This is a genomic window from Klebsiella terrigena (genome assembly GCF_012029655.1).
GTDB classification, from domain to species: domain Bacteria; phylum Pseudomonadota; class Gammaproteobacteria; order Enterobacterales; family Enterobacteriaceae; genus Klebsiella; species Klebsiella terrigena.
Window position 1 is genome coordinate 2053658 of sequence record NZ_CP050508.1, and the last position, 913853, is coordinate 2967510.

850 protein-coding genes, 5 tRNA genes, 4 other RNA genes, 24 pseudogenes, 2 riboswitches and 1 other annotated feature (1 of these 886 cut by a window edge) are annotated in these 913853 nt (G+C 57.1%); of the genes and pseudogenes, 459 read left to right on the plus strand and 424 right to left on the minus strand.

Annotation, left to right across the window (positions count from 1 at the left end):
• Window positions 1-651: the 3' portion of a copper homeostasis protein CutC gene (gene cutC, locus HCK03_RS09650; protein WP_167691487.1), read on the plus strand. The gene continues 84 nt to the left of window position 1, outside the view; only the last 651 of its 735 coding nucleotides appear in the window; its start codon lies off the left edge, out of view; it ends in the stop codon at window positions 649-651.
• A 210-nt stretch (window positions 652-861) separates the two neighbouring features.
• On the opposite strand, the gene cmoB is transcribed toward cutC, so the two are convergent.
• The 5 genes from cmoB to HCK03_RS09675 are packed head-to-tail and all read right to left on the minus strand — an operon-like array spanning window position 862 to window position 4476.
• Window positions 862-1866: a tRNA 5-methoxyuridine(34)/uridine 5-oxyacetic acid(34) synthase CmoB gene (cmoB, locus tag HCK03_RS09655; RefSeq protein ID WP_041146248.1), complete on the minus strand. Its 1005-nt coding sequence runs from the start codon at window positions 1864-1866 to the stop codon at window positions 862-864.
• Complete coding sequence (gene cmoA, locus HCK03_RS09660) at window positions 1863-2606, minus strand: carboxy-S-adenosyl-L-methionine synthase CmoA (RefSeq protein ID WP_115192378.1); 744 nt, start codon at window positions 2604-2606, stop codon at window positions 1863-1865. Before cmoA ends, cmoB begins: the two co-directional genes overlap by 4 nt.
• A gap of 39 nt (window positions 2607-2645) precedes the next feature.
• Complete coding sequence (locus HCK03_RS09665; RefSeq protein ID WP_041146246.1) at window positions 2646-3041, minus strand: MAPEG family protein; 396 nt, start codon at window positions 3039-3041, stop codon at window positions 2646-2648.
• A 53-nt stretch (window positions 3042-3094) separates the two neighbouring features.
• Entirely contained in the window at window positions 3095-3913 is an 819-nt protein-coding gene (locus tag HCK03_RS09670; RefSeq protein WP_167691488.1) for a DUF72 domain-containing protein, read from the minus strand.
• Window positions 3910-4476: a hydrolase gene (locus HCK03_RS09675; protein WP_123709125.1), complete on the minus strand. Its 567-nt coding sequence runs from the start codon at window positions 4474-4476 to the stop codon at window positions 3910-3912. The genes HCK03_RS09670 and HCK03_RS09675 overlap by 4 nt, the downstream gene beginning before the upstream one ends.
• A 265-nt stretch (window positions 4477-4741) precedes the next feature.
• On the opposite strand from HCK03_RS09675, the gene aspS reads away from it, so the two are divergent.
• The 6 genes from aspS (at window position 4742) to ruvB (ending at window position 10163) form a co-directional block, all read left to right on the plus strand.
• Window positions 4742-6529, plus strand: coding sequence for an aspartate--tRNA ligase (gene aspS, locus HCK03_RS09680; RefSeq protein ID WP_076947323.1), 1788 nt, complete (start codon window positions 4742-4744; stop codon window positions 6527-6529).
• Window position 6530: 1 nt separating this feature from the next.
• Entirely contained in the window at window positions 6531-6974 is a 444-nt protein-coding gene (gene nudB / locus HCK03_RS09685; protein WP_041146242.1) for a dihydroneopterin triphosphate diphosphatase, read from the plus strand.
• Window positions 6975-7035: 61 nt separating this feature from the next.
• Window positions 7036-7776, plus strand: coding sequence for a YebC/PmpR family DNA-binding transcriptional regulator (locus HCK03_RS09690; protein ID WP_041146241.1), 741 nt, complete (start codon window positions 7036-7038; stop codon window positions 7774-7776).
• Between the two features lie 154 nt (window positions 7777-7930).
• A complete protein-coding gene (ruvC, locus tag HCK03_RS09695; protein WP_167691489.1) occupies window positions 7931-8452 on the plus strand; it encodes a crossover junction endodeoxyribonuclease RuvC in 522 nt (173 codons plus the stop codon).
• 80 nt (window positions 8453-8532) lie between these two features.
• Entirely contained in the window at window positions 8533-9144 is a 612-nt protein-coding gene (ruvA, locus tag HCK03_RS09700; RefSeq protein WP_041146239.1) for a Holliday junction branch migration protein RuvA, read from the plus strand.
• 8 nt (window positions 9145-9152) lie between these two features.
• Window positions 9153-10163 carry a Holliday junction branch migration DNA helicase RuvB gene (gene ruvB, locus HCK03_RS09705; RefSeq protein ID WP_041146238.1) on the plus strand — a complete coding sequence of 337 codons (1011 nt, stop codon included), beginning with the start codon at window positions 9153-9155 and terminating at the stop codon, window positions 10161-10163.
• A gap of 60 nt (window positions 10164-10223) precedes the next feature.
• On the opposite strand, the gene znuB is transcribed toward ruvB, so the two are convergent.
• A complete protein-coding gene (znuB, locus tag HCK03_RS09710; RefSeq protein WP_041146237.1) occupies window positions 10224-11009 on the minus strand; it encodes a zinc ABC transporter permease subunit ZnuB in 786 nt (261 codons plus the stop codon).
• Window positions 11009-11761: a zinc ABC transporter ATP-binding protein ZnuC gene (gene znuC, locus HCK03_RS09715; RefSeq protein ID WP_041146236.1), complete on the minus strand. Its 753-nt coding sequence runs from the start codon at window positions 11759-11761 to the stop codon at window positions 11009-11011. Before znuC ends, znuB begins: the two co-directional genes overlap by 1 nt.
• A gap of 78 nt (window positions 11762-11839) precedes the next feature.
• Between znuC and znuA the strand changes: the two genes are divergently transcribed.
• From znuA to lpxM, 3 genes are all read left to right on the plus strand, one after another.
• Complete coding sequence (gene znuA / locus HCK03_RS09720) at window positions 11840-12784, plus strand: zinc ABC transporter substrate-binding protein ZnuA (RefSeq protein ID WP_167691490.1); 945 nt, start codon at window positions 11840-11842, stop codon at window positions 12782-12784.
• Window positions 12785-12799: 15 nt separating this feature from the next.
• The gene (gene mepM, locus HCK03_RS09725) at window positions 12800-14119 is read left to right on the plus strand and encodes a murein DD-endopeptidase MepM (protein WP_041146234.1); all 1320 of its coding nucleotides are present in this window, start codon (window positions 12800-12802) and stop codon (window positions 14117-14119) included.
• A gap of 128 nt (window positions 14120-14247) precedes the next feature.
• Window positions 14248-15222: a lauroyl-Kdo(2)-lipid IV(A) myristoyltransferase gene (gene lpxM, locus HCK03_RS09730; RefSeq protein ID WP_041146233.1), complete on the plus strand. Its 975-nt coding sequence runs from the start codon at window positions 14248-14250 to the stop codon at window positions 15220-15222.
• A 51-nt stretch (window positions 15223-15273) separates the two neighbouring features.
• On the opposite strand, the gene dcuR (HCK03_RS09735) is transcribed toward lpxM, so the two are convergent.
• From dcuR (HCK03_RS09735) to HCK03_RS09745, 3 genes are all read right to left on the minus strand, one after another.
• Window positions 15274-15993 (minus strand): two-component system response regulator DcuR, encoded by a 720-nt coding sequence (dcuR, locus tag HCK03_RS09735; protein ID WP_167691491.1) that lies wholly within the window; start codon window positions 15991-15993, stop codon window positions 15274-15276.
• A gap of 69 nt (window positions 15994-16062) precedes the next feature.
• Complete coding sequence (locus HCK03_RS09740) at window positions 16063-17748, minus strand: NAD-dependent malic enzyme (protein WP_167691492.1); 1686 nt, start codon at window positions 17746-17748, stop codon at window positions 16063-16065.
• Between the two features lie 84 nt (window positions 17749-17832).
• Window positions 17833-18780, minus strand: a complete 948-nt coding sequence (locus tag HCK03_RS09745) for an AEC family transporter (protein WP_167691493.1) — start codon at window positions 18778-18780, stop codon at window positions 17833-17835.
• 417 nt (window positions 18781-19197) lie between these two features.
• Between HCK03_RS09745 and HCK03_RS09750 the strand changes: the two genes are divergently transcribed.
• Entirely contained in the window at window positions 19198-20532 is a 1335-nt protein-coding gene (locus tag HCK03_RS09750) for a 2-hydroxycarboxylate transporter family protein (protein WP_041146229.1), read from the plus strand.
• Between the two features lie 101 nt (window positions 20533-20633).
• On the opposite strand, the gene pyk is transcribed toward HCK03_RS09750, so the two are convergent.
• Window positions 20634-22076, minus strand: a complete 1443-nt coding sequence (gene pyk / locus HCK03_RS09755) for a pyruvate kinase (RefSeq protein WP_041146228.1) — start codon at window positions 22074-22076, stop codon at window positions 20634-20636.
• Between the two features lie 125 nt (window positions 22077-22201).
• Window positions 22202-23106, minus strand: a pseudogene (locus HCK03_RS09760) (MurR/RpiR family transcriptional regulator).
• A 320-nt stretch (window positions 23107-23426) separates the two neighbouring features.
• On the opposite strand from HCK03_RS09760, the gene zwf reads away from it, so the two are divergent.
• The 3 genes from zwf to HCK03_RS09775 all read left to right on the plus strand — a co-directional run bounded on the left by zwf (window position 23427) and on the right by HCK03_RS09775 (window position 27615).
• The gene (gene zwf / locus HCK03_RS09765) at window positions 23427-24902 is read left to right on the plus strand and encodes a glucose-6-phosphate dehydrogenase (RefSeq protein ID WP_041146227.1); all 1476 of its coding nucleotides are present in this window, start codon (window positions 23427-23429) and stop codon (window positions 24900-24902) included.
• A 220-nt stretch (window positions 24903-25122) separates the two neighbouring features.
• Window positions 25123-26934 (plus strand): phosphogluconate dehydratase, encoded by a 1812-nt coding sequence (edd, locus tag HCK03_RS09770; protein WP_041146226.1) that lies wholly within the window; start codon window positions 25123-25125, stop codon window positions 26932-26934.
• Between the two features lie 39 nt (window positions 26935-26973).
• Window positions 26974-27615: a bifunctional 4-hydroxy-2-oxoglutarate aldolase/2-dehydro-3-deoxy-phosphogluconate aldolase gene (locus HCK03_RS09775; RefSeq protein WP_041146225.1), complete on the plus strand. Its 642-nt coding sequence runs from the start codon at window positions 26974-26976 to the stop codon at window positions 27613-27615.
• Window positions 27616-27665: 50 nt separating this feature from the next.
• Here HCK03_RS09775 and purT read toward each other — a convergent pair whose 3' ends face one another.
• Window positions 27666-28844 (minus strand): formate-dependent phosphoribosylglycinamide formyltransferase, encoded by a 1179-nt coding sequence (gene purT / locus HCK03_RS09780; protein ID WP_123551612.1) that lies wholly within the window; start codon window positions 28842-28844, stop codon window positions 27666-27668.
• A gap of 138 nt (window positions 28845-28982) precedes the next feature.
• Between purT and HCK03_RS09785 the strand changes: the two genes are divergently transcribed.
• The 3 genes from HCK03_RS09785 to ptrB all read left to right on the plus strand — a co-directional run bounded on the left by HCK03_RS09785 (window position 28983) and on the right by ptrB (window position 32462).
• Window positions 28983-29372: a YebG family protein gene (locus tag HCK03_RS09785; RefSeq protein ID WP_141334945.1), complete on the plus strand. Its 390-nt coding sequence runs from the start codon at window positions 28983-28985 to the stop codon at window positions 29370-29372.
• Window positions 29373-29468: 96 nt separating this feature from the next.
• Window positions 29469-30134 (plus strand): tellurite resistance TerB family protein, encoded by a 666-nt coding sequence (locus HCK03_RS09790; protein WP_167691494.1) that lies wholly within the window; start codon window positions 29469-29471, stop codon window positions 30132-30134.
• 267 nt (window positions 30135-30401) lie between these two features.
• Entirely contained in the window at window positions 30402-32462 is a 2061-nt protein-coding gene (gene ptrB, locus HCK03_RS09795; protein WP_167691495.1) for an oligopeptidase B, read from the plus strand.
• A gap of 9 nt (window positions 32463-32471) precedes the next feature.
• Here the strand turns inward: ptrB and exoX are convergent, their stop codons facing one another.
• Together exoX and HCK03_RS09805 are read right to left on the minus strand one after the other, a co-directional pair.
• A complete protein-coding gene (gene exoX / locus HCK03_RS09800; RefSeq protein ID WP_041146220.1) occupies window positions 32472-33131 on the minus strand; it encodes an exodeoxyribonuclease X in 660 nt (219 codons plus the stop codon).
• Between the two features lie 78 nt (window positions 33132-33209).
• Window positions 33210-33440, minus strand: coding sequence for a DNA polymerase III subunit theta (locus tag HCK03_RS09805; RefSeq protein ID WP_041146219.1), 231 nt, complete (start codon window positions 33438-33440; stop codon window positions 33210-33212).
• A gap of 125 nt (window positions 33441-33565) precedes the next feature.
• Between HCK03_RS09805 and yobA the strand changes: the two genes are divergently transcribed.
• The 3 genes from yobA to HCK03_RS09820 are packed head-to-tail and all read left to right on the plus strand — an operon-like array spanning window position 33566 to window position 35168.
• A complete protein-coding gene (yobA, locus tag HCK03_RS09810) occupies window positions 33566-33940 on the plus strand; it encodes a CopC domain-containing protein YobA (RefSeq protein ID WP_167692424.1) in 375 nt (124 codons plus the stop codon).
• A gap of 3 nt (window positions 33941-33943) precedes the next feature.
• Window positions 33944-34813: a copper homeostasis membrane protein CopD gene (gene copD / locus HCK03_RS09815; RefSeq protein ID WP_167691496.1), complete on the plus strand. Its 870-nt coding sequence runs from the start codon at window positions 33944-33946 to the stop codon at window positions 34811-34813.
• A gap of 16 nt (window positions 34814-34829) precedes the next feature.
• Window positions 34830-35168 carry a YebY family protein gene (locus HCK03_RS09820; protein WP_041146216.1) on the plus strand — a complete coding sequence of 113 codons (339 nt, stop codon included), beginning with the start codon at window positions 34830-34832 and terminating at the stop codon, window positions 35166-35168.
• A gap of 608 nt (window positions 35169-35776) precedes the next feature.
• Here HCK03_RS09820 and HCK03_RS09825 read toward each other — a convergent pair.
• The gene (locus tag HCK03_RS09825) at window positions 35777-35920 is read right to left on the minus strand and encodes an Ecr family regulatory small membrane protein (protein WP_141334947.1); all 144 of its coding nucleotides are present in this window, start codon (window positions 35918-35920) and stop codon (window positions 35777-35779) included.
• A 105-nt stretch (window positions 35921-36025) separates the two neighbouring features.
• Entirely contained in the window at window positions 36026-36985 is a 960-nt protein-coding gene (locus HCK03_RS09830; RefSeq protein ID WP_115192392.1) for a VirK/YbjX family protein, read from the minus strand.
• Window positions 36986-37148: 163 nt separating this feature from the next.
• On the opposite strand from HCK03_RS09830, the gene pphA reads away from it, so the two are divergent.
• Window positions 37149-37802 (plus strand): protein-serine/threonine phosphatase, encoded by a 654-nt coding sequence (gene pphA / locus HCK03_RS09835; protein ID WP_115192393.1) that lies wholly within the window; start codon window positions 37149-37151, stop codon window positions 37800-37802.
• On the opposite strand, the gene HCK03_RS09840 is transcribed toward pphA, so the two are convergent.
• From HCK03_RS09840 to yebS, 5 genes are all read right to left on the minus strand, one after another.
• Window positions 37799-37990 (minus strand): YdfD/YebW family protein, encoded by a 192-nt coding sequence (locus tag HCK03_RS09840; RefSeq protein ID WP_041146213.1) that lies wholly within the window; start codon window positions 37988-37990, stop codon window positions 37799-37801. The two genes, pphA and HCK03_RS09840, sit on opposite strands and share 4 nt — an antisense overlap.
• Window positions 37991-38087: 97 nt before the next feature.
• Window positions 38088-38327 carry a YebV family protein gene (locus HCK03_RS09845; RefSeq protein WP_041146212.1) on the minus strand — a complete coding sequence of 80 codons (240 nt, stop codon included), beginning with the start codon at window positions 38325-38327 and terminating at the stop codon, window positions 38088-38090.
• 115 nt (window positions 38328-38442) lie between these two features.
• The gene (gene rsmF / locus HCK03_RS09850) at window positions 38443-39876 is read right to left on the minus strand and encodes a 16S rRNA (cytosine(1407)-C(5))-methyltransferase RsmF (RefSeq protein WP_115192394.1); all 1434 of its coding nucleotides are present in this window, start codon (window positions 39874-39876) and stop codon (window positions 38443-38445) included.
• Between the two features lie 125 nt (window positions 39877-40001).
• Window positions 40002-42635, minus strand: a complete 2634-nt coding sequence (locus HCK03_RS09855; protein WP_041146210.1) for a PqiB family protein — start codon at window positions 42633-42635, stop codon at window positions 40002-40004.
• Window positions 42604-43887 carry a membrane integrity lipid transport subunit YebS gene (gene yebS / locus HCK03_RS09860; protein ID WP_041146209.1) on the minus strand — a complete coding sequence of 428 codons (1284 nt, stop codon included), beginning with the start codon at window positions 43885-43887 and terminating at the stop codon, window positions 42604-42606. The genes HCK03_RS09855 and yebS overlap by 32 nt, the downstream gene beginning before the upstream one ends.
• 132 nt (window positions 43888-44019) lie before the next feature.
• Between yebS and HCK03_RS09865 the strand changes: the two are divergent.
• From HCK03_RS09865 to htpX, 4 genes and pseudogenes are all read left to right on the plus strand, one after another.
• Window positions 44020-44533 (plus strand): annotated as a pseudogene (locus HCK03_RS09865) (GAF domain-containing protein).
• Window positions 44534-44614: 81 nt separating this feature from the next.
• Window positions 44615-45292 carry an RNA chaperone ProQ gene (proQ, locus tag HCK03_RS09870; RefSeq protein WP_167691497.1) on the plus strand — a complete coding sequence of 226 codons (678 nt, stop codon included), beginning with the start codon at window positions 44615-44617 and terminating at the stop codon, window positions 45290-45292.
• A 19-nt stretch (window positions 45293-45311) separates the two neighbouring features.
• On the plus strand, window positions 45312-47360 hold the full coding sequence (prc, locus tag HCK03_RS09875) for a carboxy terminal-processing peptidase (protein WP_123551606.1): 2049 nt from the start codon (window positions 45312-45314) through the stop codon (window positions 47358-47360).
• A 238-nt stretch (window positions 47361-47598) separates the two neighbouring features.
• Window positions 47599-48480, plus strand: a complete 882-nt coding sequence (gene htpX, locus HCK03_RS09880) for a protease HtpX (RefSeq protein WP_041146205.1) — start codon at window positions 47599-47601, stop codon at window positions 48478-48480.
• A 78-nt stretch (window positions 48481-48558) separates the two neighbouring features.
• Here htpX and HCK03_RS09885 read toward each other — a convergent pair whose 3' ends face one another.
• Entirely contained in the window at window positions 48559-49932 is a 1374-nt protein-coding gene (locus HCK03_RS09885; RefSeq protein ID WP_167691498.1) for an MFS transporter, read from the minus strand.
• A 177-nt stretch (window positions 49933-50109) separates the two neighbouring features.
• Between HCK03_RS09885 and kdgR the strand changes: the two genes are divergently transcribed.
• Window positions 50110-50901 (plus strand): DNA-binding transcriptional regulator KdgR, encoded by a 792-nt coding sequence (gene kdgR, locus HCK03_RS09890; protein ID WP_041146203.1) that lies wholly within the window; start codon window positions 50110-50112, stop codon window positions 50899-50901.
• Window positions 50902-50967: 66 nt separating this feature from the next.
• Here kdgR and HCK03_RS09895 read toward each other — a convergent pair whose 3' ends face one another.
• Window positions 50968-51207 carry a YobH family protein gene (locus HCK03_RS09895; RefSeq protein ID WP_041146202.1) on the minus strand — a complete coding sequence of 80 codons (240 nt, stop codon included), beginning with the start codon at window positions 51205-51207 and terminating at the stop codon, window positions 50968-50970.
• A 160-nt stretch (window positions 51208-51367) separates the two neighbouring features.
• Between HCK03_RS09895 and mgrB the strand changes: the two genes are divergently transcribed.
• The 6 genes and pseudogenes from mgrB (at window position 51368) to rlmA (ending at window position 55670) form a co-directional block, all read left to right on the plus strand.
• A complete protein-coding gene (gene mgrB / locus HCK03_RS09900) occupies window positions 51368-51511 on the plus strand; it encodes a PhoP/PhoQ regulatory lipoprotein MgrB (RefSeq protein WP_041146201.1) in 144 nt (47 codons plus the stop codon).
• A 74-nt stretch (window positions 51512-51585) separates the two neighbouring features.
• On the plus strand, window positions 51586-51876 hold the full coding sequence (locus HCK03_RS09905; RefSeq protein ID WP_076947350.1) for a YebO family protein: 291 nt from the start codon (window positions 51586-51588) through the stop codon (window positions 51874-51876).
• Between the two features lie 634 nt (window positions 51877-52510).
• A pseudogene (locus HCK03_RS09910) lies at window positions 52511-52655 on the plus strand (DUF2627 domain-containing protein).
• A 12-nt stretch (window positions 52656-52667) separates the two neighbouring features.
• Window positions 52668-52877 (plus strand): transcription antiterminator/RNA stability regulator CspE, encoded by a 210-nt coding sequence (gene cspE / locus HCK03_RS09915; RefSeq protein WP_001062678.1) that lies wholly within the window; start codon window positions 52668-52670, stop codon window positions 52875-52877.
• A gap of 191 nt (window positions 52878-53068) precedes the next feature.
• On the plus strand, window positions 53069-54814 hold the full coding sequence (gene ftsI, locus HCK03_RS09920; RefSeq protein ID WP_115192398.1) for a peptidoglycan glycosyltransferase FtsI: 1746 nt from the start codon (window positions 53069-53071) through the stop codon (window positions 54812-54814).
• Between the two features lie 61 nt (window positions 54815-54875).
• A complete protein-coding gene (gene rlmA / locus HCK03_RS09925; protein ID WP_143716232.1) occupies window positions 54876-55670 on the plus strand; it encodes a 23S rRNA (guanine(745)-N(1))-methyltransferase in 795 nt (264 codons plus the stop codon).
• Between the two features lie 3 nt (window positions 55671-55673).
• Here rlmA and mntP read toward each other — a convergent pair whose 3' ends face one another.
• The 5 genes from mntP to manX form a co-directional block, all read right to left on the minus strand.
• Window positions 55674-56240: a manganese efflux pump MntP gene (gene mntP / locus HCK03_RS09930; protein ID WP_167691499.1), complete on the minus strand. Its 567-nt coding sequence runs from the start codon at window positions 56238-56240 to the stop codon at window positions 55674-55676.
• Window positions 56241-56356: 116 nt separating this feature from the next.
• Window positions 56357-56467: riboswitch (yybP-ykoY riboswitch) on the minus strand.
• 199 nt (window positions 56468-56666) lie between these two features.
• Window positions 56667-57125, minus strand: coding sequence for a DUF986 family protein (locus tag HCK03_RS09935; protein ID WP_167691500.1), 459 nt, complete (start codon window positions 57123-57125; stop codon window positions 56667-56669).
• 62 nt (window positions 57126-57187) lie between these two features.
• A complete protein-coding gene (locus HCK03_RS09940; protein WP_041146195.1) occupies window positions 57188-58039 on the minus strand; it encodes a PTS mannose transporter subunit IID in 852 nt (283 codons plus the stop codon).
• 12 nt (window positions 58040-58051) lie between these two features.
• Window positions 58052-58852 carry a PTS mannose/fructose/sorbose transporter subunit IIC gene (locus HCK03_RS09945; protein ID WP_041146194.1) on the minus strand — a complete coding sequence of 267 codons (801 nt, stop codon included), beginning with the start codon at window positions 58850-58852 and terminating at the stop codon, window positions 58052-58054.
• A gap of 55 nt (window positions 58853-58907) precedes the next feature.
• A complete protein-coding gene (gene manX, locus HCK03_RS09950; RefSeq protein ID WP_041146193.1) occupies window positions 58908-59879 on the minus strand; it encodes a PTS mannose transporter subunit IIAB in 972 nt (323 codons plus the stop codon).
• A 447-nt stretch (window positions 59880-60326) separates the two neighbouring features.
• Here manX and yoaE point away from each other — a divergent pair, with 447 nt between their 5' ends.
• Window positions 60327-61886, plus strand: coding sequence for a CNNM family cation transport protein YoaE (yoaE, locus tag HCK03_RS09955; protein ID WP_041146192.1), 1560 nt, complete (start codon window positions 60327-60329; stop codon window positions 61884-61886).
• A gap of 38 nt (window positions 61887-61924) precedes the next feature.
• Here yoaE and HCK03_RS09960 read toward each other — a convergent pair whose 3' ends face one another.
• The 4 genes from HCK03_RS09960 to pabB form a co-directional block, all read right to left on the minus strand.
• Window positions 61925-63502: an EAL domain-containing protein gene (locus HCK03_RS09960; protein ID WP_148250122.1), complete on the minus strand. Its 1578-nt coding sequence runs from the start codon at window positions 63500-63502 to the stop codon at window positions 61925-61927.
• 124 nt (window positions 63503-63626) lie between these two features.
• Complete coding sequence (gene sdaA, locus HCK03_RS09965; RefSeq protein WP_041147681.1) at window positions 63627-64991, minus strand: L-serine ammonia-lyase; 1365 nt, start codon at window positions 64989-64991, stop codon at window positions 63627-63629.
• Window positions 64992-65268: 277 nt separating this feature from the next.
• Entirely contained in the window at window positions 65269-65847 is a 579-nt protein-coding gene (locus HCK03_RS09970) for a CoA pyrophosphatase (RefSeq protein WP_041146190.1), read from the minus strand.
• 3 nt (window positions 65848-65850) lie between these two features.
• Window positions 65851-67206, minus strand: a complete 1356-nt coding sequence (pabB, locus tag HCK03_RS09975; protein WP_167691501.1) for an aminodeoxychorismate synthase component 1 — start codon at window positions 67204-67206, stop codon at window positions 65851-65853.
• An 87-nt stretch (window positions 67207-67293) separates the two neighbouring features.
• Between pabB and HCK03_RS09980 the strand changes: the two genes are divergently transcribed.
• Complete coding sequence (locus tag HCK03_RS09980) at window positions 67294-67488, plus strand: YoaH family protein (RefSeq protein ID WP_123551602.1); 195 nt, start codon at window positions 67294-67296, stop codon at window positions 67486-67488.
• On the opposite strand, the gene HCK03_RS09985 is transcribed toward HCK03_RS09980, so the two are convergent.
• Entirely contained in the window at window positions 67489-67833 is a 345-nt protein-coding gene (locus HCK03_RS09985; RefSeq protein ID WP_041146187.1) for a RidA family protein, read from the minus strand.
• A gap of 194 nt (window positions 67834-68027) precedes the next feature.
• Here HCK03_RS09985 and HCK03_RS09990 point away from each other — a divergent pair, with 194 nt between their 5' ends.
• The 5 genes from HCK03_RS09990 to rnd all read left to right on the plus strand — a co-directional run bounded on the left by HCK03_RS09990 (window position 68028) and on the right by rnd (window position 74444).
• The gene (locus tag HCK03_RS09990; protein WP_041146186.1) at window positions 68028-69938 is read left to right on the plus strand and encodes an ATP-dependent DNA helicase; all 1911 of its coding nucleotides are present in this window, start codon (window positions 68028-68030) and stop codon (window positions 69936-69938) included.
• Between the two features lie 67 nt (window positions 69939-70005).
• Window positions 70006-70701, plus strand: coding sequence for a tRNA (adenosine(37)-N6)-threonylcarbamoyltransferase complex dimerization subunit type 1 TsaB (gene tsaB, locus HCK03_RS09995; protein ID WP_041146185.1), 696 nt, complete (start codon window positions 70006-70008; stop codon window positions 70699-70701).
• A 38-nt stretch (window positions 70702-70739) separates the two neighbouring features.
• On the plus strand, window positions 70740-71342 hold the full coding sequence (locus HCK03_RS10000) for a Slp family lipoprotein (RefSeq protein ID WP_041146184.1): 603 nt from the start codon (window positions 70740-70742) through the stop codon (window positions 71340-71342).
• A gap of 219 nt (window positions 71343-71561) precedes the next feature.
• Window positions 71562-73247, plus strand: a complete 1686-nt coding sequence (gene fadD, locus HCK03_RS10005) for a long-chain-fatty-acid--CoA ligase FadD (protein ID WP_115192405.1) — start codon at window positions 71562-71564, stop codon at window positions 73245-73247.
• Between the two features lie 81 nt (window positions 73248-73328).
• Entirely contained in the window at window positions 73329-74444 is a 1116-nt protein-coding gene (gene rnd / locus HCK03_RS10010; RefSeq protein WP_161795719.1) for a ribonuclease D, read from the plus strand.
• A gap of 97 nt (window positions 74445-74541) precedes the next feature.
• Here rnd and minE read toward each other — a convergent pair whose 3' ends face one another.
• Genes minE through minC form a run of 3 tightly spaced genes read right to left on the minus strand, consistent with a single transcriptional unit; the run spans window position 74542 to window position 76349 of the window.
• Window positions 74542-74811, minus strand: coding sequence for a cell division topological specificity factor MinE (gene minE / locus HCK03_RS10015; protein WP_041146181.1), 270 nt, complete (start codon window positions 74809-74811; stop codon window positions 74542-74544).
• A gap of 3 nt (window positions 74812-74814) precedes the next feature.
• Entirely contained in the window at window positions 74815-75627 is an 813-nt protein-coding gene (gene minD, locus HCK03_RS10020) for a septum site-determining protein MinD (RefSeq protein WP_041146180.1), read from the minus strand.
• Between the two features lie 23 nt (window positions 75628-75650).
• Complete coding sequence (gene minC, locus HCK03_RS10025; RefSeq protein ID WP_041146179.1) at window positions 75651-76349, minus strand: septum site-determining protein MinC; 699 nt, start codon at window positions 76347-76349, stop codon at window positions 75651-75653.
• A gap of 126 nt (window positions 76350-76475) precedes the next feature.
• On the opposite strand from minC, the gene HCK03_RS10030 reads away from it, so the two are divergent.
• The 3 genes from HCK03_RS10030 (at window position 76476) to HCK03_RS10040 (ending at window position 78046) form a co-directional block, all read left to right on the plus strand.
• Window positions 76476-76754, plus strand: coding sequence for a YcgL domain-containing protein (locus tag HCK03_RS10030; RefSeq protein WP_041146178.1), 279 nt, complete (start codon window positions 76476-76478; stop codon window positions 76752-76754).
• Between the two features lie 92 nt (window positions 76755-76846).
• Window positions 76847-77506: a fumarylacetoacetate hydrolase family protein gene (locus tag HCK03_RS10035; protein ID WP_041146177.1), complete on the plus strand. Its 660-nt coding sequence runs from the start codon at window positions 76847-76849 to the stop codon at window positions 77504-77506.
• Between the two features lie 93 nt (window positions 77507-77599).
• On the plus strand, window positions 77600-78046 hold the full coding sequence (locus HCK03_RS10040; RefSeq protein WP_041146176.1) for a YcgN family cysteine cluster protein: 447 nt from the start codon (window positions 77600-77602) through the stop codon (window positions 78044-78046).
• A gap of 90 nt (window positions 78047-78136) precedes the next feature.
• Here HCK03_RS10040 and HCK03_RS10045 read toward each other — a convergent pair whose 3' ends face one another.
• The 3 genes from HCK03_RS10045 to nhaB form a co-directional block, all read right to left on the minus strand.
• The gene (locus tag HCK03_RS10045) at window positions 78137-78481 is read right to left on the minus strand and encodes a TehB family protein (RefSeq protein ID WP_041146175.1); all 345 of its coding nucleotides are present in this window, start codon (window positions 78479-78481) and stop codon (window positions 78137-78139) included.
• A 269-nt stretch (window positions 78482-78750) separates the two neighbouring features.
• Window positions 78751-79281, minus strand: coding sequence for a disulfide bond formation protein DsbB (gene dsbB, locus HCK03_RS10050; RefSeq protein WP_041146174.1), 531 nt, complete (start codon window positions 79279-79281; stop codon window positions 78751-78753).
• Between the two features lie 136 nt (window positions 79282-79417).
• Window positions 79418-80968: a sodium/proton antiporter NhaB gene (nhaB, locus tag HCK03_RS10055; RefSeq protein ID WP_167691502.1), complete on the minus strand. Its 1551-nt coding sequence runs from the start codon at window positions 80966-80968 to the stop codon at window positions 79418-79420.
• Between the two features lie 242 nt (window positions 80969-81210).
• Here nhaB and fadR point away from each other — a divergent pair, with 242 nt between their 5' ends.
• Window positions 81211-81930, plus strand: a complete 720-nt coding sequence (gene fadR, locus HCK03_RS10060) for a fatty acid metabolism transcriptional regulator FadR (protein ID WP_041146172.1) — start codon at window positions 81211-81213, stop codon at window positions 81928-81930.
• A 75-nt stretch (window positions 81931-82005) separates the two neighbouring features.
• On the opposite strand, the gene HCK03_RS10065 is transcribed toward fadR, so the two are convergent.
• Window positions 82006-83538 (minus strand): SpoVR family protein, encoded by a 1533-nt coding sequence (locus HCK03_RS10065; RefSeq protein WP_041146171.1) that lies wholly within the window; start codon window positions 83536-83538, stop codon window positions 82006-82008.
• A gap of 321 nt (window positions 83539-83859) precedes the next feature.
• Here HCK03_RS10065 and HCK03_RS10070 point away from each other — a divergent pair, with 321 nt between their 5' ends.
• Together HCK03_RS10070 and dadX are read left to right on the plus strand one after the other, a co-directional pair.
• The gene (locus HCK03_RS10070) at window positions 83860-85158 is read left to right on the plus strand and encodes a D-amino acid dehydrogenase (protein ID WP_115192407.1); all 1299 of its coding nucleotides are present in this window, start codon (window positions 83860-83862) and stop codon (window positions 85156-85158) included.
• A gap of 9 nt (window positions 85159-85167) precedes the next feature.
• The gene (gene dadX, locus HCK03_RS10075; RefSeq protein WP_041146169.1) at window positions 85168-86238 is read left to right on the plus strand and encodes a catabolic alanine racemase DadX; all 1071 of its coding nucleotides are present in this window, start codon (window positions 85168-85170) and stop codon (window positions 86236-86238) included.
• A 16-nt stretch (window positions 86239-86254) separates the two neighbouring features.
• Here the strand turns inward: dadX and HCK03_RS10080 are convergent, their stop codons facing one another.
• The gene (locus HCK03_RS10080) at window positions 86255-87988 is read right to left on the minus strand and encodes a potassium/proton antiporter (protein WP_041146168.1); all 1734 of its coding nucleotides are present in this window, start codon (window positions 87986-87988) and stop codon (window positions 86255-86257) included.
• Window positions 87989-88080: 92 nt separating this feature from the next.
• Window positions 88081-88995, minus strand: coding sequence for a muramoyltetrapeptide carboxypeptidase (gene ldcA / locus HCK03_RS10085; protein ID WP_041146167.1), 915 nt, complete (start codon window positions 88993-88995; stop codon window positions 88081-88083).
• 95 nt (window positions 88996-89090) lie between these two features.
• Here ldcA and emtA point away from each other — a divergent pair, with 95 nt between their 5' ends.
• Window positions 89091-89702, plus strand: coding sequence for a membrane-bound lytic murein transglycosylase EmtA (gene emtA / locus HCK03_RS10090; RefSeq protein ID WP_041146166.1), 612 nt, complete (start codon window positions 89091-89093; stop codon window positions 89700-89702).
• 91 nt (window positions 89703-89793) lie between these two features.
• Here emtA and HCK03_RS10095 read toward each other — a convergent pair whose 3' ends face one another.
• Together HCK03_RS10095 and HCK03_RS10100 are read right to left on the minus strand one after the other, a co-directional pair.
• Window positions 89794-91914 (minus strand): TonB-dependent siderophore receptor, encoded by a 2121-nt coding sequence (locus HCK03_RS10095; protein ID WP_041146165.1) that lies wholly within the window; start codon window positions 91912-91914, stop codon window positions 89794-89796.
• 266 nt (window positions 91915-92180) lie between these two features.
• The gene (locus HCK03_RS10100) at window positions 92181-94001 is read right to left on the minus strand and encodes an alpha,alpha-trehalase (protein ID WP_167691503.1); all 1821 of its coding nucleotides are present in this window, start codon (window positions 93999-94001) and stop codon (window positions 92181-92183) included.
• Between the two features lie 231 nt (window positions 94002-94232).
• On the opposite strand from HCK03_RS10100, the gene HCK03_RS10105 reads away from it, so the two are divergent.
• From HCK03_RS10105 to HCK03_RS10125, 5 genes are all read left to right on the plus strand, one after another.
• Entirely contained in the window at window positions 94233-95132 is a 900-nt protein-coding gene (locus HCK03_RS10105; protein ID WP_167691504.1) for an alpha/beta hydrolase, read from the plus strand.
• A 199-nt stretch (window positions 95133-95331) separates the two neighbouring features.
• Window positions 95332-96771: a circularly permuted type 2 ATP-grasp protein gene (locus HCK03_RS10110; RefSeq protein WP_041146162.1), complete on the plus strand. Its 1440-nt coding sequence runs from the start codon at window positions 95332-95334 to the stop codon at window positions 96769-96771.
• Entirely contained in the window at window positions 96765-97694 is a 930-nt protein-coding gene (locus HCK03_RS10115) for an alpha-E domain-containing protein (protein ID WP_041146161.1), read from the plus strand. Before HCK03_RS10110 ends, HCK03_RS10115 begins: the two co-directional genes overlap by 7 nt.
• Window positions 97691-98506, plus strand: coding sequence for a transglutaminase family protein (locus HCK03_RS10120; protein WP_041146160.1), 816 nt, complete (start codon window positions 97691-97693; stop codon window positions 98504-98506). Before HCK03_RS10115 ends, HCK03_RS10120 begins: the two co-directional genes overlap by 4 nt.
• An 18-nt stretch (window positions 98507-98524) precedes the next feature.
• Window positions 98525-99265 (plus strand): proteasome-type protease, encoded by a 741-nt coding sequence (locus HCK03_RS10125; RefSeq protein ID WP_041146159.1) that lies wholly within the window; start codon window positions 98525-98527, stop codon window positions 99263-99265.
• On the opposite strand, the gene HCK03_RS10130 is transcribed toward HCK03_RS10125, so the two are convergent.
• Complete coding sequence (locus HCK03_RS10130; protein ID WP_167691505.1) at window positions 99262-100041, minus strand: AraC family transcriptional regulator; 780 nt, start codon at window positions 100039-100041, stop codon at window positions 99262-99264. The genes HCK03_RS10125 and HCK03_RS10130 overlap by 4 nt on opposite strands.
• A gap of 93 nt (window positions 100042-100134) precedes the next feature.
• Between HCK03_RS10130 and HCK03_RS10135 the strand changes: the two genes are divergently transcribed.
• Entirely contained in the window at window positions 100135-101289 is a 1155-nt protein-coding gene (locus HCK03_RS10135) for an MFS transporter (RefSeq protein ID WP_167691506.1), read from the plus strand.
• A gap of 14 nt (window positions 101290-101303) precedes the next feature.
• On the opposite strand, the gene HCK03_RS10140 is transcribed toward HCK03_RS10135, so the two are convergent.
• The 5 genes from HCK03_RS10140 to HCK03_RS10160 are packed head-to-tail and all read right to left on the minus strand — an operon-like array spanning window position 101304 to window position 106335.
• A complete protein-coding gene (locus HCK03_RS10140; protein ID WP_167691507.1) occupies window positions 101304-102389 on the minus strand; it encodes an ABC transporter ATP-binding protein in 1086 nt (361 codons plus the stop codon).
• Window positions 102376-103338, minus strand: a complete 963-nt coding sequence (locus HCK03_RS10145; RefSeq protein WP_167691508.1) for a carbohydrate kinase family protein — start codon at window positions 103336-103338, stop codon at window positions 102376-102378. The genes HCK03_RS10140 and HCK03_RS10145 overlap by 14 nt, the downstream gene beginning before the upstream one ends.
• 2 nt (window positions 103339-103340) lie before the next feature.
• A complete protein-coding gene (locus HCK03_RS10150) occupies window positions 103341-104180 on the minus strand; it encodes a carbohydrate ABC transporter permease (protein WP_167691509.1) in 840 nt (279 codons plus the stop codon).
• Complete coding sequence (locus tag HCK03_RS10155) at window positions 104170-105078, minus strand: carbohydrate ABC transporter permease (protein ID WP_041146153.1); 909 nt, start codon at window positions 105076-105078, stop codon at window positions 104170-104172. Before HCK03_RS10155 ends, HCK03_RS10150 begins: the two co-directional genes overlap by 11 nt.
• A 9-nt stretch (window positions 105079-105087) precedes the next feature.
• On the minus strand, window positions 105088-106335 hold the full coding sequence (locus tag HCK03_RS10160; RefSeq protein ID WP_076947387.1) for an extracellular solute-binding protein: 1248 nt from the start codon (window positions 106333-106335) through the stop codon (window positions 105088-105090).
• Between the two features lie 223 nt (window positions 106336-106558).
• On the opposite strand from HCK03_RS10160, the gene HCK03_RS10165 reads away from it, so the two are divergent.
• Window positions 106559-107731: an ROK family transcriptional regulator gene (locus tag HCK03_RS10165; protein ID WP_041146151.1), complete on the plus strand. Its 1173-nt coding sequence runs from the start codon at window positions 106559-106561 to the stop codon at window positions 107729-107731.
• Window positions 107732-107864: 133 nt separating this feature from the next.
• Here HCK03_RS10165 and HCK03_RS10170 read toward each other — a convergent pair whose 3' ends face one another.
• Entirely contained in the window at window positions 107865-108308 is a 444-nt protein-coding gene (locus tag HCK03_RS10170) for a 6,7-dimethyl-8-ribityllumazine synthase (protein ID WP_041146150.1), read from the minus strand.
• 489 nt (window positions 108309-108797) lie between these two features.
• On the opposite strand from HCK03_RS10170, the gene HCK03_RS10180 reads away from it, so the two are divergent.
• The gene (locus tag HCK03_RS10180; RefSeq protein WP_167691510.1) at window positions 108798-109781 is read left to right on the plus strand and encodes a fatty acid desaturase; all 984 of its coding nucleotides are present in this window, start codon (window positions 108798-108800) and stop codon (window positions 109779-109781) included.
• A complete protein-coding gene (locus HCK03_RS10185) occupies window positions 109774-110574 on the plus strand; it encodes a phosphate/phosphite/phosphonate ABC transporter substrate-binding protein (protein WP_167691511.1) in 801 nt (266 codons plus the stop codon). The genes HCK03_RS10180 and HCK03_RS10185 overlap by 8 nt, the downstream gene beginning before the upstream one ends.
• A 35-nt stretch (window positions 110575-110609) precedes the next feature.
• Here HCK03_RS10185 and HCK03_RS10190 read toward each other — a convergent pair whose 3' ends face one another.
• From HCK03_RS10190 to HCK03_RS10220, 7 genes are all read right to left on the minus strand, one after another.
• Window positions 110610-111950, minus strand: coding sequence for an NtaA/DmoA family FMN-dependent monooxygenase (locus HCK03_RS10190; RefSeq protein WP_167691512.1), 1341 nt, complete (start codon window positions 111948-111950; stop codon window positions 110610-110612).
• A gap of 44 nt (window positions 111951-111994) precedes the next feature.
• Window positions 111995-112894, minus strand: a complete 900-nt coding sequence (locus tag HCK03_RS10195; RefSeq protein WP_167691513.1) for an ABC transporter substrate-binding protein — start codon at window positions 112892-112894, stop codon at window positions 111995-111997.
• Window positions 112895-112996: 102 nt separating this feature from the next.
• Window positions 112997-113665, minus strand: a complete 669-nt coding sequence (locus HCK03_RS10200) for an ABC transporter permease (RefSeq protein WP_041146144.1) — start codon at window positions 113663-113665, stop codon at window positions 112997-112999.
• On the minus strand, window positions 113665-114294 hold the full coding sequence (locus HCK03_RS10205) for an ABC transporter permease (protein ID WP_167692425.1): 630 nt from the start codon (window positions 114292-114294) through the stop codon (window positions 113665-113667). The genes HCK03_RS10200 and HCK03_RS10205 overlap by 1 nt, the downstream gene beginning before the upstream one ends.
• Window positions 114287-115375 carry an ABC transporter ATP-binding protein gene (locus HCK03_RS10210; RefSeq protein WP_076947394.1) on the minus strand — a complete coding sequence of 363 codons (1089 nt, stop codon included), beginning with the start codon at window positions 115373-115375 and terminating at the stop codon, window positions 114287-114289. Before HCK03_RS10210 ends, HCK03_RS10205 begins: the two co-directional genes overlap by 8 nt.
• 177 nt (window positions 115376-115552) lie before the next feature.
• On the minus strand, window positions 115553-115873 hold the full coding sequence (locus HCK03_RS10215) for an AzlD domain-containing protein (protein WP_134526604.1): 321 nt from the start codon (window positions 115871-115873) through the stop codon (window positions 115553-115555).
• Entirely contained in the window at window positions 115874-116614 is a 741-nt protein-coding gene (locus tag HCK03_RS10220) for an AzlC family ABC transporter permease (protein ID WP_076947395.1), read from the minus strand.
• A 131-nt stretch (window positions 116615-116745) separates the two neighbouring features.
• Between HCK03_RS10220 and HCK03_RS10225 the strand changes: the two genes are divergently transcribed.
• Together HCK03_RS10225 and HCK03_RS10230 are read left to right on the plus strand one after the other, a co-directional pair.
• Window positions 116746-117570 (plus strand): helix-turn-helix transcriptional regulator, encoded by an 825-nt coding sequence (locus HCK03_RS10225; RefSeq protein ID WP_041147680.1) that lies wholly within the window; start codon window positions 116746-116748, stop codon window positions 117568-117570.
• Window positions 117571-117694: 124 nt separating this feature from the next.
• Window positions 117695-118012, plus strand: coding sequence for a cupin domain-containing protein (locus HCK03_RS10230; protein ID WP_041146139.1), 318 nt, complete (start codon window positions 117695-117697; stop codon window positions 118010-118012).
• Between the two features lie 20 nt (window positions 118013-118032).
• On the opposite strand, the gene HCK03_RS10235 is transcribed toward HCK03_RS10230, so the two are convergent.
• Entirely contained in the window at window positions 118033-118731 is a 699-nt protein-coding gene (locus HCK03_RS10235) for an RluA family pseudouridine synthase (RefSeq protein ID WP_167691514.1), read from the minus strand.
• A 105-nt stretch (window positions 118732-118836) separates the two neighbouring features.
• Window positions 118837-119730, minus strand: coding sequence for a LysR substrate-binding domain-containing protein (locus HCK03_RS10240; protein WP_041146137.1), 894 nt, complete (start codon window positions 119728-119730; stop codon window positions 118837-118839).
• A 311-nt stretch (window positions 119731-120041) separates the two neighbouring features.
• On the opposite strand from HCK03_RS10240, the gene pckA reads away from it, so the two are divergent.
• From pckA to HCK03_RS10360, 24 genes and pseudogenes are all read left to right on the plus strand, one after another.
• Window positions 120042-121685: a phosphoenolpyruvate carboxykinase (ATP) gene (gene pckA / locus HCK03_RS10245; protein ID WP_167691515.1), complete on the plus strand. Its 1644-nt coding sequence runs from the start codon at window positions 120042-120044 to the stop codon at window positions 121683-121685.
• Window positions 121686-122218: 533 nt separating this feature from the next.
• Window positions 122219-122716 (plus strand): type VI secretion system contractile sheath small subunit, encoded by a 498-nt coding sequence (tssB, locus tag HCK03_RS10250; protein ID WP_167691516.1) that lies wholly within the window; start codon window positions 122219-122221, stop codon window positions 122714-122716.
• Window positions 122717-122753: 37 nt separating this feature from the next.
• Window positions 122754-124304: a type VI secretion system contractile sheath large subunit gene (gene tssC / locus HCK03_RS10255; RefSeq protein WP_041146134.1), complete on the plus strand. Its 1551-nt coding sequence runs from the start codon at window positions 122754-122756 to the stop codon at window positions 124302-124304.
• A gap of 17 nt (window positions 124305-124321) precedes the next feature.
• On the plus strand, window positions 124322-125662 hold the full coding sequence (tssK, locus tag HCK03_RS10260) for a type VI secretion system baseplate subunit TssK (protein ID WP_167691517.1): 1341 nt from the start codon (window positions 124322-124324) through the stop codon (window positions 125660-125662).
• Window positions 125659-126348 (plus strand): type VI secretion system protein TssL, short form, encoded by a 690-nt coding sequence (gene tssL / locus HCK03_RS10265; protein ID WP_167691518.1) that lies wholly within the window; start codon window positions 125659-125661, stop codon window positions 126346-126348. The genes tssK and tssL overlap by 4 nt, the downstream gene beginning before the upstream one ends.
• Window positions 126345-128051 carry an OmpA family protein gene (locus tag HCK03_RS10270; RefSeq protein WP_167691519.1) on the plus strand — a complete coding sequence of 569 codons (1707 nt, stop codon included), beginning with the start codon at window positions 126345-126347 and terminating at the stop codon, window positions 128049-128051. The genes tssL and HCK03_RS10270 overlap by 4 nt, the downstream gene beginning before the upstream one ends.
• Window positions 128052-128054: 3 nt before the next feature.
• The gene (gene hcp / locus HCK03_RS10275) at window positions 128055-128546 is read left to right on the plus strand and encodes a type VI secretion system effector Hcp (RefSeq protein ID WP_041146130.1); all 492 of its coding nucleotides are present in this window, start codon (window positions 128055-128057) and stop codon (window positions 128544-128546) included.
• 175 nt (window positions 128547-128721) lie between these two features.
• Window positions 128722-131373, plus strand: coding sequence for a type VI secretion system ATPase TssH (gene tssH, locus HCK03_RS10280; protein WP_167691520.1), 2652 nt, complete (start codon window positions 128722-128724; stop codon window positions 131371-131373).
• Window positions 131370-133871 (plus strand): type VI secretion system Vgr family protein, encoded by a 2502-nt coding sequence (locus HCK03_RS10285; RefSeq protein ID WP_167691521.1) that lies wholly within the window; start codon window positions 131370-131372, stop codon window positions 133869-133871. The genes tssH and HCK03_RS10285 overlap by 4 nt, the downstream gene beginning before the upstream one ends.
• A gap of 12 nt (window positions 133872-133883) precedes the next feature.
• Window positions 133884-134648 carry a hypothetical protein gene (locus HCK03_RS10290; protein ID WP_167691522.1) on the plus strand — a complete coding sequence of 255 codons (765 nt, stop codon included), beginning with the start codon at window positions 133884-133886 and terminating at the stop codon, window positions 134646-134648.
• Window positions 134626-135255: a hypothetical protein gene (locus HCK03_RS10295; RefSeq protein WP_167691523.1), complete on the plus strand. Its 630-nt coding sequence runs from the start codon at window positions 134626-134628 to the stop codon at window positions 135253-135255. Before HCK03_RS10290 ends, HCK03_RS10295 begins: the two co-directional genes overlap by 23 nt.
• A 611-nt stretch (window positions 135256-135866) precedes the next feature.
• Window positions 135867-138386 carry a type VI secretion system Vgr family protein gene (locus HCK03_RS10300; RefSeq protein ID WP_167691524.1) on the plus strand — a complete coding sequence of 840 codons (2520 nt, stop codon included), beginning with the start codon at window positions 135867-135869 and terminating at the stop codon, window positions 138384-138386.
• Window positions 138379-139611, plus strand: a complete 1233-nt coding sequence (locus HCK03_RS10305; RefSeq protein ID WP_167691525.1) for a hypothetical protein — start codon at window positions 138379-138381, stop codon at window positions 139609-139611. Before HCK03_RS10300 ends, HCK03_RS10305 begins: the two co-directional genes overlap by 8 nt.
• Window positions 139612-139616: 5 nt before the next feature.
• A complete protein-coding gene (locus tag HCK03_RS26290) occupies window positions 139617-139976 on the plus strand; it encodes a hypothetical protein (RefSeq protein WP_227699888.1) in 360 nt (119 codons plus the stop codon).
• 375 nt (window positions 139977-140351) lie between these two features.
• The gene (locus HCK03_RS10315; RefSeq protein ID WP_167691526.1) at window positions 140352-140867 is read left to right on the plus strand and encodes a hypothetical protein; all 516 of its coding nucleotides are present in this window, start codon (window positions 140352-140354) and stop codon (window positions 140865-140867) included.
• A 2-nt stretch (window positions 140868-140869) separates the two neighbouring features.
• Window positions 140870-142138 (plus strand): hypothetical protein, encoded by a 1269-nt coding sequence (locus HCK03_RS10320; protein WP_167691527.1) that lies wholly within the window; start codon window positions 140870-140872, stop codon window positions 142136-142138.
• A 168-nt stretch (window positions 142139-142306) separates the two neighbouring features.
• A pseudogene (locus HCK03_RS10325) lies at window positions 142307-142579 on the plus strand (PAAR domain-containing protein); the annotation flags it as partial.
• A gap of 224 nt (window positions 142580-142803) precedes the next feature.
• Complete coding sequence (locus tag HCK03_RS10330; RefSeq protein ID WP_167691528.1) at window positions 142804-146274, plus strand: ImcF-related family protein; 3471 nt, start codon at window positions 142804-142806, stop codon at window positions 146272-146274.
• Entirely contained in the window at window positions 146274-147860 is a 1587-nt protein-coding gene (gene tssA / locus HCK03_RS10335; protein WP_167691529.1) for a type VI secretion system protein TssA, read from the plus strand. The genes HCK03_RS10330 and tssA overlap by 1 nt, the downstream gene beginning before the upstream one ends.
• Window positions 147861-148225: 365 nt before the next feature.
• Entirely contained in the window at window positions 148226-149980 is a 1755-nt protein-coding gene (gene tssF, locus HCK03_RS10340) for a type VI secretion system baseplate subunit TssF (RefSeq protein ID WP_167691530.1), read from the plus strand.
• Complete coding sequence (gene tssG / locus HCK03_RS10345; RefSeq protein WP_167691531.1) at window positions 149944-151029, plus strand: type VI secretion system baseplate subunit TssG; 1086 nt, start codon at window positions 149944-149946, stop codon at window positions 151027-151029. The genes tssF and tssG overlap by 37 nt, the downstream gene beginning before the upstream one ends.
• On the plus strand, window positions 151007-151552 hold the full coding sequence (tssJ, locus tag HCK03_RS10350; RefSeq protein ID WP_134526574.1) for a type VI secretion system lipoprotein TssJ: 546 nt from the start codon (window positions 151007-151009) through the stop codon (window positions 151550-151552). Before tssG ends, tssJ begins: the two co-directional genes overlap by 23 nt.
• On the plus strand, window positions 151552-152007 hold the full coding sequence (gene tssE / locus HCK03_RS10355) for a type VI secretion system baseplate subunit TssE (RefSeq protein ID WP_167691532.1): 456 nt from the start codon (window positions 151552-151554) through the stop codon (window positions 152005-152007). Before tssJ ends, tssE begins: the two co-directional genes overlap by 1 nt.
• Window positions 152008-152110: 103 nt before the next feature.
• Window positions 152111-153448, plus strand: coding sequence for a VasL domain-containing protein (locus HCK03_RS10360; RefSeq protein ID WP_167691533.1), 1338 nt, complete (start codon window positions 152111-152113; stop codon window positions 153446-153448).
• 243 nt (window positions 153449-153691) lie between these two features.
• On the opposite strand, the gene ychF is transcribed toward HCK03_RS10360, so the two are convergent.
• A complete protein-coding gene (gene ychF / locus HCK03_RS10365; protein WP_041146109.1) occupies window positions 153692-154783 on the minus strand; it encodes a redox-regulated ATPase YchF in 1092 nt (363 codons plus the stop codon).
• Window positions 154784-154900: 117 nt separating this feature from the next.
• On the minus strand, window positions 154901-155485 hold the full coding sequence (gene pth / locus HCK03_RS10370; protein WP_041147674.1) for an aminoacyl-tRNA hydrolase: 585 nt from the start codon (window positions 155483-155485) through the stop codon (window positions 154901-154903).
• Window positions 155486-155756: 271 nt separating this feature from the next.
• On the opposite strand from pth, the gene ychH reads away from it, so the two are divergent.
• Window positions 155757-156032, plus strand: coding sequence for a stress-induced protein YchH (gene ychH, locus HCK03_RS10375; RefSeq protein ID WP_041146108.1), 276 nt, complete (start codon window positions 155757-155759; stop codon window positions 156030-156032).
• Between the two features lie 228 nt (window positions 156033-156260).
• Complete coding sequence (locus HCK03_RS10380) at window positions 156261-157304, plus strand: MerR family transcriptional regulator (RefSeq protein ID WP_041146107.1); 1044 nt, start codon at window positions 156261-156263, stop codon at window positions 157302-157304.
• Here the strand turns inward: HCK03_RS10380 and dauA are convergent, their stop codons facing one another.
• The 4 genes from dauA to lolB all read right to left on the minus strand — a co-directional run bounded on the left by dauA (window position 157305) and on the right by lolB (window position 161826).
• Entirely contained in the window at window positions 157305-158984 is a 1680-nt protein-coding gene (dauA, locus tag HCK03_RS10385) for a C4-dicarboxylic acid transporter DauA (RefSeq protein WP_167691534.1), read from the minus strand. It abuts the gene before it with no gap.
• Between the two features lie 251 nt (window positions 158985-159235).
• A complete protein-coding gene (prs, locus tag HCK03_RS10390; RefSeq protein ID WP_004863536.1) occupies window positions 159236-160183 on the minus strand; it encodes a ribose-phosphate diphosphokinase in 948 nt (315 codons plus the stop codon).
• A gap of 183 nt (window positions 160184-160366) precedes the next feature.
• Window positions 160367-161215, minus strand: a complete 849-nt coding sequence (gene ispE, locus HCK03_RS10395) for a 4-(cytidine 5'-diphospho)-2-C-methyl-D-erythritol kinase (protein ID WP_167692426.1) — start codon at window positions 161213-161215, stop codon at window positions 160367-160369.
• The gene (gene lolB, locus HCK03_RS10400; RefSeq protein ID WP_041146104.1) at window positions 161215-161826 is read right to left on the minus strand and encodes a lipoprotein insertase outer membrane protein LolB; all 612 of its coding nucleotides are present in this window, start codon (window positions 161824-161826) and stop codon (window positions 161215-161217) included. Before lolB ends, ispE begins: the two co-directional genes overlap by 1 nt.
• A gap of 271 nt (window positions 161827-162097) precedes the next feature.
• On the opposite strand from lolB, the gene hemA reads away from it, so the two are divergent.
• The 6 genes from hemA (at window position 162098) to kdsA (ending at window position 167488) form a co-directional block, all read left to right on the plus strand.
• Entirely contained in the window at window positions 162098-163354 is a 1257-nt protein-coding gene (gene hemA / locus HCK03_RS10405) for a glutamyl-tRNA reductase (RefSeq protein ID WP_041146103.1), read from the plus strand.
• Window positions 163355-163396: 42 nt separating this feature from the next.
• The gene (gene prfA / locus HCK03_RS10410) at window positions 163397-164479 is read left to right on the plus strand and encodes a peptide chain release factor 1 (RefSeq protein WP_041146102.1); all 1083 of its coding nucleotides are present in this window, start codon (window positions 163397-163399) and stop codon (window positions 164477-164479) included.
• The gene (gene prmC, locus HCK03_RS10415; RefSeq protein ID WP_167691535.1) at window positions 164479-165333 is read left to right on the plus strand and encodes a peptide chain release factor N(5)-glutamine methyltransferase; all 855 of its coding nucleotides are present in this window, start codon (window positions 164479-164481) and stop codon (window positions 165331-165333) included. The genes prfA and prmC overlap by 1 nt, the downstream gene beginning before the upstream one ends.
• A complete protein-coding gene (gene sirB2 / locus HCK03_RS10420; RefSeq protein WP_041146100.1) occupies window positions 165330-165722 on the plus strand; it encodes an invasion regulator SirB2 in 393 nt (130 codons plus the stop codon). The genes prmC and sirB2 overlap by 4 nt, the downstream gene beginning before the upstream one ends.
• Before the next feature lie 3 nt (window positions 165723-165725).
• Window positions 165726-166538 (plus strand): invasion regulator SirB1, encoded by an 813-nt coding sequence (gene sirB1, locus HCK03_RS10425; RefSeq protein WP_045858970.1) that lies wholly within the window; start codon window positions 165726-165728, stop codon window positions 166536-166538.
• Window positions 166539-166633: 95 nt separating this feature from the next.
• Window positions 166634-167488: a 3-deoxy-8-phosphooctulonate synthase gene (kdsA, locus tag HCK03_RS10430; RefSeq protein ID WP_041146098.1), complete on the plus strand. Its 855-nt coding sequence runs from the start codon at window positions 166634-166636 to the stop codon at window positions 167486-167488.
• A 96-nt stretch (window positions 167489-167584) separates the two neighbouring features.
• On the opposite strand, the gene chaA is transcribed toward kdsA, so the two are convergent.
• Window positions 167585-168685, minus strand: coding sequence for a sodium-potassium/proton antiporter ChaA (gene chaA, locus HCK03_RS10435; RefSeq protein WP_041146097.1), 1101 nt, complete (start codon window positions 168683-168685; stop codon window positions 167585-167587).
• 265 nt (window positions 168686-168950) lie between these two features.
• Here chaA and chaB point away from each other — a divergent pair, with 265 nt between their 5' ends.
• The gene (chaB, locus tag HCK03_RS10440) at window positions 168951-169181 is read left to right on the plus strand and encodes a putative cation transport regulator ChaB (RefSeq protein ID WP_041146096.1); all 231 of its coding nucleotides are present in this window, start codon (window positions 168951-168953) and stop codon (window positions 169179-169181) included.
• Between the two features lie 152 nt (window positions 169182-169333).
• A complete protein-coding gene (locus HCK03_RS10445; protein WP_041146095.1) occupies window positions 169334-170014 on the plus strand; it encodes a gamma-glutamylcyclotransferase in 681 nt (226 codons plus the stop codon).
• A 69-nt stretch (window positions 170015-170083) separates the two neighbouring features.
• Here the strand turns inward: HCK03_RS10445 and HCK03_RS10450 are convergent, their stop codons facing one another.
• Together HCK03_RS10450 and HCK03_RS10455 are read right to left on the minus strand one after the other, a co-directional pair.
• Window positions 170084-170326 (minus strand): DUF1883 domain-containing protein, encoded by a 243-nt coding sequence (locus tag HCK03_RS10450; protein WP_041146094.1) that lies wholly within the window; start codon window positions 170324-170326, stop codon window positions 170084-170086.
• Window positions 170327-170566: 240 nt separating this feature from the next.
• Entirely contained in the window at window positions 170567-170920 is a 354-nt protein-coding gene (locus tag HCK03_RS10455) for a DsrE/DsrF/TusD sulfur relay family protein (RefSeq protein WP_076947668.1), read from the minus strand.
• A 68-nt stretch (window positions 170921-170988) separates the two neighbouring features.
• Here HCK03_RS10455 and nasR point away from each other — a divergent pair, with 68 nt between their 5' ends.
• The 7 genes from nasR to HCK03_RS10490 all read left to right on the plus strand — a co-directional run bounded on the left by nasR (window position 170989) and on the right by HCK03_RS10490 (window position 183535).
• A complete protein-coding gene (gene nasR, locus HCK03_RS10460) occupies window positions 170989-172185 on the plus strand; it encodes a nitrate regulatory protein NasR (protein WP_167691536.1) in 1197 nt (398 codons plus the stop codon).
• Between the two features lie 249 nt (window positions 172186-172434).
• Window positions 172435-173691: a CmpA/NrtA family ABC transporter substrate-binding protein gene (locus tag HCK03_RS10465; RefSeq protein WP_123551852.1), complete on the plus strand. Its 1257-nt coding sequence runs from the start codon at window positions 172435-172437 to the stop codon at window positions 173689-173691.
• 1 nt (window position 173692) lies between these two features.
• Window positions 173693-174586 (plus strand): nitrate ABC transporter permease, encoded by an 894-nt coding sequence (ntrB, locus tag HCK03_RS10470; RefSeq protein WP_041146091.1) that lies wholly within the window; start codon window positions 173693-173695, stop codon window positions 174584-174586.
• Window positions 174587-174594: 8 nt separating this feature from the next.
• Window positions 174595-175383: an ABC transporter ATP-binding protein gene (locus HCK03_RS10475; protein ID WP_041146090.1), complete on the plus strand. Its 789-nt coding sequence runs from the start codon at window positions 174595-174597 to the stop codon at window positions 175381-175383.
• Window positions 175384-175392: 9 nt separating this feature from the next.
• On the plus strand, window positions 175393-179454 hold the full coding sequence (nirB, locus tag HCK03_RS10480; protein WP_167691537.1) for a nitrite reductase large subunit NirB: 4062 nt from the start codon (window positions 175393-175395) through the stop codon (window positions 179452-179454).
• Window positions 179454-182054: a nitrate reductase gene (locus tag HCK03_RS10485; protein ID WP_167691538.1), complete on the plus strand. Its 2601-nt coding sequence runs from the start codon at window positions 179454-179456 to the stop codon at window positions 182052-182054. Before nirB ends, HCK03_RS10485 begins: the two co-directional genes overlap by 1 nt.
• Before the next feature lie 104 nt (window positions 182055-182158).
• On the plus strand, window positions 182159-183535 hold the full coding sequence (locus HCK03_RS10490; RefSeq protein WP_115192435.1) for a YchO/YchP family invasin: 1377 nt from the start codon (window positions 182159-182161) through the stop codon (window positions 183533-183535).
• Here HCK03_RS10490 and narL read toward each other — a convergent pair.
• Both narL and narX read right to left on the minus strand, forming a co-directional pair.
• The gene (gene narL / locus HCK03_RS10495; protein WP_041146087.1) at window positions 183532-184182 is read right to left on the minus strand and encodes a two-component system response regulator NarL; all 651 of its coding nucleotides are present in this window, start codon (window positions 184180-184182) and stop codon (window positions 183532-183534) included. The genes HCK03_RS10490 and narL overlap by 4 nt on opposite strands.
• 9 nt (window positions 184183-184191) lie before the next feature.
• Window positions 184192-185970 carry a nitrate/nitrite two-component system sensor histidine kinase NarX gene (gene narX / locus HCK03_RS10500; RefSeq protein ID WP_167691539.1) on the minus strand — a complete coding sequence of 593 codons (1779 nt, stop codon included), beginning with the start codon at window positions 185968-185970 and terminating at the stop codon, window positions 184192-184194.
• A gap of 311 nt (window positions 185971-186281) precedes the next feature.
• Between narX and HCK03_RS10505 the strand changes: the two genes are divergently transcribed.
• The 5 genes from HCK03_RS10505 (at window position 186282) to narI (ending at window position 194728) form a co-directional block, all read left to right on the plus strand.
• A complete protein-coding gene (locus tag HCK03_RS10505) occupies window positions 186282-187673 on the plus strand; it encodes a NarK family nitrate/nitrite MFS transporter (protein WP_041146085.1) in 1392 nt (463 codons plus the stop codon).
• A 392-nt stretch (window positions 187674-188065) separates the two neighbouring features.
• Entirely contained in the window at window positions 188066-191809 is a 3744-nt protein-coding gene (locus tag HCK03_RS10510) for a nitrate reductase subunit alpha (RefSeq protein WP_167691540.1), read from the plus strand.
• Window positions 191806-193344: a nitrate reductase subunit beta gene (gene narH / locus HCK03_RS10515; protein ID WP_041146083.1), complete on the plus strand. Its 1539-nt coding sequence runs from the start codon at window positions 191806-191808 to the stop codon at window positions 193342-193344. The genes HCK03_RS10510 and narH overlap by 4 nt, the downstream gene beginning before the upstream one ends.
• Window positions 193341-194051, plus strand: a complete 711-nt coding sequence (gene narJ / locus HCK03_RS10520) for a nitrate reductase molybdenum cofactor assembly chaperone (RefSeq protein ID WP_041146082.1) — start codon at window positions 193341-193343, stop codon at window positions 194049-194051. The genes narH and narJ overlap by 4 nt, the downstream gene beginning before the upstream one ends.
• Window positions 194051-194728: a respiratory nitrate reductase subunit gamma gene (gene narI / locus HCK03_RS10525; RefSeq protein WP_041146081.1), complete on the plus strand. Its 678-nt coding sequence runs from the start codon at window positions 194051-194053 to the stop codon at window positions 194726-194728. The genes narJ and narI overlap by 1 nt, the downstream gene beginning before the upstream one ends.
• Before the next feature lie 17 nt (window positions 194729-194745).
• On the opposite strand, the gene HCK03_RS10530 is transcribed toward narI, so the two are convergent.
• Window positions 194746-195642, minus strand: coding sequence for a DMT family transporter (locus HCK03_RS10530; RefSeq protein WP_041146080.1), 897 nt, complete (start codon window positions 195640-195642; stop codon window positions 194746-194748).
• Between the two features lie 108 nt (window positions 195643-195750).
• Here HCK03_RS10530 and HCK03_RS10535 point away from each other — a divergent pair, with 108 nt between their 5' ends.
• Window positions 195751-196194: an Lrp/AsnC family transcriptional regulator gene (locus HCK03_RS10535; protein WP_041146079.1), complete on the plus strand. Its 444-nt coding sequence runs from the start codon at window positions 195751-195753 to the stop codon at window positions 196192-196194.
• 70 nt (window positions 196195-196264) lie between these two features.
• Here the strand turns inward: HCK03_RS10535 and HCK03_RS10540 are convergent.
• The 7 genes from HCK03_RS10540 to HCK03_RS10570 form a co-directional block, all read right to left on the minus strand.
• A non-coding RNA gene (locus HCK03_RS10540) (RtT sRNA) lies at window positions 196265-196396 on the minus strand.
• Between the two features lie 46 nt (window positions 196397-196442).
• Window positions 196443-196527 (minus strand) — tRNA-Tyr (locus tag HCK03_RS10545).
• 41 nt (window positions 196528-196568) lie between these two features.
• Window positions 196569-196698, minus strand: a non-coding RNA gene (locus HCK03_RS10550) — RtT sRNA.
• A 43-nt stretch (window positions 196699-196741) separates the two neighbouring features.
• Window positions 196742-196826 (minus strand) — tRNA-Tyr (locus HCK03_RS10555).
• A gap of 21 nt (window positions 196827-196847) precedes the next feature.
• Window positions 196848-196990, minus strand: a non-coding RNA gene (locus HCK03_RS10560) — RtT sRNA.
• Between the two features lie 170 nt (window positions 196991-197160).
• Window positions 197161-198003: a formyltetrahydrofolate deformylase gene (gene purU / locus HCK03_RS10565; protein ID WP_041146078.1), complete on the minus strand. Its 843-nt coding sequence runs from the start codon at window positions 198001-198003 to the stop codon at window positions 197161-197163.
• 42 nt (window positions 198004-198045) lie between these two features.
• Complete coding sequence (locus HCK03_RS10570; RefSeq protein ID WP_167691541.1) at window positions 198046-198504, minus strand: YchJ family protein; 459 nt, start codon at window positions 198502-198504, stop codon at window positions 198046-198048.
• A 111-nt stretch (window positions 198505-198615) separates the two neighbouring features.
• Here HCK03_RS10570 and rssA point away from each other — a divergent pair, with 111 nt between their 5' ends.
• From rssA to galU, 3 genes are all read left to right on the plus strand, one after another.
• Complete coding sequence (gene rssA, locus HCK03_RS10575; RefSeq protein ID WP_076947658.1) at window positions 198616-199518, plus strand: patatin-like phospholipase RssA; 903 nt, start codon at window positions 198616-198618, stop codon at window positions 199516-199518.
• An 89-nt stretch (window positions 199519-199607) separates the two neighbouring features.
• Window positions 199608-200621 carry a two-component system response regulator RssB gene (rssB, locus tag HCK03_RS10580; protein WP_041146075.1) on the plus strand — a complete coding sequence of 338 codons (1014 nt, stop codon included), beginning with the start codon at window positions 199608-199610 and terminating at the stop codon, window positions 200619-200621.
• Between the two features lie 195 nt (window positions 200622-200816).
• Window positions 200817-201719: a UTP--glucose-1-phosphate uridylyltransferase GalU gene (gene galU / locus HCK03_RS10585; RefSeq protein WP_041146074.1), complete on the plus strand. Its 903-nt coding sequence runs from the start codon at window positions 200817-200819 to the stop codon at window positions 201717-201719.
• A gap of 121 nt (window positions 201720-201840) precedes the next feature.
• Here the strand turns inward: galU and hns are convergent, their stop codons facing one another.
• Window positions 201841-202248, minus strand: a complete 408-nt coding sequence (gene hns / locus HCK03_RS10590; RefSeq protein WP_041146073.1) for a histone-like nucleoid-structuring protein H-NS — start codon at window positions 202246-202248, stop codon at window positions 201841-201843.
• Between the two features lie 560 nt (window positions 202249-202808).
• Here hns and tdk point away from each other — a divergent pair.
• Window positions 202809-203426, plus strand: a complete 618-nt coding sequence (tdk, locus tag HCK03_RS10595) for a thymidine kinase (protein ID WP_041147671.1) — start codon at window positions 202809-202811, stop codon at window positions 203424-203426.
• Window positions 203427-203612: 186 nt separating this feature from the next.
• On the opposite strand, the gene adhE is transcribed toward tdk, so the two are convergent.
• Window positions 203613-206291, minus strand: a complete 2679-nt coding sequence (adhE, locus tag HCK03_RS10600) for a bifunctional acetaldehyde-CoA/alcohol dehydrogenase (protein ID WP_041146072.1) — start codon at window positions 206289-206291, stop codon at window positions 203613-203615.
• A gap of 476 nt (window positions 206292-206767) precedes the next feature.
• Here adhE and HCK03_RS10605 point away from each other — a divergent pair, with 476 nt between their 5' ends.
• The 7 genes from HCK03_RS10605 to HCK03_RS10635 all read left to right on the plus strand — a co-directional run bounded on the left by HCK03_RS10605 (window position 206768) and on the right by HCK03_RS10635 (window position 214648).
• Window positions 206768-207415 (plus strand): YchE family NAAT transporter, encoded by a 648-nt coding sequence (locus HCK03_RS10605; protein WP_041146071.1) that lies wholly within the window; start codon window positions 206768-206770, stop codon window positions 207413-207415.
• A gap of 751 nt (window positions 207416-208166) precedes the next feature.
• Entirely contained in the window at window positions 208167-209798 is a 1632-nt protein-coding gene (gene oppA / locus HCK03_RS10610; protein ID WP_041146070.1) for an oligopeptide ABC transporter substrate-binding protein OppA, read from the plus strand.
• An 84-nt stretch (window positions 209799-209882) separates the two neighbouring features.
• Complete coding sequence (gene oppB, locus HCK03_RS10615) at window positions 209883-210803, plus strand: oligopeptide ABC transporter permease OppB (protein WP_041146069.1); 921 nt, start codon at window positions 209883-209885, stop codon at window positions 210801-210803.
• A gap of 14 nt (window positions 210804-210817) precedes the next feature.
• Window positions 210818-211726: an oligopeptide ABC transporter permease OppC gene (gene oppC / locus HCK03_RS10620; RefSeq protein ID WP_115192440.1), complete on the plus strand. Its 909-nt coding sequence runs from the start codon at window positions 210818-210820 to the stop codon at window positions 211724-211726.
• Between the two features lie 11 nt (window positions 211727-211737).
• The gene (gene oppD / locus HCK03_RS10625; RefSeq protein ID WP_041146067.1) at window positions 211738-212751 is read left to right on the plus strand and encodes an ABC transporter ATP-binding protein; all 1014 of its coding nucleotides are present in this window, start codon (window positions 211738-211740) and stop codon (window positions 212749-212751) included.
• Window positions 212748-213752: a murein tripeptide/oligopeptide ABC transporter ATP-binding protein OppF gene (gene oppF / locus HCK03_RS10630; RefSeq protein WP_041146066.1), complete on the plus strand. Its 1005-nt coding sequence runs from the start codon at window positions 212748-212750 to the stop codon at window positions 213750-213752. The genes oppD and oppF overlap by 4 nt, the downstream gene beginning before the upstream one ends.
• A 47-nt stretch (window positions 213753-213799) precedes the next feature.
• Window positions 213800-214648, plus strand: a complete 849-nt coding sequence (locus tag HCK03_RS10635) for an ion transporter (protein ID WP_041146065.1) — start codon at window positions 213800-213802, stop codon at window positions 214646-214648.
• Between the two features lie 67 nt (window positions 214649-214715).
• On the opposite strand, the gene HCK03_RS10640 is transcribed toward HCK03_RS10635, so the two are convergent.
• Window positions 214716-215045 (minus strand): HI1450 family dsDNA-mimic protein, encoded by a 330-nt coding sequence (locus HCK03_RS10640; RefSeq protein WP_041146064.1) that lies wholly within the window; start codon window positions 215043-215045, stop codon window positions 214716-214718.
• A gap of 34 nt (window positions 215046-215079) precedes the next feature.
• Window positions 215080-216540 carry a cardiolipin synthase gene (gene cls, locus HCK03_RS10645; protein ID WP_076947651.1) on the minus strand — a complete coding sequence of 487 codons (1461 nt, stop codon included), beginning with the start codon at window positions 216538-216540 and terminating at the stop codon, window positions 215080-215082.
• A gap of 144 nt (window positions 216541-216684) precedes the next feature.
• Between cls and HCK03_RS10650 the strand changes: the two genes are divergently transcribed.
• The gene (locus HCK03_RS10650; protein WP_095102028.1) at window positions 216685-216858 is read left to right on the plus strand and encodes a YciY family protein; all 174 of its coding nucleotides are present in this window, start codon (window positions 216685-216687) and stop codon (window positions 216856-216858) included.
• Window positions 216859-216924: 66 nt separating this feature from the next.
• Here the strand turns inward: HCK03_RS10650 and HCK03_RS10655 are convergent, their stop codons facing one another.
• Complete coding sequence (locus HCK03_RS10655; RefSeq protein WP_041146062.1) at window positions 216925-217221, minus strand: YciI family protein; 297 nt, start codon at window positions 217219-217221, stop codon at window positions 216925-216927.
• 210 nt (window positions 217222-217431) lie between these two features.
• On the opposite strand from HCK03_RS10655, the gene tonB reads away from it, so the two are divergent.
• Window positions 217432-218175 (plus strand): TonB system transport protein TonB, encoded by a 744-nt coding sequence (tonB, locus tag HCK03_RS10660; RefSeq protein WP_041146061.1) that lies wholly within the window; start codon window positions 217432-217434, stop codon window positions 218173-218175.
• Window positions 218176-218194: 19 nt separating this feature from the next.
• Here the strand turns inward: tonB and HCK03_RS10665 are convergent, their stop codons facing one another.
• The 3 genes from HCK03_RS10665 to pfkB all read right to left on the minus strand — a co-directional run bounded on the left by HCK03_RS10665 (window position 218195) and on the right by pfkB (window position 220477).
• Entirely contained in the window at window positions 218195-219067 is an 873-nt protein-coding gene (locus HCK03_RS10665) for a fructosamine kinase family protein (RefSeq protein ID WP_041146060.1), read from the minus strand.
• Between the two features lie 105 nt (window positions 219068-219172).
• Window positions 219173-219457 carry a type V toxin-antitoxin system endoribonuclease antitoxin GhoS gene (gene ghoS / locus HCK03_RS10670; protein WP_041146059.1) on the minus strand — a complete coding sequence of 95 codons (285 nt, stop codon included), beginning with the start codon at window positions 219455-219457 and terminating at the stop codon, window positions 219173-219175.
• Between the two features lie 87 nt (window positions 219458-219544).
• Complete coding sequence (pfkB, locus tag HCK03_RS10675; protein WP_041146058.1) at window positions 219545-220477, minus strand: 6-phosphofructokinase II; 933 nt, start codon at window positions 220475-220477, stop codon at window positions 219545-219547.
• 289 nt (window positions 220478-220766) lie between these two features.
• Between pfkB and HCK03_RS10680 the strand changes: the two genes are divergently transcribed.
• The 10 genes from HCK03_RS10680 to ihfA all read left to right on the plus strand — a co-directional run bounded on the left by HCK03_RS10680 (window position 220767) and on the right by ihfA (window position 229755).
• Window positions 220767-221525, plus strand: coding sequence for a DUF481 domain-containing protein (locus HCK03_RS10680; protein ID WP_041146057.1), 759 nt, complete (start codon window positions 220767-220769; stop codon window positions 221523-221525).
• Between the two features lie 269 nt (window positions 221526-221794).
• Window positions 221795-222028 carry a YdgH/BhsA/McbA family protein gene (locus tag HCK03_RS10685; protein ID WP_041146056.1) on the plus strand — a complete coding sequence of 78 codons (234 nt, stop codon included), beginning with the start codon at window positions 221795-221797 and terminating at the stop codon, window positions 222026-222028.
• A 447-nt stretch (window positions 222029-222475) separates the two neighbouring features.
• Window positions 222476-224404: a threonine--tRNA ligase gene (gene thrS / locus HCK03_RS10690; RefSeq protein WP_041146055.1), complete on the plus strand. Its 1929-nt coding sequence runs from the start codon at window positions 222476-222478 to the stop codon at window positions 224402-224404.
• A gap of 3 nt (window positions 224405-224407) precedes the next feature.
• Window positions 224408-224950: a translation initiation factor IF-3 gene (infC, locus tag HCK03_RS10695; protein WP_049267827.1), complete on the plus strand. Its 543-nt coding sequence runs from the start codon at window positions 224408-224410 to the stop codon at window positions 224948-224950.
• Window positions 224951-225046: 96 nt separating this feature from the next.
• On the plus strand, window positions 225047-225244 hold the full coding sequence (gene rpmI / locus HCK03_RS10700; protein WP_001124225.1) for a 50S ribosomal protein L35: 198 nt from the start codon (window positions 225047-225049) through the stop codon (window positions 225242-225244).
• A gap of 50 nt (window positions 225245-225294) precedes the next feature.
• Window positions 225295-225651, plus strand: coding sequence for a 50S ribosomal protein L20 (gene rplT, locus HCK03_RS10705; protein WP_004102963.1), 357 nt, complete (start codon window positions 225295-225297; stop codon window positions 225649-225651).
• Between the two features lie 118 nt (window positions 225652-225769).
• Window positions 225770-225895 (plus strand) — a sequence feature (Phe leader region).
• Window positions 225775-225819 carry a pheST operon leader peptide PheM gene (pheM, locus tag HCK03_RS26235; RefSeq protein ID WP_001386830.1) on the plus strand — a complete coding sequence of 15 codons (45 nt, stop codon included), beginning with the start codon at window positions 225775-225777 and terminating at the stop codon, window positions 225817-225819. Its footprint overlaps the feature before it by 45 nt.
• A 169-nt stretch (window positions 225896-226064) precedes the next feature.
• Entirely contained in the window at window positions 226065-227048 is a 984-nt protein-coding gene (pheS, locus tag HCK03_RS10715; RefSeq protein WP_041146054.1) for a phenylalanine--tRNA ligase subunit alpha, read from the plus strand.
• A gap of 15 nt (window positions 227049-227063) precedes the next feature.
• On the plus strand, window positions 227064-229451 hold the full coding sequence (gene pheT, locus HCK03_RS10720; RefSeq protein ID WP_115192442.1) for a phenylalanine--tRNA ligase subunit beta: 2388 nt from the start codon (window positions 227064-227066) through the stop codon (window positions 229449-229451).
• 4 nt (window positions 229452-229455) lie between these two features.
• Window positions 229456-229755 carry an integration host factor subunit alpha gene (gene ihfA, locus HCK03_RS10725; protein ID WP_004102960.1) on the plus strand — a complete coding sequence of 100 codons (300 nt, stop codon included), beginning with the start codon at window positions 229456-229458 and terminating at the stop codon, window positions 229753-229755.
• A gap of 55 nt (window positions 229756-229810) precedes the next feature.
• On the opposite strand, the gene HCK03_RS10730 is transcribed toward ihfA, so the two are convergent.
• The 3 genes from HCK03_RS10730 to HCK03_RS10740 are packed head-to-tail and all read right to left on the minus strand — an operon-like array spanning window position 229811 to window position 232379.
• On the minus strand, window positions 229811-230164 hold the full coding sequence (locus tag HCK03_RS10730) for a RidA family protein (RefSeq protein ID WP_123551559.1): 354 nt from the start codon (window positions 230162-230164) through the stop codon (window positions 229811-229813).
• Window positions 230161-231414: a D-amino acid dehydrogenase gene (locus HCK03_RS10735; RefSeq protein WP_167691543.1), complete on the minus strand. Its 1254-nt coding sequence runs from the start codon at window positions 231412-231414 to the stop codon at window positions 230161-230163. The genes HCK03_RS10730 and HCK03_RS10735 overlap by 4 nt, the downstream gene beginning before the upstream one ends.
• 50 nt (window positions 231415-231464) lie before the next feature.
• Window positions 231465-232379 carry an HTH-type transcriptional regulator AdmX gene (locus HCK03_RS10740; protein ID WP_167691544.1) on the minus strand — a complete coding sequence of 305 codons (915 nt, stop codon included), beginning with the start codon at window positions 232377-232379 and terminating at the stop codon, window positions 231465-231467.
• A gap of 277 nt (window positions 232380-232656) precedes the next feature.
• On the opposite strand from HCK03_RS10740, the gene HCK03_RS10745 reads away from it, so the two are divergent.
• On the plus strand, window positions 232657-234090 hold the full coding sequence (locus tag HCK03_RS10745) for a gluconate:proton symporter (RefSeq protein WP_123551557.1): 1434 nt from the start codon (window positions 232657-232659) through the stop codon (window positions 234088-234090).
• A 133-nt stretch (window positions 234091-234223) separates the two neighbouring features.
• Entirely contained in the window at window positions 234224-235210 is a 987-nt protein-coding gene (gene btuC / locus HCK03_RS10750) for a vitamin B12 ABC transporter permease BtuC (protein WP_041146048.1), read from the plus strand.
• A 62-nt stretch (window positions 235211-235272) separates the two neighbouring features.
• Here btuC and HCK03_RS10755 read toward each other — a convergent pair whose 3' ends face one another.
• Window positions 235273-236073: a MetQ/NlpA family ABC transporter substrate-binding protein gene (locus HCK03_RS10755; RefSeq protein ID WP_041146047.1), complete on the minus strand. Its 801-nt coding sequence runs from the start codon at window positions 236071-236073 to the stop codon at window positions 235273-235275.
• 225 nt (window positions 236074-236298) lie between these two features.
• Here HCK03_RS10755 and HCK03_RS10760 point away from each other — a divergent pair, with 225 nt between their 5' ends.
• From HCK03_RS10760 to selO, 4 genes are all read left to right on the plus strand, one after another.
• On the plus strand, window positions 236299-236850 hold the full coding sequence (locus tag HCK03_RS10760; protein WP_135184377.1) for a glutathione peroxidase: 552 nt from the start codon (window positions 236299-236301) through the stop codon (window positions 236848-236850).
• Window positions 236850-237599, plus strand: a complete 750-nt coding sequence (btuD, locus tag HCK03_RS10765) for a vitamin B12 ABC transporter ATP-binding protein BtuD (protein ID WP_041146045.1) — start codon at window positions 236850-236852, stop codon at window positions 237597-237599. Before HCK03_RS10760 ends, btuD begins: the two co-directional genes overlap by 1 nt.
• 81 nt (window positions 237600-237680) lie before the next feature.
• Window positions 237681-238145, plus strand: a complete 465-nt coding sequence (locus tag HCK03_RS10770) for an NlpC/P60 family protein (RefSeq protein WP_041146044.1) — start codon at window positions 237681-237683, stop codon at window positions 238143-238145.
• Window positions 238146-238674: 529 nt separating this feature from the next.
• Complete coding sequence (gene selO / locus HCK03_RS10775; RefSeq protein WP_167691545.1) at window positions 238675-240117, plus strand: protein adenylyltransferase SelO; 1443 nt, start codon at window positions 238675-238677, stop codon at window positions 240115-240117.
• 53 nt (window positions 240118-240170) lie between these two features.
• Here selO and hemP read toward each other — a convergent pair whose 3' ends face one another.
• The 3 genes from hemP to ppsR form a co-directional block, all read right to left on the minus strand.
• Complete coding sequence (hemP, locus tag HCK03_RS10780; RefSeq protein ID WP_161795705.1) at window positions 240171-240350, minus strand: hemin uptake protein HemP; 180 nt, start codon at window positions 240348-240350, stop codon at window positions 240171-240173.
• A 174-nt stretch (window positions 240351-240524) separates the two neighbouring features.
• Window positions 240525-241571, minus strand: coding sequence for a 3-deoxy-7-phosphoheptulonate synthase AroH (aroH, locus tag HCK03_RS10785; RefSeq protein ID WP_041146041.1), 1047 nt, complete (start codon window positions 241569-241571; stop codon window positions 240525-240527).
• A 154-nt stretch (window positions 241572-241725) separates the two neighbouring features.
• Window positions 241726-242559, minus strand: a complete 834-nt coding sequence (gene ppsR / locus HCK03_RS10790; RefSeq protein ID WP_041147670.1) for a posphoenolpyruvate synthetase regulatory kinase/phosphorylase PpsR — start codon at window positions 242557-242559, stop codon at window positions 241726-241728.
• Between the two features lie 340 nt (window positions 242560-242899).
• Here ppsR and ppsA point away from each other — a divergent pair, with 340 nt between their 5' ends.
• Window positions 242900-245278 (plus strand): phosphoenolpyruvate synthase, encoded by a 2379-nt coding sequence (gene ppsA / locus HCK03_RS10795; protein WP_076947636.1) that lies wholly within the window; start codon window positions 242900-242902, stop codon window positions 245276-245278.
• A 124-nt stretch (window positions 245279-245402) separates the two neighbouring features.
• Here ppsA and HCK03_RS10800 read toward each other — a convergent pair whose 3' ends face one another.
• From HCK03_RS10800 to ydiK, 6 genes and pseudogenes are all read right to left on the minus strand, one after another.
• On the minus strand, window positions 245403-245726 hold the full coding sequence (locus tag HCK03_RS10800; RefSeq protein ID WP_167691546.1) for a DUF1493 family protein: 324 nt from the start codon (window positions 245724-245726) through the stop codon (window positions 245403-245405).
• On the minus strand, window positions 245726-246193 hold the full coding sequence (locus HCK03_RS10805) for an STM2901 family protein (protein ID WP_167691547.1): 468 nt from the start codon (window positions 246191-246193) through the stop codon (window positions 245726-245728). Before HCK03_RS10805 ends, HCK03_RS10800 begins: the two co-directional genes overlap by 1 nt.
• Before the next feature lie 17 nt (window positions 246194-246210).
• Entirely contained in the window at window positions 246211-246693 is a 483-nt protein-coding gene (locus HCK03_RS10810) for an Hcp family type VI secretion system effector (RefSeq protein WP_128877951.1), read from the minus strand.
• 371 nt (window positions 246694-247064) lie between these two features.
• Window positions 247065-247223 (minus strand): annotated as a pseudogene (locus HCK03_RS26295) (IS3 family transposase); the annotation flags it as partial.
• A 54-nt stretch (window positions 247224-247277) separates the two neighbouring features.
• Window positions 247278-247385, minus strand: an RNA gene (gene rprA / locus HCK03_RS10815) — antisense sRNA RprA.
• 184 nt (window positions 247386-247569) lie between these two features.
• Window positions 247570-248694 carry an AI-2E family transporter YdiK gene (ydiK, locus tag HCK03_RS10820; RefSeq protein ID WP_041146037.1) on the minus strand — a complete coding sequence of 375 codons (1125 nt, stop codon included), beginning with the start codon at window positions 248692-248694 and terminating at the stop codon, window positions 247570-247572.
• 322 nt (window positions 248695-249016) lie between these two features.
• Between ydiK and ydiJ the strand changes: the two genes are divergently transcribed.
• Both ydiJ and menI read left to right on the plus strand, forming a co-directional pair.
• Window positions 249017-252073 (plus strand): D-2-hydroxyglutarate dehydrogenase YdiJ, encoded by a 3057-nt coding sequence (gene ydiJ, locus HCK03_RS10825; protein ID WP_167691548.1) that lies wholly within the window; start codon window positions 249017-249019, stop codon window positions 252071-252073.
• Entirely contained in the window at window positions 252070-252480 is a 411-nt protein-coding gene (menI, locus tag HCK03_RS10830; protein WP_041146035.1) for a 1,4-dihydroxy-2-naphthoyl-CoA hydrolase, read from the plus strand. Before ydiJ ends, menI begins: the two co-directional genes overlap by 4 nt.
• A 54-nt stretch (window positions 252481-252534) precedes the next feature.
• Here the strand turns inward: menI and HCK03_RS10835 are convergent, their stop codons facing one another.
• The gene (locus tag HCK03_RS10835; protein WP_041146034.1) at window positions 252535-252723 is read right to left on the minus strand and encodes a YegP family protein; all 189 of its coding nucleotides are present in this window, start codon (window positions 252721-252723) and stop codon (window positions 252535-252537) included.
• A 166-nt stretch (window positions 252724-252889) separates the two neighbouring features.
• On the opposite strand from HCK03_RS10835, the gene HCK03_RS10840 reads away from it, so the two are divergent.
• Complete coding sequence (locus tag HCK03_RS10840; protein WP_041146033.1) at window positions 252890-253138, plus strand: GlsB/YeaQ/YmgE family stress response membrane protein; 249 nt, start codon at window positions 252890-252892, stop codon at window positions 253136-253138.
• 218 nt (window positions 253139-253356) lie between these two features.
• On the opposite strand, the gene HCK03_RS10845 is transcribed toward HCK03_RS10840, so the two are convergent.
• Complete coding sequence (locus HCK03_RS10845; RefSeq protein ID WP_167691549.1) at window positions 253357-253680, minus strand: hypothetical protein; 324 nt, start codon at window positions 253678-253680, stop codon at window positions 253357-253359.
• Window positions 253681-254625: 945 nt separating this feature from the next.
• Between HCK03_RS10845 and sufA the strand changes: the two genes are divergently transcribed.
• The 7 genes from sufA to ldtE all read left to right on the plus strand — a co-directional run bounded on the left by sufA (window position 254626) and on the right by ldtE (window position 261298).
• Window positions 254626-255003 carry a Fe-S cluster assembly scaffold SufA gene (gene sufA, locus HCK03_RS10850; RefSeq protein ID WP_167691550.1) on the plus strand — a complete coding sequence of 126 codons (378 nt, stop codon included), beginning with the start codon at window positions 254626-254628 and terminating at the stop codon, window positions 255001-255003.
• Between the two features lie 2 nt (window positions 255004-255005).
• Window positions 255006-256493 carry a Fe-S cluster assembly protein SufB gene (gene sufB, locus HCK03_RS10855; RefSeq protein ID WP_115192452.1) on the plus strand — a complete coding sequence of 496 codons (1488 nt, stop codon included), beginning with the start codon at window positions 255006-255008 and terminating at the stop codon, window positions 256491-256493.
• A 66-nt stretch (window positions 256494-256559) separates the two neighbouring features.
• Window positions 256560-257306 carry a Fe-S cluster assembly ATPase SufC gene (sufC, locus tag HCK03_RS10860; RefSeq protein WP_148250967.1) on the plus strand — a complete coding sequence of 249 codons (747 nt, stop codon included), beginning with the start codon at window positions 256560-256562 and terminating at the stop codon, window positions 257304-257306.
• On the plus strand, window positions 257281-258555 hold the full coding sequence (sufD, locus tag HCK03_RS10865; protein ID WP_167691551.1) for a Fe-S cluster assembly protein SufD: 1275 nt from the start codon (window positions 257281-257283) through the stop codon (window positions 258553-258555). Before sufC ends, sufD begins: the two co-directional genes overlap by 26 nt.
• Entirely contained in the window at window positions 258552-259772 is a 1221-nt protein-coding gene (gene sufS, locus HCK03_RS10870; RefSeq protein WP_167691552.1) for a cysteine desulfurase SufS, read from the plus strand. Before sufD ends, sufS begins: the two co-directional genes overlap by 4 nt.
• An 11-nt stretch (window positions 259773-259783) precedes the next feature.
• Window positions 259784-260200, plus strand: coding sequence for a cysteine desulfuration protein SufE (sufE, locus tag HCK03_RS10875; RefSeq protein ID WP_041146026.1), 417 nt, complete (start codon window positions 259784-259786; stop codon window positions 260198-260200).
• A 99-nt stretch (window positions 260201-260299) separates the two neighbouring features.
• Window positions 260300-261298, plus strand: coding sequence for a L,D-transpeptidase LdtE (gene ldtE / locus HCK03_RS10880; RefSeq protein WP_076947624.1), 999 nt, complete (start codon window positions 260300-260302; stop codon window positions 261296-261298).
• 65 nt (window positions 261299-261363) lie between these two features.
• Here the strand turns inward: ldtE and lpp are convergent, their stop codons facing one another.
• The 3 genes from lpp to ynhH form a co-directional block, all read right to left on the minus strand.
• Window positions 261364-261600: a murein lipoprotein Lpp gene (gene lpp, locus HCK03_RS10885; protein ID WP_001082307.1), complete on the minus strand. Its 237-nt coding sequence runs from the start codon at window positions 261598-261600 to the stop codon at window positions 261364-261366.
• Window positions 261601-261912: 312 nt separating this feature from the next.
• Window positions 261913-263325, minus strand: a complete 1413-nt coding sequence (gene pykF, locus HCK03_RS10890; protein WP_041146024.1) for a pyruvate kinase PykF — start codon at window positions 263323-263325, stop codon at window positions 261913-261915.
• 7 nt (window positions 263326-263332) lie between these two features.
• Window positions 263333-263608: a protein YnhH gene (gene ynhH / locus HCK03_RS26685; protein ID WP_421673175.1), complete on the minus strand. Its 276-nt coding sequence runs from the start codon at window positions 263606-263608 to the stop codon at window positions 263333-263335.
• A 221-nt stretch (window positions 263609-263829) separates the two neighbouring features.
• Between ynhH and fumD the strand changes: the two genes are divergently transcribed.
• Window positions 263830-264045 (plus strand): fumarate hydratase FumD, encoded by a 216-nt coding sequence (fumD, locus tag HCK03_RS10895; protein ID WP_041146023.1) that lies wholly within the window; start codon window positions 263830-263832, stop codon window positions 264043-264045.
• A 23-nt stretch (window positions 264046-264068) separates the two neighbouring features.
• Here fumD and HCK03_RS10900 read toward each other — a convergent pair whose 3' ends face one another.
• A complete protein-coding gene (locus HCK03_RS10900; RefSeq protein WP_167691553.1) occupies window positions 264069-264707 on the minus strand; it encodes a TetR/AcrR family transcriptional regulator in 639 nt (212 codons plus the stop codon).
• Window positions 264708-264832: 125 nt separating this feature from the next.
• Between HCK03_RS10900 and HCK03_RS10905 the strand changes: the two genes are divergently transcribed.
• The 4 genes and pseudogenes from HCK03_RS10905 to HCK03_RS10920 all read left to right on the plus strand — a co-directional run.
• The gene (locus HCK03_RS10905; RefSeq protein WP_167691554.1) at window positions 264833-266686 is read left to right on the plus strand and encodes a bifunctional sugar phosphate isomerase/epimerase/4-hydroxyphenylpyruvate dioxygenase family protein; all 1854 of its coding nucleotides are present in this window, start codon (window positions 264833-264835) and stop codon (window positions 266684-266686) included.
• A gap of 158 nt (window positions 266687-266844) precedes the next feature.
• Window positions 266845-268167, plus strand: coding sequence for an MFS transporter (locus HCK03_RS10910; protein WP_167691555.1), 1323 nt, complete (start codon window positions 266845-266847; stop codon window positions 268165-268167).
• Between the two features lie 15 nt (window positions 268168-268182).
• Complete coding sequence (locus HCK03_RS10915) at window positions 268183-269019, plus strand: shikimate dehydrogenase family protein (RefSeq protein ID WP_143716357.1); 837 nt, start codon at window positions 268183-268185, stop codon at window positions 269017-269019.
• Between the two features lie 55 nt (window positions 269020-269074).
• Window positions 269075-269311: pseudogene (locus tag HCK03_RS10920) on the plus strand (substrate-binding domain-containing protein); the annotation flags it as partial.
• A gap of 20 nt (window positions 269312-269331) precedes the next feature.
• Here HCK03_RS10920 and HCK03_RS10925 read toward each other — a convergent pair.
• Window positions 269332-269538, minus strand: a pseudogene (locus HCK03_RS10925) (ATP-binding cassette domain-containing protein); the annotation flags it as partial.
• A gap of 43 nt (window positions 269539-269581) precedes the next feature.
• Here HCK03_RS10925 and HCK03_RS10930 point away from each other — a divergent pair.
• Window positions 269582-270313, plus strand: coding sequence for a purine nucleoside phosphorylase YfiH/LACC1 family protein (locus tag HCK03_RS10930; RefSeq protein ID WP_041146017.1), 732 nt, complete (start codon window positions 269582-269584; stop codon window positions 270311-270313).
• A gap of 15 nt (window positions 270314-270328) precedes the next feature.
• On the opposite strand, the gene HCK03_RS10935 is transcribed toward HCK03_RS10930, so the two are convergent.
• Both HCK03_RS10935 and HCK03_RS10940 read right to left on the minus strand, forming a co-directional pair.
• Complete coding sequence (locus HCK03_RS10935) at window positions 270329-271909, minus strand: rhodanese homology domain-containing protein (protein ID WP_167691556.1); 1581 nt, start codon at window positions 271907-271909, stop codon at window positions 270329-270331.
• Between the two features lies 1 nt (window position 271910).
• The gene (locus HCK03_RS10940; RefSeq protein ID WP_167691557.1) at window positions 271911-272507 is read right to left on the minus strand and encodes a cysteine dioxygenase family protein; all 597 of its coding nucleotides are present in this window, start codon (window positions 272505-272507) and stop codon (window positions 271911-271913) included.
• Between the two features lie 130 nt (window positions 272508-272637).
• Between HCK03_RS10940 and HCK03_RS10945 the strand changes: the two genes are divergently transcribed.
• The 7 genes from HCK03_RS10945 to HCK03_RS10975 all read left to right on the plus strand — a co-directional run bounded on the left by HCK03_RS10945 (window position 272638) and on the right by HCK03_RS10975 (window position 279693).
• A complete protein-coding gene (locus HCK03_RS10945; RefSeq protein WP_123551541.1) occupies window positions 272638-273531 on the plus strand; it encodes a LysR family transcriptional regulator in 894 nt (297 codons plus the stop codon).
• A 144-nt stretch (window positions 273532-273675) separates the two neighbouring features.
• Window positions 273676-274761 carry an LLM class flavin-dependent oxidoreductase gene (locus HCK03_RS10950; RefSeq protein ID WP_041146013.1) on the plus strand — a complete coding sequence of 362 codons (1086 nt, stop codon included), beginning with the start codon at window positions 273676-273678 and terminating at the stop codon, window positions 274759-274761.
• Window positions 274762-274832: 71 nt separating this feature from the next.
• Window positions 274833-275921 carry an acyl-CoA dehydrogenase family protein gene (locus tag HCK03_RS10955; protein ID WP_167692427.1) on the plus strand — a complete coding sequence of 363 codons (1089 nt, stop codon included), beginning with the start codon at window positions 274833-274835 and terminating at the stop codon, window positions 275919-275921.
• An 11-nt stretch (window positions 275922-275932) separates the two neighbouring features.
• Entirely contained in the window at window positions 275933-276907 is a 975-nt protein-coding gene (locus tag HCK03_RS10960; protein WP_041146011.1) for an ABC transporter substrate-binding protein, read from the plus strand.
• Window positions 276904-277941: an ABC transporter substrate-binding protein gene (locus HCK03_RS10965; RefSeq protein ID WP_041146010.1), complete on the plus strand. Its 1038-nt coding sequence runs from the start codon at window positions 276904-276906 to the stop codon at window positions 277939-277941. The genes HCK03_RS10960 and HCK03_RS10965 overlap by 4 nt, the downstream gene beginning before the upstream one ends.
• Window positions 277922-278917 carry an ABC transporter permease gene (locus HCK03_RS10970; protein ID WP_041146009.1) on the plus strand — a complete coding sequence of 332 codons (996 nt, stop codon included), beginning with the start codon at window positions 277922-277924 and terminating at the stop codon, window positions 278915-278917. Before HCK03_RS10965 ends, HCK03_RS10970 begins: the two co-directional genes overlap by 20 nt.
• Window positions 278911-279693, plus strand: a complete 783-nt coding sequence (locus HCK03_RS10975; protein WP_167691558.1) for an ABC transporter ATP-binding protein — start codon at window positions 278911-278913, stop codon at window positions 279691-279693. The genes HCK03_RS10970 and HCK03_RS10975 overlap by 7 nt, the downstream gene beginning before the upstream one ends.
• 63 nt (window positions 279694-279756) lie before the next feature.
• Here HCK03_RS10975 and HCK03_RS10980 read toward each other — a convergent pair whose 3' ends face one another.
• A complete protein-coding gene (locus tag HCK03_RS10980; RefSeq protein ID WP_135184394.1) occupies window positions 279757-281919 on the minus strand; it encodes a TonB-dependent siderophore receptor in 2163 nt (720 codons plus the stop codon).
• Between the two features lie 427 nt (window positions 281920-282346).
• Here HCK03_RS10980 and HCK03_RS10985 point away from each other — a divergent pair, with 427 nt between their 5' ends.
• From HCK03_RS10985 to HCK03_RS11020, 8 genes and pseudogenes are all read left to right on the plus strand, one after another.
• Window positions 282347-283168, plus strand: coding sequence for an ABC transporter ATP-binding protein (locus HCK03_RS10985; protein WP_041146006.1), 822 nt, complete (start codon window positions 282347-282349; stop codon window positions 283166-283168).
• Window positions 283165-284184, plus strand: coding sequence for a FecCD family ABC transporter permease (locus HCK03_RS10990; protein WP_123551536.1), 1020 nt, complete (start codon window positions 283165-283167; stop codon window positions 284182-284184). The genes HCK03_RS10985 and HCK03_RS10990 overlap by 4 nt, the downstream gene beginning before the upstream one ends.
• Complete coding sequence (locus HCK03_RS10995) at window positions 284181-285233, plus strand: FecCD family ABC transporter permease (protein ID WP_115192464.1); 1053 nt, start codon at window positions 284181-284183, stop codon at window positions 285231-285233. Before HCK03_RS10990 ends, HCK03_RS10995 begins: the two co-directional genes overlap by 4 nt.
• Window positions 285223-286202: pseudogene (locus HCK03_RS11000) on the plus strand (ABC transporter substrate-binding protein). The gene HCK03_RS10995 and the pseudogene HCK03_RS11000 overlap by 11 nt, the downstream one beginning before the upstream one ends.
• Window positions 286199-287098, plus strand: coding sequence for a MurR/RpiR family transcriptional regulator (locus tag HCK03_RS11005; protein WP_123551533.1), 900 nt, complete (start codon window positions 286199-286201; stop codon window positions 287096-287098). Before HCK03_RS11000 ends, HCK03_RS11005 begins: the two are co-directional and overlap by 4 nt.
• A gap of 95 nt (window positions 287099-287193) precedes the next feature.
• A complete protein-coding gene (locus HCK03_RS11010; protein ID WP_041146001.1) occupies window positions 287194-287961 on the plus strand; it encodes a basic amino acid ABC transporter substrate-binding protein in 768 nt (255 codons plus the stop codon).
• A gap of 66 nt (window positions 287962-288027) precedes the next feature.
• A complete protein-coding gene (locus HCK03_RS11015) occupies window positions 288028-288792 on the plus strand; it encodes an amino acid ABC transporter permease (protein WP_041146000.1) in 765 nt (254 codons plus the stop codon).
• Window positions 288779-289501, plus strand: a complete 723-nt coding sequence (locus tag HCK03_RS11020) for an amino acid ABC transporter ATP-binding protein (protein WP_041147669.1) — start codon at window positions 288779-288781, stop codon at window positions 289499-289501. The genes HCK03_RS11015 and HCK03_RS11020 overlap by 14 nt, the downstream gene beginning before the upstream one ends.
• 53 nt (window positions 289502-289554) lie before the next feature.
• Here HCK03_RS11020 and HCK03_RS11025 read toward each other — a convergent pair whose 3' ends face one another.
• Window positions 289555-290769: an MFS transporter gene (locus HCK03_RS11025; protein WP_041147668.1), complete on the minus strand. Its 1215-nt coding sequence runs from the start codon at window positions 290767-290769 to the stop codon at window positions 289555-289557.
• Window positions 290770-291062: 293 nt separating this feature from the next.
• Between HCK03_RS11025 and HCK03_RS11030 the strand changes: the two genes are divergently transcribed.
• On the plus strand, window positions 291063-292229 hold the full coding sequence (locus tag HCK03_RS11030; protein WP_134526490.1) for a M20 aminoacylase family protein: 1167 nt from the start codon (window positions 291063-291065) through the stop codon (window positions 292227-292229).
• Window positions 292230-292282: 53 nt separating this feature from the next.
• Here HCK03_RS11030 and fdhF (HCK03_RS11035) read toward each other — a convergent pair whose 3' ends face one another.
• Together fdhF (HCK03_RS11035) and HCK03_RS11040 are read right to left on the minus strand one after the other, a co-directional pair.
• A complete protein-coding gene (fdhF, locus tag HCK03_RS11035; protein ID WP_041145998.1) occupies window positions 292283-294433 on the minus strand; it encodes a formate dehydrogenase subunit alpha in 2151 nt (716 codons plus the stop codon).
• A gap of 284 nt (window positions 294434-294717) precedes the next feature.
• Complete coding sequence (locus HCK03_RS11040) at window positions 294718-295800, minus strand: malate/lactate/ureidoglycolate dehydrogenase (protein ID WP_041145997.1); 1083 nt, start codon at window positions 295798-295800, stop codon at window positions 294718-294720.
• 212 nt (window positions 295801-296012) lie between these two features.
• Between HCK03_RS11040 and HCK03_RS11045 the strand changes: the two genes are divergently transcribed.
• On the plus strand, window positions 296013-296132 hold the full coding sequence (locus HCK03_RS11045) for a small membrane protein (protein ID WP_139339464.1): 120 nt from the start codon (window positions 296013-296015) through the stop codon (window positions 296130-296132).
• Between the two features lie 20 nt (window positions 296133-296152).
• Here the strand turns inward: HCK03_RS11045 and HCK03_RS11050 are convergent, their stop codons facing one another.
• On the minus strand, window positions 296153-297118 hold the full coding sequence (locus HCK03_RS11050) for a helix-turn-helix domain-containing protein (RefSeq protein ID WP_167691560.1): 966 nt from the start codon (window positions 297116-297118) through the stop codon (window positions 296153-296155).
• Here HCK03_RS11050 and HCK03_RS11055 point away from each other — a divergent pair.
• Window positions 297117-297305, plus strand: coding sequence for a hypothetical protein (locus tag HCK03_RS11055; protein ID WP_041145995.1), 189 nt, complete (start codon window positions 297117-297119; stop codon window positions 297303-297305). The two genes, HCK03_RS11050 and HCK03_RS11055, sit on opposite strands and share 2 nt — an antisense overlap.
• A 193-nt stretch (window positions 297306-297498) precedes the next feature.
• A pseudogene (locus tag HCK03_RS11060) lies at window positions 297499-297570 on the plus strand (ABC transporter ATP-binding protein); the annotation flags it as partial.
• Between the two features lie 45 nt (window positions 297571-297615).
• On the opposite strand, the gene HCK03_RS11065 reads toward HCK03_RS11060, so the two are convergent.
• Genes HCK03_RS11065 through HCK03_RS11080 form a run of 4 tightly spaced genes read right to left on the minus strand, consistent with a single transcriptional unit; the run spans window position 297616 to window position 301614 of the window.
• Window positions 297616-298347, minus strand: coding sequence for a class II aldolase and adducin N-terminal domain-containing protein (locus HCK03_RS11065; protein ID WP_041145994.1), 732 nt, complete (start codon window positions 298345-298347; stop codon window positions 297616-297618).
• 4 nt (window positions 298348-298351) lie between these two features.
• Window positions 298352-299170 (minus strand): ABC transporter substrate-binding protein, encoded by an 819-nt coding sequence (locus HCK03_RS11070; protein WP_041145993.1) that lies wholly within the window; start codon window positions 299168-299170, stop codon window positions 298352-298354.
• 24 nt (window positions 299171-299194) lie between these two features.
• Window positions 299195-300067 carry a phytanoyl-CoA dioxygenase family protein gene (locus tag HCK03_RS11075; protein WP_041145992.1) on the minus strand — a complete coding sequence of 291 codons (873 nt, stop codon included), beginning with the start codon at window positions 300065-300067 and terminating at the stop codon, window positions 299195-299197.
• Window positions 300068-300093: 26 nt separating this feature from the next.
• On the minus strand, window positions 300094-301614 hold the full coding sequence (locus HCK03_RS11080; RefSeq protein ID WP_041145991.1) for an amino acid ABC transporter permease/ATP-binding protein: 1521 nt from the start codon (window positions 301612-301614) through the stop codon (window positions 300094-300096).
• A 91-nt stretch (window positions 301615-301705) separates the two neighbouring features.
• On the opposite strand from HCK03_RS11080, the gene HCK03_RS11085 reads away from it, so the two are divergent.
• From HCK03_RS11085 to ccmI, 18 genes are all read left to right on the plus strand, one after another.
• The gene (locus tag HCK03_RS11085) at window positions 301706-302089 is read left to right on the plus strand and encodes a hypothetical protein (RefSeq protein WP_167690985.1); all 384 of its coding nucleotides are present in this window, start codon (window positions 301706-301708) and stop codon (window positions 302087-302089) included.
• A gap of 24 nt (window positions 302090-302113) precedes the next feature.
• Complete coding sequence (locus HCK03_RS11090; protein WP_167691561.1) at window positions 302114-303028, plus strand: LysR family transcriptional regulator; 915 nt, start codon at window positions 302114-302116, stop codon at window positions 303026-303028.
• 261 nt (window positions 303029-303289) lie between these two features.
• Complete coding sequence (locus HCK03_RS11095) at window positions 303290-304117, plus strand: phytanoyl-CoA dioxygenase family protein (RefSeq protein ID WP_041145989.1); 828 nt, start codon at window positions 303290-303292, stop codon at window positions 304115-304117.
• 365 nt (window positions 304118-304482) lie between these two features.
• Window positions 304483-305571: an ABC transporter substrate-binding protein gene (locus tag HCK03_RS11100; RefSeq protein ID WP_041145988.1), complete on the plus strand. Its 1089-nt coding sequence runs from the start codon at window positions 304483-304485 to the stop codon at window positions 305569-305571.
• A gap of 83 nt (window positions 305572-305654) precedes the next feature.
• Entirely contained in the window at window positions 305655-307424 is a 1770-nt protein-coding gene (locus tag HCK03_RS11105; protein WP_041145987.1) for an ABC transporter permease, read from the plus strand.
• Complete coding sequence (locus HCK03_RS11110) at window positions 307417-308487, plus strand: ABC transporter ATP-binding protein (protein ID WP_115192477.1); 1071 nt, start codon at window positions 307417-307419, stop codon at window positions 308485-308487. The genes HCK03_RS11105 and HCK03_RS11110 overlap by 8 nt, the downstream gene beginning before the upstream one ends.
• A gap of 573 nt (window positions 308488-309060) precedes the next feature.
• Window positions 309061-309804 carry a gluconate 2-dehydrogenase subunit 3 family protein gene (locus HCK03_RS11115; RefSeq protein ID WP_167692428.1) on the plus strand — a complete coding sequence of 248 codons (744 nt, stop codon included), beginning with the start codon at window positions 309061-309063 and terminating at the stop codon, window positions 309802-309804.
• A gap of 2 nt (window positions 309805-309806) precedes the next feature.
• Window positions 309807-311591, plus strand: a complete 1785-nt coding sequence (locus tag HCK03_RS11120; protein ID WP_041145984.1) for a GMC family oxidoreductase — start codon at window positions 309807-309809, stop codon at window positions 311589-311591.
• Window positions 311592-311601: 10 nt separating this feature from the next.
• Entirely contained in the window at window positions 311602-312945 is a 1344-nt protein-coding gene (locus HCK03_RS11125) for a c-type cytochrome (protein ID WP_167691562.1), read from the plus strand.
• Window positions 312946-313026: 81 nt separating this feature from the next.
• On the plus strand, window positions 313027-313650 hold the full coding sequence (gene ccmA / locus HCK03_RS11130; protein ID WP_167691563.1) for a cytochrome c biogenesis heme-transporting ATPase CcmA: 624 nt from the start codon (window positions 313027-313029) through the stop codon (window positions 313648-313650).
• Window positions 313647-314306, plus strand: a complete 660-nt coding sequence (gene ccmB / locus HCK03_RS11135; protein ID WP_041145982.1) for a heme exporter protein CcmB — start codon at window positions 313647-313649, stop codon at window positions 314304-314306. Before ccmA ends, ccmB begins: the two co-directional genes overlap by 4 nt.
• A 55-nt stretch (window positions 314307-314361) precedes the next feature.
• Window positions 314362-315099 (plus strand): heme ABC transporter permease, encoded by a 738-nt coding sequence (locus HCK03_RS11140; protein WP_167691564.1) that lies wholly within the window; start codon window positions 314362-314364, stop codon window positions 315097-315099.
• Window positions 315096-315326: a heme exporter protein CcmD gene (gene ccmD / locus HCK03_RS11145; RefSeq protein WP_041145980.1), complete on the plus strand. Its 231-nt coding sequence runs from the start codon at window positions 315096-315098 to the stop codon at window positions 315324-315326. Before HCK03_RS11140 ends, ccmD begins: the two co-directional genes overlap by 4 nt.
• Window positions 315310-315768, plus strand: coding sequence for a cytochrome c maturation protein CcmE (gene ccmE / locus HCK03_RS11150; RefSeq protein WP_167691565.1), 459 nt, complete (start codon window positions 315310-315312; stop codon window positions 315766-315768). The genes ccmD and ccmE overlap by 17 nt, the downstream gene beginning before the upstream one ends.
• Window positions 315765-317720: a heme lyase CcmF/NrfE family subunit gene (locus tag HCK03_RS11155; RefSeq protein ID WP_123551513.1), complete on the plus strand. Its 1956-nt coding sequence runs from the start codon at window positions 315765-315767 to the stop codon at window positions 317718-317720. Before ccmE ends, HCK03_RS11155 begins: the two co-directional genes overlap by 4 nt.
• A complete protein-coding gene (locus HCK03_RS11160) occupies window positions 317717-318274 on the plus strand; it encodes a DsbE family thiol:disulfide interchange protein (RefSeq protein WP_041145977.1) in 558 nt (185 codons plus the stop codon). The genes HCK03_RS11155 and HCK03_RS11160 overlap by 4 nt, the downstream gene beginning before the upstream one ends.
• On the plus strand, window positions 318271-318729 hold the full coding sequence (locus HCK03_RS11165) for a cytochrome c-type biogenesis protein (protein WP_407692382.1): 459 nt from the start codon (window positions 318271-318273) through the stop codon (window positions 318727-318729). Before HCK03_RS11160 ends, HCK03_RS11165 begins: the two co-directional genes overlap by 4 nt.
• Window positions 318726-319574: a c-type cytochrome biogenesis protein CcmI gene (gene ccmI / locus HCK03_RS11170; RefSeq protein ID WP_167691566.1), complete on the plus strand. Its 849-nt coding sequence runs from the start codon at window positions 318726-318728 to the stop codon at window positions 319572-319574. The genes HCK03_RS11165 and ccmI overlap by 4 nt, the downstream gene beginning before the upstream one ends.
• Window positions 319575-320426: 852 nt before the next feature.
• On the opposite strand, the gene HCK03_RS11175 is transcribed toward ccmI, so the two are convergent.
• From HCK03_RS11175 to budA, 3 genes are read right to left on the minus strand one after another with little or no spacing between them, the layout of a single operon-like run.
• Window positions 320427-321197 carry a (S)-acetoin forming diacetyl reductase gene (locus HCK03_RS11175; protein WP_041145974.1) on the minus strand — a complete coding sequence of 257 codons (771 nt, stop codon included), beginning with the start codon at window positions 321195-321197 and terminating at the stop codon, window positions 320427-320429.
• 22 nt (window positions 321198-321219) lie between these two features.
• On the minus strand, window positions 321220-322899 hold the full coding sequence (gene alsS, locus HCK03_RS11180) for an acetolactate synthase AlsS (protein ID WP_123551510.1): 1680 nt from the start codon (window positions 322897-322899) through the stop codon (window positions 321220-321222).
• 10 nt (window positions 322900-322909) lie between these two features.
• Complete coding sequence (budA, locus tag HCK03_RS11185; RefSeq protein ID WP_041145972.1) at window positions 322910-323689, minus strand: acetolactate decarboxylase; 780 nt, start codon at window positions 323687-323689, stop codon at window positions 322910-322912.
• Between the two features lie 106 nt (window positions 323690-323795).
• On the opposite strand from budA, the gene HCK03_RS11190 reads away from it, so the two are divergent.
• Window positions 323796-324668, plus strand: a complete 873-nt coding sequence (locus tag HCK03_RS11190) for a LysR family transcriptional regulator (RefSeq protein WP_167691567.1) — start codon at window positions 323796-323798, stop codon at window positions 324666-324668.
• Window positions 324669-324681: 13 nt separating this feature from the next.
• Here the strand turns inward: HCK03_RS11190 and cspF are convergent, their stop codons facing one another.
• The 8 genes from cspF to HCK03_RS11225 all read right to left on the minus strand — a co-directional run bounded on the left by cspF (window position 324682) and on the right by HCK03_RS11225 (window position 331169).
• Complete coding sequence (gene cspF / locus HCK03_RS11195) at window positions 324682-324894, minus strand: cold shock-like protein CspF (RefSeq protein WP_143966973.1); 213 nt, start codon at window positions 324892-324894, stop codon at window positions 324682-324684.
• Between the two features lie 196 nt (window positions 324895-325090).
• Entirely contained in the window at window positions 325091-325261 is a 171-nt protein-coding gene (locus HCK03_RS26300; RefSeq protein ID WP_217698331.1) for a YnfU family zinc-binding protein, read from the minus strand.
• Window positions 325262-325429: 168 nt separating this feature from the next.
• Window positions 325430-326200, minus strand: a complete 771-nt coding sequence (locus tag HCK03_RS11200; protein ID WP_041145969.1) for a 3-hydroxybutyrate dehydrogenase — start codon at window positions 326198-326200, stop codon at window positions 325430-325432.
• A gap of 37 nt (window positions 326201-326237) precedes the next feature.
• Window positions 326238-327632, minus strand: coding sequence for a GntP family permease (locus tag HCK03_RS11205; RefSeq protein WP_197734837.1), 1395 nt, complete (start codon window positions 327630-327632; stop codon window positions 326238-326240).
• Window positions 327633-327675: 43 nt separating this feature from the next.
• Window positions 327676-328599 carry a 3-hydroxyacyl-CoA dehydrogenase family protein gene (locus HCK03_RS11210; RefSeq protein WP_167691568.1) on the minus strand — a complete coding sequence of 308 codons (924 nt, stop codon included), beginning with the start codon at window positions 328597-328599 and terminating at the stop codon, window positions 327676-327678.
• A complete protein-coding gene (locus HCK03_RS11215) occupies window positions 328596-329792 on the minus strand; it encodes an acetyl-CoA C-acetyltransferase (protein ID WP_167691569.1) in 1197 nt (398 codons plus the stop codon). Before HCK03_RS11215 ends, HCK03_RS11210 begins: the two co-directional genes overlap by 4 nt.
• Window positions 329793-329802: 10 nt before the next feature.
• Window positions 329803-330459 (minus strand): CoA transferase subunit B, encoded by a 657-nt coding sequence (locus tag HCK03_RS11220; protein WP_167691570.1) that lies wholly within the window; start codon window positions 330457-330459, stop codon window positions 329803-329805.
• Window positions 330460-330461: 2 nt separating this feature from the next.
• Window positions 330462-331169, minus strand: a complete 708-nt coding sequence (locus tag HCK03_RS11225) for a CoA transferase subunit A (RefSeq protein WP_041145964.1) — start codon at window positions 331167-331169, stop codon at window positions 330462-330464.
• A 142-nt stretch (window positions 331170-331311) separates the two neighbouring features.
• Here HCK03_RS11225 and HCK03_RS11230 point away from each other — a divergent pair, with 142 nt between their 5' ends.
• Window positions 331312-332226: a LysR family transcriptional regulator gene (locus HCK03_RS11230; protein ID WP_041145963.1), complete on the plus strand. Its 915-nt coding sequence runs from the start codon at window positions 331312-331314 to the stop codon at window positions 332224-332226.
• Between the two features lie 110 nt (window positions 332227-332336).
• On the opposite strand, the gene HCK03_RS11235 is transcribed toward HCK03_RS11230, so the two are convergent.
• A complete protein-coding gene (locus tag HCK03_RS11235) occupies window positions 332337-332477 on the minus strand; it encodes a hypothetical protein (RefSeq protein WP_004102786.1) in 141 nt (46 codons plus the stop codon).
• Between the two features lie 310 nt (window positions 332478-332787).
• Here HCK03_RS11235 and HCK03_RS11240 point away from each other — a divergent pair, with 310 nt between their 5' ends.
• Both HCK03_RS11240 and HCK03_RS11245 read left to right on the plus strand, forming a co-directional pair.
• A complete protein-coding gene (locus HCK03_RS11240) occupies window positions 332788-333696 on the plus strand; it encodes a DUF535 family protein (protein ID WP_041145962.1) in 909 nt (302 codons plus the stop codon).
• A gap of 460 nt (window positions 333697-334156) precedes the next feature.
• The gene (locus HCK03_RS11245) at window positions 334157-336562 is read left to right on the plus strand and encodes a membrane-bound PQQ-dependent dehydrogenase, glucose/quinate/shikimate family (protein WP_167691571.1); all 2406 of its coding nucleotides are present in this window, start codon (window positions 334157-334159) and stop codon (window positions 336560-336562) included.
• A gap of 109 nt (window positions 336563-336671) precedes the next feature.
• On the opposite strand, the gene HCK03_RS11250 is transcribed toward HCK03_RS11245, so the two are convergent.
• The 11 genes from HCK03_RS11250 to HCK03_RS11300 form a co-directional block, all read right to left on the minus strand.
• Entirely contained in the window at window positions 336672-337637 is a 966-nt protein-coding gene (locus HCK03_RS11250; RefSeq protein WP_123551505.1) for an ABC transporter ATP-binding protein, read from the minus strand.
• The gene (locus HCK03_RS11255) at window positions 337634-338614 is read right to left on the minus strand and encodes an ABC transporter ATP-binding protein (protein ID WP_123551504.1); all 981 of its coding nucleotides are present in this window, start codon (window positions 338612-338614) and stop codon (window positions 337634-337636) included. The genes HCK03_RS11250 and HCK03_RS11255 overlap by 4 nt, the downstream gene beginning before the upstream one ends.
• Window positions 338611-339558, minus strand: a complete 948-nt coding sequence (opp4C, locus tag HCK03_RS11260) for an oligopeptide ABC transporter permease (RefSeq protein WP_167691572.1) — start codon at window positions 339556-339558, stop codon at window positions 338611-338613. The genes HCK03_RS11255 and opp4C overlap by 4 nt, the downstream gene beginning before the upstream one ends.
• Entirely contained in the window at window positions 339558-340517 is a 960-nt protein-coding gene (locus tag HCK03_RS11265; RefSeq protein ID WP_041145957.1) for an ABC transporter permease, read from the minus strand. Before HCK03_RS11265 ends, opp4C begins: the two co-directional genes overlap by 1 nt.
• A gap of 45 nt (window positions 340518-340562) precedes the next feature.
• Window positions 340563-342266, minus strand: coding sequence for an ABC transporter substrate-binding protein (locus tag HCK03_RS11270; protein WP_167691573.1), 1704 nt, complete (start codon window positions 342264-342266; stop codon window positions 340563-340565).
• A gap of 163 nt (window positions 342267-342429) precedes the next feature.
• Window positions 342430-343458, minus strand: a complete 1029-nt coding sequence (locus HCK03_RS11275) for a methionine ABC transporter ATP-binding protein (protein WP_143966978.1) — start codon at window positions 343456-343458, stop codon at window positions 342430-342432.
• Between the two features lie 64 nt (window positions 343459-343522).
• Complete coding sequence (locus HCK03_RS11280) at window positions 343523-344299, minus strand: MetQ/NlpA family ABC transporter substrate-binding protein (RefSeq protein WP_041145954.1); 777 nt, start codon at window positions 344297-344299, stop codon at window positions 343523-343525.
• A gap of 74 nt (window positions 344300-344373) precedes the next feature.
• Window positions 344374-345039, minus strand: a complete 666-nt coding sequence (locus tag HCK03_RS11285) for a methionine ABC transporter permease (RefSeq protein ID WP_375708088.1) — start codon at window positions 345037-345039, stop codon at window positions 344374-344376.
• Window positions 345040-345049: 10 nt separating this feature from the next.
• Complete coding sequence (locus HCK03_RS11290) at window positions 345050-346273, minus strand: SfnB family sulfur acquisition oxidoreductase (RefSeq protein WP_076948181.1); 1224 nt, start codon at window positions 346271-346273, stop codon at window positions 345050-345052.
• Window positions 346274-346499: 226 nt separating this feature from the next.
• The gene (locus tag HCK03_RS11295; RefSeq protein WP_076948182.1) at window positions 346500-347141 is read right to left on the minus strand and encodes a CatA-like O-acetyltransferase, family 1; all 642 of its coding nucleotides are present in this window, start codon (window positions 347139-347141) and stop codon (window positions 346500-346502) included.
• A gap of 35 nt (window positions 347142-347176) precedes the next feature.
• A complete protein-coding gene (locus tag HCK03_RS11300) occupies window positions 347177-347560 on the minus strand; it encodes a VOC family protein (protein WP_041145950.1) in 384 nt (127 codons plus the stop codon).
• Between the two features lie 91 nt (window positions 347561-347651).
• Here HCK03_RS11300 and HCK03_RS11305 point away from each other — a divergent pair, with 91 nt between their 5' ends.
• A complete protein-coding gene (locus tag HCK03_RS11305; RefSeq protein WP_167691574.1) occupies window positions 347652-348422 on the plus strand; it encodes a DeoR/GlpR family DNA-binding transcription regulator in 771 nt (256 codons plus the stop codon).
• A 125-nt stretch (window positions 348423-348547) separates the two neighbouring features.
• Here the strand turns inward: HCK03_RS11305 and fdhF (HCK03_RS11310) are convergent, their stop codons facing one another.
• Both fdhF (HCK03_RS11310) and HCK03_RS11315 read right to left on the minus strand, forming a co-directional pair.
• Window positions 348548-350695 (minus strand): formate dehydrogenase subunit alpha, encoded by a 2148-nt coding sequence (fdhF, locus tag HCK03_RS11310; RefSeq protein WP_080773219.1) that lies wholly within the window; start codon window positions 350693-350695, stop codon window positions 348548-348550.
• Window positions 350696-350935: 240 nt separating this feature from the next.
• Window positions 350936-352381: a nucleobase:cation symporter-2 family protein gene (locus tag HCK03_RS11315; protein WP_041145946.1), complete on the minus strand. Its 1446-nt coding sequence runs from the start codon at window positions 352379-352381 to the stop codon at window positions 350936-350938.
• 413 nt (window positions 352382-352794) lie between these two features.
• On the opposite strand from HCK03_RS11315, the gene ygfT reads away from it, so the two are divergent.
• Complete coding sequence (gene ygfT, locus HCK03_RS11320) at window positions 352795-354735, plus strand: formate-dependent uric acid utilization protein YgfT (RefSeq protein WP_167691575.1); 1941 nt, start codon at window positions 352795-352797, stop codon at window positions 354733-354735.
• A complete protein-coding gene (locus HCK03_RS11325; RefSeq protein ID WP_167691576.1) occupies window positions 354732-355208 on the plus strand; it encodes a 4Fe-4S dicluster domain-containing protein in 477 nt (158 codons plus the stop codon). Before ygfT ends, HCK03_RS11325 begins: the two co-directional genes overlap by 4 nt.
• 427 nt (window positions 355209-355635) lie before the next feature.
• Here the strand turns inward: HCK03_RS11325 and ssnA are convergent, their stop codons facing one another.
• Together ssnA and ygfK are read right to left on the minus strand one after the other, a co-directional pair.
• The gene (gene ssnA, locus HCK03_RS11330; protein ID WP_167691577.1) at window positions 355636-356970 is read right to left on the minus strand and encodes a putative aminohydrolase SsnA; all 1335 of its coding nucleotides are present in this window, start codon (window positions 356968-356970) and stop codon (window positions 355636-355638) included.
• Window positions 356967-360071 (minus strand): putative selenate reductase subunit YgfK, encoded by a 3105-nt coding sequence (ygfK, locus tag HCK03_RS11335; protein ID WP_167691578.1) that lies wholly within the window; start codon window positions 360069-360071, stop codon window positions 356967-356969. Before ygfK ends, ssnA begins: the two co-directional genes overlap by 4 nt.
• A 659-nt stretch (window positions 360072-360730) precedes the next feature.
• Between ygfK and HCK03_RS11340 the strand changes: the two are divergent.
• Window positions 360731-361537: pseudogene (locus tag HCK03_RS11340) on the plus strand (XdhC family protein); the annotation flags it as partial.
• 56 nt (window positions 361538-361593) lie between these two features.
• Here HCK03_RS11340 and arcC read toward each other — a convergent pair.
• From arcC to ygeW, 5 genes are all read right to left on the minus strand, one after another.
• Window positions 361594-362526 (minus strand): carbamate kinase, encoded by a 933-nt coding sequence (arcC, locus tag HCK03_RS11345; RefSeq protein WP_167691580.1) that lies wholly within the window; start codon window positions 362524-362526, stop codon window positions 361594-361596.
• Between the two features lie 12 nt (window positions 362527-362538).
• Window positions 362539-363945: a dihydropyrimidinase gene (hydA, locus tag HCK03_RS11350; protein WP_167691581.1), complete on the minus strand. Its 1407-nt coding sequence runs from the start codon at window positions 363943-363945 to the stop codon at window positions 362539-362541.
• Between the two features lie 51 nt (window positions 363946-363996).
• Window positions 363997-365208: a YgeY family selenium metabolism-linked hydrolase gene (locus HCK03_RS11355; protein WP_041145938.1), complete on the minus strand. Its 1212-nt coding sequence runs from the start codon at window positions 365206-365208 to the stop codon at window positions 363997-363999.
• Window positions 365209-365269: 61 nt separating this feature from the next.
• Window positions 365270-366469 (minus strand): diaminopropionate ammonia-lyase, encoded by a 1200-nt coding sequence (dpaL, locus tag HCK03_RS11360; protein ID WP_115192507.1) that lies wholly within the window; start codon window positions 366467-366469, stop codon window positions 365270-365272.
• A 60-nt stretch (window positions 366470-366529) separates the two neighbouring features.
• On the minus strand, window positions 366530-367717 hold the full coding sequence (ygeW, locus tag HCK03_RS11365) for a knotted carbamoyltransferase YgeW (protein WP_167691582.1): 1188 nt from the start codon (window positions 367715-367717) through the stop codon (window positions 366530-366532).
• Window positions 367718-368203: 486 nt separating this feature from the next.
• Between ygeW and HCK03_RS11370 the strand changes: the two genes are divergently transcribed.
• From HCK03_RS11370 to HCK03_RS11380, 3 genes are all read left to right on the plus strand, one after another.
• The gene (locus tag HCK03_RS11370; RefSeq protein ID WP_123552417.1) at window positions 368204-369982 is read left to right on the plus strand and encodes a sigma-54 interaction domain-containing protein; all 1779 of its coding nucleotides are present in this window, start codon (window positions 368204-368206) and stop codon (window positions 369980-369982) included.
• A 273-nt stretch (window positions 369983-370255) separates the two neighbouring features.
• Entirely contained in the window at window positions 370256-371905 is a 1650-nt protein-coding gene (locus HCK03_RS11375; protein ID WP_167691583.1) for an OFA family MFS transporter, read from the plus strand.
• Window positions 371906-372056: 151 nt separating this feature from the next.
• Window positions 372057-372692, plus strand: a complete 636-nt coding sequence (locus HCK03_RS11380) for a carbonic anhydrase (RefSeq protein ID WP_071844942.1) — start codon at window positions 372057-372059, stop codon at window positions 372690-372692.
• Between the two features lie 66 nt (window positions 372693-372758).
• On the opposite strand, the gene HCK03_RS11385 is transcribed toward HCK03_RS11380, so the two are convergent.
• Together HCK03_RS11385 and HCK03_RS11390 are read right to left on the minus strand one after the other, a co-directional pair.
• Window positions 372759-373976 (minus strand): MFS transporter, encoded by a 1218-nt coding sequence (locus HCK03_RS11385; protein ID WP_167691584.1) that lies wholly within the window; start codon window positions 373974-373976, stop codon window positions 372759-372761.
• A gap of 223 nt (window positions 373977-374199) precedes the next feature.
• Complete coding sequence (locus HCK03_RS11390; protein ID WP_041145933.1) at window positions 374200-375084, minus strand: SDR family oxidoreductase; 885 nt, start codon at window positions 375082-375084, stop codon at window positions 374200-374202.
• Window positions 375085-375608: 524 nt separating this feature from the next.
• Between HCK03_RS11390 and HCK03_RS11395 the strand changes: the two genes are divergently transcribed.
• Complete coding sequence (locus HCK03_RS11395; protein WP_041145931.1) at window positions 375609-375794, plus strand: con-10 family general stress protein; 186 nt, start codon at window positions 375609-375611, stop codon at window positions 375792-375794.
• Window positions 375795-376177: 383 nt separating this feature from the next.
• Here the strand turns inward: HCK03_RS11395 and HCK03_RS11400 are convergent, their stop codons facing one another.
• On the minus strand, window positions 376178-377788 hold the full coding sequence (locus HCK03_RS11400; RefSeq protein ID WP_167691585.1) for an FAD-NAD(P)-binding protein: 1611 nt from the start codon (window positions 377786-377788) through the stop codon (window positions 376178-376180).
• Window positions 377789-378199: 411 nt separating this feature from the next.
• Window positions 378200-378556, minus strand: coding sequence for a hypothetical protein (locus HCK03_RS11405; RefSeq protein WP_167691586.1), 357 nt, complete (start codon window positions 378554-378556; stop codon window positions 378200-378202).
• On the opposite strand from HCK03_RS11405, the gene HCK03_RS11410 reads away from it, so the two are divergent.
• A complete protein-coding gene (locus HCK03_RS11410) occupies window positions 378555-380822 on the plus strand; it encodes a TonB-dependent siderophore receptor (RefSeq protein WP_167691587.1) in 2268 nt (755 codons plus the stop codon). The two genes, HCK03_RS11405 and HCK03_RS11410, sit on opposite strands and share 2 nt — an antisense overlap.
• Before the next feature lie 293 nt (window positions 380823-381115).
• Here the strand turns inward: HCK03_RS11410 and HCK03_RS11415 are convergent.
• From HCK03_RS11415 to HCK03_RS11425, 3 genes are all read right to left on the minus strand, one after another.
• A tRNA-Val gene (locus tag HCK03_RS11415) sits at window positions 381116-381192 on the minus strand.
• 3 nt (window positions 381193-381195) lie between these two features.
• Window positions 381196-381272: transfer RNA gene (locus HCK03_RS11420), tRNA-Val, on the minus strand.
• 4 nt (window positions 381273-381276) lie between these two features.
• A tRNA-Val gene (locus tag HCK03_RS11425) sits at window positions 381277-381353 on the minus strand.
• Window positions 381354-381907: 554 nt separating this feature from the next.
• Here HCK03_RS11425 and HCK03_RS11430 point away from each other — a divergent pair.
• Window positions 381908-382231: a hypothetical protein gene (locus tag HCK03_RS11430; protein ID WP_167691588.1), complete on the plus strand. Its 324-nt coding sequence runs from the start codon at window positions 381908-381910 to the stop codon at window positions 382229-382231.
• 86 nt (window positions 382232-382317) lie between these two features.
• Here the strand turns inward: HCK03_RS11430 and ydgU (HCK03_RS26690) are convergent, their stop codons facing one another.
• The 3 genes from ydgU (HCK03_RS26690) to HCK03_RS11440 all read right to left on the minus strand — a co-directional run bounded on the left by ydgU (HCK03_RS26690) (window position 382318) and on the right by HCK03_RS11440 (window position 383771).
• Window positions 382318-382401 (minus strand): small membrane protein YdgU, encoded by an 84-nt coding sequence (gene ydgU, locus HCK03_RS26690; RefSeq protein WP_455430947.1) that lies wholly within the window; start codon window positions 382399-382401, stop codon window positions 382318-382320.
• A 69-nt stretch (window positions 382402-382470) separates the two neighbouring features.
• A complete protein-coding gene (asr, locus tag HCK03_RS11435) occupies window positions 382471-382953 on the minus strand; it encodes an acid resistance repetitive basic protein Asr (RefSeq protein WP_167691589.1) in 483 nt (160 codons plus the stop codon).
• 188 nt (window positions 382954-383141) lie between these two features.
• On the minus strand, window positions 383142-383771 hold the full coding sequence (locus HCK03_RS11440; RefSeq protein ID WP_167691590.1) for an NADPH-dependent F420 reductase: 630 nt from the start codon (window positions 383769-383771) through the stop codon (window positions 383142-383144).
• A 107-nt stretch (window positions 383772-383878) separates the two neighbouring features.
• Between HCK03_RS11440 and HCK03_RS11445 the strand changes: the two genes are divergently transcribed.
• Window positions 383879-384787: a LysR family transcriptional regulator gene (locus HCK03_RS11445; RefSeq protein WP_115192517.1), complete on the plus strand. Its 909-nt coding sequence runs from the start codon at window positions 383879-383881 to the stop codon at window positions 384785-384787.
• Between the two features lie 35 nt (window positions 384788-384822).
• Here HCK03_RS11445 and mdtK read toward each other — a convergent pair whose 3' ends face one another.
• Window positions 384823-386196 carry an MdtK family multidrug efflux MATE transporter gene (mdtK, locus tag HCK03_RS11450; protein ID WP_041145923.1) on the minus strand — a complete coding sequence of 458 codons (1374 nt, stop codon included), beginning with the start codon at window positions 386194-386196 and terminating at the stop codon, window positions 384823-384825.
• Window positions 386197-386413: 217 nt separating this feature from the next.
• Here mdtK and HCK03_RS11455 point away from each other — a divergent pair, with 217 nt between their 5' ends.
• Complete coding sequence (locus HCK03_RS11455) at window positions 386414-387052, plus strand: riboflavin synthase subunit alpha (protein WP_167691591.1); 639 nt, start codon at window positions 386414-386416, stop codon at window positions 387050-387052.
• Between the two features lie 183 nt (window positions 387053-387235).
• Here the strand turns inward: HCK03_RS11455 and cfa are convergent, their stop codons facing one another.
• Together cfa and punC are read right to left on the minus strand one after the other, a co-directional pair.
• Entirely contained in the window at window positions 387236-388384 is a 1149-nt protein-coding gene (gene cfa, locus HCK03_RS11460; protein WP_041145921.1) for a cyclopropane fatty acyl phospholipid synthase, read from the minus strand.
• Window positions 388385-388681: 297 nt separating this feature from the next.
• Window positions 388682-389866 carry a purine nucleoside transporter PunC gene (gene punC, locus HCK03_RS11465; RefSeq protein WP_167691592.1) on the minus strand — a complete coding sequence of 395 codons (1185 nt, stop codon included), beginning with the start codon at window positions 389864-389866 and terminating at the stop codon, window positions 388682-388684.
• A gap of 112 nt (window positions 389867-389978) precedes the next feature.
• On the opposite strand from punC, the gene punR reads away from it, so the two are divergent.
• Complete coding sequence (punR, locus tag HCK03_RS11470; protein WP_041145919.1) at window positions 389979-390890, plus strand: DNA-binding transcriptional activator PunR; 912 nt, start codon at window positions 389979-389981, stop codon at window positions 390888-390890.
• 16 nt (window positions 390891-390906) lie between these two features.
• On the opposite strand, the gene purR is transcribed toward punR, so the two are convergent.
• Window positions 390907-391932 (minus strand): HTH-type transcriptional repressor PurR, encoded by a 1026-nt coding sequence (purR, locus tag HCK03_RS11475; protein WP_041145918.1) that lies wholly within the window; start codon window positions 391930-391932, stop codon window positions 390907-390909.
• 294 nt (window positions 391933-392226) lie between these two features.
• On the opposite strand from purR, the gene cydH reads away from it, so the two are divergent.
• Both cydH and HCK03_RS11485 read left to right on the plus strand, forming a co-directional pair.
• Window positions 392227-392316, plus strand: coding sequence for a cytochrome bd-I oxidase subunit CydH (gene cydH, locus HCK03_RS11480; RefSeq protein WP_041145917.1), 90 nt, complete (start codon window positions 392227-392229; stop codon window positions 392314-392316).
• A gap of 163 nt (window positions 392317-392479) precedes the next feature.
• Window positions 392480-393646 carry an MFS transporter gene (locus HCK03_RS11485; protein WP_167691593.1) on the plus strand — a complete coding sequence of 389 codons (1167 nt, stop codon included), beginning with the start codon at window positions 392480-392482 and terminating at the stop codon, window positions 393644-393646.
• 39 nt (window positions 393647-393685) lie between these two features.
• Here HCK03_RS11485 and sodB read toward each other — a convergent pair whose 3' ends face one another.
• The 15 genes and pseudogenes from sodB to HCK03_RS26320 form a co-directional block, all read right to left on the minus strand.
• Window positions 393686-394267 carry a superoxide dismutase [Fe] gene (sodB, locus tag HCK03_RS11490; protein WP_041145915.1) on the minus strand — a complete coding sequence of 194 codons (582 nt, stop codon included), beginning with the start codon at window positions 394265-394267 and terminating at the stop codon, window positions 393686-393688.
• A 120-nt stretch (window positions 394268-394387) separates the two neighbouring features.
• Window positions 394388-395272: a C40 family peptidase gene (locus tag HCK03_RS11495; RefSeq protein ID WP_167691594.1), complete on the minus strand. Its 885-nt coding sequence runs from the start codon at window positions 395270-395272 to the stop codon at window positions 394388-394390.
• A gap of 189 nt (window positions 395273-395461) precedes the next feature.
• Window positions 395462-396529, minus strand: a complete 1068-nt coding sequence (locus HCK03_RS11500; RefSeq protein WP_167691595.1) for a tyrosine-type recombinase/integrase — start codon at window positions 396527-396529, stop codon at window positions 395462-395464.
• Window positions 396507-396860 carry an excisionase gene (locus HCK03_RS26305; protein ID WP_228283774.1) on the minus strand — a complete coding sequence of 118 codons (354 nt, stop codon included), beginning with the start codon at window positions 396858-396860 and terminating at the stop codon, window positions 396507-396509. Before HCK03_RS26305 ends, HCK03_RS11500 begins: the two co-directional genes overlap by 23 nt.
• Complete coding sequence (locus HCK03_RS11510; RefSeq protein ID WP_167691597.1) at window positions 396791-397030, minus strand: DUF4060 family protein; 240 nt, start codon at window positions 397028-397030, stop codon at window positions 396791-396793. Before HCK03_RS11510 ends, HCK03_RS26305 begins: the two co-directional genes overlap by 70 nt.
• A 7-nt stretch (window positions 397031-397037) precedes the next feature.
• On the minus strand, window positions 397038-397346 hold the full coding sequence (locus tag HCK03_RS11515) for a DUF7740 domain-containing protein (protein WP_167691598.1): 309 nt from the start codon (window positions 397344-397346) through the stop codon (window positions 397038-397040).
• A gap of 140 nt (window positions 397347-397486) precedes the next feature.
• Window positions 397487-397780: pseudogene (locus tag HCK03_RS26310) on the minus strand (DUF550 domain-containing protein); the annotation flags it as partial.
• A 793-nt stretch (window positions 397781-398573) separates the two neighbouring features.
• Entirely contained in the window at window positions 398574-398798 is a 225-nt protein-coding gene (locus HCK03_RS11525; protein WP_167691599.1) for a hypothetical protein, read from the minus strand.
• Window positions 398795-399088 (minus strand): hypothetical protein, encoded by a 294-nt coding sequence (locus HCK03_RS11530; protein ID WP_167691600.1) that lies wholly within the window; start codon window positions 399086-399088, stop codon window positions 398795-398797. The genes HCK03_RS11525 and HCK03_RS11530 overlap by 4 nt, the downstream gene beginning before the upstream one ends.
• 34 nt (window positions 399089-399122) lie before the next feature.
• Entirely contained in the window at window positions 399123-400211 is a 1089-nt protein-coding gene (locus HCK03_RS11535; RefSeq protein ID WP_167691601.1) for a RecT family recombinase, read from the minus strand.
• 13 nt (window positions 400212-400224) lie between these two features.
• Entirely contained in the window at window positions 400225-403101 is a 2877-nt protein-coding gene (locus HCK03_RS11540) for a RecE family exodeoxyribonuclease (protein ID WP_167691602.1), read from the minus strand.
• A gap of 137 nt (window positions 403102-403238) precedes the next feature.
• Entirely contained in the window at window positions 403239-403397 is a 159-nt protein-coding gene (locus tag HCK03_RS26315) for a YdaE family protein (protein ID WP_139339430.1), read from the minus strand.
• Between the two features lie 8 nt (window positions 403398-403405).
• The gene (locus tag HCK03_RS11545; protein WP_110183679.1) at window positions 403406-403597 is read right to left on the minus strand and encodes a DUF1482 family protein; all 192 of its coding nucleotides are present in this window, start codon (window positions 403595-403597) and stop codon (window positions 403406-403408) included.
• A 115-nt stretch (window positions 403598-403712) separates the two neighbouring features.
• The gene (locus HCK03_RS11550; RefSeq protein WP_167690986.1) at window positions 403713-403856 is read right to left on the minus strand and encodes a hypothetical protein; all 144 of its coding nucleotides are present in this window, start codon (window positions 403854-403856) and stop codon (window positions 403713-403715) included.
• A 448-nt stretch (window positions 403857-404304) separates the two neighbouring features.
• Complete coding sequence (locus tag HCK03_RS26320) at window positions 404305-404661, minus strand: hypothetical protein (RefSeq protein WP_227697864.1); 357 nt, start codon at window positions 404659-404661, stop codon at window positions 404305-404307.
• Between the two features lie 95 nt (window positions 404662-404756).
• On the opposite strand from HCK03_RS26320, the gene HCK03_RS11560 reads away from it, so the two are divergent.
• The 7 genes from HCK03_RS11560 (at window position 404757) to HCK03_RS26325 (ending at window position 409096) form a co-directional block, all read left to right on the plus strand.
• On the plus strand, window positions 404757-405020 hold the full coding sequence (locus HCK03_RS11560) for a transcriptional regulator (protein WP_132509875.1): 264 nt from the start codon (window positions 404757-404759) through the stop codon (window positions 405018-405020).
• Window positions 405021-405023: 3 nt separating this feature from the next.
• On the plus strand, window positions 405024-405560 hold the full coding sequence (locus tag HCK03_RS11565; protein WP_167691603.1) for a toxin YdaT domain-containing protein: 537 nt from the start codon (window positions 405024-405026) through the stop codon (window positions 405558-405560).
• Window positions 405561-405688: 128 nt separating this feature from the next.
• A complete protein-coding gene (locus HCK03_RS11570) occupies window positions 405689-406483 on the plus strand; it encodes a ParB/RepB/Spo0J family partition protein (protein WP_167691604.1) in 795 nt (264 codons plus the stop codon).
• A 17-nt stretch (window positions 406484-406500) separates the two neighbouring features.
• A complete protein-coding gene (locus tag HCK03_RS11575) occupies window positions 406501-407394 on the plus strand; it encodes a hypothetical protein (RefSeq protein ID WP_206110943.1) in 894 nt (297 codons plus the stop codon).
• A 2-nt stretch (window positions 407395-407396) separates the two neighbouring features.
• Entirely contained in the window at window positions 407397-408146 is a 750-nt protein-coding gene (locus tag HCK03_RS11580) for an ATP-binding protein (RefSeq protein WP_132509884.1), read from the plus strand.
• A 7-nt stretch (window positions 408147-408153) separates the two neighbouring features.
• Window positions 408154-408420, plus strand: a complete 267-nt coding sequence (locus HCK03_RS11585) for a DUF977 family protein (protein WP_132509886.1) — start codon at window positions 408154-408156, stop codon at window positions 408418-408420.
• 85 nt (window positions 408421-408505) lie between these two features.
• Complete coding sequence (locus tag HCK03_RS26325; RefSeq protein WP_227697866.1) at window positions 408506-409096, plus strand: hypothetical protein; 591 nt, start codon at window positions 408506-408508, stop codon at window positions 409094-409096.
• 181 nt (window positions 409097-409277) lie between these two features.
• On the opposite strand, the gene arsH is transcribed toward HCK03_RS26325, so the two are convergent.
• Window positions 409278-409976, minus strand: coding sequence for an arsenical resistance protein ArsH (gene arsH / locus HCK03_RS11595; RefSeq protein ID WP_123552177.1), 699 nt, complete (start codon window positions 409974-409976; stop codon window positions 409278-409280).
• An 86-nt stretch (window positions 409977-410062) separates the two neighbouring features.
• On the opposite strand from arsH, the gene HCK03_RS11600 reads away from it, so the two are divergent.
• The 9 genes from HCK03_RS11600 (at window position 410063) to HCK03_RS11635 (ending at window position 414653) form a co-directional block, all read left to right on the plus strand.
• On the plus strand, window positions 410063-410383 hold the full coding sequence (locus HCK03_RS11600) for a transcriptional regulator (RefSeq protein ID WP_064407404.1): 321 nt from the start codon (window positions 410063-410065) through the stop codon (window positions 410381-410383).
• Between the two features lie 45 nt (window positions 410384-410428).
• Window positions 410429-411718, plus strand: a complete 1290-nt coding sequence (locus HCK03_RS11605; RefSeq protein WP_115192521.1) for an arsenic transporter — start codon at window positions 410429-410431, stop codon at window positions 411716-411718.
• A gap of 12 nt (window positions 411719-411730) precedes the next feature.
• Window positions 411731-412156, plus strand: coding sequence for a glutaredoxin-dependent arsenate reductase (arsC, locus tag HCK03_RS11610; RefSeq protein WP_076946774.1), 426 nt, complete (start codon window positions 411731-411733; stop codon window positions 412154-412156).
• 370 nt (window positions 412157-412526) lie between these two features.
• The gene (locus HCK03_RS11615) at window positions 412527-412760 is read left to right on the plus strand and encodes a DinI-like family protein (RefSeq protein ID WP_115192522.1); all 234 of its coding nucleotides are present in this window, start codon (window positions 412527-412529) and stop codon (window positions 412758-412760) included.
• A gap of 110 nt (window positions 412761-412870) precedes the next feature.
• Window positions 412871-413056 (plus strand): hypothetical protein, encoded by a 186-nt coding sequence (locus HCK03_RS11620; protein ID WP_115192523.1) that lies wholly within the window; start codon window positions 412871-412873, stop codon window positions 413054-413056.
• 57 nt (window positions 413057-413113) lie between these two features.
• Window positions 413114-413710, plus strand: coding sequence for a DUF1367 family protein (locus HCK03_RS11625; RefSeq protein WP_132509890.1), 597 nt, complete (start codon window positions 413114-413116; stop codon window positions 413708-413710).
• Window positions 413711-413715: 5 nt separating this feature from the next.
• Window positions 413716-413916 (plus strand): hypothetical protein, encoded by a 201-nt coding sequence (locus HCK03_RS26330; RefSeq protein WP_115192525.1) that lies wholly within the window; start codon window positions 413716-413718, stop codon window positions 413914-413916.
• A 2-nt stretch (window positions 413917-413918) separates the two neighbouring features.
• Complete coding sequence (locus HCK03_RS11630; protein ID WP_115192526.1) at window positions 413919-414215, plus strand: DUF1364 domain-containing protein; 297 nt, start codon at window positions 413919-413921, stop codon at window positions 414213-414215.
• Between the two features lie 81 nt (window positions 414216-414296).
• Complete coding sequence (locus HCK03_RS11635) at window positions 414297-414653, plus strand: antiterminator Q family protein (RefSeq protein WP_115192527.1); 357 nt, start codon at window positions 414297-414299, stop codon at window positions 414651-414653.
• Here HCK03_RS11635 and HCK03_RS11640 read toward each other — a convergent pair.
• Entirely contained in the window at window positions 414624-415847 is a 1224-nt protein-coding gene (locus HCK03_RS11640; RefSeq protein ID WP_167691605.1) for a hypothetical protein, read from the minus strand. The two genes, HCK03_RS11635 and HCK03_RS11640, sit on opposite strands and share 30 nt — an antisense overlap.
• A gap of 2 nt (window positions 415848-415849) precedes the next feature.
• Entirely contained in the window at window positions 415850-417025 is a 1176-nt protein-coding gene (locus HCK03_RS11645) for a nucleoid-associated protein (protein WP_115192529.1), read from the minus strand.
• 562 nt (window positions 417026-417587) lie between these two features.
• Here HCK03_RS11645 and HCK03_RS11650 point away from each other — a divergent pair.
• From HCK03_RS11650 to HCK03_RS11665, 4 genes are all read left to right on the plus strand, one after another.
• Entirely contained in the window at window positions 417588-417836 is a 249-nt protein-coding gene (locus HCK03_RS11650; protein WP_076946740.1) for a phage holin, read from the plus strand.
• 1 nt (window position 417837) lies between these two features.
• Complete coding sequence (locus HCK03_RS11655) at window positions 417838-418377, plus strand: lysozyme (RefSeq protein WP_115192530.1); 540 nt, start codon at window positions 417838-417840, stop codon at window positions 418375-418377.
• Window positions 418374-418724 carry a hypothetical protein gene (locus HCK03_RS11660; RefSeq protein ID WP_076946742.1) on the plus strand — a complete coding sequence of 117 codons (351 nt, stop codon included), beginning with the start codon at window positions 418374-418376 and terminating at the stop codon, window positions 418722-418724. The genes HCK03_RS11655 and HCK03_RS11660 overlap by 4 nt, the downstream gene beginning before the upstream one ends.
• Before the next feature lie 654 nt (window positions 418725-419378).
• Window positions 419379-419603 carry a hypothetical protein gene (locus tag HCK03_RS11665; protein ID WP_167691606.1) on the plus strand — a complete coding sequence of 75 codons (225 nt, stop codon included), beginning with the start codon at window positions 419379-419381 and terminating at the stop codon, window positions 419601-419603.
• A 150-nt stretch (window positions 419604-419753) separates the two neighbouring features.
• Here HCK03_RS11665 and HCK03_RS26610 read toward each other — a convergent pair whose 3' ends face one another.
• Window positions 419754-419957 (minus strand): YnfU family zinc-binding protein, encoded by a 204-nt coding sequence (locus HCK03_RS26610; protein ID WP_404680224.1) that lies wholly within the window; start codon window positions 419955-419957, stop codon window positions 419754-419756.
• A 633-nt stretch (window positions 419958-420590) separates the two neighbouring features.
• Here HCK03_RS26610 and HCK03_RS11670 point away from each other — a divergent pair.
• Together HCK03_RS11670 and HCK03_RS11675 are read left to right on the plus strand one after the other, a co-directional pair.
• Window positions 420591-421112, plus strand: a complete 522-nt coding sequence (locus HCK03_RS11670) for an anti-virulence regulator CigR family protein (RefSeq protein ID WP_115192532.1) — start codon at window positions 420591-420593, stop codon at window positions 421110-421112.
• A 140-nt stretch (window positions 421113-421252) separates the two neighbouring features.
• The gene (locus tag HCK03_RS11675) at window positions 421253-421498 is read left to right on the plus strand and encodes a DUF2560 family protein (RefSeq protein WP_167691607.1); all 246 of its coding nucleotides are present in this window, start codon (window positions 421253-421255) and stop codon (window positions 421496-421498) included.
• Window positions 421499-421928: 430 nt separating this feature from the next.
• Here HCK03_RS11675 and HCK03_RS11680 read toward each other — a convergent pair whose 3' ends face one another.
• A complete protein-coding gene (locus HCK03_RS11680; RefSeq protein WP_167691608.1) occupies window positions 421929-422102 on the minus strand; it encodes a YodC family protein in 174 nt (57 codons plus the stop codon).
• Window positions 422103-422226: 124 nt separating this feature from the next.
• Between HCK03_RS11680 and HCK03_RS11685 the strand changes: the two genes are divergently transcribed.
• The 24 genes from HCK03_RS11685 to HCK03_RS11800 all read left to right on the plus strand — a co-directional run bounded on the left by HCK03_RS11685 (window position 422227) and on the right by HCK03_RS11800 (window position 445868).
• On the plus strand, window positions 422227-423231 hold the full coding sequence (locus HCK03_RS11685; protein ID WP_167691609.1) for a terminase small subunit: 1005 nt from the start codon (window positions 422227-422229) through the stop codon (window positions 423229-423231).
• Entirely contained in the window at window positions 423209-424513 is a 1305-nt protein-coding gene (locus HCK03_RS11690; protein ID WP_167691610.1) for a terminase large subunit domain-containing protein, read from the plus strand. Before HCK03_RS11685 ends, HCK03_RS11690 begins: the two co-directional genes overlap by 23 nt.
• Window positions 424514-424517: 4 nt before the next feature.
• Complete coding sequence (locus HCK03_RS11695) at window positions 424518-425924, plus strand: DUF4055 domain-containing protein (RefSeq protein ID WP_167691611.1); 1407 nt, start codon at window positions 424518-424520, stop codon at window positions 425922-425924.
• Window position 425925: 1 nt separating this feature from the next.
• Complete coding sequence (locus tag HCK03_RS11700; RefSeq protein ID WP_167691612.1) at window positions 425926-427038, plus strand: phage minor head protein; 1113 nt, start codon at window positions 425926-425928, stop codon at window positions 427036-427038.
• A gap of 175 nt (window positions 427039-427213) precedes the next feature.
• Entirely contained in the window at window positions 427214-427453 is a 240-nt protein-coding gene (locus HCK03_RS11705; protein WP_154145323.1) for a hypothetical protein, read from the plus strand.
• Between the two features lie 118 nt (window positions 427454-427571).
• Window positions 427572-428336: a DUF6651 domain-containing protein gene (locus tag HCK03_RS11710; protein WP_167691613.1), complete on the plus strand. Its 765-nt coding sequence runs from the start codon at window positions 427572-427574 to the stop codon at window positions 428334-428336.
• Window positions 428337-428423: 87 nt separating this feature from the next.
• Window positions 428424-429560 carry a P22 phage major capsid protein family protein gene (locus HCK03_RS11715; RefSeq protein ID WP_167691614.1) on the plus strand — a complete coding sequence of 379 codons (1137 nt, stop codon included), beginning with the start codon at window positions 428424-428426 and terminating at the stop codon, window positions 429558-429560.
• Between the two features lie 42 nt (window positions 429561-429602).
• Window positions 429603-429923 (plus strand): hypothetical protein, encoded by a 321-nt coding sequence (locus HCK03_RS26345; RefSeq protein ID WP_228283776.1) that lies wholly within the window; start codon window positions 429603-429605, stop codon window positions 429921-429923.
• Window positions 429924-429926: 3 nt separating this feature from the next.
• Complete coding sequence (locus HCK03_RS11725; RefSeq protein WP_135184462.1) at window positions 429927-430337, plus strand: protein singed; 411 nt, start codon at window positions 429927-429929, stop codon at window positions 430335-430337.
• A gap of 1 nt (window position 430338) precedes the next feature.
• The gene (locus HCK03_RS11730) at window positions 430339-430572 is read left to right on the plus strand and encodes a hypothetical protein (protein WP_076946755.1); all 234 of its coding nucleotides are present in this window, start codon (window positions 430339-430341) and stop codon (window positions 430570-430572) included.
• Entirely contained in the window at window positions 430559-430942 is a 384-nt protein-coding gene (locus HCK03_RS11735; RefSeq protein ID WP_076946756.1) for a glutamate 5-kinase, read from the plus strand. Before HCK03_RS11730 ends, HCK03_RS11735 begins: the two co-directional genes overlap by 14 nt.
• Window position 430943: 1 nt before the next feature.
• Window positions 430944-431495, plus strand: coding sequence for a hypothetical protein (locus HCK03_RS11740; RefSeq protein ID WP_132509908.1), 552 nt, complete (start codon window positions 430944-430946; stop codon window positions 431493-431495).
• Window positions 431492-431884 (plus strand): phage tail terminator-like protein, encoded by a 393-nt coding sequence (locus tag HCK03_RS11745; RefSeq protein ID WP_132509910.1) that lies wholly within the window; start codon window positions 431492-431494, stop codon window positions 431882-431884. Before HCK03_RS11740 ends, HCK03_RS11745 begins: the two co-directional genes overlap by 4 nt.
• 24 nt (window positions 431885-431908) lie before the next feature.
• Window positions 431909-433081 carry a phage tail tube protein gene (locus tag HCK03_RS11750; RefSeq protein WP_167691615.1) on the plus strand — a complete coding sequence of 391 codons (1173 nt, stop codon included), beginning with the start codon at window positions 431909-431911 and terminating at the stop codon, window positions 433079-433081.
• Window positions 433082-433136: 55 nt separating this feature from the next.
• Window positions 433137-433619: a hypothetical protein gene (locus HCK03_RS11755; protein ID WP_167691616.1), complete on the plus strand. Its 483-nt coding sequence runs from the start codon at window positions 433137-433139 to the stop codon at window positions 433617-433619.
• A gap of 167 nt (window positions 433620-433786) precedes the next feature.
• Entirely contained in the window at window positions 433787-433954 is a 168-nt protein-coding gene (locus tag HCK03_RS11760) for a hypothetical protein (RefSeq protein WP_228283777.1), read from the plus strand.
• Between the two features lie 67 nt (window positions 433955-434021).
• The gene (locus HCK03_RS11765; RefSeq protein ID WP_167691617.1) at window positions 434022-434351 is read left to right on the plus strand and encodes a hypothetical protein; all 330 of its coding nucleotides are present in this window, start codon (window positions 434022-434024) and stop codon (window positions 434349-434351) included.
• A gap of 47 nt (window positions 434352-434398) precedes the next feature.
• Window positions 434399-434797 carry a zinc ribbon domain-containing protein gene (locus HCK03_RS11770; protein WP_167691618.1) on the plus strand — a complete coding sequence of 133 codons (399 nt, stop codon included), beginning with the start codon at window positions 434399-434401 and terminating at the stop codon, window positions 434795-434797.
• A gap of 72 nt (window positions 434798-434869) precedes the next feature.
• Window positions 434870-438226, plus strand: coding sequence for a phage tail length tape measure family protein (locus HCK03_RS11775; protein ID WP_206110944.1), 3357 nt, complete (start codon window positions 434870-434872; stop codon window positions 438224-438226).
• Window positions 438226-438699, plus strand: coding sequence for a hypothetical protein (locus HCK03_RS11780; RefSeq protein ID WP_143716488.1), 474 nt, complete (start codon window positions 438226-438228; stop codon window positions 438697-438699). The genes HCK03_RS11775 and HCK03_RS11780 overlap by 1 nt, the downstream gene beginning before the upstream one ends.
• Window positions 438686-439168, plus strand: coding sequence for a DUF1833 family protein (locus HCK03_RS11785; protein WP_123552190.1), 483 nt, complete (start codon window positions 438686-438688; stop codon window positions 439166-439168). The genes HCK03_RS11780 and HCK03_RS11785 overlap by 14 nt, the downstream gene beginning before the upstream one ends.
• 9 nt (window positions 439169-439177) lie before the next feature.
• Complete coding sequence (locus HCK03_RS11790) at window positions 439178-439558, plus strand: nitrite transporter (protein ID WP_167691619.1); 381 nt, start codon at window positions 439178-439180, stop codon at window positions 439556-439558.
• Complete coding sequence (locus HCK03_RS11795; protein WP_167691620.1) at window positions 439555-442635, plus strand: host specificity factor TipJ family phage tail protein; 3081 nt, start codon at window positions 439555-439557, stop codon at window positions 442633-442635. The genes HCK03_RS11790 and HCK03_RS11795 overlap by 4 nt, the downstream gene beginning before the upstream one ends.
• A gap of 77 nt (window positions 442636-442712) precedes the next feature.
• A complete protein-coding gene (locus HCK03_RS11800) occupies window positions 442713-445868 on the plus strand; it encodes an SGNH/GDSL hydrolase family protein (protein ID WP_228283778.1) in 3156 nt (1051 codons plus the stop codon).
• Window positions 445869-445926: 58 nt separating this feature from the next.
• Here the strand turns inward: HCK03_RS11800 and HCK03_RS11805 are convergent, their stop codons facing one another.
• On the minus strand, window positions 445927-449664 hold the full coding sequence (locus tag HCK03_RS11805) for a right-handed parallel beta-helix repeat-containing protein (protein WP_206110958.1): 3738 nt from the start codon (window positions 449662-449664) through the stop codon (window positions 445927-445929).
• A gap of 11 nt (window positions 449665-449675) precedes the next feature.
• On the opposite strand from HCK03_RS11805, the gene HCK03_RS11810 reads away from it, so the two are divergent.
• Entirely contained in the window at window positions 449676-450224 is a 549-nt protein-coding gene (locus tag HCK03_RS11810; RefSeq protein WP_134526377.1) for a recombinase family protein, read from the plus strand.
• Window positions 450225-450506: 282 nt separating this feature from the next.
• Here the strand turns inward: HCK03_RS11810 and HCK03_RS11815 are convergent, their stop codons facing one another.
• Window positions 450507-450779 (minus strand): hypothetical protein, encoded by a 273-nt coding sequence (locus HCK03_RS11815; protein WP_123552194.1) that lies wholly within the window; start codon window positions 450777-450779, stop codon window positions 450507-450509.
• Window positions 450780-450846: 67 nt separating this feature from the next.
• A complete protein-coding gene (locus HCK03_RS26615; RefSeq protein WP_218029264.1) occupies window positions 450847-451023 on the minus strand; it encodes a YnfU family zinc-binding protein in 177 nt (58 codons plus the stop codon).
• Between the two features lie 153 nt (window positions 451024-451176).
• On the opposite strand from HCK03_RS26615, the gene HCK03_RS11820 reads away from it, so the two are divergent.
• Window positions 451177-451410: a hypothetical protein gene (locus HCK03_RS11820; protein ID WP_095096819.1), complete on the plus strand. Its 234-nt coding sequence runs from the start codon at window positions 451177-451179 to the stop codon at window positions 451408-451410.
• 19 nt (window positions 451411-451429) lie between these two features.
• Here the strand turns inward: HCK03_RS11820 and HCK03_RS11825 are convergent, their stop codons facing one another.
• The 3 genes and pseudogenes from HCK03_RS11825 to HCK03_RS11830 all read right to left on the minus strand — a co-directional run.
• The gene (locus HCK03_RS11825) at window positions 451430-460012 is read right to left on the minus strand and encodes a glycoside hydrolase family 94 protein (RefSeq protein ID WP_167691621.1); all 8583 of its coding nucleotides are present in this window, start codon (window positions 460010-460012) and stop codon (window positions 451430-451432) included.
• Window positions 460013-460167: 155 nt separating this feature from the next.
• On the minus strand, window positions 460168-460326 hold the full coding sequence (locus HCK03_RS26350) for a YnfU family zinc-binding protein (protein ID WP_218029263.1): 159 nt from the start codon (window positions 460324-460326) through the stop codon (window positions 460168-460170).
• Window positions 460327-460488: 162 nt separating this feature from the next.
• Window positions 460489-460698 (minus strand): annotated as a pseudogene (locus HCK03_RS11830) (SOS response-associated peptidase family protein); the annotation flags it as partial.
• Window positions 460699-461138: 440 nt separating this feature from the next.
• Between HCK03_RS11830 and HCK03_RS11835 the strand changes: the two are divergent.
• Window positions 461139-461486: a Grx4 family monothiol glutaredoxin gene (locus HCK03_RS11835; protein WP_041145851.1), complete on the plus strand. Its 348-nt coding sequence runs from the start codon at window positions 461139-461141 to the stop codon at window positions 461484-461486.
• Between the two features lie 52 nt (window positions 461487-461538).
• On the opposite strand, the gene rnt is transcribed toward HCK03_RS11835, so the two are convergent.
• The 7 genes from rnt to HCK03_RS11870 all read right to left on the minus strand — a co-directional run bounded on the left by rnt (window position 461539) and on the right by HCK03_RS11870 (window position 469305).
• Window positions 461539-462186 carry a ribonuclease T gene (gene rnt, locus HCK03_RS11840; RefSeq protein ID WP_041145850.1) on the minus strand — a complete coding sequence of 216 codons (648 nt, stop codon included), beginning with the start codon at window positions 462184-462186 and terminating at the stop codon, window positions 461539-461541.
• Window positions 462187-462292: 106 nt separating this feature from the next.
• A complete protein-coding gene (gene gloA / locus HCK03_RS11845; RefSeq protein ID WP_041147656.1) occupies window positions 462293-462700 on the minus strand; it encodes a lactoylglutathione lyase in 408 nt (135 codons plus the stop codon).
• A gap of 199 nt (window positions 462701-462899) precedes the next feature.
• Window positions 462900-464075, minus strand: coding sequence for a YncE family protein (locus HCK03_RS11850; protein ID WP_167691622.1), 1176 nt, complete (start codon window positions 464073-464075; stop codon window positions 462900-462902).
• Between the two features lie 70 nt (window positions 464076-464145).
• Entirely contained in the window at window positions 464146-466362 is a 2217-nt protein-coding gene (locus HCK03_RS11855) for a TonB-dependent receptor domain-containing protein (protein ID WP_167691623.1), read from the minus strand.
• A gap of 221 nt (window positions 466363-466583) precedes the next feature.
• Window positions 466584-467363 carry a TonB family protein gene (locus tag HCK03_RS11860; RefSeq protein ID WP_228283779.1) on the minus strand — a complete coding sequence of 260 codons (780 nt, stop codon included), beginning with the start codon at window positions 467361-467363 and terminating at the stop codon, window positions 466584-466586.
• 8 nt (window positions 467364-467371) lie between these two features.
• Window positions 467372-468220, minus strand: a complete 849-nt coding sequence (locus HCK03_RS11865) for a ChaN family lipoprotein (protein ID WP_407575177.1) — start codon at window positions 468218-468220, stop codon at window positions 467372-467374.
• A 251-nt stretch (window positions 468221-468471) separates the two neighbouring features.
• Window positions 468472-469305, minus strand: coding sequence for an oxidoreductase (locus HCK03_RS11870; RefSeq protein WP_167691624.1), 834 nt, complete (start codon window positions 469303-469305; stop codon window positions 468472-468474).
• 164 nt (window positions 469306-469469) lie between these two features.
• Between HCK03_RS11870 and HCK03_RS11875 the strand changes: the two genes are divergently transcribed.
• The 4 genes from HCK03_RS11875 (at window position 469470) to HCK03_RS11890 (ending at window position 481886) form a co-directional block, all read left to right on the plus strand.
• Window positions 469470-470402 (plus strand): AraC family transcriptional regulator, encoded by a 933-nt coding sequence (locus HCK03_RS11875; protein WP_167691625.1) that lies wholly within the window; start codon window positions 469470-469472, stop codon window positions 470400-470402.
• 609 nt (window positions 470403-471011) lie between these two features.
• A complete protein-coding gene (locus HCK03_RS11880; protein ID WP_167691626.1) occupies window positions 471012-479150 on the plus strand; it encodes an RHS repeat-associated core domain-containing protein in 8139 nt (2712 codons plus the stop codon).
• 132 nt (window positions 479151-479282) lie between these two features.
• Window positions 479283-480491, plus strand: a complete 1209-nt coding sequence (locus HCK03_RS11885; RefSeq protein WP_166793732.1) for a hypothetical protein — start codon at window positions 479283-479285, stop codon at window positions 480489-480491.
• Between the two features lie 135 nt (window positions 480492-480626).
• Window positions 480627-481886 (plus strand): hypothetical protein, encoded by a 1260-nt coding sequence (locus HCK03_RS11890; RefSeq protein WP_167691627.1) that lies wholly within the window; start codon window positions 480627-480629, stop codon window positions 481884-481886.
• 133 nt (window positions 481887-482019) lie between these two features.
• On the opposite strand, the gene nemA is transcribed toward HCK03_RS11890, so the two are convergent.
• Complete coding sequence (gene nemA, locus HCK03_RS11895) at window positions 482020-483117, minus strand: alkene reductase (RefSeq protein ID WP_041145843.1); 1098 nt, start codon at window positions 483115-483117, stop codon at window positions 482020-482022.
• 53 nt (window positions 483118-483170) lie between these two features.
• On the minus strand, window positions 483171-483770 hold the full coding sequence (locus tag HCK03_RS11900) for a TetR/AcrR family transcriptional regulator (protein WP_123552201.1): 600 nt from the start codon (window positions 483768-483770) through the stop codon (window positions 483171-483173).
• A gap of 143 nt (window positions 483771-483913) precedes the next feature.
• On the opposite strand from HCK03_RS11900, the gene HCK03_RS11905 reads away from it, so the two are divergent.
• Entirely contained in the window at window positions 483914-484153 is a 240-nt protein-coding gene (locus tag HCK03_RS11905) for a DUF1289 domain-containing protein (RefSeq protein WP_041145841.1), read from the plus strand.
• A gap of 48 nt (window positions 484154-484201) precedes the next feature.
• Window positions 484202-485098, plus strand: coding sequence for an aldo/keto reductase (locus HCK03_RS11910; protein ID WP_041145840.1), 897 nt, complete (start codon window positions 484202-484204; stop codon window positions 485096-485098).
• Between the two features lie 95 nt (window positions 485099-485193).
• Here HCK03_RS11910 and HCK03_RS11915 read toward each other — a convergent pair whose 3' ends face one another.
• From HCK03_RS11915 to HCK03_RS11925, 3 genes are read right to left on the minus strand one after another with little or no spacing between them, the layout of a single operon-like run.
• Complete coding sequence (locus HCK03_RS11915; RefSeq protein WP_041145839.1) at window positions 485194-487218, minus strand: FUSC family protein; 2025 nt, start codon at window positions 487216-487218, stop codon at window positions 485194-485196.
• The gene (locus HCK03_RS11920) at window positions 487218-488114 is read right to left on the minus strand and encodes an efflux RND transporter periplasmic adaptor subunit (RefSeq protein ID WP_041145838.1); all 897 of its coding nucleotides are present in this window, start codon (window positions 488112-488114) and stop codon (window positions 487218-487220) included. The genes HCK03_RS11915 and HCK03_RS11920 overlap by 1 nt, the downstream gene beginning before the upstream one ends.
• A gap of 10 nt (window positions 488115-488124) precedes the next feature.
• Window positions 488125-488361 (minus strand): DUF1656 domain-containing protein, encoded by a 237-nt coding sequence (locus tag HCK03_RS11925; RefSeq protein ID WP_115192550.1) that lies wholly within the window; start codon window positions 488359-488361, stop codon window positions 488125-488127.
• A 170-nt stretch (window positions 488362-488531) separates the two neighbouring features.
• Between HCK03_RS11925 and slyA the strand changes: the two genes are divergently transcribed.
• Complete coding sequence (gene slyA / locus HCK03_RS11930; protein WP_071844932.1) at window positions 488532-488972, plus strand: transcriptional regulator SlyA; 441 nt, start codon at window positions 488532-488534, stop codon at window positions 488970-488972.
• Window positions 488973-489013: 41 nt separating this feature from the next.
• Here slyA and HCK03_RS11935 read toward each other — a convergent pair whose 3' ends face one another.
• Entirely contained in the window at window positions 489014-490369 is a 1356-nt protein-coding gene (locus HCK03_RS11935) for a sensor domain-containing diguanylate cyclase (protein ID WP_167691628.1), read from the minus strand.
• A 224-nt stretch (window positions 490370-490593) separates the two neighbouring features.
• Window positions 490594-491061 carry an outer membrane lipoprotein SlyB gene (gene slyB / locus HCK03_RS11940; protein WP_041145834.1) on the minus strand — a complete coding sequence of 156 codons (468 nt, stop codon included), beginning with the start codon at window positions 491059-491061 and terminating at the stop codon, window positions 490594-490596.
• A 363-nt stretch (window positions 491062-491424) separates the two neighbouring features.
• Here slyB and anmK point away from each other — a divergent pair, with 363 nt between their 5' ends.
• From anmK to pdxY, 5 genes are all read left to right on the plus strand, one after another.
• Window positions 491425-492549: an anhydro-N-acetylmuramic acid kinase gene (gene anmK, locus HCK03_RS11945; protein ID WP_167691629.1), complete on the plus strand. Its 1125-nt coding sequence runs from the start codon at window positions 491425-491427 to the stop codon at window positions 492547-492549.
• Between the two features lie 91 nt (window positions 492550-492640).
• The gene (gene mliC / locus HCK03_RS11950; RefSeq protein ID WP_041145832.1) at window positions 492641-492964 is read left to right on the plus strand and encodes a C-type lysozyme inhibitor; all 324 of its coding nucleotides are present in this window, start codon (window positions 492641-492643) and stop codon (window positions 492962-492964) included.
• 57 nt (window positions 492965-493021) lie between these two features.
• Window positions 493022-493678 carry a pyridoxamine 5'-phosphate oxidase gene (gene pdxH / locus HCK03_RS11955; RefSeq protein ID WP_041147654.1) on the plus strand — a complete coding sequence of 219 codons (657 nt, stop codon included), beginning with the start codon at window positions 493022-493024 and terminating at the stop codon, window positions 493676-493678.
• A 248-nt stretch (window positions 493679-493926) separates the two neighbouring features.
• Window positions 493927-495201: a tyrosine--tRNA ligase gene (gene tyrS / locus HCK03_RS11960; RefSeq protein ID WP_041145831.1), complete on the plus strand. Its 1275-nt coding sequence runs from the start codon at window positions 493927-493929 to the stop codon at window positions 495199-495201.
• Between the two features lie 61 nt (window positions 495202-495262).
• A complete protein-coding gene (pdxY, locus tag HCK03_RS11965) occupies window positions 495263-496123 on the plus strand; it encodes a pyridoxal kinase PdxY (protein WP_041145830.1) in 861 nt (286 codons plus the stop codon).
• 46 nt (window positions 496124-496169) lie between these two features.
• Here pdxY and gstA (HCK03_RS11970) read toward each other — a convergent pair whose 3' ends face one another.
• From gstA (HCK03_RS11970) to blr, 13 genes are all read right to left on the minus strand, one after another.
• Window positions 496170-496775 carry a glutathione transferase GstA gene (gene gstA, locus HCK03_RS11970; protein WP_041145829.1) on the minus strand — a complete coding sequence of 202 codons (606 nt, stop codon included), beginning with the start codon at window positions 496773-496775 and terminating at the stop codon, window positions 496170-496172.
• Between the two features lie 108 nt (window positions 496776-496883).
• Complete coding sequence (gene dtpA / locus HCK03_RS11975; RefSeq protein WP_115192556.1) at window positions 496884-498389, minus strand: dipeptide/tripeptide permease DtpA; 1506 nt, start codon at window positions 498387-498389, stop codon at window positions 496884-496886.
• Window positions 498390-498988: 599 nt separating this feature from the next.
• A complete protein-coding gene (gene nth / locus HCK03_RS11980; RefSeq protein ID WP_041145827.1) occupies window positions 498989-499627 on the minus strand; it encodes an endonuclease III in 639 nt (212 codons plus the stop codon).
• Window positions 499627-500331 carry an electron transport complex subunit E gene (locus tag HCK03_RS11985; RefSeq protein ID WP_041145826.1) on the minus strand — a complete coding sequence of 235 codons (705 nt, stop codon included), beginning with the start codon at window positions 500329-500331 and terminating at the stop codon, window positions 499627-499629. Before HCK03_RS11985 ends, nth begins: the two co-directional genes overlap by 1 nt.
• A 3-nt stretch (window positions 500332-500334) precedes the next feature.
• A complete protein-coding gene (gene rsxG, locus HCK03_RS11990; RefSeq protein WP_041145825.1) occupies window positions 500335-500955 on the minus strand; it encodes an electron transport complex subunit RsxG in 621 nt (206 codons plus the stop codon).
• Between the two features lie 9 nt (window positions 500956-500964).
• Window positions 500965-502017, minus strand: coding sequence for an electron transport complex subunit RsxD (gene rsxD, locus HCK03_RS11995; protein ID WP_167691630.1), 1053 nt, complete (start codon window positions 502015-502017; stop codon window positions 500965-500967).
• Window positions 502018-504393, minus strand: a complete 2376-nt coding sequence (rsxC, locus tag HCK03_RS12000) for an electron transport complex subunit RsxC (protein ID WP_167691631.1) — start codon at window positions 504391-504393, stop codon at window positions 502018-502020. It lies immediately after the preceding gene.
• Window positions 504386-504964: an electron transport complex subunit RsxB gene (gene rsxB / locus HCK03_RS12005; protein ID WP_041145822.1), complete on the minus strand. Its 579-nt coding sequence runs from the start codon at window positions 504962-504964 to the stop codon at window positions 504386-504388. The genes rsxC and rsxB overlap by 8 nt, the downstream gene beginning before the upstream one ends.
• A gap of 1 nt (window position 504965) precedes the next feature.
• On the minus strand, window positions 504966-505547 hold the full coding sequence (rsxA, locus tag HCK03_RS12010; protein WP_025710820.1) for an electron transport complex subunit RsxA: 582 nt from the start codon (window positions 505545-505547) through the stop codon (window positions 504966-504968).
• A gap of 78 nt (window positions 505548-505625) precedes the next feature.
• The gene (locus HCK03_RS12015) at window positions 505626-506066 is read right to left on the minus strand and encodes a DUF2569 domain-containing protein (protein ID WP_045858531.1); all 441 of its coding nucleotides are present in this window, start codon (window positions 506064-506066) and stop codon (window positions 505626-505628) included.
• A 179-nt stretch (window positions 506067-506245) separates the two neighbouring features.
• A complete protein-coding gene (gene ydgT / locus HCK03_RS12020; protein WP_041147653.1) occupies window positions 506246-506461 on the minus strand; it encodes a transcription modulator YdgT in 216 nt (71 codons plus the stop codon).
• A 362-nt stretch (window positions 506462-506823) separates the two neighbouring features.
• A complete protein-coding gene (locus HCK03_RS12025; RefSeq protein ID WP_115192559.1) occupies window positions 506824-508194 on the minus strand; it encodes a GH1 family beta-glucosidase in 1371 nt (456 codons plus the stop codon).
• Window positions 508195-508310: 116 nt separating this feature from the next.
• Window positions 508311-508448 carry a division septum protein Blr gene (gene blr, locus HCK03_RS12030; protein ID WP_123552208.1) on the minus strand — a complete coding sequence of 46 codons (138 nt, stop codon included), beginning with the start codon at window positions 508446-508448 and terminating at the stop codon, window positions 508311-508313.
• A gap of 190 nt (window positions 508449-508638) precedes the next feature.
• On the opposite strand from blr, the gene HCK03_RS12035 reads away from it, so the two are divergent.
• From HCK03_RS12035 to HCK03_RS26625, 3 genes and pseudogenes are all read left to right on the plus strand, one after another.
• Window positions 508639-509385: an oxidoreductase gene (locus HCK03_RS12035; RefSeq protein WP_407692383.1), complete on the plus strand. Its 747-nt coding sequence runs from the start codon at window positions 508639-508641 to the stop codon at window positions 509383-509385.
• Window positions 509357-509443, plus strand: a pseudogene (locus HCK03_RS26620) (hypothetical protein); the annotation flags it as partial. The gene HCK03_RS12035 and the pseudogene HCK03_RS26620, both read left to right, overlap by 29 nt.
• Before the next feature lie 112 nt (window positions 509444-509555).
• Window positions 509556-509681 carry a hypothetical protein gene (locus HCK03_RS26625; protein WP_407692387.1) on the plus strand — a complete coding sequence of 42 codons (126 nt, stop codon included), beginning with the start codon at window positions 509556-509558 and terminating at the stop codon, window positions 509679-509681.
• A gap of 93 nt (window positions 509682-509774) precedes the next feature.
• Here HCK03_RS26625 and add read toward each other — a convergent pair whose 3' ends face one another.
• Complete coding sequence (gene add / locus HCK03_RS12040) at window positions 509775-510776, minus strand: adenosine deaminase (protein ID WP_041145818.1); 1002 nt, start codon at window positions 510774-510776, stop codon at window positions 509775-509777.
• Window positions 510777-511052: 276 nt separating this feature from the next.
• Here add and HCK03_RS12045 point away from each other — a divergent pair, with 276 nt between their 5' ends.
• The 4 genes from HCK03_RS12045 (at window position 511053) to HCK03_RS12060 (ending at window position 514346) form a co-directional block, all read left to right on the plus strand.
• Window positions 511053-512003 (plus strand): bifunctional helix-turn-helix transcriptional regulator/GNAT family N-acetyltransferase, encoded by a 951-nt coding sequence (locus HCK03_RS12045; RefSeq protein ID WP_167691632.1) that lies wholly within the window; start codon window positions 511053-511055, stop codon window positions 512001-512003.
• 234 nt (window positions 512004-512237) lie between these two features.
• Complete coding sequence (gene cspA / locus HCK03_RS12050) at window positions 512238-512453, plus strand: RNA chaperone/antiterminator CspA (RefSeq protein ID WP_041145816.1); 216 nt, start codon at window positions 512238-512240, stop codon at window positions 512451-512453.
• 536 nt (window positions 512454-512989) lie between these two features.
• Complete coding sequence (ymcF, locus tag HCK03_RS12055) at window positions 512990-513178, plus strand: cold shock small protein YmcF (protein ID WP_071844929.1); 189 nt, start codon at window positions 512990-512992, stop codon at window positions 513176-513178.
• A gap of 352 nt (window positions 513179-513530) precedes the next feature.
• Complete coding sequence (locus HCK03_RS12060; RefSeq protein WP_041145815.1) at window positions 513531-514346, plus strand: MetQ/NlpA family lipoprotein; 816 nt, start codon at window positions 513531-513533, stop codon at window positions 514344-514346.
• 43 nt (window positions 514347-514389) lie between these two features.
• Here HCK03_RS12060 and HCK03_RS12065 read toward each other — a convergent pair whose 3' ends face one another.
• The 3 genes from HCK03_RS12065 to yedE form a co-directional block, all read right to left on the minus strand.
• Complete coding sequence (locus HCK03_RS12065; protein ID WP_041145814.1) at window positions 514390-514836, minus strand: GNAT family N-acetyltransferase; 447 nt, start codon at window positions 514834-514836, stop codon at window positions 514390-514392.
• Window positions 514837-515088: 252 nt separating this feature from the next.
• On the minus strand, window positions 515089-515322 hold the full coding sequence (yedF, locus tag HCK03_RS12070) for a sulfurtransferase-like selenium metabolism protein YedF (RefSeq protein ID WP_041145813.1): 234 nt from the start codon (window positions 515320-515322) through the stop codon (window positions 515089-515091).
• Window positions 515319-516530 carry a selenium metabolism membrane protein YedE/FdhT gene (yedE, locus tag HCK03_RS12075; protein ID WP_041145812.1) on the minus strand — a complete coding sequence of 404 codons (1212 nt, stop codon included), beginning with the start codon at window positions 516528-516530 and terminating at the stop codon, window positions 515319-515321. Before yedE ends, yedF begins: the two co-directional genes overlap by 4 nt.
• A gap of 264 nt (window positions 516531-516794) precedes the next feature.
• Here yedE and HCK03_RS12080 point away from each other — a divergent pair, with 264 nt between their 5' ends.
• The gene (locus HCK03_RS12080; RefSeq protein WP_041145811.1) at window positions 516795-517823 is read left to right on the plus strand and encodes a CorA family divalent cation transporter; all 1029 of its coding nucleotides are present in this window, start codon (window positions 516795-516797) and stop codon (window positions 517821-517823) included.
• An 84-nt stretch (window positions 517824-517907) separates the two neighbouring features.
• Window positions 517908-518267: a TonB family protein gene (locus tag HCK03_RS12085; RefSeq protein WP_071844928.1), complete on the plus strand. Its 360-nt coding sequence runs from the start codon at window positions 517908-517910 to the stop codon at window positions 518265-518267.
• 47 nt (window positions 518268-518314) lie between these two features.
• Here HCK03_RS12085 and HCK03_RS12090 read toward each other — a convergent pair whose 3' ends face one another.
• Window positions 518315-519487 (minus strand): MalY/PatB family protein, encoded by a 1173-nt coding sequence (locus HCK03_RS12090; protein WP_167691633.1) that lies wholly within the window; start codon window positions 519485-519487, stop codon window positions 518315-518317.
• 50 nt (window positions 519488-519537) lie between these two features.
• Window positions 519538-521130: a maltose/glucose-specific PTS transporter subunit IIBC gene (gene malX / locus HCK03_RS12095; protein ID WP_041145809.1), complete on the minus strand. Its 1593-nt coding sequence runs from the start codon at window positions 521128-521130 to the stop codon at window positions 519538-519540.
• Window positions 521131-521302: 172 nt separating this feature from the next.
• Here malX and HCK03_RS12100 point away from each other — a divergent pair, with 172 nt between their 5' ends.
• Window positions 521303-522331 carry a Mal regulon transcriptional regulator MalI gene (locus tag HCK03_RS12100; RefSeq protein ID WP_041145808.1) on the plus strand — a complete coding sequence of 343 codons (1029 nt, stop codon included), beginning with the start codon at window positions 521303-521305 and terminating at the stop codon, window positions 522329-522331.
• Between the two features lie 26 nt (window positions 522332-522357).
• Here HCK03_RS12100 and HCK03_RS12105 read toward each other — a convergent pair whose 3' ends face one another.
• Window positions 522358-523902 carry a YdgA family protein gene (locus HCK03_RS12105; protein WP_167691634.1) on the minus strand — a complete coding sequence of 515 codons (1545 nt, stop codon included), beginning with the start codon at window positions 523900-523902 and terminating at the stop codon, window positions 522358-522360.
• A gap of 98 nt (window positions 523903-524000) precedes the next feature.
• On the minus strand, window positions 524001-525179 hold the full coding sequence (manA, locus tag HCK03_RS12110; protein ID WP_167691635.1) for a mannose-6-phosphate isomerase: 1179 nt from the start codon (window positions 525177-525179) through the stop codon (window positions 524001-524003).
• 196 nt (window positions 525180-525375) lie between these two features.
• On the opposite strand from manA, the gene fumA (HCK03_RS12115) reads away from it, so the two are divergent.
• Entirely contained in the window at window positions 525376-527022 is a 1647-nt protein-coding gene (gene fumA / locus HCK03_RS12115) for a class I fumarate hydratase FumA (RefSeq protein WP_167691636.1), read from the plus strand.
• Window positions 527023-527226: 204 nt separating this feature from the next.
• Window positions 527227-528627, plus strand: coding sequence for a class II fumarate hydratase (gene fumC / locus HCK03_RS12120; RefSeq protein WP_167691637.1), 1401 nt, complete (start codon window positions 527227-527229; stop codon window positions 528625-528627).
• Here the strand turns inward: fumC and tus are convergent.
• The 3 genes from tus to rstA form a co-directional block, all read right to left on the minus strand.
• Window positions 528617-529549 (minus strand): DNA replication terminus site-binding protein, encoded by a 933-nt coding sequence (gene tus, locus HCK03_RS12125; RefSeq protein WP_115192570.1) that lies wholly within the window; start codon window positions 529547-529549, stop codon window positions 528617-528619. The two genes, fumC and tus, sit on opposite strands and share 11 nt — an antisense overlap.
• Window positions 529550-529622: 73 nt before the next feature.
• A complete protein-coding gene (rstB, locus tag HCK03_RS12130; RefSeq protein WP_041145802.1) occupies window positions 529623-530924 on the minus strand; it encodes a two-component system sensor histidine kinase RstB in 1302 nt (433 codons plus the stop codon).
• A 15-nt stretch (window positions 530925-530939) separates the two neighbouring features.
• On the minus strand, window positions 530940-531656 hold the full coding sequence (rstA, locus tag HCK03_RS12135) for a two-component system response regulator RstA (RefSeq protein ID WP_041145801.1): 717 nt from the start codon (window positions 531654-531656) through the stop codon (window positions 530940-530942).
• Between the two features lie 127 nt (window positions 531657-531783).
• Between rstA and HCK03_RS12140 the strand changes: the two genes are divergently transcribed.
• Window positions 531784-532119 (plus strand): GlpM family protein, encoded by a 336-nt coding sequence (locus tag HCK03_RS12140; protein WP_167691638.1) that lies wholly within the window; start codon window positions 531784-531786, stop codon window positions 532117-532119.
• On the opposite strand, the gene folM is transcribed toward HCK03_RS12140, so the two are convergent.
• The 3 genes from folM to ydgH all read right to left on the minus strand — a co-directional run bounded on the left by folM (window position 532116) and on the right by ydgH (window position 535389).
• Window positions 532116-532841 carry a dihydromonapterin reductase gene (gene folM, locus HCK03_RS12145; RefSeq protein WP_123552217.1) on the minus strand — a complete coding sequence of 242 codons (726 nt, stop codon included), beginning with the start codon at window positions 532839-532841 and terminating at the stop codon, window positions 532116-532118. The two genes, HCK03_RS12140 and folM, sit on opposite strands and share 4 nt — an antisense overlap.
• 36 nt (window positions 532842-532877) lie before the next feature.
• Window positions 532878-534260 (minus strand): amino acid permease, encoded by a 1383-nt coding sequence (locus HCK03_RS12150; protein ID WP_167691639.1) that lies wholly within the window; start codon window positions 534258-534260, stop codon window positions 532878-532880.
• Between the two features lie 178 nt (window positions 534261-534438).
• Complete coding sequence (gene ydgH, locus HCK03_RS12155) at window positions 534439-535389, minus strand: DUF1471 family protein YdgH (RefSeq protein ID WP_041145797.1); 951 nt, start codon at window positions 535387-535389, stop codon at window positions 534439-534441.
• Window positions 535390-535910: 521 nt separating this feature from the next.
• Here ydgH and pntA point away from each other — a divergent pair.
• The 3 genes from pntA (at window position 535911) to HCK03_RS12175 (ending at window position 539190) form a co-directional block, all read left to right on the plus strand.
• Window positions 535911-537440 carry a Re/Si-specific NAD(P)(+) transhydrogenase subunit alpha gene (gene pntA / locus HCK03_RS12165; protein WP_041145796.1) on the plus strand — a complete coding sequence of 510 codons (1530 nt, stop codon included), beginning with the start codon at window positions 535911-535913 and terminating at the stop codon, window positions 537438-537440.
• A 10-nt stretch (window positions 537441-537450) separates the two neighbouring features.
• A complete protein-coding gene (gene pntB, locus HCK03_RS12170) occupies window positions 537451-538839 on the plus strand; it encodes a Re/Si-specific NAD(P)(+) transhydrogenase subunit beta (RefSeq protein WP_041145795.1) in 1389 nt (462 codons plus the stop codon).
• A 162-nt stretch (window positions 538840-539001) separates the two neighbouring features.
• Complete coding sequence (locus HCK03_RS12175; RefSeq protein WP_041145794.1) at window positions 539002-539190, plus strand: YdiH family protein; 189 nt, start codon at window positions 539002-539004, stop codon at window positions 539188-539190.
• A gap of 135 nt (window positions 539191-539325) precedes the next feature.
• Here the strand turns inward: HCK03_RS12175 and uspE are convergent, their stop codons facing one another.
• From uspE to ogt, 3 genes are all read right to left on the minus strand, one after another.
• Complete coding sequence (uspE, locus tag HCK03_RS12180; RefSeq protein ID WP_041145793.1) at window positions 539326-540276, minus strand: universal stress protein UspE; 951 nt, start codon at window positions 540274-540276, stop codon at window positions 539326-539328.
• A gap of 136 nt (window positions 540277-540412) precedes the next feature.
• Window positions 540413-541165 (minus strand): fumarate/nitrate reduction transcriptional regulator Fnr, encoded by a 753-nt coding sequence (gene fnr, locus HCK03_RS12185; RefSeq protein WP_002903394.1) that lies wholly within the window; start codon window positions 541163-541165, stop codon window positions 540413-540415.
• Window positions 541166-541360: 195 nt separating this feature from the next.
• A complete protein-coding gene (gene ogt, locus HCK03_RS12190) occupies window positions 541361-541876 on the minus strand; it encodes a methylated-DNA--[protein]-cysteine S-methyltransferase (protein ID WP_167691640.1) in 516 nt (171 codons plus the stop codon).
• 128 nt (window positions 541877-542004) lie between these two features.
• Between ogt and HCK03_RS12195 the strand changes: the two genes are divergently transcribed.
• Both HCK03_RS12195 and smrA read left to right on the plus strand, forming a co-directional pair.
• Window positions 542005-542271, plus strand: a complete 267-nt coding sequence (locus HCK03_RS12195) for a hypothetical protein (protein ID WP_227503248.1) — start codon at window positions 542005-542007, stop codon at window positions 542269-542271.
• Window positions 542272-542721: 450 nt separating this feature from the next.
• Entirely contained in the window at window positions 542722-543285 is a 564-nt protein-coding gene (gene smrA / locus HCK03_RS12200; RefSeq protein ID WP_041145791.1) for a DNA endonuclease SmrA, read from the plus strand.
• Here smrA and HCK03_RS12205 read toward each other — a convergent pair.
• Window positions 543282-544088, minus strand: coding sequence for an IclR family transcriptional regulator domain-containing protein (locus HCK03_RS12205; RefSeq protein ID WP_041145790.1), 807 nt, complete (start codon window positions 544086-544088; stop codon window positions 543282-543284). The genes smrA and HCK03_RS12205 overlap by 4 nt on opposite strands.
• 167 nt (window positions 544089-544255) lie before the next feature.
• Between HCK03_RS12205 and HCK03_RS12210 the strand changes: the two genes are divergently transcribed.
• From HCK03_RS12210 to pcaC, 6 genes are read left to right on the plus strand one after another with little or no spacing between them, the layout of a single operon-like run.
• Window positions 544256-544942, plus strand: a complete 687-nt coding sequence (locus HCK03_RS12210) for a 3-oxoacid CoA-transferase subunit A (RefSeq protein ID WP_041145789.1) — start codon at window positions 544256-544258, stop codon at window positions 544940-544942.
• A 10-nt stretch (window positions 544943-544952) separates the two neighbouring features.
• Window positions 544953-545609, plus strand: coding sequence for a 3-oxoacid CoA-transferase subunit B (locus tag HCK03_RS12215; RefSeq protein ID WP_041145788.1), 657 nt, complete (start codon window positions 544953-544955; stop codon window positions 545607-545609).
• 10 nt (window positions 545610-545619) lie between these two features.
• Window positions 545620-546822: a 3-oxoadipyl-CoA thiolase gene (gene pcaF, locus HCK03_RS12220; RefSeq protein WP_041145787.1), complete on the plus strand. Its 1203-nt coding sequence runs from the start codon at window positions 545620-545622 to the stop codon at window positions 546820-546822.
• A 9-nt stretch (window positions 546823-546831) separates the two neighbouring features.
• Window positions 546832-548184 carry a 3-carboxy-cis,cis-muconate cycloisomerase gene (locus tag HCK03_RS12225; RefSeq protein WP_167691641.1) on the plus strand — a complete coding sequence of 451 codons (1353 nt, stop codon included), beginning with the start codon at window positions 546832-546834 and terminating at the stop codon, window positions 548182-548184.
• Entirely contained in the window at window positions 548174-548938 is a 765-nt protein-coding gene (pcaD, locus tag HCK03_RS12230) for a 3-oxoadipate enol-lactonase (protein ID WP_167692433.1), read from the plus strand. Before HCK03_RS12225 ends, pcaD begins: the two co-directional genes overlap by 11 nt.
• Entirely contained in the window at window positions 548931-549320 is a 390-nt protein-coding gene (pcaC, locus tag HCK03_RS12235) for a 4-carboxymuconolactone decarboxylase (protein ID WP_076946833.1), read from the plus strand. Before pcaD ends, pcaC begins: the two co-directional genes overlap by 8 nt.
• 50 nt (window positions 549321-549370) lie before the next feature.
• Here the strand turns inward: pcaC and HCK03_RS12240 are convergent, their stop codons facing one another.
• Window positions 549371-550996: a mechanosensitive ion channel family protein gene (locus HCK03_RS12240; protein ID WP_167691642.1), complete on the minus strand. Its 1626-nt coding sequence runs from the start codon at window positions 550994-550996 to the stop codon at window positions 549371-549373.
• Window positions 550997-551244: 248 nt separating this feature from the next.
• Between HCK03_RS12240 and HCK03_RS12245 the strand changes: the two genes are divergently transcribed.
• The 3 genes from HCK03_RS12245 to HCK03_RS12255 are packed head-to-tail and all read left to right on the plus strand — an operon-like array spanning window position 551245 to window position 554449.
• Window positions 551245-551700: a MarR family transcriptional regulator gene (locus HCK03_RS12245; RefSeq protein WP_041145782.1), complete on the plus strand. Its 456-nt coding sequence runs from the start codon at window positions 551245-551247 to the stop codon at window positions 551698-551700.
• 24 nt (window positions 551701-551724) lie between these two features.
• Complete coding sequence (locus tag HCK03_RS12250) at window positions 551725-552903, plus strand: efflux RND transporter periplasmic adaptor subunit (protein WP_041145781.1); 1179 nt, start codon at window positions 551725-551727, stop codon at window positions 552901-552903.
• 10 nt (window positions 552904-552913) lie between these two features.
• Entirely contained in the window at window positions 552914-554449 is a 1536-nt protein-coding gene (locus HCK03_RS12255; protein WP_167691643.1) for a DHA2 family efflux MFS transporter permease subunit, read from the plus strand.
• 466 nt (window positions 554450-554915) lie between these two features.
• Here HCK03_RS12255 and fumA (HCK03_RS12260) read toward each other — a convergent pair whose 3' ends face one another.
• Entirely contained in the window at window positions 554916-556565 is a 1650-nt protein-coding gene (gene fumA / locus HCK03_RS12260; RefSeq protein ID WP_167691644.1) for a class I fumarate hydratase FumA, read from the minus strand.
• Between the two features lie 53 nt (window positions 556566-556618).
• The gene (locus tag HCK03_RS12265) at window positions 556619-558130 is read right to left on the minus strand and encodes an anion permease (protein ID WP_041145778.1); all 1512 of its coding nucleotides are present in this window, start codon (window positions 558128-558130) and stop codon (window positions 556619-556621) included.
• Window positions 558131-558766: 636 nt separating this feature from the next.
• On the opposite strand from HCK03_RS12265, the gene HCK03_RS12270 reads away from it, so the two are divergent.
• On the plus strand, window positions 558767-561544 hold the full coding sequence (locus tag HCK03_RS12270) for a flavocytochrome c (RefSeq protein ID WP_167691645.1): 2778 nt from the start codon (window positions 558767-558769) through the stop codon (window positions 561542-561544).
• A gap of 54 nt (window positions 561545-561598) precedes the next feature.
• Complete coding sequence (locus HCK03_RS12275) at window positions 561599-562552, plus strand: FAD:protein FMN transferase (protein ID WP_167691646.1); 954 nt, start codon at window positions 561599-561601, stop codon at window positions 562550-562552.
• Here the strand turns inward: HCK03_RS12275 and dcuR (HCK03_RS12280) are convergent.
• Window positions 562533-563252, minus strand: a complete 720-nt coding sequence (dcuR, locus tag HCK03_RS12280) for a two-component system response regulator DcuR (RefSeq protein WP_041145775.1) — start codon at window positions 563250-563252, stop codon at window positions 562533-562535. The genes HCK03_RS12275 and dcuR (HCK03_RS12280) overlap by 20 nt on opposite strands.
• Window positions 563249-564868 carry a sensor histidine kinase gene (locus tag HCK03_RS12285; RefSeq protein WP_123552230.1) on the minus strand — a complete coding sequence of 540 codons (1620 nt, stop codon included), beginning with the start codon at window positions 564866-564868 and terminating at the stop codon, window positions 563249-563251. Before HCK03_RS12285 ends, dcuR (HCK03_RS12280) begins: the two co-directional genes overlap by 4 nt.
• A 174-nt stretch (window positions 564869-565042) precedes the next feature.
• Between HCK03_RS12285 and HCK03_RS12290 the strand changes: the two genes are divergently transcribed.
• From HCK03_RS12290 to HCK03_RS12300, 3 genes are all read left to right on the plus strand, one after another.
• Window positions 565043-565963: an N-acetylmuramic acid 6-phosphate etherase gene (locus HCK03_RS12290; RefSeq protein ID WP_148250025.1), complete on the plus strand. Its 921-nt coding sequence runs from the start codon at window positions 565043-565045 to the stop codon at window positions 565961-565963.
• 311 nt (window positions 565964-566274) lie between these two features.
• Window positions 566275-567882, plus strand: a complete 1608-nt coding sequence (gene mqo, locus HCK03_RS12295; RefSeq protein WP_234578961.1) for a malate dehydrogenase (quinone) — start codon at window positions 566275-566277, stop codon at window positions 567880-567882.
• Window positions 567883-568090: 208 nt separating this feature from the next.
• A complete protein-coding gene (locus HCK03_RS12300; protein ID WP_076946840.1) occupies window positions 568091-569017 on the plus strand; it encodes a LysR family transcriptional regulator in 927 nt (308 codons plus the stop codon).
• On the opposite strand, the gene mdcH is transcribed toward HCK03_RS12300, so the two are convergent.
• The 9 genes from mdcH to HCK03_RS12345 form a co-directional block, all read right to left on the minus strand.
• The gene (mdcH, locus tag HCK03_RS12305; protein ID WP_167691647.1) at window positions 569007-569909 is read right to left on the minus strand and encodes a malonate decarboxylase subunit epsilon; all 903 of its coding nucleotides are present in this window, start codon (window positions 569907-569909) and stop codon (window positions 569007-569009) included. The two genes, HCK03_RS12300 and mdcH, sit on opposite strands and share 11 nt — an antisense overlap.
• Window positions 569909-570526 carry a malonate decarboxylase holo-ACP synthase gene (locus tag HCK03_RS12310; protein WP_041145771.1) on the minus strand — a complete coding sequence of 206 codons (618 nt, stop codon included), beginning with the start codon at window positions 570524-570526 and terminating at the stop codon, window positions 569909-569911. Before HCK03_RS12310 ends, mdcH begins: the two co-directional genes overlap by 1 nt.
• 1 nt (window position 570527) lies before the next feature.
• On the minus strand, window positions 570528-571487 hold the full coding sequence (locus tag HCK03_RS12315; protein WP_167691648.1) for an AEC family transporter: 960 nt from the start codon (window positions 571485-571487) through the stop codon (window positions 570528-570530).
• Window positions 571488-571826: 339 nt separating this feature from the next.
• A complete protein-coding gene (gene mdcE / locus HCK03_RS12320) occupies window positions 571827-572627 on the minus strand; it encodes a biotin-independent malonate decarboxylase subunit gamma (RefSeq protein WP_167692434.1) in 801 nt (266 codons plus the stop codon).
• Window positions 572627-573460 carry a biotin-independent malonate decarboxylase subunit beta gene (locus tag HCK03_RS12325; protein WP_167691649.1) on the minus strand — a complete coding sequence of 278 codons (834 nt, stop codon included), beginning with the start codon at window positions 573458-573460 and terminating at the stop codon, window positions 572627-572629. The genes mdcE and HCK03_RS12325 overlap by 1 nt, the downstream gene beginning before the upstream one ends.
• Window positions 573453-573752, minus strand: a complete 300-nt coding sequence (mdcC, locus tag HCK03_RS12330) for a malonate decarboxylase acyl carrier protein (protein WP_041145768.1) — start codon at window positions 573750-573752, stop codon at window positions 573453-573455. Before mdcC ends, HCK03_RS12325 begins: the two co-directional genes overlap by 8 nt.
• A 10-nt stretch (window positions 573753-573762) precedes the next feature.
• On the minus strand, window positions 573763-574623 hold the full coding sequence (locus tag HCK03_RS12335; protein WP_115192583.1) for a triphosphoribosyl-dephospho-CoA synthase: 861 nt from the start codon (window positions 574621-574623) through the stop codon (window positions 573763-573765).
• On the minus strand, window positions 574623-576278 hold the full coding sequence (mdcA, locus tag HCK03_RS12340) for a malonate decarboxylase subunit alpha (protein WP_041145766.1): 1656 nt from the start codon (window positions 576276-576278) through the stop codon (window positions 574623-574625). The genes HCK03_RS12335 and mdcA overlap by 1 nt, the downstream gene beginning before the upstream one ends.
• A gap of 205 nt (window positions 576279-576483) precedes the next feature.
• Window positions 576484-577518 carry an AI-2E family transporter gene (locus HCK03_RS12345; protein WP_041145765.1) on the minus strand — a complete coding sequence of 345 codons (1035 nt, stop codon included), beginning with the start codon at window positions 577516-577518 and terminating at the stop codon, window positions 576484-576486.
• Between the two features lie 554 nt (window positions 577519-578072).
• Here HCK03_RS12345 and mdtJ point away from each other — a divergent pair.
• The 3 genes from mdtJ to HCK03_RS12360 all read left to right on the plus strand — a co-directional run bounded on the left by mdtJ (window position 578073) and on the right by HCK03_RS12360 (window position 581013).
• Window positions 578073-578435 carry a multidrug/spermidine efflux SMR transporter subunit MdtJ gene (mdtJ, locus tag HCK03_RS12350; protein WP_041145764.1) on the plus strand — a complete coding sequence of 121 codons (363 nt, stop codon included), beginning with the start codon at window positions 578073-578075 and terminating at the stop codon, window positions 578433-578435.
• Complete coding sequence (gene mdtI, locus HCK03_RS12355; RefSeq protein ID WP_041145763.1) at window positions 578422-578751, plus strand: multidrug/spermidine efflux SMR transporter subunit MdtI; 330 nt, start codon at window positions 578422-578424, stop codon at window positions 578749-578751. The genes mdtJ and mdtI overlap by 14 nt, the downstream gene beginning before the upstream one ends.
• 105 nt (window positions 578752-578856) lie before the next feature.
• Window positions 578857-581013, plus strand: a complete 2157-nt coding sequence (locus HCK03_RS12360; protein WP_134526265.1) for a putative bifunctional diguanylate cyclase/phosphodiesterase — start codon at window positions 578857-578859, stop codon at window positions 581011-581013.
• Between the two features lie 3 nt (window positions 581014-581016).
• Here the strand turns inward: HCK03_RS12360 and HCK03_RS12365 are convergent, their stop codons facing one another.
• Window positions 581017-581829 (minus strand): trypsin-like serine peptidase, encoded by an 813-nt coding sequence (locus HCK03_RS12365; protein ID WP_123552233.1) that lies wholly within the window; start codon window positions 581827-581829, stop codon window positions 581017-581019.
• 654 nt (window positions 581830-582483) lie between these two features.
• A complete protein-coding gene (locus HCK03_RS12370; protein ID WP_123552234.1) occupies window positions 582484-583401 on the minus strand; it encodes a LysR substrate-binding domain-containing protein in 918 nt (305 codons plus the stop codon).
• Between the two features lie 116 nt (window positions 583402-583517).
• Here HCK03_RS12370 and HCK03_RS12375 point away from each other — a divergent pair, with 116 nt between their 5' ends.
• Both HCK03_RS12375 and HCK03_RS12380 read left to right on the plus strand, forming a co-directional pair.
• Window positions 583518-584129, plus strand: coding sequence for a LysE family translocator (locus HCK03_RS12375; protein WP_115192587.1), 612 nt, complete (start codon window positions 583518-583520; stop codon window positions 584127-584129).
• Between the two features lie 53 nt (window positions 584130-584182).
• Window positions 584183-584437, plus strand: a complete 255-nt coding sequence (locus HCK03_RS12380) for a hypothetical protein (RefSeq protein WP_041145758.1) — start codon at window positions 584183-584185, stop codon at window positions 584435-584437.
• Window positions 584438-584448: 11 nt separating this feature from the next.
• Here the strand turns inward: HCK03_RS12380 and ydgU (HCK03_RS26695) are convergent, their stop codons facing one another.
• The 3 genes from ydgU (HCK03_RS26695) to HCK03_RS12390 all read right to left on the minus strand — a co-directional run bounded on the left by ydgU (HCK03_RS26695) (window position 584449) and on the right by HCK03_RS12390 (window position 586689).
• The gene (gene ydgU, locus HCK03_RS26695) at window positions 584449-584532 is read right to left on the minus strand and encodes a small membrane protein YdgU (RefSeq protein ID WP_095103248.1); all 84 of its coding nucleotides are present in this window, start codon (window positions 584530-584532) and stop codon (window positions 584449-584451) included.
• A gap of 69 nt (window positions 584533-584601) precedes the next feature.
• Window positions 584602-585027 (minus strand): acid resistance repetitive basic protein Asr, encoded by a 426-nt coding sequence (gene asr / locus HCK03_RS12385; protein ID WP_071844927.1) that lies wholly within the window; start codon window positions 585025-585027, stop codon window positions 584602-584604.
• A 174-nt stretch (window positions 585028-585201) separates the two neighbouring features.
• Window positions 585202-586689 (minus strand): carboxypeptidase M32, encoded by a 1488-nt coding sequence (locus HCK03_RS12390; protein ID WP_115192589.1) that lies wholly within the window; start codon window positions 586687-586689, stop codon window positions 585202-585204.
• 187 nt (window positions 586690-586876) lie between these two features.
• Here HCK03_RS12390 and HCK03_RS12395 point away from each other — a divergent pair, with 187 nt between their 5' ends.
• The 3 genes from HCK03_RS12395 to HCK03_RS26355 all read left to right on the plus strand — a co-directional run bounded on the left by HCK03_RS12395 (window position 586877) and on the right by HCK03_RS26355 (window position 588557).
• On the plus strand, window positions 586877-587722 hold the full coding sequence (locus HCK03_RS12395) for an AraC family transcriptional regulator (RefSeq protein WP_167691650.1): 846 nt from the start codon (window positions 586877-586879) through the stop codon (window positions 587720-587722).
• A gap of 37 nt (window positions 587723-587759) precedes the next feature.
• Entirely contained in the window at window positions 587760-588347 is a 588-nt protein-coding gene (locus HCK03_RS12400) for a LysE family translocator (RefSeq protein ID WP_167691651.1), read from the plus strand.
• Between the two features lie 117 nt (window positions 588348-588464).
• Entirely contained in the window at window positions 588465-588557 is a 93-nt protein-coding gene (locus HCK03_RS26355) for a KPN_01571 family protein (RefSeq protein WP_217698319.1), read from the plus strand.
• A gap of 33 nt (window positions 588558-588590) precedes the next feature.
• Here HCK03_RS26355 and HCK03_RS12405 read toward each other — a convergent pair whose 3' ends face one another.
• Entirely contained in the window at window positions 588591-589844 is a 1254-nt protein-coding gene (locus HCK03_RS12405; RefSeq protein ID WP_167691652.1) for an MFS transporter, read from the minus strand.
• Window positions 589845-589961: 117 nt separating this feature from the next.
• Between HCK03_RS12405 and HCK03_RS12410 the strand changes: the two genes are divergently transcribed.
• The 3 genes from HCK03_RS12410 (at window position 589962) to bioD (ending at window position 593157) form a co-directional block, all read left to right on the plus strand.
• Window positions 589962-590864, plus strand: coding sequence for a LysR family transcriptional regulator (locus tag HCK03_RS12410; RefSeq protein ID WP_041145753.1), 903 nt, complete (start codon window positions 589962-589964; stop codon window positions 590862-590864).
• A 124-nt stretch (window positions 590865-590988) separates the two neighbouring features.
• Window positions 590989-592209: a sugar metabolism global transcriptional regulator Mlc gene (gene mlc, locus HCK03_RS12415; RefSeq protein WP_041145752.1), complete on the plus strand. Its 1221-nt coding sequence runs from the start codon at window positions 590989-590991 to the stop codon at window positions 592207-592209.
• A 252-nt stretch (window positions 592210-592461) separates the two neighbouring features.
• Entirely contained in the window at window positions 592462-593157 is a 696-nt protein-coding gene (bioD, locus tag HCK03_RS12420) for a dethiobiotin synthase (protein ID WP_041145751.1), read from the plus strand.
• Here the strand turns inward: bioD and clcB are convergent.
• The 5 genes from clcB to HCK03_RS12445 all read right to left on the minus strand — a co-directional run bounded on the left by clcB (window position 593119) and on the right by HCK03_RS12445 (window position 598949).
• Window positions 593119-594402 carry a voltage-gated ClC-type chloride channel ClcB gene (gene clcB / locus HCK03_RS12425; protein ID WP_041145750.1) on the minus strand — a complete coding sequence of 428 codons (1284 nt, stop codon included), beginning with the start codon at window positions 594400-594402 and terminating at the stop codon, window positions 593119-593121. The genes bioD and clcB overlap by 39 nt on opposite strands.
• A gap of 178 nt (window positions 594403-594580) precedes the next feature.
• A complete protein-coding gene (gene dmsD, locus HCK03_RS12430) occupies window positions 594581-595189 on the minus strand; it encodes a Tat proofreading chaperone DmsD (RefSeq protein WP_041145749.1) in 609 nt (202 codons plus the stop codon).
• 43 nt (window positions 595190-595232) lie between these two features.
• Window positions 595233-596090: a DmsC/YnfH family molybdoenzyme membrane anchor subunit gene (locus tag HCK03_RS12435; protein WP_041145748.1), complete on the minus strand. Its 858-nt coding sequence runs from the start codon at window positions 596088-596090 to the stop codon at window positions 595233-595235.
• Window positions 596091-596101: 11 nt separating this feature from the next.
• Window positions 596102-598537 (minus strand): selenate/tellurate reductase subunit YnfE, encoded by a 2436-nt coding sequence (gene ynfE / locus HCK03_RS12440; RefSeq protein ID WP_167691653.1) that lies wholly within the window; start codon window positions 598535-598537, stop codon window positions 596102-596104.
• A gap of 148 nt (window positions 598538-598685) precedes the next feature.
• Window positions 598686-598949, minus strand: a complete 264-nt coding sequence (locus tag HCK03_RS12445) for a DUF1161 domain-containing protein (protein ID WP_041145746.1) — start codon at window positions 598947-598949, stop codon at window positions 598686-598688.
• Between the two features lie 136 nt (window positions 598950-599085).
• Between HCK03_RS12445 and HCK03_RS12450 the strand changes: the two genes are divergently transcribed.
• Window positions 599086-599763, plus strand: coding sequence for a YnfC family lipoprotein (locus tag HCK03_RS12450; protein WP_218645848.1), 678 nt, complete (start codon window positions 599086-599088; stop codon window positions 599761-599763).
• Here the strand turns inward: HCK03_RS12450 and speG are convergent.
• Window positions 599757-600317: a spermidine N1-acetyltransferase gene (speG, locus tag HCK03_RS12455; protein ID WP_041145744.1), complete on the minus strand. Its 561-nt coding sequence runs from the start codon at window positions 600315-600317 to the stop codon at window positions 599757-599759. The two genes, HCK03_RS12450 and speG, sit on opposite strands and share 7 nt — an antisense overlap.
• A gap of 70 nt (window positions 600318-600387) precedes the next feature.
• Window positions 600388-600729 carry a DUF1283 family protein gene (locus HCK03_RS12460; protein WP_041145743.1) on the minus strand — a complete coding sequence of 114 codons (342 nt, stop codon included), beginning with the start codon at window positions 600727-600729 and terminating at the stop codon, window positions 600388-600390.
• A gap of 148 nt (window positions 600730-600877) precedes the next feature.
• On the opposite strand from HCK03_RS12460, the gene HCK03_RS12465 reads away from it, so the two are divergent.
• The 8 genes from HCK03_RS12465 (at window position 600878) to HCK03_RS12500 (ending at window position 610646) form a co-directional block, all read left to right on the plus strand.
• Window positions 600878-601204: a YnfA family protein gene (locus tag HCK03_RS12465; RefSeq protein ID WP_041145742.1), complete on the plus strand. Its 327-nt coding sequence runs from the start codon at window positions 600878-600880 to the stop codon at window positions 601202-601204.
• Between the two features lie 223 nt (window positions 601205-601427).
• Window positions 601428-602642, plus strand: coding sequence for a starvation-sensing protein RspA (rspA, locus tag HCK03_RS12470; protein ID WP_123708080.1), 1215 nt, complete (start codon window positions 601428-601430; stop codon window positions 602640-602642).
• 10 nt (window positions 602643-602652) lie between these two features.
• A complete protein-coding gene (locus HCK03_RS12475; protein WP_167691654.1) occupies window positions 602653-603657 on the plus strand; it encodes a Zn-dependent oxidoreductase in 1005 nt (334 codons plus the stop codon).
• A gap of 51 nt (window positions 603658-603708) precedes the next feature.
• Entirely contained in the window at window positions 603709-605085 is a 1377-nt protein-coding gene (locus HCK03_RS12480) for an MFS transporter (RefSeq protein ID WP_071844926.1), read from the plus strand.
• A gap of 216 nt (window positions 605086-605301) precedes the next feature.
• Window positions 605302-606708 (plus strand): glucuronate isomerase, encoded by a 1407-nt coding sequence (gene uxaC / locus HCK03_RS12485; protein WP_041145738.1) that lies wholly within the window; start codon window positions 605302-605304, stop codon window positions 606706-606708.
• A 26-nt stretch (window positions 606709-606734) separates the two neighbouring features.
• On the plus strand, window positions 606735-608279 hold the full coding sequence (locus HCK03_RS12490; RefSeq protein ID WP_167691655.1) for an MFS transporter: 1545 nt from the start codon (window positions 606735-606737) through the stop codon (window positions 608277-608279).
• Window positions 608280-608458: 179 nt separating this feature from the next.
• Entirely contained in the window at window positions 608459-609922 is a 1464-nt protein-coding gene (locus tag HCK03_RS12495) for a mannitol dehydrogenase family protein (RefSeq protein ID WP_115192601.1), read from the plus strand.
• 292 nt (window positions 609923-610214) lie between these two features.
• Window positions 610215-610646, plus strand: coding sequence for a universal stress protein (locus HCK03_RS12500; protein WP_041145735.1), 432 nt, complete (start codon window positions 610215-610217; stop codon window positions 610644-610646).
• 53 nt (window positions 610647-610699) lie between these two features.
• Here the strand turns inward: HCK03_RS12500 and HCK03_RS12505 are convergent, their stop codons facing one another.
• A complete protein-coding gene (locus HCK03_RS12505; protein WP_167691656.1) occupies window positions 610700-611386 on the minus strand; it encodes a GntR family transcriptional regulator in 687 nt (228 codons plus the stop codon).
• An 89-nt stretch (window positions 611387-611475) separates the two neighbouring features.
• Window positions 611476-612225 (minus strand): bifunctional NADP-dependent 3-hydroxy acid dehydrogenase/3-hydroxypropionate dehydrogenase YdfG, encoded by a 750-nt coding sequence (ydfG, locus tag HCK03_RS12510; RefSeq protein WP_041145733.1) that lies wholly within the window; start codon window positions 612223-612225, stop codon window positions 611476-611478.
• A gap of 194 nt (window positions 612226-612419) precedes the next feature.
• On the opposite strand from ydfG, the gene dcp reads away from it, so the two are divergent.
• The 4 genes from dcp to HCK03_RS12530 all read left to right on the plus strand — a co-directional run bounded on the left by dcp (window position 612420) and on the right by HCK03_RS12530 (window position 617242).
• Entirely contained in the window at window positions 612420-614465 is a 2046-nt protein-coding gene (gene dcp, locus HCK03_RS12515; RefSeq protein ID WP_041145732.1) for a peptidyl-dipeptidase Dcp, read from the plus strand.
• A gap of 626 nt (window positions 614466-615091) precedes the next feature.
• Window positions 615092-615829 carry a metallophosphoesterase gene (locus HCK03_RS12520; protein WP_041145731.1) on the plus strand — a complete coding sequence of 246 codons (738 nt, stop codon included), beginning with the start codon at window positions 615092-615094 and terminating at the stop codon, window positions 615827-615829.
• A gap of 234 nt (window positions 615830-616063) precedes the next feature.
• Entirely contained in the window at window positions 616064-617002 is a 939-nt protein-coding gene (locus HCK03_RS12525) for an omptin family outer membrane protease (protein WP_167691657.1), read from the plus strand.
• Window positions 617003-617080: 78 nt separating this feature from the next.
• Entirely contained in the window at window positions 617081-617242 is a 162-nt protein-coding gene (locus HCK03_RS12530; RefSeq protein WP_155397506.1) for a hypothetical protein, read from the plus strand.
• Here HCK03_RS12530 and blaTER read toward each other — a convergent pair.
• On the minus strand, window positions 617229-618083 hold the full coding sequence (gene blaTER / locus HCK03_RS12535; RefSeq protein ID WP_041145729.1) for a TER family class A beta-lactamase: 855 nt from the start codon (window positions 618081-618083) through the stop codon (window positions 617229-617231). The genes HCK03_RS12530 and blaTER overlap by 14 nt on opposite strands.
• 291 nt (window positions 618084-618374) lie before the next feature.
• Between blaTER and HCK03_RS12540 the strand changes: the two genes are divergently transcribed.
• Window positions 618375-618635 carry a hypothetical protein gene (locus HCK03_RS12540; protein ID WP_115193941.1) on the plus strand — a complete coding sequence of 87 codons (261 nt, stop codon included), beginning with the start codon at window positions 618375-618377 and terminating at the stop codon, window positions 618633-618635.
• A gap of 84 nt (window positions 618636-618719) precedes the next feature.
• On the plus strand, window positions 618720-619808 hold the full coding sequence (locus tag HCK03_RS12545; RefSeq protein WP_041145727.1) for an AAA family ATPase: 1089 nt from the start codon (window positions 618720-618722) through the stop codon (window positions 619806-619808).
• A 28-nt stretch (window positions 619809-619836) separates the two neighbouring features.
• Here the strand turns inward: HCK03_RS12545 and HCK03_RS12550 are convergent, their stop codons facing one another.
• Window positions 619837-621102 (minus strand): MFS transporter, encoded by a 1266-nt coding sequence (locus HCK03_RS12550; protein ID WP_167691658.1) that lies wholly within the window; start codon window positions 621100-621102, stop codon window positions 619837-619839.
• Window positions 621103-621344: 242 nt separating this feature from the next.
• Entirely contained in the window at window positions 621345-624452 is a 3108-nt protein-coding gene (locus HCK03_RS12555) for a beta-galactosidase (RefSeq protein ID WP_167691659.1), read from the minus strand.
• A 221-nt stretch (window positions 624453-624673) separates the two neighbouring features.
• Between HCK03_RS12555 and HCK03_RS12560 the strand changes: the two genes are divergently transcribed.
• From HCK03_RS12560 to map, 5 genes are all read left to right on the plus strand, one after another.
• Window positions 624674-625738 carry a LacI family DNA-binding transcriptional regulator gene (locus HCK03_RS12560; protein WP_041145724.1) on the plus strand — a complete coding sequence of 355 codons (1065 nt, stop codon included), beginning with the start codon at window positions 624674-624676 and terminating at the stop codon, window positions 625736-625738.
• Window positions 625739-626432: 694 nt separating this feature from the next.
• Complete coding sequence (locus HCK03_RS12565; protein ID WP_052474531.1) at window positions 626433-626843, plus strand: Spy/CpxP family protein refolding chaperone; 411 nt, start codon at window positions 626433-626435, stop codon at window positions 626841-626843.
• 121 nt (window positions 626844-626964) lie between these two features.
• Complete coding sequence (locus HCK03_RS12570) at window positions 626965-627393, plus strand: outer membrane lipoprotein (protein WP_115192607.1); 429 nt, start codon at window positions 626965-626967, stop codon at window positions 627391-627393.
• Window positions 627394-627944: 551 nt separating this feature from the next.
• Window positions 627945-628163 (plus strand): ParD-like family protein, encoded by a 219-nt coding sequence (locus tag HCK03_RS12575; protein ID WP_041145722.1) that lies wholly within the window; start codon window positions 627945-627947, stop codon window positions 628161-628163.
• Window positions 628144-628923 carry a type I methionyl aminopeptidase gene (gene map / locus HCK03_RS12580; protein WP_167691660.1) on the plus strand — a complete coding sequence of 260 codons (780 nt, stop codon included), beginning with the start codon at window positions 628144-628146 and terminating at the stop codon, window positions 628921-628923. The genes HCK03_RS12575 and map overlap by 20 nt, the downstream gene beginning before the upstream one ends.
• A gap of 60 nt (window positions 628924-628983) precedes the next feature.
• On the opposite strand, the gene HCK03_RS12585 is transcribed toward map, so the two are convergent.
• The gene (locus HCK03_RS12585; RefSeq protein WP_167691661.1) at window positions 628984-629316 is read right to left on the minus strand and encodes a winged helix-turn-helix transcriptional regulator; all 333 of its coding nucleotides are present in this window, start codon (window positions 629314-629316) and stop codon (window positions 628984-628986) included.
• Between the two features lie 111 nt (window positions 629317-629427).
• Here HCK03_RS12585 and gstA (HCK03_RS12590) point away from each other — a divergent pair, with 111 nt between their 5' ends.
• The 3 genes from gstA (HCK03_RS12590) (at window position 629428) to HCK03_RS12600 (ending at window position 630718) form a co-directional block, all read left to right on the plus strand.
• Window positions 629428-630072, plus strand: a complete 645-nt coding sequence (gene gstA, locus HCK03_RS12590; RefSeq protein WP_134526208.1) for a glutathione transferase GstA — start codon at window positions 629428-629430, stop codon at window positions 630070-630072.
• A gap of 57 nt (window positions 630073-630129) precedes the next feature.
• A complete protein-coding gene (locus HCK03_RS12595; RefSeq protein ID WP_041145718.1) occupies window positions 630130-630339 on the plus strand; it encodes a hypothetical protein in 210 nt (69 codons plus the stop codon).
• A gap of 217 nt (window positions 630340-630556) precedes the next feature.
• Window positions 630557-630718, plus strand: a complete 162-nt coding sequence (locus tag HCK03_RS12600) for a hypothetical protein (RefSeq protein WP_167691662.1) — start codon at window positions 630557-630559, stop codon at window positions 630716-630718.
• Between the two features lie 150 nt (window positions 630719-630868).
• Here HCK03_RS12600 and HCK03_RS12605 read toward each other — a convergent pair whose 3' ends face one another.
• Window positions 630869-632281, minus strand: a complete 1413-nt coding sequence (locus tag HCK03_RS12605; RefSeq protein WP_167691663.1) for an aminotransferase-like domain-containing protein — start codon at window positions 632279-632281, stop codon at window positions 630869-630871.
• A gap of 98 nt (window positions 632282-632379) precedes the next feature.
• On the opposite strand from HCK03_RS12605, the gene HCK03_RS12610 reads away from it, so the two are divergent.
• Window positions 632380-633186 (plus strand): arylamine N-acetyltransferase family protein, encoded by an 807-nt coding sequence (locus tag HCK03_RS12610; RefSeq protein ID WP_167691664.1) that lies wholly within the window; start codon window positions 632380-632382, stop codon window positions 633184-633186.
• 89 nt (window positions 633187-633275) lie between these two features.
• On the opposite strand, the gene HCK03_RS12615 is transcribed toward HCK03_RS12610, so the two are convergent.
• Window positions 633276-634523, minus strand: a complete 1248-nt coding sequence (locus HCK03_RS12615) for a diguanylate phosphodiesterase (RefSeq protein WP_052474527.1) — start codon at window positions 634521-634523, stop codon at window positions 633276-633278.
• A 314-nt stretch (window positions 634524-634837) separates the two neighbouring features.
• Between HCK03_RS12615 and HCK03_RS12620 the strand changes: the two genes are divergently transcribed.
• Window positions 634838-635449 carry a glutathione S-transferase gene (locus HCK03_RS12620; protein ID WP_167691665.1) on the plus strand — a complete coding sequence of 204 codons (612 nt, stop codon included), beginning with the start codon at window positions 634838-634840 and terminating at the stop codon, window positions 635447-635449.
• A gap of 149 nt (window positions 635450-635598) precedes the next feature.
• Here HCK03_RS12620 and HCK03_RS12625 read toward each other — a convergent pair whose 3' ends face one another.
• Complete coding sequence (locus HCK03_RS12625; protein WP_115192614.1) at window positions 635599-636060, minus strand: GNAT family N-acetyltransferase; 462 nt, start codon at window positions 636058-636060, stop codon at window positions 635599-635601.
• 146 nt (window positions 636061-636206) lie between these two features.
• Here HCK03_RS12625 and pdxR point away from each other — a divergent pair, with 146 nt between their 5' ends.
• The gene (gene pdxR / locus HCK03_RS12630) at window positions 636207-637676 is read left to right on the plus strand and encodes a MocR-like pyridoxine biosynthesis transcription factor PdxR (protein WP_041145714.1); all 1470 of its coding nucleotides are present in this window, start codon (window positions 636207-636209) and stop codon (window positions 637674-637676) included.
• A gap of 174 nt (window positions 637677-637850) precedes the next feature.
• On the opposite strand, the gene HCK03_RS12635 is transcribed toward pdxR, so the two are convergent.
• The 7 genes from HCK03_RS12635 to HCK03_RS12665 all read right to left on the minus strand — a co-directional run bounded on the left by HCK03_RS12635 (window position 637851) and on the right by HCK03_RS12665 (window position 645439).
• Complete coding sequence (locus tag HCK03_RS12635; protein ID WP_115192616.1) at window positions 637851-638519, minus strand: ATP-dependent Clp protease proteolytic subunit; 669 nt, start codon at window positions 638517-638519, stop codon at window positions 637851-637853.
• Between the two features lie 192 nt (window positions 638520-638711).
• Window positions 638712-639935, minus strand: a complete 1224-nt coding sequence (locus HCK03_RS12640; RefSeq protein WP_167691666.1) for an MFS transporter — start codon at window positions 639933-639935, stop codon at window positions 638712-638714.
• The gene (locus HCK03_RS12645) at window positions 639935-641185 is read right to left on the minus strand and encodes an arsenic transporter (protein WP_167691667.1); all 1251 of its coding nucleotides are present in this window, start codon (window positions 641183-641185) and stop codon (window positions 639935-639937) included. The genes HCK03_RS12640 and HCK03_RS12645 overlap by 1 nt, the downstream gene beginning before the upstream one ends.
• Entirely contained in the window at window positions 641185-641853 is a 669-nt protein-coding gene (locus HCK03_RS12650; RefSeq protein ID WP_167691668.1) for a hypothetical protein, read from the minus strand. Before HCK03_RS12650 ends, HCK03_RS12645 begins: the two co-directional genes overlap by 1 nt.
• A gap of 149 nt (window positions 641854-642002) precedes the next feature.
• Window positions 642003-643349, minus strand: coding sequence for a sigma-54-dependent transcriptional regulator (locus HCK03_RS12655; protein ID WP_134526184.1), 1347 nt, complete (start codon window positions 643347-643349; stop codon window positions 642003-642005).
• Entirely contained in the window at window positions 643334-644854 is a 1521-nt protein-coding gene (locus tag HCK03_RS12660) for a sensor histidine kinase (protein WP_228283780.1), read from the minus strand. Before HCK03_RS12660 ends, HCK03_RS12655 begins: the two co-directional genes overlap by 16 nt.
• Window positions 644855-644899: 45 nt before the next feature.
• Window positions 644900-645439, minus strand: a complete 540-nt coding sequence (locus HCK03_RS12665; protein WP_167691669.1) for a GNAT family N-acetyltransferase — start codon at window positions 645437-645439, stop codon at window positions 644900-644902.
• 535 nt (window positions 645440-645974) lie between these two features.
• Here HCK03_RS12665 and HCK03_RS12670 point away from each other — a divergent pair.
• The 4 genes from HCK03_RS12670 to HCK03_RS12685 all read left to right on the plus strand — a co-directional run bounded on the left by HCK03_RS12670 (window position 645975) and on the right by HCK03_RS12685 (window position 647848).
• A complete protein-coding gene (locus HCK03_RS12670) occupies window positions 645975-646160 on the plus strand; it encodes a con-10 family general stress protein (protein WP_167691670.1) in 186 nt (61 codons plus the stop codon).
• A gap of 89 nt (window positions 646161-646249) precedes the next feature.
• Window positions 646250-646750 (plus strand): YciE/YciF ferroxidase family protein, encoded by a 501-nt coding sequence (locus tag HCK03_RS12675; protein ID WP_115192620.1) that lies wholly within the window; start codon window positions 646250-646252, stop codon window positions 646748-646750.
• 41 nt (window positions 646751-646791) lie between these two features.
• Entirely contained in the window at window positions 646792-647298 is a 507-nt protein-coding gene (locus HCK03_RS12680) for a ferritin-like domain-containing protein (protein ID WP_167691671.1), read from the plus strand.
• Between the two features lie 145 nt (window positions 647299-647443).
• Window positions 647444-647848: a YdeI family stress tolerance OB fold protein gene (locus HCK03_RS12685; RefSeq protein WP_041145704.1), complete on the plus strand. Its 405-nt coding sequence runs from the start codon at window positions 647444-647446 to the stop codon at window positions 647846-647848.
• A 150-nt stretch (window positions 647849-647998) separates the two neighbouring features.
• Here HCK03_RS12685 and HCK03_RS12690 read toward each other — a convergent pair whose 3' ends face one another.
• On the minus strand, window positions 647999-648232 hold the full coding sequence (locus tag HCK03_RS12690) for a DUF6434 domain-containing protein (RefSeq protein ID WP_041145703.1): 234 nt from the start codon (window positions 648230-648232) through the stop codon (window positions 647999-648001).
• Between the two features lie 264 nt (window positions 648233-648496).
• Here HCK03_RS12690 and HCK03_RS12695 point away from each other — a divergent pair, with 264 nt between their 5' ends.
• Window positions 648497-649045 (plus strand): GNAT family N-acetyltransferase, encoded by a 549-nt coding sequence (locus HCK03_RS12695; protein WP_148249986.1) that lies wholly within the window; start codon window positions 648497-648499, stop codon window positions 649043-649045.
• 50 nt (window positions 649046-649095) lie between these two features.
• On the opposite strand, the gene HCK03_RS12700 is transcribed toward HCK03_RS12695, so the two are convergent.
• The gene (locus HCK03_RS12700) at window positions 649096-649311 is read right to left on the minus strand and encodes a DUF6500 family protein (RefSeq protein ID WP_041145701.1); all 216 of its coding nucleotides are present in this window, start codon (window positions 649309-649311) and stop codon (window positions 649096-649098) included.
• A 403-nt stretch (window positions 649312-649714) separates the two neighbouring features.
• Between HCK03_RS12700 and tcuC the strand changes: the two genes are divergently transcribed.
• Both tcuC and HCK03_RS12710 read left to right on the plus strand, forming a co-directional pair.
• On the plus strand, window positions 649715-651010 hold the full coding sequence (tcuC, locus tag HCK03_RS12705) for an MFS transporter (RefSeq protein WP_167691672.1): 1296 nt from the start codon (window positions 649715-649717) through the stop codon (window positions 651008-651010).
• Window positions 651011-651024: 14 nt separating this feature from the next.
• A complete protein-coding gene (locus HCK03_RS12710; RefSeq protein WP_115192628.1) occupies window positions 651025-651831 on the plus strand; it encodes a substrate-binding domain-containing protein in 807 nt (268 codons plus the stop codon).
• Here the strand turns inward: HCK03_RS12710 and HCK03_RS12715 are convergent.
• Window positions 651806-652705 (minus strand): L-proline-binding transcription factor PsrA, encoded by a 900-nt coding sequence (locus HCK03_RS12715; RefSeq protein ID WP_167691673.1) that lies wholly within the window; start codon window positions 652703-652705, stop codon window positions 651806-651808. The two genes, HCK03_RS12710 and HCK03_RS12715, sit on opposite strands and share 26 nt — an antisense overlap.
• 244 nt (window positions 652706-652949) lie before the next feature.
• On the opposite strand from HCK03_RS12715, the gene HCK03_RS12720 reads away from it, so the two are divergent.
• Complete coding sequence (locus HCK03_RS12720) at window positions 652950-653711, plus strand: DeoR/GlpR family DNA-binding transcription regulator (protein ID WP_115192630.1); 762 nt, start codon at window positions 652950-652952, stop codon at window positions 653709-653711.
• A 14-nt stretch (window positions 653712-653725) separates the two neighbouring features.
• Window positions 653726-655117 carry a M24 family metallopeptidase gene (locus HCK03_RS12725; protein ID WP_167691674.1) on the plus strand — a complete coding sequence of 464 codons (1392 nt, stop codon included), beginning with the start codon at window positions 653726-653728 and terminating at the stop codon, window positions 655115-655117.
• 271 nt (window positions 655118-655388) lie between these two features.
• Here HCK03_RS12725 and HCK03_RS12730 read toward each other — a convergent pair whose 3' ends face one another.
• On the minus strand, window positions 655389-656843 hold the full coding sequence (locus HCK03_RS12730) for an MFS transporter (protein WP_167691675.1): 1455 nt from the start codon (window positions 656841-656843) through the stop codon (window positions 655389-655391).
• Between the two features lie 103 nt (window positions 656844-656946).
• Here HCK03_RS12730 and HCK03_RS12735 point away from each other — a divergent pair, with 103 nt between their 5' ends.
• The gene (locus HCK03_RS12735; RefSeq protein ID WP_041145694.1) at window positions 656947-657753 is read left to right on the plus strand and encodes a helix-turn-helix transcriptional regulator; all 807 of its coding nucleotides are present in this window, start codon (window positions 656947-656949) and stop codon (window positions 657751-657753) included.
• 376 nt (window positions 657754-658129) lie between these two features.
• On the opposite strand, the gene HCK03_RS12745 is transcribed toward HCK03_RS12735, so the two are convergent.
• On the minus strand, window positions 658130-658825 hold the full coding sequence (locus HCK03_RS12745; protein ID WP_123552267.1) for a B3/B4 domain-containing protein: 696 nt from the start codon (window positions 658823-658825) through the stop codon (window positions 658130-658132).
• Window positions 658826-658868: 43 nt separating this feature from the next.
• On the opposite strand from HCK03_RS12745, the gene HCK03_RS12750 reads away from it, so the two are divergent.
• Window positions 658869-659471: a helix-turn-helix domain-containing protein gene (locus tag HCK03_RS12750; protein WP_167691676.1), complete on the plus strand. Its 603-nt coding sequence runs from the start codon at window positions 658869-658871 to the stop codon at window positions 659469-659471.
• Window positions 659472-659547: 76 nt separating this feature from the next.
• Entirely contained in the window at window positions 659548-660009 is a 462-nt protein-coding gene (locus HCK03_RS12755) for a GNAT family N-acetyltransferase (RefSeq protein WP_115192635.1), read from the plus strand.
• 137 nt (window positions 660010-660146) lie between these two features.
• Here the strand turns inward: HCK03_RS12755 and HCK03_RS12760 are convergent, their stop codons facing one another.
• Window positions 660147-661340 carry an MFS transporter gene (locus HCK03_RS12760; RefSeq protein WP_167691677.1) on the minus strand — a complete coding sequence of 398 codons (1194 nt, stop codon included), beginning with the start codon at window positions 661338-661340 and terminating at the stop codon, window positions 660147-660149.
• A 169-nt stretch (window positions 661341-661509) separates the two neighbouring features.
• Here HCK03_RS12760 and HCK03_RS12765 point away from each other — a divergent pair, with 169 nt between their 5' ends.
• On the plus strand, window positions 661510-662403 hold the full coding sequence (locus tag HCK03_RS12765) for a LysR family transcriptional regulator (protein ID WP_167691678.1): 894 nt from the start codon (window positions 661510-661512) through the stop codon (window positions 662401-662403).
• A 348-nt stretch (window positions 662404-662751) separates the two neighbouring features.
• Window positions 662752-663339, plus strand: coding sequence for a LysE family translocator (locus HCK03_RS12770; protein WP_167691679.1), 588 nt, complete (start codon window positions 662752-662754; stop codon window positions 663337-663339).
• A 61-nt stretch (window positions 663340-663400) separates the two neighbouring features.
• Here HCK03_RS12770 and HCK03_RS12775 read toward each other — a convergent pair whose 3' ends face one another.
• Window positions 663401-664294 (minus strand): LysR family transcriptional regulator, encoded by an 894-nt coding sequence (locus HCK03_RS12775; RefSeq protein WP_167691680.1) that lies wholly within the window; start codon window positions 664292-664294, stop codon window positions 663401-663403.
• Window positions 664295-664425: 131 nt separating this feature from the next.
• A pseudogene (locus HCK03_RS12780) lies at window positions 664426-664581 on the minus strand (diaminopimelate epimerase); the annotation flags it as partial.
• A 301-nt stretch (window positions 664582-664882) separates the two neighbouring features.
• On the opposite strand from HCK03_RS12780, the gene HCK03_RS12785 reads away from it, so the two are divergent.
• Window positions 664883-666577 (plus strand): thiamine pyrophosphate-binding protein, encoded by a 1695-nt coding sequence (locus tag HCK03_RS12785; RefSeq protein ID WP_123552271.1) that lies wholly within the window; start codon window positions 664883-664885, stop codon window positions 666575-666577.
• Here the strand turns inward: HCK03_RS12785 and HCK03_RS12790 are convergent.
• Window positions 666574-667494 (minus strand): LysR family transcriptional regulator, encoded by a 921-nt coding sequence (locus HCK03_RS12790; RefSeq protein ID WP_041145686.1) that lies wholly within the window; start codon window positions 667492-667494, stop codon window positions 666574-666576. The genes HCK03_RS12785 and HCK03_RS12790 overlap by 4 nt on opposite strands.
• Window positions 667495-667563: 69 nt before the next feature.
• Window positions 667564-667882, minus strand: a pseudogene (locus HCK03_RS12795) (histidine phosphatase family protein); the annotation flags it as partial.
• A gap of 196 nt (window positions 667883-668078) precedes the next feature.
• Here HCK03_RS12795 and relB point away from each other — a divergent pair.
• The 5 genes from relB to HCK03_RS12820 all read left to right on the plus strand — a co-directional run bounded on the left by relB (window position 668079) and on the right by HCK03_RS12820 (window position 670712).
• Entirely contained in the window at window positions 668079-668318 is a 240-nt protein-coding gene (gene relB, locus HCK03_RS12800) for a type II toxin-antitoxin system antitoxin RelB (RefSeq protein ID WP_041145685.1), read from the plus strand.
• Window positions 668318-668605, plus strand: coding sequence for a type II toxin-antitoxin system mRNA interferase RelE (gene relE, locus HCK03_RS12805; protein ID WP_041145684.1), 288 nt, complete (start codon window positions 668318-668320; stop codon window positions 668603-668605). Before relB ends, relE begins: the two co-directional genes overlap by 1 nt.
• Before the next feature lie 70 nt (window positions 668606-668675).
• Window positions 668676-668834 (plus strand): type I toxin-antitoxin system Hok/Gef family toxin, encoded by a 159-nt coding sequence (locus tag HCK03_RS12810; RefSeq protein ID WP_064349756.1) that lies wholly within the window; start codon window positions 668676-668678, stop codon window positions 668832-668834.
• A 386-nt stretch (window positions 668835-669220) separates the two neighbouring features.
• The gene (locus HCK03_RS12815) at window positions 669221-669661 is read left to right on the plus strand and encodes a GNAT family N-acetyltransferase (protein ID WP_167692436.1); all 441 of its coding nucleotides are present in this window, start codon (window positions 669221-669223) and stop codon (window positions 669659-669661) included.
• A gap of 607 nt (window positions 669662-670268) precedes the next feature.
• Window positions 670269-670712 carry an acetyltransferase gene (locus HCK03_RS12820; RefSeq protein ID WP_041145682.1) on the plus strand — a complete coding sequence of 148 codons (444 nt, stop codon included), beginning with the start codon at window positions 670269-670271 and terminating at the stop codon, window positions 670710-670712.
• Between the two features lie 19 nt (window positions 670713-670731).
• Here the strand turns inward: HCK03_RS12820 and HCK03_RS12825 are convergent, their stop codons facing one another.
• Together HCK03_RS12825 and gcvA are read right to left on the minus strand one after the other, a co-directional pair.
• Window positions 670732-671316: a helix-turn-helix domain-containing protein gene (locus HCK03_RS12825; RefSeq protein ID WP_167691681.1), complete on the minus strand. Its 585-nt coding sequence runs from the start codon at window positions 671314-671316 to the stop codon at window positions 670732-670734.
• Window positions 671317-671936: 620 nt separating this feature from the next.
• Complete coding sequence (gcvA, locus tag HCK03_RS12830; RefSeq protein WP_167691682.1) at window positions 671937-672836, minus strand: transcriptional regulator GcvA; 900 nt, start codon at window positions 672834-672836, stop codon at window positions 671937-671939.
• Between the two features lie 155 nt (window positions 672837-672991).
• Between gcvA and HCK03_RS12835 the strand changes: the two genes are divergently transcribed.
• Both HCK03_RS12835 and HCK03_RS26630 read left to right on the plus strand, forming a co-directional pair.
• A complete protein-coding gene (locus HCK03_RS12835; protein ID WP_167691683.1) occupies window positions 672992-673906 on the plus strand; it encodes a DMT family transporter in 915 nt (304 codons plus the stop codon).
• 129 nt (window positions 673907-674035) lie between these two features.
• Window positions 674036-674122, plus strand: coding sequence for a LysR family transcriptional regulator (locus HCK03_RS26630; RefSeq protein ID WP_071844925.1), 87 nt, complete (start codon window positions 674036-674038; stop codon window positions 674120-674122).
• A gap of 513 nt (window positions 674123-674635) precedes the next feature.
• On the opposite strand, the gene gap is transcribed toward HCK03_RS26630, so the two are convergent.
• The 3 genes from gap to HCK03_RS12855 form a co-directional block, all read right to left on the minus strand.
• Window positions 674636-675646 (minus strand): type I glyceraldehyde-3-phosphate dehydrogenase, encoded by a 1011-nt coding sequence (gene gap / locus HCK03_RS12845; RefSeq protein ID WP_167691684.1) that lies wholly within the window; start codon window positions 675644-675646, stop codon window positions 674636-674638.
• A gap of 78 nt (window positions 675647-675724) precedes the next feature.
• Window positions 675725-676705, minus strand: a complete 981-nt coding sequence (locus HCK03_RS12850) for a GlxA family transcriptional regulator (protein WP_135184586.1) — start codon at window positions 676703-676705, stop codon at window positions 675725-675727.
• Window positions 676706-677060: 355 nt separating this feature from the next.
• Window positions 677061-677969, minus strand: a complete 909-nt coding sequence (locus HCK03_RS12855; RefSeq protein WP_041145676.1) for a LysR family transcriptional regulator — start codon at window positions 677967-677969, stop codon at window positions 677061-677063.
• A gap of 147 nt (window positions 677970-678116) precedes the next feature.
• Here HCK03_RS12855 and HCK03_RS12860 point away from each other — a divergent pair, with 147 nt between their 5' ends.
• From HCK03_RS12860 to HCK03_RS12870, 3 genes are read left to right on the plus strand one after another with little or no spacing between them, the layout of a single operon-like run.
• On the plus strand, window positions 678117-679427 hold the full coding sequence (locus HCK03_RS12860; protein WP_167691685.1) for an MFS transporter: 1311 nt from the start codon (window positions 678117-678119) through the stop codon (window positions 679425-679427).
• Window positions 679428-679445: 18 nt separating this feature from the next.
• Window positions 679446-680534 carry a tartrate dehydrogenase gene (locus HCK03_RS12865; RefSeq protein WP_041145674.1) on the plus strand — a complete coding sequence of 363 codons (1089 nt, stop codon included), beginning with the start codon at window positions 679446-679448 and terminating at the stop codon, window positions 680532-680534.
• Between the two features lie 2 nt (window positions 680535-680536).
• Complete coding sequence (locus HCK03_RS12870) at window positions 680537-681796, plus strand: glycerate kinase type-2 family protein (RefSeq protein WP_167691686.1); 1260 nt, start codon at window positions 680537-680539, stop codon at window positions 681794-681796.
• Window positions 681797-682055: 259 nt separating this feature from the next.
• Here the strand turns inward: HCK03_RS12870 and HCK03_RS12875 are convergent, their stop codons facing one another.
• Both HCK03_RS12875 and HCK03_RS12880 read right to left on the minus strand, forming a co-directional pair.
• Window positions 682056-682796: an SDR family oxidoreductase gene (locus HCK03_RS12875; RefSeq protein ID WP_167692437.1), complete on the minus strand. Its 741-nt coding sequence runs from the start codon at window positions 682794-682796 to the stop codon at window positions 682056-682058.
• Window positions 682797-683232: 436 nt separating this feature from the next.
• Window positions 683233-684762 (minus strand): MFS transporter, encoded by a 1530-nt coding sequence (locus HCK03_RS12880; protein ID WP_167691687.1) that lies wholly within the window; start codon window positions 684760-684762, stop codon window positions 683233-683235.
• Between the two features lie 123 nt (window positions 684763-684885).
• Between HCK03_RS12880 and HCK03_RS12885 the strand changes: the two genes are divergently transcribed.
• The gene (locus HCK03_RS12885; protein ID WP_167691688.1) at window positions 684886-685773 is read left to right on the plus strand and encodes a LysR family transcriptional regulator; all 888 of its coding nucleotides are present in this window, start codon (window positions 684886-684888) and stop codon (window positions 685771-685773) included.
• Between the two features lie 42 nt (window positions 685774-685815).
• Here the strand turns inward: HCK03_RS12885 and HCK03_RS12890 are convergent, their stop codons facing one another.
• From HCK03_RS12890 to eitA, 4 genes are read right to left on the minus strand one after another with little or no spacing between them, the layout of a single operon-like run.
• Complete coding sequence (locus HCK03_RS12890) at window positions 685816-687063, minus strand: MDR family MFS transporter (RefSeq protein ID WP_167691689.1); 1248 nt, start codon at window positions 687061-687063, stop codon at window positions 685816-685818.
• 11 nt (window positions 687064-687074) lie between these two features.
• Window positions 687075-687836 (minus strand): siderophore ABC transporter ATP-binding protein EitC, encoded by a 762-nt coding sequence (eitC, locus tag HCK03_RS12895; protein WP_143716670.1) that lies wholly within the window; start codon window positions 687834-687836, stop codon window positions 687075-687077.
• Window positions 687836-688873: a FecCD family ABC transporter permease gene (locus tag HCK03_RS12900; protein ID WP_167691690.1), complete on the minus strand. Its 1038-nt coding sequence runs from the start codon at window positions 688871-688873 to the stop codon at window positions 687836-687838. Before HCK03_RS12900 ends, eitC begins: the two co-directional genes overlap by 1 nt.
• On the minus strand, window positions 688873-689871 hold the full coding sequence (gene eitA, locus HCK03_RS12905; RefSeq protein ID WP_115192655.1) for a siderophore ABC transporter substrate-binding protein EitA: 999 nt from the start codon (window positions 689869-689871) through the stop codon (window positions 688873-688875). The genes HCK03_RS12900 and eitA overlap by 1 nt, the downstream gene beginning before the upstream one ends.
• 445 nt (window positions 689872-690316) lie before the next feature.
• Between eitA and HCK03_RS12910 the strand changes: the two genes are divergently transcribed.
• Window positions 690317-690724, plus strand: coding sequence for an MAPEG family protein (locus HCK03_RS12910; protein ID WP_115192656.1), 408 nt, complete (start codon window positions 690317-690319; stop codon window positions 690722-690724).
• Between the two features lie 163 nt (window positions 690725-690887).
• Here HCK03_RS12910 and HCK03_RS12915 read toward each other — a convergent pair whose 3' ends face one another.
• A complete protein-coding gene (locus HCK03_RS12915) occupies window positions 690888-691820 on the minus strand; it encodes a LysR family transcriptional regulator (RefSeq protein ID WP_041145665.1) in 933 nt (310 codons plus the stop codon).
• Window positions 691821-691923: 103 nt separating this feature from the next.
• Here HCK03_RS12915 and HCK03_RS12920 point away from each other — a divergent pair, with 103 nt between their 5' ends.
• The gene (locus tag HCK03_RS12920; protein WP_167691691.1) at window positions 691924-693132 is read left to right on the plus strand and encodes an MFS transporter; all 1209 of its coding nucleotides are present in this window, start codon (window positions 691924-691926) and stop codon (window positions 693130-693132) included.
• A 260-nt stretch (window positions 693133-693392) separates the two neighbouring features.
• On the opposite strand, the gene HCK03_RS12925 is transcribed toward HCK03_RS12920, so the two are convergent.
• Window positions 693393-693755 (minus strand): DUF4406 domain-containing protein, encoded by a 363-nt coding sequence (locus HCK03_RS12925; protein WP_167691692.1) that lies wholly within the window; start codon window positions 693753-693755, stop codon window positions 693393-693395.
• A 217-nt stretch (window positions 693756-693972) separates the two neighbouring features.
• Between HCK03_RS12925 and HCK03_RS12930 the strand changes: the two are divergent.
• Window positions 693973-694176 (plus strand): annotated as a pseudogene (locus HCK03_RS12930) (DeoR family transcriptional regulator); the annotation flags it as partial.
• Window positions 694177-694195: 19 nt separating this feature from the next.
• Here HCK03_RS12930 and HCK03_RS12935 read toward each other — a convergent pair.
• Window positions 694196-694678: a glutathione peroxidase gene (locus HCK03_RS12935; protein ID WP_167691694.1), complete on the minus strand. Its 483-nt coding sequence runs from the start codon at window positions 694676-694678 to the stop codon at window positions 694196-694198.
• Window positions 694679-694857: 179 nt separating this feature from the next.
• The gene (locus HCK03_RS12940) at window positions 694858-695343 is read right to left on the minus strand and encodes a GNAT family N-acetyltransferase (RefSeq protein ID WP_134526125.1); all 486 of its coding nucleotides are present in this window, start codon (window positions 695341-695343) and stop codon (window positions 694858-694860) included.
• A 235-nt stretch (window positions 695344-695578) separates the two neighbouring features.
• Between HCK03_RS12940 and HCK03_RS12945 the strand changes: the two genes are divergently transcribed.
• Together HCK03_RS12945 and HCK03_RS12950 are read left to right on the plus strand one after the other, a co-directional pair.
• On the plus strand, window positions 695579-696631 hold the full coding sequence (locus HCK03_RS12945) for an NAD(P)/FAD-dependent oxidoreductase (protein WP_123552290.1): 1053 nt from the start codon (window positions 695579-695581) through the stop codon (window positions 696629-696631).
• Window positions 696632-696872: 241 nt separating this feature from the next.
• A complete protein-coding gene (locus tag HCK03_RS12950; protein ID WP_167691695.1) occupies window positions 696873-697181 on the plus strand; it encodes a chorismate mutase in 309 nt (102 codons plus the stop codon).
• A gap of 429 nt (window positions 697182-697610) precedes the next feature.
• On the opposite strand, the gene HCK03_RS12955 is transcribed toward HCK03_RS12950, so the two are convergent.
• Window positions 697611-697919 (minus strand): YciI family protein, encoded by a 309-nt coding sequence (locus HCK03_RS12955; protein WP_148249967.1) that lies wholly within the window; start codon window positions 697917-697919, stop codon window positions 697611-697613.
• Between the two features lie 233 nt (window positions 697920-698152).
• Complete coding sequence (locus HCK03_RS12960) at window positions 698153-698932, minus strand: alpha/beta hydrolase (RefSeq protein WP_167691696.1); 780 nt, start codon at window positions 698930-698932, stop codon at window positions 698153-698155.
• A 127-nt stretch (window positions 698933-699059) separates the two neighbouring features.
• On the opposite strand from HCK03_RS12960, the gene HCK03_RS12965 reads away from it, so the two are divergent.
• From HCK03_RS12965 to HCK03_RS12995, 7 genes are all read left to right on the plus strand, one after another.
• Window positions 699060-700055 (plus strand): GlxA family transcriptional regulator, encoded by a 996-nt coding sequence (locus HCK03_RS12965; protein WP_041145656.1) that lies wholly within the window; start codon window positions 699060-699062, stop codon window positions 700053-700055.
• Window positions 700056-700101: 46 nt separating this feature from the next.
• Entirely contained in the window at window positions 700102-700323 is a 222-nt protein-coding gene (locus tag HCK03_RS26635; RefSeq protein WP_167691697.1) for a hypothetical protein, read from the plus strand.
• Window positions 700324-700951: 628 nt separating this feature from the next.
• Window positions 700952-702517, plus strand: a complete 1566-nt coding sequence (locus HCK03_RS12975; RefSeq protein ID WP_167691698.1) for a sensor domain-containing diguanylate cyclase — start codon at window positions 700952-700954, stop codon at window positions 702515-702517.
• A gap of 38 nt (window positions 702518-702555) precedes the next feature.
• Entirely contained in the window at window positions 702556-703056 is a 501-nt protein-coding gene (locus HCK03_RS12980) for a hypothetical protein (protein WP_167691699.1), read from the plus strand.
• A gap of 602 nt (window positions 703057-703658) precedes the next feature.
• Entirely contained in the window at window positions 703659-704231 is a 573-nt protein-coding gene (locus tag HCK03_RS12985; RefSeq protein WP_115192667.1) for a cytochrome b, read from the plus strand.
• Window positions 704228-704800 (plus strand): YceI family protein, encoded by a 573-nt coding sequence (locus tag HCK03_RS12990; protein WP_041145653.1) that lies wholly within the window; start codon window positions 704228-704230, stop codon window positions 704798-704800. The genes HCK03_RS12985 and HCK03_RS12990 overlap by 4 nt, the downstream gene beginning before the upstream one ends.
• A 319-nt stretch (window positions 704801-705119) precedes the next feature.
• Complete coding sequence (locus tag HCK03_RS12995) at window positions 705120-705317, plus strand: hypothetical protein (RefSeq protein ID WP_041145652.1); 198 nt, start codon at window positions 705120-705122, stop codon at window positions 705315-705317.
• 175 nt (window positions 705318-705492) lie between these two features.
• Here the strand turns inward: HCK03_RS12995 and mgtS are convergent, their stop codons facing one another.
• The 3 genes from mgtS to ftrA form a co-directional block, all read right to left on the minus strand.
• Complete coding sequence (mgtS, locus tag HCK03_RS13000; protein ID WP_115192668.1) at window positions 705493-705588, minus strand: protein MgtS; 96 nt, start codon at window positions 705586-705588, stop codon at window positions 705493-705495.
• Window positions 705589-705759: 171 nt separating this feature from the next.
• Complete coding sequence (locus HCK03_RS13005; protein ID WP_041145651.1) at window positions 705760-705975, minus strand: DUF4177 domain-containing protein; 216 nt, start codon at window positions 705973-705975, stop codon at window positions 705760-705762.
• A 53-nt stretch (window positions 705976-706028) separates the two neighbouring features.
• On the minus strand, window positions 706029-707042 hold the full coding sequence (ftrA, locus tag HCK03_RS13010; RefSeq protein WP_167691700.1) for a transcriptional regulator FtrA: 1014 nt from the start codon (window positions 707040-707042) through the stop codon (window positions 706029-706031).
• Window positions 707043-707110: 68 nt separating this feature from the next.
• On the opposite strand from ftrA, the gene HCK03_RS13015 reads away from it, so the two are divergent.
• The 7 genes from HCK03_RS13015 (at window position 707111) to urtE (ending at window position 714490) form a co-directional block, all read left to right on the plus strand.
• Window positions 707111-707503 (plus strand): rhodanese-like domain-containing protein, encoded by a 393-nt coding sequence (locus tag HCK03_RS13015; protein ID WP_115192670.1) that lies wholly within the window; start codon window positions 707111-707113, stop codon window positions 707501-707503.
• Between the two features lie 195 nt (window positions 707504-707698).
• The gene (locus HCK03_RS13020; protein ID WP_167691701.1) at window positions 707699-708802 is read left to right on the plus strand and encodes a cobalamin-independent methionine synthase II family protein; all 1104 of its coding nucleotides are present in this window, start codon (window positions 707699-707701) and stop codon (window positions 708800-708802) included.
• A 174-nt stretch (window positions 708803-708976) separates the two neighbouring features.
• The gene (gene urtA, locus HCK03_RS13025; RefSeq protein ID WP_167691702.1) at window positions 708977-710248 is read left to right on the plus strand and encodes an urea ABC transporter substrate-binding protein; all 1272 of its coding nucleotides are present in this window, start codon (window positions 708977-708979) and stop codon (window positions 710246-710248) included.
• A gap of 98 nt (window positions 710249-710346) precedes the next feature.
• Window positions 710347-711912 carry an urea ABC transporter permease subunit UrtB gene (urtB, locus tag HCK03_RS13030; protein ID WP_115192672.1) on the plus strand — a complete coding sequence of 522 codons (1566 nt, stop codon included), beginning with the start codon at window positions 710347-710349 and terminating at the stop codon, window positions 711910-711912.
• The gene (gene urtC, locus HCK03_RS13035) at window positions 711912-712985 is read left to right on the plus strand and encodes an urea ABC transporter permease subunit UrtC (protein WP_115192673.1); all 1074 of its coding nucleotides are present in this window, start codon (window positions 711912-711914) and stop codon (window positions 712983-712985) included. The genes urtB and urtC overlap by 1 nt, the downstream gene beginning before the upstream one ends.
• Window positions 712985-713782, plus strand: a complete 798-nt coding sequence (gene urtD / locus HCK03_RS13040; protein WP_041145644.1) for an urea ABC transporter ATP-binding protein UrtD — start codon at window positions 712985-712987, stop codon at window positions 713780-713782. The genes urtC and urtD overlap by 1 nt, the downstream gene beginning before the upstream one ends.
• A gap of 9 nt (window positions 713783-713791) precedes the next feature.
• Window positions 713792-714490, plus strand: coding sequence for an urea ABC transporter ATP-binding subunit UrtE (urtE, locus tag HCK03_RS13045; protein ID WP_167691703.1), 699 nt, complete (start codon window positions 713792-713794; stop codon window positions 714488-714490).
• 48 nt (window positions 714491-714538) lie between these two features.
• Here the strand turns inward: urtE and HCK03_RS13050 are convergent, their stop codons facing one another.
• Both HCK03_RS13050 and ydeE read right to left on the minus strand, forming a co-directional pair.
• Window positions 714539-715009 carry a helix-turn-helix domain-containing protein gene (locus HCK03_RS13050; protein WP_041145642.1) on the minus strand — a complete coding sequence of 157 codons (471 nt, stop codon included), beginning with the start codon at window positions 715007-715009 and terminating at the stop codon, window positions 714539-714541.
• Window positions 715010-715124: 115 nt separating this feature from the next.
• Window positions 715125-716321 (minus strand): efflux MFS transporter YdeE, encoded by a 1197-nt coding sequence (gene ydeE, locus HCK03_RS13055; protein ID WP_115192675.1) that lies wholly within the window; start codon window positions 716319-716321, stop codon window positions 715125-715127.
• 194 nt (window positions 716322-716515) lie between these two features.
• On the opposite strand from ydeE, the gene eamA reads away from it, so the two are divergent.
• Window positions 716516-717415: an O-acetylserine/cysteine exporter gene (eamA, locus tag HCK03_RS13060; RefSeq protein WP_041145640.1), complete on the plus strand. Its 900-nt coding sequence runs from the start codon at window positions 716516-716518 to the stop codon at window positions 717413-717415.
• A gap of 43 nt (window positions 717416-717458) precedes the next feature.
• On the opposite strand, the gene marB is transcribed toward eamA, so the two are convergent.
• Genes marB through marR form a run of 3 tightly spaced genes read right to left on the minus strand, consistent with a single transcriptional unit; the run spans window position 717459 to window position 718528 of the window.
• Complete coding sequence (gene marB, locus HCK03_RS13065) at window positions 717459-717665, minus strand: multiple antibiotic resistance protein MarB (RefSeq protein WP_041145639.1); 207 nt, start codon at window positions 717663-717665, stop codon at window positions 717459-717461.
• Between the two features lie 30 nt (window positions 717666-717695).
• Window positions 717696-718076 carry an MDR efflux pump AcrAB transcriptional activator MarA gene (marA, locus tag HCK03_RS13070; RefSeq protein ID WP_004862191.1) on the minus strand — a complete coding sequence of 127 codons (381 nt, stop codon included), beginning with the start codon at window positions 718074-718076 and terminating at the stop codon, window positions 717696-717698.
• 17 nt (window positions 718077-718093) lie between these two features.
• Window positions 718094-718528: a multiple antibiotic resistance transcriptional regulator MarR gene (gene marR / locus HCK03_RS13075; RefSeq protein WP_041145638.1), complete on the minus strand. Its 435-nt coding sequence runs from the start codon at window positions 718526-718528 to the stop codon at window positions 718094-718096.
• 248 nt (window positions 718529-718776) lie between these two features.
• Between marR and HCK03_RS13080 the strand changes: the two genes are divergently transcribed.
• Window positions 718777-719445 (plus strand): MarC family NAAT transporter, encoded by a 669-nt coding sequence (locus tag HCK03_RS13080; protein ID WP_041145637.1) that lies wholly within the window; start codon window positions 718777-718779, stop codon window positions 719443-719445.
• 64 nt (window positions 719446-719509) lie between these two features.
• On the opposite strand, the gene HCK03_RS13085 is transcribed toward HCK03_RS13080, so the two are convergent.
• Window positions 719510-720706, minus strand: a complete 1197-nt coding sequence (locus HCK03_RS13085) for a sugar transporter (protein ID WP_045858241.1) — start codon at window positions 720704-720706, stop codon at window positions 719510-719512.
• Between the two features lie 200 nt (window positions 720707-720906).
• Between HCK03_RS13085 and HCK03_RS13090 the strand changes: the two genes are divergently transcribed.
• A complete protein-coding gene (locus HCK03_RS13090; protein WP_123552307.1) occupies window positions 720907-721710 on the plus strand; it encodes a PhzF family phenazine biosynthesis protein in 804 nt (267 codons plus the stop codon).
• 97 nt (window positions 721711-721807) lie between these two features.
• Window positions 721808-722290, plus strand: a complete 483-nt coding sequence (locus HCK03_RS13095) for a GNAT family N-acetyltransferase (protein ID WP_115192678.1) — start codon at window positions 721808-721810, stop codon at window positions 722288-722290.
• On the opposite strand, the gene ptrR is transcribed toward HCK03_RS13095, so the two are convergent.
• Window positions 722244-723122, minus strand: coding sequence for a putrescine utilization regulator PtrR (gene ptrR / locus HCK03_RS13100; protein WP_041145633.1), 879 nt, complete (start codon window positions 723120-723122; stop codon window positions 722244-722246). The two genes, HCK03_RS13095 and ptrR, sit on opposite strands and share 47 nt — an antisense overlap.
• A gap of 118 nt (window positions 723123-723240) precedes the next feature.
• On the opposite strand from ptrR, the gene sad reads away from it, so the two are divergent.
• The 7 genes from sad to HCK03_RS13135 all read left to right on the plus strand — a co-directional run bounded on the left by sad (window position 723241) and on the right by HCK03_RS13135 (window position 731054).
• The gene (sad, locus tag HCK03_RS13105) at window positions 723241-724626 is read left to right on the plus strand and encodes a succinate-semialdehyde dehydrogenase (RefSeq protein WP_143716686.1); all 1386 of its coding nucleotides are present in this window, start codon (window positions 723241-723243) and stop codon (window positions 724624-724626) included.
• Between the two features lie 79 nt (window positions 724627-724705).
• Complete coding sequence (gene glsB / locus HCK03_RS13110; RefSeq protein ID WP_167691704.1) at window positions 724706-725632, plus strand: glutaminase B; 927 nt, start codon at window positions 724706-724708, stop codon at window positions 725630-725632.
• Window positions 725632-725997, plus strand: coding sequence for a DUF4186 domain-containing protein (locus tag HCK03_RS13115; RefSeq protein WP_041145630.1), 366 nt, complete (start codon window positions 725632-725634; stop codon window positions 725995-725997). Before glsB ends, HCK03_RS13115 begins: the two co-directional genes overlap by 1 nt.
• Before the next feature lie 115 nt (window positions 725998-726112).
• Window positions 726113-727525 (plus strand): GGDEF domain-containing protein, encoded by a 1413-nt coding sequence (locus HCK03_RS13120; protein WP_041145629.1) that lies wholly within the window; start codon window positions 726113-726115, stop codon window positions 727523-727525.
• A gap of 90 nt (window positions 727526-727615) precedes the next feature.
• Complete coding sequence (locus HCK03_RS13125; protein WP_115192681.1) at window positions 727616-728146, plus strand: GNAT family N-acetyltransferase; 531 nt, start codon at window positions 727616-727618, stop codon at window positions 728144-728146.
• 103 nt (window positions 728147-728249) lie between these two features.
• The gene (locus HCK03_RS13130) at window positions 728250-729701 is read left to right on the plus strand and encodes a tagaturonate reductase (RefSeq protein WP_167691705.1); all 1452 of its coding nucleotides are present in this window, start codon (window positions 728250-728252) and stop codon (window positions 729699-729701) included.
• Window positions 729702-730001: 300 nt separating this feature from the next.
• Complete coding sequence (locus tag HCK03_RS13135; protein WP_167692438.1) at window positions 730002-731054, plus strand: alpha/beta hydrolase family protein; 1053 nt, start codon at window positions 730002-730004, stop codon at window positions 731052-731054.
• Here the strand turns inward: HCK03_RS13135 and HCK03_RS13140 are convergent.
• Entirely contained in the window at window positions 731008-732033 is a 1026-nt protein-coding gene (locus HCK03_RS13140) for a helix-turn-helix domain-containing protein (protein WP_167691706.1), read from the minus strand. The two genes, HCK03_RS13135 and HCK03_RS13140, sit on opposite strands and share 47 nt — an antisense overlap.
• Window positions 732034-732148: 115 nt before the next feature.
• Entirely contained in the window at window positions 732149-733159 is a 1011-nt protein-coding gene (locus tag HCK03_RS13145; protein WP_041147638.1) for a LacI family DNA-binding transcriptional regulator, read from the minus strand.
• 223 nt (window positions 733160-733382) lie between these two features.
• Here HCK03_RS13145 and HCK03_RS13150 point away from each other — a divergent pair, with 223 nt between their 5' ends.
• On the plus strand, window positions 733383-733823 hold the full coding sequence (locus HCK03_RS13150) for a GNAT family N-acetyltransferase (RefSeq protein ID WP_167691707.1): 441 nt from the start codon (window positions 733383-733385) through the stop codon (window positions 733821-733823).
• A 208-nt stretch (window positions 733824-734031) separates the two neighbouring features.
• Here HCK03_RS13150 and HCK03_RS13155 read toward each other — a convergent pair whose 3' ends face one another.
• The 5 genes from HCK03_RS13155 to HCK03_RS13175 form a co-directional block, all read right to left on the minus strand.
• Window positions 734032-734424, minus strand: a complete 393-nt coding sequence (locus HCK03_RS13155) for a tautomerase family protein (protein ID WP_041145624.1) — start codon at window positions 734422-734424, stop codon at window positions 734032-734034.
• Window positions 734415-734729, minus strand: coding sequence for a carboxymuconolactone decarboxylase family protein (locus HCK03_RS13160; protein WP_041145623.1), 315 nt, complete (start codon window positions 734727-734729; stop codon window positions 734415-734417). The genes HCK03_RS13155 and HCK03_RS13160 overlap by 10 nt, the downstream gene beginning before the upstream one ends.
• Window positions 734730-734880: 151 nt before the next feature.
• Complete coding sequence (tam, locus tag HCK03_RS13165; protein WP_167691708.1) at window positions 734881-735645, minus strand: trans-aconitate 2-methyltransferase; 765 nt, start codon at window positions 735643-735645, stop codon at window positions 734881-734883.
• A gap of 142 nt (window positions 735646-735787) precedes the next feature.
• Window positions 735788-736078, minus strand: coding sequence for a hypothetical protein (locus tag HCK03_RS13170; protein WP_041145621.1), 291 nt, complete (start codon window positions 736076-736078; stop codon window positions 735788-735790).
• Between the two features lie 228 nt (window positions 736079-736306).
• Window positions 736307-737497, minus strand: coding sequence for an MFS transporter (locus HCK03_RS13175; protein WP_076947514.1), 1191 nt, complete (start codon window positions 737495-737497; stop codon window positions 736307-736309).
• 170 nt (window positions 737498-737667) lie between these two features.
• Between HCK03_RS13175 and HCK03_RS13180 the strand changes: the two genes are divergently transcribed.
• The 3 genes from HCK03_RS13180 (at window position 737668) to HCK03_RS13190 (ending at window position 740241) form a co-directional block, all read left to right on the plus strand.
• Window positions 737668-738294: a LysE family translocator gene (locus HCK03_RS13180; RefSeq protein WP_115192688.1), complete on the plus strand. Its 627-nt coding sequence runs from the start codon at window positions 737668-737670 to the stop codon at window positions 738292-738294.
• A 67-nt stretch (window positions 738295-738361) separates the two neighbouring features.
• The gene (locus tag HCK03_RS13185) at window positions 738362-738802 is read left to right on the plus strand and encodes a VOC family protein (protein ID WP_041145618.1); all 441 of its coding nucleotides are present in this window, start codon (window positions 738362-738364) and stop codon (window positions 738800-738802) included.
• A 257-nt stretch (window positions 738803-739059) separates the two neighbouring features.
• Window positions 739060-740241, plus strand: a complete 1182-nt coding sequence (locus tag HCK03_RS13190) for a YbfB/YjiJ family MFS transporter (protein ID WP_407692384.1) — start codon at window positions 739060-739062, stop codon at window positions 740239-740241.
• On the opposite strand, the gene HCK03_RS13195 is transcribed toward HCK03_RS13190, so the two are convergent.
• Window positions 740238-741080: a LysR family transcriptional regulator gene (locus tag HCK03_RS13195; protein ID WP_167691709.1), complete on the minus strand. Its 843-nt coding sequence runs from the start codon at window positions 741078-741080 to the stop codon at window positions 740238-740240. The genes HCK03_RS13190 and HCK03_RS13195 overlap by 4 nt on opposite strands.
• A 92-nt stretch (window positions 741081-741172) precedes the next feature.
• On the opposite strand from HCK03_RS13195, the gene HCK03_RS13200 reads away from it, so the two are divergent.
• Window positions 741173-742258: an NAD(P)H-dependent flavin oxidoreductase gene (locus HCK03_RS13200; RefSeq protein ID WP_167691710.1), complete on the plus strand. Its 1086-nt coding sequence runs from the start codon at window positions 741173-741175 to the stop codon at window positions 742256-742258.
• Between the two features lie 35 nt (window positions 742259-742293).
• Here the strand turns inward: HCK03_RS13200 and HCK03_RS13205 are convergent, their stop codons facing one another.
• The 4 genes from HCK03_RS13205 to HCK03_RS13220 are packed head-to-tail and all read right to left on the minus strand — an operon-like array spanning window position 742294 to window position 745596.
• Window positions 742294-742953 carry a methionine ABC transporter permease gene (locus tag HCK03_RS13205; protein ID WP_166793729.1) on the minus strand — a complete coding sequence of 220 codons (660 nt, stop codon included), beginning with the start codon at window positions 742951-742953 and terminating at the stop codon, window positions 742294-742296.
• A complete protein-coding gene (locus HCK03_RS13210; RefSeq protein ID WP_076947518.1) occupies window positions 742950-743741 on the minus strand; it encodes a methionine ABC transporter ATP-binding protein in 792 nt (263 codons plus the stop codon). Before HCK03_RS13210 ends, HCK03_RS13205 begins: the two co-directional genes overlap by 4 nt.
• Window positions 743738-744544 carry a MetQ/NlpA family ABC transporter substrate-binding protein gene (locus tag HCK03_RS13215; protein ID WP_041145614.1) on the minus strand — a complete coding sequence of 269 codons (807 nt, stop codon included), beginning with the start codon at window positions 744542-744544 and terminating at the stop codon, window positions 743738-743740. Before HCK03_RS13215 ends, HCK03_RS13210 begins: the two co-directional genes overlap by 4 nt.
• A gap of 23 nt (window positions 744545-744567) precedes the next feature.
• Complete coding sequence (locus HCK03_RS13220) at window positions 744568-745596, minus strand: isopenicillin N synthase family dioxygenase (protein WP_167691711.1); 1029 nt, start codon at window positions 745594-745596, stop codon at window positions 744568-744570.
• Between the two features lie 289 nt (window positions 745597-745885).
• Between HCK03_RS13220 and HCK03_RS13225 the strand changes: the two genes are divergently transcribed.
• The gene (locus HCK03_RS13225; RefSeq protein ID WP_134526067.1) at window positions 745886-746173 is read left to right on the plus strand and encodes a VF530 family protein; all 288 of its coding nucleotides are present in this window, start codon (window positions 745886-745888) and stop codon (window positions 746171-746173) included.
• 38 nt (window positions 746174-746211) lie between these two features.
• On the opposite strand, the gene HCK03_RS13230 is transcribed toward HCK03_RS13225, so the two are convergent.
• Window positions 746212-746598, minus strand: coding sequence for a hypothetical protein (locus tag HCK03_RS13230; RefSeq protein ID WP_167691712.1), 387 nt, complete (start codon window positions 746596-746598; stop codon window positions 746212-746214).
• 121 nt (window positions 746599-746719) lie between these two features.
• A complete protein-coding gene (locus tag HCK03_RS13235; protein ID WP_123552320.1) occupies window positions 746720-747676 on the minus strand; it encodes an AraC family transcriptional regulator in 957 nt (318 codons plus the stop codon).
• A gap of 109 nt (window positions 747677-747785) precedes the next feature.
• On the opposite strand from HCK03_RS13235, the gene HCK03_RS13240 reads away from it, so the two are divergent.
• A complete protein-coding gene (locus tag HCK03_RS13240; RefSeq protein ID WP_167691713.1) occupies window positions 747786-748985 on the plus strand; it encodes an MFS transporter in 1200 nt (399 codons plus the stop codon).
• Window positions 748986-749023: 38 nt separating this feature from the next.
• Here the strand turns inward: HCK03_RS13240 and HCK03_RS13245 are convergent, their stop codons facing one another.
• Window positions 749024-749473 (minus strand): helix-turn-helix domain-containing protein, encoded by a 450-nt coding sequence (locus HCK03_RS13245; protein ID WP_143991867.1) that lies wholly within the window; start codon window positions 749471-749473, stop codon window positions 749024-749026.
• A 69-nt stretch (window positions 749474-749542) separates the two neighbouring features.
• Here HCK03_RS13245 and HCK03_RS13250 point away from each other — a divergent pair, with 69 nt between their 5' ends.
• Entirely contained in the window at window positions 749543-750769 is a 1227-nt protein-coding gene (locus tag HCK03_RS13250) for an MFS transporter (RefSeq protein WP_167691714.1), read from the plus strand.
• A 15-nt stretch (window positions 750770-750784) separates the two neighbouring features.
• On the opposite strand, the gene HCK03_RS13255 is transcribed toward HCK03_RS13250, so the two are convergent.
• Window positions 750785-751678: a dihydrodipicolinate synthase family protein gene (locus tag HCK03_RS13255; RefSeq protein ID WP_167691715.1), complete on the minus strand. Its 894-nt coding sequence runs from the start codon at window positions 751676-751678 to the stop codon at window positions 750785-750787.
• A 49-nt stretch (window positions 751679-751727) separates the two neighbouring features.
• Window positions 751728-752618, minus strand: coding sequence for a DMT family transporter (locus HCK03_RS13260; protein ID WP_167691716.1), 891 nt, complete (start codon window positions 752616-752618; stop codon window positions 751728-751730).
• Window positions 752619-752722: 104 nt separating this feature from the next.
• Between HCK03_RS13260 and HCK03_RS13265 the strand changes: the two genes are divergently transcribed.
• Entirely contained in the window at window positions 752723-754057 is a 1335-nt protein-coding gene (locus tag HCK03_RS13265; RefSeq protein ID WP_143716697.1) for an aminotransferase-like domain-containing protein, read from the plus strand.
• Between the two features lie 44 nt (window positions 754058-754101).
• Here HCK03_RS13265 and HCK03_RS13270 read toward each other — a convergent pair whose 3' ends face one another.
• The 5 genes from HCK03_RS13270 to nifL all read right to left on the minus strand — a co-directional run bounded on the left by HCK03_RS13270 (window position 754102) and on the right by nifL (window position 759940).
• Entirely contained in the window at window positions 754102-754647 is a 546-nt protein-coding gene (locus HCK03_RS13270; protein ID WP_041145604.1) for a dihydrofolate reductase family protein, read from the minus strand.
• A 170-nt stretch (window positions 754648-754817) separates the two neighbouring features.
• Window positions 754818-755321, minus strand: coding sequence for a nitrogen fixation protein NifQ (locus tag HCK03_RS13275; RefSeq protein ID WP_041145603.1), 504 nt, complete (start codon window positions 755319-755321; stop codon window positions 754818-754820).
• The gene (nifB, locus tag HCK03_RS13280) at window positions 755321-756727 is read right to left on the minus strand and encodes a nitrogenase cofactor biosynthesis protein NifB (RefSeq protein ID WP_115192702.1); all 1407 of its coding nucleotides are present in this window, start codon (window positions 756725-756727) and stop codon (window positions 755321-755323) included. The genes HCK03_RS13275 and nifB overlap by 1 nt, the downstream gene beginning before the upstream one ends.
• A 154-nt stretch (window positions 756728-756881) precedes the next feature.
• Window positions 756882-758456 (minus strand): nif-specific transcriptional activator NifA, encoded by a 1575-nt coding sequence (gene nifA / locus HCK03_RS13285; RefSeq protein WP_041145601.1) that lies wholly within the window; start codon window positions 758454-758456, stop codon window positions 756882-756884.
• Window positions 758453-759940 carry a nitrogen fixation negative regulator NifL gene (gene nifL / locus HCK03_RS13290; protein WP_076947528.1) on the minus strand — a complete coding sequence of 496 codons (1488 nt, stop codon included), beginning with the start codon at window positions 759938-759940 and terminating at the stop codon, window positions 758453-758455. Before nifL ends, nifA begins: the two co-directional genes overlap by 4 nt.
• A gap of 320 nt (window positions 759941-760260) precedes the next feature.
• On the opposite strand from nifL, the gene HCK03_RS13295 reads away from it, so the two are divergent.
• Window positions 760261-760791 (plus strand): flavodoxin, encoded by a 531-nt coding sequence (locus tag HCK03_RS13295; RefSeq protein ID WP_167691717.1) that lies wholly within the window; start codon window positions 760261-760263, stop codon window positions 760789-760791.
• A 22-nt stretch (window positions 760792-760813) separates the two neighbouring features.
• Here HCK03_RS13295 and nifM read toward each other — a convergent pair whose 3' ends face one another.
• The 14 genes from nifM to nifH form a co-directional block, all read right to left on the minus strand.
• The gene (nifM, locus tag HCK03_RS13300) at window positions 760814-761614 is read right to left on the minus strand and encodes a nitrogen fixation protein NifM (RefSeq protein WP_167691718.1); all 801 of its coding nucleotides are present in this window, start codon (window positions 761612-761614) and stop codon (window positions 760814-760816) included.
• Between the two features lie 2 nt (window positions 761615-761616).
• Window positions 761617-762057, minus strand: coding sequence for a nitrogen fixation protein NifZ (locus tag HCK03_RS13305; protein ID WP_167691719.1), 441 nt, complete (start codon window positions 762055-762057; stop codon window positions 761617-761619).
• Entirely contained in the window at window positions 762054-762314 is a 261-nt protein-coding gene (locus HCK03_RS13310; protein WP_080773214.1) for a nitrogenase-stabilizing/protective protein NifW, read from the minus strand. The genes HCK03_RS13305 and HCK03_RS13310 overlap by 4 nt, the downstream gene beginning before the upstream one ends.
• Entirely contained in the window at window positions 762314-763456 is a 1143-nt protein-coding gene (nifV, locus tag HCK03_RS13315) for a homocitrate synthase (protein ID WP_041145595.1), read from the minus strand. Before nifV ends, HCK03_RS13310 begins: the two co-directional genes overlap by 1 nt.
• Window positions 763457-763469: 13 nt before the next feature.
• On the minus strand, window positions 763470-764672 hold the full coding sequence (gene nifS / locus HCK03_RS13320) for a cysteine desulfurase NifS (RefSeq protein WP_167691720.1): 1203 nt from the start codon (window positions 764670-764672) through the stop codon (window positions 763470-763472).
• 30 nt (window positions 764673-764702) lie between these two features.
• Window positions 764703-765527, minus strand: coding sequence for a Fe-S cluster assembly protein NifU (gene nifU / locus HCK03_RS13325; protein WP_041145593.1), 825 nt, complete (start codon window positions 765525-765527; stop codon window positions 764703-764705).
• 195 nt (window positions 765528-765722) lie between these two features.
• Window positions 765723-766193, minus strand: a complete 471-nt coding sequence (locus tag HCK03_RS13330; protein ID WP_041145592.1) for a NifB/NifX family molybdenum-iron cluster-binding protein — start codon at window positions 766191-766193, stop codon at window positions 765723-765725.
• A complete protein-coding gene (gene nifN / locus HCK03_RS13335) occupies window positions 766180-767565 on the minus strand; it encodes a nitrogenase iron-molybdenum cofactor biosynthesis protein NifN (RefSeq protein ID WP_167691721.1) in 1386 nt (461 codons plus the stop codon). Before nifN ends, HCK03_RS13330 begins: the two co-directional genes overlap by 14 nt.
• Window positions 767566-767575: 10 nt before the next feature.
• Complete coding sequence (gene nifE / locus HCK03_RS13340; RefSeq protein WP_041145590.1) at window positions 767576-768949, minus strand: nitrogenase iron-molybdenum cofactor biosynthesis protein NifE; 1374 nt, start codon at window positions 768947-768949, stop codon at window positions 767576-767578.
• Between the two features lie 194 nt (window positions 768950-769143).
• Entirely contained in the window at window positions 769144-769806 is a 663-nt protein-coding gene (locus HCK03_RS13345; RefSeq protein ID WP_076947535.1) for a NifB/NifX family molybdenum-iron cluster-binding protein, read from the minus strand.
• Between the two features lie 10 nt (window positions 769807-769816).
• Entirely contained in the window at window positions 769817-770035 is a 219-nt protein-coding gene (gene nifT / locus HCK03_RS13350) for a putative nitrogen fixation protein NifT (protein WP_041145588.1), read from the minus strand.
• 39 nt (window positions 770036-770074) lie between these two features.
• Window positions 770075-771637 carry a nitrogenase molybdenum-iron protein subunit beta gene (gene nifK, locus HCK03_RS13355; RefSeq protein ID WP_076947536.1) on the minus strand — a complete coding sequence of 521 codons (1563 nt, stop codon included), beginning with the start codon at window positions 771635-771637 and terminating at the stop codon, window positions 770075-770077.
• Window positions 771638-771692: 55 nt separating this feature from the next.
• Complete coding sequence (gene nifD / locus HCK03_RS13360) at window positions 771693-773141, minus strand: nitrogenase molybdenum-iron protein alpha chain (protein WP_115192713.1); 1449 nt, start codon at window positions 773139-773141, stop codon at window positions 771693-771695.
• A 16-nt stretch (window positions 773142-773157) separates the two neighbouring features.
• Window positions 773158-774039 (minus strand): nitrogenase iron protein, encoded by an 882-nt coding sequence (gene nifH, locus HCK03_RS13365; protein WP_041145585.1) that lies wholly within the window; start codon window positions 774037-774039, stop codon window positions 773158-773160.
• Between the two features lie 405 nt (window positions 774040-774444).
• On the opposite strand from nifH, the gene nifJ reads away from it, so the two are divergent.
• A complete protein-coding gene (nifJ, locus tag HCK03_RS13370) occupies window positions 774445-777960 on the plus strand; it encodes a pyruvate:ferredoxin (flavodoxin) oxidoreductase (RefSeq protein ID WP_167691722.1) in 3516 nt (1171 codons plus the stop codon).
• A gap of 91 nt (window positions 777961-778051) precedes the next feature.
• A complete protein-coding gene (locus tag HCK03_RS13375; RefSeq protein WP_167691723.1) occupies window positions 778052-778711 on the plus strand; it encodes a riboflavin synthase subunit alpha in 660 nt (219 codons plus the stop codon).
• Here HCK03_RS13375 and HCK03_RS13380 read toward each other — a convergent pair.
• From HCK03_RS13380 to HCK03_RS13405, 6 genes and pseudogenes are all read right to left on the minus strand, one after another.
• Window positions 778708-779679: an NAD(P)H-quinone oxidoreductase gene (locus tag HCK03_RS13380; protein ID WP_206110953.1), complete on the minus strand. Its 972-nt coding sequence runs from the start codon at window positions 779677-779679 to the stop codon at window positions 778708-778710. The two genes, HCK03_RS13375 and HCK03_RS13380, sit on opposite strands and share 4 nt — an antisense overlap.
• Before the next feature lie 108 nt (window positions 779680-779787).
• Window positions 779788-779895, minus strand: a pseudogene (locus tag HCK03_RS13385) (glyoxalase III HchA); the annotation flags it as partial.
• A 342-nt stretch (window positions 779896-780237) separates the two neighbouring features.
• Window positions 780238-780999, minus strand: coding sequence for an amino acid ABC transporter ATP-binding protein (locus HCK03_RS13390; protein ID WP_041145581.1), 762 nt, complete (start codon window positions 780997-780999; stop codon window positions 780238-780240).
• 8 nt (window positions 781000-781007) lie between these two features.
• On the minus strand, window positions 781008-782108 hold the full coding sequence (locus HCK03_RS13395) for an amino acid ABC transporter permease (RefSeq protein WP_141334603.1): 1101 nt from the start codon (window positions 782106-782108) through the stop codon (window positions 781008-781010).
• A 15-nt stretch (window positions 782109-782123) separates the two neighbouring features.
• The gene (locus HCK03_RS13400; protein WP_115192718.1) at window positions 782124-783302 is read right to left on the minus strand and encodes an amino acid ABC transporter permease; all 1179 of its coding nucleotides are present in this window, start codon (window positions 783300-783302) and stop codon (window positions 782124-782126) included.
• Window positions 783303-783367: 65 nt separating this feature from the next.
• A complete protein-coding gene (locus HCK03_RS13405; RefSeq protein ID WP_041145578.1) occupies window positions 783368-784393 on the minus strand; it encodes an amino acid ABC transporter substrate-binding protein in 1026 nt (341 codons plus the stop codon).
• Between the two features lie 690 nt (window positions 784394-785083).
• Here HCK03_RS13405 and HCK03_RS13410 point away from each other — a divergent pair.
• From HCK03_RS13410 to HCK03_RS13420, 3 genes are all read left to right on the plus strand, one after another.
• The gene (locus tag HCK03_RS13410; RefSeq protein WP_167691725.1) at window positions 785084-785686 is read left to right on the plus strand and encodes a DJ-1/PfpI family protein; all 603 of its coding nucleotides are present in this window, start codon (window positions 785084-785086) and stop codon (window positions 785684-785686) included.
• A gap of 138 nt (window positions 785687-785824) precedes the next feature.
• Complete coding sequence (locus HCK03_RS13415; protein ID WP_115192720.1) at window positions 785825-786091, plus strand: type II toxin-antitoxin system TacA family antitoxin; 267 nt, start codon at window positions 785825-785827, stop codon at window positions 786089-786091.
• A complete protein-coding gene (locus HCK03_RS13420) occupies window positions 786079-786564 on the plus strand; it encodes a GNAT family N-acetyltransferase (RefSeq protein ID WP_076947544.1) in 486 nt (161 codons plus the stop codon). Before HCK03_RS13415 ends, HCK03_RS13420 begins: the two co-directional genes overlap by 13 nt.
• Before the next feature lie 220 nt (window positions 786565-786784).
• On the opposite strand, the gene HCK03_RS26370 is transcribed toward HCK03_RS13420, so the two are convergent.
• Window positions 786785-787078 (minus strand): hypothetical protein, encoded by a 294-nt coding sequence (locus tag HCK03_RS26370; protein ID WP_227699924.1) that lies wholly within the window; start codon window positions 787076-787078, stop codon window positions 786785-786787.
• Here HCK03_RS26370 and HCK03_RS13425 point away from each other — a divergent pair.
• The 11 genes from HCK03_RS13425 (at window position 786999) to HCK03_RS13475 (ending at window position 796692) form a co-directional block, all read left to right on the plus strand.
• On the plus strand, window positions 786999-787682 hold the full coding sequence (locus HCK03_RS13425) for an amino acid ABC transporter ATP-binding protein (protein ID WP_228283737.1): 684 nt from the start codon (window positions 786999-787001) through the stop codon (window positions 787680-787682). The genes HCK03_RS26370 and HCK03_RS13425 overlap by 80 nt on opposite strands.
• A 10-nt stretch (window positions 787683-787692) precedes the next feature.
• Window positions 787693-788391 carry an ABC transporter permease subunit gene (locus HCK03_RS13430; RefSeq protein ID WP_041145574.1) on the plus strand — a complete coding sequence of 233 codons (699 nt, stop codon included), beginning with the start codon at window positions 787693-787695 and terminating at the stop codon, window positions 788389-788391.
• Between the two features lie 9 nt (window positions 788392-788400).
• The gene (locus HCK03_RS13435) at window positions 788401-789156 is read left to right on the plus strand and encodes an amino acid ABC transporter permease (RefSeq protein ID WP_115192722.1); all 756 of its coding nucleotides are present in this window, start codon (window positions 788401-788403) and stop codon (window positions 789154-789156) included.
• Complete coding sequence (locus tag HCK03_RS13440) at window positions 789143-789988, plus strand: transporter substrate-binding domain-containing protein (RefSeq protein WP_123552337.1); 846 nt, start codon at window positions 789143-789145, stop codon at window positions 789986-789988. The genes HCK03_RS13435 and HCK03_RS13440 overlap by 14 nt, the downstream gene beginning before the upstream one ends.
• Before the next feature lie 22 nt (window positions 789989-790010).
• On the plus strand, window positions 790011-790532 hold the full coding sequence (locus HCK03_RS13445) for an L-2-amino-thiazoline-4-carboxylic acid hydrolase (protein ID WP_041145571.1): 522 nt from the start codon (window positions 790011-790013) through the stop codon (window positions 790530-790532).
• The gene (locus tag HCK03_RS13450) at window positions 790532-791284 is read left to right on the plus strand and encodes a VOC family protein (RefSeq protein ID WP_167691726.1); all 753 of its coding nucleotides are present in this window, start codon (window positions 790532-790534) and stop codon (window positions 791282-791284) included. The genes HCK03_RS13445 and HCK03_RS13450 overlap by 1 nt, the downstream gene beginning before the upstream one ends.
• 13 nt (window positions 791285-791297) lie before the next feature.
• The gene (locus tag HCK03_RS13455; protein ID WP_167691727.1) at window positions 791298-792101 is read left to right on the plus strand and encodes a pyrroline-5-carboxylate reductase family protein; all 804 of its coding nucleotides are present in this window, start codon (window positions 791298-791300) and stop codon (window positions 792099-792101) included.
• 21 nt (window positions 792102-792122) lie between these two features.
• On the plus strand, window positions 792123-793010 hold the full coding sequence (locus HCK03_RS13460) for an alpha/beta fold hydrolase (protein ID WP_228283738.1): 888 nt from the start codon (window positions 792123-792125) through the stop codon (window positions 793008-793010).
• 234 nt (window positions 793011-793244) lie between these two features.
• Window positions 793245-793793, plus strand: a complete 549-nt coding sequence (locus tag HCK03_RS13465; RefSeq protein WP_227503242.1) for a hypothetical protein — start codon at window positions 793245-793247, stop codon at window positions 793791-793793.
• A 363-nt stretch (window positions 793794-794156) separates the two neighbouring features.
• Window positions 794157-795518, plus strand: coding sequence for an NHL repeat-containing protein (locus HCK03_RS13470; RefSeq protein WP_167691728.1), 1362 nt, complete (start codon window positions 794157-794159; stop codon window positions 795516-795518).
• 397 nt (window positions 795519-795915) lie between these two features.
• Window positions 795916-796692 (plus strand): BPL-N domain-containing protein, encoded by a 777-nt coding sequence (locus tag HCK03_RS13475; protein WP_115192733.1) that lies wholly within the window; start codon window positions 795916-795918, stop codon window positions 796690-796692.
• Between the two features lie 26 nt (window positions 796693-796718).
• Here the strand turns inward: HCK03_RS13475 and HCK03_RS13480 are convergent, their stop codons facing one another.
• From HCK03_RS13480 to HCK03_RS13490, 3 genes are all read right to left on the minus strand, one after another.
• A complete protein-coding gene (locus tag HCK03_RS13480; RefSeq protein ID WP_143716717.1) occupies window positions 796719-797306 on the minus strand; it encodes a TetR/AcrR family transcriptional regulator in 588 nt (195 codons plus the stop codon).
• 194 nt (window positions 797307-797500) lie between these two features.
• Window positions 797501-798637: an FAD-dependent oxidoreductase gene (locus HCK03_RS13485; RefSeq protein ID WP_167691729.1), complete on the minus strand. Its 1137-nt coding sequence runs from the start codon at window positions 798635-798637 to the stop codon at window positions 797501-797503.
• Window positions 798638-798688: 51 nt separating this feature from the next.
• A complete protein-coding gene (locus tag HCK03_RS13490) occupies window positions 798689-799945 on the minus strand; it encodes a DHA2 family efflux MFS transporter permease subunit (protein WP_323127231.1) in 1257 nt (418 codons plus the stop codon).
• A 373-nt stretch (window positions 799946-800318) separates the two neighbouring features.
• Here HCK03_RS13490 and mgtA point away from each other — a divergent pair, with 373 nt between their 5' ends.
• From mgtA to HCK03_RS13510, 4 genes are all read left to right on the plus strand, one after another.
• On the plus strand, window positions 800319-803012 hold the full coding sequence (mgtA, locus tag HCK03_RS13495; protein WP_167691730.1) for a magnesium-translocating P-type ATPase: 2694 nt from the start codon (window positions 800319-800321) through the stop codon (window positions 803010-803012).
• A 75-nt stretch (window positions 803013-803087) separates the two neighbouring features.
• On the plus strand, window positions 803088-803324 hold the full coding sequence (locus HCK03_RS13500) for a hypothetical protein (RefSeq protein ID WP_115192739.1): 237 nt from the start codon (window positions 803088-803090) through the stop codon (window positions 803322-803324).
• Between the two features lie 2 nt (window positions 803325-803326).
• Window positions 803327-804979 (plus strand): Na/Pi cotransporter family protein, encoded by a 1653-nt coding sequence (locus HCK03_RS13505; protein ID WP_167691731.1) that lies wholly within the window; start codon window positions 803327-803329, stop codon window positions 804977-804979.
• 64 nt (window positions 804980-805043) lie between these two features.
• On the plus strand, window positions 805044-805385 hold the full coding sequence (locus tag HCK03_RS13510; RefSeq protein ID WP_041145553.1) for an SLOG family protein: 342 nt from the start codon (window positions 805044-805046) through the stop codon (window positions 805383-805385).
• Window positions 805386-805491: 106 nt separating this feature from the next.
• On the opposite strand, the pseudogene HCK03_RS13515 reads toward HCK03_RS13510, so the two are convergent.
• The 8 genes and pseudogenes from HCK03_RS13515 to HCK03_RS13545 form a co-directional block, all read right to left on the minus strand.
• Window positions 805492-806519, minus strand: a pseudogene (locus tag HCK03_RS13515) (ISNCY family transposase).
• A gap of 220 nt (window positions 806520-806739) precedes the next feature.
• Complete coding sequence (locus HCK03_RS13520; RefSeq protein WP_167691732.1) at window positions 806740-807540, minus strand: hypothetical protein; 801 nt, start codon at window positions 807538-807540, stop codon at window positions 806740-806742.
• Between the two features lie 16 nt (window positions 807541-807556).
• Window positions 807557-808723, minus strand: a complete 1167-nt coding sequence (locus HCK03_RS13525) for a hypothetical protein (RefSeq protein ID WP_167691733.1) — start codon at window positions 808721-808723, stop codon at window positions 807557-807559.
• Window positions 808724-808846: 123 nt separating this feature from the next.
• Window positions 808847-808951: pseudogene (locus HCK03_RS26640) on the minus strand (NAD(P)-dependent alcohol dehydrogenase); the annotation flags it as partial.
• A gap of 207 nt (window positions 808952-809158) precedes the next feature.
• Window positions 809159-809407, minus strand: a pseudogene (locus HCK03_RS13530) (type II toxin-antitoxin system TacA family antitoxin); the annotation flags it as partial.
• Between the two features lie 112 nt (window positions 809408-809519).
• On the minus strand, window positions 809520-810302 hold the full coding sequence (locus HCK03_RS13535) for a CBS domain-containing protein (RefSeq protein WP_134525989.1): 783 nt from the start codon (window positions 810300-810302) through the stop codon (window positions 809520-809522).
• A 125-nt stretch (window positions 810303-810427) separates the two neighbouring features.
• Complete coding sequence (locus HCK03_RS13540) at window positions 810428-811210, minus strand: peptidoglycan-binding domain-containing protein (protein WP_166793728.1); 783 nt, start codon at window positions 811208-811210, stop codon at window positions 810428-810430.
• Between the two features lie 300 nt (window positions 811211-811510).
• Window positions 811511-812584 (minus strand): helix-turn-helix transcriptional regulator, encoded by a 1074-nt coding sequence (locus HCK03_RS13545; RefSeq protein ID WP_167691735.1) that lies wholly within the window; start codon window positions 812582-812584, stop codon window positions 811511-811513.
• A 121-nt stretch (window positions 812585-812705) separates the two neighbouring features.
• Here HCK03_RS13545 and HCK03_RS26375 point away from each other — a divergent pair.
• Window positions 812706-812939, plus strand: a pseudogene (locus HCK03_RS26375) (tyrosine-type recombinase/integrase); the annotation flags it as partial.
• Between the two features lie 395 nt (window positions 812940-813334).
• On the opposite strand, the gene HCK03_RS13555 reads toward HCK03_RS26375, so the two are convergent.
• A complete protein-coding gene (locus HCK03_RS13555; protein ID WP_167691736.1) occupies window positions 813335-814300 on the minus strand; it encodes a helix-turn-helix domain-containing protein in 966 nt (321 codons plus the stop codon).
• Between the two features lie 402 nt (window positions 814301-814702).
• Between HCK03_RS13555 and HCK03_RS13560 the strand changes: the two genes are divergently transcribed.
• From HCK03_RS13560 to HCK03_RS13600, 9 genes are all read left to right on the plus strand, one after another.
• The gene (locus HCK03_RS13560; protein WP_167691737.1) at window positions 814703-815596 is read left to right on the plus strand and encodes a transporter; all 894 of its coding nucleotides are present in this window, start codon (window positions 814703-814705) and stop codon (window positions 815594-815596) included.
• Between the two features lie 54 nt (window positions 815597-815650).
• On the plus strand, window positions 815651-816133 hold the full coding sequence (locus tag HCK03_RS13565) for a group I truncated hemoglobin (RefSeq protein ID WP_041145538.1): 483 nt from the start codon (window positions 815651-815653) through the stop codon (window positions 816131-816133).
• A gap of 135 nt (window positions 816134-816268) precedes the next feature.
• Complete coding sequence (locus tag HCK03_RS13570; RefSeq protein ID WP_167691738.1) at window positions 816269-817783, plus strand: amidase; 1515 nt, start codon at window positions 816269-816271, stop codon at window positions 817781-817783.
• 23 nt (window positions 817784-817806) lie between these two features.
• Complete coding sequence (gene nthA / locus HCK03_RS13575) at window positions 817807-818415, plus strand: nitrile hydratase subunit alpha (RefSeq protein WP_041145536.1); 609 nt, start codon at window positions 817807-817809, stop codon at window positions 818413-818415.
• A 15-nt stretch (window positions 818416-818430) separates the two neighbouring features.
• Complete coding sequence (nthB, locus tag HCK03_RS13580) at window positions 818431-819084, plus strand: nitrile hydratase subunit beta (protein ID WP_135184648.1); 654 nt, start codon at window positions 818431-818433, stop codon at window positions 819082-819084.
• A complete protein-coding gene (locus HCK03_RS13585; protein ID WP_167691739.1) occupies window positions 819081-819548 on the plus strand; it encodes a nitrile hydratase accessory protein in 468 nt (155 codons plus the stop codon). The genes nthB and HCK03_RS13585 overlap by 4 nt, the downstream gene beginning before the upstream one ends.
• On the plus strand, window positions 819545-819754 hold the full coding sequence (locus HCK03_RS13590; protein ID WP_041145533.1) for a CbtB domain-containing protein: 210 nt from the start codon (window positions 819545-819547) through the stop codon (window positions 819752-819754). Before HCK03_RS13585 ends, HCK03_RS13590 begins: the two co-directional genes overlap by 4 nt.
• Before the next feature lie 10 nt (window positions 819755-819764).
• A complete protein-coding gene (locus HCK03_RS13595; RefSeq protein WP_167691740.1) occupies window positions 819765-820523 on the plus strand; it encodes a CbtA family protein in 759 nt (252 codons plus the stop codon).
• Window positions 820524-820527: 4 nt separating this feature from the next.
• A complete protein-coding gene (locus HCK03_RS13600) occupies window positions 820528-821097 on the plus strand; it encodes a histidine phosphatase family protein (protein ID WP_167691741.1) in 570 nt (189 codons plus the stop codon).
• A 38-nt stretch (window positions 821098-821135) separates the two neighbouring features.
• On the opposite strand, the gene HCK03_RS13605 is transcribed toward HCK03_RS13600, so the two are convergent.
• The 6 genes from HCK03_RS13605 to HCK03_RS13630 form a co-directional block, all read right to left on the minus strand.
• Window positions 821136-822029: a transglutaminase family protein gene (locus HCK03_RS13605; protein WP_041145530.1), complete on the minus strand. Its 894-nt coding sequence runs from the start codon at window positions 822027-822029 to the stop codon at window positions 821136-821138.
• Window positions 822026-824572: a circularly permuted type 2 ATP-grasp protein gene (locus HCK03_RS13610; protein ID WP_041145529.1), complete on the minus strand. Its 2547-nt coding sequence runs from the start codon at window positions 824570-824572 to the stop codon at window positions 822026-822028. Before HCK03_RS13610 ends, HCK03_RS13605 begins: the two co-directional genes overlap by 4 nt.
• 24 nt (window positions 824573-824596) lie before the next feature.
• The gene (locus HCK03_RS13615; RefSeq protein ID WP_143716725.1) at window positions 824597-827941 is read right to left on the minus strand and encodes a transglutaminase family protein; all 3345 of its coding nucleotides are present in this window, start codon (window positions 827939-827941) and stop codon (window positions 824597-824599) included.
• A complete protein-coding gene (locus HCK03_RS13620; RefSeq protein ID WP_197734839.1) occupies window positions 827938-828888 on the minus strand; it encodes an alpha-E domain-containing protein in 951 nt (316 codons plus the stop codon). Before HCK03_RS13620 ends, HCK03_RS13615 begins: the two co-directional genes overlap by 4 nt.
• On the minus strand, window positions 828888-830339 hold the full coding sequence (locus tag HCK03_RS13625) for a circularly permuted type 2 ATP-grasp protein (protein WP_041147625.1): 1452 nt from the start codon (window positions 830337-830339) through the stop codon (window positions 828888-828890). The genes HCK03_RS13620 and HCK03_RS13625 overlap by 1 nt, the downstream gene beginning before the upstream one ends.
• A gap of 603 nt (window positions 830340-830942) precedes the next feature.
• Window positions 830943-833705: a LuxR C-terminal-related transcriptional regulator gene (locus tag HCK03_RS13630; protein WP_167691742.1), complete on the minus strand. Its 2763-nt coding sequence runs from the start codon at window positions 833703-833705 to the stop codon at window positions 830943-830945.
• Between the two features lie 254 nt (window positions 833706-833959).
• On the opposite strand from HCK03_RS13630, the gene HCK03_RS13635 reads away from it, so the two are divergent.
• From HCK03_RS13635 to lpdA, 4 genes are read left to right on the plus strand one after another with little or no spacing between them, the layout of a single operon-like run.
• A complete protein-coding gene (locus HCK03_RS13635) occupies window positions 833960-834919 on the plus strand; it encodes a thiamine pyrophosphate-dependent dehydrogenase E1 component subunit alpha (RefSeq protein WP_167692443.1) in 960 nt (319 codons plus the stop codon).
• An 11-nt stretch (window positions 834920-834930) separates the two neighbouring features.
• A complete protein-coding gene (locus HCK03_RS13640; protein ID WP_041145526.1) occupies window positions 834931-835950 on the plus strand; it encodes an alpha-ketoacid dehydrogenase subunit beta in 1020 nt (339 codons plus the stop codon).
• Between the two features lie 3 nt (window positions 835951-835953).
• Window positions 835954-837489, plus strand: a complete 1536-nt coding sequence (locus HCK03_RS13645) for a 2-oxo acid dehydrogenase subunit E2 (protein ID WP_167691743.1) — start codon at window positions 835954-835956, stop codon at window positions 837487-837489.
• Complete coding sequence (lpdA, locus tag HCK03_RS13650) at window positions 837479-838876, plus strand: dihydrolipoyl dehydrogenase (RefSeq protein ID WP_167691744.1); 1398 nt, start codon at window positions 837479-837481, stop codon at window positions 838874-838876. Before HCK03_RS13645 ends, lpdA begins: the two co-directional genes overlap by 11 nt.
• Window positions 838877-839075: 199 nt before the next feature.
• On the opposite strand, the gene HCK03_RS13655 is transcribed toward lpdA, so the two are convergent.
• The 18 genes and pseudogenes from HCK03_RS13655 to HCK03_RS13740 form a co-directional block, all read right to left on the minus strand.
• Complete coding sequence (locus HCK03_RS13655; protein WP_311316592.1) at window positions 839076-840134, minus strand: alpha/beta hydrolase family protein; 1059 nt, start codon at window positions 840132-840134, stop codon at window positions 839076-839078.
• Window positions 840135-840336: 202 nt separating this feature from the next.
• Window positions 840337-840429, minus strand: a pseudogene (locus tag HCK03_RS26380) (cation diffusion facilitator family transporter); the annotation flags it as partial.
• A gap of 226 nt (window positions 840430-840655) precedes the next feature.
• Window positions 840656-841354: a GntR family transcriptional regulator gene (locus HCK03_RS13665; protein WP_041145523.1), complete on the minus strand. Its 699-nt coding sequence runs from the start codon at window positions 841352-841354 to the stop codon at window positions 840656-840658.
• A gap of 18 nt (window positions 841355-841372) precedes the next feature.
• Window positions 841373-842599: an amidohydrolase gene (locus tag HCK03_RS13670; protein WP_167691745.1), complete on the minus strand. Its 1227-nt coding sequence runs from the start codon at window positions 842597-842599 to the stop codon at window positions 841373-841375.
• Window positions 842592-844082: a chlorohydrolase family protein gene (locus tag HCK03_RS13675; RefSeq protein ID WP_041145521.1), complete on the minus strand. Its 1491-nt coding sequence runs from the start codon at window positions 844080-844082 to the stop codon at window positions 842592-842594. The genes HCK03_RS13670 and HCK03_RS13675 overlap by 8 nt, the downstream gene beginning before the upstream one ends.
• On the minus strand, window positions 844082-845272 hold the full coding sequence (locus tag HCK03_RS13680) for an amidohydrolase (RefSeq protein ID WP_167691746.1): 1191 nt from the start codon (window positions 845270-845272) through the stop codon (window positions 844082-844084). Before HCK03_RS13680 ends, HCK03_RS13675 begins: the two co-directional genes overlap by 1 nt.
• Window positions 845273-846307, minus strand: a complete 1035-nt coding sequence (locus HCK03_RS13685; protein ID WP_041145519.1) for an ABC transporter ATP-binding protein — start codon at window positions 846305-846307, stop codon at window positions 845273-845275.
• The gene (locus HCK03_RS13690) at window positions 846304-847287 is read right to left on the minus strand and encodes an ABC transporter ATP-binding protein (protein ID WP_076947110.1); all 984 of its coding nucleotides are present in this window, start codon (window positions 847285-847287) and stop codon (window positions 846304-846306) included. The genes HCK03_RS13685 and HCK03_RS13690 overlap by 4 nt, the downstream gene beginning before the upstream one ends.
• An 11-nt stretch (window positions 847288-847298) precedes the next feature.
• Entirely contained in the window at window positions 847299-848267 is a 969-nt protein-coding gene (locus tag HCK03_RS13695) for an ABC transporter permease (protein WP_041145517.1), read from the minus strand.
• A 9-nt stretch (window positions 848268-848276) separates the two neighbouring features.
• Window positions 848277-849239 carry an ABC transporter permease gene (locus HCK03_RS13700; protein ID WP_135184660.1) on the minus strand — a complete coding sequence of 321 codons (963 nt, stop codon included), beginning with the start codon at window positions 849237-849239 and terminating at the stop codon, window positions 848277-848279.
• A gap of 119 nt (window positions 849240-849358) precedes the next feature.
• The gene (locus tag HCK03_RS13705; RefSeq protein ID WP_041145515.1) at window positions 849359-850942 is read right to left on the minus strand and encodes an ABC transporter substrate-binding protein; all 1584 of its coding nucleotides are present in this window, start codon (window positions 850940-850942) and stop codon (window positions 849359-849361) included.
• Between the two features lie 64 nt (window positions 850943-851006).
• Entirely contained in the window at window positions 851007-851411 is a 405-nt protein-coding gene (locus HCK03_RS13710) for a nuclear transport factor 2-like protein (protein WP_167691747.1), read from the minus strand.
• 69 nt (window positions 851412-851480) lie between these two features.
• Window positions 851481-852380 (minus strand): polysaccharide deacetylase family protein, encoded by a 900-nt coding sequence (locus HCK03_RS13715; RefSeq protein WP_115192769.1) that lies wholly within the window; start codon window positions 852378-852380, stop codon window positions 851481-851483.
• 620 nt (window positions 852381-853000) lie between these two features.
• Window positions 853001-853801 carry a GNAT family protein gene (locus HCK03_RS13720; protein ID WP_228283789.1) on the minus strand — a complete coding sequence of 267 codons (801 nt, stop codon included), beginning with the start codon at window positions 853799-853801 and terminating at the stop codon, window positions 853001-853003.
• A 471-nt stretch (window positions 853802-854272) separates the two neighbouring features.
• Entirely contained in the window at window positions 854273-854584 is a 312-nt protein-coding gene (locus HCK03_RS13725) for a PTS lactose/cellobiose transporter subunit IIA (protein ID WP_167691748.1), read from the minus strand.
• A 10-nt stretch (window positions 854585-854594) separates the two neighbouring features.
• Window positions 854595-855974, minus strand: coding sequence for a glycoside hydrolase family 1 protein (locus HCK03_RS13730; RefSeq protein ID WP_167691749.1), 1380 nt, complete (start codon window positions 855972-855974; stop codon window positions 854595-854597).
• Between the two features lie 38 nt (window positions 855975-856012).
• Window positions 856013-857347: a PTS sugar transporter subunit IIC gene (locus HCK03_RS13735; RefSeq protein ID WP_167692444.1), complete on the minus strand. Its 1335-nt coding sequence runs from the start codon at window positions 857345-857347 to the stop codon at window positions 856013-856015.
• A 19-nt stretch (window positions 857348-857366) separates the two neighbouring features.
• Window positions 857367-857672 (minus strand): PTS sugar transporter subunit IIB, encoded by a 306-nt coding sequence (locus HCK03_RS13740; RefSeq protein ID WP_041145508.1) that lies wholly within the window; start codon window positions 857670-857672, stop codon window positions 857367-857369.
• Window positions 857673-858866: 1194 nt separating this feature from the next.
• On the opposite strand from HCK03_RS13740, the gene HCK03_RS13745 reads away from it, so the two are divergent.
• The 3 genes from HCK03_RS13745 (at window position 858867) to HCK03_RS13755 (ending at window position 862299) form a co-directional block, all read left to right on the plus strand.
• Window positions 858867-860156, plus strand: a complete 1290-nt coding sequence (locus HCK03_RS13745; protein WP_123552378.1) for a carbohydrate porin — start codon at window positions 858867-858869, stop codon at window positions 860154-860156.
• A 125-nt stretch (window positions 860157-860281) separates the two neighbouring features.
• The gene (locus tag HCK03_RS13750; protein WP_228283740.1) at window positions 860282-861181 is read left to right on the plus strand and encodes a MalM family protein; all 900 of its coding nucleotides are present in this window, start codon (window positions 860282-860284) and stop codon (window positions 861179-861181) included.
• A 101-nt stretch (window positions 861182-861282) separates the two neighbouring features.
• Window positions 861283-862299 carry a LacI family DNA-binding transcriptional regulator gene (locus HCK03_RS13755; RefSeq protein ID WP_227503239.1) on the plus strand — a complete coding sequence of 339 codons (1017 nt, stop codon included), beginning with the start codon at window positions 861283-861285 and terminating at the stop codon, window positions 862297-862299.
• Between the two features lie 739 nt (window positions 862300-863038).
• Here HCK03_RS13755 and HCK03_RS13760 read toward each other — a convergent pair.
• Window positions 863039-865378, minus strand: coding sequence for a glycoside hydrolase family 9 protein (locus tag HCK03_RS13760; protein WP_123552380.1), 2340 nt, complete (start codon window positions 865376-865378; stop codon window positions 863039-863041).
• A gap of 542 nt (window positions 865379-865920) precedes the next feature.
• On the opposite strand from HCK03_RS13760, the gene HCK03_RS13765 reads away from it, so the two are divergent.
• Window positions 865921-868659 carry a glycoside hydrolase family 3 protein gene (locus HCK03_RS13765; RefSeq protein ID WP_167691750.1) on the plus strand — a complete coding sequence of 913 codons (2739 nt, stop codon included), beginning with the start codon at window positions 865921-865923 and terminating at the stop codon, window positions 868657-868659.
• A gap of 215 nt (window positions 868660-868874) precedes the next feature.
• On the opposite strand, the gene HCK03_RS13770 is transcribed toward HCK03_RS13765, so the two are convergent.
• Window positions 868875-869774, minus strand: a complete 900-nt coding sequence (locus HCK03_RS13770; protein WP_167691751.1) for a LysR family transcriptional regulator — start codon at window positions 869772-869774, stop codon at window positions 868875-868877.
• A gap of 267 nt (window positions 869775-870041) precedes the next feature.
• Here HCK03_RS13770 and HCK03_RS13775 point away from each other — a divergent pair, with 267 nt between their 5' ends.
• Window positions 870042-871253 carry an L-dopachrome tautomerase-related protein gene (locus HCK03_RS13775; protein ID WP_167691752.1) on the plus strand — a complete coding sequence of 404 codons (1212 nt, stop codon included), beginning with the start codon at window positions 870042-870044 and terminating at the stop codon, window positions 871251-871253.
• A 77-nt stretch (window positions 871254-871330) separates the two neighbouring features.
• On the opposite strand, the gene HCK03_RS13780 is transcribed toward HCK03_RS13775, so the two are convergent.
• The gene (locus HCK03_RS13780) at window positions 871331-871924 is read right to left on the minus strand and encodes a TetR/AcrR family transcriptional regulator (protein ID WP_228283741.1); all 594 of its coding nucleotides are present in this window, start codon (window positions 871922-871924) and stop codon (window positions 871331-871333) included.
• Between the two features lie 73 nt (window positions 871925-871997).
• Between HCK03_RS13780 and bdcA the strand changes: the two genes are divergently transcribed.
• From bdcA to HCK03_RS13795, 3 genes are all read left to right on the plus strand, one after another.
• Window positions 871998-872711 (plus strand): SDR family oxidoreductase, encoded by a 714-nt coding sequence (bdcA, locus tag HCK03_RS13785; RefSeq protein WP_041145501.1) that lies wholly within the window; start codon window positions 871998-872000, stop codon window positions 872709-872711.
• A 139-nt stretch (window positions 872712-872850) separates the two neighbouring features.
• Window positions 872851-873294 (plus strand): type II RES/Xre toxin-antitoxin system antitoxin, encoded by a 444-nt coding sequence (gene parS / locus HCK03_RS13790; protein WP_167691754.1) that lies wholly within the window; start codon window positions 872851-872853, stop codon window positions 873292-873294.
• Window positions 873291-873752: an RES family NAD+ phosphorylase gene (locus HCK03_RS13795; protein ID WP_115192781.1), complete on the plus strand. Its 462-nt coding sequence runs from the start codon at window positions 873291-873293 to the stop codon at window positions 873750-873752. The genes parS and HCK03_RS13795 overlap by 4 nt, the downstream gene beginning before the upstream one ends.
• 50 nt (window positions 873753-873802) lie before the next feature.
• Here HCK03_RS13795 and HCK03_RS13800 read toward each other — a convergent pair whose 3' ends face one another.
• From HCK03_RS13800 to HCK03_RS13810, 3 genes are all read right to left on the minus strand, one after another.
• Window positions 873803-874048 (minus strand): DUF2543 family protein, encoded by a 246-nt coding sequence (locus HCK03_RS13800; protein ID WP_041145498.1) that lies wholly within the window; start codon window positions 874046-874048, stop codon window positions 873803-873805.
• Window positions 874049-874222: 174 nt separating this feature from the next.
• Entirely contained in the window at window positions 874223-874714 is a 492-nt protein-coding gene (locus HCK03_RS13805) for a GNAT family N-acetyltransferase (protein ID WP_045855351.1), read from the minus strand.
• A 95-nt stretch (window positions 874715-874809) separates the two neighbouring features.
• Entirely contained in the window at window positions 874810-875487 is a 678-nt protein-coding gene (locus HCK03_RS13810) for a transporter substrate-binding domain-containing protein (RefSeq protein WP_115192782.1), read from the minus strand.
• Between the two features lie 245 nt (window positions 875488-875732).
• Here HCK03_RS13810 and HCK03_RS13815 point away from each other — a divergent pair, with 245 nt between their 5' ends.
• Entirely contained in the window at window positions 875733-876248 is a 516-nt protein-coding gene (locus HCK03_RS13815) for a DHHA2 domain-containing protein (RefSeq protein WP_167691755.1), read from the plus strand.
• 44 nt (window positions 876249-876292) lie between these two features.
• Here the strand turns inward: HCK03_RS13815 and HCK03_RS13820 are convergent, their stop codons facing one another.
• The 6 genes from HCK03_RS13820 to HCK03_RS13845 all read right to left on the minus strand — a co-directional run bounded on the left by HCK03_RS13820 (window position 876293) and on the right by HCK03_RS13845 (window position 882711).
• Window positions 876293-877576: a citrate synthase gene (locus HCK03_RS13820; RefSeq protein ID WP_041145496.1), complete on the minus strand. Its 1284-nt coding sequence runs from the start codon at window positions 877574-877576 to the stop codon at window positions 876293-876295.
• Window positions 877577-877749: 173 nt separating this feature from the next.
• Window positions 877750-878466: an ABC transporter ATP-binding protein gene (locus tag HCK03_RS13825; protein ID WP_041145495.1), complete on the minus strand. Its 717-nt coding sequence runs from the start codon at window positions 878464-878466 to the stop codon at window positions 877750-877752.
• Complete coding sequence (locus HCK03_RS13830; protein WP_167691756.1) at window positions 878463-879338, minus strand: ABC transporter ATP-binding protein; 876 nt, start codon at window positions 879336-879338, stop codon at window positions 878463-878465. The genes HCK03_RS13825 and HCK03_RS13830 overlap by 4 nt, the downstream gene beginning before the upstream one ends.
• Window positions 879335-880621 (minus strand): high-affinity branched-chain amino acid ABC transporter permease LivM, encoded by a 1287-nt coding sequence (livM, locus tag HCK03_RS13835; RefSeq protein ID WP_167691757.1) that lies wholly within the window; start codon window positions 880619-880621, stop codon window positions 879335-879337. The genes HCK03_RS13830 and livM overlap by 4 nt, the downstream gene beginning before the upstream one ends.
• Before the next feature lie 10 nt (window positions 880622-880631).
• Window positions 880632-881546 carry an ABC transporter permease subunit gene (locus HCK03_RS13840; protein WP_041145492.1) on the minus strand — a complete coding sequence of 305 codons (915 nt, stop codon included), beginning with the start codon at window positions 881544-881546 and terminating at the stop codon, window positions 880632-880634.
• A 106-nt stretch (window positions 881547-881652) separates the two neighbouring features.
• Window positions 881653-882711 (minus strand): branched-chain amino acid ABC transporter substrate-binding protein, encoded by a 1059-nt coding sequence (locus HCK03_RS13845; RefSeq protein ID WP_172620476.1) that lies wholly within the window; start codon window positions 882709-882711, stop codon window positions 881653-881655.
• Window positions 882712-883371: 660 nt separating this feature from the next.
• On the opposite strand from HCK03_RS13845, the gene HCK03_RS13850 reads away from it, so the two are divergent.
• The 5 genes from HCK03_RS13850 to HCK03_RS13870 all read left to right on the plus strand — a co-directional run bounded on the left by HCK03_RS13850 (window position 883372) and on the right by HCK03_RS13870 (window position 887890).
• A complete protein-coding gene (locus HCK03_RS13850; protein WP_115192787.1) occupies window positions 883372-884694 on the plus strand; it encodes a glycoside hydrolase family 10-like protein in 1323 nt (440 codons plus the stop codon).
• A 190-nt stretch (window positions 884695-884884) separates the two neighbouring features.
• Complete coding sequence (locus tag HCK03_RS13855) at window positions 884885-885457, plus strand: peroxiredoxin (protein WP_115192788.1); 573 nt, start codon at window positions 884885-884887, stop codon at window positions 885455-885457.
• 15 nt (window positions 885458-885472) lie between these two features.
• The gene (locus HCK03_RS13860; protein ID WP_041145489.1) at window positions 885473-886705 is read left to right on the plus strand and encodes a protein-disulfide reductase DsbD family protein; all 1233 of its coding nucleotides are present in this window, start codon (window positions 885473-885475) and stop codon (window positions 886703-886705) included.
• Between the two features lie 14 nt (window positions 886706-886719).
• Window positions 886720-887274 carry a sigma-70 family RNA polymerase sigma factor gene (locus HCK03_RS13865; RefSeq protein WP_041145488.1) on the plus strand — a complete coding sequence of 185 codons (555 nt, stop codon included), beginning with the start codon at window positions 886720-886722 and terminating at the stop codon, window positions 887272-887274.
• Window positions 887261-887890 carry an NrsF family protein gene (locus HCK03_RS13870; protein ID WP_123552388.1) on the plus strand — a complete coding sequence of 210 codons (630 nt, stop codon included), beginning with the start codon at window positions 887261-887263 and terminating at the stop codon, window positions 887888-887890. The genes HCK03_RS13865 and HCK03_RS13870 overlap by 14 nt, the downstream gene beginning before the upstream one ends.
• 4 nt (window positions 887891-887894) lie before the next feature.
• Here HCK03_RS13870 and HCK03_RS13875 read toward each other — a convergent pair.
• From HCK03_RS13875 to HCK03_RS13900, 6 genes and pseudogenes are all read right to left on the minus strand, one after another.
• Window positions 887895-889212 (minus strand): annotated as a pseudogene (locus HCK03_RS13875) (type II toxin-antitoxin system HipA family toxin).
• Window positions 889212-889484 carry a type II toxin-antitoxin system antitoxin HipB gene (hipB, locus tag HCK03_RS13880; RefSeq protein ID WP_407692375.1) on the minus strand — a complete coding sequence of 91 codons (273 nt, stop codon included), beginning with the start codon at window positions 889482-889484 and terminating at the stop codon, window positions 889212-889214. Before hipB ends, HCK03_RS13875 begins: the two are co-directional and overlap by 1 nt.
• A 192-nt stretch (window positions 889485-889676) precedes the next feature.
• On the minus strand, window positions 889677-890237 hold the full coding sequence (locus tag HCK03_RS13885; RefSeq protein ID WP_041147618.1) for an RNA polymerase sigma factor: 561 nt from the start codon (window positions 890235-890237) through the stop codon (window positions 889677-889679).
• A gap of 5 nt (window positions 890238-890242) precedes the next feature.
• A complete protein-coding gene (locus HCK03_RS13890; protein ID WP_115192791.1) occupies window positions 890243-890668 on the minus strand; it encodes a hypothetical protein in 426 nt (141 codons plus the stop codon).
• Window positions 890669-890807: 139 nt separating this feature from the next.
• Window positions 890808-891764 carry a hypothetical protein gene (locus tag HCK03_RS13895; RefSeq protein WP_167691758.1) on the minus strand — a complete coding sequence of 319 codons (957 nt, stop codon included), beginning with the start codon at window positions 891762-891764 and terminating at the stop codon, window positions 890808-890810.
• Between the two features lie 110 nt (window positions 891765-891874).
• Entirely contained in the window at window positions 891875-893113 is a 1239-nt protein-coding gene (locus HCK03_RS13900) for a GGDEF domain-containing protein (RefSeq protein WP_115193958.1), read from the minus strand.
• 45 nt (window positions 893114-893158) lie between these two features.
• On the opposite strand from HCK03_RS13900, the gene HCK03_RS13905 reads away from it, so the two are divergent.
• The gene (locus HCK03_RS13905) at window positions 893159-893347 is read left to right on the plus strand and encodes a hypothetical protein (RefSeq protein WP_143967152.1); all 189 of its coding nucleotides are present in this window, start codon (window positions 893159-893161) and stop codon (window positions 893345-893347) included.
• 84 nt (window positions 893348-893431) lie between these two features.
• Here the strand turns inward: HCK03_RS13905 and HCK03_RS13910 are convergent, their stop codons facing one another.
• The 3 genes from HCK03_RS13910 to HCK03_RS13920 are packed head-to-tail and all read right to left on the minus strand — an operon-like array spanning window position 893432 to window position 896695.
• Window positions 893432-894538, minus strand: a complete 1107-nt coding sequence (locus tag HCK03_RS13910; RefSeq protein ID WP_167692448.1) for a DUF4056 domain-containing protein — start codon at window positions 894536-894538, stop codon at window positions 893432-893434.
• Window positions 894539-894592: 54 nt separating this feature from the next.
• Window positions 894593-895552 (minus strand): hypothetical protein, encoded by a 960-nt coding sequence (locus HCK03_RS13915; protein ID WP_166646178.1) that lies wholly within the window; start codon window positions 895550-895552, stop codon window positions 894593-894595.
• 15 nt (window positions 895553-895567) lie between these two features.
• The gene (locus HCK03_RS13920; protein WP_167691759.1) at window positions 895568-896695 is read right to left on the minus strand and encodes a BamA/TamA family outer membrane protein; all 1128 of its coding nucleotides are present in this window, start codon (window positions 896693-896695) and stop codon (window positions 895568-895570) included.
• A gap of 302 nt (window positions 896696-896997) precedes the next feature.
• Window positions 896998-897099: riboswitch (TPP riboswitch) on the plus strand.
• Window positions 897100-897164: 65 nt separating this feature from the next.
• Between HCK03_RS13920 and HCK03_RS13925 the strand changes: the two genes are divergently transcribed.
• The 6 genes from HCK03_RS13925 (at window position 897165) to HCK03_RS13950 (ending at window position 903468) form a co-directional block, all read left to right on the plus strand.
• On the plus strand, window positions 897165-897860 hold the full coding sequence (locus HCK03_RS13925; RefSeq protein ID WP_148249895.1) for a TenA family protein: 696 nt from the start codon (window positions 897165-897167) through the stop codon (window positions 897858-897860).
• A complete protein-coding gene (locus tag HCK03_RS13930; protein ID WP_143991825.1) occupies window positions 897857-898585 on the plus strand; it encodes an ABC transporter ATP-binding protein in 729 nt (242 codons plus the stop codon). Before HCK03_RS13925 ends, HCK03_RS13930 begins: the two co-directional genes overlap by 4 nt.
• Entirely contained in the window at window positions 898582-899322 is a 741-nt protein-coding gene (locus tag HCK03_RS13935; protein ID WP_041145478.1) for an ABC transporter permease, read from the plus strand. Before HCK03_RS13930 ends, HCK03_RS13935 begins: the two co-directional genes overlap by 4 nt.
• 27 nt (window positions 899323-899349) lie before the next feature.
• Window positions 899350-900285, plus strand: coding sequence for an ABC transporter substrate-binding protein (locus HCK03_RS13940; RefSeq protein ID WP_167691760.1), 936 nt, complete (start codon window positions 899350-899352; stop codon window positions 900283-900285).
• 306 nt (window positions 900286-900591) lie between these two features.
• Window positions 900592-901977 carry a diaminobutyrate--2-oxoglutarate transaminase gene (locus tag HCK03_RS13945; RefSeq protein ID WP_041145476.1) on the plus strand — a complete coding sequence of 462 codons (1386 nt, stop codon included), beginning with the start codon at window positions 900592-900594 and terminating at the stop codon, window positions 901975-901977.
• A gap of 9 nt (window positions 901978-901986) precedes the next feature.
• Window positions 901987-903468, plus strand: coding sequence for a pyridoxal phosphate-dependent decarboxylase family protein (locus HCK03_RS13950; RefSeq protein ID WP_167691761.1), 1482 nt, complete (start codon window positions 901987-901989; stop codon window positions 903466-903468).
• Window positions 903469-903578: 110 nt separating this feature from the next.
• Here the strand turns inward: HCK03_RS13950 and HCK03_RS13955 are convergent, their stop codons facing one another.
• Window positions 903579-904088: a DUF4865 family protein gene (locus HCK03_RS13955; protein ID WP_167691762.1), complete on the minus strand. Its 510-nt coding sequence runs from the start codon at window positions 904086-904088 to the stop codon at window positions 903579-903581.
• A 98-nt stretch (window positions 904089-904186) separates the two neighbouring features.
• Here HCK03_RS13955 and HCK03_RS13960 point away from each other — a divergent pair, with 98 nt between their 5' ends.
• The gene (locus HCK03_RS13960) at window positions 904187-905074 is read left to right on the plus strand and encodes a LysR substrate-binding domain-containing protein (RefSeq protein WP_228283742.1); all 888 of its coding nucleotides are present in this window, start codon (window positions 904187-904189) and stop codon (window positions 905072-905074) included.
• A gap of 46 nt (window positions 905075-905120) precedes the next feature.
• On the opposite strand, the gene HCK03_RS13965 is transcribed toward HCK03_RS13960, so the two are convergent.
• From HCK03_RS13965 to HCK03_RS13985, 5 genes and pseudogenes are all read right to left on the minus strand, one after another.
• Window positions 905121-906311, minus strand: coding sequence for a cytochrome c biogenesis protein/redoxin (locus tag HCK03_RS13965; protein WP_167691764.1), 1191 nt, complete (start codon window positions 906309-906311; stop codon window positions 905121-905123).
• 85 nt (window positions 906312-906396) lie between these two features.
• Window positions 906397-907758, minus strand: a complete 1362-nt coding sequence (locus HCK03_RS13970; protein ID WP_167691765.1) for an ATP-binding protein — start codon at window positions 907756-907758, stop codon at window positions 906397-906399.
• Window positions 907755-908492: a response regulator gene (locus HCK03_RS13975; RefSeq protein ID WP_041145471.1), complete on the minus strand. Its 738-nt coding sequence runs from the start codon at window positions 908490-908492 to the stop codon at window positions 907755-907757. The genes HCK03_RS13970 and HCK03_RS13975 overlap by 4 nt, the downstream gene beginning before the upstream one ends.
• Before the next feature lie 84 nt (window positions 908493-908576).
• Window positions 908577-909335 (minus strand): annotated as a pseudogene (locus HCK03_RS13980) (alpha/beta fold hydrolase); the annotation flags it as partial.
• A 202-nt stretch (window positions 909336-909537) separates the two neighbouring features.
• Complete coding sequence (locus tag HCK03_RS13985) at window positions 909538-910326, minus strand: SDR family NAD(P)-dependent oxidoreductase (RefSeq protein WP_041145469.1); 789 nt, start codon at window positions 910324-910326, stop codon at window positions 909538-909540.
• Window positions 910327-910444: 118 nt separating this feature from the next.
• Between HCK03_RS13985 and HCK03_RS13990 the strand changes: the two genes are divergently transcribed.
• The gene (locus HCK03_RS13990) at window positions 910445-910999 is read left to right on the plus strand and encodes a TetR/AcrR family transcriptional regulator (RefSeq protein WP_041145468.1); all 555 of its coding nucleotides are present in this window, start codon (window positions 910445-910447) and stop codon (window positions 910997-910999) included.
• Here the strand turns inward: HCK03_RS13990 and HCK03_RS13995 are convergent.
• Complete coding sequence (locus HCK03_RS13995) at window positions 910996-911733, minus strand: glutamine amidotransferase (protein WP_227503300.1); 738 nt, start codon at window positions 911731-911733, stop codon at window positions 910996-910998. The two genes, HCK03_RS13990 and HCK03_RS13995, sit on opposite strands and share 4 nt — an antisense overlap.
• A gap of 136 nt (window positions 911734-911869) precedes the next feature.
• Window positions 911870-913795: a penicillin-binding protein 2 gene (gene mrdA / locus HCK03_RS14000; protein ID WP_041145466.1), complete on the minus strand. Its 1926-nt coding sequence runs from the start codon at window positions 913793-913795 to the stop codon at window positions 911870-911872.
• Window positions 913796-913853 lie beyond the last annotated feature (58 nt).

Here is a 913853-nt window from a genome sequence, read left to right on the forward strand (position 1 = left end):
GCCGCGCCGCAGGAGGGAGGGCTAACGCCATCGCTGGGCGTGCTCAAAACGGCCCGCAGGACCCTGACTATCCCGGTGCATCCGATTATTCGCCCGCGTGGCGGTGATTTTTGCTACACCGAGGGCGAGTTTGCGGCGATGCTCGACGACGTGGCGACGGTTCGAGAACTGGGTTTTCCGGGCCTCGTGATTGGCGTTCTGGACGCCGACGGCCGGGTTGATACCGCGCGGATGCGTAAAATTATGGCCGCGGCGGGACCGCTGTCGGTTACCTTCCACCGGGCTTTCGATATGTGCGCAAATCCGCATCAGGCCTACGCTACCCTGGCTGAATTAGGCGTTGCGCGGATCCTGACATCCGGTCAGCAGGCGAGTGCAGAAAAAGGTATTTCATTAATTTTGGAACTTATTGCCCTGGGCGATACTCCAATCATTATGGCCGGAGCAGGGGTGCGAGCAGCAAACCTGTCGCAGTTCCTCGAAGCCGGCGTAGAAGAAGTGCACAGCTCCGCCGGCCAGTGGCTGCCTTCGCCGATGCGCTTTCGTAATTCCAGGCTGTCGATGTCTACGGATGTCGAAGCAGATGAATATTCACGCTATGCCGTTAACGGCGCAGCGGTGGCGGAAATGAAGAGCATTATTTCCGCCTGAGTGCCCGCGTTGTTTGCGCGCAGCCTGCGGGCTGGTCAGCACAACGGCTGCGGGCAGAGAGAGAAAACCGTTTTTTGCTGCACATCATGTCGCCCAATATGATGATTGCCCGTACCAGGCCCCTGCAATTTCAACAGGGGCCTTTTTTTATGCAAAATTTCGCGACCGATCGCCGGGGCGCGATGCCCGGGCGATCCTGACCGGGCGGCTTTAGCGCGCTTTTTTTGCCAGCGACTGCTGGGTTTCAGGCCTGGTGGCGATAATCACCGCGCGCAGCGGTGCGGGATAGCCTTCGAGGGTTTTGCTGCTGTCGTTCGGATCGAGGAAATCCGCCAGCGATTCGGTGGTCATCCATTCGGTGCGGCGCTGCTCTTCGGTACTGGTCACGCAGACGTCAACGATCCGCACGTCGACAAAACCGCATTTTTCCAGCCACATTTTCAGCGCAGCCGCCGAAGGAATAAAGTAGACGTTGCGCATCTGCGCGTAGCGATCGCCCGGTACCAGCACGGTATTTTCGTCACCTTCAACAACCAGCGTCTCCAGCACCAGCTCGCCGCCTTCAACCAGCTGATCTTTGAGCTGCCACAGATGGTCGAGCGGGGAGCGGCGATGGTACAGCACGCCCATTGAAAATACGGTATCAAAGGCGTTCAGCGCCGGCAGCTGCTCAATGCCCAGCGGCAGCAGATGGGCGCGCTGGTCGTTGCCCAGCAGCTTGCGCACCGCTTCAAACTGGCATAAAAACAGCTGCGTAGGGTCGATACCCACCGCCAGATGAGCGCCTGCGCCGATCATCCGCCACATGTGATAGCCGCTGCCGCAGCCGACGTCGAGGATCGTCCGGCCGGTCAAATCGGAAAGATGCGGCAGAACGCGATCCCACTTCCAGTCCGAACGCCATTCGGTGTCGATATCCACGCCATACAGCGACCACGGGCCTTTGCGCCACGGCATCAGGTTGCGCAGCAGGTTTTCAATCCGCAGCCGATGGCCTTCGCTCAGCGGGACTTCGCTTTCTGCGGTCACGCTGTGCAGCAGGTCGAGACGATAGGGCGAAAGCTCGGGGAGAAACTCAACGGCCCGCTCCCATTCACGGTACTTACCGTGCAGGGCCTCGCGCTGCCAGGCGGCAACCTGAGCGGGCAGCGTCTCCAGCCAGTGGGATAGCGGACCTTTGGCGATACGCTGATAAAAATTGCTGAAATCGATCATGCTGTTTCCCCGGACTTCACCGCCACCAGCGAGCCAAAGTTAAAGCACTGGAACCACAGTTCGGCGTGTTCGAATCCGGCCTTGCGCAACCGTGCTTTATGGGTTTCTACCGAATCGGTGAGCATAACGTTTTCCAGCATGCTGCGCTTCTGGCTGATTTCCAGCTCGCTGTAGCCGTTGGCGCGCTTAAAGTCGTGATGCATGTTAAACAGCAGCTCGCCGACGCTGGCGTCTTCAAAGCTGAATTTTTCCGACAGCACCAGCGCGCCGCCCGGGTTCAGCCCCTGATAGACCTTATCCAGAATCGCCTGGCGTTCGTCGGGCTCAAGGAACTGAATGGTGAAATTGAGCACCACCATTGAGGCGTTTTCGATGGAGACGTGGCGAATATCGCCTTCCACCACCTCAACCGGCGTCGGCGCCTTGTAGGCGTCGATATGACGACGGCAGCGCTCAACCATCGCCGGGGAGTTATCCACGGCCACAATCCGGCAGCCGGCGTGGGAAATATTACGCCGTATCGAGAGCGTGGCAGCGCCAAGGGAGCAGCCGAGATCGTAGACCTGGGTATCAGGCTGCACAAAACGCTCGGCCAGCATGCCAATCATCGAAATAATGTTGGAGTAGCCAGGAACGGAGCGCTGGATCATATCCGGGAAGACTTCAGCAACCCGTTCATCAAAGGTCCAGTCGCCGAGGCTGGCGATCGGCGCGGAAAAAAGGGTATCGCGGTGAGACATAAGGTTAAACCCGAAAAAACGAAAACGGCGTATTGTGCGCTAATGTAAGGAGAAAACCAACTCCCAGGGCATATACCACAGGTTAGCGAGCACCATCAGCACCAGCGCGCACCAGGTGGCGCTCATGCCGGAACGACGCCAGCTGTAGAGCCGGTGATGGAAACCGTAAGAATGCATCAGCCGGCCGGCGATAAGCAGGATACCGCCAAGATGCACCATCCAGTTTTGCGCGCCATTCATCTCGACAAACAGCAGCAGGATAAGCCCGATCGGCAGATACTCAACCGCATTGCCGTGCACGCGGATAGCGACCTGTAGCTCGCTAAAGCCGCCGTCGCCGTATCCGACGTGGTACTGCGTGCGCAGGCGTACGACGTCAAAAGAAAACTTGATTAACAATAACGCACCCAGGACGGCATACAGCGCGCTGACCATACAAAAAACTCCCTTTCACTGTGTCAGATGGCTCCGACTATCATAGCAGGATATCAGAAAAGAGAGGTCTGCTGAGGAATTGACGGTGCCGGGCCGACGTCGGGCAGCACCGCGCGTAAATCGGCCCACAGGGTGTCGACCAGCACAGGCGCGTGGGCGATATCCGGCGTATGCAGGAACAGGTAGGGCGTGGTCGATTGGCTCCACTTCGGCAGCGTCTGCAGCCAGATGCGAAACAGCTCGTGGTTCTGCGCCATATCGTCGCTGCCGATGAAGCGAACCAGCGGATGATGCGCGGTGACTACCGCGTGGACCGGGAGCCGGGGCTTTTTACGCTGCGCGTCGAGCGCGGCCGGGCTGCGGGCGGTAACGCTGTGCACCGGACGGCTATCGAGGATCACCCGGTTAACGGCGCGCTGGTGCAGCCCACGGTTGAGCTGCTGCTCGTCGTCACCCTTGGCAAAAAAGGCCGGATGCCGTACCTCTACGCCGTAGGTGAAGCCGGCGGGCAGCGCGTCGAGAAACTGCCACAGGGCGGGGAGGTCGCGCGGACCGAAGGTCGCAGGCAGCTGCAGCCAGTACTGGCCGATACGCGTTTCCAGCGGCGCGAGCCGGGTAAAAAACTCACGGCTTAAATCGCCGCAGTTGCGCAGCGCCGCCTGATGAGAAATGGTGGCCGGAAACTTAAAGCAGAAGCGAAAGTCGTCGTGGGTTTGCTCGAACCAGCGGGCCACTATCTCGGCTTTAGGCAACGCGTAGAGGGTCGTATTCCCCTCTACGCAGTTAAAGTGCTGAGCGTACTGTTCCAGACTGGTTATGCCAAGGCGCGCCCATTTCGGATGCGACCATTGCGGGAGCCCGATATAGATCATAGCGCGGCGAGAATGTCCTCAGTGCTGCGCACGCGGGCAATGCGCGGGAAGATATTCGTCATGCTGCCCTGGTGCTGCTCGGCGGAGGCCGCACTGCAGGCGTCCTCGGCGATCAGCAGATTGAAGCCCAGCTCCCAGGCGTTGCGCGCGGTAGATTCAACGCCAATATTGGTTGAGATACCGCACAGAATAATGGTGTCGATACCGCGGCGGCGCAGCTGCAGTTCGAGGTCGGTGCCGTAAAAGGCGCCCCACTGGCGCTTGGTGACTTCGATATCGCTATCCTGTTTGCCCAGCGCAAGCGGCCAGGCCCACCAGTTATCCGGCAGCGCATGCGCCCCTGTCTGCGCATCAACCGGCTGTTTTAGCGCTTCGCCAAAGTCGGCAGACCAGCCGACGCGGACCATGATGACCGGCGAGCCCTGCTGACGGCATTTCTCCGCCAGACGAGCGGCGCGAGCGACCACTTCATCGGCGCGGTGTGGGCCGCCGGCGAACGGCAAAATGCCTTCCTGCAGGTCGATGACCACAAGCGCCGTTTTTTTCGCATTGAGTTCTGGCATAGTATCCCCGTATCTTCTGTAGTTTGGCCGTTACAATACCGTTGCCATTCACGCTCCAGGGTAACAAATTTTGTTAATTTTTGTGAGCGTAGCCAATAAGCGCGCAGCAAAGCAACGTACAAACTGCGTCGGGCTTATCGTGCGGCAGAATTTCCAGTATAATAGCCGCCTTTTTTCATTCAGTTGTGACATTCAGCTAAAGCCGCAACTTCGTGGCCTGCAGAGCAGGCAACAATCCGCCAGTGGCTAAGTTAAGGGATATCTCATGCGTACAGAATATTGCGGGCAGCTGCGTCTGTCCCACGTGGGGCAGCAGGTGACTCTGTGTGGTTGGGTCAACCGTCGTCGTGATCTTGGTAGCCTTATCTTCATTGATATGCGTGACCGCGAAGGCATCGTACAGGTGTTTTTCGATCCGGAACGTGCGGATGCATTAAAGCTGGCCTCCGAACTGCGTAATGAGTTCTGTATCCAGGTGACGGGCACCGTGCGTGCGCGTGACGAAAAAAACGTCAACAGCGATATGGCTACCGGCGCCATCGAAGTGCTGGCTTCCGATCTGACCATCATCAACCGCTCAGAAGCGCTGCCGCTGGATTCTAACCACGTCAACACCGAAGAAGCGCGACTGAAATACCGCTATCTGGATCTGCGTCGTCCGGAAATGGCCCAGCGTCTGAAAACGCGGGCAAAAATCACCAGCCTGGTCCGTCGTTTTATGGACGAGCACGGTTTCCTCGATATCGAAACCCCGATGCTGACCAAGGCCACGCCGGAAGGCGCGCGCGACTATCTGGTTCCGAGCCGCGTTCATAAAGGCAAGTTCTACGCGCTGCCGCAGTCTCCTCAGCTCTTCAAACAGCTGCTGATGATGTCCGGCTTCGACCGCTACTATCAGATCGTGAAATGCTTCCGTGATGAAGACCTGCGCGCCGACCGCCAGCCGGAATTCACCCAGATCGACGTGGAAACCTCCTTCATGACCGCACCGCAGGTGCGCGAAGTGATGGAAGCGCTGGTTCACGAGCTGTGGCTGAACGTGAAGGGCGTGGATCTGGGCGAGTTCCCGATCATGACCTTTGCCGAGGCCGAGCGTCGCTACGGTTCCGATAAGCCGGACCTGCGCAACCCGCTGGAGCTGGTGGATATTGCTGACCTGGTGAAAGCGGTTGAATTTGCCGTCTTCTCCGGCCCGGCAAATGATGCCAAAGGTCGCGTTGCCGCACTGCGCGTGCCGGGCGGCGCGGCGCTGACCCGTAAGCAAATCGATGAGTACGGCAAGTTCGTGCAGATTTACGGCGCCAAAGGCCTGGCGTATATGAAGGTCAACGAGCGCGCAAAAGGCCTCGAAGGCATCAACAGCCCGGTTGCAAAATTCCTCAACGCGGAAATCGTCGAAGCTATTCTTGAGCGCACCGCAGCCCAGGACGGCGATATGATTTTCTTCGGCGCTGATAATAAGAAAGTGGTTGCCGATGCTCTGGGCGCGCTGCGCCTGAAGCTGGGTAAAGACTTAAGCATCACCGACGAAACCAAGTGGGCACCGCTGTGGGTTATCGACTTCCCGATGTTTGAAGACGATGGCGAAGGCGGCCTGACCGCGATGCACCACCCGTTCACCTCTCCGCGCGATATGACCGCGGACGAGCTGAAAGCCGCGCCGGAAACGGCGATTGCCAACGCCTACGATATGGTCATTAACGGTTACGAAGTCGGCGGCGGCTCGGTGCGTATTCACAGCGGTGAAATGCAGCAGACCGTGTTCGGCATCCTCGGGATCAACGAGCAGGAGCAGCGTGAGAAGTTTGGCTTCCTGCTGGATGCGTTGAAATACGGTACGCCGCCGCACGCGGGCCTCGCATTCGGCCTTGACCGTCTGACGATGCTGCTAACCGGCACCGATAACATCCGCGACGTTATCGCTTTCCCGAAAACAACCGCCGCCGCCTGTCTGATGACCGAAGCACCGAGCTTCGCCAATCCGACCTCGCTGGGTGAATTAGGTATTCAGGTTGTGGCGAAAGAGACAAAAGAGTCTGCGGAGAATAAGTAAGATGTCATTCAAGCTCCCCGTTTCTGTACTGGTGGTGATTTATGCCGAAGATACAAAGCGGGTGCTGATGCTGCAGCGGCGCGATGATTCCGCTTTCTGGCAGTCGGTAACCGGCAGCCTGGAGGAGGGGGAAACCGCGCTGCAAGCCGCCGCGCGCGAAGTAAAGGAAGAGGTCGCAATAGATGTTGCCGATGAGCATCTGGCCTTAATTGACTGTCAGCGTACGGTGGAGTTCGAGATCTTTTCTCATTTACGTCATCGCTATGCGCCGGGGGTTGAGCGCAATACGGAATTTTGGTTCCGCCTTGCGCTCCCTCATGAACGCCAGATTGTGTTTACCGAACATCTGGATTACCGCTGGGTCGCCGCGACGGAAGCCGCCGCGTTGACCAAGTCGTGGAGTAACCGGCAGGCGATTGAAGAATTTGTAATTAACGCCAACTAATATTCCCCGCCTCCTGCTGGTCAGAAGGCTTCGGGAAAACGGCATTTTTGGAGAGTTTTTTATGGCAGGTCATAGTAAGTGGGCCAACACCAAGCACCGCAAAGCGGCACAGGATGCCAAACGCGGTAAGATCTTCACTAAAATTATTCGCGAGCTGGTCACCGCCGCGCGTTTAGGCGGCGGCGATGCGGCTTCTAACCCGCGTCTGCGCGCAGCGATTGATAAAGCGCTGTCCAACAACATGACCCGCGATACCCTGAACCGCGCTATCGCCCGTGGCGTAGGCGGCGATGATGACGCGAACATGGAAACCATCATTTATGAAGGTTACGGCCCAGGCGGCACGGCGGTGATGGTTGAGTGCCTGAGCGACAACCGTAACCGTACCGTTGCCGAAGTGCGTCATGCCTTCACCAAAACCGGCGGTAACCTCGGCACCGACGGCTCGGTGGCCTATCTGTTCAGCAAAAAAGGGGTGATCTCCTTCGAAGCTGGCGACGAAGACGTGATTATGGAAGCGGCTCTGGAAGCGGGTGCGGAAGACGTTGTGACCTATGACGACGGCGCGATTGACGTCTACACCGCGTGGGAAGAGATGGGCGCCGTACGCGACGCGCTGGAAGCGGCTGGCCTGAAAGCTGACGCGGCCGAAGTCTCCATGATCCCGTCGACGAAAGCCGATATGGATGCGGAGACCGCGCCGAAGCTGCTGCGTCTGATCGATATGCTGGAAGATTGCGACGACGTGCAGGAAGTTTATCATAACGGCGAGATCTCTGATGAGGTCGCCGCAACGCTGTGATTCCCGTAATCTTTCAGCCCACAGCGGCGTTGGCTCTTCTCGCTTACCCCGGTTACGTAGTGAATCTACGCTCCCGGGGATGCGCTGAGTGGCCGCCTGGCTGTGAACTGAAATATTTAGGGTCTCAGGGCTTAGTGATTACCGGAGATGCGTGATGTCTATTATTCTCGGTATTGACCCGGGTTCGCGCATTACCGGCTATGGCGTTATCCGCCAGGTCGGGCGGCAGTTAAGCTATCTTGGCAGCGGATGCATTCGCACTAAGGTGGACGATCTGCCGTCGCGGCTGAAGCTGATCTACGCGGGCGTGACGGAAATTATCACCCAGTTTCAGCCGGACTATTTCGCGATTGAACAGGTGTTTATGGCGAAAAACGCCGACTCGGCGCTGAAGCTGGGGCAGGCGCGCGGGGTGGCTATCGTCGCGGCGACCAATCAGGATCTTCCGGTCTTTGAGTACGCCGCGAGGCAGGTCAAGCAAACCGTGGTCGGCATCGGCAGCGCGGAAAAAAGCCAGGTGCAGCATATGGTGCGCACCCTGCTGAAGCTGGCGGCTAACCCGCAGGCGGATGCGGCGGATGCGTTGGCCATTGCGATTACCCACTGCCACGTGAGTCAGAACGCGACGCAGATAGGCGATAGTCGGCTAAACCTGGCGCGCGGACGCTTGCGATAACGTCAAATCAGGCTGGATATTTATCCAGCCTTTTTTTATGATACCGGCAGATACTTTAGCCCTTAACGCAGGAGCAGCATGTGATAGGCAGACTCAGAGGCATCGTTCTCGAAAAACAACCCCCGCTGGTATTACTGGAAACGGGAGGCGTTGGCTATGAAGTGCATATGCCTATGACCTGCTTTTACGAACTGCCGGAAGTGGGCAAAGAGGCGGTCGTATTTACCCATTTTGTGGTTCGCGAAGACGCGCAGCTGCTGTTTGGTTTTAATAACAAACAGGAGCGTACGCTGTTCCGCGAGCTGGTTAAGACCAACGGCGTAGGGCCGAAGCTGGCGCTGGCGATCCTTTCCGGCATGTCGGCGCAGCAGTTCGTTAACGCCGTCGAGCGCGAAGAGGCTGCGGCGCTGGTTAAGCTTCCAGGGATTGGCAAGAAAACCGCCGATCGCCTGATCGTCGAAATGAAGGACCGCTTCAAGGGATTACACGGCGATCTGTTTACCCCGGCCGACGACCTGGTGCTGACATCGCCCTCCGGCCCGTCCAGCGATGATGCCGAGCAGGAAGCGGTTGCCGCCCTGGTGGCGCTGGGCTATAAACCTCAGGAGGCCAGCCGAATGGTGAGTAAAATCGCCCGTCCGGATGCCAACAGTGAAACGCTAATCCGCGAAGCGCTGCGCGCCGCGTTGTGAGGTAAGGGATGATTGAAGCAGACAGGCTGGTATCGGCAGACAGCACCGGGTTTGAAGAGACGGTCGATCGCGCAATCCGCCCTAAACTACTGGCAGAGTACGTGGGCCAGCCGCAGGTGCGCTCGCAAATGGAGATCTTTATCCAGGCGGCGAAGCTGCGCGGAGACGCGCTCGACCATCTGCTGATCTTTGGCCCGCCGGGGCTGGGGAAAACGACGCTGGCCAACATCGTCGCCAATGAGATGGGCGTTAACCTGCGCACCACCTCCGGGCCGGTGCTGGAAAAAGCCGGTGACCTGGCGGCGATGCTGACCAACCTCGAACCCCACGACGTGCTGTTTATCGATGAAATTCACCGCCTTTCGCCGGTGGTGGAAGAGGTGCTCTATCCGGCGATGGAGGACTATCAGCTGGATATCATGATTGGGGAAGGGCCCGCGGCGCGTTCGATAAAAATCGATCTGCCGCCGTTCACCCTGATTGGCGCGACCACGCGGGCTGGTTCGTTAACCTCGCCGCTGCGCGACCGCTTCGGCATCGTCCAGCGGCTGGAGTTTTATCAGATTGCCGATCTGCAGCACATTGTGAGCCGCAGCGCCCGCTTTATGGGGCTGGAGATGAGCGAAGAGGGTGCGCTGGAAGTGGCGCGTCGCGCGCGCGGCACCCCGCGTATTGCCAACCGCCTGCTGCGGCGGGTGCGCGACTTCGCGGAAGTGCGCCATGACGGCAGCATCTCTCTCGACATCGCCGCCCAGGCGCTGGATATGCTTAACGTTGACGCCGAAGGATTTGATTATATGGACCGCAAGCTGCTGCTGGCGGTGATCGATAAATTCTTTGGTGGCCCGGTCGGCCTGGATAACCTGGCGGCGGCCATTGGCGAAGAGCGCGAAACCATTGAAGACGTGCTGGAGCCGTATCTTATCCAGCAGGGCTTCCTGCAGCGAACGCCGCGGGGGCGCATGGCGACGGTCCGCGCCTGGAACCACTTCGGCATCAAGCCGCCGGAAATGCCCTAACCAGGCGCTGAGCCGGTAGCCCTGCTCAGCGCAGCGCTACCGGAAGAAGAGTCAGAGTGCTCAGGCGGCCGCTTTCTTCATCATGCTGAAGATAAACAGCACCGCAGCGCACAGCACCACCGACGGGCCGGCCGGCGTGTCGTAGAACGCCGAGAAGGTCAGTCCACCGGTTACCGCGATCGCCCCGATGCCAACGGCGATAGCCGCCATCTGCTCCGGCGTACGCGCAAAGCGGCGCGCCGTGGCGGCGGGGATGATCAGCAGCGAGGTGATGATCAGCGCTCCGACAAACTTCATCGCCACGCCGATAGTCAGGGCGGTGACCAGCATCAGCAGCAGCTTCACCCGCTGTAGCTTCACGCCGTCAACAAACGCCAGGTCGGGACTGATCGTCATCGACAGCAGGTTGCGCCACTGCCAGAGCAAAATGGCCAGCACAATTGCCACGCCAATGGCGATTGAGATCAGATCCTCCGGCGTCACCGCCAGCAGATCGCCAAACAGGTAGGCCATCAGGTCGACGCGGACGTTCGACATCAGGCTGACCACCACCAGGCCCAGCGACAGCGCGCTGTGGGCCATAATCCCCAGCAGCGTATCAATGGCGAGGTGAGGGCGCTTCTCCAGCCATACCAGCCCGGCCGCCAGCAGCAGCGTGATGGCGATAACGGCGTAGAAGGGGTTGACGTTGAGCAGCAGGCCAAAAGCGACGCCGAGCAGCGAGGCGTGGGCGAGGGTATCGCCAAAATAGGACATCCGGCGCCAGACAACAAACGAGCCCAGCGGGCCGGCGGCGCAGGCGAGCATCACCCCGGCCAGCCAGCCGGGTAACAGTAGTTCAATCATCAGCGGTCATTTCCCCGACGCAGTACAATCCGCCCCTGCAGGTCGTGGCGGTGATTATGATGGTGACGATAAATACCCAGCTGTTCCGCGCCGCGCTGGCCGAACATCGAGATAAACTGCGGGTGCATCGAGACCACTTCCGGCGTGCCGGAGCAGCAGATATGCTGATTCAGGCACAACACTTCATCGGTTTTCGCCATCACCAGGTGCAGGTCGTGGGAGACCATCAGCACCGAGCAGTTAAGCTCCTGGCGCAGCTGGTTGATCAGGTCATACAGCGCCACCTGGCCGTTGACGTCGACGCCCTGCGTCGGCTCATCAAGCACCAGCAGCTGCGGCTGATTTAACAGCGCCCGCGCGAGCAGCACGCGCTGCGTTTCGCCTCCGGAGAGTTTCTGCATCGGGGCATCAATAAGATGTCCGGCCTGGACACGCTTCAGCGCCGGCAGAATATCCTGCTTACGCGTCTGCGGACGCAGGCGTAAAAAGCGGCTGACGGTGAGCGGCATCGTGGCATCGAGGTGTAATTTTTGTGGGACATAGCCAATGCGCAGCTTTCCCTCTCGTTTGATAACACCGTCAGTTGGTGCTACCAGTCCGAGAACGACCCGTACAAGCGTGGATTTACCGGCGCCGTTCGGGCCAAGTAAGGTCAAAATTTTGCCTGGCTTAAGCGTGAGCGAAATGTCAGACAGCACGCGTCGCTGGCCGAAGGCCACCGAGACGTTTTGCAAAGTTACAAGATTTGTCATGTCAAATTAAGGGTTGCACAAGCTAGTGAATGTTATAATATCACATCTTTCTCATTCATTACGACGATTAGACGCATTATGTTACATAAAAATACGCTTCTTTGCGCTGGACTTAGCGCCGTTTTTTTGTTCACCCAGACCTCCGCGGCGAATGCCGCCGTGGTTGCCTCAATGAAACCTCTTGGCTTTATCGCTTCCGCTATCGCTGACGGGGTCACCGACACCCAGGTGCTGCTGCCAGATGGCGCCTCCGAGCACGACTATTCTCTGCGCCCTTCAGATGCAAAACGCTTACAGAACGCAGACTTAGTGGTGTGGATTGGCCCTGAGATGGAAGCCTTTATGGATAAGTCAACGCAAAGCATTGCGCCAAACAAAAAGGTGACGATCGCCCAGCTTGACGGCGTGAAACCGCTGCTCATGAAAGGCGCGGATGACGACGATGACCACGACGGCCACGATCACGCTGCAGGTGGAAAAAGTGACGACGATCACCATCACGGCGTATACAACATGCATCTGTGGTTATCCCCAGAGATAGCGCGGCTTTCGGCGGTTGCAATCCACGATAAATTATTGGAACTTATGCCGCAGAGTCGAGCCAAACTTGACGCTAACCTGAAGGAGTTTGAGGCAAAATTAGCCTCGACCGATAAACAGGTGAGTCACGAGCTGGCACCGCTGCAAGGAAAAGGGTATTTCGTTTTTCATGACGCCTACGGCTACTTTGAAAAACACTACGGTCTGACATCGCTTGGTCATTTCACCGTCAACCCTGAAATTCAGCCTGGTGCGCAGCGTTTACACGAAATCAGAACACAGCTGGTTGAGCAAAAAGCGACCTGCGTTTTTGCTGAGCCACAGTTCAGGCCAGCCGTTATAGAAGCTGTTGCCAGAGGTACCTCCGTGCGCATGGGAACCCTCGATCCGCTGGGTACAGGAATTAAGCTGGGTAAAGAAAGTTATCCGCAGTTCCTGCACCAGCTGGCGAACCAGTATTCGAGCTGCCTGAAAGGAGATTAACGAGGAAGTGAATACGTGCAACAGATAGCCCGCGCTGTCACTCAGGCATTTAACAATTTGCCACGACCTCACCGCGTAATGCTGGGGTCGTTGAGCGTTCTAACCTTAGCGGTCGCCGTCTGGCGGCCGTACATCTACCACCACGAATCAGCCCCTATCGTCAGAACGATTGAGCTGGAAAAAAGCGAAATCCGTTCCCTGCTGCCGGAGGCCTCTGAACCTATCGATCAGGCCGCGCAGGAGGAAGAAGCAATCCCTCAGGATGAGCTGGACGATAAGGCCGACGGCGATTCAGGCGGCCATGAGTACGTCGTATCAACCGGCGATACGCTCAGCAGCATCCTCAATCAGTACGGTATCGAAATGGGCGATATCTCCCTTTTATCGACCGCTGATAAAGAGCTGCGCAACCTCAAGATTGGCCAACAGCTCTCATGGAGCCTGACGGCGGATGGCGATCTGCAAAGCCTGACCTGGGAAATGTCCCGTCGCGAAACCCGCACCTATAATCGCGTGGGTAACGGCTTCAAGATGAGCAGCGAGCTGCAGGAAGGGGACTGGGTCAACAACGTGCTGAAAGGCACCGTTGGCGGCAGCTTCGTCTCCAGCGCGCGTAACGCGGGCCTTACCAGTACCGAAGTCAGCGCGGTTATTAAAGCCATGCAGTGGCAGATGGACTTCCGCAAGCTGAAAAAGGGCGACGAGTTCTCGGTGCTGATGTCGCGCGAAATGCTTAACGGCAAGCGGGAGCAGAGCCAGCTGCTGGGCGTGCGTTTACGTTCAGACGGCAAGGATTACTACGCCATCCGTGCCGAAGACGGCAAGTTCTACGATCGTAATGGTACCGGCCTGGCGAAGGGCTTTATGCGCTTCCCCACCGCGCGCCAGTTCCGCGTATCGTCAAACTTTAACCCGCGTCGCCTCAATCCGGTGACCGGGCGCGTCGCGCCACACCGCGGCGTAGACTTCGCGATGCCGCAGGGCACGCCGGTACTTTCCGTCGGTGACGGCGAGGTGGTGGTGGCCAAACGCAGCGGCGCGGCGGGGTACTACGTTGCCGTGCGCCACGGCCGTACCTACACCACCCGCTATATGCACCTGCGTAAGCTGCTGGTGAAACCCGGGCAGAAGGTGAAGCGCGGTGACCGCATTGCGCTGTCGGGCAATACCGGCCGCTCTACCGGGCCACATCTGCATTATGAAGTATGGATTAACCAGCAGGCGGTCAACCCGCTGACGGCGAAACTGCCGCGTACGGAAGGGCTGAGCGGTTCCGACCGCACGGATTATCTGGCGCAGGTGAAAGAAGTCATGCCGCAGCTGCGATTCGACTAACGCGCTGTTATTAAAAGCCGGTGCCAGCGCGCGCCGGCTTTTTCTTTTGTACCTTCCCCAACGTGTCGCTAAACTATAGCCTTAAGTATCTCCTTATCTTTATTCAGCACCATTTTTGCGGATCGGGCATGGAAACGAAAAAAAATAATATTGAGTTTATTCCAAAATTTGAGAAATCCTTTTTACTCCCGCGCTACTGGGGCGCGTGGCTGGGCGTTATTGCCTTTGCGGGGATTGCGCTGACGCCCCCGTCGTTCCGCGATCCGGTTCTCGGTAAGCTGGGGCGCTTTGTCGGCAGGCTGGCCAAAAGCTCGCGCCGCCGCGCGCAGATAAACCTGCTGTACTGTTTTCCGGAAAAGAGCGAGCAGGAGCGCGAAGCGATTATTGATGAGATGTACGCCTCTGCGCCTCAGGCGATGGTCATGATGGCAGAGCTGGGCCTGCGCGATCCGCAGCGCATTCTTTCCCGCGTCGACTGGCAGGGAAAAGAGATCATCGACGAGATGCAGCGTAATAACGAGAAGGTGATCTTCCTGGTGCCGCACGCCTGGGGCGTGGATATCCCGGCCATGCTGATGGCGTCCGGCGGACAAAAAATGGCGGCGATGTTCCATAATCAGGGCAATCCGGTATTCGATTACGTGTGGAATACCGTCCGCCGCCGCTTTGGCGGGCGCATGCACGCGCGCAATGACGGCATCAAGCCGTTTATCCAGTCGGTGCGTCAGGGCTACTGGGGTTACTATCTACCCGATCAGGATCACGGCGCCGAGCACAGCGAGTTCGTGGATTTCTTTGCCACCTACAAAGCCACGCTGCCGGCTATCGGCCGCCTGATGAAGGTCTGTCGGGCGCGGGTGGTTCCGCTGTTCCCGGTCTATGATGGCAAAACCCATCGTCTGACGGTGCTGGTACGCCCGCCGATGGACGACCTGCTGGAGGCCGATGACAATACGATTGCCCGGCGGATGAACGAAGAGGTGGAAATTTTCGTCAAGCCGCATACCGAGCAGTACACCTGGATCCTCAAGCTGCTGAAGACCCGCAAACCCGGCGAAATCGAACCCTATAAGCGCAAAGAGCTCTTTCCGAAGAAAAAATAGCGCCGCCTGTCGCTCAAGGTAACGATTATTTAGCCACTGCACGCCAGCGCGTCAGTGGCTAAATTGTTTGAGCAGTGAGTCATGTTCCACAACCAGCCGATAGCGATACTCCGGCCTCCCCGTGGCGCCGTAGTGGTTGCTGGTGTGCAGAATATCGATCTGCGCCAGCCAGAGCAGATACTTGCGACAGGATACCCGGGAAATATCCAGCTGCGCCGCCAGCTCATTGGTTGAAAACTCGGCTTCAGGATGCGCGCCTATCCAGCGACACACCGTGCGCAGCGTTTCGGCGGTCAGGCCTTTTGGCAGGCGACGGCTCTCCGTGCGCTGCCGCGAAGCGTGATTGAGCAGGTCGTCAATGTCCGACTGCTGGTAACAAGAAGTGGTGTAGCGCTGGCTACGCTTGTGGCTCCAGGCGATCAGCGCCTCTTCAAAGCGGGAGAACTGGAAGGGCTTGATGAGGTAATCCACCACCCCGTAGCGCATTGCGCTCTGCACGGTGAGCGCGTCGGCGGCGGAGGTGATCATGATGACGTCAATATCATGCGCCGACCGGCGCAGCGCCGGCAGCAGGTCCAGCCCGTTCTCCTTATGCATGTAAACATCGAGCAGGATCAGGTCAATGCCCTGCGGCCGTTCGCTGATAATGCGCTGCGCTTCACTGAGGGTCGGGGCGATGCCGCAGCAGCAAAAGCCGCTAAGCCGGCTGAGAAACAGGCGGTTTAGCTCAGCGACCATCGGATCGTCATCGATAATAAGGACATTTATCACGCAGGCCTCTCTTAAGGCCGGGAGGCTATCTGCCTCCCGGATATCACATTACCAGCCGGACCCGTTTTTTCAGAACGATGAGCGTTTATAGGTGGTGTAGCGCGCCTGCCAGTAGGTTTGTTCGATGCGGGCAAGCAGCTGTTCTTCGCTGAGCTGCGGCGCCACGCCCTCCTGCTGGGCGACCTTCGCGATAGCCAGGGCAATGGCGCGCGATATCGTCTCGATCTCCGCCACCGGCGGCAGCAGCCCGCCGCTTTCCGCCGCTGCCAGCGGGGAGTGAGCGGCCAGGGTGCGGCTTGCGGCGGTGAGCATCTTTTCCGTTATCCGCTCGACCTTGCCGGCCAGCACGCCGAGCCCGAGGCCGGGGAAGATATAGGCGTTATTGCATTGGGCAATATCGTAGGTTTTACCCGCGTAAACCACCGGGGCAAAGGGGCTGCCGGTGGCGACCAGCGCGGCGCCCTCTGTCCAGGCGATCAGATCCGCTGGCTGGGCCTCGGCGCGAGAGGTTGGGTTCGAGAGCGGCATGATAATCGGGCGGGCGCAGTGCCGGTGCATCTCTTTGACAATCTCTTCGCTGAACAGACCGGGCTGCCCTGAAACGCCGATCAGTACCGTCGGATGCGCATGGCGCACAACGTCGAGCAGCGAGACGGGGCCGGTGTCGACCTCCCAGTGGGCAATGCTGTGTCGGGGGGTGACCAGCTTTTGCTGGAAATCGAGCAACGCGGGGATCGCGTCCGTCAGCAGGCCGCAGCGATCGACCATAAACACCCGGCCGCGGGCCTCGTGCTCGGACAGCCCGTCATCGACCATCATCGCCACGATCTTTTCCGCGATACCGCAGCCCGCGGAGCCGCTGCCTAAGAAGACCACGCGCTGATCGCATAAGCGACTGCCGGCCGCCTGGGCGGCCGCGATGAGGGTACCCGTTGTCACGGCGGCAGTACCCTGAATATCATCGTTGAAGCAGCACAGCCGATCGCGATAGCGCTGCAGGAGGCGGGTGGCGTTCTTTTGGGCAAAATCTTCGAACTGCAGCAGCACGTCAGGCCAGCGGCGCTTCACCGCTTCAATAAACATATCCATAAACTCGAGGTAGCTGTCGTCGTCGATGCGCGGGTGGCGCCAGCCCATATAGAGCGGATTGTCGATCAGCTGCGCGTTATTGGTGCCAACGTCGAGCATGATCGGCAGGGTAGAGGCCGGATGAATACCGCCGCAGGCGGTGTAGAGCGAAAGTTTGCCAATCGGGATCCCCATCCCGCCAACGCCCTGGTCACCGAGGCCGAGAATGCGCTCGCCGTCGGTGACCACGATGACGCGGATATCGTTGCGCGAGAAGCTTTGCAGCATCTCATCAATTTGGTGGCGGTCCGGCCAGGAAATAAACAGGCCCCTGGCGCGGCGATAAATTTCCGAAAAGTGTTCACAGGCCTCGCCGACCGTCGGGGTATAGACGATAGGCAGGGTATCGGTCATATGCGTGCGCAGAACGTTATAAAACAAGGTCTCGTTAGTATCCTGAATATTGCGCAGATAGACGTGGCGTGAAATATCGCGTTTAAACTGACAAAACTGTTCCCAGGCTCTTGCCGTTTGCTCCTCAATTGTTTCCACCTTTTGCGGCAGAAAACCGTGCAGGCCAAAGGCATCGCGTTCGCCGTCGGTAAATGCCAGCCCTTTATTAAGTAACGGGTTTTCCAGTAATACGGAGCCGTTATAGGGAGTGTAAATAGTGTCCTGGTTTAACATGGGTTACTCCTGAATATGTATTATGCAAAAATACCGATCAAAAATTTATAGCTAAGTAATAGCGCAGAGACCGCCGGGCATAATTTAGGAAATTAAATAGATCATTATGCCCTCCGTCACCACGCCGAGAGCGGTGCCGATTAAAATCGATGAGGATGCTGATTCAATATAGGTATCGCTGCGCAGGGCAAACATTCCTGCGGCAATTGCGGATGGGGTGGCGCCGATAATAATAACCTGCTGCATTAGGCTATGGCTCAGGCCCAGAGCCAGCCCGGCCGCCGCCATCATTCCCGGTTGGATCAGATTTTTAATTCCAATATTGGTACATATTTGACGATTAAACGCCGGGCGTTCGCCGTAAAATAGCAGGCCGAGGGCAAACAGGGAGAGGCCGCCGGCAATTTTACCGACCATTTCAATCGGGGCGCTCAGGAGGTGCGGCAGTTTTATTCCGGCAAGGCTTAACAGGACGCCTAATATTGGGATCCAGACAATCGGGTTTCTGACCGCCTTCATCAGGTTTTGCCATACCAGCATCGCGGGGTTCAGCTCCGACCCCTGCGGCGCGGCGTTTTTATCGCCGAGGCGAATAAGGATAATCGTCAGCGGGATCATAAACACGCTGGTGATGAGATTACCGATCAGCACGCCAAGGAAGCCTTCCGGCCCGATAAGCACCGCCAGCACCGGCGCGCCAAAATAGGCCATGTCGGGGAACGAGCAGACCAGGGACTGGATCGCGCTGGTCTTGATATCGTGGCGGAACACGTAGCGTGAAAGCAGCAGGGTCAGAAAATAAGAGCCCATCAGGCCAATAACCAGCACCGCCATAAAAGTAAAGTTTTTAATTTTATCGGGGTTGGTGTTTAAGGCGCCAATAAAGAGATGAAAGGGCAGGGCGAAGCGAATAACCACGGTCGCTAAAACCGTAGCATCTTCTCGACGGGTATAGCCGAGCTTGCCGCTGATCCATCCGAGCAGCATGATAAACACCAGCGGGAACAGTGATTGTAATAATAGTGAAGGCATAGGGTGTCCTGATAAAGTATGGTCTACGGCTACTGTTTTTTTAATCTAACAATCCCTCGTATGCTGCAGGGTGATAGAAATCACAGTCTGTTTTCTTTAAATACTTTTACGCCGAGGACTTTACTTACAAATATACAATGGACGGTAACTTGATGTTTTCATTAAGGGCGGTTAAAAATATCCGCGGCAATAATTTTAATTACAAAAGGCCGACTTAAATTACTTAAAGTTGAGATTCAAGGTCAATCACAAAACCACCACGCAAAATGGCGCATGGCTTTTTTATGTTCAATGGCTGTGCTACTTTTTTTAGGCTCAATACGCTCGTGCACTATTTTATTCTCATTTTATTCTGGTTGAATAACATTGCTGTTATTTGTGCCTCTACATAGCTATTTATAAAAAGTCAGGTGAAAGATGGAAAATAATTCACTAAATCATCCTATTGAAAATTCACTGCCTGCCCGACCCGCGCTCAGAATTCTGGGGAATGCGGAAGTGGGGTCCGTTCCGCTGGTGCTGTTCGTCGGTATAGCGATCGTTGTGGCCGTTGCCGCCTACGCCAACGTATTGCCCAAAAATATGATCGGTGGCCTGGCGGTGATTATGACCCTGGGCTTTGCGTTTGCCAAAATCGGCCGCATGGTCCCGATACTGAAAGATATCGGTGGCCCGGCGATACTGTGTCTGATGGTGCCTTCGGCGCTGGTCTATTTTGAAATGTTTGCCCCGCACACCCTGGCGACGGTGCATCTGTTGATGAAAGAAGCCAATCTGCTTTATTTCGTTATTGCCTGCCTGGTGGTGGGCAGCATCCTGGGGATGAATCGGGTGATCCTGATTCAGGGGATGGTCAGAATGTTTGTCCCGCTGGTTGTCGGGACGGTTGTCGCCATCCTCACCGGCCTGCTGGTGGGGACGCTGTTTGGCTACAGCCTGTACCACACCTTTTTCTTTATTATCGTGCCGATCATCGGCGGAGGGATCGGCGAGGGCATTCTCCCGCTTTCGCTGGCCTATTCGGCGATCCTTGGGCAAACCCCCGACGTCTACGTTGCGCAGCTGGCTCCGGCCGCGGTCGTCGGCAACATCTTTGCGATTATTTGCGCCGGAGTACTGGCGAGGCTGGGCGTTCGTCGCCCCGAGCTGTCCGGGAGCGGGATGCTGATCCGCAGCCATGAGGATAACAGCGTCTTCACTCAGGCCCAGGGCCCGCAGCAAACCGACTTTCAGCTGATGGGCGGCGGGCTGCTGATGATTTGCGCCTTTTTCATCGTCGGCGGGCTATTGGAGAAGCTGGTGCATATTCCCGGCCCGGTGCTGATGATCCTTGCCGCCGTCATTTGTAAATATACCAAAGCGATCCCGGCGGCGATGGAGGTCGGTGCCTACAGCTGCTACAAATTTGTCTCCGCGGCGCTGGTGTGGCCGCTGATGATCGGGCTTGGGATGCTGTACGTGCCGCTGGAAAGCGTGGTCGCGGTATTCTCCGTCGGCTACGTGGTGGTGTGCGGGTCGATTGTTATCGCCATGGCGCTGAGCGGGTTCTTTATTGCCTCGCGCCTCAATATGTACCCCGTGGAAGCGGCGATCGTCACCAGCTGCCATAGCGGCCTCGGCGGGACCGGAGACGTTGCGATCCTGTCGGCCTCTAACCGAATGTCGCTGATGCCGTTTGCACAGATTGCGACCCGTATCGGCGGGGCGTCGACGGTGATTGCCGCCACGCTGCTGATGAACTGGGTGGTGTGATGCTTTTGCCCGGCGAGCGCCCGCGCACAGCCGGGATAAAAAAATACCTGCCGACGTTACGCCGGCAGGTATGTAGTACGCGGGGTCGGTAGCGCGATGGCTTATTCGACGGTCAGGATACGCGTGGTGTTAGTGCTACCGATGGTGCTCATCACGTCGCCCTGGGTGACGATAACGAGGTCGCCAGAGACCAGATAGCCTTTATCACGCAGCAAGTTTACCGCATCGTGAGCGGCGGCAACGCCATCGTTGGTGCTGTCAAAATGAACCGGCGTCACGCCGCGGTACAGCGCGGTCAGGTTGAGAGTACGTTCATGACGGGAGAGGGCAAAAATCGGCAGGCCGGAGCTGATGCGCGAGGTCATCAGCGCGGTGCGGCCGGATTCGGTCATGGTGATGATAGCGGTTACACCTTTCAGGTGGTTCGCGGCATACATCGCCGACATGGCAATCGCTTCTTCCACGTTGTCGAACTGAATGTCCAGACGGTGTTTGGAGACGTTGAGGCTAGGGATTTTTTCCGCGCCGAGGCAGACGCGGGCCATAGCGGCAACGGTTTCAGACGGATACTGGCCGGCTGCGGTTTCAGCAGAAAGCATCACCGCATCGGTGCCGTCCAGCACGGCGTTGGCTACGTCCATGACTTCTGCACGAGTCGGCATCGGGTTGGTGATCATCGACTCCATCATCTGGGTGGCGGTGATGACCGAGCGATTCAGCTGACGGGCGCGGCGGATCAGGGCCTTCTGAATACCCACCAGCTCCGGATCGCCGATCTCGACGCCCAGATCGCCACGGGCGACCATTACGACGTCGGAGGCGAGAATAACGTCGTCCATCGCGTCCTGATCGCAAACGGCTTCCGCACGTTCCACTTTCGCCACGATCTTCGCGTCGCAGCCCGCTTCACGCGCCAGGCGGCGAGCGTAGTTCAGATCCTCCCCACAGCGCGGGAAGGAGACGGCCAGATAGTCGACGCCAATTTTTGCTGCGGTGAGGATGTCGGCTTTGTCTTTTTCGGTCAGCGCTTCGGCGGAGAGGCCGCCGCCCAGCTTGTTGATGCCCTTATTGTTGGACAGCGGTCCGCCGACGGTGACTTCGGTGAAGACCTTCAGACCCTGAACTTCCAGCACTTTCAGCTGAACGCGGCCATCGTCAAGCAGCAGGATATCGCCAGGCACGACGTCCGCCGGCAGCCCTTTATAGTCAATACCGACTTTTTCCTTGTCGCCTTCGCCTTTGCCAAGCTCGGCGTCCAGCAGGAATTTATCGCCGATATTGAGGAAAATTTTGCCTTCTTTGAAGGTCGATACGCGAATTTTCGGCCCCTGCAGGTCGCCGAGGATGGCCACGTGGCGGCCCAGTCTGGCCGCGATGACGCGGACTTTATCCGCGCGAATCTGATGATCTTCCGGGGTACCGTGAGAGAAGTTCATACGTACGACGTTAGCGCCTGCAGCGATAACCTTTTCCAGGTTGTTGTCGCGGTCGGTTGCCGGGCCTAAGGTGGTAACGATTTTGGTTCTGCGAAGCCTTCTGGACATGTAATACTCCGTTGACTAAAACAACTTTGGTGTTGCGTGAACATGGAATCGGTCGTGCCAGCCGGTAAAATTGCTATGCTGAAACGTAACCGAAGGTGTAATGGGTCACTACTTATTATCTGGTTTTATGGGTTGTCGCTGTGTACGGGCAGTTCTTTATCAAAACGCGATTCTTTCAACGCTTCCTTGACCCTCTTCAAGTTATCTCTGAATTTTGCGCCGCGGCGCAGGGTAAAGCCGGTAGCCAGCACGTCGATGAGGGTCAGCTGGGCGAGGCGCGAGACCATCGGCATATAAATATCGGTATCTTCGGGAACATCAAGCGTAATGGAGAGCGTTGCTTCGCGCGCCAGCGGCGTTCCCGCCGAGGTGATTGCGATAACCATGGCATCGTTTTCACGGGCCAGCTGCGCCAGCTCAACCTGACTTTTCGTTCTGCCGGTGTGGGAAATTATCACCACCACGTCATCATCATTGCAGTTCATACAGCTCATGCGTTGCAGGACAATGTCATCGGAGTAGATAACCGGCACGTTGAAGCGAAAAAATTTATTCATCGCGTCATGGGCCACGGCGGCCGAGGAGCCGAGGCCGAAGAAGGCGATTTTTTTCGCCTGGGTTAAAAGATCGACGGCACGATTAACCGCGGACATATCGAGAGAATGGTGGACCTGATCTAAACTGGCCATCGCGGACTCGAAAATTTTTCCGGTGTAAGACTCTACGCTGTCGTCTTCATCGACATTGCGGTTAACATAGAGGGTGCCGTGCGCCAGACTTTGCGCCAGATGCAGTTTAAAATCAGGGAAGCCGCGGGTTTCAAGGCTGCGGCAAAAGCGGTTGACGGTGGGTTCGCTGACGCCGGCTTCCAGGGCGAGCGCGGCAATGCTTGAGTGGATGGCCTGCGCGGGCTCCGCAAGAATGACCTCGGCCACTTTGCGTTCGGATTTGCTAAGGTGTTCCAGCCGGGACTGAATTTTTTCCAGCATATTCATGGTAACAAGGCGCTCATCAATGGAAGCGATTTCATTAATGGGTGAAATCATCAGGCGTTTTAGCAAGAATATACCCCTCCGCAATCGTCAGCGGGGAGGAATGACCTAAAAAAATGTTGTTTTTTTTCATTACATGATCAGAGTCGTATTTTATTAACTGATAACCGGTCGAAACAACGAACAATATTAGCCGTCTGCCCAAATTGTCGCCTGAAGTTTTCTCCTCGTGCGGTTTAGCGCCTGGAAAGGGGGGCCGAGGCTTTCGGGAAAATCGTAAACACAGTACAGTGCAGTGTAAGAAAATTACAAATTATAGCCTGGCATAAGCACCAGACTATCAACTGAGGAGAATGACATGGCGGTAACGCAAACGGCCCAGGCATGCGATCTGGTCATTTTCGGCGCGAAGGGTGACCTGGCGCGTCGTAAATTGTTGCCTTCCCTGTATCAGCTTGAGAAGGCTGGCCAGATCAACCCGGATACCCGCATCATCGGGGTCGGACGCGCTGACTGGGATAAAGATGCTTACACCAAGGTAGTTCGTGAAGCGCTGGAAACCTTCATGAAGGAAAAGATTGATGAAGCGCTGTGGGATACCCTGAGCGGGCGCCTGGAGTTCTGCAATCTTGATGTTAACGACACCAAAGCTTTTACCCGTCTGGGCAAAATGCTCGACCAGAAAAATCGTGTCACCATCAACTACTTTGCCATGCCGCCAAGCACCTTTGGCGCCATCTGCAAAGGCCTTGGCGAAGCGAAGCTGAACGCTAAGCCGGCGCGCGTGGTGATGGAAAAACCGCTGGGAACCTCTCTTGACACCTCCCGCGAGATCAACGATCAGGTCGGTGAATTCTTTGAAGAGTGCCAGGTTTATCGTATCGACCACTATCTCGGTAAAGAAACGGTCCTCAACCTGCTGGCGCTGCGCTTCGCCAACTCCCTGTTCGTCAATAACTGGGACTGCCGCACCATCGATCACGTTGAGATAACCGTAGCGGAAGAGGTGGGTATTGAAGGACGCTGGGGCTACTTCGATCAGGCCGGGCAGATGCGCGACATGATCCAGAACCACCTGCTGCAGATCCTGTGCATGATAGCCATGTCCCCGCCGTCGGACCTCAGCGCAGATAGCATCCGCGATGAGAAAGTTAAGGTCCTGAAGTCGCTGCGTCGTATCGATCGCGCCAACGTGCGTGAGAAAACGGTACGCGGCCAGTACACCGCGGGCTTTGCACAGGGTAAAAAAGTGCCGGGCTACCTTGAAGAAGAGGGCGCGAACAAATCCAGCAATACCGAAACCTTCGTGGCGATCCGCGTTGATATCGACAACTGGCGCTGGGCCGGCGTGCCGTTCTACCTGCGTACCGGTAAACGTCTGCCGACCAAATGCTCTGAAGTCGTGGTTTACTTCAAGACGCCGGAGCTGAACCTGTTCAAAGAGAACTGGCAGGAGCTGCCGCAGAACAAGCTGACCATTCGCCTGCAGCCGGATGAAGGCGTCGATATCCAGGTGCTCAACAAAGTGCCGGGCCTTGACCACAAGCATAATCTGCAGATCACCAAGCTGGATCTGAGCTACTCGGAAACCTTCAATCAAACGCACCTCGCCGACGCCTACGAGCGTCTGCTGCTGGAAACCATGCGTGGGATCCAGGCACTGTTCGTGCGCCGGGATGAGGTGGAAGAGGCGTGGAAGTGGGTTGACTCCATTACCGAAGCCTGGGCCGCCGACCGCGATGCGCCGAAGCCTTATCAGGCGGGGACCTGGGGACCGGTTGCCTCGGTGGCGATGATCACCCGCGACGGGCGTTCGTGGAACGAATTCGAGTAAGCGCTCGTTATCCGGAGGTGTTATTTTACCGGTAACATGATCTGACGCAGAAAGTCGCATAATTTTTAATCTTTTAAGCTCCGGGAGGATTCACCCCCGGAGCTTTTTTTATTACACTGCGGGCAGACATTTTGCCTCTGAGCTGCAGCATTGGTGCCTTTTGCATCTTCTGACATCGTAAAAATGCCGCGGCCGGACAGATAAATTTTTAGGAGCCTTTATGAATTCGACAATGTTACGGGTAACAAATCGCATTATCGAACGGTCGCGCGATACCCGTGCTGCCTACCTCGCACGGATTAACCAGGCCAAAACGGATACCGTCCATCGCGCCCAGCTGGCGTGCGGTAATCTGGCCCACGGTTTTGCTGCCTGTCAGTCGGATGATAAAGCCTCGCTGAAGAGCATGCTGCGTAACAATATTGCCATCATCACCTCCTATAACGACATGCTGTCCGCGCATCAGCCCTATGAGTCCTATCCAAATATCATCCGCAAGGCGCTGCATTCGGTGAACGCGGTTGGCCAGGTTGCCGGCGGCGTGCCGGCGATGTGCGACGGAGTCACGCAGGGGCAGGACGGCATGGAGCTCTCGCTGCTGAGCCGGGAAGTGATCGCCATGTCTGCGGCCATCGGCCTGTCGCACAATATGTTCGACGGCGCGCTGTATCTTGGCGTCTGCGACAAAATCGTCCCCGGCCTGACGATGGCCGCGCTCTCCTTTGGTCATCTGCCGTCCGTCTTCATTCCGTCTGGCCCGATGGCCAGCGGTCTGGCGAATAAAGAGAAGGTGCGTATTCGCCAGCTGTACGCTGAAGGTAAGGTCGATCGCATGGCGCTGCTGGAGTCCGAAGCCGCCTCTTACCACGCGCCGGGCACCTGTACGTTCTACGGCACGGCTAACACCAACCAGATGGTGGTGGAGTTTATGGGCATGCAGCTCCCGGGCTCCTCGTTCGTGCATCCGGATGCCGAACTGCGCGAAGCGCTGACCGTAGCCGCCGCGCGCCAGGTCACCCGTCTGACCGGCAACGGCAACGAGTGGATGCCGCTGGGCAAAATGTTCGACGAAAAAGTGGTGGTTAACGGCATCGTGGCGCTGCTGGCGACCGGCGGCTCAACAAACCATACAATGCACCTGGTGGCCATGGCGCGCGCCGCGGGCATCATCATCAACTGGGATGACTTCTCCGATCTGTCGGACGTGGTGCCGCTGCTGGCGCGCCTCTATCCGAACGGTCCGGCGGATATCAACCACTTCCAGGCAGCAGGCGGCGTGCCGGTGCTGATCCGCGAACTGCTGAAAGGCGGGCTGCTGCACGAAGATGTCAACACCGTGGCCGGCTTTGGGCTGTCGCATTACACCATGGAGCCATGGCTGAACAACGGCGAGCTGGACTGGCGTGAAGGGGCAAGCGCGCCGCTCGACGACCAGGTTATCGCGACCTTCGACAAGCCGTTCTCTCGCCACGGCGGCACCAAAGTCCTGAGCGGTAACCTTGGCCGCGCGGTGATGAAAACCTCGGCGGTGCCGGTGGAAAACCAGGTTATCGAAGCGCCGGCGGTTATTTTTGAGAGCCAGCACGACGTGCTGCCCGCTTTTGAGGCCGGGATGCTGGACAAAGATTGCGTGGTGGTGGTTCGTCATCAGGGGCCAAAAGCGAACGGCATGCCAGAATTACATAAACTTATGCCGCCACTTGGTGTATTATTGGACCGCCGTTTCAAAATAGCGCTAGTCACCGATGGGCGACTCTCTGGCGCATCAGGCAAAGTTCCGTCAGCCATCCACGTCACGCCTGAAGCCTACGACGGCGGGCTGCTGGCGAAGGTCCGCGATGGCGATATCATCCGCGTCAACGGCCAGACCGGCGAGCTGACGCTGCTGGTGGACGATGCCGAACTGGCCGCGCGGCAGCCGCATATTCCTGACCTGAGCGGTTCGCGCGTCGGGACCGGTCGTGAAATGTTCTCTGCGCTGCGGGAGAAACTCTCCGGAGCCGAACAGGGCGCAACCTGCATCACTTTTTAAGACCATACATTTTGTAGATCTGGCGAGAGAGAAACTCTGATGAAAAACTGGAAAACAACTGCAGAAGCAATCCTCACCTCCGGCCCGGTTGTCCCGGTGATCGTGGTGAAAAAGCTGGAACACGCCGTGCCGATGGCAAAAGCGCTGGTTGCAGGCGGCGTACGCGTACTGGAAGTGACCCTGCGCACCGAATGCGCGCTGGATGCCATCCGCGCTATCGCTAAAGAAGTCCCGGACGCGATTGTCGGCGCCGGTACCGTAACTAACGCGGCACAGCTGAAAGAAGTGACCGAGGCGGGAGCGCAGTTTGCGATCAGCCCTGGCCTGACTGATTCTCTGCTCAAGGCGGCAACGGAAGAGGGGACGATTCCACTGATCCCGGGTATCAGCACCGTATCCGAGCTGATGCTGGGCATGCAGTACGGCCTGAAAGAGTTTAAATTCTTCCCGGCTGAAGCCAACGGCGGCGTGAAGGCGCTGCAGGCGATTGGTGGTCCGTTCGCCCATATTCGTTTCTGCCCGACCGGCGGGATCTCTCCGGCTAACTACCGCGACTACCTGGCGCTGAACAGCGTCCTGTGTATCGGCGGTTCATGGCTGGTACCGGCGGATGCGCTGGAAGCAGGCGATTACGACCGCATCACCACTCTGGCTCGTGAAGCGGTAGAAGGCGCGAAGTAATTTTCGCGCCTCAGTTCTGACCCGGTAAGCGGCAACGCTACCGGGTTTTTTTATCCCTCAACCACCACCGCTGACGCCGCGGCTTTGGCGCGCGCCACCGCCTCATCCACGCTCTCCGCCACCGCCAGCGTGACGCCCAGGCGACGGGAACCGTCAATTTCTGGCTTACCGAACAGGCGCACCTGCAGGCCCGCGCCGACCGCGGCTTGCAGGTTGCCGAAGGTGACGTCGCGGCTGGTGAGCTGCGGCAGGATCACCGCCGAAGCCGCCGGGCCATACTGGCGAATCGCCCCTACCGGCAGGCCGAGGAAGGCGCGGACGTGGAGGGCGAACTCCGACAGATCCTGCGAAATGAGCGTGACCATTCCGGTATCGTGCGGACGCGGCGAGACTTCGCTAAAAATCACCTCATCGCCGCACACGAACAGCTCGACGCCGAACAGGCCGTAGCCGCCGAGCGCCAGCACCACGTTGCGGGCAATCTCCTGCGCGCGCGCCAGCGCCAGCTCGCTCATCTGCTGGGGTTGCCAGGATTCGCGGTAGTCGCCGTCTTCCTGACGGTGGCCGACCGGGGCGCAGAAGTGCACGCCGTCGACCGCGCTGACGGTGAGCAGGGTGATTTCAAAATCGAAGTTCACTACGCCCTCGACAATAACGCGACCTGCGCCGGCGCGGCCGCCCTGCTGGGCGTACTGCCACGCTTCGGCCAGCTGTTCGTGACGGCGGATAAAGCTTTGTCCTTTGCCGGAAGAGCTCATCACCGGCTTGACGATACACGGCAGGCCAATTTCGCTCACCGCGTCGTTAAAGGCGGCTTCACTGTCGGCAAAACGATAGGATGAGGTTGGGAGCTGCAGCTCTTCAGCGGCCAGGCGGCGAATGCCTTCGCGGTTCATGGTTAGCTTTGCGGCCCGCGCGGTGGGAACGACTTTTTGCCCACACTGCTCCAGTTCGACCAGCGTATCGGTGGCGATGGCTTCAATTTCCGGCACGATAAAGTCGGGTTTTTCTTGTTCAATTAGGGCGCGCAGGGCATCGCCGTGCAGCATGTTAACGACATGCGAACGGTGCGCAACCTGCATGGCCGGCGCGTCAGGGTAGCGATCGACGGCGATGGTCTCAATGCCCAGACGTTGACACTCTATGGCGACTTCCTTACCCAGCTCGCCGGAACCTAACAGCATAACTCGCGTCGCCGCAGGGCGCAGCGCTGTGCCTAATACAGTCATGACTCTCTTCCGCAGTAAAAAAACATGCGCCGCAGTATAAACGAAAACGTTTGCGTCTGTCTTTATGCGCGTGAGTTGAGTCCTGGCCCTAAATTTGATATACTGTATATAAACACAGTATAAAGAAGGGGCTGCACAATGGCGGTTGAAATCAAATATGTGGTGATTCGCGAAGGTGAGGAAAAAATGTCTTTTACCAGCAAAAAAGAGGCCGATGCTTACGACAAAATGCTCGATCTTGCCGAGGTCCTTAACGACTGGCTGGTAGACTGCCCGCTAACGCTTGATGAAGCCCAGCGTGACGAAATGGCGATGTGGCTGGCAGAGCGTAAAGACACCTTACATCACATTATGAAGTCCGGAAAACTCCCCGAAGCGGAAGAGCACGCCGCCGGGCAGGGGGATGACGAAGAGCAGGCGTCGTCTGACGCCAGCGATGACGCCATCAGCGCCCGCGCGGACGACGGCATAGACGACGGCGCGGCAGAAAAAGCGGTGGCCAAACCGCGTAAGGCGAAAGCGGCCTGAGCCACCCGGAATTTGCGCATCTTTAGCCATGGATAACATTTCCTGACATCTCGTCGTTTAGGCTGATGACAACGCCTATTGTGCAACGAGGAAATCATGGCTAACTGGCTTAATCAACTTCAGTCTCTGCTGGGTCAGCAGGGTCAATCTTCTTCATCTGACGATCGCTCTGGCGGTAAAAATCTGCTGCTGCCTGGCGCGCTGGGCGGCCTGGCGGGGCTGCTGGTCGCCAGTAAATCGTCGCGTAAGCTGCTGGCGAAATACGGCACCAGCGCGCTGCTGGTTGGCGGCGGCGCGGTGGCAGGAAGCGTGCTGTGGAACAAGTATCAGCAGAAGATGCGCGCCGCTTCGCCGCAGCCGGAGCCGGCCGGGCAGGTTCCGGCTGCACCTGAGCCTGATGCCCGCAGCGAGCGGCTGATTCAGGCGCTGGTTTTTGCGGCCAAAAGCGACGGGCATATTGATGAAAACGAGCGGGCGAATATTGAAGAGCAGCTGCGCGCGGCCAATATCGACGTGCAGGGACGGGTGCTTATCGATCGCGCGCTCACCCAGCCCCTCGATCCGCAGTGGCTGGCGCAGGGCATCAGCAGCGAGCAGGACGCGCTGGAGGTCTACTATCTGAGCTGCGCGGTGATTGATATCGACCACTTTATGGAGCGCAGCTACCTCAACGCGCTGGGCGAAGCGCTGAAGATCCCTGCGGAGGTGCGCGCTGAGATCGAACAGGATATTCAGGCACAAAAGCAGGCTCTTTCCTCTTAAATCATCACGTTCCGCTTGCATCGCCGGCGACTTTTGCCACCCTTTATATACCAGTCATCTCTTAGCCTGACCTCGCGCAGGCCGGAGATGACCCTCTCCCCGGCGTTATCTCACCCGCGGTTGCCCCGCGGCCGGGCGTCACAGCGCCGTGGCCGTTTTCAGCCCCTCGGACAGAGCGATTGATGCCGGGAAGATTTCTTGTCTTGCCGTCCGGACGCGCGTCGATTAACGTTGTGCGCATAAATTAAGCCGAAGAAGAACAAAGAGATGCTACCAAAAGCGAAACGGATCCCCCACGCTATGGCCTTACATGGCGATACGCGTATTGATAACTACTTCTGGCTACGTGATGACGAGCGCGCGCAGCCGGCGGTTCTGGAGTATCTGCGCGAGGAGAATGCCTACGGCAAAGCGGTGATGGAGACCCAGCGCAGCCTGCAGGACCGGGTGCTGAAGGAGATCATCGATCGCATCCCCCAGCGCGAAGTCTCCGCGCCTTACAGTAAAAATGGCTATCGCTATCGTCAGGTCTATGAGCCGGGCTGCGAATACGCCATTTACCAGCGCCAGTCGGTGCTGAAAGAGGAGTGGGACCCGTGGGATCTGCTGCTCGATAGCAATCAGCGCGCGGCGAAAAGCGAGTTCTACACTCTCGGCGGGCTGGGGATCTCCCCGGACAACGCGCTGATGGCGCTGGCGGAAGATTACCTCTCCCGGCGGCAGTACAGCCTGCGTTTGTGCAACCTCTCCGACGGCAGCTGGTATCCCGAAGTGCTGGAGAACGTCTCCCCGGAATTCGCCTGGAGCAACGATTCATGCACGCTGTGGTACGTCCGTAAACACCCCACCACGCTGCTGCCGTATCAGGTCTGGCGACATACCGTCGGCACCCCGACGGACGCGGACGTGCTGGTGTACGAAGAGCAGGATGAAACCTTTTATGTCAGCGTGCACAAGACCACCTCGCAGCAGTTCGTGGTTATCTACCTTGCCAGCGCGACCACCAGCGAAGTGCGGCTGCTGAATGCTGAAATGCCCGACGCCGAGCCGGTGTGCTTTCTGCCGCGGCGCAAAGATCATGAATACAGCCTCGATCACTATCAGCACGCGTTCTACCTGCGCTCAAATCGGGAAGGCAAAAACTTCGGCCTCTACCGCACGCATCAGCGCGACGAGCAGCAGTGGCAGGCTCTGATCCCGCCGCGTGATGACGTGATGCTGGAAGGCTTTACCCTGTTTACCGACTGGCTGGTGGTGGAGGAGCGCCAGCACGGGCTTACCAGCCTGCGGCAGATCAACCGCAAGACCCGGGAAGTGGTGGGGATTGCCTTTGATGACCCGGCCTACGTCACCTGGCTTGCCTATAATCCGGAGCCGGAAACCGCGCGCTTACGCTACGGCTACTCCTCGATGACCACGCCGGATACGCTGTTTGAGCTGGATATGGATACCGGTGAACGCCGCGTTCTCAAGCAGCAGGAGGTCAAAGGTTTCGATGCCAGCCATTACCGCAGCGAGCATCTGTGGATTCAGGCCCGTGACGGCGTGGAGGTTCCGGTCTCGCTGGTCTACCGACACGAATATTTCCGCCACGGCGCCAGCCCGCTGCTGGTCTACGCCTACGGGTCCTACGGCGCCAGCGAGGATGCGGATTTCAGCGCCAGTCGCCTGAGCCTGCTCGACCGCGGCTTCGTTTTCGCCATCGCCCACGTGCGCGGCGGCGGCGAGCTGGGGCAGCAGTGGTACGAAGACGGCAAGTTTCTTTGTAAGAACAATACCTTCAACGATTACCTCGACGTCTGCGATGCGCTGATCAAGCAGGGCTACGGCGACCCGCAGCTGTGCTACGGTATGGGCGGCAGCGCCGGTGGAATGCTAATGGGCGTGGCCATCAACCAGCGCCCGGAGCTGTTTCACGGCGTGGTGGCGCAGGTCCCCTTTGTTGACGTGCTCACCACCATGCTCGACGAGTCCATTCCGCTAACGACCGGGGAGTTTGAAGAGTGGGGCAACCCGCAGGATGAGACCTATTATCGCTATATGAAGGGCTACAGCCCCTACGATAACGTAACGGCTCAGGCCTATCCGCATATGCTGGTGACCACCGGGCTACACGACTCCCAGGTGCAGTACTGGGAACCGGCAAAATGGGTCGCGAAGCTGCGTGAGCTGAAGACGAACGATAATCTGCTGCTGCTGTGTACCGATATGGACTCAGGGCACGGCGGGAAATCGGGGCGTTTTAAAAGCTATGAGGGCGTGGCTCTCGAGTACGCGTTTCTGATAGGCCTGGCGCAGGGCACGCTGCCAGGCCAGGCCGACGTCTAGGACCGGCGCTTAGTCCCCGAGATAGTGCTTGAGGGTTAAGCGCAGCTCGGGGCTCATCCGATCCAGATTGTTGAACAGCCAGCGAAGATAGCCCGGATCGTTTTCCGCCACTTCCGCCACCGGCTTGCCGCGATACTTACCAAAGGTAAAGGTGGTCAACAGCGCCGGACGGCCGGTGATGGTCGCCATATCGTCAGGCGACCAGCCGGAGACGTTGATAATATCAAGCAGCAGCGCGGCGGTGATATAGCAGTCATACAGCGCGCGGTGGTGGTGCAGGCCGGCGGGCGTGGCGACGTTCAGCTTGCGCGACTTATAAAGCCCCATGTTGCTGTATTTAATCCCCGGCCACAGGCGGCGCGCCAGCTTCATGGTGCAAATCCAGTCGCCGTGCATCTCCGGCAACACCCGCCGGTCAAAGCTGGCGTTGTGGGCGACGTACCACGGGCTGCCCAAATAGTGCGGGACAATCTCTTCAATCCACGGCTGGTCGGCGACCATCTCTTCGGTGATGTGATGAATGGCCATCGCCTGCGGGCTGATAGGGCGATCGGGGCGGACCAGATGGCTCATCGGATTGGTTATCTGGCCATCGACAATATCGACAGAGGCGATCTCTACGATGCCGCCCTGCAGTCCGCAGGTTTCTGTATCGATTACGCGTAGCATAGCGCGCTCCTGGTCAAAGGGGTCAGCGTAATAGAATGTACTGGTCTTGCCAACCCGGGTCTCCACAGGGGGGCTGAATTATTTTGTTTTGGGTTCATAGGGCAGGCGTGAGAGTGATACGGATGCCAGTCGATGGGCGATCAGGCGTTCGCGGAACCAGTCCCGGAGATGAGCAGGCTGCTCTCTTTCGACCAAATCGGCGACCACCGGCATATTATAACGTTCTTTAAAGGCGACGCCGGCCGCCGCAAGATCGACGTTGACCTTGTCCATCTCGTCCTGCGAGATTTTTGCCAGATTATTTTCCATTGGTTTCTCCTGGATGATACCTAAAGCTTGCCGAGCGTGACCTAAGACTGATACGCATGGCTCGACTACGCCATTATACAGGGTTATTCTCTGTGCTACATACATAACGAAAAGGAATGACGATTATGCGTATCCTCGCCGCAAGCGCGCTGCGCGCAGCCGCTCTTCTCGCCGGTTTCCTGGCCAGCGCCGGCGCTTTCGCCCACGCGCACCTGCAGCAGCAAACTCCCGCCGCGGATTCGACGGTGAACGCCTCGCCGCAGGCGCTAACGCTGAACTTTTCCGAGGGTATCGAAACCCGCTTCAGCGGCGTGACGCTTAGCGGCCCTCAGCAAAACGCGGTGGCGACCGGCAAGCTGACGCTTAGCGATGATAATAAAGCGCAGCTGGTGGTCCCGCTGGCGCAGCCCTTAACGCCGGGAGACTATACCGTTGACTGGCACGTGGTCTCCGTAGACGGTCATAAGACCAAAGGGCAGTACCACTTTACCGTTAAATAAACGATGCTCGCGTCACTCTATATCATCCTACGGTTTGTCCACTTCGGCTCGCTGATGGTGGCTTTCGGCTGCGTGCTGTACGGTGCGTGGTGGGCGCCATCGACGCTGCGTCGCCTGCTGATGCAGCGATTTTATCCGCTGCTGCGCCATCTGCTGTTGATCAGCGCGCTTTCAGCGCTGCTGATGCTAATGGCGCAGGGCGGCCTGATGGGCGAAGGCTGGCCCGATGTCTGGCAGCCCGCTATCTGGCAGGCCGTCGCCGGCACGCGGTTTGGCAGCGTCTGGGTGTGGCAAATTCTGCTGGCCTGGGTCACGCTTATCGTCGTCTGGCTTAAGCCGCACCATTCGCCGCGACTGCTGCTGGTGCTGCTTTGCGCGCAGCTGCTTTTACTGGCGGGCGTGGGCCATGCGGCGATGAGCGAAGGCGGGCTGGGGGCGCTGCAGCGCGCCAATCATGCCGTGCATCTGTTCTGCGTCGCCGGCTGGTTTGGCGGGCTGCTGCCGTTTATCTACTGCCTGCGTTTGCTGCAGGGGCGCTGGCGGCAGGCGGCGATTAGCACCATGATGCGCTTTTCGCGCTACGGGCATCTGGCGGTGGCCGGCACTATTGCCAGCGGCATGGTGAATACGCTGCTGATTCAGGGCGGATTTTTCAGCGATTCGCCGTGGGGCCGAATGCTGTTGATCAAATGTGCTCTGGTCGCGGGGATGGTGGCAATCGCGCTGGTGAACCGGTATGTTCTGGTACCTCGAATGTCGCTGAACGATGCGCGGGCAGAGCGGCTCATTTTGCGTACCACGCAGGTGGAGATGGCGCTGGGGGCGCTGGCGCTGTTGGCCGTCAGCCTGTTTGCGACCTGGGAACCTTATTGAATTAACTGGTTAAATCATGAAAAAAATTGTTCTGACACTGATGTTACTGGCAAGCTCCGGTGCCGCGCTTGCGGCCCCGCAGGTTATCACCGTTAGCCGCTTTGAAGTCGGTAAGGATAGCTGGGCATTTAACCGTGAAGAGGTGATGCTGACCTGTCGTCCGGGAAATGCGCTGTTCGCCATCAATCCCAGCACGCTGGTGCAGTATCCGTTAAATGATATTGCTATTGAGCAGGTTAAGGCCGGTAAAACCAGCGGTCAGCCGATTTCTGTGATCCAGGTCGATGACCCCCAGCATCCGGGGCAAAAAATGAGCCTGGCACCCTTTATCGAGCGAGCGCAAAAACTTTGCTGATCTTTAGAACTATCTGACTGTATTAAAATGAAAAAACCGCCGTTTCCCTGCGACAGGAACGGCGGTTTTTTTATGCCTTTCCGCGATTTTACCAGGAATTATTGGCCCACTTTTGTTGCGGACTGGAAAACCTGACGCGGTAAACTATTCTTATAAGGCAAGGCGACTTAGCCTGCATTAATGCCAACTTTTAGCGCACGGCTCTCTCCCAAGAGCCATTTCCCTGGACCGAATACAGGAATCGTGTTCGGTCTCTTTTTATCTATATCTTTCAAAGTATTATCTAGCAAGGCCCGAGACGATCCCTCATTTCCCGATGCGACCTTTTCCCCTTATACCACAACAAAAAACGCATTCACATTTCCTTTACAGAAAAACAGCGCGCGGGATGTGCTTTCCACCTCTTGCATTAGAGGAGATGGCGATCGCGGGTTTTGCGAAAAAGGCTCCCATTCCTCATTCTCTAGCGACATTCATCGGCTGGGCGGGCATAAATTTTTGTCAAATAATTGAGTTAGATGCTGTCAACGCGACCCGAGGCTTATTTTTAGTTACTTTTATGCCGCAAAAAAAACGCGCAGCTGGCATGTGTAAATAAACCAAAGGGATTATTCCGGCGCCACTAAAGAGGGATATAGCTGCGTCTCCAGATAGCTGACCAGGGACCAGATTTCGCCGCTGAAAATAAACCACAGGGAAGCCGTCAAAATAATCAAGACGATAGCCAACAGCACTGCTTCTGCTTTACTCATAACTTCAATGGCTACCTGAACGGAAACGAAGAAGTGATGATAGTAACGAAACCGCAGGATAAGATGCAAACGCCGTTGTGAAAACGGCGTTTATTTATTGGCAAGCTACGCCTGGCGGGAGCCGGCGGTGAGGGCGATAACCTCGGCGTTCAGCTCGTCGAGCAGCTGGAAGCGGCGGCGATACTCGGCGCGCTTTTTGCTGGCAATCTCCTCCAGCGACTTGCGCTCAAGGCGCAGCGGTAAGCGCCAGCGCCACGCGCCGTCGGCCTCGCCCTCAATAGACTTCCAGAACTCGTCATAGCTGGCGTGGAAGTGGCGTCCTTTACTTAAACGATAGCGTAATGCTCTGAAAACGTGGCCGTTATCGCTCACGCCATAAATTGCCTGGATATTGCTTTGCGCCGCCAGCGCCCAGATAAACTCCAGCAGCAGACGCTTAGGAAACAGGCCGTAGCAGGCACGGGTAGCCTGTTTTATCACCTCGTGCGGGACGTTGCGCCGCGGCCCCTGCAGCCCGCCGATGGTCAGCTGCCACTGCTCCTGGTCGCGCACCACGCTAAACGTCGCGCTGGCCAGCAGCGTCTGGCTCCCGTCGCGCAGCCAAAGCGTGGTCTCGCCTTCGCGCTCGGCTTTCCCGGCCGAGGAGGCGGACAGCGTAAACCGGGCGTCATCTTTGCCCTGCAGCGCCAGCAGCGGCATCTCCTGCACCGCGGTCATGGCGGCACCCAGCCGGCCGGCGGGTAAGGTATCGATATACTGATAGTGGCTGACGATCGCCGCGGCGCGCTGGCCGGCGTTGAGCCCGCGCCTCAGGTACTGACGATGAACTTTTCCCGGCAGCGTCACCTGAGCGGCGAGCAGCTGGCTGAAGTTGGGCCGCGCCGCGAGATTATCCAGCATGGTCCGGGTTGGCGTATAAAATAATGCGGTTCGCAGCAGGAACTTAAGCCGGTAATTACGCTTTTGCCAGATTGGTGCGGGAATAAGTCTGCCCATCACCAGATCGGTAATTAGATTTGTCTGTGGCTGTAGTACGTAGGCTGAATGCAGGCTATTGTCCGTCACGATGAATACCTCGGCGTTATTTAGCCTCTATTTTAATGAGAGTCAGGCGCGAGATTAATGCCCTGGCGGACTATATTTCCGTTTCGTTTAAATTTTATTGAAGTGTGTTTCAGGGAGGAGAACAGGAGAAATATCTCGCTATAATTGTGGCAGGAGGATCAATATGTATCAGCATCTTGATGGTTCACTCTGGCGTAATATTTGGCTCGTCGGAGACCTGCACGGCTGCCTTGCGCTGCTGGCGGCGAAGCTGCGGCTGCTCAGGTTTGACCCGTACCAGGATCTGCTTATCTCCGTGGGCGATCTTATCGATCGCGGGCCGCAAAGCGCGGCAACGCTGGGCCTCCTTGACCGGCGCTGGTTTCGCGCGGTGCGGGGCAACCACGAGCAGATGGCGCTGGAGGCGCAGGAGAGCGGGAAGATGGCGCTGTGGATGCTCAACGGCGGGCGCTGGTATCAGGAGAGTTCGTCGGAGGCGCGGCGGCAGATGGCACCGCTCTTTGCCCGCTGCCGTCGGCTGCCGTTGATTATTGAGCTCCGCGCCGGCTCGCAGACCCACGTTATTGCCCACGCGGATTATCCGGCGGCGTGCTATCGCTGGCAGCAGCCGGTGGATGCAACTCAGGTCCTGTGGAACCGTCAGCGCCTGACGGAGCATCTGGCTGGACGACACGGGGCGATTGGCGGCGCCGATCATTTCTGGTTTGGCCATACGCCGCTCAGGCAGCGCTACGACAGCGATAACCAGCACTATATTGATACCGGGGCCGTCTTTGGCGGTGAGCTGACCCTCGTGCAGCTGCAGCAGGCAGGCTAGAAATCGCTGTATTCGCTGGCGGGGCGCCAGAAACCGTCGATAAAATCTTCTACCGGAAAGCAGCCGCCATGGCGTATTCGCTGATCGTCCATGGCGACCACACAGCGTCGTTCGTCGTCGTAAACATCCACGACAATGTCCTCGCAGCCGCCGTCCAGGTAACAAATGAACAAAACTAAGGCAAACATCCTGGCCACATGTTCAGGTTAACATACTAATAAGTATAGGGGAGTTTAACGAGAATGGGGGTAAATAACCCGTCTCAGGCGACGGGTTCTTTTTGAGTCAGGCTACGCGCATGACCCAGGCGTCAGATTGTTGATCGTAGTGCTTACGGTAGAGAACGGAATGTCGGCCATCGAGAATAGCCGGAACGCTGGTGTCAGCATCCCAACCGTCGAGCTGCATACACAAATCCGGATCGGATTTGCAGGGAATGCTTAACGTTCGCTCCCCCTGCTGTTCGCCGTGCAGTTCGGCGTCGTCTATTTCAAACGCGCCGATGCGTATATTTGTTTTACTCATAAATTCACCCCGTTTGTCTGCTGAGTTGTGGTACGACCAGTTAAGGCCGCCATTTTTCAGCGTAGCCAATGGGGCGCAAATAGCCAGTGAAAAAGTGCTGTTTTTTTGCGCTCAATCACACCTTGCCGGCAAATAGCTTCCCGTCACGCACCAGCTCGCGGGGATAGCTGTTCTTCAGGCGTGAACCCACTTTTTTCGCCAGGCCGAGGGTTGCGCCCTGGTATGTGACGATCGCTTCGTCCTGCTGCGGCGGGGTTTGCGGGTAAATATCGCGGCCGCGATACCACTCTTCGGCTTCACTCTCCGTCAGCGCAAAAGGCGTCGCGGATGCGGCAAGGGCGATGACCGCCTCGTGCTGCCAGCGGAAGCCCTTGTTGTGCGTTTCCGCCAGCCGGATGCCAATTCGCGAAAAGCGGATCTTGCCAATAAACGCTTCCAGGGCCTGCGGGAATAGCCAAATTTCCTTATCGCGCTGCCAGAGGGTATGGCTCTCATCCCAGCGCAGACCAACGGCCGCCGCGGCGTCCGACACGGCGGCGCTTTCCCGGCGCTTCATCGGGATAAACGGAAACTTACCCACCTTGTAGCCCGGCGCCGGCAGCGGTTCAACGGCGGCGATTTTACGCAGACGGGCAACGAAGAAGCCCTCGCAGTCATAAATCTGCGGGAAGACGTGAAGAAAGCCCTCCGCCGTCAGGGCCTCGCTGGCCTGGGGGAAGAGCGAGCCGAGAGGCAGCGTCTCCACCGCCTGCGGATAGCGGGCCAGCAGCCACTGCACCACGTCCTCATTTTCTTCGCGGTTCAGGGTGCAGGTTGAGTACACCAGCGTACCGCCCGGCTGCAGGGCGTGAAAGGCGCTATCGATAAGCTCGCGCTGGGTTGCCGCAATCTGCTGATTGCTTTCCGGGGACCAGTTTTTCAAGGCCTCGGGATCCTTACGCACCACGCCTTCACCGGAGCAGGGGGCGTCGAGCAGGATCGCATCAAAGCTTTCCGGCAGCGCGGCGCCAAATACCCGGCCATCGAAATGCGTCAGCGCAACGTTGCTTATTCCGCAGCGGCTGATATTGGCATGCAGGACCTTGACCCGGCTGGCCGAGTATTCGTTGGCGAGGATCCCGCCTTTATTCCCCATCCTGGCGGCGATTTGCGTGGTTTTTGACCCCGGCGCGGCGGCGACATCCATCACCCGCTGCGGCATATCGCCATCGGCAAACAGGGCGGCCACCGGCAGCATTGAGCTGGCTTCCTGAATATAGAAGAGTCCGCTGAGGTGCTCTGCGGTGCTGCCTAACGGCAGAGACTCCTCGTCCTCGCGCTCGATCCAAAATCCCTCTGCGCACCACGGCACCGGCGTAAGCTGCCAGCCGTAGGGGGCGACCAGCTGCAGAAAGTCGGCCACGCTGGTTTTCAGCGTGTTAACGCGGATGCTGCGGCGTAGCGGACGTTGGCAGGCGGCAATAAAATCATCGAAAGAGAGATGTGTCGGCATTGCCGCACGCATTTGAGCGAGGAATTCGTCAGGAAAAAAGACAGCGTTTTGAGCCACTGGAGCGCACCACAAGAAAAAAGGGTGCGCAGTTTACCATAAACGCTCCGGCATCGGACACCGGAGCGTTTAGCCAGCGCGGAGCTCAGGCACCGGGGCGGCGGCTGAGCTCCAACAATCGCGGGCTAGCGCGGCAGGGCGGTGCCCCATTCGCGCCACTCTTTCGGCTCGCTCTCCAGCAGCAGGAAGTGCTTATCATCCTGCGCTTTTGGCGCCAGCGGCGTGCCCGGCGGGGTGGCAAAGGAGATGCCGCCGCGAATGAACTGATTGAAGGTCCCGGTTTTCACCACTCCGCCAATCAGGCCAAAGTCGAGGTTGTAGCCGGAAGAGAGCCAGAACACCGAGTTGTTACGCACCAGATACTGGTAACGCTTGCTGATACGCAGTTTGACCATCACGCGGTCCGACAGCGATCCCAGCGTCAGCCCGGTGACCGTCCCCACCTCGAGGCCACGGAACAGCACCGGCGTGCCGATATCCAGCGAACCGGCTTCCGGAACCTCAACCACGATGCTCAGGCCATCGATATAGCGAGAGTCGCTAATGGTCGTTTCCTGGATTTCGAAGTCACGGCGCGGCGTGCCCCGACCTGGCTCAACGTTGATATACGGCTGGAAGATGGTATCCAGATGCTCGACGCCCGCCGCGGAAATTTGCGGGGTGATCACCGAGAATCGGGTGCCTCCGCGGGCGAAGGTATCTACGTACTCCGGGTAGAGCACGGCTTTCGCCTGCACTTCGTTTTTGGCGGTGATCAGGTTTAGCGATTGGATCTGGCCGATGTTAATCCCCAGGTAGCGGATAGGCATGCCGGAGGAGAGTTTTCCCGCATCGAAGGCGTGCAGGGTTATCTGCCCGCCTACCGCGCGGGCGGCGGTCTCTGAAGCATACAGAATACGCTTATTACCGCTGCGGGCACTGGCGCTGGTGCCGCTCAGCTCGTCAAAGCTGATTGCCCCTTTCAGGGCGCGAGCCAGCGGCGAAGCCTGCACGGTCAGGCCGTTGCCGTCGAGCTGGACCTTCGCGCCGCCTTCTGCCCAGAAGACGCTGTTGCCGGTGAGCAGATGACGATATTCCGGCTTAATGTGCAGGTCGATATCAAACGCGTTGCTGCGCGGCCTGACGGAGGTCACCTCGCCCACGGCAAACTTGCGGTAGAGCACCACCGAGCCTTCCTGCACATCCGGCAGCGTTTCCGCCGTGAGGCTCAGGGTGGTGGTCGGGACGTCGCTCAGGCTATTCTCCTGCGCTTTTTCCATATTTGCATACAGCGGATAGCTGGACTGAATCGCCCCTTTGGCGCCGGGAATAATGCGGATCCCGCCGTCAACCCATTCGCTGGCGCTGGCGCCAAGCACCTTAATGCCGTCGAGGCCAACCTTAACGTCGAGGCGGCTGTTAACCACAAATTTGCTGTCTCCGTGCACCAGATCGCGGTATTCCGGCGTAATGGCCACCTGGAAGGTGACGCCTTTCGCCGTCAGCCTGCGCTCCAGCACCTGGCCGATTTTCACGCCGTGCAGCACCAGCGGCTGTCCGGCGTCAATGCCGAAGCTCTCCGACGCCGTCAGCGTGATGGCGGCGACGTTGGGCTCCTCCAGCAGCGATTTATCCGCCGGCAGCACCACGAAGTGGCTGCGCGCCTCACCCTCTCCCGGAACCAGCTCAAAGGTATTACCGGTCAGCAGGGCGCTGAGGCTTGGGTTATCCAGCGAAATTTTCGGCTTTTTCATCTGAATAAGCGTCTTATCACGCAGCAGGGTTACGACGCTGGGATCGACGGTCATCTCGCCGGTGACTTTACTCCCGGGCTGGAGGTTGAGCTTAGTCAGCTGTCCGACCTCAAGACCCTGGTACATCAGCGGCGTAGAGCCGGCTTTCAGCCCCGTGCCGTCGGGTAAATCGAGCGTCACCAGCACGCCGCGCTGGCTGTGGGCCAAATCTTCGTACAGCCCGAACTCATCGTTTTGCTGAGCGACTTTGGAATCGTCGGGGGAATCGAAGGCAATCGCCCCGTTAACCAGGGCCGAAAGGCTTTCCAGTTCCACTTTAGCGCCGCTAAACCCGACGTCGGCCTTGACGCCCGAAACGTTCCAGAAGCGGGTGCCTTTTTTAACCAGATTGGTAAAGCGGCGCTCGATCAGCACGTCAATGGTGACGCCCTGGTTGCCGTCGTTAAGCGCATAGTCGTAGACCCGGCCAACGGGAATTTTGCGAAAATAGACCAGCGACCCGCTGGTTAGCGAGCCGAGATCCGCGGCGTGGAGATGAATCATCAGCTCGCCGTTATTGATACGGTACTTCGGCTGGGTATCGAGGGCGACAAAGTGGTCCTCAGGTTCGCCCCGACCCGGCATCATGCCGATATAGTTGCCGCCGACCAGCGCATCAAGGCCGGAAACGCCCGCCAGTGAGGCTTTCGGCGTGACCAGCCAGAACTGCGTGTCCTTGCGCAGGGCATCTTTCATATCGCTTTTGACGCTGGCCGAAACCTCTATCTTACTCAGGTCTTTACTCAGCGAGATATTCTGCACCGTGCCCACTTCTACCCCCTGATAGCGGATAGGCGTGCGTCCGGGGACAATCCCGTTAGCCGACTGAAAGTCGATAGTGATCGTCGTCCCGCGATCGCTATAGCTGGTCCAGATCAGCCAGCTGGCGATCATCAGCGCGATGACCGGCAGCAGCCAGAATGGCGAGATGCGACGTTTGGTTTTAATTTTGGCTTCAGTCGGCGAAGCGGGCGTTTCCTGACTCATGTGCGTCCCAAAGTAAGCGGCTGTCCAGCCATTCAACAGCAAGGATAGTTAATATTACCGCGGCGCCGAAATATACCGCAGCAGGCCCCATCGTAAAAGCGAGGAGTTGATCGCGGTTTATCAGCGACATGGTTAATGAGATAACGAAAAGATCGAGCATCGACCAGCGGCCAATCCAGGTAATCAGCCGCAGCAGCAGGATACGGGTGCGCAGCCCCTGTTCGCACCTGAATTGTATGCTGACCAGCAGCGTAAACAACACAATAACTTTGGTAAACGGCACCAGAATACTGGCGATAAACACCACGCCGGCAATGGCGACGTTGCTGTTGGCCAGCGACAGAATCCCGGAGAGGATCGTATCGTCCTGGCGCGCGCCGTTAACGTAGATAATCGAGATCGGCAGCAGGTTGGCGGGGAGCAGGAACATCATCGAGGCAATCAGCGCCGCCCAGCTCTTCTGCAGGCTCTGCGGCCGACGGTGGCGTAGCGGCGTATGGCAGCGACGGCAGCGTCCGCGGGCGTCGCGGTGCCCTGTGTAGTGGCAGCCGGTGCACACCTGCAGATTCGGGTCCGGGCGCAGCGCCGGGCGCTCGGGATAGAATCGCTCCCACAGCTCTTCGACGTTCATGTGTATGAGCGTGAGGATGCTGAGCAGCGTCAATGAGACAAAGGCGATAAGCCCGACGCCGGGCTGCAGGAACGCGTAATCCTGGACCTTGATCGAGGCCACGCCGATGCCCACCAGGTAGATATCGAGCATCACCCACTCTTTTAGCCGCTCCAGCATCAGCAGCACCGGGCGCAGGTTCATCCCCAGCACGTTGCCTAGCCAAAGATAGGCGATGGAGATAACCAGCAGGGCCGGCGCGCCAATGGCACAAAATAGCACCATCGCCGCCGTCAGCGGATCGCCCTGGTCGGTCATTTGCCAGATGCCCTGTAATACGTTAGCGTCGATACGCACGCCGAGCAGGTGCAAACGCAGTAAAGGCTCCATCCAGGCGAAAGGCATCAGCAGCATCATGGCGATCGCCATACTGCCAAGGCGCGAAAGCGACCAGTCGCGGCCGTCGCGTATTTTGGCGCTGCAGCGTGGGCACCAGGCGCTCTGATTGCGCTTAAGCACCGGCAGGCGAAACAGAATGTCGCACTGCGGGCAGCGGTGATAGTGGGCCTGAGGCAACGGCGAACCGACCGCATGTACGGTCATCTTTTTCGCTGGCGTAATCTGGGGTGTTTTTAGTGGCATTTATTACGTACGGCAATGAATGTATTTCACTATATTAACCCAGGAATGAATTCATCTTGAGCCTGAACGCATTTAATGCTTATTTTATTAGGCAGTCAGTGTACGAGAGTAAGACAACTAAGTGATTACATAATGAACAAAACAGAATTTTACGCGGATCTGAACCGTGATTTTCAGGCATTAATGGCAGGAGAAACCAGTTTTCTGGCCACGATCTCTAATACCAGCGCGCTGCTGTTTGAGCGGCTGAGCGAGGTAAACTGGGCCGGGTTCTACCTACTCGAAGGCGATACGCTGGTGCTCGGGCCCTTCCAGGGCAAGCTGGCCTGCGTGCGAATTCCGGTTGGGCGGGGCGTTTGCGGTACTGCCGTTTCGCAGAATCGCGTGCAGCGCGTGGAGGATGTTCACGCCTTTGACGGGCATATCGCATGTGATGCCGCCAGCAATTCGGAGATTGTCTTCCCGCTGCGGGTGAACGGTCAGATTATTGGCGTCCTGGATATCGACAGCACCGCGTACGCCCGCTTCACCGCTGAGGATGAACAAGGGCTTACGGAACTGGTAGCGCAGCTGGAAAAACTCATTTCTGCGACCGACTATCAAAAAATATTCACCCACGTCGCAGGATAATCAACGGATAACGTAGCATTTAGCGATGGCGTCATTATAATGGCGCCTGTTCATGCCTGCGGCTTGTTGGCTACGTCCGTTGTAATCAGGAAATTTCATGGAAAATCAACCTAAGTTGAATAGCAGTAAAGAAGTTATCGCATTTCTGGCCGAACGTTTCCCACAGTGCTTCAGCGCTGAAGGTGAAGCTCGCCCCCTGAAAGTCGGTATTTTTCAGGATCTCGTTGAGCGCGTTGGGGGTGAGATGAATCTCAGCAAAACCCAGCTTCGTGCCGCTTTACGTCTTTATACTTCGAGCTGGCGCTATCTGTACGGCGTTAAGCCAGGGGCGATTCGCGTCGACCTCGACGGCAACCCGTGCGGCGAACTGGAAGAGCAGCACGTTGCTCATGCCCGTCAGCAGCTCGAAGAAGCAAAAGCTCGCGTCCAGGCACAGCGTGCTGGCCAGCAGGCCAAAAAACGCGAAGCCGCAGCTGCCGCTGCAGGTCAGCAGGAAGACGGCGCCCGTCGTGAGCGTAAGCCACGTCCTCAGGTTCGCCGCAAAGAAGGCACCGAACAGCGTAAGCCGCGTCCTGCCGCTGCGAAAGCACCGCGCGAAGAGCGTCATACTCCTGTATCAGATCTGACCGTGCTGTCCGTCGGCCAGGCTCTGAAGGTGAAAGCAGGCAATAACGCAATGGACGCCACCGTTCTGGAAATCACCAAAGATGGCGTTCGTGTACAGCTGACTTCTGGTATGTCAATGATTGTACGCGCAGAACACCTGGTGTTCTGAAACGGAGGCCGGGCCAGGCATGAACACATTCTTTAAGCTCACCGCGCTTGCGGGCCTGCTAGCAATAGCAGGCCATGCGTTTGCCGTGGATGATATTACCCGAGCCGATCAAATCCCCGTGCTGAAAGAAGAGCCGCAGCACGCGACGGTGAGTGAGCGCGTAACCTCGCGCTTTACTCGTTCGCACTATCGACAGTTCGATCTCGATAACGCCTTCTCGGCAAAAATTTTTGACCGCTATCTGAACCTGCTGGATTACAGCCACAACGTGCTGCTGGCCAGTGACGTTGCTCAGTTTGCCTCCAGGAAAAATCAAATTGGCGACGAGCTGCGCAGCGGAAAACTGGACGTTTTTTACGACCTGTATAACCTGGGACAGAAGCGCCGTTTCGAACGCTATCAGTACGCATTGAAGGTGCTGGAGCGTCCGATGGACTTTACCGGCAACGATAACTTCAACCTTGACCGCAGCAAGTCGCCCTGGCCGAAAGACGAGGCCGAGCTGAACGCGCTGTGGGATGCTAAGGTGAAGTTTGACCAGCTGAGCCTGAAGCTTGCCGGTAAAGACGACAAAGAGATCCGCGAAACGCTGACCCGTCGCTATAAGTTTGCTATTCGCCGTCTGGCGCAAACCAATAGTGAAGATGTGTTCTCGCTGGTTATGACCTCCTTTGCCCGCGAAATCGACCCGCATACCAACTACCTGTCGCCGCGCAATACCGAGCAGTTCAATACCGAAATGAGCCTTTCGTTAGAAGGGATCGGCGCGGTGCTGCAGATGGACGACGACTATACGGTGATCAACTCGCTGGTGGCCGGCGGGCCGGCGGCGAAGAGCAAGTCCATTAGCGTTGGCGACCGGATCGTAGGCGTCGGCCAGGCCGGCAAGGGCATGGTTGACGTGATCGGCTGGCGTCTTGACGACGTGGTGGCGCTGATCAAAGGGCCGAAGGGCAGTAAAGTTCGTCTTGAAGTGCTGCCTGCGGGCAAGGGCGCGAAAACGCGTATCGTCACGCTAACCCGCGAGCGAATTCGTCTCGAAGACCGCGCGGTTAAAATGTCGGTGAAAACCGTTGGTAAAGAAAAAATCGGCGTGCTGGATATCCCTGGTTTCTACGTTGGCCTGACGGATGACGTCAAGGTTCAGCTGCAGAAGCTGGAAAAACAGAACGTCAGCAGTATCGTTATCGACCTGCGCAGCAACGGCGGCGGGGCGCTGACCGAGGCGGTATCGCTTTCCGGTCTGTTTATCCCGTCTGGCCCGGTAGTACAGGTGCGTGATAACAACGGTAAAGTACGTGAAGACAGCGATACTGACGGCGTCGTGTACTACAAAGGCCCGCTGGTTGTACTGGTTGACCGCTTCAGCGCTTCGGCTTCTGAAATCTTCGCCGCGGCGATGCAGGACTACGGGCGCGGACTGATCGTCGGTGAGCCAACCTTCGGTAAAGGCACCGTGCAGCAGTACCGCTCCCTGAACCGCATTTACGATCAGATGCTGCGTCCGGACTGGCCGGCGCTGGGTTCCGTACAGTACACCATCCAGAAGTTCTACCGTATTAACGGCGGCAGTACTCAGCGTAAGGGCGTAACGCCGGACATCATGATGCCAACCGGCACTGAAGATCGCGAGACCGGCGAGCAGTATGAAGATAACGCTCTGCCGTGGGATAGCGTGAATGCAGCCACCTACGTCAAGTCCGGCGACTTAACGCCGTTCGGCGCCGGGTTGCTGAAACTGCATGATGAGCGGATTGCCAAAGATCCGGAATTCCAGTACATCATGAAGGACATCGCTCGTTATAACGCAATGAAAGACAAGCGTAATATCGTTTCTCTGAACTACGCCCAGCGTGAGAAAGAGAACGAAGAGGATGATGCGACTCGTCTGGCCCGAATTAACGATCGCCTGAAACGTGAAGGCAAACCACAGCTTAAGAAGCTGGACGATCTGCCGAAGGATTACCAGGAGCCGGATCCGTATCTTGATGAAACGGTCCATATTGCGCGCGACCTGGCCCATCTGGAGAAAGACCAGCCGGCGGTGGAACCACCGGTTAGCAAATAAGCACCCGACGGGCACACATGTTGTGCCCGTTTTTTTTATCCGATCCTGCCGTCAAAAACCTCGATTCCCCCGCGCGCGATGTCAATATATTATGCAGATGTCAGCGATATGCTACAAAATGTAAAGTTGTGTCTTTCTCGTGACTTAGCGGGGGAGGATGGTTGAAAATTAACGTTGTACCCATACGATATGGGTAATCGCATAGTGCGTTTTGTTAAATCGAGGTTAGAAGAAAATTATGATGCGAATCGCGCTCTTCCTGTTGACCAACCTGGCCGTTATGGCGGTGTTCGGGCTGGTGCTGAGCCTGACGGGAATACAGTCAAGCAGCATGACCGGGCTACTGATCATGGCGCTGCTTTTTGGTTTTGGTGGCTCGATCGTTTCGCTGCTGATGTCGAAATGGATGGCGCTAAAATCGGTGGGTGGGGAAGTCATTGAGCAGCCGCGTAACGAAACCGAACGCTGGCTGATGAATACCGTCGCGCAGCAGGCGCAGCAGGCGGGCATCGGCATGCCGCAGGTTGCTATCTACCATGCGCCGGATATTAACGCCTTTGCCACCGGCGCACGCCGTGATGCTTCGCTGGTTGCCGTCAGCACCGGGCTGCTGCAAAACATGAGCCGTGACGAGGCGGAAGCCGTTATTGCCCATGAAATCAGCCACATTGCCAACGGCGATATGGTGACCATGACCCTGATTCAGGGGGTGGTGAACACCTTCGTTATCTTTATCTCGCGCGTTATCGCGCAAATTGCCGCAGGATTCCTTAGCGGCAACCGCGATGAAGGCGAGAGCAGCAACGGCAACCCGCTGGTTTACTTTGCCGTCGCCACCGTTCTGGAGCTGGTGTTTGGGATTCTGGCCAGCATCATCACCATGTGGTTCTCGCGCTACCGCGAGTTCCATGCGGATGCGGGCTCTGCCCGTCTGGTCGGCCGTGAGAAAATGATCGCCGCCCTGCAGCGTTTGAAAACCAGCTACGAGCCGCAGGAAGCCAGCAGCATGATGGCGCTGTGCATCAACGGCAAAGCGAAGTCGATGAGCGAGCTGTTTATGACGCACCCGCCGCTGGATAAACGTATCGAAGCTCTGCGCAGCGGGGAATATCTGAAGTAATCCTCTTCTTCAGAGCGTAGAAACAAAAACCGCAGCCTTAATCGGGCTGCGGTTTTTTTTGTGCCGTAATCGGGCGGGCTATTGTCCGGGGCGCGGCTGGGTGACGCGCAGGCCGCTCACGGTGGCCGCAACTACCGCCAGTCCGCCAGCCAGCAGCAGCGCGGTATGGGTGCCGCCGTTACCCTGCAGATTGAACAGCAGCGCGACCAGCGCCGCGCCGGTGCTTTGTCCCAGCAGTCGGGCGGTGCCGAGCATTCCGCTGGCCCCTCCGCTGCGGTGGCTCGGGGCCGATGAGACGATAGTGTGGTTATTCGGCGACTGGAACAGGCCGAAGCCCGCGCCGCAGAGCGCCATGCGCCAGATAATATCGAGATCGGACGGCGATGAGGGCAGCAGCGCCAGGCCAAACAGACCGCAGGCCATGACCGTCAGACCGATCGCTCCCAGCAGCCCGGCATGAATTTTCTCAATCAGGTAGCCCGCCAGCGGCGCCATCACCATGGTCGCCAGCGGCCAGGGGGTCAGCAGCAGTCCCGTTTCGACCTCGCTGCGTCCGATCGTCGCCTGCAGGAAGAAGGGCAGCGAAACCAGCGCCAGCATCTGGGCGCAGAAGGAGCAGATTGAGGTGCAGATGGAGAGCGAGAAAAGCGGAATACGCAGCAGATCAACCGGCAGCAGCGGCACCGGCATCCGCAGCTGGCGGCGAATGAAGAAGAACCCGATAACCAGCATAGCCGCCAATTCAGCGAGCACCAGCTGGCCGGACTGCCCCTGCGCAAAGCCGCCGAGCGCGACAATCAGCAGGCCAAACGTCAGCGCATTCATGATAGCGCTGGGGAGATCGAAGCGGGTGATCCTGCTGCGGCTGCTGTTGGCCGGCAGGTAGCGCATGGCGAGCGTCAGCGAAATAATCCCCAGCGGAATGTTGATTAAAAACAGCCACTGCCAGGAGGCGACGGAGAGGATAGCGGCGGCAATCGTCGGGCCGGCCGCGGATGAGACGGCGACCACAAACGAGTTGATCCCCATTCCTCGTCCGAGGAAGCGTTTCGGGAAGATAAGACGAATGAGCGCGGTATTCACGCTCATCAGCGCGGCGCCGCCGAGGCCCTGGGCTACGCGGGCGAGAGTCAGCATCTCCAGCGAGTGGGAGAGGGCGCAGGCCAGTGAGGTAAAGGTAAACACCAGCAAACCGATTTTATAGATGCGTCGATAGCCGAACATATCACCCAGAAAGGAGAGCGGCAGGAGCGCAATGACGATGGCGATTTGGTAAGCGTTGACTATCCAGATTGAGGCGGCGGGCGAAGCGTTAAGGTCGGTAGCGATGGTCGGCAGGGCCACGTTGGCAATGGCGCCGTCGAGTACCGCCATCGCGATGCCTAAAACGATGGTCAGAATGGCGCCGTAACGCTGCGGCAGTGGCAGACCATCGGGAACGTTTTTATCCATGTTAAGCTTGTGTCTTTATCGTAACTATTCTCTGGGTAATGATTTTAGCATTGATTATTCGGCGGTATGTCGCAGATTTGTAACGAATGGGCAGAAGAACGATTGCGGGCATCGGGTTGCGAATTTATAATAAAAACCGGTTCTAATTTTTATAAAACAGTTGCGATGAGGTGATAAATGGCAGTTGCAGATTTGGATAAACAGCCAGATTCTGTCTCTTCAGTATTGAAGGTTTTTGGCATCCTGCAGGCGCTTGGCGAAGAGCGTGAAATTGGTATTACCGAACTATCTCAGCGCGTCATGATGTCAAAAAGCACCGTTTATCGCTTTTTGCAGACCATGAAGTCGCTGGGCTACGTTGCCCAGGAAGGGGAGTCTGAGAAGTACTCCCTGACGCTGAAGCTGTTCGAGCTGGGCGCGCGCGCGCTGCAGAATGTCGATCTGGTGCGCAGTGCGGATATTCAGATGCGCGAGCTGTCGCGCCTGACGAAAGAGACTATCCATCTGGGTGCGCTGGACGAAGACAGTATCGTCTACATCCATAAAATCGATTCGATGTACAACCTGCGTATGTATTCGCGCATCGGCCGCCGCAACCCGCTGTACAGCACCGCTATCGGCAAAGTGCTGCTGGCGTGGCGCGACCGCGCCGAGGTGGAGCAGATCCTCGAAGACGTCGAGTATAAGCGCAGCACCGACCGGACGATTACCAGCACCGAAGAGCTGCTGGGGGTTCTGGACAGCGTTCGTCAGCAGGGCTATGGCGAAGACAACGAAGAGCAGGAAGAGGGGCTACGCTGCATTGGTGTACCGGTCTTCGACCGCTTTGGCGTAGTGATTGCCGGGTTGAGTATCTCTTTCCCGACGCTGCGCTTCTCGGAGGAACGTCTGCATGAATACGTTGAAATGTTGCACACCGCGGCGCGTAAAATTTCTGAGCAGATGGGCTATAACGACTATCCGTTCTGACAGCGGCGGGCGCTAGCTGCGTCGGGCTACAGCGGGAAGACGCTTCCTGCTGTAGCCCGGAGCGGATTAACCTTTGTCGATAACGGTTTCGCTTTTACGCAGAACCGGACAGTCGGTCAGACCAATAATACCGCTGTCAGAATGAACGTACTGCACGGTTGTGGTACCGCGAGCGGTCAGATATTTACACTGGAGGCCCAGCCCCGCTGCGTTCTCATTGCTGCCAATCAACATGCCGTAGCCGCTTAATAATACGCCAATCCATAAGATAGCCAGTACTACAATCGTACGAATGATCAATCGCATTGTTGCCTCATAATTTGTATTATCCTCGGCGTTTATTTTGACAGGTACACGAGTTGAAACAAGTCTATGATTCTGAAACTTGCGTTTCGTATTACAGTTAGCCGCGGTTTAAGATGAGCGTGCTATCCTGGCAACATCTGGTATTGATGCGGAGTGTGGAGTGAAAAAATTACGCTGGGTTTTGCTGATTGTTGTCATAGCGGGCTGTTTGTTGCTGTGGACTCAGATGCTTAACGTAATGTGCGATCAGGATGTGCAGTTTTTCAGCGGCATCTGCACCATCAACAAATTCATCCCCTGGTAAGACATTTTTATTACGACTGATTTTCTTCTGCTGCGCGGGTGGTAGAATAAACGCCTTCTCTTTGAGGTGGTGAAATGAGTGAGTTACTAAGTCCTGGGATCGTAAATCTGGCATCGCTGGCGCTTTCCATTGTGCTGTTGCTTGTCGGCCTGTTGTTATGGTTTTTTGTTAATCGCGCAAGTTCGCGCGCCAACGAGCAGATTGCGCTGCTGCAGGCTCTGCTGGATCAGCAAAAGCGCCAAAACGCGCTGCTGCGTCGGCTCTGCGAAGCCAATGAACCTGAGAAGGAAGAGGCTGCCGAACCTTCAGCCGTTGAGAAGGGGAAGGACGACGACGACTTTATCCGTCTCGTCGCTGAGCGGTAGCTGCTAAACGGGTGTACACCGCACTGGTGTACGCCTGCCTCATCGCCTTACGCAATAACTTATTCTTATCCTTCCGTGCTTATTGCCACATTTCTTATGTCACTTAATGTGTTAGCGATCGCAATTTTATCCAATAAGCTATGGATTTTTGAGCTATTCAAATAAAATAATAACATCGTGATTTAATTGCATGATGAAAGTGTGTGTCATCGAAAATTCATTATTAAGATGCAATATAAACACTATTTATCGCGTGGCTAACAGGATTTAATTAACCCTGCATATTCTCGGCCTAAGCCAATTTTCAACTATCAATATGCGCGTTTATGCGCATCGTTATGCAGCGACCCGGACGTAACCCCTTAAAATTGGCAGGGTGCATGCCTGGCGGGCTGGACGGAGCGAAGTTGTTGAGCTACGGTGAAAAAGTTGCAGCGCTCATCCATGCATAATGGGATGTTTGCCGCGCGCCCTGGCATTAACGGCGGGCGAGAAAAGGCGCATAAACGTGCAGTTGGTCAAATGATTCCCTTATATTTTGTGCGAAGGATCGAGAGCCGTTTAAAAATGGCTTGCCATTATTAACGTTGTATGTGATAACACCTTTCGGGTTAAACGAGGTACAGTTCTGTTTATGTGTGGCATTTTCAGTAAAGAAGTCCTGAGTAAACACGTTGTCGTTGAATACCGCTTCTCTGCCGAACCTTATATTAGTGCCTCATGCAGTAGTGTGTCAGTTTTATCTATGTAAGCGCCTACGGGCGAAGAAAACAGTCTAAGGAATTTTGCAAATGGCAAAGATTAAAGGTCAAGTTAAGTGGTTCAACGAGTCTAAAGGTTTTGGCTTTATTACTCCGGCTGATGGCAGCAAAGACGTGTTCGTACACTTCTCCGCCATCCAGGGTAATGGCTTCAAAACTCTGGCTGAAGGCCAGAACGTTGAGTTCGAAATTCAGGACGGCCAGAAAGGTCCGGCAGCAGTTAACGTAACTGCTATCTGATTCAAGACCACTCAGCTTGTAAAGAAAGCCTCGCCTCTGCGGGGCTTTTTAGCATTTATTGCAAAACATTTCCGATTTTCCCCCTCCGTTGCGCTTTGTTGCAAAACAACACCTTTATTAGCACTGTTTCGCATCCTGTTTTGTCGATTTTCTGTTAAATCAGAGGGTTGCAAAATAATGCTGGAGCTACGGTGCAAAAGAACAAAACTAAGACAGGCGCGAATTTCACCCCGATTCGCTTTGGGCTACTGTGTGCAGCGATCCTCAGCTGCCTTGGGCTGCTTTTAGGACGGGTGGGATGGCTGCAGATTGTCTCCCCCGATAATCTGGTTAAACAAGAGGATATGCGTTCGCTGCGGGAAGAGCCTATCGACGTTCAGCGCGGGATGATAAGCGACCGCGAGAATCGCCCGCTGGCGGTCAGCGTACCGGTTAGCGCTATCTGGGCCGACCCGCAAACGATCGTCGAGAAAGGGGGCGTCGGCTATGGGCCGCGCTGGCAGGCAATGGCGGAAGCGCTGCACCTTAACCTGAGCGACCTGGCGAAACGGGTTCAGGCTCACCCCCATATGCGCTTTGTCTATCTGGCGCGCCAGGTTAACCCGGAGCAGGCCGAGTGGATCGATAAGCTGCATCTGCCGGGGATTAACCTGCGCGATGAATCCCGACGCTTTTACCCGGCGGGCCACGTTGCGGCCAACCTGCTTGGTTTTACCAATATCGATAATCAGGGAATTGAAGGGGTTGAGAAAAGCTTCAACGCCCAGCTCACCGGAAAGGCCGGACGTCGGCTGGTGCGTAAAGATCGCCACGGCCACGTGATTGAAAATATCACCGAGGTGGCGGCGGTTCCGGCGCACAATTTACAGCTGAGTATCGACGAGCGGCTGCAGACGGTCACCGAGGATGCGCTGGATAATGCGGTCAGCTGGAACAAGGCCGAGTCCGGAGCGGCGGTGCTCATTAAGATTGATACCGGTGAAATCCTGTCGATGGCCAGCTATCCGGACTTTAACCCCAATAATCGCGATAACGCCCGACTGGATGATTTCCGTAATCGCGCCATCAGCGATACCTTTGAGCCGGGCTCGACGGTGAAGCCTCTGGTGCTGATGACGGCGCTGCAGCAGGGGATTGTGCAGCCTGACAGCGTGGTAGATACCCATCCTTTCGTTCTTGACGGTCACCGCATTCGCGATGTCGGCTACTACCCGGAGCTGACCCTCACCGGCATTCTGCAAAAATCCAGCGATGTCGGCGTCTCGCACCTGTCTCTGGCTATGCCGGTCCAGCACCTGATCGACACCTATAAGGCCTTTGGCTTTGGCGACCCGACGGGCCTCGGGCTCACCGGGGAAAGCGCGGGGCTGATGCCCCAGCGCCGCTACTGGGGCCAGCTGGATCGCGCGACTTTCTCTTTTGGCTACGGCCTGATGGTCACCCCGCTGCAGCTGGCGCACGTCTATGCCACCATCGGTGGCTTCGGCATCGAGCGGCCGCTGTCGATTACCCGCATCGATCCGCCGGTTATCGGTACGCGAGTGATGCCGGAACAGATCGTCCATGAGGTAGAGCATATGATGGAGAGCGTGGCGTTGCCGGGCGGCGGCGGGACAAAAGCGGCCGTCCGCGACTATCGGATTGCGGTAAAAACCGGGACCGCGAAAAAAATTGGCCCGGACGGCAAGTACATCGATAAATATGTTGCCTATACCGCGGGCGTGGCGCCGGCCAGCAACCCGCAGTTTGCGCTGGTGGTGGTGATTAACGACCCCAGCAACGGCTCTTATTACGGCGGGGCCGTTTCGGCGCCGGTATTTAGCCAGATAATGGGCGACGTCCTGCGTCTCGAAAATGTCATGCCGGACGGAATGCCGGCGGGCTCGGACAATCTCATCGTTATGCATAACGATGAGAGCCTGCCTCCGGCGCTGTAACAGTGGTCTGAAAGAGCGAATAACGCTACACTTTCGCTCTTTCAGCGACACCGGAGTTGTCATGTCTTACAGTTGCCCCCTTTGCCACGCGCCGCTTGAGCGCCGCGAAAATAGCTATATCTGCCCGCAGCGGCACCAGTTTGATTTAGCAAAGGAGGGATACGTTAACCTGCTGCCGGTGCAGTTCAAACGCTCGCGCGATCCGGGTGACAGTGCGGAGATGATGCAGGCGCGACGCGCCTTTCTCGATGCCGGCCACTACCAGCCGCTGCGTGATGCGATCGGCGAGTTTCTGCAGACCTGTGCGCCAGCCGACCTGCTGGACATCGGCTGTGGCGAGGGTTACTACACCCACGCGTTTGCCGCTATTTCAGCCCGCTGCTGGGGCCTCGACGTCTCTAAATCAGCGGTTCGCGCGGCGGCCAAACGCTATCCGCAGGTGAATTTCTGCGTCGCTTCCAGCCAGCGTCTGCCGTTTGCTGATGGCAGCTTTGATGCGGTGGTGCGGATCTACGCACCCTGCAACACGCTCGAGCTGGCGCGGGTGGTCAGACCCGGAGGCTGGGTGGTTACCGCGACGCCGGGTCCGAAGCATCTGCTTGAGCTGAAAGGCCTGATTTACGACGAGGTGCATCTGCACGAGCAGAATACGGAAGAGATGACCGGTTTTACCCTGCGCCATGAGCAGCAGCTGGCGTATCCCATGACGCTAAGCGGAAGTGAGGCCGAGGCGCTGCTGCAGATGACGCCGTTTGCATGGCGGGCGAAACCGCCGGTGCGTGAGACGCTGCGTCAGCAGGCGCGATTCGGCTGCCAGACCGATTTTATGATCCACTGCTGGCAGCGTGATGCCTGATCGCTAACCGGCGAAGTGGCTCCAGAGAATTTCTGTCCCGATACCGATAAGCACAATCCCGCCGAGAATTTCAGCCCGTTTGCCAAGCAGCGGGCCGATAAACCGTCCCAGCATAATACCCAGCGTTGACATCACCAGCGTCGCGCAGCCAATCGCCAGCGCGGTGGCAATGATGTTCACCTGCAGGAATGCCAGACCGACGCCAACGGCCATGGCGTCAAGGCTGGTGGCAATGGCGGTGGTGACCAGCAGCCAAAAGCCGTGACGATGGGGCGCTTCGCACTCGTCGCCGACGCCGCCGCGAAATCCTTCAATGACCATTCGACCTCCGAGGAAAACCAGCAGTACAAAGGCAATCCAGTGATTCCACTCGAGGACGAACTGGCTGGCAAGCATCCCCATTCCCCAGCCGACAAGCGGGGTCAGCGTTTCAATCGCGCCGAAGATAAGCCCGGTGCGTAACGCTTCGGAAAATTTAGGTTTGTGGAGAGTTGCACCCTTACCGATAGAGGCGGCGAAGGCGTCCATGGACATGCCAAAGGCCAGAAGAATCGTTGCGGATAAGTTCATGAGTGCGTCCTGACCGGGGATATTCCATATGACACATCGCTGCCCCCAGTAAATATACGCAATAGCTCTAATGATTATACATTGCGTACCGCAGTGATGTGCCTATGGTCTCGCCTGATTGAATGCGTTCTTCAACCCGTACGTGCCACGTTTTGCAACGAGTATGTTGACACGTACATCTTCTGGCCTGGCGGACAGAAGATCGGCTACTCCCCAACGACGGGCGCAACCTTAACATATTTTGAGAATATAAAACAATAACACCATTTAGATATTTTAATAACCAAATGATAACGATTTTCATTTGAATTTAGGTGTCAATAATTGGTTAATAAATATGAGTGAAGTGGGCAGAGGGAATATAGCAATGGCTATGTATCCCTCTGCCGGAATCGGCTGAAATATAGCGCAGGCTATATTTGTAACTTACTGAATAGAAATGAGAAGTTTGTATATCTTTTCCAGATCGTCGATATTTCGTACGCGAATAAGCAGGCGTCTTTGCTCTAATTGCATCACCAGCACGCCGTCTTCCGATAAATTCATCTCTTTAATTCGCTTATATTCAATCCAGATATTGGCGAAGAAAAAGCCAGTCGGCTTGAAGATGATCTTCGGCGTGCGGATCCAGAACAGGTAGAGCCCCATTAATGCCAGAGCAGATAATAACCAGGTCGTGATGAGCGCGCCGTGGCTGATAATGTTGTTATAAATCAGGATGGCGGTGAGGCCGACGAAGATTATCCCATCAACGCGGCTGCGACGGAGCAGGGGAACGGCCAGCAGCTGCGGGCCGTTACGGCGCGGCATAATAAACTGGTCATAAATCGCAAATGCCAGCAGAAGCAAAATAAACAGAACCAGCACCAGATCCGTGAGAGTCATCCATCCTCCGAACAAAAGCTAAAAAAAAGCCGGGGGCAGGCCCCCGGCGTACAGCAGGATAATTACAGCCCCAGCAGGCCGATGGCGTAGCCAACGATACCGATGACGAAGAAGCCAACGATGATCCACAGGGCGTTAACTTTCTTACGCAGCAGCCACATACAGGCGAAGGTCAGCAGCAGAGGCACCAGACCCGGCATCAGCTGGTCAAGGATAGTCTGCACGGTGGTCACGCGAGTCTGGCCATCCTGACCGGTGATGGTGGATACCACCAGCGGGATGTTCACGTGCGTCCACTTGTTAACCAGTGCCCCCATGACAAACAGGCCGAGAATCGATGCCCCCTCGGTCAGTTTCTGCAGGAAGCCGCCGCCCATATCTTTAACGATGTCGATACCTTTACGGTAACCGTACGCGACGCCGTAGTAACGGGTCAGCAGACGTACCGCGTTAAACAGGATAAAGAACAGCAGAGGACCAAGCAGGCTGCCGCTCATCGCGATACCGGCACCCAGCGCCGCGAATACCGGACGCACGGTACCCCAGAAGATCGGGTCACCTACGCCTGCCAGCGGACCCATCAGGCCGACTTTGATACCGTTGATGGCACCATCGTCGATCTCCGCGCCGTTAGCACGCTGCTCTTCCATCGCCAGCGTTACGCCGAGAACCGGCGCCGCAACGTAAGGGTGAGTGTTAAAGAACTCAAGGTGACGCTTAATCGCCTGTTTACGCGCATCGTTATTCTCCGGGTACAGGCGACGAATTGCCGGCACCATAGAGAAGCAGAAGCCCAGCGCCTGCATACGTTCGAAGTTCCATGAACCCTGGAACAGGTTAGAACGAATGAACACGCCACGAATATCACTCTGAGTGAGTTTTTTCTCGGTGGTATTTTTAGTCATATCAACCATTTCGCTCACCTGTTAGTCCAGTTCGTTATCGAGATCGTTATTACCAGCAGCCTGCGCTGGCGCACCCGCTACGCGGTTGTATTTCGGGCTCAGCTGGATGTAGAGGATGGCCATTACGGTACCAATCACGCCCAGAGCAACCAGGTTGAAGTCGGTGAATGCAGCGGTAACGAAGCCGAGGTAGAAGAACGGCATCAGATAGCCTGCGCGCATCATGTTGATGACCATCGCGTAACCAACGACTACGATCATGCCACCTGCGATGTTCAGACCGCCGGTGACCACTTCCGGAATGGCGTTCAGCAGACCCTGGACTTCACTGGTACCGACGGAGATAGCGACGATAACAGCCGGGATAGCGATACGCATGGCCTGCAGGAACAGAGACGAAACGTGAAGCCAGGAAATGGCCGTCAGGTTTCCGCTATCCGCTGCTTTATCCGCAGCGTGCTGGAAGGCAACGGTGATCGTACGAACGATAATGGTCAGCACCTGGCCTGCTGCTGCCAGCGGGATAGCCAGCGCGATACCGGCACCAATGCTTTGGTGGCCCGCGATAACCAGAACGGTCGAGATGATGGACGCCAGGGCGGCATCCGGCGCTACGGCGGCACCGATGTTCATCCAGCCCAGGGCGATCATTTCCAGGGTACCACCGATGATAATACCGGTTTTCATATCCCCGAGAACGGCGCCAATCAGCGTACAGGCCACCAGAGGACGGTGGAACTGAAATTCATCAAGTACCGACTCCATACCCGCAATACACGCGACGATGAACACCAGCACAATCTGAAGAAGGGTAATCTCCATTGTACTTCTCCTGTTGATTAAGTCTTAAGTTGAAAAGTCAGGCGTGAGCGCAGGGTTATTTATTAACCTTGGCGATCAGGTCCATCATTTTCAGTTTCTGGTCGGTGGAAACTTTACGTGCTTCCAGTTCGATACCGCGGGCGTTCAGCTTCTTGAACGCTTCAATATCTTTCTCATCGACCGAAATCGCGTTGTTCACCTGCGTTTTGCCCTGGCGGAAAGCCATGCCGCCGATGTTAACGGTGGTGATATTCACGCCACCTTCAACAACGCGCTCAACGTCAGTGGGGTTAGTGAACAGCAGCATAATGCGCTCGCCGGCGTATTTGGGGTTGTTGTAGACGCGGATCATTTTAGCCACATCAACAACGTGGGCGGTGACGCCCGGAGGTGCAACCTGAGTCAGCAACGTTTTGCGTACGGTATCGGCGGCGACTTCATCGCTGACGACGATAATACGGGTGACGTTGGTTTCTTTGGTCCAGCGGGTCGCGACCTGTCCGTGGATAAGACGATCGTCAATACGCGCCAGGCCGATAACCATGTAATCGTTTGGACCCATCGGTTTAGCTGGGGTTGCTGCTCGCGGCGCTGCCGCCTGAACGGGAGCCGGAGCCGCTTTTTCTACCGCTTTCGCTTTCAGCGCCTTAACGCCTTCACGACCGGTTTCCACCGCTAACGCCACCAGCTCGTCGAACGACGGATCGTCGTCACGGGCCATCAGCGTTTCAACCAGCATTGGAATGTTAACGCCGGCGATGACTTCGTAGTGTTCTTTATCGACGACAATGCGGCTCGCCGCGTTGAACGGGCTGCCTCCCCACGTATCGACGAGAAACAACACGCCTTTAGTCGTGTCCAGCTTCGCCAGCTGTGCGTTGTACTTCTCGATCAGCGTTTCGGCGTTTTCACCGGGAACGAAATCAATCCAGCCAACGTTTTCCTGCTCGCCCAACAGCATTTCTGCCGTCTTCAGCAGCTGTTCTGCAGCCCAACCATGTGTGCCTATTACAATAGCAATCGTCACTTGCTACCTCCTTTATTATGGTGAATGCATCATCTGTTGTGATACATCCTGAATCACTCTTGCGAACAAAATCGATTCAGTAAGGGTGTAAGATCTAAAATAATCACTACAGCGAATTATTTTAGATAGTGAAAAAATAATTAATGTGATGAAGATCCGTTAATCACGCATCTACGAATAATAATTTCGCGGCGCAAAAAATAGCCTTAGCTATTGCAAAAACAGGTAAATTTTTTTCCAATCCGGTTCTGTTTTTTGCTATGTTTAGCTTCCGTTTAACTACTCAGGAGTATAGGGCATAGCCCGCTGTATGGACCCTCATCGACGTCTTTTCACCTTTTGGCACCAGTCTGCCACCGCTACCTGCTACGCTTTTTTACCAGCAACAACTGTCTCGCCTGTGCATGACATAGCGATGACTACGTCCGTCGTTAACTGGAGCAACTCATGGAATTCTTAATGGATCCCTCTATTTGGGTCGGCTTGTTGACGCTGGTCGTCCTCGAGATCGTGCTCGGTATCGACAACCTGGTATTTATCGCCATCCTTGCAGATAAACTGCCGCCAAAGCAGCGTGATAAAGCACGTCTGATTGGCCTGTCGCTGGCGCTGTTCATGCGTCTGGGGCTGCTGTCGGTTATTTCGTGGATGGTGACCTTAACCAAACCGCTGTTCAGCATCGCTGATTTTTCCTTCTCCGGTCGCGATCTTATTATGCTGCTGGGGGGGATATTCCTGCTGTTCAAGGCGACGACCGAGCTGCACGAGCGGCTGGAAAACCGCCAGCACGATGCCGGTCATGGTAAAGGTTACGCCAGCTTCTGGGTGGTGGTGCTGCAGATCGTCGTGCTTGATGCCGTGTTCTCGCTGGATGCCGTGATTACCGCCGTGGGTATGGTAAACCATCTCCCGGTGATGATGGCGGCGGTGGTGATTGCGATGATGGTGATGCTGCTGGCCTCGAAGCCGTTGACCCGCTTCGTTAACCAGCATCCGACGGTGGTGGTGCTGTGCCTTAGCTTCCTGCTGATGATTGGCCTGAGCCTGGTGGCTGAAGGCTTTGGTTTCCATATACCGAAAGGCTACCTGTACGCCGCGATTGGCTTCTCGATAACCATCGAGTTCTTCAACCAGGTGGCGCGCCGTAACTTTATCCGCCATCAGTCGACGCTGCCGCTGCGCGCGCGGACCGCCGATGCGATCCTGCGCCTGATGGGCAGCCGCAAGCAGAATCAGGTCACGCACGATGGCGACATGCCTTCTGCGGTACCGGTGCCGGAAGGCGAGTTTGCCGAAGAAGAGCGCTACATGATTAACGGCGTGCTGACGCTTGCCCAGCGCTCGCTGCGCGGCATCATGACGCCGCGCGGTGAAATCAGCTGGGTTGACGCTGAGCAGAGCGAAGATGAGATTCGCCGCCAGCTGCTCTCTTCCCCGCACAGCCTGTTCCCGGTGTGCCGGGGCGAGCTGGATGAGATCATCGGTATCGTTCGTGCCAAAGAGATGCTGGTGGCCCTGGAAGCCGGTGAGAACGTGGCGGCGCTCGCTTCGGCATCGCCGGCGATTGTGGTTCCGGAAACTCTGGACCCGATCAATCTGCTGGGCGTCCTGCGCAGGGCCCGCGGCAGCTTCGTCATTGTCACCAACGAGTTCGGCGTGGTGCAGGGGCTGGTGACGCCGCTGGACGTGCTGGAGGCGATTGCCGGCGAGTTCCCGGACGCCGATGAGACGCCGGAGATTGTTGCCGATGGCGACGGCTGGCTGATCAAGGGCTCGACCGATCTCCACGCGCTGCAGCAGGCGCTGGGGCTGGATGATATCGTCAACGAAGAAGAGGATATTGCGACGGTTGCCGGGCTGGTTATCGCCGTCAACGGCCATATCCCGCGCCCCGGCGACGTCGTTGAGCTGGCGCCGCTGCAGTTCACTATCGTTGAGGCTAACAACTATCGTGTCGATCTGGTCCGCGTCGTCAAAACGCGCCACGAGCACGACGAAGAAGAGTAATCCCGCCGACCTGCCGGCCTCCGCAAGGGGCCGGCGGGCTATTCGCTATTCTTTGCTCCCACCGTTGCCAGATTGTGCATCGCCAGCCATTGCGGGAATTCGTTTATCGGCATCGGCCGGGCGTAGCGAAACCCCTGCAGGATACCGACGCCGTGGTCACGCAGATACTCCGCCTGCTCCTGCGTTTCAACGCCTTCCGCGATAGTGACAATTTCCAGGCGATGCGCGAGGGCAATAATCATATCCGTTACCGTCGAATTTACGCTGTCGATGCCGATAGCGCTGGTGAAGGACTTATCAATTTTTAAGATATCGGGGCGCAGTTTTTTCAGCCATGACAGCGAGCTGTTGCCGGTACCGAAATCATCGATTGCCAGCTGCACGCCTTTGTAATGCAGGTGTTCGGCCATATGACGATCGCCATCCTGCAGCACGTCACGCTCCGTCAACTCCACCACCAGCTGCTGGATGGGATGGGCGCTAAACCAGTAGTGATGCAGATCGCGCAGCAGTTCGCCGTTAGCAAAGTGGCGGGCGGCGACGTTGATTGAAATATGGAAACCTTTGTCCTGGGGGAAGAGCTTCAGCTGGCGCGCGGTTTCTGCTATCACGTAGCGGGTGAGGGGAACGATAAGATTGTAGCCCTCGGCAATGGGAATAAAGACGTCGGGAGAAATATTCCCGCGACGCGGATTGTTCCAGCGCAGCAGGATCTCGACTCCACAGCACCTTTGACTGCGCGCATCTTCCAGCGGCTGGCACCAAAGCGCGAACTCGCGAGAAGCGATCCCGAGGCTGATTTCACGGGAGAAGCTGAGCCTGCCGGCGGTGATTAGCCAGGCAATACCGGTCATCAACAGCGTGAGGATCAGCGCCAGCGGCAGTTCGGCGGGCAGGTCGTTGAGCGCGATGGCCGAAGCGCCCGGGCCGCTGACGTTGATGGTAAAGGGAAACTGCGAAGAGCTCTGGTGATAAATAATTCGCTCGCCGGGAATGGCGTCGCGGTCCACCAGACCAAGGCCGTTAATAAAGCTTTTGCCCCCCACCTGCAGCCCAATACCGGTAATCAGCGGTGATTTCGCGTTGAGAATTAACTCCCCCAGCAGCTCAATGTTAATCATCAGCATGACGCCGTCGGCGCCGCTGGGGGATACCGGATACCACTGTATTAATACCGGCGAGCCGACCAGAAGCGATCCATCGGTGGAGAATACCAGAATGGGGTGATTGCTCGGCAGCATTGGCTGTCGCTGATGAACGTTAACATTGCGTTCGCCATAAATACTCGAGCAGTAAAGAATACTGGATTTCACCAGCGCGATGGTGCGCACCGTCTGCAGCGTGGCCGCCAGCTTGCGTAGAGGTAGGTGAATATCCCGGCACGGCTGGCCGACGAAATTGAGCAGCGAGGTGTGCTGGTTTTCAAGCGGGAGAAGAATTTTATTCATCGCCAGCACCATCTGGCCGGTGACGGTCTGGATCCGCTGCTGATTTAGGCTACGCTGTGAAATAAATCGGATAACCAGCGTGGTTGTTAACGTTAATAACGCAACAATCAAACAGACGACCATACGTTTTCGGCGGTATGTCGTGATGACCTTATGTGCAGTCTGCATGCGCGACACCCTGTCGACTCTGAGTATCGGTCAGAATAACAATCGTCAGACAGTAAGTGTAGTGGGTGTAAATGAATAGCAGAAGAAAAATGCGCCGGTTAGGGCGCATTTCGTTTGCGATGGTTTAGTCACACTGTACTTTGATGGCCAGACCGCCGCGGGAGGTCTCGCGATATTTGGCGTTCATATCCTTGCCGGTTTCGTACATCGTCTCGATAACTTTATCGAGGGAGACGCGCGGTTCGCTGGTACGGCGCATCGCCATTCGCGCGGCGTTAATCGCTTTAACCGATGCGATAGCGTTGCGTTCGATGCACGGCACCTGGACCTGGCCGGCGACGGGATCGCAGGTAAGGCCAAGATTGTGCTCCATGCCGATCTCTGCCGCCACGCACACCTGCTCCGGGCTGGCGCCGAGCAGCTCTGCAAGACCGGCGGCAGCCATCGAGCACGCTACGCCAACCTCGCCCTGACAGCCCACTTCCGCGCCTGAAATAGAAGCATTCATCTTGTACAGCGCGCCCACGGCGCCGGACGCCATAAAGTAGCGAATGTAGATATCAGGGCTGACCGATTCAATAAAGTGGTCGTAGTAGGCCAGCACCGCGGGCACAATCCCGCAGGCGCCGTTGGTCGGGGCCGTAACCACGCGGCCGCCGGCGGCGTTCTCTTCGTTGACGGCGAGGGCAAACATGTTCACCCAGTCAATGACGTTCATCGGGTCGCTGGAGAGCTTATCGCTGGCAACCAGCAGGCGGCGCAGCGCAGAGGCGCGACGCGGTACGCGCAGCGGTCCTGGCAGTACCCCTTCGGTATTCATGCCGCGATCGATACAGGCACGCATGGTCTGCCAGACGTTGGCAAAATAGTCTTCGATCTCTTTTTTGTCGTGCAGCGCCAGCTCGTTCTGCATCACCATTCCGGAGAGCGACAGTCCGGTCTCTTTGCAGTAGCCCAGCATCTCCTGCGCCGATTTAAACGGGTAAGGAACGCTGAGCTCGCCCGCATCTTCTTTGCCGAAATGCTCTTCGTCGACGATAAAACCGCCGCCGATGGAGTAGTAAGTTTTGCTGTAGATTTCTTTGTCACCGGCCCAGGCATGAATCGTCATCCCGTTCTCGTGCAGCGGCAGGTTGTCGCTGCGAAAACGCATGCCGTCATCCTGCGGGAAATCGACTTCCTGCTGCCCTTGCGCCAGCAGCAGGCGTCCGCGCGCTTCTACGTCGCGAATAAATGCCGGAATCGCGTCAATGTCGACCGTATCGGGCTGATTGCCCGCCAGCCCCATGATAATGGCGATGTCCGTGTGGTGGCCTTTGCCGGTTAATGACAGCGAGCCGTAGACGTCAACCGCCACGCGCGTCACGTCACTAAGTAGTCCCTTTTCGACCAGGTCATCGACGAACTGTTTACCGGCCTTCATCGGCCCTACAGTATGGGAAGATGAGGGACCAATCCCCACCTTGAACATGTCGAATATACTAATCACCATAACACTCCAGTACAGGGTTGCCGCGGGTGCGGCAACGATGTGATAACTGCGCATAGTGTAAGAGGGAACCGTAGCATCAGCTTAACTATTCACATGAATTAAACTAATGGATAACCATTAATTTACTAATGTTGAGAGCGCCGTCATATTTAAGTATATACCCTAAATAACGGGCCCGATGGGTAGCCGGAAGAGGGTGAAGCAAAGGGCGGTGCGGGGGAGTTCGGCGAGGAAACGCAGCCGGAAGAAGGGCTGCGCAAAGTCGATTAAGGCGTCAGGGCTTGACGCCGATTTGCAGGGCCAGCTCGCGGATAATCCCCGCGGTCATTCCCCAGACAAAATAATGCTGATACCACGAAAGCCAGACCCGATGCGAGTTGCCGCGGCGATGGACATCCAGCGGGTGATAGCGACCCAGGCGCAGCGCTTCGGCCAGCGGCATTTCAAAGACCGCCGCCACCTCATCCTGGCTGGCGTGATAGCGCAGGTTTGGCGGAATGATCCCCACCACCGGGGTGACCTGAAAGCCGGTCACGCTATCCACCGGCGGCAGAACGCCGATGATTTCCACCTGTTCAGGGGGAATGGCCACCTCTTCCTGCGCCTCGCGGAGCGCGGCGGCAATCAGCGACGCGTCGCTGTTATCGACCGCCCCGCCCGGGAAGGCCACCTGGCCGGCGTGCTTACGCATCCGCGGCGAGCGCTGGGTAAGCAGCAGCCCCGGCTGCGGGCGACGGACAATCGGTACCAGCACCGCGGCCTGGCGCTGATTGAGGGCGCCTTGCGAAGGCTGCGGGCGCAGTAATTGAAAGCGCGAAAGAAAGTCGTCCAGCTCAAGGGCGCTATCCGCCATATCTTAACTCTCCAGTTGGTGCAGAATGCGGTTAACTTTATCAAACGTTTCCTGGTATTCAGCGTCTTCTTCGCTATCCGCGACAATTCCGCCGCCCGCAGAGCAGTATAGCTGCCCTTGCCACGCCGTCAGCGTGCGGATCGTAATGCTGGTGTCCATATTCCCGCACAGGCTGAGATAGCCGATGCTGCCGCACCACGCGTTGCGCCGCTGCGGCTCAAGGCTATCGATAATTTGCATCGCGCGCACCTTGGGGGCGCCGGTAATGGAGCCGCCGGGAAACGCCGCGCGCAGCAGGTCGCTGGCGTGAAGATGGGCCGGTAGCCTGGCGGTAATGGTGCTGACCAGATGGTGGACCGCCGGGAACGGCTCAACGACGAAGAGCTCGGGTACGCGAACGCTGCCGGGCTCGGCCACCCGGCCAATATCGTTGCGCATCAAATCGACGATCATCAAATTTTCAGCGCGATCCTTCGGCGAGTTAGCCAGCCTTTCTGCCTGGCGGGCGTCCTGCTGCGGATCGGCCAGCCGCGGTAGGGTGCCTTTAATCGGCCGGGTCTGAATTTCACCCTGATGCAGCCGGATAAAACGCTCCGGAGAGAGGCTCAGCACCGCGCCGTCCTCGAGGCGAATAAAGGCGCTGAACGGGGCTCTGTTAGCGCGGTTAAGCTGGCAAAATGCCTGCCACTCGTCGCCCTGATAGCGGGCCTGGAAGCGCTGGGCCAGGTTGACCTGGTAGCAGTCACCGCTCTGCAGCCACGCCTGCACCTGGCGAAATTTCTCGCCGTACTGCTCGCGGCTCATATTAGAGCGCCAGGCCGAGGTCAGGCTAAAAGGGGCCGCCGCGGGGGCCGCTTGTGCCGTCAGCCAGCGCAGGCGCGCGTGGGGATCGTGGTAGCTCAGCAGAGCGACTTCACGCCGCTGGTGATCGACGATCAGCGCCCAGTCGTAAATACCGACCGCCATATCCGGCAGGGCAATATCCGCGTCGGCATGAGAGGGCAGCTTTTCGAAGCGGCGCCCCAGATCGTAGCCGAACAGCCCCAGCGCGCCGCCAAGGAACGGCAGGTGCGGATGGGCCTGCGGCGCGAGTCCGCACTGCGCCAGCTGCTGCGCCACGATTGTTAGCGGATCGTCAGCCGAAGTCGTCAACGTTTGGCCGTCATTCACCGTGGTGATACCGCCGCGGGTCGTCAGCGTTGCGCGCGGCTCGGCGACGATAATATCAAAACGGTTGTGCGGATGATCGGCAAAGCCTGAGTGCAGCAGCATCGCCCAGGGCGCTGCGCTTATCGGCGCAAAGTAGCGCTCGGCGGCATCCGGATGCCAGGGCAGGGTAATAATAGCGGGGGACAACATCTTCCTCGATCCTGATCGTTACCGCCCGCTGGCTAATAAGGGGACGGCGTGAAATAATTACGCCCCACAATGTAGCAGGAGTCAGATATGTTTGCAGGTTTACCTTCGCTGAGCCACGAGCAGCAGCAAAAAGCAGTAGAGCGTATCCATGAGCTGATGTCGCAGGGGATGAGCAGCGGTGAGGCGATTCGCCTGGTGGCCAACGAACTGCGCGCCACGCATACCGGGGACCGGATCGTAGCGCGCTTTGAAGATGATGAAGACGAAGACGACGACGCGTAATCAGACGGCGGCGATAATTTTAATTTCGACTTTGTATTCTGCTTTCATCAGCGCGGCCTGCACGGTGCAGCGAACCGGCGCGTGACCGGCAACAACCCAGGCGTCCCAGGCTCTGTTCATCGCGGCAAAATCACTTTTGTCGGCAAGGAAAATGGTGGCGTCGAGAATACGCGACTTGTTGCTGCCCTGTTTCTCAAGCACCGCGTCAATCTGCGCCAGGGTGTTGGCGGTTTGCTCTTCGGCGCCTGCGTCGAGGTTTGCCGGCACGCCGGTGTAGTACAGCGTCTGGTTGTGGATCACCACATCAGACCAGCGGGCTTCCGCATCGATACGCGTAATAGTCATTTCAGTTTCCTCTCAATCCAATGAATTTCAGGCGGCGTTGCCGGCAGAACCGGCGCGGAAACCGCCCGAAAGACGACGGGTATATCCGTTTGACGGGGGCAAGACTGCCATAATGTTCCGCTCGCGTCACTACCCGGGCTGGTGAAAAGAGCTCCTCCCTGACATAATCACTGTCCAAATAACCAGGGGGCATTGTGATCGACGATTTTGCAGCAGACGGCCAGTTGGCCAACGCGATTCCGGGATTCAAACCACGCGAGCCGCAGCGCCTGATGGCGGTGGCGGTGACGCAGGCTATTAAGGAAACGCGGCCTCTGGTGGTCGAAGCTGGGACCGGAACCGGTAAGACCTACGCCTACCTGGCGCCCGCGCTGCGGGCCAACAAAAAGGTGATTATCTCCACCGGCTCGAAGGCGCTGCAGGATCAGCTCTACAGCCGCGATCTGCCAACGGTAGCTACGGCGCTGAAATTTACCGGTAAGCTGGCGCTGCTGAAAGGGCGGTCGAACTACCTGTGCCTGGAGCGTCTCGAGCAGCAGGCGCTGGCCGGGGGCGATCTGCCGGTGCAGGTTCTGAGCGATGTCATCCTGCTGCGATCGTGGTCTAACCAAACGATTGACGGCGACGTCAGCACCTGCGTCAGCGTGGCGGAGGACTCGCAGGCCTGGCCGCTGGTCACCAGCACCAATGACAACTGCCTTGGCAGCGATTGCCCGCTGTATAAAGAGTGCTTCGTGGTTAAAGCGCGTAAAAAGGCGATGGATGCCGACGTGGTGGTGGTTAACCATCACCTGTTCCTCGCCGATATGGTGGTTAAAGAGAGCGGCTTCGCTGAGCTCATCCCCGAGGCTGAAGTGATGATCTTCGATGAAGCGCATCAGCTGCCGGATATCGCCAGCCAGTATTTTGGCCAGTCGCTCTCCAGCCGCCAGCTGCAGGACCTGGCGAAAGACATCACCATCGCCTACCGCACCGAACTCAAAGATACCCAGCAGCTGCAAAAATGCGCCGATCGCCTGGCCCAGAGCGCGCAGGATTTTCGCCTGCAGCTCGGTGACCCCGGCTATCGCGGCAACCTGCGCGACCTGCTGGCCGATAGCCATATCCAGCGTGCGCTGCTGCTGCTCGATGACGCGCTGGAACTCTGTTACGACGTGGCGAAGCTCTCCCTTGGGCGCTCCGCGCTGCTGGATGCCGCCTTTGAGCGGGCAACGGTCTATCGCGCGCGGCTCAAGCGGCTGAAAGAGATTAACCAGCCGGGCTTCAGCTACTGGTATGAGTGCACCTCGCGCCACTTTACGCTGGCCTTGACCCCGCTGACCGTCGCCGAAAAGTTTAAAGAAGTGATGGCGCAAAAGCCCGGCAGCTGGATTTTCACCTCGGCAACGCTGTCGGTAAATGACGATCTGCGCCACTTTACCTCTCGCCTCGGGATTGAAGAGGCCGAGTCGCTGCTGCTGCCCAGCCCGTTTGATTATGCTCACCAGACGCTGCTCTGCGTGCCGCGCAATCTGCCGCTGCCGAATCAGCCCGGCGCGGCGCGTCACCTGGCGGCGATGCTCAAGCCGTTGATTGAGGCTAACGACGGGCGCTGCTTTATGCTGTGCACCTCCCACGCCATGATGCGCGATCTGGCGGAGCAGTTCCGCGCCACCATGACGCTGCCGGTTCTCCTGCAGGGGGAAACCAGCAAAGGCCAGCTGCTGCAGCAGTTCGTCAGCGCCGGTAACGCGCTGCTGGTGGCGACCAGCAGCTTCTGGGAAGGGGTCGACGTGCGCGGCGATGCCCTCTCGCTGGTGATTATCGATAAGCTCCCCTTTACCTCTCCCGACGATCCGCTGCTGAAAGCGCGAATGGAAGACTGCCGGCTGCGCGGCGGCGACCCGTTCGACGAAGTTCAGCTGCCGGATGCGGTGATCACCCTCAAGCAGGGCGTGGGGCGCCTGATCCGCGATATTGACGACCGCGGCGTGCTGGTCATTTGCGATAACCGTCTGGTGATGCGCCCCTACGGCGCGGTATTCCTCGCCAGCCTTCCCCCGGCACCGCGAACCCGCGATATCCGCCGGGCGGTGCGCTTTCTCGCCGTGCCGCCGGTGCGGTGATCCGGCGTAAAATGTGATAAACTGCGCGCCATTTTGTCAATCTGCTATAGCGAGAGCGCGACAACCCATGCGAATTTTAGCTATCGATACCGCCACGGAGGCCTGCTCCGCGGCGCTGTGGAATGATGGCACCCTTTGTGCTCATTTTGAAATCTGCCCCCGTGAACATACGCAACGTATTTTGCCTCTGGTGCAGGATGTCCTTAACGAAAGCAACGTCCTGCTGACCGACCTGGATGCGCTGGCATTCGGCCGCGGCCCGGGTAGCTTTACCGGCGTGCGCATCGGTATCGGCATTGCGCAGGGCCTGGCGCTCGGCGCCGAACTGCCGATGATCGGCGTTTCTACGCTGGCCACCATGGCGCAGGGCGCATGGCGTAAAACCGGCGCCACCCGCGTGCTGGCCGCCATTGATGCCCGCATGGGCGAGGTTTACTGGGCGGAATATCAGCGCGACGAGCAGGGCGTCTGGCACGGCGAAGAGACCGAAGCGGTCCTCAAGCCGGAGGCCGTCAGCGAGCGTTTGCAGCAGCTGGAGGGAAGCTGGGCAACGGTTGGCACCGGCTGGCCGGCGTGGCCCGATCTGGCGAAGGACTCCTCGCTGACCTTAACCCACGGCGAAATTGAGCTGCCGGCAGCGGAAGATATGCTGCCTCTGGCCTGCCATCTGCTTTCCGTCGGAAAAACCGTTGCCGTAGAGCTCGCCGAGCCGGTTTATTTGCGTAACAACGTGGCCTGGAAGAAACTTCCTGGCCGTGGATGAATCTCAGTAAGCATAAGACTGAGAGAAGGAGTCGCATCATGGCGGGTCAAACTAAAGTAGTACGTTGGCTGTTGGCGGGCGCCGCTGCCGCTGCGTTAAGTGGCTGCGTTTCGGTACCGGATGCCATCAAAGGCTCTACCCCGACGCCGCAGCAGGATTTAGTGCGGGTTATGGCCGCACCGCAGCTGTACGTTGGCCAGGAAGCTCGCTTTGGCGGCAAAGTGGTCAACATCACCAATCAGCAGGGCAAAACCCGCTTAGAAATTGCCACGGTGCCGCTGGACAGCGCCGCTCGACCCGAGCTGGGCGAGCCTTCGCGCGGGCGTATCCTCGCCGACGTTAATGGCTTCCTCGACCCGGTCGACTTCCGCGGTCACCTGGTGACGGTAGTTGGCCCGATTACCGGCGTTGTCGACGGTAAGGTTGGCGGCACGCCGTACAAATTTATGCAGATGAATGCTATCGGCTATAAGCGCTGGAATGTTGTGCAGCAGGTGGTTATGCCGCCGCAGCCGATTGACCCGTGGATGGTCGGCCCGCGTCCGTGGCGCTACGGCTACGGTTATGGCGGCTGGGGCTACGGTGGAATGGGCTGGTATAACCCGGGTCCAGCGGAAGTAAGAAATGTGGTAACCGAATGATTTTGCGGTTTTTATAAGCTATTTGAAAGCTAAAAGAAACAGCGGCCTGTCCGCTGTTTCGTCATTTTTGGTCTGATAAGAAAAATAAATAGTGACGCGCTTCGCAACCTGCAAAACGCCTAATTAATAAACTGGTACGCTGAGTTAATATAATGTTAACAGAATGTTTGTTGATCAGGGGCTGTGATGACGACGAATAACTATTTCAGAGGTGATGCAGTGAAAAAGGTTTGGCTAAACCGTTATCCCGCCGATGTTCCTGCGGAGATAAATCCTGACCGCTATCAATCCCTGGTTGAATTGTTTGAACACGCCGCCACGCGCTATGCCGACCAGCCGGCGTTTATCAACATGGGCGAGGTGATGACCTATCGTAAGCTGGAGGAGCGCAGCCGCGCCTTCGCCGCTTACCTTCAGCAGGGCCTGGGTCTGCAAAAGGGCGACCGCGTGGCGCTGATGATGCCTAACCTGCTGCAGTACCCCATCGCGCTGTTCGGCATCCTGCGCGCCGGGATGATCGTGGTTAACGTCAACCCGCTATACACGCCGCGCGAGCTTGAGCATCAGCTCAACGACAGCGGCGCCGCGGCGATTGTGATCGTCTCAAACTTTGCGCATACCCTCGAGAAGGTGGTCGATAAAACCCAGGTCAGGCACGTTATCCTGACGCGAATGGGCGATCAGCTGTCGACGGCGAAAGGGACCCTGGTTAACTTCGTCGTCAAGTATATCAAGCGGCTGGTGCCGAAATATCATCTGCCCGACGCCATTTCGTTTCGCAGCGCGCTGCAGCACGGCTACCGGATGCAGTACGTCAAACCGGAAATCGTCTGTGAAGATCTGGCGTTCCTGCAGTATACCGGCGGGACGACCGGCGTAGCGAAAGGGGCCATGCTGACCCATCGCAATATGCTGGCCAACCTTGAGCAGGTCAACGCCACCTACGGGCCGCTGCTGCACCGGGGCAAAGAGCTGGTGGTGACGGCTTTACCGCTGTACCACATCTTTGCGCTGACCATGAACTGCCTGCTGTTTATCGAGCTTGGCGGGCAGAACCTGCTGATTACCAACCCGCGGGATATTCCGGGACTGGTGAAGGAGCTGGCTAAATATCCGTTTACCGCGATGACCGGGGTCAATACCCTGTTTAACGCGCTGCTGAATAACAAAGAGTTTCAGCAGCTCGACTTCTCCACGCTGCACCTCTCCGCCGGCGGCGGGATGCCGGTTCAGCAGGTGGTGGCCGAACGCTGGGTGAAGCTCACCGGACAGTATCTGCTGGAGGGTTACGGCCTCACCGAGTGCGCGCCGCTGGTTAGCGTTAACCCGCATGATATTGACTACCACAGCGGGAGCATCGGGCTTCCGGTGCCGTCGACCGAAGCGAAGCTGGTGGACGATGACGATAACGAGGTCGCCCCGGGCGAGCCGGGCGAGCTGTGCGTGAAAGGCCCGCAGGTAATGCTGGGTTACTGGCAGCGTCCGGACGCCACCGCTGAAATCATCAAAGACGGCTGGCTGCACACCGGCGATATCGCGGTGATGGACGACGATGGTTTCCTGCGGATTGTCGATCGTAAGAAAGATATGATTCTGGTTTCCGGATTTAACGTCTACCCCAACGAAATTGAAGACGTGGTGATGCAGCACTCCGGCGTTCAGGAAGTGGCGGCGGTCGGCGTACCGTCCGGCAGCAGCGGCGAAGCGGTGAAGATTTTTGTCGTGAAGAAAGATGCGGCGCTGACGGAAGAGGCGCTGATCACCTTCTGCCGCCGCCAGCTGACGGGCTATAAGGTTCCCAAGCTGGTTGAGTTTCGTGATGAACTGCCAAAATCGAACGTCGGGAAAATTTTACGGCGAGAACTTCGTGACGAAGCTCGCGCTAAAGTAGACAATAAAGCCTGAGCTAAGAGTGAATCGCCAGACGCCGGCTAAGCCGGCGTTTTTTATGGGCGCCAGTTAAGAGAGCATGATTTGAACTATCAGATGATTACCACCAACGACGGACTTCGCGCCGTCTGTGAAGCGGCAAGCGCGGCAGCTGCGGTTGCGCTGGATACGGAATTTGTCCGCACCCGTACCTATTATCCACAGCTGGGACTGCTGCAGCTGTTTGATGGCGAGCAGGTTTCGCTCATCGATCCGCTGGAAATCACCGATTGGGCACCGATGCGTGAACTGCTGCTGAATCAAAACGTCACCAAATACCTCCACGCCGGCAGTGAAGATCTGGAAGTGTTCCTTAACACCTTCAGCCTGATGCCGCAGCCGCTGATTGACACCCAAATTCTGGCGGCCTTCTGCGGGCGCCCGATGTCATGGGGCTTTGCGTCGATGGTCGAGGAGTACTCCGGCGTGGCGCTGGATAAGAGCGAGTCGCGTACCGACTGGCTGGCCCGCCCGCTGACCGAACGCCAGTGCGACTATGCCGCGGCGGACGTCTGGTACCTGCTGCCCATCGCCATCAGGCTGATGGCCGAAACCGAAGCCGCCGGCTGGCTGCCCGCTGCGCTGGACGAATGTCGTCTGATGCAGCAGCGCCGCCAGGAAATACAGGACCCGTCGCAGGCGTGGCGCGAGATCGGCAACGCCTGGCAGCTTCGTACCCGCCAGCTCGGCTGTCTGCAGCTGCTGGCGGAGTGGCGCCTGCGCAAAGCGCGCGATCGCGACATGGCGGTGAATTTCGTCGTGCGTGAAGAGCATCTGTGGAGCGTGGCGCGCTATATGCCCGGCAGCCTCGGCGAGCTCGATAGCCTCGGGCTGTCGGGCAGCGAAATTCGTTTTCACGGCAAAACGCTGATAAGCCTGGTGGCTAAGGCGCAGGAGCTGCCGGAAGAGGCGTTGCCTGAGCCGCTGCAAAACCTGATCGATATGCCCGGATACCGCAAGGTCTTCAAAGAGATTAAGGCGCTGGTACAGGAAGTGAGTAGCGAAACGGGGCTGAGCGCCGAGCTGCTGGCGTCAAGAAGGCAGATTAACCAGCTGCTGAACTGGCACTGGCAGTTGAAGAGCGGAAATGCGCTGCCGGAGCTGATTTCCGGCTGGCGTAGCGAACTGATGGCCGATCGCCTGCGGGCGCTGCTCAGCGAATATCCGCGCTAGGTCACGGCAGCGCTAAGCTACGGCAAATAGCCCGGGAGATCTCCGGGCTATGCAACAAACTGGCCCGACAGCGCAAGGCTATCGGGCGCATCCAGCGTCAGGATTTCGACTCTTCCGGTTCTGGTAAAGTCACGTTCAACTCCAGAATCGAAATATCACCGTCTCGCTGCTCCAGCTGCACGCTGACCATTTCCGGGTCGATCTGCACGTACTTACAGATGACTTCCAGAATATCTTTTCGTAGCTGCGGCAGGTAATGCGGTTCAGCATCGCCGCGACGACGCTCCGCAACGATGATTTGCAGGCGCTCTTTCGCAATGTTGGCCGTGTTCTTTTTCCGCGAGAGAAAAAAGTCGAGTAATGCCATAATTTATCCTCCGAACAGGCGTTTGAGGAAACCTTTCTTCTCTTCTTCAATGAAGCGGAAAGGACGTTCTTCTCCGAGCAGACGTTCGACGGTATCGGCATAGGCCTTACCTGCGTCCGATGCATCATCCAGAATAACCGGCTCACCCTGGTTCGACGCGCGCAGCACGGACTGATCTTCCGGGATCACGCCTACCAGATTGATACGCAGGATCTCCAGAACGTCTTCCATGCTCAGCATGTCGCCCTTATTGACGCGACCTGGGTTGTAGCGGGTCAGCAGCAGGTGCTCTTTAATCGGCTCTTCGCCATTTTCCGCACGGCGGGATTTGGATGCAAGAATACCGAGGATGCGGTCGGAGTCACGAACGGAGGAGACTTCCGGGTTAGTGGTGATGATGGCTTCGTCAGCGAAGTACAGCGCCATCAGCGCACCGGTTTCGATGCCTGCAGGGGAATCGCAGACAACAAAATCGAAATTCATTTTTTTCAGTTCTTCAAGAACCTTGTCTACGCCTTCGCGGGTCAGCGCGTCTTTATCACGCGTCTGGGAAGCGGGGAGGATGTAGAGGTTTTCGGTGCGCTTATCTTTGATTAACGCCTGATTCAGCGTGGCGTCACCCTGAATAACGTTAACGAAGTCATAAACCACCCGGCGCTCGCAGCCCATGATCAGGTCAAGGTTACGCAGGCCAATGTCGAAGTCGATAACGACGGTCTTCTTTCCCTTCTGGGCCAAACCAGTAGCGATGGCCGCGCTGGAGGTGGTCTTGCCAACGCCCCCTTTACCCGAAGTCACAACAATAATGCGTGCCATAGAAATTCCTTGTTAAAAAGGGACTAACTCAACGGTTGAATAGTCAAAGCGTTATCGCCCAGACGCAGACGCGCCGCTTTGCCATAAAATTCGGCCGGGATATTATCACTCAGCCAGTATTCCCCAGCGATGGACACCAGTTCCGCCGTGAGGTGTGAACAAAATATTTGGGCTTCCCTGTCGCCGCCTGCGCCTGCGAGTGCGCGACCTCGCATCATGCCATATACATGGATATTACCGTCTGCGATAAGTTCCGCACCGGCACTCACATGGTTTGTAACAATTAGATCACAGTTTGGCGCATAAATGCGCTGACCGGAACGTACCGGCAGGTCAATCAAACGCGTTTTTGTGATCTGATTAACAACTGGCGGGGCGACAACCGGTTCTGGCGGTGCCTGACGAGGCTTTTTTTCTTTCCCTTCCGTCAGTAAAGGGATCCCGGTGCGGTCGATTTCCGCTTTCAGCCGTGGGACCTTGCAGCCGCTCACGCCGATAATCCGTAAACCGGTGGTGGCGATGGCTTCCTGCATGGCGCGCCAGTCGACGACATTTTCGATGCTGCTAATATTCACAACGACCGGGGCGTGACGTAAAAAAGCGGGGGCCTGGGCGATTTTGTCTTCTAACGCCTGACGAATAACCTCGGGATTTGCGTCGTGCAAATGAACGACAGATAAGGTAAAGCTACTGCCCTTAAGTTCGATTGGCGTATTTGACATCCTGGCCTTACTCAATTTGCTGTTTATCACCTGCCGAAGTGCGGTGATATTCCGAAGACTAAAAGGCATGTTATAGTCACTCATATATTGAGGCAAGTGACCACGGGTCTAATTCCGAGTAAAACTATGTTTTGTGTGATCTATCGAAGTACTAAACGTGAGCAAACCTATTTATATGTCGAAAAAAAGGACGATTTCTCACGCGTGCCCCCGGAATTAATGAGCAGCTTCGGCACGCCGAAAATGACCATGCTGCTGCCGCTCGACGGGCGTAAAAAACTGGCTAGCGCTGACCTGGAAAAAGTAAAACAGGCGTTGAGCGAACAGGGCTATTATCTGCAGATTCCTCCACCGCCTGAGAATTTACTCAAGAAGCATCTGGCGGAACAGGGGAATAATCCTTAAATAATTCAGACTGCCGGAAGGGGAACGTCGTTCACGCCGGAGCAGCCTGAAGGAAAAGGGTATCACTCTGATTCACCCACTAAGGGGAAATAATGTACCAACATCATAACTGGCAGGGAGCATTACTGGATTTTCCGGTAAGCAAAGTCGTTTGCGTGGGCAGCAACTATGCAAACCACATCAAGGAAATGGGCAGTGCGACGCCGGAAGAACCGGTGCTGTTTATTAAACCTGAGACGGCGTTGTGCGATATCCGCCAGCCGTTGGTGCTTCCTGAAGGGCTGGGGTCGGTGCATCACGAAGTGGAGCTGGCGGTGCTGATTGGCAGCACGCTGCGTCAGGCGACCGAAGAGCACGTGCTCAAAGGGATCGCGGGCTACGGCGTGGCGCTGGATCTGACCCTGCGCGATCTGCAGGGCAAGCTGAAAAAAGCCGGCCAGCCGTGGGAGAAGGCCAAGGGGTTCGACAACGCCTGCCCGATCTCCGGTTTTATTCCCGCCGCTGAATTCCACGGCGACCCGCAGAGCACCGCGCTGAGCCTGAAGGTGAACGGCGCTGTCCGCCAGCAGGGCACGACTGCCGATATGATCCATAAAATTGTGCCACTGATTGCCTATATGTCGCGCTTCTTTACGCTGAAGGCCGGCGATGTGGTGCTGACCGGCACCCCGGAAGGCGTCGGCCCGCTGAATAGCGGCGACGAGCTCGAAGTCGGTTTTAACGGTTTCTCCCTGTCGACCCGCGTGCTGTAACCTCCTGTTGCCGCCTTCAGAGGCGGCAAAACTTGCATCGGCGTGCCAGACTGGTTATAAGGTGCACCCTGAATTGCAATGACGGACATCCCTATGAGCGAACAACTCTTCTGGCAACACAAAACGCTGGAGCAAATGACCGACGCGGAGTGGGAATCACTGTGCGACGGCTGCGGACAGTGCTGCCTGCATAAGCTGATGGATGAGGATACTGACGAAATCTATTTTACTAACGTCGCCTGCCGTCAGTTGAATATTAAAACCTGCCAGTGTCGTAACTATGAACGGCGCTTCGAGTATGAGCCTGACTGCATCAAGCTTACGCGGGACAATCTGCCGACCTTTGAGTGGTTGCCGCCGACCTGCGCCTATCGCCTGCTGGCGGAAGGCCAGCCGCTGCCGCACTGGCATCCGCTGCTGACCGGCTCGAAGGCGGCGATGCACGGCGAGCGCATTTCCGTGCGCCATATCGCGGTGAAAGAGTCCACCGTTAACGACTGGCAGGACCATATTTTAAACAAGCCTGACTGGGCGCAGTAGCGCCCGCTGCCCTTAGCGCTAAGCAGAACGGCTAAAACAGGAAACCCGCCAACCGGCGGGTTTTCTGTTTTCAGCCATCGGCAGGCAGGATTACGATTTTTTGCTATGGAACAGCCCGTTTTCGCCGTCGGCGTCATCCTCAACCCAGAAGTTGATATTGAACTGGGCGTCGTCGCTTAATTCGATGCGGTGCCAGTACTGGGGCGGGCTGGTCGCAAACTGCCCGGCGTTAATCACCACTTTGACCTCCGGCTCCGTCGCCTGTTCGTCGGCGAAGCCGTAATAGGTCACCGTCCCTTCCATCACGCAGAGCTGGCCGAAAACGGCGGCGGCGGTGTTGTGGTGGGTGAGCAGGGCGGCAGGTACGTTCTCTTTGGTAAAGAAGGGCGTGGAGCGTTTAACTTTCCAGTTAGCCGGAATACGCAGGTGAGACATCATGAGCTCCTTAGCGGATGCGAATAAGATGCATTTAATATGCAGCTTATGAAGCCTGACGTCAACTCGCGGCAGAGAAAAATACCCTAAAGGCGCGGTACCGGCGACCGGGTCCGCTGCGCTCAACGAACGTCGGGCAGAGGCTGCGGCCGCCCCGGGCCTTTTCATCGCCGAACCTTCGGCATCGTGGAGAGCTGTTGGGGTGCGAGGCAAAAAAAAACCTGCCAGCGATTGCTCTGACAGGTTTTACTCTTAGCGGTGCGGCTTGATTAGCGGCCGAACAGATCGCGTTTTTTCGGTTTGAACGGCTGAGCAATCAGAACCAGCACGGCCACAACCAGATAGGCGGCAAAGATCCCCACCAGCCACTGCGGCATCTCCAGCGTCAGGAACTCCCACTGGCGCACGGAACAGTCGCCGCTGGCCACGAACATCTGCGGCAGCCACTTATCCAGCGGCAGCCACGTTGGGAAACGGGCGGCAAAGTCGCAGGTCTGGAACGGAGAAGGGTGAAGCTGAATCATGGTATGTTCCCACGCCAGCTGCAGCCCCCGCAGGGCGCTGTAGAGCCAGATAACCAGCGCCACGTAGCGCAGCGGCGTTTTCGGGGCGATAGCGCCGACAATACCGGCTGCCATAATGCCTAATAGCGCACAGCGTTCGTAAATACACATTACGCAGGGCTGCAGCAGCATAACGTGCTGGAACCACAGCGCAACCATCTCAAGCGCGAAAGCGGTGAACGCCATCAGGAGCCAGGCTCCGCGTCCTCTTGAGCACTGGTTTAAATATCGCAACATAGTCTTTTCCCTGAAAAATGCTAAATCATGGCAGTGTAAACGAAAACCGAACCGACGCCAGCAGCTAGTCCGAAAATATTACGTAAAAATATTGCACACCCGGCGGTAGATCCCGGATGTGCAATATGCGTCAGGCTCAGGGAAGCTGCGGCGTCACGAGCCAGCCGTTTTCGAGCATCCACTGCGTCGCCGGCATTAGCGTAAATTCGACGCACAGCAGCCCGACCAGGGTCATCACGATGGTGTAAGGCAGCGCCATCCACACCATTCGCCCGTAGGAGAGGCGAATCAGCGGCGCCAGGGCGGAGGTCAGCAGGAACAGGAATGCCGCCTGGCCGTTAGGCGTGGCGACCGAAGGCAGGTTGGTGCCGGTATTGATAGCGACCGCCAGCAGCTCAAACTGCGGCAGGCTGATGGTGCCCTGCTGGAGCGCGGTTTTGGCCTCGTTGATATAGACCGTGCCGACGAAGACGTTATCGGAAATGGATGACAGCAGGCCGTTAAACAGATAGAACAGCGACAGCTGGGCGTGCGGCGACGCCTGCAGTACGAACTGGATCACCGGCGAGAACAGGTGCTGGTCGATGATTACCGCGACCACGGCGAAAAATACCGTCAGCAGCGCGGTGAACGGCAGCGCCTCGGTAAAGGCTTTACCGATAGCGTGCTCGTCGGTCACGCCGGAGAAGGTGGTCGCCAGAACGATCACCGACAGACCGATCAGCCCGACCTCCCCAAGATGCAGGGCCAGCGCGGTTATCAGCCAGATGCCGATAATCCCCTGAGCGATAAGCCGCAGGCGATCCTGACGGCTGCGCTGCTGGCGGCTGCGATCGTCGTAATCCTGCAGAACCTTACGCACCGCCAGCGGCAGCGGTTCCCCGTAGCCGAACAGGCCGAACTTCTCCACCAGCAGGCAGGTGAGCAGGCCGCAGACGATGACCGGCAGCGTCACCGGCGCCATGCGTAAGAAGAACTCGCCGAAGTGCCATCCGGCCGCTTTGGCGATGATCAGGTTTTGCGGTTCGCCCACCATGGTCATCACGCCGCCCAGCGCGGTACCGACGCCCGCGTGCATCATCAGGCTGCGCAGAAAGCCGCGGAACTGCTCCAGCACGTCGCGATAGTGCTGGTCGATGTGGCTATCGTCCAGCAGATCGAGATCGTCGGGCCGCGCGGAGGCCACGCGATGATAAATGCCGTAAAATCCCACCGCGACGCTAATCACCACCGCCACCACGGTTAACGCATCGAGGAAGGCGGAGAGGAACGCCGCTGCCAGGCAAAAGGCCAGCGACAGCAGCATCTTGCTGCGGATACCCAGCAGCAGGCGGGTAAAGATAAACAGCAGCAGCTGCTTCATAAAGTAGATCCCGGCCACCATAAATATCAGCAGCAGGAGCACCTCGAGGTTGCCGGCGATCTCATCGCGAATATGCTCTGCGGTGGTCATCCCGATAAATACCGCCTCGATAGCCAGCAGGCCACCGGGCAGCAGCGGATAGCATTTGAGCGCCATCGCCAGGGTAAAAATAAACTCAACCACCAGCAGCCAGCCGGCGATGAACGGATTGAGGTAGAACGCCAGCGGGTTAATGATTAAGAAAACAATTAAGGTGAGCTTATACCAGTCCGGAGACTGGCCAAGAAAATTACGCCACAGGGCGCGGGCATAAGACATTTCCACGACAGACATCCTTCCCCGTCAAATATTGACATGAATTTACGTATTGCGATTGGCAAGACTACCAGCTGAGCAAAAGGGGAAGCAACCTGGTTCGCATCGCGCCCGGCCTTTGTCAAACGCGAAGAGCAAAATCTCAAAATGAAACGGCGATCCCTTTTTAATTACTTCCAGGCGCTATCTGCCCTATAGCGGCTCTGGTATGATGAGTAGAATTTGCAACGCTGTGTAATGGAAATCTTACTATGGTCATTAAGGCGCAGAGCCCTGCGGGTTTCGCGGAAGAGTACATCATTGAAAGTATATGGAATAACCGCTTTCCCCCGGGCACCATTCTCCCCGCCGAACGTGAGCTTTCTGAACTTATTGGTGTGACCCGTACGACCTTACGCGAAGTTCTGCAACGTCTGGCCCGTGACGGTTGGTTAACGATACAGCACGGCAAACCGACGAAGGTGAACAATTTCTGGGAAACGTCGGGTCTGAATATTCTCGAAACGCTGGCGCGCCTCGATCACGACAGCGTCCCGCAGCTGATCGATAACCTGCTGTCGGTGCGGACCAATATCTCCACTATCTTTATCCGCACGGCCTTCCGTCAGCATCCTGAAAACGCCCTGCAGGTTCTCGCCGCGGCGCGTGAGGTGGAAGACCACGGCGATGCGTTTGCCGATCTCGATTACGGCATCTTCCGCGGCCTGGCCTTTGCCTCCGGCAACCCGATCTACGGCCTGATCCTCAACGGCATGAAGGGCCTGTATACCCGCATTGGCCGCCACTATTTTGCCAATCCGGAAGCGCGCAGCCTGGCGCTGGGCTTCTATCACCAGCTGGCTAAAGTCTGTGAAGAAGGGCAGCACGAGCAGGTTTACGAGATAGTCCGTCGCTACGGGCATGACAGCGGTGAAATCTGGCATCGTATGCAGAAAACGCTGCCGGGTGATTTAGTCATCGGTATGCGCTAAGTCCCGCAATAAGATAAAAAAACGCCCGGCGATTATGCCGGGCGTTTTGCTTTATGCGATTTAACGCCGCGCGATTTACAGCGCGTTTTGCCGCGGCGGGCTGCGCTCCAGCAGTTCGATGCTGCCATCGGCATTTTGCTGCTCCAGCAGGATGTCGAATCCCCACAGGCGATGGACGTGCTTGAGCACCTCACGGCGCCCCTTATCCAGCGGTACGCGGTTATGCGGCACGTAGCGCAGCGTCAGCGAACGGTCGCCGCGAAGGTCGACGTTCCACACCTGAATATTCGGCTCGAGGTTGCTCAGGTTGTACTGGGCGGAAAGCTTGGCGCGAATCTCCCGATACCCCTCTTCGTTATGGATAGCCGAAATCTCCAGGTAGTTGTGATGGTCGTCGTCGAGCACCGTAAAGAAGCGGAAATCACGCATAATTTTCGGTGACAGGAACTGGCTGATAAAGCTCTCATCCTTGAAGTCGCGCATGGCAAAATGCAGCGTCTCCAGCCAGTCGGAGCCGGCGATGTCGGGGAACCAGTATTTGTCCTCCTCGGTCGGCGACTGACAAATGCGCTTAATGTCCTGGAACATGGCAAAGCCCAGCGCGTAGGGGTTAATCCCGTTGTACCACTGGCTGTTATAGGGCGGCTGGTAGATAACGTTGGTGTGGCTGTGCAGAAACTCCAGCATAAAGCGTTCCGTCACCTTGCCTTCATCGTACAGGTGGTTAAGGATCGTGTAGTGCCAGAAGGTCGCCCAGCCTTCGTTCATCACCTGCGTCTGCTTCTGCGGATAGAAATACTGGCTCACCTTACGCACGATACGCAGGATTTCACGCTGCCATGACTCCAGCAGCGGCGCGTTCTTCTCCATAAAGTAGAGCAGGTTTTCCTGCGGCTCCGAAGGGTAGCGGCGCGCGGTTTCGATGGCTTTCTCCTCTTCCCGCTTAGGCAGGGTGCGCCACAGCATATTCACCTGGCTTTGCAGATACTCTTCCCGGCTTTTCTGCCGCGCCTTCTCCTCCTGCAGCGAGATTTTCTGCGGACGCTTGTAGCGGTCGACGCCGTAGTTCATCAGCGCGTGGCAGGAGTCGAGCAGTTTCTCCACCTCATCAACGCCGTAACGCTCCTCGCACTCGGTGATGTATTTGCGGGCGAAGATCAGGTAGTCGATTATCGAGCTGGCATCGGTCCAGCTGCGGAACAGGTAGTTATTCTTGAAAAAGGAGTTGTGCCCGTAGCAGGCGTGGGCCATTACCAGCGCCTGCATGGTAATGGTGTTCTCCTCCATCAGGTAGGCGATGCAGGGGTTAGAGTTGATGACAATTTCGTAGGCCAGCCCCTGCTGGCCGTGCTTATACGCCTGCTCGGTTTCGATAAATTTCTTACCAAACGACCAGTGCGGGTAGTTGATTGGCATTCCGACGCTGGAGTAGGCATCCATCATCTGCTCGGAAGTAATGACTTCGATCTGATGCGGATAGGTGTCGAGACGGTACAGCTTCGCGACCCGGTCAACCTCGGCGAGGTAGGTTTCCAGCAGTTCAAAAGTCCAGTCGGGTCCATCGCTTAAACGAGTCGTGTCCCTGTTTATGGAATCAATCGTAGCCATTAGCGCGCCCTCATTGTCGGTGACTCTCTCTATACGGAGAGCCTCACAACAAGCATAGAACACGGCTCGGCAAACTGCGCCTGCGGACAATTTCTTTTCTTCGCGATTTAGCAATCTTAAAGGCCTGGTTTAGCCTTTCACGCAGAATTTTATTCTGAGGAAAAATGAAGCGCAGCAGGAGATAGTAAATCTTCGGGGACAGGGCTGGTGCGGTTCGCTGTGAGATAAGTCACCATAAATAAAGCGTATGTTGAATAATATTTTCAACTGAGTTATCAATTTGTAATCAGATGATTGTTCTTTAACTATTACGGAGTCGCTATGCGAGTCGTCATACTGGGAAGTGGGGTGGTTGGGGTAGCTAGTGCATGGTATTTAAGTCAGGCAGGGCATCAGGTGACGGTTATCGACCGCCAGCCGGGGCCGGCGGAAGAGACCAGCGCCGCCAATGCCGGACAGATCTCCCCGGGCTACGCCGCACCCTGGGCCGCGCCCGGCGTGCCGCTGAAGGCTATTAAGTGGATGTTCCAGCGCCACGCGCCGCTGGCGATCGGCCTTGACGGCACGCAGTTCCAGCTAAAATGGATGTGGCAGATGCTGCGCAACTGCGACACCCGCCACTATATGGAAAACAAAGGCCGCATGGTACGTCTGGCGGAGTACAGCCGCGACTGCCTGAAGGCGCTGCGCGAAAGCACCGGCATCCAGTATGAAGGGCGCCAGGGCGGGACGCTGCAGCTTTTCCGTACCGAAAAACAGTATGAGAACGCCACCCGCGATATCGCCGTGCTGCAGGATGCCGGCGTGCCGTATCAGCTGCTGGAGGCGAAACGTCTGCGGGAAGTCGAACCCGCTTTAGCCGAGGTGAGCCACAGGCTGACCGGCGGCCTGCGTTTGCCGAACGATGAAACCGGCGACTGCCAGCTGTTTACCACGCGCCTGGCGGCGATGGCGGAGCAGGCGGGCGTCACCTTCCGCTTCAATACCTCGGTTGACGCGCTGCTGTACGAAGGAGAGCAGATCGCCGGCGTGAAGTGCGGGGATGAAATTGTCAAAGGCGATGCCTACGTGATGGCCTTTGGCTCCTACTCGACGGCGATGCTGAAAGGGCTGGTGGACATCCCGGTCTATCCGCTGAAGGGCTACTCGCTGACGATCCCGATCGCCGAGGAGGACGGGGCGCCGGTATCGACTATCCTTGATGAGACTTACAAAATTGCGATTACCCGCTTCGACCAGCGGATCCGCGTCGGCGGGATGGCGGAAATCGTCGGCTTTAATAAAGAGCTGCTGCAGCCGCGTCGCGAAACGCTGGAGATGGTGGTGCGCGATCTGTTCCCGCGCGGCGGCCATGTAGAGCAGGCGACCTTCTGGACCGGCCTACGTCCGATGACCCCGGACGGCACGCCGGTGGTCGGGCGCACGCCGTATAAAAACCTGTGGCTCAATACCGGGCACGGCACCCTGGGCTGGACCATGGCATGCGGCTCAGGACAGCTTTTGAGCGATTTAATTTCGGGTCGCACTCCGGCTATTCCGTACGACGATCTTGCCGTCGCCCGCTATAGCCCGGGCTTCACTCCGGCGCGTGCTCAGCACCTGCACGGCGTTCACAACTAAGGAGTTTTCATGTCCCGTCCGGTACTGGCCAGCATTGATTTGTCGGCCCTGCGGCAGAATTTGCAGATTGTCCGGCGCGCGGCTCCTGGCTCGCGGCTGTGGGCGGTGGTGAAAGCCAACGCCTACGGCCACGGCCTGGCGCGCGTGTGGAATGCGCTCAGCGGCGCAGATGGCTTTGCGATGCTGAATCTTGAAGAGGCGATCCTGCTGCGCGAGCAGGGCTGGAAAGGTCCGATTCTGCTGCTTGAGGGCTTCTTCCACGCCGACGAGCTGGCGCTGTTTGATAAGTATCGCCTGACCACCAGCGTGCACAGCAACTGGCAAATCAAGGCGCTGCAGCAGGCGAAGCTCCACGCTCCGCTGGATATCTACGTTAAGGTCAACAGCGGCATGAACCGGCTGGGCTTTATGCCGGAGCGCATCCATACCGTCTGGCAGCAGCTGCGGGCGCTGGGCAACGTCAGCGAAATGACGCTGATGTCGCACTTTGCCGACGCGGAAAATCCGCAGGGCATCGTCGAGCCGATGCGCCGCATCGAGCAGGCGGCGGAAGGGCTGGCGTGCTCGCGCTCGCTGGCGAACTCGGCGGCGACCCTCTGGCACCCGGAAGCGCATTTTGACTGGGTCAGGCCGGGGATCGTGCTGTACGGCGCCTCGCCGTCCGGCCAGTGGCAGGATATCGCCAACAGCGGCTTGAAGCCGGTGATGACCCTCAGCAGCGAGATTATTGCGGTGCAGAACCTGAAGGCGGGTGAGGCGGTGGGCTACGGCGGCCTCTACCGGACGACGGAGGAGCAGCGGATTGGCATCGTGGCCTGCGGCTATGCCGACGGCTATCCGCGTATCGCGCCGGCAGGAACGCCGGTGCTGGTTGACGGCGTGCGCACCACGCTGGTGGGGCGCGTGTCGATGGATATGCTGGCGGTAGACCTCACGCCATGCCCACAGGCCGGGATCGGTGCGCCGGTCGAACTGTGGGGCAAGGAAGTGAAAATCGACGACGTAGCCGCCGCCAGCGGCACCGTTGGCTATGAGCTGATGTGCGCTCTGGCGCCGCGCGTCCCTGTTGTGACGGCGTAACTTTCCGTGAGGCGGATCACTCCGCCTCGTCTTCCGCAACGCGAACGCCCACCTTCAGAACGTGGTCCTCTTCTTTTTCCGCGACCGTCCACACCATGCCGGCAAACTCAACCTGGTCACCCACTACCGGCGCCGCGCCGAGCTGGTGCTGCACCACGTCGCCCAGCGACAGCTGGCGATCGCGATACTCTTCTCCGCCGTCGAGGCCGTAAATTTGCGCGACGTCGGCAAACCTGGCGCTGGCGTCAAGGATAAAGTCGCCGAAGAAGCGCTGGTCGAGCGCTACCGGCGGCGACTGGCTGAACATCTTACCCAGCGCGGGCAGGTCGCGCTCGCGGCCGATCACGCACAGAATATCGCCCTCCAGCAGGCGGGTGCTGCCGGTGGGGTGCAGCAGCGCGTTATCGCGAAACAGGGCGGCAATGCGCGTTTCCGGCGGCATATGCAGATCGCGAAGCGCCGCGCCGACGCACCATTTATCGGCGCTGAGCTGATAGACGAACTGCTCCCACGGATTCTCCGGATGGATATCCAGCCCGACCCGGGAAATGGGCCAGCCGACCGGTGGGACCACCACCCGCGCTTTTTTCGCCGCCCACGACAGCGAGGTGCCCTGCAGCAGCAGCGAGACCAGCACCACGAAGAAGGCGACGTTGAAGAACAGGCGCGCATTCTCAAGCCCGGCCATCATCGGGAATACGGCGAGGATAATCGGTACCGCGCCGCGTAATCCCACCCAGCTGATGAAGATGCGCTCGCGCAGGTTAAACCCGCGAAACGGCAGCAGGCCGGCGAAGACCGACAGCGGACGGGCGATAAAAATCATCCACATCGACAGCAGCAGCGCCGGGATCGCAATCGGCCACAGGTCCGACGGCGTCACCAGCAGGCCGAGTACCAGGAACATGGCGATTTGCGCCAGCCACGCCAGGCCGTCGAAGTTTTGCAGAATGCCGTGGCGGTTGCGAATCGGCCGGTTGCCGAGCAGGAAGCCGCACAGATAGACCGCCAGGATGCCGCTGCCGTCCAGCGAGGTGGTGACGGCGAAAATCATAATTCCGCCGCTCAGCGCCAGCAGAGGATAGAGGCCGGTCGGCAGCACGATGCGGTTTATCATCTGCAGGAGCAGATAGCCGCCGCCGAGGCCGATGACGATCCCGAGGCCAAACTGCTGCACGATGTGGACCGCAAACATCCAGCTGAGGCCGGTTTCGTGCTGCTGAATCATCTCGATAAGCGTGATGGTCAGAAATACCGCCATCGGATCGTTGCTGCCGGATTCGATCTCCAGCGTTGAGCCGACGCGTTCGTTGAGGCCCTTGCCGCCGAGCAGGGAGAAGACCGCCGCGGCGTCGGTAGAGCCCACAATCGCGCCGATCAGCATCCCCTCAATCAGGTTGAGATGAAACAGCCACGCCGCCATCAGCCCGGTCAGGCAGGAGGTGATCAGTACCCCGACGGTGGCCAGCGAAAGCGCGGGCCACAGCGCCACGCGAAAGGAGCTGGCCTGGGTGCGCATCCCGCCGTCCAGTAGGATCACCGCCAGCGCCAGGTTACTCACCATATAGGCGAAAGGGTAGTTGTCAAAAGGGATGCCGCCGATACCGTCAATGCCCGCCAGCATGCCGATAGCCAGGAAGATGACCAGAATCGGAATGCCGAGACGTGAGGAAAAGGAACTCAATAAAATGCTACAGGTTACTAATACAGAACCCAGAATAAACAGACTAATAACCGCACCGGCATCCAATGTTCATGCACTCCTTACGCGTATGAAGACTTTGAGAAATTGACAACATATTAACCATCCGCGGGGGATCCGGAAATGTGTCACGGAAAATTTTATTCCGTCAGCACCGGATGGCCGCTCAGCGTGAGGGTGGTAGTGGCCGCATTGTTCACCAGCAGCGCCCGCGCGCCGAGCGGCAGGGTGACGGTGCGCTGCTCGTGGCCGAAATCTAAGCCGTCGATCAGCGGAATAGCGAGCTGCGCGCGCAGGTAAGCGTAGACCGCCGGTAAATCGTATCCGGCGTCGTAATCGTTGGGCGCGGCGCCGCTGAAGCTGCCGAGGATAATCGCCCGCTGGCGCGCAAGAATGCCGCTATGTAGCAGCTGCAGCAGCATGCGCTCGACGCGGAACGGATGTTCGTTGATATCTTCCAGTACCAGAATGCCGTCGGCAATCTGCGGCAGCCACGGCGTGCCGATAAGCGAGGTGAGCATCGCCAGGTTACCGCCCCACAGCGTGCCCTGCGCGCGGCACTCCGGACCGTCGCCGTCCCATTCGAGGGTAAACTGCGGGCTGCTCAGCGCCTGCCAGAAGTGAAATTCCGTGAACGGATCCAGCGTTTCTGCACCAAAGTTACCTGCCAACATCGGCCCGCTGAAGGTGATTATGCTACCCTTTGCCAGCAGACCCAGCTGGATCGCCGTGAAATCACTGTGGCCGCAGATCAGCAGCGGGTCCTGCCGCTGGCGCGCGGTCAGGCCCTGCCAGTCGATATGCGGGAGCAGACGGCTGGCGCCGTAGCCGCCGCGCACCGGCATGACGATGCGGTTGCTGCCGTCGAGGGTGGCGAGCTGGTTGATATCGTCCAGGCGTTGCTGCTCAGTCCCGGCAAAGCGCTGCTGTCGGCGGGTAATGACCTGCTGGTTCATCACCTGGTGTCCTGCTTCCAGCAGACGGCTGACGCCGCGGGCCGCCGCCTGCTGGTTGGTGCAGTAGCCTGAGGGGGCGACCAGATAAAACTGAGACATGACAATTCCTTGCTAAGAATGAAAGGGTTATCATGCCGCCTGGAGCGATTATTGTCATCTCCAGGCAGCAAACTTCAGCCAATAAGGATAGATGTGTGAAATTGAGATGGTGCGTTTTTTTATTTGTGTTCCTGGCCGGCTGTAGCTCGAAACATGATTACCGCAATCCGCCGTGGAACGCCGAGGTTCCGGTGAAGCGGGCGATGCAGTGGATGCCAATCAGCGAAAAAGCCGGCGCGGCGTGGGGCGTTGACCCACAGCTGGTGACGGCGATTATTGCCATTGAGTCCGGCGGTAATCCCACGGTAGTGAGTAAATCCGGCGCGGTTGGCCTGATGCAGCTGAAGCCTTCGACCTCCGGGCGCGATGTTTACCAGCGCATGGGCTGGCGCGGCGAGCCGTCGGTGAGCGAGCTGAAAAACCCGGAGCGCAATATTTCGATGGGCGCGGCCTATCTGAGCATTCTTGAGAACGGTCCGCTGGCCGGGATTAAAGATCCGCAGGTGATGCGCTACGCGGTGGTGGTCTCCTACGCCAACGGCGCCGGCGCGCTGCTGCGCACCTTCTCATCGAACCGGCAGGACGCGATTGACGAGATCAATGATATGGATGCCGACGACTTCTTCGAGCACGTAGCGAAAAAGCATCCGGCTCCGCAGGCGCCGCGCTATATCTGGAAGCTGCAGAAAGCGCTGGACGCGATGTAATCATCGCCGCCTTGCGCCACTCGCGCCGCGCTTAGCGGGCGACAGAACGCGTGATTCTGTCGCCCGCAGGCGCGGCGTTTTAGACCAGAGCTTAGAAATCGTAGCCGACGGTGGCCGTCACGCTGCGCTCCGCGCCCCAGTAGCAGTTGCCGGTTCCGTAGCAGCCGGAGAGGTACTCCCGGTCGCTGAGGTTATTCGCATTCACCTGCACGAACGCCCCTTTCAGCGACGGCGACCAGACGCCGAGATCCGCACGCACCATGGCATCCAGCAGGGTCACCGACGGCAGACGCTCGGTATTGGCATCATCCGCCCACTGTTTCCCAATATAGCGAACCCCCGCACCGGCGCTGATCCCTGCCGGGAACTGATAGCGCGCCCAGAAGGAAGCCATCTGATCCGGCGAGAGCTGCGGCGTATTATCGTTGGTGCCGTCCCTGGTTTCCTGGAAGCGCAGGCGGTTCCAGGTATAGGAGGCGATGGTGCTCAGCTGCGGCGTAATTTGGTTATGCATCTCCAGCTCGACGCCCTGAGAGTGCACCTTCCCGGCCGGAACAAAGGTCGCGGTGGCGATATTCGGATCGCGGGTGGCCACGTCTTTCTGGGTTAAATCATAGATAGCGATACTGTACATATCGGCGCTGCCCGGCGGCTGGAACTTCAGACCCGCTTCGACCTGCTCCGCGGTCGTCGGTTTAAGCAGGGTGCCGTCGGCTCCCGGCAGCATTGCCGGGGTAATGGCCTGGCTGTAGCTCAGGTACGGCGAGAGGCCGTTTTCCAGAGCGTACAGCAGGGAGGCGCGGCCGCTGATATGGTCATCCGAACGGCGGCTCGAGGTGCCGAACGTGTCGCTGACCTGCTGGGAAACGATGCGATCGTAGCGGCCGGAGAGATCCAGATGCCAGCGGTTCCACACCATCTCATCCTGCAGATAGAGCCCGGTTTGATAGTAGCGGCGGTTATTGTTGTCGCTGTAGGTGACGGTGTGTCCGGTTTGGGCGGTATAGCCGCTAAACGGATCGAGCGGCGAGGCGCTGCCGGCTCCGGTCCATAAATCGTTGCGGAAGCGGTGATATTCCGCGCCGAGGATGAGGGTATGCGCCAGCTCGCCGGTATTAAAATCGGCGCGCAGGCGGTTATCCGTAGACCACGCGTCCAGCGAGCCGCGCGAGCCGCTGTAGCCGCGAGAGAGCATATTGCTATCGTCAACCCAGCCCACCTGATACACCTGATCTAACGAGACGTTGGTGTGGGTATAGCTGCCGGCGGAGTAGGCCGACCAGACGTCGCTGAACTGGTGATTAAACTCATAGCTGTAGATCTGCTCGCGACGCTGATAGCCATCGGACGGATCGCCTTCGTTGGTGCTGGTGGAGAGCTTGCGCCCGTTGTGCGCGTAGCGGGTGCCGTCCAGCGGCAGCGAGCCGTGATAGCCGCCCGACGGATCTTTTTGCAGATAGGCGCGCAGCAGCAGCGAGGTGTCGCTATCCGGCTGCCAGAGCAGGGACGGCGAAATGGCGTAACGCTCTTCGCGGGAGTTGTCATACTGGGTATCGCTGGAGCGCGTCATGCCGATAATCCGATAGGCCCACTGGTCGTTAATGGCATCGGTATAGTCGAAGGCGGCGCCTTTGGTATTTTGCGTTCCGCCGCTGAGGCGGAAATGACCTTCGGAGGTGAACTGCGGGCGCTTCGAGGTCAGGTTGACCAGGCCGCCCGGCACGCTTTGCCCGTACAGCGCGGAGGAGGGGCCGCGGATAACGTCCACCCGTTCGATAAACCACGGATCGACCTGAATGACGTTATGGCTCCCGCCGTCGCTCATCAGGCGCATGCCGTCGAGGAACAGGTTATCCACGTCGCCGCCGTGGTAGCCGCGCAGGGAGACGGTATCAAAACGCGTCGCGCCGCCGCCAAAGCTAGAGTAGACGCCGGGCGTGTACTGCAGCGCCTGGCTAATCGTATTCGCGCCCTGATCGGCCATTTGCTGCCGGGTAATAACCGACACCGACTGGGCGGTCGTAATCAGCGGCTGATCGGTTTTGGTGGCTCCGGCGGAGGTCTTGGCGCTATAGCCCACGGTGGGCGTGCTGGCGGAGTCGACGGGCTGGGCGGTAACCACGACCGTCTCTTCCGCAAGGCCTGCGAGAGGGAAAGCGGTAGCGAGGGCGCACAGTAAGGCGGAGCGTTTGAAGGTGACGCGAGCGATCATTGCATAATCCTGATGTTACGCAGCCTGGTACTCCTGTACGCCGCCGCGAGAAAAAGCGAAAGTGTCAATTTTCGTCATAAAGTAATACGAATTATTATTGTTTATCTTATCGTTATCAAGATGTAATTCGCGCGCAGAAAAGTAAAACCTGATGATAAATATGGTTTTTATCGGTGCAGCCGCGGCGTGCGGGGGAGGAAGGTGTGAGGGCCAGCGCGCGTGGCTACCAGATTTGGTAGCCACGCGCAGGCCGGGTGCGGTGAGGGTTAATGCGCGGCGGCGGGCGCCGCTTTACCCGTTTCGCCAGGGTTGTCGTTCGCCGCTGGCTTAGCGGCAGGTGCCGTTTTATCCGTTCCGCCAGCGCTGTCGTTCGCCGCTGGCTTGGCGGCGGGTACCGCTTTTGCCGTGCCGCCGACGCTGTCATTTGCCGCCGGTCGCGCCGCCGGGAGCGAATCGCAGGGCTTCTCTTTCGGGCACACCAGGTCGAGCATTTTCAAGGTCACGCCGTTGGTCCAGCCGAAGCCGTCCTGCAGCGGATACTCGCCGCCACCGCCGCCGGTGCCGGTTGAGCTGACGTCATACTTTTCCACCAGCTTCTGCTTGCTGTCATAGGTGTGCTGGACGTTGCTGAGGAACCGCCAGCTCACCTCCATCGCGATTTTCTGCTGGCCGTAGTTCTGCAGCCCTTCGGCGGCCACCCACTGCAGCGGCGCCCAGCCGTTCGGCGCATCCCACTGCTGGCCGCTGTTGACGGTGGTGGTGGTTAAACCGCCCGGTTTCAGCAGGCGAGACTGCGTCGCGGCGGCAACTTTGGCCGCCCGTTCGCTGGAGGCGGCGTTGACGTACAGCGGGAACAGGGCCGCGGCGGTGAGCTGATTGCGCACCTTGTGGCTTTTAAGATCGTAATCGGCGTACCAGCCCTCTTTGTCATTCCACAGGTATTTCTCCAGCGCCTTCTGGCGGTCGTTGGCCAGCGCGTCGTACTGCGCCGCCTTCGCGCTATCGCCGGCGGCTTTGCTGGCGCGGGCGAGGGTTTTCTCCATGCGGAACATCAGCGAGTTAAGATCGACCGGAACGATGCTGGTGGTGCGAATGGTGCCCAGCTGCTGCGGGTTATCCATCCAGCGGGAGCTGAAGTCCCAGCCGGAGGCCGCGGCGGAGCGCAGATCGCGATAGATCTCGGTCGCCGGGCGGTTGGGGTTGTTTTTGGCGGTGGTCACGTCATCGAGCCAGGACTCCGGGCGCGGCGTGTCGTTGTCGTCCCAGTAGCGATTCAGCAGCGCGCCGTCTTCCATGCGCACCACCCGCTTATTGGCTTTGCCCGGCGACAGCGCATCGGCGCCCTCCATCCAGTATTGGTACTCCTTCTCCATCTGCGGCAGCCAGGCTTTCAGCGCCCGATCGCCATCGTGGGTGGCCAGCAGCTCCACCATAAACGGGAAGAAAGGCGGCTGCGAACGGCTCAGGTAGTAGCTGCGGTTGCCGTTGGGGATGTGTCCCCAGGTATCGATCTCGTGGCCGAAGTTGGCCACCATATCGGCCACTTTATCCCAGTGCCCGCTTTCGGCGAGGCCCAGCATGGTGAAGTAGCTATCCCAGTAGTAGACCTCGCGAAAACGGCCGCCCGGGACGACGTAAGGCTTGGGCAGCGGCAGCAGCGAATCCCACTTCTCGACCTCGACGGTGCTGCGGGTCAGCACCGGCCACAGGCCGTCAATATGCTGGCGCAGGGTTTGGCCCTTGGGCGGGACGTAGGTGTCGTTATCTTTTGGCAGCGCGAAGTTGAGCTCGACGAAGTGGCGCAGGTCGAAGCTGGCCTGATTTTTCTGCATCCGGTAGTCGGCGAGGATCATCAGCGGATCGCCGTTCGGTACCGCGTCGGCGAAGGTTTTCTGATCGGGGAAGAGTTTGGCGCTTTGCACATCGTTGAACAGCGGGCCTAACAGAATATCCGGCGACTGCGGCGGGGCGGGTTTTGTCTCATCGGCCTGGGCCGCCAGCGCTGACAGCGCAAAGAGGGCGCCTCCCAGCGCCAGACGCAGCGCGTAGGGCAGCGCTGCCGGGCGACGTGAAACGGATCTCGTCATGGGTAGTTCTCCTTATCATTACAGACGATTTTGCCACTGCGATTGATCATCAGAAAACCTTAGACGAATATCTGCCGCTACGCGTGTCGCAGCTAACATTTTGGATGAAAACAGATAATTTACCTGTATTCAGCGCCGCCGCCGGGCGAATAAGGGCGCCGTGCGCGGCGCCGCTTTCTGCTAAAATCGCGCTACCGTAACGACGGGCGACAAGCGCCCCGGGAGCGAACCGTGAACCGACGTCATTTTCTACTGTTTAGCGCCGCGGCGCTGCTGGCTGCCCGCCGCGCCGGCGCCGGCGAGGGTCAGCAGGAGATCCTGAATCTCTGGCCCGGCGTGGCGCCAGGGGGCGGCGGGCCTGGCGGCGCTGTGCGGCTGTCGGCCAGGGGCGCCCTTAGCCAGATAGCGCGGCCGCAGCTGACGGTATGGCGACCGGCGGTACCCAACGGCCACGGCGTGCTGGTGGCCGCGGGCGGTGGCTATCGGCGGATTGAAATGGCCATGGAGGCGTGGCCTGCCGCCCGCTGGCTCACGGCACGCGGTTACACCGCCTACGTCCTGAGCTACCGCCTTCCCGGCGAAGGCTGGACGGCGGGGGGCCTGGCGCCGCTGCAGGATGCTCAGCGCGCGCTGCGCCTGATTCGTCAGCGCGAACGGAAGGCCAGCCTGCTGGGCTTTTCCGCCGGCGGTCACCTGCTGGGGATGGCCGCCTGCCGGGCCGATTTTGCCTCTTATCCGCCGCTCGACGCGGCGGATGCGCTCCCCGCCCGCGCCGACGGGGCGGCGCTGATCTACCCGATTATTTCCCTGGAGCCGCCCTACAGCCACACCGCCACCCACCGGATCCTCGCCGGGCCTCACGCCTCGCTGGCGGTTGACCGCGCCTGGTCGGTACAGACCTACGTGACCGGGCAGACGCCGCCCTGTTTTTTGACCCAGGCGCTGGACGATCCTGTGTCCGATCCGCACAACACGCTGATTATGGCCGACGCCTGCCGCCAGCATCAGGTGGCGGTCAGCCTGTATCGCTACGCCAGCGGCGGTCACGGCTTTGCGATGGGGCGTCCGGGGACGCCAACCGTCGACTGGCCGGGGCACTATGCGACCTGGCTGGAGGCGCTCTCGCCGTAATGGCGCAAAGCGGTTTGCCGTGCCTCATCGTGGTGCAGACCGGGCGAAATATAAGGAAAATAACGGGTTGTTTTTTGCACAGCCAGGCGGCGCGAGGCTGCGGGCTTGCACAACGCCGTCACCGGCCGCGATCTGGCATAATTAATGCTTATCTCTTCCTGGGGTTACCCCAAAGTGAGTACAACCGGAGGAGACGGCCATGATAAAAATAACGCTTCCTGACGGGCATTATTATGACGAGATGCTTACCGTCGAGGGACAGCAGCGCCAGCACTATAACGCCTGGTGGCAATGGTTTCACAACACCGATCAATTCTCTATCCGGCAAAAAAAAGAGCAGGCGGAGCTGCTTTTTCACCGCATCGGCATCACCTTTAACGTGTATGGCGAAGGCGAGGGGACCGAACGGCTGATCCCGTTTGACAGCGTACCGCGCATTATTCCCGCAGCGGAGTGGCGGCGCATCGATCGCGGCATCCGCCAGCGGGTGAAGGCGCTGAACGCCTTCCTTTACGATATCTACCACGAGCAGAATATCCTGCGCGCCGGCATTATTCCGGCGGAACAGGTGCTGGCCAATGAGCAGTACCAGCCCTGCATGCAGGGCATTAATCTGCCCAACAATATCTACGCCCACATCACCGGGGTCGATATGGTGCGCAACAGCGACGGTCAGTACTACGTGCTGGAGGACAACCTGCGCACGCCGTCGGGCGTCTCCTATATGCTTGAAAACCGCAAGATGATGATGCGCCTCTACCCGGAGATGTTTGAGCAGCACCACATTGCGCCAGTGGAGCGCTATCCGGGCTATCTCCTGCAAACCCTGCGCGAAAGCTCCCCCGTGGACGATCCCTGCGTGGTGGTGATGACGCCGGGGCGCTTTAACAGCGCCTACTTTGAGCACAGCTTTCTTGCCCAGCAGATGGGGGTTGAGCTGGTGGAGAGCGCCGATCTGTTTATTAAAGCCGGCGCGGTCTACATGCGCACCACCGAGGGGCCGCGGCGGGTTGACGTTATCTACCGCCGCGTCGACGACGCCTATCTCGATCCGCTGGCCTTCCGCGCCGATTCGATGCTCGGCGTTCCCGGCCTGCTGTCGGTCTACCGGGCGGGCGGGGTGGTGCTGGCGAACGCGATCGGTACCGGCGTCGCCGACGATAAATCGATCTATCCCTTCGTGCCGGAGATGATCCGCTTCTACCTTGGCGAACAGCCGATCCTCAACAACATCCCGACCTGGCAGTGCCGCAAGCCGGAAGACCTGCAGTTCGTGCTGAACAACCTCGAGCAGATGGTGGTTAAGGAAGTGCACGGCGCCGGCGGCTACGGCATGCTGGTCGGCCCGCGCTCGACGAAAGAGGAGCGCGAAGCGTTCCGCCAGCGCCTGCTGGCAAACCCGGCCAACTACATCGGCCAGGATACCCTCGCGCTTTCGACCTGCCCGACCTTCGTCGAAGACGGCCTGTCGCCCCGACATATCGATCTGCGTCCGTTCGTGCTTTCCGGCCAGGAGATTCGCCTGGTGCCCGGCGGCCTGACGCGGGTGGCGCTGACGGAAGGCTCGCTGGTGGTGAACTCATCGCAGGGCGGCGGCACCAAAGACACCTGGGTGATGGAGGATGACGAATCATGCTAAGTCGTACAGCGAGTGAACTGTTCTGGATGGCGCGCTATCTGGAGCGTGCGGAAAGCTACGCCCGGGTGCTCGACGTAACCTGCAAACTCTCGATGATCCCCCGCCATAGCCAGCAGGCGCGGGATCTGGCCCTGCCGCTGAACCTGTCGCAGACCCACGAGCTGTTTCAGGAGCGCCACGCGCGCTTCTCGATGGGCAACCTGTTCAACTTTTTTGCCCTCGACGGCAACAACCCCGGCAGCATCTACAGCTGCGTCGAGATGGCGTGGAATAACGCCCACGCGGTGCGCGGCAGCCTCTCTGCTGAGGTATGGGAGTGTATTAACGCGACGCGCATTGAGCTGCGCAGGCTGCGCCAGCAGGGGATCAGCGAGCTCGGCAGCGACGGTTTCCTTGAGTGGGTAAAAGAGCGGGTACACCTGTTCCGCGGCGCGGTATTGGGCACCCTGCTGCGCAACGACGCCCTCAGTTTTATCGGCATCGGCACGCTGATTGAACGCGCCTACGCCACCACCCAGCTGCTGCTGGTCAAGGATCAGCAGCTGAGCAGCGACCCGGACCCGGTGCGCGAGTACTACCGGCTGGACACGCTGCTGAACGCGGTCAGCGCCCGCGAAGCCTACAACAGCATCTACCGCCAGCCGGTGAGCAGGGAGACGGTGATGGAGCTGCTAATTTTGCGCAACGACGTCCCGCGCTCGCTCAGGGCCTCCATTTCTGACCTGGTCGGCCAGCTGGAGCATATCGCCAACGATCGCTCCCATATGCCGCTGCGCCTGGCGCATCAGCTTAACGTCGATCTGCGTTTCAGCACCCGGGAAGAGCTGGCCAGCGCCGATCTGCAGAGTTACCTCAACGGGCTGCTGGCGCGAATTAACGCCCTGTCCGACAGCATCAGACAAACCTATCTGGAGGCGCTATGAAACTGGTTATCGACCACCTGACCCGCTACGGCTACGATGAAGAAGTCAAGTTTTCGACTCAGTACCTGCGCCTGACGCCGCGCAGCTCCGGTCGGCAAAAAATCACCTCCTGGACGCTGACGCTGCCGGACGGCGCCAGCATCGCGACCACCGACGCGTGGGGCAACGTGCTGCACGTGCTGACGCTGGATAACCCGCATAAGGAGATAGCGATCCGCGCCAGCGGGATCGTCGATATCGCGCAGGAGGACGAAGAGAGCGGGGTAGACGAAGAGGAGCTGCTTTCGCCGCTGGTCTTCCTGCGCTGCACGCCGCTGACCCGCGCCGACGAGCGGATCCGTGAGTTCGCCCACGGCCTCTATCGCGCCGACGAGCCGGAGGAGAGCCTCAATCAGCTGATGGCGGAGCTGCTGGTCAGAATGCCCTACTCGCCGGGTGCGACGCTGGTGCAGGACTCCGCCGCCGACGCTTTCGCGCGATCGAAGGGCGTGTGCCAGGATCATACTCACGTTTTCCTCGCCTGCTGTCGGGCGATGGCGATCCCGGCGCGCTACGTTAGCGGCTATGTTTATAGCGATAACGCCCAGCACGTGGCGATGCACGCCTGGGCGGAGGTGTGGCTCAACGGGCGCTGGAAATCATTTGATATTACCAATAATACCCGTAACCTGAATCAGCACCTGCGGCTGGCGACCGGGCTGGACTATCTTGACGCCTGTCCGGTGCGCGGCACCCGTCTGGGTGGCGGCGGGGAAGTTATGTTAACCAACGCTGAAGTGCGCGAACATCCTCAACAGGCGCAGCAGCAATAGAGGCAGGAACGGAGAACGATGACCTACTGTGTGGCCATGTGTTTAGCGGATGGACTGGTATTCGCGTCAGATTCGCGCACCAATGCGGGCGTGGATCATATTGCGACTTTTAAGAAGCTTCATGTTTTTCAGCAGGAGGGCGAACGGGTGCTGGTGCTGCAGTCCGCCGGCAACCTGGCCACCACCCAAAGCGTGATTAGCCTGCTGAGCGCGCGAATTCGCACCCAGCAGGAGCCTAACCTGATGCAGGTCAGCTCCATGTATGATGCGGCGATGCTGATTGGCAAAACGCTGCAGGAGGTTATTCAGCGCGACAGCAGCAACCAGCAGAACTGCGGCAATACCAACTTTAACTGTAACCTGCTGCTGGGCGGCCAGCTGGCGGGGGAGACGCACCGCCTGTTCCACATCTACCCGGAAGGTAATTTTATCGAGGCCACGCGCGATACGCCCTATTTCCAGATCGGCGAAAGCAAGTACGGTAAACCGATTATCGACCGGGTGCTGACCATCGACACGCCGCTTGAGCAGGCGATGTGCTGCGCGCTGATCTCCATCGATTCAACGCTGCGCAGCAACCTCTCCGTCGGCCTGCCGCTGGATACGCTGCTCTACCGCAGCGGCAGCCTGAGCAGCGACGAGCAGCATCGCATCACCGAAAGCGATCCTTACTTCACGACCATTCGCAGGGCGTGGTCCGAAGGGCTGCAGAACACCTTCCAGAAGCTACCGCCGTTCGCGCCGGCGCGCGAGCGCTAAACCGCCGTCGATGACGAAAGATAGCGTCCCGGCGTCATGCCGGTCATGGTGCGGAAAAAGTAGATAAAAGCGCTGTCGCTGGCGAAATCCAGCGCCTGCGCGGCATCGGTAATGCGCTTTCCCGTCGCCAGCAGCTCCACCGCCTTCATCAATCGCCACTGCTGCCGCCACTGCTGCCAGGACATCCCGGTATCGCGGTGCAAAATGCGGCTGATGGTCTTTTCGCTGGCGCCGCACTCTGCGGCCAGCGCCCGTAACGTCGGCGGCAGGTTCTGACCGCCCAGCGCGGCCAGGCGCTTATCCTGCGGCAGGGCGAGCATCATCGGCTCATGGGCCGCTGCGCTAATCTCCGCCGCGCAGAGGGCGGCAAGATGCCAGCCGCTTCCGCTCTCCCAATCGCTGTCCCACGGGCTTGCCGCCGTCCGCTCCAGCAGCTCGCGCAGCAGCGGGCCGACGTTGAGGATCGCCGGATGCGCGGGGAGATCGGGGAAACGGGAGGGCTGAAACCACACCGAGCGGTAGTCGACGATGCTTTTCATCTCCGCGCGATGGGGGACGCCCGCCGGGATCCACGCCGCCCGGGTGGGCGGAAGCAGGCACAGCAGCGCGCCATCGTTGAGGGTCAGGCGCACGCAGCCCTGGCGGGTGAAAAGTATCTGCGCCATATCGTGCCGGTGGCTGCCGGAGTCGTGGCTGCCGAGCGCCGAGCGGACGCCAACCACCGTTTTGTTCAGCGCATCCGGGTTGAATGCCGCATGCGCATCGAGCCACGCCATAATGTCTGATTTCCGATATATATAGTCACTATGTTTATAATGTCCGATCCCCGGCCTGCCTACAATAGCGCCTCTTATTATCAGGAGGTGGATATGTTCGGGCGTTCGGCCGTGGTGCTGGTCACCGCATTACTGATGTTTCCGCAGATGGTGGAAACCATTTACAGCCCGGCGCTGACCGATATCAGCGTCCGTTTTGCCGTCAGCGCGCAGCAGGCGGCGCAAACGCTGGCGGTTTATTTTATCGGCTTCGCGCTCGGGGTTCTTTTTTGGGGACGGGCCAGCGATCTCTACGGTCGCCGTCCGGCGATGCTGGCGGGGCTCTCGGTGTACGCCCTCGGCTGCGCGATGGCGCTGGCGGTGACGGACTTTAGGCTGCTGCTGCTGGCGCGGATCGTGGCGGCATTCGGCGCCGCAGTCGGGTCGGTTGTCAGCCAGACGATCCTGCGGGACCGTTTTAGCGGCCGCCGGCTCGCTGGCCTCTTTTCGCTTATCGGCCTGGCGCTGGCGGTCAGTCCGGCGGCGGGCGTCTGGGTCGGCGGCCTGCTCGCCGCTGGCTGGGGCATGCGCGGCGTCTTCCTCGCCCTGGCGCTGCTGGCCGGCGTCCTGCTGCTGCTGTGCGGCTGGCTGCTGCCGGAAACGCGGCCGGCGCGGCAGGCGAACGCGGCGTTTCTGCCGGTGCTGCGCCGGATGGCGACCGACCGGCAGATTGGCCTGGCAGTTATCCTGGTCGCGGCGTTCAACGTCAGCCTGTTCAGCTACTACAGCCTGGCGCCGTTTATCTTCGCCGAGCTGCGCCTGCCGGTCGCCGCGTTTGGCTACAGCGGCATGGCGCTGGCCGGCGGCTCCCTGGCCGGGGCGCTGCTCAATCGCCGGCTGCTACGTCAGGGCGTGACTCAGGGGCGGATGCTGCTGCTTGCCTGCTGGCTCCATCTGGCCAGCGGCGCGGCGGCGTACCTCTGGCGCGACTCGCTTTGGTTCCTGCTGCCGATGGCCGGGGTGGCGCTCGCTTTCGCTATGGCGATCCCGCTGGTGCTCGGTTCGGCGCTCGGCGCCTACAGCGATTGTCGCGGCACCGCCGGGGCCATTTTCGGTCTCGGTTACTATCTGCTGATTGGCCTCGGGCTGGCGCTGGTCGGCTGGGGGCAATCGCTGGGGGCGTCGCTGATGGTCTGTGCCGCGCTCGGCGTCATCGCCGGTATCCGCTATTTACCCTGTTTCGCCGAAAAGAGCGCGGGTGCCGCTTAGGGCACCCGCGTCAGCTAGTTCTCCTCCGCCAGCCGCCTGCCGCTGGCGGCATCGAAGAGATGGATTTTCTCGCGCCGGGCGGTGAGGTTCAGCGGCTGCTGGAGCCGGGCGTCAATGCGTCCGGCGACCTGCACGTGAACCGGGAATCCCTGCCAATCGAGATGCAGCAGGGTGGACTCCCCGGTGACCTCCATAATTTTGACCGTTCCGGGCAGGCCGTCGGGGTCCGGCTGGATATCCTGCGGACGCAGGCCGACGGTGACCGGTGCGCTTCCCTGCGCCGCCGCCGCCCGATACCAGCGTTCCGGCAGCGCCAGCCACAGCTCGCCGCAGCACACGCCGGGAACGCCGTCGCGGCTGGCTATCTCTCCCGCCAGCAGGTTCATCGGCGGAGAGCCGATGAAGCGGGCCACAAAGGTGTTGCAGGGGCGATCGTAAATCTCCAGCGGCGGCCCCTGCTGAACGATAAGCCCCTCGCGCATCACCACGATTTGATCGGCCAGGGTCATGGCCTCAACCTGATCGTGGGTAACGTAAATCATGGTGGTCTTAAAGCGCTGGTGCAGCGACTTGATCTCCGCCCGCAGCTCCATGCGCAGCTGGGCGTCAAGGTTAGAGAGCGGTTCATCAAACAGGAAAACCTGCGGGTTGCGCACCATCGCCCGGCCCATCGCCACGCGCTGGCGCTGGCCGCCGGAAAGCGCGCGCGGGTAGCGGGCCAGCAGCTTATCGATTCCCAGCAGGCTGGCGATATGCTGGACTTTGCTTTTCTGCGTCTCTTTATCGACCTTTTTAACCTGCATATGGAAGGCGAGGTTTTCGGCTACCGTCAGGTGCGGGTAGAGGGCGTAGCTCTGAAAAACCATCGCCACGTCGCGATCGGCGGGATCGAGATCGCCGATCGGCCGGCGGTTCATTAATATCTCCCCGGCGGAAAGGGCCTCGAGCCCGGCCAGCAGCCGCAGCAGGGTCGATTTCCCGCAGCCGGAGGGCCCGACCAGCACCGTGAAGCTGCCGTCAGGAATGGTTAAATCCAGCGGCAGAAGCACCGTCTGTTTGCCGTAATGCTTGGCGACTTTTATCAGCTCAACGCTGGCCATCGGCGGTCTCCTCAATATGGTGTTGCAGGGTTCGCCAGTCGGGATAGTGGCGGGGGGAGGTACTAATGGCGTGCGCGGCAACGGCGTTGCCCCAGCGCAGCGCCTGGGCTGCCGGCTGGCCGCTTAGCAGCCCGGCGAGAAAGCCGGCGTTAAAGCTGTCGCCTGCGCCGATGGTGTCAATCACCTCGACCGGCTTCACCGCCGCGCGGTCGCCGCGCTCGGCGGTCCACCACCAGGCCCCGTCGGCGCCGCATTTGACGATGCAGCCTCCCCGGCCGCTGAGGCGCGACGCCAGGCTGCGGGCCGCCTGCGGCAGGTCGCTCATCGCGGCGAGTCCGAGGGTTTCAACTTCATTGAGCAGCAGCCAGTCGCAATCGGCCAGCCACTGGTTCACCGCTTCGCGCAGCGCCGGATCCCAGCTTTGCGGCGGCCAGCCGGTATCCACGGCGACCTGGAAGCCGCGCTGGCGCAGCGTCCGCAGCAGCCCCGGATAGTCCGGCAGCAGAGCGGTACATAAAAAGGTCCCGCAGAGCAGGACGATATCGCCGGCCGTTGCCCGTTCCGGAAGCTGGGCGAGAACATCCTCCGCCGACAGGCGGGTGATATGCCCGTAGTTGCTGAGGAAGGAGCGCTCTTTATCGGGATGGGTAACCGCCACCGTCAGCGAGGTTTCGCAGGTGTACTGCGGCCAGCGTTCGGCGCTGCCGGGAAACTGGGCCGCCAGCCAGGCGGTAAAGGCGTCATCGCCCTGGCAGCCGATGGTGCGATGCGGGATCTGCATGGCGGCCAGCGCGAGGGCGCAGTTGCCCGCCGAGCCACCGGGGCGCAGGGCGCTGTGCTCCAGCATCACCTCCGTGCCCGGCAGGGGCCACTGCGCGAGGGTCCCCATAATCAAATCAATATTGTAATTGCCCGCGATATAGAGCACGGGCGCGGTGAGCTTGTGCATAGTTATCCTTTACTTCCACCGTTAGTGAGGCCGCTGACCAGCGTTTTTTGTAACCAGATAGCGATAAACAGAGGCGGGACCGAGGCGAGAATGCCGACGGCAGCCACCAGACCGTCGTCGGTGGCGCGTCCGGCGGTGAACCCGGCGATAGTGACCGGCAGGGTTTGAGCGGCGATATTGCTGGTAAACAGCAGCGAATAGAAAAACTCATCCCACGCCAGCAGCCAGCCAAACAGCGCCGAGGCGCCGAGCATCGGTTTCGCCAGCGGTATGGTGATGCGCAGCAGCACCTGCCAGACCCTCAGCCCGTCGAGGCGCGCGGCCTGTTCAATATCCTGCGGCAGCGTGTCAAACTGGTTTTTCACCATCCAGGTGAGGAACGGCATAATCAGCGAGCAGTAGACCAGCACCAGCCCGCTGCGGGTATTGAGCAGCCCGAAGTGTTCGAGAATAAAGTACAGCGGCAGGACGAAGGCCACCGGCGGCACCATGTAAATCCCCAGCCCGGCGTACAGCCAGCCGTCGCGGCCAGGATAGCGCGAGAAGCTGAAGGCGGCGGGCACCGCCAGCAGCAGCGAGACCAGCGTCGCCCCGGCGGCGACCAGCAGGCTGTTGCGCAGCGCGGGTAAAAATAGCGCCCCCGGCTCGCCGGGCTGCAGGGAGAGCAGGCGGCCGTAGCGGCTAAAGTCCCACTCCCGCGGCAGCCACTCCAGCGGCACGCGGGTCAGATCGGCGGGAGTGCTGACGCTCATTAAAAATAGCCACAGCATCGGCGCGAGAATGGACAGGGCGACCAGCAGCGCCGCCAGATAGCGCAGCAGAGTGCGGATTTTACGCTTCATATTCGGTGCTCCGGCGGCGCTGGCGCAGCAGCATAAACAGATACAGGGCGATCAGCAGGGCGCACATCAGGGTCATCAGAATGGCGTAGGCCGCGCCGCTGCCCGCCCGCAGATAGCTGAAGGACTCCTGATAGACGAAAAAGCTGAGGGTTTTGGTGCTGTCGAGCGGGCCGCCGCGGGTCATCACGTAGATGATATCGAACACCTTGAAGGCGTCGATGGTCCGCAGCACCAGCGCCACGCCCAGCGGGGCGGCGATGGCCGGGAAGGTGATGGCGCGAAAGCGCCGCCACGATCCGGCCCCGTCGAGGCGCGCCGCCTCGTACAGATCCTCAGGAATGGACTGCAGCGCCGCCAGCACCAGCAGCGTGACCAGCGGATAGTTTTTCCAGATATCCGCTAGCATCACCGCATTCAGCGCCGAGTCCGGCGACCCCAGCCAGCTGCGATAGCCGTCGATGATCCCCAGCTGGGTGAGCAGCGCGTTAATGCTGCCGTAGTCCGGGTTAAAGTTAAGCCGCCACATCATTGCGTTCACGATGGTCGGCAGCGCCCAGGGCAATATCACCAGCACCCGCAGGATATTGCGTCCGACAAAGCGCTGATTGAGCAACAGCGCGACCAGCACGCCGATAACGCCCTCAATGGCGACGGAGACCACGGTAAAGTAGAGCGAACGGGCGAAGGCGGCGCGAAAATCCGGGTCGGTCAGGGCATAGAGATAGTTTTCCAGCCAGACGTAGTTCGTCGCCTCACCGTTTCCCACCAGCGCGGTATCGGTAAAACTCAGCCACAGGGTGCGCGCCAGCGGCCAGGCCGTCAGCAGAAACATCGCTACCAGCATGGGCGCCAGCAGCACCCATGCCTGACGACGCTCGCGTTGTTGCAAACTCAGCATCAAAACTCCTTAACGCAGGCGGGCCGCGCTTTTATCAACGGTCTGCATGGCGGCTTCCGGGGCTTCTTTACCCTGAAGCACCGCCTGAAGCTGCTGCTGCAGGGTGTTGGAGAGCCGCGAATAGTCGGCGGTTTCCGGGCGCGAGAGCATCACGTTCAGCGATTTATCCGCGGCGACGATCAGGCTCTCCTGGCCCTGGGCGACCGCCGGGTCGTGGTAGGAGGATTTCCACACCGGCAGGCTGAGTTTGGCGTATTTATCCTGCACCGGCTGCGAGGTCAGGTAGTGGATATACTGCCACGCCTGCTCCGGGTGCTGGCTGGCTTTGGCAATGCCTAAGCCCATCGAGCCGTTGACGGCGCCGGCTCTATCCGGGGTATCGCCGGGGGCGGGAATAATGCCGACGTCGCCGGCGACTTTACTCTGTTTGGGGTCGTTGGCCATGTTGTACATATAGGTCCAGTTCAGTGCGAACGCCGCGTCGCCGTTGGAGAAGGCTTTACGCACGTCCTCTTCGAGATATTCGCGGGAGGCGGGGTTGGTCAGGCCGTCGTCCAACGATTTCTTCATCAGCGTGACCGCTTTGAGCGAAGCCGGCGTCGAGAAGTCGAGCTTGCCGTCCTGGTAGAACTTGCCGCCGAAGCCGGAGACGAGGGTGGTGTAGTCGCAGACCAGGGCTTCCGCCTGGGACCAGCTCCAGACCAGCGGGTATTTCACCACGCCTTTATCTTTAAGAATTTTGGCGTCGTCCAGCACCTGCTGCCAGGTGGTTGGCACCTGCTTGATGCCCGCCTTTTCGAGCATGGCTTTGTTGTAGTAGAGGTACTTGGTGTCGAGGATCCACGGCATCCCGAGGGTTTTGCCTTTGTAGACCACGGTATTCATTGCGCCAGGGAACACCTTCTCCCGCTCGTCGGCGGGGATCCGCGCCGAGACGTCCTGCAGCAGGTCGAAGCGGCTAAACTCCGCCGGCCAGATGGCATCAAAGAGCACCACGTCATAGCCGTTACCGCCGGCGCCGCGCGCCGCGACAATCTTGTCATGCAGCGCTTCATAGGGGACGAACTCGAGGTTGATCTTAATATCCGGGTTCTGCTTTTCGAAGTCGGCGGTCATCGCACGAATATCGTTTTCGCTGTACGCCGCCTGGGTCATAAACAGGGCGTTGACCTGGGTGGCGGCCGCGGCCGCGCTGCCGCTGATGACGAGCATAGCCAACAAACCGGCCTTCACCCGAAGTGTGCTGTGGTATTTCATGTGGCTCTCCGCTGTACTGAGAAAAAGGGGTTATGATTTATTAAATCAATTTGATTGATTTAATCGGGGCGACAATACAGCCGCAAGGTCATTCGTGGCCCTTGGCATAAGCGTAGCAAAGCTTGTGCCATGCGAAAGTCCGCCCGAGAATGTGATTGCGGGATTTGTGACGAAGGCTAGAATTGCAGCATCAGGCGCCTGGGAAAGGCAAGGAAGGGAAAGAATGAAAACATCGGGAACAAACCTTGAGCACGCGCGGGTGCACAACCGGCGGGTGGTGATTGAAGCCGTGCGCCTGCACGGCAAATTAACCCGCGCCGAGCTGGCGCGCTTGACCGCGCTGACCCCGCAAACGGTCTCTAATATTGTTGCCGAGCTGCAGCAGATGGAGATCCTCACCAGCCACGCGCCGCGACGGGCGGCGGGGCGCGGACAGCCCGCGGTGCCGGTGAGCCTCAACCCCTCCAGTGCGTGGTCTATTGGTATTCATCTCGATCACCAAACGCTGATCGTGGTGCTGGTCGATCTCACCGGCGAGATCCATTTTCGCCGACTCATTTTGGTGCAAAAGCCCCAGCCTGGTGCCACCTTTGCGCGCATCGGCGAGGTAATACAGGAGCTGCGGACGCTGCCGGGGCTCGACTGGAGCCGGGTGCTGGGGATCGGCGTGGTGATGCCCGGTCCCTTTGGCGTGGAAGGGATCTCATCCACCGGGCCGACGACCCTTAACGGCTGGGAGGGCGTGGACGTCGAATCCGAGCTGGCGCGGCTTAGCGGTCTGCCGGTCACCCTCGAAAACGACGCGACGGTGGCGGCCATCGGCGAGCGTTTTCACGGCGTTGCCCGCCACCTGAACTCCTTTGTCTATCTCTATATCGGCACCGGGCTGGGCGCCGGTATTTTTACCGATGGCCATATTTATACCGGGCATGCGCATAACGCCGGGGAGGTCGGGCATATCGTCGTCCAGCCCGGCGGCCGGACGTGCTACTGCGGCAATCAGGGCTGCCTTGAGCGCTATGTTTCGCTGCAGGCGGCCTATGAGTTCTGCGGCCTTGACCCCTATCGGGCGCTGCCGGAAGATCTGCTGGCGGTAGATGAGGCGCTGTTCGACCGCTGGATTGACAGCGCGCTGCCGCCGCTGCGCCAGGCTATCAACCTGCTGGAGTGCGTCTTTGATGCCGAAACGGTGGTGGTGGGCGGGACGATGCCGGCGCCGCTGCTGGAAAAAGTGCTGGCGCGCCTGCCGCCACTGTATCAATCGGTGCGCGGGCGCTATCTGACGGGGATGCGGGTGAAAATGGGGATGACCGGCACCGATACCGCCGCGCTCGGCGCCGCCGCGTTGCCTATATTCGATGAGTTTAACCCGCAGTTTCAGGCGCTGATGAAGTAGTCCGGCGGCCGCTAGCGTGGCCGTCGGGACTCAGGCTTGAGATTGCGCAGGGCCTGGGCCGTCAGCTCGTCGCTAATCAGCCCGCTGGCTCAGGGATCCGTCGCCCTCAAGAAGAGAGGCTCGTTTCGTCTTCTCAGGCTTTGGGCTGCGGCAGGCGATGGATCTGCAGTACCGCTTTTGCCGCTTCCCGGCCCTTTTTCACGAAGTGCCCGCGATAAAAATCGATAAATTCGGCGGCAGGCTGGAAGTTGTGCGGCGTCAGAGAGACCGAGAACATCGGCACTTCCGTCGCCAGCTGCGCCTGCATCAGGCCGCTAACCACCGCCTGGGCCACGAAGTCATGGCGATAGATCCCGCCGTCAACCACCAGCGCGGCGCAGACGATGGCATCATAGCTGCCGCTTTTCGCCAGACGCTGGGCCAGCAGCGGCATTTCAAACGCCCCGGGAACGTCCCAGCTATCAACGGCGTATTCCACCTGCTGACTATCCAGCTCCTGGCGGAATCCGCTCTCGGCCTGGCTGACGATATCCGCGTGCCAGTTGGCTTTGATAAAGGCGACTCTTAACGATGGCATGACACACTCCTGTTAAACGGTCGGCATCAGGCGATGCGGACCCAATTATTGAGACCAGCAGGTCCTCGACTCCGCTATCGATACAGGGGACCTAAAAGGCCACGCTTTCAGCGATATTGGCGACAACCTGGCTATCGGTCGGTTTGCGTTCTTTTAAAACTGAGCTCAAGGCAGATCTCGTTATCCTCGGCGCCACCGCGCCTGAAGGCGTCGAGCAGCGGTTCGGGTTGGATCCGTCTGTTAACATTATACTGTAATGTAAAGGGTCGATGCCCGCCTTTATCCAGCATGCTTTGCATAATGTGGATAATTGACGCGTCGCGGGGGAGGTGGGCAGTATCCGCCTTCATCCGCATCGGCAGCGCCCCGCAGGCGCTTCGTTTACCCCACGTTTCTGGCAAAGCTAAGTCATTTAAATACTTTGTTATTTTCCGTGTTATCTCACATCTTCGAAGGATAAAAGATAACGCGGAAACGGTATTTGCAGTAATGACCAAAAAAACGTCTGTCTATTTGCACCCGCAGCAGCGCGACCTGATCCACCAGCTTTCACGCAGCCGCTTATGGCGCAGCGAACTTCCGACCTGGCTCCTGATTATCACCATTTACGGCGGCTGGTTTGCCACCCTCGTATACTGGAAAACGCTGGGGCTGCTGCCGGCAACGCTGCTGCTAATCTGGTTTAGTGCCTGGTATATGTCGTTACAGCATGAGCTGATACACGGCCATCCGACGCGCTGGCCGCGCCTGAATCAGCTGCTGGGCATCCTGCCGCTGGCGGTGTGGTATCCCTACGGCCTGTACCGGGATTCGCATCTCGCGCACCACGATAATCATCATCTCACGCTGCCGGTCGATGACCCCGAATCCTACTATTTTACCGCCGAGAGCTGGCGGCGTTTCGCGCCCTGGCAGCGCCGGGTGATTCATCTGCGCAACACCTTTATCGGACGGCTGCTGCTGGCACCGCTGCTGGATATTGCGCAAACGCTCGTCAGCGCGTGGCGCGCCTTTCGCCTGCGCCAGAAGGCGGCGATGGCGATGTGGGCTACCCACGGCCTGCTGCTGAGCGGCCTGTTTGCGCTGATGGCGCACGTTGAGTTCTCGCCGCTCTATTTTGTCGCCGCCGTCAGCTATCCGGCGCTGGCGCTCACCAAGGTTCGCTCCTTCCTTGAGCATCGGGCTGCCGACGATCCGCTGGCGCGCTCGGTGATTAATGAAGCGGGGCTGGCGTGGCGGGTGCTGTTTCTTAACCTCAACTATCATTCAGTTCATCACGACCTGCCGGGGATTCCCTGGTACGGATTGCGTAAACTTTATCTGCTCGAACGGGAGAGCTACCGGCAGCGTAACCACGGCTTTGTGGTGCGCGGCTATGGCGAATGGCTGCGGCGCTTTTCGTTTCGCGCGGTGGCGGTGAACGCCCATCCCGGCGTAAAAAAGCGGCCTGTCGCGGGGGAGAACCATGAATAACGTTGTCGATTTTCCCATGTATGCGGTTAATCATGAAGAGACGCGGGCGCTGTGGCTGGCGCTGAGCGAGATCCTCGCGGCCCGCGGGGTGGCGGTGGCCGACCTGCCGGCGCGATGGCCCCGGGAGGCGCTGCTGGACCACTGGCGCGATCCGCAGCTGCTGCTGAGCCAGACCTGCGGCTATCCGCTGGTCACCCGGCTTGCGGATGTGCAGATCGTCGGCTGCTTTCACTACGCGGCGGAGGGCTGTGAAGGGGCGAATTATCGTAGCCTGCTGGTGAGCCAGGAGGCGAACCAGCATCGGACGCTGGCGGATTTTCGCCATCGGCGGGCGGTGTGCAATTCGCCAGACTCCCAGTCCGGCTACAACGCGCTGCTGGAAAGGGTGGCGCCGCTGGCCGAGGGCGGCCGCTTTTTTTCCGCCGTGCGCTGGAGCGGCAGCCACCGCCAGTCGCTGATTGAATTACAGCAAGGAACGGCTGATATCGCGGCGATTGACTGCGTCAGCTGGGCGCTGCTGCAGCGCCACGACCCCGCGCTGCTTGCCGGACTGTGCGTTATCGGACGCAGTCCGTTGGCGCCGGGGCTGCCGCTGATAAGCAGCAAAGATACGCCGCCGGCGACGATGGCGCTCCTGCGTGAGGCGCTGCATCAGCTGGTTACCGGCGCGCAGTACCGGGATATTTGCCGGGCGCAGCTGATCGACGATTTTAGCGTTGTGACGCGCCAGCCGTATGCGCAGCTGCTGGCGTGGCGCGCCGAGGCGGCGACAAGGGGCGTGACTCAACTGTAGGCGGGTGAAGGAGGCCGGGCCTCCTTCGGCGTAGGCTAGCGCGGACCCGGCGCGGTAAAGCGGTTTTCCGCCGCCGGCAGCCCGAGTTTCTCCCGCAGCGTGCCCGACGGGTAGCTGGTGCGCATCGCGCCGTTACGCTGCAGGATCGGCACCACCTGGTCGACAAAGCGATCGAAGTCCCCCGGCAGCAGCGGGAACATCAGGTTAAATCCGTCCGCCGCGCCGGCGCGCCAGGTGGCGGTCAGCGCGTCGGCGACCTCTTCCGCGCTGCCGATCAGTAGCCAGCTGTCGGAGCTTTGCAGCAGCAGGCGCCCCAGCTGCAGAACGGTCAGGCTGGGATCGTAGTGGCGGATAAGCTGCAGAGCGGTGCGGATGCCGTCAAACGTCGCCTCGTCCGGCAGCGGCGGCAGGGGCTGGTCCGGCGAGTGGGCGCTTAAATCCATCCGCAGGTAGGACGAGAGCAGGTCTATCGCCATCTGATCGCTCATCAAACGCTCGTTAAGCCGCTGGCGCTCCTCCTTCTCGGCGTCGGAATTGACCACCACGGGCAGAACGCCGGCGATGATTTTAAAGTGCGCCGGATCGCGCCCATAGTCCCGCAGCCGCTGATTCATCTCCTGACGATAGGCCAGCCCCTCTGCAATGGATTTAATAAACACGAAGTGCATATCTGACCACGCCGCGGCGAGGTTTTTCCCCGCCTCGGAAGACCCGGCCTGGACCAGCACCGGATGACCCTGCGGCGGGCGCGGGACGTTGAGCGGCCCGCGGACGTTAAAGAACTCGCCGCGATGGTTGAGGTGGTGCACCTTAGACGCATCGGCAAACAGGCCGCTCGTTTTGTCATACAGCACCGCATCGTCCTCCCAGGAGTCCCAAAGGCGGGTGACGACATCGATAAACTCCCCGGCGCGCTGGTAGCGGTTGCCGTGCTGCGGAAGCTGGTCGAGACCGAAGTTGGCCGCTTCCTCTTCCAGCCACGAGGTGACCACGTTCCAGCTCGCCCGACCGCCGCTGAGAAAGTCCAGCGAGGCAAAGTAGCGGGCGAGATTGTAGGGCTCGTTGTAGGAGGTGGAGGCGGTGCCCATCAGGCCGATATGCTCGGTCACGGCGGCAAGGGCGGCGAGCAGGGTGATGGGCTCCAGCCGCGCGTTGGCGTAGTGGGTTAAGCCGCTGGGCACCGTATCCCAGATGGCAATGTGGTCGGCGACAAAAACGGCGTCGAGGGTGGCGGCCTCGGCCTTCTTCGCCAGCTCCGCGTAGTAGCCGAGGGTAAAAATTTCTTTGCCCGGTGCCTGAGGATGGCGCCATGAGAAGCGGTAATCCCCCTGCGGATTAAAGAAAAACAGGTTCAGAATCATATGATTTTCAGACATGTGCGACTCGTTTGCGGTTATTGCCGATCCCTGGCATGGAGAGGTTAGCGGTTTGCCAGATGGTCGTTGACCCACGCTTCCGCCACGGCGGCCGGGTCTTTATGCTGCAGATCGACCTGCTGGTTGAGCTCAATCAGGGTGGCGTTGTTCAGCTTGCCGGAGACGTCGTTCAGCACCTTGCTCACCGTCGGCGTCAGGCTGGCTTTACGCACCAGCGGCACCACGTTCTGGCTCGGCTGCTCGTGCTTATCGTCATCCAGCACCACCCAGTCCTCTTTCGCCAGGTTGCCCTGGGTGGAGATAACCGTCGCAACGTCGATTTTGCCGGAGTTGAGCGCCAGGCGAGTCAGCGGCCCGCCCATATCGAGGGATTTTACCGCCTTAAATTCGAGGCCATAGACGCGCTTAAGCCCCGGCAGGCCGAGCGCACGCACCGCCAGCTCCGGTGGCCCGCCGATCGTCAGCTGATGAGCGATGGGCTGCAGATCGGAGAGCTTGCTCAAGCCGTACTTTTTCGCCATGTCGGCGCGAACCGCCCACGCGGTAATTGAGGTCGCCGGGGAAGGCGTCAGCAGCGTGAAGTCGGCAGGCAGAACCTTAGCCAACTCGGCGCTGACGTCGCTCTGGCTGGTGGCCAGGGTTTTTCCGTCGTAGTAGTTAAGCAGGGCGCCAAGATACTCCGGCACAATATCAATTTCGCCGCTCTTTAATGCCGGAATAATGATCTCGCGGTTGCCGAGATTAAGTCGGGTACTGACCTCAATATTATTTTTCTTCAGCGCGCTGGCGTAAATATTCGCGAGAATAGAGCTCTCGGTGAAATTAGCGCCGCCGATCGTGACGCTTTCCGCTAATGAGCTAAAGCTTAAGCCGAGTAACCCGACGGCTAATAGTGACAGGCGAAAACGGCGACGGTGAAAAGGGAAAGCTAATATATTGTGCATAGTGCCTCGCTAGGTGAATAAATATCCGTGATGCGTTAAGTCAGCCACGGGTACGCTGCCGCCCGTGTGAGATATTCGGGCCGCGGCGATGGGTGATAAAAACTAATACTCCGGAGTGCCGATGGTATGGGTGAAGCGCCGGTCAATCAGTGAAAAGAGCAGCTCGCTGCCGATGGCCAGCAGGGAGACCACCAGCGAGCCGGCGATCACCTGCGGAATATCGCGCTGGCCGAGCCCGTCAATCAGAAACCGACCGAGGCCGCCGAGGCCCGCATAGGCCGCGACGACGGCGGTGGCGATAAGCTGTACCAGCGCGGTGCGCATTCCGGCGAAAATAAGCGGCGCGGCCAGCGGGATCCGCAGCTGCCAAAGGCTTTGCAACGGCGTCATGCCCAGCGCCTTCGCCGCATCGCACAGCTGGCGGTCGGCGTGATAGATCCCGACCCAGGCGTTGGTCAGAATCGGCGGAACGGACATGGCGACCAGCGCGGCGAAGAGCGGAATATCGTTAAAGCCAAACAGCAGAATGCACAGCAGAATTAATCCCAGCGCCGGAACTGCCCTGCCGATATTAAATAAGTTAATGATCACGAAGGCGCCTTTGCGCCAGTAGCCGAGCGCAATTCCCGTGGGCAGGGCAATGGCGGAGGCGATCAGCATGCTCAGCGTAACGTAATAAATATGCTCCCGCAGGCGCACCAAAATACCGCCGTCGCTGAGCCAGTGTTCGGGCTGCAAAAACCAGCCCAGCGTTGCCTGTAGGATATCCATCAGCGCGTCCAGGGCGTAAGCCAATAGCCAACGCGGGCGATCAGCGAGTCAAATAACAGCGACAGCGCAAGGCTCAATGCCAGGCTGACAATGACAGGAGTAATAAAATCCTGGTTAAACCCCGCCAGCAGCAGCTGTCCCAGCCCGCCCTGGCCAATCAGCGCGGTCACCGTCACTAGCCCAACCAGGGTGACGGAGGCGATACGCAGGCCGGCGAAAAGCGACGGTGCCAGCAGGTGCAGCTCGATATCAAAAAAGCGGTAGCCGCGGGTGTAGCCCAGCGCGCGGGCCGACTCCAGCACCGCCGCCGGCAGCTTCTCGATGCCGGCAAGCGTGTTGCGCAGCAGGATCAGCAGGGAATAGAGCGTCAGGCCGATGACCGAGGTGGTCAGCGACAGGCCGGTAAACGGCAGCAGTAAAATGAACAGCGCCAGCGAGGGGATCGTAAACAGGACCCCGCAGAGATAGAGCAGAGGCTGCACGGCCCTCGGCCAACGCAGAGTCAGGCCAATCAGTAATCCCGTCAGCAGGGTGCCAAAAAAGAGCGAGATAGCCACCAACTGGGTATGCTGCCACAGCAGCGCGCCGATCATCATCCGGTTGTCGAGGATCCACTGCCAGTCAACCATAGCGGCGAATTTCCACCAGACCATCCAGCACGTGCTGGAGCAGCGAGTACGAAACGGTGCCCTGATATTTTCCGCTGTCGTCGACGTGTACCAGCACGCCACCCGGCGCATCCAGCAGCGCGCTGTAGGCAAAGCGCAGGCTGTGCAGCGCGGCCAGCGGCTGGGTGATGGGCAGCGAAATGCGCCGGTGCGGGTCGAACCACTGCAGCGGACGCTGGTGCTTATCGAGGATCAGCTGCAGCGGGCTGCTGAGGGTCGGGTGGCGGCTGGCGATCGGCGCATGCTGCTCGTCAACCAGCGCCACGTCATGGCGCGGCAGCTGGCCGACCTGAATCATGCCCAGCCGCTTGAGGTTGGGCTCGGGGCCGATAAAGCGGCGGACAAAGTCGCTGGCCGGGTGCGATAAAATATGGTCAGGGGAGGCAAACTGCGCCAGCACGCCGCCCTCCTCGAAAATGGCAATTCTGTCGCCCAGGCGGATGGCCTCGTTAATATCGTGCGTCACCAGCACTATCGTTTTATGCAGGCGTTGCTGGAGCAGCAGCAGCTCGTCCTGCAGGCGTTCGCGCACCAGCGGGTCGATGGCGGCAAAGGGCTCATCCATCAGCAGCACCGGCGGGTCGGCTGCCAGCGCCCTGGCGATAGCGACGCGTCCCTGCTGGCCGCCGGAAAGCTGATGCGGATAGCGCTCAAGCAGCAGGCGGTCCAGCGACATTAAATCGACCAGCTCGGCAATGCGCGCGCGGATCTGCGTTTTGCTCCAGCCGAGCAGGCGCGGTACCGTCGCGATATTTTGCGCCACCGTGCGGTGCGGAAATAACGCCGCGCTTTGCATAACAAAACCAATTTTGCGGCGCAGCTGGATAATATCGCTTTCGGCTATTTTTACACCCTGCACGTAGACGTAACCGGAGTCCGGCTTATCGAGCTGATTAATCATCCGTAATAGGGTGGTTTTACCGCAGCCGCTGGGGCCAACGAAGGTGCAGAGTTCGCCGCTATTAATCGTCAGGTTCAGATTGCTTATTGCCGCATGCGCGCTGCCCGGGTAGGTCTTATAGATATTTTCGAGTCTAATCATTTGCCGCCGTCGCGCCCTGAAGTTTATTTCATGGAAAGCATGAATAAACTACAAGCTACAGAGGCGGTGATTAACCGGCAAATATGATATTTGCATTTGCAATGCCGCTATTTGAATTTAACGCGTGGGGGAAAGCTGATAATGAAAAGGCCACGATAACCGTGGCCAGGAGCATAATTAAAGCAGCAGGTAGCTGAGTGCGGAAAAGGCAACCATCCCGGCAATTACCGTCGCAAACAGGCTGCGGGTGAGGACGCCGGCCACCGTCGCGGCGGCGGCGGCCAGCAGCGAAATGCTGATCCCCGAGCCGCTTAGCGCCGGTTTGCCGAGCAGCTCTGCGGCGATAATCGCCGCCATAATGGCGGACGGAATAAAGCTCAGCCACTGCTGGATGACCGGCGCCAGGCGAAAACGCGAAAGCAGTAACACAGGCACCGTGCGCATCAGGGCGGTGACCAGCGCGGAGGCGAGAATGGCAAGGATAATATTGCGTTCCATCTATTGTTCTCCTTTGGACGTCAGACGCAGCCCGACCGTTGCCAGCGTTGCCGCGACCGACGCCGCCACGATGACCACAACGCTCATATCGGTGTGGCCGGCGGTGAACAGGGTGATGACCACCGCCGTCGCAATGCTGAAGGCCTCCAGCGCTTTACGCCGGCTGGCAAACCAGATCATCAGCACCAGCCCGATAAACATCGACACCAGGCTGAAGCTCAGCCCCTCCATCAGCGACGGCGGAAGGGCGGAGGCTAACCCCGCGCCGACCACGCAGGCGAGGATCCAGTTCAGCCACGCGGCGACGTTGAGCCCGAGCATCCACGCGTAGGGCACTTTGTTGTGCCCGCTGCCGCGCTGGACCGCGACGCCGAAGGTTTCATCGGTCAGCAGCAGCCCGCTGATAATTTTTTGCCCGGTCGTGTATTCCCGAAAGAATACGCTCATGGCGGAGCTCATCAGCAGGTAGCGCAGGTTCACCAGCAGTACGCTCAGCACCACCGAGGCGACTTCGGCGCCGGTGGCCCACAGCGAATAAAACAGGAACTGGGCGGAGCCCGCGTACAGCGCGCTCGCCAGTAGCGCCGTCTGCGCGGTGGTGAACCCTGATAATGTGCCGATAGCCCCGGCGGCAAAGCCAATGCTCCAGTAGCCGGGGATGGTGGGCAGGCAGGCGATAATGCCCGCGCGAAACTCCGCGGCTGCCTCATCCCTGGGCGAGGTCTTCTTGTTCATCAACATCAAATAGTCCCGAATTGTCCGTCACTGAATGATAATCTTAAGAAATCGTCAGGATCGCTATAGTAAAATCCTGCTCATTGGCTGAAATATCAATTTTGCGTAATAAAAAGGGTGGCGGGGTGGCGAAAGAGATACGGGATGATATCAGGCTCTGGCGGGACAGCGAGCTGCACGGTGGGATGGAGATCCTCCGCGCCTCCTGCTACGAGCACAGCTATCCGCCGCACTTTCATCATGAATATGTGATTGCCGCCTTCGCCCGCGGGGCGCAGCGCACGCGCATCTGCCGGGAGCGCGGCATCGCAGCGGCGGGGACGGTGATGGTTATCATGCCCGGCGAAGTGCATACCGGCGAAGCGGTGCAGCGTGACGAAGGCTGGGATTACTGCGCATTTTATCCTTCAGCGCAGCTGATCGATGAGGTGGCCGCAACGGTGCTCACCGGCGCAGGCGAGGTCCATTTTGGCGGCGAAGGGATGCGCCACGACCCGCTGATGGCCCGCAGCATGCTGCAGGCCTCCGCCGTGCTTGGCGCCAGCCGCGATCCGCTGGAAAAAGAGTGCCTGATGTATCAGGTGCTGAATATGCTGGTGGGGCGCTATGCCGGGCGCAGCGCTCGCGGTGGCCGACGGGATGCGATCCGCGCCGACATCCGTCGCGCCATCGAGTTTTTACACTGCGCCTATCAGCAGCCGCTGGCGGTTAAGGAGATTGCCGGGGTCGCCGGGCTGAGCGAGTTTCATTTTATGCGCACCTTCCAGGCGCAGACCGGGCTGTCGGTCCATCAATACCTGACGCAGCTGCGCCTGGTCAGAGCCAAAGGGCTGCTGGCGAAAGGCTTCGGCGCCGCTCAGGTGGCGACGGACGTCGGGTTTTACGATCAAAGCCACCTGATTAAATACTTCCGCCTGCATTATGGCACCACGCCCGGCGTCTTCGCGGCCTCATCGATATAGGCCGTCCGACAGACGCTTCCCGGCACAGCGAATGATTTTGCGTATGCAACTAACATATCCGTATTTGCGCGATGGCGCCGATCGGTTATTTATAGCGGCTGGCATTCGCCTGCAGGAGGCATTGATGGAGATTAACTCAGTATACCGGATCGCCGCCGGGCTGGAGCAGGTCTGGCAGTCGCGGGTATTGGGCGCGGTAGGCAATAGCGCCATAAAGGTCATAAAAATGGGCGGTGAGGGGATCGCCGCCGAAGCGCACGATGACTTCGACGAACTGCTGCTGGTGCTGGAAGGGGCGCTGCCGCTGGTTATCGACGGCAGACGGTTCAACCTCGCCGCCGGCGATTACTGCTTTGTGCCGAAGGGCGCCGTGCACCACGTTCCGGCCGGCAGCTTCGGTACGCTGCTGCTGGTTGATATCAGGGACGCGCCGCTGGATTAATCGCCGCCGACCGGCAGGTTTCAGAACGGACTGGCGCTGCTGGCGTTGATTGGCTCCCCGCTGACCGGGTGGGTAAAGCGCAGCTCGCTGGCGTGCAGCATCAGGCGCGGCGTGCTCTCGGTGCCGGGTAGCAGCAGGCCACCGTAGAGATCGCAGCCTAAAATGGGGTGCCCCGCGAGCTGACAGTGAATGCGCAGCTGGTGGGTGCGACCGGTCTCCGGGGTGAGCCGCACGCGGGTCAGCGGCAGCAGCGTCCCGTCTTCACTCTGGCGCTGCAGGCGCTCAAGCACCCGATAGCGGGAGCGGGCCGACTTGCCGCGGGTGGCGCAAATGGTCATCCGCGGAAACAGCGCCGGGTCTTTGGCGATGGGGGCGTCTATTACGCCTTCATCATCGGTCAGGTGCCCGCACAGCAGCGCGCTGTAGACCTTGCTCACCGCGCGCTGGCTAAACTGCTGGCAGAGGGCGGCGTTAATGGCCTTGCTGCGGGCAATCACCATCACGCCGGAAGTGCCGAAATCGAGACGATGAACCAGCGTACAGCCGGGAAAGGTCTGGACTAACCGATGGTGCACCGAGTCGAGATTGCGCGGGTTTTTTCCCGAGAGGCTGAGCAGGCCGGCAGGTTTTGCGATCAGCAGCAGATGATCGTCCTGATAAAGGATCTCAATCTCTGCATGGCACGGCGGGGCAATAAAGGTATCAACGATCGTAGACATCGGGCGGCTCGCCTGGGAAAGAGGAGGCGGATGATAGCGAATTTTCTGCCAGCTGGCGAATTCGCTATGTAGCCGGCGACGGACGCAAGCCGCCGGTTTTATTGCTCAGGACTGGCGGGCATCCCGGGATTTAATATGCTGCCAGAAGCGCTCGGCGGACTGGTTAAGCCGCGAGCCGGAGCGATACATATAGGCCCCGATCGGCAGCGAGAGCGTGGCGTCCATAATGGCCAGGCGGCCCTCATCGAGCTCGCGCTGGATAGAGTATTGCGGCAGCCAGCCTACGCCGTCGCCGTTGAGGATCATCCGCTTAAGCAGCTCGCTCATAGACGAGACGAAGGTCAGCGAGAAGGTGATCCCCGGCGTGCGGTCGATAACCTGATTTACCTGGCGCCCCATATAGCTATCGTTGGCATATCTCATCAGCGGCAAAACGCCGCGGTGCAGATGAAAGAGCGGCCTGCCGCTCTCATCGCAGGGCGTAACAAGGTGCACCGAAGAGTCGAAAATTTTGTGGTTAATAAACGGATAGTTCATTAACTCCTCATTATAAAAAGACAGAATAAAGTCGCTCTTGCCTTCCTTGAGGTTAAATACGGCTTCGTTAACGTTAATGGATTCGACGTGGAAGGTTTTATTTTTTATATCGGTGTAGCCGGCAATTAATTCCGGAAGGACTAAAACAGAGAGCGACGGAGCGGCATCGATTCTTATTTTCTGAGTGGTGTTATTTAGCCCCTTAATGCGACTAATCTGAAAGTCCATATCGTCCAGCATATTTCGCGCATAGCCGACGAAAATTTTGCCACGAGTGGTGAGCTGCAGCGGGTTAACCCCGCGGTCGAAGATGCTGAAACCCAGCGACGCCTCGAGCGCCTGAATCCTGCGGCTGAACGAGGATTGCGATATATTTCTGGTTTTAGCCGCCAGAGTAAAGCTTCTGGACTCCTCCAGAGCAATGACATCGTACAGCCACTTCACTTCAAGATTAGCCAGCACGGATCCGTTCCTTAACGCTGTATTTAATGCTATGCAATTTTAGCATAACGCATAGAAACTATGCAATTAACATAACTAACCACAGGTGTTAACATTTTTCTCAGATTTAGCGTATTCCTAAGCAGTTAATACGAGTTTCGTAAAGCACAGGCGATACCCTACGAGCACCGCTATAAAATCGCTGCTCCAGGCTGCTCATCCTGTTATTTCATTTTGCTGTGGATTTTTTACACCGGAATTCACAGAAGAACGCAATGACGGGCTGAAATAATGAATACATCTTACCTAGCCAGCTGTTTGTCAGGAGTTCCATGCCACGTATCGAATTAGTAAAACAGGCTCTGCACGAGCTTGGTATTAAGGATAGCAGCGAGTTATTTTATAACCCCGATTACGACCTGCTGATTGCCCATGAAACCAGCCCGGAACTCACCGGCGCAGCGCGCGGCGTGATGACCGCATCCGGCGCAGTGGCCGTTGATACCGGGATATTTACCGGACGTTCACCGCGTGACAAATATATCGTCAGAGATGACCTGACCCGCGATACCGTCTGGTGGTCCGATGCCGGGCTTGGCCGCAACGACAATAAGCCGTTAACGCCGCAGATTTGGGCCAGCCTCAAAACGCGGGTTGCCGGACAGCTGAGCGGTAAAAAGCTGTACGTGGTTGATGCCTGGTGCGGGGCAAGCCCTGATACGCGCCTCGGCGTGCGCTTTGTCACCGAGGTGGCGTGGCAGGCTCACTTCGTCAAAAACATGTTTATCGTTCCCGAGGCTGAGGAGCTGGAACAGTTCACGCCGGACTTCGTGGTCCTCAACGGCGCGGGCTGCACCAACGACCAGTGGCAGGAGCAGGGCCTCAACTCCGAGAACTTCGTTGCCTTTAACCTGAGCGAGAAAATTCAGCTTATTGGCGGCACCTGGTACGGCGGAGAGATGAAAAAAGGGCTCTTCTCGGTCATGAACTATCTGCTGCCGCAGCAGGGCATTGCTTCGATGCACTGTTCGGCTAACCGCGGCGAAGAGGGCGACGTGGCCCTGTTCTTCGGCCTTTCCGGTACCGGCAAAACGACCCTCTCCACCGATCCTCTGCGCCAGCTTATCGGCGACGACGAACACGGCTGGGATGACGACGGCGTGTTCAATTTTGAAGGCGGCTGCTACGCCAAAACCATCAACCTCGATCCGCAGGCGGAACCGGAGATTTATCAGGCGATTCGCCGCGATGCGCTGCTGGAAAACGTGGTGGTCCGGGCTGACGGCACGGTGGATTATGCCGACGGCAGTAAGACCGAAAATACCCGCGTTTCATACCCGCTGTCGCATATCGAAAATATCGTCAAGCCGGTCTCTCGTGCCGGCCATCCGGCGCGGGTGATTTTCCTCGCCGCCGACGCATTCGGCGTGCTGCCGCCGGTTTCACGTCTGACGACCGAACAGATGCAGTACCATTTCCTGTCGGGCTTCACCTCGAAGCTGGCCGGCACCGAGCGCGGTATCACCCAACCTACGCCAACGTTCTCCGCCTGCTACGGCGCGGCGTTCCTGCTGCTGCACCCCACGCAGTACGCCAGCGTGCTGGCCGCCAAAATGGCGGAAGCGGGCGCCGAAGCCTGGCTGGTCAATACCGGCTGGAACGGGGAGGGTAAACGCCTGTCGCTGCGCGATACCCGCAGCATTATCAGCGCTATCTTAAACGACACCACCGGCCCTCTGCGTACCGAGACGATCCCGGTCTTTGGCCTGGCTATTCCGCAGAGCATCCCGGGCGTTGACAGCGCGCGGCTCGATCCGCGCAGCGGCTGGAGTTCTGCCGACGGCTGGCAGGAGAAAGCCGAGAGTCTGGCCCAGCTGTTTATCGATAACTTCAGGCAATATAACGATACCGAGGCCGGCGCGCGCCTGGCGCTGGCGGGCCCGAAGCTTGAACCGTCCGCCGCTACGGCAAACTAATCCGCAACGCTAAATAGCGTCGCCCGCGCTCAACCCGGATGGCAACACGTTTGCTGTCCGGGTTTTTCTGTTTTTGGCAACCGGCTGAACGCGCATTAGCGGTCAACGTCGGCCGCGCCGGCTTTCGCCTGCCCGCTTCTTTAGTCAATACCGCTCCTTACGTCAATACCGCTCCTTACGTCAATATCGCCGGCTCCTCTCCTTGTGGTGTTTTAAATGTCCGATACTGGACTTGAAAAATATTATTTTATTATTTCATTTATTAATTTGGCATTTTCATTGTCGTCGTGAATGTTATTTATTTTTGCGGCGTGGCTTTATTTAAAATAAATATTGGCGGGTGACAGGTGCGCCAGGCCTGTGATGTCGGGCTTATGGCGCGGGTCGCTTTTAATTAGCGATTGCCGTTACGGGTTATTTGAATTTTTCACACTTTACGCCGCGATGAATTTAGAGTAAAAACAAAAAGCCGCATTCTATATGGTGACAATATTTCAGGTTAAGTGATTAATTTATTCAGGAGATAAGTATATATGTCTGAATCATTTCAGAACGAAATACCTCGTGCGCGTGTAAATATAAAGCTGGATCTTTTGACGGGGGGCGTTCAGAAGAAAGTTGAGCTCCCGCTAAAGCTCCTGAGCGTGGGTGACTTCAGCAACGGCAAGGCAGAGGGCACGCTCTCTGAGCGCGATAAGATAGACATCAACAAGAACAATTTTAACAGCGTCCTGGCTAATCTTAATCCGGAAGTCAATCTCACCGTTAAAAACACCCTCGCCAGCGATGGTTCTGAAGAAAACGTGAAGCTCTTTTTTCACAATATGAAGGACTTTGAGCCGGAAGCGGTGGCGCGGCAAATTCCACAGCTTCGGGCAATGCTCGCGATGCGTAATCTGCTGCGCGATTTGAAATCAAATCTTCTGGATAATATGAATTTTCGGAAAGAACTGGAAATTATATTAAAAGACCCCGCGCTTTCCGCAGAGTTGCGTAATGAACTGAATGCGCTTGCCCCGGCCCAGGATTAATTACTGGACGTTTCTATCACGGAATAATGATGAGTAAATGCTAATGTCAGTCAATAACGAATCCCAGAATCTGGCGGGTGGCGCCGTTGTCGAAAAACACCTGCCGCAGGGTGGGGTATATGCCTCACTGTTTGACAAAATAAATTTAACGCCGGTGGCGGAGCTCGGTGATTTAAACGGTTTTGATGATACGACCGTCATGGCGGAAACCTCCGCCGACGCGCGCGTGACCGCCGCGGTGAAAGTGTTTATGCAGTGTCTGCAAAAATCCGGGCACAAAGTGGAGAAGCTGGATAAGACGATCCTCGACCATCATATTGCGGAGCTGGATTTTCAGATTGGCCGCCAGCTCGATGAAGTCATGCATCACCCGGATTTTCAGCGCACTGAGGGCGTCTGGCGTGGGCTCAAATCGCTGGTGGATAAAACCGATTTTCGCCAGAACGTCAAGCTGGAGCTCCTCGATTTGTCTAAAGAGGAGCTGCGCCAGGACTTCGAGGACTTTCCGGAAATTATCCAGAGCGGGCTGTATAAGCAGACCTATATCGCGGAGTACGACACCCCGGGCGGCGAGCCTATTGCCGCGGTTATCTCGGCCTATGAGTTCGATGCCTCCGCTCAGGACGTGGCGCTGATGCGTAACATCTCAAAAGTCTCCGCCGCCGCGCATATGCCGTTTATTGGCTCCGCGGGACCGGCGTTCTTTTTAAAGGAGAACATGGAGCAGGTTGCGGCCATCAAGGATATCGGCAACTACTTCGATCGCGCCGAATATATCAAATGGAAAAGCTTCCGCGACACCGACGACTCTCGCTACATCGGCCTGGTGATGCCGCGCGTGTTGGGCCGCCTGCCGTATGGCCCGGATACCGTGCCGGTGCGCAGCTTCAACTATGTCGAAGAGGTCAAGGGGCCGGAACACGATAAATACCTGTGGACCAATGCCTCCTTCGCCTTTGCGGCAAACATGGTGAAAAGCTTCATCAACAACGGCTGGTGCGTGCAGATCCGCGGGCCGCAGGCCGGCGGCGCGGTGCAGGACCTGCCCATTCATCTGTACGATCTCGGTACCGGCAATCAGGTGAAAATTCCCTCAGAGGTGATGCTGCCGGAAACCCGCGAATTTGAGTTCGCCAACCTCGGTTTTATTCCGCTTTCTTATTATAAGAACCGGGATTACGCCTGCTTCTTCTCGGCAAATTCGGCCCAGAAACCGGCGCTGTACGACACCGCGGACGCTACCGCAAACAGCCGGATTAACGCGCGGCTGCCCTACATCTTCCTGCTGTCGCGTATCGCGCACTACCTGAAGCTTATTCAGCGTGAAAACATCGGCACCACCAAGGACCGCCGTCTGCTTGAGCTGGAGCTCAACGCCTGGGTGCGAAGCCTGGTGACCGAAATGACCGACCCGGGCGACGAGCTGCAGGCGTCACACCCGCTGCGCGACGCCAAAGTGGTGGTGGAGGATATCGAGGACAACCCGGGCTTCTTCCGCGTGAAGCTGTTTGCCGTGCCGCACTTCCAGGTGGAAGGCATGGACGTCAATCTGTCGCTGGTTTCCCAGATGCCGAAAGCGAAAGCGTAACGTAAGGCAGGAAGCAGATGAAAACGGAACAACCGTTGTGGGGTAGGGGCATCATGGTCTCTCCCCAGCACTTCCAGCAACAGGCTGCGTATGCAGCCTGGTCTGCGGAATGCATTGCCCGGCTGGGGCTCAATCATCCCTGGGGGGTGATTGAGTCGACCTTTGAATCGGACATGCTGAAACTCGGTCGTCTACAGGCCCACAGGCTGCATGTCCGTTTTCAGGATGGTTCACTTATTGATACGGACAATGCCGATGCGCTGCCACCGGCGCTGTCGCTGGATGGCGAAGCACATGACACCGTGGTGGTGCTGGCTTTGCCCTTGTTACGCGCTAATGGCGGTAACTGCCTGACACCCGATGAGGTAGCAGATCGCCCGGTTCGTTACCGCCAGCGCTGGCGGGACGTGCGCAACCAGTATGGTGAAGACACCCGCCAGATTGCGGTGATGCAGGCGGAACTGACGCTACGCTTTACTCATCAGAACAACAGTGATTATCTGACCTGCCCGGTGGCCCGTCTGCAGCAGGATTCGCAGGGCATCTGGGCGCTTGATGGCAGCTTTCTCCCGCCGCTGCTACCCGTACAGGGCAGCCGCTGGCTGGTGACCCAGCTTGAACAGCTGATGACCCAGCTGCGAGCCCGTCTGACCCGCCTGATGGCCATGCGCCGGGAAAGCAATGCGCGGATGGCAGATTTTGCGGTGGCTGACGTGTCTCTTTTCTGGCTGCTGAATGCCCTGAACAGCGCGGAGCCGGTACTCGGTCAGTTTCTACGATATCCGCAGAGCCCGGCTGAACGACTGTATCCGGAACTGGCAAGACTTGCCGGCAGCCTGCTTACGTTCTCCCTTGAGCATCAGGTTAGCGCCATTCCTGGCTGGCAGCACGAACAGCTGAGCGTCGTCTTCCCGCCGTTGTTCGACTTATTGGGCGATCTGCTGGAGGCCAGCTTGCCCTCACGGGTGGTGTCCGTTGAACTTGAGTACGATAAGCGCCTGCATTTCTGGCAGGCACGCCTGCACGATCCCCGTCTGCGCGAAGGTGCCGACTACTACTTATCCGTACGCTCCCCCATCCCGGTAGCCCAGCTGCAGGAGCAGTTTCCGCGCCAGTGCAAAGTGGGCAGCCCGGATCACGTCCGCGGTATCGTCAATTCCTCTCGGGTGGGGGTGCCATTGACGCCGCTACGCCATGTACCTGCCGCCATTCCTCTGCGCCTGGAGAATCAATATTTCAGCCTCGATGTGTCTCATCCTCTGGCTGTCGACATGCTCGAAAGCGGCTGCTGTATGTTTTATGTCCCGGGAATGCTCGGTGAGCCTGAACTTGAACTCTTCGCGGTACTGAGAACATGAGCGAGCGCAAACGCGGCATCTCCGCGTCCATCGATATTGATGCGCTGTTACAGGACACATGGCTGCAGGTTATCAGCCTGCGCCACGGCCCAAAATTTCAGGAAGGGGAAGGTCGATTGCTGTGGGAACGCTGTGTTGCGGACGTGGAGCGCGTACAGCGCGCGCTGAAAGAGAGCGAGCTGGATGACGCCAGCTGTCAGCATATTCTCACCGCACAGTGTGCACTGCTCGATGAGGCGGTTAAAGGCCGCGGCGTAGAAGATGACGCCTGCGTACAGTGGTATGACATTCCTCTTCAGGGGCACTTTCTCGGCACCATGGATGCCGGAGATACCCTCTGCGATCGTATGCGAGATGTACTGCGTGAACCTGCACCAGACAGTGCGGTGCTCACCTGCTTTCAGCGCGTCATGATGCTGGGGTTCCTCGGTGATTTCCGGTCGCTGAATGACCCTAAGCGTCAGAAACTGATACAGGCATTCGCTGACCATGTCTTACCGTTCAGCTATCCGCAGACCGATCGGCTAATGGTAGAAAGCCGTGCACATCGGGTGATGGAGCGCTGGCTATCACTATGGCCTGTACGCATCGGCGTGAGTGCTCTGGCGACCGTTGGCCTGTGGTGGGCACTGAACTCCTGGCTCGAGCGGATGCTGACAACCCTGTTGCCTGGGGTGGCGAAATGAGTCTGGCGCAACGGCGCGGGCTTGCGCTGTGGGCGGCACTGCTGAGCGCCGTCGTGTGCCTGGGGTTTTTGCCGGCGTCCCGGTTGATTTCCGTTCTTGTGCTGATGGTTGCCCTGGGGCTGATTGCGATAATTGGCTACGTTACAAGGCGTCGTTGCGAGCAGGACGTGGCCCTGCGGTTGGATAATCTTCCTGAAGCGACCTATCGCCAGCCGGTGGTGCTGGTCTGTGGCGATCTGCCGCAAACCTGGCCAGAACGGTCTCAGGTGCTGACCGTCACGCAGGGATGTTGGATCAAGGTTGAAGAGCATCAGAACCTGGCGCAGCTGACGCGGCAGCTGCTATGCCAGCGTCCGAACTGGGGGCGTCAGCTCGCGGTGATGGTCAACGTCTGTCCGCAGCAGCATGCAGACAGCGAAGCCCTGACCAGTCGTTTGCTGACTCTGCGCTGGTACATCAGCCAGCTGCGCCGTGAAATCGGGCATTCGGTACCGCTGCTCCTGAACGTCCAGGCCGGCAGCGCGATGATGACCGACATGCTTTGGCAGGCTGCCGTTGCAGAGGAAGGGATCCGCGTATGGCGGGAGTCCTCAGTCCCCAGCCCCACTTCTGCGTGGGTCGCGACAGGTGGCACGGTGGCCATGCAGCAGCAGGTGCTGATGAACAGCCTGATGACCTGGTCGCAAAGCCACGTCAAAGCGGTGTTTATCGATAAGAATCCGGATATCCCGGCAGTTGCACCCGCTGCAATGTTATGGGGTATTGGGCCGATGGTTTCCGCTAGCCTCACTAACTCCATCTGGATCGCCTGGCTGACGCGGCACACCGCCATACAGCAGGCTGCTGGCTGGCTGCCGGTGGGGGCTGACAGCACGACAATACCGCTATTCCCGGACTTTATTCTCCCGCTCTTACCGGAAAGCCAGGGCCTCACGCCTCATGGCCGCGCCTGCCGCTGCGCACTCGGGCTTTTCACCCTGGCAGCCATCGTGGCTCTGCTCAGCAGTGGCTGGAACAATCGTGAGCTGTTGAACCGTTTGAGTTTCGATGTCGCCCACTACTATCGACTCTCCATGGATGACTACGGCCCCAAAGCCGAAGCAGTCAAGGTATTACGTCAGGATTCCGCTCAGCTGGATGGCTGGGCGCGCAACGGCGAACCGCTACGGATGAGCCTTGGCCTGTACCAGGGTGAACGGTTACGTATGCCGGTACTGGATGCGATCCGCTCGTATGTGCCGCCACCACCAAAACTGAAGGCAAAGCTAGCTACACCACCAAAAATTAGCCGTCTCGACAGCATGTCGCTGTTCGATTCCGGCAGGTTCGTACTGAAAGCCGGCTCCACCAAAATGCTGGTCAATTCGCTGGTTGGCGTCAGGGCTAAACCGGGCTGGCTGATCGTGATAGCAGGACATACCGATAACACCGGCAATCCACAACGCAATCAGACGCTGTCCCTGAAGCGTGCCGAAGCGGTGCGCGACTGGATGCGGGATACCGGCGACGTGTCGGAAAGCTGTTTTGCGGTGCAGGGCTACGGCGAAAGCCGCCCGATCGTGACCAACGACACGCCGGAAGGCCGCGCGCTGAACCGCCGTGTCGAAATCAGTCTGGTACCGCAGGCGAACGCCTGCCAGATACCGGGCACCCCCCAGGCGTCATCGCAGGATGATGGCGCATCACAACACAATGGAGAGTAATTCATGGCAATTCCTGTTTATCTTTGGCTGAAAGACGACGGCGGTGCGGATATTAAAGGTTCCGTCGACGTGAAAGATCGTGAAGGCAGCATCGAGGTGGTGGCGCAGGAGCATAACCTCTACATCCCAACCGACAACAATACCGGCAAGCTGACCGGCACCCGCATTCACACGCCTTTCCTGTTCACCAAGGAGATCGACTCCTCCAGCCCGTATCTGTACAAGGCGGTGACTACCGGCCAGACCCTAAAATCTGCCGAATTCAGATGGTACAAAATCAACGACGCGGGCCAGGAGGTGGAGTACTTCAACACCAAACTGGAAAACGTCAAGCTGGTGAAGGTCGCGCCGAAAATGCACGACATCAAAGACCCTTCCTACGAAAAGCATAACCACCTCGAGCAGATCGAGCTGCGTTACGAAAAAATCACCTGGACCTACAAAGACGGCAACATCATTCATTCCGACTCCTGGAACGAACGCGCCACCGCGTAAGCCCGATGCGGATGGGGCAACCTGTCCGCAGTTTTGCTGAGTATCTGCCCGGCGGGTACTGAGTAAAACATCCCGTAAACGAAAATCTGACCTGATGCGCTTTAGGTTCCTTACGACAAGGAAAAGCGATGGGCGGTAGCGTGCCTGAAGGTCCCCAGACAGCGAGTTCAAGAACATGGAAAATCCGGCAATCCTTCTGCGACGTCTCAACCCCTACTGCGCCCGTGCGATGGAAGGGGCTGCCTCCCTGTGCCTCACGCGAGCGCATGCTGAAATTCTGCCGGAGCACTGGCTGCTGAAACTGTTGGAGCAGGGCGAGGGTGATCTCACGGTACTGGCACGTCGCTATGAATGGGATATGGACGCCCTGTGGCAGGATTTGCTCGGCTGGCTCGATACGCTGCCGCGCTCGGTACGCAGCCGCCCGCAGCTGGCCGATAGCACCCAGACCCTGATGCGCGAAGCCTGGATGCGGGCCTCGCTGGCCGGCGAAGAACGCATTCGCGGCGTGCATCTGCTGATGGCGCTGGTGGATCAACCTAAGATGGTACGCTGCGACGGCCTGTGGCCGCTGCTGACGCTGGGGCAGAGCCAGCTGCAGCGCCTGCGCCCGCTGCTCGATACGCAGTCCGACGAACGCCCGGAAGCCCAGCAGGACGCGGAGTTGGCGCAGAACGGCGGGGAGGTGCAGTTTGTCGGTCGTCCGGTCGGGGCCGGGATAAAAGAAGGTGAGCTTAATCCGTTGCTACAGAGCGCGCTGGATAAATATACCCTCGACGTCACCGCCAGGGCGCGCGAAGGCAGCATCGATCCGGTATTTGGTCGTGATACGGAAATCCGCCAGATGGTGGATATTCTCTCCAGACGCCGCAAAAACAACCCGATCCTGGTCGGCGAGCCGGGCGTGGGCAAAACGGCCCTTGTGGAAGGCCTGGGGCTGCGCATCGCCGAAGGTAACGTACCTGAGCCGCTGAAAGCCGTCAGCCTGCGCACCCTCGACCTCGGCCTGCTGCAGGCGGGGGCCGGCGTGAAAGGTGAATTTGAGCAGCGTCTGAAAAACGTCATCGACGCCGTACAACAGTCGCCGACGCCGGTCCTGCTGTTTATCGACGAAGCGCACACCATTATCGGCGCCGGCAATCAGGCGGGCGGCGCCGATGCGGCCAACCTGCTGAAGCCCGCGCTGGCGAGGGGGGAGCTGCGCACCATCGCTGCCACGACATGGAGCGAATATAAACAGTACTTTGAACGCGATGCGGCGCTTGAGCGTCGCTTTCAGATGGTGAAAGTCGATGAGCCGGATGACGATACCGCCTGCCTGATGCTGCGCGGCCTGAAGTCCCGCTACGCCGAACACCACAACGTCCACATTACCGACGACGCGGTACGCGCTGCGGTCGCTCTGTCACGACGCTATCTTACCGGTCGTCAGCTGCCGGACAAAGCGATCGATCTGCTGGATACCGCGAGCGCCCGCGTGCGTATGAGCCTTGAAACCGTACCGGAACCGCTGACCCGTATCCGCGCGCAAATTACGTCTCTTGAAATGGAGAAGCAGGCGCTGCTGGAGGATATCGCCGTCGGCAATCATGCGGATGGCGAACGCCTGGCCATGATTGAACAGGAAGAGGTGCGCCTGATTGTCGAACTCGATGAGCGGGAAACTCAGTACGGACAGGAGCTCAGGCTGACGGAGCAACTGCTGGAGAGTCGTCAGGATATCTCCTTACAGGGTGAAACGCATAAACTGCAGCAGCGGCTGCAGGACATTCAGCAAAGCAGTCCGCTGTTTTCGGTTGATGTGGATGTTCGCACCGTCGCCAACGTCATTGCCGACTGGACCGGCGTCCCGCTCTCCTCGCTGATGAAGGACGAGCAGACCGAACTGCTGAACCTTGAAAGCGAAATTGGTAAACGCGTGGTGGGGCAGAATGCGGCCCTCAACGCCATCGCCCAACGATTGCGGGCCGCCAAAACCGGGCTGACGGCTGAAAACGGCCCGCAGGGGGTATTCCTGCTGGTAGGCCCGAGCGGCGTTGGCAAAACCGAGACCGCGCTGGCGCTGGCGGACGCGCTGTACGGCGGCGAAAAATCCCTTATCACCCTCAATTTGTCCGAATACCAGGAGCCGCACACCGTTTCCCAACTGAAGGGTTCACCTCCGGGATACGTGGGCTACGGTCAGGGCGGCATTCTGACCGAAGCGGTACGCAAGCGCCCGTACAGCGTGGTGCTGCTTGATGAAGTGGAAAAGGCCCACCGCGACGTCATGAACCTGTTCTATCAGGTGTTCGACCGCGGCTTTATGCGCGACGGTGAAGGACGCGAAATCGACTTCCGTAACACCGTGATTCTGATGACTTCCAACCTCGGCGGCGACCCTATCATGCAACTGCTAGACGACCGGCCGGAAGCTACCGAAGTTGATTTACATGAACTGCTGCGCCCCATTCTGCGCGATCGCTTCCAGCCGGCGCTGCTGGCCCGTTTCCAGACCGTTATTTATCGCCCGCTGGCGGAAACCGCGATGCGTACCATCGTGCAGATGAAGCTGGCGCAGGTCAGCAAACGCCTGCACCGCCACTACGGTGTGGCCACGCATATCGACGAGAGCCTGTATGACGCGCTCACCGCGGCCTGTCTGCTGCCGGATACCGGTGCGCGCAACGTCGACAGCCTGCTCAATCAGCAGATTCTGCCGGTGCTAAGCCAGCAGCTGCTGAGCCATATGGCGGAGAAACGGGAGTTGAACTCACTGCGGCTCGGCTGGAGTGATGATAACGGTGTCGCACTGGAGTTTAGCGAAGCTGGAGGAGTGGCATTATGAGTACCAATCCCAAAACCAGATTCAGCCATAACCACCACCTGCTGGCAGTGAAAGGCTGCGAAGCCGAGCTCGACGTGCTGGCCTTTGAAGGCCAGGAAGCCCTGAGCAGACCGTTCAGCTATCGCATTGAGTTCACCAGCGCCGAGCATGCCATCAGTAAAGAGATGATGCTGATGAAACCCGGCTCCCTGACGCTGCAGGCCCCGGTCGATCAGGGCTTCGGCATTAAGCTGCAGCAGCCGGTGCGGGTGATTCAGGGCGTAGTGACGGGCTTTGAACGCCTCAGTACCTCCGCGGATGAAACCCACTACGCGCTGACGCTCCAGCCGCGTCTGGCGCTGCTCGATCGTTCGCACCAGAACGCCATCTACCAGGATATGTCGGTCCCACAGATCGTCGAAAAAATTCTGCGCGAACGCCATGGCTTCAAAGGGCAGGATTTTTTGTTCTCGCTGAGCAAGGAGTACCCGCGACGGGAGCAGGTGATGCAGTACTCTGAGGACGACCTGCATTTCATTACCCGCCTGCTGGGCGAAGTGGGGATCTGGTTTCGTTTTACCGCCGACACGCGCCTGAACATCGACGTGGTGGCATTTTACGACAGCCAGCAGGGCTACGAGAAAGGCCTGACGTTACCTTCGGTACCGCTGTCGGGCCAGCATTCTAAAGGGGTGGACTCGGTCTGGGAGATGGAATGTCATCACAACGTGGTGCAGCAGCAGGTCAGCACCCGCGACTACAACTACCGTCAGGCTAACGAGGACATGAATGCGCAGGTGGATACCACCCGCGGCGATAGCACGACCTACGGTGATGCCTATCACTATGCGGACAATTATCTCACGCCGGGCAGCGCGTACGACCGCAACCCGGCCGCGGAATCCGGTGCCTTTTATGCCCGTATCCGCCATGAACGCTATCTGAACGGCCAGACGCGGACCCGGGCGATGACCAGTTGCCCGACGCTCTCTCCGGGTATGCTGCTGAAGGTCACGGGCGGCTATGAGGTGGCGGAGACCTTCTGCCAGGGCGTGGTCGTCACCACAATGCATACCCATGCCCGCCGTGATGAAGACTTTGGGGTTAACTTTGAGGGTATCCCGGACAGCGTCGTTTTTGGTTTCCGTTCCGAACCAGGCTCACGCCCGGTGCTGGCCGGTACGCTGCCTGCCCGCGTGACCAGTACCACGGAAAATGACACCTACGGACATATCGATAAAGACGGTCGCTACCGGGTCAACATGTTGTTCGACCGCGACGGCTGGGAGAGCGGATTCGAAAGCCTGTGGGTGCGGCAGTCCCGCCCGTACGCAGGCGACACCTACGGCCTGCACCTGCCGCTGCTGGCGGGCACCGAAGTGGCGATTAGCTTTGAGGACGGCAACCCGGACAGGCCGTACATCGCAGGCGTGCTGCACGACTCGGCCCACGGCGACCACGTCACCATCCGCAACTACAAACGTAACGTCCTGCGCACGCCGGCGAACAACAAAATCCGCCTCGACGACGAGCGCGGGAAAGAGCACATCAAGGTCTCGACGGAGTACGGCGGCAAGAGCCAGCTGAACCTGGGCCATCTTGTCGACAGCGAGAAGCAACAGCGCGGGGAAGGCTTTGAGCTGCGCACGGACAGCTGGGGAGCAATACGTGCGCAGAAAGGGATATTTATCAGCGCTGACGGGCAGGCAAAGGCGCAGGGGCAGGTGCTGGAGATGGGGGCGGCGGTCAGTAATCTGGGTGATGCCCGGGAGCAGATGACATCCATCTCCGGTGACGCACAGAAGGCGACCGCGAACCCGGCCGATCTGCAGGCTCAAATTAAACTGCTGGAACAGCAACTGACAGACCTCAAAAAATCAGTGCTGCTGCTCAGCGCGCCGGATGGTATGGCGCTGACCAGCGGACAACATCTGCAGGTATCTGCTGGCCAGAACCTCATAGCCACTGCCGGTAAAAATGCTGACGTCAGCGTGGTGAAAAACCTGTTTATTGGCGTCGGTAATGCCCTGAGCGTATTCGTGAGAAAACTCGGCATCAAGCTGATTGCGAATCAGGGGCCGGTACAACTGCAGGCTCAGAACGATATGATGGCGCTGCTTGCTCGCAAGGAAATCAGCATTGTCAGTACGGAGGATGAAATCAAAATCATCGCGAAGAAGAAGCTGACTCTGAACGGTGGTGGAAGTTACATCACAATGGATGGTAATGCGATTGAATTAGCCACATTGGGTGATTTCAGGACAAGAGCCGGGCATTATGCCAGACGGACTCGAGCGCAGCACAAGCCTGAAATAACTCAAATGCCGCCAAAAATATATTCATCTTATAATAGAATGTTAAATTTCAAGGATGAAAAAGGAATTCCTTATTCTATGGTTAAATACTTTGTTCTAATGAGTAATGGAACAGAGATTAACGGAGTTACTGATGAGTTTGGGAATACTCAGATATTAACTGCGAAAAATATAGATACTGTTCGGGTTCATTTGATTGTATAAGGGAGTGTATAAATGGATAAATTTAGCGAGGAAACCTCTACTTTCGCCGAGATATCTGGGGTGGATTCTCCTGGTGATATAAATATCACTAATGTTCAGATTGCACGTAAGACCTATATCTTAACTATTGGCTTTGAAGTTAATCATCCTGATGCGTTTGCAGACGGAGTGCAGGATCTATCAATCGACTATGGGCATGCTTTTTTTTATATAACCAAGAATGGTATCGCCACCGTATTTTTCAGCTTTGGACCAAAAGGTCTGGCGGCACCAGGGAAAATTACAGATGAATATTCAGGTGCTAGACCCGGAAATACCAGTTATGGGATAACTGAAGTTACACGACTTTTTAGGTTGAAAATAAGCGAGGAAATGGCAGGGGAAGTAAGAAAATTTACTAATATTTTTACCGAAAAAGTCAATGCAGGCTCAGAGCACTATTATGCTTTTATGAATGATACTTGCGCTGAAACAGCAAGAGATATGTTAATAGAGGGCGGGGTAACTACACCTCCTGGGAGTGGGCCTATCAAAGGCGTGGGGGCAGATGGGTTCACAACAACAGGCAGTTTTGTAAATCCTTATAAATGGTATGACGACTTTTCAAAGGAATATAATGATGGCGGGATAATCTGTTACGGCCCTGAAGGACGTGATAATGTAGATAATGATTTATTTACTCTCTACAACTCATGGGTTCTTCATTCTGGTGATAATGATGTGCTAATATCAACAAGCCAAGAGGGAATTGTTCATGGAGATGTTACAGAGAAGTAGTTTTATTTTTAAGGTATTAGCATTGATTTGGTTTTTAATTATATGGTCTGTTTTTTTTGTGTGTTCGTCAGCGGACGCTGCAAAATTTGATAACTCTAAGGAGAACCAAATGTCATGTAATATTCAAGAGTCAATCCTCCAGGCTATCAGTTCGACAACGAAAATCATTTCGAGAGAAAGCACTATTGAAGAACAGGCAGACAAGTACAAGGCATTTTTCGATGAAGCAACGCCTCATTATCCTAAGCGTGGTCCTGTAGTTAGATATTCACTTTCTCATCATAGAAAAATTGGAATAGACTTTTTAAAAGAGAATAACTCCAACGTCTGGAATTCAGCGTATATTTCTTTTAGGTCTATTCCTGAACATGATAAGTATTACAGTTTGGATTTTATCCAGAAGGCTCAACTAACTTATATGGGAACGTATGAGAAGGAGGGGGTCTATCCTACTGATGATGGTGAGAAGGTTGTTTACAAATTTAAAGTGTTACGTTATAGCTACAAAGATAGTGTTATTGTTGATTTTAACGTGGCTAATGGAAGGATGAATGGGGAAGTTTACCCAATTAATTTTACTCAGGTTCATGTGTATATTAATAAGTAAGCATTCGACGTGTTTCTTTTAAATGGAAATGTGAATTAGTTTATATGAGGGCATTTAATTGATATTTTTCTTGATTGGAAAGTAAAAGGTAATAGTATCCCCAGTAAATTAATTGAGCGTGTCATTGTATGCATGATATTCAATTTGTTGAGGTGCTTAGGTTATTTTGATTGTGTTTTAATACTTATTGTGTTCGGTTGCGTCGGCACTCACCTAACAGTTCTGCCTGAAAAAATGTTCTTGAAACTGCAACAATTAATCACAAGTGCCAGGCTGTCATTGAAATAAAAGGTGGGGCTGTTAATGAATTCATTGTATCGGTAAGTATAACACCGAACGATTCAGGGTTGGTATGGAATCCGGAAGAAGTAAAGTACACTTTTGGTGGAGAATATAGGGTAAACAAAAATTACCATCGCATTATCATATCTGGTATCCAGAAAAAAATCAGTTGATTATAGCGTAACTGTTTCTGGGTTTACTCTTGGCATAATGTATTCCGGTAAAGATTCTCATAATAAATATACGATAAAGATCAATTAGTAACTAACTTTCTTAATCCACGCCTGGTCTTTCAAAACATAATTTCTCAGCCGATGCGAAGGAATACAATGAGCAACAATCTTCCTATAAGATTCAGCCATAACCACCACCTGCTGGAAGTGAAAGGCTGCGAAGCCGAACTCGACGTGCTGGCCTTTGAAGGCCAGGAAGCCCTGAGCAGACCGTTCAGCTACCGCATTGAGTTCACCAGCGCCGAGCATGCCATCAGTAAAGAGATGATGCTGATGAAGGCCGGTTCTCTGACGCTGCAGGCTCCGGTCGATCAGGGCTTCGGCATTAAGTTGCAGCAGCCGGTGCGGGTAATTCAGGGCGTAGTGATGGGCTTTGAACGCCTCAGTACTTCCGCGGATGAAACCCACTACGCGCTGACGCTCCAGCCGCGTCTGGCGCTGCTCGATCGTTCGCACCAGAGCGCCATCTACCAGGACATGTCCGTCCCACAGATCGTCGAAAAAATTCTGCGCGAACGCCATGGCTTCAAAGGGCAGGATTTTTTGTTCTCGCTGAGCAAGGAGTACCCGCGACGGGAGCAGGTGATGCAGTACTCTGAGGACGACCTGCATTTCATTACCCGCCTGCTGGGCGAAGTGGGGATCTGGTTTCGTTTTACCGCCGATACGCGCCTGAACATCGACGTGGTGGCATTTTACGACAGCCAGCAGGGCTACGAGAAAGGCCTGACGTTACCTTCGGTACCACTGTCGGGCCAGCATTCTAAAGGGGTGGACTCGGTCTGGGAGATGGAATGTCATCACAACGTGGTGCAGCAGCAGGTCAGCACCCGCGACTACAACTACCGTCAGGCTAATGAGGACATGAATGCGCAGGTGGATGCCACCCGGGGCGATAGCACCACCTACGGTGATGCTTATCACTATGGGGACAATTATCTCACGCCGGGCAGCGCGTACGACCGCAGTCCGGCCCCGGAATCCGGTGCCTTTTATGCCCGTATCCGCCATGAACGCTATCTGAACGGCCAGACGCGGACCCGGGCGATGACCAGTTGCCCGACGCTCTCTCCGGGTATGCTGCTGAAGGTCACGGGCGGCTATGAGGTGGCGGAGACCTTCTGCCAGGGCGTGGTCGTCACCGCAATGCATACGCATGCCCGCCGTGATGAAGACTTTGGGGTTAACTTTGAGGGTATCCCGGACAGCGTCGTTTTTGGTTTCCGTTCCGAACCAGGCTCACGCCCGGTGCTGGCCGGTACGCTGCCTGCCCGCGTGACCAGTACCACCGAAAATGACACCTACGGACATATCGATAAAGACGGGCGCTACCGGGTCAACATGTTGTTCGACCGCGACGGCTGGGAGACCGGGTTCGAGAGCCTGTGGGTGCGTCAGTCCCGCCCGTATGCTGGCGATACTTACGGCCTGCACCTGCCGCTGCTGGCGGGCACCGAAGTGGCGATTGGCTTTGAGGACGGCAACCCGGACAGGCCGTACATCGCCGGCGTGCTGCACGACTCGGCCCACGGCGACCACGTCACCATCCGCAACTACAAACGTAACGTTCTGCGGACGCCTGCGAATAATAAAATCCGCCTCGACGACGAGCGCGGCAAAGAGCATATCAAGGTCTCGACGGAGTACGGCGGCAAGAGCCAGCTGAATCTCGGGCATCTGGTCGACAGTGAGAAGCAACAGCGCGGGGACGGTTTTGAACTCAGAACCGACAGCTGGGGCGCCATCCGGGCACAGAAAGGGATGTTCGTCAGCGCTGATGGTCAGACGAAAGCACAGGGCCAGGTGCTGGCGATGCAGCCAGCGATCAGCAATCTGGGTGATGCCCGGGAGCAGATGACATCCATCTCCGGTGACGCACAGAAGGCGACCGCGAACCCGGCCGATTTCCAGGCGCAGATCAAACTGCTGGAACAGCAGCTGACAGACCTAAAAAAATCAGTGCTGCTGCTCAGCGCGCCGAATGGTATGGCGCTGACCAGCGGACAACACCTGCAGGTATCGGCCGGTCAAAACCTGATCGCCACTGCCGGTAAGAATGCCGACGTCAGCGTGGTGAAAAATCTGTTCATCGGGGTGGGTAATTCCCTGAGCGTGTTTGTCCGTAAGCTGGGGATCAAGCTTATCGCGAACCAGGGACCGTTGCAGGTACTGGCGCAGAACGACCTGATGACTCTGCTTGCTCGTAAGGAAATAAGTATCGTCAGCACGGAAGATGAAATCAAAATCATCGCGAAGAAGAAGCTGACGGTAAATGGCGGCGGGAGTTATATCACTCTGGATGCAAGTGCCATTGAATCTGCGACGATGGGTGATTTCAGAACAAGGGCCGGGCATTATGCCAGACAAACGCGAGCGCAGCATAAGCCTGATATTTCGCCTTTAGCCACTCCTATAGATGATGGCAGCCATAATATTCGTTATCTGTGTGCAGATGATAATGGAACACCGATGCTGAATACTCCTTATAAGGCATTTCTGGCAGATGGTTCAGTGTTAGATGGTGTCAGCGATAGCGAGGGGTATACGAAATTGTTTACTTCTGCTCAGGCTCAGGATGTACTGCTGCATATGTTGCCGGGAGCTATCAATGCCTAAGTATAACGTTTACACAAAAATTGAATCGAATGTTCCAGCATCAAACCTGTTTTACGATCTCTATGTATATAGAACTGATGCCAATAATAAAAAGTATGTTCTGTTATCAGTGTCGGAACAACCAATAGATCCTAATTATTATACCCAGTCTCATGATACGAATGACACGGATGATGATTTATCGGTGTTCTACATTATAGAAATTAATTTGTACCGTAAACACGGTGGAAAGCTGATTTCGGTGCTTTCATCCCCGGCGAAAAAAATGTATACACTTGGTGAAATAGCCTTTGGGAAAGCATATTCTAAAGATAAACGTGAAAACGTTTGTTATTTTGAGACTAAAGCTCAGACAAAGCCCGTTAATGATAAGGGGGAGGGCAATATACATCATGTGCAAATTACGTGTATTCCAAGGTTTTTTGTCGCACTGGAGCATCCAATAGGAGATCCATTAGATCCCTTTACGAAGAATAATATAAAAAGTGAACTCGATACCAGAAGGGCTGCTTCCCTATTAGGCCCTGAAGGGGAGCATTATCCAAACCAGTATTACTCGATGCTATGTGGCCCTGCAGCATTTTATTATTGTTTAATGATGGATCGATATGATGTTTATGAGCAACTGGTCTGGGATCTATGGAATCATGGAAAAGCAATGCTGGGCTCTTTTTTACTTCAGCCAGGCACTAGCACGATGAAAGTGGACGATTTATTTTCAGGGGCGAGTCATCCTCGAGTTTCCGCAATTGATTGGATAACAATGGCCAGCTTGCGTGACTCATCTAATAATTTGTTAAAATATGAATCAGTTGGAGATAAGGTATCTGCAATTACATTATGGGGTGATATTGAAAAATGGATGCTGAATGTAGGTGCGCAGAAGATATTTAGCAATATAAGTTTGTATCATAGCAATGTAAGCGATATTTGTAAGTTAAACTCATTAATGAGTAATGATGTCCATGTTTTAAGTTTAATATCTGCGGGCATGCTCCAACAAGGCGCAGATGTTCCATTCAAAGATCATTGGATCGTTTGGGGTGAAAAGTTAAAATTAGTAAATGGTGGAAGAATTACTAACGAAACTAATTTAGAAGAACTTGTCTCTCTGAGACTTTTTTCATGGGGTGAAGTTAAAGATAATTCGCTGCGAACATCATTAACATTAGGTGATTTTCTAAACCATACTTTTGGAGGGATGGTATTTACAAAAATACCATAATTAAAGTGAATAAATATTGTGCAGCTTTTGTTTTTTTATTTTTAAATGGGTGTAGTAATCAGATTGTATTCGAACCCAATAAGTTGCCTGAAGCACACGTTGGTCAGGAATATTATGTTCCAATTAGCATCTCTGGAGGTACAGGGCCGGTTGTTGATTTGAACTATGAAATACACCCGTCAAATTCGGGGCTAAAGTTAGTGTTTGCTGCAAAGAAATATTATACGGAATATATATATAATAACTTTACCATACAAGGTGTGCCTGAAGCACAAGGGATTATAACAATCAATATGAAGGGAGGTGTTGTTGCTAGTGCTGGGCAAGGCTTTGAAAGAAAATATGAAATTAATGTATTAAAATAAATGGATGATAAGAATTTAGTTCATATGCTAAACAAGGGGGCAGAGTTGTAACTCTTATATATATGCAGGGATATTAAAAGGATGGGGGGATGGTGACTCATCGTCAAAGAGTTGCTGGATGGTTTGGGATGAATCAGTATATTTCGTTGTGGAATGGTGGCTTCTACTACAAATGAGAAGAACAGACTAGGGATTGGGTGCGTAAATATAAACATCTGTGCGACAGCACTACAGGAAATATCGGTTGGAATATGAACAGACCAGAAAATTCTGGTCTGTCGGAAGCGCAACTTTATATTCGTGATCAACCGACATACAGGCGGGGAACGGTTGGGCAAAGTGCTCATGATCGCTGGGTCTATTCTGGATTATGTTATGCCGATACAGTTTTTGAGAGATATTAAAATGAAATCATCATGGTTATTTTTAGTATGCCTGGCTTGTACGGCAGGAGCATCTGAAATAAAAGAGTTGGATCGTTGGAGTCCGCTTGTAATAGAAAGTGTTAACATTGCACCTGATAAATATCTCATATCAATCCATAGCGATCGAAAAATTCATACAATCGCAGGAAAGAAATATTTTTTACTGATAAAGGGTTATGAATCTCGCCCTGGCTATCCATTAGGACGATGCGGGGCTGGTCAAGAAATATATGCTGATATATATCAGGTTAATAATAAAAAAACAGTTAAAGTACAACGTGTGATGATTGTCAGTTGTCGGGGTTCTATTGAACAGCTTAGTCGAGGAGAAGAGGGTGACTTTTCATCAATAACCTGGACTGAAAAAGGGGTCACTTTTGACTGGATATTACCTCCGAATTTCACAAATCTAAAGGCTCAGCTGAATCTTGATTCTGACGCCCCTGAACTGGTCTTTTTACCCTGACTATGCCGGTAAATCTTAAAATCATTCCCCCCACAGCTTGGCGCCCGACACCCATTCATTTCGGCTACTGGTTTTCGGTTCTGGGGGCGCTGGTTGCTGTGGCTACAATAGCGGGTCTGGCATTTGATCGGCAGGGAGAGAGTATAAAACTTTGGATACTCTTTCCTGCGGGCATCGTGCTGGTTTGGTTACTAGTGTTTGTTCTGAGAGTGCTGTTCTGGCTTTTTCAGCATAATCATGCTGATGGATGGGACAGAAAGCGTGAGGAAACATTATTGCGGGAAACCCGACGGGGTCGCCGGGGGCTCCAGATCCTGCATATAGGCGTGGATATTCCGTTACCAGAGGAACCGGGGCATTCTCCGGTGACATTGTTAATGGAAGGGCCCTCAATACTCAAAAGCCAGGTCGGCCGTGGTCGGGAAGACTATTGTTTACATACATTTTTCCCAATCCCTCCGATGGTGCAAGAGAGTGATGATTCACTGGAGCCCGAACAACAGGATCTGGTGGTATTTCAGGCCCGGCTGCAGAAGCTGCTTGCTGATGTTGTAATCGCACTTGTACCGTTTTCCCCGAAACAAACGATCTCAGTGCTGTTTGAGGTCGACACCTCTATTTTGCCACGTCGTTTTATTCCGGCCTGGCACGAAAGCCTGGGGGAGGCCGGCATCGTACAGCCGATTGAATATGTTGATGGTCACGGTGCGCAGTTTATTGATGAGTGGCTTGATAACCGCATCAATGACAGATCACTACTGCTCGTCATTGCTGCTCAGGTCGCACCTGAAATTCGTCAGGGAAGTGCAGAGGCAATGGTGGCGTTGCTGCTTGGTAATAGACTTACGCAGAACACGATACCGCCACTGGCTTGGTTACACCGCCCGGAACGGGCCGTTCCACAATTGCTTGAAGAAGCCATAGAGCAGGCTGCTGACTGGGCACCCCTGGAGGCTGGGCAGGTTAAACACCTCTGGCTCAGTGGTCTGACGTTAGAGGAGGCTTCCGCCGTTATCCCGGTGATGACTATACCGCTTCTTTCCGGCGTACCATCACCGGCAGGCCGTCATAACACCGACCTTGTTATAGGACATGCTGGTTGCGTGTCCCCATGGCTGGCCGCAGCCATGGGGACACTTGCTGCGCAGCAGACCGGCTCCGCACAATTGGCGATCAGCGCCGATGATGTCACCGGGACACTCTGGATACAGGCTATTACACCGCGTGCGAGTCACCCTGACACCGTGGCTGCGAGAGCACAGCATGGTTGACGGCCATGGTTAAGTGCTGATTGTCGGGGATGATCTTAAAACGGAGTCGGACACAGGAAGAAATGGATCTGCATGCTCTGGCTGAATGGGGCCGAAGACGGCGGAAATGACGTTATGCACAGACAGAAGTGCGGAAATGGATGAAAGTAAAAAAGTAAGGACAGAGTGATGGCGGTTGGACATTTTTTGTTTCAGGACGATAAAACAAGCTGCGGCGGGGTGATCACAGAAGGAATGCCCGATCACATGCATTTCGGGAGATTGCAGGCCTGCGAGGAGCACTGCGTAACCTGTGGTAAGCATCCCGGCCTTTTTAAAATCATGGGGGGCTTACCTGACGATTTTATTCATGGCCGCCGTATTGCCGGTACGCTGCACAGCAGAAGCACCTGCCCGTGCCGGGCTGAGTTTATTCCATCGATATATACCGACACATATGAATTTACTCCCCAATAGAGCAAAGGCGGCAATAACCCAAGGATAACCCTGTCAATGTCGGACTATCGGTATTCGCTGCGAGGCCGTACTTCTGATCGTGCCGTGGCCGTTACCACACAATCAATACAACAACTGGCGCACCATTTACTGGGATGCCGTGAACACAAAAATGGAAAGGTCGGGAATATGGCTGTATCCCCCGTGACTTCCGCTAAGGAGGGTGAGGCATGAGGCGATTCCTCTTGCTGTTTAAGAAACCGGAAATTGTATTCTGGCTTTTGGCGTTAATCACGCTGGTCGGCAGTATTGTTGTGGCGGGCATCGTTTACTGGCAGCCTGAAAGGCTACAACTCATTAGGGATACTTCTGCCTGGTATGCTTGGTTGAGCGGTACTGTGGCAGTCAGCATTGCTCTGGTCTTAGTTGGAATCTTTCTGCTCTTTGGTGCTCGCGCTGAAGGCAAGCGTAGTTTCAGCAAAGAACTGCAATGTGCACAGGGTGATGATGTTAAGGTGTCACCAAAGGAAGATGCTGCCCCCGTATCTACTGCTATGACGATCAGTCAACAAATTCGCACTCACCTTCGCCGTCGATATACCTTCTTCTGGCACCACAAAGTCCACCTGCTGCTGGTGACGGGCGACGAAGCCACGATTGAAAAACTGGTTCCAGGCCTGCAGCAGCAGCAGTGGCTTGAAGGCAACCGTACCGTTCTGATTTACGGCGGTAGTCTGACTGCAGAACCGGACAAGGAAAAGTACACCGCGTTACGCAAGCTGCGCCGTGGGCGTCCACTGGACGGGATTGTCCGGGTCATGCCTCAGTCGCTTAACCTGACCCCGCAAATCAGTGACAGCGACCTTCGCGGGCTGGAAAAAATCAGTGAATTGCTGCATTACTCAGCACCTGTCTGGCTGTGGCGGCTGTGTGACAGCAAATGGGCGCAGACAACGCGCACTGAGCAGGCGGTCGGGGCAACGTTCCCGCTGCGTGCAAAAGCTGATGATATTGCCCGTCAGCTCAAGCTGATGCTGCCGTCCCTTCGAACGCAGGGAGTGAGCCAGATCGCGGAAAACAACAGTCACGACTTCCTGCTGCGCCTGGGCCAGGACCTTAAAGACGGTGGCATCGCTCGCTGGACTCAGCAACTGGTGCCATGGCTGGCGGCCTCCCAGCAGCGCGTTCCGCTGCGTGGCCTGATGTTCAGTCTACCAGGGTATAAACCTGTCGATACGTCAGAGGGAGCAGCCGGTGCTGAGACATTTATCCCTGAGTCACAGCGCCATGCGCTGAACCTGCCGTTAACCTGGCAGGGCATTGTGGATGACTGTACCCGCGTGCGTGGCCGCCGTGTCGGTATGGCGTGGGAGCAGACGCTCGCCTGGACGCTGATGGCCATCATCGGTGTTTGGGGAGCGGGGACGCTGCTGTCGTTTACAGTCAACCGCCAGCAGATAGTCTCTGTTGCGCAGCAGACTCATGCTCTGGTGGAGCATCCCTCGGTATCGGATCACCAGCTGACGGCCCTGCATATTCTCCGCAATGACGCCGGTCGCCTGCTGCATCATGTCCGGGAGGGTGGTGCGCCCTGGTATCAGCGCTTTGGTCTGGACCATAACCAGCAGCTACTCGACGCGATGCTGCCGTGGTATGGCGTGGTAAATAATCGCCTGATACGCGATCCGGCGAATGAGGCCCTGACGCAAAAGCTCACCGTGCTGGCTAACTCAGCGCCTAACAGTGACCAGCGTGTCCAGCTGGCGAAACCGGGCTATAACCAGCTTAAGGCCTGGCTGATGATGGCCCGCCCGGATAAAGCCGATGGCGCGTTCTACGCGCAGACCATGAAAGCCGTGCAGCCGACGCGAACAGGCATCTCCACCGGCCTGTGGCAGAGTCTGTCCCCGGATCTGTGGGCATTCTACATAACTGAACTGCCACAGCAGCCACAGTGGAAAATCACGCCGGATGCGCAGCTGATCGGGCAGAGCCGTCAGGTGCTGTTGCAGCAGATTGGACGGCGAAACGCCGAAAGCACGCTGTATGAAAACATGCTCAAATCGGTGCGTCGTAATTTTGCCGATGTTTCTCTGGAAGACATGACCAGCGGTACCGATGCCAGCCGCCTGTTTACCACTGATGAAGTGGTGCCGGGGATGTTCACCCGTCAGGCATGGGAAGGTGGCATTCAGCAGGCCATCGAGAAGGCGGCCAGTTTCCGTCGCGATGAAATCGACTGGGTGCTGAGCGATTCCCGCAAGTCAGTCTCGGCCGATCTGTCGCCGGAAGCGCTGAAAGCGCGTCTGACCCAGCGCTATTTCACCGACTTTGCCAGCAGCTGGCTGAACTTCTTCAACAGTCTCCACTGGAATCCTGCCAACAACATTGCCGACGTCACCGACCAGCTGACGCTGATGAGTGATGTGCGCCAGTCACCGCTGATTGCCTTAATGAATACAATCGCCTGGCAGGGGCAAACCGGCGAGCGGAGCGAAGGCCTTTCGGACTCTATCATCAAATCCGCTAAAGACCTGATGAGCGGGAAAGACAAGCCCATAATTGACCCGTCTGCGTCAGGCCCACTGGGACCACTGGATGAAACCTTTGGCCCGCTGCTGACGCTGATGGGCAAAAGCAAAGGCGGCAATGTGATGTCGGCCGACAGCACCCTGAGCCTGCAAACTTATCTCACGCGAATTACCCGAGTGCGTTTACGCCTGCAACAGGTGGCGAGCGCTACCGATCCGCAGGAGATGATGCAGACCCTGGCGCAGACCGTGTTCCAGGGCAAAAACGTTGACCTTACCGATACTCAGCAGTACGGCAGTCTCATGGCGGCAAGTCTGGGGGAAGAGTGGAGTGGTTTCGGCAATACGATGTTTGTTCAGCCCCTGACTCAGGCATGGGAAACGGTCTTACAGCCCTCAGCCGCCAGCCTTAACGACCGCTGGAGCCGCTCTGTGGTGGCGAACTGGCATACGGCCTTTGATGGTCGCTTCCCGTTTGCGGTCAGCAAAAGCGATGCCTCGCTGCCGATGCTGGCTGAATTTATCCGCAAGGACAGCGGACGCATTGACCGGTTCCTGACCACCGAACTTAACGGTGTGCTGCATAAAGAGGGCAGCCAGTGGGTGCCGGATACGGCGCACAGCCAGGGGCTGACGTTCAATCCGGCGTTTTTGCGGGCGGTCAACCAGCTTAGCCAGCTGTCAGACATTCTGTTTACCGACGGTAGCCAGGGAATCAGTTTTGAACTGCAGGCACGACCCGCATCTCAGGTGGTGGAAACCCGGCTGACCATTGACGGGCAGAAATTGCACTACTTCAACCAGATGGCCGAGTGGCACTCTTTCCGCTGGCCCGGGGACACCTTCAAACCCGGAACCATGCTGACGTGGACTTCTACCAGCGCGGGGGCGCGTCTGTTCGGCGATTATAGCGGCAGCTGGGGCTTTATTCGCTGGCTGGATCAGGGTAAACGTCAGCGGCTCGACCGCAGTCAGTGGATGATGAGTTTTACCGCTCCGGACGGCCGCACCCTGCAGTGGGTACTGCGCTCTCAACTGGGTAATGGTCCGCTGGCGCTTCTGGCGTTACGCAACTTCAGCCTGCCGGAGCAGATATTCAGTGTGGATGCCTCTGCGACCTCTCAGGCTCTGGCAAGTTCGGAGAATTTAGCCATAGATGGAATGGAATAATGACGACATTACAAAGTGTACTTCAGGCCTGCTGCGCCGATGAAAAGACGCTCTTGAGCAGTGCTCGGGCGCACAGCGCTGATTGGGAACGCTGGCTGAAGCCGATTGGCGACAATGAGCCAACCGGAGTGGATCCTGGATACGACGATGATTTTCAGCGTATCCGTGAAGAGATCAACAAACTTTCCGACACTGATACCGGCCTGATTTGCCGGCTGGCGGAAAGGCTGCTGACCGGCACCAGTAAGGATTTACGTATTATCACCTTTTACGTTTGGGCACGTCTGCATCAGGATGGTGAGCTTGGGTTTACGCAGGGACTTGAGCTGATGGCCTCGATGCTGGAGCGGTTTGGCAGCCGATTGCATCCTCTTCGCGATCGCAGCCGTAAGGCTGCCCTGGAATGGCTGGGCAGCAGCCGTGTGACAAACAGTCTGTGTCTGTACCCTGAGGTTGATATGTCTATCATGCAGCGCATTACCGCTGCGCTGTTGCTGGCTGAACAGACGTTCCAGACGTTTGATGAGAAAGCCCGGCCAGAATGGGCAGGACTGTATCTGGCTCTGGATAACAGGCTGGTACAAAGCGGGGGAGCCAACAGTCTGGTGCCACAAACTAGCCGGGAAGAGGGCACGATTGCCGCGTCAGCGCCGGTTATGAACACCGTCACCTCGGGACGAGATTTGCTCGATCAAGCCAAAGTGTTGGCACAATATCTTCGCGATCGGCCGGGAGGCTGGCTGGCCGGGCACCATCTGCTGAAGTGCGTACGCTGGGACACGCTAATGGAACTTCCGCCGCTGGATGCGTCCGGGCGCACCCGCCTGGTGCCACCGAAGCCAGACAACAAAGCGCACCTCAAGCGCCTGTACCTGCAGAAAAGCTGGTCTGAACTGCTGGAGCATACGGACACTTTACTGGCGCAGGGCGTCAACCACCTTTGGCTGGATGTGCAGTGGTATGCATGGCAGGCGCTGGCGAAACTGGATAATGACACTGTACGTGCAGACATCCTGTGCCGCGATCTTAAGGGCTTACTGGCCCGTCTCCCGGGGCTGGAAGTACTGGCTTTCAGTGACGGCACACCTTTCGCCGATGAAGCAACGCTGAGCTGGATAAGCGAAAGCGTGCTCGACGATATGCCCGGCTGGAAAGATGAGCCGGTATCAGCTGCGGTTGCTGGAGGCGATGATGTGCTAACGCTGGAGCCTGAAGTGCTGGCGAAAGCAGACGATGAAGGCATTGAAGCCGCGCTCAACTGGCTTCAGGTGCAGCCGGGTTATACCTCCTCCCGGGACCAGTGGCTGATGCGCCTGTTAATGGCCAGGGTGAGTGAACAGTACGGTAAACACGAAATGGCACTGCATCTGTTGGGCGAACTCGACGGAAGCGCCAGGGTACTCACGCTTGAACAGTGGACGCCAGAGCTAATGTTCGAAGTAAAAGCCCGCAGGTTAAAGCTGTTACGGGGTAGGGCCGGACGCAGTGAAGCAGACAAAACGCGGCTGCAACCTGAAATGGACGCTCTGCTATCCGGGCTTATCTCACTGGATCCTGCTCGGGCAGTTGTACTCTGCAGCGGATGATATTACGCGCATCAAAATAGGTTTGAACTGTTCTATAAATATGGGAAATATTCATAAATTCCGACTTCAAATAATATATTTGATGCTTTTGGCGATGCGCCTGATAAATCAGTGCCCCCCTCAAGAGAAAAACATTGGTATTGGAATTTAGATAATACTAAAAAGACTAGCGGTGATTTAAAAACTCTCCCGGAGGGTTATGTTTAAAAAGATAAAATTGTTTCGGTATCAATATTAGTTTGTATCAATGTCGTGTTGGCAAAGATTTCGACAAATCAGTAAATCCGAAGTTATTAGGTTTTAGATGCCTTTTTAGAACTTATTATTTCGCTATTTGGTAAACAAACATTAATAAAGACGAATCTATGGACGACTTAACCCTGCGTTATTACGACGCTGAAATGCGCTACCTGCTGGAAGCCGGGGAAGAATTTGCCCGTGCTCATCCTGAACAGGCGGCAATGCTCAATCTGGATAAATCGGGCGCGCGAGACCCGTTCGTGGAACGCCTGTTTGAAGGCTTTGCCTTCCTGATGGGCCGATTGCGCGAGAAGCTCGATGACGACCTGCCAGAATTGACCGAAGGGCTGGTCAGCCTGCTGTGGCCGCATTACCTGCGCACCATACCGTCAATGTCGGTAGTGGAGTTCACCCCGGACTGGGGCGAAATGAAGGAGCAGATGCGCATCGACAAAGGCTTTGAGGTACATTCCCGACCGATCGGTGAGAAGGGTACGCGCTGTCGTTACTCCACCACGAAAGCGATAGACCTTCAGCCCTTCTCGCTGGAACGCGTCAGCCTGGCGACCGACTTTGATGGCCGCTCGGTTGTCACGCTGCGCTTTAGCTGCAGCAAGCTGGCGGACTGGAGCCGTATCGATCTCAGCCATGTCCCGTTCTACTTCAATGCCGACGCGCCTCTGGCCTGCGCCATGCACGAAGCCTTCACCATGAATGTGGCCAGGATGTGGCTGCGGATGCCCGGTGATGTGGAAAGAAAACCGCTGGACGGGTATTTCACCGCGCTCGGGTTTGGTGATGATGATACCCTCTGGCCGAAGGGCAGCAGTAGTTTCAGCGGCTACCAGCTGCTGCTGGAGTACTTTACCTTCCGCGAGAAATTTATGTTCACCGGCCTGTGTGGGCTGGAGACCGTCGCGTTCCCGGCTGAGCTCCCCTGGTTTGAAATCGACGTGGTGCTGGCTGAGCGCTGGGAGCATGACTTCAGCTTTACCGGGAAGCACCTGCGGCTGAACTGCGTACCGGTAATTAACCTGTTTCCACTGGAATCCGATCCGCTGACGCTCAACTCGTTGCAGACGGAATACATGCTGCGCCCGATGCGGGTACAGGATGGTCATACCGAGATTTACGCCGTGGATTCGGTGATGTCATCAAGCCAGCATACCTACGTCCCGTTCTCGAGCTTTCGCCACAAGGGCGGGATGATGCGCCATGAAGCGCCGGAATACTACTATCACACCCGCCTACGCCGCGGACCGTCCGGTCTGCATAACACCTGGCTAATTCTTGGTGGCGAAGCGTTTGATACTCACACCGTGCCGATAGATGAAAGCCTGTCCCTGACGCTCACCGGCACCAACGGCCAGCTGCCTCGTCGGGCCCTGCAAAGCACCGTGCTCGATACGGTGGTGAAAACCACCTCAGTCAGCATTGCTGTTCGCAACCTGTGTGCGCCGACGCTGCCTTGCTATCCACCGGATAGGGATCGCTTTCACTGGCGTGTGCTAAGCCATCTTGGCAGCGGTTTTCTCTCGATGATGGATAACGCAGAGGTGCTCCGCGGTACCCTGGCGCTGTATGAGTGGACAGACAGCGAGATGAACCGGCGCCGTCTGGAGGCCATTATTGATGTGAAGCACAGCGAAACCGAGCGTTTTGAGCAGGGCTACCTGGTACGCGGCGTGCAGATTGAGGTCATGCTCGATAGCCACGGCTTTGCCGGAAGAGGGGATATCTGCCTGTTTGGCGAGATGCTGAGCCGCTTCTTCGCGCTTTATACCGATATCTATCTGTTTAATCGCCTGATTATCATCCTGCAACCGACCGGAGAACGCCTGGAATGGGAAGAGAAGCACAACCGACGCATTCCCGGCTGACCCTTCAGCTGGAGGCAGACCTTCACCGTATTAACTTTTACCGTTTCTGCCAACTGCTGGAAAAGTGCCATCCGGATAAACCGCTGATGGGCACAACCAGCCATCCCGCTGATGATCCGGTACGCTTTGCTCCTCATCCGGGAATGGGATTTCCGGTCAGCGAACTGAAAGCCGTCGAATATGACGAAGACGATGACGGCACACCAGCGGTCATTCGTACCACCTTTATGGGGATGTACGGCGTCGATTCACCGCTGCCGACCGCTTATCTCGATGACATCGCCCAGCGCCGGGAGGGGCATGAGGCCATCCAGAGCTTTTTGGATATCTTCAGCCACCGCATCCTGACCCAGTTTTACCGCATCTGGCGGAAGTACTCCTGGCCTGCCACGTTCGAGCCCGGAGGTGGCGACAATATTTCGCAGTCGCTGTTGGGACTGGTGGGGCTGGGGATCCCCGGAACCGCAGAGCATATAGCCACCCCGGTGTCGCGCTTTCTGGCTCTGCTCGGCGTGTTACGCCAGCCCGGAAAAACTCAGGAGGGGATGCAGGCGCTGGTGAGCCTGCTGGCACCCGACACCACCGTACAGGTGAGCCCGTATTGCCTGCGGCCGGTAGCGGTCAGTCAGCCACTGGGCTTTTACGGTGATGACGATTTTCTCCTGGACGGCAACACACCGCTTGGCGACGAGGCGATGGATGCCAGCAGCCAGCTGCTGATTGCGCTTGCAACGGATAACCGGCAGGAAGCGCAGGGCTGGAAGCCGGATGGTCTGCTGTATCCGGATTTTCTGGTGATGCTAAGGGTCTATCTGGGCTGGCGCTTTAAGGCAAAAATCACCCTAACGACGTTGACTCGCTTGTTGGCCGCCCCTCCGCTTGGCGAAGGTCATTTCTGGCTTGGCATGAATGGCGTGCTGGGAGCTGAAGATCGCGTGTTCCAGGACGATATCCCGCAGACCTTTACGACGGAACTGGGTTATTACAGCGGCATGAATCCCGCCATACCACAACAAGGAAACCGATGTGTTACGTACAAGTTCGACTAAAATCGCCTGCTGGCTGCTGCCGCTGGTGGCGTTCAGCCTGACGGGCTGTGGGGTGACGCAGAGCGTCACTGAGGGTACTAAATCGGCCTTCAGCGCCATTTTTTACAAGAAAATTAAAGTCCTGCATCTCGATTTTATAGCGCGCGAGGCGCTGAATACCGATGCACGCGAGAGCAATTCGCTGTCTGAGCCGCTGGTAGTGCGGGTGTATCAGCTGAAGGAACGCAAAACCTTCGACAAGACGGTATATCAGCAGCTGCTGAAAGAGGACGATACCCAGCTGAACGCCGATTTGCTGGCCACGCGTGATGTGGTCGTGAAGCCGGGTGGTGATGCGAATCTCGATATGCCAATGGAAGCCGACGCGCAGTTTGTGGCCGTTGTCGGGCTGTTCCGTCATCCGGATATGGTGAATAACACCTGGAAGCTGGTCATCGAACGTGAAGACCTCGATCCTGATAAACCGCGTATCCTGGAAGCCGGAAACAACCATCTGAGATTACAGCCCGTTAAGGATGATTAATGTCACAGGGACACAATACCCCCTCATTATATGAAATTCTCTACGGCAACTTCACCGGTGGCCTCGACCTCAACCTCGTCAACGAGCAGGACCAGACGATCCTGTCCGTGCTGGACAATATGCAGCGCATTCTCAACTGCCGCGCCGGCACGCTGGCGCATCTGCCGGACTACGGCCTGCCGGATATGACCAAAATCCTGCAGGGTATGCCCGGTAGCGCCCATGAACTGATGGGGACGCTGTCGGCCGTTTTGCTCAAATATGAACCGCGGCTGAAAAGCATTAGCGTTATTCTCCTTGAGCAGGCGATCCCCGGCGAGCTGCGCTATGCGATCGATGCGGAGCTGAAAGGGGTGGGCCTGGTGCGCTATGGTACCGAGTTTATGCCCGAGGGGCGGATATTTATTCGCCACCTAAAGCAACAGCATTATTTCGACAGAAATCCCCGCATGTAGGGATGCCGGGCAGGCCGGTACGATATCTTCCTCGGGACGAATGACCGCCAGCTTCCGGAGTGAATCGCCAATCTCTGCCTGCCAATCCACGGATGAATCCATTATGAAAAGCACAGAACCCCGAGATATTCGCACGGGCGGCGATCCGCGCCCGTTCCCTGACTTCATCGCCCTTCGCGATGAAATGAGTAAGCAGACGCATCCCGCCAGGCCTGATATTCACTGGGAGCGGGTGGAGAAATTGTCGCTGGCGCTGTTTGATAAAAACGGGATTGAGCTGCAGACAGGGGCCTGGTACACCCTGGCGCGCAGCCATCTGGCACGGGTGGAAGGCATGAACGAAGGGCTGAAGCTCGTTGCGACGATGCTCAGCCGCCAGTGGGCGCAGTACTGGCCGCGGGCCAGCCACCCGCGGGCAGAAATTCTCTCAGGGCTGTTTCAGCGGCTGCAGAAAGTGTTCCGCACCTTTACCCTGAGCCATGAGGATTATCATCCGCTCCTGCAGCTGGAGTCGACGCTTGATTCCCTGAGCAGCATCCTTGCCCGTCAGGAACTGCTGCAGATAAGCCAGATAGAGCCGCTGGTGCAGCAGGTATGCAGCGCGTTGACGCGCGTGGAAAATGCGCCAGAGCCACAATTATCGGCTGCAGCCATTACTCTCCCTGTCGCACAGGCTCCGCCGATCGGATTGAATGAAGCAATACCAGAGCCCCGGCGGCCGGATGCAATCCCGCCAGGTTCCGCCGTCGCCGTTAACAGGGTCCACAAAACGGCGCCTGCGCCAAAGCGGGTCGGCCTATTCGCCTGCGGGATGCTGACGGCCTTTGCGTTGAGTGCCGCAGTCTTTATCGGCGGCCACTACCTGGCTCGCTCGGATCAAGCGGGTCAACAGCCCGACAGTCGCCAACAGCCGCTACCCTGGCTGCCCGGCGCGGTGGCAGGCGAGACGTTCAGCTCTTCTGGCTCAGCCGCCGGCTGGCTGAAGGATGCCTCGCTGAGGTTAGAGGCGCTTTCTGCCCTCCCGCCTGACTGGCATCTTCGCTATGGTCAGGATTTGATAAACCAGGCTTATGCACTGTGGCCGGGGCTTCCCGAAACTGAAGAGTTGGGTACTCAGTGGCGGCAAAAGCTTGCCCTGAACGGGACGTCCGATGATTCGCTGGCGGGCTGGCATCAGGGCATGCACAGGCTCCAGAGCCTGAGCGAGCAGCTTAACGCGTTGGATGGACAGAAAGGGAGATACCTGACGGTCAGCGAGCTGAAATCGCAGGTGTTTGCAGCCATTCAGGCATTTAATCAGTCGGTGCCGGCGGAGGAGCAGCTCCGGCAGATAGCTGCACGACAGGAGCCGGGGATGATCCCGCAGGCGCAGAAACTTGAGGTGGAGCAGCACCTACAGCAGCTCATCATCCGATACTCGGCGCTAACTAACAGGGAATAGCGCTGCTCGCCGGGGAGCTTGTTCGTCACACAACCGGGTATTGTTCCGCAGTCAGCCCAATCGCTGACCCATCGCTGAATAGCCTCGTAAACAAGCGCCCGGGGCATTTTTACCAACTGCGCAGAGCGGCCTGCAGTATCATTCGCGTCAGAAACAAAAAACCACGCCATGGCGTGGTTTTTTTTATGCTGCTTTGCTGTTGCTATGAGATTTTTGGAAACCTCATGAAACAACAGAAGTGATTTAGACGTTGAACAGGAAGTTCATGACGTCGCCATCTTTAACGATGTAATCTTTGCCTTCGGCGCGCATCTTACCGGCTTCTTTCGCACCCTGTTCGCCTTTGTAAGTAATAAAGTCTTCATAGGCGATAGTCTGAGCGCGGATAAAGCCTTTTTCGAAGTCGGTGTGGATTTTACCCGCCGCCTGCGGTGCGGTCGCGCCGACAGGGATGGTCCACGCGCGGACTTCTTTAACCCCGGCGGTGAAGTAGGTCTGCAGGTTCAGCAGCTCGTAGCCGGCGCGAATAACGCGGTTCAGGCCCGGCTCTTCGATGCCCAGTTCAGCCATGAACTCATCGCGGTCAGCGTCGTCAAGTTCCGCAATATCGGATTCAACGGCGGCGCACACGGCAACCACTACTGAGCCTTCGGCGGCAGCGATTTCGCGGACTTTATCGAGGTACGGGTTGTTCTCGAAGCCGTCTTCGTTGACGTTGGCGATGTACATGGTTGGCTTCAGGGTCAGGAAGCTCAGGTATTTGATGGCCGCTTTATCTTCGTCCGTCAGCGCCAGCGCGCGCAGCATGCCGGCGTTTTCGAGCTGCGGCAGGCATTTTTCCAGTGCGACCAGTTCAGCTTTCGCGTCTTTATCGCCGCCTTTTGCCCTTTTCTGTACGCGGTGAATGGCGCGTTCGCAGGTGTCAAGATCGGACAGCGCCAGCTCGGTATTGATAACGTCGATATCGTCAGCCGGATCCACCTTGTTGTTAACGTGGATGATGTTGTCGTTTTCAAAGCAGCGAACAACGTGGCCGATAGCTTCGGTTTCACGAATGTTGGTCAGGAACTGGTTGCCCAGGCCTTCGCCTTTGGATGCGCCTTTTACCAGGCCGGCGATGTCGACGAATTCCATGGTAGTCGGCAGGATGCGCTGCGGTTTAACGATTTCGGCCAGCTTATCCAGACGCGGATCGGGCATCGGTACGACACCGGTGTTCGGCTCAATAGTACAGAAGGGGAAGTTGGCCGCTTCAATACCCGCTTTGGTGAGCGCATTGAACAGGGTGGACTTGCCGACGTTGGGCAAACCGACGATACCGCATTTGAATCCCATGATTTAAATCACCTTAATCTTTTGATAATCAACCTGTTACATTGAACAGATTGTAGAAAAGTAAATAGCTTTGCCTATTATACACGGTGTGCGGCAAAAATTCCGCACGTCGGCCGTTTATTGCGCTTTAAATGCGTGTAAACGGTTGGTGGCTTTGGTCAGACCTTCTTTCAGCCAGACTTCCGTGCAGCGCGCGGCTTCATCAACCGCTTCATCTATCAGTTTCTGCTCGCTAAGGGGCGGTTTACCTAACACAAAACCGACAACTTTGTTTTTATCGCCCGGATGGCCGATTCCGACGCGTAAGCGGTGAAAGTTCGGGTTATTACCCAGTTTGCTAATGATATCTTTCAGGCCGTTATGCCCGCCGTGGCCGCCGCCGAGCTTAAATTTCGCCACGCCTGGCGGTAAATCCAGCTCATCGTGCGCGACCAGAATCTCGTCGGGATTAATCCGGTAAAAGGTGGCCATCGCCGCCACGGCTTTACCGCTGAGGTTCATAAAGGTGGTCGGCACCAGCAGGCGCACATCCTCGCCGGCAAAGTTAATCCGCGAGGTGTAGCCGTAGAATTTGCTCTCTTCGCGCAGCGGGGCGCGGTGGCGGTCGGCCAGGAGGTCTACATACCAGGCGCCCGCGTTATGGCGTGTCGCCGCGTATTCCGCACCGGGGTTAGCCAGGCCGACAATCAGTTTTATCGTCACTTTTATATCCTGCATGGGTCGTTCTCTGGCGCGTAGTGTACTGTCTGCGAGCGCGCTTGACAAAATTCTGCCAGCGCAGCGCTATCGACACGATAATTTCGCCGGTGAACCATTAGAATTTGATGTTGTTCAGTAGGTTATTTGTAAACTTTTGTTGGTTTGATGTTCGCTAATGTGATCGCCAACGCAATCAATCTTCTGCCCATTGTCTATACTACACCTATAAGTTCTGAGGATATTCTCAGGCAACCCAAGGTTCCGGAGGTGACATATGAAACGCAGAAACGCTTCGTTACTCGGTAATGTACTGATGGGTTTAGGGTTGGTCGTCATGGTTGTTGGCGTCGGCTACTCCATTTTAAACCAGCTCCCGCAGCTTGACCTGCCGCAGTTTTTCGCGCACGGCGCGATTCTCAGCATCTTCGTCGGCGCCGTTCTCTGGCTTGCCGGCGCGCGTATTGGCGGCCATGAACAGGTTTGCGACAGATACTGGTGGGTGCGCCACTACGACAAACGCTGCCGTCGTGACCAGCACCGCCACAGCTAGGTTAGTCCGTTATCTGCACCTGTCGCCAGACGGGTGCAATTTTGTCAACGTATCCGCTCTGCAGCCAGCCATCATCCTAACGGCTGGCTGACTATATTACTCCTGCTTATTTTACTCCCGCAACGGCCACCCCGCTGATATTGTTGCCCCTGTTGATAAACTCTTTGCTTGACCCTGACGTAACGTCAGGCAGCAGAGTAGCGCCACTGGCAGACAAAAGGAGCAGTCATGTTAATTCAGGTGGGGGAGCTGGCGAAACGCGCCGGAATGACCGTCCGTACGCTACATCACTATGAACAAACCGGGCTGCTGACGCCTTCGGCCAGAAGCGCGGCGGGTTACCGGCTATACGATCTGGCGGCCGTTCAGCGGCTGCATATGATTAAGGCGCTGGCACAGGCCGGGCTGGAGCTCGCGGCTATTAAGGAGCATCTCGATTGCGGTTCGCTTTCGTTATCCGATCTGCTGGTGCAGCAAATTACCACCCTCGATACGCAGCTGCGCACTATCTCAACGCTGCGCGAAAGGCTGGTGCTGCTCCGCGACGAACTGGGTAGCGGCCGTGAACCCGATCTGGAGTCCTGGCTACAGACCCTGGAGCTTATGAAAATGTACGATCGTTGGTTTAGTCCGCAGGAGTTACAAACGCTGCCGTTCGCCGAGCAGGATGAACAGCGCAATCAAATCTGGCAGGCGCTGGTTATGGAAGCGCAGCGGCTGATGCAGGAGAGCTGCCCGCCTGACTCGCCGTCGGCGATGGCGCTGGCCACCCGCTGGATGGAGCGCCTGGAGCTAGATACCGCCGGGCGACCGGAATTTCTCACCCGACTCAATGAGATGCATGCTACGGAACCGCAAATGCGCGCGCAAACCGGCATTACGCCCGAAATTGTGGACTACATTACCCACGCCTTTGCGCAAAGCAAGCTCGCGATCTGGGCGCGCTATCTCAACGCCGACGAGCTGGCGTTTACCCGTGAGCACTATTTCGATCGGCTGATGGAGTGGCCGGGGCTGGTATCGGCGCTGCATCAGGCCTGCGCCGAGCAGACCGATCCGGCATCCGAGGCCGGGCAAAAGCTGGCGCAGCAGTGGCTGGCGCTGTTCCAGTCGTATGCCGGCACCAGCCCGCAGACTCAGCAAAAGTTTCGCCATGCGATGGAGTGCGAACCGCATCTGATGAAGGGGACGTGGATGACGCCGCCGGTGCTCGGCTGGCTCCAGCAGGCGATAGGGGTGATGATGCAGGCGCGAACGCCCGCATCCCGCTAGTTAAATATCCGCCAGCGCGGCGTTGCGATCGGGGTAGAAGCTCAGGCGTCCGGCAATGGGCTGGACTCCGGCGCGTGCCAGGGTACGCAGCGGCTGAAACTCAAGATTCGATACCCGCAGCTCGCAGCCTTCCGGCAGCTTTTTCACGAAGCGCTGGAAGGCATCCAGGCCACCTGCATCCAGCACCGGCACCGCATCCCATTTCAGTACCACGATCCGCTTACCCGCAATACGCGTTTCCAGATCGTTAAATAGCCCCTCGGCGGCGGCGAAGAACAGCGGGCCGATAACCCGCAGCACCAGCACGTCGTCGGGCACGTCGATGTTGACCGGGGCCAGGCGCGTCATGCGGGCGATACGGCGCATAAACAGCAGCGAAGCCAGTACGATGCCGACGCTGATCGCGATGACCATATCAAACAGCACCGTCAGCGACATGCACATCAGCATGACCACGATGTCGTCCTTCGGCGCATAGCGCAGCAAATTCACTACCTTGTGCGCTTCGCTCATATTCCACGCCACCATCAGCAGCAGCGCCGCCATCGCCGACAGCGGCAGCCAGGAGAGCAGCGGGGCGAGGATCAGCAGCGCCATAATCACCAGCAGCGCATGGATCACTGCAGAAACCGGCGAGGTCGCACCGGCGCGCACGTTGGCCGCCGAGCGGGCAATCGCCGCGGTCGCGGTAATGCCGCCGAAGAAAGGCGCAACGATATTGCCCAGACCCTGACCGATCAGCTCGCTGTTCGCCTTATGCTTGGTGCCGGTCATACCATCCAGCACCACCGCGCACAGCAGCGACTCAATGGCGCCAAGCATGGCCATGGAGAACGCCGCCGGCAGCAGCGCCTGCAGCGAGGCCCAGCTGAGGGTGAAATCAGAGCCCGGCATATCCCAGGGCAGCACCAGCTGCGGCAGCAGCTGCGGAATGCCGCTTCCCTGGCTGCCGTCGGCGAGCGTGTAGTGGAACTGAGAGCCGATGGTCGCGACGTGGCCGCCCAGCAGAGTGACGATCGCCATCACCCCGCAGCCCGCCAGCAGCGCGGGAAGATGGCCCGGTAGGCGGATCCCAAGGCGCGGCCAGAGGATCAGAATTGCGAGCGTCACGATGCCAATCGCGGCGTCGCCAACGTTGACCGTCGGCAGCGCCATAATCAGCGCGGAAACTTTCTGCAAATAGTGCTCCGGCACGTGCGCCATCTGCAGGCCAAGGAAGTCCTTAATCTGCATGGTACCGATAGTAATACCGATACCTGAGGTGAAACCGAGGGTCACCGAGAGCGGGATATATTCAATCAGCCGACCGAAGCGGGCGAGGCCGAAGAGAATTAAAAAAATGCCGGACATCAGCGTCGCGACCAGCAGCCCGGCGAGGCCAAACTGCTGCGATACCGGGTAGAGGATCACCACAAAGGCGGCGGTCGGCCCGGAAACGCTAAAGCGTGAGCCGCCGGTCAGGGCGATGATGATCCCGGCTACGGCGGAGGTATAGAGTCCATACTGCGGCGCTACGCCGCTGCCAATTGCCAGTGCCATTGCCAGCGGGATCGCAATAATCCCCACCGTTATCCCGGCAATCAGGTCGCGAGTGAAGCGCGAAACGGTATATTTTTCTTTCCAGCAGGCGTCGATGAGGGCGCGGAAAGGCATCACGTGTGAGGAAAATAATCTGTTCACGATAATGTTTCATCCATGGGCGCATCATCTGTCAACTAAATGGCAGGTGAAGGAGGCAATAGTCATTTCCACGTCATCCTTCGGGATGCCTCTTTGTTGGCTGCGTTCATTTACTCCGGTCACGTACTACCTGCACGCTCCCGGGGATTCATTCACTTGCCGCCTTGACGCATGCCGAATGATTTTGTGGAGGAATAAAAGGTTCAGAGACAAAAAAACCCGCCTTAGCGGGTTTCTTTGGCCTGGCTCGATTAATGCTCGAACATAGCAGAGATAGATTCTTCGTTGCTGATACGACGAATCGCTTCTGCCAGCATACCGGACAGCGTCAGGGTACGAACTTTTTCCAGGGCTTTGATTTCTGGCGCCAGCGGGATGGTATCGCAGACGACGAATTCATCAATCACAGAGTTTTTAATGTTCTGGATAGCGTTGCCGGAGAAAATTGGGTGAGTGGCGTAAGCAAAGACGCGTTTAGCACCACGTTCTTTCAGCGCTTCTGCTGCTTTGCACAGCGTGCCGCCGGTATCGATCATGTCGTCAACCATGACGCAGTCGCGGCCTGCCACGTCGCCGATGATATGCATCACCTGGGAGACGTTAGCGCGCGGACGACGTTTGTCGATGATTGCCATATCGGTATCGTTCAGCAGTTTGGCGATAGCGCGGGCGCGCACGACGCCGCCGATGTCCGGAGAAACCACGATTGGGTTATCCAGATTCAGCTGCAGCATATCTTCCAGCAGGATTGGGCTGCCGAATACGTTATCAACCGGAACGTCGAAGAAGCCTTGGATCTGTTCAGCGTGCAGGTCAACGGTCAGTACGCGGTCAACACCAACGCTGGACAGGAAGTCCGCAACCACTTTAGCAGTGATTGGCACACGGGCGGAACGAACGCGGCGGTCCTGACGAGCATAGCCGAAGTAAGGAATAACAGCGGTGATACGACCCGCCGAAGCGCGACGCAGGGCATCAACCATAACAACCAATTCCATCAGGTTGTCGTTGGTGGGAGCACAAGTGGACTGGATGATGAAAATATCACCACCGCGTACGTTTTCATTGATTTGTACGCTGACTTCGCCGTCGCTAAAACGACCTACAGCGGCGTCGCCAAGAGAAGTGTACAGGCGGTTGGCAATACGTTGTGCTAGTTCCGGGGTGGCGTTACCAGCAAAAAGCTTCATATCAGGCACGAGAAGAACCTCAGGCATGCGTCCAGTGGTGGATGAAAAGGGCCAAAAACTGTGCGGCGGCGCCGTTTCATCCAGGCGGTGTATTTAAAGAGAACGATGCAACGTCTGGAACAGGGTGACGTTGTCACCGTAACTCAATTTGCCCGGCGTACTTATCGTTACTCACGCTTAAAACGGAGCAACTTAGGGTAGGGCTAGCCTGAGCGGCGAGATGTTAACTCCTCGCGCAACAAAGCCTTGTAGCCATTCCGGGGCTTTCTCCAGCACCTGACGAGCGGCAGATTCGGTGTCAAATTCAGCAAAGACACACGCTCCTGTGCCAGTCAGGCGCGACGGCGCATATTCTAACAGCCAGGAAAGCGCCGCATCAACCTCGCGAAAACGTTTTCTTGCGATAACCTCGCAATCATTGCGAAATTCACATTTTAGCAACGTATTTATTGGCCTGATCGGGGTGTCTCGTGGTAGCTCGGGGTCGCGAAAGATGACCGGAGTCGGAATACTGACCCCTGGGTGGGCGACGAGGTACCACTTTTCCGGCGGTTCGACCGGGGTCAGAATTTCGCCAATGCCTTCGGCAAAGGCCGCATGACCGCGGACGAAAACCGGCACATCGGCGCCGAGCTGCAGCCCAAGCGTCGCCAGCTGGTCTTCCGATAGCCCGCAGCCCCAAATCTGATTCAGCGCCACCAGCACCGTGGCGGCGTTGGACGAGCCGCCGCCCAGCCCGCCGCCCATCGGCAGGCGCTTCTCAATGCTGATATCGGCACCGCTGCCGGATGGCAGCCGCCCGCATCCTGCCGCCGCCTGCATCAGCAGCCTGGCGGCGCGAATAATCAAATTTTCTTCATTCGGCACGCCGTCCACCGGGGTCAGCAGACGCAGCTCGCCGTCATCGCGCGCCTCAATGGTTAACGTATCGCCATAGTCGAGAAACTGGAACAGCGTCTGCAGCTGGTGATAACCGTCGGCGCGCTGCCCGGTAATATACAAAAACAGGTTCAGCTTCGCGGGAGAGGGCCAGCGGGTCATCATTTCACAATCCAGTTATCCATTTTCAGCTTGATGCGCTGACTGCCGTTGTTGAGCTCCATATTGGCCGGCAGCGATGGCGTGGTATCGCTGGTATATCCGCCGTAAGTGACGCGCCAGGTTTTGCCGTCTTGCGTATAGTTTAGGGTGCTCAGACGATACTGCTGATCGAGGGTGTAATCGGTGGCATCGCCCGGCAGGCCGACGATCCACTGGCGCAGGCTGTTCAGCGGGATAGGCATCCCGGTCAGGCGGCCTATCATCTCTTCCGCGTCGGTTGCGGTGTAGGTCTGACCCTTGTTATCGATCAGCGTTACGCCACCCGGCTGCGCGGTCAGCGACAGCTCGGTACTGCCCAGCGGGTTGGTCAGCAGCAGGCGATAGCTATCCTGACCGGTCTGCTGCCAGAAGAAACGGGCGTAAACCTTTTGCTCGTCGGAAAGCCAGGCAAAGGCGCCGCGGGTCTGGAACTGGCTAAGATTGCGGACATCCTGCTGGTGCTGACGCCACTGCGGTGAGTCCGGGCTTTTACCGGGGCCTTTCGGGGCGTTGAGGGTACAGGCGGTCAGGACCAGGCTTGCCAGGGGCAACAGGCGGAGCAGTCGATTCATAATGATGACAAATCCTTGATGTCTACAGTGAAATCCGGCGAAGGGTGAATACGCACACGATTTGTGTAGCGGGTTACAATAATAACTCTTAATGCTAGCGTTGCCCGGCGGTAGCGTCTACGTTCAAATTGTCTGAAATCAAAAAATTACCGTTAGTGGCTGTTACGCATTGGCTATTACTCCAAAAGGGGAGCGTCTCTTTTATTGATTCCGCGCATCCTGTATGATGCGCTCAGACTAACCTTAGCAACGCTGGTACTACTCCCTCACAATGACCCTTTTAGCTCTTGGCATTAATCACAAAACAGCTCCGGTAGCGCTGCGAGAACGCGTAACGTTTTCGCCGGACACGCTCGATGAGGCGCTGGAGAGCTTGCTGGCTCAGCCAATGGTGCAGGGAGGTGTGGTGCTGTCGACCTGTAACCGCACGGAGCTCTATCTCAGCGTTGAGGAGCAGGATAATCTGCAGGAAGTGCTCATCCGCTGGCTGTGTGATTACCACCATCTTAATGAAGACGATCTGCGCAACAGCCTCTACTGGCACCAGGATAACGATGCGGTCAGCCATCTGATGCGCGTCGCCAGCGGCCTGGATTCGCTGGTGCTCGGCGAACCGCAGATCCTCGGCCAGGTTAAAAAAGCCTTTGCGGACTCCAGCCGCGGACATCTCAACGTCAGCGAGCTGGAGCGTATGTTCCAGAAGTCGTTCTCCGTGGCTAAGCGCGTGCGCACCGAAACGGACATTGGCGCCAGCGCGGTCTCCGTCGCGTTCGCCGCCTGTACGCTGGCGCGACAAATCTTCGAATCGCTCTCCAGCGTGACCGTACTGCTGGTCGGCGCCGGGGAGACCATCGAGCTGGTGGCCCGCCATCTGCGCGAGCACCACGTGCGCAAAATGGTCATAGCCAACCGCACCCGCGAACGCGCCCAGGCGCTGGCGGATGAGGTCGGCGCTGAGGTTATCGCCCTGAGCGACATCGATGAGCGGCTGAAAGAGGCCGATATCATTATTACTTCCACCGCCAGCCCGCTGCCGATTATTGGCAAAGGGATGGTGGAGCGTGCGCTGAAGGCGCGCCGCAATCAGCCGATGCTGCTGGTCGATATCGCGGTGCCCCGCGACGTCGAGCCGGAAGTGGGCAAGCTGGCGAACGCCTATCTCTACAGCGTGGACGACCTGCAAAACATCATTCAGCACAACCTGGCGCAGCGTAAAGCCGCTGCGGTACAGGCGGAATCGATCGTCGAGCAGGAAACCAGCGAATTTATGGCCTGGCTGCGCGCCCAGAGCGCCAGCGAGACTATCCGCGAATATCGCTCCCAGTCCGAACAGGTCCGCGAGGAGCTGACGCTGAAAGCGCTGGCGGCGCTGGAGCAGGGCGGTGATGCCCAGGAAATCATGCAGGACCTGGCGCGTAAGCTGACCAACCGCCTGATCCACGCGCCAACCAAATCTCTTCAGCAGGCTGCCCGTGACGGGGACGATGAACGCCTGCATATTCTGCGCAACAGCCTCGGGCTGGAATAGCGCCATTTCTCTCTTTTTTCAGGACAGGGTTAATTCACACCTATGAAGCCTTCTATTGTTGCCAAACTGGAAGCTCTGTACGAACGCCATGAGGAAGTTCAGGCGCTGCTGGGGGATGCTGCGACCATCGCCGATCAGGATCGATTCCGCGCGCTGTCGCGCGAGTACGCGCAGCTGAGCGACGTTGCACGCTGTTATACCGAATGGCGTCAGGTGCAGGATGATATTGAAACCGCGCAGATGATGCTCGACGATCCGGAGATGCGCGAAATGGCGCAGGAAGAGCTGCGCGACGCGAAAGATAAGAGCGAAGAGATGGAGCAGCAGCTGCAGGTTCTGCTGCTGCCGAAAGATCCCGACGACGAGCGTAACGCCTTTGTCGAAGTCCGCGCCGGTACCGGCGGTGACGAAGCGGCGCTGTTTGCCGGAGATCTGTTCCGCATGTACAGCCGCTACGCGGAAGCCCGCCGCTGGCGCGTTGAGATCCTCAGCGCCAACGAAGGCGAGCACGGCGGCTATAAAGAAGTGATTGCCAAAATCAGCGGTGACGGCGTCTACGGCCGGCTGAAGTTCGAGTCCGGCGGCCACCGCGTGCAGCGCGTACCGGCGACCGAATCGCAGGGGCGTATCCACACCTCCGCCTGTACCGTCGCGGTGATGCCGGAGCTGCCGGAAGCCGAAATGCCGGACATCAACCCGTCCGACCTGCGTATCGACACCTTCCGCTCCTCTGGGGCGGGCGGGCAGCACGTTAACACCACCGATTCCGCTATTCGTATTACCCACTTGCCGACCGGTATCGTCGTGGAGTGCCAGGACGAACGCTCTCAGCACAAGAACAAGGCCAAGGCGCTGTCGGTGCTGGGCTCGCGCATTCGCGCCGCCGAAGTGGCCAAGCGTCAGCAGGCGGAAGCGTCTACCCGACGTAACCTGCTGGGCAGCGGCGATCGTAGCGATCGTAACCGTACCTATAACTTCCCGCAGGGCCGCGTGACCGACCACCGCATCAACCTGACGCTCTACCGTCTGGATGAAACGATGGAAGGTAAGCTGGATATGCTCATTGAGCCGATTGTCCAGGAGTACCAGGCCGATCAGCTGGCAGCGCTTTCCGAGCAGGAATGATGATTTTTCAACAGTGGCTGGCGCAGGCGATTGCCCGACTGAGCGACAGCGAAAGCCCGCGCCGCGACGCGGAGATCCTGCTGGGACACGTGACCGGCAGGGCGCGGACTTATCTCCTCGCCTTTGGCGAAACGGTGCTGACCGACGGCCAGCTGGCCGAGCTGGAGGCGCTGCTGAGCCGCCGCCAGCGCGGCGAGCCGATCGCGCATCTGGTCGGTCAGCGCGAATTCTGGTCGCTGCCGCTGCTGGTGTCACCGGCAACCCTGATCCCGCGCCCGGACACCGAGTGTCTCGTCGAGCAGGCGCTGGCGAGGCTGCCGGCGACGCCGTGTCGGATCCTCGATTTAGGCACCGGTACCGGCGCGATTGCGCTGGCGCTGGCCAGCGAGCGTCCTGACTGTCGGGTGACGGCGGTCGATTTTATGCCCGACGCCGTCGCGTTAGCCGCGCGCAACGCGGCTCAGCTCGCCATCACCAACGTGACGGTGCTGCAGAGCAACTGGTTTAGCGCGCTGGCGGGCCAGCAGTTTGAAATCATCGTCAGCAACCCGCCCTATATCGACGAAACCGACCCGCATCTTGCGCAGGGCGACGTTCGCTTCGAGCCGAAAACGGCGCTAGTTGCCGCCGATAGCGGTCTTGCCGATCTGGCGCACATCATTCGCGAAGGACGTCGCTTCCTGACCCCTGACGGCTTAATGCTGCTGGAGCACGGCTGGAAGCAGGGCGCCGCGGTGCGCGGCCTGTTCCACGATGCGGGATATCTCGACGTGGCGACCTGCCGCGATTACGGCGATAACGACCGCCTGACGTTAGGACGTTTTCCGGCTATGGATAAGAAGGTTGGCGTATGAATCTATTTAGCGCAGTGCTGTATCTGCATATTGCGGCGGTGGTCGTGTCGGTCAGCCTGTTCGCGTTACGCTACTGGTGGAGCTACAGCGACAGCCCGTGGCTTAACCGCCGCTGGGTACGCATCGCGCCGCACTGCAGCGACACGATACTCTTTCTCAGCGGCGCCGGATTAATGGCAATAACGCACTATCTGCCGTTTACTGAAGACGGCACATGGCTGACTGAGAAGCTATTTGGCGTTATTATTTACATCGCATTGGGTTTTATCGCGCTGGGCCGTCGACGTCCGCGCAGCCAGCAGAGCAGGTTTATCGCCTTCCTGCTGGCTTTGGTGGTGTTGTTCATCATCATACAACTCGCCATCACAAGAACACCGTTACTGGGGTAAGTCATGAGGTCACTAGCTGATTTCGAATTTAATAAAGCGCCACTGTGCGATGGAATGGTCCTCATTTCTGAATTGATCCGCGACGACTTTCCAACGGGTTACGTGCAGGACGAACTGGAGCGGCTGCTGAGCCTGGCGCAGGAAGAGATCGCGACCTCGTGGGATCAGGAACGTCAGCTGGAGCGGCTGCTGGAGCTTTTCTATCATGAATGGGGCTTCAGAGACTCCCACGGCGTCTACCGGCTTTCCGATGCCCTGTGGATCGATAAAGTATTGATTAACCGTCAGGGGAGCGCCGCGTCGCTGGGGGCGATTGTGCTGTGGATTGCCCAGCGCATGTCTCTGCCGGTGGTGCCGGTGATTTTCCCGACGCAGATGCTGCTGCGCGCTGACCCTGAAACCAGCGAAGAGATGTGGCTGATTAACCCGTTCAACGGGGAAACGCTCAATGAGCACACGCTGGAAGTGTGGCTGAAGGGCAATATTAGCCCGGTGGCCGAGCTGTTCAATGAGGATCTTGATGAAGCGGATAACGCGGAAGTGATCCACAAGCTGCTCGACACCTTAAAATCGGCGCTGATGGAAGAGCGGCAGATGGAGCTGGCCCTGCGCGCCAGCGAAGCGCTGCTGCAGTTCAATCCGGAAGATCCGTACGAAATTCGCGACCGCGGGCTGATCTACGCCCAGCTCGAGTGCGACCACGTTGCGCTGCTGGATCTGAACTATTTCGTCGAACAGTGTCCTGAAGACCCGATCAGCGAAATGATCCGCGCGCAAATCAACACGATTTCGCACAAACAAATTACATTGCATTAGTCGATATACGCGAAATACGCTGCGCTGAGGCGATTTTAAGGTATGACGCGTATTTATCTGGAATGATTCCGGTTACACCCTGATAAGGCGATCTTATGAAACAAAAAGTGGTTAGCATTGGTGATATCAACGTAGCAAACGACCTGCCTTTCGTCCTGTTTGGCGGGATGAACGTGCTGGAATCCCGCGATCTCGCGATGCGTATCTGCGAACACTACGTGACGGTGACGCAGAAGCTGGGTATTCCTTATGTGTTCAAAGCCTCTTTTGATAAAGCCAACCGTTCTTCCATCCACTCCTATCGCGGGCCGGGCCTGGAAGAAGGGATGAAGATTTTCCAGGAGCTGAAGCAGGCTTTCGGCGTGAAAATCATCACTGACGTTCATGAAGCCAGCCAGGCGCAGGCCGTGGCCGACGTGGTTGACGTGATTCAGCTGCCGGCGTTCCTCGCCCGCCAGACCGACCTGGTTGAAGCAATGGCGAAAACCGGCGCGGTGATCAACGTTAAGAAACCGCAGTTCGTCAGCCCGGGCCAGATGGGTAACATCGTCGACAAGTTTATTGAAGGCGGCAACGACAAGGTTATTCTGTGCGACCGCGGCGCTAACTTCGGCTACGACAACCTGGTTGTTGATATGCTGGGCTTTGGGGTGATGAAAAAAGCCTCCAACAACTCGCCGGTTATCTTTGACGTCACCCACGCTCTGCAGTGCCGCGACCCGTTTGGCGCCGCTTCCGGCGGTCGTCGTGCGCAGGTTGCTGAACTGGCGCGTGCCGGTATGGCGGTCGGTATCGCCGGTCTGTTCATTGAAGCGCACCCGGACCCGGAACATGCGAAATGCGACGGCCCGTCCGCGCTGCCGCTGGATAAGCTGGAGCCGTTCCTCAAGCAAATGAAGGCTATCGACGATCTGGTTAAAGGCTTTGACGAGCTGGATACCAGCAAGTAGCGGCCCCTGATATGACAAAAGCCTGCCGGTTGCAAAACCGGCAGGCTTTTTTATGCATCCTCCCCCGTGCCGCGTCGCGCGGCCGGGGGAGGTGAATCAGGCAAAAATGGTCATCAGATAGGCGGCGAATAGCGCCAGGTGCGCCGCGCCGTTGAGCACGTTGGTGCGTCCGGTCGAGAACGAGATCTGGCACAGCAGCAGGGATGAAACCATGACGATCATCTCCGGCGACCCGAGGCCAAAGTGCAGCTCATTGCCGGTTAAAAAGGCAATCAGGGTCACGACCGGTACGGTCAGAGAGATGGTTGCCAGCACCGAACCGAAGAACAGATTCATCGCGCGCTGTACCTGATTGTTTAATACCGCCTTCAGGGCACCCAGGCCTTCCGGGGAGAGGATCAGCAGCGCCACCAGGAAACCGGTAAAGGCCACCGGCGCGTTCATGCTGGTCAGCAGCGTCTCCAGCGGGTTGGCGTTCATCTTGGTCACCGCAATCACCGCAATCAGGTGAATGAGCAGCCACGCGGTGTGCCAGCCGCTGCTGTGCGCCGACGGCTTGCCGTGATGCGGGTCATCGTCGTCGCCGTCATCTTCATGCTCATAAATAAACAGGCTCTGGTGCGTTTTGGTCTGAATCAACAGGAAAACGCCGTACATGGCCGCCGAAATAAGCGCCACCAGCAGCGCCTGACTGGTGGAGAAATTGGCGCCAGGCAGGGCCATGGGAAACACCAGCACGATAATCGCCAGCGGGAAGAGGGCGATTAAATACTGCTTGATACCGAACAGATTCATGTACTGGGTGGCGAACTTACGCCCGCCCAGCAGCAGCGAGAAGCCGACCAGGCCGCCGGTAACGATCATGATTATCGAGTACAGGGTATCGCGCATCAGCGTCGGCGCCGCGTCGCCGGTGGCCATCAGCGCGGAAATCAGGCTAACTTCAAGAATAACGACCGACAGGCTTAGAATGAGCGAACCGTAGGGCTCGCCCAAGCGGTGGGCCAGCACGTCCGCGTGGCGTACTACGCTGAATGCGCTGCTGAGAATGCCGACTAACGCCAGAATATTAATCGCAATAACCACTGGCAGTGACTGGCTACTTCCGAAGAAGAAAAGCACTGCCAGTGCCAGCAGCGGAAATACGAGGGACGTCTCCTTGTGGCGGGTTTTTACCGCCTCATGTGCATGGGTCATGAACCATCTCCATATTGTGCAGGTGTTATAATTATAGATACTGTAAGTTGATAAAATACCAGACATTACGGAAATTGATTGGTTTTTTTACTTAAATTTACCGCTATCAACCACTAATGCTGTTAGATTGCTATAACCTGCTGTTATTGCGCTTTTATATTTACTATTCAGATAATTACTAAAGTCGACTTCTCACTCCCTCCCGCCTTGCGTAGAGCAATATTGCGTTCCAGAATTAAATTACACCCCCTTTCTGGAGAACACTATGCCTTATCACAGTAAAAAAGACCTACCCGACAGCGTCCGCCACGTCCTGCCTGAACATGCTCAGGAGATTTATAAAGAAGCCTTTAACAGCGCCTGGGACCAGTACAAACATAGCGAGGACCGTCGGGGCGACGCCAGCCGCGAAGAGACGGCGCATAAAGTGGCCTGGGCGGCGGTAAAGCATGACTATCAAAAGGGAGACGATGACCGCTGGCACAGGAAGTCATAGCCGATCCTGCTACCCACGCGGCGCCTGAGCGGCGTTAATTGCTAATTGCCAAATAAAGCTGGATAATAATTCAGCAATGTTTCATAAGAATGTTTCACAAGGATGGCATCAGATAAACGCCGGGAAGCGGGCAGTGGCGGAGGTAGTAGACAGTGTTAACACGTGATTTCTTAATCAATGCGGATTGTAAAACGGCGTTTGGCGCTATTGAGGAATCGCTACTCTGGTCGGCAGAGCAACGGGCAGCCTCGCTGGCGGCCACTTTAGCCTGTCGTCCAGACGCGGGATCGGTATGGATTTTTGGCTACGGTTCGCTGATGTGGAACCCGGCCCTCGAGTATCGTGAGTCCTGTACCGGTACGCTGCCGGGCTGGCACCGCGCCTTTTGCCTGCGGCTCACCGCCGGGCGCGGAAGCGCGCATCAGCCGGGGCGCATGCTGGCGCTGAAGGAGGGCGGGCGCACCACCGGCGTCGCCTATCGCCTGCCGGACTGCACGCTGGAAGAAGAGCTCACCCTGCTGTGGAAGCGGGAGATGATCACCGGCTGCTATCTGCCGACCTGGTGCAAGCTGGAGCTCGACGACGGGCGGACGGTCAACGCGCTGGTCTTCATTATGGATCCGCGTCATCCGCTGTTCGAAGCCGATACCAGCGCCCAGGTGATCGCGCCGCTGATCGCCAAAGCCAGCGGCCCGCTTGGCACTAACGCCCAGTACCTTTTCTCGCTCGAGCAGGAGCTGCGCAAGCTCGGCATGCACGACGATTGCCTCGACGATCTGGTCGGCAAGGTGCGAAATCTGCTGGGCGATAGCGGTCAGCCGGGGCTGGCCTGAGAAATGCCCGGGAGACCCGGGCATGAAGAGACGTTTGATGCTGCAGTCACAACGCGCCAGGCGCATGCCTCAGGCGGGAACGTAGCTGATTGAGTGCTCCAGCGACTGGCTGTGGCTGTCGATAAGCACGTTCCAGGTGCCGCTGTAGGGCACAGTCATATACGCGCTGTCCCGATCCTGCACGCTCAGCACATCCGCGTGGCTGTCGCCTGGAACCTTCGCGCTCATCAGGTGAATATGGCAGGGCTCTGAACAACGAACCACCAGCGTATCACCGCCAAACAACGTCAAACTTGCTTTTACCATTGCCATTTTCCTACCCCGTATTTGTCAGCCCACGGCATCCTGCCCGTTCAATCCTGCGCGTGATATTGTTCACACTTTGCTCATGGCATAACACCAAATGGGGAAGATACGGATGATGATTTTGATCAAAAAAAAGGATAAAGATTAAACAAAAATGATGTTGTTCCTGAAAGCATTCAGCTGGCATATCTTTTAACGCAATAAACGATGCCAGCCTGACATTTAATCCTGCTAAAGAGGGTTAACTCAGAAGGTCAGGACTTTATCCGCCGCCAGCGTCCACTGCGCCAGCTCAACCAGCGTGCCGATCTCAACGCCATCGATCAGCGGCAGGGAGGTTATCCCCCGGCCGTCGGTGCAGGTTTTGCACAGCTTCACCGGCACGTTCTGCGCGGTGAGGATCTCCAGCATCTGCTGAATGTTATAGCCTTCCGCCGGTTTTTGACCGCGCAGCCCGGCGGTAACCGCGTCGGACATTAAAAACACCTTCAGCGTCAGTTCGGACTGCTGTTCGCGCAGGGCAATCGCCAGGCGCAGGCTGTTGAACAGGGATTCGCTACCGTAGGCAGCGCCGTTGGCGATAAGCACAATACTTTGCATAAGGACTCCTTTGTATAAGGCACGGTTATTGCTTGGCTGAAGTATAAAGCGTTAACCCTGGAGAGAGCATGAATAATACGGCCGGCACCGTGCCTGAAGCAAACGACTGGTTCCAACATGCGCGCCAGCTCCAGAAGCAGCAGCTGCGGCAGCTGGCGCAGCAGGGCGCGCTGGCCAATCAGATAAGCGCCCTGGTGCATATGCTGCAGTGCGAGCGCGGAGCCTCCAATATCTGGCTATGTTCCGGCGGCCGGCTCTACGCCGCGGAGTGTCGCGCCGGCGGGGCGCTGGTAAATGAGCAGCTGGTCGTCTTTCGCCAGGCGCTGGAGCCGGCGAGCGCCAGCGCCAGCAGCGCCCTGTGCTGGCGCATCGCCAGCGCGGTATGGTACCTCGGGCAGCTTCCCGCCCTGCGCGAGGCCGTGCGCCAGCGCACTATTGCCGCCGAAGAGGCAACCGGCCAGTTCAGCCGCATTATCCGACATCTGCTGAATATCGTCCCGCAGCTCAATGACAGCATCGACGATCCGCAGATAGCCGGAGGGATGGTGGCGCTCTACAGCTTTATGCAGGGCAAGGAGCTGGTGGGTCAGGAGCGCGCGCTGGGGGCGCTGGGCTTTACCCGCGGTCAGTTCAGCGACGAGCTGCGCCAGCTGCTGGTGGACCGTATCGACGGACAGCAGCCGTGCTTTGACAGCTTTCTGGCCCTGGCCGACGCGGCGCAGACCGCGCTGTTTAATGCGCAGTGCCAGGCCAGCATCGAAATAGAGCAGCTTCGGCGTATCGCCTGTACCCGTCAGCCCTCGGAGGACAACGGCGAGACGGCGCTACGCTGGTTCTGCGCCCAGACGCAGCGTCTGGAGCTGATGCGCGGTCTGGAAGAGCGGCTGATTAGCGATCTGCTCGATGCAGTCGATCGGCTGCTGCAGGGGAGTGGACCGGAGATGCCGCCCGACCGCTGGCTGGAAGAGGATGGCGGCGATGACGTTGCGCGACGGCTGGACAGGCAGCTGCTGCCGCTGGTTCGCCAGCAGGCGTATGAGCTGCAGCAGCTCTCCGGCCAGCTGGCGTCGCTAAAAGATAGTCTCGAAGAGCGCAAGGTCATTGAGAAGGCCAAAAGCGTCCTGATGTCCCATCAGGGAATGAATGAAGAGCAGGCCTGGCAGGCGCTGCGCAAGATGGCGATGGATAAGAATCAGCGGATGGTTGAAATCGCCCGCGCGCTGCTGATGGTCAAGTCATTATGGCCGCTAACCCCAAAGGAGTAGGTGCACAATGGGCGGGCATTTTGTGCCTGTCGACGGTGCAACTTTTGCCCCGACAGCCGCTTTTGCAGGGAGGAAACGCGCCAAAAGCGGCCATAGGGAAAACTGGCATCCCGTTTGCATTAGCTAAATCGAGTTAGTTCACCATTTTTGGGCAGCAGGCCAACGGCGGCATGCGGGTCCATGGATAAAGGCGTCCTGCAGTGCGTAAGCACTGTCGGGCGCTTTTTTTTTGCGCGTTCTGGAGCGGGTATGGGCGATAAGATTTCGATGACACGGCGGCGTTTTCTACAGGCAGGGGCCGCGCTTGGCGGCGCGATGCTGCTGCCTGGGCTGATGCAGTCCGCGTGGGCGGCAGGCTCCGATAAGCCGGAGCAAACCACCGTGCGGGTGGGCTTTATTCCGCTAACCGACTGTGCGCCTTTGGCGATCGCGTCGCTGAAAGGCTTTGATAAAAAATATGGCATTACCCTTGTGCCGACCAAAGAGGCCAGCTGGGCGGCGGTGCGCGACAAGCTGATCTCCGGCGAGCTGGATGCGGCGCATATCCTCTACGGCCTGCTGTACGGCCTTGAGCTGGGTATTGCCAGCAAACCGCAGTCCATGGCCAACCTGATGACCCTCAACCGCAACGGGCAGGCCATCACCCTGTCACGGGACCTGCAGGACAAAGGCGCGACCGATCTTCCAGGCCTGAAGCGGCTGATTGGCCAGAGCGCGCCGGGTAGCTACACCTTTGCCCATACCTTTCCTACCGGCACCCACGCGATGTGGCTCTATTACTGGCTCGCCAGCGGTGGCATCAATCCGTTCGACGATGTGCGCACCGTCGTCGTGCCGCCGCCGCAGATGGTGATGAACATGCGGATCGGCAACATGGTGGGCTTCTGCGTCGGCGAGCCGTGGAACGCGCGGGCCATCAACGATCGCATCGGTTTTACCGCCGCCACCTCTCAGGAGATCTGGCCGGATCATCCGGAAAAAATTCTCGGCACCCGCAGCGAGTGGGTGGAGCGTAATCCGAATACCGCCCGGGCGCTGGTTGCGGCGGTGATGGAGGCCTCGCGCTGGATAGAGGCTTCGCCAGAGAACACCCGCGAGACGGCGCGCATTCTGGCGAAACGCGCGTGGCTGAATACCAAAGAGCAGTACCTCACCGGGCGGATGCTGGGTGAATACAACAACGGACTGGGGCGCAGCTGGCAGGACGCGCACCCGATTCGTTTCTACGATCGCGGAGAAGTTAGCTTCCCGTGGCTGTCGGATGGCATGTGGTTCATGACCCAGTTCCGACGCTGGGGGCTGCTGAAAGCGGCGCCGGATTATCAGGCGGTGGCGCAGCGTATTAACCGAATTGACGTATGGAAAGAGGCGGCGCAGGCCGTTGGCGGCATTAGCGCGCCGGCTCAGGTGATGCGCAGCAGCACATTGATGGACGGAACGGTCTGGACGGGGGCCGATCCTGAAGGCTACGCCCGCGGCTTTGCGATTCAACGTATGGGGGCATGAGATGAAACACGCGCAAAAAAATAGTACCCAACCCGCAGTCGCCAGCGCTGAAAAAGCGCCGGGCGAAGTCATTATCCTGCCGCCGGTGCAGGTCCGGCGGCCAACGCCCGCCGTCACGCGCTGGCTGCGCGAAGGCGTCCAGCGGGTGCTGCCGCCGCTGCTGGGGCTGGGGCTACTCCTGTTCTGCTGGCAGATGGCGGCGATTAACGGCAAAGGCTTCCCGACGCCGCTCAGCACGCTTGATTCGGCGCTGACGCTGTTTGCCGACCCGTTTTATCAGGACGGCCCTAACGACATGGGTATCGGCTGGAACGTGCTGGCCTCGCTGCAGCGCGTGGCGGTGGGCTTCGGCCTCGCGGCGCTGGTCGGCATTCCGCTGGGCTTCCTGATTGGTCGTTCGCTGTTCTTCGCCCGCATGTTTAATCCGCTGATCGCGCTGCTGCGTCCGGTCAGCCCGCTGGCCTGGCTGCCAATCGGCCTGCTGCTGTTCCAGAAAGCGGAGCCTGCGTCGAGCTGGACCATCTTTATCTGCTCCATCTGGCCGATGGTGATCAACACCGCCGAAGGCGTCCGGCGGATCCCGCAGGACTACCTGAACGTGGCGCGCGTTTTGCAGCTTTCCGAATGGACGGTGATGCGCCGCATTCTCTTCCCGGCGGTGCTGCCCGCCGTGCTGACCGGGGTGCGCCTGTCGATAGGCATCGCCTGGCTGGTGATTGTCGCCGCTGAAATGCTCACCGGCGGTCTGGGGATTGGGTTCTGGATCTGGAACGAATGGAACAACCTCAACGTGGAAAACATCATTATCGCCATCGTCATTATCGGCGTCGTCGGCCTGCTGCTTGAGCAGGGCCTCATGCTTATCGCCCGCCGCTTCAGCTGGCAGGAAAAATAGGAGTCGCTATGAAACCATTAATTCAGGTACAGGCCGTCAGCCAGCGTTTTAATACCGCCAGCGGCGAGTTTTTGGCTCTGCAAAACGTCTCCTTCGATATCTACGAAGGGGAAACCGTCAGCCTGATCGGCCACTCCGGCTGCGGCAAATCGACGCTGCTGAATCTGATTGCCGGGATTACGCTGCCGACGGAAGGAGGCCTGCTGTGCGATAACCGCGAAATCGCCGGGCCGGGGCCGGAGCGGGCGGTGGTGTTTCAAAACCACTCCCTGCTGCCGTGGCTGACCTGCTTTGACAACGTCGCGCTGGCGGTGGATCGGGTCTTTCGTCGCACCATGAGCAAGGCCGAGCGCCGGGAGTGGATTGAGCACAACCTCGACCGGGTGCAGATGGGCCATGCGCTGCACAAGCGCCCGGGAGAAATCTCAGGGGGAATGAAGCAGCGCGTGGGGATCGCCAGGGCACTGGCGATGAAGCCAAAGGTGCTGCTGCTGGATGAACCCTTCGGCGCGCTCGACGCCCTGACCCGTGCCCATCTGCAGGATGCGGTCATGCAAATTCAGCAGGCGCTGAACACCACCATCGTGATGATTACCCACGACGTTGATGAGGCGGTGCTGCTGTCGGACCGGGTGATGATGATGACCAACGGCCCGGCGGCGACGGTCGGTGAAATCCTCGATATCAATCTGCCCCGGCCGCGCAATCGCGTGCAGCTGGCGGACGATAGCCGCTATCACCACCTGCGCCAGCAGATCCTGCATTTCCTCTACGAAAAACAGCCGAAAGCGGCGTAGGGGGCGGCGATGAAGCGGCAACTGGTGATTATCGGCAACGGGATGGCGGCCACCCGATTAGCCCAAACGCTGGCGGCGCGGGCGGACGGCGCGTTTCACATCACGATTATCGGGGATGAGCCTTGCCAGGCCTATAACCGCATCCAGCTGTCGCCGGTGCTGGGGGGCGAAAAAACGCTGGCCCAGACGCTGCTGCTGCCCGCGCAGTGGTATCAGCAGCACGACGTGACGGTACGGACCGGGGAGAGGGTTGAGGCCGTCGACGTGCGGGCGCAAACCTTGCGCACCACCCGGGGCGAGCTGCGCTGGGATGAGCTGATTTTCGCCACCGGCTCGCAGGCGACGATCCCGCCGCTGGCGGGCGCCGGGCTGCCGCACGTTTACGCCTTTCGCACGTTTGCCGACGTCGAGGCCATTCTGGCGATCGGCGGTCCGGCGGTGGTGATTGGCGGCGGCGTGCTGGGCGTCGAGGCGGCCGCCGCGCTGCGCCGTTCCGGCGATGAGGTCACTTTACTGCACCGCGGCGAGTGGCTGATGGAGCAGCAAACCGATGCGTTCGCCGGCCAGCAGCTGCAGAGCCAGCTGGAGGCGCGGGGAATTGGCTGCGTGGTGGCCTGCCGTATCGCGGCCATTCGCGAGCGCGACGTGGTGCTGGAGGATGGCAGAACCTTCGCCGCCAGCCGCGTGGTGCTGGCAACCGGCGTACGTCCCAATATTGAGCTGGCGCAGCGCAGCGGCCTTGAGTGCCGACGGGGAATTGTCGTCGATCGCCAGATGGCGACCGCGCTGCCGGGCGTCAGCGCGATTGGCGAATGCTGTGAAATTGACGGCCGCACCTGGGGGCTGGTGGCGCCCTGTCTGCGCCAGGCCGAAGTGCTGGCCGCAAGGCTATGCGCGACGCCGGGGGCCGATTTTAGCTGGCAGGACAGCGGGACCCGCCTGAAGGTGACCGGTATTGAGCTGTTCAGCGCCGGAGAGCAGCTGGCCGGCGAACGGGATGAGCAGTGGACCAGCTGGGATCCGCTGGCCCAACACTACCGCCGACTGCTGCTGCGAGACGGCAAGCTGCGCGGCGTTTTATTGCTCGGCGACTGCGCGAACGCGGCGCCGCTGACGGCACAGCTGGGAACCAGCGCGCCGCCGGAATGGCTTTTTGACCCTTCTTCAACGCAGCCGCGCGCTGCAGGACAAATCACGATGACAAAACCTGTTTTGGTGCTGATCGGACACGGCATGGTCGGCCACCACTTTCTTGAGCAATGCGTCAGCCGTAACCTGCATCAACAGTATCGTATCGTGGTGTTTTGCGAAGAGCGCTACGCCGCCTATGACCGGGTGCATCTGTCGGAATATTTTGCCGGCCGCAGCGCGGAATCGCTGTCGCTGGTGGAGGGCGACTTCTTTACCGACAACGGGATTGAGCTGCGCCTCAGCGAGCCGGTTGCCGCCATTGACCGCGATGCGCGGGTGGTTCGCGATGCTCACGGCCATGAAACCCACTGGGACAAGCTGGTGCTGGCAACCGGCTCTTACCCCTTCGTTCCGCAGATGCCGGGCCACGATCTTGACGGCTGCTTCGTCTACCGTACGCTGGACGATCTTGACCGGATTGCCGCCTGCGCCAGCGGGGCGAAACGCGGGGTGGTGATTGGCGGCGGCCTGCTGGGGCTGGAGGCCGCCAATGCGCTCAAGCAGCTGGGGCTGGAAACTCACGTGGTGGAGTTTGCGCCGAACCTGATGGCGGTGCAGCTGGACGGCCCGGGAGCGGCCATGCTGCGGGAAAAAATTAGCAATATTGGCGTCGGAGTGCATACCAGCAAGGCGACCCAGCAGATCGTCCGCGAGGCCAACGGGCTGGCGCTTAACTTTGCCGACGGCGGCTCGCTCAGCACCGATATGGTGGTGTTCTCCGCCGGTATCCGCCCGCAGGACGCGCTGGCGCGTAGCAGCGGGCTGGCGGTGGGTGAGCGGGGCGGTATCTGCATCGACGATCGCTGCCGCACCTCCGACCCGGACGTGCTGGCCATCGGCGAGTGCGCCCTGTGGGAGAATAAAATTTACGGCCTGGTGGCGCCGGGCTACCAGATGGCGAGAACGGCGGCGGCGGATCTGGCCGGAGAAGAGGCGCGCTTCGGCGGGGCGGATATGAGCACCAAGCTCAAGCTGCTGGGTATCGACGTCGCCTCCTTCGGCGACGCTCAGGGCCGCACGCCCGGTAGCCAGAGCTATCAGTGGACCCACGGACCGGAGCAGATCTATAAAAAAATCGTCGTCAGCGAGGATGGCAAAAAGCTGCTTGGCGGCGTGCTGGTGGGCGACGCCAGCGATTACGCCACCCTGCTGCAGATGATGCTCAACGACATGGCGCTGCCGTCGCGCCCGGAAAGCCTGATTTTGCCAGCCCTTGAGGGCAGCGCGCCGAAGGCGCTCGGCGTGGCGGCGCTGCCGGACAGCGCACAAATCTGCTCCTGCCATAACGTCAGTAAAGGCGATATTTGCCAGGCGGTCAGCGGCGGCGCGGGTGATATGGCGGCGATCAAAAGCTGTACCAAAGCCGCGACCGGCTGCGGCGGCTGCAGCGCGCTGGTCAAGCAGGTCATGGAGTATCAGCTTTCGGCCCAGGGCGTCGAGGTCAAAAAGGACGTCTGCGAGCACTTCCCGTGGTCGCGGCAGGAGATTTATCACCTCGTGCGCGTCAACCACATCCATACCTTTGAACAGCTGATTGCCCGCTACGGCCAGGGGCACGGCTGCGAAATTTGTAAGCCGCTGGTGGCCTCGGTGCTGGCCTCCTGCTGGAACGAATATCTGCTGAAGCCGGCGCATTTGCCGCTGCAGGATACTAACGACCGCTACTTCGCCAACATTCAGAAGGACGGCACCTATTCGGTGGTTCCGCGCATGGCGGCCGGCGAGGTGACGCCGGACGGCCTGATTGCTATCGGGCAGATTGCTAAACGCTACCAGCTGTACAGCAAAATTACCGGCGGCCAGCGGATCGACCTCTTTGGCGCCCGTCTGGAAGAGCTGCCGGCTATCTGGCGCGAGCTGGCTGATGCCGGGTTTGAAACCGGCCACGCCTACGGTAAATCCTTGCGCACGGTGAAGTCCTGCGTCGGCTCCACCTGGTGCCGCTACGGTGTGCAGGATTCGACCGGCCTGGCGGTGACCCTCGAACATCGCTACAAGGGCCTGCGCGCGCCGCATAAGATCAAAATGGCGGTCTCCGGCTGCACGCGTGAATGCGCCGAGGCGCAGGGCAAAGATATCGGGGTGATCGCCACCGAAAAGGGCTGGAATCTTTACGTCTGCGGCAACGGCGGCATGAAGCCGCGCCACGCGGACCTGTTTGCCAGCGATATCGACGACGCGACGCTGATCCGCACCGTCGACCGCCTGCTGATGTTCTATATCCGCACCGCCGATCGCCTGCAGCGAACCAGCACCTGGCTGGACAACCTTGAGGGCGGCATCGACTATCTGCGCAAGGTGATCCTCGAGGACAGCCTCGGGATCGGCGAAGAGCTGGAGCAGGAGATGGCGCGGGTGGTGGACAGCTACCAGTGCGAGTGGCAAACCACCCTTAACGATCCGCAGCGCCTGTCGCTGTTCCGCTCCTATGTCAACAGCGAGCAGCCGGACGATGCGGTGCAGCGCCAGCCGCTCCGCGGCCAGCCGCAGCCGGTGGCGGCGCCGGTGCTGCATGAAGGCGCGCCTTCGGCTCGTCCGTGGCAGGCGATTTGCGATCTCGAGGCGATCCCCGCCGAGGCCGGGATCGGCGCGCGGCTCGGCGAGCGGCAGATAGCGCTGTTCCGCTTTGGCGAGCAGATTTACGCGCTCGATAATCTCGAGCCCGGCAGCGACGCCAACGTGCTGTCGCGCGGGATCCTCGGCGACGCCGGAGGAGAGCCGATCGTCATCTCCCCGCTCTATAAACAGCGCATTCGCCTGCGCGACGGCCGCGCCTGCGACGGCGGCGAGCAGGCGGTACGCGCCTGGCCGGTAAAAGTGGAGAACGGCAAAGTGTGGGTGGGCAACCAGGTTCTGCTGGCGCGCGCGGAGGCTTCCTGATGGCGGAGACCCGAACTACCTGCCCCTACTGCGGAGTGGGCTGCGGCGTGCTGGCTGAGGTCGATGCCGCGGGCCAGGTCAGCGTGCGGGGCGATGCCGAACATCCGGCCAACCTCGGACGCCTGTGCGTAAAGGGCGCGGCGCTCGGGGAGACCACCGCCCTCGCCGGGCGGCTGCTGACGCCGGAGCTGGATGATAATCCCGTCGGCTGGTCGCAGGCGCTGGCCGCCGCGGGTTCGCGGCTGCGGGAGATCGTCGACCGCTACGGGCCGCAGGCGGTGGCGTTCTATGCCTCCGGCCAGCTGCTGACCGAGGACTACTACGCCGCCAACAAGCTGATGAAGGGCTTTATCGGCGCGGCCAATATCGATACCAACTCGCGGCTGTGCATGTCCTCGGCGGTGACGGGCTACAAGCGGGCCTTTGGCGCAGACGTGGTGCCGTGCAGCTATGAAGATGTCGAGAACAGCGATCTGGTGGTGCTGGTGGGCTCAAATGCCGCCTGGGCGCATCCGGTGCTTTATCAACGTCTGGTGCAGGCGAAGCGCGACAATCCGCAGCTGCGGGTGGTGGTTATCGATCCCCGGCGCACCGCGACCTGCGATATTGCCGATGCGCACCTGGCGCTGGCGCCCGGCAGCGACGGCGGCCTGTTCGTCGGCCTGCTGAACGCCATTGCCGGTGACGGACCGCTGGCCGGCGATTTTAGCGACCAGCAGCAGGCGCTGGCGGCGGCGCAGATGTGGGACGTGTCTACCGTCGCCGAATTCTGCGGCCTTGAGCCGCAGCAGGTGGCCGATTTTTATCGCGACTTTATCACCGCGCCGCGCGCCGTCACCCTCTACACCATGGGGATTAACCAGTCGGCCAGCGGCAGCGATAAGTGCAATGCCATCATTAACGTTCACCTGGCGAGCGGTAAATATGGCCGCCCGGGATGCGGACCGTTTTCGCTGACCGGACAGCCAAATGCGATGGGCGGTCGTGAGGTGGGCGGGCTGGCAACCATGCTGGCGGCGCACATGAACTTCGAACCGCAGGATTTACATCGCCTCTCGCGCTTCTGGGGTACCGAACGGCTGGCGCAGACGCCGGGGCTGACGGCGGTGGATCTGTTTGCCGCCATTGGGCGCGGCGAGGTGAAGGCGGTATGGATAATGGGCACCAACCCGGTGGTTTCGCTGCCGGATAGCCACGCGGTGAGTCAGGCGCTGGCCGCCTGTCCGCTGGTTATCGTCTCCGACGTTGCCGCTGACACCGATACCGGCCGCTTTGCCCATATTCGTTTTCCGGCGCTGGCGTGGGGCGAAAAGAACGGTACCGTCACCAATTCGGAGCGCCGTATCTCCCGCCAGCGCAGCTTTCTGCCGCCGCCGGGCGAGGCGAGGGCCGACTGGTGGATAATCGCCCGTGTCGCGGCCGAGCTGGGCTTTAGCGAGGCCTTTGCCTGGCAGCACGCGCACGACGTCTTCAGCGAACACGCCGCGCTGTCAGGGTTCGAGAATGACGGCCAGCGGGCGTTTGATATCGGCGGGCTGGCCAGCCTGAGCCGCGAGGAGTGGGACAACCTGGCGCCGGTATGCTGGCCGGTCAGCCGCAGCACCGCCGCGCTGAACCTGCACCGGGGCTGGCACCGCGATGGCAAGCTGCGCATGGTGCCGGTGACGCCGCAGGGCACCCGCGCCGAAACCGACGCTTTCTATCCGCTGATCCTCAACAGCGGGCGCATCCGCGATCAGTGGCACACCATGACCCGCACCGGAACCGTGCCGCGTCTGATGCAGCATATTGCCGAACCGGTGGTGGAGGTGGCTCCGGCTGATGCCCGCCGCTGGCAGCTGCGGGAGGGGGAGCTGGCTCGGATCTGGTCGCGCAACGGCGTCATGGTCGCCAAAGTGCTTATCAGCGACGGGCAGCGCCGCGGCTCGCTGTTTGTACCGATGCACTGGAATAATCAGTTTGCCCGCCAGGGGCGGGTGAATAATCTGCTGGCGGCGGTGACCGACCCACACTCCGGCCAGCCGGAGAGCAAGCAGGTGGCGGTGGCAATTGCCGCCTGGCTTCCGGCCTGGTACGGCGAGCTGTTCTGCCGTCAGCCGGTTCCGCTGCCGGAATGGCTCCACTGGCGCCGGCGAGCGGCGGTGGGGCTTACACATCTCTCGCTGGCGGGGGATAAAAGCCCGCGCGCCTGGCTTACCGACTGGTGCCAGCGCCAGGGCTGGCAGGTCCAGATTGCCGAGGCCGGCGCGCTGTGGAATCTGCTGGCGTGGCACGAGGGCGCCCTGATGCTGGGCTGGTGGAGCGACGCCCGCGAACCCGCGGTGAAGAGCGAATGGATTATCGCCGCCTTTAGCTCGCCGCCAGCGACGGCCGAGCTTCGCCACGCGCTGCTAAGCGGCAGAAAAGGGGGCGACGTCGCGCCGCGCGGGCGGATCATCTGCAGCTGCTTTAGCGTCGGCGAACGGGCGATCGTCGAGGCCATCGCCGGGGGCTGCCGCACGCCAGCCGAGCTGGGGGAGAAGCTAAAATGCGGCACCAACTGCGGCTCCTGTATCCCGGAACTGAAAGCGCTGTTAACGGAAGATAAGGCCCGGGCGTAAGATTCAGCATATTCCTGAAATTGGCCAAAGGGCTGCGGGCGATGGCAAAAAACGGTAAACTTAGGTTCTGTTGCCATCCTTCGCGAGCTGACGTCATCCGTTTCATGCCCTGGTCATTCCGCCTTACGCCACTTCTCCCCGTACTCCTGCTGCTGGCCGGCGCACCGGTTCGTGCCCTGCAGGGAAGCAACGCCTTCAGCGAGAAACAGACGGCGCTGCCCGATCTCGGCATCGCTCCCCAGCTCGATCAGGATGCGCAGCATTTTGCCGAAATGGCGAAGAAATTCGGCGAAGCCAGCATGAGCGATAATGGCCTTACAACCGGCGAGCAGGCGCGGATGTTTGCGATCGGCAGGATTGGCTCCGAGGTCAGCCAGCAGCTGGAGAGCTGGCTATCGCCGTGGGGCAACGCCAACGTCGATTTGCTGGTGGATAAGGAGGGGCACTTTACCGGCAGCAAGGGCAGCTGGTTTGTGCCGCTGCAGGATAACGGCGACTTCCTCACCTGGAACCAGTACTCGGTGACCCAGCGCGATAGCGGCCTGGTGGGTAATATCGGCCTGGGGCAGCGCTGGCGGGTTGGAACGTGGCTGCTGGGCTATAACTCCTTCTACGACAAGGTGCTGGATGAGCGCCTGGCGCGCGGCAGCATCGGGGCCGAGGCGTGGGGAGAGTCGGTGCGCCTGTCGGCTAATTACTACCACCCGGTGGGGAGCTGGCAGCAGGGCGACAGCCTGACTCAGGAGCAGCGGATGGCAAGCGGCTACGACGTCACGGCCCAGGCGCGGCTGCCGTTTTATCAGCATATTAATACCAGCGTCAGCGTTGAGCAGTATTTCGGCGACAGCGTTGACCTGTTCCATTCCGGGACCGGCTACCATAACCCGGTGGCGGTATCGGTGGGGCTCAACTACACCCCGGTTCCGCTGGTCACGGTGACGGCGAAGCATAAGCAGGGTGAAAGCGGGCTTAGCCAGAATAACGTCGGGCTGAAGCTGAACTATCGCTTCGGGGTGCCGTTAAAGCAGCAGCTGGCGGCCGATGAGGTGGCAATCAGCCGCTCCCTACGCGGCAGCCGCTACGACAGCCCGGAGCGCGATAATTTGCCGGTGGTCGAGTATCGTCAGCGTAAATCGCTGTCGGCCTATCTGGCGACGCCGCCGTGGGATCTGCAGTCGGGGGAAACGGTGCAGCTTAAGCTGCAGATTCGTAGCCTGCATGGAATTAAGTCGCTGAAGTGGCAAGGGGATACGCAGCTGCTGAGTCTGACGTCGCCGGTAGATGCCAATAGCCCTGACGGCTGGAGCGTGATTTTGCCGGCCTGGAGCGGTGAACCCGGCGCGACCAACCTGTGGCATCTGTCGGTGGTGGTTGAAGATAAAACGGGTCAGCGCGTCTCTTCCAATGAGATCGCACTGGCGCTGACCGAGCCGCTGGTAAAATTCTCGGCCCAGGGCGTATCCTGGCGAGAACTGCCCTAGAAAACGCGCTCCTGGTGTACCCAAACCGCGGCTTCGACGCGCGATTTCAGCTTCATTTTCTTCAGCATATGCTTAACGTGTACTTTCACGGTGCTTTCGGTTATCTCCAGACGGCGCGCGATCATTTTGTTCGGCAGGCCCTGGGCGATAAGCTTGAGGATATCGCGCTCGCGCGGGGTCAGCTGGCTGATATCGCGGTCCGAGGTGGCGCGGTTGGCGCGCAGGCTAGCCGCCAGCACCGGCGTTAACGCCTCGCTCAGCACCATCTCACCGGCAGCCGCCTGCTGCAGAGCCTTAAGCAGATCTTCCGGCTCCATATCCTTGAGCAGGTAGCCGTCGGCGCCGCGTTTTAAGGCGGTGACCACGTCCTCTTCATGGTTGGAGACGCTGAATACCACCACCCGGCCAGAGAGTGATTTCTCGCGCAGCTTATCGAGGGTTTCCAGGCCGTTCATGCCCGGCATGTTGAGATCCAGCAGGATCAGGTCTGGATCCAGCGACTCCGCCAGCGCAATACCTTGTTCGCCGTTGCTGGCTTCGCCGATCACCTGAATGTCGGATGCCATACTAACCAGCTGTTTAACGCCGGTGCGCAGCATCGGGTGATCGTCAATGAGAAGGATGGTTGCCCGTTCCTGTTGACTCATGGGGTTCTCCTATTGGATTGAAAACGATTTTTCCGGGATAAAAGTGACGACCACTTCGGTACCGCCCGTCTCGCGACGGCGTACCTGGCAGTCTCCGCGCAAGCTCTGGGCGCGATCCCGCATAATAATTAAACCGTAATGGTTACTCCGTTCGGCATGGTCTGGTACGCCGCGGCCATTATCCGCCACCACCAGCCTGACCTGATTATCCCGCAGCGACACGGTTACGGTGACCTCCGTCGCTTTGGCGTGCTTCAGCGCATTACTGAGCGCCTCGCGGGCGATTTGCAGCACATGGATCGCCTGGTGCGAGGGAACGAAACGCGGCGGCAGCTGGTAGTCCAGCCTGACCGTAAAGCCGAAATGGGCGCTGTATTCCATGCAGCTGGCTTCCAGCGCCGGACGCAGTCCCGGTTCGGTTAACTGTAGCCGGAAGGTGGTCAGCAGCTCGCGAAGCTGGGCCCAGGAGGTGTTCAGCTCGTTACGGATCTGACCCAGCAGCTGGCGACTCTCTTCCGGTAAATGTTCTCCCTGCATCTGCAGACAGCTTACCTGCATCTTCATGCAGGAGAGCGACTGGGCAATCGAGTCGTGCAGTTCGCGCGCGATAGTGGCGCGCTCCTCCATCACGATCAGCTGCTGCTGATGCTCCTGATGCCTGTCCAGCGCCAGCGTCGAGGTCAGCTGTTCGACCAGGGTATCCACCAGCTGCTGCTGATCGTGGCTCAGATGGCGGCCTGCCGGCAGAGTGGCCAGCAAAATGCCGTACTGGTTATGGGCATCAGAGAGTCGCCACTTCAGCGTTGCCCCGCCGTCGGGCAGCGGAGGCAGATCGCGCGGGCATAAATAACAGCCTTTATCATCGCAGTGTAAATCTGAATGACAGGCGAATTCCTGATGGTTGTCTTCATCTTCGAGGTCATAGACCCTGACTTCAATATCGCGCAGCAGCGTCAGCCCCTGCAGGCCGTTAAGCACCGGCGAGATCCGCTCGCAGAGCGGGGCGCTGGAGTGCAGTCGGCGGTTGGCCTGCCACAAAAAAGCGAGGATTTCGTTTTTCTGCTCCAGACCGGCGGTTTTTTCCTGTACCCGCCGCTCGAGTATGGAATAGCTCTCCGCCAGCTCTTCCGACATGTTGTTCAGCGCCATCCCGAGGGTGGCCATTTCATCGCGTCCGCGGATGCGCACGCGCTGGGTAAAGTCGCGATGGCTTATCGCACGAGCCATCTCCAGCAGCTGCTTCCACGGACGCAGCAGCCGCGCCCGCAGCCAGACGATGGTGAACAGAAACAGCAGCGCCATGCCGCAGCCAAGGATCCGCTGGATCCAGACCACGTGCCTGATGCGCCGTTCGGTCGTATGGTCAAAGGCGGTGACCAGATGGTCTATACGGTCGACAAAGCTGGCGACGTCGGTGGCGACGGTCGCCTGATTCTGCGCGTGCCGCATCCCCGGCGCCAGCTCCTGCTGCCAGTAGTGCTGCAGCGCTTTCAGCTGGTTTTGCTGGCCGTCCCGCAGGGCGGCGTTCTGCAGCTCTTCGCTAAATACGGTGGCGGTCATCTCGTCGATAAGCCTGTCGTCGCTCTCGTTGAGCGGCACCGCGGCCAGCAGGCGGTAGCTCTGCATTCTCAGCGAGCCCGCTTTATTAATCGCGTGTGCGCTTCCCTGGACGCCGTGCACCAGCCGCGCGGAGATGCCGATCCCCGTGACGCCAATGGCCGTCGAAAGCAGGACAATCAGCGCCAGTTGATTCACCAGCGTGAGCGGGGTAAAAAGACGTTTTAACATAGCGTGCGTGGCTCCTGACCGGCAAACCATCCGGGAGTGGGACCTATTCTCGGATATCCGATGGAGTATACCCATACCCATAAAGGATTACCCCTTAATTGTCGGTGGTAGGTAGCCTGCCTGGAGGGGATAGGTGAATGCGGGCAGCCTCGTGAAAAACCACACTTTTTTTGGCGAAAATAACTACTCCCTTCGAGTGATGATTTTTTTTTAAGCAAATTGGTGACAACTTTTCCTTTGATTTATATCAACTTACTGCCGCCTGTAACCCCTAATGTGTCTGCGGGATATATGAATAATCAGAGGTATATATGAGTCAATCTTCCCTCCCGGAGAAGACTACCACTTCAGTCATCACCGACTGGCGTCCGGAAGATCCTGAGTTTTGGCAGCAGCGCGGTCACCGCGTCGCCAGCCGCAACCTGTGGATCTCCGTGCCGTGTCTTTTGCTGGCGTTTTGCGTTTGGATGTTGTTCAGTGCCGTGGCCGTTAACCTTAATAAGGTTGGCTTTCAGTTTACGACCGATCAGTTATTTATGCTGACCGCGCTGCCGGCGCTGTCTGGCGCGCTGCTCCGCGTGCCTTACGCGTTCATGGTACCGCTGTTCGGCGGCCGCCGTTGGACGGCATTCAGTACCGGGATCATGATAGTGCCTTGCGTCTGGCTGGGCTTCGCGGTGCAGGATACCTCTACGCCGTTCAGCGTCTTCGTTATCATCTCCCTGCTGTGCGGTTTTGCCGGGGCAAACTTTGCTTCCAGCATGGCGAACATCAGCTTCTTCTTCCCGAAACAGAAGCAGGGCGGCGCGCTGGGTATTAACGGCGGTCTTGGCAACATGGGCGTCAGCGTCATGCAGCTGGTTGCACCGCTGGTGGTTTCTCTGTCTATTTTCGCCGTCTTCGGCGGGACCGGCACCGAGCAGCCGGATGGCTCAATTCTGTATCTCGAAAACGCGGCCTGGATTTGGGTTCCGTTCCTTGTCGTCCTGACTCTGGCGGCATGGTTCTTTATGAACGACCTGTCAGCATCAAAAGCTTCACTCAGGGAGCAGCTGCCGGTGCTCAAGCGTGCGCATCTGTGGATTATGGCGCTGCTGTATCTGGCAACCTTCGGCTCGTTTATCGGCTTCTCCGCCGGTTTTGCGATGCTGTCCAAAACGCAGTTCCCGGACGTGCAGATCCTGCACTATGCCTTCTTCGGGCCGTTTATTGGCGCCCTGGCGCGCTCTACCGGCGGGGCTATCTCCGACCGTCTGGGCGGGACCCGCGTGACGCTGATTAACTTCGTGGTGATGGCCATCTTCTGCGGTCTGCTGTTCCTGACGCTGCCAACGCACGGTGAAGGCGGTAATTTTATCGCGTTCTTCGGCGTGTTCATGGTGCTGTTCCTGACCGCCGGGCTGGGTAGCGCGTCTACCTTCCAGATGATTTCGGTTATTTTCCGTAAAATGACCACCGATCGGGTGAAGGCGCAGGGCGGTAGCGAAGCGCAGGCGATGCGTGAAGCGGCGACTGATACGGCGGCGGCGCTGGGCTTTATCTCAGCGATCGGCGCGATTGGCGGCTTCTTCATTCCGAAGGCGTTCGGTATCTCTCTGGACCTGACCGGTTCTCCGGCGGGGGCGATGAAGGTCTTCCTCGTGTTCTATATCGCCTGCGTAGTCATTACCTGGCTGGTTTACGGACGTAAGCAGAAGTCCTAAGCGACGAGCTTTACCGCTATAAGGCGCAACCTGATTTGCGCCTTTTTTTTACCCCGCAAGTAGTTACAGCATACTATCGTGTGGCGCTGCTCCGGCAAGGCGCATCGGTCCGGCAAAATATTCCCCTGTTTTGCGCTCTACCCCTTAATACCTATGGGGATATTGCCCGCGCTGCAAATAGCGAGCTTTCTCATAAAAATCCTTTAAAAACAGAGTGATAAAAAACAAAAAAAGATACTACTAAGGTGGTATTCGTCCGTTTTGCCGATGTTCATAAGGCATTTCGTATTGATCGTTATCAATTCTCTCCCTCTTTCATAGCGTTACCTTCGCTGCAAATCCAGCAATGTCGATTTATCAGAGAGCCGTCAGGCTCCAAACAGGAGAAACCCATGAGTAAATTCCTGGACCGGTTTCGCTACTTCAAACAGAAGGGCGAGACCTTTGCCGATGGGCACGGCCAGCTTCTACACACCAACCGGGACTGGGAGGATGGATACCGCCAGCGTTGGCAGCATGACAAAATCGTGCGTTCCACTCACGGTGTGAACTGCACCGGCTCATGCAGCTGGAAAATTTATGTCAAAAATGGCCTCGTCACCTGGGAAACCCAGCAGACGGACTATCCGCGTACCCGCCCGGACCTGCCCAATCATGAACCGCGCGGCTGCCCGCGTGGCGCCAGCTACTCCTGGTACCTCTACAGCGCCAACCGCCTGAAATATCCGCTGATGCGTAAGCGCCTGATGAAAATGTGGCGTGAGGCTAAGGTTCAGCACAGCGATCCGGTTGCGGCATGGGCTTCGATTATTGAAGATGCTGATAAAGCGAAAAGCTTTAAGCAGGCCCGCGGTCGCGGCGGTTTCGTACGCTCCTCCTGGCAGGAAGTGAACGAGCTGATTGCCGCGTCCAACGTTTATACCGTCAAAACCTACGGCCCTGACCGCGTGGCGGGCTTCTCGCCGATCCCGGCGATGTCGATGGTTTCCTACGCTTCCGGCGCGCGCTACCTGTCGCTGATTGGCGGTACCTGCCTGAGCTTCTACGACTGGTACTGTGACCTTCCGCCGGCCTCTCCGCAGACCTGGGGCGAGCAGACCGACGTACCCGAATCCGCCGACTGGTATAACTCGAACTACATTATCGCCTGGGGTTCTAACGTTCCGCAGACCCGTACCCCGGATGCGCACTTCTTTACCGAAGTCCGCTACAAAGGCACCAAAACCGTTGCTATCACCCCTGACTACGCCGAAATCGCCAAGCTGTGCGATCTGTGGCTGGCACCGAAGCAGGGTACCGATGCGGCGCTGGCGCTGGCGATGGGCCACGTTATGCTGCGCGAGTTCCATCTCGACAAACCGAGCCAGTACTTTACCGACTACGTCCGCCGCTACACCGACATGCCGCTGCTGGTGATGCTCGAAGAGCGCGACGGCTACTACGCGGCGGGCCGTATGCTGCGCGCTGCCGACCTCGTCGATTCGCTGGGCCAGGAAAACAACCCGGAATGGAAAACCGTGGCGATCAACGCCGACGGCAACATGGTTGCGCCGAACGGCTCAATCGGCTTCCGCTGGGGTGAAAAAGGCAAATGGAACCTCGAGCAGCGCGACGGCACATCCGGTGACGAAACTGAACTGCAGCTGAGCCTGCTGGGCAGTCAGGATGAGATCGCGCAGGTGGGCTTCCCGTACTTTGGCGGCGAAGGCACCGAACACTTCACCAGCGTTGAGCTGGAGAACATCCTGCTGCATAAGCTGCCGGTAAAACGCCTGCAGCTGGCGGATGGCAGCTCCGCTCTGGTGACTACCGTTTATGACCTGACCATGGCCAACTACGGCCTGGAGCGCGGTCTGGACGATGAAAACTGCGCCAAAAGCTACGATGACGTTAAGGCGTACACCCCGGCGTGGGCTGAAAAAATCACCGGCGTTGCTCGGGCCAACATCATTCGTACCGCCCGTGAGTTCGCCGATAACGCCGATAAGACGCACGGCCGCTCGATGATTATCGTCGGGGCCGGTCTGAACCACTGGTATCACCTCGATATGAACTATCGCGGTCTGATCAACATGCTGGTGTTCTGCGGCTGTGTCGGACAGAGCGGCGGCGGCTGGGCGCACTATGTGGGCCAGGAAAAGCTGCGTCCGCAGACCGGCTGGCAGCCGCTGGCGTTTGCCCTCGACTGGCAGCGTCCGGCGCGCCATATGAACAGTACTTCCTATTTCTATAACCACTCCAGCCAGTGGCGCTACGAGTCGGTCACCGCGCAGGAGCTGCTCTCTCCGCTGGCGGATAAATCGCGCTACACCGGCCATCTGCTGGACTTCAACGTTCGCGCCGAACGTATGGGCTGGCTGCCGTCCGCGCCGCAGCTTGGGACTAACCCGCTGCGCATCGCGGAAGAGGCGAAGAAAGCCGGCATGACGCCGGTTGACTACACCGTGAAGGCGCTGAAAGAAGGCACTATCCGCTTTGCAGCGGAGCAGCCGGAAAACGGTAAAAACCACCCGCGCAACCTGTTCATCTGGCGTTCTAACCTGCTGGGCTCTTCCGGTAAAGGTCATGAATATATGCTGAAGTACCTGCTGGGTACCGAGCACGGTATTCAGGGGATGGATCTCGGCAAGCAGGGCGGCGTCAAGCCGGAGGAAGTGGAATGGCAGGATAACGGCCTCGACGGCAAGCTGGACCTGGTGGTGACGCTGGACTTCCGCCTGTCGAGCACCTGTCTGTACTCCGATATCGTGCTGCCGACCGCAACCTGGTACGAAAAAGACGACATGAATACTTCGGATATGCATCCGTTTATTCACCCGCTGTCTGCCGCCGTCGACCCGGCCTGGGAATCGAAAAGCGACTGGGAAATCTACAAGGGCATCGCGAAGAAATTCTCCGAAGTCTGCGTGGGCCACCTCGGAAAAGAAACCGACGTGGTGACGCTGCCCATCCAGCACGACTCGGCCGCCGAACTGGCGCAGCCGTTCGACGTGAAGGACTGGAAAAAAGGCGAATGCGAGCTGATCCCAGGGAAAACCGCGCCGCACATTATTCCGGTTGAACGTGATTATCCGGCGACCTATGAGCGCTTTACCTCCATCGGGCCATTGATGGAAAAAATCGGTAACGGCGGTAAAGGGATTGCCTGGAACACCCAGAGCGAAATGGATCTGCTGCGTAAGCTCAACTACACCAAGGCAGAAGGCCCGGCGAAAGGCCAGCCGATGCTGGATACGGCGATTGACGCGGCTGAGATGATCCTCACCCTGGCCCCGGAAACCAACGGTCAGGTGGCGGTGAAAGCCTGGGCGGCGCTGAGCGAGTTTACCGGCCGTGACCATACGCATCTGGCGCTGAATAAAGAAGACGAGAAAATTCGCTTCCGCGATATTCAGGCGCAGCCGCGCAAGATTATCTCCAGCCCGACCTGGTCAGGACTGGAAGATGAGCACGTCTCCTATAACGCCGGCTACACCAACGTTCATGAGCTGATCCCGTGGCGTACGCTCTCTGGTCGTCAGTCCCTCTATCAGGACCACCAGTGGATGCGTGACTTCGGTGAAAGCCTGCTGGTGTACCGTCCGCCGATCGATACCCGCTCGGTGAAAGCGGTGATGGGTAAGAAATCAAACGGTAACCCTGAGAAGGCGCTGAACTTCCTGACGCCGCACCAGAAGTGGGGTATTCACTCGACCTACAGCGACAACCTGCTGATGCTGACCCTCGGTCGCGGTGGGCCCATCGTGTGGATGAGCGAAGTGGATGCCAAAGAGATGGGCATTGAAGATAACGACTGGATTGAAGTCTTCAACAATAACGGCGCCCTGACCGCACGTGCGGTAGTAAGCCAGCGCGTGCCGGCCGGAATGACCATGATGTACCACGCGCAGGAACGTATTGTGAACCTGCCGGGTTCTGAAATTACCGGCCAGCGCGGTGGGATCCATAACTCGGTGACCCGCATTACGCCGAAACCGACGCATATGATCGGCGGCTATGGGCACCTGGCATACGGCTTCAACTACTACGGCACCGTCGGATCGAACCGCGATGAGTTTGTGGTGGTACGTAAGATGAAGAACATTAACTGGCTGGATGGCGAAGGCAATGACCAGGTACAGGAGAGCGTAAAATGAAAATTCGTTCACAAGTCGGCATGGTGCTGAATCTCGATAAATGCATCGGCTGTCATACCTGCTCAGTCACCTGTAAAAACGTCTGGACCAGCCGTGAAGGGACCGAGTACGCCTGGTTCAACAACGTTGAAACCAAGCCGGGCCTCGGTTTCCCGACCGACTGGGAAAACCAGGAAAAATGGAAGGGCGGTTGGGTTCGTAAGATCAACGGCAAGCTGCAGCCACGCATGGGTAACCGCGCGATGCTGCTGGGTAAAATCTTCGCTAACCCGCATCTGCCGGGTATCGACGACTACTACGAGCCGTTTGATTTTGACTACCAGACGCTGCATAACGCGCCGGCCGATAGCAAAGCGCAGCCGATCGCGCGTCCGCGCTCGCTGATCACCGGCCAGCGCATGAATAAGATCGTCAAGGGTCCGAACTGGGAAGACGATCTGGGCGGTGAGTTCGAGAAGCTATCGAAAGATAAGAACTTCGAGAACATGCAGAAGGCGATGTACGGCCAGTTCGAAAACACCTTCATGATGTATCTGCCGCGCCTGTGTGAGCACTGTCTCAACCCGGCGTGCGTGGCGACCTGTCCGAGCGGCGCTATCTACAAGCGTGAGGAAGACGGCATCGTACTGATCGACCAGGACAAGTGCCGCGGCTGGCGTATGTGTATCACCGGCTGCCCGTACAAGAAGATCTACTTCAACTGGAAGAGCGGTAAGTCTGAGAAATGCATCTTCTGCTACCCGCGCATCGAAGCGGGTCAGCCGACCGTGTGTTCAGAAACCTGCGTCGGCCGTATTCGCTACCTTGGCGTGCTGCTGTATGACGCGGATGCGATTGAAACCGCAGCGAGCACCGAAAACGAGAAAGATCTCTATCAGCGTCAGCTGGACGTGTTCCTCGATCCGCATGACCCGAAAGTTATCGAGCAGGCGCTGAAGGACGGCGTACCGCAGGGGGTTATAGACGCTGCCCAGAAGTCGCCGGTCTACAAGATGGCAATGGACTGGAAGCTGGCGCTGCCGCTGCATCCGGAATACCGCACGCTGCCGATGGTCTGGTACGTGCCGCCTCTGTCACCGATTCAGTCCGCGGCGGACGCCGGCGAGCTGGGAAGCAACGGTATTCTGCCGGACGTGGAAAGCCTGCGTATTCCGGTTCAGTACCTGGCAAACCTGCTGACCGCAGGCGATACCCAGCCGGTGCTGCTGGCGCTGAAGCGTATGCTGGCGATGCGTCACTTTAAACGCGCGGAAAGCGTTGATGGCGTAGTGGATACCCGCGCGCTGGAAGAAGTGGGTCTGAGCGAAGCCCAGGCGCAGGAGATGTATCGCTACCTGGCGATTGCCAACTACGAAGATCGTTTCGTGGTACCCAGCAGCCACCGCGAGCAGGCGCGCGACGCCTTCCCGGAAAAAAGCGGCTGCGGCTTCACCTTCGGCGACGGCTGCCACGGTTCGGACAGCCAGTTCAATCTGTTCAATAGCCGCCGCATCGACTCTATCGACGTGACCAGCAAAACGGAGCCGCACTCATGATTGAACTCGTGATCGTGTCGCGCCTGCTTGAGTATCCTGACGCTGCCCTGTGGCAGCATCAGCAGGAGATGCTGGAGGCGCTGGCGTCATCGGAAAAATTAGTCGCGGAGGATGCCCGCAAGCTGGGCGACTTCCTGCGCGACCTGACCGCCCGGGACGTGCTCGACGCTCAGGCGGATTACAGCGAGCTGTTTGACCGCGGACGGGCGACGTCGCTGCTGCTGTTCGAACATGTTCACGGCGAGTCCCGCGATCGCGGTCAGGCGATGGTCGATCTGATGGCGCAATACGAGCGCCATGGCCTGGAGCTCGACAGCAATGAGCTTCCTGACCACCTGCCGTTGTACCTGGAGTATCTGGCGCAGCTGCCGGAAGATGAAGCTATCGCCGGGCTGAAGGACGTGGCGCCGATTCTGGGTCTGCTAAGCGCTCGTCTGCAGCAGCGCGAAAGCCGCTATGCGGCGCTGTTCGAACTGCTGCTGAAGCTGGCGGATACCCGGGTTGATAGCCAGAAGGTTGCAGAAAAAATAGCCGACGAAGCCCGCGACGATACGCCGCAGGCGCTGGACGCGGTATGGGAAGAAGAACAGGTGAAATTCTTTGCCGATAAAGGCTGCGGCGAGTCAGAAATTGCCGCTCACCAGCGTCGTTTTGCCGGGGCCGTGGCCCCGCAATACTTGGATATCTCTAACGGAGGACCGCAATAATGCACTTCCTGAATATGTTCTTCTTTGACATCTACCCGTACATTGCCGGTTCGGTATTTCTGATCGGCAGCTGGCTGCGCTACGACTATGGTCAGTACACCTGGCGGGCCTCGTCCAGCCAGATGCTGGATCGCAAAGGGATGAACCTGGCGTCTAACCTGTTCCATATCGGGATCCTCGGTATCTTCGCCGGCCACTTCCTCGGAATGCTGACCCCGCACTGGATGTATGAGTCCTTCCTGCCGATGGACGTGAAGCAGAAGATGGCGATGATTGCCGGCGGTGCCAGCGGCGTGATGTGTCTGGTCGGCGGCGTGCTGCTGCTCAAGCGTCGCCTGTTCAGCCCGCGCGTGCGCGCAACCACCACGACCGCGGATATCCTGATCCTCTCGCTGCTGCTCGTTCAGTGCGCACTGGGTCTGCTGACGATCCCGTTCTCGGCGCAGCATATGGACGGTAGTGAAATGCTTAAGCTGGTAGGCTGGGCGCAGTCGGTGGTGACCTTCCACGGCGGAGCGTCACAGTATCTGGACGGCGTGGCGTTTGTGTTCCGCCTGCACCTGGTGCTGGGGATGACGATGTTCCTGCTGTTCCCGTTCTCCCGCCTGGTGCATATCTGGAGCGCGCCGGTAGAGTACCTGACGCGCAAATATCAGATTGTTCGCGCTCGTCGCTAGTTCAGCTATTGGTTGTATCAAACCCCGCTTCGGCGGGGTTTTTTATTGCTCAGCGCCAGCCCATCTCCCCAGCCCAGATTATTTCCCGCTGCCGCCAGCAGGATCAGCGCACCTCCGGCCAGCTGCACCGGCGCCAGCGCATGGTCGAAGACCAAATAGTCGACCACGATCGCCACAATCGGATAGATAAAGGAGAGTGAGCCGATCGCTGGCGTAGGCAGCTTCTGGATCGCGCTGTAGAGCAGCTGGTACATGATGCCGGTATGCACAACGCCGAGAATCAGCAGGTATCGCCAGGGGAACGCAGCGCTAAAATCGGGGCGGTGAACCAGCGGCAGCAGCATAATTGTCCCGACGATGACCTGAATAAAAGCAATATGCTGGGGCGGGAGCGGGCGCAGCTTGCGGGCGATCATCGCCGTTAGCGCGTAGAAAAAAGCGGCGCCAAGAGCCAGCGCAATGCCCGCCGCCAGCTGGCCGCCGTGCGCCTGCATCAGCTCGCTGGAGAGCAGGACCACCACGCCGAAAAAGGCCAGCGCCAGCCAGCCCCATTTAATTAGCGCAACCCGCTCACCTGCCAGTATGCCCATCAATACCAGCATAAACGGCTGGGTGTTATAAACAACGGTGGCCATGCCAATAGAAATTCGGGCGTAGGCGGCAAAAAGCAGCAGCCAGTTAATGACCAGGGCGACTCCTCCGATAATTGCCAGCAGCAGCGTGAGCCGCGTGAGCTGGCTGAACGGCTGTCGGCTGAGAGAGATGAAGCCCGCTAAGGTCAGCGCGCCAATAAGGCAGCGCCAGAAGACAACATCGATAACCGGCAAACCGGAGAGTAAAACGAACGCGCCAATTGAACCCGAAATTATCATCGCCAGGCTCATTTGCCAGACGCCCGTCACCGTATGTTTCATTTTTCTACCTCCGTTTGCGTATCGCTATTGTCGTTAATTAGATGACAGGTTGATATGCATGATCTAAGGTGAAAACCTGATATCACTTTTATTTAGCAGGTAAAAAGAGTGGAACACTTAATTGATAATATCGATCGCGCCATTCTGGCCTGTCTGGCGGAAGATGCGCGTATATCGTTAAAGGTGCTGAGCGGGCGGGTAGGGCTGACCTCGCCCAGTACCGCCGAGCGGGTGAAGCGCCTAGAAGAGCGCGGGGTGATTCAGGGATATGGTGCCCGGATTAATCTGGCCGCGTTGGGCTATAGCCTGCAGGCGCTGGTACGCGTCAGACCTTTGCCGGGGCTGCTGCAGAAAGTGGATAAATACATTCAGGCGATGCCGGAATGCATCGAATGTGACAAGGTCACGGGGGAAGATTGCTTTGTGATGCGCCTGGCGGTGCGCGATATTGCGCAGCTTGATACCCTGCTCGATGGCCTGGCAGAACACGCCCAGTGCAACACCTCGATAGTAAAAAGCTCGCCGGTGGCGCGCCGTCTGCCGCCGATGTAGCGCTCTCCTGGACAGGCCGAATGTGCAATGCTGATGCTTGTTTGGGAGTGACGAGATATCTGGGAAGTGATGGTGGTGGGGGTAGGATTATTCGCAGCTATGCTGCTCACCCTTCGGGCCGTTGCCTGCGGCAACGTTCTCTCGCTGACGCTCGAGTCGAATCTTAGTCGAAGCTTCTCATCCTTCCCGCATGGGCAGAATATGTAACGCTGGCGTTTGTTTGGGAATAATGGGATATCAGGAAGTGATGGTGGTGGGGGAAGGATTCGAACCTTCGAAGTCGATGACGGCAGATTTACAGTCTGCTCCCTTTGGCCGCTCGGGAACCCCACCAGGGGTAAAATCAAATTGTAGCTATTCAACTGCGTGAATAGTGGTGGTGGGGAAGGATTATTCGTCGCTTCGCTCCTCACCCTTCGGGCCGTTGCCTGCGGCAACGTTCTCTCGCTGGCGCTCGAGTCGAACCTGGTCGAAGCTTCTCATCCTTCCCGATAAGTGCAAACCTCGCTAAGGCTCATCGGGGTTACCACATTGCTGTGGTGAATAGTGGTGGTGGGGGAAGGATTCGAACCTTCGAAGTCGATGACGGCAGATTTACAGTCTGCTCCCTTTGGCCGCTCGGGAACCCCACCACGGGTATATTCATTGCTTGCATTCGACAGGAGTAAGGATTATTCGGAGCTGAAGCTCCTCACCCTTCGGGCCGTTGCCTGCGGCAACGTTCTCTCGCTTTCGCTCGAGTCGAACCTTAAAGTCGACGACCGCAGATTTGCAGTCAACTCCCTTATGAACGCTCGGGAACCCCACCACGGGGTAATGCTAATACTGGCCTGCTTCCTTCTGGGGAAGCGGGGCGCATCATACCAAATGACGCGCCCCTGTAAAGCATTCCGTTGATAAAAATAAACTGGTTGCCTGCTTTTTGCGCGCAAAGACGCAAAGCTAACCAGCTAATTTATCTATCGATTAAAGAATAATCGTTCGGTTGCCGTAAACGAACACGCGCTGCGCCAGCACCTGATACAGAGCACGGCTCAGCACGTTCTTCTCTACATCGCGGCCGGCACGCATCATATCTTCCGCGGTGTAGGTGTGATCGACATGAATCACGTCCTGCATAATGATCGGGCCTTCATCCAAATTATCGTTTACATAGTGCGCGGTGGCGCCGATGATTTTCACACCGCGCTCGTAGGCCTGATGATACGGACGTGCGCCAATAAAGGCTGGCAGGAATGAGTGGTGGATATTGATAATCTGGTTCGGGAAGCGGGAGACGAACTCTGGCGTCAGCACGCGCATATATTTCGCCAGCACCACATAGTCCGGCGCTAACGCTTCGATAGCATCGCCCATCTGCTTATCGTGCTCTTCACGCGTCAGGCCTTCATGGCTGACCAGCTGGAACGGAATATCAAAACGTTCAACCAGCGTACGCAGCGTCTCGTGGTTACCGATAACCGCGGCAATCTCCACATCCAGGCCGCCGTAGTTAGCTTTCATCAGCAGATCGCCGAGGCAGTGCGCTTCTTTGGTGACCAGAATGACCACGCGGCGACGACCCGCAGGCGTCAGCTCGCGAATCGAACCCTCCGGCAGAGCGCTATCCAAATCGGCCAGCAGAATGGCATCATTGAAAATACCTTCCAGCTCGGTGCGCATAAAGAAGCGGCCGGTTCGGTGATCGACAAACTCGTTGTTTTGCACGATGTTCAGCTCGTGCTTGTAGCAAATGTTGGTGATACGCGCGATGAGTCCTTTCTGATCAGGGCAAATAGTGCGTAGTACTTTACGTTGTAATGAATGCATCGCGGGGGAAATCCTGTAGTGTTTGCTATTGCTGACGCCGGTTTATTGGCCGCAGCATTTTTTAAATTTTTTACCTGAGCCACAAGGGCAGGGGTCGTTACGACCAACCAGCGGTCGCGTGCCGTCGATATAGTACCACTGTCCATTTTCTTTTAAGAATCTGGAACGTTCAATAATTACGCCGGAACGGTTATCGTCGTTAAATCGTGCAATAAAGCTGACGAATCCTTCATCGGGGTTTCGCCCCTCATCGGCGGCAAAGACGCTCAGGCCCAGCCAGAGCGTTTTGGCAAAACCGCTCTCCAGATCCGCGCGGAACTGCTGCGCATGGCAAGAGGGGTGCCAGGTTTTAATCAGATAATCGGCATCTTTCATAACAAACGCGCTGTAGCGGGATCGCATCAGCTGTGACGGGCCTGGCGCTGGCAGCGCGCCGTCCAGATAACGCTGGCAACATGCGCTATACTGCAGAGCGCTGCCACAGGGACATAATGGCGACAAAGCGGCCTCCATGGAAAAAGAATGACGGCGCATCGACGCCAAAGTGTTTTATGTTAACTGAGCTGTGGCGATGATGCCATGTTCGCGGTGGAAGGATGTGTATCGGTAATAATGAGAAAGCTTAAGATTGGTCTGGCCTTAGGGGCGGGAGCTGCCCGAGGGTGGTCGCATATTGGTGTGATTAAAGCGCTACAGCGGGCAGGTATTGAAATTGACGTTGTTGCAGGATGCTCTATCGGATCGCTGGTTGGCGCGGCCTACGCCTGCAACCGTCTTCCGGTACTGGAACGATGGGTATGTTCGTTTAGCAACTGGGACGTGCTGCGGTTAATGGATCTCTCCTGGCGTCGCGGCGGCCTGCTGCGCGGGGAGCGGGTATTCAATCAATTTCGACTAGTCCTGCCTACCGCCGAAATTGAACGCTGCGATCGCCGGTTTGCGGCGGTGGCAACCAATCTGAGCACCGGCCGCGAACTGTGGTTTACCGAAGGCGATTTGCATCTGGCGGTACGCGCCTCCTGCAGCATGCCCGGCCTGATGTCGCCCGTCATGCACAATGGCTACTGGCTGGTAGACGGCGCCGTCGTCAATCCCGTCCCGGTCTCTTTGACGCGCGCGCTGGGGGCCGACATCGTCATCGCCGTCGATCTTCAGCACGATGCGCATCTGATGCAGCAGGATTTATGGTCTATCGAGAAGCCGCGAGCTGAAGATGAAAAAGACTTTTCCTGGCATTCGCGCCTGCGCGCTCGGCTGACGGGAATGACCTCCCGGCAGACGACCACAGCTACGCCTACGGCAATGGAGATTATGTCCACCTCTATTCAGGTGCTGGAAAATCGCCTGAAGCGCAACCGTATGGCGGGTGACCCACCGGACATTCTGCTACAGCCCTTTTGCCCACAAATATCTACTCTTGATTTTCATCGCGCCGGTGAGGCGATTGCTGCCGGTCACCAGGCGGTGGAAAAAAAGATGGATGAACTATTACCTTTGGTGCGCGCCTCGGCGTGACGCCCTTGACTTAGACTTCAGTAAATTCTGACAGGCGATAGTGTGAATTGCATGCCAATATTTAATTATCGTCAGCCAGAGGAGAGATCATGACGCAGCCATTGGCGGGGAAACAAATTCTGATCGTTGAAGACGAGCCCGTTTTCCGCACTCTTTTGCACTCCTGGTTAACCTCGCTAGGCGCGACGACCGTGCAGGCTGAGGATGGCGTTGAGGCACTACAAAAAATGGCCGAGTCAAAGCCCGACCTGATGATCTGCGATATCTCGATGCCGCGCATGAATGGGCTCCAGCTGGTGGAGTATCTGCGTAACCAGGGCGAACAGATGCCGATTCTGATGATTTCAGCGACGGAAAATATGGCGGATATTGCTAAGGCGCTGCGTCTTGGCGTGCAGGATGTTCTGCTTAAGCCGGTAAAAGATTTTAACCGCCTGCGTGAAACGGTTTACGCCTGCCTCTATCCCCACATGTTCAGCTCGCGTGTGGAAGAGGAGGAGCGGCTGTTTGAGGACTGGGATGCGCTGGTCAGCGACCCGAGCGCCGCGTCCAGGCTGCTGCAGGAGCTACAGCCTCCGGTGCAGCAGGAAATATCGCACTGCCGCATCCACTATCGCCAGCTGGTCACCGCTGACAGGCCTGGCCTGGTTCTCGATATTGCGCCATTATCAGAAAATGATTTGGCATTTTACTGTCTGGATGTCACACGAGCAGGTGATAATGGCGTTCTCGCGGCGCTGCTGCTGCGCGCGCTGTTTAACGGTCTACTTCAGGAACAGCTTGCTCATCAAGGCCAGCGCCTGCCGGAAATGACCGGGCTGTTAAAGCAGGTCAACCAGCTGCTTCGTCAGGCGAATTTGCCGGGGCAATTTCCGCTGCTGGTGGGTTATTACCACAGCGGGTTGAAAAATTTGATTTTGGTATCGGCGGGGTTAAACGGCACGCTCAATACCGGAGAACATCAAATACAGATTAGTAATGGTGTACCGCTTGGCACATTAGGTAATGCTTATCTCAACCAAATTAGCCAGCGCTGCTCCTCGTGGCAGTGCCAAATTTGGGGGGCTGGCGGCCGTTTACGCCTGATGTTGTCTGCGGAATGAACAGTTAAGTTTATTTTCACGCTGGTAGGATTACCGCTCTCTCTTTGGCAGTGATACTATCGATGGGTTTTATACGTATAAGTCCTAATTCGAGAAAATCCGCACCTTTCAGACCAGGCTTACCTGGATGGGCTGATATACTGGGTGCGTTATTATTATGACTAGTTTAAAAAACATACAGTCCAGGAGATTTCAATGGCTGCCGTTAATTCTAAAGTAAGAAAAGCTGTTATCCCGGTTGCGGGATTAGGCACCAGGATGCTGCCCGCTACCAAGGCTATTCCGAAAGAAATGCTGCCACTGGTAGATAAGCCTTTAATTCAGTATGTTGTTAACGAATGTATTGCGGCCGGGATTACTGAAATTGTTCTGGTAACGCACTCTTCCAAAAATTCTATCGAAAACCATTTCGATACCAGTTTTGAACTGGAAGCAATGCTGGAAAAACGTGTAAAACGTCAGCTTCTGGAAGAAGTCCAATCTATTTGTCCGCCGCACGTCACCATTATGCAGGTTCGTCAGGGCCTCGCTAAAGGCCTTGGCCATGCCGTGCTGTGCGCGCATCCGGTCGTGGGCGACGAGCCGGTGGCGGTTATTCTGCCGGACGTTATCCTGGATGAGTTTGAATCCGATCTGAGCCGCGATAACCTGGCGGAAATGATCGCTCGTTTCGACGAAACCGGATCCAGCCAGATTATGGTTGAGCCCGTTGCCGACGTCACCGCCTATGGCGTTGTTGATTGCAAGGGACAGTCCCTGCAGCCGGGTGAAAGCGTGCCGATGGTTGGCGTGGTGGAAAAGCCGAAAGCCGACGTTGCACCTTCCAATCTGGCCGTCGTTGGTCGTTACGTGCTGAGCGCGGATATTTGGCCGCTGCTGGCTAAAACTCCTCCGGGCGCAGGCGATGAAATCCAGCTGACTGATGCCATCGATATGCTGATCGAGAAGGAAACGGTTGAAGCCTACCATATGAAGGGTAAGAGCCATGACTGTGGTAATAAACTCGGTTACATGCAGGCTTTCGTTGAATATGGCGTGCGCCATAAAACGCTCGGCGCAGATTTTAAAGACTGGCTGGAAAAAGCAATCGCTAAGTAAGTAATCGTTATCTTTAGATATCAGAGCCGGGGTGCAGGTATTGTTCCCCGGCTTTTTTATCGCCGTAAGTTAAGATAAAAAAAATCCCGCCGAAGCGGGATTTTTCAAATCTGACGATTTATTACAGCAGGAAATCGTCCAGAGATTTGCCCTGCTCATCCATCGCTTTTTTGATCACTGCCGGGGTGCGGCCCTGACCAGTCCATGTTTTGGTTTCGCCGTTTTCATCAACGTAGCTATATTTCGCCGGACGTGCTGCGCGTTTGGCTTTGGTGCCCGCTTTAACTGCAGCCATGGTGCTCAGCAGTTCATTCGGGTCAATACCATCAGCGATCAGCATTTCACGGTATTGTTGCAGTTTACGAGTACGCTCTTCAATTTCTGCAGCCGCAGCGCTTTCTTCTTCGCGACGTTCGTTAACGACAACTTCTAATTTTTCCAGCATTTCTTCTAGCGTTTCAAGGGTGCATTCTCTCGCCTGCGCACGAAGAGTACGGATGTTGTTCAAAATTTTAAGTGCTTCGCTCATTGTAGTAATCTCAAACTTATATTGTGGGGTGGTTTGTTGAACTAATAATAGAGCGATATAATCAGATGTGCAATAGGGTAGAATGTAAGGAATTCAAAATTACTTGTTATTTGTCCCGGTAATTAATTAATTTAAGTTAAATTTTTCGTGCCAGTTCACATCTTTCTCGCTTATAGCTTAACCGGCGCCGCAAGCTAAAACCCTGAGATAGTATGCTTTTCCCAGCGGCCAGGGAGTAAAATTATACTTTGCAGGGATAAATATCCCCCTTCAGTATTAGCGCATTAGTTACAGTGATGTTTAATATAAAACGCTGAACAAAATCCGTTATAACCGCCTGCAAAATGCACCGATTCGCACGAAAGGACAACTGCTCCAGCCGGTTGCACCCCGCGGTGAGGGCAAATAACCGATGGCCTGATTGTATTAAGAGGCTTAATCTTTCAGAAGCCGGCTGGCGCAACATACACCTCCCGCCCATCCCTGAAGGGGCCGACAGCGGCAGAAAATATGCTACAATCCTGCCGCGATTAAACACATTTATTGGGGTTATGCAGCCGATGGCACAACTTTATTTTTACTATTCTGCAATGAATGCAGGTAAGTCGACTGCGCTACTGCAGTCCTCATACAATTATCAGGAACGAGGCATGCGTGCCTTAGTTTATACGGCTGAGATTGATGACCGCTTTGGTTCCGGTAAGGTCAGTTCAAGAATTGGACTCTCATCGCCGGCCCGGCTGTTTAACCCGCAGACTTCATTATTCGCCGAGATTAGCGATGAGCACGCAAAGCAGCCGGTTCATTGTGTATTAGTCGATGAGAGCCAGTTTCTGACCCGTGAGCAGGTGCATGAGCTATCCGAGGTTGTTGATGGGCTGGATATCCCGGTGCTGTGCTACGGCCTGCGTACTGATTTTCGCGGGGAGCTGTTTATCGGCAGCCAGTATTTATTAGCCTGGTCAGATAAGCTGGTTGAATTAAAAACGATCTGTTTTTGTGGCCGTAAGGCGAGTATGGTGCTGCGCCTCGATCGGGAAGGGCGGCCGTACAACGAGGGCGAGCAGGTAGTTATTGGCGGCAATGAACGCTACGTATCGGTCTGCCGTAAACATTATAAAGAGGCCTTAAAAGAAGGTTCTCTAACGCTTGTGCAAAACAAGCAGCGCTCCTGCTAACCTCCCTCCGTCGACCCCACTCAGGCGCGCACCAGGCGCCTGATGACGTCCCAGTGTAATTCCCGCATATATTGCGGTTTGTTGCTTCAGCGTCGCTCTGCGTCAGTTGTGCGACCCCTGGCAAAATAGTGGCGAAAAAAAAGGCCTCATCAAAAGATGAGGCCTCGTATTGATTACCGGCGTAAATTAAGCGGATTTTTTCGCTTTCTTATCGGCTTTCGGTGCTGCAACAGTCTCTTTCTTCGCGGCAGCTTCGCCTTCGCTGAACTCGTTACCGTAGAAGGTATCGAGCAGAATCTGTTTCAGTTCGGCAATCAGCGGATAGCGCGGGTTAGCGCCGGTGCACTGGTCATCGAATGCATCTTCAGACAGCTTGTCAACGTGGGCCAGGAAGTCAGCTTCCTGCACGCCAGCTTCGCGGATTGACTTAGGAATACCCAGTTCAGCTTTAATGCTTTCCAGCCATGCCAGCAGTTTCTCGATTTTCGCTGCAGTGCGGTCACCTGGTGCGCTCAGGCCCAGATGGTCAGCAATTTCTGCGTAGCGGCGACGAGCCTGCGGACGGTCGTACTGGCTGAATGCGGTCTGCTTGGTTGGGTTATCGTTCGCGTTGTAGCGGATAACGTTACAAATCAGCAGGGCGTTCGCCAGGCCGTGCGGGATATGGAACTGAGAGCCCAGCTTGTGCGCCATCGAGTGACATACGCCGAGGAAGGCGTTCGCAAACGCGATACCGGCAATAGTCGCTGCACTGTGCACGCGTTCACGCGCTACCGGGTTCTTAGAACCTTCATGGTAGGACGCCGGCAGATACTCTTTCAGCAGCTTCAGCGCCTGCAGAGCCTGGCCGTCGGAGAACTCAGATGCCAGTACGGAAACGTAGGCTTCCAGGGCGTGAGTCACGGCATCCAGACCACCGAAGGCACACAGGGACTTCGGCATATCCATGACGAGGTTAGCATCGACAATCGCCACATCCGGAGTCAGCGCGTAGTCTGCCAGCGGATATTTCTGACCGGTCGCATCGTCGGTAACGACCGCAAACGGGGTCACTTCAGAACCGGTACCGGAAGTGGTAGTGACGGCGATCATTTTCGCTTTCACGCCCATTTTCGGGAACTTGTAGATACGTTTACGGATATCCATAAAGCGCAGCGCCAGGTCTTCGAAGTGGGTTTCCGGATGTTCGTACATCACCCACATGATTTTCGCCGCATCCATCGGGGAACCACCGCCGAGGGCGATGATGACGTCCGGCTTGAAGGAGTTGGCCAGGTCTGCACCTTTACGTACCACGGTCAGAGTCGGGTCAGCTTCAACTTCAAAGAACACTTCGGTTTCAACGCCGGATGCCTTCAGCACGGAGGTGATCTGGTCAGCATAGCCGTTGTTGAACAGGAAGCGGTCGGTCACGATCAGCGCGCGTTTGTGACCATCAGTAATCACTTCATCCAGTGCGATTGGCAGAGAGCCACGACGGAAGTAGATAGATTTCGGAAGTTTGTGCCACAACATGTTTTCAGCTCGCTTAGCAACGGTTTTCTTGTTGATCAGGTGTTTCGGACCAACGTTTTCAGAGATGGAGTTACCACCCCAGGAACCACAACCCAGAGTCAGGGAAGGCGCAAGCTTAAAGTTATACAGGTCACCGATACCACCCTGAGAAGCCGGGGTGTTAATCAGAATACGTGCGGTTTTCATCATTTGGCCGAAGAAGGCCACGCGAGCAGGCTGGTTATCCTGGTCGGTGTACAGGCAGGAGGTATGACCGATACCGCCCATCGCCACCAGTTTTTCAGCTTTATTCACGGCGTCTTCGAAGTTTTTGGCGCGATACATTGCCAGGGTCGGAGACAGTTTTTCGTGAGCAAACGGCTCGCTTTCATCAACGTCTGTCACTTCACCAATCAGAATTTTGGTGGTGGTCGGAACGGTGAAGCCTGCCAGTTCGGCAATTTTGTATGCCGGCTGACCAACGATAGCGGCGTTCAGCGCGCCGTTTTTCAGGATGATGTCCTGAACCGCTTTCAGCTCTTTGCCCTGCAGCAGGTAGCCGCCGTGGCTGGCGAAACGTTCACGAACGGCGTCGTAGACGGAATCAACAACGACAACGGACTGTTCAGATGCACAGATAACGCCGTTATCGAAGGTTTTGGACATCAGTACCGACGCAACGGCACGTTTAATGTCAGCGGTTTCGTCAATAACAACCGGCGTGTTGCCTGCACCTACGCCGATAGCCGGTTTACCGGAGCTATAGGCCGCTTTAACCATGCCCGGACCACCGGTCGCAAGGATCAGGTTAATGTCTGGGTGGTGCATCAGGGCGTTGGAGAGCTCAACGGAAGGCTGGTCGATCCAACCGATCAGGTCTTTCGGTGCGCCGGCAGCAATAGCAGCCTGCAGAACGATGTCAGCCGCTTTGTTGGTGGCATCTTTAGCACGCGGATGCGGAGAGAAGATGATCGCGTTACGCGTTTTCAGGCTGATCAGTGATTTAAAGATTGCTGTAGAAGTTGGGTTCGTCGTTGGGACGATACCGCAAATAATACCGATAGGTTCTGCGATGGTGATGGTACCAAAGGTATCGTCTTCGGAGAGAATACCGCAGGTCTTTTCATCTTTATAAGCGTTATAGATGTATTCAGAAGCGAAGTGGTTTTTGATCACTTTGTCTTCGATAATGCCCATTCCAGATTCGGCAACGGCCATTTTTGCGAGAGGGATTCGAGCGTCAGCGGCGGCCAGAGCGGCTGCACGGAAGATCTTATCAACTTGTTCTTGAGTGAAACTGGCATATTCACGCTGGGCTTTTTTTACGCGCTCTACAAGTGCGTTAAGTTCAGCGACATTAGTAACAGCCATAATGCTCTCCTGATAATGTTAAACTTTTTTAGTAAATCAGTAGCTCGATTCGACAGTATAGACAGGCGGTTAATAGCTTGCATCTAAATGTTAACGTATCGAATTTTGCTCTGCTGACTTCACCGATTTACTAAAGAAGCTTTATTTCTTTATCCTCAGGTACTGCCGGCTTGCACTCTTTGGTGTGAACAAGATTACTCACTTCTGAGTACGATTTATGTGATTTAGATCAATTTTATGTGAAGCTGACACCTTTCAGCAGGCTATTTTATGACCACTTAGATCAAGTGTAATGAAAAGGTATGCTGAATAAATGAATAAAACGTCTAAAAGAAACAAGTATATAACATACACACTTTATCACTAAGCTATGCATTTTTGAGATGAATTATGCTGTTAAAAAGCGTATCTTCTGCGCGAATATTTTATGACACCCACTGTCAACAGCCATATTTAATGATGCTGCGGAGCGCACTGTGACTCTACCGTTGTTTGATTTTTCAGCTTATTTCAAGTTTTTCATCGGGTTATTTGCACTGGTTAACCCGGTTGGCATCATTCCGGTCTTCATTAGTATGACCAGCTACCAGAGTGCGGCGATCCGTAACAAGACCAACCTGACGGCGAACCTTTCCGTCGCCATTATCCTGCTGACCTCGCTGTTCCTCGGGGACGGTATTTTACAAATCTTCGGTATCTCCATTGATTCATTCCGTATTGCCGGGGGGATCCTCGTCGTCACCATCGCGATGTCGATGATTAGCGGCAAGCTCGGGGAAGACAAACAGAATAAGCAGGAAAAGTCAGAGACGGCTATCCGCGAAAGCATTGGCGTAGTGCCGCTGGCATTACCGTTGATGGCCGGCCCAGGGGCGATTAGCTCCACCATTGTTTGGGGAACGCGTTACCACACCGTTGCCCACCTCTTTGGCTTCTCGGTGGCGATTGCGCTGTTTGCCCTGTGCTGCTGGGGGATTTTCCGCATGGCACCGTGGCTCGTTCGCCTGCTTGGGCAAACCGGGATTAACGTGATAACGCGTATTATGGGGCTGCTGCTGATGGCCCTCGGGATTGAGTTTATCGTTACCGGTCTGAAGACCCTTTTCCCGGGTCTTCTGGTCTGATGTACCGCGTTGCGCGGGGCCTGAGGCTCCGCGCTTGCTCTATTATTAGCAAAACATATCAATAAAGCTGATATAGACGAGAAGAATAACTTTCCGTGATGATGTTTTATTTCTTTTAATATCAATTTGTTAGCTGTTTCCTCCGCGTTCTTCCCTCTCTTTTCCGCACCGCCACCACTGTTATTTTCTTCACATCATTCTCTGGTGCTTGCCGTTAGATAATTGAAATGATATTAGTAATTTCATAACAGCGGCAGATGAATGTGCTAAATAATAACCGATTGTTAAATTTTCGTACAAAAAAGCGCCTTTTCACCCTTTGGCGGCATGCGGAACGACATATTTTTTGTATGTAAATGATAAATAACTACTTTAGTGCTCCTCGCGCGGAAGTGACCGGCCGAGTCCTGCCGCGGCAGGGGCAATAAAAGAGAATCCGGTAACATATTTGCAAATTGCATTGGCGGATGAGAAAGCCTTTTGGTACTTTCCGGCGTTATCGCTCACTGAATAACAGACGTAAATGAGAATTATTATTAAATAACTCGTTGCGTCAAAGCCGCCCCAGGACAGGGGGGCAAAGAATCGACGTCAAGGCTGCCGTTTGAGCGGTCGTAATAAATAAGTCGGTGATAGCAAGCAGTAAAGTCTGACAGCAGCAAAAACTCCTGCACTGTACAGAATCCCGAATAAGGGAAAAAAAGAGGCTGGTTAAATAGCCAGTAATTATAATGAGTGGAGTAACAACACAATGACCATCATCACCAAAAAAAATCTGGTAGCCGCGGGGATTTTCTCTGCGCTATTTACGGCGAACGTTGCTATGGCAGCAGATGTACCTGCAGGGGTGCAGCTGGCGGATTCACAATCGCTGGTACGTAATAACGGAGCAGAGGTTCAATCTCTGGATCCGCACAAAATTGAAGGTGTTCCTGAATCCAACATTAACCGCGACCTGTTTGAAGGTTTAGTGATTGGCGATATTCAGGGCCACCCGATTCCTGGGGTTGCCGAATCCTGGGATAATAAAGATTTTAAAGTCTGGACCTTCCATCTGCGTAAAGACGCTAAATGGTCCGACGGCACGCCGGTAACCGCACAAGATTTCGTTTATAGCTGGCAGCGCCTGTCCGATCCGAAAACCGCCTCACCGTACGCGAGCTATCTGCAGTATGGCCACGTTGCCAACGTTGATGAAATTATCGCCGGCAAAAAACCAATCACCGATCTGGGCGTTAAAGCGCTCGACGATAAAACCTTCCAGGTTACTCTGAGCGAGCCGGTTCCTTATTTCTATAAACTGCTGGTGCACCCGTCCGTTTCACCGGTGCCAAAAGCGGCTATTGAAAAATATGGTGAGAAATGGACTCAGCCGGCCAATATTGTCACCAACGGCGCCTATAAGCTGAAGGACTGGGTCGTTAACGAACGTATCGTTCTTGAGCGTAATACTCAGTACTGGGATAACGCGAAAACCGTTATTAACAAGGTAACCTATCTGCCTATTTCTTCAGAAGTCACCGACGTTAACCGCTACCGCAGCGGCGAAATCGACATGACCTATAACAATATGCCGATTGAGCTGTTCCAGAAGCTGAAAAAAGAGATCCCGAAAGAAGTTCACGTCGATCCGTATCTCTGTACCTACTACTACGAAATTAACAACCAGAAAGCGCCGTTTACCGACGTCCGCGTGCGTACCGCGCTGAAGATGGCGCTGGACCGCGACATTATCGTTAATAAAGTGAAGAACCAGGGCGATCTGCCGGCATACAGCTACACCCCGCCTTATACCGACGGCATGAAGGTCGTTAAACCAGAATGGTTTACCTGGACTCAGGATAAGCGTAACGAAGAAGCGAAAAAACTGCTGGCTGAAGCCGGATATACCGCGGATAAACCGCTGACCTTTAACCTGCTGTACAACACGTCCGATCTGCATAAAAAGCTGGCCATCGCCGTGGCATCCATCTGGAAGAAAAACCTGGGCGCCAACGTGAAGCTGGAAAATCAGGAATGGAAAACCTTCCTCGATAACCGCCATCAGGGTACCTTTGACGTGGCGCGTGCGGGCTGGTGTGCCGATTACAACGAACCCACCTCATTCCTCAATACCATGCTGAGCGACAGCTCAAACAACACCTCGCACTATAAGAGCCCGGCGTTCGATAAAATTATCGCTGAAACGCTGCAAACCAATGATGACGCCAAACGCGCAGATCTGTATGCACAGTCAGAGCAGCAGCTGGATAAAGACTCCGTCATTGTGCCGGTCTTCTATTACGTCAACGCCCGTCTGGTTAAACCGTGGGTAGGCGGCTATACCGGTAAAGACCCGTTAGATAATATCTACGTTAAAAACCTGTATATTATCAAACATTAATGGCAAGACGTGGGGCAGGCATCGCTTGCCCCACCGTGTCTGAATTCATCGCATACGATAGGCACACGCCAGAAGGTACGGGCAATGTTAAAATTTATTTTTCGTCGCTGTCTGGAAGCGATTCCGACGCTGTTTATTCTTATAACTATCTCTTTCTTCATGATGCGCCTTGCGCCGGGAAGTCCTTTTACCGGCGAACGTACGCTGCCGCCAGAAGTGCTGGCGAATATTGAAGCAAAATATCATTTAAATGACCCCATCATGACCCAGTACTTCAATTATCTGAAGCAGCTGGCGCACGGTGATTTCGGTCCTTCTTTTAAATATAAAGACTATTCGGTGAACGATCTGGTGGCATCAAGCTTCCCGGTCTCCGCCAAATTAGGCTTTGCCGCCTTCCTGCTGGCGGTGGTTCTCGGCGTGAGTGCCGGCGTTATTGCGGCCCTCAAGCAAAACACCAAATGGGACTATGCGGTGATGGGGGTGGCAATGACCGGCGTCGTCATACCCAGCTTCGTGGTCGCGCCGCTGCTGGTGATGATTTTTGCCATCACCCTGCACTGGCTACCCGGCGGTGGCTGGAACGGCGGGGCGCTGAAGTTTATGATCCTGCCGATGGTGGCGCTGTCGCTCGCCTATATTGCCAGTATCGCGCGTATCACCCGTGGTTCGATGATTGAAGTTCTGCACTCTAACTTTATCCGCACCGCGCGGGCGAAGGGGCTGCCGATGCATCGTATCATCCTGCGCCACGCGCTGAAGCCTGCGCTGCTGCCCGTCCTCTCCTATATGGGCCCGGCGTTCGTTGGCATTATCACCGGCTCGATGGTTATCGAGACTATCTACGGTCTCCCGGGGATCGGCCAGCTGTTCGTCAACGGCGCGCTTAACCGCGACTACTCCCTGGTACTCAGCCTGACGATTCTGGTCGGCGCGCTGACCATTCTGTTTAACGCGATTGTTGATGTGCTGTATGCCGTTATCGATCCGAAGATTCGCTATTGAGGCCGGGGTTCGCCATGATGTTAAGTAAGAAAAACAACGAGGCGCTGGAGAACTTCAGTGAAAAGCTGGAAGTCGAAGGGCGTAGCCTGTGGCAAGATGCCCGCCGCCGTTTTATGCATAACCGCGCGGCCGTGGCCAGCCTGGTGGTGCTGATCGTTATCGCTCTGTTCGTGACCATTGCGCCGATGGTGTCGCAGTTTTCCTACTACGACACCGACTGGGGCATGATGTCCAGCGCGCCTGATACGGCGTCCAGTCACTACTTCGGTACCGACTCATCCGGTCGCGACCTGCTGGTGCGCGTTGCTATCGGCGGGCGTATCTCGCTGATGGTTGGCGTTGCCGCCGCGCTGGTAGCGGTGATCCTCGGTACGCTCTACGGCTCGCTTTCCGGCTATCTCGGCGGTAAGGTCGACTCCGTCATGATGCGTCTGCTGGAGATCCTCAACTCCTTCCCGTTTATGTTCTTCGTCATCCTGCTGGTGACCTTCTTTGGCCAGAACATACTGCTGATCTTCGTCGCCATCGGGATGGTTTCCTGGCTGGATATGGCGCGTATCGTGCGCGGCCAGACGCTGAGCCTGAAGCGCAAAGAGTTTATCGAAGCGGCCCAGGTCGGCGGCGTCTCGACCTTCAGTATCGTGACGCGTCACATCGTGCCTAACGTCCTGGGCGTGGTGGTGGTGTATGCCTCGCTGCTGGTGCCGAGCATGATCCTGTTCGAATCCTTCCTGAGCTTCCTCGGTCTGGGTACTCAGGAGCCGCTCAGCAGCTGGGGAGCGCTGCTGAGCGATGGCGCAAACTCAATGGAAGTGTCGCCGTGGCTGCTGCTGTTTCCTGCGGGTTTCCTGGTGGTAACGCTGTTCTGTTTTAACTTTATCGGCGATGGCCTGCGTGATGCCCTCGACCCGAAAGACCGCTAAGGAGCGCCGTCATGAGCATAATTGAAACGGCAAAAGCGCCGCAGGCGCAGCAACAATCCGGGCTGCTGCTGGATGTTAAAGATCTCCGCGTGACCTTTAAAACGCCGGATGGCGACGTCACCGCGGTCAACGACCTCAACTTTAACCTGCGGGCCGGGGAAACGTTAGGCATCGTGGGTGAGTCAGGCTCCGGTAAGTCGCAGACCGCCTTTGCGCTGATGGGGCTGCTGGCAGCCAACGGCTATATCGGCGGCTCGGCGACCTTTAACGGCCGGCAGATCCTTAACCTGCCGGAGCGTGAGCTGAATAAGCTGCGCGCCGAGCAGATTTCGATGATTTTCCAGGACCCGATGACCTCTCTGAACCCGTATATGCGGGTCGGCGAGCAGCTGATGGAGGTTCTGATGCTGCACAAAGGGCTGGGGAAAGCCGAGGCCTTTGAAGAATCAGTGAAGATGCTGGATGCGGTCAAGATGCCGGAAGCGCGCAAGCGGATGAAAATGTATCCGCATGAGTTTTCTGGCGGGATGCGCCAGCGCGTGATGATCGCTATGGCGCTGCTGTGCCGGCCAAAGCTGCTGATCGCTGATGAGCCGACGACGGCGCTGGACGTGACGGTGCAGGCGCAGATTATGACCCTGCTGAATGAACTTAAACGCGAATTCAATACGGCGATCATTATGATTACTCACGATCTGGGTGTGGTCGCCGGGATCTGTGACAAAGTTCTGGTGATGTACGCCGGCCGCACCATGGAGTACGGTCACGCGCGCGATGTCTTTTATCATCCGTCGCATCCGTACTCTATCGGCCTGCTGAATGCGGTTCCGCGCCTGGACGCCGAAGGCGATGCGCTGTTAACCATCCCGGGCAATCCGCCGAACCTGCTGCGCCTGCCGAAGGGCTGTCCGTTCCAGCCGCGCTGTCCGCATGCGATGGAGATTTGTAATAGCGCTCCGCCTCTGGAGGAGTTTGCCCCTGGCCGCCTGCGTGCCTGCTTTCAACCGGTGGGAGATCTGCTATGAACGCCGTGACTGAACAAAGAAAAGTCCTGCTCGAAATCGCCGATCTAAAAGTCCACTTTGATATTAAAGATGGCAAGCAGTGGTTTTGGCAGCCGTCTAAAACGCTGAAGGCGGTTGATGGCGTAACGCTGCGTCTGTATGAAGGCGAAACGCTGGGCGTAGTGGGTGAGTCCGGCTGCGGTAAATCGACCTTTGCCCGCGCAATTATTGGCCTGGTGAAAGCGACCGAGGGCAGGGTAGCGTGGCTTGGCAAAGATTTGCTGGGCATGAAGCCGGATGAGTGGCGCGACGTGCGCAGCGATATTCAGATGATTTTCCAGGATCCGCTGGCGTCGCTGAACCCGCGCATGACCATCGGCGAGATTATTGCCGAACCGCTGCGCACCTATCATCCGAAAATGACGCGCCAGGAAGCTCGCGATCGGGTGAAGGCGATGATGATGAAGGTTGGCCTGCTGCCCAACCTGATTAACCGCTATCCGCACGAGTTTTCCGGCGGCCAGTGCCAGCGTATCGGTATTGCCCGCGCGCTGATCCTTGAGCCTAAGCTGATTATCTGCGATGAACCGGTGTCGGCGCTGGACGTGTCGATTCAGGCCCAGGTGGTCAACCTGCTGCAGCAGCTGCAGCGCGAAATGGGTCTGTCGCTGATCTTTATCGCCCATGACCTGGCGGTGGTGAAGCACATCTCCGATCGCGTGCTGGTGATGTACCTCGGGCACGCGGTGGAGCTGGGCACCTACGATGAGGTGTATCACAACCCGCTGCACCCTTATACCAAAGCGCTGATGTCTGCGGTGCCGGTTCCCGACCCGGATCTGGAAAAAAATAAAACCATCCAGCTGCTGGAAGGCGAGCTCCCTTCGCCGATTAATCCGCCGTCGGGATGCGTTTTCCGCACGCGCTGTCCTCTTGCCGGGCCGGAATGTGCTAAAACGCGGCCGGTGCTGGAAGGAAGTTTCCGTCATGCGGTTTCCTGCCTGAAGGTAGACCCGTTATAATCTCCGGGGCTGACGCTGGTCAGCCCCTTTTTTTTTGTGAGGTTAACGTGGCTGTCAATATTCACGCCGCCCGTCAGCGGCTATTTCATGTGCTCTTCGATCAGCATCAGCGATCCGGGCGCCGCTTTGAAGGGCTGTGCGGCATTTTTGCACTCCTCAGCGTGGTGGTTATTTTTGTCGAGTCGGGTCTGGGAACTCAGTACCACCTGACCGTCGATGAATGGCATATTTTCGTCTGGCTGGAGCTGTTTGTTACCGTCGTTTTTACTCTCGAATATATCCTGCGCATCGTTAGCTGGCCCAATCCGCTCAGGTATATTTTCAGCTTCTGGGGGCTAATTGATTTAGCGACGATTTTACCGCTGTACGTGATGTGGCTGTGGCCGGAAATAAGCATTAACTACGTCTTTGCCTGGCGCGCGATGCGTGCGATCCGAGCCTTGCGTATTCTCAAGCTGCTGCGCTTTATGCCGTCGTTGAATATCTTCTGGGCTGCTATCGTCAGCGCCCGCCATCAGCTGATACTGTTTTACTCATTTATTGCCATTGTAATGGTTATCTTTGGCTCGCTGATGTATCTGATTGAGGGGCCGCAGTACGGATTCACCACGCTTAATGCTTCGGTGTACTGGGCTATCGTGACGATCACCACGGTAGGTTATGGCGATATTACGCCGCACACGCCGCTGGGAAGAATTCTCGCATCGGTGCTGATATTAATCGGCTATTCCATTATCGCCATCCCAACCGGGCTGATTACGACCCATATGACCACCGCCTTTCAGAATCGCCGCAGCCAGCGGATCTGTCAGAACTGTCAGCACGGGCCTCACGATAAAAATGCGCGGTACTGCAACGCCTGCGGAAGTGCGCTTGCGCAGCAGGCGGACGGGTAAATAAAAATGCCTGCCGGTCGTTAAACGGGCAGGCATTTTTCAGGCCAGCAGAGGCCGGAATAAAATCTTATTCACGCCACAAAATATGGCACAGCTTGTGATCTTTCTCGCGGCACAGCAGGACGCGGGCGAAGATATCGTTGATTTCGCCACCGTCGGTGTCGGCAAGACCAATCACCACCTCGGCGAAGAAATCCGGGTTGAGATCGAAATCGACGTGCTCTTCCCAGTCCTCTGCCGGGTCAAAGAGCTCGGCGCCGCCGCGCTCTTCAAACTGCAGGTTAAACAGAATGACATCCGCCGGGTCGAGGTTGTCGACCGCCAGCTCGAGAAAGATATCGTAAGCCTGCTCAAGCGTTTCATCTTCGGTCAGGCGATTGTTTAAATCCATATCCATGATAGCTACCCGTTTAACATCTGATTGGCACGTTTTACAGCAACGGACTGAAGAAGTAAAACAGTCGCTCCGCTATCCGCTGCCAGAGCGGACGTTTTAACCATAGGCGGGCGTCGAGCAGGCGCGAGCGGGAGATATAATCATCCTGGACCGCCGCCAGATCGCTGCCAAAACCGGCGTCATCAATCACCAGCGTAATCTCGAAATTGAGCCACAGGCTGCGCATATCGAGATTGACGGTCCCTACCAGACTCAGCTCGCCGTCGACCAGCACGCTTTTAGTGTGCAGCAGCCCGCCTTCAAACTGATAAATTTTCACCCCGGCTGCCAGCAGCTCGGTAAAGAAGGCCCGGCTGGCCCAGCCGACGAGCAGCGAGTCATTCTTGCGCGGCAAAATGATGCTGACATCAACCCCGCGCTGGGCGGCAGTGCAGATAGCGTGCAGCAAATCGTCGCTGGGCACGAAGTAGGGGGTGGTCATGATCAGATGTTCTTTGGCGGAATAGGCGGCGGTCAGCAGCGCCTGGTGAATCAAATCTTCCGGGAAACCTGGGCCCGAGGCGATGGTATGGATGGTATGTCCGCTGGCCTCCTCAAACGGCATAATATTGAGGTCCGGCGGCGGCGGCAGGATCCGTTTACCGGTTTCGATTTCCCAGTCGCAGGAGTAAACGATGCCCATCGCCGTGGCAACCGGGCCCTCCATACGCGCCATCAGATCGATCCACTGGCCCACGCCGGAATCCTGTTTAAAGAAGCGCGGGTCCACCATATTCATACTGCCGGTATAGGCAATATAGTTATCAATCATGACCATTTTGCGGTGCTGACGCAGATCCATCCGGCGCAAAAACACGCGCATCAGATTAACCTTCAGCGCTTCGACCACCTCGATGCCGGCGTTGCGCATCATCGCCGCCCACGGGCTGCGGAAGAAGGCGACGCTGCCGGCGGAGTCAAGCATTAAGCGGCAGTGCACGCCGCGTCTGGCGGCGGCCATTAGCGACTCTGCAACCTTATCGGCCATCCCGCCGGGCTGCCAAATATAAAACACCATCTCGATATTGTGGCGAGCCAGCTGAATATCGCGGATCAGTGCCTGCATGACGTCGTCAGACTCGGTGAGCAGCTGCAGCTGATTGCCCTTGACGCCGGCGATCCCCTGGCGGCGCTCGCAGAGTTGAAACAGCGATTCGGCGACCGGGCTATTATCGTCGGCAAAGATATGCTTGCAGGCCTTGAGATCGTTGAGCCACTTGGCGGTGGAGGGCCACATTGCCCGCGCCCGTTCGGCCCGGCGCTTGCCGAGATGGAGTTCACCAAACGAGAGATAGGCAATAATTCCGACCAGAGGAAGAATATAAATAACCAGCAACCACGCCATTGCTGAAGGGACGGCGCGCCGTTTCATCAATATGCGTAATGTTACACCGGCGATAAGTAACCAGTAACCGAGGATGACTAGCCAGTTCACCACCGTGTAAAAGGTTGTCATAGATGAAAAATCCTTTTGAATGACTCTATTTTATGAGTTTACGCATCAACATCCATCTGGCAAATAAAAACGCAGCGAAAGCGTTGGTCAGCCGGATTCATAGGCCTATAATGCAGGCTGTTTTTCACTTGTAGAGTAGTAGCAATGAAGCGTAGTAGAACGGAAGTAGGGCGCTGGCGCATGCTAAGACAGGTGAGCCGCCGTAAGTCACGCTGGCTGGAGGCCCAATCGCGCCGCAATATGCGCATCCTCGCCATCCGCAAGGAGCTGGTGAAACGACAGCGTCATTCCCTGTTGTTCGTCTTCACTGAGTACTGAGATCGCTAAGTACTGAAATAAAAGGCACCGCATGCGGTGCCTCTGTGTTTTTGACGACGGCTGGCCCTAAAATACCTTTTTGTAAGGCTTCACCGCGACGTTCTGGTACACACCGGCAGCAATATAAGGGTCGTCGTTCGCCCATGACTGCGCGGCTTCCAGTGATTCAAACTCGGCAATAACCGTTGAACCGGTGAACCCCGCAGCGCCAGGTTCGTTGCTGTCTACGGCAGGCATTGGCCCGGCGGTCAGCAGGCGACCTTCATCATGTAGCAGTTGTAAACGCGCCAGGTGGGCGGGACGGACCGACGACCGCTTTTCCAGAGAATCGGCGATGTCTTCAGCGTAGATTACGTAAAGCACGGCAAGGCTCCTTATCAATAAATGGGCGAATCACGTTAAGTGAATCCGGCCTTGACTGCAATGCAAAGATGCTCAGCGGGTTAAAATGCCCGCTGCCGGGCTTTTTTTTAGCGGAAAGACGGCAAATTTTGATGCAAGCCAATAAGGCTTATTGAATATGATTGCTATTTGCATTTAAAATCGGGGCATCATTTTTCAACTGAAACGACTATGAGCGCAATGACCATTGATTTACCTCGCCGCTTCCCGTGGCCGACGCTGCTGTCCGTGACTATCCACGGTGCCGTTGTGGCGGGGTTGCTTTATACCTCGGTACATCAGGTTATTGAACAGCCATCTCCCTCCCAACCGATCGAGATAACCATGGTGGCACCTGCGGATCTCGAGCCTCCTCAGGCGGCACAGCCGGTCGTTGAACCGGTTGTTGAGCCGGAGCCAGAACCCGAACCTGAAGTCGTGCCAGAGCCGCCGAAGGAAGCGCCGGTAGTCATTCATAAGCCTGAGCCGAAACCCAAGCCGAAGCCAAAACCGAAGCCGAAGCCGGAGAAAAAGATCGAGCAGCCGAAGCGGGAGGTTAAGCCTGCGGAAACGCGTCCGGCATCGCCGTTTGAAAATACCAACACTGCGCCAGCGCGTACGCCGCCATCCACATCTACGGCCGCCGCGAAGCCAACGGTTACCGCACCGAGCGGCCCGCGGGCGCTCAGCCGTAACCAGCCAACTTATCCGACTCGCGCCCAGGCGCTGCGTATTGAAGGTGTGGTGCGCGTGAAGTTTGACGTCACGCCGGACGGCCGCCTGGACAACGTCGAGATCCTTTCCGCGCAGCCGGCGAATATGTTTGAGCGTGAAGTGAAAAGCGCCCTGCGTAAGTGGCGCTACGAGCCTGGCAAACCGGGCACCGGCGTGACGATGACCATTAAGTTCCGTCTTAAAGGCGTTGAGATCAACTAACAGCCGTCAATAAGGCCCCTTACGGGGCCTCCTCTGCGAACACATCGTCGAGCGCCTTTTGCGCCGTCACGAGGTGCTGACCGCCGAACAAGATCGCCCGGTTGAAGAGCGTATAGAGTTGGTAAATGGGCTGGCGATCGAGGAACCCGGACGGCAAAGGCGAGACCGACTGATAGCCGTCGTATATTTGCGGCGGCTGCTCAGGATGCAGCGGCAGCATGGCGAGGTCGCACTCGCGGTCTCCCCAGTAGCAGGCTGGATCGAAGATATAGGGTCCGTTCGGCCCCAGCGCGCAGTTGCCGGACCAGAGATCGCCGTGCAGTAAAGAGGCCTGAGGCTGATGGCCGCTGAGGCGCTGCTGCACGTACTCAACAATGGTATCGATATCGCCGAAATGCAGTCCTTTCTCTGCCGCCAGCTCAAGCTGCCAGCCGATGCGCTGCTCGGCAAAGAATGTCGACCAGCGGCGTTGCCAGGCGTTGGGCTGGGGAGTCGTGGAAAGGTCATTATCAAAATCGAGCCCAAACTGCGGCTGATCGCTCCACTGATGCAGATGCGCGATTTGCTGACCGAGCAGAAAAGCGTTATGCGCGTCGAGCGGGCGAGGGGGCAAATACTCCATCACCATAAAGCTGTAGTCGCGGTCGCTGCCGACGGCAAATACCTGCGGTACGTGAACGGTTTTACTCCGCGACAGCAGCTCAAGCTGATCCGCCTCGGCGGTAAAGATAGGCAGTAGCTCACGTTCGTCACATTTCACGAAGTAGTCCTTCCCACCGAAGCGCAGGTGCCATGCTGCGTGGATTTCTCCGCCGGGCAGTTCGTTTCGCAGTTCGATTTCAGCTGCTTCAGTATGCCACTCGCTTAACAAATTGCTGATAGCCTGCCACATGCCGTCTCTCCCCATGTTTTCCACCATTTCATAAGGTTAGCGCATAACCTCGGCGTAAAATTCGAACTGACGCACAACTGACGCTTTCCACCGCGCCAATCGCACTTATTGAGCTTTCAGCCACTGAGAAAATGTGGTTACCGTGACTTCAGCAGGCCGCCCCAGCGCCGTTTCCGCTAATCCCGCGCTCAGGTCCTGCACCTCTTGCGCGCTTTGCGGAGAAACCAGGCCAAAGGTATTGGTTCCCAGCTCGTGAGGTTTTCCCTCGTCGTCATTCAGTACAAGGGTGAAGCCCGCGCGGGTAAGGTGATTGCTTAGCTCGTTAATCTCGGTAAGCGTCTCTTCGTGAAAACGGATCGTCACGACATGGGTTTGAATTTCGGCGCTCATTTTTCACCCCGTTGTTACCCATGGAATTTTGAGCATAGACCATGCTGGTCATTTGGCGACTCCCTCTGCCTGAGCAGAGGGAAGGGATTAGCGATCGCACAAATAGGCGTAAATCTTATGCGTGTTCTCCTGCGAGCAGAGGCGGGTGCCCTGATTGACGGTAGCGGCGCTGCCCGCCGCGACGCCAAAGCGCACCATGTCCTCAAGCCCGGCATCTTCGGCGAGGCGCAGGGTCATCGCGCCCACCATGCTGTCGCCTGCGCCGACGGTGCTTTGGCTTTTCATCGGCGGAGGGACAACCTGCACGCTGCCGCTGCTATCGACACCCAGCGCCCCCTGCGGGCCGAGGGAGACGACGACTCTTCGGGCTTTGCCCGAGCGGATCAGCTCCTGTGCCGCCTGTCGAACGTCGTTCGGCTGGCTAAGATCGCGCTGGACGAGCGCGCTCAGCTCTTTTTGGTTAGGTTTGACGAGCTCAATGTTACCCACCTCAAGCGCGGCGGCGAGCGCTTCTCCGGAGCTGTCGATAATGCAGCGCAGCTGGTGCTGCTGTGCTTTTTTTACCAGCTGGGTCAGGTTTTCAATATCGATCCCCGGCGGCAGGCTGCCGCTGATCACCAGCAGCGAGCCGGGCTCAATCGCCAGCACCTTCTCCTCGAGAAGGCGGAACTCCTGCTGGGTTAGCGCCGCGCCGGGCATCACGAAGCGATACTGTTCGCCGCTGGAATCAACGTGGACGTGCAGATTTTGCCGCGTCCAGTCGCCGGTCTCGACGGTTTCTACGGGGACCTGCTCATCGGCAAGCAGGGCGGTGAGATGTTCCCCGGTTGCGCCGCCGGCGGGGAAAATTGCCGTGGCGTGGCCACCGAGAAAGGTAATTGCGCGGGCGACGTTAATGCCGCCGCCCCCGGGTTCGAAAACCGGTGCGCTGCAGCGTAGTTTACCTTCCGGATAGATCTGCGGGGTCTGGGTGGCGCTGTCGAGCGAAGGAGCCAGAGTAAGCGTATAAATTTTGGTCATCAAATTTCCTCCATGATACGAGTCGGCTGTTCTTTTTTTAAGCATGGCACTTCTTATTGCTAAGGGAAAGCATATGCGGCGGGGATTTGTCGGGAAGAGGCTATTTTCATTATAAAATAAAGATAGTTCCGAGGGCCGTCTTATTCAAAAAATGAAAGAGTAATTGATTGCTATGTTAATCGTGCTTTTTTATAATTTACCGCCTTTCATTGGACCAGCAGCAGCGATCCTCGCGAAAGTTTCCGGGACCATCTGGGTCTCTCTTTTTGTTGTACGGACTCTAAATTAAATGAAGCTTTTGAAGACAGTACCCGCAGCGGCTATGCTGGCGGGGGGGCTATTTGCGTCTGCGTGCGCAATGGCCGACGATTCCGTTTTTACTGTTATGGATGACCCTTCCACTGCCAAAAAACCTTTCGAAGGTGCTGTTAACGCCGGCTATCTGGCGCAGTCCGGAAATACGAAAAGTTCCTCAATGACCGCGGATTCTACGCTCACCTGGTATGGCAATACGACAGCATGGTCGCTGTGGGGCAACGCCAGCAACACCTCGTCTAACGACCAGCGCTCTTCCGAGAAGTACGCGGTCGGCGGCCGTAGCCGTTATAACATGACCGACAGCAACTACCTGTTCGGCCAGGCCAGCTGGCTGACCGACCGCTATAACGGTTACCAGCAGCGCGATGTGCTGACCGCCGGTTACGGTCGTCAGATTCTGAACGGGCCGGTGCATAGCCTGCGTTTTGAATTTGGTCCTGGCGTGCGCTACGACGAATATACCGATGGCGACAATGAGACTCAGCCGCTGGGCTACGCTTCAGGCACCTGGGCATGGCAGATGACCGATAACGCCAAATTCACCCAGGGCGTTTCCGTGTTCGGTTCCGAAGATACCACGCTCAACTCAGAAAGCGCGTTCAACGTCGCTATCAACGCCCACTTTGCGCTGCGTGTTGCCTATAACGTGACCTGGAACTCCCAGCCTCCGTCATCGGCGCCGGAGCACACCGACCGTCGTACGACGCTGTCGCTCGGCTATAAGATGTAATATTTTCAGGCCGGTTATTCCGGCCTGATTGTTTTAAATTTAGCATTAAGTGACATTATTATTTTTGGTCTTTTGTTTTGTTTTTTATAAAAAGAAAATAACCTCCATAATTTCCTCATAATTGATTATCTTGATAAATATTTAACTTTTTTGACACGAATAGCTAAATATTTAGTCGGACAAAAATGTGATCTGGATCTATACTATCCGTCACAGGCAGAGAGGATATCTTTGCTCGAAATCCTTACGTAAATAAGAGAATCATCACTATGAAAAATAGCAAAATCGCAACTGCGGCCGTGATGCTGTGCGCGCTCTCGTTCGGCGCCTTAGCCGCGAATCCAGTCCCACAGCCGGGCAGCAAGGACCATACCCAGGTCGGCATTGCTAAAGCGACCGACGTTGAAGCCGGCTCTAATATTGCCCCGGGATCGCAGTCCACGGGTCAGACAATGGGCGATGCTTTTAATGTTCATAAACTCGTTGCCGGCGAATGGTCCTGATATTTCATTCGTCCGTCGGGCTGTCTCTTATATTTTGAGAAATATAAAGCCGGGTAAAGATGTACCGGTTTGACAGGCATATGTTTGGCTCCGCGTTTTGATTTTGCCCGCTACCCACTACCGCACGTAAGCAATACGGCGCGGGCGCTTATTTTTGTCCTTTTTATCTCAACCCGTCGTTCCTGGCGATCTTTCGCCTCTCCCTCCTTGTTTTATCATTAATAGCAGCCATTTAGTGGGTTGTGACTTTTATCACGCACTAATGATGTGTAAACTAAAGCCCGGTGTTATCAGCAGGCGGCTGCAGGTGAGAACGGTGGGGTTACCCTCGTGCTCATATTTTCGCAGAGTGAAGCGGGAGCTCAGTCTGAACTTGTTGATAATTATGATTATATTGTTTTGTATGTGCTCTTTCGTGCGGGGCACCACTGCAAATAAGGACATGAAATGCCTGTAATTACGCTTCCTGATGGCAGCCAACGCCATTTTGACCACGCGGTTAGCCCGCTTGACGTTGCCCTCGACATCGGCCCTGGCCTGGCGAAAGCCACCATCGCTGGCCGTGTGAACGGCGAGCTGGTTGATGCCTGCGATCCCATCGAAAACGATGCAACGCTCTCTATCATCACCGCTAAAGATGAAGACGGCCTGGAGATTATTCGTCACTCCTGCGCGCATCTGTTAGGTCATGCGATTAAGCAGCTGTGGCCGAACACCAAAATGGCTATCGGCCCGGTTATCGATAACGGCTTCTATTATGACGTTGATATCGATCGTACGCTGACCCAGGAAGACCTCGACGCGCTCGAAAAACGTATGCACGAGCTTGCCGAGAAAAACTACGACGTCATCAAGAAAAAAGTCAGCTGGCATGAAGCGCGTGAAACCTTCGTGCAGCGCGGCGAGACCTATAAAGTGTCGATCCTTGATGAGAATATTGCTCATGATGACAAGCCCGGCTTGTATCATCATGAAGAGTACGTCGACATGTGCCGTGGGCCGCACGTGCCGAACATGCGTTTCTGTCATCATTTCAAACTGATGAAAACCGCTGGCGCCTACTGGCGTGGCGATAGCAACAATAAGATGCTGCAACGTATTTATGGCACCGCGTGGGCGGATAAAAAGGCGCTCAACGCCCATCTGCTGCGCCTGGAAGAAGCATCTAAGCGTGACCACCGTAAGATCGGTAAGCAGCTTGACCTGTATCATATGCAGGAAGAAGCGCCGGGTATGGTATTCTGGCACAACGATGGCTGGACTATCTTCCGTGAACTGGAAACTTTCGTCCGCTCTAAGCTGAAAGAGTACCAGTATCAGGAAGTCAAAGGCCCGTTTATGATGGACCGTGTGCTGTGGGAAAAAACCGGCCACTGGGACAACTACAAAGATGCGATGTTCACCACCTCTTCTGAGAACCGTGAATACTGCATCAAGCCGATGAACTGCCCGGGTCACGTGCAGATCTTTAATCAGGGCCTGAAATCCTACCGCGATCTGCCGCTGCGTATGGCGGAGTTCGGTAGCTGCCATCGTAACGAGCCGTCAGGCGCGCTGCATGGCCTGATGCGCGTTCGTGGTTTTACTCAGGATGACGCGCATATTTTCTGTACTGAAGAGCAGGTGCGTGATGAAGTTAACGCCTGTATTCGTATGGTCTACGATATGTACAGCACCTTTGGCTTCGAAAAAATCGTCGTCAAACTCTCAACTCGTCCGGAAAAACGTATCGGAAGCGACGAGGCCTGGGATCGTGCTGAGGCGGATCTGGCAGTCGCGCTGGAAGAAAACAATATCCCATTTGAGTATCAGCTGGGTGAAGGCGCGTTCTACGGTCCAAAAATTGAATTTACTTTGTATGACTGCCTCGATCGTGCATGGCAGTGCGGAACGGTACAGCTGGACTTCTCTCTGCCGCAGCGTTTAAGCGCCTCTTATGTAGGCGAAAGCAACGAGCGACAGGTACCGGTAATGATTCACCGTGCTATCCTTGGTTCTCTGGAGCGCTTTATTGGCATCCTGACCGAAGAGTTCGCCGGCTTCTTCCCAACCTGGCTTGCGCCAGTGCAGGTCGTGGTCATGAATATTACTGATTCTCAGGCCGATTACGTTAACGAATTGACGCGTAAACTACAAAATGCGGGAATTCGTGTAAAAGCGGACTTGAGAAATGAGAAGATTGGCTTTAAAATCCGCGAGCACACTTTACGTCGTGTCCCGTACATGTTGGTCTGTGGCGACAAAGAAGTCGAAGCCGGTAAAGTAGCCGTGCGTACCCGTCGCGGGAAAGACCTCGGCAGCATGGACGTAAATGAAGTGATCGAAAAGCTGCAACAAGAGATTCGCAGCCGCAGTCTTCAACAACTGGAGGAATAAGGTATTAAAGGCGGAAAACGAGTTCAAACGGCGCGTCCGAATCGTATTAATGGCGAAATTCGCGCGCAAGAAGTTCGCTTAACAGGTCTGGAAGGCGAGCAGCTTGGTATTGTGAGTCTGAGAGAAGCTCTGGAAAAAGCTGAAGAAGCCGGAGTAGACTTAGTCGAAATCAGCCCTAACGCCGAGCCGCCGGTTTGTCGTATCATGGATTACGGCAAATTCCTCTATGAAAAGAGTAAGTCTTCTAAGGAACAGAAGAAAAAACAAAAAGTTATCCAGGTTAAGGAAATTAAATTCCGACCTGGTACCGATGATGGCGACTACCAGGTAAAACTCCGCAGCCTGGTTCGCTTTCTGGAAGAGGGTGATAAAGCTAAGATCACGCTGCGTTTCCGCGGTCGTGAGATGGCTCACCAGCAGATCGGTATGGAAGTGCTTAACCGCGTCCGTGACGATCTGAGTGAACTGGCAGTGGTCGAATCCTTCCCATCGAAGATCGAAGGCCGCCAGATGATCATGGTGCTCGCTCCGAAGAAGAAACAGTAAGGCCTTCAAGTAGCAATTCCTGTGGAGCCTCTGGGCTTCGCAGGGACTGTTCGCCTACGTTTCGTTTATTAACAATGCGAAGTGGAAGTTATTAAAATGCCAAAAATTAAGACCGTACGCGGTGCTGCTAAGCGCTTCAAAAAAACCGGTAAAGGTGGTTTTAAGCACAAGCACGCTAACCTGCGTCACATTCTGACCAAAAAAGCTACCAAGCGTAAACGTCACCTGCGTCCGAAAGCCATGGTTTCCAAAGGCGATCTGGGCCTGGTAATCGCGTGCCTGCCGTACGCATAAGTCGTTAACCCTTTTAACTTTTTAATTAGAATAGATACAGGAGAGCACATATGGCTCGCGTAAAACGTGGTGTAGTTGCCCGTGCACGTCACAAGAAAATTTTGAAACAAGCTAAAGGCTACTACGGTGCGCGTTCTCGCGTATACCGCGTTGCCTTCCAGGCTGTTATCAAAGCAGGTCAGTACGCTTATCGTGACCGTCGTCAGAAAAAGCGTCAGTTCCGTCAACTGTGGATTGCGCGTATCAACGCAGCAGCACGTCAGAACGGTATTTCTTACAGCAAATTCATCAACGGCCTGAAAAAAGCCTCTGTTGAAATCGACCGTAAGATCCTGGCTGACATCGCAGTATTCGACAAATTAGCGTTCACCGCTCTGGTCGAAAAAGCGAAAGCAGCTCTGGCATAAGCCAGTTGAAAGAGGGAGCTTGTCTCCCTCTTTTTGTTTCAACTCTATCAATACATTGACTTTTATTGCTGTAAGCTTTTCAATACAGGTCTTACGTTTCGTGCCAGACAAGGTAATGCAAGCATGAATGCTGCTATTTTCCGCTTCTTTTTTTACTTTAGCACCTGAACTCAGGAGGCTAGCGCGTGAGAAAAGAAACGAAAAACAGCGCCAGAAAGCCTCCCACCGTGGAGGCTTTTTTCGTATATGAACTGGCTCGTTCTATTTCAAGCTGCAGGTGCATGGCTTAATGCGCGTCATCCCGCTGGTATCTCCGTGCTGGATAACGGCTTGACCCGCTGCCTGCGACTCGAAATAGTCAGAGCAAAATAATGACCATAACCGGTGTCTGCACCGACATAATGAGGAAAACCATGTCACATCTCGCAGAGCTGGTTGCCAGTGCGAAGGCAGCCATTAATGAGGCATCAGATGTTGCCGCGCTGGACAACGTCCGCGTGGAATACCTGGGAAAGAAAGGGCATCTGACCCTTCAGATGACGACCCTGCGTGAGCTGCCGCCAGAAGAGCGCCCGGCTGCAGGCGCGGTGATCAACGAAGCCAAAGAGCAGGTCCAGCAGGCGCTCAACGCGCGTAAAGCCGATCTGGAAGGCGCCGCGCTGAATGCGCGTCTGGCCGCTGAGACCATTGACGTCTCGCTGCCGGGGCGTCGGGTCGAAAACGGCGGCCTGCATCCGGTTACCCGCACTATTGACCGCATCGAAAACTTCTTCGGCGAGCTCGGCTTTACGGTGGCAACCGGTCCGGAGATCGAAGATGACTACCATAACTTCGATGCGCTGAATATCCCGGGCCACCACCCGGCGCGCGCTGACCACGATACCTTCTGGTTTGATGCCACTCGCCTGCTGCGTACCCAGACTTCCGGCGTACAGATCCGTACCATGGAACATCAGCAGCCGCCGATTCGTATTATCGCTCCTGGCCGCGTTTATCGTAACGATTACGATCAGACCCATACCCCGATGTTCCATCAGATGGAAGGCCTGATTGTTGATAAGAATATTAACTTCACCAACCTGAAAGGGACGCTGCACGACTTCCTGCGTAACTTCTTTGAAGAAGATCTGCAAATTCGTTTCCGTCCGTCCTACTTCCCGTTTACCGAACCCTCTGCTGAAGTTGACGTCATGGGTAAAAACGGCAAGTGGCTGGAAGTGCTCGGCTGCGGCATGGTGCACCCGAACGTTCTGCGCAATGTCGGCATCGACCCGGAAGTCTATTCCGGCTTCGCCTTTGGTATGGGCATGGAGCGTCTGACCATGCTGCGCTATGGCGTAACCGACCTACGCGCGTTCTTCGAAAACGATCTGCGTTTCCTCAAACAGTTTAAATAAGGGCAGGACAGAACAATGAAATTCAGTGAACTGTGGTTACGCGAATGGGTTAATCCGGCGATCGACAGCGAAGCCCTGGCGAATCAGATTACGATGGCCGGCCTCGAAGTTGACGGCGTTGAGCCGGTTGCCGGCAGCTTCAACGGCGTCGTCGTCGGTGAAGTCGTCGAGTGCGGCCAGCACCCGAACGCTGACAAGCTGCGGGTGACCAAAATTAACGTCGGCGGCGAACGCCTGCTGGATATCGTGTGCGGCGCGCCGAACTGCCGCCAGGGTCTGAAGGTTGCGGTTGCTACTATCGGCGCCGTACTGCCGGGCGACTTCAAAATTAAAGCGGCAAAACTGCGCGGCGAGCCTTCCGAAGGGATGCTGTGTTCGTTTTCCGAGCTGGGTGTTTCCGACGATCACAGCGGAATTATCGAACTGCCGGCAGATGCGCCGATTGGTACCGATATCCGTGAATATCTGAAGTTTGACGATAACACCATCGAAATCAGCGTGACGCCGAACCGTGCCGACTGTTTAGGTATCATCGGCGTCGCTCGCGACGTGGCGGTACTGAATAAAGAGCCGCTGAACGCGCCGGAAATCACGCCGGTTGCGGCGACGATTACCGATACGCTGCCGATCACCGTTGAGGCGCCGGACGCGTGCCCGCGCTACCTGGGCCGCGTTGTTAAAGGCATCAACGTTAAAGCGCCCACTCCGCTGTGGATGAAAGAGAAGCTGCGCCGCTGCGGCATCCGCTCTATCGACGCGGTGGTGGATGTCACCAACTACGTTCTCCTCGAACTCGGCCAGCCGATGCACGCCTTTGACCGCGATCGCATCGAAGGCGGCATCGTGGTGCGGATGGCGAAAGAGGGCGAAACGCTGGTGCTGCTGGATGGTTCCGAAGCCAGGCTCGACGCTGACACCCTGGTTATCGCAGACCACCAGAAGGCGCTGGCGATGGGCGGCATCTTTGGCGGCGAGCACTCCGGCGTGAACGACGAAACGCAGAACGTGCTGCTGGAGTGCGCATTCTTCAGCCCGCTGTCTATCACCGGTCGCGCGCGCCGTCACGGCCTGCACACCGATGCCTCCCACCGCTATGAGCGTGGGGTCGACCCGGCGCTGCAGCACAAGGCCCTGGAGCGTGCAACCCGCCTGCTGATCGATATCTGCGGCGGCGAAGCCGGCCCGGTGATCGACGTGACTAACGACGCAACCCTGCCGAAGGCGGCAACCATTATCCTGCGCCGTAGCAAGCTGGATCGCCTGATTGGTCATCACATTGATGATGCTCAGGTTAGCGATATTCTTAGCCGCCTGGGTTGTGAAGTGACCGCGGGCGAAGGCCAGTGGCAGGCCGTCGCGCCGAGCTGGCGTTTTGATATTGCGATCGAAGAAGATCTGGTTGAAGAAGTTGCCCGCGTATACGGCTATAACAACATTCCTGACGAACCGGTCCAGGCTGGCCTGATTATGGGCACCCACCGCGAGGCGAACCTGTCGCTTAAGCGCGTGAAAACCCTGCTCATCGACAAAGGCTATCAGGAAGTTATTACCTATAGCTTCGTTGACCCGAAAGTACAGCAGCTGATTCACCCGGGTGAAGAGGCGCTGATCCTGCCAAGCCCAATCTCCAGCGAAATGTCGGCGATGCGCCTGTCGCTGCTGACCGGCCTGCTGGGCACCGTGGTGTATAACCAGAATCGTCAGCAGAGCCGCGTGCGCATCTTTGAGAGCGGTTTACGCTTTGTTCCTGATACCGAGGCTCCGCTGGGGATCCGTCAGGACGTGATGCTGGCCGGCGTAATTTGCGGCAATCGCGTTGATGAGCACTGGAACCTGGCAAAAGAGTCCGTCGATTTCTATGATTTAAAAGGCGATCTGGAGTCCGTTCTCGACCTGACCGGTAAATTATCCGCCATCGAATTCCGCGCAGAAGCGAACGCCGCGCTGCATCCGGGACAGTCGGCAGCGATTTATCTGAAAGGTGAACGCATTGGTTTCATTGGGGTTGTTCATCCTGAGCTGGAACGTAAACTGGATCTGAACGGTCGCACTTTGGCGTTTGAGCTGGAGTGGAACAAGCTTGCAGACCGCGTGGTTCCTCAGGCGCGCGAGATTTCTCGTTTCCCGGCTAACCGTCGCGACATCGCGGTCGTCGTCGCTGAAAACGTACCCGCAGCTGATGTTTTGACCGAGTGTAAGAAAGTTGGCGTAAATCAGGTAGTTGGCGTAAACTTATTTGACGTGTACCGCGGTAAAGGCGTTGCAGAAGGCAGTAAGAGCCTTGCAATCAGCCTAATCCTTCAGGATACCAGCCGTACACTCGAAGAAGAGGAGATTGCCGCTACCGTCGCCAAATGTGTAGAGGCATTAAAAGAGCGATTCCAGGCCTCATTGAGGGATTGAACCTATGGCGCTTACAAAAGCTGAAATGTCAGAATATCTGTTTGATAAGCTTGGGCTTAGCAAGCGGGATGCCAAAGAACTGGTAGAGTTGTTTTTCGAAGAGGTTCGTCGTGCTTTGGAAAACGGAGAACAGGTAAAACTCTCCGGGTTCGGCAACTTCGATTTGCGTGATAAAAACCAGCGCCCGGGTCGTAACCCGAAAACGGGGGAAGATATTCCGATTACAGCCCGGCGCGTGGTGACCTTCAGACCCGGCCAGAAACTTAAAAGCCGCGTCGAAAACGCTTCGCCCAGAGACAAATAATCTGAACTAACTAAAAAGGCCGCTGATGCGGCCTTTTTTCTTTTCATTTTCAGGATCAGGCTTTTACGGCAGTGACCATCACTTCGACGAGAATATCCGGGCGCGCCATCTCTGCCTGGACGGCCGCGCGTGCCGGGCTGTGGCCTTCCGGCAGCCAGGCAACCCAGGCTTCGTTAAAACCGGCAAAATCGCGGGCCATATTTTTCAGCCACACCTGCGCGGAAAGAATGTGGCCGTTGTCGCTACCGGCTGCCGCCAGCAGAGCGTCGATTTTCTCTAAGACTTCCCGCGTCTGCTGCATAATATCCTCCTCGCTGCTTTTCGGCGTTTGCCCCGATAAAAAGATCAGGTTGCCATATTCGACGCTGGCGGAAAGACGCGGCTGCGGATTGTTACGGATAATGTTCATGCTGATTTTTTCCATGTCAGGCCATCTAAAGCGATGGCGGAGTTTTCGCTATCGAGCAGGGCGCCGAGCACCGCCGCGCTGCCGGCGGCGAGGGTGAAACCCAGGCTGCCCTGGCCGAGGTTCATCCACAGGTTTTGGTAGCCGGCACGTCCCAGCAGCGGAGGGCCGGCTGGCGTAGAAGGGCGCATACCGCTCCAGACCTGCGCATCCTCAATGCCCTGGAGCTCGGGGAAGCTGCCGGCAACAATTTTTTTCAACGCCGCAATACGCTCAGGACGCAGTCCGTCACCGTCGTAGCCGATATCAACCATCGCGGCGATACGCAGCTGCTCTCCGAGCCGGGCATAGACAATTTTGTGTCCATAGTCGGTGACGCTGATATCCGGCGCGATCCCGGCCTGGGCAGGATAGGGCAGCGTCAGGCTGTAGCCTTTCAGGCCGCAAAGCGGCACGTGAATTCCGGTGCCAGCCAGTAACGGGCTGCTGCCATTGCCGGCGGCAACCACAAAATCATCGCCGACAATCGTTCCCCGGCTGGTTTCCGCCGAGTGAATACGACCGCCTTTTTTATTCAGACGGCGAACATCACAGTCGCTAGTGAGGGTAAAGCCGGCGCTGGCGTTGAGTTTCTCCAGCAGCGCCAGGCAAAACTGATGGCAGTCAGCGGTTTCGTCGCCGGGCGAATAAATACCGCCGCAGAGCGAGGCGCGGATATGCTTGAGCGCGGGTTCAAGTTCGATACACTCGGCTCCGCTCAGGGAGCGCTGATATTGCGGATTGATCCCTGTTTCCGCTTTATTCAGATCGTACTCCCGGCGATGGACGACTAATTTCCCGCAGCGTCGCCAGTGAAAGTCGCTCAGATTATCCTCATTCAACCACGCCTGCATAACCTGACGGCTGAACAGCGACAGGCGAAGAATATGATCGCCGTTAACCTTATTGGTCCGGCTGTTGCAAGCGCGCAGGAACTGCAGCAGCCAGCGCCACTGGTCTGGCGACATCCGCAGGCGCATATTGAGCGGCGAGTCGCTCCTGCCCATCCACTTTATTCCCTGTAGCGGCACGCCGCGGTCGGCCAGCGGCGCGACGTAGCGGTAGCTAAGCTGGCCGCCGTTAGCAAAGCTCGTCGCCAGGCCAGGGGTCGCATTGCGCTCCAGCAGCTGGACCTCGTGGCCGCGCTTAATGAATACGTAGGCCGTCGCCAGCCCGATAACGCCGCCACCGATAATAACAATGCGCTTTTTCATAACCTGAGATATCCACCGCTGATAAATGCAATGGCGTTATGTCAAAGCATTTACCCCTGCGGCGCAATTGACTTTTTATTTTCAGGGTATAACCCCAGGTTAATTTCCTGCAGCTGTTTACGCAGCTGCCGGCAGATAAAATCGACAAATTTATGCGTAATCGGACTCAGGGAAACATCCGCCCGACGCAGCAGGCAGAGAGGGATCGTCATCGGCGGCGAAATAGGGTGGATCATCGTCGGGGTCAGGTTATGACGCGCGGAAAAAATATCGGTAATGCTGCAGCCCATGCCGCGTTTAACAAATTCAGTTGCCATGTAATAGGTCTGAACGTTGAGGCGGGTCGTCGAGAAGTCGCGACGGGTGGCAATGGCGGCCGACAGCGAGTGGGGGCCGGGAGAGATCCAGCGCTGCTGGTCTATCTCATCAATCGCTACCACGCCCTGGCGGTAGTCACGGTCGATGTAGACCAGCGGCACTTCGGCAATGGTGGTGGTGATGATTTCGCCCTGCTGAACCGGCTGGAGCGTCAGCGCCAGATCGATCTCGCGCAGATCCAGTTTCTTGACCAATGTCTCAGTATGTTCCGTGGTCAGGGTCATCACCAGATTCGCGTTTTGCTGATAGAAGTCGGTCACCATTTCCGGCACCAGGCTCAGCCCGAGGCTGGGTAAACAGCCGAGGCTAATTTTCGCCCGCGGGTCGCGCGCCAGGTTGTCGGCAAGCAGGCGCAGATTATCCAGATCCTGGTAGATATTCTGCGCCTTCTCGAACAGCGTCAGCGCTTCGCTGCTCGGCAGCAGCTTGCCGCGAACGCGCTGAAAGAGTTTAAAACCCAGCTTCATTTCGGCGTTTTTGAGCGCCTTACTGGCCGCCGGTTGAGAGATATTCAGCGACTCCGCTGCTCGTGAAAGGGTGCCGCAGGTCATCACGGCGTGGAAGATTTCCAGGTGACGCAGTTTCATCAGGGGTTAACTCAGGGTTATAGGGGCCAGATAAAAATTCATTTTCTAATAACAATAAATTAACATAAATTCAATTCACAATCAGCGTTCTGTTTACTTATTGCGCTTTTTGCCCCGCCGGCAGGCGGATAATCCGATTCTCAGAACAATACCTGTTGTCCCTACGCAAACCCTCAGGCCTTCGCGCCAACAATTATAACGAGGGGGATATTTTCTGAGCTGGCCCAAATGTGCTGACCTGAAATAGCGGTTGGTTTTATTGGCATCAAGGAGTTGTATGAGTGACTCAACGCTCTCCGGTAATCCTGTTACCCGAAGAACTATTACCAGAAAAAATATCGTTATTGGCCTGCTGTCAGGGCTATTTTTACTGATCGCCTTTTGGTGTCATGGCCGCCCCAGCGCAGAGCTGGGACTTCTCAGCTTTACCCCGCTGGTAGCATTAGCCGTGCTGTCGCTTATTGGCGTGGATATCGTGCTGGCGGTTATTTCATCAATTATTATTGCGATGATCATGACCTCTACCGGGCTGCCGGAAATGGGCACGATGCTGGCGAAATCGACCGGCTCTTTTATTGCCACCGTCGGGCTCATCATTATGCTCGGCGCCGGGGTGGGGGAAGTGGCTACCCGCACCGGCGCGGCGGTAGAGCTGGTGAAATTCGTGGTTCATCGCATCGGGCTGTCCAGCCAGACGCGGGTGAAATTTGGTATTGTCGCCTCCTCGATTCTGATTTGCGGCGCCCTGGGCACCATGGCCGGCGGTAACGCCATTATCGTCGCGGTGATTATTCCCATCGCCGCAGCGGTGCGCCTGACGCCGCCCACGGTGGCCGCGCTGATGATGACCGCCGGTTCCATCGGGCTGTTTACCGGCCCCTTTACCCCGAGTACGGTGACTATTCTTAAGCTCGGAGGCCTGAGCTATCCGGACTATTTACTCTATGTCGGTCTGCCGATGAGCGCCGTCACGCTGCTGGCGGGCTGGGTCATGGCGGGGCGTATTCAGAAGATGACCGAGGGTAAGCTGCGCTATGAGGTTAACCTTGCTGAGCAGCCGCAGGATGAGGATAACCCGACTCTTGTCCGCCGCAGAAAGCTGAGCGCGCTGGCCTTTGCGGCAACGATTATCGTGATGGCGGTGGTGGGCGTGGTCATTAAGGCCGGCTTTAGCTTCGCTATTATTGTGATGCTGCTGGTGGCGCTGATTACCGGCCTGGTCGGGGGGCTGCGGCCAACACAGATCCTGCAGGCGCTGTATCACGGCTGCGGTCGGCTGGTGTGGATGTTCCTGCTGTACTGGCTCTACAACCCGATTCTTGAACTGATGGACGGGCTGCACGCTTACCAGGGGCTGCTGGACTACACCCAGCCGCTGCTCGAAGGGATCTCTCCCGCCTGGCTGTGCTTTAGTATTTTTGCTTTTAATATTATTGGCCATGTCCCCGGCGCGGCGGTAGCGCAGATGACTTTTACCCATAAAATCTTCGGCCCGATGCTGATGGCGGCAGGCGTCCCGCCGCAGGGGACAACCGCCGTGCTGCTGGCATCATCGCAGGTTGACTGGTTCGGCCCCTTCCCGTCGTCGGATATGTTTGGACAGATGGGGCTGGCGCAGTCCACGCATTTGAAATATATGCTCTACAACGGCTGGGCCATCGTTCTGGCTAATATTGTTCTCTTCGCCGTTCTGTTCCAGGTCCTGGTGTAGCAGCTGCGCGAGCGGGCAGCGCGATTCTGCCCGCTCGCGTCCGCCGATATGCGCCATGCGCCGATGTTTTGCTTTTCTCCCCGCAATACCCACCGTAAAATCAAATACATCTCTTTCTTGCATCCCGGTATTTATGCAGACCTTTGCTCAAATTCAACAGCGCCGCAGCCGGCGCTGGCTCGTTGCTTTACTGCTGCTGCTGCTGGCGATGATGGCCGCCAGCCTCTGCGCGGGCGATCTCTGGATCCCGCCGCAGGAGTGGTTCAGCGCCAGGGGGCAGCTCTTCATCTGGCAAATTCGCCTGCCGCGCACCCTGGCGGTGCTGCTGGTGGGCGCCGCTTTAGCGCTCTCCGGAGCGATCATGCAGGCGTTGTTCGAAAACCCGCTGGCGGAGCCGGGGCTGCTGGGGGTCTCTAACGGCGCGGGGGTCGGGCTCATCGCCGCCGTGCTGCTGGGTAAAGGATTCCTTCCTGGCTGGGTGCTGGGGCTGTGCGCCATTGCCGGCGCGCTGGTTATCACCTTTATACTGCTGCGCTTTGCCCGTCGTCATCTGTCAACCAGCCGTCTGCTGTTGGCAGGCGTAGCGCTGGGCATTATCTGCAGCGCGCTGATGACCTGGGCCGTCTATTTTTCCACCTCGTTCGATTTACGTCAGCTGATGTACTGGATGATGGGCGGCTTTGGCGGCGTAGACTGGCAGCAGCTGTGGCTGATGCTGGCACTTCTGCCGGTGCTGGCCTGGGTGGGGCTACAGTCGCAGCCGCTGAATATGCTGGCTTTGGGAGAGGTATCGGCTCGCCAGCTGGGCTTACCGCTGTGGCTGTGGCGTAAGCTGCTGGTGGTCGCCACCGGTTGGCTGGTGGGGGTGAGCGTGGCGCTGGCCGGAGCCATCGGTTTTATTGGCCTGGTGATCCCGCATATCCTGCGGCTATGCGGCTTAAGCGATCATCGCGTTCTGCTGCCGGCCTGCATGCTTGCCGGAGCCAGTGCGCTGTTAGGCGCCGATATCGTCGCCCGCCTGGCGCTGTCGGCGGCGGAGCTACCGATCGGCGTGGTGACCGCGACGCTGGGCGCGCCGGTGTTTATCTGGCTGCTGCTGAAGTCCGTGCACGCGCAATAAGCGTCGAATCCAGACGCATCGGCAGGGCGTCTATCGTCTGCCGATGCGCAGATTAAGTGCTATTACCACCCTTTGATGGCATCACCTTTATAAACTTCCAGCGCTTTGTCGGCGACTTCTTTGGTCTGGAACGCCTCTTTCAGCTCCTGAACTTTTTTGCTGTCTTTATTATCTTCGCGAGACACGATAGCGTTTACGTACGGCGAGTCCTGGCCTTCCATAAACAGGCCATCCCGCGCGGCGGACAGGCCAACCTGCGCCGAGAAGTTGGTGTTAATAATCGACAGGCTAACGTCAGGATCGTCCAGGGTACGCGGCAGCTGCGGGCTGTCCACTTCGACAATTTTCAAATGCTTAGGATTGTCGATAATGTCCAGCGCCGTTGGCAGGTAGCCGACGCCATCTTTCAGCTTGATCAGGCCCTGCGCCTGCAGCAGCAGCAGGCTGCGCCCCAGCGTCGTGGTCTCGTTGGAAATAGACACCGTCGCTCCATCCGGCAGCTCGCTGATATTTTTTATCTTGCGAGAGTAGGCGGCGATAGGGAAAACAAAGGTTTTGCCGACGATGGCAAATTTGTAGCCACGCTCTTTCGACTGCGCTTCGAGGTAGGGCAGCGTCTGGAAGGCGTTAGCGTCGACGTCTTTATTATTTAACGCTTCGTTAGGCAGGACGTAATCATTAAAGGAGATCACCTCGACGTCGAGGTTATATTTGTCCTTGGCAACCTGCTCAACGACTTTCCAGATAGCCTCATCCGGACCGGTATTGATCGCCACCTTGACCTTATTATTATCGTCAGGGGAGCAGGCCGATAACAGCACCACCGATGAGGCAATCAGCACCGAACTCAACAGCTTCTTCATCTATAAAACTCTCTTAAATTAATCATTAACGAAATGCTATTACATCCATTTAACACTGTACACTGAATTGCGCGACGTCCCTATTGAGAGGAATTCATGTTGCCGTATGAGCACGGTACGGTATGCCGGTCAGACGATTCAAAGTACAATGACCGCGCCTCAATCCGCTACAGTAGATAGGGATCACCTGAACCAGAAATCGCTTTTATTCACAGAGGGAAGGCTATGCAACACACTATTCTTGATACCGAAGTTACCACTATCGATGGCGAGAAAACGACGCTTAACGCCTATGCGGGCAAAGCGCTGTTAATCGTTAACGTGGCCTCAAAATGCGGCCTGACGCCGCAGTATGAACAGCTGGAAGCGCTGCAGCAGGAGCTTGAGAACGACGGCTTCACGGTGCTGGGTTTCCCCTGTAACCAGTTCCTTGGACAGGAGCCGGGCAGCGAGGAGGAGATCAAAACCTTCTGTAGCACCACCTATGGCGTGACCTTCCCGCTGTTCAGTAAAGTTGACGTTAACGGCGAACATCGTCATCCGCTCTACCAGAAGCTGGTTGAGGCCGCCCCGCAGGCCGTAGCGCCGGAAGGCAGCGGCTTTTACGAGCGAATGGCAAGCAAAGGCCGCGCGCCGCAGAACGATGGCGATATTTTATGGAATTTCGAAAAGTTCCTGCTGAGCGCCGATGGCCAGACTATCCAGCGCTTCTCGCCCGATATGACGCCGAACGATCCGCTGCTGCTGGCGGCGATTAAAGGAGCTTTAGCGAAATAATGCCGTTTTTGATGCAGCTACAGGACGTAGAAGAGCCGGGGCGGCTGGCAGCGTTTAGCGCCGAGGTTCGACCGGGAGAAATGATCCATATCGTCGGGCCAAACGGGGCCGGGAAGAGCACGCTGCTCATGCGCATGGCCGGCCTGACGACGGGGCCCGGGCGCATCATCTTCAACGAACGGCCGCTAAAGATGTGGCCGGCCTCCGAGCTGGCGCGACATCGCGCTTACCTCAACCAGCATCAGGCGCCGCCCTTCGCGATGCCGGTCTGGCACTACCTGTCGCTGCATCTGCAAAATAACGCGCGGAGCGATCTGCTCGGCGCGGTAGCCGAGAGGCTGGGGCTGAGCGATAAGCTTGGGCGCCAGGTCAATCAGATTTCGGGCGGCGAGTGGCAGCGCGTGCGGCTGGCGGCGGTCATTCTGCAAATCGACCCGCTGGCCAACCCCGCGGGACAGCTGCTGCTGCTCGATGAGCCGATGAACAGCCTCGACGTGGCGCAGCAGGCGGCGCTCGACGGCGTTCTCAGCGAACTGTGCGCGACGGGGATCGCGGTGGTCATGAGCAGTCACGATCTCAACCACACGCTACGGCATGCGCAGCGGGCGTGGCTTATCTGCCGGGGAAAAACGATAGCCTGTGGTTATACCTCAGAGGTATTGACCGAAGAGAATTTAACCGCCGCCTATGCGATTTCTTTCCAGCGGGTGGCGTTTGGCGGTCATTTTATGCTCATCGCGTCACAGTAGCGCGAAGCAAGCTTGCCAGTTCATTGATAAACCAGCTAAATTATCCTGACAATAAGATAAGGAACAGAGGAATCGTCTGAGATGCGTTTGTGGTTCATTCTTTTGACGGCACTATTTCTGGCAGGCTGCAGCAGCCACCGGGCGCCGCCGCCCAATCCCCGGCTTGCGGATTCTATTACCGTCATCGCTAATCTTAACGATCAGCTGCGGAACTGGCGGGGTGCGCCGTATCGCTACGGTGGGATGACGCCGCGCGGGGTGGACTGTTCCGGCTTTGTGGTGAGAACCTTCCGCGATAAGTTTTCCATGCAGCTGCCGCGTGAAACCCGCGAGCAGGCAGAGATCGGCACCCGCATTGATAAAAGCGAACTGCTGCCCGGGGATCTGGTGTTCTTCAAGACCGGCTCCGGCGAGAGCGGTTTGCACGTAGGGATCTACGATACCGATAACCAGTTCATCCATGCTTCGACCAGCAACGGCGTTACGCGCTCGTCGCTGAATAACGTGTACTGGAATAAAAAATTCTGGCAGGCGCGAAGAATATAGCGTCGCGCGCGGTTTGCCGGGTTCACGTCGGTCGGCTGTGAGGTGTTCCGTTCACCGGACGCTTTGCAGGACATGCGGCCCCGGTGCCAGGTGACCGGGTTAAGGGGAAGATAACCCTCTTCCCCTTAACAATCCCCGCGGTCCCGCACGGAAATCGGTGCTGCGCACTGCGCTCACCTCCCGGCCTGCAGCCTGCGGTCGGCTCAACTCGACCTGCTCGCCCGTTCCGGGGCTCGCTCCTGTCTCGATTCGCCTCTTGCCGCCATCCATGGCGGCCAGCCCTTGTCTTGCGGCCTCCGGTTCGCCGATTTCAGCGGGGAGCCAGGGCCCCGCTGCACGATTTTCTATGACTAAACGTTCAGTGTTGCGAAGAGACGGACGGGTGAGGGCAGTAACCTCCGGGTCTCTTAGTTAACAAACAGAGGTACAAACGCGAGACCTCCGGCTTCCTCACTTTATCTTGATAACCCTGCCATTCGCCCGTGTTAATACTTTGTTGAAGGCACTACACTGAAGGCCGGAGGAACCCATGACCCTGTCTTTTACAACCCACTGGCGTGATGAACTGCCAGATTTCTACACCGCCCTGACCCCGACGCCGCTGAGCAACGCGCGGCCGATCTGGCACAACGCACCGTTGGCGCAGACGTTGGGCGTGCCTGAGGCGCTATTTCAGCCGTCAACGGGCGCCGGCGTTTGGGGCGGCGAAACGCTGCTACCCGGCATGTCGCCGCTGGCGCAGGTCTATAGCGGCCATCAGTTCGGCTCCTGGGCCGGGCAGCTGGGCGACGGCCGCGGGATCCTGCTGGGCGAGCAGCAGCTGCCCGATGGTCGGCGAATGGACTGGCACCTGAAGGGCGCCGGGCTCACGCCCTATTCGCGAATGGGCGACGGGCGCGCCGTGCTGCGTTCGACGATCCGCGAAGGCCTGGCATCGGAAGCGATGCACGCTCTGGGCATACCCACCACCCGCGCGCTGTCGATCGTGACCAGCGACACGCCGGTGTATCGTGAAACCGTCGAGCAGGGAGCGATGCTGATGCGTATCGCTGAGAGCCACGTGCGCTTTGGCCACTTCGAGCACTTTTACTATCGCCGGGAGGCGGAAAAGGTGCAGCAGCTGGCTGACTACGTGATTCGTCATCACTGGCCTGAGCTCGACGGAGAGGCGGATAAGTACATTCTGTGGTTCCGTGACGTTGTCGCCAGAACGGCGACGCTTATTGCCAGCTGGCAAACGGTAGGCTTTGCGCATGGGGTAATGAATACCGATAACATGTCGATTCTCGGCCTGACGATGGACTACGGCCCGTACGGGTTCCTTGATGACTTCAAGCCTGATTTCATCTGCAACCATTCGGATTACCAGGGGCGCTATAGCTTTGAGAATCAGCCGGCGGTAGGGCTGTGGAATCTGCAGCGTCTGGCGCAGTCGCTGTCGCCGTTCATCAGCGCCGATGCGCTAAATGCGGCCCTGGATGGCTACCAGCACGCGCTGCTGAGCGCCTACGGCCGCCGCATGCGCGACAAGCTTGGCCTGTTTACCCCGCAGCAGGGCGATAACGATCTGCTGGACGGTCTGTTTGCGCTGATGATACGCGAAGGCAGCGATTACACCCGCACCTTCAGGATGCTGAGCGCCAGCGAGCAGCTCAGCGCCGCCTCGCCGCTGCGCGATGAGTTTATCGATCGCGCCGCCTTTGATAGCTGGTTCGACGGCTACCGTGTGCGCCTGCGTGATGAGCAGATTGATGATGCGCAGCGTCAGCAGCGCATGCGTTCCGTCAACCCGGCGCTGGTGCTACGTAACTGGCTGGCGCAGCGGGCCATCGAGCAGGCGGAACAGGGGAATACCGGCGAGCTGGAGCGGCTGCACGAGGCGCTGTCTCAGCCGTTTATCGACCGGGAAGATGATTACGTCAGCCGCCCGCCGGACTGGGGAAAAGGGCTGGAAGTCAGCTGCTCCAGCTGATACGCCGGTGCAATAGGGTGCCGTGCTCTCCTCGCGTCAGGCGGCGGGGAGGGCTATTTTGTCAGGATCAGCTTGCCAGCATGGGTTTGGCGCAGCAGATAGCGCTGGCCGTCATGCTCGATAACCACCCGACCTTCGGGACCTAGCAGCACCCGGCTGCAAATTTTACGATCCGTGGCGACAGGGTAAGGGGCATTGTCTTTTGTTTTTTCAGCTGTGGCAGTGTTATCCATTCGCGTCATAGCACCAAAAATAAAAATAAAAGTAACAATGATAATCATTATCAGTAATGTTAATTTTCACGGCAAGCGTTTTTTATCAAAGTACTATATTTGGCAGGCTGGCGGTGGGGATATTCAGGCGCGAGGGGGGAGAATTCCCACCGCATGCGCGGTGGGAGAGAGCGGCTACAGCCGAGTGGCGGTTGCCGCAGCCAGTTCAGCCAGCAGGCGCTCGCTGTCTTCCCAGCTCAGGCACGGGTCGGTAATCGACTGACCCCAGGTCAGCGGCTGTCCGGCGACCACTTTCTGCGTGCCTTCCTGCAGGAAGCTTTCCGCCATGATGCCGGCGATAGCCGTCGAACCGTCGCGGATCTGCTGACACACGTTCTCGCACACTTCTAACTGGCGACGATGCTGCTTCTGGCAGTTGCCGTGGCTGAAGTCCACCACCAGCTGCTCCGGCAGATCAAACTCGCGCAGTGCATCGCAGGCGGCGCTAATATCCGCCGCATGATAATTTGGTCGTTTGCCGCCGCGCATAATGATATGCCCGTAAGGGTTGCCGCTGGTCTGATAGATGGTCATCTGACCCTGCTTGTCCGGAGAGAGGAACATGTGGCTGGCGCGGGATGCGCGAATCGCATCAACGGCGATGCGCGTGTTGCCATCGGTCCCGTTTTTGAATCCGACCGGGCAGGAGAGCGCGGAGGCCATCTCGCGGTGGATTTGGCTCTCGGTGGTGCGCGCGCCGATGGCGCCCCAGCTGATCAGATCGGCAATAAACTGTCCGGTCACCATATCGAGGAATTCGGTGGCGGTTGGCACGCCCAGCTCGTTGATCTGCAGCAGCAGGCGACGCGCTACTTCGATACCGTGATTGACCCGATAGCTGCCGTTCAGGTCAGGGTCGGAGATCAAACCCTTCCAGCCGACAACGGTGCGCGGTTTTTCAAAATAGGTGCGCATCACGATTTCCAGCTGCGGCTGGTAGCGCTCGCGCATCGCCTGCAGGCGCTGCGCATACTCCAGCGCGGCCTCGGTGTCGTGAATGGAACATGGGCCAATAACCACCAGCAGGCGGCGATCTTCACCGTTAAGGATCTTTTCAATTCGGCGGCGGGAAGCGGAGACGTGTGCCGCGACATCGGCAGATACGGGATGCCGCTGGGCCAGCTCCGCAGGCGTTACCAGGCTTTCAATGCGCGCGGTACGCAGTTCGTCTGTTTTATTCATTGGGGTCTCAAAAATCTGTTTCTTCCGCGACGAAACTGCCGGGAAGTGATGCGCATCACGATAAACCAATCCCCGCTTATTGCAAGAGCGGGGGATGATCCTGTATAGGCCACGGGTGATAGCATAAAAAAATTTTCAATAATGTACTAGTGTATTAGTACATTCTTCGATTCAGCCCCATGATATCCATGATTTTCGTCGCGATTTCCTCTACCGAATAGTTGGTACTATTCAGGCAGGGAATTTTATTTTTGCGGTACAGGGCCTCCACCTCGGTGACCTCCATTCGACACTGGCGCATCGAAGCATAGCGGCTGTTTTCTCGACGCTCTTCGCGGATCGCCGCCAGGCGCTCCGGATTAATGGTCAGACCGAACAGCTTGTGCTGGAGAGGTTTGAGCGAGGCGGGCAGGATTAAATTATCCATATCGTCGGCGATAAACGGATAGTTGGCGGCGCGGATACCGTACTGCATGGCCAGATACAGGCTGGTCGGTGTTTTGCCGCAGCGTGAGACCCCCAGCAGGATCACCTGCGCCTGATCGAGATTGCGCAGCGAGATGCCATCGTCGTGGGCGAGGGTGTAGTCAATGGCGGCAATACGCGCATCGTACTTGTTCAGGTTACCCGGCGTCAGGCCGTGGGTACGATGAGCGATCGGCGTGGGGTCGAGGCGCAGCTCCTGCTGCAGCGGCGCCACCAGCGCCTGCACGATATCCTGACAGAATCCTTCACTTTGCACGATAATGTCGCGAATTTCGGGGATCACAATGGAGTAAAAGACCAGCGGACGGATACCGCTTTGCTGATAGATCGCGTCGATTTGCTCCTTCACCGCCCGCGCCCGGCTGATGTTCTCCACGAACGGCAGGGTAACGCTGCTGATAGCGACCGGAAACTGCGACATCACTGCGTGCCCCAGCACCTCGGCGGTAATGGCCGTCCCGTCGGAAATATAAAATACGTGGCGATCTACAGCACTTTCCATTTTGACCATCCGGTATAATGAGTTTAATTACCTGAAAGCAGTTATTAAATTTAAGCATATCCGTTTATGTTTTGTCTCACTTTAAAAATGAAACGCTATTTTTATTTTTAATGAAAAGGTAGGTTCATTTTTGCCGGCTGGTTATTTTTTGTCTCTTATTGCAGCAGATTCAAGAAGAATCATTGAGTTAGCTATATCAGGTGAACTGTCCTAAAAAAGAAAAAATAATTTGCTTGAACGATTCACCGTTTTTTTCAGCCGCGTAAATATGTCAGGATAAATCCCGTAGTTGATCGTGAGTTTTTTATCACTGGTATTAAATCACAAAAGGATTGTCTCGATGTCCAACAATGGCTCGTCACCGCTGGTGCTTTGGTATAACCAACTCGGCATGAATGATGTAGACAGAGTTGGGGGCAAAAATGCCTCCCTTGGTGAAATGATCACTAATCTGTCCGGTATGGGTGTTAGCGTACCGAACGGATTTGCCACCACCGCTGATGCCTTCAATCAGTTCCTGGACCAAAGCGGCGTAAACCAGCGCATTTATGAACTGCTGGATAAAACCGACATTGACGACGTTTCCGCATTAGCGAAAGCGGGGGGACAGATCCGTCAGTGGATCATCGATACCCCGTTCCAGAGCGAACTGGAAGACGCGATTCGCGATGCCTATAAGCAGCTGTCCGCCGACAACGCTGAGGCCTCTTTTGCCGTGCGCTCCTCCGCCACGGCTGAAGATATGCCCGATGCCTCCTTCGCCGGGCAGCAAGAGACATTCCTGAACGTGCAGGGCTTCGATGCCGTGCTCGTCGCAGTGAAGCACGTGTTTGCTTCGCTGTTTAACGATCGTGCGATCTCCTATCGCGTGCATCAGGGTTACGATCACCGCGGCGTGGCGCTATCCGCCGGGGTGCAGCGCATGGTCCGCTCCGACCTCGCCTCGTCCGGCGTCATGTTCTCCATCGATACCGAATCCGGTTTCGACCAGGTGGTGTTTATCACCTCTGCCTGGGGCCTGGGGGAAATGGTGGTGCAGGGCGCGGTCAACCCGGATGAGTTCTACGTCCATAAGCCAACGCTGGAAGCTGGTCGTCCTGCTATCGTGCGCAGAACCATGGGATCGAAAAAAATCCGCATGATTTATGCGCCGACCCAGGAGCATGGCAAGCAGGTGCGTATTGAGGATGTGCCGCAGGCGCAGCGCGATATTTTCTCGTTGACCGACGAGGAAGTGCAGGAGCTGGCGAAACAGGCGGTGCAGATCGAGAAGCACTACGGGCGTCCGATGGATATCGAGTGGGCGAAAGATGGCCATACCGGCGAGCTGTTTATCGTCCAGGCCCGTCCGGAAACCGTGCGCTCGCGCGGCCAGGTCATGGAGCGCTATACGCTGCATGCCCAGGGGCAGATTGTCGCCGAAGGGCGTGCCATCGGTCACCGCATTGGCGCGGGTCCGGTGAAGGTTATCCATGATATCAGCGAGATGAACCGCATCGAGCCGGGCGACGTCCTGGTTACCGACATGACCGACCCGGACTGGGAACCGATCATGAAGAAAGCGGCGGCCATCGTGACCAACCGCGGCGGGCGTACCTGCCACGCGGCGATTATCGCCCGTGAGCTGGGGATCCCGGCAGTGGTGGGCTGCGGCGACGCCACCGATCGCATCCAGGAAAACCAGAACGTGACCGTTTCCTGTGCGGAAGGCGATACCGGCTACGTCTATGCTGAGCTGCTGGACTTCAGTATCAAGAGCTCCAGCGTGGGCGAAATGCCCGACCTGCCGCTGAAAATTATGATGAACGTCGGTAACCCCGACCGGGCATTTGACTTCGCCTGCCTGCCAAACGAAGGCGTAGGTCTGGCGCGCCTGGAGTTCATCATCAACCGGATGATTGGCGTTCACCCGCGCGCGCTGCTGGAGTTCGATGACCAGGAGCCTGGCCTGCAGAACGAAATCCGCGAGCTGATGAAAGGCTACGATTCACCGAGAGAGTTCTACGTCGGTCGCCTGACGGAAGGGATCGCCACCCTGGGGGCGGCATTCTATCCGAAACGCGTTATCGTGCGCCTGTCCGACTTCAAATCTAACGAATACGCCAACCTGGTGGGCGGCGAGCGCTATGAGCCGGAAGAAGAGAACCCAATGCTCGGCTTCCGCGGCGCCGGCCGCTACGTTTCCGACAGCTTCCGCGACTGTTTTGCGCTGGAGTGCGATGCGGTTAAGCGCGTGCGTAACGACATGGGGCTGAGCAACGTCGAGATCATGGTGCCGTTCGTCCGTACCGTCGCCCAGGCGAAAGCGGTAGTGGAAGAGCTGGAGCGTCAGGGCCTGAAGCGCGGCGAGAACGGCCTCAAAATCATCATGATGTGTGAAATTCCATCCAATGCCCTGCTGGCGGAACAGTTCCTTGAGTACTTTGACGGCTTCTCTATCGGTTCGAACGATATGACGCAGCTGGCACTGGGCCTGGATCGCGACTCTGGCGTTGTTTCTGAGCTGTTTGACGAACGTAACGACGCGGTGAAAGCGCTGCTGTCGATGGCGATTCGCGCGGCGAAGAAGCAGGGTAAATATGTCGGTATTTGCGGGCAGGGCCCGTCCGACCACGAGGACTTTGCTGCCTGGCTGATGGAAGAGGGGATTGACAGTCTGTCCCTGAACCCGGACACCGTGGTGCAAACCTGGCTTGGTCTGGCTGAGCTCAACAAATAACGCACCTTTGCCCATGCCAACCCCGCCGCTAATGGCGGGGTTTTTTATTTTAATAGCCTCCTGGTCAGGTATTTTGCGGTCAGGCATATAGAGCGAAAAATATCCTAAGCAGCAGAGGCTTTTGTTATTCATAAAGCCAGTGACCTGCTTTGGCAGACTTAACGATCATTTCCACCGTAAGTGGTTTAAGTTCTCTTTCAAGCGGGGCGTTTTGCCAGAATGGATACTCATATTCAAAATAGTTCGTCCCGTCAAAGCCGGAGTGTTCAATATTGAAGTGTTCAAATACGTCCAACAGAAAATCATGTGCATCTTCGGGTGAAAATTTGAAATCGTCCTGAAGCGTCCATTCTTTTGTCACCTGTTTCAAGCCCGGTTTTAACCAGTGTCGCCTTACAGGATAGTTATCCATTAAATATTGTATAACTTCTGATTCAAAATCTTTCATTAGAAGTCAGCCCATAATATACGGTCTGAAGGTCTGGCAATCTGGTTATATTTATCTCGAGTACGCCTGGCTGTCACTGTAACTGCCACAATCAACTGAGTATAACCAATGAACGGTACCCAGCGACCGATGAACGTTGCTAGTTTAGGCGTTGAAACCATCTTAAGTTTAGAGAGCTTACCCATAGGTGCTGAGAATTTTAATCCATTAGGGAAACGAGCATCTTTCAAGAGCCTCCTGCTTAGTATTGACGCAATACTGGTACCTGATGTGTTTGTTTCTGCTGATAGCTTACCTGTGACAGGAATTATTGGCTGACCAATCACAACCATTGTTGCCGCCTCCGTTGTTATCCCTAAAGTATCTGCTAACTGCTCGATAAAGATTAGGTTAAACAGTTCTATGGGCGTTACGTTAGTGTGACCGTGATAGAAGTAGGTTCCGCTAAGTTCTTCTGTAGTATCCATGCAGTCGCCCGTTTAAGTTAAGCTGTCTGACGCTCGTTCCATGCGTCTGTGTACCTGATATTGCCATCACAGTGCGTCCATGTGATTTTCTCGTAACGTAACTCTACTGACTCAACGTGATTACTATTGGGATCTTGTGGTGAGGCCATAGTTGGAGATATTGACACAATTCGAACGCATTCAAGGAACATATTGAAATACTCCACTTCCTGACCTGCGTCATTAATCCTGTACCATTTAATCTCTGCCGAGACTAAATTTTGTCCTGATGCTACGGCCTTGTAGAGGTATGGACTGGAGTAGTCAAACTCTTTAACTATCATCATGGATGAATGTTGCCGCGTTCCCGTGGGCTTACCAGTGGTATTATCCGTGGGGATAGAAAGATTATGATGAAATCCTTTTATCTCGATACTAAATTCACGACCGCGAATGTCTACTCCACCTTTAATAATTGCGTCACCATCATCTCTTAACCATAAATAAGCAGGGATCGTCATTTTCTCAAATCTCCTTAATGAATGAGTGGATAATAAATCACGGAATCGAGAAGGAACTCAAGACTTCTATGTTGATGAGTGTCTGAAATGTACGCATTGATAAAAGAGAGAGTGAATGATATTTATTATGAATATATTAATTTGATAATTGATTGCCACTAGTATATTTCAATGCAATCAGTGATATTAGTTATCTACGCGCTCAGTGTCTGGTCTGCCTGATATCTCTATGAACGCGGTTATTGAAACCAAACATCAATCTATCTGGGTTGACGTTAATCATCGGAAAGTCCAGTAACTATTGTGTTAATAATCGCTTTACGTTCCTTGTGGAACCCTCGGAGCTATGTCTGAGCATCGTTCTGATTTGCCAGAACATCCTGCAACATCGCCTTGTCGAGGCTGAGATCGGCAACCGGCCTCTTCAGCCTGAGATTTTTCTCTTCCAGCTGCCATATATGTTTGAGTTCAGAAGGGGAAATCCCATCGTATTTTTTATGTCACGTGTAAAACGTGGCACCAGAGAGGCCGCAGCTTGCGCCTGACATCCGGTAAGGACGACACTGCCAGGTAGTCGGTTTCAGGCAAAAAAATGCCCATCGTGGGAGATGGGCAAAGACTACACACAGCAATTCGTTGTTTCACTCAGGGGATTTCCATGCTTATAAATCAAGATGTTGATTTATAACCGTGCTCATATAGTAGACACGGGGACTTTTTGCGTCGATCGGATTCCTCTCAATAGTTAAATTGAAGTGAAGAATATGCGTGGGGTATGTAGCGAAAGGTACGGTGAGGGCGTCAGGCAGGCATGAATGTATAAGATTTATTTATGTTTAAGGCGGGTTTCCCCGCCTTGATATGCGCTGTCAGGGCTTACTTGTCGCTTCTGATATTGCCGGCATTAAGCTCGGTGAGCTCGGCCAGCACCTGCTCGGGGTCTTTCGGCGGCGGCGGAACTTCGTGCACCCAGGCGTCGTACAGTCGCCATGACACGGCGAGCAGGACCGGGCCGATAAACAGGCCAATCATGCCAAAGGCAATCAGGCCGCCGATAACGCCGGAGAGGATCAGGATCATCGGCAGATCGGCACCCATGCGAATAAGCATCGGACGAATGACGTTATCCATTGTTCCCACCACGCAGCTCCACACCAGCAGCACGGTGCCCCAGGTGGTATCGCCGCTGTAGTACAGCCAGATAATGGACGGGATGAGCACGATCAACGGCCCCAGCTGAACGAGGCAGGTGAAGATCATCACCACCGTCAGCAGCGCGGCGTAAGGCACGCCGGTGACCGCCAGGCCGATGCCGCCCAGTACCGCCTGAGTCAGGGCGGTAACCACCACCCCCAGCGCCACGGCGCGAATGGCCTGTCCTGCCAGCAGTACCGCGGCGTCACCGCGCTTGGCCGCCAGGCGGGTGGCGAAATAGCGGAAGCCATAGGCCACCTTTTCACCCTGCCAGTAGAGCAGGGCGCTGAACAGCAGCATCAGCCCGCAGTAGACCAGCAGTTTGCCAATGTGCGCCGCCTGTCCCACAAACCAGGTGGTGGTGGTGCCGATATAGGGCCGAATTTTGGCCATGATCGCCGCGCCCCCCATATCCAGCAGGCCATGCCATGCGGAGTAGAGCTTGCCGCCGATCAGCGGGATGCTGTTCAGCCAGGCAAAATCCGGCAGGCTCACGCTACCGGTGGTAAACATTTTAATCAGCGGCGCGCTGTTATCGACCAGGCTGTTGACCAGCAGCGCGATCGGGATAACGAACAGCAGGAATAACAGCACGGTCATGACCAGCACCGCGAGGGCGCGTTTGCCAAGCAGCAGCCGCTGCAGGCGGAGAAGTACCGGCCAGGTGGCAATGACCACGGTGCCTGCCCAGGCAAATGACAGAATAAAGGGCTGTACGACCCACAGGCAGGAAACAATAATCAGGGACAAAAACAGCACCGATAGCAGAACCTGCGGTATATCCCGGGGCTGACGATCGTTAATCATAGAGAAATTTTACCTTTCCAGTGGCGCCAAAAGGCTGACGCAGCGTAATTCCATATACGGATAATAATACCAATAATTTCGCGAGCCTGATTCTGCACATAAATCTGGTGGGCGCATATGAAAAAAATGTGATAAAAAGTTGACTGCACTACGCAATCGTTTAGTTACCCACACACAAAATCATCCAGGATACCTCGAACCGGCAGGTGAAAGCTCGCGACGTTTGCCTAAGTCAACGTTCGGCGCAGCAAAAGCGGCTGAGGAAAGCGCTCCGAAGGATGAAGTTTTTACAACACAACATAGTCAGGCAGGGTCAAGCGTTATGATCCCACAAATTTCTCAAGCACCAGGCGTCGTTCAGCTGGTATTGAATTTTTTGCAGGTACTGGAGCAACAAGGTTTTACCGGCGATACCGCCACCAGCTATGCCGACAGGCTGACGATGGCGACGGATAACAGCATCTATCAGCTGCTGCCGGACGCGATTTTATTCCCCCGCTCTACGGCGGACGTCGCGCTGCTGGCGAGAGTGGCGGCGGATGAGCGTTTTAAAACGCTGGTCTTTACGCCACGCGGCGGCGGCACCGGCACCAACGGCCAGTCGCTGAACGCGGGAATAGTCGTTGATATGTCTCGCTATATGAACCGCATTATCGAAATTAACCCGGAAGAAGGCTGGGTTAGGGTCGAAGCCGGGGTCATCAAAGATCAGCTCAACCAATATCTTAAGCCGTACGGCTACTTTTTCGCGCCGGAGCTGTCAACCAGCAACCGCGCCACCCTCGGCGGAATGATCAATACCGATGCCTCCGGCCAGGGGTCGCTGGTGTACGGTAAAACCTCCGATCACGTGCTGGGCGTGCGCTCGGTGCTGATGGGGGGCGATATTCTGGATACCCAGGCCATTCCCGCAGCCCTGGCAGAAACCCTGGCAAACGAGCAGTCGGCAATCGGGCGCATTTACCGCACCGTCTACCAGCGCTGCAAAGCGCAGCGCCAGCTGATTATCGATAAATTCCCCAAACTTAACCGCTTCCTGACCGGCTACGATCTGCGCCACGTCTTTAATGACGATCTCAGCGAATTCGACCTGACGCGGGTATTAACCGGTTCGGAAGGGACGCTGGCGTTTATTACCGAAGCGCGTCTCGACATCACCCGACTGCCGAAGGTACGTCGGCTGGTGAACGTTAAGTATGATTCGTTTGACTCGGCGCTGCGCAATGCGCCGTTTATGGTGGCGGCCAACGCGCTGTCGGTGGAAACCGTCGACTCGAAGGTGCTCAACCTCGCGCGCGAGGATATCGTCTGGCACTCCGTCAGCGAACTGATCGCCGACGTGCCGGATAAAGAGATGCTGGGGCTGAACATCGTCGAGTTTTCCGGCGATGACGTCGAGCTGATCGACGGCCAGGTGTCTTCGCTGTGTCAGCGCCTGGATCGGCTGATCGCGCAGGGCGAAGCCGGCGTCATCGGCTGGCAGGTATGCGGCGAGCTGGACGGCGTTGAGCGTATCTATGCGATGCGTAAAAAGGCGGTAGGGCTGCTGGGTAACGCGAAGGGCGCGGCTAAACCGATTCCCTTTGCCGAAGATACCTGCGTGCCGCCGGAGCATCTGGCGGATTACATCGTCGAGTTTCGCGCGCTGCTGGACGCCCACGGCCTGAGCTACGGCATGTTTGGTCACGTTGATGCCGGGGTGCTGCACGTGCGCCCGGCGCTGGACATGTGCGATCCTCAGCAGGAAGTGCTGATGAAGCGGATCTCCGATCAAGTGGTCGCCCTGACGGCCAAATACGGCGGCCTGCTGTGGGGTGAGCACGGGAAGGGGTTCCGCGCCGAGTACAGCCCGGCGTTCTTTGGCGACGAGCTCTACGGCGAGCTGCGGAAAGTGAAGGCGGCATTTGACCCGGATAACCGCCTTAACCCGGGTAAAATTTGCCCGCCGGAAGGCGTCGATGCGCCGATGATGAAGGTGGACGCGGTGAAACGCGGCACCTTCGATCGCCAGATCCCTATCGCCGTACGCAGCTCATGGCGCGGGGCGATGGAGTGTAACGGCAACGGCCTGTGCTTTAACTTTGATGTTAAAAGCCCGATGTGCCCGTCGATGAAGGTGAGCAATCATCGTATCCATTCGCCAAAAGGCCGGGCAACGCTGGTGCGCGAGTGGCTGCGTCTGCTGGCCGATCGGGGTATCGATCCCAACCAGCTGGAGAGCCAGCTGACGGAGAAACGCGCCAGCCTGCGCGAGCTTATCGAGCGTACCCGCAACAGCTGGCACGCGCGCAAGGGCGAGTATGACTTCTCCCATGAGGTCAAAGAGGCGATGTCCGGCTGCCTGGCCTGTAAAGCCTGCTCTACCCAGTGTCCGATTAAAATCGACGTTCCGGAGTTCCGCTCGCGCTTCCTGCAGCTTTACCACAGCCGCTATCTGCGCCCGGTGCGCGACCATCTGGTGGCGACGGTGGAATCCTACGCGCCGCTGATGGCGCAGGCGCCGAAAACCTTTAACTTCTTTATTAACCAGCCGTGGATGCGCAAGCTGTCGGAGAAGCACATCGGGATGGTGGATTTACCGCTGCTCTCTACACCGTCGCTGAAGCAGCAAATGGTCGGCCACCGTTCGGCGAATATGACGCTGGAGCAGCTTGAAACGCTGAGCGCCGAGCAAAAGGCCAAAATGGTGCTGGTGGTGCAGGATCCGTTCACCAGCTACTACGATGCGCAGGTGGTGGCTGATTTTATCCGGTTGGTGGAAAAGGTCGGCTATCAGCCAGTGCTGCTGCCGTTCTCACCAAACGGCAAGGCGCAGCATATTAAAGGCTTCCTGTCGCGTTTCGCCCGTACGGCGCAGAAAACGGCGGACTTCCTCAACCGGATGGCGCAGCTCGAGATCCCGATGGTTGGCGTCGATCCGGCCCTGGTGCTGTGCTATCGCGATGAATACAACCAGACGCTGGGCGATAAGCGCGGCGACTTCCGCGTGATGCTGGTGCATGAATGGCTGCCGCAGGCGCTGCCTGAAAACGCGGTGCAGGATAACGGTGGCGAGGCGTGGTATCTGTTTGGCCACTGCACGGAGGTCACGGCGCTCCCGGCGGCGCCGAAACAGTGGGCCGAAATTTTTGCGCGCTTTGGCGCGAAGCTGGAAAACGTCAGCGTGGGCTGCTGTGGCATGGCCGGAACCTACGGCCATGAGGTTAAAAACCATGCCAACTCGCTGGCGATTTACGCGCTTTCCTGGCAACAGGCGATTCAGCGTTTGCCGCGCAACCGCTGTCTGGTGACCGGTTACTCCTGTCGTAGTCAGGTTAAGCGTATTGAAGGCAGCGGCGTACGTCACCCGCTGCAGGCGCTGCTGGAGATTATTGGATGATTTGGAAACGTCAGACCACGCTGGAACAGCTCAACGGTATGGGCGAGGGCAATATGGTGGGTCTGCTGGATATCCGCTTTGATGTGTTTACCGATGACACCATTGAGGCCACGATGCCGGTAGACAGCCGAACCCATCAGCCGTTCGGCCTGCTGCACGGCGGCGCGTCGGTGGTGCTGGCAGAAACGCTGGGTTCGGTTGCCGGCTATTTATGCAGCGAGGGCGAGCAAAAGGTGGTGGGGCTTGAGGTTAACGCTAACCATATCCGTTCGGTCCGCGGTGGTCGGGTGCGTGGCGTCTGCAAAGCGCTGCACGTCGGGTCTCGCCATCAGGTGTGGCAGATTGAAATATCCGACGAGCAGGGGCGTCTGTGCTGCTCGTCGCGGCTGACGACGGCGGTGGTTTAAGAGCGCGCTCGCCGCCTGAGGTGATATATGGGGGAAAGTATTCCCCCATATTCTTTATAGCGATTCATCCTTAATTGTTTCGCTCGGTCCATTCTTCTGCACCGAGGCAATTCCTTTTTTGGCCGCATCCTTCGAGGAATACATTTCACTGGTGGCGATAGTTTCGTGGTTATCGGCCTTCAGTAAGAAATACCAGGGTTGGGACACGCTCTTCTCTGACTTCTTAATGACGTAATACCCCATCTTTTACCTCTTTTGACGTTAACAGCTCCCCATGATATGTAGACTATGGCGGCTTGCGCGGCAAGTAATCGTCTAATAAATATATAATTCATGCTTCACATGCTCCGTATATGCTACTATTTAATCACTATGCACTTGCAGAGCAACAAAGAGGACGGAGTTAACCATGGGTATCATTTCCTGGATCATTTTTGGTCTTATTGCCGGTATTTTAGCGAAGTGGATCATGCCGGGCAAAGACGGTGGCGGCTTTTTCGTCACTATCATTCTAGGGGTCATCGGTGCGGTAGTGGGCGGCTGGATCAGCACCTTCTTTGGCTTTGGCAAGGTTGACGGGTTCAATTTCGGTAGCTTTGTCGTTGCGGTAATTGGCGCGCTGGTGGTGCTGTTTATCTACAGAAAAATTAAGAGCTAATAGCCCTTCAGTATCAATCTGAATCATAAGATATAAAAGCTGCCGCTATTATTGGCAGCTTTTTTTTCGTTTGCATAATAGCCCTGCCGATGCCTCGGGTGACTAAAAAACCACATAAACCCGGTGGGGAAATCCATTTCGACCGCTAATTTATCGCGCCTGCCGGCGCCGCTCGCAGGGACTGACAGCGTATTTTATCGTTAATTAACCCGACAAAATCACAAGGGTCCGGTCGCTGCCATATCGGGTACGGCGACGACTTCGACATGGACCTCATAATGCCGGGCTTTGCTGGTAGGGATTAATGCGGTGAGTTTATTAATGGTGTCAGTCGGATTATCGCTGGCAACGGTCGCGGAGAAGAGCGTGGGCTTTCTCGGAGGCAGTGGCGGCATGGGCATGTGGCCAAACTCATGGTTCATCTCAAACGGCGGCTGTCCGGCGTTATCTCGCGCAGGCGGCGTTTCGCTTTTATCCGCGGCGAAGGCGCTGGCGGCGGCAATAGAAACGGTTGCTAACAGGGCAATGATTGTTCTTTTCATCTTCGTTACCTCTTAAGTGTGTGGCTAAAATCTTAGAGGCAAGGTTTCGGGCCGACAATCCCACCGGGGGCGAATCCTCCAAATCTCCTTATTTATTAACGACTGTGGAGGGTCTGCAGAAGGGCGCGCGGGGAGGTAAAACCGAGGGCCGGTTTCATCAGGACACGGCTATGGCCGGGCGATAAACGGCGAGAATCGGAACAGCGGCGGCAAAGAGCTGTGGCGCAACAGGCTTTCAGTCCAGCAGTACGCTCATCACCAGAAGAACGACCATGCACATCGACATAATACTGATATCTATCATCCGTTACGACAAAAGCTCCAGGTTATCAGCGGCTCCGACATCATGCCGAAAACTGTAGAAAATATAGACGGGGATTGTACACCAGCTTGATCATGGTGATTAAAACTTAATCCCCGCGGGACGGGCGACTTTATAACCAAAATGTCTACGTATAGCCACACAACACCCCTTGTTTTCAGATAATACTTATAGATTGGAGGTGATGCTCGTGGGGTCAGTCAACGTTAAGCGATTGTATAAGGTTTTAGCGGCATCGCTGAAAAGCCGCGCGCCTTCAGCGCCGGGCCGGAATAGGCCGGAAAGGAGTGATGGCGCAACGGTGTAACTATATAACCCGCTGAATATCCGATAAGTCGCTGAAAGGCGGATTTTTTCATCTCCTATCTCAAAAATCGGTATTTTCGATGCATCTTTTCCATTGCCGCATTTTCTGCCAACCCATATCAGATAACTTATTATTTTTCAGTCTATTAAATAGAAAAAATGAGACCTGATAAGCAGTAAAGCAGGGTCTATGCTTATAAAAAGGGCCATAAAAGAGTCTCAGGGGCGAATACCCCTTCTCCAGATGGGTTGAAGTGATAATCGTTATCACTAACATGGTGAGATGCCCTGATGGCGCCAACCAATGAGGTAGACCGATGGAATCACAAGCAGGAACCTTTAACCCCGACGATTTTAGCTGGCGTGGCCTGATCATGACGCCCGCTGCCGCCGCCCATATCCGTGAGCTGGTGAGCAAGCAGCCGCCGATGCAGGGGCTGCGTCTTGGCGTGAAAACCAGCGGCTGTGCCGGCTTTGCCTACGTCATGGAGCTTATCGCAGAGCCCGCGAAAGACGATCTGCTGTTTGAGTTCGAAGGCGCGAAGCTGTGGGCGCCGCTGCAGGCCATGCCGTTTATTGATGGTACGGAGCTGGATTACGTTCGGGAAGGATTAAATGAAATCTTTAAGTTTCATAACCCGAAAGCGCAGCACGAGTGCGGCTGCGGTGAAAGCTTTGGGGTTCAGGCGGAGTAATTATGTCTCGTAATACTGAAACAACTGACGATGTCAAAACCTGGACCGGCGGGCCGCTGAATTATAAAGAAGGCTTTTTTACCCGGTTACAGACCGATGAGCTGGCCAAGGGCATCAACGAAGAGGTGGTGCGGGCGATCTCCGCCCGTCGCAACGAGCCGGAGTGGATGCTGGAGTTCAGGCTGAGCGCCTTCAGAGCGTGGCTGGATATGGAAGAGCCGCACTGGCTCAAGGCGCACTACGATAAGCTGGACTATCAGGACTACAGCTACTATTCCGCGCCCTCCTGCGGCAACTGCGACGACACCTGCGCCTCCGAGCCGGGTGCGGTGCAGCAAACCGGCCCCGCCGACTATCTGACCAGCGAAGTCGAAGAGGCCTTCAATCTGCTGGGCGTGCCGGTACGCGAAGGACGCGAAGTGGCGGTAGACGCCATCTTTGACTCGGTCTCGGTCGCCACCACCTACCGGGAAAAGCTGGCGGAGCAGGGCATTATCTTCTGCTCCTTCGGCGAAGCGATTCACGATCATCCGGAGCTGGTGAAAAAATATCTCGGCACCGTGGTGCCCGGCAATGACAACTTCTTCGCCGCGCTGAACGCCGCGGTCGCCTCCGACGGCACCTTTATCTACGTGCCGAAAGGCGTGCGCTGCCCGATGGAGCTATCGACCTATTTTCGCATCAATGCGGAAAAAACCGGCCAGTTTGAACGCACGATCCTCGTCGCTGACGAGGGCAGCTACGTCAGCTATATCGAAGGCTGCTCGGCACCGGTTCGCGACAGCTACCAGCTGCACGCGGCGGTGGTTGAGGTCATCATCCACAAAGATGCCGAAGTAAAATACTCCACGGTGCAGAACTGGTTCCCCGGGGATAACAACACCGGCGGGATCCTCAACTTCGTCACCAAGCGAGCGCTCTGTGAAGGCGACAACAGCAAAATGTCGTGGACCCAGTCGGAGACCGGCTCGGCGATAACGTGGAAGTATCCGAGCTGTATTCTGCGCGGCGACAACTCCATCGGCGAGTTCTTCTCGGTGGCGCTGACCAGCGGCCACCAGCAGGCGGATACCGGCACCAAAATGATTCATATCGGTAAAAACACCCGCTCGACGATTATCTCCAAAGGGATCTCCGCCGGTAAAAGCCAGAACAGCTACCGCGGGCTGGTCAAAATTATGCCGACGGCGACCAACGCGCGAAACTTTACCCAGTGTGACTCGATGCTGATCGGGCCGGACTGCGGGGCGCACACCTTCCCGTACGTTGAGTGCCGTAACAACAGCGCCCAGCTGGAGCATGAAGCCACCACCTCGCGAATTGGTGAAGATCAGCTCTTCTACTGCCTGCAGCGCGGGATCAGTGAAGATGATGCGATCTCCATGATCGTTAACGGCTTCTGTAAGGATGTCTTCTCAGAGCTGCCGCTGGAATTTGCCGTGGAAGCGCAAAAACTGCTGGCGATTAGCCTTGAACACAGCGTCGGTTAACAGTCTGGCCCATGCCGGCTGCGCGATGGCGCCGCCCGAAGCAGACTGCCGAATTAAGGAATATACATGTTAAGCATTAAAGATTTGCAGGTATCCGTTGACGATAAAGAGATCCTGCGCGGGTTGAACCTCGATATCCGACCCGGCGAAGTTCACGCCATTATGGGGCCCAACGGCTCCGGGAAAAGCACGCTCTCCGCAACGCTCGCCGGGCGGGAAGACTACGAGGTGACCGGCGGCAGCGTTGAGTTTAAGGGCAAGGATCTGCTCGAGCTCGCGCCGGAGGATCGCGCGGGGGAGGGGATCTTCATGGCCTTCCAGTATCCGGTGGAAATTCCGGGCGTCAGCAACCAGTTTTTCCTGCAAACGGCGCTGAACGCGGTGCGCCGCTATCGCGAGCAGGAGCCGCTGGATCGCTTCGATTTTCAGGATCTGATGGAAGAGAAAATTAAGCTGCTGAAGATGCCGGAAGATCTGCTGACCCGCTCGGTCAACGTCGGCTTTTCCGGCGGCGAGAAAAAGCGCAACGACATTCTGCAGATGGCGGTGCTGGAGCCGGAGCTGTGCATTCTCGATGAGTCCGACTCGGGGCTGGATATCGACGCCCTGAAGATCGTATCTGACGGCGTGAACGCGCTGCGCGACGGCAAGCGTGCGTTTATTATCGTCACCCACTACCAGCGGATTCTCGACTACATCAAGCCTGATTACGTCCACGTGCTGTATCAGGGGCGGATCGTCAAATCCGGCGACTTCACCCTGGTCAAACAACTGGAGGAGCAGGGCTATGGCTGGCTTACCGAACAGCAGTAACGCGCTGCAGCAGTGGCACCACCTGTTTGAACAGCAGGCGGAGCAGCGAACGCCGGAAGCGCACCAGCACCTGCAGCAGGCGCTGCGCCTGGGGCTGCCGACGCGTAAGCATGAGCACTGGAAATATACCCCGCTGGATGCGCTGCTTGGCGGCACCTTTGTCGCCCCGCAGCCCGAGGTGCTAACCGAGGCGCAGCGGGACGCGCTGGCGCTCTCCGTCGACGCCTGGCGGCTGGTGTTTATCGATGGCCGCTACAGCGAAGCGTTGAGCGACGCGCTGGCCGACAGCGGTTACGAAGTAAATATCGATAACCAGCGTCAGGCGCTGCCCGACGCGCTGCAGCCGGAGCTGTTTCTGCACCTGACCGAAAGCCTGGCGCCGACGGTGACCCGCATTCGCGTGAAGCGCAACCAGCGCCCCGCGAGGCCGTTGCTGATTATGCACGTGACGCGCGGGCTGGCGGGCGAAGAGATGAACACCGCGCACTACCGGCATCATCTGGAGCTGGAGAGCGGCGCGGAGGCGACGATTATCGAGCACTACGTCAGCCTCAACGAACAGCGCCATTTCACCGGCGGACGGCTGACCGCCGCGGTGGCGGATAACGCCCATCTGCAGCATATCAAGCTGGCGTTTGAAAACGCCCAGAGCTTCCACTTTGCCCACAACGACCTCTCTCTGGGCCGCGATGCGTCGGCCTTTAGCAGCAGCTTCCTGCTCGGTGGCGCGGTGCTGCGCCAGAATACCAGCGTGCAGCTGCGGGGTGAGAACAGCAACCTGCGCATCAACTCGCTGGCGATGCCGGTCAAAAATGAGGTCTGCGACAGCCGCACCTGGCTGAACCATGACGTCGGCTACTGCAACAGCCGCCAGCTGCATAAAACTATTGTTAACGACAAAGGCCGGGCGGTGTTTAATGGCCTGATTAACGTTGCGCCGAACGCGATTAAAACCGACGGCCAGATGACCAACAACAATCTGCTGTTAGGCCGGCTGTCGGAGGTGGATACCAAGCCGCAGCTGGAGATTTACGCCGATGACGTCAAGTGTAGCCACGGCGCCACCATCGGGCGCATCGACGACGAACAGCTGTTTTACCTGCGCTCGCGTGGCATTACCCAGCAGGCGGCGCAGCATATGATTCTGTACGCATTCGCCGCCGAGCTGACGGAAGCCATCGGCGACGTGGCGCTCAGGCAGCAAATTCTCGCGCGCATCGGCCAGCGTTTACCGGGAGAGACAGCATGACATTTTCTGTTGAACGAGTCCGCGCAGATTTTCCGCTTCTCGGCCGGGAGGTCAACGGCCAGCCGCTGGTCTATCTGGACAGTGCCGCCAGCGCGCAAAAGCCGGAGGCGGTGATTCGCGCCGAGGCGGAGTTTTACCGTCACGGCTATGCCGCCGTGCATCGCGGTATTCACACTCTCAGCGCAGAGGCGACGACGCGCATGGAGCAGGTTCGCCAGCAGGCGGCAACCTTCCTCAACGCGCGCTCAGCGGAGGAGCTGGTCTTCGTTCGCGGCACTACCGAAGGCATCAACCTGGTCGCCAATAGCTGGGGCAACGCCAACGTGAGGGCCGGGGATAACATCATCGTCAGCGCCATGGAGCACCATGCCAATATCGTTCCGTGGCAGCTGCTCTGCGCCCGGGTAGGCGCCGAGCTACGGGTGATCCCGCTCAATCCGGACGGAACCCTGCAGCTGGATGCGATCCCGGGCCTGTTCGACGCGCGCACCCGCCTGCTGGCCATCACCCAGGTCTCTAACGTGCTGGGCATTGAAAACCCGGTGCCGGCGCTGATCGCTCTGGCGCATCAACACGATGCCAGGGTGCTGGTGGACGGCGCTCAGGCGGTGATGCATCACGCGGTGGACGTCCAGGCGCTGGACTGCGACTTCTACGTCTTCTCCGGACATAAGCTGTACGGCCCGACCGGGATCGGGATCCTCTACGGTAAAGCGGACCTGCTGGATGAGATGCCGCCGTGGGAAGGGGGCGGTTCGATGATCGCCACAGTCAGCCTGACTCAGGGCACCACCTGGGCAAAAGCGCCGTGGCGCTTTGAAGCGGGGACGCCAAATACCGGCGGGATTATCGGGCTTGGCGCGGCGCTGGAGTACGTCAGCGAGCTGGGGCTTGCGCAGATCGGCGAATATGAACAGACCCTGATGCGCTACGCGCTGCAGGAGCTGACAAAAGTGCCGGACCTTATCGTCTACGGCCCGCCGCAGCGGCTCGGAGTGATAGCCTTTAATCTCGGGGCGCACCACGCCTACGACGTCGGCAGCTTCCTCGATAACTACGGCATCGCCATCCGTACCGGCCATCACTGCGCCATGCCGCTGATGGACTTCTTTAGCGTACCGGCGATGTGTCGGGCGTCGCTGGCGATGTACAATACGACGGAAGACGTGGATCGGCTGGTCGCAGGACTACAGCGCATTCACCGGCTATTAGGCTAAAGGAAGCAATCATGGCGGCGTTACCGGATAAAGATAAACTGCTGCGCAACTTCAGCCGTTGCGCGAACTGGGAAGAGAAGTACCTCTATATTATTGAGCTTGGCCAGCGGCTGGCGCCGCTGAGCGCCGAGGAGCATACGGCGCAAAATATTATCCAGGGCTGCCAGAGCCAGGTATGGATTGTTATCGAGCAGAGCGAATCAGGCGTGCTCGCGCTGCGCGGCGATAGCGATGCGGCTATCGTCAAGGGGCTCATCGCCGTGGTGTTTATCCTCTATGACCAGATGACGGCCAAGGATATCACCGCCTTTGACGTTCGCCCGTGGTTTGAAAAGATGGCGCTGACTCAGCACCTTACGCCATCGCGGTCGCAGGGGCTGGAAGCCATGATTCGCGCAATTCGCGCGAAAGCCGCAAATCTTAGCTAGAATAAACAGGTAGATTTCATTCTGTTACGTTCGGTGGGAACGCGTTTCCCGCCGATATACAGATCCTGGCGTTTTATTAGCGAAAGAAGGAATCTCAGTATGAAACGCGCGACTCTCCTCACGATATCCCTTCTGACGGCCCTGAGCGCTCAGCACGGCGCCTGGGCGGTAGATTACCCACTTCCTCCTGCTAACAGCAGGATCATTGGTCAAAATCAATTCTGGACGGTACAGGAGGGGGATCGCAACCTGCAGGCGATTGCTCGTCACTTTGATACCGCGGCAATGCTGATCCTCGAAGCTAACGATACGCTGGCACCGGTGGAACCTAAACCGGGCACCCAGGTGCTGATCCCGTCGCAGATGCTGCTGCCCGACACGCCTCGGGAGGGGATTGTGGTGAACCTGGCGGAGCTGCGGCTGTACTACTTCCCGCCGGGGCAAAATTTGGTTCAGGTCTATCCGCTCGGCATTGGCCAGCTTGGTCTGGAAACGCCGGAGATGACCACCCGCGTTGGGCAGAAGATCCCCAATCCAACCTGGACCCCGACGGCGGGCATCCGCGCCCGCTCGCTGGAGAAAGGGATTAAGCTGCCGCCCGTTATCCCGGCGGGGCCAAACAACCCTCTGGGACGCTATGCGCTGCGTCTGGCGTACGGTAACGGCGAATACCTCATTCACGGCACCAACGCGCCGGACAGCGTTGGCCTGCGGGTCAGCTCCGGCTGTATGCGCATGAACGCCGCCGACATTCAGGCGCTCTTTAGCCAGGTGAAGACCGGAACGCCGGTACGCATCATCAATCAGCCGGTGAAGTTTGCGGTTGAGCCGGACGGCAGGCGCTACGTCGAGGTGCATCGGCCGCTGTCGCAGGATGAAAGCGGTAATACCCGCACCATTGCCTATACGCTGCCGGCAGAATTCCATCAGTTTTCCGGCGATAAGTCCGTTGATGAGGCGCAGCTGAAGCGCGCGCTGTCAAGACGAGCGGGTTATCCGGTGGTGGTTTCTGGCGGTGAGCAGAGCAGTACTGGAGGGGCGGTATCGAATTTGTCGGTGCAGAATGCGCCGGTGGATGAGAGCAAAAGAGTGCAGTAAATCGGGCAGAGCGGGGCAAAAAAAAATGGCGCACAATGTGCGCCATTTCTATTACACAGGCACTATTACTTACGGTATTTAGTAGCCTGGTTGTCCAGACGCTGGTTAGCGCGTGCTGCGTCATCTTTAGCAGCCTGAACGTCGGAACGCATTGCGTTCACGTCGTTGCTCAGCTGGTCAACTTTAGCGTTCAGAGTCTGAACGTCAGAAGACAGCTGATCGATTTTAGCATTGCTGGAGCAACCAGCCAGCAGAGTAGAACCCAGGATTACCGCGCCCAGTACCAGTTTAGTACGATTCATTATTAATACCCTCTAGATTGAGTTAATCTCCATGTAGCGTTACAAGTATTACACAAACTTTTTTGGGATGAGAATATTTTTTTACGGTAATACGCCTATTTTTGATCGTTCGCTCAAAGAAACAACGAATTTGGCAGATTAGTTTAAAAAGCTGTGTGAAAACAGGACGCTTCCATCGGATTCATCTTAGATAATCTCTTATTAAATAGTAAATTCCGATTTGCATTTTTATTAAGAGTAGCTAGTGATTGAATAAAAAAAAAGCGCCTCAGGGAGGCGCCTTTAAAAAAACAGCTATTAACCTGTAAATTATTACAGCACGTGCACGGATGCGGTATTGGTTGTTCCGCTAGGAACCAGCGCACCGGAGACCATCACAACAACGTCGCCTTTACGCGCCAGACCGCTCTGCAGGGCCAGCTCTTTGCCCAGACGGTAGAAGTCGTCGGTAGAGGCCAGCTGCTCAACCAGCTGCGGTACAACGCCTTTGGTCAGCACCAGCTGACGGGCGGTGGTCTGGTTGGTAGTCAGCGCCAGGATGGTGGCATCCGGGAAGTATTTACGCACGGCGCGAGCGGATTTACCGCCCTGGGTGGCGACGACGATCAGCGGCGCTTCCAGTTTTTCGGCGGTCTCAACGGCACCACGACACACGGCTTCGGTGATGCGCAGCTTGCGGTTGTCGTTGTTGAACTCCAGACGGCTGGTCATCACGCGGTCGGTACGCTCGCAGATGGTCGCCATAATAGTGACGGCTTCCAGCGGGTATTTACCTTTGGCCGATTCGCCGGAGAGCATCACGGCGTCGGTGCCGTCAAGGATGGCGTTAGCAACGTCGCCGGCTTCCGCACGGGTCGGACGCGGGTTCTTGATCATGGAGTCCAGCATCTGGGTCGCGGTGATAACCACTTTGCGCGCGCGGATACATTTTTCGATGATCATTTTCTGGGCGAAGATAACTTCTTCAACCGGGATTTCAACGCCCATGTCACCACGAGCAACCATGATGCCGTCAGAGGCTTCAAGGATTTCGTCGAAGTTGTTCAGGCCTTCCTGGTTTTCGATCTTGGAGATGATCTGGATGTTGTCGCCGCCGTTAGCCTTCAGGTGCTCGCGGATTTCTACCACGTCAGAACGCTTACGGATAAAGGATGCGGCAACAAAGTCAACGCCCTGTTCGCAGCCGAAGATCAGATCCTGTTTGTCTTTCTCAGCCAGCGCCGGCAGAGCGATAGAGACGCCCGGCAGGTTAACGCCTTTGTTCTCGCCGAGGTCGCCGTTATTCAGCACTTTACAGATAACGTTTTTACCTTCGATGGCGGTCACTTCCATGCCGATCAGACCATCGTCAACCAGGACGGTGTTGCCTACGGAGAGGTCAGAGGTAAAACCTTCATAGGTGACAGCGACGATTTCGTTGTTGCCGACCACGGATTTGTCAGTGGTGAAGGTGAAGGTCTGGCCCGCTTTCAGGGAGACATCGTTGCCGCCTTCCAGCTTGATGGTGCGAATTTCCGGACCTTTGGTATCCAGCAGGATAGCGGCGGTTTTACCGGTTTTGCTCACCACATTGCGCAGGTTCTTGATGCGCTGACCGTGTTCAGCATAGTCGCCGTGAGAGAAGTTCAGACGCATGACGTTCATGCCCGCGTCCAGCATCTTGGTTAACATCTCTTCGGATTCGGTTTTCGGACCGATGGTGCAAACGATTTTGGTCTTTTTCATGAAGGTATTAGTCTTTAAGTTGTGAAGGATTGGGGAATCTCGCTCCGTGGGCGCAGTGCCGTGGAGTCAAACCTGTATTGCGAAAGTTGCTATGGCACGCTCTAAGGATAGGTGACAACAAAAAAGCGTGCAGAAGAATGTGTGCTGGCGGTTCAGCCCATGAAAAGAGGCAATTTTGTATGCTTTTAGTCATGCAGTCCAATGTGCTGAAACCATTCAAGAAAGATTCGGTGTGCATTATACGACGATGAAACAAAAAAGGAAAATGAAAACAACGTTTCATTTTTCGTTATACAAACGCAACAAAACTCACACCAATTACAATCTTATATGCAACACAAATTTTCGCCAGCCGCCAGGCTAAATCGGCCCCACGCGCGGTTTTTGCCGTGGTTTTGTTGCGGAAATTCGCCATTAGCGAAGAAACGGCGGGCTGGTTTGATTTATACGGAAAACATATCAATAATGATTTGATTGATAATGATAATTTGTGAGCGAAATTCGATGGGAAACCGAGCAAAAGACGACGAGTTATACCAGGAAATGTGCCGCGTGGTGGGGAAAGTGGTGCTCGAAATGCGCGATCTTGGTCAGGAACCGAAACATATCGTGATTGCCGGCGTCGTGCGCACCGCGCTGGCCAATTCAAAAATCGCCCGCTCTGAGCTAACGCATGAAGCGATGACCCGGGTTATTCACGCCTTATCCGGGCATGAATAACGCCGACGGCCGCGCTTCAGGCTTCAGGAGATAACGAAGCGCACCACCGCTTTTACCGCGATATCGCAGTGGTGGGCGACCATCGCTTCATCGTCGATTTCCGGCAGCGGATCGTCGAGATAGAGGCTGTTGAAGGTGTAAAAGTTCGAGACCTGATAAAAGCTAAAGCTGCTGATCAGCCGATGGACGTCCCGCGCCTCAAGCCCGGCCTGAAAAATTCCCTGCTGCTGCCCGCGCTGGAGAATATCCTCGAGGATAGACAGGGCGGTTCGGTTCAGCGGTTTCAGCTGCCCGGACGCCTGCAGCCACTTCCCGCGCTGCATATTCTCCATACAGATAACGCGCATAAAGTCGGCGTGCGTCGTGTGATAGCGCACGCTCCACTTCACCAGCTGAACCAGCGCCTCAACCGGCGGAAGCTGCTCCAGCCCGAGCTGCTGCTCCGTCTCGCGGATGCGGGCGTAGACGTGCTGCAGTACCGCCTGATACAGCTGCTCTTTACTTTTGAAGTAGTAGACCACCATCCGCTTGGTGGTCTGTGCTTCGACGGCAATCTGCTCCATCCGCGCCCCCGAAAGCCCGTGTTCGGCAAATACGGCAATCGCGGCGGCGAAGATCCGCTCTTTCAGGGATTGTGCTTCATCATGAGCAACCACGGACATAACCACTCCTTTATTCTGAGAGACAAAAAATACACATAACGATCACAATTTAGCAACCTCATGTGGCGCGAGTGAACCAAATGATACATATTCAGGGCTCACGTCCGCTGATGACACGAGGATCTATGCTGCGCTCAATCGCCACCGTCTCGATTTCCGGTACCTTACCTGAAAAGCTTCACGCCATTGCCGCTGCGGGTTATCAGGGCGTCGAAATCTTCGAAAACGATCTGCTCTATTATACGGGCACGCCGGCGGATATTCGTAACCTGGCGGCTGATTTAGGGCTAAAAATCACGCTTTTTCAACCCTTTCGCGATTTTGAAGGCGCCAGCCGCACGCAGTTTGCGGCCAATCTGGCGCGCGCGAAACGAAAATTCGCGCTGATGCACGAGCTCGGCTGCGACACCATGCTGCTGTGCAGCAACGTACAGCCGGAGTGCTCCGCCGATATTGCCCTGCAGGTGGCCGACCTTCGCGCTCTGGCGGATCTGGCGGAGCAGGAGGGGATTATCGTCGGCTATGAGGCGCTGGCCTGGGGGACGCACGTTAACCTCTGGCATCAGGCCTGGGAGCGGGTAAAAGCGGTCAACAGCCCGGCAATGGGCATCGTGCTCGACAGCTTCCATATCCTCGCGCGCGGCGATAATCTGGCGCGCCTGCACGAAGTGCCGGTGGATAAAATCACCTTCCTGCAGCTTGCCGACGCGCCGCTGATGAAGATGGATGTCCTCGAATGGAGCCGCCATTTCCGCTGCTTCCCCGGCCAGGGGCAGCTGCCGCTGGTGGATTTTGCCTGTGAGCTGACCCGCTGCGGCTATCGCGGCCCGTGGTCGCTGGAGATCTTTAACGATGGTTTTCGCGCCTCGCCGAACGGCGCGACGGCGAAGGACGGCTACCGCTCGCTGCTGTGGCTGGAAGAGCAGACCCGGCGCCAGCTGGCGAGCAGCGATGCGCCGCTGTTTGACGCTCCGGAGCCCGCGCATTACGCCGGGCTGGAGTTTATTGAGTTTGCCGCCAGCCCGTCCGAGGCGAAAACCCTCGGCCAGCGCCTGGCGCAGCTGGGTTTTCAGCAGGAGGGACTGCATCGCTCCAAGCAGGTGGCGCTGTGGCGTAACGGTACGGCACGCGCCATCGTCAACTTTCAGCCGCACAGCTGGGCCGACCATTTCCACCAGCGCCACGGGGTTTCGCTGTGCGCGATGGCCCTCGGCGTCAGCCGCAGCGCGCCGATTATTGCCCGCGCTCGCGCCTACGGCTACGCCACCTGGCAGGGCGACGCCGGGCCGAATGAAAGCCCGATCCCGGCGGTTTGCGCCCCGGACGGCAGCCTGATTTATCTGATTGAGCACGGGGACGATATCTATGCCCGCGATTTCCACCTGCAGCCGCCTGCGGCCGTGCGCGATGATTACAGCGGCATCGATCACCTGGCGCTCGGGATGGAGGCGGACAGCCGTGACAACTGGATTATCTTCTTCCGCACGGTCTTCGGCTTTACGCTCGAACATGAACAGACGCTGCCGGACCCGTACGGTCTGGTGCGCAGCCTCGCGGTGCACAGCCCGCAGGGCAACATCCGCCTGGCGCTGAATATTTCTCAAAGCCGCGCGACGCAGATTGCCCGCTCCGTTGCCTGTTATCAGGGCGCGGGGCTGCAGCATGCGGCCTTCGCCTGCCGGGATCTGCCGGCCACCCTCGATAGCCTGCCTGAGGTCTCCCTCGACGCGCTGCCGATCCCGGCAAACTACTACGAGGATTTGGTGGCGCGCTTTGGCGCCGACGAGCGTGCGGCGCAGCTCAAACGTCTGCAGATCCTCTACGACCGCGATGGTCAGGGCGGCGAATTCCTGCATCTCTACACCCGACCGTTCTCATCGGGGCGTTTTTTCTTTGAATTGACCGAAAGACGCGGCGGCTACGCGCTCTACGGCGCGGCAAACGCGGCGGTACGCCTTTCGGCGATGCAGTACGGCTAGGTTGTATCAAATGGTTCATTAAGTGCGTATCACCCATACAATAACAACATTCATCTGCACCCCACGCACCGCATCATTCGCGCTGCGCTAAGGCGGCAACGTTCCTGCCGTCCGCGCAAAAAGCGCGGGTGATAACGTGTCTATGACAGGAAACGACTATGAGTTCTTATAGCCATAACCACGCGGCAACGGCAGAGACCGCGACCACCGCTCGCCGCTCCCGGCGGCGGATCGGGATCCTTTCGCTGCTGGCCGTCGGTACGATGATTAACTACCTTGACCGCACGGTCTTAGGCATTGCGGCCCCCAGCCTAACCGCCGAGCTCGGCATTGACGCTGCGGTGATGGGGATCGTCTTCTCCGCCTTCGCCTGGACCTACACGCTGGCGCAGATCCCCGGCGGCCTGTTCCTCGACCGCTTCGGTAACAAGGTGACCTATTTCCTGTCGTTGGCCCTGTGGTCGCTGTTTACCCTGTTTCACGGCATGGCGATTGGCCTCAAGACGCTGCTGCTTTGCCGTTTTGGCCTTGGGGTCAGCGAAGCGCCGTGCTTTCCGGTCAACAGCCGGGTCGTCAGCGCCTGGTTCCCCCAGCAGGAGCGGGCCAAAGCCACCGCGGTGTATACGGTGGGCGAATATCTGGGGCTGGCCTGCTTCTCGCCGCTGCTGTTCTGGATCATGGGCAGCTTCGGCTGGCGGACGCTGTTTATCAGCGTCGGCGCGGTCGGCGTGCTCTTTGCGCTGGTGTGGTGGCGCTGCTATCGCGATCCGCATGAGGATACGCAGCTGAGCCCGCAGGAGCGCGAGCATATTGCCAGCGGCGGCGGCATGACTAACGCGACGCAGCAGCGAATGGTCTTCAGCTGGCCGCTGGTCCGCCAGCTGCTCGGCAAGCGGCAGATCCTCGGCGCCAGCATCGGTCAGTTTGCCGGCAATACGGTACTGGTCTTTTTCCTGACCTGGTTCCCAACCTACCTGGCGACCGAGCGCCACATGCCGTGGCTGAAAGTGGGCTTCTTCGCCATCATGCCGTTCCTCGCCGCCGCCGGCGGGGTGATGTTCGGCGGCTGGGTATCCGACAAGCTGCTGAAGGCCACCGGCTCGGCGAACATCGGGCGCAAGCTGCCTATCGTTGCCGGCCTGCTGATGGCCAGCACGATTATCTCCGCCAACTGGCTGACCAGCGATCTGGCGGTGATCCTCGTGATGTCCTTCGCCTTCTTTGGCCAGGGCATGGTCGGCCTCGGCTGGACGCTGATTTCCGATATCGCCCCGCAGGGGCTGGGCGGGCTGACCGGCGGGCTGTTTAACTTCTGCACCAATCTGGCCGGGATCCTCACGCCGCTGATTATTGGCTTTATCGTCGCGGCCTTCGGTAGCTTCTTCTACGCGCTTGTCTATATCGGCGGCGCGGCGCTGCTCGGGGTGGTGGCGTATCTGTTTATTCTTGGCGACGTCAAACGTATCGAGCTGGCAAAATAAGGAAAGGGGCACAACATGGTGATTAGTGGCAACACGCGGCTGATAGCGCATCTTGGCTATCCGACAGCCAGTTTTAAGGCGCCGATGATTTATAACCCGTGGCTGGCAAACCAGCAGGTGGACGTCAAAGTGGTGCCGATGGGGGTCAAACCGGAGGATTATGCCGCCTTTATCGCGCCGCTGTTCTCGATGACCAACATCGTCGGCGCGCTGGTCACCATGCCGCACAAGATTGCCACCTGCGGCCTGGTGCAGCATCTTAGCCCGGCGGCGGCCATTGCCGGGGCGTGCAACGCCATTCGCCGCGAGGCCGACGGCAGCCTGAGCGGAGATATGTTTGACGGCGACGGCTTCGTTCTTGGCCTCCGCCGCAAGGGTTTTCAGCCTCAGGGCGCGCGGGCGCTGGTGGTCGGCTGCGGCGGCGTCGGTTCGGCGATCGCCGCGTCGCTGGCGGCGGCGGGGGTCAGCGCCCTGACGCTCTACGATAGCCATCCGCAGGCGGCGCCGGCGCTGGCCGGGCGCCTGCTGCAGCACTATCCGGCGCTGGATCTCAGCCTGATGCAGCGCGATCCGCAGGGGCATGACCTGGTGGTCAACGCCACGCCGCTGGGGATGAAGGCCGACGACCCGCTGCCGCTGGACCCGCAGCGGCTGTCGCCCGCCTGCTGGGTGGGCGAAGTGGTGATGACCCACGAAATGACGCCGCTGCTGCGGGCGGCACAGGCGCGGGGCTGCGCTATCCAGCGCGGGACCGACATGCTGTTTGAGATGATCCCTGCCTATCTGCGCTTTTTCAGTTTGCCGGTGGCGACGCCGGAGCGGCTGCGGGAGCTGGCGGAAATTCGCTACTGAAACGCGCTCGGGCCGGTTACCCTAGCCGCCATTTCCGGACTTGAGCGAGAGATCCATGACACCGCGTATCGTTCTGCTGGCGGCGGGGAGCCTGAAAGGCGCCTTTGTCCCGCTGCTGGCGCGTTTTCATCAGCTTACCGGCATTGCGGTCGAGGCGCATTTTGGCCCCGCGGGCCTGCTGCGCGAGCGAATTGAGGCCGGGGAGCGCTGCTTGGTTTTCGCCTCCGCCAACGGCCAGCATCCGCAGGCGCTGCGGCAGGCAGGGCTACCCGCGCGCGGCGGGCTTTTTGCCGCTCAGCGGCGGATCGTAAACTGCGGCACGATAGCGGTGCCGCCGATCGATTCAAACCGTCCGCCGAGCGGCGGCAGCACGCCGGTCAGCGTATCAAGCAGCGTGCTTTTTCCGCGTCCGTTAGCGCCCAGGATCGCCCAGACTTCACCGGCGCGGCAGCGCAGGCTAAGCGGGGCAAACAGCGGCTGACGGTGACCATAGAGCCGCCGCCTTGCGCATCCGCCCACTTTGGCATACGGTAAATCATCATTAATTCATTTTGCCGCCATCATGTCTTTTCAATCCCGGTTGTTAAACGCTATTCCCGGCATCCGCCACGCCTTCCTCGACGTGCACGAGACCGCTGCTTTTCCCTACGCCGAGATGGCGCCGGTTAAGCTGGTGCACGGCAATGTTGTCCATCACTATCAGCTCCCGTTGGCCGAACGGCCGCACGCCGACGCGGTGTTCACCGCCCTGAGCGGGCAGAAGGTGGGGGTGGTGACCGCGGACTGCCTGCCGATGCTGATGGCCTCCCGCGACGGGCGCTACGTCTGCAGCGTCCATGCCGGATGGCGTGGGGCGGCGAGCGGCATCGTCGAAAACAGCCTGGCGCTGTTCCGCCAGCATCGGGTGGCGCCGGAGGAGATAGTGGTGGCGATCGGGCCGCATATCCACGCCTGCTGCTATGAAGTCTCCGGCGAATTTTATCAGACCCTGCTGGCGATGCCGGCGGGGGAGCTGGCGCGGCAGCATAGCGACCGCCTGTTCCATCGGCGCCCCGCGCAGCCTGCCAGGGCAGAGCAGGCCCGGGGGACGGAGCCGGAGAGTTTGTGGTTCGACCTGCGGGCCTTTGCCGGGCTGCTGCTGCAGCGCGCCGGCGTGGCGGATGAAAACGTCGAGTGGCTGGGCAGCTGCACCTACTGCACGCCGCAGACGCTGGGCTCCTTCCGCCGGCGCACCCATTTCCCGGCAGCGAAAAGCTTCCAGTACTCGTGGATTATGCGTGCGCCCGCTGCGTAAACGCGGCAGCGCCGGCTAGCGCACCCTAAAGCCGTGGGTGGCGTCGCGCGCCAGCTGATCGACGAGCCCGAACTCCCAGTCCAGATAGGCCTGCATCGCCTCGGGAGAGTTATCCGTTCCCTCGTACGGGCGGCGATAGCGGTCGCTGGCTTCGCTCGCCAGTCGCGTATTGCCCCGTTCCAGCGGCAGGTCCGCCGCTATCCACGCCAGCGTGCCGCCGCGCAGCAGCTCTACCGGCTTACCGGTGAGCGCCGCGACTTCGGTGACAGCGTAACGCGCAAGCAGGCTGCTGCCGCAGGTGAGCACGTAGCGCTCGGCGGGCGGGATCGCCTCCAGCGCCTGCCTGAGTTCGGAGCGCACCAGCCACCAGGCGCCGGGAATATGCCGCGCCGCGTAGTTGGCGCTGGTGGTGAAATCCAGCACCACGGTGCCCGGTTCATTCAGCAGCTCCGCCAGCCGCTGGGGGGCTATCTCTTTCGCTACCGGGGCCGGCGGGACGCTGGCTGCCGGTACGCCGCGCTCGCTAAACGCTGCCGGATTCGTTTCGCGCAGTACCGCGACCTCCCAGCCCATCTGCGCCAGCCACGAGGCGGTGATGGCCGCGCGAACGCCGTCATCGTCCAGCGCGACGATCCGCGCGCCGCGCACGCTGGCGTGGTGGTCGGTCTCCTGCACCAGCTGTCCGCCGGGAGCGCTAAGGCTGCCGGGCAGGTGCCCGGCGGCGTACTCCTCCGGGCTGCGGACGTCGAACAGATAGGTGGTGCGATCCTCCTGGCGTCGCCAGCGCTGCAGCGTAGTCTCATCAATAAACGTCACCCCGGCGCTTTCGGCCAGCGCGCGCACCTGCTGGCGCCGCGCCGTCGATGGCTGCTGCGCCGGGTCATAGCGCCGCTGCTGGCCATGCTCCAGCGCCAGTCCGGCCAGCGTCCAGCCGATGGTGCCGTTACGCAGGGCGTAGACCGGATTACGCACTCCGGCGTTGCGCAGCGACTGGGCGCCGATAATGCTGCGGGTGCGTCCCGCGCAGTTAACCACGATCGGCGTCTGCTCCGAGCCTACGAGGCCGTCAACCCGTAGCGCCAGCTCGCCACCGGGAACGCTGATGCTGCCGGGAATACTCATGGTCTGATACTCATCGAAGCGTCGGGCGTCGAGCACCACCACCGGCTGCGGGCCGTCGATCAGCGCCTGCACCTCCTGCGCGCTCAGCGAAGGCGTGTGGCGCTGGCTCTCAACCAGCTCGCCAAACGCTTTGCTCGGGGAGTTGACGTCCTGAAACAGCTCTCCGCCGCTGCGCTGCCAGCCCGCCAGCCCCCCGTCGAGCAGGGCAACGTCCCGGTAGCCCCACTCGCGCAGGCGTTCGAGAGCGACGATGGCAAGACCTTCACCGTTGTCGTAAACGGTTATCGGCGTCGTCAGGCGCGGCACCCGGCGGCTGATTTCCAGCTCCAGCTTGCTGAGCGGCAGGTTTGCGGCGAACAGCGGATGCGCGGTGGCGAAGTGCGCTTCTTCACGCACGTCAATCAGCGCCAGCTCCGCGCCGTCGAGCAGCGCCTGGCGGATCTGTGCGGCCTGGCGTAGGGAGTGTTCGGGCATATTAATTATCCTTAGAGAGATCCCAGAGATTGGGTAAATGGCGGTTGGAGTAGCCGGAGATAAAGGGTTTGCTGAGTCCTTCCGGGGTATACACGGCGCGCCTGACGGCGCCGATATTGCCGCCGTAGACGTGGATGCTGATGGACACGCTATCCGCCAGCGCGTTGCTGACCCGGTGAATATCGCCGTCTCGGGTGGAGACTTTCTCGACCTCGCCGGGGGAGAGGCGCTGGGCGATACCGTCAGCCACCGGCGTGCCGGCGTCGTCGAGGCGGTAGCGCTGATTCTCCTCCGCCCCGCGCAGCATGCCGATCGCGCCCCACACCCGGTGGTCGTGGATCGGCGTCGATTGTCCCGGCCCCCAGACGAAGCTGACGATTGAAAAGCGCTGCCCGGAGTCGGCGTGCAGCAGATACTGCTGATAATGGTGGGGATGCGGCAGGGCGTACTCGTCCGGCAGCCAGTCATCCTGCTTCACCAGCGCCGCCAGCCGCAGGGCCACCGCATCCAGCAGCGGATCCGGCTGGCCGATCTCGCGATGCAGGACGTCAACGTCTTGAATAAAATGGCGTAATTTTTCCAGTCGGGATGTGCTCATCATCGGTTCCTGTCAGGGGGGCTGGTCAATACGCTAACAAAGGCGTTAATATTATTTAAATGCAATTTCCGCATATATTAATATGCAAAATAAACATTAAGAGCCTGGCGAGGCCGACTCTAAGGAATCTATGCGCATTGACGACATCGACGCTCTGTTAGCCACCGTGCAGTTCTCCTCCCTGAATCAGGCGGCGGAATATCTGGGCATTACCCAGTCGGCGATCACCCGTCGGCTGCAGCGGCTGGAGCAGACGCTGAACGTGACCCTGCTGGAGCGGCAGACCCGGCCGCTGACCCTGACCGCCGCCGGGCATCGCGTCTACGAGCAGTGCCTGACCATCAAGCGGGAAACCAAAAAGCTCTACGGGCTGCTGGACCCGGAGGCGGAGCCGCGCGGCGTTCTGCGCCTCGGCCTGCCGCAAAGCGTGGCGGAAATCGCCCTCCAGCCGGCGCTGACGGCGCTGCATCAGCAGTTCCCGCACCTCCAGCCGCAGGTGACCTGTGGCTGGAGCGGCCAGCTGCAGAAGCGTCTGGAGAGCGTCGAGCTTGACGGCGTGCTGGCGATGGGCCCGGCGCAGCAGGCCTTCGCGGAGGGCTACAGCGGGCGGCTGCTCTGCCCGCTGGATATCGTGGTGATTGCCGGCAGGAGCCTGCGCCTCTCCGCCGGGACGCTGCGGGAGTGCGCGGCGCACGGCTGGGTGCTCAATCCCGACGGCTGCGGGCTGCGGGCGGGATTGATCCGCGAGCTGCAGGCCCAGGGGCTGCGGCTGCAGCTGAATACCGAGACCGCGGGGGCCCAGCTGCAGATTGGCCTGGTGGCGCAGGGGTTGGGATTGGGTATCGTCCCCCGGGCGGCGCTGGCAGCCAGCCCGTGGCGCGATGAGATTAGTATCCTGGCGCTGGCCGATTTCCAGCCCGCGGTCTGCCTGTGGCAAATCAGCGCCCAGAATCTGGCTAATCTCCAGCAGCCGCTGACTTTTTTTGCCGCCAAAATCGTCCAGCAGCTGGCTTTATCTGACTGAAAAATAGCTGTAATTTATCTAAATGCTTATTTGGCATATTAAGATATGATAAAAATGCATTTTGTTCATTAACCTCCGATGTATAGGGTAACGATATTGCGCCGCCGCCGCGGCCGGCCCGTTACCCTGACCCAAGGAGTTTGTATGAGCATTCAGTTTCTCGGCATGATCGGCCACCGTCTCGCGTCCGAAACTATCGCCCCGGCAGGGCCGATTTTTGACCGCGACTATATCGTTCGTTTTGCTCAGGCTCACGAGGCCGCCGGCTTTGACCGGCTGCTGGTGGGGCATTGGTCCGATCAGCCCGATGGCTTCCTGGTTACCGCCTTGGCCGGGCTGTCGACGCAAAAAATCAGCTTTCTGCTCGCCCACCGCCCGGGTTTTGTCTCGCCCACGCTCGCCGCGCGTAAATTCGCCACCCTTGAGCACCTGCTCGGTGGGCGCCTCGCGGTGCATATTATCAGCGGCGGCAACGATGCCGAACAGCGCCGCGACGGCGACTATCTCAATCACGACCAGCGCTATGCGCGCACCGACGCCTTCCTTGAGACGGTACGCAAAATCTGGACCGCAGAGCAGCCGGTCGATATCGCCAACGAGTTCTACCAGGCCGAGCAGGCATGGTCGGCCATTCGTCCGCTGCAAAAACCGCATATTCCGCTCTATTTTGGCGGCTCTTCAGAGGCCGCCATTCGGGTGGCCGGTAAGCACGCCGACGTCTTTGCCCTGTGGGGCGAATCGCTGGGACAAACCCAGGAGACGGTGAAGCGGGTGCGGGCTGAAGCGGCAAAGCACCAGCGTGAAATTGACTTCAGCGTCTCCTTCCGGCCGATTATCGCCGATAGCGAAGCGCAGGCCTGGGAAAAAGCCGAGCATATTTTACACGTTGCCTCCGAGCGCGCGGCGCAGACCGACGGCGGATTTAAGGCCAAGCCGGAGAGCGTCGGCGCCCAGCGCCTGCGGGCGACGGCGGAGCAGGGGAACGTGGTGGACAAGCGCCTGTGGACCGGTATTGCGAAGCTGGTGGGCGGCGGACATAACTCCACCGCGCTGGTGGGCACGGCGGAACAGGTTGCCGACGCGCTGCTCGACTACTACGACCTCGGGGTGCACAACTTCCTGATCCGCGGCTTCGACCCGCTCAACGATGCGCAGGAGTACGGCAAGGCGCTGCTGCCGATCGCCCGCGAAAAGGCGGCGCTGCGGGCAGCCAAGGCACGGGTATCGTGAACACGCCTCCCCAGGCTTCGCCTCAGCCGACGGCCAGCTGGCCGCAGCGGCTGACGAATATCCGCCGGCAGATGGCGGAACGGGCGGCAGAACTTGACCAGAGCGGCGAATTTCCCCGCCATAACCTCGACCTGCTGCACCGGGAGGGCTTTCTGAGCCTGGCCACGCCGCGGCGCTACGGCGGCGCGCAGGCGGATCTCCCGCAGCTGCAGGAGGCGATTTCCGCCATCGCGTGGGGCGAGCCGGCAACGGCGCTGATCGTCTGCATGCAGTATCTGCACCATCTGCGGCTGGCGGAGAGCGAAGGCTGGGCGGAGCCGCTGCGCGAGCGGGTCTTTCGCGACGCCGTCGAACGCGGAGGGCTGATCAACAGCCTGCGGGTTGAGCCAGAGCTCGGCTCCCCGGCGCGCGGCGGCCTGCCGCAAACCGTCGCTACCCGCACCGCGCAGGGCTGGCGGCTCAACGGCCACAAGCTCTACACCACCGGCGTTGAGGGGCTGAGCTGGCTGGCGGTCTGGGCGCGAAGCGATGACCCCGACCCGCAGGTGGGGACCTGGCTGGTGCCGGCTAAAAGTGACGGTGTCACCATTATTAAAAGCTGGGATCACGCCGGCATGCGCGCCACCGGCAGCCATGAAGCACGCTTTCGCGACGTGCTGCTGGCGCCGGAGAGCGCGGTAGAGACCTGGCCTGCGGCGACGCCGCCGGGGCCGAATGCCGAACAGACGCGGCTGTTTGCTAACCGCCACGCGGCGCTGCTGGCGGCTATTTACGACAGCGTCGCTCGCGCCGCGCGCGACTGGCTGATGGGCTGGCTGCGTACACGTATCCCGGGAAGTCTTGGGCAGCCGCTCAGCCAGCTGCCGCGGGTGCAGGAGAAAGTCGGGCAGATCGAGGGCGCGCTGCTGACCAACCGCTGCCTGCTGCAGCGGGCGGCCGAGCTGGGATTCACCGCCGCTGAAGCCAATCTGGCGAAGGTGACCATTACCGACAACGCCATTTCGGCGGTTGGCCTGGCGCTGGAGCTCACCGGCAATCACGGGCTCAGCCGCCAGCACCCTCTGGAGCGTCACTATCGCAACGTGCTGTGCGGGCGGGTACATACGCCGCAGAGCGACAGCGCCTGGCAGGCGGCGGGCAAACAGGCTTTTCAATTATAAGGATAACCACCATGCGCGAACGAAAGAGAACCCCTTTAGCCGCGGCGCTCGTGCTGCTGGCGCTGAGCGCCCATGCGGCGGCGCAGGAGCGCGTCACCCTGCGCATTGCCGATCAAAAGGGCGGCATGCGCTCGCAGCTTGAAGCCGCGAATGCGCTGCAAAACCTGAACTACGACATCAAGTGGGCGGAGTTTCCCGCTGCCGCGCCGCTGGCGGAAGCGCTGAACGCCGGTGCGGTTGATGCCGGGATTATCGGCGATGCGCCGCTGCTCTTCGCCCTCGCCAACGGCGCGCCGGTAAAGGCGATCGCCGTCGATAAAAGCAACCCCGCCGGCACCGCGGTGCTGGTCCCGCCGGGCAGCCCGCTGAAAAGCGCGGCGGACCTAAAGGGCAAACGCATCGCAACCGGGAAGGGGTCCATCGGCCACTTTGTCGCCCTCAAAGCGCTGGAGCAGGCGGGAATATCGCCCAAAGACGTGCAGTGGGTCTTCCTCGGCCCGGTGGATGCCAAAGTGGCATTGCTCAACGGATCGGTGGATGCCTGGGCGACCTGGGAGCCCTACACCACCCAGCTGGTGAAAACCGCTGAGGGGCAAATTCTGGTCAGCGGCAAGGGGCTGCTGCCCGGAAATACCTTCCTTGCGGCCACCGACGCCAGCCTTAAGGATCCGGCTAAACGGGCGGCGCTGCAGGACTATCTGCATCGACTGGCGGGCGCCGAGCGCTGGGCCTATGCCAATCTGGACAGCTACGGCAAAACCCTCGGGGAGATCATTCGTTTCCCGCCGGAGATCGCCCGGGCGCAGTTCGCCAACCGGCAATCGCAGTGGCAGCGCCTGGACTCGCGGATCGTCGCCCAGCAGCAGGCCACCGCCGATTTTTATCAGGCCAACGGGCTGATCCGCGCCAGGCTGGACGTCACGCCGACTTTTGATGACGGTTTTACCGTCCCTGCACAAACGGCTCATCAGGAGACCACGCCATGATCCAGACCTCTTTTTCCCGCCGCCGTTTTCTTCAGCTGAGCGCCGGTACGGCATTGGCGGCGACGGCCTGGCCGCTGTGGGCGCACGATATGGCGGCGATGCCCGTCGAGGGGGAAAACCTGGCGCTGCGCCTGGCCGAACCCTACAAAATCAGGCTGGCGATCAACAAAAGCGCGGTGTGCCTTGCCCCGGTCGCGGTGGCCGAGCAGCAGAAGTTTTTCAGCAAGTACAACCTCGACGTGGAGTTCGTTAATTTTGGTAACTCGACCGACGTTCTGCTGGAGGCGATAGCCACCGGCAAGGCGGACGCCGGCGTCGGGATGGCGCTGCGCTGGCTGAAGGCGCTGGAGCAGGGCTTTGACGTCAAGCTCACCGCCGGGACGCACGGCGGCTGCCTGAATCTGCTGACGGCAAAAAATTCGCCGTTTGGCGGCCTGGAGAGCCTGAAGGGACAGACTATCGGGGTGACCGATATGGCCGGCCCGGATAAAAACTTCTTCGCCATTTTGCTCAAACGTCACGGGATCGATCCGCTTAGCGACGTGCAGTGGAAGGTCTATCCCGCCGACCTGCTGAGCGTGGCGCTCGACAAGCGCGAGATTGCCGCCATCAGCGGCAGCGAACCCTTCAGCTATCGCCTGCTGGAGACCGGCAAGTATCAGCTGATCGCCAGCAATATGAGCGGGGATTACGCCAACCTGAGCTGCTGCGTGCTGGGGGTGAGCGGATCGCTGGCGCGGGACCATAAGCCGGCCGCCGCCGCGCTGACCCAGGCCATTCTGGAGGCGCACAGCTACGCTTCGGCCCACCCGGAAAGCGTGGCGCAGGCGTTTATGGCCCACGCGCTGAATACCAATGAGACCGAGGTCTCGGGGATCCTTCACGGCCAGGGCCACGGCCACCACGCCGTCGGCGAGGCGTTTGTCAAAGAGCTGACCCAGTACGCCATTGATCTGCAGCGGGTGCAGGTGATCAAGCCTGGGACCGATCCTCATCAGTTTGCGGAGAGTATTTATGCCAACGTATTCGCCTGAGCAGGCGCTGTCGCGGCCGCGGGCGGGCGGTGCGCTGTGGGCTGAAGGCGCGCTGGCCGCCGCGCTGTGGCTGGCGGGCGGGCTCTTTACCCTGAGGTGGCCAGATGCCGGGCGGCGCTGGCCCTACAGCGAAGGCTGGGCGATGACGCAGCTGGCGATCGCCGGCGGGCTGCTGCTGCTGGCGCTGAGCTACCGCTACTGGCGCCAGCGGGGCGGGCGCCTGCAGCATGCCGGGAAATGGCTGGCGCTGCTGCCGGTGCTGTTCGGCCTGTGGGAGTGGCTGACGGCGAAATCCGCGCTGCTGCCGGTGCCGTTTTTTGCTCCACCGCAGGCGCTGATCGAAGTCCTGTATGACGACTGGCCGCGCCTGCTCGATAGCCTGCTGCACTCGCTGGGCCTGCTGAGCCTCGGGGTGCTGCTCGGGACCTCCTGCGGCTTTATCAGCGGGCTGGCCATTGGCTGGTCGCAGCGTATCGGTTACTGGCTGCATCCGGTGCTGCGCCTACTCGGGCCGGTACCGTCAACGGCGCTGCTGCCGCTGTGCCTGTTTATCTTCCCTTCCAGCTTCGGGGCCAGCGTCTTTTTGATTGCCCTCAGCACCTGGTTTCCGGTCACCGTACTGACGTGGTCCGGGGTGGTGAGCATCGATAAAGCCTGGTACGACGTGGCGCGCACGCTGGGGGCCAGCCAGCGTTTTCTGATCCTGCGGGTAGCCATTCCCGCCGCGCTACCGAACGTCTTTGTCGGGCTGTTTATGGGATTAGGCGCCTCGTTTTCGGTGCTGATCGTCGCCGAGATGGTCGGCGTTAAATCGGGGATCGGCTTCTATCTGCAGTGGGCGCAGGGCTGGGCGGCCTATCCCAACATGTACGCTGCGCTGCTGGTGATGGCTTTTCTCTGTTCCGGCCTGATTAGCGGACTGTTTATTTTACGCGACCGGCTGCTGAGCTGGCAGCGGGGAGGCATGACATGGTAACGACCGCGACCACGGTGACGTCGGCCGGTGCGGCCATCGACATCGCCCATCTGAGCCACGCCTTTGCGCTGGGCCGCCAGACGGTGCCGGTGCTGGAAAATATCAGCCTGCGGCTGCGCCCGGGAGAGAGCGTGGCGCTGCTGGGGCCGTCCGGCTGCGGGAAATCCACCCTGCTGCGGCTGCTGGCGGGGCTGGAGACGCTGCAGAGCGGGCAGGTGCAGATCGACGATCGCCGCATGGGGCCCCCGGGGCCGGAGCGGATCCTGGTGTTTCAGGACCCGACCCTCTATCCGTGGCTGACGGTGCGGCAAAACGTGCTGCTTGGGCCGCAGGCGCAGGGGAGAAAAGGGCTGGAGCCAAAGGCCGACGCGCTGATTGCGCGGATGGGGCTGGAGGCGTTTAGCGCCGCCTGGCCGCGTCAGCTCTCCGGCGGGATGGCCCAGCGGGCGGCGCTGGCGCGGGCGCTGCTCAACGAGCCGCGGCTGCTGCTGCTCGACGAACCCTTAGGCAAGCTGGACTCCCTGACGCGCATCAGCATGCAGCGCGAGCTGATCGCGCTTTGGCAGCAGCAGGGCTATACCAGCCTGCTGGTGACGCACGATATTGAGGAGGCGCTGCTGCTGTGCGAAAGGGTGCTGGTGATGTCGCCGCGTCCGGGGCGAATTATTGCCGAATTTACGCTGCCGTTGCCCTTCCCGCGCCACCGCGATAATCCGCAGCTGGTCGGCCATCGGCAGGATATTTTGCGCATCCTGGGCCAGGCGGAGGACTGGTAGGATTCGCGATGGGAAGTCTCTCCCGGCGGCAACGTTCCGCTGCGCCGGGAGAGCGTTGGGTGCTTAAAAGTCCATCTTCACCGTAAACTGCACTTCGCGCGGGTCGCCAATCTGGTTGCCCAGGTTGTTGGTACCGATTGAAGAGGTGTAGTAGGTCTTATCGAACAGGTTCTTAACGTTAACCTGCAGGGTGACCGGATACTGCAGCTTCATCTTGTAGGCGGCGAACGCGTCCGCGACGCCGTACCCCGGCAGGTAATAGTCCGCGCCGTTGGTGGCGGAACGCTTGCTGACCGCGTGTCCCCCGGCGCCGAGCGTCAGGGTGTTGCTGGCGTAGACGTTATGCACGTCATAGGTCATGTACAGCGAGCCGGTATGTTTTGGCACGTTCGGCATCGGCTTGCCGGCATAGTCCGGATCGTCGAGCACCTTAGCGTCGGTATAGCCGTAGCTGGCGATGATGCTCAGGTTGTCGGTGAGTGAACCGGCGACGTCCATCTCCACGCCCCGCGAGCGCACCTTGCCCGCCGTTTTGGCAATGGTTTCATCCCCGACCGTTTCGTTGTACAGCACGTTGCGCTTATCGATATCGAACAGGGCGATATTGGCGGTCACGCCGCTGAACAGCTCAAACTTGGCGCCCAGCTCATAAGAGGTGGACTCTTCCGGCGGCAGGTTGCCGATATAGCTGGCGATGGACGACTGCGGCATAAACGACTGCGCCACGTTACCGAACAGCGAAATGGTCGGCGTCAGCTTATAAACCAGGCCAAACTTCGGCGTCCACTTCTGGTCGCTGCTGTCGGTATTGACGTTAAACGGCCGCCCCTTGCCGGCGTACTGGGTGTAATACTGGTAGCGCACGCCGGCGACGGCGATCCAGCTGTCGTTGAGGTAGAGCGCGTCCTGCACGTAGGCGGCGTAGCTCTCCTGCTGGATGCGCTGATCGCTGTCGGACGCCGACACGCTGGTGCATTTATCGACGGCGCCGTAGACCGGATTGTAGATATTGAATCCCCTGGTATTCTTACAGCGGATCATGTCGGTGCGCAGCAGATCGTAGTTCTCGTAGGCGATACCGCTGAGGATCTCGTTGTAGAAACCGCCAATCACCACGTCGCCCTGCAGATCGGCACGGGTCGAGTGCATCTTCTGGGTTGAGCCGTGGGTGGCGTCCACGCGGCGGGTCAGGTCGCCGGTGGCCGAATCATAGGCCATGACCCGCGCCTGATCGTCGTTGTAGTGATCCTGGCTGTAGCTGTAGTCAAAGCGGGCGGTCCAGGCCTCGTTAAGCCGGTATTCGGCGTTAATCTGCGCCAGATCGGAGTAGCCGTCGGTAATATTAAACGGCTCGTCGAAGCGGGTCTTACGATCGACGTTGACCGCCTTTTTGGTATTGAGATCGAAAATCGTCCCGCGATCGAACGGCGTACTGTAGTCGCGATGCGAGTAGGCCACGTTGACCGTGGCGCGGTCGCCAAACCAGGTCAGGGAAGGGGCGATAAAGCTGCTCTTCTCTTTGCCAAAGCTGCGCCAGTAGTCTTCATTCTGATATTCGCCGATGACCCGGTACGCGAGGCGCGTCCCGTCGATGGGCCCGGTGACGTCAAACTGACCGGTGCCGCCGCCAAAGCTGGTGGAGGTCGCCGAAATCGAGCCGCCGAAGGTTTTTTCCGGGCGTTTGGTCACCACGTTAATCAGCCCGCCGGGATCGAGAATGCCGTACAGCGTCGAGGCCGGGCCTTTCAGCACCTCCACGCGCTCGGCGGCAGCGTTGAAGCTGCGCGGCAGGACGGTGCGCAGCCCGTTGGTCATAATAGAACCGTCGCGGTTGGCGCCGAAACCGCGGCGGGTAAAGGCGTCCTGGGTGCCGCCGAGGGTATTGGTCTGCACGACGTTGGCGACGTTATACAGCGCCTCGTCAAGCGAGGTGACGTGCTGATCTTCCAGCACCCGATCGCTGACGGTGTTAACCACCTGCGGGATATCCAGCAGCGGCATTGAGGTCAGCGTTGCGGTCGCGCTGCTGAGGGGCTGATAGCCGCTGGTGGCGTTCTGCTGGCTGCCGTCGGCCACCACCGTGATGGTTTCGTCGGCGGTATTTTTATCTTTTTCCGCCGCGGTTTGCGCGGCGATAATCCCCGGAGAGGTAAAGGAACCCAAAAAAATCAGTGAAAAAAGTGCACGCCCTTTCAATGTCGTGAAAGGGACAGTTGATTGCGTCATTTGTCTGTTTCTCGTGAACGAATCCGTCCTTTGCGGACAGAAAAAGCCAATTAAATCATTGCCCTTAAAAATATTATCTATCCGTTATCCGCTATAATTTGCGCTCAGATATGTAATTGAGAATCATTCAACCACGTAGCAATGTAGTAGTAAACGTTATGTAAGATAAAAAAGCGCTGCCAGCGAAAGCGGCGTTTCGGCGGCGGAATGGACAGCGAAAATAGTATTTATCTTTATGTTTTTAATCGGTTTAATTCAGATTGTGTCGCTACGCCAGGCTACAGGTGGCGCCTTTTCGCTGCGCGTAAAACAGAGTATTGACTACTACATTCATTCACATCATGATCAAAAGAGAATGAGATGTATTTTTGTTTGAGTGCAGTCCGAGCGGGCCTGATGCCACGCCGCTGCGGTGCGGGAGCGAGTTATGCCACAGCGGGTGATGCCTGCAGAGCAGGGGATTGTGCTGGATTCCCTGTCGGCCGGATACGGCCAGACCCTTATCGTCAACGATATTAATCTGACGATCCCCCACGGCAAAATGACGGTACTGGCCGGGGCCAACGGCTCCGGGAAATCGACCCTGCTATCGACCATCGCCCGAATGCTCAAGCCGCTCGGCGGCTGCGTGCGCCTCGATGGTGAGGTTATCCACGAGCTGCCCACCCGGACGGTATCGCGCCGGCTGGGGATACTGCCCCAGTCGCCGCTCACCCCGGAAGGGCTGACGGTTTTCGAGCTGGTGGCGCGCGGGCGCTATCCCTGGCAAGGGCTGATGCGCCAGTGGTCGGCCGACGACGAGCGGGCGGTGGAGGAGGCGCTGGCGCTGACCGGCACCGCGGAGTTCGCCCATCTGCCGGTGGACAGCCTCTCCGGCGGCCAGCGCCAGCGCTGCTGGATAGCGATGGCGCTGGCCCAGCAAACCGCCACCATTCTGCTCGACGAACCCACCACCTGGCTCGATCTGCGCTATCAGGTCGATATTCTCGAGCTGCTGCAGACCCTGACCCGCGAACACGGGCGCACGGTGGTGACCGTCCTGCACGACCTGAATTTTGCGGTGAACTATGCCGATACGCTGGTGTTTCTTAAGCAGGGGCGCATTGCCGGGGTGATTGGTGAAAATGAAACCTGTACGCCGGAGCTGATTAAAACGGTGTTTGACGTTGACGTGCAGATGTCGCTGAACCCGCAAACCGGTAAACCATTCTTTATGCCCTTTCGCGCCCGCCAGGCGGCCGGACAATGAGCGCCAGCGCGCTGATGCTCCGGCGCCGACGCGCCCGGCCGCAGCTGGCCGTGGTGGTGCTGACCCTGCTGCTGATCGGCGGCTCGCTGGTGCACCTGGGGCTGGGCGCGCGCTGGATTGCGCCGCCCACCATACTGCAGGCGCTGCTCCATTACGATCCGCACAGTTTTGACCAGCGGATTATTGTCGATTTACGCCTCGTGCGCCTGGCCGCCGCGCTGCTTACCGGCGCCGCGCTCGGCATCGCGGGCATGCTGCTGCAGACGGTGATCCGCAATCCGCTCGGCGAACCGCATATTCTCGGCCTCAATGCCGGCGCGTCGCTGGCGGTGGTGGCGACCTCGGCGCTGGGCCTCGGCGAAGCGGCGTTCGGCCGCCCGCTGACCGCCGCCTGCGGCGCAGGGCTGCTGTTTGGCGCCGTGATGCTGCTGGCTTCCTCCGGACGCGGCGGCATGACGCCGCTGCGCATCACCCTGTGCGGGGTGGCGCTCTCGGCCTTTGCGTCGGCGGTGACCGCGGCGGTCCTGATTCTGGACGAACAAACGCTGCTGGCGATGCGCACCTGGCTGGCGGGCGATCTGGCCGGGCTGAAGTGGCAAACGCTGCGCGCGGCGCTGATCCCGGCGCTGGGCGGGCTGCTGATCGCGCTCGCCATCGCCCCGCGGCTTAACGTCCTGGCTTTGGGGGATAAGGTCGCCCTCGGACTGGGGGTGAAAATTGCCCAAACCCGGCTGCTGGGGCTCGCTGCCATTGCGCTGCTGTGCGGTTCGGCGGTCGCCGTTGCCGGGCCGATCGGCTTTGTTGGCCTGGTGGTCCCGCACGTGGTGCGGCGGCTGATCGCCGAGGACATTCGCCTGGCGCTGCCGCTGGCGGCGCCGGTTGGCGCCCTGGTGCTGGTGCTGGCGGATATTGCGGCGCGCACCCTGGTGGCGCCCCAGGAGCTGGCAACCGGGGCGATGACCGCCCTGGTGGGCGCGCCGCTGTTTATCTTTATTGCCGCGAGATTCTTTAAATGAAAAGCGCCGCACGTCGTGCCGGATTCCGCCCGCTGGCTGCCGGGAGTCGTCATATTCTGCTGCGCCCGGCGGCGCTGAAGAGTGCCGCCGGGCTGCTCGCCCTGATAGCCATTCTCGGCGCGTTTGGCCTGACGCGCGGCAGCTTTCCGCTGCCTTCCGGGACCGTGCTGCGGGCGCTGCTGGATGCGGATAGCCTCAGCGGACAGCAGCGCTTTATTCTGTTCGATATCCGCCTGCCGCGGCTGTTTATGGCGCTGCTGTGCGGGGCAATGCTGGGGATGGCCGGCGCGGCGATGCAGAGCATCACCCGTAACGGGCTGGCGGACCCGGGGCTTATCGGCGTCAAGGAGGGGGCCAGCGTGGTGGTATTGGCGCTGATCCTGCTCTTCCCGGCGACGGCGCTGGCGTGGCGGCCGCTGGCGGGAATGGCCGGCGGCGTGCTGGTGGCGCTGCTGGTGCTGGCCCTGGCGCGCGACTGCTCGCGGCCGCGCTTTATCCTGATCGGTATCGGCGTCTCCTGGACCCTGGCCGCGGCGGTAGGCATTTTTATGACCACCGCCGACGTCCGCGACGTGCAGACGGCGATGATCTGGCTGGCGGGAAGCCTGCACGCCGCGACCTGGCCGCTGCTGGCGGTCGCCGCCTGCTGGGCGCTGCCCGGCGCGCTGATCCTGTTTCTTACCGCCCGCGCGGCGGACGTGGCGCTGCTCGGCGACCGCACGGCTATCGGCCTCGGCGTCCGGCTACAGCAGCTGACGCTGCTGCGCTTTTTTGCCCCGGTGCTGCTGACCTCCGCCAGCGTCTCCTGCGTGGGCAGCCTCGGCTTCGTTGGACTGATGGCGCCGCATATGGCGCGCTTTGTGCTGCGCGGCGGCCAGGTCTCTCTGCTGTGCGGTAGCGCGCTGATTGGCGCTCTGCTGGTTTTAGTGACCGACACCATCGGGCGGGTGGCCTTTGCGCCGCTGCAGATCCCAGCCGGGATTGTCATCGCCCTGGTGGGCTGTCCGTTTTTTATTCTGCTGCTCTGGCGTCGTCGTGATGCCCTGTAACTCTCAAGGATTGCTATGCGTTGGTTAGTTCCTCTGCTGCTTTGCGTGGCCGGTACCGCGGGTGCCGCCGCGGGTCAGACGCAAAAATTTACCGATGATTTAGGTCGGGTGGTGAACGTTCCGCTGCATCCGCAGCGGATTGTCTCGATGCACGATCTGGATATCACGATCCCGCTGATCGAGCTCGGCGTGCCGCCGGTTGCCAGCCACGGGCGTACGCGTCCCGACGGTAGCCACTATCTGCGCTCCAGCGCCCAGCTTACCGGCATCGATTTTGATAACAGCGATATTCAGTTTATCGGTACCGCGGATATCGATCTCGAAGCCGTGGCTGCGGCTAAACCGGACCTGATTATTACCGAGCCCAGCCGCCACGTCTCCGTGGAACAGCTGGAGAAGATAGCCCCGACGGTGAGCATCGACCATCTGCAGGGCAGCGCGCCGCGCATTTACGCTAAGCTGGCGCAGCTGACCGGCTCCGAGGCGCGGCTGGCGGTGCTCGAGCGGCGCTATCGGGAGCAGATTAAGCAGCTGAAGGCGGCGGTCGATACGCAGAAGATTACCGTCTCGGTGATTCAGGCCAACGGCGGTAAAGTGACCGTCCATCACGCCTATCACGCCCTGGGCCGCGTGCTGCGCGACGCCGGCTTCCGCTTTCCGCCGCTGATTGAGCGCATTCCCGACGGCCAGCGCATCGACGTTAGCGCCGAGCAGCTGCCGGAGCTGGATGCCGATTTCGTTTTCGCGACCTGGCGCTCCGATACCGGCGGCAAGCCGCAGGATGAGCTGCAGGCGATGGAGGCCGTAATGCCGGGCTGGTGCGACTTTATGCGCGCCTGCCGCAGCGGACGCTATATCCTGCTGCCGCGTGAGGACGTGATCTCCAACTCCTTCGCCGCCCTGAGCCTGATGGCGGCCGAAGTGCAGTCGCATATTGCCGGACGTCCGCTGCCGGCGGCGCTGAAATGAAAACGCCGGCCAAACGAGAGAAGGGGCGGGTTGACCTGTTTGGCGACCGTTTTCGCGCCCGGGCGCATCAGTTGTCGCCGCGCCTGCTGGCGGTGGTTAGCTATATCAACGACAATCGCGAGGTGGTGCTCGAGCGCACGGCGATGGAGATTGCCACCGCCACCCACACCTCCGACGCTACGGTGGTCAGGGCTATTCAGGCGCTGGGCTTTGCCGGGCTGCGTGAGCTGAAGCAGACCATGGAGCGCTGGTTCGGCCCGTCGATTACCTCCTCGGAGAAAATGCTCTCGACGGTCAACGCGCTCTCGACGGACGTCAATTCGAGCATCGATTTCGTGCTCGAGGGCCACCAGCGCGCCTGCGAGGTGCTCTCCCGCCCCGACAACCGCGAGGCGGTAGCCCAGGCGGTGGCACTGCTTACCGACGCGCGCCAGGTGGCGATTTTCGGCATCGGCGCGTCGGGGATTCTGGCGGAGTATACCGCCAGGCTGTTTAGCCGCATCGGTCTGCCTTCGTACGTCCTGAACCGCACCGGTTTTAGCCTCGCCGAACAGCTGATCGGCCTGCAGCGCGGCGACGTGCTGATCATGATGGGGCAAAAATCGCCGCACCGCGAAGGCATGACCACCCTGCGCGAGGCCCGACGGCTCGGTATTCCGACCATTCTGCTGACCCAGGCGGTGGACTCCCGCTTCAGCCAGGAGGCGCAGGTGGTTATCGAGGTGCCGCGCGGCGGCGATAACGGGCGGGTGCCGCTGCACGGAACGGTGCTGGTGTGCCTGGAAATGATGGTGCTCTCGGTCGCCTCTACCGCTCCGCAAAAAACCATGAAGTCGATGAAGCGCATCAACGAACTGCATAAAGCGATCGGTAAATCTGGCGGTAAGCGCAGCTAACTGCCAGATAAATCACCGCAGCGCAGGTTTGTGGTTGCATGCCATGCTGAGTATGTGTATTTTTATGCAAAATAAATGCATAAAAAGGATCTGTCATGGTTAAGAAGTGGATGAAAGCGTGCTGCCTGATGGCGGCAATGATTGGCACCGCGCAGGCGGCACAGGAAACCTACGTTGTCGGTTCCGGCGGCACCTATCGCCCGTTTGAATACGAAAACAGCCAGAAGCAGCTGGAAGGTTTTGATATCGACATCATCAAGGCGATCGCTAAAGCAGAAAACTTTGATATCAAGCTGGTCAACACGCCGTGGGAGGGGATCTTCGCGACCCTCAACACCGGCGATCGCGACATTATCATCTCCGGGATCACCATTACCGATAAGCGTAAGCAGATGGTGGATTTCTCCGCCCCTTATTTCCCGGCCGAGCAGTCGATCGTGGTGCCGTCGGATTCGAAGGTGACCTCGCTGGCGGCGCTGAAAAGCGAGAAGGTTGGGGTGGTGAACTCCAGCACCGGCGATATCGTGGTTTCTGACGTGCTGGGTAAAAACAGCACCGCCATTAAGCGCTTCGACAATACGCCGCTGATGCTGCAGGAGCTGTTTGAAGACGGCGTCAGCGCGGCGGTCGGCGACGTTGGGGTAGTGAAATACTACATCAAGCAGCACCCGGAGAAGCAGTTCAAGCTGGTGCCGGACGCGAAGTTTGAGCGCCAGTACTTCGGCATCGCCGTAGCCAAGGGCAACAGCGCGCTGCAGGCGAAAATCAACGCCGGCCTGCAGAAAATTGTCGCCGACGGCACCTACGCCAAAATCTACAAAACCTGGTTCGACGACAACGTCCCGACGCTGCCAGCGCAATAAGATCTATTTTTTGTCTTACTCACGGCTATCGGCTTTGACGATAGCCGTATTTTTTAGGGAAAGATTATGACGGGATTCCGTTGGGAGATCATCGAGGAGTACGGTCCGCTGTTTATGGACGGCGCCTTGATGACCATTAAATGCACCATTATTTGCGTGATCCTCGGCACCCTGTGGGGTCTGACCCTTGGGCTGGGAAGAATGGCGAAGGCCGAGCACGGGGTGTGGAAATACGTCCTGCGCTACCTGGTTCAGTTCCCGGTACGCTTCTACGTCAGCGCATTTCGCGGCACGCCGCTGTTTGTGCAGATCATGGTGGTGCACTTCGCGCTGGTACCGCTGTTTATCAACCCGCGCGACGGCCTGCTGGTCACCGGCGGGGTGATGAGCGCCGACTTTGCCCGCGAGCTGCGCTCTAACTACGGCGCGTTTCTCTCCTGCGTGGTGGCGATAACGCTCAACGCCGGGGCCTACGTCTCGGAAATTTTCCGCGCCGGTATTCAGTCGATCGACAAAGGACAGATGGAAGCCTCCCGCGCGCTGGGGATGCCGTGGTGGAAAACCATGCGCCAGGTGATCCTGCCGCAGGCGTTTCGCCGCATTCTGCCGCCGCTGGGCAACAACGCCATCGCTATCGTTAAGGACTCCTCGCTGGCGTCGGCGATCGGCCTTGCCGACCTGGCTTACGCCGCGCGTACCGTCTCCGGCGCCTACGCCACCTACTGGGAACCCTACCTGACGATCTCTCTGGTCTACTGGGTGATTACCTTCCTGCTGGCACAGCTGGTTAACCGTCTGGAAAAGAGGTTTGGCAAAAGTGATTCACATTAACAATCTGCACAAGCGCTTCGGTGACAGCCACGTCCTGCGCGGCATCAGCTGCGATATTCAGCCGCAGGAAGTGGTGTGCATCATCGGCCCCTCCGGGTCGGGGAAAAGCACCTTTCTGCGCTGCATGAACGCGCTGGAAACCGTCAGCGAAGGCGAAGTGGCGGTCAACGGCTTTGCCGTCCACGACCGCACTACCGACCTGAACAAGCTGCGTGAAAGCGTCGGCATGGTCTTTCAGCGCTTCAACCTGTTCCCGCATATGACGGTGCTGGAAAACCTGATCATGGCGCCGATGAACCTGCGCGGCATGGCCCGGCAGGCGGCGATTGCGCTGGCGGAAGAGCTGCTGGCAAAAGTGGGATTAAGCGATAAGCGCGACGCCTGGCCCTCCAGCCTCTCCGGCGGCCAGCAGCAGCGGGTAGCGATTGCCCGCGCGCTGGCGATGAAGCCGTCGATCATGCTGTTCGACGAGCCGACCTCGGCGCTCGACCCCGAGCTGGTCGGCGACGTGCTGGCGGTGATGAAAAATCTCGCCAGCGAAGGGATGACGATGGTCATTGTGACCCATGAAATGGGCTTTGCCCGCGAGGTCGCCGACCGGGTTATCTTTATCGACGGTGGGATTATTCAGGAGCAGGGCCGGCCGGAGCAGATCTTTAGCGCCCCGAGCAACCCGCGCACCGCCGCGTTCCTCAGCAAAGTGCTATAAGAAAAGCGGCCGCCAGGGCCGCTTTATCATATTGCTGCAGGCGAAACGGCGCGCTACTGTGCCGCTTCGCTAACCTCATCGTCCGAAACCTCATCGTCCGAAACTTCACGCTCGTTAGCCAGCAGCGTCTTCTCGTTTTTACCTAATCCCTGAATCAGCAGGAACAGCAGCCCGCTGGCGAAGAGGGTGACGATCAGACCGTCATATCCCGAAACGCCGATCGCCAGGCTACTGATCACCGGCCCGGCAACGCTCCCCGCCGACCAGAAGAAGCCCAATAGTGCGTTTATCATGATCAGCTTTTGCCCGGAGAAGGTTTTACCCGCGCGCACCAGCGACAGGGTATAGAGCGCGCCCGCCGCCGCCCCGAGCACCAGGCAGCCGACGATCAGCTGCATGCGCGAGCCGAGCAGGAAGGGCAGCGCCAGCAGGGCGAGGCAGAAGACCAGCGCGCAGCTGAGGTGCACCCGGCGGATGCCAAACTTATCGGCAATCCAGCCGAGCGGCGCCTGGAACAGCGCGTCGCCGGTCAGTACCACCGTCACCAGCAGCACCGCCATCGACTCGTTTAGCCCCTTATCCATGCCGTACAGCGGCAGCAGCGCGAGGATGCTGGCATCGAAGAAGGAAAAGCAGAATACGCCGGAGGCCAGAACCGGCAAAAATGCGCCGAGGCTACGCCAGCTGGCGCGTCCGGCGAGGCTCTCACGGCTGCCGCTCGGCAGGTGGCGCAGCATAAGCAGGCACAGGGCGGTCAGGCCGCAGATCGCCAGCAGCGCCCATGACTGATAGGCAGGGCCGGCGGAAATGAGCAGCGGCCCGGCCAGCTGGCAGCCGGTAAAGGCTGAGGCGTAAATCCCGGTCAACGTGGCGCGATTTTTACCCGCCGCCCCGCCGGTTATCCAGCTCTCTCCCAGCACGATGATTACTCCCGAGGCGAGGCCGGTCAGGAAGCGCGGCAGCAGGAGCTGCAGCAGATCGACGGTCAGGCAGGAGGCAACCGTCGCCAGGGCCAGCAGGATCAGGCTTGCGCTGAGCAGCACGCCCATCTCAAAGCGGCGGCACAGCGCGGGCGAGAGGAAGGAGGAGAGCATCATGCCCGCCGGCGGCAGCGCGGCCAGCAGGCCAACGTAGAGGGTATCAATTTGCTGCTGCGCAAGCTCAAGGCTGATAAGCGGCACCGTATAGCCGGTGATAAAGCCTACCAGCGAGGCGGCCATGATCATCGCCAGCGTGGGCGCTAAGCGATTGTGGTCTGGGTTAAACATTTTATTCCCGATAACGGAAGTCAACAGGTGGATAAACTGGCGAAGCGCCAACAGCCCTGCATATTAGTTAATCATATGGCTTCTGTCACCGTTGAAATGGCTACCATTAATTGAGAAGGGGGCCGCGGCCGCTCGCCAAAGCCCGCCGGGCGGACGTTTAGCGAGAGTTGTCAGCGCGCTGGCGAAAGGATATAACTCATAGAGCAGCCCGGCGCTCGCGGGGCGCATGGATAAAATGCATACCGATAACAACCCTCGCTCAGCGCTGATGCTGTGCAGGAAAGGAGTACGACATGGCAGTATCGCCTTCATCCATCGCCGAGGCTATTCGCTGGCGACGCGATTTTCATGCTTACCCTGAACTGGGCTACCAGGAACAGAAAACCTCCCGTCGCGTCGCCGAACTGCTGGCCTCGTTTGGCCTGCAGGTGCATACGGGGCTGGCGGGAACGGGGGTGGTGGCGACCCTGGAGAACGGCCCTGGCCCGGTAATCGGCCTGCGCGCCGATATGGACGCCCTGCCGATTACCGAACTCGGCGAGGTCAGCTACAAATCCCGCAATCCCGGCGTGATGCACGCCTGCGGCCACGATGGCCATACCGCGATGCTGTTGGCCGCGGCGGCACATCTGGCGCGCACCCGCCGCTTTCGCGGCACGGTGCATTTTGTTTTTCAACCGGCGGAAGAGAACCTCGGCGGCGCGCGCAAAATGGTCGAAGAGGGGCTGTTTACCTTGTTTCCAATGGACGCCATTTACGCGCTGCACAACTGGCCGGGGATCCCGCTGGGACAGGTGGCGATCAACAGCGGCGCGATGATGGCCTCCCTTGATGCCTTCGAAATCACCCTGACTGGCAAAAGCTGCCATGCGGCGATGCCGGAGAGCGGGGCCGACCCGATCGTCGCCGCCGCGCAGCTTATTATGGCGCTGCAGACGATTCCGTCGCGGCGCCTGTCGCCGCAGGAGTCGGCGGTGGTCAGCATTACGCAGATTAGCGGCGGGGAGGCGATCAACGTTCTGCCGGACAAAGTGGTGCTGCGCGGCACCTTCCGCTGCCTGAGCAACCCGGTTCGCGAGCGGGTAAAAGGGCTGATTGAGCGCTACGTGGCGACGCAGCCGCAGGTCTCTGACGTGCAGGGGGAGATTTTCTGGTATCCGGGCTATCCGGTCACCAGGAACCATCCGGCGCAGGCGCTGAGCGTCCGCGAGGCGGCGATTGCCGCGCTGGGCGAGTCGGCGGTGAACGCCGAGGTCAGCCCGTCAATGGCCTCAGAAGATTTTGCCTGCATGCTGGAAGCGTGCCCCGGCGCCTATTTCTGGATCGGTACCGATGGCGAAACGCCGTCCAAACCGCTGCATAACGCCGGCTATGATTTTAATGACGATCTGATCGAACCCGGGGTGCTGATGTGGACGGCGCTGGTGGAAAAACTGCTGCCGCAGGCCGGTGAAGCCTGACGCCTTGAGTGACAACGTCACGTCAGGGGAGGCGCGCGCCTCCCCTGATGCTTTTAGGCGTTAGCCGCGGCTTTCAGGCGCGCTTTCATCTCGTTGTAGGCGCTGAGCGCAAACTGTTCCGCCCAGCGCTGATCGGCAATGGCCTCGACCTTCACCGCGCAGTACTTGGTTTCCGGCGTTTTCGAGATCGGGTCGAGGTTATCCTGGGTTAACTCATTGCAGGCCCCCACCCACCACTGGTAGGTCATATAGACGGCGCCGCTGTTGATGCGATCGCTGATATCGGCGCGGGTGATAACCTTTCCGCGCCGCGAGCTGACCCACACCAGCTGCCGGTCGGTAATCCCCATCTGCTGCGCATCGGCGCGGCTAATTTGCACCCGGCCCGGCTCGTCGGCCAGCGACTGCAGCGCCGCGCAGTTGCCGGTCATCGAGCGGCACGAGTAGTGGCCGACTTCGCGCACCGTGCACAGCACCAGCGGATAATCGGCATCCGGCGTTTCGGCCGGGGCCCGCCACGGCGCGGCGAACAGCTGTCCTTTACCCGTCGGGGTATCAAAATGGTTATCCTTATAAAGCCACGGCGTGCCCGGATGATCCAGCGTCGGGCAGGGCCACTGCACGTGGTTCATGTCACCCATTTTTTCATAGGTTACGCCGTAGAACAGCGGGCATAGCTCGCGCATTTCGTCCCAGATTTGCTGGTTATCCGCGTAGTGCATCGGGTAGCCCATTTCGCTAGCCAGCAGGCTGATTATCTCCCAGTCGCGCTTGACGTTTCCCGACGCCGGGATCGCTTTTTCAAAGCGCTGGAAGCCGCGATCGGCGCAGGTGAACACGCCGCCGTGTTCGCCCCAGGAGGTCGCCGGCAGCAGCACGTCGGCTATCTCGGCGGTTTTGGTCATAAAGATATCCTGCACCACCACGAAATCCAGCGCCTCGATCCCCTTGCGCACCAGCCCGAGGTCGGCCTCCGTCTGCAGCGGATCTTCCCCCATGATGTAGTAGGCCTTGATCTCCCCGGTCAGCGCCTTGTGGGGCACTTCGGTGATGCGGGTGCCGACCTTATCGTCCATCAGCGCCGGGTCGATGCCCCAGGCCTCGGCAAACTTAGCCCGCACCTGCGGGTCGGTAACCTCCTGATAGCCGGGGAAGAGGTTCGGCAGAACCCCCATGTCGCAGGCGCCCTGGACGTTGTTTTGTCCGCGTACCGGGCCGACGCCGACGTGCTCGCGCCCGAGGTTGCCGGTGAGCAGCGCGAGGCTGGCCAGCCCTTTGACCACGTCCACCGCCTGGCCAAACTGGGTCACGCCCATTCCCCACATAATGGTGGCCGAAGGCGCGGCGGCAAACATGCGCATCGCCTGGCGCACCTCCTGCGCCGGCACCCCGGTCAGCGCTTCAACCGCCTCGGGTGAGTAGTCCCGCACCGCTTCCCGGTAGGCCTCAAGGCCTTCGGTAAAGCGATCGACGTAATCATGATTGTAGAGGTCTTCCTCGAGCAGCACGTGCGCAAAGGCGTTGACCAGCGCCATATTGCTGCCGTTATTGAGCTGCAGGTGACGATCGGCAATGCGTGCGGTTTCAATGCGCCGCGGGTCGCAGACGATGATCTTCGCCCCGTTCTCGCGGGCTTTGATCACCCTGCGGGCCACGATCGGGTGGGAATCCGCGCAGTTGTAGCCAAAGACCAGCAGGCATTTCGAGTTTTCAATATCGCTTATCGAGTTGCTCATCGCGCCGTTGCCCAGCGCCTGCTGGAGGCCGGCTACCGACGGCCCGTGACACACGCGGGCGCAGCAGTCGACGTTGTTGGTGTTGAGCACCGCGCGGGCAAATTTCTGCATCACATAGTTGGTTTCATTCCCCGTGCCGCGGGATGAGCCGGTGGTCATAATGGCGCGCGGGCCGTGCTGCTGCTTGATGGCCTGCAGCTTTTTGGCGGTATAGCGGATCGCTTCATCCCAGGTTACCGGGGTGAGCTTGCCGCCTTTCTGGTAGCGAATCATCGGCTGCTTCAGGCGCGGGGTGAGCAGCTGGGTATCGTTGAGGAAATCCCATCCGTAATAGCCTTTGAGGCACAGCTGGTTTTGGTTGGTCACCCCATCGGCGGCTTCGGCGCGGATAATTTTATCGTTCTCGACAACCAGCTTAAGTTTGCAACCCGCCCCACAGTAAGGGCAAACGCTCGTGATTTTTTTCATCAGTAACAGACCTGTTAACAGTGAATGAAGATCGTCGGTCAGGCCGGGCCCGGCCTGCCATCGTCATTGAGTCCTTGCGTCACGATGCTGACGTCAGGTGTGGCTGTTAAGCAGGAAGCGTGCCAAAAAATAAGATATTGATTTTTATGAGAAATTAAATTGGGGGATGCCGGGTCGTCGCGATGTCGTCACTAATGACGATGACGAGCGGCCCGGCCAGACGCCCCGGCGATGGCAGGCTCGCGCCGTCCGGCGGCGCGAAGGAAGGGGCGCAGGGCGGGGGATCAGGCCATTTTTTGCCGGAAGTGGGCGAGGGTTTGCGCGGCTAAACCGGCCTCCTGCGCCGCGCCGCAGATGGCCTGCCAGCTGCCCTCGTCCAGCGGAATGCCCTGTGCCAGACGCTCCTCGCGGTTGGCCTGCTCCCATTCGCCGGGCACCAGAATCGGAGCGTCCGCCTCGTGCGGGGACTGCTTACACCAGTCGATAAAGGCTTCAGTTTCGCTCTGCATCTGCGGAGCATCGAAGGTTTCCGGGTCCAGAATGATGGTGGTCATGCAGTTGAAAATGGCGTCAACGCAGGTTTGCAGGCTCTCCTGGTGGGTTGTCTGCCCGCCGGATACCGCGCCGCCGAGGATCTCGCACAGCGTCGCCAGGGCGTAGCCTTTATGCTGGGCAAAGGTCAGCAGCGCGCCCAGCGGCGAGGTCTGCATCACCGCCGGGTCGTTGGTCGGCTCACCGTGGGCATCGATTAACGAGCCGGCGGGCACCGCTTCGCCCTTGTGCCAGGCAACGCGGGTCTTGCCGAAGGCGATGGCGCTGGTGGCGTAGTCCAGCAGCAGCGGCGGCTGGCCCCTGCGCGGGAACACCACGCACAGCGGGTTGGTGCCGAAGCGGCTGTCCTTCCCGCGAAACGGCGCAACCATCGGGTCGCCAACGACGCTGACGAAGTGGATAGAGATCATGCCCGCCGCCGCGCACTGCTCGGCCCAGTAGCCGATGCGGCCGATATGGTGGGCGTTGCGCAGGGCGACGGCGGCCATGCCGTGCCGCTGTGCCTTTTCGATGCCGATCTGCATCGCCTCGTGGGCGACAACCTGCCCGAACCCGGCGTTACCGTCGAGGGTCACTACCGCCCCGGCGTCCTTCATAATGCTGGCATGCCGGTTAAGCTGTAGATGCCCCGCGGCGTGGGAGCGCACGTAGCTCGGGATCATCCCGACGCCGTGCGAATCGTGGCCGGCGAGGTTGGCGGCAATCAGATGGTCGGCGACGAGGGCCGCTTCGCTGGCGGTGCTGCCGAGGTGGCTGAAAAGGGCGACGACAAACTGATGCAGATCCGTAGCCTGAAAGCGATGTCCGGTAGGCACTGAGTCTCTCCTGTGGTGGGCGGTTAGCGTAGTTATTTTGTGATGTTTGCCGATCCATGCTGCTCTCCATGCCGATGAAGATCAAGCGCTTATGGAGAGTGCTGGCGTGAGGGGCAGAGAACAGAGTTGAGGCTGTCGGGACTGGTCGCCGGAGTGAGAATCATTATGATAAAAATCATATTCTCAATGATATGGAGAAAACCATAATGAACATCAGCTCAATCATTTTAGCCCTCGTCGCCGTTGCCCTGCTGGGTATTTCCGTCTATAGCCTGCTTAGCTATATTAAAGAGCGCCGGGCAATGCGTTTTAAATCGTTTCGCCAGCGCTGAATCACAAAGCCCGCGGCGTATTAACCGGCTTTATGATAATTTTCGCGCCAGGTCTTCGGCGATGCGTGATATTTCTCGCGGAAGCTTTTGCTAAATAACGGATGGCTGATAAACCCGCAGAGCCACGAAATCTGCTCGACCCGCAGCTGAGGTGCGCTCTCCAGCAGCGCGCGCGCGGCCTCTAAACGCCGCTCTTTAAGCACCGTCATAACCGAGGTTCCCTGTTCGTTGAAGGCGCGATCGAGGCTGGATCGCGAGCAGTGGAGCGCTTTTGACAGCAGGTCAGGGGAGAGATCGTGCTGCTGATAGTGCAGGGCGATAAACGATTTCGCGCTATTCACCAGATGCCCCAGCTTGCCGGAAGAGATTAATCCCTGCTGTTTCGCGATATCGCTCAGGACCAGCAGCGCCATATTATGCAGACCGTCGACAACGGTTGCCGTCTCCTTTAGCGACAGGCTCGCCGAATGGCTATCGAGCAGCATCATGTGCGATTTCAGAAACATCGTCAGAGGATGATTTTCCAGAGAAACAACCGGACTATTGAGCCTGCCGTTAAAAACCTCTTTGATTTTCTCGCTGCGCGGAATGATATAGAGCTGCTTCACGTCGTCGCACTGATACTGATAATAGTCATTGCGCTGATGAACAATCAGCATTCCGGGATTGACCTGCGCGGAGACGGATTTCTTTCTGCCGCTAATAAGCTGATGCCCCTGCACCAGCAGCGAAATATAGATCGACTGCTCCTCGACGCGATGCGGATCGAAGGTGGTCTGATTTTTCGAACCCATCGCACTACAATAGTCGCCGGAAATAGCGGATATAGTCTTATGCGTGGCAATAATCTCTGCGGGGCGGCGGTTGTTCGCCACTTCTATCCCATAGCAGCCGAGGTTTTGCGATATTTGCTGGTAACGCTCTTCCGGCGCGATATCCGCCGCGCTCAAAACGTGAGGAACGTACAGCGCAGTAGGTCTGGGCATGTTTTTCGCCTTTCTCAAGGTACTGCTGGCAGGTGAATTTTTATCCTTCGATTATAAGATTAATCCTAAGAAAAACCAGCGCCCGGCGGTTTTTTTACGCATTTTAATCGCCCGCGCGGGCGGGGGTTCTGCCGGCCGGATGACGGGCCTCCTCTTTTTATCAGAAAATATTTTTCCGGCGCGCTGAATATTATTTTGCCATTTATTAATGCATGCTTTTCGGGCGTATAAAATATATTTACGCCGCCTGCCATAGATTAATTATTTCGCGGCTAAACGCTTTATTTAGCCAAAAATGACCTGGCAACATCTGGCGGGACAAAAATAATTGCACGCTATCTCGCAGATAGCGGTCAATACGCATCGGCTCACGGGGATAAATTGGCCTCGTTTTCCAGCCGTTTCACCTGATCCCATTCCTCACGGCGCTGGAAAACATCATGCTGGCGCAGCGCTAAGCGGCTCCCCCGGCGTTGCCCGGGGAAGCCTGGGGCAGTTTAGTCAAGCAGCGAAGGATCGGCGTCGATCATCAGCTGTTTCATCTCCTCAAAATGCTGACGGGAAAAGTCGCTGATTTTTTCCCAGTCGGCGGCGGTTTTCTCCGCCACCTCATCGGACAGCACCTTCAGCGGCCGGCCGGTTGACCAGGCGGTGACCAGAATCTGGCAGGCGCGCTCGAGGGTCCAGATATCGTCAAACGCCTCGCCGATGGAGCCGGCGGTCACCAGTACCCCGTGATTGCCCATCAGCAGGCGGCGTTTATCCGCCAGCAGCCCCGCCAGCCGCGCCCCCTCGGCGACGGTATCCGCCATCCCGCCGTACAGCGTATCGACCGCCACGCGCTGAAAGTAGCGCGCGGTGTTTTGATCGATAGGCAGGATCTGCGGCTGCTCGAGGCAGGCGACGCTGGTGGCATACACCGGATGCAGATGCAGCACCGCCCGGGCCTGCGGCAGCCGCTGGTGAATCTGCCCGTGAATAGCCCACGCCGTGGCGTCCACGTCCGCGCGGTGGGCGTTCTCTTCATCATCGGCGTTCAGCAGCAGCAGATCGCTGGCGCGAATGCGCGAGAAGTGGCGCCACTTCGGGTTGAGCAGAAACGTTTTGCCATCCGCCGACAGGGCGGCGCTAAAGTGGTTGGCGACCGCCTCGTGCATGCCGAGGTGGGCAACAATGCGCAGCGTCGCCGCCAGATCGATGCGCGTTTGTTCTTCAAAAGAGTAGGCCACGGCGTTATTCCACTTTCGGCATCAGGTCGTTGAGGTCCGCCGCGGTCGGCGGCTGGAAGTTATATTTTTTCAGCAGGGCGGCGTACTCCGGCGTGGCGCTAAACTTCTTCAGCCCCTCCTCAAGCGCGGTCTTCACTTCGCTGTTGCCTTTTTTTACCCCGAAGCCGTTGAGCACCGGGTAGATCAGCGTCGTGGAGGAGATGGTGATGCGGTCGCCCAGCTTGTCGACCACGCCGCGCGCCACCGCCGCATCGGTGATCTGCGCCTCCACCGCCCGCGACAGCAGCGCCTGGGTGGTTTGCGGGTCGGTGGCGTATTCGCTAAGCGCTATCGGCGGCAGCCCTTTTTTCACGCAGTAGTCGGCGGAGAGCTTTTGCAGCTGCGCCAGCCACGAGGTGGCGCCCATCGAGCCAATCTTATGGCCGCAAAACTCCTCCGGCGTCTTCGGCTGATAGCTGGCACCCTTGAGGGCGAGGATCGACTCGCCGCTTTTCAGGTAAGGAACCATATCAATCACCTTCAGCCGTTCGGCGGTGATATACATCGACGAGTTGGTGATATCAAAGCGTCCGCCCTGCAGGCCGGGGATCAGATTCGGGAAGCGGGTATCGAGGTTGACCGCCTCGCGGCCCATGGTTTTGGCAATCCCGGCGAGAAACTCGATATCAAAGCCGGCGGGCTTATTGCTCTCAATATATTCGTAAGGGAAAAAGGTCATATCCGAACCGGCAATGATTTTTCCCGGCTGCAGAAAGGCCGCCTGGGCGCTGGCCGCGCTCAGGGCGCCGACGGTGCAGAGGAGCAGGGTATTTAAGCGTTTCATAGAGATCTCCAAAGTGGGGGGCAATCACATGCTGGCAGGGTCGTTTCCGGCCTGCTGTACGAAAAACGAGGCGCCGCGCGGCTTCTGCGGCAGACGAACATGATTGGCGGCGCTGCGCACCAGCCCGCTCTCCGTGCCGGCGACCAGCCGTCCGGCGTGGGCGCTGGGCAGCGGGTTGTCGCCGTACGGCAGGGCGTCTTCGGCGGCGTAAACGCTGATAAACAGGGTGCGCGGCAGGTCGGTTTCATTGGGGCTGGAGGCGTGGAGCAGCCGGGTATGCATAAAGCACACCGAGCCGGACGGGCCAAAGCAGGCCTCGGGCTGCTGGCAGTGGGTCGCCACCACCTCGTCATCTACCGCGCCGGTGAAGCGCGACGCCTGCCAGTGCGACCACAGCGGCCCCTTATGGCTTCCCGGCACCACGTTCAGCGGGCCGTTCTCCGGCGTCACGTCGCTAACCATCAGCAGGGCGGTGATGATGTCGTCGTTGCTGTGCGGCGTGAAGAGAAAATCCTGGTGCCATTTCACCTGGGTGGCGGTATGCGGCAGCTTGGAGTTAATTTTGCTGTGATGAAAGCGGGTGCCGCTGCCGCCGATAAGCTGGGCGGCAATCGCCGCCATCCGCGAATCCAGCGCCGCGCGCCGGTAGGCGGCGGAGATCTCCGTCGGCGAGCTGACGCGGCGCAGCGACGGGTGGTCGGGGCGATGGTCGCTTTCAAGGTCGAAGCGCGGGCGGCCGTCCTCGGTCGCTCCCCAGGCCTCGCCGTGGCGGCGGCTCTCCGCCACCCAGCCGTCGAAATCCTGCTGCAGCCCGGCGATCTCTGCGGGAGAGAGCACCGCCTCAACCACCAGAAAACCCTGCTGATGAAACTGTTCGATTTGCCACTGCGCGATCATATTTTTTCCTTTCACAAACGGAGCGGTTAAGCCAAAGAGACGTCTTTGAGGAAGGCGTCAACGCGCGGGTGATCGCCGTCGCGCATCGCCTGAGGCGTGTCGTCGCAAACCACGCGCCCTTTTTCCATAAAGACAATTCGGTCGGAAACTTTGAAGGCAAAATTCATCTCGTGGGTCACGATAACCATGGTGATCCCCTCATCGGCCAGCGATTCGATAACCTGAAGCACTTCGTTGACTTTTTCCGGGTCCAGCGCCGAGGTTGGCTCATCGAAGAGCATGATTTGCGGGCGCATCATCAGGGCGCGGGCGATAGCCACCCGCTGCTGCTGGCCGCCGGAAAGCTGGTGCGGGTACTTCCACGCGTGGTCGAGCATGCCGACCTTATACAGCAGCTCGCAGGCGCGCTGCCTGAGCTCCGCCTCCGCCGCCAGCCGGTGATAGCGCGGGGCCAGCAGCAGGTTGCCGAACACGGTCAGGTGCGGGAAGAGGTTGAAGCTCTGAAAGACCATGCCAATATTCAGCCGGTGCTCGGCGTTCTCCATAAAGCGCGGCTTCTGCACGCCCTGGCGTTCGAGGTGAATAAAGGGCTGGCCGTTGATGCGGATCTCGCCGTTATCGATCTGCTCCAGGCCGTTGAGCAGGCGAATCAGCGTGGTTTTGCCGGAGCCGGAAGGGCCGATGACCGACACCACTTCCCCGGGCTGGACCTGCAGGCTGACGGCGCCCAGCACCTCCACGTTGTTGTAGGCTTTATGCAGCTTCGAGGCCTGCAGCGCCGGCTGGTGGCTATCGATGACGCTGCGGGCAACGGCCGGACGGGCGGCGGTGGCCAGCGCCAGCATGTCGGCGTCGACCGGGCGGTTGGTTTTACGCTGGGTGACGTCGAGCCAGGTCTCCAGGCGCTTCAGCAGGAAGTCAAACACGGTGACGATCAGCACGTAGTAGAACGCCACCGCCGCCATGGTTTCCATCACCAAAAAGTTTTGCGAATAGAGGCGCTGGCCGACCATCAAAATCTCGGTCAGGGAGATGACGGAAACCAGCGAGCTGAGCTTAACGATCGCAATATACTCATTGGCCAGCGCCGGCAGCGCCACCCGCAGCGCCTGGGGAATAATCACCCGCCACTGCGTGCCGCCATAGCGCAGCCCTAAGGCCCGCGCGGCCTCGCCCTGGCCTTTGGCGATGGAGAGCAGGCCGCCGCGATGGATCTCGGCGACGTAGGCCGCTTCGCTGAGCACCATCGCCAGCAGGCCGGCCCAGAAGGGATCGTTGAGCACCACCGCAAATGACGGCACCGCCTGCGGCAGGTTATAAACGAAGATCAGCAGCACCAGCAGCGGCAGGCTGCGAAACAGCCAGATATAGAGCCGGGCGGGGACGTTAAAAAGCCTGCGCGGCGACTGCTTGGCGAGGGCGAGAATAAAGCCCAGCACAATACTGCAACCCCAGGTCAGCAGACTCAGTTTAATGACGGTCCAGGTGGCCTGCCAAAAATCTGCGTCGCTGAGCAGACTTAACATGTAGTTCCAGTTAAACATCATGGGCTATTTCACTCGCCATAATTAACGGACATGAAGACGATACCGATGTTCTAAAATGGGGCATCGTCACTATTTATCGGGCAATTACACTATGCTGGTACTCTTCGCCATCAGGCAATTAGTAAATTTTTGGTCTTTAAGTTTAAAAAAACTATATAGCCAGATTAATTTCAATAAATTTAAAGCAATGAGTGCGAAACAAGAACTAAACATTAAAAAAACAATTGCTGTTATTGGTCAACGGAATCGGCCGGTAAATTGGGCGTTGTGCCACAATGGGGCGCTTCGGGGATTTATTTGGTGCAGCCTGATTCATATTGGTGCAATTAAACCACCGGGGCTGGGGTTTTATTATTTCAGCGCATTTAGTGAGATAAATAATTCATTCATCCCTGCGGCAATGCGTCTTTTAGCCGGGGAGTGGCACGATGCTTGCAGTCGGCCTATCAGGAAACTATGCCGTTTCTGTGAGTAACAATATTTCATAAAGGGTAAGGCTATGACGCGATTCACGCTCAAACAACTTAAATACTTCGTTACCGTTGTGGAGACCGAAAGCATCGCCGAAGCCTCCCGACAGCTGCATATTGCCCAGCCGTCGATCTCGATTGCGATAAAAAACCTTGAGGGCACCTTCGAGCAGCAGCTGTTTATTCGCCACCACGCGCAGGGCGTTTCGCTCACCCCTTGCGGTCGGCGCTTCTACGAGAAAGCCAAGGAGCTGCTGCGCCTCTCCTGGGAGTTTGAACAAAACGCGCGCGCCGATAAGGAGCTGGTTTCCGGCACCATTTCGGTGGGCTGCTTTGAATCCGTCGCCCCGCTGTATATGCCAAAGCTGGTGGCCGGATTTAAAAGGATGTATCCCGAAATAACCCTTCAGCTCTACGATGGCGAGCAGCATGAATTAATGCACGGCCTGCATCGCGGGCGTTTTGATTTAGCCCTGGTCTACGATCTGGAATTAGGCCACTCGATCAGTAAAGAGACGCTCAATGCCCCGCATAATCCCTATGCGTTATTACCGGCCAGCCATCCGCTGGCGCAAAAAAAGAGCGTTACGCTGCAGGAATTAAGCCAGGAGCCGATGATTTTGCTCGATGCGGTGCCGAGTAAAAACTATTTTATTACCATTTTTAAAGAGAAGGGCTACCACCCGCAGGTGGCCTACAGCTCGCCGTCAATTGAGATGGTGCGCTGTATGGTCGGGCAGGGGCTGGGCTTCTCGGTATTAGTGACCCGGCCGCTTTGCGATATGACCTACGACGGCGAGCGGCTGGTCCAGCTGGAGATTGAAGATCAAATGCCGGCCTCAACCTTAATTATGGCGTACCTCGCTAATAATGAACCCACCCGGCCAACGCAGCTTTTTATGGACTATTGTCGCAGCATTGAGCTAACCCCGGCGCTGGTTTAGCTGGTAACTTCGATCGCGGCGGGGATATATATTGTCACGCGCCTGAGCGCCAGGCTCGAGGGCTATTTTATTTGTTATTTCGATCCCGGACAGTGCCCGACAAAATACTAACGTCCGGTGGGACAGGCTCAGAGGCTCATAAATTGCTATGACGAGTATCGTTTTATAATAATTTACCATTCGACGCTGGCTAAATAACCTGAGTCCGCTGACGCCCGGCGTCATCAACCCAATCATTTATCCAGTACAGGACGGTTAGCTATGCACAATCAGCGTTATCCGCAGATCGACCGGCAGACGATCGATACCTACCAGACGGATGGAGTGGTGTTACTGAAGGGCGCGTTCACTGCGTGGATCGACGGCCTGGCGAACGGCGTGGCGGAACTGATGGCCAACCCCAGCGAGTACGGGCACGCCAGAACGGTGGTGCCGAAGGACGGCTCCGCGCCCTTTTTCCAGGACTACTGCAACTGGTCACGGATCGCCGATTTTGAGCAGTTTGTCAGGCAGTCGCCGGCGGCGGAAATTGCCGCCGCCCTGATGCAATCGACCACGGCGAAATTTTTCCACGAGCACACGCTGGTCAAGCCCGCCGGCGGCAGCACGGTCACCCCCTGGCATCACGATCAGCCCTACTACTGCGTTGAGGGGCGGCAGAACGTCAGCTTTTGGATCCCGCTGGACCCGGTTGCGCAGGAGATTTCGCTGCGCTGCATCCGCGGCTCCCACCTGTGGGGAGAGGAGTTCAGTCCGACCCGCTTCAACGGCTCGAAGCTCTATCAGCACGGTCGCTTTAAGGAGCTGCCGGACATTGACGCCCATCAGGAGGAGTACGATATCGTCAGCTGGGCGCTGGAGCCGGGCGACGCGATCGCCTTCCACTACCGAACGCTGCACGGCGCCAGAGGTAACGCCACGGCGCGGGCGCGACGGGTCTTCTCCGCCCGCTGGGTGGGCGACGACGCCACCTTTGTTGACCGCGGGGGCGTGACCTCGCCGCCGTTCCCGGAGCTGACGCTAAAAGAGGGCGATGCCCTGGTTTCACCGCTGTTCCCGCAAGTGTGGCCGCGCGAAGCGCGGGGCTAATATCGTCGGGCGGCAATCATTAACGGCGGAAAATTATATTGCCGCTGCCGGCCTTCCGGCGGGTTAATTATTTTCCGCCGCCTCGGCGCTAAATCGGTGCCATTTTGCCGGCCAGCCGAATATTCCCGGTGCCGGCATCCCGCTACGAAAATGCCTGCTTAATGTTTTCTTAATATTTCATCTTCAATGATGCTGGCGACTATTCCGTCGACACACTTCTTATCCGTCTATATCGCGCTAAATAAGAGTTAAATTCCGTCAGCATCACAAAAGCCAGAAAAAAACCGCCCCCGGCGTTGCAAGCCGTGAACCCCTCGCTATATGTTAAATTTGTGTTTAATAAATGATACCTAAGGGTTGGTTTTATGTATAAGAAAATTGGTGGTTTAGTGGTTTCACTGACGGCAGTCTTCTCCGGCTCCGTTTTGGCGGCGCTCCCTCAGGGCTACCCGGCTGAATATCAAAAGGTGGTTGATGCCGGGAAGAAAGAGGGCAAGGTTGTCATCTATTCAACGACCGATACCAAAGCGGCGGGGCCGTTAATTAAAGGATTCGAGGCGCAGTACCCCGGAATTAACGTTGAATATAACGATATGAACAGCACCGAACTGTACAACCGCTACATCAGCGAGCAGGCGGCGGGCGGCGGCAGCGGAGACGTGGTCTGGAGCTCATCGATGGATACGGCGCTGAAGCTCGCCACCGACTACGCCGAAGAGTACGCCTCGCCCGAGCTGGGCAAGCTGCCAAAATGGGCGGTCTGGCAGCAGAAAGCCTACGGCACCACCTATGAGCCGGTGGTCTTTATCTACAACAAGCGGCTGATTCCGCAGGGCGACGTGCCGGACTCCCACACCGCGCTGGCGAAGCTGATTGCCGGCCAGGCCGACAAATTTAAAGGTAAGGTCACTACCTACGATATCGAAAAATCTGGCCTCGGCTTTATGCTGGCGGTGCAGGACAGCAAGGCCGACGCCAGCTATTTTAGCAACCTGGCGGGAATGGCCAAAGGCGGCCTGACCGTGCAATCCTCTACCGGCACCATGATGGAGCGCGTCTCATCGGGTGAAAACCTGATTGGCTTTAACATTCTCGGCTCTTACGCCGAAGCGCGCGCCAAAACCGATCCCTCCCTCGGCATCGCCTATCCCAAAGACTACGTGCTGGTCCTTTCCCGCGTCTCGTTTATTACCGCCGACGCCGGGCATCCTAACGCCGCGAAGCTGTGGTTCGACTACGTGCTGTCAGAGAAAGGGCAGAGCATCCTCGCCGGTCAGGCCGATATTCCCTCTATTCGTAACGATATCGAAGGCAAAAATGATATCGACGGGATGACCAAAATGCTGGGTAACGCCCTGAAGCCGATTCCGGTGGACGAAACCCTGCTGGAATATCTGGAACCGAAAAAGCGTCTGGAATTTATCAAACAGTGGCGTAGCGCGGCGGCTAAATAATCCTCCTGAGGCGCGACATCTTCCGCTGTCGCGCCCGTTAATACCCGGCAGGCTGCGTTAACGCCTGAGCAAAGGGATCGCATATGAACGTATTACGCCGAAAATGGCAGGGGCTGCCGCGCGGTATTGTGGTACTGATCGCGGCATTGGCTATCTACGTCCCGCTGTTATTTATTGTGGTGCAGAGCTTTCTCTCGGCGCCTTTTTTTGCGCGTTCGAAAGCGTTCAGCTTTGAAGCCTTCGAATTTATCTTTACCGACCCTGATTTTTATCTGGCGCTGAGGTCCGGCTTTATTCTGGCGTTCGGCCTGGTGGCGATCGCCATTCCGCTCGGGGGGATCCTCGCCTTTTTAATGGTCCGCACCGATTTGCCCGGCCGGCGCTTTATTGAACCCCTGATCCTGGTACCCATCTTCGTCTCGCCGATGGTGCTGGCCTTTGGCTACGTGGTGGCGGCGGGGCCGGTTGGCTTCTTCTCGCAGTGGGCCGAGCGGCTGCTGGGCTTTGTGCCGTGGAACATCTACTCGATGTTCAGCATCGTGGCGATCGCCGGATTAACCCACGTCCCGCACGCCTATCTCTATATCTCCTCCGCTCTGCGCAGCGTCGGCTCCGACGTCGAGGAGGCGGCCAGGACGGTCGGCGCTTCGCCGCTGCAGGTCATGACCTCCGTCAGCCTGCCGATGGTGCGGCCCTCGATCCTCTACGCCTGCGTGCTGCTGTTTTTCCTCGGCCTGGAGGTGTTCGGCCTGATGCTGGTACTCGGCGACCCCGAGGGCAACATGGTGCTGGCGACCTACCTCTATAAGCTGACCAATAAGCTTGGCACCCCCTCTTATCACCTGATGGCGGCGGTGGCGGTGGTGCTCATTTGCATCACCATCCCGCTGGTGATGCTGCAGCGTCGGCTGATGCGCACCGCCAACCGCTTTGTCACCATGAAGGGCAAGGCCTCCCAGGCGCGCGCGCTGCCGCTGGGCAAGTGGCGCTGGGTTGCCGGCGTGGTGGTGGTGCTGTGGCTGACGGTGACCATCGGCGTCCCGCTGCTTGGCGTGGCGATGCGGGCGTTTATTTCCAACTGGGGCGTCGGCGTGTCGCTGTGGGACGAGCTCTCGCTGGCGACCTTCCGCAACATCTGGCAGCAGCCGAACCTGCTGCGGGCCATCGTCAACTCGATGGCGATCGGTATTTTTGGCGGCGCGCTGGCGGTCGTGTGCTATCTGTTTGTCGGGATCGCCATGCACCGCAAGCCGGACAACGTGACGCGCTTTCTTGACTACAGCGTGCTGGTGCCGCGCGCGGTGCCGGGTCTGCTGGCGGGGCTGGCGTTTCTGTGGGTGTTTTTATTCCTGCCGATGTGGCTCGATCAGTCGCTGAAAAACGGCTGGCTCTCGGCGCTGCCGATGGCCGACTGGCTGCGCGAGCATCTTATCGTGCAGCTGCGGGCGCTGCGCAACACCATTTTTAGCGTCTGGCTGGCCTATACCGTGGTGTGGATGGCCTACGGGCTGCGCCTGATCTCCTCGACGCTGCTGCAGGTGGCGCCGGAGCTTGAGGAGGCGGCCCGCAGCACCGGCGCCTCTCGCGGCCAGGTGACCCGGCACGTCACGGTTCCGCTGTCGCGCTACGGCCTGATCGGCTCGTGGCTGCTGATGTTCCTGATCTTCGAGCGCGAATACTCCACCGGGGTGTACCTGCTTTCGCCGGGGACGGAAACGATCGGCTCCATGCTGGTCTCGCTGTGGGCGGCGGGGGCTATCGATATCGTCGCCGCGCTCTCGTTTATCAATATCCTGCTGGTGGTCATCGGCCTGGGTATCGCCCTGCGCTTTGGAGTGAAATTACATGATTGAGCTATCCGTAGAAAACCTGCACCTCACCTATGGCGACAACCCGGTTCTGAAAGGGGTGTCGATGACGCTTCAGCGGGGGGAAGTGGTGTCGCTGCTCGGGCCGTCCGGCAGCGGGAAAACGACCCTGCTGCGCGCCGTCGCCGGGCTGGAGAAACCCACCGCCGGGCGGATCACCATTGGCAAAACCGCGGTCTATGACGGCAATCCGCGCAGCGAAATCCCCGCCGAGGAGCGCAATCTGGGGCTGGTGTTCCAGTCCTATGCCCTGTGGCCGCATAAGACCGTATTTGAAAACGTCGCCTATCCGCTCAAGCTGCGCAAGGTCGCCAGCGGCGAAATCGCCCAGCGGGTACAGGCGGTGCTCGACCAGCTCGGCCTGGGGCATCTCGGCAGCCGCCATCCCCATCAGCTTTCCGGCGGCCAGCAGCAGCGCGTGGCGATTGGCCGGGCGCTGGTCTACAACCCGCCGGTTATCCTGCTCGACGAACCGCTGTCGAACCTCGACGCCAAGCTGCGCGAAGAGGCGAGGGTCTTTCTGCGCGAGCTGATTATCAAGCTCGGGCTCTCGGCGCTGATGGTGACTCACGACCAGAATGAGGCGATGGCGATATCCGACCGTATCCTGCTGTTGAACAACGGGGTGATCGAGCAGCAGGGCACGCCCCAGGAGATGTACGGCAATCCGACGACGCTGTTTGCCGCCGAGTTTATGGGCAGCAACAACCGCCTGCGCGGTAAGATAACGGCTCTCGAAAACGGCCGGGCGCGCATCGAGGGCGCCAGCTGGGCGCTGTGGGGCATGGCGGGAGAGGGGGTCAGCGTCGGCCAGCAGGCGACGGCGGTGATCCGCGTTGAGCGACTGCGTCTTGGCTCCTCCCCGGAAGACAACATGCTCGAGCTGCCGCTGCTGACCAGCATGTATCTTGGCGACCGCTGGGAATATCTGTTCCGCACCCGCGGGGATGACTTTGCTATTCGCGTCTACGGCACGGCGCTGCGCGACGCGGAGCATTGCCATATTACGCTTCCCGCCGGCGACCTGTGGATTTTCCCGACGCCTTAGGCGACAGCATAAAATCGGTCGCGGCGAGAAGGGCCGACGGCCGAAATAAACAGGGGCGGGCGGCGTGGTTAATGGCTGATAACCCTCGCCCGGCACGGCGCAAATAACCGCCAGATGCCGGGCGAAAGCAAAGTAATTAATATCCGTAATTAACTAACTTAACCGCTCAAATTGTTTAATATTTGCCGACGCCGGCGTTTGCACGCCGCCAGGCAGACATGTACCATAAACAAATAATAACATTTGTGATACATATCACTCTTTTTTTGGCACGGATAAGCACTACGCCTTCGGTGATTCCGCACGAGCTTCTGCATCCAGGTTATTTAATAAACGTTCTCATTATCAAGTTCCGGGAATATTTTTCCCGTTTTGGCGACTGGTTTTGAGGATCGACTAATATCCAAACGATAACGCGATAAATAATCACCTCGCCAACGGCGATTTTTTGTACGACTTAATGGATCGAACCAGCAGGTCCCGCGATGCGGAGGCTGAATGGTATCGGTTCCAAATTCGATATTGCTGGGCTTGTAACCTACAAAAGCAGCCATTTTAAATGACAGGAATGTGATAATGTCGAGTGAAAAAACCAACAGCTCGAGGCGTGATTTTTTAGTAAAATCAATGGCCTTGATTCCAACGGTCGTCATCGCTGGCGGCGGCGTCGGGGCCATTGGCGCCGCGGCTCAGGCCCAGGCATCCGACGCCGCAGCGGCGGCAAAAACGCCGGCCGGCGAGGGCTGGCAGCCGCAGTTCTTCAACGAGCAGGAGTGGGCGTTTATCAATGCCGCGGTGGCTCGCCTTATTCCGGCCGACGAGCTGGGGCCCGGCGCGCGCGAGGCGGGGGTTCCGGAGTTTATCGATCGCCAGATGAATACCCCCTATGCTACCGGTTCCATCTGGTATATGCAGGGTCCGTTTAACCCGGACGTGCCGAAAGAGATGGGCTACCAGCTCCCGCTGGTGCCAAAACAGATCTACAACCTCGGGATTGCGGACGCCGACGAATGGTGCCGCAGCCAGCATCAGAAGCCTTTTGCCGAACTGACCGCCGGGCAGCAGGACGCCGCGCTGAGCCAGTTTGAAGCGGGCAGCGCCGCGTTTAAGCAGCTGCCGTCCTCGCTGTTCTTCTCTTATCTGCTGCAGAACACCCGCGAAGGATTCTTCAGCGACCCGATTCATGGCGGCAATAAGGGCATGGTCGGCTGGACGTTGATTAATTTTCCCGGCGCGCGCGCCGACTTTATGGACTGGGTTGAACGGGGTGAACGCTATCCCCTCCCGCCGGTATCAATTAATGGGGAGAGGGCGTAACGATGGCCACCGTACTGAAAAAAACCGATGTCGCGATTGTGGGGTTTGGCTGGGTTGGCGCCATTATGGCCAAAGAGCTGACCGAAGCGGGCCTCAACGTGGTGGCGCTGGAGCGCGGCCCGATGCGCGATACCTGGCCCGATGGCGCCTATCCGCAGGTGGTCGATGAGCTGACCTACAACATTCGCCGCAAGCTGTTCCAGGACCTGTCGAAAAGCACGGTCACCATTCGCCATAATAGCGCTCAGGATGCGGTGCCGTATCGTCAGCTGGCGGCCTTCCTGCCGGGAACCGGCGTTGGCGGCGCGGGCCTGCACTGGTCCGGGGTGCACTTCCGCGTTGACCCGATTGAGCTGCGGATGCGCAGCCACTATGAGGAGCGCTACGGCAAAAGCTTTATCCCGCAGGACATGATTATCCAGGATTTCGGCGTCACCTACGACGAACTGGAGCCGTTCTTTGATAAGGCGGAAAAGGTTTTCGGCACCTCGGGCACCGCCTGGTCGGTGAAGGGAAAGGTGGTCGGGAAGGATCGCGGCGGCAACGTCTTTGCCCCGGATCGCTCGGACGACTTCCCGCTGCCGGCGCAGAAGAATACCTGGTCGGCGCAGCTGTTTGAGAAGGCGGCACGCGAGGTGGGCTATCACCCGTACAACCTGCCGTCAGCCAACACCTCTGACTCCTATACCAACACCTACGGCGCGCAGATGGGGCCGTGCAACTTCTGCGGCTACTGCAGCGGCTACGCCTGCTACATGTATTCCAAGGCCTCGCCAAACGTCAATATCCTGCCGGCGCTGCGCCAGGAGAAGCGCTTTGAGCTGCGCACCAACGCCAACGTGCTGAAGGTTAACCTCACCCCCGACCGGCAGCGGGCCACCGGCGTCAGCTACGTCGACGCCCAGGGGCGGGAGATGGAGCAGCCGGCCGATCTGGTTATCATCGGCGCCTTCCAGTTCCACAACGTGCACCTGATGCTGCTCTCCGGCATCGGCAAACCCTACGATCCGCAAACCGGCGAAGGGGTGGTCGGGCGCAACTTTGCCTATCAGAACATGACCACTATTAAGGCCATCTTCGATAAAGATACCGTCACCAACCCGTTTATTGGCGCGGGCGGCAACGGCGTCGGGATTGATGACTTTAACGGCGATAACTTCGATCACGGCGCCGCCGGTTTTGTCGGCGGCTCTCCGTTCTGGGTCAACCAGGCCGGGACCAAGCCAATCTCCGGCCTGCCGGTTCCTCCGGGCACTCCGGCGTGGGGCAGCAAGTGGAAAGCGGCGGTTGCCGACACCTATACCCACCATCTGTCGATGGACGCGCACGGTGCGCATCAATCCTACCGCCAGAACTATCTTGACCTCGATCCGAACTACAAAAACGTCTTCGGCCAGCCGCTGCTGCGCATGACCTTTGACTGGCAGGAAAACGACATCAAGATGGCGCAGTTTATGTTCGACAAGATGGCGCCGATTGCCAAAGCCATGAAGCCGAAATATATGCTCGGCAGCCCGAAAAACGCCAACAGCCACTTTGATACCACCAGCTATCAGACCACCCACATGAACGGCGGGGCGGTGATGGGCGAGAACCCGAAAACCAGCGCCGTGAACCGCTATCTGCAGAGCTGGGATGTCCACAACGTTTTCGTTATCGGCGCCTCTGCCTTCCCGCAGGGCCTGGGATATAACCCGACGGGAACCGTGGCCGCGCTGGCCTACTGGTCGGCAAAAGCGATCCGCGAACGGTACCTGAAAAATCCGGGTCCACTGGTGCAGGCATAAAGGAAGGCAAATGATGAAGATGCAATGGCTATCTGCACTGGTGCTCGGTGCGCTGAGTTTTTCCGCTTTTGCCGAAGAGGCCCCGGCCGACGGCAGCTTAATTAAACAGGGTGAGTATCTGGCGCGCGCGGGGGACTGCGTCGCCTGCCATACCAACGGTAAAGAGGGCCAGCCTTTCGCCGGCGGTCTGCCGATGGGGACGCCAATCGGCACCATCTACTCCACCAACATTACCCCGGATAAAACCCACGGTATCGGCGACTATACCTTTGAAGAGTTCGACGATGCGGTGCGCAAAGGGGTACGTAAGGACGGCTCGACGCTCTATCCGGCAATGCCGTACCCGTCGTTCGCGCGCATCAGCGAAGCGGACATGCGGGCGATGTACGCCTACTTTATGCACGGCGTGGCGCCGGTAAACGCGGCAAATCGCGACAGCGATATCCCGTGGCCGCTCTCTATGCGCTGGCCGCTGGTGTTCTGGCGCGGGATCTTCGCGCCCGCGCCGAGCGATTTTGTCGCTAATCCGCAGGTTGACCCGCTGCTTGAGCGCGGCCGCTATCTGGTGGAGGGGCTCGGCCACTGCGGCGCCTGCCATACGCCGCGTAGCCTGACGATGCAGGAGAAGGCGCTGAGCGAAACCGAAGGTGACGATTTCCTCGCCGGCAGCAGCGCGCCGGTGGACGGCTGGGTCGCCTCGAGCCTGCGCGGCGAAAACCGCGACGGCCTCGGCAGCTGGAGCGAGGCGGAGCTGGCGGAGTTCCTGAAAACCGGCCGCAACGATAAGTCGGTGGTCTTCGGCGGCATGAGCGACGTGGTGGAGCACAGCCTGCAGTATCTCTCCGACGAGGACGTGACGGCGATTGCCCGCTACCTGAAATCCCTGCCGCCGCGCGGCGGTCAGCAGACCCCTGCGCCGGTGGAGGACAGCGTGGCGAAAGATCTGTGGAAGGGAGATGACAGCAAGCCCGGCGCGGCGCTGTACGTCGATAACTGCGCGGCCTGTCACCGTACCGACGGCGCGGGCTATAAACGCGCCTTCCCGGCGCTGAAGGGCAACCCGGTGGTGCAGACGCAGGATGCGACGTCGCTTATCCACATCATCCTGACGGGCAGCACCACGCCGGCGGTGAAAAATGCGGTCTCTAACCTGACCATGCCGCCGTTTGGCTGGCGCCTGGACGACGGGCAGGTGGCGGATGTGGTCAACTTTATCCGCACCAGCTGGGGCAACAGCGCGCCGCCGGTCACCGCCAGCGACGTGGCGAAAGTCCGCAAGGACAGGTCGATCGTGCCTGATGAGAAGGCGCTCGGCAGCGCCGACATCTCGAAGCTGCCGGTCACCGGGCAGTAGCGGCCAGGAATGCGCCGTTCGCGCGGCGCATTCCGCGATTGCCGCTGCCGACTATGGTCTGATTTGAAAGGGCTTGCACTCATGCTGCACGCAGAACAACTCACCTGCATCTACGACGAGCGGGTGCTGTTTCAGGCGCTGACATTAACGGTTAACCGTGGCGAAATGCTGCAGGTGTCCGGCGATAACGGCAGCGGAAAAACCTCCCTGCTGCGGCTGCTTTGCGGCCTGGCGCGGCCGGAAAGCGGCGTCGTCAGCTGGCAGGGCGAGCCGCTCTCGTCGGTACGCGACACCTTCCATCAGCAGCTGCTGTGGTGCGGGCATAAGCCTGGCGTCAAGGCGGCGCTGACGGCGGATGAAAACCTGCGCTTCTTCTTTGCGCAAACCAGCCCGCGGGCGCGGGAAGAGGCGCTGGCGGCAATGGGGCTGGCGGGCTACGAGGACGTGGCGCTGAGCCAGCTCTCGGCCGGGCAGCAGCGCCGGGTGGCGCTGACGCGCCTGTGGCTGACTTCGGCGACGCTGTGGATCCTCGACGAGCCGTTTACCGCCCTTGACGCCACGGCGGTGGAGCGGCTGACCCGACGCCTGGAGCAGCACGTGCAGGCGGGGGGCAGCGTCATTCTCACCACCCATCAGCCGCTGCGGGCGCTGGCCTGTCCTCTGCGGACGCTGCGCCTCTGCGGCGAAAGGACGGTGGGCTGGTGATGCGGGCGCTGTTTTGCCGCGAAATGCGCCTCGCCTGGCGCAGCGGGGCGGAAATCCTCAATCCGCTGTGGTTTTTCCTGCTGGTTATCACCCTGTTTCCGTTCGGCGTGGGCGCGAACCCGCCGCTGCTGGCGCAGATTGCGCCGGGCGTGGTGTGGGTCGCGGCGCTGCTGGCGGCGCTGCTGGTGATGGATCGCCTGTTTCGCGATGACTGGCAGGACGGCTCCCTGGAACAGCTGCTGCTGCTGCCGACGCCGCTGGCGGCGGTGGTGCTGGTGAAGGTGGTTGCCCACTGGATAATGACCGGTCTGCCGCTGCTGATCGTCTCCCCGCTGGCGGCGCTGCTGCTGGGGATGACCGCCCACGACGCGGGCGTGCTGGCGCTGACCCTGCTGCTGGGTACGCCCACCCTGAGCTTTTTAGGCGCGGTTGGCGTGGGGCTGACGGTGGGGCTCAGGCGCGGCGGCGTGCTGCTTAGCCTGCTGGTGCTGCCGCTGTCGGTGCCGCTGTTAATCTTTGCCACCGCCGCAACGCAGGCCGCCTCGGCGGGGCTGCCGGTGGATGGCTATCTGGCGATCCTGGGGGCCTTTTTAGCCGCCAGCGCGACGCTATGCCCGTTTGCCACCGCCGCCGCGCTGCGGCTGACGGTGCAATAACCCGCTGCGGTCTTTCTGACGCGGTGATAAAAAACAGTCGTGTGAGTAAACGTCTATGTGGAAAGCATTACATCAACTGGCGATCCCCGAACGGCTATACGGCCTGTGCGGCCGCTGGATCCCGTGGCTGGCGACGCTGAGCGCGCTGCTGTTAGCGGTGGGGCTGGGCTGGGGCTTTGTCTATGCGCCCGCTGACTACCAGCAGGGGGAGAGCTATCGCATCATGTATCTCCACGTCCCGGCGGCGATGGGGTCAATGGGGATCTATGCCGCGATGGCCGCCGCGGCCTTCGTTGGCATGGTCTGGCAGGTCAAAATGGCCGACCTTAGCGTCGCGGCGCTGGCGCCGGTTGGCGCTGTCTGCACCTTTATCGCGCTGGTTAGCGGCGCCGCGTGGGGCAAGCCGATGTGGGGAACCTGGTGGATCTGGGATGCCCGTCTGACTTCTGAGCTGGTGCTGCTGTTTATTTATGGCGGCATTATTGCCCTCTGGCACGCCTTCGACGACCGCCGCCTGGCGGGACGCGCCGCCGGGATCCTCGTGCTGGTCGGGGCGGTCAATCTGCCGATCGTTCACTACTCGGTCATCTGGTGGAACACCCTGCATCAGGGGTCGACCAATATGCAGCAGAGTATTGACCCCAGCATGCGCCTGCCGCTGCGCATCTGCATGCTCGGCCTGCTGTGCCTGGTTATTACCCTGACGCTGATGCGCCTGCGCAATCTGATCCTGCGCCAGGAACGCCGCCGCCCGTGGGTGGCCGCGCTGGTGAATAAAGGAGCCTCGCAATGAGTCCCGCTTTTTCCTCCTTCGCCGCGTTTCTGGCGATGGGCGGCTACGCGCCGTACGTCTGGCTGGCCGCTGCCGCCGCGCTGGCGGGCTTTGGCCTGCTGACGGCGCATACCCTGTGGCAGCGCCGGGCGCTGTTCAGTGAGGTTCGGCGCCAGCAGGCCCGCGACCGGCGGATTGCCGCCGCGCGCGTCCGTGACCGGGAGGCCGCAGATGCAGACGCGTCGTAAGAACCGCCTCTATATCGTGCTGGCGGTGGCGGCCGGGCTGGGGCTTGCCGTCAGCCTGACGTTGTACGCCCTGAGCGCCAACATCGACCTGTTCTATACCCCAGGAGAGATTATCTACGGCAAGACGGAAACCCATGAGAAGCCGCACGTCGGGCAGCGCCTGCGCATCGGCGGCTACGTTCAGCCGGGCAGCGTCAGGCGCAATGCGCAAACCCTGGACGTCAGCTTTACGCTGTATGACGCCCGCGGCACGGTTGAGGTGAGCTATCGCGGCATTCTGCCGGACCTGTTTCGCGAGGGGCAGGGCGTGGTCGCCCAGGGCGAGCTGGATTTCCCCCGGCACATCATCGCCCGCCAGGTGCTGGCCAGGCACGATGAAAACTACACGCCGCCGGAGGTAAAGGACGCCATGAGTCCCGTGAATAAGGAGAGCCAGCCATGATGCCGGAGCTGGGCAACTATCTGCTGTGCCTCGCGGCGGGCCTGGCGCTGCTGCTGAGCGTCTATCCGCTGTGGGGCGCTTCGCGTCAGGATCGGCGCATGATGGCGCTGGCCCGCCCGCTGGCCTGCGCGCTGTTTTTCTGCATCGTCGGCGCCTTCCTGGTGCTGGTGCACGCCTTCGTGGTTAACGATTTTACCGTGCGCTACGTGGCGGAAAACTCCAACAGCGCGCTGCCGGTGTGGTATCGGGTGGCCGCGACCTGGGGCGCCCACGAGGGCTCTCTGCTGCTGTGGGTGCTGCTGCTGAGCGTCTGGACCTTTGCGGTGGCTCTGCTGAGCCGCCGCATGCCGCTCGACGCCGTCGCCAGAGTGCTGGCGGTGATGGGGATGATTGCCTTCGGCTTTCTGCTGTTTATTCTGCTCACCTCTAACCCCTTCACCCGCACGCTGCCGCTGTATCCCATCGATGGCCGGGACCTCAATCCGCTGCTGCAGGATATCGGCATGATCTTCCATCCGCCGATCCTCTATATGGGCTACGTTGGCTTCTCGGTGGCTTTTGCTTTCGCTATCGCGTCGCTGCTGGCCGGGCGGCTGGATACGGCGTGGGCGCGCTGGTCGCGGCCGTGGACCCAGGCGGCGTGGGTTTTCCTGACCCTTGGCATCGTCCTCGGGTCGGCGTGGGCCTACTACGAGCTGGGCTGGGGCGGCTGGTGGTTCTGGGACCCGGTGGAGAACGCCTCCTTTATGCCGTGGCTGGTCGGCACCGCGCTGCTGCACTCGCTGGCGGTAACCGAAAAGCGCGGCAGCTTCCGCGCCTGGACCGTACTGCTGGCGATCTCCGCCTTTTCGCTGTGCCTGCTGGGGACCTTCCTGGTGCGTTCCGGGGTGCTGGTCTCGGTCCACGCCTTCGCCTCCGACCCGACGCGCGGGCTGTTTATTCTCGCGCTGCTGGTCATTGCCATCGGCGGATCGCTGCTGCTGTACGCCATTAAGGGCGGACGAGTGCGGGCGCGCGTCGAGCATTCGCTGTGGTCGCGGGAGTCATTCCTGCTGAGCAACAATATTCTGCTGATTGCCGCCATGCTGGTGGTGCTGCTCGGAACGCTGCTGCCGCTGGTGCATAAAGAGCTGGGGCTGGGCAGCATTTCGATTGGCGAACCCTTTTTCAACACCATGTTTACCGCCCTGATGGCGCCGTTTGCGCTGCTGCTGGGCATCGGGCCGCTGGTGCGCTGGCGGCGCGACGCTGCGGCGAAGCAGCTGAAGCGCGCGGCGGCTTCAGCGGTCGTTACCCTGCTACTGGCGCTGCTGCTGCCGTGGCTGCTGGAGGACCGCATCGCGGCGATGGCGACGCTGGGCCTGATGATGGCTATCTGGGTGCTTATCTTCTCGCTGATCGAGGTGCACGAACGCGCTACCCACCGGCACGGATTCTGGCGCGGGTTAAGGACGCTCTCGCGTAGCCAGTGGGGGATGGTGCTCGGCCACGTCGGCGTGGCGGTGACGGTTATCGGCATCGCGTTCAGCCAGAGCTACAGCGTGGAGCGCGACGTGCGGATGAAGGCCGGCGACAGCATTGATATCCACCGCTACCACTTTGTTTTCGCGGGCGTGCGCAACATCGTGGGCGCCAACTGGACCGGCGGCGAAGGGGTGATTCAGGTCACCCGCGGCGGGCGGCCGGAAGCCACGCTGTATGCGCAAAAGCGCTTCTACAGCGCCAGCCGGATGATGATGACCGAAGCGGCGATTAGCGGCGGGCTGACCCGCGACCTGTACGCCGCGCTGGGCGAGGAGCTGGGCGACGGCAGCTGGGCTGTGCGCCTCTACTACAAGCCCTTCGTGCGCTGGATCTGGTACGGCGGCGTGCTGATGGCGCTCGGCGGCCTGTGCTGCATGCTCGACCCGCGCTACCGGCTGCGTAAAAAGCTGCAGGAGGCGCAATCATGAACCGCAGATGGCTTTTTCTCCCGCTGGCGCTGTTCCTGGCGCTGGCGGCGGCGCTGTTCTGGCAGCTGATGCGCAACGCCGACGGCGATGACCCGACGACGCTGGAGTCGGCGCTGGTGGGCAAACCGGTGCCGGAGTTTCGCCTCGAAGCGCTGAACGTTCCGGGCCAGCTCTACGATCGCTCGGTACTGGTCAGCGGCGGGCCGCTGCTGCTCAACGTCTGGGCGACCTGGTGCCCGACCTGTCGCGCCGAGCATCAGTTCCTTAACGGCCTGGCACAGCAGGGGGTACGCGTAGTGGGGCTGAACTACAAAGACGACCGCCGTAAAGCGGTGAGCTGGCTCGATACTCTGGGCAATCCTTACGCCATCAGCCTGTTCGACGGCAGCGGCATGCTGGGGCTGGACCTCGGCGTTTACGGCGCGCCGGAGACCTTTCTGATCGACGGCCGGGGAATTATCCGCTGGCGGCACGCGGGGGATCTTAATGAGCGGGTCTGGCGCGAGCAGCTGCGGCCGCTGTGGGAAAAATATCGCCGGGAGTCGGCCTCATGAAGCGCCTGCTGAGCGGCGTGATGGCGCTGCTGCTGTCGGGCAGCGCGCTGGGAGCCATTGATACCTGGCAGTTTAAGAACGAGGCCCAGGAGCAGGCGTTTCGCGAGGTGACCTCCCAGCTGCGCTGTCCGAAATGCCAGAACAACAGCATCGCGGATTCGAATGCGATGATCGCCGCCGATATGCGGCTCAAGGTTTACGAGCTGCAGCAGCAGGGGCAGAGCAAGAAGCAGATCGTCGCCTACATGGTGGCGCGCTATGGCAACTTCGTCAGCTATGAGCCGCCGCTGACGGCGGGGACGATCCTGCTGTGGCTGATCCCCGGACTGTTTGTGATTGCCGGTGCCGGGGTGCTGGTGGCGCGCGCCAGGCGCCGCGATACCACCGATGCGGCACTGAGCGAACAAGAGCGCCAGCGGCTGGCGGCGTTACTGAAAAAAGGAAATGATGCATGACTGCGTTCTTAATCGTGGCCGCGCTGCTGCTGGCCGGCGCCCTCGCGCTGCTCTATCTGCCCTGGCAGGAGAAAGGGGCGATCGACCGGGATCGGCTAAACCGGGCGCTCTACCGCTCGCGTTTAGAGGAGCTGGAGCAGGAAAACGGCGCAACCCGCGAGGCGCTGGTGGTCGATCTGCAGCGCACGCTGCTGGCGGATATTCCGGAGTCAGACACCCGCGCTCCCCGGCCCCTTGGCCGCCGGGTGCTGCTGCCGGGAGCGCTGGTGCTGGTCTGCCTCAGCGGCGGGCTGTTCCTTAAAACCAGCGATTTCGGCCAGGTGCTGCTCTGGCAGCAGGCGCAGCGCCACTATCCGGCCCTGCTGCAGCAGGTGCAAGACCCCACCGCCGCGCCGCTGCGGATGGATGAGATCGCCGAGCTTCGGCTGGGGCTGCGCAGCCGGCTGCAGGATAATCCGCAGGATCTCGCCGGCTGGCAGCTGCTCGGGCGTATCGGCCTGTTGCTGAACGACGGCGAGACGGCGATCGGCGCGTTTGCCCGCGCCCATCGGCTGGCGGCGGACGACCCGGCGGCGACCTTCGCCTACGCCAGCGCGCTGGTGCGGGCGGGGGATAGCGGGCAGATGCGGATGGGGGAGCTGCTGCTGCGCGAGCTGCATCAGCGGCAGCCGCGGAGTCAGCCGGTGCTGGAGATGCTGGCGCTGAGCGCGGTACGGAACGAGGATTATCCTCAGGCGGTTGAGGCGCTGCAGGCGCTGCTGGGGCTGTTGCCGCCGGGGGATGCCCGGCGTCGGGCGATTGAGGGGGAGTTGGCTCAGGCGCAGGGGCGGGCGCCGGCGAAGTAGGTTGGCGGGGGTGTTTTGTTCACCGTAGTGGGCTGTTCCGCTCTCTTTCGGGGGATTGAACCGCTCACATTCGGTGGAATGTTCCTTCCACTGTCGCGGAATGTTTCTTCCACATTCGGTGGAATGTTCCTTCCACTGTCGCGGAGTGTTCCATTCACATTCCGTGGAATGTTCCGTTCACATTCCGTGGAATGTTCCGTTCATATTCCGTGGAATGTTCCGTTCACGATGAATCCAGCGCTTTTCTCACACCCGCTGCGGGTGAGCGGCACGGGGGGCGTTTCGCCCGCCCCCCGTGGCCCCCGGCATGGCGCTGAAAACTGCCGCTGCGCGGTACGCTCCACTCCGGCTTCATCTGGCGGACCGGGCAGGACTCGACGTCCCTGTCTCGACCTGCCTCTCTGACCGCCTTATTCGTCCCATCCATGGGACTCACCCCTTCGGGGCCGACGTTAACGTCGTTCAAAAACGCTCCCGGCGTTTTTGTCCTGGCGGTCAGTCCTGGATGCGCGCCTGCGTTCCCGCCAGTTTTCTTGATGCGCCCTAACCCCCTCGCTGCCAGCCCGTTGTCATTAAGTCGCGATACCATTGCTGGAGGTTTTTTCAGCGGCAATTTTTATTGTTGGAAAGTTGGAAAGTTGGAAAGTTGGAAAGTTGGAAAGTTGGAATGTTGAAATGCTGAGTCTCCAGGCTTACGAGGAGTAATGCGCGCCGGGAATGTTCTGCAGGAGATTGTGAAGGGCTGACTTGTTTGTACTTGCGGCATAAAAAGGCCCCTGCGTTAGATCAGGGGCAAATCATGTCAGAGCTTAATATTATTAGTTGAATACCACGATTAATTAAATACTACGATTAGTTGAATACCATGCCGCCGTCGATCAGCAGCGATTGGCCGGTCATATAGTCGGAATCCGGGCTGGCGAGGAACGACACGCAGGCGGCGACATCTTCAGGCTCCGACAGGCGGCCAAGGGTGATGCGTTTGGCGAATTCAGCCGTGCCGTAGCCCAGCGGTTTGCCCGCCGCTTCCGACACCTGACGGTCAATCTCCGCCCACATTGGCGTCTTAACGATCCCCGGGCAGAAGCCGTTAACGGTGATGCCCAGCGGTGCCAGATCGCGGGCGGCGGTTTGCGTCAGGCCGCGCACGGCGAATTTACTCGAACTGTAGACCGCCAGCTCCGGGTTGCCGACGTGGCCGGCCTGGGAGCAGGCGTTGACGATCTTCCCGCCGTGCCCCTCTTTTTTGAAGGCCTCCACCGCCGCCTGCATCCCCCAGATGACGCCCTTAACGTTGATGTTATAGACCCGGTCGACGATCTCCTCGGTGATGGACTCGATCGGCGTTGACGGCGCGATGCCGGCGTTGTTGACGATAACGTTGAATCCGCCCAGGGCTTTACGCGCCTGCTCAACGGCGGCGAAAACCTGGTCCCGGCGCGAGACGTCGACCTTAATGGCCACCGCGCGGCCGCCGGCCTGGTTGATTTCAGCGGCTACCGCTGTGGCCGTAGCGTCGTTGTAATCGGCGATTGCCACGGCAAATCCATCCTTCACCAGACGCAGGGCGATAGCTTTACCGATGCCCTGACCGGCGCCGGTGACAAGTGCGACTTTTTGCATTTTCATTTCCTTTTGTAGTGACTCACAGTATTTGGCTGAGATGGAGCTGGCCCATCAGCAGAGGGTTATCGCGGTAATCGACCGGAATGGCGACCACCGCAGGGCCGTCGACATCCATCGCTGCGCGCAGGGTCGGCTCCAGGGCCTCGGCGCTCTCTACCGCGAACCCGCAGGCCCCGAACGCTTCGGCGTAGACTTTGAAATCGACCGGGCCGAACTCCACGCCGGAGAGGCGCTGATATTTTTTCTGTTCCTGAATCGCCACCATGTTGTAGCCGTTATCGACCCAGATGATGTGCAGAATATTGGCGTGCAGGCGCACGGCGGTCTCCAGCTCCATGCTTGACTGCAGGAAGCCGCCATCGCCGGATACCGAGACCACCTTGCGCTGCGGATTGACCAGCCACGCGCCGATTGCCCACGGCAGCGCGACGCCCATCGTTTGCTGACCGTTGGAGATCATCACCTGGCGGGCGCGGAAGCTGTAGAGGTAGCGGGCAATCCAGATATGGAAACTGCCCATATCGACGGTCAAGGTGACGTCGCTGTTGACGATATCCTGCATCGCCCGCACGATGCGCAGCGGGTGGAGCGCAAACTGATTCAGCTGCGCCCCGCGGCGGTCAAGCAGCTCCCGCTGGCGCTGGCGGTCGGCGAGGATGTCCGCCGCCTGCGGAGTTAACACCAGCCGATGTTCAATGCGCTGGGCCAGCTTCTCGAGGGTGGCGGCGATGTCGCCCACCAGCTCGATATCCGGGACGTAGTTCCGCTCTTCATAGGCCGGCAGCACATCGATATGCACCAGGGTTGCCGTGCCGCTGTTCCACATCGCCGGTTCGTACTCAACCGGGCTATAGCCGATGCAGATGATCAGGTCCGCCTGACGCAGCAGGCGATCGCCCGCCTGGTTATTAAACAGACCTACCCGGCCGGCGAAGCGGGCGAAGTTATCCTGATTTACCGCCCCGGCGGCCTGATAGGTGCTGGTGACCGGAATATGGCTTTTTTCCAGCAGGCGGTGCAGGGCGCGGCTGTTTTCCGGCTGGCTGGCCATCAGCCCGAGCAGGAAGATAGGGTTCTTCGCTGCGGCGATCGCCTGCGCCACGCTGTCAACGGCGCCATCCGGCGCGGCGCCCATCTGCGGCGCTCTGCTGGCGGGCAGCGTGCTGCCGCTGGCGGGGCCGTCAACGATATCCTGCGGCAGGCTGACAAACGCGCTCCCCGGACGCCCCTGTTCGGCGGCGCGAAAGGCGTTGGAGACCACCTCGGCCAGCGCGTCGGAGGCGGTCACCTCGACGGCGTATTTGGTGACCGGGCTGAACATCGCCACGGTGTCCATGCTTTGGTGAACCAGCTTGGCTTTATCCGCGCGCTTCACCGCGCCGCCCAGCGCCACCACCGGGTCGCCTTCGCTATTGGCGGTGGCCATGCCGGTAATCAGGTTTGAGCAGCCGGGACCGGAGGTCACCAGCGCGACGCCCGCTTTACCGGTAATCCGCCCGACCGCCGCGGCCATAAAGGCGGCGTTGGCCTCGTGGCGCACCGGAATAATGCGGATTGAGGAGTCGAGGAGGGAATCAAACACCTTGTCGATTTTGGCACCGGGGATGCCGAAGACCTGGCGTACGCCCTGGGCCTCAAGCTGGCTGACGATTAAGTCGGCACCGTGGGCCCATTGACGTTCGTGACGCGGTTTGTCCATCTGAAGCTCCTTAGTTTTCTACCGCACGAATAGCGGCATCGAGATTGTCAGGATGCAGGTCGGCCTGCAGGAAAGCGCTGTCGGCCGGGAGGTCAATCATCAGCTTGTGGATCTCGCCGAAGGTCAGCACGCCGCTATCGAGCTGGTAGTCCAGCAGATGGCCGCCGCCCTGGCGATCGTCGGTAATAAAGTGCTCGTGGTAGCCGGCAACGTTGAGGCCCTGCATATGCTGCGGGGTGCGAAAGCCGACCAGCGTCCCCTTGCGCTGGTTGAAGCGGAAAACCGGCTGGTCATCGAGCACGTCGGTCATCGCCCGATAGGGCGGCGTCTGCCGCGGCACGGTGCGGGTGTGGGCGTGGCGAAAGTGGCCATCAATATGCAGGGCGCAGAACAGGTTATCGGAGGGAATTTGCTGGTCGATAACGTCGTGCAGCTGCTGGCGGCTGACCGGGTGGTCAAAGGTTTTACGGTACTGCGGTCTGAACCAGGTCATCACCGCGAAGGGCGTTTTTTGATCCGCCCGGGCTTTACGCGCGCTGCCGTCGGCGCGCAGCTGGTAGACCTCGCTGCTAAAGGCAATCAGTTCGCCATCGAGTTCGTTAAAGGTGCCGAGACCGAAGTCGCCGTGGGTCAGCAGATCGGCGATGGTGGTGCTACCCTCATAGACCCCGCTCAGCAGCGCGCTCATCAGAGAGGTCTGATAGATAACGCTATCAGGGTGGTGGGCGGAGAAGCCGCGTACGGTTTCGCACAGGCTCTCCTGGCAGGTGCATTCAGGATAATGATTCACAATCCACTTCCTCGTTCAACAAATATAAGAAAGATTAAATAAATATTGACCCGATTCAGCTCTCAGTTCCAATATAGAATCCATGCTGGTTTGAGACGTTTACGATATGGAACTTCGCTATTTACGTTATTTTGTCGCCGTTGCCGAGGCGCGGAACTTCACTCGGGCGGCCCACGATCTTGGCATTTCTCAACCGCCACTAAGTCAGCAAATTCAGCGACTTGAGCGAGAAATAGGGACTCCGCTGCTGCGTCGTTTGACGCGGGGGGTTGAGCTGACGGAGGCCGGGGAGTCGTTCTACGTCGACGCGTGTCAGATCCTCGCCTTAAGCGATGCGGCGCTGGAAAAAACCAAGGGGATTGCGCGGGGCATGAACGGTAGCCTGGTGCCGGGGATCACCAGTTCAGCTGCTTTTCATTCGCAGATTTTCTCTTTGCTGTACCAGTTTCAGCAGCGCTATCCGGCGGTGGCCCTGCGCCAGGTCGAAGGCAATATGGCGACGCTGATGCATGCCCTGGGCGAGGCGGAGCTGGATATCGCTTTTGTGCGCCTGCCGTGTGAAAGCAGCAAGGCGTTTAATTTGCGCATTATTGCCGAGGAGCCGATGGTTATCGCGCTGCATCGCTCGCACCCGCTCTCCGGGGAAAGCGCGCTCTCTCTGGCGCAGCTGAGCGACACGGTGCCGGTTATTTTCCCGCCGGAGGTGGCGCCGGGCCTCTACGAGCAGGTTTATGATGGCTGCCGGCGTGCCGGGGTCGATATGAGCCGCGCCAGGCAATCTTCACAGATCTCGTCTTCTATTAGCATGGTGGACGCGGGCTTCGGCTTTGCGCTGGTGCCTCAGTCGATGACCTGTATTTGCCTTCCCAACGTCACATGGCATCCCTTGCAGGACGCGTCGCTGAAGACGGAGATCGCCATCGCGTGGCGGCGTTTTGAACGTTCGCGGACGGTAAAGCGTTTTCTGGAGATGTTTTAGGCGGGGCGCAGGGCTAGCAGGTATAGACGTTTGCCGCGGTTGGCCCGCGCAGGCCGTTAACCCGACGAAACTCAACGCGAATACCGGGCGTTATCGCCGTGGACTCGTTGGGGGATAATGCGGAAATATGAACCTGAACGTCTTTACGACCGTCGGAAGGGACGATAAGGCCTCTGCCGGTTTTATTATCAAAGCTTTTGACAATACCTGTCATTTTTTGGAACAAATAAACTCCTGGTAAAAATAGGAATGCGATAACCCTGGGTTATGCAAAGAAATACAATATTGATCTATTTAAAACCCGCCAGAGTGCGGGTTTTCTATTTGCCTGAACGGGGTAAAACCGATTGTCTCATTCGACCCAATAATAAGAATTATCTAAATAACGGGGCAAGGCACAATCAGCGTCGGGCATTTAGGGATTAGGCGGCGTTTCTGGGTGATGACTGGAAGAGTTTGTGGCAGTAAGGGCAGATGAGCTGAGCGCCTTTTTGTACTCGGCTAAAGCTATGTTCTGATTCCTGGGAGCAGTTAGGGCAGGAGCATTTTACAAGGTAATTACGGCGAGTTTTCGAGTCTTTTCGATCTGACATATGATTTTTTCCTGATGTAATGGCCTGCAACCATACATCATTCTTCTATCAATAGCTCGAAATGATTTCGTCGCGGGCGAAATAAACGCCTGATTGGTCAACGCTATTTACGCAATCCCAGCGGGGCGCGAGGACGATGCGGCAGCCGCGTCCTGCGCCCCACGCCGGTTATTGCGCGACCCAGCCGCCGTCCATATTCCACGCCGCGCCGCGCACCTGGGCGGCGGCGTCGCTGCACAGGAATAGCGCCATCTCCCCCAGCTGCTCCGGGGTAACGAACTCGCCTGAGGGCTGCTTTTCGGCCACCAGCTGCTCTCTGGCCAGCTGCGGGTCCGTGCCTTCGGCGATGCGCCGGTCGATCTGCTGCTGCACCAGCGGAGTCAGCACCCAGCCGGGGCAGATTGCATTGCAGGTGATGCCGGTTCTGGCGGTCTCCAGCGCCAGGGTTTTGGTCAAGCCGATCGCCCCATGCTTAGCCGCCACGTAGGCCGACTTATCCTTAGAGGCCACCAGACCGTGTACCGAGGCGATATTGATAATGCGTCCCCAGTTGCGTTCGCGCATGCGCGGCAGCGCCAGCCGGCTGGTGTGGAAAATGCTCGACAGGTTAATGGCGAGAATATCGTCCCATTTCTCGACGGCGAAGGACTCGACCGGCGCGACGTGCTGAATACCGGCGTTATTGACGACGATATCGACGCCGCCAAACTCGCGTTCGGCCCAGGAGAACATCGCTTCGATTTGCCGCACGTCGCGCAGGTCGGCGTCGTGGTAGCCCGGCGCGAGCCCCAGCTGCGCAACCTCGGCGCAGGCGGCCTGGCTATCGCCAAAGCCGTTGAGGATGGTCTGCGCGCCGGCTTTCGCCAGCACCCTGGCGATCCCTAAGCCAATGCCGCTCGTTGAGCCGGTGATCAGCGCGACTTTACCTTGAAGATTCATCTTATTTTCCTTAGCGTTACCGGTTAAACGATGTCAGTTACACGATACCGGTTAAATAGAAGACGGCAATCACGAACAGGACCGCCAGGCTCTTAATCACGGTGATGGCGAAGATCCCGCCGTAGGCCTGGCGGTGGCTGAGTCCGGTGATGGCAAGCAGCGTAATGACCGCGCCGTTGTGCGGCAGCGTATCCATCCCGCCGCTGGCCATTGAGGCCACGCGGTGCAGCACCTCAAGCGGAATATTGGCGGCGTGCGCGGCGGCGATAAAAGTATCCGACATCGCCGCCAGCGCGATGCTCATCCCCCCGGAGGCCGAACCGGTGATCCCGGCCAGCACCGTGACGCTGATCGCTTCGTTCAGCAGCGGGTTGGGGATCGCGGTCAGCGCTTTTGACAGCACCAGAAACCCCGGCAGGGCGGCAATGACCGCGCCGAAGCCATATTCCGAGGCGGTGTTCATGGCCGCAAGAATGGCCCCGCTCACCGCCGTCCGGCTGCCTTCGGCGAGGCGGCCGCGAATGTTGCGAAAGCCGAACAGCAGCACCACTAAAATGCCGGAAAGCAGGGCGGCTTCCACCGCCCAGATGGCGGTGATTTTGCCGGTCTCGGTGATGATAGGCTTCGCCAGGCCCGGCAGGCTCAGCTCGTGGGTTGGGCCGTACCACTGCGGGATCCAGCGGGTAAACAGCAGGTTCAGCACGCCCACCAGCAGCAGCGGCGCAATCGCAATCAGCGGATGGGGAAGATTAATATTGTCAGGCGTTTCCGGCTCATTTTGCAGATCCGTCCCGTAGCCTTCGCCGCGAGCCTGCGCCCTGCGACGCTGGCGATCCAGCCACAGCAGGCCAAAGGTAATAATAAACAGCGATCCAATCAGCCCGAGCCACGGCGCGGCCCAGGCGTTGGTGCCGAAAAAGCTGGTCGGAATAATGTTCTGAATCTGCGGCGTGCCGGGCAGGGCGTCCATGGTGAAGGAGAAGGCGCCCAGCGCGACGGTGGCCGGGATCAGCCGCTTGGGGATCCCGCTCTGGCGGAACAGCTCTGCGGCAAAGGGATAGACCGCAAAGGCCACCACAAACAGCGACACGCCGCCGTAGGTCAGCAGCGCGCAGACCAGCACGATGACCGGAATGGCGTGACGGCGGCCGAGCAGCCGGATCGCCGCGGCGACTATTGAGCGCGAGAAGCCCGAAAGCTCAATCAGCTTGCCGAACACCGCCCCCAGCAGAAACACCGGGAAATAAAGCTTCACAAAGCCGACCATTTTTTCCATAAACAGCCCGGTAAAGGTCGGGCCTACGGCGCTCGGGTCGGTGAGCAGTACCGCGCCAAGGGCGGCTATCGGGGCGAAGAGGATAACGCTATATCCTCGGTAGGCGGCCAGCATCAGTAGCGCCAGCGCGGCCAGGGCAATCAAAACACTCATCACGACTCCTCACTCTCATTGTTATTGTTGGGTACGGTACGAGAAGTTACGGTTTCAGGGCGTGGCGCAGCAGGTGCTCCCGGCGCGACTGAATACGGGCGTTGCGCGCCTCATCCCAGCGGTAAAACCCTTGCCCGCTGCGGGCGCCGGTCTCGCCCCTGGCAACCTTTTCCGCCACCAGATCCATCATCTGCGACCCGCTGGCGAGCTCCGGCAGCAGGTGCTGACAAATATCCTTGACCGTTGCCAGCCCGGTCATATCCGCGGCTTCAAGCGGGCCAACCATCGCGTAGCGGCGGCCGAGCGATGAGCGCATTACCCGGTCCACCACCTCCGGCGAGGCGATCCCGCTTTGCACGATGTGCAGCGCCTCGCGCAGCAGGGCAAACTGCAGGCGGTTGCCGACGAAGCCCGGCGCGGCGCGGTTTAGCACCACCGCCTCCAGCCCGGTGGCGGATAAAAATTCGCTCACCTGCAGCGGCAGCTCCGGGCGGGTGGCGTTGCCGGGAACGACCTCGACGAGCGGAATAAAATGCGGCGGGTGCCAGAAATGGGCGATCAGCAGGCGCTGCGGATGCTTCATCCCCTGCGCCAGCCGATCCGGCGGCAGGCCGCTGGTGTTGCTGGCAATCACCGCATCGTCGGCGATCAGCGCCTCAAGCTGCGCGTACAGGGCGTGCTTAAGCGGCAGGCGCTCCGGAATCGCCTCAATCAGCAGGGTGCAATCCGCCACGTCGCTCAGCGCGGTGGTGCCGCAGAGGTTGTCCAGCGCCGCGGCGCGGTTGGCGGCGTCGAACTTCCCGGCATCCTGTAGTTCGTTAAGAATGGCGTTGGCGACGGCGGCGATTTCGGCGATCCGCGCCGGATCGGTGTCGTAGATCCGCACCCGATGGCCGTGGCGGGCAAAGTGGCAGGCAATGCCGACGCCCATCAGCCCGCTGCCGAGTACCGCGATGTTTGGTTCATTCATGATGCCTCCCGTTCACGTTCAATGGTCATGGCGATGCCCTGTCCGCCGCCGACGCAGAGGGTTGCCAGCCCTTTACTGACGCCGCGCCGCTGCATCTCATACAGCAGGGTCACCAGAATGCGGCAGCCGGAGGCGCCGATGGGGTGGCCGAGGGCGATGGCGCCGCCGTTGACGTTCACCTTCCGGCTGTCCCAGCCCAGCGCCTCGCCGACGGCCAGCGCCTGCACGGCGAAGGCTTCGTTGGCTTCAATTAAATCGACCTCATCCAGCGTCCATCCGGCGCGCGCCAGCGCCAGCCGACAGGCGCTAACCGGGCCTATTCCCATCACCGCCGGGTCAACGCCGGCGACGGCGGAGCTGACGATTTTGCCGAGCACCGGCAGCCCCAGCTCGCGGGCTTTGTCGGCGCTCATCAGCAGCACCGCCGCCGCGCCGTCGTTTAGCGAAGAGGCGTTGCCGGCGGTGACGCTGCCGTCCTGCGGGCGAAAGGCCGGGCGCAGCTGCGCCAGCTGCTGTTCGCTGGTATCCGGGCGCGGCTGCTCGTCGTGCTCAACCCGCCGCGGCGCCTTTTTGCCCTGGCTGACGCTGACGGGGACAATTTCATCGTCAAAGCGGCCCGCTTCGATGGCCGCCGCCGCCTTTTGCTGCGAGAGGGCGGCGAAGGCGTCCTGGCGCTGGCGGGTAATGGCGAATTCGTCGGCGAGGTTTTCGGCGGTGATGCCCATGTGGTAGTCGTTGAAGGCGTCCCACAGGCCGTCCTGGATCATGCTGTCGAGCAGGGTGGTGTGGCCGAAGCGCAGCCCGGCGCGGGCGCCATCCACCAGATACGCCGCGTTGCTCATGCTCTCCTGGCCGCCGGCGATGACGATTTCCGCGTCGCCGCAGCGGATGGCCTGGGCCGCCTGCTGAACGGCCTTCAGCCCGGAGCCGCAGACCAGGTTCACCGTCACCGCCGGGGTATCAACCGACAGCCCGGCCCTTAAGGCCGTCTGGCGCGCCGGGTTTTGTCCGCAGCCGGCGGTCAGCACCTGGCCGAAAATAAGTTCATCGACCGCATCCGCCGGGAGCTGGCTACGGGCCAGCAGGCCGCGCACGACCTCAACGCCGAGATCCACCGCGGAAAGCGTGGCGAAGGCGCCGCGAAAGCTGCCGACCGGCGTTCTGGCGGCGCTGACAATCACAACCTCTTGCATAGGGATATCCTCAGTTGAAGCGCATTACACGCACGTCGTCAGGGACGACCAGGCGGCCGGCGGTTTTGCTGACAATCTCCGCGACGCTGACGCCCGGGGCGTATTCGCGCAGCACAAATGCCCCGTCGATAATCTCCAGCAGGGCGAGGTCGGTCAGCACCCGCTGAATGCAGCCGACGCCGGTGAGCGGCAGGGTGCACTGCGCCAGCAGCTTGGATTCGCCATCCTTTGAGGCGTGGGTCATCACCACGATGATGTTCTGCGCCCCGGCCACCAGGTCCATCGCTCCGCCCATGCCCTTGACCATTTTTCCGGGGATCATCCACGAGGCAATATTGCCCTGCACGTCCACTTCGAAGGCGCCGAGCACGGTCAGGTCGACGTGGCCGCCGCGGATCATGGCGAAGGACTGCGCGGAGTCAAAAATTGCCGCGCCGACGCGGGCGGTGACGGTCTGTTTACCGGCGTTAATCATGTCGGCGTCGAGCTGCTCTTCCAGCGGAAAGCCGCCCATGCCGAGCAGGCCATTTTCAGATTGCAGCATCACGTCGATGCCGTCGGGGATGTAGTTGGCGACCAGCGTCGGGATGCCGATGCCGAGGTTGACGTAGTCGCCGTCGCGCAGCTCCCGGGCGACGCGCATCGCCATTTGTTCACGAGTCAGCATAGTCAGAGGTTCCCCGCGCGCAGCGTGCGCTGCTCAATACGTTTCTCAAAGTTACCGACGATCAGCCTGTCAACGTAGATGCCGGGAGTATGAATGGTGGCCGGAGGCAGCTCGCCTGGGGGGACAATCTCTTCTACTTCCACCACCGTAATGCGCCCGGCGGCGGCCATCAGCGGGTTAAAGTTTTGCGCGGTGTGGCGATAGATAACGTTGCCGTACCAGTCGGCCTTCCAGCCCTTAATCAGGGCGAAATCGCCGCTAATGGCCTCTTCGAGGATGTAGTGCTTGCCGGCAAACTGGCGTACCTCTTTGCCTTCCGCTACCGGCGTACCGTAGCCGGTAGCGGTATAAAACCCCGGAATACCGGCCCCGCCGGCGCGAATTTTCTCTGCCAGCGTGCCCTGGGGGGTGAGTTCGACGTCGAGCTCGCCGCTCAGCGCCTGCTGGGCAAAGAGCGCGTTTTCGCCCACGTAGGAGGCCACCACCTTGCGCACCTGGCGGCTCTCCAGCAGCATGCCGAGGCCAAAGCCGTCGACGCCGCAGTTATTGGACACCACCGTCAGACCCTGCGTCCCGCGGCGCTTCACTTCGGCGATGAGGTTTTCCGGGATCCCGCAGAGGCCAAAGCCGCCCGCCAGTACCGTCATTCCGTCGGTTAATCCTTCCAGCGCCGCTTCGTAGCTGGCGACGCGCTTATCCAGTCCTGCCATGTTTCACCTCTGCTGGCTTGCGATAGGGTTATCATTGAGGGCGAAGACTGATTTGTTAATTTTGAATTTGTGACCCACTCATTTGGTTTTTTTATTAATTTATTGTTAACTAAATTTTTTCAATTAGTTAACAGGATAAAAAATGAGAATGAGTGTCAAACAGTTACGCGCGTTTTTAGCGGTAGCTCACACTCTGAATTTCGCTCACGCCAGCGAGAGGCTGAATCTTTCCCAGCCGGCGCTCAGTTTGACGATCAAGGGGCTGGAAGAGGTTTTAGGCGGCCCTCTGCTGCAGCGCAGCACCCGTAAAGTGACGCTGACGCAGGAGGGCGAGATTTTTCTACCGATGGCCCGCCAGCTGCTGGCGGACTGGGATAACGCCGAAGAGGCGATGCGCCAGAGCTTTACCCTGCAGCGGGGAAAAATCTCCATCGCCGCAATGCCCTCCTTTGCCGCGAACGTGCTGCCTGAGGTACTGAAAGCCTTCCGCGACCGCTATGCGGCGATTAACGTCACGGTTCACGACGTCATCAACGAGCAGGTGATTGAAATGGTTCGCGAAGGGCGGGTGGAGATGGGCATCGCCTTTGAGCCCGCGCCGACCAATAACCTGCTTTTTACGCCTCTCGCCGTCGATCGCTTCGTGGCGATTGTGCCGAAAGAGTCCCCCTTAGCCAGTAAAAGTCATCTCTCATGGCGGGAGCTGCTGACGCTGGATTTTATTACCCTCCAGCGGCCGTCGGCGGTGCGTCTGATGCTCGAGGAGGAGCTGGCGCGCAGCGGGCGTAAGCTCGACGTGGCGCTGGAGAGCCACCAGCTGGTGACGGTGGGGCGGATGGTCGCCAGCGGCCTCGGCGGCAGCGCGGTGCCGGCGCTGTGCCGCTCGCAGATGGCGGCGCTGGGGGCGGTGTGCCTGCCGCTGGATAACCCGCCGATTGAAAAATGCATCGGGGTGATCCACGCCGGACATATGCAGCTCTCAAAAGCGGCGCAGGCGCTGCTGGACACGCTGAAGGGTTTTCTTCCCGCCTGGCCGCAGGGACGGTATTTGCCGTAATGCTGACGCAGACCCGCAGCGCCGGCCTGGGGAATGAATTTCCCCGGGCAAGGGGACACTTTCAGCGGGGAGGACATAAAAAAACCGGCCTCGTCGGCCGGTTTAAAAAATCAGATTTTGCAGGCGTCGCCGCAATCATCATCGGCAACGATCGCCTGGGCTTTCTTATCCGCGTCTTCAAGGCGTTCAGCGTTACGCTCCTGCGCTTCTTCCAGACCGCTAAAAACCAGGTTGTCGAGATCAATTTCCATGAGTTACCCACTTTAGTTCAGTTTTGACCGTGGCCAGATTATAGGGCAAAACGGGCGAGGGGGCACCCCATGCCGTCGTTGATAGCACGTAGCGGTAACCCGCGCGCGTTTCCCCCAGCAGGTGATAAATAATGAAGCCGACTGCTAATAATGAGAGTTGACAGGCAGGATGAAATTAATTTCAGAATTTAAAGAATGATTACCTGACTATTTATTAAATGAAGGGACAACGAACGGGTAACTAAGCGTTGACTTGAATGATTTATGATATTATTGCCGTGATTATGGTTGATTCTATGGATCTTGATCGATGGCTATAACAGCAGCAGTCGCCATCAAAGAATGGCGAAAAAATAATAAACTCATTTGTAATGTTAAACTCAAATATAAGAAGGTGTTACGTCGATGCAGAGAAATACCTCTGGCAGGGGGCAAATATAGGGAATACCGGGCGCTGTGTGATAAATACGTTTGCGCCAGATTAACCGGCGCCACGGAGGGGCTGGTCAGCTTTCAGGATAAACCCTTCAAGGCCTATTTAAATAAGAAGTTGTCAAAGAGAACCAAACTCGATATCGCCTACGGCTCGTTGATTTTTATGGAAAAAACATTTTCCGCAGCGATCATGCCGCAGCTGTATAACGTGACGGAGTTTGGGCTGACGGTAGCGACCGTTCCGCTGAAAAATGGGACCAGCATTGACGTTAAGCTGCTGGCATCGCCTTTTCAGGAAGAAGGAGAGCTGATGCTGTTAATGCTTCTCGATAATAGACGCATCTACAGTCTCTGTTTTTCCTGTACCGCCGACGGCCGCGCTTATATTGGTGGCATTCAGGGGGGGAAAGACGTGACCGGTGATGAAATTAAAGTCCTGACTAAGGAGCTTTATGGTATCCGACCTAAAAATTTAATTATCACGCTGCTGTACGGTTTTTTACAGCACTGTAATATTAAAGAGATCTATGCGGTTGACAGCAATTTCCATGTGAAAAGCGACAAAGTAATGACTAATTACGCTGCGCTGTGGCTGGAAGTGGGCGGTAAGCAGCATCGTCGCGGTTGGTATAAGCTGCCGTCGCAGGAAATAAAGAAAAGCCTTGAAGAGGTCAAAAGTAAGCATCGCAGCCAGTTTATCAAACGTGAAAGTTTGAAGGAGCTGGCGCAGCATGAGCTTGCGGCTTCAATGCAGCAGCTTGGCGGGCGTCTTAGCGCCGGTTAATCTGCAGCGGCGGGGTTGTCGGTCAACAGGGGGCTGTTGGCCGGCAATCTCCCTCCATCTCCCGCTATTTACAACCCTCTCCCGCTATCTCCCATCATCGCCAGCGATTGCCCACTCTCTCCCTTACTCTCCCGTACTAGCAGGCACTAGCCCGCAATCTTCCGCAGGCTCCGTATCGCTCCTCACTCTCTCCGACCATCGCGCTATCTTCCCACCTCGCGTCGTGGTGCTTAAAACCGCTTCGTCTATCAACTTCCTTTTATAAATTAAAAAATTTTAAACATAAAATGCTGGATAGTTTTACATAAAATTTACAAACTCATATACTTTCTTACGTTCTTCGCTCCGTTCAGGAGCGTCCAACCAGTATGTTATGTGGTCTGTGCCTTAATTATGTAAATAAAGCACTGTTTAAAATAAATACATTGGTTATAACGACTAACGTCGTATGGGATGAAATATGGACGAACAACGAGGTAGCGGCAGAGGGATGTTCTTCACCGCCTGGCGCCTGCTATTTGTGTTATTGAGTTTTTGCATTGGTCTGTTCTTAGCTATCTGGGGCGGCAAGCTCCTCTCTCTTGGCGGCAGCGCCTGGTATCTGTTGGCGGGCCTTGCCTACATGGTTATCGCCGTCGGCTACCTTATCCGCAGTAAATACGTTCTTCCTTTCGCAATTATTACCTTCTTTTTGACCCTGGTCTGGGCGCTGTACGAAGTCCAGCTTAGCTACTGGGGACTGATCCCGCGGCTGGTGGTTCCCGCTCTGCTGCTGATGCTGGGCCTGTGGCTGTCCGCGACCCTGCCGCTCAAACGCGCGCAGATCCGCTACGCGAACCGCAGCGCCGCGGTGATTTTCATCGCCCTGCTGGCGACGCTGGTGTCGGCATTCTATCCGCACGGCGGCATCCATAACGGGGTGGTCAAAGCGGCGAGCGACGGCAGGCCGACCGAGACCGCGCAAAGCGATAACTGGGAATTCTTCGGCCGTGACGCTTCCGGCACCCGCTTCGCGCCTTATGACCAAATCACCCCGCAAAACGTCAAAAATCTGAAGGTGGCCTGGACCTATCACACCGGCCGTCGGCTGACCGGCGCCGGGATTGGGGTTGATGAGAATACCCCGCTGCAGATTGGCGATACCCTCTATTCCTGCACGCCGCTCAACGTGGTGACTGCTCTCGATGCCGACACCGGTAAAGCGCGCTGGCGCTTTGATCCGCACGCGCAGACCGCAGAGCACGTTACCTGCCGCGGCGTGGGCTATTACGATGCGCAGAGCGACGCCTCGCTTAGCGCCGAAGAGAAGGCCAGTCCGTCGCTGCAGCAGTGCCCGCAGCGGATTCTGGTCTCCACCGTTGACGCCCGTCTGCTGGCGCTGAATGCGAAAACCGGCGAACTGTGCGAGGACTTCGGCACTCACGGCAGCGTCGATCTGAAGCAGGGGATGGATAACACCGAAAACAGCAAGCGCTATCACCCCACCTCAACGCCGGTGATTATGGGGCACATCGCGGTGCTCGGCGGCTGGGTTCGCGATATCGTCCACGGCGAGCCCTCCGGCGTGGTCCGCGCCTTTGACGTGCGCAGCGGTAAGGTGGTGTGGGCCTGGGACGTTGGCCAGCCGGAAAACGTGACCGATCCGCAAAAAGGCCGCGTCTACACCCTCGAAACGCCGAACGTCTGGACGGTGCCGGGCTTTGATAAAGAGCTGAACCTGGTGTATCTGCCGACCGGCAACGGTCCGCCGGATTACTGGGGCGGCGATCGTAACGAGGCCAAAGAAAAGTACGGCTCCTCGGTGGTGGCGGTCGATGCCAGCACCGGTGAAACGAAGTGGGTTTTCCAGACCGTGCATCACGATATCTGGGATTATGACCTGCCGTCCCAGCCGGTGCTGTTCCACATGAAGAACGACCAGGGCGAAGAGGTCCCGGTACTGATTCAGACCACCAAAACCGGCCAAATCTACGTTCTTGACCGCCGTACCGGCAAGCCGGTGACCCGCGTAGAGGAGCGGCCGGTGGCGCAGGGCGGGGCGGAAGGCGAGCGTCTCTCGGCAACCCAGCCGTTCTCTACCGGTATGCCGCAGCTTGGCGTCGAGCCGTTAACCGAGAAATCAATGTGGGGCGTGACACCGTTTGATCAGCTGATTTGCCGCATTGATTTCAAAGAGTCCACCTATCTTGGAATGTATACGCCGCCGTCAGAGAAGCCCTATATCGAATGGCCGAGCCTGCTGGGCGGCATGAACTGGGGCGGCATCACCATCGATGAGCGCACCGGGACGCTGTTTGTTAACGACATGCGTATGCCGCTGAGAATGTCGCTGGTGCGCCAGGAAGATATGGCGAAATACAAGGTCTCCACCGACGAAGTCCCGGGCTTTATGGGGACCGTTCGTCCGCAGATCGCCGGGCCGTACGGCGGCGTGCGGATTGATATTCTGCAGTCCGCGCTGGGCGTACCGTGCAACACGCCGCCGTTCGGCACCATGAGCGCTGTTGACCTCAATAGCCGCCAGCTGCTGTGGCAGGTGCCGCTGGGCTCGGTCGAAGATACCGGTCCGCTGGGGCTGAAAACCCATCTGCATATTCCTCTGGGAATGCCGACCCTGGGCGGGCCAACCTCGACGGCTTCCGGGCTGATCTTCTTTGCCGGTACTCAGGATAACTATCTGCGGGCGCTGGATTCGGCGACCGGGAAAGAGCTGTGGCGCGCGCGCCTGCCGGTAGGCGCAGTGGCCGCGCCGCTGATCTACAAATCGCCGAAAACGGGTAAAGAGTACGTGGTTATCTCAGCCGGCGGCGCCAGCCACTCGCCGGACGTTGGCGACGATATCATCGCCTACGCCCTCGACGAGTAGCGCCCGCGGGCTCTCCACGCCTACCGAGGATTAGCTCCCCCCTGGGGAACAAAACCTGCCGCTGAACGAGCGGCAGGTTTTTTTTTCGCCCGCAGCCGGGCCGGACGAACTAAACGGCGTGGCAGGCGACGTGATGCCCCGCGGCGACCTCCCTGAGGACGGGGACCTCCCGGCGGCAGCGCTCGCTGGCCTGCGGGCAGCGGGAGGAGAAGCGGCAGCCGGGCGGCGGGTTTGACGGGTCAGGGATCTCGCCCTGCATCGCGACCGCCGGTTCACGCAGCGGGTCTAAGGTGGGCACCGCCGCCAGCAGCGCCTGCGTATAGGGATGCAGCGGCCGGGCAAACAGCGCGTCGCGGCTAGCGGTCTCCACCAGCTGTCCGAGATACATCACCGCCACGTCATCGCACAGATGCTCCACCACCCCGAGGTCGTGGGAGATAAACAGGAACGTGACCCCCAGGTCGTCGCGCAGGTCGGAAAAGAGGTTAATAATCTGCGCCTGGATGGAGACGTCCAGCGCCGAGATCGGCTCGTCGGCGATGATGAAATCCGGGTTGAGGATCAGCGCCCTGGCGATGCCGATACGCTGGCGCTGGCCGCCGGAAAATTCGTGCGGAAAACGGTTGTAATGCTGCGGCGCGAGGCCGCAAATCCGCATGACCGCAATAGTTCGGTCATACAGCTCCGCCTTGCTGCACAGCCCGTGCTCCAGCATCGCCTCACCGATGGCGTCGCCGATGCGAATTCGCGGGTTCAGCGAACTGTAGGGGTCCTGAAAGACCAGCTGGATTTTCGGCCGCAGCGCCCGCATCTCACGCGGGGAGAGCGCGCTGAGCTCGCGGCCGCGATACCTTACGCTGCCCGCGGTTTTCTCATACAGCCCGAGCAGGGTGCGCCCGACGGTAGTTTTGCCGCTGCCGGACTCCCCCACCAGGCCGAAAATGGTCCCCGGACGGATCTTAAAGCTCACGCCGTCCACCGCCCGCAGCTCGCCGGTTTGCTGCCCGAACAGCCCGTCGCGCAGCGGGAAGTGCTTTTTAAGCCCTTCGACTTCAATGACGTATTCACTGCTCATGCCACGACCTCCGCGAGCTCAGGATGAAAACAGGCGACCTGCCGGACGTCGCCCGCCAGCGGGGGGATCCCCTGGCGGCAGCGTTCGCTGGCGCGCGCGCAGCGGTCGGCAAAGGCGCAGTACGGCGGCAGGGCGGCCAGATCCGGCACCTGGCCGGGGATCGAGTAGAGGCGGCGCCGGCGCTCGCCGGGCACCGGGCGGGAGGCAATCAGCCCCTGGGTATAGGGGTGCTGAGGATGGCGCAGTATCCCGGCCGTCGGGCCCTGCTCAACGACCCTGCCGGCGTACATCACCACCACGTGCTCCGCCATTTGCGCAATCACGCCGAGGTCGTGGGTGATCAGCATCATCGCCATCCGGCTGGCCCGGGAGCGCTCGCGCAGCAGCTGGAGGATTTGCGCCTGCACGGTGACGTCCAGGGCGGTGGTGGGCTCGTCGGCAATCAGCAGCTGCGGCTGGCAGCTCAGGGCCATCGCGATCATGATGCGCTGCAGCATCCCGCCGGAGAGCTGGTGCGGGTAGCTGTTCATCAGGCTCTCCGCCCGCGCCAGGCCGACGTCGCTAATCAGCCGCGTGGCGTGCTGCCAGGCGGCCTTTGCCGATTCACCGCGATGGCGGATCAGCGGTTCGCACAGCTGCTCGCCGATGGTGAATACCGGATTGAGTGCGCTCATCGGCTCCTGGAAGATCATCGCCAGCCGGTTGCCGCGCAGGTCGGCCATTTTGCCCGCCTTCAGGCGCAGCAGATCCTCGCCGTTGAACAGAATCTCTCCGCCGTCGACGCGCGCCGCCTGGGGCGGCAGCAGGCCCATCAGCGACATCGCGGTGACGCTTTTGCCGCAGCCGGACTCGCCGACCACGCCAACGGTTTGCCCGGCATGAATGGCGAAAGAGACCTCCTGCACCGCCCGCACGCGGCTTGTTTCGCCGGCAAAGGAGACCGAAAGCTGGTTAAAGGTGATTAGCGGCGCGCTCATTTGAGCCTCTGTTTCATTTTGGGGTCCATCGCGTCGCGCAGGCCGTCGCCGAGCACGTTAATGGCGATAACGGTGATAAAAATAGCCAGCCCCGGCGGCATCCACAGCCACGGGCGGCGCTGGAAATCGATCAGGCTGTTGGCGGCGTCCATCATGTTGCCCCACGACGGGGTGGGCGGCACCACGCCGAGCCCGAGATAGCTGAGGGCCGACTCGCTCAGAATGGCGTTGGCGACCGCCATCGTCGCCATCACCACCAGTATCGGAACGGTATTCGGCAGCAGATGGCCAAACAGGCGGCGGCGCGCCGACAGGCCCAGCACCCGGGTGGCCAGCATAAAGTCGCGTTCGCGCAACGACAGGCACTGGCCGCGCACCAGCCGGGCCAGCTTCGGCCACTCCAGCAGGCTCAGCATTATCACCACCATGTAGATCCGCGACTCCGGGGAGAAATCGAGCTCCGAGAGCATCGCCCCGGCGACAATCAGCAGCGGCAGGCCGGGAATGGTCATCACCAGATCAGCCAGGCGCATGATCAGCCGGTCGGTCAGCCCGCCGGCGTAGCCGGAGACCGCGCCGAGCAGATAGCCGAGGGTCACCGACAGCAGCATAGTCAGAAGGCCGATAATCAGCGAGATCCGCCCGGCCAGCAGCAGGCGGGTATAGACGTCGCGGCCGAGGAAATCGGTACCCAGCCAGTGTTCGGCGCCGGGCGGCTTGTTGATCATCAACACGTCGGTGGCGTCATCTTTCCACGGCGACCACAGGGGACCGAGGACGCACCATGCCGCCATCAGCAGCAGGATGAGCAGACACAGCATCGCCAGCCGGTTGCGCTTCAGCGCCTGCCAGGCCTGGCGCCAGGGGGAGGGCGCTATCTGCGCCAGCGTCGGGATCGTCGCTTTACGCAGGCGACGGTTGGTTGAAAACAGGGAACTGAGCATCAGGACCTCACTCGGATTCGCGGGTCGGCCCACGCGTAGAGTACGTCGGCAATCAGGTTGCCGAGGATCGTCAGCACCGCCAGAAACAGGGTAAAGCCCATCAGCACCGGATAGTCGCGGGCGGCCAGCGAGTCGATATGAATATGGCCCGCCCCCGGCCAGTTGAAGACTTTTTCGGTGATGATGGCGCCGGAAAACAGCCCCGGCAGCTCAAAGCCGAGCAGAGTGATAATCGGCAGCAGGGCGTTGCGCAGCGCGTGCCTGAAGATGACCGTGCGTTCGCGCAGCCCCTTGGCGCGTGCGGTGCGGATAAAATCCATTTTCACCACCTCGAGCATGCTGGCGCGAAAGTAGCGGGTCAGGCTACCGGCCTGCAGCATCACCAGCGCCAGCACCGGCAGCGCCAGATGCGCCGCCACCTGCAGGATATAGGCCCAGCCGCGATCGTCGCTGCCGGTGTTGGTCATGCCGCCCGGCGGTAGCCAGTGCAGATCGACGGCGAACCACTTAATCAGCAGCAGGCAGAGGAAAAAGGTCGGGAAGGACATGGCGGCGAAGACGGCGATGCTGACCAGATGGTCGAACAGCGAGTTGGGCTTCATGGCCGAAACGATGCCCACCGTCAGGCCGATGCCCCAGTAGAAAACCAGCGCGACGCTGGCCAGCAGAAAGGAGTTCCACACGTACTGGTTGAGCAGCTGGCTGACCGGGATCTGGTACTGCAGCGAGAAGCCCAGGTCGCCGCGCAGCAGCTGACCCAGCCAGTGCAGATAGCGGGTGAACAGGGGCTGGTCGAGGCCGTAGATCGCCTTCAGCTCGGCGGCGCGGGCGGCGGTAAGGGTGATATTACCGTCGATAAAGTCGCCCGGGGTTTTAGCGAACAGCATAAAGATTATCAGGGAGGCCAGCAGCAGCATCGGCAGGGTCTGCAGCAGCCGTCTGAGGATAAAATTTCTCATAACATTCTCACGTTCCCCGCCGGTGAACCCCGGCGGGGACGATATTTACCTGGCGATTTTCACGTCCGGCAGGCTGCCGGTCAGACCGTTATAGATATCCGGCTTAAAGCCGCTGACCCTGGCGCTGCTGGCGGAGAGGATCTCGCGATAGCCGAGGAAGATAACCGGCGGGTCTTCCGCCAGCACTTTGTACAGCTGGTGGTAAATCGGCTTGCGCTGGTTGACGTCGAGCACCGAATTGCCCTCGCTAATCAGCTTATCGACCTGCGGATTGTGATAGCCCGACTCTTTCGCCTCGCTGCTGTAGAAGTCCCACACCCCGTCGTGCGGATCGTTCAGCGTGCTGGTGCTGAAGGAGGCCAGATCGTAGTTACCCGATTTGCGCTGGGCCATCAGGGCGTTGAAGTCCACCACCTGCGGTTTCAGCAGGACGCCAATCTGCTGCCAGTTCTCTTTGGCGATGGGGATCAGCGCATCGTTGAGCACCTTCTTGCTGACCAGCAGCGTCAGCTCCAGGCGTCTGCCGTCTTTCACCCGGATGCCGCCCGGACCGGGCTTCCAGCCCGCCTCATCCAGCAGCTTTTTCGCGCGCGCCGGATCGTATTTATACGGATTGACGCCTTCAGCGTTGTAGGCCCAGGAGATCGGGGCGATGGGCTCAATGGCGACCTTGCCGTAGCCCTGATACACCACGTCAATCAGCTTCTGCCGGTCGAGGCCGTAAATCAGCGCCTGGCGCACTTTGACATCCTGCAGCGCCGGGCGGCGGACGTTGAATTCAACCTGGCTGTAGTCGCTGGAGCCGTAGAGGTTGATGTTGGCGAAGCCGAGCATTTTCAGCTGTTCGATATCGTCCGGACGCGAGGTAAAGGCGTCATAATCGGTCTCGCCGGTCTGGAACAGCTGGAAGTTGGTGGACGGATTGGTGACGCGATAGATAAAGCGCGGCGTCGGCGGCGTACCGCGGTAGTAATGGCTGTTGGCGTGGAAGCGGATCTCCTGGCCCGGGAGATACTTGTCGTAGACGTAGGGGCCGTTGCCCAGCGGCTTGCCGTGCAGCGTGCGCAGATAGTCGAGCTGGCCGCGCTGATATCCCTTGCCGTAGTAAGCTTTGGAGAGCACCGGGCCGCCGATTTTGGCAAGCGTGGTGGCGCCCGGTTCGCTGGTGGTCACCTGCAGCGTCAGCGGGTCGATCACCTTCAGACCGCTCACGCTGTCTGCCGTACCGGCTTTGTATTCAGCGCCGCCGGTAATATTGGCGAGCGTGATGTCGGTATCGCCGTCGTATTTGGGGTCCAGCAGCACGGTGAGCGTAAAGGCCACGTCTTCGGCGGTAAGCGGCGAGCCGTCGCTGAAGGTCAGATTGGGGCGCAGCTTGATGGTGTAAACCTTGTTATCGGCGCTGACGGTCCAGCTTTCGGCCAGCCCAGGGACCAGGTTACCGTGGCTATCCCAGTCAATCAGCCGCGAAAAAATGACGTTGGTGACGTTTTCGTCCCAGCCGTTAACGAAGAAATAGGGGTTAAAGATGCCCTGCGGCTCGGAAATGCCGGCGACTACGGTGTCTTTACGCAACTTCGCGGAGGCCGGGATCTGGCTGACATCGGTAGCCGGGGTGATCCCTTCCTTTAAAATATCGTCCGCGCTGGCGGCAGAAGAAAATGCCACCGCGCCGCTAATGAGCGCGATTTTCAGAGCCAGCGAGAATCGCGAACGTTTGGTTTTTAATCCGGGCAGTAATCTGGACAAAAGTGCTCCCTCATCAAATAATTGCGCTTAAATTTACAATTCATGACGAAAGATAAGAGCCGCACCTCCGGCTGTCTAACACCGAAACGCTATGATTTATAGCGAATTGGAATTAGCAATAATACAGAATTAAAATGCCGGATTTTAGCTAAGGTGTAGTGATTTACGCTATCACCTCCGTGCCGAGGGTGAAGCGGTCCGCTACCCAGCCGTGCTGGCGCAGCGCGGCGAGGTCCAGCGGCTGCGCCAGGCGTACCCGAATCTGGCCGATGGTTCGCCCCTGGATATGCTCGCAGCTGCTGGAGAGCAGGCTGGCCTGGGCCCCGAGCAGGCCGGCGATCTGCTGTAAATTGGGCTCCCGCCCGCTGCTGCCGTCAAAGTGCAGCGTCACCACCTGGCGACCGGCGACCAGCGCCTCCGGCTCGCCGGGGCGCGCGTGATGCAGCGTCCCGGTCATGCTGCGGGTGACCTCGTGCTGCGGATTGCCAAAAATCTGCCACACCTCGCCCTGTTCAATAATTTTGCCCTGTTCGAGCACCGCCACCCGATCGCACAGCGTACGAATCACGTCCATCTCGTGGGTGATAAGGATAATGGTCAGGCCGAGGCGCTGGTTTATCTCTCGCAGCAGCGCCAGCACGGCGTAGGTATTCTCCGGGTCGAGCGCCGAGGTCGCCTCATCGCACAGCAGGATCTCCGGCTGGGTGACCAGCGCGCGGGCGATACCGGTGCGCTGCTTTTGGCCGCCGGAGAGCCGCGACGGCCAGCTGTCGCGCAGGGCGCTAAGGCCCACCAGCTCAAGCATTTCGTCGACCCGCCGCCGCCTTTCGTCCCGGGGAACGCCGGCCATTTTTAGCGGCAGCTCGACGTTCTGCGCCACGGTCTTCGTCGACATCAAATTGAAATGCTGAAAGATCATCGCCACCCGGCGACGCAGATCCCGCAGCTGGGTGGGGGCATAGCGGCGGGTCGGCTCGCCGTGAATGATAATTTCGCCGCTGTCGGCGCTTTCCAGGCGGTTAAACAGGCGCAGCAGGGTGGATTTACCGGCACCGCTGCGCCCGATAATGCCGAAGATTTCGCCCTGGTGAATCGTCAGGTTGATATCCTGCAGCGCCCGAACGCCGTTGGGATAGGCTTTGCCGATGTGGGTTAACTCAATATGCGGTACCGCGCTGGGCGCATTGGTCACGGTATTCTCCTTCGTTAGCCAGCAAATGGCGGCAGCGGTGGCGCTGCCGGGTCGATTTCAGCGCTCAAAAGCCGGGCAGAATTTTGCCCTTATAGCGGGTGAGAATGAAGTTGCGAACCGCCTCGGAGTGCAGGGCCTTCGCCAGCTTCTGGATCCCCGGATCGTTGATGTTGTCGGGGCGGGCCACCAGGTACTCGACGTACAGATCGCTGCCTTTTTCCACCAGCAGCGCCTTGTCGGTATCAATTCCGGCCTCCAGGGCGTAGTTGGCGAAGATAAACGCCAGGTCGACCTGATTTACCGCCCGCGCCAGCATCGCCCCCTCCAGCTCGCGGATTTTAAAACGATGCGGGTTATTGACGATATCCCGGGTGGCCGACTGCGGGTCCTGCGGGTTTTTCAGGGTGATGAGCCCCGCGTTGCTGAGCATCACCAGCGCGCGGCCGGTATTGACCGGATCGTTGGGGATGGCGATGGTGGCGCCGTCCGGCACCTCTTTAATCGATTTATATTTGCTGGAGTAGGCGCCAAACGGTTCGATATGGACGCCCACCACCGGCAGCAGATTGGTGTGCCGGGTCTGGTTGTAGTTATCGAGGAACGGCCGGTACTGGTAGTAGTTGGCGTCGAGGTTCTTTTCCGCCAGCTGCTGGTTAGGCTGAATAAAGTCGTTGAAGACTTTAATTTTTAAATCGACCCCTTCTTTCGCCAGCGCCGGTTTGACGAATTCGAGGATCTCGGCGTGCGGCACCGGCGTGGCGCCGACGGTCAGCGTTTCACTGGCGGCGGCCGAGAAAGAGAACAGGGCCAGCAGCCCGGCGGCGATAAGCGTTTTTTTCATCATTTTTTCCTTTCATGTTTGCGCAACGGATGCCCGTCAACCGGCTGCGGCAGCGGGAAGAGGGCGGGCATCCTTTATTTACGGCTTATCGACCGCACGAGGCGGTCGCCGCTCATTTGTAATATCTGCACCAGGGCAATCAGCAGCAGCACGGTGACGACCATGACGTCGGTCTGAAAGCGCTGATAGCCAAAGCGGATCGCCAGGTCACCGAGGCCGCCGCCGCCAATCACTCCGGCCATCGAGGTGTAGTCCACCAGCAGAATGGCGGTGACGGTCACCGCGGCCACCAGCCCCGAACGCGACTCGGGCAGCAGGGTATGCCAGATCAGCTGCCAGGTGTTGCCTCCCATCGACCAGCTGGCCTCCACCAGCCCGTGATCGACTTCGCGCAGCGCCGTTTCGACCAGCCGGGCGAAGAAGGGCGCGCAGCCGACGACCAGCGGCGGAATGGTGCCCTGCACCCCCAGCGAGGTGCCGGTAATGAAGGTAGTGACCGGGATCATCACGATCAGCAAAATGATAAACGGCAGCGAGCGCAGCACGTTGACGGCCAGCGACAGCAGGCGGTAAAGCCGCGGGGCGTGCAGCAGCCGGGGCTGGCCGGTCAGATAGAGCACGATCCCCAGCGGCAGGCCAATCAGGACGGTAAAGCCCAGCGACCAGCCCAGCATCGTCAGGGTATCGATAGCGGCCTGCGCGACGTCGCTCCAGTCTATTTCGGCAAAAAATTCCAGCACCGTCGCCACCCTAGTTCCAGTCGTGGCGCTGCGGGCGAACGCCGTTCAGCACCCAGTTGCCCAGCAGCTGATATTTCCAGCGCACCGGGTCGTGCAGGGTATGGACGCGGGCGTTGCGCCAGTGGCGATCGAGGTTATTGCCGCTGGCGGCGGCGCGGGTGCCACTGAGTTCAAACAGGCGGCTGGCGGCCTCCAGCGCCACTTCGGTGGTGAAGACCTTTGCGCGGGCGACGGCCACCGAAGCCAGGGCGACGTTCTCCTCGTTCAGCGCGTGGCGGTAGCGATCGAGGGTTTTCCCCGCCCGCTCCAGCAGCGCCTCGGCGGCGGCCAGCCGGCTGTCGATCTGCCCGATATGGTAGATGGTGAGCGGGTCGTCGCCGGCGCGTTCTACCCCGGCGTCAATCCACGGCCGGGCGAACTCGCGCACGAACGCCACCGTGTCGTTGAGTGCCGCCCGGGCGATGCCGGCATCGATGGCGGCGGTGGTGAGCTGCGCGAAAGGGCCGGCGAGCGTGGGGGTGGCGTAGGATTGCCACGTCGGAAACAGATGGAACGGCTGGACCGCCAGATCCTCGGCCAGCACCGTCCCGCTGGCGGTGTTGCGCTGGCCGAGGCAGGCCCAGTCGTCGACCACGGTCAGCCCGGCGCTGTCGCGAGGGACAAACGCCAGCTGCGCGTTGTCGTCGGCATCGAGCGCCAGAATGCCGATCCAGTGGGCGTAGAGCGAGCCGGTGCAGTAGCCTTTGCGGCCGTTGATATACAGTCCCTCCGCGCGCGCCTCCAGCCGGGTGCGGATATCGAGAACCGTTTTACCCCCGGTTTCTGAGAGGGCGTTGGCAAAGCGGTGCCCCTGCAGGACGAGGTTAAAGAAGAAGGCGCGCTGCTCATCGCTGCCCTGCAGGCGAATATCCTCCAGCAGGCAGTAGTGGTTCTGCGGGATTTGCCCCAGCGACGGGTCGGCGGCGGAGATAATGGCGATAACCTCCGCCAGCGTAGCGGCAGAGACTTCGGCCCCGCCCCAGCGGCGCGGCACGGTAATGCCCCACAGCCCGCTATTGGAAAAGGTATCAACGATCTCGGGGGGCACAACGCCGCTGCGGTCGCGCTCGGCGGCGCCGGGCCGCAGCACCAGCGCTATCTCATGGGCGATGGCCACCGCTTCTTCATCGCTGCTGATAACGTGCGCCCGCGGGGCGAAACGGGTGTAACTAACCGGCTGTGTGCTTTCTGGCATGCTGATCCCATCCTGATTACTGTGCTATATGCAAAAAATAGATAAATAAATAATCTATAATTCCAAAGAGTTATATGATCAGGTAGCAAAGGCTGTGCCAGAAAATTAAATTTTTATTTAGCTTAAAATCAAAGGGTTAGTTTTTCTCCCGCCGGGGGGAGATGCTGCAAATGCGGCTGGGCTGAACGCGGGCTGCTGCATTTGCGACAGCCCGCGGGCCAGTATTTCAGGGCAGCGGCCGCCATAGCGCGTCCGGATCGGCAAACCCTGCCTCTATTGCGGCGAAGAAGCGGCTGGCGTGCAGGCCGTCAACGAAGGCGTGGTTGAACTTACCCGCGACCGGGATTACGCCGTTTTTCAATTTGCCCCAGGTGAGGGCGGGCACCGCGGCGCCGACATAATATTCGGCATGGGTGATGGCGCTGAAATGCAGCCACGGCAGGCAGCTGGCGCAGAAGAAGTGCTCGCCGTTGACGATAAGCGGCGCCGGATCGGTGGTTTTTGCCGCCTCAATGCTCGGCGTTGCCGCCCGGCTAAAGGCGGCAAAATCGGCGGCGTTGTCGCACCACACCTGGCGAAACCCCTCCTGAGCGGTCATCACCGGCGTCATTACTGCTAGCTCATCGTATTCAATAATCTCGTCGCCCAGCATCCGCTGTTTGAGCTCAGGAATAGCGTTGGCCGCCCGCAGCAGGGCGTAGAGCGCCAGCTGGAAAAAGGAGACCTGCCGGTCTTTGGCGCATTCGTACAGCCGTTGCGCTTCAAGCGGTACGCAGAGGTTAAAGCTGGGGTTGGCAAAGGTGCGATAAAATTCGAAATGCTCTCGGCGATGCCAGGTTTCCCTGTCGATAACGTGGTAGGCGGGCACGGCGCGCTCCTGGTCGGTTCGGATGTCAGAGACGACTATGCGACGATTTCAATCAGATTGCCATCGGGGTCTTTGATCACCGCTTCATAGTAGCCGTCGCCGGTGGTACGCGGCGGAGAGACTAAAATGCCCTGCGCGTCGGCGCGCTGCGCCAGTAGATCAACTTTTTCTGCGCCACCCACCGCAATAGCCAGGTGCACCCAGCCGGTGTGGTTATTATCCGGCGTCCCTTCGCTGAGCCCCGGCTTGGTCATCAGCTCGATGGCAATATTGTCGCCGATCTTCACAAAGTAGGAGGCAAAGCCGTGATTCGTCTGGCTGCAGTACTTATCGTTAATCTCGCCGGCAAAGAAGTCGACCCAGAAGCGGGCCTGCTGCTCAAGCTGACGGGTCCAAAGCGCGATATGGGCTACTTTCATCGTGAATATCTCCTGACGCGTGTTGACAGAGGGAGAGCAGATGCATGATCATGCTCACTAATGCTCGATTACCTAACTAAAAGGATGTTAAATGCTCGATTATGCAGCATTCCCTCAGCAGCGACAAGCGCTCATTTGCCAGATCCTGCAGGAGAACGGCAGGGTGGTTTGCGCCGAACTGGCGACCAGACTGAACGTCTCGGAACACACAATTCGCCGTGATTTACATGAGCTTAGCAAAGGCGGGTTCTGCAAAAAGGTCTACGGCGGGGCGGTGATGAACCTGCCGGAGGCCGGTGACTATAGCGAACGCAAAGATAAAAACGCGGCAACAAAGCTCAGAATCGCGCAACAATGCGCAAGGCTGGTAAAGCCCGGCGGCTGCATTTTCATCGATACCGGCACCACCAACCTGGCGATGGCCGAGGTGCTGCCCGCCGAGCTGGCGCTGACGGTGGTGACGAACTCGCCGGAAATAGCCGCCGTATTGCTAAAAAAACCGCTCTATGACGTGGTGATTCTCGGCGGACAGATACAGCGGGCGTCCGGGGGATGCGTCGGCACCTCGGCGGTGGCGCAGCTGCAGGGGATTCTCTTTGACCAGGGGTTTATCGGCGGCTGCGCGATGGCGCCGGAGTCCGGCCTGACGGGATTTGACTACGCGGACTGCGAATTTAAGAAAGCGGTTATCAGGCAGTGTAGCGAAATTATTGTTGGCCTGACGTCTGACAAGATCCCGGCGGTGGCCCGCTTTGTGGTGGTTGAAAGCGGCGCTATCGATGTGCTGGTGGTGGAAGAAAACGTCAGCCGCGAGTACAGCGCCACCTTTCGCGAGCACGACATCCGCATTTATACGGTGTAATGACCGACCGGCGGCGGCTGAAATCCGCGTTCTTCTGAGGGCGCTCTTCGCCGGCGGCGACGCGTTCCCGATGGCCCCGCCACCGGGCAGGGCATTGACGCCGCTACCCGGGAAAGCGGTCTGACTTAGCCCATCGCGCTTTCGCGCAGGCGGGCTTTTAGCTTACTGTACTCATCAATGACGTACTGTTCGGCGGCGCGCTGGTCGGCAATCCGCTCAACGTTAACCGCGCAGTACTTGTACTCCGGCGTTTTGGTTATCGGGCTCAGGTTCTCGGTCACCAGCTCGTTGCAGGCGCCAATCCACCACTGGTAGGTCATATAGACCGCCCCCTTATTCGGCCGATCGCTAACCTGTGCGCGAGTGATGATGCGGCCCTTACGCGAGTTAACCCACACCAGCGCCTCATCCTCGATACCCAGACGCGCGGCGTCGGCGGTATTGATTTGCGCATAGCCAGGCTCGTCCGCCAGCGCGGCCAGCGCCGCACAGTTACCGGTCATCGAGCGGCACGAGTAGTGGCCGACTTCGCGCACCGTTGAGAGCACCATCGGATATTCCCCGGTGAGCCTGTCGATCGGCGCAACCCAGTCGCAGGTGTAGAACTGCGCCAGCCCGTTGGGGGTAGCGAACCTCTCTTTAAACAGATAAGAGGTCCCCTGGTCGGCGGCGGATTCGTCGCGGCACGGCCACATGATGTAGCCCAGCTCGCCCATCTTCTCGTAGGTGGCGCCGTAAAAGTCCGGACACAGATGGCGCAGCTCGTCCCAGATCTCCTGGGTGTTGCTGTAGCGCATCGGGTAGCCCATCCGGGTGGCGATCTCGCTGATAATCTGCCAGTCGGTTTTCAGATCCCACTGCGGCTCCACCGCTTTAAAGAAGCGCTGGAAGCCGCGGTCCGCCGCGGTATAGACGCCTTCATGCTCGCCCCACGAGGTGGAGGGCAGGATGACGTCCGCCGCCGCCGCGGTTTTGGTCATGAAAATATCCTGCACGATAACCAGCTCAAGCTCTTCAAAGGCTTTACGCACCGCCGAGAGCTCGGCATCGGTCTGCAGCGGATCTTCGCCCATAATATAGGCCGCCCGCACTTCGCCGTGCGCCGCCCGGTGCGGCAGCTCGCTGATGCGGTAGCCGGTGTGCGCCGGCAGGCTCTCCACGCCCCAGGCTTTGGCGAATTTCTCCCGGTTTTCCGGGAACTTAACGTACTGGTAGCCCGGATAGGTATCCGGCAGGGCGCCCATATCGCAGGCGCCCTGGACGTTGTTCTGCCCGCGCACCGGGTTGACCCCGACGCTCGGCCTGCCGAGGTTGCCGGTCATGATCGCCAGGCTGGTCAGCGAGCGCACGGTTTCCACGCCCTGATAGAACTGGGTGACGCCCATGCCCCACAGGATGGCCGCGGATTTGGCGCTGGCGTACATCCGGGCGCAGGCGCGGATCTCCTGAGCGCTGACGCCGGTTATCTCTTCCACCGACTCCGGCGTATAGCCTTCAACGATTTTGCGATACTCCTCGAAGCCTTCCGAGCGGCTGGCGACGAAGGATTTATCGTAGAGATCCTCTTTAATAATGACGTGGCCGATGGCGTTGAGCAGGGCAATGTTGGAGCCGTTTTTCAACGCAATATGCATATCGGCAATGCGCGCGGTTTCAATTTTGCGCGGATCGCAGACGATAATCTTCGCCCCGTTGCGTTTGGCGTTAATCACGTGATTTGCCACGATAGGGTGCGAATCGGCCGGGTTATAGCCGAAGATAAAGACGAGATCGGTATTATCAATCTCGGTGATGGCATTACTCATAGCGCCGTTACCGACCGACTGGTGCAGACCTGCAACCGATGGGCCGTGTCAGACGCGAGCGCAGCAGTCGACGTTATTGGTGCCAATAACGGCGCGCGCGAATTTTTGCATCACATAGTTGGTTTCATTCCCGGTGCCGCGGGAGGAGCCGGTGGTCTGGATGGCATCCGGGCCATACTTGGCCTTAATCGCGCTGAGGCGCGTGGCAACGTAGTCGAGGGCCTCATCCCAGGAGACGGACTCCAGCCTGCCGCCGCGCTGGCGGCGGATCATCGGGGTTTTCAGGCGCGGGGTGAGGATCTGGGTATCGTTAATAAAGTCCCAGCCGTAGTAGCCCTTCAGGCACAGGGTTCCCTGGTTATTTTTGCCCATCGCCGGCTCGGCGCGGATAATCTGCCCCTCTTCGGTCACCAGCTTTATCTTGCAGCCGGCCGCGCAGTAGGGGCACACGGTGATTGCCATTTTCATTGTGACAGGACTCCTTTTAATCATGCGGCAGCGAGGTCGCGATTAAAAAAACAAAAAAAAACCAAACCGGCTGCTGATACCGAGATCGACAGCCGCTTGTATCGCCGGAAAGCTCATCAGCAGCAGCAGGGTCGCGGCGAGGGTCAGGCGAAGTAGCATGGTGGTTTCTCCGCAAGCGGTTGTGCTTATTGGCAAAATGAAACGCGGCAGCGGGTTACCCCAATGCCGCACCGTCCAGCGCTACTCCTCATGCTGCTGCTTTTTAACCTTGCGCATTAATAACCACATGCGCACCGTGCGCGGCGCGCGATGCGCCCCCTGGGCTTCCGGCACCAGACCGGTGTGCTTGTTGTAGCCGTTGAAAAACAGGTTCAGGGTGACGGCGCTAAACGTAGCCAGCATGATCCCGCTGTGCAGCAGCGGCTGCAGTACCTCAGGGAATTTAGAGAAAAACTGCGTCGATAGCGTTGGCGTCAGGCCGACGCCAAGGCTGATGGCGACGATATAGAGGTTGTAGCGATTGGTGGAGTAGTTGATGCGGGCGAGAATACGTATCCCCGTTGCCAGCACCATGCCGAACATCACCAGCCCCGCACCGCCCAGCACGAACTGCGGAATAGAGGCCACCAGCACCGCCATCTTGGGCACCATGCCAAAGATAATCAGAATGGCGCCAGATGCCACGCAGACCCAGCGGCTATGGACGCCGGTGACGCTGACCAGGCCAACGTTCTGCGAGAAGGAGGTGTGCGGAAAGCTATTAAACAGCCCGCCGAATAGGGTACCGACGCCGTCTACGCGTAGGCCGCGAATGATATCCTGCGGCGTCAGCTTACGACCGACAATTTCGCCAAGCGCCAGAAACATCCCCATTGACTCAATGAAAACGATGATCATGACGGCGGTCATCGTGATGATTGATATTGGATCGAAGACCGGCGTACCTAACGCCAGCGGAGTGACCACGGCGAACCAGTGGGCGTCATGCAGCCCGGTGAGGTTAACCTCATTCATCATCATCGACAGGCCGAAGCCGAAAACGATGCCTAACAACACGGCGACGTTAGACATAAAGCCTTTGGCAAAGCGGGTGACCAGCAGAATAAACAGCAGTACGGCAAACGAAATCCCCAGATAAATGGGGCTGCCGTATTCCGGATTACCTTTGCCTCCGGCCGCCCAGTCGATCCCCACCTGCATAATGCTCAGACCGATGGACGTGATGACGACGCCGGTGACCAGCGGGGGAAAAAGCGGCATCAATCGTCCGATCAGCGGCGCCAGCAGGGTGGTAATTATCCCGGCCGCAATAGTCGCGCCGAAAATACCCATCAGTCCGATATCGGGATTCATGCCGATGGCCAGCATCGGCGTCACGGCGGCGAAGGTCACCGACATAATAACCGGCAGGCGAATGCCCATAAAACGTCCGACGCCGATACACTGCAGCAGGGTCACGACGCCGCAGCAAAACAGATCGGAGCTGATCAGCAGTGCGACCGTTTCCTTGCTTAGCCCCAGCCGGTCTCCAATCATTAAAGGGACGGCGACTGCGCCAGCATACATAACCAGAACGTGCTGCAAACCAAGAACGACCAGCTTCCCCGGGGATAAGACGCGATCCACCTCATCAATTGTGTGGGGGCTACCAGTGACCGATGGTGGTTGAGAATCAATGGCGCTCATAATGTATTTCTCCTTAATATCCAACGGTGGGCTTAGGAGCCAACCGGGAAGAGGGGTGAATAGAGAGAGTGCAAAGTTCGCTATTCCTTATGCTTAGGCAGTGCCAGTTTTTATTCCTGCCGGAAAAATAATGTTGAAATGAGTCGACTATCACAGAAAGAGGCGGTAACGGCCGCGCGCGGTGGGAGAAAAAACGCCGTGGAGAAAATAGCGTCTCATAATGAGAGGGATATAATCATTCTGACTCACAATATGATTCTGCAGCGCGTCACCCTGATATTTATGGCGAGTGAAGGCGATATTTTTTTGAGGCTGCTCGCAAAAATAAGTCCGCCACGATTGAGAATGTAAAAATCGCCTGATTATTGCATCGCGACCCTTTGTCAATTTCGGAATAATAACAAGGGAAGCCAATGAACCGATTTATTGTTGCCGACGCTGCGAGCTGCATCGGCTGCCACGCTTGCGAAGTGGCCTGCGCTGTCGCCCACAACGAGGATTGCTGGCCGCAGCGGCGGCATGATTTTCTTCCGCGTATCCACCTGGTTTCTCACCGCGGCGTCAGCCGAGTGACCACCTGCCGTCACTGCAACGATGCGCCCTGCGTTGCCTCCTGCCCGACCCAGGCGCTCTGTTTCTCCAACGACAGCATCCAGCTTAAGCCGGCGGAGTGTATCGGCTGTAAAAACTGCGCCGTTGCCTGTCCCTTTGGCGCGATCGAGATGGTGGCCGCCGGCGAGGATGCACCGCAGCTGGCGCAGAAATGCGATCTTTGTCACCAGCATCCGTCAGGCCTGCAGGCCTGCGTCAGCAGCTGCCCCACCGAGGCGCTGCGGCTGATGGATGAATCCGGGCTAAACCAGCTGCGTCGTGAAAGGCAGGCCCGTGCCGCCGAGGGTCAGCCGGTGCGAATGCGGGGCGACGACCGGCGGTCGGCCTTCTTGCGTAAGCCGCCGCGGGTGGGAGGGCAAAAGATCGCCGCCGAGGAGCGCAAGGCGCATTTCGCGGAGATCTATCACCCACTCGGCGCCGGTGAGGCGGAATATGAGAGCGATCGCTGCCTCTACTGCGCGCAGAAAGCATGGTGCAACTGGACCTGTCCGCTGCATAACCACATCCCGGATTTTATTCGCCTGGTGAATGAAGGAAAGATTATCGAGGCCGTGGAGCTGTGCCATCAAAGCAGCTCATTGCCGGAAATCTGCGGCCGGGTGTGCCCGCAGGACCGGCTGTGCGAAGGGGCCTGTACCATGAAGACCCAGGGTGGGGCGGTCACCATCGGCAATCTCGAGCGCTATATTACCGATAGCGCGCTGGCGATGGGCTGGCGGCCGCAGGCAGGGAGTGTCAGCCCTCGCGAGGAGCGGGTGGCGGTGATTGGCGCCGGGCCGGCGGGCCTGGGCTGCGCCGATATCCTGACGCGTGCGGGGGTAAAGGTTGACGTTTTCGACCGGCATCCGGAAATCGGTGGGCTGCTGACCTTCGGTATTCCGCCGTTTAAGCTGGATAAGGGCCTGCTGGCGGTCAGAAGAGAGATTTTCAGCGCCATGGGCATTCAGTTCCATCTTAACCACGAGGTGGGGCGCGACGTGGCGTTCGCCGATCTGCTGGCCGACTACGATGCGCTGTTCCTCGGCGTCGGCACCTACGGCCTGATGGCCGCCGGCCTCGAGGGGGAAGATGCCCCGGGGGTGATTCAGGCGCTGCCGTTTTTGATTGCCAGCACCCGCGAAGTCATGGGGCTGGAGGCGTCCGGGGAGTATCCGCTTACCGATATCGAGGGTAAGCACGTTGTGGTGCTCGGCGGCGGCGATACGGCGATGGACTGTCTGCGCACCGCCGTTCGACGCGGTGCGGCGAGCGTGACCTGCGCCTACCGCCGCGATGAGCAGAGCATGCCGGGTTCGAAAAAAGAGGTGGTCAACGCCAGGGAAGAGGGCGTGGCGTTTCAGTTTAACGTCCAGCCGCAGCGGATCCTCCGCGGCCGTAAAGGGGCGGTGCGCGCGGTGAGCATGATCCGTACCGAAATGGGCGAGCCGGGGCCGGACGGGCGACGTCGCCCGCGCCCGGTTGCCGGTTCCGAATTTGAGCTGGCGGCCGACGTGCTGGTGATGGCGTTTGGCTTCCAGGCGCACGATATGCCCTGGCTGCGCGGTCACGGCATCGACCTCGACCGCTGGGGGCAAATCTGTACGGGCGGCGAGGGGCGGGCCAGCACGCAGACCCGCAATGAGAAAGTTTTTGCCGGCGGCGACGCGGTACACGGTGCCGATCTGGTGGTGACCGCAATGGCCGCCGGGCGCCGGGCGGCGGAAGAGATGCTCGACCTGTTTAAGCGAAAGGAGAGCCTATGACCCGTTTTATTATTGCCAGCGCCGAGGCCTGCATCGGCTGTCGGACCTGCGAGGTCGCCTGCGCGCTGGAGCATTCCGCATCCGCAGCCATGTTTCAGCCGCGTCTGAAGGTCCAGCGTCTCGATAGCCTCAGCGTGCCGGTAGTGTGCCATCAGTGTGAGAACGCCCCCTGCGTGGCGGCCTGTCCGGTGGCGGCACTGAGCATGGGAGAGGATCGGGTTGAGGCCGATGCGTCGCGCTGCATCGGCTGCCAGAGCTGCGCGGTAGCCTGCCCCTTTGGGGCCATTACCGTGGAGATCGTTGCCGCGCATTCGCCGCTGATTATCAAATGCGATCTGTGCGCGAGCCGCGAGGGCGGTCCCGCCTGCGTGGCGGTTTGTCCGACCGCGGCCCTGAGCGTGATGACCGGCGAGCGGCTGGCCACGCTGCTCAAACGGCGTCAGGAGGCCGCCGCCAGCGCCCCGGGGATTTAGATCGCTGCTAGCGAGCGGGGAATGGAGATCGCTGTGGAGCGATCCCCAGGTCAGCTGAGAGGAGGTTCCGTTCACCGGACGTCTGGCAGAACATGCGGTCCCGCACGGAAATCGGTGCTGCGCACTGCGCTCACCTCCCGGCCTGCAGCCTGCGGTCGGCTCAACTCGACCTGCTCGCCCGTTCCGGGGCTCGCTCCTGTCTCGATTCGCCTCTTGCCGCCATCCCTGACGGCCAGCCCTTGTCTTCCGGCCTTCGGTTCGCCGATTTCAGCGGGGAGCCAGGGCCCCGCTGCATGCCTTTTCGCCACCTGGACGTTCATCATTGCGGTTGAGTCAGGGGGCAAGCGTACTCGCGCAGGTAAAAAAGCCGGTCAGCGATGCTGCTGACCGGCTTGAGGCCTGGTGGACTACCCGCTCTGGTGCAACGCTAAGACAGCGCGTCCATCCGCGCCCACATCTTCATCGCCGCTTGCTGAGCCTCGGCAAAGAGCGGTTGGTGATCGAAGCTAAACCGCCGGTTCTCGTAAATCATCACGCCATTGACTATCACGCTATGCACGTGGCTGCTGCCGAGACCGAAGGCGATATGCCCGGCGATATTCTCGGCGATAAGCGGCGTGGGCGACGGATAGTCGCAAATCGTCAGGTCGGCTTTGTATCCCGCCTCGAGGCGGCCAAAGCGGGCGTTAAAGCTGCGGGCGAGCAGTTCGTTGCCGTTGCTTAAGGCGCGGGCAAAGCCGTCCGGCCACAGCGGCCCGCCGGCGTCGCGGTGCTTAAAGAAGGCAAACTTCAGCTCTTCGAACATATCAGAGCCCAGGCCGTCGGTGCCCAGCGCCAGGTTGCGGAACGCCACCAGCCGCTGGTTATAGCCGACGTGGTTGTTCATATTTGAGCGCGCGTTATGCACCAGGAACCCATCCTGAGAATTGAGGATCTCAATATCTTCATCGGAGAGGTACAGGCCGTGGGCAACCAGCGTCTTGCGGTCAATCAGGTTAAATTCCGCCAGCCTGACCAGCAGGTCTTTACCGTAGCGATGATGGCTATGGCTAACGTCGTAACGGTCCTCCGCCGCATGGATATGCAGGCCGCGACCGGTGGCTTGCAGCGCCTCGCTGAGCATCGCCAGCCCTTCGTCCGGCAGGGTAAAGGGCGCGTGGGCGCCGATGTGCGCCTCAACAAGGTAGGGTTCGCGGCCCTTCTCCCGGGCGCTGTCAACTTCGTGGGCAAAGCGAATATTCTCCTCGACGCAGGCCCGGAGCTCCTTAAGTCCGCCGTTGCGATCGGTGGTCTCAAAGCAGGTCATTCCCCGCAGGCCGACCCGCAGAAAGGCGCTGCGCAGCTGGCTGAGCGACCCGGCGATATAGCCGGGCGAAGCGTGGTGGTCAATCACCGCGGTGCAGCCGCTGCGCACGGCTTCCATGGCGCAAATCAGCCCGCTGTAGTAGAGCGACTCCTCGTCCAGCGCGCGGTCGAGGCGCCACCACAGATTTTTCAGCGTCGAGATAAAATCAGGGCTGGCGGGGATAGTGGCCTGGATCCCGCGCGACAGGCCGGAATAGAAGTGGTTATGCGCGCAGACCATCCCCGGCATCACCAGCCGGCCGTGCATCTCTTTGACCGTGGCCTGGGGATAACGCTGAGCGAGCCCCGGAGCAATATCGAGGATCGCGTCGTTTTCAATCGCAATATCGATACCTTTCATGACCTTCGCCGGATAGAGCTGCGCGGCGGTGGCATTTTTCAGAATTAAGATACTCATGCTTCGACGCCTCCCAGCAGGTAGCGGTGGTTACGATGAACGTGGCTAATGATGCGGCAAAGATCGGTAACGGCAGGGGGAACGTCAGCGATATGGCCGCTATCGTCGATTTTTAGCAGCCAGGTGTGCTCGTTTTGCCGGACGTGAACGCTGTCGTCCTCGACGAAAAAGCCGGGGTTGCTGCTGTTGGCGAAATCCTGCGCCAGGCTAAAGACGGTAATTTTGTCTTTGTAGGGCTTGCCCTGCCACGGACAGAACTGCGCGCAGTTGCCGCATTCGTTGCAGTAGGCGTCGAGGTGCAGCGTCTGGTAGCGGTTCTGGAACCCCGGCACGGCGATTGAGACGTTGGCGCGGTTTGGGCACACGTCCACGCATTTGCTGCACACGTAGTTGCACTCCAGGCAGCGCTCCGCCTCCTGAGCCACGAATGCCTCCCGGCGATCCCTTGCCACCTCAGCGATGGCGATAGTGCCTTTGCGCTGGTAAATATCTGCCGGGTCGACGTTGTTCCACCGCTTATGCTGATGGTGGTTGGCAATATTTTCTCGCGCCAGAATCGCATCCGCTGCCCGGCGCGCGTTGCCGATCGCCGAGACAATGGACGACGGGCCGCGCTGAACGTCGCCGATAAGAAATACTCCCGGCAGCGCGGTTTCGCCCGTAGGATCTGCCGCCGGCCAGCCGCTGTCGTCCAGCGGAATGCCCATCGCCGCCAGCGCCGCAACGTCCTGCTGCTCGCCGATGGCGGTAATGACCGTATCCGCCCGCAGGGTGCGGGTTTGGCCGGTTGCCAGCGGGCGACGGCGGCCTTTTTCATCGGCGTCGCCGAGCGCCATCACCCGGACGGTGAGCGTCCCGTCGGCGTAGAATTGTTCAGGATTACTGAGAAACTCAAACGCGACGCCGTCCCGCTTCGCCTCTTCATACTCTTCGCGCCATGCCGGCATCTCCTGCAGAGAGCGGCGATAGACGATGGTTGCTTTCTCCACGCCGGGTACCCGCAGCGCGGCGCGGGCGCAGTCCATGGCGGTATTGCCCGCCCCGATGACCACCACCTGTTTCCCCAGGCTCAGCGTCTCTCCGCGATTGTATTCGCGTAAAAACTGCAGCGATTTTCGCACGTTACGGTTGTCGCCGCCGAGGCTGACGCCGCTGTTTTTGTCGGTACCGGTGCCGACCAGCACGTAGCGGTAGCCTTCGCCTCGAAGCTTCTCTACCGTCAGCTGCGGATCGCAGCCGTAGACGATATTAACCCCGTGGTTCACCACAAAATCGATATCGTGCTGAATCAGCTCCCCGGGGATGCGGAAGCGCGGAATGATGTTGCGCACCACGCCCCCGGCGTTGGCTTCGCGTTCAAACAGGGTTACCGGGTATCCTGCCCGGGCAAGAAAGTAGCCGGCGGCAAGCCCCGCGGGGCCTGCGCCGATGACCGCCACCGGGTTCAACGAACCGGAGCCGGCCGGCCGGTGCCAGCGCCGCCGGTACTCTTCCCAGCCTTTCTCGAGGGCGATTTTCTTCAGCTCGCGGATATTGAGCGAACTGTCGTAGTCGAGGCGGGTACAGTTGCTCTGGCACTGATGATCGCAAATATGGCCGGTAATCGCCGGCAGGGCGTTACGCTGATAGATAAGCTCCAGCGCGTCGGCATAGCGCTGCTCGCCCATTAGGCGAATATACTCCGGGATATCCTGCTTAATCGCGCAGGCGCTTACGCAGGGCGCGACGTAGCAGTCGGTGAGCGGCAGCGGCTCTGCGACCTCGATGCGGTCCGGCGATTTCCAGTGCTTCTGGGTGTACTCCATGCTGATGGCTTTTTCGGCCAGCGCGCTGAGGCGCGGGACGTCCACCTGCTGTAAATCCCAGCCGCTGGCCTGCTCCAGCTCGCGCATGCAGGCGCTTAGCCGCAGATAGCCGCCCGGTTTTAGCAGGTCGGTGGCCATGGTAATCGGGCGGATCCCGGTTTCAAATATCTCGCGGATTGTCAGCTGGCTGGCGCCGCCGGAGTAGGAGATAGGCAGCCTGCCGTCAAATTCGCGGGACAGCAGGGCGGCAACGTTGATGGCGAGAGGGAATAGCGCGCGGCCGGACATGTACATCTCATCGCCGGGCAGCGCCCCTTTGCGATTGATCGTCCCCAGAGTGTTGGTCAGCTTGACGCCGAAACCCAGCCTGCGCTCCTTCGCCAGCGCCATCAGGCGGTGCAGCATCTCCAGCGCCTGGTCGATTTTCAGATCGTGGTCAAAGGACTCTTCATTCAGGCCGATATAGCTAAAGCCGCAGGTATCGAGAATTTCGCGCACGCGCGGGTAGCCAAGCAGCGTCGGATTGAGCTTCACAAAGGTATTCAGCCTTTTCTCTTCCAGCATATAGCGGCAGATGGCCTCAATTTCATCGGGCGGACAGCCGTGCATGGTGGAGAGCGTGACGCCGCTCACCAGCCGGCTCGGGATGCGCTGGGCCAGCGTCGCCAGCTGCGGACGAATATCCTCCAGCTGATTGCCGATCACAAAGCGGTCGCTATGCGTCCAGCGGGAGAGCGTATCGCGATACTGCTCGAATTTAGGATGAAAGGCGGCATCGATCATATTGTCGATAAACTGCTGCATCGGCGGCTGCTTAATACCGTCGAGGTTATAGCCGACGCTCATATTAAAAATAAACGACTTGCCGGATTTTGACGGCGTGAAGGGGAATATCTCCTCCAGCAGGTGGAGGATAAACCAGGCTTTCAGATATTCATCCCAGGCTTTGAGCAGGGTAAATTCGGTGGACCACTCGGTGTTAAAACATTCGTCCTCGGCGTCGATACAGGGTTTTTCCAGCTCAAGGCGGTCGAGGATCTGCACGGTTTTCAGTTCAATAAAACGCCCGCCGGTGAGCCATGAGGTAATGATATTTTGCGCCAGCTGGGTGTGCGGCCCGGCGGCAGGGCCGATGGGCGTGGCGCAGCACTCGCCAAATACGCTCAGGCGCCTCGACGTTACCGGGATATAAAACTGCTGTTCCGGAATGCCGAATATTGAACGGTGATGCTGGTACTCATCGAAAATACGCGTCAAAAGTTCCTCAAACGGGACGGGACGCATAATATCACCCATAACCCTCTCCTTAGATTCATGTATGCGATCAACGTTGCCGGTACGAGCACACTATTTTCGAGGCTGCCGTCTTAGTAGAAAATAGGGTGCGGCGTATTCATTCCGGCGGATGGGAAAGGAACAGCAACATTCGCACCAGTTATTTAACCGGCGGCAGGATTAGGCATAAATTTGTGAAGGAACTCTAAAGTTGACGACGGTTATTGCCGCGAGAGCACCTGTTTAAATGAGAATTAAAATCACTCAGTAACGCGAGGGGAGAATAGCGTTAAAAATTATCGGCGAGCTATCACAATGATAATATTTGCTGTGCGGCTTTATTATTAAACGGGCAAACTATTCCGCCAAATGAATCCGCTAAATGAATAACGCACGCGCCGCCGGCAAATAAAACCGTCCGCCTGACCCCGCTTCCGCGACCCGGTTCACGAATCTGGCCTAAAAGCCGCGGCTGAGCATGAACCTTGCATACTCCATTCTGGCGTTAGGCCGTTGCCGTCAACGCCGTCCGCCGTTGCAGGTCCGCCGGCAGGATGTCGCCGATGGGGGGAATCGGCAGTCTCAAAGTGAGAAAACGCGGCCAGCCCGCAGATGACGCAGTGCAGAGCACAGGGCCCGGCCCACCCGGGCTGACCACCGGAATAGCCATTGAGGTTGTTATGAATATTTTCTCAGAAGCCGCGAGGCTTGAAGCACAGAACTGCCCGTTTGCGCTGGCGCAGATTGTCGAGAGCCGCGGCTCAACGCCCAGACACTCCGCGCAGATGTTGATCCGCGCGGATGGAACCATTGTCGGCACCATCGGCGGCGGGATGGTCGAACGTAAGGTCATCGATGAAGCGCTGGAGGCGATGGCTGAAAAGGCCTCGCGCATGTTTCACGGCCGGATGGCGCGCAGCGGCACGGATGCCGTAGGTTCCGACTGCGGCGGGGCGATGTCGGTGTTTATCAGCGTCCACTGCCAGCGGCCGCGGCTGGTGCTGGTCGGGGGCGGGCACGTCAATCGCGCCGTGGCGCAGGGCGCGGCGCTGCTTGGGTTTGATATTGTCGTCACCGATATCCATTCGGCCAGCCTCGATCCGCAGCTGTTTCCGCCGACCGCCCGGCTTGTGCATGCCGAAAGCTTTGCCGTGGCCGTTGAACGGCTGGCGGTGGGGGCTGATGATTTTGTTCTTATCGCCACGAATAATAAAGACCGGGAAGCGCTGGATAAGCTGATCGACCGGCCGGTGGCCTGGCTCGGGCTGCTGGCCAGCCGCCGCAAGGTGCAGGTGTTTTTACGCCAGCTGCGGGAAAGCGGCGTGGCGGAAGAGCATATTGCCCGTCTCCATGCGCCGGTGGGCTACAACATTGGCGCCGAAACGCCGCATGAGATTGCCGTCAGCGTCCTGGCCGAGATCCTGCAGATCAAAAACCAGGCTCCCGGCGGCCTGATGATGCCCGTATATCAGGATAGTGAGGAACAGAAAACGCTGGAGACCGCATGATGTGACCCCCTCGCGAGAGCCGCGAGGGGGTCGGGCTATCCCTCAATCAGGGTTCCCGTTTTGCCTTCTATCCCTTCCCGGGCCTTGCTCAGCATGGTGATTAAGGCCCGGCGCCCCGGCCGGGAGCGGGCAAACGCCGCGGCGGCCTCGACTTTCGGCAGCATGGAGCCTTTGGCGAAATGGCCTTCGGCAATAAAGCGGTCGGCATCGCTCAGCGAGAGCCGGTCCAGCCACTGCTGATTGGCCTGGCCAAAGTTGATGGCCACTTTTTCCACCGCGGTAAGGATAATCAGCATATCGGCATCGATCGTGGCGGCGAGCCTGGCGCTGGCCCAGTCCTTATCGATGACCGCGCTCACCCCGCGCAGGTGGTTCCCTTCGCGGACCACCGGAATACCGCCGCCGCCGACGGTAATTACCACCTGTCCGGCATCCATCAGCGCCTTCACCGTCTCTTTTTCGATAATATCGACGGGCTCCGGCGAGGCCACCACCCGCCGATAGCCGCGCCCGGCATCCTCTTTCAGCGTGTAGCCCTGGCGGGTCAGGAGTTTGGCCTCCGCTGCGCTGAAGAATGAACCGATGGGCTTGCTCGGATCGCGGAAGGCCTCATCGGCAGCGTCAACCTCCACCTGGGTGATCACCGTGGCGACCGGAACCGACATCCCGCGGGCGAGCAGCGCCTCGCGCAGCGCATTTTGCAGATCGTAGCCAATGTATCCCTGGCTGAGGGCGACGCAGACCGACATCGGCAGCATCGGGGTATGGGCCTCGGTTTTGGCGGCGGCTTCGAAGGCCAAATTGATCATCCCAACCTGCGGGCCGTTGCCGTGGGTCACCACGACCTGATGCCCCTGGGCAATGAGGTCAACAATCGCCTGCGCGGTTTGCGTCACCGCCTGCATCTGTCCGGCAAGATCGTCCCCTAAGGCGTTGCCGCCGAGGGCGAGAACAATTTTCTTACTCATCAGTTCCTCTCTTTAAAAGCGTGCGCCGCGCGTGAAATCCGGCGCGACTGAAAAAGGGTTACGGCGTATAAATCGGCCTTGTCCGGCGCTGCCGGTAAAGGTGCCGTGGCTGAAAATGACCCGGCCATGAGACAGCGTCTGGCGGATGGCGCCCTGGCAGATAAACCCCTCCCACGGCGAGTAGTCGGCGTTGTCGTGGAGCTGCTCGTGGCGGATGGTGGTGGTTCGTCGCGGATCGATAATGACCACATCGGCATCCGCGCCGGGCGCCAGCACGCCTTTTCGCGGCCAGAGGCCAAACAGCCTGGCCGGAGTGGCGCTGACGAGCGATACGAAGCGCTCCGGCGAGATCCTGCCGCTCATCACGCCGTGCGAAAACAGCAGCAGCAGGCGGTTCTCTACTCCCGGCAGGCCGTTGGGACAGCGGCTAAAGTCGCCGCCGGATAGCTGCTGTCGCTGGGCCATGGAGAAGGCGCAGTGGTCGGTTGCCACCACGTCAATGGCGCCATCGGCGATGCCGCACCACAGCGCGTCGTTGTGGCGAGCATTACGCAGCGGCGGACTGAGCAGAAACTGCAGCGCGTCGTCGCGCTCGTAGCAGCGCTCGTCGAGCAGCAGATACTGCGGGCAGGTTTCGACCCAAACCGGCTGCCGGCGCGCCTGGGCAAGGCGCAGATAATCGAGCCCCAGCCCGTTAGAGAGGTGCACGATATACAGCGGGGCGTTGCCGGCAAGCTGCGCCAGGTTGATCATCCTGGCGATGGCTTCGGCCTCGCACTCCGGCGGACGGCTCAGGGCGTGATAGCGCGGCGCGGTTTTGCCGGCGGCGAGAAATTCGGCGCGCTTTTGCGCAATCACGGCATCGTTTTCCGGGTGGACGGTGGTGAGCGCTCCGGCGTGATGCAGATGCTTTAGCGCCTGAAGAACTTCATCATCGTTAAGCTTGTACTGGTAGGTGAGATAGAGCTTAAAGCTGCTGATCCCCGCCTCAACCATCAGCGGGATCTCATCAAGAATGGCGTGGTTGATATGCTGGATCACGCCGTGAAAGCTGTAGTCGATGGTGGCTTTGTAGGCGGCGTAGCCGTGGTAGGCCTCAAGCTGATGGCGCAAACGGCAGCCGGCTGGCCCGAAGCCCATATGATCGATAATGGTCGTTGTGCCCCCGCAGGCGGCGGCGCGGGTGCCGGTGAAAAAATCATCGCAGCTGCGGGCGAGTCCGGTATCAATATTAAAATGCGTGTGGACGTCCACGCCCCCAGGCATCACGTAGCATCCCTCGGCGTCAATGATTTCGCAGGGCTGATCCACGGTGATGTCTGCCGCCAGCTGACTGATTAAGCCGTTTTCAATCAGCAGGTCCTGTTTTGCCTGGCCGTCAGCGTTGACGACGGTGCCATTTTTAATCAGTACGCGCATAAAAAGCTCCAGACTCCCGTCGCTGGCGGCGGGAGGTATTGCGGATAATCACTATTCTGTTGCCAGCCAGCTCAGCGGGATGGCGGCATACATTGCGGCACAGGTCACGAGATGCGATTTCCAGGTTTTTTCATTCGGGGCGTGGGCTTCCGGCTCTTTGCCGGGGCCAAAGCCGATGACCGGGATCCCGTGACGGCCCATGATCGACACGCCGTTGGTCGAGAACGTCCACTTATCGACCACCGGCGCTTTGCCAAACAGGCCCTCATAGGCGTTGCTGAGCGCCTGGACGGTAAAGTGGTTCTCCTCCACTTTCCAGGTTGGGAAGTAGCACTCTGTGGGGTAGACCAGGCCGGTCCAGGAAGGGCGGTCGTAGTTGTACATCGATACCACCGCCCCCGTTTTTTGTACCGCCGGCAGGGCGCGGATCTCGTCCAGCGCGCCTTCCCAGGTCTCTCCCCAGGTCAGGCGGCGGTCGATGGAGACGGCGCAGCTGTCGGCAACCGCGCAGCGGCTGGGTGAGGTAAAGAAGATTTCAGAAACGGTCAGGGTGCCTTTGCCGAGGAAGTCGTCATTGCCCAGGCGTTGGGAGAGGTCCTGCAGTTCATTAAGAATCGGCCCCATTTTGAAAATCGCGTTATCGCCGCGCTCCGGCGCCGAGCCGTGGCAGCTGATCCCCTGGACGTCGACGCGGATCTCCATGCGTCCGCGCTGGCCGCGGTATATCTGGCAGTCGGTGGGCTCGGTGCTGACCACGAACTCGGGACGAATGCCGGACTGCTCGATGATGTACTGCCAGCAGAGGCCGTCGCAGTCCTCTTCCTGAACGGTGCCGGTCACCAGCAGGGTATAGTCATCCTCGAGGCCCAGGTCCTTAATGATTTTTCCCGCATACACCATCGAGGCCATGCCGCCTTCCTGATCCGAGGTGCCGCGTCCGCCGATCAGCTCGTCGGTCTCCATGCCCTCATAGGGATCGAAATTCCAGTTTTTGATATTGCCGATGCCCACGGTGTCGATATGCGCGTCCATTGCCACCAGGCGCGGGCCGTGGCCGATATAGCCGAGGATGTTGCCCATAGGGTCGATTTCAACTTTGTCGAAACCCACCTTCTCCATCTCTTTTTTAATTCGCTGGACGACGCGCTTCTCGTCGCAGCTTTCGCTGGGTATGGCCACCATATCGCGTAAAAAACGCGTCATATCCTGCTGGTAGTGGTTAGCTTTTTCGAGGATCAGTTTGAATGGAATATGCTTAGCCATGGCTTGGTTCTCCGGTTCTGATTTTCCCGCCGCGCGGGATGAGTTGAAAGTATGCTGAGGCCTATCGTGCTGCCGGGTGTTTGCCTTCCCAGACCACTTCCCGGTAGTGCTTCACGTCGGTATCGCCTTCGGTGCTGATGACCAGCACGACGGCGTTGCTGTCCAGCCTGAGCTTGTGCATTAGCGCTTCGCGCTGGGGATGAAAATGTACGGCGGCCAGCACTCCGAGCCCGACGGCGCCGGACTCGCCGGAAATCACCCGCGGATCGCCGCCGGTGGGATTACCCAGCACGCGCATCCCGAGGGCGGCGACGGCGTCCTGGCAGGAGATAAACTGGGTCGCGCAGTTGCGCAGAATTTCCCAGCCCAGCGGATTGGGCTCGCCGCAGGCGAGGCCGGCCATGATGGTGGCCATTTCGCCGCCGACGTTGACGATTTGGCCCTTAACGCCGGAGCGGTATATGCAGTCGGCCAGCTCGGGTTCGATAATCACCGAATGCAAATTGTTGGCGCCATAGGCGTCCACGAGGTAGCCCAGCACGCCTCCCGCCATGGCGCCGACGCCGGCCTGCAGAAACACGTGAGTGGGGCGGGCAATGCCCATGGATGCGATCTGCTCGACCGCTTCGTCGGCGAGGGTGGCGTAGCCTTGCATAATCCAGGTCGGGATGCGGGTATATCCCTCCCAGGCCGTATCCTGCACCACCTCCCAGCCGTTTTGCTGCGCCGTTTGCAGGGTGAAGCGCACGGTATCGTCATAGTTCATTTCGGTGACGATGCACTCGGCGCCGAGCCGCCGGATGGCGTCGACGCGCTCCTGAGCCGATCCTTTTGGCATATAGATCACCGCGTTTTGCCCCAGCTGCTGCGCGGCCCACGCCACGCCGCGGCCGTGGTTGCCGTCGGTGGTCGTCGCGAAGGTCATTTTCTCCGTCATGCCGGGATTGAACGTGTCGAAGGAAAATTCGTTGATATCCAGGTGATATTTTTCGCACAGCAGCTGCGCAATGGCCCAGGCGCCGCCGAGCATCTTGAAGGCGTTCAGGCCGAAGCGCTGCGATTCATCCTTGACCAGAATCCGGCCGAGGCCAAAGAGGGCGGCAAGGTCGTTGAGGGCATACAGCGGCGTGGGCTTATAGCCGGCGATTTTTTGATGGAAGCAGCGCGCCTGCTGCGCCTGCTGGCGAGAAAAAAGCGGCGAACCCGTGGCGTTAAAAAACCGATTATCGGCAATATCCATTTTCAGTGAGAAAGCAGACATACTCTTTCCTTATCCTTCATGACGTGAGGGGGAGAGCCGGCCAGCGGCCGGCCTGAGGGGTTATTTGACGCGTTTTTGCGCTTCGTCCAGCAGCTGCTCTAGCAGCAGGCCGGGTTTGGCATATTTACGGCAGAGGATCATCGAGGCGATGATGTACGGCTTCCAGCTCGCTTCTTTATAGGTGGCGATGCGGTATTTTTCGAAGACCGCTTCGCTGACTTCGCCCTCGTCGCAGGAGACGCCGGTAATATCGGCGGGGAGACAGTGCATATAGAGCGCGTCGCCGCCGTTCGTCTGCGCCATCATCTCTTCGGTGCAGTGCCAGTCTTTATGATTCGCGTTCTGCGCCAGGCAGGCGGCTTCCAGGGCCTTCAGTCCGTCGCGATCCTCAGCGCGCAGCAGTTCGGTGCGCTTTTCCATGACCTTGTAGGGCGCCCAGGATTTCGGGTAGACGATGTCGGCATCCTTGAAGGCCTCTTCCATGCTGGTGACCTGGCGGAAGCAGCCGCCGGAGGCCTCGGCGTTGTTTTTGGCCACTTCGATAACGTCGGGGATCAGATCGTAGCCTTCCGGGTGGGCGAGGGTGACATCCATACCGAAACGGGTCATCAGGCCGATGATGCCCTGCGGGACCGAGAGCGGTTTACCGTAGCTCGGAGAGTAGGCCCAGGTCATGGCGACTTTTTTGCCTTTGAGTTCCTCTAGCGAGCCGAAATGCTCCTGCAGCCAGGCGAGGTCGGCCATGGCCTGGGTGGGGTGATCGATATCGCACTGCAGGTTGATAAGCGCCGGGCGCTGGGGCAGCACGCCCTGACGATAGCCGTCGTCGAGCGCTTCGCCCACCTCGCGCATATAGGCGTTGCCGGCGCCGAGGTACATGTCGTCGCGGATGCCGATAGCGTCCGCGCAGAAGGCGATCATGTTGGCGGTTTCACGTACGGTTTCGCCGTGGGCAATCTGCGATTTACCCTCGTCCAGGTCCTGCTGCGCAAGGCCGAGCAGGTTTAGCGCCGAGGCGTAGGAAAAGCGCGTGCGGGTTGAATTGTCGCGAAAAACCGAAATGCCCAGACCGCTGTTAAATACGTTGGTGGCGATATTTTCCGCGCGCAGGGTTTTTAATGCCGCCGCAACGTCCAGCACCTGTTTTAGCTCATCCGGGGACTGCTCCCACGTCAGCAGGAAGTCCTTCTGATGAAGATGCGAATCTAGCTTGTTGATATCCTTAATCAGGTCGTTAACAGTTTTCATTTTTTAAATCCTGGGGTGAGTGACGGCTTAATGATTGCTGTGCGGTCGGAAAAGGGTGGTGACGCAATAGCGACTGCCAGCGCTATATTTCTCCTAACAATAAGCATGCCAGTTCATCCAGCCTCAGGCGTAACAGGGCAAAAGTGGCGAGAATTATGCGAGGGTTGTCACGAAATATAGCTTCAGGTGGACAGGGGTAATAATAACTTCACGGTCTTATTCGAATGCGGGCGAAAGCAGGTTACGTCCCCGCAGAGATATACTCCCGGCGGCAGCGTAAAAAGCCACCAAAGTGATAAATACGCCGCGTCAATTCTCATATTGATATGAAAATGTGATACTTCTTACATATTTTCGTCAAGGAGTGAAAAAGAAACCTGCCTCTGTCAAATATTGTTGGCGGCTGAGTTAGTATCATGCCCGAAGAATAAGAACAATCACATATCCCAGATATCTCAGTTGGTTAGTGATATTAAAAGGTCTATTATGATGCCCTCTAACACATTTTCCGTTTTGATGCAGATTCAGCCGACCATCCAGCGCTTTGCGAGGATGCTATCCAGCGTGCTTCAGCTCGAAGTTGAAATTGTTGATAACACGCTGTGCCGGGTTGCCGGGACCGGCGTATATGCCAAATCACTGGGGCGCAAATTAAATACAGATTCGCGACTTTTGCGCTACATTATTGAAACAAAGAAAGAGAAGGTGGTCACCCATTCCCGCTTCGATCCCTTGTGTAAGGGATGTACCAGTAAAGATAGCTGTAAAGAGAAAGCTTTTCTGGGAACCCCGGTTATTTATCAGGAGCAGTGCGTAGGGGTCATTAGCCTGGTGGCATTAACCTGCGAACAGCAGGAGCGTATTAATGACAACCTGCGCGAGTTTTCCGATTATGTTCGCCACGTTTCGTCGATATTTGTTTCGCGACTGCTGGAGGATCAGGGCGGCAGCGATAATATCCAGAAAATGTTTTTAACGATGATCGAAAATATGGACCAGGGGGTTCTGGTTGTCGGTCACGATCAGAAGGTCAAATTTGCCAATCACACGGCGTTAAAGATTCTCGGGGCGAACCAGGGGAATATGATCGGTCAGCTGATTAATTTCAGGCCGCTGACCTTTGAGCATAATTTCACGCGCGGTCATATGCAGCACGTGATCTCATTCGATAACAAGACCGAAATGATTATTGGCCAGCTGCACGCGGTTCAGGATCAGTGGCTGTTTTTAATGGCCTTCCATCAATCGCACTCCTCTTCGAATTTAAGCGCCTCGGTGGAGGAGCCGCAGATTGCGCAGATGGTGGGAGAGTGTCGGCCGATGCGGCAGCTGAAAAAGCTGATCAGCCGCATCGCGCCCAGCCCCTCAAGCGTCATGATTGCCGGCGAAAGCGGCACCGGGAAAGAGGTGGTTGCCAGAGCGATACACAAGCTCAGCGATCGTCAGGCCAAACCTTTTATCGCCATTAACTGCGCCGCCATCCCTGACCAGCTGCTGGAAAGCGAGCTCTTCGGCTACGTCAAGGGCGCGTTTACCGGCGCCTCGGTGAACGGCAAGACCGGGCTTATCCAGGCGGCAAACCACGGCACGCTGTTTCTCGATGAGATTGGCGATATGCCCCTGACGCTGCAGGCTAAGCTGCTGCGGGCGATTGAATCGCGCGAAATCCAGCCCGTCGGCGCCAGCCATCCGGTGCCCGTCGATATCCGCATTATTTCGGCGACTAACCAAAATCTCGAGCAGTTTATCGTGGCCGGTAAATTCCGCGAAGATCTCTACTATCGCCTCAACGTGATCCCGCTCAGACTGCCGCCGCTGCGTGAGCGTCAGGAGGATATCGAGCTGCTGATCCACTATTTTCTCCATCTGCACACCCGGCGCCTTGAGCTGGTCTACCCCGGCGTGGCGCCGGAGGTCGTTGCCATGCTGAAGGGCTACCGCTGGCCGGGAAATATTCGCGAGCTGAGCAACCTGATGGAGTATCTGGTCAACGTGGTGCCCTCGGGCGAGGTTATCGACGCCTCGCTTCTGCCGCCCAATATTATCAGCGGCGCCAGGCTTGCCGAGCGTGAGCCTGGCGCCGCCGTCCCGGTGAGCATGCCGGGAGAAGAGGAGAGCGTCACGGCGCTGGAGGAGATGGAAAGGCAGATGATCCGCGAAGCCTTAACCCGCCACAGCAATAAAAAGCAGGCGGCAGATGAGCTCGGGATTGGCATTGCCACCCTGTATCGTAAGATCAAAAAATATGAGCTGGTGGGGCTGTAGAGGCGCCGGCCGCAGGGGCTGAAAGCGCCCCGCGTATCACTCTGAGAGAGCGGTTATCAAAATCGCTACCGGGCGCCCGCTGTGTTGGCGCTATTTGATGAATTCGGGGTTGTTCGTTTTTTGAGCATAATAGCTAAAGCGATCCGCCGCCGTGCTTGCTCGCTTCAGTCGCCATTTCATGGCCTTAACGGGATGAATGGCACCGTTCTTGCCTTGTGATGTTCTCTTCGGCCGCCGTGGCGGCCGGTAAGCAAACATGATAAGGACAGGAACATGGCGCAAACTAATGACAATATCGCTCCCTCATCCGTACCCTCGCAACACGCATTTTTTTCAAAACCGCGCATTATCGCCCGACCGGGATTTAACCGCTGGCTGGTGCCGCCGGCCGCGCTGGCGGTGCATCTCTGTATTGGGATGGCCTACGGTTTTTCCGTTTTCTGGCTGCCGATGTCACAGCTGGTGGGCGGTAGCGGATCGCTGCAGTGCCCGGTCACGATCTCCTTCTGGCAGCAGCTTTTTACCCGCGAATGCGACTGGAAAATCTCGCTGCTAGGCTGGACCTATACGCTGTTTTTTGTCTTTCTCGGCTGCTCTGCGGCGCTGTGGGGAAGCTGGCTGGAAAAGGTCGGGCCGCGGCTGGTGAGCTTCATCGCAACGCTATGCTGGTGCGGCGGACTGCTGCTCTCAAGCGTCGCCATCTATTTTCATCAGCTCTGGCTACTGTGGCTGGGGGCAGGGGTTATTGGCGGCGTCGGCCTTGGGCTGGGCTATATTTCACCGGTCTCGACCCTGCTGCGCTGGTTCCCCGATAAGCGCGGAATGGCCGCCGGCATGGCGATAATGGGCTTTGGCGGCGGCGCGCTGGTGGGGGCTCCTCTGGCAAATGCGTTGATGAATTTTTTCGCCGACGCGACGGGTAACGGCGTCTGGCAGAGCCTTCTGGCGCTGTCAGCCATCTATGCCCTGTTTATGCTCTGCGGTACCTTCGGCTATCGTCTGCCGCCGATGGGCTGGCATCCCGCCGGGGAGAAGGCGCTTAAAGTGATGAGCGCGCATTCCACCGTTCAGGTACACGTCAGCGTAGCCTGGCGCACGCCGCAGTTCTGGCTGCTGTGGCTGGTGCTGTGGCTGAACGTGACGGCGGGGATCGGTATTTTAGGGATGGCCTCGCCCATGCTGCAGGAGATTTTTGCCGGCAAGCTGCTGGTGACGACTCTGCAATGGCACGAGCTTAACGCCGACCAGCTGCGGCGCATCGCCACCATGGCGGCAGGCTTTACCGGGCTGCTGAGCCTGTTTAATATCATCGGCCGCTTCTTCTGGGCTTCGGTTTCGGATCTTTGCGGCCGGAAAATGACCTTTGCCATGATTTTTCTCCTCGGTGCCGCGCTGTACGGCTCCCTGCCGCTGATCAACCACGGCGGCTATGTCGCGATTTTCGTCTGCGCCCTGTGCGTTATCATTTCGATGTACGGCGGCGGCTTTGCCACTATCCCCGCCTATCTGGCCGATATCTTCGGCGCGCAGATGGTAGGGGCGATCCACGGGCGTCTGCTGACGGCATGGTCCGCCGCCGGTATTAGCGGCCCGGTTTTAGTGAATTATTTACGGGAATATCAGCTGGCCCAAGGGCTTGCTCCGCAGCGGGTGTACGATATTACGCTGATGGTCCTCACTGGGCTGCTGGTTATCGGCCTGATCTGCAACCAGCTGATCCGCCCGATACCGCAAAAATATGCCATGTCCGCCCAGCAACAGCAGCAGGCGAAAGGGCTGTATACGGTGAATGAGAACGCGCAGCTCAGCTGGGAGCCGCGGCCGTCGCGGGCGCTGATGGCCTTGAGCTGGTTCGCGGTAGGGGTGCCGCTGCTGTGGGGAATAGGGACCACCTTCCAACAGGCGGTGAAGTTCTTTGTGTAGCTATCCGTCAGGCAAGCGCCCGCCGGGGCATCGGCCGGGTGCTTGCTAAATCGCCGTTTATCAAAATAATTCCCATTCGACCCGTCGGTGATACACTACATACTGTGATCTTTGTCATACCGTAATTAAAACAGAGAAAAGAGACACTGCTATGCAACATATCATTGAGGGTTTCCTCAACTTCCAAAAAGAGATCTTCCCCCAGCGTAAAGAGCTCTTCCGTAGCCTGGCTTCCAGCCAGAATCCCAAAGCGCTTTTTATCTCCTGCTCCGACAGCCGTCTGGTGCCAGAACTGGTGACCCAGCAGGATCCTGGACAGCTCTTTGTTATTCGTAATGCGGGTAATATCGTGCCTTCCTTCGGGCCGGAACCGGGTGGGGTCTCAGCTACCATCGAGTACGCGGTTGTTGCCCTCGGGGTGACCGATATCGTGATTTGCGGCCACTCTAACTGCGGCGCGATGACGGCGGTTGCGACCTGCCAGTGCCTCGACTCCATGCCGGCGGTTTCCCACTGGCTGCACTATGCCGATGCGGCAAGAGCGGTTGTTGACAGCAAAACCTGGGATAGCGAAATCGATAAAGTGAACGCGATGGTGCGTGAGAACGTTATCGCCCAGCTTAACAATATCAAAACGCATCCGTCGGTAGCCGTCGGGCTGCGCGACGGTGCGCTGCGCCTGCACGGCTGGGTATATGATATCGAAAGCGGCGCGATTGGTGCCCTCGATAAAAACACCAAATCCTTCGTCTCGCTCTCTGAAAATCCTGAAGTTTTCTTCGAGTAGCTCTTCTACAGGGCATGGAAGCCCTGCATCCCGCACCTCGCCGTCATCCTGCTGATAAACGCTCCGCTACGCCCGCTCGGGTTTGATAGAGGCTTTGCCGATCGCCAGCAGCGCGACGCTCAAAATAAATCCCGTTCCGCTGAACAGATAGAGCGAGCCGGCGGCTCCGATAGCCTCAGCGCAGTATCCTGCGCCGAGAGAGACGATCGCCGAGACCGCCATTTGTCGCCGGTAGCTTCTGGCGATCGCGGCTGGCACCTGTTGCCGCTCGAAGTTTTTGAGCAGCGCGTAGACGGCGAGGGAGAACACGACGTTAGAGAAAATATGCGCCACAAAGACCAGCGCCAGCGCCACAGCGGGCCACGTCGCGAAGGGGATTAGCGCGTAGCACAGCAGAAAAATCGCCAGGCAGCCGATCTGCAGCCCGTTGCTGCTGCTGTTTTTTTCAAAACGCGCCGGGTTGAGCAGCAGCGGCCCAACCAGCTGGCCCAGGCTGCGGGTAAAAAGCAGCGCCAGAGCGGTTGTTTGTTCCGGCGAGCCTGATGAGAGCGCCCCGGGGGCCAGCCGCGGCAGCAGCGCCATTGCCGGCGCCCCCGCCGCGGCCAGCAGGGGCAGGAGCAGCATCGCGCGGCGCTGAGAATGGGTCAGCGTTTGCCAGCGCAGCGAAGAGAGGCTCCGGACGTGCTCGACAAACGGCGCGCCGACGCGCCTTTTCGCCCGCCCGAGGAGGATGAGGGCGGCGGCGAAGCTCAGCAGATCGATAAGCAGCAGATGAGTCGCGCTCATATATCCCCGCAGGACTAATCCCAAACCAATGCCGCAGAGCACGTTGCCGGCAAAAATAAGGCTTTCGAGCGTCGTGGCGACCGGGAGCTCCTCTTCGCTCAGGCCGGTTTTGAAAAGTTGACTCAGCGCCGGGAAGGTCATGCCGGTGGTGAACGCCCCGATCGCCTGAGCCATGAGCAGCAGCGGGATAGAGTCAATCGCCACGGCGTAAAACGGCACCGCCAGCCCGATAAGGCCAAGCCCTTCGCCGAGTATCAGGATCGTAAAGGGGCTCAGGCGCTGGCAAAAGCGTTCGCCCGCGATGCTGCCAAGCAGTCCGGGGACGGTGGAGAGAACGTAGGCAAGAGCCAGCGACGCGACGGGGGCCGAGAGCCGGATTAGCTCGCCAAACACGACGATCCAGGTGATACCGTTGCCTATCGAGGAGATCAGAAATGCGAGAGCGAGCAGGCGTAGCCACGGCTTATTCGCCATGGTCTGGAGAAGAATTCGAATCATTGTCATGTCCGTAATAAGCGAAAAATTGCTTTTCCAGCCACGGGCTAGCCGCCGTTAGCTGAAAATTAATACAACTGTTATCGGGCTTATTGTCAGGACATTACATAACCAGGGATCCGCCGGGGAGGAGTGCAAGTGTTAATTTAATATTGCATATTTGTAGCGTTGTCAACGCCGGCGCGCCGACAACGCTATCGGGTCCTCAGCCGTGCTGGCGGACGACTTACAGCACGCCATCACCGCCGTCAGAACACCAGACCTGGCCGGAGGTGAACGAGCAGGCGTCGGAGGCTAGCGTCACGTACAGCGGGGCAATTTCCACCGGTTGCCCAGGGCGACCGAGCGGGGTATCCGCACCAAACTGGCGGACCTTCTCCTCAGGTTGGCCGCCGCTGGACTGCAGAACCGTCCAGTAGGGGCCGGGGGCAACGGCGTTGACGCGGATCCCCTTCGGACCCAGCTGTTTGGCTAATGATTTGGTGAAGGCCACGAGGCTGGCTTTAGTCTGGGCGTAATCAAAGAGTATCGGGCTCGGCTTAAAGGCCTGAACCGAAGAGGTGTTGATGATAGCGCTATGCTCTTTGAGATGGCGCAGCGCGGCTTTGGTTATCCAGAACGGCGCGTAGACGTTGGTTTTGAAGGTGGCGTCAAAATCCGCCGTTGTGAGTTCTGCCAGCGAGTCGCAGTACTGCTGACGCCCGGCATTATTCACCAGAATATCCAGACCGCCCAGCTCTCTGGCGGCCTTTTCAACCAGCGCTTCGCAGAAGGATTCGCTACGAATATCGCCGGGAATAGCCACCGCCTTGCGCCCTGCGGCCTCAATCAGAGCGATGACCTCTTCGGCGTCGGCTTCTTCCTCCGGCAGATAGTTTATCGCCACGTCCGCTCCTTCACGAGCAAACGCAATGGCCACCGCGCGGCCGATACCCGAGTCGCCGCCGGTAATCAGCGCTCTCTTGCCGGACAGTCTGGCCGAGCCAACGTAGCTTTCCTCGCCATGATCGGGAACGGGCAGCATCTCCGATGCCAGGCCGGGAGGCGTTTGCGGCTGGTCGGCAAACGGAGGGCGGGGGTATTGTGCGCTGTGTTTGGCGTGGTCGCTCATATAATTTCCTCTGTTCAGGCAAATATTAAGCATAGGTCCAATGGGCGGCAGGAAAAGGTATTTTAGGAATTAAGTCAGCGGTGGTGTCGGTATTATTATGCTGCCACACGGCAATATCATGCGTAATTGTCTGATTAGCCGCGATGTTTTATTTCTGCGACCGATGTGGGGCGGGTAAAATTTTAGGATTATTCTAACGGCTGGTGCGGGGTTTATTACCTGGGGATGCGTGGGGGGGTTATTCTGCGGCCGGATGGCGTTAATTTTACGTTCTTTACAAATACGATTAATTTTACCGCTGAAAAAATAATCCGCCACCGCTTGATGGGTTGTCCTGTTGAGGGTTAGATGGGATGGGCCGAGATGTTTAAATTTATTTCTGGCACCGTTTTTATTGGTCTGGCCCGCCGTGTAAGCGGCCCGGCGGTTTGACACAGGCTTCCTGTCACTTACTGTTAACTCTCGACGGCAATGATTTGCCATAGCGCGAATCATTTTTCATAAACCAACCGAAAGGTAGCATTATGACAGAGCACAGAGGTGGATCGGGTAATTTCGCGCAAGACCGGGAAAAAGCATCTGAAGCCGGTCGTAAAGGCGGTCAGCATAGCGGGGGGAATTTTAAAAACGATCCCCAGCGCGCTTCAGAAGCCGGGAAAAAAGGCGGTGAGAATAGCCACGGCGGCGGGCGTAAATCAGGCGCCAGCTAATTCCCGCGCGGTCTGGAATAAAGCGTAACGCTATCGTCAGCGTTATATATCCTGCGGGCCGCTGGCCCGCATTTTTTTACCCACAGCGTCAACGCACCGGCAATAATGCTATATATCTGCGTCGTCTGTTAAACAGTCTGCTCTTTGCGTAATAACCGCAGCCAGCAGCGGAGGATAAATACTGTGTCCCAGTCTAGCGTAAATGACCCTGATAAACCGGCCCGCCATCCGGCAAAAGACGACCCCCGCGAACGGGGGGAAATTCCGCGTAAAAGGGATGATAGCGAAGATCGGCAAAAGGACCCCTGGCAGCCGGCTCCTGACCGACGCTAAGGGCAGGCACGGCCTTAGCGCCGATGCCCGCCCGCAAGCGTCAATGGCGGCTAGCGCTCGATAAACGGCAGCCACCGCCGCGGGCGCGCTGCCGGCTGCGATGCGGCTTTAGCCATCGCGGCGCCAATTTCCGCGCAGACCGTAAGCCCCTGAACGAACGGGCGGTCGTGCATGAGATAGGGCAGCGCACCAAACGCAATGCGCCCGCGAACGATCTCCGGCTCCAGCAGGGTGTAGTCTTCCCCGACGTCGGGAATAGCGTCCCCGGCGGCGAGGATCTGCTGGCGCAGCGTCGGGAACGGCAGGTCTTTGGTCTTCAACGGCTTCTGCCCTCTGGCATCGATAAAGACCTCAAAGGCATACCTGGACTGGCCAACGCTTATTTCCGTCAGGTTATCCTCAATGGCGATGGTGTAATCGGGTCCAAGCGGGAGAATGCTGATAACGCCGGCCTCGTGCAGCGCCAGCAGCCGGCGAATGGATTGCGACGGGATCGCCGCGTAGTTATCGATAAACACCCGCGCGAGGCCGGCGCTAAACCGCTCCGCGTCCCGTGAGTCGAGATGAGGGACGATGGACTGGACCGCTTCATGCAGTCTGAGGATTGCGTAGCGCCAGGCCACCGTGCGCCTGTCGCGCTTGTTGCGCTCGACCTCGATGAGATTCGCCTCAGCCCAGCGGAAAGGATCGCTCTTCCTGCGCGCGGCGAACCAGGCATCGTGGAAGCTGTCGGCGTTAAGCGAGTGCAGCGCTATCTCCCGGCTCCACTGCGGGTCGGCGGCGTCAATTTCCTGCGCCATCAGCGCGAAGACCCGGTCGAGCAGCCCCTCGGGTCCGGCGGCGATGTGCCGGGCAATCGCCTCGTCGCTGGCGATCGTTAAGGGTTCATAGGGAATGGGGCAGTAGAAGTCGGCTTCAGGCAGGATCCCGGAGCGGGACATCATCACCATTTCCAGCGCCTCGCTGCCGCGATCCAGCCTGAAACTCAGCGACCGGTCCTCCGCCTCCACAAACTCCCCGTGCTGCGCGGCAACCGCCATGGCGGCATCGATGCCGCTGAGCGACGTTCCCATAATTCCGACCCGACAGGGCGCGATGCGCGCGCTCATTAGCCCCGACCACGGGCTGGGGAAGTGGGCGCGCGGGGTGGTGTCGTCATCAGGCCAGACGTGGCCGGTGGCGATTACCGCAAGGTCAAAATGCGCGGGTTCCGCAACCCCCTGGGCGCAGAGCATCACGCCTTCGGAGGTAACGTGCAGATCCTCCACCCGGCAGGATTCATGGATCGTGACCTCAAATCCGCGCTGGCGGGCCGTCGCCACCAGCTGCAGAAACTGGTCATGGAAATATTCACCCAGCAGCAGGCGCGGCAGGAACTGGCGGACATGAAGAGACTCTTTACGCACCCCGTAGCGCGCCAGATGCTCAGCGCTCAGCCCCTGCAGCCAGTCGATATAGGTTGAGAAAATGGGGGGGATTTCGATGCTGGCAATGTTCGCCAGCATCATCCGCGCGGTGTCTTCCTTGCTATAGGGCATCCCGACGCCGGCCCGGTCGGCCTGTTCATAGATGGAGACGGCAAGCGGCACCGCGTTGTGTAAAAGGGCGTGAAAAGTATAAATTCCCGTCGGTCCGGCGCCGATAATCGCAATTTTCTTCATTGATATGGGCTCGTTGTTTTGGCGCAGCCATCCGTTATCTGGCTGACGCTGAAGGTGTAACTAAGGGCACTGAGCAAAGTATAAACGAGGGATCGCGGGGCAGCGGTAAAGTGCCTGTATCTGCTAGCGAATAGTTGGCGGAAGCGGCGGGAGCATCCTTTCGTTGAAGGGGACTTAAAATCATTTTTTGGTGTCGTCAATTGCGCAGCGTTAGTCTGCCCGGGATGCCGGTATGAGGAACTGCAAATTCTCGAAAGTAGGGGATTAATAATTAACGCGGACGGTGTTTTCTTTGAATCAATAAACAAATCCCGAATTTAAAGATTGTGATTATATTATGATTAAATTGTGTTTATTTAATGTGGATGTTATTCATTTAATTTTATGGGGTGTAATTAACTAACCTTAATTCTATTCGTATCTCACTGTTTTTATTGTTATATCTTTCTTTTCTTTCTGCTTATTAATTATGGGCTTGATAATGAATCTCATTTTTAATAACGTAGAGCGGCACAATAATCCTATTGAGCGCTGTTCGGAATACGCTATCAAAGAATAGCGTGGCGCGTTTGTCTCTTCGTTTTTCCAGGGCGGAATTTTTATTTTGGCGAAAAAGGGTAATTGATATCCCGATATAACATCGGGAGGCGCCTGCTTACGCCAAAACCAGAGAAGATGTTCTGTGCCTGGAGGTCGCTGCCGTTGTTTATCTGACGGATGAAGAAGGCGTGCCCCGACGGCAAAATAAGAAAACAGGGCATATTCCATGAAACATTATTCACACTACTCGCTGGCCGTGCTGATTCCTGTGGCTATCTGGGGAGTGGGGTCGCCGGCGCAGGCCGCTGACGACAGCACGCCAGACGAAACGAAGAGATCCGCTGCGGCAAACGCATCGGAGAAACACGACGAAACGATGGTCGTTACCGCAGCCGCCCAGACTCTCCAGGCCCCCGGTGTTTCCATCATCACTGCCGATGAAATCCGCAAACATCCACCCGCACGCGACGTCTCCGAACTGATTCGCACCCAGCCCGGCGTCAACCTGACGGGCAACTCCACCAGCGGTCAGCGCGGTAATAACCGCCAGGTCGATATTCGCGGTATGGGGCCTGAGAACACGCTGATACTGGTGGACGGTAAACCGGTGACCAGTCGTAACTCCGTGCGCTATGGCTGGCGCGGAGACCGCGACACGCGCGGTGACACCAGCTGGGTACCGGCGGAAATGATTGACCATATCGACGTTATTCGTGGCCCGGCGGCGGCCCGCTACGGCAATGGCGCAATGGGGGGCGTGGTTAACATCGTCACTAAACCGACCAGCAGCGAGTGGCATGGTTCCTGGAATACCTATATGAACGCCCCTCAGCACCGTAAAGAGGGCTCGACGAAGCGCACGAACTTCAGCCTAAACGGTCCGCTGTCGGATGAGGTCAGCTTTAATTTATGGGGTAACCTAAGCAAGACGCAGGCCGATGCCCAGGATATTAACTCCGGCCATGAAGCGGCACGAACCGGTACCTATGCGGGATCCTATCCTGCAGGGCGCGAAGGCGTCGTGAATAAAGATATCCACGGCAAGCTGCGCTGGGAGTTTGCGCCGATGCAGGCGCTGGAGTTCGAAACCGGCTACAGCCGTCAGGGCAACCTGTACGCCGGCGACACGCAGAACACCAACACCAGCACGCTGGTGAAAAGCATGTACGGCAAGGAGACCAACCGCCTCTATCGCCAGACCTACGGCGTGACCTGGACCGGCGGCTGGGATAATGGCGTGACCAGCAACAGCTATGCCCAGTATGAACATACCCGCAACTCGCGGATGAGCGAAGGGTTGGCGGGCGGAACGGAGGGCATCTTCTCCAGCAGCGAATTCTCGGATATCGACCTCTCGGACGTGCTGTTGCACAGTGAAGTGAATATCCCGTTTACCCTCGGGGTTGAGCAGAATCTGACCCTGGGCACCGAGTGGAACCAACAGCGGATGAAGGATGGCGTGTCGACCACCCAGTCTCTCTCCTATGGCTCCATCGACGGCACCCCGGCAACCGGGCGCAGTCCGTACTCCAGCGCGGAAATTTTCTCGCTGTTTACCGAAGACAATATCGCGCTGACGGATAGCACCATGCTGACGCCAGCCCTGCGCTTTGATCACCACAGTATTGTCGGTAATAACTGGAGCCCATCGCTGAACCTCTCCCAGGGGCTCTCCGATGACTGGACGCTGAAACTGGGGATTGCCCGCGCCTATAAAGCACCGAACCTCTACCAGCTCAACCCGAACTATATTCTGTACAGTAACGGCCAGGGCTGCTACGCCAGCAGTTCCGCCTGTTACCTGATGGGTAATAGCGATCTGAAGGCCGAAACCAGCGTTAACAAAGAGATCGGTCTTGAGTATAAGCACGAGGGCTATCAGGCGGGGCTGACGTGGTTCCGCAACGACTACCGCAATAAGATTGAGTCAGGTTACTCGGCGGTAGGCACGGCCAGCAACGGTACGACCAATATCTATCAATGGGAAAACGTGCCGAAGGCGCTGGTAGAAGGGCTGGAAGGCTCGCTAAATCTGCCGGTGAGCGAAACGGTCAGCTGGAGCAACAACCTTACGTGGATGCTGCAGAGTAAGAACAAGACCACCGGCGATCGCCTGTCGGTCATTCCGCAGTTCACGCTGAACTCGACCGTTAGCTGGCAGGTGCGTGACGATCTCTCCTTACAGAGCACCTTCACCTGGTATGGCCGCCAGAAACCGAAGCGCTTTAACTATAAAGGTGAGGCGGTGTCCGGAAGCGAGCTAAACGAAGTCAGTCCATACAGCATTGTTGGGCTAAGTGCGACCTGGGACGTCAATAAAAACCTGAGTCTGACCAGCGGCGTGGATAACCTGTTTGATATTCGCCACTATCGCGCCGGTAATGCGCAGACCACGGGGAACTCGACAACCGGGGCTTATCTGTATGGCGCCGGCGCGGAAACCTACAACGAGTCGGGGCGGACGTTCTATGTGAGCGTGAATACGCATTTCTAAAACATCATCAATCACGGGCCGGAATAGGTTGCTACTCCGGCTTTTTTGCCGTCAGCTAAAACGACAAAGGGCAGTTGATGAGTTGTCCGTAGCGTTTGCCGGGCGGATTGCTGGCGCTAAAAGCACCTGCGGTCCGTGCCGCTGACGGAACCGATCAGGACTGGAATCTCTGGTTAGCATCAGGCGTCGGGTATTAAATGGATTTGAATAACTTGGAACAGGGGATATCGGGTAGGGCTGAACGGCTGTAGAAAGCGCTTCTTTCGAGGAAAATGCACCAGATTAAGAAAATCTGGTGCGTCCGAGTGGACTCGAACCACCGACCCCCACCATGTCAAGGTGGTGCTCTAACCAACTGAGCTACGGACGCATTTGGTGCGTTTAATTGGACTCGAACCAACGACCCCCACCATGTCAAGGTGGTGCTCTAACCAACTGAGCTATAAACGCTTTATGGTGCGTTCAATTGGACTCGAACCAACGACCCCCACCATGTCAAGGTGGTGCTCTAACCAACTGAGCTATGAACGCAATGTTGTGGTGACAACGGGGACGCATATTAGCGATCGGGAGAGGTTGTGGCAAGAGGCAAACGTCACTTTTCTTGCAGAACAGACGCGATTGCGGAAGTTTTACTCATGTTGTCTATATTTTGCTGATGATCAAGGATATTTCTTGCCCATTTTTCCCCGGAAGGCCTTAGCGACCGCCCATGAGGAGCGCTTCCACCCGCCTGGAGGGGCGCCTGTTGACGGGCGGGCGCGGTATCGTAAATCCGTTGCGGACGCAAAGGGGGACGCGGCGGATAGCTGGCGTCGACTAACTATTCTCCCGGGTGAAAATAGAAAAAAGACTCGCGCTTGTTTCATGCGATATTTATTAGTTAAATGTATTTAACCTTCGGTAATAATTTGAGTGGTCAATATATTTGTGTGGGTTTTATTTATGGTGTAGGCATTTTCTTATATACGATATTAATATGATTATTTCCCCCGCGAGTTTAAATTTGATTTTGGTCACGAATTTATGACTATTAACGGCGTAACGTGGTTCTCGCACTCACTAAACAATCAAGGGAAATGAAAATGAGCACACATGAAGTTCAGGATTTAAAAAGCGAAGAGTTAGATGGCGCATACCCGAAGGCCTGTGTGGTGAATACCACCCGCTATCGCGTGCATGGTGAGATAAAATATGCCGCCTGCAGCACCGACAATTTTAACCTGCGGGCCGGGGCGCAGGAGTCTTTTGCCCGCGGGCTATGCCTGCTGACGCGGATTAATGCGGTAGTGCAGCTTGAAGACCGGGACGTACAGGCGAAGCCGTATACCTCAACCGGGACTTCATACAGCCAGTTCGCGGTCATTGAGGTTGCGCCAGGGGTATTTGAAGTGACGCGTCGTACTTAATAATAAGCAGCGGCGTAACGCTTTTGTATTTTGATATGAACAAGGTCGCTGCTGCGGCCTTTTTTAATTAAGGGAAGCGTTGGCTGTTATTTAAATATAAGGCGAAGGGTGAAGAGGGCACAGATTATCAGCAGGATCAGAATGAGCTCAAAACGATAGCGTTGCAGCATAGTGCTCTCCTAAAAAAATCGGCGCTGAAGCAGCGCCGATTTATTACGATACCAGACGAGCCGGATTAATTATGCAGCCGGCTGTGCAGCCGGTTTAGCGGCAGCGTGGTGTTTAGCTTTGTGGTGTTTTTTAGCAGCCTGAGCTTTCTGGGCTACGGCAGGTTTAGCTGCGGCTTTGTGGTGTTTTTTAGCGGCCTGAGCTTTCTGCGCTACGGCAGGTTTAGCGGCAGCTTTGTGGTGTTTTTTCGCAGCCTGAGCTTTCTGCGCTACGGCCGGTTTTGCTGCAGCTTTGTGGTGCTTTTTAGCAGCCTGGGCTTTCTGAGCGGCAGCCGGTTTAGCTTCTGCCTTTTTGTGTTTTTTTGCAGCCTGAGCTTTCTGCTCTGCGGCCGGTTTAGCGGCGGCTTTGTGATGTTTTTTGTGATGAGTGGTCTTGGCAGTGGTGCTGTGAGTTGCAGCAGCCGGAGCCTGAGTGGTGCTTACTGCATCAGCAGCGAAAGCAGCAGAAGACAGACCCATAGCAGCGGCAACGACCAGAGCTAATACTTTTTTCATTCTGATATCCTCGAAAATGTTTCTTCAGTTAACCCCACTGCGGGGCTGTTGAAACAACTATATGCCGGTCATGGCGCGAGTTCAGTGAGTGTTTGGTATCGGCAGGTAACCGAATGTACGACGCAGGCTGCGGGAGGGCATAAGAGGGTTTCCGCTAACGAGGAAGCGTTAGCGGAGTAGGGACGGGCTTAGCCGCGCGGCGTTTGGGCAAGCGTCTCGGCGAGCGCCAGTCGGCTCATGGGAACGCAATAGGCGGGCGTGCCGCGTTCAAAGCGCCATCCTTCGCTCAGCGGCCCGACGTCGAGGGCATCAAAACCAAAGGCGTCGTACAGCGCGGCGGCGATGGCTTTCCCCTCTTCATCATCGCCCGCCAGCGGCAGCGCCCGGCGATTTTCCGCCCCGGCGGCCAGGCCATCGCTTTCCAGCTGCGTCATCGGGATGGCGTTGAAGGCTTTGGTGATTCTGGCGGTGGGCAGGTTCCGCGCCAGCAGTTCGCTGGTCGTGGTTTGCCCGGAATCGAGCTCGGCAATGTCGCCGTCCCGTTGCGGGTAGTAATTGACCGCATCAATAACATGCTTATTTTTAATCCCGGCGACCGGCAGTGCGTTGATGGCGCTGAGGGGGACGGCAATCACCACCACCTCGCCAAATTCGGCGGCCTCGTCCGCGCTGCCCACCTGGCAGCCGATCATCGGCCGCAGGCTGAACAGCGTCTGCGGCCCCCGTGAGTTGCTGAGCATCACGTCGTGGCCAGCCTGCAGCGCAAGCTTAGCGATGGAGCGTCCTACAAACCCGGCGCCTATTATTCCGATCTTCATCTTTGACTCCTGACAAATTGCCTCGTTGAGGAAATAAATTTAATTCCCTCGTCACAGAAGATAAATCGTAAGATGGTTGCATGATAAACAACTCAAATGAGTGAATCATGGATCAGCTCATCAGCATGAAGGTTTTCGTCAAGGCGGCAGAAACCGGCTCATTTGCCGCCGTTGCCGAGCAGCTGCAGCTTTCGCCGCAGATGGTTGCCCGCCACGTAGCGGCCCTCGAGGCGCATCTCGGCACCTCGCTCATCGCGCGAACGACGCGGCGGCAAACCCTGACCGATATCGGCCGCAGCTACTATGAGCGCTGCCGTGTGGTGCTGGACGAAGTCGCTGAGGCCGACGCGCTGGCGCTGGAGATGAAGGCAACTCCTTCCGGCATTATCAGAGTCAATGCGCCGGTTACCTTTGGTTCGCACGCGCTCTCGACGTTTATCACCGACTATCTCGCCCGCTACCCCGAGGTTCAGGTTGAGCTGACCCTCAGCGACCGCATCGTCGACCCGATAGAAGAGGAGTTCGAGGTGATTATTCGCATCGGCGAGCTGGCCGACAGCACCATGGTCGCCTGGCCGCTGCGCCCTTATCGGTTAATAGCCTGCGCCTCTCCTGACTATATTTTGCGCCACGGCGAGCCGCAGACGCCGGCGGATCTGCAGCACCACTCCTGCCTGGTCTATGGCCACTGGTCGGCCATGAACGCCTGCCGCTGGCAGTTCACCAGGGAGGGCGCCACGGTGGAGGTTAAACCCGCCGGGCGCTTCCGTTCAAACGACTGGAAAGCGCTGATGAACGCCGCTCTCGCCGGGCACGGCATCACCCTCGGGCCGGAAGAGGTGCTGAGAGTTGAGGTTAAGGAGGGCAGGCTGGTGCAGGTTTTATCGGGATTTTCCGGCCCTTCGCGACCGATGCACGTGCTGGTGCCGGCAGGACGCCGACGCACGACCAAAATCAAATGCTTTGTTGAGGCGCTGAGAGAGGCGCTGGGCCCGCACGGACCCGGCTATCGCTGAGAAACGGCGCCCCGAAAGCGGGGCACCGCTGCCGGTTAGCGCGCTGCGCGCTGTAAAATGACGCTCGACGGCTGACGCTGGAGGAAGCGCATCCGCAGCATCATCAGGATTGCCGCAGAGGTTAAGCCGATAATGAACCCGCACCAGAAGCCGGCGGGCCCCATGCGCGGGACGACAATATCGGTTAACGCCAGCACATAGCCGCTCGGCAGTCCCAGAACCCAGTAGGCGGTAAAGGTAATAAAGAAGATTGAGCGCGTATCCTTATAGCCGCGCAGGATCCCGCTGCCGATGACCTGGACGGAGTCGGAGACCTGATATATCGCCGCCAGCAGCATCAGCTGGGAGGCCAGCACCACCACTTCCGGGTTGTCGTTGTAGAGAAGGGCGATCTGTTTGCGCATCAGGATGGTGAAAATCGCCGTGATCGCGGCCATGCAGACGCCAACGCCGACGCCGGTTCTGGCGGAGGTTTGCGCATCGAGGGTTGAACCCTGGCCGAGGCGGAAGCCGACGCGGATAGTAACCGCCGCCGCCAGCGACAGCGGTAAAACGAACATCAGCGAGCTGAAGTTAAGCGCAATCTGATGGCCGGCGACATCGATAATGCCCAGCGGAGAAACCAGCAGCGCAACCACCGCAAACAGGGTCACTTCGAAAAAGAGCGCCAGCGCGATCGGCAGCCCGAGCTGGACCAGGCGCTTGAGGACGGCAAAATCCGGCTTGCTGAACCCCTCGGCGCCGCGAATATCACGCATTGAGCGCGCCCGACGTACCCAGGAGATCATGCTGAAAAACATCACCCAGTACACGGAAGCCGTTGCCACGCCGCAGCCCACGCCGCCCAGCTCCGGCATGCCGAAATGGCCGTAGATAAAGATGTAGTTGACCGGGATATTCACCAGCAGGCCGATGAAGCCCATGACCATCCCCGGCTTGGTTTTCGCCAGGCCTTCGCACTGGTTACGCGCAACCTGGAAGAAGAGGTAGCCCGGAGCCCCCCACAGCAGCGCGCGCAGGTAGCCGACGGCTTTATCCGCCAGCGCCGGGTCAATATTATGCATTGAGCTGATGATATAGCCGGCGTTCCACAGCACCACCATCACCAGCACCGAGACGAACCCCGCCAGCCAAAAACCCTGGCGCACCTGGTGCGCGATGCGCTCACGGCGCCCGGAGCCGTTGAGCTGGGCGACGACCGGCGTTAGCGCCAGCAGCAGACCGTGGCCAAAGAGGATCGCCGGCAGCCAGATGGAGGTACCGATGGCAACGGCCGCCATATCGGTGGCGCTGTAGCCACCCGCCATGACGGTATCGACGAAGCCCATTGAGGTCTGGGCCACCTGCGCAAGGATGACGGGAATAGCCAGTGCTAACAACTGACGCGCTTCAATGAAGTACTTCTGCACCTGTACACCTTTATATTGTTGTTATTTTAAGACTAAAAAAGCCGCCGTTAATGGCAGCAAGAAGAAAAAGCAGAGGGATTAGCCAGTCTATTGTAGCGAGGATTAGCCATTAAGCCAGTGAAAAAATGGTAGGGCACGATGCGTGCTGGCAACCTTATTTACCACCTGTTATTGTTGCCGATTAATATATTGTGAGCCATTCCTGGAGGAGCAAAGCATGTTTACTGGCATTGTGCAGGGGACCGCTAAAGTGGTGTCCATCGATGAGAAGCCCAATTTTCGTACCCACGTGGTGGAACTGCCTGAGCACATGCTCGACGGACTGGAAACCGGTGCGTCGGTCGCACATAACGGCTGCTGTCTGACCGTCACCGAGATCGACGGCGCGCGCATCAGTTTTGACCTGATGAAAGAAACCCTGCGTATCACCAACCTCGGCGCCGTGCGTCAGGGGGACGTGGTCAACGTTGAGCGCGCGGCAAAGTTCAGCGATGAAATTGGCGGCCATCTGATGTCCGGCCATATTATGACCACCGCGGAGGTGGTTAAGATCCTGACCTCGGAAAATAACCGCCAGATCTGGTTCAAGGTCCAGGACCCGGCGCTGATGAAGTACATTCTGTATAAAGGCTTTATCGGCGTTGACGGCATTAGCCTGACGGTTGGCGAAGTCACGCCAACGCGCTTCTGCGTGCACCTGATCCCGGAAACGCTGCTGCGCACCACGCTGGGAGTGAAAAAGCTGGGGGATCGGGTCAATATCGAGATTGATCCACAGACGCAGGCGGTGGTCGATACCGTTGAGCGGGTGCTGGCCGCGAAAGAAGCCGTCCAAAAGGTGACGCAAGAGTCATAGTCGCGGGCTGCTCGCTACGATGGGGCTGCCGTTTAGCTCCCGGCCGCAGCCTGCGGCTCGCCGATTTCAGCAGCACCATTTCTCATCGCTGAACGCCCGCTGTTGCGGAAACAACGACGGGATGGGGAAAAAAAATGCCTGTCGGTGATGACACCGGCAGGCATGTTGAGTGCAGGTCAGGATCTAGCGCGCCACGCGCAGGCCGCTCTCGGCACCGCGAGAAAACACCACCTGCCACAGCTGAATATCGCGCGCGCGAAAGGCACCGGCGCAGGCGTTCAGATAATAGCTAAACATGCGCTTGAAACGCTCGGTGTAGTTATCGGCAATATCCGGCCAGCTGGCGAGGAACCGCTCGTACCAGGCCATCAGCGTGGTATCGTAATCGGCGCCTATATTGTGCCAGTCTTCCATCACGAAATGCGTTTCGCTGGCTTTTGCAATATGGCGTACCGACGGCAGGCAGCCGTTAGGGAAGATATATTTATTGATCCACGGATCGACGCTGAGGTCCGTTTTGTTTGAACCGATGGTGTGCAGTAAAAAAAGACCGTCCGCTTTCATATTCCGGTTGACGACATCGAAATAGGTGGCGTAGTTTTTCGGCCCCACGTGCTCGAACATACCGACGGAAACAATACGATCAAAACTATCATGTAAGTCGCGATAGTCCTGTAACAGGATAGTGACGTCTAATCCCTCACACCGCTGCTGGGCCATTTTTTGCTGTTCGGCAGAAATGGTAACGCCAACCACGCTAACGTGATAATTTTTTGCCATGTAATAGGCCAGACCGCCCCAGCCGCAGCCAATATCCAGCACCCGCATCCCCGGCTCCAGCTGCAGCTTACGGCAAATGAGATCTAATTTAGCCTGCTGAGCCTCTTCCAGAGATTGCGCCTCTTTCCAGTAAGCGCAGGAGTATTGCATATAGGGGTCGAGCATCTGACTAAAGAGGTCGTTGCCGAGATCGTAATGCTCTTTGCCGACAATCCAGGAACGTTTTTTACTTTGCAGATTGAACAGACGAGCAGCAGCAATACGCAGCGTATCTTTGAGATGGCGGGGAAGCTGGTTTTCCAGCCCGGCGCGCAGCACCTTGTGGAAGAAAATATCCAGACGCTCGCAGTCCCACCAGCCGTCCATATAACTTTCACCTAACCCCAGAGACCCTTCCTGCAGCACGCGCTTAAAAAAGAGGGGGTTTTTTATCCGTAGATCGGAGGGAGCGGGGCCATTAATTTCAATACCCGCACGACCGAGCAACTCAGCTGTAATTCGGTACCAGTCGTCATTTGGTACACTTACTTCTTCTATACACGATGAACTCATAGCTTCTCCATCACGCCCAAGTGATCAGAACCTTAAAACAGCGTAGACGCTTTTTTTGGCATTGTGAGAAATCTCACGGAAAATCCGTGAAGCTGCTATCCGACGTAGAACAGAGGAAGGGAGATAACCCTTGCCGAAAGGCCTTCCATGGTGAAACGGGAGGCGTCCTGCCCCCGTTAATATCGATAAACTTTCTATTTATGTGATACGGGATCCAGTATAGGCCCCTATTTTAAGGCTTTCAATAAAAACATATTAGCAGGCTAATTACTGGACCTTAACATCACTGAAACCATTCTATGCATGTGACGACTGGGTGCTGAGACGGGCGCTCCGCAGCTGCATCGCATATCCCAGTCCGGCCAGCACGATGGAGGCCAGCATCACGCTGGTGGTGGTGAGCAGCGGAGTGGCGATCAGCGTCGACACCAGCAGGCTGGTCAGGAAGCACAGTCCGAGCTGCAGGGTATTCTGCAGCGCGGCGGCGCGACCCGTCGCCTGAGGGAACGGCCGCAGCGCCTGGGCGACGACAATCGGGTAAATGGCGCCGTTAACGATAGCCATCACGCAGAAGGGGGCCATCAGCGCGACGATGGAGACATCCTGCTGCAGGCCCACCAGCCAGGTGGCGGCAACGCTGATGGCAAAAACGACCAGCAGCCACGGCAGCAGCTGCTGTCCCTGCCATTTCTGCAGCGCGGCACGACAGCCGTATCCGCCGATTAAAAAGGCGATAGTCTGCGGTACGTAGCTCAGGCCGATGGCGGTTGGCCCGTAGCCCATGTCGTGCAGAATAAACGGCGAACCGGTCAGCCAGGCGAAAAAGCTGGCGGAGCAGGCGGCGTAGATCAGCACGTTGCCGCTGTATTCGCGCGAGCGCAGCAGCGCCAGGAAGGTGAGTTTTTTCTGCGTGCTGCTATCGGGCTTGCTCACCGGCTTGAGGCGTAATGCAGGCAGCATCAGCAGCAGAGCGACGATAAACAGGGTCGCGAAGATAGCCTGCCAGTCGAAATGGGCGAGAAGCCAGCTGCCGAGCAGCGGCGCCAGGGCCGGGGAGAGGCCCACCAGCGGCATGATGGTGGCGAATATGCGGTTGGTGCGCTGGGCAGGATAATAGTCGGTGACCATCGCCTGCCAGGTGACCGCCGCTGCGCAGACGCCGATGGCCTGCACAAATCGCAGCGCCAGCATCAGGGTCGCGTCATCGACCCACAGCATGCCAAGGCAGCCGACGGCGAAGATCGCCAGGCCGCTGAGCAGCACCGGCTTGCGCCCATAGCGATCGGATACCGGGCCCCAGAACAGCTGGCCAAGGGCGAAACCGGCGAGAAACACGCTCAGGCTGGCGCTGACCGAGGCCGCTGAAGTATTCAGATCCTGTTGGATAGCCGAAAACGCCGGCAGATACATATCGGTTGCGAGGAAGCCGAGCACGCTGAGGCCCGCCAGCCAAACCAAAAATCCTTTCCCAGGTTGTTGCATAAAGTTCTCTTTCTTCTGATGCAGGTAAGATGCCGCAGAGTGTAGGGAGTGCATTCTGGCTTGTGAAACGCTAATATTTGTTACATGCGTTCAAAAAATTTGCAGGCAGAATATGTGGTCAGAATACTCCCTTGAAGTGGTTGATGCGGTTGCGCGCAACGGCAGCTTTAGCGCAGCGGCTCAGGAGCTGCATCGTGTACCCTCGGCGGTCAGCTACACCGTGCGTCAGCTCGAAGAGTGGCTGGCCGTTCCGCTCTTTGAACGTCGCCACCGCGACGTTGAGCTCACCCCCGCCGGGGTGTGGTTTTTACAGGAAGGGCGTTCTGTTATCAAAAAAATGCAGATCACCCGCCGCCAGTGTCAGCAGATCGCCAACGGCTGGCGCGGGCAGCTCTCGATCGCGGTTGACGATATCGTGAAGCCGGCGCGGATGCGGCAGATGATTGTCGATTTTTATCGCCACTTTCCGGACGTCGAGCTGATTGTTTTCCAGGAGGTGTTTAACGGCGTCTGGGACGCGCTGGCCGACGGCCGCGTGGAGCTGGCCATCGGCGCGACCCGCTCGATTCCGGTCGGCGGACGCTACGCCTTTCGCGATATGGGCATGCTGAGCTGGCACTGCGTCGTCGCCAGCCACCATCCGCTGGCGAAAATGAACGGCCCGCTGAGCGATGACACGTTGCGCAACTGGCCGTCGCTGGTCAGGGAAGATACTTCCCGATCGCTGCCGAAGCGCACGACGTGGCTGCTGGATAATCAGAAGAGGGTGGTGGTGCCGGACTGGGATGCCTCGGCAACCTGCCTGTCGGCCGGGCTCTGCATCGGCATGGTGCCGTCGCACTTCGCCCGCCCGTGGATCGACAGCGGTGAGTGGACGGCGCTGGCGCTGGAAAATCCGTTCCCGGACGCCGCCTGCTGCCTGACCTGGCAGCAGAGCGATATCTCACCGGCGCTCTCATGGCTGCTGGACTACCTTGGCGACAGCGAAACGTTAAATCGGGAGTGGCTGCGGGCGCCGGAATAGCCGACGCCCGGCAGGATTAGCGGCGGTAGTCGACGAACGGGCCGTCGATCACCGAGCGGCGCTCGACCAGCCGCGGGTGAACTTCGATAGACTGCGACTCTTCGCGCTTGTTGACGATGCGGTCCATCAGCATATTGAAGGCGGCTTCGCCGAGAGAGTCCTTTGGCTGATGAATGGTGGTCAGCGCCGGGCTAAAGTAGCGGGCGTTGCGCACGTTGTCATAGCCAATCAGCGAAATATCCTGCGGAACGCGCAGGCCCATTTCGTCGGCGGCGCAAATCGCTCCCATCGCCATGATGTCGCCGCCGCAGAAGATGGCGGTCGGACGATGCTGCTGGCTGAGGATCTGCTGCATCGCGCGGTAGCCGGACTCCGGCTCGAAGTCGCCCTGAACCACCCAGCTTTCCGGGACGTTAATCTGCGCTTCTTCCATCGCTTTCATAAAACCGGCCAGACGCCCGGCGCCGGTGTTGCGCTCCAGCGGACCCGGGATCACGCCGATTTCACGGTGGCCGCGCTCAACGAGGTAACGACCGGCCATATAGCCGCCTTCAAAGGCGTTATCGATAACCGAATCGGTAAAGTCGGCCTTGGACTCACCCCAGTCCATCACCACCATCGGGATGTTGCGGTACTCTTCGAGCATGGAGAGCACCGACTGCGGATATTCGGAGCACATCACCAGCAGGCCGTCGACGCGCTTTTGCGCCATCATTGACAGGTAGGCCTGCTGCTTTTCCGGATCGTTCCAGGCGTTGCCGAGAATCAAGGTGTAGCCCTTCTGGAAGCAGCTCTTCTCAACGGACTCGATAATCTCGGCGAAATAGGCCGCTTCGCTGCTGGTGGCCAGCAGACCGATCGATTTGGTGTGATTAACCTTCAGGCTGCGCGCCACCGCACTCGGAGAGTAGTGCAGCTCTTTGATGGCAGCCCATACCGCGTTGCGCGTCTCTTCAGCGACAAAGCGGGTTTTGTTAATTACATGTGAAACTGTTGTAGTGGAAACGTTTGCGCGCTTCGCTACATCTTTAATTGTTGCCATTACTTCTCTCTCCAGACCTTGACCTGATCGTCTGATTATCGATACGGAAACGTTTGCCTATACACACCCTGAGTACAATGTTCAACATTGCATCACGTCGGGAAACGACACAGAACGACAGGAAGGGGTCAATGGCCGATACGCTTTCAAATTAGCGTGGGATTTTGTCCGATCTTGCGGCAAAGGGGAAGAGTAAAAATGTGCATCACCCTAAATCTCAGAAGATTTTTATACAATATTGTGCAAAAATGAGCAGGCTCACTTTTCTTGTGGGGATAATCAGGGGGAAAATTGATGGATACAGATTTAAAGTTTTCGCTGACCACGACGATTATTGTTCTGGGCCTGATCGTGGCCGCAGCGCTGACCGCCGTACTGCACTAATTTTTTCGGGGGAGAGGCTCCTTTCCCCCTATCTCCGCGCATTATTATCAAATTCGCAAAAATCTTTTGCCATTTCGTTTACTTTTGTTTTTCTGTGATTGATGTCATGCTTTTCGCTTCTGATGAGATACCGTCGCTGAGGACGGTCTGCTGGAGTCATTGCATGAAGATCAACTTTCCCCTGTTAGCGCTGGCCATTGGGGCGTTTGGTATCGGTACGACCGAATTTTCCCCGATGGGATTACTGCCGGTTATCGCCAGAGGCGTGGATGTGTCCATTCCCGCTGCGGGGATGCTGATCAGCGCTTATGCCATCGGTGTGATGGTCGGGGCGCCGCTGATGACGCTGCTGCTGTCGCACCGCGCGCGCCGCAGCGCGCTGATTTTCCTGATGGCTATTTTTACCCTTGGCAACGTCCTCTCGTCAATGGCGCCGGATTACACCACGCTGCTGCTCTCGCGCATTATTACCAGCCTGAACCACGGCGCCTTCTTCGGCCTCGGGTCGGTAGTGGCTGCGAGCGTGGTTCCTAAGCACAAGCAGGCCAGCGCGGTAGCCACCATGTTTATGGGGCTGACCATCGCCAACATTGGCGGCGTCCCGGCGGCGACCTGGCTCGGTGAAACCATCGGCTGGCGCATGTCCTTCCTCGCCACGGCGGGCCTTGGCCTGGTGGCGATGGTCAGCCTGTGGTTCTCGCTGCCAAAAGGCAGCGCAGGGGAGCGGCCAAACGTGAAGGAGGAGCTGGCGGTATTGATGCGGCCGCAGGTGCTTTCCGCGCTGCTGACCACCGTGCTCGGGGCCGGGGCGATGTTCACCCTCTATACCTATATTTCGCCGGTGCTGCATACCATTACCCACGCTTCGCCGCTGTTCGTCACCGCAATGCTGGTGCTGATTGGCGTCGGCTTCTCTCTGGGCAACTATCTTGGCGGAAAATTTGCCGACCGCTCGGTTTCCGGCACGCTGAAGGGCTTTTTACTGCTGCTGATGGTTATCATGCTGGCGATCCCGCTGCTGGCGCAGTCGCAGGTCGGCGCGGCCATCAGCATGGTGGTGTGGGGCGCGGCGACGTTCGCCGTGGTGCCGCCGCTGCAGATGCGCGTGATGCGCGTGGCTCACGAAGCGCCGGGGCTCTCTTCTTCGGTGAATATCGGGGCGTTTAACCTTGGCAATGCGCTGGGCGCGGCGGCCGGTGGGGCGGTAATTTCCGGCGGGCTGGGCTACGCATTTGTTCCGGTAATGGGGGCAATCATCGCCGGCGTGGCGCTGATGCTGGTGCTGTTCAGCGGTCGCGGACGGCCGCAAGAGGCCTTTGCCAGCCGCTAATAATCACCGCAGAAGGGTTTCCCCTTCTGCGGTGCAGTTTTATGCCGCCAGATTAGCCGCGACAAACTTCCAGTTTACCAGCGCCCAGAAGTGCTCCAGATAGTTCGGACGGGCGTTACGGTAGTCAATGTAATAAGCATGTTCCCAGACATCCACGGTCAGCAGCGGTTTAGCGCTGCCGGTAAGCGGCGTGCCGGCGTTGCTGGTGGAGACAATTGCCAGGCTGCCGTCGGCATTTTTGACCAGCCACGTCCAGCCTGCGCCGAAGTTTTTCGCCGCCGCATCGGTGAACTGCGCTTTAAAATCAGCGAAGCTGCCGAAGGATTTAGCGATGGCTGCCGCCAGTTCGCCTTCCGGCTCACCGCCGGCATTCGGCGCCAGGCAGTTCCAGTAGAACGTGTGGTTCCAGACCTGGGCCGCGTTGTTAAAGACGCCGCCTTCGGAAGAACGAACGATCTCTTCCAAAGACTGGCCTTCAAAAGCGGTGCCCTTGATCAGGTTGTTGAGGTTAGTGACGTAGGCCTGGTGATGCTTACCGTAGTGGTATTCCAGGGTTTCAGCGGAAATGTGCGGCGCCAGGGCGTCTTTCGCATATGGTAATGCAGGTAATTCGAACGACATTGCTACTCTCCTTATTATATTAATGCGTGCAATAACCATGTAGTGCACAGGGAGATAGTAGCAAATTAAAAGATGTGGCAAAAGAGAGAGTTAACCTGCCGCAGGCGCGGCAGGGGGGCATCAGCGGATCGTTTTAGGCGTCATCACGCGGCGGGCGCCAACGTAGTGGCGAACCCAGTAATCTTCGCTTAACGAGGTAATCTGAATATCGCGTCCGGTACGCGGCGACTGGATAAATTTGCCGTTGCCGACGTAAACGCCGACATGATCCGCCGTGCCGCGACCGCGGGTGCGGAAGAAGACCAGATCGCCGCTCTCCAGCTCGCCGCGATCGACGGGGCGAGCATCGCGCAGGTGGTACATCTCGTTCGCCGTGCGCGGGATATGAATCTTCACCAGGTCTTTATAGGCGTAATAAACCAGCCCGCTGCAGTCAAAGCCGGTGCGCGGCGAGGTGCCGCCCCAGCGATAGGGCTTACCAATTTGGTCCATCAGCTTCGACATCGCGGTGCTCTGCGCTTTTTGCACCCGTACCTTATGCGCATCGGCCAGCGTCAGCGGCACTTCTTCCTCGGCAACCGGCTTGCAGCGCTTTTTATAGCCTTTACGCACGACGCACTTCTGCTTCACGCTGGCCATCGCCCGCGTCGGCTCGACAGTGGATTTAACCGAAGCCGCGCACTGTTTTTTATAGCCTTTTCGCAACACGCACTTTTTCGTTCCACCGGCGACCTGACGGTTTAATGCCGTTTGGCTCGAGGCGGTGGTGCGGGTAGGGTGTTTGGCGCGGGAGGAGGTCGATGCTTTCTTGCTGGAGGTTTTGGCGCTGGATTTTGTTTTCTGAGTGGAGACTTTTTTCTTGCGTTCGCTGGTGCCCTTTGCCTGATGCGCTTTCGGCGTGGCGGAGGCGTGCGTATGCCCTGAAGCATGCGCCAGTGGTGTAAATGAGATAGATGTAAACAGTAATGCGCAGAGCGAAATCGCGATTTTGTTTAGCCGCGCCACTGAGCAATCCCCTGATTAATTACAGACATGTACACATACCTGACCATGAATGACAAAACCCAACGATTCTAATGCATAAAAACCCTGAAAGTTAATACTCTTTTGTATCTAAAGTGCATATATAATTTTCTTCATTAGAATCAATTGGTTAAATTGGTCAATTCAAAATCATTCAAAACAAACTCATAACTATATTTCGATCTTATCCCACTCCCTTCCCCTGTCATCGCGATATTTTGCTGTCATGACCCCCGACTTATGCCCCAGAAGATGCTGTGCAAAGTCCTCTCCAGCCTGTTTATCGTACAATCGTGCTGACAGACTTCGTAGCTCATGAAAGCACGGCGGCTCGCCAGAGAAACTAAGCCCTGACAGCTCGCGCGCTTTCCTGAAATTACCCGATACTGTTGCGGGTGATAGTGCCTTACCTGCAGTCGATGAAATAATGTTTTTCCCGCCGGACAGATTGCGGCATTTCGCCAGAATTGCTTCGAGAGACATATCCAACTCATCAAGCCTCAATGCTACAGGTATGGCTAGTTTAGCCCCGGTTTTTTTCTGCTCTACGTAAAGATACCCCTCCCGAACATCCTCCCAGCTCATTGCGCATAAGTCACTGATGCGCTGCCCGGTAAGTACAGCCAGATCCATCGCCAGATTTACCCACGGAGAAAGCGCCTCAGCTGCCTGGTAAATTACCCGGTATTCGTCCAGCATCAATCGGGTGCGTTTTACCTCGAGTTTAGCGGTTCTCGTTGCCGTGACGGGGTTAACCGTGATATGACCCTCCGCTATAGCCTCCCTAAAAATATCGCTTAACGTCGACCTAATCAGCTTTGCCATTGCGTTCTTTCCTTCAGCTGCGTAATCGTTGAGGATCATGGCTATTTGCCTGGTGGTTATTTCCGCGATTGGGTTGTCCTGCATTCTTTCCTTTATAGACCTTAGTTTGCTCGCGTAGTCGATGAGTGTTTTTGGCTTCAGCCCCCGAGCCTGGAGGATCTTTTCGTAACGCTCCAGCCATGAATGAAAAGTAACGGAATCCACCTGGCTTATCCGCGCGCTGAGAGGGATATGGCCAGTATCCCCGAGCAACTCGATATTTGCCTGTATTGCCTCACTGACGGCAAGTCGTCGATTCCTGCCCAGACCATACTCCTTTCCGTTTCGGGGGTCGCGATAGCTGTAATAGCCTTCATTTCTGACATAGAGGTTAGGAGGCAAATCGCGCCTCTCATGGTTTCTTCTTCTTCCCACTAGCCATTCTCCGTAAAAGGCCACAGGTTGATGATTGAGCCGATTCAACCTTAACGGCTGTTTCCTGAAACAAATACTCCACACCATCTTTCTTCGGGGCCGGATAAATTTTGCTTTCTCTAACCCAACGGCGAACGGTTTCAAGGCTGCGCGGCCGCGGCTGCCGATCGTTCCATTCTTTTAAAGTAATAAGGGCCATGTTTACCTCATTACCGGCCTGTAAAGTAAACCAGGCCGGTCTAATAAATTGATAAATCGATATCAGGAAACCTGACCGGGTAAATTTCGGAGCCGCCGGGCGCAGTTCATGGCCGTGGCCACGTAGCTGCAATGCCGGTTCACTACCTCTACCGTAATTTTCGAACCCTGAATGATAACCGTGTAGGTGCGCTTCATTTTCTGGCGCCCATACTCACCGTAGAGCTCAACATGTTTGGCCAGCGCCGCATCGCATGCCTGGCGCCCCAGCGGAGACTGCTTGCTTCGGTTTATCAGTCGCATACTCACCTCACACAAAGACGTCAACGGGATCGCCGGCGGCGCGTGCGTTGTCGTTCGCTTCGCGGCGGAGTCCTAGCACATAGCCAACCGGATCCCAACTGGAAAGAATCGCGTTGAGTTCTTTCTGGCTATGCCAGGTCGTCAGGCGCTTCTTCAGTTCAGTGGCGCAGGCGCGCACATTCGCCCGGGTGGGGCCGGCCATCTTCATACAGAGGCAGAAGGTCAGCAGCAGATCGGAATACTCATCAGCTGCAGCGCGTAATGCCGCGGGGTCAATGCTGGCTTCGAGTTCGGGTAATCGATGTTTGAGGCTCATGCTGAACCGCCTTTACGTCGTGTACGCATTCTTTCGTTGTTTTTCTCTAATCGAGCTCGGCGTTGCTCAGGAGTTTCGCGGGAACGAACGCGAGCATTTGATTCGCGGTTTCTCCGACGGCGAGCATTGAGTGCTTCCTCTTCACTTCGGATATGCAGTCGCGGTTCGCCTTCTTTCGGCGCCGGCCACTCGCGTTGTTTGTTCACCCCCAGTTTTTCAACCATCGCCTGGGTGATCTGCTCGTCAGTGATACCGGCACGGAGCTGCGCATCCCACAGCAGGAATTGCATATCCGCCCACTCGGAGAGGTCGCCAGGCTCTGCTGCAGCCTCCAGCGCTTCTTTGCTGAGGTGCTTGAGCGGGCCAACCGGACCGACATTACCGAAGGTGGCCTGTGACCACTCGGCGTGCTCGCGGCGTACCCGGTCGCGCTCAGGTTCTAGCTCTGGTGAGGCTTCAATATCGCCAAATATTTGACCTGCTAATTTAAATCCAGGCATAGGCCAATAAGTAGGTGAGTAAGCGACAGCGCCACGGTCGGATACAAATAAATAGCCAACAGGCTTTAGTTCCGTCGATGGCTGCGGGGTGGTGTAGAGCTTGCTTATTCCGACTGGCAGGTTATTAGATTCGGCGCGGTCAAGACGCTCAAGTTCGGCAAGAATTAACGCACCAGCTTTAACCAGGTCGCGGCGAACGTCCGTTGGCTTCCACCACTCAGAGGGCCACGGCCACAATTCCGGAATATCGGCCCGAGGGTCGTCGTCTGCCATGATGTAGCACGCAGCGGCGACAGCCATTTCGCAGTGCTGATATTCGTCATCATGCTCAGGCGTCCACCCCTCCGCTGTAACCTGGCGCTGGCGCTCCGCCAGCACATCAGTAGCGGCGGCGGTGAGGGTGCGGGACTCCAGACGCTCGATATAGGCTTTCAGCACGTCGGCGCGGTGTTTTCCCAGCGGTTTCACGACGGCAAACCGCGTGCCTGCGTTCATCCAATCGGTTTTATCGCTCCACTCCATGTAGGCAGTGCGGAAGGACTCCAGCTCGGCGATGCGTTCCTCATATCGAGCAGCAATCGACACAGCTTTGGAGTAAGCCTTAAACCATTTTGATGATTGCGCCCGCACCTTCTCCAGTGCCTCTACCAGCTCGATGGTCTCTGCTGGGGACAGATGCTCGCCACATTCAGCATTGATTCTGGCCTTCTGCGCCAGTCCGGTAATATCAGTCATGGCTGGGCTCCTCGAATAACACTTCACCTTCGATACCGCCTAAGGCATAAACAATCGAACCATCTTCCTGGTATTCGATAGGCATAGCGCTCCAGCCTTCCCCTGCAGGGTTTTCGTCATCGCCAACCAGAATAAAACCGCCGGCAGATGCTGCCGCTTCGTAATATTCGCCTTCGGTCCACCAACCCTCGGTATCTTTGATGCATTTAACTTTCATGCTGATACTCTCCTATATCCTGCATATGGTTTTTCTCCGACAAAGGCATCCAGGGCTGAAATGTCTTCAGGATTTTTGACGGCATACTCAACAGGCTTATCGTCATACGTTGTGCGGTTCTTCTGAACCTTCCAGCCTCCGGGCGTATACGGGCAACGGCGGAACTTCACGCCATCTCCGCCAGTGACATACCAGGTACGGAATTCACCAGTTCGCGGCCCACAGTGAGTACCGCCTTGAGATTTCTCGGCACCTTCAGCGACAAAGCGCCATTTACGTTGTTTGCTCATCTCTTTACCGGGAGGGCGGACCCTCCCGCCTCCCTTAGCCCACGTATTCCGGTTTCATGTCGTCCAGAGTGATTCGGAACTGATCGAACAGTTCTTCACCGAGGTGGCGTTTACCGGCGTTGAGGATGCTCTCTGCTTTGGCGAACAGCTCAGAGGCTTCCGGGTCACCAGGGTTTGGAAGTGAATTGATCGCGGCTTCAACCTTGTTGCGAGCATCGACCAGGTAGTAGCGCTTCACTGCCTTATTTTTCAATTCAGTGAACAGAGCAGTACCAAGCAAGGTTTTCTGTGACTCGATATCTGCACGGATAGCTTTGGCCTGATCAACGGAGCTTGCTGCATCAATACGATCGCGTATTTCGTCGGCAGCAGTATCAACGTTAGTTCCCGACTCCTGCGCACTGGCCGTAGCACCTACCGTGCTTGTGATCTCATTCAGCGTGATTTTTTCAGCCTGAGTGGGGTTTATTACCTTCTCTTCGCGCTCGTCAATTTCGTCGGCGGTATAGACCCCGAGGATCACATCTGGGCAGTACAGTCGCGCCCAACGTTTAACGGCGAGATAGGCCAGTTGCTGGCGGGGGTCAGTCGCCCACAGAGTAGAATTGCGGACTTGTGCCTGCGAAAGCATCAGGACAAGCTCGCGAGGTTCTGATTCTCCTTTGAGGGTTGCCCAGGCGCGAACGCCCACGCCAGCTTCATCTTTCAAATTCCAGCCCGGAGCGATGTACTTCTTGTTCTGGCTGCTTGTCTTCTCGACGAAGCGTCCGACGATATTTTCCCATGCGCCAAACCATTCAAAGTGAATACGGTCTTTTGTCGGAGCCATGGTGTTGATCACTGCATTAACTAGTTGCGCTTCATAACCAAGCACACCGGAGTTACCAACGATGAAAGTCTTTTGCGCTACAGCGAAAGGATCCATTCCCCAGCGCGCAGCCTGCATAACGACTGCCATGCAGGAATCAGGCTTGCCGCGGTAATGTTCAGGAACGAAATTACCGCTGTTTGCCATCACCTCAGAGATTTTCAGGAGGCGGTTGAATAATTCGCCATTCGTCAGAATAGAAATGTTGTCGATTTTCTGGGTCTGGTTGTCAGTCGTAGTCATCAAATTGGACATAGTTATTTCCCCCTTAAGCCTGTACGCGCAGCGCTTCGAGACGGCGCACATCAAAATCGTTGAGCTCTTCGGCGTAGTCTTCGGTAATTGGCGCCGGCCACTCGCCTGTGTCGAAACCGTGAGCTATGGCGCGCATCGCTTTGCGATATTCCAGCATGCCGAGTTCAAGCAGCTCTTCGGATGCCTCGATGATGGCGATCCAGTGGTAGCTCTCGTCTTTGTTGACGAAAATCCAGAAAAACTGATCGAGGGCTGCGGTTTCGCAGTACATTGCAGCGCTCAGGTGGTAGTCGCGCTCGATGATTTCCCGGTGCAGTTTGGCGCGCAGGCCTTCCTGTTTGATATTCCACATGCTGATAGTCTTCAGGTCTGCGCCAATGCGCGGGCCTCCCATGTCGATCTCAAGGTCAGGACGCACACGGATTTCCAGGCCAGTCTCTTCATCAATACCGAAATAGCTCACCTCGACGGCGCGGCTCGGGTGTGTCAGCAACTTGCCGGCGGTCGGATGATTCAACAGTGCTTTCTGAATGGCCAGCGCAGTGCTTAGCTGCTGACGGGTAACCAGCACTTTTCCTTCCGGGTTCTCGCGCCAGGCATCCAGCAATTCGTCGGCGAATACCGCATCAGCATTAACGGATTTCACAATCTGAATGAGATCCGTTTTGGTGCCGGAGACTTTCAGCGGCTGCGGCTTCTGGGCTTCCTGTGCGACCAGGTCAGGATTAATGATTGCCAGCTGTTCCAGCAATGCGTCGCGGCTGCCGCTGGTTTTAACCGGCGCGGGCAGGGTGGCGTTGTATTCTTTGATGCAGGCCTTCATTGCCGTAGCAGTATGCTTAGTCCCATTCTCGATGCGCTGGAACTCTTCCGGTAGTTGCTCATATGACGCATAGGATTCGTCAACGGATGCCCCAAGCGGGAACGGCGCGGGCAGGGTGGCGTTATGTGCATCCAGCAATGCTTTGATATCGTCACTGCTCAACAGTGCCGGCAGGGTAGCGTTGTACTCATCGATAAAGGAGCGGATCGTTGCGGTGGTGGTGAATGCACCTTCGGGGATTACGGGCTCGACGCTGAACTCTTTGTCCATGTCGTCAGGCTGCAGCGCCAGTGCATGCACAAGGTTGCCCATATCCAATACCGGGGAGCGCACTTTCTGAATGGTTTTAGATACGTGGCGTGCGTCGAAATACATCAGGGATACTCGAGCATCCTTGACCATCGTGGAGCTGGTACCGTTGGCTGCGTGATAAACCTCATTCGGCAGGCCTTCATAGCGCCCCGGTTCGAAAAACTCAGGCCACTCCACCTTTAACTCTTCAGCGGTCGCGCTGAGTTCAGGCTGTGCTTCCGCCGGGGTTACGGCATCTGTTTGCGGATCAACTGCATCAACGCTTTCGCCTGCTGATATCGCATTTTCAACTTCGATTTTGACCGGCTTAGCCGCTTCCATCTGCACATTGCTGGTGGCCTCTTCTTTGGCGTTTGTTGGGGCAGGAGAGGCCATCAGGCCTTCGATGGAGAACATGCCAGCGCCGAGATTGGCGACTTGCGGTTGTTCTGTTTTCTCCAGCACTGCTGAGACCACATTTGGATCCGTCGGGTCGCTAACGACCTCGCCAAACTCACCGTGTTCTGTGGTCGTCTGTTTATCAACATCATCGAAGGTCTTTGTATCTGCGCTTGAATGGGCGAACCCTCGGGGGGCATCATTCCATTCCGGATAACCTTTAGAGGGTTCACCATTTTCATAGATGCCATTTTCGGTAAACCAGTTGCGAACCATTGCCCGCAGTTCTGAGGTATCTTCCTCACTGTTCCATTTAATGGCTCGGGTGACCCCGAAAATGCTGTGAGCGTCGTAGTCGAGAATGTCGGTGGTTTTGCCGAGGATCTTCAGCGCTTTTACATGAATATCCTCTTTCCGGTCTACCAGATCTTTCGCTCCGATGAGCTGAGGGCGGCTAATTTTGCCCGGTTCGGCATCCGGATAAAGTTGAGCAATGGCGATCTCAATGCCAAGATTCGCCATGCTCTGAGTTACAGCACGTTTGTAGCGTGGGGATTCAGTAGTAGTTTGTGTCTCTTGCTTTTGAACCCCTGAAATACGATTCCCGCCAGCCCACTCTTTGACCAAAATGCCGCGGTCAATATGCGGGGTTTCTATCCAGACTTTCAGGAAATTAAGCAACAAGCCGAGCTCAGTCCGCTTATCTTCGGGAAAGACCTTTTTAACGGCGTCGGTTAATTTCCAGAGATTGGCTGTCGTGAGTTCGTCGATCTCAGGGATGCTTCGCGTAGCCAGCAACAGGTTCTGGATGTAGTTGTTGTCAGTATCCATTTCCAGCGCGCCGATTTGGATACGCTGCCTCTGAGTGACATGGTGAGCAACAGCGTTGCTGATGAACTGAGAGATAATGAGTTGTGGTCTGCGAAGTTTCACGACCGGATAAAGTGTATTTTGATCGTCGTCTTCAGTGATATCGGCATTACCGACGCTGGACTGACCAACCAGAACTTCACCTGTCGACGTGTCGACACCATCCACGATGACAGTCCCGTTGTCCTGTCTCTCTTCTTCCTGGTGGAATTCGTCGGCAGGAACTGCGCCCGCCTTCAACTGCCAGGTGCGCTGGTCGTCGGCGAGTTCGTAACGGTTGCACCATTCGAAATCGAGCACGCCTTCAGCCGGCAGGTCGTTAAATACCGGGAAATCGGTGCGGATCGGCTTATTGTAGTCATGACCACGACCCGTTTCGATTCCCGCATCTTCCAGGTCTACTTCGAGCTGCAGGTTAGCGCGAGCTTCAGATTTCGCGGTGCGCCAGATAACTCCGTCAGGCTTACCTGATTTTTGAGTGGCCCTTATCAGATTAAAAAATTCCATGTCGTTGCCTCGATTTTGGATGTTAGAATCCACGGGCCATTGCTAGCGCCCATTGGGTGTTCATTGGTTTTTGGTAATTTCCGGTGGAACTTTGGTCGGTGTCACCGGACGTACAGCCCGCTTCGGCGGGTTTTACGTTATGCCTCGTTGGCCATCTGGTCGTATTGGCCACACTTCTTAGAGCAATACGTTCTTTCTCGTGGCGCCAGCTGCGAGCCGTGAATGATGAGGATGGTCATTTTCACTTCAGTGCCTTCCTCGATCTGCTTGCGGCAGTAAGCGCAGTGTTTCTGCATTGTTCCTCCTACATCTGCGCCGTAAATGCGGCGGGGTGCTCTTCTAAAACGCCCTTCAGTGGATAACAATCACCCTGAACGCCTTGCTCAACGGCTGCGTCTTTACAGGCCTTCTCGCTGTCGTAAACACCGAGCAAAACATCCTGATTTCCGCCTGTTAACATGCCGACGGTGAGCATCAGCGCGAACATCGTGCTCATGACGGGTCACCTTTTTGCGCGAGCTGCGTAACGAGACGGCAGAAAAGGCGGCGGGAAAAATAGCCGGTTTTTGCGATCAGATAACATACCCTGCGAGCAAAAACCTCGCTTTGCGTCAGGCGAACAGCCTGCTGACGAGCGGGCTGGCGAGCATAATCAACCATGAAATTACCCCTACCATTGGTTTGTAAGTGGCGGCCCAAAACAGAAGGCCGATAACTACCGAAATGACCATAGAGCGAATGCCGTTTTTACTCATTTCAGCTCCTGCCTTAACGCGGCAAACGGTGCTTGCTGACTAACCATTAATCAGGCTTTGCAATGCGGCGCGGGTGCCTCCCGGTGACGGTAGCCTGTTAACAACTACTGCCGGCTGCTTCTTTTCCACCCCACCCGGGAAACAAGGCGGTACTGCTTTAACTGAGCCGCGTGCGCATAGCCGCATTCACCGCATTGCAAAGCCTGCTGATTAGTTTTTCTGTCCCTTAAGGCCGGGTAGCCGAACGTTTTTTATCGGAGCAACGCAGCGCGTTGTTGATGAAATGAGTTTAACCATTACTAAACCTTTTTGTAAAGCGATAAGTAAACTTTTTGGTGAAGTAAATGCTAAACTTTTGCTGGGATTAGATTTTTAGAGGGAAAGAACAGAGTTGGTGGCGAAAAAAAACCGCCATATTGGCGGTTTAGATATTTGATAGCTATTAAAATCACTTTCTTGAAGCGAGTAACTCTTTGAAAAGCTCGTTAAATTTGTTGTATTTAGATTCAAAATCTTTGAGTGCTTCCCGCTTTGCCGAATCAGGAAATCCGCGAAAGTACTTTATGAGTTCTTCTTCTTCTGTACTTAGTTCTAAAGCAGCAAGTTTTGCAGCTGAGTTCTCATCATCAGCGTCAAGATAGCCGGCAGGCATGCCATAGTCTTTTTCTAGACGCCTTGCAGCCCTTTCACCAAAAGAACTCCGCCCATTTATCAGTTGCGATAAATAGCTCTTCTCTTTCTCTGGTAACGACTTTTCTGAGAACCACTCTTTAAGCCGTTTTCGTCTGATATCTGATGTCGTCATATGCGCATTTTGATTAGTAATTTATAAACAAGCAAATACTTGACTTTTGGGTTTAGTAATTTATAAACTCAAGCTACATTTACGAAGGAGCATGTATGCAACTCAAAGACTATCTCAGCATGAAAAGAGGAAACGCAAAAGCTTTAGCTGTAAAGCTTGAAGTTTCAACCTCTTACTTATCGCAAATGGCCTCGGGTAACGCAGCTATTTCACCCGCTCGCGCCATTCTTATTGAGCAACTAACAGATGGGCGAGTTACCCGAGCTGATTGTTTTCCAGATGAATGGCGAAGTATTTGGCCGGAATTTGTTCCCTCGGTCGAAACGCATAACGCTGATCAAGATCAGGGTCGGGGGTAGCGCATGCATTCGCTTCACTTCCAACAGAATACCGGAGCCGGTAGTCCCAGGCTGATAAACCGCAATCAGTCCGGCGGCCATGTTACTCATGATCAAATCCGTGCGGTTATCCGAGCTTGGTCAGCGTCGCTGGATAACCAGGATGTAGTCGCTGCACTGGTCATTGAGGAATGGGAAAGGCAGGGCGGTACCGGGCTAGATTTTCCTTCGGAACTGAGTCGCAGACGTCAGAAGTTGTTCCGCTGGCTCGATGGCGAAACGGAATATGCCCGAGAAAATATCAGGCAATTAATCCCGGCGATCTTAGCCGTACTTCCTCTTGAACTTCGTCACCGACTAATACCGCAGGACGATGCTTTATCGCGTCTGGCTTCAGCTATCAAGGAGTGCGCTGAAGCAAAGCAGGCCGTGATGTTGAACGCGCCGGAGCACCAGAAATTAAAAGAGGTCAGTGAAGGGATTACTTCGTTGTTCCGGCTAATGCCTGAGCAGGCAGGCGTGCTGATGAGCATGGTCACTTCGATGCTGGGGGGCATGTGATGCGTAAGCCAAAAAAATCGAAAGCCGGACTGCGCTAACAGTGCCGACTTTCTATGCGAAAAGACTGGATCAATTCACAGGGGAAATTATGAACGCGAAACAAACCAATATCAACAACGGGGGCGCCAATGGCTAAAAATTCGAAAGACGCTTACGGCGCCAACGGCAAAACCAACGTGCTGAAATTTGAACCCGAAAAGCTGCACTTGGTAACCGATAAGGCCCACCCGCTTTACGATGAGCGTGTTCACCTACCGATTGACAAAGGGATGGTGCTGAATATCAAGAAGCTGGGTGTTCTGGAGCCGATCACTGTCTGGAAAGACCCCGAAAACGGGCTTACCTGTGTGGTTGTTGGCCGTCAGCGCGTTCGCCATACGCTGGAAGCCAATAAGCTGCTGTTGAAAGAAGGTAAAAAGCCGTTGCTTGTTCCTGGCGTCGTTAAGCGCGGGTCAGCAAAAAAAATGACCGAGTACATGGTCAGTGAAAACGAAATTCGACGGCCTGACACGCCGTTAGGTCGCGCTAAGAAAATGTCCGACGCTCTGGATCGTGGTTACGACGAGGACGATCTTGCAATGTTGTTTGGCTGTAGCGTTCAGACCGTGCGCGCCACCCTGTCTCTGCTTGATGCCACTCAGGCCGTTCGGGATGCGGTCGAATCTGGCACTGTCACCGTCTCTCAGGCGCGACAGCTGGCATCAATGAAGCCAGAAGCACAGCGGGAGAAGGTAGCAGAAATCGAAGCTGCGACCGCTGGCACTACCGGACATGAAAAAACGCGCCGGCAGCGTCAGGTTCTCGGCGACACAAAGCCGCGTCTCAAATCCCGTAAGGAAATCACCCAGGCACTTCAAACCGCAAGCGGCGAATTTGCCGCGGCTTTGCGGTGGGTGCTTGGAGATGAAAACACACCAGTTTAAGCAACAGCGGGGTCTCTATGCGTGATTACGGCAAGGTGCATACATCATTTTGGATTAGCGATGGAATGCGGCGGGTTTCTGATGATGCCCGGCTGCTTGCACTGTACCTGCTCACTGGTCAACACACGAACATGATTGGGTGTTTCCGGCTGCCTGATGGATATGTTTCGGAAGACCTTGCCTGGACTCCTGAAAGGGTTTCGAAAGGGTTTGATGAACTGTCGGCGAACGGTTTCGCAACGCGTGATTCGTCCTCGAAATGGGTTCTGATACGTAACTTTCTGGCCTGGAATTCGGTGGAGAACCCGAACCAGGGGATTGCAGCTCTGCGATTGTTTGACCAGGTACCGGACAAATCCTCGGTTAAGCCAGAGCTGGCGCGGGTCATGGCCTCGGCCATATCCCATATCAGCATCTCGAAACTAAAGGGTTCCGAAAGGGTTCTGCAACCCTTCCTTAACCAGGAACAGGAACAGGAACAGGAACAGGAACAGGAACAGGAAGAAGATAGTTCGGGGCATGGCTACGCCACCCCCCCAAGCGATCAGGGTCAGAGCGAAGGCGATAACCCTGAACAGAAAAAAACATACCCGGATGAGTTCGAACTGGTCTGGTCGATTTATCCAAAGCGTGCAGGGGGCAACAGTAAGTCCGATGCGTTCAAGGCCTGGAATGCCCGCATCAGGGATGGAACAGCTGCTGAGGAAATTTACTCAGGCGTGGAGCGCTACGCGGCTTTCGTGAAATTTGAGGGAAACCTGAACACGCAGTACGTGAAACAGGCGAAGACGTTTTTCGGTCCCGGTATGCATTTCAGCGAACCGTGGGCGATTCAGCAGGCGCCAGGCACACGAGATCCCAATCAGATTTCGGAGCCTGACAAAACCATCCCATCGGGATTCAAGGGGTAGCGATGAAAAACATTGTTGGTACCGGCAGCGCGCTGGAGCGCCTGAAACGAATTATTCCAGCGAGTGTGCAACCAAAATTCGGCACAGTCGCAGAATGGCGCGCCTGGCAAGAGTCCGAAGGGCGGAAGCGCTGCGAGGAACTGGAGCGGGAAAACCAGAAGACTCGCGCTGAGAAAATTTTTGGGCGCGCGGGTATTCAGGATCTGCACCGCAGCTGCACGTTCGCAAATTACCAGGTGAACGGCGATGGCCAGCGCCGGGCGTTAACGCTGGCAAAAAGCTACGCGCAGAACTTCGGTGACGGGTTTACCAGTTTTGTATTCAGTGGCAAGCCGGGTACCGGGAAAAATCATCTGGCCGCGGCGATCGGAAATTATCTGCTGCAGCGCGGGCATACCATTCTGGTGGTCACGATACCTGACCTGATGCTGCGGGTTCGGGAATGCTACGACACGGGAAAATCGGAAGCGGAACTACTGGACGACCTTTGCCGGGTTGATCTGCTGGTGCTGGACGAAGTGGGCATTCAGCGCGATAGCCGGAATGAGAAAGTCATTCTGAACCAGGTCATTGATCGCCGGCTTTCGTCGATGCGCCCGGTAGGGGTCCTGACCAACCTGAATTATGAATCGCTGGTGGAAACCCTCGGCGCGCGGATCCTCGACCGTCTCCAGATGGATAGCGGTATCTGGGTCAATTTCGACTGGGATAGTCACCGCAAAAATGTGCACCATTTGCGCGTTGTGAAGTGAGGAGATTATGGCTAACAAATCGCGCGAACAACAGCAGGCGAGCGTTCAGAAAATTATCGAACTGACTCTGGCGAGAGGCCGCCTGACGGTGAAAGAGGCCTGCGCCGAACTTCATATGTGTCGTGATTCCGTAGGAAAACATTTTCGTGCTGCGGCGCGTTCCGGAAAAGTCGTCCGCTATGGGCGTCTCGGGTTGTTTCGAGACCAACGAGCAACCATTGATTTTGATCTCAACAGATTTAGTTATCGTAAGAGCTCAGGAGCAGGCAAATGAGCAAACAACGTAAATGGCGCTTTGTCTTTGAAGGAGCTGAGCAGCGGGAAGGCGGTCATTATGTCGATAAGCCAGAGGCCAACAAATGACTAGAAACTTAACTGAAAAACGTATCGCTGAAATTCTCGCTCGCGCAGAAGTTTGCGACGACTCTGTTTTAACAGATTACGCTGATATAGCGTCAGCAATGCGCGAGCTACAGGAACGCCGCAAGGCTGAGCAGGACAGGGACCCACTAGCCTATACCGATGAGCGAAACATAGGCTATATCAACCAGGGTAGAGATACAGCGCATCTGTGGGGCGAGCAGAACTCAGAGCCAGCAGATGTCGCGCTCTACCGCCACGCGCAGCCAGCGCGGGTAGAGACCGAGGATTTATACAAACTCGCTAATCACATAGCCAGCAGCAAAAGCGGGCTGCCTGATGAATGGCTGGACTGGGCCAAGGAACTGGAAACTGATATTCGCCGCGCCGCCGTGCTTCAGGTAGGCAACTCTCTGGTAATTCCGGATTCTATCCGCGACGCTCTGCTCAAATCACTGGCCGCGATGGAATTCATGGGCGATACGCTGAATAACCTCGACGCTGTTTGTACCGAAGATGTTGGATTTGTAGCCCCAGCATTCGACGCGGTTCGTAGTGTGCTCGCAGCCGCCCAGCAGGAGGTGAAATAGTGGATCCTTCACGGGAATATGCCTGTGGTCGCAAAGATGATTATGAGAGAATAACCGAAGTCTTTTAGTGAATATTTATGTGTTGTAACTCAGATCTGAGCTAGCGCTCTTACGATACAGAGCTTAAGCTCAGCTGACAGGCAGCTTTGTGCCATAAGCGGACATTTTGAACTACCTAACGTTATATTTTCTCCTGATTGACGCGTGACGAAAGTTCCTGATGGCTCTCTTTTCGTTCGCTGTAGCGATCGGCAAGGTAACTGCTTTGCCCCTTGAACAGGAGAGTGATTTTAAATAACTCCTCGGCGACATCGACAATGCGGTCATACCAGGACGAAGGTTTCATTCGCCCGTTTTCATCGAATTCCTGCCAGGCTTTAGCGACTGAAGACTGGTTAGGAATAGTGAACATCCTCATCCAGCGGCCAAGAATTCGCATCTGGTTCACCGCATTAAAAGACTGCGAGCCGCCACATACCTGCATTACAGCGAGAGTTTTGCCTTGAGAAGGGCGGACCGCGCCTTCGCTTAACGGGATCCAGTCGATCTGGGCCTTCATCACCGCACTCATTGCCCCATGCCGCTCAGGAGAGCTCCACACCATTCCATCACACCATCTGACCAGTCCGCGCAGCTCTATGACTTTTGGGTGTGTATCCGGAGCATCATCCGGCAGGGGTAAACCTGAAGGATTAAACAGCCTGACTTCCGCCCCCATCGCCGTCAGCAGGCGACCCGCCTCTTCTGCTGCAAAACGACTGTACGAACGCTCTCTTACCGAGCCATACAGAATCAGAATGCGTGGAGATTCATTGAGCTGTAGGTGCTCAGCAATCTTTTTATCGAAACAATCAGCGTTCAGTGCAGGAAAGTGTTCCATTATTTCTCCTCCGGGATATTACGGTGATTTCAAAGCTAATGCATATGGTTTACCATATGTATATTCTGAAGGGAACGGAGTAATCAATGCTACAGCCTGTTCAGCTTTTTAAAATCCTGTCGGATGAAACACGTCTCGCCATTGTCATGCTTCTCCGGGAGTCCGGCGAACTATGCGTATGCGATATATGTGCGGTCACTACTGAGTCACAGCCCAAAATATCTCGCCATATGGCTATTCTGCGTGAAGCAGAGTTAGTGCTTGACCGCCGGGAAGGCAAATGGATTCACTACCGTCTGTCTCCCCACATGCCAGCGTGGGCGGCTGAGACGATCACGACGACCTGGCAATGTATGAGAGAAGATGTGGGTGAATGGCTGTCAAAATCAGCCTGTACATCATGCTGAGAATTTTGCATCACATATACATAACCATATGCAAAGGAACCTGAAATGATTTTGGCAGGGAGTATATTTATACTGACGCTGGTCCTGGTCATCTGGCAGCCCAGAGGTCTAAGCATCGGTTGGAGTGCAAGTATCGGAGCAGTGTTGGCGCTGGGAACGGGAGTTATCCACATTCATGATATCCCTGTAGTCTGGAACATCGTCTGGAACGCAACAGCGGCATTCATTGCGGTGATCATCATCAGCCTGCTGCTCGATGAGTCCGGTTTCTTTGAATGGGCCGCGCTGCATGTTTCCAGATGGGGTAACGGGCACGGCCGCCTGCTGTTTACCTGGATAGTACTGCTTGGCGCAGCTGTTGCTGCTCTGTTTGCTAACGACGGTGCCGCGCTGATACTGACGCCAATTGTGATTGCAATGCTGCTCGCACTGGGGTTCAGCCAGGCGACGACGCTGGCCTTTGTTATGGCTGCGGGATTTATTGCCGATACCGCCAGCCTGCCGCTGATAGTTTCCAACCTGGTGAATATTGTCTCGGCGGATTTCTTCGATCTGGGCTTTACGCAGTACGCCTCCGTGATGGTCCCTGTGAACCTTGCGGCCATCGCTGCAACACTGGCCATGCTCCATCTCTTCTTCCGCCGCGATATTCCGGCCAGATATGACGTTTCACTGCTCAAAACGCCTGCCAGCGCGATTAAAGATCCAGCGACGTTCAGGGCGGGCTGGGTTGTTTTACTGTTCTTGCTGACCGGTTTCTTTGTTCTGGAGCCGCTGGGGATCCCTGTAAGTGCGATAGCAGCAGTTGGGGCTGCGGTGCTTTTCGTGGTAGCAAAGCGTGGTCATGCCATAAATACCGGGAAAGTGCTGCGCGGTGCGCCCTGGCAGATAGTGATTTTCTCGCTGGGTATGTATCTGGTCGTCTACGGCCTGCGTAACGCTGGACTGACTGAGTCTCTTTCAGCCGTACTCAATATGCTGGCAGACAAAGGTTTATGGGCTGCTACGTTCGGTACCGGCTTCCTGACTGCGTTCCTGGCGTCTGTGATGAACAATATGCCGACGGTACTCATTGGCGCATTGTCTATAGACGGGAGCACTGCGTCCGGCATAGCCAGAGAGGCGATGATTTATGCCAATGTGATTGGCTGCGATTTAGGTCCTAAAATCACCCCGATAGGCAGTCTGGCAACCCTGTTATGGCTTCATGTGTTGGCACAGAAAAACATGACCATCACCTGGGGGTATTACTTCCGCACGGGCATAATCATGACTCTGCCCGTGCTGTTTGTCACTCTGGCCGCGCTGGCGTTACGGCTCTCCGTCACTTTGTAATGAGATACAGATATGAGCAACATTACCATCTATCACAATCCGGCCTGTGGGACCTCACGTAACACGCTGGAGATGATCCGTAACAGCGGTAACGAACCAACCATTATTTATTATCTCGATACTCCCCCGACTCGTGATGAACTTATCAAACTGATTTCAGATATGGGTATTGGAGTACGTGCATTGCTGCGTAAGAACGTCGAACCCTATGAGCAGTTGGGTCTTGATGAAGAGAAATTTAGTGATGAGCAGTTGATTGATTTCATGCTTCAACACCCGATCCTGATTAATCGGCCGGTAGTCGTTACGCCGCTTGGCACTCGTCTTTGCCGCCCTTCAGAAATAGTGTTGGATATTCTACCGGAAGGTCAGAAAGGAGTGTTTACCAAAGAGGATGGCGAGAAAGTCATTGACGAAATGGGGAAACGGGTTAAGTAATCTGCCCACTTCAAAATATCGGACGCCTGTTAATGCTTTGCGGGCGTCCGCTTTTCGCTCTCAGGAGACCTACAGCGTCACGTGTTTGTCTGCTGTGTGCCAGGAGCGGACTTTACTCTCTTACATTTTACGGAATGTGAGTGCGCTACAAATGTGGATCAAGGCTCCAGATACCACGAGCCAGTGACGCGTACTACTTCGATACGTCCGGCCGTAACAAAAAATAAACCTTGTCAATTCAACCCGCTACGGCGGGTTTTTTTATGCAACTACTGATAGAAAAGTTAACAATTCGTTCTCTTAAGATATTGAACATTTATCGGCATGGGTGTACTGTTTATTTATACAGTATATCGATGTCGAGGTTACTATGAGAATTGAAATCACAATCGACCGCAAGAAGGTGTTGCCAGATGGTGCTGAGCCTGCCCTTGAAGCTGAACTGCTGCGGCGGTTCAGCCAGAAGTATGAGGACTGCAAATTATCAGTACGTCGCTCCGGGGCTGATAGTCTGAGTGTTTTGGGTGGTATTGATGGCGATAGAGAAACGATAGAAGAGATTCTGCAGGAAACGTGGGAAAGCGCCGACGACTGGTTTTACTGAATTGGCTTTAGTTGGTAGCAGGCATTTTTGTCAGAGCATCGCATACAGCGTTTCCCTCAGATGCAGCTGCCAGACATCTTTTTAGTCTGAATGTAGCTCGGGGAGGGGCGATGGATATTGAAGAGGCCATTCGTATAATCAAAAAAGGTGGCGAATACCGAATAAAATGCAATGGTGACCAGGTTATCGTCCTTGAAAAGATCAGCGAAAAGCAATTTCTAGCTACCATCGAAGAGTTTGTAGAATTGTCTATTGAAGCTGGGATAATTGACCCGGCATATATAAACTTGCCATAATCAATTTGCCGCCTGAACAACGGCATCGGAGTATTGCAGCGCCACCGGAGAATCACGATGGCGCATTTGCACCTAATAAAGCAGTCACAAGGCATACTGATCCCCGCCACGCAGGAGACCAGCGAATTTCTGCAATCAAAATGCAGGCTCGGCGCCGTCCTGGAAGCCGACTATAAACTCGTCCGCAACCCGGCGTTTCATCGCCGCTACTTTGCTTTACTCAATCTCGGCTTTGACTACTGGGAACCTACCGGCGGAGCGATCTCATCCAATGAGCGCAAGCTTGTGTATGGCTACGCCAGTTTTCTAGCCGCCTATGGCGGTAACGAATCAGCCCTTCTTGATGCCGCAGAACAATACCTCGATCGCGTAGCCGAGAAACGCGCCGGCAGCATCAGCATCTGTAAATCTTTTGACGCCTATCGGACGTGGGTCATTGTCGAGGCAGGGCATTATGACGCCATACAACTGCCAGACGGAACGCTAAAAAAACATCCCCGTAGCATTTCTTTCTCCAGCATGGACGACACCGAATTCCATGAATTGTACAAGGCGTCGTTGGATGTTCTCTGGCGCTGGATACTCTCCCGTTCATTCAACAGCCAGATGGAAGTCGAGAACGCCGCAAACCAGTTACTGAGCTTCGCGGGGTGAGGACTATGAAGAAATCATGGTTCGCACATACCGAATGCACAACAGCCCAGGCAGACGAGCTGGTGGCTAAATACCGGCAGCGGGGCATCAAGGTTGAACGCAGTTTAAACCCAGACCTTATTACCTGGACCGTCAGCGCGCAGCTGGTTGAGGACAAGAACCCTCCGCGGCCGGATTCCCGCTGGCGTAATCGGATGTGGGGGTGATTATGGCAAACCTTCGCAAAGCGGCTCGTGGCCGCGAATGTACCGTGCGGATACCCGGGTACTGCAACGGCAACCCGGAAACCAGTGTTCTCGCGCATTACCGTCTGGCGGGAACGTGTGGTACCGGGTGCAAACCTGATGATACCCAAGCGGCAATAGCCTGCTGCGGGTGTCATGACCTGATCGACGGCAGAAAGAATACCACCGATTACACCTACGACGAATTGCGCCTGATGCATGCCGAAGGTGTGCTCAGGACTTTGGCCTTATGGAAAAAAGAGGGGCTACTGAAAGCATGAAACTCGAAGCATCACTCAAACACTTCAGCCCCCAGGGCACGCAAATTAGCGACAGCATGAATAAAACAGGAGCACACAACAATGCGTGATATGTACGAAGTATTAGACCGTTGGGGCGCGTGGGCTGCAGCTGACGGTAACGGCGTTGACTGGCAGCCAATCGCTGCAGGATTTAAAGGCCTACTGCCACATGGCAAAAAATCACGTCTACAGTGCGATGATGACGAAGGGATCATGATTGATGGTTGTGTTGCTCGATTGAAGAAGCACAAACCTGAAGAGTACGAGCTGATAATCGCTCACTTCGTTGTTGGCGTTTCGCTAAGAACGATTGCGAAAAAAAGAAAATGTTGTGATGGAACTATTCGCAAGGAACTTCAAATGGCTATGGGATTCATTGACGGTTGTCTAGCAATGCTTGCTCAGTGTATGGCATAAAAAATAGAATAGATTTACTGTCGACTTTTCAAAAAATGCAGGGAACTGTTTATATCCAACGTAAATAAGGCCTCCATAAAACATGGCTGATGCGAGATGTTTAACAGTTCTCATCCTATTTTTAGCTTTATCGATCAGCCTTATAATGCTACTCTTTATACTGTCTGCGCTATCTTTGATTTCTTTGTTTTCTTCAAACTTTAAATACTTATCGAAAGCAGACTCCACCCGAAAACGTAAGTTGTCGAATGTTTCATTGAATATCTCAACGGAAATGTAATTGACTCTTTTTATCATCCAAAGCCCAACGATAATTAATATTGCTTCGGTTGTTTCATTAGCCTTAACTAAGCCACCTGCTGCTATTAGCGCACCGGGAATAGTCAATGCTTTTGTCTGGTTAGATGATATAAATTCATTAATCTTACTTGTGAACTCAAGATTTTTCTCATCGAGTTCATTGAGTATTTTATTTACAGAAAACCTCTTTGTGTAAACCTCATAAAGTTCGTCATATTTTTTTCTAATGTGCTCAGTCGAGTTAAGTAAGTCAAGGAAATTAAATAGGCTATTTGCCTTAAATACTTCGTTTATAGCCGAGCGTATAACAAGTTTTCGCTCGCTTTTATGCAAGTCTTTGATTTTTATTGTGTCGAACAATTCCTTTATAATTTCATATTTAAGAGATGCGTTAGATAGGCTCTCAATTTCACTATATTGCAAAGAATGCTTAAGTTCGACTGTAAAGCTTTTGTTATCATTGGTGAAAAATAAGACAGAGCAATCGTTATTGTGATGATCGGAAATTAATGAAAGAATATCTTTCCACATAAAGAAAATATGGATTTTTTCGATGCTTTCATTTTTAGTGGCAGGGAAAATTAAAGGTGTTCCGATGATGTAATTATTCGGAAGTGAGCTTAGAGTGTTTACTCTAGACCAAAAGGACTCAATATTCTCATAAATTAAAGAATCGTTCCAGGATAAAGCTTGGCGATCCAGCCAAACTTCATTCTTTTCAATGCAATCTGTTGCCTTTTTATAACCTAATGACTGTAATAGTCTGATTATTTCAGGGCTATTTACGGTAATAATGCTTTCTTCAAGACATATGACAGTATAGGAAGCCTCTACTCTGCTTGAGGCCCCATTTAAAACCTGTGCTAGTCTTGATAAGTCATCAGCAATTGTCATTATTAACTGTCTCTATATCTTTTGAGTTCATCATAATCTGCTTGACTTAATTTTATCACAACTTCGCACTTATTGTCAGTGAGAATTACAGGTTTGTTAGAGTTTTCATCTCCAATAGCTCCACGCATTATTTTCAACTTAAAATTGTTATCGTTATCAGCCACTTCAATTGTAAGTGCACTCTCTGCAGCTTTAGGGGTGGGTTCAAATTGAGGGTCAATCTGGAAACCATTTATATTAACAAAATCGACAAATGTGCCCCTGCATTCATGTGTATCAATAAGGCACTGGTCAATTATTTTAGAAATATCTTCAATCTTAACGGATTTATTTCCGCTTTTATCTTTTGATTTTTTATCTAATAAGCCTTTGACTTCGTTGTCAATCATATCACGCAGTACACGACCAAGTGAGTTTTTGTTAGCAAAAATATCTATAGCGCTAAATAATTGTTGAATACTTCTTTTGTTGTCTGAATCATGTCGGCAACCTAATGATTCTTTGAAAAAATCGCTTTTAGATTTGCCTTGCAAGAAATGGACATATGAGTCTCCTTTGTTTTCTGGATAGCTAGCTTCAAATAAAGTTAAATCGAACATTGCAGCCTGTCGTAAAGCATCGGTATTTATTGGATTTAGTCTTGTTGGAGTCAATTTATCCGAATCAAAATCATAGGCGCTTTGTTTATCAACCATTACAATTAGAAGTCTACCCAAATCCTCTGGCTCAGCTGACCTGTAGTGGATGAAAACAACACACCCCCCCTGAAGTTGGGCAACTCTCGATTCGTTATTAGCATTATACTTGAGCTTGTCGATTATGGTTTTGGATAACTCAGTGAATTCATTGTTTTTATTAATGTATTTTTTTAGAATTATTGGGATTGAGAAGGGGGTGCTATCTGAATCAAGAAAATTATGGAATTTGTTTTTTCGGCTAAATTTTTTCTCTATCCTGGTTATGAATTCAGATGCGACTTCATTTTTTAGATCCCAAACTTCGCCTAATCGATAATCAAATACTCTTGAATCGTTTTTTTCGAGATTTGCTGTAACAGCACCAATAGGAAAATATGATTGTTTGTCCAGCACTACAACATGGGGGGTGGCTCCGCATTTATCACAAGCTACTGTGGGGTCGTCAAGAACATTGCCACATTCTAAACAAGTAATATCCATTATATATCCCGAATTATAAGAATAAATTAATATGGTTAAAAATTTTATCAAAACCCTAACGCGTACGCAAAAACTATCGTACTCTGTTAGGGGTGGTCACTTCGACACACCGCCTAATCTTCTAAATCCTGTCAGAAATGGCGGTATTTTGCTTTCCGGCGATACGACAGGGATGCTCGCGAGATGCAATGCATCAGTACCCCTGTCATAGCGTCGTACGGCAATCTATAAAAGCTGACTTTAGTTACAGCAAATCAATGTATTGACGAGCTCGCACTATCCCAGCTAATTTGAGCATGTGGTGAATCCCCCTATGCGGAGGGGCGGAAACAGCTTAAATGGAATCCTTATGATTCACTCGGACCGCAAGCCATGGTTGCTGACCAAAGGCTTACTGAGAGGCACTCAGCACCACACCCCAATTTAAGCCCACGTTAACTCGTGGGCTTTTCTATTTCAGGCTCACGGGAATCATCCTCGACGCGTGTTGTTGTTATTCCAGCCCGTGAGCTTGACCCCTTTCTAAAACACAGCGCCATCCGTATATCGGAGGTGAGAGACTATGAAAATGCCTGACAAAATCTTCTCGGCGGCCTCGTACTGCACGTCAGGCGGCCTGATATGTACCGGACTGGCGAAAACCTATGACTGGTTTCATGGGCTGGACTGGAATTTTATTGCTCTGGCAAGCGGCGTGATAATTGGCGTCGCTACCTACCTGACTAATCTCTACTTCAAGCGCCGCTGGACGAAGATGTATCAGCAGTCTCTCGATCGTGGCTATGGCGGCCCACCTCCACAGGATAATTAAGATGGCTAACCTGAAGACAAAACTCAGCGCGGCCATGCTGGCGCTGATTGCCGCTGGCGCCTCAGCTCCAGTACTGATGGATCAGTTTCTGAACGAGAAAGAGGGTAACAGCCTGACGTCATACCGTGATGGTTCCGGCTTCTGGACGATTTGTCGGGGGGCAACCCGCATTGACGGTAAACCCGTGACGAAAGGCATGAAGTTAACCCAGGCCAAATGCGGACAAGTAAACGCCATCGAGCGCAACAAGGCACTGACGTGGGTCGACCAGAACATCAAAGTTCCGTTGACCCCGCCGCAGAAAGTCGGTATCGCTAGCTTCTGTCCGTACAACATTGGTCCCGGAAAATGTTTCCCCTCAACGTTCTATCAGCGCATTAACGCCGGCGACCGAAAAGGTGCATGCGAGGCTATTCGCTGGTGGATTAAAGACGGTGGCCGCGACTGCCGCCTGACAAAAGGGCAGGCCACCGGCTGTTATGGCCAGGTCGAACGGCGAGACCAGGAAAGCGCGTTGACGTGCTGGGGATTGGATCAATGAGCCGCTTAACCGCCATTTTCAGCGCAGTAGTAATTTTGCTGCTTTGCTGTGTTTTCTCATGGCGAGCCGGCTGGAGCTCTCATGCTGACCATATCAACGCTCAGGCAGCGAAGAAGAAAGAGAAGGCCGAAAAAGCTATTCAGCCGGTAGAGCAAAAGGCCGCTTCCGCCTCAGAAGAGGGCAAGGTCATCTACCGAACCATAACCCGCGACGTGGTGAAATATGTCCAGTCTCCGAATCGTACTGTGTGCAGGTTTGACGATGATGCTGTGCAGCTGCGCCAGCGTGCCATCGACGCTGCCAACGCCATCTCCGGATTTGATGAACCCTCCTTGCAAGGGAAGTGACGCCGGCAAAGACAGCGACGAAGACCTGCAATCTGATATCGAAACAGCCCAGTGTCTTCGGCAACTCCGGTTAGATAAATATCGCTGGCAAGCCTACTATCGGGCGATAAGCCAGTAGCAGGACTACATCCGCAAGCAGTGTCTGAAGTAGGGATTACAGAGCCATGTCAAAGCGGCTCACCAATCGTCACCGCTTCCTACCGCCATTTATTCTTACGAAAATCCTTACGAAAGGTTGAATGCTCTCGGCGTCTGCCACGCACATGAGCAACGAGGAAGTATACAGCAAGAACCAAAAACACTACTGAGATTCCCAGCGTGATTATGTCAGTCATTGGATTACTCCTAGGTGGCTTACGATAATTCCTACTACGTATTGCATTAATGTGATGTGTGTCAATGTTTATTTGAGATGTTGCGGCGGTCTCCCGCACGCAGTTTCCGAGGTGACGATGCTCATTCTCTTCATTCTCCTGTCGATATGGCTCTGTCGACTACCGGAGAGGCCGGCCTTGCTAGCAGTCAGTCCATATATCTCTACGCTGGCCCACTCAACCGAGTATCCAGCACGCAGTAAGGGGCTGCGCTGAGATAAGAGCCGCTACAAGAAATCGCCTCGCAATAGCGGGGCTTTTTACTAACCGAGGAATTCCAATGACTGTACGTGCAAAATTTCAATGTAACAGCATCAACAAATCGCCAGACAACTCTACTGCTGTCGTTAATATGATGGCGGTAACGACCGGCAGTGCGGAGAACGAAACCTGGTCGAAGTATACCCCTAGCGGTCAACTGCAGATGGTCATCTCTAACCCCGCAGCGGTAGAACAGTTTGAGCAGGGTAAAGAGTATTTCATAGATATCACCCCGGCCGAGTAGGGCATTACAGAGCCACCTTGCGAGTTGGCTCGATAATGTTCTCCACATCGTACAGAGGGTACCGGTTTAAATCTTGAAAGTGGACAGTAGTTTCGTTTACCTGGACTGAAGCCTAAGTGCCGATCAAGCTTCAGGAGAACAGTTAATCAGTTACTTAATAGGTTTACTTTCAGAGGGAAGGAAAATGTTTCCGCAGTAGGGACAGATTAACGTTACATCATTTTTTATTCTCGATAGGGTGTATGTTGACTGGCGAGAACAGTGAGGGCAGGTGCTTTTTAAAGGTCTGAGTGTACGTATCTTGTCTTTGAGCGTCGACATGGCGTTTGTCCTTAGTGAGTGATTGCTAACCATACACTATAGGACAGGGGATAGCTCACTTTATAACCTCCCTAGCCCTGTGGTTACTTGCTTTTTGTGCGAGGGATATGGCAACAAATGACTAAAGCTAATTTCGTTAGGAAAAAGCTATTACCGAAACGCTGCACCAGCTCAATTGTAAGTAAACCATCCAACGGATTTTTAACGGTTTTCACTGAGTGACTGTGATAATGTCCAAACAACATCAGGGGCCGTCACATGATCTCATGCGATGAAGTTTAGGACCATGGAAGGTCAAATTTACGGATTTTCGCAAAAAAATGACTATTCACAGTGATATCGAGGCATATTTCTTACTTCTACTCAGCATGTGGCCAGTGTTGATAACTTTGTGTATCGCAATGTCTTTAGCTTTTTACGGTGTGTTAATGCGTAAAACTTCAATTATTTTCATAGTGCTTGCAATGGCTATTGGTGTATTGGGCTGGTTCTATACGTGACTGAGCCAGTAAGGTTTCGAATAAATAAACAAAGACCAAGGTCGCTGATGCGGCTTTTTTATTGGCCATACAGGAGCCATTCCAAAAATAAGAAAACATGAGATTGTTAAGGGTATTGCTTTGTCTTATGTTTAAGGCGTCAAGTTAACCTAAAGGAACAATTATCATGTCTAAACGTCGCACTCTCAAAACTGCACTGGCGGCGGTTATTTCACTTGCTGTGCTTGCTGCTCCTGTTTACGCAAACCCAGGTAATGGTAATGGCGGAGGTGGGCATGGTAACAGCGGCGGCGGTGGCAATCATGGCAATAGTGGCAACCACGGGAATAGCGGAGACCACGGGGACAAAGCTCAGGGGAACGGTAAGTCAGGTGATGAACATGGAAATCGTAAAAATTACGGTAAGCCAGACCATGTAGACTCAGACATCAGCTTCTCTCGAGCACGTTCTTTGGCGGTGAACTACGGGTTGGTTGGTTATCAGGCTTTGCCGCCGGGGATTGCTAAGAACTTAGTGCGTGGCAAGCCGTTACCTCCAGGGATTGCAAAGAAAACGCTTCCAGCATCGATGATCAACGACCTGCCATATTATCCTGGTTATGAATGGCGAGCAGTTGGTGATGATTTGGTATTAGTCGCATTAAGTACGGCTATCGTTACTTCAGTAATCAACGGTGTTTTTGACTAAAATATCTATGATAAACGCGCCCTGCCGGGCTATTTAATGTCATCACAAAGGCCACCTCCGGGTGGCTTTTTTAATGGTATTACAGAAGGTACTACGAATAGTGACTTCGGTAATGCTCCCCACATCGCACGAGGTAAGAAATGGCAGAAATCACCGCAGAAGAACAAATTCGCCTTAATCTGCTTTCCGTCCTGAACTACGACACAGCAGCCGCTGCTAAGGCGATTGCATTCGTACAGGACAGTCAGTTGAAGTATCAGATTTTCATCCAACAGTACAACCGGGTTGTAACCGAATCGGAAGTGGTAGCTAAGACCATCAAAGCGATTCAGGAAGCGACTGAAGCGCTGGCGCTGTTTGATACCGCTGCCGATCAGTCCAGTTGAGGCATTACAGCAGGCACTCAGTGAATGCCTGTGATAATGTCCGATTACAATAGGGGCAGTTACATATTCTCATGTGATGAAGTGTAAGAGCTATGGAAGGTTAGATTTTCGGATTTTTGGGGTAAATATGATTATTCACAGCAACATCGAGGCTTACTTATTGCTTTTACTCAGCATGTGGCCAGTTTTGATAGTTCTGTGTGCCGGGATGTCATTTGCATTTTTCGGTGTGTTAATGAGGAAAACAGCAATCACGTTTATCATCATTGCAATTGTTGTTGGTGTGTTGGGCTGGTTCTATACATGACTGAGCCAGTAAGGTTTGAAAAATATACAAAGACCAAGGTCGCGGATGCGGCCTTTTTTATTGGCATTACAGAAGCCATTCCGAAGAGTGGCTTCGATAATGTAGCATTAAGATTACTGATTCTCAGTAATCAGACTTGGCGAGAGAGGTTCCGCTGAAAAAACCTGATTTCCGTTCATCTTTAACGAACCATTCGCAATAATATTGACCTCTTTCATCATCAAAGTAGCTTACGGTCATCAGTGGTCCACCAGACTTTAGTTGGACAACAGTGCCATCTTCCAATTTTTCAGACATTTAGTCCTCCATATCAAAATAATGCATGATCATAACTTACAAATTAGTGTTTCGCTGTCACTAGTACCCCATTGATTTGCATAACCAATATGTACTGACAACTTCATAAAGGCTAGGGATATTTATGGCAAAACCGGACTGGGGCGAGCTTCAGCAACGGTTCCTGTCCGATCATGCCGTAACCGGCGTATCACCGAAGGATTGGTGTGAAGCGCAGGGACTGAACTACGCTACCGCCCGTCGATATATCAAAAAGCCTTCTGCGCAAACTGCGCAAAAACCTGCGCGGAAGAAATTGCGCACTGCGCAAAAGGAAAAGTGCGCAGAAGAGCTGGTGTACGATGACGATCTTACTGCTCAGCAGCGCCTATTTGTCGCGGAATACCTGAAGGATGGCAACGCCACACAGGCAGCCATTCGCGCCGGGTACAGTAAAAAGACCGCAGAACAAATCGGTTATCAGCTGCTTCAGAAAACTTCAGTTGCGCAGGCCATTGCGCAGCAGCAGAAAGCGTCCATTGTGCGCACGCTCGGCAGCGCCGATGAAGTGCTCGAACAGATGTGGCAGCTTGCCACCTTCGATGCCAATCAGCTTTCACAATATCGCCGCGGAAGTTGTCGTTACTGCTGGGGCTTCGGTCACCAGTATCAATGGCGCGATGCAGTCGAGTATGAAGAGAAGCGACTCGAAGCGCTTGAGCGCAAAAGACGCGAGCCTCTCGACGTTGGCGGTTACGGCTATGACCACACCAGCGCGCCTAATCCTGAATGCCCTCGTTGCAATGGTGACGGCATCGGCCAGCCATTCTTCGCTGATACGCGCAAACTGGCGCCGGATGCCGCGCTTGCCTATTCCGGCGTGAAGCTCGGGAAAAATGGCGTAGAGATAACCGCCATCAGCCGCGAGCGCATGTACGAAGCGGTTATGAAACGCCTCGGCCTGGCTGACAGTGAATTTGCTCAGCGTCTGCAACAGATTGAAATCGAGCGCCGGCAGCTGGAGGTCGAAAAATTACGGAAAGAGCTCGCAGCTGATCCGGAAGATGACGAACCAACGCCGGTAGCGATCAATATCAACGTCGTGGATGCAAGAGTGAGGGAAGAGGATGGCTATAGCACCGACGCTTAACATCCCTCAGGCCCGCTTTCTCGCGATGCAGAAAAAATTCAGAGCATTTGTCAGTGGGTTCGGTAGCGGGAAAACCTGGGTGGGATGCAGTTCCATATGTAGGGGGATGTGGGAGCACCCTAAAATCAACCAGGGCTATTTTGCACCAACGTATCCCCAGATCCGCGACATATTTTATCCCACGGTTGAAGAGGTGGCCTTTGACTGGGGCCTGAATGTCAAAATCAACGAAGGTAATAAAGAGGTTCATTTCTACGCTGGGCGTCAGTATCGCGGAACGACAATCTGCCGCTCAATGGAGAAGCCGCACACCATCGTTGGTTTTAAAATCGGTAATGCGCTGATTGATGAACTGGACGTGATGCCCGCCAAAAAGGCAGAGTTAGCCTGGCGGAAAATCATTGCCCGTATGCGCTATAACATAGCCGGATTACGGAACGGGATAGATGTCACCACGACGCCTGAAGGATTTAAGTTCGTCTATCAACAGTTCGTCAAAGCGATCCGCGAAGACCCGGAGCTCGCAACTCTGTATGGACTGGTGCAGGCTTCAACATTCGATAACGAAAAAAAACTGCCAGATGACTATATTCCTTCTCTTCTGGCGAGTTATCCGCCTGAGTTGATTAAAGCGTACCTGCGCGGCCAGTTTACCAACCTGACCAGCGGGACGATTTACCACCAGTTCGACCGCAAGCTGAATAACTGCAAAGAAGAAGAGCAGCCGGGTGAGCCGCTTTATATCGGTATGGATTTCAACGTGGGGAAAATGGCCGGGATTGTTCACGTTCTCCGCCTCGGGCTTCCCTGTGCCGTAACGGAAATCATCAAGGCTTACGACACCCCGGACATCATTCGCATCATCAAAGAGCGGTTCTGGCTGTATGACGGCCATGACTACCTAAAGGTGCGGGAAATCTACATTTACCCAGACGCCTCTGGCGATTCCCGAAAATCAGCTCATGCCAGCACTACGGACATTGCCCAGCTTAAGCAGGCTGGTTTCAACGTGATCGTGAACAATTCAAACCCGCCGGTAAAAGACCGTATCAATTCGATGAATGCCATGTTCTGTAACGGCAACGGCGAGCGTCGCTACAAAGTAAATGTGAAGCGGTGTCCGGTCTATACGGAATCGCTTGAGCAGCAGGTATGGGGTGAAAACGGCGAGCCAGATAAAAAAGCCGATAACGATCACCCCAACGATGCCGGCGGCTACTTTATCGTGAAACAGTTCCCGATCATTAAACCGACAGGCAAATCAACACCACTTCGGATGTAAAACCATGCCAGATATTTCAACACCCAATCTCGATTACAACGACATGATAGAGGCGTGGGATATCAACGATGCGTTGATGGGCGGCACGCTCGAAATGCGTCGCCAGGGTGCGACGTATCTCCCCAAGTGGCCTAACGAGGACCCCGACAGCCACAAAGAGCGTTTAGCAACAGCAACGTTACTTCCGGCATATGAGGAAGCCATCAAACAGAATATCGGGAGGGTGTTTGCTGAGCCGACAGTGTTGAGTGAGGACACGCCTGAACACATACAGGAGCTGGCACCCGATATTGATATGGAAGGGAACCGGCTCGATGTCTGGGCGCAGCAATTTTTCAGCATCGGATTTCAATACGGTCTGGCGCATGCGCTGGTGGATTTCCCGAAAGTTGACCCGGAGACGGTAAAAACCAAAGCCGACGAAAAAGCCGCAGGATCCCGCCCGTATGCCACGATGCTCAATCCCCGCCAGGTTATCGGCTGGAAGTCGAAAGTGGTCAAAGGGAAGGTGGTTCTGACCGACTTGCGTATTAAAGAGGTGATCGTTGTCGATGGCGAAGATTACGGGCAGACAAAGGTGGAGCAAATTCGCCATATCATGCCCCGCAAAGTCGAAATTTATCGCCGTAACAAGGGGGATAACGGCGAAAGTCAGTGGCAACTTCACGACGAGTGGGAAACCAGCCGTGATGATATTCCCCTGGTGACGCTCTACACGAAACGAACAGGATTTATGCGCGGCTCTCCACCGCTGCTAAACCTGGCATTGCTGAACATCAAGCACTGGCAGAGCCAGAGCGAGCAAGACAACATCCTGCATGTCGCGCGTGTTCCGCTGCTGGTGGCTTACGGTTTGGCTGACGGAGAAGCGTTAACCATCGGATCTTCTACTGCGACCCGTTTCGACGATCGCGAGCGGCAGGGCCTTGAGTATGTTGAGCATACCGGCGCGGCCATTAGCGCCGGGAAAACCTCACTGGAAGACCTGGAAAACCAGATGCGTCAGGCCGGTGCCAAGTTGCTGCGCGCCGAAAACACCTCAACCAAATCTGATGACCAGACGCATGAAGAGCACATGCAGGAGAATTCACCTCTTTATACGATGGCAAGCTCACTGGAAGACGCGCTCGATAACATCCTGCAGATCATGGCGGAATGGCTGGACGAAAAAGAGGGCGGTAATGTTGATGTGCGTACCGAGCTGGATGTTTCGGCACAGACATTCGACTCTGCGGCCGCGACGGCGGTTCAGTCACTTCGGCAGGGTGGAGATATTCGCCAGATTGATGCGGTTCGCGTGCTTCAGGCGCTGAAATTCATCGACCCGGACGCGAAACCGGAAGAAGTGATCGACGAACTGAGGAACCAGCAGGTGACGCTGGCCGGCGGCCTGAATAATCCAGGTGGTTGAGATGGCAACGGCGAATGAAAAACTCAGTGACGAAAGCCTGGCTCACGCGATTTGGGTGAGTCAGTACAGCACCGGCGTCGCGAACAGAATGATAAAAATCCTGAATGACAGCGATGCAGAGCTGACGGCCAGGCTGCTGGTGGCAATGGAGACCCTCGATGCGGAAAGTTTCACGGTGTCGAGGCTGGAATCTCTTCTGGTCAGCGTCAGGGCGCTAAATCGTGATGTGGTTCAGTCGATGAGTGAAAGCCTTGCCGGTGAGCTGCAGGAGTTGGCGCATCATGAGGCAGGATTTCAGTTAAGTCTCTTCCAGTTTGCGATCCCTGATGATGTGCTGGCGCTTCATCCGCTGGTGGGCATTTCCCCGGACGCCGTTTATGCCGCGGCAATGGCCCGACCGTTTCAGGGGCGGTTACTAAGCGAGTGGGCCAGCAGCCTTGAAGCCGACCGTATGACACGCATCACCAATACCGTCAGGCAGGGCTTCCTGCTGGGCGATACAACGGAGCAGATTGCGCGTAAGGTTCGCGGCCATGCTAACCGTGGCTACCAGGACGGCGCGCTGCAAATGAGCCGGTCAAACGCCGGCAGTATTGCCAAAACAGCTGTAGGGCATCTGGCGGCAACTGCGCGCCAGAGTTTTGCGACGGCGAACGACGACATTCTGAAGGGCAAGCAGTGGCTATCCACTTTGGATAACCGGACATCAAAAGATTGCCGGATTCGTGACCGCCTCAAATACACCCTGGATGGTAAACCCATCGGCCACAAAATCCCCTACCTGCAGGGGCCGGGGAAAATTCACTTTTGCTGTCGCAGCGTCGAAACGTACATCCTCAAATCGGCGGACGAGCTCGGTATTGCCGTAGGTCAAATATCAGATAGCTCCCGCGCTAGCATGGATGGTCAGGTGCCTGCGGATACCGATTATCAGGGCTGGTTCTCGCGACAATCATTCACGCGGCAGTCCCAGATTGTTGGCGTGACGCGCGCCAGGCTGATTCGTGATGGCGGCATGACTCCTGATGAGTTTTACAGCGACAAAGGCGAATGGTTGACGCTTGACCAGCTACGTAACCGTGACACACAAGCGTTTAAAGATGGCAGAATGTGATAGGGTAAATTCGTGGTGAATGTAGGATGCTGACCTGCGCGCCAAAGCGTCCCGTGAGAAACGGGCAAGCCGGAAACCAGATTCACTTCGGTGAATCCCTGCCGAACGTTTTATCGTTTGCCGTGGCAGCACCGGCCGCCACACTTATTCTGTCTCATTCAGGGGGCTATTAAGCATGAAGATTTTTTTAAGGGGCGGGCCAAGAGATGGTGAGTCCGTGCCCGCTCACACCGATGACTACGGTGTACCATTCGAACGAGTTCAATTCCCTCAGCCTGTTTCTGATGCATCCCCAATGTTTGACAATGGTTTTGATGCCTATGATCTCGAACAGGGTATCCTGGTATATACGCTCGAAAAGATAGTAATAGACGGAAAACTGCATCACTACGAATATCACTATCAAGGTCGTTAAGGCGGCCTTTTTTAATATCTGAAATTCACCACAGGCTGCCTCCGGGCGGCCTTTTTTTATTGCCGCAATCCGGATGGTGAGCGGTGCAACGGTCGGATGACCATGAAAAGGTACCAACATGAAACTGAAGACAGCAGAAGTAAACGGCAAGCAGTATGCAGAAATTGACGCGAACGGTCTGCCCGTCTATGTCCACGACGACGGCCAGGAGGTCGGTTTTGATGCCGTCCAGGCGGTGGGGAAAATTTCAGCCCTGAATGGTGAGGCAAAATCTCATCGTGAAGCCAAAGAAGCTGCCGAAGCCAACCTGGCTAAATTTGCCAAAATCGGTGACCCGACTAAGGCTCTCGAAGCGCTCGACATGATGACTAAAATCGACCAGAAAAAGCTGATCGAAGCCGGTGCCGTTGACCAGGTGAAAGCGGATATCACCAAATCGTTCCAGACTCAGCTTGATGAGGCGAACCAACGCGGCGACAAACTGGAATCGCAACTCTATCAAGAAATGATCGGCGGCCGGTTCTCTGGTTCGAAATTTATTGCCGATAAAGTGGCGATCCCGTCGGACATGCTGCAGGCCCGCTTTGGTCAGTCCTTCAAAGTTGAGGATGGCAAAGTCGTTGCCTATGACGGCTCGGGTAACAAAATTTATTCCCGCTCTAAGCCGGGCGAGTTGGCGGCCTTTGATGAGGCGCTGGAATTCCTGGTAGAGCAGTACCCGCAGAAAGACCACATCCTGAAGTCCAGCGGGAATCAGGGTGGTGGCTCTCGCCAGTCTCAACATGCACTCGGGCAGAAAACGATGAAACGCGATGCGTTCTCCAGTCTGAGCCCGGTGGAGCAGCAATCGACCCTCAAAGACGGTATTACCGTCGTCGATTAATTCTTTTGCCAGTCACCGGATGGCGGCTGGTGCCAGAGCTGGATAGCTCAACAACCCTAAATTTTAATCTCCAAGGAAACCATGCACATGGCTAACACGCTTACCGGGTTGATCCCGACTATCTTTACGGCTCTGGATACCGTATCTCGCGAGCAGGTCGGTTTTATCCCGGCCGTATCGCGCAATGCCAAAGCTGATGCGGCGGCGAAAGACCAGACAGTAACCGCTCCTGTTGCGCCAGCGGCAACTACTGTCGATATTACGCCAGGAGCCACGGCGCCGAATGACGGCGACCAGACGATCGGCACCGTTGATGTCAAAATCACTAAATCCAAAATGGCTCCGGTCAAATGGAATGGTGAGGAACAACTGGCACTGGGGCCTGCGGGTTCATACAACACCATCCTGGCGGATCAGTTCAAGCAGGCGTTCCGTGCGCTGGCAAATGAGATGGACGCGGATCTTGCAGCTCTGTACTTCGCTTCCTCCCGTGCTGTTGGAACAGCTGGTACAGCTCCGTTCGGGGTCGCTGGTGATTTGTCTGATGCGGCAAATGCGCGTCAGGTCTTGTCCGATAACGGCTCCCCGACTACGGATCTGCAAATGGTCCTCGGCTCATCGGCTATCGCTAACCTCCGCGGTAAACAGTCTGTCCTGTTCAAAGTGAACGAGTCTGGGACTGATGCGCTGCTGCGTGAGGGGATCGTGGGGCGTCTGGAAGGTTTCAACATCCACGAATCTGCACATGTTAAGAAACGTACTGCATCTCAGGCTGCCGGGTATCTGGTGAATGGTGCAAAAGCTGAAGGCGAAATCCTGATTGCGATTGATACCGGGACTGGTGCTTTTGGCGCCGGTGACATCGTGACGTTTGCCGGCGACAGCAACAAATACCTGGTTGCTGCCGCGACCGCCACGACCATCACCCTGGCAGCTCCGGGCTTACGTCAGGCGCTGGCCGATAATGCCGCTATTACTGCTGGTGGTTCCTACACCGCAAATATGGCATTTGACCGCAATGCGTTCCTGCTGGCGGCTCGTACCCCGGCGATGCCGCAGGGCGGGGATACTGCTGATGACGTAATGAACGTTACCGACCCGGTATCCGGTATCACTTACCAGGTTGCGCTCTACCGTCAGTACCGCCAGGTGCGTTACGAAGTTGGTCTGTCCTGGGGCGTTGCAGCGGTGAAAACTGAGCATTCTGTTCTGCTGCTTGGTTAACAATTATGGGGCTTCGGCCCCTTTCTTTTTTCTGGGGTAATTATGGCTGGATTAACCAAAGAACAGCGCGCAGAACGCGCTGCAGGAAAACTGGCAACCGCACTGGTTGATACCAATACTCATGCACCGCAGGCACCGCAGGCACCGCAGGCACCGCAGGCACCGCAGGCACCGCAGGCACCGCAGGCACCGCAGGCACCGCAGGCACCGCAGGCACCGCAGGCACCGCAGGCACCGCAGGCACCGCAACTGGTGGTGATGGTTACCAATTTCATGGCATTCCCCGGCGCGCCGACCACCGCAGACGTTCATCCTGACGAAGTGGAAAACTGGAAGGCGCACGGCTGGAAAGAAACGGAGTGATGCATGATTACGTTCATCACCGTAGAAGTCGTCGATTCGATTCTCGGCGCCACCTGGACGGATGAAAGCAAAAAAGCCAAATCTGTGCTGATGGCTAATACCTGGATGAATGGCCTCAATCTGAAACTGCCATGCAATAAGGCAACTCACGAAACCATCATTCCTGACGATGTGAAACAGGCTGGCGCCTATGCGGCGCTGGCGGCGGCAAATGGCGGGCTGTATCAGCAGAAAACTGATTCGGGGGTGTTGCTGAGTAAGACCGTTGACGCTGACGACGTTTCTGTTTCCAAAACCTTCGCAGAACTCGCTACCAACAGCTCTGCATTGCTCGATTCTGATCTGCAGCTGGCTCTGGCCATGCTTAAGCCATACGGTGTTAATCAGTCGCAGGTGCGGGTGGTAAGGGGGTGATATGCAAAATCCTGATGTGCATTATGCCGGTGATGGGCTCGGCCCTCGCGATGTGTTTGTGAATGGAAACCCGATCAATTATGTCGTTTACGCGAACCTGGTAAAGGGGGTTGTTGAGTTTGCACCTCATCCATTGCGGGCTAAACGAAATGGTGAAATCTATACCCGTAGGCTTCGCGGTTCTGTGATCGTTAAATTCCGTCATAGCGGTGGTGAATGCGATGGGTATACGTGATGAGTTGCAGGGAGAAGTCGCCGCAGCATTCGATACCGACCTGCAGGATGCGGTTAAGGCGTTCACCGGCAGTTACACCGTTCGCGGTGCATGGGATCCGGTAACGGAAACCGGTAGCGAAACGGTGGTGGCCTATTCAGGGCGCGGTGTTCTGGCGCGGTACAAACTCCGCCGTATCGATGGCGTTAACATTCTTCACGGTGACCTTAAATTAACCGCCCTGGTTAACGAGGTGAACGATAAGCCGGCAGTCGGGCATTTCATCATGGCACCGGACCCGATTACCAAGGCGCTACAGCGCTATGAAGTTATAACGGCCGCTGCCGATTCCGCCGCGGCTGCGTACTCCATTCAACTGCGGAGGGCGTGATATGGCTAAGGGCTGGAGTATCGACCCGGCGACGTTTGCCGGGCTGGTGGCCGAGGATATCAAGCTTCGCCAGCGAACTATCGCCATTCAACTGCTGAATGAAATCGTGCAACGGTCGCCGGTAGGGAACCCTGAGCTGTGGGCCATTAATGCCACCGCAGTCCAGTACAACAAAGCGGTGGGCGAGTGGAACGAATCCCTGTATGCCGATCCTGCCAACCTGACGAAAACCGGGCGGCTCAGGAAGAAAGTGCAGGTTAATGATGGGATGGATATTAAACGTCCCGCCGGTTACCGCGCTGGCACCTTCAGGGCGTCACATTTCGTGAGTATTGGCGTCCCGGATTATTCGGTACCAGCCGAACCTGACACGCGAGGAACGATGACGTTTCTCAACGGCAAAAACATTATTGACCAGGCGCCGGCCTACTCGGTGATTTATATCCAGTCAAACCTCCCGTACTCCGTGCCTCTGGAGAACGGTCACTCAACACAGGCGCCTACTGGTGTCTATGCCGTCTCGTTTAATGGTGTGATTCAGGCCTACAAATGACCCTCACAGAAATTAGAAATGCTGTCATTTCCCGAATGGCGGCGCAAACCGCTATTGCCTCTGATGCGGTGGATTATCCCAATGGCCCGGTATTCGACCCCAGCGGTCGCAGCATCTGGGCCCGTCTAACCAACATATCAGGGCAGGCAGGTGCAACCGAAATCGGGGCGGGTCCAGTCGTTCACAGGACCGGCGTACTCATTATCCAGCTCTTCGTCCCTGTAGGCTCAGGCACGCTTCTGACTACCCAGACGGCGGACAAATTAACCGAGCTTTTCGAGTTTCAGGACGACGGAAGGCTGAGTTATTTCGCCGTCTCAGCTGTGCCCGCCGGTGAAACCGATGGCTGGTCACAGCTAAATCTTCAAATCCCTTATCGCGCTCTGTAGCGCACAAAAAAACAGGAGGCTCCTGTGAGCTCAGGTGCAAAAGTAGTATCCGCGGTAATTCGCGAGACAACCCCCGGCATCACGCCTACTGCGGGCTCATGGAGTCTGCTACGTCGCACCTCGTTTGGTGTGAAACCAACGCAGAACACCAATGATAACGACGAAATCGGCGGCGACCGCATGGCGCAGGGCGTGTCCCGCGGTACGGTAGATGTCGGCGGCGATGTCGGCACGAGGTTTCGCTGGAATCAGCACGATGATTTCCTTGCCAGCTGCTTCGGCGCTGAATGGATAAACAACGTGCTGACTATGGGCAACGGGCGAATCACTTTTTCAGTGGCTACCTATGCCGGCGACGTGGGGATCGCTCAGATTGCCCGCGGCTGCCAGGTCGGTACTTTCCAGATGGAAATCCCGGGCGACGGGGACATTACCTCGACCATCACGTTTGCCGGTCTGGACTGGGAAACGAAAGGGGATGACACCAGCTATTTCACCACGCCAGTGGATACCGCCGGCGCGCTGCGATATTCATTCAAGGAGGTCACAAATATTAGGCTGAATGGTGTTGATGGCGGTACCGGCTTCTGCGTCGATACCTTCAATATCCAGTTCAACAACAACATGCAGGTGCAGCGCTGCGTCGGCACTGGTTCGGCGTTCGCCGGCGCCAACATACAAACGACTTTTACGCCCTCCGGGCAGGTTACTCTTTCGTGGTCAAAAGCAGCCTGGGAGGTCTATAAAAAAACCTTCACCGGCGAAACGGTGCCGTTCAGCTTCACCCTGGAAAATGCTGAAGGAAAATATACCTTCGATTTTCCTGAGGTTCAGATATCCGGCGACTGGCCGGACGCTGGCAATACCGATATCGTTCAGGTTCAGCTCGATATCACGGCAGCCAATACGCCGCCGACGATCACCCGCTTTCCTACCGTACCGGCAACGGCCATTAGCGTAGCGCCGGCGACGTCCTCCGGTGCTATTGGCTCCACTGTGAACCTTACCGCCACTTTAACCCCGGCGGACTCCAGTGACACCGTTGTATGGAGCTCTTCGGATCCGGCGATTGCCAGCGTGGTTTCAACCGGCCAGAAAACAGCGCAAGTTACGCGTAATGCTGCCGGTACCGCGACTATAACCGGCAAAGCACGGACCTTTACCGCAACCTCAGTAATTACCGTCACGGCCCCTTAATTTCCCTGACCCGTTCCGCTGAGTATCGCGGTTCGGGCTTTTTCATGGAGTTTTTATGCTGATCATTACCCCGAAAATTGACCTCAACGGTGAGCGCTGGTTTTTTCCATACAAAAAGCCTGAGGACAGCAAAAGGAAATACACCCCTGAGGAAGAGTCGTTGTTTAAACTCCGCCTGCTGGTGGCCAGTAGCGAGAATCCTCAATATCGATCACGTAACGCACTCGTTCGCCGTCATATCGATAAAATGGACGCCGGTTATCAGGTCGGTACCAAGAATTTTGATCTCGCGTCCGTCAGCGACATCGATTCAGTTGATGATCTGCTAATCGATAACTGTGCCCGCTATTTGCTGAAAGGGTGGGAAGGCGTCGGCGAGCTGGTGGATGGTGTGGAGGTTGCGATCGACTATACACCGGAACTCGGGGCCGTCATGCTGAAACAGCACCCGGCGCTATACTGGCTGATACTGGCTGAGGCCGCAAACATTGCTCAGGGTAAAGAGCAGCAAACTCAGGAGACCGTGGGAAAGCCTTAGAGGCGCAGAAATGGTTAAGTGAGTTTGCTGGGGAAAGGGGAGATAAGGCTAAGTGGAAACGCGAAAAACTTGGCTTACCTGCCATCCCCGAACCTGAGATCGACGGTGTAACAGCAGAAGTTCTTAACGCCTACGCCATCATATCCCGATCGCGGCAATACGTCGGCATGGCTGGCGTGCCGCTGCCGCTTTCGTTGGGCGATATTGAGCGCTACCTGGCTTCGCGCGCTGTCCTGATTGACCGTACAGAGTTCGATGCTGCGATAATGGCGCTGGACGATGCCTGGCGAGATGTCTGGGCTGTAGAGCAGAAGCGGCAGAGCAAAATCAAATAGTCGTAGCATTGCCCGGCATAGTTCGTGTGTTAGGATGTTTCCGATTGCAATCTAAAGGAAACAAATAATGAAAAAAATAGTAATGGTAGCTTTTGTTGTTCTTCTGGGTGGTTGTGCCACAAAGCAATATCCGCAGGCTCCGGCAGTAACAGGGGAGGAATCAGCTGCATTAGATTGCACCGCGATTAAGCAGGAAATTGCCAAAACTCACAGTATCCAGAGTGAGATCGAGACTACGGGGCAATTTGACGGTCGTACGGTACTTGGAGCCTTGGGGGATTTCGGTATTGGTAATGGCATGGCTAAAAGTGAAGCGCGTAAAAAGGCTCAAGCCCGCCTTCAGCAACTTGAATCTATTAAAGCTGTCAAATGCTCAGATAACAGTGTTTCAGGTTAATTTCGGTCGCCACCTCCGGGTGGCTATTTGCTGATGGGAGTAGGGATGTGGAAATACTGATCATTTGCGCAATCATCGGGTGCATTCCGGCAGCTATAGCTAGTAGTAAAGGGAGGTCGTTCTTTGTTTGGTGGGTATACGGAGCGTTACTTTTCATAGTTGCTCTGATTCATTCACTAGTAATAAAGAAGGATATAAGAGCGTTTGAGAAATCCCAGTTAGATGAAGGCTTGGTGAAATGTCCGTTCTGCGCAGAAATTATCAAGCCTGAAGCGATTAAGTGCAAGCATTGCGGGAGCGACGTTACCCCTTCGAAGACAATAGTTTGCGCTGACGATACTGAGGCCAGTGATAGGCTGGCTGACGTCAATATAAAGTTGATAGCAGGGATTGTGCTGACGGTCTTTGCGGCGATTATCGGCGCAATAATGTTTTACCGTCAATGAATTAAAAGCCTAACAGTTTCAAAAGCTCAAACCTCGCTTCGGCGGGGTTTTTTATTGCCCGGAGAAAGGTAAATGACTGAACAAACATCCCGCCTTGCGATCGTTCTTGATAGCTCCGGGGCAGAGAAGCAGGCAGACAGCCTAACTGTAGCGCTTGATAAAATGACCCAATCTGGTGATAAGGCTGTAACCAGCATATTCAAAGTGACAAAAGCGACTGACGAGGAAAAAGATGCTCTCAATAAATTACGAGCAGCCATTGATCCGGTTGGTGCTGCAATTGATACCGTAGGTCGCCGCTATAGTGAGCTGAAAAAATACTTCGATAAGGGACTAATTGACGAGGAAGAGTTTCGTTCGCTGTCTAAGATGCTGAATGACACCACTGAGGAATTAAGCGGGGTGGCTCAGGCTCAGCGTGAAGCAGAGAAGGCTGGAAAATTAGCAGCCGCTCAACAAGAGGCTCAGTCTCAGGCATTTCAGCGCATGCTGGATAAAATCGATCCTCTGTCAGCAGCGCTTCGTAATCTCGAACAGCAGCAAAGTGAACTGAACACGTCTCTCGAATCAGGAAAAATTAACTCTGCTCAATACGATTCTTACAGTAAAAAACTGCAGGAGACTCGACGGGAAGTTACTGGGGCTGCCCAGGCCGAACGTGACGCAGCAAAAGCACACGATGAGCAGGTTGCTGCCCTACGTCGGCTTGAGGCGCAGATTGATCCCGTAGGGGAAGCATTTCGACGTCTGAACGAACAGCAACGACAATTGGATAGTGCGAAAGCATCCGGGATGTTGTCACCACTGGCATACGATCGCCTGAACAGCAAACTTTCGGAGTCCCGTGATGCGTTGGAGAAAACCCAGACGCAACTGGGTAGGACGGGACAGTCTGCCGCTCAGACTGCCAACGCTATGCGCATGATCCCCGCTCAGATGACGGATATCGTAGTCGGCCTGTCAACCGGTCAAAGCCCGTTCATGGTGCTCATGCAGCAGGGCGGCCAACTGAAAGATATGTTCGGCGGCATTGGACCGGCGATTAAAGGTGTTGGCGGCTACGTCACTGGGCTGATCAATCCTTTCACTTTGGCTGCTGCGGCTGTAGGTGTATTGGGCCTGGCGTATTACAAAGGCTCCCAAGAACAGGATGAGTTTTATAAGTCTCTCACCATGACCGGTAATCAGGTCGGCAAAACATCCGGTCAACTGGCCGATATGGCTGCCCGCGTTGGCGTGACTACCGACTCAACTACCGGAGCTGCGGCTTCAGTCCTTAACCAACTTGTATCTGCCGGGAAAGTGGCTGGAGATTCACTGGAGCGCGTGACTACTGCCGTCGTTAAAATCAGTGATGCAACGGGTATCGCCACTGAAAAGCTTGTGGGTGACTTCAACGATATTGCTTCTGACCCGGTAGCAGCCATCACTAAACTAAACGATGAGTACCACTTTCTTACACTGGCAACGTACAACCAGATTAAAGCCCTGCAGGACGAGGGAAATCAGCAGGAGGCCGCTCGTGTCGCGACTGATGCCTACGCCAACACCATGCAGCAACGGGCAAGTGACATTCATGAAAATTTAGGTCTTCTTGAAAGCGCGTGGGACTCTTTGGGTAAAACCGCGAAAGGTGCCTGGGATGCCATGCTTAATGTCGGACGTGAGCAAACCCTCGCCGATAAGCTAGCCACCTTAAACGAAAATATCGCTGAAGCGCAGAAAGGACAGGCTGAAGGTGGGTTCTGGAATGGGTTTAATGCTCGATTTAGCAACCTTCCTGAAATGCTCAAGCAAAGGGACGCCATTCAGTCGCAAATCACAGCTGAAGATACGCTAAATGGAATATTGTCAGACCACGACAAAGCAGAACAGAAGCGCATTAAAACTCAGCAGGAGGCGGACCGTGTTAATCAGCAATATCTCAGCAATGCAGATAAACGCAACCAAGCCATCAAGCAGCAGAGCGAGTTCCTGAAGGCTGGCGCAATCACGGCGGAGCAATACGCTAAAAACGTTTCCCGCATTAACGAGATGTATAAAGACCCAAAAGCACCAAAAACGCCAAAGGGTAAATCCTACTCCGAGGACGCTGCAACCCGACTCCTTGACCAGATAAACCAGCAGACTGCCGCTATGCAGTCGCAGCTAGACGCCGGCGACAAGCTGAACAGCGCGACGCAGGCACGGTTTAAGTTCGAACAGCAGATCGCTGACCTCAAATCTAAAACGCAGCTCACAGCCGACCAGAAGTCGATCCTTTCCCGTTCTGATGAAATTTTGCAGGCCTATAAGCAGCAGGAGGCTCTGCAAAACTCTGTCAAGACGCTGGACGACTACCGGAAAATGCAGGAGCAGGTTAAGTCTAAGGATGAACAGACTAACGATCTGCTTAAAACCCGCCTTGAGCTTCTGGAGAAGGCAAAAGCAACCGGGCGGCTGAAGCCCGGTGAATACGAAAAGACCCGCGCAGATATCTATCAAAACACCGATAACCAACTGCCATCTACAGTGCGTAGCGTTGTGGGCAATGCCACACCGACCGGCGGGCAACTGTCTGGCACATTTGGAGGGATGCAACAGCAATATAGCCAACTCGATCAGGCCCAAAAAGATTTGGACGCGTGGCTTGCTCGTCAGGAAGAGGCATATGTAAAGGCCAGTGTCATAACGGCCGAGGGTGAGGCCAGGATGCAAAAAACCCGTGCTGATGCTGCAAATGCTGCTGCGGTTATAGAAGCCCAGAAAAACGCCATCATTACCAGCACTACGCAAAGCATGATGGATAGCGGGTTGAGTATTCTGGCTAATGGTTTTGGTGAGCAATCAGGAATATACAAAGCTGCATTCGCGGCCAGTAAAGCTTATGCCATTGCACAATCTGTAGTGTCTATTAACGCTGGTATTGCACAGGCTGCAAATATGCCTTTCCCATCAAACCTGATAGCAATGGCATCGGTGGCAATGGAAACCGCAAGCATTGTTTCCAATATTAAAGCCGTTGCCGATACAGGCTTTGCTGCCGGTGGCTATACCGGTCCCGGTGGTAAATATCAGCCTGCTGGTGTCGTCCATAAGGGGGAATATATCTTTGATCAGGCATCCACGAACCGGATCGGGGTTTCAAACCTTGAAGCGCTACGAAACGGGCAACCGCTTGATGCAACCTTGGGGCGCTCTGGGTACGGTACAGGCGTGCAGAACGTCAGCAATAATCAGCAAACGACTGTAATCCAGCCTACCGTTACTGTGCCGCCAATAACCATTAACGGGAACCCGTCTGATGCGACTGTGATGCTTGTACAACGGGCCGCTCGCGATGGTGCCAAGCAAGGTTATCAGCAGGTAGCTAATGATCTCGCTAAAGGGGTTGGGCAGGTACATAAGGCGCTAACTGGTGGCTATAACACTGGCAGGAGGCAGGGATAATGCCTGATATCTACTACCCCCACGATTCCCTCCCCATGCCGCTTCAGGATGGGTACGGATTCCAGCCGATCAGCCCGTTAAAACGGACTCCGCTTACCACAGGTCGTTCGCGCCAGCGCCGGGGATATACCTCAACACCTACCGAAAATAATGTTGCATGGTTTATGGAAACGGATGCTCAGGGGCTGGCATTTGAATCCTGGTTCCGGGATACGCTTTCCGATGGTGCTGCGTGGTTCATGATGAAACTGCAAACCCCTGCAGGGGTTAAGTTCTACAAATGCCGTTTTAAGGATATCTATCAAGGGCCAGTGCTGGTGCCCCCGCTTTCCTGGCGGTATTCAGCGACGCTGGAGCTGTGGGAACGTCCTCTTATTCCGGTTCCGTGGGGGAATTATCCTGAGTGGATTATTGGCAGCTCATTACTCGATATCGCGCTTAATAGGGAGTGGCCTAAACATGACGATTCTTAATCGGCTTTATGCCAGTAGTGGCTCTGAGGTCATCATTGAAACCCTGCAAATTAATATTGGTTCTACAGTCTATTTTTTCTGTAAGGGTTATGAGGATATAACAGCAACGGTTGAAAATGGTGATGTGCTTACCTTTTCTGCTGCGGGCATTGATATCGCCCTACCAGCTAGAAATAGTGACGGCACCCAGGATTTGCAGTTTGCTATCAGTAATATCGATGGCGAGGTGAGTACTGCTATTCGTAAAGCCCTCGCAAATCTTGAAATCGGCTCGCTGACATATCGGCAGTATGTTTCCACTGACCTGAGTGCGCCGGCGACTGTGCCATACACCCTGGCGATCAAATCGGGCTCCTGGACGGCAATACAGGCGCAAATCACCGCCGGCTACATGAATGTGCTCGATACCGCATGGCCCCGTTTCCGCTACACGCTGAATGAATTCCCCGGTTTACGCTACATGAGTTGAGGTCCCTCAATGTTCAACCCTGACAAATACCGTTCAGTCACCTGGCTGAAGGGCGGCAGAGTGTACCCGCAGCTCGACTGCTTTGGCATCGTGAATGATATCCGGCAGGATCTCGGATTACCCGAATGGCCAGATTTTTCCGGTGTGACGAAAGATGGTGGTGGCCTCGACCGCGAGGCGAGAAAACTGATGCTTCGCCTCGAGCGCTGCGAACCTTGCGAGGGTGCAGGGGTGGCTTGTTACTCAGGCTCCATCGTGACTCACGTAGGCGTTGTGGTGATACTGGACAATCAGCTGCAGGTCGCCGAATGCAATCCCGGTTCAAACGTAACGTTTATGCCCGTATGGCGGTTTAAGCGCCGGTTTATCAAGGTGGAGTTCTGGCGATGACGATCCGCATTTTTCCTTCCCGGCTGCCGGGTGAGCCGCTGGAGAAGCACGAGCATGGTACGCTGACTTTGCACGATTGGATGTTGAAAAACGTCAAGGATTACGCGGAGGCAACCAAACATCCGATTGCCGTTGAATTAAATGGTAAGCCCCTTCCTCCAAATGAGTGGCCTTTGTGCCTGTTAAAGCCAGAAAGCGATATTAAAATGTTTCCGGTTCCCTACGGTACTGGCCTTGAAATTGCTGCCTGGGCAGCGATAGCCGTCGCGGTTGCTTCTGCTGCCTATTCCATTTACATGATGTCCACGATGGATAAGGGGGGAGGTTATTCATCTACAAATGGCCTTGGACTCGATTTAAACCCGGCAAAAGCAAACACCGCAAAACTGGGCGATGCGATCCGCGAGCTGTTTGGCCGCTATCGCATTTACCCTGATTACGTGGTGCAGCCGGTTACACGGTTTGACCCAAATGACCCGACTCGCATGATCGTTGAAATGTTTGTTTGCCTGGGGGTGGGTAATATCGCCTTTACAAACGGTGATATTCGCGTTGGTTCGAGTCCAGCAACCTCGCTTGGCACCAAATTCTCCTGTAACGTTTTCTCGCCTGGTGCAGACGTGTCCGGCGATCATCGTAGCGAAAACTGGTTTAACTCAACCGAAGTTGGCGGCACGTCCAGCGGTAGCGGGCTAGATATGGCCCAAACGTCGCCTGACTCGTCTGACATTAACGCTGACAGCATGACTGTATCAGGGCCCCTGGTGTCGTTCAGCGGCCTGATCGACGACAATCCGCCGTCAGGTGGAGGCATAGGGTCTCTCCCTGAAACAAACACTCTTCCGGATTCATGGGTTCCTGGGGCGATAGTGACCCTCAACGCCCCGGCTAATTATCTGGTTTCGACATCTTCGGGTTATAGCGTTATCGCCAGCGATACGTTAGCCGAACTTGAACCGTATTCCGGCATGCCGGTTACTTTGGCTATCAATGGTGCTGATTACGATCTGTTTATCGCAGCGTACACGCCCCATCAAAATGCGGTCCCTGGTGTTGGTGGAACGGCGGCAAGTTTACGGGGAAACGCTGCGCCGACCACATATGATTTTTCTGTTAGCGGGGAGACGTTCGATCTTCACTGGCAGGGAATCACTTACACCATCTCGCTGGTAGCGAACTATGGCACGATGCCAGATATGCTGGTCGCGATTAACGGCGGCCTGACGGGCTCGGGTTTGATTGCGCATGATGATGCCGGGGTAGTGCGTATCGTAGAAATTTCCAGTCCGTGGAAGGGCGGAAGCATCACGTCCTCAGCATTGCCGATTTCCGTTTTTGGTAGTGCGCCGGTATTCACTTCTGGAACGGCATCTACCGGCGGCAGTCCTGCGATAACAGCTAACGTGACGCTGGCGTATGGCAGTGCCTCGGGAGAGGCGTTCTCAGGCATCCCTGAGGGCACACAGCGAATGTCGCTGGCGCACCAGGGCGGTGAATACCAGATAATTGAGGTAGACGGCGTCTCCGCTTCGGTAACCCGTCTTGTTGGCGGTGTTGTTGATTCATCATGGCCGGGGTTCTCCACTCGCACGATGATCGATTACAGCGCAACAGGGATTAGCGATAACGATAGCTGGATGGGACCGTTTTTAGCGTGCCCTGACAATGAAGTCGTTAACGCATTCGAGGTGAATTTCTCGTTTCCGTCAGGTATTTGCGGTTTCGACAGCAAAGGCAAAAAGCGTATCCGACACTGCGAATGGGAAATTCAGTACCGGGTTTATGGTTCAGGGGTTGGATGGACAAGTAAACAGGGCGTTTATGCCCTGCAGAACGTCAACGGGTTGGGGTTCACTGAACGGTTTGACCTTGAATCACCTGGCCTCGTTGAGGTCCGTTGCCGCCGGCGGAATGAGCAGGGTTCGAATAACGCCAGGGATTCGATGTTCTGGCACGCCCTGAGAGGGCGGTTGCTGTCCCGGCCATCATCCTATGCTGGCGTGATGCTGATGGCGGCCACGGTTGAAACCGGCGGCGTGCTGGCGGCACAGTCAGACAGGCGCGTTAGTGTAGTCGGCACGCGTATGTATGAGACCGGTGCAGCACGGAGTATTTCCGGCGCGCTGTATCACGTAGGCCGCTCGCTGGGACTGGCGATGGACGCCGAGGCGATTGATGTGCTGGAGTCTGCCTACTGGACGCCTGGCAGCGAGTATTTTGATTACGCCACCGGAGACAGTATTTCTTCGCTCGAAATGCTACAGAAAATCACAAATGCGGGCAAATCATATTTTCTGCTTAGTGACGGGCTGGCATCGGTTGGCCGGGAGGGGATCAAAAACTGGTCCGGCATTATCAGCCCTCATGAAATGACGGAAGAGTTACAAACCACGTTCTCTGCGCCGTCGGCGGATGATTACGATGGCGTCGATGTGACATACATCAACGGGACAACCTGGGCGGAGGAAACGGTGCAATGCCGGACTCCGGACAACCCGACGCCGATGAAGGTGGAGAAATATACGCTTGACGGCGTCCTGGACCCGGATCGTGCTTATCGAATCGGTATGCGTCGCCTGATGAAGTATTTGCATCAGCGCCTTGGGCACACGACCAGCACGGAGCTTGATGCGCTGGTCTATCAATTCGGCGATCGTATATTGCTCACTGATGACATTCCGGGCAATAAAACGGTGAGCTCTCTCGTCGTCGATATGACTACCGATGGCGGCCAGACCACCTTTTTGGTGACAGAGCCGCTCGACTGGTCGTTTGAAAACCCGCGGGCGATTTTACGTTACCAGAATGGTTCTGCCTCTGCTTTGCTGGTGGCCACGCGGGTAGGGGATTACGAGCTTACAGTTCCGTGGCAGCCGGCCTTTGACGATATCCTCCTGGACGATCCCTGCATCGAACCACCGAGACTGATTTTCTGTAGCTCCACGCGCAGTTTTTACGACGCTATTTTTGACGAAATAGGATCGCCGTCAGACGGCACCTGCGCGATAACTGCTCGCCAATATTCAGAAGTTTTCTATCAGTACGATAACGCCACCTACCTCGGCAACATCGCGTAACACCCACTAAAACCCCCGATTAACTCTTTTCGCACAAACCCTCGTTTGCGCGAGCGCTATTTTTTGGAGCAAAAAACATGGCCTATGTTCCACCTGTGGGGCAGACAACAGACCCCGATATTTTTCTGGATAACGTCAAGCGGGCCGACGAACTGGTGAACGGTCCGGCGGCCACCGTTCCCGACCGCGGAGGGGAGCCACTTGATACCTGGCGCCAGATGATGGCGAAAAACGATGAGATTCGGAAAAACATCATTCCGCTGGATAAACAGCGTAAAGACCTGCCCGAGGCTCAGGCCGATATCGCGAATATTCCTCCGGGTTCGACGACCTACGTCCGCAGCCCAGATGGCAGCGCGCTGGCTATCGAGTACATGAATGTTGGTGGTGTGCTGACGCCCACTGGCCGCCGTATGTTTTCTCAGAGAGCGGTTGAAGGCATCATTCCCAGCCTGGTGGGACCCGGAGTGAACCTGTTCAATAAGGGCGCGGTGATTAAAGGCTTTTATCTGTTTGAGGGTACAGGCGTCCCCCAGGCAAACGCAGATTATTGCTATTCGGAAAAAATTATTGCCATTGCAGGCGGCGCATATACCTCCAGAACGCTGACCCGAGTAGTCAGCTGTTTTGACAGTAATGATAATTTTTTATCTGATTTGTCATCGGTTCTGGCGTTTACTGTTCCTGCTGGTACTGCATATTTCATTGTTTCCGTACCGCTGGTAATTATTGATGCTTACCAGGTAACGTTCGGTGCGGGTGAAATGCCCTACCGTGCATACCAGTCTGTATTGCGGAATGAAATCAAAGGCGCGCCAACAAATACGTATAAATCGCTGGGGTTTGCTACCGGGAAAAATTTGTTTAACCCTGCCGAGGCTATGCCCGGTGTGCATCTTTCCAGTATCGGTACCATCCTGACAGATGCCGATACCAGCATGACCGTATCGGGATACATTCCTGTTGACCCGACTCAGCCTCATTGTGTCGATCATCAGTGGAAGGCGTCTACATACTATGATGTAAAAGGCATGTTTATCAGTCGCCAGTATGATTCGACTTACTCCACCAAACCCATCAATCTGCTAAACATACCGCCCACAGCGGCTTTCATGCGCATTGAAGTTCCGACAACCGTAGCAGCTGTCACTATGGTTGAGAGAAACGATAAAGCGACGGAGTTCGAAGAATACTGCTCAAAGGCACCAACGGAATTTTCAGGAACTCCGCTCATTTTTGCTGAAGAAGTCCAGCCTTTAACAAAGCATGATCTATACGGGTCAGGCACTAATATTTTCAATAAAAACAAGTCTGTAGATGGATATATAAACGAATATGGCGCATGGTTTCCGGTGCCATCTGGGAGTGGTTCCGTTTATATCACATCTGAGTATATTAAAGTCGCAGCGGGTGAAGGGATACGCTCAAACCTATCAATGCGCTTTATTGGCTTTTATGATGTGAATAGAAAATATCTTTCATCCATGACTGCAACAACCAGCGTCACCGTCCCCGAATCAGCAGAATATATCCGTGTTACGACGCTACTATCGAATAAAGATGCCATGTTTATCGCTAAAGCAGCAGCACTGCCACCGGCTGAAGGGTTTGTGCATGTCATGCGGAAATCACTTTCTGACGGTTTTCCGGTCCGTATACCTGGTGACATCGTCAATGCTGATGAACTGGATATTAACTTTGTTTCACATGGCTTAATGGCGCTCGGGAAAAACCTTTTTAACAAAGAAACCGTTCAGTCCGGGTATATCAATGAATCGGGAACATTCATATCCCCTGATTCACGATACGTGTATTCAGATTATATCTCGCTCGAATATAACACTGCCTATGCGTTCTCAGTTGGCGCTCGCTTTATTGCGTATTACAACGCCAGTAAAGCGTTTATCCGCTCTGACGCATCATCTGTGCAGGCGCTGACATCATTCGTGACTGATTCAGCAATCGCGTACGCACGGATCACTTTTGGATCTGACCGATATAACGATGCTCAGGTTGAGAAGGGGGCGACCGCAACCGCATTTGAGGAGTATGCGTACTATTACCTGTCTGAGATGCCCGACGGAACGCCGGTCAAAATGAAAATCGACGGTGAGGTCGCGACAGAGACTATCCCTGATGTTTTCGGCATTGAGCGCCTTCGCGAAACGCATATGCGAATGACAAAAATGACGTTTGGCGATGCTGTGCGTCAGGTTGTGGCAATGTTCGGCGACAGCTACACCAGAACGTCGCCGCGTTACGTGCTGAAAGTCGCGCAGATATTATGGCGCTATTTCAACAATGGAGGAATTGCTGCGACGGTGCCGCCAATCGGTTACGGCTGGCGCTCATTCGGGTATGACGGAAACGGCGATAACACCGATGTTATCGGCACGAAGGTCAACCGAACCGGGTTTACCTGCGCTTATAACACCGGTCACGGCCCGGATATTTCGTCAGTGACGGCAGCGGCCAACGGCGCGACGATTTCATACAGCCAGAATTTTGCGCTGGGCTTTGATTCGTTCCTGTTCGCTGAGGGCGGCTCCGGGGTGATTCAGTGCCAGGCTACGGGGGGTGAACCGGTCACGATTGACCTTTCGAGCTATCCGGTGGGGATGCAGATTTTACCGCTGGCGCTGCCGACAACCGGTAGTGGCACAGTAACGTATACGGTCATCACTGCGCCTGTAACACTCTACGGTGCGAATATCCTTAATCAAACCGCGTCGGGTGTATTAGTTCATAAAATGGGGGGGAGTGGCTCGCATAGTAACCACTGGGTCAACGCGATGGATCAGCGCTGGCTTGATGCGTTTGAGAATCTGGGTGCCGATCTCGTGACGATAATGCTGGGAACTAACGACCAGGGCGCGCAGCTCTCCGCCTCAACATTCCGTACCAATATTCTCACGATGATTGATCGGGTGCGTTCTGTGCGGCCGACTGCCGATATTTTACTGATTTGTCCGGCAGAGAATAACCGACCAACGGGAAATTCAATTCCTATGACAACCTATGCGGAGGTGATGTACAAAATTGCGCGGGATGATCGTGATGTGGCCTTTCTGAATCTGCAGGCGTCCTTCGGTTTAAATCATGAAGATTACGCCGCTGGCTCAGCCAGACCGTGGATGATAGGTGACGGGTTGCATCCTGACCCGTCGACAGGAGGGTACGCTATTGCGGGTGCAATCGCGCGAGCGTTAGGGATACCTATATTTTTGAAATAAAGATAGGCGGCTATCAGAAATCACTGATAGCCGCTTTAATTAACGATAAATAGTTACATTATACGTTTATGACGTTCTCCAAATTCAATCCGTTACCTTTAACAATATTGTCCTTAACAATCGCGCTGGACATAAAGTCGGCGCTGGAGGCTGACATACCTTTAGCATTTCCTTTAATGATATTGTCTTTGATAATAGCGTCCGTTAACCAGGCGCTCACCCCTATACCGTTTTGCCCGTTATTAAGGGCCATGACGCCACGAATAATTACGTTTTCCGCAGCACTACCAAACTGAACACCGCTACCGCCATTACGAGAGTAAGAACCGCCATTCACAGAAACTTCTCTGATATTAGTAGTAACACCCGTCGCAGCGACAATACGTAACCCATGAGTTTCGTTATCTTCCGAAATACAGTTATCGAAGTAATAACCCCGCGCATTATCCCCGATGGCTGCATCGGTGTAGTCAGCTGTTTTATAGATAGCAAAACCGTTACCGTTGCCGTACCGCATTTGCCGGGGCGTGAAGTAGGGATTCTGGATATAACCGGCCCCATTCTCAATCGCCTTACAGTCAGAGAATAACGCGTTCTTTCCGTAACGAATCCCGGCAACCTGACTGCCATTATCTGCAGCAAAGCCGTTTAGGTTACGGAATGCAGTACAGTTGACGAATGAGACACCATTCCCGCCCGCGTTACCGAACCCGACGGCGTTACCCTCGCTGTAGCAGTTCACAACGTTGATACCCACCGGGAAATCACCGATAACCGTTTCGCCGCTGCTCTCACGGTGGTTATGCCATTCAAAGAACATGCCGTGGCCGTAATTATTTCGGTTAATGCAGTTGATAACCTGAATCGGCTCCTGTCCGGCGAGGAACGCCCCGACCCCGATACCCATCCCGGCACATGAGCCGTCCTGCTGGCCCTGCCCGCATCCCTCCGTAACGATATTATCCAGTATCCCGGACATAATCATGTCCACGCCGAAGCCGGTAATGCCGGATTTATTGATCCAGACATTACGAACGACCAAGTCTTTAACATACTCCATGTTGATCGCACGGCCAGCCCTGGGCGACAGCAGATCAAGGTTAAAGCCCAGGTTTTCGAACGTGATTTTTTCGTAAACGTGATCGCTTAACTTTTCGTTCTTAAACGGGATGTCCGCACCAGAGATGATGGTGTTATACATACCGTCGCCGTAGATGTGGTTGTGGCTCTTGATATAGCAGCCCGAGACTTTATAAAGACCGCTCTCCATATAAACCTTGCCGCGTTTCTGGCGCTCCATCTGCAGGCAGAGTTTTTGCAGCAGCGGTGTGTAGTCATAGCCTAATGTTTTATCAGGACGTCCTGCTAACTCGTACAGGTTATATACGGGCCCGGACAATTCAAAGAAGCTATGATTACCTCCCCGGCCAGTGACTGACAGATTGACAGATGTCGAGTCTCTACGTCCGTCAGAGCTGTGAGTGATTCCGACGAACTCCACATCATCAGTATCGAACAGGTCCAGCAGCGTTAATGTTTTGATGCCCGCCGAGAATAGCACCGCGCTTAATACGTTACGATCGGCATCCAGTTTGACCAGCGGGACGCTGGCCGCACTACGGAAGGATAATGTTACCGTCGCATCTTTCGGTACCGCCGCCCGGTCAAACAGGTAAGTTACGGAGCCTGCCACGCGGATCATGGTGCCGTTATCGTCATAGCCATATCCTGGATAGATATCGCCATAGGGGTTGGACGCAGGTCCCTTAACAGAATAGTTTTCATTCTCGTGTGGGCTGAATACTATAACCTCCGGCTCGTTTAGCCCGCCATCCAGATAATGGTTAGCCGCGATAAATCCGTCGTCTTCAATACGGGTCACCGCGTATGCGTATACATTATTCGCGGCATACGTAAATGTGAGAGTGCCCCCAAGGTATTTGCCGACAACATCATAGTGGCATCCCATGTTAAGACTCGCACCTACTGAGGTCGAATTCTGCGCCGTTTTCGCCTTTACAACGTCGCCTTTTTTTACAGGGATCAATGGCGTGGACATAAAACTCAGGTTCGGGTCTACCCGCCCAAAATTGGTATTTGAGTGGACGATCCCCGTCTCCCACGTCGCAGGCGCATACCTGTATTGTTTGACCTTATCGCCGATCGCATATTTACGCTTGCGTATGACTGACGGGAGTGTTTCGGTCGCATACGCCGCCACGTAAATCGTACATGCCTCAGTCGCTGTATACAGGTGCTCGGTGTATGCTGGTCCGGCGACAAAGGTAAAAGTCAGGGGGGCGAAAACACTAGGCGAAATAAGTTTCGACAGTACCGGTATCCCGCGATAAACGGTTGTCGTCTGGGTATTGAGATTAACTTTCGCATAAATTGACTCACCTGCTGCCAGGTCAACAGCAAACAGTTTATGAGAGGCGCTCTGAACCAGCGCGCCGTTTACCCCGATGTAGTTCCCCGGCATCACCGCCGCAGACGATCTCGCGTCAACATCATCGTAATAAACGTCAGCTGCTTTATTCTCGACCAGGTTCTGGGTGCTCGGAATAGCGGTATCCAGAACCGAGTCGATTTCGCGACGCTTGACCAGACTGGATGTAATGGAATAGCTCGAGTCAGCCGCTGCAGTGGGTAAGGCCCCGGCAGTCAGAGACATGACCACATAGCCATCGGCTGGCGCGGTATACCGGTACTCTTGTATTCCGGTTGCGTCGGTACCAATAACACCTTCTACAAAAGACGCAGCGGATTCATTCGCGAAGAATGCAATCCCATATCCGGTAGCGGCCATCGCCAGTTTTGCGGTAATCACACCTCCTGCAGCGACTTTAACAAACCCGGTATTAAAACTGGTCGTGGAGACCGTCGGATAAGACGTCGGCGAGGCAACGCTCACAAACCCCGGCACGGGAAATGCCTCTACACCCCCGGCAGCTACCGGGTCTCCGGCCAGCGAGGTAATCGTTTTTTCGAATTCCTCATACGAGGTATAACCACCTGATTTATCTTTGTTGTCAACAGTGAGGATGTCTTTTAGGACGTTGCAGGAAAACGTTGATGATGTGGTGACGCGGGTCGCCAGAATAATAAAACCGTCTGCAGGTACCGTGAAAATGCGCTGATAAACAGAGGAACCCACCCCGGCGTTATCTGCTGAAATGAACACCTGATTGACGTCGTAAAATGCAATGTTCGCGAAGGCGGCCCCGTTACTGGTTGCTGTCAGGATGAGCTTTTGCCCCTCTTTCACTGAGAGGAACGTTGAGTTGCGCCAGTTCGTGGACGGTACCCGCGAGCCATCAGCTTTGACGATGTAGTTTGAACCGGTCAGGTCACTGAGAGCAGCCAGCGGGGTAGAACCCACCAGGCTATTCATGTAATCGATGATATCGGAATTCTGATACCCCGCTTTTGACCATGCGGAACCATTCCACAACCACAATGTACCTGTTGCGGTATCAAGGCCCACCTGATTTGCGTTGGCAGGTGTAAATGCCAGCAACTCTGCTTCACTGGCAAAACCGAGTATTCCGCCCAGTTGGGTAATTTTTCTCTGCAGGAGTCGCCATGATTCCAGCGGGTCACCCGCGCGATCGGGAACTGTGGCTTCCGGACCGTTCACCAGTTTATCCAGGCGCGTGGCGTTATCGAGCAGCACCTCAGGAGACGAGCTCCCCAACGGCGGATTAAAAGCCATAGTTTTTGCTCCAAAAAATAGCGTTCGCGCAAACGAGGGTTTGTGCGAAGTGATGGAGCTTTTTACAATCAGCTTTTTCAATGGGTTACAACATGCTGATTGGTTATGCCAGGGTCTCAACAGTGGACCAAAACCTAGATTTACAGAAAAATGCGCTGATTCGTGCAGAATGTGAGCTGATTTACGAGGATACGGCGAGCGGAAAGAACTCCCGGCGGCCAGGGCTTAAACGCACGCTTCGGCGGCTCCGGCCTGGTGATGTGCTGGTGGTTTGGAAACTGGATCGGCTGGGGCGAAGCGTGCGTGACCTGATCACGCTGGTATCGGAGCTGCAGGCGCGCGGGGTTAATTTCCGAAGCCTGACCGATAGTATTGATACCAGTACGGCCGCCGGCCGATTTTTCTTTCACGTAATGAGCGCCCTGGCGGAAATGGAGCGCGAATTGATAGTGGAGAGGACTCGCGCAGGTTTAGCCGCGGCCAGGGAGCAGGGGAGAGTCGGCGGCCGCCGGCGGGTGATGACTCCGGAGGTTGTCGAGCAGGCGCGACGAATGCTGGATAACGGCGCGACCCGGCAGCAGGTGGCTGACCTGATCGGGGTAGGTGTGAAGACCATTTACAAATATTTCCCTGCGGGGTAAGGATGCTCACCTGAGAACCGTATTTCAAGCAAAAGGACATGATTATATCTTGGCCCGGTTGCTATAGATTGATGAACCGACAGGTGTTTAACTGAAATGTCATATGTTTTTGTAATGAATTGAAATGTAATTATTTAAGAGGATGATTGGATGAATTAAGATGTGACGTTACACGACAATTTTTATAATGCTCGCACATCTAAATTTAGAAAGATAAACCAATGAATTTAAAATTTTAATAACACATTTCCAGGGAATAATCTTCGGTTTGAAGGTTATGTGTCAAGAGTTTTCAAAGAATTGTCTGATGGACTCCTTTTCACCAAGGTATTCAAAGCCGAACAAACGAATTTTAACTTGGTTGTAAAACCATGCATTATCATGCCGTTCAATTACTCCCCCGGTATGGAAGCATAACCCCGTTGCTGCCCGAATAATCGCATATTTATCATTGCTGAACCTGACTCTATGGATGCAGAAAGGTTGGTTTACGTCTCCAAGAACACGGCTGGCAATGATATCCCCTTCAATAAAAACATCTTTCCTGCTTTTCATAAACCTTCCTTCATCTCAGTGATAAGCTGTTTTAGTACTCTGTATTGTTCAAATGCGAAAGTGCTGATCAGCCACCAATACACCAACATTCTGATGGTCTGAATAATAGCCCACAGGCAGGGCACTCCAGAACCGCATTTTTCCGTAATTTACCTGCTTTCTGATCGGCCCGGTGGGCACATACCGGGCAAGCCACGTGAACGGGTCTTTCTTTAAAATGCCTGAGTCCATTTGTATAAGACATAAATTGATACTCTATGGAATGTAATATTCATTATACGCCTTTAAACAAGATTATTTAGATAATGTTATGTGGATTTATTACTAAATCAGCAAGTCAGACCCGCAGACCACCTGGGTGATTTGTGATATAATACCCTTCCGTGAGAAATTTATAATGAAATCAGAAGACATCCTCGACTGGTACCCGGCGCAATTGCCACCAGTGAAAATTATCCTTGGTGAAGCCGTGCTGGCCGTCGGCAAACAGGGGCGCCCCATTAACACCCGGACGTTGCTTGAGTACCTGCAGGTGATGCAGGACAAACAAAAAAGAAGGGATGACAAAACCGCGATGAAGACCGCAATTGATGTTCTCCGGGACAATCAGCGCACTAACGGCAGACGTTAATGCGCACGCTAAGCCAGCGTCAGTTCTGAATGATATCAATGGTATGGAATTGTCCGTCATCCATCAGCGGAATGCTGTCATCGGGGAGGATGATGCCGTCCAGAGTGGCCTGGTATTTCCCGACGCCACGTGAAACGCTAATGTGATACTGACTGTCGCCGTACTGATATGTCATGGAAAACGACGGCCAGTTGTCCGGCAACAGAGAATGAACGGTAAGGGAAGTACCGCAACGTTTTATCCCCAGCAGCTCCTCTGTCAACAAACGGTATGCCCAGCCTGCGGAACCGGTATACCAGCTCCATCCGGCACGACCTGTATGCGGCGCGACGCTGTACACATCAGCGCTCATGACGTAGGGCTCCGCTTTATATCTTTCCACTTCACAGGCATCCAACGTGTGGTTTATCGGGTTGATCATTGACCACAGCTGCCACGCGCGTTCTGCATTCCCCATCCGGGCAAACGCCATCACCGCCCAGATGGCGCCATGAGTATACTGCCCCCCGTTCTCTCGCACTCCTGGCAGATAGCCCTGGATATATCCCGGATTCAGCCCGTGCCCATCGAAAGGTGGCGTTAACAGTTTGATTAGCCCGGCCTCGTTATCCACCAGATGCTTATCCAGCGCCTGCATCGCCATGACGCTACGCGCCCGGCTGGCGACCCCGGACAGTACCGACCAGCTTTGCGCAATCGCATCAATTCGACAGTCTTGCGACGTTTTTGAGCCCAGGGGAGTACCGTCGTCAAAATATCCTCGCCGGTACCATTCACCGTCCCATGCCGAGGTTTCGAGATTTTTTTGCAGGCGCAGCGCCTCTGAACGACACATTGAAGCGACGCTGGCATCCTGTCGCCGATCGGCAAGCGAAGCGAAGCGTTGTAAAATATCGTACAGGAAGAAGCCCAGCCAGACGCTTTCACCTTTCCCCTCAATGCCAACCTGGTTCATCCCGTCATTCCAGTCGCCGGCCCCCATCAGCGGGAGACCGTGCTGCCCGAAGCGTAATCCATGCTGAATAGCTTTGACGCAGTGTAACCATAGCGTCTCTTCGGTGCTGCTGATGACCGGCGTGTCGTAGACGGACTCTTCACCCGGATGGAGCGGGCGACCTTGCAGATAAGGAATATTCAATTCCAGTATTTCCGTGTCCCCGATCGTTTCGACATAGTGACAGACTGCGAGCGGGAGCCAGAGATAGTCATCCGAACAGCATGTACGCACGCCGTTACCGTGAGGAGGGTGCCACCAGTGTTGCACGTCTCCCTCAACAAACTGTCGTGTTGCGCACAGCACTATCTGTTCGCGCATCCTTTCCGGGGCGGCGTGACTGAGCGCCAGCGTATCCTGCAGCTGATCGCGAAAACCAAATGCGCCGCCGGACTGATAGTAACCGCTACGCGCCATAAGGCGACTGGCTATCGTCTGGTACAGCAACCACCCGTTGACCAGTAAGTTCACGGAGGTGTCCGGGGTATTGACCACCATTTTATCGAGTACGTGATGCCAATAGCGGTGAACGTTGTTCAGCTCCTGGCGGACGGTATCCTCATTCAGATAGCGGGCCAGGGTCTCCTGAGCCCGGCTATGATTTTCATCCACGCCAAGGACAAAAATAAACGTTCTCTGGTCGCCATCAATTAGCGTGGCCGCGGATTGTACTACTGCGCAGGGATCCAGCGCGGCCCCCGTTTTACCCGAGAGCCTGCGCAGCTTCATGGCGTCCGGATTTTGCAATGAACCGTTTCGGCCAATAAACTCGCGGCGGTCGCCCGTCAGCGAGCAGTCGGAGCCGCTGACGGCAAAAAATGCCGTGCGCTCGCCGCCGTTAGCGCCGTAAAAGTTGTTGGCCATCACCCCGCAACCGCCAGAAATATTGACTGGATACGTAACGATATGGGAGGCCGAACGGGTTTGTAAATCCCCAAGCGTCCACTCCGCATAGCCGGTGACGGACAGTTTACGCGTTCGTCCCGAATTATTACTGAGCGTCAGGATCGCCAGTTTAACCGGTGCCTGTTCGGCGACCAGTATCGTCAACTCACTGTCTATCCCGCTCTCCCGGTGGGCAAACACGCTGTAGCCAAAACCATGACGGGTCAAATAGTCGCCGTGGCCGCGCACCGGCAGTATCGTCGGCGACCAGCACGCACCGCTCTCTTCATCACGCAGATAGAAGGCTTCACCACTGCGGTCGCTCACCGGATCGTTTTCCCAGGGCGTTAAGCGGTATTCATGGGCATTTTCATACCAGCTGTAGGCCTGTCCCGCCTCTGAGATAACGCTGCCAAAATCGGCGTTTGCCAGCACATTTGACCACGGAGCTGGCGTCGGCTCGTTTTCCCTGAGGACAATCTGATACTCCCGACCATCCTGAGAAAAGCCGCCGAGCCCATTGAAATGGCGCAGCTGATGGGTATCAGGCGTCCAGTCGGTATGTCGATTGCCCTCCGCTGCAGGGTGCGGAATTAGCAACCTGGCCTGGGGTTTTAGGGTATGAATGCGCTGGTTAAGCTGTTCACTTAGCCCGCCGGCTCGATCATCAAGGTACAGGCAGGCGACGCTCATCAGAAGCTGCTTATCCTCGGCGGAGAGATGCTCGCCATTACGGACAAAAATCCCGCCTGATTTATCCAGCAGGCTGGCTCCCGACCTGGCATAAATCAAATCCATAATCTGGTTTTGCAGCGCCTGCTGGTAACCGCCAGGGCTCTCATTGAGGATCACCAAATCGACCTCCAGCCCTTTCTGGCGCCAGTATCGGTGCGCCTGAATAAGTGTTGTTACCGAGGCGATACCCTCTTCGCTGGTGATACTGAACAGCACTATCGGCAGATCGCCTGAAATCGCCCAGCCCCACAGGCCGGACTGACCTCGCCGGTTACGGCTGATAATCTGGCCGTCGGCGCGCAGCTCGTGACAGGGGTAAAGCACCGCGCTGGCGAGACGGTTAAACAGCGTGGCATCATCTTCACTGGCGTTCATCTGGCGTAACACCACCAGACTGTGGGACCAGGCCAGTTCAAAGATGCGGTCAGCGATGGGGTGATCTCTGTATTTTTCAAGCAACGCCAGGCTGTGCTGGCGGCTTTCGCTGATACCGTAAACGATATCGATAGTGACGGGCTGTCCCGGCAGTAGCGTGATAGCGTGGCGAATCGCCAGTATCGGATCAAGAACGGCCCCCGAGGTATTGCTGAGCGGTCCTTTTTTTACGCTTGTCAGCGCATTTGAAGGGGTTCTGCCGCGGCCAATAAATGCTGCCCTGTCGGTTTCAAACGAGATGCTCTTACTGTTATTGCCATGCACGACCACCATGTGAAACATGCACGGGTTCTGTTCGTCCAGCGAACGCGGGCGGCGATGGCACAGGATCGCGTCACGATCGGGGTTAATCTCGGTCTGGATGAATAAATTGCTGAATGCCGGATGGGCCCGATCGCTGGCGTCGGACGCCAGCACCACTTCGGAATAGGTTGTCAGTTCAAGGTCGCGCGGCATTCGCCCCCTGTGTACCAGCGTGAGCCTCCGTAGTTCAATATCATCTTCCGGGGAGACCACAATCTGGGTTCTGACACTCAGCGATCCGAAAGTACGCCTGTATTCAGCGCCGGCATCGGTAAAGATCGTCTCGTCGCCGTTATCGGCGTCTTTGCCGGTGGGATGCCAGGTATTGCTCCAGACTTCGCCCGTTTGCGAATCGCGGATATAGCAGAATGCTCCCCAGTTATCCCGGGTCGTATCGCTGCGCCAGCGCGTGAGGGCAATATTGTTCCAGCGGCTATAGCCACCGCCACCGGGGGTCAACATCAGATGGTAATGACTGTTGGACAACAGCTGAACTTCAGGCACCGGCGTATCTGCTCCGGTGAAAATACGCGGTTCGTAGCGAACGGGTTTGACCCTTCCTTCATGGGATTCGAAATGACGGCGCGGGCTGTAGAGATCGACCGCATCCGGCACGCGCTCCTGTAACAGCAGGCTCGCCGAGCGGAAGACGGTACTGGACATGAATCGCTCCGTCATCGGGGCGTTAAGCAGCACGTGAGCCAGCGCCTGAAATGCCATCCCCTGATGGTGCGCCATCCAGGACTGCACGACGGCATACAGCTGCCCGGTTGCGAGGCGGGAGGGAGTATAGTCCAGCGCTTCATAAAAACCGTATTCGCCGCGCGCGCCGTTTTTTTCCAGGCTGAGCAGATTCTCGCAGGCTTTCTGCGGAGAGATCGTTAGCGCCAGCAGTGTCGCATACGGGGCGATGACCATATCGTCAGCAAGTCCTCGCCGCAGACCGAGGCCCGGTACGCCAAATGCCTGATACTGATAATTGTGCTGAACATCAAAAGCATGATAACCGGACTCCGATACCCCCCACGGCACCCCACGCTCTTTGCCCCAGCGTATCTGACGCTTAACCGCGGACTGGCTCATTTCATCGAGAAGGCTACCGGGCCAGGTGGGCATCACCAGGTTCGGCATCAGGTATTCAAACATCGAACCGCTCCACGACATCAGCGCGGTTTCATGGTCAATGGTGGTGAACAACCGTCCCAGGGCATACCAGCTTTTTAACGGCAGCTGGTTAGTCGCGATGGCGAGAAAACTGGTCAGACGGATTTCAGACGGCAGAAGATCGTAATGGCTTTTATCGGGTGTGTTCGTATCACAGTTGTAGCCGACGCTGAGCAGGCTGGTCGCCTCGCTGTACAGAAAAGCAAAATCCATTCTCGCATGATCGTTCAGCCGCTGTTCAAGTTCAGTGATAATCTTCAGCCGCATGCGGGCCAGCGCCGTAGCCGATGCCGGAGGCGTTCCTTCGCCGCAATAGCTCGCGCCGGCAAGCCAGCTCAATGTCGGCAGCATCTGTTCGCTATACGTCTGAGGTATCCAGCCAAGCAAATGCGACCATTCATGGCAAAGCTGCACCAGCTGATGCTCAAGGTGTCCTGTCCAGCGCACCACAAGGCTGCTCTCCTGAGCGCACTGCGTCGTCAGATGGTTACACTGGGCGCGCATTTTTTTAAGTTCGTTGAACAGCTGCGCCGGAGGCAGCGACGCTGCGTTCAGGCAGTGCTTGCGCAGCAGTCGCAGACCGGTTGGCGCGTTCTGACCCCAGTGTTTTTCCAGAATGATTATCGTATCGTTCAGTCCGGCCAGGATCTGCTCGCTGTTCAAAACCGGCTGATGACGCATGGCGGACAGGCCTTCGCGCAATGTTAGTAAATGGCCGGCCATATTGCCGCTGTCAACGCTCGAAACATAGCGTGGGCTGAGGGGCGCGAGCGTGCGGGTGTCATACCAGTTAAAGAGATGGCCCCGGAAGTGTTCCATTTTATCCATTGAGTCGAGAGTCATCGTCACGCGCTGTAAAACCTCTCCCCCGGGCAGGTAGCCAAAATCCCAGGCGGTCAGGTTGGCCATCAGGGAAAGTCCGATATTGGTGGGGGAGGTGCGATGTGCGATGGTTGGCTGCGGTATTTCCTGGTAATTGTCCGGTGGAAGCCAGTTCTCTTTTGCCGTGGCAAAGGTTTCAAAGAAGGCCCAAATTTCGCGACTCGTCTGACGCAGCAGCTGCTTCTGTTCCTGGTTCAGCGAAATCGCCTTACGTTCAGGCTGGCGGCTTAGCCAGCTCAGCAGCAGGGGGGCCAGACACCATAGAACGCCGACGGGCAGAGCGATAGTCAGAAGCCGTGGGGAAAAATGAAAAGTCATCATCGTCAATGCCGCCCCGGCGACAACATTCAGCCACATCGCCCGATAAAAACGAATCACCGAAACGCCGGGCTGATGGCCGTCGGGGCTGTGGCTGGTCCACTGGATGAGATTGCGCTGACTGACGCCAAGACGCCAGAGCGTCACGGCAATGGCGTACAATGAGTATCCGGCCTCATGCGGCAGTATCGCAAAATTGAGCCCGATACGGGAAAACCGTTTCAGCGCCCCGGCCGCGACGAGTGGAATATGCAGCCGCAAAGGGCGACGAAGCGGTTTATGCAGAAGGTCGTGGCTGATACTCAGCGCTGAAGGCAATAACCACACCAGCGCCAGCGCGCCAAGCCAATAAAGCGGGTTGGGGACCAGCAGCAGGGAGCAAAAAAGAAGCGTCAGCAAAGACGGGCTGACCAGACTGCGGCGTAAATTGTCGAATAACTTCCAGCAGGAAAGCGCCGATAGCGGGTTTTTATCCCGGGTTCCATCCGCCTTTCTGATGTACGGGCTGAGCCAGTTAAGCAGCTGCCAGTCGCCACGGATCCAGCGGGTGCGGCGGGCAACGTCTGACAGATAGTTGTTCGGGTACTGCTCGTAGAGTAAAACTTCACTGAGTAGCCCGGAGCGAGCGTAGCACCCTTCGAGTAAATCATGGCTGAGGACCAGATTTTCCGGGCAGGCGTTGGCGGTGGCCAGGACAAAGATATCGACGTCATAAATGCCCTTACCAACGAACGATCCTTCGCCGAAGAGATCCTGATAGATATCTGAAGACATCATCGAATAGGGATTATTACCCGGCACGCTGCTGCGCATGGCGGCATAGCGTCCCTGTCCGTTGCGCGGCATTTCCTCCGCCATCCCGGGCTGTAAAATGCCGTACCCTTTGACGACCCTCTGCCGTAGCGGATCATACTCTGGCAGGTTGAGCGGATGCGCCATTGTCGCGACCAGCTTATGCGCCGTGTCGCGCGGTAACACCGTATCGCTGTCCAGGGTGATGACATATTTAATATGACCCGGCAACAGATGCGCTGGCGCATCTGCGACGCTGGAAAATTGTGCCGCGGGATGGCGCAACCAGTTGTTCAGCAACGCCAGCTTTCCCCGTTTGCGTTCATAACCCATCCATTTTTCCTGCGTGGGGGCCCATTCTGGCTGTCGGTGCAGAAGATAAAAGCGTGGGCGGCTGGCTGGATAACGGCGGTTAAGATCCTCAGTTTCCGCGATGGCCTGTCTGAGCAGCCCGCTGTTTTCTGGCGGTTTTTCAACGGCGGAATCGGCAAAATCGGTGAGAAGGGCGAAGCGGAGGTTTTCGTTCTGATTACCCAGCCAGCACACTTCCAGGCTGGTGAGGAGCTTGCTGATGCTTTCGTGACTTGTCAGCATACAAGGGACCACTACCAGGGTCGCGCAATCAGCCGGAATTCCAGCGGAAAAATCCATTCGCGGCAGCGGTCGGGGTATTCGAAAGCGAGTGGTCGCTTCGCTCAACAAATCGTTCATTAACTGACTGACCGCCAAAATAAGCGGCAATGCCAAAAGTATCAGCATCCAGCCCATTCCCTGCTGCGCGGTTTCGTGCAAAACTCCGGCCGTCACCGCTGTCGTCAGCAGGCTCAGGCTGCCAAGCCATGACAACAAGGGGATTTTGTTGAAACTATGCCGCAGGCGTATCAGCCCTGAGGTATCTGCGGAAAGCTGTACTTCCAGCAGCTCGCGGCCTCCACCGGCCAGATAATAACCAATATGATGCCCCGGCGTGCCGGGCGCATTTTCCACAGAAAGGGCCAGTACTCGGCTGGCTACCTCTGACTCGCTGAAACGACTGTCTCTGGCCAGGATCTCGATGACGTGGCGGTAATGATCCCGGGTATCAAAGTGCATACGGGAATAGGTGCCGGCAGGATCGAGACGCAATGTCTGTTCTACGACGCTGATTGCCTCGGCGAAATCAGCCCAGTTCGTTTCGCTCAGCAAACGCAAGCCCGCGATGCTGTTGCTGACGGAAAGCTGGCTGGCCGCAAGCTGTTGATTGAAGCGGTGAATGAGAACCTCGGTTGTCACGCCCTGTTCAGCAAGACGCTGGTCCACCCAGGTCAGCGGCAGAGCCAGCGCATTGCCGCGCCCCTGCAGGCGGCGTACCAGTTCTGCGACAAACGCACTGCTCAGCGGCGGCCGCGCGCGCGCCATGTCGGCGACCACCATGATTAAGTCTGCCGGAGTATTCTCGGCACATTCGAAAATCCGCGTAATCCATGTATCTGCCAGGCTGCGCTCTTGCTGGGCTTTTACTACTTCCATACTGACGCGACGCAGATTTTCGATTAGAGACAGACGCAGCATGCCCGGTAGCGCCCAGACCTCGCCTAACGTCAGCGGCGTCACCTGTTGATAGGCCGCAATATAGCTGGTCAGGCTGGCCACATCCCAGCGCCCGTCTCCGTGGGCAATAGCTTCAGATGCAATATCGTAAATGCGCGGGCAGTGGTGAGGCGATGCCAGGGACGGGAGGCCTTTGCCAAAGCTTTTTGGCAGGTGCTGGCGGACAATGCGGATTTGTTCCTCAATCAGGTAGTAATTATCAAGCAGCCACTCACCCGCGGGCATGATGCTCGATTTTTTCCCGGCATTGAGCGCATAACAGTTTTGCGTGATCGCAGCCTCATTATCCCCCAGCCGTTTAAGAAGATAGTAAGGCAGCTTGTCCGGCGACAACTTATGAGTATGCGCCAGTTTCTGGCCGTAACGTTCCATCTGAGGCGTCGAAAACAGCTCAGAGCGCAAGCTATTTTCGCTTGTTGAGTCGTTGGCAGGAGACGGCACCAGTTCAGGGGCTTTCGTAGACATACGGGAGCGGCTAAACCATGCCCGGGGATTCATTTTCATAGCGTTGCTCTGATGCGACATTAACGCGCAGGAGCAGTTGCGAAATCAGTTCAGAAACGTTCTCTCAGGATGGGCGTAAGGCATCAGGGATTTAACAGCTGCCGGTCTTTATTTCAGTATAGAACACCGATTTGTACGTGAGCCGGCGTAAGGGGTTAGCGTGGCGAGACAAAAAGGGCCTTACATCCCGGGCATAGCATTGCCTGCTTTAACCGAATCTTTGATGCAGGCTGGGGGGATTTTAAGCCGCAGATGGGGCAGGTGGCGGTGGACGTTCCACCGATGAGCTTCATTGCGTAATCGAGAAATGACATGATGATTAACCTTTCAATGAATGTTTTTTAGTCTACCATGTCTGGCTAAAATTTAATCTTTTTAATGTTGGCGCTTGCTATTTATATTTGTTATGTCATGAATGATTGTTTAACACATTGTTTTTAAGTTTTTTTTTATGGTTCTTATCTAAGGCTAGGTAATCAGCTTTGGTCTTTCATATTACTAACTGTGCGCGATACCGTATGCCAGATGAAATGTTTTGCAGACACAATTCCATCGGCGGCAATCTCCCCGGCTTCCTTACCTCCAATATCCTGTCTCATCCATTCACGAGCGGCTTCTGGAACCAGTACGAGCGGCCCGCGGTCGTGAATATCGATCAGCTCTTGGTCGGCGGTTGTAGTCACTATCCGATTTGATACTGATGGCTTTGTGGCGTAACTAAGAGGCACGGCAGGGAAAATGCTGCTGTAGGCAGGTCACAAAAGGGTCTTAAGTTATTGATAAATAGTGACTGGATTTGTGGTGCAATGTGGTGAACTGCAGTGTATTTTTTAATCTATTATTATTATAACATTATGATTTATATGCGTATTATGTGTTTTGTTTTCACTTTTGTATCTAAAGTGTCGTTTGATTAACAATTGCAAAAAAATATGGCAGACATTGACCGACTTGTACAGAAAGTGCGCAGCACGGCGGCGCGCCAGCTGATAAAGTCACATTTATAAGGCAACTTCTGGGCACAGAAGATAAAATATAGAGAGTGAAAAAAATGTTATTATCTGTCCTGCGTTCAGGACGCTACAATGACAAATTACTGCCGTATAGAAGTTAAGGAAGCATGACAATGAGCACTACCGTAGAAAAAATCGAACGTCAAATCGCTGAAAACCCGATCCTGCTGTACATGAAAGGATCGCCAAAACTGCCAAGCTGCGGCTTTTCCGCTCAGACCGTGCAGGCGCTCTCCGCGTGCGGCGAACGCTTTGCCTACGTAGATATCCTGCAGAACCCGGACATCCGCGCGGAGCTGCCGAAGTATGCAAACTGGCCGACCTTCCCGCAGCTGTGGGTTGATGGCGAGCTGGTTGGCGGTTGCGACATCGTGATTGAAATGTATCAGCGCGGTGAACTACAGCAGCTGATCAAAGAAACGGCGGCGAAGTATAAAACTGACGAGCCGAAAGCAGAATAATTTTGCTACCCGTAAAAAAGCGACTTCCGATGAAGTCGCTTTTTTTTGTCTCTTATTCCGCTTCAGGCAGCGGCAGCGGCCATCCGCCAAGGCGCTTCCAGCGGTTAACTATCTCGCAGAACAGCTGGGCAGTCTGGTCGGTATCGTACAGCGCAGAGTGCGCCTTGGTACCATCAAACTCCATACCGGCGGCGAGGCAGGCTTTGGACAGCACGGTTTGACCGAGCGCCAGTCCGCTCAGTGCGGCGGTATCAAAGGTGACGAAAGGGTGGAACGGATTGCGTTTTAGCCCGGCGCGCTCGGCGGCAGCCATGGTAAAGCTGAGATCGAACGTGGCGTTGTGCGCCACCATGATGGCGCGATTACAATCGCTGTCCTTCATCCCTTTGCGGACCATTTTGAAAATAGCGTGCAGCGCGTCGTACTCGCTCACCGCGCCGCGTTCAGGGTCGTTAGGGTTGATGCCGTTAAATGCCAGCGCTTCGGGCTGCAGGTTTGCACCCTCGAAAGGTTCAACATGAAAATGCAGCGTTTCGTCCGGCATCAACCAACCTTGCTCATCCATTTTCAAGGTAATGGCAGCGATCTCAAGCAGGGCGTCGGTTTTGGCATTGAACCCGGCGGTTTCGACATCGATAACCACAGGATAAAAACCGCGAAAACGGTCGCACAGACCATTAAGTTGAACGTTCTCGGACATCAGATTCTCTTTACTGGAAAAAAGTAGCGCGCATTATGGCAAATTTTGCCGTGCCTTGCAGCAGTCAGGGGATAAAACAGCGGGCGCCGATCGGCGCCCGAAACCGTTAGTGGCCGAGGCCTTTTCCGGCGTCTTTCTCTTCGATCAGCTCGATTTTGTAACCGTCCGGATCTTCAACGAAGGCGATAACCGTGGTGCCGCCTTTAACCGGGCCGGCTTCGCGGGTGACGTTGCCGCCGTTCTGGCGAATACGTTCGCAGGCTTCTGCCGCATTATCCACGCTCAGGGCGATATGGCCGTAGGCGCTGCCGAGATCGTATTTGTCCACGCCCCAGTTGTAGGTCAGCTCGATAACCGCCGTATCGCTCTCCTCGCCGTAGCCAACGAAGGCCAGCGAATATTTATATTCGGTGTTTTCGCTGGTACGCAGCAGCTTCATGCCGAGCACGTTGGTATAAAACTCGATAGAACGCTGCAGATCGCCAACGCGCAGCATGGTGTGAAGTAAGCGCATGTTTGTATACTCCTGTTTTACAACAGCCTGTTGGCCGTCGTATTTGAAAATGGCCAGAATGGCATCAGAAACGGACAAGGCGTTTCCGGCACCGGAGCACTATAACGTAAAAAGGCGGCCTTTTCAGGCCGCCCGTCCGATAAGAGGCATCATGCGCTAAAAACGAATGGCCGCCGGGCCCTGAGCGCGCGCCGGTCGGCTACGATTTGCGCAAATCGATGCGCAGGATGCGTTCCTTCGCCCCTTCGACAAATACGTCAGGATCCCAGTCGCGGTTGAATCCTTCCTTTATACCGACGAACAGAGTATCCCCGTCTGCCGATAGCACCATCTGGTTTGGATAGACCGGCGTGCGGAATTCACGGGTTACGGCATAGGTTGTGGCATCGACAACGCTGAGGGTGCCGCTGGTGAAATTGGTGACGTAGAGCTCGTTATATTTCGGGTTGTACCTTACCGCGTTGGCCCCGGCGCCGGTACGCACGTAGCCCAGCTGCCTGCCGTCGCGCAGGTCGAAAATATAGAGCCCGTCACGGGGGCCGCTGCGGTCGTCATGGTCGAAGGCGACGACAAAGACCCTGGCGGAGTCGGCGTGTACCGCCAGATTCTGCGCGCTGGGAAGCCGCGGCTGCGTGTTCTTGAGGGCAATGGTGCGCAGCACCTGCTGCTTTTTCGCGTCGATCTCGTTGATGTAATCCCGGCCGCCAACGTAGATCTTCTGCGTTTTTTCATCGAGCGTCAGCCCATAGGCCGTGCCTTTATAAGCCTCTTTGATCTCGCCTTTGAGCGCCAGCGTGGTGCCGTCGAGCATCAGCAGCCTGTGCAGCGGCTGCGTACCCTGCGCCGTTTTCAGCATATTGCTGTAGCTGACGAACAGGGTATCGGCATCCTGGCTGTAGACCATATGGCGCAGATGCTCGAAGCGAGAATCGGCGGCGTTAGGCGTTTTAAAGCTGAGCCTGTCGCTGGTTTTTGTCAGCTTCCCGGTGGCGGTATCCAGCAGGCTTATCCGCAGCGAGGCCGACTGGGTGTGGCCGATATAGAGCCGATGCTGCGGCTGATTCATCGCCAGAGAAAACGCCCGGTACGGCATCTCGTAGCGATGTTCAATTTTCAATGACGTCGGGTTAAAGGCGTATAGATAGCCTCTGTTCGCCTCGCGGTTCACGCGATCGGTCACCGCCGCAAAGACGTACTGATGGGCGTTATCGAAAGCCAGTTCGTAAATCCCTTCATCCGCCTGCTCGAGATAATTGGTTTTCTGGGCGAAGCGTGAAGTCTCGCGCGCCGGCGGATCGATGGCTAACGCCGAGGCGGGCAGGAGGGCCGCAATAAGCAGGCATCCCAGTCGTGTGCTTAAGTTGGAGCGATTCATTTTTTATTCCTGATATGAACAGTGGGGGCGCGGGACAAAACCAGGGCTTTATCCGGCACCGGGTTTTAACTCAGAACTGGATCTCCCCGCCGAAGATCCAGGTTCGCCCGCGGGCGGTGGTATTCACCGACGCTCCCTCCCGGGCGTTATCGAGGCTCTGGTTCATGCGGTTCAGCGCTTCGGCGTAATCGCGGTTGGTGACGTTCTGCACGCTGAGGCGCAGCTGGACGTTGTCGGTCGCCTGCCAGCTGCTGTAGAGGTCGATAACGGTTGGGATATTCGGCATGTCCTCTTTCGGTACGGTATTGCTGTCGCTGATGCCCTCGGTACTCAGGCGTTTGGTTTTACCGGTAAATTTGACCAGGCTGCCGACGGTTAACCGGCGATCGAAGAGGCGGCCGCCGACGTCGAGCGTGGCGTAGCTTTCGGGCAGGTCGCTGAGGTCGCTGTAGGCAAAGCTATAAACCGTGCTGGCGATCGAGGTGGGCTGATCGGTGTGCTGCTTGCTCCAGGAGAGGTTCGCGTAGGCGAAGCCGATATCATATCCGGCCTCAATTTCGTAACCTTTGCTGGTGACCTCTGAGGTGCTGTTGACATAGACGTTGGCGTTAAAGTCGCCCAAAGAGTTGTCGAAATCCTTGCAGAGCTGACCGTTGTTGCACAGCAGGAAGGATTCGCTGGTAATGTAATCCTTAATCCGCGTGCGGTAGGCCAGCGCCTTTAGATGAAAGCTGTCCTGCTCGTACAGCAGGCCCTGCTTATTGATATTAAAGCCGGCCTCCCAGGTCTGGGCTTTTTCCGGCTTGAGGAACGGGTTCATCGATGCGCCGCCCTCGTTAGCGAAGAAGACCTCCTGGACGTTTGGCGCGCGGGAGGAGCGGCTCCAGCTGACGAAGGGCTGCAGCCACGGGGTGACCTGGGCCGAAAACGTCGCCGAAGGATTGAGGCTGTTATCATCAAGATTGAGATGGCTCTCGCCCTGCGGGAAACACTTTTCATTGTCCGCGCAGGCGGGCTTGAAGCCTGTCACCTGGCTGCGGGTATAGTTAAGATTGAGATCCAGCTGATAAATATCCTTGTTCAGCGTCAGGCTGCTGTACAGGGCCGAGATCTTTTGCTTGCCGGCGGGAGCAAAGGCGTTGTGATCGGTCTCAGTATTCTGCACAAAGCGCCGGGTATAGCGGGTATCCATTAATTTCCCGCCAACCTGGAATACGGTAAACAGATCCTCACTTATTTTAAATCGACTGATGTTGCTAATATCGATAGCGTTGGATTTATTGGTGGTGGACGAACTGTTGAAGTTATACAGCGATTCCGGTTTGTACGCCTGATTTCCACGGCTGGTGCTGGCCAGCAGGTTTAATTCCACCAGCTCGTTCAGCGGGGCGTAATTATAGCGCAGGGCGTAATCGTCGCTGGTGATGTCGCGACGGGTAAAACTGTTGCTGTAATTACGGCCGGAAAACTCAATTTTATTGAACTGGTCCGGGTTAAAGTTCAGCTTATAAAGCTGGGAGCGTGGTTCCTGGCGCAAATATTTATTATCTTCGCCGATGAAATCTTCGCTGCTGCGCCCGCCGCCGTTTTTATAGGTCGCATAGGTTCGGCTTCCGCTGATGCCGACCAGCGCGCCGAGGGCGCCGCCGTTTTCGAAGATATCGGTCTTGCCGGCAACCGCCACCATGCCGGTGCGGCCAAGGCCGTTATCGCCCACCGAGAAACGGGAAAGAACCCCCGTCTGGCGCCCCTCGCGCAGCACGTCATCGATGCCGATGGTGCGCATATTGGCGCTGCCTGCGAGGGCGTTAACGCCCTGAGAACCGGCGCTGCTGCCGCGCGTCACGTCGACTTCGGCAAGAAAGTTCGGGTCGAGCGGAACGCCGGCGGCGGTGTTGGCGCCGCCGTGATAGTTGGCGGGCGCCATGCCAAAGTAGGTCTGGGTCACGCCATCGACCATCGTATTCACCCGGCCCAGCCCGTTCATGCCGCGAATATTGACGCTGATCGAACCCTGCAGCGGATCGATTTGCGTATAGGTCCCCGCCATACTGCGCAGTGAGGCATCCAGGCCCTGCAAGTTCTTATTTAGCGTACGCGAACTGTAGGCCCCGGGGCGGGCGTAGCTCTCCTCAGAGGAGCCGACCTGATTTTTCTCGGCCAGCGGGTTATCGGTAATCGTGAGGGGAGAGAAGACCGACTCTCCCTCGGTTTCTGCCGCAAAGCTATGGCCGTGGACAATAATAAGCCCGGCCATAATCCCTTTGGCGATTTGCGATTTTTCCATAATCAAATCCTGTTTTTGTATTTTATCAACGCAGCAAATGAGCAACATTACCCGCCGCAGCCAAACGACCGCGCCGCGATAAATTGCGCATAAAAAATAAAAGCTCCGCCACCGGCAGGGTTAATTTCCCTGCCGCGGTCGGTGATGCAGAAATGAATCAGTTAAATGACGCTATTTAAATTTATTAATCGGCCGGCGGTTAATACCGGTAATGCCCAGGGTTATATTTTTAATAGCCCAAACTCCACCGGCAGGGTGACCTTCTGGACGCCGTTTCTGAGCATCTCTTTTGGCGGCGGCGGCAGCGGTCGGGCGCTTTCAAGCGCAATAAGCGCCGCCCGATCCAGCGACAACGTGCCGGATGAGGTGACCAGCCGGGTGCTGAGTATTTCACCGCGCTCATCGACGCTGAAGGCGATAACGGCCGTCCCGGTGCGTTTGCGCCGCCTGGCGTCGTCGGGGTAGTTGCGCATTTTGTTGATTTTGCCCTTCACCAGCGATTCCCAGCTGATTTTACTCTGGCTGACGCTGGCGGCGTCGGTGTCCAGCGGCGCCGCACTGCGCTGCGTCCGCGCGGATTGTACCGGCGGGGCGGCCAGGCTGGTGGTGGTCGAGTTTCCCTTCTCTTCTTTACGCTCCTGGGCCGATTTCTTCTTCGTTTCGGTTCTCTTTTTGCGCTCTTTTTCCGGGGCTGCCGCCGCCAGCTTAAGCTCTGCGTCATCCTGCACGCGAAGCTTCGGCAGCGATTTGTTACGCAGTACCTCGCGTTCGGTCATGGCGTCTACCCTGCGCTGCTGGCTGACGCCCGGCGGCAGCTCGGGGCGAATGAAGGAGACCTCCATCTCGGGCGCGTATTCAATCATCACCGCGGCGGGCGTCGACTCGGGCTGCCTGAGGGAAAAATGGAGAATAAACGGCAGCACCAGCGCCGCGTGGAGCAGCACGCTGCCTGCGGCGCCCTTGAGCCACGGCGCGCGCGTGAAGATCGGGGGCGTATTCATCGCGCTCTTCATTTTGCCGCCGGCACGGGCCAGATATAGTCAGCCTGTTTGGCCGTCAGGCTGGTGCCGTCGGTGGTGAGCATCACCACCAGCGGCTTCTCCGCGCCTAAATCGGCGAGATGCAGGGGCACGCCGACATCTTTGGCGGCATGGTAGCCGCCGGCAATCAGCAGCGCCGGGCGCGGCGCCTGGATGAGCTGTTTGGCCATAAAGCGATCGCGATTCTGCTGAATGGCCATCATCGCGATGACCTGCTCGCCGCTGATTTGACCGTCGTGCATCAGGAAGATGATAGCCGACAGGGCTTCATGCACCTGCGGGCGAGAAGAGCGCTCTCCGCTCGGGAATGCGGGGCGCTGATAGAGCTCGTTGACCTGCTGGCGGCTAATGTTGGCGGCCATCAGCGGCCAGGGGCCCTCGAGGGCCGTCATCACCAGGTCACGATAGAGATCCCACGGCCAGCCGCTGTTCCAGCGCATCGTTTCCGCCGCGCGGGTGGCGCTGACCGGCGCTCCGGCCGCGCTGGCCTGCTTGACCCTGTTGACCGCCTCCTGCTGGCTGATATCGATCATCTCCAGCAGTACGCTGCCCTGAGGGCGGGATTGCGCCAGATTTTTTAGCAGCCACTGCTCAATCTGATGATGGCGAACGTTGGTGTGCTCTTCGCCGACGATGACTATCGGGGCGCTGCGTATCCTGGCGATAAGCTGTGCCGGCGTCAGGGTGCTGCCGGAGGCTGTATCCACAATACAGGCGCAGGCCTGAACCGGGGCGGTAGCCGGGGCTGGCGTCGTCGAGGATGCCCCGTGGCATGCCGTCAGGGCCAGCGTGCCGCTAACAACCAGAGATTTTAACAAGCATTCCATATTAAACATAAATATCCGTTTTCTGTTTTATTGGTGGCGTTTATTTCTATGTTGAGTATTTTTGCAGAATTATATATAACAATGATAATGATTATCAAGATCATTCGCATTATCACTTGTAGTGTGGGTTTAACCGAAACGTCGGGCCACGCGGCAGGGGTGTTGCACGGAGGGGCTGGAGGCGGGGAGCGTCCAACGGCGGTCGGGTTTGCGTCCTTCCCTGGACGGAACCCCGGCGTATTTTAGCCATCCGTGGAGCGGCTGATCTCCTCCCAGGCATCGATCCCGGCACTCATCTGCTGAAGCTTCTCTTTCACCAGGGTCACCGCGTCACTCCCCAACAGCAGCGACGCAGGAGGGGCCGGATGGTGAATCAGCGCCAGCATCGCCCGCGCCGCTCTGTGCGGATCGCCCGGCTGGTGGCCGCTGCGCTGCATCCGCGTTTCGCGAATGGGGCCGAAGCTGAGGTCGTAATCGTCTATGCTACGGGCTGAGCGCACCATTGAGCGTCCGGCCCAGTCGGTGCGAAACGATCCCGGCTGAACCGCCGTCACCGCGATATTAAAGGGCTTAAGCTCTTTGGTTAAGGTTTCGGAAATACCCTGCAGGGCGAACTTACTCCCGCAGTAGTAGCTGATGCCGGGCAGGGTGATGAATCCGCCCATTGAGGTGATATTCAGAATGTGACCGGCGCGGCGCGCGCGGAACCAGGGTACAAAAGCTTTAATCATCGCCACCGCGCCAAATACGTTGACGTTGAATTGCGCCACAAGCTCCTGGAGCGGCGACTCTTCCATGATCCCCTCATGACCGTAGCCGGCGTTATTGACCAGCACGTCAACCGCGCCTATTTCCCGCTCTACGGCATCAACAAGCGGCGGGATGGCGGCAAAATCGGTGACATCCAGCACTCTGCCAAAGCACTGACCCGGCGACAGGGCCTCAAACTGCGCCCGGTCGCTCTCGTTTCGTAGCGTTCCGACCACCCGATGTCCGGCGCTGAGCGCCTCTTCGGCCAGCGCCCGGCCAAATCCGCTGCTGACGCCGGTGATGAAAAATAGTTTTGCTGATTGCATATCCACTCTCCTTCGTTAAGTTGAGCAGGCAGAATAGGGCCGAACGGCGGTATGGCGTAGCCCCGATCCTCTTTGGTCTTTGCCTGTTCCTATGAGCCGTCTGGACGCGACGGGCTGGGGGTGGCACACTTCGCGCAGGTTCCCGCTTCTTTAACGCAGGCTTTATGACAACGACCGATGACCGGCAAATGGTGATGCTGCTGGACCGCCTGACCCCGCAGGAGGGCTACAACCTTACCGCGCTGCCCGACGTCCGCTTTTTGCGATCGAACCGACCGCTGCAGCGCACGCCGGTTTTATACGAACCGGGGATCGTTATTGTGGTGCAGGGGAGAAAGCAGGGGTTTCTTGGCAATGATGTCTATTTGTATGATGCCCGGCATTATCTGATGGTCTCCGTACCGGTGCCATTTACCATGGAGACCGATGCCAGCGCAGCCGAACCGATGCTGGCCATTTACATTCGCCTGGACTTCACCTTAGCGGCAGATCTGCTGCTGGCGCTTGACGGTCGCGGCGCCCCCGTCGTCGGCGCGCCGCGAAGCATGATGTCGAGCCTGATGGATGAGCAGGTCGGCGGCTCGGTGTTACGCTTTCTGCAGATTATGTCTTCGCCGCTGGATGCGGAAATGCTCGGACCGTCGATGCTGCGGGAGATCTATTACCGGGTACTTACCGGCGAGCAGGGACCGGCGCTGCGCAGCGCCCTGGGGATGCAGGGCCAGTTTGGCAAGGTGGCGAAAGCGATCCGAAAAATCCATGCGCAATACGCTGAGAGCCTTGACGTTAGCGCCCTGGCAAAAGAGGTCGGGATGAGCGTTCCGACCTTTCACAGCCACTTCAAGGCGGTAACCAACACCTCGCCGATGCAGTACCTCAAATCAACGCGCCTGCATCAGGCCCGGCTGCTGATGCTGCGCGGCAACCTTACCGCCTCCGCCGCCGGCGTGCGGGTCGGCTATGAGAGCATTTCTCAGTTCAGCCGCGAGTTTAAGCGGCTTTTTGGCCTGACGCCGGTGCGTGAAGTTGAGCGCATGAAGCGCAATTTTTCCCTGCCCGCCCCGGTTACACCCTCCGCGTTTGTCTCATCGCATTGAGCCGGCCGCTGGGGAACATTCAGCGGCCCAACGCCCCGCATACGCTTTATCATCGGCCCGCACTATTCGTTTTTAATCTCCGCCGGGCGCGGCGGATAATAAACAAATTAGCGCTTGATTATATTACAACTCTTTGCCCATCACGCTTTATTAAATATGTATGTACGATGCATTATTAATTACGTTCCAAAGAAACTAATTCTCCCGTTCTGAATTATTTTTCATATTAAATTAAAGATCTTCTAAGATACAATTTAATTCATTTGTAGAGAATTTTGCGATAAAATCCTGGGAAACGAATTTATCGCAGAGTAGCTGTGCTGCAAAACACCTCCGCGCCTGCCTTCCGCTGATGTTGATTCTGCGGCCTGCCGCAGAAAAGACGTTTCTGGAACCCGTCTTGATTTTGTTTTAATCAACGCTATCTTTGTATTTCCATTACCTGATGAGCTGGAGGGTTATATGCCTTCTCCAAAGGATCCTGATATTTTTGAAGTGCCTGAAATACAATCTCAGCAATTAACGGCGTCGCAATCAGATAAAGTTCAACCCAATGTTAATTTATTTCGCGGAGAGGTGGAGCTGTTTGTTCCTTTGGTTAATTTAGACATGAATAACGGGCTGTCTGTTAAAATTGCGGCGCAGTACGGCAGCAACGTTGGGATGATTGCCAGCAACTGGAATCTCGATGCGCCGACGGGAATATTAGGCATGGGCTGGACGCTTCCTCTGGAACGTATTCACGCCGAATACTCCGGCTCAGCTAGCTGGAGCGATGTGATTCTGTATTACGTTCGCGATGGCGTCAGCAATCGGCTATATCGCAGCCTCAACCCCTGGCAGCGCGGGGAGCTTCCCATCAGCTATCGCGCCGAGATGGACGAGCGCGCCCCGTCGCCGCAGCTGATTTCCGCGCTGGCGCAGCAGGGGCTCGCGGTTTCGGCTGAGGCGCTTATCGTAGCGGTCGAGGGGGCGGAACAGTGGACAATCAGCGACCCGCTTAACGAACTGGAACTAAATATTAGCGCCACACAAAGCAGGTTGATTATTTATGACGGGGGTTATCATTACGAATTACAAAGCTTTACCTATAGCCGTATTAGTTACTACCCGCGCTATGAACGCTGGAGTATTGTTGATAAACAGGGAATAACCAGTAGCTTTGGCGGCGGAGTGAGCCAGCAAAACGATGAAAAAAATAATATGGCGCAAAGCATTGAGTGGGCGGTTAAGTGGGGGAACTGGCACGGCTCGAGTATTGTTACCCATCACAACCAACGACGCACGCAGCAGCAATATCCGATATCCTGGTATTTGACCAGCTCAAGCAATAGCTGGGGGCAAAAAAATAATTACTACTACCAGCAAACTCGCCAGTCGGTGGGTGCCGATGGCCTGAGCTATACCAAAGCCATTTATTTAAGTCGAATTGTCGATTGTTTTTCAAGGGAAGTGCGACTGAGCTATGCCGATAAAATATTCGAACCGGAAAGCGCCAACGGTCGTCGTGAATATATGGATGCTAATAAATCCATTCCGAATAATGTTCCTGATGCCTTTCAGTCGAAATATGAAAGCAAATATCTGAATTATATTGAGGTTGTTAATGAGGATGCGGATTTATTATATACCGTGCGCCTCGGCTACCGGCTTGATACCTTTCTGACGCTGCCTGAGAACGCCTCTCCGCTGCTGCGAGGTAATGCCTGCAAGCGGCTGTTAACCTCGGTGGTCGTCGAACAGGCCAACGGCGCGGCATTACCCGCAGAGACCTTTGATTACTGTTCGGCCAGCGATCCGAACCCGGGCGCGCTCAGGACCCACGTTTATCCGGAAGGTGCCACGGTCTGCTATTTCTATGAAAAACAGGATTTTCCGGAGAATGCCAGGACCTTGCGCGTTGACTCGCCGGTGCCGGGCAGCGAACCGCGCATCTGGTTTGGCCAGGATTACGCGGTGCTGGTCTGGTATAACGGCAATGACCAGAGCGGCCAGATATCCGTTACGGTATACACCTGGTGCGGGCGCTGGATCGCCTGGCGGCCTGCGGTTCCAGCCTTTGGCGATACCCTGAATCTTGAACAGCTGCAGGTTCATAGCCAAAACGACTTTTTTACCCTCTCATGGCCGCGCGGTAACGGCCTCTCATCGGCCGTTTACGCCTACCATCGCGACAACCGGATCCTCGGCAACTGGCTGGAGTATGACGCAAACCCGGTGGTGCTGCCGACGATGTTCCTTGAGGTCACCGCGGGCAGCCGATTCTTTGTGCTCAATGACTATCACAGCAATATCGTTACCCGTTTTACGTGGGACAATCTGGCGCGCCGTTGGCAGAACGCGGTTATTTACGACGGCAAGGGGGTTATCCCAGGGCAGGGCCGATACTGGCTGGCGGCCAGCGGGAATATTCTGTTTGTCCTCAAATACGACATTACGGGGGCGCCGGGCAGTAAAAATAATCATATCGATCTGCATTGCCTGTCTGAGGATAACCAGTGGCGGCTGCAGGACAGCCAGCCCGAGCATCAGATCAGCATCGCCGGCACGCTTTTGGCGGCCAATTTCGCCTTGTCCTGCGCCCCGTGGGTCTGTGCGGCAAGCTATGTAACCCATCAGGCGGAAACCTCCTTCGACTATGCTCTCTCCCTGTTCACCTGGGATGAGCACGAGCGCTTTAATCCGGTCACCACGCGTCAGTATCGCCAGCTTTGCGCCAGTACCGCGGTGAAAAATGTCGCCTGGGTTGCCCAGGTGACCCCGAGCGGATTGATTGCCAGCGGCCCGAATTTACTGCGTTATACCGGCGTTGACTGGTTAGAAAATAGCGAGCTGCAAATACGTACGGTGCCGGATGACCAGAGCCTCTACTGGTTTGCCATTGGTAATGACCTGGTGCTCAAGTGCGAGAATACGCCTGACCGTATCGTCGGCATGGCGCAGGTTTTTGATCCCAATACGACCTCTTCGCAGTGGCTCACCGCGCCGATCTCACTGTATGACGCCCAGCCCGCCCAGCCTCGTCTGAGCCACTACTACCCGACGGTGAGCAATGATTTCGTGTCGTTTAACACCGGCCTGTACTATCGGGGCGCCTCCACCGACTGGGTCGCGCCGCTGCAAATGCCGCTCCAGCCGCTGCTGCCGGCGAATGCCAGCATCACCTCGCTTATCAATCAGGCCCCGGGTTTTATGGTCTGGCTGCGCCAAAACGAAGAGGTAGCGCAGAATACCCAGGTTTACCAGCTAAGCAACGGGACGGTGCAGAATGCGGGCATTCTCAACAGCAATTTCTATCAGCTAATCGATGCCCAGGGGCAGATGCAGAACAGGAACGGACAGGCCCCTTCTGGCCCGGACAGCTTTGTCACCTACTCGCCGATGAACGCGGCCTTCAGCCAGGCAAGCAGCCTGTTTCTGCACCGCTATTTGCGCAAATCTCTGTCGGAAAATCTTAGCGCCCGCGCGGTTTATAAGGTGGAGATCCAGCGCGGCATGGATACCGTCACCACGTACTATGATTTTGACGCCGCCTCGGCCAGCGTTGATAGCTCCGGCACGGTGGCAAAATTCTATCAGGTCAGCTCGTGGGTTGAAGATAAACAGACCTGCGGCTATGAAACCTACCGCTACTTTAACGGGATTGCGCAGAATCTACCGGGAGAGAATCCCCGCTCACCGGCGGTACTCGACGGACTGCTGATTGAGAAAATCGGCATTGATGCCGGGGGGCAGGTTGTCAGCAGCGAGCAAACGGAATGGCAGGCGCAAAATGCCATTTTACTGACGCCGCAATCGACGCAGGAGAGCCCGATAAACGGCGCCTTTGTTCTGGCGAAAGCGAAGCAACAGACCCTGGATGGCGTCAGCACCCGCAAAGAGAGCCGCTACGATATGGCTACCGGAGAGGCCGTTGAGCAGCAGTCCGAGTCCTACAACGTCGAGGGTGTTAAAGAGACCCGAATCCAGACGATGCGGCTGGGCTGTCAGGCTTACCCCGAGCTGTTCTATGCCAACGTGCTGTCCGCCGTCGTTCAAACGCAAAAGAGCACCCGCCTCGGCGACGCCGAGGCCATTATTGAATCGGTGGTGGCCACCACCTGGCAGCCCTCCGCCGGACCGCAGATTGCGGACGGAGTGCGGCTCGCGGTGATGGCCGTTGCGGCGCACTATCGCTGGCTTGGCGGCGAGGAACCGCCCGACTTTAACTTTAGCGCCTGGCGCGGCGATCGGGCGCCGCCTTACGATTTTTCGCAGTTTACCGGCTGGCTGTGCCAATCCCGGGTGGGGGTGCGCAGCGCCGCCGGGCTGGTGCTGGAAACGGAGGACGTGTCGGGAAATACCGAGACGGCGCTGTACGACGCGCGACAGCAGTATCAGGTCGCGAGGATACAAAATGCGAGCAGCGCACAGCAGGAGTGCAGCTACTACGGATTTGAACGCTACGAGGATCCGCAGTGCTGGCAGCCAGCCGGCGGCGCGGGGATAGTCTCTGGCGACTGTTACACCGGCAATGCCAGCCTGCGACTGATTTCCGGAGGCAGCCTGCGCGGCGTGCTCTGCCCGCAGCGTCAGGACCGGACCTACGTGCTGGGGTTCTGGTACTGCACGGCGGACGGTTTTTCCCCGGCGGCGCAGGCCGGGTGGCAGGCGGTACTGCGGGCGTCGGGCGGCGAAACCGTTGCCAGCTTCTCCTTCGATTTTGCCGCCACGCAGGGGGAGTGGCGCTACGGCTATCTGCGGCTCGATCTCGCGGCGTACGCGCAGTCGGGCGTGCTGCAGGTGGTGCTGGAGGCCATAAACGCGACGGCGCAGGCCGTGCTGCTCGACAACGTGCGGTTTGTTCCTGCACAAAGCCGCTTTGCGGCAACGGCGTATAGCGTGAAGTACCGGCTGCGTGCGAATCAGCTGGGGGCCGGCACCATGATGCGGCGCTACTATTACGATCGCTATAACCGCTCTGCGGGCACCAGCGATGACTATCTGAACGCCGTCAGCACGCTGACCTACACCTTCTTGTCTCGTCAGGCGCACGCGGCGTTTGCACCGGGTGAACCGAATCAATCTCTAACCATCAGCGCGCTGGGCGGGGGGGAGATGACCACCTTTAGCGAAGGGGAAACGTGGCGGCGTACCTGGCAGCTCTCGGGAAGTCCCGAAGAGTGGCGAGTCGACAGCGGGCAGCTATCGCATATCAACCCGGCGCAGAGCGGTTCGCTAAGCAGCCCGCAGCAGGATAAGCCGTTCGCGCTTTCTTGCGAGCTGTTCAGCGTCGCGGGAGGCGCGCCGCAGTCCGCGGACGATTTCACCCTTTCCGTAGGGGAGGCGGTGTCACTCAAGTGGTCAGCGACCGCCGCGGCCTGGCGCGGGACGCTGGCCGGCCAGCCGCTGACGCCCGTGGTTGAGCAAAGCCTGGTGCCGCAGAGCTGTCTGCTGATTTGCTCCCCGTCAGCGCTGCTGTTTTATGCCAATAACCAGCTGATATTCAGCGCCACGCCGGGGGGGGCCGTCGGCCAGAGGGTGACTATCTCCACCGGCAAAAATGCGCTCGGGATCCAGAACCTCGCCCTGGTGCGGGAGCCTAAATTCAGCGTGGTGTTTCAGGATGGGGCGGCCTATGCACACCAGTACCAAACGCTTTTCGAGGCCAACGCGCTTGTCCGCCAGGCGATCTACAGCGCGCGCGGCCAGCGGATTGTGGTCACCAAAAACGGCCTGGCTCGCTTTGGTTCCGTGGGGATGTCGCGCCCTCTGATGCGCTATAACCCGGATTTTGTCCAGATTGATGACTTCCTGACCCACCTGGATAGCAGCGGCGCCATGCAGGGTGAGATATCCCAGTACTACAACGGGGAAAACGGCGTTTCAGACGACCTGCAGTACCCCTATTTGCGCAATCGGCTGGAGGCATCCCCGCTGGATCGGGTCGTGGAAGTGGGGAAACCCGGGAAGCGTTTTGCGATCGCCGATATGGCAACCACGCCGGAGGAGCAGCGGCATACGCTGAAGTATCGTTACGGGAATAACGGCAATATTCCCCTGGCGGCAGCGCAAGGCTTGCCGGATAAACGCTATTTTGTGCAGGTACAAACCAGCCCCTTAGGCGTCAGCAGCAGCCTGCTGCTCGATAGCAACCAAAATGAAATTATTCGCACCGGTAGCGGGATCGTCAGCAAGGATCTTCTCTCGCTCAACGCCGAGGGCCGCCTGACGCGACACGCTTTTCCCAACCAGTTTGCCGATAGCATTAGCCAGAAGGCGGCGTTTTTTGAACTGCAGCAGTACGATCGCCTCGAACGGCGCGTGCGCTTGTCCCACCCTGATATGGGTGAGGTGAACTATGTCTATAACGCCGCCGGGCTCATCCGGTTTATGCAGGATGCGCAAGGCGCCAGCGCGGGATATTACGTCTACTTTAAATACGATGGCTTGAACCGGCTGGTGGAAAAAGGGATCTATTCCGGCCCGTGGCAGGCCAGCGTTCTGCGGGGCAGGGCCAATCAGCCGCAGTGGCCGCAGGCGGACGCCGCGCAGCGGATCCAAAAGACGCTTCAGTACGTCGGTTACGACAACGGGGATATCAACGGCCTGGGTAAAGTGGAACAGACGCGGGTTTTTAACGCGCTGAATACCACCGTCAGCCAGGAGACGCTGCGCTACGACAGCTGCGGTCGGGTGGAGCACAAGCGGGTGCAGCTGACCCAGGAGGGTCAGCTCCTCGATGACAGTACAACCTCATTCAGCTACACCTTCGGGGGTAAGGTGTCGCAGGTGATTTACCCCAAAAGCGACCGCAGCGGGTTCCCTGCGGTATGTTATCAATATGATGAGCTGGAGCGGGTGGTCGCCATTGGATCGCCGCAGGCGCCGCAGCTGTATCAATCTTTCCGCTGGGCGCCGGATGATAATCCGCTCTCGGGGACCCTGAATGCCGGGCTGCAGGAGCAGGATTTTACCTACTACTCGCCGGGATGGCTGCAGGCCAATACCGAGCCCCAGGCGCATCAGGGCTTTGAAGAGAATATTCTCAGCCGCTATGACGATGGCAAGGTGCAGGAGGTCGAATCCCGCTTCAGCGGCGAGTCGGCTCAGGGGCTGAATACGACGGTATCGGTGAGCTACGATGAGCTCAACCGCGTTACTCAGGCCCTCTGTCAGCAGCAGAACCTGTGGGATCTGCGCAACGTTACCTACGATCCCAACGGCAATACGCTCTCGCGCATCGCAGGCGGGCAGCCCCAGCAGCTCAGCTATGTGCCGGGAAGCGACAAAATCGCCAGCCTGAGCGGTGCTGAGAGCGCCGACTGGGATTTCACCTATACCGCAAGCGGCGCGGTGAAAACGGTCAGTCGTTCAGAGACGGCGGATCGCAGCAGCCTGACGTTCGACTACGTTGCCGGCAGCCTCCAGGTCGCGTCTATATCCCTCAGCGCGGATGACAAGCAGCTGCAGTTCGCCTACGGCAATAAAGGGCTGCGGGTCATGAAGCAGCTTATCGCCGGCGATCGGCAAATAACCCGGCGGATCTACCTCTTCGGTCTCGACGCGCAGCCGCTGTCAGAAGTTGTCGGAAATGACGTCACGCATTACGTCTACGGCCCGCAGGGCCTGGTCGCCTTCTTCTGTGAAGGGCAGCGCTACGCGGTCATCAAGGATCACCTCGGATCGGTGCGCCTGGTGCAGGATAGCCAGGGCCTCGCCGTGGCGCAGTTTACCTACGACAGCTTCGGGCGGCTGGTCGGCAGCATCGGCAACACTGGCCTGCTGCGCTACCGCTATACCGGCCAGGAGTGGGACGAAGAGACCGGGCTATACAACTATCGGGCGCGCTTCTACAGCCCGCTGACCGGCACGTTCTACGCGGTCGATCCGAAGAATGAAACGGCCAGCCCTTATCTGTATACCAGCAACGATCCCTTTGATTACACCGACCCAACGGGAGAGTCTCTGCTGGGCGATATTTTCAGCTGGATTGGCCAGGTGCTGATCTCGACTCTGGAGATCGTCGCGGCGGTGGCGCTCGATGTGGTAACCGACGGTGCCGCCATCGCCACGCCACTCTCTGGAGCGCTGCTCGGGGCGGGATTGAGCACGGCGGCGGCGGAGGTGGGGGCGGCTGCGCAGCATAAATCCCTGAGCTGGGCCGACTTTGGCGAAAACCAGGCCGTAGGCGCGGTGTCGGGAGCCTTTACCTCAGGCGTCGGCTCTCTGGCCGAGGGCGCGGGCAATGCCGTGGGAACGGTGGTGCAGAGCTCTCTCAAAGGCGGCGTCAACGCGGTGAAAGCCGCCAACTTCGTCACCCGGGTTGGCGTCGAGGCGGTAGGCTCTACGCTGGGAGCGGTGACCGGGAAAATGGTTGAAAACGGCATCAACGGCAATAACGTGACCCTCGGGCTGACCAGCAGCTTTGGTATCGGCCTGGTCAACGGCGTCACCGGCAGCCTGATGACCAACCTGGGTAAGGGCTTTCTGGGCGCTCAGCCCACCTGGCGGGATAAGTGGATCGTGGCCGGGGTAACCGGTGCTGCTGCCGGCGGTACCGGTGCGCTGGTAGCCAACGGCCTGAATGATGAAAAAGTGAATGGCGTGAACCTTGAAATTGCCTTCTCGCTCGGCGCGGTCGGGGCGCTGGTCTCCGTCAGGCCGAACGCCCGATTTGCGCCGGACCATGCGGGGCCGACCGTCGAACGCCCGGCGATTAACGACGGCGATATGGGCAATCGATTTATTACCAACGATATGCTGTAAACCCAATAACAAAAGAGCCACAAAGCATCCCTTTATGGCGCGGATTTGTGCACGCCACAAGCAGGAGCAGTAAGAGGCCCCGGTATTGAGCTGCCATCGGGGAAAGAGTCCTTACGCATGAGGAATCAATCAATGTCCCAAAATCAAAACTATCTTGCTCTGGTAAACCAATTTGGCCTGGACATAAATGCTTTAAAGCAGGGCCAGACGCTGAAAACCACGGTGATGGTCTCATCCCTGGCGGATTTTAAAGCACTTTTCGCCGGTAATCTGTCGGCACACAGCAGAACGTTAACGCACGGTCAACTGCAGGCGAACGCCGCCGCTTTCCAGGACGACAGCCACGCGCACCTGCTCCATCGTCTCACGTCGTACGTCTACGGCGATCACCTGCTGAGCCCGGCGGACCAACAGCGCGCTGCGGCCTATTTCCCGTTAGAGGTGGATGTTGAGAGCGCCGAGGATGTGACTATCGACAGCGCGGTGCAATACGGCCCCAGCGGCAAACCGGTACTACTCAACTACCGCAAGCTGACGTTCAGCGGCAACGGCTCCATTACCGCCATAAACACGGTGCTGAGCCTGAATGCGGAGATTGTGGAGATCGTCAGCAGCAGCGCCAGCTCCGGCAGCGAACCCTATCATATAGCCTCCATCGGCAAGGAGGGGGACTCCGGTGCCGCCGGAAGCAACGGCAGCAGCGTGACGAACCAGGCGGCAAACGGGAGCAATAAACAGCCGGCGTCGCCGGGCGTGTGTACCGGCGTAGGCTCCGGCGGCGATGGGGTACAGGGAGCGAATGGAGGAGACGCCAACGCGGGGGAGTTTGGCCTCGACGGTAAGCCCAACTTGCAGGCCAATATTACAATTTCCCAGGACATCATCGGAACCCTGGTGGTGTTTACCCAATCGGGCGGCGGCGGCACGGGAGGCAAAGGCGGCTCGGGAGGTACGGGCCAGAAAGGGGGTGATGGCGGGCACGGCTGCGATTCAGGCTGCGAAGGTACCGACGGCGGCAACGGGGGTAACGGCGGCAACGGCGGCCACGGTGGTGCCGGCGGCGACGGCGGGAATGGCGTTAACGGCAACAATGTCTACGTAACCGTTCCCATCGGCAAAACGTCGCAGGTTTACCACTTTAGCCAGACTTCGGTGCCCGGATTTGGCGGCAGCGGCGGTGCCGGCGGCAGCGGAGGAGAAAGAGGCGGCGCCGGTTCGGGCGGCAAGCATTCCAGCAACGGCCGCGAAGGTGCCAACGGCACCCCAGGCAACGCGGGCGCGCCGGGGAAAGGAGGGACGATCAACGGCAGCCCGGGAAGCATTTATGTCGTAGCAGGCTAGCGCGGTGTAAAGCCGGTTTGGCGCCCTGCGCCGGGCCGGTTCAATTTTCCCTCTGGCGGACTGACGAAGATGATGCCACGAAAAACTGATTTTTTGTCCATTGCGCTCCGACTGGGTCATGATGTTGAGGCGCTTATGGATGGTCACGAAATTATTACCTATCAACGGATCCCAACCCTGGAAATCGCACGGGAGGTGCTGTGCCGCGCATCTGCGGAAATCCGGCGACGGCGCAGCCGCGTCTTTTATCAGGGGATCGCGGCCAGACAGCGGCTGGCGCAGGGGATGCACGACCGGGGCGAGGAGTTTGTCTACGCCGACGGCGTGATTCATCCCCGCGATGCCGTCGGGCTATCGCATCATTTACCTCTGCCGGTGAAGCTGGTTTCGGTAAAAGAAAAGGTGGTCAAAGCGAATGAAGTCTGGGATCTGAGCGTCCGCCACGACCAATGGGGGCTCGACTACATGGAGGAACTCTACACGACGGTCAATATTGAACGCCTGATTCTGGAGCCCGGCGCGCGGGTGATTATCCAGGGGAACGTCTTTTCGCTGCACTGCCAGAAGATAGAACGCAGGGGCAATCATCTCCTGCGCGACGGGTACGACATCGGGATTTTGCCCACGCCTTTCTCGGTTGACCGGCGGCGAGGAGAATATCACGGGGTACACGGCAGCATCGGCCGCAGCGGTGAAGGCGGCGAGCATGGGATCGGCATGAAGTCAGGCGGTGGTTTACTGGGGCCTTACTGGAGTAATCCTGACGCGAGCGGCAGGAGTGACGGCGCGGCGGGTCAGGCCGGGGCTGCGGGTGGGCACGGTGGATTTGGCCGCCAGGGCGGAATGGTGAAGCTTGCCGAAATCTACGTTGAGGAGCTGATCAACTTTGCCGGGCTGCCGCTGCGAATATTCACCCAGGCCGGGCCGGGAGGCGATGGCGGTAACGGTGGCGACGGCGGTGCCGGTGGCAGCGGCGGCCATGGCGGCGAGGGATTACTCACCCGTAGCGACAGGCGGCCGCCGGGACGGGGCGGTGATGGCGGTTCGGGAGGCCGGGGCGGCAACGGCGGTCAGGCCGGTAACGGCGGCATCTCGTCCAGCCTCTATATTGAGGTGCCGGAAGCGCTAATCCCCGCCGTTTCGCTGACCGCGCTTGCCAGCATGCCCGGAACGCCGGGGCGGGGCGGTGAGGGCGGTAGCGGCGGGGCCGCAGGCGCGGGCGGCAGTCTTGCCGATGAGCAGCCCGGCGCGGTCGGTGGCGTCGGCATAAAAGGCGAGCCCGGAGAGAAGGGAACGGCGGGTAAATCTCGTCCCGCGGCGCAGGTCTTTATCAACGGCTCTCCCCACGGTGAAATTTTACAGCACAAGCCCTGCAGCGAAAAAATTCAGGTATGACGAGCGTGATACGCGGTCGGAGGGGATACGTGAGCGGATAGATGAACGCGTCGCTAAGCGGATTGCGGGCGGGCAGATGAAAAAATAGCGGCGTCAGGCCGCCGCTATTGTTTTGTCGCTATAAAAGAGGGTGTTACAGCGTAGGGTAGTCGGTATAGCCTTCTGCGCCGCCGCCATAGAAGCTCTCCGGACGCTGCGGGTTCAGCGCCGCCTTGTGCTTCAGACGGGCAACCAGATCCGGGTTGGCGATAAAGTCGCGGCCGAAAGCCACGGCGTCAATCAGCCCTTTGCTAATCAGATCGTTAGCCTTTTCAACCGTGTAGGCACCCGCGCCGATGATGGCGCCCGGGAAGCGGTCGCGAACCTTCTGACGGAACTCATCGCTGTACGGCTGGCCGCCGGCCCAGTCCGGCTCGGACATGTGCAGGTAGGCGATGCCGCGTTTAGCCAGCTCTTCAATCAGATACAGGGCGTCGGCTTCTTCGTTCGGGCCATTATCGACGTTCTGGAAGCTGCCGATTGGCGATACGCGGATACCGATGCGATCGGCGCTCCACTCTTTACTGACCGCATCAACCACTTCCAGCACCAGGCGAGCGCGGTTTTCAACGCTGCCGCCGTATTGATCGCTACGCTGGTTAGAGGTTGGCGACAGGAACTGGTGCAGCAGGTAGCCGTGAGCCGAGTGCAGCTCAACGAGATCGAAGCCGGCGTCGCGAGCGTTGCCTACCGCCTGGCGGAAGTCGTTGACGATCCCCGGGATCTCATCGAGCTCCAGCGCACGCGGCATCGAGGTATCGGCGCGCACGGCGTGGCCGTTCTCATCGCGCAGCGACGTACGGGTGCCGGCGCTGATTGCGGAAGGCGCAACCGGCGCCGCGCCGCCTGGCTGCAGGCTGTTATGCGAGATACGACCGGTGTGCCACAGCTGTACGGCAATATGTCCCGCTTCGGCGTGAACGCCGGCGGTGATTTTCTGCCAGGCCGCGATTTGCTCCGGACTGTGCAGACCCGGGGCGCCGGCATAGCCTTTAGCCTGGGCGGAAATCTGCGTCGCTTCGGAGATAATCAGCCCGGAGCTGGCGCGTTGGCGGTAATACTCGGCCATCAGCGGAGTCGGGATATCGCCGGGCTCGATGCTGCGCAGGCGGGTTAACGGAGCCATAAACACACGGTTAGGTACGGTGACCGCACCCACTTTCAACGGGGTAAACAATTTTGATTCGGACATAATGACTCCTGAGTAGACCGGTCGTCTTGAAATGAGTTAAATAAAAACGCCTGTTAAACGCCAGGCGCGGCAATAATACTTTTGGCATGGGCAAGGGCGCTTTCAAGCGGCGTTGCGCTGCGCGTAATCTTGGCCTGCAGGTTGGCGCCCAGCCATAAAGAGTAGAGCACCTGCGACAGCGTTAACGCGTCGCCGCTGAAGACCAGGCTCCCTTCATGACGGCCCTTTTCCAGCGCTTCGCCAAGCAGGGTAATAATCTGGCTGGCGCCTTTATCCATCTCGGTACGCATCGACTCCGACAGATCGCAAACTTCCGCCGATAGCTTCACCGTCAGGCAACCGCTGATAATGCCCTGCTGGCAAAACTGGGTCAGCGTATGCTGATAGTAGGCCAGCAGACGATCGCGATAGTTGCCTTCGCCGTGGGCGAAATGCTCCACCAGCCGCTGCAGATAGCCAGCGTAGTGATGTTCCAGCAGCGCAACCCCGTAAGCTTCCTTCGAGCGAAAATAGTGGTAGAAAGAGCCCTTCGGCACTTCCGCCGTTTTCAGCAGTTCGCTCAGGCCCATCCCGGTAAAGCCGCGGTGCATGCACAGCTGTTCGCCGGTGGCCAGGATATGTTCGCGGGTATCGCATTCGCTATGTTTGTTCATGCGGCTCACTGTAGTAGACCGATTGGTCTAATGCAAGCGATAATTTTAAATGATGTGTGGCGCAGAGGCTGAGCAACAAAAGTTGCCAACCGCGGATGAAACGTCTTCAATGAGAGAGAGAACGAGGTGACCGGAGGCGTGAGGTGGCAGAGCAGCTGGAGTTTTTCCCGGTACAGAGTCCGTGCCGGGGAATTTGTCAGTCGGACGAACGCGGCTACTGTCGCGGCTGTTTACGCAGCCGCGAGGAGCGTTTCGGCTGGCAAACGATGAGCGACGTACAAAAGCAGGACGTTCTGCGGCTGTGTCGTCAGCGCCTGTTGCGCAAATTACGCGCGGCTAAGGCGGAAACAGCGGAAGAACCGCAGCAACCCTCACTGTTTTAATGGCAAAAATGAGTATACTCAAAGCACTTTTTTGTTGAGGACGTTGTTATGGTTCAGCGTATTGCTATGGCCCCGCAGGGGCCGGAATTCTCGCGTTTTGTTATGGGCTACTGGCGTTTGATGGACTGGAAAATGTCCGCCAAAGAGCTGGTCGGCTTTATTGAGCAGCACCTGGATCTTGGCGTCACAACCATCGATCATGCGGATATTTACGGCGACTATCAGTGCGAAGCGGCGTTTGGTGAAGCGCTGAAGCTGGCTCCGCATCTGCGTAGCCGGATGGAGATCGTCAGCAAATGCGGCATCGCCACGATGGCGCGGGCGGAAAACACCATTGGTCACTACATTACCGATCGCGACCATATTGTGCTCAGCGCCGAGCAGTCGCTGCGCAACCTGGCCACCGACCACCTGGATCTGCTGCTGATTCATCGCCCGGACCCGCTGATGGATGCCGATGAGGTCGCCGAAGCCTTCCTTGCGCTGCACCACAGCGGCAAGGTGCGCCACTTCGGCGTCTCTAACTTCACGCCGGCCCAGTTTACCCTGCTGCAATCGCGCCTGCCGTTTACGCTGTCGACTAACCAGCTGGAAATCTCCCCGGTGCATCAGCCGCTGCTGCTGGACGGCACCTTAGATCAGCTGCAGCAGCTGCGGATCAGGCCGATGGCGTGGTCCTGCCTGGGCGGCGGTCGTCTGTTTAATGATGAAAGCTTCCAGCCGCTGCGCGATGAGCTGGCCCGGGTGGCCCAGGAGCTGAATGCCGAAAGCATTGAGCAGGTGGTTTACGCGTGGATCCTGCGCCTGCCGTCGCAGCCGCTGCCGATTATCGGCTCCGGCAAAATTGAGCGCGTCCGCTCCGCGCTGGTAGCGGAAAAGCTGAATATGTCCCGTCAGCAGTGGTTCCGCATCCGCAAAGCCGCGCTGGGATACGACGTCCCGTAAGCGCAGCCAGAGCGCTCGCGGCGCCGGTGATATGCCCGATAATCCCGGATACGGCCCGCGCCGCTATCCGGGTTTTTTCTTTTAGCGCCAGCGCCTCACGCGGTTCTCTCTTCTATCGTTCCGGCAACCGGGGCCTGCTCCAGCTGCGACAGCGCGCAGTAAAGACGCCAGATAACCGCCGCCAGCTCCTTCGCCGCCGGCTGATGGTGATGATTAAGCGTGTCGCAAATGCGCTGCAGCTCCAGCAGCGTTGACGCCAGCGGCCGCTGCTGAACGCCGCGCTCGCTCATCACGTCCCGCAGCAGGCTGATGCACAGGTCGCGCACCTGAGAGAGCGGGTCGGAGCGGGTCTCCCACTCCCGAAGCTGCCACACCACGTGCGAACAGTTAAGCAGCACAACCCCCCAGCGCAGCAGCCAGCGGCGCGCCAGAGCATCCTGGCTGTTGCTCAGCTGGCTGATATGGTGATAAACCAGAGACTCAAACTCGTGCTCGCTATGCTGCGGATGGCGGCTAAGCTGGTCGACAAAGTGACGCCGTAACGCTTTGATGTGGCGACGGCTCTTGCGCGCATCCGAGCCCGGGCTTATCACCGCGAAGGCAAGCCAGGCAAGGCCTACGCCGATGATTTTTCCGAGGTTATCGTTAAGGAATGCGGCAAAGTCGTATACCGGCGGGTTGGTCACCGAAATAAACGAGCCCATAAATACGATCAGCTGCCCCCACAGGCCCGCCAGTTTCGGCATCTGCAGCTTGAGCAACTGCATGGTGGTGAGCAGCGGAAAAAGAAACAGCAAAAATTGCCACAAATCGGTTATCTGCACCATCAGGCCGAACTTCACCACGAAGCTGAACAGCGAAAGCAGCACCAGGGTGCGCATCAGCAGCGTCAGCGATTTAAACGGCGAGGGCGAGACGGAGTAGAGCACGCAGCAGATGGCGGCGAGGGTGAGCGCGGCGGCGCTGGACTGCCACTGGGTGCTGATGCCCCAGGCCCCGACCATCACCAGCGCGCAGAAGGTCCGCACGCCGTTCCACAGCGCTTCCGCCTGGTCAGTGTGGCGGGCCAGCGCGGGCGCCGAAGGGACGTTGAATTCGGTCACCGCCGTCGCGTTTTCCACCCGCGCTATCCAGCGGCTGCTCCGCAGATAGAGGCGGCAGAAGTAGCGCAGACGCATCCAGAACGCCAGATGCCGATAGTCGGCGGCGGCTCCGGGCGCCAGCGGGGCAATAATGCGGGCGACGGAGTAGAGATCGGCGCGCGGGCTGGCCAGCTCGCTCAGCAGGGTCTCCAGTACTGCGCGAGTATTTTTTGGCGCATCGGGCCAGTTGACCAGCAACCGGCGCAGGCTGGAGATGACGCTGGTCATACGCAGCTGCTGGTGCAGCAAATAGTTCAGCAGCGGGTTCTGCCGGCGGAAGCGATAGTGGCTCCAGAAGGCCTGAATGCGCAGCAGGTTCATGGTGAGGATCTGACCAATAACGCTTTCGTGGGCGGTGCGAATCGCATCGGTGGTTTCCGGCACCCACAGCAGGCTGGCGTGCTCCAGCAGACGAGCGTGCATATTTTTTAGCGCCGTCAGCAGCGTGGTGCCGTCGGAGGTGCTGGGCAGGATCATCATCATGACCCCGCCGCAAAGGATCCCGACGATGACTTCGCAAACGCGCGACTGGGCAATGGTCCACAGTTCGTTGGCGTCGGTCACGTTGATGACCGGAAAGGCAATAATGGCGCAGGTATAGCCGGCAAGCTGGAAAGCGTAGGCCACGTTGTTGGTGTACATCGCGCAGGCCCAGGTGCAGAGCGCGATCCACGCCGAGATGCTGAATAAGAACAGCCACGGATCGTTCAGCGTATGGCCGGCCAGCAGCAGGGCGGCGCAGGCGCCGAGCAGGCTGCCGGCGATGCGGCCAAAGCTTTTGCTGATAACGCCGCCGACGGTAGGAAAGCTGACCACCGCCGCCGAGGTCATTGCCCAGTAGGGTTCGTCCAGGTTCAGCCAGTAGGCAACGCTCAGCGCCAGGCACATGGCAATGCCGTTGCGCAGGGCGTATCGCCACTGCGCCCGGCTGGCCTTAACCCACGGAAGCGCCCGCCACGTCAGGGCCTGCACCTTCACTATGGCCGGCCAATGGAGACGGTGCAGGTGGTACCGGAGATAAGCGTTATCTCCGGCGGCAGGCCGCTCAACTCGATGCGTACCGGCACCCGCTGGGCCAGGCGAACCCAGGGAATATTCGGTTTAATATCCGCCACCAGCCCGGCGCCGCTTTCAACGCTTTGGTCAACAATGGCGCGGCCAATGCTGGAAACGTGACCTTGTAACTTTTGCTTGCTGCTATACAGAATAACCTCGGCGCTATCGCCGGCGCGGATATGGCGCAGCTTGGTTTCTTCAAAATAGCCAATAACGTAGAACGAATGGCTGTCTACCAGCGCGAACAGAGGGCGGCCAACGGAGGCGTAGTCGCCCACGCGGGTGGAGAGATTGGTGACCCAGCCGTCAACCGGCGCCTTAATCACGGTCTGGCTGAGCTGCCACTGGGCGTGTTCGAGGCTGGCCTGGGCGACGCCGGTTACGGCTTTGGCCGCTTCGAGGACCGCATTCGCGGTACTCAGCGCAGTGCCGGCGCTTTCAAGATCTTCGGCGGAAATAACGTTGCGCGACAGGTCCCGGCGGCGGGCGGCGTCGCTGGCGGCCTTCGACTGCGCGACCTTAGCTTTCGCCAGCTCGGCGCGGGTTTTAGCCAACTGAGCCTGGGCGTTGAGTAGGGCAATACGATAGGGCGTGTCATCGATCGTAAACAGCACATCTCCGGCCTTCACCAGCTGGTTATCGCGGACGTTGAGCTGCAGAATGCTGCCGGAGACCTGAGGCGTGATGCCGACCTGCTCGGCGCGCACCTTGCCGTCGCGGGTCCACGGCGATTGGGTGTAGTAGTTCCAGACCAGCCAGGCGGCAATAATCGCCAGCGCAACAATCAGTAAAGTTGAGAAGTATTTTAGTTTTTTCATCGAGTTAACATTACCAGACGGTCAACAGAACCAGTGCAAGACACACTGAAAGCGCAAACAGGGAGAGATCCATCAGCAGCGGGTGCCAGATCTCGCCGGCGTACATCCAGTCGCGCAGCTGACGATGCAGCACCAGCCAGATGAAGAATCCCAGCAGGACGGCTTTAAATAAGGGGGGGAAATAGATAGAAGCGCCAAACACCAGGTCCTGGAGCGACAATCCGCAAGCGTTAAGACTCAGTTTCACAAGCAAAAATCCTTTGCCGTTGCAGGGAGAATGTCAGGTAATGCTATTATTTGCATTGTAAATCATTGTTTTCATATTAGTGAATCAGGTAATTCATTTGTTTTGATTATTTAAATGCTGCACACTATTCTAAAATCAGTATAATAACTTAGCAAGCTAATTATAAGGAGATGAAATTGGAATCGCCACTGGGTTCTGATCTGGCACGTTTAGTGCGCGTCTGGCGCGCGCTGATCGACCATCGCCTGAAACCTCTGGAGTTAACGCAGACGCACTGGGTCACGCTGCATAACATCCATCAGCTGCCGCCTGAGCAGTCGCAGATTCAACTGGCGAAAGCCATCGGAATTGAGCAGCCCTCTTTGGTGCGTACGCTGGATCAGCTGGAGGAGAAAGGTCTTATTTCTCGCCAGACCTGCGCCAACGACCGGCGGGCGAAGCGTATTCGGTTGACGGAAAAAGCGGAGCCGTTGATCAATGAGATGGAAGAGGTTATCAGCAAAACGCGCGATGAAATTCTGGCCGGCGTCTCGACGCAAGAGGTTGAAATGCTGCTCGGTTTGATTCGCAAACTGGAACACAATATTCTGGACCTCCAGGCAAAAGATTAACCTGTCCAGGGCCTTGATCTCTCAAGGCCCTTCATCTTTTTTTACTTCACCTCACTCCACACGACGACGCGGTTGCGTCCGCCGCTTTTCGCTTCATACATTGCCGTATCCGCCCGCTTCACGCACTCCTCGGCGCTCAGGCTGCCGTCAACGGCGGTAAATACCCCGGCGCTGATCGTCATTCTTTCCGGCAGGGCGTCCTGTCGCTCGTTGACCGCGAGACGGATGCGCTCGGCGATAGCGCTGGCGTCCTCTGGACCGGTATTCACCAGCAGCAGGGCGAACTCTTCACCGCCAATGCGGGCGGCCACGTCCTGCGGACGAACGTTTTTTTGCAGCACGTCGGCGGTAAACTGAATGACTTTGTCCCCCTGCACGTGCCCGTAGCTATCGTTAATGCGCTTAAAGTAATCGAGATCGCTGACAATTACCGACAGCGGCTGGGATGCCGAGGCTTTCGTCAGCTGCGCGTTGAGGGCGTCGTAGAAATAGCTGCGGTTATGCAGGCGGGTCAGCGGATCGCGGATTGAGTTTTGGTAGGACGTCAGGTATTTATTGTTAGAGTGACGGTACAGCGTAAAGACATCACACAGCAGGACAAACAACATAAATAACGTGCTGATGGCTTCGAACGTCCGCGCGTGATACCACGAATACAGCATGTCGCTCTGTGGCATGAGCACCAGCAGCGTGAATATATAAGCCGAACAAAAGAATGCGCCGCTATACCAGAATATATTTTTCAATCGGCTTATATAAATTAACAGCGTCAGCGTTATTAGCCAGCTGGCGACTAAAATTCGCCCGATAAAATTATGCCAGAGCGGGGAGAACTGATGGCTTAAATTGTCGACCAGCGCGATATTCAATAGCGGATGATTGCTTGAATAAAGCCACGACAGAGTAATTATCAGGATGGTAAAGCTCAGGCAGCCCGTCAGAATAAGCGCATGTACCCTTTTGGTGAGACGCGGGCTATGGCGAAAGCGATATAAAACAATCGCGATAGTGAAGAGTATTACCATCATCGCGTTGCGGAAGGTAAAGAAAATCAGCGCGTCGTTGGCGTTAGGCATGGGGCCCTGGCTGCAGAGAAACCAGCCCGAGTGGCCGCTTAGCGTTCCCAGCATCAGCAGCGCCGACCCGGCGAAGGCGCAGGCAATGGCGGTCAGGTACAGGCGCTCCCGAACGCACCAGTACTTCATTATCATGAAGCAGGAAATCGTGAGATGTAATATCAATAAAAATATTGTTAGCACCGGCAATAGCACCGGGCTGGCCGTAGATGTACGACTAATTAATGAGGAGGCAAATAAATGTATCAGACCGGTGGCAATAATACAGATAAGTAAATAGAGTAACACCTTGTTTAATAAAGGCCGTGAGTTAATTAGCATCTTCTTCATCCCTGGAAAATAATACGGCACGGAGCGACGTCATTGTCGCGCATGATGATGTGGGGCAGGGGTTATAATAAGGCCGCGCGTGCGTTTAATATTGCGCCAGCGCAAATCTCCGTTCGTTAACGCCGCGGCGAGCTGAATCCAAAAGGAGAAAGAGTGGGGTCAATAGATTGATATTTGGGGAATAATGCGGCCCCGCAAGGCCGCATGAAAAAAGATTAACGCGGGGAAACGGTGACCTGGCTGCCGCTGCCGGCAATCGCCACGCGCTGACCGATGGAGAACGGGGTGCTGCCCTGTTTCTGGACCACCAGAATGGTGTTGCCGTCGTCCTTACGGATTTCCAGCTCAACGCCCTGCGTTTTATTCATTGCGCCCTGGACGCCCTGACCGGCTACGCCGCCCGCCACCGCGCCTGCTGCCGTTGCCAGCGAACGGCCCGTGCCGCCACCGATGGTATTACCGAGGAATCCACCCAGAACTGCGCCGCCGATAGCACCGATGGCATTGCTGTCATCGCCGCTTTGGATCTGCACCGCGCGGGTATGCACGATGGTGCCGTAAGTCACGCTCTGGACCTGTTTGGCTTCGGATGCGGAGTAAACATCACCGGAAAGGCCGCTGCTGCTCACGCAGCCCGCAAGAGTAAAACCAATCATCGAGACAGCCAAAACACGTAAAATCATTTATGAATCTCCTTCACCAAATAGTGTTCTGTTGAACTTCCATGTGGTCAATTATATGGCATTTAAGCGTCGGCTGGCATAGCTTCCGCGTGGACAATACAAAAAATAATAAGCACAGACGTCTTAACCATAGCTAAACGTACGCGCTTTACGCGAAACGCCGCGTTGATAAGCGCGAGGCTTCGGGCTTCTCTGCTCAGGCTTTGGCGCCGTTTGAAAGCGGCTAAAACCTGATTATCTGACAGCGGGAATGATTTAAGGTTTATCCGTTTTCGTGTTAAAAAAAATTATTGTCCCATAGCAATGACCCCGTCTTTATGATGGAGTGTCGCTATACCAGAGTCATGGAATGAAGGAAGGCGTATGAAATCAGGTCGCTTTATTGGCGTAATGTCCGGCACCAGCCTGGATGGCATCGACGTTGTTCTGGCGGTAATTAATGAAAGTATTGTGGCCCAGCAGGCCAGCCTCTCCTATCCCATCCCTGTTGCTATAAAAGAAGAGATTCTGGCCATCTGTCAGGGACAGACGCTCACTTTATCGCAGCTCGGGCAGCTTGATACGCGCCTCGGGCGGCTGTTTTCCGATGCGGTGCGGGCGTTGATGCGCCAGGAAAATCTGCAGGCCTCGGAGATTGTTGCGATTGGCTGCCACGGCCAGACGGTCTGGCACGAGCCGATGGGCGATGCGCCTAATACCCTGCAGATCGGCGATAACAACCAGATTGCCGCCCATACCGGCATCACGGTAGTGGGGGATTTTCGCCGTCGCGATATGGCGCTTGGGGGCCAGGGCGCGCCGCTGGTTCCGGCCTTTCATCATGCGCTGCTGGCCCATCCGGTCGAGCGCAGGATGGTGCTAAACATTGGCGGCATCGCTAATCTCTCGCTGCTGGCGCCCGGCCTGCCGGTACGCGGCTACGACACCGGTCCGGGCAACATGCTGATGGACGCGTGGATCTGGCGCCAGTGCGGCAAGCCGTACGATAAAGATGCGCAATGGGCCAGCGAAGGCAAGGTGCTGCTGCCGCTGCTGCAGGAGATGCTCAGCGATCCGTGGTTCGCGCTGCCCGCGCCGAAGAGTACCGGTCGCGAATACTTCAACTACGGCTGGCTGGCGCGGCATCTGGCGCGCTATCCCGGCGTTAGCGCGCAGGACGTTCAGACCACCCTGACGGAGCTTACCGCGGTGACGATCGCCGAGCAGGTGCTGCTCAGCGGCGGCTGCGAACGCCTGCTGGCGTGCGGCGGCGGGGCCCGTAATCCGCTGCTGATGGCGCGGCTGGCGGCGCTGCTGCCGGGTACGGAGGTCTCTACCACCGACGCGGCGGGGATCAGCGGTGACGATATGGAAGCGCTGGCTTTTGCGTGGCTGGCGTGGCGGACTATCTCCGGGCTGCCCGGCAACCTGCCGTCGGTGACCGGCGCCAGTGAAGCCTCCATTCTTGGCGCTATTTTCCCGGCAAATGCGCCGCAGAATCAGAGTTAACTGAAATCGCTCTATTTTATTAACCGGTAAACTGGATGAAGTGAGTGGAGGGTCAACACCCTCCTGGACCGGGAAAGTCGAAGGCAACCAAATGAAAAAAATCCTTATCGCAGTGATCCCTTTTATGCTCGCAGGCTGCAGCTATTACAATCAGTTTGCCGAGCGCATGCAGACCGATACGCTGGAGTATCAGTGCGATCAGAAACCGCTGACCGTTCATCTCAATAACGTCCGCCAGCAGGTGAGCTTCATTTACGATAACCAGCAGCTGAATCTGCAGCAGGGACTCTCGGCGTCGGGGGCTCGCTACACCGACGGCGTGTACGTCTTCTGGTCAAAAGGCGACGGGGCTACCGTCTACAAGCACGACCGCGTGGTGCTGGAAAACTGCCAGCTGCAAACCGCCAAACGTTGAGATTTCCGTCCCGGGGGCGCACAATAACGCCACCCGAAGACTCTTTTCTCAATGGCCATGTCAGACAACGACGAATTGCAGCAAATCGCGCATCTGCGCCGAGAGTATACCCGTGGTGGCCTGCGTCGCCACGATCTTCCCGCCGAACCGCTGACGCTGTTTGAGCGCTGGCTCCGACAGGCCTGCGATGCCCGCCTGGCCGACCCTACGGCGATGGTGGTGGCCACCGTTGATGAAAGCGGCCAGCCCTATCAGCGCATCGTGCTGCTAAAGCACTATGACGAAAAGGGGCTGGTGTTTTATACCAACCTCGGCAGCCGTAAAGCGCACCAGATCGAAAAAAATCCCCGCGTCAGCCTGCTGTTTCCGTGGCATATGCTGGAGCGCCAGGTGATGGTGACCGGCAAAGCTGAACGTCTGTCGACCCTGGAAGTGGTGAAGTACTTCCACAGCCGCCCGCGCGATAGCCAGATCGGCGCCTGGGTCTCCCAGCAGTCGAGCCGTATTTCTGCCCGCGGCATCCTTGAAAGCAAATTCCTTGAGCTGAAGCAAAAGTTCCAGCAGGGCGAAGTGCCGCTGCCGAGCTTCTGGGGCGGATTCCGCGTCAACATCGAACAGATGGAGTTCTGGCAGGGCGGCGAGCATCGTCTGCACGATCGTTTTCTGTACCAGCGGCAAAACGAAGGCTGGCAAATCGACCGTCTGGCGCCATAAAGGACGCAAAATGTTGCTTTAAGCGCTGGTGCTACGTTCCCCGGCGCTTTATTCTATAGGCTTCATTTTTCACGCTGCATCGTAGCCATCCGTGCCTGCTCGCTCCGGTAGCTTACTCGCGTAAGTGCCAGTGGATCCCCACGCGTGCCGCTGTGATGCAGCCTGAATCATTTTGTGCAGTATTTTTTCGCGTCTGGCGAAAAGTCGTGTACCGGCAAAGGTGCAGTCGTTTATACATGGAGAATTTGATGGCAAGCAGTAACTTGATTAAACAATTGCAAGAGCGGGGGCTGGTAGCCCAGGTGACGGACGAGGAAGCGTTAGCAGAGCGACTGGCGCAAGGCCCGATCGCGCTCTATTGCGGCTTCGATCCTACCGCCGACAGCTTGCATTTGGGGCATCTTGTTCCATTGTTATGCCTGAAACGCTTCCAGCAGGCAGGCCATAAGCCTGTGGCGCTGGTGGGTGGTGCGACCGGTCTGATTGGTGACCCGAGCTTTAAAGCCGCCGAGCGTAAACTGAACACCGAAGACACGGTGCAGGAGTGGGTTGATAAAATTCGCAAACAGGTCGCGCCTTTCCTCGACTTTGACTGCGGTGACAACTCGGCTATTGCCGCGAATAACTACGACTGGTTTGGCGGCATGAACGTGCTGACCTTCCTGCGTGATATCGGCAAGCATTTCTCCGTCAATCAGATGATCAATAAAGAAGCGGTTAAGCAGCGTCTGAACCGTGACGATCAGGGCATCTCCTTTACCGAGTTCTCCTACAACCTGCTGCAGGGCTATGACTTCGCGTGCCTGAACGAACTGCACGGGGTTGCGCTGCAAATCGGTGGTTCGGATCAGTGGGGTAACATTACCTCCGGTATCGACCTGACCCGTCGCCTGCATCAGAACCAGGTATTTGGTCTGACCGTTCCGCTGATCACCAAAGCGGACGGCACCAAGTTCGGTAAGACCGAAGGCGGCGCGGTATGGCTGGATCCGAAGAAAACCAGTCCGTACAAATTCTACCAGTTCTGGATCAACACCGCGGATGCCGACGTCTATCGCTTCCTGAAGTTCTTCACCTTTATGGAAATTGACGAGATCAATGCCCTCGAGGAAGAAGACAAGAACAGCGGCAAGGCGCCGCGCGCGCAGTACGTGCTGGCGGAACTGGTTACGCGTCTGGTTCACGGTGAAGAGGGTCTGATCGCCGCTAAACGCATTACTGAGAGCCTGTTTAACGGCAACCTGAGCGAGCTGAGCGAAGCGGACTTCGAGCAGCTGGCGCAGGACGGCGTGCCGATGATTGAAATGGAACAGGGCGCCGACCTGATGCAGGCGCTGGTGGATTCCGAGCTGCAGCCATCCCGTGGCCAGGCGCGTAAAACCATCGCCTCCAACGCGGTGACCATCAACGGTGAAAAACAGGCCGACCCGGAGTACGTCTTCGGTGATAGCGATCGCCTGTTTGGTCGCTATACCTTACTGCGCCGCGGTAAGAAAAATTACTGTCTGGTCTGCTGGAAGTAATTGCGTAAAGGCAGGGGCGTGGGAAACCACGCCCCTTATTTTTTGCTGTCAGGTATCCAAGATGAAGAATATCCTCGCCATCCAGTCCCACGTTGTGTTTGGCCATGCCGGCAATAGCGCCGCCGAGTTTCCGATGCGCCGTCTTGGCGCCAACGTCTGGCCTCTCAACACCGTGCAGTTCTCAAATCATACCCAGTACGGTAAATGGACCGGCTGCGTTATGCCGCCGGCGCACCTGAGTGAAATCGTGCAGGGCATCGCTGATATTAATCAGCTTCAGCGCTGCGACGCGGTGCTCAGCGGCTATCTGGGATCGGCGGAACAGGGCGAACATATTCTCGGGATTGTTCGTCAGGTGAAAGCGGCCAATCCGGCGGCAAAATATTTTTGCGATCCGGTGATGGGCCATCCTGAAAAGGGTTGCATCGTCGCGCCGGGCGTGGCCGAGTTTCACGTGCGCCATGCGCTGCCTGCCAGCGACATTATTGCGCCGAATCTGCTGGAGCTGGAAATTCTCTGCGAGCATCCGGTGGCGAACGTCAGCGAAGCGGTAGCCGCCGCGCGCGAGCTGATTGCTCAGGGGCCGGAAGTGGTGCTGGTGAAGCATCTGTCGCGCGCCGGGATTAGCATGGATCGGTTTGAAATGCTGCTGGTGACGCGTGACGAAGCCTGGCATATCAGCCGTCCGCTGGTGGACTTTGGCCTGCGTCAGCCGGTAGGCGTAGGGGATGTAACCAGCGGCCTGCTGCTGGTGAAGCTGCTGCAGGGAGCCAGCCTGCGCGATGCGCTGGAGCACGTTACCGCTGCGGTATACGAAATTATGCTGGCGACTAAAGGAATGCAGGAGTATGAGCTGCAGGTTGTGGCGGCGCAGGATCGCATTGCGCAGCCGGAGCATCTCTTCAGCGCCACGCAGCTCTAGGCGCCGATAGCCTGCCCGGAATCGCGTCCGGGCAGGGACATCAATCTTACTTCAGACCTTCCGCTTCCAGCGCAGCCGCCACCGACGGGCGCGCGGCGATGTGCTTCATCCACGCCTCGATATGACGATAGCCTTCCATATTCAGCTTCACCGCGTACGCCCAGCGCAGTACGGTAAACAGGTAGCCATCGGCGATGGTGAAGCGATGGCCGTTAAGCCACTGCTTATCCTGCAGCGATTCGTCAATGTACTGCAGCTTCTTCTCCAGCTGCGCGCGTACCGTCGGTTTGTAATCCTCCGGCGTATCCGGACGAAACAGCGGGGTGAAGCCTTTGTGCAGCTCGGTGGCAACGTAGTTGAGCCATTCCAGAGTCTGGTAGCGGGCAACGGTGCCCACCGGAGCCAGCAGCTGCCGGTCCGGGACGCGGTCGGCAATGTACTGCATAATCGCCACCCCTTCCGTGAGCAGCAGTTCGTCGTCAAGCAGCAGCGCCGGAACCTGGCCTTTCGGGTTAATCAGCAGGTAATCATCCCCGTTTTCAAGGCGTTTTTTCATCACGTCAACGCCCTGTAAGGTGAAGTCCAGCCCGCTTTCGCGCAGGGCGATATGCGAAGCAAGAGAACAGGCGCCGGGTTTGTAGAACAGTTTCATCGGTAACTCCTCGTGGCTGCAGTATTCTGTATGTTAGTCCGCCCAGGGGCAAAAAAAAAGCCGCTAACGAAAGGTTAGCGGCTAAATTAAAGGGTTTTCCCGACGCGATTAGACGGTTGCTGTCTCGCGCTCTTTCGCGACGCTATCGTCGTCCAGAGTCATACGATTCAGCTTCGGCGCCGTCAGCAGCATCAGCGCGGCGATAACCGCCGTCACGATACCAATCTGCATGAAGACGTGGCCGTAAACGTTCAGAGAGACCAGCGGGTCGGTCACGTTTTCCGGAACGGCCATCAGGTTAGCAATCTTACCGGCAATAATTGCCGCACCCGCGGTGGTCAGGAACCAGCTGCCCATGATGAAGCCCATCAGACGCTGCGGAACCAGCTGGGCAACCATTGCCAGGCCGAGGCCGGAAATCATCAGCTCACCGATACTCTGCAGTGCATAGCTCAGGATCAGCCAGTTTACCGACACGATACCGGCATCGCTGGCGAACTTGGTGCCCAGCGGCAGCACCAGGAATGCGCCAGAGCACAGGATCATCCCGATAGCGAACTTGTGCGGCATCGGCAGACGGTCGCCCATCTTGTTATAGATGGCGGCCAGAATCGGGCTACCAACCATGATCCAGAACGGGTTCAGCGCCTGGAACTGCTCCGGCTGGAAGCTGATGCCCATAATCGCGTGCTCAACGTTGCGGATGGCGAAGAAGTTCAGCGAGGTCGGCATCTGGCTGTAAAGGACGAAGAAGACGATCGCCTGCACCATCAGAATGAAGGCGACAATCATCTTACGACGCGCGGCGCCCTTCATAGCGATAGCTTCTTTGGCGAAGATGATGACGATACCCAGCGCGACCACGCCCAGAACCATACGGGCGATGCCCTGGTTATGCAGCAGCCAGGTGGCAATCACTACCAGGATAACCACGCCCACGATAGTCGCCAGCAGTTTGCCGTAATGAACCGGTGCGAAGTCGGGTTTAGAACCGTAGTTTTTCACCCATTTCTTGCAGAACATAAAGTTCACAAGCGTAATCAGCATGCCGACAAAGCTCAGGGAGAAGGCGATACTCCAGCCGAACTTCGCTGCCAGCCACGGAGTAGCCAGCATAGAGAAGAACGAACCGATGTTGATGGACATGTAGTACATGGTAAATGCACCGTCCAGGCGCGGGTCGTCTTTCTCATAGCAGGTAGAGAGCAGGGAGGACGGGTTCGCCTTAAACAGGCCGTTACCGACGGCGATAGTCGCCATACCCATATAAACGATAGCGGCGTCGTGTCCGGAGTACGCGACCAGTGCGTAACCGATAGCCAGGACGATAGTCCCCAGCATAATGACGCGCTTGGTGCCGAGCACTTTATCGCCCAGCCAGCCGCCGATAGCCACGAGGCCGTAGACCAACGCGCTGAAGGAGGAGAAGAGTGTAATAGAATCCGCTTCTGACATACCCAGCTGTTTGACCAGGTAAACGGCCATGATCCCTTGCAGGCCGTAATAACCAAAACGCTCCCATAATTCGATCGAGAAGATCAGATAGAACGACTTCGGCTGCTTGAAAGCGTTCAAACTCACGCTTTCTGCTGGTTTATTGTTTGCAGTTGACACATATACCTCTTTTTTTACATCCCATATTAACGGGGGGTGTTCGGGGCGCAATCTTCGATGACCGCCGCCTTTATAGTTATTCTGGAGGGAAAACGGCAGGTAATGTTCACTATCCTGACCGTTCAGGCAATACCTTTGTAATAATCTGTTACACATAACCAATGCATTATAATACGCAGGTCATTCAAATGTTATGCAGAGTTAAACTTCACCGTTTTGCTATTGGTGATATTTTTATCTGTCTGCATCCGCAGGATGGCGCATAAAGGCGATATATTCTACTGATTAGCCTTGAATCTAGTGATATAGGCCATAATCCTAAAAAATGATGGGGTATTGTCCTGATAAGCAGGGCTGCGCTATTGCAATTGCTGGCTTTCATTATCAAGTGAGTAACAACAAATTAACATAAAGTTGCGTGAATGATCTGGATCACAAATGTATATAAAATTTTTCGTCGAAAAAAATGATTAACCTGGATGAGCGTTATATAAGCAGAGGATTGCCCTGTTAACAGGCGTGGATATGGCGGAAGTGGCAGGGTGGAAAGGGGCTTAACAGTACCATTACCCCAGGCAGGGTAATGGCGTTGTTCAGGTTCAGGCAGCGTAGACCTTCTCTTTGAACTCGCAGAGGTCCTCAATCAGGCAGGAACCGCAGCGCGGCTTGCGGGCAATGCAGGTGTAGCGCCCGTGGAGAATAAGCCAGTGGTGGCAGTCCACCTTAAATTCGGCGGGAACCACCTTCAGCAGCTTCTCTTCGACCTGCTCGACGTTCTTACCCGGGGCAAACTGCGTCCGGTTGCACACGCGGAAAATATGCGTGTCGACCGCAATCGTCGGCCAGCCGAAGGCGGTATTGAGCACCACGTTGGCGGTTTTGCGCCCGACGCCGGGCAGCGCTTCCAGCGCGGCTCTGTCCTCCGGGACTTCGCCATTATGCTGCTCCAGCAGGATCCGGCAGGTCTTAATGACGTTTTCGGCCTTGCTGTTAAACAGGCCGATGGTTTTGATATATGACTTAACCCCGTCGACGCCAAGGTCGAGCATCGCCGCCGGAGTATTGGCGACCGGATAGAGCTTTGCCGTCGCCTTATTGACGCTGACGTCGGTCGCCTGCGCCGAGAGCAGCACCGAGATCAGCAGCTCAAACGGCGAGCTGAAGTTGAGCTCGGTGGTGGGATGCGGATCGTTATCTCGCAGGCGGGTCAGAATTTCCAGACGTTTACTCTTATTCATCAGGCTTTCCCTGCGGCATCAGAGGGCGCGACGACCGGGGCTTCGGCGATTGCCGCCCGGGCCTTGCGCTGTTTGCTGCGCTCATCGATGAGATATTTGACCGCCAGCATCATCCCGAGGCCGATAAACGCACCCGGCGGCAGCATCGCCAGCAGGAACGGGGTGTCGGTATGGAAGACTTCGATGCGCAGCGCTTTTGCCCAGCCGCCGAGCAGGCTATCGGCGCCGTCAAACAGCGTACCGTTACCAATAATTTCACGCAGCGAGCCGAGGACAAACATGGCGCAGGTGGCCCCCATGCCAATCGAGAAACCATCCAGCGCCGAAAGGGCCGGGCCCTTTTTCGCCGCGAAGGCCTCGGCGCGACCGACGACAATACAGTTGGTCACAATCAGCGGGATAAAAATCCCCAGCGACTGATAGAGGCCGTAGGCGTAGGCGTTAATCAGCATCTGCACGACGCTCACCACCGAGGCGATGATCATCACGTAAATAGGAATACGGATCTCGGCCGGCGTCCAGCGGCGCAGGCTGGAGATGGTCAGGTTGGTGAGGGTCAGCACCAGAGTGGTTGCCAGCCCTAGCCCCAGCGCGTTGGTGGCGGTGGAGGTCACGGCGAGCAGAGGACACATCCCCAGCAGCTGGACCAGCGCCGAGTTGTTTTTCCACAACCCCTGGACAATAACGTCTTTTACTTCGCTCATGGTCTAGTCTCCACAGGCGGTGAATTCGGGAATCTGCGTTGGCAGCGTTTGTGCGTACAGGCCGGCGCGCTTAACCGCGTTGACGACCGCGCGCGGCGTAATGGTCGCACCGGTAAACTGGTCAAAATCGCCGCCGTCTTTCTTAACCGCCCAGCGGCTGTCGCTCTGTCCATGAATAACTTTACCGGCAAAATGGGTGATCCAGTCAGAAAGACGCAGCTCAATTTTATCCCCGAGGCCCGGCGTTTCGTGATGCTCGGTGACTCGGGTGCCGAGGACGGTGCCTTTAAAATCTGCGGCAACCAGCAGCTGAATGGCCCCGGAGTAGCCGTCCGGCGCGGTGGTTTCCATGACCGCGCCCACCGGGATGTCGTTATTTTTAGCGATCCAGATCTTATGCTGCCCTTTGCCCAGCGCCGGGGCGGAGGCCAGATAGCAGCTCTTCAGCAGATCGTTATTATACAGCTCTGCCGGCAGCACCTGGTCAAAAAGCGCCTTTTGCTGTCGTGACGCCTGATCTTCAATCGTCGATTTGGTCAGCTCATTGATAGCCGCCGTCAGGCCGGTGGAGCCGGCGGCGAAGAGTGCCAGCGTGATGCCGTGTTTGCGCATGCTTTTTAACATGACGGGTCCTCAGCGGTGGCCGTACACGCGGGGCCGCGTGTAGTAATCAATCAACGGAACGGTAATATTCGCCAGCAGCACGGCGAAGGCTACACCGTCAGGATAGCCGCCGAAGCTGCGAATCAGCCAAACCAGCAGGCCTGCCAGGGCGCCGAAAATAAGGCGCCCGCGGTTGGTGGTGGAGGCGGTTACCGGATCCGTCAGAATAAAGAACGCGCCGAGCATGGTGGCGCCGGACAGCAGATGTATCTGCGGCGCGGCCAGGCTCTGCGGCGAGAAAAACCAGCCGAGCGTGGAGCAGACGGCCAGGCTCAGCAGGAAGCTGAGCGGGATATGCCAACGGATCGTCTTCTGCCACAGCAGGAACAGCCCGCCGACCAGATAAGCAATATTCACCCACTGCCAGCCAAGCCCTGCCAGAGCGCCGCCAAAAATCGGGTACTGGAGGATCTCCTTCACCTCGTGGCCCGCGTGCAGCGAGGTTTTAAAGGTGTCCAGCGGCGTGGCCTGGCTGATACCGTCGACCCCGAGACGCATGGCGTTCATATCGCCACCGGCGGCGGTGTGGCCGGTGAAAATGACCCGCAGCGCGTCGCTAAAGCCTGGAATGTGGGCCGCAATTTCCTGCGGCGGCAGCCAGGAGGTCATCTGCACCGGGAAGGAGATCAGCAGCACCACGTAGCCAATCATGGCCGGGTTAAAGGGGTTATGTCCCAGCCCGCCGTACAGCTGCTTGGCGATGATCACGGCAAAGGCGGTACCCAGTACCACCATCCACCAGGGGGCAAGGGGCGGAATGCTGACGGCCAGCAGCAGGCCGGTCAGCAGCGCAGAGTTGTCGGCCAGAATGGCGGCAACATTCTGCTTGCGCAGCTTGAGGATAGCGGCTTCGGTGCCCCAGGCGGTTAAGGCGGCGAGAATAAGCTGCAGCACGGTGCCCCAGCCGAAAAACCAGGTCTGCACCACGATGCCGGGCACGGCGGCGAGCAGCACCAGCAGCATAATCCGCGAGGTCTGACGCTGGTTGTGGGTATAGGGAGAGCTTGCGATTCTGAAAACCATTTAATCCTCGTTAACTGCCTGCCGGGATGCTTTCCTGGCCTGAACTCGGGCGATTGCTTCGGCAACTGCAGCCTTGCGCGGATCGTCATTGGCGGCGGACCCGACGTCGCCCGCCTGCTGCTGCTCGGCATTGCGGGCCTTGGCGCGGGCGATAGCGGCTTCTACCGCGGCCTTACGCGGGTCGACGGCTTCGGCTTCCGGCGCGACGGTAGTGGCCTCAGCCTGCTGCTGCTCGGCCTTGCGGGCCTTGGCGCGGGCGATGGCGGCTTCTACCGCGGCCTTGCGCGGGTCGACGGCTTCGGCTTCCGGGGCGGCAGTAGTGGCCTCAGCCTGCTGCTCGGCCTTGCGGGCCTTGGCGCGGGCGATAGCGGCTTCTACCGCGGCCTTGCGCGGGTCGACGGCTTCGGCTTCCGGGGCGTCGGCAGTGGCCTCCGCCTGCTGTTCGGCCTTGCGGGCCTTGGCGCGGGCGATGGCGGCTTCTACTGCGGCCTTACGCGGGTCGACGGCTTCGGCTTCCGGGGCGTCGGCAGTGGCCTCCGCCTGCTGTTCGGCCCTGCGGGCCCTGGCGCGGGCGATGGCGGCTTCTACTGCGGCCTTGCGCGGGTCGACGGCTTCGGCTTCCGGGGCGTCGGCAGTGGCCTCAGCCTGCTGTTCGGCCTTGCGGGCCTTAGCGCGGGCGATGGCGGCTTCTACTGCGGCCTTGCGCGGGTCGAGATCTACGCCGGCCGACGGCTTGGGCGCGGACTCAGCCAGTTCGTTTTTACGGGCGCGCGCCTGCGCTTTACGCGCTTCGCGCGCGGCGATGGCTTCACTATTGTCCGGCTTAGCGCCCGCCTGAACGACGATCGGCTGCGCTGCGTCCTGCTGTTTTTCGCGCACGCGGGCGAGGGCGGCGTTAATCGCCGCGCTATCTTTGGCGGCGGGCTGCACGGCGGACTGTTTATGCCGCTCGAGGCGCGCGGCCTTATCGCGCTCCAGACGCGCCTGGCGTGCTTCAAAACGGGCTTTGGCTTCCGCCGCACGCTTCTCTTCCAGACGAATCTCCGCGATCTCGGCCTTCTCCTGACGGAAGTACTGCACCAGCGGAATATTGCTCGGGCAGACCCAGGCGCAGGCGCCGCACTCAATGCAGTCGGCCAGGTTGTGGGTCGTGGCCTTGTCGTGCTGCTGGCCTTTGCTAAACCAGTACAGCTGCTGCGGTAGCAGATCGGCAGGGCAGGCATCGGCGCAGGCGCTACAGCGAATGCAGCCCTTTTCCTCTTCCGCTTCGCCCATTTCGCTGGCCGACGGGGCCAGCAGACAGTTGGTAATTTTGACCACCGGCACGTCGAGCCACGGCAGGGTAAAGCCCATCAGCGGGCCGCCCATAATCACCATCGGCTCAGCGCTGGGGCAAAAACCGGCATCATCCAAAAGATGGCGCACCGGCGTGCCCAGCCGGGCCCAGACGTTGCCCGGGCGCGAAACCGCTTCCCCGGTTAAGGTCACTACGCGTTCGGTCAGCGGTTCGCCATCGATCACCGCGCGTTTAACCGCGTAGGCGGTGCCGACGTTTTGCATCAGGATCCCGATATCGGAAGAGCGGCCGCCGTGGGGCACCTGCTTCCCGGTGAGGATCTGCGTCAGCTGCTTAGCGCCGCCGGAGGGATATTTGGTTGGGATCACGCGCAGGGAGATGCCGTGCGCATCGCTCAGTACCGCACGCAGCATGGAGATTGCCTGCGGCTTGTTGTCTTCAATGCCGATCAGCACCTGGCTCGGTTGTAAAATATGGGCCAGGATGCGAATGCCGTCGATAATCTGCGCCGCACAGTCCTGCATCAGACGATCGTCGGCGGTGATGTAGGGCTCGCACTCGGCGGCGTTAATAATCAGGGTGTCGATTTTGTCGCCGCCGCCGCGCAGCTTGATGCCGGTCGGGAAGCCGGCGCCGCCCAGCCCGGCCACGCCGAACTGGTGGATGCGCTCGATAAGCTCTTCGCGGGATTTGCTTTGGTAGTCACTCCAGCCGTCGCGTTCAATCCAGCGGTCTTCACCATCGGCATCAATGATAACGCTCATCTCCGCCAGCGCGGAGGGGTGCGCCGTCGAATGCGGAGCGATGGCGCTGACGATACCCGACGTCGGGGCGTGAACGGGCAGCATTTTTCCCCAGCCGCGGGTAAGCGGCTGGCCGCGCAGGACGCGATCGCCGGGCTGCACGCAAAGCTCGCCCTCTGCGCCAATATGCTGCTTAAGCGGAATAACGAACTGCTGCGCAAGGGAGACCTGGCGCAGCGGCGTACCGTTTGACTGGGTTTTCATCTCCGGGGGATGAATACCGCCGTTGAAATCCCAGACCTTGTCTTTTTTGAACGCGGAAAATAGCTTAAACATGTTGTTCCACAGGAATGATGCGCACCGGGATGGTGTGTAGATCCCACTTCCAGGTTTCAGTGGTCGCCGCAACCGGAACCATCTCTATACACTGCGTCGGGCAGGGCGCGACGCAAAGATTACAGCCGGTACAGAGGTCGCTCATCACCGTATGCATCGCGCGGGTCGCGCCAACAATGGCGTCAACGGGGCAGGCCTGGATGCATTTCGTGCAGCCAATACAGTTCTTTTCGTCGATGACCGCCAGCATACGCGCGGGCTCAGCCTCCTGAGCATCGCCGTCAGCAGGCTGCGGGTCGACGTTCAGCAGGGTGGCAATTTTTAACATCACCGCTTCGCCGCCGGGGGCGCAGCGGTTGATTTTCTCGCCCTGCAGGCCGACCGCTTCCGCATAGGGGCGACAGCCGGGGTAGCCGCACTGGCCGCACTGGCTTTGCGGAAGAAGTTCGTCGATCTTCTCAACGACCGGATCGTCCTCCACCTCAAAGCGGCGGGAGGCGTAACCCAAAATTAAGCCGAAAATCAGCCCGAGAAGGCTGATCGCAACGACGGCTATCCAGACAGCGCTCATATTACAACTTCACCAAACCACTAAAGCCCATAAATGCCAGCGACATTAAACCTGCCGTCACCAGCGCAATGGCGTTACCGCGAAACGGCGCCGGGACGTCAGCAACCACCAGACGCTCGCGAATGGCGGCAAACAGCACCATTACCAGAGAGAAGCCGACCGCCGCCGCAAAACCGTACAGCGCGGACTGCAAAAAATTATGCCCAAGGTTAATATTCAGTAGCGCAACGCCGAGCACGGCGCAGTTGGTGGTGATCAGCGGCAGGAAGATACCCAGCAGGCGGTACAGCGCCGGGCTGGTTTTGCGCACCACCATTTCGGTGAACTGTACGACCACCGCAATGACCAGAATAAAAGCCAGCGTGCGTAAATAGACCAGATTCAGCGGAATAAGAATCCAGGTATCAATCAACCAGGCGCAGATAGAGGCCAGGGTCATCACAAACGTGGTGGCCAGCCCCATTCCCATGGCGGTCTCCAGCTTTTTGGAAACCCCCATAAACGGACACAGTCCAAGAAACTTCACCAGCACGAAGTTGTTAACGAGGACGGTACCAATAAAGAGCAGTAAATAATCAGCCATCAATTCGACCTGAAACGGAAAAAGCCGCCTATTATCGAATAAAACGATACCGGCGACAACAGGTTAACTGTGGGGTTATTACGGATTGACGAAGGTCCGCTTAACCCGTTCGGAGCGCTTGAAGTAAGGAACCAGCAGCGCGGCAGCAAGAAGAGGGAACAGCAGCTGGCGCAGGGCCAGAACGTCCGATATTGGCGAAAAGGCAAAGGCTTTAATCGCCAACAGCAGAGAGATCAGCAGCCAGATAATATAGTGCTTCGGCACCACCTTCCGCCGTTTGAAAAAGGCCAGCGTCAGCCACAGGGTGTAGTACCACATGGCGACGGCGAACAGCAGGGATGCAATCCACAGGATAAGATTCCCGGCGCTCATTGCGCTCAGCAAGGAGAACGTTTGGGGCGCCATGAGCGCGTTGGCAAAGATAAGCAGCGATAGCGAAGCGCTTAACAGCGCAACCAGTAGCCACGCAAGCGGCCCCAGCAGCCATCCGCCAATTCGTTCTGCAGAGTCAGAGGACATACTTTCTCCCGGATTTAACGCCAGTGAAATACCCGTTGAGCGTCAGGCTGCGCGCGCATGCCTGCGCAAGCGTCTGTACATTCGCGCTGCTCGCCCGGCGGGCCGGCGCTCAACCTGTTCAGGTACGGATCAAAATCAAGGGCGGGAGTATAAGCAACTGGCGTGCTTCAGAACAGTTTTTATTGCACGTAACGCCAGACGGACTTGGGAACCTGGCCAATATCGAACAGTTTACCGCCAGAAACCAGCTCGGCCCGGCGATGGTCAGCGGCGCGGTACATATTAACAATCTCTTCGTTATCGGTCAGGGAGTAGTTAAGGTGGTCAAAAAGCTTTTCCAGACTTTCCAGCGAGCTGATTTTACGAAATTTTAATAAATAGTCCTGAACGGTCATTTGCGTATCCATTTTATAATCGGAATAAATATGAGCCTGTCCCATTAGGTTATTTGATTTGCCATTTTGGCCCAGGGCCGTGCTCACATCCTCACGCACTTCGCGCGCGCTGCGGTTGTTCCACGCTCCCGGTATCACAAACAGCGGCACCGTTACCCGGCGGGATCGCCTCTAAGTCGAATATTACCAACTTTCAGTAAACCTGCTCTAAACCAGCGGCACCTTATTAACGGTGCCTGGGCGGAATTATTTCGGTTGTAAATACTAAAGACAAGAACTGATTACATTCCTGGTGTAGTAACAAGAAATTTAAGAATATTCTAGCGCTGAATCAGGCGCCGGACGGCGCCTGGAGGAGAAGATTAACGCTGTTGGCCGCGGCTGGCAATAACGTTTTGATACCAAAAATAGCTCTTTTTCCGTTTGCGGGCGAGCCCCTGCTGATGGTCGACAAAAACGAAGCCGTACTGTTTCTGATAGCCGTTCAGCCAGCTCAGCAGGTCGATAAATGACCAGGGATAATAGCCGCGCACGTCGGCGCCGGCGTCGATCGCTTTTTCCAGCGCACTAATGTGGGCGCTGAGGTAGTCGATACGCGGATCGTCGACAATTTCGCCGTCAATAATCGGATCTTTGGCGCCCAGGCCGTTTTCGGTGATGTAAATCGGAATATCACCGTAGCGCTCCTTGATCATCATAATGCCGTCCGTTAACCCCTGGGGCCAAATTTCCCAGCCCCATTCGGTATAGGTGCTTTGCGGATTACGCACGAAGTGGAACAGCCCCTCAACGCCAGGCTCGCCGCCGCTTAATCCTTCCTGCGGATGGGCTGAAACGGTTTCGCGGCGATAGTAGTTCAGGCCGATAAAATCGCTGTGGTTTTCACGCAGCAGCGCGTCATCGCCGGGGGCAAAGCGCGGCACGCCCCACAGCGCCTGGGTTTGCTGCAGCAGCCCTTCGGGATAGGTGCCTTTTAACACCGGATCGTACAGCCAGTGGGTATGGATAGCGTCAGCCATCTCGGTCGCCAGGCGATCCTCTTCGCTATCGGTGAGCGGCGTATGCGGCTGCAGAACGTTGACGAAGCCAATCTCACCCTTAATACCCATTTCACGAAACGCTTTAATCGCCATCGCGTGGGCCACAAAGACGTGGTGACAGGCCTGAATGGCGCGGGCCGGATCGCGCACCGCCGGCGGATGGCAGCCGTTAATGTAGCCATGACCAATAAAAACGATGGTCTCGTTAAAGGTGGCCCACAGCTTGACCCGAGAACCGAAACGCGCATAGCACAGGCGCGCGTATTCGGCGAAGGCCTCCGCCGTGCTGCGGGCCTCCCAGCCGCCCTCATCCTGAAGCGCCTGCGGCAGATCCCAATGGTACAGCGTGATCATCGGTTCGATATTGTGCGCCAGCAGCTCGTCGATCAGATCGCTATAAAACTGAACGCCGGCTTCGTTGACCTCGCCGCGGCCGCCGGGCAGCAGGCGCGGCCAGGAGATGGAAAAACGGTAGCTCTGCAGGCCCATTTCGGCCATCAGCGCGACGTCTTCGCGAAAGCGGTGGTAGTGATCGACGGCGACGTCGCCGTTGGTTCCCTGGAAAGTAGCGCCCGGCTGGTGAGAGTAGATGTCCCAGATCGACGGCCCTTTCCCGTCGGCATCGTGGCCGCCCTCAACCTGATAGGCTGCGGTAGCGGCGCCCCATAGAAAATTTTGCGGAAATGCGGCCATGAGAAAAGCTCCTTAGCAAATGATAAGGAGAGTGTAATAAAGGGTTATACGGAGATGCAACCGGTTTCAGAAACCGGTTGCATACTTGCGAAGCGGGTCACTCTTTAGCGTTAACGCTATTTTGCCTGCACAACATTAGCGGGAGGCGGGGATTGGTAGTTATCAATGTGATGCGCGATAACCAAAAGCAGGGCCGAAACGCCAAGAACAACCCAACCTATAAGCTCTACAATTCTGCTGAAAACGGCTGCCATAATTCTGCTATTGAAAGTTAAAACAGAGCTAAATGTTACTAAATGCCGCGAACAACGCAAGTATTAGCTGGCGAAGTTTTCACGACTGGTGCAAGAGTGAGCGGTCGACAATGCATAAGCAAAGCTAATAAGACGTTTGGGTCTTATAGTTATGGTGACCCCCCGAACTTTTCGCCAGAGAGGTTGCAAGATGAGTGACAATATTCGCGTCGCAATAATCGGCTACGGGTACGCCAGTAAAACGTTCCATGCGCCGCTGATAAGCGGTACACCGGGAATGACGCTTGCCGCGGTGTCGAGTAGCGATGAAGGTAAGGTGCGGATCGATTGGCCAGCGGTGTCGGTTGTGGCCGAACCCCGCCAGCTGTTAGACGACCCCAACATCGACCTGATCGTGATCCCTACGCCGAACGATACCCACTTTCCGCTGGCAAAAGCCGCGCTGGAGGCGGGAAAGCACGTGGTGGTGGATAAACCCTTTACCGTGACACTGTCACAGGCCCGAGAGCTGGATGCCGTTGCCAGAAGCCGGGGACGGCTGCTTTCGGTGTTCCACAATCGCCGCTGGGACAGCGATTTTTTGACCGTTAAATCATTGATTAACGAAGGGCTGCTGGGGGAAGTCTGCTATTTCGAATCGCACTTCGACCGCTATCGTCCCCGGATACGCGACCGCTGGCGGGAGCGGGGCGGCCCGGGGAGCGGGATCTGGTTCGATCTTGGCCCCCATCTTCTCGATCAGGCGATCTGCCTGTTTGGCCTGCCGGTCAGCATGACCGTTGATCTCGCCCAGCTGCGCCCGGGGGCGCAGTCTACCGACTATTTCCATGCGGTGCTGGTTTACCCACAGCGTCGGGTGATCCTCCACGCCACTCTGCTGGCGGCGGCGGAAAACGGCGCGCTTTATCGTGCACGGATCGCGGGGAAGCTATATTAAATACGGTCTCGACCCGCAGGAAGAGCGGCTAAAAAACGGCGAGCGCCTTCCGCAGGAGGACTGGGGATACGATATGCGCGATGGAATTCTGACACGCGTTGACGGAGAAGATCGCAGCGAGGAGAGCTGGCTAACGCCTGCCCGGCCATTACCCGGCGTACTATGCCGCCATTCGCGATGCGTCTCAACGGGAATGGGGAGAATCCGGTACGGCGAGCCAGGCTATTCAGATTATGGAGCTGATTGAGCTGGGGATTGAATCAGCAAAGCATCGGGCGACGCTATGCCTGATCTAACAGGCCTGATCTAACAGGCCTGATTTAACAGGTCTGATTTAACAGGTCTGATTTACGATGAGACGCCCGGCAGGATTGCTGCCGGGCAGGAACCTAGACGCGCTGCACGCGCTGGATCAGTGCCGCTTTTTCCTCTGCGCTGAGGAAGGCGAGCGCCAGACCGTTGATTTGCGCCTGGCGGATTTGCTCGCGGCTGAGGCCCGCAGCCGGGGCGGCAACGTTATATTCATGAATAATATCGACGCCCTGTACCGCCGGATCGTCGGTGTTAATCGAGGCCAGCACGCCGTGCTCGAGGAAGGTTTTTAACGGATGCTCGGCCAGCGACGCGACGGTGCTGGTCTGAATATTCGAAGTCAGGCAGGATTCAATCCCGATACGCTGCTCGGCTAAAAAGTCCATCAGCGCCGGATCCTGCACTGCCTTGACCCCGTGGCCGATACGCTCAGCGCCCAGCTCACGAATGGCCTGCCAGATGCTTTCCGGGCCAGCCGCTTCTCCGGCGTGGACGGTAATGCGCCAGCCGGCGTCGCGGGCCTGGGTGAAGTGTTGCATAAACAGGGTACCCGGGAAGCCGAGCTCATCACCGGCCAGGTCGAGTGCGGTAATGCCGTCGCGATGGGCAAGCAGCGCGTCAAGCTCCTGCTGGCAGGCGGCCTCGCCGAAGGTGCGGCTCATAATACCAATCAGCCGCGCTTCAACGTTAAAGTCGCGGCTCCCGTCGCGCACGCCGGCAATGACCGCCTCAACCACGCCGTCGACCGGCAGCTGGTGGGCCATCGCCATATAGCGCGGGGAAAAGCGCAGCTCAACGTAGTGCAGGCCGTTGCGCGCCGCGTCTTCTACGTTTTCATACGCGACGCGACGGCACGCTTCCAGCGAGGCGAGCACCTTTACGCCCCAGTCAAGCTTGGCAAGGAAGCTCACCAGATCGGGTTCGTTGCTGGTGACCTGGACATGCGGACGAAGGGTATCGAGGGTGGTTGCCGGGAGCGCGATGTTAAACTGGCGGCCAAGATCGAGAATCGTTTGGGCCCGGATGTTGCCGTCAAGATGGCGATGAATGTCGGTTAATGGCAAAGTTGAATCAATCATGGTCGCACTCATTTTTTAGTAAAAGTGCACATCATTATACAACAGGGTTATAACTGTTTAAAAGTATTGAAAAAAATCCTGTCTATACAAGCATCTGGCGGCGCTGTGGGAACCGCTGGCTCTGTTTAAGATCCCGCATGGCGATTTTGTCCCCGCCTTTGCCGCGCGTCTATTGCTGCCTGCGCGCATTTTCAGCAATCGCGGCGCCGGTGAGGGCGTTGACAGTATGCCGGAGAATATGGTTGTATTGTACAACTATGTTGTCAGGGCGGTTTTATGAATACTGAAATGCAGATCGTTGAAGAGATACGCGTGGCTTCCCGGCAGATGGTGCGGGAGCTCGGATTCATGAACAACACTCTGGCCGCGAGCTCATACTCCCCCTCGATAGTGCATACTCTGCTCGAAGTGCATGCGCAGGGCCTAATGACGGCGGCGCAGCTGGTGCAGATTCTGGGCCTTGAGAAGTCCAGCGTTAGCCGCATGTTGGCAAAACTGGTCAGCGCCAACGAGCTGGAAGAGGTGCCGTCGACGGAGGATGCGAGGGTCAAACACCTGGGCCTGACGGCAAAAGGCCGGGAAACGGTGGCGAAAATTAATCAGTACGGTAGCGAGCGGGTGATCGCCGCGCTGAAAAAAATGAATCCCCATCAGCAGCAGACCGTGTCACAAGGGCTTAAACACTACGCCAGTGCCCTGGCCGCCTGTCGCGAAAACAGCGAGATCGCTGCCCGGGATTCGCTTGAAATTATTACCGGCTATCACCCCGGCACCATCGGGCGCATCGCGGAAATGCACGGTAGCTACTATGCCAGAGAGCACCATTTCGGCGTTTTCTTTGAATCCAAAGTTGCCGCTGGCCTGGCTGATTTTGCGGGCCGTCTGGATAAAGCCTGTAATCAGATATGGCTGGCCGTGTTGAACGGGCGCATCGTGGGCTCTGTGGCGATTGACGGCGAGGACCTTGGCAACGGTGAAGCGCATCTGCGCTGGTTCATTCTCGATGATGGATGCCGCGGCAGCGGCGCGGGCAGAAAACTTATCGCCGAAGCGATGAGGTTCTGTGAAGAGAGCGGCTTCAGTTCCGTTCAGCTCTGGACCTTCAATAAGCTTGCGGCCGCGCGTCGGCTATATGAATCGTTTGGCTTTACGCTGGCCAAAGAGTGGCAGGGCGATCAGTGGGGAAGCCTCATCATCGAGCAGCAGTTTACCTGCAGGTTGCGCTAAATATTCACGGCTTCTCGGTGGGGACAGAAAATAATGCTTGCTATCAATGGTTATCTATGTGATCAATAGCAGGTCGGTTTGGTACACAGAACCAATAAAGCGGTTTAGTAAAGCAGTCCTCATCTCAAGCGTTATTCCTAAATAATCCTTTTTTCGAGCTTCCTTATCGTTATTAATTAATTTCTGTGATGCGAACTTTTTCGCCGCAAGGCTTTGAACATTGGGATAATACTTATGTCTGGTAAGATGATTGGTTTAGTAAAATGGTTTAATGAAGGTAAAGGTTTTGGCTTTATTTCTCCAGTAGACGGCAGCAAAGATGTTTTCGTACATTTTTCTGCGCTGCAGGGTGATGGCTTTAAAACTTTATTTGAAGGGCAGAAGGTCGAATTCACTATCGAGAGCGGTGCCAAAGGCCCTGCTGCCGGTAATGTCGTTCTGCGCGACTAATTAATTTCGCGTTTTTATGAATCTGCGATAACGATGACGGTGTAATCCCGAGTAGTCAGATTGATAAAAAATGCGTGCGGTTGAGCTAAGTCGGCAGTATCTGCTGGCTTTAATCGATGCGGTAGATTGGTTTTTGTCTGAAATTTCAGCAGACTGAATGCCGTATGTTGTGCTGTAGCGTGAAGAGTTCCGTGGGCTGATGCAACTTAATCATCACCCTGAGCTATCGTACGTAAAAGGAGTGACCGCCTCCTGAAACAGGACACTGTTTTACATTGTGTAAATTTTTGTATTTCGTACGCCTGCGGGCAAATTAAAAACTAACAACATCCAAATAATCGCTGATAAAGTAACATGGTTTGATCTGAAGTGATTTTCAGATTTATCGTTAAGAAATAATGACAATGATGTCTTTCTTTTACCAACCATTCGAACAGTGATTTCCGCTGTCATTGAAGGTCAAGAAGAACCTTCAGTTAAATATGGCTAAATGCCCCTGCGGTAGTGAATGTTGTAGCAAATAAAAGGCTAACATCATGACTGACCACATTCATTTCAGGTGCCCATGCTGCCATGGGTCACAGTACAGAACATCAAACTATGATGTATCTGAAAGCAATCCATTCGGTGCGAAATGTATCTTTTGTAAATCTTCGATGATTACATTTGATAATATTGCCCCCTATATTTCGGCAAAAGCCGCCGTATCTGGATTACGCAATTAATCAAAAGGCCCCGCAAGGGGTCTTTTAACATCTGTGCGACGGTGCCAGGTTCTACCACGGCAGGATTCAAATGCTCGCTGGGCGCTTATGCTCGCGCATCTGACAGTCTTCAGTGCGAACCGCAACCGTACATCTAGCCCCGGCCATCGCCGGGGTTTTGCTATTTTAGCGCTCAGCGTCGGCCGCGCCGCAGAGCGCGTGGGCCAACGGCAGTCTGCCGTCTGCGCTCATAGCAAAACGCTATTAATCATAGTGAATCAGTATTTAATTTTGGCGATGAGATTTTCTATAGTTCCAGGTGCTACTTTTCCTGCAATGACTGGCAGGCTATTTTAAAAAGGACTCCGGGACTATGGTATTCACGCTAAAAAAATTTGCTGTTTCGCTGGCCGTTGCCGGCTCGCTGCTGCTGACCGCCTGCGGCCCCGCGGGAGGGGATCCTAATCATATCAAGGTGGGGATCAGCGCCGGTATTGACCAGCAGGTGTGGTCGGTGGTGCAAAAGGTGGCGAAAGAGAAGTACAACCTCGACGTCGAAGTGGTGACCTTTAACGACTTCGTCCTGCCGAACGAGGCGCTCAATAATGGCGATCTCGACATCAACGCTTTTCAGCATAAGCCGTATCTGGATAAGCAGATTCAGGAGCGCGGCTATAAGCTGGTAGCGGTGGGGAATACCTTCGTTTACCCCATCGCCGCCTATTCGAAGCAGATTACCGCTATCGACCAGCTGCCGGACGGCGCGCAGGTTGCCGTGCCGAACGATCCGACTAACCTTGGCCGTTCGCTGCTTCTGCTGCAAAAGCAGGGGCTGATTACTCTTAAAGAGGGCACCGGCCTGCTGCCGACGGCGTTGGATATCGTCAACAATCCGAAGCGCTTAAAAATTGTTGAGATTGAGGCCCCCCAGCTGACGCGCGCGCTGGACGACAGACAAATATCCCTCGCGATTATCAACACCACGTTTTCCAGCCAGGTCGGACTCTCGCCGAGCCGTAACGGGCTGTTTGTCGAAGACAGGCACTCGCCGTACGTCAATATTTTTGCCAGCCGCATCGATAATAAAGACAGCGAGAAGGTGAAAAATTTGGTCAAGGCGTATCAAACCGATGAGGTGGCGGCGGCTGCAGAGGAGCTGTATAAAGGCGACGCGGTTAAAGGCTGGTAATCTCTTTTCGGTATCAGGGCCTCGCCCTGATACCGAATATCGCTTATTTGTTGAGCATTTTATTGTAGACAAAAAAGTCCGTATCGCGCACGAAACCGTTGCGTTCGTACAGCGCCTGAGCCGGAGCGTTGTCGGTGGCGGTACTGAGCATGATAAAGGCGGAATCTGTTTCCTTCGCCAGCTGCTCGGCGCGCTCGATAAGCTTCTGCGCGACGCCGTGCTTACGCGATTTGCCATCGACGAAAAGATCGTACAGCAGCCAGATCCTCTTCATTTCTAATGAGCAGAACAGCGGATAGAGCTGTGCAAACCCGGCGGGCTGGCCGTCAATTTCCGCGAAAAAAATAACCGATTCATTCAGCTCTAAACGCTTGAGAATAAACTCACGGGCCTGTATCGGCTGGGCTTCTACCTGATAAAAATTACGATAACCTAGATACAGCGGCAGAATTTTATCGACATCCTGGGGCTGGGCCTGAAATATGTTCATTACGTACCTCACGCTAAAAGTAGGCTAATTGTATTACAAATAGCTTTCAGGTAAACCGCAAGGGAACGGGGACGGGCCGCTGTACGGCGAGGTTGCCGCACGCGTGGCGTCAGGCGAATTACCCTGCGGGCGAAATAATGCGTGGGAATCGCGATCGAAATCATATCGTAGCCAAAAAATAGCCGCTTATCCTTCTGGCCTCGCTGCTTTTTTGGCCGAACGGCAGGCCGGCGGCCTGCCGTTTTTACCGACCTATTTCTGAATCAGATAGCGGATGGTCGGCCCGTCCTGCTGAATATCCAGAACGGTGTAGCCGTAGTTTTTCGCATCGTGCGGAATATTGTTGATCGACTGCGGGCAATCGCTGACCACTTCGAGAATTTCCCCCTTCTTCAAGGACGGCATTGCTTCAAGCGTCGCGACGGCAGGATAGGGGCAGGGCTCGCCGACCATATCGAGGCGGTAATCAGGAACGATAGTTTTCATGCGGTGTCCTTAGCGCCGGCAAGGGCGGCGGATTTTTGACGGAAAAAGCGTTTTTCCCAGGCAATGACCAGCATCAGGGCGATAAACAGCAGGAGATAGGTGACCAGCAGGCCGCCGAAGGGACCGAAGGTGGTCAGCAGATTGACCTTATCCCAGCGGGTGGCCAGCGCTGGTGACAGGTCGTCCCAGAAGTAGGCCAGAATGGTTGAACCGATAACGTTGCCCAGACCGACCCACCAGTAGTGAACCTGGCCTTCAACGGCGCGATACATCCAGCCGGTTTCACAGCCTCCGGCGAGAACAATCCCAAAACCGAACAGCAGACCGCCGATGACCGCATTGGGGCCGGCCCACATGATCTTCGGTTCCATTCCGAGCTGCACGTAGCTAAAGATACCGATTGCGCTGGCGGCCATGCCGAAAATAATGGCTTTGGCCATATAGGTCCGGCCGGTTATCCACATATCGCGAAACGCCGAGGTGAAGCAGATCTGCGCCCGTTCGATAAGCAGGCCAAAACCGACGCCAAAGAGCATGGCCAGTCCCAGCTTCGGCCGGTCGACTGCGGTCAGCAGACCCCAGGCTATCATGGCGAAAAAGACCAGCATGCCGAGACGAAAACGGCGCCGGGCCTGCTGAGGCTTTTGGGTTAACGGCGAGGCCGCGGAGACTTTCTGCATCCTGACCGGAATGCGAAAAATGGGCAGCAGGGTGAAGCGGGCGCCAAACCAGGTGCCGATAGCGGTGGCGATAGCGAAAAACCAGGCGTGCAGTGAGAACTGGGGGATCCCGGTGAAAAAGGCCGCCAGATTACAGCCCATCGCCAGGCGGGCGCCAAATCCGGCAATAATACCGCCAGCGACGGCCTGGATAATGCGGATTCGGCTACGCGGCATGCGCAGCTTAACGTTATTTGCCCACAGCGCGGCGGCAAAACAGCCGCCGAACATGCCGATAATCATCATTCCGTCGATGCGGGTTAACGGCGTCCCCTCAAGATGGATGAGCTTATAGTAGCCCCACTGCTCGCTGTGCACGCCGGCAAGCTGCAGCAGCTGTCCGCCCCAGCGGGTAAATTCGCCGGTAACGGCCCAGAAGGTGCCGGTAATACCAAAGTAATAAGTCGAAAGAATACCTGCGGCAATAACCGCCGGAGCGGGTGCCCAGAATTTAATCAGGTAGGTTTGTTTGAACTGCTGCCATGTCATAGAAATGCCTCTGAACTCAGAAGGTAAATCACCCCCGACGGGGTTTAAGAGCAGGGGATAATACGCTGGTGGTCATGACAAAACGCTCGACGGGATCAAAAGGCCTATTTTTCCTGCGTACAATTAGCGCCCGCGGCATAAAGCAAATATGTCATTCAGGCTACCGTTTTATGACCAAATCATTAACCTTGCCAAGGTCGCTAAAATAGCGAAAGATGACCGCGTTCGGGCCTGAATACTGCTCAATGAGATCCTGAGGGATATATGAGTCAAGACGTTACGTTAAAAATGTTAAAGCCCGATTTTGATATGGAAGTGTCCGGGTTGGTTTATGGCTATCTGTTCCGTGAAGGTAACGCGCCGCGAAAAATATCCTCGAATGAGGTCTGCGCCGAATATCATGAGCTGGTGGGCGAAAATGATTTCGTCTGGCTGCACCTCAACCTGAATCATGCCACTGCCGAAAAATGGCTGATGGCGCATTTTCCCGTCGACGACTTCTTCTTTGAGGAGATCCGCGATGGTTCCCACACCACGCGCATCGAACGCCAGGGCGACAGCCTGTTTGCCGTCCTCAACGACGTGCTGTTTAACCCCAAAGAGACCACCTCTGAAACATCAACGCTGTGGCTCTACTGCAGCCAGAAGCTGGTGGTGACGGCGCGCTATAAGCCGCTGCGCTTCATTGAGTGGATGCTGCCGCGGCTGGCAGCGCTAAAGGTAAGCTCCTCTACCGAGCTGCTGGCCTTTTTGCTGGAAGAGCAGGAGGAGGTGCTGGAGCAGGTGGTCAGGCAGGCCAGCCGCCACGTTGATGCCATCGAAGAGCGGCTGCTCAGCAACCACGTTCAGCGCAACCGTGCCGATCTGGCGCGCCTGCGCCGCATGCTGCTGCGCTTTCAGCGCCTGTTGGCGCCGGAACCGGCGGCGATGTTCCGTCTGCTGAATCGCCCTCCGGCATGGATTGACCGGGCGGTAGTTCAGGAGTTTCGCCAGTTCACGGAGGAGTTTACCGTGGTGCTGAATGATTTATCCGGCCTGATCGAGCGGATTAGCCTGCTTCAGGAAGAGATTACCGCCAGGCAAATGGAGCAAAGCAACCGCACGCTGTATACCCTGACGGTGATTACCGTTCTGGCGTTGCCGATTAACATCGTGGCCGGCTTCTTTGGCATGAACGTCGGCGGCATTCCGCTGTCGGCCAACCATCATGGTTTTATGCTGCTGGTGCTCATCGTCGGTATCTTTACGGTCGGCGCCGGGTATCTGGCCTTTCGGCGGCGGGACGATCTTTAGGCGTCAGCTATTATTTTCGGTAGAAGACCGCGGCGTCGGCCTGCGCTACCTTATTGCGAGGGATTATCAATAAGGAGTTAAGGGATGACGAGACTCGGCGCAATGCTGGCCCCGTGCCTGCTGTTGCTTCTGCTGTCGGGCTGCGCGACCGACGGCGTTAAAAAACCATTATCACAGCCGAAGCTGCTGAAAAAGAGTGAACCCGTCTATCCCGTCGTGGCTTCCGCCAACCGTCTGACGGGCTACGTCCGGGTTGTCTATGATGTCAACGCGCAGGGCAAAATTGAGGAGCTGCGGATTGTGGACTCACAGCCCCGCTATCTGTTTGATGAGGCGGTGGTGAGGGCGATGGCGCAGTGGGAGTTCGAGAAGAATAAACCGTACAACAACATGGAGATGCGCTTTCGCTTCAGCTTCTTGCCGGTCAATCCACAGGGCCAGTGAGGGCGGGTGAATGCGCGTTACGCAGCGGCCCCGCGTAACGCGCAGCTCTAGGTTAGAGAGCGCAGGGCGGCAATCAACCCCTGAACCCCTCTCTCAAGCTTGACCCGCGGACACCCGGCGTTGAGGCGCACAAACCCCACGCCCTCCTCGCCGTAGGTCGAACCCGGCATGATGGCAATCTTTTGCTCGTGGATTAACGCCTGCTGCAGGGCGCTGTCGTCAACCTTGAGCGCCCGCAGGTCAATCCACGCCAGATAGGTCGCCTCCGGCGGCTGCCAGTTCAGCTGCGGGAAAGCCTGATTCAGCTCGCGGGCAATATAGCGCAGATTTTCCTGCAGATAGGCCCGCAGCGCGTCCAGCCAGCCGGCGCCTTCGCGATAGGCGGCAATATGGGCAACCAGCGCCGGGACGCAGGGCGAGGAGAGGCCATCCCGCGATTTCAGCGCGTTGAGGTAGCCCTCGCGGGTAGCAACGTCGTCAATCAGGCCATAGGCGCCGGTCAGCGCCGGAATATTGAAGCTTTTCGACGCCGAGGTAAACAGCGCCCACGGGCCGCGGGCGACGTCGCACCACGGCGTATGCCGGTGGTTTTCCCAGGTCATATCCATATGAATTTCGTCGCTGATAACCTTGACGCCGTGCTTTTCGCAGAGCTGGGCCATCGTCGCCAGCTCGTCGCGGCTCCACACCTTGCCGGTGGGATTATGCGGGCTGCAGAGCAGCAGGATTTTATTGCGCGGCTCGGCCAGCGCCCGCTCCAGCTCGGCCATATCGCAGCGCCACTGGCCGTGGTGAGCGACGAGCGGGACCGGGACCAGCCGGCGCTGGTTGCCGGCAATGGTCTTATAGAAGGCATCGTAGGCCGGCGTATGCACCACCACGCCTTCGCCGACCTCGGACCACTGGCGGAGGGTTTCCGCCACCATATAAATCACCGATGGCCCGTAGACGATGGCATCGCTCTCGACAGGGCTCTGAAAACGGCTGGCGAACCAGTGGCTAACGGCGCTGAGGAACTCGTCGTTTTTCCAGCGGCTGTAGCCAAGAACGCCGTGGGCCAGGCGCTGGCTGACGGCGTCAAGAATGCAGGGCGCGGTGGCAAAATCCATGTCGGAGATGGTAAAGGGCAGCAGGTCGGCGGTGCCGAAGCGGTCGGCGACGTAATCCCACTGCGTACACCAGGTACCGTGGCGATCGACGGGCGTTGAGAAATCAAACATCGGAACTTCCTTAATCTGAACCCCCCTCCTGGCGGGAGGGGGCGCGGCGTTTATGCCTGGACGGTATTCATCAGGACGCTCATCTCATCCTTCACCGACTGGACCTGCGGCCCAATGACCACCTGGAGATTATGCTGATTAAGCTGAACGACGCCAATGGCGCGGTTGGCCTTCAGCGCCGCGGCGTCGACTTTGCTCATGTCGCTGACCGACAAGCGCAGGCGGGTAATACAGTTATCCAGGGAGGTGATGTTCTCTGCGCCGCCCAGTGCGGCAAGGATCGCCGGCACGTTATAGCCGGACTTGCCGACGCTACCGGCGGTGGCTTTCTCAAAGGCGGCGCTGTTTTCGATATCGCGACCCGGCGTTTTGAGGTTAAAGCGGGTGATGGCGAAGCGGAAGATACCGTAGTACACCGCGAACCAAACGGCGGCGACCACCGGAACCAGATACCACTTGGTCGAGAGCCCGTGCAGGATGCCGAAGACCACGAAATCAATCACGTTGCCGTCGGTATTGCCGATGGTTACCCCGAGCACCGCCATGATGGTGAAGCCGAGGCCGGTCAGCAGGGCGTGGATGAGGTACAGCGCCGGAGCGACGAACAGGAACAGGAACTCCAGCGGCTCGGTGGTACCGCCAATAACGCAGGCAATGACGCCGGAGATCAGCAGACCTTTAATTTTGTGGCGATTTTCCGGGCGTGCGCAGTGGTACATCGCCAGCGCCGCGCCCGGCAGGCCGCCGAGGAACGCCGGCATTTTGCCCTGGGAGAGGAAGCGGGTGGCGCTTTCGGAGAAACCGTGGGTTTCCGGACAGCTCAGCTGGGCCTGGAAGATAGTCAGCGCGCCGCTGACGCTGTGGCCGCAGACGTCCATGGTGCCGCCCGCTTCGGTAAAGCGGATCAGCGCCACCAGAATATGCTGCAGGCCGAAGGGCAGCAGCAGACGCTCGCCGGTGCCGAAAATCATCGGGCCAAAGTTGCCCGCGCTGTTAATGACGTTGCCCAGCGCGTTGATACCCATCGCAAAGATCGGCCAGACCAGCGGGATGGCGAGGCCGACCAGCCCCATCACCACGGTCGTCGCGATAGGCACAAAGCGGGTGCCGCCGAAGAAGGCGAGCGCATCCGGCAGGCGGATATTGTGAAAACGCTCGTGCAGCATCCAGATAATAATCCCGGCGATCACCGCGCCGAGGATCCCGGTATCGATCGACTGAATGCCGATAACGTTCTGGATATTGTTGGCTTTAAGAATGGCCGCATCGGTGGTTGGCAGAATGCCTTTCGCCGTCAGCCAGAAGTTGACCGCAAGGTTCATTACCGCATAGCCGACGAAGCCGGCAAAGGCGGCGACGCCTTTATTTTCGCGCGCCAGGCCCAGCGGAATGGCGATACAGAACATCACCGGCAGGAAGCTGAAGGCGAAAGAGCCGATCTTGCTCATCCAGACGAACACCGCCTGCAGCAGCGGGGTATTGAGCCACGGCTGGAGGGTCAGTACATCATGGCTGCTCAGGGAGCTGCCGATGCCCAGCATGATCCCGCAGAATGAGAGCAGGGCCACGGGTAGCATAAAGGTTTTCCCTAACTGCTGGAAAAATTCCCACAACGTAATTTTTGGGGCTGTTTTCGCCGTCATAACACGAATCCTGCTGCTGAGGTTATTGGTAGGATGTAACGTCACGGAAAGATAAAACGTTTTACCAATTTTTAGTGCGATAAAAATCACATAATCACGCGATAATAACGTTTATAAAGGTCACTCATTGATAAAACGTTTTATCGACAGCCACAGGGAGTCGGTTGCAGGCATGGCTATCGCAAGAAAGATCACCATTAACGATGTGGCCCAGGCCGCGGGCGTTTCGGTCAGCACGGTGTCGCTGGTGCTGAGCGGCAAAGGCCGCATCTCGTCCGCCACCGGCGAACGCGTCAATCAGGCCATTGAGCACCTGGGCTTTGTCCGTAACCGCCAGGCGGCCTCGCTGCGCGGCGGGCAGAGCGACGTGATTGGCCTCATCGTCAGCGACCTCTCGAAGCCCTTCTACGCGGAGCTTACCGCGGGGCTGACGGACGCTCTCGAATCCGCAGGCAAGATGGTCTTCCTCACCCAGGGCGGGCGTCGGGGCGAAAAAATGCTCCAGCGTTTTGAAACCCTGGTGTCGCAAGGGGTCGACGGGGTGATTATTGCCGGCGCTATCGACCAGGGTGGCGAGCTGCGCGACCGGGCGGCAGAGGTCGGCATGCCGCTGGTCTTTGCCTCCCGGGCCAGCTACCTCGAGGATATTGATTTAATCCGCCCGGATAATATGCAGGCCGCGCAGATGGTCACCGAACATCTTATCCGCCGCGGGCATCAGCGTATTGCCTGGCTGGGCGGGCAAAGCTCGTCGTTAACCCGCGCCGAGCGGGTGGGCGGCTACTGCGCGACGCTGCTGAAGTATGGCCTGCCGTTTCATAGCGAATGGGTGGTGGAGTGCGAGTCGAGCCAGAAGCTGGCGGCGGAGGCGATGGCTTCACTGCTGCGGCAAAATCCGACCATCACCGCGGTGCTGTGCTACAACAGCGTCATCGCCACCGGCGCGTGGTTTGGCCTGATGCGGGCAGGGCGCCAGAGCGGTGAAGACAGCGTGGAAAGCTATTTTGAGCAGCGGATTGCGCTGGCGGCGTTCGCCGAAGTGCCGGAGGCCGCGCTGGATGACGTGCCGTTAACCTGGGTGACCACGCCGGCGCGAGAGATGGGCAAAAGCCTCGCCGGGTGTATTCTGCGTCGTCTTGAAAAGGGGCCGGAGTCCGCGCGCAACCAAATCATGCCGCCGCGGCTGGTGACCAGAAAATAGCCCTCCGGAGAGGGCTATTTCGCGTCTTACTGCTGCGGCGTCACCGGCGGGACCAGCTCTTCCGGCTCCGCGCTCTGCGGCACGGAATCTGGCGCCGCGGGAACCGACAGGCCGAACATCCCGGCGAACTCATCCAGCGGCATTTTCTGTCCGTTCAGGGTGACCTGGCCTTCGGCATACTGCAGGCTGGAGGTGATGGCGTTATTCTCCATGGCGGTGATGCGGAACATCTGTCCCATAGCCGCCAGGCCTTTGACCTGCTGATCGGCAAGCTTCGCTGCGTCAGCCGGCTGATAGCCTTCCAGACCCGCAATCTGGGTCATAAATTCGGTCGCCATTTCTACCGGAACGACCAGTTTGCCGTCCAGAGACTTCACGCTGCGGTCAATCTCGTCGGCCAGGGTTTGCGCCGGTGCGGTAACCACGGTCGGATCTTTCAGCAAAATAGAGAGATTAAAGGTGCTTTCGCCCTTCGCGTTGCGCCAGCTCAGCGGGGCGATGGTCAGCGACGGGTTGCCTTTCAGCAGCACCGGCAGCGCCTTAAAGAAGGTCTCGGTCAGCGCCTGCTGGTAAAGCTCAGGGTTCTGCGCCAGCTCCGGCTTCGCCATCAGCGCCTGCGCTTCGCTATTGTACTGCTGGCTAAACTGGTGCCACGCCTGGCCGTCGAGATTATCCAGCTTCACGGTCAGCCTGCCGCTACCCAGATCCTTATTTTGCAGCTTGAGGCTGTTAACGGTGTAATCAAGCTGGCTATTGATGCCCTTGCCGTCTTCGGTCAGCGTCGATTTGCCGTCGATATTCATCCCTTCCAGCAGGGCCAGCTCTTTGCCTTCGACGCCAATCGCCAGCTTCTCAAGCGACACTTTTTGCTTGCCGATGCGCTCGTTAAAGCTGGTCATCTCGGTGGCGCCGTCGGTTTTCAGATTGCTGAAGTTCAGCTGCACTTTCTGATTGTACTCGTTGACCGCGTTGATCTGGCCGCTGCCCGCTTCACCGGTCAGCGCGATGGCCTTGCCGTCACGATCGGCATTGAGCTGGAACTGACCGCCGCTAAAGGTGACCTTTTCGTCGCCTTTACTGTAATCCAGGGGCTTAAGATCGATAGCCGACCGGCTGTCGCCGCTGTAGGCAATCAGGGTGTCAATGGTAAACGGCGTGCTGCCTTTAGCGATATCAAACAGCGCCTTACTGGCTTCGTTGTTGACCAGGGTGGTTTTGACCGACGCCATCGACGGGCCAAAGTGGCCGCTCTTCAGCGCCGCCAGCGGGAACGGCCCGTGGCTGACGACTTCGTCAAAAACCAGGGGCTGTCCGGCGGCGAGCCAGCTGCTCTCTTTGCCCGCGGCCGGCTTCACAACCAGCTGCAGGTGGCTGCTGAACAGGCCGCGCTGATAGTTCTGCCAGCCCAGCTCCAGCCCGGCTTCCGGGGCGCTGTTTTGTAGCTGAGCATTGGCCTGCTGTACCACCTCGGCGATCCGGCTTTCCAGCTGCTTGCCCGTATACCAGGAGCCTCCGGTCCAGACCACGCCCAGAGCCACGATAATTCCTGCTGCGACCAGCGATTTCTTCATAGTATTTGTCCATAAATAAAACCAGGCGCAAGAAGCCGCCTGGTTGTGCTGTCATGATGGGTCAAAGTCTAGCAAGAGCGGCTAAAAACTTCAGTAACTTACGGGAGCTTATTAAAGACGCGCGCCAGACGGCCGCTGCCGCTTACCGCAACCGGCGATTCATCGCTGGCAATAAACGCCGACTCGCCGGGCTTCAGGGTCAGAGACTGCTCGCCTTTGCGGATCGTCGCTTCGCCTTCGACGCAGAAAATAATCGCCGCGCTCTGCTGGGCGAGAGTGGACTCCTGTGCCGACAGCGCGTGCAGGGAGAAGGCAAAGTCATCGACCGGGATGGGGAAGTCCAGCTCGGCACCGTGCTGCTGCGGCTGCGTCAACAGCTCGGCGGCCGGTTTGGCTTCGAACTTAACGTTGGCAACCAGCTCCGGAATATCGATGTACTTCGGCGTCAGGCCGGCGCGCAGCACGTTATCCGAGTTGGCCATCACTTCCAGCGCCACGCCCTGCAGGTACGCGTGCGGCGTTTCCGCAAACAGGAACATGGCATCGCCAGGGTTCAGCTTCACCACGTTGAGCAGCAGGGGAGAGAACAGGCCGCTATCGTCCGGATAGAACTCGGCGATCAGGCGAATGGTCTGCCACGGTTCGCCCTGTTCGGCGTCGAGCGCCGACTGCAGGACGCTTAAGGCGTGAGATTTTTCTTCGCCCTGCATATTCAGCAGGCTGGCGAACAGCTGGCTTAAGCGTTCAGCATCCGGGCTGCTGAGGAACTCGCCGATCGCCGGATGGGCGCTGGCAACCGGCTGCAGAAGCGCGGCGATTTCGGCAAATTCGCGGAAGGCGTTCATGGCCAGGAACGGGGTCAGGGCAAATACCAGCTCCGGCTTGTGGTTCGGATCCTTGTAGTTGCGCTCTGCGGCATCAAGTGGGATCCCGGCGGCATTCTCTTTGGCAAAGCCGATTTCAGAGGCCTGCTTATTCGGGTGCACCTGAATCGACAGCGGCTGGGCGGCGCACAGCACTTTAAACAGGAACGGCAGCTCGCCGAAGCGCTCGGCGACCTTGCTGCCGAGCAGGCTGGCTTTATCGCTCTCGATAAATTCGCGCAGCGAGCGCGGGCTGCCGCTGGCATCGAGGATCTGTGAACTACTTTTCGGGTGCGCGCCCATCCACAGCTCCGCCATCGGCAGATTGTCGGGGTTAGCGATGCCATAAAGTTCGGTTAATGCGGTGTGACTTCCCCAGGCATAGTTCTGTACTGAGTTAATGAGCTTCTGCATTCTCAATCCCTGTTTCCACTTGATAGTTATCGCTCTATTAAACCAGTAAACGCCTGAGAATCAACTGCTGAAAGAAAAAGTCGACCTTGTCTCAGTTTTTGTTAAAAAATTGTGTAAAATCGATCGACTCGCTTTTCTACAGGCAAATGGAGTGTCTGCCTGAAATATAATCAGCCAAGCAGTAAGTGAGAGCACAATGTCGAATAAACCGTTTGTTTATCAGGATCCTTTTCCCCTCAAAAAGGATGACACCGAGTATTATCTCCTCAGCAGTGACTACGTCTCCGTTAGCGAATTCGCCGGTCAGGAAGTCCTTAAAGTTGAACCCCAGGCGCTAACCCTGCTGGCCCAGCATGCCTTCCACGACGCCTCCTTTATGCTGCGCCCGGCGCATCAGCAGCAGGTGGCCGATATCCTCAGCGACCCGGAAGCCAGCGAAAACGACAAATACGTCGCCCTGCAGTTCCTGCGTAACTCCGAGATCGCCGCTAAGGGCATTCTGCCGACCTGCCAGGACACCGGCACCGCCATTATTACCGGCAAGAAGGGCCAGCGGGTGTGGACCGGCGGCGGCGATGAGGCCGCGCTGGCGCAGGGCGTCTACAACACCTATACCGAAGATAACCTGCGCTATTCGCAGAACGCTGCCCTCGATATGTATAAAGAGGTTAACACCGGCACCAACCTGCCGGCGCAGATTGACCTCTACGCCACCGACGGCGAGGAGTATAAATTCCTCTGTATCGCCAAGGGCGGCGGTTCGGCCAACAAAACCTATCTCTACCAGGAGACCAAGGCGCTGATCACCCCGGCGAAGCTGAAGGACTACCTCGTCGAGAAGATGCGCACCCTCGGCACCGCCGCCTGTCCGCCGTACCACATCGCTTTTGTTATCGGCGGGACCTCTGCGGAATCGACGCTGAAAACCGTGAAGCTGGCTTCCACCCACTATTACGACGGCCTGCCAACGGAGGGTAACGAGCACGGCCAGGCGTTCCGCGATCTTCAGCTGGAGCAGGAGCTGCTGCTGGCAGCCCAGGAGCTCGGCCTCGGGGCGCAGTTTGGCGGCAAGTACTTTGCTCACGACATCCGCGTTGTGCGCCTGCCGCGCCACGGCGCCTCCTGCCCGATTGGGATGGGCGTCTCCTGCTCCGCCGATCGCAACATTAAGGCCAAGATCAACCGTCACGGGATCTGGCTGGAGAAGCTGGAAAGCAATCCGGGCAAATATATTCCTGAAGCGCTGCGCCAGGCGGGCGAAGGTGAGGCGGTGAAGGTTAACCTCAACCAGCCGATGAGCGAGATCCTGGCGCTGCTGTCGCAGTATCCGGTGTCAACGCGCCTGTCGCTGAGCGGCACGATTATCGTCGCCCGCGATATCGCCCACGCGAAGCTCAAGGAGCTGCTGGATAACGGCGAGGCGCTGCCGCAGTACGTTAAAGATCACCCGATCTACTACGCGGGTCCGGCCAAAACCCCGGACGGCTACGCTTCCGGTTCGCTGGGGCCGACCACCGCCGGGCGCATGGATTCCTACGTCGATCTGCTGCAGTCGCACGGCGCGAGCATGGTGATGCTGGCAAAAGGCAACCGCAGCCAGCAGGTAACCGACGCCTGCCACAAGCACGGCGGCTTCTACCTGGGCAGCATCGGCGGCCCGGCGGCGGTGCTGGCGCAGCAGAGCATCAAGAGCCTCGAGTGCGTGGCCTGGCCGGAGCTGGGAATGGAAGCTATCTGGAAAATTGAAGTGGAAGACTTCCCGGCGTTTATCCTGGTGGATGACAAAGGCAACGACTTCTTCCAGCAGATCCAGACCTCGCAGTGCACGCGCTGCGTGAAATAAGCGTCCCCGCCTTTGGGTGAGTGCCTGCCGGTTAATCTGCCGGCAGGCACTGCTTACCCGCCGCTGTTGTGCTCCTCGGCGCGGTTATTTATGCCGCTTAGCGGCACGAACGACTAAAACAAATTATAAATCTGACCAATACTTAACGCTTTTAAGCCAGTGGGCTTTGTCGTAATTACCTACTTTTTATTCAAGGAGACAGTAATGACAACGCATCGCAGTGAAAAAGACTCTATGGGCGCGATTGATGTTCCTGCCGACAGGCTATGGGGCGCGCAAACCCAGCGTTCGCTGGAGCATTTTCGTATCTCAACGGAAAAAATGCCGGGCGAACTTATCTACGCTCTGGCGTTAACCAAGCGCGCGGCGGCGAAGGTAAATCAGGATTTAGGTCTGCTGGCCGGCGAAAAAGCGCAGGCCATCGTCGAGGCCGCCGATGAAGTGCTGGCGGGAAAGCATAGCGCAGAGTTTCCGCTGGCTATCTGGCAGACCGGCTCCGGCACCCAAAGCAATATGAATATGAATGAGGTTCTGGCAAACCGGGCCAGCGAGCTGCTGGGCGGCGTGCGGGGCATGGAGCGCAAGGTGCATCCGAACGATGACGTCAACAAGAGCCAAAGTTCCAATGACGTCTTCCCGACGGCGATGCACGTGGCGGCCATTATCGCCCTGCGCGAGACGCTCATTCCCCAGCTTAACGTGCTGAGAAAAACGCTCAGCGATAAATCCGCCGCCTTCAGCGATATCGTTAAAATCGGCCGTACGCACCTGCAGGACGCCACCCCGCTGACGCTGGGGCAGGAGTTCTCCGGCTGGGTCGCCATGCTCGAACATAACCTCCGCCACCTCGAGCTAAGCCTGCCGCATCTGAGCGAGCTGGCGCTGGGCGGTACGGCCGTGGGAACCGGACTGAACACCCATCCCGAATACGCGGTGCGGGTCGCGGCAGAACTGGCGCAGAGTAGCGGCCAGCCGTTCGTTACCGCGCCGAATAAGTTTGAGGCGCTGGCGACCTGCGACGCGCTGGTCCACGCCCACGGCGCGCTGAAGGGGCTGGCGGCGTCGCTGATGAAAATTGCTAACGACGTGCGCTGGCTGGCCTCGGGCCCGCGCTGCGGTATTGGCGAAATTGCGATTCCGGAGAATGAGCCGGGTTCATCGATCATGCCGGGCAAGGTCAACCCGACGCAGTGCGAAGCGCTGACCATGCTGTGCTGCCAGGTGATGGGCAACGATGTGGCGCTGAATATCGGCGGCGCTTCCGGCAACTTTGAGCTTAACGTCTATCGCCCGATGATTATCCATAACTTCCTGCAGTCGGTGCGGCTGCTGGCCGACGGCATGGAGAGCTTCAACGAACACTGCGCGGTGGGGATCGAACCCAATCGGGAGCGCATCAACCAGCTGCTCAACGAGTCGCTGATGCTGGTGACGGCGTTGAATACCCACATCGGCTACGACAAAGCGGCGGAAATTGCCAAAAAAGCGCATAAAGAGGGGCTGACCCTGAAGGCCTCGGCGCTGGCGCTCGGCTACCTGACGGAAGCCGAGTTCGACAGCTGGGTACGCCCGCAAGAGATGGTCGGCAGCATGGCTACTCGCTAGCCAGCCACAGGTGCAGGCGCGGGATCAGCAGACGAAGCGCCTGCGCCTGGGGTTTATAGCGATACTGCACGTTGTCGGCATCGTAGTTCAGCAGTTCACCGATATCCGGCACGCTAACCCCCTGGCTGCCGGATATCAGCGTAATCAGCGGCCCAGGGCAGGCGTACTGCACCTGCTTTTGCTCGCCGGCGTACCAGACGCGGGCGATAGGCTGGACTTTCACCGGCCGCTTAATCTTCAGCTTTGCCCGCTGCGGCAGGGCGGCGATATCCTGGTACTCCCTCTCCAGCTTGCTCTGCCACTGCTCGCGCGTCCACGGCGGCACCGCGCGCGGCGACTGCAGGCTTTTTTCCAGCTGCATCAGCACCTCATCGCGGGTTAAATTCTTGATGACGTGCTTATTGGCCCAGCCAAAGCGGATGGTGCTGGGGTCGAACAGCGGCGTCAGCGTGCGGTAGGCGCTAAGGGTGATTAATCCCGGCAGATGGCGATGCACCCACTCAAAGCGGGCCGCGGCGGGGAGGGCGGAATCGACGGTAATGATTTTTTCGAAGGCGGCTTTTAGCGCGTTGATGCTGGCGATTTTTTGCCGCAGGTCGGCCTGCTCCTCGGCGCTGGTTTGCAGGCAGATAGTCCCGGGAAGGCGCACCGCGGCCTTGCTGCTGCGGCTTTCCGATTGCTGCTGGATAAACAGATGGCCGTAGTGCCTGAGGGCCATCTCCAGCGCCGTTTTACCGATATGCTGCACGACCTGAATCGTCTCAAGCGGATCGTGCTCGGCGTCTTTACTCACCGCCGGGAGCTCAAATACCCGCGCGGCAAGCAGGCGACAGCGGCTTAGCGCCAGCTTCAGCTCCTGCAGCTCCCGCTCAAGCTGGCGAAAGGTGCCATTGAGTCGTTCAACGAGGTCATAATTTGCCATCTGCGCCACCTTAGTTACAACATACTAATCGGTTTTTAACTATACGCAGGCCGCAGCGCCTGCGCAAGGGGGGTCAGCCAGAGGTAAAATTCGGCAGCTGGTGGTAGATAGGCCAGCTAAAGCTGAAGCAGGCGCCCCCCAGCGGGCTGGTGCGGCAGCTCACCTCGCCGGACATCGCCTGGGCGATGCTGTGGACGATAGCCAGCCCGAGCCCGCAGCCGCCGGTGGCCCGATCGCGGCTGGGGTCAAGCCGGACAAACGGCTCGAACACGCGCTCGCGCTCGGCGGGGTCGATGCCCGGACCGTCGTCGTTGACCTGCAGCGTCGCCCGCGATCCCGCCAGCGTCAGGCTAACCTGAATTCGCTGGCTACTGTAGCGCAGCGCGTTGTTGACCAGATTATCAAGCACGCGCTCCATCAGGCGCATATCCAGCGCGCCGTAGTCGCCGGCCACCACCTCGTGAAGGGTCACCTCGCGCTGCGGGTTTACCATCTGAATATCTTCCACGTGGGCCTCAATCCAGGCCGGAAAGTCGGGGGTGGTCAGGCTCAGCTCGTTTTGCGGCCGGTCAAGGCGGGCGTAGGTTAACAGCTCTTCGATAAGGGCTTCCAGCTGGCCGATATCGCGGTTTAGGGCCTGTGATTCGGCGGCGGTGAGATTTTCACTCATCTCAAGGCGGTAGCGCAGGCGAACCAGCGGCGTGCGCAGCTCGTGCGCAATGCCGTCGATCAGCTGCTTTTTGCTGGCGATCAGGGCATTGATATTATCGGCCATCTGGTTAAAGGCCACGCCGAGCCGCTCAAAGCTGGACATGCTATCGAAATGGATACGCTCGCTAAAATGCCCCTCGCCGAAGCGCTGGGCGGCGGTCTCGATGCGCAGCATATCCTGCCAGTGCGGGCGCATCCAGACGAAGACCGGGAACGCCAGTGAAATGGCGATAAAGGCCATCAGCGCGACGTCCAGCAGGCGCATCTCATGTAAAAAATAGAGATAGGGCACCGGGCCCACCGACAGCACGTAGTGGCTGCGCGGAATACGCTGAATAAAGGTGTACTCATCATCGAGGGCGACGATGTCGCCGGCGCGCAGATGCTGCATTGAGCTCTCCGCCAGCTTGAATTTGCTCAGCGGTTCAATATGCAGATCGAACGACAGATTGAGGTCCAGCTCTTTGAGCGTTTTGCTCCAGTCGCGCGGCGGAATTTCCCGCAGCTCGCTGCGCATCAGATATAGCGAGCTTTTCATCAGATCGTCCAGCGACTGGCGGCCCGCACGCTCGGCGGTAAATTTATACACCAGGCCGACCAGCATAGTCATAACCAGAAAGCAGACGAACAGCAGGAGGTAAAACTGCACAAACAGCTTTTTCATAGCCGGACCCGTTAATTAATTGTCCCAGGCGTGGGGGGCAAACAGATAGCCTTTGTTGCGCACCGTTTTGATACGGTAGGGTTCCGTTGCGCTATCGAGAAGCTTTTTACGCAGGCGGGAAATGGCCACGTCGACGCTGCGGTCCATACCGTCGTAGGTAACGCCGCGCAGGTTTTTCAGCAGCGCATCGCGATCCATAATTTGTCCCGCGTGGGTCGCAAGCTCCCACAGCAGTTCGAAATCCGCCGTAGAGAGCGCGACGCTGTCGCCGGCGAGCAGCACCTGGCGGTTCACCGGGTCGATGGAGAGTGAGCCAAAGGCGATGGTTTTATGCGGCGTCAGCGAGGTGGGCGCGGAGGTGAGCGGCACGGCAACGTGCTGGCGCAGATGCAGGCGCAGCCGTGCCAGCAGCACGGCGGGTGGGGTGGTTTTGAGGATATAATCACTCGCGCCCATCTCCAGCGACAAAATATGGTTCATATCGCTATCAAGGGAAGTCAGCAGCACGATGGGACCCTGCCACTGCCCGCGCAGGTCGCGGCAAAGCGTCATCCCGTCCTTGCCCGGCAGCATGATGTCTAATAGCACCAGATCGGGTTTTTCGCGCGCAATAACCTCTTCCGCCCGGTCGCCGCGTGGTTCAACCACCACGTCCATATCATGCTTACCCAGATAGGCGGCGATCAGCGCGCCAACTTCCGGATCATCCTCAACGAACACGATCTTATTCATATTTTATATGTATATGTAAAAGGTTAAACATACACCGCCAGCAAATTGCCTGCCATTACTCTTTTATAAACAAATGTTCTTCCGCTATGCTGGCGTAACTTGTTGTTTAAATGTTAAGGCAAAAGGCATGGGGCTGTTGATTAAATCGCTGCTCGGGGCGCTGGTGGTGGTACTGATTGGCGTACTTTCCAAAACCAAAAATTACTATATTGCCGGGCTCATTCCACTATTTCCGACATTCGCCCTGATCGCTCACTATATTGTCGCCAGCGAGCGCGGGATTGAAGCCCTGCGCACCACCATCGTATTTGGGATGTGGTCAATCATTCCCTATTTTATCTACCTGCTGTCGCTCTGGTACTTCACCGCAACGATGCGCCTGCCTTACGCGCTGGCGGGCGCCGTTGTGTGCTGGAGCCTGTCTGCCTGGCTGCTGATCCTCGGCTGGAGCCGTTTCCACTAGCGCAGGTGGCGGCCACCGTCGACGGCGAAGGAGCGGCCGGTGACGAAATGGCTGCTGAACAGATAGTCGAGCAGTTCGATAATTTCCGTTTCGCCTGCCGTAATTTTCATCAGCGATTTATCCAGCGCCTGCAGGCGATATTCGGCGTCGTCGCCTTCATTAAACATAATGAGCGAAGGGGCGATGGCGTTGACCTTTATTTCCGGCGCCAGCTTGCGGGCGAAGGAGCGGGTCATATTATCCAGCGCCGCTTTACTGGCGGCGTAGGCGATGTGCTTATCGCTGCCGCGCTCAACCACGTAGTCAGTGATATGAATAATATCGCTGCCCGCGTGGCCGTGGCCGCGCAGCAGCCCTTCCAGGGCGTGATTGAGCAGATAGGGCGCATTGACGTGAATTTGCATCATGCTGGCAAGCACCGTGCTGAGCGGCGTCCCCGGCTTTTCCGCCATCCAGCCGCTGGCGTTATGGATAACCGCGCGCAGGCCGCCGCTGGCGTGGGACTTCACCGCTTCGGCGAAGGTTAAAATCCCGTCGTCGGTGCTAAAATCCGCCTCCAGACAAACGGCGCCGGCCGTACGCAGCGCATCAATAGCCGGATAGTGGGTACGATAGCTGACGATGACGGGCTGCTGTTGCTGAAGAAAATGGTGTGCCAGAGCGAGGCCGATTCGGCGACCTCCTCCTGTAATCAGGACCGGGCGAGGCTGTAGTTCAGCCATGGGTATCTCCTTTGAGTTCCGCGGCAGGGCGACCGCTTACCCCACCAGCATCCACGTTGCCGGTACGGCGGCAACCAGCAACAAACCAATTAAGGCTAATTCACGGCGTTTAAGCATGCGATCGTGCTGGTGCGTACGGCGGGCGTACAGGAAAACCAGAAGACCCGGAGCGTAAAGTATCACCGACAGCAGTAAATGCACAGGGCCCGACGCATATAATAACCATAAGCCATAAGTGCACGCCCCGATACCCACGGCCTTATGCAGCGGGCGGACGGCAATTTTCAGCAGGAAGGCGCCGACGAGCAGATAGGGAACGAGGATCATCTCGGAGGCGATGGTGAGCAGGGTACCGTAATCCGAGCCGGTCAGCCAAATCAGCACCAGCGAGGCCTGGACGCTAATATTGGTTAGCCACAGCGAAGCAGAGGGCGCATTGTTGCGATTTTGCCGGGCAAACAGACGCGGAAACGCTTTGTGGGTGGCGGCCAAATAAGGAACTTCCGCCGCCATGATGGTCCAGCTCAGATAGGCGCCGCAGACGGAAACGATCAGCCCGGCGGCGATGATCACCTCGCCCCAGGAGCCCATCATTCTGACCATCAGCCCGGCCATCGACGGATTACGCATTTCCGCCAGCTCCGGACGGGCGATAACCCCCAGCGAGAGCAGCGTGACCAGAAGATAAACCACCAGCGCCGAAAGTACGGCCAGCAGCGTCGCGCGGCCAACGTCGCGCTTATTTCGCGCGCGCGCTGATACCACCACAGCGCCCTCTACGCCGATAAACACCCACAGGGTGATCAGCATCGTATTCTTCACCTGCTCCCACACCGGCACGCCGAGCGCCAGGCCGCTGAAATCAAGCGTGAAGGTCTCTAAACGGAAGGCCATCGCCGCGAGAACGATAAAGGCGCCGAGCGGAATAAGCTTCGCCAGGGTGGCGACCAGGTTGATGCCCGCCGCCGTTTGCACGCCGCGCAGGACTAAAAAATGGACCACCCACAGCAGAACCGATGCCCCGACGATTGCCTGCCAGGTATTGCCGTTGCCAAAAATGATCGAATCTGGCGCGTCGGTGAAGAAGCTCAGCGCCGCAAAGACGATAACCAGGTAGGAGACGTTGGCGATGACCGCACACAGCCAGTAGCCCCAGGCGGAGCAGAAGCCCACCAGTTCGCCAAATCCTTCGCGCGCATAGGTAAAAATACCGCCGTCGAGATCGGCGCGAATGCGGGTCAGCAGGAGCATGGCGAAGGCGAGGAATAAAATGCCCACGCCGGTAATGGCCCAGCCGATCAGCAGGGCGGACGGGCTGGCCACGGCGGCCATATTTTGCGGCAAACTGAATACGCCTGCGCCCAGCATTGAGCTGAGAACCAGGGCGGTCAGGGCGCTAAGGCCCAGTCTCTTTTCCATTGCAATCCCGAAGTGACAACCGTGAAGTAAAGAATATTTATTTGGCTAAATCGCATAAAATGGACGATTACGCTAAGGCGCGGGATTTTACGGAGTGTCTTGTGCGCATGCAATGGCGGCGGATGAAAAAAAGCAAAAAGGCGGCAAAGCGCCGCCTTTTTGTTCAGCTGAGGTGTCGTTATTTATACAGGTCAGCGCTGATGGTCATGTTACCACCGCGTTCCTGCCACTGGCGGGTGATATGGTAATACTTCGCGCCTTTCTTCGCCGCACGTTTGGCCACCTGGTAAGAAACTTCGGTCATATTGCCGTAGTTACCGGTGAACTTAATGCTATCGAACGGGGCCATCTGCGCCGCGGTGATCTTGTTCACTTCTTCAATCTGTGTGCCGTCAGGGAGCGTGACAGTGTAACGCCCGCCTTTAGAGGACTGCGTTTCGAAGAAGCGGCCTACGCCGGTACCGGAGCCGACGGCTGCGGTGGTTGCCACGCCGGGGATTTCCACGTTTTTAGCCGCGGCGCCGCCTTCAGCCAGCGCTGCGCGCCCGGCTTGAGAATCGGCAGGAATGGCGTCCGGACTTTGCAGAACGCGTTTTTTGGCATCGGCTTTATAAACATAAGCGGTGATGCGCTGATTGCCGCCCTGGTTAGCATCCACCTGACGAACGATGAAGAAAGAGGCCGCGCCTTTTGCTTTCGCCGCTTTGGTGATGGCATCGTTGACTTCAGGCTGGCTGCGATAGAAGCCCTGCACGGTCACGGTGTCAAACGGTTCCAGCTCAACGGCCTGGTCTTTCGGCAGCTCCATGATCCCATTAATCATGCGATTTTTTGGGGCATCGGCCTGCTGAGCGTTGTCTTTATAAAGATCTGCCGTTACGCGCCAGTTACCGCTGTTGCCATAGTCTGAGGTGTCGACAACATAAAAGGAGGCTGCGCCGTCTTTGTCGGCCTTGCGGGAGACCGCCTTAACCGCATCGCCAATCGCAGTAAAACGGCCGGTGATGACCACGCGATCGTAGGGCTTCAGCGCCGCCGCCTGCTCCGGAGTCAGCTCGGTCGCTGCATGGGCAGACAGCGCGGTCGTAGCCAGGAGAGCAGACGCCAGGAGTGAGTTCTTAAGATTCATAAAAATAGTCCTTTGCCTTGCGCAAACCATGTACAGGTATTGTTGTTGACTGAAAACGCTCGATTATTGCATTTAAAAGGAGTGACTGTCTGCGTCAATTTTTGCTAACCGCCCGAAACGCGCGTCACAATAATATAACATTTTCCGATATGTTGAAAAAACAGCCTCTTGACCAGCAAAATCGATAATCGATATCGCTTTAATAAGTTAATGTAATGTTAATGCGATGTTCTGGCAGGCGATTAATTGCGTATTACGGCTTAAGCTAAGCGAATTATCAGGCTCGCTTATAAATTTAAGGTAAATATTGCTGCCTGACGCAGTTTGTCGCGCGTTTTACCAATAAAATCAAAAATTCTGTTTTATCGCAGTAGATCACAATCGGTATTTTCAGTAGGTTATAAAAAGTTTGTTACTGTTTCATTTTTTTCAGTCGAATATCTGAACCGGCGCGTTTTGCCGGCGGATCGTCGGCTGTCAGAAGAGAAAACCATCATCAAAAACCGATGAAAGGGAAAACTATGCGTATCGGGGTACCAAAAGAACGGTTAGCCAATGAAACCCGCGTAGCGGCCACGCCGAAAACGGTGGAGCAGCTGCTCAAGCTGGGTTTTACCGTCGCAGTTGAAAGCGGCGCGGGCCAGCTGGCAAGTTTCGATGACGAGGCGTTTGCTCAGGCAGGCGCTGAGGTTGTGGACGGCGCCGAAGTTTGGCAGTCACCTGTTATTCTCAAGGTGAATGCGCCTGACGAGAATGAAATTGCTTTACTGAATCCAGGCACCACGCTGGTGAGCTTTATCTGGCCGGCGCAGAACCCGGAACTGCTGGCAAAACTCTCTGCCCGCAATGTCACCGTGATGGCGATGGATTCGGTGCCGCGTATTTCGCGCGCCCAGTCGCTGGATGCCTTAAGCTCGATGGCCAACATTGCCGGCTATCGCGCCATCGTCGAGGCCGCGCACGAATTTGGCCGCTTCTTCACCGGGCAGATCACCGCCGCGGGCAAGGTTCCGCCAGCCAAGGTGATGGTGATCGGCGCCGGCGTTGCCGGCCTGGCCGCGATTGGCGCCGCCAACAGCCTGGGGGCGATCGTTCGCGCGTTCGACACCCGTCCTGAGGTCAAAGAGCAGGTGCAGAGCATGGGCGCCGAGTTCCTTGAGCTGGACTTTAAAGAGGAGGCGGGCAGCGGCGACGGCTATGCCAAAGTGATGTCCGAAGCCTTTATTAAAGCCGAAATGGCGCTGTTTGCCGCCCAGGCAAAAGAGGTCGATATCATCGTCACCACGGCGCTGATCCCCGGCAAACCGGCGCCGAAGCTGATTACCCGCGAAATGGTTGACTCGATGACTTCCGGCAGCGTGGTGGTCGATCTGGCCTCGCAGAACGGCGGCAACTGTGAATACACCGTGCCTGGCGAAGTGGTGACCACCGCCAACGGGGTGAGAATCATCGGCTATACCGATCTGCCCGGCCGCCTGCCGACCCAGTCATCCCAGCTCTACGGCACCAACCTGGTCAACCTGATCAAGCTGCTGTGCAAAGAGAAGGACGGCAACATTGCCATCGATTTCGACGACGTTGTGGTACGTGGCGTAACGGTTGTTCGCGACGGGGAAGTGACCTGGCCGGCGCCGCCGATTCAGGTCTCCGCCCAGCCGCAGGCCGCCGCGAAGAAGGTTGAAGCGCCTGTTGAACCGAAAAAACCGGTTTCGCCGTGGCGCAAATACGCGCTGATGGCGCTGGCGATTATCCTGTTTGGCTGGCTGGCTAACGTGGCGCCGAAGGAGTTCCTTGGCCACTTTACCGTCTTTGCGCTCTCCTGCGTGGTCGGATACTACGTGGTGTGGAACGTGTCGCACGCGCTGCATACGCCGCTGATGTCGGTCACAAACGCCATCTCGGGGATTATCGTTGTCGGGGCGCTGCTGCAGATAGGCCACGGCGGTTGGGTCAGCGTGCTGAGCTTTATCGCGGTGCTGATCGCCAGCATTAATATTTTTGGTGGTTTCACCGTCACTCAGCGCATGCTGAAAATGTTCCGCAAAGGATAAGGGGTAACAAATGTCTGGTGGATTAGTTACAGCTGCATACATTGTTGCCGCGATCCTCTTTATTTTTAGTCTCGCAGGGCTGTCAAAACACGAGTCGTCTCAGCAGGGCAACTACTTCGGCGTTGCCGGGATGGCGATCGCGCTGATCGCCACCATTCTGGGGCCGGACAGCAGCAACGTCGCGTGGATCCTGCTGGCGATGGTTATCGGTGGCGCCATCGGTATCCGTCTGGCGAAGAAAGTCGAAATGACCGAAATGCCGGAGCTGGTGGCGGTGCTGCACAGCTTCGTCGGCCTTGCGGCGGTGCTGGTGGGCTTTAACAGCTACCTGCAGCATGAAACCGGCATGGAGCCGATTCTGGTCAATATTCATCTGACCGAAGTGTTCCTCGGCATCTTCATCGGTGCGGTGACCTTTACCGGTTCTATCGTGGCCTTCGGCAAGCTGTGCGGCAAGATGTCCTCCAAGCCGCTGATGCTGCCGAACCGTCATAAGCTGAACCTCGCGGCGCTGGTCGTCTCTTTTGTGCTGCTGGTGGCCTTTGTTCGCACCGATAGCACCGCGACGCAGGTTCTGGCGCTGCTGGTAATGACCGTTATCGCTCTGGCGTTTGGCTGGCACCTGGTGGCCTCCATCGGCGGGGCGGACATGCCGGTCGTGGTATCGATGCTGAACTCCTACTCAGGCTGGGCGGCGGCGGCGGCGGGCTTTATGCTGAGCAACGATCTGCTGATCGTCACCGGTGCGCTGGTCGGCTCTTCCGGTGCGATTCTGTCCTACATCATGTGTAAGGCCATGAACCGCTCCTTCTTCAGCGTCATTGCCGGCGGATTTGGTACCGATGGTTCCTCGTCCGGCAGCGATGATGAAGTGGGCGAGCACCGTGAAATTAGCGCAGAAGATACCGCTGAAATGCTGAAAAACTCGCACTCGGTGATCATTACCCCGGGCTACGGGATGGCGGTAGCCCAGGCTCAGTATCCGGTTGCGGAAATCACCGAGCGTCTGCGCGCTCGCGGTATCAAGGTGCGCTTTGGTATTCACCCGGTTGCCGGTCGTCTGCCTGGGCATATGAACGTGCTGCTGGCGGAAGCTAAGGTTCCGTACGACGTGGTGCTGGAAATGGATGAAATCAACGATGACTTCACCGACACCGACACCGTGCTGGTTATCGGCGCCAACGATACCGTTAACCCGGCCGCGCAGGACGATCCGAAAAGCCCTATCGCCGGTATGCCGGTGCTGGAAGTCTGGAAAGCGCAGAACGTGGTGGTCTTCAAACGGTCGATGAACACCGGCTACGCCGGCGTGCAGAACCCGCTGTTCTTCAAGGAGAACACCCACATGCTGTTTGGCGATGCTAAAGCCAGCGTGGATGCGATTCTGAAAGCGCTGTAAGGCCTGAAGAGCGCGGACGAAAGTCGCTATAAAACGTTTGCTTCTGAAGCCGTCTCCGTTGAGACGGCTTTTTTATATAGCGCGCCAGCCCACTTATTGCTCACAAATTAATCGCTACGGGGTGCTATAATAGGGACGTTTTTTCAACACACTGAGGATATTATGGATACCGAATTAACCCCCGCGCAAATGGCCATCGAATTTCTGCGTCGTGACCCTACCGCTTTAACCCCCGCGCAGTACCTGAAAAAATTTAAACTTCTCGAGCTGGAATTTGCCGATTTAATGTCGCTCTCCTCCATTGAACTGAAAGAAGAGATCGACCACGCCTGGCGCTTAGGTATCCATTAAAAAGTATCGCTTCAGCTGATATGCATCGCTGATGAAGGGGGCCGGAAGGCCTTTTTTACGCTCTGTGCGAGGCGGCGGGCAAAAAAATCCCCCGCGGTGGCGGGGGAGTTGGCGACGACGGTTGGCGACCAGAGATCAGTCGTCGTCTTCGTCGTCCAGTTCAACCGGCGTTTTGTACTGATCCGGTTTCAGCACCAGCAGATCGCAGCGCAGATGGTCGATCACCTGCTCGGCGGTGTTGCCGAGGAAGGCCGCCGACAGCCCGGTACGCCCGATGGTGCCCAGGACGACAATCCCTGCCTGCAGATGCTCCGACAGATCGGGGATCACCTCTTCCGGCAGACCCTTTTCGACGTGGGTGCGGCTCTCGTCAATCGCAAACTTTTGCCGCAGCGTTTTCATCGCCAGCAGGTGCTGGCCGCGAATGGCGTCGTTGTAGATGCTGGGATCGAAATCAGGCAGCTCAATGGCGATATTGATAGGCGTAACCGGATAAGCGCCCACCAGGTGGACCTCGGTGTGGTTAACCTGTTCCGCCAGCTCAAGCGTCTCTTTGACCAGTTTCTCATTCAGGGAGTCGTGGTAGTTTTCTTCGCTGGCAAGATTGACCGCCACCAGCGCTCTGCCGCCCTCTGGCCACGGCTGGTCTTTAACCATCCACACCGGGCACGGGCATTTACGCAGAAGATGCCAGTCGGTAGGGGTGAAGATGACCGCTTCCAGCCTGTCGTGCTGGTGCGCCATTTTCAGCACTAAATCATGCTTGTCGCTGAGGATTTCCTGAATGATGGCTTCGAAGGGGCGGTTGTGCCATACCACCTTGATGTCAATCGGGATCCCGGACTCGATATAGAACCGGGCCTGCTCTTTGATCCAGGCGCTGCGTTGGCTGATCACGCCCTGGCGCATAGCCGTTCGCTCATCTGGCGACAGCAGGGTCGTCATCTCATATGAGAAATCATAGATCGGCAAAAAGGCTTTAATGCGGCCACCAATCCGTTGGTGTAGGTATACCGCGCGCCGCAGTGCGGGCTGGTCGTCCTGGTTAGGATCGATTACTACCAGCATGTTCTGATACTTCGCCATACAGGGTCTCCTTACAACTGTAACTGCAGTCTGTAATTAAAAAGATAACCTATATAGATGAATTGAAACAGGGGATGACCCTGGCCAGATCAACAAATAAGAAAAAAATTAGCGATCTGGCGAAGGGATCGGGCTATCAGGCGACGTTGCGCGCCTGACCAGCCAACTGAGCGAGGAGGTCGCTGTTTTCGATGGTGATGTATTTACCTTTAACCGCCAGCATGCCGCTTTTCTGGAAACGACCCAGCAGGCGGCTGATAGTTTCTACGGTCAGGCCGAGATAGTTCCCGATATCGCCGCGGGTCATGGTCAGACGGAACTCACGAGGCGAGAAGCCGCGCTGGGCAAAACGACGAGAAAGATTGTAGATAAAGGCCGCCAGGCGCTCCTCGGCGTTCTTTTTGGAAAGCAGCAGGATCATATCCTGATCGCCTTTAATCTCGCCGCTCATCAGGCGCATCATCTGCTGACGCAGATTCGGCATCTTGCCTGAGAGGTCGTCCAGGGTTTCGAAGGGAATTTCGCAGACCATTGAGGTTTCCAGCGCCTGAGCAAAGCTCGGGTGGAGACCGGTGCCGATCGCGTCAAAACCAACCAAATCACCCGCCAGGTGGAAGCCGGTAATCTGCTCGTCGCCCTGTTCGGTGATGGTATAGCTTTTGATGGTGCCTGAACGAATGGCGTACAGCGACTTCAGCTCATCGCCGGCTTTGAACAGGGTCTGTCCTTTCTGGATAGGCTTTTTTCGCTCGATGATATTATCAAGCTGATCAAGCTCGTGCTCGTTCAGAGTAAAAGGGATGCAAAGCTGGCTGATGCTGCAATCCTGACAATGGATTGCACAACCGCCAGACTGAATGCGTCGTATAATTCTCTTTTCCGGGATCATAAGTCTGCTCAAGCCTTAATTGATATTGGTCAATTTTAACATCTTTTTGGTGAGCAGGTAAGCCTCGAACCGATGAAACACGTAATATTAAAAGGGGAAAGCGATTACCCCCTTTATCTCATTGATAAGAAATAAGATGTCTCAGCATATTTGATTGTAAAGTTGCCGGATGCTTCCGATAAAAGGCACTTACGGTCAAAGAAGCAAATACCCCTCATGGCGCAATAACCACTCTTTACGCTGCACGCCGCCCGCGTAGCCGGTCATGGTGCCGTTACGTCCGATGACGCGGTGGCAGGGCACCACGATACTGACCGGATTAGAGCCGTTGGCCGCCCCGACCGCCCGCGCGGCGCCTGGCCGACCTAATGCCTCCGCCAGCTGACCGTAGTGCATGACCTGGCCGCAGGGGATGGTACGCAGCGTTTTCCAGACCTCGCGTTGAAACGGGGTGCCCGCCGTCGCCGTCGGCAGCGTTTCGATAACCGCAAGGTCACCGGCGAAATAGTCGCCAAGCCTGCTGCTCAGCCCGCCCGGGTCATGAGAATCCACGCGCTGGTACCCTTCATGGCGATAGTGCAGCTCCAGCAGCTGCTCCATCCGCGCGCTGTACTCCTCCCACTCAACGGCTCGCAGATGGAACTGCTCGTCGCAAACGATCCATAGCGGCCCGACCGGGGTATCGATTTTGTCCTGAAGCAGTATCAGCATCGTTTTTCCTTATTACCTGATTCAAATGATTATTACTGCACCCTGAACACAAGATATCACGTCATCCTGGTGGGCAACTATACTCCATAAAGGTGAACGGCGAGCGGCGTGGCTGAAGGGGCGAATCTATGAATATGTTTTCCATTTTGCTGCTGCCTGCAGGGCAGAAGCAAAACCAAATCGCAGCGGGTCCGGCGATATTTAATTTTGTATTAATTACGCCGCGCGGGTCTGAATGGATTTTGCTACTTTCTCCGGGCGGTAAATTCCCCTATGCGGAGGAGCGTTCAGTTCATCTCTCTATGCAGTTTGTCATACGCACGCGGATTAGTTTGAACTGGCTAATTCATCGGGAGGCACCCGACGCCGCAATACACTATACAGGCATTCCTTGAGTCAATTATTTGCCAGCACGTTATTAGTGCTGGCTTTTTTTTGTTAACGTGAAAGGTGATGGTATGCAATATATGCTAACTGGCGTTTTGATATTGATTATCAGTGGTTTGCTGTTAAATGCTGTCTCTCTTATGATCGAGTCGCTTTATAAGCTAATGAAAGATATGCACTTAAAGAAAAAACATTTTTAGGTGCCTCAGCAGGTCCGGCAAGCGTATTGACAGCGATCGCTTGCCGACCTGTTATTCCCCTCCGCCATACACCCGTTCAGCAATCCAGCCGTTATTCTCAGTAACTTCCTCAGGCGTCACTGCTGGTCACCGCGACGATCGCGCGGGTTGAGTGCCGGTGGCTACGGGCGCAGGAGCCGGTGCGCCCGACGACAAACGCGTTGAGGGCGCGCGGTGCGACGGCTATAGTAGCCTCCGATAGTCGCCGGAGGAGTGCTGATGAACCTTGATGACAAATCGCTATTTCTGGATGCCATGGAGGATGTCCAGCCGCTGAAGAGCGGCAACGACGTGCTGTGGCATCCCGAGCGCCACGCCCGCACCCCGCAGCGCATCGACGCGCTGCAGCTGGATAACTTTTTGACCACCGGCTACCTCGACGTGCTGCCGCTGGCAACGCCGCTGGAGTTCAGGCGCGAGGGGGTACAAAGCGGCGTGCTGGACAAGCTGCGGCTGGGGAAATACAGCCAGCAGGCGAGCCTCAATCTGCTGCGCCAGCCGGTCGAGAAGTGTCGGCAAATGCTGTTTGCCTTTGTGCACCAGGCGCAGAAGGAGTCGCTGCGCAACGTGCTGATTGTTCACGGCAAAGGGCGCGATGACAGCGCTCACCCCAATATTATCCGCAGCTACCTGGCGCGCTGGCTGGAAGAGCTTCCCGAAGTGCAGGCGTTTTGCGTCGCCTCCGCCCATCACGGCGGCAGCGGAGCGTGCTACGTCGCCCTGCGCAAATCGGCCGAGGCAAAGCAGGAAAACTGGGAGCGCCACGCCAAACGCAGCCGCTAGCGCAGCAGCAGCGTCAGCTCCCGGGCCGCTTTTTGCAGCTCTGGCAGCACCCGATCCAGCATTTCACGAGTTGAAACCTGCCCGGCATGGACGCCGACGTTCAGCGCCGCCTGAACCTGTCCCTGCGGGTTAAACAGCGGCACCGCCAGCGAGCGCAGCCCCATCTCCAGCTCCTGATCGTTCAGCGCGTAGCCCTGCTGGTGGACGCGCTTGAGCTCGGCGCGCAGCTTATTCACCGAATCCACCGTTTGCGGGGTGTAGCGAATCATCGTCACCCGGCCCAGCATATCGTTCAGCTTCTCCTCCGGCTGATGGCTCAACAGCACCCGGCCCATCGAGGTGGCCCAGGCCGGCAGCCGGCTGCCAATATCCAGATCGATAGTCATAATGCGCGAGCTGGAGGCGCGGGCAATGTAGAGAATATCGTCGCCGTCGAGGGTGGCGATGGAGCAGGACTCGTTAAGCATTTCGCTCAGATGCTTGAGCACCGGCTGGGCCGAACGCGCCAGCGGGGTTGAGGCCAGCCAGGCGTGGCCGAGGGCGAGGATGCGCGGACGCAGCTGAAAATTCTTACCATCTTCAGCATAGACAAACCCCAGCTTGCCGAGCGTATAGAGGCAGCGGCGCACCGCCGCGCGCGGAATACCGGTCTTCTGGCTGATCTGTGAGATCGACAGCACCGGGCGCTGCGGGGTGAAGGCCTGAATCACCTCCAGCCCGCGGGCCAGCGAGGCCATAAAGTTCGGGTCGCCCTTAAACGGGTCGCTATCGCCGGTCAGTAAATCGTCTGGATGCTTCTCCATTTTGTTCTCCATATTTGCCATCGATCACATTCTTTCGCTAAAGATATACGATGTTCGATTATCGCACCATATTTCGATTATCGCCCTTGACCAACATCGTTAAGCGGGTCACATTTTGTGCGAACAACGTATATAAGTGCGATTACCGCACATAAAGGAGCGACCTGATGATTGATAAAAGCGTGTCGACGCTAAGCGATGCCATCGCCGGGATCCACGACGGCGCGACCATCATGATCGGCGGTTTTGGTCCCGCCGGTCAGCCAACGTACCTGATTGATGCCCTGATTGAGCAGGGCGCCCGCGACCTAACCATTATCAACAACAACGCGGGCAACGGTGAGGTGGGCCTGGCGGCGCTGCTGAAGGCCGGACGGGTGAGCAAGATGATCTGCTCTTTCCCGCGTCAGGTTGACTCGCAGATTTTTGACGACCTCTACCGCCGCGGCAAGGTTGAGCTGGAGCTGGTTCCGCAGGGCAATCTGGCGGCCAGAATCCAGGCCGCCGGCGCCGGACTGGGGGCGGTATTTACCCCGACCGGCTATGGCACGCCGCTGGCGGAAGGCAAAGAGACCCGCGAAATCGACGGGCGCCACTACGTTCTCGAATATCCGATTAAGGCCGATTTTGCGCTGATTAAGGCTCATCACGCCGACCGCTGGGGCAACCTGGTGTACCGCAAAGCGGCGCGCAACTTTGGCCCGATCATGGCAACCGCCGCCAAAACCACCATCGTTGAGGTCTCCCGCCTGGTCACCCTCGGCGAACTGGACCCGGAAAATATCATTACTCCGGGGATTTTTGTCCAGCGCGTCTTCTCGCTGGAAAACACCGTTACCGCACAGAGCGCCTGAGGAGCCAGCGATGCAAAAATTAACTCGTGATGAGATGGCCCAGCGCGTGGCGCGCGATATCCCGGAAGGGGCCTATGTGAACCTCGGTATCGGTTTACCGACCCGCATCGCCAACTATCTGCCCGCGGATAAAGAGGTGTTCCTGCACAGTGAAAACGGCCTGCTGGGCATGGGCGGCAGACCGCAGCCCGGCGAAGAGGATCCGGAGCTGATTAACGCCGGGAAAGAGTACGTCACGCTGCTCAAAGGCGGCTGTTTCTTCCACCACGGCGACTCCTTTGCCATGATGCGCGGCGGCCACCTCGATATCTGCGTGCTGGGAGCCTATCAGGTCTCTGCCCGCGGCGATCTGGCCAACTGGAGCACCGGTGCGCCGGACTCGATCCCGGCCGTAGGCGGGGCGATGGACCTGGCTATCGGCGCGCGTCAGGTCTTCGTGATGATGGATCATCTGACCCGCGACGGCGAGTGCAAGCTGGTCGAGCACTGCAGCTATCCGCTGACCGGCGTTGGCTGCGTCAGCCGAATCTACACCGACCTCGCGGTTATCGATATCACCCCCGGCGGCCCGGTGGTGCGGGAAATCTTCAACGGCCTCTCTTTTGAGGAGCTGCAGCGCATCACTCCGGTGGCGTTGACCTTCGAACATCTGGCGAAAAGCGCGTAAGGAACCTATGATGAATCAGGCATTTATCTGTGATGCGGTGCGTACACCCTTCGGTCGTTTTGCAGGCACCCTGGCGCCGATGCGCGCCGATGATTTAGGCGCGCTGCCGCTCAAGGCGCTGCTGGAGCGCAATCCGGGACTGGATCCTTCACGCATCGATGACGTGATTTACGGCTGTGCAAACCAGGCCGGCGAAGATAACCGCAACGTCGCGCGCATGGCGCTGCTGCTGGCCGGACTTCCGGAAACGGTTCCGGGCAGCACCATTAACCGTCTGTGCGGCTCGAGCCTTGATGCGATCGGCGTCGCAGCGCGGGCAATCAAAAGCGGCGAGACTCAGCTGATGATTGCCGGCGGAGTAGAGAGCATGTCGCGCGCGCCCTTCGTCATGGGCAAGGCCGAAAACGCCTATAGCCGCAGCATGCAGATTGAAGATACCACTATCGGCTGGCGCTTTATCAACGCGCGGATGAAGGCGCTGTATGGCGTTGATTCGATGCCGGAAACCGCCGAAAACGTGGCCGCTGATTTTGCGATTTCGCGCGCGGACCAGGACGCCTTCGCCCTGCGCAGCCAGCGGCGAACCGCCGAGGCGCAGGAGGCCGGGCGCTTTGCCGATGAGCTGATTGCGGTCTCGATCCCGCAGCGTAAGGGCGAGCCGCTGCTGTTTACCCGCGATGAACACCCGCGCAGCACCTCGCTGGAGGCGCTGGCGAAGCTAAAAGGCGTGGTGCGCGCCGACGGTTCGGTGACCGCCGGCAACGCTTCCGGGGTCAACGATGGGGCCTGCGCGCTGCTGCTGGCCAGCGAGCAGGCGCTGATGGCGAACGACCTGCAGCCGCTGGCGCGCGTTGTCGGCGTGGCGACCGCCGGGGTCGCGCCAAGAATTATGGGCTTCGGTCCGGCTCCGGCAGTACGTAAAGTGCTGGCGCTGACCGGGCTGACGCTGGCGCAGATGGACGTGATTGAACTGAACGAAGCCTTTGCTGCCCAGGCGCTGGCGGTGACGCGCGATTTAGGCCTGGCCGACGACGCCGCGCACGTTAACCCCAACGGCGGGGCGATTGCCTTAGGCCATCCGTTGGGCGCCTCCGGCGGGCGGCTGGCGATGACCGCCGCCTATCAGCTGCGGCGCACCGGCGGGCGCTACGCGCTGTGCACCATGTGTATCGGCGTCGGCCAGGGAATTGCGCTGATTATTGAACGTGTTTAAGGAGCCAAAATGAGTTTGCTGACCCCGATGATGCGCAGCAGCTCGCTGACCGCCTGGTTTAGCGACGCGCAGCGGGTACAGGGGATGCTGGATTTTGAAGCGGCGCTGATCCGCGCCCAGGCCGCCTGCGGGATAGTGCCTCAGGCGGCCGTCGCGCCGGTGGTCAACGCCTGCCGGCATTCGCTTATCGATTTCTCCGCGCTGGGAGAGGCGGCGGCCGACGCCGGGAATCTGGCGATCCCGCTGGTCAGGCAGCTTACCGCCTGCGTTAAGGCTGCGGACCCGCAGGCCGCTCGCTACGTCCACTGGGGAGCCACCAGCCAGGATGCTATCGACAGCGGTCTGGTTTTGCAGCTGCGCGGCGCGCTGGCGGAGACCGATTCGCTGCTGCAGCGCCTGATGGCTGAATTTGCGCGGCAGGCGCAGCGGCATCAGCATACGGTGATGCCGGGGCGCACCTGGATGCAGCACGCGCTGCCGGTGACCTTTGGCCTGAAGTTGGCGGGCACTCTCGATGCGCTGCTGCGCTGGCAGCAGCGGCTGCGCGAAATGCGCGCCCGCGTGCTGGTGCTGCAGTTTGGCGGCGCGGCGGGCACCCTCGACTCGCTAAAAGGGCACGGACCGGAGGTCGCCGGGCGGCTGGCGGCCGAGCTTGGCCTGGCGCTTCCGGACACCCCGTGGCACAGCCAGCGCGATCGGCTGCTGGAAGTGGGGGCCTGGTACGCCGGGGTCTGCGGGACGCTGGGTAAATTTGCCAACGACTTTTCGCTGCTGATGCAGACGGAAGTTGCCGAAGTTGCGGAGCCGGTCGCAGAAGGCCGCGGCGGTTCGTCGACGATGCCGCACAAGCGTAACCCGGTCGGCTGCGCGGCGATCCTGACGGCGGCTCAGCGTACGCCGGGCCTGGTGGCCTGCCTGTATGCCGGCCAGGTTCAGCAGCACGAGCGCGCGCTCGGCGGCTGGCAGGCGGAGTGGGAGACGCTCCCTGAGCTGATTACCCTCGTCGGCGGCGCGCTGGAACAGAGCGTCGAGCTGGCGCGCGATATGCAGGTGTTCGCGCAGAAAATGCGCGCCGATCTCGATATGACCCACGGCCTGATTATGGCCGAAGCGGTGACCCTGGCGCTGGCGGAGTTTATCGGTAAGGCCGACGCCCATCATCGGGTCGAGGCGCTGTGCCGCCAGGCGATTGACCAGTCGCGCCCGCTGCTGGCGCTGCTGGAAAGCGACCCTCAGGTCAGCCAGCATCTTAGCGTAGCCCGTTTAACCCAGCTGCTGGACCCGACAACGGCTACCGGCAGTGCGGAAATTTTTGTGCGCCAGGTCGTGGCGCGTTACCAGGAACAACATGATGAACCTTGATTACCAGATTGACGGCCCGGAAGGTGCGCCGGTTATCGTTCTTTCCAACTCGCTGGGCACCACCCGGTCGATGTGGCAGCCGCAGCTTGGCGCGCTAACTGCGCGGTTTCGCGTGCTGCGCTACGACACTCACGGTCATGGTCAGACCGCTAAAAGCGGTAAGGTGACCCTCGCCCAGCTTGGCGAAGACGTTATTACGCTGCTCGATCATCTGCAGATAGAGAAAGCCTGGTTTTGCGGGATTTCGATGGGCGGACTGACCGGACTGTGGCTGGGACGCTTCGCCCCGGAGCGATTTTACGCCATTGCGGTGGCCAATACCGCCGCGCGAATTGGCGACCAGGCCAGCTGGCTGTCGCGGGCGCGGGCCGTCCGTCAGGAGGGGATGGACGTGGTGGCCGCCGGCGCGGCGGATCGCTGGTTTAGCCACGCCTTTCGCCAGAAGGCGCCGGAGGTGGTTGCATCCTTGTGCCATCAGCTGACCCATAGCGATGCTGAGGGCTATGCCGCCTGCTGTGAAGCGCTGGCGGCGGCCGACCTGCGCAGTGAAGTCGGGCACATCAGTCTGCCAACCCTGATTATCGCCGGGGAAAGTGACCCTGTCACGACGGTGGCGGATGCCAACTTTCTCCATCAGCAGATCCCCGCCTCGCAGGTGGTGGTGGCCTCCGCATCGCATCTGTCTAATATCGAAGCGGCGGGCGCATTCAGCGCCGCATTACTGGGATTCTTCCGGGGAGAGCAGCATGGATGACAAGGCGCGTTATCAGCAGGGAATGGCGGTACGCCGTCAGGTGCTGGGCGATGCCCACGTCGACCGCACGCTGGATAAGCTGACCCCGCTCAATGAAGAGTTTCAGGACTTTATTACCCGCTACGCGTGGGGCGAAACCTGGACCCGACCGGGGCTGGAACGCCATACTCGCAGCATGATCACCATCGCGATGCTGATCGCGCTTAATCGCGAAGCGGAGCTCAAAATGCATCTGCGCGCTGCGTTTAATAACGGCGTGACCCGCGATGAGCTCAAGGAGCTGATTATGCACTCCGCGCTCTACTGCGGCCTGCCTGCGGCCAACGCCACGATGCACCTGGCGCAGCAGGTATTTGACGATCTGGACGCGCAGCAGGCATAGGCCGCGTTCTCAGGCCGGGCCGCGAGCGTTTGCGGCCGGCTCTCCTCGCGTTAACCCTCTTTTTTGTTTATCTCTTCCGGCGCAGCGGCGGGCGCGGCGTACCAGTTTTCCTTCGCCACCACCACCGGCTCCTTCGGCTGCAGGACAAAGTTAGGCGACATTATCTGCACGTTAAACTCGTTGAACACGTCCAGCACGCTGCCGTGCAGCGCATTACGCCCTTCCGGTACGGTGGTTTCGGCAAGCAGCCGTACCTGCAGCTCGTAGGAGGTGTACCAGTCCATCAGCGCCAGCTTGCGCACTTTTGGCGGCAGGTCAGGGTCGATGCCTTCAGCGCGGTGCGCCGCCAGCTCCAGCAGGGCGCAGACCTGGCGCCACGGCGTATCGTAGCCAATCGTCACGCTAACGGTCAGGTTGACCCCCTGGCCGGGGTTCTGCGCGCTGAGGTTAATGATTTTGCCGCTCACCACCACCGCGTTGGGGACGGTGACGATGTAATTTTCACGGGTCTGAATTTTGGTAGCCAGCATGCCGATTTCGCTGACCTGACCCTCATCGCCGGCGATGCGGATCCAGTCCCCTTTGTGCAGCGCGCGCGAGTAAATCAGTACCAACCCGCTCATGGCATGATTCATGATGCCGGTTGATCCCAGGGTTAACATCAGGCCGAAAAAGACGCTGATGCCCTTAAAGGCCAGCGAATTAGCTCCGGGGAGAAAAGGGTAAGCGGCGGAGAGGGCAAACAGCCAGATTGCCGCGGAGATAAGCCTGCGGGTGGCGCCGACGGTCTCCGGGTGCAGGCCGGGAATATGCAGGCGGCCGGCTTCAACCTGGCCGAGCAGCACCTTGACCAGGCGGATAATAAACCAGGTTATCAGGAAAATAATCAGCACAATCAGCAGGCCGGGCAGCGAAGAGATTATGGACAGCGCAATCTCCTGGATAACTTTCAGCGACCAGTCGCCCAGCGATTCGCTCCACACGCGGGTCCACGGAAAGAGGCCGAAGGCCCAGCTCAGCCAGACGTAAAGCGCCAGAGTGCCGAGCAGCACCATCAGCAGGGCATAGAGCCGGGTTTCAATATTGCCGAGGAAGCGCCGCCAGTTCTGCGGGATCCAGCTGCGTTTCTCGAGAATGCGCAGATTGAAAAAACGCCGCACCCGCCGCCACGAACGGTACGCGGCGTAATAGAGCAGGGCCAGCGCCAGGGCCCCGGCCAGGGTTTTGCCGACCGACAGCAGCAGATATGAGCGGTTGTACTGTTCGCGCAGGGAGGTCCGCTGCGCCTCAATCCGGGTGAGCGCGCGCTGGGCCGCCTGATCGAGGGTCAGATCGTCGCCTTCATCAAGATCGGCCTGGCTGAGCAGCATCACCGGTTTGTTGTTCATCATAAACAGGCGGCCAGGCAGGTTGTAGCGGGTAACCGGCACCACCTGCAGCGGCTGGCTGATATCGGCTTCCGTGAAGGCGCGCAGAGTATTACGTACCCGCAGCACGCGCTCTTCGGGGGTGGTCTGGCCGAAGGTTGCCTGCAGCATGACGATCGGCTGGTGGAAGATAAATACCGTACGCGCCCGCTCGCGATCCGTTGGCTGCTCGCGCGGCTCGGCGGCGTGGAGCGGAAGCGCCAGCAGCAGCGTAAACCATGCCAAAAACAACGCCCGTACTCTGTTCATAAGCCGCACCCGGAAAGAGAGAATTATTGTTATTTTTCAGGTGCTCTAAGGCAGTGACTGACCTGAACCTGCTTTGAGCATAGCCGAGGGTCAGGCGAATTCAAGACTCGCCTGCAGGAGCGTGCCGGTGCCCGGGAAGCGGCAGGGGACGCCCCATCCTGACAAAATGTGCGATCTTCTTGACACAGCATTGACAAATAAATGCCTGGTCAGTAATTTCATTTGTAATTATTGACCAGGCAAATATCATGAATAAGCATCCGGGTATTATCAATAACAAGTTCCATCTGGGTTTATTAATCCATCTGGCAAACCAGTATAAAGATCAGCTTATTAGCCAGTACTTCTCCGGCATGGATATCACGGCCGCGCAGTTTAAGGTGCTGATCAGCATCTATAAGGGCGTCACCAGTCCGGTTGAGATCAGTAAAAATCTGGTCATGGACGCCGGGGCGATGAGCCGCATGGTGGATCGGATGGTCAAGCGCGATCTCATCAGCCGTTCGCCTAATCCGCAGGATAAGCGGCAGGTCGTGCTGGCGCTGACCGGCAAAGGCGAGCTGATTTGCGAGCGCTTTGTTAATGAAGCGCTGGCGTCAATCATCAGCGACCTTACCGCCCGACTGACCCCCGACGAGTCTCGTTTACTGGTAGAGCTAATGACAAAAATGCTGCCAGACGAAATTGTTGCTCCTCATCGCTAACGTATTCAAGAAGGTCCGCACAAGATGGAAACCACACCTGCACAGCACGCCGAGCGCGGCAGCAAGCGCAAACGCAACTTTATTATTTTACTGATTATTCTGCTGCTTGCCGCCGGCGGCGGCGTGGCATGGTATCTGCTGTATGCCCGCTACTATGAATCGACTGATGATGCCTACGTTAACGGCAACCAGGTGACGCTCACTCCGCAAATCGGCGGCACGGTGACCCAGGTCACGGTGGACGAGGGGGATTTTGTGCAGAAGGGGCAGCCGCTGGTGCTGCTTGACCCGAGCGATACCGAAATTGCGCTGCAGCAGGCGGAAGCCAATCTGGCCAACACCGTGCGCCAGGTTCGCGGGCTCTACAGCACGGCGGATAACTACCGCGCGCAGGTTGCGGCGAAAAGGGTCGCCCTGCAGACGGCGCAAAACGACTACGCCCGGCGGCAGAAAATCTACCAGAGCGGCGCCATCGCTGCGGAAGATCTCTCCCACTATCGCGACGCGGTCACCAGCGCGCAGAGCGACTTAGCCGCCGCTCAGGAGGCGTTACGCACCAACACGGCGATGGTTGATGACACGGTTATCGACAGCCATCCCGAAATTAAAAGCGCGGTAGCCACGCTGCGTCAGCGCTATCTGGATAATTCGCGCAGCACCATCGTTGCGCCGGTCAGCGGCTTCGTCGCCAAACGCGCGGTCCAGCTCGGTATGCGCGTCGATTCGGGAACTACCCTGATGGCTATCGTGCCGCTGAATGAGGTGTGGGTCGATGCCAACTTCAAAGAGAGCCAGATGAGCGCAATGCGCCTGGGGCAGAAAGTGACGCTGAGCGCGGACCTCTACGGCGACGACGTGGAGTACCACGGCACCATTGAGAGCCTGGGCATCGGCACCGGCAGCGCGTTTTCGCTGCTGCCCGCGCAGAACGCCAGCGGCAACTGGATCAAAATCGTCCAGCGTCTGCCGGTGCGCATCACGCTGGACCCGCATGATATGCAGAAAAACCCGCTGCGCGTGGGGCTGTCGATGAACGTTCGTGTTGATATTCGCGATACCGACGGTCATCTGCTGCCGCAGCAAACCGTTAGCGCCCCGCGTTTCACCACGGATGTGTATCAGAACCCGCTGGAACAGGCGGACCAGCTGGTGGCTAAAATCCTTCATGACAACAGCAAAGCGGTAGCCGCCGGCGCCCGTTAAGAGAGACGTTATGCAAGATAATGCCGCATTTACGCCGCCCAATATGTGGCTGGCGGTGCTCGCGCTGTCGCTGGCCACGTTTATGCAGGTGCTGGACTCCACGATTGCCAACGTGGCGCTGCCGACGATCGCCGGCAACCTCGGGGTGAGCGCCGATCAGGGGACGTGGGTTATCACCTCGTTTGCGGTGTGTAACGCCATTGCGCTGCCGCTGACCGGCTGGTTTACCCGGCGCTTCGGTCAGCTAAAGCTGTTTATCGGCTCGGTAGTGCTGTTTACCCTGACCTCGTTCCTGTGCGGGTTTGCCCACAGCATGACCGAGCTGATTATCTTTCGCGCCCTGCAGGGCTTCTTCGCCGGGCCGATGTTCCCGATGTGCCAGACGCTGCTGCTGGTTATCTTCCCGTCGAGCAAGCGCAGCATGGCGCTCGCGCTGCTGTCGATGGTGACGGTCGTGGCGCCGATTGTTGGCCCCATAACCGGTGGCTGGATCACCGATAACTACTCCTGGCCGTGGATTTTCTACATCAACGTGCCGATCGGCATCTTTGCCGCGATTGTGGTCTGGACGCAGATGCGCGAGCGTGAAGAGACCACCACCCACGCGCCGATTGACTACATCGGCATTGCGCTGCTGGTGCTTGGCGTCGGGCTGCTGCAGGTGGTGCTGGATAAAGGCAACGACCTCGACTGGTTCGCCTCAATCCATATCGTCATTATGTCGGTAATTTCGGCGATATCGCTGGTTTCGTTCGTTATCTGGGAGCTGGGCGAGCGCCATCCGATAGTCAACCTGCAGCTGTTTAAGGACCGTAACTTTGCTATCGGTACGATCTCGCTGACCCTGGGCTACGCGGCGTTTTTTGCCATCAACATTATTCTGCCGCAGTGGCTGCAAACCCAGATGGGCTACACCGCCATTTGGGCCGGGCTTGCCGCCGCGCCGATGGGCGTGCTGCCGCTGGTGATGACGCCGATTATTGGCCGCTACGCCAATAATTTCGATCTGCGTATTCTGGCTTCGCTCTCGTTCCTGACCATGGGAGCTTCCTGCCTGATTCGCGCGCAGTTCAACACCGACGTCGATTTTCGCACCATCGCCGAAGTGCAGCTGTTTATGGGGATCGGCGTGGCGTTTTTCTTTATGCCGATCACCACCATCGTACTGTCGAACCTCAGCGGGGCGGAGGTGGCGGAGGGTTCCGGTCTGGCAACCTTCTTCCGCGTGCTGGGCGGCTCGTTTGCCTCCTCGCTGACCACCTGGATCTGGTCGCGGCGGGAGGTGTTCCACCATGCCAACCTGACCGAAAGCGTCTCCGCCTATAATCCGGCGGCGGTGGACTATGTGGAGAAGATGGGCGGAGCGACCCAGCAGCATATGGCGCTGATCGATAAAACTATCGAGCAGCAGGCCTATATGATGTCGACCATCGACTATTTCTGGGTGTTAGGCTGGGGCTTTATGGCGCTGATCGTGGTTATCTGGTTTGCCCGTCCGCCGTTCAGCCGCGCCGGAGCGCCGGGTGCGCCGTCCGCCGGTCACTAGCCGCGGGGTGATAAAAAATGTGCCTGTCGATTTAGCGGTGTTCCGTTCACCGGATGCCTGAGGCGATAAAAGCGGCCTGTCCGCATGGTCACCGCATGGTTTGAATCATTGTTGCTATCCGCAACGATGGACGTCAGGTGGCGAAAAGGCTTGCAGCGGGGCCCTTGCTCCCCGCTGAAATCGGCGAACCGAAGGCCGCAAGACAAGGGCTGGCCGCCAGGGATGGCGGCAAGAGGCGAATCGAGACAGGAGCGAGCCCCGGAACGGGCGAGCAGGTCGAGTTGAGCCGACCGCAGGCTGCAGGCCGGGAGGTGAGCGCAGTGCGCAGCACCGATTTCCGTGCGGGACCGCGGGGATTGTTAAGGGGAAGAGGGTTATCTTCCCCTTAACCCGGTCACCTGGCAGCGGGGCCGCATGTTCTGCCCAACGTTCGGTGAACGGAATACCTCTTAACTCATCGACGAATCTAGCGTCGGGCGCAGCCGCTGCACTGTTTGTTCTGGATCTGCTGGAAGAAGTCGTTGCCTTTGTCATCCACCAGGATAAACGCCGGGAAGTCTTCCACTTCGATTTTCCAGATAGCCTCCATTCCCAGCTCCGGCCAGGCCACGCACTCGAGGCTCTTGATGCTCTGCTGCGCCAGCACCGCCGCCGGGCCGCCGATGCTGCCCAGGTAGAAGCCGCCGTGCTTGTGGCAGGCGTCGGTTACCTGCTGGCTGCGGTTGCCTTTTGCCAGCATCACCATGCTCGCGCCGTGCGACTGCAGCAAATCGACGTAGGAATCCATGCGCCCGGCGGTAGTCGGCCCCAGCGAACCGGAAGCGTAGCCGTCCGGGGTTTTGGCCGGACCCGCGTAGTAGAGCGGGTGATCTTTAACGTACTGCGGCAGCGCCTCGCCGTTATCCAGCAGCTCCTTGAGCTTCGCGTGGGCGATATCGCGCGCGACGATAATCGTGCCGCTCAGCGACAGGCGCGTTGAAACCGGATGGGCGGAAAGCTGTCCGAGGATGTCGCTCATCGGCTGATTGAGATCGATGTTGACGACCTTGCCTTCACCCTGCTGGCGCAGCGCTTCCGGAATATATTTGCCCGGATTGCTTTCCAGCTTCTCAATCCAGATCCCGTGACGGTTGATCTTAGCCTTAATGTTGCGATCGGCGGAGCAGGAGACGCCCATCCCAATCGGGCAGGAGGCGCCGTGGCGCGGCAGGCGAATCACGCGAATGTCGTGAGCAAAGTACTTGCCGCCAAACTGCGCCCCGAGGCCGAGTTCCTGGGCGGCCAGCAGCAGCTCCTGCTCCAGCTGCACGTCGCGGAACGCCTGGCCGTGCTCGTTGCCCTCCGTTGGCAGACCGTCGTAATAGTGGGTGGAGGCCAGCTTCACGGTTTTCAGCGTCGATTCCGCAGAGGTCCCGCCGATAACAAAAGCGATGTGGTACGGCGGACAGGCGGCGGTGCCGAGGGTGCGCATCTTCTCGACGAGGTAGTCCTTCAGCTTCGCCGGGGTGATCAGCGCCTTGGTCTCCTGGTAGAGATAGGTTTTGTTGGCCGAACCGCCGCCTTTTGCCATGCACAAGAATTTGTATTCGTCGCCGTCAACGCTATAGAGGTCAATCTGCGCCGGCAGGTTGGTGCCGGTATTGACCTCTTTATACATATCGAGGGCAGCGTTCTGCGAATAGCGCAGGTTGTCCTGAATGTAGGTGTTGTAGACGCCCTGCGCCAGCGCGGCCTCATCGCCGCCGCCGGTCCACACCCGCTGGCCTTTTTTACCCATGATAATCGCCGTGCCGGTGTCCTGGCAGGTGGGCAGAATGCCCTTAGCGGCAATCTCGGAGTTACGCAGGAACTGCAGGGCGACGTATTTGTCGTTTTCGCTGGCTTCCGGGTCGAGCAGGATTGATGCCACCTGCTGCTGGTGGGAGACGCGTAGCATAAAGGCCGCGTCGTGGAAGGCCTGCTGGGCCAGCAGGGTGAGCGCTTCAGGCGCAACCTTGAGAATCTCCTCGCCCTCGAACCCGGCGACGCTGACGTGCTCTTTGCTCAGCAGATAGTATTCAGTCTCATCTTTCGCCAGCGGAAACGCTTCCTGATAAACAAACGGTTTAGTCGACATTGTTTAAGCTCCCTAAGAGTAAAACCGCCGGGAGTAACCCCGACGGTTGTGAATCAGAACATCATGGACATCCACGGATAGCCAATCAGCAGCAGGGCGGCCAGGAAGATGGCGCCGAAGATGGTGCCGAGGCGCCAGTAGTCTTTGGTCGGCAGATAGCCGCTGCCGTAGTAGATCGGGCTTGGGCCGGTACCGTACGGGGTGATGATCCCCATAATGCCCAGCGAGGTGACCATCAGCAGCACGAACACCTGCATATTCATTCCCGGAATGGTGGAGGCGATGGTCAGCATCGCCGGCAGCAGCGCGGTGGTATGGGCGGTGGTGCTGGCAAACAGGTAGTGCAGCAGGAAGAACGCCAGCAGCAGGACGACCGTTGCCACGCCCGGCGAGATGCCGCTCATTAGCGCGCCGCCCTCTTTACCCAGCCAGGCGATAAAGCCGGTAGAGGAGAGGCCGTCCGCCAGCGCCACGAGGGTGGCGAACCAGACAAAGGTATTCCATGCCGCTTTATTATTGGTGATATCGTTCCAGGACAGGACCCCGGTCCACAGCATCAGAACGATAACCAGCAGGGCCGCCAGCGCCGGCTCAACCCACTCGGCGGCGAAGATCCACATCGTCAGCGCGAAGCAGACAAACACCAGCAGCAGAATTTCATTACGCGACAGGCGGCCAAGCTTTTCCAGCTCGCGTGCGGCCCACAGGGGCACTTCATCATTGATCTTCACCTCCGGCGGATAGAACCAGTAGGCCAGCAGCGGCATCACCGCAATCAGCAGCACGCCCACCGGCAGGAAGGCGATGAACCAGGTGCCCCAGGAGATATTGATACCGACGATACTTTTCACCAGCGCCAGCGCCAGCAGGTTAGGCGCCAGCGCCGAAAGGAACATCGAGCTGGTGATACAGGCGGCGGTAATGGCGACCCACATCAGATAGGAGCCGATGCGGCGGGCGCTAGGGTCGTTAGGCTTAGAGCCATACAGCGGCGGCAGGTTGGCGATAATCGGGTAAATGGTCCCGCCGCTACGGGCGGTATTCGACGGCGTGAAGGGCGCCAGCAGCAGGTCGGCAAAGGTGATGGCGTAGCCCAGCGTCAGGCTGCGGCGGCCAAGGTACTTCACCAGAATCAGCGCCAGACGGCGCCCAAACTGGGTTTTGTCGTAGCCCGCGGCAAACATAAAGGCGCCGAAAATCAGCCACACGGTAGAGTTACCAAACCCGCTGACCGCCCACTTAAATGAGGCGCCGGCCAGCTTGAATTTGGGGTCCGCCAGCTGTGCCGGGTCGAACAGCAGCCACTGGCTGCAGAGGGCGATAACCACTACCCCTGTGATGCCGATCACCGCTCCGGGGAGGGGTTCGAAAATCAGGCCGACGATCACGCCAACGAAAATGGCGAAGTAGTGCCAGGCATAGGGCGGCAGGCCGTCAGGCACCGGGACGAAGAGCAGCATTACGGCCACGATAATGGGCAGCGCCATCATCAGCAGACGACGCTTATCAGCAGCCTTAGGACTGGCTGCGCCGGCAGGCGATATGGTTGTCTTTTTCTCTTTCATAATGAGTATCTGCAAGTAGTTAAAAATAAGGTTGAGCCATCGGTGATTTTTTCGCTTTCTTTAATTTCAAAACTTTCTTTAGTTATTAATCGTTGGTTTTTATTATCACCGTGACGGTTATTTAACGCATTTTTTAGGGCGCTAAATTAAATTCGTTTGTTATTTATATATTGCTCTTTGATGTCGAATTGCAATTGATTGAGATCAATAAATCCAGGGGTCTGGCGTTTTTTTTATTTTGCGCAATAACCCTGTGGGATAAAGGGGTTATTTGTATAAAATACCGCTAAATGTTAAATTCTAGTCGATTTTTAGCGTGTGATTAACAAGATGTTTTGATTTAAAGTGTTGATTTTTATTGTTTTAAATGGGAATTAGTAATTTTATTTTCATTAACAAAAGTGTCTTGTTTGTTATCGGTATTATGCTTTGTGTAAACATTGTATTTTAAAATAATAATACGATAGGAGTAGTGATGTTATTGTGAGTATTAAATAGTTTTTTAACTAACGTAAGTGATTTGGTAACTAAAAAATTCGCTATATTATTAACATGAAAACAGGAATTAAAAACACAACCAAAAATAAATTCCTTAGCGAATTCTGAATTTCAATATTTAAAATCTGGAGTATTACTATGACCAGTAATCAACGTATTTTGCAGCCCTTTACCTTGCCAAACGGAACTGAGCTAAAAAACCGCCTGTTTATGGCGCCGATGACCACCTGTACCGGCTATTATGACGGCTCGGTCACCAGCGAGCTGGTAGAGTACTACCGCGCCCGTGCGGGCAGCATCGGGACCATCATCGTCGAGTGCTGCTTTATCGATAACTATGGCCTGGCCTTCCCTGGCGCCATTGGTATCGACAGTGATGAAAAAATTGCCGGCCTTGCCAAAATTGCCGAAGCCATCCAGGCGGAAGGGTCGAAGGCCATCCTGCAGATCTATCACGGCGGCCGCATGGTCGACCCGCAGCTTATCGGCGGCCGCCAGCCGGTCGCGCCGAGCGCGCTGGCCGCCCCGCGCGACGGCGCCGCGATGCCGCGCGCGCTGAGTACAGAGGAAGTCGAGGAGACCATCGCGAAATTCGGTGACGGCGTTCGCCGCGCGATTCAGGCCGGTTTTGACGGCGTCGAAATCCACGGCGCCAATACCTATCTTATCCAGCAGTTCTACTCCCCGAACTCTAACCAGCGCGACGACTGCTGGGGCGGCAGCCGCGACAACCGCGCCCGTTTCCCGCTGGCGGTGCTGGATATCACCCATAAAATGGCCGGCCAGTACGCGGACGATGCTTTTATTATCGGCTACCGCTTCTCGCCGGAAGAGCTGGAAGAGCCGGGCATCCGCTTTGACGACACCCTCTACCTGCTGGAAAAGCTGGCGGCGCGGGGCCTCGACTATCTGCACTTCTCGGTGGGCGCTTCGCTGCGTCCCTCCATCGTTGATACCCGCGATCCGACGCCGCTGATTGAAAAATACTGCGCGCTGCGCTCCGCCAGCCTCGCGGAGATTCCGGTGATGGGCGTTGGCGGGGTTGTCAACGCCGCGGACGCCGAGCAGGGACTGGATCACGGCTACGATCTGATCGCCGTCGGACGGGCCTGCATCGCCTACCCGGACTGGACCGACCGCGTTGCCGAGGGTGAAAACCTGGAGCTGTTTATCGACAGCACCCGCCGCGAAGCGCTGCATATTCCGGAGCCGCTGTGGCGCTTCTCGCTGGTGGAAGCGATGATCCGCGATATGAGCATGGGCGACGCGAAGTTTAAGCCCGGCGTCTTTGTCGAAAGCGTACAGGATGAGGCCGGCGAGCTGGTGATCCACGTCAGCCTTGAGAACGACCGTATCGCTGACGTTGAGCTGGCCTCTGCCGCGGTACAGACCGTGGAGTTCACCACCAGCTTTGAAGAGATCCGCGAGCGTATTTTGACCGCCAACACCCCGCACGTTGACGCCATCTCCGGCGCCACCAGCCAAAGCGAAGCGGTGAAAAAAGCGGTATCCAAAGCGATGCTGAAATCGAGCAAAGCGCTGGCAGTTGAGGAAGGCGGCGACGATCGGGCGGTGAAAAGCTACGACGTGGTGGTGGTCGGCAGCGGCGGCGCGGGTCTGGCGGCGGCGATTCAGGCCCACGATGAAGGCGCCCGCGTGCTGATCGTTGAAAAAATGCCGACTATCGGCGGCAACACCATTAAAGCCTCCGCCGGGATGAACGCCGCGGAGACGCGCTTCCAGCGGGTAAAAGGAATTGTGGACAGCAAAGAGCTGTTCTTTGCGGAGAGCCTGAAGGGCGGGCATAACAAAAACAACCCTGAGCTGCTGCGCCGCTTTGTGGAGAACGCCCCCGAGGCGATCGAGTGGCTGGCCCGTCGCGGGATCATGCTTAACGACATCACCACCACCGGCGGAATGAGCATTGACCGAACCCACCGTCCGCGCGACGGGTCGGCGGTCGGCGGCTATCTGATCAGCGGCCTGGTGCGCAATATCAGCAAACGCGGGATTGACGTGATGCTGGATACGTCGGTCGAAGAGATCCTGATGACCAACGATGAGGTGAGCGGCGTGCGTCTGCTGAACGACGAGCAGGAGCGCATTGAGGTGCAGACGAAGAGCATCGTGGTCGCCACCGGCGGCTTCAGCGCCAACAGCGCGATGGTGGTCAAATACCGTCCGGACCTCGCCGGCTTTGTCACCACCAACCATAAAGGGGCGACCGGCGGCGGCATCGCGCTGCTGGAGCGCATCGGCGCCGGCACCGTGGATATGGGCGAAATCCAGATCCACCCGACCGTTGAGCAGAAGACCTCATACCTGATTTCGGAGTCGATTCGCGGCGGCGGGGCGATTCTGGTGAGCCAGCGCGGTCAGCGCTTCTACAACGAAATGGCGACCCGCGATAAAGTCTCGGCGGCGATTATCGCGCTGCCGGAGCAGTACGCCTGGATCGTCTTTGACGAGCACGTGCGGGCAAAAAACAAGGCGGCCGATGAATACATCGCCAAAGGGCTCGCCACCAGCGCCAGCTCCCCGCGCGAGCTGGCGGAGAAGCTGGGGATGGATTACCATGCCTTCCTTGCTACCCTTGAGCGCTACAACGGCTTTGTTGAAACCCAGCGCGATGAAGATTTTGGCCGCACCACCGCGCTGCGGGCGCCGATAAACGAAGGGCCGTTCCACGCGATCCGCATCGCCCCGGGCGTTCACCACACCATGGGCGGGGTGACGATTAATACCGCGACCGCGGTGTTAAATACCGCTCAGCAGCCGATTCCTGGCGCCTATGCCGCTGGGGAAGTGGTCGGCGGCATCCACGGCGGCAACCGCATCGGCGGCAATGCGGTGGCGGATATCATTATCTTTGGTACCCTGGCAGGCCACCAGGCGGCAATACGCGCCAGAGGATAACATTTAGCGATTTGCCCCGGCCGCGCGCCGGGGTCATCCACAGGAGCTGCAACCATGTCTGACGACAGTCGCGTCTATAGCTACTCCGCCGTGTTAATGGGTTCACCCATTCTGCTTAAGCTCTTGCGTCACGATGAGCAACTCGCCTCACGTACCTTCCAGTTAATTAAACGCTATGAAGACTTGCTTACCGTCAACCGCGCTCAGTCGCAGGTCATGGATATTAACCATGCCGCCGGTCGCCATGCGGTGGCCGTCAGCCGCCCGGTGTTCCAGCTGATACAGTGCGCGAAGGCCGCCAGCATGATGCGGGATAGCGCCTTCAACCTGGCGATTGGCCCGCTGGTCAAGCTCTGGCGCATCGGCTTTCAGGGGCGCAGCGTGCCGGCGGCGACAGAGATTGCCGCCCGCCTGCCGCTGACCCGGCCGCAGGATGTGATCCTCGATGAGGCGGCGGGCAGCGTGTTTCTTGCCCAGCCGGGCATGGAGATCGATCTTGGCGCTATTGCCAAAGGCTACATTGCCGATCGGGTGCGCGATGACCTGCGGCGCCAGGGCGTCGACGCGGCGCTGATTAATCTCGGGGGGAACGTGCATACCCTCGGGGAGTGGTCCATTGGGCTGAAAAAACCCTTTGCCGCATCCGACGAGCTGGTGGGCGCGATTGCGGTGAGCGGCCAGTCGGTGGTGACCTCCGGCATCTATGAGCGCTATTTCGAGCAGGACGGCAGGCGCTGGCACCATATTCTCGACCCGCGCAGCGGCTATCCGCTGGATAACGAGCTGGAGAGCGTGACCATCATTTCTGACGACTCCCTCGACGGCGATATCTGGACCACCCTGATCTACGGCCTGGGCGTGGAGAAGGGGCGCGCGGCGCTGCGTCAACGGGAGGATATTGAAGCGATTTTTGTGACTAAAAATCGCGAAGTGATCCTCTCATCGCAGCGCCGCTTTCGCTTTCAGCTGCTGGATAGCGGCTATCGGCTCACTGACTGTACTGCTTGAGCAGGCCGTACTGCTCGGCGACCAGCCGATAGCGATAGACCGGGCGGCCGGTGGCGCCGTAGTGAATGCTGGTGTAGAGGATATTAATCTGTGCCAGCCAAATCAGATATTTGCGGCAGGAGACGCGGGAAATATTCACCGCCACCGCCAGCTCGTCGGTGGAGAACTCGGTCGCCGGGTGGGCATCGATCCACTGGCACAGCGTGCGCAGCGTTTGCGAGGTGAGCCCCTTCGGCAGCTTGCGCGCGTCGGTGGCTTCCGGCGCGTCGCCGTGCAGCAGGCGGTCAACGTCAGCCTGTTCATAATATGTCTGTCCGGTCATCAGCTTTCTTTTCTCGCGCCAGGCGGTTAACGCCTCCTCAAAACGCGGGAACTGGAAGGGCTTAATCAGATAATCGATAACGCCGTAGTGCATCGACGTTTGTACGGTTGCGGCATCGGCGGCGGAGGTGATCATAATTACGTCGATGGCGCGGCCGGAGGCGCGAATGGTCGGCAGCAGATCCAGGCCGCTATCATGCTGCATATAGACGTCGAGCAGCACCAGATCGATCTCCAGCTCGCCGTCGTTAATCATCTCCCGGGCCTTATTCAGCGTCGATGCGGTGCCGCAGCAGCGGAAACCGGAAATCCTCGCCACGTACAGGCGGTTCAGCTCGGCGACCATGGCATCGTCATCAACAATTAATACATTTATCACGCACTGTTCCTTTTACTATCCCAGGGAAGATGAACAAAAAATTGGGTAAATACGCCGGGTTCGGACTCGACGGCAAGCGTCCCGCCCAGTTCGCGCAGCTGCTGGCTGGCAAGAAACAGGCCGACGCCGCGATTCTCGCCTTTGGTGGAGAAGCCTTTATTAAAGATGGCGTCGATATTGGCCTCCGGGATCCCCGGGCCGTCGTCGCTCACCTCGCCGCTTAGCCAGCCGTTTTGATAGTGTAGCAACAGGCTGACTTCGCCCTCGTGCTGGCCGCTCATGGCGTCCAGCGCGTTCTCAATCAAATTGCCCAGCACGGTGACCAGCACGGTAATCTGCTTTTCGTTCGGGCAGTCGGGGACGAGGCTCTCTTCCGCGAGGCTAAGGCTAAACCCGCGCTCTTTCGCGCGCTGGATTTTACCAATCAAAAAGCCGGCGACCACCGGAGATTTGATGCGATGCTGGATTTCGCCGATGTCCGCCTGATAATTATGGGCGGTTTGTAGCACGTACTCCTCCAGCTTGTCATAGCTTTTCATATTCAGCAGGCCGAGGATCACGTGCAGCTTATTCATAAACTCATGGGACGTGGTGCGCAGCGCATCCACATAGTTGACCATGCCGTCGAGGCGCTGCAGCAGCTGGCTGACCTCGGTTTTGTCACGGAAGGTGCTGATGGCGCCGACGGTGGCATTCTGGCTGCGCACCGGCACGGTGTTGCTGATGAGCAGCAGGCCGTTGCAGCCGAGCTCGCGGTCGTAAATGGGCCTCCCGGTGCGCAGGACCTCCTGCAGATCGGCGAGCAGCGGCGTATGGGCGAGGGTTTTATCGGGGCCGCTGAACACCATTTCGCGCGCGGCGGGGTTGATCAGGGTCACGCGTCCTTCGGTATCGACCGCCACCACGCCCTCTTTTAACGAATGCAGCATCGCCTGGCGCTGCTGGAACTGGGTGGAGATCTCCTGCGGCTCAAGGCCGAGCAGCACGCGCTTGAGGCCGCGAACCAGGCTCCAGGTGCCGATACCGCAGACCAGGGCGCTGAACAGCACGGTAAAGAGGACGTCCCAGCGGCTGTTGGCGATCTGGGTATCGACCTTGCTGAGCGAAATGCCGATCGCCACCACGCCAATTTGCCGATGGTTCGCGTCAAAGACCGGCGTAAAGGCGCGCAGGGCGGGGGCCAGCACGCCGTGGTTGACGGCAACGTTCTCCTTTCCCTGCAGGGTGGGATTAATGTCATCGCCGATAAACCGCTTGCCGATGATCAGGCCGTTGGGGTGCGAGTAGCGAATACCCTGCATATCGGTAACCACCGCGAACAGGAGATCGTTGCGCCGAACGATCGCCTGCGCCAGCGGCTGAATAATATTGCTGTCCGCCGGCAGGGTCAGGCCGCGCTTTACTTCCGGCATATCGGCCAGCGTTCGCGCCACCGCCAGGGCGGTGTCCTTCAGCCCGTCGCGGGTGGTATCACTGATTTGGATAAACCACAGCGCGTACACCAGCAGCAGCACCGATCCCAGCACGCTGCCAATCATCAGCGTCACGGCGGTACTCAGCTTCATGCTCTTACGGCGCCTGCGTGCGGGCGGTTCCTGCTCCGCTAACTCGTTCATAACAACCCCAGGGTAAACAGCGAAGGCCTATTATCGCTGAAGGTGTGAATTTCTTAAAGGCATGTAAAAAAGCAATAATCCCGCCGCCGGGAGCCGGGAAGCGTGACCCCACTCGCAGGAGGCGAGGTTAAATATCCCTATAGTAAATACGGAGTTATTTAAATGGAGGTTTTTATGAGCAGTAAGCCAACCGCTTCAATGACGGAACGACGCCACCCTGATACCCGCCGCATCGATAGTCTCACCACCTATGACATGCTCACGCTGCTGCACGCCGACGGCCGGCAGATTGCCAACGCCATCGACGCCTGCCTGGAAGACATGACCCGCCTGGTCGATAACGCCGCCGCAACCCTGAGCCGCGGAGGGCGGCTGGTGATTGTCGGCGCCGGCGCATCCGGCCGCGCGGCCCTGCAGGCGGTCAGCGAGTTTGCGCCCGAGGAGAAACACTCCCTGGTTGGGCTCATTGCCGGCGGGCCAGCGGCGGCGCTGCAGGAGATGGAAACGGCCGCTAACGACTACGATCTCGGCGCCCTTGAGCTGCAGGCGCTGCGGTTCAGCGATAACGATATGCTGCTGGCGCTGACGGTCAGCGGCAAAACGCCGTGGGTGTGGGGCGCGATGCGCCACGCCTGGTCGCTCGGTGCGCCGGTGGCGGTGCTGACCCAGCATGCGGATAGCGAAGCGGCGCAGCTGGCCGATATTATCGTTGCGCCGCAAACCGGCCCGGAAGCGGTGGCGGGGTTTGGTAACCCAAAAGCGCAGCTGGCGCAGCGGCAACTGCTCAACATGCTGACCACCGGGCTGGCCATTCGCGGCGGCAGGGTCTTCAGCAACCTGCGGGTCGATCTGCAGGCCACCAGCCCGCGCTGGGCTGAACGGCAAATTGCCATCGTTATGGAGGCCGCCGACTGTTCGCGCAGCGAGGCGAAAGCCGCGCTTGCCGCCTGCAACCAGCACTGTCGAACGGCGATATTGATGCTGCTCGCCGGGCTTGACGCGTGGCAGGCGCGGGAGCTGCTGATGGAAAACAACGATCATCTGCGCATTGCGTTACGCAATAAAACGCATCAGCTGGCAGAGTCGCAGAGTTAATGATCAGCGGCGCGCTATATTTCCGCGCGCCGCTATTTTTTGCCTTATGTAACTAAATAAACCGGCGCATGTGCCGCCAGCCCTCTAATTATCGCCCTGCGTTGACCCGTTTTAATTTCATTAATCATTTCCTGGTTTTTTAAGTTAAAAAAGTGAAATCAAATAATTGATTAACTGTGCGGAAAATGTAAATGATATTTTAAAATATAATGAAAGTGCGTTAACATGTTTGCACTTATTTCATTATGCTATGCGATAATTCTATTATGCCTGCAATAAAAAACTCGATCTTATCCCTCACCGCGCTGGCGATGTTCGTCAGTACGGCAACCTACGCAAATACCGACGCTGCAAAGAAAACTGATTTTCTGCTGATTGGCGGCGGGATCATGAGCGCCTCGCTCGGGACCTGGCTGCAGGAACTTCAGCCGGACTGGAAGCAGGTGATGGTAGAGAAGCTTGACGGCGTGGCGCTGGAGTCCTCGAACGGCTGGAACAATGCCGGTACCGGCCACTCGGCAAACATGGAGCTGAACTACACGCCAGAGCGTGCGGACGGCTCTATCGACGTCAGCAAGGCGCTGGATATCAACGAGCAGTTTATGATCTCCCGTCAGTTCTGGACGGCGCAGGTCAAGCGCGGCATTTTGCGCGACCCGCACTCCTTTATTAACTCCACCCCGCACATGAGTTTCGTCTGGGGCGATAACGTGGATTATCTGCAAAAGCGCTATACCGCGCTGCAGCAAACCGCCTTATTCCAGGGAATGAAATTCTCCACCGACCATGCGCAAATTAAACAGTGGGCGCCGCTGGTGATGGAAGGGCGCGATCCGCAGCAAAAAGTAGCGGCCACCTGGACCCCGGTCGGGACCGACGTCAACTACGGCGAAATAACCCGTCAGCTGATCGGCAGCCTGAAGAAAAGTAATAACTTCTCGCTGCAAACCTCCTCTGAAGTTACCGCCTTTAAGCGTAATGCCGATAATTCGTGGCACGTGACGATTAAGAACGTTAATAGCGGCGACGAGCAGACGATTGACGCGAAATATGTCTTTATCGGTGCCGGCGGCGGCGCGCTGAAATTACTGCAAAAGACCGGTATTCCGGAAGCTGACAACTACGCGGGCTTCCCGGTGGGCGGCTCCTTCCTGATGACCGAAAACCCGGCGGTGACCAAAGAGCATCTGCAAAAAGTTTATGGCCAGGCCTCGGTCGGCGCGCCGCCGATGTCGGTTCCGCATCTTGACGCCCGCTTCATTGACGGCAAGCGCGTGGTGCTGTTCGGGCCGTTCGCCACCTTCTCAACTAAGTTTCTCAAAAATGGTTCGATCTTCGACCTGCTGAGCACCACCACTACCGATAACGTCCTGCCGATGACCCACGTTGGTCTCGACAACTTCGATCTGGTCAAATACCTGGTGAGCCAGGTGATGCTTAGCGACGACGACCGCTTTGCGGCGCTGAAAGAGTACTATCCGGCGGCGCGTAAAGAGGACTGGAAGCTGATTCAGGCAGGCCAGCGCGTGCAGATCATTAAAAGAGACGCCGAGAAGGGCGGGATCCTGAAGCTGGGAACCGAAGTGGTGGTTGACGAGCAGAAAACCATCTCCGCGCTGCTTGGGGCTTCTCCGGGCGCCTCTACCGCCGCGCCGATTACCCTGAACGTGCTGAAGCAGATGTTCCCGCAGCAGTTCAGCTCCGCAGAGTGGCAGAGCCGCATCCACGCGATCGTGCCGAGCTATGGTCAGAAGCTGAACGACAGCCCGGCGCTGACCCAGCAGGTGTGGGACGATACCGCCGCAACGCTGCAGCTGACCAAGCCGCCGGTGATTGATATGACCCACTCCCAGGCCGCCGCCGCGCCGTCTGCCGAGCTTAAGCCTGCGGAATCTCCGCAGCACGATATGGCGCTGTAGCCGCCGTATTAACTCCGCCCGCGCGCGTCATGCCGGTCAGCTCAGCAGCTGACCGGCATTTTTTTTGCCTTATCCGCCCCTGCGCCGCCTCAAGGCCCGTTCGGCCATTCCTTGCTCTGCGTTAAAGCATTTACCGGCGTTACGGTTATACTGGCTTGAATTCACTCGATAAATAGTGAGCCGCGGCGGAAATAGGGAGTGCAGCGCAATGAAAGATGACATTAGCCAGGATATTACCTTCCGTAAGCTGGCGGTATTTATGATGTTTATGACCAAAGGCAATATCGCCAGAACCGCCGAAGCGATGCAGCTCAGCGGCGTCAGCGTCCACCGGGCCCTGCATACCCTCGAAGAGGGGGTGGGCTGCCCGCTGTTTGTGCATAAGGGACGCAACCTGCTGCCGCTGCCGGCGGCCTGGACGCTGCTGGAGTATTGTCAGGACGTTACCACGCTGATGACGCGCGGGCTGGAGGCGACGCGAAAGGTCGCCGGCGTCGGCCAGGGACGGCTGCGCATCGGCACGCTCTATTCGCTCACGCTGGAGACGGTCCCGCGGATCATCATGGGAATGAAGCTGCGGCGGCCCGAGCTGGAGCTGGACCTGACGATGGGCTCCAACCAGATGCTGCTGGATATGCTGGAAGACGACGCCCTGGATGCGATCCTTATCGCCACCAACGAGGGGGAGTTCAGCGACACCGCGTTTGACGTGGTGCCGCTGTTTGAAGACGATATTTTTCTCGCCGCGCCGGCGGCCGAACGGCTGGATACCGCAAAACCGGCCGACCTTCGCGACTATGCCGACCGTAAATTCGTTTCGCTTGCGGAAGGATTTGCCACCTACGCGGGCTTCAGGGAGGCCTTTCAGGTTGCCGCCTTCGAGCCTGAAATCGTCACCCGGGTCAACGACATCTTTTCGATGATAAGCCTGGTGCAGGCCGGCGTCGGCTTTGCGCTGCTGCCCGGGCGGATGAAAAAGGTCTACGAAAACGACGTGCAGCTGCTAAAGCTGGCGGAACCCTATCAGATGCGCCAGCTGATCTCGATTGTCTATTCCCACCATCGCGAACGCGACGCGGACCTGCTGGCGCTGGCGGCGGAAGGGCGGATGTACGCCCGCAGCCTCAACGGCTGAGGCGCTTCGCCAGGTGCTGCGCCACTTCAACGCTGTTTCGCTCCATGCAGATGGCGTCGCCCTGCCAGCCTGCGAGGTAGGTCAGCCCGGTCAATACGCTGCCGGGCGGCATCTCAATCGCCAGCCGCGCGTCGCGCTGATTGGCCGCTAGCATGGCGTCCTGCCACTGTACGGTGCGCGCCATGTTGAAGGCTAAATCTGCGGCGATTTTCTGCGGTTCCCACAGCACGCGGCCGGTGGATCCGCTAAGATACGCCCGCGATGGTCGTGACAACGTCACGGATTCAAACGCCTGAGCTAATTCTGCCGCTGGCTTATCCAGCAAAGCACAGTGCGACGGTACGCTTACCGCAAGCCGGGCCGCCTTGCTGGCTCCGGCGGCCAGCGCTTTTCTCGCAACCTCCGCCATATCCTCATCCCGGCCGGCAATCACTATCTGCGTTTCGGCATTGAGGTTGGCAATGAAGGTGTGGCTTCCCGCCATCAGTTTTTCAACCTGATTCAGCGTGAGGCCAATAATAGCCGTCAGGCCGTAGCCCTGCGGATACGCCTGCTCCATTAACTCCCCGCGCAGGGCGACGAGGCGCAGCGCGTCGTGAAAGTCCAGCGCGCCGGCGACTACCGCTGCCGGGTAAGCGCCAATCGACAGGCCGCTGACGATATCCGGTTTGACTTCGTGGCGAATAAGCTCTCTGGCCCACGCCACGCCGGCAATCAGCAGGCAAAGCTGCACCGCGCGGGTATGTTTCAGCGCGTCGGCAGTGTCGAGCAAGTTGGCTTCATCGCCAAGTACGGCGCGGACTTCGGCAAGAACGGCCTCGCCGTCGGGCAGGTTTTGCAGCATTCCCGGGCGCTGGGTGCCCTGGCCGGGAAAGGTAAAGAGGATTTTCATCATGACTCCCTGTGCCACGGCGTCGCGGTGAGCTGCGGTCCGGTGGCGGTTTTCAGCAGAACGCGTCCTTCGCGCAGCCATTCGTTGAGCGCAAACGCGCCAAAGGGCGTTTCAATCTGGGTGTCGGCGCGGCACGGCAGCTTTTCCACCTGCGCCTGCCACTGCCGCAGTTCGTCGTCGGTCAGCGGTTCAGGAGCGCGAATCAGTAAATCGAGATCGCTGTCGGCGTGCAGCACGGGAATTTCGGTGGCAAGGGCATAGGCCGTACTGCCGGTAATGCCCCAGATCCACGGCCACGCAAAGGTGGTCAGCAAAATAGCCGCCTGAACGGGCGGCTGGGAAACAAACGGCGAGTGCAGCAGGCGCTGGCGTTCGACCAGCGCCTCCGGCGTGACGATGCGGGCAACGGATTCGGCTTTTACCCATCCGGCCGCGCGCTGTTCGCGCTTTATGCCGCGCACGCCCACCGGGATATCGCCGCTGTCATTCACGTCGCGCCGCACGACCACGGGCAGGCCCGGCTGCCACTGGCTGGCTACCCACGCCTCCTCGACGTTGAGCAGGGCGTCGCGGCTTTTCAGCCACAGCAAATCGTGAGGGCGCGAGGTGAATGTCATATCAGATACCTGAAGTTAAAGTGATGAACAGCGGTAGCGACAGGATACACAGAACGGAACTCAACAGCAGCACGGCTTCTGCATCCGGCGACTGCACGCCAAAGCGGTTACCGAACACCACGCCGAAGAAGCCCGCAGAGAGCGCGATCATCAGGATAGCGGTGATTGCCACGGAGCCGTGCAGACCGAAAGCCAGCACGATAGCCCACGCGATAAACGGCTGGATCAGCAGCTTGGTGATGGTCGCAATGCTCACCATGGCGTTCAGCTTCAGCTTACGGGCAGACAGAATCACACCGGTCAGGAACAGCGCCGCCGCGGTGGCTGAGAGGCCGAGCGGTTTGATTGCCGCCAGCACCAGATCCGGCATCTTGATGCCAATTGCCGAGAGGATCACGCCGAGCAGCGGGCCCATCACGATCGGTTTTTTCAGCGAACGCCACATCAGCACCGGCAGCATCGCCAGCGTAGAACCGCTGTTTTCACCGGCGGCGCGGGCTTTTTCACGTTCCAGAATCAGCAGACAGAACGGCGTCATCAGCACGGAGCCGCAGGCGATGGAGACGGCCACGGAAAGCGACGTCGCGGAGCTTTCACCCAGCACGCTGCCGAGAATCGGCAGGCCAAGCGCGGCATAGTTCGGCAGCGCCACGGTGAGGGTCAGCACGGCGGCATCCTGCGGGGTCTTTTTAAAGACGCCGGTGGCCAGGAAGTAGATCGCCGCATAGGTGATCCACATCGCGCCGGTCAGCACCACAATCAGCGGCGACTGGGCGACGATGCCTGCCCACGGGGTCTGCACGGTGGCGCTGAACAGCGCGGCGGGCAGGGCAAAGTCCATTACGAAGATATTGAGCAGCGACACGTTTTTGTTGTCGACCATTTTGGCTTTGCCGGCCCAGAAGCCCAGCAGCATGATCAGAAAAATCGGCGCAAGGGCATGAACAATTACATAAGTCATAGATCACCTGTAGTAAGAAAAAGAAATACGCGTCATCCTTCAAGCTGCCTCTGCGTTGACTGCTTCGTTATTCGGCTCATCCGTGAGCCTCACCCTTATCAGGGCCGCTGCGAGCAGCGTTCAAATCTGTTCCTGACAGATTTGTCACCCCAGTCACTTACTCAAGTAAGCTCCTGGGGATTCACTCAGTTGCCGCCTTGATCCAACTTGAATGATTTAGCGTATTGGGCTAATTGCGATGTTTTTATTTTTCTAAAAGCAGCTTGCCGTGGGCGCTATGCTGCGCCCGACGGTTGCTGCTTTCGGCAGGTCTTTTTTTACGTACTTCGATGTTGCCCGTTACCAGCTGGCGCGCATCCGTTCGCGCACCAGGGCAGAGCTACGGCGATTCTCCGCGCCGAGACGGTTTTTCAGGCTGGGATCTTTACGTGCATCCGAGATGGCTTTCTGCACGGTAAGCTCCACCAGCGCCAGGTCGGCATCGGACGGCGCATCCGGGTTGCTGAGATTCAGCAGATCGGAGAGCAGGCCGAGGGTGGCGTAGCTGCTGACGTCATAGGCCATTGGCGGAATGGTCGCCGCCAGTTTTTCCAGCGCATCGACGGTGCGCAGGGTGATGCGGGCGGCGGACTCTTTGCCCATCGCATGCACCAGTACGCCTTTATCGTTGATGGCAATCAGGCGATTAGCCTGATAACCGTGCGCCAGAAACGCCCCGGACATCGCCTTGCCGACGATAAGACCGATCACCGGATGGCCCGCCAGGCGCGCTTTGGCGTAAGCACCGGCGGCACCGGCGAGCGCCTGATGAATGCCGAACGCTTCTTCACGGCGTCCGTAGGCCTGACTTGGGACGTCGATGACCGCCACAATCGGCCGCTTCACGTCGCGGTTCGCGTCGGCATCGATGGTTTCATTCACCACTTTTGCCAGCGTCCAGCCTTCCAGCAGGCCCACTTCGCCTTTCGCGGCGCGCGGATAGTGATTATTGGCATCGGGCACCACGGCAATGAAGCGCACGGTCTCATTGTTCAGCTCACCGTCGGCGACCTGTACTGAAGGGCTCAGGCCAGTCATGCGCGGCGCATTTGGCGCCAGTTTTTCCAGCCACAGGGCTCCACGGCTATTGGACTGAGTCATCATTTCACCTCCCCGGCGAAAAGCTGTTTGATCTGCGCGGTATCGGCCTGCTGACGAGTGTCAAAGTTGCTCAGACGGGTCAGGAAGTCGGCATATTTGTCGCTGCGGTTTTGTGCCGGAACGCCTTTGGCGATGGCGTCGTTCATGGCGGTTTTCACCGCGTTGACGCCGTCATCGACCAGCGCATCGACCAGGCAGCTGGCATAGCGGATTTCGCCGCCGGTCATGCTCCAGATAAACGGCCGATCGCGGGAGTCATACTCTTCGATCCCGGCTTCCTGCTCGATAACCTGCGGGCCGTTGAGGCCAAGACGCGCTTCGCGGGTGACGATCAGGTAGCTGCAAAGGGCGGCGGCAATGGACATCCCGCCGAAGCAGCCAACGGTACCGGTAATGATGCCGACCACCGGCGTGTAGCGGCGCAGATCGACAATCGCGGCGTGGATATCGGCAATGGCTGCCAGGCCAAGGTTGGCTTCCTGCAGGCGCACGCCGCCGGTTTCCAGGCACAGCACCGCCTGGGTCGGAATGCCGTTGCGGTTATCTTCTGCCGCCAGCTCGAGCGCGGCGGCCATTTTGGCCCCGGAGACTTCGCCCATGCTGCCGCCCTGGAAGGTGCCTTCGATGGCAATCACCACCGCCGGCTGGCCGTTAATGGTGCCTTTCGCCACCACCATGCCGTCGTCGGACTGCGGCACAACGCCCTGCGGCGCGAGCCACGGCGACATAATGCCTTCGAACGGATCCAGCAGCTCGCGGTAGCTGCCGTCATCCAGCAGGGTTCTGGCGCGCTCGCGAGCCCGTAATTCGATAAAACTGCGATCGTTACGCATGAGCCACCTCTTCAAATACCTGTTCGATACGAATGCGCGCCACGCCGGGCGTTGCGCCGAAGTCGTGAATGATCAGCTTGCCAGCAGGCAGGCCGTTGATCAGATTCAGGCGATCGAACAGCGCATTCCAGCGGCGGGTGCTGTTGTCCACGGAGGTGGTGATATCAATACTGAGGGTTTCCCCGGCGGCTGCGGTGAACAGCACTTCCATATCACCGGAACCTACGACGCCTGCCAGAGCTTTACCGCTGAAGGTGCGGCTGGCAGGAAATGACAATGTAATGTGTTCCATAACATCCTCTTTAAATTGAGCAAGACGCGGGCTGGCTGACCCTGTCAAGAAACAGCGTGGCGGCGAGAAGATCCGCGGCGCCACCGGGCGAAGCGTTAAGGGCGAGCATCTGAGCATCAAGTTCAGCGAGCGCCTCGCGGCCTTGTACAGTGACGCAACCACCGGCGTTCAGTACCGCGCGGGCGCCTGCCTGCATCGCTTCCAGACCGGGCATGCCGGCTCGTGAAAGCACACAGGTATCGCTGAGCGAGGTCATGATCGCCATCAGTGCGTCAAGGCGGGCTTCGCTCTCGTTGGCCCCCATTGCACGGCTGCGCAGCAGCTGCGGTAGCGCGAGCTGCATCACGTGCGGAAACGCCTGCTGCGCCTCTTCACGTGCACCGGGTACCCGGTACTGATGCGTGGCTTTCAGCCCTTTACTGAAGGTCTTTGGTGCGGCACCGTCCGGCAGGCGGGCGAGCAGGGCAGCGGATTGTGCAATCTGCTGTGCGCCTGCGTTACCGCCATGCATCGCCACAGCGCTGACCAGTAAACCGAGCGCCCAGATGGCACCGCGGTGGGTGTTCACGCCCCGGGTGGCTGCCATCATCTGCTGCTCGCCTTCGCGCCCTAAGCGGCCGACGGTTTCGCGCAGGGCGATGTCGGCGGGGCGCTGCCAGCTATGCTGGGCCAGCTGTAGAAACGTTGGGGCCAGGCTGTGCGCCGAGCGCTCCATCAGGGCCAGGGTGAGGTCGTGATGGGCACCGTTTCCCCGGCTGTCCACCAGACCCGGCTTCGGGCTTAATCGCGCTTCGTCGATCAGACAGTCGCGGGCGATGAACGCCAGCGCTTCTGCCTGCACCTCGGCATAAGTCTGTGACAGGAGTTTCATTACCAGCTCCGGAATTTTGCCGGTGGGTTATAGAGTCCGTCGGACCACTCCACCAGGTCGGCTACGCTGCCGGCGGCCAGCAGGGAGCGGGTCGCGTCGCTGCGGCGAATGCCGATATCTTCCGGATAAACTACCTTGCCGCTCTGGCGCAGCGCGGCAACGCGCTTCGCGTCGACGCCAAGGCCGATGTCGGTGATCCCGGCGACCGCCGCCACCATCGCCCGGCGCTCTTCCAGGCTTTCGGCGCGGTAGAGGTAGGCAATGCCTTCTTCGGTGAGCACGTGGGTAACGTCATCGCCGTAGATCATCACCGGCGCCAGCGGCATGCCGGAGGCTTTCGCCACCTCGATAGCATCGAGTTTCTCGACGAAGGTGGGCTTCACGCCGGCCTGGAAGGTTTCGACCATCTGCACCACCAGCTTTTTACCGCGCTGCATCGGATCCGGTTCGGTGATCATGTTCAGCCAGGCTGGCGTAGCATGACGGCGACCGTGAGGATCGTGACCCATATTCGGCGCGCCGCCGAAGCCGGACAGACGGCCGCGGGTCACCGTTGACGAGTTGGCGAGGCCGTCAACCTGCAGGGTTGAGCCGATAAACATATCGACCGCATATTGCCCCGCCAGCTGGCAGAAGGCGCGGTTCGAGCGCATGGAACCGTCGGCGCCGGTGAAGAACACGTCCGGACGAGCGCGAATGTACTCCTCCATCCCCAGCTCGCCGCCGAAGCAGTGCACGCTTTCCACCCAGCCGCTTTCGATGGCGGGGATCAGCGTCGGGTGCGGGTTGAGCGTCCAGTGCTTACAAATTTTGCCCTTCAGGCCGAGGCGTTCGCCGTAGGTCGGCAGCAGCAGCTCGATGGCGGCGGTGTTGAAGCCGATGCCGTGGTTCAGGGACTGCACCTGATGTTCGGCGTAGATGCCTTTAATCGCCATCATCGCCATCAGGATATGCTCCTGCTTGATCAGGCGCGGGTCACGGGTGAACAGCGGTTCGATAAAGAACGGCTTATCGGCGACGACCACGTAATCAATCCACGAGCCCGGAATATCGACGCGCGGCAGATCGCACTCGTCGTCGACCAGTTCGTTCACCTGGGCAATCACAATGCCGTCGTGGAAGGCCGCCGCCTCAACCAGCGCCGGGGTGTCTTCGGTGCTCGGCCCGGTATAGAGGTTGCCTTTGCGATCCGCTTTATAGCCGGCAATCAGCGCGACGTTCGGCGAAAGATCGACGTACAGGCGGGAGTAGAGCTCGATATAGGTGTGAATGGCGCCGATTTCCAGCAGACCATCCTCCAGCAGCTGCGAAATGCGCAGGCTCTGGGTGCCGGAGAAGGAGAAGTCGAGCTTGCGGGCGATACCTTTTTCAAAAAGGTCCAGATGCTCGCTGCGCCCGACGCTCGGCATGATCATATGCAGGTCGTGGACTTTTTGCGGGTTCACCTCCGCCAGCATGCGAGAGAGGAAGTCGGCCTGCTTCTGGTTATTGCCTTCCAGCACCACGCGATCGCCGGGGGCGAGCAGGTGCTCCAGCGCGTCGACCAGCTGTTCGGTGGGGATAACCTTACCGGAGACGTTGGCGGCGGTCAGTCGCCGCTGCTTTTCCGTACGGCGGCGGTTCCAGACCCGTCCCGTCGTTTGTTCGGCATTCATTATTAACCTCCTGATTCGACAAATCGTTTTGACTGTCATGGTGTGGAAGTTAGTGTGCGACGCGAGGCGCAGGGCATCAATTAAGCCCGCGGGCAGATTGTTAGCATAAGAGTAATGAATGACGGACGCGGGATGTGACGAGGATCAATAATGCTAAAGGAGTAGTGGTCTACGGGCCGGCTGGCCCGTAGTGGAAGTAGGGAGGTTAATCCTTGCTGAGGTCGCTCAGCAGGAAGGCGATGCTCTGTCCGCTCTCGCTCTGTTCAAGGGCAATTTTGACAATGATGGTCAGCGGTACCGACAGCAGCATCCCCACCGGCCCCAGCAGCCAGCCCCAAAAAATCAGCGACAGGAACACCACCAGCGTTGAGAGCCCGAGCCCGCGTCCCATAATCCGCGGCTCGAGAATATTGCCGAACAGCAGGTTGATAACCAGATAGCCCGCGAGCACGATCAGCGCGTCATACAGGCCGCCGAACACCAGCACCTGTAAAATAGGCGGAATGGCCGCCAGCACCGAACCGATATTGGGAATATAGTTGAGCGCGAAGGCCAGCAGCCCCCACACAAAGGCAAAGCGCACCTCCAGCAGCACCAGCATGCCCCAGACGACCAGCCCGGTGACCAGGCTAATGGCGGTTTTCAGCACCAGATAGTGCGAGACGCTGTCGAGCGCGCGCTGGATTGCGCCCATGCCTTCAACCGGGCGGGTCATTAGCTGCTGCAGCTTGGCCGGCAGCTGCGGCACCTCCAGCAGCATAAACACCACCGTCAGCAGCAGCAGGAAGATCGACGACATGGCGTTAGAGAGCTGGGTGAGCAGGCCGGTGACCATCGTCATCACCGCGTTGGGGTCAATATATTTGTTCAGCTCGACGACGGAAACGGTAAAGCCGAACCTTTGCAGCCACGGGGTGACGGTCTGCACCGGTTCTGATAGCGAGGCGCGATACTGCGGCAGGGTGCGCGCCAGCTCGTTGAGGGAGGTGCCGAGCGAGGCCAGCAGGACTATCGCCAGCATCACGATGGCGCTGATTAAGAGTGAGATCGCCAGCACCCGCGGGACCCGGCAGCGCACCATCAGCTGCACCAGCGGGTTAAGGACCACCGCGAGAAACAGCGCCAGAACGAAGGGGACGATAATATCCGCGGCGAAGCGGATGCCGGTAAGGATGATGACCAGCATGCCCAGCATGATGACAATCTTTAATCCGTTAAGAGTGATGATGGGTTTGGCCATGCGAATCCCTGAAAATAGAGCCTGTTTTCCTCACATTGTAGACGCAGATGCGGATAAAAAATCACGACTTTTTTGCGTGTACAGCGTGGAGTTATTGTTCGTGACGCCTCTGCCGCCGGCGATAAAATCATCAGGCGACAAAATTAAAATAACGGCGCGCCATCATAATGGCGATCGGCATCAGAAAAAGCTAATCTAAATCAAATAGCCGAGGTAAAGAAATGCAAAGGCTTTGAGTATAATGTAGCATTATGCTACAAATTAGCTGTGTATAACTACCGAGGACAATTTTCATCCGCAATGACGAGAAGCAATACCGCGGATAATTGTAATTTTATGGACAATCAGTTCAGTATCTATATTTGTTATCTCCCTTCGCTTTCCCGCACAAACTCACGCTTTGCTGGCGAACAGCACTGGCGTTCAGCGCTTTAGATCCCTCTCTCTGCCTGAGCTGGCGCAGCGTTGCGCACGGCTAAATCTACGTCAGAATTTTTCGGTTTACCTTTGCTGTAGGCCGTAATGGATTATATTCTCAAGCAGGAGAAGGGATCATGTTTTATTGGATTTTATTAGCACTTGCTATCGTAGCAGAAATTACCGGGACCCTTTCGATGAAATGGGCGAGCGTCAGCGGCGATCGCACCGGTTTTATTTTAATGCTGGCAATGATTGCGCTTTCCTATATTTTTCTGGCCTTCGCGGTTAAAAAAATTGCCCTCGGGGTGGCCTACGCCCTGTGGGAAGGTATCGGTATTTTGCTGATCACGCTGTTCAGCGTCCTGCTGTTTGACGAGACGCTCTCGGTGGTCAAAATGGCGGGTCTGGCGACGCTGGTGGTCGGGATTGTTCTCATCAAGTCCGGCACCAAAAAGGCGGTGAAGCAGCCAGAAGAGAGGACCCATGCAACAGTTTGAGTGGATCCATGCGGCCTGGCTGGCGCTGGCCATCGTGCTGGAGATTGCCGCTAACGTCTTCCTGAAGTTTTCTGATGGCTTTCGCCGCAAGATCTACGGCGTGATGTCACTGCTCGCCGTACTGGGCGCGTTCAGCGCGCTTTCGCAGGCGGTGAAGGGGATTGAGCTGTCGGTGGCCTATGCGCTCTGGGGCGGCTTCGGTATTGCCGCGACCATCACCGCCGGCTGGGTCCTGTTCGGCCAGCGCCTGAACAGTAAAGGCTGGGTCGGCGTGATGCTGTTGATTATCGGGATGGTGTTAATAAAACTGGCCTGATTGAACGCCGCCTGCGCGGGCAGGCGGCAAAATCTGTTCTCTGTATTACTCTTTAAAAAAGAGTATATTCGGTGCGTTTTTTCCCAGCCGCGATGAGGATAGATAATGGTTAACTTGCCTGGTTGGCGTCATCTTCCTTCGGCCAAAACGCTTGCGGTCATTATTCTCCTCGCCGGAATTGGCCTGATCGCTTCGGTTATATCTCTGCTTTATCTGTCGCAGCACCTGATTGGCATCAAAGCGAACGAGATCGACCGCCACCGCTCGGTGCTTTCGGTTAACGGCGCGGTGCAGACCTCAGTGAACCGCGTGATGTCGCTGGTGCTGGATAACTCCATCTGGGACGACGCCGTTAAGCAGGCCTATGCCCCAACGCTCGACACCAAATGGCTGTTTGATTCCTGGGGTTCGGGCTTCAAAATAAATAACCTCTACGACGGTACCTTCGTCCTCGATCAGCACTACCGGGTGCTGTGGGGATCGTTTCGCAGTCAGTCCTTTAACGAGTCGGATATCGGCTTTTTCGGCAGCGGTCTGCAGTCGATGATCGCCCAGCACGGCGCGGCGCTGCGCAGCGGAACCAGCGCCTGGGCCGGGATAACCCGAACCCGGGAGGGCATTGCCTTTATCGCTATTGGCCTGATACGCCCGACCGTGGGCCGCCTGCAGGTGTACGACGATACGCGGCGCTATCTGGTGATTACCCGACACATCAACCCCGATATGCTGCAAAAGCTCGGGGATACGTTTCAAATTCGTCATCTGCATACCACCGAAACCAGCGGTGACTATAGCGTGGCGCTGCGCACCAACGGCGGGGAGATTATTAGCTACCTCAGCTGGCAGCCGCGGCTGCCGGGGGCGGAGGCGGCTCAGGCGGCATCCGGCAGCATTCGCCTGATCGCGCTGGTGGCCGCCAGCCTGATCCTGCTGTTCATCCTCTTTAGCTGCCTGGGGCTGTATAAGCTGGCGCGCGGGGAAAAGCTGGCGCGTAAAATTGCCATGACCGACTGGCTGAGCCGGCTGCCCAACCGGCGGGCGCTGATTGAGCGGCTCAACGTGGTGTGTGAACGATCGCCGCACGAGATGCAGAGCGTGGTATTTATCGATCTCGATGGCTTTAAAGACGTTAACGATAACTACGGGCACGACGTCGGCGATGCGCTGATTACCCACGTCGCCCGCGCGCTGCAGGAGAAGGTCCCCGCCGGAGGGATGCTGGCGCGCATGGGCGGGGATGAGTTTGCCATGACCGTCGGCGGCGAGCAGGCGATAAGCCAGGCGTCGGCGTTCGCCTGGGCGGTGCTGGAAATGCTGAAATCGCCGATTGACCTGAGCGATCGCAAAATCTATATCAGCGCCAGCCTCGGGATTGCCAGCGGAGCGCCGGCCCTGTGCTCCAGCACCGAGCTTTTCCGCCGCGCCGATATCGCCATGTATCATTCGAAGAAGACCGGAAAGGGGCGCACAACCTGGTACGACGAGGCGCTGAGCGACGCCAGGCAGTATCAGCTGAATCTGGAAAACGGCATCCGTCAGGGGCTTGAAAACGACGAGTTTGACGTCTGGTATCAGCCGATAGTCAACGCCGGAACCCTGACCATCGAAGGCGTGGAGGCGCTGATACGCTGGCCGCGTCGGCCCCAGGGCGCGCTGCCGCCTGACGCCTTTATCAGCGTCGCCGAGAGCAGCGGCCTGATTTACGCGCTCGGCCAGTTTGTGCTCCATCGCGCCTGCTGCGACCTGCAGCCGATGGGGGATCTGATGCTGTCGGTAAATATCTCCCCGGCGCAGTTTCGCGACCCGGAGTTTGAGTCGCGGGTGGTGCAGGTCCTCGCCCGCTGCCATTTCCCGGCCCGCCGCCTGCAGGTTGAAGTCACCGAGAGCTACGTGATGGAGAACCCCGAACGCGCCCGCGCGGCCATTGAAAACATGAAGGCGCTGGGGGCGGCCGTTGCGCTGGATGATTTTGGCATCGGCTACTCCAGTATTGGCTATCTGCGCAGCTTCAGTTTTGACACGCTGAAGATCGATAAATCGCTGGCCGGGCTGGTAGACACCGACCCGCAGGCGGCGGAGCTAGTGCGCGGTACCGTGCGCATCGCCAGCGCGCTGGGCATGACGGTGGTGGCGGAGGGCGTGGAAAATCAGCAGCAGCTGGCGCTGCTGCGTCGTGCGGGATGCGACAAGCTGCAGGGCTACTATTTCAGCGAGCCCATGCCGATTGCCTCTTTGCTTCAGCTGCGCCAGCAGCAGGGGTAGCGGTTACTCGCCGGCCAGCGTCTCCAGCTTGTCACGAAAACCGGTTACCGAAATGGCCCGATTGTCCGCGCGCCAGCGATCCTTCGGCCCCGGCGCCGAGCTCTGGACGGCAATCACCTGCCAGCCGCCTTCGGTTTTTAACAGCAGCGGTGAACCGCTATCGCCGGGTAAGGTATCGCACTGGTGCGACAGAACCGAGGTCTGGGCCCAGCCGGTCACGATGCAGTCCTGATGGTTGTACAGATTATCGAGGTGATCTTCCGGGTAGCCGGACTGGGTCACCTTGCGCTCGGCGACCTTTAGCGCGGCGGTCAGGTCGGCCTTACTGCCGGGAAACAGCGGGATCGGGTCGATTCCGGAAGGCGCATAGCGCAGCACCACTAAACCAAAGTCCGAAGGCGCGGCGGCGGAGGGGACTATCCAGCCGTCACCGTCGGCCTTCAGGCGCCTGCCTAATGACGGGTCCACCCGACCCTCGACGCCGTGAATTTCATAAACCCAGCCGTTTTTGCGCGAGATAAAGCGCAGGGCGACGACTTTATCCGGCTTGCCCTTTGGCGGCGTCAGCAGGCAGTGCCCGGCGGTCAGCGCCAGGTTGGGGGCGATAAGGGTGGCGGTGCACAGATTGCCGCTGGCCGTTTCCAGCTGGCCAATGGCGTCCCACGGGGCTTCGGCGGGGTTGCTTACCGGCTTGCGGTCATCATGACCAAAAAACAGGGTCTTGATATCTTTCGCGCTCATGCCGTCATCGTCAGCCTGTGCAAACAGAGGAAACAGGCAAAATGAACACAGTAATAACAGTACGTCTCTACGCATATCACTCTCTGAGGAGATAATTATACTCACCATCCTGCTGGCCACCCGAGTGCGCCGGGGATGATTTTGGGTATATTGAAAGTAGCAGGAGATTTAAGTTTATGAAAGTTAACAGTAATTTTAATTAAATCACTACACCGTTAGCCCCCGGTAAAATTGCCGCTTCGCACGCAAAGAAGGTCGATAACTCAACTAGTTAGCGCGTATTTTTTGCTGCTGTCATTTCCGCAGAAAGCGGCCCTGGAAGCAACAGATATCGGGTTACAGAAAGTACCAAAAAGAGGGCGCTATCTGCGCCCGGTCATGATGCGTTTTTCCGGCGTTTGTTAATAATAATCATTAGACTAATGCTATATAAAACAAACAACTTCACAAAAAACCGTCCTTTTTTACACCATTTGTGCTTACTTGCAAAACGAAACATTTTCTCACTCAAAACGCTGTTATTGATAGCAGCCGTTGAGCAAACAGAGATGTTGTCCCCGCGATGATATCGGTGATTTCTGGCTCCAGTCTCGGGAGGACGTATGTCGAAAAAAGGTATTCGTGCGTTGGTTTATGTATCCGTTGTGTCCGTCTTTATCTGGGGTGCTGCGGGGTATCTGGTGGCGCAGGCGGTCAGCGTTTTGTAAGCCATCACCACATCGCTGCGCGTCATTGCGGGGCTTTTCCCCGCCGAAGGATCCCGTCGGGAAAAGGCCCCGGGACGTGCGCGAGCAAAAATGCCTGCAGCAGAGCAATCGGCTGCGGGCTGAGCGTATTTGCAGACCACACCAGATAGTATCCCTCACCGGTAGCGACGGCCTGCGAAAACGGCAGCGTCAGCAGTCCCGCCTGCAGCGCCTGCTGGCTAAGTAGCAGATCGCCCACCGAAACGCCGTGACCGCTCATGGCCGCCATATTGCCCTGTTCCAGGCTATCGAAAACCAGCCCCTGAGAGAGATCTACCGCCGAATGCTGCCCGCTATGCTGCAGCCAGCGCCGCCAGTCCCGGCGGTCGGTGGTCGGGTGAATTAGCGGACAGGAGGCTAAATCTTCCCGCGCCGCCGGCGTCATTGCCGGCGCGCAGACCGGGATCAGCCACTCGGCGAACAGCAGCGTCTGGCGCTTATCCGCGCCAAAGTTCCCGTCGCCAAGGAGGATCGCGCAGTCGTACGGCTCCCGCGCAAAATCCACGCTGTCCTTATCCATCCATACGCTGCTGAGCTCGATTTCAGGGCGCTGATGCTGCTGGCGAAAGCGCTGCAGTACGTCCAGCAGCCAGCGCATGGTTAGCGTCGAGGGCGCCTTCAGCCGCAGCTTTCCCGCCTGTCGGCGCAGCGTATGGCAGGCCCTGTCGATGGCCGAAAAGCTCTCCTCCAGCGCGTTTGCCAGCTGCCGCCCGGCATCGGTGATGATCACTTTTGGCCCCTGACGAATAAACAGCCGGCACTCGAACCACGCCTCCAGGGTAGCGATATGCCGGCTGACGGCGCCGGGAGTGACGTGCAGCGCGGCCGCGGCCCGGCTAAACGAGCCCAGACGCGCGGCGGTTTCAAACGCGCGCAGGGCGTAGAGGGGAGGCGTCGACATCGTTATGGATCTCTATAGTGAGTCATACTCACATTCAAACTCACCATTTCTCGTTTTTCAATCTGTTAATCAAAGAACAGAATGCAGCAATCTAAATTATTGAGTGAGTTATTATCATGAACTACATGCTGGTGGCGGGATATTGTCTGACGGTCGTGGCCCTGATTGCGACCCCGGGGCCGGTGGTGCTGCTGGTGACCGGGACGGCGGCGCGGGAGGGTTACGCCCGGGCGATACGGACGATGATCGGCGGCAATCTGGCCTCGCTGCTGCTGATAGCGGTCGCTGCGGCAATGCTGACCGGCGCGCTGCACCTCGACCCGCAGGCGCTGACGCTGGTGGCGATCGGCGGATCGCTGTACGTTGCCTTTCTGGCGGTAGGAATGCTGCGCGAAACCTCAGCCGCTCGCCCGGCGGCCCGGCGCGGCGGGCTGACGGTGGGATTTATCACCGCCCTGGGTAATCCCAAAGACATTCTGTTTTTTGTCGCGTTTTTTCCGCAGTTTATTCATATCACCGCCGATAGCGGCACGAGCCTTGGGATCCTGACCGCGCTGTGGGTGGTTATCGACCTTAGCGTACTCTCACTTTATATTCTCGCCATTCATCGCTGGCTGACGCCGGCGCACACCCGGCTGTTAACGATGATGTCGGCCGCTTTCCTGCTGGTCATGGCCCTCTACGGCCTTGGCTACAATCTTTGGCAATTCATCGGGAGCCGGGCCTAGGTCCGCGTAAAGAGGCTATGGTTGAAGGGGGCTACCGGGAAGGAGAGTTAACGATGATCGAGAATGACGCGCTGCGCGCAGCGGCGAACGGTGAAAGAGACGATATTGCGCCCGCGCTATTCGCCGCCGAGCTTCTGGCTGCCCGGGAGAGAATTACGCAGCTGGAGCGACAGCTGGCAACGCCGGTGAGGCTGCCGGTGTGCTGTGCGAGTCCGGTCTGTGAGATTGAAGCAGGCTATGCGGCAGGGGTCAGCGACTGTCGAAATGCGATACGTCAGGCGGGTTATCCGATCGAAGGGGATGATTAAGCGGTTCCGCGTTAGTAGAGAAAAAAGCGGGTCGCAACCAGCGCACAGATAATCAGCAGGATCAGAATGAGCTCGAAACGGTAGCGCCGCAGCATAGTATCCTCCAGAAAAAAACGGCGCTGAAGCAGCGCCGATTTATTACGATACCAGACTAACCGGGTTAATTATGCAGCCGGCTGTGCAGCAGGTTTAGCCGCAGCGTGGTGTTTAGCTTTGTGGTGTTTTTTAGCGGCCTGAGCTTTCTGCGCTACGGCAGGTTTAGCAGCGGCTTTGTGGTGTTTCTTCGCAGCCTGAGCTTTCTGCGCTACGGCCGGTTTTGCTGCAGCTTTGTGGTGCTTTTTAGCAGCCTGGGCTTTCTGAGCGGCGGCCGGTTTAGCTTCTGCTTTTTTGTGTTTTTTTGCAGCCTGAGCTTTCTGCTCTGCGGCCGGTTTAGCGGCGGCTTTGTGATGTTTTTTGTGATGAGTGGTCTTGGCAGTGGTGCTGTGAGTTGCAGCAGCCGGAGCCTGAGTGGTGCTTACTGCATCAGCAGCGAAAGCAGCAGAAGACAGACCCATAGCAGCGGCAACGACCAGAGCTAATACTTTTTTCATTCTGATATCCTCGAAAAGGTTTTTTTCATTCAACCCCACTGCGGGGCCGGTGAAAGAACTATATGCTTCTCTTTTCGAGCTTTCCGTGAGTGTTTGGTATCGGCGTGTAACCGAATGTACGACGCGGATCATTATGTAGAAATAATGCGCCGGGACGTTGCCCGGCGCGGAGTTTTACAGATAGCGGGAGGTCAGATGCTGGCGGAAGTAGTCGCTGTTCAAATCTTCCCCGGTGGCGTTGTGAATCAGCTGGGAAGTGGTGAAGCGGCTGCCGTGCTGCCAGATGTTCTGCTGCAGCCAGTCGAACAGGCTGGAGAAGTCGCCGCTGGCAATCTGGCTCTCGAGCTGCGGTAAGGCGCGTCTGGCGGCCGCCATCAGCTGCGCCGCGTACATCGCTCCCAGGGTATAGGAAGGGAAGTAGCCAAAGCCGCCGTCGGTCCAGTGAATATCCTGCATACAGCCGTTGCGATAGTTACCGGTGGTGGAGAGTCCCAGCCAGCTCTGCATTTTTTCATCCCACAGCGCCGGGATATCGTCAACCTCGATGTCGCCATCGATCAGCGCTCGCTCAATCTCATAGCGCAGAATAACGTGCGCCGGATAGCTGACCTCATCGGCGTCCACGCGAATAAACCCGGGCTTAACGCGCTGATTCCAGGCAATGAAGTTCTCGCTGCTGAACGCCGGCTGCTCGCCGAAACGCTGGCGTACGGCGGGCAGCAGACGGTTTAAAAACGCGTCGCTGCGGCCGAGCTGCATTTCGAAAAAAAGACTTTGTGATTCGTGGATCGCCGTCGAGCGGGCGAGGGCGACCGGCTGATCGATCCAGGTGCGCGGCAAATTCTGCTCATAGCGGGCGTGGCCCGTTTCGTGGATAACGCCAAACAGCGCGCTCAGCAGATCGTCTTCGTTGTAGCGGGTGGTGATACGCACATCCTGCGGCACGCCGCCGCAGAACGGATGGGCGCTGATGTCCAGACGCCCGGCGTTGAAGTCAAAGCCCAGCACGCGCATCGCTTCCAGCCCGAGCTCGCGCTGATCGGCAATGGGGAACGGGCCCTGCGGCGCGATGAGCGGATGCTGGGCCTGTTTCTCAACCACGTTCGCCAGCAGCGACGGCAGCCAGGACTTGAGGTCGGCAAACAGCACGTCCAGCCGGGCGCTGGTCATATCGGGTTCAAAAATATCCAGCAGGGCATCGTACGGCGAACAGCCCTTAGCTTCGGCGCGCAGGGCCGCCTCCTGGCGGCTCAGCTTGACGACTTCGCGCAGGTTATCGGCGAAGCCTTCCCAGTCATTGGCCGGACGCTGGCTGCGCCAGGCGTGCTCGCAGCGGCTGCCGGCCAGCGATTTAGCCTCAACAAGGCTCTCCGGCAGCAGGGCCGCCTGAGCGTGCTGGCGGGTCATTTCGCGCAGGTTGGCCTGCTCAACGTCGTTAAGATCTTCCTGCAGGGCATTGTGCAGCGCCTGAGCCACGCTCTTATCGGTCAGGATTTGGTGCTGCAGCACGCCCAGTTCCGCCAGCGCCGCACCGCGCGCCGCGCTGCCGCCCGGCGGCATCATGGCGAACATATCCCACCCGGCGATAGCGCCCAGATGTGAAAAGCGCGACAGACGCTGGAAAGTATGGGTAAGCTGCTGATAGTTTTTGTTTTCTGCCATAGTAAATTCTGACCTGTTGCAAGTGAACGAGAGGCATAGCCTGTTGACCCCTACACTATCCTGATCCTCCGGACGGGTCGAGCGACGCGAGTGAATTGCCTGCCGGGATTGGCGATGCGCTGAACTGCACAAATCTTCCAGACAGACGTAAAAGGATAGACAATGCTGATGGCGTGGGGGAGAGATTATGACAAACGACTGGCTTGAGCTGCGACAGCATGCAGATTCGGGAATTGAAACCATCAAGGCGCACTTCGAGGGGCATGCCTACGATCCGCACTGGCACGACAGCTATCTGGTGGGGATAACGCTGTCCGGGACCCAGCAGTTTTCCTGCCGCCGGGAGCGCCATCGCAGCCATCCCGGCGACGCTTTCCTGCTTGAACCCGGCGAGATCCACGACGGCGACGCGCCGGTGGCGGGGGGCTTCACCTATCTGACCTTCTATCTCGACGAACGCTGGCTGACGCACACCCTGCAGGGCCTCTACGAGTCGGTTCCCGGCAGCTACTCGCTCCATTTTCCCCGCACCCTGACCCGCGAGCCGCGTCTCGTTCGGGCTATCGGCGAGACGTTTTCGACGCTGCACGGCAATGAGATGCGCATCGTGCAGCAGAGCCGTATGGATGACCTGCTGGCCGAGCTCACCGCGCACTGCAGCTGGCGGAAAAAGCTGCCGTCGCATATCCGGAGCGCGGCGGTGGCGCACCGGGCGAGGGATTATCTGTATGCGCATATGGGGGACAATATCGGTCTTGCCGACCTGGCGGCGGCCACCGGGACCGATCGCTTCACGTTGACGCGCTGTTTTAAGCGCGAGTTTCACCTCGCGCCGCACGCGTGGCTTATCCAGCTGCGGCTGGCGAAAGCGCGCCAGCTGCTGGCCTGCGGCGAGCTGCCGGTGGACGTCGCCGCCGCGACGGGGTTTGCCGATCAAAGCCATCTTGGCCGCTGGTTCCTGCGTTCGTATCGGCTCACCCCGGCCCACTACCGGCACCTCTGCACAAACCTTCCAGACGTTCGCAGAAAATAGCCGCACAGTGGTGGCTCCTGACAACAAGGAGTCACCTGTGGATCTGCTGCCCTATCTGCTGTTTGCCTTCGTCGCCTCCATTACTCCTGGGCCGACGAATATCCTGATCCTCACCAACAGCCAGCGCTATGGCGTACGCGCGACGCTCTCCGCGGTGGCGGGGGCCTGCGTCTCGGCCAGCGTGATTGTATTGATATCCGGCGCCGGTGCCGGGGAGCTTCTGCATCAACATCCGCTGGTCCGCCAGCTGATGAGCTGGACCGGCGCGCTGTGGCTCAGCTGGCTTAGCTGGCAGCTGTTCAACGCGCCGGCGCCGAATTTGCATACGTCCACCGCGGCGCGCTTTACCGCCCGCGCCGCCGCGCTGCTGCAGATAGTTAATCCGAAGACGTGGATGATGGCGCTGGCGGTGGTTGGCCTGTTTGCGCCCACCGGCGACGGGGCGATATGGAGCATTGCGCGGATGGCGGCGTGGTTTTTAGTGATTTCGCTGCTGTGCCTGGCGGCGTGGGCGTGGCTGGGGCAGATCGTCAACCGGGTCTTTCGCACCCCTGCGGCGCTGGTTCGTTTCCAGCGCGCGATGGCGCTGCTGCTGCTGATTTCCGCGTGGGCGGGAATGCTGTAGCAATCCCGCGACGGCGGCGGTCATCATAATGTCATCATGATGTGGCCAGGATAGCAGATTGTTTCTCAGCCAGCGGCTAAACTCATAGGGAGCCAGGGCCGCTGATGCGGGGTTAATATGAATCCGTTCACCTTGCTGTTTATCGCACTCCTTTCAATCGACGCCGTCAGAGAGCTGCTGGGGGCCTCATCGATACTGGGAATGTGGTGAGCAGCGTGGCCGTGAAGGCCACGTGATTACTCGCTATTTCAGACGCTTGTGCAAACAGGCGCCGGTAACGAGTGCTGCCATCAGCATCAGGGCAATAAAGCCGCCAACGCCATTCCAGCCGTAGTTATGCCAGAACACCCCGCCTAAGGTCCCGGCAATGCTGGAACCCAGATAGTAGCTAAACAGATACAGCGATGATGCCTGGCCGCGGGCGCGGCGCGCGCGCGGGCCAATCCAGCTGCTGGCGACCGAGTGCGCGGCAAAAAAACCGGCCGAAAAGAGCAGCATGCCGCTGAATATCAGCCACAGCGAGGGGAAAAGCGTCAGCAGCAGGCCGCCAAGCATCACCGCGATAGAGACCAGCATTACCGGGCCGCGTCCGTAGCGGGCGGTCATGGCCCCGGCCTTCGGCGAGCTCCAGGTTCCGGTCAAATAGGCGACAGAGAGCAGGCCGACCACCGCCTGGTTCAGCGACCACGGCGACATCATCAGACGATAGCCGATGTAGTTAAACAGCGTCACGAAAGCCCCCATCAGCAGGAACCCTTCGAGAAAGAGCAGCGGCAGGCCGCGATCGCGCCAGTGCAGGCGGAAGTTAATCAGCAGCGATTTTGGCCGCAGCGAGGTCGGGCGGAAATGGCGCGACTCCGGCAAAATTCGCCAGAACATAATGGCCGAGGCGAGGGCAAAGCAGCCGATCGCCGCCAGCGCCACGCGCCAGCCGAAGAAGTCGGTAAACACCCCGGTGAGCAGGCGTCCGCTCATGCCGCCGATCGAATTGCCGCTGATGTACAGCCCCATCGAGAAGGCCACCACGCTGGGGTGGATCTCCTCGCTCAGGTAGGTCATGCCAACGGCCGCCACGCCGCTGAGCGACAGGCCGATCAGCGCGCGCATGATGAGGATCCCGTGCCAGGTGGTCATGACCGTTGACAGCAGGGCGCAGCAGGAGGCCAGCACCAGCGCGGTAACCATCACCTTTTTACGCCCGATGGCATCCGAGATGGGACCGGTAAACAGCAGCCCGACGGCGAGCATGGCGGTGGAAATCGACAGCGAAATACTGCTGCTGGCCGGCGTGATGCCGAACTCGCTCGACAGCACCGGCAGGATCGGCTGCACGCAGTAGAGCAGGGCAAAGGTGGCGAGACCGGCAGAGAACAGCGCCAGGGTGACGCGCATAAACTGAGGAGTACCGCGTTTAATAAACTGATTTGGCTGGGATACCACATTATTGTCGATGACTTCGCTTGCCGGCGCGATGTCAGCGGTAGTTGTACGACTCACGGAAAATCCTTGCTGAGAAACTCGGGGTTAGGTGACCTCACAGATCACATTTTTAGAGTATGAAAATGTAAATATTCTGTCTAATATATTAATAATCTCAAATAAGACGTTTTAAATATGAATATCGAGCTGCGCCACCTGCGCTACTTTATTGCCGTCGCCGAAGAGCTCCATTTTGGCCACGCGGCGGCGCGGCTGAACATCTCCCAGCCGCCGCTGAGCCAGCAGATTCAGATCCTCGAGCAGCAGATCGGCGCCCGGCTGTTTGCCCGCACCAACCGCAGCGTCAGCCTGACGGCGGCGGGAAAGCAGTTTCTTGCCGATAGCCGCCAAATCCTCACCCAGGTTGAGGATGCCGCCGCCCGGGCGGGACGTCTGCACCACGGCGAAACCGGCGAACTGCATATCGGCTTTACCTCCTCGGCGCCGTTTATTAAGGCCGTCTCCGATACCCTGTCGACCTTTCGCCGCCGCTATCCGGACGTGCATATCCAGACCCGGGAAACCAACACCCGGGAACAAATTGTGCCGCTTAACGAAGGAGCGTTAGACCTCGGGCTAATGCGCAACACCCGGCTGCCGGAAACGCTGGTGTGGCAGTGCATTCTGCGCGAACCGCTGCTGGCAATGGTGCCCAGCGATCATCCGCTGGCGCGCCAGGATGCGGTCAGCCTGGCGGAGCTGGCGCGTCAGCCGTTCGTCTTTTTTGACCCGCACGTGGGTACCGGTCTGTACGACGATATTCTCGGCCTGATGCGCCGCTACGGCCTCACGCCGACGATTGCTCAGGAGGTCGGCGAGGCGATGACGATTATTGGTCTGGTGTCGTCCGGGCTTGGCGTATCCATTCTGCCAGCCTCTTTTAAGCGGGTTCAGCTCAATGAAATGCGCTGGCTGCCGATCGTCGAGCAGGACGCCGTTTCCGAAATGTGGCTGGTCTGGTCGAAGCATCGCGAGCAGGGGCAGGCGGCACAGCGCTTCCGGGAGCAGCTTCTTCACGCCGCTTTGATGCACAATTAGGACAAAATCAGCTCAAAATTGTGCGGTAAATCACAAGGCTAAGCAAAAATTTGACGTGCACCGTCGAAGTGCTTCACCATAGCTGAAAGTTTATTTCGAAGCGCGAAAATAAAGGGAGTCAACGGTGGTAGCGGATAGTCAGCCTGGCCATATCGATCAAATAAAGCAGACCAATGCAGGAGCAGTGTATCGCCTGATCGATCAGCTTGGCCCGGTATCGCGCATCGATCTCTCCCGTTTTGCCCAGCTGGCGCCGGCCAGTATTACCAAAATTGTCCGCGAGATGCTGGAAGCGCATCTGGTGCAGGAGACGGAAATCCAGGATCCGGGCAGCCGCGGGCGTCCGGCGGTGGGCCTGATGGTGGAAACCGAGGCCTGGCACTATCTTTCCGTGCGTATCAGCCGGGGTGAGATTCACCTCGCGCTGCGCGACTTAAGCAGCAAGCTGGTGGTCGAGGAGCAGCTCGAGCTGGCGCTGCAGCACGAACAGCCTTTCCTGAGCCGGGTCGTTGAGCATATCGACCGCTTTTTTATTCGCCATCAAAAGAAGCTGGAACGCCTGACGGCAATCGCCGTGACCATGCCGGGAATTATCGATACCGAAAATGGCATCATCCATCGGATGCCGTTTTATGATGACGTGAAGGATCTGCCGCTTGGCGAAGTGCTGGCCAACCATACCGGTGTTTCGGTTTATATTCAGCACGATATCAGCGCCTGGACCATGGCGGAGTCGCTGTTTGGCGCCTCCAGAGGGGCGAGGGACGTGATTCAGGTGGTGATTGACCATAACGTCGGCGCCGGGGTGATTACCGACGGCCGCCTGCTGCACGCCGGGAGCAGCAGCCTGGTGGAGATCGGCCATACTCAGGTCGACCCTTACGGCAAGCGCTGCTACTGCGGTAACCACGGCTGTCTGGAAACCATTGCCAGCGTCGAGAGCGTGCTGGAGCTTACTCAGGTACGGATGACCAAATCGATGAGCTCAATGCTGCACCAGCAGCCGCTGAGCGTTGAGTGGCTCTGTCAGGCGGCGCTGCAGGGCGATTTGCTGGCTCGCGATATTATCAGCGGCGTCGGCCAGCACGTCGGACGAATTCTGGCGATCATGGTTAACCTCTTCAATCCGCAAAAAATACTTATCGGCTCTCCGTTTAGCCTCGCGGCGGATATCCTGTTTCCGGCTATTTCTGACTGCATTCGTCAACAGTCGCTGCCGGCCTATAGCCGACACATTACCGTCGAAAGTACCCAGTTCTCCAACCGCGGAACTATGGCCGGCGCCGCGCTGGTTAAAGATGCCCTCTATAACGGATCGCTGCTGATACGACTGTTACAGGGTTAACATTTTTTCATAGTCACACTAAAAATTGCGCTATCTCAAGCTGGCATTCGCCGGCTTCGCGTAGACTTTTCCCACAGTTTTCTATCCATTTTCTGTATATATCCGCACGATTCGCGCAGCCGGAAGGCCGCTACGCAGGGAATCCCGACGCCTTACTTCGCTAAGTGTTCAGGGTGAGCGAGGAGCGCTAACCGCTATGCCGCCTGAAGCATGACGGGTATATATTTCATCAACATAACTGTGGGGTTAGTGATGTTTAAGCGTTTCTTTATAACAGGTACTGACACCGCCGTCGGGAAGACGGTGGTTTCTCGTGCGCTGCTGCAGGCACTGGCCGCTGAGGGCAAAAGCGTCGCCGGGTACAAGCCTGTAGCGAAGGGCAGCAAAGAGACGCCGGACGGGTTGCGTAACAAAGACGCGCTGATTTTACAAAGCGTGTCGACGCTGGCGTTACCCTATGATGCTGTCAATCCCATAGCGTTAAGCGAAGATGAAAGCAGCGTGGCGCACAGCAGCCCCATCAACTACGGGCTGCTGACGGACGGACTGCAGCGCCTGAGCGGCCAGGTCGACCACGTGGTGGTTGAGGGAACCGGCGGCTGGCGCAGCCTGATGAACGATCTGCGTCCGCTGTCCGAATGGGTGGTGCAGGAGCAGCTGCCGGTGCTGATGGTGGTGGGCATTCAGGAGGGCTGTATCAACCACGCCCTGCTGACCGCGCAGGCCATTGCCAATGACGGCCTGCCGCTTATCGGCTGGGTCGCCAACCGCATTAATCCGGGGCTGGCGCACTACGCTGAAATCATCGACGTCTTAAGCAAAAAACTGCCGGGTCCGCTGATCGGCGAATTGCCCTATCTGCCGCGCGCCGAGCAGCGCGAGCTGAGCCAGTATATTGACCTGGCGCGGCTAGGTGAGGTGATGGCGGTAGATCGAGTCCTGGCGTAGCGTTCGCGACAGCACCGATGCCAGCACGCTGGCCATCAACAAGCCGGGCAGTAGCGCATATTGCCCGGTCATTTCACAAATCATCAGGGTCGACATAATTGGCGCGTGCGTTGTTGCCGCCAGGAAGGTCGCCATTCCGGCCAGACCCAGCATAATCGCCACCTCAGAACCGTGCAGCCACAGGCCGGTGAAGCTGGCGAACAGCATGCCCATTGCCAGCCCGACAAACAGCGTCGGCGTAAACACGCCGCCGGGCGCGCCCGAGCCGCTGCTGGCCAGTACCGCAAGCAGCTTACAGGCGAATACCACGGCGATTGCTCCCAGCAGCGGCGGCGACTGGAGATAGCTCTGTACCGTGCTGTAACCGTTCCCCCACACCGCCGGCGTCAGCAGCGACAGCAGGCCAACGATGACGCCGCCGAGCGCCAGCTGCCAGGGCGGCGAGAGGCGCAGGCGCAGAAAGCCGCGATGGCTCCAGCCCATCAGCCAGACGAAGATCGGCCCGCAAAGCCCGGCCAGCAGGCCGGTCGCCAGCATCAGCCCGTAGTGAACGGCGGTGAGGGGAAGGCTGAGCGTCACCTGGTAAAGGGGCTGCTGGCTGCCGTTTAGCAGATGGCTGACCAGCAGCGCGACAACCGCTGAAATAACCACCGGGCCGAGCGAAGCCAGCAACAGCGTACCGAACAGAATCTCGGCAATAAACAGGCTTCCGGCCAGGGGGGCGTGATAGGCGCTGGCCATCCCGGCGGCGGCACCGCAGGCTACCCATAATTTCCACTCCTCTTTGGGCGTGAAGCGCCGGGCGAACAGCGACGCCGCCAGCGCCGCCAGCAGGATCATCGCCCCCTCGCGGCCAATGGCGCTGCCGGTGGTCACCACCAGCAGCGAGGCGCAGGATTTTATCAGGCTGGCCGGCGTATCGAAGCGGCCGTCGCCGGTTTCCAGCGCCTCCATATAATCGGTCGGCGCGTGCGGACGCTGGCGGGTGCGGCGCTGCCAGAGCCAGAGCAGGGTGCCGGCGGCAAATCCTCCGGCCGCTGGCGTCAGCAGCCGTCGCCACCACGGCAGCGATTCGGCGGCGTTGACCAGGCTTCCGCTCCGATTGCTGAGGAGCAGCGCCTCCAGCTGCCCCATCGCGGCATGAAAGAGCGCCACGGCGAGCGCTGCCAGAATACCGATCAGCGTGGCGACCAGCAGGCGGCGAAACATGACCTGAATATCAGGATAAGCAGGCAAACGATGCATCGAACATTACGCGTTGCGGGAATGAGTGCCTTATTGTGCAGGGGAATAACGTTATAAGCAAAAGCGATAAGTGCCTCCTTTGCCGCCGCGCAGCGGAGAAAAGGAGGAACGGAAGATACTTTATGTGACGTTGTCACTCATGGGTTGGGCATCCGAGATCCGCGAGATGGCGACGAGACTAGCGATAGAGCGGTTTGTCGGCGACGACAAGAGTCAGCGTGTCTTGCCACTCCGCCAGCGTGGCCTGGCTTAGCTGACCCAGGGCCTGGTAGAACGGATGCCCGGCTTCGCTGACGAAAACCGCCAGGAAGCGGCCAGACCAGGGCAGCAGATGCCGGGCCAGCAGCTGCGAAAAGGCCTCATCCTGCCCGGACTCGCATAGCCAGGCGGCCAGCAGCAGCAGGGTGCCAAAGCTATCTTCCGGATCGTTGTTCTGCGCGGCGCGGGCGATGCCGTTCTGCCGCATCCACTCCCTGAGCTCCAGCGTCGAATCGCCGAACAGGACATTCTCTTTATCCAGCCAGACGGAGCCCCACGGCGGTGCCGGCAGGGCCCAGGGGCCGATAAACAGGCGCTGCCACGCCTCGGCCAGCGGCTCGTCGTTGTGTTCGGCGAAGCGGGCAACCACCTCAGCGGGCACCGCAAAGGGCCACTGGGCCTGCCAGCTTCCGTCGCGCAGGGCGCTGACCAGCGGGGCGGCCTGCTCGCTTTGCGGGGCAAACGAAAATAGCGCGCCGAGGGTGCGGGCGCTTAGCGCGACGGCGTCGCGGAATGGGGGTTGCATCATGCTTATATTCCTTACTGCGGCGCGGCTGTCCGCGCACGAAAAATTAACCAGCAACTGCCGTGCCGACGGTCATATGCAGGCCATAAAACAGGCTGCGGCCAATCAGTTCTCCGGCCAGTACCAGCAGCAGCCCGAGGCATAACCCGCCGGTACGCGGGCGGATGCCGCGAATGAGCGGGCACAGCCAGCAGCCGAGACCAAGGGCCAGCAGCGCGATGCGCCAGGTTTGCCAGAACCCGTACCCCGGAACCAACGCGCCGGCGCGCTGCACCGAGCTGTGAATATCGCCGAGGCCAAAACCCTGCAGCACGACGATGGCAATGCTGGCCAGCAGCGCCAGAACGCTCAGCGAGGCGAAGACGCTGCCGTTAAACGACACGTTGGCTGCACGCAGCAGCAGTGCGGCAAACAGCGGCCCGCAGAGCAGCAGGGTCAGAAAAAAGGCGCCGGTGGTATAGCCATTATACCATGTCGGAACGGTATCAATCTGGTAAACCCGGGTCATCGCAAAGACAAAAATGCCCCCCAGCAGCATGCTCACGGCCAGCCACGGCGCGCTCAGCGCGGCGGGCATTTTGCTGGTGACCGCCAGCAGCCACCACAGCCCGCCGACGGCAAAGAAGATGATGCCGCTGGCGATTTCGTTACTCAGCGCCGACTCGCCGAGGCGATTGAGCGAATTGAACGCCCGCAGCGGTGAACCAAGGTGCAGCATGGAGGCGAGAAAGCCGACCCCCATCAGCAGCCAGATAGCGATCATGCTGCGCACCAGGCGCTGCCGGGCTTCGGAGTTATTTTTCAGCGACAGCCAGCCCAGGCCGCTGACGATCAGCGCTCCCGCCGCACACTGGCCCAGCACCGTAAACAGCACCAGCGGCCATTCATGCCATCCGTTTCCCATACTCGTTCTCCTTAGGCTTTGGCAATTTCAACCAGGTTGGTGTGCTGAGGATTGCCTTTCGCCAGCGGCGACGGACGGTGGGTGGTCAGCGTATTAATGCAGGCGCCGCGGTCGACACGATCCCCGTCCATATTGGCGTCATGCCACGCACCCTGGCCCATCGCTGAGACACCGGGCATAATGCGCGGCGTTACTTTTGCCGGAATGCGCAGCTCGCCGCGCTGGTTAAAGACGCGCACCATATCACCGTTTTTAATCCCGCGACGCTCGGCGTCCAGCGGGTTAATCCACACCTCCTGGCGGCAGGCGGCCTGCAGAATATCGACGTTACCGTAGCTCGAGTGGGTACGCGCTTTATAGTGGAAGCCAAAAAGCTGCAGCGGAAACTGGCTGCGCAGCGGGTCATCCCAGCCTTCGAAGGTGGAGGCGTACACCGGCAGCGGGCTGATGGTGTCGTCCGCCGCAAGCTGCCAGCTGGCGGCGATATCGGCCAGCCGGCTGGAGTAGATCTCAATTTTGCCGGAAGGCGTTTTTAGCGGATTGGCGAGCGGGTCGCGGCGGAAATCGCGATAGGCGACAAAATGGCCCGCGGGATCCTTACGCTTATAGATCCCCATGGCTTTAAGTTCGTCGTAGGCGGGCAGCGCGGGGTCTTTCGCCAGCATCAGGGCGTAAAGATGCTGCAGCCACTGCGCCTGAGTACGTCCTTCGGTAAACTTTTGCAGGACCTCATCACCGAGGCGTTTTGCCACTTCGCTGAGGATCCAGTAGATCGGTTTACGCTCAAACTTCGGCGAGGTGGCGGGCTGAATAAAGATCAGGTAGCCCATATTGCCGGCGTAGTCGTTGGGGATAATATCCTCCTGCTCGACGGTCATCAGGTCCGGAAGCAGGATGTCGGCATATTTAGCCGATGAGGTCATAAAGTTATCGATCACCACGATGGTTTCGCACCTGCAGTCGTCCTGCAGGATTTTGTGGGTCCGGTTGATGTCAGAATGCTGGTTGATAATGGTATTCCCGGCGTAGTTCCACAGGAACTTGATCGGCACGTCCAGCTTATCCTTGCCGCGTACGCCGTCGCGCAGGGCGGTCATTTCGGGCCCGCGCGCGATGGCGTCGGTCCAGCTAAAGCAGGAGATGGCGGTTTTCACCGGGTTAGTCAGCACCGGCAGGCGCTCGATGGTGATGGTATAGGTTGATTCGCGCGCGCCGCTGTTGCCGCCGCTAATCCCGACGTTGCCGGTCAGAATCGGCAGCATGGCGATGGCCCTGGCGGCCAGCTCGCCGTTGGCCTGGCGCTGCGGCCCCCAGCCCTGACAAATATAGGCCGGCCTGGTGCTGCCGATCTCTCGCGCCAGCTTGACGATGCGGTCGACCGGAATGCCGCAAATCCGCGACGCCCACTGCGGCGTTTTAGCGGTTCCATCATTCCCTTCGCCAAGGATCCAGGCCTTATAATGGCTGTTTGCCGGCGCGCCTGCGGGTAGCGTTTTTTCGTCGTAGCCTACGCAGCAGGTATCAAGGAACGGCTGGTCGACAAGGTTTTCCGTTATCAGTACCCAGGCGATGCCGGCCACCAGCGCCGCGTCGGTGCCGGGGCGAATGGGGATCCACTCGTCTTCGCGGCCGGCGGCGGTATCGGTATAGCGCGGATCGATAACGATCATTCTGGCGTTGGAGCGCTCGCGAGCCTGTTCAAGATAATAGGTAATCCCGCCGCCGCTCATGCGGGTTTCCGCCGGGTTATTGCCGAACATCACCACCAGCCTGCTGTTTTCGATGTCGGAGGTGCTGTTGCCCTCGTTGCTGCCGTAGGTGTAGGGCATGGCGCAGGCAATTTGGGCGGTGCTGTAGGTGCCGTACTGGTTTAAAGAGCCGCCGTAGCAGTTCATCAGGCGGGTTACCGGGGAAGCGGAGGGCGACGAGCGGGTCATGTTGCCGCCGACGATCCCGGAGGAGTAGTTGATGTAGACCGCTTCGTTACCGTACTCTTTAACGATCCGCTGCAGGCTGCCGGCCAGAGTGTCCAGCGCTTCGTCCCAACTGATGCGGGCAAACTTTCCTTCGCCGCGCTTACCGACTCGTTTCATCGGATAGTTCAGGCGGTCGGGGTGGTTGATGCGTCGGCGGATAGAGCGGCCGCGCAGGCAGGCCCGCACCTGGTGATCGCCATAAATATCCTGCCCGGTGTTATCGGTCTCAACCCACACCACTTCGTCATCGCGTACGTGCAGACGCAGCGCGCAGCGGCTGCCGCAGTTCACCGAGCAGGCTCCCCACACCACCCGTTCTTCGCCCTGGGTGGCCTGCTGAACGGCCGCCGCCGCGCCGTGCAGGCTAAACGGCAGCGACACTGCGCCGGCTGCTAATGCCAGTGAACCGATCGCTGAGGATTTAATTAGCGTGCGACGGCTGAGGCCGCCGTCATATTCCGGATAAGACATTACTCACTCCCTGATTGTTATTATGATGAAATTCCGCCGGGTTCTGCATTCGAGCGGATGGGAGATCCATAATACTTATATAGAGGTAGATGAATATTATCCCTGGTCAACCCAGGGATAATATCCTTCACTTGAAGCAGAGGGCGGGTTACTGCGCTTCGCTGTCGGTGCCGGCGCTGCGGGTATAGGTGATTTTAAAGGTGTCGTTGGCGCAGTGTCCGACAACCTGAGCGCCGGGCTGGTCAGGCTGGTCGCTGGGGACGATGCTCAGGCTAAAGCCCGTCGCCGGCACGCCGTTATTGATGATTTTCTGCTGAATATCGTTTTTTACCCGTTCGCAGGAATCCGGTGCGGCAAGCGCTGATGTCGAACCCAGCAGCAGAGCCGCGCAGAGCCAGGGGGATATTTTCATCATAAACTCCTTATTGACGTCATCCAGATTTAAGCATAGCAGAACTGGTGTAAACAATTGTATTTGCTAATATGATTGCATAGGGATACAGAAGGAATCGGGCGTGAACAAACTGTTTTTACTGGTTTTGGCGACCATGGCGCTCAGCGCCTGCGATAATCAATCCGCGCCGCAGGCCTTTACGCCAGAAATGGCGAGTTTTTCCAACGAATTTGAATTTGACCCGCTGCGTGGCCCGGTGAAAGATTTCAGCCAGACGCTGCTCGATGAGCATGATGAAGTGGTGAAACAGGTCAGCGGGCGATTATCCAGCGAGGGCTGCTTCGATCTGCTGGCTTTCCAGGATCGCGAAAATAACACCGGCGCCACGCTGCTGCTCGACGCGAACTACTATCTCGATGCGAAAACGCGTGAAAAGCGCCTGCGCCTGCAGGGAAAGTGCCAGCTTGCCGAAATGCCGTCGGCGGGCGTGAGCTGGGAAACGGATGACAATGGCTTTGTGGTGACCGCCCGCGGCAAAGAGACCACGGCCAGCTACCGCTATGATGACGAAGGCTATCCGCTAGGCAAAACCACCACCGCCAAAGACGAGCGCTTTACGGTGGTCTCAACGCCGGCGGCCGATCCGCGTAAAAAGCTGGACTACACGGCGGTGAGCACATTCAACGATCGTGAGCTAGGCAGCGTGCGGCAGACCTGCGACTACGACAGTCACGACAACCCGGTGAAGTGCGAGCTGCAGGTTATCGATGAAAGCGTGCAGCCGCCGTTAACGCGCCACTACACCATCAAAAATAGCATCGAATACTACTGAGCCGTTGGCTTCAGCAGCGTCGGGCCCTGCGGGCGGTGTTCGCTAAGGTACTGATGCTGGAACAGGCACATCCGAATAGTATTGCGGTATTCGCCGTTAATGAAAAACTCGTGAATGAGCTCGCCCTCGACCATAAACCCAAGCTTGCGGTAGATGTGGATCGCTTTTTCATTTTCGCTGTCGACGATGAGGTACAGCTTATAGAGGTTGAGTACGGTAAAGCCGTAGTCCATTGCCAGCTTAGCGGCGCGGGTCGCAAGACCTCGCCCCTGATAGTCCGGGGAGATAATAATCTGAAACTCGGCGCGTCGGTGGACGTGGTTAATCTCAACCAGCTCGACCAGACCGGCTTTTTCCCCGTCGCACTCAATCACAAACCGGCGCTCGCTCTGATCGTGAATATGCTTGTCATAGAGGTCTGAGAGCTCGACAAAGGCCTCATACGGCTCTTCAAACCAGTAGCGCATTACGCTGGCGTTGTTATCGAGCTGGTGAACAAAACGGAGATCTTCGCGCTCTAGCGGGCGCAGCTTGACGGTATGAGCGTCGGTCATGGGTGTTCCTGTGCAGCAATGCTGGCGATAATAATGAATTATGGCGCCCGCAGGCGCCATGCGTGACGGGTTACGGCGCTACGGTACGGCCGGTGCGGCGATCGAGGCAGCGCAGGGTATTCGGCTCCCAGTAGGCGTTGACGTTCGCGCTTTTCTGGCAGTTATCCTGGGCATCAAAAGCGACGTCGGCCTTATCCCATTCTTTCTCGGTGCGCGTGTTGACCTTATGGCGCAGAGTGCGGGTGTCGTTCCACTGCTCTTTTTCCATGGCGGCGTTCTGGCGGCTCTGCGCGCTATCGCCGGATTCAATCACCAGCGTGTCGGTTTTAGCAAAAGACGAGGCGGTGAAGGCCACGGCGCTTAGCGCCAGCATGGCGGTCAGGCACCAGCGTTTGTTCAGTGTCATTTTCATCACGGTTTCCTTTGAGTGATAAAAAGGGATAGCCCTTAATATGAGTTTACTACATCTCTTTTCTACGGCATACCCGACAAAAGGAAGTGGGAGCGGGGCAATTATCGCGTAGAATGCCGCCACTCTCTGCGCTATTTACGTATCTTTAATGCTCAAAACCACGCTGCTTTTTTTCGCCACCGCCCTGTGCGAAATCCTCGGCTGCTATTTACCCTGGCTCTGGCTAAAGCGGGGCGCCACGCCGCTGCTGCTGCTGCCCGCCGGACTCGCGCTGGCGATGTTCGTCTGGCTGCTGACCCTACACCCGGCGGCGAGCGGACGCGTTTACGCCGCCTACGGCGGAGTCTATGTCTGCACCGCGCTGCTGTGGCTGCGCTTTGTTGACGGCGTAAAGCTCAGCCACTACGACTGGGCCGGCGCGGTTATTGCGCTGTGCGGAATGCTCATTATCGTCGCCGGATGGGGTCGCGCGTAGCCAACCTTACGGGCGCAGCGCCGGGGCAGATGATGCGCCGACCGTGCGGAATCGCGCCTGTTTCCACCTCTGTTTACCGCGTTTCTTCAGCCAGCGGCCGCCGCGTCAGGCCCGGGCATTAATGTGACCAATAGCATCTTTTTCGATCATTATACTTGTATGGTAGTAGGTCTGGTGATTTAATTTTATTCACTAACCGCAGAGATGTAAGGAATAAAAAAAGATGAAGATCGTTGCCGCTGAAGTTTTCGTCACCTGTCCCGGACGTAACTTTGTCACCCTAAAAATCACCACCGATGACGGCATCGTTGGGCTGGGGGATGCCACCTTAAACGGTCGCGAGCTCTCCGTCGCATCGTACCTGCAGGATCACCTCTGCCCGCAGCTTATCGGCCGCGACGCGCAGCGTATCGAAGATATCTGGCAGTTCTTCTACAAGGGCGCCTACTGGCGCCGCGGGCCGGTGACCATGTCGGCTATCTCTGCCGTCGATATGGCCCTGTGGGATATTAAAGCGAAGGCGGCGGGGATGCCGCTGTATCAGCTGCTGGGCGGGGCATCACGTGAAGGGGTGATGGTTTACTGCCACACCACGGGCCACTCCATTGACGAAGTGCTGGATGACTACGCTCGCCACAAAGAGATGGGCTTTAAGGCCATCCGCGTGCAGTGCGGCATTCCTGGGATGAAGACCACCTACGGGATGGCAAAAGGCAAAGGTCAGGCCTACGAGCCGGCGACCAAAGGCCTGTGGCCGGAAGAGCAGCTGTGGTCGACGGAGAAGTATCTTGATTTTACCCCGCAGCTGTTTGCCGCCGTGCGCGAAAGATTTGGTTTCAACGAGCACCTTCTGCATGACATGCACCATCGCCTGACGCCGATCGAGGCCGCGCGCTTTGGCAAGAGCATCGAGGAGTATCGTCTGTTCTGGATGGAGGATCCGACGCCGGCTGAAAATCAGGAGTGCTTCCGCCTGATCCGCCAGCACACCGTGACCCCCATTGCGGTCGGGGAAGTCTTTAACAGCATCTGGGACTGCAAGCAGCTGATAGAGGAGCAGCTGATTGACTATATCCGCACCACCGTGACCCACGCCGGCGGGATCACCGGCATGCGCCGTATCGCCGATTTTGCCTCGCTTTATCAGGTACGCACCGGCTCGCACGGCCCGTCCGACCTGTCGCCGGTCTGCATGGCGGCGGCGCTACACTTTGACCTGTGGGTGCCGAACTTCGGCGTCCAGGAGTACATGGGCTACTCCGAGCAGATGCTCGACGTTTTCCCGCATAGCTGGACGTTCGATAACGGCTATATGCACCCAGGCGAAAAGCCGGGGCTGGGAATTGAGTTTGACGAGAAGCTGGCAGCGAAATATCCGTACGATCCGGCCTGCCTGCCGGTGGCGCGGTTAGAAGATGGCACCTTGTGGAACTGGTAAGGAGAATAAAATGAAAAGTATCGTTATCCGCCAGCCCAATGAGCTGGTGATTGAGGAGCGCGCGCTGCCAGAGCCTGCCGCGGGGGACGTTCGGGTCAAGGTTCAGCTGGCGGGAATATGCGGCTCGGATAGCCACATCTATCGCGGACACAACCCGTTTGCAAAATACCCGCGCGTTATCGGCCACGAATTCTTCGGCACTATCGATGCGGTTGGCGCCGGGGTGACGGATAAAACCGTGGGCCAGCGGGTGTGCGTGGATCCGGTTATCAGCTGCGGACGCTGCTATCCCTGCTCGGTAGGCAAACCGAACGTCTGCACCTCGTTGGTGGTTATCGGCGTGCACCGGGACGGCGGCTTCAGCGAGTATGCGGTGGTGCCGGCGAAAAACGCCTGGCAGGTGCCAGACGGCGTGTCGGACAGGCATGCGGTAATGGTGGAACCCTTCACGATCGCCGCCAACGTGACCGGGCAGGTGACGCCGACCGAGCAGGACGTGGCGCTAGTTTACGGCGCCGGGCCGATGGGCTTAACCACCATCCAGGTCCTTAAGCAGGTCTACAAAGTCGGCCAGGTGATTGTGGTTGACCGAATCGATGAACGGTTGCAGATGGCCCAGCGCAACGGTGCCGACCGCACGATCAATAACGGCGAGCACTCATTAGCCGAGGTGTTAGAGGTGAAGCCGACGCTGATTATCGACGCCGCCTGCCACCCGACAATATTACAGGAGGCGGTTACGCTGGCTTCACCGGCGGCCAGAATTGTCCTGATGGGATTCTCTACCGAGCCGTCGCAGGTGGCGCAGCAGGGGATTACTGGTAAAGAGCTGTCGATATTTTCCTCGCGGCTAAACGCCAATAAATTCCCGATTGTTTTGCGCTGGCTGGAACAGGGGCTGATTAATCCGGAAATGTTAATTACCCATGCCTTTGACTATCAACAGGTCGCTGAGGCAATTGAGCTGTTTGAAAATGACCGCAAGAGTTGCTGTAAGGTTTTATTAACCTTCTGACAGCCAATACAACGCCAGACTCTATATCCTACACAATTAGAGATTATAAAGATGACGACAGTAAAGAATGAGAGAACAACCTCCGATCTCATCCGCGCGGCTGTATCCGGTTGGTTAGGTACCGCGCTGGAGTTTATGGATTTCCAGCTTTACTCTTTAGGCGCCGCGCTGGTATTCCATGAAATATTCTTCCCCGAACAGTCTGCGGCGATGGCGCTTATTTTAGCCATGGGGACCTACGGCGCAGGATATATTGCCCGCATCGTCGGGGCGTTTATTTTCGGCAGAATGGGCGATAGCATCGGCCGCAAAAAAGTTCTTTTTATTACCATCACCATGATGGGCATCTGTACGACGCTGATCGGCGTTTTGCCCACCTATGCCCAGGTGGGGATCCTTGCGCCGGTGCTGCTGGTCACCCTGCGCGTGATTCAGGGGCTGGGCGCTGGCGCGGAAATATCCGGGGCCGGCACGATGCTGGCGGAATATGCGCCGAAAGGTAAGCGCGGCATTATCTCTTCGCTGGTGGCGATGGGAACCAACTGCGGCACCCTCAGCGCTACGGCAATCTGGGCGGTGATGTTCTTCCTGCTCGACCGCGAGCAGCTGGTGGCGTGGGGCTGGCGTATTCCGTTCCTTGCCAGCGTGGTGGTGATGATCTTCGCCATCTGGCTGCGCTTGAACCTCAAGGAAAGCCCGGTATTTGAAAAAGTCGCCGAGGGCGGCAGCCGGAAGAGCGCCGCCAGCAGCCAGGAGAATAGCTTTGGCGCGATGCTGAAGAGTAAATCATTCTGGCTGGCAACCGGCCTGCGCTTCGGCCAGGCGGGCAACTCGGGGCTGATTCAAACCTTCCTTGCGGGCTATCTGGTGCAAACCCTGCTGTTTGATAAAGCGATCCCGACAGATGCGTTAATGATTAGCTCGGCGATCGGTTTTATCACTATTCCGCTGCTGGGCTGGCTTTCAGATAAAGTAGGGCGGCGCACGCCGTATATTATCGTCAATATTTCGGCGATTATTTTAGCCTACCCGATGCTGGCAATTATCATGGATAAAAGCCACAGCGTGAGCACTATTATGGCATCGTTGGTTGTTATTCATAACGTGGCGGTACTGGGCCTGTTTGCGCTGGAAAATATTACCATGGCCGAGCTGTTTGGATCGCGTAATCGCTTCACCCGCATGGCTATCTCAAAAGAGATGGGGGGGCTGGTTGCCGTGGGTTTCGGCCCGGTGCTGGCGGGTATTTTCTGTAATATGACCGACTCGTGGCTGCCGGTGGTGGTGATGCTGATTTGCTATTCGGTGATCGGCTTACTGGCCGCCATCCTGATGCCGGAAGTGCGCGACCGCGACCTGAGCCTGGCAAACGATGCTGCCGATACGCTCCCGCTGCGTAAAGACGAAAAATCCGGCCAGTATATTTAAAAAAAGAGTCTGGCTCTGCGTCATTATCATCTCTGCTGATAGCTGGAAAGTATTTATTGATATTTAGATGGCCTCCCGGTCGCGCTGATTATTTTCTCTGGCGACTGTCCGGGAGCTCTGACTCTATTTTACATATTACGCAGAGAGTCAGGCGCCGCTGCGGATATATTCTCTGCATCTTATTGAGCAATGGACGTGATTGTTAAGAGGGGAGTTATGGCATTAATTAATGAGCGTTTTATGATGAGTAACGATCGTGGCGTAAGCTTATACAATGATATTGCTAAGGATCTGCCGATTATTGACTATCATTGTCATCTCGAGGCCAGGGACATTTATGAGAACAACGCCTTTGCTAATATAAGCGAGCTTTGGCTGGCCGGCGATCATTATAAATGGCGGGCCATGCGGGCTAACGCTATTGATGAACGTTTTATTACCGGCGACGCCGCAGCCGAGGAGAAATTCCAGGCCTGGGCGGAGACGGTCGAGTCCTGCTTTGGCAACCCGCTTTATCACTGGACTCATCTTGAGCTGCAGGCCTATTTTGACTGCGATGAAGCGCTGAATCGCCAAAGCTGGCGCCGAATTATGAACCACTGCAACGCGCGGCTGCGGGAGAACGCGTTCACGCCTCGCCAGCTGATCCTGCGCTCGAATGTCGAGACGATCTGCACCACGGACTCGCCGCTGGATACCCTGCATTACCACAAGCTCCTGAAGAGTGATGACGGCTTTCCGGTGAAGGTACTGCCCACCTTTCGCCCAGACGGTTTCTTCGAAGAGAACCCGCAGGCGTTCTTCATCTTTATGCAGCAGCTCGCGGCCATAGCCGATGTGCCGATCGCCACGCTGGATGATTTTGAAAGGGCGCTAGCCAACCGCGTCGACTATTTCCACGATGCCGGATGCCGCATCTCCGATCACGGTTTACAGGCTCTGGTCTGGCGCGAGGTGTCTCGGCAGGAAGCCGCAAGGCTCTTTGCGCAGAAGCTCAGCGGCCAGGAGCTGACCGCCGAAGAGCAGCATGGCCTGAATAGCGCGATTTTTGTGCTGCTGGCAAAGCACTACCGGCGCTGCGGCTGGGCGATGCAGATTCATTTTGGCGCCATTCGTAACAATAACAGCCTGATGCTGGAGCAATCCGGAATTAACTCTGGCTTCGACTCCATTGCCGATCAGCCGGCGCTTGCCGGCAGTTTGAATCAGTTTCTCGACGGCCTGAGCCGGCGCCATGCGCTGCCGAAAACCATCGTCTACAACCTGAATGCGGCCTACAACGACGTCGTGGCATCGGCCATTGCCAACTTTCAGAGCGCAGAGCACGGCGTTAAATCGCCGATCCAGTTTGGCTCCGGCTGGTGGTTTAACGATACCCGGCGCGGCATGGAGAGTCAGCTAAACACGCTGGCCGATCAGGGCTTACTAATGAATTTTATTGGCATGCTCACCGACTCCCGCAGTCTTATTTCGTATCCTCGCCATGATTATTTTCGCCGTATTCTTTGTAATTTAATTGGCGGCTGGGTGACGCGCGGTGAAGTCCATGATGATGAAGTGATATTAACCAGAATGATAAAAAACATCTGTCACGATAATGCGCAAGCATATTTTAAATTTTAATATTCATCCTGATGTGAGGATTTGATATGGCTCGGAGTAATAAGAAAATTACCATCCCGGTAAGTATCGGATATGGTATGACCGATATTATGGGGGGCGGAGCGTTTACCGTAATTGGTGCCTGGCTGCTGTTTTTTTACACCACCTTTGTGGGCCTCTCGCCCATTGAAGCCGCCTCTATTGTGGCCATTGCACGTATTGTGGATGCCATCGTTAGCCTGTTTATGGGCAGCTTTACCGACCACTTTTATAAGAATTACTTAGGTAAGAAGTTCGGCCGCCGGCGCTTTTTTCTGCTGATCGGCGCGCCGCTGATGCTGGTCTATGCGCTGCTGTGGCTGGATGGCATGAGCTACGGTTTCTACCTTGCGGTATATCTGGCGTTTGAGATTATTGCCGCCATGGTCTTAATTCCCTGGGAAACCCTGCCTTCGGAAATGACTAAAGATTTTAATGCGCGTACCAAGCTTTCAACCTGCCGCATGTTTCTCTCCGCTTCCGGAACCTTTCTCGCAACCTTTATTCCCGGCCTGCTGATTAATCACTTTGGCGAAAATGACGCCAGCGCCTATTTCATCAACGGGGTGGTGTTTGCGGTGCTGTTTATGCTCTGCGTGTTTATCTCGTGGAAGGTCACCTGGGAACGTGAGCTGACGCCGGAAATGCAGGCAGAGTTAGAAAGTAAAGCCGTGGAGAAGACCTTTGCCGAGAAGATGAGGTCCTTTGGTCATCTATTTAAGGAGTACGCTTCGACCCTCAAGGTTCGCGCGTTTCGCAAGCATCTGGCTATTTATCTGTTCTCGTTCACCGCGAAAGATGTTTATAACACGGTGTTCGTCTTTTTCTGCGTCTACTGCCTGAACGTCTCATCTTCGCTGGCGGGAACGCTGCTGTCGATGAGCATCGTGGGCCTGCCGGTTACGTTGGCGGCCGGTGTCGCTATTATCAAGTACGGCCCGTCGCGTCTGTACGTCTTCGCCTATTGCCTGATGATGCTGTGCCTCGGCGGGCTGTTCCTCGTTTATCAATTCCCGACGGACAATAAGGTTCTGCTGCTGCTGATCCTCGCCGGCGTGTACCAGGTGGGGCGCTGCGTCCTTGAATTTACGCCGTGGAACGTTTTCCCGTTTATCCCGGATATCGATGAAATGATCACCCGCCAGCGTCGGGAAGGCCTGTTCGCCGCCGTGATGACGTTTTCGCGTAAGACGACGGTGGCGATCGCCACGTTCGCGGTGGGGCTGCTGCTGCAAAGCGGCGGTTTTGTGAAGGGCAGCGTCAATCAGCCGCAGGAAGCCATTGATACCATCGCCATACTGCTTTTCGCCGGTACCGCAGGGCTGCTACTGATCGCGCTGTGGCAGGCGCTGACCTTCCACCTCAACAAGCAGACGCACAAGATCTTTGTCGATGAGGTCGATCGCCTGAAGGCCAACGGCATCAAGCAGAACGTCACCCCCGAAGCGCGACGCATTGTTGAAGACCTCACCGGCTACGACTATGACCAGCTGTGGTGCGATATCCCGGCGGAAAAACGTCGCCCAGAGCCGGCACCTTCGGCGCAAAGTTAAGCAAACCTGTGTGATAGCTTCTGGTTAAAAACAAAAAAATGCCAGACCTGTCACACAACATTGTATTTCTGTCGTACCAATCGCCCGTTAATTAATGCAAATCAAAACATAGGCACTCACGGGCGGTAATCTGGTATGGCAGTCAACACTCATACCGTTTCTATACAGCGAGTCTAAAGATGCAAAACACGCTTTTAACAGCCAGAGCAACGCTTCCTTCTTACGATCGCAGCACCCTTATTTCCCGTATCGTTCACCTCGGTTTCGGCGCCTTTCACCGCGCGCACCAGGCGGTCTATGCCGATATTCTGGCCGCGGAACACGGCAGCGACTGGGGGTATACCGAGGTAAACCTGATTGGCGGCGAGCAGCAAATTGCCGATCTGCAGCAGCAGGACCTGCTGTATACCGTCGCCGAAATGTCGGCGGAAGCCTGGACCGCGCGGGTGGTCGGCGTCGTTAAGCAGGCGATGCATGCGCAGGTTGCGGGGCTGGAAAGCGTGCTGGCAAAAATGTGTGAACCGCAGGTGGCGATTGTTTCGCTGACCATCACGGAAAAGGGCTACTGCCATTCACCGGCCAGCGGTGAGCTGCAGCTGGATCATCCGCTGATTGTTGCCGATATACAGAATCCGCATCAGCCGAAGTCCGCGCCAGGCGTTATCGTGGAAGCGCTGGCGCGCCGTAAAGCCGCCGGTTTACCGGCATTCAGCGTGATGTCCTGCGACAATATGCCGGAAAACGGTCACGTATTACGTAACGTGGTCTGCGCCCTGGCGCGGGCTATCGATAGCGAGCTTGCCGACTGGATCGCCGAAAGCGTGACCTTCCCGTCAACGATGGTCGATCGCATCGTTCCGGCAGTGACCCCCGCGACCCTGGATAAAATCGAACAGCTGACCGGCGTGCGCGATCCGGCCGGCGTCGCCTGCGAGCCGTTCCGTCAGTGGGTCATTGAGGATAATTTTGTCGCCGGGCGCCCGGAATGGGAAAAGGCGGGCGCCGAGCTGGTGGCTGACGTTGTGCCGTTTGAAGAGATGAAGCTGCGTATGCTCAACGGCAGCCACTCCTTCCTCGCTTATCTCGGCTACCTTGCCGGGTATCAGCACATTAACGACTGTATGCAGGACCAGAACTATCTTCGCGCCGCCCGCAGCCTGATGCTCAACGAACAGGCGCCGACGCTGAAAGTGCAGGGCGTCGATCTGGCTCGCTACGCCGGGCTGCTGATCGAACGCTACAGCAATCCGGCGCTTCAGCACCGGACGTGGCAGATTGCGATGGACGGCAGCCAAAAGCTGCCGCAGAGAATGCTGGATTCGGTACGCTGGCATCTGGCGCAGCGCAGCGATTTTAGCCTGCTGGCGCTGGGCGTAGCCGGCTGGATGCGCTACGTTGGCGGTGTCGACGACCGGGGCGAGGCGATTGAGATTTGTGACCCGCTGCTGCCGGTGATTCAGCAGGCCGTGCGCGCGAGCGCCGATGGCGAAGCGCGGGTGAACGCGCTGCTCGGTATCGAGGCTATCTTTGGCGCCAGCCTGGCGCAGGATCCGCGCTTTGTCGATGCGGTGACTCAGGCCTATCTCTCGCTGCAGAGCCGGGGGGCGAAGGCGACCGTTGCGGCCTGGGCACTGGCGCAGTAATCGTGCTTCAATGCCGCCGGCTCCGGCGGCATTAACGCTGCTTTGGCGAATAGCGTTCGCCAGCGCGTCTTACCCGTACGTCATTCCGCCGATCTTCACTCTTTCTGCAATAAATATGATCCGGGCCATTGCATATACATAACTATAGCTATCCACAGTTAAATAAATATAAGCTGTGTTTGTTTTAATGGCTTATGTATTTATTAGGCCGATTGTTTGTTCTCCATTTAGAGTGTTTATGGCATAGTGAAGCCTCTGGAATACACTTCCTCAGGAAAAAGGAGAGCGGGCTATGTACAAAAAAATTTTATTGCCTGTAGATGTTTTTGAAATGGATTTAAGCGATAAGGCGGTACGTCACGCTGAATTTTTAGCCTCAGCGGAAAACGGCGAAATTACGTTATTAAACGTCCTGCCAAACAGCAGTCGCTCTATTCTTCGCGGTTTTGCGGCCGATATTCATAAATTCGAAGCCTTTATGAAAGAGGAGTCGGAGAAAAAAATGAAGACCCTGTCGCGTCTGTTTTCAATCCCGCCAGAGCGTCTTCATACCCGGGTCGTGTTTGGCAACGTGCGTGATGAAATATTAGCTATCAGCAATAGCGATGAGTATGACGTGATTGTTGTCGGCTCGCGCAAACCGGGTATTTCCACCCATCTGCTGGGCTCTAACGCCGAGTCTATTCTACGCTACGCTAAAATACCGGTGCTGGTGGTTCGATAACGGCCCCGGTCTGCATCTTTAGCGGCAGGAGAGTGCACCTGCCGCTAGCGCAACTACTCTTCGCTAAACCAGTCGCGGTTTTCCTGGCGAATTAATAGTACCGACTCGCTAATTTCGTGCAGGTGCAGATGCATCGCCGCGTCTACCGCGTCGGCATCGCGATTTTCCAGCGCCTTGAAAATTTGGTGATGCTGACGCAGCAGCATTTCCGGCGAGCTGATGTGATCGAGGCTCATATAGCGTACCCGGTCAATCGTCGCCTTAATATTCTCCACGGTGTCCCAGGCAAGCTGGCAGTCGGCAATAAGCGACAGCTTCTGATGAAACTCATCGTCCAGCTGGAAGAAATCATTGAGCTGCTGGCGTTCAACCGCCGTGCGCTGCTGATTAAGATTTTGCTCAAGCTGATAAATTTGTTCGCTGTTGACCATTCCCGCCGCCCGACGCACCACCGCACACTCGATGGCCTGGCGCACGAAGCAGCCGTTGCGGACCTGCGAAAGGGATATTTTATTGACGTAGCTGCCGCGCTGCGGACGGATTTGGATCAGGCCATTTTCCGCCAGCTTAATAAACGCCTCGCGCACCGGCTGACGGGAAACGTCAAAGCGCACGGAGACTTCCTTTTCAGACAGCGGCGTGCCGGGTGGGATCAGACAATGGACGATATCCCGGCGGAGGATCCGATAAATCTGCTGATTTACCGGTTGTGTTGGATTGAGCTGTGATTCTACGGCCATTGATGGTTACTTTTTAATGGATTATGTGCGCTATTTTACGCGTTTTTTGCCTTTGCGCCCATACCCGGCCCGCAGGCCGGGCAAGGGGATTAGCCCTGACGGTGCACGCTGAGGCCGGCGAAGCTTTGGCTAACCGGCATCATTTCCAGAGTATTAATATTGACGTGTTTCGGCAGGTTGGCGACCCACCACACGGCTTCCGTCACGTCGTCCGGCGTCAGCGCCTGGGTATTTTCGTAGGCTTTGCCGGCTTTCGCGTCGTCGCCTTTAAAGCGGACGTTGGAAAACTCGGTGCCGCCCACCAGACCTGGCTCGATGTCGGTGACGCGAATCGCCGTGCCGTGCAGGTCGGTGCGCAGGTTGAGGCTAAACTGACGCACGAAGGCTTTGGTCGCCCCGTAGACGTTACCGCCCGCATAGGGCCAGTTGCCGGCGGTTGAGCCGATATTGATAATATGGCCGCGGTTGCGCTCAACCATCCCCGGCAGCACGGCGCGGGTCATATAGACCAGCCCCTTGTTGTTCGTATCGATCATATCTTCCCAGTCTTCAACGCTGGCCCTGTGCGCAGGCTCCAGCCCCAGCGCCAGACCGGCGTTATTGACCAGCACGTCGATGGCCTGCCATTGCGCAGGCAGGCCGGCCATCATCTCTTCGATGGCCGCGCGATTACGGACGTCGAGCTGGGCTGTATAAATGCCGTCGCCAAGCTCGTCTTTCAGCGTTTGCAGACGTTCTTCACGACGTCCGGTGGCGATCACTTTATGCCCATTCTCGACAAAGCGGCGGGTCATGCTCTCACCAAAACCTGCTGTTGCTCCGGTAACCAGGATAATCATCTTACTGTTCCTCAACGCTTTTGTGTCGTCATACCATAGCATGCGTTAACGCGGACCGGTAACGGAAATCACCGCGCCTGGTGTGGTTACAGGCGATGAAAAATGAGGCACAGCCAGGCGGCACTTCGAGAATTGATTGCGGTCAATCAATGAGTTGCCTAATCTAACCTGATGCCCGCAGCCTGGAGATAATAATGTCGGAAAATAACCCCTTTTTAAGCGTCAGCCTGCTGCCCTATCAGGCGCCGCGTTTCGATCTGATCGAGGATGAACACTACCGCCCGGCCTTCGATGAAGGCATGCGGCGCCAGCGCGAAGAGATTGCCGCGATAGTGAATAATCCGGCGCCCGCGGATTTTGCCAATACGGTGGTGGCGCTGGAGCTGAGCGGACAGCTGCTGTCTCGCGTGACCCGGGTCTTTTTTGCGATGGCCGGGGCGCATACCAATCCGCTTCTGCAGCAGCTTGATGAGCAGTTTTCCGCCGAGCTTGCGCAGGCGGGCAACGATATCTGGCTTAACACGGCGCTGTTTGAACGCGTGCAGCGCGTGTGGGAGGATCGTGAGCATCTGCAGATCGATGCGGAGTCCCGGCGCCTGCTTGAGGTTACCTGGCAGCGGTTTCTGCTGGCCGGCGCGCGGCTGGCGGAAGAGCAGAAATCGGTGCTGCGGGCGCTGAATACCCAGGCCGCGGCGCTGCAGAGCCAGTTCCAGCAGCGGCTGCTGAGCGCGGCAAAATCCGGTGGTCTGGTGCTTGATTATCTGCACCAGCTGGACGGGCTGAGCGCGGAGGAGATCGCCGAGGCCGCAAAAGCGGCGGCTGAAAAGGGTCTCCAGGACCGTTGGCTGCTGCCGCTGCTCAACACCACGCAGCAGCCGGCGCTGCTGTCACTGCGCAGTCGTCAGACCCGGGAAAACCTGTTTGCCGCAGGCTGGACGCGCAATCAGAAGGGCGATGATAACGATACCCGCGAACTGCTGCTGCAGCTGGTGGCGATCCGGGCGCAGAAAGCGGAGCTGCTGGGCGCGGCTGACTACGCCAGCTGGTCAATGGCCGATCAGATGGCGGGCGCGCCTGCCCAGGCCTTTGAGTTTATGCGCCGAATTGCTCCGGCCGCACGAGCAAGGGCCGAGCAGGAGCTGGCGGATATTCAACAGGTTATTGATGATGAAGGCGAGGATTTCACCGCCGCCGCCTGGGACTGGCCGTACTATGCGGAGCAGGTGCGGCGCGCCAGGTTCGCTATCGATGAGGCGCAGCTAAAACCCTATTTTGCGCTCGATCGCGTACTGCTGGACGGCGTATTCTGGACCGCATCGCAGCTGTTTGGCCTGCGCTTCGTCGAACGTTTCGACATTCCTGTCTATCATCCTGACGTGCGGGTGTGGGAAATTTTCGACGCTAACGGCGCCGGTATGGCGCTATTTTACGGCGACTATTATGCGCGAGATTCAAAAAGCGGCGGCGCGTGGATGGACGTGTTCGTTGAGCAGTCCACGGAGCTGCGGCAGCAGCCGGTTATCTACAACGTCTGCAACTATCAAAAGCCCGGCTCGGGCCGCAGCGCGCTACTGTCGTGGGATGAAACCATCACCTTATTCCACGAATTCGGCCACGCGCTGCACGGGCTGTTCGCCAGCCAGCGCTATGCCAGCCTGTCGGGAACCAATACCCCGCGCGATTTTGTCGAGTTTCCGTCGCAAATCTTTGAGCACTGGGCCAGCGAGCCGCAGGTATTTGCCCACTACGCGCGTCATTATCAAACCGGAGAGGCGATGCCCGACGCGCTGCGCGAGAGCATGTACCGGGCGGCGAAGTTTAATAAAGGCTACGACATGAGCGAGCTGCTGGCGGCGGCGATGCTGGATATGCACTGGCATAGCCTGGCGTCGGCGAAGGTCCCGCAGGAGGTGGACGCCTTTGAAGCTGCGGCCCTGCGCGCGGAGAAGTGCGATCTCGCCGCCGTACCGCCGCGCTATCGCAGCAGCTATTTTTCGCATATTTTCGGCGGCGGCTACGCCGCGGGCTATTACGCCTATCTGTGGACGCAGATGCTGGCGGACGACGGCTACCAGTGGTTTGTTGAGCAGGGCGGCCTGACCCGTGAAAACGGCCAGCGCTTCCGCGACGCGATCCTGTCGCGCGGCAATAGCACGGATTTAGCTGAACTTTATCGCCAGTGGCGCGGGCACGATCCTAAGATTGAGCCAATGCTAAAAAATCGCGGGCTGAGCGAGTAGGCAATTTTGCCAGGCAAAAGAGAGCCGGGCGTGGAGCCCGGCTTATTTGCGTGAAATTCATCTTGCCGAAAAGTCTGCAAATTTCTTCCAGGCGATTGAGTTCAATAGCGGCCGATTTGACCGCTGCTCTATCTGTACCGAGACTCATTGATTACCGGTCAGGGGATAGACCGGTGGTTTATTGATTATGGTATCAACGCAGGCCTGGCCCATGAAAATGTCCGCCGCCCGGCCCGCCACCAGGTCCACCGCCAGGTCCTCCAGGCGGAAGAATACAGCCGGAAAGAGACATCGCCCCGCAGAGCACAAAAACTAAAAGCACAATTTTTTTCATAAAAACTCCTCAACAGCCAGGAGGCTAATTTCAAAGCATAAATGTGAATATTTAATGGAGGACCTTAAGCTTCCTCTCGCCATACGGATTAAATAGGATTAATCCGCGGCAAAACCGGACAGGGCGAGGGTTCCTGCACGCTATGAGCGCGCTGACGAAGATGGCGCGCGAATGAATAGCCATAACGCGCCCGCGTGCGGGGCTCGTGGCGACAGGAGCACGGGGGCGTATCGCCGGGTTCCGTCACCGTCGAATGCGGTCGCTTTTTAGTTTTCTATATCAGGAGACTTAAATGATAATTGCTCAAATTTCAGATATTCACGCAGGCCCGGATAATAGCAATCTCAGCCGATTTGATAGCGCGTTAAAATGGCTCTATGCGGTTGAGCCGGACGCTTTAGTTCTCACCGGCGATCTGATTGATAACAGCTGGTTCGAAGGCTATGAATCCATTTATTCCCGTCTGGACATCCGACGTTTTCCGACGTTTATCCTGCCCGGTAACGCTGATAATAAGTCACTAATGCGCAGCGTATGGGGCGAACGCTTTTGGTCCGTAACTCCCTTCGCAGAAGGTCTTCATTTTGTTGCAGATATGGGCGAACTGCGCCTTATTGGATTAGATAGCACGATCCAGGGATCGTCTGAGGGCGCAGTGGGTAATCATCTTGCGTGGTTAGAAAAAAGCTTATCGTATGAAGATGACGCTCCCTCTATGCTCTTTTTACACCATCACATAATCCAAAGCGGTATTCCTGCTATGGATCACATCATGTGCAAAGATCACGCCCAGCTTGGCGAGTTTTTACAAAATAGTTCTCGTCAGCCCATTGCCATCGCAACCGGACACGTGCATCGACCGATAGCTGGGATCTTTTCCGGTATCCCGGCATATATCTGCGGATCAATTTGTCCTGCCAATCCTTTGTGGTTTGGCACAGAAATCGTTCCCCCCGTTAACGATCCCCCGTCATTAATGATTCACCGTTTTATTAACCACGCCTTAGTTAGCCACCACGTCTCGATTTAAATTATCAGGCTTGCGCGAGCCCCCGTTACTGGGCTCAGGGCAACGCGCGCTCAGGGTATGCTGTTATAAGCATGGCGAAAGGCCTCTTAAAGGGAATGGCATATATACCGAATACTTCGAGGGTAAATAGTTTCAGCGTGTATTAATGACAAAAATTGACAGTTGTTCGATATTTGTATGAGTTTTAGACTTTAGCCGCAACTTATGGATTGTTCTTTGATTATGGGAATAAAAATGAAAAAAAGTACCGTTGCGGTAATGATGATGGTCACTGTTTCAGGGACGGCTTATGCGCAGTCAGCACAGTTCACTCCGAATTTCTCGCCAGAAAGTTTTACTGTATCGACTTCCGCCGGGATGCTGAGTGGAAAATCTCATGAGATGGTTTATGACGCAGATACGGGGCGTAAAGTTAGCCAGCTGGACTGGAAAATAAAGAACGTCGCTATTCTGAAAGGCGATATAGCCTGGGATGCCTACTCCTTCCTGACGCTGAATGCCCGCGGCTGGACATCTTTGGCTTCTGGATCTGGCCATATGGATGATTACGACTGGATGAACGACAGTCAGCCCGGATGGACGGACCACTCGTCCCACCCCAGCACCACCGTCAATTACGCCAATGAATACGATCTTAACGTGAAAGGCTGGATATTCCAGGACGATAACTACAAAGCTGGCGTCATTGCAGGCTATCAGGAAACGCGTTTCAGCTGGACGGCAACCGGCGGCGCTTATAATTATGATAACGGTGCCTACACCGGCAATTTCCCGACAGGTGAACGTGGTATTGGCTACAGCCAGCGATTCTCCATGCCCTACGTGGGCCTCGCGGGTCAGTACCGTATTAATGACTTTGAATTTAATGCCTTGTTTAAATTCAGTGATTGGGTCCGGGCGCATGATAACGATGAGCACTATATGCGCGATCTGACCTTCCGGGAAAAAACGACGAATTCACGCTATTACGGTACGTCAGTGGATGCCGGATATTACATCACGCCGAAAACCAAAGTTTTTGCCGAATTCACCTACAGTAAATATGAAGAGGGCAAGGGAGGCACTCAGATTATTGATACTAACAGCGGCGAATCAGCTTCAATCGGCGGTGATGCAGCGGGCATTTCGAATAAAAACTATACCATCACCGCCGGGCTGCAATATCGATTCTAAGTTTACTTCAGGAGCGCTCGCAGAGGCGGCATCACCGATGCTCGCCTCGTGCGTAGAGAATGCCGCAGGGAATATAGTGTGAAGGGAACTCTGCGCAGAGTTTTACCCGTTATTCTCGCCGCCGCGCTGATCAGCACCTGTACCGATACGCCTGGGCAGAACGGGCTGATGTACCGGGCCGGTGACGACCTCAATTCTGCCGCCGCCGCGAACGACAGCACGCGCCTTACCAGTGCTTAACCAGCGTCTCACCAATCTCGGCAATCTGCCGGTTCCGCTCATCCATTGAGGCCTCGGTGCCGGTTAAATAAATAATTACGATGCGCGCGGGCTGCCCGTCCGGGCCGAGGGCGGCGATAATACCGCGCGACCCGCGGTTGCCCGCGCCGGTTTTGTCAGCGATAAACCAGCCATGCGGCAGCGCCGAGCGCAGCAGCGGGCCGGCAACCTTATCGTCAACCATCCAGCTGCGCAGCTGCTGTCGCGATGCGGCGGAAAGCACGCTGCCGGTGAGCAGATTGCGCAAGGTTTTGGCCATCGCCAGCGGCGTGGTGGTATCACGCGCGTCGCCGGGCAGGGCCTCGTTAAGCTCGGTCTCCCAGCGGTCGAGGCGCGAAGTCTGGTCTCCGCTGCGACGCAGGAAGGCGGTCAACCCCTGCGGGCCGCCGACGCTCGCCAGCAGCAGGTTAGCGGCGGTGTTATCGCTAAGGGTGATTGCCGCAGCGCACAGTCCGGCTACCGTCATGCCGTCGGCGAGGTGCTTTTCGGTCACCGGGGAGTATTCAACCAGATCCTGTTGACGGTAGCGGACGCGGCGATCGAGCTTCTCCTCTCCGGCATCCACGCGCGCCAGTACCGCCGCGCAGAGCGGCACTTTAAAGGTGCTCATCATCGGGAAACGCTCGTCGGGGCGATAGCTTGCCAGCAGCCGTCCGCTGGCTAAATCCAGCTCCGCGTAGCCTACTCTGGCCTCGAGCTGGCGCTCAGCGGCTTTGACCTGGTTTACCGTCGCCTCATGCGCCCAGGCGGGCAGGGCGAACAGGGCGAGCAGGAGGATCGGGGCAAAAAGAGAGTGGCGCATTCCGGTGACTGTTCCTTCGTTTTTATTTCTTCACGCCGCTATGGGTAAAGCCCGGCGACGCCCGCACCTGAAAATAATGCGAAATAAGAGTTGTGAAGATTCACAATTTCTCTTTTTTCCTTCATCATTCGTCAGCTTTTAGTCGTAATAATCAATGCTTAGCTCAGTATAAGAAAGAGTTTTTTTATTTAGGGCCGGTATGAACTATAAGAATGTACTGAAGGTAGCGCTATTGCTACCAGCGGTCGGCTATCGAACGTTAATCATTGACCCCAATCCGGGAGGAACATGGTGGACCTGCTAATTAAGGTCATGCTGGTGGGGGGGAAGGCGGATGGCCTGCTGGTCAGCGTCGCCGATACCGCGACGGAACTTTCCGTCACCGCCGCGCAATATGGCGCGAAATCCGGGCAGCCGCTGAGTTATCGGATCGTGTCGCAGACAATCGATAATGAGCGTTACTTTTTTGGCGTGTTTAGCGATACTCATGACGACACGGATAAACTAACCAGAGTTGCGCTGACCCGGGGTATGAAGAAATCGCTGTGCTGAGCCTGTGCCGGACGGCAGACCGCCGTCCGCTCAGGTGGCGTTTCCCCGGCGACAGCAAATGATTTCGCGATCTTAGGGAGCACCATGATCCACCATCTCCGCATACAAAATTTCAGATCGGTAAGGGATATCGAGCTGGATCTGGGGGCGCTGAATATCGTCTTCGGGCCGAACGGCTGCGGCAAGTCCAATATCTACAAGGCCATCCATCTGCTCACCGCCTCCGCGGACGGTAAATTCTCCAGCTATATCAGCGATGAAGGCGGCCTCGAAAACATCATGTGGTCCGGAAAGAGCGCGCCCACGGCCCGCTACCCGAAGCGGCTGCAGATCGCCTGCCTGACGGAACAGTTCGACTATGAGCTGCAGGTTGGGTTTCCGGAAAAGCTGCCGTATCCCACCCAGTTTATGCTCGATCCGATTGTGAAAGAGGAGTCTATCTGGCTGGCCGGCTTCTCCCGCCGCCCCTCGGCCAGAGTGCTGCAGCGGAAAAATCAGGCGGCGTTTCTGATTGACGTGAACGGCGAGAAAAACACCTTTACCGAAGCTATCTACGAGAACGAGTCGATCTTCGGCCAGCTTGGCGAACCGCACCGCTTCCCGGAAATATCCCGGGTCCGGGAGACCATGCGCCAGTGGCGCTTTTATCACGAATTCAATATCGGCCGCCACTCCGCGCTGCGCCATCCGGCGGTGGGCTATCGCTCGCCGGTACTGGATAGCGACGGGCACAACCTGGCCGCCGCGTTTCAGACCATTGTCGAAATTGGCGCCGTGGAGCTGCTGCACGAAATCCTCGAGAGCGCCTTTCCGGAGTGCCGTTTCTTCTGTGAAAATGAGAATTCGCGCTTTTCGATAAAGATGCGCCGCGAAGGTATTTACCGGCCGCTGCTGGCGGCGGAAATGTCGGACGGCACCCTGCGCTTTCTGTGCCTGGCGGTGGCGCTGCTGAGCCCAAGGCCGCCGGCTTTTCTGGCGATTAACGAACCGGAAAACAGCCTGCACCGGCAGATGTTTCCGGCGCTGGCGCGGCTGATCGTTGAAGCATCGCGCTATAGCCAAATCTGGCTGACCAGCCACTCGGCGGAGCTGACCGAGCTCATCTCTTCGCTGGCGGAAAGCCAAATTTATGAGCTGGAAAACAGCGGCGGTGAGACCCGAATCAGGCGCTGATAGCCCGCCGTGCGGCGGGCGTTATGCCTCAGACGGCGTTGTTATATCCCGGAGCCGGCAGCAGCGTTTTGCTGCCTTTGAGGGTAAACAGCGAAAGAAGCGTAAAGCACAGCGTAATCGAGCCGAGGATCAGGTAAGCCTGATGGAAGCCCACCGTGTCGTACATGCGTCCCACCCACGCCGAGAGCACGACGCCGGAGAGCTGTTTCGATAAGTTGAAGCCAATCAGGAACAGGGTGGCAGAGAGCTTCGGGTTAAAGGCGGAAGAGATATATTTGAAGGTGCCGACCAGCAGGAACGGAACTTCAAACATATGCAGCATTTTTAATATCACCACTTCAACCGCGCTGGTGGCGAATGAGGAGCCGAGAATGCGCACCGACATAATTATCCCCGCGGTCAGCAGCGCATTTTTCGCCCCGATGCGGTTAACAATCGCCGGAGCGCAGAACATCACCAGCGCATTCAGCAGCTCGCCGCCGGTGGTGACAAAACCAAAGACTTCGGTTCCGCGCTGCGGGCTGGAGAAGAAGCCTTTAAAGAAGTTAGCAAACTGCTGATCGAAAACGTCATAAACGCTGGCGACGCCGACCACGTAGATAATAAATCCCCAGAACCGCGGCATGCGCAGCAGCTCGGCGGCAACGCGCAGCGAGAAGGCCTGGCGGTTGGCGCCCAGCGCGTCCATCACCTGGGCGCTATTGCTGCTTTCCGGACGAGAAAACCACAGCAGCACCCCGAGCGCCAGCGCGAAGCCGGAGGCAATCCAGAAGGTAATATTCGGGTCGATACCAAACAGGATCCCGGTAATCGACGCGCAGATAGCCCAGCCGACGCAGCCGGCTACGCGCACCTTGCCGTATTCAAAACGGTTGGCGCGGCTGACGCGTTCGATATAGGCCTCGACCGCCCCGGAACCGCTGGAAAAGACGATCCCCAGATAGACGCCGCCCACCAGCGCCCCCAGAATAATATTCATCTGCAGCAGCGGTGAAAAGACGAATATAAAGAACGGGGCAAACAAAATTAATAGCACCACGATCGTCCACAGCAGATGCTTGCGCAGCCCGAGCTTGTCAGAGATCAGGCCAAATATCGGTTGGCAGATAATGGCGAACAGCGAAATTGAGGAGAAGACGATCCCGGTTTCCGTTTTGGTTAAATGGTTAACGTCCGCCAGCCACACCGGGAAAAAGGGGAAATAGGCCGACATAATGAAGTAATAGAAGAAAAAGAACAGCATGAAATAGATAAAGTTATGCCGTTCTCGCGGCGCGAGCTCAGAGAATTTCATAGAGAGGTTCCATTTTTATTATGCCTGTAGGGTTGGGGGTGTGACGCCCCGTTTATACCGCTCATACTTCAGGTTGCATGTGCGCTGCTTTTCCTCGCTCACCCCGGCCTGACGTCAGTAAGCCGTCGGGTTTCCTGCCTGCAACGCGAATTATTCCGGGTTTATACCGTCATGATCCAGGCGGCCGGCGGGCGATTCGTTTGCTGAATCACCCGCGGCGTAGCCCGACTATTCCGGGTTTATTACTGGAAATGAATGCTTACCTGATACTGCCACTGCGTTTCCTGAAGCAGCCACTGCGGCAGCACGCTCGGAGTCCAGGAGTCATCGCCGCCGACGCCCATATGCTGGCCGTCGAGGGTGATCCAGACGCCGCTCTCCGGGCGCATCAGGTGCCAGTGGTCGGTTGCCATCAGCTGCGCGGTACCGTAAGGCTGCACCGAGAAGTGGAAGTGGCCCGCGACGTGCCAGCGACCCCAGTCCAGCGCGGTGCTATCGCAGCGTAGGCCGTTTTCGGTGGGGAAGATGTACGGCGTGCTCATCTCCGCAAGGGGCAGCTGCCAGCGGGAGAACTCCGCGCTGCTGCGGCGATCCGGGTAGTTTTCATGCGGGCCGTAGCCGAGCCACGAGACCGGCTGCTGCTGATCGGCGACCTGGAAGTTGAGGCCGACTCGCGGCAGCGGCGGCAGGGTACCGGCGCGCTCGCCGTCCACCGCCAGGTGTAGGCGGCCTTCGCTATCAAAGGTCATACGCCAGCGGCTGACGATGACCACTTCATCGCCGCGCAGATAGTGCCAGCGGCTGTCGATGACCACCTCATGGGCCAGACGCTGGGCTTCGCAGCGAACGCAGCGCGCTTCAAGGTCGTACAGCCCGGCGCTTTTCCAGCGCTCAACCCAGGCGTTAGGGTCGATGCGTTCCACTTCGCTGACGCCGATATCGTTATCCAGCGGGGCGCGAACAAACTGGTCGCGCAGCGGGGTCAGCAGCTGCTCCACGCCGTCGGCGCGCCACTGGCTGAGCAGGCCGCTTTGCCGAACGACGGTCCACTGCTGCGATCCCAGGCTAACGACATAGAAAGACTCATCGATCTCCAGCGTCGGTGCGCTACCGGCAGGCGCCGGTTTGGCGAGCGCCAGCGGGGCGGCGAGGGCAAACTGCTGCCAGGCGACGCGGTGTTCGGCCGGCGACCAGGCGGTAGCCTGCGGCTGAACCACCTCCAGCAGCAGCCAGACCTCTTTCGCTCCCTGAGGCAGGGTCAGGGTATCGCACAGCGTCAGCTCCGCCTCGCCCTGCGGGATGAGATCGAGGGCGGTGCTGCCGCTGGCGACGGTTTCGCCCGCTGACTGTACCTGCCAGCGCAGCTCTTCATTATTGGTCGCGCGGAATAGATATTCGCTATTGACGCTAACCCGCAGCGGCGACTGCGCCAGCAGCGTGAACTGGAAGAACTGCTGGGCGTGTTTGGCCTCAATGAGCGACGGATGCTGGCGGCGATCGGGGAAAACCAGCCCGTTCATGCAGAACTGACGGTCGTTGGGTTTATCGCCAAAATCACCGCCGTAGGCCCAGCCGGTGCTGCCGTCCTCGAAGGTTTTGCTAATAGCCTGATCCGCCCAGTCCCAGATGAAACCGCCCTGCAGGCGCGGATATTCGCGAAACGCCTGCCAGTAGTCGGCGAAGTTGCCCAGGCTGTTGCCCATGGCGTGCGCGTATTCGCAGAGGATCAGCGGGCGCTGCTCGCCCGGCAGGCTGATCCACTTTTTGATGCCCCATTTCGGCACCGCCGGAATGAGCTGGTCGCGCTCAACGCGGGCGTACATCGGGCAGATAATATCGGTGGCGCTGCTGTCCGCTCCGCCGCCCTCATACTGCACCGGACGTGAAGGATCGTTGCGCTTGATCCAGTGGTAGAGGGCTTCATGGTTGTCACCGCCGCCGGATTCATTGCCCAGCGACCAAATAATAATCGACGGATGGTTACGGTTGCTTTGCACCATGCGCGTCACGCGGGCGCTAAACGCCGGCAGCCACGACGGGTCGTCGGAAAGGCGGTTCATCGGCACCATACCGTGGGTTTCGATATTGGCCTCATCGACCACGTACAGGCCGTAGCGGTTGCAGAGTTCGTACCAGCGGGAGACGTTCGGATAGTGCGAGCAGCGCACGGCGTTAAAGTTATTCTGCTTCATCAGCAGGATATCCTGCAGCATATCCTCCTCGGTCACCACCTGGCCGCGCTGGTGATGGTGCTCATGGCGGTTAACGCCGCGGATCAGCAGCGGTTTGCCGTTAAGCAGCAAAAGCCCGTTGCTTATCTCGACCCGGCGGAAACCGATGTCCCAGGCTTCCGCTTCAATCAGCCGATCGCCTTGCCACAGCGAGACCACCGCGCGGTAGCAGTGCGGCGTTTCGGCACTCCACAGCGCCGGGCGCTCGACCGCCAGGGTTAAGCTGGCGCGCTCGGCATAGTTACCGCGCTCGTCGATGACCGGCGAACCGGGACGCTGACGGATGCTGGCAACCTGTTTATCCCCCTGCCACAGGCTGACCTCGGCGGTCAGCGCGTCGAGCTCCCCGGCAGGCGCGGCGATGGTCAGATCGACCGCCAGCTCGCCGTCGCGGTAGAGCGCGTCCAGGCTGGGGGTGATTTGCACGTCGCTGAGGTGCTGATGGGGCTTATTGAGCAGCCACACCGAACGGAAAATGCCGCTCATACGCCACATATCCTGATCTTCCAGCCAGCTGCCAGCGCTCCAGCGCATCACCATCACGCACAGGCGGTTATCGCCCGGCTGCAGATACGGCGAGAGGTCAAACGCGGCAGGAAGGCGGCTGTCCTGGGAGTAGCCGACCCACTCGCCGTTGCACCACAGGTGGAAGGCCGAGTTGACGCCGTCGAAGATCGCCTGGGTCTGGCCTTCCGCCAGCCACTGCGGATCAACGGTAAAGGTCAGCGAGTAGCAGCCCGTCGGGTTATCTTCCGGCACGCGCGGTGGCGTGGTGTCGATGGGATAACGGACGTTGGTATAAATTGGCGCGTCGTAGCCTTCCATTTGCCAGTTTGAGGGAACCGGTGTGCTGCGGCTGTCCGGCAGATCGGCGTCGATCCAGCTGGCGTCAACGGCAAACGGGCTGCGGGCGTAGGAAAACTGCCAGCGTCCGTCCAGCAGACGACGGCGATCGCCGGGCAGATTGTTGCGCGCGTCGGCGATATTTCGCCAGCTGGCAAAGGTCGGGTGGGCCGCCAGGCGGTTAAGGTGAGTTATGGTCTGGTTTTGCCAATCTTCACGCGCCAGCACTTCGTGGAACAGCGGAGAGCGGGCGGCGGTTGAGTCGTGTTGTTGCATACGCATACCTGACGGATAAGTGAAGGAAATGTCATTCGCTAGACAAGAATGAACGTGTTATCAGGTATTTTTCCTTGTGCCGCAATATCATTGGAAATGAAACCCATTGACGATCACGAAATGCCGGAATTAGAGCTGATTTTTGTCGTTAATTAGACATAAAATGTTAGCGTGAGACATTTAACCAATACCTACTGAATTTTGGCGACCAGGAGAGGACTATGCAGCGGCGTTCGGCAACCTTAGATGATGTGGCGAAAGAGGCCGGAGTCTCCCAGCAGACGGTCTCCCGGGTGCTGAATAATCCGGACGTGGTCTCTGACCGCACCCGCGACAAGGTGATTCGCGCGATGCAGGCGCTGCACTATGTCCCTAACCGTTCCGCCCAGCTGCTGGCGGGGAAGGCGGCGCCGTCCATAGGGCTTATCACCGCCTCCTTGACCCTGCATGCGCCATCGCAAATTGCCGCGGCGGTGAAGCTGCATGCCGGCATGCACCGGCTGGAGGTGTCGATCGCCATGCCGGAACAGACCGACTATGCGTCGCTGCAGGCGCGGCTGGACGAGTTTCGCGCCCAGCATATCCGCGGGGCTATCGTCAGCCTGCCGTTGGAGAGCAGCACCGCCGAGCGCCTGGCCGCTGAGAACCCCGATATCTCCTGCCTGTTTCTCGACGTCTCTCCTGAAACGGACGTCTCCTGCGTGCGCTTCGATCACCGCGACGGCTGCGGCGCCTGCGTGCGTCATCTGTGGGAATCCGGGCATCGGGAGTTTGGCCTGCTGGCAGGGCCGGAGAGCTCTATTTCTGCGCGAATGCGCCTCGGCAGCTGGCGCGAGGCGCTGCATCGTCTGGGCATCAGCCGGGAGGTGACGGTCTTCGGCGACTGGAGCGCGGCCAGCGGCTGGCAAAAGACCTTTGAACTGCTGCACCTTCAGCCGCGGATCAGCGCTATTGTGGTAGCCAACGATCAGATGGCGCTGGGGGTGCTCAGCGCGCTGGCGCAGCTTAACCGCACCGGCAGCAGCGCCATCTCGGTGACCGGCTACGACGATACCGCCGATAGCCTCTACTTCCAGCCGCCGCTGACCACCGTCGCGCAGAATTTCGATCTGCTGGGGAAAAGGGCCGTGGAGCTGCTGGCTCAGCAGATGGCGACGCCGCAGATGCGCATTCGCGAACTCCTGCCCACTACGCTGATTGTGCGTCAGTCCACCTGGGCGTACGGCGCCGAGCCCGCCCGCGATCCGCTGATTGCTCAGCTAAAAACGCTGGTGGAAAAGCTTTAAGTTGGTTGGTTTAAGCTTCATTGAAGTAGAGGGTGCTAAGGTGCGCGACAGGCGTAAAGAAAGATGGACTCTTTTTTTGCGTACAATGCAAAACACAATCTATCCATGCAAGCATTTATTTACCGCCATTTCACTGGCGGTTTTTTTTCGCCCGTACCTTGCTCGCACTTTGCCCACGCGATGCCCACGCCGCCATGGCGTATTTTATTTAACGCTACCATTTGCGTACTTATTAGCCGTTTATCGGAATAAACACGCTGTTTTTGCAGTAGGCGGTGCGCCGGTCTTCCCGGGTTAGAGTTTTCAACCCAGCATAAAATGCTGTGAGACCATACGCGGCGGGGAAGCCTGGTGCGCTTCCTTCTGCGGCTATCCTGGCGGGTGCTGCGGGCGAGCGACAATATAGCCGGGGCTGAATTGGTGAATCTTATATTTTGCCGCCCTCGCAGGGTTAAATACCGCTTCGGCGATAATTGCATAATATCTGTACCCTTAACGGGCGAAAAAAGAGAACGGCGCCGTCTGGCGCTCAAGCGCGCGGTTGCGGAATTCATAATTACCATCAATGGATGCGGCGCAATTAATATAATAAAATAATTAATTGTCCAAATTTAAATTTAACCCTTTGTTACAGATGGAGTTTATTATTCAGGTGATAATTCAGGTTCTTTTACAACATTAAGGATAATCTTTCGTGAATAAATTTGTGCGTAATACCCTGATTGCCGTTGCCATCACCACCGGTTTCTCCGCTGCCGCTCAGGCTGCCAGCGCGAGCGACGTTCCGCCGGTATCTCAGGACCCGGTGGTTCAGCATCTTAAATTAAGCAATGAGCAGGTGACTAAAATAAAAGCGCTGCATCAGGAATTTGAAACTAACGTGAATAATATCAAAATTGACGGTTTCAAAGAGGGCGCGCTGGTGGAGACCATTCAGTCCGGGAAGTGGGACGATGCGAAAGTGAAGCAGCAGCTGGCGGCCTTTGGTCAGCTCGATCAGCAGGTTCGCTACTACCGCGTAAAATACTATTTTGGCGTCAATCAGGTTCTGACGGCGGAACAGCGCACCCAGGTTAAAAAAGATCTCAGCGAAGCGCTTAATTAATCCGCTCCCGCCAGCAGTGGCGGGATCCCTTCGGGGAAGGTTTGCCAAAACGGCGCCGGAATAACGCTTTGCGGCACGCCCCCTTGAGGCACTCTCTTTTGAGGCAAATGTTTGAGGCACTATGAAGAAATTCACGCTCGTCGCGCTTAGTCTGCTTGCCTTCACCAGCCTGCCGGGCTTTGCCGGCAGCAAAACGGTGGTGGAGTATGGTGTTGTGCAGCAGAGCCAGATTATCAGCAGCCAAACGCGCTCCCACCCTCTGCGTACCGTCGCCGCCGGGGCGCTAGGGGGCGTAGTGGGCCATCAGTTTGGTAACGGTAAAGGACAAACCGCCATGACCGCCGCGGGCGCGGTGGCCGGAGCCGGGGTTTCTCGCCATCGGCAAAGCCAGCAGCAGGCCGTTCAGCAGCTTGAGCTGACGATCAAAATGCAGTCGGGACAATTAATTCAGGTTGTTCAGCAGGTTGATGGCAGCCTGACCTTTAGTCAGGGCGATAAGGTTCGCGTTTTGACGTCCGGGAGCAATACCCGCGTCGATAAATCCGTTTAGTTAACGGTCCGGGCCGTCGCCCGTGCGTAAAAAACGTCCTCTGGTGCCGGCAGCAGAGGGCGGCTTCAGGCCTTCGCTCGTCGGGCCGTTAGCGTTTTTCCAGGCAGGCTAAAATCCACCGAATCCGCTCTGTTCCTTGCTAACCCTATCTGTTTACTCGATTAATCAGGGGATGGATGTGCCCGACCGCGCTATGCTGTTTGCTCAGGCAGGTCAGGATCACGCTATCGGACCACTGGCATTGACTGCGCCCGCGATGGGTTGACGATGAGTTAAATAAAGCGCTGATAAGAAGCCCGACAAAAAGGGTGAGCAGCGGGAATGCGAGCGAGGTTTTCACTTTATAACGGTCCTGGCGGTCAAGGCGATTTTCAGTACCCTACACTAAAAATGTGACAGTTATCCCATTTATGTTTTGTATGACCGACCCGGTCACCGGGAATGACGACCCTTCAGCCAGCGGCCAACAATCCCAACGGGCGCGTCGAACCGCGTGACTTTAGCGGCCAGAAAGTATACGATGCGTATATGTTTTATTACGGTATATATATATGGGAATTGTAAAAATTTCAGATCTGCTGCATGACGATATCCGCGACGCCAGCCGAGCCATGTCGCGGTCGGTGAACGCTCAGGCCGAATACTGGATCCGCGTGGGAATGATGAGCGAGCTTTATCCCGAGCTTAACCATCAGCAGATTAAGCTGCTGATGCTCAAATCAGGGTCTGACCGTCTGCTGGAGGTGATCAATGCCATCCATTCCCATTAAGACCGCCGAAGAGCTGGCTCTACAGCGCCATGCCGGGGAACTGTTAGCCACCGTTTTTGACATGCTGGACGCATTTATCCAGCCGGGCGTCACCACGATGGAGATTAACAATCGCGCCGAGGATTTCATCGTCAACCAGCTGCACTCCCGGCCTGCCAGCAAGGGGCAGTATGATTACCCCTACGTGCTGAACACCTCCATCAACGAGGTCGTGTGCCACGGGATGCCGAAGGAGACGGAGCACCTGAAATCTGGGACGATTGTTAACGTCGATATTACGCTTGAGAAGAACGGGCTGATTGCGGACTCCAGCAAAATGTACCTGATCGGCGACGTTTCTCCGCTCGCTCGCCGGCTGGTGAAAACGACCTATGAAGCGATGTGGAAGGGGATCAAGGTCGTGAAGCCCGGCGCCACGCTGGGCGATATTGGCCATGCGATTCAATCCCATGTTGAGAAGAATGGCTACAGCGTCGTCAGGGAGTACTGCGGCCACGGCGTAGGCAAAGAGATGCATGAAGACCCGCAGGTGCTGCACTATGGTAAACCCGGCGAAGGGGCCGTTTTGCAGCAGGGAATGGTCTTTACCATCGAGCCGATGGTCAACCAGGGCGACAGCAAAACGAAGCTCAAGAAAGATGGCTGGACGGTGGTGACCCGCGATAAGAAGCTCTCGGCGCAATGGGAGCACACCATCGCGGTGACCGACACCGGCTTTGAGGTCCTGACCCTGCGCCAGGGGGAAGAGCGGCAGCTTTAACAGGCCCGCTCCGCCGACCGCCTCATCGATAAGAGACGGTCGGCGATGAACAGGATCCCGTCAGCCGTTCGCCGGATCCTGCTTTTGCTTCAGCCACAGCCCCAGCTCCTTAACGACCTCGACCACTTTTGCCAGCCTGAGACCGTCGGCCGTCAGGTTGTAAACAACCTTAACCGGCACTTCGGGATAAACGGTACGCTGCACGACGCCGGCCTCTTCTAACGCCCTGAGATCCATGGTGAGCATCCGCTGAGATATGGCGGGGATATCGCGACGGAGGTCGCTAAACCTTTTCGGTTTTTCCAGCAGGTACGACACAATAAGTAAACGCCAGCGGCCGCCAATCAGATTCATCGCAACTTCGACGGAACAGCCGGAGATAACGTCTTTCATGTTAATACTCGGTATAATTTATGTACCTACACTACAATAATGTGCCTTCTTTAAAGTATCAACTAACTTTGTTAACCTCGCGCTATACTTAAACGGCGAGGGTGTTATTGCATGAAACTTTATTATTCTCCGGGCAGCTGTTCGCTTTCTCCCCATATTGCCTTACGTGAAGCCGGTCTTGATTTTGAGCTTATTCGCGTCGATACCAAAACCCATACCTGGGGTGCCGGGAATAACTATTATGATATTAATCCGCTGGGCTATGTCCCGGCCTTAGAGACCGCCGACGGGGATATATTCAGGGAGGGCGTCACGCTTATTCAATATATTGCCGATTTAGCCCCCGACGCCGGACTGGCTCCCGCCAGCGGGACCCTCGCGCGCTATCGCCTTGAAGAGTGGCTGGTTTTCTTCAATAGTGAAATTCATAAAGCCTTTATTCCCCTCTTTTATAGCGAGCACGGCGGGGCCTATATCAATATTGCGCGCGAGAAGCTGCTTTCGCGTTTTGCGTGGCTCGACCAGCAGCTGGCGGATAAAGCATTTATCACCGGGGCGCAGTTCTCGATTGCCGATGGCTATCTGTTCGCGCTGGTTGGCTGGGCGCAGGCGGAGTGGCTGATATCGGTTTATAACCTGGATATTGACCTGACGGATTATAAAAATATTGCCGCATGGTATCAGCGGGTGCTGGCGAGACCGGCGGTCCGCCAGGCGTTAAAGGAGGAGGGCATCGACTTCCTGCCTCTCATATAATACCACCCAGTTCCTGTGCTATTATGGCGCTCCACCAACGCTTATAGGGATGAAAGGATGTTAGAAGAATATTTTGGTAATGCTGCCACGGCAGAAGAGAAGAAACGACTCCTTGCCGTCCAGGCCGCCTTAGAAATCTCGAAAGCCGCCGTCTCTTCATCAACCGCGAATTCAGGGATCCGCAGCCAGATGGATCTGCGCAACGTGGCGCAGGAAGTGGCTTCATTAGCTGACGCTATTCAGGATGCGCTCGAAGAGAGCGAGTAAACGCAGAGTGGGCTAAGCAGCCCTCAAGGCATAAGCCCCCTGGCGTATTGGCCGCAGGGGGCCTTCACAACAGCACGCCGCCTGCCCACAAGAAAGCAGCCCTGGCCGGCACGACTTGATTAAAATCAATTTTTTTGTCAAAATCCCGCCTCAAGCATCAAGTATTTTGAAGTTCACACGGATGAACAGAGCCTCAGAACGAGCACAGGGACCCGGAATGAAGTATCTATTTGCAGTTATGTTGAGTATGACCTTATCAGGATGTACGGCCGGCGATTGGATTGACGCGGCGGGTGGAATAATGCAGGCGAAAGACCAGCAGCAAAAAGACGACCGAACCAAACGTATTAAAGCTGCCAATAAAGCCGCTGGCTATTAATCACGCAAAATAATAGCCGCGGCGCCGCGGCATATTATTTATCCTGACGCTACGTCCTCCCTATTTCCAGGCGCGGAAGAGGTCAGGCAACCGGCGGCGGCCAATCCGCCGCCAGTACTGCGCAATATCAATAACGCTCCCGCCAGGCTATTAATTCTTATTATCCGCGTGCTGACAAATCTCGCCGAGCTTTATTACCGCCGCTATCAGCTGTGGCGTAGGTTCGCAGGCGCAATTAAGCCGGAGATAATGGGTCATATCCTGGCGCGGGGAAAAAAGCTGGCCCGGACTGACGCCAATTCCGGCGTCAAGCGCGGCGCGGTGCACGTCCAGCGCGTTAATGGATTTAGGTAGCTCCACCCACATTAGGAATCCGGCCTGCGGAATGACCACCCGGGTTTGCTCGGGAAATTGAGCCGCTACCGTGCTGGATACGATGTCGACGCTTTTTTTGATCCTGCTCTTCAGGCGTAAAAGGTGACGATCGTAGTCCCCTCTGGACATAAAATCGCTTACCGCCGCCTCCGTCAGCGGCGAGCCGGCCCAGTCGCTGGCCAGCCGAATTTTCATCACCTCTTCATAGTAGCGGCCCGGCGCGATCCAACCCGTGCGCCAGCCTGGCGTCAGCGCTTTCGACACCGAGGAGCAGTACAGCACGGAGCCGCTGCGGTCAAATGCCTTACACGCCGGCGGACGGGCGGCATCCCCGACCAGGTCGCCATAGACGTCATCTTCAATCAGCGGAACGCCGTGTCTCTCCAGCATCGAAACCAGCTCCCTTTTGGCGGCTACCGGCATCACGGCGCCCGTTGGGTTCTGCGCGCTGGGAGAGACCAGCACCGCGGCAGGGCGATAGTTGACGATGGCCTCATTCAGCGCCGGAAGGGAGATGCCTTCCTGCGGATCGGTGGCGATTTCCAGCGCCTTGAGGCCCATTGACTCCAGAAGCAGCAGTGCGCCGAACCAGGCGGGACGTTCGATCGCCACAACATCCCCGGCAACGCAGACGGCCTGTAGCGCCAGGCGTACGGCCTGAGTGGCCCCGCCCGTGACGATCAGTTCGTCGGGGCCGAAGGTCGCGCCCCACTGGACGGCCCTGCGGGCTATCTGATAACGCAGATCGGCTCTTCCCGGCGGCATGCTGTAGGTCTGCCCGCAGGCCTCCAGACGCCGGCTTGCGGACTGTAGAACCCGCTGCAGCCGGGCCGCCGGCAGCCAGGCCGGATCGGGCTGCGCGGCACCGGGCGGAACCAGACGACTCTCCTGACGGCTAAACAGCGTTCTGGCGAGGGTCGACATATCCACGGAGACCGGCGCGGCGTTGGGGATCGCGCCAGATGTGACCGCGGAGGCGACGAGGTTGACGTAGTACCCGGAGCGCGGGCGGGCGACGATCAGCCCTTCGGCTTCCAGAAAACGCAATGCTTCCTGGGCCGTCGGGATGCTGACCTGCTCCCGTTCAGCCAGCTTGCGTACTGAAAGCAGGCGGTCGCCGGGATGAAGCGCGCCGGCAATGATGGCCTGTTGGAGCGAAAGGGCAATGCGCTGATAGCGGGGAAGCATGGGATCTGTACAGGCTGGTTTTCAATAAATCTGAATATATCCCCTTAGCGCCCGTAACGCTATTCTCGGCTGCAGATGACGAAACCACGGAGATTGCCATGAAAGCTAAAAATTTTGACCTTGCCGCCTATTTTCAGCGCATTGATTATCACGGGTCGGCACGGGCGGATGCCGCAACGCTGCATGACGTTATGCAGAGACAGCTCTTTTCAATTCCGTTTGAGAATATCGACGTGCGGAACGGGAAAGGCGTTTCGCTGGTCGCGGAAGATATTGTCGAAAAACTGATCGGACGGCAGCGGGGCGGATATTGCTACGAAGTTAACGCGCTGTTTGCGATGGCGCTTGAAGCGCTGGGGATCCCTTACCAGTTTGCCGCCGCGCGCCCGATGTTCTATCCAGCCCGTCGCCCGCGAACGCATATGGTGGTCATTGCTTTTGTCGACGGCAGGCGCTGGCTGTGCGATCTCGGGTTTGGTCATTATGGAATACGGGCGCCCGTTGACCTCGCCATTCTTGATACTGAACAGCCGCAAAATCCGGATACCTTCCGTCTCAGCCTCGATGCGACAGGCGTGTATACGCTGCAGGCGTGGGTTGATAGCGGCTGGCACAACCAATACAGTTTCGATCTCTCGCGCCACGAGCTGATCGATTTTGAGCCCGCCAACTATCTGAATTCTACCCACCCGGACACCGTGTTTGTCAGGCAATTAGTGGTCGTGTTACACCATCCCGACGGCAGAGATATTCTCTCCGGACAGGCGCTTAAGACGATCCGCGGCCAGGAGACGCGCCAGCGGCAGCTCTCCGATGACGAGCTCCCGCAGGTACTGCGCGAGACGTTCAGGGTGACGGTGCCTGAGCCCGCTTCAACGGCGGCAGATAAATCGCTCGTCAGCTGATTATTTGTCAGCAGCGGCGGAGATTATCCGGCCTCCACCGCTGGGCACGAGCGCGCTGATGGCGGCGTTAACGGAGGATTGACCGCCGCTTATGGCGCCAGTGTGGCCGCTGGCAGCCCTTTTCCGGGGAGTCTGACCGGCCAGCGGACTTCTCCGACGCCGTTCAACTGGGGTCGGGAGAATAAAAAGCCCTGGAAAAGACGAATTCCGATGGCGTGGAGCCAGCACCACTCAGCAATGCTCTCCACGCCCTCGGCGACGACGGCGATCCCGAGGTCTTCGCAGCATCTGACCACGGACACCACAATCGCCTGCTTGGCTCCGCTCATATGAATATTGCGCACCAGCTCGGCGTCGATCTTAATTTTATTCGGCTGGAAGCGGGTCAGAAGCGAAAGTCCAGAATAGCCGGCGCCAAAATCGTCAATAGCCAGGCTCATGCCGGCCACGCGAATATCCTTCAGCACCTGCTGAAACTCGGTAAAACCGGAGATAACCTCGGTTTCGGTGACTTCTATTATAATTTGCTCCGGCTTTAGCCCGGCGTCGCGGATTTTATCCAGTAAAAACGCCACCGAGCCGGAGCGGTTATACAGCGAGCCAGGCAGCAGGTTAACCGCCAGCCGCTGCTCGCCGAGGTTAATGCTGCCGGCAAGCGAAAAGGCGTAGGCTTTGGTTTCGAGATCGAAATCGTAGCGCTTCTTTTCCGGCACCGAAGAGAACATCTCCGCCGGTGAGCCGCCAGATGGGCTGCGGATCAGCGCTTCAAACGATGAGATATGGCCGCTTTCCGGCTCGACAATCGGCTGAAGCGCGAACTGGCAGGGTTGCCCGGGAGACAATCCCGACAGCGGGCAGAGCGAAGGGGTGCCACGGCTCTCCATAGTCCACAGCGCGGGATTGAGCCCTTCCGGCAGAATATAGCGCCCGCCGTGCGCGATAAAGGCCTTGATAAACTTGAACATCCGGTCATCCGCAGAGAGCGTGTTTCTGAACTCACCTAAATGGAGGATCTGTTCCGTCAACGCCCCCGGCTTGTTTAGCTGCAAATCAAACAGATGCATACCGATATCGCGAAACCGCCGGTAGGCAGAATAATCGCGCATTAGCTCCACCACGTCGGTGTGGCGCGGGTCGTTGCGGATCTGGCTGAATAGCGCATCGACCACCTGCTCATCGCCCTCCAGGACCTGAAAAAACTGCGACCCACTAAAAATCAGGATACCGGTGACGTGGAGATTTGTGTTTTTCTGTCGTGCCCGGCTGACGAGAGTGCCCAGGCCGGTTGGCTGCCAGGCGGGAGCTAACTGACTCCGGTAGATCAGTGTGGTCAGCATATATTTCCTTGTTGGATCGGACTAATGGGTGCCAGTCTGCGCGAGGGAATAAGTCCTGGCCCGAGGTCCTCTGACCTAAGCGGGTACGGTGTTCATGCCTTTGCCAATTATCAGGGCGTGACGCTGGTATTTTCGAGTGTCGCTATCACGCTGAGAGTCGCTTACTTTACCCTGAACGGCGCGCTATTCCATGTTTATCTTAGTTCTGCCGGGCGTTTGAGGGAATCGCTCTCAGCCTGCTCGTCCGCTGGTGCATAAAGCGTGCCTGCGCGAGCGTAATAACTTTTGCATCCACAAATTAACAAGGAGTGGTAATGAAACTGATTGGCATGCTGGATTCACCCTATGTGCGGCGCGTAGCAATATCGCTGGCGGCTTACGGCGTGGCTTTTGAACACCTGCCGCTGTCCGTGTTTAGCGACTATGCGGCCTTTGCCGAGCTGAATCCGGCGGTGAAAGCCCCAACTCTGCTGCTGGATGATGGCACGGTGTTAATGGATTCCACTCTGATATTGCACTATCTGGAAGCGCAGGCGGATGCCGCCTCTAAGCTTTTGCCCGCGGATATTGCGGCGCTGGCGGAAGATAGCCGTCTGCTCGGGCTGGCGCTCGCGGCGGGTGAGAAGGCGGTGCAGCACGTCTACGAGCATCGCCTGCGGCCGGAGGAGAAACGGCACCAGCCGTGGATAGACCGGGTCACCCGGCAGCTGTTGGCGGATTGCGCCGCATGGGAGGCCGGGCTGCAGCATCGTCAAATCAACGACGCCCGGCTGGATCAGGTCGCCATTACCAGCGCCGTGGTGTGGGGGTTCATTCAGATGATGATTCCAGAGGTGGTCAGCGCCGGCGACTATCCGCGCCTGCAGGCGATCTCTCAGCAGCTTGAGGAGCTGCCGCTGTTTGCGAAATTTCCCGCGCAGAGCTGAGAGCTGAGAGCTGAGACGGGGCATCGTTCTTTGTCCGCGATCGCGGCGCGGCGTTCACCCACGGCCCGGCGGGTCGGCATCGACTGCCGCCGGACGTTACTGCTGCGCTATGCAAAGGGCGGGAAGGAGGCCGCCGTTCCCGCGCGGGCCTACCTCAGCGGCATACGGTATTCGATCATCCCGCTTTTGCTGGCTATCCAGTCGTAAAGCCGCTGCCCGCGCAGGTTCGTTTCATGCGTATGCCAGTAAAGGTGGGCGCAGTGCCGCTTTCTTGCCTGCCGCTGAACGTGCTCGATAAGCCGCTTACCAATCTGCTTGCCCCGCACATCGGCGCTGACAAAGAGGTCCTCCAGATAGCAGTAATCCGTGTCGGCCCAGGTCGAACGGTGAAACAGGTAGTGCACCAGCCCGACGACGGTTCCGTTCTCTTTTGCCACCGCGCAGTACACCGGCTCGATGGGATTAAAGAAACGGTTCCAGGTTAGCCGGGTGGTGCTTTCCGCAATATCGACGCGATAAAACGTCTGATAGTTTTTCCATAACGCTAACCACTGCGGGTAATCATTTTCGGCAACGATCTCGACAGTAATATTGTCTGGATCGCCGGTCATTGCTGCTCTGTGCATCGCTTTTCCTTGTTTATGTCATGACCCGATTGTCTCTGTGCCGGTGATGTTAGGGGGATTTTTGGTTCCAGGTAAGTCACGCTTTTTGTATATTTATAGGATCCACTTTTACCAAAAGGACGTGGGCACCTGTGAAAAAAGCCGTTTCTCCTCTGTTTCAGGATCTGCTGTTAGATAGCGGGACCATCAAGGATCAGGTCTATCATGCTCTTCGCCGCGCTATTCTCGACGGCCGCCTGAGCGCGGGCGCAAAAATTCCCTCCAGCCGCGCGTTGGCCGAAGTGATGGGAATTTCGCGTAACTCGGTGATTGCCGGCTTTGAGCGCCTGAGCGATGAGGGCTATCTGGTCACGCGGGAGGGCGCGGGGACCTTTGTGGTCACGCATATCCCCGACTGGCTTATCCATACGGACGGCGCGGGTGGCGGGCAGGTTGACGATCCGCCGTCGGTCGGGTCGCTGAATCCGGATATCACCGCGCTGCGCCCCCTGTGGTCAGAAAGCCAGGCCGGAGGCGGCGCAAACCGCCTGTTTGCCGTAGGCGTCGGCTGCACCGATCTCTTCCCCTACGATCTCTGGGGCCGGCTGCTGGGGAGAGTCTGGCGGCAGTCGCGCCGCGAGATTGGCCTTCACGCCAGCCCCAATGGTTATCAACCTCTGCGGCGGGTGATATGTCAGTACATTCAGTCGACGCGAGGGGTTAACTGCACGGAGGATCGCGTGATTATCGTCAACGGTATCCAGCAGGCGCTGGATATCACCGCGCGCTCGCTGCTTTCGCGCGGGGATGAGGTGTGGCTCGACGATCCCGGCTATAACGGTGCCCGCGGCGCTTTTGCCTCGGTAGGGGCAACGGTCAGGCCGGTAAGGGTCGATAGCCAGGGAATGGACGTTGACCACGGGATGGCGCATTATCCTCACGCCCGGCTGGCCTATACCGCACCCTCGCACCAGTTTCCGCTGTGCGCCACCCTTAGCCTCACGCGCAGGCTGGCCCTGCTGGAGTGGGCCGAATCCCGGCAGGCCTGGATCTTCGAAGACGATTACAATAGCGAGTTTCGCTACGCCGCGCGTTCATTGCAGGCCCTGCAGGGGCTGGATAAGCATAATCGGGTCATTTACGCCGGGACGTTCTCGAAGATGATGTATCCGGAGTTTCGCCTCGGTTTCCTGGTCGTTCCCGGCCATTTACGCGAACAGTTTGCCACGACGAAATACTTCTCCGATCTGTGCAGCGGCTATCTTGAGCAGGCGGTGCTGGCCCGTTTTATCGCAGAAGGCCACTACGCCAGCCACGTTCGCCGGGTCCGCAAAGCCTGCTATGAGCGTAAGCTGGCGCTGGCCGCCGCGGTTGAGCGCTATCTGCCGCAGAAAATGACCGTTCATCCGACGGATTCCGGCGTGCATCTGGTGTGCTGGCTGCACGGCGGCCTGACGGCAGAATACGTGGTGGAGAGAGCCCGCGAGCTGGGGATGGGGATCCAAACCTTTGCCCGCTACTGCCAGCGGCCAATGGAACGAGAGGGAGTATTGCTGGGCTTTGCCAACCATTCGCCCGCAACGCTCGAGGAGGGGATTCGCCGCCTTGCGCAGGCGCTGTGATGCTTGTCAGTCAGATGTGACGATACGTTATTTTTCCGGCTTATTATTCCGCCCGCCCGCAATAATAAGCCGGGGCGAGTGAACCGTTAGCGCTAAACGTGTTCTGCTCGTGCCGGCTTTTAAGGTCATTGTGTCTGCCACGGACCGTATGGAAATATTCTCTGCACGACTATCTTAACTATCGCCGTCGGTAACGTAGTAGGTTACCGAATAGCTATGGCTCTCTTTGATACCGCGAGTGACCAGGCCGGCTTTGGCTGCCTCATCGACCTTATAAAATACGCGTCCGGTTTCCGAGGCCGTTATTTTATTCAGTTCATCGGCGGAGATTTTTGTACAGGTCGAATAGATAGTGCGAAACAGGACGTTGTAGCTTTCAGCATCTTCCAGAATGCGCCTGGCCTGATCGGGTTTCAGATAATCCGCTTTGTCGTTCCACGCGGCGGCAGGATGAAGCATGAATCTGGCAAGCGGCATGGCGTAACGCTCATCCGATCCGCAGTAAATCATGGTTGCCGCTGAGGCTATCACTGAAGCATCGATCATATTCAGTTTGATCGCACTCTTGCGCAGCGCTTCATAGGCCACGTACCCGGCGTCCATATCCCCGCCTTCGCTGTTGAGATATATATCGATATTCTTGATATTGCGGTACCTGCCTGCTATTTCTGCAAGCGAGGATAATAACCAGGTGACGGTTCGGTTATTGATCGCGCCGTTGAAGTAAATGGCAGCCTCATTAACGCTGGTATTCTTGACGGTATCGGCTTTGATATAATAAACGTTGGCCTGTGCGCTCAGGGGTAACACGAGAGCCAGCAGGAAGAGCGGCCGCTTATTCATGGATAGGATCGTCCTTGGTATCAGGAAATTTTTAAGATATCGATGTAAGTTGCTTAATCAGCTGGAATGAGGCGCAATAAAGCAGATAAATAACGCCACCAGCCGCGTAATGTGATAGCACATGGCGCGTAAGGTATGGCTGATCTGCATCAGTTCTGGCACGGTCTGTTGAAAGATTAATGATGCTCGGGTTCAGTATTTCTCCGCAGGTTTGCTTTGCCCCGCGAAGGCAAACAGCAGTATGGCCAATAGCGCAATGAGGCCGTGTACCAGAAAGGCATGGCCGTAGCCCCACTTCTCAACAACGGCTCCGGCGACGACGCTGCTAAGGGTCGCGCCAATGCCCTGCACGGTTAATACGCTGGCAAATCCGAGGTTAAAGTGGCCCGTCCCCGCCAGCAGTTTTTCCAGCACCAGCGGTGTCAAAATGCCGAGCAGGCCAGCCCCGAGGCCGTCGAGAATTTGCACGGGATAAATCGCATTGAAATCGTGCGCCTGTGCCGCAATCACGCCGCGTATCGGTAGCGTAGCCAGCGCGAACAGCACCAGATATCGCAGGCCAAATATGCGAATAGCGGCGGGCACCAGCAGCGCCCCGACAATGGCCGAGGCCTGGCCGACCAGCATGATAATCGCCGTGGTTTTAAAGGGCTGATCCAGATTGATGGCATTTTGCTGGATCAGCAAACGCGATATTGGCGCATTGGCGAAATGGAACAGCATCAGCGTTAGCGCAAACACCAGCAGCCCGCGATCGGACCACAGAACCCGCAGCCGTGAGGGTGGCTTGTGCTGCCTGTTGCCCGGCGTTTCATCCTGTCCGCGAGCCACCTCATGGTCAATGTCATCGGGGTTGATTGTTAATGTTGCCAGGACGGTGACGACGGCGGTTATCGTCATCAGCGTTGCGACGCCGGACAAGCCGGCTTCACTGCTGATCCACCATGTCGCCATCAGCAGCACAATGTTGCCGGTGTGGTTCCACGCTTCGTTATAGCTCACCTGTTGAGTGAAACCGCTGCGTCCGACCAGGCCCAGCGAGATAGCCACCATGGTGGGGCCAATCAGCAACCCTGCCAGCGCGGTTAAGATTTGGGAGACAAAAACCACGGGTTTACTGGGCCATAAAATAGCGGCAAAAGCCAGCAGGGTGGTTAACAACACCGGCACAATAAGTAGGCTGCGCTTGGCGCGGGTGGCATCGACCCACGCGCCGGCAGGAACCCCGGCAAACAGCCCGATAGCGCCGCCGGTGGTTGCCAGTAAGCCCAGCTCAAAAGCCGTCCAGCCCTGGGTGATAAGCCAGGCATCGAGAAAAGGTCCGAGTCCATCCCGTGCGTCGGCGAGAAAGAAGTTAAGGACCGCCAGTGAAACAAGCGTTCGGGTACGCAGAGGAAGAGTGCTGAGTAAAGACATTATGCGATTCCATGCAGAACGAAAAGAGCAAGCAGCAGCGTTGGCGGCATCACCAGCAGCCCCAGTTTGAAAAACTGCCCCACGCCGACGTGCAGCCCCTCCCGGCGTAGGGCATTGAGCCACAGAATGGTCGCCAGCGAGCCGGTAACGGAAAGATTAGGGCCGAGCGCAACGCCGATCAGCGCGGCGGCAGAGATCGCCGGCGCAGGCGTCGCAGATTGCAGGACCGATCCGGCCAGCAGCCCTACCGGAAGGTTATTCGCAAGGTTACTGACCAAAGACAGCGCGCCGCCAACCATCAGCCCCGAAGCCTGCGGCCAGCGCGTGGTCACCCGCGTTAAGGCATCAGAGAGAGGGCCGATCGCGCCGCTATACTCCAGCGCCTGCACGAAGACAAACAGGGCGGCAACCAGTGGAATAACGCTCCACGAGACGGCTTTAACCACGCTGAGCGGCGATTGCCCGCGGCGGAACCAAACCAGGAGCAGCGTTAGCAGAGCAATCATCAGCGTGGGCATACCGAGGTCGATGGCGTTCCAGGCGCAGGCGGTTAAAATCACGGCCGCACCAACCAAACCGGCCACGGCCAGCCGCCCGCTGCGGCTCAAAGGGCTGGGGGAGATGTCGCTGTGGAGGCGTGGCGCAATGTCGGCCCGCAGCCTCCAGCGCAATAGCGCATAGGTCGCGACAATGGCGACCAGCGAAGGCAGCGCAAACAGGGCGAACCAGCGGGACAACGGCGGCATCGAGGTACCGAATACCACCAGATTGGCCGGATTGGAGACCGGCAACACGAAGCTGGCCGCATTCGCAATGAACGCGCAAATATAGAGATAGGGCAGCGGGGAGGCGCCAACCGCTCGGGTAACGGCAAACACCGCCGGCGTCAGCACCACGGCCGTTGCGTCGTTGGAGAGGAAAACGGTCACCAGCGTTCCCACCGCGTATATCAGCAGGAATAGGCGAGGTCCGGAGCCGGCAGCCCGGCGCGCCGCCATCGCGGCTAACCAGTCAAAAACGCGCTCCCGGCGGGCGAGTTCGGCCATCAGCATCATGCCCGCGAGGAACAGGTACACTGAGGTTCCTCGGCGGATCCCCGCCATCGCCTGGGCGAAGGGCAGAAGGTGAAATATCAGTAAAATCAGGACACCTGAGGCTGCCCATATCGCCTCAGGTAGACGAAACGGCCGCAGTATCACCGCCACGGTTGCGCTACCGGCAACCAGCCAAATCCACGGGCCGGTTTCCATTAAGGCTCTCCGCGATAGAGAGGCTGAAGTGAGGAAAGGGTGGCGCCGACGCTCACGGCCTCAAGCGCCTGCCCATACTGATTACGCGTTCCAAGCCCTGCTGCGGCGAACGGCATTCCCGCCTCCAGCGATCTCTGCAGCGAGCCGGGAGGAAAATGCACGATGCTGCCATCATTGAGGATCGCGCCGTTGATTTCACCGCGAGGGCCGGTCAGAACGGTATCGATAGAACCCGAGACTTCAAAGCGCTGTAGCGTATTCGCCCGCAAATGAGGGGGGATGCCCTCATCCTCGACTGTCGGGGGGCGATCGACCAGGGCCTGCCCCGTGGCGACGTTGATAATACTTTCGGCTTTTACCCGCTTTGCGGTTTCCATAAAACCGCTAATACGCACGGATTGACCCGGCGCGGCTTCTGCGGCAAGCCTGGCGCCCATATGGGGTGGGAAAGCGACGACAACACCGCTTTCCAGCTGTAATCCATCGACTTCACCGAAGGGGTTGATAAGCAACCGCCGCACCTTACCTTCCGCGACCGAGATCGGCTGTTGCGAAGGCGGGGTAGCCGAAAGTAGAGGCAGAGGAGCGGCCGGGGGCGGTACAGCGATAGCCGCTGTCAGCCCGCTCAACGCCGCTGCCAGAGTGATAACAATCAACGACACTTTCATAATAACTCCCGAGAAATACAGCAATGATTTCTCTAAGAGCAAAGAGCGTGCCAGCTAAGAAAATGCGCCACCGGGCGCGATGCGGGGCGGATCTGTCACAAAGTGTCCGATAATGTGACAGCGTGCTGTCCGCCGTACGGACACCCTGGTTATTTAATGTCTAACTGCTCAAGCTTACGATAAAGCTGCTGGCGCGAGAGGCCGAGCCGACGCGCGGCATGGGCCCGATTATTATCGGTGGCCGCCAGGGCTCGCATAATCATCTGCCGTTCAATAACGGCGAGGGCTTCCTGCAGGGTTCCGTCCCAGTTCAGCTGCGGAGCGGCATCGGCGGCCTGAGGCGTCCGTAGCCCTAATCCTAACTGCTCGGGGCCAACCGTCGGCCCCTGGCTTAGCACCGAAGCCCTTTTGATGGCATTCTGCAGTTCACGCACGTTCCCCGGCCAGATATGCGCCAGCAGCGCCTGGCAGGCCTGCTGGGAAAGACGCTTTGGCGGATGGCTCTCCGACTGGCGTAAAAAATGCTCCGCCAGCAGAATTACGTCTCCCGACCTTTCCCGCAGCGGGGGCAGGACGATAGTGATGACCTGTAATCGATACCACAGGTCTTCGCGGAAGCGCCCCTCCTGTACCGCCAGCGGCAGGTCGTGATGCGTGGCTGCGATGATGCGTACTTTTACCGGATGAGCATGCGTTCCGCCGACCGGCGTAACCTGCCGCTCCTGCAAAGCGCGTAAAATTTTCGCCTGCACCGGGAGCGGCATATCGCCAATTTCGTCTAAAAAGAGGGTTCCTCCCTGAGCGGCGCGGAACTGACCAGGACGGTCCGCCACGGCGCCGGAAAATGCCCCTTTCACATGACCGAACAGCTCACTCTCAATCAGCTCTGCCGGGATTGCCGCGCAGTTGACCGCGATAAAAGGGCCGCTAGCGCACGGCCCGCTACGGTGTATCTCGCGAGCCACCAGCTCTTTCCCGGTTCCCGTCTCGCCGCTAATCAGCACCGTGGCATCGCTATTAGCCACCTGGCCTATACGTTTAAAAATCTGGCGCATTGCTTCGCTGCTGCCAACCAGATCGTCGTCAGCCAGGGGCATATCGTCGGCGGTGCTGCCTGAACCATGCTGATTTTCTGCAATGCGATCCAGCGCGCGCGTCAGCACCTCTTCAAGCGCCGCGCGCCCGATGGGTTTTGTCAGGTGATCAAAAGCGCCCATCCGCATGGCTTCAATGGTATTGCCGCTGCTGGCGTAGGCGGTGAGCATGATGCAGGGGATGTCGGGGGCGAGCGCCCGGGCCTGGCGCAAAAAAACCAGCCCATCATCGCCAGGCATGCGCAGATCCACAATGGCGATGTCGATATCGCCTGTGCGAAGCTGCTGCATCCCTGCCAACGTACAGTCGGCTTCGATCGCCTGATGATTTAAGTCGCTTAATGCCTCGACCAGGCTGGCGCGAAACGCGCTATCATCATCAACAATCAGCACTCTGGCCATGTCAGCTCCATCTCAAAACGCGCGCCTCGCGCGCTATCTGCCAGCGAAATATTGCCGCCGTGGGCATGGACTATTTCACGTACCAACGCCAAACCGAGCCCGTAACCGTCCGGGCGGCCGGTGATAAAAGGGTTAAACAGCCGGGCGCGCAGCTCATCAGACACGCCCGGGCCATCATCGGCGACCCACAATAGCAGGTTGCCATTGGCGCGGCGCCTTGCGCCTGTCTCAATCCGACCGCCGTTCGCGACATGCGCCAGCGCGTTTAATATCAGATTATCGAACGCCCGGGCCATTTGCGACGGGTCAAAGAGTTTGCGGTCATTCATGTGGGCGGGTAATTCAGGGTCAATCGTCAGCGTTAGCTCAATCTGACGCCGCTGGGCGGCATCCGCGTGGGCGTTTATTCTCTCCAGCAACCACTCTTCAATGTTAACTTTCTGCCGCTCAACGCGAAACGGTTGCGTCAATGCCAGCAGGCTGGAAACGAGCCGGTTGATCCTTTCCGTTTGTTCTATTACCACCAGCAGGGCGCTTTCGGCTCGCGCTACGCGGCTCGCCTGCGGGGCATGCAGCGCGTTTTCGGCCTTCATCTGAATGGTCGCCAGCGGGTTGCGAATCTCATGCGCCAGCCCGGCAGAAAGCTCGCCGAGCGCCGCGAGCTTTTCCGCCTGCGCCAGCTCGGCAGACAAGCGTGCGGATTCGCGCTGGGCGTAAGCCAGCCGCTGCGAGTAATCATTCAGCGCGACCGTAACCCTATCGAGGTCGGCTAATCCCGACAGCTCGGCGAGCTCCGGCGCGGAGGAGTCAAACTGAGTTCTGGATTGCTCCAGCACTCCCGCCAGATAATGAACGCCGCGGGACCAGCGGGTGAGCGTCCAGCCCAGCCAGCTGCCGGATAAAAGGACAAAACCGAGTAAAAGCGCCATCGCCAGCACCAGCCGGTCGAGGGCATCACCCGTTATGGTCGGCACGCGGGATAGCGTCCAGGCAACCAGGGCCGAATTTTGCTCCAGCGGGCATGCGGAAAAAATGACCGCCTCACGCAGGCCGGGACGTACGTCGGTAACGGAGCGTTTCCCATCCAGGGCGCGACGGCTGGTGGACTCAATTCGCTCCAGTTCAGCGCTGGGCGGATCGCGTTTGATGCCGCTGCCGTCATAGGTCGGGAAAGCGTAGGCGACGACTCCCGAGCCCATGCTCCACAGCCCGCCTTCGACGCCGGGCCGGTCTCTCAGCGTGAGATCGATAACCGCCTGCGCGCCGGAAACCCACTGTGGGCTCAGGTTTATCTTCCCGGCGTCGGCGCTAAGACCCGCGCGGGTTGCCGCGATCCGCAGCGTTTCACAGCTGGCGGCGGTGATCTGGCGCTCGCGTCGAATCTGCTCATCTGCCCCCTGACGGCTGAGTTCGAAGATAAGCCATCCTAAAGTAATAGAGACCGCCGCAAAGCTTAACCATATAAACAGCAGCCGGCGTAGCAGGGTATTGCTGCGTAACATCATGTACCTTCGATCCTGGTGGCAGGGAGTTTTTAGAATCAGCTCAAACTATTTATCGCGCCACTCTTTGGCGAGGACGGCAAACACCAGCGTATTTTCGTAGACCACGGCTTCATTGTCCGTGATAAAAGAGACGTGCTCCTTAAAACATCCTTCGAGGCGCATACCGAGGTGACGGCAAATATTTTGTGAAGGTTCATTATAATCAGCGACATAGGCATATATTCTTCGGGCGTTTTTATGATTAAACAGGTAGTCGAAAAACGCCTGTGCCGCTTCGCGGGCGAACCCCATACCTTCATATTTTTTATTCAGCAGCCAACCCACGCCGTATGTATCAGGGGCCGGTTCCCGGCTGTTATCCGCAAAAAGCTCGCCAATCAGCGCACCGGTTTCCTTCAGGCTGATGGCATAGTCGTGTTCCTCTTTTTGCCGGCGCGTAATTTCGCGAACTGCCTCCTCAAGGGAGTGAAGTTTTTGATCCATAAAACAGGCTACGCGCGGGTTTGACAAATATTCGAACATATCCTCGGCGTCATTATCCTGAAAAGATCGGATGATTAGCCGGGGAGATTCAGTATATTTCATGGGGTCATTCCGGTGTATAAGCGTTGATCGATTTTATCGCTAACGGCAGGGGATCGCCTATGAGATTGTGTATCGCGAGGCAATATTTTATGCGTGACGCAGGCCTTCGCGACGAACGCTGCACGGGCGTCGATTGAGATGGCGGGTATCGGTTATCGGGTATCGCTGAAGCGGGCGGCGGTCATACACACGGCAAAGCGTAGCGGGGAGGGCGGAATTTTTTTTGCGCTGGTTCTACGCGCAGGGTCTTTTTTCGTTATATTTACATTCCCGGCATTTCTTTACAAAGGGCAATCCTCAGCATAAATATTTTTGCGCCTGGCACTGGCCGTCTCGTTTATTTTATAGTCTTAATAGCTACTTGGCTTAAAAATATTTTTTCTGCCGCTGCGTTATTTTTCTTTAAATATTTTATTATGTCTGGTGTTAAATTATTAATAATTTGACTCTCGCGCTCAGTGTCCTAGCCTTAAATCTCGAAGGCGATGATTTGCAGGTCTGAATCATTATTAAGTAATCATCTGGAGATAAAATTATGACAGAGCACAGAGGCGGTTCAGGTAATTTTGCAGAAGATCGGGATAAAGCATCTGAAGCCGGTCGCAAAGGCGGCCAGCAAAGCGGGGGGAATTTTAAAAATGACCCAGAGCGTGCTTCCGAAGCCGGTAAGAAAGGCGGGCAAAATAGCCACGGCGGCGGCCGTAAATCTGACGGCAGCTAAGCCGTAAAGGACCCTATTGTACCGCGTTCAGAATATCAATAGTCCGTGCGGGTCAGCCGACCCGCATCGTTTATTTACAAGGTTACCCCATGAAAATTCAAAGCATTGAAGACGTATTTATTCATTTGTTATCGGATACCTACAGCGCCGAAAAACAATTAACTCGCGCGCTCGGTAAGCTGGCACGGGAAGCGAGCTGCGACGAGCTAAAAACCGCCTTCAGCCAGCACCTCGATGAAACCCACGGCCACGTCGAGCGCATTGATAAGCTGCTGGAAGAAAATAGTAATATCAAAGTTAAAAGGATTAAATGTATGGCGATGGAGGGGCTGATAGAAGAGGCCAAAGAGGTTATTGAGAGTACCGACAAAAATGAAGTGCGTGACGTCGCGCTGATCGCCGCGGCACAAAAAGTGGAGCATTATGAAATTGCTGCCTACGGCACGCTGTGTACGCTGGCAAAACAGCTGGGATATAACGCCGCCGGAAAATTGCTTGCCGCAACCCTGGAGGAGGAAAAAACGACCGATATGAAATTAACCGATCTGGCCCTTAGCCATATTAATCAGGATGCCCAGCAGGCCGTTTAATTTTATTCCAGCAATAACCCCTACAGCATTAAGAGGTTTTTATGACCGACGTTGAGAATTATCACGACTGGCTGCGGGATGCTCACGCTATGGAAAAACAGGCTGAGTCGATGCTTAAATCAATGGCGAAACGCGTCAATAATTATCCGGAATTAGGTACGCGTATTGAACAGCATCTTTATGAAACTCGCCAACAAATTACGCTGCTTGATGGGATTATTTCGCGTAATCAAATCTCCCGCTCGGTATTAAAGGATTCAATGAGCAAAATTGCGGCCTTAGGACAATCTATTGGCGGCATGTTTCCGGAAGACGAAATTGTTAAAGGCGTTATTAGTAGCTACGTTTTCGAGCAGTTCGAAATAGCCTGCTATACCTCTTTGATAACGGCAGCGGAAAAGGCCGATGATGCCCACTCTATTCCCGAGCTGCAGAGGATTCTTGCCGAGGAGCGAGGAATGGCGGATTGGCTGCTGCACCATATCCCTGATATTACAGAACAGTATATTCTGCGCTCGCAAACGCCCGGGGTTGACGCTAAGAGATAATCCTCGAAGGGGCTATTTCGTCGTCTCAGTATAATACGGCGGCTTTATCAGCCGCAGCCGGTGGGGAGAGTACCGCACGCGTATCGCAGTCTCCAGTCATCAGGGCGGTGGGCGAGCAGGCCATCATAAATTTATCGGGGGCGTGATGAAAATAATACCGATTTTAATTATCTCTTTATTAGCAACGCTGAACGCACATGCGGATGAGAAGGGCGGGTTTAACGGTAACGCGGCGCCGCCGCCGCCGCATAAGCTGGATGACGGGTATCGCGGCATGGAGGACGCCAGGATAATGACCGTGGAGCATGCGAAAACTATGCATGATGGCGCCACTATCTCGCTGCGCGGTAATCTTATCGAACGTCAGGGCGATGACCGCTATATTCTGCGGGATAAAACGGGAGAAATTACTGCGATAATTCCGGCCGCTGTTTTTACCGATCAAGAAGTGAAGCCTGACCATCTGGTTAGCATCAACGGTAGCCTGGATACCAAAATGACGCCGCCCGTCGTGCGGGTCGACAGGCTGCAAAAGCAGGCGCCAGAGTAAAGCCGGGTCGCGCGGGCTGATTTATTTGACGCGGCTCGCGTTCAGGCTTATCGCGATTTTCACCCATTCTGATTATCCCCCCGGGCCGCGGAGGAAAAGGTAAGCGCTATCGCTTGCGGCCGGACGCGGCGTCGGAGAGCCACAAATCTGTCAGCGGACGCGGGCACTCTCTTTCTGGCGTTGCTGCCTGCGCTTCCACTCATCGACAACGTCACCCAAACTTTTGGCGACATCGTTACGGATCCATGCCATGAATTCACGGTCAAACCGAAAGTCCTCCCCACACTCCTTGAGCATAAAGCGGCGGACGTTTTGCGTATTCTTATACTCTTTATCAACAACGGTCGTACGTGTGAGCAATGTGCTATGCCAGTCAATTTTCACCTTTCCCGCTCCCGTGGTCAGTCATCACTAAGACGCAGTGCTATAACTTAACCCAACGGGTAGCAATGTTGAAATATCCGCTTCCCGCGTAAAAACGGCCTCTGAGGAATATCTGACGCCGTCGGAATAAAAGTGCACGGTGAATGACGGGGGAGAGAGTCGGTTAAAAAGCAAAAAGAGAGCAAAAAGAGAGTGAAAATCTCTCAGTAACGGGCATGATGCTATTGATCGTTGAGCCTCTATTTAATCGTTTATGGATGACATATGAAAACGCCAATGCTGGAAACTTCACGTCTTTATCTTCCACCGCTTCAGGCCGAAGATGCCCTGCAGATTCAGCAAATATTTCCGCAATGGGAGATTGTTCGTTATCTTGCCGCCGGCTTTCCGTGGCCTTTTCCGCAGGACGGCGCCAGCCGTTATGTCAACCAGATTGCGCTGCCTGCCTCGGAGCGAGGAACGGCCTGGTACTGGACAATCAGGCGCAGGGAAGATCCGTCGGTGATGATTGGGCATATATGCCTCTCGGATGAGCAGGACAACAATCGCGGGTTCTGGCTGGTGCCTGAGTGGCGGCGCAAAGGCTATATGACCGAAGCCTGCCGTATCGTGACGGATTTCTGGTTTAACTCTCTAAACCGGGAAGTCCTGCGAGCGCCGAAGGCCAGCGGAAATGACGCCTCCAAAAAAATATCGCTGAATGACGGAATGCGCCTGATTCAAACCGGTAAGAAACAGTATATAGAGGGAGAGCTGGACTCCGAATTATGGGAAATAACCAGAGAAGAATGGAACCGTCAGAGCCGAGGCTGACCGGCCTCAGCCGTGAGCTAATACACGTGCGCAGCAGGCCGGTCTGTTCATCACATATCTAAAACGAGGGCTTTTATCTTTTCTGCCTTTTCAAAATGATCCAGCTTCATCTCCATGATCCACCAGTGCGCAACCTCCATCAGCAGCTCAGGGTCATCATTTTTATTGGCAAAAAAGGCATAGAATGAAAGCCCCACGTTACTGCCCTTAGCCACGATTTTTGCATCACAGGTGGTGATGATTTTTTCCTTCATTGCTGCCCGCACGTGCTCTCCTGTTTATTCGCAAGATCTCAGACTGTTTCAAATAATATTCGCGGCCGCGACCGGCGATGCAGGTCATGCAGAAGCAGGGGAAATGCTTTTCTCCTGCGCGCCCTGAGAGGACCCAAACGCGCCTTGCTGCGTCAAATTCCGCTATTTTATGCGCTTACACCTTACATGAACCCGGTCACAAAAAATGCATAAAGTTTTTAGCCTGCAGGGAGCACGGCGCTACAGGTTAATTTTGTTAATGGCCCGTTACAGCTTGTCGTAACTAAATGTTAAACCTGATTCATGCGACAAACGCATCAGTCCATGAGTTTATTGCGCTTATTTACTTTATTTTACTGAGCCAGTCTGCTGCAACAGGCGCGGTGAAAGCGTCAATAACAAACTGGAGATTAAGATGCATTCCTCTCACGCAAGCATGACGGCCTGGGGCAGAGCCAGCGCGATATTGCGCGTAACCTCTGGCAATTTTCTGGAGCAATTTGATTTTTTCCTGTTCGGATTTTATGCCACCTACATCGCGCATACCTTCTTTCCTGCCAGCAGCGAATTTGCCTCGCTGATGATGACTTTCGCGGTCTTTGGCGCGGGCTTTTTGATGCGTCCTGTCGGCGCCATCGTACTGGGCGCCTATATTGATAAAGTTGGCCGACGTAAAGGGCTGATCGTGACGCTGTCCATCATGGCCGCGGGCACCTTCCTGATTGTCCTCATCCCCTCCTATCAAACGACTGGACTCTGGGCGCCGCTGCTGGTGCTGGCGGGTCGTTTATTACAGGGTTTTTCAGCGGGCGCAGAGCTGGGCGGCGTGTCGGTTTATCTGGCTGAAATAGCCACCCCTGGGCGCAAAGGCTTCTTCACCAGCTGGCAATCCGGCAGCCAGCAGGTGGCCATTATGGTGGCAGCAGCCATGGGCTTTGCGCTTAATGCCGTCATGGAAGAAAGCGCCATACGTGAATGGGGATGGCGTTTGCCTTTCCTGTTCGGCTGCCTGATTGTGCCTTTCATCTTTTTCCTGCGCCGCAGGCTGGAAGAGACCGAGGAGTTCACCAGCCGCCGTCACCATCTGGCAATGCGCGAGGTGTTTAAAACCCTGTTGGCTAACTGGCAGGTGGTTATCGCCGGCATGCTGATGGTTGCCATGACCACCACCGCATTCTATTTGATTACCGTATATGCGCCGACCTTCGGTAAGAAGGTACTGATGCTCAGCGCTTCTGACAGCCTGCTGGTGACGTTGCTGGTTGCGATTTCTAACTTCCTGTGGCTGCCGGTAGGCGGCGCGCTGTCCGACCGTTTTGGCCGCAAGCCGGTCCTGATTAGCATGGCCTTGCTGGCCCTGGTCTCCACGTATCCTGCGCTTAGCCTGCTGGCGAATGCCCCCAGCTTTTCCATGATGCTGGCGGTGCTGCTGTGGCTCTCCTTCCTCTACGGCCTTTACAATGGCGCGATGATCCCGGCGTTGACCGAGATTATGCCTGTGGAGGTGCGGGTTGCCGGTTTCTCGCTGGCTTACAGCCTGGCAACCGCTGTTTTTGGCGGATTTACGCCGGTTATTTCTACCGCGTTGATTGAGTTCACCGGCGATAAGGCCTCTCCCGGCTATTGGATGAGCTTTGCGGCCGTATGCGCCTTGCTGGCGACGCTTTATCTCTATCGCCGCAGCGCGCTATCGCTGCAAGCAGCAGGTTAACCAGAGGGCAGATAATGAAAAAAATGAATCCTTTACTCCCTGTCGCGCTGGTGCTTGCTGTTGTCAGCCCCCAGGTGCTGGCAAAAGACGTCACCGTCATGATCTCAGGCGGCTTCAAAGCCGCGCTGGAGAAACTGGCCCCACAATTTGAAGCAGCCAGCGGCGATAGCATCATTTTGGTGTCCGGCCCCTCAATGGGTAAAACACCTCAGGCCATTCCCGCGCGGCTGGCGCGCGGCGAACGCGCCGATGTGGTGATCATGGTGGGCGAGGCGCTGGAAAATCTGCAAAAAGAGAACTGGCTACAGCGTGGTTCGCGCGTGGAGCTCGCCGACTCGTCGATTGGCATGGTGGTCAAGCAAGGCGCTCCTCAACCCAGGTTTAAAACGACGGCGGAGCTGCGCGATACGCTCCTGCATGCTAAATCCATTGCGTATTCTGATAGCGCCAGCGGCCGCTATGTCAGCAGCCAGCTTTTCAAAAAACTGGGTATCGAAGAGCAGGTAAAAGAGAAGGCGCACATGATTGAGCGCATTCCTGTGGCATCCGAGGTGGCAAAAGGAACCTATACGCTCGGGTTCCAGCAGGTCAGTGAGCTGCTTCCCGTCCCGGGCGTGACCTTTATTGGCGAGCTGCCGGAAAACCTGCAGTACATTACGCGCTTTGCCGGCGCGGTAACCGCCAATGCCGATCATCGCCGGGAGGGTAAAGCGCTGCTGGATTTCCTCTCTTCCGCCGAGGCGCAAAGCGTCATTCGAACCACCGGTATGAGAAGCGTGAAGGCAGAGCAACCGCTTAAACCGCGCGATAGAGTTCAGTAAGCAGTTTTTCCAGCTCGGCGGCGACGTAGGACTGCATGCGTCCGCGGCGCCTGATCAGTCCCACCGTGCGCATCACCTGCGGCTCCGTCAGCGGCAGGTGGGTAAGCACCGAATGCGCTATCGTCGGCAACGACATCGCGGGAACGGCGGCAATGCCGATTCCCGCTTCAACCATACCCAGCATGGTCGTCACGTGGCGGGTTTCACAAATGCTGGGACGCTGTGGAATGATGTGTTCCAGCATCTTGTCGAGCAGATTGCGGTTGCCGGAAGTCTTATCGAGCCCGACATAATCCTGCTGATAAAACTCGTGCCAGGTCAGGCTTTTTTTACCGGCGAGAGGGTGGTCTCGTCGGCAGGCGGCCACGTAGGGGTCCCTCACCAGCGGTAAAAATTCGATATTGGGCTGCATGCTCATCTCAAAAGAGATGCCGAAGTCGGCCTGGCCGCTGGCAACCGCTTCAATGACGTTTCCTGCGCTGCTATCGATAAGCTTGACGCGTACCCGTGGATAGCGGGTCTGGAAGCGGCGAATAATGTCAGGCATGAAATAGTAGGCCGCCGAGGGCACCGTAGCGACGGTGACCAGCCCCACGCGGTCCTGGCTGACCTTGTCGATATCCGCTAATACCAGCTCAACGTTTGCCAGCAGCTGATCCGAACGCTCGGCAAAGGTTTGCCCATAAAGCGTCAGGGTGACGCGGCGGGTCGTTCTGTCGAATAATTTAATGCCCAGCGCGGATTCCAGCTTCTCTATTCTGCGGCTCAATGCCGATTGTGACAGGCAGATGGACTCCGCGGCACGCCGAAAGTTACCGTATTCAACCAGCGTCCGGAAGGCGTAAAGATCGTTGAGATCGAAATTAACGGGCATAGCGGCGGACAATCCTTTTAGAGACGATAAAAGCTTAAGGGAAAGATGATAGTCACATATTGGATAACGGCAACATAATACCCGCGCCGGCTGTCGCTACGGCGCGTAGCATCAGGTCATGACTGGGGGGAATCGCGACTTTTTGCATCACAAAGCATTGTTTTGCATTTTGTGATGCTGTTTTGATATAGACATTGCAAAGTAATGCATTTCGTGCCAGGCTGTTTGCATCGAGGAGTTCACTATGTTCATTGAAGATCGTTTAAACAGAATTAAAAAAATCATTCAGGAGAACAAAAGTGTCTCGATAGAAACACTTGTCTCGCGAATGGGGGTGTCTAAAGACACCATCAGGCGTGACCTGATTAGGCTCGAACAGGACAATGTCATCAAGCGGACTCATGGCGGGGCGGTGATCAACAGCCGTGATGCCCTGATTTTTGATTACAGCCAGCGCTCGGGAACCCTTAACCCGGTTAAAGAACAGATTGCTAAAAAAGCAGCTGAGTTAATCCAGGATAACGCCAGCGTCATTTTTGATGCGTCGACCACGGTCGAAGCCGTTATCCCTAAACTTGCTGATAAGCACATACTGGCAATAACTAACTCTTTAACCAATGCCAACCGGCTGGCTAAAAATGCAACAGCCGATGTGAAGATTTTGCCAGGGAAACTGCACAAAGAGCAGCTCTTTTTGTTCGGCAGTGAAACCATTCAGAAATTAGCTGAATATCACGTTGACTATGTTTTGCTGGGAATTTTCGCCATTTCTGACAAAGGCGTTTTCATTCATACCGAAGAAGAAGGCCTGGTGAAAAGGCAGATGGTCATGCAGGGAACTCGGGTCATCGCCCTGGCAGATAACAGCAAAATTAATACCACAGGCTTTTTCAAGGTGTGTGACCTGTCTCTGATCGATTGTCTTATTACGGATATACGTCCTGATGACAGTTTTATTCAGGCGTTGCAGGAAAGCGACGTCGAACTGATTCTGACCGCTACTTGATTGCGAGGTAAATTATGTACTCTAAAGATATCCAGCTGCAAACTGTCGAACCCCCGCGCAAATTCACCGATGTCTCCCCTGTATTTTTAAGCGATGCAACTGTGCTCGAACGAAAAAATAAAGTACTGGCGAGAATGAATGAGGAGGGTTTCGATGCGCTCGTTATCTATGCGGATAAAGAGCACGGGGGTAACTTTGAGTACCTGACCGGGTTTGTTCCTCGGTTTGAGGAAGGCCTGCTGATCCTCGACAAATCAGGTAGCGCAACGGTTATTCTGGGAAATGAGAACCTGAAAATGGCAAACTATTGCCGTATCCCGGTTACCCTGAAGCATTGCCCGTATTTCTCTCTGCCTAACCAGCCAATGGATAACGAAAAGTCGCTTGAAGCGCTGTTCATTGAGTCGGGCTTGCACACCCGCTCTAAAGTTGGCCTGGTCGGCTGGAAAATGTTCACCTCTACCCTGGCCGATAATAAAGCCTATTTCGACCTGCCTTATTTTATCGTTGAGGCTGTTAAAAACAGCATCGCTCCAAACGTGGTCCTCGAAAATGCCGCCCATCTGTTTATTCGCGGTGATAAAGGCGCCCGAAGCACAAATAATGAAAACGAAATTGCCCACTATGAGTACGGCGCAAATCTGGCTTCCAACTCTATTCTGGATGCCATGAACGCGGTAGCACCGGGTATTCGTGAAACCGAACTCGGTGCGCTGCTGGCCGCAGAAGGGCAGTATCAAACCGTTGTGACAATTGCAGCAGCCGGTCAACGTTTTGAAAAAGCGAACTTCTACCCGACATATAAAAAAGTGGAACGCGGCAATCCTCTTTCACTGACCACCGGCTTTAAGGGCGGGCTATCCAGCCGCACCGGCTTCGTGATAGCAGACGAGAGCGAGCTCCCTGAAAATCAGAAAGATTATCTGGATCGGGTGGCAAAACCGTATTTTGCGGCAGTCGTCAGCTGGCTGGAAAACATCAAAACAGGGATGCCTGGCGGCGAATTGTACGATCTGGTTGAGTCAGTTCTGCCGAAAGCACAATACGGCTGGCACCTCAATCCGGGCCACCTCAGCGCGGATGAGGAGTGGATGTCCTCTCCCGTCTACCGTCATTCAGAGGAAACGCTGAAGAGTGGGATGATTATGCAGATCGATATTATTCCCTCTGTAGCGGGCTATACCGGAGTCAGCGCAGAAGAGAGCGTCGCGTTAGCCGATGCCGCGCTGCAGAAAAAAATCCAGGCGTCTTATCCTGAACTGTGGGCACGTATCTCCGCTCGCCGCGAGTACATCCGTAATGTGCTTCATATTAATATTGCGGATGAGGTGATCCCGCTGGCGAATACGGTGGCGTATCTGCGGCCGTTCTTGCTGGCGAAAGATAAGGCTTTTGCCGTTCAGTAACCTCTCCCCCCCAAACAGGGAGGCGTGTTTTTGTGACGGAAGTCATATAATAACGCCCGGTTATTGTGATGTTGTTTGCATTAAATGGATTTTGCACTATTGAATCAGCCCGCTATATCTCTGCGGGTTTTTTTTCGTCCAGCGAGCCTCGAACAATCGTCAGGCTGACGGCTGCTTTGGGCAGCTACCGCGCATATTGTTGAGCGCTGGCAAAGGTTTTCAACATCGCTACCCGCGCTCTTCATTATTTAAAACGCATGACCGAAGAATATTAACGGGGCGTCCGCTGCGTTTTTGACAGCCTCAGCAGCAACAGCCATATCAGCACGGCTGCGCCAAGGTTGTAGAGCATGCCAGCCACAAAGGCAGAGGCATAGAGCCCGGCGTCGGGCGCTGCGTGCGTCCCTGAAAGTGCCGCCTTAAACAGAATGCCGACGACGGCAACACCCAGCGCTGCACCAACCTGCTGGACGGTTGAGACAATGCCGGATGCCATACCTGACGTTGATTCATCCACGAAACCCAGCACCAGGTTTAGCAATGGCGTCATGATTAACCCCTGACCGGCACCGACCATGATGAGCGCTGGGATCAAACGGATGGGTTCCAGTTCAGCGCCCGCCATCTTAACCTCTGCAATGAACACGGCGATGAAGACGGCATAAATCAGCGCACTGACCACAAGGGCAGAGGTTCCCCACCTGGCCACCAGTTTCGGCGCGGCAAGCGATGCCAGCACAAACCCTGCGCTACAGGGGGCAAAAATAGCTCCCGCCAGGAACGGATTCAGACCGAGGCCGGTTTGCATCAGCAAGGCAAAACAGAGAAAAAATGAGCTGGATGTTGAGTAGACCAGCAGCACCAGCAGCGCCCCTGACGCGAAGCGAGGCTGGGCCATCAGGCGCATATCGACCAGCGGCCAAAGACCCGCGATCCGGCGACTTTCCTGCTGCCGGTAAAAAAGACCGAGCAGGGCAAGCGCCACCAGCGGTGAGCAAAGACTCCACAGAGGCCAGCCCTGTTCGGGGCCTTCTATCAACGGAATCAACAGCAGCGCAAGTCCCATACTGACCAGCGCCATTCCCGCCCAGTCCAGTCGGGGCCGGTGCGGGGCGCAGGACTCTGGGATCCATCGCGCCGTAATAATGGCGAGCACTCCCACCGGCACGTTGATAAGGAAAATGCTACGCCAGCCAAGGCCGAAAAGGTCCGCATGAACCATCCATCCGCCGAGAACTTGCCCGGCAATGGCGGCCAGCCCCAGGATCATCCCCAGCAGGCCAAAGGCTTTGCGCCTGTCGTTGTCATCAAAATTAACGCGGATGGATGCATAGACCTGAGGGAACAACAGTGCGGCTGCCAGTCCCTGCAAAACCCGGGCGCAGATAAGATAACCCGGGCTGGCTGCCAGCCCACAAAACGCCGAAGCGAGCGTAAAGCCGGCCATACCGATGATGAACATTCGACGGCGGCCAAACCGGTCCCCCAGACGCCCGCCGGTAATTAATAAAACGCCAAAGGCGAGCTCGTAACCTGCGACAATAAAACCAATCTGCGCAAAACTTGCGCCCAGCCCGCTCTGAATAGTGGGGATGGCAATATTTACCACAAACAGATCAAAAATGGTGACGAAACCCGCCAGCAGCAAGACTGACAGCCCGGCCCAGGGCGGCGTTCTACTGGCGATGCGTTGAGGAGAGTGCGTTAAACAAAGGTTTGAATTCATATTGCATATCCATGTTTAGAAGAATATGCGACGATTCTCTCTTTATCATTAAACCATTACAATTTAACACATTATGCTATTACTAAAAGCAACGAGATAACCCATGCGCACACTGAATCGAACACGCCCCGACCTGGCGGCTTTCCTTAAGGCGCATCGGGAACGCCTGTCGCCTGCCGAGGTAGGGCTCCCCAGCGGGAACCGTCGCCGGACGCCGGGGCTTCGACGGGAAGAGGTCGCTGCACTCGCCGGCGTGGGCTTAACCTGGTACACGTGGCTGGAGCAGGGGCGCGATATTGGGGTGTCGGCCATCTTTCTGGATAATTTGTCCAGAGTGCTGAAACTTGATGCGGCTGAACGTCGCCACCTGTTTATGCTCGCTCATGAGCGACCTCCCGCTGAACCAGGAAAAACCTGGTGCGTGCTTCCGTCACTCGTGCGCCGCCTGATGCACGACCTGCCGCATCCTGCTTTCGTGCTTAACCTGCGCTGGGACGTGCTGGGTTTTAATGCCCCTGCGGATGCGCTTTTCCGTTTCGGCAACCACCCAGTGGAGCGGCGCAATCTGCTCTGGATGCTGTTTACCGACGCGGCACTTCGCCAACGGATGGTGGACTGGGATGAACAGGCTCCGCTGATGCTGTCGAGCTTTCGCCGCGATTTCACCCGTGCCAGCCAGAGTAAAGACATTACCGGGCTAGTGGATGAGCTGGAACAGGTTTCGCCTGAATTCAACATCTGGTGGCGACAACAGCAGGTTCATGCGCAATGCAGCGGCGTTAGCCATTTGCGGGTAGACGGTAAATCGATAGCGTATGAATTTACCTCGTTGACCGTTGATGAAGACCGACACCTGAGGTTGGTCGTCTATGCGCAACAGCAGAAAGAACCAGGGTTAAATGAAAAATAAAAGGGGAGGGCTAAGCGAATAAGTTCTCATCGATTGAGGGCTGTCTGATGAGGCGGATTTTATTTTCCCTGGCGGTGAGCATGTTAAAACCCGTGAGTGCATTCGGACGGTTATGCCGTGAAGAATGGCCTTTTGATTACTACCAGACCACGATCCCGGCATGCTGTTTTGCCAGAGTAGCTGTGCGCACGCGCTGATCCCGGGTCAGACAGGTGTAGCTTCCGGTTGCCCCCGGGATGCCCATAGAATCAACCCGCGCTTCAGTAAGGGGGGAAAGAATATGGCTACAGCCCTTTTCAGCCACGCCGCCGGTGGTGACTGGGGTTCATGGAAACGCGGGCAGGCCGGTAAACATAAGCGTTGCTCCTCAATGATTTTACTGATGTTGTTCTTCGATGAGAGCAACTTCAAACCACAGACCGGGCATCATTTTTTCAAGGCCGTCGGTCAGCATCTTCCCGGCTTCGTGGAGCGTCTCCAGCGGCATCTGCGGCAGACTCTCCAGAATGAACCACATTTGCTGAGCTTCCACGCCTAAACGGGTTCTGATCCCCTGTCGCCAGTTCCAGCGACGGCAGGTCACGCCGATATCATCACACCAGATAACCTCGCCTTGTGAAGGATATTCAACGGCGGTCTCACCCTCTTTGACGGTATCAAAAGGCTCTGTTCCTTTTGCCACCGCCAGACGCGGCGACCCCTGATAGGCCGAGATATTCTCTCCACCAACCGGAACGGCGTAGCGGAGACTAACGGCATTATAAAGATCAACAATGGGATCGAGCGCTGGCATCGTTCCGTCACGCAATACGCGCTTACGTAACGCATCAGCTGAGCAAGGGGTGCGTTTAGGTTTTGCGCCAAACTTTGGAAAAACGTCGGCCCATGCGGCGAGATGAGATTCCGCCCATTCAGGCTCACCGGCCAGAACTGCTTCACATGCTTCCCGCAGCGCCGTTTCTCCAATATCGGGGTTAAGCACTGGCGCAGCTTTTACGGAGATACTGAGTGCGCGAAAACCTGGAGCAATACGATAAATTTCAGGGGCAATTGACGGAGATACTGTTAGCACGTGATAATCCTGTAATGACCAATTTATCCCATGATAATGACCAATGACCAAAAAAGTCAATATAATGACCGATGCGAACTCTATCGTCAGCACCGTGAATGAAGCCGTATCTCAGCGGATTAAGCTGTATCGTAAGCAAAAGAAAATATCCCTCGATGAACTCTCCCGTCGGGCGGGCGTCAGCAAGGGAGCGCTGGTTGAGATTGAGGGATGCCGTGCGAATCCCAGCATTGCCCTGTTATGCCGCCTGGCTGCCGCGATGGGCGTTTCGGTGGCTGATTTTGTGGATGTCAGCGCCAAACCGACCGTGCATCTCATTGCTGAAGATGAAATCCCAGAACTATGGGAAGGGGAAAAAGGCGGGAGAGCAAGGTTGCTCGCAGGGTCGGGTGGCCCTGATATGACCGAGCTCTGGATGTGGGAAATGCAGCCGGGGGAAAAGTTTGCTTCCCCCGGTCACCCTGAAGGGACGCTTGAACTGTTTTATGTTCAGACGGGCACGCTCACTCTGGGCGTACAGGACCATCTGTATCTGGTGAAGACGGGGTGTTCGGCAACGGCCAGAACGGACCTTCCTCATTTCTATGAAAACCAGGGGGAAAGCCCACTGGTTTTCATCATGACGGTACATGAAAAAGCATCCTGAGTGTGGCCCAATATAGAAACCAGCCCTCACCAGTATGACTTGCCTCATCACAAGTAAGTACAGAAGGATACGTTCAGTGGATAATCAGCATCTGAGTTTTACCAAAGACCAATTTACTGTCACAACCGATCCTGCTTTTTTCCAGCTGGAAGCCATTCACGATTACCTCTCGCAATCGTCCTGGGCGCCCGGCATTGATGCTGAAACGGTCAGGATATCCGTCCAGAACAGCCTTTGTTTTGCGCTTCTGGATGGCACAAGACAAATCGGCTTCGCCCGTCTGGTCACAGACTATGCCACTTTTGGTTATTTGTGCGACGTCTACGTGCTGAACGATTATCAGAAGAGTGGCCTTGGTCGTTGGCTGATTGAATGCTGCCAAGCCCATCCGTTGATGTCACACCTGCGACGGATAATGCTGGTCACCGACAGCGCCCCCTGGCTATACCAGAAACTGGGGTATCTCCCGTTGAACCGACAAGATTTTGTCTGGCAGATCAATCGACCAGACATTTATCGTCAACCCGGAAAAAAATAAAACGGCCCGGCCGCACTCATTATCCGCATTTGGCACACAGCGGACCTCCTGTGGCAAATATAACGCCTGCCAGGAGGCCCCTTTATCTTTTTATTTGTCGATTATGCCCTTCTAAAAAAGGGGGCGCCGCTTGAGCATTACCTCAGCCTTGCCGGGCTTTTCAGCATCCAAATCAGTGCCATACTGCAGACCATGACGGCCGCTGCCAGTAACGCCATTGTCTGAAGGCCAACTCTCGTCGACACCAGGCCTCCGACAAGCGCGCCCGTACCGATTGCGGCATTGAAAATAGCGACGTAGACGGCTGATGCGGGCTGCGCCGTATTTCCCGCGCTACGTAGCAACCAGGTTTGTAAGCCAACAAATACGATGGCTATTCCTGCTCCCCAGATTGCAAGCAGCGTACCGGTGAACCCGATCGGAAGCGATGATCCGCTCTTCATGCCCAGCATACCCAGCGCGCCTGCGCTTAGCAGCAGTGAGGTCATAATCAGGATCTTGATATGTCGATCGATAAGTTTGCCGGCAATGAGATTCCCCAGTAGTCCGGCGAGTCCTGAAATAAGCAGCAGAACTGAAATGGTTGCCGTCGGTATCCCGTGGGTCTGAGTCAGCAAGGGCTCAAGATATGTGAAGGCGGCAAAGTGGGCGGAAATAATGCAGGCGGTGGCGCCGAAGAGTGAAAGCAGCAGTGGATTTTTAAATATCCCGACGTAAGTCCTCAGCCTCAGCGGCTGCGGTGACGCCAGCGCGGGAAGCGTCCAGAGTAACGCCACGGCGGTAGCCAATGAGAGCAGGGCTATCGCGGTAAATGCCAGCCGCCATCCGGCCATGTTGGCAATAAAACTCGATAGCGGAACACCCAGTACGCTGGCCGCTGAAACGCCGGAAAAAATGACTGAAGTGGCCAGCCCCAGCCTATCGGCCGGAACCAGCTGTATGGCCACGGTGCCAATTAATGCCCAGAAAGCGCCGTGTGCGACTGCTCCTGTCATCCGTGCCGTCATAAACGTCGGCATGGTGTGTGACTGCGTCGCCGCCAGGCAGGAGAGCGCCAGAATCAGCATTAGCGCAATCAGCAGCGCCTTGCGTGAAAACCGGGGAGGGATCGCACCGGCCAGCAAAGCGGCAAGCGCGGCCACCCAGCCGTAGGCGGTAACGGCAAGGCCCGCTCCCGCTTCCGTCTGCTGTAAATCTTTCGCCAGCGCGCTGAGCATGCCAACGGGCGCCAGTTCGCTGGTCACAATCGTAAATGCGCTGATCCCAAGTGCGGTTACCGCCAGCCATGCGCGCGTGGGCACCGGGTTTACCTGTAAAACGCTGTCGTTCATTTAATGTATATCCCTGGAAAAATTGGAGAAAAGAATTGGTTTAGCCGATGCGATCGGATTTCTGCGTCGTTCCTCGTTGCCATCTCGTGGCGTGGCGTGCAGTATCATCCTGAGATAAGTGATAAAACAGCCCTGAAAACGGAGAGCCGTTTTCCATAAACGGAAAAAGATGAAAGCAGATTTTAACTGGGACGATACGCGTGTTTTTCTGGCTGTCGCCCGCGCGGGTACGCTAAGCGGCGCGGCAGAAAGCATGGATATGGGCATTGCCACCCTCTCAAGAAGGCTGGACCGGCTTGAGAAGTCGCTGGCTGTCCCTCTTTTCAGTCGACATCAGAGCGGCTACCGGTTAACGGATGATGGCGAGGCTCTGCTGGAACACGCCGAGGCGCTTGAGTATGCAGGACTGGCATTTGGCGAGATGGCGAGGCAGCAGGGGCACGTTGCCGGCCATGTCCGGCTGGCTACGTCGGATAATCTGGCCGCGCATTTTATATTGCCTTCATTCAACGCGTTGATGGAAAAGCATCCCGACCTGCGGGTGGAAGTGCTCAGCGGCGTGCAATCCGTCAATCTGCATCGACGGGACGCCGACTTAGCAATCAGGATGGTCAAGCCCGATAGCGGAAATCTGACGCTGAAGCGTCTCGGGAGCGTGGGATTTGGCTTATACGGCGCAGCCGGCTATCTAAAAACGTGCGCTGAAGGGCCCGCTGACTCGGCGCTCAGTCACGCGCAGTATATCGGGTGGCCGGAATCTCATCAGCATCTGCCCGCTGCACGCTGGGTGACGCGGACGCTTCGCGGCAGGCCGTGCCGGATGGAAGCAAACACGCTGGTGGCACAGCTGGCGGCTGTGTCAGCCGGCATAGGCCTTGGCGTGTTGCCGCACTTTATGGCGAAGAAAAACGGCCTGCAGTGCGTGAATGCGCAGATCGGCGTCGATCAAACCCTATGGCTGGTGATGCATTCCGACTTAGCCAACTCGCGGCGAGTGAGAGTGGTCGCCGATCATTTAATTGCCCTGTTTGATGAAATAAAAGATCGGCTGACGCTGCCATAACCCTGAACCCAGCGCCCGGAAGCGTCAGGAGCTAACGAGCAGTCTGCCATGAGGCGGGCAGGGGGAGGAGGCGGAAGGCCGGCTATCCGCGTTATGCCGTATTCATCGCATGATAGTTGAAGCGTCATTGTTGCAGACTGAACCTACGAAACGCGCAAATAATAATGAGTTAATTAAGTTTCTGGATGATTTATTGAAACGATTATGTGAAAAAATCAAATACAGCTTTACAGAAAACCCGCTTAATCTGGCCATCTTTTTTCTATAGTCTACGGGGTAACAGGAATGCCGTCGGGCAATAAAAAACAGCTGTATTAGATTATGCATCTATAAGAATGCGGAGAGAAAATGATCTTAATTTTTGCAATGTTTATGTTCTCCCTTACCATGTCAATTTCGCCTGGCCCAGTCAATATGGTCATTATATCATCAGGGGCGAGTCATGGATTTAGAAAAACGCTCCCATTTGTCTCTGGTGCGACAATAGGATTTACTCTATTACTTATATTCGTCGGTTTTGGCTTCTATGCGATCATTGAGAAGTATCCACTCTTCTTCAAATACCTCAACGTTGCCGGTTCGGCGTTTATAATATACCTGGGTTATAAGATAGCGTCATCCCGACCTGAGTTATCATTAACAAAAGCAGAGACCCCTGGTTTCGTACAAGGTCTTTTACTTCAATGGCTCAACCCCAAAGCCTGGATCGCCTGCGCATCCGGGGTGGTATTGTTTTCTGAACCCTCAAACAATACTCCGCTGACGGTCTTCATCATTATTTATTTCCTGGTGTGTTATTTCTCATTGGCTGCGTGGGCCGTTCTTGGGAATAAAGTTTCGATATTACTTAACAGCACCCAGCGCATCCGTACTTTTAATTTCTTGATGGGCGGATTGCTGATTGTTACTGCCAGCTACATGCTCTTTTCCCAATGAACGGCGATGTTAACGACTGGTTGTATTTGATTTCCAGGAATTAATGTATTTTTCAAATTAATCATAATTTATGCGATTCAAAAGAGTGGTAAATTTTATTGATTAATGTGTAGGCGATACTGCTGGTCGATATATTGGAAGGCCAAATTGCATAAACTTTTAGTGGCTCTAATGACCAGTCGGGGAGAACCTCCTGCATTTCTTCGCGCGTAATATCCTCCTGGCTGAGATAGCAAGGGGGAGCCGCTAGCCCAACCTGTTGTTTTGCAAGAGTGTAGGCAGCTTCGACATTATCAACGTAAACCGTTGGCGTGTACTTGATTAAAGCTACCTCTCCATTTTTGTGCCTGAACTCTCGATTGTCCTGTCGCATACTCAGGCCAATCCAGGGCATTTTTTCTAAGTCATCAGGATGGTTGACAGGTGGGTAATTGCTTAGGAATTTCTTTGACGCAACAACGCGGCGAGGCAATACAAAAAGATGCCGCGCTTTGAGTGAGCTGTCCGGCAGTTCGCCAATTCGAAATGCAACATCAATACTATCGGCAATGATATCTTTACGCGTGTCGCTATAAGAAATATTCAGGCAAACGTCCGGGTACTCCTTTATGAAATCTGCAAGATGGCGAGTGAATTCACTATTTATAAACACTGCAGGGAGAGAAATATGCAGCTTATTGGTTGTTGAAATAGAACGCTGCTTAAACTCGATAAATCCCTTTTCATAGAGTTCTAACATAGAGTTTGCGGTCTCGAGCAAACTTGCGCCATCGTGAGTCAGGGATAGTTTTCGGGTATTCCTGTATAGCAAAGCACTTCCCAGATTTCGCTCAAGCTTAGATAGATGTGTGCTTGCCGTCGCGGTAGTAAGCCCTAAAGCTTCTGCACCACCTGAAATTGATCCAGCCTCTACAATTTTTGCAAAAACAATCAGGTAACGGATGTCATCAATCATTTATATTCCTGTGTTCACTAAGTAATTTAAAGTCTGAGGATCGGCGGAAATGATTCAAGGATCTTACTCGCGATCCTTGAATCTTCAATGGATAACTCAACGCCTCGAGCAAATTAACCAAGGCGGGCAACGCCACCGTCGATCAGCAGACCGTCAGAGCCTACGCCATTGTGGCGGTGGCACAGGAGACGAATTTGCTCGTTGCTCAGTTGTTCAGCAACGGAACGATGGCATACCAGGGAATCATGACCTGGCCCGTGATATTTATGAAGGAGTAAAGCTGTCATGGAGTCAGTTAGTCCAGAGCCGCTGATTCTATTGCGTATTACAATACATTCACTGGCTGGATGGATAAAGCAACACGTTGCTCACTGCAATGTCCGTTTCTGGCACTGTGCTGACGGGGCGTGGAGCCAGCTCTTCGGCGCAGAACACTTTACATTTCCCAACGGAAAGCGGACTACCTCCATACCTAAAAAGGTATGACTGAGCATCATTATAGTATTGGAAAGAATGTCATACCTGTTATTAAGATTGAATCACCCGCCAGACAGGGCGAACTAATACGCAGATACAGGTGATCATTCTATGAGTAACGCAATAACTAAAGTCCAGAACGCCAATGCACGCCGTGGCGGTGATGTATTGTTAGAGGTTCTGGAAAGTGAAGGGGTGGAATATGTGTTTGGTAATCCAGGTACAACCGAACTGCCCTTCATGGATGCGCTGTTAAGAAAACCGTCAATTCAGTACGTGTTAGCTCTGCAGGAAGCGAGTGCAGTAGCCATGGCGGACGGTTATGCACAGGCAGCAAAAAAAACAGGATTTCTGAATCTGCATACCGCCGGTGGTTTAGGCCACGGCATGGGAAACCTGTTGAATGCAAAATGTTCACAGACACCACTCGTGGTGACAGCGGGGCAGCAGGATTTACGCCACACGACAACCGATCCATTATTGTTGGGTGATCTGGTCGGTATGGGCAAAACGTTCGCTAAATGGTCACAGGAGGTTACCCACGTTGACCAGCTACCGGTATTAGTTCGCCGGGCTTTCCACGATTCTGACGCTGCACCGAAAGGCTCCGTTTTCCTGTCGCTTCCGATGGATGTGATGGAGGCGATGAGTTCTATCGGGATCGGGGCGCCTTCCACTATTGACCGCAATGCAGTCGCGGGTTCGTTACCTTTGCTGGCAAGTAAGCTGGCGGCATTTACTCCGGGTAAGGTCGCACTGATTGCCGGTGACGAAATTTACCAAAGTGAAGCGGCCAGCGAGGTTGTTGCTCTTGCTGAGATGCTTGCCGCTGACGTGTACGGTTCAACATGGCCAAACCGGATCCCCTACCCAACAGCACACCCCCTCTGGCGGGGCAACCTGTCCACTAAAGCGACGGAAATTAACAGAGCATTAAGCCAGTACGATGCTATTTTTGCACTTGGCGGTAAGTCGCTTATCACCATTCTTTATACAGAAGGTCAGGCGGTACCGGACCAGTGTAAAGTGTTCCAGTTATCAGCCGATGCGGGCGACCTGGGACGCACCTACAGTAGTGAACTCTCAGTGGTTGGCGATATTAAATCATCGTTAATGGTGCTACTGCCCGAACTGGAAAAAGCCACGGCAAACCATCGCGGTGATTATCAACGTCGTTTTGAAAGCGCGGTTCATGAGTTTGAATTGATTAAAGAAAGTCTGCTGGGGGAGGTTAAGGAACAACAATCTGCTACGGTAATTACGCCACTCGTGGCTGCGTTTGAGGCAGCAAGGGCGATCGGACCAGATGTGGCAATTGTTGACGAGGCGATTGCAACCAGCGGCTCGCTTCGCAAATCACTCAACAGTCGCCGCGCGGATCAATATGCCTTTTTACGTGGCGGTGGTCTGGGGTGGGGGATGCCAGCAGCTGTGGGCTATTCTCTCGGTTTGGGAAAAGCGCCTGTGGTGTGCTTTGTGGGAGACGGCGCTGCGATGTACTCCCCCCAGGCTCTCTGGACGGCCGCACATGAAAAACTGCCGGTGACCTTTATTGTAATGAATAACACGGAATATAACGTATTGAAAAACTTCATGCGTTCACAGGCAGATTATACTTCGGCGCAAACAGAACGCTTTATCGCAATGGATTTGGTTAATCCGGCAGTTGATTATCAGGCACTGGGTGCATCGATGGGGCTGGAAACCAGAAAAGTTCTCCGTGCCGGGGATATCGCCCCGGCAGTTGAGGCCGCACTGGCGAGTGGCAAACCTAACGTGATCGAAATCATCATCAGTAAAAGTTAATTGGTAATCCGTCCGGCCTGTGCTGCATCCAGTTTATCCCTGATACTGCGGCACAGGTTCACAAAACCCGGTAAAGCCGGGTTTTTGTTCTTTGTCGACCACATCAGCATATTCTCCACCATATTCGGATTTTCCAGCCTCCGGTAAACCACACCACGCAATTGGGCATTCTCCATACTTGCGGGAATAAGCGCCACACCAACGCCATGGGCCACAAAATTCATCACAGACTGCTGCACGGAGGCTTCCAGCCCTATTTGCGGGCTAAATCCGGCCTTGAGGCACTGATGAAGGATGGAATCATAGAGCATCGGTGCGCTCTGGCGCGGAACAGTGATGAATGGGTCATCACAGAGTGATTCAAGCCTGAAATGCTCGCTTTGAACCTGGGGGTGATTGGCAGGAAGCGCGGCGATTAGCGGCTCACGCAAGAGCACCAGTGAATGAATCCCCGGAGTGGCCGTCTCGGAGAAGCTGATTGCCGCGTCTAATCGACCATCCTGTAATGCGGCATTTAAATCAGAGGGGACCATCTCCTGAAAATGCAATTCCACATCAGAATAGGTATCCCGGTGCTGCATGGCAACATGAGGCACAACGCTATAGCTGGCATACATTGTTGCACCTAAATTCAGAACACCTTTCTGCCCTGATTCTACTGCCCGTACGTTATTACAGGCCTGCTCAAGCATTACCAGCACCGCGCGGCAGTCCACCAAAAATTGCTCTCCGGCAAGGGTTAAACTGACACCTTTAGCGGCCCGCTTAAATAGCTTTGCACCGAGGATGGTTTCCAGCTGGGCTATTTGCCGGCTTAAGGGAGGCTGCGAAATATTGAGTTTACTGGCGGCTTTGCCGATGTTTCCGGTTTCAGCAACAGTGCAGAAGTTAATCAACTGATTAAGGGTCGGTTTCATGAGCATTCCTGAAGCAGGTTCATACCTTCTATGGTATCACTTGTTTGCAGGGCGGAGATTCACATGAAGTTAAGCGTTCTGGTGTTCGAGTAGAAGTAGGTGTGTGGCAATACCCCATCTGACGGCTATGCATTTCCCATCCCAGAAATCGAGTACAGAGTAACTTGCATTGGGGTGAGCGTACCGCGAAAAGTTATCGATAGTTCCTTCTTTAAGCACCGCCAGTACTCCCTGACTGACTTGCCCATGCGTGACAATACATACGCTCTGATATTTTGTGGTTTCTTGTAGATTTTTGTATGAAACCTATTACCCGTCGGGTTGATTGTGCTAATGACTATCCCTCTGGTGGACAATACTCGGCATCAAATGTGAATAACACATGCGCAAATAGGATTTTAATTCAGAAAACGAACTGGCAAGTTCCACTTGATTAACATAATCCAATGTTTTTACGCCAGCTTCTGGCACAAAGCGTGCTCACCCTTCTGACGTCTTGTTTGCTGACTTCCTTCGTGACTTGCCGTAAACATGTTGTAGTGCGATACTCGTAATGACATTTGTATTTACAAGAGGTGTGGGACATGGGTAGCATCAACCTGCGTATTGATGATGAACTTAAAGCGCGTTCTTACGCTGCGCTCGAAAAAATGGGTGTAACTCCCTCTGAGGCGCTTCGTCTCATGCTTGAATATATTGCTGAAAATGAACGTTTGCCGTTCAAACAGATACTCCTGAGTGATGAAGATGCTGAGCTCGTGGAGATAGTAAAAGAGCGTCTTCGCAATCCTAAGCCAGTGCGTGTGACACTGGATGAGCTCTGATGGCATATTTTCTGGATTTTGACGAGCGTGCACTAAAGGAATGGCGAAAGCTGGGCTCGACGGTACGTGAACAGTTGAAAAAGAAGCTGGCTGAAGTGCTTGAGTCACCCCGAATTGAAGCGAACAAGCTTCGTGGTGTGCCTGACTGTTACAAGATTAAGCTCCGGTCTTCAGGCTATCGTCTTGTATATCAGGTCATAGACGAGAAGGTTGTCGTCTTTGTGATTTCTGTTGGGAAAAGAGAACGCGCGGAAGTTTATAGCGAGGCGGTCAAACGCATTCTCTGAAATAAAGCAGGACATCTCTGTTTCGCAGTAAAGGTGCCACTTCTGCTTTGCGTTGACAGAGATGAAGGCTATGAAACTGCCACGAAGTACCCTGATCTGGTGTGTATTAATAGTGTGCCTAACACTGCTGATATTCACTTATCTGACCCGTAAATCGCTCTGCGAAATCCGGTACAGGGACACGAGCAGGGAGGTGGCGGCTTTTATGGCTTACGAATCCGCTAAGTAGCCAACCCCGGCGGGGAAACTCCCGCCGTTCAGGGGCGGAGATTGTCTGGACAGGCCTGAAGCGCCTTTATGAAGGGGTTGCCGGTTCGCTGGCAACCCCTTTTTCCTTTAAAGCGATGCAATGACTGGCTGCGAGAAAATCGGCCGATTTTTTTTTGCTTTTCCATAACCCTCCTGTTTGCTCTCTCATTCATCTAACCCAGGTTGTTTTCTCTTCTGATGCCGCACTTATTACCTCTTTGATGAATGTAGACTGAACTTAGAGGTGTCCGCTTCCGACAGGGAGTGGGTGGGGCGCTGAGAGGCTGCGTTGAGCGACGATCTGCCCTGGCAACTTTAGCGAAATTTGGATATTTTTACTCAACTCTTCTGCAGAAGGTAATGGCAATGACCTTAATTAGGGCACCCGAATTAAAAGATATACCGTCTTTAAACAAACTTTTTTTACAATTGGGCTATCAGACAGATGCTGAACGCTTAAAACAACATATTAATCAGAAGAATACCAATCTTAGTATCCTGGTTGCTGAATCAGAAAAGGAACTCTACGGGGTTATTGTGGTGAATTTTATCACGCCTGTTCATGAAGACGGCTTATGGGCATTAATTTCAGCTCTGGTCATAGGTGAATCGTCGCGAGGGGCGGGAATCGGTCGGAAACTTCTCATCGCCGCTGAGCGAATCGCCCTGGATAAGGGATGTTCTCAGATTGAGCTTTCAAGCAGTGAAAGCAGAGTCAGAGCGCACAAGTTTTATGAAAGCAACGGTTATAAGGAAGTGAGAAAACGTCTTGTTAAACTCCTCGCTAACATGCCCATTGCTAACTAATTCCCCATCAGTTTTGCAACGTCCGCTGCTGGCACGGAGCGGTCTGCAAAACACTCAAACTTCCAGCGCGCGCTTATCGTCGGTCTTCAGTAAGGTCCCTGAATAGGGCATCTTGCAGGTGAACCCTTTATTTTATGACCAATGCCTGAGGGGCGGAGCTTTTATCTGCAGGTTATCCGCCCTGGCGCTAAACCCGGCTGGACGCATATGGAATGCATGCATTCTTGTCATTGGTGTCTGTGGGGGGGGAGGTGTCTCTGTCGTGCCTCAAAGTATGAGTGGTTTTCGTAGGGACCAGATTAGTTATCATCCCTTATCAGGTGCTGAAATTGAACTCGATCTCATCCTCGGCTATCGCCACTTACCTCCAGTACATGCCTTCGTTCTTTCTGCCGAAGAGAAGCGGAGGGTTTATCGCATTCGCTACGTAATTTTCCAGCAGCGGGTAAGAGGACGCAGACTAACCAGCGTATTAGCACTTCTCATAGGGGATGATAAGGTAGGGAAGTAAAAGCACTATTGTGAATTTAATTTCACTATAGTAAATTTAAGTAGACTTATTTTGTATGTAAATGCACAAAGCAATGACCACGTTAAGGTAGAAAAAATGTTAAAAATCAGAACGTCACGACCATCCGAAGCGTCGGAAATCATCCAAATTTGGAAAAATTCTGTCGATGCTACGCACGATTTTCTGACCGCCCACGACCGACAAGAGATCGAAAAAGAAGTTGTCAGTTTTTTTTCAGAAACCCCTGTATTGGTAGCAACAAATCAGGAAGACCAACCGCTAGGATTCATGTTTTTGCATGAGGGCCATCTGGAGGCACTTTTTGTCGATGCTTCTGCTCGCGGACTTGGCGTCGGAAAACGGCTGATCTCACATGCGCTGGCTCTGCATCCTGATTTAAGCGTCGATGTAAATGAACAAAATCAGCAAGCTGTAGGGTTTTATCAGCATATGGGCTTTCAGCTTACAGGGCGTTCCGAGCTGGATAATCAGGGAAGGCCTTACCCCCTGTTACATCTACGCAAGTCTAATGTGATGTAACCCGGTTACCAGGGCAATATCATTGATTTTTTTGACTAAAAGCGACGATGTAAGAACAGCTCTGCTCGCTATCAGGATTGCTCATTTGGTACTCGCTTGCAAAGGTAAGGGCCAGACAGTCACCGGCTTGTAAATGATGGGTCTGATGATTGACCCGAAAATCAAGGCTGCCGCTCAGCATCCAAAGCGTTTGCCCGGAAAGGTGCTCACTCGCAGAGGCGGGTATCGTCAGTTGACCCATCGCGGGAATTTCAACTTTTATAATTTCCGGGCATGCCCCCGCTGGGGACAGCGACCAGCGGGTAATGCCGGATTGTTCGTCTGTCCAATGCTGCTGCTGATCGGCGAAACGAACCAGTGAGTTCTGATGTTGCTCAAGCTCCGCAAAAAGTTTTGATAGCGTTATATTCATGGCGTTGGCTAAACGACTCAGGATAGTTGCGCTGGGGCTGGAGGCGCCTCGTTCAACTTTGCTAATCATGGCCTGACTGACGCCCGATCGTTGGGCAAGCTCCGTTACCGTCAAGCTGCGAGCCTTTCTGTGTTTAAGCAATAAACGTGCAATGTCGCTATCTACTATCTGATTTTTAGATGTTTTATCCATTTTTACCCTCACTTTTGCCAGTCTGATTATGCCATCACATAAATTGGGCTGAAATAAATGATTTTGTCAGTCTAAAAATTCCGCCTGTCAGGTCCTCTATGAGCAGAGGTTATGGGATGCTTTATGAGCGAGTATCCTGAAATCACATTTTATTGATTTCACCACTTTATGCGGAAGATGACGATATTCAGGAAGGAGTCAGGACGCGGGAAGTTGACCGATAGTTGAAAGAAATACTACCGGGGGGCATTTCAGTTCTGGTCCACAGATCGCCAACAGACGAAGCCGGAGGGGCTTTATCAGACGCCCACCAGGCGCGCCACCTCGGTGGCGCTGGCGAAACCAGAATTTTTACTTTGGCGGCTATTGCTCATGGTGCTGTTCCGCTGCGGCGATGGCTCGTTCACGTATAATGGCATACTCGGCCAGGCGGGTTAGCGACGGCTTCGGCGTTTCATACCACTCTTACGGATGGAGCTGACGTTTATCGCGGATCAGGGCGATAGCGTCGTCGAGAGTGGGGAAACGTTGCGGGCACTCCAGGTGCATAGTTTGTTTATCTCCGGGGCATAGCGCGTGTAGAAAAGTGTGCCTGTCAGAGAGCGCTGCCGACAAGCGGATTAGACGGGGTATTCATTCTTGTCAGCGGCGGCAGTGGCGGCGATCCAGTCCCGGAATCGTCGGCTTATTCGCTGCAAAATAGCGGACTCATCGTACACCAGGTAATACGCGATCGGTGATTCGATGGCCACTCTGAGGGGATTAATGAGGGTTCCATTTTTGAGCTCCTCCCGGACCAGCGCACTGCGGATAAGCGCGATCCCTTTTCCTGCCAGTGCTGCTTCCAGAACTCCGTTTGAGTCGACAAAAACAGGGCCTTTATTCGTATCGGTATCCGGGAGCCCCGCCGCATTAAACCAGATCGCCCAGTCCATGCGATGTTCATCGTGGAGCAAGGTATACCGGGTAATATCAAGGGGGGAGGACAAGGGCAGCGTCTGGGGGATAAGACGCGGGCTACAAACGGGCTGGAGCCTGTCGTTAAGAAGACATTCAGATTCGAGTCCGGGATAACGCCCCAGGCCGTGTCTTACCGCAAAATCTATCCCTTCTGACAATAAGTCTACCCGCCGGTTAGTGGTGCTGATTTGCACCTCCACTCCGGGGTTCTCCTTTTCAAACCCCGGGAGACGCGGCAGCAACCACTGGATCGCAAAACCACTGGTGCAACTGATGGTTATCTTATTCGGTTTACCTTCATTCATCAGCCGCAGTGTCGCTTCTTCAATCTGGCTGAACGCCGGGCGGATCGCGCGCAGATAAATGCGGGCTTCATCCGTCAGCTCCAGACTTCTGGGGCTACGGATAAAGAGCCGTATGCTGGTCATATCTTCCAGCTTGGCAATTTGCTGGCTGACCGCACTGGATGTCACGCATAATTCTTCCGCCGCTTTTTTCATACTTAAATGTCTTGCTGTTGATTCAAAACACATAAGTGCATGTAAAGGTGGGAGTTTCATAATACGTCCGACTCTATGCGTTAGTTAAACTTAATTATAAAAGAAAAACTTGCTTGTGTGTTTACTGACATACTCTTACAGTTTTTTCATGTTTAAGTTTTGTTAACTTAAGTCATATATACAACATTTTTCCTTTAATAAAAAGAGGGGGCTAAATGCGTATTGCAGACTACATCCGGCTAATAGTTCTTGCAGCCATCTGGGGCGCCAGTTTTTTGTTTATGCGTATAGCCTCTCCCGAGTTTGGGGCTATTAATACGGCATTCCTGCGCGTATTATTTGGCCTTTTGGGGCTGGCGGTCATTATTTTTGTTCTGAAGTCTTCATATAACTTTGAAGGGAAGTTTAAATCTTCTCTTATTCTGGGTGTGATTAATTCCGGGCTGCCGTTTTTCATGTATTGCCTCGCGGCACGATGGCTACCTGCGGGGTATTCCGCCGTACTTAACGCGACGACGCCGCTGATGGGCGCATTAATTGGGTTTGCTTTCTTTAGCGAGAAACTGACGGCACGGAAATGGGGCGGCGTGGTGCTTGGCCTGGTCGGAATCATGGTCATTACCACCATCGGTGAATCGCAGTCCACTAATGAAACCCTCGCCGGGGTTATCGCTTGTCTGGTAGCGACCGGGTGCTATGGCATCGCGGGTTTCCTGACACGCCGGTGGATCTCAAACAATGGTGGGCTTGATCCGAAAGTCGTTGCCTTTGGCAGTCAGATCGGTGCGACGTTGTTTTTGTTGCCCTTCTTTATCTGGAGCAGCACGACCGGACCATCGATTAACTGGCTGCAAGGCAACGTGTGGGCAAGCGTGGTGGCTGTCGGTCTCATTTGTACAGCCTTTGCCTATATTCTCTATTTTCGACTTATCGCGGATATTGGGCCCCTGCGCTCACTGACCGTGACTTTTTTAATTCCCCCCTTCGCGGTGTTGTGGGAATATCTGGCTCTGGGGGAAACCATTAATGAAGGCTTTATTATTGGCGCCATTATTGTATGTGTTTCAGTATGGCTGGTTGTCAGCCCGGGAAAAGCACCGATGGTCTTAAAGAGTAAAGTGACAAAATAATATTTCAACTAATTAGTGGTGCTACAGAGTCCCGGGAGAGGAATTCTATGTCACACAATATTCCGCTATCTCCATTACGGATGTTTATCGAAGTCAGTCGTCAGGGAAGTATGAAACTTGCTGCAGAAAATGTGTATCACAACCGGTGTCGTTAGCCAACAAATCCGTCATCTTGAGGAACAGATGGGGAGCAAATTGTTCTCACGACAAGGTTAACGCCCGATGCAGAGTATTCCCGGCCTCAGCGCACGGGATGTGGTTGGACGGGGATTTGAAAAGATAGCCAACGGTTGGGCAAAAATTGTTCCGACGGCTCAGAATCAACTGGTCATTTCAGCTCTGACGGTGGTTGACCACTGTCGTTTCAGCGCGACTGCCCGTATTCAGTCGTAGCTGGCGTGCGACGTTCGACAATGCCGACTGTATTTTTTAGTCCCGCCATATAAGGTCCCCGAAAAGCTGGCACAGGGCCTCCGGTACCGGTGCAACGTCCGGGGCTGAAACCAGCGCCAGAAATTGTGCTTCGAACAGGGTGTACTCCTCGTTGGTCAAAACAGCTTAATGTTGTCCTGGTTAATCACAAACTGGACATTCCGGTTTTGCCGTTAAGAGGTTAAGCAGGGATCGATTGACCCACTTTCAATACGCCGCCATGCGGCTACTCACTCGCGCCAGAGATAAAAAATCCACGCCAGGCGTGGATTTTAAAGAAAGCTGCAGAGCAGGGGGTTAGCGTTCACGCCTTGCCATCAACAGCGCCAGCTCGACTAGGCGACTGGAGAATCCCCATTCATTGTCGTACCACGCCAGAATTTTGACCATATTGCCGCCAATCACCAGCGTTGACAGACCGTCGATAATGGAAGAACGCGGGTCACCCTGGTAGTCGCTTGAGACGAGGGGTTCATCGCTATAGCCGAGGATCCCTTGCAGCGGCCCCGCGGCGGCGGCTTCACGAAACGCATTATTGACCTCTTCTGCCGTCACATCCCGCTCAAGCGTTACGGTCAGGTCGACAATGGAGACCACCGGAACCGGTACGCGCAGCGAGTAGCCGGTTAAGCGGCCATCGAGCTCGGGAATGACTTTGCCGAGCGCCTTCGCGGCACCGCTGGAGTAAGGCACAATCGACAGTGCCGCAGCGCGGGCACCACGAAGATCTTTTTCCGGCTGGTCGTGCAGCGCCTGGCTGTTGGTGTAGGCGTGGGTGGTGTTCATCAGGCCATGCTTAATACCGAAATGCTGGTGCAGAACCTGCGCGGCAGGCGCCAGACCGTTGGTGGTGCAGCTGCCGTTGCTGACCACGTAGTGCTTATCCGGAGAGTAGAGGCCGTCGTTCACGCCCATCACGATGGTTAAATCATCGTTTTTACCGGGGGCGGAGATAATCACTCGCTTTGCGCCGCCGCTGTGGATGTGTGCCGCCGCTTTGTCACGGTCAGTGAAGAAGCCGGTGGCTTCAATGACGATATCGACTTCACTCTGACGCCACGGGATGTTGGCCGGGTCGCGTTCGCTGAACACGGTAATGGGATTACCGTCAACCACAAGCTGCCCCTCACCGGCGGTGACCTCGGCGTCGAGTTTTCCGAGCAGCGAGTCGTATTTCAGCAGATGTGCCAGCGTTTTACTGTCTGTCAGATCGTTGATTGCCACAATCTGAATATCAGGATTACCCAGTGCAGCACGCAGTACGTTGCGTCCGATACGGCCAAAACCGTTAATACCGACCTTTACCATGATCAACTCCTTATCTGTTGTCTCTGCAGGTAATGTAGGCCGGTCGTCAGTTGGCGTAAATGACAAAAAAGGATCACTTTACGCCATTTTGCGGCAGTGAAAGCGCTGGCGATATTCACCGGGCGTGAGGTGAAGCTGTTTTTCAAATAGCCGTCGCAGGTTAATGCTGCTGCCAAATCCGCTTTGTTCGGCGATACGATCCAGCGTCTCGTTGGTCTGCTCCAGACGCTGGCGGGCGGCGGCCAGGCGGGCTTCGGCGACGTAGCGCGCCGGCGAAGCGCCGGTTTCCCGGGTAAACACGCGGGTGAAGTTGCGCGGACTCATGGCGACTCTTGCCGCCAGCTTATCGACGCTGAGATCGGCGGTGAGGTTCTCGAGCAGCCAGGCCAGTAGATCGTTAATCGGGCCCAGGGTGCTGGTCTGCTGAAGGTTGTAGCGGCTAAACTGCAGCTGGCCTCCGGGACGGCGCAGGTACATAACGAAGTCCTGGGCGATGTCGCGCGCCAGGCTGAAGCCGTAGTCCTCTTCCACCAGCGCCAGGGTAAGGTCAAAGCCGGAACTGACCCCGCCTGATGTCCAGATGTGTTCGTCCTGAACGTACAGCGGACCGCCTTCGACGCGCACCTGGGGAAATTCTGCCTGCAGGGTTTCCAGCAGCTTCCAGTGAGTGGTGGCTCGTCTGCCGTCCAGCAGCCCGCTTTGCGCCAGCAGCATCGCACCGCCGCAAATGGATGCAATGCGGCGGGCATGGGGAGCGGCAAGGCGCAGCCAGTCGACCACCGCAACGCCTTCCTGCGGGTTTTGACCTCTGCCGGTGATAATGATGGTATCGAGTGGCTCGCGAGGGTCTATCTCATGCAGGCGATGATCTGCCAGTAGATTTAAACCCGACTGACCATGGATAACCTGATGCGGTTGGGTTGTCGCTAACTGAACCTGGTAACAGGCGTCCGTAGCGCCTTCCTGATGCAGGCGGTTGGCCTGCATCAGAATGTCGGCAATACCGGCGGATTCGAACAGCATGCCGCCATCGGGGACAATAATGAGTATCTTTTTCATGTCCTGAAAAGTAATCCTTTTACAGAATAAGTCAACAGAACATGCGCAGCCGGAAAAAGGCGCACCGCCTCAGGATGATGGCTTGACGCTGACTGAACGGAGGTGCCTGCTGACGTCCGCTTTTGGGCTGTGGGTTCAAGGGGGCGGGCTATACGAATCTGAAGAAGCGGAAAACCATCGTTAAATTTATATCAGTGGCGACAACCCCACCATTAATCAGATTTCATTCCTGAGCTAACTTTTCTAACTCAGAAAAGCCCCGATGATCTATTTCCGGTAAGCATGAGGAACTAATATGGCCGGTTTTCAGATACAGAATTTAAGTCCGGCGATTTTCAGGTGGTAAGCCCTGCCACTACAGGTCTTTCGTTAATATATCAATATCCTGCGCAAGGATATTAAGCACAGCATTAACATACTCATTCCTGCTTCCCTGATGCCACATCGCGCACAGCGGTAACCCTTCAATACTCTCAACCGGGGCCAGTGGCAGATACCGCACGCCGTCCGCGTTCATATTGCAGTAAGAGGAGGGGACGAGCGCCACTCCCAACTCTGCTGCGACAAAGCTCAGGATGGTCTGCTTTTCTTCGGCATACTGAGCAATAACCGGGTGCTTACCCGCAGCTCTGAACAGGTTCATCGTCAGGTCATGGCTGTGAGGGCGGGTGCGTCTTTCCGGCACGATTACCGGCTCGTTGCAAAAATCTTCAATACCCACCTGTTTGAGATTCACCAGCCGATGATGAGCAGGCACCGCAAGCACACAAGTTTCATGGGCAATAAATCGGGTGGTCAGGGAGACGTCAGTCTGTTCTGGTGGCCGAACAAACACCAGATCCAGCCAGCCGGAGGTCAACCGGGGGATCAGACTGTGCGATTTATCTTCGGTGATATGAATATCGGCATCAGGGAAAGCACTGACGAACAGATTGAGCAGTTTCGGCAGTAATCCCCTTGCCGCGCTGTCAATGGCGCCGATCCGCAGCGTTTTTTTCTGCAACGCGATGTTGTTATGAAACCTCAATCGTAGCGCATCAAAGTCCGCAACAACGGCTTTGGCCTCTCTCAAAAAATCAGCGCCTTCCCGGGTCAGAGACACATTACGGGTCGAACGATTCAGCAGACGCAGACCCAAATCCTCTTCCAGCAGCCGGATAAAACGGCTGAGTGATGCAGGCATCATTTCAAGCTTACGGGCAGCCCTGCCAAAGTGAAGCTCATCACCTAACACCACGAAGCATTTCAACTGATTTATATCCATTTATTATCCGAATTCAGATTGTGCAAATTATTTATATAAACCGGTGCCGATGATAAAGCCAGTCAAAACAGCATACTGTGTTCACAACTAAACGATAAGTTAACAACAAAACGATAACAACCCTACATGACTGTGGAGCATCCTGATATGCACAACGACCTCGAAAAAAAGGTGATGCGCAAAGTAACGCTGCGAATTATTCCTTTTATCATGCTTCTGTATTTTATCGCTTTTCTTGACCGGGTTAATATTGGCTTTGCCGCCCTGACTATGAATCAGGACCTGGGGTTTTCTCCGATGGTCTTCGGGATGGGGGCCGGGATTTTTTTTCTTGGCTACTTTCTGTTTGAAGTCCCGTCTAATTTAATTCTGCATAAAGTCGGTGCCCGTATCTGGATAGCCCGCGTCATGATCACCTGGGGGCTGGTCTCCGGTTGTATGGCATTTGTACAGGGCACGACCAGTTTCTATATTCTGCGCTTTCTGCTCGGCGTGGCCGAGGCCGGTTTCTTCCCCGGTATTATTCTTTATCTCAGCTACTGGTTCCCGGCCGTAAAACGTGCGCAGGTCACTGCCATTTTTATGGCGGCGGCACCGCTCTCTACTGCACTTGGATCACCTATTTCTGCAGCCCTGCTGGAGATGCACGGGCTGATGGGGTTTGCCGGCTGGCAATGGATGTTCGTGCTGGAGGCGATCCCGGCCTTACTGCTGGGCATCGTTGTCCTGTTCTGGCTCACCGACCGTCCGGCCAAAGCGAAATGGCTGACTGAAGAAGAGCGTACCTGGCTGCAAAATACCATGCAGGCTGAAGAGCAGGCTCGTGCCGTAGGGAAAAGCCATAGCAGCGCATGGCGCGGCCTGGCGGATAAGCGGGTTTTGGCACTGGCGCTTGTCTACTTCGGAACATCGGCCGGCCTTTACACCTTGGGGATCTGGGCACCGCAGATAATTCACAGCTTCGGCGCCTCATCGTTTGAAATTGGCTTCCTCAATGCTTTCCCTGCGGTGATCGGCGTTGTTGCCATGATCCTCTGGGCCCGTCACTCCGACCGGACCCGCGAGCGCAGCTGGCACGTTATTGCTGCCTGTCTGCTGGCGGCTGCCGGGCTGGTGTATGCCGGAAGCGTCAGCACCCTTTTCTCGGTGATTATCGCACTGACCCTGGTCACCGTCGGGATCAGCGCATCCAAGCCTCCGCTGTGGAGCATGCCAACTCTGTTTCTGAGCGGGCCGGCAGCCGCCGCGGGCATAGCAGCCATCAACTCGATTGGCAACCTCGGTGGTTTTGTCGGGCCGATGATGATTGGCGTCATTCGCCAGCAAACCGGCAGCTATACCTGGGGGCTCTATTTCGTGGCCGGACTGCTGATCGTTTCAGCCCTGACGGTGCTGATTTTAGCCGGAAAAGCGAAAAGGCCACAAAGCGCAGAACTTCATCAACCTCATATCCATTAATCTACACGGAGAAACACCATGCGTAACTACTCTATTGCCGCTATTCCTGCTGACGGTATTGGCCCTGAGGTAATCTCAGCCGGCATTGAAGTTCTGAAAGCGCTGTCACATCGAGATCCGCAGCTGAAATTTGATATCCAAACCTTCGACTGGGGCTCCGACTACTATAAGCGCTATGGCCTCATGATGCCGGAAGAGGGGCTACAGATGCTGAAAAGATTCGATGCTATCTATTTCGGCGCGGTCGGCGCACCGGATGTACCCGATCACATTACCCTCTGGGGGCTTCGCCTGCCGATTTGCCAGGGATTCGATCAGTACGCGAATGTGCGCCCGACAAAAATTCTGCCGGGTGTGACGTCGCCGCTGCGTAACCGGGGACCGGGCGATCTTGACTGGGTCATCGTGCGTGAAAACTCCGAAGGCGAATACTCCGGGAACGGTGGACGTACCCATAAAGGCCTGCCGGAAGAGGTTGGCACCGAAGTGGCGATTTTCACCCGCGTAGGGGTCACGCGCATCATGCGGTATGCCTTTAAACTGGCTCAGTCACGTCCGCGTAAATTGCTGACAGTAGTGACCAAATCCAATGCGCAGCGTCACGGCATGGTGATGTGGGATGAAATTGCGGCTGAAGTCGCACAGGAGTTCCCGGATGTGCAGTGGGACAAAATGCTGGTTGATGCCATGACGCACCGCATGACACTGCATCCGCAGACCCTTGACACGATAGTCGCCACCAATTTACATGCCGACATTCTGTCCGATCTGGCGGGTGCGCTGGCCGGCAGCCTTGGCGTGGCTCCGACGGCGAATATCGATCCTGAGCGGCGTTTCCCTTCGATGTTCGAGCCAATTCACGGGTCAGCCTTTGATATCACCGGTAAGGGCATCGCTAACCCGATCGCTACTTTCTGGACTGCGGTACAGATGCTGGAGCACCTGGGGGAGCACGAGGCCGCTGCGCTGATAATGGAAGGGATCGAGTATGTCTGCACCCGCGGCATCCTGACGCCCGACGTGGGCGGCACGGCAAAAACGGCTGATGTCACCCGCGCCGTCGTGCAGTTCATCGAATCCCGTTCAACCGTTGCCGAGAGTGCATAACGATGAGAAACGATCGGGCCGCAGCGATACTGGAGGATATCTTTAAACAGGCGGTTGACCGTGCCCGCCCCGGGCCTGTGGTTACGGCTGCGCTGCCGCAGAAACCCACCGGACGTTGTATCGTCGTGGGCGCAGGGAAGGCCTCGGCCGCCATGGCTGCGGCGGTGGATGCAGCCTGGCCAGACGTGAATGTCAGCGGTGTGGTGGTGACACGCTACGGCCATGCAGTGCCTGCCGGGCGTATCCGTATTCTGGAGGCTTCCCACCCGGTTTCAGATGCGATGAGTGAAGCTGCAGCAATGCTGATTCTGGAAGCTCTGCGTGGCCTGACACCTGACGATCTGGTGCTGGCGCTGATATCCGGTGGTGGCTCCGCCGTGATGGCATTACCCGCGCCGGGCATCACGCTGGCCGATAAACAGTCGGTTACCCGAGCTCTGTTGCACAGTGGGGCCAGCATCAGGGAAATGAATCTGGTGAGACGTCATCTGTCGGCGGTAAAAGGCGGCAGGCTGGCTATACAGGCGCAGCCTGCACGAGTGGTTTCACTGATTATCAGTGATGTGCCGGGGGATAATCCGGCTGATGTGGCATCCGGTCCGACGGTGGCTGACAGCAGCACGCCAGGAGATGCGCTGAAGGTGCTCGAACGCTACGGTATTCCGGTCTCCGCCGCGGTTCGCCATGTGCTGCGACAGCCGCCTGTGTTGTTAGATGCGCTGGCCACCGGTGAGGTCCGGATGATTGCCACCCCAGCAATGGCATTGCAGGTCGCAGCCAACGCGGCGCGTCATCACGGGATTACCCCACTGATACTCGGTGATGCTATAGAGGGTGAGAGTCGGGAAGTGGCAACCGTAATGGCGGGCATAGCTCAATCGGTGAAGCGGTACGGTCAGCCGTTGAAGGGGCCGGTCGTGTTGCTGTCGGGAGGTGAAACAACGGTTACGGTTAGCGGTGGAGCGGCGGGGAAAGGCGGTCGTAACACCGAGTTTTTACTTGGGTTAGCTTGCGCACTGAGGGGAGAAGGCGGTATCTGGGCTATCGCGGGTGACAGTGATGGCATAGATGGCACGGAGGATGCGGCAGGCGCAATAATTTATCCTGATTCGCTGGCGCGCGGAAATGCCAGCGGGCTGGATGCGTATCGCTACCTGAACGCCCACGACAGTTACAGCTATTTTCACGCAATTGATGATTTGCTGATAACAGGTCCAACTTTAACCAACGTTAATGATATCCGGATAATACTTATAGGCTAACCTCCCGCTCTCTCTTTACCGGAGAGAGCGGGAGACAAATCATTATTCATTGTGAAACCGCCGGCTTCACAGGGCATGTTTTTGCACTAATCCATTCTCTCGCATTCGCGTCAAAGATCCGGGATTTCATGGCACACGACAGTCTATTCATGGAAAAGCTGAATGGTAACTGGCGCTTCAGAGCATGCCGGAAAGTCTCTAAATGCGCATGGCGCGATAATGCGGGATACTTACAGCACGAACCACCTTCCTTTCAGTCTCAGTGATGTACTAAGCCGCCATCAACAGCATATTGGCTTCCTGTAACGTACGATGCATCATCGGAGAGCAGAAAGAGCGCTACGGCGGCGGCTTCATCCGCCGTTCCGGCACGCCCAAGAGGTACCTGACTGACCACAAAATCTTCAAACTGCTGGCGAGATTCTTCCGGCATGAAATGCCTGAAGTTCGTTTCAATTGGGCCGGGCACCAGGGTATTTGCGCGAATGCGTCGTCCAGCAAGTGCGGAAGCCCAACTCTTAACCATCGCAATAACGGCACCTTTGGTTGCGGCATAAAGGCTTGTCATTGCAGCACCTTCATAAACTGACGAAGAAGATGTTACCAGAACACTGGAACCGGGGTTAAGGGCGTCGGAGAGTGCTGCCAGTTGTAGCATCGGACCACGGACGTTGGCATTCATCATTTGATTAAACGCATCAGCTGTAACAGATTCCGGAGAGCCAACTTCTGCGAACCCAGCATTAAGCCAAAGTCCATCGAGAGAGCCCCAGTGGCTGATTGCAGTTTGTAACTCGCAAATATCTGATTCGCTGGAAGCATCACTTTTGAGAATCAGAGATGTTTCAGGCAGTAGACGGCGGGCGCGCTTAAGACGTTCTTCATTGAGTCCCGTAATAGCGACCTGACCACCTTCATTAACGATGCGCAGAGCGCCAGCAAGGCCCATGCCGCTGGTGCCACCAGTGATGAGTATGCGTTTCCCCTGAAACCGGTTCATGATTGCTCCATCATTGTATTCAAAATCAGCTCTAACCTTACGAAAGTTAATCATTGGCGTCATCTGTTTCTATAAGCAACGATAGCAAGGTAATCCATGCATCGTTTTTGCTTTCTCATTTCTGCGCTATCAGGTCTCAGATACAACCAGAAAAACGCGCATTTGAACTGAAGAACATTCACATCAAATCCGGCATTCCACGGAAACACCGGATCTCAGTTAACCCCTCAAGGCGGTTTAATCAGACAGCTGTTCTTTGGGGCTAGCGGTGAGTAAGCAGGAAAATCGCTGTAACCTCGCTCATATCCCCCAAAGAAAGCGTCACGGTTGTAGGCAGCGAGAGGAAATGCGTTTCGGATATGCTCTGGAAGGTCCGGATTCGGGGGAAACAGACGACCAAAAGCAATCAGGTAGCATATGCCAGCCATTATCCTTTTCAGCCGATCCCAGGGGCAGGGTAAGCGCGGCTGTTCTGCCCTAACGTCCGCCAGACCAGTAATGCGCATAGCACCGTGATGGCGGCGAGAACGCGAAATAGCCAGACATAGGCGGAATCATAGCTTTCTCTCAGCAAGGCATGAGAAAGACCGGGTAAGAGAGCCGCCGCCCGTGCCGTGTTTCCGCCGCCAAGCCACGTCGCCGCGTTATCAATAATGTCTGGCGCATAGCCGGGAAGGACTCTTCTGAGGCTGAGCGCGTTCATTTCAACTAAAAATGCTGAAACCATTGCCAGCGCAATACCCTCGCCAGCCACGCGAACAGTGTTAAACAAACCCGCTGCCATACCGGCTTTTTCGACAGGCACTGAGGAAATGGCCAGACCATCCATCAGCCCCCACGGAAGTGCCGCCCCGGCGCCGGTTAAAGCCAGCGCAAATAGCAGAAGCGTGCCGCTGGTGCCCTGCAACGCCTGCCCGAGAATAAGCAATCCTGCCGCAGAGAGTATCAGCCCTGCGGCCGAAACCGATCCCGGAGTAAACCAGCGGGTCAGCAGAGCGGCAAACGAGGGAAAGATCAGCATCGGTGCCGTCAGCGCCATAAGATAAAAAGCACTTTGCGTCTCGTTCAATCCGTCACCCCCCATAAAATGCAGCGGGACGATAATCAGCAGCACCACGTAGCAATAGCAGGTTGCCACCGGCAGCAGCAGGACGCCGACGAAACGCGGGTGCCGCATAAGTGATATATCGAAAACCGGATAGGTAACTTTCAGGCAGCGGGCCGTGAACGCGGTGAACAGCACCAGGGCGGTGATAAACAGCGCCAATCCGCGAAGTGAGAAAAATCCCCAGGTCGGCACCAGCATTATCCCCGCAGTAAACAGAACCAGGGCTGCGGTGAACAGCGCTAAGCCGGCATAATCCACCTTTTGCCGGGAGCCTATTTGCGCGGCGGGTATAAACAGGGCGCCAGCCAGCATAACGGTTCCTGAAAGCAGGGCGATCGAGGCATAAACCCACCGCCAGCCTAACGCGTCGGTTATATACCCGATCGCCAGCGGTCCGAATGCTAATCCTGCCCCAAACAGCGTACCCAGTACGCTGAACGCCCGGGTTCGGGCAACGCCATCATAGAGCTGAGCCAGCACCGCGCTGCCGCCGGCGAGCGTCATCGCCGCCGCTACGCCCTGTAGCGACCTGAGCACGCCGATCGCGGCCGTATTTTCGGCCAGGCAAATGAGCAGGCAGCTAAGACAAAAGAGAAGCAAACCGAGGATGAATACCCGTTTTCTGCCTACGGCATCCGCAATAACGCCGGCGGACAGCAGAAAGCCGCCGAAAGTCAGCATAAATCCATTAGTCAGCCATGACAGAGCGGCCGGTGAACCGCCCAGCGCATGGCTGATAGCCGGAGTGGTCACCACACCGCCGGTAAAACTGAACGGCAGCAGCATGGCGGCTATAAAAACTGAGGCCGCGGCAGGACTTCCCGGGCGCCGAAGAAACGATGTAGTGAAAGAGAGCATCTGATGACCTTTGTTGGCGGAACAATCGTGAGCAACAAATAAACTTCAGCCATCTTATTGCGGACAATTAATTAGATAAATAGACTGAATATACCGACAGAATAGAGATAAAGTTCATAATCAATGGATAGTTTCACCTCACTGACCTCCTTTGTAAGGACTGCGGAAACGCTGAGCTTTGTACAGGCTGCAAGGTTGCTCGGCATTTCAGCTTCAGCAGTTGGCAAAAATGTGGCCAGACTCGAACAAAAGCTGGGCGTCAGGCTCTTCAACCGCAGTACGAGGAGCGTCAGCCTGACGGCGGAGGGGGCGGTATTGCTGGTTCGCTGCCAGCATATTCTTGAGCAGTTACAGGAAGCGGAGGCAGAGTTGACCAGCAGCATCGGTCAGCCCGCGGGAAAACTCAGGGTTTCTCTTCCGGTAATCGGCTATCGGCTGCTGCTTCCACTTCTTCCTGCTTTTACCCGCCAATATCCGCAGATAGAGCTGGATCTGGACTTCAGCGATCGGCTGGTAAACATCATTGATGAAGGGTTCGATGTGGTGATTCGAAGCGGTGACCTCGCTGATTCGAGGCTGACGTCGAAAACGCTCGGCAGCTTCAGTTTTGTTCTCTGCGCCAGCCCCGCTTATCTGAAGGAATATGGCACGCCGGGGGCGGAGGAGGATTTAAGCGCTCACCAATGCGTTCTTTTCCGCTTCCCCTCGACGGGTCTAATACAGCCGTGGGAGCTGCGGGGGATCACCGTAACAGGAGACTTCACCTGTGCTTCGGCGTTAACCGCCAACAATATTGAAGCCGTTATCGGCATAAGCGCGGCGGGGATGGGCATAAGTTACGTACCCGATTTTGTCGTTCGCGACGCGCTGGAGAAGGGGGATTTGAGCGAAGTTTTACCGGGTTCGTGCGTCAGGCAGGGGCATTTTTGTGCGCTATGGGCCGCCAGACGCCACCTCTCTTCGAGAGTACGCTGCTTTGTCGATTTCCTCGCCGAAAACTGGACGAAGTGATCCAGCTTTCAATCGCTCTGCGCGTCCCGTTGCTCCGGACATTCAGGTTTTGGCGATCGGCGCGCTGCGTAGCGGACGACAAATCACGGCCAGGGCAACGCTGCTGCATAAGGGAAACAGCGCCAGCAGCAGCCAGGGATAGATGGCCCGCGTGGAGGGTATGAGCGCGTCATCCAGCAGCGGGCCAAACAGCACATTACCCGCCAGCACCGCGAAGCCTCCGGCGGTGGCCAGCGCGCCATAGTGCGCACCAAGCGTCGACTCGTCGGCAAACCAGGGGATCAGATCCTTTGCTGACGGCACCAGCAGCATCTGCCCCAGCGTCAAAAGCGTCACAAAACAGGCCGCAGGCATTAACCGCAGCCAGCCTTCCGGCGGCTCTGCGGCTGCGAACATCGCCACGCTGGCAAAAGCGGCGGAGAGCAGCAGAAATCCCACCGGTAAGATTTTGACGGCCCCCACTCGCCGCGCGAAGCGCGCAAGCGGAAGCTGAAAGGCAATGATAAGCACCGAAGCCAGCATAAAAAGCGGACCAAGATCCTTCTCGCTGCCCCCCGAGCGCTGAATCTCCACCGGTAGCGCCAGATAAAGCTGGTTGTAGCTTAATAGCCACGAACTATAGGCAATGATAAAGGCGACGAAGCGCGGCTGGCGGAAGGTTGTCCACCAGGGGAGAATTTTTAGACTCTGCTTCGCGTGATGAGCGGCAGGGAGGCAGAAGAACAGCACCACGAGCGCGATGACAAAAACACCGGCCCCGGCCAGCACAACCTGGCGAAAGCCGAAACCCGTAAGCAGGGCGCCAGCAACCGGGCCCAGCACGGCGCCAAGTTCGCCGCACACGGCAAATAGCGCGAACCACTCCGCGCGGCTGCGCTTTCCGCGTGCCTCGCTTTGCGTCCCCGCTTTTGCCAGTAGCGCTTCAATTGATGGGGAAAACAGCGCCCCACCGATACCGGTCAGGCAGGCGCCCAGAATAATCGCCCACAGGGAGTGGCCGAATGCCAGCAGCAGATAGCCCGCAACACGAATAAGGCAGCCGCAGAGGATAACGCCCCTGGCGCCGTATCGGTCAGAGAGCGCGCCGCCGATGATAAACATGCCCTGCTGGGAGAAGGTGCGCAGCCCGAGGATCAGCCCGATCGCGCCGCCGGAGAGCAGCAGATCGTCGCGTAAAAAGAGGGCCAGGAAGGGGACGACCGCGTAAAAGCCGATGTTGAAAACAAACTGGCTGCCCAGTAACACGGGCGGCCGAAGCGTTGTGGCAGGTCGCAGGGAGAAAGGAGACATGCTACCCGATCCTAAACGATATAGTGAATGTGCTTTTTGCCATGGAAGCGGGAGATCTCAATTTTCGTTTTCACCCGAAACACCTCCCAAAGAAGCTCTTCGGAGAGAATGTCTTCGGGCGTCCCGGTGGCGATGATTTGCCCGTTCTGCATCACAATCAGCGAATCACAGAACATCGCCGCGTGGTTGAGATCGTGAATAGCCACAATGCTGGTGACCGGAAGCTCACTGATCAGCTGCATCAGCTGCATCTGATGGTGAATATCCAGATGGTTGGTCGGTTCATCGAGCAGAATTTCGCTGGGCGTCTGCGCCAGCGCGCGCGCAATGTGCACCCGCTGGCGCTCCCCGCCGGAGAGGCTCTGCCAGCCTTGCGCGCTCTTTTCCAGCATATCCACTCTCTGCAGGGCGGCAGTGACGGTTTGGTCATCGTGCGCGCTCCAGTTAGAAAAAGGCGAGTGATGAGGAATACGCCCGAGCTTTACCACGTCGCGAACGCGCATATTGGCGTCGGTCATGCCGTGCTGCTCAACGAAGGCGACCCGGCGGGCAAGCTGCTTTTTGGCGATGCGGGAGATGTCCTGGCCGTCCAGCTTTACGCAACCGGCATCCGGGCGACGCAGGCCAGCGAGGATGCGCAGCAGGGAGGATTTACCGCAGCCATTAGGGCCAAGGAGCCCTACGGTTTCGCCACGAGAAACGTTCAGCGAGACGTCGTTGACGATGACTTTTTTGCCTACCTTCCAGGTAATATTGTCGGCGGAGATACTCATTACTTATTCCTTGAACGGTAGATAATCACGGCAAAGAAAGGAACGCCGACCAGCGCCGTCACCACGCCGACAGGAAGACTTTGCGGCGCGATCAGCAGGCGCGACGCAATATCTGCCAGCACCATCAGGATCGCGCCTGCCAGGGCGCTGGCAATCAGCAACGTCCGGTGCAGGGGACCAAAGAAGAAGCGCATAATATGCGGAACCACCAGCCCAACAAAGCCGATGGAGCCCGCCATACTGACGATGGTGGCGGTGATAAGCGCGGTGACGGTGAAGAGGATCAGGCGCACCCAGGGCACGGCAATGCCCAGCGACGCGGCGGCATCATCGCCAAAAGTGAAGGCATCCAGCGCCCGGGAATAGTAGAGGCAAACGGCAAGCCCAATCAGCACCACCACGAGCACCAGCTGGAATTCAGGCCAGCGCACGCCGCTAAAGCTGCCCAGCAGCCAGAACATCACATCCCGCGCCTGCTGGGCGCTGGCAGAGGTACTGATGGTGTAAGCGGTAATCGCATTGAACAGCTGGGAAGCCGCAACGCCGGCCAGAATGGTGCGTTCGTTACCGCCGCGCGCGCCGTTGGTCAGAAAGGCGACGAAGGCAAAGGCGGCAAACGCCCCGGCGAATGCGCCGGCGGAAAGCGAAACCGCCCCGGTACCGATGCCTAATACGACGACGGAAACGGCGCCGGTTGACGCACCTGCGGATACGCCGAGCACGTAGGGCTCAGCCAGCGCATTCTTCAGCAGGCTTTGTAGGACTGCGCCGCAGATAGCTAACCCGGCGCCACAGCAGGCCGCCACCAGCGCGCGGCTCAGACGAAAGTCCCAAATCACACTTTCATAAATGCGGCTGAGCGGAACCTCGGTCAGGCCCATTCTGTTACTGATGGCATAAAAGACGTCTTGCAGCGGGATCGAGAGTTCACCCACGCTAACGCCAATCGCAATGACCAGGAATAACGCTACGACGAAAAGCAGGAGCGAGGTCGTCAGCCATAACCCCTGTCGGGACTGAACAACGGCGGTCGTCATCAGTTCAGACCCAGCTTTCTGAGCTGCTCGCCGACCTGTTCAGCACCGTAGATTGTCCTGATTGTCGGGTTCATTGCCTGACCGTCCATCACCACGATATGCCCTTTTTTCACCGCATCCAGCTGGCTAATGGCAGGGTCGCTTTTGAGGAATTTGATTTTTTCCTCTGCGTTATCCAGCGCCCAGCGGTTACGGTCCAGACTGGATACCACGATCACGTCCGGATTTGCAGCAATAATGCTTTCCCAGCTTACCGTCGGCCATTCGGTCTCAGAGGTGATGGCGTTATGCCCGCCGAGCACGTTGGCAATAAATCCGGATGCGCTGTTTTTACCGCCCACATAGGCATCAGCGGAAGGGGATGAACTTGAGAACCAAAAAACAAAAGAGAGATCTTTTTTGTTTTTACCGAACTCCTGGCGCAGGTCCGCTTCACGCTTTTTGAAATCAGCAACTACCGCCTGGCCACGATCTTCGACATTGAAAATTTTGGCAAAATCTTCAATTTCTTTATAGAGATAGGTCATATCCCATAGCTTCTGGCGGCTGCCATACATATCGCCGGTGGCTTTTTTGGTGGCGCACATCCCCGGAGAGACATAGCTGTTTACACCAAGGGTCAGCAGATCCTGGCGTTTGGCGACCTTACTTTCTGGGCCGAGCAGCAGCGGGGACTGGGCGGGGACGAAATCTGGATTTTGCGCAAGAACGGATTCGAGGGTAGGAATTTCTACCGTTAGCGTTTTGATTTTTGCATTCTGTGCCGCCAGCTGGGGCAATACTTTGGTCGGCCAAAAGGCGCTGGCAACCACCTTATCCTGCAGTCCCAGCAGGAGCAAAATCTCGACCGTATTTTGTCCCAGCGCCACGACGCGCTCGGGCGATTGGCTAAACGTCTCTTTATACCCGCAGTTTTCAAGGGTCAGAGGATATGTGGTTGCCTGAACAGAGCTGACCGAAGCAAACACCATACCTAACGCGCAGATGACCTTTTTCATTAAACGCTATCCTTCATTAAAATCGTTGGCGAAATCCAGGATCTATTTTTAATGCAAATGAAACGTATTACAGAATGCCGGGTTTTATACAGTGGCCGATATAGGGTGTCAATGAGAGATAATTGCCGGGCGTTATCATCGCCGTGAGCAGGCAGAGGTTGGGGAACTGGCGGTCCGCCGCGCAGGGGGATGAAGCCCGGCGGTTCACTAAAACGAAATGGCCGGCCGGGGATGCGTTATGCCAGTGGATGAGCGTAAACCCGCGTATTAGCCGTAGTGCAAGTCTCAAATAGGGTGGTTAAGCCGGTATTAAATTCCATCCGGAGCCAGCGTCGTTATCCTGATGCCGTTCATGCTCTCAATACCGCCATTTATAACGATGGTTGTATTTCCGCTTTATCATTAAACTTCACGTCCTTGCTGCAGTACTACGGAGAATAAACAGATGGAAAATAACCCTGAACTAGTCGTGCTTACCCTGGTGTGCCTGATAACGGCGTTGATGTGGCTTCCTTATATCGTCGCCAGGGCTTCTGGCGTGGGGGTGCTGACAGCGCTGGGAAATCCCAACCCGACGGCGACAGACGTGGCGCCCTGGGCGCAGCGCGCGCAGAAGGCACACGCCAATGCCGTAGAAAATCTGACTATTTTTGCTCCGCTGGTGCTTATCGCCGCCTTCCTTGATGTGAATAATCCTGCAACGCTAATGGCAGCAAAAATCTATCTGATTGCGCGAGTCGTCCATTATGTGGTGTATACCGCGGGTATTCCCGTTATCCGGACTCTCGCTTTTCTGACCGGCTTTGGCGCAACCCTGACTTTTGCCTTCACAATTCTCAGCTCAGTTTTCTAAGGTGCAGTAACGAGAATCGGTGGTGTCGATATTCTTGATAACCTCTGCGAGTGGGGCCTTGACCACGCTTCGCAGCGTCGGAGTCTAACGTTAACTGGCATAGGCGGGGAGAGGGGGTTGTGTGCTAAGGCGAGTTTCATTCTGCCAGCTGGACTCTCCGCGGCTATTCCACGCGGCCTGATGTGGCGAAGGATATATTGCTCAACTGCTGATGCATGAAATCAATTAGCGCTCTTGTTTTAGCGGGCAAATAGCGCCGGTCTGAATAAATTGCGAACAACTGCAGTGGCGCTACCGATTGTTCAAACTCAATCTCGATTAACCGACCATCGCTAATATAGGGCTGGCAGGCTTGTTTAGAGAGAATGGCAAAACCGACGCCTGAGACCGCGGCTCGTCCTGCCATCTCGCCGCTGTTTACCCGATAATGACCTCTGACCTTAATGGTTTCGAATCCCCCCTTTTTATTGACGAACTGCCAGGGCGCGCCTTTCAGCGCGCTTACCGTTGTAATACAGGGTAATTCTTCAAATTGCTGTATCCGAGAAGGGGTGCCATACCGCTGAATGAGGCTGGGGGCTGCCACGATGGTGCAGGGGATCGTCAGCAGATGACGGGCGATGTAGTCACTGTCATCCATCTGACCGCGGCTGACAATGACCGCTAAATCCAGATCCTCGCGCAGGGATTCGAAACCTGACAAATTGGTGACGCAGCTGATCTCCAGCTCCGGGTGCTGACAGGCGAAATCGGCGACAACAGCACCCAGCAACGCAGGACCTATCTCATTGGGAATGCAGATACGTAATGGGCCCTTGAGCTGCATTTGCCGCAACGTCAATTCGGTCTCAGTTTGCTCAAGCGCCTCCAGCAGTGGCTTCGCTCGGGTATAGAGTAGCTGTCCCGCCTGGGTGAGTTTCATATGGCGGGTGCTGCGCTCAATGAGCTGAAGATTCAGTTTGTCTTCTAACTGAGAAATGCAACGACTCACGTTTGAGGTCGGCATTGCAAGGAGTTTCGATGCCCCCACAAAACTTTCTCTTTCAACCACGGCAATGAACACTTTCAGGGTATTAAAATCAAGAGCCGGACGCATCAACTATCCCAAATATGATAATAATGAGTGCCACTTTTACCATCTAATGAATATTTTTGATAGGGGTTAAACTCGGATCTCTTTCATCCACAGGTTGCTTGCTATGTCACTGGTCACGCCGACGTTTAATCATAAAGCCCTTATGCGGGTTGCCATGGTAATGGCTTTTATCCAGTTCGCTAATGCGCTGGAATATATGATGTTCAACCCTATTTTTGCTTTTATGGCCGCCGATTTCGCCGTCCCCGTCTCCTTCTCAGGCTATGTATCCGGCATGTACACCGCGGGGGCCGTCCTTTCGGGAATTATCGCCTTTTACCGGATTGGTCGTTTCAATAAGAAACGTTTTTTAATCGCCAATATGGCGCTGTTAGGCCTGCTGACATTTTTGACGACCTTCACCTCCAGTTTTAGTCTTCTGCTGACGCTACGATTGTGTGCAGGATTAGTTGGAGGGACGACAATGGGGGTGGGTATAAGTATATTGATAAACAACGCCCCGACTCATTTGCGCGGAAAGATGCTGGCGACGGTCATTGCGTCATTTTCGATGGTAAGCATTGTAGGCATGCCCACGATATTATTTTTGTGTGCGCATTATGGCTGGCATGTCGCTTTATGGTTAATAAGTACGCTTTGTGTGTTGGCATTGCCGCTGATTGTATTCATCATCCCCCGGGAGCCCGTCTCTTTCGACCGGCTCCCCGCGCAGCCTCTCGATGCGGATACTTTACTGTTTGCCTCCAGTAATGCGCTTGCACAGTTTAGCCCCATGCTGGTGGTTCCTGTTCTGGTGCCCTTAATGACCCAGCAGCTGGGCGCTTCGCAAGACCTGCTGCCCTGGCTGTTCTTCGCCGGAGGGGTGGCAGGTTATCTGTCTACAAAAATGACCGGCGTGCTCACTTCCCGTTTTTCCGTTTTGATGCTGGCTACCGGGTCAACCATAGTCTTTATATTGAGTCTGCTAATACCCATGCTCGGCTATCAGCATGCGGCGTTATTTATGACGTTATTTCTCGGTGCATCCTACAGTCGCCTGGTTTCATCTTCGGCGGTGGCGATTCAGTTTCCTGATGACGGGCAGCGCGCTGGATTCTCTTCATTACAGACATCAATAATGTATCTGATTACAACCGTCGCATTTTTCCTGTCCGCTTTTCTATTACCTGAACATGGCATGGCGCCACAAAATATCAACAAGCTGCTGGCAGTATGCGCAATTTCCGCATCAGGGCTGCCAGTTAGCGTTATCATTCTGCAAAAGAAACTGGCTAAACGGACTCTCCGGCCTGACCACCCGATCGTGGATTAGCATAACGTCGGCGCCTGACTCTGAGCTGGCAAGTGCGGCTAGCGGATGTAAAAAAAGAGCCGTTATCCGGGCTTAACGATGCGGGAGTGTATTAACTAAGGCGTTTTTTATTCCTTATTGTTAGCGTCACTTTGGTTTATTTGAAAACCAAGCCACTAAATAACACTATTTACTTTAGCGGGCGGGGGGTATTTATCGACATATATAAATAATCAACAATTCACGCTGCCTGCAGATTTGCAGGCAGGTACACGATAAAATTATGCTAAAGGGATATCCTCAAGACGAGTATAAATGTCCAGTCCGTTCTGACGGGCAATGTCAATATCCATATCAGCACCCTTTGAAGCGCCTTCTATACGATAAATAGCAGAGCATTTTGTGATAAGTCGGTGGGCAACCGGATAGATCATGGACTCACCGATCTCATCGTTGATGGATTCAGAACCGGCAGCCTTCGCCAGCGGTAACGCCAACCATTCGCCGATAACGGGGATATGTCCTCGCTGATATACCGCCAGCGCTGCCTTTTCCAGCCTGTCGAGATTGGCGTCGATAAGCTCTTGTTTTCCATCCGTTCCGCTACGGTATGGCCCAGCAATCAGAATCAGTTTTACAGTCATGAAAACCTCATAAAATGCCTTTCAGCGTGATGTGATAAAGCAACACTTCAGTCTCTATTCCTTCGCCCGCATCCGTTTTGTCTCGCGTAGCGAATTCTTGATACTGCGTATTTCTGCACGTTTTTCTGCCGCGGTGACGCCTGTATACGGGGTGTTGCTATCATAACCAGCATTATCGTGCATATTCAAGATAATTCATGCATAAAAGGACAGCTACATGCTCACCCGTCAGCGTGAACAGCTCGTTCCAGAACAACTTCTTTTAGATGGCGAGGTTCTCTCGAGAGAACTGAGTGCGGGATTTGACGTTTCAGAAGAGACTATTCGACGGGATTTGCACGAACTTGCGGCTGAAGGGCGTTTGCAACGCATTCACGGTGGCGCTTTACCTCCATTTTTAGCCATCGCCACGCTTCCCGGGCATAAATCATGAAAAGCGCTTAGACGTTAAGCGCAGCAAGGATTGTGGCTTCCATTTTCTCGGGGGTGGTGAAGGGGGCAAAACGCTTGAGCGGTTTGCCGTCGCGTCCGATCAGGAACTTAGTGAAGTTCCACTTGATCCGCCCCCCCAGCACGCCGGGTAGTTCTGCTTTCAGGTAACGAAACAGCGGGTGCGCAGCGCCGCCGTTGACCTCCACTTTCTCGAACATCGGGAAGCTCACACCGTAGTTGATGTGACAGGTCTGAGCGATTTCGTCGGCGCCGCCGGGTTCCTGCTTACCGAACTGGTTGCAAGGGAAACCAAGCACCACCAGTCCCTGGGCGGCGTACTTCTTGTAGAGCGCTTCAAGGCCTGCGTATTGTGGCGTGAAGCCACATTGGCTGGCGGTATTCACCACCAGCACCAGTTTTCCCGCATAGTCGGCCATGGAGATGGGCTGGCCGGCCAGGCTGGTGGCAGTCAGTTGATGAAAGGGGGTCATAGCGGGATCCTCAAAGTAGAACCAGTTCTCTGCGCTACATCTTTGCAAAGTCGAACGAAAAGGACAACACGCCATGATATTGGTGGCCTTCGATTTTGCCTCGAATCAATCCTGGCGCCATCTTCGGACTGCTATGAGCGAACTGCGGCCTTAATTTCCACAACCAAACCGGCCTGTTTTTATACTGCCCGTTGCAGTATTTCGCCGGGCAGGCCATCAAAATCCCTGAACTCACGGGTGATAAAACGATTATTCGTCAGGATCTTTTTTGATGCCAGATTTGCAGGATCGATAATCGCAATGAGCGTCGATATTTCACTATTTCTACGCGCCTGCTCAATCAGTATTGTCGCCACCTGGCTTGCAATACCAAGCCCCCAATACTCCGGCAGCAGCATATAGCCAAGCTCAGCGGTCTTCGGTTGATCGGCCACGGATGCCAGTTTGGCGAGGCCGATAAAATTACCCTGCTTATCATCCGTGATTCTGTAATAGCCTAAATCGGAGTTCTGGGCATTGTCGTCGAGTAGGCGTTTGAAATCACGGGAGGCCTCATCGCAGGGCACGGCACGCTCGGTGATCATCGCCATAACATCGCTATTGCTGACGAGTTTTAAATAGTCAGAAAAATGTGTTGCTGAAAACTTTTCTAATAACAAATCCATTTATTACCTCACAAACTATTAGCGACCAAAGCAAGGTCAGGGTTATTTACCTACAAGCCGGACAGTATTTTGATTGTATCAATATAGGCGCGAGGTGCCGACTGCTTAGCAGGGTATGTGAAGCTAATGTCCTAAACAATGATGGCGATGAAATTTACTATTCTGCGAGGTTGCCCGCGACAAAAAACTTTTACATCATGGCATGAACCTATTTCCCGCACTGGAGAAAGCCACAATGGGCGCGATGAAAAAAAGGATTGTCGTTGTAGGGGCAGGGATCACCGGCGCTTCTATTGCCTGGCATCTTGCGCAGCTTGAATTTAACGTCACGGTTATTGAGCAGAATGTGCCCGCGTCAGGGGCGACCGGCAGCGCGTTTGGCTGGCTTACCGGCGCGGTGAGTGATGATGCGCCTGATGTGCTTCTCCGGCGCGCCGCACTCGCAGACTGGCGCAGGCTGGAAGAACAGATTCCGGAACTGCAGATTAACTGGAGTGGTTCATTAAAATACGGCCCGGCGTCTCAGGCCTGCCTGCCGGGCGAACGCCTCCTGCAAAGAGCCGGAATCGCCAGCCTGGAGCCAGCGTTGAAAGTTCCTCCCTTAGAAGCCCGCTATGCGGCAAAAGATGGCGCCGTCGATGCCAACCAGGCGACACGCCTATTACTGAGTAAAGCCTGCTGTCAGGGTACGGTACTGCATAACCAAACGACCGTGACGGGGATTTGCCTGACCAACGGCAAGGTGACGGGGGTCCTGACCTCCGAGGGGAAAGTGGAGGCGGACTGCGTTGTGCTGGCCTGTGGTACGGGTATTCCCGCTTTAACTGCGCTAATGGGTACCCCGGTGCCGATTTTGGCTTCTCCCGCCATATTGCTGCGCTTTGCGGCTCCCCAGTGCGTCGTCAAGACAATTATCGCAGGCGACGATGTTGAGGTTCGGCGTGCGCGCAACGGGGATTTATTAGCCGCAGAGGATTATCCGCAAAACGGCAGAGTGAGTGAAACGGTTAGCGCTGCCGAGGCCTCAGTAACAAACAGGATCAGGGGCGCAGAGTCGGCTTCTCTCAGCCAATACTCAATAGGGGAACGTCCTTTCCCGCAGGATGGGTATCCCGTTCTGGGGTTCACCGATGAGAGTCGGGGCGTTTATGTCGCCGCCATGCACCCGGCGGTGACGTGCGCAGCGACGATCGGTAGGCTGGTTTCTGTCGAATTACGCGACGGTGTGAGCGCTGAGATCCCGGCGAGCTACCGCCCCTCACGCTTTATGCATAACCCTTTGTTGTGAAATCAATATATTGAAAATGCTGGCCGGCGTTCTGTGTCTTAATCCTTGGCATATTATTGCGGTCCCCCTTTGGTGCGATGCGGCCAAATCGCTACGCTACCAGGTCGGCGATGCGCGAGCAGCCGACATCATCTATAGAAGGAAAGAGCCGCCGGCCTGGCATTAATTGATGCCAAAGCTGGTATCAATTGAGATTTGATATATCATGCCAAACTCATGTACTAGTTCAGGGGTTCGGAAAGTGACTTTTACCAGCATTGAAGACGTCAGAAGCCGTATCGATCGGATAGATAGCGAATTGGTCAAAACGATCGCTCAGCGCGCAGAATGCGTTAAAGCCGCTGCCGCGTTTAAAACCGATAGCTCCGCCGTGCGTGCGCCGGAACGCGTGCAGCAGGTTATCGATCGGGTTCGCGAGAAAGCGACGGAGGCAGGGCTGCCGGAGGTGATTATCGAGAAAGTTTATCGCTGCATGATTGGCGCATTCATTGAGTACGAGCTTGAGCAGCATCAGCAGCTTCAGCAGCAAAAAATGGATGTTGCTCGATAACCAGGCCTGCGCGCAGCGCAACGGCTGCCCGGGACAAATTGTTCACCCGGCCGTGCGGGGGAACCGGTTTTTTTGCGCTTTGGCATAATTTAGATAGATGTAGTCTGTTTAGCTATATTTTGAAGGCTTTGAGTATCTTAAAGTCTTTCTTTTTTGAGAGAAAGTCAGAGAGATGTCAGATACAACACCATAAGTGGCACACCGTCGCACTGTTAGCGGGAATTCTTTATATTGCCGCTAAGCTGCGAGTTCCTTATGAGTAATATCTCAGGGCGATATTTTCTCAACCTTGTATAAAATAAAGCCCTTTTCAGGGCTTTATTTTCGGCGGGCTGTGGACCAGTGGTAAAAATGAATGGTTTGTTACGTCAGCGTTTCCGCTGGTGTCCGGCGTAGCAGCATTCAGAGCCTTATTTAATGCAAAACAGGTCAAATAAACCGGGCTTTCGCTGCCCATTTTTCGGGAAAGCCCTGAGCGCTTAATGCGGGCTCAACGCTGACCAGAGAAGCTTTAACAATTTTGTACTCAATGAAGGGATCCTCTTTCATAAAGCGATCGACGGCGTTCTTGTCCTCGCCGTAAAAGAGGATGTACCCGCCGGCATGATTGTCGAGGGGGCCGGCAAAAAGGATTTTTCCCTCTTTAACTCCTCTGACAAGCCATTGTTTATGCGCTTCAAGATGAGCGGCAATATCTTCTTCCGGACACAGATATGTCAATGTAACAGCGTGCAGCATGGTTAATCCTCACGGATACAAACAGGGTGGATGACCTGAGAAACCGAGCTCATGGTCTGATAACATTCGCGTGCTTTAACTTCTTCTCCTTTCGATGAGTCTGCCCGCCTGGCCTATCCCGGATGCGTAATCCCGGAAGATTGGGCAGAAAGCGCGGCTCAACGTTCATTTCTGCATTCAGCCTTGATGCCTGCGCCAGGTCAGAGGCGGTTCATCGTATTTTGGCCGATGGGTTAAGAGTGGTTTACGCTGTGGGCCGCTCTCTTAATCAGTGCCGCGACCTCAGCAGGGTGTGAAATCATTGACAGATGGCCCGAGTCAATCCGTGTCGCGTGGGCGCCAGCTTGCCGGGCAAAGCTCGTCTGCACTGAAGCATTTAGCGCGTTGTCATTTTCCGTAATCAGATACCACGAAGGCTTGCTATGCCAGGCTGCCGTTCGTACTTTTTCCATAAAGGCGCCAGCGGCAATCGGCTGCTGCGTCGCAGCCAGCAGGCGAGCCTGGGACAAAGGGAGATCGTTTGCCATCACCCGATAAAAGTCATCCGTATCATCAAGCCAGAACAGACCGTTGTTATCCGCCGTCATCCCGTCCATTGGGGCGTGGAGGCGGGCCAGCGCCTGCGATACCGACTCTCCGCTATCGGGAACCAGTGCGGAGAGGTACACCAGCCCCTTAACGTTAGGGGCGTTTCCTGCCTGAGTGATGACCGCGCCCGCCCACGAGTGGCCGACGAGCAGAGTGTCGCCCTGTTGACGCGCAAGAACGCGTTCAGTCGCAGTCACATCGTCCTGCAGTGAAGTCAGCGGGTTTTGAACGGCAGTGACGTGATAGCCGTCAGCCTGCAGCAGCGGGATAACGGCTGACCAGATGGAGCCGTCGGTAAAGGCGCCGTGAACCAGAACGATATTTTTGATGTCAGGTTCCTCCGCCCGGAGGGGCGATATGTATGCGAGGAGCAGGCACAAAATGAAATATCCTCTACGTAGGTTAGCTGCCAGCAAATATTTCATCGGTCGTGTCTCTGTCGTCGGGATGATATGAATGCAGCCAGTGTAACGATCTCGGGTGAGGGGTTTGAAGTGTCTTTAACGACATGTATCATGCTAAATCGGACAAATTTTCCGTCAGGATCTCATCATGCGAATTGCGTTACTGGCACTACCGGGGAGCATGCGTTCGGCGCTTGCCGGGCTTGGCGACATGTTCTGGTTAGCCAATCAGGTGATACGGCAAAATCCGTCGGTCAATGCCGATATCTCCCGGCTGGCACCGTTTTTTGACGTCAGGATTGTGACGGCGGATGGCAAACCGGTTACCGACGTGCAGGGACGGAAAATTGACAGCGACTGTTCGTTTGATGAGTCCGGTAGCGTCGATTTAATTATCGCCAGCGGGATACAGCTTGATGAACAGAAAAACCCGATTGCGGGGGAGGCGGTCTCCATTGCGGCAGAGTGGCTGAAGGCAAAATATCAGCAAGGAAGCCGCATTGCCGGGGCATGCGCCGGTGGGTTTGTGCTCGGGGAAGCCGGTTTGTTGGATGGGCGGGTCTGCACCACAACCTGGTGGTTATATCACTCATTCAGATCGCGTTATCCGCTGGCGAAGCCCGTGTGGGGAAAAGTGCTGGCTGAACAGGACAACATTATTACTGCGGGTGGGCCGCTTTCGTGGGTTGACCTTGCTATCTACGTAGTGAGTCATCACGCCGGTAAAGAGCTGGCTAAACTGACCGCGGATATGGCCGTTGCCGACAGCCAACCTTTATCGCAGCAACTCTATGCGCCTGCCGGATTTCTTAACTCAAGGCATCCTTTGCTGATCAAAGCTGAACACCTGGTGCGTTACCAGAACCCGGCAATCACCGTCGAGCAGCTGGCTGCAGCCCTGAACCTGACGCCGCGCACGCTGAATCGCCGAATGATCGCGCTGATTCAGGAAAGCCCGAAAAACTTCATCACGCGGGTTCGTATTGAAACCGCGTCGCTTCTCCTCGAAAGCCCTGACCAAACGGTCTCTCAGGTCGCCAGCGCCTGCGGATACGGCGATGAAACGGCGTTCAGGCGGGCCTTCAGCCGCATCATGGGCATGTCCCCGGGCAATTACAGGGAACGCGTCAAAACCAATTCATAAAAATTCAGGCGATGCGCAACCGATCTCCCTCATACATTAGGACTTGATGGTCAATGTATCGTCTTCTCGCCGCGTCGGGGATCTGTTCGAGAAGCACGGCGGCGAGCCTGGCCATTTTGCCTTGCGCGGGATACAAGGGCTCCTGCCCGGCCAGGTAAAGAATGAGTTCGCGGAGCAGGGGCGTAATGGCAAGCGTGCAGCAGGCTGCGGGCATCACCGCCGCACCGGGCTCAATAAAAAGAAAGCAGGTGCGCGCATTCTGCGTTAAGCGACAGCTGTGAGGCGGCGTGCCGGGGAGGAACAAGCCACAGCGCACCTTCTACTTCGCAGCTGACGGCGCCGTGTAAAGAGAGGATCGGCTGACCTTTTCGGTGAGCATGCGGGCTGGGACCCAAATACTCCCCCGTCGATCCCACGTGCAGAGCGACGGCTGCCATTCGGCGATTTACAACAACAGGATCGGTGAAAAAATGATGATATGTTCTTCATGCGTGAATTATTAAACAGGAATAGAAGATACCTCTTCTAATCGAAAAATAATGCTGGCGAACTACTGTTATTTCAGCTGTGAAATCTGTTTGCGTACCCACTGAGCGCCACAATAAACACCTTTATGCTAGCAGAATATAGTGTAGGTAAGGGGAGTAATGGATGGTAACTGCATAAGTAATGCATAATTGTTTATAAAATAAAAACGACACCTTACAAAGAAATCAAAATAATAGCAAGTGCATTATTTGGTATTGAATTTAAAAAATAATCTATTTTATAATAAGTCAGGACAATAGCCATCCACGAAGACCGTTGCTCTTATACTTGTTACGGATTAAATAGTTTTAATGGATCTGGTTTATTACACAATGGGTTGAGCAACCCTGGATGTTATGGAGCTATTTATGAAACAAAACCCATTCGCAGTGATAGGGTTAAGGAGCTTAATATTAGCAATGTCGTTAATAATCCTTGCTACGGCACTGATTGTTAGCTGCTACGCGGCCTATCGAGTTCAAAGGCAAGCTTTACTGGATAGTGCGTATGATTTCAACAGATTATACGCGCAAAAAATAGCATCCACCCTGGATGGACTCTTATACGATACGCAAAAGCGGTTGCAGTATTCATCTGAAAGAATGATAAGCCTTGCCGGCGATCGGCATAAAATTGACGATGAACTCCAAAGATTAATAAATCAGGATGATACGTTTAATGGAGTTTTGCTGATTGATTCAAACGGGAAGATAACCTCGAAACAACCCGGCGATTTGCATTATAGTGATAGCTTCCTTGCAAGCGTAGTAGATCTACAAAAACTAAGAGCGAACAAGGTTTATTATAGTGATGTTCTTCAATCGAACTCAGGTGATTATTTTGTTTTTATCTCAACGAGAATGATGGACTCTGCAGGAACAATCAGCGGATTTCTGCTGGGCATTATTTACATTAATAAAAGCAAAGCGCTGCATACCCTAACCGAAGATAATTTCAATCGTGATGGTACCGTTACCTATATTGTCGACAGAAAACAAGTTATTATTCAACATCCTGTACAGCGCATCCAGGGCGACGTGGCCTTAAATAATAAAATGCCTGAAGTCGTGCTGGGAGGACTGGCCGGGGATTGTTTTATAGAAATATCCACAGATGAATCCCTGCTTACTGGCTTTGCTCCGGTGAAAAATAGCGGGTGGGCGGTCATATCACAAAGATCCGAAGCCAAAGTTTTATCCTCTCTGCAGAGTTTAATCAAGCAACTGGTCGTTTGTATCATACCTTCATCCGGTGTTATCGTGGCAGGGGTCTTTTTTTTAACCCATCTAATATCGAAGCCCTTAAGACAAATAGCCGCTGTAGCTTCTGGAATAGATAAGTATTATAGCCTTGATAAAATAAGAAAAATTCATGCCTGGTATTATGAAGTGGATAGCATTAAAAAAAATATGTTTAATGGCGCCGGGCTTTTGCAGGAAAAAATGAAGGACTTAAGCCTGCAGGCGCAGACCGATCCGCTGACCGGACTGGCGAACAGAAGAACAATGGCTGCCGCCATAGAAAAACTAGCAAGTGCAGGGCAATCCTTCTCTTTAATTGCTGTGGATATCGATCATTTCAAAAAAATCAACGACAGATTTGGACATGATGCAGGCGACTTTTTACTGCAAAAAATATCGATACTCATTAATCAGAGTTCACGAACGGGTGATTTGGCTTGCAGAACCGGTGGCGAAGAGTTCCTGTTAATACTTCCGAGAACCACCTTGACGCAGGCGGTCGAGATCGGCGAGCGTTTAAGGCTTATGATCGAATCCACTTCGTTTGGCCGAGTAGGGAGAGTAACAGCATCCCTGGGGGTTTCCTGTTGGCCAAATGAAAATAAAACAGTACAGCAAATAATTAAGGTCGCTGATGATAATTTATATGTTGCTAAACAAAATGGTAGGAATAAAGTAGTATCAATGGAATGATTTTCACTTTTTAATTAAGTAGCGTTAATGGTGGTCTAATGTTTATAGATATAGAAGAGTACGCTCGGCGAATTGCCGAGGGCGACTTTGCGTCCAGCTCAACATCAGCCGACGGCGTTTTTTTAATATTTGATGGTAAAGTTGATTTAGAAACAACAGCATATCTTAAGCATTCATGTCATGAACCCTATACTGCGGAGATGTGTTGGAGCCAGGCTGTTGCCTGGGTCATTACAAGGGATAGAATGATTAAACCCTCGGTTGATTTGAATATTAATATATCAAGAGTCGTCAAGGCTGCACAAGAAATTGGCTATGATGCTGAAGTGAATATAAATGAAAAACAATACCCGGTCGTTTTCTTTAAAAGAAATCACAGTGAGGATCACCATTTCTATGGTAACGAAAGCTTTAGTGTCGCTATAGACAGGCTGAGGGCTGAATTTTTTTATATTGGATTGTATGAAAATCCAGATCTCATTAGAAAGTGGAATTTTGAACGACTCAAATGCTTATGTCTAACCGGAGCCTCTCTGTAGCGATTGCGCAGGTACTGTACCTCAATCATTGGTATAAATTGATGCTGCCGCAATTCGGCTTCCATTCAGCGGAGCAGGAACGTATAAACATGACCGTCTCGCTGCCAACTCCCCGGAAGCCGGGAGCCATACTGCAGGTGCTTATCGGAAGTAGAGAGTATTGAGTCCAGAAAATGATTGTTATCCATGCAGTGACTAAGGGAATCTCGCTGGTCATATTTCCAGTAGGAGATATTTTAAGCCAGTCGGGTTGATGAAAGGGCCGACAGGAATGCAGCTAAATGAAGGACGCCGGCATTTTATGCCGATGCGTGTAAAACGACAGGCCGCGCCGCTGTCTGGCTGTTAAACGCTCTCCGGGTATAAATAAAGAAATGAATGTTTTCTTGAGTTTATGTAAACGTAATTTACGTAAATAAATAAAAGATGAAAAAGGAAGCATCTTCTTTAATTGCGCATGCGGAATATTTGTAGGAGAAACTCAGGTTTGAACAATAAATTTGAATGCCAATCAAAATTCACATTTATGTTAACTTAATGATTGATTTATTAATTGAATGAAGTCATTTTGTGTTTTTTGTTACATGAAAGAGTCTGAGTAAATGCGTCTGATAAACTCACAATCAGCTTATGGTTTTATATCCATAACCCTGCACTGGCTAACGGCTGCTGTAGTGTATGGGATGTTTGCGCTCGGGCTGTGGATGGTGACCTTAGGATATTATGATACCTGGTACCATAAAGCTCCGGATATCCATAAAGGGATCGGTATCCTTTTAATGATGGGGCTAATCATCCGGGTGTTGTGGCGGTTTATATCCTCTGCACCTCAGCCGTTGAAAAGCTATTCAAAGATAACTCGCCTGGGTGCCGGTTTCGTTCACGCGTTACTTTATCTGGCTCTTTTCACTATTGTCATTAGCGGCTACCTCATATCAACAGCCGATGGCAAACCGATCGCCGTCTTTGGCTGGTTTTCTGTACCCGCGTTCATATCTGACGCCGCGATACAGGCTGACACTGCGGGCGTAATACACCTGTGGGTTGCATGGGGCGTCGTGGTGGTATCTATTCTTCATGGCCTTATGGCAATTAAGCACCATTTTATTGATAAAGACGCAACGCTGCTCAGAATGCTGGGTAAAACGTCAATACACTCTGGAGTAAAAAAATGAAAAAACACCTGCTGGGACTTTCGCTGTTTACCGCTCTGTTCGTTTCAGGTTCTGCTTTAGCGGCGGATTATAAGATTGATAAAGAGGGCCAACATGCATTTGTAAACTTCAAAATAAAACATCTTGGCTATAGCTGGCTGTATGGGACATTTAAAGATTTTGATGGCACCTTCACCTATGACGAAAGCAACCCATCGGCCGATAAGGTCAATGTTAAAATTGCTACCGGCAGTCTGGACACCAATCATGCTGAACGTGACAAACACCTGAGAGGGGCCGATTTCCTCAATACGGGCAAGTTCCCTGAGGCGACATTTGTATCGACGGCGGTCAAAAAGAGCGGTGAGAAGCTGGAGATTACGGGTGATTTGACGCTGAATGGCGTTACCCGACCTGTTGTTCTGGATGCGAAACTCATTGGTCAGGGCGATGACCCGTGGGGTGGCAAACGTGCCGGATTTGAGGCCACAGGCAGCATCCACCTCAAAGACTTCAATATTAAAAGCGACCTGGGCCCGGCCTCACAGGATGTCGAGCTTATTATCTCCGTAGAAGGCGTCCAACAGTAATTGAATGAATCCCGGATATCACCGATCCGGGATTGACTTCGTTAATATGGGGTAAACCTTTTTCTCAGAGGTCAGAACAATATATCGCAACGATCGCCGTAAACCTACTTAGTAACCTTCCCGTTATCGCGAATGCAGGACGCCAACCGCTGGCTAACGCGATGTCTACCTACAAGAATTTGAGAATAGATATTGATGAGAAACCTGTAGAATCGATGCGGGCACTCTTTTTCCCTGCAATACCTGAGGCGCTATTTATTGAGCGGATTTCCAGGCACAGACATTTAAGACAATCAGAGTGATGAAAGGAGCTATAGGGATGCAGCTAAATGATAAACATCAGGCATTTTATGACGATTTGTGTAAAGCGCTTGGCCGGGCGGTGGTCTTACTTAAAGAATCGGGTCAGCCGGTAACAGAGCAAACGTTAGATTTGATGCTGCAAAACCACAATACGCAGACCGAAGATCTCTACCTTACCAAAATTTATACAACCGCCAGACGGATTATTCGATAATCCGCTTCAACGATATTTGTGATTAATCTATCTAAAATGCGCCGGGAAGACGCGGGCCCGGTGCTATCAACGCCGCTTTCGTTCAGGGCGGTATTCGGCATAGCGTAATAAAGCAGAACGCCCCTTGATGCATCAGCAGCAAGGGGCGTTTAAGGGTGGGGATTATCGTCGTTCATCAGTCATCCCATTTGTGGCTTAGGTACGCGGCAATAAAACCAAAGAACAGAATTGTTCCCAGAACTGCCATAAATACATGCATATTTCCCAGCATGATTAACCTCCATCGAGTTTTTATTTGCGCTAAGGTTGTCCTTATTGAACAGGGTGTACGGTTGTTGCAGCTATAGTAGCCCGCGCAACTTCAACCGGATGTTAACAAAAGGTATAATTTAAGATCTCAATAATGATGCCCGCGGCGCAAGCGGGCGGGCGAAGAGGGGGATCAGAGGGCGCGTTCAAGTACGAAAAGATAGGCTTCCCGTGACCAGAAAAGGCCGGTGCGGCGCCTTTCCACGGACATCGTTTTCACTTCCCAGCCCTGCATGGTGTATTCATTCAGGAAACGGCTCATCTTGTCGGGGTCAGCTTTAGCCTCACCGAAAAACATACTTCCCAGTATCCCTTCCTTATAAAGCACCACGCGACACTCTTTTTTCATTGGAACCAGCTCCTTGCGTTAGATAAATAAATTAAAGTTATTGTGCTCTGCCGCTACGGTTTTACAACCGCGGAGGCAGAAAACTGCTTGCGATACTGTAACGGGCTGAGGGCAAACTGCTGGCGAAAATGATGGCGCAGGGCGCCGGCATTGGCAAAGCCGCAAAGCTCGGCGATCTTCTCCACGCTGAGACGGGTGTCGCTGAGGTGCTGCGTGGCGCGCAGCAAGCGCTCATCCAGCAGCCAGCGCGCCGGGGTTTTGCCGGTTGCCGCCTCAAAGCGGCGTAAAAAGGTTCGCGGGCTCATGCCGACGCGCTGCGCCAGCGAGGCGACGCTGTGGCTGACCGCCAGCTGCTGATGCAGAAAATCGAACAGCAGCCCCAGACGCTGGCTTTCCCGCGCCTTCGCCACCGGGCGGACAACCTGCTGGGCCTGGGCGCCGTCGCGGTGCGGGGAGATAACCAGCCTGCGGGCAACCGTATTCGCTGCATCAATGCCGTAGTCTTCGCGCACCAGATGCAGACATAAATCAATCCCGGCGGCGCTGCCTGCCGATGTCATCACGTTCTCGTCGCCTACGTATAACACGTCGTCGATCACCTCTATCTGCGGATAGCGCTGGCGCAGCTGGTCGGTATAGCGCCAGTGGGTGGTTGCCCGGCGTCCGTCGAGCAGGCCGGCGGCGGCGAGCACGAACACGCCGGAGCAAATCGAGATGATGCGACAGCCGCGGGCGCGGGCGGCAACCAGCGCCGCGCAGAGCGCTGCGGGAACCGGGGCATCAATTCCGCGCCAGCCGGGGACCACAATGGTCTCCGCGCTGCTGAGCAGATCCATGCCGCCATCGGCCATCAGCCGTATACCGCCGGTCGCGCGGAGCTCGCCGCTGTCAACGGCCGCTACCGCAAACTGATACCAGCCGGCGCCCATTTCCGGGCGCGGCAGGCCGAAGATCTCGACCGCCACGCCAAATTCAAAGGTGCAGAGGCCGTCATAGGCCAGCGCAACCACCCGGTTAGGTGACAACGTCACGGTAGAGATTGGCATGATTTCAGCGTTTTCTGTCATGGTTGCCAGCGGATAAGAGAGTGAAGGTGTCATTAAATAAGTGGTATCACAGACAAGGAGAATACGCCATGAGTGTTGTTACCGAATTTACCCCTGCCGCACCCGCCGAAGCCGCCGCCTGGTTCGGCAAAAAGCTGGGTCTTGAAACAGATTGTGCTGACGTCCACCGGGCGATGAGCGAAGGCGAGGCCGATTTCGTCCTGCTGCACGTCGTCGGCAGTGCGGAAACTTTTGCCCGCCGCCACCTCCCAGGGGCGCTGCATATTCCGCATCGACACATTGATGCCGCCAGAATGAGCGAATGGCCGATGGAGACGCTGTTCGTGGTTTATTGCGCCGGTCCGCACTGCAACGGCGCGGACGTCGCGGCGCTGCGGCTGGCGCTGCTGGGAAGACCGGTGAAGATGATGATCGGCGGCCTGACCGGCTGGCAGGACGAAGGGCTACCTTTCGCCGATTAAACCGGGCGGCGGTCAGCCTCTGGAGAGTAAGCTGACCGCTGAATGAAATTATTTCATCAGCCATGAAATTTTCTCGTTTGCCGATCGGCGTGCTGCGTGCCAGTATTTGGACATATAGCCATCCAGAAGTCTATGAATTCAAATAATGAACTATCACGGTGGGCAACTAAACTCGCCCGCCGCTAAGGAGACACCATGCAACGCTCACAGGCCCCGTTCCGTGCTGATATCGTCGGCAGCTTCCTGCGCCCAAATGCCATCAAGCTGGCGCGTCAGCAGTTTAGCGAAGGCGCTATCGATAGCATGCAGCTGCGGCGGGTGGAGGATGAAGCGATTCGCCAGCTGGTACAGCAGCAGTGCGACTGCGGCCTGCACGTGGTAACCGACGGGGAGTTTCGTCGCGCGTGGTGGCACTTTGATTTCTTTGACGGCCTGCAGGGTGTCGAGCGCTACGATTCGGACCACGGCATCCAGTTCAACGGCGTGCAGACCCGGGCGCACGGCATTCGGGTGACCGGCAAGCTGGCGTTTGGCGAACATCCGATGCTGGAAGACTTCCGCTTTCTGCAAAGCATCAGCGGCGACGCGCAGCCAAAAATGACCATTCCCAGCCCGAGCGTGCTTCATTTCCGCGGCGGACGCAAAGACATTGACGCCACCGTTTATCCGGACCTTGCCGACTATTTTGCCGACCTCGCGACCACCTGGCGCGACGCGATCCGCGCGTTCTATGACGCCGGCTGCCGCTATCTGCAGCTGGACGATACCGTCTGGGCCTACTTGTGCTCCGACGAACAGCGCCAGCAGGTGCGCGACCGTGGGGAAGACCCTGACGAGCTGGCGCGGATCTATGCCCGGGTGCTCAACCAGGCCCTCGAAGGCAAGCCGGAGGATTTAACCGTCGGTCTGCACGTCTGCCGGGGCAACTTCCGCTCCACGTGGATCTCCGAAGGCGGCTACGAGCCGGTGGCGGAAGTGCTGTTCGGCAGCGTTAATATCGATGCGTTCTTCCTGGAGTACGATAACGACCGCTCCGGCGACTTTGCGCCGCTGCGCTTTATCCGCCCGGGTCATCAGCAGGTTGTGCTGGGGCTCATTACCACCAAGAACGGCGAGCTGGAAAATCCTGAAGGGGTGAAGGCGCGGCTGGCGGAGGCGGCGCAGTATGTTTCGCTGCAGCAAATTTGCCTCAGCCCACAGTGTGGCTTCGCCTCTACCGAAGAGGGAAATGCGCTGACCGAGTCTCAGCAGTGGGATAAAGTCCGCCTCGTCACCGGGGTTGCCGCTCAGGTCTGGTAACCTCTCTTCTTAGCGCAGCGTTGCACCGTTTTGAGGCAACGCCGCGCCTCCCTTTATATGCTCCCGCCGCGCGCCGCGCGTTCAGGTTGTTTTGCAACCTGGCATCTTTTTTGCCTTATCACTTCCGGTTAGTCGTTAATTCATTTTTTGTTTTTGCGATATTCAGGAGTGAACATGCAGCGTCGAACACTATTAAAAGCTTTTGCACTCTCCGCCTCTGTCATCAGCATGGGCTACACATTCCCGGCTTTTGCCGCCGACACCATTAAGGTCGGCATTATGCATTCACTCTCCGGGACGATGGCCATCTCCGAAACGCCGCTCAAAGACGTCGCGCTGATGGCGATCGACGATATTAACGCCAAAGGCGGCGTGCTGGGCAAAAAGCTCGAACCGGTGGTGGTTGACCCGGCCTCGAACTGGCCGCTGTTTGCGGAAAAAGCCCGCCAGCTGCTGACCCAGGACAAGGTGGCGGCGGTCTTCGGCTGCTGGACCTCGGTATCGCGTAAATCGGTTCTGCCGGTCTTCGAGGAGCTCAACGGGCTGCTGTTCTATCCGGTACAGTACGAAGGTGAAGAGATGTCGCCGAACGTCTTCTATACCGGCGCGGCGCCAAACCAGCAGGCTATCCCGGCGGTGGAGTACCTGCTGAGCGAAGACGGCGGCGGGGCGAAGCGTTTCTTCCTGCTGGGGACGGACTACGTCTATCCGCGCACCACCAACAAGATCCTGCGCGCCTTCCTGCACGCCAAAGGGATTCAGGATAAGGATATCGAAGAGGTCTACACCCCGTTCGGCTACAGCGATTACCAGACGATAGTTGCCAATATTAAGAAATTCTCTGCCGGCGGAAAAACCGCGGTGGTTTCAACCATCAACGGCGACTCCAACGTTCCGTTCTATAAAGAGCTGGCGAACCAGGGACTGAAGGCTACCGATGTCCCGGTGGTTGCCTTCTCGGTGGGGGAAGAGGAGCTGCGCGGCATCGATACCAAGCCGCTGGTCGGCAACCTCGCGGCGTGGAACTACTTTGAGTCGGTCGATAACCCAACCAACAAACAGTTCGTGGCCGACTACCGCGCCTATGCAAAAGCCCACAAGCTGCCGAACGCCGATACCGTGGTTACCAACGATCCGATGGAGGCCACCTGGGTTGGGCTGCACATGTGGGCTCAGGCGGTGACCAAGGCCGGTACGACCGATGTGGACAAGGTTCGCGCGGCGATGGCCGGGCAAACGTTCAAAGCGCCGTCCGGCTTTACCTTAACCATGGATGCCACCAACCATCATCTGCATAAGCCGGTGATGATCGGTGAAATCGAAGGCAACGGTCAGTTCAACGTCGTCTGGCAGACCAACGACGCGGTGCGCGCCCAGCCGTGGAGCCCGTGGATCGCCGGTAACGATAAGAAGCCCGACCATCCGGTAAAAACCGTCAGCAACTAAATGTCACATAGCGTCACCTTCCCGGGCTACGGCCCGGGCGGGTGGAACGTGCATTAACGAGCGTCCGGGCGATCCGGAACGCCACAAGGAGAGCAATCATGAAGGCGCTGCGCATCATGGGTTACTACTTCGCGCTGCTGGTGATGATTTTGCCGTGGCGCGCGCAGGCGGCGGACGCGGATGATTTCGTGACGGCAAACCGCAGCCAGCAGGCGCGCCTGCTTGAGCAGTGGGCCGCCGCTCCGCAGGCCCAGCGTCTGCCGCTGCTGCGCGCCTTAGCGGCGGAAACGCTGCAGGTTGATAGCAGCGGCCACGCCTTCAGCAACCAGCAGGCGCTGGGCGCGGCGGCGGAACCTTCAGGCAACCCCAAACCGGTGCGGCTCACCAACCGCCTGCGCAACCTGGCCGCCGGCGCGCTGGCGACACACCTGCTGGTGAGTGACAGTGTCACTGAAAGGGCGGCGGCGGTGAAGATCCTTCAGCGGGAAGCCACCCCGGAAATGAGCGGGCTGCTGCAGCAGCGGCTGGCGGCAGAAACGGATGACGGCGTCAAAACGCAGCTGGAGATGGCGCTGGCTCGCCTTCAGCTCAGCAGCCCTGCCAGAGAGCAGCGGCTGGCGGCGGTTGAGCGGCTGGGCCACTCCTCCGACCCCGAAACGCAGGCGCTGCTGATGCCCTTTACCGATGCGCAGCATGAGCCTGATGCCGGTGTACGCAGCGCGGCGGCCGACAGCCTGAGCCAGATTAAACAGCGGCTGCTGCTCGGCGAAATTCTCGGCCAGGCCTTTATGGGGCTGTCGCTTGGTTCGGTGCTGCTGCTGGCGGCGCTGGGGCTGGCCATCACCTACGGACTGCTGGGGGTCATCAATATGGCCCACGGCGAAATGCTGATGATCGGCGCCTACAGCTGCTGGCTGGTGCAGCAGGCGCTGTCCCAGTTTGCCCCGCAGTGGCTGGCGCTCTATCCGCTGATTGCGCTGCCGGTGGCCTTTCTGGTCACCGCCGGGATCGGCATGGCGCTGGAGCGTACCATTATTCGTCATCTCTACGGACGCCCGCTGGAAACGCTGCTGGCGACCTGGGGGATCAGCCTGATGCTCATTCAGCTGACGCGGATGCTGTTTGGCGCGCAAAACGTCGAAGTGGCGAACCCGGCGTGGCTCTCCGGCGGCATGCAGGTGCTGCCCAACCTGATCCTGCCGTGGAACCGTCTGGCGGTGCTCGGCTTTGTGATCCTCGTTCTGTTCTTTACCTGGCTGATTCTGAATAAAACCCGTCTGGGCATGAACGTGCGGGCGGTGACGCAGAACCGGGCCATGGCCGCCTGCTGCGGCGTGCCGACCGGGCGGGTGGATATGCTGGCGTTTGGTCTCGGCTCCGGGATCGCGGGCCTGGGCGGCGTCGCGCTGTCGCAGCTCGGCAACGTCGGCCCGGAGCTCGGCCAGGGCTATATCATCGACTCGTTTCTGGTGGTGGTGCTGGGCGGCGTCGGCCAGCTGGCGGGAAGCGTGGTGGCGGCATTTGGCCTCGGGATCTTTAACAAAATCCTCGAACCGCAGCTGGGCGCAGTGCTGGGCAAGATTCTGATCCTGGTGCTGATTATTTTGTTTATCCAGAAACGCCCGCAGGGGCTGTTCGCGTTAAAAGGCAGGGTGATTGACTGATGAGCCAACCGATGACCTTACGACTTGCGCGCAACGCGCCGCGGCCGCTGCGGTGGCTTGGGCTGCTGGCGATCCTCGCGCTGCTGAGCATGCCGTTTCTGGCGCTGCTGCCTCAGTCGCATCCGCTGGCGGTGCCGACCTGGCTGCTGACCCTGACCGGAAAAATCCTCTGCTACGCCGTTGTCGCGGTGGCGCTGGACCTCGTGTGGGGCTATGCCGGCATGCTGTCGCTGGGCCACGGCATCTTCTTTGCGCTGGGCGGCTATGCGATGGGCATGTATCTGATGCGTCAGGCGGCCGGCGACGGTCTGCCGGCGTTTATGTCCTTCCTGTCGTGGACCGAGCTGCCGTGGTTCTGGTGGGGAACCCAGCACTTTGCCTGGGCGATGCTGCTGGTGGTGCTGGTTCCCGGGCTGCTGGCGCTGGTGTTCGGCTGGTTTGCCTTTCGCTCCAAAATCAAAGGGGTCTACTTCTCGATAATGACCCAGGCGCTGACCTACGCCGGCATGCTGCTCTTTTTTCGCAACGAGACCGGCTTCGGCGGCAACAACGGTTTTACCGGCTTCACCACGCTGCTCGGCTTCTCCGTCACCGCGACCGGCACCCGCGCGGCGCTGTTTATGGCGACGGTACTGCTGCTGCTGTTAACGCTGTGGATAGGCTTTCGCCTGGCGACCAGCAAGTTTGGCCGCATTCTGACCGCAGTGCGCGACGCCGAAAACCGGCTGATGTTCTGCGGCTACGATCCGCGCGGCTTTAAGCTGCTGGTGTGGACGCTCTCCGCCGTGCTGTGCGGGCTGGCGGGGGCGCTGTATGTCCCGCAGGTGGGGATCATTAACCCAGGCGAAATGTCGCCGACCAACTCGATTGAGGCCGCCATCTGGGTGGCGCTCGGCGGGCGCGGAACCCTGGTCGGCCCGGTGCTGGGCGCGGGGCTGGTCAACGGCGCGAAAAGCTACTTCACGATGGCGATCCCGGAGTACTGGCAGCTGTTTCTTGGACTGATTTTTATCATCGTCACGCTCTTTTTACCGCGTGGGGTGATTGGCCTGCTGCGTAAAGGAGACCGCTAATGCAACCGGATGACGGCCTGTTTACCCGCCAGCTGCCGACGGATCGCTTTCGCGAGCAAACCGACCCGGTGCTGCAGCTGGAAAAGATTAACGTCAACTTCGACGGCTTTCAGGCGCTAACCGACCTCTCGCTGCAGATTGGCGTGGGCGAGCTGCGCTGTATTATCGGTCCCAACGGTGCCGGAAAAACCACCCTGATGGACGTGATTACCGGCAAAACCCGGCCGCAGAGCGGCAGGGCGCTGTACGATCAGTCCATCGACCTGATGTCCCTTGACCCGATAGCCATTGCCCGCCAGGGGATCGGGCGCAAGTTTCAAAAGCCGACGGTCTTTGAAGCGCTGACGGTGGCTGAGAATCTCGAGCTGGCGCTGAAAAGCGATAAATCGGTCTGGGCCAGCCTGCGGGCGCGGCTGAGCGGGGAGCAGGAGGATCGCATCAGCGAGACCCTGCGCCTGCTGCGCCTCGATGGCGAGCGCGGGCGCCAGGCGGGGCTGCTGTCGCACGGGCAGAAGCAGTTCCTTGAAATCGGCATGCTGCTGGTGCAGGAGCCGCACCTGCTGCTGCTGGATGAGCCCGCCGCCGGTATGACCGACGCCGAAACCGAATACACCGCTGAGCTGTTCCGCACCCTCGCCGGCGAGCATTCGCTGATGGTGGTTGAACATGATATGGGATTCGTTGAAACAATTGCCGACCGGGTAACCGTGCTGCATCAGGGACAGGTGCTGGCGGAGGGCTCGCTGCGCGAGGTGCAGGCCAACGAACAGGTGATTGACGTTTATCTTGGACGCTAAGGAGCGCCGATGCTGCAGGTTAACCAGTTACATCAATACTACGGCGGCAGCCATATTCTGCGTGGCGTCGATTTTGCCGCCCGGCCGGGGGAGATTACCTGCCTGCTGGGGCGCAACGGCGTCGGAAAAACCACGCTGCTGAAGTGCCTGATGGGGCTGGTCCCGGCGCGCAGCGGCGAGGTGATATGGCAGGATAAGACCATCACGGCGCGTAAGCCCCACCAGCGCGTACAGGCCGGGATCGCCTATGTCCCGCAGGGGCGAGAGATCTTTCCCCGTCTCACCGTTGAAGAGAATCTGCTGATGGGTCTGTCGCGCTTTTCCGCCCGCGACGCGCGTCAGGTTCCGGAGGAGATCTATCAGCTGTTTCCGGTGTTAAAAACAATGAAGCAGCGGCGTGGAGGCGATCTCTCCGGCGGTCAGCAGCAGCAGCTGGCAATTGGCCGGGCGCTGGCAAGCCGGCCGCAGCTGCTGATCCTCGACGAGCCAACGGAGGGCATTCAGCCCTCGGTGATAAAGGAGATCGGTGAAGTTATCCGCCAGCTGGCGAACCGGGGCGATATGGCGATCCTGCTGGTTGAGCAGTTCTATGATTTTGCCGCTGCCCTTGCCGACCACTATCTGGTGATGTCGCGAGGGACAATTATTCAGCAGGGAAAGGGCGCGGATATGGAATCCGAGGGCGTGCGCGGGATGGTGGCTATCTAAGCCGCAATAACCGTTCAGCGCGACGCCTGACGTCGCGCTGAACGGAGTCTATTTACGTAACAATCGCTGCAGCCGGGCCTGGCGCCAGCTGCGGGTCATTCCGCCGAAGACAAACAGCCGGGCCGCTCTCACCAGCAGCAGCGCGCCCCAGATGGCGGCGACCCACGCTGACCAGTCGCTTGCGGGGCTGTTGACCCGGTTGAGTACCGCCAACAGGACGCAAACCACCACCGCGACCGACAGCGAGCGAAAGAAGCGGCTCTCCTGATGGACCCGCTCTTTGGCTTCCTCAATGCGTAAATCGAGCGACTCTTCGTGACCGACGGGCGCGTCGTCGCTGAGACTGGCCACGTTAACCTCAAATACGGCGGCGAGGGCGCTGAGCGTTTCCAGGCCCGGGCGATCGCCGTTTTCGATGCGCTGAATGGTGCGCACGCTGACGCCGGCCAGTTCGGCTAACTGCTCCTGAGACCACGCGCGCTGCAGACGTAACTGTTTAACCTGATTAATACCGTTCATTTTTCTATCTCCGGATGAAACCTGAGATGAAGCCTGCAGGTTTGCGCCGTTGGCCGCCACGATCCTCTGCCGACAGTAACCCGACACCGACCCGACAGCCCCGTGGCGGCAGGCTTCAGGCGCTGGCGACCGGATAACTTTTTTGCCGCGGAGGATTGTTCATGCCGCGGAAAATCATCAGCCACGCGGCGATAATCGCCACCATCAGCACCACAAACAGCGACCAGTGCGGCATATGGGTCAGAATCGCCCCGGTGATCATCGGATTAAACGCGGCGCCAAGCCAGCCTAACGACTGGGCGGAAAAATAGCTGGCCTTCATGCCCGCCGGCGCAATGTTGTCGATCAGCATATATTCTCCTGGCGCATAGATAACCTCGCCAAGGGTAAAAATCGCCGCCGACACGCCCCACAGCAGCAGGCTGCTGCCGGAAACAATAAACCCGCCCAGCCCGATGACAAAGCATAGCGTACCGAAGGTCATCAGCGGGCGGATATTGCGCGCGTTCAGCCTGCGTCCGACGGCGTACTGCAGCGCCACTACCACCGCGGCATTGACCGGCAGAACGACCGCCACCACTTTCTCGGCAAAGTCGCTGTCGGCGACCACCAGCACGTACTGGGAAATGCAGGAGGCGAAAGAGCCGCCGACAAACGACGCCAGCAGCCCGGAGAGCGTAAACCACATTAGCGCCCGATCGCGCAGCAGCACCGAGGGCGACCACGGGCTGGCGCTATCCGCAGCGATTGCCGCCGAGGTCCGCTGGACGAAGAGCTGGATAAACACCAGCGGAAACGCGGCGCAGGCCGCGGCCAGCCAGAACGGCAGGTTAATGCTGTGCATCACCAGCAGGGTGCCGAGCGGGGGGCCGACGGTCCAGCCGATATTGAGGAAGGTATAGTTGAGCGAGAAGATCCGCGCCTTCTTCTCCGGCGTTAGCACGTCGGCAAACCACGCCTTCAATACGGTGGAGAAGACGGAATAGGCGCAGTTGATCAGGGCGAAGAAAAAGACCACCAGCGGAACGCTGTTTACCAGCGGGATCGCCACAAACCCGCAGATAAAGGCGGTCACGGCGACCAGCATATAGCGCTTTTTATCGAACTTATCGGCCAGAATGCCGAACCCCATGCTGAACACCACCCCGACCGTCAGGGCGATAGACATGGCATAGCCGATTTTATCCACCTCCAGCTGATACTGGCGGGTAAGAAAGATGGTCATAAAAGGGAGCGTCGCGCCGCGGCCGATGGTGAGCAGCAGCGATGAAGCCAGCAGCGCTATCGTTGAGCGCCTGAGGGTCGGTATCATTTTTTCCTTGCCTGATAAATGTTATTTTTTTGTAGTGCTGTTCACAAATAACATGCTCTTTCAGGCTTGTATAGCATTCCCCTATGACAAAAGGGGCATAGCGGCCCTGCTAAAAATAATGATCTATCCGAATGAGGATTTTTCCGTTACTTTGATTTCATTGATAAAAATTCGCGTAATGGCCAGGACAGGGTATGACACGTAAAGACGGACTGCTGGCGCTGCTGGTGGTGGTCGTTTGGGGGCTTAATTTTGTGGTGATTAAGCTCGGGCTTCACAACATGCCGCCGCTGATGCTGGCGGGGCTGCGTTTTTTACTCGTCGCCTTCCCGGCGCTGCTGTTCGTGGCGCGGCCCAAAATTCCCCTGCGCCTGCTGCTGGGCTACGGCCTGACGATAAGCTTTGGGCAGTTCGCCTTTCTGTTCTGCGCCATCGGCCTCGGCATGCCCGCCGGGCTGGCGTCGCTGGTGCTGCAGGCGCAGGCGTTCTTCACCATTATTCTCGGCGTGTTTACCTTTGGTGAACGTCTGCAGGGCAAGCAGCTGGCCGGCATCGCGCTGGCGATTTTCGGCGTGCTGGTGCTGGTAGAGGCGAGCCTCGGCGCGCAGCATGTGCCGATGGTCGGGTTTATGCTGACCCTGGCGGCGGCGCTGAGCTGGGCCTGCGGGAATATCTTCAATAAGAAAATCATGTCGCGGCAGGAGAAGCCGCAGATCATGTCGCTGGTGGTGTGGAGCGCGCTGATCCCGGTGCTGCCGTTTATGCTGGCCTCATACCTGCTCGATGGCCCGCAAAAAATGGTTGCCAGCCTGGTGCAGATCGATCTGCTGACCGTGCTTTCGCTGCTCTACCTGGCGTTTATCGCCACGATTGTCGGCTACGGGATTTGGGGTTCGCTGCTCGGGCGCTACGAGACCTGGCGGGTGGCGCCGCTCTCGCTGCTGGTGCCGGTGGTGGGGATGGCCAGCGCCGCGCTGCTGCTTGGCGAAACCCTGAGCGGGCTGCAGCTCACCGGGGCGGTGCTGATTATGGCCGGGCTCTATATTAACGTCTTTGGCCTGCGGCGGGTTCGCGTCAGCGCACCGCGGGGATAAAAAAAGCCCCGCAGTGCGGGGCTAAAAGACCGGAGTCGTGCGGTTAATTGTAGTACGGCACGCCTAGCTCATCTGACTTGTCGCTACCGGCAGCCATATGATTAAAATCAAACGGCGAATCGTTATGTTCGGAAGGCATTATCATCGCATCGCGGTGGTTATGGCGAACCGGGGTCGTGGTTTGCTCCGCATAGCTCTGGCCTGAAGCCAGGGCGACCAGCACAAGGGCAGCGGCAGCGAATAGTTTCATGATTTCCTCAATACGTCTTTTTGCAGGCGATTAACAACAGTTGTTCAGTGGCATTAGATAGCGGGATTCACCCGGCATATTTGTCATGCGATATTTATGCGGCGGAACGTCGAAATAGTTTTTAAAGGTTCGGGTCAGCGTTTGCTGTGATTCAAATCCGTAGCGCTCCGCCAGGTAGAGAATCGGCTCGTTGCTCTGCTTGAGCTTCTGGGCGATCTCGGTCAGCTTGCGGCTGCGGATGTACTGGCCTAAGGAGTGACCGGTCTCTTTCTTGAACATTCTTTGCAGGTGCCATTTAGAGTAACCTGAGCGCTCAGACACTTTCTCCAGCGACAGCGGCGATTCCAGGTTATCTTCGATCCACGACAAAATACTATGGATAGTGATGGCGTCGTTATTGCGTCTGGACATCATCTTACCTCTTCTTATTACGGCAGGACTTTCTTGAGTAAATACTCAAGGGTGACCACTTCATCCGCCGACAGATTTTTTGTTAATTCCTGGTGCAATTTCTGACCCACAACCTGATGACATTGCTCACATAGCGCCGCGCCGTCTGGCGTTAACTGCACCAGCACGCCGCGTTTGTCAGTGGGGTTGGGTAACCGTTCAATCCAGCCTTTACAGACCAGGCGGTCGAGCATGCGCGTCATTGCGCCTGGGTCGACCGAGAGCACGGTTTTCAGCTCAACGGGGGTAATGCATACTTCGCAACGAATGGAACAGAGCACCCGGAACTGGGTGGAAGTGATATCCATCGGAGAGAGGTACTCGTTGAGCAGGCGATCTTTTTTCTGGTTAACCATCTGGATCAAGCGACCGAGGGGGATCATTTCGTTAAACAGGTCACTTGTGCTTTTCACAATGGTTGCCCAGGCAATTATTTAATTGCTGTGGATATTATTGCCTAGGCAATCATAAGTCAACCTGATGAATTAGCTGATGACACGATTTGCTAAAGCGGCAATAAATAGCGCCGATAGCGGGGGCGAGACGGCGCTGGCGCGGCGGCAGAAGCAAGATAAGCGCTGGCAAGACCAACGGCATAAAAGCTATACTTGCGCCGGAAAACTTTTTTAATAGTGTAATATTAACAGGGCCTTAATTAATCATGATCGAACTCTTTAAAGCGATAGGGTTAGGGTTAGTGGTGATATTGCCGCTGGCAAACCCGCTCACTACCGTGGCCTTGTTCCTCGGGTTAGCGGGCAACATGAACAGCGCCGAGCGTAACCGACAATCGCTGATGGCTTCGGTGTATGTGTTCATTATTCTGATGGTCGCGTGGTACGCCGGTCAGGTGGTCATGAGCACCTTTGGCATTTCGATACCCGGACTGCGTATTGCCGGAGGGCTGATTGTCGCCTTTATCGGTTTTCGGATGCTTTTCCCGCAGCACAAAGCGCACGATTCGATGGAAGCGAAGATGAAATCGGAAGAGCTGGTCGATGAGCCGAGCGCCAATATCGCCTTCGTGCCGCTGGCGATGCCGAGTACGGCAGGTCCCGGGACCATTGCGATGATCATCAGCTCGGCGTCGACGGTGAAACACGGCGTTGATTTCCCCTATTGGGTGGTGCTGGTGGCGCCGCCGATTATCTTCGCCCTGGTAGGGATCATTCTGTGGGGCTGTCTGCGCAGCTCCGGGGCGATTATGCGTATGGTCGGGAAGGGCGGCATCGAGGCGATCTCCCGCCTGATGGGCTTCCTGCTGGTGTGCATGGGCGTGCAGTTTATTATTAACGGGGTGCTGGAAATCATTACCACCTATCATGCCTGACGGGGAAACAGCCGATCAAAAAAGCCGGACAGCGTAGCGCTATCCGGCTTTTTTATTGCCGCTGTCAGGAGTGGTGGGGCTGCTCTTCCAGCGACACCGGCCAGCGGCGGAAAATCATCACCGCCCAGACCAGCGCTACCAGCGCCGGAATGGCTCCGACGTAGCCGATAGAGGCCATCGACAGATGGGTGCTCACCTGGCTACCGACCAGCGCGCCGGCGCCGATACCGATATTAAAGATCCCCGAGAACAGCGACATCGCAACGTCGGTTGCGTCCGGGGCCAGCGCCAGTACCTTAACCTGCATTCCGAGGCCGATAATCATAATCGCCACGCCCCAGAAGATGCTCAGCAGCATCAGGTGGTTGGCGTTTTGCGAGGCCGGCAGAAGCAGCAGCAGACAGGCCAGCAGCAGGCCAATCGCCATATTAATCAGCCCCGAAGCGTGCTTATTGCCCATCTTGCCGAACAGCACGCTGCCGATAATCCCCGCGCCGCCGAGCACCAGCAGCAATACGGTGGCGAAATTACCGCTCATACCGGCCACCGTCTGCACAAACGGCTCAATGTAGCTGTACGCGGTGTAGTGCGCCGTCACCACGATAGCGGTCAGCAGATAGATGCTGAGCAGCGCCGGGCGGCGAAACAGCAGCGGCAGGCTTTTCAGCGAACCGGAGTGCTCGCTTGGCAGCTTCGGCAGCAGCTTGTAGAGACACACCAGCGTGACCAGCGCGCCAAGACCGATGACCAGGAAGGTGGTGCGCCAGCCGAAATACTGACCCACGATGCGGCCGATGGGAATACCAAAGACCATCGCCAGCGCGGTGCCGGTGGCGATCAGGCTCAGCGCCTGGGCGCGTTTTCCCGGCGGCGCCATGCGGATCGCCAGCGCCGAGGTAATGGACCAGAACACCGCGTGTGCAAAGGCGATACCGATACGGCTGATCACCAGCACGTTAAAGCTCCACGCAAAAAACGACAGCACGTGGCTGGCAATAAACAGAATAAACAGGCCGATCAGCAGGCGGCGGCGCTCCATCTGGCTGGTGAGCAGCATAAACGGCAGCGACATCAGGGCCACAACCCATGCGTAAATAGTCAGCATCATGCCGACCTGGGCGGTTTCCATCCCAAAGCTGCCGGCAATATCGGACAGCAGGCCGACCGGCGCGAATTCGGTGGTATTAAAGATAAAAGCGGCGATCGCCAGCGTGACTACCCGAAGCCACGCGACCCTGCGTGAAACCGTGTTTGTAATCATAGGTTTTGAACTAGTGCTTAGAGGAAGAAGAGAAGGCGATCTTAAAACGATTGCTGCTGAAAATACAATCATTTTGTGATCTGCGTCTCATTTTTCCGTTGCGGTGATAAACGGGCTAACAGATTAATTTCTCTCTGGATCGTGTGCACATCGCGCTTTTATGTCATGTTGAGGATAAGTAATAAAAAAGGACTATAGCGATGCAGGAAATTGATTTTTATCTGGTAGATGCTTTCAGCGATCGTAACTTTGGCGGTAACGCCGCGGCGGTATGCCCGCTCACCGAGTGGCTGCCTGACGAGACGCTGCTGAAAATGGCGCAGCAGCATAATCAGTCGGAGACCGCCTTCTTCGTGCGCACCGATGAAGGCTATGAGCTGCGCTGGTTCACCACGCAGTATGAGATTGACCTGTGCGGCCACGCGACGCTGGCGGCCTCGCATGTTATTTTTGAATACCTTGACCATCCGTCCGCCACGATCGTATTCAGCACCCGTTTTGTCGGCGAGCTGCAGGTGACGCGCAACGGTGACTGGCTGACCCTCGACTTCCCGGCGTGGTCGACGACGGAAGTTGCCAACCCGCCCGCCGAGCTGTTGGCCGGGCTGGGAATTAGCCACGCGCTGGAGGTGCGGGTCGGGCGTGACTATCTGGTGGTGCTGGCGGATCGTCAGCAGGTTGAGGCCGTCCGTCCGGACATGCACCAGCTCCAGCGGCTCGGCAAGATGGTCTGTATCAGCGCGGCGGACGAGGAGTACGACTTCGTTAGCCGTTTCTTCTGTCCCGGCGAGGGCGTAGCCGAAGATCCGGTCACCGGCTCGGCCCACAGCATGCTGATCCCTTACTGGGGCGAGAGGCTTGGCAAAACGCAGATGCAGGCGCGTCAGGTATCGGCCCGCGGCGGCGACCTGCGCTGTCAGTGGCAGGGCGAGCGGGTGCTGATTGGCGGCCAGGCGGTAACCTACCTGATTGGCAAAATTGCTCTGCGCCAGGTCAACGCGTAAAAGAGCGCGCCGCTCAGGGAGGAGCGGCGCGATAAGTTAATGCTATGAACGACCGGCCTACGCGTGCGCTACAGTGGCTCAAAAAAAGGAGCCAGCAATGTACACCATCGCCCCAACCTCGTTGTCCCATCCCGACCTGACCGCCCTGATTGCCCAACTGGATGCTTTTCAGGAATCACTCTATCCCGCAGAGAGCAACCACCTTGTCGACCTGAGCCAGCTACAGGCGGAGTCGGTTATCGTGCTGCTGATCAGGGATGACAGCCAGCAGGCGGTGGGCTGCGGAGCTATCGTCCTTGACGACGATGGCTTTGGCGAAATGAAGCGGGTGTTTATCGATCCTAATCATCGCGGGCAAATGCTGGGCGAACGGCTGCTGGAGGCGCTGGAAAGCGAGGCTCGCCGCCGCGACTGCCACACCGTGCGCCTCGAAACCGGCATTTACCAGCAGGCCGCCGTCAGGCTCTATACCCGCAGCGGCTATCAAACGCGCAGCCCCTTTGCCCCCTATCAGGAAGATCCGCTGAGCCTGTTTATGGAGAAACTGCTCGTTGCCGATCTTCGTTCAGCAGCGCTATAAACGCCTCCAGCTGGCGGGTTTTCGCCCCGCGCCGCCACACCAGCCAGGTCGTTAGCCAGCGCCACTCTTCGGCCAGCGGCCACGCGGAAACCTGCTGATGGCCGGGCATGCTCTCCAGCATGCTGCGCGGGATCAGCGCCAGCCCGGCGCCGGCAATCACGCACGCCAGCATGCCGTGATAGGACTCCATCTCATGGATCCGTCCGGGGGTGGCGCGATCGGCGTGGAACCAGCTTTCAAAATGGCGCCGGTAGGAGCAGTTGGCGCGAAACGCGTAAACGTTGACGCCGTTCACCTCGCTGGCGCGCGTAATCGGCGTATGGCCTACGGGGGCGACGATCATCATCTCTTCCGGGAACACCGGCAGGCCTTCGAGGCCAGGGTGCACCAGCGGTCCGTCGATAAATGCCGCGCTCAGGGTGCCCTCCAGTACGCCGTCGATCATATTGCCGGAAGGGCCGGTTGAGAGCGCCAGGTGGATTTTCGGGTAGCGCTGGTTATAGAGCGCCAGCGCTGAAGGGATCCTGACCGCAGCGGTACTCTCCAGCGACCCGAGCGAAAACAGCCCCTGCGGCTCATCGCCGGTCACCACCATTCTCGCCTCATCGACCAGCGCCAGGATCTGCTGGCTATAGCGCAGAAAGCTATGGCCGGCGGGAGAAAGGCGCAGGCGCTGGTTCTCGCGGATAAACAGCTCTACGCCGAGGTCGGCCTCCAGCTGGCGAATGCGGGTGGTGAGGTTCGAAGGGACGCGATGCACCTTCTGCGCGGCCTGGGTAATGCTGCCGGTGGCGGCGACGGCGTTGAACATCTCAAGCTGGGTCAGGTCCATAGTATTCTTCTTTTGTGAACGGGTTGCTTAATATTATTCATTTTCAATGAATGGAAGCGTAAGCCAGAATGAGGTCAGTTCGCAATCAACATTCGCCATCAATACAGAGAGAATAACGATGAATTTATCTGCAACTCATGCGGTTTCCGTGAACCCGACCACCGGTGAAATTGTGTCGTCTCTGCCCTGGGCTACTGAGCAAGAGGTCGATGCGGCGATTGGTCTTGCGGAGCAGGGCTATCGTCAGTGGCGCGCCGCCAGCGTAGCCCAGCGCGCCGATGCGCTGCGTCAGGTCGGCAGCGTCCTGCGCAGCCGGGCGGAAGAGATGGCGCAGATGATAAGCCTGGAGATGGGCAAGCCGATTGCCCAGGCCCGCGGCGAAGTGACCAAATCGGCCAATCTCTGCGACTGGTATGCCGAGCACGGTCCGGCAATGCTGGCAACCGAAGCCACCCAGGTCGAAGAGAATAAGGCGGTTATCGAATACCGCCCGCTGGGCGCCATTCTGGCGATTATGCCGTGGAACTTTCCCCTGTGGCAGGTCCTGCGCGGCGCGGTACCGATCCTGCTGGCGGGAAACAGCTATCTGCTCAAGCACGCGCCGAACGTCATGGGCAGCGCGGCGCTGATCGGCGATATCTTCGCTGAGGCCGGGCTGCCGGCCGGCGTATTTGGCTGGGTTAACGCCACCAATGACGGCGTATCGCAGACCATTAACGATCCGCGTATTGCCGCGGTGACGGTAACCGGCAGCGTGCGCGCCGGGAAGGCGATCGGCGCCCAGGCCGGTGCCGCGCTGAAGAAGTGCGTCCTCGAGCTGGGAGGGTCGGATCCGTTTATCGTGCTCAACGACGCCAGCCTCGACGAAGCGGTGAAGGCGGCGGTCATCGGACGCTACCAGAACACCGGGCAGGTGTGTGCGGCGGCGAAGCGCTTTATCGTCGAGGCCGGGATTGCCGATGCGTTCAGCAAAAAATTCGTTGCCGCCGTTGCGGCGTTGAAAATGGGCGATCCGCGCGATGAGGCCAACTATCTTGGGCCGATGGCGCGTTTCGACCTGCGAGACGAGCTCCATCAGCAGGTGACGGCGACGCTGGCGGAAGGGGCGACCCTGCTGCTCGGCGGCGAAAAGCTTGCCGGTGCCGGTAACTACTATGCGCCGACGGTGCTGGGTAACGTGACCGCAGAAATGACCGGTTTCCGCCAGGAGCTATTTGGCCCGGTTGCCACCATCACCGTGGCTCGCGACGCCGCGCACGCTCTCGAACTGGCTAACGACAGCGAATTTGGCCTGTCGGCCACCGTCTTTACCGCCAGCGTCGAAGAGGCCGACCGCTTCTCCCGCCAGCTGGAGTGCGGCGGGGTCTTTATCAACGGCTACAGCGCCAGCGACGCGCGGGTGGCCTTTGGCGGCGTGAAGAAAAGCGGCTTCGGTCGTGAGCTCTCGCACTTTGGGCTGCATGAGTTCTGTAACGTGCAGACCGTATGGAAAGACCGCCGCTAATCGACGTTAGCGCCTGACGCCCGTCGCCGCGCTCTGCTATACTCGCAGCCCGAATTTGGATGTGGGCAAGGAGCCGGGTGTGGCGACGGTCATCAATAATGCAATGCTGGATGCAATTCTGGCAGAAATCAGGCCGCTGATTGGGCGCGGCAAGGTGGCGGACTACATTCCGGCGCTGGCCAGCGTGAGCGGCAATAAGCTTGGCATCGCGATCTGCACGGTTGACGGGCAGCACTATTTTGCCGGTGACGCCCATGAGCGTTTTTCCATTCAATCCATCTCTAAAGTGCTCAGTCTGGTGGTGGCGATGAACCACTATCAGGAGGAGGAGATCTGGCAGCGGGTGGGGAAAGATCCATCCGGCCAGCCGTTTAACTCGCTCCTGCAGCTGGAAATCGAGCAGGGAAAACCGCGCAATCCCTTTATTAACGCCGGGGCGCTGGTGGTGTGCGATATGCTGCAAAGCCGCCTCAGCGCGCCGCGCCAGCGGATGCTGGAAATTGTCCGACGCCTGAGCGGCGTGGCGGATATCGCCTACGACCCGCTGGTGGCGCGCTCCGAGTTTGAGCATTCGGCGCGCAATGCGGCGATTGCCTGGCTCATGAAGTCCTTCGGCAATTTTCATAACGACGTCGCGACGGTGCTGCAAAACTATTTCCACTACTGTTCGCTGGAGATGAGCTGCGTTGAGCTGGCGCGGACCTTTCTGTTCCTCGCCGATCGCGGCATGGCGCCGCATCTCGATACGCCGGTGATCGCACCGATTCAGGCGCGCCAGGTCAATGCCCTGATGATGACCAGCGGGATGTATCAAAACGCCGGGGAGTTTGCCTGGCGCGTCGGGCTGCCGGCAAAATCGGGCGTGGGCGGCGGGATTGTGGCGATCGTTCCCCAGGAGATGGCCATTGCGGTATGGAGCCCGGAGCTGGACCAGGCCGGAAATTCGCTGGCCGGGATCGCGGTGCTGGAGAAACTCACGCAGAAGGTGGGAAGGTCGGTATTCTGATGGATACGTTCAACGGTTTATTTAGCCGGCTGCAGCGGTCGGCCTTTCGTTCCCGCTTTAAGCTGGGAATAAAAGAGCGGCAATACTGTTTCGATAAAGGCGCGGAGACGATTGACCAGCACGCGGCGGATTTTATTGCCCGCCGACTGGCACCGGCGAATATCCCGAACGACGGCAAGCAAACGCCGATGCGCGGTCATCCGGTATTTATCGCCCAGCACGCCACCGCCACCTGCTGTCGCGGCTGCCTCGAAAAGTGGCACGCGATCCCGCCAGGCCGGGCGCTGAGCGCCGACGAGCAGCGCTACGTTGTGCAGGTTATTCACCATTGGCTGGTGCTGCAGATGAATTCTCCCGGCCATTGATAGTGAGCAACAATCAGGCATATGTATGCCTGATAAATATTCTCATGCTATGATAATCCGCTAACTAATTATTAACATAATAATTGCCTGAAACAATTAGACGGATAATTACTGAATGTCTTCACTGTCGATTCGGTCATTCACGCTGTTTCGTGAGGAGCAGCCCGTGCGTGATGCGCTGGTGTTATTCACGTTAACGCTGCTGCTTCATTTCTTTGGCGCCATGCTGCGCCTGGTGCAGGAACTTTCGTTTTTCTGGCCGCTGAATGCCGTGATGGCAGGGATCTTCGCGCGTTACGTCTGGCTAAACCGCAGCTATTTTTACGCGGTTTGCTTTGCCGCGATGCTGGTTTATGACGGCTTAACCTCGCGCTGGGGAATGGGCTTTGCTTCGCTGCTGATTAATTTCTCCAATATTGTCTTTATTGTGACCCTGGCACAGCTGGTGCTGTGGGATAAACGACGCGCTGATTCTATGCCAGGGCCAATTAATGCGCTGAGCCTGTTTTGCTATTGCCTGCTGGCGGCGCTGCTGTGCGCGGCCGTCGGCGCGCTGGGTTCGGTGGACGTCGAGCGCGCCACCTTTATTCCTCAGCTGGCGGACTGGTTTAGCGAGCAGTTCTCGACCGCGGTGCTGATCCTGCCGTTTATTCTGACGCTGACGCTGCCTTCCGCGCTCGGCGCCTTCCGCTTCCGTCAGCTTCTGCCGGTTATCGCGCTGGTACTGTCGATTATTCTCGGGGTTAGCGTGGGCGGAGCAGGGAGCATTACCTTCCCGCTGCCGGCGCTGATCTGGTGCGCCATTCGCTATCCGCTGCCGCTGACCTGCCTGCTGACGTTTATAACCGGCATCAGCGAAATTCTGCTGGTGGCAAACTCGCTGATTCATCTCTCTCCCGACGCGCGGATGCAGCCGTGGCAGCTCTTCTCCACCCGTCTTGGCATCGCCGCGATGCTGATTAGCCCGGTGATCGTCGCCTCGAGCGTCGAGGCGATAAATAATCTGGTGAAACAGCTGGCGCTGCGCGCCGATTTTGATTTCCAGACGCGCGTTTATTCGCGCTCCGGACTCGGCGAGGCGCTGAAGCGGCAGCCGCTGGCGGAAGGGCAGCTATTGACCGTAATGGTGCTGGATATCGACGGCTTTAAGCGGGTCAACGACAGCTGGGGGCACGAGTGCGGCGATTGCGTTCTCGCGCAGTTTGCCCAGCAGGTGCGCCAGCTGGCGGGCGAGCAGGGAATGGTGGCGCGCATCGGCGGGGAGGAGTTCGCGGTGGCGACCCTGACCTCATCGATGCAGGAGAGCCAGGCGCTGGCGGAGAAAATCCGCCAGGGCGTTGAGGCGCAGACCTTTGTCTGGGGACAGAATCAGATCCGCCTGACCGTGAGCATGGGGCTGGAGTCTCGTCCGGTAGGAAACGAGCGGATAACCGAGCTCTTTAATCAGCTGCTGATGGCCGCCGACGACTATCTGGTGAGCGCCAAGAAAGCGGGGCGCAATCGCGTTTGTACCCCCGGACTGGCCTGAAGGCGGTAATAAGAAAAAACGATAGTGATTTTGCTTGTGTTAAATTTAAGTTAAAAACATAGTGATGTGGTCAATTTTAAGGAACCTATCATGACCACATCCTTTTCCCTGCGCACGCTCTCGCGTGAAGAAATCCTCGACCAGATTCAACCGTTAACCGACATTTTGACCAGCTGCGTGAACGGCGGAGCGTCGGTCAGCTTTATGCTGCCCTTTTCCGCGCAAACGGCCAGCGACTTCTGGCTGCGGACGGCGCAAAGCGTTGCTGCCGGAGAGCGTATTGTGATGGTGGCGGAAAATGAACATCATCAGATTGTCGGTACCGTCCAGCTTATTGTCAGCCAGCCGGAAAACCAGCCACACCGTGCGGACGTGGCTAAACTTTTGGTTCACCAAAATGCCAGACGGCAGGGGCTGGCCAACGCGCTGATGAACTATCTGGAGGAGGTCGCCCGCGACCAGGGTAAATCCGTGCTGGTGCTGGATACCGCAACAGGCAGCGGCGCCGAGCGCTTCTACGTTCAGTGCGGCTGGGAAAAAGCCGGGGAAATTCCGCGCTATGCGCTGATGCCGGACGGAAAGATGACCGCCACCTCGTTGTTCTATAAGTTCCTGCAATAACCGCCGATGGTTTGATCAAAACGGGGTTTTAGTCGTAGAGAAAGCTGATAAGTTATTACACCAATTACCCAGGTTGTATGACTACTCTATGAGGGAACCCATTGTGAAAGCACTAAATCGTCGCGATTTTCCCGGCGCGCAGTATCCTGAACGCGTTATCCAGTTCGGCGAAGGTAACTTCTTACGCGCCTTTATCGACTGGCAGGTCGATCTGCTCAATGAGCATACCGACCTGAACGCCGGTGTCGTCATCGTGCGCCCCATTGAGAGCGAGTTCCCGCCGTCGCTGAGCGTACAGGACGGCCTCTATACCACGATTATTCGCGGGCTGAACGAGAAGGGCGAGGCGGTTAGCGATGCGCGCATGATCCGCAGCATTACCCGGGAAATCAGCGTCTATGCGGACTATGCCGAATACCTGCGCCTGGCGCACAACCCGGATATCCGCTTTGTGTTTTCCAATACCACCGAAGCGGGTATCAGCTACCATGCGGGAGACCGCTTTGACGATGCCCCGGCGGTAAGCTATCCGGCTAAGCTGACGCGCCTGCTGTTTGAGCGCTACAGCTGCTTCTCCGGCGCCAGCGATAAAGGCTGGGTCATTATTCCCTGCGAGCTTATCGACTATAACGGCGAAGCCCTGCGCGAGCTGGTCCTGCGCTACGCCAAAGAGTGGGCGCTGCCGGAAGCCTTTAGCGCCTGGCTGGATGAGGCGAATACCTTCTGCTCAACGCTGGTGGACCGCATCGTCACCGGCTATCCGCGCGATGAAGCGCTGCAAATCGAACAGCAGCTCGGCTACAAAGACGCCTTCCTGGCGACCGCCGAGCACTTCTATCTCTTCGTTATTCAAGGGCCTAAATCGCTGGCTGCGGAGCTGCGCCTCGATAAGCTGGCGCTTAACGTCCTGATTGTCGACGATATTAAGCCCTACAAAGAGCGTAAAGTGGCGATTCTCAACGGCGCGCATACCGCGCTGGTGCCGGTTGCCTTCCTGGCAGGGCTGGATACCGTCGGGGAAGCGATGAACGATAGCCAGATCTGCTCGTTCGTCGAAAAGGCGATTTACGAGGAAATTATTCCGCAGCTGGACTTACCCCGCGAAGAGCTGGAGACTTTCGCCAGCGCGGTAACCGGGCGCTTCCGCAATCCCTACATTAAGCATCAGCTGCTGTCGATTGCGCTCAACGGCATGACGAAATACCGCACCCGCATTCTGCCGCAGCTGCTGACGGGGCAGGCGAAAAACGGTAAACTAGCCCCCCGGCTGACCTTCGCGCTGGCGGCCTTGATGGCGTTCTATCGCGGCGAGCGCAATGAGCAAAACTATCCGCTGCAGGACGATGCCGAATGGATGGAGCGCTACCGGGCGCTGTGGTCCGCGCATCGTGACGCGCAGCTGAGTACGAGTGAACTGGTGAAAGCGGTGCTGTCGGTCGAGGCGCACTGGCAGCAGGATTTGAGCCAGGTTCCCGGTCTGGTGGAGCAGGTAACCCTCGACCTCGATGCCATCCTGCTCAAAGGCATGCGCGAGGCGGTTACACCGCTCTGCTGATATCCCGTTCAAAACGTTGACCCGGCGATTGCCGGGTTATTTATCCCCTCGAAATAGTTACAACATACATTAGGTCGCCGATTAAATTGAGCGAGCAGACCTGATGCTCCAGCGCCGCTTCGTTCTACAGAATGGGATATGGCGCATTCTCCACGCCTGAATCCGAGGGCGCGGTCTCCTGCTGATGCCGAAAACTAGCGTAAATGTGCAAATTCACGGCCTCGATCGCGTTCTGGGACGCCCTGATGCCGCGGCTCATCTATAAATGGGCCTCAATTCAGCACAGCAGGAGTCAACATGATGTTCAGAAGAGGGTTTCTTTTATTACCGGCTTTACTTATCTGTATCCAGGTTCACGCCGATCCGGGGTTTCGCCAGCTGGCGTTGACAGACCCGCAGGGGAAAAGCCTGGACGTGGCGGTATGGTATCCAACGTCTGCAGCAGGAAAGACGGAAAATGTCGGCGCCAATCCCGCGTTCGAAGGGGTCGCCGTTATTCGTAATGCGCCTGCGCGGCCCGGAGCCCACCCTCTGCTGGTTATCTCTCACGGCTATAACGGCAACTGGCGCAATTTATCGTGGATAGCGGCAGCCATGGCCGCCCAGGGATATATTGTCGCGGCGCCGGATCACCCCGGAACCACCACCTTTAATCAGGATCCGCGCGATGCGAAGCGCCTGTGGCGACGTCCGCAGGATCTCAGCCAGGTGATTGACTTCACTCTGCGCTCTTCCGCGCTGGTCGGGGAGGTCGACACCGGGCGAATTGCCGCTTTAGGCCACTCTCTCGGCGGATGGACGGTGATGTCGCTGGCGGGAGCCCGCTTCGATTCCGCCCGCATGCTGAGCGACTGCCAGCACCATGCGCAGCGAGGCGACTGCCGGTTAACGCAAAAGCTCGGCATCGATGGCGCCCGCTCGCAGGATGCGCGCTTTGCGGACCTCAGGGATGCCAGAATCAAGGCGGTGGTCTCTCTGGATCTCGGCTTCGCCCCCGGCTTTACCCCGCAGAGCCTGCGCGCGCTCGGCATTCCGGTACTGATCCTTGCGGCCCAGGGGGACAAGCTGGCGGACCTCGATGCAGGGCAGGAGTCAGGCTATCTTGCGGCCAACCTGGATCCGCAGCGCAGGCAGTATGAGGTCGTTGAAGGCGCCACTCATTTCAGCTTCATGCAGCTATGCAAGCCTGGCGCCGAGGCGCTTATTGAGGAGGAGACGCCCGGTGACGGCATCGTTTGTCGCGACGGTAGCGGAGGAGACCGCGCCGCTATTCACCAGGCGCTGATACCTAAGATCGGCAGATTTCTTAATTCGGCACTGGATTACCGCCCGCCTGCTGACGAAACGAAGTAGGCGACAGGCCGCAAATGCGCTGAAACTCGCGGTTAAAATTGGACTTGGTGGTAAATCCGGACTCGAACATGATTTCGGTAACGGGCAGCGGGGTGCTGAGCAGCAGCGCCTGCGCCCGTTCAATCCTTAAACCGTTAATCCACTGCGAGACGTTACACTGGCTGATAGCATTGACCGCCCCTGAGAGCTGGCGTGCGGGGATCCCGGTTTTTCTGGCGAGAAGGCTCAGCGTCAGGTCGGGATTGAGATAGAGCTCCGTCTCCCGTACCTGCTTCTCGAGGCCGGCGTAAACGTTTGCCAGCTCTTCCTCCGGCAGCGCGGCCCGCGTCGGGAGCGCGGCTTTACTCTCAGCTTGCGCAACCGCAGCTGGCCGTCCGGCGATAACGATAGCCGCCGCAATCAGCGGAAGGAGCGCGGCCTGAAAACCCATCACGATCGCCGGCGCCAGCCTGCCGCCGGTCAGGCTGAAGTCAAACGTCACGGCAAGGTCGGTCAGCGCCGATAGACAGAGAAAACAGCCGGCAAAAAAGGCCATTTTCGTGGTCTGCGGCGACTCGCTGAGACGGCTGAGGGTGAAGCGGTGCTCCCCGCGCCATGCGAGGCGCAGCAGGCTGCACCCGTAGCCGGCAAAAAGTAAAAACAGGACCGGATCCGTCGCCGGCGGCCAAACAATCCTGATAATGAGAGCGAGAGCGGCGGGGGCGAACAGCAGCAGCAGGTGACGCCGCCGGCCAATCTCAGTCAGCGAGACAAAACAGTGCCAGGCCAGCGGCGGCAGCATTATGGCCAGCCCGGACTGGATATTGCGCAGGATGCTGGATTCATATTCCCAGCGCAGCGTGCTGACGGTAACCAGCACGATACAGGCAAGCACGAAACGCAGAGTGCCCGCGTGGCGCTGTTTTTGCGCAAACAGGGCCGTTGCCAGCAGGATAAGCAGGGCGGATAAGGTAATAAGCGGAAAGGGAACTGAAAGCATGTCAGCCGTACCAGTACGGAAAGTTAGCGGGAATAATTACCGGGAATAGTTACACATATCCCGGCGCGCTGTCGCCTCCGACGTGATGTTCTGCAGGCAGGCGTTTATTGATAATTTATTCCCGAGTGCTGGAGGATCTCACCTTTAGCCGGCCGGCCAGCATCACGTGCGTCGCCGCATCCTCCTGATTGCACAGATACTCCACCGCCAGTCGCCCTAATTCGCTGTAGGGCAGCTGAATACTGGTGAGCGGTGGGGTGAGCTGTTCGGATATTTTCTGATCGTCGTATCCCGCCAGCAGGATATCCTGCGGCAGCCGGACGCCGTTGACCGCCAGCGCCTGATAGCAGCCGATCGCCAGCCAGTCGCTGGCGCAGAAGATGGCGTCCGGGCGATCCTGCTGCTCCAGTAGAGAGCAGGTGGCGGTAAAGGACTCGCTGAACTGCCAGTTGGTCCGGCGCACCAGGCGCTCATCGTACGCCTGTCCGGCCTGCTCCAGCGCCGCCTGATACCCCGCCAGCCGCTGGCGGGTCGCCTCCATCCAGCTTTCGCCGGTGATGTGCGCGATGCGCGTCGCGCCCATAGAGATCAGATGACGGGTCACCTGAAACGCGTTGGCGTAGTCGTCGGGAACAAACGAAGGCAGCAGCGGCGAATCCGGGTCGCGCTGGTTGAGCAGGACCAGCGGCAGGCGGGTGCAGTCCTGAAAATCGGTCATATCTACAAGCGTGGTCACCGGGGAGGCGAGAATAATGCCGATACAGTTACGCTGTTCCAACTGGCGAATAATATTAATCGCCAGCTCGACGTCGTCGCCGTAATCATAGACGGTCAGCAGCACTTCATTGCGCCAGGCCGCTTCCCGCGCCTGGCTGATGGCATCGATAAAGGGATCGTAGCTTTGCAGGGTGCTGACCAGCAGCGCCACTTCTTCCTGATTTCGCGGGGCGTGAATCGCCGGTAGGCGGTCGTAGCCGAGCTCGGTCGCGACGGCGATCACCCGCTGACGGGTCTCCTCGCTCAGCTTGATATTCCGGGACTGATTAAGGACCAACGATACCGTTGCCTGTGACACACCCGCCGTACGGGCGATATCGTTCATTGTGACTTTGTTTTTCCGCTTCATCATCCCTCTCCCCTTGAGAAACCGCATTATACCTTAACGACCCGGCACATAGGCAGACTAAAGCGCTGCCGTTGACCTTTCCTGCGGCTCATCGGGCACGGTTTGTGACCCTCATCGCTTTTAGCAGCCACAGGGCCGGCAGTGGCAAATTGCGCCGGTAGCGCTTGAAGTAATCGTCTTCGAGGAAAATAATGGCCTATTCACATTGAGGTGGGAGAGTACGATGGTCATCAATATTCGCGAGCTGCAGCCGCAGGACAAGTTGCAATGGCTAGGGTTGTGGGAGGGCTACACCTGTTTTTACGGCAGCCCGCAGCCTGACGATGTGACGCAATACACCTGGCAACGCCTGCTGGACGGCGCATCTCCGGTTATCGGCCGGGCGGCGGTCGTCGACGGCCGGGTGGTTGGCTTCGCTATTTGCGTCCTTCACGAAGGAACATGGGTGAAAACGCCCGTTTGCTATCTGGAAGATCTGTTCGTTGACCCGGCAATGCGCGGACGCGGAGTCGCCAGAGCGCTGATGCAGGCGCTGCATGCGGAAGGGAAAGCGAAAGGGTGGTCGCGCCTCTACTGGCATACGCGTGCTGATAATCCCGCCCGTAAGCTGTATGATGAATTCACCCCGGCGGATGAGTATGTCCGCTATCGGGTGATGCTCTAAGCCGCCAGCGATAAGCAGTTGTTAAGATTTTCCCTGTCTAATAGCGGAAAACGACTCAGGAGAATCAAAAATGGAAAAACGCATCGAGACGACCGTTAATTTGATCATCTTTCTTTCACTGCTGGCTACCGCCTGGGATCTCTCCCTGGTGCACCATCTCCCCTGGTAAATCCGGCAGTACGGCGCCCGCTGCGGCGCCGTTAGTTAGTTAGCCCTCAACCTGTCCCGCCAGCATTTCACCGCGGCTAAAGCTCCAGTCGTCGGTATGATTAAACTGAATCACCACCATCACATCATCGGGGGCAATGCCGAGCTCTGCCTGCAGCCGGTCGCACAGTCGCCGATAGAGGCGCTTTTTCTGCTGCGCGCTGCGCGGCTTGCCGGCAAAAATATGAAACAGCACAAAGTCTGCGCTGCGCCCACCGCTGAGGTAGTGCGGATCGACGATGCGCCGGGCGTCGGGCAGAACGTCGATAAACTGAAATTTATCCGCCGCGGGGACCGCAAACTCGTCCACCAGAGTTTGATGAAATAGCGCGGAAAGCCGCGCAGTCCACTCATCGTCATAGCCGGCGCGAATCGTTATTCGGGTCAAAGGCATGCTGAATCCTCCGGCGGTATGCAGGAGAGCGCGGTGACGGCCGCGGGCCAGCCGGCATAAAAGGCCAGGTGGGTGAAGACTTCGGTTATTTCAGCGCGGGTCAGGCCGTTGCTCGCCGCAAAATCAATATGCCACGGCAGCTGTTTTTCTCTGCCCAGCGCCGTCAGGGCGGCAAGGGTGATCAGGCTTCTTTCTCTCGGCGACAGCTCGCTGCGGGCCCAGATATCGCCGAAAAGCACCTCTTCGGTCAGCTGGGCGAGCTTCGGCGCGATCCCGGCCAGGTTATTGCGGTTAGGTGATGCCATCGTTCATATCTCCGGTTGTCATAAGAGGATGAACAGAGAGTGGCACAGGGAAATACTTCTTAATATCGCAACATTTTTGATAATCAATCCTGAAAACCGGGACGATTGGCGGTGCAGGCCGGGCGACATTGTGCGCGCCCGGCAGATGCTATCAGCCAGCGGCCCGGCGTTGGGCGACGATAAACAGGCGAGGGAACAGCAGCAGTACTTTTCCGTTACACTGTAACGGATAGTGCTCCTGCAGCAGCGTCAGATAACGGTTGAGAAAGGCGTCGCGCTGGCTGTCGTCGAGGCGCAGCAGGTAAGGACGCAGCCCCGTCGACTGCAGCCAGTCAATAATCGCCTGATGAGAATCGAGCTGATGGTAATAGGTGGTGCGCCAGATATCGACCTCGCAGCCGCTGGCCGTCAGGATGTCGTAATACTGCCGGGCGGTGGGAAGCGGGTGGCGTCCGCTGTCAGGATGCCCAAGCTCCTGGGCGACCTGACGCATCAAAGTATGCGACGGCTCCTGCCAGTTATCCGGCATCTGCACCGCCAGAATGCCGTTATCCGCCAGCTGCGCAACGAGCTGCGGGAACAGCGTCTGGTGGTCGGTAAGCCACTGCAGGGAGGCGTTGGCGTAAATTACATCCGCCGCACGCTCGGGCCGGTACTCGCGGATATCGGCGGTAACGAAGCGACACGCCGGCAGCGACCGGGAGGCCTCTTCCAGCATCGCCGGTGAATTATCCACGCCGATCACCGTCGCCGTGGGCCAGGCATGATGCAGCAGCGCGGTACTGTTCCCCGGCCCGCAGCCAAGGTCAACGGCGAGGGTAACGGGATGGTGGGCGATACGGGCGAGCAGTTCGGCTGCGGGGCGGGTACGCTCGGCGCCGAACTGTAGATATAACGAAGGATTCCAGTCTGCCATCGATGACTCCGGGTTAGATAAACTCGTTCATCAGCATAGATGGCATTGACCGCGGGTAAAATGATTTTACCCATTTTTATGCTTTACGTGACAGCGTCACGTAAAACGGGGGCGGGTGAAAGCCTTACGTGCGTTCGCCGGCTTAATCGGCGTCCTTTAGCGACTCCGCGCGTTTAGCGGTGGCATAGACAAAATCCAGCATCGGCTCAAGATCGGTATCGTATCCGGCCTGGATTATTTTCCCCCGCAGCCACTCAATCTCGCTGGTAATATCCGGGTGGAAAATATTGTTGTCCTGCGCTTTACGCAGCCATTTCAGCAGGAAGTTATTTTTTCCTCTGATCCCGCCCGCTTTCTTCGATTTTCCGTGTATTTTCAGCGCGATTAATATGCAGTAATAGAAATGAACCCGCTGATTAAAACTTTGATGCATGTATGTATTTCCCGCCAGACTCAGGAATTCACCGTCGAGGTCAGTGATTCGGATTGGCCATGATAACGGGCACGGATCGTTTATTATTCGATCTCTGATATCTCACCCGTATCGCCAGTACGCCCGTTGCCGGGCGTTGAGCGGATGGTGTCACGGATGCCGAATAACAGTCAATTCTTGATTACTTTTTTACCTTTTTCGGCGGGGCGGCCCGCCGAATACAATTCCTCAGGCCCGCCGCAAAGCGGCGCGTTGTTGCAGGTATACGCGGAATATCAAGATAAATGCCATCACCACAACCGCCGCCGCCAGCAGATAAATAGTTCCCAGGCTGTAATACCCGGCAACCCAGCCGGCAACGGGGCCGGTCAGGCCGAGCGCCAGATCGAGGAACGCCGAGTAGGTGCCCAGCGCGGTGCCCTGGTTCTGCTCCTCAACCTGTTTCACCGCCTCGACGCCCAGCGCCGGGAAGACCAGCGAGAAACCGGAGCCGGTCAGGAAGGCGCCGATCCCGGCCACCCACGCAGACGAAGCCTGCCAGATAATCAGCAGGCCGATGCATTCGATAACAAAGCAGGCCAGCGACACCGGCACGCCGCCGTAGCGGGTGATGGTGTTGCCGAGCACCAGACGAATGCAGATGAAACCGACGCTGAACAGCGACAGCGTAAACGCCGCGCCCTGCCAGTCGTGGGCGGAGAAGTAGAGGGTAATGAAGGTGGCTATCACCCCGAAGCCTACCGTCCCCAGCGCCAGCCCCAGGCCGTAGGGCCAGATTTTGCGCACCACCACGTGAAAGGGCGCGCGAACCCCGCCGCTAACGCTGACGTCCTGGCGCGTGCGGGCAAAAAGCAGCCCGATAAAGGCCACCGCCACCACCACCACGGCAAAACCGCTAATGCCAAAATAGCCGTTGAGCAGCACCCCCAACGGGGCGCCAACCGCCATCGCTACGTAGGTGGCGACCCCGTTCCAGGAGATAACCCGGGAAGTATGGATCGCGCCGACGGTTTTAATTCCCCACAGCGTCGCCCCGGTGGCGGTAAAGCTCTCGCCCACGCCGAGGAAAATTCGGCCAACCAGCAGCGCGGCGACCGCCAGCAGCGGAACGGATTGCAGCAGCACCGCAGCCAGCGTAAAGACCCCGCTCAGCAGGCAGCAGACGATCCCGAGGCTGACGACTTTTTTCGGCCCCCAGATATCGGCGTAGCGCCCGGCGTGCGGCCGGCTGAGCAGGGTGGCGATGTATTGCAGACTGATCACCACGCCGGCAATAAAGGTGCTATAGCCGAGCTGATAGTGAATGTAGCCGGGTAAAACGGCGAGCGGCAGGCCGATCGACAGATAGCAAATGCAGGTAAAAACCACGATCGAAATGATGCGCAGGTTGAGCTGAGTCTGAGTGGCAGCAGGTGTCATAACGTCAGGTATTTAAAACAAAAGGGGGATTAGCATAGCGCAGACCCTGCGGCCAGCACGAGCCCAGGATGTGATTTCCGCACGTTTCACTTAAACCGCCGCAAGATGAAATTTATGCCGTTGCTGCTGCCGCCAAATTTATCTAAAATCCACTCTTTCGGAGAAAGAAAATGTCCGTCACCGATTCCCTTCTTGCCTTTTCATTTGCTGCGCTGCTCCTGACCTTAACCCCGGGTCTCGATACCGCCCTCATCCTACGAACCTCCGCCGCGGAAGGCGGTAAAAAAGCCTTTCAGGCCGCGCTGGGTATCGACGCGGGATGCCTGATCTGGGGGGCGCTGGTCGCGCTGGGCTTAGGCGCGCTGCTGGCGGCATCGGAGCTGGCCTACAGCCTGTTAAAATGGTGCGGCGCTGCCTGGCTGTGCTGGCTGGGCCTGCAGCTGATCCTCAGGCCGCGCCGCGCCTTTGATGCCGGAACGGCGGCGCCCGCTGGCGGTAACTGGTTCTTAAGGGGGATGTTAGGCAACGTGCTGAACCCTAAAATGGGCGTCTTCTACGTCTCGTTTCTGCCGCAGTTTATCCCCAGCGGCCACTCCCCGGTGGTCTGGACCTTTCTGCTGGTCGGCATCCACGTGCTGCTGGGCACCCTGTGGTCCTTAACCCTGATTATGGCTACCCGCTATGCGTCGGGCCTGCTGAAGGCGCCGGGATTTATCCAGTGGATGGACCGGGCGACGGGCGGCGTATTCATGCTCTTCGCCGCGCGGCTGGCGCTCAGCAGCCGCCAGGCCATTTGATTGCCTGGGCAGCGGGGCCAATTCGCGGTATATATCTCATCTCGTATATCAACCTCCAGGAGGGAGTATGACAGCCGATTTAGCCGGAATTGAGGTGCTGTTCGTCGCCGGGTTTGGACCCATTACCCGCAGCGCCGAAAGCAGCCGATCGTTTTACGCCGAGGCGCTGGGTTTGCCTTTGAAGGCGATGGAGGGTAACCCCGACTACCTGCTCACGGAGCAGGACGCGCTGGCCGGGGTGAAGCACTTTGCGCTGTGGCCGCTGGAGCAGGCGGCGCAATCATGTTTTGGCGTTGACCGCTGGCCGGCGGATCTCCCGCAGCCCCAGGCGTGGATCGAGTTTGAGGTGCGCGATATTCAGGCGGCCAGCGACGGCCTGCTGGCGAAGGGTTACCGCCTGCTTATCGCCAACCGCGTCGAGCCGTGGGGGCAGACGGTGACGCGTCTGCTGAGTCCGGAAGGGCTGCTGACCGGCATCACCATCACGCCGTGGCTGCGCGACGAGTAGATGCTTTCCGTCCTCGCCTCTGCTGCGCGACGGCTTGCGCCAGCAGCGGAGGCGGGGCGTTTCCCGCTTAATATCCTGCATATTTCGTTGACCGACGAAGCATTTCCCGGCGTTTTCCTCTAGTTTCCCGTTCTGACGATCCGCGGCGCCGATCCAACGCCGCTTGCCTGTCCGTCAATTTATAATCATACTAATTTGAGAATTTAAAATATAAATAATTCTCTATTTGAGATTAATCATTGAAAGGAGTGCGCAACGTGACTGAATGCAGGCCAGAACTGAAGGCTTTCCTGCTGGCGCTGGCCGGTTCGGTGGTGCTGATCGTCGGGATGGGGTACGGGCGCTTTGCCTTTACCGGGATCCTGCCGCTGATGCTGGATGAGCATATTTTAACGCTGCGTGAAGGCAATCTCGCGGCCTCGGCGAACTACGCGGGCTATCTGCTGGGGGCGCTGATGCTGGCGAAGGCCAGGCCGGGCGATGCGAAGTGGTTAAACCTCGCGTCGGTACTCTTAACCCTGCTGTGTCTGGCGGCGCTCGGCTGGCTACGCTCGCCGCTGGCCATTATTGCGGTCAGGGGCGCTGCCGGCGTGCTGAGCGCGGTCACCCTGATCGCCGCCTCGCTGTGGCTGCTGCAGCATATGAAGCATCACAACGGCGCGCCGATCCTCTATTCGGGCGTCGGAATGGGCATTTTTCTCTCGGCGGAGTTTATTTCGCTCGCCAAAAGCCACGCCTTGACCAGCCAGCAGATCTGGCTGATCTGTGCCGCCAGCGCCGCGCTCCTGTTTTTGCTGGTCCTGCGCCTGCTGCTCAGCCCGTCGGACTACCTCGTGGACTGGAAACCGACGGTATCGGCTCAGGCAGCAGGTGCAGAAGGCCAGCGCGGAGAAGCATGGAAGCTATTGATTATCTACGGCTTAGCCGGATTCGGCTATATCATCACCGCGACCTATCTGCCGCTGTTTCTCTCCGGCTCGCTCACCGATATCGACCCGGTGCAGCTGTGGGCGCTGTTTGGCCTGGCGGCGGTTCCGTCCTGCTTTGTCTGGCACCGGCTGGCGCTTAAGCTCGGCTACCGGCGGGCGTTTACCCTCAACCTGATGGTGCAGGCGACCGGCGTGATCCTCCCCGCCTGGAGCCACTCCCTGGCGTTTTGCATGCTGAGCGCTCTGCTGGTTGGCTTCACCTTTATGGGCACCGTGACCCTGGCGCTGCCGGAAGGCAGGCGCCTGAATCACCTGGTGACATTCAATATGATCGCCGCCATGACCGCCACTTACGGCATCGGGCAGATTATCGGCCCGCTGGCGGCCGGCGTTCTGCACGCGCTGACCGGCTCCTTCAACGCCGCTCTCGGCACCGCGGGCGGGGCGCTGTTCGTGGCCGCCGTACTGGTGACGCTCGGCAAACCCGCCGGGCAAAGGCGGGAGCGCTAAATATCGGCCGCCAGCAGCAGCTGCTGGCGCATGGCATCCAGCGCCGGCGAAGCGTAGCCTTTGCGCCACACCAGCTGGGTCATCGCCGTGCCGACCGGCTGCGTCTCGCAGCCTTCGGGTAGCGTCATGAGCGCCAGCACGCTCTGCGGTACGATCCCGGCATATCCCCCCGAGGCAATGCAGGCAATCACGGCGTGATACGAGCCGATCTCCTGGACTTCAACGTTTTTCACGGCGGACAAAAATGCTTCCCCGCGCTGGCGATAGCTGCAGCCCTGGGCAAACGCCGCCAGCCTGAACGCTTCCTGTCCGGCAGGGGTTATCAATACCAGCTCCTCGGCAAAGAGAGGCAGATACTCCAGCGCCTCCGGACACTCCGGCTCGCCGCTGGCGTCCGGCGGCAGGCTTACCAGCGCGCAGTCGAGCGCAGCGCTCAGCACGCGTTCGACCAGCTGCCGGGTAGGCATGGTTTGCAGGGTGAGGGCGACCGCCGGGCACTGCTGATGAAAGCGCGGCAGAATTGAGGTTAAGCGGCTGGCGGCAGCGGCCTCCATCGCCCCCATCCGCAGGCTCCCGGCGGGCTGCGTCGGATGCAGCGCCTGCTTCGCCTCTTCGGCCAGGCTGAGGATCCGCAGCGTATAGTCAAGAAAGCGCTCCCCGGCGGCGGAGAGCCGCATCTTTTTATTGCCGCGCACGAACAGCTCGACGTCGAGCTCCTCCTCAAGCTGCTGGATGCGCGTGGTGATGTTCGATTGCGCGCGTCCCAGCCTCTTAGCCGCCCGGGTGACGCTGTGCTCCTGGGCGACAATTTTAAAGATTTCCAGCGTGCTGTGGTTCATGTTTTTCTTCTAAATATGGAATTAATATTGATCTTAGCATCTCGAAAAGAGATGTTAAGCACTGAATATCACAAATCTACGCAGGATCAATCATGAGCAACCGCCTGTTGCAGCAGCTTGATATCGTTTATCCCATTATACAGGCCCCGATGGCCGGCGTATCCACGCCCGAGCTGGCGGCGGCAGTCAGCAACGCTGGCGGCCTGGGCTCGCTGGGATTGGGCGCCTCTTCGGTTTCCCAGGCGCGGGCGCTGATCGACAAAACGCGGCGGCTCACCGAAAGAGCGTTTAACGTGAACCTTTTTTGCCACCTTCCGGCACCCAGAGACGAGCAGGTTGAAGCCCGGTGGCTTGAGCGGCTGCGTCCGGCGTTTGCCCACGCGGGGAGCCAGCCGCCGGCGGCGCTGACGGAGATTTATCAAACTTTCCTCGGGCACGAGGCGATGCTTGAGCTGCTGCTCGAACTGGCGCCGCCGGTGGTCAGTTTTCACTTCGGCATTCCGTCCCGGGAGGTCATTCTCCGCCTGCAGGAGAGAGGCATCGTCACCATGGCCACCGCCACCAGCGTTGAGGAAGCCCGGCAGATCGAGGCGCAGGGTGTGGATATCGTGATTGCGCAGGGCTACGAAGCGGGCGGCCATCGCGGGATCTTTGACGAACGCGGTGACGACCAGCAGCTGAGCACCTTTACGCTGGTCCAGAGTCTGAAGCGAGCGGTGGGCCTGCCGATTATTGCCGCTGGCGGCATTATGGATGGCGCGGGAATTTACCGCGCTATGAGCCTCGGCGCCGAGGGCGCGCAGCTGGGGACCGCATTTCTGCTGTGCCCGGAATCGGCGGCGGACAGCGGCTATCGTCAGGCGATTAAAGCCGATCCTGACCCGCAAACCCTGCTCACCGCGGCCATTTCCGGCCGTCCGGCGCGCTGTATACACAACGGCTGGCGCGCGCTGGCACACCAGGTTCCGGTCTCTGAGATCCCGGCCTATCCGCTGGCCTATGCTGCCGGTAAGGCGCTGGCGACGGCGGCTAAAGCGGGAGGGGATGAGCGCTACGGCGCCCACTGGGCGGGACAGGGCGTGGGCCTGATCCGCGAGCTGTCGGCAACGGAGCTGATGGAGACCTTAATTCACGAGTGCGGCTTGCACCAGAGGCGAGAAAAAGAGCAGGAGAGATAAAGGGCGGCGCCGTCAGGAGATCGCCCTTGATGAACCTAACGACGGTGCGCCAGGCGGCGAACCAGGCGGTCACCGGTCATCTGCACGCCCTGGACCATCGCCACCAGAATCAGTACCGTGCCCACCATCACCTCGTTATTAAAGCGCTGGTAGCCGTAGCGGATCGCCAGGTCGCCCAATCCGCCGCCGCCGATCACACCGGCCATCGACGAGAAGCCAATCAGCATAACGATAGTTAGCGTCACGCCGGCCAGCAGGGTCGGCAGCGCTTCCGGCAGCAGAGATTTAAATATCACGTGCCAGATGTTGCCGCCCATCGACAGAATCGCCTCAATCCGCCCGTAGTCCACCTCGTCCAGCGCGTTTTCCGTCAGCCGGGCGAAGAAGGGAAAGGCGCCGATGGTTACCGGCACCACCGCGGCGGTGCTGCCGAGGGTGGTGCCGATAATCAGGCGGGTAAACGGGATCAGCGCAATCAGCAGCACAATAAACGGCAGCGAACGGCCGAAATTGATCGCCGCCCCCAGCAGCGCGTTGAGTTTTGGCATCGGCAGCAGGCCGTTTTTGCGCGAAATAAACAGGATAATCCCGGTCGGTAGCCCGAGCAGAACGGTAAAAAATGTCGCCAGGCCGACCATATAAAGGGTGTCCAGAGTGCCGTCAACCAGCAGCGGCCAGAGATCTTCCCAGCTCATGCTACTCCGCATAAAGGCCTCCCGTGAAAGCCGTGACGAGCGAGAAAGTCGCGCTCCGTTTGCGGGTCGTGGAGCAGCGACTGGCGCAGTTTTGACCACGGTGCCACCAGCAGATCGGCAATTTTTCCGCTTTCAACAATCTCTCCTTTTTCCAGCAGCGCGGCGTGATCGCACAGGGTTTTAACCACTTCCAGCTCGTGGGTGATCAGCACGATGGTCAGATGAAGACGCTGATTGATATCCGCCAGCAGCGCCAGCACCGAAGCGGTGGTTTCGGGGTCCAGCGCGCTGGTCGCTTCATCGCACAGCAGCACGTCGGGCCTCGCGGCCAGCGCGCGGGCGATCCCCACGCGCTGCTTCTGCCCACCCGAAAGCTGGGAGGGAAAGGCCTCGGCCTTATCGCTGAGCCCCACCAAATCGAGCAGTTCCTCTACCCGGGCCCGCCGGGCGGCCTTTGCCATCCCGGCTATTTCCAGCGGCACCGCAACGTTGTCGGCGACGCTGCGCGCATGGAGCAGATTAAAATGCTGGAAGATCATGCCGGTGCGCAGGCGATAGGCGCGCAGGGCCGATTTATCCATCTGCGTAATATCATGCCCGTTCACAATAATGCGGCCCGCAGTGGGCCGCTCCAGCAGATTCAGACAGCGTATCAGCGTACTTTTGCCCGCGCCGCTGCGCCCAAGGATGCCGTAAACGGCGCCCTTAGGGACATGCAGCGAGACATCGTTAAGCGCCGGTCGGCCCGTTCCGGCATAAGTTTTACTCAGCCCCAGCACCTCAATCATGACTGCGGCGCGACCGGTATCACCGAGCCGTTGTACTGTTTGCGGATAAATTCCGCCACCTGCGGCGACGTCAGATCCTTCGCCAGCTGCTTGATCCGCGGATCGTTGGCCAGGGACGGATTGGTGACGAGGATGTTGGCGTAGGGGTTATGCGCCGCGCTTTCCAGACCCAGCGCATCTTTTGCCGGCGTCAGGCCCGCTTCCAGCGCATAGTTGCCGTTAATCACCGCGAGGTCGACGTCGTCGAGCGAGCGGGGGATTTGCGGGGATTCAATCTCAAGAATTTTGAGATGTTTAGGGTTCTCCACAATATCCTTTGGCGTTGCCAGAGTGGTGGCCGGGTCGGTAAATTTCGCCGCCAGCTTAATCAGCCCCTGGCTCTGCAGCAGGAACAGCGCCCGGCTCAGGTTGGTGGTGTTATTCGGCACCGCGACGGTGGCGTTTTCCGGCAGGGATTTGAAATCTTTGTGTTTGCGCGAGTATATACCCAGCGGTTCAATATGCACCGTCGCCGCTACGGTAAAGGTTTTACCCAGCGCTTTTTCCTGATCTTTCAGATAGGGAACGTGCTGGAAATAGTTGGCATCCACGTCGCCGTTAGCCAGCAGCTCGTTGGCGTTCACGCCGCTGGTGAGCTCAACGATCTTCAGATCGAGGCTCGGATCGATTTTCTTGATGTAATTCAATATCTCGGCATGTGGTACCGGGTCAGCGGCGACGCGCAGCGCGGCGGCCTGCGCCGAGGTCCATGCCAGAGAAAGAGACAGTGCTACCCCTGCCAGTTTGAAAGCGGCATTTTTCATGGTGTTTTCCTTTATTGTTATGTTTAAACGATCAGTTGTTCGGCGCGTTCGCGAAACACATCCTGGTAGTAGCGTTCGGCAACGTCCGGATGCGAGCGCAGGCGCCCCTTCAGGTAGTTCCAGCCCACCTCCCGCAGCAGCGGATTTTGCGGATCGCTATCCGGCCCGAGCGCCTCCTGCGCCAGTTCAGGCGGCAGGGTGTAGACCGGAACCACGGCGTCCAGCTGCGCGCCGAGGAAGAAGGCGATAGAGAGGCGCTGCTGGTCCGCCGGCGGCGAAATGACGCGATGCACCGTCGCGCGCAGATAGCCATTGGTCGCCAGCTCAAGAAGTTCGCCAATATTGACCACAAAGCTGCCGGCCAGCGGGGTTGCATCGATCCAGCGGCCGGGTGCGACTTCAACCTGCAGCCCTTTTTGCTCATCCTGGAGTAAAAAGCTGAGGAACCCGGAGTCCTTATGCGCGCCAACGCCCTGGGTGCTTTGCGTCTCCTGCTGGCCGGGGTAGCGGATCAGTTTGATATGCTCGTTAGGCTGCTGGCCGTAGAGGGTATCAAAGGCGTCATGGGGTAAATTCAAGGCTTCGGCAAAGGCGCGCAGCACGGTAATACCGACCTGCGTCATCGCGCTTTGCCAACGCAGCAGCGTTGGTTTCAGCTCAGGCAGCGCGTCCGGCCACAGGTTAGGTCCCTGCAGGCGCTGCCAGCGCGGCGCATCGTCGCCGAGGGTCAGAGCAGGGCGCTCGGCGCCAATATCGAACTGTTCGCGCCAGTCCGGCTGCCCGCGGGTCAATTCCGACGCGGCGCGGTTATAGCCGCGAAAGTGCGGGGAGTGGATCATGGCGACCGGCTGCTTTTGCGCATCGGCCAGCGAAAAGAAGCGGCGGGAGAGCTGCTGCACGCTGTGCTGCAGTTGGTCATCCACTCCGTGATTGATCAGGTAAAAGAAGCCGATATCGCGCGCGGCATGGCGCAGGTCGGTGAGAAAAGCGGATTTCTCAGCGGGATCTGCGTAGCGGGCAAGATCGAGAATCGGCAGGGTGGTTGCGTTCATTGTGTTCTCCGAAGGCGGTATGCGTATATTTTCGGGTATTCAGATTCAGGGTTCGGGGACAACAACAGCGCATAATCATTTCCTCAGTCAGGCGGTCAAACACAGCTTGCCCTAAGCGAAAATAATCAACCAATAACCTTCTTTTCTAATTTATGTCCGTAGGGGGTTCAGTGCTTTTGCGAATAGTAGATAAGGGCAATAGCGCGCTAAGTCCGCCTCGCGAGTTGCGCGGGGCGAAAGGAGTCAGTATGGTGTGCGCAATTTCTCAGGTATTTCAGGACAGGACATTATGCAGCCTTCAAAAGATCCCCTCCACGGCGTCACGCTTGAGGCGTTACTCAACGCACTGGTGGCGAAATATGGCTGGGCGGAGCTGGCAAAGCGCATCAATATTAACTGCTTTAAGAGCGATCCCAGCGTCAAATCCAGCCTGAAGTTTTTACGCCGGACGCCCTGGGCGCGCAAGGAAGTGGAAGAACTCTATATTGATAGCCTGGAAGATATTGCCGATGAGCGGGAGGATATGCCGACCGACGGCCCGTGGGCAAACTGGCAGAGTAAGAAAGAGCAGCGCTAGCGGCGGTTAAGGTGCCTGCCTGCGCATCTGCCGCCACTTCACGGTGTGATAAATAAAATAGCCGGCGGCGCTAAAGGCAGCGTCAGCGGCATGACGATAAAAAGATATAGCGTGCCAATTCGGTAGCCATCAATAACCTCAAACACGCGCGCTGAGGTCAGGTGGAGCAGCGTATCGTCAGCCCCTTTTTTGGCAAAGGGATACAGCAAAATAGAGACCCAGCCGAGCGCAATAAACGGCCAGCTGACGTTATCGTATAAGCCGTAAATAAAAAACCCGAAGAACAGCGCGCCACACGCCAGCTTGCCGATAAACTCCGGACGCTTAATAAAAAGCAGCGCCGGATGCGCGATGCGGACCTTACTCTGCCGCGGCCTGCGGCTTCCCGTTTTCCGCGATCGGCGGCGGCTGTTTTTTCTGCTCACTTCCTGTTAATTATCCTGCTTAGCCGGGATGCAATAGCGCATACGCCATAGTGATATTTAGCGGCGAATTGAGCAAATATAATTCAGCCGCGCTGCCAAAAAAGGCGGGCGGATATTCTGCCTATATCTCTTCGCCAGGTGAAATAGCGCGCAGGGCGCCCGGCGCCTTGCCGGTAATACGCTTAAACGCGCGGCTAAATGCGGCATGGGAGCTGTAGCCCAGCTTAAAGGCCACTTTTTCCAGAGCCTGGCCCTCATGGGAGATGTACTGAACCGCCAGCCGCATGCGTAATTCGGTCAGATAGCGCGCGGGCGTCGTGCCGGTCGCCGCCAGAAAGCGCTCGGCAAATACCGAACGCGAAGTTCCGGCCTCGCGGGCCAAATCCTCAACCTTCCAGTTAACCCCGGGCTGCTGATGCATCACGTAGATAGCTCTCGCCAGCTTCGGATCGCGCAGCACCTGCACCCAGCCGGTGGCGTTGCCGCAGCCGCACTCAACCCAGCCGCGAACGATCAGCGCCGCCACCACGTCCGCCAGCCGCGCGAGGATCCCCGCATAGCCCGCCTGGCGGGTGAGGGTTTCTCGCTCCATCGCCGCCAGCAGAGGCTGGATTTCCGGGCGGGTATTCAGCAGGCTGCTGACCATCATCACCTCCGGCATCGCCTTGACCAGCGGCTGCATGCCGCCGAGCTCAAAGTCCATACAGCCGCTGAAAATAATGGCGTTGTCCTGCGCCGGCTGCGGGCCCTCGTTTTTGATGCAGCACACCGTACTGCACACCGGCTCGGTAGGCAGCTGCTGTACGTTGACGATCTGCGCCCCGGCGTCGGACATCAGCGCGTGGCCGTCGCCGTTGGGGATAAACAGCGCATCGCCGCTCTCGAGAGCCAGCTGCTGGCCGCTGGCCATGCGCAGCACAACCGGGCCGCGGCTGATGAAGTGAAACTGCGCCTTGCCTGGCACATAGCTGAAGGCCACCCCGAACGGGCGGCCGGACTCAATGCGCCGGTAGTTGACGCCTGAAAGACGCATGCCGCGCAGCAGTTCGCTGGTGAGATCGATGGCCTGATGGGTCATAACGCTATTCCCGGACGAATAATCAATAATGGCAGAGTATGCATCATAGATCGTCCGATGAGAAGTTTCTAAGCTGTGTCGGATTGTTAACTGTTCTGGAGAGATGTATATGAGTTCCTGCATTGTAGCCGATGAGAGCCAGCTAAACGCCAAACCCGCATGGCGGGCCGTTTATGCGCTGGCGCTGGGCGTTTTCGGCCTGATTGTTGCAGAGTTTCTTCCCGCCAGTCTGTTAACGCCGATGGCGACAAGCCTGGGCGTAAGTGAAGGGATGGCGGGGCAGGCGGTGACCGCGACGGCACTGGTGGCGCTGGTTACCGGGCTGCTCATTACCCCGGCGACCAAAAATATCGATCGCCGCTGGGTGCTGATGTTTTTTTCGGTGCTGCAAATCATCTCCAGCATGATGGTCGCCTTTGCGCCTTCGCTGGAGTTTTTACTCCTCGGCCGCCTGCTGCTGGGGATTGCCATCGGCGGGTTCTGGTCAATGTCCACCGCGACCGCGATGCGCCTCGTGCCCGCCGCGTTTGTACCCAAAGCGCTGGCCATTATCTTCTCCGCCGTATCGGTAGCGACCGTCGTGGCCGCGCCGCTGGGCAGCTATTTAGGCGGGATGATCGGCTGGCGCAACGTGTTTATCATCTGCGCACTGCCGAGCCTGGTGGCTCTGTTCTGGCAGCTGTGGGTTCTGCCCTCCATGCGTCCGGAAAGCGCAGGCAGCTTTGCGACGCTGTTTAAGGTTCTGCGTCGACCGGGGATGCTGGGCGGCATGCTGGCAACCATTTTGATTTTCAGCGGCCATTTCGCCTTCTTTACCTACCTGCGGCCGTTTCTGGAAACCGTCGCCCAGGCGAGCGTGGAGGGGGTTTCCTTGATCCTGCTAGGCTTTGGGCTGGCGAACTTTGTCGGGACCTCTATTGCCGGACATTTACTGGCCCGCAGCCTGCGCATGACGCTGGCGCTGGTGCCGCTGGTGATGAGCATTCTGGCGCTGATGATGGTGTCCTTCGGCCATCTGGCGCTGCTTGACGGTCTGATGGTGGCCATGTGGGGCTTCGCCTTTGGCCTGGTGCCGGTAGGCTGGTCAACCTGGCTTGCCACCACGGTGCCGGATGAGGCCGAAAGCGCCGGGGGGCTGCTGGTTGCCTCCATCCAGCTGGCCATCAGCGCCGGTGCGGCCGGCGGCGGGGCGGTGTTTGATATCACCGGCGCCAGCGGCGTCTTTACCGGCAGCGGTCTGCTGCTGCTCAGCGCGATGGTCATTGTCCTGGTCGGCGTCCGGGTAAAACCGGTCCCGAGCGGAGAGTAAAAATAAAAGCGCCTACGGGCGCTTTTTTCGTTTAGCCGTTAGCCGGGCCGCTTCAGCGATCGGCCGCTCGGCGCTTTTTTCTTTGCCGCCCTGGCACCGGTTTTCCCCGCTAGCTCAACAAGACGCCTGAAGGTCGGGCACTCCATATGCGAAGGTGCCGGGCAGTCGGCGACGTGGCGAAGCGTGTCGCGCAGGGCGGTGAGCTGCTGGATCTGGCGGTCGATGCGGTCGGCCTGCTGGTGCAGCCCGGCGCGCGGAAGGTCGGGCGAACCCTGCTTGCCGAACATGCTTGCGATCTCATCGAGCGAAAAGCCCGCCGCTTTGCCCATGGTGATGAGCTTCAGATGCAAAAGCACGTCGTGCGGAAACTGTCTGCGCAGCCCGTGGCGTGAAATTGACGCGATCAGGCCGATCTCTTCGTAGTAGCGCAGCGCCGAGGGCCTGATCCCGCTCAGGGCCGAAACTTCACCGATATCCAGAAATTTCATGCTTGACCTCAATTCGACTTGAAGTCGTAGCATGCTCCTGAACCGAATTTCCGGCAAGAGGGCAATGCGATGACACAGGTGGAATTACCGAACCCGAAACACAAACAGGCGGCAATAACGACGGCGCTCGCGCTCTGTATGCTGCTGGCCTCGCTGGGCACCAGCATCGCTAACATTGCGCTACCCACGCTGGCCGCGGCCTTTTCCGCCCCTTTCCCGCAGGTGCAGGCGGTGGTCACCGTCTATCTGGCGGCGCTGACGATCTCGGTGCTCGTTGCCGGTCGCCTCGGCGATAGATGGGGACTGAAGAGCATGCTGATGGTCGGCCTCGGCCTCTTTATGCTGGCCTCACTGCTCTGTAGCCTGGCCGCCAGCCTGTGGTTTTTAACCGCGGCGCGGGCGCTGCAGGGGGCGGGAGCCGCTTTCCTGATGACGCTGAGCATGGCCCTTATGAGACAGGCAGCCGGGAAGGATCGCATCGGCCGGGCGATGGGGCTGCTGGGAACCACCTCGGCGCTGGGCACGGCGCTCGGTCCCTCCTTCGGCGGGCTGCTGATAGCCTGGGCGGAATGGCGCAGCATTTTCTGGGTTCAGCTGCCGATCGCCTGCCTGGCGCTGCTGCTGGTGTTTATCGTCCTGCCGGCCGATCGCCGCGCGCGCGCCGAGTCACGAATAAGCCAGCGTCCGGCGCCGATCGGCCCTCTGGTGCCCTGGCTGCTGGCCAATCTTTTGGTAGCTGCGGTGATGATGGCCACCCTGGTGGTGGGGCCGTTCTATCTCGGCAGCGCACTTAATCTGAGCACCGCGGAAGTGGGCTTTGTGATGGCTATCGGCCCGGTGGTCTCTATCTTTTGCGGCGTGCCTGCCGGCCGCCTGGTTGACGGCTGGGGAACCCGCCGCACGCTCTACGTGGGGCTGATCCTGCTGACGGCAGGAGCCTTTATGCTGGCAGAGCTGCCGAACCGGACGGGCATAATCGGCTACGTGCTGTCGGTGATGGTTCTGACCCCCGGCTACCAGCTCTTTCAGGCCGCCAACAATACCGCCGCGCTGCTCGACGCGCTGCCGGGCCAGCAGGGCACGGTCTCAGGACTGCTGAGCCTCGCGCGGAATATGGGGCTGATCGCCGGTGCGGCGGTCATGGGAAGCGTTTTTTCGTTTGCCGCCGGCACGCAGGACCTCGTTCACGCTCCGGCGTCGGCCATTGGCGGCGCCATGCGCTTCACCTTCCTGCTTGCCGGCATCATGATGACCGCCGCTATCGGCGTCGTGCTCGCCGGGCGCCTGAAAAAATAACCCTGCCGCTGCCGATCAATCCAGCCGCGGCAGCTGACCGAGGATCTGCTCCAGGGAGAGTCGCTCCTGACCGCTCAGCGTCTGCAGGGGGAACGGCAGGCACGGCGCCGGCGCGATGCCAAGGATCTCGGCGACGGTGGCGATCGCACGCAGGCTTCCGTGGCGGTGATAGAACGCCCACAGCGGCGCAAGGTCTGCGCTAAGCCTGAGCGCCTCGTCTTCATCTCCGCGCTGGGCCGCCCGGGTCAGGCGCAGAGCGTAGCGGGGGAAGAGTCCGCCGAGTACGGAGTACCAGACGCCGCAGCCGGCAATCAGGCCCGGCGCGGCGCGGGCGTCGCCGCTGATGCCGAGCGTGACCTGTCCGGCGATCCGGCTCTTCAGGGCGGCGATGCGCTGCGAGGCGGCGCTCCACTCTGCCGCAAGCTCGCCGAGTTTTATCGAAGCGACGTGGTTAAGGTTCGCCAGGGCGACCAGCAGGTCGTCGGAAAAGTGAAACCCGGTGGTTGCCGGATTATCGTAGACGCACAGCGGGACCGATAGCCCGGCGGTGACGCGGTCATACAGGCGAAACGCTTCATCGGCGCTCAGTTTCTGATACGACAGCGGCGCCAGCAGCACGCCGCTAACGCCGGCGTTTTGCGCATCCTCCGCCAGCCTCATGACCTCATCTGCGCTGATGTTGCTGATGCTGGTCATCACCGGAGTACCGGACGCGGCGTCGACGGCGAGGCGGGTGACCCTGAGCCGCTGCTCCCGGGTCAAATAGGCGTAGCTGCCGGTCGAACCCAGCGCGCCTATGGAATCCACGCCGGCATCGACCAGGTTTTCAATCAGTGACACAAACGACTTCTCGTCGATCTCCGCCCCCGCCAGCGGGGTGAGAGGGAATGCGCTCAGGCCTGTAAACATCGTTGATTCCTTTAAATAAAATGGGAGTAACCCTGGCGACCACTGCGTTTTATCGGGCAAACTTTCGCGATCCGCTCACGCACAGAATAACGCCTAAGGTGACGAAAACCATTACCGGACTGACCGTTTCATGCAGCAGGACCGCCGACAGCGTCAGGCCAAAGAACGGCTGCAGCAGCTGGAGCTGGCCGACGGCGGCAATCCCGCCGATTGCCAGCCCTTTGTACCAAAAAATAAAGCCGATCAGCATACTGAAAAGCGATACGTATCCTAACGCCGCCCAGGCCGGGGCGCTAATGCCGCTGAAGGTCGCCGGCAGGGTTATCACGGTGGCGATCAGCATGAAAGGCAGCGAGATAATCAGCGCCCAGCCGATCGTCTGCCAGCCGCCGATAGCGCGGGTCAGCTTTGCGCCCTCGGCGTAGCCCAGGCCGCAGACAACGACGGCGGCCAGCATCAGCAGATCGCCGGTCAGCGACGCCGAGGCGCTTTGCGCGAGCGCGAAGCCCACTACCAGCAGGCTGCCGATGACCGAAAAGATCCAGAAGGCCGTTTTGGGGCGTTCACCGTCGCGCAGAACGCCGAAAATGGCCGTGGTCAGCGGCAGAAGTCCGAGAAACACGATGGAGTGTGCAGCGGTGACGTGCTGCAGCGCGAGGGCGGTCAGCAGCGGAAAACCCACCACCACTCCCAAAGATACGATGGTCAGCGCGACGAGCTGCGAAGCGTGGGGGCGCCGCTGGCGAAAGCACAAAATCAGCGCGCAGGCCACTATTCCGGCAATAGATGCGCGCAGAAAGGTCAGAAAGAAAGGGGCCATCTCCAGCACCGCCACGCGCGTGGCGGGCAAAGAGCCGCTGAAAATAATCACGCCGAGCAGGCCGTTGAGCCAGCCGGAAACGGCGCCGGGGTCGGCTTTATGTACCGCTGAATTCACCACTGTAACCTCGTCTGTTTGTTCACGTTTCCGGGCTTGAGCCTGGGGTCAGCGGATGGTAGCCTCGCTAATCTAATACAATCAAATTATTGTCATGGATACATTTGATGAAAGCCCGCTACAAAGGCATTGTTGATAAATTCGCTGAGGCGATACGAAACGGCGAGATAGCGCCGGGAACGCGCCTGCCGACGCACCGGCAGCTCTCCGCGCAGGAGCATATCTCTTTGGCGACCGCGACCCGGGTCTACAGCGAGCTGGAGGCGATGGGGCTGGTGAGCGGCGAAACCGGGCGCGGCACCTTTGTCAGAGAGCGGTCGCTGCCTGCGGGTCATGGCGTCGATCAGCAGACGGTGGCGACGGACGTGCTCGACCTGAATTTTAACTATCCGGCGCTGCCGGGGCAGGGAGAGATGCTGCGCGACGCGCTGCGGCAGCTTTCGGCGGCCGGTGACATCGAGTCGCATCTGCGCTATCAGCCCCACGCCGGCAGGCTCGGTGAGCGCGAGATGATGGCCGGACACTTTTGCCGGCACGGATTTCGGCCGACGGCGGACAACCTGCTGATCGTCAACGGCGCCCAGCACGGGCTGACCGTCACGGTGATGGGGCTGCTGAGGCCCGGTGACGTCGTTGCCGTGGATGCGCTGACCTATTCGGGGTTCAAAGCGCTGGCCGAGCTCTACCATCTTGAGCTTATCGCCATTCCGTCCCTCGCTGATGGCCCGGATTTAGCGGCCCTCAGGCAGATCTGTCAAAAAAGACGCGTCCGGGCGGTCTACGTCATGCCGACGCTGCACAATCCGCTGGGCTGGGTACTTAGCCACCGTCAGCGCAAGGCGCTGGCCGAGATTGCCCGCGCCCACAGTCTGCTGATCGTCGAAGATAGCGCCTACGCCTACCTGGTGCGACGGCCGCCGCCGCCGCTGGCGTGCTATGCGCCAGAGCGCACCGTTTATATCAGCGGATTTTCAAAAAACGTGGCGACCGGCCTGCGGGTCGGGGTGGTTATCTGCCCTGAAAGCTATCGTTCCGCGCTGGAGAGAGCGATTCGCGCCACGACCTGGAATACCCCCTCCGTACTGACGGCGCTGGTCTGCGGCTGGCTCCAGGACGGCACCATCAGCCGCGTTGAAACGCTAAAAAGAGCCGATGCGCGCCGGCGGCAGGCGGTGTTAAGAGAGGCGTTGGGCGATCTTCCCTGCGTGAGCCATCCGGACTCCTATTTTGCCTGGCTGCCGCTGCCGGATGAGGCGAGGGCGGATCGGGTGGTCAAGGCGCTGATGGACGACAATATTTCCGTTTCGACGGCGGCGCCTTTCTGCACCGCGCAAACCGTCCCCCAGGCCATCAGGCTGGCACTGGGATCGGTCTCGACGGAGAGTTTGCGGCCCGCGCTGGTTAAGGTTCGCGAGGCGGTGGAAGCAGAACGCTATCGCTAGCAGCAGGGCGGCCGTCACGCCTTCACGCAGGCCGCCCCGCGAGTCTATGCGGCTTGTGGCGTCAGCCGATAGTGCGACTGCACTAGGCCTGAAGGGAAGCTGCGGCTTGATAGCAGCGTCAAATCGATATCCTGGGGCAGAGATCCGAACAGCGGCTTGCCCGAACCGAGCAGGACGGGAACGGTCGTGATAATAATATCGGCGACCAGCCCTTCGCGCAGGAAAGACTGGATCAGCTGCCCGCCGTCGATATAGACACGATGCGCGTTCTGCGCCGCCAGGTCGTCCAGTACCTCCTTCGGCGCGCGGCGGGAAAACTGCACTTTACCCTTCAGCGCCTCGGGCACGGGGGTATCGGCCAGCTGGCGGGAGAGCACCAGCACGGGCCGGTCATAGGGCCATTCGTCGAAGGCCAGCACCTTCTCATAGGTTCCCCGGCCCATCACGATCCAGTCTTTGTCCGCGATGAACGCCATATAGCCGTGATCTTCCGTCGGATCGTCGCGCTGCAGCAGCCAGCCGATATCGCCATCCTGCCGGGCGATGTAGCCATCAAGGCTGGCCGCAATAAAAACGTGTGTGGTGACCATCGGGCGCTCCGTATTCAGGCTGCAGATAGTAAGTTGAGTTTAGCGGCCCTGATGACGCGGGCATAAACGCAGAGAAAAACGCAGGCCTAAAAGTACGGAAAAATTCCGCCGAGGACAAGACGCTAAAATCGGTACTCAAGAGGCGAATTTACGACGGCCCGTCCGGCCACTTACTCAAAACAGGCGCTGCGCTCATAGCACTCGTCGCAGCTCGGCGAGCGGCAAACGACCTCTCCCTGCTGAAGCAGGCAGCGCTGGCGGTAGAAGAACTTTTTCCAGCGCATATTGTGTTCGTTCATTACTACCAGCTGCGGAAAGCAGTCGCTCATCAGCAGGCGCAGCTCGGCCCGTGACGCCAGGCCAAGATCCTGCCAGAGATGGTTATAGGCCAGAGAAACTTCGGCGACGATCTGCGCCATCGGGCCGGCATCCTGCTGCATCCACCCCGCCAGCCACGTAGCGAGCTGCCTGCGCTCCTCTTCGCGGGTGGCGTTCAGCTCCGCCATCAGGCGGCGGCGGGTGAGCGCCTCGCCGTCCAGCGGCGTTTCGACCTGAGCCAGGCGCTGACCTAATGCCAGCCAGTCGCTCTGGCTGAGCCCCATCCGCAGGGGAAAGCTGCCTCTCCCCGCGTGATAGAGCAGCCACAGGCGGTTTAGCCAGTCGCGCGGTGGCATCAGGCGACCCCCTGCTGCGCCCGCGCGGCGGGCCAGCTGCCCCGACGCTGCTGCCACCAGTCGGGGAGCACCTCGGAAACCGGCCGCCATGCCCCCTCGACGCAGGGCTCAATGCCCGCCTGCTCCAGCTTTTGCCACGGCGCATGGCCGATGCGCACGCAGAATACGGCTTTAACGTCCGCCAGCAGCGCAAGGATCGCCGCAAACCTGGCGTCGTTATCCTGCGGCTCGCAGCCGTCGCTGCCGTGGCAGTATTTCGGCGTAAACCGCTCATTGACCAGCACCATGCCGGCGGCCGACAGGCTGTAGATGTAGAAGCGGTCGGCGTGACCAAAATGGCTGTCAATCACGTCTCCGCGGCCTGAGGCCACCGCAACCAGGCAGGCGTCGTCGGCCTCGGACTCGCCGCGGGTGGCGATGCTGGCATGAAGCTGGGCGCGCTGATGGAGAATCGGCAGCCAGGCGGGGAGGCTTGCCGCGGCCGGCAGCTCGGTAAACTGCTGGCTGCGATCCTCCCCCAGCATACCGATAGCGTCGGCGCGGCACTGATGGCAGTGGGTCATCTGCGGCATCACTTCGCCGCAGCGGCTGCGGGTGGCAGCGAGCATTTCGGCATCCGGCTCCGGCTGGCCGTTAAGGCCAAAAACCGTGCCGTGCTCCGGTCTGGCGATCAGCGGCATAATATTGTGAATAAAAGCGCCGCTGGCCTGCAGCCGACGGCTAACGTCGGCCATGCCGCTGTCGTTAATCCCCGGGATCAGCACCGAGTTTATCTTCACCAGCACCCCTTTGGCGGTCAGCCGGCTCACGCCCTCCAGCTGGCGGGCGATGAGGATCTCTCCGGCTTCGCGCCCGCTGTAGCGCTCGCCGTCGAGCCAGAGCCAGGCATAAATTTGCGCGGCAACATCGGCATCCAGGGTATTAATGGTGACCGTGACGTGATCAACGCCGACATCCAGTAGGCGATCCACCGCGTCGGGCAGCATCAGGCCGTTGGTTGACAGGCACAGCTTCAGGTCCGGCAGCTGGTCGCGTATCAGCTCGAGGGTGCGGAAGGTGCGGGTGATATTGGCGAGCGGGTCGCCGGGACCGGCGATCCCGACCACGGAAAGCTGCGGGATGGCCTCGGCGACCTGGCGTACTTTGAGCACCGCTTGCTCAGGCGTCAGCAGCGTTGAGGAGACGCCGGGGCGGGATTCATTGCTGCAGTCGAACTTGCGGTTACAGTAGTTGCACTGCAAATTGCAGGCGGGGGCGACCGGCAGATGCATCCGCGCAAAGCGGTGGTGCCCGCTGCGCGAATAGCAGGGGTGCGCAGCGGCCTTATCGGCAACGAAAGGCGTTAACGCGCCGCTGTCCGCAGAGTGACAGGCTTTACCGGCAGGGAAAGAGGAGCAGGAAGTCATGGTCGTACCTTCATGGTTGGGCGATACCTTCCTGCTGCAAATGCTGTACCAAACGCCAATTCACTAACCAACTGAAAATTAAAGGTAATATTAGGCAGTAAATTGTCGCAATTCCGCCCGATTGCTGACAATGTCCTGAACCTCACACGACGGGTCAGATTCGCGGCATGGTGATGTCCATAATCTGGATCCGATAGGCGACCTGGCGCGGCGTCATCCCGAGCAGGCGCGCCGCTTTGGCCTGCACCCAGCCGGCTTTTTCCAGCGCGGCGATCAGCCGCTGGCGCTCGTCGAGCGTATTATCGAGCCAGCCATCCTCTGACGGGCCGCTGGCGGGGAGCGCTTTCGGCATCGTGTCGTAGTGATTGAATAAAATCACGTCCCGGTCGATCAGCCCGCTCTCCGACATCACTGCCGAACGCTCAAGGCAGTTTTCCAGCTCGCGCACGTTTCCCGGCCAGCTGTACTCCATCAGCAGGCGGATCGCGCCGTCGCTTATTCGCAGCGTCCGCCCCTGATTTTGGGCGATTTTGCGTACCAGAAAATGCGCCAGCTCGGCGATATCCTCCTGGCGCTCGCGCAGCGGGGGCAGGGCGACAGGCATCACGTTGAGGCGATAGTAGAGATCTTCGCGGAAATGCCCCAGCCGCACCTCCTCTTCCAGATGGCGGTTGGTCGCCGCGATGATGCGCACGTTTACCCGCAGGGTTTCATCGCCGCCCACGCGCTCCATCTCTCCCTCCTGCAGGATGCGCAGCAGCTTGGCCTGGAATGAGGCGCTGCTTTCGCCAATCTCATCAAGAAACAGAGTGCCGCCGTCCGCCAGCTCAAAGCGGCCCTTGCGCTGGCGCACCGCCCCGGTAAAGGCGCCTTTCTCATGACCAAACAGCTCGCTCTCCAGCAGGGTGTCCGGCAGCGCCGCGCAGTTAAACTTGACGAACGCGGCGGCGGCGCGCGGCGAATTATGGTGAATGGCATTGGCAATCAGCTCCTTGCCGGTTCCGCTCTCGCCGCGCACCAGCACCGTGGTATCCCAGCGGGAGACCTGACGAATGATCTCCATAATCTGGCGCATTGCCGGGCTTTTACCGACCATCGTGTCGAGGCCAAAACCGCGCGCAGGCGCGCAGGTGCGCGGCCGCTCGGCTCTGGCGAGGGGCTGAGCTGGCTGCTGCGCGGAAGTCGGGAGGATCATCAGGCGAATGGTCTGGGCTATCAGGTTAGCCACGGTTTCAAGAAATCGCGTGCAGGCCGGGAGCCGCTCGTCCTGACGCACCATCGGCTGCGCCGACAGCACGCCAATGGGCTGAGCGTTGGGCCCCATCAGCGGCACGGCGATAAACGGCAGATCGTAATCATAGAGGCTGAGGCGGTCGAGAAAGCGCCGATCGTCGGCGACGCGCGGCAGCACCAGCGACTGGCCCCGCGCCAGCACGGTGCCGACCAGTCCTTCCCCCGGCCGATAGCGGATCTGCGTACTGCCAGGCAGCGTCTGACCATCCGTCTGCTGTAGCGCTTCGATGCTGAGAATTTCCTGCTCGCTATCGTAAAGGCAGATCATGCCGTGCTGCATAAAGGCGTCGTTGTACAGCACGCTCAGCACCTCCTGGAGCGTCTTGCTGGCCTCGGTGGCGCGGCTCAGCACCACGCTGATGCGCTGCATGGCGGTGAACTGCTGAGAGAGGTCAAAGCGCCTGACGGTGGTGTCTGAGTCGGGTTTGTGGGTCATAGCTCGCCTCCGTTCAGGGTGTTAAAGAGGGGGAAGCGCAGCACAAGGCAGGTTCCCCCCTGCGGACGGGAAGTCAGTTCGATGGCGCCGCGATGGTGGGCGACCAGGGTCTGGATGAGCCGCAGCTCCATCCCCTTGCCGGGAGAGTTTAAGGCATCGGGGGAATGGGTATAGCGCACCTGCAGCAGCGGCACATTGTCGTTGAGGTAGAGCGAAAGCCAGCCCTCGTCCTCTTCGGCGTAGAGCTGCATCTCCAGCGGCACGGAGGGCAGCTCGGCGGCGAGGGCCAGCGTGCGGTCAAACCACAGGCTTAAGCAGGCCAGCAGCTGCGTGCGCTGGCCGAAGCCGATCAGGTGCGGGGAGGCCATATCGACCAGCAGCACGCCGCGATCCTCGAAGCGGGTGCGGTAGAGCGCGCACAGATCGTCGAAGAAGGGCTGCAGCGGCCAGGCGGCGTTGCTCTCCAGCTCCAGGGAGGGCCGGCAGCGCTGCAGGCGGGCCATCGCCTCTTCGCCTTCGCGCCACGCGGCCTCCAGCGCCACGTTACCGCCGCCTTCGCCGTTGAGCCGGCGGGCCGCCGCCAGCATGTTGATCGGACAGTTAAGCTGAATTAGCGCCGCGTCGAGCGACTCGCGAATGGCGGCCAGCAGCTTACCGGCGGTCATCTGCTGCTTGAGCCGGTCGAGGCGGCCCTGCTCGTGCTGCTGGCGCTGCTGCGAGCAGTCGGTGATAACGACCAGCGTGCGCGCCGGGGCGCTGTCGACAAAATAGCGGCTGGCTTCTTCGCTAACGCCGGGCAGCGCCCAGCTGGTCACCGACAGCCAGCGTACCGCGCCGCGCACCGCCAGCGGCAGAATTTGCTCCGCGCCGGGCCCCATTTTGCGCGGCGAAACCTGCAGCTCAACCAGCAGCTCTTTCCCGCCGCAGTCGGCGCAGAAGGTTTTGTAGGCGAGGTTATCCATCACCACCCGATCCTGCTCGTCGACCACCACTACGGCGGCGGGAATATTATTGAGCACGGCTTCCATCAGGGTCATGTGATTGCGCAGGCGCTGCTCGAGGGTGTAGCTGACGCTGATATCCCGCTGCATCGCCAGATAGTGCTCCAGCTCGCCCTGGGGATTGAGTACCGGCGTGATGTCGATATCCACCAGATAGAGCCCGCCGTCGCGGCGCTGATTGATCAGCTGGCCGCGCCAGGGCTGGCGCTGGAGCAGCGTTTGCCACATCTGCTGGTAAATTTCGCGCGGCGTCTGGCTGCTGGCCAGCAGCCGCGGGTTCTGGTTCAGCAGCTGCGCCAGCGAATAGCCGGTCTGGCGGCAAAACGCCGGATTGGCGTAAATGATATTGGCTCTCGCATCGGTCAGCGAAATCGCCACCGACGCCTGTTCTACCATGGTAAAAAACAGCCCCGGATGTTGTTGAGTCAGCGCGCCGGCAATCGCCTCCGGCACGGCGTTATCGAGCATCATATTCAGGGTCATCGCAAACTCCTGTGTCGCAGTTATGACAATTTGTCCGACACCGCGACGCCAACGCCGCGGTGTTATTCGCATCCTGATAACCATGCAAACCGTGCGCCCTTATCAAAGCGACCTGATGAAACATTGATCCGACAGCGGAAAATCGCGCTTTTTTTGCGTTGTTGCGGCCCGGACGGGCCCGCTGTGGGCGGAAGAAGGGCGAAGGGGCGATCGTTATGGGGCAGACCTGGGCCGCGGTGGTGCAAATAAACCTGGCACAGCCTTCGCAATACCCCTGGCGACAACTGGTGTTTTAACCCCCTTCCCGACAGGAGCGTAACATGGCGAACATTGGCATTTTCTTTGGCACGGATACCGGCAAAACGCGCAAAATTGCGAAGCTGATCCACAAGCAGCTGGGCGACGTTGCGGATGCCCCGGTCAACATTAACCGCACGACGCTGGAGGCGTTTTTGGCCTATCCGGTGCTGATTCTGGGTACGCCGACGCTGGGCGACGGGCAGCTGCCGGGCCTGGCGGCCGGATGCGAGAGCGAATCGTGGAGCGAATTTATCCCGGCCCTCGACGGCATCAGCCTGAGCGGTAAAACCGTGGCGCTGTTCGGTCTCGGCGATCAGCAGGGCTATCCGGACAACTTCGCCAGCGGAATGCGCCCGCTGTATGACGTCCTGAGCCGCTGCGGGGCGCAGATTATCGGCAGCTGGCCGAATGAGGGATACGAGTTCAGCGCCTCATCGGCGCTGGAGGGAGAGCGGTTTGTGGGACTGGTTCTCGACCAGGATAACCAGTTCGATCGCAGCGAAGAGCGCCTGAGCCGCTGGCTTGAGGAGATCAAACGCGTGGTGCTGTAAGTTTTCGCGGGTAGCCGCAGGGCTACCCGCACAGCCCCGGCTGGCGCGAGATTGAATCCTGCAGCCACCGGCGCTGATGGCGCTGCTGGCTTTGCTGCCACAGATAATCGCGGGCGCTCTCCAGCGCCTGCTGCTGCTCCATCGGCACGGCGGGGAGAATCGCTTCGCACCACAGCAGGTGCCATCCCAGCTCGCTGGCGACCGGCGGGCTCAGCGCATTCTCCGCGAGCGAAAACAGCGCCGTCTCCAGCTGCGGATAGAGCAATCCCCGGCTAATCCAGCCTAAGCGTCCGCCCTCCAGCGCGCTCGGGCACTGGGAATAGCGCTGCGCCAGCGGCGCAAAGGCATCGCGGGAGGTGCTGATTTGCTGATGCAGCCCGAGGATTTGCCGATGAACCGCCTCGAGGTCGCCATCGACCGTCAGCAGCAGGTGGCGGGTCAGGCGCTGCTCCGGGCGCATAAAATGCGCCTGATGGTGAAGATACCAGGCCTGCACCGTTGACGGGTCCGGCTGCGGCACCTGCTGCGCCAGTTCGGCAAAGGCGATCTCCAGGCGGGTGTGATGCAGCACGATGGCCTCGCGCTCCTCGGGGGTAAAGCCGCCGTCGCTAAGCCAGACCCCAAGCGACGCGGCCACGCTATCCCTCAGCTCTGGCGCAATATCGTGCGCCGGTGCCAGGGTGACGATAGCCAGCTCCATCTGACGCTGGCGCTGCCAGGCCTGCTCAAAGGCCTCGCTGTCGGCGGCGTTTAATGCCGCCGGTTCACTGTTCCAGCGGCTGCGCGCCAGGCGCTGGCGGCCAAACCGTTCCCATGCGTTCATGATTATCTCTCCTCGACGAGGCTGATGGCCCCAACCGGCACGGTAAACCAGCGGCCGCTAAAGTCGACGGTATAGCTGTCGCCGCGCTCGCCCCGATCGGTCGCCTCGATGCGCCCCTGTTGACCAACGTTAACCACCACCTCGCCGTTGACGGCCAGCGGCATTCGGCAGGTGACGGTATCGCCATATTGCAAATTTCCGGCCAACCACGGCTGGGTGATGGGGATCAGCTCCTGCTCGCGGCAGCCGATGACCCGGTCGCCCTGCGGAAAGTGGATCTGGTAAATAATCTGATCCTGTAAAAAGACGCCCCAGTCGCGGACAAAGCCGGTGCTGCCGCGCCTGACCAGCAGCTCGCCGGGGGCGAAGCCCGCCACGGTGCCGTCGTTACGGATCGCGCGCACCACCCGCACTTCGTCGCTGAAGGTAAATTTTGGCCTCATTCTTCCTCCTCCTGAAACTGCTGCCGGTAGCTTTCAGCAAGCAGCCGTCGCGCCAGCAGCCACGAAGCGCGGGCGTTCTCTTCCAGCCGGTTCTGCAGCGGGACTTCGGCGCGCAGCTTGCGGTGAAAGGTCGTCAGCACCGGCAGGCAGCAGCGGCCGAGCCGCTCTGGCTGATAGGGTACGGCGAAAAACTGAAAGAAAGACTCGGCGGAGCTCAGCTCGTCCACGCCGGGAATTTGATAAAACCACTCCATGATTATCCCCCTGTTCGCAGCGCGGTCGCGCCGTAGAGTTCGTCATATATCGCGACCAGCTCATAGTCCCGCGGGCTGCGCTTGCCGTGCTCGGCAAAGCGGCGGATGGCGGGCAGCAGCTGGTTAATTTGCGCTGAGCTGAGGTGATAGCCCATGGCGTCGAAAATGCCGTTCACTGCCTGACGCCCGGAGTGTTTTCCCAGCACCAGCCGGTAGCTGCGGCCGACCAGCGCCGGGTCGATCGCCTGATAGCTCTCGCGATCGCGCAGCAGCGCCGCCACGTGGACGCCCGACTCGTGGGTAAAGACCAGCTCGCCGACCAGCGGCTGCTGCGGGTCGATGGGGCGCAGCGCCGCCGTCGCTACCTGCTGGCAGAGCGCGGGGAGCGCCGGAAAATAGACGCCGGTTGCAACGCCGAGGCAGCGCTCAAGGCCCAGGGCGACGGTTTCCAGCGCCGCGTTGCCCGCGCGCTCGCCGAGGCCAAGCACGGTGGTATTGACGCTGGAGGCGCCGGCGCGCACCGCCGCCAGCGTATTGGCGGCGGCGAGGCCGAGATCGTTATGGGCATGCATCTCGATGTCGCCGGGCCAGACTTCGCGCAGGGCCGAGATGTGCTCGAAGGTGGTAAAGGGATCGAGTATGCCAACCGTATCGGCGTAACGGAGGCGGGCCGCGCCGGCGTCCTGCGCCACCCGGGCAATATCGTGCAGGGTCTGGCCGCTGGCGCGGGAGGCATCTTCGCAGCCGATGCACACCTGCAGGCCAAGGGTCCGCGCAAGCTGAATAAAGGTCGCCAGCCGCTCCAGCAGCAGCGCCAGCGGTTCGCGCAGCTTGTACTGCCGCAGCTTATCCGAGGCCGGAATGGAGATATCCACCCAGTCGATGCCCAAATCGGCGCTCTGGCGGATCTCCTGCGCGTTCATCCGACACCAGGTCATCAGCGTGGCGTGGGGAAGCTGGCGGCGCACCAGCTGGATCCGCGCAAGCTCCTCATCCCCCATGGCCGGGGTTCCCACCTCCAGCGCCGTAATTCCCGCCGCATACAGCGCCTCGGCGATGGCTACCTTCTCGCTGGGGCGAAAGGCCACGCCGGGGCTCTGTTCGCCGTCGCGCAGCGTGGTGTCGTTGATCAGCACGCGTCTCATCGTCGTCTCCGCCTTAGCCATAAACCGGCGTAAATGCGTCCGCCGTCGGATGCGGCCTGCCGTCCTGCCAGTAGGGCGACAGCGCCCGCAGGCGTTCAACAATCGGCGGCAGCATGGCAATGACGTAATCCATCTCTTTTTCCCGGGTGTAGCGCGAGAGGGAGAAACGGATGGTACCGTGGGCCGCGGTGTAGGGAATATTCATCGCCCGCATCACGTGCGAGGGCTCCAGCGAGCCAGAGGTGCAGGCGCTGCCGCTGGAGGCGGCAATCCCGACCTGATTCAGCAGCAGCAGGATCGCTTCACCTTCAATAAACTCAAAGGCCAGATTCAGCGTGCCGGGCACCCGCGGCTGGCCGCCGCCCATCACCATGACCGATGGGACGCAGGCCTGCAGGCGCCGTTCGAGGCGATCGCGCAGCTGGCCGGTTTGCGCCATGCCCGGCAGATGGATCTGCGCCAGCTCGCAGGCCGCGCCCATGCCGACGATCCCGGAGATGTTTTCCGTTCCGGCCCGTCGCCCGTACTCCTGATGGCCGCCGCGCAGCAGCGGGCGAAAGCGCGTTCCCCGCCGCAGATAGAGGCAGCCGACGCCCTTCGGGCCGTGAAACTTATGCGCCGAGCAGGAGAGCATGTCGATGGCGGTTTTGCCGACCGCTATCGGCAGCTTGCCCACCACCTGCACCGCGTCGCAGTGGAACAGCGCGCCCTGTTGATGGGCCAGCTCCGCCATTTCGACCACCGGGAAAATGACGCCGGTTTCGTTATTCGCCCACATCACGCTGACCAGCGCGACCCGGGGAGTGAGCGCCGCCCGGAACTGCGCCATATCCAGCGCGCCGTTGCCGTCTACCGCGATACGGTGGATCAGATAGCCCTGGCGCTCCAGGTGCTCGCAGACCGCCAGCGTCGCCGGATGCTCAACCGCGGTGGTGACGATCTCCCGCCGCTCCGGCATCAGGGCCACCGCCGAGGCGATGGCGGTAGCGGTAGCCTCGGTGGCGCAGGAGGTAAAAATTATCTCACTGGGATACTCCGCCCCGAGCAGCGCCGCTGCCTGCTGATGCGCCCGCTCCAGCGCCGCCTGGGCCGGAATGCCAAAATCATGAATGGACGAGGGATTGCCGTAAAAATCGGTTAAAAAGGGCATCATCGCTTCGAGAACCATCGGGTCTAACCGGGTGGTGGCGTTGTTATCGAGATAAACCTGTTTCATCTTGTCCCCCTTGGGTCAGTTAACCGCGGCCTATGCCGCCACCACTTCCATATAACAGCCGGTACGTTCCATCAGCTTTTGCTGCAGCCAGGCCAGGGTCATGTCGGTCATCATGCAGCCGCTGCAGCTGCCGGAAAGGCTGACGGTGACCTGGTGGTTGGCGACGTTGAGCAGGGACATATCGCCGCCGTCGGCCTGAATATGCGGGCGCAGTTCGGCGATGGTGTCGACCACGCTCTGCCAGTGCGGATCTTTGCCGCTGGCGACGGGGAGGGGCTTCTGCGGCTGTTCGGCGAGGATCGCCGCCAGCGCCAGCTCGATTTGTTCATGGCAGGAGGTGCAGCCGCCGCCGGCTTTGGTGTAGTTAATCACCTCCTCAAGCGTGGTCAGGCCGTTGTTGAGCACCGCGCGGCGGATATGCCCTTCATCGACGCCGAAGCATTTGCAAATCAGCCGACCCTCTTCATGCTCTTCGTCGAGGCTCTCGCCGCGAAAGTTGGCGATGGCCGCACGCAGCGCCTCCTGGCCCATCACCGAGCAGTGCATTTTCTGCGGCGGCAGTCCGTCGAGGTAGTCGGCGATCTGCTGGTTGGTGACCTCTGCGGCTTCGGCCAGCGTGCGGCCGACGATCAGCTCCGTCAGCGCGGAAGAGGAGGCGATCGCGCTGCCGCAGCCAAAGGTCTGGAACCCGGCCTCCTCGATAATTTCAGTTTGCGGGTCAACGCGCAGCATCAGGCGCAGCGCGTCGCCGCAGCTCAATGAACCGACATCGCCCACCGCGTTGGCGTTGTCCACCACGCGCGCGTTGCGGGGATTAAAAAAATGGTCTTTCACTTTCTCGGAGTAATTCCACATGCTGTCAGCTCCAGGGATGATGACGGAAAACGCCGGGGCGCGTTCCACCGCAGAAAGCGCGGTGGTAGCGATCAACAAGCAAATGCAGTACCAATGCGTAAATACGTTTATTTTTAAAGAGTTAGAATCCACATCTGACAATACCGCCCGACAGTGTCGCTATTTTTTGTGGGGTTTGTCACAGAAACGACAGGGTTAGCCCCGCGGGTCGCGATCCTCCCGCCACTCCTGCTCCTCGAGCAGCCGGGTAAAGCGCTCCGGGTCGCGCCTGCGGGCGCTTTTACGCTGCTCTTTGGCGTACCAGTAGAGCTGGATCTCCTGCAGTAAATCGACAATTTTGGTGTCGGCGGGCACGCGTTCTGCGCGCACGCCAACCTGCAGCAGCTGGCGAAAAATCGCATCGCCGATGGCGACGCAGAACAGGGTGACGCAGTCCTCAAGGGCGTGGATCCGTGGGCCGATCCTCTCCGCCTGATGGCCGCTTTCGACCGTGAAATCAACCACCCTGATCAGGGTGACCCGATCCGCCTTGACGCCATACACCACCAGCCGCGGCGTGGCGCCAAAGTGGCGGTCGACGTGGCGATAGTCGGAGCTGGCAAAGGCGACCTTCATGGACCACTCGTCGGAATGGACCATGTCAAACTGGCGGTTAATGGGCGGCATAATCGGCTCCTGGGGTGAAGGGCGGTTCGGCGTTCTGGCGCAGCGGCGAGCGGTAAAGGGCGACGTGGCGGTGGCGCTCGCGCATCAGGTTGGCCAGTTCAAACAGCGTATCGCGTATCCCGCTGTAGCCCTGTCGCACCCGGCGGAACTCGCCGAGCCGGTCAAAGAGAGGGAAGCCGGCGCGGATCAGCGGTAGCGCGAACTGTTCCGCCAGGTCGCAGGCGTGAGAATTGGCCACCAGCAGGTCGGCGGGCTGCGAACAGAGCAGGGTTTGCAGATCCTCCAGATCTCCCGGCACCACGCGTTCGACCGGCAGCTGGCGCAGGCTGGGATGGCCGGTGGGGGCGACCAGCGGACCTGGGCGCATTCCCTGGCTGGCGGCAAAATCGCACCACGCTGCCAGCAGATCGCCTTCTGCCGCCATCGCCATGCGCTGGTCCTGGAGCCACATGTGGCAGTCGATCATCGCGTCCTGCAGCTGTCCACGCTGGCGCTCAATCCACTGCGGAACGCCGCGCCCGGAAATCTTCGCCAGCTGATGGATGAACGTATCGCAGTGCTCAAGGGTCATCAGGTGCGGCAGGGCGATAACCTCGCCGTGGCTGCGCCGGGCCAGCAGGGAGGAGGCCCGGCTCAGCGAGGCGCCGATGGCGAAGCTGCACAGGCTCTGCCCCATCTGCTCTATCTGGCGCAGCGGCGTCCCGCCCTGGGTGACCGGCGAAAAATCCCCCTGCGCGAGGTGCCCGTCCATCGATTGTGCGAGGTCCGGCAGGATCGTCGCCTGCAGGCCGAAGGCCTCCACGTAGCGGTGCAGCAGCTCGATATCGCCGGGGGAGCAGAGGTGGCTCACCAGCAGGTTGACCCGGCGATTTCGCTGGCCGGCGCGCGGCGTCGGCGCGACCCACTGCTCGATGACGCTCTCCAGCACGGCGCTGAAGCCGTTTTCCATCGAGCCATAAAAATCAGGGCTGTTGACCGTCAATATCGCCACCCCTTTATGCCGGGGATACTCCTCGCGGAACTGGCGCACGATCCGGGACATGTCGCTGCCCTGGGCCTCCGACAGCCCGGTGCTGAGCAGGACGATGGCCTGCGGAGTGTTGCGCTGGCACAGGGTGTCGAGGGCGGTAAAGATATTGCCGTCCGCGCCCATAATCGTCGAGGTCGGGTCCATCGCCGTCGACTGCAGAGGCACCGGGTCATGGAAGTGCTGAATAAAAAAGACCTTGGCGAAGGCGCTGCAGCCCTGCGCGCCGTGGACCAGCGGGATGCAGTGTCCGATCCCGAGGCTGGCGAGGATTGCGCCGAGCGGCTGGCCGGTTTTAACCGGACTGACCGCCAGCGGTTTATCGGTGCGAAAAATTTCTGCCATGCTGTGCTCCTTAGTGCCAGGGGGCGCGGGAATGGGTTTGCGGCCAGACCGGGCTATTGATGGTCTGGCAGATCTGACGGGCGAGGGTGACGATACCCTGATAGCCGGCGAAGGCGTGCTCGCGTTCCTGATTGATATCGAGAAACGGCAGCCGGGCCTTGTAGGCGGTGTACATATTGCGCCCGCCGGCGATCATCAGGTCGGCCTGGTAGCGATAGACCACGTCCAGCAGGGTGCGGGCGTTGCCTTCGTCGAGCATGACCGCCTCTTCGCCCATCAGCTCGCGGATCCGCTGTTTATCTTCCTCGGTGGATTTGCGCGTGCCGGTCGCCACCACGCTCATCCCCAGATCCTGCAGCGCCGACACCACCGACCAGGATTTAACGCCGCCGGTGTAGAGCAGCGCTTTGCGCCCGCGCAGCTGCTCGCGCCACGGCCTGAGCGCCAGCTCCGCCGCCTGCTCCTCGCGCGCAATCAGCGCCTCGGTGCGGCGGCACAGGTCGTCATCGCCCAGCAGGGCCGCCAGCTGACGCAGGGCGTCGGAGGTCGCGCGGATGCCGTAGAAGCTGCCTTCGAACCACGGGGTGCCGTAGCGCTGCTCCAGCGATCTGGCGACGTTAATTAACGCCCGCGAGCAGACCAGCATATTGGCCTGCGCCCGGTGCATGGTCTGGATTTCAGCAAAGCGGCCGTCGCCGGAGAGGCTGCCGAGCACGCGGATCCCCAGCTCATCGAGCAGCGGCTGAATGTGCCAGAACTCCCCGGCGATATTAAATTCGCCGATCAGGCCAACGTCGTGGCGATGCTCCGGGGCGAACGGGGATGCCTCCGGCCAGGGGGCCGGTTCGCGCTGGCCGATAACCCGCTTGACCATCACCTCGCCGGCCAGCCGGTTGCCGAGGTTTTTACTGCCGTAAAAACCGGCGGCGTCGATGGCGATAACCGGCACGCCGGTGGCGGTCTGCGCGGCCTGGCAAACCGCCTCCAGGTCGTCGCCCTCCATTGCCGGCACGCAGGTGTTGTAGATAAAGACCGCCGCCGGGCGGTAGCGGGTGACGATATGGCGAACCGCGTGAAACAGGCGGCGTTCGCCGCGGCCCATGATCACATCCTGCTCATTAAGATCGGTGGTGAACCCCAGCCGGTTTATATTCGGCCCTGAGCTCATGCTGCCGCGGTTATCCCATGAGCTGCCGGCGCAGCCGATGGGGCCGTGCACCAGATGCGCCACGTCGGCGATGGGCAGCAGGGTTATCTGGGCGCCGTCGAACGCGCAGCCGCCGGCGGTGGCGCCGGGTTTTGGCGCGCTACAGCCGGACTTCTGTTTATGGTTATGTTCGCAGGCGGGCTCATCCAGCAGCGCCAGAATTTCATTTCCCTTCATAGTGACCTCGTTGACCGTGGGGGATGATGATGGAAATGCAATTCGCGATCCACGCGGTGAACATTGATTTTTAAAGAGAAAGTCTTGTGAGCTTTGCGACAAAGCCCACAATCGAACGAGAATGTTGTGGGTCGTGGAGCGGGGCGAGAAAAAAAGCCCGCGGGGTCGGCGGGCAACGGGCAAATAACAGGGGGTTAAAAGACGCGCTCCTGCAGCGGGTTATCCCTGTGAAGTCGCTTCGCCAGCCACGGCGGCAGGCGCCCGGCCAGCAGGGTGTTGATGGCCTCGCACTGGGCCTGGATAGCGGTGCCGGGCGGCGCTTTCATCGGATGGATCTGGTGGCGGATCAGCCGGGCGGCGGCGGGACCGCCGATCTCCTGGCAGAACAGCAGCTGACAATCGTCAACCAGCCGGGCGCGTACTTCGCTGGCCTCCTGGCTATCCGGCGCTGACGGATAGCGGCGCAGATCGTGCAGCCAGCCGCCTTGCTCATCAAAGGCATAGATAAAGAACAGACGCCCCTGGCCGAAGTGGCCGTTAATGAGCAGGCCGTCCTGGGAGCAGAATGCGGCCAGCAGCTGCGGCGTCCGCTGCGCGGGGCGGGCGATGCTCAGATGAACGGGCAGCGCGCCCCGCAGGCAGGCCATCACCCGCGACCAGCGGGCGGGGGACATCACGGCGGTGGTTGACGGAAAGGCGGCGGCGAGGCGCGGCTGCGTTAAGGTGGCCAGGCGCTCCGGGGTCAGGATCTCGCCGCTCTCCTGCGCCAGCCAGTCTAAGATTTGCGCCGGCGGCAGATCCGGCAGCGTCTGGAACAGCGCCAGCAGGCGCCAGAAAAGGGTATCGTTGTCGGACATCGCCGGCTCCTTATATCAGCGTACTGCGGGTGGCCCGCAGGCTTATCGGGAAGGTGGGCCGCTCCGGCTGCGGGCTGACGTAGTAGCGTCCGCCGCCTTCCAGCGAGATTGCGCCGCCCCAGCGGTCAACGTCGTTATGCTCAATCTGTATCACCCGCGCCTCCAGATCCCGCCTGGCGATATAGGCATACAGATCCGCGCCGCGCTCACGAAAAATCACGATGGCCATAGGCCCCTCCAGGCCCCGCTTGCGCGGGGCGGCTAATGGTTAACGGACGAGGTCGAAGCTATAGTCGGTTTTGCCTAACTGGCTGGTGTCGTTATCCAGCTTCTCCAGCACGGCGTTTACCAGCGTGGTAACGATGTTCATCGCGCCTTCATAGCCCCAGGTGGTCTGGCGGTGCAGATGATGACGGTCGAACAGCGGAAAGCCGAGGCGAATAAGCGGAACTTCAAAGGCTTTGCCCTTCGCCAGGGTGTCGCGCTGGATAAATTTGCCGTAGGAGTTGCCTATCATAAAGTCCGGCTGACGGGTGAACATCAGCGAACGGAAGTGCCACAAATCGCAGTTGATGAACACTTCGCTGTCGCGGCCGTAAGGAGAGGCCTCCAGCATTTTCTTCATCGCCTTCAGCCAGCGTTTGTTGGCGTTATGGCTGAGAATAACCGTTGGCTCGCAGCCGAGCTCCAGCAGGAAGCGGGTCAGCCCCATCACAAAGTCAGGGTCGCCGTAGAGGCCAAATTTCTTGCCATGCAGCCAGGTGTGGGAGTCGAGCATCATGTCGACCAGCCGCCCGCGCTCAAGGGTGAGGGCGTCGGTAATCGGCTTGCCGCTGAGCTGGCTGACGGTCATCAGCAGCTCGTCGGTGGCGGCTAACCCCAGCGGGACCGCCACGTCGGTCGCCGGCTGGCGCCACATCTCCTGCACCACTTTTTTGCTTTTCAGCAGCTGCCACGGCTGCAGGAGCAGCGTATCGATGGCGTCCGGGGCCTCCTTCATCTCCTGCTGGGTGGTGCCGCCGGCATACATCCGATAGTGACCGTCGGCGGGGGTATCAAGGACCTCCGACGGGTCGGAGAGCAGGCTGCACGGCACCGCCATCTGCGCCATCATCCGCTTCAGCACGCGGAAGTTGCCGAGATAGGTCTCAAAGCCGGTCACCAGGTTGAGCTTTTGCAGCTTGCCCGGCTGCCCTTCATAGCCGGCGGTAAAGGTTTTGGCGAACCCTTCGAACATATTGTCCCAGCCGGTGACGTGGCTGCCGATAAAGCTTGGCGTATGGGCGTGCGGCACGGCAATACTGCTATCGACAAAACCGTCCTTTTTGGCGTTGGCGATAAACGCCTGCAGATCGTCGCCGATAACCTCCGCCATACAGGTAGTAGAGACCGCGATGATCTCCGGTTTGTAGAGCGCGCTGGCGTTCTGCAGCCCGAGATTCATATTGTTGTTGCCGCCGAAGACCGCCGCGTCTTCGGTCATCGAGTCGGACACGCAGGCGATCGGCTCTTTGAAATGGCGGTTAAAGTAGGTGCGAAAATAGGCCACGCACCCCTGGGAGCCGTGAACATAGGGCAGGGTGTTGGCAAACCCCAGCGAGCAGAGCACCGCCCCAAGGGGCTGACAGGCTTTCGCCGGGTCAACGGTCAGCGCCTCGCGCTGAAAGTTCAGCGCTTCATATTCGGCGGTGGTGGTCCAGGCGAAAACCTCCTGCACGCGCTGCGCATCGTGCGCCTCTTCCAGTATCCGCTTACTGCGGAACATCTCCTGGTATTCGTCCTGTTCGAATAGCGGATAACAGCTATCAATTTTATCAATCGTTTGGCTCATGGTGTTCTCCTCCCGCGCCACAAATCGGTGAACTAACGGGACAGTAAATGGGCAATCACGCAGACTTCAGCCACGGGGCGATCAGTTCGTTCCACGCCGGGTTGTTTAGGGTCATATCCATATCGCGGGCAAAAATGGCGAAACCATCGTAGCCGTGGTACGGGCCGGAGTAGTCCCACGAATGCATCTGGCGGAACGGAACCCCCATTTTCTGGAAGATATATTTCTCCTTGATCCCGGAGCCGATAAGGTCGGGCTTCAGCGCTTTGACAAACGCCTCCAGCTCGTAGCTGCTGGCATCATCGAACAGCAGGGTGCCTTCCTTAAGGTCCGGCAGGGTGCGGTCGTAGTCGTCGTTATGGGCAAACTCATAGCCGGCGGCGACGATCTCCATGCCGAGATCTTCATAGGCGCCAATGACGTGCCGCGGACGCAGGCCGCCCATATAGAGCAGCACCTTGCGCCCCTCCAGCCGCGGGCGATATTTGGCGATAATCGCCGCCATTTGCTCCTCGTATTTGGCGATCACCTTCTCGGCGTTGGCGCGAATGACGTCGTCAAACTGGTCGGCAATTTTGCGCAGCGATTCGGCGATTTTGGTCGGGCCGAAGAAGTTGTACTCCATCCACGGGATCTGATGCTTTTCTTCCATGTGCCGGGCGATGTAGTTCATCGAACGGTAGCAGTGGACCAGATTCAGCTTAACGAAAGGGGTGTTCTCCATCTCAACCAGGGTGCCGTCGCCGGACCACTGGGCGACCACCCGCAGGCCCATCTCTTCGAGCAGAATGCGCGAGGCCCAGGCGTCGCCGCCGATGTTGTAATCGCCGATGATTGCCACATCGTAAGGGGTGGAGGCAAACGGCTGCCCCTCACGATTATTGAGCACCCAGTCGCGAACCACGTCGTTGGCGATATGGTGCCCCAGCGACTGCGATACGCCGCGAAATCCTTCGCAGCGCACCGGGATCACCGGCTTATCCAGCGCCTTGCTGCTGGCGTTGGCGACCGCGCTGATATCATCGCCGATGAGCCCCACCGGGCACTCCGACTGGATGGTGATGCCCTTGGTGAGCGGGAACAGCAGCTCCATCTCTTCAATCAGCTTAGTGAGCTTTTTATCGCCGCCGAAGACGATGTCGCGCTCCTGAAAATCGGAGGTGAAGTTGAGGGTGCCGAAGCTGTCGACGCCGCTGACCCCGGTGAAGTAGTTGCGACGCCCGGCGCGCGAGTACTGCCCGCAGCCGACCGGCCCGTGGGAGATATGGGCCATATCCTTAATGGGCCCGAATACCACCCCTTTGGAGCCGGCGTAGGCGCAGCCGCGCACGGTCATCACCCCGGGCTGCGATTTACGGTTAGAGATAATGCACTTGCCGACGCTCTCCATTTGCGGATCGCTGACCATCATGTGCTTTCTGCGCTCTTTACGCGCGGTTTCGGGAAAGACTTCCAGGACCTCCTGGATTAGCGCGAGATTACGTTCGCCTGTTGCGTTGGTCATGATGATTGTCCTGTGCTCAGGCCGCGTTTTCTTCGGCGGCGGTTTTACCAATGATGCTGGTGTCTTCTTCTTCCATGATGCCGAACTCCATCAGCAGCGACTCCAGTTCATCCATGGTGCAGGGCGTCGGCACCACCTTCATGGTGTTGTTGACGATCTTGTTGGCCAGGGTGCGGTACTCATTGGCCTGCTGGCAGTTCGGGTCGTACTCGATAACCGTCATCCGGCGAATTTCCGCGCGCTGCACGATGTTGTCGCGCGGCACGAAGTGGATCATCTGGGTGCCGAGCTTCTCCGCCAGCGCCACGATCAGCTCATCTTCCCGGTCGGTCTGACGCGAGTTACAGATCAGGCCGCCGAGGCGGACCTTGCCGGATTTGGCGTACTTAACGATCCCCTTGGAGATGTTGTTGGCGGCGTACATCGCCATCATTTCGCCGGAGCAGACGATATAGATCTCCTGGGCTTTATTTTCACGGATTGGCATCGCGAAGCCGCCGCAGACCACGTCCCCGAGCACGTCATAGAACACGAAGTCGAGATCGTCCTCGTAGGCACCTTCCTCCTCGAGGAAGTTGATTGCGGTGATCACCCCGCGACCCGCGCAGCCGACGCCTGGCTCCGGGCCGCCTGATTCTGCACAGCGCACGTCGCCGTAGCCGATTTGCAGGACATCTTCGAGCTCGAGGTCCTCCACCGAGCCCACTTCCGCGGCCATCTCCATAATGGTGTTCTGTGCTTTAGCGTGCAGGATCAGGCGGGTGGAGTCCGCCTTCGGATCGCAGCCGACGATCATCACTTTCTTACCCATCTCCGCCAGGGCGGCGACGAGGTTCTGAGTGGTGGTGGATTTGCCGATACCGCCTTTACCGTAGATAGCGCATTGACGCATGGTCATGGTGACTTCTCCTGTTGTTGAGTGTTTGCCATCTGATAAGTGCAGGGAACATACCAGCCGTGCCAATCAATTTAACTAATTGATAAATAATCAGTTAAATTTTATCGACCGCGGCGGACGTAAAACAAAACGGCACAATAGGGCCACCAAATGTGGGAAACAGAACAATTCCGCTCAGCCAGCTAATAAGAGGAGGCTTTGTCGGCTGTTCAACAGCTTGTCGCGCGCTGTGTCTTATTCCGCGCAATCTCTTTGCCTCATCACGCGCTTCCTGGCACCTAATTCGCTGAATTCACACAAACTATTCCGCTATGCGCGAGCTGGCACGGGCTGTGCTTGAGGCACAGACAGGGTTTGCCGCCAGCTGATGCGGCGAAGATGCCTCTCACCTTCGAGGAATGAACAATGTCCGGAAAAATGAAAACAATGGATGGCAACGCTGCGGCGGCCTGGATCTCCTACGCCTTTACCGATGTGGCGGCTATCTACCCGATCACGCCCTCCACGCCGATGGCGGAAAACGTCGATGAATGGGCGGCACAGGGGAAAAAGAACCTGTTTGGCCAGCCGGTGCGCTTGATGGAGATGCAATCGGAAGCCGGCGCCGCGGGGGCGGTGCACGGAGCGCTGCAGGCCGGGGCGCTCACCACCACCTATACCGCGTCGCAGGGGCTGCTGCTGATGATCCCCAACCTCTACAAAATAGCCGGTGAGCTGCTGCCGGGGGTTTTTCACGTTAGCGCCCGGGCGCTGGCGACCAACTCGCTCAATATCTTCGGCGATCATCAGGACGTGATGGCGGTTCGCCAGACCGGCTGCGCGATGCTGGCGGAGAACAACGTTCAGCAGGTGATGGACCTCTCCGCCGTGGCGCACCTGGCGGCGATAAAGGGGCGTATCCCGTTCATTAATTTCTTCGACGGCTTTCGCACCTCGCACGAAATTCAAAAAATCGAGGTGCTGGAGTATGAGCAGCTGGAAACGCTGCTCGACCGGCCCGCGCTGGAGAGCTTTCGCCGTAACGCGCTGCATCCGGATCATCCGGTCATTCGCGGCACCGCGCAAAACCCGGATATCTACTTTCAGGAGCGGGAAGCGGGGAACCGCTTTTACCAGGCTCTTCCCGAGCTGGTGGAAGGCTATATGGCGCAAATCAGCGCCATTACCGGACGGGAGTACCATCTGTTCAACTATTCCGGCGCGGCGGATGCCGAGCGGGTGATTATCGCGATGGGATCGGTGTGCGACACCGTCCAGGAGGTGGTGGAGACGCTGAACGCGGCGGGAGAGAAGGTCGGCTTGCTCAGCGTGCACCTGTTCCGCCCCTTTTCGCTGGCGCACTTCTTTGCTCAGTTGCCGACATCCGTCCGGCGCATTGCCGTACTCGATCGTACTAAGGAGCCCGGGGCCCAGGCCGAGCCGCTGTGTCTGGAGATTAAAAACGCTTTCTATCAGCACGACGATCCGCCGCTGATTGTCGGCGGCCGCTATGCGCTGGGCGGGAAGGACGTTCTGCCCAACGATATCGCCGCCGTGTTTGACAATCTCAACAGGCCGCTGCCGATGGATGGCTTCACGCTGGGGATTGTCGATGATGTCACCTTTACCTCATTGCCGCCGCGCCAGAAGGCGCTGGAGGTTTCTCACGCCGGCATCACCGCCTGTAAATTCTGGGGGATGGGCTCGGACGGCACGGTTGGGGCGAATAAAAGCGCGATCAAGATTATCGGCGACAGGACCGATCTCTATGCGCAGGCCTATTTTTCCTACGACTCGAAAAAATCCGGCGGCATTACCGTGTCGCACCTGCGCTTCGGCGACCGGCCGATTACCTCGCCCTATCTGATCCACCAGGCGGATTTTATCTCCTGTTCGCAGCAGTCCTGGGTTGAACGCTATGAGCTGCTGGATGGGTTAAAGCCGGGGGGGACCTTTTTGCTCAACTGCAGCTGGTCCGATGCCGAGCTTGAGCAGCACCTGCCCGCCGGGTTTAAGCGCTATCTGGCGCAGGAAAATATCCGCTTTTACACCCTCAACGCCGTTGATATTGCCCGCGAGCTGGGGCTGGGCGGGCGCTTTAATATGCTGATGCAGGCGGCGTTCTTTAAGCTGGCGGCGATTATCGATCCGCAGACCGCCGCGAACTATCTCAAGCAGGCGGTGGAAAAGAGCTACGGCAACAAGGGGGCAAGCGTCATTGAGATGAACCAGCGGGCGATTGACCTCGGCATGGCGTCGCTGCATCAGGTGACGGTTCCGCCGCACTGGGCGACGCTGGATGAACCGACCCCGCAGCCCTCGGTCCTGATGCCGGACTTCATCCGCGACATCCTGCAGCCGATGAACCGCCAGCGCGGCGACCAGCTGCCGGTTAGCGCCTTTATCGGCATGGAGGACGGCACTTTTCCGTCGGGTACCGCCGCATGGGAGAAGCGCGGCATTGCGCTGGAGGTGCCGGTCTGGGATCCCGACGGCTGTACGCAGTGTAACCAGTGCGCCTTCATTTGCCCGCACGCGGCGATCCGCCCGGCGCTGCTGAGCGGCGACGAGCTGGATGCGGCACCGGCGGCGCTGTTGAGCAAGCCCGCGCAGGGGGCGAAGGAGTACGGCTACCATCTGGCTATCTCGCCGCTGGACTGCTCCGGCTGCGGTAACTGCGTCGATACCTGTCCTTCACGCGGCAAGGCGCTGAAAATGCAGCCTCTCGATAGCCAGCGCCGAATGGCGCCGGTCTGGGACTACGCGCTGGCGCTGGCGCCGAAAAACAATCCGTTTCGTAAAACCACGGTTAAAGGCAGCCAGTTTGAGACGCCGCTGCTGGAGTTTTCCGGCGCCTGCGCCGGCTGCGGGGAGACGCCCTATGCGCGCCTGATCACCCAGCTTTTTGGCGACCGGATGATGATTGCCAACGCCACCGGCTGCTCCTCTATCTGGGGGGCCAGCGCGCCATCCATTCCCTATACCACCAACCATCGCGGCCATGGCCCGGCGTGGGCGAACTCGCTGTTTGAAGACAATGCCGAGTTTGGCCTCGGCATGATGCTCGGCGGCCAGGCTATCCGCAAACAGATCGCCGATGATATGACCTCGGCGCTGGCGCTGCCGGTGAGCGAGGCGCTTAAAGCGGCGATGAGCCAGTGGCTGGCGCAGCAGGATGAAGGAGAGGGAACCCGCGAGCGCGCGGACCGGCTAAGCGAACAACTGGCGCAGGAGAAAGAGCAGTCTCCGCTACTCGAGCAGCTCTGGCAGAACCGGGACTACTTTACCCGACGCTCGCAGTGGATATTTGGCGGTGACGGCTGGGCGTACGATATCGGCTTCGGCGGTCTCGATCACGTGCTGGCCAGCGGGGAGGACGTCAATATCCTGGTGTTTGATACCGAGGTCTACTCCAATACCGGCGGGCAGTCGTCGAAATCGACCCCGACGGCGGCTATCGCCAAATTCGCCGCCCAGGGCAAACGCACCGGTAAGAAAGACCTCGGCATGATGGCGATGAGCTACGGCAATGTCTACGTCGCGCAGATTGCGATGGGGGCCGACAAAGATCAGACCCTGCGCGCGATTGCCGAAGCCGAGGCCTGGCCGGGACCGTCGCTGGTGATTGCCTATGCCGCCTGTATCAACCACGGGCTGAAGGCCGGGATGAGCTGCAGCCAGCGGGAGGCGAAACGCGCGGTGGCGGCGGGATACTGGCATCTGTGGCGCTATCATCCGCAGCGCAAGGCGGAAGGCAGGACGCCGTTTGTCCTTGATTCCGAAGAGCCTGAAGAGAGCTTCCGCGACTTTCTGCTCGGCGAGGTGCGCTATGCCTCGCTGCACAAAACCACGCCACATCTCGCGGACGCGCTGTTCGAACGGACGGAGGAGGATGCCAGAGAGCGGTTCAGGAAGTATCAGTCGCTGGCCGGGGACGAATAACGCCGAGCCGCAGAGCCGGGATGAAAGGAGACAATGCAGAGGGATTTGCTCTTTAACGACTTTCCGTAACCAATGTTGACAGGGGAACGCTATGTTTACCGGTATTGTCCAGGGGATGGCGAAAGTGCTGTCCATTGAAGAAAAAAGCCATTTCCGCAGCCACGCCGTAGAGCTGCCCGCGGCTATGCTGGCGGGGCTTGAACCCGGCAGCTCGGTGGCGAATAACGGCTGCTGTTTGACGGTCACGCGTATTGAAGGCGCGCGGGTGAGCTTTGATTTAATGGACGAAACCCTGCGGGCGACCAGCCTCGGGGCGCTCAGGGAAGGTGACAGCGTGAACGTTGAGCGCGCCGCCAGATTCAATGACGAAATAGGCGGACACCTGATGTCAGGCCATATTATGACCACCGCCGAAGTGGTGCAAATCGTGGCCTCTGAGCACAACCGTCAGATGTGGTTTAGTCTGCGGGACCCGGCGGCCATGAAGTATATCCTCTACAAAGGCTATATCGGCGTGGACGGGATCAGCCTGACCGTGGGTGAAGTGCTGCCGCTGCGTTTTTGCGTGCACCTGATCCCGGAGACGCTGCAGCGCACCACGCTGGGGACGAAAAAGGTCGGTGAGCAGGTGAATATTGAAATCGATCCGCAAACTCAGGCGACGATCGATACCGTGGAGCGCGTGCTGGCCGCCGTCGCCGAAGAAAAGGGACGCCAGGTCGCCCCGTTTGCTGCCTGGCCGCACCCTTAGCCTGTCACCTGGAGCACAATTTTGCCTATGTGATCCCCGCGCTCCATCCTGGCGTGCGCCAGCGGGGCATCCTCAAGGCGGAAAACCTGATCAATGACGGGCCGACACTGGCCCGACGCCAGCAGCGGCCAGACCTGCGCGCGGAGCTCGGCGGCGATGCGCGCCTTCTCCTGCGCGGTTCTTGCCCCGGTAATGGTCGCGCGCTTCAGCGCCATGGCCTGCAGGTCAACGCCGTCTGCGATGGCGCCGCCGAGGAAGCCGATCACCACCAGGCGGCCGTCGCGCGCCAGCGCGGTCAGATTCGACTTGAAGTAGGAGGCGCCCATGATGTCGAGAATAATATCGACACCGCGTCCCCGCGTCTGGCTGAGGATGACGGCGGCAAAATCATCGGTACGATAGTTGATGGGTTGCCCCCCGAGGGCGGCAACGGCGGCGCATTTATCCTCCGAGCCTGCGGTGGCAAAGCACTCGATCCCGAAGGCTGCGCACAGCATTAGCGCGGTGGTGCCGATGCCGCTGGTGCCGCCGTGGATGAGGACCCGATCGCCGCGTTTGGCCTTAGCCATTTGAAACAGATTGGCCCACACGGTAAAGAACGTTTCCGCTATCGCGGCAGCCTCGATCATGCTCACGCCCGTCGGGACCGGCAGGCACTGCGTCGCGGGTAGCAGGCAGTATTCCGCGTAGCCGCCGCCGTTGGTCAGGCCACACACCTTGTCGCCGATCGCCCAATCAGTGACGTTGTCACCTATCGCCACAATATTCCCGGCCACTTCAAGGCCGGGTACCGGAGTGACGCCGTCGGGCATAGGGTACTTTCCCTGCCGCTGTATCACATCCGGACGGTTTACGCCCGCAGCGGCAACGTGCACCAGCACCTCATCGGGGCCGGGCAGCGGCAGGGGCGCTTTGCGAACCCGGAGCACCTCAGGTCCACCGGGAGCGGTTATTTCAACCTCGTTCATATATTCAGGTAATGGCATCGTTGTTCTCGTTGTCAGATTTCCGGTACACCGCGTCAGGGCGACTGGCGGCGAGTGCGGCTGAAAAGGGTTCATCAGCATTGGCGCCGTTCATCGCGCCGCGACGTCGGCAAGCGGCGTTTCTGCGGCCAGCTTGCCGGGATTGTTGGAGGCCAGCGGGCTGTCGCCGGTCAACAGGCGCCGGTCTTTGTGGACTTTATCTTCAGCGGCATCGGGGGCGGGTAAGCCGGTCATGATGATCTCCTTATGGGCGATTTACATTACAGCTTTAGCTTAGGTAAACCGGCCACAGGCCGCAATGAGGGATAGCCTTCAGCGACTGACTCCCGGAATCTTCTGGACACGCGGGTTAACGGCTGGAGATGAGGACGGCCCGTTGTTGATGGCAGAGCAACGCTCGCCCTGGCTATTGCGGTAGGTCTGCCGCGTGATTGCTCCCCTGATTGACCGTGACGCGATAAACGAACGCTTAAATACCCGCTCTGCCGACGCTGAGGGGTATTTAAGCCGTGACGTCCTTTCAGGTTTAGTGATTAAGGTTTAGTGAATAACCTGCGACAGAAACGCGCGGGTACGTTCTGATTTTGGATGGGCGAAGAACTCCTGCGGCGGAGCCTGTTCGACAATCTCGCCGCGGTCCATAAAGATAACCCGGTCAGCGACCGTGCGCGCAAAGCCCATTTCATGGGTGACGCACAGCATCGTCATGCCGTCTTCCGCCAGGCCAATCATGGTATCGAGCACCTCTTTGACCATCTCCGGATCAAGCGCTGAGGTGGGTTCATCAAACAGCATGATTTTTGGCTTCATGCACAGTGAACGGGCAATGGCTACGCGCTGCTGCTGACCACCGGACAGTTGCCCCGGGAACTTATGCGCATGCTCAGCAATACGGACGCGCTGCAGATAGTGCATTGCCAGCGCTTCCGCTTCCTTCGTTGGCATCTTACGCACCCAGGTCGGCGCCAACGTACAGTTCTGCAAAACGGTCAGGTGAGGAAAAAGATTAAAGTGTTGAAATACCATGCCAACTTCAGTTCGCACCCGTTCTATGTTGCGGACATCATCGTTGAGATGAATGCCATCAACGACGATACGCCCTTGCTGATGTTCTTCCAGGTGATTGATGCAGCGGATGGTGGTCGATTTACCCGAGCCAGAGGGGCCGCAGAGTACAATCCGCTCGCGGGGCTTCACCTGCAGGTTAATATCTTTCAATACGTGGAACTGACCGTACCATTTATTCACATTTTCGAGCGAAATCATCATCGCTTCAGCAGAATTAGTCATAGAGTGTGTCATGTAAAACCTCAGTGCGATGTACGCCCGGTGTGAAAGCGCTTTTCCAGATACTGGCTGTAGCGCGACATGCTAAAACAGAAAATCCAGTAGACGAGAGCGGCAAAAACGTAACCCTCCGTCGACATGCCAAGCCAGGTGGGGTCAACCGTTGCCTGCTGTACGCTGCTGAATAGATCGAACAGGCCGATGATGATCACCAGGCTGGTATCTTTAAACAACGCGATGATGGTGTTGACCAGGCCGGGAATAGTGAGCTTGAGCGCCTGGGGAAGAATGACCAGAAACTGTGTTTTCCAGTAACCCAGCGCCAGCGATTCAGCCGCTTCATATTGCCCTTTGGGCAGCGCCTGTAATCCGCCGCGCACCACTTCCGCGATGTAGGCCGACTGGAACAGAATAACCCCGACCAGCGCGCGCACCAGCTTATCGATGGTGGTGCCTTCAGCCATAAACAGCGGCAGCATCACCGAGGACATAAACAGCACGGTAATCAGCGGCACGCCTCGCCAGAACTCGATAAAAATCACCGACAGCGTGCGAACGACCGGCATGGTTGAACGACGTCCCAGCGCCAGCAAAATCCCCAATGGCAGCGCCCCGGCAATCCCGACAGAAGCGATAATCAGCGTCAGCGTCAGACCACCCCACTGGCGGGTCTCGACGCGATCGAGGCCCAAAAAACCGCCGTACAGCAGGACCCAGACGAGGAGAGGATAGGCCACCGCCCAGCAGGCGATATAGCGGCCCCGGCGCGGCATGGATTTGATAAACATCGGGATGATGGACAGCAGGCCAATCACCAGCGCGAGGTTGATACGCCAGCGGAGCTCGTGAGGATAGAGCCCATACATAAACTGGCCAAAGCGCGCGTGGATAAACACCCAGCAGGCGCCTTCTTTGGTACAGTCGGCGCGGGTTGTACCCAGCCAGTTTGCCTTGAACACCAGCCAGTTCAGCGCCGGGGGAATCAGGGTCCAGATAATCCACAGGCACAGCAGCGTCAGCAGCGTATTGAACCCGCTGGAGAACAGATGCTTACGTGCCCAGGCCCAGGCTTTACTCGCCGGATTGGTGGGCGCCGGGGGTGTTTCATGTGTGGTAACAGACATAGTCATTCCGTTCTCTTAACGCTCAACCAGCGCGATTTTGCGGTTGTAGATGTTCATCAGCAGCGAAATAATCAGGCTGATGATCAGGTAGACCGCCATGGTGATGGCAATGGTCTCGATAGCCTGGCCGGTCTGATTCAGCACCGTACCGGCAAACAGAGAGACCATATCCGGGTAGCCGATCGCCGCCGCCAGCGACGAGTTTTTCACGATGTTGAGATACTGACTGGTCAGCGGTGGAATGATGACCCGCATTGCCTGGGGGATGATCACCTGCCGCATGGTCACCGGATTTGGCAAACCTAGCGAGCGGGCCGCTTCACTCTGTCCATGTGGGACCGACTGGATACCGGAGCGAATCACTTCAGCAATAAACGAAGAGGTGTAGATCGACAGCGCCAGCGTCAGCGAAGCCAGCTCCGGGATCATGACGAACCCGCCACGGAAGTTAAATCCACGGAGCTGCGGGATATCCCAGTGGGTGGCGGCGCCAAACAGCATATGCGCTATCAGCGGGAAGACGACGATTATCGCTGCGGCTATCGGCCATGTGCGGCGCAGCTGACCGGTCTTCAGCTGGTGTTGGCGGTTGTAATGCCGTAATCCAATGCTGCCGGCGATCGCCAGCGCCAGGGCGATAACGAATGGCCAGCTGCCTGGCGCATAGGTGGGCCACGGGATGTAAAGACCGCGGTTGCTGACAAACGCCAGATCGAATGCGCTTAATGCCTCGCGTGGGCCAGGGAGATTACGCAGCACGGCGAAATACCAGAAGAAAATCTGCAACAACGGCGGAATATTGCGAAACGTCTCGATGTAAATGGTCGAGAGCTTGCGCAGCAGCCAGTTATCGGACAGACGCGCGAGACCGATAAAGAATCCGAGAATGGAGGCGAAAACAATGCACAGCGCGGAAACCAGCAGGGTATTGGTTAACCCCACAAGGAAGACGCGCGCGTAAGTGTCACCTTCAGTGTAATCAATCAGGTGTTGGATAATGCCGAAACCGGCACTGCGCTCAAGAAAACCAAAACCGGATGTAATACCGCGATTGGCCAGGTTGATCACCGTGTTGTGGATCAGATATCCGACAACGGCAAACACGGCGACAATGGCGACTATCTGGTAAAGCCAGGCGCGAACCGTAGGATTACCGAACGAAAAATCCCTTTTTACGGTTGGGCGTTGAGACATGTTGAAACCTCAATGAAAAAATCGCACCGGGTACCGCGGGGTGCGGTACCCAACTGGAAGGCAGATTAGCGTACCGGCGGTGCGTACTGGATGCCGCCCTGGTTCCAGAGCGCATTCTGGCCGCGCGCGATTTTCAGAGCGCTGTCTTTACCGACGTTGCGGTCAAAGCTCTCCTGGTAGTTACCGACCTGTTTAATAATGTTGAACGCCCATTTATTGTCGAGCTTCAGGTCTTTGCCAAAGTCGCCTTCAGAGCCCAGCAGGTGAGCGATGTCCGGGTTGGACGGTTTTGCCGCCATCTGATCGACGTTTTTCGAGCTGATCCCCATTTCTTCAGCGTTGAGCATGGCGTACAGCGACCATTTAACGATAGTGAACCAGTCGTCATCCCCGCGGCGCACGACGGGCCCCAGAGGCTCTTTCGAAATAACTTCCGGCAGAACGATAAACTCATCCGGTTTGCCCAGCTTAATACGCAGCGCGTACAGCTGAGACTGGTCGGAAGCCAGGGTGTCGCAGCGGCCGCTGTCGAGGGCTTTCGCTGATTCGTCAGAGCGGTCAAAGGTCACCGGCGTGTATTGCATTTTGTTGGCTTTGAAGTAATCGGCTACGTTCAGCTCGGTATCCGTACCGGCCTGGATACAGACGGTGGCGCCATCCAGCTCTTTCGCGCTTTTGAGGCCAGCCTTTTGGTGGGTCAGGAAGCCGATGCCGTCATAATAGTTGACGCCCGCGAATATGAATCCCATTCCGCCGTCGCGTGAAGAGGTCCAGGTGGTGTTACGCGATAAAATATCCACTTCGCCTGATTGCAGGGCGGTAAAGCGCTCTTTTGCCGTCAGCGGGGTGTATTTAACCTTGCTGGCATCGCCAAACACCGCTGCCGCAGTCGCGCGACAGACATCAACATCAATCCCGGTGAATTTGCCGTTCGCATCGGCGTAAGAGAAGCCCGGCAGACCATCACTGATACCGCATTGAACAAACCCTTTCTTCTTAATTGCATCCAAAGTGGTGCCAGCATGTGCCTGCTGTGCGACCGCGAGCAGAGAGGCTGCGGCGACAAGGGTGGAGAACATTATTTTTTTCATAAATCATCCTGTGTGGATAAGTCGTGTTGTTATGTGGTTGTGTTGAGCACTGTACCGTGCGTTTTTTCCTGTGGCGGTCCGCCGTTTTTGTTAAGGCAATTTTGATGCCATGTTTATAGATCGCTGAAATTCATAGGAAGAGCGCTTTGTTATCTGAATCATCAGCAAAGTTACGGTTACGCATGAGCACTAAAAGGGAACAAGACGAGTCATCGTGGGCAAAATGAGTGCAAAAGTTTCACGATAAGAAAGCAGAGTGCACGACGAAGAAGGGCGCATGCTGACGGGGTCGGCATTTCATTCACTGGCAGGCCTCAAGGGATAGCAGGGTGAGGCCAGGAGAAGAGGGGCGTAATACCGCAGACGGGAGCGTGAGATTTACCGGCAAAACCTCAGCGTATTAACTGCAACTATCGTTACCATTAAGGGGGTTACTGTTTCATTCGTTGCGAATGCAAAGGTGGCAAAACGCCGGGTAACATCCCAGATAACGGGCATCAGTTCATACCGAAGATGCCAGGGTAATGTTTAATTCGTATTGGCAACATTCAGCCCCGACGGATAATAATATCGTGAGTTAAAGGACCGTGCGGGCGCTCGGTTAGGATGGCCGGTTTTAGCCTGGCGCTGATATTCGTTGGCGCGATAACGATTTTTCCTGCTTCTACGCACTATCGAGGGAGTTAATCTATGTCGATACAGGTCGGGATCTATATTTTTGATAATGTTGAAGTCCTCGATTTTGCCGGGCCTTATGAAGTCTTCACCTGTGCCTCCAGGGTTCATCGGGGTGAGATACCGTTGTTTAACGTCTTTACGGTAGGCGAAACGCGGGAAACCATACGGGCCCGCGCAGGACTGCAGCTTTCCCCTGAAGCCACGATAGATAATCATCCCCCCATAGATTGCCTGATTATCCCTGGCGGGATTGTTGATGCGGAGCTGGCAAAGAGTGGCGTCATTGAATGGATATACCAGCAATCGTTAAAAACGGTAATTACCGCTTCAGTGTGTACCGGCTCTTTTTTGCTCGCTAAATCCGGCATTTTATCCGCTAAATCCGCCACCACGCACTGGGAGGATATTGCAGATTTCCGCATGATGTTTCCACAAGTCTTAGTAAAAGAAGGATTACGTTGGGTAGATGAGGGCGCCATTGTCTCCTCCGCCGGGATTTCAGCGGGTATTGATATGAGTCTGCATTTAGTCGAACGCTTTTCTGACAGAGCGCTTGCGGAGCTTACCGCGAAACAGCTGGAATTTGACTGGACCGAGAACAAACCAACGATTTAGGGTGCTGATAGCCTCCAGCCTGCAGGCTCTTTGTGAACTGCACCCAGTGAGGGAGAAAGTCAAAGTTTGACGTATAGCATTTGCTATACATAATCGTTGTGCTATGCTTGTAAAGCAAACGCTATACAAGGGAGTCTTATGAAATCAGATGTTCAACTTAACCTTAGAGCTAAGGAATCGCAGCGGGCGCTCATAGATGCGGCTGCGGAAATCCTCCACAAGTCACGTACAGATTTCATTCTTGAAATGGCCTGTCAGGCTGCCGAGAATGTGATCCTCGATCGCCGGGTATTTAACTTTAACGATGAGCAATATGCGGAGTTCATCGATATGCTTGATGCACCTGTCGCAGATGATCCCATCATCGAAAAACTGCTGGCAAGGAAACCCCAGTGGGACACGTAACAGCACCAGAACCTCTGTCCGCTTTTCATCAGGTGGCTGAGTTCGTCAGCGGTGAGACTGTACTCGATGACTGGTTAAAGCACAAAGGCCTTAAAAACCAGGCTCTCGGAGCCGCCAGAACGTTTGTGGTATGTAAGAAAGATACAAAGCAAATAGCTGGCTTTTACTCTCTGGCCACCGGGAGCGTCAATCATACTGAAGCGACAGGGAATCTTCGGCGTAATATGCCAGATCCCATCCCTGTCATTATACTTGCCCGCCTTGCTGTCGATCTCTCATTGCGCGGAAAAGGGCTTGGCGCTGATTTACTTCATGATGCAGTGCTTCGTTGCTATCGGGTTGCCGAGAATATTGGTGTACGTGCAATCATGGTTCATGCGCTCACAGAAGAAGCCAAAAATTTCTACATTCACCATGGTTTCAAACCATCACAAACTCAGCCGCGAACATTGTTCCTCAGACTCCCTCAGTAATGCAAATGGACTCTTTCTCTGATGCCTCGGTTAATCTGTCCAACTTTTTGGGGTCAGTACAATTTGCTGGGCTAATCGCTTTAGTCGGCAGCGGGTGAACCATCGCGGCGCAGCGGTGAGCGGCTAAAAAAAGAATGTCACCCACGATCCGCGCCGATAAATAGCGGATCGTTCTTCTCTTCGCCTTTTATATCCTCGCAAGAGTCTGAATATGCTATTTTCAGCAAAAATGGCAGGCGGCGGAAATCTGTTTTTCAACTTTCGATATGTTTTTTTCTTGTTTGTCTTGATAGCCTTCGCGGCAATATAGTTTTAGAAAAGAAATAAATGCCACCGTTGCGCATTTATCAGGGATAGCTCGCTGCGAAAATAAAATAATGATTGCTATTAATAAAATCAGTAAAAGTTTTACTGGCGAACCAATACTAAAAGAGGTGTCGCTTGCCATTAATACCGGAGAAGTTATCTGCATTATTGGCCCGAGCGGCTCAGGAAAAACGACATTATTGCGCACGCTGAATTTTCTCGAACCTGCCGACAGCGGAAAAATAGAGATCGATGATGCGGTTGTCGACTGCGCGAAAGCCGGAAAAAAAGAGATTGCAAAAATACGCGCGAAAACCGCAATGGTTTTTCAGTCCTGGAATTTGTTTCACAATCTCACCGCGTTGCAAAATATCACCGAAGGCCTGATTTATGCGCAGAAACGACCCCGTCAGGAGGCGGTGGCGGTCGCCGAACGGCTGCTAAAACAGGTCGGGCTATTGCATAAAAAAGACCATTATCCGAACAGCCTTTCTGGCGGGCAGAAACAGCGTATTGGCATTGCCCGCGCGTTGGCAATTAACCCGGCCGTGCTGTTGCTGGATGAACCGACTTCAGCCCTCGATCCGGAAAAAGTGGGCGAAGTCCTGACGCTTATCCAGGACATTGCCGCTAACGGGCAAACGATGATTATCGTGACTCATGAAATGGAGTTTGCCCGTCAGGTCGCCTCCAGAGTGGTGTTTATGGAAAATGGCGAGATCGTGGAGCAGGGGCCGCCTGAGCAGATTTTTGGGGCGGCGTTGCACACGCGGACGCAGGCGTTTCTGGCCCGATTACGTTTCCACGCCTGAGGTCAACGCGATGAATCCACAACCGCTATTTACTCTCGACGATCTGCTGTTCATTGTGCCGAAATTACTGGAAAACCTACCGGTCACGCTGGGCATTACGCTGGCCTCTCTGCTGCTCGGCCTGGCGCTTGGGCTGGTGGCGGCGGTCCTACAGTTTAGCCGTTCATCGCTACTGAGCTGGCTTGCGAAAGCCTATACCGATGTGCTGCGCGGGGCGCCGCTGGCTCTGTTAATCCTGCTGTTCTTCTTCGGCGGCAAACTGATCCTCTCAGCGCTTGAGCTGCCGGCGTTACTGATTAGCGATATGACCTTTGCCATATTATCTATTTCGGTTGGCATTAGCCCCTATTTTGCAGAAATGCTGCGCTCGGCATGGAACGCCGTAGATGCAGGACAAAAAGAGGCGCTACGGAGTCTGAATATTCCCTGGTATATTGGCATCGCCCATGTCATTTTCCCGCAAGGGCTCATTATCGCCATTCCCAATTTTGGCAATCTGTTAATCAACCTCGTAAAGATGACCTCGTTGGTTAATATTATCGGTATTGTTGATATTTTTGGTCGGGCACAGAAAATATCGCAGAACAGCTATGGTGCGAAGCAGGTCGCGGCATTTATTAGCGTCATTCTTATTTACTGGTTGCTTAATGTTATTATCTTTTATCTCACTACCCGCATTGAGAAAAAGTATCAATATTTACTGGAGTAAAACACGACTATGTTTAGCATCGATTTTATCCGGGATAATTTCGCCTTTATACTCAGCGCGCTACCGATAACCTTGCTGATTACCTTTTTATCTTTAATTTTCTCGACGCTGTCAGGAGCCATTCTGGCCTGGGTGATGATCCGCAACGTGCCTTACGTGAAATATCTGGTCACGGTGTTTATCTCTTTTGGGCGCTCGATCCCCATGCTGGTGATGCTCTATTTTGTGTTTTACGTCTGGCCGTGGCTTGCAAACGGGCTTTTTGGTGGAGCGCAGGATACCCCGTTCAGCTACAAGCTCTCGCCGCTGGTGGCCGCCGTAGCCGCGTTTTCAGTGGTGTTTAGCGCGTATTTCGCAGAGACGTTTCGTTCGGCGTGGAATTCGGTTGAAAAGGGGCAGCGAGAAGCCGCCTGGTCGATAGGCCTGACCGGTTTTACCCAGTTTCGGCGCATTATTTTTCCGCAGGCGGCGGTCTCCGCTTTACCCAACTACACCAGCGTCCTGATTGACCTGATCAAGGATACGTCGCTGGTTTATACCATCACGGTGGTTGATGTGATGGCAAAGGCGAATATTGCTGCAGCGCGTGGTTTTCATTACGTGGAGGCCTACTGCATCGTTCTGATTATTTATATTGCGCTCTGTCTGGTGCTTACCCGGATATTGCGACATATCGAGGCGTATCTCAGTAACCGGTGGAAAAGCCATGCGCCAAAAGTGGTTCCATCTCACTCATTTTGGGGAAAGAAGTATGTTCAAAAATAAGGTGTTAATGTTGGGTTCGCTGCTGTTGGCAATGCAGGTAACGATGGCCCAGGCGGCCGAAAAAAGCGCGAATGCGCAAACCGTTGAGGTGGTGGTCAATGCGAACGGATTCCCGTTCAGCTTTGTGGATGATAATAACAACATTACCGGCTACGACGGTGAGTTACTAAAAATCATCGATCGGCAGCTCACCAACTATAAGTTCCATTTTAATGCGGTCTCCCGGGATGCGATGATCGTCGGTTTGTCCACCGGCGCCTATACCCTCGCAGCGGATCATTTTTATCTCACGAAAGAGCGCGCGGCACAGTATGCGCACTCAGGCCAGCCTTCGGGTATCAGCGACCTGCGTTTAATTGTGCGTAACAACGAAAATGATATTCATACGCTGGGAGATCTTGCCGGCGGTAAGAAGAAACTGGTGCCGATTCATACATCTGATGCGCGCTATACCGTTATCGATAACTACAACAAAAAGCACCCTGGCCAGCAAATCAATCTCCAGCCGAACGGCGAGCAATCTGCGGCGGACATTTTCAAAGCCGTTGCCTCAGGAGAGTACGATGCGGCTATTTACCCGATTGGCGCATTATTGGCGTTAAACAAAGCCCTCAATCTTAATCTGAAAGCCTCTGAGTCCGTCGGCTTGTTCCCCAACGTCTATTTATACAAAAAGAATGCTGACCCGAAACTGATTGAAGCCGTCGACAATGAGCTTGCCGCCCTCAAAAAAGACGGCACGCTCGCCGAACTGTCCCGCAAGTGGTACGACGAAGATGTTTACGCTTTACCGGGGGCGGAAAACGTCAAAGTGAACACCGACTGGGAATGATTGTTTAGGGGAGTGCTGCCTGATGAAGACACAACAGCCCGCTTCGGGGCACAACGCGCCGAGCCTGGACGACGACGTTACCCTTGCGCTGCGCGCGATCACCGAAAAGCGCGCCGCAACGCTTGGCTATTTGCTTGATGAATCCCGGCAGCGCAATCAGCCCGACGATTATGCGCGCGCCGCTATCCGCCGTTATGGCCGAGATATCGGGCATTCCGTACGCGCGAAGATGCGTCGCGGCAACGATTTGCAGGAGTTTGCCGCTCTATTTACCCGCGGGCTGGAATCGCGGGTTTACGAAATGGAGACCGTTTCGGTCAGTCCGTCAGAGTTTATTGTGCTGTTCCATTATTGCCCTTACGTCAACTGCTGGCGTCAGCAGGGGCGCGATGCCCGCCAGATTGAGACGCTGTGTGATATTTGCATGGCAGGGGATCATGCGTTAACCGATGCATTCGAGGGCATGCAGTTAGCGGTTGAGGCCGCGCTGGCGCGGGGTGATGCTGCCTGCCGCCTGCGTTTCTACCAGACTCAGGAGGCTTAATGACAACATTAAAATGGGATCACGCCGTTCAGTTTGTGAACCAACCGGACGAAGCGATTGCCACGTTTGCCGACCACAAGCTCAACGCACTTGCCGGCGGGCGTCATCCTGGCTGGGGGACCTGGAATGCGCTCAGCTATTTCGGACTGACCTATATCGAATTTCTCGCCATCTACGATCGTGCCGAGCTGGCGTCGGCGCAGGCCGATTTTTTGCTCTCCCGCGACGCGGCACAGCTGCTGCCGGAAAACCAGGCGCTGCATCGGGTGGCGCTGCGCACGGATGATATTAACCAGACGCATGCGGAGTTGCGCAGCAAGGGGCTGAATGTCTCTCCGATTGTCGACGGCCAGCGTAACGATCCGCAGGGCAATATCATTAGCTGGCGTATTTTCACCGTCGATGGGGATTTTAACGGCCTGCCGTATCCCTTTATTCTGCAGTGGGGAGAGGGCGATGACGCACGGCTGACGCGGCTACGTGCTCAGGGGCTCGACGGGCCGCATCCCGCAGGCGAGGTCACATTGCAGAGCGCAGTTTTTGCGGTGCAAGACCCGCAGGCCGCGCGTGCGCACTGGCACGCGCTGTTCGGGTTCAATGAGCTGCCGGAGGGGCTGGCTGTGGGGCAACAGCGCTTTGTTTTTCTCCAGGGGCAGGACAACCGGTTAGTCGAACTGGTCTTTAAGGTCTCTGACCCGGCGCTGAAAGGCCAACGCTTTCGCGTCGGTAACGGCGAATATCGCTTTCAATAAGGAGTCACTGCGCATGGCAAATGTACATTTTATTGGTGCCGGACAAATGGCGGAGGCCATTATTCGAGCCTCGCTGGCGGCGGGGACGCTGCGCGCGGAAGAGATTTCGCTGGAGGATATCGATCCGGGCCGTATCGCAGCGCTCGCTGAACGCTATGGCCTGGCGCGGAAACCGCCGCAAGACGATGCGTTGCGCGAGGCCGAACTGGTGGTGCTGGGGATCCGCCCGCAGGACAATTTGTCGAGCGTGGCCGAACGTATTCGGCCTCATCTTTCTGCCGCAACGACGACGATCTCACTGATTGCCGGGGTGACGCTGCACAAACTCGAAACCGTATTGGGGGCGGAAAACCCCATTGCCCGGGTTATCCCTAATACGCTTACCGATACCGGCTTTGGCTACAGCGGGGTGGTTCTGAACGCGCAGGCAATTCCCGAACGGGTGGCGCCTTTTCTCAGCGGTTTTGGCAAGGTGCTTTACCTGCCGGAACGGCTTATTGATATCTTTACCGGCTTCGGCGTCGCCGGGCCGAACTACATTTATTACTTTATCGAGTCGTTTACCGATGCGGGCGTGCTGGCCGGCCTGTCGCGCGCGCAGGCAACTGAGGTGGTTCTGGAAAATCTGCAGGGGGCGATAGAGATGCTGCGCCTGAGCCAGAAACACCCGAGGCAGCTACTCGATATCAACAACTCGCCGGCTGGCGTCGGGATCCATGGGCTGTATGAGCTTAACAACAGCGATTTCGCTGCAGGTCTGCAACGCAGCGTGCTGGCGGCGGTGAAACGCACCCGTGAGTTGGGTGAGGCGCAGTAAACGTTATCAGGAGCGATCGCTATGAAGAGAAAAAACACGCTATTCCTCGCCGGACTCCTCTGCGTGATGGGGACGTTGGGCACCTCTGCGGCCTGGTCGGTGACCCCGCAATCCCCGATAGCCTGGGGGGAGCGCTGGAAAAATTTGCCGCCAACGCCAGCTCCTGTCGCCGCGTTAAAACCCGCGTATGCTAGCGTAAACGGAATCCAGCTCTATTACGCCACCACCGGGGAGGGAACGCCGGTGGTTTTGCTCCACGGCGGGCTGGCGAATTCCGATTACTGGGGTCAACAGGTTGCAGCGCTGGCGAAGCATCATAAGGTCATCGTAGTTGATAGCCGGGGCCATGGACGCAGCACGCGTGACGAGCGCCCTTACAGCTACGACTTAATGAGTGATGATGTGGTGGCGTTGCTCGATCATCTGAATATTAAGAAAGCGGATATTGTCGGCTGGAGCGATGGGGGAATTATTGGGATCGATTTGGCTATTCGCCATCCGACCCGCGTGAACCGCATTTTCTCCTTTGCCCCCAATACGAAAACCAGCGGCGTCAAACCTGATACCGAAAAGAACCCGGTCTTTGCCAGCTATATCGATCGGGCCGGGAATGAATATCGCAAGCTGTCAAAAACGCCCGACCAGTACGATGCCTTTGTCGAACAGATAAGCCATATGTGGGCCACACAGCCCAACTGGAGCGATGACGATCTCAGGAAAATCACGGCCCCGGTGCTGATTGTTGATGGCGATCGTGACGAGGCCATTGTGCGGGAGCATCTGGAATATATTGCTAACACCATCCCGAATGCCGGGTTGTTGATTTTACCCAATACCAGCCACTTCGCGTTTATTCAGGCACCGAAAGAGTTCAACGAGGCTATCCTGAACTTTATCGATTACAAGTGAGTGCATGGCGGTGAAAAAAGTACCGCGCAGTAAAAGCTGAAATGAGCGAAAGGGTGTGAAAGACGATGACCATCCGGCATGGACGCCATTTCGTTGTGCAGAATATGCGGCTGAACTGCTCTATACAACCCGTATCGCGCATCTCCCGAGTGTGCTGAAGTATGCTAAAATTTGTACAGCTCAAAGCCCAGGATAAGCAGCATAATATCAGCACCTTAGTCAATGTGAGGGAATATGGATAATGCGCGATATAAACGGGATGGCCGGCAACGATATCCCGCATGGCTGTGGTGCGGAAGTTTATTTCTGGCTACATGGCACTGTTCTGCGGATGAAATAAACCTGTACTCACTCAATACGGGCTCATACGTATATCATTTAACCAACAACCACGGGCAGTATACTGAGAATTTTGAAAATAACTTCATCTCCGTGGAGCGTAAATTCTCAGAGGATTCAAAATACAGTTTTGTGCTAGGTACGATGAAAAACAGCTTTGATGACCGATGCCTGGCTGCCGGTGTAAGAAGAGATTGGGTAGGGTGGGATACCGGCTGGGTTTTCAAAGGAATATATGGCTACGTGGGTGAGTTTTTCTTTGATGCTTTCAGTGATTGCGGCGATCATGGGTCTTATCATGATTTTAAGAAAGCAACAGGAATAGGCTTTTCTCCCTATATCTATCATGGCTTTCAGTATAACTTTACCTCTTACTTTGGGATGGACGTTGGCATCATCATTCCATCCGTATTTGTCATTACAGCACAGTGGAGCTTTAGGTAAAACCGGCGGCCGCCATGCTTTCAGGTGAGCGGCGATTTCGATCTCGCGAATCGCCGCTGAATCAGTCAACTCATCGTATCTTTCAACGTAGACGCGCCCAGTAGCGACATAGGCGGGCGCGCGATTTTCGAACCTGCAGCGAATAACAACCATCGACCAATCTGGCCGCCCGAGCTTCCTGCTTTACCCCCTTCCAGAAAACCATCCCACTACAAATAAGAATAATAATTATTTTCATTAAGTAGTATGTTGTACTCGTCCATGACGAGAAATGTCTCATCATTGCGGAACATAAGACCAGACGAGTGGGCGCCGACGTTACCTGTGCTGAGGTGCTGCATCAATATAATTTATGGGGATAAGATGATAAGAATATCAATCCGTGCAGTGCTGTTGGCCTCCGCTGTTGCGATGTCAACCGCCACAACCGCATTTGCCGCCAGCCAATGGGAAACGGCGGAGACTACCTTTCCTGGCAGTATCCGCGCCGGTTCAAGGGAAGTCCCTGTTAAGCCCGGCGATAAAACCGAAGTCACGATTAAGAACCTTCCGGCGGGCGCAACCGTCACCTTGCTGAATGGCGCTGAAGCCCTGATCCCTCAGCCACTGACCGCCGACGGGAAGGGAACGCTCAATATTCCGCTGACCGTTCCGGCCAATGCCGAGATTGGCCTTCATCCCCTCACCGTTATCACGCAAAACCCGGCGAGCGTTTCACAGGTCATGTTGAAACTGTCCAGGATCGTTCCCCCGAAAAACGCCGATGCTTTCAAGCTGCAAACGGCTCCCGTCGGTGAGCGGGCGTACCAATCGGCCGTTTCAGCCGATGGGAAGCTGTTCGTGACCTCTGCACGCGGACCGAAGGACGGTAGCCGTCTATTGAGACTGAACGCCGAAACGCTGGCTGTCGAAGCGGAGGCCGTACTGCCAAAAGATGAAAAGGGCAAACAAATTGGCGTCTTCGGCGTCGGTGTTGACAATGCCCATAAGCATGTCTGGACGACGAACACCCTTGCCGAGACGGTGACCGTGTATGACGCGAACACGCTTTCCGTCGTCAAGGTCTTTCCGGAGGGTTCGGTCCCGCATCCGCGCGACGTGATTATTGATGAAGCCCACAATCGGGCCTATGTCAGCGCTGCGCTGACCGGTTTTATCGAGGTATATGACACCAAAACGCTTGAACACGTCGGTCAGCTGCAGTTCGTGGCGGACCGTGGCCGCGACCTGTTTTACAGCACAGATCTTGCCCTCGACAGCAGCGGAGGGAAGCTCTACGGCGTTAGCCGCGATACGCCATGGGTAGGTTGGATTGATCTTAAAACGGGCAAGAGCACGACGGTGAAAGTACCGCAGGCGCAAGGTGCAACTGATATCGCGCGCGATCCGGCAACCGGCCGGATCTACGTCACTTCGCAGGAGACGAACAATGTCGTGGTTCTGGATCCGAACGGCAAGGTTCTCGCTGATACCTATATTGGTGCCGGGGGCGTAGCTGTCGTCTGGGATGCGGTGACGTCGCAGGTTTTCGCCGCGACGCGCGCGGGCGGAACGGTTGCAGTCCTGGATCGGGACGGCAAACTGGTCGCCAATATTCCGATGGATGAGACGCCAAACCACCTGACCATCGCGCCTGATGGTGCCGTTTATCTGGTGTCGATGTATGGCGCCGCCGGGGATAAGGTCCAAACCGGCTCTGTGACGAAAATCACGCCCAGGCAGTGACGGCATGAATCGGCTGCGTGACGCGTGGCTCGCTGGACCACCAGGTCCGGCATAATAATGAATCCCCGGCCGCCCAGAGACTGGGGATTCATCCATGGCGTCAAAATTTGCCGGATGTGCGGCAGGATCTCTTTAGCCAGCGATGGACCTCTCAGATTTTCTGGGCACCACCTTATCGAATTCGTCAGATTATCTCCTTAAAAGATATAGATAAAATAGTCATCGCGCCTGTTTTCTTAACGATTAAATATTATTCCTTTCCATTTAAATGTCTTGACAAAATTCACGACAAAGATAAATTTGAGCGACCGCTCTAATTTGTCATGTTCGCCTGCGGGATCTAAAAACGTCACACAGCGATTAACCAATACAGGCCATAACCACGGAACTCACTGACATGTCATACTTTTTTCAGAGAACGAAAAGTAAAAAATCGAAAATGTTAGCGGTTGCATTTTCTTTCGCCATTTCCACGGTTCCAGTCTTAGCAAATGCTTCTACAGCAGAGAGTTACAATATCGCCGTTTATAGGGGGCAAGCCGGCTGTTCGGGGTGTTCTGAAATGGTGGTTAAATCTCTGGTCAAGACGGGTCTGCCGCTGAGGATTTCTTATGTGGGTGAAAAAGAACGGCTGAAACTCAATGCTCAAACACTCAAAAAATTCGATCTCTATATTCAGCCTGGCGGCGGTCAAGATATTCCGGGATCTTATCAAGCGCTTGGGGATGAAGGGGCTGACGCAATCCGTCAGTTTGTGAAAAGCGGCAAATCTTTTATGGGTATCTGCATGGGAGCATATCTTGCCGACAAAGACTGGATAGGGCTCATTGACGCGCCTCTGGAGTCCGAAGTGGCAAGACCAGGTTCAGACGCCTTAGATCAGGGAGATTATACCCTGCAACTTACATGGAATAATAAGCAAGAGCCTTTTTACTATCAGGATGGACCTTATCTCAACGGCAGCAGCTCAAGCACCGGGTTCCAGGCGCTCGCTTATTATGAGAATGGAGATATCGCCATTGCCCGGTACAAATACGGGAAGGGGAACGTCATATTATCAGGCCCGCACCCGGAAGCCGATGAGACCTGGATAGATAGCACTGCGGTAGGCAATACGACAGCCGAAAGTAAAATGCAGCGTATTTTGAGCTATCTTGATATAAAAAAGAGCTAAGGTCTGGCGCACATTGCTCAACACGCTCAGGAATGGTTTTTAAGTATTTTAAACACCAGCTCGGATATTTCATCAAGAAAAGCACTGCGTTTATTTTCTGAGTAATCGAGGATCAACAGGCTGGAATACCCATCTATTAATGCATTTATTTGTCTGGCTGATACGGAGGCGTTTTTCAACAGGAACTCGCCTTCCTTAAGCCCAAAGCTAATGATGTCTTCAAGAATAGTGATCCACTGTAGTGATTGATTGTGCACTAAACTAGCATAGTCAGCATCACGCGCTGCCAGCGGCCAAAGTTCAAGATAGAGCAGCCAGTGCGCTGATGGTGCATCAGGTAACAGCGTCCTGATATAGAGGCGGACTCTGTCGCTAGCGCTCATATTTCCCGAGGTACTCAAAAAATCATGGCATTCTTGTATGTCATTATCAAACATATATTTAATAGCCGCTTTTTTCAAGGTTTCCCAGTCGCTATAATAATGATAGATATGACTTCTTGAGATGTTCAGCTTTTGAGTTAAATCACGAGTTGAGACATTGCTTAATCCTTTTTCTCTGAAAAGTTGCAGAGCAGCTATTTTTATCAACTCAGAAAAATTTGCCGTTTTCAAGATTCAACCTTTATGATTATCAAGCGTAATGAAATTATAACATAACGCCTGTAACCTTGCACGCGCTCAACTCCCGATACTATATCTATCAATCACTAAACAAAGTAGAACAATATCCTCTGCACTTTATTAAAAATAAACAAGGGCAGGGTGCCGCTGGCCGATTTCTTGATAAAATAACGCGTAGATGATTATCATTTTTCAAACACCCCAGTCTCTACTGCCTGAAAAAACTCAATAAGCTTATGGGGAGCATTTTCACCCAGAATGTAGTCGATCGTGATGTGCGTATCCGTGGCCTCATCTTTGCTGCGCAAGAACATCGCCTCCTCATAGATACCCAGTGCGGCATCGATGTTGTCCGTGTTTGTAGCAATTAATTTCCCCAGCTCAACGGCATCGAGCATACCCAGGTTGGCGCCTGTACCATTCGGAGCCATAAGATGTGCAGCGTCGCCAATTAAGGTCACGCCGTGGACACGATCCCAGCGATGCTCATCGGGTAGAGAATAAATGGGACGGGGTATTAAAGGCGTATCTCCCGCAGTTATCAGAGCGGTAAGGTAGGGGGTCCAACCCTGAAATTCTTTCTGAATCAGAAGATTAGTAGCTTCAACATCGCTAAAGTCGATGCCGTCAACCCAACTCTGTGGTCGCATGAACTGAGCATAAGTATGAATGATGTTACCGGCTTCACGATGCGCCGTCAGGCAGGTACCAGGCACCATACAAAACATATTCCCCGGCCCTACAGCACCTGCAGATTCAGGATGACGATGGTCAACATCGTGCAGGAAAGTTTCTATTAAGGTTATACCGGCATAGGATGGCCGTGCATCCGATACCAGATGGCGTACTTTTGACCATGCGCCATCTGCTCCAACGAGTAGCTGGCTCGTCGCTGTCGAACCATCTGCAAAAGTTAAGTGGTGACGTCCTTCACCATCCGGCATAACGCATGTAAGCTTCTTCCCCCATTGTATGGTACCCGCTGGAAGGGAATCGATCAGGACCTGTCTCAGATCACCACGAAGGACTTCAGGCCGCTGGCCGTTATCTGGCTGATCAAATAAAACTTCCCCCTGAGGTGAGAGTATACGGGTTGCGCCTCCCCCTTTATGAATGATTGCATGGAACTCATCGGTAAGACCGGCTGCTTCAAGAGCGTACTGGCCGCTGCTCTCATGTATATCGAGTTGCCCACCCTGGCGACGCACTTCTGGTGATGGTTCGGCTTCATAAATGACTGCGTTAATGCCATGAACATGCAGGATTCGGGCGAGCATCAACCCGCTAAGGCCGGCACCCGTAATCGTCACAGAGAGATTCATCAAAACTTCCTCTATCGTTGTGGATGTTATAAATCTTATCTTTAAATGATTTCATCCTTCCTGCGTTGCTGAAACCCTATGGCTCACCATGAATAACGCTGAGAGAACGAGCAGTACAGCCCCACCGGTGAGTACCCACCCGGCGTGCTGAAAGGCGACTAAGTGACCATTATCATGGACAAGTCTGACGTAGTACGCAGTCACTAATGCGGTTCCTGCCATAGCGCCGACACGCTGCAGGATGTTCAGAATAGGCGCTGCATCAGCTACATGACGGGTTCCCGCCATAGCCAGGCCTGCTGCCATTGCTGGCACAGTCGCAAGGGCTAAACCGAACCCGCGGACGGCTATCGCCATACCAACAAGCGTATAGCTGCTGCCGGCATCGATCATTGCTAAGGGCAATGTGGCACATGCCGCGAGAACGCCGCCAATGATAAGCACAGCTCGTGGCCCCAGCTTATCAGAAAAGTAACCTGCTACAGGAAATCCTACCGCAGAGCCGATTAACTGAGGAGTCAGCAGCAAGCCCACATCAGCCAGTGTTTCATGGCAAACGTCACGGAAATACAAAGGAAGCAGGAACTGTCCCCCAAAATTCACCGCTCCGCCAAGAGTCATCAATACAGCAGATAACGTGAAGCCACGATGTTTAAAAAGTCTGAGGTGAAGTAATGGCGATTCAGTGCGCAAGGAACGGTAGATAAACAAACAAGTAAACAGTGCGCCCAGGCAAAGTACGATAATGTCCCAACCGTTTTTGCCACTGCTAAGGCTTATCCCTTTCAGTCCTTCCATCAGCATGGGGAGGCTGCAAAGGATAAGTATCAGTCCCACCCAGTCCAGAGAGAGAGGCTTATCACTTTTTATTGTCGGACGGGGAAGTAACTTCCATCCAGCAAGACAGGCGCATAGACATAACGGCACATTGATCCAAAATAACCCTCGCCATCCGCAGCTTTGAAGTAGAACTGCACCAAGAGACGTTCCTAATAAGGGTGCAATGACGATGGCAACGCCAATAGTGCCAATGACCCGCCCCAGGCGCTCACGACCGACAGCCAGACCAAGGATGGTCTGTCCTGCCGGCACGAGTAATCCACCGGCCAGACCTTGCATAATTCTTGCGGCCAGTAGCACCTCGAAACTCGGGGATAAAGCGCAAACTGCCGAGAAAATCCCAAATAAAATCAGTCCGTAGAGCCAAAGCTGTGTCGCGCCAAACCGCCTTACAGCCCATGCGCTAATCGGAACTCCCGCAGCAAGGGCCATGAGGTTAGTTGGCGTGTCAGCCCCGTCACGGGACAGCTGGAACGTCGCTGCGGTTTCGCTGACGCCGAAGACCCACAAAGTCGATCTTCCATCGCTTAATTCAACCGTTACGCCGTTGAGAGTGCCTGCGAGCTGTGCCGCAGTCTGCTCCTGCGTACCGCGCTGAATTTCGTCACTATCGGTACCTGTTTATTCCCTGATATCTTCATAAAGAAATATCAGCAGGAATAGTCACGTCCAAATAAAATATTAGTTTCCCGCCTGTTTATTGTTGGTAATAAATAGTGGGCAGCTCAATGCAAAATGAATTAAAACCGATCGTCCCGGCGATATCGGGTTATTTTCGGCCGCGCCTAATACGGCATGAACCGTAAAAAGCCCGCTACCATCTGGCGGCAGGAGCACCACCATGACTGTACAAACCCAGAATCGTAATAAAAAAAGCACGCTGTCTATGCGTGCCGCCCAGGAAGCCAAAAATGGCATCGCAGAAACCCTGGTCAACCTCAACACCACCCGGGAAGGGCTGCAGGAAGCCCACGCGAGTACGCGGCTGGAGCGGGATGGTCTGAACGAAGTCGCCCATGACAAGCCGCCTCACGCGCTGATCCAGCTGCTGATCGCCTTTAACAATCCGTTTATCTACGTGCTCGGCATTCTCGCCAGCATCAGCTTCTTTACCGACTACTGGCTGCCAACCAGCCACGGCGAAGAGGGCGATCTGACGACTGTGATTATCATTGGCACCATGATTGCACTCAGCGGCCTGGTGCGTTTCTGGCAGGAACACCGCTCGGCTAAATCCGCCGAGGCACTGAAAGCGATGGTACGCACCACCGCCACGGTCGTTCGTCGCGAACACGCCGGGCAAAAAGGGACCCCGCGTGAAATCCCGATGCGTGAACTGGTCGCGGGCGATATCGTGCAGCTCTATGCAGGCGACATGATCCCGGCGGACGTCCGCCTGATCGAGTCACGCGACCTGTTTATCAGCCAGGCCGTTCTGACCGGTGAAGCGCTGCCGATTGAGAAGTACGACACGCTGGGCGACGTGGCGCAAAAATCCGCGCACGACAGGGCGTTCGACAGTGAGAATCTGTTGGATATCCCTAACATCTGCTTTATGGGAACCAACGTCGTCAGCGGCACCGCGCAGGCGGTGGTGGTGGCGACCGGGCCACGAACCTACTTTGGCTCGCTGGCAAAAGCGATTGTCGGTACCCGGGCACAAACGGCGTTTGACCGCGGCGTGAACAGCGTCAGCTGGCTGCTGATCCGCTTTATGCTGGTGATGGTGCCGGTGGTGTTCCTGATTAACGGTCTGATGAAAGGCGAATGGTGGGATGCTCTGCTGTTTGCTCTGGCGGTCGCGGTTGGCCTGACCCCGGAAATGCTGCCGATGATCGTCAGCGCCAACCTCGCCAAAGGTGCGGTGGCCATGGCGAAGCGCAAAGTCGTGGTTAAGCGTCTTAACGCGATTCAGAACCTGGGCGCGATGGATGTGCTGTGCACCGACAAAACCGGCACGCTGACGCAGGATAAAATCATCCTTGAGCACCACGTCGACACGCACGGGCAGAAAAACGCGTCCGTGCTGGCGCTGGCCTGGCTCAACAGCCACCATCAAAGCGGCATCAAAAACCTGATGGATCAGGCGGTCATCTATTTCTCTGAAAATGAGTCGGGCTTTGTGAAACCTCAGGGTTACAGCAAGGTCGATGAGATGCCGTTCGACTTCGTACGCCGCCGGCTGTCTATTGTGGTGAAAGACAATCAGGGTAACCACCTGCTGGTGTGCAAAGGCGCGGTGGAAGAGATGCTGAGCATTGCGACCCAAATGGAAGAGAATGGCAAGGTCGTCACGCTGGATAATCAGCGTCGAGACGCCATGCTGGCAATGACCAATGACTACAACAAAGACGGCTTCCGCGTCCTGGTGGTAGCGACTCGCGACATTGCTAAAGTTGAGGCGAAAAAGCAGTACGGCACCGACGATGAGCACGACCTCATTATTCGCGGTTTCCTTACCTTCCTCGATCCACCGAAGGAGAGCGCAGGCCCGGCTATTTCAGCCCTGATGGACATTGGCGTCGCGGTGAAAGTTCTGACCGGCGATAATGCGATTGTGACCACACGCATTTGCCGCCAGGTTGGGCTGGAGCCCGGCGAGCCGGTGCTCGGTCCTCAGATTGAGCAGCTGAGCGATGCTTCCCTGCAGCAGTTAGTGGAAGAGCGCACGGTGTTTGCCAAGCTGACGCCGCTGCAGAAATCTCGCGTGCTGAAGGCCCTGCAGGCTAACGGCCACACCGTGGGCTTCCTCGGCGATGGCATCAACGATGCGCCAGCCCTGCGTGATGCTGACGTGGGTATCTCGGTCGACAGCGGCACCGATATCGCCAAGGAATCTGCCGACATCATCCTGCTGGAAAAGAGCCTGATGGTGCTGGAAGAAGGGGTCATCAAAGGCCGCGAGACCTTTGGCAACATCATGAAGTACCTCAACATGACCGCCAGCTCCAACTTCGGCAACGTGTTCTCGGTGCTGGTCGCCAGCGCGTTCATCCCGTTCCTGCCGATGCTCGCGATTCAGCTGCTGCTGCAAAACCTGATGTACGACATCTCCCAGCTCGCGCTGCCGTGGGACAAAACGGATAAAGAGTTCCTGAGCAAGCCGCGCAAGTGGGATGCAAAAAACATTGGTCGCTTCATGGTCTGGATTGGCCCGACGTCGTCCATTTTTGACATGACCACCTTTGCGCTGATGTGGTTTGTGTTTAGCGCCAACAGCGAGCACATGCAGACTCTTTTCCAGTCCGGTTGGTTCGTCGAAGGCCTACTGTCACAGACGCTGGTCGTGCATATGCTGCGTACTCAGAAAATCCCGTTTATTCAAAGCACCGCCGCATGGCCGGTGATGATGATGACCGGGCTGATAATGGCTATTGGTATTTACGTACCATTCTCACCGCTTGGGCCGTTAGTCGGCCTGCAGGCGCTGCCGTGGCAGTACTTCCCATGGCTGGTCGGCACGCTGCTCGCATACTGCTGCGTAGCACAGGGCATGAAGGTGTTCTATATCCGTCGCTTCAAGCAGTGGTACTAGGTCGACGCTCAAAAAGGTAATACGGTGCCACTTCGGTGGCACCTTTCAGGCAGGCAACACAAGCTGGAAAGTATTATGGAAAAGCAATATTCCATTATTTCTTTGATTAAAAATAAAACCATTACGCTGATGATCTTATTTTTAATAAAAATTACCCGCACTCTTCGCGTAAGTGCCCTGGCATGGTACGCAGGAGGACGACTTAGCTACCGACACGCTAAAGCATTACTGAATTTCGCCAGCGGCATACAGCGCTATTCGATCAGGCTACTGCAATTTATTACGACACCCGCCCAGAAGAGGGGGAATTAATCATGTCCGGCACTACTTTGTTAATTCACCTGGCTGGCGCCATTGCTTTGTTGCTTTGGGGCAGCCATATGATTTCGACGGCGCTTCAGCGCGGCTTCGGTACACCGCTGCGTAACTGGATGGGACGCCACCTGACTAATCGCTGGATAGCGCTGCTTTCTGGCGTCGGCATTACCGGTATTCTACAAAGCAGCACCGCGGTCAGCATGATGGCGACGTCCTTCACCGCTGCGGGTACCCTAAGTCTTGCCCCGGCTCTTGCGGTGATGCTTGGTGCCAATATCGGCTCGACACTGGTGGTACAGCTGATGAGTTTCAACACTGAAATTGCCATCCCGCTACTTTTCCTGGCCGGTTTTATCGTCTTTAAGCTGCGCGACAATTCCAGTTTTGAGAGCGTAGGCTGCGCCTTGATTGGGCTCGGCCTGATGCTGCTAGCCCTTCATCTACTTGGCGGAACGCTGGAAGCGATTAAAGTGACCCCCGTTTTCCATGCCGTGATGCAGGGACTGCAGGGGGATATCTTAATCTCTCTGCTCGTGGCTGCAGTCCTGACACTCATTTGCCACTCCAGCGTGGCAACTATTTTGCTGATCGCCTCCCTGGCCGGTACGGGCGCGATGACCCCAGCTACCGCACTCGTGCTGGTACTTGGCGCGAATATCGGCGGCGCGTTGCCGCCGGTGCTGAATGCCGGCTATGCGGCGGCTCGCCGCCTGCCCATTGGCAACCTGATGGTTCGCCTGTCTGGTTGTGCACTGATGCTATTACTGCTGCCGGTGTTAACGGATGTCGCACTGAGAACAAGGCTGAATACGCCACAGCTTGTGGTGTGGTTCCACACTGCCTTTAGCGCACTGCTTGCACTGCTGTTTATTGGCTTCACCGCGCCAATGGCCCGCTTTCTGGAGCGACTCCTTCCTGAAGAGGAACGTGTTGGCGACCTGGGTATGCCAATGTATCTGGACGATGCCGGCCTGGAAGTGGCCTATATTGGCCTGTCTAACGCGGTTCGTGAATCGCTCCGAGCCGCTGACATGCTCACAATCATGCTGGATCGCCTATTAGTACTGTTTGAGACCCAGGAAAGACAGGCCGCCAAAGAGATCCGTCATCTTGACCAGTCGGTCGATATGCTTAGTGCGGCGGTTCGCGCCTATCTGGCAGATATTGGGCAGGATGGGCTCAACGATTCGGACGCCGATCGTGCGCAGGAAATCCTGATGTTCGTCATCAATGTCGAACATGCAGGAGATATCCTTTCCAGCAATCTGACCCAGCTGGCAATGCGCCGTGCGCACCGGGGCGAACTGTTTAGTGATTTTGAGTTGCACAATATTCGTCTGCTGCACGCGGAGCTGCTCACCAGTCTACGTCTGGGTGTTACCGCGTTTATGCATGAGGATTTGTCTGCTGCCCACCATCTGGTGCTTCGCAAGGAGACCATCCGTCAGCTCGAAGCGTCCGCCAGTCGCGAGCATTTTAAAAAACTGCGCGAGGACAAAAATGCCTGGGCAGAATCAGGCGATATTTTCCAGCGGGTATTGAGAGACTACCGCCGCGTACACCACCATATTGCCGCCGTAGCCTATCCAGTCATTGAGCGCCTTGGCGATAAGTCGCAGCATTTTATTCGAACGACATCGAACGTTTAATAATAATTACCGCCACGTGCGGATGAACATCCTTTCAAGGAAAACAACTTTAAGGTACAGAACAGTGAGAGTTTTAATCTGCTCAGGTCGCTTTTATGCTGACACCCATACGCTTACCCATGTACTGGATTTATATGCCCGTACGCAAATAATAGATGTGCTTATCCACGGAGGCCACCAAACGCTGGGCGGCGCGATAGAAACCTGGGCCCGCGGTATCGACGTTCATGTTATTCGCTATCCGGCAAACTGGATGCTGCACGGGAAGTACGCGGAAACTAAGCGTAATCTTTTTATGCTGGAAGACAGCCGCCCTGACGTGCTACTGGCTTTTTCAGGCGGTGAAGACACGGCGGAGTGCATAAAAATGGCGCAAAGGGCAGGGATCCAGGTGATTGAGGTTTAGCCCAACCCGGTCAGGCGGCGCCAGGCATAAATTAGTCACATTTATTACGGTCGGTCAGCATAATGTGTATTTTTCGTGCTTAAGATGTCCGCATGTAGGTTATGTTTCAGCCTTTGCTGAAGATGTCTTTGCTCCGGGTCTGGAGTTGCTGCAGGACTTCCAGCATGTCGTTCTGGTCCAGACTTCGTTGTGATTTCTTGCCGGGTTGCTTCTTTTTTCTGCGAGAGGTCTGGCCGTCAATGGACGGCAGGGCCTGTGAGCGGATATTGTCCCGTTTGTCCTGCACCAGTTTTATCATCTCCAGAGCACGTCCCAGACGCTGTTGTCGATGATGGCGCCCTGGTCCAGCTCTCCAGGCCGGTCGTAAATGGTAAAGGGCAGGGAAGTGCCGTTGACCCGGAGCTCAAGGTCACCATCCGGGTATTGCCAGACCTCGATGTACTTCCCCTAAAAACGTCGATTTTCTTCATTATCTTCAAGCAGATAAAGCTTTTTATCGTACGGTAATGTCAGGTTTTTCGAGACCTTACGCTGCTCGCGCCAGGTGAATGTCGCCTGCAGGTTTTCGTCGTTATCCATCTGGCGAAGTACATCAAAATCGTGACGTGACGGCTTTGCAAACCGACGCCATGAACTCATCAGCAAAGGCGTTTTCGGCCTCAGGTGTGCTGATACCGCGGAGCCACAGTTCCCGAACAAGCGCTGTTCACTGCCATCAATCTGGATGAGTTCGCCGGTGCAGGCCCGACGTGGGCGTGGCTGATGCATACGAGGTGGCCGTAACTTACGTGGGGTCCATAAACCGTCCCGGGTCATGAGCTTACGCACAGTCTCTTTAGCAAGATAAAGATCATGAATCTCAGCAAGCTTCTCGCAGGCTAATGTCGGTCCAAAGTCGGCGTAACGTTCGCGGATAATGCGCAGCGCACGCTCAGCGAGGCCGGGCATCAACTGTCGGTTACCAGGCTGACCACGTCGACGGTTAACCAGCGATAGCGGTCCGTGTTCACGACAGCGCTCGAATAGCCGGCGGCAGTGCCTGTCAGAGATCTCAAGTCGGGTTGCTGCAAGACGCGTGGTAAGACGCCGGTCGATAACGTCCTGCAGGATCCTGAGTCGGTTTACATCGTTCATCGAGAAAAACTCTGTTCCGTATGCCGTCCTGAGTCTCATCCTTTGAAAGCAGCGATCGCTGTGGCGAGACTGTAGCGGGATTGGTCAGCGACGGACATCTAAATTTAGCCTCTACATCATTAGTGCGTATAATGTATATTATGTTAAATAACCTCCATGAGTCTATTACTTCATGGTTTACTCATGCGGCCACAGAAATCAGCATGTTGTGATTTTTGAATTAGTATTCAGTGGACTTATTTGCCCTTCCCGATAGCTTTTTATGCCCATCATTAATGTTGTAACTGTCGGGTGTGCAGAAGCGCCCTTTTGGCATTTCCAGCTTATTATTTTCAAAATATTTATACCAGCGCGAGGCTGTAGCCCAGATGGCTTCAGGACTCGATGCACGAGTTTCCAGCCCTGGGGTGAGATCCATCCCCGCACCACTATATAAACTTTCCAGCATGCAGGCGGTAGGCAGCCCAATACCATCATTAATCGGCGTGGGAGTTCTTGCGACGCCCCACGCAAAAGCCAGCCAACGGAGAATATGCTCGAGTGCGTCAATATAGTTGCGTCCCCTCTGAAAATGAGGAACCGAATTCAGTACGTCTTCTTGAGCTTTTGGAAAAGCTATCAATGCGATATTTTTCCATTGCTCAGAATCCTTAAAAATTGAGACCGGTGATTCCACAACGCCATTGCGCTCAGTGGCAAAAACACCTCCCTGGGGTTGGAAAAGTGGAATATGCAGCACTTTCGATTTCTCCACATTTTCAGCGTTAGCACACAGCAGCACCGAGGTAGACCAATACGAAGGCAACATATCAAAGCGCAGTTGTGACTGGCCAGCACGAATTCGCCACGACAACGTATCCGTACCACCAAGCAGCAAAATGTATGACTGCGTCAAAGGCTCTTTACCTTTAAGCGCATTAAAGGCACGTAACAACCACTCAAGGTTGTTCTCATTATCGGCGCGTTTTTGCTCAACCAGTTTAGGGTTCTTTTCTGAACCTGGGGCATAATTCATGACCATTATTATTCTCCAGAAGCTAAGTATTAACGTTGATAATCGGATACGTTCTCGTAGAAACGGCAGGAGAAGCTGGGTAAGTAATGGGATAATAATTCACCGTCATATTTACCCCTGAACCTGAACGAGTAAATTCGATAATTGCGACGTGATTGCCTCTCATTCCGTAGAACTTTTCAAACGGGCTGAACTGATTTTTTTCACCAACATATTTCGGAGGGGTATCGGGATCGGAATGTCTTTTCCAGTCAGAATTTTTACCGAATAATCCCCCTATTGTGTGTTTGGCAATATTCGACTGGTCAACTCCTGGCGTCAGGCACAAACTGGTCGGCGAGCAGATGACCTCTGTCAGAGTGGTCCTTTTCGTCCGGGTATGGTTAGCTTGAGCCACTCTGTTCCAGTGCACATCTCCCGTCAGGAAGATCACCTGCACACCACTCTCACCAAGTTTATCAATTGATTCCATAAGTTTCGCAAACTGTGTTGTATAGTTCGCGAGCTCAGCATCTCCCATTTTGTTTAATAACAATCCCGTTGGTTCGCAAAACAAGGCCTGCCCTGTGGCAAGTACACCGATAAGCGGCTTACCGTTAATTTGGTGATCCAACAGATTATCCCGCCATTTCTCGACGGCCTTCCACGCGCTGTCAGGCATAAGTCCAGCCGGGCTGGTAAAGTTTTTCTGTCGATAGCTTCGCGTGTCCAGGAACAACATACTGAGTGGCTCAATTTCCAAAAGCGTCCAGGGTTGTTGGGAAGCAGGAGTGCCTCCCAGTTGAAAATCCTGTAAAAGCTCTCTTGCGGCAACTTCCCAATGATTAATCCCATTTGCACCTGGCTCCGGTCCCGTCCCCTCTTTCCAGACTTGTTCCCAAGGGTAGTGATCAATCTGCGTTCCCCGAAAGGCAAGCACGCAAAGGCCACTGGCATGACAGGCGGCAAACCCGTAAGCATCACCAGCAACATCGTTCAACAGTTCGGGCGCGCCAAACCCCGCCGCTTTTAATATGCCCGTCAACTTCTCTTTTTCTCCAGAATCTTTTTTTTCTGCCCTTAGATATGCCAGCCGTGATAATTCTGCTGCCAGCGCGATTTCATCTGGCCAGTCAGAATCACACAATAATGTTATATCTTGTTCAGGATGATAAAGTGAGTGATTATCTGCACTATAAGCAACAGGCATATATTCTCCCTATCTGTTGATACAAACGTTTATGGTCTCACGCTACTGTCAGAAAGCCGAATTAATAATTATAAAAGCCATCACCCAGGCAAGGCATTGTCACTAAAAGAAAATCAGAATCTATATCTTGTCCGAATAACCGCCATACGTTGGCATATGGTCATGCCTGTCAGTATGGTTATAGGTTAAGGTATTGCCCTCTTCACAGCACTGCTCCAGTCCCTGCTTCCTCTTGCGCGGCAAAAGCGGCATATCCTTTCACATTTAAGGTCATCTTTGAATCTCCGAAAAAGAAGTGAAGCGACATGATGGTCACGTGGTGGCCATCATGTTGTGGGATGATTAAGAGGGTTTATTGCGGACGCAATTCGCCATATTTATTCGGAAAGCGAGTCTTTGTTTGCTGGGAGGAAAAAAAAGCCAGGATATGACCAGTTTCCTTTTCAGCAGCCTTTCAATGGCTGGTTCATCTGCGACAGGTGCGTCAAGCATATCAATAAATTCAGCGTATTGCTGATCATTGAAATTGAAAACACGGCGATCAAGAATCACATTCTCTACCGCCTGGCAGGCCATTTCTAAAATAAAGTCTGTGCGCGATTTGTGAAGGATTTCCGCAGGCGTATCTATAAGTGCTCGCTGGGATTCTTTTGCTCTAAGGTTGAGCTGATCATCGGATTTCATAAGATGACCTCATATATAGCAATCTCTTTACGATTATGACACGACAATGCCGTATAGCAAATGCTATACGGATGAGCCTCCTATCTCTTTGTAGAACAATATGAGACTGATATTATGCCACAGATTTTTCTTGAACAATGACATTCGTTATCCAGCCAACTGCTTTTGAGCCTCCTGTTCCATCTTCGGTGACAAAGGCATCGGAACAATCAGGATTTCCGTCAATCAATTGTTTAACGGCGCTCAAGCGTGCATTTTTCCCAACAATAGCAAATGCCTTGAATATTTTCGTGAGACTCGCATCCTGAAGTAGGTCATTTAATGTTAAACTATTTTTTTGTGTTTGATCAATAAATTGTTTAGATAGAAATTTATAAACCAAACTCAAATGAATGATGTAGATTATTTTTCCTGTACTATCAACAACTGGAAGTCGATTTCGCTGATGGTTTTCCAAAAAATCAACAATGTCTTTTTTTATATTTACTAAGCCAGGATCATTGCTGGGCGGAAATAATTTTAAAGTTGTATCAGCAGACATATCTAACATAGCATCAGTGACCGGTATACTTTCAAGTCGCTGCTCTGGGGTTAGTTGACGTAATAAATTAGTCGCCTGCTGTGCGGCTGCAGCATAATTCTCCCGAGAGAAATAGAACGCCAGAACGGTCCCAACCCAAGTACCAATAAGTGGCAGGATAATAGTGAGAACATCTTTGATATCACTAAATTTTTTCGCATTTTCTTCGGTGTAAAACACAGAAGCAATTGCGCAAAGGCCGAGGAGAGACACAATAATCAAAGAGATATAAAGAACATGCTTCCCAATTTCTGTTCTAGTCCTGGCTTCTGAATCGGAAAAAGAATTCTCAGTGACTTGTATGTTGTCTGCCATGGTTTACTCCTATTAAATGGATTGCATAAATTATCTTACGATTAAGACTTCGATAATATAACGACTAAAACGGGAAGTAACTATTATGCACGCATGTAATGGATAAAAAATGAGTTAGTCAGAGACTATTCACCGATTATCCTAATAAAATCCTTGTTATAAGCGGAGCGCGTTCTGCCGGCAACTTCATAACCGTTCTTGCTACCATCGTCATTTGTATTACCTTCGATAGTCTGGAAAACGTCATATGTACCGCCAAAACCTATACCAGTATGGCTGTAGTCACCCGCAGCACGTCTGACTAAGAAAATGTATGTTTGACCGAGGGACGTCCAGGCACTCTTGTCAGATAGCAGGTCAGCTTCTCTAACCAGGTGACCACTCAATTGGGCCTGGGACGCAAGGATATTACACGATAGTGATCCTGCAATGGGCAATGATAGCCCCAACTCTATGCCAGCCTGTTCAATGATAAAACTGACAAAACCTGCACACCAGAACCATTCAGGACCATCATATCCCCCGGTATACACACGAACCCACGGTCCCCTATTGTCGCCACCATACTCCCTGGGGTGATTGGCAAGATGCTGCTTAGCGACACTATGAATGCGCTCTGCTAATGTCGTTCCCTGACTGTCTGCGAGGGCTGAAATGAGGGGGGTTACAAGTCTATCCCATGTTGACTGATCTACTGTTCCACTCTGAGGTAGTTCGTTGCTCATCTGAAAATGCTTAACGCAACAGGCCGTCGCTGGGCCATAGTCACCGTCGATTTTAGTCCCAACATTATGGTGGTAGAGCCACTCTTGCACGCGCTTAACGCCTTCCCCCTTACTCCCAATCCCAAGGGGGCCAGGGAAATCAATTTCGCGCTTTATAATATTTGAATATTGGTTTTCTTTCATTGGGGACTCCTTTTTAGGAATGAGACTGACTTCACTAACCATGCAATAGTTAATATCGTCGCAGCATAAATTTACTTATTGACTCGCTTGTAGATTATTACGTTACATACACCTCATACTTCACCACAATCAGCTTTCGCGTGCATAACATAATGACGATTGCTCAATACCAGCATAAAAACAAACACATCCCGACTTAATAAGTTAGGGGTAAATAAAACTAGTTCACCCTAATATTTATAAGTATAATGGTGGCAATTGAATGTTCACTCATTCATATGAATGACTGAGTGAAATAAATCAGCCATAGATAGCCCGAATGATGAGCAGCAACTCAGACTGATTGCGGGTATGCGTTTTCCGGTACAGAGCGCTGAGATGGGTTCTGATGGTGGTGATGGAGACACCCAGATGCAAAGCACACTCATCCGGGGTCATTCCCCTGAGCAGCAATTCTGCGACCGTATTCTCGGCAGGTTTGACATTAAACAGCTCCATTAATGTGCTGCGAGCGACGAAAGGTTCTGGGATGATAATACTGGCTACTCCGGGGAGGCGCGTAGCCGGAAGGACCAGGATCGGTTTCGCATTACGCCCGAAGGTGTAGCACAACCCTGCCCTGGGAGCGGTATCTGTCTGGGTGGCTTTTCCGATGGCCTGTTTAAGTTTTTTACTGTCGGTATCCAGACTGAGGGTGTCAGTGCCGGCGGACCAGATCAACCGGGCGTTTTCACGTTGGTAGCTTTCCGCATGAGCACTGGCGTAAAGAATTTTCCCAGCCTGATCGACAAGCCAGACCGGGTAAATACCATTGTCCATGACGGCATTCTGATATTTAATTGTGTCTCGAAGCTGTTCAAATCTGGCATGAAGTTGGCTGGCAGTTATTAGCGCCGGAATGAGGCGCCGGAACACGGCAAACTGGATAGACTGCGGATAGATAGCGTCATTGGCCGTCATCAGCGATAAATAGGTGGAATACCCGTTGACGGTACAGAGCTTGACACTGGTCAGATAATTCAGGTCATTCGGATGATGAAACTCATTGTAATAAATACTGTTGGCAATAAATTTATCCCCCAAGAACTCCCGGTCTCGGTACATCTGTCCGATAGGTAACCCAGTCAGTATTTTTTCAGCGGGGTCAATTGCCAAAAACACATCACGGTAGGCCGTAAAGACCTTTTCATCAAATAGAAATGAATCTGTCATCAGATGCGCATTACCTTTATCATAAAATAATAATGCCGCGTACTGATGACCTGTTAGTAACGTCAGTTTCTGTAGTGCGGGTTTCCACAATTGAGAATCCATCGTGGCCATCAGAATAGTTTCCAGGATATCGAGGTAGATGAGTTCCGGATCAATGGCCATAATGATACCTGCTGCTCAGTGTTTAACCTGACGAAAAGTGCATATGATACCCATACAACCATCATAGTCCCTATGACCATCGGGGTACATTTGGAACTCGCTGACACGGCTGAAGAAGGCAAACTGGCTGAACCAAGCAGTGAGCCGGGCCGACGCCGACGGGCCAGTGACACCACACACGTTTCGGCACAGCTACATCATGCGCATGCTCTATCACCGGCAGCCTAAAAAAGTCATTCAGGCACTGGTCGGTCATAAGAATCCACGCTCGATGGATGTCTACACCCGCATGTTAGCTGCAACCCTAGCCGTCCCGTTTACGGGCGATGGTCGTGATACGGCGGATATTCCCCGGCGACCTGATTTCAGGTTTGTGCTGCCTTTCTTTCCAGCCCACTGCATCGATCTGGCTGTGCGACTGCAGCACATACGGGTATTTACAGAGTACCGCCAGGTCCGTCTTCCGCGGATGTTTTTCCACTTCCTCATACCGCAGACAATATGTGCTATACGGCGCATGATTGCATCAGGCTAGTTTCCTTGATCGCACAGAGTCCGGCTTCTGCCAGTAAGGAAAACCAACACAGGTAACGCGTTAACTTACTCTTCTCTGACAGCCGTTAGATTTTCGCTTAGTCCAGACAGCATGACGAACTTATTCAGAAGGTATGGCTCCGGACTGTGCGTTAGCCTTTCTCTGCTATGTTTTCCAGGCCCGCCGACTGCGGAGCAGTACCACGTGATAACCCATCACAAATTTTGCTGCTCTCTGGGCAGCAGGGAGCGAGGCGAGACGCCGAAGGCTTTGCGGAAGGCGTGGCTGAAATGAGAGAAATCGGAGAAGCCGAAATCCAGTGCCGCCTGGGACACGCTGCTGACGCGTCCGCGTTCGATGGCCTCTCGGCTCGCCCGCAGCCTCTCCTGCCAAATCACGGCCATCGGCGTTTTTTTGTGGCGGGCGAAAGCACGCGTGACGGTGCGAACGGAAACGTGGTGCGCCCGTGCCAGGCTCTCAATGTTCAAATCTGGCTCAACAAGTTGCCGCCGGATGTAATTCATCATCCGGGCGTAGAGATCGCGCTCAGCACTAACGTTATCCAGATCCTGCAATTCCAGACTCAGTACCAGCAGATCCAGCATTGTCTGGGAGAAACGACCAGAAATATCAGGGTTGTTCAGGCAGTCGGGCATCGCTGTCGCCTGACGCAGCATTTCACGCAGCGGGATCACGCCGGGGCGGCTGTCGTCCAGTACCATAGCGGTGAGGTTTTCAATCCTCGGCAAACGACCACTCAGCAGATGCCGGGGCACCCGTACCAGATGGTTATCGCGCCCACCCAGGCTGAAACTGAAAGTCTGTGCGGCGTCGTATAGCACCAGACTATCCGCCGCCAGCGCCGCCTTGCGCCCCCCCTGTTCAAGCTGGCCGTACCCTCCCTGCATATAGCCCAGCCACAGATCGTCGTCCGGGCCCTGTCTCAGATAACGGGCGGTGCGTTCCCAGCGGTGCAACGGCGCGGACAACGAACAGATATCCACCATGCCCACCCCGCGCACCGCAAGCCGGGCATCAAAGTCGACCCCTGCCATGGGCACACTGGCGGCCGGAATGCAGTGACGCAACACAACGTCGTTCCAATACTCGAAGCGGCGCGACTCGGCAACGCCAACGGTCGAATAGTAGGAGCTGCCGGCAGACTGCATGATGCTATTCATTGTTGCTCACCTCACACCTTGGTTCCCGCATATACAACAGGCACGGATTGACTGGCAGCAACTATCGTGCCAGCACACAGATGCCCCACTCCATCGCTCACGCGCATCTGCGCTAAGTCAGCGGAAATATGGCTGAAAATCCGTCGGCGCCCCTGGCGTCCCCTATCGCGGATGGCGTCGAGAAAGCGGCAACCGCACTCCAGGCGTGCACACCTGCGCTACCACGGCGCATCACGCTATGAGCCTTTTCAGCCTCACCGCCCGTTGTCCCTGCCAGCCAAACGACTGTCCCTATGAAACAAGTACGCAGCAAATTTCTCCCTAATATCAGTAACCGTAAGGTCTTCCGGCCACGTCGGTTCCGGGAATAAACAAAGAGATATCAGACATGAGGGTAACGTTATGACGGTTAGCGGCACCACATCTCGCATCAGCCTGGTCGCCTGCACACTCTGGCTGGCGATGAGCCCGGCCCATGCGGTCGATCTCAACTCACAGGATCTCATTCCGGCTCCTGCCGGTACCGATGCCATTCTGGGGTATTTCACCTACACCACACGAGACAGCTTTACCCCCACAGGTGGCGACGAAATTAAGCAAGACACCGGGCTGGACTCCTTCGTCAGCATCTTTCGTTACGTCCACTACATGGATGTGGGTGGCTTCACCGTCGCGCCGCAGGTGCTGATGCCCTACGGACGCCTTTATAACGGCTCCCTGGGCGGCGCCCGACTCGATTCCGCCAGCGGCCTGGGCGACCCCATTTTGGCCGCACCGGTCTGGCTGGTGAACAACCCCAGCACCACCTTCGCCATCGTGCCCTACCTGTACGTCCCTGCCGGTTCCTACGATGCCGGGCGCACGCTCAACGTTGGTGAGAACCGCTGGAAGTTCGACCTGCAGCTCGGCGGCGTGCAACAGCTTGGTAACGGTTTCGCCACGCAGCTGTCCGCGGATGCGCTGTGGTATGGCGATAACGACGATGCCACGGGCATCGGTACCGGCCGTCTCAAACAAGACAATACCTACCAATTTCAGGGCTGGCTAAGCTGGACGCCGCCCGCAGACAAGACATGGACCGTCTCCACCGGTTACGCCAAATTGTGGGGCGGTAAACAGCAGATCGACGGCGTCGAGAACGGACAAGCGACGCGTTCGGATCAGGTAAGGCTGGAATTGTCGAAATTCATTACCCCTACGGTGCAAGTGCAGGGCTTGTTCCAACGCGACATCAACGTCGATGGCGGTTTTAAGGAAGATCTACACACCACCCTGCGCGTGTTGAAACTGTTCTGATTGAACAGCGACCGCGACATCCCCTTCCACTCACATGTTACGGAGAAATCCACCATGAGCGAACAGCAGCAAAAGCCGTCTCTCTATGAACGTCTCGGCGGGTATGACGCCGTTTACGCCTTCGCCGGCGAAGTGTTGAAGACCTGTATGAAGCATCCCGACATCGGCCATATCTGGGCGCACGTGTCCGAGTCTTCATTCCAGAAAGAGCATATCAACTTCGTTGACTTCTTGTGCAAGCACTGGGGTGGCAACACCGTCTATCGGGGACGAGATATGGTGACCGCGCACCGCGGCATGGGGCTGACCGAGGTGCACTGGAAAGCCGTGTTCGAGTCTATCGACGAGTGTTACGAAAACTTCAGTGTGCCGCAGGATATTCGTGAAGAGGTCACCGCCTTCCTGACCCAGTTCAAGCCCGCCGTTATCGGCAGTCCTTCGTACCGCGATGTGGTGCTCTCGCACCCTGACATGGACGTCACCAAGGGCATGAAAAGTGTCGGTATCCACTGGCCCAAAACAGATAAGCCGTCTTAGGACCCTATGGACACCCGCGCAGCAAGCGGGTGTCCATTTCAGCCAAACGACTGACCCGCATAACCAAGTCATGATGGCGAAACGGGCTTATGTTCAGAACAGGTGTATGAGCAAGTAAGAGAAAAAGGAAACAGTATGGCTATTCAACGTCCCACAGCCGAACAATTGCAAGAACTTGCCAGTCGGCTGCATATCAGCCTGACCCCTGCTCAGTCCGAGGAGTATCTGGCGCTGATGCAGGCGAACTTCGACGCCTACGATCTGGTCGACTCGCTGCCCGACGAGATCCCGGAAGTCCGCTACCCACGCGCCGCTGGTTATCGCCCGACTGGCGAGGAAAATCAGCTCAACGCGTGGTATTACAAAACCGAGGTGAAAGGTGCGGCGACTGGCGCGCTGGCCGGATATACCATCGCTCTTAAGGACAATATCTCGCTGGCCGGAGTACCGATGATGAACGGGACCTCCACGCTGGAAGGTTTTGTCCCGGCCTATGACGCAACCGTTGCCACGCGCCTGTTGGACGCCGGCGCAACTATTCTCGGCAAAGCCACTTGCGAGCACTTCTGCCTCTCCGGCGGCAGCCACACTTCCGACCCGGCCCCGGTGCACAATCCCCATCGTCATGGCTATTCCGCCGGAGGTTCATCCTCCGGCAGCGCCGCACTGGTGGCGGCGGGAGAAGTGGACATGGCGATAGGCTGCGATCAGGGCGGTTCAATTCGCATCCCTTCCGCCTTCTGTGGTACCTACGGCATGAAACCGACCCACGGACTGGTGCCTTACACCGGCATCATGCCGATTGAAGCGACCATCGACCACGCAGGCCCGATCACCGCCAACGTGCGCGACAACGCGTTGATGCTGGAAACCATCGCCGGCGACGATGGGCTCGACCCGCGCCAGTATGCCCCCCTCGTGGAGACTTACACCTCCGCGCTGGGCAAGGGCGTGCGTAATCTGAAAATCGGCATTCTGACCGAAGGATTCCAGCTGCCAAACATGGATACACAGGTGGCGGCGAAGGTGCGCGCTGCCGTCGCCCGCCTGCAAGAACTGGGAGCCATCGTCGGCGAAATTTCCGTGCCGGAACATGCTCTGGCGGGCGCGCTCTGGTCCCCCATCGGCTGCGAGGGGCTCACGGCGCAGATGATGCACGGCAACGGCATGGGCTTTAACTGGAAAGGCCAGTACGACGTCGCTCTGCTGGACAAACACGCTCACTGGCGCGAGAGCGCCGATGCCCTCTCCCCGTCGCTTAAAATCTGCATGTTTGTCGGGCAGTACGGGCTGGAACGCTATCATGGTCGCTATTACGCCAGGGCGCAGAATATCGCGCGCCGGGCCCGCGCCGCCTACGACCGGGCACTGGGAGACTTCGACCTGCTGGTGATGCCCACCGTACCTATCGTCGCTCAGCCGATACCGGAGCCGGACTGCTCCATCACCGAATATATCTCGCGCGCTTTCGAAATGATCGGCAACACCGCCCCGCAGGACATCACCGGTCACCCGGCCATGTCTATCCCCTGTGGCATGGTCGACGGGCTCCCGGTGGGCATGATGCTGGTAGGACGTCATTACGCTGAAAGCACTATCTATCAGGCCGCCTCCGCTTTCGAAGCCTGCGGCGACTGGCGGAAGTTTTAACCTTAACTCTCGGGAAGCATAAAATGAGCCATAAACACGACCACGACCACACCGAACCACCAGTAGACATCGAGTTACGTGTCCGCGCACTGGAATCCCTGCTACAGGAAAAAGGACTAATCGACCCTGCGGCTCTGGATGAGTTGATTGACACCTATGAGCACAAAGTCGGCCCGCGCAATGGCGCACAGGTTGTCGCCAGAGCGTGGAGCGACCCGGAATACAAACGTCGACTGATGGAAAACGCCACCGCCGCCATCTCAGAACTGGGTTTCTCCGGTATACAGGGCGAAGACATGTTGGTGGTTGAGAATACGCCGGACGTGCACAACGTGACCGTCTGTACGCTGTGCTCCTGCTACCCCTGGCCGGTACTGGGTCTGCCACCTGTCTGGTACAAATCAGCCCCCTATCGTTCACGTATTGTCATCGACCCACGCGGCGTTCTGGCCGAGTTCGGGTTACACATTCCCGAAAGCAAAGAGATTCGCGTCTGGGACAGCAGCGCCGAGTTGCGTTATCTGGTACTGCCTGAACGTCCGGCGGGCACAGACGGCTGGAGCGAAGCGCAGTTGAGCGAACTGATCTCGCGCGATTCGATGATTGGCACCGGTGTGGTTACCGCACCATAACGAGAGGAGAAAACCATGAACGGAATACACGATCTCGGCGGTATGCACGGCTTCGGCCCGATCCCTACCGAGGAAAACGAACCCTATTTCCACCATGAGTGGGAGCGCCGGGTATTTCCAATGTTCGCCTCGTTGTTTGTCGGCGGACACTTCAACGTCGACGAATTTCGCCATTCCATCGAATGTATGCCTCCTGCCGACTATCTGCAGTCGAGTTACTACGAGCACTGGCTGCATGCATTCGAAACCCTGCTGCTGGCAAAGGGGGTGATCACCGTTGACGAGTTGTGGGGTGGCGCGAAGCCCACCCTCTGTAAGCCAGGCACACCTGTGCTGACGCAGGACATGGTATCGATGGTCGTCAGCACCGGCGGCTCTGCTCGCGTCAGTCACGACGTTGCGCCCCGCTTCCGGGTGGGAGATCGGGTACGAACGAAAAATTTCAACCCGACCACCCATACCCGTCTGCCCCGTTACGCACGCGATAAAGTCGGCCGCATAGAAATTGCTCACGGTGTGTTTATCACGCCAGATACCGCGGCGCATGGCCTGGGCGAACATCCCCAGCATGTCTACAGCGTCAGTTTCACCGCGCAGGAGCTGTGGGGAGAGCCGCGCCCGGACAACGTGTTCATCGATCTGTGGGACGACTATCTGGAGGAAGCATGAATACTGCGACACCACACGATTACGCCGCCGTCGGGTTACCGCGCGATGAGGAAGGGCCCGTATTCGATAAGCCCTGGCAGGCAAAAGCGTTCTCACTGATCGTCCATCTGCACCGGGCCGGGCTCTTCCCGTGGGCAGAATGGGTACGGACATTCAGCGAGGAGATCAAAGCTGCGCCAGCCCAGCCTGATGAAAGCGTGAATGATGCCTACTATCGCCAGTGGGCAGCGGCGATGGAAAAAATGATAACCGCCCTCGACCTGATCGTGCCGGAGGAGTTCACCCGGCGGACACAGGAATGGCGGCAGGCGTATCTCAACACGCCTCACGGCCAGCCAATTGTACTGGCGAACGCCAGTTGCCCACCGGCACATACCCATCATCACCTTCCGCTGGGCGTGCCGGTGACGGTTAGCCCGGCGCACTCGTCCAACAGCAAAATCGACAATGGAGTTACATCATGAGTGATATCACCCTGAATACCCACGCCCCGGTCGCCCCGATCCCTGTCGCGGAACTGCTGCCCTGGGCGCTGTTCACCGCCTTGCTGGCGCTGCTGGCTATCTATTTTGTTGGCGCAGAGCAAGGCGCAACGTCGATGTTTTCCGGTACCCAGGTGCATGAATTCTTCCACGACGCACGTCATCTGCTGGGCTTTCCCTGCCACTGAGGAGGCGGAAATGATTGGGAAACTGTTATTTAAAGGGATGATGGCCGGCATTCTGGCCGGACTGGTGGCATTTGCCTTTGCACACCATTTCGGCGAACCGCAGGTCGATCGCGCCATTGGGCTGGAAAAAAGCATGTCCGCTCACACTCACCAACACGGCGCGTCAGCAGACGGCGGAGAAGAAGAAGAGGTGTTTAGCCGACAGACCCAGTCCGGGATCGGCCTAATGGCCGGTATGGCGCTGTTCGGCGCCGCACTGGGCGGCGGCCTGGCGCTGGTGTGGGCTTTTAGCTACCAGCGCTTTGGGCCATCGAACCCGCGTTTGCTGGCGTTGTGCCTGGCGCTGGTCGGCTTTCTGGCCATGAGCCTGATGCCAGGTCTGAAATACCCGCCCAATCCGCCCGCAGTCGGCAACCCGGATACCATCGGCTATCGTACCGGGCTGTACTTCGTCATGATGTTGCTTTCCATCGGCATCGTCATCGCGTCCGCGTGGTTATCACATCAGCTAATGCCGCGCCTCGGCAGAGGAAATGCGATGATGTGGGCAACGCTGTTCGCCGTGGCGCTGATGCTCGTGGTTTGTGCCCTGATGCCGACAGTGAACGAAGTGTCCGACCACTTCCCGGCGGACCTGCTGTGGCGTTTTCGCATAAGCTCCTTCGGCACGCATCTGGTGCTCTGGAGCGTCATCGGTGTAGCGTTCGGTGTCTTAGCCGAACGCACGCCGGCGACACGCGGACAGCGCCCGGCCTTCCGGCGCGGTTAACATTATGAGAGCGTCGCTAACGCTGATTTGTCAGGGAGAAACGGCAGCTTCCAGAGGTTCACATTTTCCCTGTGATGACCCTCTGGAGGCGCGGGAGTGGCAGCGGGCGCAGCGGTTACCAGGCAGTGCCGCCCGTTATCACAGCGTCTGGATCTCCCCAGACACCGCCGCCCGACAAACCGCAGCAGCGCTCTCTTTACAGGGCACCCTGGTGGCAGAGCTGGCGGAACCTGACTACGGCAGCTGGGCCGGTCGGCCAATACGTGAGGTGATGGCGCAAGACGCCGAAGCTTTCCACGCCTGGCTGGAAGGCGCCCCGCCCCCGGGCGGAGAGTCGCGTGCTCAGCTGTTGGCGCGCTATGGCAGTTGGCTGGCCAAATGCGTCGATATGCAAGGTCGTCACTGTGCAATTGTGCCCGCCGCCGCAATTCGCGCCATGATCGTCGACGTTCTCGGCGCGCCACCTCAATCATTTTCACGCATCGACATCCACCCGCTCAGCATCACCGAACTGCGCAGCGACGGACGGCGCTGGAATTTTTGTTTATTGAAAGACCGCGCAACTGGCGGTTAGGTCAACTCGCCCCTCGGTGCACTGAGGGGCGGTTTCGGTCAGCCAGATGAATCCTGACGCTGCACATCAACCGCCACTTCCAGAGCCAGCGTTGCCCCGCCATCGAAAATAACGCCCTGTAACGGAGTCACATCGGCATAATCCCTTCCCCACGCCGTGACGATATGCTGCCCCTGAGGCATAAGATCGTTGGTCGGATCAAACTCCAGCCAGCCGATATCAGGGATAAAAATGGCAAACCAGGCATGTGACGCATCGGTTCCGACGAGTTTTTCCTGCCCCTCCGGCGGCAACGTTTCAATATAGCCGCTGATATAACGCGCGGGTAAGCCGACAGAGCGCAGGCAAGCGATCGCCAGATGGGCAAAATCCTGACAGACGCCGCGCTTTTCCTCTAAAACCTGCTCGGGTGGTGTTGTGACGCTGGTCGCAACCGGGTCGAAAGTAAACTCCGTAAAAATACGATGTGTGAAGTCCATCGCCGCCTGGATCACCCCTGCATTATCGTGAAAAATATCGGCAGCATAGCTGGCCAGCCGTTCGGAACGGAGGATTAAACCGGAATCGAGCAAATACTCTTTCGCCATTCGCAGATCCGCCGTCCCGGACTCCTGCAGCAATCGACGATACTCACCGCAGGTGAGCGGGTGGTCATATAGCAGGTTCGCGTGGTTTATTTCATCAATATCAAAGTAGCTTTCCATCTCAATGGTTAGCTTGTCGTGCGGAACCTGGATCGAGAAATAAAACGTCAGATTGCCGAAATAATCACTCCCCTCGCTCTGATAAACGGGCATCGGCGTCACCGTAATCCGCCGCAGTAAACAGCGTTGATTTGCCGTATCGCGCGGCAGAAGATGCGTCATGTTGTAGCATAACGTCACGGGTGAATTGTACTGGTACTCCGTCAGATGACGTACCCGGTATTTCATAAGTCAGTCTTCCATTGCGCGTTAATCAACTGCTGGGGTCCATCTGCATGATCGAAATACTTGTCGCTCAGCAGGGTCGTAAATTGCTCCAGTTGGCTGATTATCTGCGTCATGAGCGTATCCAGCTGTCCACGCAGCTCCGTTTGTTCATCGACCTGCGCCAACATGTCCAGTTCGGCCAGCTGAATATCGGTCAGTGATTTCATTATCGGACGCATGTCGGATGTCAGGCTGGAAGTCTGACCATCCTGTCGCGGTAGTTCGAGGAGGTATTTGCGCAGTCGATCGATCTGATAAATCAACGAACGCGGGTTGCTGGCGTCCAGCATCAATAAATCCAGACCAGAAATGATGTTCATGCGTCCGCGATAGCGGCGACGGAAAGAGATCAGTGCCTCTACGCTCATCAGTACCGATTCTAAAATTTGCTGTTGCTGTAAACCAGGAAGAGCGTGGGTCAGCGTGTGTTTGAGTAAAATGGCGGTTAGACGCGCCCGCTCCGCACGGCGGCCAATCTCCTGAAACCGCCAGTCCATTCCACGCAGCATGCTTTCATGATTCAGCCCGGACAAGGCCAGTAAAGAGGTGACCAGATTGTCCAGTGACTCTTCCGGCAGTTCCGGCAGCCCATCCTGATAGGCCACCTCCACCGCCCGAATACAATCGCGTAACTCATTGAGAATAATTCGGGTATCGGCCGAGAGCATCTCTTTTACCTGCTCGCCACAGGTCAGCATGCTTTGGATATTAAATTTAATCGATCCGGCGCGTTGGCCATCACAAACCAACGAAGAAAGCTCATGATTCTGGTCAGCGCCCGCGTCTGTTTCAGGCAACGTGCCGGTGAGCGGAAATAATGCCCCCAGCAGGACATCGCGGCTCTCAGGCATAAACAACTCAACTCCGTTAAGCTGTTTGAAAAGAGTGCGTATCACGCGCAGGCTCATTTCAGCGCGTTCCGCATAGCGGCCAAACCAGAACAGGTTCTCGATAACGCGGCTGGGCAGATTTCCCTCATCACGAGGAATGGAGTCCGTCAGCGGCTGCTGCGCTATATCGGGTTTTTCCCCCAGTATCCACGTATCTTTACTGCGTGCGCCGGATAAATCACTAACAATAAATTCATCAGCGGACTCAGCTACCCGTGATAGCGTTCCGGGCATGACGCAGTACCCCTCCGGGGTGGCGACGGTAAACGCGCGGAAAATACTGGGCCGATATTCAATTTGTTGATTATCCCAGACCGGTACGCGCGAGCCGGGTATGTATACCTGAGCCACGTAGTTGTGCGGGTTGGCGGTGATTTGCTCAATGGTGAGCATCCGATTGCGCTCATCCAGGCTATGACCGTAAATGCTTTTGCTATCAAAACTACGCCAGGACGGTTTGATTATCAGGTGTTCAAGGTTACGGATCACAAAATCGCGATCCTCAGCGCGACCGCACCACCAGGTCTTAACCGTCGGGATCAATAGCGGTTCGCCAAGCAAACACTGACTAATTTCTGCGAGAAACGCCAGCAGCGCCGGCGCTTCAAGAACCCCTGAGCCCAGAGGGTTTGCCAGCACGACGTTACCGCTGCGTACCACTTCAAGCAGCCCCGGCACGCCTAGCCGCGAGTCGGAACGCAGTTCCGTTTGGTCGCAATAAGTATCATCCATACGGCGTAAAATCACATCAACTTCCGACAGGCCATTAAGGGACTTCAACCATACCCTGCCGTTACGCACGGTCAGATCGCCTCCCTGAACCAGCTGAAAGCCGAGATAGTTCGCGAGATAAGCATGCTCAAAATAGGTACTGCTGTATGCGCCGGGCGTCAGCACCACGATCCGCGGGGTCTCTGTTTTGTGACTGGCAAGACCGGCTAACGTATGCCGCAGTGCGTGAAAGAAGCCGGAAAGCCGCCGGACGTTGCTGTTGCGAAACAGCGACGGCAGCACGCGAGAAACGGCGATTCTGTTTTCAAGCACATAACCGGTGCCGCTCGGCGCCTGGGTACGATCGCCAATAGCCACAAACTGTCCATCACCGCCGCGAACGAGATCGACTGCGTGGAAGATGAGATTATGCGCGCCCGGCAGACGTATACCGTGGCACTGACGCAGAAAGCCAGGATGAGAGAAAACGATTTCTGACGGGATTACGCCCTCTTTCAGCAGCCGCTGTTCACCGTAGAAATCTTTAAGTATCAGGTCGAAAAGCAGCGAGCGCTGCGCCAGGCCACGTTCAACGGTTAACCACTCGTCCTCCACCAACAGATTTGGAATGATGTCCAGCGACCAGACGTTCGGCGACAGCGGATCGCCATTGAGGTTATAGGTTGCGCCATCGTCGCGCAAAATACGCCTTGCCTGACGAAGACGGTTTTCCATCCCTTCTATACCCATCTCGCCGACGCTGTTCATGACCTCAGTCCAGTGTGGGCGGATGGTGTTCGCCGGATCGCAAGCTTCGTTATAGACGTCTGTCGTAGAGGGATCGACAGAGAAAGACGCCGGCTCACAGGCCGGCGTGATTGATTCAGAAAAAGAAGCTGTCATGTATTCTGATTACCCGGCTCAAAGCTAAATCCTAGTATACTTCCTGCGGAGATCCAAAGTATGCGGGTATTCATCGCCCGGTTCTTCTTCCGGAGGAGCCATTGGGCGTGGAACCTGCTCATGCTCATAGAATGTCCTTAACGCGCTGAATGCTGGAGGAGGCGTCAAGACGCCCTGGGTGAAGCCATGATCCCAGAATCGATTGACGCGCCTTGCCTCAGCTTCGTTGCTGTTGACCGGTAGCGTCTCATAGTGACGTCCGCCCGGGTGGCTGACGCGATAGCTACAGCCACCAATGGAAAGACCGTTCCAGGTATCAATCAGATCAAACACCAGGGGAGTATTCACCCCAAGAGTCGGATGCAGCGCCGAGGTTGGCGCCCAGGCGCGATAGCGCACCGCCCCCACCATCTCCCCTTTCTTTCCGGTCGCTCGCAGCGGTACGCGGCGACCGTTGCACGCCAGCACATAGCGTCCTTCAGTCAAACCGGACAGGCGCACCTGCAGGCGTTCGACGGAGGAGTCAACGTAGCGAGAGGTCCCGGACTGCGTCACTTCTTCGCCCAGGACATGCCACGGCTCGATCGCCCAGCGAAGCTCGAGCTCAATATCATCAATTTGCTGGCGACCATAGTGCGGGAAGCGGAACTCTTCAAACGGCAGCAGCCATGACAGTTTGAAGGGATAGCCATGCCGCTGCAGGTCATCCACCACTTCTTTTACGTCCTGCCAGACGAAATGCGGCAACATAAACTTATCGTGCAGTTGGGTGCCCCAACGGACCAGCGGCTTGTGATACGGCTGGTTCCAGAAACGCGCCACCAGGCAGCGGAGCAGCAGCAACTGCACCAGCGACATGCGGGCGTGCGGCGGCATTTCGAAGCCGCGGAACTCCAGCAGCCCCAGACGGCCGCTACTGCTGCCTGCCGCGTACAGTTTGTCGATGCAAAATTCTGAGCGATGGGTATTACCGGTGATATCCACCAGCAGGTTGCGCATTAGCCTGTCCACCAGCCATGGGGTATCAACCAGCCCTTCCGGCATGTTCTGGAAGGCTATCTCCATTTCGTAAAGCGCTTCATCCCGTCCTTCATCCGGACGCGGAGCCTGACTGGTTGGGCCAATAAACATTCCTGAGAATAAGTAGGAAAGACCCGGATGGTGCTGCCAGTATGTCACCAGGCTACGCAGGAGGTCGGGACGCCGCAGTAGAGGGCTGTCGGCAGGAGTGGCCCCGCCTAAGGTCACGTGGTTACCGCCCCCGGTACCGGTGTGCCGGCCATCAAGCATAAACTTCTCGGCCCCCAGTCGGGTCTGTTGCGCCTGCTCGTAGAGCGTTTCAATATTATGGACCAGCTCATCCCAGTGGCTGGCCGGGTGAATATTGACCTCGATAACCCCAGGGTCGGGGGTTAACAGCAGCTTCTGCAAGCGAGCATCTTTTGGCGGCTCATAACCTTCTATCACCACCGGTAGCTGCAACGCGCTGGCCGTCGCTTCGACGGCATGAATCAGGGCAACATAATTCTCCAGATGGGTGACTGGCGGCAGGAACAGATGGAGCTTGCCCTCGCGCGGTTCGAGGCACAGCGCGGTGCGGACCACGCTTTTACTGCCGTTAACTGCCGATTTTTGTTGCTGCAACGCCTGCTGGGCAACGGTGGTGGCCGCCTCTTCCCCGATCGCAAAAACCGGCAGCGGTTCGCGAGGCTCGAAAGGATCGCGTTCGACGACGCGCTCATCTTCGGTGAGCGGCGGCAGCGAATTGAGCGGCAGACGGTAACCCATGGCACTGTCTCCGGGGATCAGCGTAATCAGCCCTCCCCGCATCGGCCAGCGGCTACTCCGCCACCCTTGACCATCAAACTCGACGGGCAGAATGTAGCCCGTTGCGCTTTCCATACCGCGGCTGAGTAAACTGGCCAGCCGGCGCCGTTCAAGGTCATCATCGAGACTCGCCTTTCTCGGGTCGGCCCCTTCCGGCAGCGCGCGCTCAAGCCACAGGTAGTAGAGCGCGTCTTCATACCCGGGTTGCAAATAGCCGGCGTCGATGCCTAGCTGCTGACACAGCGTCTGACCAAAGCGCTCCGCATCAGCGATGCCGTGGCCGTAATCCCGATCGACGCGGGCAACGAGCTCCGGATCGTGCCACAGCGCCTCTCCGTCGGTGCGCCAGAAGCACCCCAGCGCCCAGCGCGGAACCTCCTCTCCCGGATACCACTTACCCTGACCATAGTGCAGCAGTCCCCCATGACTGAACTGCGCTTTTAGCCGCAGCAGCAGGTCTTTAGCGAGACGTAATTTGTCCTTGCCCAGCGCCTCGGTGTTCCACTGCGCAGAGTCCATATCGTCGATGGAGATAAATGTCGGTTCGCCCCCCATGGTCAGGCGCACATCATTGGATTGCAGCTCAACGTCTACGGCGCGGCCCAGCGCGTTGATGTTCAGCCACTCATCTTCGCTGTAAGGCCGCGTGACGCGCGGATCTTCATGAATGCGTGTGACAATGTTGGTATAGCTGAACTCACATTCGCATGGGTCGGTTGCGCCGGTAATCGGTGCCGCAGACTGCGGGTCCGCCGTGCAGGCTAAAGGAATATGCCCTTCGCCGGCAAACAGGCCGCTGGTCGGATCCAGCCCCACCCAGCCAGCGCCGGGGAGATAGACTTCACACCAGGCGTGCAGATCGGTGAAATCCTGTTCCGGGCCTGACGGACCGTCGAGCGCTTTCACATCGGCAGTCAACTGCACCAGATAGCCGGAGGCAAAGCGGGCTGCCAGCCCCAAATGACGCAGGATCTGCACCAGCAGCCATGAGGTATCCCTGCACGAGCCTTTTTTCAACGTCAGCGTTTCCTGACAGCTCTGCACGCCGGGCTCCAGGCGAATTCCATAGTCAATTTCGTTGGCCAGGCGGCTATTGAGCTGCACCAGGAAGGTCACGATGTGCACCATTTCCTCGCAATCAACGGTATCCAGCCACGCGTCAAGTTCAGGGCTCTGCTCGGTGACCTTAAGATAAGGTGCGAGTTCTTCCTGCATCAAAGAATCATAAGCAAAGGGAAAATGCTCGGCATACTCTTCAATAAAGAAGTCAAACGGGTTGATCACGGTCATGTCCGCGATCACCTCCACCGCGAACTCCAGGCGTTTCGTTTTTTCAGGAAACACCAGCCGCGCCTGATAGTTGCCGAACGGATCCTGCTGCCAGTTAATAAAGTGGTCTTCGGGCGTCACTTTCAGGGAATAGCCATGTATATGGGTACGTGAATGAGGCGCTGGGCGTAGGCGCAAAATATGCGGCGCCACGTTGATCAAACGATCGAATTCGTAAGTCGTTGTATGTTGAATCGCAACCCGGATGGTCATACGGCATCCCCTTGCAGGAAAAGAAACCAGTTATCGGTAATCAGGTGATGAAGCGCAATCAGGCTGAGCTGAACCTCATTGAGGTAGAGACTAAATTCGCGGTTCAGATCGTGAGAATTATCGACGCCCCGGGTTGCAAGCAAAAGACTGTCAATGTGATCCGAAACGGCCGACGCCCTCGGCAGCTCAGCGGCAGCCAGCTTGATTTGCTGCAGGCAATAGCGCTGCGAACGAGGGAAATGCCCATCCGTCAGGAGCAGCGTGACCACCAGCGAGCCTTTAATCGAACAGCGCATTACCCGGCGAAAGCTGAGATAGGCGCTTTGCGATTTCAGGACCTTAGACCACACCACCTGGCCTAACTTGATGCTCTCCTCCTCACGCGCCTGCATCATCAGGGAATTTGCCGCGTCAAGAATGCGCGTATTCATGTCGGCGCGCTCCAGATAGCGCCCCATGTTCAGAAAATGCCAGCCGGCATCGCGGCTCATCGACCCGGTCAGCAGGCCGATAATTTTCTGACATCCTTCAATGACGTTATTGAGATACGTATGTCGTTCAGAGCGGTTGATCCCCAGGCGGATGTTCTGTCTGGCGTACAGATCCAGTTCATTGATCAGCTCCCACATCTCTCCCGGTACCACATCACGGCTGGTACGGATATTTTCACGGACCATTTTTAGTGACGACAGCAGAGAGTCTGGGTTGCTCTCGTCGGCCAGCATAAACTTCAGCACATTGCGTTCGTCTTTAATTTTATAGCGCTGGCCAAACAGGGCGACGCCGCTGCTAATTTCGATCAGGTTATACCAGGAAACAGCGATATCCCGTGGCAGATCGTAAAGCAGATCGTCATACACGCTGACTAACCGCGCGATATTCTCCGCGCGCTCCAGATAACGCGCGCTCCAGTACAGGCGCGCAGCAACTCTTGATAGCATGTTCATTATTTTTTGCTCTCCACGATCCAGGTATCCTTACTCCCGCCGCCCTGGGATGAGTTAACCACTAATGAGCCTTTTTTCATCGCCACCCGCGTCAACCCACCGGTTGTCACGTAAGTCTCTTTGCTTTGCAAAATGAAGGGGCGTAGATCGAGGTGGCGCGGCTCCAGATAATCTTTCGCGATGAGCGCCGGTGCGGTAGAGAGCTTCAACGTCGGTTGAGCAATATAGTTGCGTGGATTCGCCTGGATCAGTTCGGCAAACTGCTGCTGCTCTTTTTTGGTCGAGTGCGGCCCGACCAGCATGCCATAGCCGCCGGATTCGTTAGCCGGTTTCACCACCAGCTTATCCAGATTCTGCAGAACGTATTCCCGTTCATCATCATTCTGGCAAAGGAAGGTTTCCACGTTCGGCAGAATAGGCTCTTCGTCCAGATAGTAACGAATCAGTGCCGGAACATACGCATAGACGACCTTGTCATCCGCCACCCCGGCGCCAGGCGCATTGGCCAGCGCCACGTTTCCGGCTTTCCATGCCCGCATCAGGCCACGCACCCCGAGAACAGATTCGGGATCAAATACTTCCGGGTCGAGGAACATATCGTCAATGCGTCGGTAAATGACGTCCACCCGCTCCGGGCCGTAGATCGTTTTGGTGTAGACGCAGTCGTCGTCGCCAACAAACAGATCGGCGCCTTCCACAAGCTCGACCCCCATTTGCTGGGCCAGAAAGGCGTGTTCGAAGTAGGCAGAATTATAAATCCCCGGGGTCAGCACCACGATTTCCGGGCGTTCAATCTGCCGGGGCGACAGGGCCGCCAGGGTTTCCAGCAGCTGTGCCGGATAGGCGTCAATGGGTTTGATATTCTCGCGTTCAAACAACTCCGGCAGAACGCGCTTGGTGATGGCTCGGTTTTCCAGCATATAGGAGACGCCGGAGGGAACCCGCAGGTTATCTTCCAGGACGTAGAACTGCCCGGTTTCATCACGGACTAAATCGGTCCCACATATATGCGCCCAGACGCCATAAGGTGGCGACATCCCGACACACTCGGGGCGAAAATTTTTCGACTCCTTAATGATATATTCGGGAATGATGCCATCTTTGATGCAATGTTGTTCGTTATACAGGTCATTGATAAAGCGGTTCAGCGCGGTAAGTCGCTGCTTCAGACCGGTTTCGGCTATCGTCCAGTCCTGAGCATCAATGGTGCGGGGAATAATATCGAATGGCCAGATCCTGTCGATATTTCCTTTGTCGGTATAGACCGTAAAGCTAATGCCCATTTCCTGTATTGTCGCCTCTGCCGTCAGACGACGCTTTTCAAGTTCATCCGGCGCAAGCGAATCCAGACACTGAATCAAACTCTGTGCTGAACGGCGGGGATTGCCCTCATGGTCGATCAGTTCGTCGAAATAGACGTCGGCTTTGTAGTTTTTTATGAGTTTATGCATCAGCATTGTATCCGTGTTAAATCGCCGATCGTGGCAATATATGCTTCACCTACACAGAACTAAGCCTTTTCATTTTCCATAAAATGAATGTGGCTTTTTACCAGGTGTCATATCAACACCAGTGAGTAAATTAGGTTATCGTCAATAGAGACTGATATGTTCTGTCAATTAAACTATGCGGGTATATTGTGAGTCAGGCATCCTCTTAAAAAACACGGCAAATATGAATATTGGAATCGACGTAGAACTAACTCATGACAGCGTTGATTATCCACTCCTCGCCTACAATAATATCTGCACTGCGTATGGCCCCCACAAATTGGCGGTGATGCGCTGAGATGTTTATTCCTTCATCTAAGTATAAGCATAAAGCATGCCACTAATTAAATTGTTAAATATCAGTGTGATGAGATAAATATTGCTGTGTGCATCGATTCATGATGCCTCACGATGATGCAGGCTGATTTTTGTGGGGCACCAAAATGAAACATTACCATTGCGTTTATTCGAGAGTTTCAATCATCGAGCATCTTAAATAGACAACATTGGCAAAGTTCATGACCGAATTTCAGCACAGGGGTTATGCGTATACTATCCACAGGGTTAATCCAGCAGTTTCATTTCCAGCGCACGGCTCATTGCCTGAGTGCGACTGTTGACTTTGAGCTTGCTGTAGATGTTCTTGAGGTGCCATTTCACCGTCTCAACAGAAATAGCCAGGGAACGCGCAATTTCTTTGTTCATCTGGCCGTCGGCGACGAGGTGTAATACCTGAAGTTCTCGCTCACTGAGCGCCCAATGAACATCATGGCTTTCGCTCTGACGCGGTATTCCTCCGCCCTGAACACCCTGCTCTACCCTGTAAATCTGTGTTGTGCCCTGCTCTTTGCAGGCCGCAGAGGATTCGTCCATATAGGTAAGCAAAGGTTGCAATGTCTCGCCGGCATCAAGAAAAATACGCTGGAGATTCTGTTGCTCAGCCAGGTGCAGGACTGGCTGCAATGCAGTCCTGGCCGCCGCGTTTTCGCCGCTCTTCCACAAGGATAACGACCATAGCGTACGCAGACGCGCTGCGGATAGCCAGTCACCCCGACGTTCCTGCTCAGTAACCAGTCCGGCCAGTAGAATGCTGGCTTGCGGCGCCTGGTCTGACGCCAGAAGAAGGCGGCTGCGGCTGACGGCTGCATGCTGAGCGATCGCACGTTGACAAGGATGTTCGGCATCCATTCTGCTATGGACCGCCAGTTGCTCGAGTTGCCGCTGCCGTTGCTCTGCGCCGGGATAATCCCCGCACTGCAGGCGCACTCTAACCTGCTCGGTTAACAACAAAGCCTGCAACCGCTGCCACCCGCGAGAGATCGCAAGTCGCTGCGCATGTACCAGGAGTCGTTCCGCCTCATGCGGCATGTCGTCATGCAAAGCCTGACGCGCAAGATAGGTATAGCAACGACTCAATGCATCGGGTGGACTGAACCGATCGATGAGTTCGAGTCTATCTGCTAACAGATTATCGAGTGAGTCAAGGCTCCGCTGTTCGTAAGCAATTTCCGCCAGCAGCGGTGCCAGCGTTGCGCCGCTGGTCGACTGGGAGCCGGTATAACGCTCAGCCTGACGCAATGCACTTTCGGCATACCGCCCGGCGTTCTCCAGATCGGCCTGGCAAAGATGGCACTGGGTGATGATAAAAGCACGGTAAACCGAGACAAACAGATTATCCAGGGGGCTTTCCGGGCAGGGCATATACCGTTGAACCTCCAGGGCCTCAGCGTAGCGCTGGTTCACCACGTGGCAGTAGCTAAGAATATTGCATATCAGGCCATCAACCCAGGTGTCTCCGCAGGGCACTTCGGCCAACAGCGGCTGAACAATAGCCATACTCTGCGGAATATTTTCAGCGAAGGCTTCGCAAATCGCGCGCACAACACGCAATTTAAGCCAGGCGCTGCGGGTCATACTCGCACGGTGATTAACGACCATTTGGTCGAGATTATCGAGCAACCTTCTCGATTCATCAAAGCGGAAATAGTGCGCCAGAGCCCAGGCCAGATTGATTTGGAGGTCAATACGCGAAGGGTCATTGCTGTCGGGTAAATGATGCATCCAGGAAACCAGGGTATCTATATCCCCTTCTTCCGCCAGTGACTGCGCGCTGGCGCCATCCTGTCCGGGGCTATGAACGGGCTTGCCCGCGGCGAGTGCATGACGTACCGCCTCGGACCACAATCTCTGCTCAACGAACCAATGACTGGCTAGTTCATGTAACTTGGGGTAGATATCGTTGCTCTGCTGCAATATCGCCCGCAGGGTCTCCTGCAAAAGAGGATGGTAGCGAAACCAATAGCCTTGTTCATCAAGGGCTGACAAGAAAAGGTTGTGTCTCTCAATCCATACCAGCATGGCTTTACCATCGTCACGTCCTGTAACCGCATTGCATAACCCGGCATTTACACGATTGAGGAACGAAGTTTTCACCAGAAAATCGAGCACCTCCTCCGGCAGAGGGTCAAGTACCACCTCTTTCAGATAACGGGCGATGGAGCGCGTACCTCCACGAATGTTGCGCAGCAGATGTTCTGGATCATTCTGCAATGCCGGGGACAATGACGCGATCTTCATACCCGCAATCCAGCCCTCTGTCGCGGACAGCAGCCGCAGCGCATGCTGATTGCTAAGCGGTACGGCAATCGTCTGGCTGAAATATTTTCGCGTCTCTTCGAGCGTGAACTGCAGGTCTCGATCATAGATTTCCACCAGCTGGTCCTGCGCCTGAAGCTGACTCAGGGACAGACTCGGGTGGATACGGCTGCCGATGATCAGATGTAACGCGGCAGGTGCATGCCTGAGCAAATAGCCCAAGGCTTCATATACACCAGCATCATTAATCATGTGGAAGTCATCGATGATCAGATACAGGTCGTGTGGACAGTAATGTAGCTGGTTAATCAACCCGGCCAGCAGCTGTTGAGAGTTAGCGGGCTTCTGTTCTTCTATGTTGCGCCAAAAATCGGCGTCCCAATCGCCATAGAGCGGACGCAATGCCTGCAGCAGATAAGGTATGAACTGCCAGACGTCATCATCCTCCTCATCGAGGCTAAGCCAGGCAACACGTTCACCCTGGTCGATCATTTGCTGATGCCACTGGGCTAATAGCGTGGTTTTACCAAATCCAGCCCCAGCGCAAACGACGCCCAGACGGCGCCACTGAATTTGATCGAGGAGTCGGAGAAGCCGTGAGCGCTGTAGTAACGGGATAGAGGAGCGTGGCGGGACGAATTTGGTCAGGATGAGCGGCAAGCCTCTCGTCAGCCGCAATGGTCCAGAGACCAGTGATGTTGATTGGCGACCTGCAAAATCCGATGGCTTCATCCGTGGTTGTCTGCTCGTATTGTTTTTATCAATTGTACGCCAGAGCTCGGGATGACATGGGACTGCCCTTCTGGATAAGTACACAAAATTTATAAAGTTTGACCTCAAGCATGAAAACCCCCACCAACCCACCCATGAAGGTGGCTTCGCACTCTCTGCTGGCGCTCGTAGATTCATTGCATTGGTGTGGTTAGGGTGCACCCACCCTGTTAAATAACCCCGCCCGGCCGACCTTTATTGAGGAGACTTAAATGATGCTTAGCAAACAGGCGTTGCTACAGGCTTACCGCAAGATGCGCGAGATCAGGACATTTGAGGAGCGTTTGCATCAGGAAAACACCAGCGGTGATATTCCAGGCTTCATCCACCTTTATACCGGTGAGGAGGCCATTGCTGTGGGAGTTTGCGAAAATTTAACGGACGCTGATTTCATCGGTTCTACGCACCGCGGACACGGCCACTGTATTGCCAAAGGCTGCGATATTCACGGCATGATGGCTGAAATATTCGGTAAGGACAGCGGATTATGTCGCGGCAAGGGGGGCTCGATGCACATTGCCGACCTCTCAAAAGGCATGCTGGGTGCGAACGCTATCGTTGGCGGAGCGCCTCCGTTAGCCATTGGCGCTGCGCTGACGGCCAAAACCCTGAAGACCGGCAACGTCGGCGTCTCTTTTACCGGTGACGGCGGTTCTAATCAGGGCCTGGTTTTTGAAGCGATAAACATGGCAGTCGTGCTCCAGCTTCCTGCGATTTTTATTTTCGAGAACAACGGTTATGGCGAAGGTACCGGCCATGACTATGCCGTCGGCGGTCGTGATATCGCCAGGCGCGCCGCCGGCTTTGGCTTACCGGCAGTGACGGTTGATGGCACCGATTTCTTTGCCGTTTACGAGGCCACCGCAGAGGCGGTCAAGCGCGCCCGCGAAGGAGGTGGTCCGAGCGTGATTGAGGCCAAAGCCTTCCGTTGGCACGGCCACTTCGAGGGCGATCCAGCCCTATATCGTGCTGAGGGTGAAGTTCAACGTCTGCGTGAACAACATGATCCGCTGAAGATTTTCACCGCCAGGGTCAAGCAACATGTCACCCAGGAAGAACTGGCGGCGATCGATGCGGAAGTTGAAGCGCAGGTCGACGATGCAGTACTCAAAGCCCGCGCCGCTGCCTATCCGGCTCCGGAAGACCTGTTGACCGACGTTTATGTCTCTTACTGAGGGTGATAACAATGACTATAAAAACCTATCGTGAAGCGGTGAAGGAAGCCCTGGCCCAGGAAATGGAGCGTGACGAACGCGTGGTACTCATCGGCGAAGACCTGCGTGGCGGCCATGGCGGAAATGCGCCAGAAGAAGCGAGGATAGAAGCCTTTGGCGGTGTGCTCGGCGTAACTAAGGGGCTGTGGACGCAGTTTGGCTCTGACCGGGTGATCGATACGCCAATTACAGAGTCGGCGATCGTCGGCATGGCTGCCGGCGCCGCGGCAACCGGTCTGCGGCCGGTGGCGGAGTTGATGTTCATGGACTTTTTCGGCGTTAGCCACGACGCACTGTACAACCAGGCTGCCAAATTCCGCTACATGTTTGGTGGCAAGGCCAAAGCACCACTGGTCATGCGTGGCATGATCGGTGCGGGTTTCTCTGCAGCGGCCCAGCATTCGCAGTCACCCTATAATATCTTTGCGACCACGCCGGGACTGAAGGTGGTGGTGCCGTCGACGCCTTATGACGTCAAGGGGCTGCTGATCCAGTCGATTCGTGACGACGATCCGGTGGTGTTCTGCGAGCATAAAATGCTTTATGACCTCAAGGGCGAGGTGCCGGACGAGATTTATACCATCCCGCTTGGTGTAGCCAACTATACCCGCGAAGGAGACGACGTCACCATCATCGCGCTGTCGGCAATGGTACACAAAGCAAATCAGGTCGCCGACAAGCTGGCCAGGGAGGGGATCTCGGTTGAGGTGGTCGATCCACGCACCATCTCGCCACTGGACGAAGAAGGTATTCTGGAGTCGGTGGCTTCCACAGGCCGCGTGGTGATTGTCGATGAATCAGCGGCGCGTTTTGGCTTTGCTCATGATGTCGCCGCGCTAATTGCTTCCCAGGCATTCCATTTCCTCAAGGCGCCGATTGTACTGGTGACACCACCGCACACCCCAGTGCCGTTCTCCCCTGCCCTCGAAAAGCTCTGGATCCCTGACGTCGGGCGTATCGAAGCGGCCGTCCGCCAAGTGCTGGAGGATTAAGTCATGAGCGATATCAAGACGCTTGAAATGCCGAAGTGGGGTCTTTCAATGGAGGAAGGTTTGCTCGCTCGGTGGGCCATCCAGGAGGGTGAAGACTTCACCAAAGGCCAGGAAATCTGTGAAATTGAGACCAGCAAAATCGTCAATGTGCTGGAGGCTCCCTTCGCCGGTACGCTACGTCGGATACTAGCCCGACAGGGAGATACCCTCCAGGTAGGCGCAGTTTTGGCGCTGGCAGCTGACTCTTCAGTCAGCGAGGCTGAGCTGGACGCCTTCGCTGCCAGTCTGGCTACGGTGCCGCCAGCGGCCCCTGTCGCCCAGGCTACCGAGCCTGCTGTCGCGGCTATCGCCATCGGTAAGCCGCCTGGCGTTGTCCCGGCCCCATCCAACAAGCCCCTGGCATCCATTGGGCAAACCGAGGTACCCGTCAGCCTGCAAGGCACGACCAATGCGGCTCAGGTTAATGCCACCCCCCATGCGTTGCGTCTGTCTGCACGGTGGGGTGTCGACCTGCAAAAGGTCCGCGGTAGCGGGCGTGACGAGCGTATCTCTGTCGCTGACCTGGAGAGCGCGATCGTTGCGGCCGGAGGCCGTATAGCCTCACCGAAGCCGCCAGTGCGTTCCAGCAAAGCACCTCGCTCCCATGCCGACGATAGCCAGGTATCGGCAACCCCGCTGGCGCGTCGTCTGGCCGGGAAAATGGGGATCAACCTGCACGACTGTCGCAGCAGCGGTTCACACGGGCGAGTCAGTCGCGATGATGTGCTGGCAGCCGCTTTGCTGCTTGATGGTCTGCCGCAAGCCGGAGCGGTTCAGACGGCGCCACCGGCAGCCTTTGAGACTTTGCCGCTGTCCGGTATGCGGCGGGCGATCGCTGCTCGCTTGCAAATGTCCAAGCAAAATTCACCTCATTTCCGTTTGACTGCCGATCTCGATCTGGAGCGACTATTAGCGTTGCGGAAGGAAATCAACAGCGCAGTGCCCGGCGTCAAGATATCGGTTAACGATCTGCTGGTTAAGGCCTGTGCCCTGGCGCTGGTGGCTGTGCCGGATGTTAACGTACAGTTTGACGAGGCAACGCAGAGCATCCGCCGTTTTGCCAATGCCGATATTTCGGTGGCCGTTGCGCTGCCAGACGGGTTAATTACCCCTATCGTACGTTCGGCCAACAGCAGATCGGTAAGCGAGATCTCCAACGAAATTCATTCTCTGGTCACCAAAGCCAGGGCGGGCACGCTCAAGCCCGAAGAGTTCCAGGGCGGCACCTTTAGCTTGTCAAACCTGGGTATGCTCGGAGTACGGCAGTTTGATGCCATCATAAATCCACCGCAAAGCGCGATCCTCGCCATTGGCGCCGGCGAGCTCCGGGCGGTGGTACGCGACGGACAGATCGTCGCACGCCATCAACTGACCGTATCGCTGTCCTGCGATCACCGGGTAATCGATGGCGCGCCAGGCGCGGCTTTTCTCCAGCAGCTCAAGCGACTGGTTGAAACACCGACCCTGCTGTTGATCCAGGAGACGAGCGATGCACGATAAATACGATGTACTGATAATCGGCGGCGGACCCGGGGGTTATGTCGCCGCCATCCGTGCCGGCCAGCTAGGGCTTCGTACGGCCCTGGTGGAAAAACAGCACCTGGGAGGTATCTGCCTGAACTGGGGCTGCATTCCAACCAAGGCGCTGCTGCACGGCGCAGAGGTGGCGCACAGTATCACCCATGCCAGCCAGCTGGGTTTCACTTTCGGCGAGGTGAATTTCGATCTGCAGAAACTGGTGCAGTTTAGCCGCTCCGTATCGCAACAGCTGACCGGCGGGGTTGAGTACCTGTTGAAGAAGAATGGCGTCACGGTGATAGACGGCACAGCCCGATTGCGTGGTAAGGGACAGATAACGGTAGCCGATGCCAGAGGAGAAGAGCACGACTACCGTGCCGACCACGTTATCCTTGCGACGGGTGCCCGCCCGCGAGCGTTACCAGGCGTAGTGCCGGATGGTGAGCGTATCTGGACCTACTTCGAGGCGCTGCAGCCCAGGTTCTTGCCTAAATCTTTATTGATCATCGGTTCAGGCGCCATCGGCGTCGAATTCGCCAGCCTTTATAACGATCTTGGCAGCGACGTGACGCTGGTCGAGCTAGCCGCGCAGATACTGCCGGTTGAAGACGCCGAAGTGTCCGCCGTGGTGCGTAAATCATTCGAGCGGCGCGGCATTCACGTGCATACCCGGACTCTCGTGACGCAAGTGCAGGTCACCGATACCGGGGTGCGCTGCACCTTGAAAAACGCCGACACCGAACAACTACAGGAGGTCGAACACGTGCTGTTGGCGACGGGCGTGCAGCCCAATGTTGAAGGTCTCGGGCTGGAAGCCCTCGGAGTCGTGTTGGATCGCGGTTTTATCAAGACGGATGCTGCCTGCCGCACCAACGTATTCGGCCTTTACGCCATCGGCGATGTAGCCGGTCCACCCTGCCTGGCGCACAAGGCCAGCCACGAAGGAACAATTTGCGTCGAGACGCTGGCTGGCGTCGAAGGCATACACCCTCTTGACCGCGACTATGTGCCTGGTTGCACATATGCCCGGCCACAGGTTGCCAGTCTGGGCTTGACTGAGGAGACGGCGCGGGCCAGAGGACGGCCGATCAAGATAGGTAAGTTCGCCTATCAGGGCAATGGTAAGGCGCTGGCCAGCGGTGAGACGGAGGGGTTTGTTAAGACCATTTTCGATGCCGAAACCGGCGAGCTTCTGGGGGCGCATATGGTTGGCGCACAGGTCACCGAACAGATCCAGGGTTTTGGTATCGCCCATCACCTGGAGGCCACACATGAGAGTCTGTTATCGATGATTTTTGCCCATCCGACGCTTTCAGAAGCCATGCATGAATCGATCCTCGCGGCCATCGGTCGGCCGCTGCATCAATAAGTCAATAAAGAAGGCCGCGATAGCTTCGTTGAATGAGGTTACGCCCTTCCGGTTTCAAATGTGTTATTGGGTCAATCAGCGGGTTTCTTATGCTCGTTGCAGGCAGAATTCCCTCCAGCCATCTACTCATGTTAGCGGCTGGGGGGCGTTTCTCGTGAGAACAGGGAGCCTTCCCCGCGCTATGGAATAAGAATGAAATTTATTGCCCACATTTTTGACTCAGGATCCATGATGAGACGGTATTGAGCGCCCCTGGTGAATATGAGTATTTCCCGGACAACAGAAACAATCCCTGTTTCCACAACGGCCACTGAGAGGCAAGCTGATAATCAAACCATTCGCTGCGTAAAAGTCCGTGAGTCGCCCCCGGCAGCTGCATGATACAACGCGGTGTGTCCAAAGGAAGTGCTTTGGTCCAGACAGCGACAGTGTCATCAGGGTCTACATTCCGGTCATCCTTACCCATCAGAATTAATACCGGCGTCCGCATGACGGAAATATATTTCGTCGCATCAGCCCGGGAATTTCTGCGCTCGAAGTCCTGACGCGTACACTGGGTGTTACAGGGGAGAGACGCCGCTTCTTCTGTAAACTGGCGGTCAAAAAGTACGGCTTCATGTTTTTTAGCGGCCAGCACATCAGTCACGGAGTGACCCTCAGCTTTAAGCCGTTGTCCTGTATAGTATATGCCTTGATTCCGCCAGTTTATCGCAGCGCCTATCAGCACGGCAAAGTCAGCTGCTGCCGGTTGGCTTGCCGGAGGTACGACCCAGCCAGCCTGCGAGAACCCAAGATAACCTCCGCGACTGTTTTTCAGTTCTGGCTGTTCTCTCAGTTTTTGTAACGCTAAAACGGCCTCCTCTGAGCGATCTGACATTGTCTGTGCCAACCAGTTACCTGTACTTTGACCCACGCCTGGTTTATCCCATGAAAAAACGGCAATTCCCTGCGAGATAAGGAAGTTAACCAGCGGAATATATCCGCCTTCTGACCAGCGATCCTGCGGCCCGTCGCCATGAATGAGAAGCACAACCGGGGGCGACATCTTGCCAGGAGGCATAATTAACGACCCCTCCAGGAGATCCTGATGATGCTTGAAAGATATAATACGTTGCTGACCGGAGTCTGAAATATCGAACTCGGATAAGCGACTTAAAAAAAACATAACAAGAGCAATAATAACAATTAAAAATGACACGACATATTTAAGCATACAAAGCTCTTTGGTTATTTGTACATATAAAAACAGTTCGGTCATTTAATTGATTATGAAAACTATGAGAAACGTCTTTCATTTTCGCTTCCTGTCAGCCCTAATCCACACGATCCAGTATTTTTCTGTGTTCAGCTTGCGCCACCGCAGAAAAAATAGCGACTACCATTTTTCATGTTCTATCGGCGCTGATCCCGTTAGCAATGAACCAGTCGGAGCCGCTGCCAGGGTAGTTAAGATGGTTTACGGCTTTTTTACGGGCCAACAAAACGACGAAATCAGCAACTAAATCTGCAAGAGAATGAATACCATCTGCAATTAATCCCCGAGCGCCGGAAAATGGGCTATCCAGCGCAGGGAACCGCTGGATAGCCGCGACAAAAGATTATCTTCTACTCTAACCAGCCGGCATCGCTCTCACCGGGTCGACAGGCCCTCTTCACCCGGAAAGCTCTCTCCTCTGCGTCATTTTTAATGGCAACCCGAAAATTTAACCCCACATATTTAAGCCCGGACTTATAGCGATCATTTTCAACAGCAGGCAAACGACATTTAATGAGTAATACTTACTCGCTCATTTCGTTCAATGCCTGGGACAATGTCATCAGATTCGGTGGCGTTTCATTCAGGTTCAGTTGCTGCAGGAGAGCATGCAAGTGATCGCTCATGAGATTCTGCGCGCGTTGAGTATCCCCCTCCTGTAGCGCAGCAATAATATTTTTGTGTTCATCACACTGGCAGTGCGTGGTGACATCCTGCTGGTAAAGCATAACTATCAGCGAACTCAGTATCATCAGATTATCGAGGATACCGCGCAGGACGTCGTTACCGGCGATCCGCGCCATAAGCTCATGAAACGCGCCGAGTTCGTAGACAATGCGCCGACGATCCTGAGCATGAAACGACTGGTGTTCGTTATGCTGCTGACGTGCTATCTCTTCCGCGAAAAGCGCCATTCTCTCCGGCGTGATGCACGAAATGATGGCACACTCAATGGCGCTACGGGCAATAAAGACTTCGTGAGCCTGTTTTGCCGTTGGCCGGGCAACCATTGCACCGTAGTTGGGTTCTATGATGACAATCCCCTGACCCGCCATGCGCTGTAGCGCAGTTTGCACATGATTGCGGTTTGCCTGTAGCGCCTCGACGATTTGCGCCTCAATTAAGCGCGTTCCCGGACGTAGCTTATGCTGCCCGATAGCCTGGGTGAGCGCTTCCACCACCCGGTTAACTTCACGCTGCTTTGGCGTCAGTTTTTCACTCATTGCGTTCTCTACCCTGATTTATTCTCTGGTCCAGACCCTTTTCCCACGAAAATAGACTGCCTCAACGGCAGGCAAACGCGCAACTACTTGTGCCGAACAGGCTGCATTCAGCAAGATAAAACTGGCCTCATCGTTCACTTTCGGCCAGGCCCTGTCGCCACTGTCTGTGAGTGGCAGGCAATTCCCGGTGGCGATGGCCAGCGCCCGACTCAGCTCAAACTCGCTACCGCGCGTATAGAGCCGCGCCCAGTCGTGCGCTTTATCCAGCATACTGGCGGAGCCAAACGGCGACCAGTGATCGATAACGCTATCGGTACCGCTTAGCAACCGCACGCCGCGTTCGCGTAAATACGGTAGCGGCATAACGCCCTTGCCTAACGGCAGACAGGAGGCTAGTGATACCCCAAGCTCTGCCATCTGCCCCGCCAGCTCGCTCAGCTCCGCTGGTTCGATTTGCGCCAGACAGTAGGCGTGACTCAACGTCAGCTTCCCGCGCAGCGCCGGCTCCCGTTCCAGCGCATCCAGTAAATAGCGGATACAGGCAATACCGGTGGATTTATCCTCATGCAGATGGTAATCAATGCCCTTTCCTGCTTCGACGGCCAGTTCCAGCGTCGCTTCCAGCGAACGGACCATATCACCGTCCGCTTTTGACGGATCCAGGCCACCGACCCACTCACAGCCCAGCGCCAGGGCTTCACGCATCAGCGACAGCGAACCCGAGCGCAGCAGTCCGTGCTGCGGAAAAGCCACGATCTCACACTGGAGCTTCTCCCGCCAGGGCGCCAGAGCCTCCAGCAAATGCAGCAGGCTTTGCAGACCGCTTACCGGCTCGATATTACAATGGCTGCGAACGTACGTCGTTCCCTGCTGCTGCACCAGCTGCAATAGCGCGTGCGTGCGCTGCACCGAGGTCGGCAGCAGCGTGGGCAGTATCTCCTGTTCAAGGACGATCATCCCAAAGATGTCCTGTGCCCCGCTCTCCCGCGCCGCACGCCAGGGACCGCCGTAAAAGGTTTTATCCAGATGAATATGCTCGTCGCGGGTGGCCGGGAGCATCAGATATCCCCCGGCATCTAGCCAGGCGACGCCCGGCAGACGCTGGGTACCGGCGTAGATAGCGCTAATTCTGCCGTCCACAATATCGAGGGTAAACTCCGCACACTCGGTTCCCTGCACCACGCCCTGTCGGCGAATGAACCCCTGCTCCAGGCGGACGTTAGTCAACAAATAGCGTTCACTCATCGGCGTTTCCCCGACTGCAGAGTGGAAAAGAGGAAGGCACAATCTCTGCGAGCGGAGGATGATTAACCGTGCGTTCCGGATAGCTGCGCAGAATATGGGCGAACACGTTCTGCGACTCTGCGTGCAGTTCCGCGAGGTCGTAACCGGCCTGTACCATGCGTCCTTCCCAGTAGACCTTACGCCCGGCAACGATAGTACCGGTGACATCGCGTCCGTTGCCACTGAGCACCAGCGCGGTGATCGGGTCAAATATCTGCCCCAGCGCAGGTTGATTAAGGCTCACCACGATCATATCCGCCTGGCAGCCCGCTGCGAGTCGCCCCAAATCGTCGCGCCCCAGCGCCTTCGCCCCGCCGAGGGTGGCCATGCGGTAATAATCCGCGCTGCTGGCGGCGGCGATATCACCGGTCACTACCCGGGTAAGGATCGTGCCCAGATGCATATTGCTGAACATATCCGGCGGGAAGGTATCGGTACCGAGCGCCATATTGACGCCTGCGGCCCTGAGCTGTGGATACTGTTCGAGATATTTCGCGTGACGACCGGACACCATCGGACAGGAGACCACCGTCGCCCCGGAACGCGCCAGGCGATCGATATCCTGCGCTATTCGCTGTGGGTCAGGCCGTTCGCCGCCCAGAAACTGGCCATGCGGTAGCAGCATCCGCCGGTTTAGCAGCCCGACGTCTTCAAGCACCTCCAGCGAACTCTTGCCATTATAACGACGGGCGATTTCGCCGATCTCCAGCTCGCTCTGGCAACAGTGCAAGCGGGTTGGACAGGCCAGCTCCGCCACCAACGCGGCCAGTTCGGCGAGCCACTGCGGATCGCCGCCTTCAATTCTGTCCGGCGCCAGCATCCCGCTTAGCGTCGGCACACCGCGCTGTCGCAGACGCTGGAAAAAGCGCTGCGCGTCATCCAAGCCGCGGCGGGCCTGGGCTCTGTCCTCGCGGCGGCTAAAGCGCCCCGAAGCGTCGGTAACATAATATCCGGCCATAAACGCCGGGCCTAGCCAGGCTCGTGCGCCGAGGGACTCCGCGACGTCCGCAGCGTAGAGATATTCATCGAAGTCTTCTGCCCACTGGCGATAGAGGATCGAGGTTATCGGGGCAAAACTGGTGATCCCGTTACGCAGCAGCTGGCTATAGGCATAACGCTTGGCAAAGTCGAGCTGTTCCCGGCTATACAGATCGCGCCGCAGCCAGTCATCGGCAACGATCCGCCCTTTTCGCCAGCCCGGCTGATTGTCGAATGCCAGCACGGTGGTATCTAAATCGCCCAGCGCATCCAGGTCGATAAAACCAGGGCCAACCAGGCTGTTACCCGCGTTAATCTCTTCATCAATATGGCCCGGATAATCGTGACCGACAAAGAGGATTTTATCCCGCTGATAGACCACTTCGCCGTCGGCATACAGACAGTGGTCGCCCTGGCGGTAGCCCACCACCCAGGCGGCACGAATGCGCGTTGTTTTATCAGTCATTAAAAGAGGCACTCCCCGTTGTTCGCCACCAGCACACCGCCTTTAAACACCTTCCGCTCGACCGGAACCTCCACCAGCGCTTCCACCATACTCCGTCCGGGGATCAGGACCAGATCGGCGCGGCAGCCTGGCTCAAGACCATAGTTCTCGAGCGCCATCACTCGCGCCCCGCCGTGCGTAATGGCGCGCGTTGCGCGCATAATTTCGCTATCTTTACGCCAGCGATAGCGCAGGCCCATGGTGACCGCACGCTGGATCATGTCCCCGTTGCCATAGGGGCTCCAGGTATCGCGCACCCCATCATTTCCTGCGCAAATTGCCACCCCGGCACGGTCGAGGATCTCCCACGGCGGTACGGCGATATCTGCGGGCGCGGTCGTCGCGACGCTCACGCCCAGCTCCGCCATCTCTTCGGCAAAGCGCTGCTGCCGGGCAGGATCCAGCATCCCCAGACAAAAACCGTGGCTAACGGTCACGGCATGCTGTTTCTGATAGCGGCGGGTAAATTCCAGGATCAGTTCAAGGCTAAATGCGCCCAGCTCGCCGCGTTCGTGCAGATGAATGTCGATTTTTTTATTATGTCGACTGGCCAGTTCAAAAATAATCTGCAGGTGGCGCTGCGGGTCGCGGTCAAAAGAACACGGATCCAGCCCGCCGACCAGCTCAGCGCCCATTTCCAGCGCCCGCTCCAGCAAGGCTTCGCTGCCGGTATTTTGCAAAATACCGCTTTGTGGAAAGGCGACAATCTCGATATCTACCTGCTGCGCCAGGCGTCGGCGCGTCTCCAGCACCCCTTCCAGATTGGCCAGCCCAATCTCATTATCAATATCCACGTGAGTACGGATAAAAGAGGTGCCAGCCGCAATGCCGCGCCGGGCGATGCGCTCAGACTGAAGCTGTGCATCGGGGACCTGTTCATGGCGGTAGGTGCGTTCGTTGGCAATAATTGCCGCCAGATCGCGCGGAACATCATTGATATACCACTCGCGGCCCAGGAGCGTTTTATCGAGGTGGGCATGACCGTCCACCAGGCCGGGAAAGGCCTGAAAACCACGACCATCAATCACAGTGGCATGCTCAGGCGGAGCCAACGCTCGCGCTCTGGCCGCAATCTTCCCGTCCTCAAGCAGCAGGTCAACGGGTGAAGAGGAATCAAAAGGCGTTACGCCTTTAAGCAAAATGGCGGTCATTTACGATACCTTCGCTAACGGAATAGAGGTGGAACAGGCCATCACTTCAACCGGGAAATGGCACTCAAGCTGATGATTAGCGCTGAGGTTGTGCGCCGGCGGCATCGTCTGGTGGCACAGCGGTTTGGCATAAGGGCAGCGCGGCGCAAATGCGCAGCCTGGCGGTGGCGCCAGCGGGCTGGGCGCTTCACCACGAATCGGTTCCCGGGCAATGGCGGGCGTATCAAACTGTGGGATAGCCGCCATCAGCATCCGCGTATAAGGATGCGCGGGACGAGCGAAAATCTCCTCGACGCTGCCCTGCTCGACCAGTCTGCCGAGATACATGACTCCGACCCTATCGGAGATATGGGAGATCACCGCCATATTGTGGCTGATAAAAAAGTAGGTAAGCCCATTTTCTCGCTGTAACTTGCGCATCAGATTAAGCACCTGAGCCTGAACCGATACATCCAGCGCCGAGGTAGGTTCATCGCAGATCAAAAAACCCGGTTGCGTCGCCAGCGCGCGGGCAATCGAGATACGCTGACGTTGACCGCCGGAGAATTCATGAGGAAATTTATCCAAATCCCCGGCAGCAAGCCCGACCTGCTCCAGCAGCTCGCCGCAATACTCTCTGGCCTGGCGGGTGGTGCCCACCTTTTTCGCCAGCAGCAGCGGTTCTGCCAGCGAACGACCGATGCGCCAGCGAGGGTTCAGGCTGGCATAGGGATCCTGGAAGATCATTTGCGTGCCGTTTTGCCCCGCTGAACCGGATATTTGCGCACTGCGCCAGGCGTAGTTTATCTCGCCGGACGATGGCTGATAGAGCCCGGCCAGCGCGCGGGCAACGGTCGATTTTCCGCATCCCGATTCACCTACGATGCTGAACGTTTCTCCCTGGCGAATGGTAAAGCCGATGCCGCGGACCGCATGCAGCTCCTTTTTCGCCGCCGGGCGAAAGAGCGACGTTTTTTTCTCCCGCCCCAGATTAAAGCGAATATGCAGGTCGCGGATGGTCACAACTTCCGGGGCAAGGCCCGATGGCTCGTTCATAGCGATTCTCCTTGCGGATGAAAGCAGGCCAACTGGGCCGCGTGTCGGTGGTGCATCAAGGGCTGCTGTTCGCGGCATTGTGCGCTGGCATGCGGACATCGAGGGTTAAACGCGCACCCTTGAGGTAGCGCGTTCAGCCGCGGCATCGCGCCATCAATTTGCTTGAGATACTCATGCCGTTCGCTCATTGACGGAATGGACTGAATCAACCCGCGGGTATAAGGATGTTGAGGATGCCTGATAACCTGCGCGACTGGCCCGGTTTCGACAATGCGTCCGGCGTACATCACCGCCACTCTTGAACACACTTCCGCGACCACCCCCATATCATGCGTGATCAGCATCACCGCCGTACCATGCTGTTCGCATAACCGGCGCAGCACTCCCAACACCTGAGCCTGCACCGACACATCCAGCGCCGTAGTGGGTTCATCGGCAATCACCAGCTGCGGGTCGACGCACAGAGCCAGCGCAATCACCACCCGCTGGCGCATTCCGCCGGAGAGTTGGTGCGGATACTGATCGATGCGCTGGAGCGGGCTGTTAATCCCGACTTCCGTCAACAGCGAAACCGCCCGCTCCCGCGCTTCGTTAGCCGACAAGGGAAGATGGGTACGGATGGTTTCAATGAGTTGCTGTCCAATGGTCAGTACCGGATTAAGGCTGGTTAGCGGGTCCTGGAAAATACAGCTGATTGCTTTGCCGCGCAGTTGACGCCGGGCTTCATCGTCCAGATTATCGATACGCCGATCGCCAAACCAGATTTCGCCGCCCCGAATGCGCCCAGGGGTTTGTAACAGCCCGGCGATAGCCGCACCGGTCAGGGATTTACCCGCCCCTGATTCGCCGACCATCCCGAGGATCTCACCCGGCTGCATCGTCAGCGTCAAATCGTGAATCGCCTGCAGGTTGCCTTTGCGGTGCAGGAATTCAATGCTCAAATTTTTTACTTCCAGTAACGCCTGTAGAGAAGCCGTCATTATCTTTCCTCTTAGCGCAGCTTAGGGTTGAGGGCGTTGAGCAGCCAGTCGCCCAGCACGTTAAACGCCAGCGAAAGAACGACCAACAGCGTGGCCGGGAACAGCACAATCCACCACTGCCCGGAAAAGAGATACTGGTTGCCTTCATTGATGAGCGTCCCCAGCGACGGCTGGTCCGGCGGCATACCGACGCCGAGGAAGGACATCGTGGCTTCGGTGAGAATGGCGACGCCGAGGTGCAGAGTCGCCATCACCAGCACCGGGCGCATCACGTTAGGCACAATGTGCGCCAGCATGATGTGCAAGTGGCTACCGCCGCTGATTTGCGAAGCCATGACGTATTCCCGGCCCTTTTCCAGCAGCGTAAGGCTGCGCACCGTGCGGGCGTACTGCATCCAGCCCGTCAGGGCAATGGCGCCAATCAGAATAGCCGGCGCAAAATGGCCGATATACTCTTTCGGAATGGCGACGCGCGCGACGCCGCTGACCAGCAAGGTAAACATAATGGTGGGGATGCTGAGCATGGCGTCGGCAAAACGCATAATGAGCGTATCCACCACGCCGCCGAAATAACCGCTCAGTACCCCTAACGCCACGCCAAGAGCGACGGACGCCAGGACGCTCAGGCCGCCGATAATCAGCGAGATATTCAGGCCATAGAGCATCAGGGAGAGAATATCTCGCCCCTGAACATCGGTGCCCAGCCAAAAGCGCGGGTCGCCGCCCGTCATCCACGCGGGGGGTAATTCGGAATCCATTAAATCAAAACCAGCGGTATCGAAAACATTATGCGGCGCGATCCAGTGGCTGAATAAAGAACAGAGTAGAATCAGCGCACAGCAGGTAAAAGCGACCACGGCACTTTTACTTTGCCAGAATAACCATAAAAAATCGCTATCAAGAAATGTGCGCCAGCGCGCCACAATGCGGGTGACAAAATTTTGCCCGGCCGCCGTATCTGAATAATGACGAGGTTGCATCACAACTCCTTATTGCGCACGCATACGTGGGTCGATCAGGTAATACAGCAGATCGACGATGGTATTAATCACAATAAATATCAGGGCGATAAATAACAGATATCCGGATAGCACCGGGACATCAACATAGTTAATGGACTGAATTAACAGCAGCCCCATCCCCGGCCATTGAAAGACGGTCTCAATAACAATCGCGAATGCGATTAGCCCGCCAATTTGCAAACCAATCACCGTGACCACCGGCAATAATGCGTTGCGCAGCGCATGGCGAAACCAGATGCGATAATTCTCGATGCCGCGGGCGCGGGCAAATTTAATATAATCAGCCTTCATCACTTCCAGCATTTCCGTGCGCACCAGGCGCATAATGATGGTTATCATCGACAGAGCCAGCGAAAGCGCCGGAAGTACGATGGAACGCCAGCCGGATGCAGTAAGCAAACCGCTCGACCAGAAACCAATCTTGACGGTTTCGCCGCGGCCGCTGGAGGGGAACCATCCCAGCCATACCGAAAAGACGATAATCAGCATGATGCCGATAAGAAACCACGGCAGTGAGACGCCAATCAACGAGAGGATCTGCACACTCTCGCGCAGGATTTTATTGCGCGTGATGGCGACCCAGACCCCAAGCGGAAAGCCGACGGCCAGCGAAATCACCACCGCGACAAACACCAGTTCCAGAGTGGCAGGAAGTCGTTCCATAATCAGCTGGAATACCGACACCTGGTTGTAGTACGAGATGCCGAAATTACCGTGCAGCAAACGGGTAATGTAATGTAAAAACTGGATAAACACCGGGTCATTTAATCCCAGGCTTACGCGCAGCTGCATTCTTTCCACTTCTGTGGCGCTTTCCGGCAGCATATTTGCCACCGGGTCGCCAAGATACTGAAACAGAATAAAAGAAATCAGCGCCACACCGGCCAGTAACATCGCGGCCTGAAAAAGCTTGCGCAATAAAAACAGCATATTGCCTCCGGGCAACAATAAAAGCCTGCACTAATAAATGGGGACCAACGCCGCCGTATTCCCCTCGCGGGTAGCCGAAGATGTTTATCCCCAATAATAACCTGGCAGCAGACAATTAATTATGGTGTAACGCTACCGTACCAAAGCCGCTGTACGTTATCTGGCGTCTGCTTTAATTGTAGGTTTTTACTCATGGCCCACACCACCGGTTCGAAATGCATCGGTAAGAACGGCAAATCTTTATTGGCAAGCGCCACCGCCTGGCTGAGTAAAGCAATACGCCTGGTATTATCGAGTTCACCGACCGATTGGTCGATAAGCTTATCGGCGTCTTTATTGCTGTAGCGCGGAATATTAAAGGTGCCTAAGTTTTTACCGTCGTTGGTATGGAGCAGCTGTACCGCGACGCTGTAGGGATCCATAATCGGCAGGTTCGCCCATCCCAGCACGCCGACGTCGGTGCGACCGTTGACCAGAATCGGGTCATAGACGCTGGCCGGATGCACGTTGAGGTTGGTTTTCACGCCAATTTTTGCCCAGAAGCTTTGTACGGCCTGGCACCATTGGGCCGCATTGATATAGGTTCCTTCCGGGCAATCAAAGGCCAGATTGAAGCCGTTCGGGTAGCCTGCTTCAGCCAGCAACGCCTTCGCTTTTTGCGGATCGTACTGGATATCCGGGCTGCTGGCCGCGCTGTATCCGGGGATCTCCGGCGCCAGATAGTTATTGGTTGGCTTCGTCAGGCCGCGCATCACCTTCTGAGTAATCGCCTCGCGGTTGATCGCCATCAGCAGCGCCTGGCGCACGCGCAAATCTTTCAGCGGATTCCCGGCCTTTTCATTTTTAGCGTTAAGATTATCGCGCATATTCAGGCTTAAATAATCCACCCGCAGCGAGGGGCTGATCTGCATATTGATCCTCGGATTACTCTGCAGGCGCGGAATATCCTGTAGCGGCACCGAGGTCACCAGATCGTATTCCCCCGCCAGCAGCCCTGACAAGCGTGTGGCATCAGATGTCACCGGTTTAAATACAATCTTATCGATGTTGCCGCCATGGGCCGCATTCCACCAGTTGGGGTTGCGCACCAGCACCATCTGGGTGTCGCGCTGGCGGCTTTGCAGAATAAACGGCCCGGTTCCGTTAGTGTTGTTGGTGGCGTAACCTTCCGTTCCCTGGCTGATATCGGTGGGTTTAAGGGCGTTGTGTTCCGTCAGCCACTCCTTATCCATTATCATCACGCCGGTCAGCTCATTTAGCGCGATACCTGTTTTCTTAACCAGATGAATATCGACAGTATATTTGTCTACCGCAACAGCGTCCTTGATTGTCGATGCATTAGCACGGATACCCGAGGCCGGATCGGTCACGCGGGCGATTGAAGCCACCACATCGTCGGCGGTGAAGTCGTTGCCGTTATGAAATTTGACGCCTTCCCGCAGCTTAAAACGTAGCGTCGTATCGTCAGTTTGTTGCCAGCTGGTCGCCAGCCAGGGCTGAATTTTAAGATTGTCATCACGCTGTACCAGCGCTTCATAAATATGATTCTGGAAAGTTAATGCCTTCGTCGAGGCATAGGCATCCGGATCCAGCGTAGGAATATCAGCGTCCGTCGCCCAGCGAACCACATTTTCTGCACTAGCCTGCTGACACACCAGCCCGAGCACACTTCCCACAAGGAGCGATAGCACTAATTTTTTCATCATTCACCACTCAGATTATTTGCTAGTAACATTGCTAGCAATTGCAATAACGATGCCAGGTTGTCTATTTTTGATTCAATTCAGGATCAAGGATCCATTCGGCGCTGTCGTTCCAGACGTCCATCATCGTTATCTCCCCTCCCTGCACTTCATAGCGGTCGAGATAGCGGTTTCCTGCAAACTCACGCCCGTCAGGCCAGCTGCCATAGAGCGTGCCGGTGCAATAGATCACCGTATGATTGTCGCCTTTTGCCATCCATTCGAAGTCTCCGGGCTGCTTCTTGACCCAACGATAGCGGTCGGCATTAAACGCCGTTACCTCGTGGACGCGGGCCATACGCCGCTTACCGGTAAAGGTTATCTGGACGTTTTCCGCCATCAGCGCGGCGGCGCGGTCAGGATCCGGCGCCATTGATGCCTCCAGGAAGTCTTTAACTATCGATACGGCCTGTTCATGTACGGTTGTCATCTTGTTTATCCTCGAGTAAGTGCACTGCTTAGGTTCAATAAATGTGTTTACGGTGCAGACCCTGCTTCTTTATGAGGCCTGGGACAGATAGCGCGCGGCGATTTCCCCCGGCGTGGTAAGCCAGACGTCATCACACTGTGCGACCAGCCGCGCAAGGGTCTGCTTAAGGTGATAAAAGCGAAAAGGCTGGCCGACGATATAAGGGTGCAGCGCAATGCCCATCACCTGCGGCTGCTGGCGGCTACGTTGAGAGAGTTCACTGAATTGATCTTCGATCATCCTGCAGAAGGTCTCGATCGAGACGCCATTGGGAATGATGGTCGGGATATCGTTGATTTCCTGCGGATAAGGTACCGACAGCAGTGTACCGCTGGCGGTTTGCATCGGGGTCGGCAGGTCGTCATGCGCCCAGTTCAGGTTATAGCGGAACCCCTGCCGGTGCAGAAAATCGGGCGTTTGCTGGCTTTCTGAAATCCACGGCGAAAGCCAGCCGGCAACCGGTTTACCCTGGAGTTCACTTAGCCGCTGCTGGCAGTAGCCAATCAGGCGCTCTTCATCCGCCGGGGCGAGAGCGCCCTGTCGTTGTGAGTTCGTGTGGCCATGAGCAATCAGTTCGCTTCCAGGGATTGAAAGCCAGCGTTCAAGCAGGTCCGGACAGTAATCCAGAATCGAGGTATTGCAGATCACCGCCGGCGGAATGGCCAATTCGGCAAACAGGTCAGCCAGATACCAGGCCCCGACCCGGTTGCCATAATCACGCCAGCTGTAGTTAAGAATATCGAGTGGGTTTGCCACCTGAGAGAGCTTCGCTCCCTCCGAACAGCCAAAAGCAAAATGTTCCAGATTGATGGCCACATACAGTGCCAGCCGCTTCCCTTCCGGCCAGGAGATAGCCGGAGTCGCGGCAGGGGAACGCCAGGGGAAACGTTGGTGATCCTTTAATTCCCAGATAATTTCAGGTGTTGACATTGTAACTCCTCTTGTCCCGGTTCGGGACTCCTGACAGACAAGAGCAACTTTCGTACCAAACTAGCATCATTGCTAGCAATAAAGGCGTTCAATAGTGCTTCAGGGAACTCGCTCAGGCTGTATTGCTCGCGACCAATTTCTGTTATGGAAGCTTAAGGAACAACGTCCGCTCCTGAGATGGCGAAGCCAGAAAGCTATAGTGGATATACAACCGTCCCGTTTGTGTCCGGACGTATCACTCGACAGCCCTTTGTCTTACTACCTTGCGTATCGCCCAGGCGGTGACGGCCTGGCGAAAATGGGTTACTTCCGCGAGTGGGTGAGCGGGCAAGCCGGGAAATTTAATAATGCGCCAAAAGAGGCTCAGTAAACCGCGCCGCTGCCAATAAGTCATGCTGTTCAAGGGCCTGATTTTCGCCATGCCCATCACATTATAAATAGAACTCATATCCGCGGCCGGTTTTTTGAACCAGACACTTGCGCATGCCTGCCTTAGATAGCCAGCACAATGGGACATTCGATTCCCCTCTCCTTTTCTATCGTGCCCGCCCCTGGGCTGCATTGCGTAACCGCATCACGTTCGTTCGCACAGCCAGTCGTGCACGATAACCATGGAGTGTCTATAACATCAGGACTTTCCTCACCGGAAAGAGATCGGCCCATTGTTGCTTATAGCCCCAGCCCTTTCCATTCCGGCCAATCGAGAAGTACAGCGTCTTATTATCTCGCCGGCACCGCTCCTGCGCCGCCAGGATATTTGTCCACATCACCAGGCTCCCCGGACTGAACGAGGATAGCTGCGGATCGAATCCGCCGTTCGGCACGTCCACATACAGAAAGCTACGGCTGTCCGCGCAGAGCATCAGATCGAGGGCACACGGCGCCCCGTGAAAGAAGAGCGCATTCCCGGAGACCATCTGAGGCAGCGCGCTAAACAGCGCTTCAATCCTGAATTTGTCATAGCACCTGACGGAATCCACAAACCGGGATCTGAACAGCGCGACGTAGAGGTCCGCAATCTCGCCGGCGGACATCTCAGCCAGGGGCCGGATTTCCCCGCCTGCAGTGATAAAGCGTTTCAGTTCACCATTTCGCTTCCGGGTCGTTTTCGTCGAAAACGTCTCTTTAATTCGGTACACCTCAGGCGCCTGGCCAAAGGCCGGAATGGAATTGCGCACGCACCCCCGCAGGACCGACGACAGTCGGTTGGTTTTCGTCGGGAGAATCACCTTCTGATCGGGGGCCGCGGGCAGAATGATTTCGTCATAGGATACGGGATAATCCTGCCAGACGTTCAGACCGGGATATTTTTTATCCGTCACGAAATACGCGGCGGTGATATCCCCGTTATGTTCGGTATGCCAGAAATCGAATGTTAATTTTTTTTCATCCATAAAAAAGCGCACAACGTCCGGGTGCATATTCACGCTGCCTCCGTACTTCAGGTATGTTTCCTGATAGAGGTCAAAATCCGAAGGTACCCATCCGCACAGCGCATGCTTTAATGTCATGTTTAATCACCCTGTATTCCGAGGTAAATACCGCTATTGTTAGCAGAAATAATCAGATGGCATCCGGTCCGTCTTAATATGCGCCGTCCGGGGCGATAAACGCGACGCAAACCGGCATTTCCGGCACCGACTGCGGGCAGTGAAACCAGAACGCTAATTCGGCAATATGGCGTTTGCGTCTTTATACCGATCGCGGCTGGCTTTATTATGCTGGTGGGGCGTTTCGTCACCTGGCCATAGGCCCACGCTTCACGGATAAGGTCAGTGCTGCAAATAAACCATGACGTAGACCGCTTTAGAAGGACGCCCCGGATAATAGGGTCACGCTCTCTTTGCTGAGCGAGCGCGGTAGCGAATCCAGGACGCCTTCTTTATTCAAGGCTAATTCAATTTATTTTTATAGATCTGAACCAGCTCAGTTATCATTTCGCGACACAGGATAGATGTCATCAGATGATCTTGCGCATGTACCATCACAAGCGTCATCGTCGTTTTCCCCATCCCTTCGTCTTCTTCTATCAGCTTAGTCTGTATGGCATGCGCTTCTTTACCCGCTTCAGCGGCCATCTCAAGTAATTTGCCGGCATGATCAAAATCACCCGCTTTCGCATGATTTAATGCTTCATAGCACAAACTTCTGGAATGGCCGGCATTAACAATAATACCCATAACGACTTCTTCGGTATCTAACATACTATCCTCATCAAAATCCATTATTCACGGAAACTTCTGCAAACCATTCACCGCTCTGTTTCACGGTGCGAACTTGAGAATCCAGGTCCAGGCTAATGAAACCATATCGGTTTTTGTAAGCATTCATCCACGACCAGTTGTCAATAAAGGTCCATAAATGATACCCCTGGCATTGAGACCCTTCGCTAATAGCACGGTGCACCCACTTCAGATGCTCCCGAATAAAATCAATTCGGTAATGATCTTTTACCTGCCCGTCATCAGCAATAAACCGGGTCTCATTCTCAACACCCATGCCATTTTCAGAAATATAGCAAGGGATGTTTCCATAGTTATCGCGCAGGTTGATTAAGATATCGTAAATACCCTCTTCATAAATTTCCCAGCCACGATATACGTTCATTTTACGGCCAGGCATTTCATAGTTTTCAAAAAACCAATCGGGCATGAACGGTGAATCAGGATTGATCATCGTTGCTCTGGCTTTGACTCTCCGCGGTTGGTAATAGTTGACGCCGAGGAAGTCAACCTTACCCTGCTGGATGATTTCCAGGTCTTCACTTTCGTATTCTGGCAGCTGATCGTAGGTCTTTAAAATCTCTATCAATTCGACCGGATAGATACCATTTATTGCTGGCTCCAGGAATGAACGGTTGAAGAACAGGTCAGCAATAAACGATGCTTTCAAATCCTCTTCATTATTAGACCGTGGGTATGAAGGCGTCAGGTTAAGCACTATGCCAATTTTACCGGACAGCCCCATGCCTTTATACGCTCTTACCGCTTTACTGTGTGCCAGCATGATATGAAACGCAACTTGCGCCGCGCTGCGGAAATTTACATTATTCGGGTAGTGGAAGTCGTATAAATATCCCCCTTCCACAACGACAACCGGCTCATTAAAGGTCACCCAGTGCTTAACTCTATCACCAAACAGTTCAAAACAAACTTTGGCGTAGGTTTCATAGGCTGCAACCGTTTCCCTGCTTTGCCATCCTCCGCGCTCCTGCCAGTATAGCGGCATGTCGAAATGGAAAAGCCCGAAAATCGGTTCAATGCCATTCTCGATTAAATCATCGATGACATTATTATAAAATTCGACGGCTTCCCGGTTGATTTTTTCGCCATCCGGCATTAATCGGGCCCAGGAGATAGATGTCCGGAAACTGTTATGTCCAATACGCTTCATCAACAGAATATCTTGATGATAATTCTTATAAAACGTGGATGTTTCAGCCGGTCCAATTTGCTCATGAAATCTGTTCGGCTCAAGATTATACCAATGATCCCATATGTTTTTTGCTTTTCCATCGCCATCAACCGAACCTTCTGATTGCGTCGCAGATGAAGCGCTCCCCCACCAAAACCCATCCGGGAATTTATATTCCATACATCACCTCATGACTTAAAATATTTAAAATTAACGTATTAAACTTTTTCTGACTTTAATTCAAAACTTTTTTCATTTTTACTTTCAACGTTTGAATTATCGGCTGCCAGCAATGTTTTCTCGTATGCTTTGACGAACGGGTAATACATTAACGCGGCGATAGCCATACAGATAAAGCACAGTATTACCGGAGCAATAGCCCAGTTAGTCGCCCATGATGCGCCAATAGGTGCGGGAGTCGTCCATGCGGTCATCATAACCACTTTCTCTACCAGCCCCAGATCGATGGCATACCATGCAAGAATGGCGTTAATCACAGGGATAAACACAAACGGAATGAACAAAATCGGGTTCATGATGATCGGCGCGCCGAACAATATCGGTTCGTTGATGTTGAAAAGACCGGGTACAAAGCCCATACGGCCGATAGTCCGAAGATGAGCAGCCCTGCTTCTGATCAGCAGAATTGCCAATGGTAAGGTTGAACCCACTCCTCCAATAAACAGGAAATGATCCCAGAAGCCTTGTACAAAAGTATGCGGGATCGCTTCTCCTGCTGCCAATGCGGCCTGGTTAGACGCAAGGTTCGCCATCCAGAAAGGGTTCATGATCCCGGTAACAATCATCGTCCCATGTATACCCGCGAACCACAGGATTTGGCACAACAGCACGGCCAGAATCACTGCTAAAAGGCTATCCGATGCCGCGACTAAGGGCTTAAGCATCGCCATAATAGCTTCAGGTAAAATCATACCTGTAGCATGCTCAATGAAAAGATTCAGAGGATGTAAGGTAATCATAATAACAATGACCGGGATCAGCACCTCAAACGACCGGGAAACACCAGGCGGCACCTGCTCCGGTAATTTAATTGTGATATTCCGTTTTTTCAGCCAACGATAGACTTCTGTCGCGTATATTGAACAAAGCAACGCGGTGAAGATACCTTGACCAGAAAAATACTGCATTGACAGGGCGCCGTTCTTAAGGTCGGCAGCAACCAGCATAAACGACATCAGCGAAAGAAGACCCGTTGTTATAGGATCTAAAGAGTATTGTTTTCCTAAACTTGCCCCTACCCCGACTGAAATAAATATGGTCATTAACCCCATACTCATATTAAACGGTAACATCAACTGTTCGCGATAGTTTGCAGAAAAATTCAGCCAGGCTTTCGCAAATTGAAAAGTGGTATTACTTGATATTGGCGGAAAGATAAAAACAAGCATAAAGCTGCCAACAATCATAAACGGCAGCGCGGCGATGAATCCATCACGTATTGCCAGGACATATCGTTGCTGAGCAATAACACCGGCCATCGGCGCAAGCCGTTTTTCAATGATGCCAACCAAAAAATTATAAAATGAGTTCATCTGCTGTTTCACCCTACTGTCATTTAGCCAGTTCTAATGCAATATCCAGAACCCGATCTCCGCGCAGCATCCCATAGTCCAGCATCTCGATAGGTTGGACTTTAATTCCATAAACGGACGCTTTAGACGATAAATTATTCTGCATATACTTAATTTGCGGTCCAAGCAGCACGACATGGTAGTTGGGCATATTTTCATCAAACTCAGCCACGCCAAAAGCCTTGATTTCAACATCCAGGTTCTTCGCTTCTGCGGCTGCTTCCATTTTTTTAACCAGCAGGCTTGTAGACATACCTGCGGAGCAACAAAGCATGATCTTTTTCATTTTTAAATCTCCATATTGATAGTTCGAAGCAATATAAATCCATATCATTTTTTAGGAAATCGATTTCAAGTATAAATGCCGTAATCGTGACAGCGATCACTATCCTGATTATAAAAAACAATAAATATCAATATGTTATAAAAAACACATTCAAATTTTCTCTTCATCACCATTTTCACCACGGTACGATACCGGTATCAAACACAATCTTTACCGCAGTCGTCACCGATGTAACCCACTGCGCCAGCCCGCCGTTCAGCGAAAACCTGCGGAAGTGCCGGTGCAGCTATCCGCTCTGCCTGCCGCTATGCCGCATGAAATCTCACGCTGCCATACCCTGACTGCCCGGTTGCCTTAGAGGCAAAACCGCCAAGGTTTGAGCGCTACAGCTTAAGGAGTGAATGACTACAACCCAGACCATTATGAAACCGATATCTAAAAATAATCAGGGGAATTTTAATTTTATGGAATGATGAACTTGTTGCATTTTTAATAAAATATTTATTAAATTCAATGAATTATCAAATATTAACAAATGTGACGAATCGCACACTTCATGACAAAAGGTTAAAATTCAGTTGATCATGAAACCGATTTCTTGGAGATTAAATGCCAGTCGATGTCTAATGCTGATTTAAGGCTGCCTAAACGCCTTAAACGGGATCTAAGATGACACAAGCGAAACGGGGTCAGGCGAATGCCCCTCTTATCTCATTGTGACTTTTTAATTATGCAAAACTTCGATGGGGATATGGCTCAGGAAATTAATTGATACCGGGATATCTTTGATACGCCAAAAGTGTAAATCAGCAGCGATCTCAGCGCCTGAAAACGAACGCTGTCGCAGCGTATTTAAATTCCCCATTCATCTGGCATTAGTTTGCAGGTTGAGATTAGACAACGCGAGTTGAATTGATATAGAACAGTTATCGCTATCACAGCGCTGATGATTGGTAAAAGAACAATCATTATTTTGTTCACTATTAAGCTATTAACCCAAACGGTTGATCTCATCATTGATCAGCTGCGCCGCGACTTTCATTTTATTTCATGAAGCAAGGGGCGAACTGAATGCTAACAAAAAAACAAAAGTAAGGGATTAATCACCCATTGCTTTAATAGCACTACCCTCTGGATTAAAACTTTTTACTTAAAGACTCTTAACTTATCAATACACTTTGAAAAGGGATTATTATGAAAAAGAACTACCTCGCACGTTCAATTATGCTCTGCTGCGGAATGTTACTTTCCTCACAGGTAACGGCGAGTGAAACCATTGGTTTTCACGGCTATATAAGAGCCGGGTCCCTTTTTGATGCCAGAGATAACTTTAGCAAAGCGGGTTATGCGGATGAGATTGATAAAAACATGGGCCGTCTGGGGGCTGAAGTTGACAATAGCTGGGAAGGTCGGCTGAATAAATTATGGAATTTAAATGACGGTAAATCTGTCGATATTCATCTGACAATCGAGTCTAAAGGTGATGGGTTACAAACCCGTGCGGCACCGCGCGAAACAGGCATTTCAGAAAGCTACGTAGAACTCGGCGGCATTACCCCGACGGGTAAACTATGGGGTGGCCTGAGATACTACGATCGTGAAAACTATGTATTCACAACCGATTATTTCTATACCGATTACTCAGGTACCGGTATTGGGGTTAAAGACCTTGAATTGGGTGGTGGCAAATGGGATATGGCTTACATCGTCAGTAATGATGCTAACCATACTGAACGCCCGGATGGCAGTTCGGCGATCATGCACACCGTGCACTCCAGCGCAAAATATGGCGCATGGGATTTTGAGATTGCCGCTAAACAGATGCCAGATAACTCATTTATTGGTGATGACAACAAATATGCAACTAAAGGCATAGAAGGAACCGTCATCTACTCCCGGGATGATTTCTTTGCCGCCACCGGCGGTTTTTCAAAAGTCATTTTACAGGCAGGACGCGGGCTGGGTTCCGGAGATCTCCTGGGAGCGACATTAACGGATACGTCGATGTATCGTAAAAGCTCTCTGTATCAGAAAACAATGCAGGATGTAAATAACGGCTATAAACCCTATCAAACTAAGGTCCAGGAGGGCGACCAGTCCTATCGTATGTTTGTATGGGGAGGCTGGTATGGTGCTAACGTCAATATTTTACCCACCTTCACCTACCAATATAATGACTATGAAGCAGGCCACCATGACTCATGGTATGCAGCATCATTACGCTCAGTTTTCCCGTTTAATGAGTTCTTCTCAATACAGACAGAAGTCGGCTACGTCGATAACGATCTTGTCGTGAATAACATGGACCAGGGCAGCCGCTCCAGTAAGATTAGCTTTGTTCCGACATTTACCGTTAACACCGGAATGGGGCCATCACCGGAGATTCGACTGCTCGCGACCTATGTCGATCGTAAATACAATGTGAGCTGGATGGACAGCCGTGGCGACTTCCTCGTAGGTGTCCAGGCCGATATGTGGTGGTAATGACGCCAGGTCGATAGTAAAGCGGATCTAACGATCCGCTTTACATCAGATGCAGCGCTCAGCGCACGATCAGAATTTTATAATACGCAATCTTAAAACTTACTATCACCGGGTCTCTGTTAAGCATGAAACATAAAAAATCTTCGCTAAATCTCTCTCTGCTCCTGCTCAGCCTGATGGTTACTGGCTGTCATTCATTTGTAGCATCGACATCAGGCACGAGCGCTCATTCACTTCAGGAACAGGTGGCCATCGACCGGAATGCGCTTGCGGCAAAGGCAGCCATTGATAAGCTCAGCAATATTAAGTACACCCCTATCCAGGGTGATAGCGTCATGGCCCAGATCAATGAAAATAGCCAGGTTTTTTCTTTTAACTCAGAGAAAAGTTATGTTGCGGCCTATTCTGTCGAAGGTAAACAGGTGGGTCGGTCGGTAAAATTAGGTTCGCCACTCGATTTTAGCGTGTTCATCCCTTCCGTGATGATTTTAGATGAAAACTTTAACGTTGTTAATGTAATAAAAAGTAGCCACTTCCCCTACAGCGAGGATTCATTCGGCGCCAACCTTTACAAAGGCACATTCTCATTACCGGATGGTTATACAAAACTGTATTTGTTAATTTACACAACCGCTAAAGACGCTTCCGGAAGTACCGTTATTGACAATGAATTGTTACAAAATAGTATGCGTTACGACAGGGTTTCTGATGTTGGTAAATTTTCTAAGCTAGCCGTCCCCCATTCCACCACGGGACGTATAAAGCTTGAACTTATAAAAAGTGCTGATGACCGCTATGTTACAGAAGAGGCCCCGGTAAGGACGCCTGTATGTCTGCAAAATAGGCCCAACACTGCTGCTGGTATAAGCGCACAGGAATATTATGAGAAAATAAGAAAAGCCTTATCTTTCAAAGACTATGAACAAGCCATTCAGTATGTTCGTGAAGCTGAGTGTTCCGGATTTACAAAAGCCAGAGATGTTTTCTTTTCTGTGATTGAGGATAATGAAAGGAAAAATTTATAGTTGAGAACTCGCCATATCTATCGTAACCTTGCTCGATGGGTAACCATGATGATTCTATTGAACCATTAAATGTAATAGAGAGCCACGTGAAGAAAGCCAGGATGAAAAGCACGACAGTCTACGATATTGCTCGTGTCGCAGGTGTCTCTGCAAGTACTGTTTCTCGTATATTGACAGGATCGGCTAAAGTTGCTGAAGAGAAGCGTATTGCGGTCGAACAGGCTATAAAAGAGTTAGATTTCCGGCCCAATCTCATGGCGCAATCATTAAAGAGCGGCCAGTCAATGACGCTTGGCGTGCTGACACAGCATCTTGATAGTCCGTTTTCTAATGAAATGTTGCGTGGTGTGGAAAAAACCCTTGAAGGTACCGGCTACGTTCCTGTTGTCGTGAGCGGTCACTGGAAGTCGCAGCAAGAACTCGATCGTATGCAGTTATTGATTGACCGTCGCGTGGATGGAATAATTATATTAACGGGACACGTTAGCCAACAAAGTCTCATCGAGTTATCCCTTCAGGTCCCTATCGTAGCCGCCGGCCATGATATTAATACAGCGCAGGTTCGTTCATTTAATGTCAACAATAGCCTCGGCGGTTATATGGCGACGCAATACTTATTAGATCTTGGGCATCGAAAGATTGCGCATATTCTTGGCAAGATGGATCAAAAGGATGCGGTTGATCGTCTAAATGGCTACCGCCAGGCCCTGAGCATTGCAGGCATTGAGTATAATCCAGACCTCGTTGTACAAGGTGACTTCAGCGAAGAAGGTGGTCGCCAGGCGATTAAACATCTGGTCGCCAATAATATTGATTTCAGTGCCGTATTTTGTGCCAACGATCAAACCGCATACGGTGCGATACTCGGCCTCAAAGAGGCTGATTTAGACGTGCCTGATGATATTTCCGTGATTGGCTTCGATGACCTGCCTTTTTCAACATATAGTAACCCTCCCCTTACCACCATCAAACAGCCCATTTATGAAACCGGCGTTAAGCTGGCGCAGACGCTGCTTAGCTTAATTAATGGCGGTGATGATGAAGTAACAAACGAAAGTGAATCCCTGCTTCCTGAGCTGCAGATTGTTAACCGGAAAACCGCTCTGGAATTCAAATGATTTACCCTTTATCCGTAAGCTTTTCCGATCAATATGATTTTACGGAAAGCTCACGGATGTTTAAATTCTCTCATTAATCATCCCGATAAAAAACCCTTGCCTTTATCGTTCGGAGGGTTTTGTCTGATGACGCCGGTCTACTCTCCTGCCCGCCTGAAAAATGAATACGGCTCTTTTCCCGGTCTGCACCCATCATTCGATAATTGTTAAAGATATCAATTACTATAATAACCCTGTGCAATTATTAAATCTTTGCTGCTACAGAGGTCATGCTGTGTTTATGAAAATAGCCCCGCAATACTCAGACAGCCGATATGGCGTCAATAACGGATAATCTGAATATCGGGTTTGTTGGCCAGCCGTGAGAGACCGGATAAACGGCATTTAAGACCAGAAAAGCCGACTCGGCGCGGCTCAAGGAAATAGCGGGACTATAAACGGCGTATGGCTACCGGCGCTGCCGGCGAGAAGGTCTGAGATAGCATCCCCAGTCAACGCTCCATCGAAACGTAGTCCCGGGCGGACAAGAAAACACCAGCGGTCGGCTGACTTAAATGGCGGTGATGATGCTGACCAATAAAACGAACAGGACATCCCCCTCCTTGCCAGAGAGCGGCGAATAAGCCCCCCGGTTGCTGCCCCCACTCAGCCCATTCCATCACCCGTCGGGCTTATTGTTAGCCATAAAAAAAGGTGCGGCATATATCACAATGCCGCACCTCATATTATATCTTTAGCTTTACTTGTTCAGATAACCTTCATCGATATAGCTGGTTGTCCAGAAGAAAGGCGCATTCCAGTTAATAGTGACTTCATTCAGAGTCCATGCGCCAATTTCATCTTTCCAGCATGTTTGCCCGGTACAATGTCCTTTGAGACTGGCAGCGATAGGATCGCTGAAGCTAATCGAGTTCGGCCCACCGGACATCACGCCTGGCGGCACCAGCGGTGATGACGGATCGAGCTGCTGAGCCCAGAATCTATGGTGCGGATTCTTGAGCGGCCGGCTACCGTAACCCGACACATAGGATTGATCGAGCGGGTTGCGTCCGAGAACATAATCCATGGCGTCAGACATCGCCTGGACATATTTGCGGTCGCCGGTGAAATCATGCGCCAGCCCAAGGAAAATACTGCGGTTCATCAGGTTCGAGTTAGAACCCCATGGATACTCCACTGCAGAATAAGGAATCAGATACCCCTCAGTCTGTACGCTTTGCGCGTAGGCATTCGCAGTATTAATAATCGTCTGTTTGGCTTTTTTAACGTCTTCAGCAGGAAGATCGTTCGGCACCAGCGCCAGGGTAATTGTCCCGGCAGCAGAGACGTCCTGCCAGAAGAGATCGCCCGTCGCGTCTTTATCGCCCTTAGGGCTGGTGAGGTAGTAGCGCGAGTTTTTTATCGCATCGAGATATTCAGCTTTGCCTGTTGTGGTAAACAGTTCCGCCGCAGCCCAATAGAACTCATCATCCACTTTGGTATCATCATACGGGCCTGAACCGACAAAGTTGTCGTAGGCAAAAACGTTTGGATGCTTATTAGCCGATTTCCATGCTTTCTCTGCCGCTGCGAGGCAGCGTTTCGCATAGGCTGCGTCCGTATCTTTCCAGACGCGCGCGCATTGCGCTGCGGTCGCCGCCAGATTTAAGGTCGCTGCAGTACTCGGCTGGCTTAAATAACGCGGCTGGGGATCTTTATGTGGCGGAAGCGGCATGCCGGTCCAGGCCTCATCGGCCACTTTATGAAACGCCATCCCTGAAGCATCGATCTCTGTCAGCTTGAGCGCCTCAAGATGACCGGACTGATCGCCGACGGGTACCCACGCCTTCTTGCCATCAGGGACCTGCATTGCCAGCATAAAGTCCATCATCCAGCGCGCTTCATCCAGAAGATCGTTCTTGCGATTGTTATTTTCGGGGATTTTTACCTTACCATCGCTAAATGCGCTTTCCTTAACGTTGCGAGAGTATTTCTCGTGTTCAAAGAAATTCATTAAGGTCCATGTGGAAATACCGCCATTCACAACGTATTTACCCTGGTCCCCCGCATCGTACCAGCCACCGGTAACATCCAGCTTGTAATCACAGCCAGGCCATTTATTGCCTTTGGCGTCTGTCTTATTAAAGCACGTTACTCGTTCTGACGGATGCCCTGCCGGACGGGCAAGATCGGGCCGTTGAACGTACTGTTTCTCGATAGGAATACCGCTACGCTGCTGGTAGAAGAAAGAGAGCGCATCGTACTTCAGCTGTTGATAGAGTTTGCTGCTGATATTAAATGGGTGGCTCTTTTTATCACCTACCACCAACGTTAACTTGTCTGTTTCTTCCGTGTACTGGCTGAAATCGATAATATGCACATTTTCATTTGAGGCACGATTGATACCGAAGGGTTTAGTCTGACCCTCGGCGACTTTCGTCCCCACGCTATTGAGTAGAGTCCAGCTCAATGGCTGAGTCGAATCACTCACCATGGTTGCTCGCTTCAACGCGTGCGGCAAGTATCCGACCTGGTTTACCCTAATCGGCGCAAAGTTCGACGCGACCTTCAGCCGAGGCCCCTTCAAAGAAACGTTGCTGAGGCAAACCGTGGTCGGAGACTGAGTGCCCAGCTGAAGCTGGAACTGGGCCTTCTCGTCTGCTGATTTAGGGGTGAATTTAAAATTAAAGTCTTTTCGTGTTTCGTTTAATTCAACGTCCTGGGCGAAATAGTTCGTATATGGCGCGCCATCTTGTTGAACCAAAATTTTGGCATTAATTGGCTTCCTGGTTACCGCTGTAAAGCTAAGATTATAAGACTGGCCTTCCGCCAGAGGGATCCCGGACTGAGCAAAAATGACATCCCAGGGATTCGCTCCACCGTTAGTGAAGGTAAAGCAGCCCATATTGTCTACACGATCCAGCTTGCCTCCTGCGGCCCACCAGCCATCCGTCCCCGCGGCAAAACTCCCATTATTCACTAACTCCTCTGCCGGGCTGGCACTCTGTTGAGTGCTACTACCATCGCCGTTAATGCAACCCTGTAAAGCGAAAAGACTAGAGAAAATGAGTGAGAACTTAACTGTTCTGCGTGTGTTCATTGAAAACTCTCCGAATTAAACACCCTAAACATAATGATTCCAAAAAATAGACAACAGAAAATAGATCACCGATGAAATAGATTGATACGGCAGTCACCATCGCCTTGTGATAAATCGACCTGTTTACGCTCTAAATGTTTTGTAGCTTATCTTGAGTAGTAAATTCTTATGCGTAGCCTATTCCAAAGTAACGATCGGCGCGGTCGGTGTGACCGAAACGATAGTGACTCAATAGCGGTAAGAATAGCTGACACAGGATTTCCATCAGAAACTACATGTAATGCACCTTGGGTCATGTACGACTTCATTGCCATCATAGCCACATCACGATCCTTCTGAAATCGATTTCTAGCCAGCTGTGCGATTTTTGTGATTCCCATCTCTGTTTCGAAGATGGGCCTTGCTGCTCCTTCATCAAGATATAGATTGCAAAGGTTGTTCATGCTCTTATAGCTCACGGATACGGCATGCATAAAACATGAACACGTCACTAGCATGCGAGTGAAATCGATTTCTATAAAAACTTACTCTGGGGTTTGTGTATGAAAATCATGCTGGGGGCTAACTGTGCATTGGTGGCCTTATTGAGCGCAAATGTCGCGTTGGCATCGAATGAAGTTGCCGTTGCGCCTTACTTTTCCGACTGGCCGGCGATACATAGCGCCATTGCCAAAGATGAAGCGATTGAGAATAGAGTCAAAGAGATTCTTACAAAGATGACCCTTGATGAAAAAATTGGCCAAATGCTGCAGCCCGATTTTCGGGAAATCACCCCTGAGGAAGTGGTTCAATATAAAATTGGTTCGGTTCTTAACGGTGGCGGAGGTTGGCCTGATAACAATAAGCACTCTCTGGCCCGGAGCTGGGTCACTGAAGCAGATAAATACTGGGTCGCAACGGATAAGGCCTTTGCCGGTCGTGGTTTCAGAATTCCCTTTATGTGGGCTACCGATGCGGTTCATGGTCATAACAACGTCTACCAGGCCACTCTCTTCCCACATAATATTGGCCTGGGAGCCGCCCACGATCCGGATTTAATTTATAGAATTGGCCAGGCAACGGCTCTCGAAGTTGCCGCGACAGGTCTTGACTGGACCTTTGCTCCCACCGTCGCGGTGCCACGTGACGATCGTTGGGGACGCACCTACGAAGGTTATTCTGAGGATCCCTCCATCGTCTATGCCTATGCAAAAGAGATGGTCAGGGGCCTACAAGGTTCTGCATCTGACCTGAAGGGACAACATCACGTTATTTCTACCGTTAAGCACTTTGTTGGCGATGGCGGTACGCTGTACGGCGTTGATCGCGGTGATACTCATTATTCAGAGGATGACCTGCGTAATATTCACGCGGTCGGATATTTTTCAGGCCTGGATGCGGGCGCTCAGGCCGTAATGGCGTCGTTTAATAGCTGGAAAAACGATAAAAATTCCGCTCGGGGAATTAAGGCCGGGAGCGAGTATAACGGCAAACTGCACGGCAGCTATTATATGCTCACGCAGGTACTTAAGGACAAAATGGGTTTTGATGGCGTAGTCATATCCGACTGGAACGGCCATAGTGAAATCTCAGGTTGTAGTATGGGAGACTGCGAAGCCGCAGTGCTGGCCGGCATAGATATTTTCATGGTGACGGCAAGAAAGGACTGGATGTCATTTCGCACCAGCTTACTCGATAGTGTGAATAACAAAACCCTCCCAATCTCCAGAATTGACGACGCCGTCAGTCGCATTCTGAGAGTCAAAATGCGGGCCGGTATGTGGGACAAGCCTATGCCGTCTCAGCGCACCCTTGCAGGAAAACAGCGCATTCTTGGGAATCCTGACCACCGCGCCCTGGCAAGGGAGGCGGTACGTAAGTCCTTAGTATTGCTAAAGAACAAAAATAACATTTTGCCCCTTAGCCGAGACCTCAACGTGCTGGTTGCCGGTAGCGCCGCGAATGATATTAGCAAGCAAATTGGCGGCTGGAGCCTCACCTGGCAAGGGACGGAGAATAACCTGTCTGATTTCCCTGACGCCGTTACCGTCGCCGGCGCCATTGAGAAAACCATTGGCAAACACAACGTAATGACCCTCTCCTCAAGCCAGCTGGATCTTAAAGAACGGCCCGATGTGGCTATCGTCGCCATGGGCGAAGACTCATACGCAGAGTGGTTAGGTGATATTCCTGATAATAAGACGCTATCCTACTCCGAGCTGAAGGCTGGCTATTCCGGAGATCTCAAGTTATTAAGACAACTCAATAAAGCCGGCATCCCGACGGTTGTTATTTTGCTTTCTGGCAGACCGCTCTACGTCAACGAAGAGATCAATCTTGCCGATGCATTCGTTGCCGCCTGGTTACCAGGCACCGAAGCAGAAGGCATTACCGATGTCATCTTCCGCGACACTAACGGTACGATAAGTCATGATTTCCAGGGGGCTTTGTCGTTTTCATGGCCAGCACAGAAATGTGCGACCACAATCAACGCGGCGCCAACTAATATCGCTGGCTGGCAGCGTCCGGAATTTGAACAGAAGCCGGATAAAGCGCATGTGTTATTTAATTTTGGTTACGGATTGACCTACAACCCGCCTTCACGAACGGCGGCTAATTATCAAGATTTGGATCGCTTACCGCTCGATAAGCGTCGCCTGGGCTGCCGGGAGTTGAGCATGGAAAAATCGCCGGTGGCCACCACCCGCCTCGAGCTGTTCGGTGAAAAAGCCTCCGATGAGCATCGCTTAAGAATGGGAGATGAGAGTAACTGGACCGGTACCGAGGTATCAATAAATGGTAAATCCGCGATGCAGTATATTAGCGTACGCCCTGTCGATTATAAACGTCAGCAGGATGCGCGCGAGGTAACATTTATGGGAACCAGCGAGAGTACCGGAGCATCTATTCAACTCCAGACAACCAACGTTAAAGGCATTAATCGGAATAATTATCTCAAGGCAAACAGTAATTTAATGGTGACTTTGCGCGTTAAGAAAAACCCCGATCGTAAAATGGAAATAGGTATGCAGTGCGGTTGGCCATGCGCTTCCTCTATCGCTATCAACGAGACCTTAAATACTCTCCCGTTAAATAAATGGGTCACCCTGAGCATTCCGCTAACCTGTTTCAAAGAAAATATGGATTTTTCTAAAACTAATACACCCTTTATTCTGACGACCACGGCGAATGCCAAACTCGATTTGGGATTAATTAACTGGACTCCCGCAGGCGTTAATCCGGAGATGGATAACGTCGTTCCGGTTAATTGTGACGGAACCCGAGGTAAATCCTCGATGTAAGTCACCGTGGCAAACCCTATCCGACAGTCTCTGTATACGGCTGTCGGGTAGATAGCCTATCAGGAGCACCGGCTATCCGCTTTCCCCGTCCGCAGAGATTAATCCCGCCGTTTACCGTAAGCCACGGGCGATGCCTTCCCTTTCCCTTTAAGCCGATAAAATACCTCGTTTATTTGCCAATCCCCCGGCAAACCCCGGCGCCCGCGCGCCTGCTTTCATCCGGCTGAGGTCAGAAGGTCAATCATGGCCCGGGTTGCCGCCGATTGATGGCGGTGAGGCGCATAAATCACGGAAAAAGGCCGCGATCGTCCGCGATATTGTGGTAACACTTCGATCAGCTGACCACGCTGCATTCGTTCGCGGACGATAAATTCGTAGCTCTGGCAGATACCCATCCCCCGTTCAGCCAGCGATACCACCCCGAGTACGTCATCCGACGTTTTTATCGAAGAAGCGGGTAGCCAGTCGACATCATCCCCGCCATCACGAAACACCCAGGGCGCAAGGCGGCCGGTGCGAGGCATGACAAAGGGCAAGCAGAGGTGCCGCTGCAGCTCTTCCAGCGTCCGGGGCGTCCCCATTCGCTGTAGGTAATCGGGCGAGGCGACCAGCAGCAGCGCGGCATCCTCTAGCTTGCGCGCGACCAAACCGCTGTCTGGCAACTGACCCAGGCGAATAGCCAGATCGTAGCCCTCCGCCACCAGGTCAACATTGCGATTGGTAATGTTCAGCTCCACCTGAACCTGCGGGTACTGCCGGGCAAAGCGCGCCAGCAATGGCGGCAGGCGGTAGTGCCCGTAGGTGGTCGGCACGCTCAGCCGCACGCGGCCGGTCAGCTCTCCTTCCTGGCTCTGCGCATCGCGCCCGGCCTCATCGAGCAGGGAAAAGGCCGCGCGCGCCTGCTCCAGATACAGCCGCCCGGCCTCTGTCAGACTAACGCGGCGGGTGGTGCGCTGCAGGAGCTGTCGCCCGAGACGAACCTCCAGACGGGAGACCGAGCGACTTAACACGGAGGGGGTGGTCGACAGGGCGACGGCGCCAGCGGTAAATGAGCCGTGCTCAACGACGGCAATAAAGACTTCAACATCGCCCAGATAATCAAATTTCCGGCTCATTTTGCTCTTCCGGGAACAAATGTTTTTCAATTTCGCTAATTTATCTCCACTTTGGCGATGAGTAAAGTGACGGCAATTCATCACCGGGAGCGCAGCACTATGAGCCACGCCTTTTTCTCCGCCGTCATAAAACCTGCCCCACGGGCGTCGGTAAACTCTGGTGACCGACAGGCCAACCGGCTGTTCCCGCGCGGATGCATCAGCGACGCATGCTCGACCCTGCTGACGTCTCGATTTCCTGACTTATTCATTCAACGGAGCACATTTATGCCTAACCGTACCCGGAGTATGTCCGCCATTGCGATGGCGGCGCTGTTCTCTTTTGCCAGCGTAGCCAGCGCGGCAAATTTGGCCTCACCAGAACGCTGGCGCAGCTATGCTGGCGTAAGCTGGGATACCCCACAGGACGGGGCTATTCCGGCGGTTTTCTCCGGATCGGTTAATGCCCCCATCGCCGGTATCCATTTTGACGCGAAAGGCACGGCCTTTGTCAGCACGCCGCGCCTGGTGTCAGCCGAGGCGCCGGCCACCTTAAGCATCCTCGATACCCAATTCCAGTCGGGTCCGGCACGCCTGACCGCCTTCCCGTCTCTGCAGGGAAATGCGGTGAATTCCGCTGCCGATAAGAGCCTGCGCAACGTACTCGGCTTCTATGTCGACCGCCACAACGGCTGGCTGTGGGCGCTGGATATGGGCTTTGTCGCAGGTGAAACTGAATCGCCGGTGGGGGCCCAGAAGCTGATGATTCTGGATCTGACGTCTGGCCGCACGGTTAAAAGTATCGCCCTGGACGGCGTGGCGGACCGCAAGGCGAGCTTCCTCAACGACGTCGTCGTCGATGAGAAGCGCCGCATCGCGTACATCTCCGACAGCGGAACCCGCAGTGCTCCCAACAATCAGGTAGGTCTCATCGTCGTCGATTTCGCCACCGGCGCGGCGCGGCGGGTGCTCGATCGCCACCCGGACCTGCAGATTGAAGCGGGGGTAAAAGTTGTCTCGCACGGGGCCGATGTCTGGCCGGGTAATCCGCTGCTGATCGGTATCAACGGCATTGCGCTCTCTCCGGATGCCGGCACGCTGTACTGGACGGTGACCACCGGCACCCGGGCGCATGCGCTGCCGACGGCAGTTCTGCGTCAGAGCGGCTCAACCGATGCGCAGATTGCTGACCAGATCCAGGATATTGGCACGGTGGGAGGCAACACCGACGGTATCGTGACCGACGCCGGAGGCAATCTCTACATCACTGATGTCACCCGTAACGGCATCGTCAAATACGACCCCAGAACCCAATCAATGTCGCTGATTGCTTCCAGCGAGGGGGTACATTGGCCCGACACTCCGGCAATCCGACCTGAGGGGGACCTGATATTCACCTCAAGCAGCCTGAACGATCATTTCGCCGGAGCGGTAAAACCGGGGCATGAACGCTACGAGCTGTGGCGTTTGCGCCTGGATGCGGCTAACGACAGCAACTGAGCGGGGAATATGCCACGGAAATGCGCCGCGGCCGTTTCCGCAATTCACGCCCTTCCCCCTTCGTACAGGGTCTGGCCTCAGCGAGGCAGCAGCTGCTCGAGCGCCAGGCCCGCCAGGCTTACGGTTTCCTGAAGACGCGCCAGGCTATCTCCCGCCCGCGCTTTTGCCGAAAGTCCGGCCATCAGCGTACTGACAAAGTCGGTTAGCCGCTCGGCGTCCTGCGGATAGCGCCGGGCGATATAGGCCCGAATACTGTCTTCTGCAGCAGTATGCAGCTCGCTCGCGGCCTCGCGCGCAGGCCGGTCATTGCAATGGATACCCTCCAGCACCATGCATCCGGCGGCCGTCGGGTCGGCAACGTAGCGCCTTGCCGCATCGTGCAGCACGGACATCAGACACTGCACCACCGGACGGTCATCGCGCAGAAGTTCCGCAAAGGGAATCGCCCCGGTGCGGCTATAGCGATCCAACACGCGGTTATAGAGGCCGAGCTTGCTGCCAAACGCGGCGTAGAAGCTGGGCGGATTGATGCCGAACGCCTTTGTCAGGTCGGCAACGCTGACCGCGTCATAACCCCGAGAGTGAAAAAGGTGCTGCGCGACTTCAACGGCCTGCAGCGGATCAAACTGACGCGGGCGTCCCGGGGTGCGGCTCTGTTTTGTAGTACCCACTACATTACTCCTTGACAGCGTGATTTGCCGAAGCATATTGTAATCCTCACTACAATATCATGAGGAACGAGCTATGACTGCATCACAACGGAAATCGGTACTGGTTTTGGGCGGGAGTCGCGGTATTGGCGCGGCTATCGTGCGGCGTTTTGCTGCAGACGGCGCCTCGGTTGTCTTTAGCTACGCCGGATCGGCGGAGGCGGCGGCTACGCTGGCGGCAGAAACCGGCAGCATCGCGGTGCAGGCGGACAGCGCCGATCGCGAGGCGGTGACGGCGCTGGTGCGCGACAGCGGGCCGCTGGATCTGCTGGTCGTCAACGCCGGGATCATCCTCTTCGGCGATGCGCTGGAGCAGGACAGCGATGCCGTCGATCGTCTGTTCCGTATCAACATTCACACCCCCTACCATGCTGCGGTCGAGGCGGCGCGCAAAATGCCGGATGGCGGACGCATTATTGTTATCGGCTCGGTGAATGGCGATCGCATGCCCATCTCAGGAATGGCTTCCTATGCCGTCAGCAAATCGGCGCTGCAGGGGCTGGCGCGCGGCTTAGCGCGTGATTTTGGCCCGCGCGGGATTACGGTCAACGTCGTTCAGCCCGGCCCTATCGATACCGATGCTAACCCGGAGAGTGGCCCGATGAAGGAGCTGATGCACAGCTTTATGGCCATTAAACGGCACGGCCGTCCTGAAGAGGTGGCGGGCATGGTTGCCTGGCTGGCAGGCCCCGAGGCTTCCTTCGTCACCGGCGCCATGCACACCATCGACGGCGCGTTTGGCGCATAGGCCGATAAAGGCCACCGCGGGTGGCCTGTTCCCCCTTCCCTGAGAGTTGTTGACGATCCGGCGCGCGAAATGTGGGTCGGCACCGCTGGCCGAACGCATTCCATATGGTATAATTTTTGTACCAAATGGGAGGTTTGCCATGAAAGTCTATTCCCCGACCGAGAACGCAGAAAAAAAACTTAGCCCCTGGCACGCCATCGGCCTCGACGCTGAGGACGGCATTGCGCTGATGGGTAAAATTAGCCACGGGCTGGAAGGTTCCGTCGCCCGGCAAATTTCCGCATGGGCGGAGATCACCCCTGCCGAACTGCGCAAAATGTCAGGCATTGCGAATACCACCTTTAACCGCAGCATTAAATCGCGCTTTTCCGCCGACCAAAGCGAGCGCCTGGTGCGCATTCTTCGCGTTATCGAGCGGGCGGTGGAGCTGTTCGAAGGTGATAAAGAGGCGGCGCAGAAGTGGATGAATGAACCCAACCGCGCGCTCGGCTGGAAAACACCGGCCGAGGTGGTCTCTTCTGAAACCGGCGCGCTGGAGGTGATGCGCCTGATCACGCGCGTGGAGCACGGGGTCTATTCGTGATCCTCTACCGCCTGACTAAAAGCCGCTTTCTGACGACCGCCTGGTCTGGTTTTGGGGCGAAAGAGGCCGGCGGCCGCTGGAACAGCGTTGGCACGGCGATGGTCTACTTGTCGGAAGCCGCCTCGCTGACCATGCTGGAAACGCTGGTGCACATCAATGCGCCGCAGCTGCTGGATGATTTCACGCTGCTGAGCATTGACGTACCGGACGACCAGGTGCTGACCGTCGATCCGGCCTCACTCCCCGCGGACTGGGCCCGCGAGGATGCGCCAGCCCGGCTGGCACGCTACGGTGACGAGTGGGCCGCGAGCGCGGCATCAGCGGCGTTACGCGTACCGAGCGCCCTGTCGCCGGTGGAGTATAACTATCTATTCAATCCTCAACACCCTGCCGTTTTCGATCTGCTGGCAAGCGTAAAGAGGATCCCCTTCCGCTTTGATACTCGCCTTAAGGCGTAATGAACCGCATCCCGCAGTCGCTCCTACCGCACTGACATCACAGAGAGGGGCTACTCGTTGCCCCATTGGTTGAGAAATTCCGCAATATCATCGATCCGCGACTCCGCTATCCCGGCGTCGGCGGCCAGCTCTTTCTGCACGTCTTCGCTGATCTCTTCGTTAGCCATCAGGCGGGTGATCAGCGCCTGGAAATAGGCGGCCAGCGGATCGCGTTCGGAGTCGCTGACCGGTTTAGCTGATTCAGTCGCATACTCATCCACGATGTCATAAAACTTCAGCGGTATTTCATTGGTCATTACGTCTTTCCTCATGGGTTGATATTGATTGACTGAACGCCCGACGCGTAAACCCGCCACTTTTACCCGGCGCAGGGTTACGCCCCGTCGGACGATTCTACCCTATAATTCAACGGCGCACGCCCTTCTCTCTGCGCATCAGCCGCAATGTTAACCGCCGGGGGACAATGAAGATTAAAGCGTAAGCATCATTTCGTGCCACGCCATGCCGCCGTGATCGGAGGCCGATGGCTTGATGTACTGAAAACCGAAGTGGGCGTAGAGATCGACGTGACGGTCCTTGCACATCAGATGAACGGTCTTCTTATTCATCGACCGCATCTGCGACAGAAATTCGCGCATCAGCAGAGATGAGTAGCCTTTACCCTGGAAATCGGGGTGCATTACCACCGACATAATCACCACGTTGGGCGCCGCGGCATCGTGCCCGACCAGCTCCTTAAACTCCTCATCGGACATCACCACCTCCCAGGCACAGCCGGCGTTGATGAAGCCGACGATTTCACCCGCGATCTCCATGCACAGGAAGCCCTGCGGATACCGCGCGATGCGGGTCGTGATTTTTTCTAACGTCGCGGCTTCATCGCCCTCATAAGAGGTGATTTCAATCGCGTAGCAGCGGCTGGCATCGGCGAGCGTCGCCTGGCGTAAAACGGGGGTAGTCATGACCTGAACCTCTTTATACTCATGTGGTTGCGAGCATAATACGCTGCAGGCGGCCGCTTTGCGCGGCATTCTCGATGCCACAGCGTTATTCGGGCCTACTGCCCGGCCAGATGGCGGTCAATCATTCGCTGCACCGAGCCGTCCTGCTGCCATTGCGTCAGCAGAGCAACCAGCCGTTGATAGGACCCGTCCCTGCGTCGAGGAACGCAAATCGCCTGGTTTATCTGAACGAAACTATCGGCCAGCACGCGAAAGCCGGGGTGCCCGGCGGCGGCGCGTTCGAGCGGCTGGCGGATGCCCGCGGCCATATCGCCTTCGCCGCTGAGAAACGCATCGATGGCCGCCTGCGATGAGGCCAGACGGTTAAGCGTGGCGAAGCGCAGCTGCCGCGTCAGGTGCAGATCGTAAGCCGCGCCCTTGCCGACGTTAATCACCACGCCCTCTTTGTCCATCTCGGCGACGCTCCGCCACGGGCTCTGCGCCTTGACCAGCACGGTCCCCTGAATAGTGATATAGGGCTGGGTGAAGCGCAGCGTCTCTTCGCGCGCAGGATCGATCGCCAGAAAGGCAATATCCCAGATATCATTTTGCGCATCGTCCACCACCTTACCCGCCGCCGGATAGGTGACAAACTGCGGCGTCGCGCCCAGCGCTGCCGCAATACGCCCGGCAATCTCCGGCGTAATCCCACCCGGCTGCCCGTCTGCAAGGGTCTTTGCCAGAACGGCGTTGCCGAGGTTAATCGCGAAACGTAGGGGGTTGGCGGCGCTCATGTACTCTCTCCCGGAAGCGATAATATTGAGGGGCTGAATTGCACCGGCTGCCCGGCCTGACGCGCGAAGACCCGGCAGCCGGCGATGCTAAATACGCTTAGCGCCCCCAAAATATAGCGTCATTTGCGCACGCCGTGCAGAGCCGAAGTCCGGCTATTTCGCCTAAAAAGCGCGGAACGGCGTGCTGGATCGCTTCCGATTCATCATCGACGGTTATTCTCGCCATCCTGACAACCGAGAGCCCGATGCCGCTCAGCGCGGCCCAGGCCACCCTGCTGCTGGGGGCTATTCTCAGCGATACGGTTGCCCTCAGCGGTCCCACCACCACGGCGCGGGACCGCGAGGCGGTGGCGATGTTGCGCGAGATTGCCGGCGTTGATTACCACGCCTTCGTCGCCGGGCTGCTGGCGGAGAAAACCTCTCTGGCGGGCCAGTCCGCCGCGCAGCTGCTCCATCGCGATGCAAAAAATTACCGGATCCACGGCGTCGCTCTGCTGCTCGCGCAGATTGAGGTGCGCGACATGACCGGTATCAGCCCGCATTTACCCGGGCTGAAGCAGGAGATGGCGCGCGCCAGGCTCGATATGGGGCTGGAAATGGTTGTGCTGATGCTAACCGACATTACCCATCACCATTCCGTCCTCTACTTCACGCCCAACAGCCTTATCCCCAGCCAGCAGGTCTCCCTCCCGGGCATGACCAGCAGGAAAAAAGAAATTCTGCCCTGGCTGACCGAGCGCCTGGCCGCAGCAGATGAGTGATTGCAGTACGTAATGCGCCGCCCCGCTCAGGAGGCGGCGTGGGATTATGCCTCGCGGCGGGAGACGTAATCTCGCGGGGCTTCGCCGGTGTAGATCTGCCGCGGGCGATAGATATTCAGCGGCGCTTCGTGCATCTCATTCCAGTGGGCCACCCAGCCCAGCGTGCGGCCAACGGCGGTCACCACCACAAACATTGATGAAGGCAGCTTCATCGCCTTCAGGATCACCGCCGTATAGAAATCGACGCTGGGCGACAGGCCGTTCTCCACAAAATAGGGGTCGGTCAGCGCCACCTCTTCAAGGGCCATCGCCACCTGCAGCAGCCGATCCGACATTCCCAGCTCGGCAAGCACCCGGTGACAGGTATCGCGCAGGATCGCGGCGCGCGGGTCCAGGTGACGGTAGCGCGAGTTACCGAAGCCGAGGCGACGGAAGGCCTGCGGGTCGCGCTTCGCCTTACTCAGGAACACCGGCACCTGATCCACGGTTTCAATCTCTTCCAGCATCCGCATGCTGGCTTCGTTGGCCCCGCCGTGCATCGGTCCCCACAGGGAGGCCAGGCCCGCCGCCACGCAGGCAAACAGGTTCGCCCCGGAGGAGCCGGCGGCCCGCACCGTAGTGGTGGACGCGCACTGACCGTGATCGGCATGCAGCACCAGAATCTGGTTCATCGCCTCCTCAATAATCGGATTCACCACATACTTCTCCGCCGGAACCGCAAACAGCATATGCAGGAAGTTCCCCGCATAGGAGAGATCGTTGCGCGGATAGGGCGCGGGCTGCTCGATAGCGTACTTATAGCTCATGGCCGCCAGCGTCGGCATTTTTGACAGCAGGCGCGTGGCCGCCAGGGCGCGGTGTTCAGGGTTTTCTACGTCCAGCACGTCATGGTAAAACGCCGCCAGCGCCCCGACCATCGCGCACATCAGGGCCATCGGATGGGAGTCGCGACGAAAGCCGCTGCACATCCGCGACATCTGTTCATGCACCAGCGTGTGGCGGGTGATCGTATTGCGGAAAGCCTGATAGCTGGCTTCATCCGGCGCCTCGCCCCGCAGCATGATATACGCCACCTCGAGGAACTCGCACTGCCGCGCCAGCTGATCTACCGGGTAGCCGCGGTGCAGCAGCGTGCTGTTATCAGTATCAATATAGGAGATCGCCGACCGGCAGCCGGCGGTATTGGTAAAACCCGGGTCGAAGCTGCAGAGCTCCGACTGATTGAGCGCGCGGATGTCAATCCCCACGCGGCCCAGCGTCCCGGAGACCGTCTCCAGGGGAATAGGCTGTTGCCCAGCGAAAGAAAGCGTTAGCGGTTTAGTGGCCATCCTGTAAAGTTCCCCCTGTACAACAAACGAGTCATCAACCTGAATCGATTCTCCAGGCACAATCTTCAACATAGCCGCAGCGCGGCCGCTATTCTTTGATATGAATAGCTAAAAGGGGTAATTATTGCCGCCATCAATCAATAAGCGCCGCGGATACGTGACAGCGTCACCGATCAAACCATCCCCAGATAGGCGTTCCTGACCTCCGGATTGTCGAGCAGCTCCCTCCCGGTACCGCTGAGCCGGATCTGGCCGTTGACCATCACGTACGCCCGGTCAGAGAGCTTCAGCGCGTGGTGGGCGTTTTGCTCCACCAGAAAGAGCGTCATCCCCTGCGCCGTCAGCTCGCGCAGGATCTGAAAGATTTGCTTCACCACCAGCGGCGCGAGGCCGAGGCTCGGCTCGTCGAGCAGCAGCAGCTTCGGCCGGCTCATCAGCGCCCGGGCAATCGCCAGCATCTGCTGCTCGCCGCCGGAAAGCGTCATCGCCCGCTGCGTCCGCCGCTCTTCAAGGCGGGGAAACAGCTGATACATGCGGCGCTTATCCTCTTCCTGATAGCGGCTGCCAATCGGGATGGTCCCCATCAGCAGGTTCTCTTCTACCGTCATATCCGCAAAAATCCGCCGCCCCTCCGGCGCCTGCGCGATGCCGTTGCCGGCGATAAAATGGGTGGATTTGCGGCTGATATCCTCCCCGCGATAGAGGATCTGCCCCTCGGCAATGCGCGGCTGACCAAAAATGGACATCAGCAGCGTGGATTTACCGGCGCCGTTGGCGCCGATCAGCGCCACCGTCTCTCCCTCATTGACCGTCAGTGAGACCTGGTTCAGCGCCTGAATCTGACCGTAAAAGACGTCCACCTGGCGAAACTCAAGCATCGGCTGACTCATACCGCAATCTCCTCTTCATCCGCGCCCAGATAAGCGGCGATAACGCTGATATTCGACTGGATCTCCTGCGGGGCACCGCGGGCAATCACGTCCCCGCGGTCGAGAACGATAATATGATCGGAGATCTTCATCACCATCCCCATATCATGCTCGATCAGCAACACGGTGATGCCGTGATGCTGGCGCAGGAAGCGGATAATTCGGCTAAGGGCGTGCGTCTCCGCAGGGTTCAGCCCCGCGGCGGGCTCGTCGAGGCAGATCATCTCCGGGCCGGTGCACATGGCGCGGGCGATCTCCAGCCGCCGCTGCTGGCCGTAGGAGAGCGTGCCGGCCAGCCGGTTGGCACAGTCCACCAGATCCACCACCTCCAGCCAGTAGAAGGCGCGGTCGAGGGCCTGATTTTCGGCCTTACGATAGCCGCGGGTGTTGAGGATGCCGGCCACCAGGTTGCGGTTTACCTGCATATGCTGGGCCACCAGCAGGTTTTCAATAACCGACATCTCGCGAAACAGGCGGATATTCTGGAAGGTCCGCGCCAGTCCGGCCCGGTTCACCAGATGCGTGCCGCCGAACATTTTGTAGTAGATCCTCGACCCCAGACGCGCCGGGTGCAGAAAATCATCGGGACGTATCTTTTGCCCGAGGACCTGAATAACGTCGGTCATCGCGGCGTGGGCGTTGAGCACAATCGCCCCGCCGGTGGGGCGATAAAACCCGGTCAGGCAGTTGAATACCGTGGTTTTCCCCGCGCCGTTCGGGCCGATCAGCGCGGTTATCGATCCCCTTTCCACGTCAAGGTTGACGTCGTTAAGCGCCTTGATACCGCCAAAATGCATCATCAGATGCTCTACCCGCAGAATACTGTCGCTCATGGTGCCACTCCCTTGCGCACGGAAACCCCCGTGCGGCTGGTTCGCACCAGCCCGCGCGGCCGCCAGATCATCATCAGTACCATCAGCACGCCAAACAGCAGGACCCGATACTCATCGAAGCCGCGCAGCAGCTCGGGCGCAACGGTCAGCACAAAGGCCGCCAGCACCACCCCCAGCGTTGAACCCATGCCGCCCAGAACGACGATGGCCAGAATCAGCGCGGACTCAAAAAAGGTGAACGACGTCGGGTTAACAAAGCCCTGGTAGGTGGCGAAAAAGACCCCGGCAATACCGGCGGTCGACGCGCCGAGCATAAAGGCCGAAAGCTTCACCAGCACGTGGTTGAGCCCCATCGCGCGGCAGGCAATTTCGTCCTCGCGCAGCGCTTCCCACGCGCGGCCGATAGGCATCCGCGTTAGGCGATGTTTGATAAACAGCACCAGCACCACCACCAGGCACAGCACGCCATAGATAAAGATAAACTTGAGGTTGGGGTTGTAGCTAACGTGCAGAAACTCGTGGATTGGCACCCCGCCGTCCTTCGCCCTGCGCCCGAACTCCAACCCGAACAACGTCGGCGCCGGCACGGAAATGCCGTTCGGCCCGCCGGTAAAGCTGACCCAGTTGTTCAGCACCAGGCGAATAATTTCGCCGAACCCGAGGGTGACGATCGCCAGATAGTCCCCGTGCATGCGCAGTACCGGAAAGCCAAGCAGCGCCCCCGCCAGCGCCGCCATGATGGCCCCCAGCGGCAGCATCGCCCAGAACCCGAGCCCCAGATACTGGTAGCCCAGCGCCAGGCCATAGGCGCCAATCGCATAGAACGCCACGTAGCCCAAATCAAGCAGCCCGGCGAGCCCCACCACGATATTCAGCCCGAGCCCAAGCAGCACGTAAATCAGCCCGAGAATGGCCACCGTCAGCAGATACTTGGTGGCGATAGCCGGAAAGATGAGCGCCGCCAGCAGCATCAGCGGCATAATCCAGCGCAGCCGCGAGCGATAGCCGACCGAACGAACGTACACGCCGTCATCGGCCCCTTCAAAACGGGCGATAAATTTGCGTCCGCCGCGGCTTTGCAGCAGCAGGCTCAGCAGCAGCCTCCCCACCATCACCACCGCGACGATGACCGCCACCCGCCGGGTGGAGAGTTCAAAACTGTAGCCTTTCAGCACAATGCCGACAATCGGTCCAAACACTATCAGCGCACACAGCCCCGCCAGCACGCTATCAATCAGGCCTTTTTTAATATCCAGCCCTTGCCTGCGCGATACTTCACCCATGTTTTACCCCTTAAACCTTTGCGACCATCGGACGACCCAGCAGCCCCTGAGGGCGAAAAATCAAAATTGCCACCAGCAGAGCGAAGGAAAACACGTCTTTGTAATCAGAGTTCACCATCCCGGCAAACTGGGCCTCAGCCACCCCCAGCAGCAGGCCGCCGAGCATCGCGCCCGGCAGGGAGCCAATCCCGCCCAGCACCGCGGCGGTAAAGGCCTTAATGCCGATGATGAAGCCGATATAAAAATCGAAGGTGCCGTAATTCATCGTCACCAGCACGCCGGCCAGCCCGGCCATCGCGGCGCCGATCATAAAGACCAGCGAGATAACCCGGTCGGTATTAATGCCGAGGATCGCGGCCATGCGCCGATCCTGCTGCGTCGCGCGGCAGACGCGCCCCAGCCGGGTATGGTTAATGACCCACGAGAGGATAAGCATCCCCGCCAGCGCGGCAACGAGAATAAATATTTTGGTCCACGTAATTTGCACCACGCCGTCGCCAACCTCGAAGCGCAGCACCCCCGTCAGCAGGGTCGGGATCCCCTGCTGGTTCGGCCCCTGGCTGATTTGTACATAGTTCTGCAGGATAAGCGACATGCCGATTGCCGAGATGAGCGGCGCCAGGCGGGTGGAGTTGCGCAGCGGCCGATAGGCGATACGCTCGATCGTCCAGCCGTAGACGCCGGTCACCACGATGGTGAACACCAGGGTGCCGAAGATCAGCAGCGGAAAGGAGTGAATGCCGAACCACGAGAGCAGCGCCAGGCCGATGGCGCAAAGGTAGGCGGAAACCATATAAACTTCGCCGTGCGCGAAGTTAATCATTCCGATAATGCCGTAAACCATGGTGTAGCCGATGGCAATTAATCCGTAAACGGCTCCCAGCGTCAGCCCATTAATCAGTTGTTGCAGAAAAAACGCTTCCATAGAAACCATCCTGCCAGTAAGCAGGCAGCGCACGGCAGGCTCCCGCCGTGCGCTGCCTTCAGTAGTACGACGCCCTTTTTACAGGGACAAAGAGTTCAGCAAACGGCTAAAGCTGATGATACTTGCCCTTGTCATCCCATGCGTAGACCACATAATCCGACACCTTCAGATCGCCTTTACCGTCCCAGGCCTTTTTGCCCATCACCGTATCGACGCTATGACTTTTCAGCCACTCGCTGGCCTTAGTGTTGTCGGCGCCCACCGCGTTATAGGCCGCAGCGATAGCCTGGATCGAGGCATAGGCGTAAAGGGTATAGCCTTCCGGTTCGAAGCCGCTGGCGCGGAACTTCTCAATCACCGTTTTGCCCTCAGGAATGGTGCGCGGATCCTTACCAAACGTCATCAGCACGCCGTTGGTAAACTGCGGGCCGCCGGCGGTGGTCACCAGCTCCTCAGTTACGACACAGTCGCCGGAGAAGAATTTCGCCTGCAGCCCCTGCTCCCGCATCTGCCGCACCAGCGGGCCGGCTTCCGGATGACAGCCGCCGAAATAGACCACGTCAGGCTTCAGCGCGCCAATTTTGGTGACCAGGGCGTTGAAGTCCTTCTCACCCCGCGACAGCCCTTCGTACAGCACCTCTTTGGTGCCGCGTTTTGCCAGCGCCGCGCGGGTGGCGTCGGCCAGCCCCTGACCGTAGGTATCCTTGTCATGAATGACGGCTATTTTCTTCGCCTTCAGCACGTCAAGCATATAGTTCGCCGCAATCGCCCCCTGCTGATCGTCACGGCCGCACATGCGGAACATATCCTTCATCCCGCGCTCGGTGATCAGCGGGTTTGTTGACCCCGGCGTAATCGTCAGGATCCCCGCCTCGTCGTACACTTCGGATGCCGGCATCGTCGATGATGAGCAGAAGTGTCCGACAACCGCAGAAACCCCCGACTCATCAACCAGACGGTTGGCTACCGCTACGGCCTGCTTCGGTTCACAGGCATCATCCCCCTGCACCAGCACAATTTTTTCGCCCTTAATTCCTCCCGCCGCGTTAATGTCTGCTACCGCCTGCGACGCCCCTTTCCAGTACTGGGCGCCATAGGAAGCATTGGGTCCGGTGAACGGCCCGGCAACGCCAATCTTCACATCCGCCTGTGCGCAAAATGCCACGCTCATACAACCTGCAATCGCAAAATGAAGAGTCAACTTTTTAAGTTTCAGAGACATTCAGATATTCCTCAGCGATTTATAACCTGGCGCCATTAAATGACGCGGAAAATATCACTTACCGTTTTGTTTGCCGAAGGCCGTTATCCAGCCGCAGCGGCTAAAGGTGGAAGAAGCAAAAACCCCGCCAGGAAGAAATGACATGACAGATCGCTTACTAATAGATGAGAGCAACGCGTAACAGCCGCGGTCACCGCCACCGACCAACGTGCATTTCAGGACAAGTCAGGAGATAGGTTGCCATCACGTGGCGAATTGAGGACTGCGGCATCCGTTCCGACCCGCGTGCTAAACATAGTTGTTCCTGGCAGGCGTTGCGCACCGGGCTGGTGCAAAAGTGCGAAAACGATCATGGGCGTGAAAAATTTTGTTGCAATATTGTGAACAAGCTAGCAAGAGCGATCGTTTCGCCCCGCGGTTGCCCTACGTAATGCAAAAAATAGATTACGCGTGCCCAAACCGCAGCCGATTTAACGCAGACCTAAAAAGCTAAAGGCCGACGCCGACGGCGGGCCCGGATAATTCCCCACATAAAGGATTGACTTAACAACGCATAATACGAAAATGCTTCTTTTACGCGACCAACAGAATAAGCCCACGTCTATGATTATCCGCTCCCGTCGCTTTTTTATCGCTACCCTGGCCGCATCCGCCGCGGCGGTGGCGACCGCCTTTATCCTCGCCAGCTGCAGCAGCCAGCCGCCCCGTTCGCTGGTTACGCCGCTGCCGCCGGCGGTTAAACAGACGGCGCTGCCAAAAACGCACGAGCCGGTACGCGGCGTCTGGCTGACGACGGTCTCGCGCCTCGACTGGCCGCCGGTGGGGTCGATCATTGCCAGCAGCCCGGAGAGCCGGATTAGCCAGCAGAAGGTGGCGCTGATTGCCAAGCTCGATAATCTGCAGCGCCTCGGGATTAACACCGTCTTCTTCCAGGTCAAACCCGACGGCACCGCGCTGTGGCCGTCAAAGATTTTACCCTGGTCAGATATGCTGACCGGCGCCATTGGCGAAGACCCGGGCTACGATCCGCTGCAGTTTATGCTCGATGAGGCGCACAAGCGCGGGATGCGGGTTCACGCCTGGTTTAACCCCTACCGCGTGTCGGTGAACACCCGCCCGAAAACCGTCGCCGAGCTCAACCGCACGCAGTCGCAAAGCCCGGCCAGCGTCTTTGTCCTGCACCGCGACTGGATCCGTACCGCCAGCGACCGCTTTGTTCTCGACCCGGGTATTCCGGAGGCTCGCGACTGGATAACCCGTATCGTCGCCGAAGTCGTCGAGCACTACCCGGTCGACGGGGTGCAGTTTGACGACTATTTCTATACCGAAACGGCGGGTTCGGCCCTTAACGATAATCAAACGTTCCAGCAGTATGGTCAGGGGTTTGCCAGTAAGGCGGACTGGCGCCGGCACAATACCCAGCAGCTGATTGAGCAGGTGTCGCGCACCATCAAGCAGATTAACCCCAGCGTGGAGTTTGGCGTCAGCCCGGCCGGCGTGTGGCGCAATCTCTCCCACGATCCCGCCGGCTCAGACACCCGCGGCGCGGCGGCTTACGATGAGTCCTACGCCGATACCCGCCGCTGGGTACAGCAGGGGCTACTCGACTATATCGCGCCTCAGCTCTACTGGCCGTTTGCGCGCGACGCTGCCCGCTATGACGTACTCGCGAAATGGTGGGCGGAGGTCGTCAAGCCAACCCACACGCGGCTCTATATCGGCGTGGCGCTGTACAAAGTCGGCGAGCCGTCAAAAAATGAACCCGACTGGATGGTTAACGGCGGCGTGCCGGAGCTGAAAAAGCAGCTCGACCTCAACGATGCGATCCCCGAAATCCAGGGCACCATTCTGTTCCGCGAGAACAATCTCAACCAGCCCCAGACCCGCCAGGCCGTCAACTATCTGCAGAGCCGCTGGGGAAATTAATCTCTGCCGCCTGCGGAACCCGTTTCGCAGGCGCTTCCTCTCCACTTCCTCGGCCCCGTGCATCGCACGATGAGCCGGGCGCACTTTTTTTTCACCTGCGCGCAACTTTTTCCCCCGCTGCGGCGAATTGAATAGCTGAGATGAATGAGTTTGGCCAAACCGGCACTCCCCCAAATCGCAGGAGCAGATAATGACACGCATCAAAAACCTCATCCGTACCCTGACCGTAACCGCCGCCCTCGGCCTCTCCGCCACCGCGTTCAGCACCAGCGCGGCGTTGCCCGTGGGCGCGAAAGCCCCGGATTTTAAGCTGCAGGGCGCGCTCGCCGGCAAGCCGATGACCTTCTCCCTGCAGCAGGCGCTGCAAAAAGGGCCGGTGGTGCTCTATTTCTTCCCGGCGGCCTTTAGCGCCGGCTGCACCATTGAAGCTCATGACTTTGCGGAAGCCACCGACAGCTTCACTAAAATGGGGGCCACCGTGGTTGGCGTGACCGCGGGCAATACCGACCAGGTCAGCGACTTCTCTAAGCTGGAGTGCCGGGATAAGTTCGCCGTCGCGGCGGACCCGGGCGCTAAGGTCGCCGCCCAGTACCAGACGCTGATGGAGATGAAAGGCAAAACGCTCTCCGATCGCACCTCGTACGTCATTGCGCCGGATGGCAACATCCTGCTGAGTTACACTGATAGAAACCCGGATGCACATATCGAGAAGACGCTCGCTGCCGTGAAGCAGTACGACGCCTCTCACCCGCAAACTCATTAAGTAAAGAGGCCAGCGATGTTAACCGCGATGCTGGCCGCCTTTATTGGCGGCATCATTCTCAACTTTATGCCCTGCGTTTTTCCGGTGGTCTCCCTGAAGGCGCTGGGGCTGCTGCGTCACGCCGATAACGCCGCCAGCGCCCGCCGCGAAGGTCTGGCGTTCTTGCTCGGCGTCGTGATTACCATGATGGCGCTGGCGGGCATTCTGCTGGCGGTGCGCGCCGGCGGCACCGCGGTCGGCTGGGGCTTCCAGCTGCAGTCGCCGCTGGTGATCGCGCTGCTCTCCCTGACGATCCTCGGCGCGGCGCTTAACCTGCTTGGCGTCTTTGAGGTCGGGCTGACGGCGCAGCGCGTCGGCGGGCTGGATATCGGCCGCGGCGCGTTTATCCGCTCGGCGCTCACCGGCGCGCTGGCGATCGTCGTCGCCACGCCCTGCGCTGCGCCCTTTATGGCCAGCGCGATTGGCTACGCGCTGGTCCAGCCGCCGGCGGTGTCGTTAACCATCTTCCTCGCGCTGGCGTTCGGCTTCGCCGCGCCCTTTACCCTGGTGTCGCTCTTTCCGCCGCTGGCCAGAATATTGCCGCGCCCCGGCCCGTGGATGGATATCCTGAAACGCGCGCTCGCCTTTCCGATGTTTGGCGCCTGGGCCTGGCTGGTGTGGGTTCTGGCGCAGCAGGCCGGAAGCGCGGCGCTGGCCGCCCTGCTTGCCGCCTCGGTGGTGCTCAGCTTCGCCGCCTGGCTGTACGGCATCGCGCAGCGTCGCGCATTCCAGGGCAAGGGGCATCGGGCCCTGTTTGCGCTAACCGCCGCGCTGGTTGTGGCGGTTCTTGCGCCGCTGCCGGGGCTGGTTAAGCCCGCGGCCTCCTCGCCGGAGCTCGGGCAGACGGCGGAGGTGTCGTCCCAGCGCTGGACGCCGCAAACCGTCGCCGCCCAGCGCGGTCACGGCAAGGCTATCTTTGTGAACTTTACCGCCTCCTGGTGTATTACCTGCCAGGTGAATGAAAAAACGTCGCTCTCCACCCAGGCGGTGAAAGAGGCGCTGGTAAAAACCGATACCCTTTATATGGTCGCGGACTCGACGAAATTTAATCCGGACGTCGACGATGCGCTCAACCAGTTCGGCCAGGGCGGACTGCCGCTGTACGTGGTTTATCCGGCCGACGGCGGGCCGCCGAAGGTCCTGCCGCAGGTGCTGACGCCGGGGATTGTGGTCAATGCCCTGACCCAGGCCGCCGGCAAAAAAGCGTAATAACAAGGCGGACTATGCAAACAAACGATAGCGCGCGCGAAAGCTGGCCCGCGCTAATGGAGCAGGCGCAGGCGGGCGACAGGCTCGCCTACACCCGGCTGCTCAAGGCGCTGGTGCCGACAATCCGCTCGCAGGTGCGCAAACGGATCGCCGATGAGGCGCTGGTGGAAGACGTTATCCAGGATGTGCTGCTCAGCCTGCATCGGGTACGTCACACCTACGATCCGGCCTTTCCCTTTCTGCCCTGGCTGCTGGCGATTATCTCGGCCCGCACCGTGGACGCCCTGCGACGGCGCGGGCGCTATCAGCACTGGGAAATTTCTGACGAGTCGCTGCCCGAGGCGGCCGCCGCCGACCCGCCGCGCCAGGAGAGCCGGGAGGAGCTGGCGGGCTACCTGCGTCAGCTTCCCCTGCGCCAGCGCGAAATTGTCGAGCACGTTCATCTGCGCGAAATGAGCCTGGCGGAAGCGGCTACCCATAACAATCTCAGCGTGGCGGCGGTGAAATCGCTGCTGCATCGGGCGTTGAAAAACCTGCGCCGATTTGGAGCCCACCATGACCGATCATAATCTGCTTATTGAAAAACTCGGCCGCGAAATGCGCCCGGTCAAACGTCCGTGGCCGACCGGCTGGCGCGTCGCCGGCTGGCTGGCGCTGGCCCTGCCGTGCGCCTGGGCCGCCAGCCTGCTGGTACCGCGCGGCCTCACCGACTGGTCGCAGCCCGGCGCGCGGCTGGCGGTGGTGCAGCTGGTGCTGGCATTTCTGCTCGGAACGTTAACCATTCGCCGCGCCTTTACCATGAGCATTGCCGGGCGCCGGAGCATCAGCTGGAAGGCTCTGTTGCCCATCGGCCTGATGTGGCTCGGTCTGAGCATCAGCAGCATTCCCGGCGACGCGCCGCCGCTGCACGATGACGACAGCGTCAGCTGCTTTACCTTTCTGCTGGTCGTCAGTACGCCGATGATGGTGCTGATGATCGCCAGCCTGCGGCGCACGCGGGCGCTCTATCCGGCGCGGAGCCTGGCGATGGCCGGGCTCGGCGTTGCCAGCCTGGCGGTGAGCCTGCTGGCGTTTTGCCATCCGGTGCATCTGCACCTGCTCGATTTTGCGCTGCACCTGGCGGCAATCGTCACCATCGTCGCGCTGACGGTGATGGTTGGCAGGCGTTGGGTTAGCGTGAGCTAACCCGCTAGCCCGCTAGCCCGCTCTGCAGGCGGGCATGGTTTCTGAGGGTGTGCGAGATAATGGCCTGGTAAACCGTCGGGGAAAAATCCTCCGGCAGCGACGCGCTGACCGTCTCGACCGCCCGCGGCAGGTTATCGGCAAAATAGCGCAGGATCTCCAGCATCTGCTGCTGCGCAAATCCCACCTCTTTTGCCGTGGCGAGGAAATGACGCGGGTAGATGGTCTGAATCTCCGTTTTCCGCCCTTTCGACGCTTTCAGGCTCATCGACAGCTTAAGGTCGCTGATATGCAAACCCGCGCCGCCGAGCAGCGGAAACGCCGAGATAATGTCGTAGAACGGCGTCAGGCGGTAGCTGCCGCCGGGCTGCAGGAAAATGGAAAAATTCTTCGCATGCCCGTCGGTGGCGCCGATCAGCCATTGAAAAACGATGAACTTCATAAAATCGGCGCGATCCTTCAGCGCCTCGCTGGAGCCGAGCAGAAACGCCATGATGCTGGCGATCCCCGGCCCGCCGTCGGACTCGTACTTCATCGAGGAAGGAATGCCGAACGCCTGGCACAGATCCTCCTGCGGCAAGCGCAGCAGCCGCGTGTTCTCCTGCGCCCAGCGGCGGTCAAAACGCGCCACCGCCAGCGCCCGGATGCTGCGGGTGGTAATAATTTCCGCGTCCGGCACGGCAAAGCCCAGCGCCCGCGCGAGGGCCAGACAGAGATATTCGTTATCGACGCTCTCGCTGAGATCCAGCACCGCGTCCGGCTGCCTGATCTCGCCGATCGGCAGCTTAATAATATGCGTCGTTGGCGTTGTCGCCGTCGGTATGCACCAGCGGTCGTCCATCTTCAGCAGCGCCGTTTTCTCCTGGGCGCCGGCGACCGATATTCTGAACTCCTCCTGGCCGTTAATCATACCCAGCGGTATATCCGCGCGGTAGGCCGTCAGCAGCGCGTCAAGCCGGGCGTCGTCGAGCGCTTCCCAGGTCAGCGCGCCGGTCGCCGGAGCGGCGCCTTCGGGCAGAAGAGTGACCGCCCCGACGCTGTCGCGCCCCACCTCGGCCAGCAGGTCGAAGGGCTGCTTTGAGCGGGCCTGATAGCGCTTAACAATACGGTCACGCACCAGCGGGCTGTCGGGCAGCAGGTTGTCGAAGTAGTTAAACACCGCATCCGAAGTGATGTTGCCGAACTGCAGCGGCAGCGACAGGGAGAGCGGGCGGGCGCGCGGGTTTTGGCCAGCGCGGTTCATAGCGGAACTGATGCGCGCCGTTGGCCAGCTTGACCAGCTCCCCGACACGTTCATTGTTCATCCACGTCACGAGCATTGCCATTACCACTCCAGATCCCGTTGACTATCCTGTTGCTCAGGACCCGACGTGGCGCCCTTTTCGCACACCACCATCGTCATTTCAAGAGATTGTAAAATCTTAAACAGCGTGGTGAGAGTGGTTTTGTCCGGATGGTTTTCGAAGTTCGAGATCGTCGCCTGCTTAATGCCTATCCGGCGGGCCAGGTCGCTTTGTGTCCATCGGTTTTTTTGCCGCACCAGCTTGATATGGTTTGCCAGCTGGGCCGGGCTGTAGATCGTCGGAGGCGTTATCATAGTCTTATCTATCCTCTTGTGGGGATAAGACCCTATTTATACCCTGGTGAGGATAATGTCAACTTTTGGCCGGGATATCCCCACAAGAGGATAAAGACGTTAATATCCTCTTGTGGGGATAAAACGTCAAATATCCCCTGTTAAGGATAATGCGTGCGGCCCGATCGCCGCGCTCGGCGATCGGGCCAGGATTTACCCGCTCATCAGCTCATCATAGAGGACGCGCAGGCGCGTACGCAGGTAGAGCACAGCTTTATGCTTGCGCGATAGCAGGGCCTGCTCGCTGGCCCCGCACTCTGCGGCCAGCTCTTTGTAGCTGTAGCCCAGCAGCTCGGTCTTTTCGAAGACCTCCCGCTGGGCGGCGGGCAGTTCGGCTAGCGCCTGGTTCAGCTCCTCCCACAGCAGCTCCTTCAGGTACTCGTCCTCCGGCGTTTGAGGCACCCCAAACAGGGTCTCCGCCAGCTCATCTTCCGGGAACTCGCCCTCCTCATCCCCGGAAAAGTAGTCCGCCAGCGGCAGCTCGCGCTTTTTGCGCGCCCGGTCGGTCATTTCGTTGCGCGCGGCGCGGAACAGCCAGGCGGCAACGTTCTCCACCGGCTGCTCGACCGTCATCAGCTGCCAGGTCACTTCCTGCAGAATATCATCAGCTTCGTCGCGTACCGACGTGCGGCCGCGAATAAAGGCCTTCAGCCGAGATCGGCAGGCGTTGAGCGCCGAAACAAGCAGTGACTCCCCCGCCGCTGCACCTTTCATTTCGCTCACTCGCTCGGCGTCGTTTTAGACGCATCGTCTGCCGGCTGCGCGGGCTCATTGCGGCGATCGCGCCAGCCGCAGTGCCCGCGGCGGTCGCGGTGACCAAAGCGCTGCATAAACTCTTCGCGCTGCTCGGGATTCATCTGCATCCAGCGTTCATGCATGCGCCGACGCTCGCGTCCCATGCCGAACATTCCCGGGCGGAAGCCAAGGCCGCCGAAGAGGATCCGCGACAGCGCCAGCAGACCTAAGGCCTGCCAGAAGCCGATGCTTTTAACGCCAATAATCGCCGGCAGCAGCGCGTTCCACAGCGACATCACCACCAGCCCGAGTAGCGCGACGATCGCCACGCCAACGATCAGCGCTTTGCCCATCCGGGGGTGGCCAAAGCCGTAGTGACGGCGGTTGTCATGCCTATCGAAATTTCTCATCCTGTTGCTACCTCATGATTGTCGTGAATAGGAACTGCTGATGAGGTAGACGAATGAGCCGGAGAAATATTGCTAACAATTTTAAAAAAGCGGCTAAATATATTCATGCGCTGAATTTTGGGCAGCGAAGTTGCGCGCGCTAAAAGCTCATCGCCAGGCCAACGCCGTAGCCCTGGGTATTTTCACCAAACATATAGCGCGCTACGAGGCGGGTGCGGCTGATAAAAAAGTCATACTTGCTGCTATCCAGCTCCAGGCCGATCCCCAGCGAGCTGAGGCCGTTGAAGCCCAGCTGCCCGCGCTGATCGCCCAGATACTCGGTATGGGCCCCTTCGAGAACGTAGCGCACCGGGCTTTTCAGCAGCGTCCAGTCGGCGATGGGTGCCCGGCGACGAACGTAGAGCCCGAGGTTTTCGGCGCTCGCCTGACCGCTGACCGCCTCGGGCGTATTGCCGAAAGTCTGCAGGCTCATGGCCGAGTAGCGAAGTTCGATATCAATATCCTGGGCGGGAGAAAACAGCTCGTAGTCCAGCATCAGCGACCCGCCCAGTCCGTAGGCGTTGAGCCTGCCGCCGTCGAGGAATTGAAAATCGGCGTCCCTGCGCCGCTCAATCGCCCAGCTGCCGATACGTACGTCGCTGGCCATCGTGCCGAGCATCACGTTAACGATGGGCCGCAGCACCAGGCTGCCGCCCCACCGGTCTTTATAGAGCCGGAAATCCCAGCCGACGCCGCCGGTGGCGGTGAGGCTGTTCCAGCGGGTCGGTATTTTGCGGCTTTCGCTGCCGTCGCTGAGCACAAACTGCGGATCGTAGCGGCTGTAGCCCATCGTGCCCTCAAGGTAAATCGGGACGCTTTCGCTCATCGTCGCGCCGCCGCCGAACTGGGTAATCGACAGCTTGTTCTTCTCGTTAGTGCCGGAGCCGATATTAAGATCGCTGGCGGTAACGTCGGGAACGACGGTATAGCTCATCAGCATCAATACCGCGTTCGCCCGCTGCTTTAAATGGCCGCCATCGACGGCGAAGGCAGGCGTCGAGACCAGCAGCAGAGCGGCAGCCAGCCTGGAGAAGGTGCGGAATAAGGAAACGCTCATAGCTTAGTGGTCACCTCGTCCGCCGATTAGCGATTAGCCTGACCCAACGGGCCCGTTTGCTATCCAGTATAGCGGTACTCCGGCACCGCCGGGCGGTATTGCGCCACGCCTCAATATTTTTCAACCAGATACAGCCGCACCTGGTTTCGTCCCTCTTTCTTCGCCGCATACAGCGCCTTATCGACGCGATTGAACAGCTGGTCGATCTCTTCGTCATCCTGATGGTCGGCGACGCCAATGCTGACGGTCACCGGGCCGGGGTGATCCGCCAGCTGATAGCCGCTGACCGCGAGGCGAATGCTCTCCGCCATCTGCAGCGCCATCTCAATGGACCGCTCCGGTAGAAATAGCAGAAACTCCTCGCCGCCCCAGCGATATATTTTGTCCTGATGCGTCACCGTCGATTCAAGGATCCGCGAAATTGTCAGTAAAACCTCATCGCCTTTCTGATGACCGTAGCTATCGTTAATGGCCTTAAAGTTATCGACATCAACCAGCAGCAGGCAAAAGCCGGTGGGCTTAAACGCGGCGGAATCCACGATGCGATAAAATTCGCGCCGGTTAAGCAGGCCGGTGAGCGGATCGTGCGAGGCGGAAAACTCGAGCTCTCTTCTTAAATGCACCTCTTCGGTCACGTCGTGCACGATGCAGAGCATCAGGCGAATATTGTAGAGCACTACCGGACCGGCGTAGGTTTGAACGTGGCGAATGGAGCCGTCAGCAAGAATATGGGTGAAGTTGAGCGGCTTATGGCCGCCGGGCAGGCTTGCGACGTTGCGCATGATAGGAAGAACGTCCCGGCCGAGAGTATTAATTTGCCAGGTGTGCTTCGCCCGCATCTCATCGGCGGTGTAATTATAAAAGCGCAGCGCGGCAATATTCGCGTCAATAATTCTGCCGTCGCGGTGAGGATCGATTAATAGCATGGGGGCAGAGTTGGTCATAAAAAAACGCGAGAAAAAACCGTTGCTGCGCCGCTGATAATGCCGGGAGGTGGTATTGATTGATTCATTTTGCTCAAGCAGCTTGACCGCCTCGAATAGAATCAGGGAGTCATACTCTTCTGATTTAATCAGCGTGGTTTTACAATAAATCGAGGTCTGGCCGTCGAGGGAATTAATTGTCCAGACTTCAAAAATCTCGGCAATATTTTTGAAGTAATAGAGATAATTCTGCAGGCTGACTTCCGGACAGGTTGAGAATGTCCCTTTGCGCATCTGGTCCAGCGACATATCGCCGCTGAGGGCTCTGGAGGCCGGATTGCCGTAAAGTATGCGTTCTTTAAAAGGATGAACCACCCAAATAGGGGTGGCTAACAGGTCGAAAATAATTAATTCTTTTAATAGCATGCCGCCCTCCACCCGCCATACATCGTCAATCTGAAATCCAGTCACATGAGCATTCATCGCCTGCTGGCGAAAATAAAGCAAATTAATCAGAGAGTTCAACGGGATGACGAAGAATCGCCAATTATAGCCACCTTTTTAATAACAAACGGTGTCTGCACCAGCAAAAAACGCTATTCAGCGCAGCTGACCGGCACAGACAACTATTATTCAATCCATTTCAAATGGATAGAATAAACTAGCAGAGTTGGTAGTTTCTTTTTCATCCGCGCTATGCGGGTCACGGCCCTCTTCCCGCAGGTATTTTCTCTCGCCGGGCGCCTATTTTTCTATGCGCTCAAGCTGGGTTTTATCCGCCTGCGCGGCGCTTTCCGCCAGCCTCTGAAACTGCTCCGGCGTATAGAAGCTCTGCGGAACCGGCAGCGACTGCATATCATGCCCGGGGTGGATCTGCAGCTGTCCGAGGTCGGCAAGCGCAAACCCGGCCACCTTCTCCGGCATCGTCAGCAGATAGGGCTCGGCGCGCTCGAAAGGCACCGGCGTGGGCAGGCGATTGGCGCGCAGATCGTAGTTACGCTTTAACACCAGAAACTTATCCGGCACCCGGCGATGGCTGTTCCACCAGTCGCCGTCGAGCTGGCGGAACATCTTCTCCGTCTCGCTCCTCGGCGCGACCATCAGCTTAACCAGCACCTTTTTCAGCGCGTCGGTCATCGCCCGGTTGTAGTCGTCAACCGACCCGGCGTGCCCCTGCAAAATGACGTCGATCGCCAGCCGCGCCCCGAGAAGATTGGAGTAGAGATCTTCCGGCGAAAATGCAGAAATCTCCTCCGAAAAGCCGGGCACCGACTGGAAACCGTACCACTGGGCGATCTCATGCCACTGGGCAATTTCATACGCCAGATGCCCCGCCAGCCAGGCGGCGATCGTGACCCGCGCGGAAACTGACGCTGGCGGCATAAACGCGTTGAGCTGCACGCGCCTGACGCCAAGCTCCTCGCTGTAGAAAATGCGCCCGGACTGCCCGAGGTTAGGGTAGATCCGGCTGTAGAGATAGAAGGTGTAGTCGGCGGTATCGCGAACGTGGGCGATATCAATAAAGCCGCCGCGGCGGGTATAGATCAGCCCGTTTTTTTCGTCACTCAGGCCCACCAGGTTTTTCACGGCGCCCAGCGCGCTATCGTTGTAGTGATGCTCACCGAGGGTATCGAGCGTCAGCACGTTGCCTATCTGATAAACCGGGATCGGCACGCCAATGGCCCTGACCTGCAGGTCGTAGCCAAACGCGCAGCAGGGTCGCAGAGACTCCGGCGGCGCCAGTTGGCCCACTACCGGCGTCACCCGAGGATGGGTGATGGTCGGCAGTAAGGGATCTTTCGCGCACACGGAGAACGCCGCCGCCAGCAAAAACAACCAGCCATTACGCATTAACATCGTCTCCAGAACATAAAGCACGCTCGCGGCAAGCGGCAGGTTGAGAGGCTAAAAACGGTACTCTCCGGCAATAAAGAAGCTATTGCGTTCGTTGAAACCAATCTCGGTTAACAGGTTAAAATTCTGCGTAATCTCATACTGGGCGCCTATCAGCATGTTCCACGGCGAAGAGAGCCGCTGCTTAACGTCGAACTTGCCCTGGTCATCTTTATTCACTGCGGCAATCAGCGGCTGCAGCTCGGGCGGCATATGCAGATCCGACAGGTTGCCCTTAAACTCCTGCTGCACGTCCTGATACATGCTGCCGACCCAGATGCTCAAATTCGAGGGGCCGGCGATCCCCTGCATGCTGAAGCGATAGCCCACCCGTGGCGATACGGTGATGGCCGAGATCTTACCGTCGAGGATATCGAAATCGGTGCGAGTATAGTTGGTGTCCACCAGGCCAAACCAGTTGCCGTATCCTCCGGCCAGCGTAAAGCCGGTGCCCCAGGTGGTGCCTTTAAAGTCGAGCGCAAAATCGATGTTCTGCAGCTGGCCGCTGTCGTGCAGGCGGTGGACGGAGCCGGCAATGATTCGGTCGATGCCGGTGTACTTTGATGGGTCGGCATCCACGGAGACGTTGGAAACCGACGAGCCACGGGTGTGGCCGGCAATCCCGTAGATATTTAAAAAGGGAAAGACCCACATATCGAGACGCAGATTCTCGGTCTTACTTTTCTGCCGCGTGTGGCCGGCATCAATAGCAAACATATCGCTCGGAATAAGGTGATTGCCGAGCTTGAGCCCGGAAAAGCTGATGCTGTCGACCAGGATATCCTGGCGAATATTCATGTAGCTCAGGTTGATCCCAAACGGCAGCGGGATCGCGTACCCGCGCGCCCTTGCCTCATCGCCCCAGATAGGAAAGTAGCTGTCGCCGTCGCCGGAAGCCGCGTCACCGCCGCTGGCTCCCCAGGCGCTGCCGGAGGTGAGCAGTAGCGTTATTATGGCTTTAGTCCATCTCATTTTTTTCATCTGACCTTAAAGTCCGGAACCCACATTAAAATAGACCGCCTGCTGGTGCTCGCTGAAGGCGACGTCAATGCCCGTATGTAAGCCGTACTGCCGCGCTATCAGGTAGCGAAACCCCGTCCCCCACGCGGTTTCCGTTTGTTCCCACAATCCGTGCGCTTCATCGGCGGCGCTACCGATACCGACAAACCCCTGCAGGATCCAGCGCGGCTGAAACTCCCAGGCGAGCTGAGTTTGCACCGTGCTGACATAGTCGCCCTGATAGCGATAGCTGGCGATCCCGCGTAGCGCAATATAGGGACGCGCCATCGGGGTGAGATGCCGGTCATGGTGCGTGAGGGACTGATAGTCCCCCGCAAAGGCCAGGGTTAGCGTCCGGCTCAGCGGAATAAAGTATTTACCGTTAAGTGAAAACTGGTTGTACTGATAGTCACCCCCGAGCATGGAGCGGTAAAAACGATACTCGCCCTGCAGCGATAACCCCTTCTTAGGGTAGAAAAAGTTATTGGTTGTGTCATATTCCGCCACCACGCCCAGCGCCGACGAGGTGCTCTGCTGGCCCAATACCCGCTGCCAGACCCGATTGACCAGCGGGCTGTCGGTGGAGATATCGGTTTTGGCGTAGACCTGCGACGCGCCGACGAAAACCGGGGAGTCGCCGACGCGGAACAGCAGCTTTTGCAAGCCGCCGTAGCCTTTGGTCCGCGTACTGATGCTGCGGTTTTGGCTAAATCCCACCACATCGCCGGAGTAAATATCGAGGTTAATATCGGCATAGCCGAGCATTACCAGGTAGCGAATATGGTCGTGATTCCAGCTATGACGATGGCCGCCGCCGACAAACCAGGTGCCGTTCTGCGTCCCGCCGCCGCCAAACGCCGTCATCGGCGGCGGAATGTAGTTCTCGCCTTCGCGGGTGCCTTTACCGTGCAAAAACAGGCCGAACAGGCCCCCGCCAAAGCCCACGGCAGGTTCGGTAATCACCAGCGGTACCGGCAGAAATCCGTAGGGGTTGTCCTGCAGATACTGGCTCATATCCAGCATGCTATCTTCAGGATCGAAAAATTCCCCCGCCGTGGCGGGCGCGGCAAGCGGCACGATCAGCGCCAGCAGCAGCTGGGGGGAAAACGGCTTCATGCACTCTCCAGGCGATAAGGGGTTTTAATACCCAGGTCACTGAAGAATAATGGCTTTCAGCTTATGAAAATATATAGTACGCGCCGCGGAAGTACCAATTGCCGACGGCCGATTTTTTCCTTAATTTTGGATAAAAAAGCGTGCTAAATCACACTAATTACCTATAACACTTTTCCTAATTCTGCACGCCGTTCGCTTTTTAGTCAGATCTCTAGTGACACTGTCACTTAAACCGCCCCAGCGCCCCCGAAGCAATGAGCCGCCGTCGGGATTGTAATCAAAAAGTGAATGTCGTATAACATGGCCCTACCGAGGGGTGTCCCGTGAGGGCTGAGATGGCGTAAGCCGAACCCTTTGAACCTGATCTGGGTCATGCCAGCGAAGGGACGGGTCGGCAATTTTGCCAGTTTTCCGCCATTGCCTGTTCATACTTCTGCACGCCCGGATCTCCCCTTATTCAGGAGGTCCTGTGATTCTTCCCGCATTTACCCAAGGCATCTACGGTCGTCTGCGCCAGCAGGCGGGACGCGACTGGCAGCACTACGTCGCGCATCCCTTTTTACACCAGCTGGCTGACGCCACCCTGCCCGAACCCGCATTCCGCCGCTACCTGACGCAGGACTATCTGTTTTTGATCCACTTTGCCCGCAGCTATGCCCTGCTGGTCAGCAAGCTGCGCACGCTGCCGGAGATGCGCGCCGCGGCGGCATCGATGAACGCCATCCTTAACGAGCTGCCGCTGCACGTCGGCTACTGCGCCGACTGGGGGCTGGATGAAGCCACCATGGCCGCAGAGCCGGAAGCGGCGGAGACGGTTAACTACACGCGCTACGTGCTGGATATCGGCCATTCCGGCGACGCGCTGGATCTGCTGGCCGCGCTGATGCCCTGCGTGGCCGGCTACGCGGAAATCGGGCTCGGGCTGCTGCACGGTCCGCAGACCCGCCTGGACGATAACCCCTACGCCTCGTGGATCCGTAACTACGGCGACGAAGGCTATCTCAACGGCGTCAACGCGGCGATCGCCCTGCTTGAAACCCTCTGGCAGCAGCGCGGCGGCGAGTCGAGATTCGCTGAGCTCAGCGCCATCTTCACCACCGCCACGCGGCTGGAGGCCAACTTCTGGCAGATGGGGCTGAACGCGGTAACGGAGGCGTCGGCGTGACGCCCCCGGCGATCCACGTGCGGGAACTGGGTTTGCGCTTCGGCGCGCGGGTTGTTTTTGCCGATTTGTCGTTCGATATCCCCGCCGGTCAGTGGATCTCTCTGCTGGGCGCCAGCGGTGCCGGAAAGACCAGCCTGCTGCGCATCATCGCCGGCCTTGCGGCGCCCACCTCCGGCCAGGTGTACGCCAGCGACGGGCAGCCCGTCGCGAAACGGCTGGCGTGGATGGGCCAGAAGGACCTGCTCTATCCGTGGCTGAGCGTGCGCGATAACGTCGCCCTCGGCGCGCGCCTGCGCGGGGAGCGCGTCGACCGCACGCGCGTGACAACCCTGTTGCGCCAGGTGGGGCTGGAGCAGTGCGCCGACGATCGCCCGGCGTCGCTCTCCGGCGGCATGCGTCAGCGCGCGGCGCTGGCCCGCACGCTGTATGAAGACCGCCCCGTGGTGTTAATGGATGAGCCCTTCTCCGCCCTCGACACCATCACCCGCACGCGTATTCAAACCCTGGCGGCTGAACTGCTGGCCGAGCGTACCGTGGTGCTGATTACCCACGATCCAATGGAAGCCTGCCGCCTGAGCCACCGCCTGCTGGTGCTTTCTCCGTCTGCGGGCGGGATCGACGACTCGCACCATCTGAGCGGCCTGCCGCCGCGCGCGGCGGACGATCCCGCGCTGCTGACCAGCCAGGCGGAGCTGCTGCAGCAGCTAATGAGGGCCGACGGATGAGGGGCAAACTTTTTCGCGGCGCGGTGGTGTTTAGCGGCCTGCTGCTGGTCTGGTGGCTGGTGACACGCAGCGGGATCCCCGCCTTTCTGCTGCCTTCTCCCTCGGCGGTCGCCGGCGCCCTGTGGCTCAACCGGGCGTATCTCGGCTGGCATACCCTGGTGACGCTGAGCGAAATTGTCAGCGGGCTGCTGCTCGGCGTGCTGCTCGGCGTGGTGCTGGCGCTGTGCATGATTATCTCGCCGCGGCTGCAGCGCTGGCTAATGCCGCTGGTGCTGACCAGCCAGGCCATCCCGGTGTTTGCGCTCGCCCCTCTGCTGGTGCTGTGGTTTGGCTTCGGGATGAGCGCCAAGGTGATGATGGCGGTGCTGGTGATCTTCTTCCCCGTCACCTCCGCGTTCTTTGACGGCCTGCGGCGGGTCAATCACGACTATCTCGATCTGGCCCGCACGATGGGCGCCTCCTTTGGCGCCCAGCTGCGCCACGTGCGGCTGATGGCCGCGCTACCGGCGCTGGGATCCGGCCTGCGGATGGCCGCCGCCGTCGCGCCGATTGGCGCCATCATCGGCGAATGGGTGGGCTCTGCCGAAGGGCTCGGCTACGTCATGCTCAACGCTAACGCCCGGCTGCAGACCGACATCTGCTTTGCGGCCCTCTTTATTTTAGTGCTGCTGACCGTCCTGCTGTGGCTGGCGGTTGACGCTTTCTTGCACCGGCTGATCGACTGGACGCCGGAATAATGACCTGTACGGATAATAAGGAATACCATGAGTAAACGTATTTATGCCGGGATGGCCCTTAGCGCGCTTATCAGCGGACACGCCGCGGCGAACGAGAAGCTAACCCTGGTACTGGACTGGTATATCAACCCGGATCACGCGCCGATTATGGTGGCGGAACAGATTGGCGCCTTTAAGGAACAGGGCCTCGACGTCAAAATCATTCCGCCATCCGACCCGGCGCTGCCGCCGCGGCTGGTGGCCGCTCGCCAGGCCGACCTCGCCATCACCTATCAGCCGCAGGTGCATTTTTTCGCCGATGAGGGGCTGCCGCTGGTGCGCGTCGGGACGCTGATTAACTCGCCGCTCAACACCATTATTGCGCTGGACAAGAACATCAAAACCCCTGCTGACCTGAAGGGGAAAAAGGTGGGCTACTCGGTGAGCGGCATCGAGCAGGCGACGCTGGCAACCATGGCGCAGTCGGCGCATATCGACCCGCAAAGTATCAAGCTGATTAACGTTAACTTCCAGCTGACCAGCGCCCTGCTTGCCGGCCAGGTTGACGCGGTTATCGGCGGCTATCGCAATATCGAAGCGCTGGAGCTGAAGCTGCAAGGCAAAGATCCGCAGGTCATGAACGTCGAGGATTACGGCGTGCCGGCCTACGACGAGCTGGTGATTGTCGCCAACCGCGATGAAGCGCACGCGGAGAAGATCAAAAAGTTCCTCGTCGCACTGCAAAAAGGCGTGACCTGGCTGCGCGCTCACCCGCAGGAGACGTGGCAGGCCTTCGCCGCCGCTCACCCTGAGCTCAATACCGAGCTCAACAAGCAGGCGTGGCTCAAAACGATCCCGCTGTTCGCCAGCGATCCCGCGACGCTGGACAAGCCGCGCTACGAAGCCTACGAACAGTTTTTATTTAACAACAAGTTGGTTAAAAAAATCACACCTTTATCGCAGTACGCTATCGAACTGCATTGAGTAACCTTACTGCCGGCGGAACTATTTCCGCCGGCAGTATCAACGAAGCGGTAATAAAACAAGGCATAAATCCACACTAATAATTACACTTTTTATGGTTTTATGAATGTTAAAATAATCGCTATAAATCAATAGATTAACATTAAATTTAACAATGTAAAAATAACGTAAAAATAGCGCAATAAATAAAACATTGAATGCGGATTTAAAAAGCCATATATTGTGCGCGCTTTATGAATGGCGATTCATTTTCTTAAACCAATTATTCAACCAGAGTTCAACCGTAACCCTGGTTGTGGGAGTGATATGATGACGGATAAAGTCCGTATTGATACTTTAAGTGCAGATTTATTGGACGCAAACAACGAAACCTTTTTGGCCCGTCAGGCCGAATTCGAATCGAACGTCAGAAGTTACCCGCGCAAGCTGCCGCTCGCGATTACCAAAGCGGAAGGCGTATGGCTGACCGATGCGGATAACAAACAGTACCTGGACTGCCTTGCCGGTGCTGGAACCCTGGCGCTTGGTCATAACCATCCTGACGTGCTGCAGAGCATCCAAAGTGTCATTACCAGCGGCTTGCCGTTACATACTCTCGATCTGACAACTCCGTTAAAAGATCGCTTCTCCGAATACCTGCTCTCTTTATTACCGGGCGAAGGTAAAGAATACTGCCTGCAGTTCACCGGCCCGTCCGGTGCTGACGCCGTTGAAGCGGCGCTGAAGCTGGCGAAAAAATACACCGGCCGTTCTTCGGTGATCAGCTTCTCCGGCGGCTACCACGGGATGACCCACGGCGCGCTGTCGGTGACCGGTAACCTGTCGCCGAAAGAAGCGGTTAACGGCATGATGCCGGAAGTGCAGTTTATGCCGTACCCGCATCAGTACCGCTGCCCGCTGGGTATCGGTGGTGAAGCCGGCGTGAAGGCGCTGACCTACTACTTCGAAAACCTGATCAACGACGTTGAAAGCGGCGTACGCAAGCCTGCGGCGGTGATCCTTGAAGCCGTTCAGGGCGAAGGCGGCGTGAACCCGGCGCCGGTCGAGTGGCTGCAGCGCATCCGTAAAGTGACTCAGGAACACGGCATTCTGCTGATTATCGATGAAGTCCAGGCCGGCTTCGCGCGTACCGGCAAGCTGTTTGCCTTCGAGCACGCGGGCATTGAGCCGGACATCATCGTGATGTCAAAAGCCGTCGGCGGCGGTCTGCCGCTGGCCGTACTCGGTATCAAGAAGCAGTTTGACGCCTGGGAGCCTGGCCACCACACCGGCACCTTCCGCGGCAACCAGCTGGCAATGGCTACCGGCCTGACCACCCTGCGTCACCTGAAAGAGAACGACATCGCCGGTAAAGTCGCGGCACAGGGCGAGTGGCTGAAAGGCAAGCTGGCCGACATGCAGAAACGCTACCCGGTCATCGGCCACGTTCGCGGCCTGGGTCTGATGATCGGCATCGAAATCGTTAAGCCGAACGAAGCTCAGGATCATATGGGCTGCTACCCGGCGGACGGCGCGCTCTCTGCCCTGCTGCAGAAAAAATGCTTCGAAGCGGGCCTGATCCTTGAGCGCGGCGGTCGTAACGGCTGCGTCCTGCGCCTGCTGCCGTCGCTGCTGATCAGCAACGCGGAGCTGGAAATTTTCTTCGACAAATTTGAACAGGCCCTGCTGGCCGCCGGCGTAAAACCGGTCTGAGTGGAGTAAGTGACCGCCATGTCCCAATTGAATCCGATCCTTGCCGGTTCGCCGCAGAGTATTGAGGCGTATCAGCAGGTTATCGCTCAGACCAGCCAGGCCGTCGCGCAATGGCTCAAGCAGCCTGAGATGTATCAAGGCAAAAGCGTCGCCGAGCTGCGCGAGCGCATTACCCTTGAGTTCACCGAACAGGGTCTGGGCAACCAGGCGGCGATTGAACGTGCGATCGAGTACTTCCTGAAAGACAGCCTGTCGGTGCATCACCCGCAGTGCGTGGCGCATCTGCACTGCCCAAGCCTGGTGGTAAGCCAGGCGGCGGAAGTGCTGATTAACGCCACCAACCAGAGCATGGACTCCTGGGATCAAAGCCCGTCAGCCACCATCATTGAGATGAAGCTGATCGAGTGGCTGCGCGCCCGGGTGGGCTACCGGGCAGGCGACGCTGGCGTATTTACCAGCGGCGGCACCCAGAGCAACCTGATGGGCCTGATGCTGGCGCGCGATGCATTCTTCGCCCGCCAGGGTCACTCGATTCAGCAGGACGGTCTGCCGGGCGATATTCGCCAGTACAAAGTGTTCTGTTCTGAAAACGCCCACTTCTCGGTGCAGAAGAACATGGCGCTGATGGGCCTCGGCTACCGTTCGGTCACGCTGGTCAAAACCGACCGCTTTGCCCGCATGGACGTCGAAGACCTGAAGGCGAAAATTGCCGAAGCGCAGGCCAAAGGCGAGCAGATCATGGCGATCGTGGCAACCGCGGGCACCACCGACGCCGGGGCTATCGACCCGCTGCGCGTGATTGCCGGCATTGCGGCGGAGCATCAGATCTGGCTGCACGTGGATGCGGCCTGGGGCGGCGCGCTGCTGCTTTCCGAGCACTACCGCGATTATCTGGACGGCATTGAGTGCGTGGACTCCATCACCCTGGACTTCCACAAGCAGTTCTTCCAGACCATCAGCTGCGGCGCATTCCTGTTAAAAGACGCGCGCCACTACGAGCTGATGCGCTATCAGGCGGCCTACCTGAACTCCGAGTTCGATGAAGAAAACGGCGTACCGAATCTGGTGTCCAAATCGCTGCAGACCACCCGCCGCTTCGACGCGTTGAAGCTGTGGATGGCGCTGGAAGCGCTGGGGCAGAAGCAGTACGCGGCAATTATCGATCACGGCGTGACGATGGCGAAAAATGTCGCTGAATACGTTGCCAGCCAGCCGACGCTGGAGCTGGTTATGGAACCGCAGCTGGCAAGCGTGCTGTTCCGTTCTCGCCCGCAGCAGACCGCGGGCAGCGACGATGCCGCCATCGCCCTGCTCAACCAGCGCATCGGCGACGCGCTGCTCGACTCCGGTCGCGCCAACGTCGGCGTCACCGAGCACAACGGCGTCACCTGCCTGAAGCTGACGCTGCTGAACCCAATCGTCACCCTTGATGACGTGAAGGTGCTGCTGAACCTGGTTGAACGCACCGCCCAGGAAGTGCTGGCAAAGTAAGCTGAACGCCCGGATTACGGCGCCTGCGCCCGATCCGGAGTTCCGCCCCTTGCCGCCCCGCCCGGGACGTTAGCCTCCCGAAAGCCGATAACTCACCTTATCGGCTTTTTTTACGCCTCTCCTCGCGCCACGTAGCCGATGCGATAACGCTCTCCTGCCGCCGACGGCGTATCGCCAACGCTCACCTCCATCAGCCGCCAGCGGCTCACGTCCCACGCGCAGAGCGGCCCCTGCAGGTCGAGGTTTGCCAGATCGCTGAACGGCGCAATGGCGCGTTTTTCAACCCTCAGCCACGTCTTATCCATCACATCCGCAACCTCCGGGACCCGCAGCGCCAGCCAGCTTTCGATGTGCGGCCAGCCAAAGTCCTCGCACAGGCGGGCAAAACCGGGACTCTGCAGAAAGCGCGCCATCGCCCCGGCGTTTTGCCAGACGTACAGCGGCGCGTAGCGGTTCTCCGCCGCGGGCATCGCGCGGTCATCGCGGCGGGAGTAGAGATAGATTTTAAATACCAGGCCGGGAAAACCGTCCAGCTTTGGGCCGCCGTCGCTAATGCGGCGCGCAATAATCGACATGTCGTAGTCGGCGGGCAGCGTAAAGCGGTATTGCATAACGATCATGGTCGCTCCGAGGGGAATGTTGACGTTGGGGCCAGTGTGGTGCCACAGTACTCTCCTGAAAATCGAATAATTCAGGAGTTATCGTCCTGAATAAGAGGATGATTATGGAAAAACTCACGCCGGCGCTGGATCTCGATGCGCTACGCACCTTTGTGACCGGGATCGAATGCGGCAGCTTTGCCCAGGCGGCGGTGCGCCTGTCGCGCTCCACCTCGGCGGTCAGCGCTCAGCTTAAGAAGCTGGAGATGCAGTGCGACGCCGGGCTGGTGGTGAAACAGGGCCGCCACCTGGCACTCACCGCTGAGGGCGAAAAGCTAATGGGCTATGCCCGCCGCATGCTGGAGCTCAACGATGAGGCCCTGCGCGCCCTCAAAGGAGAACGGCTGAGCGGCGAAATCCGCATCGGGATGCAGGAGGATTTTGGCGAATCCCTGATGCCGGGGATCCTCGGCCAGTTTAAGCGCCACCACCCGCAGCTGCGGATCGTCGCCAGGGTGGACCGCAACCTTCCCCTGCGTCAGGCGCTGGCGGAGCGCGCGCTGGATATGGCGCTGTTATGGCAAACCGACAACGCCGGGCACACCTTAGGCCAGTGCCCGCTGGAGTGGATTTATCATCCGGACCTCGACGTCGCCGCCCTGCTGGCCGCGGGCGAACCGCTTCCGCTGGTAATGTTTGAAAGCCCGTGCCTGATGCGCTCCAGGGCCATCGCGGCGCTCGATGCGGCGGCCATTGCGTGGCAGGTGATGTTTGTAAGCCATAGCCTCAGCGGGGTCTGGGCGGCGGTGCAGGCCGGATTAGGGCTGACGGTGAGAACCAAAATCGGCATGCCGCAGAACCTGCGTTCCGCCGGCGGGCTGCTGCCATCGCCCGGCAGCCTCGCCATCGGCCTCGAAGAGAACCCGCTGCAGGCGCGCAACGCCCCCGCCTGCAAGATGCTCGGACAGCTGATGGCGGAGGCGCTGAGCGTGTTGACGAACAGGTGACAACGTCACCTGCTCATGACCACTGGCGTGTTGTTTGCGGTTTAATTCAGGTTCTCGCCTCGCGCAATAGCTGCTGGATAACCTGCTCCTGGCGGGCGTAGTCCCCTTCACCAAAAGCGGTGTAGCGCAGCTGGCCGCGGGCATCAAAGATGTAGTGTGCGGGCCAGTAGCGGTTGCCGAAGGCGTTCCAGATGGCGTAGGTATTATCCGCCACCACCGGATACGGCAGCCGCCATTTCGCCACCGCCTCCCGCAGCGCCGGAAGCGAGCGCTCCCACGGATACTCCGGCGTATGCACGCCGATCGTCACCAGCCCCTGCCCGCGATACCTATTCGCCCAGTCGCGCACGTACGGCAGGGTATGCTGGCAGTTAATGCAATCCCGGGTCCAGAAATCGATGAGTACCACCTTCCCCTTCAGCGCTTCCCCGTTCAGCGGCCGGGAGTTAATCCACGCCGTTCCCCCGGCCAGGGAGGGCATTGCGCTGGTTGGCTGCGCGGCGACGATCGGCCGCAGAACGGTTTTTTGCGGCGGCTGCGGCAGCGCGGCGCTCAGCCGCTGTTCAAGGCGATTGGTCAGGCTGCTGGCGCCCTGCAGATAGCTATCCGCGCCGCTGGCGATCAGCGCCACCGAGGCCAGAATGCCGGCACCGGCAAGCTGGCGCAGGCGCTGGGTTAAGGCCAGCCCGCTGCGCAGGCGGGCAGCCAGGCGTGAGCCAAACAGCCACAGCAGCGCCAGCATCAGCGCGCAGCCGCTGCCGTAGGCGGCCAGCAGCAGGCCGGTCGTTGCCGGGCTGGCGCTCAGAACGGCGAGGCTCAGGATCGCCCCGAGTACCGGCCCGGCGCAGGGCGCCCACAGCAGGCCGATGGCGAGACCGGCGAACAGCGCCGCGGCGCCTGCGCTACGGCGGTAGCTGTGGCCGTTGAGGCGGTTCCCCAGCGCCACCAGCGGCGACGTCAGGCGCTGCGCGACGCGCGTCGACAGCAGGCTCAGGCCCACCGCGGCGAGGAACACTAGCGCCAGCCAGCGCCCGGCGATGGTCAGGCTTACCACCTGCTCATTCGCCACCGTGACCAGCAGCGACACGCCGGTAAACATCAGCACCATCCCGCAAAGCATCAGCGCCAGATGGCCCGGCCTGCCGCGAACGTTTGCGAAAATCAGCGGGATAACCGGTAAGGTACAGGGGCTCAGCAGCGTCAGCATGCCGGCAAAAAAAGCAATCAGGACGGACATCATCATTCTCCTTGTCGTGCGATAGCGGCCAACGGCGGCAGCAAACGCATTACAACAGGCGAATGTATGGGCAACGTGTCGGGAACTAGGGGTTTTTGTCAGCCAGATTGTCGGCGACGGCGTCAGATACAGAAGCATACAAAGCCCCGGCATCGAGAATAAGAGAAGCCGTAAGTCCGCCCCGCTCGCCGTTGCGTAACAGCAGCTTCCCCCGCATCTGCGCCGCCAGCTGAGCGGCGATAGCCAGCCCTAACCCGGTTCCACCGCTATCGCGGTTGCGGGAGTTCTCCAGGCGATAGAACGGCTGCAGCACCGCCTCCAGCGCCTCCTCCGGGATCCCGGGCCCGTCGTCCCGCACCTGAATGCAAGCGTCGCCGTTTTCCCGAAATTCAAGGGTAATCTCTACGCTATCGCCGAACTTAAGTCCGTTATCGATAAGGTTAGTCATGATGCGTCGCAGCGCCTGGGGCTGGATCAGCAGCGTATCGGCGCCCGCGGTGGGCTTAAAAGTGACCGGACGGCCGACGTCGGCATAATCGCAGGCAATGCTGTCGAGGAACGCATTCAGGCTCAGCCGCTGGCGCTTCTCCTCCAGCGGCTGAGCCGAGCGGGCAAAGGCGATCCCCTCTCTGACCAGGCGGGTCATGTTATCAAGGTCCTGCAGCAGCTTGTCGCGAAGCTCCGGCAGATCCGCCATTTCAACCCGCAGCTTCATCCGCGTAATAGGCGTTTGCAGGTCGTGCGAAATCGCCGCGAGGATCCGCGCCCGCTCCTCGAGATGATCGCGGATCCGCGTCTGCATGGCGTTAAAGGCGCGGGCGGCATGCTGCACCTCCACGGGCCCCTTCTCCTCCAGGGTTCCGGGGACGTTTGTCGTCGGCTCAAGGGCGTCAATGGCGCGGGTAAAGCGGGTCATCGGGCGCACCACCTGGCGAACCGCGTACCAGGCGCAAAACAGCAGCAGCAAAAACTGGATAAGCAGCACCGCCGGCAGCCAGCGGGCAATCACCGGCAGGCGCGGCCAGAGGTCGATGCTCAGCGGTGCGCCGTCGTGGAGAGTGATGTGGGCCTGTATATGCTCCCGCGGACCGGGTACGGCGATGATGCTCAGCGGATAGCGGCCGCCCAGGGTCTCCTGCAGCGAGCGCACCGCGTCGCGGGAGCGCCAGCTGGTAGGCCAGGCCCCGCTTTCGCCTGCCGCCAGCCGGTAGCGGTAGTTGCCGCGCGCCAGCCGGGCCAGCCATTTCGGGCGCTCGGCGGCCGGCAGTCGGTCAAGAATCGCCACGCTGGTGGCGACATCGTACTGCAGGTTGCCCAGCATCACGCTGCGGGCGCTGCTCATTCGTTCATAGAACAGCAGCGAAAAGGTGAGCGCGTTAGCCAGCAGTAAGGCAAAGAAAATCATCAGCATCAGGCGGGACTGCAGCGAGCCAGGCCAGAGCTTCACTCGCGCGCCTCGCGGATAGAGACCGGCACGGAGAGCACGTAGCCTTCGCTGCGCACGGTTTTGATATAGGCCGGTTCGCGCGCGTCTTCTCGCAGCCGCTGGCGCAGGCGGCTGACCAGCAGATCGATGGAGCGCTCAAACAGCTCCGCATCGCGGCCCTGGGTCAGATTCAGCAGCTGGTCGCGGTTCAGCACCCGCTGCGGATGGTCGAGAAACACCCGCAGCAGGCGGTATTCCGCACCGCTCAGCGCAACGAGGGTACCGCTGTCGTCCAGCAGATGGCGCGCGGAGGTGTCCAGCAGCCAGCTGCCGAAAGCGATAAGCCGACCGGCCTCGGTAATTTGCAGATTAGGCGGCAGCGCCCGCGTGCGGCGTAAAATGGCCTTAATACGCGCCAGCAGCTCGCGGGCGACAAAAGGCTTCACCAGATAGTCGTCAGCCCCCATCTCGAGGCCGAGTATCCGGTCGCTGTCGTCGGTGCGGGCGGTCAACATCAGCACCGGAATATCCTGCCGCCCGCCGCGGAGCTGGCGGCAGAGAACCAGTCCGTCGTCGCCGGGCAGCATAATATCCAGCACGATCAGATCCACATGTTGGGCCTGCAGGACCGCCCACATCGCCTTGCCGTTGGCCGCCCCGGTCGCCCGATATCCCGATTTATTCAGATAGGTGGTAACCAGCTCGCGAATGTCGCGATCGTCATCGACAACCAAAATATGGTCAATATGTTCCACTGCAGGCTCCGCTAAGAATGGATTCAACTCAAAAATAATATGCGCTGGCGCCGGAAGCGCAAACCACACTTTCCGGCGCCCGGCCTACAGGCGATCGGCGTCAACGACCGCCTGCACGAAATGAGTCGGATCCTCCTGTGGCGGATTGTGGCCGATATTGCCGGTAAAATCGCGGTGCTGATACCTGCCGCTAAATTTTGCCCGGTAGCTTGCCGCCGCCGGATGCGGCGCGCCGTTGTTGTCACCTTCTATAGTGATGGTCGGGACGCTGATGGCGGGCAGCTGCGCCAGCTTTTGCTCATAGGCGGCGTACTTCTGCTCGCCCTTGTCGATACCCAGCCGCCAGCGATAGTTGCTGATAGTCACGGCAACGTGATCCGGGTTATCCAGCGCCCGGGCGCTTTTCTCAAACGCGCTGTCGCTAAACTTCCAGCCGGGAGAGGCCTGGCGCCAGATCAGCTTTGCGAAGTCATGGGTGTTCTGGCTGTAGCCCTGCTGGCCGCGCTCGGTGGCGAAGTAGAACTGATACCACCACGACAGCTCCGCCTGCGGCGGCAGCGGTTTTGCGCCAATCTGCTGGCTGCTAATCAGATACCCGCTCACCGAAACCAGCGACTTCACCCGCTCCGGCCACAGCGCGGCAACGATATCCGCCGTGCGCGCCCCCCAGTCAAACCCGGCGAGGTCGGCCTGTTTGATTTTTAACGCGTCCATCAGATGCACGATGTCGGCCGCCATGGCGGAAGGCTGGCCGTTACGCGGCGTCTCCGGCGAGAGAAAGCGCGTGGTGCCGTAGCCGCGCAGATACGGCACAATCACCCGAAACCCTTTTTGCGCCAGCGCCGCACAGTGACGGGTGAAAGGTGTGGTGTTCATCAGAATGCCTCTTGTGTGTTGAATGACGTACACAGCAAAACACGGCGATGTATCTGCTCTATACGTCAGACAAGGCGCTTTTGTCTCACCCTGTATCGCCGGACGGCTTTGATACACAGTGATACAAAAGTCGCGACAAGAGGCGAAGGAAAAAGGCCGTAACGGCGTTTTAGCCGCGGGAGAGGTAGCGCGGCGCCGGTTCCGACTGCGCAAAGCCGGGCAGCATCGTCAGGCGCGCGGCGTTGAGGGCGTTCCACTGCGCTTCATCGTGCAGCGGCGGAATGGTGACAAATTCACGGCGATCGAAACCCGCCAGCGCCGCATCCACCAGTTTATCGACCTCCATCACGCCGGGAATAGCATCCACGTCTTTGCCGCTATGCTGCCAAATCTCGGTGCGGGTCGCCGCCGGCAGCACTGCCTGGACGTAGACGCCCCTGGCGGCCAGCTCGACGTTGAGCCCCTGAGAGAGAAACAGCACAAAGGCTTTGGTTGCGCCATATACGGTCAGGCCCATTTCCGGAGCCAGTCCGACAACCGAGGCAATGTTGACAATCGCCCCCTCGCCCGCGGCCGCCAGTCGGGGCGCGATAGCATGAGCCAGCCGGGTCACCGCCGTCACGTTGAGGGCGATCAGTCGGGCGATCTCCTCGCTGCTTTGGCTGAGGAAGTCGCCGGGAATTGAGGTGCCGGCATTGTTGATCAGCACGCCGATGCGCGTATCTTCCCGCAGACGCTGCTCGACGGCGGCAACGTCGTCATTGTTCGTCAGATCGGCGGTTAAAATGTCCACCTGCACCCCGGTCTCGCTGCGCAGACGCTGGGCCAGCGCGGTAAGGCGTTCGGTATTGCGCGCGACGAGAACCAGATCGTGGCCGCGTTGGGCAAAGCGTTCGGCGTAGACTGCGCCAATCCCGGTCGATGCGCCGGTTACCAGTACGGCTGATTTGCTGCTCATTCTGTACTCTCCTGGATTTATACATGATGGTCGTCATGAATAATGTCACAGGCTGGGTAAGCTGTAAATAATGTTATATGATGGTCATCATAAATAATTTTCAGCGCGGGATAACGCCATGAGAGTGAGCAGAAAACAGGTCGAAGAGAATAAGCAGACAATCCTTGCCGCCGCCGGTCGTCTGTTTCGCGAGCGGGGTTTTGATGCGGTCACGGTCACCGATATCATGAAATCAGCGGGCCTTACCCACGGCGGATTTTACGGCTACTTCAAATCAAAGGATGAGCTGATCGCCCTGACCCTGGCGGAGCTGAAGGCGGCGAGCGGCGCCGTTGAAAACGGCAGCCCGCCGCAAATCGAACGCTACCTCTCCCCTGAGCATCGGGACAATTTTGCCAGCGGCTGCCCGCTGGCGGCGCTGGCTGCCGACACCATCCGCCAGTCAGAGCCGGCCCGGAGCGAAATGACCGCCGGGCTGAAGCAGCAGATAGCCAATCTGAGCAAGACCGTGAACGGGGAAGATGACGCGGCGAGGCACCGCGCGGCCGTTGGCAGCTGGTCGGCGATGGTCGGGGCGGTGATTCTGGCGCGAATGACCAGCGATCCGGCGCTCTCGGACGAAATACTTCGCGAAACGGCGGCCTGGCTGCAGGAGAAAGCGCCGCAGGCTTAAGCCGTTCGGCGATCCGGGGTCAGATAGTGCGCGACAAAGCGGGTCAAAATCGCCGAGGCCACCGGGCTCTCCTCAACCGCACCGCTCAGCCTGTCCGGGTCAATCCCCTCACTGCGCAGCACCGCCTGGCGGTAGTAAATCAGCGAGCGGGCAATCTCCGGGGTGATTTCGGGGTGGAACTGGGTCGACAGCGCGTGGGCGCCGTAGCGAACGATCTGATGCGGATCGTGCTCTGACGAGGCCAGTACCGTCGCGCCCGGCGGCAGTTTGGTCACCGTTTGCAGGTGCGTCAGGTGGGCGCTGAAAGGCTCGGGATGCCCGGCAATCAGGCTATCGTCAAGGCCAGCGGCCGAGAGGGAAATGGTTTTACTCCCGGTTTCGCGCCCTGCCGGATGGTAATCCACCTCGCCGCCCAGCGCGTGGGCCATCAGCTGATGGCCGTAGCAGACGCCAAACAGCGGCATCTCGATGGTCATCGCGGCGCGGATCCACTCCGCGGTCATCTCGCTCCACGCCAGGCGATCCGTCACCATATCCCAGGAGCCGGTGATCACCGCCAGCGTATCGTTATCCGGCGCCGGAAGCGGCTCGCCGGCAAATACGCGCACCGCGCTGATCTGCTCCCGCCACGGCGCCAGCAGGTCGGCGAACCATCGCGGCAGGTCGCCGTGATCGGCGACAATCTCCTGCGGCGGCGTGCCGGTCTGCACCAAAAGAAGCGTTTTTCTGCTCAACGACATGGCGATACCTTTCTCATCTCTCAGGTTTGCGTAAGGCTTCACTATGGAGAAAAGCCCCGTCGGCGGCAAAGAATCAATTCACCGGCGATTATTCCCGGACGGTATAACCGTCCGGGGAGCGTTTTCTTCTCTACTGCGCGTCGGCGCTATCGACCTGAGGGACGTTAGCCTGCGCGCCGCCCTCTGCCGCCGCCGGCGCGTTAGCCGGGTCGAAGATATGATCAAGAATGGCGCGCGCCGTAGGTCCTGCCACCACGCCGTCGCCGCCGCCGTTCTCAAGGATCAGCGCCATCGCCACCCGCGGATGCTGATACGGGGCAAACAGAGTATAGAAAATGTGGTCACGCAGCCTGACCGGGATCATTTTCGCATTGTAGGTCTGGTTCTCCTTCAGGCTGAAGACCTGCGAGGTCCCGGACTTCGCGGCAATCTGATACGGCGCGGTGTGGAACAGCTTGTAGCCGGTGCCGTTTGGCAGGTTGGCCATGCCGTACATCCCGTTGCGCACAATCCCCCAGTACGGCGACTTCGGATCGCCCACCTGCGGCGTGTTTTGCGGCGGCTGATAGCGCTCAACCTTATTGCCGCGCTTCATGGAGTAGAGCAGATGCGGGTTCTTCACCTTGCCGTTGTTGATCAGCGTCGTCAGCGCTTTCACCATCTGGATCGGGGTGGCAATCCAGTAGCCCTGGCCGATGCCGACTGAGATAGTATCCCCTTGATACCACGGCTTCTTATGGATCCGCTGCTTCCATTCGCGGCTCGGCAGCACCCCCGAATACTCTTCATTGAGGTCGATCCCGGTTGGCTGGCCGTAGCCAAACTTGCTCAGCCAGGTGTGAATCCGGTCGATCCCCATCTCAAACGCCACCTGATAGAAGAAGGTATCCGCCGACTCTTCAATGGCCTTGGTAACGTTGAGCATGCCGTGGCCGGTTTTCAGCCAGTCGCGGTAGCGGCGCTGGGTGCCGGGCAGCGTCCAGGTCGGCGCACCAAAGAAGGTGGTGGTGGGCGTAATGACCCCGGCCGAGAGCGCCGAGAGCGCCATATAGGGTTTAACCGTCGACGCCGGCGGGTAGAGCCCCTGGGTGACGCGGTTAATCAGCGGCCGGTCGGCGTTATCGAGCAGCGAACGGTAGGCCTTATAGCCAATGCCTTTCACAAAGGGGTTGGGATCGTAGCTCGGGCTGGAAACCATCGCCAGCACCCCGCCGTCGCGCGGGTCGACCGCCACCACCGCCGCGCGCTGCCCCTTGAGCACCGATTCAATGTACTGCTGGAGGTGCAGATCGAGCGTCAGATAGATATTTTTGCCGGCGACCGGCGGCACCTCTTTCAGCAGCCGCACCACCCGCCCGTGGTTATCCACCTCGACCTCCTGGTAGCCGGTGGTACCGTGCAGCTCCTGTTCGTAATAGCCCTCAATGCCCTGCTTGCCGATATTGTGGTCGGCGGCATAGTTCTCGGCCTCGCCGTTTTTGGCCAGCCGCTGCAGATCGCTATCGTTAATTTTCGAGACGTAGCCGACAACGTGCGCCAGCTCGGCGCCGTAGGGGTAGTCACGCTGCTGGTAGTTCTCCACGGTGACGCCGGGGAAACGGAATTCGTTGACCGCAAAGCGCGCCACTTCGACGTCGCTGAGCGCGGATTTTAGCGTCACCTCTTTGTAGCGGCTGTTGTGCAGCATATCGTCGCGGAAGCCGGCGATATCATCGGGGGTTAAATCAACGATCGGCGTCAGCTGCTGCAGCAGCGCCTTCATGTCAGCGATTTTGCTGGGGATCACCTGCAGGCGATAGAGGGTGATGTTCTGGACCAGCGGAACGCCGTTGCGATCGAATATCAGCCCGCGGCTCGGCGCGATAGGCAGCATTTTAATATCGTTCTGGTTCGAGCGGGTCTGATAGAAATCGTGCTGCCTGACCTGGAGGCGATAGAGGTTGACGATCAGGATGCTAAAGCAGACCACCACCAGGATAAAAGCCACCACGGCCCGGCGAATAAACAGCATCTCTTCCGCTGAGTGATCGCGAATTTCATCTCTCAATAGAGTCATTGGCGGTAATTCACCTGAGTTTCAATAAGAAGCAAAAAATTAAAAGCGGGGAAGGATA

What these genes read in the sequence shown, in the direction of transcription:
- cmoB (WP_041146248.1), bottom strand. Translation starts at nt 1,866, where the DNA reads ATGATCGATTTCAGCAATTTTTATCAGCGTATCGCCAAAGGTCCGCTA.
- cmoA (WP_115192378.1), bottom strand. Translation starts at nt 2,606, where the DNA reads ATGTCTCACCGCGATACCCTTTTTTCCGCGCCGATCGCCAGCCTCGGC.
- HCK03_RS09665 (WP_041146246.1), bottom strand. Translation starts at nt 3,041, where the DNA reads ATGGTCAGCGCGCTGTATGCCGTCCTGGGTGCGTTATTGTTAATCAAG.
- HCK03_RS09670 (WP_167691488.1), bottom strand. Translation starts at nt 3,913, where the DNA reads ATGATCTATATCGGGCTCCCGCAATGGTCGCATCCGAAATGGGCGCGC.
- HCK03_RS09675 (WP_123709125.1), bottom strand. Translation starts at nt 4,476, where the DNA reads ATGCCAGAACTCAATGCGAAAAAAACGGCGCTTGTGGTCATCGACCTG.
- aspS (WP_076947323.1), top strand. Translation starts at nt 4,742, where the DNA reads ATGCGTACAGAATATTGCGGGCAGCTGCGTCTGTCCCACGTGGGGCAG.
- nudB (WP_041146242.1), top strand. Translation starts at nt 6,531, where the DNA reads ATGTCATTCAAGCTCCCCGTTTCTGTACTGGTGGTGATTTATGCCGAA.
- HCK03_RS09690 (WP_041146241.1), top strand. Translation starts at nt 7,036, where the DNA reads ATGGCAGGTCATAGTAAGTGGGCCAACACCAAGCACCGCAAAGCGGCA.
- ruvC (WP_167691489.1), top strand. Translation starts at nt 7,931, where the DNA reads ATGTCTATTATTCTCGGTATTGACCCGGGTTCGCGCATTACCGGCTAT.
- ruvB (WP_041146238.1), top strand. Translation starts at nt 9,153, where the DNA reads ATGATTGAAGCAGACAGGCTGGTATCGGCAGACAGCACCGGGTTTGAA.
- znuB (WP_041146237.1), bottom strand. Translation starts at nt 11,009, where the DNA reads ATGATTGAACTACTGTTACCCGGCTGGCTGGCCGGGGTGATGCTCGCC.
- znuC (WP_041146236.1), bottom strand. Translation starts at nt 11,761, where the DNA reads ATGACAAATCTTGTAACTTTGCAAAACGTCTCGGTGGCCTTCGGCCAG.
- znuA (WP_167691490.1), top strand. Translation starts at nt 11,840, where the DNA reads ATGTTACATAAAAATACGCTTCTTTGCGCTGGACTTAGCGCCGTTTTT.
- lpxM (WP_041146233.1), top strand. Translation starts at nt 14,248, where the DNA reads ATGGAAACGAAAAAAAATAATATTGAGTTTATTCCAAAATTTGAGAAA.
- HCK03_RS09740 (WP_167691492.1), bottom strand. Translation starts at nt 17,748, where the DNA reads ATGTTAAACCAGGACACTATTTACACTCCCTATAACGGCTCCGTATTA.
- HCK03_RS09745 (WP_167691493.1), bottom strand. Translation starts at nt 18,780, where the DNA reads ATGCCTTCACTATTATTACAATCACTGTTCCCGCTGGTGTTTATCATG.
- HCK03_RS09750 (WP_041146229.1), top strand. Translation starts at nt 19,198, where the DNA reads ATGGAAAATAATTCACTAAATCATCCTATTGAAAATTCACTGCCTGCC.
- pyk (WP_041146228.1), bottom strand. Translation starts at nt 22,076, where the DNA reads ATGTCCAGAAGGCTTCGCAGAACCAAAATCGTTACCACCTTAGGCCCG.
- zwf (WP_041146227.1), top strand. Translation starts at nt 23,427, where the DNA reads ATGGCGGTAACGCAAACGGCCCAGGCATGCGATCTGGTCATTTTCGGC.
- edd (WP_041146226.1), top strand. Translation starts at nt 25,123, where the DNA reads ATGAATTCGACAATGTTACGGGTAACAAATCGCATTATCGAACGGTCG.
- HCK03_RS09775 (WP_041146225.1), top strand. Translation starts at nt 26,974, where the DNA reads ATGAAAAACTGGAAAACAACTGCAGAAGCAATCCTCACCTCCGGCCCG.
- purT (WP_123551612.1), bottom strand. Translation starts at nt 28,844, where the DNA reads ATGACTGTATTAGGCACAGCGCTGCGCCCTGCGGCGACGCGAGTTATG.
- HCK03_RS09785 (WP_141334945.1), top strand. Translation starts at nt 28,983, where the DNA reads ATGGCGGTTGAAATCAAATATGTGGTGATTCGCGAAGGTGAGGAAAAA.
- HCK03_RS09790 (WP_167691494.1), top strand. Translation starts at nt 29,469, where the DNA reads ATGGCTAACTGGCTTAATCAACTTCAGTCTCTGCTGGGTCAGCAGGGT.
- ptrB (WP_167691495.1), top strand. Translation starts at nt 30,402, where the DNA reads ATGCTACCAAAAGCGAAACGGATCCCCCACGCTATGGCCTTACATGGC.
- exoX (WP_041146220.1), bottom strand. Translation starts at nt 33,131, where the DNA reads ATGCTACGCGTAATCGATACAGAAACCTGCGGACTGCAGGGCGGCATC.
- HCK03_RS09805 (WP_041146219.1), bottom strand. Translation starts at nt 33,440, where the DNA reads ATGGAAAATAATCTGGCAAAAATCTCGCAGGACGAGATGGACAAGGTC.
- yobA (WP_167692424.1), top strand. Translation starts at nt 33,566, where the DNA reads ATGCGTATCCTCGCCGCAAGCGCGCTGCGCGCAGCCGCTCTTCTCGCC.
- copD (WP_167691496.1), top strand. Translation starts at nt 33,944, where the DNA reads ATGCTCGCGTCACTCTATATCATCCTACGGTTTGTCCACTTCGGCTCG.
- HCK03_RS09820 (WP_041146216.1), top strand. Translation starts at nt 34,830, where the DNA reads ATGAAAAAAATTGTTCTGACACTGATGTTACTGGCAAGCTCCGGTGCC.
- HCK03_RS09825 (WP_141334947.1), bottom strand. Translation starts at nt 35,920, where the DNA reads ATGAGTAAAGCAGAAGCAGTGCTGTTGGCTATCGTCTTGATTATTTTG.
- pphA (WP_115192393.1), top strand. Translation starts at nt 37,149, where the DNA reads ATGTATCAGCATCTTGATGGTTCACTCTGGCGTAATATTTGGCTCGTC.
- HCK03_RS09840 (WP_041146213.1), bottom strand. Translation starts at nt 37,990, where the DNA reads ATGTTTGCCTTAGTTTTGTTCATTTGTTACCTGGACGGCGGCTGCGAG.
- HCK03_RS09845 (WP_041146212.1), bottom strand. Translation starts at nt 38,327, where the DNA reads ATGAGTAAAACAAATATACGCATCGGCGCGTTTGAAATAGACGACGCC.
- HCK03_RS09855 (WP_041146210.1), bottom strand. Translation starts at nt 42,635, where the DNA reads ATGAGTCAGGAAACGCCCGCTTCGCCGACTGAAGCCAAAATTAAAACC.
- yebS (WP_041146209.1), bottom strand. Translation starts at nt 43,887, where the DNA reads ATGCCACTAAAAACACCCCAGATTACGCCAGCGAAAAAGATGACCGTA.
- proQ (WP_167691497.1), top strand. Translation starts at nt 44,615, where the DNA reads ATGGAAAATCAACCTAAGTTGAATAGCAGTAAAGAAGTTATCGCATTT.
- prc (WP_123551606.1), top strand. Translation starts at nt 45,312, where the DNA reads ATGAACACATTCTTTAAGCTCACCGCGCTTGCGGGCCTGCTAGCAATA.
- htpX (WP_041146205.1), top strand. Translation starts at nt 47,599, where the DNA reads ATGATGCGAATCGCGCTCTTCCTGTTGACCAACCTGGCCGTTATGGCG.
- HCK03_RS09885 (WP_167691498.1), bottom strand. Translation starts at nt 49,932, where the DNA reads ATGGATAAAAACGTTCCCGATGGTCTGCCACTGCCGCAGCGTTACGGC.
- kdgR (WP_041146203.1), top strand. Translation starts at nt 50,110, where the DNA reads ATGGCAGTTGCAGATTTGGATAAACAGCCAGATTCTGTCTCTTCAGTA.
- HCK03_RS09895 (WP_041146202.1), bottom strand. Translation starts at nt 51,207, where the DNA reads ATGCGATTGATCATTCGTACGATTGTAGTACTGGCTATCTTATGGATT.
- HCK03_RS09905 (WP_076947350.1), top strand. Translation starts at nt 51,586, where the DNA reads ATGAGTGAGTTACTAAGTCCTGGGATCGTAAATCTGGCATCGCTGGCG.
- cspE (WP_001062678.1), top strand. Translation starts at nt 52,668, where the DNA reads ATGGCAAAGATTAAAGGTCAAGTTAAGTGGTTCAACGAGTCTAAAGGT.
- rlmA (WP_143716232.1), top strand. Translation starts at nt 54,876, where the DNA reads ATGTCTTACAGTTGCCCCCTTTGCCACGCGCCGCTTGAGCGCCGCGAA.
- mntP (WP_167691499.1), bottom strand. Translation starts at nt 56,240, where the DNA reads ATGAACTTATCCGCAACGATTCTTCTGGCCTTTGGCATGTCCATGGAC.
- HCK03_RS09935 (WP_167691500.1), bottom strand. Translation starts at nt 57,125, where the DNA reads ATGACTCTCACGGATCTGGTGCTGGTTCTGTTTATTTTGCTTCTGCTG.
- HCK03_RS09940 (WP_041146195.1), bottom strand. Translation starts at nt 58,039, where the DNA reads ATGGTTGATATGACTAAAAATACCACCGAGAAAAAACTCACTCAGAGT.
- HCK03_RS09945 (WP_041146194.1), bottom strand. Translation starts at nt 58,852, where the DNA reads ATGGAGATTACCCTTCTTCAGATTGTGCTGGTGTTCATCGTCGCGTGT.
- yoaE (WP_041146192.1), top strand. Translation starts at nt 60,327, where the DNA reads ATGGAATTCTTAATGGATCCCTCTATTTGGGTCGGCTTGTTGACGCTG.
- HCK03_RS09960 (WP_148250122.1), bottom strand. Translation starts at nt 63,502, where the DNA reads ATGCAGACTGCACATAAGGTCATCACGACATACCGCCGAAAACGTATG.
- HCK03_RS09970 (WP_041146190.1), bottom strand. Translation starts at nt 65,847, where the DNA reads ATGGCGGATAGCGCCCTTGAGCTGGACGACTTTCTTTCGCGCTTTCAA.
- pabB (WP_167691501.1), bottom strand. Translation starts at nt 67,206, where the DNA reads ATGTTGTCCCCCGCTATTATTACCCTGCCCTGGCATCCGGATGCCGCC.
- HCK03_RS09980 (WP_123551602.1), top strand. Translation starts at nt 67,294, where the DNA reads ATGTTTGCAGGTTTACCTTCGCTGAGCCACGAGCAGCAGCAAAAAGCA.
- HCK03_RS09985 (WP_041146187.1), bottom strand. Translation starts at nt 67,833, where the DNA reads ATGACTATTACGCGTATCGATGCGGAAGCCCGCTGGTCTGATGTGGTG.
- tsaB (WP_041146185.1), top strand. Translation starts at nt 70,006, where the DNA reads ATGCGAATTTTAGCTATCGATACCGCCACGGAGGCCTGCTCCGCGGCG.
- HCK03_RS10000 (WP_041146184.1), top strand. Translation starts at nt 70,740, where the DNA reads ATGGCGGGTCAAACTAAAGTAGTACGTTGGCTGTTGGCGGGCGCCGCT.
- rnd (WP_161795719.1), top strand. Translation starts at nt 73,329, where the DNA reads ATGATTACCACCAACGACGGACTTCGCGCCGTCTGTGAAGCGGCAAGC.
- minE (WP_041146181.1), bottom strand. Translation starts at nt 74,811, where the DNA reads ATGGCATTACTCGACTTTTTTCTCTCGCGGAAAAAGAACACGGCCAAC.
- minD (WP_041146180.1), bottom strand. Translation starts at nt 75,627, where the DNA reads ATGGCACGCATTATTGTTGTGACTTCGGGTAAAGGGGGCGTTGGCAAG.
- minC (WP_041146179.1), bottom strand. Translation starts at nt 76,349, where the DNA reads ATGTCAAATACGCCAATCGAACTTAAGGGCAGTAGCTTTACCTTATCT.
- HCK03_RS10030 (WP_041146178.1), top strand. Translation starts at nt 76,476, where the DNA reads ATGTTTTGTGTGATCTATCGAAGTACTAAACGTGAGCAAACCTATTTA.
- HCK03_RS10035 (WP_041146177.1), top strand. Translation starts at nt 76,847, where the DNA reads ATGTACCAACATCATAACTGGCAGGGAGCATTACTGGATTTTCCGGTA.
- HCK03_RS10040 (WP_041146176.1), top strand. Translation starts at nt 77,600, where the DNA reads ATGAGCGAACAACTCTTCTGGCAACACAAAACGCTGGAGCAAATGACC.
- HCK03_RS10045 (WP_041146175.1), bottom strand. Translation starts at nt 78,481, where the DNA reads ATGTCTCACCTGCGTATTCCGGCTAACTGGAAAGTTAAACGCTCCACG.
- dsbB (WP_041146174.1), bottom strand. Translation starts at nt 79,281, where the DNA reads ATGTTGCGATATTTAAACCAGTGCTCAAGAGGACGCGGAGCCTGGCTC.
- fadR (WP_041146172.1), top strand. Translation starts at nt 81,211, where the DNA reads ATGGTCATTAAGGCGCAGAGCCCTGCGGGTTTCGCGGAAGAGTACATC.
- HCK03_RS10065 (WP_041146171.1), bottom strand. Translation starts at nt 83,538, where the DNA reads ATGGCTACGATTGATTCCATAAACAGGGACACGACTCGTTTAAGCGAT.
- HCK03_RS10070 (WP_115192407.1), top strand. Translation starts at nt 83,860, where the DNA reads ATGCGAGTCGTCATACTGGGAAGTGGGGTGGTTGGGGTAGCTAGTGCA.
- dadX (WP_041146169.1), top strand. Translation starts at nt 85,168, where the DNA reads ATGTCCCGTCCGGTACTGGCCAGCATTGATTTGTCGGCCCTGCGGCAG.
- ldcA (WP_041146167.1), bottom strand. Translation starts at nt 88,995, where the DNA reads ATGTCTCAGTTTTATCTGGTCGCCCCCTCAGGCTACTGCACCAACCAG.
- HCK03_RS10095 (WP_041146165.1), bottom strand. Translation starts at nt 91,914, where the DNA reads ATGATCGCTCGCGTCACCTTCAAACGCTCCGCCTTACTGTGCGCCCTC.
- HCK03_RS10100 (WP_167691503.1), bottom strand. Translation starts at nt 94,001, where the DNA reads ATGACGAGATCCGTTTCACGTCGCCCGGCAGCGCTGCCCTACGCGCTG.
- HCK03_RS10110 (WP_041146162.1), top strand. Translation starts at nt 95,332, where the DNA reads ATGATAAAAATAACGCTTCCTGACGGGCATTATTATGACGAGATGCTT.
- HCK03_RS10115 (WP_041146161.1), top strand. Translation starts at nt 96,765, where the DNA reads ATGCTAAGTCGTACAGCGAGTGAACTGTTCTGGATGGCGCGCTATCTG.
- HCK03_RS10120 (WP_041146160.1), top strand. Translation starts at nt 97,691, where the DNA reads ATGAAACTGGTTATCGACCACCTGACCCGCTACGGCTACGATGAAGAA.
- HCK03_RS10125 (WP_041146159.1), top strand. Translation starts at nt 98,525, where the DNA reads ATGACCTACTGTGTGGCCATGTGTTTAGCGGATGGACTGGTATTCGCG.
- HCK03_RS10130 (WP_167691505.1), bottom strand. Translation starts at nt 100,041, where the DNA reads ATGGCGTGGCTCGATGCGCATGCGGCATTCAACCCGGATGCGCTGAAC.
- HCK03_RS10135 (WP_167691506.1), top strand. Translation starts at nt 100,135, where the DNA reads ATGTTCGGGCGTTCGGCCGTGGTGCTGGTCACCGCATTACTGATGTTT.
- HCK03_RS10140 (WP_167691507.1), bottom strand. Translation starts at nt 102,389, where the DNA reads ATGGCCAGCGTTGAGCTGATAAAAGTCGCCAAGCATTACGGCAAACAG.
- HCK03_RS10145 (WP_167691508.1), bottom strand. Translation starts at nt 103,338, where the DNA reads ATGCACAAGCTCACCGCGCCCGTGCTCTATATCGCGGGCAATTACAAT.
- HCK03_RS10150 (WP_167691509.1), bottom strand. Translation starts at nt 104,180, where the DNA reads ATGAAGCGTAAAATCCGCACTCTGCTGCGCTATCTGGCGGCGCTGCTG.
- HCK03_RS10155 (WP_041146153.1), bottom strand. Translation starts at nt 105,078, where the DNA reads ATGCTGAGTTTGCAACAACGCGAGCGTCGTCAGGCATGGGTGCTGCTG.
- HCK03_RS10160 (WP_076947387.1), bottom strand. Translation starts at nt 106,335, where the DNA reads ATGAAATACCACAGCACACTTCGGGTGAAGGCCGGTTTGTTGGCTATG.
- HCK03_RS10165 (WP_041146151.1), top strand. Translation starts at nt 106,559, where the DNA reads ATGAAAACATCGGGAACAAACCTTGAGCACGCGCGGGTGCACAACCGG.
- HCK03_RS10170 (WP_041146150.1), bottom strand. Translation starts at nt 108,308, where the DNA reads ATGCCATCGTTAAGAGTCGCCTTTATCAAAGCCAACTGGCACGCGGAT.
- HCK03_RS10180 (WP_167691510.1), top strand. Translation starts at nt 108,798, where the DNA reads ATGACCAAAAAAACGTCTGTCTATTTGCACCCGCAGCAGCGCGACCTG.
- HCK03_RS10185 (WP_167691511.1), top strand. Translation starts at nt 109,774, where the DNA reads ATGAATAACGTTGTCGATTTTCCCATGTATGCGGTTAATCATGAAGAG.
- HCK03_RS10190 (WP_167691512.1), bottom strand. Translation starts at nt 111,950, where the DNA reads ATGTCTGAAAATCATATGATTCTGAACCTGTTTTTCTTTAATCCGCAG.
- HCK03_RS10195 (WP_167691513.1), bottom strand. Translation starts at nt 112,894, where the DNA reads ATGCACAATATATTAGCTTTCCCTTTTCACCGTCGCCGTTTTCGCCTG.
- HCK03_RS10200 (WP_041146144.1), bottom strand. Translation starts at nt 113,665, where the DNA reads ATGGATATCCTACAGGCAACGCTGGGCTGGTTTTTGCAGCCCGAACAC.
- HCK03_RS10205 (WP_167692425.1), bottom strand. Translation starts at nt 114,294, where the DNA reads ATGGTTGACTGGCAGTGGATCCTCGACAACCGGATGATGATCGGCGCG.
- HCK03_RS10210 (WP_076947394.1), bottom strand. Translation starts at nt 115,375, where the DNA reads ATGATTAGACTCGAAAATATCTATAAGACCTACCCGGGCAGCGCGCAT.
- HCK03_RS10215 (WP_134526604.1), bottom strand. Translation starts at nt 115,873, where the DNA reads ATGGAACGCAATATTATCCTTGCCATTCTCGCCTCCGCGCTGGTCACC.
- HCK03_RS10220 (WP_076947395.1), bottom strand. Translation starts at nt 116,614, where the DNA reads ATGTTGATGAACAAGAAGACCTCGCCCAGGGATGAGGCAGCCGCGGAG.
- HCK03_RS10230 (WP_041146139.1), top strand. Translation starts at nt 117,695, where the DNA reads ATGGAGATTAACTCAGTATACCGGATCGCCGCCGGGCTGGAGCAGGTC.
- HCK03_RS10235 (WP_167691514.1), bottom strand. Translation starts at nt 118,731, where the DNA reads ATGTCTACGATCGTTGATACCTTTATTGCCCCGCCGTGCCATGCAGAG.
- pckA (WP_167691515.1), top strand. Translation starts at nt 120,042, where the DNA reads ATGCCACGTATCGAATTAGTAAAACAGGCTCTGCACGAGCTTGGTATT.
- tssB (WP_167691516.1), top strand. Translation starts at nt 122,219, where the DNA reads ATGTCTGAATCATTTCAGAACGAAATACCTCGTGCGCGTGTAAATATA.
- tssC (WP_041146134.1), top strand. Translation starts at nt 122,754, where the DNA reads ATGCTAATGTCAGTCAATAACGAATCCCAGAATCTGGCGGGTGGCGCC.
- tssK (WP_167691517.1), top strand. Translation starts at nt 124,322, where the DNA reads ATGAAAACGGAACAACCGTTGTGGGGTAGGGGCATCATGGTCTCTCCC.
- tssL (WP_167691518.1), top strand. Translation starts at nt 125,659, where the DNA reads ATGAGCGAGCGCAAACGCGGCATCTCCGCGTCCATCGATATTGATGCG.
- HCK03_RS10270 (WP_167691519.1), top strand. Translation starts at nt 126,345, where the DNA reads ATGAGTCTGGCGCAACGGCGCGGGCTTGCGCTGTGGGCGGCACTGCTG.
- hcp (WP_041146130.1), top strand. Translation starts at nt 128,055, where the DNA reads ATGGCAATTCCTGTTTATCTTTGGCTGAAAGACGACGGCGGTGCGGAT.
- tssH (WP_167691520.1), top strand. Translation starts at nt 128,722, where the DNA reads ATGGAAAATCCGGCAATCCTTCTGCGACGTCTCAACCCCTACTGCGCC.
- HCK03_RS10285 (WP_167691521.1), top strand. Translation starts at nt 131,370, where the DNA reads ATGAGTACCAATCCCAAAACCAGATTCAGCCATAACCACCACCTGCTG.
- HCK03_RS10290 (WP_167691522.1), top strand. Translation starts at nt 133,884, where the DNA reads ATGGATAAATTTAGCGAGGAAACCTCTACTTTCGCCGAGATATCTGGG.
- HCK03_RS10295 (WP_167691523.1), top strand. Translation starts at nt 134,626, where the DNA reads ATGGAGATGTTACAGAGAAGTAGTTTTATTTTTAAGGTATTAGCATTG.
- HCK03_RS10300 (WP_167691524.1), top strand. Translation starts at nt 135,867, where the DNA reads ATGAGCAACAATCTTCCTATAAGATTCAGCCATAACCACCACCTGCTG.
- HCK03_RS10305 (WP_167691525.1), top strand. Translation starts at nt 138,379, where the DNA reads ATGCCTAAGTATAACGTTTACACAAAAATTGAATCGAATGTTCCAGCA.
- HCK03_RS10315 (WP_167691526.1), top strand. Translation starts at nt 140,352, where the DNA reads ATGCCGATACAGTTTTTGAGAGATATTAAAATGAAATCATCATGGTTA.
- HCK03_RS10320 (WP_167691527.1), top strand. Translation starts at nt 140,870, where the DNA reads ATGCCGGTAAATCTTAAAATCATTCCCCCCACAGCTTGGCGCCCGACA.
- HCK03_RS10330 (WP_167691528.1), top strand. Translation starts at nt 142,804, where the DNA reads ATGAGGCGATTCCTCTTGCTGTTTAAGAAACCGGAAATTGTATTCTGG.
- tssA (WP_167691529.1), top strand. Translation starts at nt 146,274, where the DNA reads ATGACGACATTACAAAGTGTACTTCAGGCCTGCTGCGCCGATGAAAAG.
- tssF (WP_167691530.1), top strand. Translation starts at nt 148,226, where the DNA reads ATGGACGACTTAACCCTGCGTTATTACGACGCTGAAATGCGCTACCTG.
- tssG (WP_167691531.1), top strand. Translation starts at nt 149,944, where the DNA reads ATGGGAAGAGAAGCACAACCGACGCATTCCCGGCTGACCCTTCAGCTG.
- tssE (WP_167691532.1), top strand. Translation starts at nt 151,552, where the DNA reads ATGTCACAGGGACACAATACCCCCTCATTATATGAAATTCTCTACGGC.
- HCK03_RS10360 (WP_167691533.1), top strand. Translation starts at nt 152,111, where the DNA reads ATGAAAAGCACAGAACCCCGAGATATTCGCACGGGCGGCGATCCGCGC.
- ychF (WP_041146109.1), bottom strand. Translation starts at nt 154,783, where the DNA reads ATGGGATTCAAATGCGGTATCGTCGGTTTGCCCAACGTCGGCAAGTCC.
- ychH (WP_041146108.1), top strand. Translation starts at nt 155,757, where the DNA reads ATGAAACGCAGAAACGCTTCGTTACTCGGTAATGTACTGATGGGTTTA.
- HCK03_RS10380 (WP_041146107.1), top strand. Translation starts at nt 156,261, where the DNA reads ATGTTAATTCAGGTGGGGGAGCTGGCGAAACGCGCCGGAATGACCGTC.
- ispE (WP_167692426.1), bottom strand. Translation starts at nt 161,215, where the DNA reads ATGACCCGCTGGCCCTCTCCCGCGAAGCTGAACCTGTTTTTGTATATT.
- lolB (WP_041146104.1), bottom strand. Translation starts at nt 161,826, where the DNA reads ATGAATCGACTGCTCCGCCTGTTGCCCCTGGCAAGCCTGGTCCTGACC.
- hemA (WP_041146103.1), top strand. Translation starts at nt 162,098, where the DNA reads ATGACCCTTTTAGCTCTTGGCATTAATCACAAAACAGCTCCGGTAGCG.
- prfA (WP_041146102.1), top strand. Translation starts at nt 163,397, where the DNA reads ATGAAGCCTTCTATTGTTGCCAAACTGGAAGCTCTGTACGAACGCCAT.
- prmC (WP_167691535.1), top strand. Translation starts at nt 164,479, where the DNA reads ATGATTTTTCAACAGTGGCTGGCGCAGGCGATTGCCCGACTGAGCGAC.
- sirB2 (WP_041146100.1), top strand. Translation starts at nt 165,330, where the DNA reads ATGAATCTATTTAGCGCAGTGCTGTATCTGCATATTGCGGCGGTGGTC.
- sirB1 (WP_045858970.1), top strand. Translation starts at nt 165,726, where the DNA reads ATGAGGTCACTAGCTGATTTCGAATTTAATAAAGCGCCACTGTGCGAT.
- kdsA (WP_041146098.1), top strand. Translation starts at nt 166,634, where the DNA reads ATGAAACAAAAAGTGGTTAGCATTGGTGATATCAACGTAGCAAACGAC.
- chaA (WP_041146097.1), bottom strand. Translation starts at nt 168,685, where the DNA reads ATGACCCATGCACATGAGGCGGTAAAAACCCGCCACAAGGAGACGTCC.
- chaB (WP_041146096.1), top strand. Translation starts at nt 168,951, where the DNA reads ATGCCTTATCACAGTAAAAAAGACCTACCCGACAGCGTCCGCCACGTC.
- HCK03_RS10450 (WP_041146094.1), bottom strand. Translation starts at nt 170,326, where the DNA reads ATGGCAATGGTAAAAGCAAGTTTGACGTTGTTTGGCGGTGATACGCTG.
- HCK03_RS10455 (WP_076947668.1), bottom strand. Translation starts at nt 170,920, where the DNA reads ATGCAAAGTATTGTGCTTATCGCCAACGGCGCTGCCTACGGTAGCGAA.
- nasR (WP_167691536.1), top strand. Translation starts at nt 170,989, where the DNA reads ATGAATAATACGGCCGGCACCGTGCCTGAAGCAAACGACTGGTTCCAA.
- HCK03_RS10465 (WP_123551852.1), top strand. Translation starts at nt 172,435, where the DNA reads ATGGGCGATAAGATTTCGATGACACGGCGGCGTTTTCTACAGGCAGGG.
- ntrB (WP_041146091.1), top strand. Translation starts at nt 173,693, where the DNA reads ATGAAACACGCGCAAAAAAATAGTACCCAACCCGCAGTCGCCAGCGCT.
- HCK03_RS10475 (WP_041146090.1), top strand. Translation starts at nt 174,595, where the DNA reads ATGAAACCATTAATTCAGGTACAGGCCGTCAGCCAGCGTTTTAATACC.
- nirB (WP_167691537.1), top strand. Translation starts at nt 175,393, where the DNA reads ATGAAGCGGCAACTGGTGATTATCGGCAACGGGATGGCGGCCACCCGA.
- HCK03_RS10485 (WP_167691538.1), top strand. Translation starts at nt 179,454, where the DNA reads ATGGCGGAGACCCGAACTACCTGCCCCTACTGCGGAGTGGGCTGCGGC.
- HCK03_RS10490 (WP_115192435.1), top strand. Translation starts at nt 182,159, where the DNA reads ATGCCCTGGTCATTCCGCCTTACGCCACTTCTCCCCGTACTCCTGCTG.
- narL (WP_041146087.1), bottom strand. Translation starts at nt 184,182, where the DNA reads ATGAGTCAACAGGAACGGGCAACCATCCTTCTCATTGACGATCACCCG.
- narX (WP_167691539.1), bottom strand. Translation starts at nt 185,970, where the DNA reads ATGTTAAAACGTCTTTTTACCCCGCTCACGCTGGTGAATCAACTGGCG.
- HCK03_RS10505 (WP_041146085.1), top strand. Translation starts at nt 186,282, where the DNA reads ATGAGTCAATCTTCCCTCCCGGAGAAGACTACCACTTCAGTCATCACC.
- HCK03_RS10510 (WP_167691540.1), top strand. Translation starts at nt 188,066, where the DNA reads ATGAGTAAATTCCTGGACCGGTTTCGCTACTTCAAACAGAAGGGCGAG.
- narH (WP_041146083.1), top strand. Translation starts at nt 191,806, where the DNA reads ATGAAAATTCGTTCACAAGTCGGCATGGTGCTGAATCTCGATAAATGC.
- narJ (WP_041146082.1), top strand. Translation starts at nt 193,341, where the DNA reads ATGATTGAACTCGTGATCGTGTCGCGCCTGCTTGAGTATCCTGACGCT.
- narI (WP_041146081.1), top strand. Translation starts at nt 194,051, where the DNA reads ATGCACTTCCTGAATATGTTCTTCTTTGACATCTACCCGTACATTGCC.
- HCK03_RS10530 (WP_041146080.1), bottom strand. Translation starts at nt 195,642, where the DNA reads ATGAAACATACGGTGACGGGCGTCTGGCAAATGAGCCTGGCGATGATA.
- purU (WP_041146078.1), bottom strand. Translation starts at nt 198,003, where the DNA reads ATGCATTCATTACAACGTAAAGTACTACGCACTATTTGCCCTGATCAG.
- rssA (WP_076947658.1), top strand. Translation starts at nt 198,616, where the DNA reads ATGAGAAAGCTTAAGATTGGTCTGGCCTTAGGGGCGGGAGCTGCCCGA.
- rssB (WP_041146075.1), top strand. Translation starts at nt 199,608, where the DNA reads ATGACGCAGCCATTGGCGGGGAAACAAATTCTGATCGTTGAAGACGAG.
- galU (WP_041146074.1), top strand. Translation starts at nt 200,817, where the DNA reads ATGGCTGCCGTTAATTCTAAAGTAAGAAAAGCTGTTATCCCGGTTGCG.
- hns (WP_041146073.1), bottom strand. Translation starts at nt 202,248, where the DNA reads ATGAGCGAAGCACTTAAAATTTTGAACAACATCCGTACTCTTCGTGCG.
- tdk (WP_041147671.1), top strand. Translation starts at nt 202,809, where the DNA reads ATGGCACAACTTTATTTTTACTATTCTGCAATGAATGCAGGTAAGTCG.
- adhE (WP_041146072.1), bottom strand. Translation starts at nt 206,291, where the DNA reads ATGGCTGTTACTAATGTCGCTGAACTTAACGCACTTGTAGAGCGCGTA.
- oppA (WP_041146070.1), top strand. Translation starts at nt 208,167, where the DNA reads ATGACCATCATCACCAAAAAAAATCTGGTAGCCGCGGGGATTTTCTCT.
- oppB (WP_041146069.1), top strand. Translation starts at nt 209,883, where the DNA reads ATGTTAAAATTTATTTTTCGTCGCTGTCTGGAAGCGATTCCGACGCTG.
- oppC (WP_115192440.1), top strand. Translation starts at nt 210,818, where the DNA reads ATGATGTTAAGTAAGAAAAACAACGAGGCGCTGGAGAACTTCAGTGAA.
- oppD (WP_041146067.1), top strand. Translation starts at nt 211,738, where the DNA reads ATGAGCATAATTGAAACGGCAAAAGCGCCGCAGGCGCAGCAACAATCC.
- oppF (WP_041146066.1), top strand. Translation starts at nt 212,748, where the DNA reads ATGAACGCCGTGACTGAACAAAGAAAAGTCCTGCTCGAAATCGCCGAT.
- HCK03_RS10640 (WP_041146064.1), bottom strand. Translation starts at nt 215,045, where the DNA reads ATGGATATGGATTTAAACAATCGCCTGACCGAAGATGAAACGCTTGAG.
- cls (WP_076947651.1), bottom strand. Translation starts at nt 216,540, where the DNA reads ATGACAACCTTTTACACGGTGGTGAACTGGCTAGTCATCCTCGGTTAC.
- HCK03_RS10650 (WP_095102028.1), top strand. Translation starts at nt 216,685, where the DNA reads ATGAAGCGTAGTAGAACGGAAGTAGGGCGCTGGCGCATGCTAAGACAG.
- tonB (WP_041146061.1), top strand. Translation starts at nt 217,432, where the DNA reads ATGAGCGCAATGACCATTGATTTACCTCGCCGCTTCCCGTGGCCGACG.
- HCK03_RS10665 (WP_041146060.1), bottom strand. Translation starts at nt 219,067, where the DNA reads ATGTGGCAGGCTATCAGCAATTTGTTAAGCGAGTGGCATACTGAAGCA.
- ghoS (WP_041146059.1), bottom strand. Translation starts at nt 219,457, where the DNA reads ATGAGCGCCGAAATTCAAACCCATGTCGTGACGATCCGTTTTCACGAA.
- pfkB (WP_041146058.1), bottom strand. Translation starts at nt 220,477, where the DNA reads ATGACCAAAATTTATACGCTTACTCTGGCTCCTTCGCTCGACAGCGCC.
- HCK03_RS10680 (WP_041146057.1), top strand. Translation starts at nt 220,767, where the DNA reads ATGAAGCTTTTGAAGACAGTACCCGCAGCGGCTATGCTGGCGGGGGGG.
- HCK03_RS10685 (WP_041146056.1), top strand. Translation starts at nt 221,795, where the DNA reads ATGAAAAATAGCAAAATCGCAACTGCGGCCGTGATGCTGTGCGCGCTC.
- thrS (WP_041146055.1), top strand. Translation starts at nt 222,476, where the DNA reads ATGCCTGTAATTACGCTTCCTGATGGCAGCCAACGCCATTTTGACCAC.
- rpmI (WP_001124225.1), top strand. Translation starts at nt 225,047, where the DNA reads ATGCCAAAAATTAAGACCGTACGCGGTGCTGCTAAGCGCTTCAAAAAA.
- rplT (WP_004102963.1), top strand. Translation starts at nt 225,295, where the DNA reads ATGGCTCGCGTAAAACGTGGTGTAGTTGCCCGTGCACGTCACAAGAAA.
- pheS (WP_041146054.1), top strand. Translation starts at nt 226,065, where the DNA reads ATGTCACATCTCGCAGAGCTGGTTGCCAGTGCGAAGGCAGCCATTAAT.
- pheT (WP_115192442.1), top strand. Translation starts at nt 227,064, where the DNA reads ATGAAATTCAGTGAACTGTGGTTACGCGAATGGGTTAATCCGGCGATC.
- ihfA (WP_004102960.1), top strand. Translation starts at nt 229,456, where the DNA reads ATGGCGCTTACAAAAGCTGAAATGTCAGAATATCTGTTTGATAAGCTT.
- HCK03_RS10730 (WP_123551559.1), bottom strand. Translation starts at nt 230,164, where the DNA reads ATGAACATTATCCGTAACAATCCGCAGCCGCGTCTTTCCGCCAGCGTC.
- HCK03_RS10735 (WP_167691543.1), bottom strand. Translation starts at nt 231,414, where the DNA reads ATGAAAAAGCGCATTGTTATTATCGGTGGCGGCGTTATCGGGCTGGCG.
- HCK03_RS10740 (WP_167691544.1), bottom strand. Translation starts at nt 232,379, where the DNA reads ATGAAACTGCGTCACCTGGAAATCTTCCACGCCGTGATGACCTGCGGC.
- HCK03_RS10745 (WP_123551557.1), top strand. Translation starts at nt 232,657, where the DNA reads ATGAGTGACTCAACGCTCTCCGGTAATCCTGTTACCCGAAGAACTATT.
- btuC (WP_041146048.1), top strand. Translation starts at nt 234,224, where the DNA reads ATGCAGACCTTTGCTCAAATTCAACAGCGCCGCAGCCGGCGCTGGCTC.
- HCK03_RS10755 (WP_041146047.1), bottom strand. Translation starts at nt 236,073, where the DNA reads ATGAAGAAGCTGTTGAGTTCGGTGCTGATTGCCTCATCGGTGGTGCTG.
- HCK03_RS10760 (WP_135184377.1), top strand. Translation starts at nt 236,299, where the DNA reads ATGCAACACACTATTCTTGATACCGAAGTTACCACTATCGATGGCGAG.
- btuD (WP_041146045.1), top strand. Translation starts at nt 236,850, where the DNA reads ATGCCGTTTTTGATGCAGCTACAGGACGTAGAAGAGCCGGGGCGGCTG.
- HCK03_RS10770 (WP_041146044.1), top strand. Translation starts at nt 237,681, where the DNA reads ATGCGTTTGTGGTTCATTCTTTTGACGGCACTATTTCTGGCAGGCTGC.
- selO (WP_167691545.1), top strand. Translation starts at nt 238,675, where the DNA reads ATGACCCTGTCTTTTACAACCCACTGGCGTGATGAACTGCCAGATTTC.
- hemP (WP_161795705.1), bottom strand. Translation starts at nt 240,350, where the DNA reads ATGGATAACACTGCCACAGCTGAAAAAACAAAAGACAATGCCCCTTAC.
- aroH (WP_041146041.1), bottom strand. Translation starts at nt 241,571, where the DNA reads ATGAATAAAACAGACGAACTGCGTACCGCGCGCATTGAAAGCCTGGTA.
- ppsR (WP_041147670.1), bottom strand. Translation starts at nt 242,559, where the DNA reads ATGGAAAGTGCTGTAGATCGCCACGTATTTTATATTTCCGACGGGACG.
- ppsA (WP_076947636.1), top strand. Translation starts at nt 242,900, where the DNA reads ATGTCCAACAATGGCTCGTCACCGCTGGTGCTTTGGTATAACCAACTC.
- HCK03_RS10800 (WP_167691546.1), bottom strand. Translation starts at nt 245,726, where the DNA reads ATGAAAGATTTTGAATCAGAAGTTATACAATATTTAATGGATAACTAT.
- HCK03_RS10805 (WP_167691547.1), bottom strand. Translation starts at nt 246,193, where the DNA reads ATGGATACTACAGAAGAACTTAGCGGAACCTACTTCTATCACGGTCAC.
- HCK03_RS10810 (WP_128877951.1), bottom strand. Translation starts at nt 246,693, where the DNA reads ATGACGATCCCTGCTTATTTATGGTTAAGAGATGATGGTGACGCAATT.
- ydiK (WP_041146037.1), bottom strand. Translation starts at nt 248,694, where the DNA reads ATGATTAACGATCGTCAGCCCCGGGATATACCGCAGGTTCTGCTATCG.
- ydiJ (WP_167691548.1), top strand. Translation starts at nt 249,017, where the DNA reads ATGATCCCACAAATTTCTCAAGCACCAGGCGTCGTTCAGCTGGTATTG.
- menI (WP_041146035.1), top strand. Translation starts at nt 252,070, where the DNA reads ATGATTTGGAAACGTCAGACCACGCTGGAACAGCTCAACGGTATGGGC.
- HCK03_RS10835 (WP_041146034.1), bottom strand. Translation starts at nt 252,723, where the DNA reads ATGGGGTATTACGTCATTAAGAAGTCAGAGAAGAGCGTGTCCCAACCC.
- HCK03_RS10840 (WP_041146033.1), top strand. Translation starts at nt 252,890, where the DNA reads ATGGGTATCATTTCCTGGATCATTTTTGGTCTTATTGCCGGTATTTTA.
- HCK03_RS10845 (WP_167691549.1), bottom strand. Translation starts at nt 253,680, where the DNA reads ATGAAAAGAACAATCATTGCCCTGTTAGCAACCGTTTCTATTGCCGCC.
- sufA (WP_167691550.1), top strand. Translation starts at nt 254,626, where the DNA reads ATGGAATCACAAGCAGGAACCTTTAACCCCGACGATTTTAGCTGGCGT.
- sufB (WP_115192452.1), top strand. Translation starts at nt 255,006, where the DNA reads ATGTCTCGTAATACTGAAACAACTGACGATGTCAAAACCTGGACCGGC.
- sufC (WP_148250967.1), top strand. Translation starts at nt 256,560, where the DNA reads ATGTTAAGCATTAAAGATTTGCAGGTATCCGTTGACGATAAAGAGATC.
- sufD (WP_167691551.1), top strand. Translation starts at nt 257,281, where the DNA reads ATGGCTGGCTTACCGAACAGCAGTAACGCGCTGCAGCAGTGGCACCAC.
- sufS (WP_167691552.1), top strand. Translation starts at nt 258,552, where the DNA reads ATGACATTTTCTGTTGAACGAGTCCGCGCAGATTTTCCGCTTCTCGGC.
- sufE (WP_041146026.1), top strand. Translation starts at nt 259,784, where the DNA reads ATGGCGGCGTTACCGGATAAAGATAAACTGCTGCGCAACTTCAGCCGT.
- ldtE (WP_076947624.1), top strand. Translation starts at nt 260,300, where the DNA reads ATGAAACGCGCGACTCTCCTCACGATATCCCTTCTGACGGCCCTGAGC.
- lpp (WP_001082307.1), bottom strand. Translation starts at nt 261,600, where the DNA reads ATGAATCGTACTAAACTGGTACTGGGCGCGGTAATCCTGGGTTCTACT.
- pykF (WP_041146024.1), bottom strand. Translation starts at nt 263,325, where the DNA reads ATGAAAAAGACCAAAATCGTTTGCACCATCGGTCCGAAAACCGAATCC.
- ynhH (WP_421673175.1), bottom strand. Translation starts at nt 263,608, where the DNA reads ATGAAACGTTGTTTTCATTTTCCTTTTTTGTTTCATCGTCGTATAATG.
- fumD (WP_041146023.1), top strand. Translation starts at nt 263,830, where the DNA reads ATGGGAAACCGAGCAAAAGACGACGAGTTATACCAGGAAATGTGCCGC.
- HCK03_RS10900 (WP_167691553.1), bottom strand. Translation starts at nt 264,707, where the DNA reads ATGTCCGTGGTTGCTCATGATGAAGCACAATCCCTGAAAGAGCGGATC.
- HCK03_RS10905 (WP_167691554.1), top strand. Translation starts at nt 264,833, where the DNA reads ATGCTGCGCTCAATCGCCACCGTCTCGATTTCCGGTACCTTACCTGAA.
- HCK03_RS10910 (WP_167691555.1), top strand. Translation starts at nt 266,845, where the DNA reads ATGAGTTCTTATAGCCATAACCACGCGGCAACGGCAGAGACCGCGACC.
- HCK03_RS10915 (WP_143716357.1), top strand. Translation starts at nt 268,183, where the DNA reads ATGGTGATTAGTGGCAACACGCGGCTGATAGCGCATCTTGGCTATCCG.
- HCK03_RS10930 (WP_041146017.1), top strand. Translation starts at nt 269,582, where the DNA reads ATGTCTTTTCAATCCCGGTTGTTAAACGCTATTCCCGGCATCCGCCAC.
- HCK03_RS10935 (WP_167691556.1), bottom strand. Translation starts at nt 271,909, where the DNA reads ATGCCCGAACACTCCCTACGCCAGGCCGCACAGATCCGCCAGGCGCTG.
- HCK03_RS10940 (WP_167691557.1), bottom strand. Translation starts at nt 272,507, where the DNA reads ATGAGCACATCCCGACTGGAAAAATTACGCCATTTTATTCAAGACGTT.
- HCK03_RS10945 (WP_123551541.1), top strand. Translation starts at nt 272,638, where the DNA reads ATGCGCATTGACGACATCGACGCTCTGTTAGCCACCGTGCAGTTCTCC.
- HCK03_RS10950 (WP_041146013.1), top strand. Translation starts at nt 273,676, where the DNA reads ATGAGCATTCAGTTTCTCGGCATGATCGGCCACCGTCTCGCGTCCGAA.
- HCK03_RS10955 (WP_167692427.1), top strand. Translation starts at nt 274,833, where the DNA reads ATGGCGGAACGGGCGGCAGAACTTGACCAGAGCGGCGAATTTCCCCGC.
- HCK03_RS10960 (WP_041146011.1), top strand. Translation starts at nt 275,933, where the DNA reads ATGCGCGAACGAAAGAGAACCCCTTTAGCCGCGGCGCTCGTGCTGCTG.
- HCK03_RS10965 (WP_041146010.1), top strand. Translation starts at nt 276,904, where the DNA reads ATGATCCAGACCTCTTTTTCCCGCCGCCGTTTTCTTCAGCTGAGCGCC.
- HCK03_RS10970 (WP_041146009.1), top strand. Translation starts at nt 277,922, where the DNA reads ATGCCAACGTATTCGCCTGAGCAGGCGCTGTCGCGGCCGCGGGCGGGC.
- HCK03_RS10975 (WP_167691558.1), top strand. Translation starts at nt 278,911, where the DNA reads ATGGTAACGACCGCGACCACGGTGACGTCGGCCGGTGCGGCCATCGAC.
- HCK03_RS10980 (WP_135184394.1), bottom strand. Translation starts at nt 281,919, where the DNA reads ATGACGCAATCAACTGTCCCTTTCACGACATTGAAAGGGCGTGCACTT.
- HCK03_RS10985 (WP_041146006.1), top strand. Translation starts at nt 282,347, where the DNA reads ATGCCACAGCGGGTGATGCCTGCAGAGCAGGGGATTGTGCTGGATTCC.
- HCK03_RS10990 (WP_123551536.1), top strand. Translation starts at nt 283,165, where the DNA reads ATGAGCGCCAGCGCGCTGATGCTCCGGCGCCGACGCGCCCGGCCGCAG.
- HCK03_RS10995 (WP_115192464.1), top strand. Translation starts at nt 284,181, where the DNA reads ATGAAAAGCGCCGCACGTCGTGCCGGATTCCGCCCGCTGGCTGCCGGG.
- HCK03_RS11005 (WP_123551533.1), top strand. Translation starts at nt 286,199, where the DNA reads ATGAAAACGCCGGCCAAACGAGAGAAGGGGCGGGTTGACCTGTTTGGC.
- HCK03_RS11010 (WP_041146001.1), top strand. Translation starts at nt 287,194, where the DNA reads ATGGTTAAGAAGTGGATGAAAGCGTGCTGCCTGATGGCGGCAATGATT.
- HCK03_RS11015 (WP_041146000.1), top strand. Translation starts at nt 288,028, where the DNA reads ATGACGGGATTCCGTTGGGAGATCATCGAGGAGTACGGTCCGCTGTTT.
- HCK03_RS11025 (WP_041147668.1), bottom strand. Translation starts at nt 290,769, where the DNA reads ATGTTTAACCCAGACCACAATCGCTTAGCGCCCACGCTGGCGATGATC.
- HCK03_RS11030 (WP_134526490.1), top strand. Translation starts at nt 291,063, where the DNA reads ATGGCAGTATCGCCTTCATCCATCGCCGAGGCTATTCGCTGGCGACGC.
- fdhF (WP_041145998.1), bottom strand. Translation starts at nt 294,433, where the DNA reads ATGAAAAAAATCACGAGCGTTTGCCCTTACTGTGGGGCGGGTTGCAAA.
- HCK03_RS11055 (WP_041145995.1), top strand. Translation starts at nt 297,117, where the DNA reads ATGTTTTTCGCCTTTCTCAAGGTACTGCTGGCAGGTGAATTTTTATCC.
- HCK03_RS11050 (WP_167691560.1), bottom strand. Translation starts at nt 297,118, where the DNA reads ATGCCCAGACCTACTGCGCTGTACGTTCCTCACGTTTTGAGCGCGGCG.
- HCK03_RS11070 (WP_041145993.1), bottom strand. Translation starts at nt 299,170, where the DNA reads ATGAAACGCTTAAATACCCTGCTCCTCTGCACCGTCGGCGCCCTGAGC.
- HCK03_RS11075 (WP_041145992.1), bottom strand. Translation starts at nt 300,067, where the DNA reads ATGATCGCGCAGTGGCAAATCGAACAGTTTCATCAGCAGGGTTTTCTG.
- HCK03_RS11080 (WP_041145991.1), bottom strand. Translation starts at nt 301,614, where the DNA reads ATGATGTTTAACTGGAACTACATGTTAAGTCTGCTCAGCGACGCAGAT.
- HCK03_RS11085 (WP_167690985.1), top strand. Translation starts at nt 301,706, where the DNA reads ATGCTGGTACTCTTCGCCATCAGGCAATTAGTAAATTTTTGGTCTTTA.
- HCK03_RS11090 (WP_167691561.1), top strand. Translation starts at nt 302,114, where the DNA reads ATGACGCGATTCACGCTCAAACAACTTAAATACTTCGTTACCGTTGTG.
- HCK03_RS11095 (WP_041145989.1), top strand. Translation starts at nt 303,290, where the DNA reads ATGCACAATCAGCGTTATCCGCAGATCGACCGGCAGACGATCGATACC.
- HCK03_RS11100 (WP_041145988.1), top strand. Translation starts at nt 304,483, where the DNA reads ATGTATAAGAAAATTGGTGGTTTAGTGGTTTCACTGACGGCAGTCTTC.
- HCK03_RS11105 (WP_041145987.1), top strand. Translation starts at nt 305,655, where the DNA reads ATGAACGTATTACGCCGAAAATGGCAGGGGCTGCCGCGCGGTATTGTG.
- HCK03_RS11110 (WP_115192477.1), top strand. Translation starts at nt 307,417, where the DNA reads ATGATTGAGCTATCCGTAGAAAACCTGCACCTCACCTATGGCGACAAC.
- HCK03_RS11120 (WP_041145984.1), top strand. Translation starts at nt 309,807, where the DNA reads ATGGCCACCGTACTGAAAAAAACCGATGTCGCGATTGTGGGGTTTGGC.
- HCK03_RS11125 (WP_167691562.1), top strand. Translation starts at nt 311,602, where the DNA reads ATGATGAAGATGCAATGGCTATCTGCACTGGTGCTCGGTGCGCTGAGT.
- ccmA (WP_167691563.1), top strand. Translation starts at nt 313,027, where the DNA reads ATGCTGCACGCAGAACAACTCACCTGCATCTACGACGAGCGGGTGCTG.
- HCK03_RS11140 (WP_167691564.1), top strand. Translation starts at nt 314,362, where the DNA reads ATGTGGAAAGCATTACATCAACTGGCGATCCCCGAACGGCTATACGGC.
- ccmD (WP_041145980.1), top strand. Translation starts at nt 315,096, where the DNA reads ATGAGTCCCGCTTTTTCCTCCTTCGCCGCGTTTCTGGCGATGGGCGGC.
- ccmE (WP_167691565.1), top strand. Translation starts at nt 315,310, where the DNA reads ATGCAGACGCGTCGTAAGAACCGCCTCTATATCGTGCTGGCGGTGGCG.
- HCK03_RS11155 (WP_123551513.1), top strand. Translation starts at nt 315,765, where the DNA reads ATGATGCCGGAGCTGGGCAACTATCTGCTGTGCCTCGCGGCGGGCCTG.
- HCK03_RS11160 (WP_041145977.1), top strand. Translation starts at nt 317,717, where the DNA reads ATGAACCGCAGATGGCTTTTTCTCCCGCTGGCGCTGTTCCTGGCGCTG.
- HCK03_RS11165 (WP_407692382.1), top strand. Translation starts at nt 318,271, where the DNA reads ATGAAGCGCCTGCTGAGCGGCGTGATGGCGCTGCTGCTGTCGGGCAGC.
- ccmI (WP_167691566.1), top strand. Translation starts at nt 318,726, where the DNA reads ATGACTGCGTTCTTAATCGTGGCCGCGCTGCTGCTGGCCGGCGCCCTC.
- HCK03_RS11175 (WP_041145974.1), bottom strand. Translation starts at nt 321,197, where the DNA reads ATGCAAAAAGTCGCACTTGTCACCGGCGCCGGTCAGGGCATCGGTAAA.
- alsS (WP_123551510.1), bottom strand. Translation starts at nt 322,899, where the DNA reads ATGGACAAACCGCGTCACGAACGTCAATGGGCCCACGGTGCCGACTTA.
- HCK03_RS11190 (WP_167691567.1), top strand. Translation starts at nt 323,796, where the DNA reads ATGGAACTTCGCTATTTACGTTATTTTGTCGCCGTTGCCGAGGCGCGG.
- HCK03_RS26300 (WP_217698331.1), bottom strand. Translation starts at nt 325,261, where the DNA reads ATGTCAGATCGAAAAGACTCGAAAACTCGCCGTAATTACCTTGTAAAA.
- HCK03_RS11200 (WP_041145969.1), bottom strand. Translation starts at nt 326,200, where the DNA reads ATGAATCTTCAAGGTAAAGTCGCGCTGATCACCGGCTCAACGAGCGGC.
- HCK03_RS11210 (WP_167691568.1), bottom strand. Translation starts at nt 328,599, where the DNA reads ATGAATGAACCAAACATCGCGGTACTCGGCAGCGGGCTGATGGGCGTC.
- HCK03_RS11215 (WP_167691569.1), bottom strand. Translation starts at nt 329,792, where the DNA reads ATGCAAGAGGTTGTGATTGTCAGCGCCGCCAGAACGCCGGTCGGCAGC.
- HCK03_RS11220 (WP_167691570.1), bottom strand. Translation starts at nt 330,459, where the DNA reads ATGCTGACTCGTGAACAAATGGCGATGCGCGTCGCCCGGGAGCTGCGC.
- HCK03_RS11225 (WP_041145964.1), bottom strand. Translation starts at nt 331,169, where the DNA reads ATGGCAGGACTGGATAAGCGCGTCGCCAGCTACGAAGCGGCGCTGGAA.
- HCK03_RS11230 (WP_041145963.1), top strand. Translation starts at nt 331,312, where the DNA reads ATGAGAATGAGTGTCAAACAGTTACGCGCGTTTTTAGCGGTAGCTCAC.
- HCK03_RS11235 (WP_004102786.1), bottom strand. Translation starts at nt 332,477, where the DNA reads ATGGAAATTGATCTCGACAACCTGGTTTTTAGCGGTCTGGAAGAAGCG.
- HCK03_RS11240 (WP_041145962.1), top strand. Translation starts at nt 332,788, where the DNA reads ATGGCTATAACAGCAGCAGTCGCCATCAAAGAATGGCGAAAAAATAAT.
- HCK03_RS11245 (WP_167691571.1), top strand. Translation starts at nt 334,157, where the DNA reads ATGGACGAACAACGAGGTAGCGGCAGAGGGATGTTCTTCACCGCCTGG.
- HCK03_RS11250 (WP_123551505.1), bottom strand. Translation starts at nt 337,637, where the DNA reads ATGAGCAGTGAATACGTCATTGAAGTCGAAGGGCTTAAAAAGCACTTC.
- HCK03_RS11255 (WP_123551504.1), bottom strand. Translation starts at nt 338,614, where the DNA reads ATGAGCGCGCCGCTAATCACCTTTAACCAGCTTTCGGTCTCCTTTGCC.
- opp4C (WP_167691572.1), bottom strand. Translation starts at nt 339,558, where the DNA reads ATGCTCAGTTCCCTGTTTTCAACCAACCGTCGCCTGCGTAAAGCGACG.
- HCK03_RS11265 (WP_041145957.1), bottom strand. Translation starts at nt 340,517, where the DNA reads ATGAGAAATTTTATCCTCAGACGGCTGCTGCAGACCCTGCCGATGCTG.
- HCK03_RS11280 (WP_041145954.1), bottom strand. Translation starts at nt 344,299, where the DNA reads ATGAAAAAAACGCTTATCGCCGCCGGGCTGCTGGCCCTGTTCTCTTTC.
- HCK03_RS11290 (WP_076948181.1), bottom strand. Translation starts at nt 346,273, where the DNA reads ATGCCAGAAAGCACACAGCCGGTTAGTTACACCCGTTTCGCCCCGCGG.
- HCK03_RS11300 (WP_041145950.1), bottom strand. Translation starts at nt 347,560, where the DNA reads ATGAAAGTAGCCCATATCGCGCTTTGGACCCGTCAGCTTGAGCAGCAG.
- HCK03_RS11305 (WP_167691574.1), top strand. Translation starts at nt 347,652, where the DNA reads ATGCTCGATTATGCAGCATTCCCTCAGCAGCGACAAGCGCTCATTTGC.
- HCK03_RS11315 (WP_041145946.1), bottom strand. Translation starts at nt 352,381, where the DNA reads ATGAGCGCCATTGATTCTCAACCACCATCGGTCACTGGTAGCCCCCAC.
- ygfT (WP_167691575.1), top strand. Translation starts at nt 352,795, where the DNA reads ATGAACCGATTTATTGTTGCCGACGCTGCGAGCTGCATCGGCTGCCAC.
- HCK03_RS11325 (WP_167691576.1), top strand. Translation starts at nt 354,732, where the DNA reads ATGACCCGTTTTATTATTGCCAGCGCCGAGGCCTGCATCGGCTGTCGG.
- ssnA (WP_167691577.1), bottom strand. Translation starts at nt 356,970, where the DNA reads ATGAGTATCTTAATTCTGAAAAATGCCACCGCCGCGCAGCTCTATCCG.
- ygfK (WP_167691578.1), bottom strand. Translation starts at nt 360,071, where the DNA reads ATGGGTGATATTATGCGTCCCGTCCCGTTTGAGGAACTTTTGACGCGT.
- arcC (WP_167691580.1), bottom strand. Translation starts at nt 362,526, where the DNA reads ATGAGTAAGAAAATTGTTCTCGCCCTCGGCGGCAACGCCTTAGGGGAC.
- hydA (WP_167691581.1), bottom strand. Translation starts at nt 363,945, where the DNA reads ATGCGCGTACTGATTAAAAATGGCACCGTCGTCAACGCTGACGGCCAG.
- HCK03_RS11355 (WP_041145938.1), bottom strand. Translation starts at nt 365,208, where the DNA reads ATGGCTAAGCATATTCCATTCAAACTGATCCTCGAAAAAGCTAACCAC.
- dpaL (WP_115192507.1), bottom strand. Translation starts at nt 366,469, where the DNA reads ATGTCTGCTTTCTCACTGAAAATGGATATTGCCGATAATCGGTTTTTT.
- ygeW (WP_167691582.1), bottom strand. Translation starts at nt 367,717, where the DNA reads ATGAAAACTGTTAACGACCTGATTAAGGATATCAACAAGCTAGATTCG.
- HCK03_RS11370 (WP_123552417.1), top strand. Translation starts at nt 368,204, where the DNA reads ATGATGCCCTCTAACACATTTTCCGTTTTGATGCAGATTCAGCCGACC.
- HCK03_RS11375 (WP_167691583.1), top strand. Translation starts at nt 370,256, where the DNA reads ATGGCGCAAACTAATGACAATATCGCTCCCTCATCCGTACCCTCGCAA.
- HCK03_RS11380 (WP_071844942.1), top strand. Translation starts at nt 372,057, where the DNA reads ATGCAACATATCATTGAGGGTTTCCTCAACTTCCAAAAAGAGATCTTC.
- HCK03_RS11385 (WP_167691584.1), bottom strand. Translation starts at nt 373,976, where the DNA reads ATGATTCGAATTCTTCTCCAGACCATGGCGAATAAGCCGTGGCTACGC.
- HCK03_RS11390 (WP_041145933.1), bottom strand. Translation starts at nt 375,084, where the DNA reads ATGAGCGACCACGCCAAACACAGCGCACAATACCCCCGCCCTCCGTTT.
- HCK03_RS11395 (WP_041145931.1), top strand. Translation starts at nt 375,609, where the DNA reads ATGACAGAGCACAGAGGTGGATCGGGTAATTTCGCGCAAGACCGGGAA.
- HCK03_RS11400 (WP_167691585.1), bottom strand. Translation starts at nt 377,788, where the DNA reads ATGAAGAAAATTGCGATTATCGGCGCCGGACCGACGGGAATTTATACT.
- HCK03_RS11410 (WP_167691587.1), top strand. Translation starts at nt 378,555, where the DNA reads ATGAAACATTATTCACACTACTCGCTGGCCGTGCTGATTCCTGTGGCT.
- HCK03_RS11405 (WP_167691586.1), bottom strand. Translation starts at nt 378,556, where the DNA reads ATGGAATATGCCCTGTTTTCTTATTTTGCCGTCGGGGCACGCCTTCTT.
- HCK03_RS11430 (WP_167691588.1), top strand. Translation starts at nt 381,908, where the DNA reads ATGAGCACACATGAAGTTCAGGATTTAAAAAGCGAAGAGTTAGATGGC.
- ydgU (WP_455430947.1), bottom strand. Translation starts at nt 382,401, where the DNA reads ATGCTGCAACGCTATCGTTTTGAGCTCATTCTGATCCTGCTGATAATC.
- asr (WP_167691589.1), bottom strand. Translation starts at nt 382,953, where the DNA reads ATGAAAAAAGTATTAGCTCTGGTCGTTGCCGCTGCTATGGGTCTGTCT.
- HCK03_RS11440 (WP_167691590.1), bottom strand. Translation starts at nt 383,771, where the DNA reads ATGAAGATCGGAATAATAGGCGCCGGGTTTGTAGGACGCTCCATCGCT.
- HCK03_RS11445 (WP_115192517.1), top strand. Translation starts at nt 383,879, where the DNA reads ATGGATCAGCTCATCAGCATGAAGGTTTTCGTCAAGGCGGCAGAAACC.
- HCK03_RS11455 (WP_167691591.1), top strand. Translation starts at nt 386,414, where the DNA reads ATGTTTACTGGCATTGTGCAGGGGACCGCTAAAGTGGTGTCCATCGAT.
- cfa (WP_041145921.1), bottom strand. Translation starts at nt 388,384, where the DNA reads ATGAGTTCATCGTGTATAGAAGAAGTAAGTGTACCAAATGACGACTGG.
- punC (WP_167691592.1), bottom strand. Translation starts at nt 389,866, where the DNA reads ATGCAACAACCTGGGAAAGGATTTTTGGTTTGGCTGGCGGGCCTCAGC.
- punR (WP_041145919.1), top strand. Translation starts at nt 389,979, where the DNA reads ATGTGGTCAGAATACTCCCTTGAAGTGGTTGATGCGGTTGCGCGCAAC.
- purR (WP_041145918.1), bottom strand. Translation starts at nt 391,932, where the DNA reads ATGGCAACAATTAAAGATGTAGCGAAGCGCGCAAACGTTTCCACTACA.
- cydH (WP_041145917.1), top strand. Translation starts at nt 392,227, where the DNA reads ATGGATACAGATTTAAAGTTTTCGCTGACCACGACGATTATTGTTCTG.
- HCK03_RS11485 (WP_167691593.1), top strand. Translation starts at nt 392,480, where the DNA reads ATGAAGATCAACTTTCCCCTGTTAGCGCTGGCCATTGGGGCGTTTGGT.
- sodB (WP_041145915.1), bottom strand. Translation starts at nt 394,267, where the DNA reads ATGTCGTTCGAATTACCTGCATTACCATATGCGAAAGACGCCCTGGCG.
- HCK03_RS11510 (WP_167691597.1), bottom strand. Translation starts at nt 397,030, where the DNA reads ATGCGACTGATAAACCGAAGCAAGCAGTCTCCGCTGGGGCGCCAGGCA.
- HCK03_RS11515 (WP_167691598.1), bottom strand. Translation starts at nt 397,346, where the DNA reads ATGAGCCTCAAACATCGATTACCCGAACTCGAAGCCAGCATTGACCCC.
- HCK03_RS11525 (WP_167691599.1), bottom strand. Translation starts at nt 398,798, where the DNA reads ATGAAAGTTAAATGCATCAAAGATACCGAGGGTTGGTGGACCGAAGGC.
- HCK03_RS11530 (WP_167691600.1), bottom strand. Translation starts at nt 399,088, where the DNA reads ATGAGCAAACAACGTAAATGGCGCTTTGTCGCTGAAGGTGCCGAGAAA.
- HCK03_RS11535 (WP_167691601.1), bottom strand. Translation starts at nt 400,211, where the DNA reads ATGTCCAATTTGATGACTACGACTGACAACCAGACCCAGAAAATCGAC.
- HCK03_RS11540 (WP_167691602.1), bottom strand. Translation starts at nt 403,101, where the DNA reads ATGGAATTTTTTAATCTGATAAGGGCCACTCAAAAATCAGGTAAGCCT.
- HCK03_RS26315 (WP_139339430.1), bottom strand. Translation starts at nt 403,397, where the DNA reads ATGCAGAAACACTGCGCTTACTGCCGCAAGCAGATCGAGGAAGGCACT.
- HCK03_RS11545 (WP_110183679.1), bottom strand. Translation starts at nt 403,597, where the DNA reads ATGAGCACGATGTTCGCGCTGATGCTCACCGTCGGCATGTTAACAGGC.
- HCK03_RS11550 (WP_167690986.1), bottom strand. Translation starts at nt 403,856, where the DNA reads ATGAGTAAAAACGGCATTCGCTCTATGGTCATTTCGGTAGTTATCGGC.
- HCK03_RS26320 (WP_227697864.1), bottom strand. Translation starts at nt 404,661, where the DNA reads ATGACGACATCAGATATCAGACGAAAACGGCTTAAAGAGTGGTTCTCA.
- HCK03_RS11560 (WP_132509875.1), top strand. Translation starts at nt 404,757, where the DNA reads ATGCAACTCAAAGACTATCTCAGCATGAAAAGAGGAAACGCAAAAGCT.
- HCK03_RS11565 (WP_167691603.1), top strand. Translation starts at nt 405,024, where the DNA reads ATGCATTCGCTTCACTTCCAACAGAATACCGGAGCCGGTAGTCCCAGG.
- HCK03_RS11570 (WP_167691604.1), top strand. Translation starts at nt 405,689, where the DNA reads ATGGCTAAAAATTCGAAAGACGCTTACGGCGCCAACGGCAAAACCAAC.
- HCK03_RS11575 (WP_206110943.1), top strand. Translation starts at nt 406,501, where the DNA reads ATGCGTGATTACGGCAAGGTGCATACATCATTTTGGATTAGCGATGGA.
- HCK03_RS11580 (WP_132509884.1), top strand. Translation starts at nt 407,397, where the DNA reads ATGAAAAACATTGTTGGTACCGGCAGCGCGCTGGAGCGCCTGAAACGA.
- HCK03_RS11585 (WP_132509886.1), top strand. Translation starts at nt 408,154, where the DNA reads ATGGCTAACAAATCGCGCGAACAACAGCAGGCGAGCGTTCAGAAAATT.
- HCK03_RS26325 (WP_227697866.1), top strand. Translation starts at nt 408,506, where the DNA reads ATGACTAGAAACTTAACTGAAAAACGTATCGCTGAAATTCTCGCTCGC.
- arsH (WP_123552177.1), bottom strand. Translation starts at nt 409,976, where the DNA reads ATGGAACACTTTCCTGCACTGAACGCTGATTGTTTCGATAAAAAGATT.
- HCK03_RS11600 (WP_064407404.1), top strand. Translation starts at nt 410,063, where the DNA reads ATGCTACAGCCTGTTCAGCTTTTTAAAATCCTGTCGGATGAAACACGT.
- HCK03_RS11605 (WP_115192521.1), top strand. Translation starts at nt 410,429, where the DNA reads ATGATTTTGGCAGGGAGTATATTTATACTGACGCTGGTCCTGGTCATC.
- arsC (WP_076946774.1), top strand. Translation starts at nt 411,731, where the DNA reads ATGAGCAACATTACCATCTATCACAATCCGGCCTGTGGGACCTCACGT.
- HCK03_RS11615 (WP_115192522.1), top strand. Translation starts at nt 412,527, where the DNA reads ATGAGAATTGAAATCACAATCGACCGCAAGAAGGTGTTGCCAGATGGT.
- HCK03_RS11620 (WP_115192523.1), top strand. Translation starts at nt 412,871, where the DNA reads ATGGATATTGAAGAGGCCATTCGTATAATCAAAAAAGGTGGCGAATAC.
- HCK03_RS11625 (WP_132509890.1), top strand. Translation starts at nt 413,114, where the DNA reads ATGGCGCATTTGCACCTAATAAAGCAGTCACAAGGCATACTGATCCCC.
- HCK03_RS26330 (WP_115192525.1), top strand. Translation starts at nt 413,716, where the DNA reads ATGAAGAAATCATGGTTCGCACATACCGAATGCACAACAGCCCAGGCA.
- HCK03_RS11630 (WP_115192526.1), top strand. Translation starts at nt 413,919, where the DNA reads ATGGCAAACCTTCGCAAAGCGGCTCGTGGCCGCGAATGTACCGTGCGG.
- HCK03_RS11635 (WP_115192527.1), top strand. Translation starts at nt 414,297, where the DNA reads ATGCGTGATATGTACGAAGTATTAGACCGTTGGGGCGCGTGGGCTGCA.
- HCK03_RS11640 (WP_167691605.1), bottom strand. Translation starts at nt 415,847, where the DNA reads ATGACAATTGCTGATGACTTATCAAGACTAGCACAGGTTTTAAATGGG.
- HCK03_RS11645 (WP_115192529.1), bottom strand. Translation starts at nt 417,025, where the DNA reads ATGGATATTACTTGTTTAGAATGTGGCAATGTTCTTGACGACCCCACA.
- HCK03_RS11650 (WP_076946740.1), top strand. Translation starts at nt 417,588, where the DNA reads ATGAAAATGCCTGACAAAATCTTCTCGGCGGCCTCGTACTGCACGTCA.
- HCK03_RS11655 (WP_115192530.1), top strand. Translation starts at nt 417,838, where the DNA reads ATGGCTAACCTGAAGACAAAACTCAGCGCGGCCATGCTGGCGCTGATT.
- HCK03_RS11660 (WP_076946742.1), top strand. Translation starts at nt 418,374, where the DNA reads ATGAGCCGCTTAACCGCCATTTTCAGCGCAGTAGTAATTTTGCTGCTT.
- HCK03_RS11665 (WP_167691606.1), top strand. Translation starts at nt 419,379, where the DNA reads ATGACTGTACGTGCAAAATTTCAATGTAACAGCATCAACAAATCGCCA.
- HCK03_RS26610 (WP_404680224.1), bottom strand. Translation starts at nt 419,957, where the DNA reads ATGGTTAGCAATCACTCACTAAGGACAAACGCCATGTCGACGCTCAAA.
- HCK03_RS11670 (WP_115192532.1), top strand. Translation starts at nt 420,591, where the DNA reads ATGTCTAAACGTCGCACTCTCAAAACTGCACTGGCGGCGGTTATTTCA.
- HCK03_RS11675 (WP_167691607.1), top strand. Translation starts at nt 421,253, where the DNA reads ATGGCAGAAATCACCGCAGAAGAACAAATTCGCCTTAATCTGCTTTCC.
- HCK03_RS11680 (WP_167691608.1), bottom strand. Translation starts at nt 422,102, where the DNA reads ATGTCTGAAAAATTGGAAGATGGCACTGTTGTCCAACTAAAGTCTGGT.
- HCK03_RS11685 (WP_167691609.1), top strand. Translation starts at nt 422,227, where the DNA reads ATGGCAAAACCGGACTGGGGCGAGCTTCAGCAACGGTTCCTGTCCGAT.
- HCK03_RS11690 (WP_167691610.1), top strand. Translation starts at nt 423,209, where the DNA reads ATGGCTATAGCACCGACGCTTAACATCCCTCAGGCCCGCTTTCTCGCG.
- HCK03_RS11695 (WP_167691611.1), top strand. Translation starts at nt 424,518, where the DNA reads ATGCCAGATATTTCAACACCCAATCTCGATTACAACGACATGATAGAG.
- HCK03_RS11700 (WP_167691612.1), top strand. Translation starts at nt 425,926, where the DNA reads ATGGCAACGGCGAATGAAAAACTCAGTGACGAAAGCCTGGCTCACGCG.
- HCK03_RS11705 (WP_154145323.1), top strand. Translation starts at nt 427,214, where the DNA reads ATGAAGATTTTTTTAAGGGGCGGGCCAAGAGATGGTGAGTCCGTGCCC.
- HCK03_RS11710 (WP_167691613.1), top strand. Translation starts at nt 427,572, where the DNA reads ATGAAACTGAAGACAGCAGAAGTAAACGGCAAGCAGTATGCAGAAATT.
- HCK03_RS11715 (WP_167691614.1), top strand. Translation starts at nt 428,424, where the DNA reads ATGGCTAACACGCTTACCGGGTTGATCCCGACTATCTTTACGGCTCTG.
- HCK03_RS26345 (WP_228283776.1), top strand. Translation starts at nt 429,603, where the DNA reads ATGGCTGGATTAACCAAAGAACAGCGCGCAGAACGCGCTGCAGGAAAA.
- HCK03_RS11725 (WP_135184462.1), top strand. Translation starts at nt 429,927, where the DNA reads ATGATTACGTTCATCACCGTAGAAGTCGTCGATTCGATTCTCGGCGCC.
- HCK03_RS11730 (WP_076946755.1), top strand. Translation starts at nt 430,339, where the DNA reads ATGCAAAATCCTGATGTGCATTATGCCGGTGATGGGCTCGGCCCTCGC.
- HCK03_RS11735 (WP_076946756.1), top strand. Translation starts at nt 430,559, where the DNA reads ATGGGTATACGTGATGAGTTGCAGGGAGAAGTCGCCGCAGCATTCGAT.
- HCK03_RS11740 (WP_132509908.1), top strand. Translation starts at nt 430,944, where the DNA reads ATGGCTAAGGGCTGGAGTATCGACCCGGCGACGTTTGCCGGGCTGGTG.
- HCK03_RS11745 (WP_132509910.1), top strand. Translation starts at nt 431,492, where the DNA reads ATGACCCTCACAGAAATTAGAAATGCTGTCATTTCCCGAATGGCGGCG.
- HCK03_RS11755 (WP_167691616.1), top strand. Translation starts at nt 433,137, where the DNA reads ATGCTGATCATTACCCCGAAAATTGACCTCAACGGTGAGCGCTGGTTT.
- HCK03_RS11760 (WP_228283777.1), top strand. Translation starts at nt 433,787, where the DNA reads ATGGCTGGCGTGCCGCTGCCGCTTTCGTTGGGCGATATTGAGCGCTAC.
- HCK03_RS11765 (WP_167691617.1), top strand. Translation starts at nt 434,022, where the DNA reads ATGAAAAAAATAGTAATGGTAGCTTTTGTTGTTCTTCTGGGTGGTTGT.
- HCK03_RS11775 (WP_206110944.1), top strand. Translation starts at nt 434,870, where the DNA reads ATGACTGAACAAACATCCCGCCTTGCGATCGTTCTTGATAGCTCCGGG.
- HCK03_RS11780 (WP_143716488.1), top strand. Translation starts at nt 438,226, where the DNA reads ATGCCTGATATCTACTACCCCCACGATTCCCTCCCCATGCCGCTTCAG.
- HCK03_RS11785 (WP_123552190.1), top strand. Translation starts at nt 438,686, where the DNA reads ATGACGATTCTTAATCGGCTTTATGCCAGTAGTGGCTCTGAGGTCATC.
- HCK03_RS11790 (WP_167691619.1), top strand. Translation starts at nt 439,178, where the DNA reads ATGTTCAACCCTGACAAATACCGTTCAGTCACCTGGCTGAAGGGCGGC.
- HCK03_RS11795 (WP_167691620.1), top strand. Translation starts at nt 439,555, where the DNA reads ATGACGATCCGCATTTTTCCTTCCCGGCTGCCGGGTGAGCCGCTGGAG.
- HCK03_RS11800 (WP_228283778.1), top strand. Translation starts at nt 442,713, where the DNA reads ATGGCCTATGTTCCACCTGTGGGGCAGACAACAGACCCCGATATTTTT.
- HCK03_RS11810 (WP_134526377.1), top strand. Translation starts at nt 449,676, where the DNA reads ATGCTGATTGGTTATGCCAGGGTCTCAACAGTGGACCAAAACCTAGAT.
- HCK03_RS11815 (WP_123552194.1), bottom strand. Translation starts at nt 450,779, where the DNA reads ATGAAAAGCAGGAAAGATGTTTTTATTGAAGGGGATATCATTGCCAGC.
- HCK03_RS26615 (WP_218029264.1), bottom strand. Translation starts at nt 451,023, where the DNA reads ATGTCTTATACAAATGGACTCAGGCATTTTAAAGAAAGACCCGTTCAC.
- HCK03_RS11820 (WP_095096819.1), top strand. Translation starts at nt 451,177, where the DNA reads ATGAAATCAGAAGACATCCTCGACTGGTACCCGGCGCAATTGCCACCA.
- HCK03_RS11825 (WP_167691621.1), bottom strand. Translation starts at nt 460,012, where the DNA reads ATGAAAATGAATCCCCGGGCATGGTTTAGCCGCTCCCGTATGTCTACG.
- HCK03_RS26350 (WP_218029263.1), bottom strand. Translation starts at nt 460,326, where the DNA reads ATGTCATTTCTCGATTACGCAATGAAGCTCATCGGTGGAACGTCCACC.
- HCK03_RS11835 (WP_041145851.1), top strand. Translation starts at nt 461,139, where the DNA reads ATGAGCACTACCGTAGAAAAAATCGAACGTCAAATCGCTGAAAACCCG.
- rnt (WP_041145850.1), bottom strand. Translation starts at nt 462,186, where the DNA reads ATGTCCGAGAACGTTCAACTTAATGGTCTGTGCGACCGTTTTCGCGGT.
- gloA (WP_041147656.1), bottom strand. Translation starts at nt 462,700, where the DNA reads ATGCGCTTACTTCACACCATGCTGCGCGTTGGCGATCTGCAGCGTTCT.
- HCK03_RS11850 (WP_167691622.1), bottom strand. Translation starts at nt 464,075, where the DNA reads ATGAATCGCTCCAACTTAAGCACACGACTGGGATGCCTGCTTATTGCG.
- HCK03_RS11855 (WP_167691623.1), bottom strand. Translation starts at nt 466,362, where the DNA reads ATGGAAAAATCGCAAATCGCCAAAGGGATTATGGCCGGGCTTATTATT.
- HCK03_RS11860 (WP_228283779.1), bottom strand. Translation starts at nt 467,363, where the DNA reads ATGAATACGCCCCCGATCTTCACGCGCGCGCCGTGGCTCAAGGGCGCC.
- HCK03_RS11870 (WP_167691624.1), bottom strand. Translation starts at nt 469,305, where the DNA reads ATGCAATCAGCAAAACTATTTTTCATCACCGGCGTCAGCAGCGGATTT.
- HCK03_RS11875 (WP_167691625.1), top strand. Translation starts at nt 469,470, where the DNA reads ATGACAACGACCGATGACCGGCAAATGGTGATGCTGCTGGACCGCCTG.
- HCK03_RS11880 (WP_167691626.1), top strand. Translation starts at nt 471,012, where the DNA reads ATGAATAACGGGCTGTCTGTTAAAATTGCGGCGCAGTACGGCAGCAAC.
- HCK03_RS11885 (WP_166793732.1), top strand. Translation starts at nt 479,283, where the DNA reads ATGTCCCAAAATCAAAACTATCTTGCTCTGGTAAACCAATTTGGCCTG.
- HCK03_RS11890 (WP_167691627.1), top strand. Translation starts at nt 480,627, where the DNA reads ATGGATGGTCACGAAATTATTACCTATCAACGGATCCCAACCCTGGAA.
- nemA (WP_041145843.1), bottom strand. Translation starts at nt 483,117, where the DNA reads ATGTCCGAATCAAAATTGTTTACCCCGTTGAAAGTGGGTGCGGTCACC.
- HCK03_RS11900 (WP_123552201.1), bottom strand. Translation starts at nt 483,770, where the DNA reads ATGAACAAACATAGCGAATGCGATACCCGCGAACATATCCTGGCCACC.
- HCK03_RS11910 (WP_041145840.1), top strand. Translation starts at nt 484,202, where the DNA reads ATGGTTCAGCGTATTGCTATGGCCCCGCAGGGGCCGGAATTCTCGCGT.
- HCK03_RS11920 (WP_041145838.1), bottom strand. Translation starts at nt 488,114, where the DNA reads ATGAAAAAACTAAAATACTTCTCAACTTTACTGATTGTTGCGCTGGCG.
- slyA (WP_071844932.1), top strand. Translation starts at nt 488,532, where the DNA reads ATGAAATTGGAATCGCCACTGGGTTCTGATCTGGCACGTTTAGTGCGC.
- HCK03_RS11935 (WP_167691628.1), bottom strand. Translation starts at nt 490,369, where the DNA reads ATGCTAATTAACTCACGGCCTTTATTAAACAAGGTGTTACTCTATTTA.
- slyB (WP_041145834.1), bottom strand. Translation starts at nt 491,061, where the DNA reads ATGATTTTACGTGTTTTGGCTGTCTCGATGATTGGTTTTACTCTTGCG.
- anmK (WP_167691629.1), top strand. Translation starts at nt 491,425, where the DNA reads ATGAAATCAGGTCGCTTTATTGGCGTAATGTCCGGCACCAGCCTGGAT.
- mliC (WP_041145832.1), top strand. Translation starts at nt 492,641, where the DNA reads ATGAAAAAAATCCTTATCGCAGTGATCCCTTTTATGCTCGCAGGCTGC.
- pdxH (WP_041147654.1), top strand. Translation starts at nt 493,022, where the DNA reads ATGTCAGACAACGACGAATTGCAGCAAATCGCGCATCTGCGCCGAGAG.
- tyrS (WP_041145831.1), top strand. Translation starts at nt 493,927, where the DNA reads ATGGCAAGCAGTAACTTGATTAAACAATTGCAAGAGCGGGGGCTGGTA.
- pdxY (WP_041145830.1), top strand. Translation starts at nt 495,263, where the DNA reads ATGAAGAATATCCTCGCCATCCAGTCCCACGTTGTGTTTGGCCATGCC.
- gstA (WP_041145829.1), bottom strand. Translation starts at nt 496,775, where the DNA reads ATGAAACTGTTCTACAAACCCGGCGCCTGTTCTCTTGCTTCGCATATC.
- nth (WP_041145827.1), bottom strand. Translation starts at nt 499,627, where the DNA reads ATGAATAAGAGTAAACGTCTGGAAATTCTGACCCGCCTGCGAGATAAC.
- HCK03_RS11985 (WP_041145826.1), bottom strand. Translation starts at nt 500,331, where the DNA reads ATGAGCGAAGTAAAAGACGTTATTGTCCAGGGGTTGTGGAAAAACAAC.
- rsxG (WP_041145825.1), bottom strand. Translation starts at nt 500,955, where the DNA reads ATGTTAAAAAGCATGCGCAAACACGGCATCACGCTGGCACTCTTCGCC.
- rsxD (WP_167691630.1), bottom strand. Translation starts at nt 502,017, where the DNA reads ATGGTTTTCAGAATCGCAAGCTCTCCCTATACCCACAACCAGCGTCAG.
- rsxC (WP_167691631.1), bottom strand. Translation starts at nt 504,393, where the DNA reads ATGTTTAAGCTATTTTCCGCGTTCAAAAAAGACAAGGTCTGGGATTTC.
- rsxB (WP_041145822.1), bottom strand. Translation starts at nt 504,964, where the DNA reads ATGAGCGCTGTCTGGATAGCCGTCGTTGCGATCAGCCTTCTCGGGCTG.
- rsxA (WP_025710820.1), bottom strand. Translation starts at nt 505,547, where the DNA reads ATGGCTGATTATTTACTGCTCTTTATTGGTACCGTCCTCGTTAACAAC.
- HCK03_RS12015 (WP_045858531.1), bottom strand. Translation starts at nt 506,066, where the DNA reads ATGTCCTCTGACTCTGCAGAACGAATTGGCGGATGGCTGCTGGGGCCG.
- ydgT (WP_041147653.1), bottom strand. Translation starts at nt 506,461, where the DNA reads ATGACCGTTCAGGACTATTTATTAAAATTTCGTAAAATCAGCTCGCTG.
- HCK03_RS12025 (WP_115192559.1), bottom strand. Translation starts at nt 508,194, where the DNA reads ATGGCCGCATTTCCGCAAAATTTTCTATGGGGCGCCGCTACCGCAGCC.
- blr (WP_123552208.1), bottom strand. Translation starts at nt 508,448, where the DNA reads ATGGCAGCCGTTTTCAGCAGAATTGTAGAGCTTATAGGTTGGGTTGTT.
- HCK03_RS12035 (WP_407692383.1), top strand. Translation starts at nt 508,639, where the DNA reads ATGAGTGACAATATTCGCGTCGCAATAATCGGCTACGGGTACGCCAGT.
- add (WP_041145818.1), bottom strand. Translation starts at nt 510,776, where the DNA reads ATGATTGATTCAACTTTGCCATTAACCGACATTCATCGCCATCTTGAC.
- HCK03_RS12045 (WP_167691632.1), top strand. Translation starts at nt 511,053, where the DNA reads ATGAATACTGAAATGCAGATCGTTGAAGAGATACGCGTGGCTTCCCGG.
- cspA (WP_041145816.1), top strand. Translation starts at nt 512,238, where the DNA reads ATGTCTGGTAAGATGATTGGTTTAGTAAAATGGTTTAATGAAGGTAAA.
- ymcF (WP_071844929.1), top strand. Translation starts at nt 512,990, where the DNA reads ATGACTGACCACATTCATTTCAGGTGCCCATGCTGCCATGGGTCACAG.
- HCK03_RS12060 (WP_041145815.1), top strand. Translation starts at nt 513,531, where the DNA reads ATGGTATTCACGCTAAAAAAATTTGCTGTTTCGCTGGCCGTTGCCGGC.
- HCK03_RS12065 (WP_041145814.1), bottom strand. Translation starts at nt 514,836, where the DNA reads ATGAACATATTTCAGGCCCAGCCCCAGGATGTCGATAAAATTCTGCCG.
- yedF (WP_041145813.1), bottom strand. Translation starts at nt 515,322, where the DNA reads ATGAAAACTATCGTTCCTGATTACCGCCTCGATATGGTCGGCGAGCCC.
- yedE (WP_041145812.1), bottom strand. Translation starts at nt 516,530, where the DNA reads ATGACATGGCAGCAGTTCAAACAAACCTACCTGATTAAATTCTGGGCA.
- HCK03_RS12080 (WP_041145811.1), top strand. Translation starts at nt 516,795, where the DNA reads ATGAGTCAAGACGTTACGTTAAAAATGTTAAAGCCCGATTTTGATATG.
- HCK03_RS12085 (WP_071844928.1), top strand. Translation starts at nt 517,908, where the DNA reads ATGACGAGACTCGGCGCAATGCTGGCCCCGTGCCTGCTGTTGCTTCTG.
- HCK03_RS12090 (WP_167691633.1), bottom strand. Translation starts at nt 519,487, where the DNA reads ATGTTTGATTTCTCAACGCCCGTCGATCGCCACGGTACCTGGTGTACG.
- malX (WP_041145809.1), bottom strand. Translation starts at nt 521,130, where the DNA reads ATGACGGCGAAAACAGCCCCAAAAATTACGTTGTGGGAATTTTTCCAG.
- HCK03_RS12100 (WP_041145808.1), top strand. Translation starts at nt 521,303, where the DNA reads ATGGCTATCGCAAGAAAGATCACCATTAACGATGTGGCCCAGGCCGCG.
- HCK03_RS12105 (WP_167691634.1), bottom strand. Translation starts at nt 523,902, where the DNA reads ATGAAGAAATCGCTGGTCGCAGCAGGAATTATCGTGGCTCTGGGCGTG.
- manA (WP_167691635.1), bottom strand. Translation starts at nt 525,179, where the DNA reads ATGCAGAAGCTCATTAACTCAGTACAGAACTATGCCTGGGGAAGTCAC.
- fumA (WP_167691636.1), top strand. Translation starts at nt 525,376, where the DNA reads ATGTCGAATAAACCGTTTGTTTATCAGGATCCTTTTCCCCTCAAAAAG.
- fumC (WP_167691637.1), top strand. Translation starts at nt 527,227, where the DNA reads ATGACAACGCATCGCAGTGAAAAAGACTCTATGGGCGCGATTGATGTT.
- tus (WP_115192570.1), bottom strand. Translation starts at nt 529,549, where the DNA reads ATGGCAAATTATGACCTCGTTGAACGACTCAATGGCACCTTTCGCCAG.
- rstB (WP_041145802.1), bottom strand. Translation starts at nt 530,924, where the DNA reads ATGAAAAAGCTGTTTGTGCAGTTTTACCTCCTGCTGTTCGTCTGCTTT.
- rstA (WP_041145801.1), bottom strand. Translation starts at nt 531,656, where the DNA reads ATGAATAAGATCGTGTTCGTTGAGGATGATCCGGAAGTTGGCGCGCTG.
- HCK03_RS12140 (WP_167691638.1), top strand. Translation starts at nt 531,784, where the DNA reads ATGGGGCTGTTGATTAAATCGCTGCTCGGGGCGCTGGTGGTGGTACTG.
- folM (WP_123552217.1), bottom strand. Translation starts at nt 532,841, where the DNA reads ATGGCTGAACTACAGCCTCGCCCGGTCCTGATTACAGGAGGAGGTCGC.
- HCK03_RS12150 (WP_167691639.1), bottom strand. Translation starts at nt 534,260, where the DNA reads ATGGAAAAGAGACTGGGCCTTAGCGCCCTGACCGCCCTGGTTCTCAGC.
- ydgH (WP_041145797.1), bottom strand. Translation starts at nt 535,389, where the DNA reads ATGAATCTTAAGAACTCACTCCTGGCGTCTGCTCTCCTGGCTACGACC.
- pntA (WP_041145796.1), top strand. Translation starts at nt 535,911, where the DNA reads ATGCGTATCGGGGTACCAAAAGAACGGTTAGCCAATGAAACCCGCGTA.
- pntB (WP_041145795.1), top strand. Translation starts at nt 537,451, where the DNA reads ATGTCTGGTGGATTAGTTACAGCTGCATACATTGTTGCCGCGATCCTC.
- HCK03_RS12175 (WP_041145794.1), top strand. Translation starts at nt 539,002, where the DNA reads ATGGATACCGAATTAACCCCCGCGCAAATGGCCATCGAATTTCTGCGT.
- uspE (WP_041145793.1), bottom strand. Translation starts at nt 540,276, where the DNA reads ATGGCGAAGTATCAGAACATGCTGGTAGTAATCGATCCTAACCAGGAC.
- fnr (WP_002903394.1), bottom strand. Translation starts at nt 541,165, where the DNA reads ATGATCCCGGAAAAGAGAATTATACGACGCATTCAGTCTGGCGGTTGT.
- ogt (WP_167691640.1), bottom strand. Translation starts at nt 541,876, where the DNA reads ATGCTGATACTGCTTCAGGACAAAATCGATACCCCGGTCGGGCCGCTA.
- HCK03_RS12195 (WP_227503248.1), top strand. Translation starts at nt 542,005, where the DNA reads ATGAATATGTTTTCCATTTTGCTGCTGCCTGCAGGGCAGAAGCAAAAC.
- smrA (WP_041145791.1), top strand. Translation starts at nt 542,722, where the DNA reads ATGAACCTTGATGACAAATCGCTATTTCTGGATGCCATGGAGGATGTC.
- HCK03_RS12205 (WP_041145790.1), bottom strand. Translation starts at nt 544,088, where the DNA reads ATGGAGAAGCATCCAGACGATTTACTGACCGGCGATAGCGACCCGTTT.
- HCK03_RS12210 (WP_041145789.1), top strand. Translation starts at nt 544,256, where the DNA reads ATGATTGATAAAAGCGTGTCGACGCTAAGCGATGCCATCGCCGGGATC.
- HCK03_RS12215 (WP_041145788.1), top strand. Translation starts at nt 544,953, where the DNA reads ATGCAAAAATTAACTCGTGATGAGATGGCCCAGCGCGTGGCGCGCGAT.
- pcaF (WP_041145787.1), top strand. Translation starts at nt 545,620, where the DNA reads ATGAATCAGGCATTTATCTGTGATGCGGTGCGTACACCCTTCGGTCGT.
- HCK03_RS12225 (WP_167691641.1), top strand. Translation starts at nt 546,832, where the DNA reads ATGAGTTTGCTGACCCCGATGATGCGCAGCAGCTCGCTGACCGCCTGG.
- pcaD (WP_167692433.1), top strand. Translation starts at nt 548,174, where the DNA reads ATGAACCTTGATTACCAGATTGACGGCCCGGAAGGTGCGCCGGTTATC.
- pcaC (WP_076946833.1), top strand. Translation starts at nt 548,931, where the DNA reads ATGGATGACAAGGCGCGTTATCAGCAGGGAATGGCGGTACGCCGTCAG.
- HCK03_RS12240 (WP_167691642.1), bottom strand. Translation starts at nt 550,996, where the DNA reads ATGAACAGAGTACGGGCGTTGTTTTTGGCATGGTTTACGCTGCTGCTG.
- HCK03_RS12245 (WP_041145782.1), top strand. Translation starts at nt 551,245, where the DNA reads ATGAATAAGCATCCGGGTATTATCAATAACAAGTTCCATCTGGGTTTA.
- HCK03_RS12250 (WP_041145781.1), top strand. Translation starts at nt 551,725, where the DNA reads ATGGAAACCACACCTGCACAGCACGCCGAGCGCGGCAGCAAGCGCAAA.
- HCK03_RS12255 (WP_167691643.1), top strand. Translation starts at nt 552,914, where the DNA reads ATGCAAGATAATGCCGCATTTACGCCGCCCAATATGTGGCTGGCGGTG.
- fumA (WP_167691644.1), bottom strand. Translation starts at nt 556,565, where the DNA reads ATGTCGACTAAACCGTTTGTTTATCAGGAAGCGTTTCCGCTGGCGAAA.
- HCK03_RS12265 (WP_041145778.1), bottom strand. Translation starts at nt 558,130, where the DNA reads ATGAAAGAGAAAAAGACAACCATATCGCCTGCCGGCGCAGCCAGTCCT.
- HCK03_RS12270 (WP_167691645.1), top strand. Translation starts at nt 558,767, where the DNA reads ATGACCAGTAATCAACGTATTTTGCAGCCCTTTACCTTGCCAAACGGA.
- HCK03_RS12275 (WP_167691646.1), top strand. Translation starts at nt 561,599, where the DNA reads ATGTCTGACGACAGTCGCGTCTATAGCTACTCCGCCGTGTTAATGGGT.
- HCK03_RS12285 (WP_123552230.1), bottom strand. Translation starts at nt 564,868, where the DNA reads ATGAACGAGTTAGCGGAGCAGGAACCGCCCGCACGCAGGCGCCGTAAG.
- HCK03_RS12290 (WP_148250025.1), top strand. Translation starts at nt 565,043, where the DNA reads ATGAGCAGTAAGCCAACCGCTTCAATGACGGAACGACGCCACCCTGAT.
- mqo (WP_234578961.1), top strand. Translation starts at nt 566,275, where the DNA reads ATGTTCGTCAGTACGGCAACCTACGCAAATACCGACGCTGCAAAGAAA.
- HCK03_RS12300 (WP_076946840.1), top strand. Translation starts at nt 568,091, where the DNA reads ATGAAAGATGACATTAGCCAGGATATTACCTTCCGTAAGCTGGCGGTA.
- mdcH (WP_167691647.1), bottom strand. Translation starts at nt 569,909, where the DNA reads ATGAAAATCCTCTTTACCTTTCCCGGCCAGGGCACCCAGCGCCCGGGA.
- HCK03_RS12310 (WP_041145771.1), bottom strand. Translation starts at nt 570,526, where the DNA reads ATGACATTCACCTCGCGCCCTCACGATTTGCTGTGGCTGAAAAGCCGC.
- HCK03_RS12315 (WP_167691648.1), bottom strand. Translation starts at nt 571,487, where the DNA reads ATGACTTATGTAATTGTTCATGCCCTTGCGCCGATTTTTCTGATCATG.
- mdcE (WP_167692434.1), bottom strand. Translation starts at nt 572,627, where the DNA reads ATGACTCAGTCCAATAGCCGTGGAGCCCTGTGGCTGGAAAAACTGGCG.
- HCK03_RS12325 (WP_167691649.1), bottom strand. Translation starts at nt 573,460, where the DNA reads ATGCGTAACGATCGCAGTTTTATCGAATTACGGGCTCGCGAGCGCGCC.
- mdcC (WP_041145768.1), bottom strand. Translation starts at nt 573,752, where the DNA reads ATGGAACACATTACATTGTCATTTCCTGCCAGCCGCACCTTCAGCGGT.
- HCK03_RS12335 (WP_115192583.1), bottom strand. Translation starts at nt 574,623, where the DNA reads ATGAAACTCCTGTCACAGACTTATGCCGAGGTGCAGGCAGAAGCGCTG.
- mdcA (WP_041145766.1), bottom strand. Translation starts at nt 576,278, where the DNA reads ATGAATGCCGAACAAACGACGGGACGGGTCTGGAACCGCCGCCGTACG.
- HCK03_RS12345 (WP_041145765.1), bottom strand. Translation starts at nt 577,518, where the DNA reads ATGGCCAAACCCATCATCACTCTTAACGGATTAAAGATTGTCATCATG.
- mdtJ (WP_041145764.1), top strand. Translation starts at nt 578,073, where the DNA reads ATGTTTTATTGGATTTTATTAGCACTTGCTATCGTAGCAGAAATTACC.
- mdtI (WP_041145763.1), top strand. Translation starts at nt 578,422, where the DNA reads ATGCAACAGTTTGAGTGGATCCATGCGGCCTGGCTGGCGCTGGCCATC.
- HCK03_RS12360 (WP_134526265.1), top strand. Translation starts at nt 578,857, where the DNA reads ATGGTTAACTTGCCTGGTTGGCGTCATCTTCCTTCGGCCAAAACGCTT.
- HCK03_RS12365 (WP_123552233.1), bottom strand. Translation starts at nt 581,829, where the DNA reads ATGCGTAGAGACGTACTGTTATTACTGTGTTCATTTTGCCTGTTTCCT.
- HCK03_RS12370 (WP_123552234.1), bottom strand. Translation starts at nt 583,401, where the DNA reads ATGTCGACGCCTCCCCTCTACGCCCTGCGCGCGTTTGAAACCGCCGCG.
- HCK03_RS12375 (WP_115192587.1), top strand. Translation starts at nt 583,518, where the DNA reads ATGAACTACATGCTGGTGGCGGGATATTGTCTGACGGTCGTGGCCCTG.
- HCK03_RS12380 (WP_041145758.1), top strand. Translation starts at nt 584,183, where the DNA reads ATGATCGAGAATGACGCGCTGCGCGCAGCGGCGAACGGTGAAAGAGAC.
- ydgU (WP_095103248.1), bottom strand. Translation starts at nt 584,532, where the DNA reads ATGCTGCGGCGCTACCGTTTCGAGCTCATTCTGATCCTGCTGATTATC.
- asr (WP_071844927.1), bottom strand. Translation starts at nt 585,027, where the DNA reads ATGAAAAAAGTATTAGCTCTGGTCGTTGCCGCTGCTATGGGTCTGTCT.
- HCK03_RS12390 (WP_115192589.1), bottom strand. Translation starts at nt 586,689, where the DNA reads ATGGCAGAAAACAAAAACTATCAGCAGCTTACCCATACTTTCCAGCGT.
- HCK03_RS12395 (WP_167691650.1), top strand. Translation starts at nt 586,877, where the DNA reads ATGACAAACGACTGGCTTGAGCTGCGACAGCATGCAGATTCGGGAATT.
- HCK03_RS26355 (WP_217698319.1), top strand. Translation starts at nt 588,465, where the DNA reads ATGAATCCGTTCACCTTGCTGTTTATCGCACTCCTTTCAATCGACGCC.
- HCK03_RS12410 (WP_041145753.1), top strand. Translation starts at nt 589,962, where the DNA reads ATGAATATCGAGCTGCGCCACCTGCGCTACTTTATTGCCGTCGCCGAA.
- bioD (WP_041145751.1), top strand. Translation starts at nt 592,462, where the DNA reads ATGTTTAAGCGTTTCTTTATAACAGGTACTGACACCGCCGTCGGGAAG.
- clcB (WP_041145750.1), bottom strand. Translation starts at nt 594,402, where the DNA reads ATGCATCGTTTGCCTGCTTATCCTGATATTCAGGTCATGTTTCGCCGC.
- dmsD (WP_041145749.1), bottom strand. Translation starts at nt 595,189, where the DNA reads ATGATGCAACCCCCATTCCGCGACGCCGTCGCGCTAAGCGCCCGCACC.
- HCK03_RS12435 (WP_041145748.1), bottom strand. Translation starts at nt 596,090, where the DNA reads ATGGGAAACGGATGGCATGAATGGCCGCTGGTGCTGTTTACGGTGCTG.
- ynfE (WP_167691653.1), bottom strand. Translation starts at nt 598,537, where the DNA reads ATGTCTTATCCGGAATATGACGGCGGCCTCAGCCGTCGCACGCTAATT.
- HCK03_RS12445 (WP_041145746.1), bottom strand. Translation starts at nt 598,949, where the DNA reads ATGAAAATATCCCCCTGGCTCTGCGCGGCTCTGCTGCTGGGTTCGACA.
- HCK03_RS12450 (WP_218645848.1), top strand. Translation starts at nt 599,086, where the DNA reads ATGGCGCTCAGCGCCTGCGATAATCAATCCGCGCCGCAGGCCTTTACG.
- speG (WP_041145744.1), bottom strand. Translation starts at nt 600,317, where the DNA reads ATGACCGACGCTCATACCGTCAAGCTGCGCCCGCTAGAGCGCGAAGAT.
- HCK03_RS12460 (WP_041145743.1), bottom strand. Translation starts at nt 600,729, where the DNA reads ATGAAAATGACACTGAACAAACGCTGGTGCCTGACCGCCATGCTGGCG.
- HCK03_RS12465 (WP_041145742.1), top strand. Translation starts at nt 600,878, where the DNA reads ATGCTCAAAACCACGCTGCTTTTTTTCGCCACCGCCCTGTGCGAAATC.
- rspA (WP_123708080.1), top strand. Translation starts at nt 601,428, where the DNA reads ATGAAGATCGTTGCCGCTGAAGTTTTCGTCACCTGTCCCGGACGTAAC.
- HCK03_RS12475 (WP_167691654.1), top strand. Translation starts at nt 602,653, where the DNA reads ATGAAAAGTATCGTTATCCGCCAGCCCAATGAGCTGGTGATTGAGGAG.
- HCK03_RS12480 (WP_071844926.1), top strand. Translation starts at nt 603,709, where the DNA reads ATGACGACAGTAAAGAATGAGAGAACAACCTCCGATCTCATCCGCGCG.
- uxaC (WP_041145738.1), top strand. Translation starts at nt 605,302, where the DNA reads ATGGCATTAATTAATGAGCGTTTTATGATGAGTAACGATCGTGGCGTA.
- HCK03_RS12490 (WP_167691655.1), top strand. Translation starts at nt 606,735, where the DNA reads ATGGCTCGGAGTAATAAGAAAATTACCATCCCGGTAAGTATCGGATAT.
- HCK03_RS12495 (WP_115192601.1), top strand. Translation starts at nt 608,459, where the DNA reads ATGCAAAACACGCTTTTAACAGCCAGAGCAACGCTTCCTTCTTACGAT.
- HCK03_RS12500 (WP_041145735.1), top strand. Translation starts at nt 610,215, where the DNA reads ATGTACAAAAAAATTTTATTGCCTGTAGATGTTTTTGAAATGGATTTA.
- HCK03_RS12505 (WP_167691656.1), bottom strand. Translation starts at nt 611,386, where the DNA reads ATGGCCGTAGAATCACAGCTCAATCCAACACAACCGGTAAATCAGCAG.
- ydfG (WP_041145733.1), bottom strand. Translation starts at nt 612,225, where the DNA reads ATGATTATCCTGGTTACCGGAGCAACAGCAGGTTTTGGTGAGAGCATG.
- dcp (WP_041145732.1), top strand. Translation starts at nt 612,420, where the DNA reads ATGTCGGAAAATAACCCCTTTTTAAGCGTCAGCCTGCTGCCCTATCAG.
- HCK03_RS12520 (WP_041145731.1), top strand. Translation starts at nt 615,092, where the DNA reads ATGATAATTGCTCAAATTTCAGATATTCACGCAGGCCCGGATAATAGC.
- HCK03_RS12525 (WP_167691657.1), top strand. Translation starts at nt 616,064, where the DNA reads ATGAAAAAAAGTACCGTTGCGGTAATGATGATGGTCACTGTTTCAGGG.
- blaTER (WP_041145729.1), bottom strand. Translation starts at nt 618,083, where the DNA reads ATGCGCCACTCTCTTTTTGCCCCGATCCTCCTGCTCGCCCTGTTCGCC.
- HCK03_RS12545 (WP_041145727.1), top strand. Translation starts at nt 618,720, where the DNA reads ATGATCCACCATCTCCGCATACAAAATTTCAGATCGGTAAGGGATATC.
- HCK03_RS12550 (WP_167691658.1), bottom strand. Translation starts at nt 621,102, where the DNA reads ATGAAATTCTCTGAGCTCGCGCCGCGAGAACGGCATAACTTTATCTAT.
- HCK03_RS12555 (WP_167691659.1), bottom strand. Translation starts at nt 624,452, where the DNA reads ATGCAACAACACGACTCAACCGCCGCCCGCTCTCCGCTGTTCCACGAA.
- HCK03_RS12560 (WP_041145724.1), top strand. Translation starts at nt 624,674, where the DNA reads ATGCAGCGGCGTTCGGCAACCTTAGATGATGTGGCGAAAGAGGCCGGA.
- HCK03_RS12570 (WP_115192607.1), top strand. Translation starts at nt 626,965, where the DNA reads ATGAAGAAATTCACGCTCGTCGCGCTTAGTCTGCTTGCCTTCACCAGC.
- HCK03_RS12575 (WP_041145722.1), top strand. Translation starts at nt 627,945, where the DNA reads ATGGGAATTGTAAAAATTTCAGATCTGCTGCATGACGATATCCGCGAC.
- map (WP_167691660.1), top strand. Translation starts at nt 628,144, where the DNA reads ATGCCATCCATTCCCATTAAGACCGCCGAAGAGCTGGCTCTACAGCGC.
- HCK03_RS12585 (WP_167691661.1), bottom strand. Translation starts at nt 629,316, where the DNA reads ATGAAAGACGTTATCTCCGGCTGTTCCGTCGAAGTTGCGATGAATCTG.
- gstA (WP_134526208.1), top strand. Translation starts at nt 629,428, where the DNA reads ATGAAACTTTATTATTCTCCGGGCAGCTGTTCGCTTTCTCCCCATATT.
- HCK03_RS12595 (WP_041145718.1), top strand. Translation starts at nt 630,130, where the DNA reads ATGTTAGAAGAATATTTTGGTAATGCTGCCACGGCAGAAGAGAAGAAA.
- HCK03_RS12600 (WP_167691662.1), top strand. Translation starts at nt 630,557, where the DNA reads ATGAAGTATCTATTTGCAGTTATGTTGAGTATGACCTTATCAGGATGT.
- HCK03_RS12605 (WP_167691663.1), bottom strand. Translation starts at nt 632,281, where the DNA reads ATGCTTCCCCGCTATCAGCGCATTGCCCTTTCGCTCCAACAGGCCATC.
- HCK03_RS12610 (WP_167691664.1), top strand. Translation starts at nt 632,380, where the DNA reads ATGAAAGCTAAAAATTTTGACCTTGCCGCCTATTTTCAGCGCATTGAT.
- HCK03_RS12615 (WP_052474527.1), bottom strand. Translation starts at nt 634,523, where the DNA reads ATGCTGACCACACTGATCTACCGGAGTCAGTTAGCTCCCGCCTGGCAG.
- HCK03_RS12620 (WP_167691665.1), top strand. Translation starts at nt 634,838, where the DNA reads ATGAAACTGATTGGCATGCTGGATTCACCCTATGTGCGGCGCGTAGCA.
- HCK03_RS12625 (WP_115192614.1), bottom strand. Translation starts at nt 636,060, where the DNA reads ATGACCGGCGATCCAGACAATATTACTGTCGAGATCGTTGCCGAAAAT.
- HCK03_RS12635 (WP_115192616.1), bottom strand. Translation starts at nt 638,519, where the DNA reads ATGAATAAGCGGCCGCTCTTCCTGCTGGCTCTCGTGTTACCCCTGAGC.
- HCK03_RS12640 (WP_167691666.1), bottom strand. Translation starts at nt 639,935, where the DNA reads ATGTCTTTACTCAGCACTCTTCCTCTGCGTACCCGAACGCTTGTTTCA.
- HCK03_RS12645 (WP_167691667.1), bottom strand. Translation starts at nt 641,185, where the DNA reads ATGGAAACCGGCCCGTGGATTTGGCTGGTTGCCGGTAGCGCAACCGTG.
- HCK03_RS12650 (WP_167691668.1), bottom strand. Translation starts at nt 641,853, where the DNA reads ATGAAAGTGTCGTTGATTGTTATCACTCTGGCAGCGGCGTTGAGCGGG.
- HCK03_RS12655 (WP_134526184.1), bottom strand. Translation starts at nt 643,349, where the DNA reads ATGGCCAGAGTGCTGATTGTTGATGATGATAGCGCGTTTCGCGCCAGC.
- HCK03_RS12660 (WP_228283780.1), bottom strand. Translation starts at nt 644,854, where the DNA reads ATGATGTTACGCAGCAATACCCTGCTACGCCGGCTGCTGTTTATATGG.
- HCK03_RS12665 (WP_167691669.1), bottom strand. Translation starts at nt 645,439, where the DNA reads ATGAAATATACTGAATCTCCCCGGCTAATCATCCGATCTTTTCAGGAT.
- HCK03_RS12670 (WP_167691670.1), top strand. Translation starts at nt 645,975, where the DNA reads ATGACAGAGCACAGAGGCGGTTCAGGTAATTTTGCAGAAGATCGGGAT.
- HCK03_RS12675 (WP_115192620.1), top strand. Translation starts at nt 646,250, where the DNA reads ATGAAAATTCAAAGCATTGAAGACGTATTTATTCATTTGTTATCGGAT.
- HCK03_RS12680 (WP_167691671.1), top strand. Translation starts at nt 646,792, where the DNA reads ATGACCGACGTTGAGAATTATCACGACTGGCTGCGGGATGCTCACGCT.
- HCK03_RS12685 (WP_041145704.1), top strand. Translation starts at nt 647,444, where the DNA reads ATGAAAATAATACCGATTTTAATTATCTCTTTATTAGCAACGCTGAAC.
- HCK03_RS12695 (WP_148249986.1), top strand. Translation starts at nt 648,497, where the DNA reads ATGAAAACGCCAATGCTGGAAACTTCACGTCTTTATCTTCCACCGCTT.
- tcuC (WP_167691672.1), top strand. Translation starts at nt 649,715, where the DNA reads ATGCATTCCTCTCACGCAAGCATGACGGCCTGGGGCAGAGCCAGCGCG.
- HCK03_RS12710 (WP_115192628.1), top strand. Translation starts at nt 651,025, where the DNA reads ATGAAAAAAATGAATCCTTTACTCCCTGTCGCGCTGGTGCTTGCTGTT.
- HCK03_RS12715 (WP_167691673.1), bottom strand. Translation starts at nt 652,705, where the DNA reads ATGCCCGTTAATTTCGATCTCAACGATCTTTACGCCTTCCGGACGCTG.
- HCK03_RS12720 (WP_115192630.1), top strand. Translation starts at nt 652,950, where the DNA reads ATGTTCATTGAAGATCGTTTAAACAGAATTAAAAAAATCATTCAGGAG.
- HCK03_RS12725 (WP_167691674.1), top strand. Translation starts at nt 653,726, where the DNA reads ATGTACTCTAAAGATATCCAGCTGCAAACTGTCGAACCCCCGCGCAAA.
- HCK03_RS12730 (WP_167691675.1), bottom strand. Translation starts at nt 656,843, where the DNA reads ATGAATTCAAACCTTTGTTTAACGCACTCTCCTCAACGCATCGCCAGT.
- HCK03_RS12735 (WP_041145694.1), top strand. Translation starts at nt 656,947, where the DNA reads ATGCGCACACTGAATCGAACACGCCCCGACCTGGCGGCTTTCCTTAAG.
- HCK03_RS12750 (WP_167691676.1), top strand. Translation starts at nt 658,869, where the DNA reads ATGACCAAAAAAGTCAATATAATGACCGATGCGAACTCTATCGTCAGC.
- HCK03_RS12760 (WP_167691677.1), bottom strand. Translation starts at nt 661,340, where the DNA reads ATGAACGACAGCGTTTTACAGGTAAACCCGGTGCCCACGCGCGCATGG.
- HCK03_RS12765 (WP_167691678.1), top strand. Translation starts at nt 661,510, where the DNA reads ATGAAAGCAGATTTTAACTGGGACGATACGCGTGTTTTTCTGGCTGTC.
- HCK03_RS12770 (WP_167691679.1), top strand. Translation starts at nt 662,752, where the DNA reads ATGATCTTAATTTTTGCAATGTTTATGTTCTCCCTTACCATGTCAATT.
- HCK03_RS12775 (WP_167691680.1), bottom strand. Translation starts at nt 664,294, where the DNA reads ATGATTGATGACATCCGTTACCTGATTGTTTTTGCAAAAATTGTAGAG.
- HCK03_RS12785 (WP_123552271.1), top strand. Translation starts at nt 664,883, where the DNA reads ATGAGTAACGCAATAACTAAAGTCCAGAACGCCAATGCACGCCGTGGC.
- HCK03_RS12790 (WP_041145686.1), bottom strand. Translation starts at nt 667,494, where the DNA reads ATGAAACCGACCCTTAATCAGTTGATTAACTTCTGCACTGTTGCTGAA.
- relB (WP_041145685.1), top strand. Translation starts at nt 668,079, where the DNA reads ATGGGTAGCATCAACCTGCGTATTGATGATGAACTTAAAGCGCGTTCT.
- relE (WP_041145684.1), top strand. Translation starts at nt 668,318, where the DNA reads ATGGCATATTTTCTGGATTTTGACGAGCGTGCACTAAAGGAATGGCGA.
- HCK03_RS12810 (WP_064349756.1), top strand. Translation starts at nt 668,676, where the DNA reads ATGAAACTGCCACGAAGTACCCTGATCTGGTGTGTATTAATAGTGTGC.
- HCK03_RS12815 (WP_167692436.1), top strand. Translation starts at nt 669,221, where the DNA reads ATGACCTTAATTAGGGCACCCGAATTAAAAGATATACCGTCTTTAAAC.
- HCK03_RS12820 (WP_041145682.1), top strand. Translation starts at nt 670,269, where the DNA reads ATGTTAAAAATCAGAACGTCACGACCATCCGAAGCGTCGGAAATCATC.
- HCK03_RS12825 (WP_167691681.1), bottom strand. Translation starts at nt 671,316, where the DNA reads ATGGATAAAACATCTAAAAATCAGATAGTAGATAGCGACATTGCACGT.
- gcvA (WP_167691682.1), bottom strand. Translation starts at nt 672,836, where the DNA reads ATGAAACTCCCACCTTTACATGCACTTATGTGTTTTGAATCAACAGCA.
- HCK03_RS12835 (WP_167691683.1), top strand. Translation starts at nt 672,992, where the DNA reads ATGCGTATTGCAGACTACATCCGGCTAATAGTTCTTGCAGCCATCTGG.
- HCK03_RS26630 (WP_071844925.1), top strand. Translation starts at nt 674,036, where the DNA reads ATGTGTATCACAACCGGTGTCGTTAGCCAACAAATCCGTCATCTTGAG.
- gap (WP_167691684.1), bottom strand. Translation starts at nt 675,646, where the DNA reads ATGGTAAAGGTCGGTATTAACGGTTTTGGCCGTATCGGACGCAACGTA.
- HCK03_RS12850 (WP_135184586.1), bottom strand. Translation starts at nt 676,705, where the DNA reads ATGAAAAAGATACTCATTATTGTCCCCGATGGCGGCATGCTGTTCGAA.
- HCK03_RS12855 (WP_041145676.1), bottom strand. Translation starts at nt 677,969, where the DNA reads ATGGATATAAATCAGTTGAAATGCTTCGTGGTGTTAGGTGATGAGCTT.
- HCK03_RS12860 (WP_167691685.1), top strand. Translation starts at nt 678,117, where the DNA reads ATGCACAACGACCTCGAAAAAAAGGTGATGCGCAAAGTAACGCTGCGA.
- HCK03_RS12865 (WP_041145674.1), top strand. Translation starts at nt 679,446, where the DNA reads ATGCGTAACTACTCTATTGCCGCTATTCCTGCTGACGGTATTGGCCCT.
- HCK03_RS12870 (WP_167691686.1), top strand. Translation starts at nt 680,537, where the DNA reads ATGAGAAACGATCGGGCCGCAGCGATACTGGAGGATATCTTTAAACAG.
- HCK03_RS12875 (WP_167692437.1), bottom strand. Translation starts at nt 682,796, where the DNA reads ATGAACCGGTTTCAGGGGAAACGCATACTCATCACTGGTGGCACCAGC.
- HCK03_RS12880 (WP_167691687.1), bottom strand. Translation starts at nt 684,762, where the DNA reads ATGCTCTCTTTCACTACATCGTTTCTTCGGCGCCCGGGAAGTCCTGCC.
- HCK03_RS12885 (WP_167691688.1), top strand. Translation starts at nt 684,886, where the DNA reads ATGGATAGTTTCACCTCACTGACCTCCTTTGTAAGGACTGCGGAAACG.
- HCK03_RS12890 (WP_167691689.1), bottom strand. Translation starts at nt 687,063, where the DNA reads ATGTCTCCTTTCTCCCTGCGACCTGCCACAACGCTTCGGCCGCCCGTG.
- eitC (WP_143716670.1), bottom strand. Translation starts at nt 687,836, where the DNA reads ATGAGTATCTCCGCCGACAATATTACCTGGAAGGTAGGCAAAAAAGTC.
- HCK03_RS12900 (WP_167691690.1), bottom strand. Translation starts at nt 688,873, where the DNA reads ATGACGACCGCCGTTGTTCAGTCCCGACAGGGGTTATGGCTGACGACC.
- eitA (WP_115192655.1), bottom strand. Translation starts at nt 689,871, where the DNA reads ATGAAAAAGGTCATCTGCGCGTTAGGTATGGTGTTTGCTTCGGTCAGC.
- HCK03_RS12910 (WP_115192656.1), top strand. Translation starts at nt 690,317, where the DNA reads ATGGAAAATAACCCTGAACTAGTCGTGCTTACCCTGGTGTGCCTGATA.
- HCK03_RS12915 (WP_041145665.1), bottom strand. Translation starts at nt 691,820, where the DNA reads ATGCGTCCGGCTCTTGATTTTAATACCCTGAAAGTGTTCATTGCCGTG.
- HCK03_RS12920 (WP_167691691.1), top strand. Translation starts at nt 691,924, where the DNA reads ATGTCACTGGTCACGCCGACGTTTAATCATAAAGCCCTTATGCGGGTT.
- HCK03_RS12925 (WP_167691692.1), bottom strand. Translation starts at nt 693,755, where the DNA reads ATGACTGTAAAACTGATTCTGATTGCTGGGCCATACCGTAGCGGAACG.
- HCK03_RS12935 (WP_167691694.1), bottom strand. Translation starts at nt 694,678, where the DNA reads ATGACCCCCTTTCATCAACTGACTGCCACCAGCCTGGCCGGCCAGCCC.
- HCK03_RS12940 (WP_134526125.1), bottom strand. Translation starts at nt 695,343, where the DNA reads ATGGATTTGTTATTAGAAAAGTTTTCAGCAACACATTTTTCTGACTAT.
- HCK03_RS12945 (WP_123552290.1), top strand. Translation starts at nt 695,579, where the DNA reads ATGGGCGCGATGAAAAAAAGGATTGTCGTTGTAGGGGCAGGGATCACC.
- HCK03_RS12955 (WP_148249967.1), bottom strand. Translation starts at nt 697,919, where the DNA reads ATGCTGCACGCTGTTACATTGACATATCTGTGTCCGGAAGAAGATATT.
- HCK03_RS12960 (WP_167691696.1), bottom strand. Translation starts at nt 698,932, where the DNA reads ATGAAATATTTGCTGGCAGCTAACCTACGTAGAGGATATTTCATTTTG.
- HCK03_RS12965 (WP_041145656.1), top strand. Translation starts at nt 699,060, where the DNA reads ATGCGAATTGCGTTACTGGCACTACCGGGGAGCATGCGTTCGGCGCTT.
- HCK03_RS26635 (WP_167691697.1), top strand. Translation starts at nt 700,102, where the DNA reads ATGGTCAATGTATCGTCTTCTCGCCGCGTCGGGGATCTGTTCGAGAAG.
- HCK03_RS12975 (WP_167691698.1), top strand. Translation starts at nt 700,952, where the DNA reads ATGAAACAAAACCCATTCGCAGTGATAGGGTTAAGGAGCTTAATATTA.
- HCK03_RS12980 (WP_167691699.1), top strand. Translation starts at nt 702,556, where the DNA reads ATGTTTATAGATATAGAAGAGTACGCTCGGCGAATTGCCGAGGGCGAC.
- HCK03_RS12985 (WP_115192667.1), top strand. Translation starts at nt 703,659, where the DNA reads ATGCGTCTGATAAACTCACAATCAGCTTATGGTTTTATATCCATAACC.
- HCK03_RS12990 (WP_041145653.1), top strand. Translation starts at nt 704,228, where the DNA reads ATGAAAAAACACCTGCTGGGACTTTCGCTGTTTACCGCTCTGTTCGTT.
- HCK03_RS12995 (WP_041145652.1), top strand. Translation starts at nt 705,120, where the DNA reads ATGCAGCTAAATGATAAACATCAGGCATTTTATGACGATTTGTGTAAA.
- mgtS (WP_115192668.1), bottom strand. Translation starts at nt 705,588, where the DNA reads ATGCTGGGAAATATGCATGTATTTATGGCAGTTCTGGGAACAATTCTG.
- HCK03_RS13005 (WP_041145651.1), bottom strand. Translation starts at nt 705,975, where the DNA reads ATGAAAAAAGAGTGTCGCGTGGTGCTTTATAAGGAAGGGATACTGGGA.
- ftrA (WP_167691700.1), bottom strand. Translation starts at nt 707,042, where the DNA reads ATGACAGAAAACGCTGAAATCATGCCAATCTCTACCGTGACGTTGTCA.
- HCK03_RS13015 (WP_115192670.1), top strand. Translation starts at nt 707,111, where the DNA reads ATGAGTGTTGTTACCGAATTTACCCCTGCCGCACCCGCCGAAGCCGCC.
- HCK03_RS13020 (WP_167691701.1), top strand. Translation starts at nt 707,699, where the DNA reads ATGCAACGCTCACAGGCCCCGTTCCGTGCTGATATCGTCGGCAGCTTC.
- urtA (WP_167691702.1), top strand. Translation starts at nt 708,977, where the DNA reads ATGCAGCGTCGAACACTATTAAAAGCTTTTGCACTCTCCGCCTCTGTC.
- urtB (WP_115192672.1), top strand. Translation starts at nt 710,347, where the DNA reads ATGAAGGCGCTGCGCATCATGGGTTACTACTTCGCGCTGCTGGTGATG.
- urtC (WP_115192673.1), top strand. Translation starts at nt 711,912, where the DNA reads ATGAGCCAACCGATGACCTTACGACTTGCGCGCAACGCGCCGCGGCCG.
- urtD (WP_041145644.1), top strand. Translation starts at nt 712,985, where the DNA reads ATGCAACCGGATGACGGCCTGTTTACCCGCCAGCTGCCGACGGATCGC.
- urtE (WP_167691703.1), top strand. Translation starts at nt 713,792, where the DNA reads ATGCTGCAGGTTAACCAGTTACATCAATACTACGGCGGCAGCCATATT.
- HCK03_RS13050 (WP_041145642.1), bottom strand. Translation starts at nt 715,009, where the DNA reads ATGAACGGTATTAATCAGGTTAAACAGTTACGTCTGCAGCGCGCGTGG.
- ydeE (WP_115192675.1), bottom strand. Translation starts at nt 716,321, where the DNA reads ATGATACCGACCCTCAGGCGCTCAACGATAGCGCTGCTGGCTTCATCG.
- eamA (WP_041145640.1), top strand. Translation starts at nt 716,516, where the DNA reads ATGACACGTAAAGACGGACTGCTGGCGCTGCTGGTGGTGGTCGTTTGG.
- marB (WP_041145639.1), bottom strand. Translation starts at nt 717,665, where the DNA reads ATGAAACTATTCGCTGCCGCTGCCCTTGTGCTGGTCGCCCTGGCTTCA.
- marA (WP_004862191.1), bottom strand. Translation starts at nt 718,076, where the DNA reads ATGTCCAGACGCAATAACGACGCCATCACTATCCATAGTATTTTGTCG.
- HCK03_RS13080 (WP_041145637.1), top strand. Translation starts at nt 718,777, where the DNA reads ATGATCGAACTCTTTAAAGCGATAGGGTTAGGGTTAGTGGTGATATTG.
- HCK03_RS13085 (WP_045858241.1), bottom strand. Translation starts at nt 720,706, where the DNA reads ATGATTACAAACACGGTTTCACGCAGGGTCGCGTGGCTTCGGGTAGTC.
- HCK03_RS13090 (WP_123552307.1), top strand. Translation starts at nt 720,907, where the DNA reads ATGCAGGAAATTGATTTTTATCTGGTAGATGCTTTCAGCGATCGTAAC.
- HCK03_RS13095 (WP_115192678.1), top strand. Translation starts at nt 721,808, where the DNA reads ATGTACACCATCGCCCCAACCTCGTTGTCCCATCCCGACCTGACCGCC.
- ptrR (WP_041145633.1), bottom strand. Translation starts at nt 723,122, where the DNA reads ATGGACCTGACCCAGCTTGAGATGTTCAACGCCGTCGCCGCCACCGGC.
- sad (WP_143716686.1), top strand. Translation starts at nt 723,241, where the DNA reads ATGAATTTATCTGCAACTCATGCGGTTTCCGTGAACCCGACCACCGGT.
- HCK03_RS13115 (WP_041145630.1), top strand. Translation starts at nt 725,632, where the DNA reads ATGGATACGTTCAACGGTTTATTTAGCCGGCTGCAGCGGTCGGCCTTT.
- HCK03_RS13120 (WP_041145629.1), top strand. Translation starts at nt 726,113, where the DNA reads ATGTCTTCACTGTCGATTCGGTCATTCACGCTGTTTCGTGAGGAGCAG.
- HCK03_RS13125 (WP_115192681.1), top strand. Translation starts at nt 727,616, where the DNA reads ATGACCACATCCTTTTCCCTGCGCACGCTCTCGCGTGAAGAAATCCTC.
- HCK03_RS13135 (WP_167692438.1), top strand. Translation starts at nt 730,002, where the DNA reads ATGTTCAGAAGAGGGTTTCTTTTATTACCGGCTTTACTTATCTGTATC.
- HCK03_RS13140 (WP_167691706.1), bottom strand. Translation starts at nt 732,033, where the DNA reads ATGCTTTCAGTTCCCTTTCCGCTTATTACCTTATCCGCCCTGCTTATC.
- HCK03_RS13145 (WP_041147638.1), bottom strand. Translation starts at nt 733,159, where the DNA reads ATGAAGCGGAAAAACAAAGTCACAATGAACGATATCGCCCGTACGGCG.
- HCK03_RS13150 (WP_167691707.1), top strand. Translation starts at nt 733,383, where the DNA reads ATGGTCATCAATATTCGCGAGCTGCAGCCGCAGGACAAGTTGCAATGG.
- HCK03_RS13155 (WP_041145624.1), bottom strand. Translation starts at nt 734,424, where the DNA reads ATGCCTTTGACCCGAATAACGATTCGCGCCGGCTATGACGATGAGTGG.
- HCK03_RS13160 (WP_041145623.1), bottom strand. Translation starts at nt 734,729, where the DNA reads ATGGCATCACCTAACCGCAATAACCTGGCCGGGATCGCGCCGAAGCTC.
- tam (WP_167691708.1), bottom strand. Translation starts at nt 735,645, where the DNA reads ATGGCAGACTGGAATCCTTCGTTATATCTACAGTTCGGCGCCGAGCGT.
- HCK03_RS13170 (WP_041145621.1), bottom strand. Translation starts at nt 736,078, where the DNA reads ATGCATCAAAGTTTTAATCAGCGGGTTCATTTCTATTACTGCATATTA.
- HCK03_RS13175 (WP_076947514.1), bottom strand. Translation starts at nt 737,497, where the DNA reads ATGACACCTGCTGCCACTCAGACTCAGCTCAACCTGCGCATCATTTCG.
- HCK03_RS13180 (WP_115192688.1), top strand. Translation starts at nt 737,668, where the DNA reads ATGTCCGTCACCGATTCCCTTCTTGCCTTTTCATTTGCTGCGCTGCTC.
- HCK03_RS13185 (WP_041145618.1), top strand. Translation starts at nt 738,362, where the DNA reads ATGACAGCCGATTTAGCCGGAATTGAGGTGCTGTTCGTCGCCGGGTTT.
- HCK03_RS13195 (WP_167691709.1), bottom strand. Translation starts at nt 741,080, where the DNA reads ATGAACCACAGCACGCTGGAAATCTTTAAAATTGTCGCCCAGGAGCAC.
- HCK03_RS13200 (WP_167691710.1), top strand. Translation starts at nt 741,173, where the DNA reads ATGAGCAACCGCCTGTTGCAGCAGCTTGATATCGTTTATCCCATTATA.
- HCK03_RS13205 (WP_166793729.1), bottom strand. Translation starts at nt 742,953, where the DNA reads ATGAGCTGGGAAGATCTCTGGCCGCTGCTGGTTGACGGCACTCTGGAC.
- HCK03_RS13210 (WP_076947518.1), bottom strand. Translation starts at nt 743,741, where the DNA reads ATGATTGAGGTGCTGGGGCTGAGTAAAACTTATGCCGGAACGGGCCGA.
- HCK03_RS13215 (WP_041145614.1), bottom strand. Translation starts at nt 744,544, where the DNA reads ATGAAAAATGCCGCTTTCAAACTGGCAGGGGTAGCACTGTCTCTTTCT.
- HCK03_RS13220 (WP_167691711.1), bottom strand. Translation starts at nt 745,596, where the DNA reads ATGAACGCAACCACCCTGCCGATTCTCGATCTTGCCCGCTACGCAGAT.
- HCK03_RS13225 (WP_134526067.1), top strand. Translation starts at nt 745,886, where the DNA reads ATGCAGCCTTCAAAAGATCCCCTCCACGGCGTCACGCTTGAGGCGTTA.
- HCK03_RS13235 (WP_123552320.1), bottom strand. Translation starts at nt 747,676, where the DNA reads ATGACCCATCAGGCCATCGATCTCACCAGCGAACTGCTGCGCGGCATG.
- HCK03_RS13240 (WP_167691713.1), top strand. Translation starts at nt 747,786, where the DNA reads ATGAGTTCCTGCATTGTAGCCGATGAGAGCCAGCTAAACGCCAAACCC.
- HCK03_RS13245 (WP_143991867.1), bottom strand. Translation starts at nt 749,473, where the DNA reads ATGAAATTTCTGGATATCGGTGAAGTTTCGGCCCTGAGCGGGATCAGG.
- HCK03_RS13250 (WP_167691714.1), top strand. Translation starts at nt 749,543, where the DNA reads ATGACACAGGTGGAATTACCGAACCCGAAACACAAACAGGCGGCAATA.
- HCK03_RS13255 (WP_167691715.1), bottom strand. Translation starts at nt 751,678, where the DNA reads ATGTTTACAGGCCTGAGCGCATTCCCTCTCACCCCGCTGGCGGGGGCG.
- HCK03_RS13265 (WP_143716697.1), top strand. Translation starts at nt 752,723, where the DNA reads ATGAAAGCCCGCTACAAAGGCATTGTTGATAAATTCGCTGAGGCGATA.
- HCK03_RS13270 (WP_041145604.1), bottom strand. Translation starts at nt 754,647, where the DNA reads ATGGTCACCACACACGTTTTTATTGCGGCCAGCCTTGATGGCTACATC.
- HCK03_RS13275 (WP_041145603.1), bottom strand. Translation starts at nt 755,321, where the DNA reads ATGCCACCGCGCGACTGGCTAAACCGCCTGTGGCTGCTCTATCACGCG.
- nifB (WP_115192702.1), bottom strand. Translation starts at nt 756,727, where the DNA reads ATGACTTCCTGCTCCTCTTTCCCTGCCGGTAAAGCCTGTCACTCTGCG.
- nifA (WP_041145601.1), bottom strand. Translation starts at nt 758,456, where the DNA reads ATGACCCACAAACCCGACTCAGACACCACCGTCAGGCGCTTTGACCTC.
- nifL (WP_076947528.1), bottom strand. Translation starts at nt 759,940, where the DNA reads ATGACCCTGAATATGATGCTCGATAACGCCGTGCCGGAGGCGATTGCC.
- HCK03_RS13295 (WP_167691717.1), top strand. Translation starts at nt 760,261, where the DNA reads ATGGCGAACATTGGCATTTTCTTTGGCACGGATACCGGCAAAACGCGC.
- nifM (WP_167691718.1), bottom strand. Translation starts at nt 761,614, where the DNA reads ATGAACGCATGGGAACGGTTTGGCCGCCAGCGCCTGGCGCGCAGCCGC.
- HCK03_RS13305 (WP_167691719.1), bottom strand. Translation starts at nt 762,057, where the DNA reads ATGAGGCCAAAATTTACCTTCAGCGACGAAGTGCGGGTGGTGCGCGCG.
- nifV (WP_041145595.1), bottom strand. Translation starts at nt 763,456, where the DNA reads ATGAGACGCGTGCTGATCAACGACACCACGCTGCGCGACGGCGAACAG.
- nifS (WP_167691720.1), bottom strand. Translation starts at nt 764,672, where the DNA reads ATGAAACAGGTTTATCTCGATAACAACGCCACCACCCGGTTAGACCCG.
- nifU (WP_041145593.1), bottom strand. Translation starts at nt 765,527, where the DNA reads ATGTGGAATTACTCCGAGAAAGTGAAAGACCATTTTTTTAATCCCCGC.
- HCK03_RS13330 (WP_041145592.1), bottom strand. Translation starts at nt 766,193, where the DNA reads ATGCCGCCCATTAACCGCCAGTTTGACATGGTCCATTCCGACGAGTGG.
- nifN (WP_167691721.1), bottom strand. Translation starts at nt 767,565, where the DNA reads ATGGCAGAAATTTTTCGCACCGATAAACCGCTGGCGGTCAGTCCGGTT.
- nifE (WP_041145590.1), bottom strand. Translation starts at nt 768,949, where the DNA reads ATGAAGGGAAATGAAATTCTGGCGCTGCTGGATGAGCCCGCCTGCGAA.
- HCK03_RS13345 (WP_076947535.1), bottom strand. Translation starts at nt 769,806, where the DNA reads ATGTCCGACAACGATACCCTTTTCTGGCGCCTGCTGGCGCTGTTCCAG.
- nifT (WP_041145588.1), bottom strand. Translation starts at nt 770,035, where the DNA reads ATGGCCATCGTGATTTTTCGTGAGCGCGGCGCGGATCTGTATGCCTAT.
- nifK (WP_076947536.1), bottom strand. Translation starts at nt 771,637, where the DNA reads ATGAGCCAAACGATTGATAAAATTGATAGCTGTTATCCGCTATTCGAA.
- nifD (WP_115192713.1), bottom strand. Translation starts at nt 773,141, where the DNA reads ATGACCAACGCAACAGGCGAACGTAATCTCGCGCTAATCCAGGAGGTC.
- nifH (WP_041145585.1), bottom strand. Translation starts at nt 774,039, where the DNA reads ATGACCATGCGTCAATGCGCTATCTACGGTAAAGGCGGTATCGGCAAA.
- nifJ (WP_167691722.1), top strand. Translation starts at nt 774,445, where the DNA reads ATGTCCGGAAAAATGAAAACAATGGATGGCAACGCTGCGGCGGCCTGG.
- HCK03_RS13375 (WP_167691723.1), top strand. Translation starts at nt 778,052, where the DNA reads ATGTTTACCGGTATTGTCCAGGGGATGGCGAAAGTGCTGTCCATTGAA.
- HCK03_RS13380 (WP_206110953.1), bottom strand. Translation starts at nt 779,679, where the DNA reads ATGAACGAGGTTGAAATAACCGCTCCCGGTGGACCTGAGGTGCTCCGG.
- HCK03_RS13390 (WP_041145581.1), bottom strand. Translation starts at nt 780,999, where the DNA reads ATGACACACTCTATGACTAATTCTGCTGAAGCGATGATGATTTCGCTC.
- HCK03_RS13395 (WP_141334603.1), bottom strand. Translation starts at nt 782,108, where the DNA reads ATGTCTGTTACCACACATGAAACACCCCCGGCGCCCACCAATCCGGCG.
- HCK03_RS13400 (WP_115192718.1), bottom strand. Translation starts at nt 783,302, where the DNA reads ATGTCTCAACGCCCAACCGTAAAAAGGGATTTTTCGTTCGGTAATCCT.
- HCK03_RS13405 (WP_041145578.1), bottom strand. Translation starts at nt 784,393, where the DNA reads ATGAAAAAAATAATGTTCTCCACCCTTGTCGCCGCAGCCTCTCTGCTC.
- HCK03_RS13410 (WP_167691725.1), top strand. Translation starts at nt 785,084, where the DNA reads ATGTCGATACAGGTCGGGATCTATATTTTTGATAATGTTGAAGTCCTC.
- HCK03_RS13415 (WP_115192720.1), top strand. Translation starts at nt 785,825, where the DNA reads ATGAAATCAGATGTTCAACTTAACCTTAGAGCTAAGGAATCGCAGCGG.
- HCK03_RS13430 (WP_041145574.1), top strand. Translation starts at nt 787,693, where the DNA reads ATGAATCCACAACCGCTATTTACTCTCGACGATCTGCTGTTCATTGTG.
- HCK03_RS13435 (WP_115192722.1), top strand. Translation starts at nt 788,401, where the DNA reads ATGTTTAGCATCGATTTTATCCGGGATAATTTCGCCTTTATACTCAGC.
- HCK03_RS13440 (WP_123552337.1), top strand. Translation starts at nt 789,143, where the DNA reads ATGTTCAAAAATAAGGTGTTAATGTTGGGTTCGCTGCTGTTGGCAATG.
- HCK03_RS13445 (WP_041145571.1), top strand. Translation starts at nt 790,011, where the DNA reads ATGAAGACACAACAGCCCGCTTCGGGGCACAACGCGCCGAGCCTGGAC.
- HCK03_RS13450 (WP_167691726.1), top strand. Translation starts at nt 790,532, where the DNA reads ATGACAACATTAAAATGGGATCACGCCGTTCAGTTTGTGAACCAACCG.
- HCK03_RS13455 (WP_167691727.1), top strand. Translation starts at nt 791,298, where the DNA reads ATGGCAAATGTACATTTTATTGGTGCCGGACAAATGGCGGAGGCCATT.
- HCK03_RS13460 (WP_228283738.1), top strand. Translation starts at nt 792,123, where the DNA reads ATGAAGAGAAAAAACACGCTATTCCTCGCCGGACTCCTCTGCGTGATG.
- HCK03_RS13465 (WP_227503242.1), top strand. Translation starts at nt 793,245, where the DNA reads ATGGATAATGCGCGATATAAACGGGATGGCCGGCAACGATATCCCGCA.
- HCK03_RS13470 (WP_167691728.1), top strand. Translation starts at nt 794,157, where the DNA reads ATGATAAGAATATCAATCCGTGCAGTGCTGTTGGCCTCCGCTGTTGCG.
- HCK03_RS13475 (WP_115192733.1), top strand. Translation starts at nt 795,916, where the DNA reads ATGTCATACTTTTTTCAGAGAACGAAAAGTAAAAAATCGAAAATGTTA.
- HCK03_RS13485 (WP_167691729.1), bottom strand. Translation starts at nt 798,637, where the DNA reads ATGAATCTCTCTGTGACGATTACGGGTGCCGGCCTTAGCGGGTTGATG.
- mgtA (WP_167691730.1), top strand. Translation starts at nt 800,319, where the DNA reads ATGACTGTACAAACCCAGAATCGTAATAAAAAAAGCACGCTGTCTATG.
- HCK03_RS13500 (WP_115192739.1), top strand. Translation starts at nt 803,088, where the DNA reads ATGGAAAAGCAATATTCCATTATTTCTTTGATTAAAAATAAAACCATT.
- HCK03_RS13505 (WP_167691731.1), top strand. Translation starts at nt 803,327, where the DNA reads ATGTCCGGCACTACTTTGTTAATTCACCTGGCTGGCGCCATTGCTTTG.
- HCK03_RS13520 (WP_167691732.1), bottom strand. Translation starts at nt 807,540, where the DNA reads ATGGTCATGAATTATGCCCCAGGTTCAGAAAAGAACCCTAAACTGGTT.
- HCK03_RS13525 (WP_167691733.1), bottom strand. Translation starts at nt 808,723, where the DNA reads ATGCCTGTTGCTTATAGTGCAGATAATCACTCACTTTATCATCCTGAA.
- HCK03_RS13535 (WP_134525989.1), bottom strand. Translation starts at nt 810,302, where the DNA reads ATGGCAGACAACATACAAGTCACTGAGAATTCTTTTTCCGATTCAGAA.
- HCK03_RS13540 (WP_166793728.1), bottom strand. Translation starts at nt 811,210, where the DNA reads ATGAAAGAAAACCAATATTCAAATATTATAAAGCGCGAAATTGATTTC.
- HCK03_RS13545 (WP_167691735.1), bottom strand. Translation starts at nt 812,584, where the DNA reads ATGGCCATTGATCCGGAACTCATCTACCTCGATATCCTGGAAACTATT.
- HCK03_RS13555 (WP_167691736.1), bottom strand. Translation starts at nt 814,300, where the DNA reads ATGAATAGCATCATGCAGTCTGCCGGCAGCTCCTACTATTCGACCGTT.
- HCK03_RS13560 (WP_167691737.1), top strand. Translation starts at nt 814,703, where the DNA reads ATGACGGTTAGCGGCACCACATCTCGCATCAGCCTGGTCGCCTGCACA.
- HCK03_RS13565 (WP_041145538.1), top strand. Translation starts at nt 815,651, where the DNA reads ATGAGCGAACAGCAGCAAAAGCCGTCTCTCTATGAACGTCTCGGCGGG.
- HCK03_RS13570 (WP_167691738.1), top strand. Translation starts at nt 816,269, where the DNA reads ATGGCTATTCAACGTCCCACAGCCGAACAATTGCAAGAACTTGCCAGT.
- nthA (WP_041145536.1), top strand. Translation starts at nt 817,807, where the DNA reads ATGAGCCATAAACACGACCACGACCACACCGAACCACCAGTAGACATC.
- nthB (WP_135184648.1), top strand. Translation starts at nt 818,431, where the DNA reads ATGAACGGAATACACGATCTCGGCGGTATGCACGGCTTCGGCCCGATC.
- HCK03_RS13585 (WP_167691739.1), top strand. Translation starts at nt 819,081, where the DNA reads ATGAATACTGCGACACCACACGATTACGCCGCCGTCGGGTTACCGCGC.
- HCK03_RS13590 (WP_041145533.1), top strand. Translation starts at nt 819,545, where the DNA reads ATGAGTGATATCACCCTGAATACCCACGCCCCGGTCGCCCCGATCCCT.
- HCK03_RS13595 (WP_167691740.1), top strand. Translation starts at nt 819,765, where the DNA reads ATGATTGGGAAACTGTTATTTAAAGGGATGATGGCCGGCATTCTGGCC.
- HCK03_RS13600 (WP_167691741.1), top strand. Translation starts at nt 820,528, where the DNA reads ATGAGAGCGTCGCTAACGCTGATTTGTCAGGGAGAAACGGCAGCTTCC.
- HCK03_RS13605 (WP_041145530.1), bottom strand. Translation starts at nt 822,029, where the DNA reads ATGAAATACCGGGTACGTCATCTGACGGAGTACCAGTACAATTCACCC.
- HCK03_RS13610 (WP_041145529.1), bottom strand. Translation starts at nt 824,572, where the DNA reads ATGACAGCTTCTTTTTCTGAATCAATCACGCCGGCCTGTGAGCCGGCG.
- HCK03_RS13615 (WP_143716725.1), bottom strand. Translation starts at nt 827,941, where the DNA reads ATGACCATCCGGGTTGCGATTCAACATACAACGACTTACGAATTCGAT.
- HCK03_RS13620 (WP_197734839.1), bottom strand. Translation starts at nt 828,888, where the DNA reads ATGAACATGCTATCAAGAGTTGCTGCGCGCCTGTACTGGAGCGCGCGT.
- HCK03_RS13625 (WP_041147625.1), bottom strand. Translation starts at nt 830,339, where the DNA reads ATGCATAAACTCATAAAAAACTACAAAGCCGACGTCTATTTCGACGAA.
- HCK03_RS13630 (WP_167691742.1), bottom strand. Translation starts at nt 833,705, where the DNA reads ATGAAGCCATCGGATTTTGCAGGTCGCCAATCAACATCACTGGTCTCT.
- HCK03_RS13635 (WP_167692443.1), top strand. Translation starts at nt 833,960, where the DNA reads ATGCTTAGCAAACAGGCGTTGCTACAGGCTTACCGCAAGATGCGCGAG.
- HCK03_RS13640 (WP_041145526.1), top strand. Translation starts at nt 834,931, where the DNA reads ATGACTATAAAAACCTATCGTGAAGCGGTGAAGGAAGCCCTGGCCCAG.
- HCK03_RS13645 (WP_167691743.1), top strand. Translation starts at nt 835,954, where the DNA reads ATGAGCGATATCAAGACGCTTGAAATGCCGAAGTGGGGTCTTTCAATG.
- lpdA (WP_167691744.1), top strand. Translation starts at nt 837,479, where the DNA reads ATGCACGATAAATACGATGTACTGATAATCGGCGGCGGACCCGGGGGT.
- HCK03_RS13655 (WP_311316592.1), bottom strand. Translation starts at nt 840,134, where the DNA reads ATGACCGAACTGTTTTTATATGTACAAATAACCAAAGAGCTTTGTATG.
- HCK03_RS13665 (WP_041145523.1), bottom strand. Translation starts at nt 841,354, where the DNA reads ATGAGTGAAAAACTGACGCCAAAGCAGCGTGAAGTTAACCGGGTGGTG.
- HCK03_RS13670 (WP_167691745.1), bottom strand. Translation starts at nt 842,599, where the DNA reads ATGAGTGAACGCTATTTGTTGACTAACGTCCGCCTGGAGCAGGGGTTC.
- HCK03_RS13675 (WP_041145521.1), bottom strand. Translation starts at nt 844,082, where the DNA reads ATGACTGATAAAACAACGCGCATTCGTGCCGCCTGGGTGGTGGGCTAC.
- HCK03_RS13680 (WP_167691746.1), bottom strand. Translation starts at nt 845,272, where the DNA reads ATGACCGCCATTTTGCTTAAAGGCGTAACGCCTTTTGATTCCTCTTCA.
- HCK03_RS13685 (WP_041145519.1), bottom strand. Translation starts at nt 846,307, where the DNA reads ATGAACGAGCCATCGGGCCTTGCCCCGGAAGTTGTGACCATCCGCGAC.
- HCK03_RS13690 (WP_076947110.1), bottom strand. Translation starts at nt 847,287, where the DNA reads ATGACGGCTTCTCTACAGGCGTTACTGGAAGTAAAAAATTTGAGCATT.
- HCK03_RS13695 (WP_041145517.1), bottom strand. Translation starts at nt 848,267, where the DNA reads ATGCAACCTCGTCATTATTCAGATACGGCGGCCGGGCAAAATTTTGTC.
- HCK03_RS13700 (WP_135184660.1), bottom strand. Translation starts at nt 849,239, where the DNA reads ATGCTGTTTTTATTGCGCAAGCTTTTTCAGGCCGCGATGTTACTGGCC.
- HCK03_RS13705 (WP_041145515.1), bottom strand. Translation starts at nt 850,942, where the DNA reads ATGAAAAAATTAGTGCTATCGCTCCTTGTGGGAAGTGTGCTCGGGCTG.
- HCK03_RS13710 (WP_167691747.1), bottom strand. Translation starts at nt 851,411, where the DNA reads ATGACAACCGTACATGAACAGGCCGTATCGATAGTTAAAGACTTCCTG.
- HCK03_RS13715 (WP_115192769.1), bottom strand. Translation starts at nt 852,380, where the DNA reads ATGTCAACACCTGAAATTATCTGGGAATTAAAGGATCACCAACGTTTC.
- HCK03_RS13720 (WP_228283789.1), bottom strand. Translation starts at nt 853,801, where the DNA reads ATGCACCCGGACGTTGTGCGCTTTTTTATGGATGAAAAAAAATTAACA.
- HCK03_RS13725 (WP_167691748.1), bottom strand. Translation starts at nt 854,584, where the DNA reads ATGTTAGATACCGAAGAAGTCGTTATGGGTATTATTGTTAATGCCGGC.
- HCK03_RS13730 (WP_167691749.1), bottom strand. Translation starts at nt 855,974, where the DNA reads ATGGAATATAAATTCCCGGATGGGTTTTGGTGGGGGAGCGCTTCATCT.
- HCK03_RS13735 (WP_167692444.1), bottom strand. Translation starts at nt 857,347, where the DNA reads ATGAACTCATTTTATAATTTTTTGGTTGGCATCATTGAAAAACGGCTT.
- HCK03_RS13740 (WP_041145508.1), bottom strand. Translation starts at nt 857,672, where the DNA reads ATGAAAAAGATCATGCTTTGTTGCTCCGCAGGTATGTCTACAAGCCTG.
- HCK03_RS13745 (WP_123552378.1), top strand. Translation starts at nt 858,867, where the DNA reads ATGAAAAAGAACTACCTCGCACGTTCAATTATGCTCTGCTGCGGAATG.
- HCK03_RS13750 (WP_228283740.1), top strand. Translation starts at nt 860,282, where the DNA reads ATGAAACATAAAAAATCTTCGCTAAATCTCTCTCTGCTCCTGCTCAGC.
- HCK03_RS13755 (WP_227503239.1), top strand. Translation starts at nt 861,283, where the DNA reads ATGAAAAGCACGACAGTCTACGATATTGCTCGTGTCGCAGGTGTCTCT.
- HCK03_RS13760 (WP_123552380.1), bottom strand. Translation starts at nt 865,378, where the DNA reads ATGAACACACGCAGAACAGTTAAGTTCTCACTCATTTTCTCTAGTCTT.
- HCK03_RS13765 (WP_167691750.1), top strand. Translation starts at nt 865,921, where the DNA reads ATGAAAATCATGCTGGGGGCTAACTGTGCATTGGTGGCCTTATTGAGC.
- HCK03_RS13770 (WP_167691751.1), bottom strand. Translation starts at nt 869,774, where the DNA reads ATGAGCCGGAAATTTGATTATCTGGGCGATGTTGAAGTCTTTATTGCC.
- HCK03_RS13775 (WP_167691752.1), top strand. Translation starts at nt 870,042, where the DNA reads ATGCCTAACCGTACCCGGAGTATGTCCGCCATTGCGATGGCGGCGCTG.
- bdcA (WP_041145501.1), top strand. Translation starts at nt 871,998, where the DNA reads ATGACTGCATCACAACGGAAATCGGTACTGGTTTTGGGCGGGAGTCGC.
- parS (WP_167691754.1), top strand. Translation starts at nt 872,851, where the DNA reads ATGAAAGTCTATTCCCCGACCGAGAACGCAGAAAAAAAACTTAGCCCC.
- HCK03_RS13800 (WP_041145498.1), bottom strand. Translation starts at nt 874,048, where the DNA reads ATGACCAATGAAATACCGCTGAAGTTTTATGACATCGTGGATGAGTAT.
- HCK03_RS13805 (WP_045855351.1), bottom strand. Translation starts at nt 874,714, where the DNA reads ATGACTACCCCCGTTTTACGCCAGGCGACGCTCGCCGATGCCAGCCGC.
- HCK03_RS13810 (WP_115192782.1), bottom strand. Translation starts at nt 875,487, where the DNA reads ATGAGCGCCGCCAACCCCCTACGTTTCGCGATTAACCTCGGCAACGCC.
- HCK03_RS13815 (WP_167691755.1), top strand. Translation starts at nt 875,733, where the DNA reads ATGCCGCTCAGCGCGGCCCAGGCCACCCTGCTGCTGGGGGCTATTCTC.
- HCK03_RS13820 (WP_041145496.1), bottom strand. Translation starts at nt 877,576, where the DNA reads ATGGCCACTAAACCGCTAACGCTTTCTTTCGCTGGGCAACAGCCTATT.
- HCK03_RS13825 (WP_041145495.1), bottom strand. Translation starts at nt 878,466, where the DNA reads ATGAGTCAGCCGATGCTTGAGTTTCGCCAGGTGGACGTCTTTTACGGT.
- HCK03_RS13830 (WP_167691756.1), bottom strand. Translation starts at nt 879,338, where the DNA reads ATGAGCGACAGTATTCTGCGGGTAGAGCATCTGATGATGCATTTTGGC.
- livM (WP_167691757.1), bottom strand. Translation starts at nt 880,621, where the DNA reads ATGGGTGAAGTATCGCGCAGGCAAGGGCTGGATATTAAAAAAGGCCTG.
- HCK03_RS13840 (WP_041145492.1), bottom strand. Translation starts at nt 881,546, where the DNA reads ATGGAAGCGTTTTTTCTGCAACAACTGATTAATGGGCTGACGCTGGGA.
- HCK03_RS13850 (WP_115192787.1), top strand. Translation starts at nt 883,372, where the DNA reads ATGATTATCCGCTCCCGTCGCTTTTTTATCGCTACCCTGGCCGCATCC.
- HCK03_RS13855 (WP_115192788.1), top strand. Translation starts at nt 884,885, where the DNA reads ATGACACGCATCAAAAACCTCATCCGTACCCTGACCGTAACCGCCGCC.
- HCK03_RS13860 (WP_041145489.1), top strand. Translation starts at nt 885,473, where the DNA reads ATGTTAACCGCGATGCTGGCCGCCTTTATTGGCGGCATCATTCTCAAC.
- HCK03_RS13865 (WP_041145488.1), top strand. Translation starts at nt 886,720, where the DNA reads ATGCAAACAAACGATAGCGCGCGCGAAAGCTGGCCCGCGCTAATGGAG.
- HCK03_RS13870 (WP_123552388.1), top strand. Translation starts at nt 887,261, where the DNA reads ATGACCGATCATAATCTGCTTATTGAAAAACTCGGCCGCGAAATGCGC.
- hipB (WP_407692375.1), bottom strand. Translation starts at nt 889,484, where the DNA reads ATGATAACGCCTCCGACGATCTACAGCCCGGCCCAGCTGGCAAACCAT.
- HCK03_RS13885 (WP_041147618.1), bottom strand. Translation starts at nt 890,237, where the DNA reads ATGAAAGGTGCAGCGGCGGGGGAGTCACTGCTTGTTTCGGCGCTCAAC.
- HCK03_RS13890 (WP_115192791.1), bottom strand. Translation starts at nt 890,668, where the DNA reads ATGAGAAATTTCGATAGGCATGACAACCGCCGTCACTACGGCTTTGGC.
- HCK03_RS13895 (WP_167691758.1), bottom strand. Translation starts at nt 891,764, where the DNA reads ATGAGCGTTTCCTTATTCCGCACCTTCTCCAGGCTGGCTGCCGCTCTG.
- HCK03_RS13900 (WP_115193958.1), bottom strand. Translation starts at nt 893,113, where the DNA reads ATGCTATTAAAAGAATTAATTATTTTCGACCTGTTAGCCACCCCTATT.
- HCK03_RS13905 (WP_143967152.1), top strand. Translation starts at nt 893,159, where the DNA reads ATGAGCATTCATCGCCTGCTGGCGAAAATAAAGCAAATTAATCAGAGA.
- HCK03_RS13910 (WP_167692448.1), bottom strand. Translation starts at nt 894,538, where the DNA reads ATGCGTAATGGCTGGTTGTTTTTGCTGGCGGCGGCGTTCTCCGTGTGC.
- HCK03_RS13915 (WP_166646178.1), bottom strand. Translation starts at nt 895,552, where the DNA reads ATGAGATGGACTAAAGCCATAATAACGCTACTGCTCACCTCCGGCAGC.
- HCK03_RS13920 (WP_167691759.1), bottom strand. Translation starts at nt 896,695, where the DNA reads ATGAAGCCGTTTTCCCCCCAGCTGCTGCTGGCGCTGATCGTGCCGCTT.
- HCK03_RS13935 (WP_041145478.1), top strand. Translation starts at nt 898,582, where the DNA reads ATGAGGGGCAAACTTTTTCGCGGCGCGGTGGTGTTTAGCGGCCTGCTG.
- HCK03_RS13940 (WP_167691760.1), top strand. Translation starts at nt 899,350, where the DNA reads ATGAGTAAACGTATTTATGCCGGGATGGCCCTTAGCGCGCTTATCAGC.
- HCK03_RS13945 (WP_041145476.1), top strand. Translation starts at nt 900,592, where the DNA reads ATGATGACGGATAAAGTCCGTATTGATACTTTAAGTGCAGATTTATTG.
- HCK03_RS13955 (WP_167691762.1), bottom strand. Translation starts at nt 904,088, where the DNA reads ATGATCGTTATGCAATACCGCTTTACGCTGCCCGCCGACTACGACATG.
- HCK03_RS13960 (WP_228283742.1), top strand. Translation starts at nt 904,187, where the DNA reads ATGATTATGGAAAAACTCACGCCGGCGCTGGATCTCGATGCGCTACGC.
- HCK03_RS13965 (WP_167691764.1), bottom strand. Translation starts at nt 906,311, where the DNA reads ATGTCCGTCCTGATTGCTTTTTTTGCCGGCATGCTGACGCTGCTGAGC.
- HCK03_RS13985 (WP_041145469.1), bottom strand. Translation starts at nt 910,326, where the DNA reads ATGAGCAGCAAATCAGCCGTACTGGTAACCGGCGCATCGACCGGGATT.
- HCK03_RS13990 (WP_041145468.1), top strand. Translation starts at nt 910,445, where the DNA reads ATGAGAGTGAGCAGAAAACAGGTCGAAGAGAATAAGCAGACAATCCTT.
- mrdA (WP_041145466.1), bottom strand. Translation starts at nt 913,795, where the DNA reads ATGACTCTATTGAGAGATGAAATTCGCGATCACTCAGCGGAAGAGATG.